Origin of the sequence: Listeria cossartiae subsp. cayugensis (genome assembly GCF_014229095.1) — a bacterium.
Classification (GTDB): Bacteria; Bacillota; Bacilli; order Lactobacillales; family Listeriaceae; genus Listeria; species Listeria cayugensis.
In genome coordinates, this window is record NZ_JAARZC010000001.1 from 1 (window position 1) to 922746 (window position 922746).

General features: G+C 38.4%; 927 protein-coding genes, 7 tRNA genes, 1 rRNA gene, 12 pseudogenes, 2 CRISPR repeat arrays, 10 riboswitches and 3 other annotated features (1 of these 962 only partly in view). Of the genes and pseudogenes, 729 read left to right on the forward strand and 218 right to left on the reverse strand.

The features are described from left to right. The 39 genes from rrf to HCB49_RS00190 all read left to right on the forward strand — a co-directional run. Positions 1-76, forward strand: a 5S ribosomal RNA gene (gene rrf, locus HCB49_RS14485); the annotation flags it as partial. 146 nt (positions 77-222) lie between these two features. Continuing rightward, positions 223-681, forward strand: a complete 459-nt coding sequence (locus tag HCB49_RS00005; RefSeq protein ID WP_003723894.1) for a CtsR family transcriptional regulator — start codon at positions 223-225, stop codon at positions 679-681. A 12-nt stretch (positions 682-693) separates the two neighbouring features. Beyond that, entirely contained in the window at positions 694-1212 is a 519-nt protein-coding gene (locus HCB49_RS00010) for a UvrB/UvrC motif-containing protein (protein WP_185603669.1), read from the forward strand. Next, positions 1209-2231 carry a protein arginine kinase gene (locus tag HCB49_RS00015; RefSeq protein ID WP_185603670.1) on the forward strand — a complete coding sequence of 341 codons (1023 nt, stop codon included), beginning with the start codon at positions 1209-1211 and terminating at the stop codon, positions 2229-2231. The genes HCB49_RS00010 and HCB49_RS00015 overlap by 4 nt, the downstream gene beginning before the upstream one ends. Before the next feature lie 28 nt (positions 2232-2259). Next, positions 2260-4722: an ATP-dependent Clp protease ATP-binding subunit gene (locus HCB49_RS00020; RefSeq protein ID WP_185481545.1), complete on the forward strand. Its 2463-nt coding sequence runs from the start codon at positions 2260-2262 to the stop codon at positions 4720-4722. Positions 4723-4869: 147 nt separating this feature from the next. Further along, the gene (gene radA / locus HCB49_RS00025) at positions 4870-6243 is read left to right on the forward strand and encodes a DNA repair protein RadA (RefSeq protein WP_008946642.1); all 1374 of its coding nucleotides are present in this window, start codon (positions 4870-4872) and stop codon (positions 6241-6243) included. Between the two features lie 130 nt (positions 6244-6373). Continuing rightward, positions 6374-7447: a PIN/TRAM domain-containing protein gene (locus tag HCB49_RS00030; RefSeq protein ID WP_185390473.1), complete on the forward strand. Its 1074-nt coding sequence runs from the start codon at positions 6374-6376 to the stop codon at positions 7445-7447. A 19-nt stretch (positions 7448-7466) separates the two neighbouring features. Next, entirely contained in the window at positions 7467-8165 is a 699-nt protein-coding gene (gene ispD, locus HCB49_RS00035) for a 2-C-methyl-D-erythritol 4-phosphate cytidylyltransferase (protein WP_185603671.1), read from the forward strand. Then, positions 8158-8631 (forward strand): 2-C-methyl-D-erythritol 2,4-cyclodiphosphate synthase, encoded by a 474-nt coding sequence (gene ispF, locus HCB49_RS00040; RefSeq protein WP_185603672.1) that lies wholly within the window; start codon positions 8158-8160, stop codon positions 8629-8631. Before ispD ends, ispF begins: the two co-directional genes overlap by 8 nt. Positions 8632-8649: 18 nt before the next feature. Beyond that, entirely contained in the window at positions 8650-10125 is a 1476-nt protein-coding gene (gltX, locus tag HCB49_RS00045; RefSeq protein ID WP_185603674.1) for a glutamate--tRNA ligase, read from the forward strand. A 102-nt stretch (positions 10126-10227) separates the two neighbouring features. Continuing rightward, positions 10228-10454: a binding site (T-box leader), on the forward strand. Between the two features lie 69 nt (positions 10455-10523). After that, complete coding sequence (gene epsC, locus HCB49_RS00050; protein ID WP_185603676.1) at positions 10524-11138, forward strand: serine O-acetyltransferase EpsC; 615 nt, start codon at positions 10524-10526, stop codon at positions 11136-11138. A 6-nt stretch (positions 11139-11144) separates the two neighbouring features. Next, positions 11145-12560, forward strand: coding sequence for a cysteine--tRNA ligase (cysS, locus tag HCB49_RS00055; protein WP_185481549.1), 1416 nt, complete (start codon positions 11145-11147; stop codon positions 12558-12560). A gap of 3 nt (positions 12561-12563) precedes the next feature. Then, positions 12564-12974, forward strand: a complete 411-nt coding sequence (locus HCB49_RS00060; RefSeq protein WP_069001297.1) for a Mini-ribonuclease 3 — start codon at positions 12564-12566, stop codon at positions 12972-12974. Then, on the forward strand, positions 12974-13729 hold the full coding sequence (gene rlmB, locus HCB49_RS00065; RefSeq protein ID WP_061668661.1) for a 23S rRNA (guanosine(2251)-2'-O)-methyltransferase RlmB: 756 nt from the start codon (positions 12974-12976) through the stop codon (positions 13727-13729). Before HCB49_RS00060 ends, rlmB begins: the two co-directional genes overlap by 1 nt. 2 nt (positions 13730-13731) lie before the next feature. Continuing rightward, entirely contained in the window at positions 13732-14244 is a 513-nt protein-coding gene (locus HCB49_RS00070) for an NYN domain-containing protein (RefSeq protein WP_008946653.1), read from the forward strand. An 80-nt stretch (positions 14245-14324) separates the two neighbouring features. After that, positions 14325-14930, forward strand: coding sequence for an RNA polymerase factor sigma-70 (locus HCB49_RS00075; protein WP_003732831.1), 606 nt, complete (start codon positions 14325-14327; stop codon positions 14928-14930). Positions 14931-15033: 103 nt separating this feature from the next. After that, a complete protein-coding gene (gene rpmG, locus HCB49_RS00080; protein ID WP_003728079.1) occupies positions 15034-15183 on the forward strand; it encodes a 50S ribosomal protein L33 in 150 nt (49 codons plus the stop codon). 19 nt (positions 15184-15202) lie between these two features. Then, positions 15203-15382, forward strand: a complete 180-nt coding sequence (secE, locus tag HCB49_RS00085; RefSeq protein WP_003726895.1) for a preprotein translocase subunit SecE — start codon at positions 15203-15205, stop codon at positions 15380-15382. Positions 15383-15510: 128 nt separating this feature from the next. Then, positions 15511-16044: a transcription termination/antitermination protein NusG gene (gene nusG / locus HCB49_RS00090; RefSeq protein WP_003726896.1), complete on the forward strand. Its 534-nt coding sequence runs from the start codon at positions 15511-15513 to the stop codon at positions 16042-16044. Between the two features lie 54 nt (positions 16045-16098). Then, positions 16099-16569 carry an Imm63 family immunity protein gene (locus HCB49_RS00095; protein ID WP_185603678.1) on the forward strand — a complete coding sequence of 157 codons (471 nt, stop codon included), beginning with the start codon at positions 16099-16101 and terminating at the stop codon, positions 16567-16569. A gap of 125 nt (positions 16570-16694) precedes the next feature. Next, complete coding sequence (rplK, locus tag HCB49_RS00100; RefSeq protein WP_003718336.1) at positions 16695-17120, forward strand: 50S ribosomal protein L11; 426 nt, start codon at positions 16695-16697, stop codon at positions 17118-17120. A gap of 39 nt (positions 17121-17159) precedes the next feature. Then, complete coding sequence (gene rplA, locus HCB49_RS00105) at positions 17160-17849, forward strand: 50S ribosomal protein L1 (RefSeq protein WP_185603679.1); 690 nt, start codon at positions 17160-17162, stop codon at positions 17847-17849. A 48-nt stretch (positions 17850-17897) separates the two neighbouring features. Next, positions 17898-18042, forward strand: a sequence feature (ribosomal protein L10 leader region). Between the two features lie 55 nt (positions 18043-18097). After that, positions 18098-18598 carry a 50S ribosomal protein L10 gene (gene rplJ / locus HCB49_RS00110; RefSeq protein ID WP_003732833.1) on the forward strand — a complete coding sequence of 167 codons (501 nt, stop codon included), beginning with the start codon at positions 18098-18100 and terminating at the stop codon, positions 18596-18598. 78 nt (positions 18599-18676) lie between these two features. Further along, complete coding sequence (rplL, locus tag HCB49_RS00115) at positions 18677-19039, forward strand: 50S ribosomal protein L7/L12 (protein ID WP_003729189.1); 363 nt, start codon at positions 18677-18679, stop codon at positions 19037-19039. Between the two features lie 299 nt (positions 19040-19338). Continuing rightward, complete coding sequence (locus HCB49_RS00120) at positions 19339-19944, forward strand: class I SAM-dependent methyltransferase (protein WP_185603680.1); 606 nt, start codon at positions 19339-19341, stop codon at positions 19942-19944. 344 nt (positions 19945-20288) lie between these two features. Beyond that, positions 20289-21467: an RtcB family protein gene (locus HCB49_RS00125; protein ID WP_185603681.1), complete on the forward strand. Its 1179-nt coding sequence runs from the start codon at positions 20289-20291 to the stop codon at positions 21465-21467. A 500-nt stretch (positions 21468-21967) separates the two neighbouring features. Next, the gene (gene rpoB, locus HCB49_RS00130; RefSeq protein WP_003729181.1) at positions 21968-25522 is read left to right on the forward strand and encodes a DNA-directed RNA polymerase subunit beta; all 3555 of its coding nucleotides are present in this window, start codon (positions 21968-21970) and stop codon (positions 25520-25522) included. Between the two features lie 170 nt (positions 25523-25692). After that, positions 25693-29298: a DNA-directed RNA polymerase subunit beta' gene (rpoC, locus tag HCB49_RS00135; RefSeq protein WP_149049082.1), complete on the forward strand. Its 3606-nt coding sequence runs from the start codon at positions 25693-25695 to the stop codon at positions 29296-29298. 75 nt (positions 29299-29373) lie between these two features. After that, a complete protein-coding gene (locus tag HCB49_RS00140; protein ID WP_185557029.1) occupies positions 29374-29919 on the forward strand; it encodes an HAD family hydrolase in 546 nt (181 codons plus the stop codon). A gap of 65 nt (positions 29920-29984) precedes the next feature. After that, positions 29985-31445, forward strand: coding sequence for a glycoside hydrolase family 1 protein (locus tag HCB49_RS00145; protein ID WP_185603683.1), 1461 nt, complete (start codon positions 29985-29987; stop codon positions 31443-31445). Positions 31446-31629: 184 nt separating this feature from the next. Further along, positions 31630-32775, forward strand: coding sequence for a hypothetical protein (locus HCB49_RS00150; RefSeq protein WP_185603685.1), 1146 nt, complete (start codon positions 31630-31632; stop codon positions 32773-32775). A 258-nt stretch (positions 32776-33033) separates the two neighbouring features. Further along, positions 33034-34488: an InlB B-repeat-containing protein gene (locus tag HCB49_RS00155; RefSeq protein ID WP_185603687.1), complete on the forward strand. Its 1455-nt coding sequence runs from the start codon at positions 33034-33036 to the stop codon at positions 34486-34488. A 127-nt stretch (positions 34489-34615) separates the two neighbouring features. Next, positions 34616-36244, forward strand: a complete 1629-nt coding sequence (locus HCB49_RS00160; RefSeq protein WP_185603689.1) for an InlB B-repeat-containing protein — start codon at positions 34616-34618, stop codon at positions 36242-36244. 125 nt (positions 36245-36369) lie between these two features. After that, a complete protein-coding gene (locus tag HCB49_RS00165) occupies positions 36370-37506 on the forward strand; it encodes an ArgE/DapE family deacylase (protein ID WP_185603690.1) in 1137 nt (378 codons plus the stop codon). 148 nt (positions 37507-37654) lie between these two features. Beyond that, positions 37655-39154 (forward strand): leucine-rich repeat domain-containing protein, encoded by a 1500-nt coding sequence (locus HCB49_RS00170; protein WP_185603692.1) that lies wholly within the window; start codon positions 37655-37657, stop codon positions 39152-39154. Positions 39155-39254: 100 nt separating this feature from the next. Then, positions 39255-39671: a MarR family winged helix-turn-helix transcriptional regulator gene (locus HCB49_RS00175; RefSeq protein WP_008946675.1), complete on the forward strand. Its 417-nt coding sequence runs from the start codon at positions 39255-39257 to the stop codon at positions 39669-39671. A 6-nt stretch (positions 39672-39677) separates the two neighbouring features. Next, complete coding sequence (locus tag HCB49_RS00180; RefSeq protein ID WP_185481569.1) at positions 39678-40637, forward strand: ring-cleaving dioxygenase; 960 nt, start codon at positions 39678-39680, stop codon at positions 40635-40637. Positions 40638-40708: 71 nt separating this feature from the next. Beyond that, a complete protein-coding gene (locus HCB49_RS00185) occupies positions 40709-41344 on the forward strand; it encodes a histidine phosphatase family protein (RefSeq protein WP_185603695.1) in 636 nt (211 codons plus the stop codon). Between the two features lie 73 nt (positions 41345-41417). Further along, positions 41418-43304, forward strand: a complete 1887-nt coding sequence (locus HCB49_RS00190; RefSeq protein WP_185603697.1) for an ABC transporter permease subunit — start codon at positions 41418-41420, stop codon at positions 43302-43304. 28 nt (positions 43305-43332) lie between these two features. Here HCB49_RS00190 and HCB49_RS00195 read toward each other — a convergent pair whose 3' ends face one another. From HCB49_RS00195 to yidA, 4 genes are all read right to left on the reverse strand, one after another. Further along, complete coding sequence (locus tag HCB49_RS00195; protein WP_185603699.1) at positions 43333-44418, reverse strand: leucine-rich repeat domain-containing protein; 1086 nt, start codon at positions 44416-44418, stop codon at positions 43333-43335. A gap of 132 nt (positions 44419-44550) precedes the next feature. After that, positions 44551-45174, reverse strand: coding sequence for an SMI1/KNR4 family protein (locus tag HCB49_RS00200; protein WP_185603701.1), 624 nt, complete (start codon positions 45172-45174; stop codon positions 44551-44553). Between the two features lie 3 nt (positions 45175-45177). Then, positions 45178-46614 (reverse strand): glycoside hydrolase family 1 protein, encoded by a 1437-nt coding sequence (locus tag HCB49_RS00205; RefSeq protein ID WP_069891947.1) that lies wholly within the window; start codon positions 46612-46614, stop codon positions 45178-45180. Between the two features lie 120 nt (positions 46615-46734). Continuing rightward, positions 46735-47547 (reverse strand): sugar-phosphatase, encoded by an 813-nt coding sequence (yidA, locus tag HCB49_RS00210; protein ID WP_185502978.1) that lies wholly within the window; start codon positions 47545-47547, stop codon positions 46735-46737. 135 nt (positions 47548-47682) lie between these two features. On the opposite strand from yidA, the gene HCB49_RS00215 reads away from it, so the two are divergent. Next, positions 47683-48186: a GNAT family N-acetyltransferase gene (locus HCB49_RS00215; protein WP_185502979.1), complete on the forward strand. Its 504-nt coding sequence runs from the start codon at positions 47683-47685 to the stop codon at positions 48184-48186. A gap of 36 nt (positions 48187-48222) precedes the next feature. Here HCB49_RS00215 and HCB49_RS00220 read toward each other — a convergent pair whose 3' ends face one another. From HCB49_RS00220 to msmX, 4 genes are all read right to left on the reverse strand, one after another. Then, positions 48223-48885, reverse strand: coding sequence for a Crp/Fnr family transcriptional regulator (locus HCB49_RS00220; protein WP_008946683.1), 663 nt, complete (start codon positions 48883-48885; stop codon positions 48223-48225). Positions 48886-49149: 264 nt separating this feature from the next. Further along, positions 49150-49992 carry a ComEC/Rec2 family competence protein gene (locus tag HCB49_RS00225; RefSeq protein WP_185603702.1) on the reverse strand — a complete coding sequence of 281 codons (843 nt, stop codon included), beginning with the start codon at positions 49990-49992 and terminating at the stop codon, positions 49150-49152. A 16-nt stretch (positions 49993-50008) separates the two neighbouring features. Next, positions 50009-50830, reverse strand: coding sequence for an HAD family hydrolase (locus HCB49_RS00230; protein ID WP_185603704.1), 822 nt, complete (start codon positions 50828-50830; stop codon positions 50009-50011). A gap of 120 nt (positions 50831-50950) precedes the next feature. Beyond that, positions 50951-52051: an oligosaccharide ABC transporter ATP-binding protein MsmX gene (gene msmX / locus HCB49_RS00235; protein WP_185603706.1), complete on the reverse strand. Its 1101-nt coding sequence runs from the start codon at positions 52049-52051 to the stop codon at positions 50951-50953. Between the two features lie 290 nt (positions 52052-52341). Here msmX and nrdD point away from each other — a divergent pair, with 290 nt between their 5' ends. From nrdD to HCB49_RS14285, 3 genes are all read left to right on the forward strand, one after another. Then, a complete protein-coding gene (nrdD, locus tag HCB49_RS00240) occupies positions 52342-54492 on the forward strand; it encodes an anaerobic ribonucleoside-triphosphate reductase (RefSeq protein ID WP_185480813.1) in 2151 nt (716 codons plus the stop codon). Beyond that, complete coding sequence (gene nrdG, locus HCB49_RS00245) at positions 54485-55036, forward strand: anaerobic ribonucleoside-triphosphate reductase activating protein (RefSeq protein ID WP_003722900.1); 552 nt, start codon at positions 54485-54487, stop codon at positions 55034-55036. The genes nrdD and nrdG overlap by 8 nt, the downstream gene beginning before the upstream one ends. Before the next feature lie 600 nt (positions 55037-55636). Further along, on the forward strand, positions 55637-55957 hold the full coding sequence (locus tag HCB49_RS14285; RefSeq protein ID WP_221644008.1) for a hypothetical protein: 321 nt from the start codon (positions 55637-55639) through the stop codon (positions 55955-55957). A 66-nt stretch (positions 55958-56023) separates the two neighbouring features. On the opposite strand, the gene HCB49_RS00255 is transcribed toward HCB49_RS14285, so the two are convergent. The 6 genes from HCB49_RS00255 to HCB49_RS00280 all read right to left on the reverse strand — a co-directional run bounded on the left by HCB49_RS00255 (position 56024) and on the right by HCB49_RS00280 (position 60544). Further along, positions 56024-56251, reverse strand: coding sequence for a hypothetical protein (locus tag HCB49_RS00255; RefSeq protein WP_185603710.1), 228 nt, complete (start codon positions 56249-56251; stop codon positions 56024-56026). 80 nt (positions 56252-56331) lie between these two features. Beyond that, positions 56332-57003, reverse strand: coding sequence for a Crp/Fnr family transcriptional regulator (locus HCB49_RS00260; RefSeq protein WP_185502988.1), 672 nt, complete (start codon positions 57001-57003; stop codon positions 56332-56334). Positions 57004-57163: 160 nt separating this feature from the next. Next, a complete protein-coding gene (locus tag HCB49_RS00265; RefSeq protein WP_185603712.1) occupies positions 57164-57943 on the reverse strand; it encodes a carbon-nitrogen family hydrolase in 780 nt (259 codons plus the stop codon). Positions 57944-58032: 89 nt separating this feature from the next. After that, positions 58033-58695: a methionine ABC transporter permease gene (locus HCB49_RS00270; protein ID WP_003738008.1), complete on the reverse strand. Its 663-nt coding sequence runs from the start codon at positions 58693-58695 to the stop codon at positions 58033-58035. Then, a complete protein-coding gene (locus tag HCB49_RS00275; protein ID WP_149045170.1) occupies positions 58692-59708 on the reverse strand; it encodes a methionine ABC transporter ATP-binding protein in 1017 nt (338 codons plus the stop codon). The genes HCB49_RS00270 and HCB49_RS00275 overlap by 4 nt, the downstream gene beginning before the upstream one ends. 14 nt (positions 59709-59722) lie before the next feature. Beyond that, the gene (locus HCB49_RS00280; RefSeq protein WP_003735433.1) at positions 59723-60544 is read right to left on the reverse strand and encodes a MetQ/NlpA family ABC transporter substrate-binding protein; all 822 of its coding nucleotides are present in this window, start codon (positions 60542-60544) and stop codon (positions 59723-59725) included. 111 nt (positions 60545-60655) lie between these two features. After that, positions 60656-60775, reverse strand: a riboswitch (SAM riboswitch). 152 nt (positions 60776-60927) lie between these two features. On the opposite strand from HCB49_RS00280, the gene HCB49_RS00285 reads away from it, so the two are divergent. The 8 genes from HCB49_RS00285 (at position 60928) to rlmH (ending at position 70932) form a co-directional block, all read left to right on the forward strand. Continuing rightward, the gene (locus HCB49_RS00285; protein ID WP_185603714.1) at positions 60928-62109 is read left to right on the forward strand and encodes a pyridoxal phosphate-dependent aminotransferase; all 1182 of its coding nucleotides are present in this window, start codon (positions 60928-60930) and stop codon (positions 62107-62109) included. Positions 62110-62320: 211 nt separating this feature from the next. Continuing rightward, positions 62321-63034, forward strand: coding sequence for a response regulator YycF (gene yycF, locus HCB49_RS00290; protein WP_003729146.1), 714 nt, complete (start codon positions 62321-62323; stop codon positions 63032-63034). Between the two features lie 184 nt (positions 63035-63218). Next, positions 63219-65051 carry a cell wall metabolism sensor histidine kinase WalK gene (gene walK / locus HCB49_RS00295; RefSeq protein ID WP_149584054.1) on the forward strand — a complete coding sequence of 611 codons (1833 nt, stop codon included), beginning with the start codon at positions 63219-63221 and terminating at the stop codon, positions 65049-65051. Then, on the forward strand, positions 65048-66370 hold the full coding sequence (gene yycH / locus HCB49_RS00300) for a two-component system activity regulator YycH (protein ID WP_185603715.1): 1323 nt from the start codon (positions 65048-65050) through the stop codon (positions 66368-66370). The genes walK and yycH overlap by 4 nt, the downstream gene beginning before the upstream one ends. A 2-nt stretch (positions 66371-66372) precedes the next feature. Next, complete coding sequence (locus tag HCB49_RS00305; RefSeq protein ID WP_185390516.1) at positions 66373-67212, forward strand: two-component system regulatory protein YycI; 840 nt, start codon at positions 66373-66375, stop codon at positions 67210-67212. A gap of 120 nt (positions 67213-67332) precedes the next feature. Further along, positions 67333-68163: an MBL fold metallo-hydrolase gene (locus tag HCB49_RS00310; protein WP_185390517.1), complete on the forward strand. Its 831-nt coding sequence runs from the start codon at positions 67333-67335 to the stop codon at positions 68161-68163. Between the two features lie 97 nt (positions 68164-68260). After that, entirely contained in the window at positions 68261-69766 is a 1506-nt protein-coding gene (gene htrA, locus HCB49_RS00315) for a serine protease HtrA (protein ID WP_185480804.1), read from the forward strand. 686 nt (positions 69767-70452) lie between these two features. Further along, positions 70453-70932 carry a 23S rRNA (pseudouridine(1915)-N(3))-methyltransferase RlmH gene (gene rlmH / locus HCB49_RS00320; protein WP_008946708.1) on the forward strand — a complete coding sequence of 160 codons (480 nt, stop codon included), beginning with the start codon at positions 70453-70455 and terminating at the stop codon, positions 70930-70932. A 19-nt stretch (positions 70933-70951) separates the two neighbouring features. On the opposite strand, the gene HCB49_RS00325 is transcribed toward rlmH, so the two are convergent. Next, on the reverse strand, positions 70952-71449 hold the full coding sequence (locus tag HCB49_RS00325) for a GNAT family N-acetyltransferase (protein ID WP_185603717.1): 498 nt from the start codon (positions 71447-71449) through the stop codon (positions 70952-70954). 140 nt (positions 71450-71589) lie between these two features. On the opposite strand from HCB49_RS00325, the gene HCB49_RS00330 reads away from it, so the two are divergent. Next, positions 71590-72477: a LysR family transcriptional regulator gene (locus HCB49_RS00330; protein WP_185603719.1), complete on the forward strand. Its 888-nt coding sequence runs from the start codon at positions 71590-71592 to the stop codon at positions 72475-72477. 86 nt (positions 72478-72563) lie between these two features. Next, positions 72564-73202, forward strand: a complete 639-nt coding sequence (locus HCB49_RS00335; RefSeq protein ID WP_185603721.1) for a DUF998 domain-containing protein — start codon at positions 72564-72566, stop codon at positions 73200-73202. 5 nt (positions 73203-73207) lie between these two features. Here the strand turns inward: HCB49_RS00335 and HCB49_RS00340 are convergent, their stop codons facing one another. The 5 genes from HCB49_RS00340 to HCB49_RS00360 form a co-directional block, all read right to left on the reverse strand. After that, positions 73208-75079, reverse strand: a complete 1872-nt coding sequence (locus HCB49_RS00340) for a BglG family transcription antiterminator (RefSeq protein ID WP_185603723.1) — start codon at positions 75077-75079, stop codon at positions 73208-73210. A 98-nt stretch (positions 75080-75177) separates the two neighbouring features. Beyond that, positions 75178-76491, reverse strand: a complete 1314-nt coding sequence (locus tag HCB49_RS00345; protein ID WP_008946715.1) for a PTS sugar transporter subunit IIC — start codon at positions 76489-76491, stop codon at positions 75178-75180. Positions 76492-76495: 4 nt separating this feature from the next. Then, the gene (locus HCB49_RS00350; RefSeq protein WP_003722919.1) at positions 76496-76786 is read right to left on the reverse strand and encodes a PTS sugar transporter subunit IIB; all 291 of its coding nucleotides are present in this window, start codon (positions 76784-76786) and stop codon (positions 76496-76498) included. A 16-nt stretch (positions 76787-76802) separates the two neighbouring features. Beyond that, positions 76803-78194, reverse strand: coding sequence for a glycoside hydrolase family 1 protein (locus HCB49_RS00355; protein WP_185603725.1), 1392 nt, complete (start codon positions 78192-78194; stop codon positions 76803-76805). Beyond that, on the reverse strand, positions 78187-78528 hold the full coding sequence (locus tag HCB49_RS00360) for a PTS sugar transporter subunit IIA (RefSeq protein ID WP_003722921.1): 342 nt from the start codon (positions 78526-78528) through the stop codon (positions 78187-78189). Before HCB49_RS00360 ends, HCB49_RS00355 begins: the two co-directional genes overlap by 8 nt. A 220-nt stretch (positions 78529-78748) precedes the next feature. Between HCB49_RS00360 and HCB49_RS00365 the strand changes: the two genes are divergently transcribed. From HCB49_RS00365 to HCB49_RS00400, 8 genes are all read left to right on the forward strand, one after another. Beyond that, complete coding sequence (locus tag HCB49_RS00365; protein ID WP_185603727.1) at positions 78749-81325, forward strand: type I restriction-modification system subunit M; 2577 nt, start codon at positions 78749-78751, stop codon at positions 81323-81325. After that, positions 81326-82501, forward strand: a complete 1176-nt coding sequence (locus tag HCB49_RS14420; RefSeq protein ID WP_185603729.1) for a restriction endonuclease subunit S — start codon at positions 81326-81328, stop codon at positions 82499-82501. Between the two features lie 15 nt (positions 82502-82516). Further along, positions 82517-85624 carry a type I restriction endonuclease subunit R gene (locus HCB49_RS00375; RefSeq protein WP_185603730.1) on the forward strand — a complete coding sequence of 1036 codons (3108 nt, stop codon included), beginning with the start codon at positions 82517-82519 and terminating at the stop codon, positions 85622-85624. A 54-nt stretch (positions 85625-85678) separates the two neighbouring features. After that, complete coding sequence (locus tag HCB49_RS00380; RefSeq protein ID WP_009924159.1) at positions 85679-86638, forward strand: restriction endonuclease; 960 nt, start codon at positions 85679-85681, stop codon at positions 86636-86638. Positions 86639-86684: 46 nt separating this feature from the next. Beyond that, positions 86685-90293: a DEAD/DEAH box helicase gene (locus tag HCB49_RS00385; protein WP_185603732.1), complete on the forward strand. Its 3609-nt coding sequence runs from the start codon at positions 86685-86687 to the stop codon at positions 90291-90293. 179 nt (positions 90294-90472) lie between these two features. Beyond that, positions 90473-91072 (forward strand): hypothetical protein, encoded by a 600-nt coding sequence (locus tag HCB49_RS00390; protein WP_185603734.1) that lies wholly within the window; start codon positions 90473-90475, stop codon positions 91070-91072. 59 nt (positions 91073-91131) lie between these two features. Beyond that, positions 91132-91845: a hypothetical protein gene (locus HCB49_RS00395; RefSeq protein WP_185603736.1), complete on the forward strand. Its 714-nt coding sequence runs from the start codon at positions 91132-91134 to the stop codon at positions 91843-91845. 196 nt (positions 91846-92041) lie between these two features. Further along, positions 92042-92629, forward strand: coding sequence for a hypothetical protein (locus HCB49_RS00400; protein WP_185603737.1), 588 nt, complete (start codon positions 92042-92044; stop codon positions 92627-92629). Between the two features lie 128 nt (positions 92630-92757). On the opposite strand, the gene HCB49_RS00405 is transcribed toward HCB49_RS00400, so the two are convergent. Genes HCB49_RS00405 through HCB49_RS00415 form a run of 3 tightly spaced genes read right to left on the reverse strand, consistent with a single transcriptional unit; the run spans position 92758 to position 96009 of the window. After that, on the reverse strand, positions 92758-93957 hold the full coding sequence (locus HCB49_RS00405) for an MFS transporter (protein ID WP_185603739.1): 1200 nt from the start codon (positions 93955-93957) through the stop codon (positions 92758-92760). 14 nt (positions 93958-93971) lie between these two features. After that, on the reverse strand, positions 93972-94955 hold the full coding sequence (locus HCB49_RS00410; RefSeq protein WP_070285156.1) for a hypothetical protein: 984 nt from the start codon (positions 94953-94955) through the stop codon (positions 93972-93974). 4 nt (positions 94956-94959) lie between these two features. Continuing rightward, complete coding sequence (locus HCB49_RS00415) at positions 94960-96009, reverse strand: HesA/MoeB/ThiF family protein (protein ID WP_185603741.1); 1050 nt, start codon at positions 96007-96009, stop codon at positions 94960-94962. Between the two features lie 310 nt (positions 96010-96319). On the opposite strand from HCB49_RS00415, the gene HCB49_RS00420 reads away from it, so the two are divergent. From HCB49_RS00420 to HCB49_RS00430, 3 genes and pseudogenes are all read left to right on the forward strand, one after another. After that, positions 96320-97210 carry a helix-turn-helix domain-containing protein gene (locus HCB49_RS00420; RefSeq protein WP_185603743.1) on the forward strand — a complete coding sequence of 297 codons (891 nt, stop codon included), beginning with the start codon at positions 96320-96322 and terminating at the stop codon, positions 97208-97210. A 230-nt stretch (positions 97211-97440) separates the two neighbouring features. Further along, positions 97441-98707, forward strand: a pseudogene (locus tag HCB49_RS00425) (MrcB family domain-containing protein). Continuing rightward, entirely contained in the window at positions 98664-99746 is a 1083-nt protein-coding gene (locus HCB49_RS00430) for a threonine aldolase family protein (RefSeq protein WP_185603745.1), read from the forward strand. Before HCB49_RS00425 ends, HCB49_RS00430 begins: the two are co-directional and overlap by 44 nt. A gap of 57 nt (positions 99747-99803) precedes the next feature. Here HCB49_RS00430 and HCB49_RS00435 read toward each other — a convergent pair. After that, positions 99804-100186, reverse strand: a pseudogene (locus HCB49_RS00435) (DUF1433 domain-containing protein). Positions 100187-100360: 174 nt separating this feature from the next. On the opposite strand from HCB49_RS00435, the gene HCB49_RS00440 reads away from it, so the two are divergent. From HCB49_RS00440 to thiE, 5 genes are all read left to right on the forward strand, one after another. Continuing rightward, complete coding sequence (locus HCB49_RS00440; RefSeq protein WP_185603749.1) at positions 100361-101146, forward strand: ChbG/HpnK family deacetylase; 786 nt, start codon at positions 100361-100363, stop codon at positions 101144-101146. Positions 101147-101176: 30 nt separating this feature from the next. Further along, positions 101177-101282, forward strand: a riboswitch (TPP riboswitch). A gap of 86 nt (positions 101283-101368) precedes the next feature. Next, on the forward strand, positions 101369-102043 hold the full coding sequence (gene tenA / locus HCB49_RS00445) for a thiaminase II (protein WP_185603751.1): 675 nt from the start codon (positions 101369-101371) through the stop codon (positions 102041-102043). After that, entirely contained in the window at positions 102036-102845 is an 810-nt protein-coding gene (gene thiM, locus HCB49_RS00450) for a hydroxyethylthiazole kinase (protein WP_185603753.1), read from the forward strand. The genes tenA and thiM overlap by 8 nt, the downstream gene beginning before the upstream one ends. Beyond that, positions 102842-103645 (forward strand): bifunctional hydroxymethylpyrimidine kinase/phosphomethylpyrimidine kinase, encoded by an 804-nt coding sequence (thiD, locus tag HCB49_RS00455; RefSeq protein WP_185603755.1) that lies wholly within the window; start codon positions 102842-102844, stop codon positions 103643-103645. Before thiM ends, thiD begins: the two co-directional genes overlap by 4 nt. Continuing rightward, entirely contained in the window at positions 103642-104286 is a 645-nt protein-coding gene (thiE, locus tag HCB49_RS00460; protein WP_185603757.1) for a thiamine phosphate synthase, read from the forward strand. Before thiD ends, thiE begins: the two co-directional genes overlap by 4 nt. Positions 104287-104311: 25 nt before the next feature. On the opposite strand, the gene HCB49_RS00465 is transcribed toward thiE, so the two are convergent. Beyond that, positions 104312-105727 carry a glycoside hydrolase family 1 protein gene (locus HCB49_RS00465; protein ID WP_185603760.1) on the reverse strand — a complete coding sequence of 472 codons (1416 nt, stop codon included), beginning with the start codon at positions 105725-105727 and terminating at the stop codon, positions 104312-104314. A 306-nt stretch (positions 105728-106033) separates the two neighbouring features. Between HCB49_RS00465 and HCB49_RS00470 the strand changes: the two genes are divergently transcribed. From HCB49_RS00470 to HCB49_RS00515, 9 genes and pseudogenes are all read left to right on the forward strand, one after another. Further along, positions 106034-106693, forward strand: coding sequence for a GAP family protein (locus HCB49_RS00470; RefSeq protein WP_185603761.1), 660 nt, complete (start codon positions 106034-106036; stop codon positions 106691-106693). A gap of 215 nt (positions 106694-106908) precedes the next feature. Beyond that, positions 106909-107301 carry a PH domain-containing protein gene (locus HCB49_RS00475; RefSeq protein ID WP_185396643.1) on the forward strand — a complete coding sequence of 131 codons (393 nt, stop codon included), beginning with the start codon at positions 106909-106911 and terminating at the stop codon, positions 107299-107301. 96 nt (positions 107302-107397) lie between these two features. Next, positions 107398-107736 carry a hypothetical protein gene (locus HCB49_RS00480; RefSeq protein WP_185603763.1) on the forward strand — a complete coding sequence of 113 codons (339 nt, stop codon included), beginning with the start codon at positions 107398-107400 and terminating at the stop codon, positions 107734-107736. 45 nt (positions 107737-107781) lie between these two features. Next, positions 107782-107967, forward strand: coding sequence for a hypothetical protein (locus HCB49_RS00485; protein ID WP_185603765.1), 186 nt, complete (start codon positions 107782-107784; stop codon positions 107965-107967). A 96-nt stretch (positions 107968-108063) separates the two neighbouring features. Further along, positions 108064-108956 (forward strand): annotated as a pseudogene (locus HCB49_RS14315) (LXG domain-containing protein); the annotation flags it as partial. Between the two features lie 3 nt (positions 108957-108959). Beyond that, entirely contained in the window at positions 108960-109340 is a 381-nt protein-coding gene (locus HCB49_RS00500) for a hypothetical protein (RefSeq protein WP_003723188.1), read from the forward strand. Positions 109341-109511: 171 nt separating this feature from the next. Then, positions 109512-109646, forward strand: a pseudogene (locus HCB49_RS00505) (inorganic pyrophosphatase); the annotation flags it as partial. A 57-nt stretch (positions 109647-109703) separates the two neighbouring features. After that, positions 109704-109892: a DUF6440 family protein gene (locus HCB49_RS00510; RefSeq protein ID WP_185480787.1), complete on the forward strand. Its 189-nt coding sequence runs from the start codon at positions 109704-109706 to the stop codon at positions 109890-109892. Positions 109893-109973: 81 nt separating this feature from the next. Then, positions 109974-111395 carry an InlB B-repeat-containing protein gene (locus HCB49_RS00515; protein ID WP_185603768.1) on the forward strand — a complete coding sequence of 474 codons (1422 nt, stop codon included), beginning with the start codon at positions 109974-109976 and terminating at the stop codon, positions 111393-111395. A gap of 45 nt (positions 111396-111440) precedes the next feature. On the opposite strand, the gene HCB49_RS00520 is transcribed toward HCB49_RS00515, so the two are convergent. Next, entirely contained in the window at positions 111441-112967 is a 1527-nt protein-coding gene (locus HCB49_RS00520) for a class I adenylate-forming enzyme family protein (protein WP_185603770.1), read from the reverse strand. A gap of 236 nt (positions 112968-113203) precedes the next feature. Here HCB49_RS00520 and HCB49_RS00525 point away from each other — a divergent pair, with 236 nt between their 5' ends. From HCB49_RS00525 to HCB49_RS00540, 4 genes are all read left to right on the forward strand, one after another. Then, a complete protein-coding gene (locus HCB49_RS00525; RefSeq protein ID WP_185603772.1) occupies positions 113204-114718 on the forward strand; it encodes a flavocytochrome c in 1515 nt (504 codons plus the stop codon). Positions 114719-114951: 233 nt separating this feature from the next. Then, positions 114952-115968 carry an oxidoreductase gene (locus HCB49_RS00530; RefSeq protein ID WP_185506618.1) on the forward strand — a complete coding sequence of 339 codons (1017 nt, stop codon included), beginning with the start codon at positions 114952-114954 and terminating at the stop codon, positions 115966-115968. Positions 115969-116166: 198 nt separating this feature from the next. After that, the gene (locus HCB49_RS00535) at positions 116167-117852 is read left to right on the forward strand and encodes a molecular chaperone HscC (protein WP_185603774.1); all 1686 of its coding nucleotides are present in this window, start codon (positions 116167-116169) and stop codon (positions 117850-117852) included. Next, positions 117849-119279, forward strand: coding sequence for a molecular chaperone DnaJ (locus HCB49_RS00540; protein ID WP_185603776.1), 1431 nt, complete (start codon positions 117849-117851; stop codon positions 119277-119279). Before HCB49_RS00535 ends, HCB49_RS00540 begins: the two co-directional genes overlap by 4 nt. Positions 119280-119308: 29 nt before the next feature. Here HCB49_RS00540 and tatC read toward each other — a convergent pair whose 3' ends face one another. Next, positions 119309-120052, reverse strand: a complete 744-nt coding sequence (gene tatC, locus HCB49_RS00545; protein WP_185531352.1) for a twin-arginine translocase subunit TatC — start codon at positions 120050-120052, stop codon at positions 119309-119311. Beyond that, the gene (gene tatA, locus HCB49_RS00550) at positions 120049-120228 is read right to left on the reverse strand and encodes a Sec-independent protein translocase subunit TatA (RefSeq protein WP_003723213.1); all 180 of its coding nucleotides are present in this window, start codon (positions 120226-120228) and stop codon (positions 120049-120051) included. The genes tatC and tatA overlap by 4 nt, the downstream gene beginning before the upstream one ends. A 308-nt stretch (positions 120229-120536) precedes the next feature. Here tatA and HCB49_RS00555 point away from each other — a divergent pair, with 308 nt between their 5' ends. From HCB49_RS00555 to HCB49_RS00580, 6 genes are all read left to right on the forward strand, one after another. After that, positions 120537-122021 (forward strand): FTR1 family iron permease, encoded by a 1485-nt coding sequence (locus HCB49_RS00555; RefSeq protein ID WP_185603777.1) that lies wholly within the window; start codon positions 120537-120539, stop codon positions 122019-122021. Continuing rightward, positions 122018-123178 (forward strand): iron uptake system protein EfeO, encoded by a 1161-nt coding sequence (gene efeO / locus HCB49_RS00560; RefSeq protein WP_185531354.1) that lies wholly within the window; start codon positions 122018-122020, stop codon positions 123176-123178. Before HCB49_RS00555 ends, efeO begins: the two co-directional genes overlap by 4 nt. Before the next feature lie 17 nt (positions 123179-123195). After that, on the forward strand, positions 123196-124461 hold the full coding sequence (gene efeB, locus HCB49_RS00565) for an iron uptake transporter deferrochelatase/peroxidase subunit (RefSeq protein WP_185603779.1): 1266 nt from the start codon (positions 123196-123198) through the stop codon (positions 124459-124461). 72 nt (positions 124462-124533) lie between these two features. Continuing rightward, positions 124534-125043, forward strand: a complete 510-nt coding sequence (locus HCB49_RS00570) for an NUDIX hydrolase (protein ID WP_185603781.1) — start codon at positions 124534-124536, stop codon at positions 125041-125043. 96 nt (positions 125044-125139) lie between these two features. After that, the gene (locus tag HCB49_RS00575) at positions 125140-125859 is read left to right on the forward strand and encodes a YebC/PmpR family DNA-binding transcriptional regulator (RefSeq protein ID WP_003723220.1); all 720 of its coding nucleotides are present in this window, start codon (positions 125140-125142) and stop codon (positions 125857-125859) included. Positions 125860-125895: 36 nt separating this feature from the next. Next, positions 125896-126231 (forward strand): zinc ribbon domain-containing protein YjdM, encoded by a 336-nt coding sequence (locus HCB49_RS00580; protein ID WP_003729075.1) that lies wholly within the window; start codon positions 125896-125898, stop codon positions 126229-126231. Between the two features lie 39 nt (positions 126232-126270). Here HCB49_RS00580 and HCB49_RS00585 read toward each other — a convergent pair whose 3' ends face one another. Continuing rightward, positions 126271-126984 (reverse strand): GntR family transcriptional regulator, encoded by a 714-nt coding sequence (locus tag HCB49_RS00585; RefSeq protein WP_003723222.1) that lies wholly within the window; start codon positions 126982-126984, stop codon positions 126271-126273. A gap of 156 nt (positions 126985-127140) precedes the next feature. Between HCB49_RS00585 and HCB49_RS00590 the strand changes: the two genes are divergently transcribed. The 4 genes from HCB49_RS00590 to HCB49_RS00605 all read left to right on the forward strand — a co-directional run bounded on the left by HCB49_RS00590 (position 127141) and on the right by HCB49_RS00605 (position 130511). Then, positions 127141-128583 carry a glycoside hydrolase family 1 protein gene (locus tag HCB49_RS00590; RefSeq protein ID WP_069002424.1) on the forward strand — a complete coding sequence of 481 codons (1443 nt, stop codon included), beginning with the start codon at positions 127141-127143 and terminating at the stop codon, positions 128581-128583. Continuing rightward, entirely contained in the window at positions 128576-129910 is a 1335-nt protein-coding gene (locus HCB49_RS00595; protein WP_012951193.1) for a PTS sugar transporter subunit IIC, read from the forward strand. Before HCB49_RS00590 ends, HCB49_RS00595 begins: the two co-directional genes overlap by 8 nt. Before the next feature lie 17 nt (positions 129911-129927). Further along, a complete protein-coding gene (locus HCB49_RS00600) occupies positions 129928-130230 on the forward strand; it encodes a PTS sugar transporter subunit IIB (protein WP_185603782.1) in 303 nt (100 codons plus the stop codon). 86 nt (positions 130231-130316) lie between these two features. Continuing rightward, positions 130317-130511, forward strand: a complete 195-nt coding sequence (locus tag HCB49_RS00605; RefSeq protein WP_003723087.1) for a hypothetical protein — start codon at positions 130317-130319, stop codon at positions 130509-130511. A 38-nt stretch (positions 130512-130549) separates the two neighbouring features. On the opposite strand, the gene HCB49_RS00610 is transcribed toward HCB49_RS00605, so the two are convergent. Next, complete coding sequence (locus tag HCB49_RS00610; protein ID WP_185603783.1) at positions 130550-131470, reverse strand: helix-turn-helix transcriptional regulator; 921 nt, start codon at positions 131468-131470, stop codon at positions 130550-130552. Between the two features lie 101 nt (positions 131471-131571). On the opposite strand from HCB49_RS00610, the gene HCB49_RS00615 reads away from it, so the two are divergent. The 6 genes from HCB49_RS00615 to HCB49_RS00640 all read left to right on the forward strand — a co-directional run bounded on the left by HCB49_RS00615 (position 131572) and on the right by HCB49_RS00640 (position 136159). Next, positions 131572-131991, forward strand: a complete 420-nt coding sequence (locus HCB49_RS00615) for an effector binding domain-containing protein (protein ID WP_185603784.1) — start codon at positions 131572-131574, stop codon at positions 131989-131991. 257 nt (positions 131992-132248) lie between these two features. Continuing rightward, positions 132249-132500, forward strand: coding sequence for a hypothetical protein (locus HCB49_RS00620; RefSeq protein WP_185603785.1), 252 nt, complete (start codon positions 132249-132251; stop codon positions 132498-132500). Between the two features lie 3 nt (positions 132501-132503). Next, positions 132504-132875, forward strand: a complete 372-nt coding sequence (locus HCB49_RS00625) for a hypothetical protein (protein ID WP_260479502.1) — start codon at positions 132504-132506, stop codon at positions 132873-132875. Next, positions 132866-134488, forward strand: a complete 1623-nt coding sequence (locus HCB49_RS00630; RefSeq protein ID WP_185603787.1) for a T7SS effector LXG polymorphic toxin — start codon at positions 132866-132868, stop codon at positions 134486-134488. Before HCB49_RS00625 ends, HCB49_RS00630 begins: the two co-directional genes overlap by 10 nt. Before the next feature lie 47 nt (positions 134489-134535). After that, complete coding sequence (locus tag HCB49_RS00635; RefSeq protein ID WP_185603788.1) at positions 134536-135369, forward strand: hypothetical protein; 834 nt, start codon at positions 134536-134538, stop codon at positions 135367-135369. 31 nt (positions 135370-135400) lie between these two features. After that, positions 135401-136159 carry a hypothetical protein gene (locus HCB49_RS00640; protein ID WP_185603789.1) on the forward strand — a complete coding sequence of 253 codons (759 nt, stop codon included), beginning with the start codon at positions 135401-135403 and terminating at the stop codon, positions 136157-136159. Positions 136160-136202: 43 nt separating this feature from the next. Here HCB49_RS00640 and HCB49_RS00645 read toward each other — a convergent pair whose 3' ends face one another. Next, positions 136203-136964, reverse strand: a complete 762-nt coding sequence (locus tag HCB49_RS00645) for a DeoR/GlpR family DNA-binding transcription regulator (protein ID WP_185603791.1) — start codon at positions 136962-136964, stop codon at positions 136203-136205. A gap of 195 nt (positions 136965-137159) precedes the next feature. Here HCB49_RS00645 and iolA point away from each other — a divergent pair, with 195 nt between their 5' ends. From iolA to HCB49_RS00675, 6 genes are all read left to right on the forward strand, one after another. Next, a complete protein-coding gene (iolA, locus tag HCB49_RS00650) occupies positions 137160-138626 on the forward strand; it encodes a methylmalonate-semialdehyde dehydrogenase (RefSeq protein WP_185603796.1) in 1467 nt (488 codons plus the stop codon). A 12-nt stretch (positions 138627-138638) separates the two neighbouring features. Continuing rightward, complete coding sequence (gene iolB / locus HCB49_RS00655) at positions 138639-139460, forward strand: 5-deoxy-glucuronate isomerase (protein WP_185603797.1); 822 nt, start codon at positions 138639-138641, stop codon at positions 139458-139460. A gap of 16 nt (positions 139461-139476) precedes the next feature. Next, entirely contained in the window at positions 139477-140454 is a 978-nt protein-coding gene (gene iolC / locus HCB49_RS00660; protein ID WP_185603799.1) for a 5-dehydro-2-deoxygluconokinase, read from the forward strand. 11 nt (positions 140455-140465) lie between these two features. After that, positions 140466-142382 (forward strand): 3D-(3,5/4)-trihydroxycyclohexane-1,2-dione acylhydrolase (decyclizing), encoded by a 1917-nt coding sequence (gene iolD, locus HCB49_RS00665; protein ID WP_185604483.1) that lies wholly within the window; start codon positions 140466-140468, stop codon positions 142380-142382. A gap of 122 nt (positions 142383-142504) precedes the next feature. Then, the gene (locus HCB49_RS00670) at positions 142505-142876 is read left to right on the forward strand and encodes an iron chaperone (RefSeq protein ID WP_185603800.1); all 372 of its coding nucleotides are present in this window, start codon (positions 142505-142507) and stop codon (positions 142874-142876) included. Between the two features lie 93 nt (positions 142877-142969). After that, entirely contained in the window at positions 142970-143338 is a 369-nt protein-coding gene (locus tag HCB49_RS00675; protein ID WP_149056611.1) for a hypothetical protein, read from the forward strand. 23 nt (positions 143339-143361) lie between these two features. On the opposite strand, the gene HCB49_RS00680 is transcribed toward HCB49_RS00675, so the two are convergent. Next, a complete protein-coding gene (locus HCB49_RS00680) occupies positions 143362-144477 on the reverse strand; it encodes a low temperature requirement protein A (RefSeq protein WP_185603801.1) in 1116 nt (371 codons plus the stop codon). A 130-nt stretch (positions 144478-144607) separates the two neighbouring features. On the opposite strand from HCB49_RS00680, the gene HCB49_RS00685 reads away from it, so the two are divergent. The 6 genes and pseudogenes from HCB49_RS00685 to HCB49_RS00710 all read left to right on the forward strand — a co-directional run bounded on the left by HCB49_RS00685 (position 144608) and on the right by HCB49_RS00710 (position 148472). Continuing rightward, positions 144608-145273: a uracil-DNA glycosylase gene (locus HCB49_RS00685; RefSeq protein WP_185603802.1), complete on the forward strand. Its 666-nt coding sequence runs from the start codon at positions 144608-144610 to the stop codon at positions 145271-145273. A gap of 169 nt (positions 145274-145442) precedes the next feature. Beyond that, positions 145443-145742, forward strand: coding sequence for an NfeD family protein (locus HCB49_RS00690; protein WP_003741454.1), 300 nt, complete (start codon positions 145443-145445; stop codon positions 145740-145742). Next, positions 145739-146683 carry a flotillin-like protein FloA gene (gene floA / locus HCB49_RS00695; protein WP_008946803.1) on the forward strand — a complete coding sequence of 315 codons (945 nt, stop codon included), beginning with the start codon at positions 145739-145741 and terminating at the stop codon, positions 146681-146683. The genes HCB49_RS00690 and floA overlap by 4 nt, the downstream gene beginning before the upstream one ends. Before the next feature lie 34 nt (positions 146684-146717). Next, positions 146718-147161, forward strand: a complete 444-nt coding sequence (locus tag HCB49_RS00700) for a hypothetical protein (protein WP_185603803.1) — start codon at positions 146718-146720, stop codon at positions 147159-147161. A gap of 144 nt (positions 147162-147305) precedes the next feature. Then, positions 147306-147990 (forward strand): annotated as a pseudogene (locus HCB49_RS00705) (NlpC/P60 family protein). 56 nt (positions 147991-148046) lie between these two features. Then, on the forward strand, positions 148047-148472 hold the full coding sequence (locus HCB49_RS00710; RefSeq protein WP_185603804.1) for a GNAT family N-acetyltransferase: 426 nt from the start codon (positions 148047-148049) through the stop codon (positions 148470-148472). A gap of 2 nt (positions 148473-148474) precedes the next feature. Here HCB49_RS00710 and proC read toward each other — a convergent pair whose 3' ends face one another. Beyond that, positions 148475-149275, reverse strand: coding sequence for a pyrroline-5-carboxylate reductase (proC, locus tag HCB49_RS00715; protein ID WP_185603805.1), 801 nt, complete (start codon positions 149273-149275; stop codon positions 148475-148477). A 927-nt stretch (positions 149276-150202) separates the two neighbouring features. Here proC and HCB49_RS00720 point away from each other — a divergent pair. The 18 genes from HCB49_RS00720 (at position 150203) to HCB49_RS00805 (ending at position 165459) form a co-directional block, all read left to right on the forward strand. Next, the gene (locus HCB49_RS00720) at positions 150203-151417 is read left to right on the forward strand and encodes an LPXTG cell wall anchor domain-containing protein (RefSeq protein ID WP_185603806.1); all 1215 of its coding nucleotides are present in this window, start codon (positions 150203-150205) and stop codon (positions 151415-151417) included. A 116-nt stretch (positions 151418-151533) separates the two neighbouring features. Further along, positions 151534-152184, forward strand: a complete 651-nt coding sequence (locus tag HCB49_RS00725; RefSeq protein ID WP_185603807.1) for a GntR family transcriptional regulator — start codon at positions 151534-151536, stop codon at positions 152182-152184. A gap of 41 nt (positions 152185-152225) precedes the next feature. Then, positions 152226-152825: an efflux RND transporter periplasmic adaptor subunit gene (locus tag HCB49_RS00730; protein WP_185604484.1), complete on the forward strand. Its 600-nt coding sequence runs from the start codon at positions 152226-152228 to the stop codon at positions 152823-152825. A 17-nt stretch (positions 152826-152842) separates the two neighbouring features. After that, positions 152843-153517 (forward strand): ABC transporter ATP-binding protein, encoded by a 675-nt coding sequence (locus tag HCB49_RS00735; RefSeq protein ID WP_185603808.1) that lies wholly within the window; start codon positions 152843-152845, stop codon positions 153515-153517. Then, entirely contained in the window at positions 153514-154680 is a 1167-nt protein-coding gene (locus HCB49_RS00740; protein WP_185603809.1) for an ABC transporter permease, read from the forward strand. The genes HCB49_RS00735 and HCB49_RS00740 overlap by 4 nt, the downstream gene beginning before the upstream one ends. Before the next feature lie 18 nt (positions 154681-154698). Continuing rightward, on the forward strand, positions 154699-154842 hold the full coding sequence (locus HCB49_RS00745) for a BH0509 family protein (protein ID WP_003735555.1): 144 nt from the start codon (positions 154699-154701) through the stop codon (positions 154840-154842). 70 nt (positions 154843-154912) lie between these two features. Further along, on the forward strand, positions 154913-155395 hold the full coding sequence (locus HCB49_RS00750) for an SRPBCC family protein (protein WP_185603810.1): 483 nt from the start codon (positions 154913-154915) through the stop codon (positions 155393-155395). Positions 155396-155564: 169 nt separating this feature from the next. Then, complete coding sequence (locus HCB49_RS00755; protein ID WP_008946816.1) at positions 155565-156023, forward strand: PTS sugar transporter subunit IIA; 459 nt, start codon at positions 155565-155567, stop codon at positions 156021-156023. After that, on the forward strand, positions 156020-156352 hold the full coding sequence (locus HCB49_RS00760; RefSeq protein WP_003729043.1) for a PTS fructose transporter subunit IIB: 333 nt from the start codon (positions 156020-156022) through the stop codon (positions 156350-156352). Before HCB49_RS00755 ends, HCB49_RS00760 begins: the two co-directional genes overlap by 4 nt. 3 nt (positions 156353-156355) lie before the next feature. Beyond that, entirely contained in the window at positions 156356-157468 is a 1113-nt protein-coding gene (locus HCB49_RS00765) for a PTS fructose transporter subunit IIC (RefSeq protein WP_061105414.1), read from the forward strand. Positions 157469-157489: 21 nt separating this feature from the next. Next, positions 157490-160117, forward strand: a complete 2628-nt coding sequence (gene mngB, locus HCB49_RS00770) for a mannosylglycerate hydrolase (RefSeq protein WP_185603811.1) — start codon at positions 157490-157492, stop codon at positions 160115-160117. Between the two features lie 33 nt (positions 160118-160150). Beyond that, positions 160151-162085, forward strand: coding sequence for a BglG family transcription antiterminator (locus HCB49_RS00775; RefSeq protein WP_185603812.1), 1935 nt, complete (start codon positions 160151-160153; stop codon positions 162083-162085). A 126-nt stretch (positions 162086-162211) separates the two neighbouring features. Continuing rightward, on the forward strand, positions 162212-162649 hold the full coding sequence (locus tag HCB49_RS00780) for a DUF4064 domain-containing protein (RefSeq protein WP_185531375.1): 438 nt from the start codon (positions 162212-162214) through the stop codon (positions 162647-162649). After that, positions 162640-163050 carry a hypothetical protein gene (locus HCB49_RS00785; RefSeq protein WP_185603813.1) on the forward strand — a complete coding sequence of 137 codons (411 nt, stop codon included), beginning with the start codon at positions 162640-162642 and terminating at the stop codon, positions 163048-163050. The genes HCB49_RS00780 and HCB49_RS00785 overlap by 10 nt, the downstream gene beginning before the upstream one ends. Before the next feature lie 108 nt (positions 163051-163158). Continuing rightward, entirely contained in the window at positions 163159-164166 is a 1008-nt protein-coding gene (locus tag HCB49_RS00790; RefSeq protein WP_185503048.1) for an inorganic phosphate transporter, read from the forward strand. 15 nt (positions 164167-164181) lie between these two features. After that, positions 164182-164562 (forward strand): VOC family protein, encoded by a 381-nt coding sequence (locus tag HCB49_RS00795; RefSeq protein ID WP_185603814.1) that lies wholly within the window; start codon positions 164182-164184, stop codon positions 164560-164562. A 69-nt stretch (positions 164563-164631) separates the two neighbouring features. Continuing rightward, a complete protein-coding gene (locus tag HCB49_RS00800) occupies positions 164632-165024 on the forward strand; it encodes a DUF1149 family protein (protein ID WP_185603815.1) in 393 nt (130 codons plus the stop codon). Positions 165025-165036: 12 nt separating this feature from the next. Next, positions 165037-165459: a NusG domain II-containing protein gene (locus HCB49_RS00805; RefSeq protein WP_185603816.1), complete on the forward strand. Its 423-nt coding sequence runs from the start codon at positions 165037-165039 to the stop codon at positions 165457-165459. A gap of 42 nt (positions 165460-165501) precedes the next feature. On the opposite strand, the gene rph (HCB49_RS00810) is transcribed toward HCB49_RS00805, so the two are convergent. Together rph (HCB49_RS00810) and HCB49_RS00815 are read right to left on the reverse strand one after the other, a co-directional pair. Then, positions 165502-168102 carry a rifamycin-inactivating phosphotransferase gene (gene rph / locus HCB49_RS00810; protein WP_185603817.1) on the reverse strand — a complete coding sequence of 867 codons (2601 nt, stop codon included), beginning with the start codon at positions 168100-168102 and terminating at the stop codon, positions 165502-165504. 199 nt (positions 168103-168301) lie between these two features. After that, the gene (locus HCB49_RS00815; protein ID WP_185603818.1) at positions 168302-169162 is read right to left on the reverse strand and encodes a hypothetical protein; all 861 of its coding nucleotides are present in this window, start codon (positions 169160-169162) and stop codon (positions 168302-168304) included. Between the two features lie 223 nt (positions 169163-169385). Here HCB49_RS00815 and HCB49_RS00820 point away from each other — a divergent pair, with 223 nt between their 5' ends. The 3 genes from HCB49_RS00820 (at position 169386) to HCB49_RS00830 (ending at position 172107) form a co-directional block, all read left to right on the forward strand. Continuing rightward, entirely contained in the window at positions 169386-169577 is a 192-nt protein-coding gene (locus tag HCB49_RS00820) for a hypothetical protein (RefSeq protein ID WP_185603819.1), read from the forward strand. 25 nt (positions 169578-169602) lie between these two features. Beyond that, entirely contained in the window at positions 169603-170412 is an 810-nt protein-coding gene (locus HCB49_RS00825; protein ID WP_185603820.1) for a ZIP family metal transporter, read from the forward strand. A 294-nt stretch (positions 170413-170706) separates the two neighbouring features. Further along, a complete protein-coding gene (locus HCB49_RS00830; RefSeq protein ID WP_185480742.1) occupies positions 170707-172107 on the forward strand; it encodes a polysaccharide deacetylase family protein in 1401 nt (466 codons plus the stop codon). 114 nt (positions 172108-172221) lie between these two features. Here the strand turns inward: HCB49_RS00830 and HCB49_RS00835 are convergent, their stop codons facing one another. Further along, the gene (locus HCB49_RS00835) at positions 172222-172521 is read right to left on the reverse strand and encodes a hypothetical protein (RefSeq protein WP_003729029.1); all 300 of its coding nucleotides are present in this window, start codon (positions 172519-172521) and stop codon (positions 172222-172224) included. Between the two features lie 103 nt (positions 172522-172624). Here HCB49_RS00835 and HCB49_RS00840 point away from each other — a divergent pair, with 103 nt between their 5' ends. Beyond that, on the forward strand, positions 172625-173437 hold the full coding sequence (locus tag HCB49_RS00840; RefSeq protein WP_185603821.1) for a Cof-type HAD-IIB family hydrolase: 813 nt from the start codon (positions 172625-172627) through the stop codon (positions 173435-173437). 51 nt (positions 173438-173488) lie between these two features. Here HCB49_RS00840 and HCB49_RS00845 read toward each other — a convergent pair whose 3' ends face one another. From HCB49_RS00845 to HCB49_RS00860, 4 genes are all read right to left on the reverse strand, one after another. Next, a complete protein-coding gene (locus tag HCB49_RS00845) occupies positions 173489-174739 on the reverse strand; it encodes an FtsW/RodA/SpoVE family cell cycle protein (protein WP_185603822.1) in 1251 nt (416 codons plus the stop codon). After that, complete coding sequence (locus tag HCB49_RS00850) at positions 174736-175167, reverse strand: PadR family transcriptional regulator (RefSeq protein ID WP_185603823.1); 432 nt, start codon at positions 175165-175167, stop codon at positions 174736-174738. The genes HCB49_RS00845 and HCB49_RS00850 overlap by 4 nt, the downstream gene beginning before the upstream one ends. Before the next feature lie 2 nt (positions 175168-175169). Further along, the gene (locus tag HCB49_RS00855) at positions 175170-175718 is read right to left on the reverse strand and encodes a sigma-70 family RNA polymerase sigma factor (protein ID WP_185603824.1); all 549 of its coding nucleotides are present in this window, start codon (positions 175716-175718) and stop codon (positions 175170-175172) included. A gap of 201 nt (positions 175719-175919) precedes the next feature. After that, positions 175920-176777: a GRP family sugar transporter gene (locus HCB49_RS00860; protein WP_185603825.1), complete on the reverse strand. Its 858-nt coding sequence runs from the start codon at positions 176775-176777 to the stop codon at positions 175920-175922. 160 nt (positions 176778-176937) lie between these two features. Here HCB49_RS00860 and HCB49_RS00865 point away from each other — a divergent pair, with 160 nt between their 5' ends. From HCB49_RS00865 to HCB49_RS00890, 6 genes are all read left to right on the forward strand, one after another. Then, entirely contained in the window at positions 176938-178899 is a 1962-nt protein-coding gene (locus tag HCB49_RS00865) for a BglG family transcription antiterminator (protein ID WP_185603826.1), read from the forward strand. After that, entirely contained in the window at positions 178899-179363 is a 465-nt protein-coding gene (locus HCB49_RS00870; protein ID WP_185603827.1) for a PTS sugar transporter subunit IIA, read from the forward strand. Before HCB49_RS00865 ends, HCB49_RS00870 begins: the two co-directional genes overlap by 1 nt. Then, positions 179360-179680 (forward strand): PTS fructose transporter subunit IIB, encoded by a 321-nt coding sequence (locus HCB49_RS00875; protein WP_149046261.1) that lies wholly within the window; start codon positions 179360-179362, stop codon positions 179678-179680. Before HCB49_RS00870 ends, HCB49_RS00875 begins: the two co-directional genes overlap by 4 nt. Positions 179681-179692: 12 nt before the next feature. Continuing rightward, positions 179693-180799 (forward strand): PTS fructose transporter subunit IIC, encoded by a 1107-nt coding sequence (locus HCB49_RS00880; RefSeq protein ID WP_185603828.1) that lies wholly within the window; start codon positions 179693-179695, stop codon positions 180797-180799. Positions 180800-180814: 15 nt separating this feature from the next. After that, positions 180815-183397 carry an alpha-mannosidase gene (locus HCB49_RS00885; RefSeq protein WP_185603829.1) on the forward strand — a complete coding sequence of 861 codons (2583 nt, stop codon included), beginning with the start codon at positions 180815-180817 and terminating at the stop codon, positions 183395-183397. A gap of 136 nt (positions 183398-183533) precedes the next feature. After that, a complete protein-coding gene (locus HCB49_RS00890) occupies positions 183534-184049 on the forward strand; it encodes a hypothetical protein (RefSeq protein ID WP_185603830.1) in 516 nt (171 codons plus the stop codon). 153 nt (positions 184050-184202) lie between these two features. Here the strand turns inward: HCB49_RS00890 and HCB49_RS00895 are convergent, their stop codons facing one another. Then, the gene (locus HCB49_RS00895; RefSeq protein ID WP_109909189.1) at positions 184203-184307 is read right to left on the reverse strand and encodes a type I toxin-antitoxin system Fst family toxin; all 105 of its coding nucleotides are present in this window, start codon (positions 184305-184307) and stop codon (positions 184203-184205) included. Between the two features lie 171 nt (positions 184308-184478). Then, complete coding sequence (locus HCB49_RS00900) at positions 184479-185354, reverse strand: LysR family transcriptional regulator (protein WP_185603831.1); 876 nt, start codon at positions 185352-185354, stop codon at positions 184479-184481. Between the two features lie 117 nt (positions 185355-185471). Between HCB49_RS00900 and HCB49_RS00905 the strand changes: the two genes are divergently transcribed. The 16 genes from HCB49_RS00905 to HCB49_RS00985 all read left to right on the forward strand — a co-directional run bounded on the left by HCB49_RS00905 (position 185472) and on the right by HCB49_RS00985 (position 203746). After that, positions 185472-186041: a DapH/DapD/GlmU-related protein gene (locus HCB49_RS00905; RefSeq protein ID WP_012681093.1), complete on the forward strand. Its 570-nt coding sequence runs from the start codon at positions 185472-185474 to the stop codon at positions 186039-186041. A 13-nt stretch (positions 186042-186054) separates the two neighbouring features. Then, positions 186055-186801 (forward strand): SDR family oxidoreductase, encoded by a 747-nt coding sequence (locus HCB49_RS00910; RefSeq protein WP_185603832.1) that lies wholly within the window; start codon positions 186055-186057, stop codon positions 186799-186801. A 322-nt stretch (positions 186802-187123) separates the two neighbouring features. Then, positions 187124-193711 carry a DNRLRE domain-containing protein gene (locus HCB49_RS00915; RefSeq protein ID WP_185603833.1) on the forward strand — a complete coding sequence of 2196 codons (6588 nt, stop codon included), beginning with the start codon at positions 187124-187126 and terminating at the stop codon, positions 193709-193711. 11 nt (positions 193712-193722) lie between these two features. Then, positions 193723-194412, forward strand: a complete 690-nt coding sequence (locus HCB49_RS00920; protein WP_185603834.1) for a HEAT repeat domain-containing protein — start codon at positions 193723-193725, stop codon at positions 194410-194412. 439 nt (positions 194413-194851) lie between these two features. Then, positions 194852-195151, forward strand: coding sequence for a hypothetical protein (locus HCB49_RS00925; protein ID WP_228479612.1), 300 nt, complete (start codon positions 194852-194854; stop codon positions 195149-195151). A 1227-nt stretch (positions 195152-196378) separates the two neighbouring features. Continuing rightward, entirely contained in the window at positions 196379-196786 is a 408-nt protein-coding gene (locus HCB49_RS00930; protein WP_441328097.1) for a YxiG family protein, read from the forward strand. 450 nt (positions 196787-197236) lie between these two features. Further along, positions 197237-197824, forward strand: a complete 588-nt coding sequence (locus HCB49_RS00935; protein WP_311773453.1) for a hypothetical protein — start codon at positions 197237-197239, stop codon at positions 197822-197824. Between the two features lie 457 nt (positions 197825-198281). Then, positions 198282-198701, forward strand: a complete 420-nt coding sequence (locus HCB49_RS00940) for a hypothetical protein (protein WP_260479503.1) — start codon at positions 198282-198284, stop codon at positions 198699-198701. Between the two features lie 67 nt (positions 198702-198768). Beyond that, complete coding sequence (locus HCB49_RS00945; RefSeq protein ID WP_185603835.1) at positions 198769-199152, forward strand: hypothetical protein; 384 nt, start codon at positions 198769-198771, stop codon at positions 199150-199152. A 38-nt stretch (positions 199153-199190) separates the two neighbouring features. Then, positions 199191-199463, forward strand: coding sequence for a hypothetical protein (locus HCB49_RS00950; RefSeq protein WP_185503072.1), 273 nt, complete (start codon positions 199191-199193; stop codon positions 199461-199463). A gap of 339 nt (positions 199464-199802) precedes the next feature. Beyond that, the gene (locus HCB49_RS14320; protein ID WP_260479504.1) at positions 199803-200846 is read left to right on the forward strand and encodes a hypothetical protein; all 1044 of its coding nucleotides are present in this window, start codon (positions 199803-199805) and stop codon (positions 200844-200846) included. Between the two features lie 86 nt (positions 200847-200932). Beyond that, positions 200933-201289: a hypothetical protein gene (locus HCB49_RS00965; RefSeq protein WP_185603836.1), complete on the forward strand. Its 357-nt coding sequence runs from the start codon at positions 200933-200935 to the stop codon at positions 201287-201289. A gap of 327 nt (positions 201290-201616) precedes the next feature. Then, positions 201617-201787 carry a hypothetical protein gene (locus tag HCB49_RS00970; protein WP_003725223.1) on the forward strand — a complete coding sequence of 57 codons (171 nt, stop codon included), beginning with the start codon at positions 201617-201619 and terminating at the stop codon, positions 201785-201787. 63 nt (positions 201788-201850) lie between these two features. Then, complete coding sequence (locus tag HCB49_RS00975; protein WP_260479505.1) at positions 201851-202234, forward strand: hypothetical protein; 384 nt, start codon at positions 201851-201853, stop codon at positions 202232-202234. Positions 202235-202461: 227 nt separating this feature from the next. Continuing rightward, positions 202462-203160, forward strand: coding sequence for a HEAT repeat domain-containing protein (locus HCB49_RS00980; RefSeq protein WP_185603837.1), 699 nt, complete (start codon positions 202462-202464; stop codon positions 203158-203160). A gap of 22 nt (positions 203161-203182) precedes the next feature. Beyond that, positions 203183-203746: a hypothetical protein gene (locus HCB49_RS00985; RefSeq protein WP_185603838.1), complete on the forward strand. Its 564-nt coding sequence runs from the start codon at positions 203183-203185 to the stop codon at positions 203744-203746. 569 nt (positions 203747-204315) lie between these two features. Here HCB49_RS00985 and HCB49_RS00990 read toward each other — a convergent pair. Continuing rightward, complete coding sequence (locus HCB49_RS00990; protein WP_514130534.1) at positions 204316-204783, reverse strand: Rrf2 family transcriptional regulator; 468 nt, start codon at positions 204781-204783, stop codon at positions 204316-204318. A gap of 115 nt (positions 204784-204898) precedes the next feature. Here HCB49_RS00990 and HCB49_RS00995 point away from each other — a divergent pair, with 115 nt between their 5' ends. Next, positions 204899-205744 carry an SDR family oxidoreductase gene (locus tag HCB49_RS00995; protein WP_185603840.1) on the forward strand — a complete coding sequence of 282 codons (846 nt, stop codon included), beginning with the start codon at positions 204899-204901 and terminating at the stop codon, positions 205742-205744. Between the two features lie 212 nt (positions 205745-205956). Here HCB49_RS00995 and HCB49_RS01000 read toward each other — a convergent pair whose 3' ends face one another. From HCB49_RS01000 to HCB49_RS01010, 3 genes are read right to left on the reverse strand one after another with little or no spacing between them, the layout of a single operon-like run. Then, positions 205957-206166 carry a hypothetical protein gene (locus HCB49_RS01000; RefSeq protein ID WP_185603841.1) on the reverse strand — a complete coding sequence of 70 codons (210 nt, stop codon included), beginning with the start codon at positions 206164-206166 and terminating at the stop codon, positions 205957-205959. 3 nt (positions 206167-206169) lie between these two features. Beyond that, a complete protein-coding gene (locus tag HCB49_RS01005) occupies positions 206170-206640 on the reverse strand; it encodes a hypothetical protein (protein WP_185603842.1) in 471 nt (156 codons plus the stop codon). Between the two features lie 19 nt (positions 206641-206659). After that, the gene (locus tag HCB49_RS01010; protein WP_185603843.1) at positions 206660-208069 is read right to left on the reverse strand and encodes a T7SS effector LXG polymorphic toxin; all 1410 of its coding nucleotides are present in this window, start codon (positions 208067-208069) and stop codon (positions 206660-206662) included. A 281-nt stretch (positions 208070-208350) separates the two neighbouring features. Between HCB49_RS01010 and HCB49_RS01015 the strand changes: the two genes are divergently transcribed. Continuing rightward, the gene (locus tag HCB49_RS01015) at positions 208351-208857 is read left to right on the forward strand and encodes a TM2 domain-containing protein (RefSeq protein WP_312026188.1); all 507 of its coding nucleotides are present in this window, start codon (positions 208351-208353) and stop codon (positions 208855-208857) included. 39 nt (positions 208858-208896) lie between these two features. Further along, complete coding sequence (lntA, locus tag HCB49_RS01020; protein ID WP_185603844.1) at positions 208897-209514, forward strand: nuclear targeted protein LntA; 618 nt, start codon at positions 208897-208899, stop codon at positions 209512-209514. A 33-nt stretch (positions 209515-209547) separates the two neighbouring features. Here lntA and HCB49_RS01025 read toward each other — a convergent pair whose 3' ends face one another. Then, positions 209548-210816, reverse strand: a complete 1269-nt coding sequence (locus tag HCB49_RS01025) for a condensation domain-containing protein (RefSeq protein WP_185603845.1) — start codon at positions 210814-210816, stop codon at positions 209548-209550. 202 nt (positions 210817-211018) lie between these two features. Next, the gene (gene pbp4 / locus HCB49_RS01030; protein WP_185603846.1) at positions 211019-213055 is read right to left on the reverse strand and encodes a penicillin-binding protein PBP4(5); all 2037 of its coding nucleotides are present in this window, start codon (positions 213053-213055) and stop codon (positions 211019-211021) included. Between the two features lie 171 nt (positions 213056-213226). Here pbp4 and HCB49_RS01035 point away from each other — a divergent pair, with 171 nt between their 5' ends. The 3 genes from HCB49_RS01035 (at position 213227) to HCB49_RS01045 (ending at position 215543) form a co-directional block, all read left to right on the forward strand. Then, the gene (locus tag HCB49_RS01035) at positions 213227-213538 is read left to right on the forward strand and encodes a hypothetical protein (RefSeq protein ID WP_185603847.1); all 312 of its coding nucleotides are present in this window, start codon (positions 213227-213229) and stop codon (positions 213536-213538) included. A gap of 138 nt (positions 213539-213676) precedes the next feature. Next, a complete protein-coding gene (locus HCB49_RS01040; RefSeq protein ID WP_008946881.1) occupies positions 213677-214606 on the forward strand; it encodes an LCP family protein in 930 nt (309 codons plus the stop codon). A 211-nt stretch (positions 214607-214817) separates the two neighbouring features. Continuing rightward, a complete protein-coding gene (locus HCB49_RS01045; protein ID WP_185603848.1) occupies positions 214818-215543 on the forward strand; it encodes a DUF2238 domain-containing protein in 726 nt (241 codons plus the stop codon). A 45-nt stretch (positions 215544-215588) separates the two neighbouring features. On the opposite strand, the gene HCB49_RS01050 is transcribed toward HCB49_RS01045, so the two are convergent. The 5 genes from HCB49_RS01050 to HCB49_RS01070 form a co-directional block, all read right to left on the reverse strand. Further along, positions 215589-216254: a YoaK family protein gene (locus tag HCB49_RS01050; RefSeq protein ID WP_185603849.1), complete on the reverse strand. Its 666-nt coding sequence runs from the start codon at positions 216252-216254 to the stop codon at positions 215589-215591. Between the two features lie 20 nt (positions 216255-216274). Further along, positions 216275-217021, reverse strand: coding sequence for a DUF4866 family protein (locus HCB49_RS01055; protein ID WP_185603850.1), 747 nt, complete (start codon positions 217019-217021; stop codon positions 216275-216277). 114 nt (positions 217022-217135) lie between these two features. Beyond that, the gene (locus HCB49_RS01060) at positions 217136-219295 is read right to left on the reverse strand and encodes a transglutaminase TgpA family protein (protein WP_185603851.1); all 2160 of its coding nucleotides are present in this window, start codon (positions 219293-219295) and stop codon (positions 217136-217138) included. After that, positions 219292-220440 (reverse strand): DUF58 domain-containing protein, encoded by a 1149-nt coding sequence (locus tag HCB49_RS01065; protein WP_185603852.1) that lies wholly within the window; start codon positions 220438-220440, stop codon positions 219292-219294. The genes HCB49_RS01060 and HCB49_RS01065 overlap by 4 nt, the downstream gene beginning before the upstream one ends. 4 nt (positions 220441-220444) lie before the next feature. Continuing rightward, positions 220445-221392 (reverse strand): AAA family ATPase, encoded by a 948-nt coding sequence (locus HCB49_RS01070; protein ID WP_185603853.1) that lies wholly within the window; start codon positions 221390-221392, stop codon positions 220445-220447. A gap of 143 nt (positions 221393-221535) precedes the next feature. Here HCB49_RS01070 and HCB49_RS01075 point away from each other — a divergent pair, with 143 nt between their 5' ends. The 11 genes from HCB49_RS01075 (at position 221536) to HCB49_RS01125 (ending at position 233401) form a co-directional block, all read left to right on the forward strand. Beyond that, entirely contained in the window at positions 221536-223131 is a 1596-nt protein-coding gene (locus tag HCB49_RS01075) for a PucR family transcriptional regulator (RefSeq protein WP_185603854.1), read from the forward strand. A gap of 135 nt (positions 223132-223266) precedes the next feature. Beyond that, positions 223267-224550 carry a cytosine permease gene (locus HCB49_RS01080; protein WP_185603855.1) on the forward strand — a complete coding sequence of 428 codons (1284 nt, stop codon included), beginning with the start codon at positions 223267-223269 and terminating at the stop codon, positions 224548-224550. Then, a complete protein-coding gene (locus HCB49_RS01085) occupies positions 224551-225651 on the forward strand; it encodes an S-methyl thiohydantoin desulfurase family protein (RefSeq protein ID WP_185603856.1) in 1101 nt (366 codons plus the stop codon). Next, entirely contained in the window at positions 225644-227194 is a 1551-nt protein-coding gene (locus tag HCB49_RS01090) for a hydantoinase/oxoprolinase N-terminal domain-containing protein (protein ID WP_185603857.1), read from the forward strand. Before HCB49_RS01085 ends, HCB49_RS01090 begins: the two co-directional genes overlap by 8 nt. A 368-nt stretch (positions 227195-227562) precedes the next feature. Then, on the forward strand, positions 227563-227757 hold the full coding sequence (locus tag HCB49_RS14325) for a hypothetical protein (protein WP_260479506.1): 195 nt from the start codon (positions 227563-227565) through the stop codon (positions 227755-227757). Positions 227758-227822: 65 nt separating this feature from the next. Then, complete coding sequence (locus HCB49_RS01100) at positions 227823-229361, forward strand: helix-turn-helix domain-containing protein (RefSeq protein ID WP_185603858.1); 1539 nt, start codon at positions 227823-227825, stop codon at positions 229359-229361. A gap of 251 nt (positions 229362-229612) precedes the next feature. After that, positions 229613-231682: a BspA family leucine-rich repeat surface protein gene (locus HCB49_RS01105; RefSeq protein WP_185603859.1), complete on the forward strand. Its 2070-nt coding sequence runs from the start codon at positions 229613-229615 to the stop codon at positions 231680-231682. Positions 231683-231747: 65 nt separating this feature from the next. Then, a complete protein-coding gene (locus HCB49_RS01110; RefSeq protein ID WP_031645302.1) occupies positions 231748-232221 on the forward strand; it encodes a hypothetical protein in 474 nt (157 codons plus the stop codon). 19 nt (positions 232222-232240) lie between these two features. Further along, complete coding sequence (locus HCB49_RS01115) at positions 232241-232726, forward strand: hypothetical protein (RefSeq protein WP_070307806.1); 486 nt, start codon at positions 232241-232243, stop codon at positions 232724-232726. A gap of 27 nt (positions 232727-232753) precedes the next feature. Continuing rightward, positions 232754-233059: an LPXTG cell wall anchor domain-containing protein gene (locus HCB49_RS01120; protein WP_031669159.1), complete on the forward strand. Its 306-nt coding sequence runs from the start codon at positions 232754-232756 to the stop codon at positions 233057-233059. Between the two features lie 75 nt (positions 233060-233134). Next, a complete protein-coding gene (locus HCB49_RS01125; protein ID WP_185603860.1) occupies positions 233135-233401 on the forward strand; it encodes a helix-turn-helix domain-containing protein in 267 nt (88 codons plus the stop codon). A gap of 79 nt (positions 233402-233480) precedes the next feature. Here HCB49_RS01125 and HCB49_RS01130 read toward each other — a convergent pair whose 3' ends face one another. After that, positions 233481-234443, reverse strand: a complete 963-nt coding sequence (locus tag HCB49_RS01130; RefSeq protein ID WP_185604487.1) for an HD domain-containing protein — start codon at positions 234441-234443, stop codon at positions 233481-233483. Between the two features lie 66 nt (positions 234444-234509). Between HCB49_RS01130 and HCB49_RS01135 the strand changes: the two are divergent. From HCB49_RS01135 to HCB49_RS01215, 17 genes and pseudogenes are all read left to right on the forward strand, one after another. After that, positions 234510-234853: pseudogene (locus HCB49_RS01135) on the forward strand (hydantoinase/oxoprolinase family protein); the annotation flags it as partial. 354 nt (positions 234854-235207) lie between these two features. Continuing rightward, positions 235208-236035 carry a C40 family peptidase gene (locus HCB49_RS01140; protein WP_185603861.1) on the forward strand — a complete coding sequence of 276 codons (828 nt, stop codon included), beginning with the start codon at positions 235208-235210 and terminating at the stop codon, positions 236033-236035. A 27-nt stretch (positions 236036-236062) separates the two neighbouring features. Further along, positions 236063-236440, forward strand: coding sequence for a DUF3139 domain-containing protein (locus tag HCB49_RS01145; protein WP_070307803.1), 378 nt, complete (start codon positions 236063-236065; stop codon positions 236438-236440). A 299-nt stretch (positions 236441-236739) separates the two neighbouring features. Continuing rightward, positions 236740-237099, forward strand: coding sequence for a DUF3139 domain-containing protein (locus tag HCB49_RS01150; protein ID WP_149174362.1), 360 nt, complete (start codon positions 236740-236742; stop codon positions 237097-237099). A gap of 2 nt (positions 237100-237101) precedes the next feature. Next, positions 237102-237425, forward strand: a pseudogene (locus tag HCB49_RS01155) (ribonuclease P); the annotation flags it as partial. Beyond that, positions 237422-238500 (forward strand): annotated as a pseudogene (locus HCB49_RS01160) (LXG domain-containing protein); the annotation flags it as partial. The pseudogenes HCB49_RS01155 and HCB49_RS01160, both read left to right, overlap by 4 nt. A 187-nt stretch (positions 238501-238687) precedes the next feature. Continuing rightward, positions 238688-239032 carry a hypothetical protein gene (locus HCB49_RS01165; RefSeq protein WP_185603862.1) on the forward strand — a complete coding sequence of 115 codons (345 nt, stop codon included), beginning with the start codon at positions 238688-238690 and terminating at the stop codon, positions 239030-239032. Between the two features lie 393 nt (positions 239033-239425). Continuing rightward, complete coding sequence (locus tag HCB49_RS01170) at positions 239426-239668, forward strand: hypothetical protein (protein ID WP_008946901.1); 243 nt, start codon at positions 239426-239428, stop codon at positions 239666-239668. A 190-nt stretch (positions 239669-239858) separates the two neighbouring features. Then, positions 239859-240419, forward strand: coding sequence for a TetR/AcrR family transcriptional regulator (locus HCB49_RS01175; protein WP_003721267.1), 561 nt, complete (start codon positions 239859-239861; stop codon positions 240417-240419). Positions 240420-240528: 109 nt separating this feature from the next. Beyond that, on the forward strand, positions 240529-242229 hold the full coding sequence (locus HCB49_RS01180; RefSeq protein WP_185603863.1) for an oleate hydratase: 1701 nt from the start codon (positions 240529-240531) through the stop codon (positions 242227-242229). A gap of 150 nt (positions 242230-242379) precedes the next feature. Beyond that, positions 242380-243483, forward strand: a complete 1104-nt coding sequence (gene rlmN / locus HCB49_RS01185) for a dual-specificity RNA methyltransferase RlmN (protein WP_003721269.1) — start codon at positions 242380-242382, stop codon at positions 243481-243483. Between the two features lie 89 nt (positions 243484-243572). After that, the gene (locus tag HCB49_RS01190) at positions 243573-244052 is read left to right on the forward strand and encodes a GyrI-like domain-containing protein (RefSeq protein ID WP_069890714.1); all 480 of its coding nucleotides are present in this window, start codon (positions 243573-243575) and stop codon (positions 244050-244052) included. A gap of 33 nt (positions 244053-244085) precedes the next feature. Then, the gene (locus HCB49_RS01195) at positions 244086-244655 is read left to right on the forward strand and encodes a VanZ family protein (protein ID WP_070219938.1); all 570 of its coding nucleotides are present in this window, start codon (positions 244086-244088) and stop codon (positions 244653-244655) included. Between the two features lie 132 nt (positions 244656-244787). Continuing rightward, positions 244788-245153: a heme oxygenase IsdG gene (gene isdG, locus HCB49_RS01200; protein ID WP_003721271.1), complete on the forward strand. Its 366-nt coding sequence runs from the start codon at positions 244788-244790 to the stop codon at positions 245151-245153. Between the two features lie 171 nt (positions 245154-245324). Continuing rightward, positions 245325-245900, forward strand: coding sequence for a nitroreductase family protein (locus HCB49_RS01205; protein ID WP_185603864.1), 576 nt, complete (start codon positions 245325-245327; stop codon positions 245898-245900). A 64-nt stretch (positions 245901-245964) separates the two neighbouring features. After that, positions 245965-246135: a 50S ribosomal protein L32 gene (gene rpmF / locus HCB49_RS01210; protein WP_003730546.1), complete on the forward strand. Its 171-nt coding sequence runs from the start codon at positions 245965-245967 to the stop codon at positions 246133-246135. Between the two features lie 91 nt (positions 246136-246226). Beyond that, complete coding sequence (locus HCB49_RS01215; protein WP_185603865.1) at positions 246227-246955, forward strand: NUDIX domain-containing protein; 729 nt, start codon at positions 246227-246229, stop codon at positions 246953-246955. Positions 246956-246987: 32 nt separating this feature from the next. Here HCB49_RS01215 and HCB49_RS01220 read toward each other — a convergent pair whose 3' ends face one another. Further along, positions 246988-247881 carry a LysR family transcriptional regulator gene (locus HCB49_RS01220; protein ID WP_185480685.1) on the reverse strand — a complete coding sequence of 298 codons (894 nt, stop codon included), beginning with the start codon at positions 247879-247881 and terminating at the stop codon, positions 246988-246990. A gap of 197 nt (positions 247882-248078) precedes the next feature. Between HCB49_RS01220 and HCB49_RS01225 the strand changes: the two genes are divergently transcribed. The 9 genes from HCB49_RS01225 to HCB49_RS01265 all read left to right on the forward strand — a co-directional run bounded on the left by HCB49_RS01225 (position 248079) and on the right by HCB49_RS01265 (position 257396). Continuing rightward, the gene (locus HCB49_RS01225; RefSeq protein ID WP_185603866.1) at positions 248079-250073 is read left to right on the forward strand and encodes an NAD(P)/FAD-dependent oxidoreductase; all 1995 of its coding nucleotides are present in this window, start codon (positions 248079-248081) and stop codon (positions 250071-250073) included. 99 nt (positions 250074-250172) lie between these two features. Continuing rightward, positions 250173-251048, forward strand: a complete 876-nt coding sequence (locus HCB49_RS01230) for a shikimate dehydrogenase (RefSeq protein ID WP_185603867.1) — start codon at positions 250173-250175, stop codon at positions 251046-251048. A 65-nt stretch (positions 251049-251113) separates the two neighbouring features. Next, positions 251114-251872 (forward strand): type I 3-dehydroquinate dehydratase, encoded by a 759-nt coding sequence (gene aroD, locus HCB49_RS01235; protein WP_185603868.1) that lies wholly within the window; start codon positions 251114-251116, stop codon positions 251870-251872. Positions 251873-251968: 96 nt separating this feature from the next. Continuing rightward, positions 251969-252562: an SGNH/GDSL hydrolase family protein gene (locus tag HCB49_RS01240; RefSeq protein ID WP_061394790.1), complete on the forward strand. Its 594-nt coding sequence runs from the start codon at positions 251969-251971 to the stop codon at positions 252560-252562. Positions 252563-252747: 185 nt separating this feature from the next. Beyond that, a complete protein-coding gene (locus HCB49_RS01245; RefSeq protein ID WP_185603869.1) occupies positions 252748-253704 on the forward strand; it encodes a DMT family transporter in 957 nt (318 codons plus the stop codon). A 64-nt stretch (positions 253705-253768) separates the two neighbouring features. Beyond that, positions 253769-253993, forward strand: coding sequence for a DUF896 domain-containing protein (locus HCB49_RS01250; RefSeq protein WP_003721282.1), 225 nt, complete (start codon positions 253769-253771; stop codon positions 253991-253993). 141 nt (positions 253994-254134) lie between these two features. Next, on the forward strand, positions 254135-255070 hold the full coding sequence (locus HCB49_RS01255) for a ribose-phosphate diphosphokinase (RefSeq protein WP_185603870.1): 936 nt from the start codon (positions 254135-254137) through the stop codon (positions 255068-255070). A gap of 244 nt (positions 255071-255314) precedes the next feature. Further along, positions 255315-255859: direct repeats of the CRISPR family, unit length 29 nt; unit sequence GTTTTAGATACTTATTGTGAAATGTAAAT. Positions 255860-256051: 192 nt separating this feature from the next. Beyond that, positions 256052-256630, forward strand: a complete 579-nt coding sequence (locus tag HCB49_RS01260) for a hypothetical protein (RefSeq protein WP_185603871.1) — start codon at positions 256052-256054, stop codon at positions 256628-256630. Positions 256631-256715: 85 nt separating this feature from the next. After that, the gene (locus HCB49_RS01265; protein ID WP_185603872.1) at positions 256716-257396 is read left to right on the forward strand and encodes a type 1 glutamine amidotransferase; all 681 of its coding nucleotides are present in this window, start codon (positions 256716-256718) and stop codon (positions 257394-257396) included. A 20-nt stretch (positions 257397-257416) separates the two neighbouring features. Here the strand turns inward: HCB49_RS01265 and HCB49_RS01270 are convergent, their stop codons facing one another. Further along, positions 257417-257776, reverse strand: a complete 360-nt coding sequence (locus tag HCB49_RS01270) for a Lin0512 family protein (RefSeq protein ID WP_181334177.1) — start codon at positions 257774-257776, stop codon at positions 257417-257419. Positions 257777-257782: 6 nt separating this feature from the next. Continuing rightward, the gene (locus tag HCB49_RS01275; protein ID WP_185603873.1) at positions 257783-258241 is read right to left on the reverse strand and encodes a MarR family winged helix-turn-helix transcriptional regulator; all 459 of its coding nucleotides are present in this window, start codon (positions 258239-258241) and stop codon (positions 257783-257785) included. Positions 258242-258622: 381 nt separating this feature from the next. Here HCB49_RS01275 and HCB49_RS01280 point away from each other — a divergent pair, with 381 nt between their 5' ends. Together HCB49_RS01280 and HCB49_RS01285 are read left to right on the forward strand one after the other, a co-directional pair. Then, positions 258623-260434 (forward strand): LapB repeat-containing protein, encoded by a 1812-nt coding sequence (locus HCB49_RS01280; protein ID WP_185603874.1) that lies wholly within the window; start codon positions 258623-258625, stop codon positions 260432-260434. A 99-nt stretch (positions 260435-260533) separates the two neighbouring features. Then, positions 260534-260965, forward strand: a complete 432-nt coding sequence (locus HCB49_RS01285; RefSeq protein WP_185391559.1) for a universal stress protein — start codon at positions 260534-260536, stop codon at positions 260963-260965. Between the two features lie 48 nt (positions 260966-261013). On the opposite strand, the gene HCB49_RS01290 is transcribed toward HCB49_RS01285, so the two are convergent. Both HCB49_RS01290 and HCB49_RS01295 read right to left on the reverse strand, forming a co-directional pair. Further along, on the reverse strand, positions 261014-262444 hold the full coding sequence (locus HCB49_RS01290; RefSeq protein WP_185603875.1) for a CapA family protein: 1431 nt from the start codon (positions 262442-262444) through the stop codon (positions 261014-261016). A 121-nt stretch (positions 262445-262565) separates the two neighbouring features. After that, positions 262566-263381, reverse strand: coding sequence for a histidine phosphatase family protein (locus HCB49_RS01295; protein WP_185390672.1), 816 nt, complete (start codon positions 263379-263381; stop codon positions 262566-262568). 354 nt (positions 263382-263735) lie between these two features. Here HCB49_RS01295 and cas6 point away from each other — a divergent pair, with 354 nt between their 5' ends. The 7 genes from cas6 (at position 263736) to cas2 (ending at position 270601) form a co-directional block, all read left to right on the forward strand. Next, positions 263736-264458, forward strand: coding sequence for a CRISPR-associated endoribonuclease Cas6 (gene cas6 / locus HCB49_RS01300; RefSeq protein WP_185604488.1), 723 nt, complete (start codon positions 263736-263738; stop codon positions 264456-264458). 15 nt (positions 264459-264473) lie between these two features. Continuing rightward, positions 264474-266162 carry a type I-B CRISPR-associated protein Cas8b1/Cst1 gene (gene cas8a1 / locus HCB49_RS01305; protein WP_185603876.1) on the forward strand — a complete coding sequence of 563 codons (1689 nt, stop codon included), beginning with the start codon at positions 264474-264476 and terminating at the stop codon, positions 266160-266162. Further along, positions 266152-267021 carry a type I-B CRISPR-associated protein Cas7/Cst2/DevR gene (gene cas7i / locus HCB49_RS01310; RefSeq protein WP_185603877.1) on the forward strand — a complete coding sequence of 290 codons (870 nt, stop codon included), beginning with the start codon at positions 266152-266154 and terminating at the stop codon, positions 267019-267021. Before cas8a1 ends, cas7i begins: the two co-directional genes overlap by 11 nt. Further along, positions 266999-267781 carry a type I-B CRISPR-associated protein Cas5b gene (cas5b, locus tag HCB49_RS01315; protein ID WP_185603878.1) on the forward strand — a complete coding sequence of 261 codons (783 nt, stop codon included), beginning with the start codon at positions 266999-267001 and terminating at the stop codon, positions 267779-267781. The genes cas7i and cas5b overlap by 23 nt, the downstream gene beginning before the upstream one ends. Before the next feature lie 69 nt (positions 267782-267850). Next, positions 267851-270040 (forward strand): CRISPR-associated helicase Cas3', encoded by a 2190-nt coding sequence (gene cas3, locus HCB49_RS01320; RefSeq protein WP_185603879.1) that lies wholly within the window; start codon positions 267851-267853, stop codon positions 270038-270040. Then, positions 270037-270318: a CRISPR-associated endonuclease Cas1 gene (gene cas1, locus HCB49_RS01325; protein WP_312026191.1), complete on the forward strand. Its 282-nt coding sequence runs from the start codon at positions 270037-270039 to the stop codon at positions 270316-270318. The genes cas3 and cas1 overlap by 4 nt, the downstream gene beginning before the upstream one ends. 4 nt (positions 270319-270322) lie before the next feature. After that, positions 270323-270601 carry a CRISPR-associated endonuclease Cas2 gene (gene cas2 / locus HCB49_RS01330; protein ID WP_003721310.1) on the forward strand — a complete coding sequence of 93 codons (279 nt, stop codon included), beginning with the start codon at positions 270323-270325 and terminating at the stop codon, positions 270599-270601. A gap of 197 nt (positions 270602-270798) precedes the next feature. Then, a CRISPR array of direct repeats spans positions 270799-272450; the repeat unit is 29 nt; unit sequence GTTTTAACTACTTATTATGAAATGTAAAT. Positions 272451-272585: 135 nt separating this feature from the next. Here cas2 and HCB49_RS01335 read toward each other — a convergent pair. Next, positions 272586-272954: a DUF1304 domain-containing protein gene (locus tag HCB49_RS01335; RefSeq protein WP_185603880.1), complete on the reverse strand. Its 369-nt coding sequence runs from the start codon at positions 272952-272954 to the stop codon at positions 272586-272588. Between the two features lie 146 nt (positions 272955-273100). On the opposite strand from HCB49_RS01335, the gene HCB49_RS01340 reads away from it, so the two are divergent. After that, positions 273101-274516 carry a DHA2 family efflux MFS transporter permease subunit gene (locus tag HCB49_RS01340; RefSeq protein WP_185603881.1) on the forward strand — a complete coding sequence of 472 codons (1416 nt, stop codon included), beginning with the start codon at positions 273101-273103 and terminating at the stop codon, positions 274514-274516. A 131-nt stretch (positions 274517-274647) separates the two neighbouring features. Further along, positions 274648-275652: an ROK family transcriptional regulator gene (locus HCB49_RS01345; RefSeq protein ID WP_185604489.1), complete on the forward strand. Its 1005-nt coding sequence runs from the start codon at positions 274648-274650 to the stop codon at positions 275650-275652. A 30-nt stretch (positions 275653-275682) separates the two neighbouring features. Here the strand turns inward: HCB49_RS01345 and HCB49_RS01350 are convergent, their stop codons facing one another. After that, positions 275683-276999 (reverse strand): 6-phospho-beta-glucosidase, encoded by a 1317-nt coding sequence (locus HCB49_RS01350; RefSeq protein WP_026749764.1) that lies wholly within the window; start codon positions 276997-276999, stop codon positions 275683-275685. Positions 277000-277201: 202 nt separating this feature from the next. Between HCB49_RS01350 and HCB49_RS01355 the strand changes: the two genes are divergently transcribed. Together HCB49_RS01355 and HCB49_RS01360 are read left to right on the forward strand one after the other, a co-directional pair. Continuing rightward, complete coding sequence (locus HCB49_RS01355; RefSeq protein WP_070294723.1) at positions 277202-277954, forward strand: MurR/RpiR family transcriptional regulator; 753 nt, start codon at positions 277202-277204, stop codon at positions 277952-277954. A gap of 106 nt (positions 277955-278060) precedes the next feature. Further along, positions 278061-278504, forward strand: coding sequence for a DUF2798 domain-containing protein (locus HCB49_RS01360; protein WP_120138280.1), 444 nt, complete (start codon positions 278061-278063; stop codon positions 278502-278504). Positions 278505-278549: 45 nt separating this feature from the next. Here HCB49_RS01360 and HCB49_RS01365 read toward each other — a convergent pair whose 3' ends face one another. Together HCB49_RS01365 and HCB49_RS01370 are read right to left on the reverse strand one after the other, a co-directional pair. Next, on the reverse strand, positions 278550-280211 hold the full coding sequence (locus tag HCB49_RS01365; protein ID WP_185603882.1) for a SulP family inorganic anion transporter: 1662 nt from the start codon (positions 280209-280211) through the stop codon (positions 278550-278552). A 172-nt stretch (positions 280212-280383) separates the two neighbouring features. Next, a complete protein-coding gene (locus HCB49_RS01370; RefSeq protein ID WP_185603883.1) occupies positions 280384-281124 on the reverse strand; it encodes a MerR family transcriptional regulator in 741 nt (246 codons plus the stop codon). Between the two features lie 238 nt (positions 281125-281362). Here HCB49_RS01370 and wsfD point away from each other — a divergent pair, with 238 nt between their 5' ends. The 8 genes from wsfD to HCB49_RS01410 all read left to right on the forward strand — a co-directional run bounded on the left by wsfD (position 281363) and on the right by HCB49_RS01410 (position 291128). After that, entirely contained in the window at positions 281363-282838 is a 1476-nt protein-coding gene (wsfD, locus tag HCB49_RS01375; RefSeq protein ID WP_185603884.1) for a glycan biosynthesis hexose transferase WsfD, read from the forward strand. Continuing rightward, entirely contained in the window at positions 282831-284327 is a 1497-nt protein-coding gene (locus HCB49_RS01380; RefSeq protein WP_185603885.1) for a DUF2334 domain-containing protein, read from the forward strand. The genes wsfD and HCB49_RS01380 overlap by 8 nt, the downstream gene beginning before the upstream one ends. Positions 284328-284337: 10 nt before the next feature. Continuing rightward, entirely contained in the window at positions 284338-285588 is a 1251-nt protein-coding gene (locus HCB49_RS01385) for a glycosyltransferase family 2 protein (protein WP_185480668.1), read from the forward strand. 15 nt (positions 285589-285603) lie between these two features. Then, positions 285604-287649 carry a cellulose biosynthesis cyclic di-GMP-binding regulatory protein BcsB gene (locus HCB49_RS01390; RefSeq protein WP_185603886.1) on the forward strand — a complete coding sequence of 682 codons (2046 nt, stop codon included), beginning with the start codon at positions 285604-285606 and terminating at the stop codon, positions 287647-287649. 13 nt (positions 287650-287662) lie between these two features. Further along, a complete protein-coding gene (locus HCB49_RS01395) occupies positions 287663-288517 on the forward strand; it encodes a diguanylate cyclase domain-containing protein (RefSeq protein WP_185480666.1) in 855 nt (284 codons plus the stop codon). Positions 288518-288576: 59 nt separating this feature from the next. Beyond that, a complete protein-coding gene (locus tag HCB49_RS01400) occupies positions 288577-289407 on the forward strand; it encodes a class I SAM-dependent methyltransferase (protein WP_185604490.1) in 831 nt (276 codons plus the stop codon). 77 nt (positions 289408-289484) lie between these two features. Next, entirely contained in the window at positions 289485-289754 is a 270-nt protein-coding gene (locus tag HCB49_RS01405) for an ACT domain-containing protein (protein ID WP_008946962.1), read from the forward strand. An 18-nt stretch (positions 289755-289772) separates the two neighbouring features. Further along, entirely contained in the window at positions 289773-291128 is a 1356-nt protein-coding gene (locus HCB49_RS01410; RefSeq protein WP_003721328.1) for a PFL family protein, read from the forward strand. Between the two features lie 39 nt (positions 291129-291167). Here HCB49_RS01410 and HCB49_RS01415 read toward each other — a convergent pair whose 3' ends face one another. After that, on the reverse strand, positions 291168-292136 hold the full coding sequence (locus HCB49_RS01415) for a LacI family DNA-binding transcriptional regulator (RefSeq protein ID WP_185603887.1): 969 nt from the start codon (positions 292134-292136) through the stop codon (positions 291168-291170). Between the two features lie 171 nt (positions 292137-292307). On the opposite strand from HCB49_RS01415, the gene HCB49_RS01420 reads away from it, so the two are divergent. From HCB49_RS01420 to HCB49_RS01430, 3 genes are all read left to right on the forward strand, one after another. Then, positions 292308-293630, forward strand: a complete 1323-nt coding sequence (locus tag HCB49_RS01420; RefSeq protein WP_003721330.1) for a 6-phospho-beta-glucosidase — start codon at positions 292308-292310, stop codon at positions 293628-293630. Positions 293631-293735: 105 nt separating this feature from the next. Then, positions 293736-295007, forward strand: a complete 1272-nt coding sequence (locus HCB49_RS01425; RefSeq protein ID WP_185603888.1) for a Zn-dependent hydrolase — start codon at positions 293736-293738, stop codon at positions 295005-295007. Beyond that, the gene (locus HCB49_RS01430; RefSeq protein WP_185603889.1) at positions 294973-296154 is read left to right on the forward strand and encodes a M20 family metallopeptidase; all 1182 of its coding nucleotides are present in this window, start codon (positions 294973-294975) and stop codon (positions 296152-296154) included. Before HCB49_RS01425 ends, HCB49_RS01430 begins: the two co-directional genes overlap by 35 nt. Before the next feature lie 48 nt (positions 296155-296202). Here HCB49_RS01430 and HCB49_RS01435 read toward each other — a convergent pair whose 3' ends face one another. Further along, the gene (locus tag HCB49_RS01435; RefSeq protein WP_008946969.1) at positions 296203-297219 is read right to left on the reverse strand and encodes a tagatose-bisphosphate aldolase; all 1017 of its coding nucleotides are present in this window, start codon (positions 297217-297219) and stop codon (positions 296203-296205) included. A 237-nt stretch (positions 297220-297456) separates the two neighbouring features. Here HCB49_RS01435 and HCB49_RS01440 point away from each other — a divergent pair, with 237 nt between their 5' ends. Further along, on the forward strand, positions 297457-298647 hold the full coding sequence (locus HCB49_RS01440) for a serine hydrolase domain-containing protein (RefSeq protein ID WP_185603890.1): 1191 nt from the start codon (positions 297457-297459) through the stop codon (positions 298645-298647). 37 nt (positions 298648-298684) lie between these two features. Here HCB49_RS01440 and HCB49_RS01445 read toward each other — a convergent pair whose 3' ends face one another. Beyond that, positions 298685-299605 (reverse strand): ABC transporter substrate-binding protein, encoded by a 921-nt coding sequence (locus HCB49_RS01445; RefSeq protein WP_185603891.1) that lies wholly within the window; start codon positions 299603-299605, stop codon positions 298685-298687. A 463-nt stretch (positions 299606-300068) separates the two neighbouring features. On the opposite strand from HCB49_RS01445, the gene HCB49_RS01450 reads away from it, so the two are divergent. The 5 genes from HCB49_RS01450 (at position 300069) to HCB49_RS01470 (ending at position 305104) form a co-directional block, all read left to right on the forward strand. Next, positions 300069-300734 (forward strand): cyclic nucleotide-binding domain-containing protein, encoded by a 666-nt coding sequence (locus tag HCB49_RS01450; protein ID WP_008946973.1) that lies wholly within the window; start codon positions 300069-300071, stop codon positions 300732-300734. 17 nt (positions 300735-300751) lie between these two features. Then, positions 300752-302782 (forward strand): leucine-rich repeat domain-containing protein, encoded by a 2031-nt coding sequence (locus tag HCB49_RS01455; protein ID WP_185603892.1) that lies wholly within the window; start codon positions 300752-300754, stop codon positions 302780-302782. 32 nt (positions 302783-302814) lie between these two features. Next, positions 302815-303111, forward strand: a complete 297-nt coding sequence (locus HCB49_RS01460) for an EF2685/EF0750 family sortase-dependent surface protein (protein ID WP_185603893.1) — start codon at positions 302815-302817, stop codon at positions 303109-303111. Between the two features lie 42 nt (positions 303112-303153). Beyond that, positions 303154-303996, forward strand: coding sequence for a WxL domain-containing protein (locus tag HCB49_RS01465; protein ID WP_185603894.1), 843 nt, complete (start codon positions 303154-303156; stop codon positions 303994-303996). A 79-nt stretch (positions 303997-304075) separates the two neighbouring features. Continuing rightward, positions 304076-305104: a WxLIP family cell surface protein gene (locus HCB49_RS01470; protein WP_185603895.1), complete on the forward strand. Its 1029-nt coding sequence runs from the start codon at positions 304076-304078 to the stop codon at positions 305102-305104. Positions 305105-305162: 58 nt separating this feature from the next. Here the strand turns inward: HCB49_RS01470 and cbpA are convergent, their stop codons facing one another. Beyond that, positions 305163-305798 carry a cyclic di-AMP binding protein CbpA gene (gene cbpA / locus HCB49_RS01475; RefSeq protein WP_003730209.1) on the reverse strand — a complete coding sequence of 212 codons (636 nt, stop codon included), beginning with the start codon at positions 305796-305798 and terminating at the stop codon, positions 305163-305165. Positions 305799-306007: 209 nt separating this feature from the next. Between cbpA and HCB49_RS01480 the strand changes: the two genes are divergently transcribed. Together HCB49_RS01480 and HCB49_RS01485 are read left to right on the forward strand one after the other, a co-directional pair. Continuing rightward, the gene (locus HCB49_RS01480) at positions 306008-307189 is read left to right on the forward strand and encodes an iron-containing alcohol dehydrogenase (RefSeq protein ID WP_185603896.1); all 1182 of its coding nucleotides are present in this window, start codon (positions 306008-306010) and stop codon (positions 307187-307189) included. Positions 307190-307271: 82 nt separating this feature from the next. Further along, positions 307272-308750, forward strand: coding sequence for a peptide MFS transporter (locus HCB49_RS01485; protein ID WP_185603897.1), 1479 nt, complete (start codon positions 307272-307274; stop codon positions 308748-308750). 76 nt (positions 308751-308826) lie between these two features. On the opposite strand, the gene HCB49_RS01490 is transcribed toward HCB49_RS01485, so the two are convergent. After that, on the reverse strand, positions 308827-309234 hold the full coding sequence (locus tag HCB49_RS01490) for a 2'-O-methyl transferase (RefSeq protein WP_185504433.1): 408 nt from the start codon (positions 309232-309234) through the stop codon (positions 308827-308829). Between the two features lie 2 nt (positions 309235-309236). Continuing rightward, complete coding sequence (gene relB, locus HCB49_RS01495; protein WP_008946984.1) at positions 309237-309440, reverse strand: type II toxin-antitoxin system RelB family anti-toxin; 204 nt, start codon at positions 309438-309440, stop codon at positions 309237-309239. Positions 309441-309593: 153 nt separating this feature from the next. On the opposite strand from relB (HCB49_RS01495), the gene HCB49_RS01500 reads away from it, so the two are divergent. Together HCB49_RS01500 and HCB49_RS01505 are read left to right on the forward strand one after the other, a co-directional pair. Then, positions 309594-310289: a histidine phosphatase family protein gene (locus tag HCB49_RS01500; RefSeq protein ID WP_185603898.1), complete on the forward strand. Its 696-nt coding sequence runs from the start codon at positions 309594-309596 to the stop codon at positions 310287-310289. Positions 310290-310301: 12 nt separating this feature from the next. Next, positions 310302-310997 (forward strand): histidine phosphatase family protein, encoded by a 696-nt coding sequence (locus tag HCB49_RS01505; protein ID WP_185480652.1) that lies wholly within the window; start codon positions 310302-310304, stop codon positions 310995-310997. A 42-nt stretch (positions 310998-311039) separates the two neighbouring features. Here the strand turns inward: HCB49_RS01505 and HCB49_RS01510 are convergent, their stop codons facing one another. Then, complete coding sequence (locus tag HCB49_RS01510; protein WP_185603899.1) at positions 311040-312080, reverse strand: lactonase family protein; 1041 nt, start codon at positions 312078-312080, stop codon at positions 311040-311042. A 400-nt stretch (positions 312081-312480) separates the two neighbouring features. Here HCB49_RS01510 and HCB49_RS01515 point away from each other — a divergent pair, with 400 nt between their 5' ends. Continuing rightward, positions 312481-313386, forward strand: a complete 906-nt coding sequence (locus HCB49_RS01515) for a magnesium transporter CorA family protein (protein ID WP_185545762.1) — start codon at positions 312481-312483, stop codon at positions 313384-313386. Positions 313387-313427: 41 nt separating this feature from the next. On the opposite strand, the gene gdhA is transcribed toward HCB49_RS01515, so the two are convergent. The 10 genes from gdhA to HCB49_RS01565 all read right to left on the reverse strand — a co-directional run bounded on the left by gdhA (position 313428) and on the right by HCB49_RS01565 (position 321682). Next, on the reverse strand, positions 313428-314804 hold the full coding sequence (gene gdhA / locus HCB49_RS01520; protein ID WP_185603900.1) for an NADP-specific glutamate dehydrogenase: 1377 nt from the start codon (positions 314802-314804) through the stop codon (positions 313428-313430). 494 nt (positions 314805-315298) lie between these two features. After that, a complete protein-coding gene (gene hisE, locus HCB49_RS01525; protein ID WP_185603901.1) occupies positions 315299-315610 on the reverse strand; it encodes a phosphoribosyl-ATP diphosphatase in 312 nt (103 codons plus the stop codon). Continuing rightward, a complete protein-coding gene (gene hisI / locus HCB49_RS01530) occupies positions 315611-315928 on the reverse strand; it encodes a phosphoribosyl-AMP cyclohydrolase (RefSeq protein WP_185403415.1) in 318 nt (105 codons plus the stop codon). Next, the gene (gene hisF / locus HCB49_RS01535; protein ID WP_185603902.1) at positions 315925-316680 is read right to left on the reverse strand and encodes an imidazole glycerol phosphate synthase subunit HisF; all 756 of its coding nucleotides are present in this window, start codon (positions 316678-316680) and stop codon (positions 315925-315927) included. Before hisF ends, hisI begins: the two co-directional genes overlap by 4 nt. Continuing rightward, positions 316670-317392 carry a 1-(5-phosphoribosyl)-5-[(5-phosphoribosylamino)methylideneamino]imidazole-4-carboxamide isomerase gene (hisA, locus tag HCB49_RS01540; RefSeq protein ID WP_185603903.1) on the reverse strand — a complete coding sequence of 241 codons (723 nt, stop codon included), beginning with the start codon at positions 317390-317392 and terminating at the stop codon, positions 316670-316672. The genes hisF and hisA overlap by 11 nt, the downstream gene beginning before the upstream one ends. Next, the gene (gene hisH, locus HCB49_RS01545; protein WP_185603904.1) at positions 317371-317997 is read right to left on the reverse strand and encodes an imidazole glycerol phosphate synthase subunit HisH; all 627 of its coding nucleotides are present in this window, start codon (positions 317995-317997) and stop codon (positions 317371-317373) included. The genes hisA and hisH overlap by 22 nt, the downstream gene beginning before the upstream one ends. After that, positions 317998-318582: an imidazoleglycerol-phosphate dehydratase HisB gene (gene hisB, locus HCB49_RS01550; RefSeq protein WP_185603905.1), complete on the reverse strand. Its 585-nt coding sequence runs from the start codon at positions 318580-318582 to the stop codon at positions 317998-318000. Continuing rightward, positions 318583-319866: a histidinol dehydrogenase gene (hisD, locus tag HCB49_RS01555; protein WP_185603906.1), complete on the reverse strand. Its 1284-nt coding sequence runs from the start codon at positions 319864-319866 to the stop codon at positions 318583-318585. Beyond that, on the reverse strand, positions 319863-320504 hold the full coding sequence (hisG, locus tag HCB49_RS01560) for an ATP phosphoribosyltransferase (RefSeq protein WP_185603907.1): 642 nt from the start codon (positions 320502-320504) through the stop codon (positions 319863-319865). Before hisG ends, hisD begins: the two co-directional genes overlap by 4 nt. After that, the gene (locus tag HCB49_RS01565; protein WP_185603908.1) at positions 320501-321682 is read right to left on the reverse strand and encodes an ATP phosphoribosyltransferase regulatory subunit; all 1182 of its coding nucleotides are present in this window, start codon (positions 321680-321682) and stop codon (positions 320501-320503) included. The genes hisG and HCB49_RS01565 overlap by 4 nt, the downstream gene beginning before the upstream one ends. A gap of 151 nt (positions 321683-321833) precedes the next feature. Here HCB49_RS01565 and hisJ point away from each other — a divergent pair, with 151 nt between their 5' ends. Then, complete coding sequence (gene hisJ, locus HCB49_RS01570) at positions 321834-322661, forward strand: histidinol-phosphatase HisJ (RefSeq protein WP_185603909.1); 828 nt, start codon at positions 321834-321836, stop codon at positions 322659-322661. Here hisJ and HCB49_RS01575 read toward each other — a convergent pair. Then, entirely contained in the window at positions 322646-322942 is a 297-nt protein-coding gene (locus HCB49_RS01575) for an MGMT family protein (RefSeq protein ID WP_185390719.1), read from the reverse strand. The genes hisJ and HCB49_RS01575 overlap by 16 nt on opposite strands. A gap of 77 nt (positions 322943-323019) precedes the next feature. On the opposite strand from HCB49_RS01575, the gene HCB49_RS01580 reads away from it, so the two are divergent. Further along, positions 323020-324051, forward strand: coding sequence for a nucleoid-associated protein (locus HCB49_RS01580; RefSeq protein ID WP_185603910.1), 1032 nt, complete (start codon positions 323020-323022; stop codon positions 324049-324051). 41 nt (positions 324052-324092) lie between these two features. On the opposite strand, the gene HCB49_RS01585 is transcribed toward HCB49_RS01580, so the two are convergent. Further along, a complete protein-coding gene (locus HCB49_RS01585; protein WP_185529701.1) occupies positions 324093-325388 on the reverse strand; it encodes an NCS2 family permease in 1296 nt (431 codons plus the stop codon). Between the two features lie 93 nt (positions 325389-325481). Continuing rightward, a riboswitch (purine riboswitch) is annotated at positions 325482-325583 on the reverse strand. A 120-nt stretch (positions 325584-325703) separates the two neighbouring features. Here HCB49_RS01585 and gmuD point away from each other — a divergent pair. The 3 genes from gmuD (at position 325704) to HCB49_RS01600 (ending at position 329758) form a co-directional block, all read left to right on the forward strand. Then, a complete protein-coding gene (gene gmuD / locus HCB49_RS01590; protein WP_046336136.1) occupies positions 325704-327098 on the forward strand; it encodes a 6-phospho-beta-glucosidase GmuD in 1395 nt (464 codons plus the stop codon). Between the two features lie 43 nt (positions 327099-327141). Continuing rightward, positions 327142-327870, forward strand: a complete 729-nt coding sequence (locus HCB49_RS01595) for a GntR family transcriptional regulator (protein ID WP_008947003.1) — start codon at positions 327142-327144, stop codon at positions 327868-327870. Positions 327871-328294: 424 nt separating this feature from the next. Further along, a complete protein-coding gene (locus HCB49_RS01600) occupies positions 328295-329758 on the forward strand; it encodes a MucBP domain-containing protein (protein WP_185603911.1) in 1464 nt (487 codons plus the stop codon). A gap of 53 nt (positions 329759-329811) precedes the next feature. On the opposite strand, the gene HCB49_RS01605 is transcribed toward HCB49_RS01600, so the two are convergent. Together HCB49_RS01605 and HCB49_RS01610 are read right to left on the reverse strand one after the other, a co-directional pair. Further along, positions 329812-330270: a threonine/serine exporter family protein gene (locus HCB49_RS01605; protein ID WP_003723383.1), complete on the reverse strand. Its 459-nt coding sequence runs from the start codon at positions 330268-330270 to the stop codon at positions 329812-329814. 13 nt (positions 330271-330283) lie between these two features. Beyond that, positions 330284-331036 carry a threonine/serine exporter family protein gene (locus HCB49_RS01610; protein WP_185603912.1) on the reverse strand — a complete coding sequence of 251 codons (753 nt, stop codon included), beginning with the start codon at positions 331034-331036 and terminating at the stop codon, positions 330284-330286. Between the two features lie 164 nt (positions 331037-331200). On the opposite strand from HCB49_RS01610, the gene HCB49_RS01615 reads away from it, so the two are divergent. Together HCB49_RS01615 and HCB49_RS01620 are read left to right on the forward strand one after the other, a co-directional pair. Then, positions 331201-331407 carry a YdbC family protein gene (locus HCB49_RS01615; RefSeq protein ID WP_008947006.1) on the forward strand — a complete coding sequence of 69 codons (207 nt, stop codon included), beginning with the start codon at positions 331201-331203 and terminating at the stop codon, positions 331405-331407. Between the two features lie 24 nt (positions 331408-331431). After that, positions 331432-332088: an alpha/beta hydrolase gene (locus tag HCB49_RS01620; protein ID WP_185600234.1), complete on the forward strand. Its 657-nt coding sequence runs from the start codon at positions 331432-331434 to the stop codon at positions 332086-332088. A gap of 32 nt (positions 332089-332120) precedes the next feature. Here the strand turns inward: HCB49_RS01620 and HCB49_RS01625 are convergent, their stop codons facing one another. Both HCB49_RS01625 and HCB49_RS01630 read right to left on the reverse strand, forming a co-directional pair. Further along, entirely contained in the window at positions 332121-333305 is a 1185-nt protein-coding gene (locus HCB49_RS01625) for a class I SAM-dependent rRNA methyltransferase (protein WP_185604491.1), read from the reverse strand. Between the two features lie 87 nt (positions 333306-333392). Then, on the reverse strand, positions 333393-334781 hold the full coding sequence (locus tag HCB49_RS01630) for an invasion associated endopeptidase (protein WP_185603913.1): 1389 nt from the start codon (positions 334779-334781) through the stop codon (positions 333393-333395). 424 nt (positions 334782-335205) lie between these two features. On the opposite strand from HCB49_RS01630, the gene secA2 reads away from it, so the two are divergent. From secA2 to HCB49_RS01685, 11 genes are all read left to right on the forward strand, one after another. Further along, positions 335206-337536, forward strand: a complete 2331-nt coding sequence (secA2, locus tag HCB49_RS01635) for an accessory Sec system translocase SecA2 (RefSeq protein WP_185396786.1) — start codon at positions 335206-335208, stop codon at positions 337534-337536. Positions 337537-337652: 116 nt separating this feature from the next. Continuing rightward, complete coding sequence (locus HCB49_RS01640; RefSeq protein ID WP_185396787.1) at positions 337653-338822, forward strand: AI-2E family transporter; 1170 nt, start codon at positions 337653-337655, stop codon at positions 338820-338822. A 264-nt stretch (positions 338823-339086) separates the two neighbouring features. Further along, on the forward strand, positions 339087-339800 hold the full coding sequence (locus HCB49_RS01645; protein WP_185480633.1) for a WxL domain-containing protein: 714 nt from the start codon (positions 339087-339089) through the stop codon (positions 339798-339800). Between the two features lie 69 nt (positions 339801-339869). Next, positions 339870-340889 carry a WxLIP family cell surface protein gene (locus tag HCB49_RS01650; RefSeq protein WP_185603914.1) on the forward strand — a complete coding sequence of 340 codons (1020 nt, stop codon included), beginning with the start codon at positions 339870-339872 and terminating at the stop codon, positions 340887-340889. 17 nt (positions 340890-340906) lie between these two features. Then, entirely contained in the window at positions 340907-343372 is a 2466-nt protein-coding gene (locus tag HCB49_RS01655) for a hypothetical protein (protein ID WP_185603915.1), read from the forward strand. Between the two features lie 113 nt (positions 343373-343485). Then, on the forward strand, positions 343486-344889 hold the full coding sequence (locus HCB49_RS01660) for a cryptochrome/photolyase family protein (protein ID WP_185603916.1): 1404 nt from the start codon (positions 343486-343488) through the stop codon (positions 344887-344889). A gap of 137 nt (positions 344890-345026) precedes the next feature. Next, the gene (locus tag HCB49_RS01665) at positions 345027-345440 is read left to right on the forward strand and encodes a DUF2177 family protein (RefSeq protein WP_185603917.1); all 414 of its coding nucleotides are present in this window, start codon (positions 345027-345029) and stop codon (positions 345438-345440) included. Positions 345441-345442: 2 nt separating this feature from the next. Then, the gene (locus HCB49_RS01670) at positions 345443-347209 is read left to right on the forward strand and encodes a DAK2 domain-containing protein (protein ID WP_185604492.1); all 1767 of its coding nucleotides are present in this window, start codon (positions 345443-345445) and stop codon (positions 347207-347209) included. Continuing rightward, positions 347209-347979, forward strand: coding sequence for a DUF1295 domain-containing protein (locus HCB49_RS01675; RefSeq protein ID WP_185604493.1), 771 nt, complete (start codon positions 347209-347211; stop codon positions 347977-347979). The genes HCB49_RS01670 and HCB49_RS01675 overlap by 1 nt, the downstream gene beginning before the upstream one ends. A gap of 125 nt (positions 347980-348104) precedes the next feature. Further along, positions 348105-348647, forward strand: coding sequence for a DUF1269 domain-containing protein (locus HCB49_RS01680; protein WP_008947020.1), 543 nt, complete (start codon positions 348105-348107; stop codon positions 348645-348647). A 226-nt stretch (positions 348648-348873) separates the two neighbouring features. Further along, on the forward strand, positions 348874-349674 hold the full coding sequence (locus HCB49_RS01685) for a formate/nitrite transporter family protein (protein ID WP_185390733.1): 801 nt from the start codon (positions 348874-348876) through the stop codon (positions 349672-349674). Positions 349675-349712: 38 nt separating this feature from the next. Here HCB49_RS01685 and metX read toward each other — a convergent pair whose 3' ends face one another. Together metX and HCB49_RS01695 are read right to left on the reverse strand one after the other, a co-directional pair. Further along, positions 349713-350819: a homoserine O-acetyltransferase MetX gene (gene metX / locus HCB49_RS01690; protein WP_185396793.1), complete on the reverse strand. Its 1107-nt coding sequence runs from the start codon at positions 350817-350819 to the stop codon at positions 349713-349715. Positions 350820-350835: 16 nt separating this feature from the next. Next, entirely contained in the window at positions 350836-352113 is a 1278-nt protein-coding gene (locus tag HCB49_RS01695; RefSeq protein ID WP_185603918.1) for an O-acetylhomoserine aminocarboxypropyltransferase/cysteine synthase family protein, read from the reverse strand. 108 nt (positions 352114-352221) lie between these two features. Then, positions 352222-352322, reverse strand: a riboswitch (SAM riboswitch). A gap of 238 nt (positions 352323-352560) precedes the next feature. Between HCB49_RS01695 and HCB49_RS01700 the strand changes: the two genes are divergently transcribed. After that, a complete protein-coding gene (locus HCB49_RS01700) occupies positions 352561-353088 on the forward strand; it encodes an HdeD family acid-resistance protein (protein WP_185390736.1) in 528 nt (175 codons plus the stop codon). A 78-nt stretch (positions 353089-353166) separates the two neighbouring features. Here HCB49_RS01700 and HCB49_RS01705 read toward each other — a convergent pair whose 3' ends face one another. The 3 genes from HCB49_RS01705 to HCB49_RS01715 all read right to left on the reverse strand — a co-directional run bounded on the left by HCB49_RS01705 (position 353167) and on the right by HCB49_RS01715 (position 355990). Then, positions 353167-354492 (reverse strand): LPXTG cell wall anchor domain-containing protein, encoded by a 1326-nt coding sequence (locus tag HCB49_RS01705; RefSeq protein ID WP_185603919.1) that lies wholly within the window; start codon positions 354490-354492, stop codon positions 353167-353169. A 172-nt stretch (positions 354493-354664) separates the two neighbouring features. Continuing rightward, positions 354665-355366 carry a Crp/Fnr family transcriptional regulator gene (locus HCB49_RS01710; protein ID WP_185603920.1) on the reverse strand — a complete coding sequence of 234 codons (702 nt, stop codon included), beginning with the start codon at positions 355364-355366 and terminating at the stop codon, positions 354665-354667. 75 nt (positions 355367-355441) lie between these two features. Next, positions 355442-355990, reverse strand: coding sequence for a biotin transporter BioY (locus HCB49_RS01715; protein ID WP_185603921.1), 549 nt, complete (start codon positions 355988-355990; stop codon positions 355442-355444). 193 nt (positions 355991-356183) lie between these two features. On the opposite strand from HCB49_RS01715, the gene HCB49_RS01720 reads away from it, so the two are divergent. The 4 genes from HCB49_RS01720 to HCB49_RS01735 all read left to right on the forward strand — a co-directional run bounded on the left by HCB49_RS01720 (position 356184) and on the right by HCB49_RS01735 (position 358794). Next, entirely contained in the window at positions 356184-356516 is a 333-nt protein-coding gene (locus tag HCB49_RS01720; RefSeq protein ID WP_003732635.1) for a PadR family transcriptional regulator, read from the forward strand. Then, positions 356509-357099, forward strand: coding sequence for an HAAS signaling domain-containing protein (locus tag HCB49_RS01725; RefSeq protein WP_185603922.1), 591 nt, complete (start codon positions 356509-356511; stop codon positions 357097-357099). Before HCB49_RS01720 ends, HCB49_RS01725 begins: the two co-directional genes overlap by 8 nt. After that, positions 357092-358189: a DUF4097 family beta strand repeat-containing protein gene (locus HCB49_RS01730; RefSeq protein WP_185603923.1), complete on the forward strand. Its 1098-nt coding sequence runs from the start codon at positions 357092-357094 to the stop codon at positions 358187-358189. Before HCB49_RS01725 ends, HCB49_RS01730 begins: the two co-directional genes overlap by 8 nt. A 104-nt stretch (positions 358190-358293) precedes the next feature. Further along, entirely contained in the window at positions 358294-358794 is a 501-nt protein-coding gene (locus HCB49_RS01735; protein WP_185604494.1) for a GNAT family N-acetyltransferase, read from the forward strand. A 47-nt stretch (positions 358795-358841) separates the two neighbouring features. Here HCB49_RS01735 and HCB49_RS01740 read toward each other — a convergent pair whose 3' ends face one another. The 3 genes from HCB49_RS01740 to HCB49_RS01750 all read right to left on the reverse strand — a co-directional run bounded on the left by HCB49_RS01740 (position 358842) and on the right by HCB49_RS01750 (position 361113). Beyond that, on the reverse strand, positions 358842-359228 hold the full coding sequence (locus tag HCB49_RS01740) for a hypothetical protein (protein ID WP_185396798.1): 387 nt from the start codon (positions 359226-359228) through the stop codon (positions 358842-358844). A 52-nt stretch (positions 359229-359280) separates the two neighbouring features. Beyond that, positions 359281-359625 (reverse strand): magnetosome magnetite crystal formation protein family, encoded by a 345-nt coding sequence (locus HCB49_RS01745; protein WP_185603924.1) that lies wholly within the window; start codon positions 359623-359625, stop codon positions 359281-359283. A gap of 147 nt (positions 359626-359772) precedes the next feature. Continuing rightward, complete coding sequence (locus HCB49_RS01750; protein ID WP_185390743.1) at positions 359773-361113, reverse strand: MATE family efflux transporter; 1341 nt, start codon at positions 361111-361113, stop codon at positions 359773-359775. A 167-nt stretch (positions 361114-361280) separates the two neighbouring features. Here HCB49_RS01750 and HCB49_RS01755 point away from each other — a divergent pair, with 167 nt between their 5' ends. The 4 genes from HCB49_RS01755 (at position 361281) to HCB49_RS01770 (ending at position 365703) form a co-directional block, all read left to right on the forward strand. Beyond that, complete coding sequence (locus HCB49_RS01755; RefSeq protein ID WP_185603925.1) at positions 361281-361742, forward strand: MarR family winged helix-turn-helix transcriptional regulator; 462 nt, start codon at positions 361281-361283, stop codon at positions 361740-361742. A 7-nt stretch (positions 361743-361749) separates the two neighbouring features. Then, the gene (locus tag HCB49_RS01760) at positions 361750-363474 is read left to right on the forward strand and encodes an ABC transporter ATP-binding protein (RefSeq protein ID WP_061114098.1); all 1725 of its coding nucleotides are present in this window, start codon (positions 361750-361752) and stop codon (positions 363472-363474) included. Next, positions 363471-365288, forward strand: coding sequence for an ABC transporter ATP-binding protein (locus HCB49_RS01765; RefSeq protein ID WP_185603926.1), 1818 nt, complete (start codon positions 363471-363473; stop codon positions 365286-365288). Before HCB49_RS01760 ends, HCB49_RS01765 begins: the two co-directional genes overlap by 4 nt. A 115-nt stretch (positions 365289-365403) precedes the next feature. Continuing rightward, positions 365404-365703, forward strand: a complete 300-nt coding sequence (locus HCB49_RS01770; protein WP_185603927.1) for a rhodanese-like domain-containing protein — start codon at positions 365404-365406, stop codon at positions 365701-365703. Between the two features lie 34 nt (positions 365704-365737). On the opposite strand, the gene HCB49_RS01775 is transcribed toward HCB49_RS01770, so the two are convergent. The 3 genes from HCB49_RS01775 to HCB49_RS01785 form a co-directional block, all read right to left on the reverse strand. Next, complete coding sequence (locus HCB49_RS01775; RefSeq protein WP_185603928.1) at positions 365738-367468, reverse strand: LapB repeat-containing protein; 1731 nt, start codon at positions 367466-367468, stop codon at positions 365738-365740. A 133-nt stretch (positions 367469-367601) separates the two neighbouring features. Then, entirely contained in the window at positions 367602-369335 is a 1734-nt protein-coding gene (locus tag HCB49_RS01780) for a LapB repeat-containing protein (protein WP_185603929.1), read from the reverse strand. A gap of 160 nt (positions 369336-369495) precedes the next feature. Then, entirely contained in the window at positions 369496-370122 is a 627-nt protein-coding gene (locus HCB49_RS01785; RefSeq protein WP_185603930.1) for an FMN-dependent NADH-azoreductase, read from the reverse strand. Between the two features lie 169 nt (positions 370123-370291). On the opposite strand from HCB49_RS01785, the gene HCB49_RS01790 reads away from it, so the two are divergent. Together HCB49_RS01790 and HCB49_RS01795 are read left to right on the forward strand one after the other, a co-directional pair. Beyond that, entirely contained in the window at positions 370292-370747 is a 456-nt protein-coding gene (locus HCB49_RS01790) for a MarR family winged helix-turn-helix transcriptional regulator (RefSeq protein ID WP_185391565.1), read from the forward strand. Next, positions 370744-371685 carry an NADP-dependent oxidoreductase gene (locus HCB49_RS01795; protein WP_185603931.1) on the forward strand — a complete coding sequence of 314 codons (942 nt, stop codon included), beginning with the start codon at positions 370744-370746 and terminating at the stop codon, positions 371683-371685. Before HCB49_RS01790 ends, HCB49_RS01795 begins: the two co-directional genes overlap by 4 nt. Before the next feature lie 98 nt (positions 371686-371783). Here HCB49_RS01795 and HCB49_RS01800 read toward each other — a convergent pair whose 3' ends face one another. Then, positions 371784-372026, reverse strand: coding sequence for a hypothetical protein (locus tag HCB49_RS01800; RefSeq protein WP_185420225.1), 243 nt, complete (start codon positions 372024-372026; stop codon positions 371784-371786). A gap of 106 nt (positions 372027-372132) precedes the next feature. On the opposite strand from HCB49_RS01800, the gene HCB49_RS01805 reads away from it, so the two are divergent. Continuing rightward, the gene (locus HCB49_RS01805; protein ID WP_185603932.1) at positions 372133-373884 is read left to right on the forward strand and encodes a glycerophosphodiester phosphodiesterase; all 1752 of its coding nucleotides are present in this window, start codon (positions 372133-372135) and stop codon (positions 373882-373884) included. 39 nt (positions 373885-373923) lie between these two features. Here the strand turns inward: HCB49_RS01805 and HCB49_RS01810 are convergent, their stop codons facing one another. Together HCB49_RS01810 and HCB49_RS01815 are read right to left on the reverse strand one after the other, a co-directional pair. Beyond that, entirely contained in the window at positions 373924-374418 is a 495-nt protein-coding gene (locus HCB49_RS01810) for a DUF5067 domain-containing protein (RefSeq protein WP_185390766.1), read from the reverse strand. A gap of 79 nt (positions 374419-374497) precedes the next feature. After that, positions 374498-375640, reverse strand: a complete 1143-nt coding sequence (locus HCB49_RS01815) for a serine/threonine-protein kinase (RefSeq protein ID WP_185603933.1) — start codon at positions 375638-375640, stop codon at positions 374498-374500. A 106-nt stretch (positions 375641-375746) separates the two neighbouring features. Here HCB49_RS01815 and HCB49_RS01820 point away from each other — a divergent pair, with 106 nt between their 5' ends. The 5 genes from HCB49_RS01820 (at position 375747) to HCB49_RS01840 (ending at position 378126) form a co-directional block, all read left to right on the forward strand. Then, on the forward strand, positions 375747-376202 hold the full coding sequence (locus tag HCB49_RS01820) for a hypothetical protein (RefSeq protein WP_185396807.1): 456 nt from the start codon (positions 375747-375749) through the stop codon (positions 376200-376202). A 55-nt stretch (positions 376203-376257) separates the two neighbouring features. Continuing rightward, entirely contained in the window at positions 376258-376650 is a 393-nt protein-coding gene (locus HCB49_RS01825; protein WP_185603934.1) for a DUF1398 domain-containing protein, read from the forward strand. A 96-nt stretch (positions 376651-376746) separates the two neighbouring features. Continuing rightward, positions 376747-377487 (forward strand): sulfite exporter TauE/SafE family protein, encoded by a 741-nt coding sequence (locus HCB49_RS01830; RefSeq protein ID WP_185603935.1) that lies wholly within the window; start codon positions 376747-376749, stop codon positions 377485-377487. An 84-nt stretch (positions 377488-377571) separates the two neighbouring features. Next, positions 377572-377850 carry a hypothetical protein gene (locus tag HCB49_RS01835; protein ID WP_185390771.1) on the forward strand — a complete coding sequence of 93 codons (279 nt, stop codon included), beginning with the start codon at positions 377572-377574 and terminating at the stop codon, positions 377848-377850. Between the two features lie 15 nt (positions 377851-377865). Next, positions 377866-378126, forward strand: coding sequence for a DUF3116 family protein (locus HCB49_RS01840; RefSeq protein WP_185480610.1), 261 nt, complete (start codon positions 377866-377868; stop codon positions 378124-378126). Positions 378127-378156: 30 nt separating this feature from the next. On the opposite strand, the gene HCB49_RS01845 is transcribed toward HCB49_RS01840, so the two are convergent. The 3 genes from HCB49_RS01845 to HCB49_RS01855 all read right to left on the reverse strand — a co-directional run bounded on the left by HCB49_RS01845 (position 378157) and on the right by HCB49_RS01855 (position 381097). Beyond that, positions 378157-378600, reverse strand: a complete 444-nt coding sequence (locus HCB49_RS01845; protein ID WP_185480609.1) for a GNAT family N-acetyltransferase — start codon at positions 378598-378600, stop codon at positions 378157-378159. Positions 378601-378630: 30 nt separating this feature from the next. Then, positions 378631-379332: an SGNH/GDSL hydrolase family protein gene (locus tag HCB49_RS01850; RefSeq protein ID WP_185480608.1), complete on the reverse strand. Its 702-nt coding sequence runs from the start codon at positions 379330-379332 to the stop codon at positions 378631-378633. An 85-nt stretch (positions 379333-379417) separates the two neighbouring features. After that, complete coding sequence (locus HCB49_RS01855; RefSeq protein ID WP_185603936.1) at positions 379418-381097, reverse strand: DUF6044 family protein; 1680 nt, start codon at positions 381095-381097, stop codon at positions 379418-379420. A 160-nt stretch (positions 381098-381257) separates the two neighbouring features. On the opposite strand from HCB49_RS01855, the gene HCB49_RS01860 reads away from it, so the two are divergent. The 5 genes from HCB49_RS01860 (at position 381258) to HCB49_RS01880 (ending at position 384026) form a co-directional block, all read left to right on the forward strand. After that, positions 381258-381533 carry a hypothetical protein gene (locus tag HCB49_RS01860; protein WP_185587594.1) on the forward strand — a complete coding sequence of 92 codons (276 nt, stop codon included), beginning with the start codon at positions 381258-381260 and terminating at the stop codon, positions 381531-381533. Positions 381534-381580: 47 nt separating this feature from the next. Next, positions 381581-382111, forward strand: coding sequence for a cysteine hydrolase family protein (locus tag HCB49_RS01865; protein WP_185603937.1), 531 nt, complete (start codon positions 381581-381583; stop codon positions 382109-382111). Positions 382112-382186: 75 nt separating this feature from the next. Next, complete coding sequence (locus tag HCB49_RS01870) at positions 382187-382891, forward strand: HAD family hydrolase (protein ID WP_185604495.1); 705 nt, start codon at positions 382187-382189, stop codon at positions 382889-382891. A 113-nt stretch (positions 382892-383004) separates the two neighbouring features. Further along, complete coding sequence (locus HCB49_RS01875; RefSeq protein ID WP_008947058.1) at positions 383005-383421, forward strand: Rrf2 family transcriptional regulator; 417 nt, start codon at positions 383005-383007, stop codon at positions 383419-383421. Positions 383422-383432: 11 nt separating this feature from the next. Next, the gene (locus tag HCB49_RS01880; protein WP_185603938.1) at positions 383433-384026 is read left to right on the forward strand and encodes a class I SAM-dependent methyltransferase; all 594 of its coding nucleotides are present in this window, start codon (positions 383433-383435) and stop codon (positions 384024-384026) included. Between the two features lie 68 nt (positions 384027-384094). On the opposite strand, the gene HCB49_RS01890 is transcribed toward HCB49_RS01880, so the two are convergent. Further along, positions 384095-384184: transfer RNA gene (locus HCB49_RS01890), tRNA-Ser, on the reverse strand. A gap of 84 nt (positions 384185-384268) precedes the next feature. Between HCB49_RS01890 and HCB49_RS01895 the strand changes: the two genes are divergently transcribed. The 5 genes from HCB49_RS01895 to HCB49_RS01915 all read left to right on the forward strand — a co-directional run bounded on the left by HCB49_RS01895 (position 384269) and on the right by HCB49_RS01915 (position 389548). Beyond that, positions 384269-384802, forward strand: coding sequence for a DUF3267 domain-containing protein (locus HCB49_RS01895; protein ID WP_185603939.1), 534 nt, complete (start codon positions 384269-384271; stop codon positions 384800-384802). 63 nt (positions 384803-384865) lie between these two features. After that, positions 384866-385783 (forward strand): aldo/keto reductase, encoded by a 918-nt coding sequence (locus HCB49_RS01900; RefSeq protein WP_185390782.1) that lies wholly within the window; start codon positions 384866-384868, stop codon positions 385781-385783. Positions 385784-386048: 265 nt separating this feature from the next. After that, entirely contained in the window at positions 386049-387926 is a 1878-nt protein-coding gene (locus HCB49_RS01905) for a heavy metal translocating P-type ATPase (protein WP_185603940.1), read from the forward strand. 98 nt (positions 387927-388024) lie between these two features. Next, the gene (locus HCB49_RS01910; protein WP_008947063.1) at positions 388025-388753 is read left to right on the forward strand and encodes a DUF2238 domain-containing protein; all 729 of its coding nucleotides are present in this window, start codon (positions 388025-388027) and stop codon (positions 388751-388753) included. A gap of 144 nt (positions 388754-388897) precedes the next feature. Beyond that, on the forward strand, positions 388898-389548 hold the full coding sequence (locus tag HCB49_RS01915) for a transaldolase family protein (protein ID WP_185603941.1): 651 nt from the start codon (positions 388898-388900) through the stop codon (positions 389546-389548). Between the two features lie 43 nt (positions 389549-389591). Here the strand turns inward: HCB49_RS01915 and ltaP are convergent, their stop codons facing one another. Then, on the reverse strand, positions 389592-391412 hold the full coding sequence (gene ltaP, locus HCB49_RS01920) for a lipoteichoic acid primase LtaP (protein ID WP_185603942.1): 1821 nt from the start codon (positions 391410-391412) through the stop codon (positions 389592-389594). Between the two features lie 234 nt (positions 391413-391646). Here ltaP and bcaP point away from each other — a divergent pair, with 234 nt between their 5' ends. Both bcaP and HCB49_RS01930 read left to right on the forward strand, forming a co-directional pair. Beyond that, positions 391647-393038, forward strand: coding sequence for a branched-chain amino acid transporter BcaP (bcaP, locus tag HCB49_RS01925; RefSeq protein ID WP_185603943.1), 1392 nt, complete (start codon positions 391647-391649; stop codon positions 393036-393038). A gap of 89 nt (positions 393039-393127) precedes the next feature. Then, the gene (locus HCB49_RS01930) at positions 393128-393967 is read left to right on the forward strand and encodes a VOC family protein (RefSeq protein WP_185603944.1); all 840 of its coding nucleotides are present in this window, start codon (positions 393128-393130) and stop codon (positions 393965-393967) included. 83 nt (positions 393968-394050) lie between these two features. Here HCB49_RS01930 and HCB49_RS01935 read toward each other — a convergent pair whose 3' ends face one another. Then, complete coding sequence (locus HCB49_RS01935) at positions 394051-394335, reverse strand: hypothetical protein (RefSeq protein ID WP_185603945.1); 285 nt, start codon at positions 394333-394335, stop codon at positions 394051-394053. Between the two features lie 97 nt (positions 394336-394432). Here HCB49_RS01935 and HCB49_RS01940 point away from each other — a divergent pair, with 97 nt between their 5' ends. From HCB49_RS01940 to HCB49_RS01955, 4 genes are read left to right on the forward strand one after another with little or no spacing between them, the layout of a single operon-like run. Then, on the forward strand, positions 394433-395383 hold the full coding sequence (locus HCB49_RS01940; protein ID WP_185503174.1) for a magnesium transporter CorA family protein: 951 nt from the start codon (positions 394433-394435) through the stop codon (positions 395381-395383). 23 nt (positions 395384-395406) lie between these two features. Continuing rightward, positions 395407-396048, forward strand: a complete 642-nt coding sequence (locus tag HCB49_RS01945; protein WP_185603946.1) for a GntR family transcriptional regulator — start codon at positions 395407-395409, stop codon at positions 396046-396048. A gap of 41 nt (positions 396049-396089) precedes the next feature. Beyond that, on the forward strand, positions 396090-398780 hold the full coding sequence (locus tag HCB49_RS01950; RefSeq protein WP_185603947.1) for a YhgE/Pip domain-containing protein: 2691 nt from the start codon (positions 396090-396092) through the stop codon (positions 398778-398780). Between the two features lie 46 nt (positions 398781-398826). Further along, a complete protein-coding gene (locus HCB49_RS01955; protein ID WP_185603948.1) occupies positions 398827-399474 on the forward strand; it encodes a GntR family transcriptional regulator in 648 nt (215 codons plus the stop codon). Positions 399475-399487: 13 nt separating this feature from the next. Here HCB49_RS01955 and HCB49_RS01960 read toward each other — a convergent pair whose 3' ends face one another. Together HCB49_RS01960 and HCB49_RS01965 are read right to left on the reverse strand one after the other, a co-directional pair. After that, entirely contained in the window at positions 399488-400018 is a 531-nt protein-coding gene (locus HCB49_RS01960; RefSeq protein ID WP_185603949.1) for a GNAT family N-acetyltransferase, read from the reverse strand. After that, on the reverse strand, positions 400005-401000 hold the full coding sequence (locus tag HCB49_RS01965; RefSeq protein ID WP_185604496.1) for a DUF975 family protein: 996 nt from the start codon (positions 400998-401000) through the stop codon (positions 400005-400007). The genes HCB49_RS01960 and HCB49_RS01965 overlap by 14 nt, the downstream gene beginning before the upstream one ends. A gap of 189 nt (positions 401001-401189) precedes the next feature. On the opposite strand from HCB49_RS01965, the gene HCB49_RS01970 reads away from it, so the two are divergent. Continuing rightward, positions 401190-401399, forward strand: a complete 210-nt coding sequence (locus HCB49_RS01970) for an Lmo0654 family protein (RefSeq protein ID WP_185603950.1) — start codon at positions 401190-401192, stop codon at positions 401397-401399. Positions 401400-401466: 67 nt separating this feature from the next. Continuing rightward, positions 401467-402174, forward strand: a complete 708-nt coding sequence (locus HCB49_RS01975) for a metallophosphoesterase family protein (protein WP_185604497.1) — start codon at positions 401467-401469, stop codon at positions 402172-402174. Between the two features lie 44 nt (positions 402175-402218). On the opposite strand, the gene HCB49_RS01980 is transcribed toward HCB49_RS01975, so the two are convergent. Then, on the reverse strand, positions 402219-402782 hold the full coding sequence (locus HCB49_RS01980; protein WP_008947079.1) for a DUF420 domain-containing protein: 564 nt from the start codon (positions 402780-402782) through the stop codon (positions 402219-402221). A 120-nt stretch (positions 402783-402902) separates the two neighbouring features. Here HCB49_RS01980 and HCB49_RS01985 point away from each other — a divergent pair, with 120 nt between their 5' ends. The 3 genes from HCB49_RS01985 (at position 402903) to HCB49_RS01995 (ending at position 406420) form a co-directional block, all read left to right on the forward strand. Then, complete coding sequence (locus HCB49_RS01985; RefSeq protein ID WP_185603951.1) at positions 402903-403319, forward strand: hypothetical protein; 417 nt, start codon at positions 402903-402905, stop codon at positions 403317-403319. Between the two features lie 32 nt (positions 403320-403351). Next, entirely contained in the window at positions 403352-403981 is a 630-nt protein-coding gene (locus HCB49_RS01990; RefSeq protein WP_185603952.1) for an endonuclease III domain-containing protein, read from the forward strand. Positions 403982-404203: 222 nt separating this feature from the next. Beyond that, positions 404204-406420, forward strand: a complete 2217-nt coding sequence (locus HCB49_RS01995) for a LapB repeat-containing protein (protein WP_446669736.1) — start codon at positions 404204-404206, stop codon at positions 406418-406420. 44 nt (positions 406421-406464) lie between these two features. Here the strand turns inward: HCB49_RS01995 and HCB49_RS02000 are convergent, their stop codons facing one another. From HCB49_RS02000 to HCB49_RS02010, 3 genes are all read right to left on the reverse strand, one after another. Then, complete coding sequence (locus HCB49_RS02000) at positions 406465-406773, reverse strand: carboxymuconolactone decarboxylase family protein (protein WP_185603954.1); 309 nt, start codon at positions 406771-406773, stop codon at positions 406465-406467. A gap of 63 nt (positions 406774-406836) precedes the next feature. Beyond that, positions 406837-407652 carry a pyridoxine/pyridoxal/pyridoxamine kinase gene (pdxK, locus tag HCB49_RS02005; protein ID WP_008947086.1) on the reverse strand — a complete coding sequence of 272 codons (816 nt, stop codon included), beginning with the start codon at positions 407650-407652 and terminating at the stop codon, positions 406837-406839. A gap of 25 nt (positions 407653-407677) precedes the next feature. Then, on the reverse strand, positions 407678-408544 hold the full coding sequence (locus HCB49_RS02010; protein WP_185603955.1) for a Cof-type HAD-IIB family hydrolase: 867 nt from the start codon (positions 408542-408544) through the stop codon (positions 407678-407680). A 173-nt stretch (positions 408545-408717) separates the two neighbouring features. Here HCB49_RS02010 and HCB49_RS02015 point away from each other — a divergent pair, with 173 nt between their 5' ends. The 12 genes from HCB49_RS02015 (at position 408718) to HCB49_RS02070 (ending at position 417027) form a co-directional block, all read left to right on the forward strand. Continuing rightward, positions 408718-409281 (forward strand): maltose acetyltransferase domain-containing protein, encoded by a 564-nt coding sequence (locus tag HCB49_RS02015; protein WP_185603956.1) that lies wholly within the window; start codon positions 408718-408720, stop codon positions 409279-409281. Further along, positions 409278-409541, forward strand: coding sequence for a DUF5327 family protein (locus tag HCB49_RS02020; RefSeq protein ID WP_185603957.1), 264 nt, complete (start codon positions 409278-409280; stop codon positions 409539-409541). The genes HCB49_RS02015 and HCB49_RS02020 overlap by 4 nt, the downstream gene beginning before the upstream one ends. Before the next feature lie 9 nt (positions 409542-409550). Continuing rightward, positions 409551-409928 carry a DUF423 domain-containing protein gene (locus HCB49_RS02025; protein ID WP_185603958.1) on the forward strand — a complete coding sequence of 126 codons (378 nt, stop codon included), beginning with the start codon at positions 409551-409553 and terminating at the stop codon, positions 409926-409928. Between the two features lie 115 nt (positions 409929-410043). Continuing rightward, positions 410044-410979, forward strand: a complete 936-nt coding sequence (locus HCB49_RS02030; RefSeq protein ID WP_185481579.1) for an ABC transporter ATP-binding protein — start codon at positions 410044-410046, stop codon at positions 410977-410979. Next, a complete protein-coding gene (locus HCB49_RS02035; RefSeq protein ID WP_185517342.1) occupies positions 410972-411742 on the forward strand; it encodes an ABC transporter permease in 771 nt (256 codons plus the stop codon). The genes HCB49_RS02030 and HCB49_RS02035 overlap by 8 nt, the downstream gene beginning before the upstream one ends. Before the next feature lie 256 nt (positions 411743-411998). Beyond that, entirely contained in the window at positions 411999-412883 is an 885-nt protein-coding gene (locus tag HCB49_RS02040; RefSeq protein WP_185603959.1) for an SDR family oxidoreductase, read from the forward strand. 19 nt (positions 412884-412902) lie between these two features. Continuing rightward, complete coding sequence (locus HCB49_RS02045; protein ID WP_185603960.1) at positions 412903-413076, forward strand: DUF2188 domain-containing protein; 174 nt, start codon at positions 412903-412905, stop codon at positions 413074-413076. A gap of 879 nt (positions 413077-413955) precedes the next feature. Next, positions 413956-414477, forward strand: a complete 522-nt coding sequence (locus HCB49_RS02050) for a matrixin family metalloprotease (protein WP_185603961.1) — start codon at positions 413956-413958, stop codon at positions 414475-414477. 21 nt (positions 414478-414498) lie between these two features. Beyond that, positions 414499-415113 (forward strand): hypothetical protein, encoded by a 615-nt coding sequence (locus tag HCB49_RS02055; RefSeq protein WP_185603962.1) that lies wholly within the window; start codon positions 414499-414501, stop codon positions 415111-415113. A gap of 295 nt (positions 415114-415408) precedes the next feature. Next, complete coding sequence (locus HCB49_RS02060) at positions 415409-415774, forward strand: hypothetical protein (RefSeq protein ID WP_185603963.1); 366 nt, start codon at positions 415409-415411, stop codon at positions 415772-415774. A 293-nt stretch (positions 415775-416067) separates the two neighbouring features. After that, a complete protein-coding gene (locus HCB49_RS02065; protein WP_185603964.1) occupies positions 416068-416478 on the forward strand; it encodes a DUF805 domain-containing protein in 411 nt (136 codons plus the stop codon). Positions 416479-416625: 147 nt separating this feature from the next. Beyond that, positions 416626-417027, forward strand: coding sequence for a DUF805 domain-containing protein (locus HCB49_RS02070; protein WP_185603965.1), 402 nt, complete (start codon positions 416626-416628; stop codon positions 417025-417027). A gap of 39 nt (positions 417028-417066) precedes the next feature. Here HCB49_RS02070 and HCB49_RS02075 read toward each other — a convergent pair whose 3' ends face one another. Further along, positions 417067-417276 (reverse strand): lmo0673 family protein, encoded by a 210-nt coding sequence (locus HCB49_RS02075; protein ID WP_003721793.1) that lies wholly within the window; start codon positions 417274-417276, stop codon positions 417067-417069. 18 nt (positions 417277-417294) lie between these two features. Next, positions 417295-418215, reverse strand: a complete 921-nt coding sequence (gene mogR, locus HCB49_RS02080; protein ID WP_070294666.1) for a motility genes transcriptional repressor MogR — start codon at positions 418213-418215, stop codon at positions 417295-417297. Positions 418216-418586: 371 nt separating this feature from the next. Between mogR and HCB49_RS02085 the strand changes: the two genes are divergently transcribed. The 44 genes from HCB49_RS02085 to HCB49_RS02300 all read left to right on the forward strand — a co-directional run bounded on the left by HCB49_RS02085 (position 418587) and on the right by HCB49_RS02300 (position 457318). Beyond that, a complete protein-coding gene (locus HCB49_RS02085) occupies positions 418587-418901 on the forward strand; it encodes a hypothetical protein (protein ID WP_003729398.1) in 315 nt (104 codons plus the stop codon). Then, complete coding sequence (locus HCB49_RS02090; RefSeq protein WP_185603966.1) at positions 418894-419661, forward strand: flagellar type III secretion system pore protein FliP; 768 nt, start codon at positions 418894-418896, stop codon at positions 419659-419661. The genes HCB49_RS02085 and HCB49_RS02090 overlap by 8 nt, the downstream gene beginning before the upstream one ends. Positions 419662-419673: 12 nt before the next feature. Then, positions 419674-419946, forward strand: coding sequence for a flagellar biosynthetic protein FliQ (locus tag HCB49_RS02095; RefSeq protein ID WP_003718817.1), 273 nt, complete (start codon positions 419674-419676; stop codon positions 419944-419946). Positions 419947-419948: 2 nt separating this feature from the next. Next, positions 419949-420710, forward strand: coding sequence for a flagellar biosynthetic protein FliR (locus HCB49_RS02100; protein WP_008947104.1), 762 nt, complete (start codon positions 419949-419951; stop codon positions 420708-420710). Between the two features lie 16 nt (positions 420711-420726). Further along, positions 420727-421773 carry a flagellar type III secretion system protein FlhB gene (flhB, locus tag HCB49_RS02105; protein ID WP_185603967.1) on the forward strand — a complete coding sequence of 349 codons (1047 nt, stop codon included), beginning with the start codon at positions 420727-420729 and terminating at the stop codon, positions 421771-421773. 46 nt (positions 421774-421819) lie between these two features. Further along, positions 421820-423895 (forward strand): flagellar biosynthesis protein FlhA, encoded by a 2076-nt coding sequence (locus tag HCB49_RS02110; protein WP_003721800.1) that lies wholly within the window; start codon positions 421820-421822, stop codon positions 423893-423895. A gap of 21 nt (positions 423896-423916) precedes the next feature. Beyond that, on the forward strand, positions 423917-425140 hold the full coding sequence (gene flhF, locus HCB49_RS02115; RefSeq protein ID WP_185603968.1) for a flagellar biosynthesis GTPase FlhF: 1224 nt from the start codon (positions 423917-423919) through the stop codon (positions 425138-425140). After that, positions 425137-425916, forward strand: a complete 780-nt coding sequence (locus HCB49_RS02120; protein ID WP_185603969.1) for a flagellar basal-body rod protein FlgG — start codon at positions 425137-425139, stop codon at positions 425914-425916. The genes flhF and HCB49_RS02120 overlap by 4 nt, the downstream gene beginning before the upstream one ends. 28 nt (positions 425917-425944) lie before the next feature. Further along, entirely contained in the window at positions 425945-426733 is a 789-nt protein-coding gene (locus HCB49_RS02125; protein WP_185603970.1) for a CheR family methyltransferase, read from the forward strand. Between the two features lie 24 nt (positions 426734-426757). Next, complete coding sequence (locus HCB49_RS02130) at positions 426758-427093, forward strand: DUF3964 family protein (RefSeq protein ID WP_185481596.1); 336 nt, start codon at positions 426758-426760, stop codon at positions 427091-427093. A gap of 26 nt (positions 427094-427119) precedes the next feature. Next, positions 427120-427971, forward strand: coding sequence for a flagellar motor stator protein MotA (motA, locus tag HCB49_RS02135; RefSeq protein WP_003730247.1), 852 nt, complete (start codon positions 427120-427122; stop codon positions 427969-427971). Continuing rightward, positions 427931-428758 (forward strand): flagellar motor protein MotB, encoded by an 828-nt coding sequence (locus tag HCB49_RS02140; protein ID WP_185603971.1) that lies wholly within the window; start codon positions 427931-427933, stop codon positions 428756-428758. Before motA ends, HCB49_RS02140 begins: the two co-directional genes overlap by 41 nt. Before the next feature lie 9 nt (positions 428759-428767). Continuing rightward, the gene (locus tag HCB49_RS02145; RefSeq protein ID WP_185481597.1) at positions 428768-429268 is read left to right on the forward strand and encodes a hypothetical protein; all 501 of its coding nucleotides are present in this window, start codon (positions 428768-428770) and stop codon (positions 429266-429268) included. A 22-nt stretch (positions 429269-429290) separates the two neighbouring features. Next, positions 429291-431204, forward strand: coding sequence for a transcriptional anti-repressor GmaR (gene gmaR / locus HCB49_RS02150; RefSeq protein ID WP_185603972.1), 1914 nt, complete (start codon positions 429291-429293; stop codon positions 431202-431204). 12 nt (positions 431205-431216) lie between these two features. Then, a complete protein-coding gene (locus HCB49_RS02155; RefSeq protein ID WP_003724426.1) occupies positions 431217-432125 on the forward strand; it encodes a chemotaxis protein in 909 nt (302 codons plus the stop codon). A 234-nt stretch (positions 432126-432359) separates the two neighbouring features. Beyond that, positions 432360-433223, forward strand: a complete 864-nt coding sequence (locus HCB49_RS02160; protein WP_003738355.1) for a FliC/FljB family flagellin — start codon at positions 432360-432362, stop codon at positions 433221-433223. Between the two features lie 274 nt (positions 433224-433497). Beyond that, positions 433498-433857, forward strand: coding sequence for a response regulator (locus HCB49_RS02165; RefSeq protein ID WP_003721812.1), 360 nt, complete (start codon positions 433498-433500; stop codon positions 433855-433857). Between the two features lie 19 nt (positions 433858-433876). Further along, positions 433877-435733, forward strand: a complete 1857-nt coding sequence (locus HCB49_RS02170; RefSeq protein WP_185603973.1) for a chemotaxis protein CheA — start codon at positions 433877-433879, stop codon at positions 435731-435733. A gap of 12 nt (positions 435734-435745) precedes the next feature. Further along, positions 435746-436045, forward strand: coding sequence for a flagellar motor switch protein FliN (locus HCB49_RS02175; protein ID WP_003724429.1), 300 nt, complete (start codon positions 435746-435748; stop codon positions 436043-436045). Positions 436046-436063: 18 nt separating this feature from the next. Next, positions 436064-436474, forward strand: a complete 411-nt coding sequence (locus tag HCB49_RS02180) for a hypothetical protein (protein WP_185603974.1) — start codon at positions 436064-436066, stop codon at positions 436472-436474. Positions 436475-436489: 15 nt separating this feature from the next. Then, a complete protein-coding gene (gene fliK, locus HCB49_RS02185) occupies positions 436490-437536 on the forward strand; it encodes a flagellar hook-length control protein FliK (RefSeq protein ID WP_185603975.1) in 1047 nt (348 codons plus the stop codon). 1 nt (position 437537) lies between these two features. Further along, the gene (locus HCB49_RS02190; protein ID WP_185603976.1) at positions 437538-437960 is read left to right on the forward strand and encodes a flagellar hook assembly protein FlgD; all 423 of its coding nucleotides are present in this window, start codon (positions 437538-437540) and stop codon (positions 437958-437960) included. 19 nt (positions 437961-437979) lie between these two features. Further along, complete coding sequence (gene flgE / locus HCB49_RS02195; protein WP_185603977.1) at positions 437980-439215, forward strand: flagellar hook protein FlgE; 1236 nt, start codon at positions 437980-437982, stop codon at positions 439213-439215. A gap of 13 nt (positions 439216-439228) precedes the next feature. Next, positions 439229-439465 carry a flagellar motor switch protein FliN gene (locus tag HCB49_RS02200; RefSeq protein WP_003721819.1) on the forward strand — a complete coding sequence of 79 codons (237 nt, stop codon included), beginning with the start codon at positions 439229-439231 and terminating at the stop codon, positions 439463-439465. 20 nt (positions 439466-439485) lie between these two features. Then, positions 439486-440478 (forward strand): flagellar motor switch protein FliM, encoded by a 993-nt coding sequence (fliM, locus tag HCB49_RS02205; protein ID WP_003721820.1) that lies wholly within the window; start codon positions 439486-439488, stop codon positions 440476-440478. Positions 440479-440480: 2 nt separating this feature from the next. Beyond that, positions 440481-442028 (forward strand): flagellar motor switch protein, encoded by a 1548-nt coding sequence (locus HCB49_RS02210; RefSeq protein ID WP_185603978.1) that lies wholly within the window; start codon positions 440481-440483, stop codon positions 442026-442028. 23 nt (positions 442029-442051) lie between these two features. Then, a complete protein-coding gene (locus tag HCB49_RS02215; protein ID WP_221773029.1) occupies positions 442052-443437 on the forward strand; it encodes a hypothetical protein in 1386 nt (461 codons plus the stop codon). A 22-nt stretch (positions 443438-443459) separates the two neighbouring features. Beyond that, the gene (locus HCB49_RS02220) at positions 443460-444626 is read left to right on the forward strand and encodes a hypothetical protein (protein WP_185603980.1); all 1167 of its coding nucleotides are present in this window, start codon (positions 443460-443462) and stop codon (positions 444624-444626) included. A 106-nt stretch (positions 444627-444732) separates the two neighbouring features. Further along, complete coding sequence (locus tag HCB49_RS02225; RefSeq protein ID WP_003724438.1) at positions 444733-445197, forward strand: YaaR family protein; 465 nt, start codon at positions 444733-444735, stop codon at positions 445195-445197. 9 nt (positions 445198-445206) lie between these two features. Further along, positions 445207-445635 carry a Myocilin gene (locus HCB49_RS02230; protein WP_185603981.1) on the forward strand — a complete coding sequence of 143 codons (429 nt, stop codon included), beginning with the start codon at positions 445207-445209 and terminating at the stop codon, positions 445633-445635. A gap of 19 nt (positions 445636-445654) precedes the next feature. Continuing rightward, positions 445655-447175, forward strand: a complete 1521-nt coding sequence (gene flgK, locus HCB49_RS02235) for a flagellar hook-associated protein FlgK (protein WP_185603982.1) — start codon at positions 445655-445657, stop codon at positions 447173-447175. A gap of 11 nt (positions 447176-447186) precedes the next feature. Then, on the forward strand, positions 447187-448062 hold the full coding sequence (locus tag HCB49_RS02240; RefSeq protein WP_185604498.1) for a flagellar hook-associated protein 3: 876 nt from the start codon (positions 447187-447189) through the stop codon (positions 448060-448062). An 11-nt stretch (positions 448063-448073) separates the two neighbouring features. Then, positions 448074-449363, forward strand: a complete 1290-nt coding sequence (locus tag HCB49_RS02245; RefSeq protein ID WP_185481643.1) for a flagellar hook-associated protein 2 — start codon at positions 448074-448076, stop codon at positions 449361-449363. 18 nt (positions 449364-449381) lie between these two features. Next, positions 449382-449768, forward strand: a complete 387-nt coding sequence (locus HCB49_RS02250; RefSeq protein ID WP_009924584.1) for a flagellar export chaperone FliS — start codon at positions 449382-449384, stop codon at positions 449766-449768. After that, a complete protein-coding gene (locus HCB49_RS02255; protein WP_185603983.1) occupies positions 449740-450021 on the forward strand; it encodes a hypothetical protein in 282 nt (93 codons plus the stop codon). The genes HCB49_RS02250 and HCB49_RS02255 overlap by 29 nt, the downstream gene beginning before the upstream one ends. A gap of 20 nt (positions 450022-450041) precedes the next feature. Continuing rightward, a complete protein-coding gene (gene flgB, locus HCB49_RS02260; protein WP_185603984.1) occupies positions 450042-450443 on the forward strand; it encodes a flagellar basal body rod protein FlgB in 402 nt (133 codons plus the stop codon). A gap of 11 nt (positions 450444-450454) precedes the next feature. Further along, positions 450455-450865 (forward strand): flagellar basal body rod protein FlgC, encoded by a 411-nt coding sequence (gene flgC / locus HCB49_RS02265; RefSeq protein WP_185603985.1) that lies wholly within the window; start codon positions 450455-450457, stop codon positions 450863-450865. Positions 450866-450881: 16 nt separating this feature from the next. Beyond that, the gene (fliE, locus tag HCB49_RS02270; protein WP_185603986.1) at positions 450882-451178 is read left to right on the forward strand and encodes a flagellar hook-basal body complex protein FliE; all 297 of its coding nucleotides are present in this window, start codon (positions 450882-450884) and stop codon (positions 451176-451178) included. Between the two features lie 67 nt (positions 451179-451245). Beyond that, positions 451246-452898 (forward strand): flagellar basal-body MS-ring/collar protein FliF, encoded by a 1653-nt coding sequence (gene fliF, locus HCB49_RS02275; protein WP_185603987.1) that lies wholly within the window; start codon positions 451246-451248, stop codon positions 452896-452898. A 2-nt stretch (positions 452899-452900) separates the two neighbouring features. Further along, entirely contained in the window at positions 452901-454007 is a 1107-nt protein-coding gene (locus HCB49_RS02280; RefSeq protein ID WP_185390845.1) for a flagellar motor switch protein FliG, read from the forward strand. Continuing rightward, the gene (locus tag HCB49_RS02285) at positions 453994-454686 is read left to right on the forward strand and encodes a FliH/SctL family protein (protein WP_185603988.1); all 693 of its coding nucleotides are present in this window, start codon (positions 453994-453996) and stop codon (positions 454684-454686) included. Before HCB49_RS02280 ends, HCB49_RS02285 begins: the two co-directional genes overlap by 14 nt. Beyond that, the gene (gene fliI / locus HCB49_RS02290; RefSeq protein WP_185603989.1) at positions 454683-455984 is read left to right on the forward strand and encodes a flagellar protein export ATPase FliI; all 1302 of its coding nucleotides are present in this window, start codon (positions 454683-454685) and stop codon (positions 455982-455984) included. The genes HCB49_RS02285 and fliI overlap by 4 nt, the downstream gene beginning before the upstream one ends. Before the next feature lie 16 nt (positions 455985-456000). After that, complete coding sequence (locus HCB49_RS02295; protein WP_185603990.1) at positions 456001-456660, forward strand: lytic transglycosylase domain-containing protein; 660 nt, start codon at positions 456001-456003, stop codon at positions 456658-456660. A 13-nt stretch (positions 456661-456673) separates the two neighbouring features. Further along, on the forward strand, positions 456674-457318 hold the full coding sequence (locus tag HCB49_RS02300) for a hypothetical protein (protein ID WP_185603991.1): 645 nt from the start codon (positions 456674-456676) through the stop codon (positions 457316-457318). Positions 457319-457366: 48 nt separating this feature from the next. Here the strand turns inward: HCB49_RS02300 and HCB49_RS02305 are convergent, their stop codons facing one another. After that, complete coding sequence (locus tag HCB49_RS02305) at positions 457367-457705, reverse strand: hypothetical protein (RefSeq protein WP_070266114.1); 339 nt, start codon at positions 457703-457705, stop codon at positions 457367-457369. 188 nt (positions 457706-457893) lie between these two features. Here HCB49_RS02305 and lftR point away from each other — a divergent pair, with 188 nt between their 5' ends. Together lftR and HCB49_RS02315 are read left to right on the forward strand one after the other, a co-directional pair. Continuing rightward, complete coding sequence (gene lftR / locus HCB49_RS02310; RefSeq protein ID WP_031645277.1) at positions 457894-458220, forward strand: PadR family transcriptional regulator LftR; 327 nt, start codon at positions 457894-457896, stop codon at positions 458218-458220. After that, entirely contained in the window at positions 458220-458543 is a 324-nt protein-coding gene (locus tag HCB49_RS02315; RefSeq protein WP_185603992.1) for a DUF1048 domain-containing protein, read from the forward strand. Before lftR ends, HCB49_RS02315 begins: the two co-directional genes overlap by 1 nt. 45 nt (positions 458544-458588) lie before the next feature. Here the strand turns inward: HCB49_RS02315 and HCB49_RS02320 are convergent, their stop codons facing one another. Beyond that, positions 458589-459236, reverse strand: a complete 648-nt coding sequence (locus HCB49_RS02320) for a FusB/FusC family EF-G-binding protein (protein ID WP_185603993.1) — start codon at positions 459234-459236, stop codon at positions 458589-458591. 271 nt (positions 459237-459507) lie between these two features. On the opposite strand from HCB49_RS02320, the pseudogene HCB49_RS02325 reads away from it, so the two are divergent. The 3 genes and pseudogenes from HCB49_RS02325 to HCB49_RS02335 all read left to right on the forward strand — a co-directional run bounded on the left by HCB49_RS02325 (position 459508) and on the right by HCB49_RS02335 (position 463944). Further along, positions 459508-461237: pseudogene (locus HCB49_RS02325) on the forward strand (pyruvate oxidase). 160 nt (positions 461238-461397) lie between these two features. Continuing rightward, positions 461398-463203, forward strand: coding sequence for a methyl-accepting chemotaxis protein (locus HCB49_RS02330; RefSeq protein ID WP_185481631.1), 1806 nt, complete (start codon positions 461398-461400; stop codon positions 463201-463203). A 12-nt stretch (positions 463204-463215) separates the two neighbouring features. Continuing rightward, positions 463216-463944 (forward strand): C39 family peptidase, encoded by a 729-nt coding sequence (locus HCB49_RS02335; protein ID WP_185603994.1) that lies wholly within the window; start codon positions 463216-463218, stop codon positions 463942-463944. Between the two features lie 43 nt (positions 463945-463987). Here HCB49_RS02335 and HCB49_RS02340 read toward each other — a convergent pair whose 3' ends face one another. Continuing rightward, positions 463988-464200 carry an LPXTG cell wall anchor domain-containing protein gene (locus tag HCB49_RS02340; RefSeq protein ID WP_008947146.1) on the reverse strand — a complete coding sequence of 71 codons (213 nt, stop codon included), beginning with the start codon at positions 464198-464200 and terminating at the stop codon, positions 463988-463990. 449 nt (positions 464201-464649) lie between these two features. Here HCB49_RS02340 and glmS point away from each other — a divergent pair, with 449 nt between their 5' ends. From glmS to HCB49_RS02370, 6 genes are all read left to right on the forward strand, one after another. Then, entirely contained in the window at positions 464650-466455 is a 1806-nt protein-coding gene (gene glmS / locus HCB49_RS02345; RefSeq protein ID WP_185603995.1) for a glutamine--fructose-6-phosphate transaminase (isomerizing), read from the forward strand. Between the two features lie 113 nt (positions 466456-466568). After that, positions 466569-467306, forward strand: coding sequence for an FAD synthetase RibC (gene ribC / locus HCB49_RS02350; protein WP_185603996.1), 738 nt, complete (start codon positions 466569-466571; stop codon positions 467304-467306). An 86-nt stretch (positions 467307-467392) separates the two neighbouring features. After that, positions 467393-467872 carry a DUF6530 family protein gene (locus HCB49_RS02355; RefSeq protein WP_008947149.1) on the forward strand — a complete coding sequence of 160 codons (480 nt, stop codon included), beginning with the start codon at positions 467393-467395 and terminating at the stop codon, positions 467870-467872. A 13-nt stretch (positions 467873-467885) separates the two neighbouring features. Then, positions 467886-468224 carry a GIY-YIG nuclease family protein gene (locus tag HCB49_RS02360; RefSeq protein WP_185390861.1) on the forward strand — a complete coding sequence of 113 codons (339 nt, stop codon included), beginning with the start codon at positions 467886-467888 and terminating at the stop codon, positions 468222-468224. Positions 468225-468363: 139 nt separating this feature from the next. Beyond that, positions 468364-468762 (forward strand): DUF4064 domain-containing protein, encoded by a 399-nt coding sequence (locus HCB49_RS02365; protein ID WP_185603997.1) that lies wholly within the window; start codon positions 468364-468366, stop codon positions 468760-468762. A gap of 234 nt (positions 468763-468996) precedes the next feature. Then, on the forward strand, positions 468997-470559 hold the full coding sequence (locus HCB49_RS02370; RefSeq protein ID WP_185603998.1) for an InlB B-repeat-containing protein: 1563 nt from the start codon (positions 468997-468999) through the stop codon (positions 470557-470559). 50 nt (positions 470560-470609) lie between these two features. Here HCB49_RS02370 and HCB49_RS02375 read toward each other — a convergent pair whose 3' ends face one another. After that, positions 470610-472184, reverse strand: coding sequence for a MucBP domain-containing protein (locus tag HCB49_RS02375; RefSeq protein WP_260479509.1), 1575 nt, complete (start codon positions 472182-472184; stop codon positions 470610-470612). Positions 472185-472666: 482 nt separating this feature from the next. Here HCB49_RS02375 and HCB49_RS02380 point away from each other — a divergent pair, with 482 nt between their 5' ends. Together HCB49_RS02380 and HCB49_RS02385 are read left to right on the forward strand one after the other, a co-directional pair. Then, a complete protein-coding gene (locus tag HCB49_RS02380; RefSeq protein WP_185604000.1) occupies positions 472667-474349 on the forward strand; it encodes a MucBP domain-containing protein in 1683 nt (560 codons plus the stop codon). A 153-nt stretch (positions 474350-474502) separates the two neighbouring features. Then, positions 474503-475012 (forward strand): helix-turn-helix domain-containing protein, encoded by a 510-nt coding sequence (locus tag HCB49_RS02385; RefSeq protein ID WP_185604001.1) that lies wholly within the window; start codon positions 474503-474505, stop codon positions 475010-475012. A gap of 103 nt (positions 475013-475115) precedes the next feature. Here the strand turns inward: HCB49_RS02385 and HCB49_RS02390 are convergent, their stop codons facing one another. Next, entirely contained in the window at positions 475116-475775 is a 660-nt protein-coding gene (locus HCB49_RS02390; protein WP_185604002.1) for a Crp/Fnr family transcriptional regulator, read from the reverse strand. Positions 475776-476036: 261 nt separating this feature from the next. Here HCB49_RS02390 and HCB49_RS02395 point away from each other — a divergent pair, with 261 nt between their 5' ends. The 19 genes from HCB49_RS02395 (at position 476037) to HCB49_RS02485 (ending at position 492781) form a co-directional block, all read left to right on the forward strand. Beyond that, positions 476037-476414, forward strand: coding sequence for a GntR family transcriptional regulator (locus HCB49_RS02395; RefSeq protein ID WP_149057786.1), 378 nt, complete (start codon positions 476037-476039; stop codon positions 476412-476414). After that, the gene (locus HCB49_RS02400; protein WP_185604003.1) at positions 476398-477087 is read left to right on the forward strand and encodes an ATP-binding cassette domain-containing protein; all 690 of its coding nucleotides are present in this window, start codon (positions 476398-476400) and stop codon (positions 477085-477087) included. Before HCB49_RS02395 ends, HCB49_RS02400 begins: the two co-directional genes overlap by 17 nt. Continuing rightward, positions 477084-477788 (forward strand): ABC transporter permease, encoded by a 705-nt coding sequence (locus HCB49_RS02405; RefSeq protein ID WP_185552872.1) that lies wholly within the window; start codon positions 477084-477086, stop codon positions 477786-477788. Before HCB49_RS02400 ends, HCB49_RS02405 begins: the two co-directional genes overlap by 4 nt. Positions 477789-477802: 14 nt before the next feature. Then, positions 477803-479803, forward strand: a complete 2001-nt coding sequence (locus HCB49_RS02410) for an ABC transporter ATP-binding protein/permease (protein ID WP_185604004.1) — start codon at positions 477803-477805, stop codon at positions 479801-479803. Positions 479804-479831: 28 nt separating this feature from the next. Beyond that, positions 479832-480335: a hypothetical protein gene (locus tag HCB49_RS02415; RefSeq protein WP_185604005.1), complete on the forward strand. Its 504-nt coding sequence runs from the start codon at positions 479832-479834 to the stop codon at positions 480333-480335. Positions 480336-480751: 416 nt separating this feature from the next. Then, complete coding sequence (locus HCB49_RS02420) at positions 480752-481147, forward strand: hypothetical protein (protein WP_185604006.1); 396 nt, start codon at positions 480752-480754, stop codon at positions 481145-481147. Positions 481148-481218: 71 nt separating this feature from the next. After that, a complete protein-coding gene (locus HCB49_RS02425) occupies positions 481219-481623 on the forward strand; it encodes a hypothetical protein (RefSeq protein WP_260479510.1) in 405 nt (134 codons plus the stop codon). A gap of 186 nt (positions 481624-481809) precedes the next feature. Continuing rightward, complete coding sequence (locus tag HCB49_RS02430; protein ID WP_185604008.1) at positions 481810-482631, forward strand: SGNH/GDSL hydrolase family protein; 822 nt, start codon at positions 481810-481812, stop codon at positions 482629-482631. Beyond that, positions 482603-483508, forward strand: a complete 906-nt coding sequence (locus tag HCB49_RS02435; RefSeq protein ID WP_185604009.1) for an ABC transporter ATP-binding protein — start codon at positions 482603-482605, stop codon at positions 483506-483508. The genes HCB49_RS02430 and HCB49_RS02435 overlap by 29 nt, the downstream gene beginning before the upstream one ends. Further along, a complete protein-coding gene (locus tag HCB49_RS02440; RefSeq protein WP_185604010.1) occupies positions 483501-484481 on the forward strand; it encodes an ABC transporter permease in 981 nt (326 codons plus the stop codon). Before HCB49_RS02435 ends, HCB49_RS02440 begins: the two co-directional genes overlap by 8 nt. A gap of 126 nt (positions 484482-484607) precedes the next feature. Then, positions 484608-485495, forward strand: a complete 888-nt coding sequence (locus HCB49_RS02445) for a VOC family protein (RefSeq protein WP_185604011.1) — start codon at positions 484608-484610, stop codon at positions 485493-485495. Continuing rightward, positions 485495-486454 carry a ring-cleaving dioxygenase gene (locus tag HCB49_RS02450; protein WP_185604499.1) on the forward strand — a complete coding sequence of 320 codons (960 nt, stop codon included), beginning with the start codon at positions 485495-485497 and terminating at the stop codon, positions 486452-486454. The genes HCB49_RS02445 and HCB49_RS02450 overlap by 1 nt, the downstream gene beginning before the upstream one ends. Positions 486455-486460: 6 nt before the next feature. Then, positions 486461-487069: an alpha/beta hydrolase gene (locus tag HCB49_RS02455; RefSeq protein WP_185604012.1), complete on the forward strand. Its 609-nt coding sequence runs from the start codon at positions 486461-486463 to the stop codon at positions 487067-487069. A gap of 9 nt (positions 487070-487078) precedes the next feature. After that, positions 487079-487699 (forward strand): flavin reductase family protein, encoded by a 621-nt coding sequence (locus HCB49_RS02460; RefSeq protein WP_185604013.1) that lies wholly within the window; start codon positions 487079-487081, stop codon positions 487697-487699. 328 nt (positions 487700-488027) lie between these two features. Continuing rightward, positions 488028-489284 (forward strand): GTPase HflX, encoded by a 1257-nt coding sequence (hflX, locus tag HCB49_RS02465; protein ID WP_185604014.1) that lies wholly within the window; start codon positions 488028-488030, stop codon positions 489282-489284. Between the two features lie 65 nt (positions 489285-489349). Beyond that, the gene (locus tag HCB49_RS02470) at positions 489350-490222 is read left to right on the forward strand and encodes a metallophosphoesterase (RefSeq protein ID WP_185604015.1); all 873 of its coding nucleotides are present in this window, start codon (positions 489350-489352) and stop codon (positions 490220-490222) included. A 5-nt stretch (positions 490223-490227) separates the two neighbouring features. After that, entirely contained in the window at positions 490228-491217 is a 990-nt protein-coding gene (gene lplA2, locus HCB49_RS02475; RefSeq protein WP_185604016.1) for a lipoate protein ligase LplA2, read from the forward strand. Between the two features lie 125 nt (positions 491218-491342). Next, positions 491343-492095, forward strand: a complete 753-nt coding sequence (locus HCB49_RS02480; RefSeq protein ID WP_185604017.1) for a hypothetical protein — start codon at positions 491343-491345, stop codon at positions 492093-492095. A gap of 35 nt (positions 492096-492130) precedes the next feature. Next, on the forward strand, positions 492131-492781 hold the full coding sequence (locus tag HCB49_RS02485; RefSeq protein ID WP_185604018.1) for a GntR family transcriptional regulator: 651 nt from the start codon (positions 492131-492133) through the stop codon (positions 492779-492781). Positions 492782-492817: 36 nt separating this feature from the next. Here the strand turns inward: HCB49_RS02485 and HCB49_RS02490 are convergent, their stop codons facing one another. Then, complete coding sequence (locus HCB49_RS02490) at positions 492818-493807, reverse strand: NADPH:quinone oxidoreductase family protein (RefSeq protein ID WP_185604019.1); 990 nt, start codon at positions 493805-493807, stop codon at positions 492818-492820. 177 nt (positions 493808-493984) lie between these two features. On the opposite strand from HCB49_RS02490, the gene HCB49_RS02495 reads away from it, so the two are divergent. After that, the gene (locus HCB49_RS02495; RefSeq protein WP_008947175.1) at positions 493985-494914 is read left to right on the forward strand and encodes a diacylglycerol/lipid kinase family protein; all 930 of its coding nucleotides are present in this window, start codon (positions 493985-493987) and stop codon (positions 494912-494914) included. A gap of 37 nt (positions 494915-494951) precedes the next feature. After that, positions 494952-495284 carry a hypothetical protein gene (locus tag HCB49_RS02500; protein WP_185480313.1) on the forward strand — a complete coding sequence of 111 codons (333 nt, stop codon included), beginning with the start codon at positions 494952-494954 and terminating at the stop codon, positions 495282-495284. Positions 495285-495323: 39 nt separating this feature from the next. On the opposite strand, the gene HCB49_RS02505 is transcribed toward HCB49_RS02500, so the two are convergent. After that, positions 495324-496190: an ROK family protein gene (locus HCB49_RS02505; RefSeq protein WP_185604020.1), complete on the reverse strand. Its 867-nt coding sequence runs from the start codon at positions 496188-496190 to the stop codon at positions 495324-495326. 156 nt (positions 496191-496346) lie between these two features. On the opposite strand from HCB49_RS02505, the gene HCB49_RS02510 reads away from it, so the two are divergent. After that, complete coding sequence (locus tag HCB49_RS02510; protein WP_003721894.1) at positions 496347-496730, forward strand: hypothetical protein; 384 nt, start codon at positions 496347-496349, stop codon at positions 496728-496730. Between the two features lie 51 nt (positions 496731-496781). Here HCB49_RS02510 and HCB49_RS02515 read toward each other — a convergent pair whose 3' ends face one another. From HCB49_RS02515 to HCB49_RS02540, 6 genes are all read right to left on the reverse strand, one after another. Continuing rightward, positions 496782-497249 (reverse strand): Lmo0779 family protein, encoded by a 468-nt coding sequence (locus HCB49_RS02515; RefSeq protein ID WP_069888266.1) that lies wholly within the window; start codon positions 497247-497249, stop codon positions 496782-496784. 184 nt (positions 497250-497433) lie between these two features. Continuing rightward, positions 497434-498312, reverse strand: coding sequence for a PTS mannose transporter subunit IID (locus HCB49_RS02520; protein ID WP_003761108.1), 879 nt, complete (start codon positions 498310-498312; stop codon positions 497434-497436). An 18-nt stretch (positions 498313-498330) separates the two neighbouring features. Continuing rightward, on the reverse strand, positions 498331-499143 hold the full coding sequence (locus tag HCB49_RS02525; RefSeq protein WP_185480311.1) for a PTS mannose/fructose/sorbose transporter subunit IIC: 813 nt from the start codon (positions 499141-499143) through the stop codon (positions 498331-498333). A gap of 172 nt (positions 499144-499315) precedes the next feature. Continuing rightward, entirely contained in the window at positions 499316-499801 is a 486-nt protein-coding gene (locus HCB49_RS02530) for a mannose/fructose/sorbose PTS transporter subunit IIB (RefSeq protein ID WP_008947185.1), read from the reverse strand. After that, the gene (locus HCB49_RS02535; protein ID WP_185390889.1) at positions 499801-500235 is read right to left on the reverse strand and encodes a mannose/fructose/sorbose PTS transporter subunit IIA; all 435 of its coding nucleotides are present in this window, start codon (positions 500233-500235) and stop codon (positions 499801-499803) included. Before HCB49_RS02535 ends, HCB49_RS02530 begins: the two co-directional genes overlap by 1 nt. 286 nt (positions 500236-500521) lie before the next feature. Beyond that, the gene (locus HCB49_RS02540; protein WP_185604021.1) at positions 500522-503338 is read right to left on the reverse strand and encodes a sigma-54-dependent transcriptional regulator; all 2817 of its coding nucleotides are present in this window, start codon (positions 503336-503338) and stop codon (positions 500522-500524) included. Positions 503339-503530: 192 nt separating this feature from the next. Between HCB49_RS02540 and HCB49_RS02545 the strand changes: the two genes are divergently transcribed. From HCB49_RS02545 to HCB49_RS02555, 3 genes are all read left to right on the forward strand, one after another. Then, positions 503531-504166 (forward strand): FMN-dependent NADH-azoreductase, encoded by a 636-nt coding sequence (locus HCB49_RS02545; RefSeq protein WP_185604022.1) that lies wholly within the window; start codon positions 503531-503533, stop codon positions 504164-504166. Between the two features lie 194 nt (positions 504167-504360). Beyond that, on the forward strand, positions 504361-505737 hold the full coding sequence (locus HCB49_RS02550) for an amino acid permease (protein WP_185604023.1): 1377 nt from the start codon (positions 504361-504363) through the stop codon (positions 505735-505737). Between the two features lie 264 nt (positions 505738-506001). Next, complete coding sequence (locus HCB49_RS02555; protein WP_185604024.1) at positions 506002-510429, forward strand: 2-hydroxyacyl-CoA dehydratase; 4428 nt, start codon at positions 506002-506004, stop codon at positions 510427-510429. Between the two features lie 36 nt (positions 510430-510465). Here the strand turns inward: HCB49_RS02555 and HCB49_RS02560 are convergent, their stop codons facing one another. Then, a complete protein-coding gene (locus tag HCB49_RS02560) occupies positions 510466-511314 on the reverse strand; it encodes a PhzF family protein (RefSeq protein ID WP_185604025.1) in 849 nt (282 codons plus the stop codon). A 26-nt stretch (positions 511315-511340) separates the two neighbouring features. Continuing rightward, entirely contained in the window at positions 511341-511817 is a 477-nt protein-coding gene (ybaK, locus tag HCB49_RS02565; protein WP_185604026.1) for a Cys-tRNA(Pro) deacylase, read from the reverse strand. 123 nt (positions 511818-511940) lie between these two features. Between ybaK and HCB49_RS02570 the strand changes: the two genes are divergently transcribed. Further along, entirely contained in the window at positions 511941-512594 is a 654-nt protein-coding gene (locus tag HCB49_RS02570) for a DUF5105 domain-containing protein (RefSeq protein WP_185604027.1), read from the forward strand. Positions 512595-512712: 118 nt separating this feature from the next. On the opposite strand, the gene HCB49_RS02575 is transcribed toward HCB49_RS02570, so the two are convergent. From HCB49_RS02575 to HCB49_RS02590, 4 genes are all read right to left on the reverse strand, one after another. Continuing rightward, complete coding sequence (locus HCB49_RS02575; RefSeq protein WP_185604028.1) at positions 512713-513414, reverse strand: DUF554 domain-containing protein; 702 nt, start codon at positions 513412-513414, stop codon at positions 512713-512715. Between the two features lie 114 nt (positions 513415-513528). Continuing rightward, on the reverse strand, positions 513529-514170 hold the full coding sequence (locus tag HCB49_RS02580; protein ID WP_185480304.1) for an NAD(P)-dependent oxidoreductase: 642 nt from the start codon (positions 514168-514170) through the stop codon (positions 513529-513531). A gap of 83 nt (positions 514171-514253) precedes the next feature. Next, positions 514254-515174: an EamA family transporter RarD gene (gene rarD, locus HCB49_RS02585; RefSeq protein WP_185604029.1), complete on the reverse strand. Its 921-nt coding sequence runs from the start codon at positions 515172-515174 to the stop codon at positions 514254-514256. A gap of 106 nt (positions 515175-515280) precedes the next feature. After that, positions 515281-515811, reverse strand: coding sequence for a YceI family protein (locus HCB49_RS02590; RefSeq protein ID WP_003724156.1), 531 nt, complete (start codon positions 515809-515811; stop codon positions 515281-515283). A gap of 255 nt (positions 515812-516066) precedes the next feature. Between HCB49_RS02590 and HCB49_RS02595 the strand changes: the two genes are divergently transcribed. After that, positions 516067-516528 (forward strand): MarR family winged helix-turn-helix transcriptional regulator, encoded by a 462-nt coding sequence (locus HCB49_RS02595; RefSeq protein WP_185604500.1) that lies wholly within the window; start codon positions 516067-516069, stop codon positions 516526-516528. Between the two features lie 50 nt (positions 516529-516578). Here HCB49_RS02595 and HCB49_RS02600 read toward each other — a convergent pair whose 3' ends face one another. Next, complete coding sequence (locus HCB49_RS02600) at positions 516579-518039, reverse strand: amino acid permease (RefSeq protein ID WP_185390902.1); 1461 nt, start codon at positions 518037-518039, stop codon at positions 516579-516581. A 90-nt stretch (positions 518040-518129) separates the two neighbouring features. Further along, a riboswitch (Lysine riboswitch) is annotated at positions 518130-518327 on the reverse strand. Positions 518328-518395: 68 nt separating this feature from the next. Beyond that, positions 518396-519157 (reverse strand): YtvA family blue-light photoreceptor, encoded by a 762-nt coding sequence (gene ytvA, locus HCB49_RS02605; protein WP_185604030.1) that lies wholly within the window; start codon positions 519155-519157, stop codon positions 518396-518398. Positions 519158-519310: 153 nt separating this feature from the next. On the opposite strand from ytvA, the gene HCB49_RS02610 reads away from it, so the two are divergent. The 3 genes from HCB49_RS02610 to HCB49_RS02620 all read left to right on the forward strand — a co-directional run bounded on the left by HCB49_RS02610 (position 519311) and on the right by HCB49_RS02620 (position 522628). After that, positions 519311-519664 (forward strand): iron-sulfur cluster biosynthesis family protein, encoded by a 354-nt coding sequence (locus HCB49_RS02610; protein ID WP_185604031.1) that lies wholly within the window; start codon positions 519311-519313, stop codon positions 519662-519664. Between the two features lie 149 nt (positions 519665-519813). Beyond that, positions 519814-520452, forward strand: coding sequence for a GTP pyrophosphokinase (locus HCB49_RS02615; RefSeq protein ID WP_008947202.1), 639 nt, complete (start codon positions 519814-519816; stop codon positions 520450-520452). Positions 520453-520579: 127 nt separating this feature from the next. Next, positions 520580-522628: a Na+/H+ antiporter gene (locus tag HCB49_RS02620; protein WP_185604032.1), complete on the forward strand. Its 2049-nt coding sequence runs from the start codon at positions 520580-520582 to the stop codon at positions 522626-522628. A gap of 44 nt (positions 522629-522672) precedes the next feature. On the opposite strand, the gene HCB49_RS02625 is transcribed toward HCB49_RS02620, so the two are convergent. Together HCB49_RS02625 and HCB49_RS02630 are read right to left on the reverse strand one after the other, a co-directional pair. Further along, complete coding sequence (locus HCB49_RS02625) at positions 522673-523143, reverse strand: isoleucine--tRNA ligase (RefSeq protein ID WP_185604033.1); 471 nt, start codon at positions 523141-523143, stop codon at positions 522673-522675. A gap of 39 nt (positions 523144-523182) precedes the next feature. Continuing rightward, positions 523183-523629 carry a hypothetical protein gene (locus tag HCB49_RS02630; protein WP_185604034.1) on the reverse strand — a complete coding sequence of 149 codons (447 nt, stop codon included), beginning with the start codon at positions 523627-523629 and terminating at the stop codon, positions 523183-523185. 210 nt (positions 523630-523839) lie between these two features. On the opposite strand from HCB49_RS02630, the gene relB (HCB49_RS02635) reads away from it, so the two are divergent. The 13 genes from relB (HCB49_RS02635) to HCB49_RS02695 all read left to right on the forward strand — a co-directional run bounded on the left by relB (HCB49_RS02635) (position 523840) and on the right by HCB49_RS02695 (position 534393). Next, a complete protein-coding gene (gene relB / locus HCB49_RS02635) occupies positions 523840-524382 on the forward strand; it encodes a type II toxin-antitoxin system RelB family anti-toxin (protein WP_185480297.1) in 543 nt (180 codons plus the stop codon). A 15-nt stretch (positions 524383-524397) separates the two neighbouring features. Then, positions 524398-525492 carry an ABC transporter ATP-binding protein gene (locus HCB49_RS02640; protein ID WP_077286616.1) on the forward strand — a complete coding sequence of 365 codons (1095 nt, stop codon included), beginning with the start codon at positions 524398-524400 and terminating at the stop codon, positions 525490-525492. Beyond that, on the forward strand, positions 525492-526301 hold the full coding sequence (locus HCB49_RS02645) for an ABC transporter permease (protein WP_003721372.1): 810 nt from the start codon (positions 525492-525494) through the stop codon (positions 526299-526301). The genes HCB49_RS02640 and HCB49_RS02645 overlap by 1 nt, the downstream gene beginning before the upstream one ends. Beyond that, on the forward strand, positions 526298-527104 hold the full coding sequence (locus tag HCB49_RS02650; RefSeq protein ID WP_003721373.1) for an ABC transporter permease: 807 nt from the start codon (positions 526298-526300) through the stop codon (positions 527102-527104). The genes HCB49_RS02645 and HCB49_RS02650 overlap by 4 nt, the downstream gene beginning before the upstream one ends. Beyond that, the gene (locus HCB49_RS02655) at positions 527101-528174 is read left to right on the forward strand and encodes an ABC transporter substrate-binding protein (RefSeq protein WP_185517232.1); all 1074 of its coding nucleotides are present in this window, start codon (positions 527101-527103) and stop codon (positions 528172-528174) included. The genes HCB49_RS02650 and HCB49_RS02655 overlap by 4 nt, the downstream gene beginning before the upstream one ends. 129 nt (positions 528175-528303) lie before the next feature. Continuing rightward, entirely contained in the window at positions 528304-529005 is a 702-nt protein-coding gene (locus tag HCB49_RS02660; RefSeq protein ID WP_070212650.1) for a carbonic anhydrase, read from the forward strand. A 67-nt stretch (positions 529006-529072) separates the two neighbouring features. Further along, complete coding sequence (locus HCB49_RS02665) at positions 529073-529615, forward strand: HD domain-containing protein (RefSeq protein WP_185506218.1); 543 nt, start codon at positions 529073-529075, stop codon at positions 529613-529615. 136 nt (positions 529616-529751) lie between these two features. After that, positions 529752-530624, forward strand: coding sequence for an ROK family protein (locus tag HCB49_RS02670; RefSeq protein WP_008947211.1), 873 nt, complete (start codon positions 529752-529754; stop codon positions 530622-530624). An 84-nt stretch (positions 530625-530708) separates the two neighbouring features. Then, the gene (locus HCB49_RS02675; protein ID WP_008947212.1) at positions 530709-531635 is read left to right on the forward strand and encodes a nitronate monooxygenase; all 927 of its coding nucleotides are present in this window, start codon (positions 530709-530711) and stop codon (positions 531633-531635) included. Between the two features lie 216 nt (positions 531636-531851). Further along, on the forward strand, positions 531852-532136 hold the full coding sequence (locus HCB49_RS02680) for a DUF3130 domain-containing protein (protein WP_061395799.1): 285 nt from the start codon (positions 531852-531854) through the stop codon (positions 532134-532136). Beyond that, positions 532137-532505: a hypothetical protein gene (locus HCB49_RS02685; RefSeq protein ID WP_061395798.1), complete on the forward strand. Its 369-nt coding sequence runs from the start codon at positions 532137-532139 to the stop codon at positions 532503-532505. It abuts the gene before it with no gap. Next, entirely contained in the window at positions 532502-534001 is a 1500-nt protein-coding gene (locus tag HCB49_RS02690; protein WP_185604035.1) for a T7SS effector LXG polymorphic toxin, read from the forward strand. Before HCB49_RS02685 ends, HCB49_RS02690 begins: the two co-directional genes overlap by 4 nt. Positions 534002-534012: 11 nt before the next feature. After that, positions 534013-534393, forward strand: coding sequence for a hypothetical protein (locus HCB49_RS02695; RefSeq protein ID WP_185604036.1), 381 nt, complete (start codon positions 534013-534015; stop codon positions 534391-534393). 258 nt (positions 534394-534651) lie between these two features. Here the strand turns inward: HCB49_RS02695 and HCB49_RS02700 are convergent, their stop codons facing one another. Next, positions 534652-535056: a VOC family protein gene (locus tag HCB49_RS02700; protein WP_185604037.1), complete on the reverse strand. Its 405-nt coding sequence runs from the start codon at positions 535054-535056 to the stop codon at positions 534652-534654. A 224-nt stretch (positions 535057-535280) separates the two neighbouring features. Between HCB49_RS02700 and HCB49_RS02705 the strand changes: the two genes are divergently transcribed. The 4 genes from HCB49_RS02705 (at position 535281) to HCB49_RS02720 (ending at position 540122) form a co-directional block, all read left to right on the forward strand. Next, positions 535281-537911: a cation-translocating P-type ATPase gene (locus tag HCB49_RS02705; RefSeq protein ID WP_185604038.1), complete on the forward strand. Its 2631-nt coding sequence runs from the start codon at positions 535281-535283 to the stop codon at positions 537909-537911. A 14-nt stretch (positions 537912-537925) separates the two neighbouring features. After that, positions 537926-538774, forward strand: coding sequence for a hypothetical protein (locus HCB49_RS02710; protein WP_185480281.1), 849 nt, complete (start codon positions 537926-537928; stop codon positions 538772-538774). Between the two features lie 111 nt (positions 538775-538885). Further along, entirely contained in the window at positions 538886-539443 is a 558-nt protein-coding gene (locus tag HCB49_RS02715; protein WP_185604039.1) for a GNAT family N-acetyltransferase, read from the forward strand. Between the two features lie 16 nt (positions 539444-539459). Further along, on the forward strand, positions 539460-540122 hold the full coding sequence (locus HCB49_RS02720) for a protein with hydrophobic anchor (RefSeq protein ID WP_185604040.1): 663 nt from the start codon (positions 539460-539462) through the stop codon (positions 540120-540122). 15 nt (positions 540123-540137) lie between these two features. Here HCB49_RS02720 and HCB49_RS02725 read toward each other — a convergent pair whose 3' ends face one another. Together HCB49_RS02725 and HCB49_RS14495 are read right to left on the reverse strand one after the other, a co-directional pair. Beyond that, positions 540138-540527: a MerR family transcriptional regulator gene (locus HCB49_RS02725; RefSeq protein ID WP_185604041.1), complete on the reverse strand. Its 390-nt coding sequence runs from the start codon at positions 540525-540527 to the stop codon at positions 540138-540140. Next, entirely contained in the window at positions 540460-540678 is a 219-nt protein-coding gene (locus HCB49_RS14495) for a T9SS type A sorting domain-containing protein (RefSeq protein ID WP_514130532.1), read from the reverse strand. The genes HCB49_RS02725 and HCB49_RS14495 overlap by 68 nt, the downstream gene beginning before the upstream one ends. Here HCB49_RS14495 and HCB49_RS02730 point away from each other — a divergent pair. From HCB49_RS02730 to nifJ, 5 genes are all read left to right on the forward strand, one after another. After that, positions 540648-541472 (forward strand): aldo/keto reductase, encoded by an 825-nt coding sequence (locus tag HCB49_RS02730; RefSeq protein ID WP_185604042.1) that lies wholly within the window; start codon positions 540648-540650, stop codon positions 541470-541472. The genes HCB49_RS14495 and HCB49_RS02730 overlap by 31 nt on opposite strands. A 78-nt stretch (positions 541473-541550) precedes the next feature. After that, a complete protein-coding gene (locus HCB49_RS02735) occupies positions 541551-542519 on the forward strand; it encodes a winged helix DNA-binding domain-containing protein (protein ID WP_185604043.1) in 969 nt (322 codons plus the stop codon). Positions 542520-542559: 40 nt separating this feature from the next. Then, positions 542560-543840 (forward strand): hydroxymethylglutaryl-CoA reductase, degradative, encoded by a 1281-nt coding sequence (locus tag HCB49_RS02740; protein WP_185604044.1) that lies wholly within the window; start codon positions 542560-542562, stop codon positions 543838-543840. A 198-nt stretch (positions 543841-544038) separates the two neighbouring features. Next, a complete protein-coding gene (locus HCB49_RS02745) occupies positions 544039-545673 on the forward strand; it encodes a Na/Pi cotransporter family protein (RefSeq protein WP_185604045.1) in 1635 nt (544 codons plus the stop codon). A gap of 154 nt (positions 545674-545827) precedes the next feature. Beyond that, on the forward strand, positions 545828-549478 hold the full coding sequence (gene nifJ / locus HCB49_RS02750) for a pyruvate:ferredoxin (flavodoxin) oxidoreductase (RefSeq protein WP_185604046.1): 3651 nt from the start codon (positions 545828-545830) through the stop codon (positions 549476-549478). A 248-nt stretch (positions 549479-549726) separates the two neighbouring features. On the opposite strand, the gene HCB49_RS02755 is transcribed toward nifJ, so the two are convergent. Together HCB49_RS02755 and HCB49_RS02760 are read right to left on the reverse strand one after the other, a co-directional pair. Further along, on the reverse strand, positions 549727-551688 hold the full coding sequence (locus HCB49_RS02755; RefSeq protein ID WP_185604047.1) for a fructose-1,6-bisphosphatase: 1962 nt from the start codon (positions 551686-551688) through the stop codon (positions 549727-549729). A 114-nt stretch (positions 551689-551802) separates the two neighbouring features. Next, entirely contained in the window at positions 551803-552714 is a 912-nt protein-coding gene (locus HCB49_RS02760) for an AEC family transporter (RefSeq protein WP_185480273.1), read from the reverse strand. 665 nt (positions 552715-553379) lie between these two features. On the opposite strand from HCB49_RS02760, the gene HCB49_RS02765 reads away from it, so the two are divergent. From HCB49_RS02765 to HCB49_RS02780, 4 genes are all read left to right on the forward strand, one after another. Beyond that, the gene (locus tag HCB49_RS02765) at positions 553380-553658 is read left to right on the forward strand and encodes a transposase (protein WP_185604048.1); all 279 of its coding nucleotides are present in this window, start codon (positions 553380-553382) and stop codon (positions 553656-553658) included. 192 nt (positions 553659-553850) lie between these two features. Further along, positions 553851-554801 (forward strand): Rgg/GadR/MutR family transcriptional regulator, encoded by a 951-nt coding sequence (locus tag HCB49_RS02770; protein WP_260479511.1) that lies wholly within the window; start codon positions 553851-553853, stop codon positions 554799-554801. Positions 554802-554956: 155 nt separating this feature from the next. Beyond that, positions 554957-555643, forward strand: coding sequence for a diguanylate phosphodiesterase (locus tag HCB49_RS02775; protein ID WP_375379684.1), 687 nt, complete (start codon positions 554957-554959; stop codon positions 555641-555643). A 22-nt stretch (positions 555644-555665) separates the two neighbouring features. Then, a complete protein-coding gene (locus HCB49_RS02780) occupies positions 555666-556667 on the forward strand; it encodes a MucBP domain-containing protein (protein WP_185604049.1) in 1002 nt (333 codons plus the stop codon). Between the two features lie 35 nt (positions 556668-556702). Here the strand turns inward: HCB49_RS02780 and psiE are convergent, their stop codons facing one another. Continuing rightward, complete coding sequence (gene psiE, locus HCB49_RS02785) at positions 556703-557116, reverse strand: phosphate-starvation-inducible protein PsiE (protein WP_008947234.1); 414 nt, start codon at positions 557114-557116, stop codon at positions 556703-556705. A gap of 88 nt (positions 557117-557204) precedes the next feature. On the opposite strand from psiE, the gene HCB49_RS02790 reads away from it, so the two are divergent. Continuing rightward, positions 557205-558926, forward strand: a complete 1722-nt coding sequence (locus HCB49_RS02790) for an ABC transporter ATP-binding protein (protein WP_185604502.1) — start codon at positions 557205-557207, stop codon at positions 558924-558926. A 30-nt stretch (positions 558927-558956) separates the two neighbouring features. Here HCB49_RS02790 and HCB49_RS02795 read toward each other — a convergent pair whose 3' ends face one another. Further along, positions 558957-560177 (reverse strand): MFS transporter, encoded by a 1221-nt coding sequence (locus HCB49_RS02795; RefSeq protein ID WP_185604050.1) that lies wholly within the window; start codon positions 560175-560177, stop codon positions 558957-558959. A gap of 121 nt (positions 560178-560298) precedes the next feature. Then, positions 560299-560769: a MarR family transcriptional regulator gene (locus tag HCB49_RS02800; RefSeq protein ID WP_185604051.1), complete on the reverse strand. Its 471-nt coding sequence runs from the start codon at positions 560767-560769 to the stop codon at positions 560299-560301. Positions 560770-560970: 201 nt separating this feature from the next. Here HCB49_RS02800 and HCB49_RS02805 point away from each other — a divergent pair, with 201 nt between their 5' ends. Together HCB49_RS02805 and HCB49_RS02810 are read left to right on the forward strand one after the other, a co-directional pair. Further along, positions 560971-563619 (forward strand): calcium-transporting ATPase, encoded by a 2649-nt coding sequence (locus HCB49_RS02805; RefSeq protein WP_185604052.1) that lies wholly within the window; start codon positions 560971-560973, stop codon positions 563617-563619. 207 nt (positions 563620-563826) lie between these two features. Continuing rightward, positions 563827-564114 (forward strand): annotated as a pseudogene (locus HCB49_RS02810) (Imm8 family immunity protein); the annotation flags it as partial. Between the two features lie 13 nt (positions 564115-564127). On the opposite strand, the gene HCB49_RS02815 reads toward HCB49_RS02810, so the two are convergent. Beyond that, positions 564128-564385 (reverse strand): DUF1294 domain-containing protein, encoded by a 258-nt coding sequence (locus tag HCB49_RS02815; RefSeq protein ID WP_003729458.1) that lies wholly within the window; start codon positions 564383-564385, stop codon positions 564128-564130. Between the two features lie 78 nt (positions 564386-564463). Here HCB49_RS02815 and HCB49_RS02820 point away from each other — a divergent pair, with 78 nt between their 5' ends. The 5 genes from HCB49_RS02820 (at position 564464) to HCB49_RS02840 (ending at position 569737) form a co-directional block, all read left to right on the forward strand. Continuing rightward, entirely contained in the window at positions 564464-564841 is a 378-nt protein-coding gene (locus tag HCB49_RS02820) for a RidA family protein (protein WP_185604053.1), read from the forward strand. A gap of 64 nt (positions 564842-564905) precedes the next feature. After that, positions 564906-565003: riboswitch (SAM riboswitch) on the forward strand. Between the two features lie 93 nt (positions 565004-565096). Further along, positions 565097-566200: a 5-methyltetrahydropteroyltriglutamate--homocysteine S-methyltransferase gene (locus HCB49_RS02825; RefSeq protein WP_185604503.1), complete on the forward strand. Its 1104-nt coding sequence runs from the start codon at positions 565097-565099 to the stop codon at positions 566198-566200. A 103-nt stretch (positions 566201-566303) separates the two neighbouring features. Next, positions 566304-567404 (forward strand): excinuclease ABC subunit UvrC, encoded by a 1101-nt coding sequence (uvrC, locus tag HCB49_RS02830; protein ID WP_185604054.1) that lies wholly within the window; start codon positions 566304-566306, stop codon positions 567402-567404. Positions 567405-567573: 169 nt separating this feature from the next. Next, positions 567574-569016, forward strand: a complete 1443-nt coding sequence (locus HCB49_RS02835; protein ID WP_185390937.1) for an amino acid ABC transporter substrate-binding protein/permease — start codon at positions 567574-567576, stop codon at positions 569014-569016. Continuing rightward, on the forward strand, positions 569009-569737 hold the full coding sequence (locus HCB49_RS02840; RefSeq protein WP_185390938.1) for an amino acid ABC transporter ATP-binding protein: 729 nt from the start codon (positions 569009-569011) through the stop codon (positions 569735-569737). Before HCB49_RS02835 ends, HCB49_RS02840 begins: the two co-directional genes overlap by 8 nt. A gap of 40 nt (positions 569738-569777) precedes the next feature. On the opposite strand, the gene HCB49_RS02845 is transcribed toward HCB49_RS02840, so the two are convergent. After that, positions 569778-571652 (reverse strand): amidase family protein, encoded by a 1875-nt coding sequence (locus tag HCB49_RS02845; RefSeq protein WP_185604055.1) that lies wholly within the window; start codon positions 571650-571652, stop codon positions 569778-569780. A 545-nt stretch (positions 571653-572197) separates the two neighbouring features. Between HCB49_RS02845 and HCB49_RS02850 the strand changes: the two genes are divergently transcribed. The 16 genes from HCB49_RS02850 (at position 572198) to HCB49_RS02925 (ending at position 584544) form a co-directional block, all read left to right on the forward strand. After that, entirely contained in the window at positions 572198-572344 is a 147-nt protein-coding gene (locus tag HCB49_RS02850) for an Lmo0850 family protein (RefSeq protein ID WP_008947247.1), read from the forward strand. Positions 572345-572567: 223 nt separating this feature from the next. Then, positions 572568-573326 (forward strand): hypothetical protein, encoded by a 759-nt coding sequence (locus tag HCB49_RS02855; protein ID WP_185390940.1) that lies wholly within the window; start codon positions 572568-572570, stop codon positions 573324-573326. 79 nt (positions 573327-573405) lie between these two features. Beyond that, positions 573406-573960 (forward strand): TetR/AcrR family transcriptional regulator, encoded by a 555-nt coding sequence (locus tag HCB49_RS02860; RefSeq protein WP_185604056.1) that lies wholly within the window; start codon positions 573406-573408, stop codon positions 573958-573960. A gap of 16 nt (positions 573961-573976) precedes the next feature. Beyond that, positions 573977-574318: a quaternary ammonium compound efflux SMR transporter SugE1 gene (gene sugE1 / locus HCB49_RS02865; RefSeq protein ID WP_185604057.1), complete on the forward strand. Its 342-nt coding sequence runs from the start codon at positions 573977-573979 to the stop codon at positions 574316-574318. A gap of 2 nt (positions 574319-574320) precedes the next feature. Next, on the forward strand, positions 574321-574641 hold the full coding sequence (gene sugE2, locus HCB49_RS02870; protein ID WP_185390943.1) for a quaternary ammonium compound efflux SMR transporter SugE2: 321 nt from the start codon (positions 574321-574323) through the stop codon (positions 574639-574641). Positions 574642-574790: 149 nt separating this feature from the next. Continuing rightward, positions 574791-575903, forward strand: a complete 1113-nt coding sequence (locus HCB49_RS02875) for a D-alanine--D-alanine ligase (RefSeq protein ID WP_185604058.1) — start codon at positions 574791-574793, stop codon at positions 575901-575903. A 63-nt stretch (positions 575904-575966) separates the two neighbouring features. Continuing rightward, on the forward strand, positions 575967-577340 hold the full coding sequence (locus HCB49_RS02880; RefSeq protein WP_185604059.1) for a UDP-N-acetylmuramoyl-tripeptide--D-alanyl-D-alanine ligase: 1374 nt from the start codon (positions 575967-575969) through the stop codon (positions 577338-577340). Positions 577341-577407: 67 nt separating this feature from the next. Then, complete coding sequence (locus HCB49_RS02885) at positions 577408-578121, forward strand: alpha/beta hydrolase (protein ID WP_185480258.1); 714 nt, start codon at positions 577408-577410, stop codon at positions 578119-578121. 462 nt (positions 578122-578583) lie between these two features. Further along, entirely contained in the window at positions 578584-580134 is a 1551-nt protein-coding gene (gene cshA / locus HCB49_RS02890) for a degradosome RNA helicase CshA (RefSeq protein WP_185604060.1), read from the forward strand. A 119-nt stretch (positions 580135-580253) separates the two neighbouring features. Then, the gene (locus HCB49_RS02895) at positions 580254-580430 is read left to right on the forward strand and encodes a hypothetical protein (RefSeq protein WP_185480256.1); all 177 of its coding nucleotides are present in this window, start codon (positions 580254-580256) and stop codon (positions 580428-580430) included. 147 nt (positions 580431-580577) lie between these two features. Beyond that, entirely contained in the window at positions 580578-581066 is a 489-nt protein-coding gene (locus HCB49_RS02900) for a QueT transporter family protein (protein WP_003721433.1), read from the forward strand. Between the two features lie 283 nt (positions 581067-581349). Further along, on the forward strand, positions 581350-582039 hold the full coding sequence (locus HCB49_RS02905) for a DUF4176 domain-containing protein (RefSeq protein WP_185604061.1): 690 nt from the start codon (positions 581350-581352) through the stop codon (positions 582037-582039). 2 nt (positions 582040-582041) lie between these two features. After that, positions 582042-582332 (forward strand): hypothetical protein, encoded by a 291-nt coding sequence (locus HCB49_RS02910; protein WP_185604062.1) that lies wholly within the window; start codon positions 582042-582044, stop codon positions 582330-582332. Next, a complete protein-coding gene (locus HCB49_RS02915) occupies positions 582333-582533 on the forward strand; it encodes a hypothetical protein (RefSeq protein ID WP_233449029.1) in 201 nt (66 codons plus the stop codon). Positions 582534-582538: 5 nt separating this feature from the next. Further along, positions 582539-584074 (forward strand): DNA/RNA non-specific endonuclease, encoded by a 1536-nt coding sequence (locus tag HCB49_RS02920; RefSeq protein ID WP_185604063.1) that lies wholly within the window; start codon positions 582539-582541, stop codon positions 584072-584074. A gap of 11 nt (positions 584075-584085) precedes the next feature. Further along, complete coding sequence (locus HCB49_RS02925; protein WP_185604064.1) at positions 584086-584544, forward strand: hypothetical protein; 459 nt, start codon at positions 584086-584088, stop codon at positions 584542-584544. Positions 584545-584683: 139 nt separating this feature from the next. On the opposite strand, the gene HCB49_RS02930 is transcribed toward HCB49_RS02925, so the two are convergent. Next, on the reverse strand, positions 584684-585037 hold the full coding sequence (locus HCB49_RS02930; protein WP_003727117.1) for a winged helix-turn-helix transcriptional regulator: 354 nt from the start codon (positions 585035-585037) through the stop codon (positions 584684-584686). A gap of 128 nt (positions 585038-585165) precedes the next feature. Here HCB49_RS02930 and HCB49_RS02935 point away from each other — a divergent pair, with 128 nt between their 5' ends. The 9 genes from HCB49_RS02935 (at position 585166) to HCB49_RS02975 (ending at position 594577) form a co-directional block, all read left to right on the forward strand. Then, on the forward strand, positions 585166-586332 hold the full coding sequence (locus HCB49_RS02935) for an MFS transporter (protein WP_185604065.1): 1167 nt from the start codon (positions 585166-585168) through the stop codon (positions 586330-586332). Positions 586333-586539: 207 nt separating this feature from the next. Then, positions 586540-588558, forward strand: coding sequence for a BglG family transcription antiterminator (locus HCB49_RS02940; RefSeq protein WP_185604066.1), 2019 nt, complete (start codon positions 586540-586542; stop codon positions 588556-588558). Between the two features lie 14 nt (positions 588559-588572). Next, positions 588573-588902 (forward strand): PTS lactose/cellobiose transporter subunit IIA, encoded by a 330-nt coding sequence (locus HCB49_RS02945; protein WP_185604067.1) that lies wholly within the window; start codon positions 588573-588575, stop codon positions 588900-588902. After that, the gene (locus HCB49_RS02950) at positions 588903-589238 is read left to right on the forward strand and encodes a PTS sugar transporter subunit IIB (protein WP_008947265.1); all 336 of its coding nucleotides are present in this window, start codon (positions 588903-588905) and stop codon (positions 589236-589238) included. A gap of 19 nt (positions 589239-589257) precedes the next feature. Then, positions 589258-590583 (forward strand): PTS sugar transporter subunit IIC, encoded by a 1326-nt coding sequence (locus HCB49_RS02955; protein ID WP_008947266.1) that lies wholly within the window; start codon positions 589258-589260, stop codon positions 590581-590583. Between the two features lie 21 nt (positions 590584-590604). Continuing rightward, positions 590605-591333 carry a glucosamine-6-phosphate deaminase gene (locus HCB49_RS02960; RefSeq protein ID WP_185556808.1) on the forward strand — a complete coding sequence of 243 codons (729 nt, stop codon included), beginning with the start codon at positions 590605-590607 and terminating at the stop codon, positions 591331-591333. Next, positions 591333-592286: an aldo/keto reductase gene (locus tag HCB49_RS02965; protein ID WP_185604068.1), complete on the forward strand. Its 954-nt coding sequence runs from the start codon at positions 591333-591335 to the stop codon at positions 592284-592286. Before HCB49_RS02960 ends, HCB49_RS02965 begins: the two co-directional genes overlap by 1 nt. Before the next feature lie 17 nt (positions 592287-592303). Next, positions 592304-593071 (forward strand): sugar phosphate isomerase/epimerase family protein, encoded by a 768-nt coding sequence (locus tag HCB49_RS02970; protein WP_185604069.1) that lies wholly within the window; start codon positions 592304-592306, stop codon positions 593069-593071. A gap of 117 nt (positions 593072-593188) precedes the next feature. Next, entirely contained in the window at positions 593189-594577 is a 1389-nt protein-coding gene (locus tag HCB49_RS02975; RefSeq protein ID WP_185604070.1) for a collagen binding domain-containing protein, read from the forward strand. Positions 594578-594619: 42 nt separating this feature from the next. Here the strand turns inward: HCB49_RS02975 and HCB49_RS02980 are convergent, their stop codons facing one another. After that, positions 594620-595096: a hypothetical protein gene (locus tag HCB49_RS02980; protein ID WP_185604071.1), complete on the reverse strand. Its 477-nt coding sequence runs from the start codon at positions 595094-595096 to the stop codon at positions 594620-594622. A gap of 135 nt (positions 595097-595231) precedes the next feature. Here HCB49_RS02980 and HCB49_RS02985 point away from each other — a divergent pair, with 135 nt between their 5' ends. The 33 genes from HCB49_RS02985 to HCB49_RS03145 all read left to right on the forward strand — a co-directional run bounded on the left by HCB49_RS02985 (position 595232) and on the right by HCB49_RS03145 (position 619750). Next, positions 595232-595714, forward strand: a complete 483-nt coding sequence (locus tag HCB49_RS02985; protein ID WP_008947272.1) for a PH domain-containing protein — start codon at positions 595232-595234, stop codon at positions 595712-595714. Further along, positions 595707-597182 carry a PH domain-containing protein gene (locus HCB49_RS02990; protein ID WP_185604072.1) on the forward strand — a complete coding sequence of 492 codons (1476 nt, stop codon included), beginning with the start codon at positions 595707-595709 and terminating at the stop codon, positions 597180-597182. The genes HCB49_RS02985 and HCB49_RS02990 overlap by 8 nt, the downstream gene beginning before the upstream one ends. Positions 597183-597333: 151 nt before the next feature. Beyond that, positions 597334-598713 (forward strand): protoporphyrinogen oxidase, encoded by a 1380-nt coding sequence (gene hemG, locus HCB49_RS02995; protein ID WP_185604073.1) that lies wholly within the window; start codon positions 597334-597336, stop codon positions 598711-598713. 1 nt (position 598714) lies between these two features. Next, positions 598715-599071: a holo-ACP synthase gene (gene acpS / locus HCB49_RS03000; protein ID WP_185604074.1), complete on the forward strand. Its 357-nt coding sequence runs from the start codon at positions 598715-598717 to the stop codon at positions 599069-599071. Positions 599072-599089: 18 nt separating this feature from the next. After that, complete coding sequence (alr, locus tag HCB49_RS03005; RefSeq protein ID WP_185604075.1) at positions 599090-600196, forward strand: alanine racemase; 1107 nt, start codon at positions 599090-599092, stop codon at positions 600194-600196. 206 nt (positions 600197-600402) lie between these two features. Then, positions 600403-600681, forward strand: coding sequence for a CopG family ribbon-helix-helix protein (locus tag HCB49_RS03010; RefSeq protein WP_003761302.1), 279 nt, complete (start codon positions 600403-600405; stop codon positions 600679-600681). Between the two features lie 3 nt (positions 600682-600684). Then, entirely contained in the window at positions 600685-601032 is a 348-nt protein-coding gene (locus HCB49_RS03015) for a type II toxin-antitoxin system PemK/MazF family toxin (RefSeq protein ID WP_031695189.1), read from the forward strand. Positions 601033-601279: 247 nt separating this feature from the next. Beyond that, entirely contained in the window at positions 601280-602116 is an 837-nt protein-coding gene (gene rsbRA / locus HCB49_RS03020; protein ID WP_008947277.1) for an RsbT co-antagonist protein RsbRA, read from the forward strand. 5 nt (positions 602117-602121) lie between these two features. After that, positions 602122-602478 (forward strand): RsbT antagonist protein RsbS, encoded by a 357-nt coding sequence (rsbS, locus tag HCB49_RS03025; RefSeq protein WP_003721457.1) that lies wholly within the window; start codon positions 602122-602124, stop codon positions 602476-602478. Positions 602479-602480: 2 nt separating this feature from the next. After that, entirely contained in the window at positions 602481-602891 is a 411-nt protein-coding gene (locus HCB49_RS03030) for an anti-sigma regulatory factor (RefSeq protein ID WP_003738506.1), read from the forward strand. Positions 602892-602907: 16 nt separating this feature from the next. Beyond that, positions 602908-603912, forward strand: a complete 1005-nt coding sequence (locus HCB49_RS03035; RefSeq protein ID WP_008947278.1) for a PP2C family protein-serine/threonine phosphatase — start codon at positions 602908-602910, stop codon at positions 603910-603912. 149 nt (positions 603913-604061) lie between these two features. Continuing rightward, positions 604062-604406, forward strand: a complete 345-nt coding sequence (gene rsbV, locus HCB49_RS03040) for an anti sigma b factor antagonist RsbV (protein WP_003721460.1) — start codon at positions 604062-604064, stop codon at positions 604404-604406. Continuing rightward, positions 604390-604863, forward strand: coding sequence for an anti-sigma B factor RsbW (gene rsbW / locus HCB49_RS03045; protein ID WP_003721461.1), 474 nt, complete (start codon positions 604390-604392; stop codon positions 604861-604863). The genes rsbV and rsbW overlap by 17 nt, the downstream gene beginning before the upstream one ends. Next, the gene (gene sigB / locus HCB49_RS03050; protein ID WP_003721462.1) at positions 604841-605620 is read left to right on the forward strand and encodes an RNA polymerase sigma factor SigB; all 780 of its coding nucleotides are present in this window, start codon (positions 604841-604843) and stop codon (positions 605618-605620) included. Before rsbW ends, sigB begins: the two co-directional genes overlap by 23 nt. Then, positions 605621-606220, forward strand: coding sequence for a PP2C family serine/threonine-protein phosphatase (locus HCB49_RS03055; RefSeq protein WP_185604076.1), 600 nt, complete (start codon positions 605621-605623; stop codon positions 606218-606220). A gap of 206 nt (positions 606221-606426) precedes the next feature. Beyond that, the gene (locus HCB49_RS03060; protein WP_185604077.1) at positions 606427-608052 is read left to right on the forward strand and encodes a SulP family inorganic anion transporter; all 1626 of its coding nucleotides are present in this window, start codon (positions 606427-606429) and stop codon (positions 608050-608052) included. Positions 608053-608128: 76 nt separating this feature from the next. Then, positions 608129-610306, forward strand: a complete 2178-nt coding sequence (locus HCB49_RS03065; protein WP_185604078.1) for a Tex family protein — start codon at positions 608129-608131, stop codon at positions 610304-610306. Next, positions 610306-610773 (forward strand): SprT family protein, encoded by a 468-nt coding sequence (locus tag HCB49_RS03070; RefSeq protein ID WP_014601852.1) that lies wholly within the window; start codon positions 610306-610308, stop codon positions 610771-610773. The genes HCB49_RS03065 and HCB49_RS03070 overlap by 1 nt, the downstream gene beginning before the upstream one ends. 52 nt (positions 610774-610825) lie before the next feature. Then, positions 610826-610898 (forward strand) — tRNA-Asn (locus HCB49_RS03075). A 3-nt stretch (positions 610899-610901) separates the two neighbouring features. Next, positions 610902-610989, forward strand: a tRNA-Ser gene (locus HCB49_RS03080). A 152-nt stretch (positions 610990-611141) separates the two neighbouring features. Beyond that, entirely contained in the window at positions 611142-611582 is a 441-nt protein-coding gene (gene ybiA / locus HCB49_RS03085; protein ID WP_185604079.1) for a riboflavin biosynthesis intermediates N-glycosidase, read from the forward strand. Positions 611583-611597: 15 nt separating this feature from the next. Next, positions 611598-612080, forward strand: coding sequence for an SMI1/KNR4 family protein (locus HCB49_RS03090; RefSeq protein WP_185604080.1), 483 nt, complete (start codon positions 611598-611600; stop codon positions 612078-612080). Between the two features lie 32 nt (positions 612081-612112). Then, positions 612113-612661 carry a riboflavin biosynthesis intermediates N-glycosidase gene (gene ybiA, locus HCB49_RS03095; RefSeq protein ID WP_070238886.1) on the forward strand — a complete coding sequence of 183 codons (549 nt, stop codon included), beginning with the start codon at positions 612113-612115 and terminating at the stop codon, positions 612659-612661. Between the two features lie 91 nt (positions 612662-612752). Beyond that, the gene (locus HCB49_RS03100; RefSeq protein ID WP_070294606.1) at positions 612753-613142 is read left to right on the forward strand and encodes an iron chaperone; all 390 of its coding nucleotides are present in this window, start codon (positions 612753-612755) and stop codon (positions 613140-613142) included. 145 nt (positions 613143-613287) lie between these two features. Continuing rightward, a complete protein-coding gene (celB, locus tag HCB49_RS03105; RefSeq protein WP_003727104.1) occupies positions 613288-614574 on the forward strand; it encodes a PTS cellobiose transporter subunit IIC in 1287 nt (428 codons plus the stop codon). Between the two features lie 80 nt (positions 614575-614654). Beyond that, on the forward strand, positions 614655-615368 hold the full coding sequence (locus tag HCB49_RS03110) for a GntR family transcriptional regulator (RefSeq protein ID WP_011701718.1): 714 nt from the start codon (positions 614655-614657) through the stop codon (positions 615366-615368). A 197-nt stretch (positions 615369-615565) separates the two neighbouring features. Next, positions 615566-615637 (forward strand) — tRNA-Glu (locus HCB49_RS03115). Positions 615638-615664: 27 nt separating this feature from the next. After that, a tRNA-Asp gene (locus HCB49_RS03120) sits at positions 615665-615737 on the forward strand. A gap of 127 nt (positions 615738-615864) precedes the next feature. Further along, entirely contained in the window at positions 615865-616245 is a 381-nt protein-coding gene (locus tag HCB49_RS03125; protein ID WP_185604081.1) for an OsmC family protein, read from the forward strand. A gap of 114 nt (positions 616246-616359) precedes the next feature. After that, a complete protein-coding gene (locus tag HCB49_RS03130; RefSeq protein WP_185604082.1) occupies positions 616360-617034 on the forward strand; it encodes a YdeI/OmpD-associated family protein in 675 nt (224 codons plus the stop codon). 131 nt (positions 617035-617165) lie between these two features. Further along, positions 617166-617663, forward strand: coding sequence for a tyrosine phosphatase family protein (locus tag HCB49_RS03135; protein ID WP_185403266.1), 498 nt, complete (start codon positions 617166-617168; stop codon positions 617661-617663). A 34-nt stretch (positions 617664-617697) separates the two neighbouring features. Beyond that, positions 617698-619047 (forward strand): glutathione-disulfide reductase, encoded by a 1350-nt coding sequence (gene gorA, locus HCB49_RS03140; RefSeq protein ID WP_185604083.1) that lies wholly within the window; start codon positions 617698-617700, stop codon positions 619045-619047. 28 nt (positions 619048-619075) lie between these two features. Beyond that, entirely contained in the window at positions 619076-619750 is a 675-nt protein-coding gene (locus HCB49_RS03145) for a histidine phosphatase family protein (protein ID WP_185572728.1), read from the forward strand. Between the two features lie 42 nt (positions 619751-619792). On the opposite strand, the gene HCB49_RS03150 is transcribed toward HCB49_RS03145, so the two are convergent. Then, complete coding sequence (locus tag HCB49_RS03150; protein ID WP_185480234.1) at positions 619793-620929, reverse strand: AI-2E family transporter; 1137 nt, start codon at positions 620927-620929, stop codon at positions 619793-619795. 140 nt (positions 620930-621069) lie between these two features. Between HCB49_RS03150 and HCB49_RS03155 the strand changes: the two genes are divergently transcribed. From HCB49_RS03155 to HCB49_RS03235, 17 genes are all read left to right on the forward strand, one after another. Then, the gene (locus HCB49_RS03155; protein ID WP_185604084.1) at positions 621070-621462 is read left to right on the forward strand and encodes a GntR family transcriptional regulator; all 393 of its coding nucleotides are present in this window, start codon (positions 621070-621072) and stop codon (positions 621460-621462) included. Positions 621463-621464: 2 nt separating this feature from the next. Beyond that, positions 621465-622568: a DUF1648 domain-containing protein gene (locus tag HCB49_RS03160; RefSeq protein WP_185604085.1), complete on the forward strand. Its 1104-nt coding sequence runs from the start codon at positions 621465-621467 to the stop codon at positions 622566-622568. 83 nt (positions 622569-622651) lie between these two features. Further along, positions 622652-623155 (forward strand): GyrI-like domain-containing protein, encoded by a 504-nt coding sequence (locus HCB49_RS03165; protein ID WP_185604086.1) that lies wholly within the window; start codon positions 622652-622654, stop codon positions 623153-623155. A gap of 114 nt (positions 623156-623269) precedes the next feature. Continuing rightward, positions 623270-624082 (forward strand): formate/nitrite transporter family protein, encoded by an 813-nt coding sequence (locus HCB49_RS03170; RefSeq protein WP_185480230.1) that lies wholly within the window; start codon positions 623270-623272, stop codon positions 624080-624082. Between the two features lie 202 nt (positions 624083-624284). After that, a complete protein-coding gene (locus tag HCB49_RS03175) occupies positions 624285-625751 on the forward strand; it encodes an NAD-dependent succinate-semialdehyde dehydrogenase (RefSeq protein WP_185604087.1) in 1467 nt (488 codons plus the stop codon). 142 nt (positions 625752-625893) lie between these two features. Then, entirely contained in the window at positions 625894-626199 is a 306-nt protein-coding gene (locus tag HCB49_RS03180; RefSeq protein ID WP_003732400.1) for a PTS sugar transporter subunit IIB, read from the forward strand. Positions 626200-626203: 4 nt separating this feature from the next. Beyond that, complete coding sequence (locus HCB49_RS03185) at positions 626204-627472, forward strand: PTS sugar transporter subunit IIC (RefSeq protein WP_185604088.1); 1269 nt, start codon at positions 626204-626206, stop codon at positions 627470-627472. 14 nt (positions 627473-627486) lie between these two features. Beyond that, a complete protein-coding gene (locus HCB49_RS03190; RefSeq protein WP_185552721.1) occupies positions 627487-627837 on the forward strand; it encodes a PTS lactose/cellobiose transporter subunit IIA in 351 nt (116 codons plus the stop codon). Between the two features lie 11 nt (positions 627838-627848). Further along, on the forward strand, positions 627849-629300 hold the full coding sequence (locus tag HCB49_RS03195; protein ID WP_185604089.1) for a glycoside hydrolase family 1 protein: 1452 nt from the start codon (positions 627849-627851) through the stop codon (positions 629298-629300). A gap of 71 nt (positions 629301-629371) precedes the next feature. Then, positions 629372-631270 (forward strand): BglG family transcription antiterminator, encoded by a 1899-nt coding sequence (locus HCB49_RS03200; RefSeq protein ID WP_185604090.1) that lies wholly within the window; start codon positions 629372-629374, stop codon positions 631268-631270. A 290-nt stretch (positions 631271-631560) separates the two neighbouring features. Beyond that, positions 631561-633132 carry a Vga family ABC-F type ribosomal protection protein gene (locus HCB49_RS03205; protein WP_185604091.1) on the forward strand — a complete coding sequence of 524 codons (1572 nt, stop codon included), beginning with the start codon at positions 631561-631563 and terminating at the stop codon, positions 633130-633132. Positions 633133-633253: 121 nt separating this feature from the next. After that, positions 633254-634288: a permease gene (locus HCB49_RS03210; RefSeq protein WP_185604092.1), complete on the forward strand. Its 1035-nt coding sequence runs from the start codon at positions 633254-633256 to the stop codon at positions 634286-634288. 18 nt (positions 634289-634306) lie between these two features. Beyond that, positions 634307-635146, forward strand: a complete 840-nt coding sequence (locus HCB49_RS03215; protein ID WP_185552717.1) for a TIGR03943 family putative permease subunit — start codon at positions 634307-634309, stop codon at positions 635144-635146. 88 nt (positions 635147-635234) lie between these two features. Next, positions 635235-636155 (forward strand): type I pantothenate kinase, encoded by a 921-nt coding sequence (coaA, locus tag HCB49_RS03220; RefSeq protein WP_185390991.1) that lies wholly within the window; start codon positions 635235-635237, stop codon positions 636153-636155. A 115-nt stretch (positions 636156-636270) separates the two neighbouring features. Next, positions 636271-636993, forward strand: coding sequence for an ABC transporter ATP-binding protein (locus HCB49_RS03225; RefSeq protein WP_185604093.1), 723 nt, complete (start codon positions 636271-636273; stop codon positions 636991-636993). Then, the gene (locus HCB49_RS03230; protein WP_185604094.1) at positions 636993-638108 is read left to right on the forward strand and encodes an ABC transporter permease; all 1116 of its coding nucleotides are present in this window, start codon (positions 636993-636995) and stop codon (positions 638106-638108) included. Before HCB49_RS03225 ends, HCB49_RS03230 begins: the two co-directional genes overlap by 1 nt. Positions 638109-638129: 21 nt before the next feature. Beyond that, positions 638130-638786, forward strand: coding sequence for a TetR/AcrR family transcriptional regulator (locus HCB49_RS03235; RefSeq protein WP_185604095.1), 657 nt, complete (start codon positions 638130-638132; stop codon positions 638784-638786). 33 nt (positions 638787-638819) lie between these two features. Here HCB49_RS03235 and ltaS read toward each other — a convergent pair whose 3' ends face one another. Beyond that, positions 638820-640781 carry a lipoteichoic acid synthase LtaS gene (ltaS, locus tag HCB49_RS03240; RefSeq protein WP_185398845.1) on the reverse strand — a complete coding sequence of 654 codons (1962 nt, stop codon included), beginning with the start codon at positions 640779-640781 and terminating at the stop codon, positions 638820-638822. A gap of 258 nt (positions 640782-641039) precedes the next feature. Here ltaS and HCB49_RS03245 point away from each other — a divergent pair, with 258 nt between their 5' ends. Next, complete coding sequence (locus HCB49_RS03245; RefSeq protein WP_185604096.1) at positions 641040-641663, forward strand: DNA-3-methyladenine glycosylase; 624 nt, start codon at positions 641040-641042, stop codon at positions 641661-641663. A gap of 108 nt (positions 641664-641771) precedes the next feature. Continuing rightward, positions 641772-642440 (forward strand): class A sortase, encoded by a 669-nt coding sequence (locus HCB49_RS03250; protein WP_185604097.1) that lies wholly within the window; start codon positions 641772-641774, stop codon positions 642438-642440. Here HCB49_RS03250 and HCB49_RS03255 read toward each other — a convergent pair. Beyond that, positions 642430-643491 carry a DUF3829 domain-containing protein gene (locus HCB49_RS03255; protein ID WP_185604098.1) on the reverse strand — a complete coding sequence of 354 codons (1062 nt, stop codon included), beginning with the start codon at positions 643489-643491 and terminating at the stop codon, positions 642430-642432. The genes HCB49_RS03250 and HCB49_RS03255 overlap by 11 nt on opposite strands. Positions 643492-643623: 132 nt before the next feature. Between HCB49_RS03255 and HCB49_RS03260 the strand changes: the two genes are divergently transcribed. Both HCB49_RS03260 and lplA1 read left to right on the forward strand, forming a co-directional pair. Next, positions 643624-644355, forward strand: a complete 732-nt coding sequence (locus HCB49_RS03260; protein WP_185604099.1) for an MBL fold metallo-hydrolase — start codon at positions 643624-643626, stop codon at positions 644353-644355. A gap of 23 nt (positions 644356-644378) precedes the next feature. Further along, entirely contained in the window at positions 644379-645374 is a 996-nt protein-coding gene (gene lplA1 / locus HCB49_RS03265; RefSeq protein WP_185604100.1) for a lipoate protein ligase LplA1, read from the forward strand. Positions 645375-645414: 40 nt separating this feature from the next. On the opposite strand, the gene HCB49_RS03270 is transcribed toward lplA1, so the two are convergent. After that, positions 645415-646020: a TVP38/TMEM64 family protein gene (locus HCB49_RS03270; RefSeq protein WP_008947315.1), complete on the reverse strand. Its 606-nt coding sequence runs from the start codon at positions 646018-646020 to the stop codon at positions 645415-645417. Between the two features lie 149 nt (positions 646021-646169). Next, the gene (locus HCB49_RS03275) at positions 646170-648227 is read right to left on the reverse strand and encodes an ArnT family glycosyltransferase (protein WP_185604101.1); all 2058 of its coding nucleotides are present in this window, start codon (positions 648225-648227) and stop codon (positions 646170-646172) included. A gap of 187 nt (positions 648228-648414) precedes the next feature. Between HCB49_RS03275 and HCB49_RS03280 the strand changes: the two genes are divergently transcribed. The 4 genes from HCB49_RS03280 to nfsA all read left to right on the forward strand — a co-directional run bounded on the left by HCB49_RS03280 (position 648415) and on the right by nfsA (position 651007). Then, positions 648415-648485: transfer RNA gene (locus HCB49_RS03280), tRNA-Gly, on the forward strand. Between the two features lie 97 nt (positions 648486-648582). Then, positions 648583-649725: a tRNA epoxyqueuosine(34) reductase QueG gene (gene queG, locus HCB49_RS03285; RefSeq protein ID WP_185604102.1), complete on the forward strand. Its 1143-nt coding sequence runs from the start codon at positions 648583-648585 to the stop codon at positions 649723-649725. A 19-nt stretch (positions 649726-649744) separates the two neighbouring features. Continuing rightward, positions 649745-650254, forward strand: a complete 510-nt coding sequence (gene trmL, locus HCB49_RS03290; protein WP_008947318.1) for a tRNA (uridine(34)/cytosine(34)/5-carboxymethylaminomethyluridine(34)-2'-O)-methyltransferase TrmL — start codon at positions 649745-649747, stop codon at positions 650252-650254. 12 nt (positions 650255-650266) lie between these two features. Continuing rightward, entirely contained in the window at positions 650267-651007 is a 741-nt protein-coding gene (gene nfsA, locus HCB49_RS03295) for an oxygen-insensitive NADPH nitroreductase (protein WP_185604103.1), read from the forward strand. 49 nt (positions 651008-651056) lie between these two features. Here the strand turns inward: nfsA and HCB49_RS03300 are convergent, their stop codons facing one another. The 7 genes from HCB49_RS03300 to HCB49_RS03330 form a co-directional block, all read right to left on the reverse strand. Then, a complete protein-coding gene (locus HCB49_RS03300) occupies positions 651057-651218 on the reverse strand; it encodes a lmo0937 family membrane protein (RefSeq protein WP_008947320.1) in 162 nt (53 codons plus the stop codon). Positions 651219-651294: 76 nt separating this feature from the next. After that, on the reverse strand, positions 651295-651753 hold the full coding sequence (locus HCB49_RS03305) for a low molecular weight protein-tyrosine-phosphatase (RefSeq protein WP_185604104.1): 459 nt from the start codon (positions 651751-651753) through the stop codon (positions 651295-651297). Positions 651754-651765: 12 nt separating this feature from the next. Next, entirely contained in the window at positions 651766-652512 is a 747-nt protein-coding gene (locus tag HCB49_RS03310) for an SMI1/KNR4 family protein (protein WP_185604105.1), read from the reverse strand. A 95-nt stretch (positions 652513-652607) separates the two neighbouring features. Further along, positions 652608-653570 (reverse strand): hypothetical protein, encoded by a 963-nt coding sequence (locus HCB49_RS03315; RefSeq protein ID WP_185604106.1) that lies wholly within the window; start codon positions 653568-653570, stop codon positions 652608-652610. Positions 653571-653612: 42 nt separating this feature from the next. After that, positions 653613-654581: a hypothetical protein gene (locus tag HCB49_RS03320; RefSeq protein WP_185604107.1), complete on the reverse strand. Its 969-nt coding sequence runs from the start codon at positions 654579-654581 to the stop codon at positions 653613-653615. Between the two features lie 33 nt (positions 654582-654614). Then, complete coding sequence (locus tag HCB49_RS03325) at positions 654615-655589, reverse strand: tetratricopeptide repeat protein (RefSeq protein ID WP_185604504.1); 975 nt, start codon at positions 655587-655589, stop codon at positions 654615-654617. Between the two features lie 11 nt (positions 655590-655600). Further along, entirely contained in the window at positions 655601-657406 is a 1806-nt protein-coding gene (locus HCB49_RS03330; RefSeq protein WP_185604108.1) for an HSP90 family protein, read from the reverse strand. A 202-nt stretch (positions 657407-657608) separates the two neighbouring features. Here HCB49_RS03330 and fri point away from each other — a divergent pair, with 202 nt between their 5' ends. From fri to HCB49_RS03350, 4 genes are all read left to right on the forward strand, one after another. Further along, positions 657609-658079, forward strand: coding sequence for a non-heme iron-binding ferritin Fri (gene fri / locus HCB49_RS03335; RefSeq protein WP_008947326.1), 471 nt, complete (start codon positions 657609-657611; stop codon positions 658077-658079). A gap of 234 nt (positions 658080-658313) precedes the next feature. Further along, on the forward strand, positions 658314-658616 hold the full coding sequence (locus HCB49_RS03340) for a HesB/YadR/YfhF family protein (RefSeq protein WP_185480206.1): 303 nt from the start codon (positions 658314-658316) through the stop codon (positions 658614-658616). 112 nt (positions 658617-658728) lie between these two features. Further along, on the forward strand, positions 658729-659859 hold the full coding sequence (locus tag HCB49_RS03345; protein ID WP_185604109.1) for an MBL fold metallo-hydrolase: 1131 nt from the start codon (positions 658729-658731) through the stop codon (positions 659857-659859). A gap of 9 nt (positions 659860-659868) precedes the next feature. Beyond that, a complete protein-coding gene (locus tag HCB49_RS03350) occupies positions 659869-660096 on the forward strand; it encodes a DUF3006 domain-containing protein (protein WP_185604110.1) in 228 nt (75 codons plus the stop codon). A gap of 198 nt (positions 660097-660294) precedes the next feature. Here the strand turns inward: HCB49_RS03350 and HCB49_RS03355 are convergent, their stop codons facing one another. Then, positions 660295-661512, reverse strand: a complete 1218-nt coding sequence (locus tag HCB49_RS03355; RefSeq protein ID WP_185604111.1) for a CynX/NimT family MFS transporter — start codon at positions 661510-661512, stop codon at positions 660295-660297. Continuing rightward, positions 661509-662198 carry a FadR/GntR family transcriptional regulator gene (locus HCB49_RS03360; RefSeq protein WP_185604112.1) on the reverse strand — a complete coding sequence of 230 codons (690 nt, stop codon included), beginning with the start codon at positions 662196-662198 and terminating at the stop codon, positions 661509-661511. Before HCB49_RS03360 ends, HCB49_RS03355 begins: the two co-directional genes overlap by 4 nt. Before the next feature lie 119 nt (positions 662199-662317). Here HCB49_RS03360 and HCB49_RS03365 point away from each other — a divergent pair, with 119 nt between their 5' ends. Beyond that, positions 662318-663364, forward strand: coding sequence for an AI-2E family transporter (locus HCB49_RS03365; protein ID WP_185604113.1), 1047 nt, complete (start codon positions 662318-662320; stop codon positions 663362-663364). Between the two features lie 8 nt (positions 663365-663372). Here HCB49_RS03365 and HCB49_RS03370 read toward each other — a convergent pair whose 3' ends face one another. Then, positions 663373-664272, reverse strand: coding sequence for an alpha/beta hydrolase (locus HCB49_RS03370; RefSeq protein WP_185604114.1), 900 nt, complete (start codon positions 664270-664272; stop codon positions 663373-663375). A 19-nt stretch (positions 664273-664291) separates the two neighbouring features. After that, on the reverse strand, positions 664292-665113 hold the full coding sequence (locus HCB49_RS03375; RefSeq protein WP_185396185.1) for an alpha/beta hydrolase: 822 nt from the start codon (positions 665111-665113) through the stop codon (positions 664292-664294). A 157-nt stretch (positions 665114-665270) separates the two neighbouring features. On the opposite strand from HCB49_RS03375, the gene HCB49_RS03380 reads away from it, so the two are divergent. The 12 genes from HCB49_RS03380 (at position 665271) to htpX (ending at position 675230) form a co-directional block, all read left to right on the forward strand. Continuing rightward, positions 665271-665729 carry a DUF4064 domain-containing protein gene (locus HCB49_RS03380; protein ID WP_185604115.1) on the forward strand — a complete coding sequence of 153 codons (459 nt, stop codon included), beginning with the start codon at positions 665271-665273 and terminating at the stop codon, positions 665727-665729. 93 nt (positions 665730-665822) lie between these two features. Beyond that, positions 665823-666056 (forward strand): hypothetical protein, encoded by a 234-nt coding sequence (locus HCB49_RS03385; RefSeq protein ID WP_185480198.1) that lies wholly within the window; start codon positions 665823-665825, stop codon positions 666054-666056. Positions 666057-666285: 229 nt separating this feature from the next. Beyond that, complete coding sequence (locus tag HCB49_RS03390; protein ID WP_185604116.1) at positions 666286-666600, forward strand: lmo0954 family membrane protein; 315 nt, start codon at positions 666286-666288, stop codon at positions 666598-666600. 15 nt (positions 666601-666615) lie between these two features. Continuing rightward, on the forward strand, positions 666616-667461 hold the full coding sequence (locus HCB49_RS03395; RefSeq protein ID WP_185604117.1) for a PspA/IM30 family protein: 846 nt from the start codon (positions 666616-666618) through the stop codon (positions 667459-667461). Between the two features lie 162 nt (positions 667462-667623). Further along, positions 667624-668757: an N-acetylglucosamine-6-phosphate deacetylase gene (gene nagA, locus HCB49_RS03400; protein ID WP_008947339.1), complete on the forward strand. Its 1134-nt coding sequence runs from the start codon at positions 667624-667626 to the stop codon at positions 668755-668757. Between the two features lie 15 nt (positions 668758-668772). Then, the gene (gene nagB, locus HCB49_RS03405; protein WP_069892045.1) at positions 668773-669477 is read left to right on the forward strand and encodes a glucosamine-6-phosphate deaminase; all 705 of its coding nucleotides are present in this window, start codon (positions 668773-668775) and stop codon (positions 669475-669477) included. A gap of 15 nt (positions 669478-669492) precedes the next feature. Then, positions 669493-670215, forward strand: coding sequence for a GntR family transcriptional regulator (locus HCB49_RS03410; RefSeq protein ID WP_069892046.1), 723 nt, complete (start codon positions 669493-669495; stop codon positions 670213-670215). Positions 670216-670335: 120 nt separating this feature from the next. Further along, positions 670336-671391, forward strand: a complete 1056-nt coding sequence (locus tag HCB49_RS03415; RefSeq protein ID WP_185480194.1) for a glycosyltransferase family 4 protein — start codon at positions 670336-670338, stop codon at positions 671389-671391. 111 nt (positions 671392-671502) lie between these two features. Beyond that, complete coding sequence (locus HCB49_RS03420) at positions 671503-672411, forward strand: peptidase U32 family protein (RefSeq protein ID WP_185480193.1); 909 nt, start codon at positions 671503-671505, stop codon at positions 672409-672411. A 13-nt stretch (positions 672412-672424) separates the two neighbouring features. Continuing rightward, positions 672425-673651, forward strand: coding sequence for a peptidase U32 family protein (locus HCB49_RS03425; protein ID WP_185391024.1), 1227 nt, complete (start codon positions 672425-672427; stop codon positions 673649-673651). 84 nt (positions 673652-673735) lie between these two features. Then, complete coding sequence (locus HCB49_RS03430; RefSeq protein WP_003722783.1) at positions 673736-674293, forward strand: LemA family protein; 558 nt, start codon at positions 673736-673738, stop codon at positions 674291-674293. Positions 674294-674315: 22 nt separating this feature from the next. Next, on the forward strand, positions 674316-675230 hold the full coding sequence (htpX, locus tag HCB49_RS03435; RefSeq protein WP_185403247.1) for a zinc metalloprotease HtpX: 915 nt from the start codon (positions 674316-674318) through the stop codon (positions 675228-675230). Between the two features lie 42 nt (positions 675231-675272). On the opposite strand, the gene yjbH is transcribed toward htpX, so the two are convergent. The 3 genes from yjbH to HCB49_RS03450 all read right to left on the reverse strand — a co-directional run bounded on the left by yjbH (position 675273) and on the right by HCB49_RS03450 (position 677397). Further along, the gene (gene yjbH / locus HCB49_RS03440; RefSeq protein ID WP_069892051.1) at positions 675273-676091 is read right to left on the reverse strand and encodes a protease adaptor protein YjbH; all 819 of its coding nucleotides are present in this window, start codon (positions 676089-676091) and stop codon (positions 675273-675275) included. A gap of 237 nt (positions 676092-676328) precedes the next feature. Then, the gene (locus HCB49_RS03445; RefSeq protein WP_185604118.1) at positions 676329-676913 is read right to left on the reverse strand and encodes a CYTH domain-containing protein; all 585 of its coding nucleotides are present in this window, start codon (positions 676911-676913) and stop codon (positions 676329-676331) included. Between the two features lie 16 nt (positions 676914-676929). After that, positions 676930-677397 carry a tetratricopeptide repeat protein gene (locus HCB49_RS03450; protein WP_185604119.1) on the reverse strand — a complete coding sequence of 156 codons (468 nt, stop codon included), beginning with the start codon at positions 677395-677397 and terminating at the stop codon, positions 676930-676932. 158 nt (positions 677398-677555) lie between these two features. On the opposite strand from HCB49_RS03450, the gene yjbM reads away from it, so the two are divergent. The 4 genes from yjbM to fabI all read left to right on the forward strand — a co-directional run bounded on the left by yjbM (position 677556) and on the right by fabI (position 680825). Further along, the gene (gene yjbM, locus HCB49_RS03455; RefSeq protein ID WP_069892054.1) at positions 677556-678224 is read left to right on the forward strand and encodes a GTP diphosphokinase; all 669 of its coding nucleotides are present in this window, start codon (positions 677556-677558) and stop codon (positions 678222-678224) included. A gap of 31 nt (positions 678225-678255) precedes the next feature. Next, on the forward strand, positions 678256-679050 hold the full coding sequence (locus HCB49_RS03460) for an NAD kinase (protein WP_069892055.1): 795 nt from the start codon (positions 678256-678258) through the stop codon (positions 679048-679050). A gap of 18 nt (positions 679051-679068) precedes the next feature. Beyond that, on the forward strand, positions 679069-679959 hold the full coding sequence (locus tag HCB49_RS03465; protein WP_185604120.1) for an RluA family pseudouridine synthase: 891 nt from the start codon (positions 679069-679071) through the stop codon (positions 679957-679959). A 77-nt stretch (positions 679960-680036) separates the two neighbouring features. Further along, a complete protein-coding gene (gene fabI / locus HCB49_RS03470; protein WP_185391030.1) occupies positions 680037-680825 on the forward strand; it encodes an enoyl-ACP reductase FabI in 789 nt (262 codons plus the stop codon). Positions 680826-680852: 27 nt separating this feature from the next. On the opposite strand, the gene dltD is transcribed toward fabI, so the two are convergent. Genes dltD through HCB49_RS03495 form a run of 5 tightly spaced genes read right to left on the reverse strand, consistent with a single transcriptional unit; the run spans position 680853 to position 685286 of the window. Further along, on the reverse strand, positions 680853-682127 hold the full coding sequence (gene dltD, locus HCB49_RS03475; RefSeq protein ID WP_185480190.1) for a D-alanyl-lipoteichoic acid biosynthesis protein DltD: 1275 nt from the start codon (positions 682125-682127) through the stop codon (positions 680853-680855). Next, positions 682127-682363, reverse strand: a complete 237-nt coding sequence (dltC, locus tag HCB49_RS03480) for a D-alanine--poly(phosphoribitol) ligase subunit DltC (protein WP_185391032.1) — start codon at positions 682361-682363, stop codon at positions 682127-682129. The genes dltD and dltC overlap by 1 nt, the downstream gene beginning before the upstream one ends. Before the next feature lie 25 nt (positions 682364-682388). Then, positions 682389-683573 carry a D-alanyl-lipoteichoic acid biosynthesis protein DltB gene (gene dltB / locus HCB49_RS03485; RefSeq protein WP_185480189.1) on the reverse strand — a complete coding sequence of 395 codons (1185 nt, stop codon included), beginning with the start codon at positions 683571-683573 and terminating at the stop codon, positions 682389-682391. Next, on the reverse strand, positions 683570-685102 hold the full coding sequence (gene dltA, locus HCB49_RS03490) for a D-alanine--poly(phosphoribitol) ligase subunit DltA (protein WP_185480331.1): 1533 nt from the start codon (positions 685100-685102) through the stop codon (positions 683570-683572). The genes dltB and dltA overlap by 4 nt, the downstream gene beginning before the upstream one ends. Positions 685103-685139: 37 nt before the next feature. Next, positions 685140-685286, reverse strand: a complete 147-nt coding sequence (locus tag HCB49_RS03495) for a teichoic acid D-Ala incorporation-associated protein DltX (RefSeq protein WP_003736148.1) — start codon at positions 685284-685286, stop codon at positions 685140-685142. A 211-nt stretch (positions 685287-685497) separates the two neighbouring features. Here HCB49_RS03495 and rpiA point away from each other — a divergent pair, with 211 nt between their 5' ends. Further along, positions 685498-686169: a ribose-5-phosphate isomerase RpiA gene (gene rpiA, locus HCB49_RS03500; protein ID WP_185604121.1), complete on the forward strand. Its 672-nt coding sequence runs from the start codon at positions 685498-685500 to the stop codon at positions 686167-686169. Between the two features lie 37 nt (positions 686170-686206). Here rpiA and HCB49_RS03505 read toward each other — a convergent pair whose 3' ends face one another. Continuing rightward, positions 686207-686638: a GNAT family N-acetyltransferase gene (locus HCB49_RS03505; RefSeq protein WP_185506271.1), complete on the reverse strand. Its 432-nt coding sequence runs from the start codon at positions 686636-686638 to the stop codon at positions 686207-686209. A gap of 17 nt (positions 686639-686655) precedes the next feature. Beyond that, positions 686656-687405, reverse strand: coding sequence for an alpha/beta hydrolase (locus HCB49_RS03510; protein ID WP_185480186.1), 750 nt, complete (start codon positions 687403-687405; stop codon positions 686656-686658). A 217-nt stretch (positions 687406-687622) separates the two neighbouring features. Between HCB49_RS03510 and HCB49_RS03515 the strand changes: the two genes are divergently transcribed. From HCB49_RS03515 to lieB, 3 genes are all read left to right on the forward strand, one after another. After that, on the forward strand, positions 687623-688642 hold the full coding sequence (locus HCB49_RS03515; protein WP_185604122.1) for a branched-chain amino acid aminotransferase: 1020 nt from the start codon (positions 687623-687625) through the stop codon (positions 688640-688642). A gap of 186 nt (positions 688643-688828) precedes the next feature. Then, positions 688829-689593 carry an ABC transporter ATP-binding protein gene (locus tag HCB49_RS03520; protein WP_008947361.1) on the forward strand — a complete coding sequence of 255 codons (765 nt, stop codon included), beginning with the start codon at positions 688829-688831 and terminating at the stop codon, positions 689591-689593. Then, complete coding sequence (lieB, locus tag HCB49_RS03525; protein ID WP_185604123.1) at positions 689590-690342, forward strand: multidrug efflux ABC transporter permease LieB; 753 nt, start codon at positions 689590-689592, stop codon at positions 690340-690342. Before HCB49_RS03520 ends, lieB begins: the two co-directional genes overlap by 4 nt. A gap of 36 nt (positions 690343-690378) precedes the next feature. Here the strand turns inward: lieB and HCB49_RS03530 are convergent, their stop codons facing one another. Beyond that, positions 690379-691854, reverse strand: coding sequence for an LM6179_1298 family efflux MFS transporter (locus tag HCB49_RS03530; protein ID WP_185604124.1), 1476 nt, complete (start codon positions 691852-691854; stop codon positions 690379-690381). Positions 691855-691994: 140 nt separating this feature from the next. Here HCB49_RS03530 and HCB49_RS03535 point away from each other — a divergent pair, with 140 nt between their 5' ends. The 12 genes from HCB49_RS03535 (at position 691995) to HCB49_RS03590 (ending at position 703203) form a co-directional block, all read left to right on the forward strand. Beyond that, positions 691995-693047, forward strand: coding sequence for a M42 family metallopeptidase (locus HCB49_RS03535; protein ID WP_185480181.1), 1053 nt, complete (start codon positions 691995-691997; stop codon positions 693045-693047). A gap of 12 nt (positions 693048-693059) precedes the next feature. Then, a complete protein-coding gene (locus HCB49_RS03540; RefSeq protein WP_185480180.1) occupies positions 693060-693539 on the forward strand; it encodes a glutathione peroxidase in 480 nt (159 codons plus the stop codon). Positions 693540-693673: 134 nt separating this feature from the next. After that, positions 693674-694129, forward strand: coding sequence for a LytTR family DNA-binding domain-containing protein (locus HCB49_RS03545; protein ID WP_185604125.1), 456 nt, complete (start codon positions 693674-693676; stop codon positions 694127-694129). Then, entirely contained in the window at positions 694126-694554 is a 429-nt protein-coding gene (locus HCB49_RS03550; RefSeq protein WP_185604126.1) for a DUF3021 family protein, read from the forward strand. Before HCB49_RS03545 ends, HCB49_RS03550 begins: the two co-directional genes overlap by 4 nt. Next, positions 694551-695462 (forward strand): ABC transporter ATP-binding protein, encoded by a 912-nt coding sequence (locus HCB49_RS03555; protein WP_185604127.1) that lies wholly within the window; start codon positions 694551-694553, stop codon positions 695460-695462. Before HCB49_RS03550 ends, HCB49_RS03555 begins: the two co-directional genes overlap by 4 nt. Beyond that, complete coding sequence (locus HCB49_RS03560) at positions 695455-696309, forward strand: ABC transporter permease (protein WP_185604128.1); 855 nt, start codon at positions 695455-695457, stop codon at positions 696307-696309. The genes HCB49_RS03555 and HCB49_RS03560 overlap by 8 nt, the downstream gene beginning before the upstream one ends. A gap of 81 nt (positions 696310-696390) precedes the next feature. After that, positions 696391-697959: a peptide chain release factor 3 gene (locus HCB49_RS03565; RefSeq protein WP_014600696.1), complete on the forward strand. Its 1569-nt coding sequence runs from the start codon at positions 696391-696393 to the stop codon at positions 697957-697959. 106 nt (positions 697960-698065) lie between these two features. Beyond that, positions 698066-698491 carry a MarR family winged helix-turn-helix transcriptional regulator gene (locus HCB49_RS03570; protein WP_185604129.1) on the forward strand — a complete coding sequence of 142 codons (426 nt, stop codon included), beginning with the start codon at positions 698066-698068 and terminating at the stop codon, positions 698489-698491. A gap of 53 nt (positions 698492-698544) precedes the next feature. Further along, positions 698545-699906: an MATE family efflux transporter gene (locus HCB49_RS03575; protein WP_185604130.1), complete on the forward strand. Its 1362-nt coding sequence runs from the start codon at positions 698545-698547 to the stop codon at positions 699904-699906. Positions 699907-699985: 79 nt separating this feature from the next. Continuing rightward, positions 699986-700090: riboswitch (yybP-ykoY riboswitch) on the forward strand. Positions 700091-700187: 97 nt separating this feature from the next. Further along, positions 700188-700955 (forward strand): MeeY/MeeF family manganese export membrane protein, encoded by a 768-nt coding sequence (locus HCB49_RS03580; protein ID WP_185391048.1) that lies wholly within the window; start codon positions 700188-700190, stop codon positions 700953-700955. Positions 700956-701057: 102 nt separating this feature from the next. Further along, on the forward strand, positions 701058-701825 hold the full coding sequence (locus tag HCB49_RS03585; protein WP_185604131.1) for a MeeY/MeeF family manganese export membrane protein: 768 nt from the start codon (positions 701058-701060) through the stop codon (positions 701823-701825). Positions 701826-701868: 43 nt separating this feature from the next. After that, entirely contained in the window at positions 701869-703203 is a 1335-nt protein-coding gene (locus tag HCB49_RS03590) for a TrkH family potassium uptake protein (RefSeq protein ID WP_185480330.1), read from the forward strand. Between the two features lie 84 nt (positions 703204-703287). Here HCB49_RS03590 and HCB49_RS03595 read toward each other — a convergent pair whose 3' ends face one another. Then, the gene (locus HCB49_RS03595) at positions 703288-703656 is read right to left on the reverse strand and encodes a DUF4064 domain-containing protein (protein WP_185391049.1); all 369 of its coding nucleotides are present in this window, start codon (positions 703654-703656) and stop codon (positions 703288-703290) included. Positions 703657-703685: 29 nt separating this feature from the next. Then, positions 703686-704717: an acyltransferase family protein gene (locus tag HCB49_RS03600; RefSeq protein WP_185604132.1), complete on the reverse strand. Its 1032-nt coding sequence runs from the start codon at positions 704715-704717 to the stop codon at positions 703686-703688. Positions 704718-704903: 186 nt separating this feature from the next. On the opposite strand from HCB49_RS03600, the gene HCB49_RS03605 reads away from it, so the two are divergent. Beyond that, a complete protein-coding gene (locus HCB49_RS03605) occupies positions 704904-705383 on the forward strand; it encodes a methylated-DNA--[protein]-cysteine S-methyltransferase (RefSeq protein ID WP_185604133.1) in 480 nt (159 codons plus the stop codon). 16 nt (positions 705384-705399) lie between these two features. Here the strand turns inward: HCB49_RS03605 and HCB49_RS03610 are convergent, their stop codons facing one another. Continuing rightward, positions 705400-707577 carry an ATP-dependent Clp protease ATP-binding subunit gene (locus HCB49_RS03610; RefSeq protein ID WP_185604505.1) on the reverse strand — a complete coding sequence of 726 codons (2178 nt, stop codon included), beginning with the start codon at positions 707575-707577 and terminating at the stop codon, positions 705400-705402. A gap of 164 nt (positions 707578-707741) precedes the next feature. Further along, the gene (locus HCB49_RS03615) at positions 707742-708353 is read right to left on the reverse strand and encodes a CPBP family intramembrane glutamic endopeptidase (RefSeq protein WP_185604134.1); all 612 of its coding nucleotides are present in this window, start codon (positions 708351-708353) and stop codon (positions 707742-707744) included. Between the two features lie 145 nt (positions 708354-708498). Here HCB49_RS03615 and HCB49_RS03620 point away from each other — a divergent pair, with 145 nt between their 5' ends. Further along, the gene (locus HCB49_RS03620) at positions 708499-709278 is read left to right on the forward strand and encodes a DUF422 domain-containing protein (RefSeq protein WP_185480169.1); all 780 of its coding nucleotides are present in this window, start codon (positions 708499-708501) and stop codon (positions 709276-709278) included. Here the strand turns inward: HCB49_RS03620 and HCB49_RS03625 are convergent, their stop codons facing one another. Both HCB49_RS03625 and HCB49_RS03630 read right to left on the reverse strand, forming a co-directional pair. Next, positions 709279-710796 (reverse strand): phytoene desaturase family protein, encoded by a 1518-nt coding sequence (locus HCB49_RS03625; protein WP_185604135.1) that lies wholly within the window; start codon positions 710794-710796, stop codon positions 709279-709281. A gap of 58 nt (positions 710797-710854) precedes the next feature. Beyond that, positions 710855-711124 (reverse strand): YkvS family protein, encoded by a 270-nt coding sequence (locus tag HCB49_RS03630; protein WP_185391054.1) that lies wholly within the window; start codon positions 711122-711124, stop codon positions 710855-710857. A 308-nt stretch (positions 711125-711432) separates the two neighbouring features. Here HCB49_RS03630 and HCB49_RS03635 point away from each other — a divergent pair, with 308 nt between their 5' ends. The 4 genes from HCB49_RS03635 to HCB49_RS03650 all read left to right on the forward strand — a co-directional run bounded on the left by HCB49_RS03635 (position 711433) and on the right by HCB49_RS03650 (position 715436). After that, positions 711433-711699 carry a phosphocarrier protein HPr gene (locus tag HCB49_RS03635; protein WP_003719221.1) on the forward strand — a complete coding sequence of 89 codons (267 nt, stop codon included), beginning with the start codon at positions 711433-711435 and terminating at the stop codon, positions 711697-711699. Further along, complete coding sequence (ptsP, locus tag HCB49_RS03640) at positions 711699-713417, forward strand: phosphoenolpyruvate--protein phosphotransferase (protein ID WP_185391055.1); 1719 nt, start codon at positions 711699-711701, stop codon at positions 713415-713417. The genes HCB49_RS03635 and ptsP overlap by 1 nt, the downstream gene beginning before the upstream one ends. Before the next feature lie 111 nt (positions 713418-713528). Next, positions 713529-714563 (forward strand): YdcF family protein, encoded by a 1035-nt coding sequence (locus HCB49_RS03645; protein ID WP_185604136.1) that lies wholly within the window; start codon positions 713529-713531, stop codon positions 714561-714563. 12 nt (positions 714564-714575) lie between these two features. Then, entirely contained in the window at positions 714576-715436 is an 861-nt protein-coding gene (locus tag HCB49_RS03650; RefSeq protein WP_185604506.1) for an NAD(P)-dependent oxidoreductase, read from the forward strand. Positions 715437-715468: 32 nt separating this feature from the next. Here the strand turns inward: HCB49_RS03650 and HCB49_RS03655 are convergent, their stop codons facing one another. Then, a complete protein-coding gene (locus HCB49_RS03655; RefSeq protein ID WP_185604137.1) occupies positions 715469-716614 on the reverse strand; it encodes an aminotransferase class I/II-fold pyridoxal phosphate-dependent enzyme in 1146 nt (381 codons plus the stop codon). Between the two features lie 218 nt (positions 716615-716832). On the opposite strand from HCB49_RS03655, the gene HCB49_RS03660 reads away from it, so the two are divergent. The 6 genes from HCB49_RS03660 (at position 716833) to HCB49_RS03685 (ending at position 721060) form a co-directional block, all read left to right on the forward strand. Further along, on the forward strand, positions 716833-717054 hold the full coding sequence (locus tag HCB49_RS03660) for a hypothetical protein (RefSeq protein ID WP_008947388.1): 222 nt from the start codon (positions 716833-716835) through the stop codon (positions 717052-717054). 305 nt (positions 717055-717359) lie between these two features. Further along, positions 717360-717593 carry a YkuJ family protein gene (locus tag HCB49_RS03665; protein ID WP_003719227.1) on the forward strand — a complete coding sequence of 78 codons (234 nt, stop codon included), beginning with the start codon at positions 717360-717362 and terminating at the stop codon, positions 717591-717593. 201 nt (positions 717594-717794) lie between these two features. After that, on the forward strand, positions 717795-718247 hold the full coding sequence (gene cbpB, locus HCB49_RS03670) for a cyclic-di-AMP-binding protein CbpB (protein ID WP_003726554.1): 453 nt from the start codon (positions 717795-717797) through the stop codon (positions 718245-718247). Beyond that, entirely contained in the window at positions 718244-719122 is an 879-nt protein-coding gene (gene ccpC / locus HCB49_RS03675; RefSeq protein WP_185480165.1) for a transcriptional regulator CcpC, read from the forward strand. Before cbpB ends, ccpC begins: the two co-directional genes overlap by 4 nt. A gap of 47 nt (positions 719123-719169) precedes the next feature. Beyond that, positions 719170-719880 (forward strand): 2,3,4,5-tetrahydropyridine-2,6-dicarboxylate N-acetyltransferase, encoded by a 711-nt coding sequence (gene dapD / locus HCB49_RS03680; protein ID WP_185480164.1) that lies wholly within the window; start codon positions 719170-719172, stop codon positions 719878-719880. Between the two features lie 64 nt (positions 719881-719944). Further along, on the forward strand, positions 719945-721060 hold the full coding sequence (locus HCB49_RS03685) for an N-acetyldiaminopimelate deacetylase (protein WP_185604138.1): 1116 nt from the start codon (positions 719945-719947) through the stop codon (positions 721058-721060). A gap of 43 nt (positions 721061-721103) precedes the next feature. Here HCB49_RS03685 and HCB49_RS03690 read toward each other — a convergent pair whose 3' ends face one another. After that, complete coding sequence (locus HCB49_RS03690; protein WP_185502666.1) at positions 721104-721949, reverse strand: mechanosensitive ion channel family protein; 846 nt, start codon at positions 721947-721949, stop codon at positions 721104-721106. 371 nt (positions 721950-722320) lie between these two features. Between HCB49_RS03690 and HCB49_RS03695 the strand changes: the two genes are divergently transcribed. The 12 genes from HCB49_RS03695 (at position 722321) to HCB49_RS03750 (ending at position 732778) form a co-directional block, all read left to right on the forward strand. Further along, positions 722321-723514 (forward strand): quaternary amine ABC transporter ATP-binding protein, encoded by a 1194-nt coding sequence (locus HCB49_RS03695; protein ID WP_003722878.1) that lies wholly within the window; start codon positions 722321-722323, stop codon positions 723512-723514. Then, positions 723507-724355, forward strand: a complete 849-nt coding sequence (locus tag HCB49_RS03700) for an ABC transporter permease (protein WP_003722879.1) — start codon at positions 723507-723509, stop codon at positions 724353-724355. The genes HCB49_RS03695 and HCB49_RS03700 overlap by 8 nt, the downstream gene beginning before the upstream one ends. A 13-nt stretch (positions 724356-724368) precedes the next feature. Then, on the forward strand, positions 724369-725271 hold the full coding sequence (locus tag HCB49_RS03705) for a glycine betaine ABC transporter substrate-binding protein (RefSeq protein ID WP_070264949.1): 903 nt from the start codon (positions 724369-724371) through the stop codon (positions 725269-725271). A 114-nt stretch (positions 725272-725385) separates the two neighbouring features. Continuing rightward, the gene (locus tag HCB49_RS03710) at positions 725386-725877 is read left to right on the forward strand and encodes a PTS sugar transporter subunit IIA (RefSeq protein WP_185556765.1); all 492 of its coding nucleotides are present in this window, start codon (positions 725386-725388) and stop codon (positions 725875-725877) included. 114 nt (positions 725878-725991) lie between these two features. Beyond that, the gene (locus tag HCB49_RS03715) at positions 725992-726687 is read left to right on the forward strand and encodes a copper homeostasis protein CutC (RefSeq protein ID WP_185604139.1); all 696 of its coding nucleotides are present in this window, start codon (positions 725992-725994) and stop codon (positions 726685-726687) included. An 80-nt stretch (positions 726688-726767) separates the two neighbouring features. Beyond that, positions 726768-727640 carry a CvfB family protein gene (locus HCB49_RS03720; protein WP_185391062.1) on the forward strand — a complete coding sequence of 291 codons (873 nt, stop codon included), beginning with the start codon at positions 726768-726770 and terminating at the stop codon, positions 727638-727640. Positions 727641-727775: 135 nt separating this feature from the next. Then, on the forward strand, positions 727776-728489 hold the full coding sequence (gene liaF / locus HCB49_RS03725; protein WP_003734006.1) for a cell wall-active antibiotics response protein LiaF: 714 nt from the start codon (positions 727776-727778) through the stop codon (positions 728487-728489). Next, positions 728486-729544 (forward strand): sensor histidine kinase, encoded by a 1059-nt coding sequence (locus HCB49_RS03730; protein ID WP_185391063.1) that lies wholly within the window; start codon positions 728486-728488, stop codon positions 729542-729544. Before liaF ends, HCB49_RS03730 begins: the two co-directional genes overlap by 4 nt. Next, positions 729541-730179 (forward strand): response regulator, encoded by a 639-nt coding sequence (locus tag HCB49_RS03735; protein ID WP_003722886.1) that lies wholly within the window; start codon positions 729541-729543, stop codon positions 730177-730179. Before HCB49_RS03730 ends, HCB49_RS03735 begins: the two co-directional genes overlap by 4 nt. 18 nt (positions 730180-730197) lie before the next feature. Then, positions 730198-730857 carry a potassium channel family protein gene (locus HCB49_RS03740; protein ID WP_003719245.1) on the forward strand — a complete coding sequence of 220 codons (660 nt, stop codon included), beginning with the start codon at positions 730198-730200 and terminating at the stop codon, positions 730855-730857. Between the two features lie 152 nt (positions 730858-731009). Continuing rightward, a complete protein-coding gene (locus HCB49_RS03745; protein ID WP_185604140.1) occupies positions 731010-731930 on the forward strand; it encodes a hypothetical protein in 921 nt (306 codons plus the stop codon). Beyond that, on the forward strand, positions 731927-732778 hold the full coding sequence (locus tag HCB49_RS03750; protein WP_185604141.1) for an FUSC family protein: 852 nt from the start codon (positions 731927-731929) through the stop codon (positions 732776-732778). The genes HCB49_RS03745 and HCB49_RS03750 overlap by 4 nt, the downstream gene beginning before the upstream one ends. Before the next feature lie 42 nt (positions 732779-732820). On the opposite strand, the gene HCB49_RS03755 is transcribed toward HCB49_RS03750, so the two are convergent. The 3 genes from HCB49_RS03755 to rpoY all read right to left on the reverse strand — a co-directional run bounded on the left by HCB49_RS03755 (position 732821) and on the right by rpoY (position 735777). Next, positions 732821-733786 (reverse strand): LCP family glycopolymer transferase, encoded by a 966-nt coding sequence (locus tag HCB49_RS03755; RefSeq protein WP_185391066.1) that lies wholly within the window; start codon positions 733784-733786, stop codon positions 732821-732823. 107 nt (positions 733787-733893) lie between these two features. Next, a complete protein-coding gene (gene rnjA / locus HCB49_RS03760) occupies positions 733894-735561 on the reverse strand; it encodes a ribonuclease J1 (RefSeq protein WP_003722651.1) in 1668 nt (555 codons plus the stop codon). Positions 735562-735567: 6 nt separating this feature from the next. Then, positions 735568-735777, reverse strand: a complete 210-nt coding sequence (gene rpoY / locus HCB49_RS03765) for a DNA-directed RNA polymerase subunit epsilon (RefSeq protein ID WP_185391067.1) — start codon at positions 735775-735777, stop codon at positions 735568-735570. Between the two features lie 482 nt (positions 735778-736259). Here rpoY and HCB49_RS03770 point away from each other — a divergent pair, with 482 nt between their 5' ends. Continuing rightward, entirely contained in the window at positions 736260-737030 is a 771-nt protein-coding gene (locus tag HCB49_RS03770; protein WP_185604142.1) for a Cof-type HAD-IIB family hydrolase, read from the forward strand. A gap of 17 nt (positions 737031-737047) precedes the next feature. Here the strand turns inward: HCB49_RS03770 and HCB49_RS03775 are convergent, their stop codons facing one another. The 4 genes from HCB49_RS03775 to HCB49_RS03790 form a co-directional block, all read right to left on the reverse strand. After that, complete coding sequence (locus HCB49_RS03775; RefSeq protein WP_185604143.1) at positions 737048-737851, reverse strand: DUF817 domain-containing protein; 804 nt, start codon at positions 737849-737851, stop codon at positions 737048-737050. Between the two features lie 67 nt (positions 737852-737918). Then, positions 737919-738500 (reverse strand): molybdenum cofactor guanylyltransferase, encoded by a 582-nt coding sequence (locus HCB49_RS03780; protein ID WP_185604144.1) that lies wholly within the window; start codon positions 738498-738500, stop codon positions 737919-737921. Then, entirely contained in the window at positions 738481-739143 is a 663-nt protein-coding gene (locus tag HCB49_RS03785) for an ATP-binding cassette domain-containing protein (protein WP_003730112.1), read from the reverse strand. Before HCB49_RS03785 ends, HCB49_RS03780 begins: the two co-directional genes overlap by 20 nt. A gap of 2 nt (positions 739144-739145) precedes the next feature. Beyond that, on the reverse strand, positions 739146-739817 hold the full coding sequence (locus HCB49_RS03790; RefSeq protein ID WP_185604145.1) for a molybdate ABC transporter permease subunit: 672 nt from the start codon (positions 739815-739817) through the stop codon (positions 739146-739148). Positions 739818-739924: 107 nt separating this feature from the next. Between HCB49_RS03790 and modA the strand changes: the two genes are divergently transcribed. The 7 genes from modA (at position 739925) to moaA (ending at position 744653) form a co-directional block, all read left to right on the forward strand. Then, positions 739925-740695 carry a molybdate ABC transporter substrate-binding protein gene (gene modA / locus HCB49_RS03795; protein ID WP_185604146.1) on the forward strand — a complete coding sequence of 257 codons (771 nt, stop codon included), beginning with the start codon at positions 739925-739927 and terminating at the stop codon, positions 740693-740695. A 94-nt stretch (positions 740696-740789) separates the two neighbouring features. Next, positions 740790-742013, forward strand: coding sequence for a molybdopterin molybdotransferase MoeA (locus HCB49_RS03800; RefSeq protein ID WP_185604147.1), 1224 nt, complete (start codon positions 740790-740792; stop codon positions 742011-742013). Then, positions 741992-742477 carry a molybdopterin-guanine dinucleotide biosynthesis protein B gene (mobB, locus tag HCB49_RS03805; RefSeq protein WP_185604148.1) on the forward strand — a complete coding sequence of 162 codons (486 nt, stop codon included), beginning with the start codon at positions 741992-741994 and terminating at the stop codon, positions 742475-742477. The genes HCB49_RS03800 and mobB overlap by 22 nt, the downstream gene beginning before the upstream one ends. Next, positions 742474-742896, forward strand: coding sequence for a molybdenum cofactor biosynthesis protein MoaE (locus tag HCB49_RS03810; RefSeq protein WP_185604149.1), 423 nt, complete (start codon positions 742474-742476; stop codon positions 742894-742896). Before mobB ends, HCB49_RS03810 begins: the two co-directional genes overlap by 4 nt. Next, entirely contained in the window at positions 742880-743128 is a 249-nt protein-coding gene (moaD, locus tag HCB49_RS03815; RefSeq protein ID WP_185480152.1) for a molybdopterin converting factor subunit 1, read from the forward strand. Before HCB49_RS03810 ends, moaD begins: the two co-directional genes overlap by 17 nt. Before the next feature lie 12 nt (positions 743129-743140). After that, on the forward strand, positions 743141-743623 hold the full coding sequence (gene moaC / locus HCB49_RS03820; protein WP_003725558.1) for a cyclic pyranopterin monophosphate synthase MoaC: 483 nt from the start codon (positions 743141-743143) through the stop codon (positions 743621-743623). A 28-nt stretch (positions 743624-743651) separates the two neighbouring features. After that, positions 743652-744653, forward strand: coding sequence for a GTP 3',8-cyclase MoaA (moaA, locus tag HCB49_RS03825; RefSeq protein ID WP_185480151.1), 1002 nt, complete (start codon positions 743652-743654; stop codon positions 744651-744653). Between the two features lie 34 nt (positions 744654-744687). On the opposite strand, the gene HCB49_RS03830 is transcribed toward moaA, so the two are convergent. Together HCB49_RS03830 and HCB49_RS03835 are read right to left on the reverse strand one after the other, a co-directional pair. After that, positions 744688-745176: a MogA/MoaB family molybdenum cofactor biosynthesis protein gene (locus HCB49_RS03830; RefSeq protein ID WP_185604150.1), complete on the reverse strand. Its 489-nt coding sequence runs from the start codon at positions 745174-745176 to the stop codon at positions 744688-744690. An 11-nt stretch (positions 745177-745187) separates the two neighbouring features. Beyond that, a complete protein-coding gene (locus HCB49_RS03835; protein WP_185604151.1) occupies positions 745188-746186 on the reverse strand; it encodes a ThiF family adenylyltransferase in 999 nt (332 codons plus the stop codon). 129 nt (positions 746187-746315) lie between these two features. Between HCB49_RS03835 and HCB49_RS03840 the strand changes: the two genes are divergently transcribed. Further along, entirely contained in the window at positions 746316-746870 is a 555-nt protein-coding gene (locus HCB49_RS03840) for a flavin reductase family protein (RefSeq protein WP_185604152.1), read from the forward strand. Between the two features lie 48 nt (positions 746871-746918). Here HCB49_RS03840 and def read toward each other — a convergent pair whose 3' ends face one another. After that, on the reverse strand, positions 746919-747470 hold the full coding sequence (gene def, locus HCB49_RS03845; protein ID WP_008947424.1) for a peptide deformylase: 552 nt from the start codon (positions 747468-747470) through the stop codon (positions 746919-746921). Positions 747471-748305: 835 nt separating this feature from the next. Here def and pdhA point away from each other — a divergent pair. The 8 genes from pdhA (at position 748306) to HCB49_RS03885 (ending at position 755960) form a co-directional block, all read left to right on the forward strand. Further along, positions 748306-749421, forward strand: a complete 1116-nt coding sequence (pdhA, locus tag HCB49_RS03850; protein WP_003722679.1) for a pyruvate dehydrogenase (acetyl-transferring) E1 component subunit alpha — start codon at positions 748306-748308, stop codon at positions 749419-749421. A gap of 2 nt (positions 749422-749423) precedes the next feature. Further along, positions 749424-750401, forward strand: a complete 978-nt coding sequence (locus tag HCB49_RS03855) for an alpha-ketoacid dehydrogenase subunit beta (protein WP_185391082.1) — start codon at positions 749424-749426, stop codon at positions 750399-750401. A 109-nt stretch (positions 750402-750510) separates the two neighbouring features. Next, positions 750511-752145, forward strand: coding sequence for a dihydrolipoyllysine-residue acetyltransferase (locus tag HCB49_RS03860; protein WP_185604153.1), 1635 nt, complete (start codon positions 750511-750513; stop codon positions 752143-752145). A gap of 4 nt (positions 752146-752149) precedes the next feature. Beyond that, complete coding sequence (lpdA, locus tag HCB49_RS03865; protein WP_003722682.1) at positions 752150-753553, forward strand: dihydrolipoyl dehydrogenase; 1404 nt, start codon at positions 752150-752152, stop codon at positions 753551-753553. A gap of 187 nt (positions 753554-753740) precedes the next feature. Continuing rightward, positions 753741-754052, forward strand: a complete 312-nt coding sequence (locus HCB49_RS03870) for a hypothetical protein (protein ID WP_185396142.1) — start codon at positions 753741-753743, stop codon at positions 754050-754052. Between the two features lie 129 nt (positions 754053-754181). After that, a complete protein-coding gene (locus HCB49_RS03875) occupies positions 754182-755135 on the forward strand; it encodes a Rossmann-fold NAD(P)-binding domain-containing protein (RefSeq protein WP_185604154.1) in 954 nt (317 codons plus the stop codon). Next, positions 755135-755407 (forward strand): UPF0223 family protein, encoded by a 273-nt coding sequence (locus HCB49_RS03880; protein WP_185391085.1) that lies wholly within the window; start codon positions 755135-755137, stop codon positions 755405-755407. Before HCB49_RS03875 ends, HCB49_RS03880 begins: the two co-directional genes overlap by 1 nt. A 22-nt stretch (positions 755408-755429) precedes the next feature. Then, positions 755430-755960 (forward strand): DsbA family protein, encoded by a 531-nt coding sequence (locus HCB49_RS03885; RefSeq protein ID WP_185604155.1) that lies wholly within the window; start codon positions 755430-755432, stop codon positions 755958-755960. Positions 755961-756018: 58 nt separating this feature from the next. On the opposite strand, the gene HCB49_RS03890 is transcribed toward HCB49_RS03885, so the two are convergent. Both HCB49_RS03890 and HCB49_RS03895 read right to left on the reverse strand, forming a co-directional pair. Next, the gene (locus tag HCB49_RS03890; RefSeq protein WP_185391087.1) at positions 756019-756963 is read right to left on the reverse strand and encodes a magnesium transporter CorA family protein; all 945 of its coding nucleotides are present in this window, start codon (positions 756961-756963) and stop codon (positions 756019-756021) included. Positions 756964-757163: 200 nt separating this feature from the next. Further along, the gene (locus HCB49_RS03895; RefSeq protein WP_185604156.1) at positions 757164-757778 is read right to left on the reverse strand and encodes a YktB family protein; all 615 of its coding nucleotides are present in this window, start codon (positions 757776-757778) and stop codon (positions 757164-757166) included. A 130-nt stretch (positions 757779-757908) separates the two neighbouring features. Between HCB49_RS03895 and HCB49_RS03900 the strand changes: the two genes are divergently transcribed. The 3 genes from HCB49_RS03900 to HCB49_RS03910 all read left to right on the forward strand — a co-directional run bounded on the left by HCB49_RS03900 (position 757909) and on the right by HCB49_RS03910 (position 761733). After that, positions 757909-758682: an inositol monophosphatase family protein gene (locus HCB49_RS03900; protein WP_185604157.1), complete on the forward strand. Its 774-nt coding sequence runs from the start codon at positions 757909-757911 to the stop codon at positions 758680-758682. A gap of 191 nt (positions 758683-758873) precedes the next feature. Beyond that, on the forward strand, positions 758874-760712 hold the full coding sequence (typA, locus tag HCB49_RS03905; protein ID WP_185391090.1) for a translational GTPase TypA: 1839 nt from the start codon (positions 758874-758876) through the stop codon (positions 760710-760712). Positions 760713-760890: 178 nt separating this feature from the next. Continuing rightward, entirely contained in the window at positions 760891-761733 is an 843-nt protein-coding gene (locus HCB49_RS03910) for a DUF5068 domain-containing protein (protein WP_228469398.1), read from the forward strand. 31 nt (positions 761734-761764) lie between these two features. Here HCB49_RS03910 and HCB49_RS03915 read toward each other — a convergent pair whose 3' ends face one another. Further along, positions 761765-761995 carry a YlaI family protein gene (locus HCB49_RS03915; RefSeq protein WP_185480141.1) on the reverse strand — a complete coding sequence of 77 codons (231 nt, stop codon included), beginning with the start codon at positions 761993-761995 and terminating at the stop codon, positions 761765-761767. A 204-nt stretch (positions 761996-762199) separates the two neighbouring features. On the opposite strand from HCB49_RS03915, the gene HCB49_RS03920 reads away from it, so the two are divergent. The 7 genes from HCB49_RS03920 (at position 762200) to HCB49_RS03950 (ending at position 773053) form a co-directional block, all read left to right on the forward strand. Then, positions 762200-762481 carry an Fpa/YlaN family protein gene (locus HCB49_RS03920; RefSeq protein WP_008947443.1) on the forward strand — a complete coding sequence of 94 codons (282 nt, stop codon included), beginning with the start codon at positions 762200-762202 and terminating at the stop codon, positions 762479-762481. Between the two features lie 181 nt (positions 762482-762662). Next, entirely contained in the window at positions 762663-763865 is a 1203-nt protein-coding gene (locus HCB49_RS03925) for an FtsW/RodA/SpoVE family cell cycle protein (RefSeq protein WP_185396136.1), read from the forward strand. A gap of 277 nt (positions 763866-764142) precedes the next feature. After that, positions 764143-767583 (forward strand): pyruvate carboxylase, encoded by a 3441-nt coding sequence (locus HCB49_RS03930; protein ID WP_185480140.1) that lies wholly within the window; start codon positions 764143-764145, stop codon positions 767581-767583. A 155-nt stretch (positions 767584-767738) separates the two neighbouring features. Beyond that, on the forward strand, positions 767739-768632 hold the full coding sequence (locus tag HCB49_RS03935; RefSeq protein ID WP_185604158.1) for an ABC transporter substrate-binding protein: 894 nt from the start codon (positions 767739-767741) through the stop codon (positions 768630-768632). Between the two features lie 281 nt (positions 768633-768913). Continuing rightward, a complete protein-coding gene (locus tag HCB49_RS03940; protein WP_008947448.1) occupies positions 768914-769717 on the forward strand; it encodes an ABC transporter permease in 804 nt (267 codons plus the stop codon). Between the two features lie 12 nt (positions 769718-769729). Next, positions 769730-770746, forward strand: coding sequence for an ABC transporter ATP-binding protein (locus tag HCB49_RS03945; RefSeq protein WP_185604159.1), 1017 nt, complete (start codon positions 769730-769732; stop codon positions 770744-770746). A gap of 225 nt (positions 770747-770971) precedes the next feature. Beyond that, the gene (locus HCB49_RS03950) at positions 770972-773053 is read left to right on the forward strand and encodes a GW domain-containing glycosaminoglycan-binding protein (RefSeq protein ID WP_185604160.1); all 2082 of its coding nucleotides are present in this window, start codon (positions 770972-770974) and stop codon (positions 773051-773053) included. 77 nt (positions 773054-773130) lie between these two features. Here the strand turns inward: HCB49_RS03950 and HCB49_RS03955 are convergent, their stop codons facing one another. Continuing rightward, on the reverse strand, positions 773131-775137 hold the full coding sequence (locus HCB49_RS03955) for a DUF6270 domain-containing protein (RefSeq protein ID WP_185604161.1): 2007 nt from the start codon (positions 775135-775137) through the stop codon (positions 773131-773133). Positions 775138-775502: 365 nt separating this feature from the next. On the opposite strand from HCB49_RS03955, the gene HCB49_RS03960 reads away from it, so the two are divergent. The 4 genes from HCB49_RS03960 to HCB49_RS03975 are packed head-to-tail and all read left to right on the forward strand — an operon-like array spanning position 775503 to position 781962. Then, positions 775503-776486, forward strand: coding sequence for a glycosyltransferase family 2 protein (locus HCB49_RS03960; protein ID WP_185604162.1), 984 nt, complete (start codon positions 775503-775505; stop codon positions 776484-776486). Positions 776487-776497: 11 nt separating this feature from the next. Beyond that, complete coding sequence (locus HCB49_RS03965) at positions 776498-778600, forward strand: glycosyltransferase-like membrane protein (protein ID WP_185604163.1); 2103 nt, start codon at positions 776498-776500, stop codon at positions 778598-778600. 30 nt (positions 778601-778630) lie between these two features. After that, positions 778631-780955 carry a bifunctional glycosyltransferase/CDP-glycerol:glycerophosphate glycerophosphotransferase gene (locus tag HCB49_RS03970; RefSeq protein WP_185604164.1) on the forward strand — a complete coding sequence of 775 codons (2325 nt, stop codon included), beginning with the start codon at positions 778631-778633 and terminating at the stop codon, positions 780953-780955. Beyond that, positions 780952-781962 carry a hypothetical protein gene (locus HCB49_RS03975; RefSeq protein ID WP_185604165.1) on the forward strand — a complete coding sequence of 337 codons (1011 nt, stop codon included), beginning with the start codon at positions 780952-780954 and terminating at the stop codon, positions 781960-781962. Before HCB49_RS03970 ends, HCB49_RS03975 begins: the two co-directional genes overlap by 4 nt. 44 nt (positions 781963-782006) lie before the next feature. On the opposite strand, the gene galU is transcribed toward HCB49_RS03975, so the two are convergent. Then, positions 782007-782891, reverse strand: coding sequence for a UTP--glucose-1-phosphate uridylyltransferase GalU (gene galU, locus HCB49_RS03980; RefSeq protein WP_185480132.1), 885 nt, complete (start codon positions 782889-782891; stop codon positions 782007-782009). 225 nt (positions 782892-783116) lie between these two features. Here galU and HCB49_RS03985 point away from each other — a divergent pair, with 225 nt between their 5' ends. The 14 genes from HCB49_RS03985 (at position 783117) to HCB49_RS04050 (ending at position 796336) form a co-directional block, all read left to right on the forward strand. Continuing rightward, a complete protein-coding gene (locus tag HCB49_RS03985; protein ID WP_070037598.1) occupies positions 783117-783830 on the forward strand; it encodes an IspD/TarI family cytidylyltransferase in 714 nt (237 codons plus the stop codon). Then, a complete protein-coding gene (locus tag HCB49_RS03990; RefSeq protein WP_185480131.1) occupies positions 783823-784848 on the forward strand; it encodes a ribitol-5-phosphate dehydrogenase in 1026 nt (341 codons plus the stop codon). Before HCB49_RS03985 ends, HCB49_RS03990 begins: the two co-directional genes overlap by 8 nt. Positions 784849-784991: 143 nt before the next feature. Then, positions 784992-786371 carry a glycosyltransferase family 2 protein gene (locus HCB49_RS03995; RefSeq protein ID WP_185604166.1) on the forward strand — a complete coding sequence of 460 codons (1380 nt, stop codon included), beginning with the start codon at positions 784992-784994 and terminating at the stop codon, positions 786369-786371. Next, a complete protein-coding gene (locus HCB49_RS04000) occupies positions 786371-787525 on the forward strand; it encodes a CDP-glycerol glycerophosphotransferase family protein (RefSeq protein WP_185604167.1) in 1155 nt (384 codons plus the stop codon). Before HCB49_RS03995 ends, HCB49_RS04000 begins: the two co-directional genes overlap by 1 nt. 12 nt (positions 787526-787537) lie before the next feature. Then, the gene (locus tag HCB49_RS04005; protein ID WP_185604168.1) at positions 787538-788689 is read left to right on the forward strand and encodes a CDP-glycerol glycerophosphotransferase family protein; all 1152 of its coding nucleotides are present in this window, start codon (positions 787538-787540) and stop codon (positions 788687-788689) included. 64 nt (positions 788690-788753) lie between these two features. Then, positions 788754-789137 carry a glycerol-3-phosphate cytidylyltransferase gene (gene tagD / locus HCB49_RS04010; RefSeq protein ID WP_008947464.1) on the forward strand — a complete coding sequence of 128 codons (384 nt, stop codon included), beginning with the start codon at positions 788754-788756 and terminating at the stop codon, positions 789135-789137. 117 nt (positions 789138-789254) lie between these two features. Continuing rightward, a complete protein-coding gene (locus tag HCB49_RS04015) occupies positions 789255-790745 on the forward strand; it encodes a nicotinate phosphoribosyltransferase (RefSeq protein WP_185604169.1) in 1491 nt (496 codons plus the stop codon). 11 nt (positions 790746-790756) lie between these two features. Beyond that, entirely contained in the window at positions 790757-791581 is an 825-nt protein-coding gene (gene nadE / locus HCB49_RS04020; protein ID WP_185604170.1) for an NAD(+) synthase, read from the forward strand. A 12-nt stretch (positions 791582-791593) separates the two neighbouring features. Beyond that, on the forward strand, positions 791594-791902 hold the full coding sequence (locus tag HCB49_RS04025; protein ID WP_185480125.1) for a putative quinol monooxygenase: 309 nt from the start codon (positions 791594-791596) through the stop codon (positions 791900-791902). A 60-nt stretch (positions 791903-791962) separates the two neighbouring features. Further along, positions 791963-792367 carry a PTS sugar transporter subunit IIB gene (locus tag HCB49_RS04030; protein WP_003730540.1) on the forward strand — a complete coding sequence of 135 codons (405 nt, stop codon included), beginning with the start codon at positions 791963-791965 and terminating at the stop codon, positions 792365-792367. A 128-nt stretch (positions 792368-792495) separates the two neighbouring features. Beyond that, positions 792496-794052 (forward strand): glutamine-hydrolyzing GMP synthase, encoded by a 1557-nt coding sequence (gene guaA / locus HCB49_RS04035; protein ID WP_185604171.1) that lies wholly within the window; start codon positions 792496-792498, stop codon positions 794050-794052. Between the two features lie 291 nt (positions 794053-794343). Beyond that, the gene (locus tag HCB49_RS04040) at positions 794344-794700 is read left to right on the forward strand and encodes a VOC family protein (protein ID WP_003724648.1); all 357 of its coding nucleotides are present in this window, start codon (positions 794344-794346) and stop codon (positions 794698-794700) included. A gap of 441 nt (positions 794701-795141) precedes the next feature. Next, positions 795142-795915: a helix-turn-helix domain-containing protein gene (locus HCB49_RS04045; protein ID WP_185604172.1), complete on the forward strand. Its 774-nt coding sequence runs from the start codon at positions 795142-795144 to the stop codon at positions 795913-795915. A gap of 64 nt (positions 795916-795979) precedes the next feature. Beyond that, positions 795980-796336, forward strand: coding sequence for a VOC family protein (locus tag HCB49_RS04050; protein WP_070037573.1), 357 nt, complete (start codon positions 795980-795982; stop codon positions 796334-796336). A 761-nt stretch (positions 796337-797097) separates the two neighbouring features. Here the strand turns inward: HCB49_RS04050 and HCB49_RS04055 are convergent. Then, complete coding sequence (locus HCB49_RS04055; protein WP_185604173.1) at positions 797098-799866, reverse strand: hypothetical protein; 2769 nt, start codon at positions 799864-799866, stop codon at positions 797098-797100. A 722-nt stretch (positions 799867-800588) separates the two neighbouring features. On the opposite strand from HCB49_RS04055, the gene HCB49_RS04060 reads away from it, so the two are divergent. Together HCB49_RS04060 and HCB49_RS04065 are read left to right on the forward strand one after the other, a co-directional pair. Then, positions 800589-801260: a hypothetical protein gene (locus HCB49_RS04060; protein WP_260479513.1), complete on the forward strand. Its 672-nt coding sequence runs from the start codon at positions 800589-800591 to the stop codon at positions 801258-801260. A gap of 47 nt (positions 801261-801307) precedes the next feature. Then, entirely contained in the window at positions 801308-801997 is a 690-nt protein-coding gene (locus tag HCB49_RS04065; RefSeq protein ID WP_070264569.1) for a hypothetical protein, read from the forward strand. A gap of 158 nt (positions 801998-802155) precedes the next feature. Here HCB49_RS04065 and HCB49_RS04070 read toward each other — a convergent pair whose 3' ends face one another. Further along, positions 802156-803181: a DUF2971 domain-containing protein gene (locus HCB49_RS04070; protein WP_236719327.1), complete on the reverse strand. Its 1026-nt coding sequence runs from the start codon at positions 803179-803181 to the stop codon at positions 802156-802158. A gap of 200 nt (positions 803182-803381) precedes the next feature. Between HCB49_RS04070 and HCB49_RS04075 the strand changes: the two are divergent. The 10 genes and pseudogenes from HCB49_RS04075 to HCB49_RS04115 all read left to right on the forward strand — a co-directional run. Beyond that, a pseudogene (locus HCB49_RS04075) lies at positions 803382-803576 on the forward strand (T7SS effector LXG polymorphic toxin); the annotation flags it as partial. An 11-nt stretch (positions 803577-803587) separates the two neighbouring features. Further along, on the forward strand, positions 803588-803956 hold the full coding sequence (locus HCB49_RS04080; protein ID WP_185604174.1) for a hypothetical protein: 369 nt from the start codon (positions 803588-803590) through the stop codon (positions 803954-803956). Continuing rightward, positions 803956-804102: a hypothetical protein gene (locus tag HCB49_RS14440; protein ID WP_376740614.1), complete on the forward strand. Its 147-nt coding sequence runs from the start codon at positions 803956-803958 to the stop codon at positions 804100-804102. Before HCB49_RS04080 ends, HCB49_RS14440 begins: the two co-directional genes overlap by 1 nt. Positions 804103-804111: 9 nt before the next feature. Continuing rightward, positions 804112-804411 (forward strand): hypothetical protein, encoded by a 300-nt coding sequence (locus HCB49_RS04085; protein ID WP_376740620.1) that lies wholly within the window; start codon positions 804112-804114, stop codon positions 804409-804411. 84 nt (positions 804412-804495) lie between these two features. Beyond that, the gene (locus HCB49_RS04090; protein ID WP_185604175.1) at positions 804496-804999 is read left to right on the forward strand and encodes a DUF4274 domain-containing protein; all 504 of its coding nucleotides are present in this window, start codon (positions 804496-804498) and stop codon (positions 804997-804999) included. Positions 805000-805364: 365 nt separating this feature from the next. Next, a complete protein-coding gene (locus HCB49_RS04095; RefSeq protein WP_185604176.1) occupies positions 805365-806948 on the forward strand; it encodes an InlB B-repeat-containing protein in 1584 nt (527 codons plus the stop codon). A 137-nt stretch (positions 806949-807085) separates the two neighbouring features. After that, positions 807086-807391, forward strand: a complete 306-nt coding sequence (locus HCB49_RS04100; protein WP_185604177.1) for a hypothetical protein — start codon at positions 807086-807088, stop codon at positions 807389-807391. Between the two features lie 59 nt (positions 807392-807450). Next, complete coding sequence (locus tag HCB49_RS04105; protein WP_185604178.1) at positions 807451-807924, forward strand: NTF2 fold immunity protein; 474 nt, start codon at positions 807451-807453, stop codon at positions 807922-807924. Between the two features lie 28 nt (positions 807925-807952). Then, positions 807953-808465, forward strand: a complete 513-nt coding sequence (locus HCB49_RS04110) for a DUF4274 domain-containing protein (protein ID WP_185604179.1) — start codon at positions 807953-807955, stop codon at positions 808463-808465. 45 nt (positions 808466-808510) lie between these two features. Then, positions 808511-808945, forward strand: coding sequence for a GNAT family N-acetyltransferase (locus HCB49_RS04115; RefSeq protein WP_185604180.1), 435 nt, complete (start codon positions 808511-808513; stop codon positions 808943-808945). A 42-nt stretch (positions 808946-808987) separates the two neighbouring features. Here HCB49_RS04115 and HCB49_RS04120 read toward each other — a convergent pair whose 3' ends face one another. Genes HCB49_RS04120 through HCB49_RS04130 form a run of 3 tightly spaced genes read right to left on the reverse strand, consistent with a single transcriptional unit; the run spans position 808988 to position 811295 of the window. Beyond that, the gene (locus HCB49_RS04120; RefSeq protein ID WP_185604181.1) at positions 808988-809986 is read right to left on the reverse strand and encodes an alpha/beta hydrolase family protein; all 999 of its coding nucleotides are present in this window, start codon (positions 809984-809986) and stop codon (positions 808988-808990) included. Beyond that, complete coding sequence (locus HCB49_RS04125; protein ID WP_185604182.1) at positions 809983-810579, reverse strand: GNAT family N-acetyltransferase; 597 nt, start codon at positions 810577-810579, stop codon at positions 809983-809985. Before HCB49_RS04125 ends, HCB49_RS04120 begins: the two co-directional genes overlap by 4 nt. After that, complete coding sequence (locus tag HCB49_RS04130) at positions 810576-811295, reverse strand: MerR family transcriptional regulator (RefSeq protein WP_185604183.1); 720 nt, start codon at positions 811293-811295, stop codon at positions 810576-810578. The genes HCB49_RS04125 and HCB49_RS04130 overlap by 4 nt, the downstream gene beginning before the upstream one ends. A 257-nt stretch (positions 811296-811552) precedes the next feature. On the opposite strand from HCB49_RS04130, the gene HCB49_RS04135 reads away from it, so the two are divergent. Together HCB49_RS04135 and HCB49_RS04140 are read left to right on the forward strand one after the other, a co-directional pair. Then, positions 811553-813268: an ABC transporter ATP-binding protein/permease gene (locus HCB49_RS04135; RefSeq protein ID WP_185604184.1), complete on the forward strand. Its 1716-nt coding sequence runs from the start codon at positions 811553-811555 to the stop codon at positions 813266-813268. Between the two features lies 1 nt (position 813269). Continuing rightward, positions 813270-814916 carry an amino acid ABC transporter ATP-binding/permease protein gene (locus HCB49_RS04140; protein WP_185604185.1) on the forward strand — a complete coding sequence of 549 codons (1647 nt, stop codon included), beginning with the start codon at positions 813270-813272 and terminating at the stop codon, positions 814914-814916. A 37-nt stretch (positions 814917-814953) separates the two neighbouring features. On the opposite strand, the gene HCB49_RS04145 is transcribed toward HCB49_RS04140, so the two are convergent. Beyond that, positions 814954-815217, reverse strand: a complete 264-nt coding sequence (locus HCB49_RS04145; protein WP_312026193.1) for a putative quinol monooxygenase — start codon at positions 815215-815217, stop codon at positions 814954-814956. Positions 815218-815322: 105 nt separating this feature from the next. Between HCB49_RS04145 and HCB49_RS14425 the strand changes: the two are divergent. Beyond that, positions 815323-815442: pseudogene (locus tag HCB49_RS14425) on the forward strand (immunity 26/phosphotriesterase HocA family protein); the annotation flags it as partial. A 68-nt stretch (positions 815443-815510) separates the two neighbouring features. Here HCB49_RS14425 and HCB49_RS04150 read toward each other — a convergent pair. Both HCB49_RS04150 and HCB49_RS04155 read right to left on the reverse strand, forming a co-directional pair. Beyond that, on the reverse strand, positions 815511-815867 hold the full coding sequence (locus HCB49_RS04150) for a hypothetical protein (RefSeq protein WP_185502598.1): 357 nt from the start codon (positions 815865-815867) through the stop codon (positions 815511-815513). A 51-nt stretch (positions 815868-815918) separates the two neighbouring features. Further along, positions 815919-816503, reverse strand: a complete 585-nt coding sequence (locus HCB49_RS04155; RefSeq protein WP_185604186.1) for a hypothetical protein — start codon at positions 816501-816503, stop codon at positions 815919-815921. 201 nt (positions 816504-816704) lie between these two features. On the opposite strand from HCB49_RS04155, the gene HCB49_RS04160 reads away from it, so the two are divergent. From HCB49_RS04160 to HCB49_RS04175, 4 genes are all read left to right on the forward strand, one after another. Then, entirely contained in the window at positions 816705-817784 is a 1080-nt protein-coding gene (locus tag HCB49_RS04160) for a DUF5677 domain-containing protein (protein WP_185604187.1), read from the forward strand. A 19-nt stretch (positions 817785-817803) separates the two neighbouring features. Then, positions 817804-818280: a GNAT family N-acetyltransferase gene (locus HCB49_RS04165; RefSeq protein WP_185604188.1), complete on the forward strand. Its 477-nt coding sequence runs from the start codon at positions 817804-817806 to the stop codon at positions 818278-818280. After that, positions 818273-818563, forward strand: a complete 291-nt coding sequence (locus tag HCB49_RS04170) for a CPCC family cysteine-rich protein (protein WP_185604189.1) — start codon at positions 818273-818275, stop codon at positions 818561-818563. Before HCB49_RS04165 ends, HCB49_RS04170 begins: the two co-directional genes overlap by 8 nt. A gap of 279 nt (positions 818564-818842) precedes the next feature. Then, positions 818843-820312: a leucine-rich repeat domain-containing protein gene (locus HCB49_RS04175; protein ID WP_185604190.1), complete on the forward strand. Its 1470-nt coding sequence runs from the start codon at positions 818843-818845 to the stop codon at positions 820310-820312. A 40-nt stretch (positions 820313-820352) separates the two neighbouring features. Here HCB49_RS04175 and HCB49_RS04180 read toward each other — a convergent pair whose 3' ends face one another. The 3 genes from HCB49_RS04180 to HCB49_RS04190 form a co-directional block, all read right to left on the reverse strand. Then, positions 820353-820700 carry a nuclear transport factor 2 family protein gene (locus HCB49_RS04180; RefSeq protein ID WP_185502602.1) on the reverse strand — a complete coding sequence of 116 codons (348 nt, stop codon included), beginning with the start codon at positions 820698-820700 and terminating at the stop codon, positions 820353-820355. Positions 820701-820766: 66 nt separating this feature from the next. Continuing rightward, entirely contained in the window at positions 820767-821339 is a 573-nt protein-coding gene (locus tag HCB49_RS04185) for an ATP-dependent Clp protease proteolytic subunit (RefSeq protein WP_185604191.1), read from the reverse strand. Positions 821340-821466: 127 nt separating this feature from the next. Beyond that, on the reverse strand, positions 821467-821874 hold the full coding sequence (locus tag HCB49_RS04190) for a VOC family protein (protein WP_185604192.1): 408 nt from the start codon (positions 821872-821874) through the stop codon (positions 821467-821469). 91 nt (positions 821875-821965) lie between these two features. On the opposite strand from HCB49_RS04190, the gene HCB49_RS04195 reads away from it, so the two are divergent. The 9 genes from HCB49_RS04195 (at position 821966) to cobC (ending at position 828066) form a co-directional block, all read left to right on the forward strand. Further along, positions 821966-822445 carry a precorrin-2 dehydrogenase/sirohydrochlorin ferrochelatase family protein gene (locus HCB49_RS04195; protein ID WP_185604193.1) on the forward strand — a complete coding sequence of 160 codons (480 nt, stop codon included), beginning with the start codon at positions 821966-821968 and terminating at the stop codon, positions 822443-822445. 118 nt (positions 822446-822563) lie between these two features. Beyond that, the gene (locus HCB49_RS04200; RefSeq protein WP_185604194.1) at positions 822564-823928 is read left to right on the forward strand and encodes a 4Fe-4S dicluster domain-containing protein; all 1365 of its coding nucleotides are present in this window, start codon (positions 822564-822566) and stop codon (positions 823926-823928) included. Next, on the forward strand, positions 823925-824479 hold the full coding sequence (locus tag HCB49_RS04205; protein ID WP_185604195.1) for a BMC domain-containing protein: 555 nt from the start codon (positions 823925-823927) through the stop codon (positions 824477-824479). The genes HCB49_RS04200 and HCB49_RS04205 overlap by 4 nt, the downstream gene beginning before the upstream one ends. A gap of 147 nt (positions 824480-824626) precedes the next feature. Further along, entirely contained in the window at positions 824627-824977 is a 351-nt protein-coding gene (gene eutS, locus HCB49_RS04210) for an ethanolamine utilization microcompartment protein EutS (RefSeq protein ID WP_008947511.1), read from the forward strand. 5 nt (positions 824978-824982) lie between these two features. After that, complete coding sequence (locus tag HCB49_RS04215) at positions 824983-825414, forward strand: EutP/PduV family microcompartment system protein (RefSeq protein WP_008947512.1); 432 nt, start codon at positions 824983-824985, stop codon at positions 825412-825414. Positions 825415-825438: 24 nt separating this feature from the next. After that, positions 825439-826188, forward strand: a complete 750-nt coding sequence (cblS, locus tag HCB49_RS04220; RefSeq protein WP_185604196.1) for an alpha-ribazole kinase — start codon at positions 825439-825441, stop codon at positions 826186-826188. Then, positions 826185-826742: a bifunctional adenosylcobinamide kinase/adenosylcobinamide-phosphate guanylyltransferase gene (cobU, locus tag HCB49_RS04225; RefSeq protein WP_185604197.1), complete on the forward strand. Its 558-nt coding sequence runs from the start codon at positions 826185-826187 to the stop codon at positions 826740-826742. Before cblS ends, cobU begins: the two co-directional genes overlap by 4 nt. Before the next feature lies 1 nt (position 826743). Next, positions 826744-827490 carry an adenosylcobinamide-GDP ribazoletransferase gene (gene cobS, locus HCB49_RS04230; RefSeq protein ID WP_185604198.1) on the forward strand — a complete coding sequence of 249 codons (747 nt, stop codon included), beginning with the start codon at positions 826744-826746 and terminating at the stop codon, positions 827488-827490. Further along, entirely contained in the window at positions 827491-828066 is a 576-nt protein-coding gene (gene cobC / locus HCB49_RS04235; RefSeq protein WP_185604199.1) for an alpha-ribazole phosphatase, read from the forward strand. Positions 828067-828130: 64 nt separating this feature from the next. Further along, positions 828131-828321: riboswitch (cobalamin riboswitch) on the forward strand. A 152-nt stretch (positions 828322-828473) separates the two neighbouring features. Here the strand turns inward: cobC and HCB49_RS04240 are convergent. Beyond that, positions 828474-829358 (reverse strand): PocR ligand-binding domain-containing protein, encoded by an 885-nt coding sequence (locus HCB49_RS04240; protein ID WP_185480092.1) that lies wholly within the window; start codon positions 829356-829358, stop codon positions 828474-828476. A gap of 302 nt (positions 829359-829660) precedes the next feature. On the opposite strand from HCB49_RS04240, the gene pduA (HCB49_RS04245) reads away from it, so the two are divergent. From pduA (HCB49_RS04245) to HCB49_RS04425, 37 genes are all read left to right on the forward strand, one after another. Then, on the forward strand, positions 829661-829948 hold the full coding sequence (pduA, locus tag HCB49_RS04245) for a propanediol utilization microcompartment protein PduA (RefSeq protein ID WP_003719356.1): 288 nt from the start codon (positions 829661-829663) through the stop codon (positions 829946-829948). Further along, on the forward strand, positions 829941-830744 hold the full coding sequence (pduB, locus tag HCB49_RS04250; protein WP_185391144.1) for a propanediol utilization microcompartment protein PduB: 804 nt from the start codon (positions 829941-829943) through the stop codon (positions 830742-830744). The genes pduA (HCB49_RS04245) and pduB overlap by 8 nt, the downstream gene beginning before the upstream one ends. An 18-nt stretch (positions 830745-830762) precedes the next feature. Beyond that, positions 830763-832427: a propanediol/glycerol family dehydratase large subunit gene (locus HCB49_RS04255; RefSeq protein WP_185398750.1), complete on the forward strand. Its 1665-nt coding sequence runs from the start codon at positions 830763-830765 to the stop codon at positions 832425-832427. Positions 832428-832464: 37 nt separating this feature from the next. Then, positions 832465-833124: a propanediol/glycerol family dehydratase medium subunit gene (locus tag HCB49_RS04260; protein WP_185604200.1), complete on the forward strand. Its 660-nt coding sequence runs from the start codon at positions 832465-832467 to the stop codon at positions 833122-833124. Positions 833125-833140: 16 nt separating this feature from the next. Then, complete coding sequence (locus tag HCB49_RS04265; RefSeq protein ID WP_185604508.1) at positions 833141-833653, forward strand: diol dehydratase small subunit; 513 nt, start codon at positions 833141-833143, stop codon at positions 833651-833653. A gap of 44 nt (positions 833654-833697) precedes the next feature. Further along, positions 833698-835518 (forward strand): diol dehydratase reactivase subunit alpha, encoded by a 1821-nt coding sequence (locus HCB49_RS04270; protein ID WP_185604201.1) that lies wholly within the window; start codon positions 833698-833700, stop codon positions 835516-835518. Continuing rightward, complete coding sequence (locus tag HCB49_RS04275) at positions 835515-835862, forward strand: glycerol dehydratase reactivase beta/small subunit family protein (protein WP_185604202.1); 348 nt, start codon at positions 835515-835517, stop codon at positions 835860-835862. Before HCB49_RS04270 ends, HCB49_RS04275 begins: the two co-directional genes overlap by 4 nt. 12 nt (positions 835863-835874) lie before the next feature. Next, positions 835875-836321, forward strand: coding sequence for a BMC domain-containing protein (locus HCB49_RS04280; protein WP_185604203.1), 447 nt, complete (start codon positions 835875-835877; stop codon positions 836319-836321). 25 nt (positions 836322-836346) lie between these two features. Further along, entirely contained in the window at positions 836347-836622 is a 276-nt protein-coding gene (pduA, locus tag HCB49_RS04285) for a propanediol utilization microcompartment protein PduA (RefSeq protein ID WP_003719364.1), read from the forward strand. A 3-nt stretch (positions 836623-836625) separates the two neighbouring features. Beyond that, on the forward strand, positions 836626-837261 hold the full coding sequence (locus HCB49_RS04290; protein ID WP_185604204.1) for a phosphate propanoyltransferase: 636 nt from the start codon (positions 836626-836628) through the stop codon (positions 837259-837261). Between the two features lie 20 nt (positions 837262-837281). Continuing rightward, a complete protein-coding gene (gene eutJ / locus HCB49_RS04295; RefSeq protein WP_185604205.1) occupies positions 837282-838121 on the forward strand; it encodes an ethanolamine utilization protein EutJ in 840 nt (279 codons plus the stop codon). Continuing rightward, positions 838118-838597 (forward strand): PduM family microcompartment protein, encoded by a 480-nt coding sequence (pduM, locus tag HCB49_RS04300; RefSeq protein ID WP_185604206.1) that lies wholly within the window; start codon positions 838118-838120, stop codon positions 838595-838597. The genes eutJ and pduM overlap by 4 nt, the downstream gene beginning before the upstream one ends. Positions 838598-838601: 4 nt before the next feature. Beyond that, positions 838602-838865 carry a EutN/CcmL family microcompartment protein gene (locus tag HCB49_RS04305; protein ID WP_003736331.1) on the forward strand — a complete coding sequence of 88 codons (264 nt, stop codon included), beginning with the start codon at positions 838602-838604 and terminating at the stop codon, positions 838863-838865. Between the two features lie 14 nt (positions 838866-838879). Next, positions 838880-839875: a cob(I)yrinic acid a,c-diamide adenosyltransferase gene (locus HCB49_RS04310; protein ID WP_185604207.1), complete on the forward strand. Its 996-nt coding sequence runs from the start codon at positions 838880-838882 to the stop codon at positions 839873-839875. Positions 839876-839881: 6 nt separating this feature from the next. Next, positions 839882-841291 (forward strand): aldehyde dehydrogenase family protein, encoded by a 1410-nt coding sequence (locus HCB49_RS04315; protein WP_185604208.1) that lies wholly within the window; start codon positions 839882-839884, stop codon positions 841289-841291. 15 nt (positions 841292-841306) lie between these two features. Beyond that, entirely contained in the window at positions 841307-842425 is a 1119-nt protein-coding gene (locus HCB49_RS04320) for a 1-propanol dehydrogenase PduQ (protein WP_185604209.1), read from the forward strand. Positions 842426-842452: 27 nt separating this feature from the next. Continuing rightward, positions 842453-843157: an MIP/aquaporin family protein gene (locus HCB49_RS04325; protein WP_003721565.1), complete on the forward strand. Its 705-nt coding sequence runs from the start codon at positions 842453-842455 to the stop codon at positions 843155-843157. Between the two features lie 68 nt (positions 843158-843225). Continuing rightward, positions 843226-844419, forward strand: a complete 1194-nt coding sequence (locus HCB49_RS04330) for an acetate/propionate family kinase (protein ID WP_185604210.1) — start codon at positions 843226-843228, stop codon at positions 844417-844419. Positions 844420-844432: 13 nt separating this feature from the next. Beyond that, positions 844433-845518 carry a threonine-phosphate decarboxylase CobD gene (gene cobD, locus HCB49_RS04335; protein WP_185604211.1) on the forward strand — a complete coding sequence of 362 codons (1086 nt, stop codon included), beginning with the start codon at positions 844433-844435 and terminating at the stop codon, positions 845516-845518. Next, positions 845508-846383: a GHMP family kinase ATP-binding protein gene (locus HCB49_RS04340; protein WP_185604212.1), complete on the forward strand. Its 876-nt coding sequence runs from the start codon at positions 845508-845510 to the stop codon at positions 846381-846383. Before cobD ends, HCB49_RS04340 begins: the two co-directional genes overlap by 11 nt. 55 nt (positions 846384-846438) lie before the next feature. Continuing rightward, positions 846439-846588, forward strand: a riboswitch (adenosylcobalamin (AdoCbl) riboswitch). 386 nt (positions 846589-846974) lie between these two features. After that, positions 846975-848114, forward strand: coding sequence for a 1-propanol dehydrogenase PduQ (locus HCB49_RS04345; protein WP_008947539.1), 1140 nt, complete (start codon positions 846975-846977; stop codon positions 848112-848114). Between the two features lie 274 nt (positions 848115-848388). Next, entirely contained in the window at positions 848389-848970 is a 582-nt protein-coding gene (locus tag HCB49_RS04350; protein ID WP_077948660.1) for an ANTAR domain-containing response regulator, read from the forward strand. Next, positions 848963-850420, forward strand: coding sequence for a GAF domain-containing sensor histidine kinase (locus tag HCB49_RS04355; protein ID WP_061394388.1), 1458 nt, complete (start codon positions 848963-848965; stop codon positions 850418-850420). Before HCB49_RS04350 ends, HCB49_RS04355 begins: the two co-directional genes overlap by 8 nt. An 89-nt stretch (positions 850421-850509) precedes the next feature. Beyond that, positions 850510-851931, forward strand: a complete 1422-nt coding sequence (eutA, locus tag HCB49_RS04360) for an ethanolamine ammonia-lyase reactivating factor EutA (RefSeq protein WP_185391158.1) — start codon at positions 850510-850512, stop codon at positions 851929-851931. Between the two features lie 41 nt (positions 851932-851972). Beyond that, positions 851973-853337 carry an ethanolamine ammonia-lyase subunit EutB gene (locus tag HCB49_RS04365; protein WP_003721574.1) on the forward strand — a complete coding sequence of 455 codons (1365 nt, stop codon included), beginning with the start codon at positions 851973-851975 and terminating at the stop codon, positions 853335-853337. A gap of 19 nt (positions 853338-853356) precedes the next feature. Then, positions 853357-854238 (forward strand): ethanolamine ammonia-lyase subunit EutC, encoded by an 882-nt coding sequence (gene eutC, locus HCB49_RS04370; protein ID WP_185604213.1) that lies wholly within the window; start codon positions 853357-853359, stop codon positions 854236-854238. A gap of 22 nt (positions 854239-854260) precedes the next feature. Continuing rightward, positions 854261-854914: an ethanolamine utilization microcompartment protein EutL gene (gene eutL / locus HCB49_RS04375; RefSeq protein WP_003721576.1), complete on the forward strand. Its 654-nt coding sequence runs from the start codon at positions 854261-854263 to the stop codon at positions 854912-854914. Between the two features lie 14 nt (positions 854915-854928). Continuing rightward, entirely contained in the window at positions 854929-855450 is a 522-nt protein-coding gene (locus tag HCB49_RS04380; protein WP_061668267.1) for a BMC domain-containing protein, read from the forward strand. After that, complete coding sequence (locus HCB49_RS04385) at positions 855450-856910, forward strand: acetaldehyde dehydrogenase (acetylating) (RefSeq protein ID WP_185391161.1); 1461 nt, start codon at positions 855450-855452, stop codon at positions 856908-856910. Before HCB49_RS04380 ends, HCB49_RS04385 begins: the two co-directional genes overlap by 1 nt. 31 nt (positions 856911-856941) lie before the next feature. Further along, positions 856942-857226 carry a BMC domain-containing protein gene (locus tag HCB49_RS04390; RefSeq protein WP_003719393.1) on the forward strand — a complete coding sequence of 95 codons (285 nt, stop codon included), beginning with the start codon at positions 856942-856944 and terminating at the stop codon, positions 857224-857226. 165 nt (positions 857227-857391) lie between these two features. Continuing rightward, positions 857392-858147: a cobalamin adenosyltransferase family protein gene (locus HCB49_RS04395; RefSeq protein WP_039386771.1), complete on the forward strand. Its 756-nt coding sequence runs from the start codon at positions 857392-857394 to the stop codon at positions 858145-858147. 12 nt (positions 858148-858159) lie between these two features. Then, on the forward strand, positions 858160-858801 hold the full coding sequence (gene eutD, locus HCB49_RS04400) for an ethanolamine utilization phosphate acetyltransferase EutD (protein WP_008947548.1): 642 nt from the start codon (positions 858160-858162) through the stop codon (positions 858799-858801). Then, a complete protein-coding gene (locus tag HCB49_RS04405; RefSeq protein ID WP_185604214.1) occupies positions 858798-859370 on the forward strand; it encodes a TIGR02536 family ethanolamine utilization protein in 573 nt (190 codons plus the stop codon). The genes eutD and HCB49_RS04405 overlap by 4 nt, the downstream gene beginning before the upstream one ends. Before the next feature lie 14 nt (positions 859371-859384). Beyond that, complete coding sequence (locus HCB49_RS04410; RefSeq protein WP_003721582.1) at positions 859385-859654, forward strand: EutN/CcmL family microcompartment protein; 270 nt, start codon at positions 859385-859387, stop codon at positions 859652-859654. Then, positions 859647-860192 (forward strand): ethanolamine utilization microcompartment shell protein, encoded by a 546-nt coding sequence (locus HCB49_RS04415; RefSeq protein WP_003721583.1) that lies wholly within the window; start codon positions 859647-859649, stop codon positions 860190-860192. The genes HCB49_RS04410 and HCB49_RS04415 overlap by 8 nt, the downstream gene beginning before the upstream one ends. Positions 860193-860207: 15 nt before the next feature. Continuing rightward, positions 860208-861329, forward strand: coding sequence for an ethanolamine utilization protein EutH (eutH, locus tag HCB49_RS04420; protein WP_003736358.1), 1122 nt, complete (start codon positions 860208-860210; stop codon positions 861327-861329). After that, positions 861322-861768, forward strand: coding sequence for a EutQ-related cupin domain-containing protein (locus tag HCB49_RS04425; protein WP_008947550.1), 447 nt, complete (start codon positions 861322-861324; stop codon positions 861766-861768). The genes eutH and HCB49_RS04425 overlap by 8 nt, the downstream gene beginning before the upstream one ends. Positions 861769-861808: 40 nt before the next feature. On the opposite strand, the gene HCB49_RS04430 is transcribed toward HCB49_RS04425, so the two are convergent. Beyond that, positions 861809-862360, reverse strand: a complete 552-nt coding sequence (locus HCB49_RS04430; protein ID WP_185604215.1) for a helix-turn-helix transcriptional regulator — start codon at positions 862358-862360, stop codon at positions 861809-861811. A gap of 313 nt (positions 862361-862673) precedes the next feature. Between HCB49_RS04430 and cblT the strand changes: the two genes are divergently transcribed. The 20 genes from cblT to HCB49_RS04530 all read left to right on the forward strand — a co-directional run bounded on the left by cblT (position 862674) and on the right by HCB49_RS04530 (position 879519). Then, positions 862674-863168 carry an alpha-ribazole transporter gene (gene cblT, locus HCB49_RS04435; RefSeq protein WP_008947552.1) on the forward strand — a complete coding sequence of 165 codons (495 nt, stop codon included), beginning with the start codon at positions 862674-862676 and terminating at the stop codon, positions 863166-863168. Then, positions 863150-863339: riboswitch (cobalamin riboswitch) on the forward strand. It overlaps the preceding gene by 19 nt. Positions 863340-863500: 161 nt before the next feature. Further along, positions 863501-864859, forward strand: coding sequence for a cobyrinic acid a,c-diamide synthase CobB (locus HCB49_RS04440; RefSeq protein ID WP_185604216.1), 1359 nt, complete (start codon positions 863501-863503; stop codon positions 864857-864859). After that, positions 864856-865803: an adenosylcobinamide-phosphate synthase CbiB gene (cbiB, locus tag HCB49_RS04445; protein ID WP_185604217.1), complete on the forward strand. Its 948-nt coding sequence runs from the start codon at positions 864856-864858 to the stop codon at positions 865801-865803. The genes HCB49_RS04440 and cbiB overlap by 4 nt, the downstream gene beginning before the upstream one ends. Positions 865804-865815: 12 nt before the next feature. Then, the gene (locus tag HCB49_RS04450; RefSeq protein ID WP_185604218.1) at positions 865816-866448 is read left to right on the forward strand and encodes a cobalt-precorrin-8 methylmutase; all 633 of its coding nucleotides are present in this window, start codon (positions 865816-865818) and stop codon (positions 866446-866448) included. Between the two features lie 15 nt (positions 866449-866463). Then, positions 866464-867585, forward strand: a complete 1122-nt coding sequence (cbiD, locus tag HCB49_RS04455; protein WP_185604219.1) for a cobalt-precorrin-5B (C(1))-methyltransferase CbiD — start codon at positions 866464-866466, stop codon at positions 867583-867585. Continuing rightward, on the forward strand, positions 867582-868178 hold the full coding sequence (locus HCB49_RS04460) for a cobalt-precorrin-7 (C(5))-methyltransferase (protein WP_185604220.1): 597 nt from the start codon (positions 867582-867584) through the stop codon (positions 868176-868178). The genes cbiD and HCB49_RS04460 overlap by 4 nt, the downstream gene beginning before the upstream one ends. After that, entirely contained in the window at positions 868168-868737 is a 570-nt protein-coding gene (locus HCB49_RS04465) for a decarboxylating cobalt-precorrin-6B (C(15))-methyltransferase (RefSeq protein ID WP_185604221.1), read from the forward strand. Before HCB49_RS04460 ends, HCB49_RS04465 begins: the two co-directional genes overlap by 11 nt. 5 nt (positions 868738-868742) lie before the next feature. Beyond that, complete coding sequence (locus HCB49_RS04470; RefSeq protein ID WP_185604222.1) at positions 868743-869492, forward strand: cobalt-precorrin-4 methyltransferase; 750 nt, start codon at positions 868743-868745, stop codon at positions 869490-869492. Continuing rightward, entirely contained in the window at positions 869479-870510 is a 1032-nt protein-coding gene (gene cbiG / locus HCB49_RS04475) for a cobalt-precorrin 5A hydrolase (RefSeq protein ID WP_185604223.1), read from the forward strand. The genes HCB49_RS04470 and cbiG overlap by 14 nt, the downstream gene beginning before the upstream one ends. Beyond that, positions 870507-871232 carry a precorrin-3B C(17)-methyltransferase gene (gene cobJ / locus HCB49_RS04480; RefSeq protein ID WP_185604224.1) on the forward strand — a complete coding sequence of 242 codons (726 nt, stop codon included), beginning with the start codon at positions 870507-870509 and terminating at the stop codon, positions 871230-871232. The genes cbiG and cobJ overlap by 4 nt, the downstream gene beginning before the upstream one ends. After that, positions 871229-871981 (forward strand): precorrin-6A reductase, encoded by a 753-nt coding sequence (cobK, locus tag HCB49_RS04485; protein WP_185604225.1) that lies wholly within the window; start codon positions 871229-871231, stop codon positions 871979-871981. The genes cobJ and cobK overlap by 4 nt, the downstream gene beginning before the upstream one ends. Beyond that, on the forward strand, positions 871981-873462 hold the full coding sequence (cobA, locus tag HCB49_RS04490; protein WP_185604226.1) for a uroporphyrinogen-III C-methyltransferase: 1482 nt from the start codon (positions 871981-871983) through the stop codon (positions 873460-873462). Before cobK ends, cobA begins: the two co-directional genes overlap by 1 nt. Further along, complete coding sequence (locus HCB49_RS04495; RefSeq protein WP_185604227.1) at positions 873459-874244, forward strand: sirohydrochlorin cobaltochelatase; 786 nt, start codon at positions 873459-873461, stop codon at positions 874242-874244. The genes cobA and HCB49_RS04495 overlap by 4 nt, the downstream gene beginning before the upstream one ends. Beyond that, entirely contained in the window at positions 874237-874947 is a 711-nt protein-coding gene (locus tag HCB49_RS04500) for a cobalt-factor II C(20)-methyltransferase (RefSeq protein WP_185604228.1), read from the forward strand. Before HCB49_RS04495 ends, HCB49_RS04500 begins: the two co-directional genes overlap by 8 nt. Positions 874948-875027: 80 nt before the next feature. After that, the gene (locus HCB49_RS04505) at positions 875028-875678 is read left to right on the forward strand and encodes an energy-coupling factor ABC transporter permease (RefSeq protein WP_185557038.1); all 651 of its coding nucleotides are present in this window, start codon (positions 875028-875030) and stop codon (positions 875676-875678) included. Further along, the gene (locus HCB49_RS04510; protein WP_185398729.1) at positions 875675-875971 is read left to right on the forward strand and encodes an energy-coupling factor ABC transporter substrate-binding protein; all 297 of its coding nucleotides are present in this window, start codon (positions 875675-875677) and stop codon (positions 875969-875971) included. The genes HCB49_RS04505 and HCB49_RS04510 overlap by 4 nt, the downstream gene beginning before the upstream one ends. After that, positions 875958-876635, forward strand: a complete 678-nt coding sequence (locus tag HCB49_RS04515) for an energy-coupling factor ABC transporter transmembrane protein (RefSeq protein ID WP_185604509.1) — start codon at positions 875958-875960, stop codon at positions 876633-876635. Before HCB49_RS04510 ends, HCB49_RS04515 begins: the two co-directional genes overlap by 14 nt. Positions 876636-876647: 12 nt before the next feature. After that, entirely contained in the window at positions 876648-877454 is an 807-nt protein-coding gene (locus HCB49_RS04520; RefSeq protein ID WP_185604229.1) for an energy-coupling factor ABC transporter ATP-binding protein, CbiO family, read from the forward strand. Further along, positions 877454-878989: a cobyric acid synthase gene (locus HCB49_RS04525; protein WP_185604230.1), complete on the forward strand. Its 1536-nt coding sequence runs from the start codon at positions 877454-877456 to the stop codon at positions 878987-878989. Before HCB49_RS04520 ends, HCB49_RS04525 begins: the two co-directional genes overlap by 1 nt. Beyond that, entirely contained in the window at positions 878953-879519 is a 567-nt protein-coding gene (locus tag HCB49_RS04530) for a cob(I)yrinic acid a,c-diamide adenosyltransferase (RefSeq protein WP_185391184.1), read from the forward strand. Before HCB49_RS04525 ends, HCB49_RS04530 begins: the two co-directional genes overlap by 37 nt. Before the next feature lie 42 nt (positions 879520-879561). Here the strand turns inward: HCB49_RS04530 and HCB49_RS04535 are convergent, their stop codons facing one another. Together HCB49_RS04535 and HCB49_RS04540 are read right to left on the reverse strand one after the other, a co-directional pair. After that, on the reverse strand, positions 879562-880029 hold the full coding sequence (locus tag HCB49_RS04535; RefSeq protein ID WP_185604231.1) for a DMT family transporter: 468 nt from the start codon (positions 880027-880029) through the stop codon (positions 879562-879564). Positions 880030-880043: 14 nt separating this feature from the next. Next, positions 880044-880493: a DMT family transporter gene (locus HCB49_RS04540; protein WP_185604232.1), complete on the reverse strand. Its 450-nt coding sequence runs from the start codon at positions 880491-880493 to the stop codon at positions 880044-880046. An 88-nt stretch (positions 880494-880581) separates the two neighbouring features. On the opposite strand from HCB49_RS04540, the gene HCB49_RS04545 reads away from it, so the two are divergent. The 5 genes from HCB49_RS04545 (at position 880582) to HCB49_RS04565 (ending at position 885534) form a co-directional block, all read left to right on the forward strand. After that, on the forward strand, positions 880582-881115 hold the full coding sequence (locus tag HCB49_RS04545; RefSeq protein ID WP_185604233.1) for an AAA family ATPase: 534 nt from the start codon (positions 880582-880584) through the stop codon (positions 881113-881115). Between the two features lie 294 nt (positions 881116-881409). After that, positions 881410-882276 (forward strand): glucosaminidase domain-containing protein, encoded by an 867-nt coding sequence (locus tag HCB49_RS04550; protein WP_185604510.1) that lies wholly within the window; start codon positions 881410-881412, stop codon positions 882274-882276. A gap of 269 nt (positions 882277-882545) precedes the next feature. Then, the gene (locus HCB49_RS04555) at positions 882546-883559 is read left to right on the forward strand and encodes a glucosaminidase domain-containing protein (protein ID WP_221773013.1); all 1014 of its coding nucleotides are present in this window, start codon (positions 882546-882548) and stop codon (positions 883557-883559) included. Positions 883560-883670: 111 nt separating this feature from the next. Further along, a complete protein-coding gene (locus HCB49_RS04560) occupies positions 883671-884750 on the forward strand; it encodes a M42 family metallopeptidase (protein WP_185391186.1) in 1080 nt (359 codons plus the stop codon). Positions 884751-884775: 25 nt separating this feature from the next. Continuing rightward, positions 884776-885534 (forward strand): TrmH family RNA methyltransferase, encoded by a 759-nt coding sequence (locus tag HCB49_RS04565; protein WP_185419805.1) that lies wholly within the window; start codon positions 884776-884778, stop codon positions 885532-885534. Between the two features lie 33 nt (positions 885535-885567). Here the strand turns inward: HCB49_RS04565 and HCB49_RS04570 are convergent, their stop codons facing one another. After that, positions 885568-885939 (reverse strand): DUF6054 family protein, encoded by a 372-nt coding sequence (locus tag HCB49_RS04570; RefSeq protein WP_185604234.1) that lies wholly within the window; start codon positions 885937-885939, stop codon positions 885568-885570. A gap of 157 nt (positions 885940-886096) precedes the next feature. On the opposite strand from HCB49_RS04570, the gene HCB49_RS04575 reads away from it, so the two are divergent. The 8 genes from HCB49_RS04575 to HCB49_RS04610 all read left to right on the forward strand — a co-directional run bounded on the left by HCB49_RS04575 (position 886097) and on the right by HCB49_RS04610 (position 899031). Then, positions 886097-886420, forward strand: a complete 324-nt coding sequence (locus HCB49_RS04575; RefSeq protein WP_003721618.1) for a winged helix-turn-helix transcriptional regulator — start codon at positions 886097-886099, stop codon at positions 886418-886420. A gap of 91 nt (positions 886421-886511) precedes the next feature. Beyond that, positions 886512-886741, forward strand: a binding site (T-box leader). A 45-nt stretch (positions 886742-886786) separates the two neighbouring features. Continuing rightward, complete coding sequence (gene pheS, locus HCB49_RS04580; protein WP_185516964.1) at positions 886787-887839, forward strand: phenylalanine--tRNA ligase subunit alpha; 1053 nt, start codon at positions 886787-886789, stop codon at positions 887837-887839. After that, positions 887839-890247 (forward strand): phenylalanine--tRNA ligase subunit beta, encoded by a 2409-nt coding sequence (gene pheT, locus HCB49_RS04585; protein ID WP_185604235.1) that lies wholly within the window; start codon positions 887839-887841, stop codon positions 890245-890247. Before pheS ends, pheT begins: the two co-directional genes overlap by 1 nt. 127 nt (positions 890248-890374) lie before the next feature. Continuing rightward, the gene (locus HCB49_RS04590) at positions 890375-891076 is read left to right on the forward strand and encodes an ABC transporter ATP-binding protein (RefSeq protein WP_008947580.1); all 702 of its coding nucleotides are present in this window, start codon (positions 890375-890377) and stop codon (positions 891074-891076) included. Positions 891077-891089: 13 nt separating this feature from the next. Continuing rightward, the gene (locus HCB49_RS04595) at positions 891090-894500 is read left to right on the forward strand and encodes an FtsX-like permease family protein (RefSeq protein WP_185604236.1); all 3411 of its coding nucleotides are present in this window, start codon (positions 891090-891092) and stop codon (positions 894498-894500) included. 96 nt (positions 894501-894596) lie between these two features. Then, complete coding sequence (locus HCB49_RS04600; RefSeq protein ID WP_185391191.1) at positions 894597-895049, forward strand: MarR family winged helix-turn-helix transcriptional regulator; 453 nt, start codon at positions 894597-894599, stop codon at positions 895047-895049. A 15-nt stretch (positions 895050-895064) separates the two neighbouring features. Next, positions 895065-898265 (forward strand): MMPL family transporter, encoded by a 3201-nt coding sequence (locus tag HCB49_RS04605; RefSeq protein WP_185604237.1) that lies wholly within the window; start codon positions 895065-895067, stop codon positions 898263-898265. Positions 898266-898356: 91 nt separating this feature from the next. Next, positions 898357-899031, forward strand: a complete 675-nt coding sequence (locus tag HCB49_RS04610) for a uracil-DNA glycosylase (RefSeq protein WP_185604238.1) — start codon at positions 898357-898359, stop codon at positions 899029-899031. A 39-nt stretch (positions 899032-899070) separates the two neighbouring features. On the opposite strand, the gene rnhC is transcribed toward HCB49_RS04610, so the two are convergent. Continuing rightward, a complete protein-coding gene (rnhC, locus tag HCB49_RS04615; RefSeq protein ID WP_185604512.1) occupies positions 899071-899997 on the reverse strand; it encodes a ribonuclease HIII in 927 nt (308 codons plus the stop codon). A gap of 153 nt (positions 899998-900150) precedes the next feature. Here rnhC and zapA point away from each other — a divergent pair, with 153 nt between their 5' ends. From zapA to HCB49_RS04665, 10 genes are all read left to right on the forward strand, one after another. Then, entirely contained in the window at positions 900151-900417 is a 267-nt protein-coding gene (zapA, locus tag HCB49_RS04620) for a cell division protein ZapA (protein ID WP_008947586.1), read from the forward strand. Continuing rightward, the gene (locus tag HCB49_RS04625; RefSeq protein ID WP_185391194.1) at positions 900414-900956 is read left to right on the forward strand and encodes a CvpA family protein; all 543 of its coding nucleotides are present in this window, start codon (positions 900414-900416) and stop codon (positions 900954-900956) included. Before zapA ends, HCB49_RS04625 begins: the two co-directional genes overlap by 4 nt. A 91-nt stretch (positions 900957-901047) precedes the next feature. Next, the gene (polX, locus tag HCB49_RS04630; protein ID WP_185604239.1) at positions 901048-902760 is read left to right on the forward strand and encodes a DNA polymerase/3'-5' exonuclease PolX; all 1713 of its coding nucleotides are present in this window, start codon (positions 901048-901050) and stop codon (positions 902758-902760) included. 22 nt (positions 902761-902782) lie between these two features. Further along, complete coding sequence (locus tag HCB49_RS04635) at positions 902783-905140, forward strand: endonuclease MutS2 (protein WP_185604240.1); 2358 nt, start codon at positions 902783-902785, stop codon at positions 905138-905140. Positions 905141-905220: 80 nt separating this feature from the next. Beyond that, complete coding sequence (gene trxA, locus HCB49_RS04640; RefSeq protein ID WP_003747179.1) at positions 905221-905532, forward strand: thioredoxin; 312 nt, start codon at positions 905221-905223, stop codon at positions 905530-905532. Positions 905533-905607: 75 nt separating this feature from the next. Next, positions 905608-907419: an excinuclease ABC subunit UvrC gene (gene uvrC, locus HCB49_RS04645; RefSeq protein WP_185480045.1), complete on the forward strand. Its 1812-nt coding sequence runs from the start codon at positions 905608-905610 to the stop codon at positions 907417-907419. A gap of 297 nt (positions 907420-907716) precedes the next feature. Beyond that, the gene (locus HCB49_RS04650) at positions 907717-908085 is read left to right on the forward strand and encodes a DNA double-strand break repair Rad50 ATPase (protein ID WP_185604241.1); all 369 of its coding nucleotides are present in this window, start codon (positions 907717-907719) and stop codon (positions 908083-908085) included. Continuing rightward, positions 908082-909518: a T7SS effector LXG polymorphic toxin gene (locus HCB49_RS04655; protein WP_185604242.1), complete on the forward strand. Its 1437-nt coding sequence runs from the start codon at positions 908082-908084 to the stop codon at positions 909516-909518. Before HCB49_RS04650 ends, HCB49_RS04655 begins: the two co-directional genes overlap by 4 nt. 13 nt (positions 909519-909531) lie before the next feature. Then, positions 909532-909939, forward strand: a complete 408-nt coding sequence (locus HCB49_RS04660) for a hypothetical protein (protein ID WP_185604243.1) — start codon at positions 909532-909534, stop codon at positions 909937-909939. 169 nt (positions 909940-910108) lie between these two features. Next, positions 910109-911323 carry an aspartate kinase gene (locus HCB49_RS04665; RefSeq protein ID WP_185480042.1) on the forward strand — a complete coding sequence of 405 codons (1215 nt, stop codon included), beginning with the start codon at positions 910109-910111 and terminating at the stop codon, positions 911321-911323. Between the two features lie 57 nt (positions 911324-911380). Here the strand turns inward: HCB49_RS04665 and HCB49_RS04670 are convergent, their stop codons facing one another. Further along, entirely contained in the window at positions 911381-911875 is a 495-nt protein-coding gene (locus HCB49_RS04670; protein ID WP_185391200.1) for a YslB family protein, read from the reverse strand. Between the two features lie 146 nt (positions 911876-912021). Between HCB49_RS04670 and racE the strand changes: the two genes are divergently transcribed. From racE to HCB49_RS04695, 5 genes are all read left to right on the forward strand, one after another. Further along, complete coding sequence (gene racE / locus HCB49_RS04675; protein WP_008947595.1) at positions 912022-912822, forward strand: glutamate racemase; 801 nt, start codon at positions 912022-912024, stop codon at positions 912820-912822. A gap of 12 nt (positions 912823-912834) precedes the next feature. Then, positions 912835-913581, forward strand: a complete 747-nt coding sequence (gene rph, locus HCB49_RS04680) for a ribonuclease PH (protein WP_185604244.1) — start codon at positions 912835-912837, stop codon at positions 913579-913581. Between the two features lie 3 nt (positions 913582-913584). After that, the gene (locus HCB49_RS04685) at positions 913585-914196 is read left to right on the forward strand and encodes an XTP/dITP diphosphatase (protein WP_185604245.1); all 612 of its coding nucleotides are present in this window, start codon (positions 913585-913587) and stop codon (positions 914194-914196) included. 36 nt (positions 914197-914232) lie between these two features. Then, complete coding sequence (locus HCB49_RS04690; RefSeq protein ID WP_008947599.1) at positions 914233-914757, forward strand: metallophosphoesterase; 525 nt, start codon at positions 914233-914235, stop codon at positions 914755-914757. Between the two features lie 110 nt (positions 914758-914867). Beyond that, positions 914868-914941 (forward strand) — tRNA-Arg (locus tag HCB49_RS04695). Between the two features lie 387 nt (positions 914942-915328). Here HCB49_RS04695 and HCB49_RS04700 read toward each other — a convergent pair. Then, positions 915329-915769 (reverse strand): ankyrin repeat domain-containing protein, encoded by a 441-nt coding sequence (locus HCB49_RS04700; RefSeq protein ID WP_185604246.1) that lies wholly within the window; start codon positions 915767-915769, stop codon positions 915329-915331. 444 nt (positions 915770-916213) lie between these two features. Between HCB49_RS04700 and HCB49_RS04705 the strand changes: the two genes are divergently transcribed. The 6 genes from HCB49_RS04705 to HCB49_RS04730 form a co-directional block, all read left to right on the forward strand. Beyond that, the gene (locus tag HCB49_RS04705; RefSeq protein ID WP_185604247.1) at positions 916214-918361 is read left to right on the forward strand and encodes an MSCRAMM family protein; all 2148 of its coding nucleotides are present in this window, start codon (positions 916214-916216) and stop codon (positions 918359-918361) included. A 376-nt stretch (positions 918362-918737) separates the two neighbouring features. Beyond that, positions 918738-919157, forward strand: coding sequence for an RNA polymerase sigma factor (locus HCB49_RS04710; RefSeq protein WP_185502653.1), 420 nt, complete (start codon positions 918738-918740; stop codon positions 919155-919157). A gap of 2 nt (positions 919158-919159) precedes the next feature. Further along, a complete protein-coding gene (locus HCB49_RS04715; RefSeq protein WP_008947603.1) occupies positions 919160-919402 on the forward strand; it encodes a helix-turn-helix domain-containing protein in 243 nt (80 codons plus the stop codon). A 321-nt stretch (positions 919403-919723) separates the two neighbouring features. After that, a complete protein-coding gene (locus HCB49_RS04720; protein ID WP_185604248.1) occupies positions 919724-920092 on the forward strand; it encodes a hypothetical protein in 369 nt (122 codons plus the stop codon). Positions 920093-920421: 329 nt separating this feature from the next. Beyond that, entirely contained in the window at positions 920422-920784 is a 363-nt protein-coding gene (locus HCB49_RS04725) for an Imm51 family immunity protein (protein WP_185403134.1), read from the forward strand. Positions 920785-921144: 360 nt separating this feature from the next. Next, a protein-coding gene (locus HCB49_RS04730; RefSeq protein ID WP_185604249.1) for a MucBP domain-containing protein crosses the window boundary here: on the forward strand, positions 921145-922746 show its start. 2088 nt of this gene lie beyond the right edge of the window; the window shows 1602 of its 3690 coding nt (coding positions 1-1602); its start codon is at positions 921145-921147; its stop codon lies off the right edge, out of view.

The window sequence follows — 922746 nt, forward strand, 5'->3', positions numbered from 1 at the left end:
CGAACACGGTAGTTAAGCTTCTCCGCGCCAATGGTAGTTGGGGGCTTCCCCCTGCGAGAGTAGGTCGCTGCCGGGCAATTTGAAAAAGTCCTAATTATTTAGGGCTTTTTTTGTTTATAAAAAGATAAATAAATTGCTAATAGATAGGGATATCTAGTATAATTAAAGTCAAAAATAGTCAAAGTCAGTGATTTGTAAAAAATAGAAAGGAGATTCCTTATAGTGAAAAATATTTCTGATATTATAGAAGCTTATTTGAAGCAAGTCTTGGAGTCTAGTGAAGCAGTTGAAATTAAAAGAAGTGAAATTGCAGACAAATTTGAATGCGTGCCTTCGCAAATTAACTATGTAATAAATACTAGGTTTACAATGGAACGAGGTTATATCGTTGAAAGTAAACGTGGTGGTGGTGGATATATTCGAATTATTAAAGTGAAGATGAATGACAAACTTCAATTGTTAGAAGCGATTATATCGATGGTTCATGATAAAAAGGTATCTCAATCATTTTCTGAGGATGTTATTTTGAGATTGCTTGAAGAGGAAGTTATAACGAAGAAAGAAGCGAGATTAATGGTTGCGGCGTTAGACCGTGAAGTGTTGATTTTGCCTTTACCTGATAGGGATATTTTGAGGAGTAGAATTTTAGAGGCGATGTTGGTTGCTTTGAAATATGATTAGGGTGTGATGACGATGATTTGTCAAAGATGTGGGGAAAATAAGGCTGTTATTGCTTTACAACAATTCAATGAGTCTGGGAAAGTGGAATCATTGTATCTATGTGAAGATTGTGCAGCGACAGAAGCACTTTCTTCGGAAAAAGATTTAGTTAAAGCGATGGATACTTTTAGTGAGGTTGCACTTGATTTTTTGACGTTGTTGCAAAAAGAAAAAAATGCGCAGAAAAGGATTGTTTGTGGGAATTGTCAACTTAGTTTTGAGGAATTTTTACAAACTAATCGAGTTGGCTGTTCGGAATGTTATTCGGCTTTTGAGGAGCAGTTGGTGCCGATTATTGGGCGAGTTCAGAATGGCTATACAAAACATGTTGGTAAAGTGCCGGCTGAGGTTGAGCGAGCTGAGGGTGTTCAAAATGAGATTAGTCGCTTGCAAGAACGCTTAGGACAATTAGTTAAAAATGAGGAGTTTGAAGAGGCTGCAGTTATTCGTGATCAAATTAGGGCTTTGAAAGCTGGGGGTGAGGATAAATGAATGTATTTGAACCTCGGCTTAGTTCTTGGTTAGAGAATGCTGGTGATGACGATGATGTTGTTTTGAGTTCACGGATTAGGCTAGCTAGGAATTTGAAGGATGAACGTTTTCCAATTTATGAGCAGAAGGAAGAAATTGTTGATACTATTGCAGCTGTTTTTGATAAGAATTTTACTTTATTTAAAATGAATCAGATTTCTTTATTGGAAAAGGCGCTTTTGGTGGAGAAGCATTTGATTAGTCCTTATATGATGAATAAGAGTGAGTATGGGGCTGTTCTTTTAAATGAGGAAGAGAACGTTAGTATTATGTTGAATGAGGAAGATCATTTGCGGATCCAGTGTATGACACCGGGATTGCGGTTGTTTGATGCTTTAGAGGCTGCGCTGCAAATTGATGGTTATGTAGAAGAGAAGTTGACTTATGCCTTTGATAGGCAGTTTGGATATTTGACGAGTTGTGTGACGAATATTGGGACTGGGATGAGGGCTTCTGTGATGGTACATTTGCCGGGGCTCGTGACGACGAAAAGGATTAAAAGTGTGATTGAAGCGATTAGGAGCCTAGGTTTTGTGGTAAGAGGTATATACGGGGAAGGTAGCATGCCTGCAAGTAATATTTTTCAGGTTTCGAATCAAGTGACTTTAGGTAAAACGGAAACGGAAATTGTGGAAGATTTAACGCAAGTCATGGAACAAATTATTATGCAAGAACGTGTGGCTAGAACTACTTTGAAGCAAAAATTTCATATTGCACTGGAAGATAGAGTTTTTAGGTCATATGGATTATTGATGAATTGCCGAATTATTTCTATGAAAGAAGCGGCGGATGCTATATCGGATATACGACTTGGTGTAGAATTAGGGTTTTTCGAGCATATTTCTCGCCAAAAAATGAATGAATTGGTACTATTTTCGCAACCAGCTTTTTTGAGAAGAGAAGCGGGGCGCGATATGGATGAATTAGAAGAGAAAGTAATACGGGCCAAAGTGATTCGCGAGATTTTGGGCGATAAATGATGAGGCTTACGATAAGGAGGAAACAACAATGATGTTTGGACGTTTTACGCAAAGAGCTCAGAAAGTACTCGCGTTGTCACAAGAAGAGGCGATGCGTTTGAATCATAGTAATTTAGGGACAGAACATATTTTATTAGGTCTTGTAAGAGAAGGCGAAGGGATTGCGGCGAAAGCTCTTTATGAACTTGGGATTAGTTCGGAAAAAGTGCAGCAAGAAGTGGAAGGATTAATTGGTCATGGGGAAAAAGCTGTGACGACGATCCAATATACACCTCGTGCGAAAAAAGTAATTGAACTTTCCATGGATGAGGCTCGTAAATTAGGGCATACTTACGTTGGGACAGAACATATCTTACTTGGGCTTATTCGTGAAGGCGAAGGAGTTGCGGCGCGAGTTTTAAGTAATCTTGGTATTAGTTTGAATAAAGCTCGTCAGCAAGTTCTACAGCTCTTAGGTGGCGGTGATGCTACTGGGGCAGGAAGACAAACAAATACGCAAGCTACACCGACTTTAGATAGCTTGGCACGTGACTTAACGGTTATTGCTCGGGAAGATAATTTGGATCCGGTTATTGGTCGTTCTAAAGAAATACAACGTGTGATTGAGGTGCTTAGTCGCCGGACGAAAAATAATCCAGTACTTATTGGGGAGCCTGGTGTCGGTAAAACGGCGATTGCAGAAGGCTTGGCACAACAAATTGTTCGTAATGAAGTACCTGAGACTTTACGAGGAAAACGCGTGATGACGCTTGATATGGGGACTGTTGTAGCAGGTACAAAATATCGTGGTGAATTTGAAGACCGTTTGAAAAAAGTAATGGATGAAATTCGCCAAGCTGGTAATGTTATTCTATTTATTGATGAGTTGCATACGTTAATTGGCGCTGGTGGAGCGGAAGGTGCGATTGATGCATCGAATATCTTGAAGCCGCCACTAGCTCGTGGAGAGTTGCAATGTATTGGTGCAACGACGCTGGATGAATACCGTAAATACATTGAAAAAGATGCTGCTTTAGAAAGACGTTTCCAACCGATTAAAGTTGATGAACCATCTGTTGAAGAGTCTGTTCAAATTTTGCATGGTTTGCGTGATCGTTATGAAGCGCATCACCGTGTTGCTATTACTGATGAGGCGCTTGAAGCAGCTGTGCGGTTATCCGATCGCTATATTTCAGATCGTTTCTTACCAGATAAAGCGATTGATGTTATTGACGAAGCAGGTTCTAAAGTACGTTTGAAATCTTTTACAACACCGAAAAATGTAAAAGAAATGGAAAACAATTTATCTGATTTGAAAAAAGAAAAAGATGCGGCTGTTCAAGGGCAAGAATTTGAAAAAGCAGCGTCATTACGTGATAAAGAGCAAAAACTTAAAAAATCTTTAGAGGAAACGAAAGCGAATTGGCAAGAGAAACAAGGACTAGATCACAGTGAAGTAACGGAAGATATTGTTGCGGAAGTGGTTGCGAGTTGGACTGGGATTCCAGTTGCGAAACTTGCGGAAACTGAGACGAATAAACTTCTAAATATGGAAAAACTTTTACATGAGCGTGTGATTGGGCAAGATGCAGCTGTTAAAGCCGTGTCACTTGCAGTTCGCCGGGCTCGTGCAGGGCTTAAAGATCCGAAACGTCCGATTGGTTCCTTTATTTTCCTTGGACCTACTGGGGTTGGGAAAACGGAACTTGCACGTGCGCTTGCTGAGTCGATGTTTGGTGATGAGGATTCAATGATTCGGATTGATATGTCCGAGTATATGGAGAAATTCTCGACTGCTCGTTTAGTAGGGGCTCCTCCTGGTTATGTTGGATATGAAGAAGGTGGACAACTGACTGAAAAAGTTCGTCAAAAACCTTATTCAGTAGTACTTTTAGATGAAATTGAAAAAGCGCATCCGGATGTATTTAATATGTTGCTACAAGTGCTGGATGATGGGCGTTTGACTGATTCTAAAGGTCGTGTTGTTGATTTTAGAAACACGGTAATTATCATGACTTCCAATATTGGGGCTCAAGAAATGAAACAAGATAAATCAATGGGCTTTAACGTGGTGGATCCGATTAAAGATCATAAAGCAATGGAGCACCGCGTTTTACAAGACTTAAAACAAGCTTTCCGCCCAGAATTTATTAACCGGATTGACGAAACAATTGTGTTCCATTCGCTACAAGAAAAAGAATTGAAACAAATTGTTACGCTGCTAACTGCGCAATTAACGAAGCGCTTGGCTGAACGTGATATTCATGTGAAATTAACAGAAGGCGCGAAAGCTAAAATCGCTAAAGACGGCTATGATCCAGAATACGGAGCGCGTCCTTTGAAACGAGCTATTCAAAAAGAAGTGGAAGATATGCTTTCTGAGGAATTGCTTCGTGGTAACATTAAAGTAGGCGATTACGTTGAAATTGGTGTGAAGGACGGAAAATTAGAAGTTAGAAAAAAAGCTGCGCCTAAAAAGAAAGCGACTGCTAAAAAAGTAAAAGCAAAATAAGTGAGAAACCTTCCTTAATCTAATTTTAAGGAAGGTTTTTTGTGCAAAATGGAGGATTAGGGCTGAAAATACGAATTTGGCGAAAAGGGTTAACGCGAACAGATGATCTGTGGTAAAATGAAGCATATGTATGGAGGGATGTAAAAAATGGCTAAGGCAAAAAGGACGACCAAATTTGTATGTCAGGCATGTGGGTATGAATCGGCAAAATGGATGGGTAAATGTCCGAATTGTAATGAGTGGAATCAGATGGTGGAAGCTTTAGAACCATCAAAGAAATCGCGCTCAGCTTTTAATCATACAGGAGAGCCTTCGAAAGCGACTCCGATTACGCAGATAGCAAGTGAAGTAGAAAAACGTGTTGAAACAAATATGCCAGAATTGAATCGCGTTTTAGGTGGCGGTGTAGTTCCGGGATCTATGGTACTCGTTGGTGGGGACCCTGGTATTGGGAAGTCTACTTTATTACTACAAGTATCGGCGCAACTTACGCTTACAAATAAAAAAGTATTATATATTTCTGGGGAAGAATCTATTAAGCAAACGAAACTTCGTGCAGAACGATTGCAAGTTTCTGGGGATAATTTATATGTTTATGCAGAAACAAATTTAGAAGCTGTTCAGGAAACAATTGATTTTGTGAAGCCTGATTTTGTTGTAATTGACTCAATCCAGACAGTTTATCATCCGGATGTTACGAGTGCGGCGGGGAGTGTTTCGCAAGTTAGGGAATGTACAGCAGCATTGATGCGAATTGCTAAAATGCAAAATATTGCTATCTTTATTGTAGGGCACGTAACAAAAGAAGGGGCGATTGCTGGGCCGCGTCTACTTGAACATATGGTAGATACTGTGCTTTATTTTGAAGGAGAGCGTCACCATGCTTACCGGATTTTGCGTGCAGTGAAAAACCGTTTTGGCTCAACGAACGAAATGGGTATTTTTGAAATGCGAGATGTTGGGCTTGTTGAAGTTGCCAACCCATCCGAAGTTTTCTTGGAAGAACGTCTTGAAGGTGCATCAGGTTCAACGGTTGTAGCCTCAATGGAAGGGACGCGTCCGGTTCTTGTGGAAATTCAAGCGCTAGTTTCACCGACGATGTTCGGTAATGCTAAGCGAATGGCGACTGGAATCGACTATAATAAAGTATCGCTAATTATGGCTGTTTTAGAAAAACGAGTAGGCTTAATGCTGCAAAATCAAGATGCTTATTTGAAAGCGGCTGGTGGAGTGAAGTTAGATGAGCCAGCAGTGGATTTGGCTGTTGCAGTGAGTGTAGCATCTAGCTATCGTGACAAACCAACGAAAAGTACGGATTGTTTTATTGGAGAACTCGGACTTACTGGGGAGATTCGACGTGTGGCAAGAATTGAGCAACGTGTGCAAGAAGCCGCAAAACTTGGCTTTAAACGAATTTTTATTCCTAAAAATAATGAGGGAACTTGGAAAATACCAAAAGATGTACAAGTAGTTGGCGTAGAAACAATTGGAGAGGCTTTAAAGAAAGCTTTGCCGAACTGAAAATAAATACTTGCGGGATTCCGTGAGTACTATTTGCGGTATAGTCTTTTAATAGTGTAAAATAGTGCTATATGTATATTGGTAATAGCCCGATTATATATAAATGAAAAATGAGAAAGGAGGAAACTAAATGCTTACATGGGTAATTCGAGTGTGTTTTTTAATTCTAGGTGGGACAACGGGAGTCTTTTCGCTGCCAACACTTTGGGTGAAGCTTGGAATAGGACACATTTTGCTAATTAATAATCCTTATACTGATGCTCTGATTGGTGCACTTATATTTTATCTTATTACTTTTTGGGCGGTGAAATATGTAGAAGCCGCACTTAATTGGTTAGAGGAAAAATTAGCTAAAATTGCTATTGCAACTCTTGTTTATGGGGGACTTGGTTTATTTGTAGGATTAGTCATTGCATTTTTCGCGAGCAATGCACTAAGTCAAACCAATATTCCGCTTTTAAATTCTGTAGTACCAGTTATTTTAACGTTAGTGCTGGGTTATTTAGGGTTCCGAATTGGAATTAGTCGTCGCAATGAATTTGGGAATTTTGTCAATAACAGAAATGCTAGGAAGAAAACGCCGGAAGAAGAGCAAACGGAAGAAAAATCTAAGAAAACATATAAAATTTTGGATACGAGTGTTATTATCGATGGTCGTATTGCAGATATTTTAACTACTGGATTTTTAGATGGAACGGTTGTTATTCCATTGTTTGTATTAGCTGAACTGCAACATATTGCGGATTCATCCGATACACTTAAACGGACAAGAGGTCGTCGTGGATTAGATATTTTAAATCGAATCCAAAAAGAGGACGCTATTCAAGTGGAAATGTATGAAGGTGATTTTGAAGACACGCCAGAAGTTGATAGCAAACTTGTAAAACTTGCTAAAGTAATGGGCGGGATTGTTGTGACTAATGATTATAATTTAAATAAAGTATGTGAATTCCAGAATGTACCAGTTTTAAATATTAATGATTTGGCTAATGCTGTGAAACCTGTTGTTTTACCAGGAGAGAAGATGACTGTTCTTATGGTTAAAGATGGTAAAGAGCATAATCAAGGCGTTGCATATTTAGATGATGGAACGATGATTGTTGTAGAAGATGGTCGTAAATTTATTAATGAAACAATCCAAGTTGAAGTAACGAGTGTACTTCAAACATCAGCAGGAAGAATGATTTTTGCTAAGCCATCCTGATTGGAAGGGGGAAATAAGCATGAATTATGAGCTGGTTTTTTTAGCGGCAGGTCAAGGGAAGCGTATGAATGCCCAGAAGAATAAAATGTGGCTAGATCTAGTTGGTGAACCGATTTTTATTCATGCCCTGCGTCCTTTTTTAGCGGATAATCGTTGTTCTAAAGTGATTGTTGTGTGTCAAGAAGAGGAAAGAAAGCATGTAACGAAATTAATGAGTCAGCTAAATGTTACTGAACAGCGAATTGTAATCGTGAAAGGCGGGAGCGAGCGCCAATATAGTGTTGCGGCAGGTCTTGAACGTTGTGGGGCAGAGAGCGTCGTGCTGGTACATGATGGAGCTAGACCGTTCGTTACGATTGATATTATTGATCGATTACTGGTTGGTGTGAAGCAAAACAAAGCTGCAATTTGTGCGGTGAAAGTGAAAGATACGGTGAAGCGAGTTGTGAATGATGTTGTTCAAGAAACAGTTGATCGCGAAAATCTTTGGCAAATTCAAACACCGCAAGCTTTTGAACTGCATATTTTGCAAAAGGCGCATCAGCTTGCTAGAAAAGAACAATTTTTAGGGACGGATGAAGCTAGTTTGGTGGAGCGAATCCCTTGTCCGGTTGCTATTGTCCAAGGAAGCTATTATAATATTAAGCTGACAACTCCTGAAGATATGCCGCTTGCGAAGGCGATTTTAGGAGAACTTGGAGGGAAAGTAAATGATTAGAATTGGTCAAGGTTATGATGTACATAAACTTGCCTACGACCGAGAGCTGATTATCGGCGGGATTAAAATTCCTTATGAAAAAGGTTTGCTTGGCCATAGTGATGCAGATGTGCTGCTTCATGCTATAACTGATGCTATTATCGGGGCGATTGGGGTCGGAGATATTGGTCATTTTTTCCCTGATACAGATATGGGTTTTAAAGATGCGGACTCAGCGGAGTTACTTACTGAGATTTGGCAGAAAGTAGAGGCGGATGGTTTTCGTCTTGGGAATTTAGACGCTACTATCATTGCTGAACAGCCTAAAATGGCACCATATGTAACCCGAATGAAGCTGAGAATTGCGGAGTTGCTACATGCGGATCCGACGCAAGTGAATGTAAAAGCAACTACTACAGAAAAATTAGGATTTACTGGTAGAGAAGAAGGCATCGCGAGTCTTGCGGTTGTCTTACTTGAAAAATAATTGAAGGAGTGAATAATTGTGAGTGAAACAAAACGAGTACGTGTGCGTTATGCGCCAAGTCCAACTGGATTTTTGCATATTGGGAATGCACGTACTGCCTTATTTAACTATTTATTTGCAAGACATAATGATGGAGATTTTATCATTAGAATTGAAGACACGGATGCTAAACGTAATATAGCTGATGGTGAAGAAAGTCAAATGACAAACTTGAAATGGCTTGGCATGGACTGGGATGAAGGTGTGGATGTTCCTGGGAAATACGGACCTTACCGTCAATCCGAACGTCAATCTATTTATGAGCCGCTAATTCAAGAACTTTTGGACAAAGATTTGGCATATAAATGCTATTGTACAGAAGTAGAATTAGATGCAGAACGTGAAAAACAAAAAGCAAATGGTGAAATGCCTCGTTATAGCGGGAAATGTCGCCATTTAACAAAAGAACAACAAGCGGAAAAAGAAGCGCAAGGCTTTAAACCGAGCATTCGTTTCAAAGTGCCTGCAAATGAAACAATTACTTTTAACGATATGGTAAAAGATGACGTTTCTTTTGAGTCAAATGGTATTGGTGATTTTGTTATTGCGAAAAAAGATGGAATTCCGACGTATAACTTTGCGGTAGCTGTGGATGATCATTTGATGGAAATCTCGCATGTTCTTCGTGGGGATGACCATATTTCGAATACGCCGAAACAAATTATGATTTACAATGCTTTTGGTTGGGAGCCGCCAATTTTCGGTCATATGACGCTGATTGTAAATGAAAGTAGACGCAAATTAAGTAAACGTGATGGCTCGATTATTCAATTTATCGAACAATATCGTGATTTAGGATATTTACCAGAAGCATTATTTAACTTTATCGCTATGCTTGGTTGGTCTCCTGAAGGGGAAGAAGAAATTTTCTCTAAAGAAGAGTTCATTAAGATGTTTGATCCGAAGCGTTTATCTAAATCACCAGCATTATTTGATAATGTTAAATTGACTTGGGTAAACAACCAATACGTGAAAAAATTACCACTAAATGATGTCGTAGAGCTTTCTTTACCTCATTTACAAAAAGCGGGCGTTGTATCTGCTGAGTTAGACCAAGCAGAACTTGACTGGGTGCACAAATTAGTGTCACTTTATCATGAACAAATGAGTTATGGTGCTGAAATTGTGCCACTTTCAGAAATGTTCTTTGCGGATGCTGAGTCGATTACTTTTGATGAAGAAGAAACAGCAGTTCTTGCGGAAGAAACTGTGCCAACTGTTATTTCGGCCTTCAAAAAAGAATTAGAAGCACTGGAAGTTCTTGAAGCGGCGGAAGTAAAAGCTGCTATCAAACGTGTTCAAAAAGAAACTGGTGTAAAAGGTAAAGGTTTATTTATGCCAATTCGTATCGTGACAACTGGTGAAATGCATGGTCCGGAATTACCACTTGCAATCGAGGTTCTTGGCCTTGAAAAAGTGCTTAATCGTTTGGATACATGGTTGAAAAATAATTAATTTAAAGTGAAAGCATCTCGGCTATTTGCGGGGTGCTTTTTTATTTTGATATATTTCAGTTGCAAGGAATTTTATTGCTGTTATAATAGAACTAAATATACGGAAAAAGTGCTGATGGGAAGAAGTACGGAATTCTAAGCTTGAAGAGAGAGTCGCCATGGCTGGAAGCGACTTAGCTGAACACTCCTGAAATGCCTCCCTGAATTCTAGTGGGAAATTTAAGTATCACTAGACGAAATGTGGGTCGTTATCCCCACCCCTAGAGTTGGAGTAGATGCTACAATTAGCAATGCTCAAGTCAGAGTGGAACCGCGCAAAGCGTCTCTGTATCGGAGGGGCTTTTTTTGTTGGTTTAGGTTCCAATAAAAATGTACAAACTTGAATAAGGAGGCAACAAAATGCCAACTCGCTTAAAAGAAGATATTACAACAATTATAAAGAATGACCCTGCGACGAAGAGTTTTTTTGATGCTTTTTTAACAAATCCGGGATTACACGCACTTTGGTGGCATCGAGTGGCGAACTTTTTTTATCGTCATAAAATGGTTTTGTTGGGAAAAGTATTAGCGCAGACTGCTCGTTTTTTGACTAATATAGAGATTCATCCAGGCGCAACTATTGGTAGAAGGCTTTTTATTGATCATGGTGCAGGAATTGTTATTGGAGAAACGGCAGAAATTGGCGATGATGTAACGATATTCCACGGGGTTACGCTAGGTGGAACTGGGAAAGACTGCGGGAAACGCCATCCAACTGTCGGTGACGGGGCGCTCGTTTCAGCAGGAGCAAAAGTACTTGGACCTGTAGAAATTGGAGCAGACGCGCGTATTGGTGCGGGAGCGGTCGTTTTAAAAGACGTACCACCAGGCGCAACTGTTGTTGGAATCCCAGCGAAGGTTGTGCGATTGAATGGTCGTACGGTAGGGCATGCGGTCCCAAAAATGGACGAATTAACGTTACGAATTGCGGAATTAGAAAATATAGTAGAAAAACTTTTAAAGGAAAAGGAGTAGATCTGATTGTCGATACAAATTTTTAATACGTTAAAACGAGAGAAAGAGCCTTTTAAACCGCTCAAAGATGGCGAAGTGAAAATGTATGTTTGCGGGCCGACTGTTTACAATTACATTCATATCGGAAATGCGCGGCCAATCATCGTTTTCGATACAGTTCGTCGCTATTTTACGTATCGTGGCTATGATGTGAAGTTCGTGTCTAATTTTACAGATGTGGATGATAAATTGATTCGTGCGGCGAATGAACTGAAATTGACGGTTCCGGAAGTGGCGGACCGCTTTATTGGCGCTTATTTTGATGATGTGGATCAACTGAATGTGGCGAAAGCGACTGTGAATCCACGTGTAACGGAAAATATGGACGAAATTATTCAAATGATTAATACATTAATCGAAAAAGGGTATGCGTATGAGTCGGCTGGGGATGTATATTTCCGAACGAAGAAATTCAAAGATTACGGCAAACTGTCTGGGCAAGAATTATCGGAGCTGCAACACGGGGCTCGGGTTGAATATAATGAGCGCAAGCAAGATGAACTGGATTTCACTCTTTGGAAAGCTGCAAAGCCTGGTGAGATTTTCTGGGAAAGTCCATTTGGAAATGGTCGCCCAGGTTGGCATATTGAATGCTCGGCGCTGGCGAAAAAATATCTTGGTGAGACGATTGATATTCATGCGGGTGGGCAAGACTTAGTATTTCCTCACCATGAGGACGAGATTGCTCAATCCGAAGCGGCAACTGGGAAAACATTCGCGAACTACTGGATGCATAACGCCTTTTTAAATATTGATGGGGAAAAAATGTCCAAATCGCTTGGGAATTTTATTACGCTTCATGATGTGTTGAAAGACAATGATCCCAATGTGATTCGGTTCTTCATGTTATCGGTGCATTACCGGAAGCCAATTACGCTGAACGATGCGATTTTGGAGGATGCGAAAAATGGGTTGGAGCGTTTAATGATTGCTTACCAAAATATTGACCACCGCATTCAAACGGATGATGGTGAATATGTCGAAGAAGCGCATGAGGACGAGTGGTTGGAGCAACTGACCGAATTAAAACAAGCTTTTGAAGATGATATGGATGATGATTTCAATACAGCGAATGCCATTACAACTTTCCACGAACTTGCAAAACGTGCCAATATTTATCTGGCAAAAGAAACAGTTTCTATCAATGTTCTGCGAGAATTTTTAAGCATGATGCGTTTATTCGCAGAAGTATTAGGCTTGAAATTAGAAAATACGCAAACGGATTCGCTGGATGATAGCGAAGTAGAGGCGCTAATTGAAGAACGTCTGCAAGCGCGAAATGAACGTAATTTTGCACGAGCTGATGAAATCCGAGACATTTTGAAAGAAAAAAATATTATTTTGGAAGACACTGCGCAAGGCACGCGGTTTAGACGGGGGTAAATCATGGCAGAAGTGAAAGAATACAAACAATTGAATGGCCTTGCACTTGCTTACATGGGTGATGCGGTGTATGAAAAATTTATCCGTGAATATTTACTTGCGGCAGGGAAAACCAAACCAAACCAATTGCACAAAACGGCAACAAAATTCGTTTCTGCAAAAGGGCAAGCCGTGGCGCTGAAAGCTATGATTGCAGAAGGTTTTTTGACAGAGGAAGAAGACCGAATTGCCAAACGTGGCCGAAATGCCAAGTCGTATACAGTGCCTAAAAACACAGACCCGGGAACATATAGCATGTCAACCTCTTTTGAAGCGGTGCTCGGTTACCTTTATTTAGCGGGTGAAATGGACCGACTGCAAGAATGGATGGAAAAGGCGCTTGAAATAGTAGAAAAAGGAGTGGAAAATAACTAATGGAACAAGAAAATGAGCAAGAGTGGATTGGCGGGAGAAATCCTGTCCTTGAAGTGTTACGATCTGATCGAGATATCCATAAAATATACGTACAAGAAGGTTCTCAAAAAGGTGTTTTAAAACAAGTGCTAACTTTGGCGAAGGAACGTAAAATCCAAGTCCAATTTGTGCCAAAACAAAAAATCGAAAAAGTGGTAAGTGGTGCACATCAGGGTGTTGCGGCTCAAGTGGCGGCGTACCAATATGCAGAACTTGACGATTTATTCGCAGCAGCTGAAGCGAAAGAAGAGATGCCATTTTTCATTATTTTAGATGAATTAGAAGATCCGCATAACTTAGGTTCGATTATGCGTACGGCTGATTCTGTTGGTGCGCATGGGATTATTATTCCGAAACGCCGCTCAGTAGGATTAACGCAAACTGTTGCAAAAGCTAGTACTGGCGCAATGGAGTATGTACCAGTGGTTCGTGTGACGAATATGGTGCGGACAATGGAAGAATTGCAAAAACGTGGACTTTGGATTTTCGGTACTGATGCGAAGGGGAGCAGCGATTACCGGACGATGGACGTGGATATGCCGCTTGCTATTGTTATTGGTAGTGAAGGTTTCGGAATGAGCCGCTTAGTTCGCGAAAAATGCGATTTTCTTGTTCATTTACCAATGCGTGGAAAAGTTACATCACTTAATGCTTCTGTTGCAGCGAGTTTGTTACTTTATGAAGTTTATCGGAAACGTTTCCCTCTGGAGAAATAAAGATGGAACAAATTCTGCTTGTTGACGGGTATAATGTGATTGGGGCTTGGCCGGAATTAAGTTATTTGAAAGATCGTGATTTGGAAGCGGCGAGAGATAAGCTGGTTGAATGGATGGCGGAGTATCAAAGTTATACGGGATACCGGGTTGTGGTCGTTTTTGATGCACAGTTTGTCCGAGGTGTGAAGCGGAAAAGTAAGAAATATCAGGTAGAAGTAGTTTTTACACATGAGGACGAAACGGCAGATGAATACATTGAACAAAAAGCAATTGAATGGAAGAATGTGCGGACGCAAATTATGGTAGCGACCTCTGATTATACAGAACAGTGGGCTATTTTTGGACAAGGCGCGTTACGGATTTCTTCTCGAGAACTACTTTTTGAAATTCAAGAAATGAGCAAACAAATCGGTCAGAAAATCAAGCGAATTCAGGAAGAAATGCCAAAATCTAACCTTAATCTAGATTCTGATGTTATTTCACAGCTCGAAAAGTGGAGAAGAGGCGAGGAGTAAGGGATTGACGGTATGTTTCTGACTATGTATAATGGAGCAACCATAGAAGAAATCCTGTCGTAAAGGAGCCGATTAGCCTAGTGGATAATTCAGTGAATCAAGAAGAACTTGCGATGCTCGAACTAGCGAGAAGCGGTGATACAGAAGCGCTAGAATATTTTTTCAGTAAGTATCAGTCAGTTATTTACTGGAAATCAACCCAGTATTTTCTGCAAGGTGCTGAGCGGGATGATTTAATCCAAGAAGCGATGATTGGTCTTTTCAAAGCGATTCGTGATTATGACAAAACCAAAGAAGCTTCTTTTCGATCATTTGCAGAAATGTGTATTAACAGACAGCTTCTTTCGGCGGTCAAACGGGCGTCGAGACAGAAGAATATTCCGCTTAATAATTCGGTTTCGCTTGATACGCCAATGGCTGAGGATGATGTGGACTGGACTTTGCTCGATGTTATTTCCGAAAAAGCAGCCGAAACCCCAGAAGACTTTTTAATCAAAAATGAAGATTTAACGCATGTAGCACGTCAACTAGAACAAGTCACAAGCGAATTTGAAAAAGAAGTTTTAAAACAATATTTAGAAGGCAAGAGCTATCAAGAAATGGCACTTTTCTTCAATAAAAAAGAGAAAGCAATCGATAATGCCCTACAACGCGTCAAAAAGAAAATGATGAAACAGCTAGAATGAAAAAACAATTGACTAGCTAGTAGCCAAATGTTATATTTATATGGATGAAATGTGCCTATTTTTTGGCATGGCATATTTAATGATTGCGGAGTTGAGATAATTTATGAAGAAGAAAACATCCCTCGCTTGTTCTGAGTGTGGTTCAAGAAACTATACGGTCAATGTTAGCGGGACGCAGAAAGAAACTCGCTTAGAAGTGAAGAAATTCTGCCGACACTGCAATAAACATACATTACATCGAGAAACAAAATAGACGATATGGAGGTTTTGGTATGTCTGCAATAGCAAGATTCTTTCGGAATGTTTCGTCCGAAATGCACAAAGTTACGTGGCCAACTAGAAAAGAACTTTTAACATACACAGTAACAGTAGTTATTACAGTAGTTTTATTTGCTCTATTCTTTATGTTAATTGATTTCGGTATCGAACAAATTATTAAACTTATCGTGTAGTGCTAGGAATTTTACAAAGATAATGATATACTATTACTTGAGACAAAACCCGTACAACTTTCGGGTTTTTTATTTTGGATTATACTAAAAGGAGGATGGCGGCAAAATAGGATGCTGCCAACTAAACAATGGAAAAAAATTGGTATGTAGTTCATACTTACTCCGGTTATGAAAATAAAGTCAAAGCAAACTTAGAAAAACGTGTAGAATCAATGGGCATGTCAGATAAAATCTTCCGCGTTATCGTACCGGAAGAAGAAGAAACAGAAGTAAAAAACGGCAAAACAAAAACAATCAAACGTAAAGTTTTCCCTGGTTATGTACTAGTAGAAATCGTTATGACAGATGATTCTTGGTACGTTGTTCGTAATACTCCAGGTGTTACAGGGTTCGTTGGTTCAGCAGGTTCAGGCTCAAAACCAACACCATTACTTCCAGAAGAAGCAGATCGTATTCTTAAAAGCATGGGCATGGTTGAAAAACGTGCAGAAGCTGACTTCGAAATCGGCGAAACAGTTATGGTCAAAGAAGGGCCATTCGCTGACTTCTCTGGTAAAGTGGACGAAATGGACAACGACAAAGGTAAAGCGAAAGTCATGGTTAACATGTTCGGACGTGAAACACCAGTCGAAGTTGATTTCAATCAAATCGAAAAACTTTAAAATTTGCAACCTCTACATTTATTTGTGGAGGTTGTTTTGTTAGGAGGCGAAAAAATGGACAAAGCGAAACAGGCTTATCTGGATTTTAAACGAGAAGCAGATTTTTTAGAACTCGATTTCCCGTTATACTTAGGTGATGGTCCAGGTTTCGGCGAGCTTTGCATGGATTATAACGAACAAGATGGGTATATGCTCTATGGGTATGAACGCGGCAAACGTAACAGTGAATTTAAAACAACAAATTTTGAAGAATTTAAATACGAGGTTTTCTTGCATATTTGTTGGTATATGGGAATGGAATTTGAGCTGCGGCACCGCAAAGAAGACATGCGGCACGACGATAATATTTTAGAAACAGACACTCGGAAAATCGCTTTTGAAAAAACATTGCAATTACTAAAAATGGTAAATCCAGCGTGGCTTGATAAAGCTGCACTTGGCTACACTGCCTATTTGAACTTATGGCGTGAAAATAAAAACGTTTATTTCGATAAAGAAGCCATGCAATTTAAAGTAAATCCATAAAAAATCTTGCAACTAAACATTTAAAATGGTATCATATATAAGTACGTTTTTGACGTATGTTTTAACGTGGGAGGGGAAATATCAGCCCCAGTCAACCACATCACGGACTTAAGGAGGTATGTCTCGTGGCAAAAAAAGTGATTAAAGAAGTTAAACTTCAAATTCCAGCAGGTAAAGCAAATCCTGCACCTCCAGTTGGACCTGCATTAGGTCAAGCTGGCGTAAACATCATGGGATTCTGTAAAGAGTTTAATGCTCGCACAGCCGATCAAGCTGGTCTTATTATTCCTGTTGTGATCACTGTATTTGAAGACCGTTCGTTTACGTTCATCACTAAAACTCCACCAGCAGCTGTATTACTTAAAAAAGCAGCTAAAGTGGAAAAAGGATCCGGTGAACCAAACAAAACAAAAGTTGCATCTGTAACTCGCGCTCAAGTACAGGAAATTGCTGAAACAAAAATGCCAGACCTTAACGCTGCAAATGTTGAATCTGCAATGCTAATGGTTGAAGGTACTGCACGTTCTATGGGTATCACTATCCAAGATTAATCGTGTGTTTCACAATTTGACAATTAAGGAGGAAAAGAAATGGCTAAAAAAGGCAAAAAGTATCAAGATGCTTTAAAACAAATTGATGCAAATAAAGTTTACACTGCAGAAGAAGCAGTTGAACTTGCTAAAAAAATTGACTTCGCTAAATTCGATGCAACTGTTGAAGTAGCATTCCGTCTTGGCGTTGACCCTAAAAAAGCGGACCAACAAATCCGTGGTGCTGTTGTATTACCAAACGGTACTGGTAAAACTCAACGCGTATTAGTATTCGCAAAAGGTGAAAAAGCTAAAGAAGCTGAGGCTGCTGGAGCTGATTACGTTGGTGAATCTGAATTCGTTGAAAAAATCAACCAAGGTTGGTTTGAATTTGACGTTATCGTTGCTACACCTGACATGATGGGTGAAGTTGGTAAATTAGGCCGTGTCCTTGGACCAAAAGGTTTAATGCCAAACCCTAAAACTGGTACAGTAACTATGGACGTAACTAAAGCAGTTAACGAAATTAAAGCTGGTAAAGTAGAATACCGTGTTGATAAAGCTGGTAATGTCCACGCTGCAATCGGTAAAGTATCTTTTGATGCTGCTAAACTAGTAGAAAACTTCCGTACTGTGAATGACGTTCTACAAAAAGCAAAACCTGCTGCTGCGAAAGGTACTTACGTGAAAAATCTTTCTGTAACTACTACTTTCGGACCTGGAATCCAAGTTGACCCAGCTAGCTTATAAAATTTAACTTGACCAGTCTCTTCTATTTTGATAAGATAGGCTAGTTGAAACAATCAAATATCCTTACCGTAGACAGTTGGTGCGTTTACCGCTTAAATTTTGCCACCCGAGGGATTTCTTTTGAAGTGTGCGTCCGCGTGCATTTTACAAAAACCTCTGACGTCTACGGTGTCAGAGGTTTTTTGTTGCTGATCAAACGGAACTTGTGTCTGTTTAATTAGATTTAATTGTTGGACGGAGGTGGAAAAATGAGTAAAGTTCTTGAAGCTAAACAAAGTGCAGTAGAAGAAATTAAAACAAAATTATCAGCTAGTGCGTCTACAGTAATTGTTGATTACCGCGGCTTAAACGTTGGCGAAATCACTGATCTACGTAAACAATTGCGTGATGCTGGTATTGAGTTTAAAGTTTACAAAAACTCACTAACTCGCCGTGCTGTTGAAGCTAACGGTTATGAAGGTTTAGAAGGAGCTCTAACTGGTCCTAACGCAATCGCATTCAGTAATGAAGACGTAGTTGCGCCTGCGAAAATCCTTAACGATTTCGCTAAAGATCATGAAGCACTAGAAATCAAAGCCGGTGTTATTGAAGGTAAAGTTGCTTCTCTTGAAGAAATTAAAGCACTTGCAACACTTCCATCACGCGAAGGATTGCTATCTATGCTTTGCAACGTACTTCAAGCTCCAGTTCGCGGTCTTGCTATCGCTACTAAAGCTGTTGCTGACCAAAAAGAAGGACAAGAAGCATAATCTGTTCTACCCAGGGGAAACCCTACAAACAAATCTCGGTTAAATCCGAAAAAATTATATTATTGGAGGAATTTCAAAATGGCTTTAAACATTGAAGAAATCATTGCTTCCGTAAAAGAAGCATCTGTATTAGAACTTAACGATTTAGTAAAAGCAATCGAAGAAGAATTTGGCGTAACTGCTGCTGCTCCTGTAGCTGTAGCTGCTGCTGGTGGCGGTGCTGCTGAGCAAACTGAATTCACTGTAGAACTAGCTTCTGCTGGAGATTCTAAAATCAAAGTAATCAAAGTGGTTCGTGAAATCACTGGTCTTGGCTTAAAAGAAGCTAAAGAATTAGTTGACAACGCTCCTAAAGCTCTTAAAGAAGGCGTTGCTAAAGACGAAGCTGAAGAAATCAAAGCTAAACTTGAAGAAGTTGGCGCTAACGTAGAAGTTAAATAATTAACTTGAAGACCTTAGATTCTAGTTATCTAAGGTCTTTATTTATTTTTAGTAATTGAGTGCTTTCGAATGAGGGATTAATCCTTTAGAAGGCTTTTTTTATTGGTATTACAAGCTAGTATAAAGAGATGGATTAGTTTTCTGAGGGGTTATATATGGCAATTAAATTTATATCAAAATCTGAATTAGAAGTAATGTCTGTTGATCTATACAAAGCGCCTGTTTTTCTTTCGTTAACGCTACTTTAGAAGGGGATTTTATGCTAAAATAGCTAGAGATACGAAAGGAAGGTGCGGTTCTTGACTAACAATCATTACTACACAAACGACGAAACAATTAAACACAACCGAAAAACATGGCAAGTGATGTTAAAACGTTTTAATATGAGTTTTACAAGTGACAATGGCGTGTTTTCCAAAAACACGGTCGATTTTGGTTCGAAATTATTGATTGAATCTTTTGAGTTAGAAACGAAAATAGGGAAAATTTTGGATGTGGGTTGCGGCTATGGTCCGATGGGGTTAACGGTAGCGAAAGCGCTCCCTGATAGCCAAATTGAAATGGTGGACGTTAATTTGCGCGCACTGGAACTCGCGAAAGAAAATGCGGAAATCAATAAAATTACGAATACGCATATCTATGAGAGTTCGGTTTATGACAATGTAACTGCAAACGATTACCAAGCGATTATTAGTAATCCGCCAATTCGTGCAGGGAAAAAGATAGTTCACGCGATTTTAGAAGGTGCTTACGATCACCTGCAAGAAAACGGGGAACTTTGGATTGTTATTCAAAAGAAACAAGGCGGTCCGTCCGCTGAAAAGAAAATGGAAGAAGTTTTCGGCAATGTGGAGACAGTCGCAAAAGATAAAGGCTATTTCATTTTCAAAAGCGTTAAAAACTAAGTTGTACGAAGCGCGGAAACGTGTTAATATAGAACTACATTTTATTGAGAAAGGACTGAGGGATATGCTTAAACTGAGCGGGGAATTAGAAAAAAACAACCAATCAAGATTAAAGATAATAGGTAGTTCTTTAACGTTCGCGCATATTAAACCCGCGCCTTTTCGAGGTATCGTTCGTTAAAAGTCACGTCCTTCAATCTTTCTTGATTGAGGGGCTTTTTTTATACCAAAAAATAAACGGGAAAGAAGTGAGTCAAATGATTGAAGGAGAACTGAGTAATTTAACTAGCTAGGAAGAGGAATGGGTTTCCATTTCTCTATTAAACAGAAAATGAGGAATAGAAATGCTAACATTAAAAGGACAATATAACGAAGCGACAGTTTTTACGGACAACGTAGATGATAATACGATTGGACAAATTATTACATTATGCAATCAGCCGTTTACGAAAGACAGTAAGATTCGGATAATGCCAGACACGCACGGCGGTAAAGGTTGTGTAATTGGGACGACGATGACGATTCAAGATAAAATTGTACCGAATCTAGTTGGAGTAGACATTGGCTGCGGATTGTACGTAGTGAAATTGAAACCTGGTAAATTGAAAATGGATTTTGATAAACTTGATAAAGTCATTCGCGAACGAGTTCCTTCGGGGAGTAAGACGCACGATAAGCCTGTTGATGATTTTGACTTAGATGGTGTGATTGCGCCGATTAACTACGGCTGGGCCGCGAGAAGTGTTGGGACGCTTGGTGGCGGAAATCATTTTATTGAGATAAACCAAGGTTCGGATGGGATTTATCTTGTGATTCATAGCGGGAGTCGGGTGCTTGGTAAAGAAATCGCGGAGTACCATCAAGAAGTAGCGTATAAAAAATTAGATAAGTTGCGCAAAGAGTTAAAAATAGGTGCAACGGATGCGAAAAAGCATGGCGATTTAGAAATGGCCAACCAATTAAATGGTGAGCGCGAACAAGTGAAGTTGGATTACGATTTATCTTATGTTACTGGTGTAGATTTAAAAAATTATTTAAATGATATGGAAATCGCCCAAAAATTTGCGGCACGTAACCGCTATGTCATGGCGCAAATAATTTTAAAAGCGATGAAATGGGATAAAGCGGTCGTTTCTGCATTTGACTGTGTGCATAATTACATTGATATCGAAAACAACATGCTTAGAAAAGGTGCGACATCTGCGCAACTTGGTGAACAAATTATCGTTCCACTTAATATGCGTGATGGTAGTATTCTTGCAACTGGTAAAGGGAATGCTGATTGGAATTACTCGGCGCCACACGGAGCAGGAAGAATGCTAAGTCGCTCCAAAGCAAAAGCGCAAATCAGTTTGGAAAGTTATCAGGCGGCAATGAAAGATGTTTGGACTACTTCGGTTTCGAAAAAAACAATCGATGAAGCGCCAAAAGCTTACAAATCAGCCAAACAATTACTTGCTGATGTAGAAGATACAATGGAAATTCAAGAGATAATTAAACCTTTATACAACTTCAAAGCGTAATCAAAAAGAAGCGGCAAATATTATAACATGCCGCTTCTTCTTTTTCTAGAAAAATATTTGACATAGGCATAGAGATGTTGTATTATAGTATAATGCCAAAAGAATCTATACCGTTTTTTTGCGCTGCATTTTATTTCAAAATATGATGAAAAATGAAGCGTTTGCGCGGTTTTTGGTGCTATAAATAAACATGGACGTGGTTTTCAGAAATATATGATGAAATCCGCTTTCTTTTTGTCTAAAGCAGCAATTTTTTCTTTTTGAAGTTCCACTTGATTTCCAACTAGGTTTTATCTGATTGCGACTATGCGAATCAGATGTACACGAGGTAGCAGGAAACTTTTGATGAACGATGTTTAAGGCTGATGAAGGGGTATGGAAGTACTTGCTTTTGAACGATTTAACTTAAACATCGGGTGCGGGGGGTTCCACTGTTTTTGTGCCTAAAAGTGAAGTCGGTGTGCTTATAAATTTTTTAATTAATTTGAGGGGTGAATAGTTTGTCAGGACATTCAGGACATGATGTAAAATATGGACGGCATCGTACGCGTAGAAGTTTTGCGCGAATCAGTGAAGTACTTGAATTACCAAACTTAATTGAGATTCAAACAGCTTCTTACCAATGGTTCTTAGATGAAGGGCTACGTGAGATGTTCCGCGATATTTCGCCAATTGAGGATTTTGCGGGTAATTTATCTTTAGAATTCATTGATTACGATCTTGGAGAGCCGAAATATTCGGTAGAAGAATCTAAGAACCGTGATGCAAACTATGCGGCTCCACTGCGCGTGAAGTTGCGCCTAATCAACAAAGAAACCGGCGAAGTAAAAGACCAAGAAGTATTTATGGGTGATTTCCCACTAATGACTGAAATGGGTACGTTCATTATTAATGGGGCAGAACGTGTTATCGTTTCCCAATTAGTTCGTTCTCCAGGGGTTTACTTCAATGGAAAACTAGACAAAAATGGTAAAAAAGGCTTTGGTTCTACTGTCATCCCTAACCGTGGGGCTTGGCTTGAGTATGAAACAGATGCTAAAGACGTTGTACACGTTCGTATTGACCGTACACGTAAATTACCAGTAACTGTTTTACTTCGTGCACTTGGCTTTGGTTCCGATCAAGAAATTATTGATTTAATCGGGGACAATGACTACTTGCGCAACACGCTTGAGAAAGACAATACTGACAATGCTGAAAAAGCACTTTTAGAAATTTATGAAAGATTACGTCCGGGTGAACCCCCAACAGTTGATAACGCTAGAAGCTTACTAGTTTCTCGTTTCTTTGATCCAAAACGCTATGATCTTGCAAGCGTTGGACGTTATAAAATCAACAAAAAATTACATCTGAAAAACCGTCTATTCAACCAAACATTAGCAGAAACTTTAGTGGATCCAGAAACTGGTGAAATTATTGCTTCTAAAGGTGATATTTTGGATCGTCGTAATTTAGATCAAATTATTCCTAATTTAGAAAACGGTGTAGGTTTCCGCACACTTCGTCCAACTGATGGAGTTATGGAAGATAGCGTACTCGTTCAATCTATTAAAATCTACGCACCAAATGATGACGAAAAAGAAATCAACATCATTGGTAACGCGTATATCGAAGAAAATGTAAAACACATCACGCCTTCTGATATTATTTCATCCATTAGCTACTTCTTCAACTTGCTACATGGTGTTGGCGATACAGATGACATCGATCACCTAGGTAATCGTCGTCTTCGTTCTGTTGGTGAACTTTTACAAAACCAATTCCGTATCGGTTTATCCCGTATGGAACGTGTGGTTCGTGAACGTATGTCTATTCAAGATATGACTACAATTACACCACAACAATTGATTAATATTCGCCCAGTAGTTGCATCTATCAAAGAATTCTTTGGTAGCTCGCAGTTATCACAGTTCATGGATCAAACAAATCCACTTGGCGAACTTACGCATAAACGTCGTCTTTCAGCGCTTGGACCTGGTGGTTTGACGCGTGAACGTGCTGGTTATGAAGTACGTGACGTGCATTACTCTCACTATGGCCGTATGTGTCCGATTGAAACGCCAGAGGGACCAAACATTGGTTTGATTAACTCCCTTTCTTCCTTTGCGAAAGTAAATAAATTCGGCTTTATCGAAACACCTTACCGCCGCGTAGATCCTGAAACAAACCGTGTTACAGATAAGATTGATTATCTAACTGCGGATGAAGAGGATAATTACGTAGTAGCGCAAGCGAACTCGAAATTAGACGAACAAGGTACTTTCACAGAAGAAGAAGTTATGGCTCGTTTCCGTTCAGAAAACTTAGCGGTAGAAAAAGAACGTATTGACTACATGGATGTATCACCTAAACAGGTTGTATCTGTTGCGACAGCATGTATTCCGTTCCTTGAAAACGATGATAGTAACCGTGCGCTAATGGGAGCGAACATGCAACGTCAAGCAGTTCCTCTTATGCACCCTGAAGCTCCATTTGTTGGAACAGGTATGGAACACGTATCTGCAAAAGACTCTGGTGCTGCTGTAACTGCCAAACATGACGGTATTGTAGAACACGTTGAAGCTCGCGAAATCTGGGTTCGTCGTGTATCTCTAGTGGATGGCAAAGAAGTAACTGGCGGAATCGATAAATATACTTTACGTAAATTTGTTCGTTCTAACCAAGGTACTTGTTATAACCAACGTCCAAACGTAGCAGAAGGAGACCGCGTTGTTAAAGGAGAAATCCTTGGTAACGGTCCATCGATGGATTCCGGTGAACTTGCTCTTGGTCGTAACGTACTAGTTGCGTTCATGACTTGGGATGGTTATAACTACGAGGATGCGATCATCATGAGTGAACGTCTTGTAAAAGATGACGTTTATACTTCGATTCATATTGAAGAATTCGAATCAGAAGCTCGTGATACAAAACTCGGACCTGAAGAAATGACTCGTGATATTCCGAATGTTGGGGAAGACGCTTTACGTGATCTTGACGAACGTGGAATTATCCGTGTCGGTGCGGAAGTAAAAGACAACGACCTTCTAGTTGGTAAAGTAACACCAAAAGGAGTTACTGAATTAACTGCAGAAGAACGTTTATTACACGCTATCTTTGGTGAAAAAGCACGTGAAGTTCGCGATACTTCATTACGTGTACCTCATGGCGGCGGCGGAATCGTGCTTGACGTGAAGATCTTTACACGTGAAGCTGGCGACGAACTACCACCTGGTGTAAACCAATTAGTACGTGTTTATATTGTACAAAAACGTAAAATCCACGAAGGCGATAAAATGGCCGGACGTCACGGTAACAAAGGGGTTATCTCCCGTATTTTACCTGAAGAAGATATGCCATTTATGCCAGACGGAACACCTGTTGATATCATGCTTAACCCACTAGGGGTACCATCTCGTATGAATATCGGACAAGTACTTGAGCTACACTTAGGTATGGCTGCTCGTGCTTTAGGAATTCACGTTGCAACACCAGTATTTGATGGTGCGAATGAAGAAGACGTTTGGAGCACAGTGGAAGAAGCCGGTATGGCCCGCGATGCGAAAACAATTCTTTATGACGGACGTTCTGGTGAAGCATTCGATAACCGTATCTCTGTCGGCGTAATGTACATGATCAAACTTGCCCACATGGTTGATGATAAACTTCATGCGCGTTCAACTGGACCTTACTCTCTAGTAACGCAACAACCGCTTGGTGGTAAAGCACAATTTGGTGGACAACGTTTTGGGGAAATGGAAGTATGGGCACTTGAAGCATATGGTGCCGCTTATACTCTTCAAGAAATCCTAACGATTAAATCCGATGACGTGGTTGGTCGTGTGAAAACTTACGAAGCGATTGTTAAAGGCGAAAGCGTTCCAGAACCTGGTGTGCCAGAATCCTTCAAAGTACTCATCAAAGAGCTTCAAAGTCTTGGAATGGACGTTAAAATGCTTTCCGCAGACGAAGAAGAAATCGAGATGCGTGACATGGATGATGACGACTTTACTAATCAAAATGATGCCTTCAATATCGTACAACCGGAAAATGCAGCCGCTGAAAAGACTGAGTAATTCGGTTCGATAATTGAGACTCCAAAACAATAAGAAACAATGATTTGTTTTTTGCAAAATATAAAATTAAGCGATCGCTAAGACTTTACCTGAAAAGTCTGGGAAGTGTGCGGGAATCCCCAAGCGCTTCCTAAAGCGAATGCTCCAAACTAATTTAGGAGGTTGGGCACTTGTTAGATGTTAATAATTTTGAGTATATGAAAATCGGTCTGGCATCTCCAGATAAAATTCGTTCATGGTCTCATGGTGAAGTAAAAAAACCTGAAACCATCAACTACAGAACGCTTAAACCTGAACGTGACGGCTTATTCTGTGAAAGAATTTTTGGACCAATGAAAGACTGGGAATGTTCTTGTGGTAAATACAAACGTGTTCGCTATAAAGGCGTAGTTTGTGACCGTTGTGGAGTAGAAGTAACGAAATCAAAAGTCCGTCGTGAACGTATGGGCCATATTGAACTCGCAGCTCCTGTTTCTCACATCTGGTACTTCAAAGGAATTCCAAGCCGTATGGGTCTTGTTATGGATATGTCCCCACGTGCATTAGAAGAAATTATCTACTTTGCATCCTACGTGGTTACAGAACCAGGCGATACTCCGCTTGAAAAGAAACAACTTTTATCTGAACGTGAATACCGCGTTTACCGCGAAAAATATGGTAAAGGTTTCTCAGCTGGTATGGGCGCAGAAGCTATCAAAAAAATCTTAGCTGATATCGACTTAGAAAAAGAAACAAATGATTTAAAAGAAGAACTGAAATCCGCACAAGGTCAACGTCGTACTCGTGCGATCCGTCGTTTGGAAGTTATGGAAGCTTTCCGTAATTCCGGCAACAACCCAAGCTGGATGGTACTTGACGTGCTACCAGTTATTCCACCAGAAATTCGTCCAATGGTACAACTTGAAGGTGGCCGTTTTGCAACAAGTGATTTGAATGACTTATATCGTCGGGTAATCAACCGGAACAACCGTTTGAAACGCCTACTTGATCTAGGTGCACCAAACATTATCGTGCAAAATGAAAAACGGATGCTACAAGAAGCTGTCGATGCTTTAATTGACAACGGTCGTCGTGGTCGTCCAGTAACAGGTCCAGGTAACCGTCCGCTTAAATCCCTTTCTCATATGCTTAAAGGGAAACAAGGTCGTTTCCGTCAAAACTTACTAGGTAAACGTGTCGATTATTCTGGTCGTTCCGTTATCGTAGTTGGACCTAACTTAAAAATGTACCAATGTGGTCTTCCAAAAGAAATGGCGCTTGAATTATTCAAACCATTTGTTATGAAAGAACTAGTTGGACGCGGCTTAGCGCATAACATTAAGAGTGCTAAACGTAAAATCGAACGTATGGCTCCAGAAATCTGGGACGTATTAGAAGAAGTTATTCGTGAACATCCGGTATTACTTAACCGGGCGCCTACGCTTCACAGACTTGGTATTCAAGCATTTGAACCAACTCTAGTTGAAGGTCGCGCAATCCGTCTTCACCCTCTTGTATGTACAGCTTACAACGCTGACTTTGATGGTGACCAAATGGCGGTTCACGTTCCTTTATCCGCAGAAGCACAAGCAGAAGCACGTATTTTAATGCTTGCAGCTCAAAACATTTTGAACCCTAAAGATGGTAAACCAGTTGTAACACCTTCCCAAGATATGGTGCTAGGTAACTACTACCTTACTTTAGAACGTGAAAATGCTGTCGGTGAAGGTACTATCTTCAAAGATATCAATGAAGCACAACTTGCGTATCAAAACGGCTATGTACACTTGCATTCTCGTATTGCTGTATTTGCTGGTTCGATTCCAAATGAACGTTTCACTGATGAACAACGCAACCAATTATTAATTACGACTGTTGGTAAACTGATTTTCAACACAATCTTACCAAAATCGTTCCCTTATATTAATGAACCAACGAAATTCAACTTAGAAATCGAAACACCAGCTAAATATTTCGTTGATACTACAACAGACGTTCGCGCGCATATTGCTGCACAAGAACTAATCGATCCATTCAAGAAGAAAATCCTCGGTAACATTATCGCGGAAGTCTTCAAGAAATTCCATATTACCGAAACTTCAAAAATGCTTGACCGTATGAAAGATCTTGGTTTCAAAATCTCGACTAAGGCCGGCATGACAGTAGGTATTGCGGATATCTTAACACTTGAAGAAAAACATGAAATTCTTGAAAAAGCACATGATACTGTTGAAAAAATCACTAAATCATTCCGTCGCGGTTTGATTACAGATGATGAAAGATACGAACGCGTTATCGGTGTATGGAATGCTGCCAAAGACGAAATTCAAGGAAAACTGATCTTGAGTTTGGACCGCTTAAACCCAATCTTCATGATGCAAGATTCCGGAGCTCGTGGTAACATCTCCAACTTTACACAGCTTGCTGGTATGCGTGGACTGATGGCTGACCCATCCGGACGTATCGTAGAATTGCCGATTACATCTAACTTCCGTGAAGGTTTAACGGTCTTAGAGTACTTCATTTCTACCCATGGTGCGCGTAAAGGTCTTACCGATACAGCCCTTAAAACAGCCGATTCCGGTTACCTTACTCGTCGTCTTGTTGACGTGGCTCAAGATGTTATCATTCGTGAAGACGATTGTGGCACTGACCGCGGTCTTACAATTAAGGCTATTCGTGAAGGTACTGAAATCATCGAACCACTTGAAGAACGTCTGGAAGGTCGTTATTCTCGTAAAACAATTCGTCACCCAGAAACAAAAGAAGTTATTGCACGTGAAAATGACTTAATTACAGAAGCAATTGCCACTCAAATCGTTGACGCTGGCATTGAAGAAGTAACTATTCGTTCTGCATTCACATGTAATACAAAACACGGCGTATGTAAAAAATGTTATGGTAAAAACTTGGCAACTGGTACAGAAGTCGAAGTTGGAGAAGCAGTTGGTATCATCGCTGCCCAATCTATCGGGGAACCAGGAACTCAGCTTACTATGCGTACTTTCCATACAGGTGGGGTTGCCGGAGACGATATCACGCAAGGTCTTCCACGTATTCAAGAAATCTTTGAAGCACGTAATCCGAAAGGGCAAGCTATCATCACTGAAGTTGGCGGTGAAGTTGTTTCTATCGAAGAAGGTCGTGATCGTCAACAAGAAATCACTATCCAAGGTACAGATGACCGCCGTTCTTACAACATTCCTTACACTGCTCGCTTGCGTGTAGAAGAAGGAACTATCGTAGAACGTGGGGAAGCTCTAACTGAAGGTTCTGTGGATCCTAAAGCCTTGATTCGTGTTCGCGACGTATTATCCGTTCAAGAATATCTACTTGCAGAAGTACAAAAAGTTTACCGTATGCAAGGGGTAGAAATTGGCGATAAACACGTTGAAGTAATGGTTCGTCAAATGTTACGTAAAATCCGCGTAATGGATACTGGTGATACAAACATCTTACCAGGTACATTAATGGATATTCATACGTTTACTGAAGCCAACCGTGAAGCTATCTTAAGTGGTAGCCAACCAGCAACAGGTCGTCCAGTTCTTCTAGGGATTACAAAAGCTTCCCTTGAAACTGATTCCTTCTTGTCTGCCGCATCATTCCAAGAAACAACTCGTGTCTTGACAGATGCTGCAATCAAAGGTAAACGTGACGAACTTCTAGGACTTAAAGAAAATGTTATCCTAGGTAAACTTGTTCCAGCTGGTACAGGTATTGGTCGTTACCGCAAACTGAAATCCGAAGTTATCAAGGAAACAGCTGAAGTAACTGACGAAATCACAAATATTTAATCTTACAAAGCCAAGTGTGCGATTCGCGTACACTTGGCTTTTTTTGTTATACTCATATAAAAGGAGTGAAGTGATTTGATTACACATGTTATTTGGGATATGGGCGAAACATTAAACACTATACCAAACACAAGATACGACCATCACCCTCTCGATACGTACCCCGAAGTAGTGCTACGGAAAGACGCCAAAGAAACGCTCGAAAAAGTAAAACAACTCGGATTCAAACAAGCCATTCTTAGCAATACCGCAACTAGTGACACGGAAGTAATTAAACGCGTCTTAACCAATTTTGGCATCATCGATTATTTTGACTTCATTTACGCCTCTAATTCCGAACTTCAACCAGGGAAAATGGAAAAGCCTGACAAAACAATTTTCGACTTCACCTTAAATGAACTGCAAATTGATAAAACGGAAGCAGTCATGGTCGGAAATACATTTGAAAGTGACATTATTGGCGCGAATCGTGCGGGAATCCACGCAATTTGGCTGCAAAATTCAGAAGTCTGTTTGCAAGAAGAACGCCAGCCCCTTGTTGCACCACCATTTGTTATCCCAGTTTGGGACCTGGCCGATGTTCCCGAAGCCCTTTTATTATTAAAGAAAATTTCTGCTTGACCTGTAATGCATTACACAGAGTAGACTAAAAAAGTAGAAGAAATTAGCCGGAAGGGGCGAACGAAATGACTGAAGTGAAAAAACAATTTCCAAAAGGATTTTTATGGGGTGGAGCAACTGCTGCGAACCAAGTTGAAGGCGCTTACGATTTAGATGGGAAAGGCCTTTCCACAGCAGATATGGTCAAATTCATTCCAAAAGAAGAACGCACACGAGATCACGCACTAGACGTATCTAAGGCAGAAATCGAAGCAATTATTGCAGGGAAAGTAGAAGGCAGATTCCCTAAACGTGAGGGCGTAGATTTTTATCACCATTATAAAGAAGACATTGCATTATTTGCCGAAATGGGCTTTAAAACGTTCCGTTTATCACTAAACTGGGCGCGTATTTTCCCGAACGGTGATGACAAAGAGCCAAATGAAAAAGGGCTTGAATTTTATGATAAAGTATTTGATGAATTATTAAAATATGACATTGAGCCACTTGTAACGCTTTCTCACTATGAAACACCATTAAATCTAACTTTAAAATACAACGGCTGGGCTGATCGTCGCGTTATCGGATTTTTCACGAACTACGCTGAAACAGTTTTCAAACGTTATAAAAACAAAGTGAAATATTGGCTAACTTTTAACGAAATCAATGTTATTTCACTTAGCGCATATACTGGTGGGGGTGTGCTTTTAGAAGACGCGAAGAATCCACTTGAACTTTCTTATCAAGCAGGACATCACCAATTCGTAGCCAGTGCTCTTGCAACAAAATTGGCGCATGAAATTATTCCTGGATCACAAGTTGGGTGTATGTTAGCTCGTATGGCGACTTATCCTGCGACTAACAATCCAGATGACATCCTAAAAGCACAATACGAAAACCAACAAAATCTATTTTTCACAGACGTACATGCTCGCGGTGAATATCCAAGCTTCATGAACCGTTTCTTCCAAGAAAACGACATCCACATCGTAAAAGAAGTTGGCGATGACGAAATCTTAAAAGCACACACTGTTGATTTCATTTCATTCAGCTACTACATGTCCCTATCCGCAACAGCTAGCCCAGAAGGCGACCGCTCTGCCGGAAACTTAATGGGTGGCGTGAAAAATGAATACTTGGAGTCGTCCGATTGGGGTTGGCAAATTGACCCTAAAGGCTTACGCTGGACACTAAATGATCTTTATAGCCGCTACGAATTACCACTTTTCATCGTGGAAAATGGCTTAGGTGCTTATGATACAGTAGAAGAAGATGGCAAAATCCATGACGATTACCGCATTGACTACTTGCGCAAACATATCGAACAAATGAAAGAAGCACTTGCTGACGGCGTAGATTTAATGGGTTACACAAGCTGGGGTCCAATCGACCTAGTAAGTGCCTCCACAAGCGAAATGTCCAAACGTTACGGCTTCATCTACGTAGACCAAGATGACTGGGGCAAAGGAACATTAGAACGCTCCCGCAAAGATTCATTCTTCTGGTATAAAAAAGTAATTGAAACAAATGGTGAAGATTTAGATTAATAGGTAGAGTGCAGTCTCGCTTTGGCGGGGCTGTTTTTAAATCTAAAAGTTTAACTAGTTTACAAATTTCCAGAACAATTAGAAAATATTTGTTTTATTCCTAAAATGCTGTTGTATCAGGTGCTACGCTATGCTATAATTCGGCGAAAGAACTTATAATACAGCATAGAGAGGCGACATAGGAATGAAAGTACAATTAAAATCAAAATTCCATTTAGTGATGTTGATTGTTATTGTTTTATTATCAACATGCCTTACTTTTTCGATTGCAAAAAATATTTATAGACTTGATCCTGCGGCAGAAAAACCAATGAGCGATTATAGCATGGAGCTCCTTGATATGTTTGAAAATCATGCATCCTACTTTGATACAGTAATGACAGAAAAAGAAATTAAAGAAAAATTTCAAGAACCGAATTATCTCACACCGAATGAACTGATAGAACTAAGCGACAAACCTTATGTAGAAGAATTATATGTGGTAGATCAAAATTATTTAAATGAATTAGCAGAGGACTTTTCAAAGATGGAAGTATTAGCACTTCCAGAAATAATTTCAAGTTCTCCCAATTATGAAGCTGCTTTTGTTGTTGCTAAAAGTAACTTAATCAAAGGACGTTTGCCTAAAGATAATAAAAATGAAGTTGCTCCATCGATAAAGCAATTAGAAAAGTTTTATCATATTGACACAGATATAGAAAATCTACTGGGCAAACAAATAGATATCAAAGGTAATTTATATAAAATTGTTGGAATAGTGGACTCTACTGTAGCAGCAATGTCATTTTCAGATGAAGCGCAACAATATGGGGCAGTAAAAGTAGACCATAATAGCTCAGAGAAGTTAAATGAAATCGTATCAAATGCGGACAATCCTAGAATCAGTAACATTTTTATCAACACATCAACAAAAAAGCCACTAGAATTGTTGGAATATCTAGAAGCATATGGGCCAAGTTATCAATATGCTTCTAATTACATAGATGAAATTCTCCAGAAGCATTTATATTTGGATATAGTAATGAATGTAATTCCGGGTGCTATCACTTTTATCACTCTTGCAGTTTTAGTAATCTTTGTTTTTGGCAGAAAACCATATATTGCAAAAATGGCTGATTTAGAGGAAAAGCCAAGGAAAAGGTACTATCTAATCATGGCTTTAGATTTTGCGGCAGTTCTACCAATCTGCATATTAATACAACTCTTCATTGTAAAAAGTAGTTATGGTATGTTATTACTATTTATTTCATTAATAATTTTATTCATCTATTTATCGCAAGTTCTTTATTGGTTCAACCATTGGGCGAAAAAACAGCTAAGCAGCAAATAATGTTGCTTGGCTGTTTTTTTCCAAATTCCCATAAGAAACAAATTCCTCAAAATTAAAAAAAGAAAGTTCAACTTATTGTCACACATTCGGCTAAGATGGGTCTGGTGCGAGAAAAAAGGAAGAGCGTCTTCTGTTATAATTCTAATTATTCAACAAAGACTAGTAATATTTTTCACGCCAATTCAACCCAGATAGCATAAATTTAAGGTGTGGTTAAAAGTGAATAGTCCACTTAGCCAAATTTAAGGAGACGATAAAATGAAAAGAAGAAAATCTTCATTACTACGCATTATGTATGTAGTAACAGCTATCTTGGGTATTAGCTTATGGGTCAATATGAGTCAGGGATTGGAAGTTCAGGCAGAGAGTATTGCTGAGCCGACGCCAATTAACAAAATCTTCACGGATCCAGCATTAGCGGACGAGGTGAAGGCGGAACTTGGAAAAACTAGTGTCGCTGATGAAGTTACGCAAACAGAGTTGAATCAGATAACTAAACTTGAAGCAGACGGCAAGGGAATAAGTTCAATAGAAGGAATACAATATTTAACTAATTTGAACATGTTAGGTTTGACCGACAATCAGATTACTAATCTTGTACCGCTTGCACATCTTGAAAATTTAGAGTCTTTATATTTAGGAGATAATAAAATTAGTGATGTGGCGTCACTTTCAGGATTGACACAGTTAACATTCTTACAATTATCTATTAACCAAATAAAAGATGTGACGCCTCTTGCTAAGCTAACGAACTTAAATTATTTAGATTTACGGGAAAATCAAATAAGTGATGCAAGCCCATTAGGTAATATGATGGAACTAACCACATTGAAAATTGATAAACAACAAATAACAGTTGCTCCAGTCCTATACCAATCTAATTTAGTTGCACCTGATATGTTGAAAAATGTATTTGGGGAAGTAGTGCCGCCAACGACGATTAGTAATAACGGAACATTCGCTAGCTCGAATATTACTTGGAATCTAGATAGCTATACTGGCGAAGTAAGTTATAATTTTAATCAAACAGTTACACTTGGCGCTAAAGGGAAGGTTACTTTTGCGGGGACGGTAGTTCAGCCGATTACAGAAGCGTATGTGACTACTTTTGATATTAATGGGGCGACAACAACGGAAAATACAGCAGTGAATACTTTAATAACAGAGCCAGCCGCGCCGACAGAACAAGGTTATACTTTTGACGGTTGGTACGATGCGAAAACTGGCGGGAATGAATGGGATTTCGCAGCAGACAAAATGCCAGCTGAGAATATGACACTATACGCGCATTTCACGAGAAACAGCTATACAGCAAATTTCGATATTGATGGAAAAACAACGAGTCAAACAGTGAATTATCAAGCTTTACTACAAGAACCAACTACTCCAACAAAAGAAGGTTACACATTCACAGGATGGTATGACGCAAAAACTGGTGGGAATAAATGGGATTTTGCAACAGGTAAAATGCCAGCCGAGAATATGACTTTATACGCTAGATTTACTAAGGATCCGAGCTCAGATACGATTACAATTACACCCGGAAAAGATGATAAAGGCGACAAAGACGGCACAACAATTACAGCTAACCAGGGTGAAAATACTAAGCTTCCAAAAACGAGCGGTAATTCGAGCATGATTCCTGTTTTAGTAGGGACATTATTCCTTGGAAGCGCAGTGGTACTTTTACGAAAAAACACAAGTAACCTTTAAATGAAGTAGATTTGGTTTCTATTTTCTATAGGAACCAAATCTTTTTTGTTAAGTAAGACTAAAACAGGGTATTTACTTGTTAAATGGTTCCAAAGAAATGCTTAATTATATTTTAAGGAGAGGGATTATGGAAAAACAATCGAATTCGATATTCAAAATTGTTTTAATGGTAACAGCTGTTCTAGGAATTAGCCTCTATATAACTACAAGTCAAGGTGCGGAGGTACGAGCAGAGAGTATTACTCAGCCAACACCAATCAATGAAATTTTCCCAGATCCTGTTATTGCGAATGATGTGAAAACACTTGTTGGGAAATCTAATGTGACGGATACTGTTTCGCAAAGTGATCTAGATGGAGTAACTCGTCTAGCGGCAGTCAGTGCAGGAGTAACAACAATAGACGGCATGCAGTACTTAAACAATTTGTCAGAATTAGAATTAAAAGATAATCAAATAACAGATTTAAGTCCAATTGAAAACTTGAAGAATCTAACAGAGCTTTCATTATCTGGAAATCCATTAAAAGATGTGAGCTTAATCGCAGGAATCAAAAGTATAAAAACACTTGACCTTGTTTCCACACAAATTACAGATATAACACCACTTACAGGCCTATCTAATTTACAGGTGTTATATTTGGATCATAACCAAATAACAGATATAAGCCCAATTGCCGGCCTATCCAATTTACAATATTTATCAATTGAATATACCCAAGTAAGTGATTTAACACCGATTGCTAACTTATCTAAATTAACAACTTTAAATGCGAGTGATAGCAAAATAAGTGATATTTCACCACTCGCTAGTTTGCCTAATTTAGTAGAAGCTCATTTGAAAGATAATCAGATAAGCGATGTTAGTCCACTTGCAAATATACCAAACTTAGTTAACGTCACTTTAACGAATCAAACAATAACAAGCGATCCAGTACTTTATCAAACTAATCTAGTCGTGCCTAATGCTGTAAAAGGTCCTTCTGGCGCGCCTATTGCACCAGCTACTATAAGTAATAATGGAACTTATACGAGCCCAAATTTAACATGGAACTTAGCTAGTTTCACTAATAATGTCAGCTATACATTTAATCAACCAGTCACTTTCAAAAATGCAACTGTTCCTTTCAGCGGGACAGTCACGCAACCATTAACAGAAGCGTTCACAGCTATTTTTGATGTTGACGGCAAGCAAACGAGCATAACAGTTGGTGCCAATGAATTAATAAAAGAACCGACCGCGCCGACAAAAACAGGTTATACGTTCACTGGCTGGTATGATGCAAAAACTGGCGGGAACAAATGGGATTTTGCGACAGATAAAATGCCAACCGAGGATATTACATTGTATGCCCAGTTCACGATTAATAGCTATAATGCCACGTTTGATGTTGATGGAACAACAACCACCCAAAAAGTAGCTTATCAAGCATTATTAAATGAACCAATTGCACCAACAAAAGCAGGCTACACGTTCAAAGGTTGGTACGATGCGAAAACTGGTGGAACTAAATGGGATTTTGCTACTGGTAAAATGCCGGCCGAAAATATAATATTGTACGCCCAATTTACGAAAAATGATGATCCGAATACTAATCCAACTGGAAATGATAATGGTACATCGAATCCAAACAGTTCAGGCGACAATACTTCACTTCCAACAACTGGAGATGAAAACACGATGATTCCAATTTTTGCTGGAGCAGTTCTTATCGGCATCGGCTTAGTTGTATTCCGCAAAAAACGCCAAACAAAATAAATTTTAAAAAATGGTTTAGCCCCGAGCTGAGCCATTTTTTTATTGTGAGCAGAAGAAGATATTAGTTTGCCTTTTTATATAAAGGGAAAACATAGGATGGAATTCATAGAAAGAGGGCGTGAAATATGGACCGACAAAAAAAGCTTCAAATTTTAAAAGACATGGTAAATATTAATTCGACTAATGGACATGAAGAGCAGGTTGCGAACTATTTGCAGCAGTTGTTAAGTGAATACGGGATTGAATCTGAAAAGGTGCAGTATGACGTGGACAGAGCCAGTTTGGTTAGTGAAATTGGTTCTAGCGACGGGCCGGTTTTGGCTTTTTCAGGGCATATGGATGTGGTTGATGCGGGAGATGAGTCCAAGTGGAAGTTCCCACCTTTTGAAGCAACGGAGCATGACGGGAAAATCTACGGACGTGGTGCCACTGATATGAAATCAGGTTTAGCAGCGATGGTTATTGCGATGATTGAACTTCAAGAAGAGAAGCAAAAGTTAAATGGAAAAATTAGATTATTAGCAACAGTTGGTGAAGAAGTCGGTGAACTTGGTGCAGAACAACTAACGCAAAAAGGGTATGCAGATGATTTAGATGGATTGATTATTGGTGAACCAAGTGGGCATCAGATTGTGTACGCCCATAAAGGATCGATTAATTACACCGTTAAATCTACTGGAAAAAATGCCCATAGTTCGATGCCGGAATATGGTGTGAATGCGATTGATAATTTGCTGCTATTTTATAATGAAGTAGAAAAATTTGCGAAATCAGTCGATGCGACAAACGAAATATTAGGCAATTTTATTCATAACGTCACCGTAATTGATGGTGGAAATCAAGTAAATAGTATCCCTGAAAAAGCCCAACTTCAAGGGAATATTCGCTCGATTCCAGAAATGGGTAATGAAACAGTGAAACAAGTGCTAGTGAAGATTATTAATGAGTTAAATAAACAGGAAAATGTGAAATTAGAGTTGCTATTTGATTATGACAAACAACCAGTATTTAGCGATAAAAATTCAGAGCTAGTAAATATTGCTAAACGTGTAGCTAGTGACATTATCAAAGAAGAAATCCCTTTACTTGGTATTTCTGGAACAACGGATGCAGCAGAATTTACCAAAGCGAAGAAACCATTTCCAGTAATTATTTTTGGGCCCGGAAACGAGACGCCTCATCAAGTAAATGAAAATGTTTCTGTGGAGAATTATTTAGAGATGGTGGATGTGTATAAACGAATTGCCGTAGAGTTTTTATAAAAAAGCTAAAATGACAAAAAATCGACACTTTTAAAGGAAATGACACGTAAAAAAGTCTTTTATGGAACAAAAAATTTAATCTTCCCTGTGTTAATATTAATTTGAAATGCGCAAATGGTGTAAATTAATTAACAGATAGGAGACTACAATGAAGATAAAAACTTTACTAGTTCGAGTCGGGATAACAGTAACTATGGCTTTGGGAATTAGCTTGTGGCTAGGTATGAGTCCGGAAATTGATGCCAAAGCAGCAAGTCTTGCACAACCGACGCCGATTAATGAAGTGTTTCCTGACCCTCAAATGGCTTTAACAATGGAGACTAAACTTGGGAAAGCGAGTGTTACAGATCTTGTTTCCCAGAGCGAATTAGATGCTTTGACGCAATTGGAAACGAACTTACCAATAGAATCCATCGAAGGAATTCAGTATTTGACAAATTTAACAAAATTAAATATAAGTAATGCTGGTGTAAGTGATATCAGCGATTTAAAAGATTTAACGAAATTAACAGACTTAGAAATGTATCAAAACAATATAGTTGATACAAGTGTTTTGGAAAACTTAACGAATTTAACATATTTAGATTTGCACGATAACAAAATAACGGATATAAGTGCTGTGAGGAATTTAACAAATTTAGTTCACTTAAACTTAGCTTATAATCAAATAAGTGATATAAGCGCCGTGTCTGCTCTAAGTAAGCTAAACATGGTATGGTTTACAGAGAATCAAATAAGTGATATCAGTCCAGTTGCTAATTTAACTAATCTAACTAGCTTGAGTTTGGATCATAACCAAATAAGTGATATAGGCGCACTGACAAACTTAACGAATTTAGACGGTCTCGGTATAGACAATAATCAAATAAGTGATATAAGCCCACTTGCTAATTTGACTAATTTAGACTATGTTGGTTTGCATAATAATCAAATAAGTGATCTAACACCGATAGCGAATTTAACGAATTTGACACGTATGTATTTATCCGGTCAACAAATAACTAATAAGCCACTGCCGTATCAAAACAATATCGTTATTCCAAATAATGTGAAAAATAATAAGCAAGAAATTGTTGCACCACTGGCAATAAGCGACAATGGAACCTATGATAATACTAACGTTACTTGGAATCTAGCTAATTATGTTAGTGAAGTGAGCTATACTTTTTCGCAAGTGGTAACGATTGGTAGTGCCACAGAAACTTTTAGTGGTGTAGTAAAACAACCTTTAGAGATGTATACGGTGAGTTTTGACGTTGATGGAGTAGTAACTAAAGAGACGGTAGGTGCATATACGTTATTAACTGAACCGACAGCGCCGGAAAAAGAAGGCTACACATTTACAGGATGGTATGACGCTAAAACTGGTGGAACTGAATGGGATTTTTCCACTGACAAAATGCCGGCCAACGATCTTACTTTATATGCTCAGTTTAGCTTGAATGAGCACTCGGAAAATCCGACTGATGATCCTGACAAAGAGACGCCAAGTGATACTACCAAAAATGCTGGTGGACAGGCTCAGGCTACGAATAATGTCAATATTTCATTGCCAAAAACAGGTGATAGCCAAAATTCTCTAGCTGTTTTCATGGGAATACTGCTTCTCGGTACAGGGATTGTTTCTCTTTATAAAATACGCAATTAACTAAAAGTCTAGTATTTGTTTGTAAACAGGTGCTAGACTTTTTTCTTGCATTTCATTTAGTTTAGGACTAAACTAATAATATCAAGAGGAGGGGAAGAGCATGGTGAGAAAAGAAGAACGGCTAGGGGTTTTGCTTTGGTTTCGGTTTAGTCGTTTTTATAATCGAAATATGAAGCTAACCAACCAGAATTTACGAGCTGTAGGGATTTCAACGGCGCAGTTTGATTGTATTGCTCAGATTGGTTTGGACAACGAGATTACGCAGCAGCAACTTGCCGAAAAATTAGTTGTAACGAAGGGAAATGTTACCCAACTCCTCGCAAAATTAGAGCAATTAGGTTATATTACGCGGACGAAGACGGGACGCGAAAAACATATTACTTTAACAGAAAAAGGCCAAGCGTGTTACCGCGAAAACGTGCCAAAACAAGAAGCTTTTCAACAGGCGCAATTTGATAAATTAACGAGAGACGAACAAAAAGAACTACTCAAGCTATTAAAAAAATTAGGAGAGTGATTATTTATGAAATTAACGGGAATTCATCACGTATCTATTTTTACAGCGAATGCACGAGCAAACTTTGACTTTTATACAAAAATAATGGGATTGCGATTAGTGAAAAAATCGGTCAACCAAGACGATCCATATACGTACCACCTATACTATGGTGATGAAATTGGCTCGCCGGGGACAGCGCTAACTTTCTTTGAAGTGCCGAACATGGCCAAAAATCATCCATCACGCAATGCGATTTCGCAGCTTAGTTTACGCGTGCCAAACGATGAAGCTTTGCGTTATTGGGATAAAAGACTCGATGAGCATCGTATTTTCCACAGCAAACCAATCGACCAATTCGGGCGCAAAATTATTCGCCTAAAAGATACGGATGGCTTGCCGGTCAACTTGATTTCCGATGAAACAAGCACGCAAACAACCGAGGTTTCCCCTTGGGAGGATAGCCCAGTACCAGCAGAATACGCGATTCGCGGACTTGGCCCAGTGCGCTTCTCCGTTTTCAAAAAAGAGAAAACAGACCGCCTATTAACAAAAGTTTTAGGCTTCGAACGCATTGGCGCATACGAGGAAGATGATAAATTATTGACTGTTTTTAAAACTGGTGATGTCGGACTTGGCGGCGAAGTTCACGTGGAGTCGCGACCTGATTTAGAGCAAGGCAACCTAGGTGCTGGCGGAATTCACCATGTTGCGTTTCGCGTACCAACAGATGGCGACTTAATTGGCTGGACTGAGACAATTCAAGACCTTGGCTATAAAAATTCCGGCTACATCGATCGTTTTTATTTCCATTCCTTGTACTTCCGCGAAAGCAATGGTATTTTAATCGAACTAGCAACTGACGAACCAGGTTTCCAAACCGATTTCGCGAAAGAGCATGGCACATATGTTGATTTGCCGCCGCATTTGGAAGAGCGTCGCGAAGATATTTTAGCGCATTTAAAACCACTTGATACCGACAAATAAATAAGAAAACCTTGAAAATATGCCTATTCATGATACAATTTTAGAAGAATGTGTAATTAGGAGGCAGAATTTTGGCAGAAGGTTTACGTAGAATTTATTTTGTAAGACATGGTAAAACAGAATGGAACATGACTGGACAAATGCAAGGCTGGGGCGATTCTCCGCTAGTTGCAGAAGGTATCGACGGTGCCAAAGCAGTCGGTGAAGTCTTGAAAGATACACAAATTGATGCCGTTTATACGAGCACAAGCAAACGCACGCAAGATACTGCGGCTTACATTCTCGGCGACCGCGAAATCGAAATTCAACCACTTGAAGAACTAAAAGAAATGAGTTTTGGAACGTGGGAAGGCGTTACGGTAATGGAAATTGACGAAAAACACCCCAAAGAACGTGCGCAAATCCTCCATGATCCAAAAGCCTACACAGCAGAAATAAACGGAGGCGAGACTTATTATCAGCTTGCCGAACGACTACTACAAGGCGTTGACAAAATCATCGCTGAAAATCCAAGCGGAAACATATTAGTCGTTTCTCACGGAATGTCGCTAACGCTATTATTATATTTGCTACAAGGCGGAACCATCGAAGACCACCGCAAAGAAGCACCAAGAATTTTGAACACAAGTATTAGCATCGTAGAATACCAAAATGGCGAATTTTCGCTAACAAAATTAAATGAAATTGGTCATTTAGACTTAAAATAACTAGAATCTCGGGCATATCTCATTAGAGGTGTGTCCTAGATTTATAAATAAGAGAGAGCGAGAAATAATACATATGAAAAGAATTGTCAAAATTTTTCTACATTATTTATTAGGAATTTTAGGAATTATTTTAATCAGCTGTGTTCCCGCGATATTCAGCAAAGTGACATCCTGGTCATCGAGCACGTATTTCGAGGCCCTCAAGTCTATTTTCTCTGCCATTTTACATCCAACAAAATGGGAAATAAGCTACCAAGGAGCCGCCGAAGTTTTCCACGTGTCTTTAGCAGATTTTATCGCAGGACCGTATTTCTACTCGATGAAAATTATCGTAGCGAGCTTGCTTATTGCGCTAATCGTCGCCTACCTTTTAGTCCTAGCAACATTCCGTGGACCCAAATGGTTGCGCCACGGTTTAGACGGCTTTTTATCGATACTTCAAGCATTCCCGGATTTTTCTTTTATCTTCCTTATTCAAATGGCCGTCGTCTACATATATCAACAAACCGGCGTATTCACCTTGAATTTTTACAGCTTAAACGGCGAGCAAATATATGCCGCACCAGTCGTCTGCTTATCAATCATCCCAACCGTGCTCTTTTACAAAATGATGATGCTCCTCATGAAAAATGAATGGCAAGCTGACTACATCCAATTAGCGCGCGGAAAAGGCTTAACTGACAGAGCAATTTTACTGCGCCATGCCACACCAAACATGATGCAAAGTTTATTTTACCAATCAAAAACCATCGTTTGGTTTATTCTAAGCGCCTACCTCGTTGTAGAATTTTTGTTCGGCATCGAAGGCGTGCTCTACTATTTGCTAGCAGGATTTAGCCCACTAAACATTTTCCTAGTATTAGCACTCGTTTTCACCCCATTTTACTTTTTTTATGCACTACTGGACCTATGGATTAGCCGCGGGAAAACCACCGAGAGCGCAAACGTTACCCGAATCCCGCTACATTGGAACAGCTTCCAGAAGACCTTTGCGGGAAAAGTAAACCTTAAAAGCAAATGGCGAAACTTTGTAGTAACGACCGGCCAGCTCCTAAAACGTCCGTCTTTCAGCATTCCGCTGATCACACTTAGTAGCTTACTAATCGCAAGCCTTATTTATGGACTCATGGGAGACAAAATCAACTCGCTTAAATTCATCAGTGATGCGACCGGACGAGTAACCGATATGGCGCCATTCAAACCCAATTCGCAAGTCTGGCTAGGCACCGACCAAGCCGGCAACTCCATTCTCGACCAATTACTAGTCGGCATCAAATACACACTACTCGTCGCTGTCATCATCGCAACGCTACGTGTCGTAATTGGTTACATTGTGGCAGTGCCGCTCGCGTTTTTCAGCAAGCCACGAACCCGCAATTTCGTTCAAAGCATAGCGGACGGGATGCATTATCTGCCACTGTCGCTACTCGTATTTATTATCATGGTCAACGAATTCATCAGCTATTCCGGCGTTTTCGAAACAAGCCTATTGACGCGAATTAGCTTCCAAATTTTAATCATGGTAGTCATCGTGCTGCCAATTACAACCAACCGAATCAGCAGTGAAATTTCCCAAGTTTTGAAAAAAGAGTTCATCCTGAGTGCGCTCGTTTTTGGCGGAAATGCTCGCTGGATTTTAACCAAGCATATCAATCCACAAATATGGTCTAAATTAATGTTGATTTGGATTGAGCAACTCATTCAAACTTTGCAGATGTTCGTGCATTTGGCTATCTTTGGCATTTTCATCGGCGGGGCAATCATGGGCGCGGATGACGGTATGCTAAACCCTGTTATCCCTGAATTATCTGGCCTAATCGCCAACGCTAAATTCGTTTTCGCCAATCATCAATTCTGGATAATTTTACCTCCATTAGTCGTATTTATGATTTTAATTCTCTGCTTCCAAATGATGGCAAATTCGCTGTTGAAACGGGAAGAAGAAAGTAAAACAGCCTAGTTCTATAAAAGAACTAGGCTGTTATTATTTAAGGAGTAACTGTTTGATAGACATTGACTGTGACAGAAGGGAAAGTTGGATATTGATTATTTAAAAAGTAAGCAGAATTATCGCCTGCATTTTCCCAAGTAAGTGTATCGTTTTGGTAAGTTCCTGGAGTGTACCAAACCCAATCATGTAATGTTACTCCAAGGTTATCTTTAATTACAATGTTAGTTGAATCACCAAGTGCAACATCTGGAAGGTATATATTTTGTCCAGTAGCGTCAAACAAATCTAAGTCGTGACTTGCCAATGAGCTGAAATCACTAATCTGATTTTCTTCTATTTGTATGGACTTAATGGTTGGAATGGTGCTGAGAGGTGTAACATCTTTAATTTGATTAAAATTAGCATCAAAGTATTCAAGTTTTGTTTTATTTCTTAATGACTCAATAGAAGTCAGTTGATTGCTTTCGGCATAAAAAACTTTGAGATTATCAAGTGCTGAAAGGACGCTGATGTCTGATACATTATTTGCTGAAATAGATAAATTGGTTAATTGGGGAGTATCTTTTAGCGCCGAAATATCGTTTAGTTGATTACTACTTAGATTTAATATCTTTAAATTAGTTAAATTTTCGAAGGATGGTAAGGTGGAGATTTGGTTAACACCTAGTTCTAAGTTATTTAACTTAGGTAAGTTCATTAGCGGAGTAATATCTGTAATTTGATTCTCGTTAAGTGATACAACTTCTAATTCTGTTAAATTAGCGAGATTCTCTAAGTTACTAATGTTGTTTTGGCTTAAATCTACCAATTTTAAGTTGTGTAAATATTCCATCCCTGTTAAATCTTCCACACCGAACGCCACATATACCATTGTTGTAATAGTATCTAGTTGTTCTTGGGTGACGACCGTATCCTCGGAAACACCTAGTTCCTGTGCGACTTTAAAAGCTAGAGCATCATCTGGAAAAATTTGATCAACCGTGGCTGGAGGTGCTTCTTGTAAACTTTTTTCTGGGGCAGTTGTAATGTCTGATGTAGCAGCATTTACTTCGACTTGCTCAGCTAAAGGGCTAAAACAAATCAAGGTCGTGCATGCAATACTTGCTAGAATAAATTTTTTCATGTCATCTACTCCTTTTCTATAATATAAATGGAGTATAGCATGCAAATTGTTAAACAATAAAAAGCAATCATATTTGAACATTACATAAAAAAACCGCTAAAAAAGAGTAGGCACTTTTTAGCGGTTTTTTCTTTATTCACTTGCTTCAATAGATTTATCTAACCATAACTCATACCATTCCAAAAAGTTTAAACGTTCTTCATTTCCAAAATAAAAATCAGGATAGACGCCATTGTCATTGTTCCTGTCATCGACCCAAATTTCTCCGTAAGAAGGGCCGTTTACAACAAGGTTAATCGAGACACCACAACCAAAATTAGCAATGCGCAGAAGTCCAAATACTTCTTTATCAGAAAAGCACAGTTCTTGCCAAGCATCATAATCTTCATCGGACATGCCTTCTTTATAACCAGGCGCATTCCAGTCATCTGTATGGGGAAAAGGCTTGCTCAGCGTTTGCACACCATACTTTTCATCCTTGTAATCAAGAGAAGAACAAAGCCCGTCCACTAGTGTTTCTAAACCATAGTAAGGACCCATTCCACCATTACCGATTTGCTCCAAAAATGCGCGATAACCTTGTGGTAAAGTTATTTGATGCTCATTTTCAAACGCAGCAATAGTTTGATTAGACAAAGGTTGATTGAGTTTATAGGCATGGCTTTCTGAACCAAATAAAGTCATATCGCCATCTTTTTCTTTTAAAGTAGTGATTTTGGCTTGGATTCTAGCTAGCTGATTTTGATATTCAGCCATACTTTATAAGTCTGCTCCATTAGTTTCGATCACTTGTTTATACCAGTAATAACTTTTCTTCGGAATACGAGTCATTGGCGCATCATCTTCCACATCACGATCAACATAAACGAAACCGTAACGTTTTTGGTAGCCGTTTAACCAGCTTAGAAGGTCTGTGAAGCTCCAAGTACAATAGCCTAACATATCAACACCGTCACTGATTGCATCGCGAATAGCAGTTGCGTGCGCGCTCAGATAGTCAATACGGTAGTCATCGTTTACTTCGCCATCTACTAATTTATCAAATTCACCTAAACCATTTTCCGTAATTAAAATTGGTAAAGCATAACGGCTGTTAATACGACGAAGCGCAATTTGTAAGCCTTTAGGGTCGATTGTCCAATCCCAGTTCGTTGTTTTTACGAAAGGATTAACAACTTTTTTGTAAACGCCAGGGATACCAGTTTCTTTTGTGCTGCCTTTTTTACCAGTGAAGTTCATTTCGTTGTTTTGACCAACACCATCAAGTGGGTTGTAAGCAACAGTTGCGGATTGGTAGTAGTTTACGCCCATGAAATCTGGTTTTGCAGACGCAAGTAGTTCCATATCGCCATCTTCAATAACTGGCGCAATATCGTTTTCTTCTAAATATTTCCAAACAGCTTTCGGATAACGACCAAAAGCATACATATCCATCCAGAAATAACTATTTAATTCTTCTGCATCATCGGCAGCTTGAACGTTTTTAGGATCTGTGTCGATTGGATAATGTGGTGTGTAAGCAAAACTTGGTCCAATTTTTCCATCAGGAACGATTTCGTGGAAAGCTTTGATAACACTTGCATTAGCTAAGTTCGCAATGTGGTTTACTGCGTACATTCTTTTTGGATCGCTAACTTTTGGTGGGTGAAGCGCTTGACCATAACCCATACCAACAAAGATATTTTGCTCGTTCAAGGAAACCCAATATTTCACGCGGTCACCGTAACGTTTGAATAGTGTTGTGGAATAATTTGTGAAATCTTCAATAACTTGGCGAGATTCCCAACCACCGTATTCATCAAATAATGCTTGTGGGATATCCCAGTGATACAACGTTACAAGCGGTTCGATGTCATATTTAAGCAACTCATCAATTAAGTTATCATAAAATTTCAATCCAGCTTCATTCACTTCGCCTTTACCATTTGGGAAAATACGAGTCCAAGCAATGGAGAAACGGTAAGCTTTTAGGCCAGCGTCTGCCATTAGTTTTACGTCTTCTTTATAACGGTGATAATGGTCAACAGCGACATCGCCATTAGTACCTTTGAAAGTAGTTCCGGGAATGCGGACATATTCGTCCCAAACTGATTTACCTTTGCCGTCTGCATCCCATGCTCCTTCGATTTGATAAGCTGCAGATGCAGAACCCCATAAGAAGTCTTTCGGGAATGGTGAACGTTTTTGATGTTCCATTTAATATAACCTCCATTAAAGCGATTTTTATTAAAAAACTCTACTAATATATTTTAAAGTATATTCTTTTAAAAAGATAGTTAAAAAATGCAGATTCGAAAAGGAATCTGCGTTTTTGTTTTATTTATCCAGCACGAATTTTTGAATCGCTTTTGCGACACCACTGTCATTGTTCGAAGCAGTCGTATAATCAGAAAGTTGCTTAATTCTTTCCGGAGCATTGCCCATCGCAATACCAAGTCCAGCGAATTCAAGCATCGTAACGTCATTTTCTTGGTCGCCAATACAGATAACTTCACTTTGCTTAATGCCAAGTTTTTCGGAAAGTTCTTTGACCGCATTACCTTTACTAGCATCACGATTCAGAATTTCTAAGTAGAAAGGGGTGCTGCGAACTAAATGATATTTTTCGCGGAAAGATTCCGGCATTTTCGCAATACCAGCTTCTAGTTCTGGCGCTTCTTCAATAAACATTGCTTTCGACATAATAAAATCTTCCGGCACGTTTTCGATTTCTTTATAAATCAATTGGCTACCAGTAAGATATGCCTCAACAATTGTATATTTGCCAATTTCGCGGTTTGGCGTGTAAAGTGCTTTGTCATCAAAGAAATGCATGTGCAAATTGCTATCTAAGCTCACTTGATAAATATCTTTTAAGTCTTCGATACCAAGCGTTAAGTGAGAAATAACTTCTTTTGTAAAAGTATCTTGAACGAGTGCGCCGTTAAAACTAATAACGTAATCGCCTTCTTCACGTAAATCAAGTTCTGTTAAATAATTTTCTACGCCAACAAGCGGGCGTCCAGTACAAAGAACCACTTTTACACCTTTTAATTTAGCTTGACGAATGGCTTCTTTTACTTCATCTGTAACCTTATGATCATCTGTTAGTAGTGTTCCATCAATATCAATCGCAATTAATTTATACAATATACTAGCTCCTTTTCCATCATAAACTCATTCTAGTATAGCATAAATTCGGATGGATTTGCGGCTATCTATTGAAACGACAAGGAATTTATGGCATGATTGATTTGGAAACTTGATAAAGAAAAGAGTGAAATAATGAAACGTAATTATCATGTGAAATTTTTAAATGAAAAAGATGTAGAACTTGCAGAGGCTGTTTGCGCGGCATCCGAAGATTATTATTTAATTGAACAAGATAAGCCCGCATCGAAAAATGATGCATTAAAAATTATCACTGAAATTCCAAACGGGAAAACACGATTCGATAAATTCGTGCTAGCAGTATTGGATGAAAATGAAAAACCAATCGGCTTAGTAGATATCGTTTCCGATTACCCGAGAAAAGGTCGCTGGTTTATCGGCTTGCTCCTTTTAACTCCAGATGCTCGTCATAATGGCCTTGGGAAAGTGCTTCACCAAACCATCAAAGAGTGGGCTAGTGACGGCGGGGCAGATTCTTTAGCGTTAGGCGTTTTAGCGGAGAATGAAAAAGGTCGTGGATTTTTTGAACACCTTGGTTACAAGAAAGAAGAAACAAAACAAGCTAGTTATGGTGGAAAAGAGCAAGAAGTTAGCATTTTCGCTTTAGCTATTAAATAAAAAAAGGATGTAGCTCATTAAGCTGCATCCTTTTTGTTAATCTACTGCATTATTTTTTTCTAATAGAGCGTCCATATTAACGCGCCATTGTAATTTTACTTTTGAAATAATACCCGCTTCTTTTAATTCTTTCAGTTGAGAATAGAAGAATGCTTTGGAAAGGGTACAGTAATTTTTAATAACAGTCGTGCTAATTGCTTTCGGTAATGCAGCTACACCGTTTTCTACATCAATATCAAGAATTTTGACAAGCATTTCAAAAACAAAAGCTAATTGATCTTTTTTATCGCGATATTGTATAAGTGATTTGTAATAACCATGTTTCGCAATGGCTCTCATAATAGTATATTGAAAACCAAAATTTTCAGGGAAAAGAGATAATGAATATTCAATATCTTTCTTTTTATATATGATGACTTCACATTCTGTTAACGTTTGATAAGTAAGTAAAAGTGGTGTGTTTTCGAAAATAGTATAGTACCCCATGAAAAAATTAGCTGAGAATATAGAATAAATTTTATCATTATCGAAATCAATGTATCCAGCTAATAAACCGGATTTTAGTAAATACACACAATCCTGATTGTCTGTTACTAAATCATTTAAAATGGTATGCTCAGGAATCGTGATGCTGTTGGATTTTAAATTGTATTGATCCATCATTGCAACAAACTCTTTGTGATTAAATGGATAGGCCATTTTTTCGCTTCGTCTCCTTCAGATTCAGTAGTGCTCACATGACTTTATTGTATCACCGTAAAAGTGCGATGAAGTACTAAAAACAGACTACTAAAGAATCTCTTTTTTATGAAAATACCCGTTTTAAGCCAATGTAACCGCAATAATTTTGCCACATTTAGCCTATTTATTGCTCAAAAAAGGTTAAGCACTACTCATTATTGAAAAAAGGCTCATAATAAAGTTTTCTCTTTATTATGAGCCTTTTGAATTTGGACATCGAAATTATTTTCCGATTGAATATGTGCTACCGTTACCTGTGATAACAATTGTTTTATTACGATCCGTTCGATAAACTTTTGCTTTTGCTTGGGTTAGCGTGCTGACAGTCTGGGAAGTGGGGTGACCGTAGCCATTTTTACCGACGCTTATAATGGCGTATTTTGGTTTTACGACATTAACGAAAGCTTTGCTAGTTGCAGTTTTCGAACCTTGTGTACTTACTTTAAGCACGTCAGCTCGTAATGTTTTTTTCGCTTTAATCATATCATTCTCTGCTTTTGTTTGTGCATCTCCTGTGAAAAGGAAGGTGTTTTTCTTATATGCGACATGGAGAACAGCGCTCCAATTATTTCGATCTGTTTTGCCATATGTTTTAACAGGACCTACAAACTGGGCATTTACTCCTTTGACGGGGAGTTTTACACCAGCTTTGGCGGTTTTTATAGCTAGTTTTTTCTTTTTCGCCGTATTCACAAAATCTTTGTATGCGGCTGTTGTGTTAGTCGAATTTGGTGCATAAAGGCTTTTTACTTTGATACTATTCATGACTTCCGGTAAGCCGCCAATGTTGTCAGCGTCTGAATGGGAGGCAATCATAATATCAATATCTTTTACTTTTAATTTCTTTAAATAGTTAACGACAATTTTTCCTTTGCCTTTGTTGCCGGCATCGATGAGGATATCTTCCCCACTAGGTGCTTTGATGTAAATGGCGTCCCCCTGGCCAACATCAATGAAATGTACTTTTATTGTTGGAGCAGCTGCTTCGACTTGGATAGAACCAGGTACCGAAATTCCCGTAATTAAAGCAAAAACCAACAATATGTTTAAAATCCCTTTTTTCATCCCTTTTCCCCTTCTCTTATGAAATGAATTCTTTTAGAAATTTGTAAACCCCATCTGCTTCATTCGTGTCAGTAAGATGACTAGCTACTGCTTTGACGTTATCACTTGCATTCGCCATCGCAACACCAGTTCCAGCATATTGTAGCATGCCAATGTCATTTTCGCCATCACCAAACGTAATAATTCTTTCACGCGGGATACCATAATGTTTCCCGAGCGCTTCAACAGCTGTTTTTTTGTCAGAATTAGCAGGAAGTATTTCTAAATTATCATGGTGAGAAGAGAGTACGCGGATGCCATTTGCTTCATTAAGAGCGGTGCGAACCTCGGTTAATTTGGACGCCTCATTTTCAGCAATAACAATCGCGTTTAAAAATTGGTGCATATTCTCATCAAAAACACTTTTATCATCAATAGAAACGAGCGAAAAACTCTTATGGCCCGTATCTAGGCGACTTTTATCCGCAAGTTCACGGAAGAAAGCAGGTGGTTCTTTTGTATAGAAAAGAGCGTTAGTGGAGAAGAAAAATAGTGGCAAATCAAAGTCGCTCATAATTTCGTAAGTAGAGCGGATTGCTTTGGTTTCTAAAGTCGTTTTAAGCAATTGTTCATCGCGAATAGCCGCATAAGAACCGTTCGATGCGATAACATGGCCAGAGTTGCTGACCTTAAAACCAACTTCACGAGCAGAAGGATACATTCGCCCTGTAGAAATAGAGAAAATATGGCCATCTTTTTCTAAAGTTTGAATTAAATCGCGCGTTTTTTCGGATACAGTTTGATCTTGGCGTAGTAACGTGCCATCAATATCGGAACAAATTAAATATTTTTCAGTCAAATAAAATCATCCTTTTTAGTTAATAAGCTAAGTATACCATGTGTGAATCGGGAATGATGCAATGATTTTTATCTGCGTATAAAAAAAGCCACCAAATTCGGCGGCTTTTTCATAAGTATATTAATCAGTTAAGTTATCTTCTGTTTCTGGATCAAAGAAGTGAGATTTAGACATTTCGAATGCTAAAGTCAGTACTTCGTTTGGTTGGTGTTCAGAGCGAGCGTCAACACGAGCTACGAATTCATGTGTACCAACGCGGCTGTGAAGCATAAATTCAGCACCAGTAAGTTCGGCAACGATTGTAGTTGCTTTGAACGTATAGCCTGGGTTTGCTTCGATAACGATTGGTTCATCATGGATATCTTCTGGACGAATACCGAAAACGATATCTTTGCCGTCGAATCCTCTGTCTTTAAGAAGTTTCAGTTTACCTTCTGGAACAGCGATAGTGAAGTCATCACCGATAAAGTTAGCGCCGTCTAAACGACCTTTGAAGAAGTTCATTGCAGGGCTACCAATAAAGCCGGCTACGAACATATTCACTGGGTGATCATACACTTGTTTTGGCGAACCAACTTGTTGGATAACGCCGTCTTTCATGATAACGATACGAGTTGCCATTGTCATTGCTTCTGTTTGGTCATGGGTAACGTAAATCATTGTCGTATCTAATTGTTGGTGAAGTTTTGTAATTTCCGCACGCATTTGCACACGTAATTTTGCATCCAAGTTGGAAAGTGGTTCATCCATTAGGAAGACTTTAGCGTCACGAACGATGGCACGACCTAAAGCAACACGTTGACGTTGACCACCGGAAAGTGCACTTGGTTTACGTTTTAAGTACTCTGTTAAGCCAAGAATATCCGCTGCGTGCTCCACACGTTTTTTAATTTCATCTTTCGGCATTTTACGAAGTTTTAAACCAAATGCCATATTATCATATACAGTCATATGTGGGTATAATGCGTAGTTTTGGAAAACCATTGCGATGTCGCGGTCTTTCGGTGCAACATTATTCATTACTTTGCCATCAATTGATAATTCGCCTTTAGAAATTTCTTCTAGTCCAGCAATCATACGTAATGTTGTAGATTTACCACAACCGGATGGTCCTACGAAAACGATGAATTCTTTGTCATCGATTTCTAAATTAAAGTCAGAAACTGCAGTTACTTTGTTATCATATATTTTATAAATATGTTCTAGTGATAATTGTGCCAACTTACTTCGCCTCTTTCTATTTTTTAACTTGTGTTCATTGTATATGAAAACGCTTCACAAAAACTATGGCAATTTGCACAAAGAAAAAATTCATCTGTTGGGCAAAGTGCATAACTACCAAAAAAATAAAAAGAAGTAAAGGGACAAAAGACCTTTTATGTGAAGGATTTTTCATGCGATTTAATTCTTTAGTCCCAATTCCAAAAAATCCTCAGATATCATTACAAAAAAGCTTTATCTTGTGTTATATTATTAAAGCAGACACAATATATAGTTAGTGGGGGATTATCATGTACGTGGAACAACTTAATGAACAGAAGGTAATAAAAAGGGATGGCCGTAAAGCTAACTTTGATTTAATTAAAATTCGTAATGCTGTCGAGGCATCAATGAAAGCAATTAATTTAGAGGACGAAACTTTCTTAGAAGAGATTTTGCTTGAGGTTGTAAGTGAATTACCTAACAAAACAGATATGACCATCGATGAAATCCAGCATTGCGTCGAAAATACTTTAATGAAATCGACGTATCCTGATGTAGCGAGGGCTTACATAGAGTACCGCCATGACCGCGACCATGAGCGTGAAAACATCACAGATATGCACAAAAGCGTAGAAAAATTACTACAAAAAGACAAAACAGTAGTCAATGAAAATGCCAACAAAGACGCGACTGTCTTTAACACACAACGCGATTTGACAGCAGGAGCCGTAGCCAAAAGTTACGCATTAAAATACATGCTGCCAAAACACGTATCCAATGCCCATTTAAAAGGAGAAATCCATTTTCACGATTTAGACTACAGCCCATACCACGCGATGACCAACTGTTGTTTAATCGACATCGAAGGAATGCTCAAAAAAGGATTTACGATTGGTAACGCCAACGTAGAAAGTCCGAAATCAATCCAAACAGCTACAGCCCAAATTGCTCAAATAATCGCAAACGTAGCTAGCTCACAGTACGGTGGCTGTTCTGTTGACCGCATTGATGAAGTTTTATCCGTTTACGCGCGTTTGAACTTCGAAAAACATAAAAAAGATGCGATGGAATGGGTCGTTCCCGAAAAACAAGAAGGCTATGCGGCAGAGAAAACACGTAAAGATATTTACGATGCCATGCAAAGCTTAGAATACGAAATCAACACATTGTATACAAGTAACGGCCAAACACCGTTCGTAACACTAGGTTTTGGTCTTGGTGAAGATTGGTTTGCCCGCGAAATCCAAAAAGCTATCCTAAACGTAAGAATTGGCGGCGTTGGCAAAGATAAACATACAGCCATTTTTCCGAAATTAGTATTTTCGATTCGCCGTGGAACTAATTTAAATGCAGCAGATCCAAACTACGATATCAAACAATTAGCGCTAGAATGCTCCTCAAAACGGATGTATCCAGACGTACTTAACTACGACTCGCTCGTTCGCTTAACAGGCGATTTCAAAGTACCGATGGGCTGCCGTTCTTTCTTACCAGCTTGGGAAAACGAAAATGGGGAACATGTAAACGCGGGAAGAAACAACCTTGGTGTTGTAACGCTTAACATTCCACGTATCGCTATCCAAAGTGGCGGCGATAAAGACCGTTTCTGGGAAATTTTCCACGAACGCATGAAAACAGTCAAAGATGCACTACTTTTCCGTTTAAATCGCGTACGCCAAGCACGCCCAGAAAATGCGCCAATTTTATATAAATACGGGGCATTTGGCAAACGACTACAAGACGGCGAAAATGTTGACCAACTATTCAATAAAGAACGCTCCACTATTTCTATCGGCTATATCGGTCTTTATGAAGCAGCAACTGTATTTTACGGTGGCGAATGGGAAGGCGATACTGAAGCGAAAAACTTCACGCTTGATATTTTAAAAGAATTAAAAGGCTATGCCGACAACTGGAAAGATGAATACGGCTACTGGTTCAGTGTTTACTCGACACCAAGTGAAAGCCTAACAGATCGTTTCAACCGTTTAGACAAAGAAAAATATGGTGTAATTAAAGACATCACAGATAAAGACTACTATCAAAACTCTTTCCACTACGATGTTCGCAAAAAAATCACGCCATTTGAAAAAATTGATTTTGAAAAAGAATATCCAGAATTTTGCTCTGGCGGATTCATTCACTACTGCGAGTATCCAAAAATGGTTCACAACACGAAAGCTCTTGAGGCTGTATGGGATTACTCTTATGACCGCGTAGCTTACCTTGGTACAAATACACCAATCGATAAATGTTACGAATGTGATTTTGAAGGCGAATTTGTCCCAACAGAAGAAGGCTTCAAATGCCCAAGCTGCGGCAATACAGATCCTGAAAAAGCAGATGTTGTAAAACGTACTTGTGGCTACTTAGGTAACCCAATGAAACGCCCAATGGTTCATGGACGTCACGTAGAAATTAGCAATCGCGTGAAACACATGGAGAACCTAGGTGAATAATCCAAAACCGTGTGAATGGAAGTCGAATGAATTATCTAGAGGGTATATCGCCGACTATAAAGCATTCAATTTTGTCGACGGGGAGGGCGTCCGGTGCAGTTTATATGTATCCGGATGTCCTTTCCACTGCGAAGGCTGCTACAACAAGGCCGCGCAATCATTTAAATACGGCAAACCTTACACAAAAGAACTAGAAGACGATATCCTAAAAGACATCGGCCATGAAAGCGTCCAAGGCCTAACGTTACTTGGCGGAGAACCATTTTTAAACACCGCCACATGCCTATCCGTCGTAAAACGAATCCGCGCGACATATGGCGAAACAAAAGACATTTGGTCCTGGACAGGCTACACTTGGGACGAAATGATGCAAGAAACCGCCGACAAACTAGAACTTCTATCCTTAATAGATGTCCTAGTAGACGGTCGCTTTGAACAAAAACTTTTCGACCCAAACCTAGCATTCCGCGGTTCCAGCAACCAACGAATTATTGACGTGCAGAAATCACTTGCTGCTGGTGAAGTGGTTTTGTATGAGTTGTGAAGGAAGCCCTCTGTGATGGAGGGCTTTTTTTCTTTTTTCAAACTTGATATACAAAGCCAATTTTACATTATCACCTCAAAAGTTTATAATTAAACCCAACAAACGCCTCAAAACCACCACGAAAACCACAGAACGGAAGTGTTAACTATCAACGGAAACTTTACTACAGATGAAAAAAATCAGCGGACATTTTTATTCCCGATGAAAGGGTTTAAGTGGCTTGTATTTGGAATGATTGTTGTAGCGGCGGTTTTTACGCTGTTAACTTATACAATCCCCAACCCAGATAAGATAACCATTCCAGAATCAGTCGAGTTGATTAATAATATAAGAATCGCTGTCTTCCTTACAATTTGCGTATGGATGTTACTAAGAATCGAGTACATCTTCCGCGCGAAAAAACCTTGGAAATATGGATTAGAGTATAGTATTTATTTTCATTTGATACCATGTCTAATAGCAATTTCAGCGATATTTTTTGTGTGGATTGGCTCTATTACTTTACTTGATAGTAATTATTTATTTTTATGTTTTTCCATTGCTACGAGTATTATGGTGGTATTATCATGCACTTTTTATTTTGTTTTTAAGAAGGATAAAATGGATACAAAAGGTTTTTTCATCATTCCTGCGGTGGGCATCATACTGAACATATATGCAGGAATTGTTGTGGGCGTGATGCTAAGCGATTTGTGGGGCGGCGTAATGCATGAAGGCTTGCGTGGTGGAGCACTAGTTGGTGTGTTTGTCGCGTGCCTTGTGTCACCTAGTATATTTTTAGGTGCGCTACCTGTTGTTATTTGTAATTTATACGCATGGATTACGGGGAAAGATATCAACCTTGATGAACGATATAAAAATGCTGATAATATTGATCCGAATAAAAACTATCCGCCGAATTTTGGTTTGAAAAAGAAATAAAAAAATATAGTGCGCCCCAAAATCTAACTTTTGGGGCGTACTATATTATAAACACGGTCACGAATACTATTCATCCTCTTGAAGTTCAACCAAGCAGTAATCTTGTATTTCTTTTGACATAGAATTAACTTCGATTTGTTCCTCAGCTATTACTTTGTCAATGAAGTCGCGGGCTTCTAATAGCGTGCAACCTGACATATTCATTAGTTCCTTCATAAAAGGTAAATAGTGTTTTTTAGCAAATTCCGCTTTATATTTTTCTACATTAACTTCAATATTTCCTAGCTTATACAATCTTTTTTACTCCTCTATAAATATAAAATAAAAACTAAACAGCTAATTCCTGATTACAATTCAAAACAGGGTGGCATTTTTTAATCAACAAATTGTCTATCTTTCACATAATCATACAATTCCTTACTCTTAACAACCCATTCTTTATCCTTTTTCCAAATCTTTCCTTGCTCTTTCAAAAGTGCCAATTGCTTGTAAAAACTGCTTTTTGATAGGTTGCTGTAGGCTGCGATAGTGCTGGTTCGCATTTCTCTTGGGAGGATAACACTATCTTTTTCATAGGGGGTTCCGTGTAACTTAGCGACATTAGCAAAGGAAAGCTCCAATTTGTCGGAAGAACTGGTCTCCGCGAAAAGGCTTTTGAAGAACGCATGTCGAGCCAAGTCGCGCATAATGAAAAACTGAAAACCGAAATTCTCCGGGAACATGGAAAGGAAATACTCTAAATCTTTGAAAGAATATTTGTAAATAGTACATGGTGAGATGGTTGTAAACAGAAAGTCGTCTACGTTTCCTTGGAATAGACTGTAGTAATTGACAAAAGAACCTTTGCCTAAGACTGTATAAATAGTATTTAATTGCGGATTCATCGAAATAGAAACGAAGCCTTCAACAATTAAATAGACATGATTATTTCGTTGTGTCGAGGTATCCACTAATTCTGTATGTTTTGGAATTTTTAACTTTTCGTATTTAATATTGCCTTCGTGAGAAAGTCGCACAAACTCTTTATAATTAAATAGTGCATCCATAATTAGCAGCTCCTTTACTTGTTTCGTTAACTATAATACATAATATCAAAATTAACAAAAATAAATTCACCTAAATTAGACCAAATTGCCGATTTTTTGTAGATAATATGTACATTTAATGAGAAAAGAGACAAAAATAGTATTTTGTCTCTTTTCGTATTTAGTAAAGTTCTGGGCGTCTGTCGGTGAAAACAGGGATAATTCCTCGTGTTTCCGCAACAAGATTCAAGTCGATCTCCGCATAAATATTTCCTTCTGTTTCACCGCCGTGAGCGACAATGTTTCCAAGTGGATCAATCACAAGTGAATGACCGTTAAAATGGTTATTAGGATCATCGCCAACTCGATTGACAGCAACGACGAAAGCTTGGTTTTCAATCGCACGTGCAATGAGAAGCTGTTCCCACTGAGTAACGCGCTCGGCTGGCCACTGCGCCGAAACAAAAATGACTTCTGAGCCTTCTGAAGTATGTTTGCGAATCCATTCCGGAAATCTAATATCGTAACAGATGAAACCGGCACAAGAAACGCCGTCCAGTCGAAATAGATTTTTATCATTTCCGGCTTCTAAATATAAATGCTCATTCATAAGCTGAAATAAGTGAACCTTCTTATATGAAGAAAGTAGTCCACCGTATTTATCAAAAGCATACATTGTATTTGAAAATTTGTTTCCTTCTGAGACAGAAACCGAGCCGCCGATAATAGCGATTTGGTGTTTTTCAGAAAGATCAGCTAAAAATTCTTTTGTTCTTTCCCCATTTAAATCAGCAACCCCAGCTAATTCATTTAAAGCATAACCTGTATTCCACATTTCTGGTAAAACTGCGATATCGGCCCCATTTTTTGCAGCTTCGATGATGGCTTTTTCAATCCGCGCATAGTTTGCATCTGGATATTTAAAAGCTACATCGGTTTGACATAATGCCAACTTCCACATGTTCTTCGCTCCCTTTTTCTTTTAAAAATAACACAAGCTTGGTGACGAGTCCATACTGGAACACTGCGCACCAAGCTCTAAGTAGTGAGTTAATCTTTTTTTAGACGTCTAGATAAGAAATTACCGAATGATTGTAGTGCTTGAACCATGATAATTAAAATGATGATGGTTGTATACATTACAGTCGGCTCAAAACGTTGGAAACCATATTGGTAAGCAATTGTACCGAGTCCGCCAGCACCAACAAGTCCAGCCATCGCAGTTGCGCCGATAAGTCCGATTGTTGCGATAGTTAAACCAAGAACGATACCAGACCGAGCTTCGCGAATAACCACGCTCCAAATGATTTTTGGTGTAGAAATTCCCATCGCTTGGTAGGCTTCAACGACACCACGATCAACTTCTAAGAGGGCGGACTCCATTAAACGGGCGATGTAAGGTGCCGTAAATACAACAAGCGGCATGATAACACCTTGAATTCCAATAGTAGTCCCAACAACAAAACGTGTTACCGGAATCATTAAGAATAACAAAATGATAAACGGCAGTGAACGTAAAATATTAATGACCCAGTTTAAAATACTATATGCAATCAGATTCTCCGATTGACCACCTTTACGCGTTAATGTTAAAAATACGCCAAGTGGTAAACCAATCGCGAGTGAAATAACGAGTGTAATTCCAGTCATTGTCAGCGTTTCTAGAAATCCTTGCCAAAGTATCGGTCCCCATTCTTCGAAAAACAAACTCATAGTAACTCGACCTCCTCAACAACGACCCCAGATTCTTTCAAATAAGCAATTGCTTTACTATATTCCGCTTCGTCACCTTTTAAATGAACAAGCAGTTTTCCAAGTGTTCCGTTTTTCAAATGATCAATTCCCCCAGCTAAAATGCTTGGAAGAACGTCGAATTTGCGTGATACAAGAGCAAGTGCAGGTTCATCCGCTTCGTCCCCAATAAAATGAAGGGAAACCAATTTCCCAGTCGCGACATATTTTTCAAGTAAATCTTGCGGGATATCGAAACTAGCTTCTGACCCAACAAAACGCTTGGTTGTCGCGTGTTTTGCTTTTGTGAAAATATCGAGAACCGTACCTTGTTCTACTAAATGACCATTTTCCATTACAGCGACCCGGTCACAAATACGTTGAATGACATCAAGTTCATGTGTAATTAAGAAAATCGTAATGCCGAGTTCCGCATTAATTTTAAGTAACAGCTGCAAAATTGCTTCTGTTGTTTCAGGGTCCAAGGCGCTTGTTGCTTCATCGCTTAAGAGAATTTCTGGTTCATGAGCTAAAGCACGAGCAATCGCAACACGTTGTTTTTGACCGCCAGAAAGTTGGCTTGGATAGTTGTTACGTTTATCCTCTAAGCCAACAATCGACAAGTACTTATTCACGCGCGTTTCGATTTCGTCTTTTGGAACGCCTTCTAATTTTAATGGTTTGGCAATGTTATCATAGACAGTTGCGGTTTTTAGTAAGTTATATCCTTGGAAAATCATGCCGATTTTCCGACGTGCGACACGAAGTTCTTTGCTTGATAGGGTAGATAAATTCTTCCCATCAATCACAACTTGGCCGGCATCTGGACGTTCAAGCAGGTTGATGCAACGAACAAGGGTACTTTTCCCGGCGCCACTGTAACCAACGACACCGAAAATTTCTCCTTTTTCGACTGTAATAGAAACATTTTTGACGGCTTCTACGGTTTTTCCATTTACGTTAAATGATTTTGAAACTTGATGTAATTCGATCAAAATAAAACAACTCCCTAGAATGCAGGTACTACAGACCCATTAAATTCTTTTTCAATAAATGCTTTTACTTCATCTGAATGGTAATATTTTTCTAATGTTTTTACGACTTCATCGTCTTTGTTGGCACTACGAACAACGAAAACGTTTGGATATGGATTGTCTTTTGTAGGTTCGTGGTAAATGGCATCTTTATTAATAGAAAGTCCAGCGCCCATTGCAAAGTTAGTATTGATAGCTGCCGCTGCAACTTCATCTAATTGTGCAGGGATTTGAGAAGCTTCTAGTTCAACGATTTCAAGGTCAAGTGGGTTTTCAGCAATGTCTTTTTTCGTTGCTTTTTCTTCTACGCCATCTTTTAGTTTAATAATGCCAGCATCTTCAAACAGTTTTAAACCGCGGTATTCATTACTTGGATCATTTGGAACGGCGATTTTGTCACCTTTTTTAAGATTTTTTAAGTCTTTAATGTCGTTGGAGTAAATACCCATTGGGAATGCTACTGTTTTGAATGCAACGTCTAATTTGTAGCCTTTGTCTTTCTTTTGTTGCTCTAAAAATGGGATTGTTTGGTAGTTATTCGCATCCAAATCACCATCGTTTAAAGCTGTATTTGGTGTATTATAATCATCAAATGTTTTGATTTTGATTTCAAGACCGTCTTTTTTCGCTAATTTTTGAACTTCCTCAGCGATTTGTTGGTGAGGTCCTGCTGTTGTTCCGATTGTGATTTTTTCTGTGCTCAAGGCTTTGTCGTCACTACCGCCTCCACATGCTGCTAATCCTAAAACAAGGCTTGATGCAAGTAAAATTCCTAACCCTTTTGTTAATTTTCTCATCTTTTTTTCCTCCCTAGTATGTTATATGATTATCCAGATTTATTCATGAAAACAATAAAAAAACTTCTCTATTTTAGAATAGAGAAGTGGAAAGTCGAACATATCCAGCTCCTCTTATCTACCAAAACGGAATACACCATTTTGCTGGAATTAGCACCTTCACTTTACGCTTAAATAAAGTTAGGTTGCCGGGCTTCATCGGGCCAGTCCCTCTGCCGCTCTCGATAAGAGAAAATATTTTAGAAAAACCTGTTAGTTAAAAATATACGCATATTAGCTTAATTTGTCAATGCTTTTTTAAGTTTAAAAAAAATCGTACTGGACAAATACTTCAGAAAACTTTACTATTTTAATCAATGAAACTTAAAAAGGACGGGTGTCATATGAAAATTTCCAAACGCTTGCAAAATTTACCAGATCAGTTTTTTTCTAGCCTTGTAGAAAAAGTTGGAAAAAAGGTGGCAGAAGGTCATGATGTTATTAACTTAGGTCAAGGAAACCCAGACCAGCCAACACCCAAACACATAGTGGAAGCGATGAAAACAGCTTCAGAAAAACCACTTAACCACAAATATTCTTTGTTTCGCGGAAAGCATGAGCTAAAACAAGCCGCCGCTGATCTTTATGCGCGTGAATATAATGTAACAATCGATCCAAATACAGAAGTCGCGATTTTATTCGGCACAAAAACTGGCTTAGTAGAGCTGCCGATGTGTTTAATGGATCCGGGCGATTTGATGCTTTTACCAGACCCAGGCTATCCCGATTATTTGTCCGGCGTAGTTCTAGGCGAAGTTCAATTTGAAAAAATGCCGCTAATTGCCGCAAATAATTTTTTACCAGATTTCAATAAAATTCCAGAAGATATAGCTAAAAAAGCCGAATTAATGTATTTAAATTACCCTAATAATCCAACGGGCGCAGTTGCAACAGCCGATTTTTTTGAAGAAACAGTTTCTTTTGCCAAGGAGCATAATATCGTTGTTGCACACGATTTTGCTTACGGAGGTATCGGTTTTGACGGCGAGAAGCCAATTAGTTTTTTAGAAACGAACGGCGCGAAAGAGGTCGGGATTGAACTTTATACACTTTCGAAAACGTATAATATGGCGGGCTGGCGCGTAGGTTTTGCTGTTGGAAATAGTGAAGTCATTGAAGCAATCAACCTGATTCAAGACCATATGTATGTTAGCCTTTTTCCAGGAATTCAAGATGCTGCAATTGAGGCGATAACAGGTGATCAGACGTGTGTAAGAGAATTGACGGCACGCTATGAAAGCCGTAGAAATGCGTTTATTTCTGCTTGTAATGAGATAGGGTGGAAAGCAGTTGCTCCAGCGGGCTCGTTTTTTGCTTGGATGCCGGTGCCAGAAGATTTTACAAGTAGTGAATTCGCGGATTATCTTTTAGAAGAGGTGAGTGTCGCGGTTGCAGATGGCAGTGGCTTCGGCGAGTTTGGCGAGGGATATGTGCGGGTTGGTCTTTTAATGGATGAAGATCGTTTGGAAGAAGCAGTGACGCGAATTGCCAAACTACATTTGTTTGATAAAGTGGCTCAAAAGTAGGCAATTATCTAATTTTAAAAGGAAATCGCTTGTAATAATTCAGATAATTACTTGTATGTGTTATAATTGATTAGTAAGTCTATTCTTAGCATGTTGTTTTATGAAGGCAGGCCAGAATTTAAAGTGTTTAGTGAGATTTTTACGCATTAAATAAAAAATATCTGTCCCGGTTAAAGCCGGCGAAATCCAGGAATGAGAGGACTGTAAAAAAATGGCAGAAAAGAAAATTCTTGTAGTAGATGACGAAAAACCGATTGCGGATATAGTTAAGTTTAATCTAAATAAAGAAGGCTTTGATGTATACTGCGCCTATGATGGCGATGAAGCGTTAGAACTTGTAGAAGAAGTTCAGCCAGATTTGATTTTACTCGATATTATGCTTCCAGGTCGTGATGGTATCGAAGTATGTCGTGAAGTTCGTAAAAAATATGATATGCCAATAATTATGGTAACAGCAAAAGATTCCGAAATTGATAAAGTTATCGGACTAGAACTTGGTGCCGATGATTATGTAACGAAACCATTTAGTAACCGCGAATTAATTGCTCGTGTGAAAGCCAACTTGCGCCGTCACAGCCAAGTAAGCTCAAGCGCAGCCGAGGAAGAAGAAAACAGCGAACTAGAAATTGGTTCCTTGATTATTCATCCCGACGCATATGTTGCTTCTAAACGTGGCGAAACAATCGAACTTACGCATCGTGAATTCGAATTACTGCACTATTTAGCAAAACATATGGGACAAGTAATGACACGAGAACATTTACTCCAAACCGTTTGGGGCTATGACTATTTCGGCGACGTTCGTACAGTTGACGTTACCGTTCGTCGTTTACGTGAAAAAATTGAAGATAACCCAAGTCATCCAGCGTGGTTAGTAACAAGACGCGGAGTCGGCTATTATTTACGCAATCCAGAACAAGAATAAATAATGAGAAGTGGTCGCCAAACTGAAAAAACTTGGTTGACCACTTTTTTTGGGTATATCCGCTTAGTTCCTCGTTATTTTTATAAACAAATCGACCCAATTAACAGGAAAAACAATACGTCTACCCCGCAACATATGGTATACTAATTTAAATATATTACCCCGAATAGGAGTAGAACGACTTATGCATAAAATGAGATTTTTTCAGTCCGTACAATTTAAGTTAGTTATTATGTATTTGCTACTAATTATCGTTGCAATGCAAGTAATTGGCGCGTATTTTGTTCGTGAGCTGGAAGGACAACTGGAGAAAAACTTTCAAGATTCTATTACAAATAGTATTACTTTGCTGGATTATAACGCTAGAGAAGAAATCATTAAAAACAGCGATAACTCAGTGAAATTACAAAATGATATTAGAGAACTTTTAGTCGATTTTTCGCGTGCAAGTAGCAATTTAATCGAAGTAAGAATAGTGGATGACAAAGGGAAAATTCTCGGCACATCGAATTTAAATAATCAAGGTATTGTTGGTCAAAAAAGCAACGATCCCCTTGTAAAACGAACGCTATCACTTGGAACAACTTCTGAGGACAAAATCTATAAAGACGAATCGAATAAAAATAACCGTGTCTGGGTGAACGTATCCTCCATCAAAAACAAAGGCAAAGTGATAGGGGCTATTTATCTTGTCGCCGATATCGAAAGTGTCTATAAACAAGTCGATGATATCACGAATATTTTCATCACCGGTACGTTAATCGCGATGATTATTACCGCAGTGCTTGGAATCTTGCTATCAAGAACCATCACGAAGCCAATTGTCGAAATGAAACGCCAAGCTTATGCGATGGCAAGAGGGAATTATAGCCGCAAAGTAAAAGTATACGGCGTCGATGAAATTGGTGAATTAGCGGATTCTTTCAACACGTTAACGAAACGAGTTCAAGAAGCCCAAGCGATGACAGAAGGGGAACGCCGCAAGCTTTCCTCCGTACTCGCATATATGACCGATGGCGTAATCGCAACAGACCGCCGCGGTAAAGTAATTCTTATAAATACGCCAGCAGAAAAAATGCTTCGCGTGAAACATGAAAGTGCTAACGGTCGTTCTATTATTGACGTTTTAGACATCGGAGACACATATCAATTTGAAGATTTAATGGAAGTGGATGGCTCGCTAACGATGGACCGTAGTACTCTAGACAAACCTTATGTGCTTCGTGCCAATTTCTCCGTTATTCAAAGAGAAACAGGCTTTAACAATGGCGTTATCGCAGTACTGCATGATATTACCGATCAAGAAAAAGTCGACCAAGAACGCCGCGACTTCGTATCCAACGTGTCGCACGAACTAAGAACACCACTGACAAGTATGCACAGTTATTTAGAAGCATTAAGCGACGGCGCATGGGAAGATAAAGAAATCGCCCCACGTTTCCTTGAAGTAACGCAAAACGAGACAGAGCGTATGATTCGCCTAGTTAATGACCTACTCAAACTTTCAAGAATGGACGGCGGTAGAGAGCAACTTGAAAAAAGTTTCGTGAACTTTACAGACTTCTTTAACCATATTATTGACCGTTTTGAAATGATGAAAAAAGAAACCATCATGTTCAAACGCCATATTCCAAGAGAGCCAGTTATTATCGAAATCGATGAGGATAAAGTAATGCAGGTGCTCGATAATATTATTTCTAACGCCAACAAATATTCACCAGATGGTGGTCGCATTTCCTTCTATCTGAAAAAATTTGAAGATGAAATTGAAGTGAGCATAGCCGATGAAGGTTTAGGTGTACCAGACGAAGATTTAGCAAATGTATTTGACCGATTCTTCCGCGTAGACAAAGCTCGTTCGCGGGAAATGGGAGGAACAGGGTTAGGGCTTGCCATCGCTCGAGAAGTTATCGAAGCACATGGCGGTCGAATTTGGGCCGAGCGCAATAAGACCAAAGGAACCATAATTAAATTCACCCTGCCATATAGTGACTTACCGGAGGATGATTGGGAATGATGAAAAAAACAGGATTTCGCTCATTTGTACTAACCATTTTAGTCGTACTCAGCATCGTCCTAAGCTACTTTATTTGGAAGGGACAACCTGACTACGAAGCCATCAATGTCAAAGAAATCGAAAAAACAACCATTGATAAAACAATGACCACTTCACAAGTTTTCAAACCATACAAATTAGCCGTCAATTCAAATGACAACAATTACCAAAGTTTGGATGCTGATTTATTAAATGAACTAATGGCTCAAGGAAAAGCATTCAGTTTCTCAGAAGTAGTTTTAGCTAACAAAAAAAGCAGTGAAGATTACGAAAAACTAATCCATAAAAATGGAACTATCGAGATAATTTTCCCAAATGATATTCCGTTCTCTATTTTCGCGCAAATTTTCCAAGTTGAAGGGGAAGGACTTGAATCTGCCTTCTTTAATCGGATTGTGTTCGATATTAATAATACAGATACAGGGCTGCATTCGGTTTACTTCACCAACGACGACCAAGAGAACATTTATCAAAGCTCATTGCAAAATAAAGACATTGATAAAATCGAAAAAATTGTTAAAAAGAATGAAGGTAAGCTGACACAAAACGACAAGTTGCTTTCCAACAAACGCAATCTGTTCTTAAGCACGGAAAAAACAAAACTAGATCGAAAAAAATATATTATTGACTCATTGGAAATTAATTTATTCACGTCCGCATTATTCCAAGATTCTGGTACAGTGAAAAGCGAAGGAAATACGTACACGGATGGTTCAAGTGTTATCGAAATGGACACAGATAATAAAGTATTAGAATATGTAAATCCTTCGCAAGAGCGCACAAATCCAGAAGATCTTAGCAGTGTGAAACGTGCGGGACTAATTCAAGACAGCTTTAACTTTGTGAATGACCATGCTGGCTGGACTGGCGACGGGGCATATTATTTCACAGGTTATGCTGGCGAAAGCGCGACAACTAATTTCAGTTTATTCATTGATAATTTACAAGTTTACAATGAAAATGGCATGGCGGATATTTCCGTAACAGAAGGTCTGGAAGCAGTTTATAAATATATGAGACCATTCTTCCGACTAGATACAGACGTTCCTGGTGAGAAAAAAGAAGTGACGCTGCAGTCATCCTATTCTGTCTATAATGCCCTTGCTCAAAATCCTAACGTAAATGCGGAAGAGGTTGAAGATATCGTTCCTGGTTATCATATGACGAGAAGCGAATCCTCTGGTATGAACCGGCTTGTCACTTTAGAACCAACATGGCTCTATAAGTATCATGACAAATGGTTTATCTTCCAAGCAGATGCAGCAAAGGCGGGTGAATAAAAATGGATTGGCGTAAAACTCAAATGATTTTTATTGTGACACTCCTAATTTTAAATGTCTTTCTGGCTGTGATATTTTTTAACAAACAACTATCGGATGATCCAGATACACTTGGAAATGAAACGCTAGAAGAACGCTTAAAAGCAGATAATATTTCCCATCCTGATTTATCGACAAAACCTACGAGTGGCTCTATTTTCACGACAGAGCGAGCAGCTTTTACACCAAAAGATGTTAGCGACCTTACTGGACAAGCGATTACGCTTAAAGATAACAACAAACAAATCTATTCTGTCTTACAAAATCCAGTAAAAGCTGGCAAAAAAGGCAACAATCCGGAATTCCAAAAATTTATGGAGTCTGGTGTTTATCGCGGCGAGTCTTACCAATTTTGGAATTACGATAAAGATGCCCGGACGCTGACTTTTAACCAATTAATCAATAATAATATGGTCCTTTTTGATGAAGCGGGCCAGATTACTTTCTATTTAGACCGCGACGACCGCGTAATCTCCTATGAGCAAACGTGGATGTCTAAGCAAGATGATTTAAAAGATAAGACCAATTTAATGTCCGCAACAGATGCACTAGAAGCGGTTTATCAGCACGGCGAGTTGAAGCAAGATAGCGACGTGGTTTCCGCAACATTTGGCTACTACACAACCGTACAGCTGCCGTCTGGAAATGTTTATTTCCCAGTTTGGTGCTTTGAAGTAAAACATTCCGGGGAAACGAATTATGTCCTCGTTAATGCCAAAGACGAACAAGTCATCAACCAATCAGAAAATAAATCAACAACCGAACCAGGCACGGAATTATCAAGTCGCCAAAAAGCGAAATAAAAAACAGAGTCAACCTAATTATCATGAAAAATTAGGTTGGCTTTTTCAAACGATGGGGCATGCAATTTTGCCGGATTAGCGTTACAATGAAAGATATATAAGCCTTTAGGGGGATAAAAAATGTTCGCAAATAAAATTTTAACCGAAAAAGACACGGATCAAATCCGATTTAGTATATTAGCCAGCGGAAGTTCAGGTAATGCCACACTAGTCGAAACAGGAGACCAAAAAATTCTGATCGATTGTGGATTGAGCGGCAAGAAAATGGAAGGGCTATTCGCGCAAGTTGGTCGTGATATGAACGATTTGGATGCTATTTTAATTACGCATGAACACTCAGACCACATTAAAGGGCTTGGTGTGCTTGCTCGTAAATACAAACTCCCTATTTATGCGAATGCTAAAACATGGAAAGCCATGGACAATATGATTGGCGAAGTCTCTTCTGACCAAAAATTCCAATTTGATATGGAAACGGTAAAATCATTTGGCAGTATGCAAGTAGAATCCTTTGGTGTATCTCATGACGCGATTGAGCCGATGTTTTACATATTTCATAAAGGGAATAAAAAATTTGTAATGATAACCGACACAGGATATGTAAGCGACCGGATGAAAGGTCATATTGCGGGGGCTGATGCGTATCTTTTTGAAAGTAATCATGATGTAGAAATGCTTCGAATGGGACGCTATCCGTGGAATGTCAAACGCAGAATTCTTGGTGACGAAGGACACGTGAGCAATGAAGATGCTGCAATTGCAATGAGCGAAGTAATTACCGACCAGACGAAACGAATTTATTTAGGCCACCTTAGTAAAGATAATAATATGAAAGAACTAGCGAGAATGAGCGTAACACAAACACTTATTTCAGAAGGAATTGATGTTGGCGGCAAAGTAGAAATCTTTGATACCGACCCTGATAACGCCACATCTATCTTTACGATTTAAGTTTCACCATTTTTTTAAAGCTTTTTCATCGTTTTTTCATATTTGGCGTTTACTATGGAAGTATATAAATGCGAAATTTGCAGAGAGGAAGGAAGACATGGACGAGAAAGAAAAGAATTTAAATGAAAACAGCGAGAACGAAAGCACGCCAAAAAGAGAGGTCGAGGAGACTTTACATACACCGGAGAACTCGCAACCAGTCCAAGAAACCCCTATTGTAGAAGGCGTGACCCCAGAGGGCGAGAAATTTGCCGGAGCAACAGAAGATGCAGCCGAGGCAAGTTCTACAAATGCATTTTTTGAAGAAGCAAGCAACAAAGAACCAGAACCTGCTAGACCAGCTCCAGGACCAAGACGAACAAGTACAACTGGAGGCGGCGCAGTCCCACCTAATAGAGTGAATAATGGCGGCGGAAGTGGTAACGGGAACGGGGAACCACCAAAACGCGGCAAACACTTTATTGGCTACTTTTTAACAGCACTTATTGGTGTGATCATTGGCGGACTTATTATTTTCTTCGTAGCATGGGATAATGGTGACAATGCAGACACAACTTCCAATTCAAACAATAAAGCAACTAAAGTAGAAAAAGTTTCCGTAGATACTACTTCAGATGTAACCAAGGCAGTGGATAAAGTACAAGATGCGGTAGTCAGCGTACTGAATTACCAATCATCTTCATCCCTTGATGGAACAACTTCTTCTGAACAAGAAGCTTCCTCAGGATCCGGTGTCATTTATAAAAAAGCAAACGGTAAAGCATACGTCGTAACGAATAATCACGTTGTAGCCGATGCAAATAAATTAGAAGTAACATTTACAAATGGTAAAAAATCAGAAGCGAAGTTACTAGGAACAGACGAATGGAACGATTTAGCTGTCCTTGAAATTGACGATAAAAATGTGAGCACAGTAGCTGCATTCGGCGATTCCGATTCATTAAAACTTGGCGAGCCTGCAATTGCAATTGGTAGCCCACTTGGAACTGAATTTTCCGGTTCTGTAACGCAAGGTATTATTTCCGGTTTAAACCGTGCGGTGCCAGTTGATACAAATGGTGACGGAACAGAAGACTGGGAAGCTGATGTTATCCAAACAGATGCAGCAATCAACCCAGGTAACAGTGGTGGAGCTTTAATTAACATTGAAGGCCAAGTAATCGGTATCAACTCAATGAAAATTTCGATGGAAAACGTAGAAGGTATTAGCTTTGCGATTCCAAGTAACACAGTAGAACCAATCATCGAACAACTAGAAACAAAAGGCGAAGTAGAACGCCCATCTCTAGGTGTTTCCTTACGTGATGTAGATACAATTCCAGAAACACAACAAAAAAATATCTTGAAATTACCAGATAGCGTAGATTATGGCGCAATGGTACAACAAGTAGTATCTGGTTCTCCAGCAGCTAAAGCAGGATTGAAACAATATGATGTTATTGTTGAACTAGATGGCCAAAAAGTAACAAACTCGATGACTCTACGTAAAATCCTTTATGGTAATGATGTAAAAATCGGCGACAAAGTCAAAGTGAAATATTACCGCGACGGTAAAGAACAATCCACAGATATCAAACTAGAAGCTGCAAAAACAACGACATGATAGTGAAAAGCCATTCTCTTGAAAAAGGGAGTGGCTTTTTTTCTGTGGAAAACTTGTGGATAGCGATTTTTTGTGGATATAGATATGGTAGAGAACAAGGATTCTGCTACTAAATATAGGAGAGGTTTGTGGATATGTGGATAACTTCTGTGGATAACCTGTGTGTAAGCCATGAATATCTTGTGGAAAAGAACAATTTTGATAATTTAATCAATAAACACAGATTTATTTTTGAAAAAAACGCATTTTTTGCGAAAATATAGGTCGAAAAAGAAAAATGTGGATAGAAAGCCATTTATCCACATTTTCTATTTTTATAAGTCGAATATGTGACAAGGAAAATAACTTTACGCGTGAATGTGGATGGCGGGGATGATTGTAGGAGAAGGGGTTTCGTTGTTTAGATGGATTTGGATGCAAGGGGTTTAGATGGTAGTTTTACTTGTGGATAAGCTGTGGATAGTGAAAATAACGCATCATATATATTGTGGAGAATATATGTTCGGACACAAAATAGAGAATCGGCCTGTGGATATGTGGATAGTTTTTGGGGATAACTTGTGTATAAGGACGGGATAACCTGTGGAATAACTTTTTGCGCTAAATGTCTCTTTTTTATTTTGGCTAGTGCAATTTAGGTTTTTTGAGGTATGATAAAAGTATTAATAAAGATGAGGGTGGCACAAATGAATATCCAAATTGTAACGGTGGGAAAACTGAAAGAAAAATATTTAGTACAAGGAATAGCCGAATATTTAAAACGACTGAGCGCTTATGCGAAAGTGACGATTGTTGAAGTTCCGGATGAAAAAGCGCCGGAAGTATTGAGTGACGCGGAAATGAAGCAAGTGAAGGATAAAGAGGGCGTGCGGATTTTAGCGAAGATTCCGGACGATGCCCATGTGATAGCGCTGGCGATTGATGGGAAAATGAAGTCAAGTGAGGAATTTGCGGCGGATTTGGATAAGTTGGCGACGTATGGTAAAAGTAAGGTGACGTTTGTGATTGGTGGATCGTTGGGGCTTAGTGAGGCAGTGTTGAAACGGAGTAATGAGCGGATTTCGTTTGGACGGTTGACGTTGCCGCACCAGTTGATGAGGTTGGTGCTGGTGGAACAGGTTTACCGGGCGTTTCGAATTGTTCGGGGGGAGCCTTATCATAAGTGAAGTAAATCGGATGAATGCGCTATTTCATCCGATTTTTCTTTTGTTCATAAATTCGCGAGTTTCTATCAGGGAAAGGATAATCAATATCTAAAGTTTCTCGGGCAATTTGCTGAAATCCTTGCTTCTCATAAAAATAATGCGAGCGCTTTTCATTTTCAGGTGTACCTAAAATAATCCGTGAATAATCATTCGCAGTATAGTGTGTATAAAAAACATTAAATAATTGCTGACCAAGACGCACTGGATTACCTCTAAATTCGGGATAAGTGAAGAATTTTTTTAGAATGACTGTTTCTTTATCAAATGGTAATAGTGCAATCGAGCCAACTACTTTATTATCGTGCAGAGCAATCCAAAATTGACCGCCTTGCTTTTGATAATAATCTTCAATTTCAAAAATATCTGCTTGCTCAGCCATTTTAATATCTAGATCTGCTTCGATGTTTTGGCAGTAGTTGATTAAGTCGACTAGTTCTGCTAAATGTTTTGGATTGTTTGCATAGTGTTTAATTTTCATTAGTTACCCAACTTTCTAATAATATTTGACTTATTTCTTAGTACAATTTATACTACATCAAAAATACAGTTCTGAATAACGGGAAAAATCGAAGGTATGATTCGGTTTTTTTGAACTATTGGAAAGGCAGGGAAATGCTAATGGACTTGAAAAATTTACTGACCTTTAAAACAATTATAGAAACGGGTAGTTTTCAAGGCGCTGCTCGGAAATTAAATTACGCCCAATCGACAGTAACTACGCAAATCCAACAACTAGAACAAGAGCTTCATGTGAAACTGTTTGATAAAATTGGCCGAAAAATGGTTTTAACCTCTGCGGGAAGTGATTTGTTGCCTTCTGTTAATCAGATGCTCGAAACGTATGCCGCAATGAAAAACTATTCGAATAATGCGGAGTTAAAAGGCGAATTGCGTATTGCCGTCCCCGAAAGTATACTCACTTACCAAATGCAGCCCATTTTAAAGGAATTCCATGAAAAAGCTCCCAATGTAAAATTGTATTTAAAAACGTTAAATTGCTTTGAAATTCCGTACGAGGTTGAAAATGGTTTGGTTGATTTAGGTATTTATTACGATGTTGGTGAAAACAGTGATCAGATTACGAAAAGTAAATTGGGCGTGCACGCTATTTCTGTAATTGAAAGTGCTCAAAAAGAGATAGAGTCTATAAATTTTTTTAATGAAAATAAAGAATTTGATGTATCTTTTTTATCGAACGATGTGGATAGTATTTATCAAAAACATTTTGAAGCGATGATTAAAGGGCGTAATATCACGCTCAAGCATCGAATGGAAGCTGGGAGTATTGAATCAATTAAACGATGCGTGATTAATAATTTAGGTATTGCTGTTTTTCCGAATTTTGTGTTTGAGGAGGAGCTTGGAAAAGGGCTGATACGTAAGGTGCCAAGTCCTTTGGATAGTCAGGAAGTAGAAACGATTTATAGTTATCATGGAAAAAGATGGATGTCGCCGAATTTAGCATATTTTATTGAGTTATTGGAAACGAGAAAAGGGGACTTCTGACCAATTTGTTTGGAAATCAGTTATACTAATTAAGTAGATTTTTAAACCATAAGACTATACAAAATTAAGTTTTAGGAGTGTGAAAAATGACCTTTCTAAAAAAATACGGCTTTTACTTCTTACTACTCGCTGTCCTGAGTGATTTCCTAACACCCTACATACTCGGAATATTTTATCCAGAATTAAACCAAATGACGCGCGTGATGAGTGTGTTCGGGGATGTAGCTAGTCCGGTTCGAGGGGCGTTTTTGGTTTGGTCGGTGGTGTCTGGGGTGCTGTTTGTGCTTTCGTTACCGGCGATTTATCAGAGCGTTGTTAAAACTTCGCGGACTTTGGCGATTTTGCTCGTTTCTGCGATTGGTTTGTATGGGATTGGCGATTGTATTTTTACCGGGTTGTTTAGTATTGATACGGAGCAGGCGAGCTGGACGTTTTCGACTTGGGTGCATAATATTGGCTCGGGGCTTGGTTATGCGGGATTTTTGATTTTTCCGTTGTTTCTGGTCATTCTTTACCGGAAAACTGGTGAGAAGGCGCTTAGCAATGTTTATCTTGTGTTGTTAATTGTTAGTTTGCTGTCTGCAGGTGTTTACGGGCTTGCGCGGATTCCGGCGGTGAATGATTTGCCGGTTTTGGATAAAATTGGATTTTGTCAGCGGATTAGTTTCTTTTTTAATTATTTGCCGATTGTTGTTTTTGGTGTTGATCGGATTAGAAAACCCTAGATTTTTTAAGAATCTAGGGTTTTTTGTTCGCAAAGTTCGATAAATTGGTGGAAATCTTCTTGTTTGGCTAGTTTTTTGACGAAGCTGCGTTCGTTTAAGATGGTTACGAGTTGGCCGAATAATTCTTCAAAAGAGTTGTCGCGCTCTTCTTTCATGGTGAGTAATAGGACGAGTTTGACGCGGTTGCCACTCCAGTCAATTGGTTTATCGAGTGAGCATACGGCGACGGCATTTTTTTTCGCGCTTCGTTGGATGGCGTGCGGGATCGCGTAGTAGTTGCCGTAGCAAGTGCTGGACAAATGCTCGCGCTCGAACACTTTTGCTACGTAATCCGGGTCGCAGTAGTCGAATGCGGTTAATTGCTCACAAAGAAAAGCGATGGTTTCTTCTTTGGATTTGAAGTTTTGTTTTGGAAAGAATAGTTCTTTTTTGAAAAATTTTCTGGAAATCGATTCCGTTTTTGGTTTTGCTTCTAAAATGTGTTTGATTTTTTGCAAATCGCTGTCTGCTAATAGTAAATCATAGTGATAGACTGGGATGTCGGTTGTTAGGTTTAATGGCTCAGTGGTTAGGATTAGATGGATTTCTTTGTCTAGGGTGAATTGCTTGATGTCGAAAATGGACTGGGAAACGAGTAAATCAATCGAAAAATCAGGTATTTTCTTTAGTTGATTATGAATTAAGCGTTGACTACCTGCGCCGTATGGGGTAACTAAGAGTATCTTTCTCTTTTTGCCGTGATTAATTGTTTCTGAAGCGGACAGAAAGTGTAACGCGATATAAGCGATTTCGTCATCTGGGAAAGTGATCGCGAGCTCTTTTTGAATAAAGGCAGAGGCATAAACACTGACGTTATAAATAAATGGGAACTTGTTTTTTAATTCTTCGGTGAGTGGGTTGGTTAAATATTGTTTGTGATTGGCTCTTTTGTAAAGTGCTGAAATGTGGGCCACTAGATAGGTGGCTATTTTTTCGTCAGCTGAAAAGTCAATATGGAAATTTTGGTCCACTGCTTCAAGGAGCCGAGTGACAACGCTGCCAAAAACTTTTGCGTCAATGGTGGAAGTTGTCGCTAGTTTGCCTGAATACAGCCGGGAGATATAGCTTAGTTCTTGGGTTGGAATATCGATTTGCAGTTCTTCTTCTAACGTTTCGGTTAGGTGCTCCGCCATTTCAAGGCTAGTTTTATCTTGCTCTAGTAAAGCGGTTCGCTCTATATAGCTGCCCATACTAATTCGTTCAATTAAAACGGCGATATGCAAAATGAACGAAATCGTCGAAAAATCATTCATGAAAAATTCATTCTTTTTGTGGTAGGCAATAATAAGCTCGGAAAGTTGTTTTAGATTGCAATAATCGAAGTAATCGGCGTATTTATCTAGGCTTAATTGATGGTTTTCGATTTCCTGATTGAGGAATAGATTGAAGATACGGCGCTTTTCTTCTTCGCCGCCCTCGGTTATTAGTTCGTTGTTTTTTCGAATAATACATAACGACTCATCTTTTTCAGCGATAACCGCGTTGAGCTCTTTAATAATACGAGATAACGTCGATTCGCTAATGAAAAATTGATCCGCTAAATCATAGAAATTGGTATGATCTTGTTCGATAATATGACGTAATAATTCAAAATGTAGGTTTTCGTTATTTTTGGTTAGATTCATTTGTGAAAGCTGCTCGTTTGGCGTTAGAAAATAGCCTTTTCCAGCTTTTGATGCGATGATTGTGGAACTAAATGACTGGTTAATTTGCATAATGTCATTTCGCACAGTTTTGGAAGAAACGCCTAACATTTCTGAAAGTGCTTTTGCTGTTACTGTCTTTTGGCTGTCGTTAAGCTTTTCTAACAATGAACGTTGCCTTTCTGAAATAGTCATTATATCCCCCCTAATTCTCCCTTAACCTATTGTTATTATACAACACCAAATAGAGAAAGAGACGAGTTTTTTTGTCCCAATCTCTATTTAAGTGGCTATTAATTAGCAGCGATGTTTTCGTCTTCGGCTTCTTTTTCTAAAGCGACGAGATTTTTCTCATAAACTTTTAGGAATGGGTAGTACATTAGGCCGTTTAAGAAAATCAAGATGAATACGAGAACGATGGCTCGCCAGTCCATGGTAGATAGAAAGGCTCCAATTGGCGCGGGCATTTGCCAAGAGAAGACGGCGAACGTTTTTCCGACAATCCCGAAATACATACAAAGATACGTGATAACGCCATTAAAGACGGATGTGAAAATGAACGGGAAGAAGAAAATCGGATTCAGCATTAGTGGTGTTCCGAAAATCAGCGGCTCAGAAATTCCGAATATCGAAGGTAAGAAGCCGACTTTCCCGACGGTGCTTAGTTGTTTGGACTTGGATCGCATCATTAAAAAGGCAAGTGCGAGAACGGAACCAGAACCACCAATGATAACGAAATATGTCCAGAATGGTGTCGTGAAAATATTCGTCAAATCTTGACCAGCCATTTTTTCAGCGGCGTTGATTGAAAGGTTTCCGTCACGAATTGGGCCTAGAATTCCGGCAAGTGCGGCATCGTGCACACCGAAGAACCAGAATAGGTGAACTAGGAAAATACTTAGAATCGTGAATGGTAAGCTATCGGCTGCTTTGAAGCTCGGCGCCATTTTTTCATATAAGAATTGGATGGCTGTTGTGTCTAGTAGGTTGAAAATGATAAAGATAATCGAGAAAAAGGTCATTAAAATAATACCAGGAACTAAGGCTGCGAATGTCTCAGATAGTGAAGCTGGAACGCTATCGGGCATGGTTATTCGACCAACGTTTTTCTTGCGCATCCAATGATAACCTTCTACGGTAACGATGGCAACGAAAATCGAGAGTAATATTCCGCGTCCATCAAGGAAACTGATGTCGACTTCTTTGCCGTCCCAACCCATTTTGATTGGATTAAGTACGAGCATAAAGAAACCGGCGATAGAAAACATGAGTGGGCGTAAGAAATCTTCGTGATAGTGTTTGCATAAATAATACGTGATACCGACGCAAATATATAACGACATGGCGCCAAGTGTAATTCCGCTAATCCAATTTAGGATTAAATCATATTTTTCAGCGAAGTTAGCCCAGGCAAGCAGGAAGCCGTTTTTCGTATCATCTGTTACTGGAGCCGCTTTCAAAATAATCGGAATCGAACCAAACAATGTAATTGGCAGCATGGACATAAAGGCATCTCTGGTTGCTTTCAAATGGCGTTGCTGGCTAAGTTTGTTAGCCAGCGGGGAAATATATTGATCCATTTTTTCGCTAATGGTATTAAATCGCATGTTTTTATCCTCCTATTAATTTCTGGATGTCTTCGTAAACCCCTTTGCCGTCCATGATGCCGTATTTTACTGGCGAAATGGCATGGACTGGGACGCTGACGGCCTGTTTAATTTGTGGCATAAGGAAACGGATTTGAGGGCCGATAAGAACAAGATCGACACCATCCAAATAATCGGTATACTCGGATTCACTATAAGCAGTGACGTTTAATGTGTTGCCAGAAGCGGCTTCGATTTTTTTCGCAAGCATTCCTGTAGACATACCAGCATTACAAACTAACATGATATTTTTCATTTTCCTGCTCCTTTTTTTAAAATTCTCTTCGTTTGATGAGTTTTCCCTGACTTTCAATCATTTCTTTGAACCAGTAGTAGGAAGCTTTTGGTTTTCTGATTTGGTTGTTTTCGAAATCAACTGCCACAAGTCCGTAACGCTTTTCGACACCATTTTTCCAAGAATAAAGGTCGAACGGAGACCAAGCGTAGTAGCCGCGAACATCACAACCAGCATCGATTGCGTTGAAAATGGCGTTAATATGGTCGTTCATAAAGGCGATTCGGTAGGCATCATCTACTTGTGGCACTGAAACATCTTCGCGAACACCAATGCCGTTTTCCGTCACATAAAGTGGTAATTGATAGCGTTCGTAAGCCTCGATTAAGCCATCTTGTAAGCCTTTTGGATAAATTTCTGTGTCCCATTCGGTCGTTTCGTTGGCGGGATCTTTCACTTGTTCGAACCAGTTTTTGATGAGAACTTTACTTTCTCCTTTTTTACCGCTGTGGTTAAATTGTAGCTGTGTTTCGCCGCCAGTGTAAGGTTTAACGAGCGTGCGCGAATAGTAATTTAAGCCGATGAAATCGACGGTGTTTTGTTTAATTGTTTGTAGTTCGTCTGTTTTCATAAAGCTGATGTCGTGCGATTTTGCTAGTTCAGCAATGAGATCGACTGGAAATTCGCCAAGTGCGGCTGTGTCGAGAATCCAGTTGTTGCAATAGTTATCAGCGTAGCGCATTGCGATTTTCGTTTCGATACTTTCATCGACACCGTTCACCGGCGTGTAGCTGTGAACAATGCCAATTTGCCCTGGATAGCCACCTTCTTTAAAAGCCTTCACACCTAAAGCACTCGCATACATCACATTATAAGCGGCAATCATCGTTTTTTGCGTATCTTGATAACCGGGCGGGTAGTTGCCGATTTTATATCCGTTAGCAACAAACCATTTCGGTTCGTTAAAAGTGGTCCAATTCGTGATTTTATCGCCAAAATGGTCATAACAAACCTTGGCATAATGCTCGAATGCAGCACAAACATCATGATCCAACCAGCCACCAGTTTCTTCCCAATATTGCGGCAAATCCCAATGATAAAGTGTCACAAACGGCTCAATATCATATTTTTTACACGCATCTAATAAATTTTGGTAAAATTCAATCCCTTTTAAGTTGATATCACCTTGCCTATTTTTAATAATTCGCGGCCAAGATAAGGAAAAACGATAGGAATTTTGCCCGCCTTCTTTCATCATCCGAATGTCTTCCTCATAGCGGTGGTAGTGATCGCTCGCCACATCGCCATTCTCAAGACCTGCTTCGTGCAAGTAGTAGTCCCACATCGATTCCGCCTTGCCATCCACATTCCAAGCACCTTCACATTGATAAGAGGCCGTTGCACCTCCCCATAAAAAGTTATTATTCATTCGATAAACTCCATTTCCATTGATAAATTTCTCCAAGTTCCCGAATCATTTCCACGGCAATATCCGTAGAAGACAAGTGACCCTCCGCATGAACAAGCAGTAAATCCACCTCTCTCATTCGGTTCTCTGAAGATAGTTTTCGTAAAAGTTCCGCGTGCGCTCGGTGCGCCAGTTTAATCTCATCTTTCGCTTCAGTAATTTTCTGCGTGAAAGCTTCGATGTTTTGCTGTTTAACTTCTTTCAGTGCCTCAAAAGCACAACTTTTCGCATTCCCGGCGTGTAAGATGATCGCCATGGAATCGAGTTCTGTTGTTAGTTCGTTGCTATCTGTCACGTAAAGACCTCCTTTTGATTTGTATTTACTATAGCTGGAAAAATGGGGGAGGTGAAATTATTATTTTCCACTTTGGAAGTGGAAATTGGTTTTTTAGGATAATATAAATAAAGTGGCTCTTATAGGTATAAAGATGGTAAAATATAATTATGTAAATTGAAAATAAAAAACAGAAAAATATTTTATATAAACTAGATATTAATGTAGTGGGGGATAAATAATGATTACATCCGATGAAATTAAACGTAGACTGTGGGACGGAGCAAATGAACTCCGTGGTTCCATGGATGCGAGTCGTTATAAAGATTACATGCTAGGATTAATGTTTTACAAATTTCTAAGTGATAAGACATTAGAAACATATAAATCAATAGCGGGTAAAGGACAGTTATCTGAAGCGGAACTAGTAGAAGAATATGTCAAAGATAGAGCGTATCATGGCGAAAATTTAGATAAAATGATTCAAAGTATTTTACGCTATTTTGTGCTACCAGAACATCTATATCAAACATGGTTAAAAGATATTGCTATCGGTGAATTTGAGGTCCAAAAAGTAATTGATAGTTTGAATAATTTTGAGCGAACAATTGCTGTATCAGGCGATTCTGATGATTTCCAAGGTTTATTTTCAAGTTCTACCATTGACTTAACAGATACCGCATTAGGTAGCAACTTAAATGAACGTAGTAAAAATATCAAAGCTTTAATTGAGTTGTTCCAAGATTTAAACATGGTTGCTTTGCAAAAAAGTGATGTCCTGGGGGATGCTTATGAGTATTTAATTGGTCAATTTGCTATGGAATCTGGGAAAAAAGCTGGGGAATTCTATACGCCTAGACAGGTAAGTGAAGTTATGGCACAAATTGCGGCTAAAACTTCTAATATTACTTCTATTTATGATCCAACAGTTGGTTCTGGCTCATTATTACTAACGGTGAAAAAACATTTAAAAGAAGATGTCCAAAAAGATTTAAACTATTATGGACAAGAAAAAAACACTGCTACATACAACTTAACGCGAATGAATCTATTGCTTCATGGTGTACACCCTGAGAAAATGAGCGTTAAAAATGGTGATACCTTATCAGAAGACTGGCCTGAAGATCCAAGTCGTCCGGCTGAGGGAGTGTTATTTGATGCAGTTGTAATGAATCCGCCCTATTCATTAGCAAACTGGAATAAATCTAATTTAAAAGTAAGTGATCCTCGTTTTGAAATAGCAGGTGTTTTACCACCAGATTCAAAGGGAGACTTTGCTTTTCTTTTGCATGGTTTATATCATTTAGGTCAAACTGGAACGATGGCAATTGTGTTGCCTCATGGTGTATTATTCCGCGGCGGAACTGAAGGCGAAATTCGCAAACGACTATTGACCAAAAACTATATTGATACAATTATTGGACTACCAGGGAATTTATTCACAAATACAGGAATTCCGGTATGTGTTTTGATTTTGAAAAAGAATCGAGCAATTAGTGAGCCAGTTCTTGTTATTGATGCTTCGCGGAATTTTATTAAAGTAGGCAAACAAAATGAACTACAAGAAAAAGATATTGCGAGAATTGTAGATACTTATGTGGAACGAGCTGAAAAGGCTGGGTATAGTCATTTAGCTACTAGAGAAGAAATTATAGAAAACGATTATAATATGAATATTCCAAGATATGTGGAGTCGATTGATGAAGAATTTCCTCATGATGTAGATGCTCATCTATATGGCGGCATTCCGCAAGCAAACATCGACGAACTAAAAATATTACAGACAACGGTGAAAAACGTGTTGGATAATGCGCTGAAGCCAATTCGTGACGGATACGTTCAATTGGAAAAACCTATGGATGAACTAACAAATGAAGTACTAACTGATAAAAATATTACTACTAAATCAGATATTATCCGAGAAAAATCTGAAACTTTTATTGAACTATATTGGAAGAAATTACATGAAATTAATAATATTGTAGATGTAAATCCATTGATGGAAGAAATGCTCGTTAATATTAAAGAATTACTTTCCTCTTTCGACGGAATAGATGTGTATGATGGCTATCAAGTTATTGCGGAAGTCTGGAAAAATAGTTTAACACATGATGCTGAGCTAATAGCAGGTGGTGGTTTCTATACAATTGGTCGGACACGTGAACCAAATATGGTGACTAAAGGTAGCGGAAATAAGAAGCGCGAAGAACAAGATGGATGGGTTGGCGCGATTATTCCTAATGAATTAATTGCAAAACGTTTCTATAGTGAAGAACTTCAAATAATTGAGGATAAAAAAGCTCGTCTGACTGCTGTGGAAGCAGAACTTAGTGAACTAGTAGAAGCGGCTAAAACGGAAGATAGTGAAGAGAATATCGCACTATTTGAATCATTAAAGAAAAATGCAGAAGGTGAACCGCAAGATTCATTTGAAAGTAAGACAGTGAAAGCAGAACTAAAGAGAGTAACAAAAGAAAGCTCTTCTTATGAGTTGTTGAAAAAAGCAGATGGATTAATAGCTGAAAAGTCTTCGCTAGGTAAAGAAATTAAAGCTAAAGAGAATGAACTCAAAGAAGCTGTTTATGAGCGGATTCTTGTTTTAACTGATGAAGAAATTGATGAGTTAGTATTCGAGAAATGGTTTGGCACAATGGTGGATGATTTAGTGAAGCTTATTGAATTACCGCTTAAGAAGGAACTAGATATTATAAAACAGTTGCATGAACGCTATGCCGAAACACTTGATGATATAGATGAAGAGAGTAAAAAGTTAGAAAATGAATTAGAAAAATTGATGAGTGAACTGGTGGTGAGATAGGTGTCATATATTAACAAGAGAGTTCCTAAAAGAAGATTTGAGGAATTTAATAATACTGATGATTGGGAACAGCGTAAGTTAGGTGAAATTGCGAATTCCTTCGAATATGGCCTTAATGCAAGTTCTAAAACATATGATGGAGAAAATAAATATATTCGAATTACAGATATTGATGAAAGTTCTCATGTATTTAATCAAGATAATCTAACCTCCCCAGATATAAGTTTAGATAACCTAAATCATTACTTATTAGAAGAGGGTGATATTCTCTTAGCGAGAACAGGAGCAAGTACTGGAAAATCTTATTGTTACAATAAAATAGATGGCAAAGTATTTTTTGCTGGGTTTCTAATAAGAGCAAAAATCAAACATGAATATAATGTCAGTTTTATCTTTCAAAGCACTTTAACAGAAAGGTATAATAATTTTATTCAGGTTACTTCTCAGAGATCAGGCCAACCAGGAATTAATGCTCAAGAGTATGCTAGATTTGCTTTATATATTCCTAAATTAAAAGAACAACAAAAAATAGGTGACTTTTTCAAACAACTTGACAATACTATCACTCTTCATCAACGTAAACTAGAAAAAATAAAAGCATTAAAAACTGCCTATCTCTCAGAAATGTTTCCAGCAGAAGGAGAAACCAAACCAAAACGTCGATTTGCAGGATTTACTGATGATTGGGAACAGCGTAAGTTAGAGGACATATTAGATGTTCGTTCTGGACGTGACTATAAACATCTGGATTCAGGTGATATACCGGTTTACGGTACGGGAGGCTATATGCTAAGTGTTGGTGAAGCATTATCTTATGAAGAGGATGCAATCGGAATTGGTCGAAAAGGAACAATAGATAAACCGTATATTTTAAAAGCTCCTTTTTGGACTGTAGATACGTTATTTTATACGGTTCCTAAAAGAGATTCTGATTTAAATTTTATTCATTCTATTTTCCAAAAAATAAATTGGAAGTCTAAAGATGAATCTACAGGAGTCCCGAGTCTTTCAAAAACAACAATCAATGCTGTCTCTGCTTTTACGCCAAGTTGTAGTGAACAAAAAGAAATCGGTACCTTCTTCAATAAACTCGACGACACTATCGCTCTTCATCAACGCAAACTACAAAAACTACAAAACATCAAAAAAGCATACTTAAACGAAATGTTCATTTAGAACGGGGGATGAATCATGGGGAACACAATAAAAAAAGCGTCCGAAAAAGCTTTTCAAGATAATTTTGTGACAGAACTCCAAAATTATCAATGGGATGCACCAGATTTTTTAGATGGAAACAAACAAAAAGTAACCGTGAATGATTTAATTAACCACTGGCGAGAAGAACTCAACCGACTTAACGCAGATCAGCTAGAAGGAGTTTCTCTAACAGACGGTGAATTTAGCCAAGTAATGACAAAAGTAAGGAAGATAAATAATAGTTACGAGGCGGCAAAACTCTTAGCGATTGAAGATGGTAAAGGAAAAATTGATGGAATTTATCGAGATGATAATCCGAAAGTTACAAGGAAACAAATAACCCTAACTATCTTCAAAAAAGCAGAGGTTCGTGGTGGAGAATCTAGTTATAAAATTGCGCGTGAAGTGGAAGCGCCGATGACAGATGAAAAAGGTAAGACAAGTAGATTTGATATTGTCTTACTCATTAATGGCTTGCCTTTAATTAATGTAGAACAAAAACGTGCCGATAAGCCCTTAGATGAAGCATTTGAACAATTTAAACGTTATTATCGTAACGGAGAATATACAAATAATTTTATGGCGTTTTCTCAGATGATGGTAATGACAACGGAGATTGAAACGCGCTATTTTGCTACTCCAAAATCAATAAAAGATTTTAATCAGAGTTTTGTTTTTCATTGGTCAGATAAAAATAATAAACCGATGAATAACTGGAAGCAAATTGTTGCTAATTTTCTTATGATTCCTATGGCGCACCAAATGGTCGGGGATTATTTGATTATTGATGAAGCAAAAGAAGAAGAAAATAAACGACATATGCTTATGCGGCCGTACCAAGTGTATGCGCTTCAGGCAGTTGAAGGCGCGGCATTTGGCTGGGATCAAGAAGATAAAATCCCACATGGCGGGTTTGTTTGGCATACAACGGGTTCTGGAAAAACGATTACTAGTTTTAAAACAGCGCTATTTCTGTCCACTCGTGCTGGTTTTGATAAAGTAGTCTTTTTAGTTGATAGACGCGAGCTAGATAGTAGAACAAGTGCTAATTTTAAAGCTTATGCTGCTTTTGAGTCTGTTTCAGTAGATGATACGAAACACACATATCATTTGAAAAAAGAACTTAAGTCCTCTAAAGCTGGTATCATCGTGACTACAACGTTTAAGTTAAATAGCTTAATAAAGGAATTAGAAGAGACACATGATTCTAGTTTAGCTGATAAGAAAATCGTATTTATTATTGATGAAGCTCACCGGACAACCATGGGGCAGATGATGGGGGATATAAAAAAACACTTTAAGAAAAAAGGATTATTCTATGGCTTTACTGGGACACCACTTTTTGATGAAAATGAAGTTAGAGGGAAAGTTAATCATAAAAGTGAAGTAATTAACACGACGGAAAAATTATTTGGAAAAGAATTACATAAATATACGATTGATGAAGCGATTGCTGATGGAAATGTATTAGGATTCAACGTCGATTATATTAATACGGGTGAGTTTGAAAATTATGATGCGTTACGAGATAAACTTATTAAGCGATTACTCTTAGAAAAACCAGAATTAGGTGTCAAAGAAACTACTAAATTAGTGTATAGATACTCGGAATTAGAAGTAGAAAGAATAGCAGCAAATAAAGGTCTGCTAGTTTATAACGATGATACGCATATCCCAAGAGTTGTCGAAGAAATACTTGCTAATTGGTATATGCAATCACAAGAGAAGACATTTAATGCAATACTCACAGTTGCATATAAAAAACGAGTGATTGACTATTATAATGAATTCAAAAAGCAACTACAATCAAGTGGGCAAAAATTAAATATAGCGATGACCTTCAGTTTTGGTAATGAAAATGATCCTGAGAATGTTGCTCCAGAAATTATCAAGGGAATGTTTAGCGATTATGCTGCTTTTACAGGTATTGAGTTTGTAGCAGGTGATAAAAAACATGGGGAAACGGCTTATTTTGAAGATATTGTAGAACGAGCAACTCGCGGCGGTAGTGGTCGAAATGAGAAAAATATTGATTTAATCATAGTCGCAGATCAGTTGTTAACTGGTTATGACTCTAAATATCTTAATACATTGTATGTGGATCGATATTTAAAACTTCAAGGTTTAATCCAAGCTTATTCACGTACCAATAGAGTTCTTGATAAAAGAAAAGAGTTTGGAAGTATTGTCAATTTCCAATACCCTAGAATGACAGAGGACGATGTAAATAATGCTTTGAAATTATACGGAAGTGGCGGGAAAAGTAGTTTAGCCATTGTGGATTTATATGATACGGCTGTTAAAAAGTTGAGGATAAAAATTGATGAAATGGTTCTCACATTACCAGATCCAACTGCGTGGGCAAGCCTTGAGAATGATGATTTGGAGCGAATAGAGTTTATCAAAGCGTTTAAGGATGCCGCAGTTCAGTGGAGAACTGTAGAGCAATATTATGAGTATGCTTGGAATGAAGAGACATTTGGTATGGATGAACATACATGGTTACTCTATGTTGGTGCTTATAATAACTTACTGAATGAAGAGCAAATCGTATATGAAGAATCTATTAGTACTCCGCTTCCTGGAAAAACGAAATTATCTCGTAACCAAAGAATTGACGCAGCGCATATTTTAAGTTTAATCGATTCGAAAGTTGATTCAAGTGGAGCGATGCAGTTTGCTGATAAAGAAACGTTACGCCTTATTTATGAAGATATTCAGGAGCTTAGTAATAGAGGGGAACACATTCAAGCAATGCTATTAAAAGATTTTGTCGAGCAAGAGCTAGTGCCAGGTAAAATAACTAGTAATATCACTTTTGATGATGCTTTCGAAGCTTGGAAAAAAGAACAAGAGCAGGTGGTTATCCAAGCTTTTGCTAAAGAATGGGGAATTGTAGATCAAGATGATATATTAGCTAAATCTGTTAGTGCTTATTCTGAAATGCAACCCGGTGTTATCCCTTATTTTGAGGATGTAATAGGTAGCGTTGAATATGAAATTGCAGAAAATAAGGCTGCAGGAAACCAATTAGAGCATAAGATGAAGCTGCGGGAAAAAATGCCTGAATGGATTGCGGAGACTAGGCAGAGGTATAATTGATTTGAAATGTGTTTACAATAACTAACAACAATAATAGAGAAAGCGGGACCTCATATGAATAAAGACTGGACAAAATTAAAACAATCAGCGAACGGGCTACCTACATTTGATTCCATCATTCCATATATTTTAGAAGTACTAAAAAATGATGAAGAGGCAACAATTCATACTATTAGAAATAGAGTATATAAACATTTAAATATTCCAGAAGATATTAAATTGGTCACTTATCCAGAAACAAATGATTTTATCCTTGCTAATCGCTTTAGTTTTGCGTTAAGCGAACTATATAAAGCGGGGGCATTATGTCGTCCCAAAAGAGGGATATACCAAATAACCACATCTGGTAAACAATTATTAAAAATAAACGGAGATAAACTCACTAAAAAAATGTTAGAAGAAGAGCCAGATTATATTAATTACATCAAAGAATTAGCTATCCGAAACCAGCGCAAAGGAATTTCGACAAGTGTTAGTGAAGATATTGAAAAAGAAAATCCTAAAAAAGAAGTTGGCAGCATTATTGATAATATGAATAATGAAGTTTCTATTGAATTATTAGATAAAATTCGAAATAGTGATCCATATTTTTTCGAGCAACTTGTTGTTGATTTGCTTAGCAGAATGGGATATAGCGGGGAAGGTGGAAGTGCCAAAGTAACCAGTCGATCCAATGACGGGGGGATTGATGGTATTATTAATCAGGACCCACTTGGCACTAGTACAGTATATCTCCAAGCTAAAAGATACAAAGAAGATAATAAAATAAATCGATCGGATATACAATCATTTTATGGTGCATTAGCAAGTGTGCGAGCTGACAGAGGCGTTTTTATTACGACCTCTAGTTATACAAGCGGAGCAAAAGAATTTGCTGTTAATCAAGGTATTGTGTTAATTGACGGGATTCAATTAACGGAATTGATGCTGAAGTACAAAGTTGGAGTAGAAGCTGAAAATCAGTATACGATATTCCGGATTGATAATGATTATTTTGAGTTGAATAATATATAAAAAGAAACTTTTGTGAGATGAAGACATAGCATAAGGCGGGGCAGTTATGAAAACAAAACAACTAAAAGCCATGGAAATTATTGAATTTTGGCGATTAATAGAATTTTTGAATCAAAAAGCGTTTCCAATACAAAACACGGAAGATAGAAAAGTACAGTTATCAAAAATGGAAGAGATAAATCAAAACAAGCTAACTATTTTTGAGGAAGTAACAGAGCGACAAACCATTAAAGAGAAGATTAAAGATAATGAAAAACTTAATGAACAATTACCAATTACTAGTAGTGATTTTCATATTGTAGTTGGTCGGATGCAAAGGAAAATTATTATTGATACACTTTATCAAGAATTCAAAGGTAAAGAAACGGTTGAAAATAATGCGGAAAATATTGCTATGTTTGCATTAAAAGTTAATTCAGAGGGACTGTACATTAAAGAGTCACTGCGTTTATCGCCACTATTGTGGGGAATGACGATTTGTTGTCACTATCCTGATAAACTTAAAACAAAGCTGAGGTTAGAAGAATACTATAGAACGATGGCTATCATTGAAGCAAAGTTTTTTCCTGAGGATGAAGATGATAATGAGGTCACTGCCGACAAGTTAAAAGAAATATTTTATTATATTGTAAATGTATTTATAAAGAAGTATGTTTCTACTTCAAGCGAAAATTATGAAAACTACTATAATAAAATGATCTATACTCGCTTTAAAGATCAAGCGGAATATGATAAACATAATGATATTTTGGAAGATCATAGTGAATTAATGACGAGCTTTTTTCAAAATGATTTTGAGTTAGTATTAAATAATTTAAACACAGAAGAAGGTAATCATGACTTCGTTAATTATGTTACCTCACTTCATGAGGAAAGCAATCAAACCAAGCTTGAAAAGCAGCGTAAAGATATTAGACAAAATGATGATTTATTAAAAGAAATTCTAGACCCTTTGAATGGACCAAAAGGAAAATGGCCTTCTAAGTATTCGCCAGTGTTAATGCAACAAGTAGCAATTAATGCGTATTTACAAAATGAAGAAAAAGTCTTTTCCGTAAATGGCCCTCCAGGAACAGGTAAGACAACTTTACTTAAGGAATTGATTGCACATAATGTAGTAGAAAGAGCGGCCCTTTTAGCAGAATATAAATACGCTGACGATGCATTTGATACAAAGGCCTTTAAAGATGGTGGAAAGAAAGACAGGGGCTACGATAATTATAATAGACGTTTTTATGATTTTAAAGATAGCAGTATTAATGATTTTAGTATGTTAGTTGCATCATCTAACAATGCTGCAGTTGAAAATATTACCAGGGAATTACCAGATTATGAAGGTCTAATGGGTGGAATTAATTCTCAAGAAACTGCAGAAATTAAACATTTATTTGATCAACGAAAACAGCAAACAAAACTTTCTTTCTATGTTAAAACATGTGATGATATGAACAAAATGAAAAAAAGGCTTGTAGAAAGAAAAGATGTCTATTTTACCGTACTTGCTCATCTATTAAAACATAATTATGACAACATCGGAAACAAAGAATTACTGGATGAGTGGGGATTGATATCTGCTCCTTTAGGAAAACGAGCAAATTTATCAAATTATTATTATCAGGTAATTGAGCCTATAATTCAGAGTATAACTAAGGTTGAAGAAGTGAATTATAAAGAGTTTGAAAAATGTAAGAAGGACTTTAAAAACCAATATCAAAAAGTTGTTAATTTTCAACGATTTTTACATGAAAGTACAAGAATCAATGAAAAAAAGAGGTTTAAATTAGAAGCAATTGATCGTAAAATTCAACATATTTATACTGAAAGTAAAAAGTTTTTGAACCAAATTGATTACTTTAATAAAGAGAAGATGAGATATGAGAATGAATTGAATCAATATTCTCCAACAATAAAACAAACTTATTTTCAGCTTGAGGTAGAAGAGAATAAGCTTCTTCTTTTAAAAAAGAAAACTAGTATTCTAAGAGAACAAATTACAGAAATAGCAAAAGAAATAATGGAGTTAGAAGACCAGAGAAAGATCCATGAGATAGTATTTAAGCGTTTTTTGAAAACACAACGTTTACTAAGTCTAGAAGAACTAAAGAGTGGACTGCTATCTTTACAAAAGGATGAAAAGTTAGCGATTTTGTTTGAGCAAAAACAACAAGAAGTAATTTCTAAACAAAAAAACATACTTTTCGAACAAAAAATGTATAAAGATAAGTTGGAAAATAAATTCAAAAAAGCACATCATGAAATCTTTCTATATGAAAAGGAAATTCAAAAAAATAGGGTAAGATTGAGAGAACTTAGAGAAGACGCAAAGAATGTAGAATTAGAGAGTCAAAAAGAAATAAAAGTTTTAGAGCAAAGTGGAACTATAGCTCTTGGAGAAGCGTTTTTTGCTAAACTACATGATAAAAATACGGAAACTCAATTAGAAGCTCAACTCGCAAATCCATGGGTGACAAAAGAATATGACCGAGAAAGAGAGAAATTATTCTATTTAGCTTTACAGGTGAATAAGTATTTCATTTTAACTTCAAAAAAAGTGAAGTCGAATCTAGTTAATTGGGGTTATTTGTGGAAATTTAAGAAGAATAGAGACAATGAGTTTTGTCGTTTTACAGATAATGACAGGAGGCATTGTTTTAAAGCACTACTAAATACAATTTTTCTTGTAACGCCGGTTATTTCAACTACATTTGCTTCTGTCAGTAGATTCTTGGTTGATATAGAAGAGCCGGAAAGTTTAGGTCAATTAATTATTGATGAGGCTGGACAGGCTACTCCTCAAATGGCAGTTGGCGCGCTTTGGCGGTTTAAGAAAGCTATTGTTGTTGGTGATCCTAAGCAAGTAGAACCAGTGGTGACAGATGATGTGAGTCTTTTAATGGAGCTATTCGCTAGAGAAGAGTTTTCATGGTATAAGGGAAAGATGATTTCCGTTCAAAGTTTTGCCGACAGTTTAAATTATATTGGGAGCTTTCTTTCTTCAAATGATCGAAGTGAAAAACAGTGGGTGGGTTGCCCATTAGTTATTCATCGGAGGTGTTTAAATCCAATGTTTGCTATCTCGAATGAATTGTCTTATGACAACACGATGCTTTATCAAACCGCTGCCCCTAAAGAAGCCGTTGAAAAAAATTTAGTCTTTCAAAAGTCGGTTTGGATTTCTGTTGATGGTAGTGAAATTGGCAATAAAAATCATCATGTTCCTGACCAAGCAAGAAAAGCTGTAACAGTTGTTGAACGAGCATTTGAAAAACAGAAAGGTAAAGCTGATATTTACATTATTTCTCCTTTCACATCAGTAATAAGAGGATTTGTACAAGAAGCTAAAAAGTCTTCTACGCTAAAACGTTATGACAAATCATTATTGGATGCTTGGTTTGATACTCATTGTGGAACCGTCCATAAATTTCAAGGTAAAGAATCAAGAGAGGTAGTCTTTTTATTAGGTTGCGATGCTAGTGCGTCTGGAGCAGTAAACTGGGTGAATGAAAATATTGTGAATGTTGCTGTTACAAGAGCTAAGTATCGATTATATGTTATTGGAGATGCAGAGATTTGGAGAAAGAATCCTTCATTGCTTGTTGTGCAAAATAGGTTGGAAATAATGCGAGCTGCTAAACAGGAAATAGGGAATACGTGATTTTGGGTGAAGGGGTGGCTGATGCGGAAGATGAAATGGACATTTTGAGAGTACATATAGATAATGATATCTTTGGTATCAGCTAATTATTTTGTTTCTGTTCTAAGAAAAATAAACTTATTAAACATCAGTAAAGCAGTATTCATTATATTTTTAAAATCATAATATAGGAGAACAACATGAAAATATCAAATAGGGTAATTTCTTTTATTAATATTTTTGTAGGACCTTTAATTTATGTTGAAAATGCCATAGATTTTCTTCAACTAGGTAAACGAGGAAAAAGTTTGATTAAAAATATAGCAGCATTAGTAATTTGTAGCATTTTTTTAATGATAGTATTTATTTTCTTCTATATGCTATTTGGAATAAACATTAAGTTTATTTATTATTTATTACTCTTTATGTGTTCCTTTTGTAGTATTTTCTTTGTAATTAGGAGAAAGGAAACTTATAATTTGTTGAAAATATTGAGCTGTTACTTTCTACATTTAAACTATAGATGGCAAAAATTTGAGAAAGAAAATTTGGCAAACTTGCTTATCAATGTAGTACTAACATTTATATGGGGATTTTTTGTACATTGGTTAACAAAAAAAGCTTTTTTTAGTTTGTCTATTACTAATCCAGCAATAATAGAAGGGACAACTTTAGTTTTACTAATAACAACTTTATATGCTATTTATGTTCATTTTCCACAACGAGAAAAAACAAGGAAATTTAGGAAAAAAAGTATTAACCTATTAGTAATGATAGGAACAAATGTATTAACCTATTAGTAATGATAGGAACAAATGTAGTACTGTCTTTTAATACGTATTACACAGTGCAAAAAACAATGACCGTTAATGAAATAACATTATCGGTAATTTCTTGGATGATAGCAATAGCCCTGCTATTATTTACGTTAACAGATTTTTTAACTTATTCTATAATAAGTTATGAAATACCCTATTATATTTTAAAAGAGTATGCTAAAAAGAAAAAGGTTGCTAGAAAAAGGCAAAAGCAATTTTTGAAGGCTTTAAAAGCAGAACTTGTTCAAGTTACAAAAATTCCGGAGACTATAGACTTCATTTTTTATGAGGTAAATTGGTTTTTACGTAAGAATAATTTTACTTTGAAACAATTTATCTCGAATATAATAATAGTTAGCTTTATGGCTATAAGCTTCTATTATATAATTGAGAAAGAAGTGTCGAGAGGGCCCTTTTTTAAAATAATGGAAGATATTATTTTTCCATTGTTAATTGATATAGCCCCTTTTGTCTTTATTATTATTATTTTATATAGATTTGTTTTTGGGCTAATAATTTATATTCTCAACGACTACAAAAATAAAAATATTAAGGATTGGTTAGAAGCAATACAAGTGTCTTTATTAACAGTCCCAATAATCATGATATTTATTGTAGGTTTGTTCAATTTAATCGATGCTAATATAAATCTCAAAGGTTGGGTGGAACTAAGTGCAATAATTTGGGGGATAGGGATATTTTTTAGTTTTTTACTTATATTAATCAGATATTTTAGAGTAAAGTTTCTTGAATGACAGAGAGTTAAATTAGAAGTAAAGATTTATGTAATGCCAAATATATAGGCATTGTTATAAATTAGTATCGTTCTTAGACGCTGATTTTTTATTATGATGTTTATTTTGAGAATACTCAGGAGCTATAGAATAATTGTATAAATCATATTGAAGAATCTTAATAAGAAAAAAATTTTAAAAAAAGGAGAGCAACTAGATGAGCAAAAAATGGATAGGTATTATTTTAGTAAGTGCATTATTTTTATTGGTAGGTTGTGGGAAAGAGCCTGTTGAGAACAAAAAAATTGTTGATGATAAAGAAGTTGTTAGTAGTAAATTTACAGGGAAATGGAAGTTGGAATCAGTTAGTGTAGGTGCTAGTGATGGGGCGGATATGAAGGATACGGGTTTGGCAAGTAAAATGAGCGTTGATTTGGATATAGATGCAGATGGGAATGTAAAAGAATTATTTATAGATGATGAGGTTGCCATAATAAACTCTTATAAATTAAAACAAAAAGATGGCGATAAGTATCAATGTGATGGCCCGGTAATTAGTAAAAAAGTGTATGGTTATGAAACAGAAAGTGAAAAAGCTTACGTACAAGAAGTCCTTAAAATGCTTGAGGCGCAGGATGATATCAAGATAACGAAAAGTGAGCAAAAAGACGATGAATATCATGTGGATACCAAAGAACAAAAAGATTATGTGATTTCTTTGGAACTGGAGAGTAAGAATTTAGTTTTGAAAAAAGTGGATGATAAAGAGAATATTTTGATTCAGGAAACGTATAAGAAAAATTAAATTATAATGAGTGAGAAGTGGAAGTATGTCGAAGTATTCCTAGGGTTATAATTCATAAATAAAAAGCACCTCCATTGATTTCATTTTGTATGAAGTTGATGAAGGGGCTTTTTCAGCGATGCTTAGTTTTATATATTTTCTGATATAGTAAATTTGAAAATATGTTTGTTTAAGAAATAAATAAAACTAATAAGTAAATAGGTTCCTCCAAACATAAGAAGAAAGGTAGAACTATTTAAACTGTGACTACTAAAATAGCCAAATAACAATGCTCCAATAGGCAATGTGGCTACACTTAGGCTATAGAGTGCACTAAAAACCTTGCCTAAACGTTCTTTTTGAATTAATACTTGAAAGAAAGGTTTTTGCACAACATGAGTGGCCCCTAAAAAGGTACTTGCAACCCCCCAGATAAAAATAATAAGAGATGAGTTTACAAAACAAGAGCTTATTAGCATTGTTAAGCCGAACAAGAGTGTGCATAAAGTTAGTACTTTTCCGAGTTTCATGAATTTTAGTAATAAGGTGGCTAGTAGAGTTGAGCCAATCAATGTTCCGATGGCCATAGTTGATGTCAATAGACCAAGCACAATAGCGCTTCCTTGCTCTTTTGCAATTAATACTTGGTACACATTCAATCCACCGAACATAAAATTTGCCATACCTCCACCGATAGCGATAAATAAAATTGTTTTATTTTGAAATAGTTCAACGAATCCTGTAAACACGTTTTTTAAGAAAGATTCTTGTTCGTTATTATTTACATCTGTAGGCTCTTTTATTTTTGAAAAAGAAAAGATTGCGAATAAGAATGTAATTATATTAGCAATTAAAAGGGTAATTGTTGAAAAAATATTGATTAAGAATCCTGTTAAGGCGTTAAATAAATATTCGGTACCATTATAAGCGACAGACATATATGATTGAGCATTTGCTAGTTGTTCCTTTTTTACAAGGTATGGAGTCATTGCATCTTGTATGGTATAAGTGTTCATGCCGAAAATGGAAGCTAAAAATGCTAAGATACACAGTAACATAGGACTTTGAAAATCAGAAAATATGCTAAGAACCATGAGTGCAATCGCAAATAACTGCCCAAATTCACACAAAATTAATGCGCTTTTTTTTGAATGCGTATCAATCCAATGGCCAAACAAAAAAGCAAAAATATTCGGTACGAAGATAGCAAAATTAACTATCCCTACCCAAAATGAATCGTTAGTGAGTGTTAAAATATACCAAGATAATAGAATGTAATACATGCTATCTCCGGCGTTGCTGATTAAACGGCCTAGCCATAAATATCTAAAGCTTTTATTTTTTAACATATGTTCAGTCCCTTTTAGAAATGTCTAATTAAATTTAATAAGTCTTTTTTTCTTAAATTTTGAATTTGTTGAATTAATTGTTTGTAAGATATAGGAGGTAGTTTGTTTATGTTTTTACTTAGTGATTTTGCTACACTTCTAGGAGTTTCAGTGAGATGGAAATAAGTTGAAAATGCATTTTTGTACATTTTGAAATTACATTTTTCAACAAATTCTAATATAGATTTTTTGTCTATAAATACTGAATGGTTCTGATATTCTGCAACAAATAGTATTATAAAAATTCCATAGATTTTTATATCATGGGTGTAGCCTAAATAGTAGTTGTATTTATTTAAATATTGTTTGTCCAGAATGCTATTATTACTTTTTCCGACTATAAAAGAGAGTAATGATAAGAGTATAAAGTCTTTAGTAGTAGTAATTTCACTTTTAATAAAGCCGTTTAAGTAAGGCTCTTCTTTGTATACCTCAAAATTTTTATTAATTTCAGTGATAGTATTTATTTCCAAATCTTTAATAACTTCAATGTTATCAAAGTCTGTATAAATAAACCTATAATCAATTCCATGAAAGAATTTCTCAATGCATAATAAGTCAGACTTATTTATCTTGCAATATAATTCTTCAATACTTTGTCCTGTAATGGGTGTTATTGAACTATAAAGGATCTTTTCTTCATCAGTTAAATCAAAATGCTTTACCTCATCATTAAGAACATCAAAGTTATGTATGGTTAACTTATTTTCAGATATATTTTTAGTTGCTTTTATAATTATTTTCATTAAAGAATCATAGTCACAAATATCACTAAATATTACTTCGATGTAAAAACCATCAACAAAGGTCTCAGCTTCAAGAACTATACCCATGTCATATAATTCAGAACTATCAATTAGAAGTTGTATTTGTTCTACTAAACAATGTTCTAATAAATGATACCATTCAATTTTGAGTTCTAAATTTCTTTGAGCAGATATTAGAATACTTTTTAACATATAATTATTCTCCCGTCATGTAAGAAAAATCTTCTAGTTTTTGGATATTGAAAAAATCTATATGCTGAATTTTTCCAGATTGAATTTGTACTAGATCTGTTAAATAATAAAGAGCATATAATGCAGAAATGTTTCCTGATATGTTTGCTATAGGAGAAATAATGGCATTTTCCCAGGACCACTCATCATTTAAAGAAATCATTTTAGCATCATAACTCTCTGCGATATCTTTATTAATGAGTGACGATAGTCCTTCGTCAGGGGCTTTAAAAATAGCATGGTTCATAATAGTACTAGCATAGCCTCCGAGAATCCAAGGTTTGTCATGTTTTTTTGAAGTAATATCTAGTAAATCATGGATATTTTTAGGTTTATCTATACAAGAAATAATAATATCATTATCACCTACAAGCACATCTAAATCATTTTGAATTACTATTTCTTTATGAATACTTTTTATATTGATGAACGGATTAATATTGTTCAAGTAAGAGTTTAAAACACTAGCTTTTTCCTTATTAATATCATTTTTTGTGAAGTTTTGTCTATTTAGATTAGATAGTTCAATTTTATCGAAATCAACTAAAGTAATGTTGCCTATACCCATTCTCGCCAGGCTTTCAGCGCAATGGCTACCTGTACCACCCGCACCAAGTAATAATACCTTAGCTTGTTTTAATTTGAACTGTACTTCCCAATAATTATAGTATAATCCTAATGTATCTATCCAAGCGAAGAAGTTAATATTTCTATTATAGTAATTAATCTCCTCTTCAGTAAATTTAAATTCTGTAACATTATTTTCATATAATACGCCAGCTTCCTTTAGATCGGCGCAAATATCAGTCACTACGTCTTCGGGTAGTTTTATCAATTCAGATATTCGTTTTAAAGAGTTTTTACCATTTAATAATTTAATAAATTCATAGAATAATTCCACATTATCCACTTCTATATCCCTGGCTATATTCATTTGATGTCCACCGAATCGTATTCCAGTTCGTTGTTCATTTATAAAGGGGATCAGCATTTCTTTTATACTTGGTTTTTTCATAAGTAATTCTCCTTTAAAAAAGGTATGGCATTGCCATACCTTAAAAATTTTAATGATCAGATGCGCGATTCATTTTTTTTGTAACTACTTTTTTAATTTTTTTAATTTTCATTATCGTATACCTCCTTTATTAAAATTTATTATTAATCAGTATCACTGATAATAAACTAGCTTATCCACCTAGAATCCAAAAAATTAAAGCTGTCATGTTATCAACCTTTCTTTTTTGTTTTATATTGCACTTATAATTTATCAGAGTTATAATTAGAATTATCAAAATGTTTACTATAATAACATCGGAGGAGATTATTTGGAAAGGATTTATACTTCTTTAGGACCTACTTTAAAGCTGATTAGACAAGGAAAAGGGTATACGCAAAAATATGTAGTACAAGATTTCATGTCACGTTCTTTTCTTGCTAAAATTGAGAGCTCTTCTATAAATCCAACTTTCTCAAAATTTAGTATTATTTTGAAACAACTTGAAATGGATATGGGGGAATTTGAATATATAGCGAATGAATATCAAAACACCTCAAAAAGCAGAATACTATTTCTGTTTTCTCATTTGTCCTTTTCTGTAGAATCTGAAAAATTAATTAATTTAGTTTGTCTATGTAAAGAGTACAATTATCAAGAAAATATTCAAGATATTGTTGTGACAGATATTATGAATATTTGTAATGCGATTTTATTTCTTCAGGAGAATGATGTTGAGAATGCAAGACCAATTGCTTTAAATATTTGGAATAGACTTTCTAAACAAGATACATGGTACTTATTAGAATTGAGAATGTTAAATAATATTTTCTATTTATTACCTATAGATACGGCTTCTTATATTGTTAATATGGCTTTAGATAGGTTAAAGAATTATGAAGAATACTGTGATTTAGCGCGCTTGAAGGTTTCGTTTATGCTGAATTTTGTTCAAATGAAATTATTGTATAAATCTCTTGATGAAGAATTGAAAATGTATTGCAAGAGGAGTATCGAAATATGTAAAAAACTTAAGTTGTATGATTTACTGGCTATTTCTTATATAAGGGCTGGAATTGCAGATAATAATAATTGTAGATCGAGGGATTATATAGAAAGAGGATTCACTATTCTTGAATCTATTGATCAGAAGCACATAATAAAGGAAATGGAGAAAGAGATAGAAGAAGTTTTAGAAATAAACCTCTTAGACTTATTTTAAATCACTTGAGTAATACTAGTTAATTAAATATAGCTGAATTATTAAAAAGAAGAGAATTTAACTCCTAATTTTAAATTTTATCTATGAAACTATTCTTTTGAGGATTCCTCAGGAGAATAGTTTTTTTGTTAAAAAGATGCTTTTTATAGTTAAATTCACAACAAACTTATATTCTTAGGTATAATATGTATGAGAAGATGAAAATACATATTATAAAAAGGATGTTTATGATGAACTTAGTAGCATTATTAAAATACATGCAGGAGAATTACGGGGAGCAGAAATCTAATTATTCATTTAAAAAAAATAAAGTGGCAAAAAAATTTAAAGAAGAAGTAAAAGTAGCATTACCAGCTTTGGTTTTAGGTGATGAATATAAAATTTCAGCATCTGTAGGAAAAGGACAATGGGCTACTATTCCATGGATTGCAGTACATGATAAAGATGTTAGCACAAGCGTACAGAGGGGATTTAATTTAGTCTATTTATTTACAAATGATTATCAAGGCGTATATTTATCATTGAATCAAGGGTATACATTTGTAGATAAAAATTATAGTAATGCAAATTTAGCGTTAAAAAAGGTAGGTGATTTTTGGCGTGAGAACCTATCCTTATTAATTAATACAAATGATTTTACTACTGAGCAAATAATATTGGAGAGGAAAATAGAGAGAAAGAATAGATTGATGAACGGATATGAGGATGGAAACATTTATAGTAAATATTATGATATTTCTCAGTTGAAAGAGTCTGAGAATGATAATTTGATACAAGACTTAGTACATATGCTTATGGTTTTTAAGGAATTAAAAACACATCTGGTTCCAAATTCAGAAGATCAAATTAAAGCTACAATCGATTTCATTCTAAATAACGGAATTTATAGCGAATTAAGCGAAAAAGCAAAATCAGAGAAAATCGTTGAAATAGAAAAAAAGCGTAAATTAGTTTTAGGTAAAGAAGAAACGCATTCAAGAAATTCGGTGGTTAAAGAAGAAAAAGTGCCTTACATCACCAAAAGAGATTATGCGAAAGAGGCTATTAGAAATACGGAAAAAGGATTGCAAGGAGAGTATTTGGTAATTAATTATGAAAAAGAGCGGCTAATAAAGAACCCTATTACAAAACCTTATGCAGATAAAATCACTCATGTTGCTGAAAGTGGTGATGGGCATGGATATGATATTATTTCCTATGATATAAATCCAGACGCGCCAAATGAAGTAATAGAGATTTATATTGAAGTTAAAACAACAACTGGAAATAGAGATGCTCCATTTTATTTATCAGATAATGAATTAAATGTTGCAAGAATAAAAGGTGAGCTTTATAGGGTTTATCGGGTATATGATTATAATACAGCACCAAAACTGAAAATTATTGATAATTTATTCGATGCGACCTTAGAAATAAAACCAATCAATTATATCGTAAAAAGGAGTGAACCAAAATGACAAATACACTAAAAACCAGCTACCAACAAACACCTTATAACCTAGGCGGGAATGGTCCACGCAATGTAGGTGTTTTGACAGAAGCACTTCAAAATATTGATGATAATCTAGAAAGTGATATTTACGGAAGCGGTGCAGCTATTGAAGATTTTGAAACAAAAATCGCGAAAATTCTCGGGAAACAATCTGCGGTATTTTTCCCAAGTGGGACGATGGCTCAGCAAATTGCGTTGAGAATCTGGGCGGACCGGAAAGAGAATCGACGCGTGGCATATCATCCGCTTTCGCATTTGGAGATTCATGAGCAGGACGGGCTAAAAGAGTTGCAGCAAATCACGCCAATATTGCTTGGGACGGCGAATCGACTTTTGACAATTGACGATATTAAAAGCCTTCGTGAGCCGGTTTCTAGTGTGCTTATCGAACTTCCACAACGAGAAATTGGTGGACAGCTGCCTTCTTTTGAAGAGCTTGAGGAGATTTCGGAGTATTGCCATGGAAAAGGTATTTCGTTGCATCTGGACGGGGCGCGGTTATGGGAAATTACGCCGTTTTATCAGAAGTCTGCGGAAGAAATTTGTGCGCTGTTTGATAGTGTGTATGTGTCGTTTTATAAAGGGATTGGCGGGATTGCTGGGGCGATTTTGGCTGGGAATGATGATTTTGTGCAAGAGGCGAAAATCTGGAAACGTCGGTATGGCGGGGATTTGATTAGTCTGTATCCGTATATTTTGTCCGCAGATTATTATTTTGAAAAACGGATTGGGAAGATGGCGGAATATTTTAAGGCGGCGAAAGGGTTGGCTGAGCGATTTAATTCGTGTCTAGGCGTGAAGACTGTGCCGGAAGTTCCGGTTTCTAATATGTTTCATGTTTATTTTGATAAGTCGGCTGATGAGGTTGGGGCGATTTTGACGAAGATTCAGGATGAAACTGGAGTAGGGATTTCGGGGTATTTGCAGGAGAAATCGGCGGATGTTTGTGCGTTTGAGGTTTCGATTGGGGATGCTTTTGCGGAGATACCGGTGAAAGATTTAGAATCAGTTTTTGAATGTTTGAAGAAGGAACTTAGACTATAAATTTGGATATGAAAAGACAAGCTATTTTCTATATTAGCTTGTCTTTTTGAGTAGGAATTATATTTTATTTTGAGTGATTATTTGATTTTAATTCGGATAGGATTTTATCAATTGTCTCTTGGTACCTATAAGGATGTCTCCTCTTTTTCTATAATTTCATCGTAACCTTTTCTAGGTTCTTTAAACATTTTATCAAGTTCTTCAGAGCAACTAAAAATTTTGACGTCTTTCCCCGCAGTAAAACTCAGATTTTTATCATTATTTATGTATCCATCAATACTTATGCCAATAGGATTAAATTCTTCATTGGTGAAAGTAACTGTATTAAAATCTGGAATATTATATTTAAGATATATTGTGACTTTTTCTTTTTGGTCATTAAAAAAAGCTTGGTTCTCTTGATTTTTTATAAAAAGGAATCCGCCTAGTATAGATAGCATGGTGACAATGACTAGTATAATAATTTTAGTTTGTTTTGACATAAGAGGCCTCCAACAAAGATGACTTATACTCAATATTTTATCATATTTTTTATGTTAAACGGGATTTGCCTTTGCGTATTTTAGGATTATAGATATAATAAAAATGAATATTTCAGTAAAAGGAGGTTCCCCATGCCAAAACTAATCATCGACGCAGACGATTTCGGTCTATCCAAAGCTATCAACCACGGCATCATCGAAAGCTACAAAACCGGCATCACCACATCCACTTTACTCATGCCGAACCTAGAAACTGCTGAGCACGCAATCACGCTCGCAAAAGACTACCCAAACCTATTCATCGGGCAACACACAAACTTTCTTCTCGGAAAACCGTGCGCGGACCCAGAGGAGATCCCGTCACTCGTCAACGAAAACGGGGAATTCCATCGTTCCAAATATTACCGCGCCAACCCAGAGCTGAAATTCCAATACGAAGATGTGCGTACGGAAACCATCGCTCAAATGGAACGGTTCAAAGCGCTAACGGGTCACTACCCAGAGCACATCGACTGCCACTCAATCGGTGATGAAACGGTTGACCAAACTTTCTTTGATATCGCGCGCGAGTTCGGGATCCACACGACTTTAAAATACAGTGGAGATAAAAAATGGCCGGAGCAGGAAGGTTATTTGCCAATCACTAAACTACTGGAATCAGGCGCACTCCCATACACAAACGGCGGTGTCTCGGTTGAGAACTTCCTTAATGATGATTTCGGTTTACTAAAACTGGCACCAAACGAAATCGCAGAGATGCATTTTGACGTAGGTTTTTTGGATCAATTTGTGCTGGATAATTCCTCCTACACGTTGATGCGGTGCCGGGAACTTGCGACGATTTGTGATGTGCGGGTGCGAGATTGGCTTCGTGAAAATGGGTTTGAGCTCATTTCTTTTGGGGATTTACAGCGTTAAAACTCTATGTTATGATAAACGCAACTTAATAAGAAAAACTGGGGGGGCCGATTCTGGCTGAGATTGGAAGGTAATGCTTTCTGACCCTTTGAACCTGTTTGTTAGTGCAAGCGTAGGGAAGTGAATGTGAAAGTGACCGGAAAATTTATCGCGGCTGCTGTTTCTTTGCTTATGCTAAGAGACAGTGGGCGCTTTTTTTATTGTTCAAAAGGAGGAATTTGAATGTTTGTTCACGGTTTTCAAGAAGAAGTAGGGGATTTATGGCAAGAAACGTTGCAGCATCCATTTGTGCGGAGTTTGGCGGATGGGACGCTTGAGAAGGAGGCGTTTTACTATTATTTGCTCCAGGATGATTATTACTTGTCGCATTTTGAGAAGGTGATTGAGAAAAGTGTTGCGCAGGCGGGGACGGCGGAACTTGCTGCGGAAATGAGGGAAGTACAAAGGCGGCTTCGGCAGTCGGAATTGTTGATGCGCGAACAGTTTTATCCGCGGGTTGGGCTAACGGAGCGCGATTTTTCCGAGCGCAAACCGGCGCCAACAGCTTATCATTATACTTCTCATCTTTACCGGATGGCGGATTTTGGTAGTTTTGGGGTGACGATTGCTTCCCTTTTGCCGTGTTATGCGCTTTATGCGGATATGGGGAAAATGTACGAAGGGGCGCGGAGTTCGGAGCCATTTTATCAAGAGTTGTTGGATAGTTATGTGGATGAAAATTATCAACAAGTGGTGTTGCAGCAGAAGCGGTTGGTGGAACAGGCGGCGAGTATGGCGGATGCTCGGGAACTGGCCCTGATGAAACAGGCTTTTCAAATTAGTGTGGAAATGGAATGGGCGTTTTTTGATATGGCTTATAAAAAACAAAATTGGCGTGGGAGTGTGAATTATGTTTGATTTTATGACGTTGGAAAAGGTGCAGGAAAGAGGGCCGTTGGTGCATAATATTACGAACATCGTGGTTGCGAATGACTCGGCAAATGGGTTGCTTGCGATTGGAGCATCACCGATTATGGCTTCTGCGAAAGAGGAAATGGATGAACTTGCGAAAATGGCGGATGTGCTCGTGATTAATATTGGGACGCTGGACGGTGAACTGGTGGAAGCGATGAAAATTGCTGGACGTGCGGCAAATATCGCAGGAACGCCGGTTGTGCTTGATCCGGTCGGTGTTGGCGCGACTTCATATCGTCGTAAAGTGGTGCAAGAATTGTTGGCAGAAATTCAGTTTGCGGCGATTCGTGGAAATGCGGGAGAACTGGCGGCGATTGCTGGGGAAGCTTGGGAAGCGAAAGGCGTGGATGCGGGCGTTGGGTCGACGGATGTGCTGAGCATTGCTGAAAAAGTGGCGAACGAATGGAGCACGGTTGTTATTATTAGCGGCGAAGTGGATGTGATTTCGGACGGAACGCGTTTTGCTAAAGTGGCGAATGGTAGTGAGTTACTTCCAAAAATTACTGGTTCTGGTTGTTTGCTGAGTGCAGTTTGTGGTAGTTTTATTGCCGTTCAGGAAGATGCTTTTCTAGCTAGTGTCGAAGCGTGCGCGAGTTATGCGGTGGCTTCTGAATATGCGGAAATGGAGTTAGAAAGGAAACTTCCCGGCTCTTTTCGACCATTATTTTTGGATGCGTTGGCTTGCTGGTCGGTAGAAAAAACTCGGGCCAAAGCTAAAATCCAAGAAAGCGGTGAGCACAAATGACTTTCCCACAAGTGTTAACGATAGCTGGTTCGGATTCAGGTGGCGGCGCGGGGATACAAGCGGATATCAAGACATTTCAAGAGCGCAAGACCTTTGGCATGTCCATCATCACGGCAATTACGGCGCAAAATACGCTAGGGGTAAAAGCGGTGCATAAAATCCCTGTAGAAATGATTCGCGAACAGTGCGACGCGATTGCAGAGGATTTCCAAGTGAGCGCCGTGAAAACTGGAATGCTGGCGGATGCAGAAATTATCCGGGAAGTGGCGCGGAATATACGTTTGCATAACTTCGCAAATCTCGTCATTGATCCCGTGATGATTGCGAAAGGCGGCACGGCTTTGCTTGAAAACGAGGCGACACAGGTTTTGAAAGATGAACTTTTGCCGCTTGGTAAGATTATTACGCCGAATATTCCAGAAGCCGAAGAAATTCTCGGTGAAAAAATTACAACGAAGGCTGAAATCGAACAAGCTGCTAAGAAAATTTTTGATTTAGGTGTAAAAGCAGTCGTCATTAAAGGTGGGCATAGCGAAATGAGTGAGGCGGCTGATTTTTACTATGACGGCGAAACGACAAAATGGCTTACGAGCGAGCGCTTCGATACTCCACATACCCACGGAACAGGTTGTACTTTTTCGGCATGTATTGCAGCTGAACTTGCGAAAGGGAATTCGCTTTTAGACAGTGTCGTGGTTGCGAAAGAATTTATCACGAGTGCGATTAAATATCCGCTTGGAATCGGTCACGGTCATGGCCCGACGAACCATTTTGCATATCGAATGGAGGACGGCAAATGAGAGCTGAATTAGCTGTATATTTTATCGCAGGAACGCAAGATATTGTGCGCGGAACGTTGCCAAGTGTGTTAGAAGAAGCACTAAAAGGCGGAATTACGTGTTTCCAATATCGCGAAAAAGGAGCCGGCTCGCTCCAAACCACATCAGCAAGAAAAGAAATGGCGCTAGAATGCCAAAAATTATGCGCAAAATATCAAGTGCCATTCATTATTAACGATGATGTCGCTTTAGCCATCGAAATCGGCGCGGATGGTATCCATGTCGGGCAAAACGACGAGGAAATTCACCAAGTTATCGCGAGTTGTGCTGGGAAAATGAAAATCGGACTTTCGATTCATTCAGTTAGTGAAGCGGCAGAAGCGGAACGACTTGGTGCGGTAGATTATATCGGAGTTGGTCCCATTTTCCCAACGATTTCAAAAGCGGATGCAGAGCCAGTGAGTGGAACGGCAATTTTGGAAGAGATTCGCCGGGCTGGAATCAAGCTACCTATTGTCGGAATCGGCGGGATTAATGAAACAAATTCAGCTGAGGTTCTTGCAGCAGGCGCGGACGGAGTATCGGTCATTTCAGCGATTACTCGGTCGGATGATTGCCACTCCGTTATCAAACAATTAAAAAACCCAGGCTCTCCCTCCTAAAAAGGCAAACCTGGGTTTCTCATTTTTATAAATCTTCACCATTGGTAGCGATAACGTTCTTGTACCAATCAAAACTTTTCTTCTTATAACGATTTAGCGTACCTGTGCCGTCGTTGTTGCGATCAACATAGATAAAGCCGTAACGTTTCTTCATTTCAGCAGTGGAGGCACTAACAAGGTCAATACAGCCCCATGAAGTGTAACCCATCAGCTCAACGCCGTCTTTAATTGCTTCTTTCACTTGCGATAAATGGGCGCTCAAATAGTTAATACGATAGTCGTCATTTACTGTGTAGTTGCCGTTTTCGTCTTGTTCTAGTTGATCGATAGCGCCAAGACCGTTTTCTACGATGAAAAGTGGTTTTTGGTATCTATCCCAGAATTCGTTTAGGACAACGCGTAAGCCTTTAGGATCGATTTGCCAACCCCATTCGGATGCTTCTAGGTAAGGGTTTTGCACGCCTCCAAGGATGTTTCCTGCACCAGCTTTACGTTTCGACTCGTCAGCTGTTTCAGTTGTGCTCATATAATAGCTGAAGGAAATGAAATCTACTGTGTTTTTAAGGATTTCTAAGTCTTCTTCTGTTACGTCTAATTCAATATTATTCTCTCTGAAATAGCGTTTCATGTAGCCAGGATAAGCGCCGCGAACATGAACATCAGAGAAGAAATAGTTTTTGCGCTCTGCTTCCATAACAGCAATAATATCATCTGGGTTGGAAGTTAGCGGATAAGTTGGCATTGCTAGAACCATACAGCCGATTTGAGCTTCTGGCATGATTTCGTGACCAATTTTTGTAGCCAGCGCGCTCGCCACAAGTTCGTGGTGGACAGCTTGGTATAGGTCTTTTTGAGATAATTTATCTGGGCTTGTAGAAATACCGCCGCTCATGAATGGTGCGTGTAAAATGGAGTTGATTTCATTGAATGTTAGCCAATATTTTACTTTACCTTTATAGCGATTAAATACGGTGCGGACATAGTTTTCATAGAAGTCGATCATTTTTCTATTTACCCAGCCGTCGTAAGTTTTCGATAGGTGAAGTGGTGTTTCATAGTGAGATAAAGTGATTAGTGGTTCAATATTATGTGCTAGAAGTTCATCGAATAAATCATCGTAAAATTGTAGTCCTGCTTCGTTTGGCTCAGTTTCGTCACCATTTGGGAAGATACGGGACCAAGCGATGGAAGTACGGAAAACCTTGAAGCCCATTTCAGCAAAAAGTTTCACGTCATCTTTGTAGCGATGATAGAAGTCGATTCCTTCTAATTTTAAGTTATCTGGTGTTGGACCGTCAGTAATGTGACCGAATCCGCCTTTTGGAGTAACATCTTGAACGGAAAGTCCTTTTCCATCAACGTTGTAAGCGCCTTCGAATTGATTTGCGGCAGCAGCTCCACCCCATAAAAAGTCGGCTGGAAATCCTGTATTTGTATGCATGTTAAAAACTCCTTTTCTACATTTTAAAGTATCTATAAAAAAAACCAAATACTTTTCTAAATACATGCAAAAAAACATGGTACTTAGAAAAATATTTGGTTATGCCCGGCTTGCGTCGGTAACATTCCGCTTTATAGTTAAAATATAGCAAACATAAGCGGGATAGTCAATGGAAACAGCCAACCAAAACTCCTCCTGGGAAAAAAGAATTGTTTGTTAGTGAGGATTAGGGGGAAATAGGTAAAAGGAATGGTGTAATGAGGATTAAGTCCTCGTTCGAAGTAAATAGATAGAGGAGGAGTCAACGTGGGATCAGCGTTTTCAGCTATTTTGTCACCGGCAGTGGGGATTTTGATTAGCCCATTTCCAATTGTAGGTCTAATTTTGATTTTACTTAGTAACAAGGCGCGAATTAACAGTATTTTTTATACGGTAGGTTGGATTGTCGGGAATATTGCTATTTTCTTTATCGGTTTATTCTTAATGAGTTCGGCGGTCAGTTCGTCCGGCGATCAGTCAACCTTAGTCAAAGTGGTACTTATTGTGCTGGGGGCTTTACTTATACTTCTCGGCGCACATGATTTTACAAAACGACCAAAAAACGGGCAGAAGGCTGCAACTCCTAAATGGTTTGAAAAAATGAGCAATATTAAACCGGGCGGAGCGATGATTTTTGCGTTTGTGCTTTCGGCAGTGAACCCGAAAAATATGTTACTTTCACTTACGGCAGGTGTGAGCGTTGGGGCGCTGAATTTATCTGGAGGGCAAGAAACAACAGCGACGATTATTTTTGGAGTTATCGCATGTTGTTCGATTTACATTCCGACGATTGCATTCTTATTAGCGGGGAGTCGTCTTAATAACGTATTAGATAGTACGCGCAAATGGCTTATCCAAAACAATTCCGTAATTATGGCTGTGTTGTTCTTATTTATCGGTCTTAGTGTCATTAGTAAGGCATTTTAAAAATTGAAATAGGCTACTTTTTCTTAGACAAGAAATTAGTAGCCTGTTTTTTTCGTTGTTTTTGCCGAGATAATTCACATAATATCTACATACTCTAATAATCCTGTATGATATTATGAAGACACTTATTTAGTTAATAAAACATGTTCAGCTTTGAACTATAGAAATGGGATTTTTCCGAATAAGAATATACAACAAAAAAAGGATGGATTTAAATGTTCGATAAATTGATGGGAAAAGCTGCTATTGTTTCGGAATCTTCATACGGAATTGAAAGATTTTTAGAAGAAGATGAACAAATTATTCAAATATTCAAGTTTATAAGAGATGAAGTAATTATCACTACTAAAGGGATTTTCAATGTAGACGCACAAGGTATTACAGGAAAAAAAGTAGAGTACAAATTCTTCCCGAAAAAGGCGTTAAAATATGTTTCTATTGAGACTGCTGGAACTTTAGACCGCGATTTCGACTTGAAAATCGGCGTTGACGGCAACACAGTTGTGACGCAAAACACTTCTTTCTCCGCTCCAATTTCCTTAAAAGTGCATAAAAATGACACGGAAATGGGCTTTGCGCTTTATAAAATGATTAAAGAGATGTTATAAGATTTTAAATTAGGTGATTATTGGAAGAGAAGGCGGGGTTCTGTCTTCTCTTTTATATATATTAAAAATACGAACGTTTTCTTTTGGAGGCATAATATGGATGAATTTACACTGAAATGGCTAGATGAGGAGGAAAGTATCATTCTTTTGAACGGATTTGATACAGGTTTTAAAAGGATACAAAATCCTGAAAATGAACAGAATTTAGTCGAAATGATTAATAATAATCAAACTGAATTATATGTGAATCGAGAACGCGATCGTCTTAATCCGTTAGATATTTCTTTTCCAGATGAATGGGAATCTCATTATCATAATCACATTAGTTTTTTGGAGGAAGATAGCCAAAGCAATTATACTAATGGTTATTTTTATTTTGTGACAGTTTATCAAAGAGGCGAAGATAGGTTAGTGGTCTTTAAGGATAGTCATTAAAAATGTTCAATAAAATAGATGGGAAATGGATAAAAGAGGTGAATAATGAAAAAAATAGTAGATGATACATTTTTAGTTTTTGGTATGGTGTTTGTTTTCTTGCTAATAGCATCTTATTTTCTCCCGATTGGTAAAATCATAGAAGATGGTAGAGCCTTTCTTATCATTTTTTTCATTTTGGATGTTGTAGGGAAATATTTACTGAATCAGAAAAGAGAAAAAAATAAATAATAAAATCTTTATTCATTTTGGAGTTAAATATAAAAAGTCGTGCCAGTTCATCAGTACTGGCGCGATTTTTTTGGTTAAATTAAATAGTTTTGAAAAGAGAAAACAGGCAGCTATTCCGTGCCGAAAAGTGCGACAGCTAGCTTGCAACTCATGAAAAAAGCACTAGATACAGCTCGGAAGGAAAACGATAAAGACCCATTTCCTGATGGTTTTGAAGATTACACCGTTTTGGCTTATACTTATATCAATGATCAAGGTGAAACGGTTACGATGTGGCTGTTGGAGCGGGATGGAAAACGGGTAGAAAACAAGGAATTACAAGATTTCTTAGAAAACATGGTCAGGAATTAGACCCACTTCTTTATACAAACCTTTCCGGGGAAGAACTAGAACGAAAAGTGAATGATTCTTGGAAAGAGGGTATCAACTATTTAAATGGTCAAAAAGTATCTGGATTTTCTGGAGCCACACTGCGGTCATCCGCTTATGTGGCTAGTATGAAAGATTGGACAGATGATGCTGGATTGACATATATGGCATTAGGTTTAGGATTTGGGATTGCAGCAGCTAGAAATAAGCCTGTGATTAAAGAAAAATTAAATCCTGCCGAAACGAAGCAAACGGTAAATGGTGAGAAATGGAATAATTATTTTAAAGAAAAATATGGTGCGGGGAATGTTCAATGGAAGCCTAGTTCATTTGAGGATATTATAATAAATCCAGAAAGATTGTATGGAAGTACAAAAAAAGAAGTTAGGCAGATGTTGGGAGAAGGCTGGAAAGAGGAAACATATGAATCTGCAGGTAATGGTTGGAAATTTACTAATGAAGGAGATGTAATGGTATTTTACCACCCTGGAGAAGGAATACACAAAGGTTCCTATTATGGATTCTCATCAGGAGACACTGGTAAAGTAAAAATTGTTGGAAAAGATTATATAGATTTTTCAAAAGATAAAGCAACAATTATAAAATTTGGTGGTGAATAAAATTTGAAAAAGTTAACTGTAGGTGGAAAGTTTGATTGGTACATAGATACTTTAGAAAAAAGTGGTATGTTCATTTTGGAATTATCTAATGAAGAAATAGAAACGTTCATTTTTGAAGACTTCATAGTTGGAGTTACCTCTTTTTTTAGTAAAAACAATTTGAGTGAACTGAAGGCAAATGAAATAATTGATGAAGATATGGAAAAAAATGCTTATCTTCTTAGAGAAAAAGTACTAAAAATTGATAATACGGATTTGTGGAATATTAATAGCGTAAGACAAAGTTCAGAGTGGCTAGATATATTTAGAAGGTCTGATGAATTGAAGCGTCAACTTAAGGAAAGATGGTCTGATGAAGAAATAGAGTATTTGAAAACATTATAATGATTATATGTTAATAAATGAAATAACTAAAAAAATTAACAACAGAACAATTTTTTCAATAATAGCTTTTTTCTCTAAATGTTTTAGGTATGGACATAATTAATTTATCCGACGAAGAAATTGAATGTGAAAATAATTAATTATATAGCAGTTTCTTTTCGATTGTAGACGGTGATTACTCGGCATGATGATGTGGAAGATAAATGGGTAGTCGCAACTCCGAATGAGAATTTCAGCGTAGAGGAAATTAGGGAGAAAGTGCATTTTATCGAACAATATTTTGATTCGGAAATTGAATTAATTTAGATTGAAAACAAAATTTAGGTAAAACGTGTAATTCTCAAAATAAGGAGGCGAAAACTAATGGAAGAAAGATTCGAAAAAATATATACGCAAGGAAAACTCAATATCATGGAAATTTGGGTTGATAAAGAAACAGGCGTACAGTATGTATACCATATGACTGGTTATGCTGGCGGGATGTCACCGCTTTTGGATGCAGATGGGAAACCGCTACTTGCTGATTTATCTAAGCTTAAAGACGCTGAGTAAAGCAAGGGAAATCACTCAAGTTTTTCGCCAGCAAAAAAAGGGAATTAACTATTAATAAATTTTTTTGTCAGGAGGAGCAAGATGAAATACAAGGGGAAGCTGTTTTTGTATGTCATTTTAACACTGTTGATTGTTGGGACGAGTGCACTTTTTAAAATAGATGCACGGGCGGCTGCAATACCACCTGCTGCGATTGATCAGATTTTTCCAGATGAAGCTTTGGCGAAAGGGATTCAAAATGTGTTAGGGAAATCAAGCCCGGCAGATACGATTACGCAAACGGAATTAGATACGATAACGAGCTTAGACGTTACGGCAAAAGGAATTCACTCATTAGTTGGGATGAATTATGTAACGAATCTAAGCTCTTTTTCTGTAGCGAATAATCAAGTGAGTGATCTAGGTCCGCTTGCGAATTTGACTAAATTAGCATGGCTCGAGTTGACGGGGAATCAAATTGGAAATCTGGCACCACTTGCTAATTTGACAAGTCTCACAAGTCTTTTTTTGGCGGGTAATCAAATTACAGATGTCAGTGCGCTCGCGGGTTTAGGGGACTTAGTGTTACTAGATATTAGCCAAAATAAAATTAGTGATATTCAGCCCCTAAACAGTTTGACAAAATTGTCTACTGTTCAAATGGAAAAGCAGCAAATTGTGAATGAAGCGCTGGATTTTGAGACGCCATTAACGGTGCCTATTACGGTTAAAAACATTGCGGGTCAAGCGATTGATCCGAAAAATATTAGCGATAATGGGGTGACTAATTATCCGAATATCACGTGGACGTTGCCGAGTTTTATTGATAAGGTGAGTTATGACTTTAATGAGTTGGATACGGTTGGGAATGCGACGAATACTTTTAGTGGAACTGTTGAACAGCCGCTGACGCAACATTTTATGGCAATTTTTGATATTGATGGGACGGAAACGAGTATGCGTGTGGAAGCGGGGACGCTTATAGCAGAACCGGTAACACCAACGAAGGAAGGATATACGTTTACAGGTTGGTATGACGCGGAAAATGGGGGCAATCAATGGGACTTTGCAACGGACAAAATGCCGGCGAATGATCTAACTTTATATGCGCAATTCAAGATTAATAGCTACAAAGCAACTTTAAAAGTGGACAATGCGATTTCTACGCAAATGGTTGAATATCAAGGTTTGATACAAGAGCCAGCAACGCCGCAAAAGGCTGGTTATACGTTTATAGGTTGGTTTGATGCTAAAACTGGAGGCAATCAATGGAATTTTGCATCGACTAAAATGCCAGCGCATGATGTTACTTTATATGCGCAGTTTAGTAAGGATGCGAGTCAAGGCGGGGCTGGCTCTGGAACGGGTGGAAATGAACAGGTGAGTAATGGCGAGCCAAGTGTTGGAAATCAGCAATTAAGTAACGAGAAACTTCCCGGAACTGGTGATAGCGGATGGCTACCAACATCACTGATTGGCGCAATTATTGCAGCAATCTCATTACTAACACTACGAAAAAAATAAAGCAAAAAGGCAACTGCATAACAAAGCAGTTGCCTTTTTCAAAAGTTATTTCTTCAATTCTCGTTCCATCTGCAAACGTTGTACTTTCATTGTCGCAGTACGAGGGATTTCGTCGTATTTCATTACCATCGGCTCGTTCATGTGTGGTAAGTCGGAAACAGCTTTCCACCATGCGTCCCAGTTCATTTCGCCGTCATTATGAACAGCGATAATTGGTTGCGGGCTACCATTTTCACCGCGGATGATAACAACTTCATCTAGGAAAGTAAGCGTATCAAGCAGTTTATCTTCAATCGCAAGTGTGCTATCAATCGTTTCAACTAAATCAACTTGGCGATCTTGCAAGAATAAGCGACCTTGCTCATCTTTCATACCGTAGTCGCCGCTGTCCCACCAAGGACCGTATACATTTTCTTCAAAACGAGCTTCTTCTTTGTAATAAGTAAGTGCGCGTCCTTTGGAGAGCATTTGGATGTTGCCGCTAACGCCAGCTGGGACAGGGTTTCCGTCTTGGTCGACGATACGAACTTCTGTTAAGCCCGGTACCCCAATTCCCATATCACGCGCATTTAGCGTTTCAATAGATTGCAATGTATGACCACGTAAAATCATTGGGCCACATTCACTTTGACCATAAATTTGTAAGAAAATTGGTTTTTTATATTCAGAAGTACGAAGGAAAACCGCCATTGTTTCTTTATTGATTGCGTCAAAAGTAGAATGATAAAATTTGATGTTTTGGAATACGTCTGGTTTTTCGCGAGCAAGGGATGCCCATTGAACAAAATGGTTTGGATGCGTTTCAAGCACATAGGGTTTATATTCGCGTAGTACTTTCTCGATATTCTCTTTGGATGGGTTCGCAATTGGTAGTAGCGGGAAACCAAGTGACATCAAGGAAGATACGCCAATGTTAAAGCGAGAATGTACTGGTGAAATATGGAAAGCTACAAGTCCTCTTGGTTTGATGAAATTAAGGATGCGTCGTTGGTATTTCGTTCTCCAGCCCATCGAATTCGCGGAGTGAGCAATTAATTTTGGTACGCCGGTTGTTCCGGAAGTATGTGTCATGTAAGCAATCATGTCTTTTGGCAATTCTTCTTGTTCGCATGTGTAGCCGTCTAGTGGTGCTTTAAACAATTGTTCAGCATTGATCAATCTAGCATCTGGCAAATTGTTTAATTGGTGACTTTTCTCGGAAGTTTCGGAATCAAAAAGTAACCAAGGTTGGTCTAATCGATTAACAAAAATATCGATAGTGGACGCTGGAAGATGTGGAGAAACCATGATTGGTACAGCTCCAATATAAGAAATCGCAACTGCTAAAATATAGGAATCGAATTTGGCAGATTTATAAACGATTACTTTTTCTTCTTTGCGAACACCGAATTTATGTAGATGAGCAGCTTTTTGAATAATAGCTTCTTCGCATTTTTTGTAAGTTGTGTGCAGGCCTAATTCTGGAAAAGTTACAAGCTCTTCATCAAAATGGATTGGCATTTCTGGATAGCGTTCGGCAGCTTTTTTGAAATTGGTATAGAGATTAAGCGGTTCGTACTTTTTTATCGTCATATGGCGAGACTCCTTTAATATTTGATGTTGTTATTATATCACTTTGTCGAAATAATGAGGAGTAGTTATAGAAAACATTTACATCTTTGTAAAAAAGTCTGTAAATTGCTTTTTTTCTTATTTTGAAAAATCCTGGAGATACCCTGTAAAGATATCCCGATTAGTGCTATAATATGTTAATATAATCACAAACTATTGGGTTAGGGAAAATTTTTCAAAAAAGTGGAGGTACAAAAATGAAAAAAAGGTTAGCTACAACACTCATCATGCTACTATCACTTGCACTAGTCATTGCAGGTTGTGGCAGTAACAACTCAAGTAAAAGCGACACAACTAAAGAAAAAGAGAAAACAGAAGTAACATCGGGAGCATCAAAAACTAGCTACACAGATCCATCTGAATTAAAAGATAAATACGATATCGTTATTGTTGGTGCGGGCGGCGCAGGGATGTCAGCAGCACTAGAAGCAAAAGCGAAAGGTATGAACCCAGTAATCCTTGAAAAAATGCCATTAGCAGGCGGAAACACAATGAAAGCCTCTTCTGGTATGAATGCATCTGAAACTAAATTCCAAAAAGAACAAGGAATTAACGATAGCAACGACAAATTTTACGAAGAAACATTAAAAGGTGGTCACGGAACAAACGATAAAGCTATGCTTCGTTTTTTCGTAGACAATTCCGCCAGCGCGATTGACTGGTTGGACTCCATGGACATTAAATTAAACAACTTAACTATTACAGGCGGAATGAGCGAAAAACGTACACACCGTCCGGAAGATGGTTCAGCTGTTGGTAAATACTTAGTAGACGGTTTACTAAAAAATGTTCAAGAACAAAAAATCCCAGTTTTCGTTAATGCCGACGTAAAAGAAATTACGCAAAAAGACGGCAAAGTAACTGGTGTTAAAGTGAAATTAAACAATAAAGACGAAAAAACAATTAGTTCAAACGCAGTAGTTGTAACAACTGGTGGTTACGGAGCTAATAAAGATATGATTGAAAAAGAACGCCCAGACTTAAAGGGCTATGTAACAACGAACCAAGAAGGAAGTACTGGCGACGGTATTAAAATGATTGAAAAACTTGGTGGAACTACAGTAGATATGGACCAAATCCAAGTTCACCCAACAGTTCAACAAGATAAATCTTACCTTATCGGTGAAGCAGTTCGTGGCGAAGGTGCCATTTTAGTTTCAGCGCAAGGTAACCGTTTTGGCAATGAGTTAGATACACGTGATAACGTAACAGCTTCTATCAACAAATTACCAGAAAAAACAGCGTACCTAATTTTCGATGCAGGCGTTAAAGAACGCGTAAAAGCGATTGCGCAATACGAAGAAATGGGCTTTGTTGAAGAAGGTAAAACAATTGATGAATTAGCTGGTAAAATTAATGTTTCCAAAGAAAACCTAGCGAAAACAGTAGCTACTTGGAACACAAGCGTGAAAAACAAAAAAGATGAAGCATTCGGCAGAACAACTGCGATGGATAATGACTTATCTAAAGCACCATATTACGCAATCAAAATCGGCCCAGGAATCCACTATACAATGGGTGGCGTAAAAATCAACACAAATACAGAAGTTTTAGACAAAGACGGTAAACCAATCACTGGCCTATTTGCTGCGGGAGAAGTAACAGGTGGCTTACACGGGGAAAACCGTATTGGCGGAAACTCTGTCGCTGAAATCATTATTTTCGGACGTCAAGCTGGCGACAAATCAGCTGAATTTGTTAAAGCACAATAAAAATTTCTTAACCAATAGTAACTGTGATTAATGGAACTTTAAAACTTGCTAAGACGCTTTAAATAGACGTTTTAGCAAGTTTTTTATTGGCTAAAAGGAGCAGGAATGTAGTACTATGGAGAGGTGAGGAATGAAATTATGATTGAATATGATGGATTTGCCCTCGGTATAAGTACTTGTACAAACTTTTCTTAGCGAAAGCGGTTAGTTTGTTAAAATAAGGAGGAAATAATATGTTGAAAATGGGTTTTATCGGTAACGGAAAAAGTACGAATAGATATCATTTACCGTTTATTTTGGAGCGGGATAATATTGAAGTGAAGACGATTTATAACCGCAATCCTAAAACCGCCACATGGGATAAAATTGAAGGTGTCCACTACACAACAGACTTAGACGAGCTATTAAAAGACCCAGAAATTCAATTAATTACTATATCTACAACACAAAGTTCTCACTATGAATATGCCAAAATGGTATTAGAAAACGGCAAAAATGTGCTTGTTGAAAAACCATTTATGATGACTTACGACGAAGCAAAAGAAATTTTTGAGCTTGCTAAAGAACGCGATTTACTTGTGCAATGCTACCAAAACCGTCGTTTCGATTCCGATTTCCTTACGGCGCAAAAAGTCATTGAAAGCGGGAAATTAGGTGAACTTTTGGAAGTGGAAATGCATTATGACTATTTCCGTCCAGAAATTCCAGAATCTGTGCATGAATTTAAATTTTACGACAGCTACTTATATGGTCACGGCTGCCACACAATCGACCAAGTACTATCTTACTTCGGCAAACCGGACCACATTCATTACGACGTGCGCCAACTGCTCGGCGAAGGACGCATGAACGATTATTTCGACCTTGATTTATATTACGGCGTAACAAAAGTATCCGTAAAATCCAGCTATTTCCGCATAAAAGCCCGTCCAAGCTTTGTTCTTTACGGCAAAAAAGGAACATTTACAAAAGAAACAAAAGACCGTCAAGAAGAACATTTAAAACTATTTTACATGCCAAGTAACCCGGACTTTGGAATCGATTTACCAGAGCATTACGGAACGCTTACGTATGTGGATGATGCAGGAGTTTGGCACGAGGAGAAAGTGATCTCTGAGGTTGGCGATTATGGCCGCGTATACGATGATTTGTATGAAGCGATTATTAATGGGAAACCGAAACAAGTGACGGATGAAGAGACGTTGCTGCAAATGGAGATTTTGGAAAAAGGTGTCGAGAGTTGTAAGTAATAACGAAGTGTCCGCGGGAGTAATCTCGTGGGCTTTTTTTGTGCAATAGAACAATTTATTTCTGCAAAAAAACTCATTTTGTGACAATTCAATGAACTTTTGAAACGCATCTCATTTTTAACTTGATTCTTGCTATACTTAATTAGATAAGTAGAGTTATATAGAAATAAAAAGATACATACAACGGGAGGAAGCAGAATGACAACATTAGGGATAGACTTAGGAACATCAAATAGTTTAGTAGCATATTGGAATGAGGATAAAGCTGTATTGATACCAAATGTATTTGGAGAGGTGTTAACGCCATCTGTGGTCGGTGTAGATGATAACGGTGAATTTTTAATTGGTAAAATTGCTAAAGAACGTCTAACTTCGCACCCGGACAAAACAGCGGCAGTTTTTAAAAGATTTATGGGTACAGAAAAGAATTATTACTTGGGTAAGCAAGCTTTTTCTGCCACAGATTTATCTAGTTTTGTTTTAAAATCTTTAAAAGCAGATGCAGAGAAATTTTTGGGTGAGACTTGCACAGATGCAGTTATTAGTGTGCCTGCCTATTTTAATAATTCACAACGAAAAGCAACAATTGATGCGGCCTTTTTAGCTGGGTTGAAAGTAGAAAGATTAATTAGTGAGCCAACCGCGGCTGCAATTGCTTACGGAATCCACGAACAAAATGATACAACTTTGATGGTAATTGATATTGGCGGAGGCACTTTTGACGTTTCGATTTTGGAAATGTTTGATGGTGTCATGCAAGTAATTGCGATTGGTGGAAATAACTATTTAGGTGGCGAAGATTTTACAAGTGTTATTATTGAAGATTTTTTGAGTAAAAACGACTTGAAAAAAGATGATTTGTCTGCGGAAGATTTTGCATCACTTTATAAACAAGCAGAAGATGCGAAGAAGTCTATTTGTCACGCGAAAACAGGTGAAATAACGTTAAATGAGATAAATTATACAATAACAGAAAATCAATTTGAGATAATTAGCCAACCATTAATTTTAAAATTACGCGAACCAATCATTCAAGCTTTAAAAGATGCTGATTTAAAACCGGTTGATATTGAACAAGTAGTACTTATCGGTGGGGCTACAAAAATGCCGATTATTAAAAGTTTTACAAGTAAATTTTTAGGCAAGATACCTTTTATGCACATCAATCCTGATGAAACAGTGGGGCTTGGCGCTGCAGTTCAAGCGGCCTTAAAAGAACGCCACGAGTCACTGGAAGAGTTCGTATTGACGGATGTTTGCGCGCACACGCTCGGCACGGAAATAGTAAAGGAGATTGGCCCTAACAGATACCAAGAAGGTATTTTTTCACCAATTATTGAGCGGAATACAACGATACCAGTAAGCCGTGTGGAGAATTATTATACGATTTCGGATAATCAATCTCATATAGAATTTGGAGTATATCAAGGAGAAAGTAGAAACGTTAAAGATAATCTTAAACTTGGAGAATTACTAGTCTCACTACCTCCAGAAACTAAGGCAGGATCTAAAATGGAAGTGCGCTTTACCTATGATAAAAATGGAATTCTTGAAGTATTAGTAAAAACAGTAGCTACAGGAGAAGTAAAGCAGCTAATTATTCAAAATAATCCGGGGGCAATGTCAAAAAAAGAGTTGGAAGAACAATTAGAAAAATTAAGTCATCTTAAAATACATCCGCGGGATCGTTCTGAAAACCGACTTTTACTTGCAAGAGCAGATAGAATATATCAAATGTCTTTAGGTGAAAGACGAAGATTTATAGAATTCTTAATCGCTGAGTTTGAACAGGTAGTTGAAACACAAGATGAGAAGAAAATAGAGGCTCAATGTGAGAAGCTTAAACAACAACTAGCTGAATTTGAAGGAGTGAACTGGGATTGACAGTTTGGGAAATACTACAAATAGAAAAGACAACAGACAAACGTGCAATCAAGTGTGCTTATGCCAAAGCACTCAAATATACACATCCAGATGACGACCCAGCAGCTTTTCAAAAATTAAAAGAGTCCTTTGATATAGCTTTAAAATATCAAGAATCTGATTGGGATATGGACGATTTCGAACCGATAGTATTTTCGGTGGCTGATGATGAATATAATACGGATGAGCAAACTGCGAAAAAACCACAATTGCAACTTGAACCACTAGAGCTAGAAGAGAAAGAGCCTTCTTTTATGGAACAATTGAATGTTGTTTTTGCGAACTTTAGTGAGAGGATAAATATTGAAGTTTGGCGTGATTTACTCCAAACAGATAGCTCGTTTAGTATGGATGGATATGATAGTAATAAGACGTATTTAGCAAATTTTATAGCTGAAAATGCAATGTTTCTTCCAAAAGAGATAATTAAATTAGCTTTTGAATTATATAATTTGGATGAAATAGTTTTAAATAGCTTTAATGAGAGGCTCGCAATAAACTTACGTAATGCGAAGAACCTTCCGCCATTTTCTTTTGAGGCATTAGAAAACTTGGATGAACACTCACGGAATACATTTATTATGACGCGCTATGCCGCTTATAATTGTTTAGAGCGACGTGGTATAGAAAGTCACATTAAACGAGCAAAAATCATTTTTGCTAGCGATCCAGATCTTGAACTGATAGATATTATTAGTAGTACAGGAAAACTTAATCAAGCAACAATTTTAAAGAGAATCAATCAATTTATTGAAAAAAATTCAGAAAACCCAACAGCTCGCATGTATCGATTGTTTCTTAATCAAAAAATGAAAAATCCAATTAATCTGGATGATTTAGAATATGCTCTGTTGGACACGTATTTCTCGGTTCCTAAAGAGAATGAGTTTTTTGATGACATCATTTACCATGTAGATAAAAATAAGTTATTAGGTTTCATTTATTTCGATTTAAAAAAATATTCTATGGCTTATAGTTATTTAATCAAAGCTGCTGATACGAGCGTGAAATCGGTTAGAGATAGAATTGCTTTTTGTTTAAAATTAGATTTAAAAAGAGAAAAAGAAACAACCAAAAATAAAGCACGAATTCAAGATATTTCGACTGAACTAAGCTTTTACTCAATATTTGCATATGAACTATGGTATTTGAAATTGCGGCCAAAAAATGTATTCAGTGTATTGTTTAGTATGGCGAAAGTAGCTATATTGATTATGCTTTTAACTTCAATCTTTGCAGAGGACCTTAATTTTTGGCGAGTATTTTGGATAATTTTTTTAGGTAATACTATAGGCGTACATTTACTTTTCAGGAAAAACATATGGATAAAGTATAGAGATGAAAATAGAGAGGAATATTATCGAAATAAGTTTGCTAATATTAAATAATTATATTAAACAAAAGATGCCCTGAAATCTCAAGGCATCTTTTTCGCGTTCATTTCCTTATTCATTCGCCGAACCGTAAGCCCGGACACGACAATACTAATCTCATACAGCCCAATCAGCGGTACGGTAATCATCAAATGCGATAAAATTTCTGGCGGGGCGATGAATGCGGCGATAATCAATAGGCAAAAATAAGCATATTTTCGCGAGCGGCGCATGCCGTTTGGGGTTATCAGCGACAATCTTGTCAGCAGCATAATCACCATCGGAAGCTCAAATAAAACACCAAATGAAAGCACGATTTGTAGCAAAAATTGAAAATAAGTCGCGAGGCCAATCGTCGTTTCAACGCCAAGTTCGGCTGCAAATTGAAACATAAATTTTAATATAAATGGGAAAGTGATTAAATAAGAAAAAACAACACCAAACAAAAAAAGCAAAAAAGTAATCGGAATATAGCGCAAAGTAATTCGTTGTTCGGCTGCATGTAGCCCCGGTTTCACGAAGGCCCATAATTGATATAAAATAACTGGAAATACTAAGACGAGTCCAATAACAAACGCCATTTCAATATAAATTTGAAAAGCATCTGTGACTTTGAAAACGTGCAAAATCACTTCTTTTGGCAGGTCATCTTTTTGGAGAAATAAAATTAGCGGCTTGGAAACGAAAAGCCCCACAAAGAAAGCGAGAAAAAAGGATAGCAGGATGATTAATAATCTGGTGCGTAGTTCTTTCAGGTGTCCAGTGAGGCTCATGGAAACTTCGGTCACGGGCGTGGATCTTCTTTTTTGGTTTCTTCTTTGGAGTCATCCATCATGCCTTTGGTCGCATTTTTGAATTCGCGAAGTGTGTCACCGGCAGCTCTACCAAGCTCTGGCAGTTTTTTAGGTCCAAAAATCACAAGGGCAGCTCCGACAATTAAAGCGATACTTCCTGGTCCGATCATTTCGATTTCCCCCATTCTTATATTGAAAATGATAATCATTATCAATCAATTCTAAATCGAAAGTTAGCAGATGTCAATCTGTTTTTCTGGTCGTAATTTTAACGGTTACTTTATTGAACAAAATGCGACTAAATGAGCTTGTTTCATTACAGAACCATTTCCTGAAATTATAGTTTTAAAAGAAGCTTCGATGATAATATTGAAGGTTTTTGTTTACTTTCAACTTTGAAAAAATTTATTGACTTTTGCGAACACAAAGAATATGATAATGATAATCATTATCAATTAAAAAGGAGGACGATTTGAATATGGCTCAGAAGCTTTTAGGGCGATTTGCATTACTATTAGGCATTTTTGCGGTAGTTTTGACTATTGGTTTTAGTGATGTAACTGCTGCCGAAAAGCCAAATATTGATAAACCTGTAAAAGCACTGCAGCAAACAGAAACGGCGGTGGAAGCTGCTGATTATGATAAAGCGAAGGACTTGTTTCAAGAAGATAAATTATGGTGGTCGCAAAATAAGCAGACTGTCAAAGAAAAATCGTACGACTTGGCTGGACAGATTGACCGGCAAATTGCGGAAATATCACTTGGAATTTTAAATAATGATAAACAGCAAACGATGGATGGGATTACTGCGCTGAATAATTTGCTCAAGACCTATCAAGAGGGTACATATACGGATAATGAAGGAAATACCAATATTACTTTATCAAGCTACATTGCTAAACTGACTACGACGAAAAAGCTGATAGATGAAAAAGATTGGGCAAAAGCGGCGACACAAATTCAAGATTTAAAAACAGAGTGGCTCGCGGTGGAAGGTGATGTGGTCAGCCAATCGCAAGCGGCTTACGACAATACCGAGCGCGATTTAATGCTGCTTGATGCTTATATTAATGATCCTGCAAAACAAGCCAAAACTGCAGATGTTCTGGACGGGATGACGGAGGAGCTAAAACCTTTTGCGGATGTGACTTACACGTGGTTCGATGCTGCGTTAATCCCGTTTCGCGAAGGACTGGAGGCACTTTTGATTATCGCAACGCTTCTTACTTATACAAAGAGAACGAAGACACGCACGGCGAAAAGATGGATTATAGGCGGAACGGCAGCTGGTTTGGTGGTAAGTTTGGCGCTCGGTATGGTCGTGGCGTTTTGGCTATCGGCACTTGCCTTTGGAGATAATAACAATTTGATTAACGGTTGGGCTGGGCTGATTGCAAGTATTATGATGCTTTATGTTAGCTACTGGTTGCACCGAAATTCGGATATTACTCGTTGGAATAATTACATGGAAGGTAAGAGTAACCAAGCTCTTTCGAATGGAAAAATGATTTCTTTTGCCTTTTTAGCCTTTTTAGCGATTTTGAGGGAAGGTTTAGAAACAGTTGTCTTCTTAATTGGTATGGTTGGGCGGATGTCGAATTTTGAATTATTGATGGGGATTTTGGCTGGGCTTGGCGTGTTATTAATCATCGCTTTTGTGATGTTGCGATACAGCGTACATATTCCTGTGAAGCCATTCTTTATAATTTCGAGCGCGATTGTGTTTTATCTATGCTTTAAATTTATGGGGTCGGGAATTCATAGTTTGCAACTGGCGGGAGTCATTCCGACATCGGTAGAAGATTACTTGCCATCCATTCCAGCGCTTAGTATTTACCCATCATGGTATAGCTTTTTACCACAAGTATTACTCGTTATTTTTGGATTAATTATTTTAATAAAACAACAAATTAAAAAAAGAGCTGATTCTAAAAAGGAATTGGCACAAGGGGGCAAATCATGAAAAAATTGATTATTGTTATGTTGACTATTTTTACAGCGGTGTTGGTTGTTGGATGTAGTGGGACGGGAACAGCGGACAAGGCGGAAACGAAAAAGGAAACAACGAAAGAAAGTAAGCAAGCAAACGCGGTCAAAAAAGAAGTAAAAGAAATGAAAACCAACTTGGATGAAGTGAAAAAAGCCATTGCGGACAAAGATAAGAGTGCACTTCAATCTAGTGCGGCAGATTTACATAAACATTGGTTAGAGTTTGAAAACAACGTCCGTGATTTGTATCCATTACAATATACGGACGTCGAAAAATATGAAACACCGATTTTCTATGAATCAAAAAATGATAACCCGAATTTTGATACGTTAAATGACAACGCGACTGGACTTGACGGGGCGTTAGATACGCTTGAAAAAGCCAAAGAAACCAAAGCGAAAACTTCTGAAGTGCTGGATAAAGCGGTAGATAACTATTCTAAATATGTGACGGAGCAAGTAGATGAATTCGTTGCCCAAACCGAAATTTTCACAAATGCCGTAAAATCCGGTGATATCGAAAAAGCAAAAGCAAGCTATGTTTCGCCGCGCTTGAATTACGAACGCATTGAGCCAATTGCGGAAAGTTTTGGTGATTTAGATCCAAAAATCGATGCTCGGATTAACGATGTGGAAAACGAAGCGGACTGGACTGGTTTCCACGTCATTGAACGCGCGCTTTGGGAAAAGAAATCGCTCGAAGGCATGGATGTTTACGCGGATAAACTTTTAACAGATGCGAAAGCACTTCAAGCCGAAGTGAAAAACTTGAAATTAGAGCCAAAACCAATGGTCGCAGGTGCGATGGAATTACTAAATGAAGCCGCAACGACTAAAATTACTGGGGAAGAAGAAGCATACTCGCACACAGATTTAGACGATTTAAATGCGAATGTCGAAGGTTCAAAAGTAGTTTACCAAGCGATCATTCCGGCGTTAAATGCACAAGATAAAAAATTAGCTGACCAAATTGATGCAGCTTTCAACAAAATGGAAGACACGTTAGCGAACTACAAAAATGGCGACTCATTCGTACTCTATACAACCTTAACGAAAGACCAAATTCGCGAAATCAGTGACCAATTGAGCCACCTTTCCGAATTAATGGCGCAAACAGGGAAAATTTTCTAAGCATAGGAAGGAAAACGATGACAGATAAGAAGAGCGAAAATCAGACGGAAAAGACAGAAGCCAAGGAAAATAAAGGAATGACTCGGCGCGAAATGCTGAAACTTTCTGCTGTAGCTGGGACCGGGATTGCTGTTGGGGCAACCGGTCTTGGCACGATTTTAAATGTGGTGGATCATGTGGACAAGGCGCTCACTCCGAAAGAAAAGGCGGAGACAGGCGTACCGTTTTATGCGACGAATCAAGCGGGGATTATTACTGCGCAGCAAACCTATTGTTACATCGCCAGCTTTGATATTCAAACGGAATCGCGGCAAATTTTGCAAGATCTATTTGTGAAATGGACAAAATTTGCTGATTTGACGGCGAGTGGTGGGGTTTTGCGAGATGTGGATAATGATATGTTACCGCCGAACGACACTGGGGAAGCAGATGGGCTGGGCATTTCTAATTTTACTGTAACACTTGGTTATGGCCCGACTTTTTTTGAAAAAGATGGCAAAGACCGGTTCGGTGTTAAGGCGAAAAAGCCGAAGTATCTGGAAAAAATTCCCCATATGGCGCATGATAGCTTGGATGAGGCTTATTCTGACGGCGATTTATGCATCCAAGTGTGCGCCGATGATCAGCAAGTAGCTTTCCACGGAATTCGTAATTTCATCCGTTTAGCGAGCGGCGTCGCAGTTGTTCGCTGGATTGAAGAAGGTTTTCTCAGCGCACCAAAAAACGAAACACCGCGCAATCTGTTTGGTTTTAAAGACGGAACGGCAAACGTTGACCACGACTCAAAAAAAGGCTACAAAGACGTCGTTTGGGCGGAAAATGACGAACCAGAATGGATGCAAAACGGCAGCTACCTCGGCTATCGCAAAATCCAAATGCTCATCGAAATTTGGGACCGCTCATCCTTACTTGACCAAGAAGACACATTTGGTCGAAAAAAAGCATCCGGCGCCCCGTACCACAAAAAACATGAGCACGATAAAGTCGATCCGAGCAAACTGCCAGCTGATTCTCATGTGCGTCTAGCCAAAGACACCAAGCAACAAATGCATCGCCGCGCCTATTCTTACACAAACGGCATTGATAAAAGTACAGGAACGATTGATGCCGGCTTATTATTCATCTGTTTCACCCAAAATCCAGCCAAACAATTTTTGCCAATGCTAAGTATCATGGGGAAAATGGATAAATTAAACGAATACACCGTCCCAATTGGAAGCGCGATGTTTGCTTGCCAAGGCGGACTTGCTCCCGGAGAAATTTTTGGAGAAAAACTACTTTAGTCTAAGGTTCGCGAGCCTTAGACTTTTTTTGTATAATGAAAGCAAGTCAATGATTAGAGGGAGCCGATTTTAGTGGAAGAATGGGATTTGCTAAATGAAAATCGTGAATTAACCGGGAAAACGCATATACGCGGTGAAAAACTAGCGCCCGGAGAACTTCATATGGTCATTCACGTATGTATTTTTAACGAAAAAGGGCAACTTTTAATCCAAAAACGCCAAAAAGATAAAGAAAGTTGGCCGAATTATTGGGATCTTTCTGCGGCGGGTTCTGCGCTAAAAGGCGAAACAAGTCGCCAAGCTGCTGAACGAGAAGTGCAAGAAGAACTAGGTATTGCAATTGATTTAAGTAACACCCGTGCCAAATTTAGTTACCATTTCGAAGCAGGATTTGATGATTATTGGTTTATTACGAAAGACGTGGAACTTAGCGACTTAACTTTACAAAAAGAAGAAGTAGCGGATGCCCGTTTTGTGACTAAAGAAGAGTTAGAAATGTTAAGAAGTTCGGGCGAATTCATTCCATACTTCTTTTTAAATCAACTTTTCAGCCTGAAAAATGCCACAACTATTCACTTTTAACGAATATAACTAAATTTCCACTTAACAAATTCGTTTCCTACACTTATAATAGTACAGAGACATGAGAAAAACTCCAATTAGAAAGCGAGTGGTAATATGGGCCGTAAATGGGCAAATATTAAAGAGAAAAAAGCGTCAAAAGATAAAACAAATAGTCGTATCTATGCGAAATTTGGAATTGAAATATATGTAGCGGCTAAATCAGGCGACCCAGATCCACATTCCAACCAAAAATTACGTTTTGTTATTGAACGTGCAAAAACATACAATGTGCCAAAACATATTATTGACCGCGCAATCGAAAAAGCGAAAGGCACTGGCGATGAAACATATTCAGAACTGCGCTATGAAGGCTTTGGTCCAAATGGTTCGATGATTATCGTAGACGCACTGACAAATAATGTGAATCGTACGGCATCCGATGTTCGCGCAGCTTATAGCAAAAACGGCGGCAACATGGGCGTAAGTGGTTCAGTAGCTTATATGTTTGATAATACAGCCATTTTTGGTGTTGAAGGAAAAGACGCGGATGAGTTATTAGAACTTTTAATGGAAGCGGATATTGACGTTCGTGACATTTTAGACGAAGATGGCCAAGCGATTATTTATGCAGAACCAGAAGATTTCCACAAAGTACAAGAAGGTTTGAAAGCGGCTGGAATTGAAGAGTTCACAGTAGCGGAAATCGAAATGATCCCTCAAAACGATATTCAATTATCAGGTGAGGATTTAGAAAAATTCGAGAAACTAATTGATGCTTTAGAAGACCTAGAAGACGTGCAAAAAGTATATCATAACGTCGAATTAGAAGATTAACAGCCAACTATTACAACAATCGGAGGAATTGATAAAATGTCAAAATTACCAAATTGCCCAGAATGTAACTCAGAATATGCCTATGAAGATCGCGGCTTATTAATCTGCCCGGAATGCGGCCATGAGTGGAGCGCTGTAGCAGAAGAAGCTACCGAAGAAAAAGTGTTCAAAGATGCAAACGGCAACGTACTAACAGATGGCGATTCTGTCACAGTCATCAAAGATCTAAAAGTAAAAGGCGCATCCAACCCAATCAAAATGGGAACAAAAGTAAAAAATATCCGCCTAGTTGACGGCGACCACGACATTGATTGCAAAATCGACGGCTTCGGCCCAATGAAATTGAAATCAGAATTTGTTAAGAAAATATAAAAAAACAGCGATTCTCTACTAAGAGAGTCGCTGTTTTTATTAATTCTGCACAAAAACCGTTTCAAACACAAACGATTCATACGTATGGCGCGTTATCGAATATTCGAACACACGACCATCCTCTAAATGCGCTAATTTTTCAATTTCCATCATAAAAGTAGGTTCTTCTAAATCGAGGAGCTTGCTATCCTCTTGATTCGATTTATCCCCGCGTACCCAAACATGCGCACTCTGCATCTTAAGTTTCAAATCATCCCGAATATAATTATAAATCGAGTCCTCTAAATGACGCGGTTCTAAACCCGGAATAATCGCCAGTGGCATATAAGTATGTTCGATGGAATAGGCTTTATGACCAACTTCTCTCATCCGAATAATTCGATAAATATAATCATCCTGCATCTCTAATTTTTCTGCGACTTCTTTCGATGGTTTTTCAATGGAAAATAAAATAACTTTCGATTTAATGTTGTCTTTTCCAAATGTATTTACGAGTCCGGACATTGGGCCTAGTGCGAATTCTCCGCCGTTAGTAGAATGAGATTTCACGAAAGTACCAGCACCACGTCGTCTAATAACCATACCTTCTTGTACAAGCATATCCAGCGCTTTTTTGACAGTAAGTTTGCTGCAATCGTAAACGCGTGCCAGACTATCCCCGTCAGGCAATTTCTCGTTAATTTCGTATTTGTTTTGGTTGATTTTATCACGGATATCTATGTATATTTCCATGTATTTAGCCATTCCCGACATTTTATTGGCCCCTTTACTGATGTAATAAGCATAGTATAACATATACTTTTACAAAAAGGTATCCCTATGACTAAAAGTATATATCTTTTTATAAAAGTATTGTTTTTTAAATAAATGTATGCTATATTTATTTTGACAAAAGGGAGGCCATAAAAAATGAAAGAATTATTAACGTTTCCAAAAGATTTTTGGTGGGGCTCTGCGTGGTCTGCGGAACAAGCAGAAGGTCGCGGCGACACCGGTAAGGCAAAAACTGTTTGGGAGCATTGGTTTGAAACAGAACCGAATCGCTTTTACGAAGGCGTAGGTTCAGAAATCACAACAGATCATTTTAATCGGTATAAAGAAGACGTACAGTGGATGAAGAAAACAGGACAAAATTCGTTCCGGATTTCGATTTCATGGGCGCGAATGTTTCCAAATGATGGTGTTGGCGAAGTGAACCAGAAAGCGATTGCGTTTTATCGTGATTTACTTACTGAAATGAATGAAAACGGTGTCAAACCATTCGCGAACTTATACCATTTCGATATGCCCGTTGCACTTCAAGACGCTGGTGGCTGGGAGTCGAGAGAAGTTGTTGATGCCTATGTTCATTTTGCGGATACTTGTTTTAAAGAATTTGGCGATTTAGTTTATCACTGGTTTACATTTAACGAACCACTTGGTCCGATTCTTGGCGGGTATTTAGAAGATTTCCATTATCCGAATCAAATTGACTTCAAACGAGGGGCACAAGCTGGTTTTAACACGATTTTGGCGCATGCGTTAGCCATTAAAGCATTTAAAAAATTAAACTTGTCATCAAAAATCGGCGTTATTTTAAACCTTAGCCCGACTTATCCACGGAGCCAAAACGAATACGATTTAGAAGCAGCAGAAATTTGTGATGCTTTTTACACGAGAAGCTTCTTGGATCCGATGGTTAAAGGAACTTTCCCAGAAAAATTAGTTGAAATCATGCGCGAATATGATCAAATGCCGGAATATACGGAAGAAGATTTGACGATTATTAAAGAAAATACGGCGCAAATTCTTGGCCTAAATTACTATGAACCAAGACGCGTCAAAGCCCGTTTAACGGCAATTAATGAAAAAAGTCCGTTTTTACCAGATTGGTTTTTTGAACCGCATAATATGCCAGGCAAACGAATGAATATTTACCGCGGTTGGGAAATTTATGAACGTGGGATTTACGATTTATGTATTGATATTCGTGATAATTACGGGAACATCGAATCATTTATTTCTGAAAATGGTATGGGTGTAGCGAATGAAGAGCGTTTCTTAAATGAAGAAGGCCAAATTCAAGATGATTACCGTATCCAATTCGTCAAAGATCATTTGGCTTATGTACATCAAGCGATTGCAGAAGGTTGCGATATTAAAGGGTATCACCTGTGGACATTTATTGATTGTTGGTCATGGATTAATGCGTATAAAAACCGTTACGGACTCGTTTCACTTGATGTTGAAACTGGCAAACGCACCATGAAGAAAAGTGGCGAATTTTATAAAAAAATGAGTGACATGAACGGTTTTGAATATGAAACAAGCAAACTAGTTGGGACGAAAAGGGAGGAAACAACTAATGGCTGAAACGAAAAAGAAGTCGATTGTTAATGGATTTATTAATGTAGCGCAACGTCTTGGTGGTCAGATTCATTTGCGTTCATTGCGTGATGCTTTTGCGAGTATTATGCCGTTCATGATTTTAGCTGGTTTTGTCACACTGATTAACTATGTTATTTTAGAACCGACTGGATTTATGGGCAAAATTATTAACCCAGATACACTTAGAACTTGGCAAGAGATTGGTATTTCAATCGGAAATGGTACGTTAAGTGTTATTACGCTTTTAGTCACTGTGGCGATTTCGTATCATTTATGTTTGAACCGCGGCTATAAAAACGTCATTGCGCCGATTCTTGTCGCATTATCTTCATTTATTGTCGTAACACCGATCGCGATGACGTTCCTTCCAGAGGGTGCGTCCAAATCAATCGAAGTACCAAATGTTATTCCAGTTAGTTACACTGGTGCGTCAGGTATGTTTGTCGGTATCATCGTTGGTTTAATTGCAACTGATTTATTCATTAAATTATCGAAAAACAAACGCATGCAAATCAATTTAACAGGAAATATTCCACCGGCAGTTATTAAATCATTTAACGTATTAATTCCGATTATGATTACGGTTATTATTTTCTCGGTTATGTCATTTGCCGTTAATCAAATTTTCAGCATGGACTTTAACACACTTGTGACGACGATTATCACAAAACCACTTAGCTACGTAACGACAAGTCTTCCAGGATTCTTGCTGATTACTTCTATCGCTAACTTATTCTTCGGTTTAGGGATTCACCAAGCAGTTATTTCTGGTCCGTTACTAGATCCATTTTTACTGCAAAATATGCAAGAAAACATGGTTGCCTACGCGAATCATCAAGAAATTCCGCATATTATTAATATGGCTTTCAAAGATACATTTGCGGTTATGGGTGGCTCCGGAAACACGATTGGCTTATTAATTGCCATTTTCATCTTTGGGAAACGAAAAGATTACAAAGATATCTCGAAACTATCCGCGGCACCATCACTATTTAACATTAGTGAGCCAATCATCTTTGGTCTACCAATTGTGTTCAACCCGTTACTTATTATCCCGTTCGTATTAGCGCCAATTTTCTCTTTAACAACAGCGTATTATGCGACGGCAGCAGGTTGGATTAATCATGTAGTCGTGCAGACCCCGTGGACAACACCGCCGATTATTTCAGGTTTCTTAGCAACTGGTGGAGACTGGCGCGCGTCCGTTCTCCAAGTAATTATCATTGTTGTGACAGTCTTTATCTACCTGCCATTCCTGCGCATGGATGAAAAAGTTGCTTTTGCTACAGCTCAAAAATCAGACGCAAAATAAGGAAGGATGTTTAACCAATGAAAAATATTTTATTAGTATGTAACGCGGGTATGTCCACAAGTTTCTTAGTAGAAAAAATGAAATCAGCGGGCGCAGACCAAGGCATTGAAGCAAATATCTGGGCTGTATCAGACGCTGAATTACACGAAAACTGGGAAAAAGCAGATGTCATTTTGCTTGGACCACAAGTTGGTTATTTAAAAGGCAACACAGAAAAAGTAGTAGGCGGAAAAATTCCTGTCGAAGTAATTAATATGCTAGACTACGGCCGTGTAAACGGAGCAGCAGTGCTGGAAAGAGCAATCGAATTAATCGGTTAAAAAAGTAAGGGAGTGTGGCTTATAGTCGCACTCCTTTTTTATCGGCCAAGAAAGTGTTATAATGTGTGAAAAGGAGCGGAATTATTATGAAATATGTAAAATCACAAATGAAAGAGCTTGTAAAAGATAGCGTAGACTTGCAAGAACGCCTTCAAAAGCTAATGAAAGAAATGGACTTAGAAAAAACTTTCGCTTTAAAAGCACTTTATCATTCAGAAGTAGCTGACGGTGGCGCATACCAAACAGCGTATCAAGATTTGGATTATAAATATAAAGATTAACATCAAATGGCTCTGCTAAACAATTAGCAGAGCCATTTTTAGATATATTTTCCTTGTATTTCCTTTAAGTAGTCAATAAAATTATCGTAAAAGTCATCACGGTTTTGAATGGTTACATGCGTTCCAAGTTGGAGCAAAAAGCGGTACCCAGCCTCATGATCAGGAAGCGTCACTTTTGCCAAAAAATGCGCGTCATCTTGCTGCGAAATTTCGACTAGATCAAAGCGTTCGATGATTTGCTCGCGGGCAATTTTGTCAACAATCAAACTAACTTCATGCATCAAAAACATCGGTCTGTCGGGTGGTGCGCCAAAGGGTTTTACACTAAAAGGACGTACTTCAAAAGTTTCTTCTAGCGTTTTTAGTTCAACAATCCGCGACATTTTAAACGTCCGAAAATCACTGCGCTCTAAGCTGTAACCCTGCAAATACCAAGAACGATTCCTAAACAGGAGGTGATAAGGCTCCGTTTTACGAACGGTTTGGTTGCCCGTTCGATCAATGTAGCTGAGTTCCACGAGTTGATGTTTTTTAATCGCTAAATACAAACTTTCGACTTTAGCATTTAATTCGTTTTTCATGGATAAATTGGAGAAATCGAGCGAAATGGAGCTTTTAGGCGGTTCGCTTGAATGGTCGAGCATATTTTTCATTTTTTGCAGCGTTTTTTTTGTTTCGGCGGAAGAAAGTAACTGCTCCATCCCGTCCAAACTTGCGATAATCGCTGTTAAATCATCTGCTGTCAGAAGCTTTTTATCGACTTTGTAGGTGGGCATGATTCCGATGCCGCCTTTCGTTCCAGCAATCGTGTAAATCGGGATATTCGCCATCGCGAGTGTGTCAATGTCGCGGAAAATAGTACGTTTGGAAACCTCAAACATTGTAGCCATTTCAGAAGCACTGACCAGCTCGCGTTGGAGGAGCAGCATAATAATTCCGATGAGTCGCTCGATTTTCATTTTTTTCTCCTTTGTTTTGGAATGATGACAGACAGTTGTCATCATTCGCGTGTTATAGTTACATCATATCAAAGTTAAGTAACTTTTTGGAGGGAAATATTATGGCATTTGAAATCGTTGAATTAAAAAAAGAAACATTTACAGGAAACAAAGTAGAAATCCCTGAATTTGAACCACAAAAAGGCTTTGGCCCAATGAGCGAAATTAAAGAAGCAGCCTACACAAAATTTGCGAAAAATGAAAAAAATTACGTTGGCATTAACGCAAGTCTTGATGGCTTACAATATTACATCGTAGCAAGTACAAACGGCGAAAACGGCGACACTACTTTCGACATTCCAGAAGGCAAATACGCAAAATTCGTAACAAGCGAAACAGACCGCCCAGCACTTGATGGCTTCATCGGCGCATCTTACGGCGAAGTAGGCCAAAGTGATACGGTCGGTATTGCGGGATCGTTTAATTTGGAGGATCTTAGAGAAGCTGAGTTTACGCTTTATATTCCGGTTGTTAGTAAGTAAGTTGAGGAGATCCCTTTCGGTGGAGAGGGGTCTTTTTTGTGCCTATAATTAAAAGTAAAGTGAAAAAACTCACTAAAAATAGCGATAGTTGCCTATTTTTTTGCGCAGAGATTCACAAATTGCTCACAAAATTAAAGGGCTGCAAATGCTATAATATAGTAAATAGTAAATTTAATACAAAGTTTCTAAATTCAAGGTGTTATTTGAATAATGAAATCCTTTTTTATTAAATAAAGAGAGAAGGGGGAGGGATTACAATGGGAAAAATAGCCTCCAATATAAGTTCAACTTTTGCAGCTGTATCTGGTGTGAAATCAGTTTCTGTGGGCAAAGGTGAAGAAGTTTCTATAGAAAAAAGCAACGTTTCGAGTATGAAGTCTGGAGAAGAAGTCAATAATCAATTGTTGCCTAATTTAGTTGATTTAGTTGAGTGTGTACAGGCACAAAGTGAAAAATTTCCGAAAATTGCTGAAATGATGGTGCTAAAGGACAATCAAATCAAATTTTAAGGGATGAGAAAATTGAATGAGAAAACAAATGATCAAGAGCGAGCAGTTTATAATCAATTAATTATTCAAAAAGAAAATCAGATGGATCGGTTGCTAGAAGACCAAAAGGAAATTGAAAAGTCGCTTTATCAATTAGATGAAGATTTTCAAAGAGGTTTTCAGCAATTAAGGTGCTTGAATGAGAATAATAATGGTCTGGACAAGGTGAAGTATTTTCGAGCTCAACAATGGGATGATGATTTGGAGAGTAGGCTTCGACGTCAAGTGCAGGATGCTCAGGAAGAATTTAATTATGTTTTTCAAAAAGAGATACACGAAATGGATGATGAACGAGAAGAATTATACAAAAAAAGGAGCGAGATTCCTTGGGACTGATTTATTCAAGTGGCGATTCGGAGCAGCTGATTGAAGCACTCTCTAAAAATTTAGCCAGTGGAAAAGATGTAATCACACAACTAAAAGCGGGAAGTAAGAAAATTATTAAGGCTGTGGATGGACGGACATTATCGGGAGCGGCTTATACAGCTGGGAAGGATTTATTTGCTAATCTTGTGTTACCTACAATTGAAAAAGTAACATCAGCTTGTGATACAATTGAACAAGAATTACACAGATACCAGTTATCCAATTCAATAGTTTCAAGTGAAGGCTACCTTGATGAGGATAATTTAAAGCAACAAATTGAGGCTAAGAAAGATATGAAGGCATCAGCAGAAAGAACTGCTACCATAATGAATATAATGATGAGGACAAGTGTAGCTACAGCATTATTTGATACTGCACAAAATCGTAAAAGAGAGTTAGACCAGATATCTGAAGTTTTTCAGCAGGATATTGAAGAACTTCAGAAGAAACTAGAGAAGTTATATGAATTTGATGGACAAACAAAAAAATTATTTACTAGCAGCCTTGATGAAATGAAATTAGCGATGCAAGGTGTTTTAATTTTAAATAATACAGCTGTAAATAGCGATGGGAGTTATCAACTTCCTGCTGGAGTAGATAAAAGCTGGTTTACTGAATTGAAAAGTGAAAAACAACAAAATGAAATGATAGAGAAGGAAAAGAATGCAGCAATTAAGGGGTTAAACGAGTTATTTGAGAAAAATCCAGCAGTGGCTATTGAAAAAATCAAAAATAATGATCGGTTATTCGGTTATGTAATCGGAGCTTTAGATAAGTTCCCGGAAGGACTTCAAAATGCAGCGCTTGGAATCTTTATTGCACAAGAAAGTTGGAATAAGCTTCCAAAAGATGTCTCTACAAAAGTATTAAATAGTCCTAAATTCGCAACATATATCAGTAAAACATCCATCGCCACCCAAGCAATTGTCTATAGTGGTTTAATCAAACTAAACGAAAAAGGGTGGAATGTACTCGCTCCAATGGGTTATACAATGAAAATTTTATCTAAGACCAGCGAGGGCGCAAAAGTAATAGCTGGATCTAAAGTAGGGTTTGATTTATTTAAGAAATTAGGGCCAGTTTCTGATTTTATTAAAACTCATAAAGTTGCATTGGAAGGTGCTGTTTATGTTGGAGACGGCTTAACGATAACAGCTTATGCATACGAAGAATACATTAACCCTAAAAGTCCGGCATATGGGGATGCAAGCAAATCTGTGTATGGTGGATTAAATATGTTCCTGCAAAACGCAGGTCCTCTTGAGGGGGCGCAATATGCAGGACCAATTGGAGCTATCGGGGGTTTTGTTAATTATTTTGGACAAGGTGGAGGACTATCAGATGTACCTTTACTAAACAAAATTCCTTTTATCAAAAATGGTTTGATTTGGATAGATGAAAAACATACATTTATATCTGAGACTGAAAAGAAAGAATGGCTAGAGAAACAATATGAAATTTATGATGAAAGAAAAAAACATTTAGATGAAGGAAATATTGGTGAAATTAAGGAAGATTGGTTTGGACAGCAAAAAGGACGTGTTGATGTAGGGGATTTTAACAACGGACTTCCCAAGTGGTAATGATAAGTTATAGAGATAGTTGAGATGAAAAAGATTAGGGGTGCAGAATGGGAAAAAAAAATGAGTTTTTATCTTCTGTTTCTTTTGAGGAAGTAAAAAAAACCCTCAAATTAAAAGATATCTACGAAGTCATGAAAGGCGATAAAAAGCAAAGTTTCTCTATTGAACTGAAAAAGATAATTATCCTGCTGCTAGGATTAGCATTTCCAGTCTTAATGGTATGTAGTTTTGCTATAGATTTTGCAGGAGGCAGTTTCATTATTGCGAATAGTATCGTGATATCAGCAGAATTACTTATTATTCTTTTAATGTGCTATCAGCTTTTCAAAGCATATCCTCCTTTTCTAAGGAATTATGGGTATAAAACCTATTGCTATTCAATAGCTAAACTAGCCTATATTTCTTATTTTGCAGTAGGGCTTGGAATGACGAAAGGCAATTATATGATTAATTTTTCGGTATTTTTGATTACGATATTAGTTTTTCTGTATCTTTATAACAAGGTGGAGAAAAATATGATTTTAGAAGAAATTAATAAGACATTCAAGCAGAATTATAAAACTTCCAAAATATTAACTATCATGATGAAAATTTCCGGATTTTTAGTTGTAGTTGCGTTAGTTGGTATGCAATTTTATAGAATGAATAAGTCTTGGATTATGAATCTAACTGGGGTTAATGATGTTGTTACTAGTAACGGAATAGATGACATGATAGGTATTGTTTTTGGAATTCCGCTATTACTGGTAATTACTTTAATCCCAACGTTTTTTCTGTTTAAAGCAAACCTTTTCGTTCGGGGGAAAGTGATAGAAAAATATGCAGAAGAATTTCGGGAGACAACTAATTTTACAGAGAAAGAATGGTACGGAGAAAAATAGCTTTTAACAATGGCCTCCCAAGGTGGTAGAGATGATGAAAAATGTGAGTTATGAAGAAGCGCGACATGCAATCAGTCCCAAAGAAATCGAACAACTTAATACAAAAAAGAAACATATATCTGGCTACATAGGTAAGATAGCAGGAAGTATTTTATTTGCCTTATTACTATGTTTACCAGCAATTAATTACTACCCAATATACCCGGCAGTAGCTTGTATTCTTTTAAGTGGTTTGTTAATTAAATACGTTGCTTTAAAACCTATTTTCAAAGTAACAAACTATAACTTGGTATTATTTTTAGTGTGGCAAACTGCTGCAATCTTTTTTATGATTGTTTTTTTACGAGTAGAGGCAGATAGATATCACTTGATTCCATTAGTTTATATTATTTTGGGCTACGGAGGTTCTATTTTATTAATTCGGGCTCGAGTGAATACATATGTGAAAGAGATATTTGAAACGACAGCTAAATCTGGAAAAAGGGTATTCTCAAATACAATTACTAAAATTTTAGGAGCTTTTCTAGTTCTTGTTGTGATTGCTGCTCTATTTTATCGTGGAAATAAATGGTGGCTCATGAACATGGATGCCGCAGTAGGAAATTCGAGTTTTCTAGAATATGTTGTGTGGGGAGTCGGTTTGTTAACGTTGCTTATTGGCTTTACTTTATTGCCAACTTTGTTATTTTCGCCATCTCAATATGTAAAAGCAAGATTGATAGAAAAATATGCAGAAGAATTTCGGGAGACAACTAATTTTACGGAGAAAGAATGGTACGGAGAAAAATAGCTATAAATCACAAAAGTCCCTTTCATAGGAAAGGGGCTTTTAACTAAACCAACCTCACCAAAACCCCAACATCCTCACAATACCCCAAACACCCACCAGCCATGTCCTTCGACGTAACCAACCAATCAAATTCCGCCAGCTCCCCGTAAGTAAGCAAAGCCGACTTATCCACCTTCGTATGATCCACCAGCAAAAATTTCTCCGTAGCTTTTTCCATCATATGGCGCTTAATCTCATACTCCAAAATATCCGAGTTCATCACCCCGTGCGTAGTCGAAAGCGCGGTTGCGGCCATGAAAGCTTTCGTAATATTGTATTTCTCGAAAAATCCCCAATTCTCCACGCCAACAAAAGATTTAGTACTCGGTTTAAAAGTTGAGCCAATAACAATCAATTTTACATTATCCATTTCGCTCGCAAAATTAATCACATCTAAGCTATTGGTAATAATAGTAATCTCCTTATCCATTGGCAGAGCCGCAGCGAGACAGCTGGTTGTTGTGCCGGAATCAATAAAAATCAAATCATTTTCTTCAATAAAATCAGCCGCCTCTTTTCCGATAAGCTGTTTTTCCAGATGATTTTCCGTATCACGATTTTCAAATGGGTGGATTTCTTCGGGATTATTATAAACAGAAACGACGCCACCATAGACTTTCCGGATGGTATTTTTTTGGAGCAGTTTGGCAATATCGCGGCGAACAGTATTTTTGGAAACATTGAATTGTTCGCATAAATCATCGAGGCTAACACTGCCTTTTTCGTGAATTAAATTTTCTATCGCTTGAATGCGTTGTACTTTCATTTTAAATTCATCCTTTGGCAAAATTATTTCAATTACACTATTTATAACACATGCTCAAAAGGTTATCAACTGTGATTTTTTATGGTGAAGTTAGTGACAAAAATTAAATTGACTCTTCAATTTTATTGGCTTAATATGGGGGTATAAATCGATTGATGGTTAACTTATGAGTAATTTTAAGTGGAGGGATTATTTATGGCAGATGTACGGAAATTAAAGAATTATATTAACGGTGAGTGGGTCGAGAGTAAGACGGATAAATATGAAGATGTCATCAACCCAGCGACGGGTGAAGTGCTGTGCCAAGTGCCGATATCGACACGCGCAGAATTAGATCAGGCCGCTGTCATTGCAGAACAAGCTTTTGAAAAATGGGGCCAAGTTGCTGTGCCAAGACGTGCGCGCGTATTATTCGGATTCCAACAGTTACTCATTCAACATAAAGAAGAACTAGCAAGATTAATTACACTTGAAAATGGTAAAAATTTATCCGAGGCACGCGGTGAAGTGCAACGCGGAATTGAAAATGTTGAATTCGCGGCGGGAGCGCCAACGTTGATGATGGGTGATTCGCTGGCTTCGATTGCAACAGATGTGGAAGCGGCAAATTATCGCTATCCGGTTGGGGTTGTTGGTGGAATTGCGCCATTTAACTTTCCGATGATGGTTCCTTGTTGGATGTTCCCAATGGCCATCGCGCTTGGTAACTCATTTATTTTAAAACCATCCGAAAGAACGCCACTTTTAATGGAGAAATTGGTGGAATTATTTTCTGAAGCAGGTCTTCCGAAAGGTGTGTTCAATGTAGTATACGGTGCGCATGATGTGGTTAACGGTATTTTAGAGAACGAAATAATTAAAGCGGTTTCTTTTGTTGGTTCTAAGCCAGTTGGCGAATATGTCTACAAAACTGGTAGCGCGAATTTGAAACGTGTGCAGGCTTTGACGGGCGCGAAAAACCATACGATTGTGCTTAATGATGCGGATATAGAAGATACTGTGACGAATGTTATTTCAGCGGCATTTGGATCAGCTGGCGAACGTTGCATGGCGTGCGCGGTTGTCACTGTGGAAGAAGGAATTGCGGACGAGTTTCTAGCGGCACTTCGAACAGCGGCGCAAAATGTGAAAATTGGCAACGGGCTAGACGATGGCGTTTTCCTCGGTCCTGTCATTCGCGAAGAAAATCAAAAACGCACGATTGCTTATATTGAAAAAGGCATAGAAGAAGGCGCGAAATTAACAGTAGATGGCCGGGAGACTGGACTTTCTAAAGGGCATTTTGTTGGACCAACAATTTTGGAAGAAGTGACGACGGATATGACAATTTGGAAAGACGAGATTTTCGCACCAGTTTTATCTGTCATTCGTGTGAAAAACCTCCAAGAAGCAGTTCGGGTGGCGAATCAATCTGAATTTGCGAACGGTGCTTGTATTTTCACAAATAATGCCAAAGCAATTCGCTACTTTAGAGAAAAAATTGATGCTGGAATGCTTGGTGTGAATTTGGGCGTACCTGCTCCGATGGCGTTTTTCCCATTTTCTGGTTGGAAATCATCCTTTTATGGAACGCTTCATGCAAACGGCAAAGACAGCGTAGATTTTTACACGCATAAGAAAGTTGTTACTGCGAGATATTCATTAAAAGGTTACGAAGAATAGGAGGGCGCAAAAATGGGCAAACTGTTACGAAAACCGTTAAATGAAAAAATAGCGCCTGGCATTACGCTTGTGCAAGATATTAACCAAGGAAATTCGCCGCTAAGTTATGTTGGATTTCGGTTGATTGAATTGGAAAAAGATGCCGTTTATGAGGAAAACTTAGATGAGCTTGAATGTTGCATTGTCGCGCTTACTGGAAAAATTTCGGTGAGTGAGGGCGACCATATTTTTTCGGAAATCGGCACAAGAGCGAACGTTTTTGAAAAAATTCCGACTGATAGCGTGTTTATTTCTGGTGGACGGATGTTTCAAGTGAAGGCAGACTCTGAAAAAGCTCGTGTGGCGCTTTGCTATTCACCGGCTGATCGAGATTTACCGACAACGCTTATTAAAGCAAGTGATAATTCGATTGAGCAGCGTGGTAAATATCAAAATAAACGACTGGTACATAACATTTTGCCAGATGTGAGTGAGGTTGCGAGTAGTTTGTTGGTGGTGGAAGTGTATACCGATGGCGGGAATTTTTCTAGCTATCCGCCGCATAAACATGACCGCGATAATTTGCCAGCAGAGTCACTTTTGGAAGAAAGTTATTATCATGAAATTAATCCTGAGCAAGGTTTTATTTTCCAGCGCGTCTATACGGATGATCGTGCGCTTGATGAAACGATGGCTGTGGAGCACCAAAATGCAGTTATTGTTCCGGAAGGCTATCATCCTGTTGGAGTTCCAGACGGATATGATTCGTACTATTTGAACGTAATGGCAGGGCCGAAGCGGGTTTGGAAGTTCCACAACGATCCAGATCACGAATGGATTTTAGAGCGAGACTAAGAGGAGGACTTGGAGCATGAATCTTAAAAAACATAGCGAACGAAAATTTGATTTAATCACAGTAGGGCGCGCGTGCATTGATTTGAATGCGGTCGAATACAATCGTCCAATGGAAGAAACGATGACATTTTCGAAATATGTAGGTGGATCGCCGGCGAATATTGCGATAGGAACTGCGAAACTGGGATTAAAAGTCGGTTTTATCGGTAAAATTTCGGATGATCAACATGGTCGTTTTATTGAAAAATATATGCGTGATTTAGCGATAAATACGGATGGAATGGTGAAAGATACAGAAGGCCGCAAAGTTGGTTTGGCATTTACGGAGATTAAAAGTCCGGATGAATGCAGTATCTTGATGTACCGCGAAAATGTGGCTGATTTATATTTAGCTCCGGAAGAAATTTCAGAAGACTATATCAAAGAAGCCCGCGTGCTGCTCGTTTCTGGTACAGCCTTGGCGCAAAGTCCGTCGCGGGAAGCTGTTTTAAAAGCAGTTAGTTTAGCTAGGGAAAATGATGTGATTGTTGCTTTCGAGCTGGATTATCGCCCTTATACTTGGAAAAACACCGAAGAAACAGCGGTTTATTATTCACTTGTCGCGGAACAGGCGGACGTGATTATTGGAACGCGTGACGAATTCGATATGATGGAAAACCAAGTCGGTGGCAACAATGAAGCGACAAAAGCATATCTTTTCCAACATCAAGCAGAAATTGTCGTCATCAAGCATGGCGTGGAAGGCTCGTTCGCATATACAAAAGCAGGCGAAACATTCCAAGCACAAGCATATAAAACAAAAGTACTTAAAACATTTGGCGCAGGGGATTCCTATGCATCGGCATTCTTATACGGTTTGTTTAGTGATGAAAGCATCGAAACAGCGCTTAAATACGGAAGCGCGGCAGCTTCGATCGTTGTTAGCAAGCATAGTTCTTCGGATGCGATGCCAACAGCGGACGAAATTAAAGCGCTCATTGCGCAAGCCGAATAGGAGGGATTATGGTGACCGAAAAAACGATTCGATTAACTACCGCGCAAGCTTTGGTGAAATTTTTAAATCAGCAGTATATTGAGGTGGACGGAGAAGTGGCGCCGTTCGTGGACGGGATTTTCACGGTGTTTGGCCATGGAAATGTGGTAGGAATTGGCCAAGCGTTAGAAGAAGACTCAGGTCATTTAAAAGTGTATCAAGGGAAAAATGAACAAGGCATGGCGCATGCGGCAATTGCCTATGCAAAACAAAAAAATCGCCAGCGCATCTACGCGTGTTCCGCATCAGCAGGACCAGGTTCCGCCAACCTCATAACCGCAGCTGGAACCGCACTTGCGAACAATTTACCAGTATTATTCTTGCCAGCCGACACATTCGCAACCAGACAGCCCGACCCAGTTTTGCAACAACTAGAGCATGAGTCGAGCGCGGCGATTACAACCAACGATGGCTTCCAAGCAGTTTCCAGATACTTCGACCGCGTGCAGCGACCAGAACAACTCATGAGCGCCCTGATTCGCGCTTTCGAAGTAATGACCAACCCGGCGAGCGCCGGCCCAGCCACAATCTGTATCGCGCAAGATACGGAAGGAGAAGCATTCGATTATCCAATCGAATTTTTCCACAAACGAATTCACTATCTCAATCGGCAAATTCCGACAAAGCGTGAACTAACCGAAGCAGCGCGACTCATCCAAGCGAGCAAAACTCCAGTTATCATCGTCGGAGGTGGCGCCCGCTATTCAGATGCGCGCGAAGAATTAATCGCCCTTTCCGAGCAAACCAACATTCCGCTCGTCGAAACACATGCCGGGAAATCAACCGTTGAGTTTGACTTCAAAAACAACCTAGGTGGTACTGGAATCCTCGGCACGCTAGCCGCTAATAAAGCTATCCGTGACGCTGATTTGGTCATCGGAATTGGCACGCGCTACACCGATTTCACAACCAGTTCCAAAACTGCATTTGACCCAGCAACCAAATTTATCAATATTAACGTCAGCCGCATGCAAACATACAAACTAGACGCTTTCCAAGTTGTCGGCGACGCCAAAGCTACCCTTGCCGAACTCGCGCCACTTTTAAAAGGCTATCAAAGCCAATTTGGCGACAAGATTGCCGCATACAAAGCAGAGTGGCTCGCAGAAAGAACGCGACTACAAAACACGAAATTCAACCGAGAAGCTTTCACACCAGAAATCAAAGATCAATTCGACCAAGCAACCCTAAACGAATACGCCGACAGCTTGCAAACTGAATTCACGCAAACCGAAGCACTCATCACGATTAATGACACCGTGGCCCCAGATAGCATCGTCGTTTGTTCGGCCGGCTCACTTCCAGGCGACCTGCAACGACTTTGGAATCCAGCCGTACCAAACACCTATCACCTAGAATATGGCTATTCCTGCATGGGCTACGAAATAAACGGAGCCCTCGGTGCAAAAATGGCCGCAACAAACAACCAAGAAGTTTATTCCATCGTTGGCGATGGTAGTTTCTGCATGTCGCACTCAGAACTACTAACATCCTTACAATACGGCAAAAAAATCAACATCATGCTCTTCGATAATTCCGGATTCGGCTGCATTAACAACCTCCAAATGGCAAACGGCAGTGACAGTTTCTTCTGCGAATTCCGCGATAGCGACAACCAAATTATGCAAGTCGATTACGCCAAAATTGCAGAAGGGTACGGCGCAAAAGTCTATAGAGCCAACACCAAAGAAGATCTAATCAGAGCACTGGAAGACGCAAAAACACAAACCAAAACCACTTTAATCGATATGAAAGTATTACCAAAAACAATGTCAGAAGGCTATCTTAACTGGTGGAATGTGGGAGTTTCCGAAGTTTCAAACAAAGCAAGTATCAAGCAAGCTTACGAATCAAAACAAGCAAATCTGAAAAATGCTCGACTATATTAAGTTAAAAAAAACAAGTCCAACGCAGGACTTGTTTTTTATTTGTCCTTCCCAATAGCCACGCCTTGCATCGCCCCAGTTTTTCTTTATAATAAAAGTAACTGTAAGATGAAGGAGGAAATAATATGGAAGCTTTTGCAGAATATTTAGCTGAGATTGAAAACCCAGACCACCGCGCACGAACGCAAGAAGCTTTAACATGGGTGGCGGAAACTTTCCCAGACTTAAAGCCAGAAATTAAATGGAATACACCGATGTTTACAAAAAATGATACGTTCATTATTGGCTTCTCCATTGCAAAACAGCATATGAGCGTTTCCCCAGAAGCTGCTGGAATTGAGCGTTTCGAAGCGGATTTAAAAGAAGCGGGTTATAGCCATACAAAAGGCATATTCCGAATTACCTGGGCCAAACCAGTCGATTTTGACCTATTGGCAAAAATTATCGAGTTTAATATTCAAGATAAAGCAAATTATACTAGTTTTTGGCGTGTTTAAATGATTTTTAGTTACATTGTCGCGTAGTAAATCCAGATTTTTTATGCCATAATTAATAAGCTAAAATGTATTTTTATAAAAGAGTGGTGTGAAATGCGTATTTTTTGTGGGATTATGTCAATCCAAGCAGGTTTTATTGGTGCTCTTGCTGAAATACTAAGCCCTGACAGTAAAAAGAATAACTTGTTTATGATACCGGAAGATCTTGCGGCGTCATCAGGCTATTTAATGTCATTAGCGATGATTTTAGCAGGAATCCTAATTATTTGTGCTTATCGAAATGATTTTCTAATATTTATGGCACTAGTTTTATGGCTCTTTGGACTTATTTTTGGACTAATATTCACCCCGAGCTATTCGGGCTTCTATTTCCGTCCAATTGTATGTTTAATAAGCTTTTTAATGGGCCTATTTATTTTCACAGATTATACAAGACATCAAGACACGAGTGAGGAAAGGTGAGCGAAATGCTCATCTTTTTTTATTTACATTCGCGCTGACCGCGAAGTCCCAAACTGCAAAACAAGATCCACTAGCGCACAAACCAAAATGCTCACAAAACTCACAAACAGCGGCAAACTACTACACAAATTAACAAAAAACAACCCGACCAATAGCCCTAATAACAACGCATCTTTCCAAAAAGAAAATGTCACTTCGGCCTTTTTATGAGTAGCGAACACAAATTGCTTCGAGACGAAAAATACAGCCACGGAACCAAACAACATCAACAACAACACGTCTCGCTGCAAATGCCCCTCAAATAACAAATGCAAATTCACAGCAAGCAACATTACCGAAACAATAATAAAGAAATGCCCGTAAATCAAAAACTGCCCGTGCGTCTCCTTATGATGATCAACAATTTTCTCAAAGCTATAAAAATACGAAGCCCAAAGCGTACAAATAATTAAAAAGCCAAGCAGCGTATACCCAATCGTATATAAATCAAGCGTATGCCCAACTAAAATGGTCGTAATCGCAACAATACTTTCACCAAAAGTAATAATAACAAACAAGCCAAAACGCTCAGCTAAATGCGGAAAATCTACCGGAACTTTCCGCAACGTGTTAGCCAAGAATATCGGTAAAATAATATCAACAGCAATCCCAAGATACATCACTAAATAACGCGCAAACCCTTCAAAAAACACCGAAGTCGCCGTAGTCAAAACCCCAAGTAGAAAAACACTACCAAGAAGCAGCGCCACTTTCTGCGCATTTCCCGTCAACTGCCTACTAATCACAAAATACTGAATAACCGTAATCAGCCGAATTCCTAAATAACCAATCAAAAAAGTATAATACGTATTCGAAAACGTTAAATCAAAACTCGCCGTCATCAAAATCAAGAAAAACATCTGAGGTAACATATAAAGTTCAGGTAGTTTGATTTTTTCCCCAAAGCGATTGAAAAACATTGTTTGCCCAACCCACGCCCAAAACATCGGCGTCACCATCAATAAATACTCACCAAAATAAACAGCTGTTTTATCTGGATGATTATCGACGCTAAGTAATAAATGGGTCGTTGAAGCCACAGCAGTTACGAATATTAAATCAAAAAATAGTTCTAGCCAAGAAACTTTTCTTTCCGCCACAATCTCACCCCATTATTATTTCTTTTTTCAAGTATACCACGTGAATTCGCCTGCCTTTTGACAGTTGCTCGCCGTGAAAAGTATAATGGAAGGACAAAATCATGGAACTACTGAGATGGGAGAATTAAAAATGGTAAAAACATGGGAAGAATTTTTAAAACAAGAAGCAAAACAGCCTTATTTTATAGAATTAATGGAAGCAGTTGAGGACGCGAGAGCAAAAGGTAATGTGTATCCGTCAGAGGAAGATATGTTTTCGTGTTTCCGCTTATGTCCGTATGATCAAGTGAAAGTCGTTATTTTAGGACAAGACCCGTATCATGGTCCTGGACAAGCGCATGGCCTAAGCTTCTCCGTGCAAAAAGGGGTGCGAATTCCGCCAAGTCTTCGTAATATTTATAAAGAATTAAAAACAGACTTAGATATTGAACCAGCTGACCACGGCTATCTTGCAAAATGGGCAGAGCAAGGTGTGCTTTTGATGAACACAAGTTGGAGCGTGGAAGAAGGCAAAGCTGGCAGTCATAAAAAGCTAGGCTGGGCAACATTCACAGACCATGTGTTAGAAGAATTGAATAATTACGACAAACCACTCGTATTTATTTTGTGGGGAAATCACGCTATAAAAGCCGCAACTGGTATCACCAACCCAAAACATTTACTCATCAAAGGCGTCCACCCATCTCCACTTGCCGCAAGTCGAGGCTTTTTCGGAAGCAAACCATTTTCAAAAACGAATCAATTTCTGGAGGGAAACGGAAGAACACCGATTAATTGGGACTTAAATAAGGCGTAAAAAAATACCCTATTCCAAAATTTTGTTTCTTCTATTATATAGTTTTCTATAAAAGTGAAAAAATTTACATAATTCTTGCTAAAAGCTTTTTACATAAGGTTTCTTTCATGTTATGGTTATTATAGGAGAAAGTAAAAATTTAAAAAAGTTCCTAAAGAAGGTGACTAGTTTGAAGCATAATTTTACAGAAGATGACTTTGTTTATGGAGAATCATGGGGACTCGTGCATCGGGGGGTTTTAGAGGACAAAGAAGTAGAAAGAATGAAAGCGCTACGAGACAAAGTAGTAGGTAAAAAAGGTGTGGCACAAACGACACTTAAACCAATCGGTAGTGTCAGAATAGACGGAGAAGTCTATGAAGCTCGCTTGAAAACAGGTTATTTAGAAGTGGGAAAACCAATAATTGCAGTAGGTATCGATTTCGGGTACGTACTAGTCAATGAAGATATACAGGAGGGAGAAAAATGACAATGATTGGACCAATTATTATCGCAGTATTGATTATCATCTTTTTAATCGTATTTTTCACTTTAGTACCAGTGGGGTTATGGATTAGTGCATTATCCGCACGTGTACCAGTGGGACTAGGAACTTTAATCGGGATGAGATTACGTCGCGTTGTACCTTCTCGCGTTGTAAAACCGTTAATTAAAGCAGTAAAAGCAGGATTAGACTTAGAAGTAAACCAACTTGAAAGCCACTATTTAGCTGGTGGGGACGTGGATAACACAGTTGATGCGTTAATCGCCGCACACCGCGCAAATATTGAATTAGATTTCAGCCGTGCAGCAGCAATTGACCTTGCTGGACGTGACGTACTGGAAGCAGTACAAACTTCCGTAACACCAAAAGTTATTCGTACACCTGAATTCACTGGTGTGGCGCAAAACGGGGTAGAAGTAAAAGTTATCACACAAATTACTGTACAATCGAACATTGAACGTATCGTCGGTGGTGCCGGTGAAGATACAGTTATCGCCCGTGTCGGTGAAGCCGTAGTATCTACAGTCGGTGAAACAAAAGAACATACAGACGTACTAGAAAACCCAAACAGCATTTCGAAAAAAGTCCAAGAACAAGGACTTGGAGATGGAACAGCTTATACAATTTTATCCATTGATATCGCCGAAATGCGTATCGGGGACAACATTAAAGCAAAACTAGACATCGAAAAAGCCAACGCTGACATGGAAGTTGCTCAAGCAGCTGCATCGAAACGTAAAGCAGAAGCGATTGCCCTAGAACAAGAAAACAGAGCAGCCGTAGTAGCCGCAGAAGCAGAAGTTCCACGTGCGCTTTCTCGCGCTTTAGAAGAAGGTAACCTAGGCGTAATGGATTACTACAAAATGGAAAATGTACAATCAGATACAGCTATGCGTGAATCGATTGCACACGAAGACGAAAAATAAACCTTGATCTTTTGCAAGAAAGAAGGTGTTTTCAATGGATTTAAGTGATTTTCTGAATAGTGGTTGGGAGAGTGTCTTAGTCGTTCTTGGTATAGTTGGTGTCCTTATCAATTTCCTTAGTAAAGCCGGTAAAGGGGAAGAAGAGGAAAAAGCGCCACAACAAAGACCGAAATTGCGCACGACTCATCAAGCAAGCCATACGCAAACTACCAAAAAACCAGCAAAACGCAAAGTATCACAAGGTACTTTTACACAAAATAAAGAACAAGATAAAGTTATTGCCGAACAAAAGGCAACTCAAGAAAAAATGCTACGTGATATCCGCCGAGAATCCAATGTGGCCAAAGGAAAAAAACTAATTAAAAGCACAAGTAATCATCCTAAAAAAGCCCGTAAATTACGCGGCAGATTACAAGAAGCGATAATTACGAAAGAAATCCTTGATAAGCCAGTTTCTTTACGGAAAAATCATTTATAACAGTTGGCCCGAGAACGAGTTTCTTGGGTCTTTTTGTTGCTGTGGTGGAACTGTTACATAATAACGCCAAGTTTTAAAATCCCTGTAGTACAACTGTAACATTGACCTGATATGCTGTGTGTATATAAAAAAGGGGTGCGTGGATTGAAAATAATAGCAACGAGAAGAAAGATTTTTTTTTGCGTTTATAGCTTTAATGATTTCTTTTTCAGTACTATTCTTACCAACAACTAACGCATCAGCAGCAACAACATATAAAATGACGATAACGGCTGATGTAAATATTCGCACAGCAGATAATACAAATGGCAAAGTCATCGGATTATACAAAAAAGGCACAACAGTTACTTTCACTGCAAAGACGAACAATAACTGGTATAAAATAACATATAACGGTAAAGTAGGGTATGTTTCAGGTAAATGTGTAACTACATATAAAGCACCTGTTGCAACAACGCAAAGTTTTGCCGCATTAAATAACGAAGCAAGAAAACACCTTGGCAAACGCTACAAAATTGGCGCAACTGGCCCAAGCTGCTTCGACTGCTCCGGTTTTACACAATATGTCTACTCGAAAGCCATTAAAAAATCACTTCCAAGAACAGCCAAACAACAATATGCCGCTGCAAAGAAAATTAAAGCCAATGAACTAAAAAATGGTGATTTGATTTTCTTTAACTATGGTAGAGGCATTGCACACGTTGGCATCTATGTTGGCAATGGCAAAATGCTTAATGCCCAAAATAACGGCGTAAAATATGACACCATCACATCTGGCTATTGGAAAAAATACATCGCCGGCTATGGTCGTGTATCAAACTTAAAATAATCCCACCAAGCGTCACTTTCTAGTGATGCTTTTTTGTATGAAGGAGGAACTGGAAAATGGATTATACAATTAAAGAAATGCCACTTGAAGAATTAGAGTCACGCGTAATTGAAGGACTTTTGGAGCATAAAGAACGGCTAGGGTACGATATCCCAAAAAGAGATACCGTACATATTGGCTTTGCCGCACTAAACGAATCCGGGGAAATAGTTGGTGGGGTAACAGCTAAAATCAGCTACGGAGAATTACATGTTTCCCTTCTTTCCGTCGATAAAAGTACACAAGGAACAGGCGTCGGAACAGCTTTAATGGAACAAATAGAAAGATATGGTAGAGCAAATAACTGCCACCATATCTCCCTAACTACATTCAGTTACCAAGCCCCAGATTTTTATAAAAAATGTGGTTTTACCGAGCTTGGTCGAATTCAAGATTTCCCACTTAAAGGCGAAGAAAAGTATTTTTTCGTTAAATATCTTTAAAATTACATAGAACTATTTTTCTTAGCAGCAGCTTGGACGGCATTAATTACGGCAGAGCGGAAGCCATTATCTTCTAATGATTTCACCGCTTCAATCGTTGTTCCGCCGGGAGAAGTAACCATATCTTTAAGTTTCCCTGGATGTTCGCCAGTTTCTAAAACCATTTTTGCAGCGCCTAGGACGGCTTGTGCGGCGAATTTATAAGCTTTATCACGTGGCATGCCATTTAGTACTGCGCCGTCTGCTAAAGCCTCTATGAACATATAAACATAGGCTGGCGAAGAACCACTGACACCGATAACTGCATCCATTAAGTTTTCGGACACGACTTCTGCCTCTCCAAAACTAGCAAAAATGGCAACAACATCATCGATTTCTTGTTGCGTTACATTCGCGTTTGGTGAAATGGAAGACATCGCCTCGCCAACAAGTGCTGGTGTATTTGGCATTACTCGAACAATTTTCGTATCCGCAGAAGTTAAGGCTTCTAAATCTTGAATCGTAGTGCCCGCTGCCACAGAAATAACGATTTTATCTGGTGTTAACTTATCTTTTACTGCTGTTAAAATTTCTGGAATAGTATAAGGTTTAACCGATAAAATGATAATATCTGCTTGTTCTACGAGTTTTCCAGTATCCGTTGTGAGCATTAGACCATTAAATTCCGTTTCGAGCGGCTTTAGTTTTTCGATGTTCCGACCGCAAACGATAATGTTTTCTCTCGCTATTAAGTTAGCTGTTGCCAGTCCTCGAATCATTGCTGTACCCATATTTCCTGCGCCAATAAAACCAATTTTTGTCATGCTATCTTTTCGCTCCTAACCAAAGCATTTTTTACTATTATCTCATGTTATGTGGCTTTGTCCAGTTTTGCGATAAAAATCATCAAAGTACCTTAGTGAATGTTGCTAAGGTACTTTTTCATGTTTGCGATTGTATTTTTTATTAGCGAAAGTCTGATTTTGTACTAAATTACTAAAGACGTTTTTGAAAAGTCCTTATTTACCAATGGTTTGGTCAAGGGACATAAATAAATGTAGCGAAAATGTGTCAAAAGCTGCTTACTTGACAACTAAAAATAAACATTTTTCTGATAATTGTCTTCGAATATGCCAATCTGAACAACAGTAAAAACGACATGGGATACTGTTTTGGAGGCAATGTTTTTAAAGTTTGAAAGCGCTATAAATGGCGGTTTTATCAGCTATAATTAACTTTGGATGACAGTCCCAACTACATAGTATTGCGAGGTGAAAACGATGAATTTCTTTTTACAATTATTAGGAAACTTCTCTGGAGCATTAAATTTCCCAGACGTAACAGGAGTACTAAACAGCCTAATCAAAGCTATTTTTGGTTGATTCTAACAAAATAATACGTAAAGGAGGCCACTACTCATGAATTTCTTTCTACAATTATTAGGTAATTTTTCGGGAGCTTTTAATTTCCCAGACGTAACAGAAATCTTAAACAACCTAATCAAAGGAATCTTCGGTTGATTTTAAAAAAATTAAAAATAGGAAAGGAGGCTACTAAAGATGAATTTCTTCCTACAATTATTAACTAACCTTTCTGGCGCTTTACGTTTCCCAGATGTAACTGAAATCCTAAACAATCTAATCAAAGGAATCTTTGGTTGATTACCAAGTAGAATACGCTGAAATATAGGGTTAAGACTTTCTTAACCCTATTTTCTAATTAAAGATGTAAAAGAGGAGGATTTTAAATCCATGAAAAAAATAATCGCGATTATTACAACAGTTGCGCTACTATCTATGGTTGTTTTTAACTTTACCCCAGGTATCATTGCAAAAGCAGCAAACACTTCAGAAAGCAGTTTGACATACAAAGATGTACGAGGTGGTTTTTACTTTGTTGGTTATGAAAATGTTCAACTTGAAAAAGGCAAAACGTACAAATACAAAGTAGCTTATGAAGCAAATGTGGACATGACAATCACAGATACAATTACAGGACAATCCGCCAAAGCGGGACTATTTGTACCAAACTCTTCCGGTGTAGCACTTAACAATAACGCCGTAACTCGTACGCAAGATAACGTAGTGGACGTAGCAAATGATGATAGTAAAGTTTTCACACATACATTCGAATTTACAGCAAATGAAGATACAAAAGCAGACATCGGCGTGTTCGCGGGTGCAGGATCCGTTTTACCAACAACGCCAGAAATGTCGCTAATTTGGAAAAACATCACTGTGACAGACGAAACACCTGCAGAAGCCCTAACGGCCCCAGTTATTAATGCAGAAGATAAAACAATCAAACAAAATGAAACGTTTAATCCTCTAAATGACGTAACTGCAACGGATAAAAAAGATGGTGATATTACAAGTGCTATCCAAGTGACAAAAAATACCGTCGATACGACTAAAAGTGGCGAATATGATGTGGATTACAAAGTAACAAACTCAAGCGAAATCACAACGCTAAAAAGCATCAAAGTAACCGTAACTAAAGAGGCTACAGCAATAAATACAGCTCCAGTCATCAATGCCAAAGATCAAACAATCAAAGTAGGCGACCTATTTAATTCGTTAAAAGGTGTAACAGCAACGGATAAAGAAGACGGCGACCTAACAGCAAAAATAAAAATAACAAAAGACACAGTGAATAATACGAAAAAAGGTATTTATCAAGTCACGTATACTGTAACAGATTCTGGTAACTTATCAGCAACGCTTACAATTAAAGTGACTGTAACACAAGATTTAACGCTTATTATAGAGCCGATCAAACTGATTCAAAGTGGAACACCAAGCGATCCTACAAAGCCTAAACAAGCTGCTGGAAATGCAGAAGCAGCGAATGTAAAAGCAAGCAAAATACCAAAAACGGGTGACAACTCGATGGTTTGGGTAGTTCTTGCTGGACTTGGCTTAGCTACAGTCGGCATTACCACGTATCGCAAAAAAGTAAATAGATAAATTATCATGGATGAAAAGAGTATTTTAAGTTTGATACTCTTTTCATTAACTAGATGATAAAATGGCATTATAAAGCTGTTTTTAAGAAGTTTTACATAGGGAGAGGGGAATCAGTTATGCCGAAAATTGCTAAAGGTGACCGATTGGAAAATGTAGCTTTTGAGTACATCAAGAACAAAATCACAACGGGTGAGTATCCAACAGGGTATCGTGTAGTAGAAGCGAAATTATCCCAAGAATTAAATATGAGCAGAACACCGATTAGGCGGGCGATTATCAACCTGTGCCATTCCGGTTTTTTAGTTCATCAATACAACCGTGGTGCGTTCGTTCAAAACACAGAAGTAACGATTACAGAGTTTTTTTCACGGATGAAATTAGTCGAACTTTTAATGTATGAAAGCACGGAAAAATTAGTCTTACGGGAAGATTATATTGTAGTAGATGACATCATAGAAATAGCTGAGAGCGTCATTCAATATGAGAAAAATCGAGAATACGAATTAATGCGAGGTGCTTTTGAAGATTTTATCTGTGCGTTTATTGGCAAATTGAATAATGATTATTTTAATAGAGTCATACAAGATTTATGGAATGAAATAAATGATAATGCAACAAAAGAAGTACGGCTGATTATTGTTTCGGCAAGTGATCGAATTTCTGAAGAATTAGCACACATGATTGCTATTTTAAAATCATGGGATTACGAACAACTAAAAAAATGTTTTCAACACATTATGAACGCAATGATCTTAATTGCTTTTTAAAGAGAGGTTTTTAACTATTGAAAAAAATAAGCTGGGTTATCATACTGATTATCATTGGCGCATCAGTTGGCTATTATTTTATAAAAGAAAAGGAACAAAAAACGCCGCAAACCATTGACTACAAAACAGTCGAGGCGAAAATGGCAGATTTAAGTGTCTATGTTTCTGCAGAAGGACACGTCGTAAAAAAAGAAAATGAATGGCCTGAATATGAAGATTTTGCGGCCCGAATTATGGTAGACGAACTAGAAATCAATCAAATAAAAGAAAAACAAACAGCTAACGTACATGTCGAAGCAGTAAATGATAAAGTTTATAAAGGAAAAATAGCTGATATCAACGAAAAAGGAGTCATAAACGGGTCTGTAACTTCCTACGCAGTAACTATTAATCTGGAAAATGAAACTAATTTAAAAGAAAATATGTCCATTAGTGCAGACGTGCTTGTAGCGCTAGAAAAAAATGTCCTAACAATCCCAATTGAAGCGGTCCACACGGATAAATCAGACAAAAATTACATCTATATCGTAGACGCCGATAAACAAAAGAAGCAAGTTTGGATTGAAACGGGCAAACATAATACCAAATCTATCCAAGTAGTAAAAGGACTTACTGCAGGGCAACTTGTGATTATTCCTTAGATGGAGGCGAACACAACATGATCCAACTATTCAACATTTCAAAATCCTATCAAATGGGAGAAAATACTGTCAAAGCTTTAGATAACGTATCGCTTCAAATCCAACAAGGCGAATTTTTGGCGATTATCGGACCATCTGGCTCTGGTAAATCAACATTAATGAACATCCTTGGTATCCTTGATAAAGCAACTTTAGGCGAATACTATCTCAACAAAGTAAACCTAATGCGAATATCCGACAAAAAAATAGCTAAAATTAGAAATAAAAAAATCGGTTTTATTTTTCAGCAATTTAATTTAATGCCACGGCTCACTGCTTTTGAAAATGTCGAATTGCCGCTAGTCTATCGAGGCGTCCGTAAAACTACCCGAAAAAAAGTAGTAGCAAAAAGTTTGGAGCGGGTTGGTTTATTAGATAAAGCGAAACATTTACCCGCGCAACTTTCAGGAGGGCAACAGCAACGTATCGCTATCGCTCGAGCCATTGCCGGAAGTCCAGAAATATTACTAGCAGATGAACCAACAGGAGCGCTAGATTCAAAAACCGGAGAAGAAGTAATGAAGTTACTCAAAGAAATTCATAGAGAAGGAAATACATTAGTTATGATTACACATGATAAAGAAATCGCCGAACAAGCCGAACGAATCATAGAAATAAAAGACGGAAAACTCCGTGAATGGAATGAATTATGAGCCTTTTTCAGAGTGTGAAATTAGCATTAAAACAACTATTATCCGCCAAATTTCGCACATTTTTAACGATGCTCGGAATTATTATTGGTGTTTTTTCGGTTATACTGCTTGTTTCGATTGGTGAGGCGATATCGAAAAATGTCGCTACCCAATTAGGCGATATGGGGAGCAACCTGGTTTCGGTTAGCTTTTATTCAGATAATCCTAACGACAAATTCACTTATAAAGACGCGAAAAGTCTTTTAAATGGAGCTGAAATTGGCTCGCCGGAAGTGATGCAAACAAAGGAAGTTAGAACAAGTGACAAAACTGCGAGCAATCAAGTGACTGGAATAACGGAAGATTATGCCAGCATCAAGAATTTGGAAGTTGCATCAGGTCGATTTTGCTCGAATGTCGATGTTCGTTATGCCCAGAAGGTAACAGTTATTGGTTCTGAAATTGCCAAAACCTATTTCAAAAATCAAAATCCGGTCGGAAAGCATCTGCAAATCGCTGGTGCCAGATATATGGTCATTGGTGTTTTGGAAGAAAAAGGCGAGAGTCTCTTTGGATCAGCAGACGAAAAACTGTTTATCCCAATTACTTCCGCTGAACGACTTTTTAAAACGGATTCTGTAGATTTATATTATGTTCAAACGAATAATACGGAGCAGGTTCCGGCGGCAGTTAAGCGAATAGAGCAGAAAATGAGTCAACTTTTTCCGAATAATAAGGATGCGTATACGGTGGTGAATCAACAACAGGCGCTGGATACATTTGATAGTATTACGAGTACGCTTACGATTGGACTTGGGGCGATTGCTGGGATTTCGCTACTCGTTGGCGGGATTGGAATTATGAATATTATGCTCGTTTCTGTTTCGGAACGGACCCGTGAAATTGGGATTCGAAAGGCGATTGGTGCAGGTCCCGGCGATATTTTAATGCAGTTTTTGATTGAAGCGATTGTACTTAGTTTGTTAGGTGGCGGCATCGGGATTTTATTAGGCGTTTTTTCTGCGCAAATAGTTACGGCCGTATCTAGTTTTGAAATGCACGTTTCTGCCGCGACGATTCTTTTAGCAGTTGGTTTTTCGATGTTTATTGGCGTGGTGTTTGGCGTAGTTCCAGCACGCAAAGCCTCGAAAAAAATGCCAATAGATGCGTTGCGAGCAGATTAACTAAAGGAGGCGTTTTGATTGGAAATAGAACAACAAGCGGACGATACTTGGGTTTTAGTTGAAATTGTCAGCCTTGTGACCAACGTGGAACGACACAGATTAAGAGAACTTAGTTATTCTGAATTGGAAGACTTATATGAAAGAGTGGTTGTTGAACATTAAATCAATCCTAGTTTTTGCGAGAACGACCAATTTATGCGAAAATAAAAGCAAATTAGCGGGAGGGATTTTGATGGATGAATCAATCACGAAGCAAAATGCTGGCGGTGCGGTAGTGGAATTTAAACTAGAAATAAGCGCAGCGGTTGCAACAGTTTTCGAATTATTAACAACAAATGAAGGCTTGGCAAAATGGTTTGATGAACTTGAAATAGGCGAGCTCGGCGCGGGTGGACATTTACTTTTTGTTATGACACCTGAAGAAAAAATAAAGATGCCAATTCGCGCATTTGAACATAACCAGAAACTTGCTTTCGAGTGGGATCAAGATGAGGTTGCCTTTGAACTGAATGCCACTGAGGCGAATAAAACGAATCTAACGTTCACAGAACAGCTCACTGCAATCACCGAACACAGCCCGAGAGATATTTCCGGTTGGCATATTTGCTTGAAGAAATTACAAGCGAGCGCGGAAGGAAAAACATACGATTTCAACAAAGCAGAGTTCGAATCACTTTTTGCCAAATATCAAAAAGAACTAAATATCGAAAAATAAATCCTTTAGAAAAGCCATAAATGAAGCTGAAAACGCTTTGTTTATGGCTTTTTTCTACGTAAATTAAACTTTTTCCACTTTAACTGGAAATTCCTTATGTTCAAAAAAGTAATCGGTTTCATTAGAATGTAATTGTAAGCAAGGCATTGAAAAAATACGGGGTGACGAAATGATAGTATCAGAAGAACAATTATTTTTAAATCAGCATCTAAGCACAAAAGAAGAAGTGCTAGCTTTTATTGCAGACAAGGCGGCTGAGATCGGTATCACGACGAATTCGGCACAAGTAGAGCGTGATTTATGGGCTCGCGAAAAAGAATACGCAACAGCTGTACAACAATTAATCGCTATTCCACATGCGAAGACGGAGGCAATATCGGAAGCGAAACTGCTTTTCATTCGTCTCGTTGAACCGATTGATTGGGAGTCAAAAGAGGGTTTTAAGGCACAAGCCATTTTTGCAATATTAGTTCCAGCGAGTGAAGCCAGCCAGCAACATCTGAAAATTTTATCTAGTGTGGCTGTGAATTTACTAGAAGAAACGTTTCAAGAACAAATTTTAACGATCAAAACGGAACACGAACTGATGGATTACTTGAAAGATAATTTGGAAGGAGAATTGATATGAAAGTTGTAGGAGTTACGTCATGTATCGCAGGACTTGCGCACACACCAATGGCAGCAAAGGCATTAGAAAAAGCGGGAGTAAAATTAGGTCACGATGTCAAAATTGAACAACAAGGTGCAATGGGAACAATCGATGAAATCACGCCAGCTGAAGTGAGTGCGGCAGATGTAGTTATCATCGCGGCGGATAAAGTAATCGACGGGGAAGATCGTTTCAAAGGAAAACCAGTCGTTCGTGTGAAAATTGGTCAATGTGTTGCGAACGGGGAAGCGGTGTTAAGTAAAGTAGTTGCAGCAATTGAAGCACGCAAACAAAAGGAGGCTAATTAAGTCATGAAAGGGAAATTAAACGAAGCAAAAGACCATTTAATGTCGGGAATATCGTATGCACTACCGGTCATTATTGCAGGGTCACTTGTTGTAGCGGTTGCGAAATTGATTGGGATTATTGGCGGGGTTACAAATCTAGACGCTTACGCTGATGCAAGCGGATTTTATCATTACGTTTATTTATTTCAAAATGTAGGTTGGGCGGCAATTGGCTTACTTAACTTAGTACTCGCTGGATATATTGCTTATTCAATCGCTGGAAAACCGGCGCTTGCTGCTGGTTTTGTCGGTGGGGTCCTTGCTACTAGTACAAATGCTGGTTTCTTAGGTGCTGTGGTCGCTGGTTTCTTCGCCGGTTGGTTAACAAACTGGGTGAAAAAACATGTTCGTATCACTGGACCAGCTGCTAGTTCTTTACCACTAATTATTTTGCCACTTATCACGGTTGGTGCCACAGGGATACTGATGTCACTAATTCTCGGCGGACCGCTTGGATGGTTAAACCAAACATTACTTGATTGGGTAACAGAAATGTGTAAAAACGATACAAACGTTATTATTCTAGCACTTATTTTAGGAGCAATGATTGGATTTGACCTTGGTGGGCCTGTAAACAAAGCTGCTTGGATGGCTGGGAATGCGCTATTTATGAGCGGGATTTACCTACCTTCGATCATGATTAACGTCGCAATTTGTATTCCGCCACTAGGCTACGGAATCGCAACTCTTTTACGCAAAAAGAATTATTCTACTACCTTTAAAGAAGCTGGAAATGGTGCGCTAATTATGGGACTAATTGGGGTCACGGAAGGTGCGATTCCATTTACACTACGTAGCCCTGGTAAATTAATTCCGCTAAATGTGATTGCCTGTGCGATTGGTAGTGCCGTAACAATGGGACTTGGCGCTTATGTGAAAATGCCGCCAATCGGTGGTATGTATGGTTTCTTCACCATTGGTAACGGCTGGGCTTACTTAGTTGGTGGTCTAGTTGGTGCATTTATTATCGGAATTTGCGCGAACTTATTCGTCAATTTCACAGAAGAAGAAACAGCAGCTGCAGACGATGCTATTGACGATATCGATATTAGTTTTGACGAAATAGAGATTAAATAATAGTTGGAGGATTTAATGAAAATGACTAAAACGAAAGTACATGTAATTCCGCATTCACATTGGGATAGAGAATGGTATTTTACTTCAAGCCGTTCCACAATCTATTTAGTGAAGCATTTAAAAGAAGTAATTGAAACTTTAGAAGCGAAAGACGATTACCATTTTTACTTAATGGATGCTCAAAGTTCTTTAATAGAAGATTATTTGCGCTACTGCCCGGAAGATAAAACGAGATTAGAAAAATTGATTGCTGAAAAACGGCTTATTACAGGGCCTTGGTATACACAAACGGATCAATTAGTCATTTCACAAGAATCGATTGTTAGAAACTTGCTTTATGGAACGAGAATCGCACGCGAAATGGGACATAGCATGGCTGTTGGTTATGTCCCGGATGCATTCGGGCAAGGCGGGAATATGCCGCAAATTTATAAAGAATTTGGTATCTCGAAGTTTCTGTTTTGGCGTGGGGTTGCTGATAATCGCTTGAAGCAAACCGAATTTATCTGGCGCGGTGATGATGGCACAGAAATGCTAGCGGAACAAATTCCATTCGGCTATTACTACGGAGCGAACATTCCAGAAAATGAAGCCGAACTTAAAACGTATTTGGATGAACAAATTGGTGCTTTAGAAGAAAAAGCTTCAACGCCAAATGTTTATTTCCCTAATGGCTTAGACCAAGCGCCAGTCAGAAAAAATTTGCCGGAATTGGTTGCGAAATTTAATGAATTAGATAGCACACGGGAATACCAAATCGCTTCACCAGAAACATTTTTCGCGGATTTAGAAAAAGATGTGACCGATTTACCAGTCATTGCCGGCGAATTAACAGAAGGAAAACATAGTCGCTTGCACAAATCGATTTTCTCTACCCGAGCTGATTTAAAACAAGCGAACAATCAAATTGAAAACTTTTTAAGCAATGTGCTGGAGCCAGTTCTTTCAATCAGCTACTCACTTGGCAACCGCTATCCGCATAATGAACTCGCAGAAATTTGGAAGTTGATGTTTGAAAATGCTGCACACGATAGCATTGGTGGCTGTAATAGTGATACGACCAACCGCGACGTCAAACATCGTTACAAATTGGCTTCGGATTTAGCGACCAATTTACTCGATTTAAACATGCGCCTAATTAGCGAAAAAATCGAGCAAAAACAACCGTTCCAATTTACCGTTTTCAACCCACTTCCATACGAAAAAAGTGGCGTTATCAAAATGACTGCATACATTCCAGAAGATAATTTCACAGTAGAAGATACGCAAGGAAACACGCTTGAATACACAATTCTAGAAAAAACAGACCTAACCGAATACGTCTTGAATCAACATATCGATCTAAACCCAAGTAGACCCGTTTATTTACCTGAAAAAGTCTTTTTAGCGACGATGCTAGTAAACGTAAATAACCTGCCAGCACTAGGATACGACACCATCTACTTTAATTTAGAAAACGAAACACCAGAGCAAGAACCGAAACAATCCGCCGCGACAAAAATCGAAAATGAATTTTATGAAATCCAGCTAGCAGCCAACAATTCACTAACGATTCATGATAAAAAAGCGGGCAGAACCTACACCAATCAAATGATTTTTGTGGAAAATGGCGACGATGGCGATTCCTACAACTATTCTCCGCCACGTAAAGACCTTGTAATTTCATCAAAAGAAGCAGTTGTGGAAAGCATAGAGTCCAGCATATCAAGCGTCAACCAAGCATTAACTATTTCCTTCAAGTTAAATGTACCGTATAATTTAGAAGAACGCGCAAATGGTGAAAAAAATAACGAAATGACTATCAAAACGGTAATTTCTTTACGTAAAAACGAAGAACTCATTCGTTTCGATGTACAAATTGCTAACCGAGTATTGAGTCATCGTTTATGCGTCACTTTCGCAACCGAAATTGCTAGCAAATTCTCGACAGCTGACCAATTATTCGCGCCAATCCAGCGTCCGGTTCGCCTTCCAGAAATGGATGTATGGGAAGCGGAAGAATGGCAAGAAGCGCCAATTTCGATTGAAGCAATGCAAAGTTTTGTCAGCTTGCACGATGAGTCGCATGGGGTTGCTGTAATGACAGAAGGCGTGCGCGAATATGAAATCATTGGTGAAAATTACGATACGATTTCGCTAACTCTGTTCCGCACATTTAGCCACATGGGTAAAACCGATTTACTATATCGTCCAGGTCGAGCTTCCGGTGAATCAATCGTTGCGACACCAGACGCGCAACTACTTGGCGAAATCAACGCAACATTCGCGCTAACTTTATTCGAAAGCTCTTTTGACGAAGCGGAAATCGCGAAAAAAGCAAAAGAATACTTATCGAACCCACCAGTTTACCAAATGTCAGATTTCCTAAACGGCCGCTTAATTTATGTTTACCGCGACGAAGAAAAAACGCTGGATGCGACATATAGCCTTGGACTTCCGACAATAGACGGAGCGATTATTAGTGCAGTGAAAAAAGCCGAAGACAGCGATGCCTTCATTACGCGCTTTTTCAATCCATATTTACAAAAAGAACTCACTATTCCAGAATTTTTCCAAGGCAAGGAACGCCACTTGGATGAAAGCAAATCAAACGAGAAACAAACGATATTAAAACACGCAAAAGTCCAAACCTATTTGTTTGAAAAATAACGATTAACTACCTAAAAAAAGGAGCTGCTACTAATGGGATATTTCGCATATAAACGCTTGGAAACACTATATGGCATGCTCCTTGATGCGGGTAGCCGCTTATCAGCCCAGAAACTCAGCCGAGATTTACATATTTCCGAACGAACGATACGAACGGATATTGCCAAACTAACCGAATTTCTCGAAAACCACGGGGCAACCATAACGCTTACTCGGGGTGCGGGTTACAAAATCGAAATCCTTGATCCGACCGTTTTCCAAGCTTTTCAGGCCGAAAAAAACAAACCGAAAAATGCTGATTATTTTGACTTAGATAATCCTGAAGAACGCGTGAAATACGAGATTTTCTTGCTACTATCAAGCGCCGACTATATCAAATTAGAAGACTTGGCGGATACGATTTTTGCAAGCCGTGCCACCATTTCTAATGATATGAAACAAGTTCGGAAGGTTATTGCAGCGTATGACTTAACGCTCATCTCAAAACCAGGTAGCGGCGTGAAAATTATCGGCGATGAAGAAAAAATGCGCTATGCCCTAACCGCGCTCATTGCTTCCAAAAACACCCCGGAATCCTACTTAGAATCATTTTTTGAATGGCATAAACAAAAAGATAAACTGCAAAAATTAATGACAGCCGTGACCGATTATTTTTTTGCGACCAACATTCGTTTCACAGACGAAGCGCTTCAAAACTTACTTTTACATATGATGATTTTAGTGGAACGAATTGAACTTGGGCATATGTTGGAACAGTTTGAATTAACGGACGTTAGTGAAGAAGAAATCGCGATTGCAGCTAAATTGGCTACTATTATAGAGTCACTATTCGAAATAGAGATTGCCGACGCGGACAAAAATTATTTGCTTCTCCAAATTGCCAGCAAACGAATTCTGAACGTAGAGGATAAAGAAATTAGCGAATTTGATGATTATGCGTATATCGAAGGCATGTTGAACCGCATTGAGTCACATTATTTTTATCATTTACAGGATGACTTGCAGCTGAAAAAGGATCTTGTTGCCCATATTCATTCGATGTTATACCGCGTGAAATACCATATGACCGTCAAAAACCCAATGACGGAGCACATCAAGCGCTATTATCCGTTAGCTTACGAAATCACGCTCGACGCAGTAGAATCACTAAAAAAAGACTACCCATATGACATTAACCAAAATGAATTAGCCTATTTGGCGCTTCATATCGGGGCATCTTTAGAGCGAAATTATCAAATCTCTTACTATCGTCATAAATCGGCTTTAATCGTCTGTGGGTCAGGTTTTGGAACGGCGCGAATTGTAGAAGCAAAAGTGAAGTCGGCAGTGAGCAATCTCGATATTACAAAAGTTGTTTCAATTCAAGAATATAACCGTTTTATCCATATTGAAGAAGATATTATTCTTTCCACCGTTAGAATACCTGAGAAAAATAAGCCGGTCATCAAAATCAGCAACATCCCAACCAATGAAGAATTAAAAATGCTCGGGGCGATTATTCAAGAACAAACGGATCCTAACCGCGGCTTTCTATCGAATTTCTTTACGGCCGATTTTTTTGCAAGAAGCAGTATGACGAGTAAAACGGCAATTTTAGAAGAAATGGTTGACTCATTGCGGCGACAAAATATCGTTGGTGACGACTTTTTGCACTCGGTTCTCGAACGTGAAAAACTAGGCTCAACGGTGCTCGGAACCGGAATAGCAATCCCGCATCCACTCGGACTAATGGCCAAAGAAACAAAAATCGTTATTCGGATATTAGATAAACCAATCAAATGGGATCAAAAACAATCCGTCCGCGCCGTATTTTTACTATGTATAAGCAAAAATGATTACGAAGAAGCCATTAATATTTATGAGTTGCTTGTGGAATTAGTGCGCGAAGAATACGGTGAAAAACTTTCAGGACTTTCTGATTTTTATGGATTCACGGCCCTGGCAAATGATATTTTGAAGAAAAAGTAAAAGCTATCTCCTTTTTAGGAAATAGCTTTTTCGTGAATTTTTCGTGAATTTTCTCATTTTTGTATTTAGTGAAAGCGTATTTCATGGTACACTATAAGAATACTAACTAAACATATGGAGGATTTAATGAACAGACAAACAGAATTTACATTACTTATCGTTGGTGCTTCTTTAAGCATATTAACTTTTTTAGGGGCTGTGTTTTATACCGCAATTTTTGGCTTTAGTGCGCTAGTAGTATTTGACGATGCAAGTTATTACACGACTTCAGAAGATTTAATTGTAGCCGGAATAATGACTTTTGGCTCAATAATTGCCGCAATTTTTGCTCTTGTATCCGCGATTTTTGGTTTCGTTGGTGCATTTAAAGTGAACGGTGGCGGACCGAAAGTAAAAACAATCGCCGTTTGTTTTATCGTTTTAGGTGGATTACAAGTTTTCACAATCCACGGAATTTTATTCTTGATTGCAGGTATTTTAGCAGTTAACAAAAAAGAATATAAAACAGTTTCTAAGGAATACGAAACTATTTCTACAGAAGATGAGGGGACGAAATGGGAATGATGATGTTCTTACCAATACTTTTTATTGTTGGTGCAGTTTTAGGGCTAGCAGCAAAAGTACTTTTAGCAATCTGGGTATATAAAGATGCAGATCAACGCGGAATGAATGCAATTCTTTGGTGTCTGCTGATGGTATTTATTAATGTAATTATTATTCTTGTTATTTACCTTATCGTTCGCACGAAAGGTGAAGTAATTAAACGGAATATAGGACTGTTGATTAGTGGGATTATTTTAGCGGTAGTTAATACTATTATTGCCATTTTTGCAGTGATTTTCTTACTATACTTTGCGGTTACTGATGACGGAATGTATAACATGATGAACGGTTATGACTATGATTATGACTATAACTACGATGATAGCGATCAATACGACCGCGAAAACTGGGAAGAATTTTAATTACATCAACGAGAATCTGCTACCTAATATGGGAGCAGATTCTTTTTATTTTCCCGCAAAAAGGGTATAGACAATAAAAAAGTGAATCTCGACAAGGAGAACTGCTGAATGGATACAGTTATTTTAGTAACGATTATTATTGTCATCGTGGGGTTGGCATTTGATTTTATCAATGGCTTTCACGATATTGCCAATGCTGTTGCCACAAGTATCTCAACTAGAGCGTTAAAACCGCGCGTAGCTATTGGAATTGCAGCAATCATGAACTTTCTAGGTGCCATTTCGTTTACAGGTGTAGCGGAATCGCTCACAAAAAGCATAGTAGATCCATTTTCGCTTAATAATGGAGAGTTTGTTGTTTTATGTGGCTTGATTGCCGCGGTTATTTGGAATTTGATGACTTGGCTTGTCGGTATGCCGAGTAGTTCCTCGCATGCGCTGATTGGTGCGATAGCCGGAGCATCGATTGCTTCTGCTAGCAGTTTCAGCGTGCTTAATTGGTCTGGATTTACAACGATTATTATCGCATTGATTATCTCGCCAATTCTCGGTTTTACAGTTGGTTACTTGATTTATTCGCTCTTCAAACACCTTTTTCACGATAAAAAACTGGGGAAAATGAATCGACGCTTTCGTTTTATCCAAATTGGAACCGCGGCCGCCCAAGCCTACTCACACGGAACGAATGATGCGCAAAAAACAATGGGAGTTATCACGCTAGCCCTAGTTGCGAGTGGACTTTTGAAAGAGTCGGCGGGTATTCCGTTTTGGGTGCAAGTGAGTTGTGCGGCATCGATGGCGATTGGCTCGTCTGTTGGTGGCTACCGGATTATCAAAACGGTCGGAACGAAAATCATGAAAATCACCCCGGTTACTGGAGTGGCGTCTGATTTAAGTTCGCTTTCCGTTATTATGACAGCAACCCTGATTCATTTGCCAGTAAGTACGACGCAAGTAATTGATAGCTCAATTATGGGCGTTGGAACAGCTAACCATAAAAAAGAAGTCAATTGGCGCACGGGGAAAAACATGGTTGTCACTTGGTTTATAACGTTACCACTGGCAGGAATTTTGGCAGCAGTGGTATACTGGATATCAGCAGCAATTTTTTTATAATAAGGAGGCATTTGAATGAAAATTGAACACGTCGCATTATGGACAACTAACTTAGAAAAAATGAAACAATTTTATATTACTTATTTTGGTGCAACTGCAAATGATTTATATGAGAATAAAACAAAGGGCTTCACATCTTACTTTCTTTCGTTTGCGAGTGGGACAAGATTAGAGATTATGAGCCGGACGGATGTAATGAATCAAGTAAGTGGTGAAAACCTAGGCTGGGCGCATATCGCTATTTCAACTGGAACGAAAGAAGCGGTAGATGAGTTGACTGAAAAACTAAGACAAGATGGATTTGAAATAGCCGGTGAGCCAAGAATGACAGGGGATGGATACTATGAAAGTGTCGTGCTTGACCCAGAAGGCAACCGCATCGAAATAACTTGGTAGCAGCAATTTGCCAGCTAGTTAGTTATCATGTAATATACGGATGTACATATTATAAATGAGGTGAATTTTATGGATATCGTAACTAATAAGATTGTCGTAGAAAAGTACAACTTTGAAACAACGATGGAAACAAATGAGCAATTCGAAAACAAAATTGAATTAGAGGTCCATGAAGTAGAACCGGTCGATGGCAATGTAGAACTTATGTCAAAAGGAAAAATTTTCAAAATAACCATTCCTTTTTTATTAGTGCTTGAAAATTTTCGGATTGATGGCAGAATCAGCCGTATTATTCAATTAAAAGATTTTTTCGGCGACTTTTCAGATTTAGAAGCGGTTGATGTGGAAGGGATATCGAATCCATTAATTGACTATATCAAGCGTTTAACATATGACGTGACGGAAATTGCGTTCGATGAGCCGGGAGTTAGTTTGGATTTTAACGCTAACCATAATGGCTAGTTAGGAGAGAAAATGCGTCAATATATGAAAATGGTACGCCCATTTGATTTTGTAATTATCGTTGCACTGATTTTGGGTTCGTTTTTGCCACTAATATTATTTTCTGTCGCGGAAGCTAAAAACGTAGGCGATGACGTCGTAGCAGTCATTTCACAAGATGGCAAAGTGATTCGGGAAATCCCATTAACTGGTCACAAAGGAAATGAACAGTTTACGATTAAAGGAAAAGGCGCGCAATATAATTTGATGGAAGTAGATGGCGATCGGATTCGTATTAAAGAAGACAACAGCCCAGACCAAGTAGGCGTCAAAATGGGCTGGAAATCCAAGGCCGGTGACACCATTGTTTGTTTACCACATAAAGTATTCGTAGAAATCAAATCAACAGACAAAAAAAGCAAAGACCCCGATACAGATTTAATTGTGCCGAATTAAAAAATCCAGCATTCTCTAAAAAGAGCGTGCTGGATTTTTCGTTTAATCAAGGAGTTCAATATAGCCATCCGTACCATTTATCCGGATTTGCTGACCGTCTTGGATGATATTCGTCGCATTTTCGACACCAACAACAGCGGGAAGTCCATATTCCCGTGCGATTACGGCGCCATGCGTCATGAGTCCGCCAACCTCCGTAACGAGCCCTTTAATGGAAACAAATGCAGGCGTCCAACTTGGGTCGGTAAAAGCGGTAACTAAAATATCGCCATCCTCCAAATCAGCTTTTTCCATATCTAAAATGACGCGCGCCCGACCCTCTACTGTGCCAGATGAAACAGGAAGTCCAAGAATGGCTTCTTCTGGCAGGTTTTCGCGCTGATATTTTCCGTTGATCATTTCGCCGTCGGAAGTAAGGATGCGAGGTGGTGTCAATTTTTCAAAGGAAGCAAAATCGCTTTTTCGCGTGTTGATGAGCTCATAATCGGCTTGATTGGAACGGGCAAGCTCGCGCAGTTCATCAAAATAAAGGAAGTAAATATCTTCTTTTTCGTGAAGTATGCCATTGTCTACCAGTTGTTTCCCGGCACGTAGTAAAGCGAGTTTGTAAATGAAATAGCGATTTATCATGCCGTATTTTGGATATTCACGATACCCGATAAAATGACGAAGGATATCGATTTTCGCTTTTGTTTCGGCGGCCTTTTGTTCTCCGTCTGGCAGTTGATGCAAGCGAGCGAGAATAGCTTGTTCTTTATTGGCTGCTTCTTTTTCGCCTTGCTCAAATTTGTGTTTACTCGCGTCAGGTTCAAAGTTTTTAATGTTGCTTAAAATTAGTGGTACCAGCGTTAACGGGTTTTCTATCCAGCGTGTTTTCGTTAAATCGATTTCACCCGCGCAACGCATGCCGTATTTTTCTAGGTAATCTTCTAGTGCTTTTTTCGCTTCTGCACCACCATCTAAAGTGGTTAATTCACCCAAAAAGTGAGGGTTTTTCGTTTGTTCTAAATAAGCTCTAACGGCAGGATGGGGGCGAATAACATCTGCAACATCAAGTAGTTCAAGCCCCATCTGTGAAGTGATATTATTTGGGGCTGATTCAGATAGCTTATCGGCCACATTTTTTTCGCCAAGCCACTCGTAAATATGTTCATTTAACCAAGCGGAAGCGTCCATTCCAGCCATAATTGCATCAATGCTAGTAGGGTTAAATAACACGCTTTTTAATTCATTTAAATCTTCTACAATAAAATCAAGCAAATCGGAACCATTTTTTGTTTTTATTGTTTGTTGTAGTTTTTTAATTGAGTTTTCGCTGTTTTTAACTAATTCGAAAACAACAGATGGATCAGGGATGCTGCGAACTGGTGGTTTTCCGGGTGCAGTCTCTTGAACTGGCTCGGTTTCAACCGGCAATGGGGATAAAAAGTCCTTTTTGTTAATCACGGTGAGTAATGCGTCTTTAATCAGCGGATCCGATTGACCGAGTGAGTTCACCATCATATCTCTGGAAGCTTTGGCCGACAAACTTTGCGTAATATCAACAAATAGCCGTCCGCCAGCAGTGTACATGGAAGCGGGGGTTGTCATTAAGTAAAAGGAAAGACCGAGTGGCTTCATTGCATCGGTCATCATTTGCTGATGCGCAACAGAAATATAAACACGATTGCCAGGCTCGTTCACTTCAGGAATTGGATACAAAGTAGTAATTGGTCGGCTTTGCACAATATAAAAAACATCGTCAACTAAGCACCATTCGATATCTTGTGGCTTGCCAAAATAAGCCTCAATTTTCCGGCCGAGTTTTGCGAGTTGTAAAATTTGTTGGTCTGTTAATGTCTGCTCGGTTTGTTGCGATTTTTCGAGCGCGCGCGTTTCTGTTCCGCCTTCTTTTAAACTGTAAATAGCGAGTTTTTTCGTCGCGATAATTTTGTCTGTAATGGTATTTTCTTGCACGGTGTAAGAATCGGGTGAAACTAAGCCGGAAACGAGTGCCTCCCCTAAGCCAAAACTAGCGTCAATTGAAAGCGATTTTCGGTTGGAGTTAATCGGGTCAGCCGTAAATAAAATACCAGAAGCATCTGGGGAAATCATTTGCTGAACAACAACGGCCAGCTGAACTTTGCTATGATTGAATTGATTTTGGATCCGGTAAATAATAGCGCGCTCGGTAAATAAAGAAGCCCAACATTTGCTAATGTGCCGTAAAATTTCATCCCTGCCAATAATATTTAAATACGTATCGTGTTGCCCGGCGAATGAAGCGTGAGGAAGGTCTTCCGCAGTGGCGCTAGAACGCACCGCATAAGCTTCATGTTCACCTAAATCTAAAAGGGAAGCGTCGATAGCGGATAGGATTTCAGGAGTAATATCGATATTTTGAATCAGTGTTCGAATCGCAGCACTGATTTCTCGGATAGAATCACTATCGCTCGTTGTTAGTATGGAAAGACGATAGAGTAGTTGCTGGAATTCGCTGTTTTTTGCCAAAGTTTTATTGTAAGCTTCTGTTGTGAGGCAAAATCCTGCGGGAACCTGGACGTCGGTGATTTTGGAACAAGCACCTAGATTCATGCCTTTACCTCCAACAAGGACTTCCGTGGCTTTGGTGATGTCTTGAAATTTTAATACGTATGGCTTCATTAATTCATCCCCCTATTTTTTCGAAAAAATAATACTTGACGGTAAAGAACACTTTATTGTATAATTAAAGTAGGGATTGCTTTACACAAGTATATTTAAACGATTATATCTATATAAATTTACCACGAATCTGCCCTAAATTCAATTAAAAACAAATATAAAAAGCAAAATTTCTCGTCACAAGAAATTTTGCTTTTTTTTACTGTTCAAATTTACATAAAGTTAAGCCTTGTGCTTTGGCTTCGGCTACAGTTACGGCAGTTTCGCCATTGGAGTTATTTAAGCCGCGACAGTTTTGATTATAATGATATTTTTTACCGGTAGCAGTAATATAAACCATTTGTCCTTGTTCATTGTTATTACTCGGTTGTGCAGCGGCACGTTCTGCGGAAGCGCGTTTTGCTTCAGCCGCTTTTTTCTCAGAAGCGACTCTAGCTTCTTCTGCTTTCTTTTCAGCCGCCACTTTTGCCTCAGCTGCACGTTTTTCTTCGGCTGCTACGCGTTCACGTTCTACTCGTTCGGCTTCAGCTTTTTCAGCCGCTACTCGCGCTTCTTCTGCTTTAGCTGCCAGTTTGGTTTCATAAGCAGGGGTTACTGCTAGTTTAAGCGTTTGTTCTTTTGTTTGACCATCAATTGCAATAGAAAGAACAGCATCTTGCGCTTTATCAAGTTCAGTAACAGAAAGGCGGAAAACACCATCTTCACCAGCTGTAGTTACAGCGTCTGGAAGGTCCACTAAATCAAGTGCTACAACTGCGCCAGGATTTGTTTTCCCTTCGACAATCAAAGTTCCCTCATCATCCGTCGTAAAAGTTGTTTCTGCTTCTAAAAGTGGTGTAGTTTCAATTGTCTTCGTTGTTTCTTCTTGTTTTGGTTCTTCCGTGGCCGCTTCATCTTCAGCTGTAGGAATAATCCCAATCCCAATAATAATCGCTAAAATAGAACTAATGATAACAATTTGTGTTTTTCTACGAGGCCAATTTCTCTTTCTAAATCGTAAAATCCCAAAAATCAACACACCAATACCTGCTAGAAATAATAAAATTCCTAATCCCGTCATATACATCTCCCTCTCCCTTTTTGTTTAACGCTATATTATAGGCATAATGTGAGTGAATACACAAGGCAAATAAGCTATTTTTCATACAATAAAAGAAAAAAACCGCTAAAACCATCGATAGATTCAAATAAAGGTGAAATAAATTACAAAAATTCACCAACTTGAATAATCTAATTGATTGTTTTATGATGAAGGAAAGACAAGTGTTTTGGAGGTGCTAGAGATGACAAAACCAATAGAAGAAATTGGTGCTGAGCTTGGAGAAAAAGCGGAAAAAGTAGCGCGGAAAACAGGTGCTGTTGCTGGAACGGCAGCTAAAATTTCTGTTTTCGGTTCCGTTTGGGCTGTGAAAACAGGTGTGAATAAGGCTCGTGCATTTACTCGTGGCTTTAAACAAGGATGGTCTGGCAAATAAGCAATAGGAAAAGGGAGAAAGTGAATTGTTAAATTACTTATCACAATTAAATCCGGTATTGTTAGCATTACTTGCCGGGATTTTTACATGGGCTTGTACAGCAGCTGGGGCTTCACTCGTATTTTTCTTTAAAAATTTAAATAAAAAATGGGGCAATGTCATGCTTGGATTTGCGGCGGGTGTTATGCTCGCAGCAAGTTTTTGGTCGTTACTTGCCCCGGCAATAGAAATGAGCAAGGACTTAGGAAAGTTTTCTTTTGTTCCAGCTTTAGTGGGCTTTTTGCTTGGGGGAATATTTTTACGGGTGATCGACCGTATTATTCCACATTTACATTTCGGGTTTCCAGAACAAGCGAAGGAAGGACCGAAAACTTCACTTCGAAAAAGCATTTTACTCGTTCTTTCGATTACCATTCATAATATTCCTGAAGGCGCCGCGGTTGGGGTTGCTTTTGGAGCGGTGATAACAGGAGACACGGAGACACTTATTACAGCGATAGTATTGGCGCTTGGTATTGGGATTCAAAATTTTCCAGAAGGTGCGGCAGTGTCCATTCCTTTGCGCGGAGAAGGGCTTTCTCGGAAAAAGAGCTTTTGGTACGGACAATTATCAGCGGTAGTTGAACCGATTTTCGCAGTGATTGGTGCAATTTTAGTAGTTTTTGTTACACCTATTTTACCGTTCGCGCTTGCGTTTGCGGCTGGAGCGATGATTTTTGTTATTGTAGAAGAGTTAATCCCGGAATCTCAATTAGAAGGTTCGGCGGATTTAGCGACGGCAGCTACCATGGCTGGCTTTGCGGTGATGATGGTTTTAGATGTTGCTTTAGGATAAATTACAAAACTGCTTAAAAACGTAATTAAATATTTGCGGAATACGTTTTTTTGCGGTAGAATTGATAGTGAAATACTTCACAATATATGCTAGTTTTCAGGGGTAATCCTGTAACTATACACTGGACACGGAAAAAAGCTCCCACTTTATCCGTGTCTTTTTCGTGATTTTTTGTACGAATTTTTTGGTCCTTTTTTCCTATTTTGGTACAAAAGCTAGAAAGTTGTTTTTTTTCATGTATAATTGTTTTATACGAAAAACTGGGGAAGGTTTTTCAAAGGTGAGGTGCATAATGTGAAAATTAGGTGGATTAGAATTTCACTAGTTACGATTCTCATTATTGCCGTGGTTTTTGTTGGTGTAATAGGATTCCAAAAATACCAATTTTCAAAGTCGCGCAACAAAGTAATAATGCAGATGGACAGACTAATGAAGGACCAAGATGGAGGAAATTTCCGCCGCTTGGATAAGAAAGAAAATGGAGTAGAAATTATTTCCTACATTCCTAAGACTACTGAGAAGAAAGACAACGAAATTATCCAAAAAGAAATTGAAAAGGCCACAGATGCAGAAGTGAAGAAATTAAATAGAGATAATGAAAAGCAAGGGATCATTTTCTACACTTATCAAAAGCAAAAAATGGCCGAACAAGCAGTATCTTACAAAGCAGTTCAATCTGAGTACGTAAAAGAAGGTAAAACTAAATTTGTACTCAAAGAGAAAAAAGATATTTGCAAAAACATTGTAACCGACGCAGAAACAGGCGCTTTATTAACACTTGGGGAAGTATTAATAAAGAACGATGAAACAAAACTAAACGTAAAATCTGCTGTTGAGCAAGAACTTATTAAAACAGGGGATTATTCTTTAAAAGATGTTGGGAATCTTGGGAATATCAAGAGTTTAGTGAAATGGGATCAAACTGATTTTGAAATCACTAATTCTGAACTAATTTTACCAATTGAAGTTCCAGGGGCTTCAGAACCGAAGAAAGTGAATGTACAACTTGCGGATATTGCTAATTCTGTGAATAAACGCTATTTACCAAGTAGTGTTAAAGTTCCAGAAGTACCAAAAGCAAAAACCAACAAGCGAATTGCACTTACTTTTGATGATGGTCCAAGTGCGGCAGTAACGCCACAAGTACTGGATACATTGAAACGCTATGATGTAAAAGCAACATTCTTTGTACTAGGTTCAAGCGTAGTACAAAATCCAGGTTTAGTAAAACGTGAATTAGCAGAGGGGCACCAAGTTGGAAGCCACTCATGGGATCATCCACAATTAACTAAACTATCAACACAAGAAGTATATAACCAAATTTTACAAACACAAAAAGTAGTATTTGATCAAACTGGATATTTTCCAACGACAATGCGCCCTCCATATGGTGCAGTCAACAAAGAAGTTGCTGAAGCGATCGGTCTTCCGATAATTCAGTGGTCTGTTGATACAGAAGATTGGAAAAACAAAAATGCTGGTGTAGTAACGCAAAGAGTCCTTGCAGGTGCAACGGACGGCGCGATTGTACTAATGCATGATATCCATAAGACAACTGCTGCAAGCCTTGATGCTACATTGCAACAATTGAAGAGTCAAGGATATGAATTTGTTACAATTGACGAACTTTATGGAGAGAAATTGCAAATTGGGAAGCAATATTTCGACAAAACAGAGTCAAGAATGGTGAAATAAAACGCGGTAGCTAAAGTGAGATAATCATTTTAGCTACTTTTTTTATAGTTAATGAAGCCTGATTTTGGGCAAAATAAAAAACATCCAACTTTTTCGTTGCATGTTACCTAGCATTTACCAAATTTTGGTGACAATGCCATAAATACTATTACGTGTAATCCAACCATTCACGTGTTTGTGATTATTAGAAATTTGATATTGCTTACCGCGGATTTTACTGATTTTATGTGTAAAAAAACTACCGCGAACTTTGCAAAATACGATATCGTTCACTTTGAGTTCTCTCGTGCCAATCGGTTCTAAACGAACAGGTTGCATCGACTTAATCAAAGGTAACATCGAGTTTCCGCCTTCTTTATAACGTTCAATGGTTTCGCCACGTCTGAGTATCTCTACTGCATCCAGGCTTCTCATAGTTATGCTCCTTTCTTGGGGTTAATGCAAGAATAACAAAATAGTTAAATTAGGTCAAGATTTTGTTATAATAGAAGCAATTATTTGAACGGGGGCTAGAGTGATGATAAAAGCGATTGCTGTAGATATGGACGGAACTTTTTTAGATGAAAATGGCGACTATGACCGCGGACGATTTGAGCGGATTTATGCGGAATTGGTGCAAAACGGGATTCGATTTATTGTTGCGAGTGGTAATCAGTATTATCAGCTGAAATCATTTTTCCCTGGGAAGGATGACGCGCTTTTTTATGTCGCTGAAAATGGAGCGGTTATTTTTCATCGAGGGGAATTGCGTAGTGTGAATCGTTTTGAGGAGACGCTTATTCAAAAGATTTTGCGGACGTTAATTCAGGAATATCAGGACTTGCAAGTGATTCTTTGTGGCGTGAAAAGTGCTTATTTGTTAAAGGCAGCTAATCTGGATTTTAAAGCATTTGCGAAAAAGTATTATTTTGAATTGCAAGAGGTGGATTCGTTCGATGTGCTTCCGGATGATACGTTCATTAAGTTTGCGCTTGATGTCGAAGTGGCTAAGACGGGGCAAATTGTGGAAGGTTTGAACCAAACGTTTGCTGGCGAAATTCGCGCTGTTTCGAGTGGGCATGGGAGCATTGATATTATTATTCCGGGTGTGACGAAAGGGAGCGCGATTCAGCAACTTTTGAACGAATGGCAAGTGGCGCCGGATGATTTGTTAGCTTTTGGAGATGCGAATAATGATTTGGAAATGCTACAATTAACTCCGAATAGTTATGCGATGCAAGAAAGTAGTCCGGAAGTTCTTGCTACCGCGAAACATGTGGCACCTTCTAATAAGGAAGCTGGCGTTTTGCAAATTGTGGAAGAATATATGAAAAAAAGCCAAAGATCTTGATCCGATCTTTGGCTTTTTTGAAAGGGGTAAACATGTTGGTTATCTGTTAAATTAATTTACCAGTGTAGATTCTACAATATCCTTTCTTCGATAAACGTTCAGAATAAGGCCGAGTAGTGCAGCGTAAACTAGTAACATGCTTCCCCCGTAACTGATAAACGGCAGGGGCACTATCATCATTGGGACTATTCCAAGCCCCATAAGAATATTCCAACACGCTGGAACGGTAAATAATACAGCCCCTCCGATTGTCAATAATCTGCCGAATAAATCCTTCGTTTTAAAAGCGTTTCGTGAAATCCGCAATATAAATACAAGTAGTAGTAGGCAAAGGGAAATTCCGAATAACCAGCCTAGAGAATAGACGAGAAATGGGAAGACAAAATCTGTATGTGCTTCAGGGAGTGCTAGATTGTTGTGAAGTCCTTTGCCGAACCAACCAGCCTGCGAAAGGATAGCTTTCACAGATATGAGATTATCCGAGAGATAACTACTAGAGAATTTAAGAATCATCGTACTAATGAAAATGATACCTACAAGCAAATTTCCGAGGGCTACTTTAATGGCAAATCGGTTATGACGATAATAAAAAATATACATTACTAATACACATAAGAAGTACATAATACCAAATACAAATCGGTTAATCATGATGTAAGAAATAACTGGGGCCCAAAATAGGATTAATAGCATTACTTGTTCTTTCCACCCTTTAAACGCATTAACTTTGGTAAAAATACCAGCCCATGCAATGAAGAATAAAAATAAAGATTTAGCTGGACTGTCAATCGCAATACCCCAGAGAGACATCCATCTTCCTCCTCCAGTAAGCGAAATACCAACTAAAAAAGGTGTGAAAAATAAAATTAAGGCAGCTCCGTAAAAATACATCCACAAATTTTTCAGTTTCCTATAATCAAAGAAAAGAAATCCTATTAGAGCAAGAGTGGCAATCACAAGCCAGACTATCTGTTTTTTCATAAATGAAGAACTAAGTACCGATGCACCACCAATCAGTGGAAGAAAACTAATACCTGCAAGTAGGACGAATAACGCAATCAAGAGCCAATCCATTCTCGGTTTATGAAGCTGATTCATGTTTCTACCAACTGTAGAGGGATCTCCCATTTCCTGCATCGCTTTTTTATCCGCAGCTTGTATAGATAATCCTCTGTTTTGAAAAGAGCGGCTTAGCTCTTCCAAATGATTACTTAGCTCCTTTTTAATCATACTGTGTGCTTGCTTGGACTTCACTTTAGAAATTACTTTACTTAAATATGCCTCGAATTTAGATGAACTCATAAAGAAGCCTCCTCAATTAAATGTTTCAGTGATACTTGTTGTTTAGAACCTTGATGTTCATAAGAAGCTACATATTTTTTCCCTTTCGTAGTTAGGGAATAGTATTTTCTATTTTCTATCCATTTTGAAGTAATGATTTTCTTATTTTCAAGTAGATGTAAAAGGATATAAAGCTGACCTTCATTGCTTTTAAAACTAAGCTCATTTTTTTGAAATAGCTGGGTCGAAATTTCGTACCCATGCTTTGCTTCATCTTGTAGTGAATCTAATATGTTTTTAAGGGTTTCTACTTTCCAATTGTGAAGTTCTAAGTGAGATTGCTTCTTCTGGATGGCTGCTTTCACTGCATTTTTTCGCTCCTCGGAAAAAGAAAAACCCTCAAAATCTTTTTTTATAGAATCCTTTAAATTATAGAATGGATCGTTCATGATTAAACCTCCTTTTTCATCTTGTTCTTTAATAATTCTCTGGCGTGTTTTAATCTGGTTTTCAATGTATTGCTGTTTACACCAGTGATTTTGCTGATATTTGCTAAAGAAAGTTCTTCATAGTAATGTAAGAAAACAACTTCTCGGTACTTTACTGGTAAATCCATCACAGCGCTCATTAAGCTGTTTGCTACGTCTTTTGAGATGATTTCCTCTTCAACGTGTTTTGATTTGGAGGGGAGATAATCCCAAATTTTATCGCTGAAATTTAGTTTGCGATAATGCCAGCTACCCAAGTAGTCTTTACAATGATTAATTGCAATACGATATAGCCACGTTTTGATTGATGATTTGTTATTAAACTGATCTAGTTTTTCATAGCATTTAATAAATATCTCTTGCGTTAAATCCTCTGCTGTCGTTCGATTCTTTACATAGGAAAAAACTAAATGCAGTACATCATTGCTGTAGTTATCCATTAACTGGTTGATAATTTGTTCCGTATTTTCTATGCTATTAATATTAATTCCTATTTCCTCAAGTTCAGTCATTTAAGTTTCACCCTCTTCTAGAATATTAGACGAAGCAAGTATCATTTTGGTTTGGAAAAGTTTAAAATAAATCTATTATTTATATCATAAAGTTCTAATTTAGCATCTATCTCATTAGTAAAGTATTAACTATCTGTTAAAAATACGCAATAAGAAAAAGACTGTAACCAAAGTGAGAAATCATTTTGGTTACAGTCTTTTTTATTTCAATAAGCTAAGGAATACGACGCCCACCATAATTAGCAGTATGCCGGAAAGAATAAATGTCCATTCCAGCGGGCTTTTTTTCTGTTTAAAAATAAGGATTCCGCCAATTGTTGCGACGATAACGCAGGCTTGCGAAATCGAGAAGCTCGTTGCGACACCAAGAACGGCGGTCGCTAAGAACATGCCTAGATTGGCAATCGACCACGACAAGCCGGTCATTAAGTTAAACGTGACATTTTTTCGGGAAATTGCTTGTTTTTTCGCTAAGTTAATACCAATGGCGCATGTCAGCATCCCGAGTGCTTGTGGTAAAATGATAGAAAAGCCAGTGACATCAAAAAGCTGGTTTGTCACTACGTAAAGCGTTAAAAAGAAGGAAGATAGAATAACGATACCGTAGACATGAAATGAAACCGACTCCGTGATATGATTCCCGCGTTTTTGAAACCCGGTCATTACCACCCCAATCAAGATTAAAATTACTGCAACAACTCCAATGATAACAGCCGTAACCGTTTGCCATTCCCGAAACACGAGAACTGCGAAAAGCGTTGCGCCAACTAGCTGTGTTCCGTTTGAAATTGGCATTGCCTTCGCGACACTGGAAGCCGCAATCCCTTTAAACTGTAGTAATTGCCCAAAACTCCAAAAGATACCTGAAACAAAACTCACAATAAAAGAAAGAACCGTTATTTCTGGTGATAAAATCCAGAATAAAATGAAAGCAAATAATAGCGCGCTAATCGATGTCCCCAGTAGTTGTTCCTCGGGGGTGCTTTTTCGTAAGTTCGCAATTATTGGCATAAATCCCCACCCAAGAACAGGGAGTAACGCAATAAGATAAATAGACATAAATAAGCTTCCTTTCTAGGTTAGTGGTGCTATTTAAATCTACCATTCTCCAAAATGAACAGCAATATCCCAAAATTACGGTATTCAATGCGGTAATTTTCGTAGTTTTCTGGGGATGAGTCTTTGTAATAGAATAAGCGTAGGGAAAGGAAAATTAAAAATGAAAGCGGTAACGAAAATGATTGCAAATCGCGAAAAAAATATCATTCAGTTTCTAATGAAGACAGGTCAAACACGTGTTGGAACTATCGCGAATCATCTCGGACTTTCAGAAAAAACTGTCTCAAATTCACTAAAGGAAATCGATGTTTTTCTAAAGGATTTTGATATGACGGTTGTCCGAAAACCAAAAATTGGTGTGTATATTGAAGGTGATAACAAGGCTTTTGCCGAAGTTAGCCGATTCCTAGATAACCAGGTCAGCCAAATCCCATCAACGAAAGAAGAGCGGGTTATCTACATTTTCAGTAAATTGCTTAAAGCAGATGATTATATCACGATTCATCAACTTGCCGACGAACTTTATATTAGTCGAGGCACGATTGAGAAAAATATGGTGGAAGTAACGAAAATGCTGGAAAAAGAAGGCATCACTTTGTATAAGAAACCTAGTAAAGGTATGAAGTTGCTAATTAGTGAACGAGAAAAACGCGCCTTAACATCGAAATTCATTACTAATTTTTGGGGTAACAACTGGTATTTAAAACAAGAAGGCGAAAAAGTGCTCCAAGCATTCGATACAATTCAGGCCGATGTTACTGGGATTTTCCCGGAAGAAGGCTTGAAAGAAATCATTGCGATTGTCCAAGAATTTAGTGAGCGACATGATTTTACTTTTACAGATTATGCGTTTCAGTCAATTGTGATTCACCTTGCGATTGCGGTAGAGCGAATTCGCGAAGGCGAGTACGTGGAAAACGTTGAGAGTGATCCGATGAAAGATGTGTTTGAGTCACAGCGAAACAATACGGAAATTCTTGTTGGTATGTTAGAAGCGCGTTTGGATATCAAAATTCCAGCATTCGAAGTCGGCTATATTCAGCTTCATTTAACGGCTGCTTATAATCAACAGCATGACGAACTGCTCGTTAATACTCCGCCGCAAGAGGACGATGTCGCTGATTTTGTCAGTCGGTGTTTAGCGGAAGGAAATTACGATAAGGGCTTGCTTGAAGACTTGACGACCCATATGAAATCCGCGATTAATCGTTTAAAACTTGGTATGCATTTTAAAAATCCATACCTCAGCAAAATTAAGCAAAACTTTCCCCAAGCGTTTGAAGAAGCGCTATATTTTAAAGCTAAATTCGAACAAAAGTATGATGTGCAAGTGAACGAAGATGAGACGGCGTATATTGCGCTACATTTTGAAGCATACAAAGAAAGAAGTCGCTCTTTCCCCGACCAAATTCGAGTGGTTCTTGTATGCAGTACAGGGCTCGGTTCATCGAGATTACTCGCAGCTAGAATTAAAAAATATTTTCCAATGATTACGATTGAAAAAATACTGTCCGTTCAGGCGTTAATGGAAACCGAAGTCGATGTGGATCTAGTCATTAGCACAATCTACCTTGAACTAGAGGACATTCCGAGCATTGTTGTAAGCCCGATGATGAGTAAGGCGGATTTGCAACAAGTCGAAAGTCAAATCGAACGAACGAGACGCAAGAAAAAGAAACGCAGCCAACCATTTGTCGATTTAATTAAGCCGAAAACCATTTTTGCGAAGTTAGATGTTGCGACGATGGAAGAAGCGATTGCGGAAATTGGCGACAAATTGGTGGAGCAGGGCATTGCGAAGCCTGGCATCGTGGAAAGTGCGCTGAAAAGAGAAGCACTATCGTTCACTTCTTTTGAAGAAATGGCGACACCACACGCGGATCCAGCGTTAATCAATGAATCGCGCATTGTCATCGCGACACTGAAACACCCAGTGAAATGGGGCTTAGTCGATGTGGATAAAATCTTTTTTATCGCTTTGACAGAACAAAATGGCATTAATTTAGACGCGATGTACGAACAATTTTATAAATATATTGATAATAAAAAATGGCTAGAAAAGCTGACGCAACTAAAAAGTGCCGCAGAAATTTATGAGCATTTGTTAAAGGATGGGATGTAATGGAAGTAAAAGATATTTTAACTAAAGAATTAGTCGTTTTTGATTTAGAAGCGACGACTAAAGAAGCAGCAATTGAAGAAATGGCAGAAATGTTGGATGAAAAAGGCGTTTTAGCGGATAAAGCGACTTATGTTCAAGCTGTTTTGGAACGAGAAGCGCATTCAACGACTGGAATAGGTAATAACATTGCCATCCCACATGGAAAAAGTGAAAGTGTCACAAAATCAGCCATCGTTTTTGCAAGAACAAAAGCCATGATTGAATGGGAATCACTTGATGACGAACCGGTAAACATGATTTTCTTACTGGCAATTACGGATTCCGACAAAACAGACGGTCATTTAAAAATCCTTGCTGAAATTGCAACAAAACTTATGGACGATGATATTGTTGAGAATTTAAAAAGTACAAGAGATCAAGAAGAAGTTATTCGAATTTTAAATGGAGGCGTAGTAGAGATATGAAACGTAAAATTATCGCAGTAACCGCATGTGCGACAGGAGTGGCACACACATATATGGCAGCGCAAGCCCTAAAAAAAGGCGCGAAAAAAATGGGAAACCTCATTAAAGTAGAAACACAAGGCGCGACAGGAATTGAAAATGAATTAACGGAAAAAGACGTAAACATTGGTGAAGTAGTCATTTTCGCAGTAGATACAAAAGTCCGTAACAAAGAACGTTTTGAAGGTAAAGTCGTGCTGGAAGTTCCAGTAAGCGCACCGATTAAAGATGCAGAAAAAGTAATCAACGCAGCACTTGCGTTAATTGACGAAAAATAAGGAGGATCTACCATGTTCAGAAAAATTGGGAGTGAACTGAAAAAACACGTTTTAACAGGTATTTCATATATGATTCCGCTCGTTATTGCAGGTGCCGTAATTATGGCGATTGCACGGGTTGGCGGTTCGTTTTTCGGGATTACAGATATTTGGGACGCGAAATATGCAGATAGTGCGAATAGCTTCATTTCGTTACTACACAGTTTAGATGGTTTTGGTGGCTTGGCGCTAGGAATGATGTTCCCGGTCATTGCCGCATTTATTGGTTATTCCATTTCGGACAAATTGGCATTGGCACCAGGTCTTGTTGGTGGTTTGCTGGCACGTGACATCGGCGCTGGTTTCCTCGGGGCACTTGCAGCTGGTTTAATCGCTGGTTACACATGTCTATTGATTAAAAAATACGTGAAACTGCCAAAAGCGGCGGCTTCAATTGTACCAGTATTTTTAGTACCAGTTTTTGGCACACTTATTACCGTTCTTATTATTAATTATGTAGTTGGTATTCCTTTTGCTGACTTAAATACAGCCCTTGAAAATTGGCTAAATGGTATGTCTGGATCGAACCAAATTCTAATGGCGGCTATTATCGGCGCGATGGTTGGTTTTGACTTAGGTGGACCGGTAAATAAAGCAGCTGTAACAACGGCGATGGCACTTTTGACAAGTGGAATTTATGCACCGAATACAGCGGCGCAAGTAGCGATTATTATTCCACCACTTGGTCTTGGATTAGCAACATTAATCGCAAAACGTAAATACAATACAGAAATGCGTGAAGCAGGGAAATCCTCGCTTATTATGGGACTTGTTGGGATTAGTGAAGGGGCAATTCCTTTCGCCGTAGAATCTCCGCTTAAAGTTATTCCAGCTACAGTTCTTGGTTCTGCTGTCGGCGGCGCGCTTGCGGTAGGTCTTGGCGCAATTAACCAAGCTCCAATCAGTGGTTTTTACGGCTGGTTCACTGTAGAAAATTGGCCAGTTTATATTTTAGCGATTGCAGTTGGAACGCTAATCGTTGCGGGTATGTCAGTCGCTTTACGTAAAGCAAGTGCTGGCGAAGAAATGGCTGGTTCAAGCTATGATGACGAAATTGACGAAGCAGAATGGGAAGCTTAAAAAACGGAGGTAATTATGGTTAAAGCACATATTGTGAACCATACGCATTGGGACCGAGAGTGGTATTTCACCTCGGCCGATGCACTGGTTCTAAGTGAACAACTTTTTACAGAAGTAATTGACGAATTAAAAAAGCACCCAGAAGCAAACTTTGTACTTGATGGCCAACTGTCGATTTTAGATGATTATGTCGCACTGTATCCGGAAAAATTAGCGGATATTAAACAGCTGATTGCGGATGAGCAACTTTTTATTGGTCCGTGGTTTACGCAAACAGATGCCTTTTTCGCGCACGGTGAGTCGATTTTGCGCAATGCGATGATTGGGATTTTTGATAGTAAAAAATACGGCGACTACATGAAAATTGGTTATTTGCCGGATACATTTGGTTTTAATGCACAAATGCCGACCTTGCTTGAGCATGCTGGATTTGATAATGTGATTTTCTGGCGCGGAATTCATTTAGGCGAGCATGTCGAATCTCCGTATTTTAAATGGCAAGGACTTGGCGAGGATACTTCTATTTATGCGATTAATATGCCACAAGGTTACGGCACGGGGATGCTACTTGAGCCAACATCGGCATACGTGGATGGCCGCCTTGATCCGGCAATTGATTTTATTGAAAAATATAGCAAAACGACCGAAGTATTAATTCCATCTGGGAATGATCAGCTGAATATTATTAGTAATTTTGCAGAAAAACTGGCAGAAATCAACAAGATGGGGCGCCATGATTATCAACTTAGCACCTATCAAGATTTTATTCAGTACGTTAGAGAGTTGCCAGATTTAGAAGAATATCGCGGTGAATTTAGAAGTCCGGTGTTGGCACGAGTGCATAAAACAATTGGCTCAAGCCGTATGAATATTAAGCTGAAAAGCGCGTCACTCGAGCAAAAACTGCTAACACGTATTGAGCCGCTGCTTGTTATTGCTAAGGCATCCGGTATTTCCATCAGCGAGCGTTTACTAATGCATACGTGGAAAAAACTGCTTGAAGGTCAAGCGCACGATAGTTTGGCGGGCTGCGTTTCTGATCCTGTTGCTGAAGATATTTTGCACCGAATGAAAGAAGCAGACGAACTGTGTGATAGTATTGAAAACACGATTGTGAAGAAAATTGCCGATGATTTGGCACTTGCGGCGAATGAAATTATCGTTTTTAATACCGATTTACATGATTTTGATGGATATAAAGAAATACAAGTAGTAACCGAGCATAAAAACATTCATTTCCCAGCGTTTCCAGACGCAACGATTGTCCAAGAAGAGTTCATTCCATCGCGTGAAAATGTACTAGAAGAAACGCCAGCCGGGAACCGCTTTATTGAAGAACCTGGCTACTATGTGCTTCAAGTGCGCGTGAAAGTGGAGCTTCCAGGCCTTGGTTACCAGGTGATTGCTTTTAAGGAGAATGACCGCGAACTTGATTCGATGATTGCTTCCGATGATATGGCAATCGCGAATGATTTCTACAAAATCACTTTTGAAAATGGCGAAATCGCGCTTGAAAAAGCAAATGGTGAGCGTATAACTTCCTTTATTACGCTAGAAGATGATGTGAATGCGGGAGATACGTATGATTATTCCCCGTTAGCCGGAGATATCGCGGAATTATTCACTTTTTCCGAAGCAAAAACGGAGAAATCAAGCGAAGTGGAACGTTTAATTTTAACAGGAAAGAACGATTTCCCATTAGACCGTTTGACGAAAGAGGGGCATGGCGAGTTACAAATTGAGCTGATTTTAGAACTGAAAAAGGGTAGTGAACTGCTAGATGTTAAAATCGAAGTGGACAACCAAATCAAAAACCACCGATTACGCTTGAAAGTAAACACAGGCGTGAAAACAGATTATAACATCGCGTCGCTTCCATTCGGATATATCGAGAGAAAACCAGTCGTACCAGCGAATTGGCAAGAAACATACAGCGAAATGCCAATTGATATCGAGCCGTTAGAACAAAGCGTGACGCTAACAAATGAAGCAGAAAGTTGTACCATTTTCACACGGGGCATCAAAGAATACCAACAATTGGATCAACATTTAGCACTGACGCTACTGGCAACAACAGGACAGCTCGGAAAACCTGATTTAGCATACCGCCCAGGCCGAGCATCAGGCGACACAACGAAAAAAGGTCACGTGCTCATCGAAACAGAAGGTGCGCAGTTACTTGGCATACATGAATTCTCACTTGCCATCTATCTCGGCGACCAAGCTTTCGGCGAACACAAAACCGCAGAACGCACCAAAATTTTCAATCAAGCAAACATGTCTTACCAACGCCAACCGTTCAACCACTTTTTACACCGTTTAGACAACAAAATTCAGAAAACCGAACGAAAATTAGGCGCAAAGCAAACGTTAGGTATGTTGAATTTGCCGAAAGAATACTTAGTTTCAGCGTGCCACCCGTCGTATTATGCAGCTGATAAATACATCATCCGCATTGAAAATCCAACAAACGCACCGCAAAAATTGGATTTACCGAATATGGCATTTGACTATGTGAACGCTATTGAAGAAATCGTCGAAAATCAAGATAACACGATTCCGACATATGGCGCTGTGACATTGCGATTAGAAATATAGAAAGAAAACTTGCTCAAAGTATTTATTTTGAGCAAGTTTTTATTTATGTTGGATTGCAATGAGTTATTAAACATGGTATCTTTGGATTGAAAACGCTTTAACTGGCAGAATCATTTTCAAAAAAGGAGATAGAGAAATGAATCGACAACAATTAGAGAAATTGAATCGGGATTGTATCTATGAAGTGTATGCAGATAGGGAAGAAACTAATGAATTTTATATGGGATACATAAAAGCAATTTTTAAAAAGTACATTATAATAGAAAATTATCATAGAAGTGGTCAGTTTGATGGTTTTGCTATTATCGCCAATGAAAACATTTTTAAAATTCAAAAAGGCACCAAATATCTGGAGCCCTATAAAAATGTGAAATCAGCTCAAATGCAAATGCCGGAATTAAGTAGCAAAGGAGATACCCTATATAATTTTCTTCAGTGGGCGAAAGAAAATAAGAAAATAGTGGAGCTCACAACAGTTTGGGATGAACTAATTATTGGGGAGATTGACGTGCTTGATGATGAGTTGATATCAATGAACGTTCTTTTGTCTGATGATTTTTCACCTGATGGGCAATGTTTTATTGAATATGAATCGATTCTAGATGTTTGTGTGGATACGTTGAAATTGCGATTTATGGAAGAACGTTGTTAAAAGCTTTTATTTTTCCGTGTGAGTGTCTCCGTGAGTTGTATTTTTCCTAATAAGTGTTATAATAAAGTTGGAAAATGAATCATTTAATGCACAAAAACCCCCGAGTCCGGCTAAAGACCTCGGGGGTTTTCTTGTGGTTAGAACGGTTGCCGTCTACTTATGTTTTTTATCACTACGATGTTCTAACCAATATTTGTAGGTAGCTAAAGTAATTCCTACAAAAATCGGAGCGATAAGACTGGAAAAAAATAGAATCATTTAATGCACCTACCTTCAGACGAACAATGTTCCTATTGTTCGTCTGAAGGTAGACGACTTAATTATTATAGCGCGCTCACATAATTTAAAGAGATGTTTTAAAGAATAAAAATAAATCCATAAAAATCAGCAATGAAACTAATTTTAGTTTCATTGCTGATTTTTTTTTACTTATTTTGTAATTTCTTTTTCTATCAACCGCAAAAATTCCTTCGCTGCGCTCGAAAAAGTGGGATTCTTTTTCCAAACAATGCTTATGCCAGCAGTAAGGGGCGGCGAAAAAGGAATAAATTTCAAATTCGTATTTTCTGTGTTGATAATGCCATCAATACAAAGAATACTGGCAATATTTTCTTTAGCCAAAAGCGAGGCGTTATAAAGCAAATTATAGCTACCAATAACATTCAATTGTTCAAAATGCCCTCCTAACCAACTTGCTAGTTGATTATCCACAAAAGATTGATTCGAAACCATTATTGGATTTTCTTGAATATCACCCGGAGTTATAACTTCTTTTTGTGCTAAAGGATGGGCTATATTTACTAAAATTCCCCATCTGTCTACTAAAGAAAGCTGCAAATATTCGTATGCCTGCATTTCAACAGGATTAATGACCAACCCAAAATCCAGCAGCCCATGCTCAATTTTTTCTAAAACATCGTCGGCGTTACCACTATGTAGTTGAAACGTAATCTCGGGATGTATTTCTCTCAGCTGATGAATGACACTACCGATAAACTCAAAACCTCTCGTTTCCCCAGCACCTATCGTTATTTTCCCACTAATTGTTTCATTTTGTAGCAAGTTCGAAGTTGTTAATTCGACTAAAGATAAAATCTCCTTCGCACGATTTGCCAAGTAAACCCCATCTTCTGTTAACGTAATAGACCGATTTCCACGAATAAATAAAGTTACCCCTAACTCTTCCTCAAGTTCCTTCAATTGTTTAGAAAGCGTTGGTTGAGAAAGATGAAGCACTTCCGCAGCTCGACTAATCGTTTTTTCACGAGCAACAGTTAAAAAATAATTCAACACACGAAGCTCCATTAAAACCATCCTTTCCTATAACTAAAATGAATAGTTGGATATGCTTTATAAGTATTATTCAATTATAACTTCTCCCGCTATAATTAAATAGTAAAAGGTTTTCGAGGGGGAAAGCGCATGATAGAACAAGATTTACAGAAAAGACTAGTCGACCAAGAAATTCTCCAAGGGTCGGATTTGTTAGATGAAATTCACGAAGTAAAGCAAAACAATGAACAACTTATCATCGAACTAAACACCAAGTACCACTCAAAAAAAGAAGTGACCAAATACCTCAGTGACATCACTGGAAAACCAGTCGATCCGTCAGTCGATGTCTCACTTCCTTTTTATAGCGACTTCGGTAAACATATTACTTTTGGGAAAAATATCTTTATCAATTTGAATGTAACTTTCGTAGATTTGGGCGGGATTACGATTGAGGATAATGTCTTAATTGGCCCGGGAGCAAGGCTTGTGACCGTTAACCATTTAGTCAGCCCTAAAAAAAGACGTGGACTACGGGTAGCCCCAATTTGTGTGAAAAAAAACGCCTGGATTGGTGCAAACGCAACGATATTATCAGGCGTAACAATCGGCGAAAATGCCATCGTTGCAGCGGATGCTACCGTCACAAGAGATGTCCCAGCAAACGTCATCGTCGCCGGAAGCCCAGCCAAACAAATCCGTAAAATTATCGAGGAATAGGGAGAGATAGCAAATGACAATCAAAAACAAAGTAATTATTATAACCGGAGCATCATCCGGAATTGGTGAAGCAACAGCCCTACTTTTAGCCGAAAAAGGGGCGAAGTTAGTTCTTGCTGCTCGTCGCGTGGAAAAGCTGGAAAAAATTGTTCAAACCATTAAAGCGAGTTCAGGCGAAGCAATTTTTGCCAAAACGGATGTGACAAAACGCGAAGACAATAAGAAATTAGTAGAATTAGCGATTGAAACATACGGAAAAGTAGATGCAATCTTTTTAAATGCGGGAATCATGCCGAATTCGCCATTATCTGCTTTAAAAGAAGACGAATGGGAGCAAATGGTTGATATCAATATTAAAGGCGTACTGAATGGAATTGCCGCAGTTTTGCCTTCTTTCATCGCTCAAAAATCAGGACATATCATCGCCACTTCTTCTGTAGCAGGATTAAAAGCATATCCCGGCGGCGCAGTATATGGCGCGACTAAATGGGCAGTCCGTGACTTAATGGAAGTATTACGAATGGAGTCAGCCCAAGAAAGAACCAACATCCGCACCGCGACCATTTATCCAGCAGCCATCAATACGGAATTACTAGAAACGATTACAGATAAAGAAACCGAACAAGGAATGACGTGCTTATACAAACAATACGGCATCACACCTGATCGTATCGCGAGCATTGTTGCTTATGCCATTGACCAACCCGAAGACGTAAACGTAAATGAATTCACAGTAGGTCCAACTAGTCAACCGTGGTAAGCGGAAAAACCTTGAATGGAAGAATTATCGGTTCAAGGTTTTTTTGTGGAATTGAGCATAATTATTCTGATAAAGAGTTAATTTTAGTTAAGCGAATTAACAATTCAAATAAAAAGTAAAAATTTTACATTCTGCATAACCCAAAACCAAAAAAACATGCTATAATGATTTTGTTAAATTTGGAAAAGGACCAGTTTTACTCGTTTAAAACTGGTCCTTTTTTAGGAAGAGGGGGATAGTGAGGTTGTTAGTAGGGAGATAGAAAATAGAGAAATTGGTAAGGCAGCGAAAGATATTACATTGAAAAGGGAGAGCTTGATACATGAAAATACATGCAAAAGCAAAGAAAGTATTAGTGACCTTGATAGCCATTATGTTATTTCTTTCACTAATACCTGGTTATGCACCAACGGCGGAGGAGACGTCGACTGGGGTAGCAGCACCAGAAAAGGAAGCGGGAGAAAAAGCACCAACAGAAGTTAAAGAAGAACGAACAGAAAATGAAGTGGTTTTTGATAATCACGACGGGAGCTTTACAAAACAAATCTTTGCTGATCCTATCAATATGGAAGTTGACGGGGATATGAAACGCATTGATGCAAATGTGGAGAAAGAAGCAGATTCTGACATGATTGTTCCAAAACAAACACCATTAGAACTAGGTTTCTTAGAAAAAATGGAAGACGGGGCATATCAGAAACTAACAAAAGTTGGAGCAGAAGTTACTTTTCGCTTAAAAGGAGCACGTACAGGCGAGGATGAACAAGCAGTAACTGACCAACCAGCGACGTACAAAGAAAATGAAGTTACTTACGCAGATGTATTTCCTAAAACGGATTTACGACATTTAACTTTTCCACAATCAGTAAAAGAAGACTTAGTACTACATGAACCAAATCAAGTAGATACGTATGTATATCAAATTGAAACAAAACTAGATTTAGAGCTAGCAGAGAATGGCGATGTGCTATTCAAAAATAAATCGGACGAAACAATGTATACTCTTCCGAAACCAGTTATGACAGATTCCAATGTCGGAGCTGAAACTGGCGAAGCAGCGTTATCCGAAAACGCTTCTTTTGAAGTAAAACAACTGACCAAAACAGTATATGAACTACAATTAAAAGTAGACACAGCATGGTTAAATGATGCTGCGCGTGAATATCCTGTTTATATTGATCCATCTGTTCGGTTAGATGAAGTGTATAATGCCAACATCAATTCAGCTAAACCAACAGAAACCAATATCGGGAGCAAGCTTTGGGATTCTGGCCAAAATGCTTACACGTTAAAACTCGGTAAATGGGACAATTCAACAGGAAATAATGCCGCCTTTTTAAAAATGGATACGTCCACTTTAAACAAAGCGACTGTTTCCAAAGCAACGTTAAAAGTCTATAACATTTGGCACATGTCCCCAACGGTTAAAAATGATCTTTGGTATTACGAAGCCAATGCAAAATGGTCCCCGTGGCAAGTAACATGGAACACAGTACCTCCTGTAACTAGATTAGGTAGTGTCAATGTTGGTCGTGGCGAATGGGCTAATTTAGACGTAACTAAAACAGTCCAAGCATGGGCAAGTGGAACGCGAGAGAACAATGGTTTCCGCTTAGGTACGAACATCGATCAAAATTATTGGAAAAAAGTCGTAGCAAGTGAAAATAATAAAAACTATCCTTATCTGGAAGTAAATTATACGTATCCACAACCGGAAAAGCCTACTGTAAAAACGAACTCGAATGGAGTAGGTACTGGAACAGGCTTCATGGATGTATCTTGGAAGGCCGTTCCAGGAGCGACAAGTTATAATATCGTTATTTCTGACGGATACAAATACGAGTATATAAATACAAAAAGTGCAGCAACGACCTGGAGCACCAAAGGAAAGAAAATTTTCCCAACAGATGACGAAATTGCTAATGGTGAATTTGAATTCCATCATGATGGCAAAGGTACTGAATTCGCCCTTGATCCGCGAGCACAATATGAAAATGCGTTTCAAGCTGGAAGTACTTTTGGACTGCGTAATCTAACGCGCTATCTATTTAGAGTGCAAGCTGTTTTCCCGGGTGGAGAAAGTCCAAATTCCGACTTGGTTTTTGCCTATATGCCAATCGAAAAACCACAACCACCTGCTGCGAAAGCTTATTCTAACTTAGCGCATAAAGAAACAGGTTATGTGGAACTTAACTGGGAAAAGAGCCCAATGGCGGATGGCTATAAAGTCCTTGTATTCAATGGAAAAGCTTACGAAGAATACGATGTCGGAGCAGAAACAAAATGGACAACACAAAATAAAGGAATTTGGCCGACTAAAGAAGAGATTGCTGACGGTAAATTTGCCCTTCATCATGACGGAAAAGGCGATGAACTAGCAAAAGATCCTTCCCCGGTTTATACCAATTCTGGCGGTAATTATAAAGAACGCAAAAATTACTGGTTCCGAGTTATTGCATATCAAAAAGCAGGAAATAACGCCACAAGTATCCAATCCGAACCAGCAACGCCAACTATTCCAGAAGTAGTAAATAAACAACTAGGAATGGTGGATTACTGGACAAGTGTCCCAGTACGCGGCGGGCAAGTGAACGCTACAAACGGAAACTTTTTATTCCATGAAACAGATTTCAATTTAGAAGGCCGTGGTCCAAGCATCAATGTCGACCGTACTTTTAACAGCCAAGATGACGCAACAGGAATTTTCGGTAAAGGCTGGACAAGTACCCTCGAAGAAAGACTAATTGAAGAAGAAAACGGCAATATCATATGGGTGGAATCGGATAAAAAAGTCCATCGCTTCACTAAAAAAGGCGACAAATACGAGGCACCACCGGGCATTTATTCAGAAATCACTAAAAACGCAGACGGCTATTTGAAAATAGAAGAAGATAAGTCAGAAACACGCTTTTTAGCTGACGGACGATTAAAATCCGAAAAAGATACAAAAGGTAACGAATTAACATACGCGTATACCGATGGAAAACTAACAAGCATGCGCGACGCTTCCGGACGTACCGTAACTTTAGCGTATGAAGGCGAGCTAGTAAAAGAACTTGTTGGACCAGAAGACCGGAAAATCAGCTACACCTATAATGATAAACAAGAGCTAATCAGTTCATCAACCGCCCGCGGAAAAATTTATCGCTACGGCTACACAGATGGCTTATTAACAGCAGTTTATGATCCAAAACACACAGAAGCAAAACCATACGCAACAACCTTTGTCTATGAAGAGGAAAAACTAACAGAAATAACCGATCCAGTCGGCAAAAAAACCACCCTTTCCTATGATAAAGAAGAACAAAAAACTACTTTAACAAACGAGAAAAAGAAGAAAACCGTTTATTCATACAACGACGCTGGAAATCCCAAGAAAGAAATCGTGGATGCAGAAGGTCTCAAATTAACAACGACCTACACGTATGAATCAAACAATCTAGTAAAAGAAGTAAATCCTAAGGGACAAGAAGAAACGTACTCTTACGACGCGGATGGCAATGTCACGCAAATGACAGATGCATATGGAACAGAATCATACACTTACAACGATAACAACGATGTAACAAGCGCAACCGACACAGAAGGCCGCAAAACAACCGTTGCTTATGACGGAGCAGATGCTGTATCTGAAACGCTTGCGACAGAATCCCAAGTATCCTCTGTAACGCAGTATGACGCTTTTGGTAACCCTGTTCGAGGTAGCGGTGAACTTTCCTCAGGCGGCAATTTACTTCAAAACAGCGGCTTTGAAAAAGGTGCAGGAGTTTCCAACTGGACGCTAATTCAATCTGATGCAAAAGGTAGCATGACATTCGATAGTACACAGTCAGCTCCAGGAGCACTCGGCGGTAGCGGCTCTGTTAAACTAACTAGTGAAGCAAACTCTACTGTAAAAGGTTATTCATCCGTTACCCAACGCGTCGATGTAGAACCAGAAACAACGTATACATTTAGCGCATGGATCAAAACATCTGGAATGACAAACGCCGATGCACTTCTCATTGGACGTTTACAAGACGCGAATGCAAAAGATATTACCGATGCTGGCGTATGGCAATCCAACCGTGCGACATCCATCAAAAAGAATGGCGACTGGGTAAAACGCCAATTAACCTTTAAAACATCCAAAAACACGCGCCAAGTATTGCTTTATTTGGATAATGAACAACCAGCTCCACATAAAGGAAAAGCAACCATTTGGTACGACAATGTTCAATTTGAAAAAGGTAGTGTTGCTTCCAGTTACAATCCAGTAGTCAATAACAGTTTTGAAAATCACAATGGAACACTTCCGACTGGTTGGATGCGAACAGGTAATACCGCGCTAACACAAGCAAAAGTAGTAGATAATGAAAGCCACAGCGGTGATAGCTCCGTTTACTTCGAGCGAAAAGCGACAAGTGAAGCCTACACGCATATTGTCCAAGATGTACCTGTAAATCAAAAAGAAGCAAAAGCATTAACGATTTCAGCACTTTCCAAATCAGAAGATGCTAAATCAAATGGCTCTGTTGCAACGATGTCGAACGATTATTCTGTATGGGGAACAATATATTATCAAGATGGCACAACATCTTCCGTACAAGGCCAATTCCCACTAGGAACGAACGACTGGAACCGAAGTGCTGTAGTTGTTAAACCAACCAAACCAATCAAAATGATTAAAGTCTATACGATGTTCCGCAACGGTTTAACAGGAAAAGCTTGGTTTGACGATGTACGTGTCATAGAAGGCGAAGTGTTAACAAAAAATGAATACGACGCTTCCGGCAACTATGTAACAGCCAGCTATGACGAAGAAGGCCGCAAAATCAGCTTTACTTACGACATTTACGGTAACAAAACATCCGAAACAGACGAAAAAGGCAACAAAAAAACATTAACCTATGATGCCGATAACGCGCTTATAGACACAAAACTAGCAAACGGAACATCCGTAGCCTATAAGTACGACGACAATGGCAACACAACTGAAAAAAATGTCACCGCATCTGGCAAAACGCAAAAAAATATCTATGAATATGACGTAGATAATAAAATCACCGCATTCACCGACGCACTCAATCGCACAATCAAGTACGAATATGATGCAGCCGGTAATGAAACAAAAGCAATCATGCCAACTGGTCGCGTAACAGAAAGCACGTACGATTCCGCTGACCGTATGGATGGGATCAAATGGAATGATAAACTAGCATTTAAATTCCAATATGATCCAAACGGCAACCAAACAAAAGTAACCGACGAAATCAACAGCATTGTCACAGAAAAAACCTACGACGATGCCAACCGAATCACCAAAGTAGCCGAACGAGGTGGCAACGTAAGCTACACTTACAAAGACAAACCGACAAAAGATAACAAAGGAAAAACAGACAAAGTCGGCGAAGTAGCCATCAACCACGGCGACTACACAGCAAAAACAACATACACATACAACGACTTAGACCGAAATACGCGAGTAAACGACGGAAGTAAAAACGCCTATTTCGAGTTTGACGAATTTGGAAACATCAACGTCTACACAGCAGGAAATGGATCCGCCGCTAACTACACATACGATAGCACGCAAAAAATCACCAACGCAGCTATTAGTAGCGCAAACGGCACCCAAATTTTAGACGAAAACTACACTTATGATGCAGCAAGCAATCGCACGAGCATCGATAACAAACAAACCGGAAAAACAATCTACGAATACGACGCAGTCAATCAACTAACCAAAGAAACACTACCAGACGGCACCGTAAAAGCATACACATATGATGGCTTCGGAAACCGTACACAAGTAGCAATCAGCGGAAGCGAGACAAAAACAATTGCCGCAAGTTATAATGATGGTAATCAACTAGTTTCGTGGAACGGAGAAGCTCTGACGTATGACGCGAATGGTAACCGTACAAGCGATGGCAAGTTCACGTATACATGGGATACCGGAGACCGTTTAAGCAGCATCACGAAAAAAGGTGAGAGCGAGCCGTTTACGAGTTACACGTACGATGATGATAACCGCCGCTTGTCGAAAACAGTCGATGGCGTGACGACGAATTATCATTATGATGGCGATAGTATTGATGTTCTGTATGAGACTGATGGTGATGGAAAAGTAGTTCGTCAGTATGTTTATTCGGATGATAATGTTCGTTTAGCGATGAAGATGAATGGTAAAACTCTCTATTATCACTATAATGCGCATGGCGACGTAATTGCACTCACGGATGAAGCAGGTAACATTGTCGCAGAATATGCGTATGATGCTTGGGGAAATGTGCTGAAAAACAATGCCTCTACAGAAGAAGCCAAAGCGAATCCTTATGGTTATGCAGGATACACGTATGACAAGGAAATCGAACAATATTACTTGATGGCGCGTTATTACGAACCAGAGCAAGGCGTGTTTACTGCTTACGATCCAGACCCGGGCGATGAAGATGATCCGCAGACGATGAATGGGTATAATTATGCGAATAATAATCCGGTGAGATATGTGGATCCTGATGGGCATTTCGCTATAGTAGTCCCTGCTGTTTATTGGGGAGTTAGTGTTGCTATTGCAGCCGCGCCATTTGTTGGTTATGGGATTGGAAAAGCCGGTTCCTGGGCATACAAAAATATGCAAAGACAGGGGAAAGTATACAAAACTCTGTGGAAGTATCGTAAGCCGATTGCTAGAACAGTGTATAAGAAGTCAAGAAAGATTTGGAAAAGAACAACTAGAATGTTTTCCAAAGGAGGAAAACGACGGCTGACAGGAGATGATCCGCTTTTAAATGAATCCGTTACAGGTGAAAAAGCTAGTGGTAAAAGAAATCAACAAAAAAGAGCGGAGAATCACAGAAATAAGCCCAATAGCAATAAAAAGAAGAGGCAACAAAAGAAACATAAAACAAAAAAACAATATAACTAAGAGGAGTTATTATGGATGCTAAAACATTACTCAAAGCATTAAAAAATACTAAAAATGAGGCTCAAAGGCTAAAGATCATACCCGAACTAGGTAAATACGCAAAAGGAAAAACAGTCGAAAGGGCTTTAGTTGATTTAACGGAATCAAGCAGCGAAAAAATCCGAGCTGCTGCCATAGACGCTTTACTAACCAATCCCCACAAACATATAAAGAAATTAGTAATGAAGCATATGACTGATACCAATAGGGTTAAAACCAAGTGCTTTGAGTATGTTGGCCATCACTGGATGACGCAAGCAGAACCTATTCTTTTAGCACATTTAAATGACGCTGATCGTTGGGTTCGGTATTTTGCAGTTTTAAATCTTGGTGATATGGGGGCTTATGACGTAGTAGAGGATATAGAAAAACATTTAAAAAATGAAACCAGTGACGTGGTGAAATCTGGATGTTACTTCACCTTGGTTTTATTAAGTGAGACGGAAGAAGAAAAGAATTCTTATGAACACAAACTAATTCAGTTACTAAATTCATCTGATGATGTAGCTCGATATGTAACTATTAATAATTTAGCAGATTTAAGAAACTATCTCAAAAGAGAGAAATTAATTAAGGTACTTTCGGCACGCCTAGAAATTGAAACAGATGATGAAAATATAACTACATTAAAAAATGCAATTCAGTCATTGGAATATTGGTAGGGATTAATTGGATAACCAGAAATAGGCATGAACTTACTGGATTTAAAAAATAGCCTTTTTATATGTTTCGGCGGCAGTGTAGAACAAATTAAAAAAATAAACTAAGAATAAGCCCTCCATTTTTTACAGGGAGGGCTTATTATAAAAGAAAGAGATGTAAATAATACATATCAGAAAAATAAACTTTGCGGGAGCATATGATTAAATAGTAAAAGAAATACTTAACTTAAATTCAAAAAAATTAAAAATAAAGTGTATCCGCTATACAACTTACTTTTATCACGTTGATAGTATTGACGTTCTCTAGCAAAAGAACATGGCATGAATCTGTGACGCACCAAAATAAAGTTAACCAAGTTCGGATTATGAAAAAAGGAAAGAAGGTACATTATAAATTTAATAACGGAAAATATTCTCATAAATGGTAGGAGGATGTAATTTGGATAAGAGTAGTATTATGGATGTAATAAAAATAAATCTCAATGAGGCGCTTACTGATGTAATTACAAGTAAAGAACTGGTTGAAAGGTCGGAAAAAATACTATATGTTGATGAGAACCAGCAGTCAATAAACGATGATCTATCATTAGAAGAAAGAGAGTTACTAGAAGATATATCAGCACAATGGGATTTATATCTAGTTAATTCGTATGATATCGATACACTACAGAGTTTGGATTTTGAGAAAGTTAAGTTCCCTGAAGCATATTTAAAGGAGTGGTATAGACAAACAATCTAGCTAGTTTGATCCGAATGGCAATACAATAAAGGTTATATGAAGGATTAGCAATAACTTTGGTGGGTCGATTAGACAGAACTTCCTGGATAAAAAAGAAAATATTCTAGCCATACGTTTCGGAGGCAGTGTAGAACAAAATTTGTTGAACAAATTAAAAAAGTAAGAGATGTAAATAATACATATAAAAAGATTAAACACTGCGGGAGCAGATGCAAGATAGTAAGAATATAATCATAGAAAACGTAAAAAGAAAATAACCAATTTAGGAGATTGAAATGGATTCAATTTTAAAATTAATAATGGATTTGGAATTCATCGGCATAATTATAATGTGTATAGTTATTACAGATTTTAAGAAAGACAACTTCTTTTCGAGGTGTATACAAGTTTTACTATTGTTAAGTTTATTTGTGGTTACGGGAATAACTATCTACTTTTAAGAAGGATGGAGGATAATATGCTACTCGTGATAATAATATATTTTGTTTTTCTACTTATATTAATTATTGGCTATGAAAAGAGAAGTAAGAAAAACAGTAAAACCATTTTTAACAATATAACCATCATTATTTTCCTTCTAGCCCTTCTGGTTTATTGTATAATGCTAGTCCCTCGGTTGGGCATTTAAGGAATGAAAGTCACTATAGAATAATTGACGTTTGAAGTTTAGACTATAGATTATCAGGTTTGAAATCTCAATTTTACTCTCTATTCAAATTTACAGTGGGCTCTGTAAAGTGAAGAGAAAAACATTATGAACATTACAGGAGACCATCATGATTGAATTTATTATCGATGTATCGATAAATTTTATTACATTTGCAATTTGTTTCATTCCGCTTCATCTTTCAGAAAAAAATAAAGGTACCTTGGAGAAAATAGTGCAAGCATACTTTTTGCGGGGATTATGATAGTTGGAACAGGTATTTTCATAAGCAGTAGTGAAACCCTGAAATCATATATTTATGTGATTTTGGTAGTGCAAATAATTATTTTGTGTATCGAGCTTATATTTGTGTTATGGAGTAAAAGTAAAGGAAAGTCTACAATTTTATCTATCCTATCAGCAATATTAGCTATAGTCGCTTTAGGAATATACATTTATTACGTCGTAGCGAGTTTTATTTATTGAAAATTATTTTTCAACAATAGGAAAAATTTGCAGAAAAGAGTAATAATAAATGCGGGAATGGATGGAAAATAATTAGTAAGGAGATAAACATGTCTTTGAAAAAGAAAATGGCTATTTTAAATCAAGCGATAATAAAAGAGTTGTATAAATACCCTGAAAAAAGGCTTCATGAAACGTATATGGATTTGCGTGAGGGAAGCTTGGAATTTATATTTGCTGAAAATACGGAGGACATAGACCCGCTAGTATTAAAAATAGAAGGGGTAACGGCTTATTATTTTCAACGTAATCACGGAGAAAGTAGATTTGATTTAGACACGGATGAAAGTTCGTTGTTACTACTAGAAACGCTTGAAGTAGTGATGCCTCCTTTTAAAATAGGAGAGGATAGAGCGGATTTTATTGCTGAAGGAAATCTGATTCTTGAGTTAGATGAAATAAGCTATGTTATAGAATGTAAAAAAATTAAATTAAACGATGTAGTTTTTAATTTAGATGAATGAATATCAAAAGAGAAGACATCTTTTCAAGGAGAGGAACTATGTCATATTTAAACGGTATAATATCCATTCTGATGCTTTTATTATTAGGTGGGGTATTCATTTCCTATAAAAAAGACAAAGGTAAATTTAGGTCATTCCTGTTCACAGTGATTTCAGTTGAACTACTATTTGTATTTTTTGCGTTGTTCTTTTTCTAAAACAATAAATCAGTTAATGAGGGGGAAACGCGCTGGACACATTAAGAATACTACTATTAATAATATGTTCGATCCTTACAATCATCTTTATCATTAGTTTTAAATTTAAAGAAAAAGCCTTTAAAGCACAATTTATTTTAACGTTGGTAACAGTATTTGTCTGTTTTCCTATCTACGTAATTTTATTTATGGATAGGTCCTATATTCTTTTCCACTCGAGATAATTAGTAAAGCATTGGAGAAAGATAGAGAGGTGTTCAAAATTAAAAATGAGAAAATGAATAATTTAACTAGTTTTGAAGTTGAAAAGAGAATAAAAAAACTCATCCATGCTGAAAAGGCCCTACCAGAACAAATATTTTCCGAGCCAAATAAATACAACTATTACTTTGAAGAACCAGAAGCTATTTCTATAGATGATGCGGATTTTATCAGGATGATGAAACAGCTTGTTGAAAAAACACAAGACGAGAAAGCATATATCAGTGAGATTTTGGAAGAAAAGAAATTTTTGCAGAAGAGGAAAACAATTTTGGAGTTAAGGCGGGAAATAGACTTTTCTCAGAGTGACAGTGATATTATAAATGATTTAGATATTGATAATTTAATGGGGGAAAATGTATTTCTGTATTTTTTTATGTATTTTCCATCTGAACAAATTTTTATTCTAGCCGATGGATACTCAGAAATAGCTATATTGGCGATTGATAAAGGGCTGGATATGGATGTTAGTTGGTATGATATAGAAGCGTTTTGTCCTGTGGAAAGTCCAGGGATGGGAGAAAGATTTAAGAAAAGATTTAAGCGTGGATTAATAAAAAATTATAGAAGTCGTACTTAGGTAATATAACGTAATGTAAAGAACGGGGAGTTTTGGAAAATGAATATTCTAATTGGCGGGATTTGTTTAATAGTAAGCATGTTAATATTCGGTGTATGTTTTCATATTGCTGGAAAAGTTAGCAATAAGGTAAGTGAAACTATTTGGACATATCTTGGCATAATTTTATCTTCTATAGGACTTATTATGTTCTGGATAATAACTTAAAGTTCGCAATATAAAAAGGTTATTCTTGCGGATGAATCTGTGGAGGTAAAAAAGAAGATGCTTATCCAGATGCAAACAAAATATTTTTGTTTAAAGAAAAGCAGGAATTGAATTTTAGAAAAGGGGTAGATTTTTCCAGTGATTAAAGAAAAAGAATACGGAAACTAGAAAAGAGGGAGTCTAAATTATAGAAAACAGCATTTTCACACTAGAAAATCAGGAAGAAATAAAAACTAGTTACAACGATGAAATGTCAGATGATGACCTACGAAATATGATTGCAAATAAAAGCCAACCTATTCATTTACTGTTAGAATTTGGCATTTTTGATAGAGAAGATTTGAACGAGAAGTTTCCAGATAGTGAAATGAAGGAGATTTCTTATGAAGGTAAGAAGCTGTTATTAATTCAGAATATCCAAACAGATAATCTGCAAATCGATGAAGTTCTATTTGTTTTCAGACTTTTAGCCAACTCGAACTTTCTTGTGTATATTATATCTGGGCATAAACTAGACAGAATTTTGCACTACTTACAGAAAGACACTCTTTTTAAAAGAAATAAGATAGTGGGGAAAATGAAGTTAAGTTTAGGCAAGGACGAGTTCTTGGTCATGTCGGATTATGATGGAAGTTCGGTTATAATCATAAGTAAACAACTAGATCATTAAATATAGAAAAAGAAGTTTCGGTTTTTCTAGTGGTAAAACAATATTAGAGGCGGGAAAATAATTGCTTATGAAAAAAATAGATAATGAGTTGTTTTTAAGAAAAGATCAATTAGAAGGAACGATGTATGTAGAATTTAAATATAGTTCCGCCAAAAAAGGTTTTTGGGATGAAGATTCGTATTATGTTAATAGCGATATTTTTGAATATTTACTTGATGATTTTGAAAAGAGTAAAGAGGATTTCAGCATGTTTGGCGAGAATCATTTTAGTTTTGAGGAAGTAGATAATTTAAAAAATAAGCTGAAAGAGCGAGATATGGTGACAATTTCAGATAGTCTGGTAGAAAAAGTTGCGGGCATTCGGTCGTTGTCCATCTTGATTCGTAGTATAGAATCATGGCTAGAAAAAGCACTTGAGCTAGATGTTAGCGTAATTATATTGGGTGTCTAACAACTTACTACAAACCTCAATGAGTTAGGAGAAAGACAATGACGAATAAAGAACACAAATCTTGGAAACATTTCAAATTAGGCGTAATTTTGTTGCTAATAGTTACAGTAATAGCATATTATTTGTTGGAATCATCATGGGCTAAATCCATTATAGAAGTTAGTGTAGGGTTTATTCTAATTGCAAATATTTTTATGTTATCTGATTTAATTGGCAAAATGAAATTAAAGAAAAGAATCCAAGAGTCACTTGAAATCACCTGTGTTATTATGTTTGTAAGTATTTTAATCAGTTCATTTTTTTTATATTGAAGTTGAGGAGAAATTAATTATGCCGGATATATTAATCATACTGTTAATAGTAAATATACTAGTTTTAATCTATTTTCTATTTTTTTCAGATAATATCCCTAAAAAATACAAAAATACATATATAATAACCGTTTTTTTAGTCGTGTTTATAACTTTTGGATTATATGAGTATTATACGATTAAGGAATTGTTTAATTAGGTAATTTGGAATACTTTTCTTGAAAAGTATTTTTAGCAAGATTAGTGAAAGACCAAATAACTATGGGTTAGAAATAGAAGATTTAGTGGATATTGTTAATGATGCTGACTAGAAAATACTGCAGAAAAGGGGATTTTTAATTGGAGAAGGTAGAGCTGAAAAAGAAACCGTATGCAAGCTTTAATGAACAATTTACTGGGATGTTTAGTCTGGAAAATTGGTTACCCCATAACGTATTTAATCGTAAATTCAACAATTTTTACGTATATGATATGGATTATTTTTATGAAGAAATTGGTTGGAAATGGATTTTAGAAAATCTGGCTGATGGTAGTGATAAGCATTTGTTCTTTACTACTGTTCCTGAAAACAATACGGACTATACGGTAGCTGAAATCCCTATTTCGCTTGAGCCAAAGAAAATCATCGAACAGATTGATATACTGGAAAATGAATCTAAGGATGTGAAAAATACGTTCTTTTTAACGTTTGAGGAGGCGTGTTTATTTTCTAACGCAGGTAATTGGGGCTTATATTTTGTTAGAGAATTTAATTTCGTTATTTTAGCCACGGAGGAAACATTTGTAAAATCTGACTCATTCCTAAATTTAGAAAGTATGACAGTTGAACAGTTTACCGAACATTTTCAAGATTGGTCAGCGTGGACTGAAAAAGGTAATCGAAAATATTTAAAAACGTTTAACAAAATATTTTTTTGTAAGCAAAGGGTTAGAAAAATGATCTATTTAAAAGGCATAACAACAGCGGGTGCATACGATAATCGAGAGGAATGTCTGGAAGAAATTCATGAAGATATTCAAAAAATAATGAAGAGGCTTATTCTTCATTATGATATTTATCAATTTCATTTGTCCCATAAATTCGATGATTCAGCTGATAAATCAGTCCTTGTAAAGGAAACTAGATTTAGAAAGACATATGCTAATTTTTATAAGGAAAAGGAAGAGCGATTTGATGAGGGTTCTAACTATGATAAGTATCTTTTAGCAGAAAAAGATAGTGACTTTTCTAAGGATATAGATAAATTAAAACTTAGTGAAATGCCAACGAAAGACAATTTAAGAGCCGAATTGTTAGCATTTTTTCCGTTAATTGTCATTTTATCAGATTCAAGTGAGTTAATGGCGTATTCGGTGGATATGTCTATATTAGAGCTGGTGTAATTAACTGGTATAGATGACTTTTATGCTATATCAGAATCGTATTTATTCATAAGTTGTTTAACAAAAAAAGAGAGTTGAAGTGGAAAATGGATTTTATTTTAAATATTTTAATTAACATTATAGCTTTTATAGGCTTCTTAGTAGGTGGACTTACGATAAAAAAAGAGGAGCGTTTTCTCGGAAAAGTAATCGCAATCTTGTCAATAGTTGGATTGTCTACAGTTGGAACAGGTTTACTTATTTCTGGTGTAGAAGAAGTACACACATATATGTACATTGTATTGCTAATTGAAGTAGGGCTACTTTTAGCGAATATATTCATGAACTATGTAAGTAAGCGAGTAAAATCAGAAGTTTTAATAGGTATATGCGTATTAGTTCTAACGGTAGTTAATTTATTTACATATGTAACTTATGTGGTTTTGACTTTTGTTCAGTATTAAAGCAACTAGAAAACACTAACTTTTAAGAGGACTGGAGTTGAATACTTATTGGCTTTTATCAGAAAAAATAGCTTTTTACTGTTTTTAATATTATTTCTCATGAGTTCCATTTTAATTCATATGTTTTTTTATAATTTTCTCACAGATATTATTGTAACTGTGTTTTTGGGATTAGAAACAATTTTTATTGTCATTATCTCACTAGAAATTATGGGTGTTAAAAAGGTAAGGAAGCGGACAACAAGAATTATAGAAATATATTTTTTAATCTTACTTGGTATAACAGTAATCACGTCATATTTATTTTATTAAGGAGGTCTTTCTATTATGGCTATCTCAATTGCAGCGTTGATTAACCTAGTAATAATTGCAGGATTATATTTAATTAAAAGAAGTAGAATAAGTATGATATTTAAAGGTATATGTGCTGTTGTCCTATGTACTTTTTCAGTTGGAATGTATGCTTATCTCGGGGTTTATGTCGGATTGTTGGGTTAAGGGATTTGTGAAAAAGAGGCGGAATAAACGAAGTCTTAAGCATACACAGAAAAGAGGGCTGTTATGATAAACCTAGAATGGGAAGAGCTAGACCAACTGGAGATAGAGGAAAAGGTTCAAGAGGTATTAGATTATAGCTATAATACCTGGACGTCTGATAAGGAGGATATTCGTTATTTTGTGCGGGCGTTTTATATTAGATGGGATATGTTGGTTGATATGTATGAAGTGGAAGATGATGAGACGGAAGGCGATAAGTTAAAAAACATGTATGATTTTGGCATTAGCGAGCTGGGAAATATTACAGAGGTCAACTGGATAATGGGTTATTGCATGGAAATTAATCCAATCTATTTTGAGGAAGATGATAATTATTTGGAGCTTGAGGAGAAAGGGAAAGAAATGCTTCGTAATGTAGCAATAAATAATCCAGATGACGTCTTTTGACTTCTTTTGGTATACCAGAAAAAGAATCTTTGAAATGGAAAAGAGCAAACAAAGAGCAACTTATTCAGTATGGGGAAGATAATTTTAGCTATGACTCGGAGTTTTCGAGCTATTTTAAATATATTATAAATTGCAGGTCGGATGAAGAGTTGGAAAAAGAAAGTTTTCTGAGGAAGATTTTGCGCAGGTGGAAGCGACAGTGAGAATCCATTTGGAGGTGTGATTATATGCTTGAAGAAATGAAAAAAATTCTTGATGAAATTAAAATTATTACCCAGCAAAAACCGTTTGATTATGAAACGGCAGAGGGTTTGATAGCTGAGTTGAATCTTGAAGAGGCGCCACTAGAATTGGAGAAAATCTTACTAGCTAGTATAAATGATGACGATGAGAATGCTCGAATATTTGCCTATGAGTATTTATATTATTTTGATAGCGAAGCGGTTTTTCAAGCAGCGCTGATAGGGACAACGGATGATAATGATTTAGTTCAAATGTGTGCTATAGAAATTTTAGGAAACTTAGCTAAAATAGAAAGCCTTCCTTATTTAGAGAAAGCTTTGAAAGAAGAAGATCCGAGCGTGCGGTGTTTTGCGGCTGAATCGATTGGCTTTGTGGGGACTGATGAAGCGAAGATACTACTGGAAAAGCAGTTAGATAAAGAAAAGGACTCTTTTGCAAAAGTGGGAATTTATTCTTCATTGTATTTTCTTGGCGAAGAAGCAATGCTTTCTAACATCATTGCTTTGCTAGACGATAGCTATCATTTGACGGTGATAAGGAGCTTGAGTGTTTTAGAAGATTGTATCGACCAAGCTAATAAAGAAATTATACTATTAAGTATTGAAAAACTTTTAAAGCGTGATATTCCCATTTCAGTCAAGGAAAAAGCAGAAATTGTTTTGGAGAAGATTAAAAGAGAATAAAGCTGAGGAGGAGATAGATTTTATGCCCATTTTAACGAGCACTGAGGTTGAAAAAAGAATAAAAAAGCTTATCAATGTAGAAAAATGCTTGCCACAACAAGTATTTCTTAATCCTTCAAAATACAACTTTTATTTTGAAGAACCAGAGGCTATTTATATGGATACGAAAGAATTCATCCATATGATTAAACAAATTGTGGAAATTACACAGGATGAGAAAGCATATATCAGTGAAATTGTAGGTGAAAAGAAATTTTTGCAAAAGAGTATTACTACCTTAAATTTACGAGAAACATTAGATTTTACACAGAGTGAAGCTAATATAGTAGAAAATTTAGATTTTGAAAATATAACAGAGATAACGATATTTTTATATTGCTATATGTATTTTCCTTCTGAGCAATTTTTTCTTTTCGTTAATGAATATTCAGACACAGCTCTTTTAGCGGTTGATAAAAAACTGGATATCGATATTCCTTGGTACGACGTAAAAACATTTTTGACTGTGGAGAATCTGGGGATGAAAGATAGGCTATACAGGAAGTTCAGGAAGCGTTTAGTTAAGAGTTACAGCAAACATGTTTAATCCAAAAGGAGGTTATTCTTACCGTGATATTCTTGAAAATGATAATCTCGCTTGAATTTTTAGCAATAAATACTTTATGCTTTATCATCTTTGATAAATATAAAGGAAAGAAAAATAAGTTACTCAAATGTATGCCTTACATATTTCCGATAGTAGGTGCCATCATTTTGTCTACATTTGTTTTCTTTACAGGATAATTTAGGAGGAAGGCAATGCTTACGTTTTTGTTGAGTGTAATAGCGGTTTACACACTAACGCTCGGAATAATTTTTATTATTTTGCGCTTGAAATTGGTTACTTATAATACCAAAAATATTCTATACTTTATATGCGGTTTATATTTTGTGTGTTTGGTTCTTTTTGTAATTGCGCTAGTGAAAGACTTCTTGTTCGTGGCTTAAAATTAAATAAAAAAGGAGTTTACACAAATGACATACGAAGAGTTTGCAGAATTAGCTCGAAGTTCTTTAAAGAAAGATAATGAGGGCAAGCCGTTAATGCACGGCGAGAAGTTAAAGGAACTGATTCGCTGAAAACGGGTCAGTTCCTTTTTTTATTTGGATTTATTTTTACAAATATTTCTCGACAATTTCCATGTTCTGCGGTCTGTCTTTACTTTCCAATACAGAAATATCGCGAACAATACTATCTAACTTAATTTTTTCCATTTCAAGTTCCATTTTTTGTTGGAGCAAATCGTATTTACTCGTAAGAACTTGTTGGATATTGGCGCCAACAATACAATCTGGATTGGTTTTTGGATCAACATGAATTAAATTCGTATTGCCTTCAATACTTTTGTAGACATCAAGCAAAGAAATTTCTTCTGGCGGCCTAGCAAGAATCGGATTTGCTTTGCCAGTTTGCGTAGTAATTAAATCGGACTTTTTCAAATTGCTCATAATTCTTCTAATATTAGCGGGATTTGTCTTTACACTACCAGCAATAATTTCACTCGATAACAAATTCGTATTTTTAAAAATTTCTATATAAGCCAAAATGTGGATAGCATCGCTAAATTGGATGGAGTATTTCATTTTTTTCAATCCTTTCAAATTTTCTCCTTGACTTATCTTATCATAATGTTTATTATAAAGGTGTAAATTATAAATGTACAGCTTTAATATTAAAAAATTTAAAGGAGTGGTTTAAATGACTTATTTAGTAACAGGCGCAACAGGTGGACTTGGAGGATATGCTTTAAATTATTTGAAAGAGCTAGTTCCTGCATCTGATATTTATGCTTTGGTTCGTAGTGAAGAAAAAGGTGCTGACTTGAAAGCAGCAGGATTTAACATCCGTATTGGTGATTATAGTGATGCGGAATCAATGAAGCAAGCATTCGCAGGCATCGACCGGGTATTATTTGTTTCGGGTGCTCCTGGAAATCGTCAAGTAGAGCACGAAAATGTTGTAAATGCAGCAAAAGCAGCAGGCGTTTCTTACATTGCTTACACAAGTTTTGCAGGCGCAGATAAATCTACAAGCGCTTTAGCAGAAGATCATTTCTTTACTGAAAAAGTAATCGAAAAATCCGGAATCGCGCACACATTCTTGCGCAACAACTGGTACTTCGAAAATGAAATGCCGATGATTGGCGGCGCTTTGAATGCTGGAAAATTTGTTTATGCAGCTGGAAACGGTAAAGTTGGCTGGGCACTCAAACGTGAATATGCAGAAGTAGCCGCAAAAGCTGTTGCTGGTGCGGACTTCCCAGAGATTTTAGAACTATCTGGCCCACTAATGACATACGCGGAACTTACAGAAGCGTTAAAAGAGGCAACTGGAAAAGATTTCGAAGTTATCGCTTCTGATGATAAAGGCTTCGTGGAAAATCTAGTTTCCAGCGGCATGCCACAACCAGTCGCAGAAATGTTTTTATCGTTCCAACATGATATTAAGAACGACCAATTAGATGTTACTTCTGATGATTTTGCAAATGCACTAGGAAAACCATTAACGAATCGCGTAGATGCACTTCGGGAATTGTTGAAATAATATTGAAACAGCCTACCTTGGATGAGGTAGGCTGTTTTTTCTTAGTAAAAAGGACGAATGGATATATTACTAAAACCATCATCAAATCAAAATGAAATAAGCTTTAGGCAATATCACTAAAGAATGTTTGAAAAAAATACCGACCAGATAATTCTGCTCGGTAAAAGTTCCATCTATAGAGTTTCACTACAGGTTTCAAATAATATTTTTAATTAATCATTTTGTTTTATAAAGCTCTGAATACCTTCAAAAATAACATCTTTTAACGCTTCAGGATAATCGGAATATCCTTTGTTTTTCATAATTATATCTAATGCTTGAGCCACTTCACCATCAAGAATTATTGTCACGCCTGGTGTTAGTTCCCCAGTTTTATCATTTTTAAAAGTCTCTTTTATCATAGTTAATCTATCTTTTTTCATGATTCAATCCTTTCTAGTTAAAAAATTTGTGTTGTGTTCTTCCCAATATCTATATTTTTGAGGGATATTTTCAAAGAATCTTTGAAAATATCCATTCCAATTATCTGGAAGATATTCTTCAAAAGATATAGATTCAGGATAATTAGAGTAAAGAATCTGATTGTCAAAATCTATTAATATACTGGGGTTATAATTATATGTAGCTTCTTCTTTATTTTGATTAAGTTCTTTAAAGAAATTTTGCTTTAGAGAGTTTGTTGAGCTTTTAAAGCTTTCTATATTTATTAAAAAAGAGTTGGCTGTATTTTCATTTAAGATGCTCATATTCTTTCGTTCTTTTGGGTACTCTTCAATTGAATATCCAGCTTGATTATAATCTAAATACCATAATTCTGTGTCGGTAATATACCAATTAAAAGAGCCGTTATATTTTACTCCTACAATAATATTTTCTGCATATTCAGGTATCAGCATGATGTTTTCTTCACCACTTTCACTTTAATATTTTTGCGTTTTGAGCATACTCCGCTAACCATTGGGTGATCGGGTCTGGTATCTCGTAAGCAGTACCTTCAAAATTAAATTTTTTAAAAACTCCTTTATCAACAATTTTAGGAGCAGTACCTCCTTGATTTAACGGATTAGTTTTATAACCATTTTGAGAAATTGCATTTTCCTTAATTAAATCATCCAAATATTTAGGGACTTCAAATTCAACTATATAAGAATTTGAACGTTTCTCTTTAAAGTAGTTTGCGTGGTCTTTTCCTGTTGAAACATTTAAATTATGATCAGATTTCCAGTTGTTATTTAGTGACAGTGTACCATCATCATTAACTAAAAGTAAATTTTTGCTGTCTCCACCTTGGACTCTCGAATAAGTTACTGTTTCTTCTGCTACATTAGACCCTTGAGCTTTTCTTAATTTTGCTAGGGCACTCTTCGGTATAGAGATTTTTTTCCCTCTATAACCTTTCGTCGTATAGCCAAAAATGAGTGATGTTAAGATACCAAAACTTTGAGCTTTGCTTATTTCTCGACCTGTAATTGGGTCTTTGTTTTGCTTCAGGGAATCTATTGTGGCTTTTAGTAATTCTGCTTCTTCTGTGGCTTGGTTACTTTCTTTTGGTAATTCACCGTTAATACTCGCTGTATTATAAGCCTCAGTTGCTCTAATATCGACTATGCCGCCTTTGGAAAGTATCCACATACCACTTTGTTTCACTTTGCTATAGCTGGCAAAATCATACACTGTTGTATCAGTCGCCTTAGATTGTTCTAATATTTTTCGCATTCGGCTTACAGCAGCAAAATTCAGTTTACTTAAATCATAGCTACCTGTTTGGCTGTTAAACTGGATATTTGATTGAAGTTCACGAACTGTCTGCTGAATACCTTGTATTAAATCTGTCAAATGGTCAAAGAAACTACTATGGCTTTGTTCAAATGCCAAATACTTTTCTAAGATGTTTTCTTGCTTATAAGCCATTGCTAATTGGGAACGATAAGTTTGCATTTGGCCTTCTGTATTACTGTTCATTCGTTGATATAATGCTTCTTTTTTACTTTCAATTCTATCAATCATTTGACCAAGTTCATATAAACCAGCTGCATCAATTTTGGCATTGGGCGAGCTGTCTACTTGATTGGCAAAATCTTGGATAAATTGCTTCAAGCGATCTTCACTCTCATTCATTGCTTCAATTATCGCTTCGCAAAGAGGAAGGTATGTCATTTGGTAATAATTTTTCGAAGCATCCACGGCTGTTCCCTTTAAGCTAGTATCTTCTGTGTAGCTTATCACGGTGGATTTGATGTCTCGGATAATCTTCCTTCCCGTTTGGTTAGCAGCATGTAGTTGAAACGCGAACTCTTGTATTTCTCCGATGTCGATTCGACTCACTGTAACACTCCCTTTTGTAGGTCTTGTTGCTTGCTAGATGGTAAATGCATTTTCATCTATAATATACCGTAAATAATACTAAAACTCAATAATAATCTGAAAATTTAAATAGAAAATTCTTCCTTTTCTCGGTACTATTTATAAGACATTTTAACTATTAATTAAAAAGAGGACTATAATTCTATATGCTCTTTGGTTCCTAACTAAAAAAACTTATGTGAATCATTGGGCTATTTTTGCGGGGAGTAAGAATGTTTTTATCTTGGAAAAGGAGTGGTTTTGTGAGTAAGAAAGTTGTTGGTTTGGGTGATGTGTATGATTTGGGATTTCAGCCTTTGAATGATAAGGAACGATGGAAAATGGAAGAGCGTTTCAAATTGGATATTGATATGGAAGTTAGTGATGATGGGAAAGTTGTCGTTATTTCTGATACGGGGTTTAGGTACGTTAAGTTAAAACCAATAGAAAAAAATGGGCTTACTTATGAAGAGCAAGAATATGTGAAAGAAACGCTTCATACAGCAGATTTGAAAAGTAAATCTACGGCTGTTTTGTTGTCGCTGTTTTTTGGTGGACTTGGAATTGGGCATTTTTATACAGGAAATTGGGTTTATGGACTTATTATTTTGATTGGAAGTGTGAGTTTATTCTTTTTATTAGGTTTTTTATGGATACCGATTCTCTTAGTTTTAACTTTTATTGACTGTTTCGTCGTTGCTTCGGAAGTTACTGCGGCGAATGAGAAAATCAAACGACAACTTATTAGCCAGATTAATTGCAGAAATTAACTAACAGAGCATGAGTTAAACGGGAAAGAAGGAAAACAAGTGAAAAAATTAGTGGATTGGTTCAAAGGATTATCAAAAACGTGGAAAATAGTAGTGATTATCGGTGCGGTGATTGTCGTCGTATTAGCGGTAACTACTAGTGACGATGAGGGCGAGCAAGCAAGTGAGAAAGTAAATAACTCAAAAACAACAAAAAAGGCGAGCAAGCCTAAGCTTTCAACCAAAGATTTAGCTTTGATTAAAGATGACTTAGTAGAATTTGAAGCTCGGGAACTTTCTTCGGAAAACATTTTAAAAGATACGATTAAAGGAGAAATTTGGTCGGACTTGGACTTTGCGAATGATAATATTAATCAAATGATTGGCACGATGAAAAGGTACCAACAAGAAATTTTAAATATAGACGCGCTTAAAAGAAGTTCGGAAGCCTCGGCAGATACACAGACATTTAAAAAAGTTTTTACAGAGTGGAGCGACTTCAAAATACAGCGAATACAAGTGACGATAGATTTGCTAAATGGGAAAAAAGATAGTGAAGCTGCATTTAAAAAAAGATATCATAATCAAATCATTTTTAAAAAGGTGCGCACGGATAAATTACAAACAGCCTTAAACAACTTGAAAGTAGGTTACCAATTATTGGATAGTCAAAAATAAGAAAAAGCCATCCTACAGGGGATGGCTTTTTGTTTATTTAGAAGGGAAATTAGCAATCATTTTCTCCAAAAATGCTCTCTGCCAAGCATGATCTTGCGCCGTACCGTGCAGATTAGTGCTAAGTGTCAGTTCTCCCCGGAAAGTAGTAGCCGCGACTTGGAAAAATGGTGCATATTTTAAAGAGCCACAAATGAAACAATCCGTCAAAGTGCTTTCTTCAAAAACAAGTTTTTCTTCGTCAATAATGCCGATATTTGTAAAACTGGTTTTCGGAATAGAATACATTTTTTCAGAAGCTTTTTTGGCAACAGAATAGCTTTTTTTCTTGAAAATAAATTCTAATAAGTAATAAATTCGCAAGGGAGCTAGACTGTTTTTTTGTGGATTGAGCGATTTTTTGACGGCTTGAAGAGTACTTTCAAATGAGGTTAGCTCGTCATTTGCGTTAATTTGGCAAGTAATATTGGCGGTTAGGTTAGTGATTCCTTGGCTTGCTTTATTTGGTAAATATTTGCGGAGATCCACCGGACAATCAATCGACATTTCATTTTGCTGCATTATTTGCTGAATAGTTCGCACCATAGCAGCGAAAAAAACATCATTAACGGTCGATTCGTGCGCTTTTGCATATTGCATGATAAACGAAAAATCTGTTTCTGGCAGTTTAGTACAAATGATTTCCGGATTTTTCGGGTCACCTTTCAGCGGAAAAGGTGGATTATGGACGGCGTTTTGCTTCGTTTTTTCAGTGAAAATCGACTTTATTTCTGTGCGCGAAAATTGCTCGAAAACTTGATTCAAACTCCGCGAACCTAAGCTTAGTTTCGCCTGATAATCCGGATTTTCCAATAGTTCTGAATAAATTTCACTCAGCAAATAAAGATATTCCTTGAAACCAGCGCCATCCGCTAACATGTGGTTCATAATAATAACCAGCTGATCTGCGGTTTCCGTCCGAACAATAGTCAAACAAATTTGCGGACCATTTTCCGTAGATAACTTCCTAACAAGCGCACGGTTCACTTCGGTTTCGGGCGTTTGCGTTTCCACTAAGAAAACCAAATCCTCCGCAGAAAAAACACTTTCTTGCCAAAAAGCGCCTTTTTTCGTTTCTTTAAAATGACAAAGTAATAGCGGAAGTTTTTGAGTAGACTGCATAACTGCTTTTTTTAGAACGTCTATATTTAAATGATTATCAAATGTAAGTACCGTATGCAAATGATGGTCATTTTTCATTTTTTCTCCAGAAATATAATGTTTAACATCAGAAGGTTCAGCGGGATAAGTAGTAATTTTTACCATGGGACTTCCTTCTTTCTTTGGTTTAAATAGTTGTTAATAGTTTCCCTGAAAGCGGAATTGCGAAACTAATTCGCTTTTACCAGCGCATTACCTAAAAGCGAAAAAACTAATTTAGTATAATTTGGGATGAATTTGCTGATTTATTCCTTGAAAACTAAGTAAAAAAGAACAACCCGGTTCATGAACTGGGTTGCTCTTTTTTTTATTTATACATACTTTCAATAACTGGTTTTAACTTATCGATAACAAGTCCGCTACCACCACGACCTTTGACGTTTTCGATCATTCCGACCATGAGGTAATTTGGATTGTCAGCATCGAAGGCGTAAACAAAGCCGTTTTCAAGGCCATCTTCGCCTTGCTTTTCTTTTAACTCGGCTGTGCCTGTTTTAGCTGCGATATTGTGACCCTGGATTTGTAGGGCATGTGCTGTGCCGGCTGGATTGGAAACTGTTTTGACTAGAGCCGCTTTGACCTGGTTGGCAGATGCGGCTTCGGTTGCTTGGCTAGACTCGCCAGCTTTTTCTTTTGTATCTAGTTTTGGATAAGGCATTTTTCCATCGTTGGCAATGGCAGAATAGGCGATTGCTTGTTGGATTGGCGACATTAGAAGCTGACCTTGGCCATATGCTGTATCAGCTAATAAAATTTCGGAATTCAGTCCATCATTCGAAATTTGCGCGGGTTTCATCGTGAATGGCAGGTTGTATTCCTTATCAAAATCGAATTTCTCCAAGCCAGCAGTTAGTTTATCTTTGCCGATTTCGAGTCCTTCCTGTGCAAAATAAATGTTATCCGAGTGCACGAGTGCGTCCGTCATATTTACTTTTGGAACATCATGGACACGAGTGACAAAATAATTACCCCAAGAAGCGTCTTTTTGCCATTTTAAGCCAGAAATTTCACGGACTTTATCAGGTTTTGTTACTCCTGTATCAAGCCCAATCGTTGCAGTAATCGTTTTAAAAGTAGAGCCTGGTGCGTAACGATTTGCGTATCTTGCTAAGAAAGGAAGGCGTTTATCATCATTGTATTTCGCGTAATCTTCGGAAGTAATCCCGAGCACCATTTGATTAGCGTCATAAGAAGGCGTGCTCACTAATGCCAGCAGTTCGCCATTGGTCGGATTAATCATTGTCACCGCGCCAGTTTCAGAGCCAAGACTATCAAAAGCTTTCTTCTGAATCGAGGCATCGATCGTCAGTTTAATTTCTTCGCCGTCTTTTTTATCTATTTTTTGTAAAGTATCTTCTTGTTTCGTTTGATCGTTGATGATTTTGATTGCGCCACCGTTTTTGCCACGCAGTTGTTTATCGTAGTAGCGTTCTAAACCACTTTTACCAATCACATCACCGACACTTAGTTTAGGATTTTTCTCAATATCTTCGGCGCTAACTTCGCCAACATAACCAATTAAATGCGACGTTGCTTCATTTAATGGATACGTCCGCATTTCTTTTTGCGCGTAAGTAAGGCCAGTTGATTCGGGCAAATTCTCTTTCTTTAAAGTAACTAAAGGAACAAAACTGTCCGCTTGAATCCATTTTTGCTCGAGTTGTTTGTTAATGTAATCTGCAGAAATATCCAATTTTTTACTAATATCAGTAATGTTTTTCACTTTTTCATCGCCTTCACCTAGCTTCGAAGGAACAATACCAGCTTCGGCAAATTGACCAGTTGTTGCGAGCGGATTTCCGTTTCTATCAACGATTTGACCACGTTCTGCGTCATCTTCCGTGATGCGAACTTTATCCGTTTTCACCATTCCCGGGAATATAAGCGCTGGTTTCCAGTCAATTTTCCAGTCATCGTCTTGTTTAGAAATCGTTGTTTTATATTTTTGCGTAGCGAGTTTTCCAAGGCTAGTGCGCATTTCTAGTTCGTAAGTTAGATTGAATTTATTCGCTGAGTCATCATAGACAGACTTGAGGTTTTTGACTTTAATATCTTTTGCGCCAATGCCATCATAAACAGCTTGATATTTGGCTTCCATTTCTTTCGTTGTAAACTCGACTTTTTTCAGAGATTCTTTTGAAACACTATTTCCAAGCTTGTCGTACTTTTCTTTAGCGATATTTGATGTAAAAGTTTCTGCGGCTGCTAAAGCATTTTTTTCATCTTTGTGTTGATTTTGTATGAAAAAATAAATGGCAATACCTGCGAGGATGACAACAGCAGCAATACTTCCAATAATAATTGCCTTCTTGTTAGTCCTCTTTTTCCCACCATAACTAGCCATAATACACCCCTTAATTTCATGTTTTATTCAATTAATTATACCAAACACTTCCGAAAAAGTTGAAAAAATTAAAGAAAACTTTAGCTTTGCCCGACATAATTTTTTCTAATTCATGTCATAATTTGTTCTTATTTGCTTGGTAAAGTAGTGATAACGAAAGGATGATGTTGGATGGAAGAGATGGAACAGCCAGAAAAGAAACTCATTATTCGTGGGAAAGGTATCCACAATAAATGGAAGTGGAGCACGATTATTGTTAGTATTCTTTCTGTCATTATTATTAGCGTTTTAAGTTATCAACTGTATTCAGTTAGTCAAAATATCCCGGAAAATAATACGGGAACGATGCAAGGCCCTGGTGGAAGTGGAGGACCGAGTGGAACACCGCCGTCCGGTCAACCAGGTCAAGCGCCAGAAAGCTCAGATGATAGTTCTGATTCTGGAACAAGCGACAGTAGTACAAGTAGCGACGGGACCCTTTAATAGCTATAAAAGCCCTCTAAAACCTAGATTTTTAGAGGGCTTTTCCCAATCTTTAAAAAATCTTATGGAATTATCGCTCTCTTTTTTTGTCATTTTATTGTAATATGGAGGTAAGTTACAATAAATGAGGTGTGTAAAATGGCAAGACATGCACGAAAAAGAAAAGCGCGTAAAGGGAGAATTTTTGTTACTATTCTTGTGGCCCTATTAATTTTAGTTGGTGTAGTTGCAGTTATCGGTTATTTCCAATATCAATCTAGCTTAAAAGAAGCGCAAACAGAAAGTAAATTAAAAGATTACGAATTTAATGGTGTCAAAGCAGTTGGCGATGAGATTAATGTGTTGCTTATCGGTAGTGATTCACGCGGAGAAGATCAAGGTCGTTCAGACAGCTTAATGATTGCTCATTATAATACGAAAACCAATACGCCAAAACTCGTGTCCATCATGCGTGATACATATGTGGACATCCCGGGACATGGCAAAAACAAAATCAATGCAGCATATTCCTACGGCGGGCCAGAACTTGTACGCCAAACGATTAAAGAAAACTTTGGTGTAGACGTGCAATATTACGTAGTAGCCAATTTCGAAGGCTTCCCTAAAATCGTTGATACGCTAGCACCAGAAGGAATCAAAATTAACGCAGAGAAAGATATGTCAAAAAATATCGATGCAAATATTAAAAAAGGTGAGCAAGTAATGGATGGTAAAACACTTTTACAATATGCTCGCTTCCGTAAAGACGCAGAAGGGGACTTCGGTCGAATTCGCCGTCAACAACAAGTGTTAGAAGCCTTGAAAGAACAAGCGATTGACGTTGGCGATGTAGCAAAAATTCCAGATGTCATCGGAAAACTACAAGGTTATTCTTCCACTAATATCCCGACAGGCACACTGATGTCCATTGGCGCAGATTTCCTACTAGGGAAAACAGAAACAATGGAAAAATTCGCCATCCCAGTTGAAGGAAAATGGCACAATGAAAGAATCGACGGCGCAGGAGCAGTGCTTCGTTTAGACGATGTAGCCGCAAATGCGAAAGCTTTACAAGACTTTTTGAAATAACAAAACACACGGAAGTCCTCGTTACTGGATTTCCGTGTTTTTATTGTCATTGTTAAGCCAGTTATCAAATCAATATGTACTAATATAGAAAATATTGCTAATTTCAGACAGAATATTGTCACAAAATATTGACAAATCTTGTTTTAAATTTCTTTTTTCGCTTCACATAGCTTATAATAAATACATATTTTAAAAAGGGGTGAGACGCTTCATGAAGGACAAAACAAAGAAAAGAAAATGGAACTGGGCGCAGATTCTTGCAATTTTTGTATTAGTAACGCTCGTAGTTTCGATGGTTTATGCAACGGTTAATTTAATTACAGCGCCATCTGGCAATGTTCCAGAAGGACAACAAACAAAGGGCGACTACTCACTGATGCTTATGCAATGTGTACTTGGTGTGGTAGTGCTATTTTTACCATCGATCATTAGTAAAAAAATGAAATTCGTCATTCCGAACGCGATGTATATTGTTTTTATCGTTTTCTTATATTGTGCGATTTATCTTGGCGAAGTACGTAGTTTCTATTATTTAATTCCTAACTGGGATACGATTTTACATACGTTTAGTGGCGCGATGCTTGGGGGGCTTGGCTTCTCGATTGTAAGCTTACTGAATAATGATGAACGGGTTACACTTTCGATGAGCCCGGTTTTCGTAGCGTTATTTGCTTGTAGTTTTGCCGTATTCTTAGGCGTTTTCTGGGAGTTCTATGAATTTGCAGCCGATAGCTTTGGAATGAATATGCAAAAAACAATGCTGGAAGATGGCACAATGCTTCAAGGCCACGCGGCGGTTGCTGACACAATGGGCGATCTGTTCGTTGATTTCCTCGGCGCATTCGTCATCTCCATCGTTGGTTACTTCTCCATTCGTAAAAATAAAAAATGGATGAAAAACTTCGAATTTAAAAAAATAGACGAAGAAGCAAAATAAAAAAGACTGCCAACAAAGTGAGAAATCATTTTGCTGGCAGTTTTTTTAAATAATTTTTCTTTCTCTATCAATAAACATCATTAAAAAGGCGATAAATTGTAAAAATGCACAAATGAGAATGGCGTATTGAGCGAATAACTGAATAAAGAAATTACCAACAACTGCACCAATAATAAAACTAAGAATAACAGAAAAATACAAGAAGCTATTATGCAGGTATTGTTTTTCTTTGTACTCAAAATAATCACATAAATTTTGCGTAGCACTCCGTAAATTCCCGATACACATCGTCGTCGCAATCCCTCTACCATGCATTTTTCGGAAACTTTCCACTTGAATCCCACAGACAAAAGAGATTAGCGAATTGGCAATAAGATTTTTATCAAGCGGAATAAATGCAACCCCAATCAAAATCACCACTTCTATCAAAACAGAAAGCTGTCGCCAGTGAAGTCGCCGAATAGCGCGCCGGTGAATCAGTTCAGACAGCGCAATCCCGACCGTAAAAGAAACAACCGGCCAAAAATATTGCACAGCCGTGGCCCAGTTTCCTTCCGAAATATTAATTCCAAATAAAAGTATATTCCCAGTCTGCGCATTAGCGAATACTTGTCCTCTTTCAATATAAGAATATGCATCCATAAATCCACCAGCTATAGCAAGTAAAAGCCCCAAACCGATTGATTCTGAAATTTGTCTAGATCTTGCCATGATTTTTCATCCTTTTTTTCTTATTTATTAAGCATCTGTTCGTGCAATGTACTAATTAATGTATTGATCTGCTCGATATTCTGTAACATTTTTTTCTCGAAATGATGGATAGGAAGAAAGACGCCTAATTCATCTGTGTTTTCAGTGGTTTCTTGCCCGTAAAAAATTCTGCTCGATGGAATAATTTCTTGTATTTGTAAAAAAGTTTTCCAAATAACCGCATAAGCTTGCGATTCAGTCAATCCTAATTTTAAAGTATTAGGAAGGGAGTAGAGTACGAGAATGCCTCTTTTTTTATTAATTTTTTTAGTGGATACCGTAAAATCTGACTCATAGGAATGCACTGTGTCCTCGTCATCAACTAGATAAATCGCGGTTTCGGAGTTAGCAAGATCAGTCTGAAATATTTCTTGAAACTTTTCTTGTTCCCGATGCGGAATTTCTGCAATAAAATGACCTTGTGCGTCGGTTAAGAAGAAGGGGTTCGTCGCTGTTAATTTTTTTGGAATGAGAAAAGCTTGCCGAAGAAGCTCAAATAAAGTTCTGCCGCATACACCTAACAATAACGCACTGACATCACTTTGCTGATAGGAGGATAAAATGATTTTAGCGAAAAGTGTGTCGTCTTTCTCGAAACCACGCGTTTCTTGATAGTTCTCTAAATTATCCAGAAATACATCTTTGAACCGCCTGCAAGCTGTTGGATTAGCTAAAATCTGCTCGAAAAGGGTAGCTACATTTTGCTCTTTTGGAAAAATCGTCGTCATTTTCAGGTCTCCTTTATTTTTCATGTTAATATTATCTCATATTTATCGATAAAAGATAAAAATATTACATAATAAAAAGCGCCCATCGATATTTTCGCGGGCGCTTTTCTCTGTTTACTTATTTAATTTAGCAATAATTTGCTGAACAAGCTCCATCTCATCCGAACTCAGCTCTTTTTCATCCAAACCATTACTATAAACCTGAGCTTCATAAATTTTAGTCAATCGCGAGAAATCAGCAGTTTTTAAATCCATATCAACTCTCACTGCAAAATGACGTAACGTTTCACTTGATTCGCGTACATAACCATAAGAAGCAAGTGACTTCAATAGTTTATGATACGTTTTGCCAAATGCGGGTTTGTTTTTCAGGGAACGAAGCAATAAATAACTACGAATTCTGCGTCTGAATAATACGGCCAACACAAGTAATGCTGTAACTAATCCAGCGGAAATCCACCAAAACCAAGCAGGAATTTCGAAATTAGAGGCCGCTGTTTCTGTTTTAGGTTCTTCTTTTTTCGTTGCTTCACCAGTGGAACTGCTGCCGTTATCTTGTTCTGGTGTTTTTTCTGGGTTGTTTGGTGTTTCTGGCGTGCTCGTGCTATCGTTCGGTGTTTCTGGTTTATTAGCGGTTTCGGTTGTTGGTTCTTGGAAGTCTTCTGGGTTGGAGAACGTTGCTGTTGGCTCAAATGGAACCCAACCAGTACCTGGGAAAAATACTTCCGGCCAAGAATGCGCATTATTATTTGTTATCGTGTACGTGGATTTCGCATCATTTTCTTTTTTCTCGCCCTCGCCGGGTGTGTAACCCTTGGCCCATCTTGCTGGAATCCCAAGCGAACGAAGCATGACTACCATTGAAGTAGAAAAATTATCACAATAACCAATCCGCGTTTCAAATAAAAATTGGTCGACATAATCGGCTCCCCTAGGCGTTTCTTTCGCATCATCTGTGCTATAAGTAAACGTGCCCGAAGAGCTTAGATAGCTTTCGATAGCCTTTGTTTTATCATAAATGGAATCAGCGTCTTTGGTTACTTTATTAGCCAGTTTTGCAACCCGATCCGGTAACTCACTTGGCGTTTGTGTATATTTTGAAACAAAGGCACTAGATAATGTACTAAAATCAGCGCTCTGCATCTTTTCAATATTGTAAACAGGTGTTTTTAATTGGACCGTGTAATTTTTAATGGTATCCACAGGTCCAACTCTTTCTATCGTTAAATTGGCACTAAACGAATCGACAGCGCCATTCACCGTTTGTGTGCCATAGGGGTAAGGCATGTAGTCGCTAGAAGAAGCAAAACTAATTTCAGCCGTGTTTGTAGGACCAGTTGTTTGTTCTGTAAGTTGAATCGGGAACGTATCACCAGAAGAAAAAGATACCACATCGCCTGTGTTTGCATTTGCCCAGCCGGTACCGGTGTAGTTAGTTTTCGACTCTACACGCCAATAGTGGCCTTTATCCGTACGTGCGGTAAATACAGTGCCGTTATCCTTTTTGAGTGCACCACCAAGCGTTGTGTCGTCTTCACTATAGCCAACCGTGCGCGAAGTATTAATCCCAAGCGCATTTTTAATCGTCGGTACAGGATCTGGGAAAATGGGCGCCTTTTTCGGAAGCATTAACGAACTAAAAACAAATACCGCCAGTAACATAATCACAAAAACATGATATAAAATCCCATTTCTTTTCAAGGAATCCACACTTATTCGATTAGGAGCTGCAATTCGGCTAGCCAGCGCAAGATGGAGTAGTAAAAACCCTTCCAATACAGTCCGAACAATCGCCCAATTACTATTATAATCTGTAAAAGTATTAATGACTGCTAAATAGGCAACCGTTAAAACTAATACACTCATAATCCGTTGTTTGCGTAAAATACTATACGTAGTAATATAACTCAAAAGCCATAACGCAATTAAAAAGACAATTAAAATAAAGTCCATAGAAATATCAGACGAACGAAACTGCACCATATCTTTAAAACCATTAAAGGTAATTTGGAAAAACGAGCTAAACCAATTCGCGGACAAAATACCATCTTTAGCGTAATAAATTCCGGAAACGATGAAAATCATGACGACATGGAGAGGAATAGTCCAGTAATATTTTAAACGGAGGAAAAAACTGCCGAGTGAAAGGCTTATAAATAAAATAATCCAATTGGCTGTTGAGAGCTCTGTTAGCTCGGCAAAAGGATAAATCCACTCGGAAATAAGTAAAACCGATAAAATAAACAGCATTATGAGCGATAAGTATCTTTTCATTTAGTTTCACGCTCCCGTCTGCTTAGAAGACTCGCTGGCTCAAGGAAAATCGCCGGAGCATCCATCGCTTTGGAATGCTCTGATTGAAATGTAATAATTTGAAGCTGCTTATTATCCGTTAAACGGGTCACTTTTTGCATTAACATCGTATCCATACACGGTGTAAATAAAAGGATTTTCTCACCAGAATGCAAATTATTATTAAGCGATTCTTGTAGAATTAAACTATCTGCTGATGCAATTTCAGCAAAAGCGGTTGAGATTTCTTGAAGTCTATTCGCACCTTTCGCTGGAGCAAATGTACTCGTTTGATCGCCAAGCAAGGTAACACGAATTTCTCCATTATCCTCGGAGATTTTACGGATGAATGAGTAGGCGGCCCGAAGTGATAATTCAAAATTAGGATGACTCGCGCCGTAAAAAATGACAGATAACCGTGATGTTGCACTATTTTCAAATTCCCGGGTCATCAACTGGTCGCTTTTAGCAGAAGATTTCCAGTCAATCAGGGAAATTCGGTCGCCAGAAGAAAATTCGCGCAAACTGTGCAGATTGCTGTTTTTCTTGAGCGTCCAATAAGCTGCATTGCGTTCGTTTTCCGGAGAAACTTCACTGATTTTTTCTAATACATCAGGAAAATAGGTGGGATAAATAGTGAGCGTTTTTTCGGTCGACAATTGGCGCGAACGTTCCAGTAAACCGAATGCATCACTCGTTTCCACATCTAGTGGCGGGAATGAATGAATCCCACGAACACCGGCAAATCCAGCAAGCGTCACGGTGAAATTCTTTTTGAAAAGCGGATAGACCACTTGTTGGCGTGCGCTCACTTTACCGAAACTAGCCGGGATTTTTTGTTGGAATAGCAAATAACCCACTGGATAACGCGATTTTCGAGAGAACGATACTTGCATATCGACTAAATCACCATCATGGTAGGTCGTTTTAATAAAATTTCGATTTACGTTCCACGCTTTGAGCGGATAAATCGAGGACAAAAATAATAGTAACAAGATAAAACTAAAGAAATAAGTTAAAAACCAGCTAGCTGTATCACCTTGAAATAGCGTATAAGCCCAAAGTCCAGCGTAAATAATTAGCATAATAATCCACCGAGATGCTAACAGGAGGCGTTTTTTCAACATTGAGTTACCTCTTCTCTACCGGAACTGACGTGTTTTTCAAAATGGAAGCAATAATGGATTCGGCTGTTTCCTCATTATAATAAGCTTCAGACTTCAAAATGAGACGATGGGTGAAAATATACGGCGCTAAATACTGAATATCATCAGGAATCACATAATCGCGACCTTCGATAAGCGCAAAAGCTTGAGCGGCTTGCATAAACGCCAGCGAGCCACGCGGACTAATCCCAAGCGCAACAGAAGGGTGTTTTCGAGTCGCATCAACTAAGCAAATAATATAATTTTTCAACACATCATCAATAAAGACTTGTTTGGCTTTATTTTTTAGAGTCAACAATTCTTCCAGCGTTACAACTTGTTTCGTTTGCTCAAGTGGATCTTGGTATTGTTTCAAAGTAAGTAGTTGCATTTCTTCTTCAACTGTCGGATAACCAATATTGATTTTAAGTAAAAATCGGTCTAATTGGGCTTCTGGCAAAGCGTAAGTGCCTTCGTATTCAATCGGATTTTGCGTCGCCATTACGAAAAACGGATCAGCGAGTTTGCGCGTAATCCCATCAACTGTCACACTGTTTTCGGCCATACCTTCCAGTAAAGCGGCCTGCGTGCGCGGTGCAGTTCGATTAATTTCATCAGCGAGAACAATATTTCCCATGACAGGTCCTGGACGGAATTCAAAATCACGCGTTTCTGGGTTAAAAATCGAAACCCCAGTTACATCAGCTGGTAGCAAATCCGGCGTAAATTGAATTCGTTTAAAGGAAACTCCGATTGTTTTTGCAAGTGTGCGTACCATCATTGTTTTACCAACTCCGGGAACGTCTTCCAGTAATACGTGACCGCCCGCAAGTAGGGCAGTTAAGCTCAATTTAACAACATGTCGTTTACCGACGATAACTTTTTCAACTTCATTTATAATCTCATTTATTTTAATGGATGGCTCTATAGACATAATTTGCCTCCTATGTTTTAGTCAGAATATGTGTATTCATGGTTTAATGCTACTATAATCAACCTTGAATGTAAAAGATTTAACGTGGCATGGACTTTTCTTAGGAGATTGTTTACACTTAGAATAACTGGAGGTGGCGAACTTTGAGCGTAAAATTGGCTGATTTAATGAAATTACCATCTTTAAAAGAAGCGAAAGTAGTATCTGGGAAGTCAGGGTTATCTAAGCTAGTTTCGTCTATTTCTGTTTTAGAATACACAGAAGTAGCCCTTTTAGAAGATGATTTATTTGATAATGATGAATTTTATGGCAGTGAAATTGTTGTATCTGCTTTTGTGAATATTCGTGATGATGTTGAGGCACAGTGCCGCACGATTGAACGATTACATAAGGTCGGGGAAGTTGCTTTAATTCTTTACTACGTTGGAATTTTTATGCCGAAAATTGATCAAAAGCTGATTGATTTTGCAAATGAACTGGATTTTACGATTATCGTGATGCCGGAAAATGAAATGTCACTGAGGTATAGCGAAGTGATTTATGAAGTGGTTGAAGCGATTGTTAAGCAAGAAATGACAGATACCAATTTTGTAACCGAGTCATTAGAACAGATTTCGAGTGTACGACCGCCACAACGAAATATTGATACCACACTGAAAATCTTGTCTGACAGAACGCACACTTCACTCGTTTTAACCGACAATTCCTTTCAAGTAATTAATTCAATCACCTGGCCACGCACGCGCCACTGGGATTTTGAAAGAGTGATTGAAGCCTCGAAACAAATAAATGAGCAGGAAATCGTGCAGCTCACTTTAGATGAGCGCGAATTTTATACAGCGAGAAAGCCGATTTTTCAAGACGGTATGCAGGCGATGCACTTGTTTATGATGAAGGAAAAAGGGACACTAACAACAGATGTAGTCATGCAAATTACGGAAGTAGTCCAAGTATTTATGAACTTATGGGGCCGCAACTATGTCGAAATCAGTACGGCCGAGCTAATGAAGGCGATTTTGAATGATGAAAGTGTGAAGATGCGCCGACTTGGTAAAATTTTAAATGTCGATGTTTCTTCTATTAAATGGATGTGGCTCGTGAAAACGGAAGAAATTCGTGACAACGAGCGGGTTTTGAGCGAACTAAAAAGTTTTGTTGCTAGTCATTTTGATGTTTCTTTGATTGATTTATTTGAGAAGAATATCGTTGTTTTGCTTGATAATTCTGTTGCGCAGCGAGACCGGACGCATACGGCGAATGAATTTGCGATGATGATGAAGGAAATTGGAATTGAACTAAAAATCACCGTTTGTCAGGGAATGGAGCAGACTTCGGATGTGCAGAGTGCTTACTCGCTTGTAAATGAATATAAAAATGCCGCCAATGCGATTTACGCGAATAAACCGATTTATTCACTTCAAGAAATCGACTTTGCAGCCAAATGTGTGGATATCGTTAATCGCGGAGAATTGGCGATTGCGGAACAAATGAAGCCGTTAAAAGCATTAGACGACAACGAAGAATTAATTGAAACGTTGTCAGTATTTTTGCTAGAAGGCGAGTCGAATTATAATCAAGCCGCCGAACTGCTATTTTTGCATAAAAATACGATTAAATACCGAATTCAGCGGGTTAATGAATTGTTGCAATATCCAGCAACAAAAATTCCAGAGTCTTATAATCTCTATTTAGCTGTAGCAATTCGTCGTTTGCTTGGCGAAACAAACAATAATAATTAAAAATAGCACGATTTTTGTCCAAAGTGACAAAGATTGCGCTGTTTTTTTTTAATTCAGATAAATACAAATGATAGCTTGTTCTTATATAATTAGTCCTTAATAGAACAAATTCAAGAAAAAAAGGGGCGAAACATTATGACAGAGAAAAATACAGTTAAGCAGACACAATCCTGGCAAAGTTTGGCATTTTTATGGACGGGCGCAATGATCTGCGTACCGAGTCTCCTTGTAGGGGGAACGCTTATTTCGGGCATGCCTCTATGGGAAGCAATTTTAATAGCACTTTTAGGATATGGAGTTATTGTCTTATTTATGATATATCAAGGAATGCAAAGTAGTGACTTAGCCATTCCAGCAGTTAGTGTAGCATCGCAAGTATTTGGTGAACAAGGATCTAAGAAAATTATATCGATTCTTTTAGCGATTGCTTGTCTAGGATGGTTTGGTATTCAAGCAAACGTCTGTGGCGCAGCATTTTCACAGTTCCTCGGTATGTATGGAATTAATGTTCCAATACCAGTATCTTCCTTGATTTGGGGAGTTATTATGTTACTATCAGCCATCTATGGTGTTCGAATTTTGAGTATTTTAAATTATATCGCAGTTCCGATTTTACTTTTTGTATGTATTTATGGTTTGGTTGTTTCGTTAAACAATGGCGGACTTGCGATTGTGGAAAATTATAAACCTGCAAACAGCATGTCGTTCATGACTGGGCTTGCGATTACCATCGGCTCATTTGCATTAGGCGCCGTTATTGCTGGCGACTATTCACAATATACGAAATCACGTAAAGACGTTGTTAAAGCAGCAATCATCGGCATTTTGCCATCAGGTGTTCTAATGATTACAGTTGGGGCGGTTCTTGCACTAACAGCTGGAACGGCAGATATTTCCGTTGTATTTACTAATTTAGGTTTGCCAGTCCTTGGAATTATCGGTTTGATTTTGGCAGCTTGGACAACCAATGCTGTTAATGCATTTTCCGGCGGGATCGCGATTATTAACGTTTTCAACATCTCTGAAAAATATCATAAAGTTGCCGTAGCAGTTGCGGGTGGGCTTGGAACATTACTAGCTGTTATCGGTATTCTAAACCATTTTGTACCAATTATGTCCGTACTTTCAGCGATGGTTCCACCAGTTGCTGGAGTAATGATTGCTTCTTACTGGATCGTTCAAAAAGGCGACAAATCCAAATGGGCACCAGTTGCAGGCGTTAACTGGCTTGGCGTAGGCTCTTGGTTAGTAGGTGCTGTGATTGCAGGAATTCCAGTCATTTTGACATTCTTCCCTTCACTACCACAATTACCAAACCAACCACTTATCGGTATTATTTTGTCACTAATTGTTTATCTTGTTGGGGCGAAAGTTTTAAGTGGAAAAACGGAAAAAGTAGAGAACTTGGAGGGGAAATAAATGCGTTACTTAGACGAACAAGCTATTGAAGATATTGCGATTGGTGCGGCATTTTTAGGCACTGGTGGCGGAGGAGATCCGTACATGGGCAAAATGATGGCCCTAACAGCGATTAAAAAATACGGACCAATTCAGCTTTTATCTCCAGACGAAATCGCTGACGATGACTATTTTATTCCAGCAGCAATGATGGGAGCGCCATCTGTACTTATAGAAAAATTTCCAAAAGGGGACGAATTCGTTCGCGTTTTTGAAAAACTAGGTAAATATGTTGGCAAAGAAATAAAAGGAACATTTCCAATGGAAGCTGGCGGCGTTAACTCGATGATTCCAATCGTTGTGGCAGCTCAACTTGGCTTACCTATGGTCGATTGTGATGGCATGGGTAGAGCTTTTCCAGAACTACAAATGGTGACGTTCCATCTAGACGGCATTTCCGCAACACCAATGGCTATCACCGATGAAAAAGGCAATATCGGCATCATGGAAACAATTGACAACAGATGGACTGAACGCCTTGCACGTGTAACTACGGTCGAAATGGGCGCAAGTTCGCTAGTTAGCTTGTATCCTTGTAACGGTGCACAAATTAAACAAAGTAGTATTAAAAATATCGTGACACTTTCAGAAGAAATCGGTAAAGTCATTCGCGAAACATCAATTGACGAAGCAGAAAAACTGCAAAAACTATTGGATGTGACGCACGGTTACCATTTATTCGAAGGGAAAATCACTGATGTTATTCGTGAAACGCGCGCAGGCTTCAACTTTGGACGGGTGAAAATTGACGGACTTAACAAAGACGCAGGTAGCGAAGTCATCGTTCATTTCCAAAACGAAAACCTTGTTGCGGAGAAAAATGGCGAACCTATCGCGATTACACCAGATTTAATTTGTATGGTGGATCTGGAAACGCTAATGCCAGTAACGACAGAAGCGCTAAAATATGGTAAACGTGTCCGCGTGATGGCACTTCCAGCTGACGATGCTTGGCGTACCGAGAAAGGCATCGAAACAGTTGGGCCGCGCTATTTCGGCTATGATGTCGATTTTGAACCGCTAGAAGAACTTGTCAAAAAGGAGGAACGCCGCCATGTATAAAATTGGAATTGACGTTGGTGGTACAAACACCGATGCCGTCATTTTAGATGAAAATCAAAAACTAATTCATAGTGTAAAAATGCCAACAAGTGAAGATATTGAAACAGGAATTACCGAGTCGCTTCATCGCGTGCTGAGTGAAACTGGCATTGATCGCTCGAAAGTAACACACGCCATGCTTGGAACAACGCAGTGTACAAACGCAATCGTTGAACGTAAAAAATTAGCGAAAGTTGGCGTTCTTCGTTTAGGTTATCCAGCAACAGCATCCGTTTTACCTTATACAGCTTGGCCGGAAGATATGGTTGGCTTTTTATCTGGAAAATATAAATTAACTGGTGGCGGCTATGAGTACGATGGTCAGGTCCTATCAGAAATCAACGAAGCAGAAATTCGTGAAACATTGGCTGGTTGGAAAGGTGAAGTGGAATCTGTCGCAGTTGTTGGCGTCTTTTCTTCTTTGAAAAACGATCAGGAATTAGCTGTTCAAAAAATTATTGAAGACGAACTAGGCGCAGATATTCCGGTTTCGATTTCCTCTTCCGTAGGTTCTGTTGGACTGATTGAACGCGAAAATGCGACGATTTTAAACGCAGCTCTTTTCAAAGTTATCGCGGCAACGAGTGACGGTTTCGAAAAAGCGCTAGAACAAGAAGGAATCGCGCACGCGGAAATCTATCTTTGCCAAAATGACGGGACATTGATGTCGCTTAATTATGCAAGACAGTTCCCGATTTTGACAATTGCTTGCGGACCAACGAATAGTATCCGCGGCGCATCCTACTTGGCGGGACTAAAAGACGCAATGGTACTCGATGTTGGAGGCACCACTTCTGATATCGGTGTGCTTACAGATGGCTTCCCGAGAGAGTCCTCGCTTGCGGTGGATGTTGGCGGCGTGCGTACCAATTTTAGAATGCCTGATATTATTTCCATCGGACTAGGCGGAGGAAGTGTCATTCGCGAGCAAGACGGGGAAATAACAATTGGCCCTGATAGCGTTGGATATCGTATTTCCGAAGAGGCGCTAGTTTTCGGCGGCAAAACGATGACAACAACTGATATCGCAGTTCGTCTAGGCATGGCGGACATTGGCGACGCTCAACTCGTTGCGCATATCCCAACAAATTTTGCTGAAAAAGCGTATAAATTAATCGCCGACATGACCGAAGATGCGATTGATAAAATGAAAACCAGCTCAAGTAACGTCAATCTAGTACTTGTCGGTGGCGGTAGCGTCATTATCCCTGATGAAATTCCCGGTGTCGCAAAAATTTTCCGCGACAAAAACGGCCCAGTCGCCAACGCAATCGGCGCATCCATTTCCCAAATCAGCGGACAATACGAACAAATCTACATCTATTCTCAAATCGAGCGGGAAGAAGCGCTCCAAGATGCCGAGCAAAAAGCAAGAGAACAAGCAACTCTAGCCGGCGCAGTGACTGACTCGATTGAAGTGGTGGAAGTGGAAGAAATCCCATTGGCGTATCATCCGGGTAATGCGACCAGATTGCGCGTGAAAGTTGTGGGGAATTTGGTTTAAGAAGAGTAAATAGTGGAGCATTGCTGACTTCAGGCTGGAAACGAAGTAAGAAATTACTTTATTTCCAGCTTGTTTTTGTATAACGTAATCCCATATGTATAAAATTATGTATATTGACACAATTTGTGTTATTTTAGACATGGATTTAAATAAATCAATTCTTATACTAATTATCTAGAAAAACAACCCAAAAGCTAACTAAAAATATTCTAGTAGGGTAAATAAATGAATAAAGGAACCGAACAAAAGCTTGCCGCGCGTCATTCACTTCTAAATCAATTGAAATATTACCGTTTATTCCGTATTTTTCACATGCCTTTTTTGGATTGGGTAGTAGTCCGAAAGATGTTATTATAGATAAAGCATATGTGCCTGAATTAGCGTGCAATAACCAGGAGAAGTATCAAAATCATGAATATCTCACTCGAAACGAATGGCTGAATTTATTTGAACAAAATCATTTACAATTGTTGGAAGAGCTAGAGGGAACCCCAGAAGTGGATTTTGAACTGGAAAAGAAACAATTAGTAACAAGAGCCAATGGAGCGGATACGATGACTTAGAGGAACATCTAATTGCAGCTACATGGATTTTACATAAAAAGTAACATTTGAAGGAAGTGTTTTTAATGAGAGAATATTTAGATTCAAAAAGCCAAAAAAAGGTAGCGCTTCTTGAGAAGATTTTTTATGCGGAAAATCATACAAGTACACAAGAGGAACTATTAAATGATTTGAACATTACGTATCCAACACTCATTTCTACTATTAAAACAATTAATTTTGATATTGAACGCTTTGGATACAAAGCGTTTTCGATTGTTCACTCCGCGCCAAATTTGTCCTATACCTTAAAAATATCGGATAATTGTAGTATTCAACTCATTATCAACGCCTATATTAGAGAGTCACCCAAATTTCAAATTCTCGAAACTTTGTTGCTGTCTTCCTTCCCTAATCTACAAGCATTGGCAAAAAAAGTACATGTTTCTTATTCTGGGATAAAGAAAGAAATAAAAGAATTGAATGAAGAGCTAAGTGAACGGAACTTATATATTTCTACAGGAAATCAGGTAGAAATAACGGGGGATGAATTTTCATTAAGAATATTCTATGCCTTCCTTTTTTTAGTCGCATATAGCGGGGATCGTTGGCCATTTTCTTTTGTTCGATATGATGAAATCACCGACTTATTAGAGAGTTGCCCAAAAGAAATTTATAGAGCAAACTCGATAGATAAGGCGATGATGATTCACTATTATGTGGCTATGCATTTATTAAGAGATAGAATGAATTGTCAAATTGACACAACTAGGCAGTTTAAAGTGGCCCTATATAAGGCTTGCACCGAGGAGTCTAAGAAATCAGAGAGTGCGTTCATTAAAAAGGTAGCGAAACAACTTCCGAATAGGAACTATAAAGAAATTACCTACACGACGCAAATCATACTGAGTACCATTGTTGCTTTCGGCAGTTATTCTTCGATTGAAAAAATGCCTTCCTTTTTCTACATGGATGAACAGTTAGAAAAAATGGGCTTCATGAAACTAGTTGATTTTGCCAGTGAACGAGTAAATGATAATCTCTCTATTCCATTTTCAGAAAAAGAGATGGAATTGCTCCGTTACTCCTTTGCGAGTATAAATTATAGATATTTCTTACTTGATAATTTAATCAATAAGTTCAATAATATTGTGCCAGGGTATACAGATCTTGATCGAAATATAAGAAAAATCCATAAAGTGAATCATCTAGAACCATTGATTAGTCAATTAGTAAATTTAAAAGAAATGGATCCATTAAAACCGTTTGAAGAAAGACTTACTTCAGATTATCTGATCATTTTGGATAAGCGGATTGATTTTTCTATACACACCTTGCCTATTAAAGTAACTATTTTATCGACAATATCTAATGAAACAGCGGTATTTGATTTTATGAGATATTTTTCTAGCTACTACAATCTGGAAATAATTAATCAAGTTGATAGGGTGGTGGATTTATATATAAGTGATTTTTCCGTATCTCCAGAAGTGTTGACATCTTTACGTATCAATCAACCAATAGTCTATGTAAATACTAGATGGCTAGAATCTGATTATGTCAAAATTAATGATAATCTAGCGAAAATAGCGAGAAAAAAATTTATTGCTAATAAAAAAGATTAGGGAAATACTTGTTGGAATTTATATGGAACGCGTTTAAATGGAAAACAAAAGTCTTGTCCGAGTAATGATAGTTACTCGGATTTTTTTTGTTGTGTCGTACTAATGGTAAAAAGCAAACACAACTAATAAGCTATAAAATTTTAAGAAGTTAAAATTTTATAGCCAGAGGTGCTCTCTTACTCCTCTATAATAAAATAACAGCTAGAGGCTTAGGCATCTAGAAATTAATTACCGAAGAAGGAGGGGAGCTGATGAAGAAGCTTTCCATGCGAGTCATCCTAATCGTTACCGTTATTTTCATTGCTTGTGGGAGCGCTAATGTTTCTATCGCACAAGAGATGGATATAGCAAATAAGCTTCCAGAAGAGGAGCTGGGTTCTCTGGATACCTCTAATGTCAATACAGAAGGAGTCCCGCAAGACAAATCAGCAGAGGTCGAGAACTTAGAAGAAATCCCAATTACGGATGATTTGGAGCAAAATCCAGATGTTCTTGAGCAGCCTGTTGCCGATTCGGATGATTCGGGTTTAACAGTGGTAGACTCAGGGGCTTATTGGACAATTTATCGTAATACTACGAACGGTGAATATAGCTTGCATATGTTTGGTAACGTGCCAAGTAGTAAACCAACCGCTTGGAATAGTTATTTGAACAGAATTAAACATATAGAGATTGAAGAAGCTACTTTGACAGGAAATTTTGAAGCTTATTTTAGAAATACTGTTTTTACAGTACTTGAGAGTGTGAGGATTGAACGTTCGAATTTGTCTAGAGTGACTTCTTTTGCACTCGCATTTTATAGTTCAGGAATTGAAAAAGTTATCATCAGAGATAATGATTACCCGACAGCACCATCTTTACTCACTACGGAAGCTATGTTTAAATATTGTTCCAGCCTTAGGGAGCTTGATTTGAGTGGTCTTAATACTAGCGCAGTAACTACTATGAGGGATATGTTTTACAGCTGTAGCGCACTTGAGGAACTGGATTTAAGTCATTTTGATACGAGTTCAGTAACTAATATGTTTTACATGTTTTATGATAATGAAAAACTGGAGAAGCTGGATGTAGGTAACTTTGATACCAGTTCAGTAACTAATATGTATGCCATGTTTGCTAATTGTACTAGTCTTGAAGAGCTGGATGTAAGTAACTTTGATACCAATTCAGCAACTGATATGTATAGAATGTTTGATAGCTGTGTAAAACTGAAGAAACTAGATGTAAGTAATTTCGATACCAGCTCTGTTACTGATATGGCTTACATGTTTAGAAATTGTAGCACACTTGAGAAGTTGGATGTAAGTAATTTTAATACGAGCTCAGTAACTTCTATGCGTGCCATGTTTGCTGGCTGTAATAGTCTTGAAGAGTTAGATGTAAGTAATTTTGATACCAGTTCAGTAACTAATATGTCTTCCATGTTTTTAACTTGTACTAGTCTTGAAGAGCTAGATCTAAGTAATTTTGATACCAGTTTAGTGGATCTTATGGGCTACATGTTTAAAGATTGTGCAAATTTAAAAACTTTATATCTAAATAATTTTACAGATGCAGCAAGCACGATAGATATGTTTACTGGAACAACCTCCTTAACGTACTTGTTTGTCAGTCACAATTTTAAGGTTTTTAATGGGTTAGAAAATACAAACTGGTATGACGAAAAGAATTGGGTGCAGTTTGAAACTGTCTCGCAACTACAGGCATATCATTGGAGACAAAACGAACCTATTGGTTATAGAAAAGGTGTCTTCCTTTCATTAACAATGGATGCGATGGGTGGGCAGTTTGAAGACATGGAGGAACAAAAAGTACAAAATAAAGTTTTTGGTGATTACTGGGAAGAAATGCTTCCTGTAAAAGATGGACATTATTTTGACGGGTGGTATCTTGATCAAGATTTTACCAGTAAGTTTGACTTTTCATTGCCCGCTGATGCATCAATAACTATCTACGCAAAATGGATAGAAAACTATACAGTGATTATTCCGGCTTCTATTTCTTTAAATGAAACTTCTGAATTGAAAGTGGAAGGGATTAATCGAGGAGATAAAGATTTGTCCGTGGGATTAAACCGAACAGCAATGTCTGTTTCTGAGAGCAACAAGCTAACTTTAACCAATACGGCAGACACAACAGTCCAATGTTTGGCGCCACTGAGTTGGGACGGGTCAGAAACTAATCCAGAAAAAGCGATTTTAATCCTTGCTCCAGGTTCGGAAATAACAGAAGGCGAGGCAGTCATGGCTATTGAAGCGCCAGAGAATATCCAGGCAGGAAAATATATGGGGAACGTCGTATTTTCGATTAAGTATGAATGATGTAAATTAGCCAGAATAGTAATCATGTCAAGGTCATTTGGTTATTAATAAATTGGAGGTTACCTATGAAGAAGAAAAAAGTAGTGGTTATATCATTACTACTATTGCTAGTAAGTGTCATTGGAATCAGTAGTTATTTTCTATTCAAGGATAAAATAAATCTGTTGGATGTAGACCCTTCTGCTGTTGAGTGGAACGGGAAAAAACAGAAGGATACAAGTGGAGAAGAAAATACAATCGCCATTCCAGGGTTTGAAAAAGTAACGTTGTATGCAAATGAAACAAAACAAGCAGTTAATTTCCATAATCCGGAAATTAATGATTGTTACTTCAAAATATCGCTTATTCATCCGGATGGTTCGGTTCTATGGATATCCGATTTAATCGAACCGGGAAAAGGTATGTATTCCATTGAATTAGAAAAAACGTTAGCGGTAGGCGAATATGAAAATGCAGTATTAAAATATGAATGTTTTTCTTTAAACGATCAGTCACCTTTAAACGGGTCTGAAATAAATTTAAAATTAGTTGTCGTATAGACATAGGAGGAAATTTTTTATGAATAAATTAGTATTAAGTACGTTAAGTGTAGCAGCAATGGGTATGGTAATTTTTAGCGGAGGGACAGCCTACGCTGCAGATAAAGAAGGTAATACAGTAGTGGAATATTCTGTTGAAGGTGATTATACCCTCGTTGTACCAGAAAAAGTAAATTTATCTAATGATAATGCCACAGAAATGTCTGTGAAAACAATCAATCGTAACTTAGAACCAGGAAAAGAAGTAGAGGTGACATTATCTAGTGGATTATCAGCCGATGGAGAGATTGAATTACAACGTGTTGGCGCTACTTCGGACGTAATAACCAGTAGCTTTAAAAGTAATAATAGTACAGTAACAATGGCTAATCCTGTTATCGGAAGCTTTTCAGGTTATGCGATGGACGAAACAGAAGTAAGTAAAATTCAAATTGGAAGTCCTCAAGGAGACAAAAAAGCTGGAGCATATCAAACAACTTTAACTTTTACAGCTGCTTTTAAATAAGAAATTAAGAAAGGAGTTGTACATTTCTTGAAAAGGAAATTAGTTTTGGCAATGGTACTAATCAGCTTTTGTGGGATGTTCTTCTTATCGCCTGACCGTGTTCAAGCTAGTCAGACAGTAGTTGAGGTCCTAATTTCAGAGGATGATTTGGATGTAAGTGAAGAAAACATACAGGAGATTCCTAAAAAAGAACTGGCAGCCTCTTCAGATAAGGATAACAAACAACATACATTACCTAAAGCAGGTGATACAGTAACTAACTATACCTTGTTGGGTTTAGTGCTCATCCTTATTTGGTTGATAATGCAAAGAAAAAGGAAGAAGAAGGAATAACCCCCTGTGACATCATCATAATGTAGTAAGTAAAAAGGATATAAAAATTTCTGTGTTGGATAGGAAGTGACAGGTATGGCTCGAATCGAATATGGAGAAGAAATTCAAAAAAACCTACTAGTTTTATACTCTAGGGGGTCTACCATAGACTCTATCTGCAAGGAGTATGGTATTCCTCGTTACGAATTTCACAAATGGATGAAGTTACATGATAGCGATAAACTCGAAACAAAAGAGGTGAAGACTTTTCTACAGATAAGAGAATTAAAACAGCAAAAAAACAAATTAGAAGAAGAGATTTTGTTTTTAAATGAAGCAATAAATCTGTTGGAAAGTCCTTGATAGGGATGCTTTCAAGAATCAGCTGTAGGAAAAATGAGCAATCATTTTTTCTACAGCTTTTTTTAAAATGGTGAGGTTTTTATGTTACTTTTATATAGATGCCATGTTTACTTTTCTCAGATGCCCAATCATTCATTTCACGTACTTTTTCTGAAAGTTCACCTGCCGGAATAAGCTTCCCATCCATCAAAACAGAGGGATCTATCAAACGCATTTTCTTCTTATGATGATAAGTAAAGTCCACCTCATTTTCTTCCAAATGGGGACTCTTGAGCAACTGAATTTTCTCCCGAGCATCTGAATTCGCATTCAATTTAGCTAACAATTCAGCATCAGTCAACCGAAGATCATCGGTCGTAATCGTCTCCTGCTGAAACGCAACGCGCATTGCTTCAGCCAAAATCTCATAACTATAAACATTCAGCGGATCGTAAAAATAATCAATCACTTCCGAATAATATTGCGCAACAAACCATTCTGCAAGAGCGATATTTGCCAAATAAAGCCGCCCATCAACCATTACTAAAGCCTGCAAAAATTCTTCCACCTCAGCCAAACTAATTTTCCCATGGCGATACAAATCTTGCAACGTATAATCAATCCGGTCAGCACATAGCTCCGGGGCTTCTTGCTCCAAAATCGTCCACTTCGAAATATCATCAAAAATCCCTTCAAAAGAATAACCATACTTCTCTAAAATGGCAGGAATCGTCGAAGTTTTTACAAAGTCCTCAAAAATCTGCTCATGATAATCTTCCTCTTCAAAATCAAGCGCATAATCCACCACATGCGAAAAAGCAGTGTGCGATACGTCGTGCAGTAAGCCAGCAATTTGCTCCTCCAAAGAGCCACCGAACTTCCTAATAAAAAGCATCACGCCAATCGAATGATCAAGCCGGCTAAGGTCCCAAAGTGGATTTACTAAATAACTCGAACCACCTTGATGCACGTGTGCTAGCCGGGAAACCAATGGACTTTGGATTAGTTCAGCCAAAACAGGTTCTATTTCAAATGTTCCGTAGAGCGGGTCTGTAATTTTCATCATATTCACCTCTTTTTTTCAATTATATATTAGCGAACAAACGTTTTCCATGTTTTCCCTAGCAATTCCAATTTTGCTGAGAAAGCTTATAAAAAAATTACTGAAATAACCGAAGATGCGATTGATAAAATGAAAAACAGTTCGGATAGTGTAATTATTCCAGACGAAACCTCTGTTGTTGCACAAATTTTCCGCGATAAAATCGACCTAGTTGCCAACGCAATCGGCGAATCTATTTCCCAAATCAAGCGGGATGAAGCGCTGCAAAATGACGAGCAAAAGCGAGAGAACAAGTAACTTTGGCCGGTGCAGTGACTGACTCGGTTGAAGTAGTGGAAGAAATCCCATTGGTGCATCATCTGGCTAATGCGCCCAGATTGCGCATGAAAGTTGTGGGGAATTTGGTTTAAGGGAAGTAAATAGTGGAGCATTTCGGTCATTTTTTATAAAGTAATCCTACGTGTATAAAAATACGGTTTATACACATGGAATTATAGTTCTATATGAAATAGGTTATTTATTAGAAGGATTAAATGGCTTATTTTATTTTTTAATGTATAAAATTATGTATATTGACACAATTTGTGTTATTTTGAACATGAATTTAAGTGAATCAATTCTTAATGTATTGATTTTCGCCTAAAATAGGTCGTTCATGACAAGAATCGGACATTTCATTACATTTTTGGTTATACATTCATTTTCTATGCTATGGTTTTAGTAGGAACAACTATTTGATTAATGCATAGAAAAGAGGGAGCATAATGAAAAAAAGGTTAATAGGTATTATTACAGCATTATTGTTAGTAAGTGGGATTTTGCTATCTCCGCAGATGACTCAGGCGGAAACAAAAGTGGATTATGACGCATTGTATCAACAGGGAGTATCTGAAGGGATTATTAATCAAGCAGATGTAAGCTTGGAAGAATGGGTAAAAGAGAATGAAAATGAGTATAAACAAGTTTATCAAGATGGTTTAAAAGACGGTGTTTATGATGCGTCGATGTCTTATGAAGAATGGATAAAGTTAAACAACTATGGTCAACCTCCTGTAGTAGATGAAAATTGGGAAGAAGTTCCACAGAAGCCAATGCTTAAAGGTGTGTATAAAGGTTATAATATTAAAAAAGGGGACATTCTGATTACAAATGGAACATCTTCTTCCGGATTATTGGGACATGCTGCTATTGCGAATGGGAATGAGTATATACTAGATATTCCTGGCAAAGGAGAAACAACGAGACAAAGAACTACAAGTTGGTGGATGGATCACTATGATACAAGAGGCTGGGTGAAAGTTTACCGTCTGAAGGATAGTTCAGTTGCGAATGCCGCAGCTAGCTGGGCTGATAAAAATTACTATTCAACAAGCGGTACATCCAAACAAAATATTTTCCCTAAATACGGTATGACTGGAAGTCGATATAGTAAGAATCCGACTTACTGTTCTAAGATTGTACTTCAAGCCTATTATTTCGGAACAGGAAATAAGCCTGTTGTGCAAGTATTTCCGTCCTTAGTTACAGTGTATGATTTACCAAACTATTTTTCAAAAGCATATAAGCCACAACAAGTGAAATACTTTAAATAAATCTCATGTCTTAGGAAGTGTAGCTAAATGAAAAAGTATAAAAAATGGTGGATAACGATAGGTATAATATTCATTCTTAGTATTATTGGATACGTTTATTGGTTTGCAATTCCCAAACATACGGCGAATAAAGCAGTGGATAATTATCTAGCAGAACAAAAAATCAAATCCAATCAAATTGAAACTAGAGTGATAAAGAAAGATTGGAAAATGGGTGGTTATCTTACAAAGATAGTTTTTAAAGATGATTTAAAACTAAAGTATGAATACAGTTATGATGAAAGAATAGACTTACCTTACCATATTTTTGTGGATGCTTATAAAGATGGTTCGGGACAAACAGAAGGTGAGATGAAACACCCACCATTAGAAGAACAATTGGAAGAGATGAATAAATCGAAGTAGCTTTAAATTAAGCGGAGTTAAAAACTTCGCTAATTTAGTTTGCTAGGAATTGTGTATTTTTAACAACAATAAGCTGTAGAATAGGCGGAGCATTTTCGCCGCCTCTTTTTATATTTGTATAATAAATCACATTTTACTTTGATACGAATCAATAGGTGATTTTTTATTGTCTAACTCTAATATCGAGCTCTTAAACTTATTTAATTCAAGAAACACGAAAAATCCATTTTTCAAAAACATATAAGCCACAACAAGTAAAATACTTTAAATAAATCTCATGTCTTAGGAAGTGCTGCTGAATGAAAAAGTATAAAAAATGGTGGATAACGATTGGATTAGTGTTAATTCTTTGCGTTATCGGATATGTTTATTGGTTTGCAATCCCTAAACATACAGCAAATGAAGCAGTAGATGATTACTTAGCAGCGCAAAAGATAAATTCAACACAAGTTAAAACGAGGGATATTCAAAAAGATTGGACTAGAGGAGGATACTATGTCACGATAGTGTTTAAGGATGATCCTAATTTAGTATATGAATATAACTACAATAGTAAAAGGAATACGCCTTACCATATTAATCTACTTGTTTTTAAAGATGGCTCGAGTCAAGAAGATGACCAAGTGAAGCATCCACCACTACAAGAGCAAAAGGATTAAAGCAGAAACCCAAGCTAACCGCAGAAACGAATATCAATCAAACGAGAAGAAAACAAAATGAACAAGATTGGTTAGAAGAGGAAAGCAACCAATTAACACAAGAAAAACTGGTGTTATTAGACTTTTTACGCAGTTGCTGGCAAGGAGAAGAGGCCAGTGGTTTTTATCGTTATTTAGAAGAGCAGCAACACGAAGAATCGCAGGCTTGGAGACAGGACCTCCAAGATAAAAGAAGCGATTTAGACAAGGAATTGCAAGAAAATAAGAACAAGCTCCACACACTAGAAACAAAACAAGCCACCTTGCAAAAGGAGTGGAGTCAGTGAGTCGGATAGATATTGCGGAATTGAATGACTTTCTCCACGGTTTGCGAAGTAGTAATGTGGAAGCCAAAGCGATGATTAGAAAAATTAAAGAAGCAGCGATGGATTATGCCCAAGACAGCCGTTTAAAAGGGGAAGCAGTTACTACATCCAAACGATATTTTTCTAGTACCTATACAAGTATTTGCCAGAGCATCATCGAAGCACTGGATGAAAGCGAGGAGCGGCTCGCACAATATATTCGCGAGTTCGGGAGCCAAGTGGATAGTTCGCCTTCTGCCAGAATTGATGCAGAAATCTTACAAGAAGCGATGGCCAAGGTTAGCCAGTTACAGCGAAAAGAAGAAGACTTGCACCGGCAATTGACCGCACCCAATACGAAGCCGGATATGCAACAAGTCTATGCAGTGAAATCAAGAAGCGTTCATACGCAATTGCTGGAAGCCATCGAACAAGAGAACATCCTAGAAAGATATTTAGCTTTCGAACAAAGCCATGGACAGTTTTTTAGTGCATTAGCCGAACTCATTCAAGCGACAGGACGCGCGGTGCAAGAGTTACTGCATCATGTGACTTTTAACGACAAAACAGGCACTTACGCTGTGCCGAAAAGTGCAGCAAACAGCTTGTTGCTTATGAAAAAGCGCTGGATAACGCACGAACAGAAGACGATAAAGACCTGTATCCAGATGACTGGGAAGATTAAACGGTATTAGCCTATACATATGTGAATAATCAAGGTGAAACTGTCACGATGTGGTTACTTGAAAAAGATGGAAAACGGGTAGAAAACAAGGAATTACAAGATTTCTTAGAAAAATATGGTCAGGAATTACCAGCTATTTCTTATATAGAACTTTCCGGGGAAGAACTCGAACGGCGAGTAAATGATAGTTGGAAAGATGGAGTAAACTATTTAACTGGGCAAAAAGTTTCTGGATTTTCCGGTGGTGTATTAAGATCCTCTGCCTATGTTGCGAGTGTAAAAAAGACATTGGATTCTGCTGGACTTATTGATATTGCTCTAGGATTGGGCACAGCAGCAATGCGATATACACCGCTACTAGCTGAACAAATTGAAAAATTGAGATTAGCCAAAGTAGGGCGTTGTCAGTAGATGAGTTTGAAAAAATGCTTGAAACTGGTAAGGCGCAAATACTAGGGCCTGGGTCATTAATTGACAGGTTTAATTGAAAAAAAGGATTGCCTGGAATAACTGAAATGCCAGATGCTCTTGATATTAACAACTTAGGAGGGAAATAATTATGCAAAACGATATGTATAATAGCATTCGATTGAGTGTAATCCAATTGATAGATTCAAAAAAAGAAAATCTAAAGGAGAATAATATAAAATTAACAATTATAAAGAATGAAAAAGACTGTTATGTTGTAGAACTGGATAATGATACATGTATGGCAGAAATTGTAGTTGAAGAACCTACTTATGCCCCATATCGCTATGTTTCATTTGAAGTAGTTTCTCTGATTGATGGTAAAGTTAAAATTATCTATTCTTGGTATGATGATGAAACAAGTCAATGGAACGATATTGAGAAAGAATTAAATAAAGGAATTCATTTTTTAAATAATTTTAAAGCGATGGAGTAATAAAACAACCTTATTGCTATAAGGAGATATAATCACAAACAGTAAAAATTAACCTATAACTCTAAAAATGATAAAAAAGATACATTATAAATAAGAGTGTAGGTTTGTATAAAATGTGCAAACGTACACAATGAATTTAATAAGAAATACAAAAAGTAAACTCGTATATCCAAATAAAAGTGTTTAATCTGTGTAAATTAACTTTAGACTATCAAGTAAGCAGTATCGCACAACAGGATTAGTTCCAACAAACTATGGTAAGAAACTATATGCTTTTAAATATCAAGATGTACATGCAATAGGTACGCTTAAAGGAAAAAAAATAGATAAACAACTGAAAAATGTAGGAAATTGGTTCTTTAATTCCAAACCGTATTAAGGAGTAATAGTATAATGAAAAGAATAATTTTAACAAGTACATTAATCGTCTGGACAATAGTATGTATTTACATGAGTATTTCTATGGTTAGTAGTAATACTGGCATTGCTTTTCCGATTTGGCTCCACATAATCCTTTTAATCTGCTTTTTAGCAACAGGTATATTAAATGTGAAGAAAAAAGACTATCTTTGGAGCGCTATGTTATTTGAAGGCGTGTTAGTGGTTCTATTAAGTTTAATTATTGTATTAGTCTAATGGATGTAAATATATGAATAGCTGGATGATCCAAACTAAATAGGAGTATTGTATCTAGGTACATGAACTCAAACCTCTCAAGTAAGCATTGACACTAATGCTTACTTTTTTATAGCCTCATGTTTTCCCTAGCTATTCCAACCCCACCTGAGATACAATAAACCCAAACAAACGAATCGAGGCGAACAGCATGGCGGAATCACTCATTACTAAAAAAGCGATTGCTGGTGGGCTGATGGAGCTTTGTCAGCATAAGCGGTTTGAAAAGATTAGTATTGCGGATATAACCAATATTTGCGGGCTTAATCGGCAAACTTTTTACTATCATTTTACAGATAAATACGATTTACTTACTTGGACGTATGAAAATGACTTTTTTCATTGTTTGGCGGATGGGATTACGCTTGAAAATTGGGATAAGCATGTGCTGAAAATGCTGGAATCGATTAAAGAAAATGCTGATTTCTATAAAAATACGGTTTCGGCGGATGCGAGTATTCTTTCATTTTGCTTTTCAAAACTAACGAATTCGCTGTTTATGGATTTGTTTGAGAAAATTGATACGAATGCGACTGTGAATGAAGCGGACCGGGTTTTCTATGCGGAATTCTTTTCTTACGGATGCTCAGGTGTGCTTATCAAATGGATTACACGCGGTTTCAAAGAAGCGCCAGAAACAATCGCGAACCAGCTATTTCGACTTGCAAAGGATACAGAGTTTTTGGCAAACAGCATGTATCGCGAAAACTAGACAATATGGCGAATTTGTCTAAAAACCAGACATAAAGGTTCTTTTGCCCAGATTAAATGCGCGCGAGGAGAGGTATACTATCTATATCAAGAAATTGGAGGAGATAGTGATGAAAAATAAAAAACGTACGCTAGTCGCTCTAACTGGGGCTGCAATTGGAACAGGTATTGCCGCAAAGAAAATTTCTGAGCAAAAGGCCGCTGAAAAAGAACGGGCAGTGGATGAAGCAATTAAGGCGCGCTATTATGGTGACAAACAAGTGTATTTCGTCGGTGGCGGGATTGCTAGTTTGGCGGGGGCTGTTTATTTAATTCGGGATGCCAATTTTGATGGGAAAAATATTCATATTATTGAAGGTATGCATATTTTAGGCGGAAGTAATGATGGAGCCGGAAGCGTGGAACATGGCTTTGTGTGTCGCGGTGGTCGGATGTTAAATGAAGAAACTTATGAAAATTTCTGGGATTTATTTAGAAGTATTCCGTCGCTTGATATGCCGAACTTTAGTGTGACGGAAGAGATTTTGAACTTTGACCATTTACATCCAACTCATGCGCAAGCGAGATTAGTTGATAAAGATCGTAATATCCTTGATGCACATTCGATGGGATTTAATAATAATGACCGGATGTTGATGACGAAACTGCTCGCTACTCCGGAAGAAAAACTGGATAATTTAACAATCCGTGATTGGTTTGATGAACACTTTTTCGAAACGAATTTTTGGTATATGTGGCAAACCACTTTTGCTTTCCAAAAATGGAGCAGTTTATTCGAATTTAGACGTTATATGAACCGAATGATGTTAGAATTTAGCCGGATTGATACGCTAGAAGGGGTAACGAGAACGCCGCTCAATCAATATGAAAGCTTGATTTTACCTTTAAAAACATTTTTAGATAAGCACCATGTTGATTTTACAATTAATCAAACGGTGGAAGATATTGATTTCAAAGATGCGCCTGGAATTACCGCGACAGCACTTCATTTATCGGATGGATCCACTATCGAACTTGGCCCGGATGATGACGTGATTATGACGAATGCTTGTATGACGGATAGTGCGACTCTTGGCGATATGAACACGCCAGCACCAAAACCAGAAGAAAAACCAATTTCTGGTGAGCTTTGGTATAAAGTCGCGCAAAAGAAACCAAATCTAGGTAATCCAGAGCCATTCTTCGGTCATGAAGAAGAAACAAACTGGCAAAGTTTCACCGTCACTTGTCATGGTGATAAATTATTAAAACGCATCGAACGTTTCACAGGGAACATTCCGGGAAGTGGTGCGCTCATGACTTTCAAAGATTCTAATTGGTTAATGAGTACCGTTGTTGCTGCACAACCACATTTTAAAGCGCAAGATGCGAACACTACGATTTTCTGGGGTTACGGATTATATCCAGACCGCGTGGGTGATTTCGTGAAAAAACCGATGAAAGAATGTACTGGGGAAGAAATTTTATATGAATTAATGTGTCATTTGAACTGGCAAGACGATTTTGAAGAAATTAAAGCGGATATTATCAATGTAATTCCGTGCTACATGCCATACATCGATGCGCAATTTGAACCGCGGGCAATGAGCGATCGTCCGGCCGTTGTTCCAGAAGGTAGTACAAACTTTGCGATGATTAGCCAATTTGTGGAAATTCCGAAAGATATGGTTTTCACCGAAGAATATTCCGTTCGCGCTGCAAGAATCGCCGTATATACATTACTTGATATTGACAAAAAAATCTGCCCAGTAACACCACATAATCGTGATCCAAAAGTGCTAGCGAAAGCAACACAAACCATGTTTAGATAAAGTGAAAAAGTAGCTATTTGTGACAGAATAGCTACTTTTTTTGCGCCGGACAGGACAAACGACTGATATTTGCGAAATAGCATTGCTTGTGAACCATAAAACAGCTATAATCTTTATAGACGAAAACAAGACCTGAAAAGAGGCTGAACAATGGAAAAAAGCTCCATTTATGGATTAACATGGACAAATTTAACAGAATGGCTAGAGGCACACGGTCAAAAGAAATTCCGCGCGACACAAGTGTGGGACTGGCTTTATAGAAAACGTGTCAAAACTTTTGAAGAAATGAGTAACGTACCAAAAGAAACAATTGAACTATTGACTGCCAATTTTGTGATGAACACTTTAGAAGAACAAGTGGTGCAAGAATCTGCAGACGGCACAACGAAATATTTATTCAAGCTGAGTGATGGGAACTTAATTGAAACCGTGATGATGAAGCAAGAATATGGCTTGTCGGTTTGTGTAACGACCCAAGTGGGCTGTAATATCGGCTGTACTTTTTGTGCGAGTGGGCTTTTGAAAAAAAGTCGCGACTTAACTGCTGGCGAAATTGTGGAACAAATTATGAATGTACAGCATTATTTGGATGGACGTAACTTGGAAGAACGCGTGAGCCACGTGGTTGTAATGGGAATCGGGGAACCGTTTGATAATTACGATAATGTGATGGACTTCTTGCGTGTGATTAACCACGACAAGGGCTTGGCAATCGGCGCGCGTCATATCACTGTTTCAACAAGTGGACTAGCACCGCGCATTATTGATTTTGCCAATGAGGATTTCCAAGTAAACTTAGCGATTTCCCTTCATGCGCCAAACAATGAACTGCGGACGAGCATTATGCGTATTAACAAGACATATTCAATTGAGAAATTGATGGAAGCGATCCATTATTACGTTAACAAAACTAACCGCCGCATCACTTTTGAATACATTATGTTAAAAGGTGTAAATGACCATAAAAAAGAAGCGCTTGAACTTGCGGCACTTCTTGGTGAACATCGCCATTTAGCTTATGTTAACTTAATTCCTTACAACCCGGTGGATGAGCATATCGACTATGAACGCAGCACAAAAGAAGATGTGCTTGCTTTCTATGATACGCTTAAGAAAAACGGCATTAATTGCGTTATTCGTCGTGAACACGGGACGGACATCGACGCTGCGTGTGGGCAACTTCGTAGTAAACAAATCAAACGAGTTGGCGTGCGCGAACGGATGAAACAAAAACAAGCAGCAGCGGAAGAATAATAATTCAAACTATCTGGTTTCCATTTGGAGATTGGATAGTTTTTGTTTATACTTAAAGTACCGAAAGCAATTGAAGGAGGACAAAGGTCATGGAAGTAGAAATTGTCGAACGAAATGCTTTTACAGCTGTGGGGAAAAAACGAACTTTTTCTGTTGAAAACGATGCGCAAAAAGAAAAAATCAGTCAATTTTGGCAAGAAGCAAACACAAATGGCGATGCCGAACGAATCAACGAATTAGCTGAATTTGCAACAATTGATGGTATTTTAGGCGTCTGCAAAATGAACGGAGACAAAATGGACTATTATATCGCGATTGAATCCGAACTCACTCCACCAGCAGACATGGAAAAACTAACCATCCCAGCAAGTAAATGGGCCATCTTCAAATCAGTCGGTCCACTACCCAACGCAATCCAAAAAGTGTGGGAATACATTTACGGCGAATGGTTCCAAACAAGCAACTACACCCATGGAAACGCTCCAGAACTAGAAGTCTACACAGAAGGTGACACAACTGCCGCTGATTATTATTCCGAAGTTTGGATTCCGGTGGTTGAAAAAGACTAATAAAAATTCATCATGAAAAGCAGAGGTTATTTAATGACAACCATTCCTATCTCAATCCCATTGACACTAATAGTTATATGTATTTTTGAGTTAGTATATTTTGGTATTAAAAAAATTATTGTTAAATCGCCATTTAATAAAAATGAGACTTTAATCAATGTTGTTTTTGTAGCTTATTTAGCTGTATTGGTAGAAGTTGTGCTGCTACCATTTAACATAGTAAGTTCAAATACAATCAGAGAAACATTTCCTTTTGAAGCGTATTTGCAAGTCATTCCTTTCAAGTCAATAAGCTTCTATATTAGCCATATGACAAATTATCATATTATGATTCAATTCTTTGGCAACTTATTGTTATTAGCGCCATTAGCCATTTATATGAACATAAACAGAAGTATATCCGTATTAAAAAATTTAATTTTAGCTCTATGTCTTTCATTCTTCATTGAATTATCGCAAGGTTTACTAAACTTGATTTTTCAATACCCCAATAATGTTTCGGATATAGATGATCTAATTTTAAACGTAATCGGATATATGTGTGCTTTACTTTTAGTTCCTTGGTTCAAAACGATATTCAAACTAAAGAACAAATTTCATTGATTGTGAATTTTGTTCTTTTTAAATCCCACTCCAATCCCATTCCCTAAAATTGACATTGAGAATCATTATCAATATAATGAAAGGAACTAGCCTATTATACATACAATACAATTATCCAAGGGGGATTTAAGAATGATTATTGTAACTAATACGATTAAGGTAGAAAAAGGCGCAGCAGAGCACGTTATCCGTCAGTTCACAGGCGCAAATGGCGACGGACACCCAACAAAAGATATCGCAGAAGTAGAAGGTTTCCTAGGCTTCGAACTATGGCACAGCAAACCAGAAGACAAAGACTATGAAGAAGTAGTCGTAACAAGCAAATGGGAAAGCGAAGAAGCCCAACGCAATTGGGTGAAAAGCGATTCCTTCAAAAAAGCACACGGCAGAACAAAAGACACTAGAGAACAAAGAGAAGATCGCAAAGGTATTGTAGGAAATGCGATTGCTCGTTTTGAAGTGGTTCATGTGCAAAATCCTGTAATTGTTGAAAAATAAAAAAGTGAGTGAACAAGCCGTTTAGAAGTAGATGGCTTGTTTTTTTGTTTTCAGATGAGAAAATAAATACAGTGGTTTTCTTCCCCAAAAGCCCCTTTACTAGCAACCCACAATCCAATCATGCTATAATTCTCTAAATGATAACGTTTATCATTTAAGGGGGAATTAAACATGATTGAAAAAACAATTATGGAACGTCGCAGCATTAAAAAAGCGAACGACGCGCCAATTTCAAGAGAAACGGTGAACACGATTTTAGAGCAAGCTGCCTATGCGCCTTTTCACAGCAAAGTAGAACCGTGGAATGTATACGTGTTGCACACACTTGCTGAAAAAGAGCGTTACATCGAGAAAATCATCGAATTTAATGAGCGCGAACAAGGGGTTACTTTTTCTGAAGCAGAGATTGCGGATTTAAAAGCGGGCTATGCGAAGAAAATTATTACGCCGCCTTACTTACTCATTGTGACGACGAATATTATCGGTCACGGGAAAAAGGATTTCGAATCAATCGGGGCAACTAGTGCGTTTATCCAAAATATCCAATTGCTTGGCTGGGAAGCGGGAATTGGGATGATTTGGCGGTCAAATAGATTTATTTTTGATGCGAAGTTTGCGGATGATTTAGGTATCCCTGCTGAGCAAAAAATTGTCGGAACTTTGCACTTAACTAGCTTAGCCGAAGTTCCTGAAGCAAAACCGCGCCGTCCTTTGAATGAATGGGTGAAGGATTTAGCGGATTTGTAAGATTGATGTTTCGTGTGATTAGCGTTACAATGGTACAAGTGTAAGAAATAAGGAGGCGAGCAAGATGGCAGTTCCAGCTAGACGTACGTCCAAAGCGAAGAAAAATAAGCGCCGTACGCATAAAGGCTTAACAACACCAGGTTTGAGTCGCGATAGTGAAACAGGCGAATACCGTATGTCACACCGCATCTCACCAGACGGCACTTATAAAGGTCGCACAATTATCGAAAAATAAGAGGATTTGTTCCAGCGATTGGAACAAATTCTTTTTTTTGTGATACTATAATGGAAAGAGCTAAATACACAAAAAGGAGTCTGATTTTGACATGACAGAAGAATTTGTGAACAAAGAAGATGCGCTGAAAAATTATAATGCAAAAGAGTTTCGAACACCAGATGGCTATACGAGCGATATGATTTTAACTACAGTAAAAGAGTTGAACGGGAAACCAACATTACATATTTTATTAATTAAACGAAGCCTTACAAACGCAGAAGGAAAACCAAATATGGAAGGCGGAAAATGGGCGGTTCCGGGCGGATTTGTGGATGAAAATGAATCTGCGGACCAAGCTGCCGAGCGTGAACTAGAAGAAGAAACAAGTTTGACAGATATTCCGTTGATTCCTTTTGGGGTATTTGATAAACCGGGGCGTGATCCGCGCGGTTGGATTATTTCGCGGGCGTTTTATGCGATTGTGCCACCAGAAGCTTTAGAGAAACGTGCGGCTGGGGATGACGCGGCGGATATCGGGCTTTTTTCAATGACAGAAGCTTTAGAATTGCCACTTGCTTTTGACCATTTAGATATGCTAAAAAAAGCATATAGCGCGATTACAGAAGAATTTTTACTGACGACGGCGATTCGCGATTTCTTGCCAGAAACTTTCTCAGCAGAGCTACTTTACCAAACGTTGGATGGTTGCACGAAGCCAGGTGTTTTGCCGGATGAAGTAGAATTTATGGAGAATATCGAGTATTTACCGTATTTAGAAAAAGTTGGCGAGTTGTACCGATTTAATGCGGATGCCGAAGCGGGAAGTATTTACTTTTAAATGAAAAAGGAGCCAGCTATTTGGCTCCTTTTTTATAGGAAATGTTTTTCACCATAGCGTAATGCGAAATCTTTAAAAGCCTTGGATGCTGGCGAAATGTAGTGGTTTTTTAAACTTGCTAGATAGATAAAACGATCGTGTTTTGGTTCGTTGATGGATAATACTTTGACGTTATAATGTGATAACGACGAGATTTTTGGCATAATCGAAATACCGTAATCAACGCTCACAAGGCCGACCATCGCGGTATCTTCCTCTACATAACAGCCGATTTTAGGTTGAATATTTATCTCAGCAAAAAGAGAATCGATGAGCGGTCTCAGCCCACTGGTGTCAGAAAAGAAAATATACGAATAATCTGCGGTGTCTTTTAAATCAATCGAATCATATTTGGCAAGTGGATGGTTTTCAGAAACGACAACGACTAGCTCTTGTTTCGTTAATGGTAAAAACTCAATATCAGGTTCATTTTCGACGTAGGAGCAAATCGCTAGGTCGAATTTTTCATTTTTCAGATCAGGGATAATTGATTTAGTGGCACCTTGAAAAAAGGAAAATGTGATGTCTTTATGGCTTTCTACTTTGGTGAAATTTTGGACGAGTTCGGGAACCGTGTGCGCGCCCATGGTGTAAATAAAGCCTAAATCAATATTTCCGTGCGATGGGCTCGTTAATTCGTGTAAAAGTTTTTCACCTTTTTCTAGTTCGGCGAGGGATTTTTCAACATAAGTTAAATAAAAGCGACCGTATTTTGTTAAACGGATGTTGCGGCCTTGTTTTTCAAATAAATAGACGCCAAGTTCGCGCTCAAGTTCGGCGATAGAGTGGCTTAGGCTAGGCTGGGTAATAGATAGCTCGGCAGCGGCAATTGTGTAATGCTCTCGTTCGGCTAATTTTTTAAAATAGTATAGTTGACGCAAGTTCATCGGTTAACCTCCTCGGAATGCCTTGGTAACTCTATTGTAAGCGATTGTATAGAAAAAATCTATGGATAAATCGAAAAATATACATTAGATTAATAATTATTCCTGACTTATAATGAAAGAGAAATAAGATTGTGCATTATTGAACGTGAATAATGTAACAAATCATTTGCTGAAATTATAGTCGCAGGAGGCTTATTATGACAGATTATCCGAGTATTTTTGAACCATTAACTGTAAAACGAATGACCATTAAAAACCGTGTGATAATGCCGCCAATGGGGACAAACCTAGCTGGATTAAATGGCGAATTTTTAGAAGAACATATGAATTACTACGAACAACGCGCAAAAGGTGGAACAGGTCTAATCACTATTGAAAACGCTTGTGTAGATTTTCCTTATGGTACAAACGGAACAACGCAACTTCGAATCGATAATGACCAATACATTCCTGGATTTTACAAATTAACAGAACGTCTTCATAAACATGGAACTTGTGTGTCCATCCAAATCAACCATGCCGGTGCATCTGCTTATCCAGCACGTTTGAACGGACTTCAACCAGTTTCCTCGTCAGATATTCCATCTAAAAAAGGCGGCACTGTGCCTCGTCCGCTTACTGTCGAAGAAATTTATGAAATCGTCAATAAATACGGCGATGCAGCGAGACGCGCCCAACAAGCCGGCTTCGATGCAGTCGAAATTCACGGCGGACACTCGTACTTGCTATGCCAATTCTTATCGCCACTTTACAATAAACGGACAGACGAATTTGGTGGAACGCCTGAAAATCGTGCCCGTATCGTCAAACTAATTTTGGAAAAGGTGCGCGCAGAAGTCGGTCCATTTTTCCCAATCGTGCTGCGTTTTAGTGCAGATGAATTTACGGAAGGCGGCAACCATTTAGAAGACATTTTGGAACTGCTAGATTATTGCCAAGAAGAAGCGGATATTTTGAATGTGTCAGCGGCAATTAACGATAATTTATACTTGCAAATTGACCAAATGAACTTGGAAGATGGCTGGAGAAGCTACCTTGCAAAAGCGGTGAAAGATAAATTTAACAAACCAACGATTACTTCGGGGAACATCCGTAGTCCAAAAGCGGCAGAGAAAATTTTGTCAGAAGGATATGCGGACTTACTTGCGATGGGACGTGGCTTAATCGCTGAGCCTAACTGGGTGAACAAAGTGGCAACTGGCCAAGAAGACATGCTTCGAAAATGTATTTCTTGTAATATCGGGTGTGCGGATCACCGGATTTCGAAGTCGAAACCAATTCGCTGTACGGTGAATCCAGATATTATTCATGAAGATAAATACAAAGAAACAAAAGTAACTCGTCCTACCAATGTTGTCGTAATTGGCGGCGGAACAGCAGGACTTGAAGCAGCTTGTACGGCGGCCGAAGTTGGCTGTAACACAACGCTAATTGAAGCAAATGAACAAACTGGTGGCTTGGCACGAGCAATTGCCAACCTTCCAGACAAAAGCAGAATTGCCGATTTCCCTAATTATTTAGCGAACCGAGCAGAAAAATTAACCAATTTAAAAGTTATTACAGGCACTAAAGCTGATACTGCGCTTATTGATACATTTAATCCTGATGTGGTAGTCAATGCCACAGGATCCAAACCATTACTTCCACCGATTAAAGGTTTGCATGACGTGATTGACAAAGAAGGCAGTAAGGTTCATTCGATTTTTGGACTTATTTCGAATATCGATGACTTTACCGAATTTAGTAACAAAAAAGTTGCAGTTATCGGCGGTGGTGCAGTTGGACTTGATGTTGTCGAGTACTTCTCAGAACGTGGCTCGGATGTTACAATTGTAGAAATGATGCCACTTCTTGGAAAAGACTTAGATATGATTACACGTCTTTCCATGATGGACATTATCGAGAAAAACAAAGTTGATGTCCAAACAGAAACTGCATTAACCGAAGTAGCAGCGGATCATTTCAAAGTGAAGCACGACGGAGTAGACGCCGAGATTCCATTTGATTACGGCTTTGTCTGCCTAGGAATGCGACCAGAACGCCCACTTATGGAAGAACTTGCGGCATACGGAAAAGAAAAACAAATTGAAATCGTAAATATTGGCGACAGCGCTGCAACAAGAAAAATCTTGGAAGGCGTTCGCGAAGGAAGAAATATTTTAACTACATTAGAAAAAATTGGCTCTTTGTAATCCGAACTGGCAAGGCGGACTCCGCTTTGCCACATTCGCTCTTTATATAAGTTCACATTTTCACAAATAAACCTTAATTTGGAAAGGAACGATGTTATTATGACAAGCAAAATCACGGAAAGAATTACAGGACACACAGAATTAATCGGTTTAATCGCCACTCCAATCAGACACAGTTTATCACCAACCATGCATAACGAAGCTTTTGCAAAATTGGGGCTTGATTATGTATACCTTGCTTTTGAAGTTGGGGACAAAGAACTGAAAGACGTTGTACAAGGATTTCGCGCAATGAACTTACGCGGCTGGAACGTTTCCATGCCAAACAAAACAAACATTCATAAATACTTAGATAAACTTTCTCCAGCCGCTGAACTTGTTGGCGCGGTCAATACGGTTGTTAATGATGACGGTGTGTTAACTGGCCACATTACAGACGGAACGGGCTACATGCGTGCCTTAAAAGAAGCTGGACATGACATTATCGGCAAAAAAATGACGATTTGTGGCGCTGGTGGTGCGGCGACAGCTATCTGCATCCAAGCTGCTCTTGACGGCGTGAAAGAAATCTCGATTTTCAACAGAAAAGACGATTTTTACGCGAATGCAGAAAAAACAGTTGAAAAAATCAACTCGAAAACAGATTGTAAAGCACAATTATTTGATATCGAAGACCACAATCAATTGCGTAAAGAAATCGCAGAAAGTGTTATTTTCACGAATGCGACTGGCGTTGGGATGAAACCTTTCGAAGGCGAAACACTTTTACCAAGTGCGGATATGCTTCGTCCAGAATTAATCGTTTCGGATGTTGTCTACAAACCAACCAAAACAAGATTGCTTGAAATCGCTGAAGAACAAGGCTGCCAAACACTTAACGGCTTAGGCATGATGCTTTGGCAAGGTGCGAAAGCTTTCGAAATTTGGACACACAAAGAAATGCCAGTAGATTACATTAAAGAAATCCTATTTTAAAAACTTGCAAAAGAACAAGGTTATCGCTAATCTTAAAACATAATATCGAATGAGGAGAATTATACATGAATAAAGTAGTCGTAAAGAATGTTACGTTTGGTGAAGGTGCGCCAAAAATTTGTGTACCAATGGTCGGTAAAACGGTTGCTGCTCTTAAAGAAGAAGCGGAAATGTTACAAACAATTGATTTGGACGTTGTCGAATGGCGCGTTGACTTTTATGAAGACGTGAAAGATTTAGCTAAAGTGGAAGCTGCACTTGGCGAAATTCGCGCAATTTTACCAGAAACACCGATTTTATTCACTTTCCGCAGTGCAAAAGAGGGTGGCGAATTAGCTGTTAGTGACGAATTTTATTTTGAATTAAATGAAACACTAGCTGGCACTGGCAAAATTGATTTAGTTGACGTGGAACTTTTCAATGAAGAAGCAGATGTTTTACGCTTAATTGAAACAGCTCACAAGAACAATGTAAAAGTAGTGATGTCGAACCATGATTTTGATAAAACACCTGCGAAAGAAGAAATCGTTTCTCGTTTAACCCGCATGGAAGCACTTGGCGCGGACCTTCCGAAAATCGCCGTGATGCCAAAATCTGCTGCGGACGTACTAACTTTATTAGATGCAACAAATACCGTATCTGAAAAAGCGAGCCAACCAATCATTACGATGTCGATGGCGGGAACTGGTGTCATTAGCCGTCTTGCTGGAGAAGTATTTGGCTCCGCAATGACATTCGGCGCTGCAAAAAAAGCATCCGCACCTGGTCAAATTGATGTTAATGAGTTACGCCATGTGCTTGATTTACTGCATAAACAATTTTAAGGAAGTTTGAAAAACCTTAAATTTAGATTAATCGTCTAAGTTTAAGGTTTTTTTGTTATAATAAGGCATCAGGAATTTTAAAGGAGACGGAACTAAATGAAGAAGTTGCTTTTTTTAGGTGATAGTGTGACAGATGCAGGGCGCGATTTTGAAAATGACCGCGAATTAGGACATGGTTATGTGAAAATGATTGCAGAACAGCTTGAGAAAGAAGATGTAACGGTTATAAATCGTGGCGTTAGTGCGAACCGGGTGGCGGATTTGCATCGTCGTATTGAGGCGGATGCAATTTCATTTCAACCAGATGTAGTTACGATTATGATTGGGATAAATGATACGTGGTTTAGTTTTAGCAGATGGGAAGATACTTCGGTGACGGCGTTTAAGGAAGTATATCGCGTGATTTTGAGCCGGATTAAAGAAGAAACAAATGCGGAACTTGTTTTGATGGAGCCGTTTGTATTACCTTATCCGGAAGACCGAAAAGAGTGGCGCGGCGATTTGGATCCAAAAATTGGAGCTGTGCGCGAACTTGCGGTAGAATTTGGCGCAACACTTATTCCGCTTGATGGGCTAATGAACGCCCTCGCTATCAAACATGGGCCGACCTTTTTAGCTGAGGACGGGGTGCATCCGACCAAAGCAGGACATGAAGCAATTGCCTCTACTTGGCTAGAGTTTACAAAATAACGCTTTACAGAAAAAATTATCCATGCTATAGTTGGGTCTATGCGATGAGCCTACAAGCAGTGACTTAAGTATCACTGCCCCATTTTCCGCGTTATAGCTTTGTGGAAGGCTGCGGAAGATGACGCTATGAAATGCCCCTTAAAGTAATTTAAGGGGCATTTTTCTATAAAAAAGGAGTGTTTGTTTTGCAGAAAGAGAAAGCACCAATCGGACTTTATTTTTTATTAATTGCAGTGATGGCGAGTTGGGGCTTTAACGTCACGATGACAAAGGTGTTAGTTAGCTATTTTCCGACGGTTACGATGACTTCTTTTCGGATTTTCACCGCAGCCATAACCGTTATTATTATTTTATTTATTACTAAAAAATTACGTCTGCCTACAAAGCGGGAATTTGGTTTGATTTTCCTCGCTAGTATTTTTAATATTGTTATTCATCATTTTTTCTTGTCGAATGGGTTGAAGCTGACGACTGGGACGAATGCTGGGCTTATTCTTGGTTCTGCGCCGATTGTTGTGGCGATTTTTTCTGTCATTTTTCTCCGTGAACGAATTGGAGCTTGGCGTGCAGTTGGTTTTTTAGCAGGGATTTTTGGCGTGAGTTTGGTTGTGCTTTCTAATGGGACGGGGATAAGCGGGATTTCGATTGGAGATATCGACATTTTTATCGCGATGGCTTCTCAGGCGTTTAGTTTCATTATAATTAAAAAGCTCGCAGGATCGATGGACACGGGGCTGATGACGGGATATATGCTATTTCTTGGTTCGGTTATGTTGTTTGCCGTAAGTCGTTTCATGGAGCCTGCTGGCGTGTCAGAATTGATGGCAGTTCACTCGTGGAAATTGTGGCTCTTGTTTGTTGTATCAGCAGTAGTTGCGACAGCCTTTGGTAATTTCGTTTATAACTACGCAGTCGGAAAAATTGGTCCGTCGCGCTCGGCTATTTTTATGAATTTTAATCCATTATTTTCATTAATCGGCGCGTTGCTTTTCCTTGGTGAAGCAATTAGAATTCCACAGCTAGTAGGGTTCATTTTTATCATTATTGGCGTCCTGCTTGGTTCGGGGGCATTAATGGACCTTATATACGAACGCAAAAAAAGAAGGATACGCGACCCGGAAAAGAAGTTTGACTTTTATTGACCTTTATATTATAATTTGGTTAGTTACTTATTAAAAGTAACTTTAAAATGATAGGAGGGATAGCATGAAATTGTTATTAAAAAATATTAATGAACTTGCTGCAAAACAAAAAAGTGAAGGATTAACTGCTTTTGAAAAAGAAAGACAAGCTGCCCTTCGTCAAGAATACTTGAAAAAAATCAGAGGGACAGTGCAAGATAATTTACATCATGTAACAATTATTGACCCACTTGGCGATGACGTAACTCCCAAAAAACTAAAAGAAATCCAAGCCGAATTAAGAGGCTGACATAAATGAAAAAGGTTGAAAGAGCGCTAATTGCTTTTTCAACCTTTTTTGATTTGTGAAACATTTTAGCTAGTAGACAATGCCTAGACAGTTCTATATAATAATAAGGAGAAGAAATCAGTACGGCGGAAGGAGATAGCAATGGCAGGCAAAATGAAACTTTTTTCTGTGACGAGTGAGAGACCACTTGCGACAAAAATTGCAGATTATCTAAATATACCTTTATGTGAGGTGGAGCTCCAAAAGTTCAGTGATGGAGAAGTGAAAATTAATATTGAGGAAAGTATCCGCGGAACGAACGCGTATGTTGTGCAATCAATGAATTCTAACGTCAACGAACGCCTAATGGAACTTTTAATCATGGTAGATGCCTTAAAACGCGCTTCTGTGCATTCCATCAATATAATTATGCCTTATTATGGCTATGCTCGTCAGGACAGAAAAGCACGCTCGAGAGAACCAATTACCGCCAAATTAATGGCCAATCTAATTCAAAGAGCTGGAGCAGACCGTTTAATCACAGTCGATTTACACGCAGCTCAAATTCAAGGCTTTTTCAACATTCCAATCGATCATCTTTCAGCAATTCCGCTAATTGGTGATTATTTGATAGAACATTACGGCGAAAAAGACGTTGTCGTTGTCGCACCGGATCACAGTGGCGTAGTTCGCGCCCGCAGAATCGCCGACCGACTAAACGCGCCAATCGCTATTTTAAACCGTAAACCAAGACCGCATGAAGACGAAATCATGAGCGTCATTGGTGATGTAAAAGGCAAAGTCGCAATCGTTGTCGATGATATTATCGATACCGGCGTCCGTGCCACCACTTCAGCTGATATTTTATTAGAAAAAGGTGCCGTAGAAGTCATCGCTTGCGCAACCCACTCCGTCATGGCCGGAAACGCAACCGAACGTTTACAAAACTCCAATATCAAAGAAGTCATCACATCCGACTCTATCGACCTTCCAGAAGATAAACAATTCGACAAACTAACAACCATTTCTATCGGCCGTATCTTAGGCCGCGCAATCGAAGGCGTTCAAGAGAATCGCTCGTTGCATCCGTTGTTTTAAGGATTAATGCAGAAAACAGTAACTTTTAGAGTTGCTGTTTTTTTGCGTTTGGTTGTCTGTCGACCTTGGGTAGCGTGAAAAATGCTGGGGATCGACAGAAAGGTGAGAATGGTTGGAGTGAGGGGAGTTTGGTGGTTTTTGGTTTTGAAAACCATGTAGAGAAGGATGGATTTTCATTGATTTTTAGTCGGTCGACAGAAATAGGTTTTTGAGGTAAGATGGGAGTAAGAAGAAAAGTTAGCGGGTTTTAGATACTTATTGTGAAATGTAAATGGGATAGATTTAATGACATTAATCGATATTTTAAGTTTTAGATACTTATTGTGAAATGTAAATAATACATACCGCAGAGCTATCATAGAAAATGGCAAAGTTTTAGATACTTAGTGTGAAATGTAAATGAGAAAATCAAGAGCGAGTATGCAACAGCAATGGGTTTTAGATACTTATTGTGAAATGTAAATCTCCTTTCGCACCTTAAAAAAGTCAATTGCAATAGTTTTAGATACTTATTGTGAAATGTAAATTCGTCTACTTCCCGAAAAGCTTCAAGCGCATATCTCCCGTTTTAGATACTTATTGTGAAATGTAAATATATATAATTTGATTTTGAAACTAACGCTATAAATGTTTTAGTTACTTAATGTGAAATATAAATTTCGATGGCTATAACGCACGTTTGCATAAAGGCGAAAGTTTTAGTTACTTATTGTGAAATGTAAATCTGCGTGTAGCAGAAAATACGTGGAGTCGTGAAACTGTTTTAGATACTTATCGTGAAATGTAAATCATTTCTATTCCCTACACAAAAAAGCCAACCAATAGGATTTAGACTTATTTTTTATCCCCATGTTAACAATTCCGCAACAAACACACCAAAAACCCCCAATTTCCTCTAAACCTCCAACTACACCACGCGCCCAACCTATGCTAAACTCAAAGAGAAAGCCAAAACCACATACATAAAAGGAGGATTTAAAATTGAAAAAGACCCTAATCCCAATACTACTCCTAACAATTATTCTGGCAAGCTGCTCCTCTCCAAGCGAAAAAGTAACAAAAGACACCAAAATCTCCAAAACCATCACCATCCGAGCAGATTACAATATCCCGAAAAACATGAAAGAACTAGCAAGTAACAGCAATAACATAGTCAAAGTAAAGCTGCTGCAAAATAAAGACATTGGCAAAGAAAGCAACACAATTAGTGAAGTAGAAATTTTAGCTTCCTACAAAGGCGACCTAGAAAAAGGTGATAAAATAGACATTTCAGAACCATGGTACTTAAGTTCAGGCAAATACGTCGCTGTCGAAAACTACATTGCACTAGAAAAAGAACAAACCTATACCATGTTCCTCGGCGAAAAAGACAAAGACGTTCATCCCATCACTAGCATGGGTTACGGCAAATTCAGCAAAAACAAAAAAGAAGCTCAATCCGTCCTCGCTGATTTTAATACACTCGGGGAAGTACAAAAATACGATTTTATCTCAGAAAATCCGGATGATGTAGAAAACTACCAAGCAATCAAACAACAAATTTCCGCAAAATATAAATGAAAAGATCCCAATACCTGATAAAAAGCGCAGTTGCACAAATCAAAAAATTCCGTCATAATAGAAAAAAATGACAGGAGCTGATAAATTGATTATTGATGTATTGCAACATGTGCCGCACGAAGGACCTGGACTTATAGCGAATTGGGCGAGAGAAAATCAGCATCAGTTAAAAATACATTCTCTATTTGAAGAAAATGCTCATGTTCCAAATGATTCGGATTTTTTAATCGTTCTTGGTGGGCCGATGGGGATAAATGATACCGCGGAATTCCCATGGCTGGCTGATGAACGTGCTTTAATTAAGCGATTAAGCGAACAAAACAAACCTATTTTCGGCGTGTGTCTCGGCGCGCAACAAATCGCCGCAACATTCGGAAGTGAAATTACGATAAATAAGGAAAAAGAAGTGGGCTGGTTCCCTATTAAAAGAACTTCTGACAAGCTACCGTTTTTCCCAGAATCACTCCATGTTTTCCACTGGCACCAAGATACATTTTCGTTACCAGCAGGTGCAACACGTTTATTTGCGAGCGAAGGCTGCTTAAATCAAGCTTTTCTGTATGCGGAAAACATTATCGGCTTACAATTTCATTTTGAAATGGAAAAGGCTGGGATTGAGACGATTTTGCAGATTGACGAGGAATTTATCACACCGGGCAAATATGTTCAAACCCTTGCAGCGATGAAAGCGGAGGATGTTCCAGAAGATAATAAACAAATGCTTGAAGCCATTTTGGACTATTTAATAGATACAAAAACCATCTGACTAATCAGATGGTTTTTTCTTCAATATCCAGTTTCAACAGAAGCATTGACGATATACATTAAATCGTTCTTGTCTTCTTTGTCCTCCAAGAAAATGCCGCTCGTTGTCATCATTCCGCCAGCCATTTTCTCGATAGTCACGGTGCCATAAGGGATAATCGCGCGAATCGTATCTTCATCGAGCTTATCCGCGTCACACGGTAGTGCCAATTTGATATTAACGACCATATTTTGCAAGTCGCCGTCCGGTAAAAGCCCTTGAATTCCGGGCATCGAGTTAGTGAAAATCGCGTTTCGTACTGCGCGTTCAGCTGCTTTGGTGATGTTTTGACCATGGACATCCACACCAAAGCCAGTTTGGATAAATAGAATTTGTTCCATCATAAATCACTCCTTAAAATCTTTTATTAAAGCGGCGCCCGGTCGGTTTTCCGCGTAGCCTTCCATTATTTCTGTGAAGTGCTTTCCGTCCGTATCTGAGGAGTCGGCGAAAATTTCTGCCATTTGTTTGCGTTGTGCGGCGCCGAGTTCGTTTTCTAGATCTTTGCCAGCTGTCGTTAGAAAAATACAGCGTTGGCGTTTGTCGCGTGTACCTTGTTCAATCGTGAGAAGTTCGCGCTCTTTGAGTTCCGCGAGTGGTTGGTGCAAGGCTTGTTTGGATATTTCTAAAAAAGTTAAAAGTTCATTAATGGTAAGGCCAGGCATCCGCGCTGTGAAAAATAAAATACGATGATGCAATCTTTTTAGTGAATGTTTGGCAATAATTAAATCAGCTGTCTCTGTAAAAGCCTTATAACCGAAGTAAAATAAAGCGATTTGTTGATTCATGTTTTGCTCATTGTTCATAAATATACCCCTTTTTCTATCAATATGAACAGTATAGCATAAATTAGGAAAAGCAATAACGGATAGAGCATCACTTTTTTAGAGCATTTTTCAACATTTAAATGATAATTATTTAACTAAAACCAAACGACTTTGTGTAATATTAGTATTCTAAAACAGCTATTTGTGTACAAAATGTTACGTTGATAGAATTTTCGAATTTCTTTTATTTCAATAAAAAAGCGCTCTCTTTGTTGGTTTAAAGCCATTTGTTCGAAAAGAAAATTGAATAATATGAATATTAAAGCAAATCAAACGTGAAATATATTACGAAAACGTATTGAGAGTTGCTTTTTAGGCGGTTATACTTTGGGAAGAAATTAACCACTAAGGAGACTTTAAATGAAAAAAGCACTGAAAATATTTCTTGCGATGATTTGTATATTCATAATGATATATCCTTCCACAGCAGCTCACGCAGATGAAACGAATAATAATGTTACTATTCCAGATACCAATTTAAGAGCTTATCTCAATGGCTTACTCAAACAAGCAAGTGATGCTCCAATAACGAAAACACAAATGAACACAATCCAGACCGTGACACTTTCTGGAAACACTTATACAGATTTAACAGGGTTAGAAGAAGCGGATAATCTTGTCACGCTTTCACTCAATAACACCAAAATCACTACACTCGCACCGATTAAAAACCAAACATCTTTGACTTACATAACTGTTGGCGGCGATAACGTAGTAGATAGTCTTTTCGTAGATTTAAATGGACTTGTTAATTTACAAAGCATTAGCATTAGCGGAAGCGAAGTTACACATAATGTCTTCAAAAATTTTAATAAATTACCGAAATTAACCTATATCTACGCGCAAAACTCCATGAAAATCACGGATATTTCAGCGCTCGCATCTTTACCGGCATTGACAACGCTTTTCGTGCAATTTGACGGAATTGATGATTTTAGACCATTAAATGATTTTGAAAGTTTTAAAAATGGAAACTTAAAAGCACTCGCAGCTTTCGGGCAAAATACAGGACGAACAAATCCGCGCATTACACTTAAATCAAGCAAACTGGATTTTAACGAAGCAAAGCAAACGTTATATTTACCATTCTCGATGATGCCAAATCCTTTAACTAGTTTTGATGGAACCGTCGCACCTTTTTCAAAATCGACTTCCGCAAGCAATACGTATTTAGGATTTAACGATGTGGCGCTTCCGAGTTCACGTCTGACAATTACTAATGACGGCATTACCGTTAGTGGTGTGACAAAAGAAGAAATCGATAATCTAACAGAAATTGAATATAATGCGCGTTATGATTTCCCGACAGGTAGCTATCCAACACCGCCAAGCATGACGTCTTATACCATTTCAAGCGGAACATACGATCAATATTTTGATATTAGCCACACACTCGATTTAACGGCCGATGAAAATTTTGATTACAACCAATATGACGCCATTTCAGAAGCACAATTTTTAAAAGATGTACAAGCGAAAACAGACGACGGGACAGCTGTAACAAGCGATTTTGACCAAGTTGTGAAGCTCGATGTACCGGGCGAATATATGGTTACATTGAATGCGGAAAATGCTGCTGGACTTAAAGCGGCACCCGTAAAAGTAAAAGTAACTGTTCACGAAAAACCAGTTATTACCGCCGATTCGAAAATTTCTTATAAGCAAAAAACAACGAAATCCGCAGATGAATTTTTGGCAGAAATCCATAGTTCAGTCACTGGAAATGCCATTTTAACAAGCGATTTTGATCAAGTTGTAGATTTAAACTCCCCAGGCGAATACACCGTAACTTTGAATGCTGAAAATGAACGCGGCCAAAAAGCAGACCCTGTAACTGTAATCGTGACAGTAACTGCTGGCAACAGTGAAGTAATAATTCCAACCCCACCAACACCAGAAGTAAAACCCACACCTCAAGAAGAAACAGACAATAACAACACAATCCCAGACATCATTAGCGAAAACTCCGAAGACCAAGCACCAGCGAAAGAAACATCAGAACAGACGGCATTAACAACGAAAGAAAATAATGTGGCGAAAACAGAAAATACAAAACAACCAGAGACGAAAGCACTTCCACAAACTGGCGATAAAGGAATGAGCGCATCACCGTTAGCCGGAATTATGCTTAGTTTCATCGCATTAATTATGTTCAGAAAAAATAAATTCTAAAATATGTGAAACGATTCGCAAAATCAACGAATGATAGGCCTAAAATCATTTTTATAGGGTATGGAATACTATAAGAAAAGTTGTAGGAGGGTTTATATGATGGAAAAATATCATCGCATTCTTGTAGCAGTGGATGGTTCAGAACCAGCCAAATTAGCCTTTGAAAAAGGACTGGAATTAGCACTCAAATTAGACGGGGTACTTGGAATTGCAAGTATTGTCGATTTACGTGCCTTTTCTCCAAATGTTTCTTATGATGGCAGCTTGGAAGAAAAAGCCGAACTCGAACTTAAAACGCAGGTCAATGAATATGCCGACAAAGCCAGAACAGCAGGAGTGAAACATGTTGAAACTTTTGTTGCCAAAGGAAATCCGAAAATCTTGCTTTCTACCGATATTCCTGCAGAGTTTCAAGCAGATTTAATCATTTGCGGAGCGACAGGGATGAATCGAGTAGAAAAACTAGTACTAGGCAGTGTTTCTTCTTATATTATGGCTCACGCAATTTGTGACACATTAATAGCTAGATAAAAAAGAGTGGCTATCTTCTTAAATGGAAGATAGCCACTCTTTTGCTTATCAAAATGGATCAAAGTAAGTGTATTCAGTGACGCCGCCTTCAATTGGTTTACTGATGCGGTTAAGTTCGTCGACAATTTTTTTAGCATCTTCGCCAAACACGGGAAGTGGCTGGTAATTATTTTCCGTTGTACTACCGTCTGAATTTTCATAAGTAGGAACAATCGAAATATCTTTTAGAACAATTTTGTTATCTTCTTTTGTAAAGCGAAGTTGGAACATCGAAGTCATGCGCGAAAGTAGAGTTGGATCCGCTCCAAACGCGAAGTCGCCCATACTATAAACGATGTACTTATCTTTATATTTTTCTACACTTTCAAGACGGTGCGGGTGAGAACCCATAATTATATCAGCACCAGCATCTAAAATCGCGTGGCCAAATTCGGTTTGATAATTCGTTGGCGTTTCGCGGTATTCTACACCCCAGTGCATATTGACGATAACCAGTGTATCTTCTTTTTTATATTTTTTAACGTCTTTTACAATTCTTTCAAGATAGGCAGGGGATTGCTGACTCATGCGGCAATCATAGCCAAGCATAACCGTTTTCATCCCTTTAATCGTTGTTTCAAGCGGAGCGTCTGCATTGAAGACGGGAATATTGTTGTCTTTAAATGCTTTTAATGTTTCGTCATAACCGACTTGGAAATAGTCCATCGTGTGGTTATTTGCAAGATTGGCTGCATCGACACCACTTGCTGGTAAAAAGGCTACGTGAGCGGGATCGCTTTTGATGCGCCACATTTTATTTTCGGCTTTTGTTGCGTTTGTAAAGGCACTTTCGGCGTTTATTACTGTGTAGTCATCTGATTTGAACCAAGGAAGACAGTTTTTAAAAACATAAGTATTGTCGCCGTTATTTTTTTTGAAGACATTATCGAATTTAAGGTGTTCGGGTGTTTCTGGATAGGTTCCGAATGAGTTATCGCCAACCATTGTTAAAGTGACAACACCTTTTTCTTTTAATCCTTGTTGGTTTGTTGCTGCTGCGGCATAAAACCAATCATATTGTGTTGTTTTTTCGACAGCTGATAGTTTTTGTTCGCTTGCGAGAAAGGCTGGATATACTTTACCAAGCACTTTTTCATCTGCTTTGCCAGTTGTATATGACTCGACGGCCTCTAAGCAAGCTGTTAGATTTTGAAGATATTCGCCGGATTTATTTTCTTCGGCGGGGTAGGATTTTAGTTCTTTAATTAATTGATTTAAATCGGAAATAGACGCTTTGTCTGCTCCGGAGCTTGCTAGGGCATTCAAAGTTTTCTTAGCTTGTGTTGAAATGGTTTTAACATTAGCTGGACTTGATTTTTTCGGTGTCTCAGTTGGAGTAGCTTTTTGTTCTGTTTTGTTAGTGGAATTCGTAATCCAAAAAGCGCCGACAATAAAAACAAGTGCCACACCAGTGATAATAATATAAGTAAGTTTCTTCAACTAGATGTCCTCCGTGGTTCCTTTTTCTCTAAGTATAGTAATTGTAATGAAGAAAAACAAGTCTTTATTTAGTAAAAACAAAAGCCCAAAATTATATATTTTGGGCTTTTAATTGAACTATTTACTTAGAACCATTTTCAACGTAGCTTAAATCATTTACATCACCAATAGTGAATTTACCATCTTTGTAAGTGATTTTAGTTACACTTGCATTTTTGATACCAGCAGCAGGAAGTTTATAACCTGGTTCGATAGTATCAAGTAGCGCGCCAATGCTTAGTCCGTGGGAAACTAGTAATACATTGCTGTCGCCATTTTTGCTTTCTTTTTTAGCAACTTCTGTTAAACCATCTTTTAGACGAGCTTGGATAGTTGCATAATCTTCAGCAGGCCAGTTTTCGCCTTCTTTAACACGAGTTTTATCAAGAGCAGCTACGCTATCCGCGAAGCCTTTTGGAGAGATACCAGCTTTTTGCCATTCTTCTAAAGTTTTACCTTGGCTTTTCGCAATATCAGTCCACATATTTTCATTTAAATCGCCTTCATAAGAACCAAAATTGAATTCACGGAAACGTGCATCAGTTTGTACTTCTTTATCAGCAGATTTAGCACTTTCTTTTAAAATTAAGTTTGCAGTTTGGATAGCACGACCACTGTCACTGCTGTAAGCTGCAGAGAAATCAACGTCTTTTAATCCTTTACCAGCACTTGTAACTACTTTTTCACCAGCAGGAGTAAGAACTGCATCGGACCAACCTTGTACACGGTCAGTTGTGTTTAACATTGTTTTACCGTGACGTACTACATAAAATGTTACTGTACCGTCTTCTTTAGTTTCTTTTGTCTCTTTTTTGTCTGCATCTGTGCTGTTACCACAACCCGCGATTAGCAGTACTGCGCATAACGCCATCAACAATTTAAAAATATTTTTCTTCATCTTGTTCTCCTTTTTTGTAAGTTTTTAGCAAAATAAAAACCTAGATAAATCGAAAATTCGCCCAAAAAGCCAATTTTTGATTTATCTAGGTTATGCCCAAGTTGGTTACATTCCTAAATAAGGTTATTTTGTTTATAGGACGATTTTATCATGGATGGAAAGCGGTTACAAGTCTAATTTTAGGAAAAATAGTAAAATGTGAAAATTTTATTTTGAGAGTAAAAGTGAAAAAAATAAAGAAAGTTATTGTTAAATGTTTGGAAAAACACAAACTATCGAAAAGTCTTTATTTGCAATTGATTTGGACGTTTTTTTATGTTAGATTTAACTCATAGAAATGGAGGTGGAGACACAATGAGATTAAAGATAAATTGTGATTTTGATTCTAAAATAATTCCAAAAGATTTTCAAAGTAAAGTTGTTAGTTTATTCAAAGCGGGGATAACGAAATCGAGTCCAGAGAGATATGAGGATTTGTTTGGTGGGAATAAACATAAACAATATACGTTTTCCGTATACCTGCCCAAACCTCGAAATAAAGGGGTAGAAATTCAGCTCGATGAAGCGAATTGTATTATTAACTTTTCAACAGGAGATGCGGAAACAGGAATCATTTTTTATAACGCATTGATAAGTTTGAAAGGTAGCAAAGTTTTATTTGGAGCTGGGAATCATATTACGATAAAAAACATCCAAATAGTTCCGGAGAAAAAAGTTATCGGCAATCGAACAGTTTTGAGAACGCTTTCGCCAATTGCCAGTCGAGCTCATGATAGGGAAACTTTCAAGAATTGGTTTTATAGTTTTGAGGATGAGGAATTTGAGCCAACTTTGAAAAGAAACATGTTGCCGTATTTATTGGATGCATTTGGTGAGCAAGCTCGCTATGATTTGGAGAAATTGAAAATAACGCCAATTTCGATGAAGAAAGTAGTTGTTTATTGCCACGAGATACATATTGAAAGCTCGGTCGGGATTTTTGAATTGGAGGCTGAGGGTTATTTGCAGAAGTATTTGGTGGAGAATGGGCTTGGAACGATGACAGGATCGGGATTTGGAATGATCGAGCAGCTTTAGACTGGAGGTGGAAGGATGCAGACAGAAATAGAAGTATGGGCAGATGATTGGCTGATAAACGCGGGTTTAGTAGGTTTTCTAAATATTGTTGGAAAAGAAAATGTAAGAATTGAAGGACAAGCGATTTATTTTACAGCAGATTTGTTAGAGGATTTTGAAACTAAGTATTTTAATTTCTTCATTAAAGAGTATAAAGAAACGTTATCTTGGTCTAAAATCGTTTCCTATAAAGATACAATGGAACGATTTAGAGCGGAGGATTTTGCTTCTTTTGATGAAGAAGCCTTGGATAATTTAAATAAATATGTGAAAGATGTAGTGAAGTTTTACTTGAAGAAAGCTAATTACATCAAGGTATTTTCGTTAATTGATTCCAAAGCTGATGTAAATAAATGGCTAGAAAATTTAAATACGATTAATCTGACTAAAAAACAAAAATGGGAAGATGTGAAGGCGGAGATAATTGAAAAAGTGAAGCAAAATTATACTCAATTAGATGCTATTATTGATTTTTGTGCGAGTGACAAAGGTCTCCGATATCTAGCTGCAAAGAATCTGATTTATTCTGTTATTAATAAAGGGTGGTCAGGAATATCTTTCCTTTTGAAACAAACAAAAATTATGGATCCTTATTTAGATTACAAAACTAGCTTTGTTGATCCAATAATAGAATATTTAGATACAGATTTGTCTAAAGCAAAATATAATTGTTTCAGCTGTAATCAACCAATTAAGAATTTGAAATTAGATCTTAGTTTTATGAATGAAGTTGGATTTGATACTGCAAGAAAAACTGCGCACGTATGGGATTTTAACAATGATGTAGCGACTTGTCCGGTTTGTCGATTGATTTATTCATGTGTTCCTGCTGGATTTACGTATGTTTACGGAGAAGGAATGTTTATCAATGATTCTTATGGTGTAGATGAGTTACATCGTGTCAATGAACGCATGCGGAACTCTATCTTGCATTTTAACAAAGATGGAATTAATTCAACGAATACTTATCGAGCACTTGTGGAGTCTATTACGATGGAGCATGAAAATAATCGACGCTATGAACTTGCAGACATTCAGTTAGTTAGATACGAAAATGAGCATTATCGTTTCAATATACTTTCTAAAAAAATGTTGGATATTGTGAATGATTCAAAGGGAATATTGAAAAGTTTAATTCGTTGTGGTTATAAAGAGGGTAATTTGAATATTAATTTGTATAAAGAGGTTATCCAACATTTAATGAACAATGAAAACTTATTTACACTTATTCATAAATTAATCTATTATAAGCAAACTAATGTGAATGGTTTGTATTACAATATGGGACATGTTTCAGGGATATTAGATATAAATACAAAATTTTTGAAGGAGATTGAAGTGATGACAAATATTTCTCAAAAACAATTATGGTTCGTTCAAAATTGTGGTGCAGAATTTAAAGAAGGTTACGTTACCAAAAAGTCAGAAAATAAAATTTCGGGAATAACGTACAAATTATTAAATTCTTTAAAAGTAAATGATAAAGATGGATTTATGGATACTTTATTGAATAGTTATTCCTATTTAGCTAAGCCAATTCCAAATGTATTCATGAATGTATTTACGAATGATGAAGCTTTTAAATCAGTAGGCTATGCATTTATGCTCGGTGTGGGTGGAGAGAAAACAAAAAAAGAAGACGGGGGAAACACAGATGAAAAATAAAGGACTAGCAATGACAATCATTTTCCAAGCAGAAAGTGCTAACTATGGGGAGTCTCTTGGTAATATTTCTTCACTTAAAAAGATTTCTAGAAATAACGGTGACCAATATACATATATTTCTCGCCAAGCAATTCGCTACAACTTAATGGATCAAATTGGAGAGAAAGAAGCTCCTGTAAAGGCGGAAGGTGGCGGCGATAAGAAAGTCATTCAATTCTTGAGTGAGGCGACTATTATAGATTTCCCAGAACTTGATTTCTTCGGTTACCTTAAAACAGAAAAAGGAAGCGGTGGACAAAAACGTTCTGCAAAAGTCCGTTTATCTAATGCCATTTCGCTTGAAACATTTAAAGGTGATTTGGATTTCCTGACTAATAAAGGGCAAGCTGATAAATTAAATGAAAATATGAATATCGCACAAGCAGAAATCCATAAATCCTATTATCGTTATACAATCACAATTGATTTAGATCAAATTGGTATTGACGGAAATATTGAAATTGATAATAAAGAAAAAGCTCGTCGTGTGAAGAAATTGATGGATACAGTGGCGTTCTTGTACCGTGACATTCGCGGACGTCGGGAAGATTTAAAACCACTTTTTGTTATTGGCGGAGTTTATGACGTGAAAAATCCTGTTTTCCAAAATGTTGTAGATGTAGCAGATAACAATATTGTTATTAAAAATATTAAAGATTTACTTACGTATGAAGATATCAAAGAAAATACGAGAGTGGGTATTATTGACGGGCAATTTGCTAATTCTGATGAAGTGAAAGCCGAGCTAAAAGCAGAATCTGTACCAGTATTCTTCAACGATATTAAAGGAAAGATTGATGCTTATTATGAAAGCAATTAGAGTAAAACTTTGGCAAGACTTGGTGAATTTTAAAAAACCAACTAGTTTTCAATTAAAAGAAACCTATCCTTTGCCGCCTTATTCGACTGTAATTGGGATGGTTCATACGCTTTGTGGTTTTACGAGCTATCATGAAATGAAAATTAGTATTCAAGGCAAGTACTTTTCGAAGGTGAATGATTTAGCGACGAGATATGAATTTAAAAATGGATTGAATTACGATGCCACTCGTCATCAAATCAAAGTGGGTGATTATGGTGTGAGTCGTGGTATATCGACGGTAGAGCTTCTTGTGGATTTAGAACTACTGCTGCACATCATTCCCGAAGATCCATCACTTGTACCAATCATCGAAAAAGCATTTAGAGAGCCTATCGAGTTCCCATCGCTTGGCCGTCGTGAGGATATTGCGACTATTCAAGAGGTGGATGTTGTGGATGTGGAGAAACGACAGCCCTCGAAAAGCACAGAAATATCAGATGGTTACAATGCCTATGTACCAATCTCGCTCACTGAAAATAATTCTATTCATTTCAAATCACATGAAAGCTCGGTTGGTCGCGATAAGCTGCTAGGTACAAGATATTTGCTAACTGAAAAATATGAAAGAGTTAATCACGGAACGGAAAAAGCACCCAAGTTTTTCCGTAAGTGGCGAAAGAAAGATGTTATTTACTCAAGTAGAATTTTCGTCTCTAAGAAAGATGTTTTCTTTTTTGATGAAGATGATTACTTAGTCTTTATTGAAGAAGAGGAGTAATAAATAACGAACAATTACCCCTTGAATGCATAGTGTTCAAGGGGATTTTGTATAAGGAGCGGCCCTGAGATGCAGAAATATTTAGCGAAGTCTAATCCAGAAGAAACAATTCAAGAACATACGGATAATTTATTAAAAAACTATCAAAGGCTAAAAAAACTATACCCAGCTGTGGAAATAGATTGGTATTTACTAGAATTAGTTTGTTTACTACATGATTTAGGGAAAATGAACCTATTATTCCAAAAGAAAGTGGGTAATGATTTTGGTAAAGGCAAAGGCAAAGAAATTCCGCATGGTTATTTGTCTGTTGCATTTGTTCCAGATAGTAAGCTGGAACAAATGGGATACTCGGATGATGAAATAAAAGTAGTTTATCAAGCAATTGCGCGACATCATGAAAGAAAATATGATTTTTCTGATTCAGATTGGAAAAAAGAAATTATTAGATTAGAAGAGCAGTGGACGAATTTTAATTTCAGTCGGCTAGGAGAAAATGCAGAATATAGTAGTGAGGTAGAAATGTTGTATTTCTACCCCGGATCCCGAATTTTCGAAGGTAACTCCGCGGCTGACGCAGAAACATTCAAAAAATATGTTCTACTAAAAGGCTTGCTCAATCGGATTGACTTTGCAGCGAGTGGGGGAATTGATGTAGAGCTAGAAAATGATTTTTTAATGGATTCGATGGAAGTGCAACTAGCCCATTTTAAAGCGGAAAATCCAGAAGCTGATTGGAACGCTTTGCAAAAATATATGATGCGACACCAAAATGATAATATCGTCGTTATTGCTGAAACTGGCATGGGGAAAACTGAGGCTGGGCTGCTTTGGCTTGGGAATAATAAAGGTTTTTTCACGCTGCCACTGCGCACGGCAATCAATGCGATTTATGAGCGAATCACGAAAAATATTGTTACGACTAACCAAGCTGAGCGAGTTGGTTTACTGCATTCAGAAACTTATAGTCAGTATTTGCTGCACGAGGGAAATGCGGAGATGGATATTGATGAATATTATACGCGGACGAGGCAAATGTCTTTACCTGTAACTATTTGTACGCTCGATCAATTGTTTGATTTTGTCTTTCGTTATGCTGGTTTTGAGCATAAATTAGCCACTTTATCTTATTCTAAAGTGATTATTGATGAAATCCAGATGTACTCCTCAGACTTATTAGCTTATTTGATTTTAGGGTTGTCTTATATTGATAAATTTGGCGGGAAGTTCTGTATTATGACAGCGACTTTACCGGGAATAGTGACAGATTTACTTTTAGAAAACGGCGTGAATTTTGTCCAACCAAAAGAAAAATTTGTATCGTCGCGGGTTCGGCATAGCATGGAGATGGTTCATACAGAGATTGAAAGTGAATTTATTAAACCATTTTTTAACAATAATCGAATTTTAGTTATTTGTAATACTATTAGTAAAGCGAAAAAAATCTATTCGGAGTTAAAAGAGCATTTTCAAGGTGAAGAAATTCATCTCATTCACAGTCAATTTATTAAAAAAGATCGTTCGGCTAAAGAGGATGCGATTTTTAAGGATGGGCAAAAAGATAGTACGAAAAAATGTATTTGGGTGGCAACGCAAGTCGTTGAGGCTTCTTTGGATATTGATTTTGATTTACTGTTCACGGAGTTGTCGGATGTGAATGGGCTGTTTCAGCGGATGGGCAGATGCTATCGAAACCGGGCACTGGATGTGGATACGAATGTCTATGTTTTTGATGGTGGGGCGAAAGTTTGCTCAGGGGTTGGAACTTTTATCGATAAGTTGATATTTGAAAATTCTAAGACGATTTTGAATGAGCATGCTGGCATTTTGACAGAAGAGAAGAAAATGGAGCTGGTGGAGCGGGTTTATTCAACAGAGGCTTTGCGTGGGAGTGAATTTTATAACGATTTGATAGAAACAATAAACTATGTGAAAGCTTTTGATAGTTATGAACTGGATAAAGCGGATGTTCGTATGAGATTTAGAAACATTAATTCGGTTTCTGTTATTCCTGAAAAAGTTTGGCAAGATAATGCGGAAGAAATTAATTCATGTTTTGTTGCTCTTCGTAAAACTTCTAAAGAAATATCAACAAAAGAGAAAATGATTGCAAGAACCAATTTAGCTGAATTTATGGTGAGTGTTCCTGACTATCTTTATAAAAAAGGTGAGGGCGTTGTGCGTGAAATAAACCGTTATGAGAGTGTTATTGAGTTTAAATGTGGTTATTCGGATGAGATAGGGATTATTATGCAGTGAGCCCTCTTTTAATTGCTGATCGGATTATTTTTAGTTTGTTAAACAAACATATTATTACCGAAGATGATTTTGAAAAAGATGCTAACTTTTGCTATATGAAAAAAGCAGCTCGGCAAAAGGTATTACAAGCGTATGATTTGCGTATGAAAGAAACAATTAAACATCGGGATTTAGGAAGAAATGTATCTTATCGGCATTTAATTCGCTTAGAATGTTATAAATTAGTAAAGCATTTGATGAGTGATAAAGAATACGAAGCATTTAAAATTTGGTGGTGAAGGTATGTATGTAATTTTAATTTATGATATTTCAATAGAAAACGGTGGGGCAAAAGTCTGGAGAAATGTATTTAAGATTTGTAAAAAGTACTTAACTCATGTTCAAAAATCAGTTTTTGAAGGTGAAATAACTCCAGCGCTTTTAGTTAAGTTAAGGATGGAGTTAGATAAGTATATTCGAGATGATCAAGATTCAGTGATTGTATTTTCTAGTAGGCAACAAAGGTGGCTAGAAAAAGAATTTTGGGGATTAACGGATGAAAAAACTTCTAATTTCTTTTGATGTTCTCGGTCTGTCGACCTTTAGTAGTGCGAAAAATAGTGGGGTTCGACAGATTTAGGGAGATCATTGGGGGAGAATGAGTTTGAAGTTTTTAAGCGGAAATTTGAAGGGATAAGTTATGATTTTTACGCAATTTTTAAGAGGTCGACAAAAATAGTGACCTGAGTTATGATGGGAGTAGGTGTAAAATAGAGCGGGTTTTAACTACTTATTATGAAATGTAAATAAAAGTGTTCCGAACCAGCCAATGCCGACTAATACCAGTTTTAACTACTTATTATGAAATGTAAATTCTTGTTAGCTTCGGATGAATTTTCACCGTATTCTGTTTTAACTACTTATTATGAAATGTAAATCGTGGCGTATGGTGAGAACGTTCAGGGCTTTCCCGTTTTAACTACTTATTATGAAATGTAAATTATGTCATTTTCGAATATTTCACGACTCATCTGAAAGTTTTAACTACTTATTATGAAATGTAAATTCTGGTGCATATGTATTCTTTATTATGCCAGATGAGTTTTAACTACTTATTATGAAATGTAAATACTAAACAAAAAGTAAAAGCCGTAGAAACGTTCTCACGTTTTAACTACTTATTATAAAATGTAAATTCCGTATTTGACTGGATAAGTTCAAATGATGATATAGTTTTAACTACTTATTATGAAATGTAAATTTCTCTATCATATTTGTCTAGGAACTCTTGTATATCGTTTTAACTACTTATTATGAAATGTAAATAATGAAAAACCGGTGGACGTGAATATCTACAAAGACGTTTTAACTACCTATTATGAAATGTAAATAGAGGCTAAAGTTGCAACTTGGATTTTTTTTATGAAGGTTTTAACTACTTATTATGAAATGTAAATTCATAATGTATAATTGGAATTCCGGCACTACCTTCATGTTTTAACTACTTATTATGAAATGTAAATAAAAATGCTGATTTAGCTGATTTGGAGGGTATATTTCCGTTTTAACTACTTATTATGAAATGTAAATTTGTAACTAATTGCGTACACCAGTAGTAATCTTGAGCGTTTTAACTACTTATTATGAAATGTAAATACTTGCATCGCATAAATACGTAGCATTGCGTTTAGTTTTAACTACTTATTATGAAATGTAAATTATCAAAATAACGAAGTCCGTCCAGTAAAATTCTCTGGTTTTAACTACTTATTATGAAATGTAAATTCAAGGGACAGGGATTTATGCGGTTGCTGGGGATGGCGTTTTAACTACTTATTATGAAATGTAAATATGAAATTTCTGTTTGTCTCTAAGCACGCTATTGGTTTTAACTACTTATTATGAAATGTAAATAGATATAATTCCTTGGTTGATTCAAATTTACCATCGTTTTAACTACTTATTATGAAATGTAAATCGACTCATCATTGAGTGCTTTCCGGATTCAATAGAAGTTTTAACTACTTATTATGAAATGTAAATGCTCCCTCAATCGTATATGTTTTTTAATGTGTCTTTGTTTTAACTACTTATTATGAAATGTAAATTCGAATATCCCTCCAGGAATGGTCATTGGTCCGCGTTTTAACTACTTATTATGAAATGTAAATTTTCTTAAATTGAATGTCATCGTTTCTAATCCGCTTTGTTTTAACTACTTATTATGAAATGTAAATCAAAAGGAAGTCGTATCTGAAAATAGTGAGGCTCCGTTTTAACTACTTATTATGAAATGTAAATTTCGGGTAAAAAGTCATTACATGCGATTGTGAAAGTGTTTTAACTACTTATTATGAAATGTAAATGGTGTTAACAATTACCTGACTGGGTTAAAATCAAAAGTTTTAACTACTTATTATGAAATGTAAACTAGGCAGAGGTCCCGATTTTGAAATGAATGATTTCCGTTTTAACTACTTATCATGAAACCATAAACTTCCTCTCAACATCCAAACTCCAAAAATAAAAAGACCTGGACCCCAACCCAAGTCTTTTCCCATACCACCTAAACCAACAAAACCACAACCAACGCCAAAACCGCCGGCAAACCCTGCTTCACCAAAATCCCTTTCGAAGAAGTCAGCCCGCCAAACAGCGCCGCCACAACTACACAACTCAAAAAGAAAATCTGCACAGTTTCAGCAAACCCTGCTCCCGCAAAAAACAATCCCCACACAAGCCCTGCCGCAAGAAACCCATTATAAAGCCCTTGATTCGCAAACAGCGTCTGTACTTTCTTATTCGCAAGGAGTTCCTTCTCCACACCAAATGTCTTGGCTGCGAGTTTGGTGTTGGCGAAAAACATTTCTAAAATCATTATATAAATATGCTCGATCATTACGATGAAGGTTAAAATAAATGCTAAAATGGCCATGAAAAATCCCTCTTTTCTACTTCGAAGTATAGCATAGCTTGTAAATTTTTCGTAAAAATAGAGCTTGAAACGTTGACTTATTGGCGAAATCTCCGTAATATCAAACGTAGACTACTTAATTTTTAGTCTGAAAAGGGGGAAATTATATGCAACAAGAAGCAACAGGTGGGCAGAAGATTCGGCCGATACCGATTATTGCCTCATTTTTGATGGCGGGGTTCATTGGGCTATTCAGTGAAACTGCTCTTAACATGGCGCTTAGTGATTTGATTCAGGTGTTTGATATTAGTTCAGCGACAGTGCAGTGGCTTACGACAGGTTATTTGCTAACGCTTGGAATATTAGTACCGATTTCGGGATTACTTTTACAATGGTTTACGACACGAGGATTATTTTTCACAGCGGTAAGTTTTTCGATTGCTGGTACGCTGATTGCGGCGCTTTCGCCAACGTTTGCGATGTTAATGATTGGACGTGTAGTGCAAGCAGTAGGTACGGCGCTATTACTACCATTAATGTTTAACACGATTTTACTGATTTTTCCAGAGCATAAACGCGGCTCGGCAATGGGGATGATTGGGCTGGTAATTATGTTTGCTCCAGCAGTTGGTCCGACAATCTCAGGGCTTATTTTAGAAAACTTGACTTGGAACTGGATTTTCTGGATTTCCTTGCCATTCCTTATTATTGCGTTATTATTCGGAATGAAATTTATGCAAAATGTTTCGGTTGTTACAAAGCCGAAAATTGATATTTTATCGATTATTCTTTCGACGCTAGGTTTTGGTGGAGTTGTATTTGCCTTTAGTAGTGCGGGTGAAAGTGGTTGGGGAAGCGCAACGGTATTAGTTTCAATTATCGTTGGTGGACTTGCGCTTGGACTCTTTGTTTGGCGCCAACTAACAATGGAAAAACCTTTGATGGACTTGAAAGTATTTAAATACCCGATGTTCACATTAGGGCTTATTTTAGTATTTATCAGCTTTATGATGATTCTTTCGACGATGATTTTACTACCGCTATACTTACAAAATAGTTTAGCGCTCGCAGCATTTTCGGCGGGATTAGTATTACTTCCGGGTGGGGTGCTGAATGGTTTAATGTCACCATTTACTGGGCGTTTATTCGATGCTTATGGCCCACGCGCACTCGTTATTCCAGGGTTTATCGTAGCTGTTATTGCGCTATTTTTCTTAACAAGAATAGAAGTTGGAACATCTGCGCTAACTATCATCGTGCTGCATTCAGTATTGATGATTGGGATTTCGATGGTTATGATGCCGGCGCAAACGAACGGATTAAACCAATTACCACCAAAATTATATCCTGATGGCACGGCGATTATGAACACGTTGCAACAAGTTTCCGGCGCGATTGGAACGGCTGTTGCGATTACGATCATGTCTGCTGGGCAAAAAGCTTACATGGAAACGGCGCAAGGAATGGGACCTGAACAAATGGTTGCTTCCCTGACGGCCGGAATCCAAAATGCCTTTGTTTTCGGGCTAATTATGGCGTGTATTGGGCTTGTGTGCTCGTTATTTATTCGTAAAGCTAAATAATAAAGCGAAGAGAACTTCTCGTAATGAGGGGTTCTTTTTTTGTTTTGACAAATGGGTTCAGAGTGGTTAAACTGATAGTGAATATAGTTTATAAAGTTTGTTTATTAACTTTGCGAATGGAGCGATTGATGATGGCGATTCCTCGTGATTTAAAAGAATTGAATAAGAAAAATATCAAGTCGATTTTACGGCAACAAGGTGCGATGACGAAAGCGAAAATTGCCGAAGTGACTGGGCTTAGTGTAGTTACAGTGAACAAGCTGATTCGAGATTTAGTGGAAAATGAAGAGATTTTAGAACAAGATAATTCGGTTGCGACTGGCGGAAGAAGAGCGGTTTCGTATGAAATTAATCCTAATTTTCAGCAGGTGTTGGTTATTAGTTTGCAAGAAAAGTGGAAGAAGATTACTTATTCTTTTTCGGTGTATAATTTGCTGGGCGAGCCGGAGTTTGTGGAGGATATGTCCGGGGAGGATTTGGACATTACTGCGCTGAAACGGAATACGAAAGATCTTGTTTGCGCTTTTCCGAAGATTTCTTGCGTTGTGATTGGGGTACCGGGGATTGAGATTGGTGGCAAGCTGCGCGCGATGGACTTTCCGCTACTTTTAAATGTGCAATTGCGGGAGACGTTGGAGGCGGAAGTGAATTTGCCGGTGTTGGTTGAAACGGATACGAATGCGGCGATTTTGGGGTATAAGAATCGGCCGGTTGAAGAGGAGAATATTGTGGGGCTTTATTATCCAGAGCGTTTTCCACCGGGTGCAGGACTTCTGATGAACGGGGAGATCTTGAAAGGGCAGAATGGGCTGGCTGGGGAGATTAAGCATATGCCGCTGCAGGTGGACTGGGATAATTTTGACTTTTCGGTGGATGAAATTAAAGCGCATATTCGTAAAATGGTGCTCCTCACGATGAGTTTTTATGATCCGGAAACGATTGTTTTGTATACGAATTTTTATTTTGGGCAGAAGGATTTTATGGAAGAATTGACGGCGGAGTTGAAGCGGGTTTATCCGTATGCGGTTTTGCCGGAGATTGTGTTGTCGCGTAAGTTTACGACGGATTATCGGATTGGACTTTTGGCGTTTGGGATTGATTATTTGGAGAATAATATGACGGATTGGCGGATATAAAAAAGAGCCCTTTGACAGGCTCTTTTTTACTTATTTAAAGAAATTCGGTAAATACTCTTTATGAGCTTCTAACATTTCGTCAAGAATCTCACGAGCTACAGATTCGCTTGGAGTTAGTGGGTTGATTGTCATTGCGAAAAGGGCTTTGTCGTAATCGCCTGTAACTGCTGCTTCGGCTGTTAGGCGCTCGAAAGTTTTGATTTCTTGGATGATGCCGTTGATAGCGATTGGAAGGCGTCCACTTGCTAGTGGAATTGGGCCTTGGCGAGTGATGACACAGTTTGTTTCTACTGCGGAATCAGGGTCGATATCAAGGATGGCACCGTTGTTACGAGTATTAACGATTTGAATATCGCGTTTGTCGTTGTAGATAGAGTTAATTAGGTTACATGCTGCTTCACTGTAGTAAGCGCCGCCGCGTTGTTCTAATTGTTTTGGTTTTTCTGCAAGTTCTTCTTGTTTGTAAAGCTCGAATAATTCAGCTTCTACTTTTTTAACAACTTCTGCACGAGTACCATGTTCTGCGTATGCGCGAGCTTGGTCTTCCAGTTGTTGTTTTGTTTGCCAGTAGTAGCGTAAGTAGTCGATTGGAATCATGTTTAATGTACGTAAGAATGTTTTGTCCCAGCCAGTTGCGTTGATGTTTTTAAGGCTTGAGCCAGCTTCATCTTCTGTCATTTTGAAAACAACGTCTTTTGTTACGTCTTTGCCATTGTGGTAAACAGTTTTTGCGAATACCATGTGGTTTAGACCAACAAATTCTACATAAATTTCAGAAACGTCTACGCCAAGAGTTTCAGCGATGTTGCGTTCGATGCCGATAGGGCCGTTACATAAGCCGACCACTTTCTTTTGGTTACTGTAACGAAGAACTGCTTCTGTTACCATTCCTGCTGGGTTAGCAAAGTTGATTAACCAAGCATCTGGGCAAAGGCGTTCCATGTCTTTACAAATATCTAAAATTACTGGGATTGTGCGAAGTCCTTTGAACATGCCGCCTGGTCCGTTTGTTTCTTGGCCAACTACGCCGTATGAATTCGGGATACGTTCATCTTTCACACGTGCATCTAGTAAACCTACACGTAATTGTGTTGTTACGAAATCGGCGTCTTTTAAAGCTTCTTCGCGGTCTAGTGTTAAATGGATTTCCATGTTAACGCCAGCTTTTTTCACCATACGTTTTGCTAAATTACCAACGATTTCTAATTTTTCACGGCCAGCTTCTACGTCGACTAACCATAGTTCACGAACTGGTAATTCGTCTTGACGTTTAATAAATCCTTCGATTAGTTCAGGTGTATAACTTGATCCGCCACCAATAGTTGCGATTTTAATACCTTTAGTCATTTATTTATACCTCCAAGGATATTTTTTTGAAAAGGCTTACTTATTTGGTATCACCTTTTCTTCTCACAGTTATAGTATAGGAATTTTATGGAGAAATAGCTAGTATTTGGTTAGGTTTAGGTAAGGATTTTCTAAATAGGAACTTGTCACATTTGAGTAACGAAGTGTTACATGGTAAAATAAAGCGAAAAGAGGTGCGAAAATGCTTTTTTTGGATAAAAATTTGGAATTAAATGATACGGAATTAGATATTTATAATTATATTGTGGCGAATTTAGATAAAGTTGTGTATATGCGGATTCGTGATTTGGCGACGGAAGTGCATGTGAGTACGACAACAATTCTGCGTTTTTGCCGGAAATTTGGTTGTAATGGTTTTTCGGAGTTTCGCGTGAAGTTGCAGCTTTATTTGGAAGAGCAGAAATTGGCGCAAATTGATATGGCGGATGAAACGACGTATATTGATTTTCTGAAACGCACGGCACAACCGGAGTTTAAAGCGCAAATTCAAAATGCAGTCGAAATTCTCCGTGACCGCGAACTCGTGTTATTTGCAGGAGTTGGTTCCTCGGGTGTAATTGCTGAATATGGCGCGATTTATTTTTCGTCTTTATTCACGCTGGCGCTACATATTGAAGATCCACTCAACCACCCGTTTTACCATTTATCGAGCAAATTATCGGATAAAATCTGTATGATTGCGATTTCGGTGGAAGGGGAGAATGAGGATATTATTCGCTATATTCATCAGTTGAAGGCGCAAAATTGTAAAGTGATCTCGATTACGAATAGTGCGAAATCAACTATTGCGAGGCTTTCTGATGCGAACATTGCTTATTATATTAATAAGGAAATGTACCAGGAAGCGAATATTACGTCCCAATTGCCGGCGCTATATACGATTGAAAATATTGCCCGGGAAATAAGAACCCAAATTGATAAAGAGAAGCTGTAAAAAGCTAAGTTTTGCTTGGATTTCCGAGCAAAACTTTTTTTGTAACAAAATTGTCACTTACGAAGAATTTTTTAATTTGCTACGATAGTTCTTTGGAGGTGAAATTATGTACAGTAATATGAAAGAGAAGGTCGTTTTTACACTTATTATGTGTTCTTTGATGATTTTATGCATGAGCTCTTATAATATCTTTCTTGAAAATGGTATTGGTACAGATTCTTTATTGATTGTTTTAAAAGCATTTGTCCCGTTTCTTTTTATTGGATTTTTATTAGACTTTTTTGTTGTCGGAAAAATTGTGTATCGTCTGCACGCCCTTTTGGTTAGTGAAGATGCTTCGAAATTTAAAAAGATCATTATGATGCAATTATTAATGGTTACATTTATGTGTGTGCTTATGTCAACGCTTAGCCTGATTGTAAACCAAGGCGAATGGAGTCATTTAGGCGTTCTTATTTTACGCAATTATTTTGTGGCTTTATTTTTGCAAATCTTTATCGTTTCACCGTTTGTGCGGTTAATTAGTCCGCGGATTTTTGCGCTTTTGTAAAAAGGAAAAACGCTTAGTCGAGTTTAGGCCCGGCTAAGCGTTTTATTATTTATGTTTGGCATTATAAGCATCGAGTGCGTCTTCCACGGTTTTCTTCGTGTAGCCGTCATCGATAATATAACCAAGATCATGTTTTCTAAAGCTTGTTTTCAAATGGTCGATGAGGTCAGCGAAGTAATATTCAATGCCTTTATCGTCGAGCCATTTTAGCAAGTCTTTCATTGATTCTGTAGAGGTTGTGTCGATATTAATAATCGCGCTAGCTTCGAAAATGACTAATTTAGTATCCTCTTGGACAGCTTCTTTTAAGCCATCTGCGAATTTATTAAAGTTCCCGAAGAAGAGCGATGCGCTATAACGATAAATAACGACATTTGGAATTGGTTTTGCTTCTGGTTTACGTTTTAAGTCGAAATAACCGTGGCGGCCTTCGATTACTCCAAGGATGGCAATTGGTGATTTCATCGAACGACTTACTACATTAATGAATGATAGGAAAATTCCAAGTAGTACCCCGAAAATTACTCCAACTAAAAGTGTTCCAAGTGCAGCGACGATCCAAACAGTTGCCTCACGACGAGAAACGCGGAACAATCCTTTTAATACATCCACATCAATAATCCCAACTAACGCTGCGAACACGATACCGGAAAGAACTGGTTGTGGCATATAGTAAAGTAATCCACTTAGGAAGGCAACAATCAGCGCGATAATGACCGCGGCGACAATCGAAACCATTTGTGTTTTACCACGGAATTGTTCGTTAGCGGCAGTTCTTGATACGCTGGCACTGGCAGGAGAACATCCAGAAAAGGCAGCCACAAAATTGGAAATACCGTAAGCAAATAGTTCGCGGTTGTCATCGATTGTATACTTGTTACGCATCGCAAAACTTTCACTTGGTAAAAGCGAACCGGCGAATGTAGCGATGGCACAGACAAACCCACCACCGATAGCAAGCGCCCATGAACTAGCGCCAAAATCTGGAAGCGCTAATGACGGGAATCCTACAGGGATTTTACCAACGATATCAACATTATATTGATCTAATTTGAAGAAATAAGCTGCCATCGTCCCGAGGATTAAAACGACGAGCGACATCGGGATTTTTGGAATGGCTTTTTTGCACGTAATTACGATAATAATGGTTACAATACCCATAGCAAATGAAATCCAATTGGACTGGAAAAACTGGCCGAAAATAATGCCTAGACTAGAGAAGAAGCTATCTCCGCTTTCTTTTAGGCCCATTATCTTAGGGATTTGACCCATAATAATGGAAACACTAAGTCCAGAAATGAATCCACTAAGAACTGGGGCAGATATGTATTTTGCAAACCGTCCTAATTTTAATACGGAGAAAAGAACTAAAAACACGGCACAAAAGAATGCAAGAATTGGGGCGAGCGTAATGGCTTCTTTAGATCCAGCTGTAAGTCCGGCTGTTCCTAAAATTATCGACCCTGCGATTGCGCTTGCCGTTGCATCAATCCCGAAAACAAGTTGCGGCGAACTGGCGAAAATAACATAGGCAAGTACCGGTAAAAATGACGCATATAAGCCATAAATAGGCGGTAGCCCGGCTACTTGTGCATAGCCCATTGCAACGGGAATTGTCAGTGCAGCAACACCAACTCCGGAAATGACATCATTTCGTAAATAGGATATTTTATACCCATTTAGTGAAAGTAAGATGTGTTTAAACATAAGTTCCTCCCTTGAAATGTATTTGTATTTCTTATTCTATAGTAGTGCTATTTATTAATGAAATCTTATACTATTTACCCCGTTATTCGTTACGCCAATCCTCTTTTATGTGGATTTTTTCAACTTTTCCAATGAAAAACCACGATTCCTTGATAGGAAATCGTGGCTTTTTTTAATTGTTTTTTGCATAGATGTGCATGGCTTCTTTTAAAAAGGCGGATAGCCCTTCGCCGAATTGGTCGATATTTTTAGTGAATCGTTCATCGGCAACGTACATTTCTCCAAGGTTTGCGAAGGCTTCTAAGGAATAAATATTGCCATGAGTATCATTTAAGTAATGGAAAAAATGAGCCACGGCTTGTTGGGCTTCGTCGGATTCGGGTTTGGAATTTCGAACAGCAGCTAAGTGGCGAAATTCAGCGTCAAAGCTTTCTTTTAAAGATTGTTGTTCTTTTTCAGTCATATTGGCAACTTTTTTATTGGCTTTTTCTACTACTTTATCGCCCCAAAGTTTTTTTGCTTCTTCTTCATATGGATTAGAGGAAAAATCAAAACCAGTGAATTTTTCTTTGTTTGTCATTGTTATTTCTCCTTTTTCGTTCTTGATGGTCTGATCTAGTGTTGCTAGCATGGCTTCGATTCGACCTTTTTTCTCTAGCAGTAAGTGGCGTTGTAAGGCTAATGCGGCCTCTTTATCGAAATGGGGATCATCAAGAATTTGTTTTATTTTTTTCAAAGGAAAATCGAGTTCTTTAAAGAAAAGAATTTGTTGTAATTTGTCGACGTCTTTTTCTGAATAGATACGATAGCCGTTCCAGTCGTCTTTTTGGGGGACGAGTAGGCCGATTGTATCGTAGTGGTGGAGCGTGCGCACACTTACACCAGTGAGTTCAGCTAATTCTTTTGTTTGCATGAATGATTCCTCCTTCTGTTTTCACTATAAAGTATGACGTGGCGTGAGAGTCAAGCATGATTTTGTGTTTATTATAACTCTTTTGGTGGAAAAGTGTTGAAAGAAAATAAGTTGTAGCCGACAACTTTTAACAAAATGAATAAAAGCATGGAAAAAATGGGAACATTCTCGTATAATGAAATATAAATGTGTCGAATTTGTGACATTGGTATATCGAGAATATGAAGGGGATAGCATCATGAGGGGAAAAATTAAATCCATTAGTGTGTGGCTATGGCAACATCTAACACCGCAAATATTTGCGGTTATTTGTGTTTTTATTATCACGATTATAGCGTTGTTTGTGCCGCCATATATTGGTATGGCTGACAATGGAGACTTTTTCCGGATATTCTCGAGTAATGGGTTATTTGTAAATAATACGAATTATGATGCGCTACAATTTGGGCATTTTGTGAAAGAGTTTGGAATTTATCAGTATTTTAATGAAAATCAAGTGGCAATTTACTCGTCACAAAGTATTTTTATCCAAATAGCGCTTCTTTTAAATAAGCTTTTTTGGTCAACGACGATTTTTGATGTACGTTTTTTAGGTGGTTTACAATTAGCACTTCTTTTGCCGGCGATTTATTTGTTGGTGGCGGGTTTAACGGCGAAAATGAAAGGCTGGCCGGGGTATGTCGTTGCGGCGCTTACGGTATTTATTTTTGCGGATACGGCTTATACGGCATATTTTAACTCGTTTTTCAGTGAAGGACTTATTTTGATTATGATGCTGTATATTTCGGCGGGATTTTTACTTTTATATCAGCACAAATATAATGATTATGCGATGCTAGGCTTGATTTTTGTGGCGTCTCTTATTTTAATTACGGCTAAACAGCAGAATGCGCCGATTGCGGTTGTTATTGCGGTTTGCGGGATACTTGTGTTTTTTATTCGAAAAAATCGAGCGTTCCGGATTTCGGCTGCGGCGACTTTTTTGGTGATTTTCATGAGCGGGGTAGTGATGTACGCTTTTATTCCCGGGGAGTTTGTGACGATAAATCAGTATCAAACTATGACTCGTGGGGTATTGCTTGATTCGGAAAATCCAGAGAAATCGCTGGAGGAAATGGGGATGAACTCAGAATTTGCCTTACTTAAAGGAACGAATTTTTATCAAAAATATAAAATGATTGATTTGGATTCACCGTTGATGGAAAAGGAATTTTATCCTAATTATAATTTTGTCACGGTTTTAAGTTATTATTTGGAAAATCCGAAACAATTCGGGAAAATGCTCGATTTGTCGGCGCAAAATAGTTTTTCGATTCGTCCGTTTGAGATGGGCAATTTTGAAAAGGCGACGGGGTATAAATTTAAAGAGAAAACGCATTTTTTCTCGGCTTATAGTGATATAAAAGAAAAATTGGCTCCGGCGAAATTTACGTTTTTAATTTTATGGGCGCTAGTTTTTCTGATTTGTTATGGGGTGAGTGCGTTTAAACATTTCCGAGAGAAGAATATTCGTGGGACGCTGCTGTTTGATTTGATTGTTTTGCTGATTGGTTCTGGGTTTGCGGTGATTTTGGTGACGATTGTTGGTGACGGGGAAGCGGATTTGACGAAGCATAATTTCCTATTTAATGTTTGTTTTGATTTAACGATATTGATTGGTGCGGCTTCACTGCTCGAAGTTTATTTGAAGAAACGAGGTGAGCGGAATGCGTAAAAAAATCATGATTAGTCTTCTGCTTGCGCTCGTGATTTTAATGGTAAGTGAACGTCCTGTTGCGGCAAACTCGGATAGTGATGTGGTCGTTTTTTATGATAGTTTGGCGAAAGGAACGGATAATGAAGGGAATATCGACTCACTGCTTCGTATGCTAAATAGTTTGGGCAAACGGGTGACGATTTATTCTTGGGAAGAAAATCCGGATTTGAGCCAAGCGAGTGAAGTGATTGTGTTGCAAAATAAAAAAGATGGCTTAACAGATGAATGGGCGGGTAAATTAGCTAAAAGTAAGGCGAAAATCGCATATATTGGCGCAAACCCACCAACCTTTTTAGCGGATAAATTACAGTTGAAAACCAAGGCGGTTACAGATACTTCAGTTACTTTTCAAACGGAAGCAGGCCTGACTGGGAAACCGCAACTCATCAATGAAACCAATCTCATTACTTCTTTTAAAGGAGAAGGATTTGGCGAAATGGATGCGGCGGAAAATGGTAAAGCGGCGTACGGTGTTCGAGCGGGAAACTATGCTTATGCGCCAATTTTCCAAGCGGACAATACGAGCGAATTTGCTTTAATGGATTTACTAAAATCCGTGTTCGACATTAAAACGACATCCAACCAATATGCGCTTATCACAGATGTGAACCCGTTTGTCGACTTTGATTTACTCAAAAAAACGGCCGATAATTTTTATGCAAAAGGGATTCCATTTATTGTGAGTGCCGGGCCCGTTTTTTATAATCAAGATTTCCAAGCGGCGAAAAATTATGCGGAGATTTTGCGCTACGTTCAAGCGAAAAATGGCACTATTATGATGGATGTTCCAGTCGTTACGTATGGAGACAGTCCGCCGGGAGAATTGGAGAGCATCGTGCAGAAATCCGTGCATTTCTTCGCGGAAAATGATGTGGCGCCGGTTGGGGTTACAGCGGAATTATACTGGAATTTTGATAAAGTGTATGGCGTGGAAGGGTTTGCGCCGTTTAATACGGGGATTTTATTGCCGAATCAAAAAATTATTCATACGACGAAAAAGAATAATGGTAGCGCATTTGAAAAGTCGCCGTATAGTGTGGCGAGTGATTTTTACGAAACGATGACGGGTAAGAAAAATTTCCCGGTCGACATCGCGGTCACTTACTCGTTTTTCAAGAATGAAAAGGAACTTAATGCAGCCGTGGATGAGCTTGCAAACGACAATATTAGTGATTTTAGATTTCAAGATCATGGGGTGAAAACGAGCAAAGACACGATTGAATCAAGCGGAGGCTCACTCTATATCAATAATCAATCCGTGACGCTTGATGGCGATTTGAAATATATTAAAACCCATGCGAAAACGGTGAAACAAGCGGGTAGTTTAGAAGGATTTTTCGGCTATCAAAATACCTTTTTCACGATAGTTATTGTACTTTCGCTTGGTATTATTGGGGTTTTATTTATTTTTGGATATCGGCTTTACATGAAAAAATATATGAAATGAGGTGAAATAAATGGTTGTTGCAGATTATTTAGCATTATTCGCGGTGATATGTATTTGGGGACTGTTATTGATTAATATCGTGTTAATCGTAGCGGGGTACGTTTATTATTTGAAAAACGAAGCGCGCAAAGTCCCAGAAATACCAGCGGAAGTGCCATTTGTTTCCGTCATGGTGCCGGCCCATAATGAAGGAAAAGTAATTGTGAAAACGGTAGAGTCGCTGCTGGCGTTTGATTATCCGGTCGATCGCTATGAAATTATTGTAATTAATGATAACTCGTCGGATAATAGTGCGGAACTTTTAGCGGCGATTCAAGCGAAAAATCCGACACGCTTGTTGAAAATTATTAATACCGATAATATCACGGGCGGAAAAGGAAAATCGAATGCGCTTAATATCGGTTTTGCGGAAAGTCGCGGTGAACTGGTGGCGATTTATGATGCGGATAATACACCTGAACGGCAGGCACTAAGAATTCTTGTTGGCGAGATTACCAATGATGCGAAACTTGGCGCGGTTATTGGTAAATTCAGGACGCGAAATCGAAACGCCAGCTGGCTCACACGCTTCATTAATATCGAAACGCTAAGCTTTCAGTGGATGGCTCAGGCCGGCAGATGGGCGCTGTTCAAACTATGCACGATTCCGGGTACCAATTTTATCGTGAGAAGATCGCTCTTGGAAGAAATCGGTGGCTGGGACGTGAAAGCTGTCGCCGAAGATACCGAAATCAGTTTCCGGATTTATATGATGGGTTACCGGATTAAATTTCAAGCGAAGGCAGTCACTTGGGAGCAAGAACCACAAACTTTGCCAGTCTGGTTCAAACAACGCTCCAGATGGGCAAAGGGCAATATCTACGTGATTTTGAAAAACGTTCCGCTACTTTTCAAACGAGAAGGTAGACGCGTTCGCTTTGATATTTTGTACTTTTTATCGATTTACTTTTTATTATTAACTTCCTTGATTGTTAGTGATGTTTTACTTGTGTTATATGCGCTCGGACTTGTACATACAACGCTTGCTGGACTTAGTGGGGCGCTTTGGTTACTTGCCATTTTACTTTTTATCGCAGGTACTTTTATTACGCTCACGACGGAAAAAGGGGAAATTAGTTTTTCAAATTTATTATTTATTATGTTGATGTATGTGACCTACTGCCAGCTTTGGATGGTGGTCGCCGCATATGGATTCTTTATTTTCTTAAAAGATACTGTACTAAAAAGGGAAACCAAATGGTATAAAACCGAGCGTTTCTAAAAAGGAGAGTGCCTAATGAAAAAATTAGCTGTAATCGGGCTGCTTGTTTTCGCCGTACTATTTCTGTATAGGCCAGACGTTTTCGCAGCAGATAAAAATTATCAAACAGTTTTTGGAACAGATAAAACCGCCCAAGGAAAATTCACAACAACCAAACAAAACTTCACGGTGGAAAATTACTGGGACGTGTCGAGCGCAAATGTGAAGCTTGTTTACACAATTACCCAGCTGAGTGAAAAAGAAATTTCGACGATGACGCTGAAAATAAACGATGTCGCGTTTTATTCGTTTAAACCAGATAAAACGGACAAAGGAACACGACAAATTGAAATTGAAATTCCGAAAGATAAGCTGAAAAAAGGGGTTAACGTTCTATCCATCGAAAGTTTTGTCTATACTGATTTGCCAGATGGTCGTTGTACGATTGACGATACACCGGCAAACTGGTTGCAATTCGATAAAACGAGTGCGGTAAACGTATCGTATTCCGATAAAGCTTTTCAAAACACAATTGCGGACTTTGGCGAGCGATTCACTGGAATTGATACGGTGAAAAGTGGACAAGGCGTAGTAGCTGTTTCGAACAAAGCAGGCGACGCGGAACTTGGCGCAGCACTTGAAGGACTTTCTGGCTTTTCTGCGGCGAACACGTTAGAAGATAAAAATATCGCTTTTGGTCAATACGAAGAAGCTGGAACGCGCGATGGCAAAAATTATGTCACTCTTTTTTCAAGCTACGACAATTTACCAAATGACCTGAAATCCCAAATACAAGACGATAAAAAACTAGAAAAACAAGCGTTGTTCCATGTAGTGACAGTGGGAAATACGAACACTCTAGTGATTACGTCCAAATCAAACGATGCACTTAAAAAAGCCGGCAAACTAATCGCCAACCAAAATTACTTGAGCCAGCTGGGTACAAACACCAAATGGCTAACAACGGATGAAAAAATCGATACTCCAGCAAATAATGTCGATAAAAACACCAAACTAACAACAACTGGCGACAAACTAAAAGGAATTGGCCACATCACCCAAGATTACTTTATCAGCATGCCGGCTAACCGAAGTGCCTCTACAGGAACCGAAGTATCACTTGATTTCAGATATGCGCAAAACTTGGATTTTGAGCATTCGTTAGTAACGATTTTAGTGAACGGTAAACCAATCGGCAGCCAAAAACTTTCTGCTAAAAAAGCGAATGACGATAAAGTAACCTTTCAAATTCCAAGTGATTTAAATGTAAAAGGTGATTTTTCAGTTACCGTGGCTTTCGATTTAGTCCTAACGAATAATTATTGTGGTTTTATTGCAGATTCCGAAATTCCGTGGGCATATATCACACCAGAATCTGTAATTAACTTGAACACAAGCGAAGAAACCGATTTACTTTTTGAACAATATCCATATCCATTCATTGCTGACGGTGATTTTAACAATGCAGTAGTTGTTGTTCCGGATGAGCTTACAACCGAAGATACCGATTCATTAGCAAACATTTTCAATCTACTAGGACGCTTCCATGACGGAAATAGAGGCGATTTAACTGCGATGCACGCTGCAAACTGGAAAAAGCCGAAAGAAGGCTCGAATATTATTGCAGTTGGCACGATGAACAACAATCCTGTCATTAAAAACGCCAATGACGACCTATATTTCCAGTACAATAAATCGGGCAGCTATTTCCTTTCCAATGAAAAAATCTCAATCGAAAAAAATTACGGCAAACAACTTGGCAGCGTACAATTAATCACATCAGATGGTATGCCGATTCTCGCAGTTACCGGCCCGGGCGCGAAACAAACCGAGCTCGGTTCTGATTTAATCGCAACAAAAGCCAACTTAGCAGAAATTTACGGAGATGGCGCCATTGTTGATACTGACAACACGATTCACTCCTACCGATTCAAAAAAGCATCCGACACAAAAGAAGAAAGTTTTGGGACGAAAATTAGTAATAACAAAGAAGTAACCGTGTTTGGAGCATTCGCGCTTCTGACGGTTGTTATCCTGATTGTCGCTGTCCTACTAATCTTGCGTAAATATCGCCGGAAGTGAGGGAGAAATAAAAATGAAAAAAATGACGAATAACTTATTTGCAGATATTGGCTTTTTATTTTTCATCTTGCTTTGTTTCATTACGATTGGCTTTATGATTAATACGCCGGATGAATATTTGCGAAACATTATCTTGCTAAATATTACTTTTTTACTTGTGGTAATCACTTATTTTACGAATTTAACACTAGGGCTAATTTTAAATGTCCTCTATATTTTCATTTACGCGACTTACATTATTTATGAAATTGTGGCGAATCAAATTGCGTATGGCATTGGCAGCTATTATTGGCTGATTATCACGCCACTTTTCACCGTAGCGAGTGCGATGTTTACAAGAAATACGTCGCGGCTACAAGAAGAAAATACGAAAATTAAACAGCAAAATTTATATTTAGGAACGATTGATCAAGAAACGCTACTAAAAAATATCGTTTCTTTCCAAAATGACGAGCGGATTTTTTCTAGTATTTCGCGCCGTTATGATTTGCCGTTGTCACTCATGGTTATTAAAGTACGGCACTGGCGCGAGCTGAAACGGTTCCAAAGCGAAGAAGAAATGCGTCTGGCGTTACAAGATATTTCGGCGATTTTAGAATCCTGTATTCGGACGAGTGATGTGCTTTACTTGCTAGATAAGGATGATGCGACTTGGGGGCTTTTGCTTCTAACAGACGAACCGGGCGGGAAATTAGTTGCCGACCGAATTAAAAGCCGCATTGCCGAAGCCAACACCGAAGATTTCGCAGCGAAGTACCGAGTGAAACTAGAACTACGGATTGGAACAAGCCAATTTGATAGCGAAAAAGTGAAGACACCGCTTGATTTTATCGATTTAGCGACAAAAGAATTAGAATATGACGTGTAAAAATCAGAGTTACCTTCTATAATTAGAGGGTAACTTTACTTTTTGATTGGGGGAGCATGATGAACTTAGAAGAAATAGTCGATTGTATGTTATTAAACGAAAATGACAAAGAAATTCAGCGTACGCAAACGGAGCATCGCATTAAACTGGTCGATTTTTGGCAAGTCGAAAAGGGGGACCGGGTGCTGGAAGTTGGCTGTGGACAAGGCGATACGACCGCAGTACTTGCGAATGCAGTTGGGCAAGATGGTTTTGTTCAAGGAATTGATATTGCTCCTCAAACTTACGGTGCTCCATTTACGATTGGCGATGCGACCGACCATTTGAAGAAATCCAAGCTCGGTGCGCAAATTGATTTTAAATTAGGGACGGATATTTTAAAGGGCGATATCACTTTTCCAGAAAAAGCGTTCGATGTGGCGGTTTTATCGCATGCTTCATGGTATTTCAGCTCCAAGAAAGAGTTAATCCAAATGCTCGTATTACTAAGCAAGTGGGCGAAACGGGTTTGCTATGCGGAATGGGATACGAGAATTACCGATGTGAAACAAACATCACACATGCTAGCCGTGCTAACCCAATCTTCCTATGAAGCATTCAAACAAGAAACCCAGTCCAACATTCGAACGTTCATCACACCAATAGATATGCAAGAAATTATCCAATCTCAAAACTGGAAAATGGGCGCAGAAACAAGTATCTTCTCAGAAAAAATGCAAGATAGCCGTTGGGAAATTGGTTATGTAAAAGATTTTATCACAAAAGAATTAGAAGCCGATTTAGGTTTGTCAGAAAAATTCAAAGCATTTTTACTTAGCCAAAGTAAATTAATTACGCTCGAAAATAGCTTGCCAATGTCGTCATACTGCACTTCTTGGCAGGAAGAGTGATTTTGCTTTCTTTTTCACAAGATTTAGATTTTTTATGCTATAATGGAACGTATTAACGAACTAAAGGAGTGTTGGATGTGAGAGCTGTACTTACTGTAATTGGAAAAGATAATGTGGGTATTATCGCGGGTGTTAGTAACAAACTAGCAGAATTGAACATCAATATTGTGGACGTATCTCAAACGATTATGGATGGATATTTTACGATGATGATGATGTGCGATATTAGCCAAATCACGAAAGAATTTGATGAAGTAAAAGCAGAATTAGCCGGTAAAGGCGAGGACCTCCAAGTAAAAATACATATTCAGCGGGAAGAAATTTTCAACGCAATGCACAAACTTTAGGATGGAGGCGATTCTAGTATGGAAACAAATCAAATTTTAGAAACGATACGAATGATTGAAGAAGAAAAATTAGACATCCGGACGATTACAATGGGGATTTCTTTGCTAGATTGTATGGACGGCGACGGCGAAGTGGCTCGAAAGAAAATCTATCAAAAAATCGTTACCAAAGCGCGTAATTTAGTGGCTGTTGGTGAAGCAATTGAATCCGAGTTCGGCATTCCGATTATTAATAAACGAATTTCTGTCACACCGATTGCGATTATCGCGGGATCGAGTGCTGATACTGACTACGTAGAATTTGCCAAAACACTCGATGCTGCTGCAAAAGAAGTTGGCGTGAATTTTATTGGCGGCTATTCCGCACTTGTTCAAAAAGGTTACACGAAAGGCGACGAAATCCTGATTCGTTCGATTCCGCAAGCACTCGCACAAACGGAACGCGTATGCTCATCGGTTAATGTTGGCTCGACGCGAACTGGAATCAATATGGATGCTGTCCGTCAAATGGGTGAGGTAATCAAGGAAACTGCGGACTTAACAGCAGATACACAAGGCCTAGGTTGCGCGAAACTCGTTGTATTTGCCAATGCAGTCGAGGATAATCCTTTTATGGCCGGGGCATTCCACGGTGTTGGTGAAGCGGATTGCGTTATCAATGTCGGCGTTAGTGGCCCAGGTGTGGTCAAACGCGCCATCGAAAAAGTAAAAGGTGAACCATTTGATATTGTTGCGGAAACCGTAAAACAAACAGCTTTCAAAATCACTAGAATGGGCCAACTCGTTGGTCAAGTCGCTTCGGAAAAACTCGGCGTTCCTTTTGGAATTGTTGATTTATCACTTGCGCCAACACCGGCGATTGGTGATTCGGTTGCGCACATTTTAGAAGAGATGGGGCTTGAAATGGTCGGAACGCATGGCACCACAGCGGCACTCGCACTTTTAAATGATGCTGTGAAAAAAGGTGGGGTCATGGCTTGTGGACATGTCGGTGGTTTATCAGGCGCATTCATTCCTGTTTCTGAGGATGCGGGGATGATTGAAGCTGTGCAACAAGGCGCGCTCAACCTTGAAAAATTAGAAGCAATGACAGCGATTTGCTCGGTTGGTCTGGATATGATCGCTGTACCAGGTGATACAACCGCCGAAACACTAGCAGCAATGATTGCTGATGAGGCCGCGATTGGCGTGATTAACAATAAAACAACCGCGGTTCGAGTTATTCCAGCAAGCGGAACCAAAGTTGGCGACATGGTCGAATTCGGCGGCTTACTCGGAACGGCACCAGTAATGCCAGTAAACGGTAAATCTTCCGTTGATTTTATTGCCCGCGGTGGTCGGATCCCAGCACCAATTCATTCTTTCAAAAACTAACAAAAAAGGTTTCCTCCAAATTTGCGAGGAAACCTTTTATTATGTCGTTTTTCGTTCTACTAAATGAAAATCTAAATCGAGCAGTGGCAAATTGCTACCAAATAATTGATTCATAATGAGCGTAAAAGCATTTTCAGCTTGCAAATTTACCGGGTAGTGAATCGTCGTAATATCAAGCAAATGCGCCACTTCCATATTATCAAAACCACAAATCGCAAAATCTTCCGGCACACTATAACCAAGCCGCCTCGCTTCCGTCAAAAGCCCAGCCGCAAAATAATCATTTGGTGTCAAAAAGGCATCAGGTTTATGCTCCGTTTCCGCAAACCAATGCGCAATCTTTTCCCCGTCTTGCCGAGAGCCTTGCCCATAAAACTGCCTAAATTCATGCGGATCAAGCTCATAACGCGCACAAAAATCTTTAAAAGCAAGCATGCGACTTTGTGTGTTTAACCCGGTTGTATTCCCGTATACGTTCACAAATTTCCGGTAACCTTTTGCATATAAATGATCGAGGGCAAGCGTATAGCCATCATATTGATTCATAAATACAGAAGGGATTTTTTCACTTTCGACCCGTTGCCAAGTGACAATTGGACCGTACTTTGTGTAATGCTCAATCGTTTTCCAATCATTCGACCGAATCACGAGAACGAGCGCATCGATTTGTTTTTGGCGCAGCATTTCTAAGGCTTCCAGTTCTTTATCTGGATCAATCCGCGTCATAAACAACGTGACGTTATAGCCGTGCTCTTGCGCTATCATCGTAAAACTTTTTAAAAATACATTAAGGGAATCTGTAAAACTAGGAATGACCATGCCAATTAATTTGGTTGCACCTTTTTTCAGTGACACAGCATTTATATTTGGAACATAATCTAACTTGTCAATTATTGTCTGGACGCGTTTTCTCGTTTCATCACTCACATAGTCGCGATTATTAATTACCCGGGAAACTGTTGCTGATGAAACACCCGCCAGTTTCGCGATTTCTTGTATATTTGCCAATTGCCAAACACCTCGATTTCTCGTAGCTCTGTATTTAGTATACCAAAAAAGCCCGCCAAATAGCCAGTTTGGATAAATTAAAAATAAGTGCTTGACCTGTAATGCATTACATGAATTATGATGAACTAGAAGAAAAGAAAACGCTTTAAAATTCTAGGAGGTAAGTAAATTATGAAAAAAGGTGTAAAAATCGTTACAATTGGTGGGGGTTCCAGTTACACACCAGAACTTGTTGAAGGATTTATTAAACGCTATCATGAACTTCCAATCAGAGAACTTTGGCTAGTAGATATTGAAGCTGGTCGTGAAAAATTAGAAATCGTTGGTAATATGGCAAAACGTATGGTTAAAGCAGCGAATATTGACTGCGAAGTACATTTAACACTCGACCGTCGTGAAGCTTTAAAAGATGCAGATTTTGTAACAACTCAATTCCGCGTAGGTTTATTAGACGCTCGTATTAAAGATGAAAGAATTCCACTTAGCCATGGCATTATCGGTCAAGAAACAAACGGAGCAGGTGGGATGTTTAAAGCATTCCGTACGATTCCAGTTATTCTTGGTATTGTAGAAGATATGCGCGAACTTTGCCCAGATGCTTGGTTAATCAACTTTACAAACCCAGCAGGTATGGTAACAGAAGCAGTTCTTCGTTACGGCAACTGGGATAAAGTTATTGGTCTTTGTAACGTGCCAATCGGAGCTGTGAAAAGCGCATCCGACGTTTTAGAAAAACCAGAAGAAGATTTATTCTTCAAATTTGCTGGAATCAACCACTTGCACTGGCACCGCGTTTTTGACAAAGATGGTACCGAATTAACAGAAAAAGTTATTGATGGCCTTTACGCACCAGATGCTAATCCTGGAAAAGTCGTTGAAAACATTAAAAACATGCGCTTCTTATATGAACAAGTAAAACATCTGAAAATGCTACCTTGTCCATACCACCGCTACTACTACATGACAGATGCAATGCTTGAAGAAGAACTTGCATCTTTCAAAAACGAAGGTACTCGCGGAGAAGTCGTGAAAAAACTAGAAGACAGCTTGTTCGAATTATATAAAGATCCAAATCTTGATTACAAACCAGAAGAATTATCGAAACGCGGCGGCGCACATTATAGTGATGCAGCATGCGAAATCATCAACTCGATTTACAACAACAAAGGTACAGTAATGGTCGTATCTACACGTAACAATGGCGCAATTGATGATGTTCCTTACGATAGCGCAGTGGAAATCACAAGTGTCATTCGTGCGCACGGTGCGGAACCAATCAACTTCGGAAAATTCCCACCGGCACAACGAGGTTTACTACAAGTGATGAAATCGATGGAAGAATTAACTATCGAAGCAGCAGTGACAGGCGATTACGCAACTGCACTACAAGCCTTCACTTCGAACCCACTCGTTCCAAGCGGCGACTTAGCAAAAACAATCCTAGATGAAATGCTAGAAGCGCACAAAGAGTTCTTACCACAATTCGCTAAATAATTCGCAAGTGATCCCTAGAAAATAGGGGTCACTTTTTTTATGCAAGTTGTTTAAGCGAGCATTTTTTCAAGTTTCCTGTAAAATAGAGAAAAGGAGGTGTGCTTGATGCAAACAAATCTTGAAAGAATAAAAAGCCACATAGAGAATTTAGATAGATTTACTGCAACTCCGGGTCAGGGGACAACTCGGCTTACATATAGCAAAGAAGACCTCGACGCGCGCAACTATTTAAAACAAGAAATGGCCAAAGTAGGTCTAACTGTTTCGGAAGATGCGATTGGGAATATCTACGGACGTCTCGAAGGCGCAAACCCCGATTTACCAGCAGTTATCGTCGGTTCTCATTTTGACTCCGTGCCAAATGGAGGCGCTTTTGATGGACCAGCTGGTGTTATTACTGGCCTTGAAGTAGCTAGCGTTTTCCATGAACAACAAATGAAGCCACATTTTCCGCTTGAAATTATTGCAATGGTGGAAGAAGAAGGTTCTCGTTTCGGCGCAGGACTTCTTGCCTCACGCGCAATCACAGGCAAAGTCACAACAGAAATGCTGCACGAAATGAAAGATATAGCGGGCATTACCGCTGCGGAAGCCATGGCGAGTGTGGGGTTTGACGCAAATCGAGTACATACAGCCATTCGCACAAAAGAGTCCATCAAAGCCTTTATCGAGCTGCATATCGAACAAGGTCCGGTTCTCGAAAACGCCAATGAAGATGTAGCATTGGTCGATACAGTAGTCGGTTTAACACAAATCAAAGTAACCGTAAAAGGGCAAGCCGGCCATGCAGGCACAACACCAATGCTTGACCGAAAAGATGCACTAGTTTCAGCTGTCGAAATTTTAGGGCAACTGCCAGAACTTGCTATCCAAGAAGGCGGCGGAACCGTGCTAACAGTCGGCAAACTAAACGTCTACCCAAATGGCGCCAATGTCATCCCAGATAAAGTCATTTTCACCGTGGATATTCGCGCAAAAGACGAAATTCATGTCCAAAATACATTAACAAAAACGAAGAAAATCATCCAAGCTGCCGAAAAAAATGGCATTACTTGCGAAATAGAAGATATGATTTACCAACAACCAACCCATTTATCAAAAGAAATTCACCAAGCCTTGACCAAAAGTGCTGATCAACTCGGCTTTAAATACAGGACAATGGTTAGCGGGGCCGGACACGATGCGATGATTTTCGCCAGTTTAACCGAAGTAGGCTTGATTTTTGTCCCTAGCCATAAAGGCATAAGCCATGCGCCAGAAGAGTGGACCGATTACGACAAGCTCCAAAAAGGAATCGAAGTTGTACTGGAAACAGTAAAAAAATGGACGGAGGAAAGCGCGAATGAATCAGAAAATAAAACAAGTAGTTTTAAATAATGAAGAAGCCATGATAGCCTTCCGCCGTGATTTGCACATGCATCCCGAACTCCAATGGCAAGAATTTCGCACAACCGACCAAGTTGCTAAAGAATTAGACAAACTGGGCATTCCTTACCGCCGCACGGAACCAACCGGATTAATCGCAGAACTTGAAGGCGGGAAATCCGGGAAAACAGTCGCTTTACGCGCCGATATGGACGCACTCCCAGTCCAAGAGCTAAACCAAGACCTTCCATATAAATCCACAGAAGATGGCAAAATGCACGCCTGTGGTCACGATGCCCACACTGCTATGTTATTAACCGCAGCAAAAGCACTCGTGGAAGTAAAAGACGAGCTACCTGGAACGGTTCGTTTCATTTTTCAACCGTCAGAAGAAATTGCGGAGGGCGCCAAAGAAATGATTGCCCAAGGAGCAATGGAAGGCGTGGACCACGTGTTTGGAATTCATATCTGGTCCCAAACTCCAAGTGGGAAGATATCTTGTGTAGTTGGCTCCACGTTCGCCTCCGCAGATATCATTCAAATCGACTTCAAAGGTCAAGGTGGTCACGGAGCAATGCCGCATGACACAATCGATGCGGCCGTTATCGCTTCCTCTTTCGTCATGAATCTCCAAGCCATCGTAGCACGCGAAACAGACCCACTTGATCCAGTCGTCGTAACTATCGGCAAAATGGACGTCGGCACTCGCTACAACGTCATCGCTGAAAATGCCCATTTAGAAGGAACGCTTCGTTGTTTCAACAACACCACGCGCGCCAAAGTCGCAAAATCAATCGAACACTACGCCAAACAAACCGCCGCTATCTACGGTGGCACGGCAGAAATGATTTACAAACAAGGCACACAACCAGTCATCAACGACGAAAAAAGTGCTTTACTCGTCCAAAAAACGATCACAGAATCATTCGGCGAAGAGATGCTTTACTTTGAACGCCCAACAACTGGCGGAGAAGATTTCAGTTATTTCCAAGACGAAGCTCCCGGCAGTTTTGCACTCGTTGGTTGTGGCAATCCGGAAAAAGACACAGAATGGGCCCACCATCACGGCCGCTTTAATATCGATGAAGATGTTATGAAAAATGGCGCCGAGCTATATGCCCAGTTTGCCTATAACTATTTAAATCAAGCTGAAATTTAACGAGAAAAAGCCTCCAGCTAATTAAATTAACTGGAGGCCTTTTGTATACTATTGTTTTTCTACTACATGTACATCTTCGAAAGAACCATATTTTGTCCACCAAGGAACGGCACCTTCATCAAGCAATTTATCAAGAGAAGTAATGTTTTCTTTCCCTTGTGTACGAAGCCATTCGCGTAAAGCGTCATCGCCTTGTTTACCATACACTTCAATACCATCAGCCCAAGTTGCACGACCACAAAGAACGCCGCTGTATTGCACGTTATGTTGGTTAGCAAATTGGATTGTTTTGTGGAACATTTCAGAAGTTACACCAGCACTTAGATAAATAAATGGAAGTGGGCTTAAATCGGAACACTCTTCAAAATGACGAGCTGCTTCATCTTGCGTATAAGCGACTTCACCTTCCGCAAAACCTTCCACATATTTAAAATTAACCGGAACTTCAAGTTTAAGTACATCTACACCATAACGAGGTTTAGAGAATTCTTTAATAGAAGCTTTTACTTTCGCTGGTTTCAATTTAGCATACTCTAATGAACCAGAGTCAGTCACTTTTGCGTCATAAGTAATTGGCTCTAAGAAAAATGGAATATCAACTGCGCGACATTCTGCACCAATTCTTTCTAAAAAGGCATATTTGATTTCATTAATTTCAGCTGGCTCATCGGGATCATAATAAACTAGAATTTTAACAGCATCTCCACCATTTTCTTTAATGCGAAGTGCTGATAAATCTTCAATTAAATCAGGAAGTTTACCAGGAGTAGTTGCGTCATAGCCTGTTTTTTCATAAGAAGTTAAAAGTCCGCTACCTTCGTGGCGAGCTTTGATTGCTGGAGTACCATATTCTAAATCAAGCAAAATAGCAGAAGCATAAGGCGTTAATTCTTCAGACACAAGTTGTTTGAAGTCTTCCACATCCTTTTTATTTTCCGTTCCTTTTGCTTGTTGGATCATTTTTTTGAGTGAGCCACGTTGGTCAATGGCAAGCGCTGCAATAACACCTTTTTCGTTGGAGAGTCTTTGTAAACCATCAAATTTACCTTTTGTAATTTGTACCATTTTTATCTAGTCTCCTTTATAGCAATTTATTGTTGCTTTAATCAATTTATCCTTCCTTATTATACCACTGAATAATTTTTTTAAAACATAGGTACATTTCCGTATTGATTTATCGCGAAGAATAATTTACGATATATGTGGAGTGTTAGGTATTATTAGAAGTTCGGGATAATTTCTACTAATACATTCTCTTTTGGGAAAGTCATTTAACGATTAGACTAGACCAGGAGTGATGAAATGAATCGACGCGAAAGACGTAAACAAAAAAGACGCAAGAACTTGATTATCGTGTTGAGTACTGTATTTCTACTGTTTATTGCCACTAGTTGGATGATATTTGAATTTAAAAGTAAACAACAGCAAACAGTATCCTCACCAACTAAGAAGAAAGCAGCAACTACCGCAAAGCCACCAGAAGACTCAGGGACCAAAAAAGAAGAAACTAAAGAACCAGAGCCAGCAGAAGAAAAACCAAAAGAAACGATTGTAAAAAATCAAGAAATTGATGACTATTTACAAAAAATCGGATTTAGTGGTTCAGCACTTGTTGTTCGCGACGGAGAAATTATCATACAAAAGGGGTACTTGTATGCCAATCGTGATGAAGAAGTATTGAACACACCAGATACGTTGTTCTATATTGGTTCATCTCAAAAGGCGATAATAGCAACAGCTCTTTTACAATTAGAAGAAAAAGGTAAAATAAATACGAATGATCCAATTTCGAAGTATATACCTGGTTTTCCTAATGGTAATAAGATTTTAGTTAAGAACTTTTTAAACCATACATCTGGGATTGTCGGGCGTCCGAAATTAACCAGCAATATGACGCCGGATCAATTGATTCAAGCTATTGAGAAGAGGGGAATTAAATCACAACCTGGGAAATGGGATTATATGGATGCTAATTACACTGTGGTTGGTTATCTTGTAGAAAAAGTTAGTGGAAAACCACTGGCAACCTATTTACAAGAAAATATTTTTGACCCAGCAGGTATGAAGCACACTGGATACTTACAGAAAGATGTCGATGGGGGCAAAAACGTATCAATAGGATACAAAATTGACGACAACGGAATTTTCCAAAGTCCAAAACTTGTAGACTTATCGCAATTATACGGATCAGGGGATATTAGTATGAATGCAACGGATTTGTATTTATTTGACAAAGCATTAATGGATAAAAAATTAATTTCAGAAGCAAGTTTGAAGAAAATGTTCACACCGGGTAGTAAATCAACTTATGGAATGGGATTCTATGTGGATCCAGGGAGTTATAATAGTCACGGGGTAGTAACCGGATGGGATGTGTCTAACAGTGTTAGCCACACCGGTAGAACTTACGTTGTGTTATTCTCCAACGTCCAAAATCATATTGCTTCCTTTGGTAAAGTGAATAACGACATTTATGGTTTTCTAAATAAATAAAAAAACTCGATTCTGCTGACAGAATCGAGTTTTTTTATTATTTACCGGTAATTTGTTTTACAGCATCTTGCATTTGATATAGTTGAGCAGCGGCACTATAGTCGCTCCATTTAGTATTATCAACTTTGTATACTTGGTTTTTCTTCACAGCTGGAATATCTTTCCAAACGCCTTTAAGCATTTCATCCACAGAATCTGTGTTGCCATCAGCTGGCATTAAAATAAATAGACGATCCGCGCCTGCTGCATACTCAGGGATTGCTTCACTAGAAATAGCTTTCGTTTCTTTGTTTGCTTTTGCGGCATCGGTCGGTGTGAAACCTGCACCGGAGTATAGTCCATCAAAAACTTTTGCATCGTGAACATAGATTTCTTTACCATAAAATTGGATAACTGCCGCTTTTTCGTTTTCTACGCCAGCATCTTTTAATGTTGCTTTAGCTTCTTTGGAACTTGCAGCGTAATCTTTGTCCCATTTTTCTTTTTCAGCTTTTTTATTTAAAAGATCTGCAATGTTAGACAGTTGTTTGTCAGGAGTATCACCGAAATGCGTAATATAAACAGGAGCCACTTTTTCCAAATTCTCTAAAAGGTCTTTTTGATAATCACTAATAATGATTAAGTCTGGGTTTAAATTAGCAATTTTTTCAATGCTAGGTTTGTCATTACCAACACTTTCTGTCCCTTTTGTTGCTTCGGGATAGGTAGTGATGTAATAATCTGTCGTTCCAACTGGTTTAACGCCTAAAATTTCCATTTCACTTACATTTTGAAGTGCGACGATTTTTTTCGGTGTTGTTGGAACTTTTATTTTACGATCCATTGTATCAGTTATCGTTTTTGTTGCGTCTTCCTTGTCTTTGCTCGCGTCTTTATCCGAAGAATTGCCACAAGCCGTTAAAACTACTGCTAAAAGTACAGTCATTAGAACAGTAGCCCATTTATGCTTTTGAAACATTGTGTATTTCCTCCCTAATTGAAAATGATTTTCATTATCGTTACAAAAGTAATTATATCGAAAACGGGAGGGAAAGACAAGGTGAAATATCACACAAAATGATTTTTATTATCCAAACGGCCAATTGTGAAAGGCGGACAAAAATAGAAATCTTCTATTGTATAGGCGTGCTCACCGATGTGGAACTCGTTCCCTGTGGTAAGAGCATTATTTGGCTTGTCTTGAAACCGTTTTTTCTTCAAAAGCACGGAAAGTTATTTATTTGTGACAAAAAAACAAACAAGATTTTTACTTATTTACGAGGAATTTAGCATGGGATTTCCAAGATTTGCTGTTAGAAAGCCTATTTTTCCATCTCTATAGAGAATATTGGTAATTACACACATGGTAACATAAGTTGAGTTCTCGCCAAGCTTAACCGCGTATTGCTTACTAAATTATTCGAGAAGAGGAGTCGATTTGAGTGGAAGAATTATTTACATATAAAGAATTTATTAACATGATGCAAAAATATGGGATCAGGCATACAAAACGTAAATTAAGACGTGGCGAAAATTTAATGGACAATTCTTCTAAGCTGAGTAATGTTGTTTTATTAATAGATGGTTATATAAGCAGTTACACATGTGAAGCTCCTGAAAAACTCTTGTCTATTTTTGAGCCAGGTATTTTTCTAAGCTATTCCATTTTAGAAGATGCGCCGCAAGTTGTAACGAATATCGCTCTCTCGGAAAGTTGTGAAGTGTATGAGTATAAGAAAGAAGATGTCGAATATGCATTAACGCTATTTCCGGAAAATTTTGGATTTCAATATTTTTTTCTAAAGAGAATAGGGCGCCATTTATATTATAGGGCGTTACTTAATAGCAAGGAGCACAAGGAAAAACTATATTATGCGATGAAATATTTGGGAGAACTCATTGGGAAAACGGATAAAAATGGAAACATTACCTTACCGCCAGAAGTGACGTTAAAAGTGTTAATTGAATACAGTACATTATCGAAAGCGGCTTTTTACCGGCAACGTATCCGCTTATTAGAACAAGAAATTTTAAAACCATATAAAAAAACATTTATCGTACAGAAAAAGGTCGCAAGTCACTATGAAAACCAGCTAACTAGCATTTAAAAGGAGACATACAAACAATGAAAATCAATTGGAAAATAGTTCTGCTTTTTGTTTTAATTTTAGCGCTTATCACTCCGGTTTATTCGAGGGCTATGGAAACGGAAAAAGAGCTACCTAAGAGTTCGGAACTATTAGATGATGCGAAGAAAAAGGCGCCCACGTTAAAAAGTGTAAATACACCTAAAAATCTGAAAGCTAGCCCACTAACAATTCCAGCAAATAGCACGATAGCAGATTTGTTTCCCGATGAAGGGATGGCAAAAACTATCGCAAACCAACTAGCAAGAGTAGAAAATAACAATTTTCAAACACCTACTAAAACGGATTGGAAAGTGGATGATGTTGTTACTGAAGTGGAGTTAAATAAAATAGTCTTCTTAACTTCAGTTGCTACTATAGGAAGTATCGAAGGCATTCAATATCTACCTAATCTTTACGATGTACGGTTATATAGTAATAAACAATGTAAAGATTTATCTCCTTTTTTAAAGGCACCAAATGGATACTCACAGTTATATCGGTTAAATATTAATAATGGTAATATTTCAGATATTTCATCTCTTACTGAACTGAGTGCACCAACGCTTAAATATATAGACTTAGGAGGTAATAACATTTCTGATTTATCCCTTTTTCCAAAGCTGCCTAATAAATTACCTAATTTAGAAGAAATATCTTTGGAAAGAAATAATATATCAGATGTTTCGCCACTTGCTAAATTTGCCAGTACTAAAATAAAGATATTTAATTTGGATGAGAATCATATTACTGATTTATCTAGCCTTACAAATAACAAAATGCCTAATTTACAGCGATTATATGTTCGATACGAAACAGTAGATATGGAACCGATAGTTACTTCTAGTAAGTATGAATTTTCTATACAGCCATCTATTTTCGGAACAACCAAGCCAGTTAAAATAACTGCTACTAAACCCAAAGCAACTATTGATCCTATTACTTCTAAAATTACATATTCAGCAGAAGAAATGGCTAAAAAACCGTTTTATTACTCTCCTTTGTCTCCAGGAGTTACCTATTCGTGGGACGAGGCTTTTCCGTTAAATGGTAGCAATAGCATAGTGGACTACAGGGGTAGGATTTTTCAGCCATTAACTTATATTGGCCCACCACAAGTTGTGTCTTACAATTCAGGCCTTACTTATGAGATAGGTACATCACTTACGGAACAACAATTTCTAAACGATGTCAATTTGATAACAGATCAACCAACAACAATTACAAGCGATTTTGATGTGAAACTAAAGAATCTAAACACTGTAGGTATTTACTGGATTGCTGTCAAAGCTTCTAATATTGAAGGAAATGCGCAGGCCAATATTATGGTAACGATTAAGTATAAGCCACCAGTCATAACTGCAGATGCAGAATACACCTATTTAGTAGGAGATAAAGTAAATGCTACTCAATTTCGAGCAGATGTAAATGCAACTTTGACAGGTGAAGGAACACTAAGAGATGACTTTATATATAAAGTAAGACTTAATACGGCGGGAGATTATGTTGTAACTCTTACTTCGCCTAAAAGTGGATACTATGAGCAAGATGCAATACCTGTTACAGTCATTGTTCACGTAAAAGAACTTTTGGAATTGCAAATCCCAGATGAATTTCGTATGGATATAGACGCAAATGCAGACTCTGTGCCAATTTCAGATAAGAAACAAACGCTTAAATGTTATGGTTCGTCTGGAAAGGCTGAGTTAGAGGTGATTGATAGACGAACTGTGCGACAAGGATGGACGATAACCGGAGCGATGACACCATTTACCAATAGCGGCGGCGACGTGCTACAAACTTCGCTAAAATATCAAAGCAAATCGCCTTCTAGCAGTCCGATTTATTTAAATACGACGAATCAACCTATCGAAAAGAAACAATCAGCTGTGACAGACCCGAAATATGATTCCACCATCGTCAATCTGGAGGACAGTTTAACCATGGAAATAGAACCAAATGATGCGCTAGTGAACGATTCTTATGAGTCGAAAATCACCTGGACACTAGAAGATGCGCCTCGACCATAATCAGCTACATCAAACAAAAGGAGCTATCTAAATTGAAAAAAATGGGATTCATTTTAATCTGTTGTTTATTTGTGTGCGCCTCGCCGTTTTATGTAAAAGCGAATACGGATAAGGCGACAAGTAAAGCGGGAGTGATTTTCACGCATGACCCCCGAAAACCAAAAACTGGAACAGATGACAGAAGCGGCACTTTTCCGACCAAAGTTCCTCCAAAAAGACTGCCGAAAACAGGAGATACAGCTGATTTTTATCTTGTTTTAATAGGGTTTGGTTTCATTTTAATCGCGAAAAAAGGCTATTTTAAGGAGGTGAGGAAAGAAATTCGGTGAAACAGAACGACAAAAAAGGATAACAGAAAGAGGAGAATAATAATGACAAGTAGAACAGTAAAAGTAACAACAGCGAGTTTATTAGCACTAGGATTGATTGTGGCACCAGTACTTTCTGGAGATTTTGCTTCAGCAGCCACTTCTGTAACGAAAGATTCAAAAGGGATTGTAAAATTTGATAAAAGTACCACACCAGATCCAACTCCAGTAAACCCAGATCCAGTTGATCCAGACCCAGTTATTCCTGATCCGACTGATCCGCCAGTAGGTTCCGATGGACTTTGGATTTTAGCCGTATCTGATTGGGATTTTGGGACACATAACGTATCTAGCTTATCTTCTGGCGCATTAAATGTTCATGCCGCAGATGACACGATTTCCACGTATGTAGATACAAATGGTAACGGACAACAAGATTTACCAGGAGAAGTTTCTGTATCTAAAAAAGTAACGCCTTATGCGCAAATTAGCGATATTCGTGGTACAAATACAGGTTGGACACTTTCCGTGACAGGCAGCGAATTCAAAGATGCTTCTACACCAGCGAAAACAATTCCAGGCGCAGAGCTTACTATTCCGAAATCGACTGTTGGCTCGGCGACTTCCACCGCACAAGCACCAACAGGATATGATAGCGTAACGATTTCTATGACTGGCGGAGCAGCAGTTCCGGTAATGGCAGCCAAAGATAAACAAACAGCGACACCAACGAACTTTAGTGATGATGAAGGAATGGGAACATGGACGGATAGCTTTGGTTCCGCGGCAAGTTCTGCAACAGATACGTCTAAACCAAAATTGTCTATTCCACAAAATGTTGTAGTAGCTGACGGAACATACGAAAGTACATTAACTTGGACTTTAAGCGATACACCAGGAGTTTAACATTTTTCAAAAAGAGAAAACTGCATTAGTTGATGTTGTTTTCTCTTTTTAAATTGAGCCATTAGGAGGAAAAAGAGATTTGAAAAAAATATTCGCTATCATCTTTGCCTGTACAGTCGCTATTCTTTGTTTTCCAAGTCATCAGGCCGATGCAACTGAAAATAGTAGTTTTTCCGTAAAAGCAATTCTTCCTGATAATCAGGCATCTAGTGTGACCTATTTCGATTTACAAATGAAACCAAAGCAGAAACAAACAGTAAAAGTGGAAATTACCAACCATAGTAAAGAAAAAATCACTGTTAATTGCGTTGCCAACACGGCTATTACCAATGAGATGGGCTATGTGGATTACTCGATACCAAATACAAAGCCAGACAAAACGTTAAAATATCCCTTTGCGGATATAGCGAAAGAAAGTGCCTCCGAGGTTACACTTGAACCAAATGAAACCAAAACATGGACGGTTACGATTCAAATGCCCGCTGAAAACTTTGACGGCATTATTTTGGGCGGATTACATTTTAAGGAAAAGAAAGCCGAAGACAAAGAGAAAGATGCCGATAAAAACGATGTCCAGATTAAAAATGAATACGCCTACGTTATCGGTGTGAAGCTAACCGAGAAAACAACTGTCGTAAAACCAGAACTAGAATTGAATCAAATTAAACCAGCAACCCGAAATTACCGCAATGTAGTTGAAATGAATTTGCAAAATACAAAAGCGACCTTAGTTGGCGGGCTGGCCGTGGATGCCAAAATATATAAACAAGGCAGCGATAAAGTATTACATGAAGCGAAACGAACAGATTTGTCAATGGCGCCAAACTCCAATTTTAATTACAGCGTGGACTGGGAAAATCAAGAGTTAAAACCGGGCAAATATAAGTTACATTTAGTTGCCAGAAATGCCGATGATAAATGGGAGTGGACGGAAGAGTTCACTATAACTTCGGATGAAGCGAAAAAAGCCAACAAAGTAGCATTAGGACTAGAGAAAGACTACACATGGATGTATATTACAGGTGGCGTGCTATTGCTCCTGCTTATCATCACAGCAACATACTTTATTGGTAGACGAGCAGCAAAGAACAATCATGATACCAAATAAAGGTACACAAAAAAACAGCTTGAAAATGAGAAGTTACCTCATTTTCAAGCTGTTTTTATTATTTTTCGATTTTTTCAGTTTCTACGACACGAAGTCCTTTGCGTTCTAAGTGAGAAACAATTTCGTTTTTCTTCTCTTCTGTTACGCCAACTGGCAGCGAAACAAGTACGCGGCGAATGAAGTCTTCTGTTTGGTTATCTAGTGTAATCAAACTTGCGATGCTCGAATAACGATCGATAATTTTAGTGATTTTAGTTAAAGCACCTTGAACTTCACCTGTTGCAATCGTAAGTACGTAGCTAGTTGTTTTTACATTCCAGCCGTCTTGTAGCAAACCAAGTAATTTTCCGTGCGTTAAAATCCCATAAAAGTTACCTTGTTCATTTAGAACTGCGATATATGGTAGCTCTTTAATTGTAAAAAAGACTTCAAAGAAAGATGCATTGACACAAATATGTTTCGTTGCATTTTTGATTAGGCTCATTACAGGATCGCTAAGGCTTCCACCATTAGCCGCATGTTTGTAAATATGCATTTTATAAATATTACCTAAGAATTTTTCACCTTTTTCGTCTAATACAGGAACACAGCGATAACCAGATTCTTCTAGTAAATGGATAGCCTCTTGTAACGTAGCATCTCCAGGGACGGTTGTTAAATTTATTTTAGGGATACAAAGGTTTTTTATCAACATGTTCTTCACTCCATTCTTCTTCCCTTTCATTTTAACGTAAAGTAGGACTTTTGTATAGAAAATCACTGTAATCTGGTGCGATAATTCGGAAAAAATGCGATTATTTACTTATATAAATGGAAACTTTTGGCATAAGGTTTAAATTTTCTAGAAAAAGTGTATTATTAACTATGCTATGTAAATTTGTAAACAGAAAGAAGGACGTTTAAATGCAAAAAGAAATGTTGAATTTTGATTATTATAATCCTACTCATATTATTTTTGGTAAAAATCGTTTAGAAGAATTAAATCAAGTGATCCCGCAAGATAAAAAGGTATTGATTTTATATGGCGGCGGAAGTGTGAAAAGATTCGGCACACTTGATAAAGTAAAAGAAGTTCTTAAATCACGAGAAGTTGGCGAATTTGGTGGTATTGAAGCCAACCCTACATACGAAACATTAATCAAAGCAATCAAATTAGTAAAAGAAGAAAACTATGACTTTTTACTTGCGGTTGGTGGCGGCTCTGTTATTGATGGTACAAAATTTGTCGCAGCTGGCGCGTTATTTGACGGCGAACCAATGGATATTTTTGGTAGCGGCATCGGCGAAAAACGTCCGATTACAAAGGCACTTCCTTTTGGAACAGTACTAACACTTCCTGCAACTGGTTCTGAAATGAATAGTGGTGGTGTAATCACTTTTGTGGAGAAGAAAGCGAAACTTGGCTTTGGTAGTGCTTATACTTATCCCGTTTTCTCCTTGCTTGATCCAGAACTTACATACACACTGCCAAAACGTCAACTAGCAAACGGCATTATGGATGCATATGTGCATGTAATGGAACAATATATGACTTATCCTGTCGGCGCGTTACTACAAGATCGTTATGCCGAAAGTCTACTACAAACATTAATCGAAATTGGCCCAGCTGTCATTGAAGAAGATAATCATGATTACAATACACGTGCTACGTTTATGTGGTCCGCAACTAATGCACTTAATGGGACGTTATCAAGAGGTGTTCCGCAAGACTGGGCGAGCCACAGTTTAGGTCACGAAATTACTGCTCTTTATGGAATTGATCATGCGCGCACTTTAGCCATTGTTCTTCCATCGCTTTTAAATGTTCGCCGCAATGAAAAGCATGATAAATTAGTGCAATATGCGGAACGAGTATGGGGAATTACGAGTGGTAATGATGAAGAAAAAATAGATGCAGCGATTTTGAAAACACGTGAGTTCTTTGAAAGCTTAGGCGCTGGAACTAGATTTAGTGATTACGGACTTGGCGAAGAAGTGGTAGACCTTCTTGTTGATCAACTGGAACGTCACGGCTTAACGAATATTTCAGAGCGTGGCGATCAAACTTTAGAAGTGTCTCGTCAAATTTATACAAATGCTTTATAATGGATAACGAAACTTTTGCGTAAATCATAGAGAAGAAATTTGCTAACTTGAATAAAAATCAAAAGAAAGAAGGCGAATTTTCTTGAGTACCAAGAAGGAAAAAACATTTTTCGGGCACCCGCGTGGCCTGGCAACATTATTTAATACCGAATTTTGGGAGCGATTCTCCTATTACGGAATGCGCGCGTTATTACTTTATTATATGTATACTGCGGTATCAGATGGTGGACTTGGATTTAGCCAATCAACAGCAACGGCGATTATGTCTATCTATGGTTCACTAGTATTTATGTCGGGCGTCATTGGTGGCTGGTTTGCTGACCGTGTCTTGGGGGCGCGTCAAACCATCTTTTACGGTGGCGTACTGATTATGGTTGGTCATATTGTCTTAGCTATTCCAAGTGGTGGAGCAGCGGCACTATTTGGATCGATGGCGTTTATTATTCTGGGAACTGGTCTACTTAAACCGAACGTTTCTAATGTCGTTGGGGATTTGTATCCAGCGGGAGATAATCGTCGCGATGCTGGTTTTAGTATCTTTTATATGGGGATTAACTTAGGTGCATTTATTGCTCCGCCAATCGTTTCGGCTGTTTCTGATAACGCTGGAAGTTACCATGCTGGTTTTGGCGTGGCGGCAGTTGGTATGGCAATTGCACTCGTTGTTTATGTTCTAACAGGAAAACGTTACTTAAAAGACGCTGGCAAAAAAGCGCCGAATCCGCTTCAAAGATCAGAAGCAAAAAGTCTGACATTCAAAATAATTGGCATTGTTTTAGGGATAGGATTATTAATTGCAGTTTTAACTTGGATTACAGGCAGCTTAACAATTGATACGATTATTCTTGCTGTAACGGTGATGGGCGTAGGGGTTCCACTCTTTTACTTTATTATGATGATGACTAGCAAGAAAACAGAAGCGGACGAAAAATCACGTTTGACTGCATACATACCGTTATTTTTAGTCGCAGTATTATTTTGGATGATTGAAGAACAAGGCTCGTCAACATTGGCACTTTTCGCGGCAGAACGAACGGATTTATCTATTTGGGGTATAAACTTAAATCCGGCCAATTTCCAGTCGCTTAACCCAGTGTTTGTCATTACCCTTTCACCAATTTTTGCATGGATTTGGACGAAGTTAGGGGACAGACAACCATCTACACCACGCAAATTTGCGCTCGGATTATTCTTCGCAGGTTTATCATTCGTTGTTATGATGCTTCCAGGTATTTTGCATGGAAATACGACAACACTTGTAAGCCCGCTTTGGTTAGTGCTAAGTTTCTTCATCTGTATTTTTGGGGAAATGTTTATCTCACCAGTAGGTCTATCTGCAACAACCAAACTAGCACCAAAAGCATTTGCATCCCAAACAATGAGCTTATGGTTCTTGTCAGATGCAATGGGCCAATCATTCAACGCCCAATTAACACAATACTTTAATGCTGATACAGAAATTGCTTACTTCGGAATCACAGGCTTCGTAGCAATAGCCTTTGCAATAGCATTATTCATTATCGCGCCATTCTTGAAAAAGTATATGAAGGGTGTTCATTAAAAGAAATTAAAAACACTTTCTCGATTTTGGAGGAAGTGTTTTTTGAGGTTAAGTTTCCTTTTTGATTAGGGAGATTTCAGAGCTTTCTTCTTATAACTTCAATTGCCACCAGGTATACAATACTAATGATAAGGAATATGGTTGCAATGTTACTTAAGGATAGTTGTTTCACGTCGATAATGCTTGCAAATCCAAGTATAATTGGAATAAACACCCCCAAGGAAATGACGAAATAATAAGAAAATATATTTCTGTTTTTTAGATATCTTTCATCTTTTTCCACTTTATCCTCTTCAAATTGTTTCTTGATAGTATTTTTACTCCCGAAAACAGTTAGGCTCACCACAATAACTCCAATTAGCATAAATTCTAAAAAATTGGTAGTTTCAAATGGCTTTTCGCCCTTGATTATGGCTAGTATTGAAACCACATATATCATGAGCAACAGGGTAATAATAATTCTATTTATAGTATATTTTTTCATTGTCATTCTCCCTCTAAGTTAAAGATTTCTTCAACCGATAAATGAAAGTATTTGGCTATCTTCAAGCTCAGTTCTAGACTAGGATTATATTTACCTTTTTCAATCGCGTGTATTGTTTGTCGAGAAACTTCTAACGCTTTAGCTAATTCATTTTGAGCGATATCTCGTTCTTCTCTTAAATTTTTAAGCTTATTTGTCACGATCATTAAATCACCACCAAATAAAGATATCTTTACTTAGATTATATAATAAAATTTACAAAAGTAAAGATATCTTTACTTTAAAATAAATTAGTTTGCCATTAACTCCTAAGATTGCTACTATTAAAGGGAGAAGTGATTATTTAAAGGAGTGTATACATGGAATCAGCAAGTAGGGTAGTTATTTATTTAACGCGACATGGAAAGACGATTTTAAACACACTTGATCGGGTGCAGGGCTGGGCTGACTCGCCTTTAACCGAAGAAGGGGCACTTGTTGCGCATGAGTTAGGTCGGGGCTTGAAGGGGACTAATTTTGTAGCCGCTTACGCAAGTGACCGAGGACGCGCGATTGAAACTGCTCGAATTGTCATGAACGAAAGTGACAACCAACATTTAAAACTGGAAAAATTGGCTGAGATGCGGGAATTTGGTTTCGGTAAATTTGAAGGGGAATATAACCAAGCAGTATTAAAAATGGTTGCAAAGGCGCACGGTTTTGACTCGATTGAAAGCTATTATGAGCAAAATGCTGAAAAAAATGCTAACATCGTGATTGATACGGTGCACAAAATGGACGAAACTGGTATGACGGAAAACTCGGCTATTTTTGAAGAAAGATTAACTGCTGGGCTTGATGCAATTCTTACAGATGCACAAAATCGTGGTGGTGGAGAAGTCTTAGTCGTTGCGCATGGAATGGTTATTCATCGCATTATTAAAATGATTGATCCGAGTAAAAATATAAGCATTATTGAAAACGCCAGCGTGACTAAAGTTATTTTTGAAAATGGGGCTTATTCGATTGAAGAACCAGGGAATATGTCGTATGTAGAAGCTGGTAAAAAAGCATAAGGGGGAGTTTAAATGACAGCAGGAAAACTGAATGTGTACTTAGTTAGGCACGGCAAGACGATGTTTAATACATCTCGTCGCGTGCAAGGGTGGTCAGATACACCATTAACAAATGAAGGAATCGAAGTGGCGGAATTTTTAGGACGTGGACTTCGCGGGACTCCATTTGATGCAGTTTATACGAGTGACCGTGGTCGGACAATTGAAACGGCTGGAATTGTGTTACGCGAAAGCAAACAAGCACATTTAGAAATCAATGAATTACGTGATTTTCGTGAGTTTGGCTTTGGTAAATTTGAAGGTGAGTATGAAGATATTATGTTTGGCCAAGTAATGGAATATTTAGGCTTTAAGTCAGTAGAAGAAGCTTTTGAAAAATTCGGCGATGATGGATACCAAATCATATCTGAAACGGTGGAAAAAATTGATGAAACTGGCATGTCGGAATCTTGGGATACGATGGTTGGCAGATTGAAAAATGCGCTAGAAACAGTTAGTGCGGAAAACAAATCGGATAATGCTAATGTGTTAGTTGTTTCGCATGGAATGGCAATCAATACGATTATTTCTTTCTTTGACAAGTCATTAATTAACCCAGAACTAGCCAATGCAAGCGTTACAAGACTTGGCTTTGAAAATGGGGAATGGACCATTGAGGCTGTGAATGATTTAAGTTACATTGAAGCAGGAAAAACAGTTTTAGTATAAAAAAATCCAGAATGGTTTAAACGCCATTCTGGATTTTTATTATTATTTTACGAATTTAATGCAAACTGGTTCTGGAACTTTTACATCTTTTTGAAGTAAAGTAAGAGCGCCAGTTTCTTTATTAACACCAAAAACAGTTACGTTATTGCTGTTTTCGTTTGTTGCAACTAAGATTTCGCCAGTAAAGTCAAGGTCGAAGTCACGTGGACCAACGCCTTCCACTGGAGTTGTAGCTGCAAGTGTTAATGTACCGTTTTCGGCAACTGCATAACTAACGATAGCATCTTGGCCGCGATTAGAAACGTATAGGAAACGACCATCTGGAGAAATATGGATTGCGCTACCTTTATTTTCTTTGTCAAAACCTTCTGGAAGAGATGCGATTGTTTGGATCACGTTTAACGCGCCAGTAGCTTTGTCATATTCAGCGAAAACAACTTCGGAAGTTAATTCCGTCATGATATATACATATTTAGCATTTGGATGGAAAACAAGGTTACGAGGGCCGCTTCCAGGTTTTACATCTAATTCCGTTACTTTTTCAAGTTTGCCAGCAGTAGCGGAGTAAGTAGTTACTTTGTCCGTTCCAAGGTCACATGTGATAACGTATTTTTGGTCTGGAGTGAAACCAGCAAAGTGCGCATGTGGTTTTTCTTGGCGTTCGTGAACACTTTTACCAGTGTGTTGAATTGTGGAAACAGAAGGCTTTAATGCACCGTTTTCTGTTGGGTAGCTTACGATTGTACCTAAGTGATAGTTAGCGGAAACGACGATGGAACCATCATGGGATGCATCAACGTAACATGGCGGGTTACCAGCTTGAACCTCTTGGCCGATGAAAGAAAGTGAGCCATCTTCTTCAATAGAAAAAGCAGCAACGCCACCTTTATCGCCATCTTTTGCTACAGAATAAACGAATTTTTCGTCATCTGAAATTTTAAGATATGTTGGATTGTCCATTTTTCCAGCTAATTTATTTTCTTTAATTTCGCCAGTTGTTTTGTCGATTACTAGGCGATAGATACCTTGGCTTTCGACTTTGGTATATGTACCAATATAAGCAGTTGCTTCATTTTTTGACATGCCAATTCCTCCTATAAATAAGATATTTCCTAGTTAATTATAGCATAGTAAAGAAAAGATGGAAAAATATCACGTTTATTGCATTAATATTACACTTTATTATTAATACACTTTATTAGCATTATATGAAATATTTCTGTAACAAAAGTATTGACTTAGACATAAAAGTAATGTAAGATATAATTATCCCATAGAGATTGTCATTTGAAATAAGCTAATTTAAAATAAATTACTTCCCCCATAGAAATATTGATAATTGCTTATTTCAAATAAACACTCCTTTTAAGATAGTTGTAGCACAGAATTTCCCAGATTCTGTGCTATAATTATGTAGATTTAGAGATGCTCAGGTATTGAGGCTCTCTTTTTTTATGACATCAAGGAAAGTAGGTAGAAGTAAATGTCTATTCAGACTGTTTTTGGAAATGGGAAATATAATTGGATTAATATTGATACGGATAATACAGAGAATTTAGCGGATTTTTATGAAAAGTATCAAATTGATAATGAGGTAATTGCTTATTCAATTGATAGAAATGAACGAGCCCATTTTGAGTATGACCAAAAGACGAACACATTTGTGGTTGTATTTAATGTACCGGATCAAAGAAAACTTGATAATCATTATGAAACAATTCCGATGGTTTTTATTATAAAAGATGAACAATTAATTACGATTACGAACAATGATAATCAGTATATTACGCGGAAAATGAAGCAATATTTAGCGGATTCAGACGCAGTCACTATTTTTCAGTTTTTATTTAGTAGTTTGTATTTTGTTATGGATGCTTTTTTTCCGTATGTGGAAGAAATGGATATGGAGAGAAGATTGATTAATGACAAATTGAAAATTAAAACGACGAAGAAAAATTTGTTGTTATTGTCGGATTTGGAAACGGGAATTGTTTATTTTGTTTCGGCGTCTAAGCAAAATGCGGCGTTGCTGGAACAAATGAAATCGCATATGATTTACCGGGAACTAAATGAAGTGGAAAAAGAGCAGTTTGAAGATGCTTTAATTGAAGCAAAGCAGCTTGTGGAGATGACGGGATTAAGTTCAGAAATCTTACAGCAATTGTCAGGTACGTATAATAATATTTTGAATAATAATCTGAATGATACGATGAAAATTTTGACGGCTTTATCTATTTTATTGACGGTTCCGACGATTATTACGGGATTTTTTGGAATGAATATGCCGCTTCCGTTAGAACATAATGTTTTTGGTTGGCTGATAACGATTTTGATTAGTATTGTTCTGTGGTTTGGACTTTCTTTTATTTTACGGAAGTTAATGAGATAACAAAAAGCCCTTCTTTCAAAAGAGAGAAGGGCTTTTTTGAATTAAATGATACCGTGAGAAATCATTGTGTCTGCAACTTTTAGGAAGCCTGCGATATTGGAGCCGATAACTAGGTTACCTGGAGCACCGTATTCGCTTGCTGCATTACTTGAATTTTTATAAATATCTTTCATGATGTTTTGTAAATGTTCGTCGACTGTTTGGAACGACCAGCTCATGCGTGTGCCGTTTTGAGCCATTTCAAGGGCTGATACTGCAACACCGCCAGCGTTTGCCGCTTTCGCTGGGCCAAAAAGTACTTTGTTTTCGTGGTAAATGTCAACTGCTTCAAGTGTAGAGGGCATGTTTGCGCCTTCTGCAACAGCGATAACACCATTTTTTACAAGCGCGCGGGCTTGATCGGCGTTGATTTCATTTTGAGTTGCACATGGTAGCGCGATGTCACATGGAACGGACCATACGTCGCCGCCTGCATAATATTCAGCAGAAGGGTGGATGGTTGTATATTCGCTAATACGTTTGCGTTCTACTTCTTTTAATTGTTTTACTGTTTCTACTTTGATACCTTCTTTGTCATAAACAAAACCAGCAGAGTCGCTACAGGCAACAACTTTAGCACCTAATTCGTGTGCTTTTTCGATAGCATAAATCGCAACGTTACCTGAACCAGAAACGACGATTTTTTTGCCGCGAATGGTTTCGCCAGCTGCTTCTAACATTTCAACAGTGAAGTAAACAAGACCGTAACCTGTTGCTTCTGTACGAGCTAAACTACCGCCGTAAGTAAGGCCTTTACCAGTAATTGTACCAGCATCATAAGCGCCGCGAAGACGTTTGTATTGGCCAAATAAGTAGCCAATTTCGCGTCCGCCAACGCCGATATCACCAGCTGGAACATCTGTATCAGGACCGATATGTTTTTGTAATTCTGTCATAAAGCTTTGGCAGAAACGCATTACTTCTGCATCTGTTTTTCCTTTTGGATCAAAGTCAGATCCACCTTTACCGCCACCGATTGGCAAGCCAGTTAAAGAGTTTTTGAAAATTTGTTCAAAGCCTAAAAATTTGACGATGCTTCCAGTAACGGAAGGATGGAAACGAAGACCACCTTTATATGGACCAATTGCGCTATTAAATTGGACCCGGTAACCGCGATTTACATGTACTTTGCCAGAATCATCCACCCATGGAACTCGGAAACTGATAAGGCGTTCTGGTTCTGTTAACTGTTCTAAAATACCATTTGCTTCGTATTTAGGTTCTTTTGCAAGGGCTGGGATAACAGAGTTTAAGAATTCTTCAACTGCTTGGTGGAATTCCGTTTCGCCAGGATTCCGTTGTTTAATTGTTTCAAACACTCGAGCTGCATATTCTTCGGCTGCCTTTGTGTCGTTTTGGATAGTGGACGTTTGTGCCATACTATAATCGCTCCTTGTTTAAATATTTTGACTATAAGGAAAAGTAGAAAACCTAGTGCAAATACATGTGATGTTATAAAGGGAAAAAATATTGGCTTATCTGCGCCAAGTAGGTCAACTTTTCTTACCTATGTTGTTAGTTTACACATTGTTGAGAATATTTTCAAGCATAAAAACCAATTTTTCTGAAATTTTTTAAAATGTAGTTAATGAGAACGTTTGCTTATATTTCGAGTTGGAAATTATCAGGCAAAGCACGAAAAAAATAACCGCACCAGGGGGATGCGGTTAAGGGAGTATTAGGGAGTAATAATGTTAAAGCGAGCCAAGGGATAAGACTAATTCGGATACTAGAATTATTGCTCTAACATTACTTGCTTTCTTTTGGGAAAAATAAAAGCTCTCCACGTAAACAAGTATATAAAAGAAAGTTTAAAAAATCATGCGCTTTTTCTTACAATAATAATCTCTAAGGTTACGAAAATGTCATGTTTTTATAAATCGCTAATTTCTTTGCGGTCACGAGTTGTGCTGAGTTTTCCTTCGCGCTTTTGGAGCTCGGCTTGGATAGCTGATAATGGAATGTTTTTTTCGGCTAAGAGCACGAGCACATGATAGGTTAAATCTGAAACTTCGGCGATTAATTCCTGGTTATCATTTTTAGCAGCGATGACGACTTCGGTAGCTTCTTCCCCAACTTTTTTGAGGATTTTATCGAGTCCTTTTTCGAATAGGTAGTTGGTGTAGGAGCCTTCTTTTGGCTGTTCTTTGCGCAGTTTAATTTCTTCATATAGGTCATTTAGCATTTAAAAGTCCTCCTTTATGAGATTGAAAAAGCAGCTTTTTTTGCCGGTGTGGCAGGCTGGGCCGATTTGGGTGACGCGGATGAGCAGGGTGTCATTATCGCAATCGGTCCAGATTTGTTTTACTTTTTGGGTGTGGCCGCTTGTTGCGCCTTTGTTCCAAAGTTCATTTCTAGAGCGCGAAAAGAACCACGTGTAGCCAGTTTCGAGTGTTTTTTGATAACTTTCTTCATTCATATAGGCGAGCATGAGCACTTCGCCATTTTGGTCGTCTAGGATAATGGTTGGGACAAGTCCTTTGGAAAAATCGACGGAAATCATGGGCGGATGTTCACTCCTTTTTCGAGTAAAGTGGTTTTGACGTTTTTGATGCTCAGTTCGCCGTAATGGAAAATGCTGGCTGCGAGAGCGGCGGTTGCGTTTGTTTGTTTGAACACTTCAACCATGTGGGAAGCATTACCACATCCACCTGAAGCGATGACGGGAACGGAAACGGCTTCAGCAATTGCTTTTGTGAGTGGGATATCGTAGCCGTTTTTGGTACCGTCGCCGTCCATGCTGGTTAAGAGTATTTCACCGGCGCCAAGTTGAACAGCATTTTTGGCCCATTCAATGGCATCAAGTCCGGTATCGTTTCGGCCACCGCGCGTGAAGACGCTCCAATTTGTACCTGTCCATTTGGCGTCAATGGCGACGACGATACATTGATTGCCAAATTTTGCGGCGCCTTCTTGGATGAGTTCGGGTCGTTTTATCGCAGCGGAATTGAGGGAAATCTTATCGGCGCCAGCTTGGAGCAGCTCTTTCATATCAGCGACGCTACTTATGCCGCCGCCAACTGTGAGCGGGATGAAAACTTGCTCGGCGGTTCTTTCGACGACATTTATCATTGTTTGGCGCAGTTCGATAGTTGCGGTGATATCAAGGAAAACGAGCTCATCGGCGCCAGCTTCGTTATATGCTTTGGCAATTTCAACGGGATCGCCAACATCGGTGAGGGAAACAAAATTAACCCCTTTGACGACGCGACCAGCTGTGACATCTAGGCAGGGGATGATTCGTTTAGTAAGCATGTTGCTCCACCTCGACAACATCCGACATTGAAATATTACCATTATAAAGGGCTTTTCCAGCAATTGCTCCGTATAATCCAAGTTTGGCAAGAGCTTCTAAATCAGCGCGGCTACTCACGCCACCTGATGCAACTAAATTAATGCTGACATGTTTTTGCAATGCAGCCATTTGTTCTAAATTAGGTCCTGTTAGCGTGCCATCACGGCTAATATCGGTGTAAATGATGGTTTCGACATCCATTTCTTCCATTCGTTTGGCTAAATCTAAATAGCTAACTTGGCTGACATCGAGCCATCCGCTTGTTGCGACAAAGCCATTTTTGGCGTCGATTCCGGCAGCTATTTTTGAACCGTATTTTTGGACGGCAGCCCGGAGGAAATCTGGATTTGTTAGTGCGGCTGAACCGATGATAACTCGGTTGATGCCGGATTCGAGATAATAATCTACTTGTGCCATGCTACGAATTCCACCGCCAACTTGGACGGGGATTTTGGCAGCTGTTTGCATTTTTTTGATGATTTCGAGGTTGACTGGACGTCCTTCCAGTGCGCCGTCTAGGTCAACAATGTGCAAATAGGTGGCGCCGTTTGAGGCAAAGGCTTTTGCTTGAGCAATTGGGTCTTCATTCACGACGGTTTGTTTGGAAAAGTCACCTTGGAAAAGCCGGACGCATTGTCCGTTTTTTAAGTCTATTGCTGGGAAGATTTGCATGATTCGATGACCTCCTTAAACCCTTTTAAAATTTCTAGTCCGATTTGGCCGCTTTTTTCTGGGTGGAACTGGGCGCCGTAGATATTGCCGTTATTTATCATGCCGGGAACTTCGACGGAATAGCCGCTTGTTGCGATAATATACTCCGCTGGACAGTTGGCGTAATAGGAATGGACATAGTAAACGTATTCGCCAGCAATTTGGTTCGTGAGTGGAGTTGTGCGCTTGATTTCTAGTTGATTCCAGCCCATGTGCGGAACGGCAAATTCGGGCTTGTCAGGCAGTTTTTCGACATGACCGGGAATGAGGCCGAGTCCTTTTGTGAAAATATGCTCGCTGCTCGATTCAAGCAAAAGCTGCATACCAAGACAAACACCGAGAATTGGTTTACCAGTGGCTGCGATTTCTTTTAGCGTCCCATCAAGTCTGCGCCGAGTGAGTTCTTGCATCGCTTCTGGGTAGGCGCCAACTCCGGGTAAAATAACGCCGTCTGCTTGTTTGATATCTGCTTGATTACTAGAAATTTTGTTTTCTAGTCCAATAAAATCCAGTGCTTTGCTGATACTCTTCGTATTTCCTGTGTCGTAGTCAATAATAACAATCATTTACAGAACCCCTTTAGTCGAATTTACGCCTTGGATTTCAGGGTTAATCGTGATTGCTTCGCGGAGAGCACGACCAAATGCTTTAAAAAGTGCTTCGATTTTATGGTGGGTATTTTTGCCGTAAAGAACGCGCAAGTGGAGGTTCATTTCACTGTTGAAGGCGACTGCTTGGAAAAATTCTTCTACTAATTCTGTGTCAAAATCGCCTAGTTTTGGGTTCGTTAGTTCGGCGTCAAATACAAGATAGGAACGACCGCTTAAATCAAGTGCACAAAATCCAAGTGATTCGTCCATTGGTACATAAGCAGAGCCGTAACGGTTAATGCCAGCTTTATCGCCGAGCGCTTCTTTTAGACAATGCCCGAGTGTAATGCCGATGTCTTCAACCGTATGATGCGCATCGATGTATGTATCGCCAATTGCATTTACATTTAAAGTGATGCGGCTATGTTTAGCGAACAAGGTGAGCATATGATCTAGAAATCCGACTCCAGTGGAAATAGTGGATTCTGTTTGGGCATCCAGATTAATGGAAAGCTCAATGGAAGTTTCAGCGGTAACTCTTTTTTTTGTTGCAGTTCTCATTTAATTTTCCTCCTCAAAACGGATTTGAATGGCTTTGGCGTGGGCATAAAGACCTTCTTTATTAGCAAGGAGGATGATGGCGTCTTTTTCTTTAGCAAGTGCTTCTTTTGTATAAGAAATAAAAGCGGAACGTTTCGTGAAATCTTCTACGCCAAGTGGGGAGAAGAATTTGGCGGTGCCGCTTGTTGGAAGAACATGGTTTGGTCCAGCAAAATAATCGCCAAGTGGTTCAGAGGCATAGCTTCCTAGGAAAATGGAGCCAGCGTTTTTAATGTGATGCAAATAATTCATTGGATTTTCTAGTTGGACTTCTAGATGCTCTGGAGCGATTTCGTTCATGATATCAAACATTTCTTTTGTGTTGGTTACGATAATAATTTTGCCTTGCGTCTCAATGGATTCTTTGGCGATGGCTTTTCGCGGTAGCTTTTCGAGTTGTTTCACAATTTCAGTTTTGGTGAGTTGGGCGGTTTTTTCGCTTGTGGTGATTAAAATAGCACGGGCTAATGTATCGTGCTCTGCTTGGGAGAGTAAGTCAGCAGCGATGAAAGCAGGATTTGCGGTTTCATCTGCGAGCACAACGATTTCAGAAGGACCAGCAATCATATCGATATCAACTAAGCCGAAAACTTCTCGTTTAGCGGTTGCGACATAGACATTTCCCGGGCCGACGATTTTGTCTACTTTCGGAATGGATTCGGTTCCGTAAGCTAGGGCCGCGATGCCGTGCGCACCACCAACTTGGTAAATTTCGTCCACGCCAGCAAGTTGTGCAGCTGCTAAAACGTGAGGATTGATGCCATTTTCGCCAGGGGGTGTAATCATCACAATACGTTTAACACCAGCTATTTTAGCAGGTAGGACATTCATTAAAACGGATGATGGATAAGCTGCCGTGCCGCCGGGAACGTATACGCCAACGGTTTCTAACGGGCGAATCAATTGACCGCGAATGACGCCATCTTTTTCACTATCAAGGAAAGCGTGTTGTTTTTGTTTGTTGTGAAAACTTTCAATATTTCCTTTTGCTTGGCGAAGGGCATCTAGGAAGGCGGGGTCGACTTTGGCTGTGGCTGCTTGGATGTCGGCATTTGGGACGCGAAGTTCGGTTAGTTTCACACCGTCGAACTGGGAAGTATAGTCGAGTAAGGCTTGGTCGCCAGCTGTTTTTACTTTTTCGATAATTGCTTTTACAGCAGTTTCGACTTGGTGGGAGGTTGTCGTTGTGGTATTTGCTTTGAGTTCGTTTAATATGGCTGCTGTTGTTCCGGTTACAATTTTCATTGGGTACGCTCCTCCTTTATCGCTTGTTCTAATTGATCGATTAAATGGAAAATTTGCGTTTTATTTTGTTTTAAGGAAGCTTTGTTGACAATCAGGCGGGCTGAGATGGGATACATTTTTTCGTAAATAAGTAAGCCGTTTTCTTTTAAAGTGGAGCCGGTTTCGACGATATCAATGATGGCGTCAGCGAGACCGAGTACAGGGGCAATTTCGACGGAGCCTTCGATTTTGATAATTTCCACGTCTTCGCCTTTTTCACGGAAAAATTTGGAAGCTACTGCCGGATATTTGGTGGCGATGATTTTTCGACGATAGCTGCTCGGGTCAAATTCGGGCGTGGAAGCAAGACAGAACTGGCATTTGCCGATTTCAAGATCGAGCATTTCGTAATGTGATTTCGAGGCTTCCATCAGCACGTCTTTCCCAACGATACCGATATCCGCGACCCCGTGTTTCACGTAAGTCATGACATCAACCGCTTTTACTAAAATAAACGAAATCGGCTGGGTGCTGCTATGGAAAATCAATTTGCGCTTTTTTTCAGTCATCGAAGAACAATCAATCCCTGCTTTTTCCAAAAGGACAACGGCATCTTTCTCCAATCTACCTTTCGTTAAGGCAATTTTTAAAGCTTTCATTGTTCCGCCTCCTTTTGAAAAATGGTTTGGCTTCCTTGGCTGGAAACGTGAACGACAGTAGGGATGTGCCATTTTTGCGCAAAAGAGATAGCGTTTGTAGGTGCTTCAAAAAAGCTTAGTTCGCTATTTGGTGTTTCTTGCATGAGTTTTTCGGCTTGTTGGAGTGCGTCTAGGTCGTAGTGGATTAAAAGTGTTGTTGGAGGTTGTTTCTTGATGATGCCAGCGCGGTTTTGGAGTGTTGTGAGGGAGTCGAGGTTGAGGGCCAAACCAACTGCTGGAGAGGGGGAGCTTGTGAATTGTTCTAGTAAGTGATCGTAACGACCGCCACTTAAAAAATTATCGGCAGCAAGGTCGGCATATCCTCTAAAAATAATACCTGTATAATAATGAAAATCTTGCACGAGTCCTAAGTCGACACTAATATCGGCAGCGTAAGAAACAGCCTCTACAATAGTTTCCATTTCGGTCAGTGCGGTTAAAATTCCTTTATCTGTAGTTAAGTTTTTCGCTTGTTGTAAAATCGCTGTCGCTGGGCCAAATAATCGTGGTAATGCGAGAATGAAATCGTCCAGCGTGCTTGGATTATCAGCAACAAACTGTTGAATGCCAGTGAGGCTTTTATTTTGAATCAGGAGGCGGAAATCAATTTCGGCTGTTTCGCGAAGGTTTAAAAGATGAATAACGCGCCTATAAATTGCGGCATGGCCAAGTTCAATTTGAAAATTCGGAATTTCTAGTGTATTTAAAACGCCAATGCCACTTAAAATACATTCAATCTCCGCTTTGATGGAAGGATACCCAATGATTTCAATTCCGGCTTGGATTTGTTCGTTTTGTTCGCCACCAAAATCCTCATTTGCTCGAAAGATTTTTCCACTGTAAGAAAGTTTGAGCGGGAGCGTGACACCAGTTGTACTAACAACTCGACCGATTGGCAAGGTCATATCTGGCCGAAGAACCGTCAAGCGTCCTTTTTCATCAAAGAAACGGTATAACTTGGCGTCGGCTTGATGTTCAGATGAAAAGACATCTTCAAATTCGATAACAGGTGTTTCAATTCGCTTAAATCCACGTTTTTCAAAATAATGATTCACTTGTTGCTCAATTTTGTAGGCGGCTCGTGCTTCGCGAAAAAGTTTATCGCGTGTTCCGGTCGGCAAGTTCTTATTTAAGTTCATCTGGATAGCTCCTTTACGATATTTTAGTTTATTAGCATATTAGCACGTTAAAGTATTTTTGTAAATAATGAATAGAAAAATAGTGGCTTATGGTATAATTAGTGTACCATTTAGCACGCTGAGGGAAAAGAATTTTGAAAGAGGGTTGAATATGAAAAGAGACGGGCATACGCATACAGAATTTTGTCCACATGGTACACATGATGATGTGGAGGAAATGATTTTAAAAGCGATTGAACTGGATTTTGATGAGTATTCTATCGTTGAGCACGCGCCGCTTTCGAGTGACTTTATGAAAAATATTGCTGGGGACGAGGAAGCAGTAACGACGGCGAGCATGGCAATGAGTGATTTACCTTATTATTTTAAGAAAATGAATCAGATGAAGAAAAAATATGCGAGTGATTTGTTAATACATATCGGGTTTGAAGTGGATTATTTGATTGGCTATGAGGATTTCACGCGCGATTTTTTGAATGAATATGGGCCAGAAATGGATGATGGCGTGTTGTCGCTGCATTTTTTAGAGGGGCACGGCGGTTTTCGTTCAATTGATTTTTCTGCAGAAGATTATAATGAAGGAATTGTGCAATTTTATGGTGGGTTTGAACAGGCACAACTCACTTATTTAGAAGGTGTGAAGCGTTCGATTGAAGCAGATTTGGGTTCATTTAAGCCTCGGAGAATTGGACATATTTCATTGTGTCAGAAGTTTCAGCAGTTTTTTGGAGCAAATGGGCACGATTTTTCTGAGGAAGTAATCGCAGAATTTCAGGAAGTACTTGCTTTAGTGAAGAAGCGGGATTATGAGCTTGATTTTAATACGGCGGGCCTATTTAAGCCACTTTGCGGGGAAACCTATCCGCCAAAAGAAATTGTGACGTTAGCTAGAGAGTTACAGATTCCATTGGTGTATGGATCGGACTCGCATGGCGTTCAAGATATTGGGCGCGGATATAGTACTTATTGCCAAAAGTGAGCTTTCATTTTGACATGTCCGTTCTCTTTAAACGTCACTCCTTCAAGTAAAAGCAGTTCGCGTTGTTCTTCCCAACCTGGGACAAGCCGACCAGCTGCATTTACGACACGATGACACGGCGTAATTTGGTCACGCTTCGAATGTTTTAGCGTAGCACCAACGAGTCTAGCGTTCTTAGGAAAGCCAATCATATAAGCGATTTGGCCATAAGTCGTCACTTTACCACGCGGGATTTGGCGCACGACCGTATACACGCGATCTTCAAAATCAGCGGGAATCATTACGTAACCTCCATTTGTTCATAATAAATTTAGTATACAGGAAATATCTATTTTATAAAAGTTAGGATGATACAAGAATGCCAGATTTTTCTTACGCAAAAATTACAAAGCTCGTAGTCCACTTTGCTGGAAATAAAGCGAGAGAAGAAGGAACCGAAGTCTCAACGAATGTGCTTGCGGATATCGGCTCAGAAATGAACCAAACATTATCTTCTATTTTCTTAGAACCATTTACGAAAGATGAATATTACCAATTTAGCCACGAAACCGATTTGGATTTTAATGAAGTACGAACTTTTGCTGCGAATATGTTTATAGCGGAAGAAGAGTTTCTGGATGAATCGAAGAAAATTTTAGAGCATTTATATAGCGAAACGACCCACCCGAATATTAAAAGTGGCGACGTCTGGATTTTCTTTATTGAAGGTTGCGTCGTTGATGGTGATTTCACGAACGGCATTGGAATTTTTAAAGTCGAAAACAAAGAAGTTTTTCTGAAAAATGATTTTAACGGTAGAGAATTCCAAATTGGCTATGATAAAGGGATTACTGGGACAGATTTGGATAAAGGTTGTTTGATTTTTAATGTGGATCATGACACGGGGAATAAAGTGTTGATTTTAGACCGGCTTAACCGTGGTGACTCTGTTTATTGGAAAGACAAGTTTTTAAGTATTGATAAAATTACGGATGAGAAGTTTTATACGGAAGGTTTTGTGGAGGTTTGCACAGATTATATTAAGCAACGTGAGGAGTCGCTGCTAGATAAATCTAATTTTGTGAAAGCGACGACCGAATATTTGGCAGGGGAAGAGACGTTGAATATTGCTGAATTTGCGCGTACGACAATTGAAAAACCGGAAGAAATTACCGAATTTAACACAATGGTCGATACGTTCGAACGCGAAAATAATGTCCGTTTTCCAGAAACGTTCCAATTAGATGAAGAAAAACGCGAAAAATTATCGAAAAAAATTCGCAAAACGATTAAACTTGGCAAAAATATTTCGGTTGTCGTGAAGGATTTAGAACAGCTCGAAGAAACCGATTTTGTGCAAGGATATGACGAGGAAAAAGGCAAAAACTACATGATAGTATATTACGATTAAAAGAAAAACCGAGGATGCGGAATCCCCGGTTTTTTTGCTGCCTAAACGACAAACATAAAGTACAGTATAAACAGCACCATCATCACATACATAATTGGATGAACTTCTTTATAACGACCTTTAAGTACCATTGTGATTGGGTAGAAAATGAAGCCAATCGCGATACCTGTTGCAATAGAGAAAGTAAGAACCATCATTAAAATAACGAAAAAGGACGGAACGGCTACTTCGAATTTTGTCCAATCAATATGAGCCACATTTCCAATCATTAAAATCCCAACGATAACAAGCGCTGGTGTCGTAACCGCACTTGTAATTACACCAAGAAGCGGCGAGAAGAATAGTGACAGCGAGAAACAGATGGCGATAACAACGGCAGTTAAACCAGTCCGACCACCAACCGCAACCCCGGCAGTAGATTCTACATAAGAAGTAGTTGTCGATGTCCCGAAAATCGCACCAAAAACAGTTGCAATCGAGTCAGAGAAAAGCGAACGACCGGCACGCGGGATTTTATCATCTTTTATAAAGCCGGCTTGTGTCGCAACAGCAACAAGCGTCCCAGCGGTATCAAAGAAATCAATGAAGAAAAATGTCAAAATAACAATCAACATTTGCGGTGTGAAAATATCCGGCAAATGGATAATAGCTTGACCAAAAGTTGGCGCAATACTTGGTACAGATGACACAACTTGTGTAGGCACGTCAATTAAACCAAATAACATTCCAGCAATAGCAGTCGTTGCCATCCCGAAGAAAATCGCGCCTTTCCAACCAATTGTCATGTAAGCCACGGTAATAACAATTCCGAAAACAGCTAGTAAAACTGGACCTGAATGCAAGTCACCAAGTGCTAGAATAGTAGATTCATTTGGCACGATAATGCCAGCATTTTTTAATCCTAAAAAGGCGATGAAAAAGCCAATTCCGGCTCCAACAGCAAATTTTAGTTCAGTTGGAATCGCATTTACAATTTTTTCCCGAATTCCAGAAAGTGTTAAACAGATGAACACTAAACCTGAAACAAGTACGCCAGCTAGCGCGGTTTGCCAAGGAATTCCCCACTGCGCACAAACCGTATAAGCAAAGAACGCATTTAATCCCATCCCCGGAGCAAGTCCGATTGGGTAATTAGCAATAAGTCCCATTGCAAGCGATCCAACAACAGAAGCAAGAATCGTTGCCACGAAAACTGCTTTTAATTCCATTCCGGTTGTTGCAAGCATGGATGGATTGACGAAAAGTACATAAGCCATCGACAAGAAAGTCGTAAGCCCCGCGAGTATTTCTGTCCGAACAGTCGTTTTGTTCTCGCGTAGTTTGAAAAATTTATCCATTAAAAAAAGCCTCCCTATTTATGTTGTCGCACATAACGGAAAGAGCCTAGGTAAAAAAGGGAATAATAAATAAAAATAGCAAAAAAATCCCTATTAAATTTTACAATAGCTCGTAGCCTGGCATTTTACGGTTGCCTGGTAGAAACGAACGGTCCATATTACCGAACTTATACGACTCTATTATTGTAGCGGATTAGCCGATTTTTGGCAATACGTGTAAAAAATAAAAATTAAAAACAAACTTTTGGATAAATAAGTTTATACTTTTAAATAAATAAGGTATAATAAAAACAAATAATAGTTGGAGGTAAAAAAATGACTTATAAATTTCCAGAGAATTTTTGGTGGGGAAGTGCGGCATCCGGCCCACAAACAGAAGGTGCAGCAGATGTAGACGGCAGAAAACCAAGTATTTGGGATCACTGGTACAAAATCGAACCAGGTCGTTTCTTTAATGATGTTGGTCCTACGAATACATCTAATTTTTACTATCAATATAAAGAAGATATCGCTTTAATGAAACAAACAGGGCATAATTCTTTCCGTACCTCGATTCAGTGGTCACGTCTTATTCCTGATGGTATTGGCGAAGTGAATCCAAAAGCGGTTGATTTTTACAATCGCGTTATTGATGAAATGCTTGCAAATGACGTGGAACCATTTATGAATTTATATCATTTTGATATGCCAATGTCGATGCAAGAAAAAGGCGGTTTTGAAAGCCGTGAAGTAGTGGACGCATATGCAACTTTTGCAAAAACTTGTTTTGAATTATTCGGTGATCGTGTGAAACATTGGTTTACTTTTAATGAACCAATTGTTCCAGTTGAAGCAGGCTATTTATACGATATGCACTATCCGAATGTCGTTGATTTTAAACGCGCGACACAGGTAGCTTATCATACTACTTTGGCACATGCGCTTGCTGTGAAAGAATTCCATGCCCTTGAAATTCCAGAAGGCCAAATTGGTATTATTTTAAACTTAACGCCGTCGTATCCAAGAAGCCAAAATCCAGCTGATTTGAAAGCGGCTCATATTGCGGATCTAATTTTCAACCGTAGTTTCCTTGATCCTGTTACAAAAGGGGAGTTCCCGGCTGATCTTGTAGAAATTATCCGCGAGCATGACGCGCTTCCAGAATATACAGAAGAGGATTTAGCGATAATTAAAAACAACATTATTGATATTCTTGGTGTGAACTACTACCAACCGCGCCGTGTGAAAGCGAAAGAATACGCAGCTCATCCGGATGCGCCATTTATGCCAGAACATCTTTTTGATAATTATGAAATGCCTTACCGTAAAATGAATCCGTATCGTGGCTGGGAAATTTTCGAAAGAGCGATTTATGATATTGCGATTAATCTGCGCGACAACTACGATAATATTCCGTTCTTTATTTCCGAAAATGGTATGGGTGTGGAAGGCGAAAGTCGCTATCGTAATGCAGATGGAATGATTGAAGATACGTACCGAATCGATTTCATTAAGAGTCACTTGAAATGGCTTCATAAAGCAATTGAAGAAGGCGCTAACTGCCATGGTTACCACCTTTGGACGTTCATGGATTGCTGGAGCTGGGCGAATGCGTACAAAAATCGTTACGGCTTAGTGGAAGTTGATTTGGACAATGACTTCAAACGTACCGTGAAAGCATCCGGCCATTGGTACAAAGAACTTTCAGAAAACAATGGTTTTGAAGACTAAATGTGATAAAATAAAACTATTATGTGTAAAGAGGTGAACTTCCGTGGCTCAGAACCAGACGAAATATAGCTTTATTGCTGAAGAAATCCGCAAAAGAATTATGAATCACGCCTATCCGCTAAATCAACCTATTCCTGATGAGATAACTTTGGCGAAAGAGTTTGATTGTAGTCGAATGACAATGAAAAAAGCGCTTGAGGTACTCGTACTTGAAGGCTTACTATACCGGAAACGTGGACATGGTACTTTCATTATCAAATCGGCGCTGGACGCGGACCGCTTGCAGATTCATAACCAAGAGGTAAATGGCTTCACTAAACTTTTGAACGGAAAAAAAGTTATTAGCAAAGTAATCGAGTTTAAAGTCATCTTTCCAACTGAAGAAATTGCCGAGCGTCTTCATATCGAGATGGAAACACCAATCTATGATATTCTTCGTGTTCGGCTAGTGAAAGATGAACCATATGTGCTAGAACACACGTATATGCCAGTTGGGGTTATCCCAGGCATTAACCAGCAAATTTTAGAAGGATCGATTTACTCTTATATACAAGACGATTTGAACCTGAAAATTGCTAGTTCATACAAACAAATTCGCGCGGATAAAGCGACACAGCTTGATCAGCAATATCTTGACTGCGCTTCGGATGACCCCGTTGTCGAAGTAGAACAAACCGTTTATTTAAACAATGGTCTCGCGTTTGAATTTTCCAGATCGCGCCACCGTTATGATAAATTCGTGTTTACTACCGTTAATATTGCTAGACGTTGAAAAGACGCTAGACAAAGTGAGCAATCATTTTGTCTAGCGTCTTTATTGAATATCTAAGCAGTTTAGGTTCAATTCTATACAAAAGAATGGGATTGTTCACAAAATAGACATATTTACACGCTTGATAATAATTTAGGATTCTTATATAATATTTAGCCCAATTACGCACAAATTTTAAATATAGTTCTACCGTTTAGGCTATACGGAACTGTGGAAAGAAATAATATTACTCCTAGTATAAGATTATTTAAATAGTTTAAAGACATCATTTTTATTCACAAAATAGACACATTTCGCCTCATTGATAATGTTTTTTGCCTAATATATAATTGTTGAGCTCAATTAAGTGCAAGTTTAGTACTCCTTTTGATAGGAGCGTGAGCAGTTAGAATGAGAAATTAGTTATATGAGGAGGGATAGTACTATGAGGAAAAAATACTTTCTTTGCGTATTCGCAGTAATATTATTTTTCACAGGTTTTCTTTTTGAAAATCCACCGGTGAATGGTGCTGAAACTGATACGAGCAATGTTACGTACAATTACATTGATATCAGCACATTAACAGCAACGCAAAAAAATAGTATTATCAAAGGAAATCCAAACGAGACACTTACAAATGATTATGAAAATTATTCCTTTGTGTATCAAAAAAACACATCAGAACCAACTACAAATACAGATAATACTTCTGACAATAATAAAAATCAAAATGGGACACTATTAAAAGCGGGAGATGTTGGCCCAAATAGTTATTTAATCATTCTAGGGTTTATTTTATTCGGAAGTGGTATTGGACTTCTTACACTCAAAAAAAGACACGCCAAACAGTTGCTAGTATTTCTTGTTGTCCTTGGCGGTAGTAGTTTGTTAGTCGGATCGATTGTTCAAGCAACAGAAAATAGTAACTTAAAAACCCAAGAATCTCAAAGAGTTGCAAAAGGAACGAAAGAAACGAAACATCCCGAATCAATGGAAGGCTATACGTATGTAGGATATATACACACAAGTAAAAATAATACACCGCCCGTAGTTGAAAAAGGGACTGTAACTGTAAACTATCAGGATGAACAAGGAAATTCACTGGCGACTAGTGAAACACTCGAAGGCGACATTGGCCAACCATATCAGACTGCATCGAAAAATATTGAGGGATACCAATTAAAAGAAGTGAACGGGAATACAACAGGAACTTTTACTGAAAAAGCACAAGTTGTTACTTATGTTTATCAAAAAGTGCCTTTAGCTACCGTAATGGTTCAATACTTCGACCAAGATGGAAAACAAATCCATACTCCACAAACAATTAGCGGTAATATTGGCGAACCATATGATGCTTCAACAGATAAATACAAATTACAAATTGATGGATATACATTGGATACAACGAAACTGCCAAACAATGCAAATGGTACTTTCACTAATCAAGCTACAGAAGTAATGTATATCTATACGAAAGAAGCACAAGATGTTAAAATAACAATTAAATTTGTTGATAGCAATGGAAATCCATTTGTTTTAACGGATTTAACAACTTATAAAAACGGCGGTTTAGTGCCTGTTTATCCTAATTTAGACCAATATCATATGAGACTAAATTACAATCAACAAATTTATAATCAAGGTGAAGCAGTGCCTGATATTGTTATTCCAGCTAAAGAAGGAGAAACGTATTCGTTACCAGAAAGAATGACCTTTAATATACTGGATGATCAAGGGAAACAAATCCCCTACGTTATTTCGCAAAATGCCGATTTCAGTAGTACTGGGATTGAGAGATGGGAAAACTACCAAAGTATACCAGCCAATCGCGAAGGAATACTGACTAGCGAAGATGTGGTGGTTACGTATCAAATACTTGTTTATGGGGTTATGTTTCCTGAGCCATAAGTAAATCAAATTATTCGATAATAAAAAAGCAATCTCGCCTAGAGATTGCTTTTTTAAATACGTTCTTTCCGTCCACGAAATGCCCTAATACTATGATTGAATACTTCCGAGAGCATTAATCCTGCTGCTATAGCGCCAGCAACCACTGTAACTTGAACGGAAAAACCAATCGCTTCCGTATAATCACCTAACACAAAATTCCGTACAGCTTGGTAAGCAAGTCCCCCGGGAACGAGTGGCACAATTCCCGGAACATTAAATATCGTAATCGGCATTTTTTTATGTTTCGCAAAAAAGTGACTCAGCACAGCGACCACAAAAGCTCCGGCTAGGGAAGATGCTCCTGTCCCAGAATCCATTTGCATTAAAGTCCAGTAAGCCATCCAACCAAATGTCCCTGTAATACCACAAGCATTCAGCGCTCTTTTTGGCACATTTGTAATAATCGCAAACGTCACAGTCGCAACATAACTCAGCACTAATTGAATAATAATTGTCCAAACTAAATCCATCATAGCGCCTCCTTTATAAGAAAAAGCGGAAAACAACCGCGATTCCAATTCCTATTGCACAAGAAGTAAGTAGCGCTTCCGTTCCGCGTGCCATTCCACTAAGCAAATGCCCAGCAAGCAAATCCCGAACCGCATTCGTAATCGGCACCCCGGGAACAAGGGGCATCACGCCACCGATAATCATCGTGTCCAAATTAATCCCCCAACCGATCGAAATCGTCAAAACAGCTAAAAGTCCAACCGTTAACGAAGCTAAAAATTCAGCTAGAAACTTCACCTTCATAAAAATCTGCGTATAATAAAAAATGATAAAACCAATAGCACCAATGATACAAGTCGGAATAAAATCAAACCAACCCCCACCAAAAATAACCATCAACGATCCACTAACAAGCGATGCCGCGATAATCTGCAACCAAATAGGAAAATAGCGCACATCTTTATCTAAATTAACAAGCTTTGTATGTAATTCTTGCAAGGAAATTCTCTTTTCCGCGAAATCCCTAGAAAATTCATTGACCATGGATACTTTTTCTAAATTAATTGTTCTTGTCGGAATTTGCTGTAACTGCACATTACGTTCTCCTTCAAGCGACATAAAAAGCCCAGTCGGCGTCACGAAACTAATCCCTTTTTTATTACTAGCGATGGTTGCGATGCGGTTCATTGTATCTTCTACGCGATACATTTCCGCGCCACTTTCCATCATTATTTTGCCTGCCATTAAGCACGTTTCTAGCAAATAATCTGTTGTTTCCGTCGACATAACTAAGCACCTCCAACCCTTTATTCCTACTCAATCGTAACGCAATCAAATCAAAAATTCTAGTAGGAAGGATGCTTTTTTTGAATTTGCGATTGTTTCGATGTGATTTGGGGTAAATATTTGATAGTATGGTAGATATAGCACCGGAAAGGATAAGGATTATTTTGGCGAATATTGAATATGAAATTATAGAAGAAATTGGCGTATTATCTGAAAATGCACGTGGCTGGCGGAAAGAATTAAACAAAGTGAGCTGGAACGGACGCCCACCGAAATATGATATCCGCGACTGGTCAGACGATCACGAGAAAATGGGCAAAGGGATTACACTAACTGATGAAGAGGCAGAAGAACTAAAAAAACTGTTATAGTAAGGGCTGGTGTATAGGATGAGAATGTTTGCGTATGATATTTATGAACCAATTGGTAGAAAAGATGAGGACACTTTCCCGGTGATTTTTGCACTCCATGGTTTCGGTGGGGATGAGCTTGATATGGCGGGACAGCTAGAATTATTAATGGACCGCTTTGTTGTTGTTTCCATGCGTGGAGACGTTGAATATGGCCCTACTTATGGCTTTTATCATATGGTAACAGAAGGGGACCCTAATCCGCGTGAGGTAGATTATGCAAGCTTACGTGTTGCGCAATTTATCGATGAAATTTGTAATGACTATGTTTCGATTGATCGCGAACAAGTTTTTCTGGTGGGATTTGACCAAGGGGCTGTTTTAACGATATCGATTATGCAAAGTTACGGTGGTCAATATAAAGCAGCTGCCTTATTAAGTGGTCGTTTGCCGTATTATATAGAAGATAGACCTGCAAATTTAATGTTGAAAGATAAGCGTATTTTTATCGGCCACGGTATTGAAGATGCTGTCGTTCAAATTGCTGAAGCAGATGATATTGCTAAATTCTTCGAGAAAATGGGTTGTAATGTCGAAAAGCATAGCTATTTTGTTGGACATAATGTTAACGAAGCAGAAGAGGACGACTTATACAGTTGGTTTGAAAGTTTTTTGCCAAACCAACCAGTGAAAAATAAATAAAAAACCAGCGACCGCTAATGGTCGCTGGTTTTTTAAATATCCAAAGTAAGAAATAGTACTTTTAGATAATTACCTTCTGGAAAGTTTTTATTAACTGTGAAATCGGCAGGCAGGGAATGAGTTTCGACAATTTTATAAGTACGGTCGCTCGTTTGGAAGGCTTCCGCGATTAATTTTTTAAATGCTTTCATACCAAATCCTGCGTAGTTTGTTGAAGCAATGATAGTACCGTTTGGAGCAGTAATGTCAATGATTTCACGAAGCATAGCCGGGTAATCTTTTGCTGCACGGAAAGTTACTTTTTTTGTGCGTGCAAAGCTTGGTGGATCGACAACGACTAAATCAAATGTTAATTGTTTCCGCGCGGCATATTTGAAATAATGGAAAACATCTTCAACGATAATAGACTGACCACTTGGATCTAATCCGTTCACTTCCATTTGCTCTTTTGTTTTGCTAAGCGAACGACCCGCCACATCTACGCTTGTCGTTTTGCTTGCGCCACCAAATAAAGCAGCCACAGAAAATGCTCCAGTGTACGAAAAGGTGTTTAGGACGTTTTTTGAAACCGAATAATCTTCACTAATACGTCTCCGCACATCACGCTGATCTAGGAAAATGCCGGTCATCCAACCATCATCTAAGTAAGTGGCGTAATTAATACCGTTTTCTTTAATAATAAGTGGGAAAGTTGCTTTTTGGCCGGCAACGAAATCATCTTTTGTATCTTCTTGAAAACGTCTTTTTTCATAGATTCCTTTGATTTCGGGAAAAGATAGGAAGATATCAAGAATTGTTTTTTGGAAAGCGTAGATGCCTAGGCTGTACCATTGAATGACAAGATAACCATCATAATAATCAACCGTGAAGCCGCCAAGTCCATCACCTTCACCATTAAAAATTCGAAATGCGGTAGTAGAGTCATCCGCAAAAAGAAATTGACGTTTTTCGATAGCAGCGGTAATTAAATCAGTTAAAAAGTCTTCATCTAGTTGTTGTTTTTTGTCCCATGTGAAAAGCCAGCCACTGCCTTTGTTTTGTTCTCCGTGATATCCTCTAGCAATGAATTGGCCATTGGCATCTGTTAATTCGAATACATCGCCTTCTTGTAATTCTTTTGGCCATTTTTCCATACGTTCTTTAAGAATGAGGGGATAGCCTTCTTTATAGCCTTTTGTAAACTTAGGAAAGATTTTTACTTTTACTTGGTTTTTCATCATGCACCGTCTTTCATTAAGATAAAATTTCCAACAAAAAACCTGTGAAGCGAACTGCTTGCTCCACAGGTTACTTTAAGTTATTAATTATACGCGACCGAAGCCAACTAGATATTTACCCCAGCCAGAGCCGTGGATGTTATCGTATTTAACGCCATTGTCTTGCGCGTTAATCATTTGACCATTACCAACGTAGATACCAACGTGAGAAATTCCGCTACCATAGTCAAAGAATACTAAATCACCAGGTTTTGCTTGGGATTCAGAGATTCTTGTAGTACTAGCGTATTGCGCGCCAGAAGTACGTGGAAGCGAGATACCAGCTTTAGCAAATACATATTTAGTGTAACCAGAGCAATCAAATGTAGTTGGTCCGTTACCACCCCATGAATAAGCTTTTCCAAGGTGTTTTTGAGCTTCGGCTAAGATAATAGCACTTGCGCTCGCATTATTTGTAGAACCTTGGCTAGTATTAGCATTCGTGTTTGTATTTGTGTTTTTAGATGGTGTACTTGTATTCGTGTTAGTGTTTGTGTTTTTAGATGGTGCTGGAGCTGGAGCAGGTGCTGGTTTTGCAGCTTCTGCTGGAGCTTTTGCTTGTGTTTGTTTTTCAGTTGTTACTTCTTTTTTCTCAGTAGTTGCAGTAGTTTTGTTTGTGTTTTCTTTTACTGCAGGTGCTGCTTGTTTTTCAGCTGCTGGAGCTTCTGTTTTCACTTCGGCTTTTGGAGTAGCTGTGTTAGCAGTTTGTTTAACAGCAAGTTTTTGACCTACATAAATAGAAGAAGAAGATAAATTATTCCATGACATAATGTCTTGAACGGAAACACCGTATTTTACGGATAAAGCCCAAATTGTGTCACCACTTTTAACAGTGTATGTAGTAGCGTTTTGGTCTACTACAGGAGTTTCTTTAGTTTCTGCTGCTTTTGGAGCAGGTGTAGTTGCTTGAGTAGTTTGTTTTACTTCTGTTTTTGTTTCTGTAGCAGGTGCTGCTTGTTGAGTAGTAGCTTCTTTTTTCACTTCTTGAGTAGTTGTTACAGGAGTGCTTGCTACTTTGTCAGTTAAGTATTTACCGTTAACGAAACCGGTTTTTCCATCATTGTAAGTAATTTTATGCCAACCGTTAGATTCAGTTGTTTCAACAGTTACTTTTGTTCCGCCTTTGATTGACGTGATAATGCTGTTGTCAACACCAGCGCCAGTACGGACGTTAAGCCAAGTTGCGCTAACAGATTTCTCTGTTTTTGCATCAGCAACCTCAACTTCATTTACTTGTAATTTTTGACCTGGTACGATTTTATCAGTTGTTAAATTGTTTGCTTTTTTAATTGCGTCAACAGTTGTCCCTTTACTTTGAGCGATACCCCAAAGAGTATCTCCAGCTTCAACTACTACAGTGCTTGCGGATGCGATTGTTGGAGCAGCGAATGCTGTTACCGCAATCCCAGCTGTAGCCGCGATAGTTGCTTTTTTCATGTTCATAAAACTCCTCTCTTTTTTCAGAAAATCCCAGTACGTAATTTGTATTTGAGAATTAATTTTATTAGTGATTAATACTAAGTTTACCCAGTTTTTACCTAAAAAACAAATACCAAGATAACGCTAAGAAAGGGGAAAACGGACTATACCAACTATTTGTAATAATTCTGTAACAAACAAAAAGCGAACGTGTATTCTTAGGGCTTGGGATGTACTGCTAGGGGGACCTTTATGGTGTAAGTGGGATGTGAACATTAAGCAACAACTTTCGCTTCGGGAAACCTATTGATTTTTAACAACAGAAATATTTAATACATTTGTAATATTAAAATCAGTAGTTTTACTAGTTTTCCTGACTCGAAATGAATTGCCAGATGACTTTATGGTATTCTATAATAGAAGGTATGGAGGATATTATATAATGAGACAGAATTATGATGATCGCAAAATAGTAAAACAGTACCGAGAAATAGCCCGCCAAATTGTAAAAAAAGAGGGCTTATATAGAAATATGGATCAGTCTGAGCTTTGTGAACAAACCAATTTTTGGCGTGAAAAGTTCAAAACGAAACCAATGACTGATCGGGATAAAATTAATATTTTCGCATTAGCAAGAGAAGCGGCGAGTCGGATTATCGGATTGGACGCGGTTGTGGTGCAATTAATCGGTGCGCTTGTTCTTGGTGATGGCAAAGTGGCAGAAATGAAAACCGGTGAAGGTAAAACATTGATGTCGTTATTTGTGATGTTTATAGAAGTAATGCGCGGTAATCGTGTGCATCTTGTTACTGCCAACGAATATTTAGCGAGACGTGACCGGGAAGAAATTGGTCAAGTGCTTGAATATTTAGGCGTTTCGGTTGCTCTAAATGAATCTGGTTTAGATAAAGACCAAAAAAAGGCGATTTATACAGCAGATGTTATTTACGGCACGGCTTCTGAGTTTGGCTTTGACTACTTACGTGACAACATGGTTCGCCAAAAAGAAGATAAAGTTCAAAGTGGACTTGATTTTGTTTTAATTGATGAAGCTGATTCTATTTTAATTGATGAAGCAAGAACTCCTTTGCTTATTTCTGACCGTAAAGAGGAAGATTTGTCGCTTTATCATACAGCTAATGAACTCGTGAAAAAGATGATGAAAGACGATTATGAAATAGAAGAACATAAACGCTTTGTTTGGTTAAATGATGCGGGAATTGAGAAAGCGCAGAAGTTTTGGCGCGTGGAATCACTTTATTCTGCAGAGGCGCAGTCAGAGTTACGGATTACGATGCTGTTAATGCGGGCTCATTTCCTAATGCATAAAGATAAGGATTATGTAGTGCTGGATGATGAGGTACTAATTATCGATCCACATACTGGACGTGCACTTCCGGGGCGTCGCTTTAATGACGGGCTGCATCAGGCAATTGAGGCGAAAGAAGGCGTTGAAGTAAAAGAAGAATCGCGTACACTAGCGACCATCACGATTCAAAATTACTTCCGCATGTATAAAAAACTGTCTGGTATGACGGGGACTGCTAAAACCGAAGAAGAAGAATTCCGTCAAATTTACAATATGGACGTCGTAGTTATTCCGACCAATTTACGCGTAAACCGGGAAGATATGCCGGATGATATTTTCTATACGAAAAAGGAAAAAGGACGCGCGATTGTTTATGAAGTATCGTGGCGCTATGAAAAAGGGCAGCCAACTTTAATCGGGACTTCTTCTATTAAAAGTAACGAATGGATTAGTGGCTTGCTCGATGCTGCCGGAATTCCACACCAAGTTTTAAATGCGAAAAACCATGCGCAAGAAGCGGAAATTATTGCGAAAGCCGGTAAACGCGGCATGGTAACACTAGCGACAAACATGGCTGGCCGGGGAACAGATATCAAGCTTGACCCAGATGTGCATAAGCTCGGTGGACTTGCTGTCATCGGGACAGAACGCCATGAAAGTCGCCGCATCGATTTACAACTTATGGGACGTTCTGGTCGACGCGGAGACCCCGGTTTTAGTAAGTTTATGATTTCTTTAGAGGATGATTTACTAGAACAATTTGAAAGTAAAAGTTGGGAGAAACTTTCCACGAAATTAAAACGAAAAGCACCACGCGATGGAAAACCAGTTAACTCACGAAAAATTCATGCTGTCGTGGTCAATGCGCAAAAACGTTTAGAAGGAGCCAACTACGATATTCGTAAAGATTTACTTTCTTACGATGAGGTCATTGATTTACAGCGCAAAATGGTATATAAAGAACGTGACTTATTACTGGAAAGAAATAAACTTGGCGTATCTTCCGAAAAAATTCTACGTGAGGTTGCCGAATATTCGTTTATTCACCCGAGTGATGTGCCAGAAGAAGAGTTGGAGAAATATTATTCACGTCAAAAAGAATTACTTGGCGGGACTAAATTCCCGATTTCTTTTGACGAAGTAACCTTAATGGAACCAGCAGAAGTTGTTGAAGAAATTGTTTCTTGGCATAAAAAAGAACGCAACAAATTCCCAGTTGAAACGATTGTAGCGATAGAACGAGAAGTATATTTGAATTTAATGGACCAAATGTGGGTTATGCATCTGGACGCAATGGTGCAACTGCGCGAAGGCATCCACTTGCGAGCATACGGACAACAAGATCCACTTGTTATGTACCAAAAAGAGGGTGCGCAATTATTCGAGAAATTCCAAGCAGATTACCATTTCTATTTTGCACATGCGTTGCTTGAACTTGATCCAGATGGTCTAATTCAAGGTTAAAAATACAACTCACGCCTGATTTTTTTCAAATTTATGGGTAATTTAGTGTGAACGAGGGTATTAATCTATATAATAGTACCAAATGAAAATAAATTTAGACAAAAGAAGGTGGAAAAGTGAAGGGTTCACTCACAAAGTTTAAACAATTTTTTATTGAGAATAAGTTTGTGCTGGGGTTGCTGATTTTTTTACTAGTAGCGCTTGATATTTATGTGCTAACGAAGATTTCCTTTATTTTCGACCCACTAATGGTTATTCTTAAAACCGTTGCAGCACCAATCATTTTAGCGGGGATTTCTTACTATTTATTTAATCCAATTATTGATTGGTTGGAGAAACATAAGTGGAAGCGTGGCTGGGCAATTGCCTTGTTATACTTAGTGATTATTGGTTTAATCATTCTGCTATTTAGCTTTGTTATTCCGGCTGTCAAAGATCAGATTGTTAGCTTGTTCAAATCATTCCCGGGATACTGGGATCAAATTACACAGAAATTTGACGAGTTCAGTCGCTCGAGTTTGTTTGATCAAATAAAAGATAAATTAAACACGAATATGAGCGATATAATGAAGACTGTTTCTACAAAAGGAACGTCCGTAATTAACAGTGCTATCTCAAGTATTGGCAGTATCGTCGGGACTGTAACAGAGGTTGTCTTAGCAATCGTAACGACGCCGCTTGTTTTATTCTACTTACTAAAAGACGGGAAAAAATTGCCAGACTTTCTACTTAAAATGCTTCCAGTAAATGGTCGTGCGCATACTCGTCAAGTTCTTGGTGAAGCAAACCACCAAATCAGTTCTTACATCCGTGGACAAATTATCGTCAGCTTATGTATTGGTATTTTACTATTTATCGGTTATTTAATTATCGGTTTACCATATGCATTAACGCTTGCTATTATTGCCGCATGTACTAGTATAGTTCCTTACTTAGGGCCAGCAATTGCGATTACACCAGCCATTATTATCGCGATTGTGACATCTCCTTGGTTATTAATTAAACTAATCATCGTATGGTGTGTTGTTCAATTACTTGAAGGTAAATTTATTTCACCACAAGTAATGGGTAAAACATTAAAAGTACACCCAATTACGATTCTATTCGTTATTTTAGTAGCCGGAAATCTTTTCGGTATCCTAGGTGTTATCTTCGCAGTACCAGGTTACGCGGTGCTAAAAGTAATCGTAACGCATGTATTCATCTGGTTCAAACGAGTTTCCGGACTTTACGGTGAACAACCTGAAAGTGAATATGTGGCACCACCCGCAGAAGAAAAAGAATAATAAGTGAAAAGCACTATCAGTAGAAAAGGCGATTTTTTCTATCTGGTAGTGTTTCTTTGTGTTGGAATGACAACGTTCACAAAAAAGACATAATTTTCTTCTTTACAAGCTAATCTCAGCAATAATGCCAATTGTGTGTAATATTTATTACAAAAACGAGAAAGGGATATGATGTTTTTCTCTTTTTGTAATAAATTGTACATTGAATTGACTCTTTTTTCATCATAATATGAAGCCAACGCATGACGAAAGGGGAAATAAAAAATGATTATCAAAAAAACATTAATTGTAGGATTAATTGGCATAAGTTCAGTCACACTTTTTGCACCATCAGCTTTTGCAGTAACTTCTGAGGGAGAATCAAAGGCTTCCATTACATTTGAAGCGGGGACTGGGGTTGTCAATCCGGTTGATCCGGAAAATCCAACGAAACCGATTGACCCGTTAGATCCGAGTAATCCAACTGACCCGGGAACTGGAAATACTGGTTCACTGACAATGGATTATGTTTCTTCGGTTAATTTCGGACAACAAGAAGTATCGACGACAGAACAAAGCTATTCATCGACTTCCAGAAAGCCATTTATTCAAGTATCTGACCGTCGTGGAACAGGAGCTGGTTGGAAAGTTACTGCCACAGCGACAGCATTCCAAGATGAAAATGGCGCAGCTTCTCTATCGGGCGCAAAACTATCCTTTAAAAACGGAGAAACTGCTTCTGCAAGTACAACCGCGACAACACCGACTGCGGCTCAAACTGTAGAACTACCAACAGATGGAACTTCTATCGTTAATGTTGTTTCCGCGAAAGCATCTGAAGGTATGGGGACATGGATTAATCGTTGGTTTGGCGCAACACCGAACGACACAGCTAGCTTAAATGACAATGTACAACTAACGATACCAGCGGGGAGCGCAACAATTGGAGACCATGAAGCAACGATTACATGGACATTATCTGACGCGCCAGGAGTTTAAAAATTTTGCGTTTAGAATTTCATTTCTAGACGCAAAATTTTTATTAAAGACGATGGAAGGAAGGTTTAATTGAAAAAAAGTTTTCTTAGTTTATTGTTCATTGTTCCATTACTAGTGACATTCAGCAATTTTACAGAAGCAAAAGCGGCAGAGGGTGATGTTGGCTACTCTGTGCAGGCTAAAATCCCTGCCAATCAAATAGACAAAAAGCAAACTTACTTCGATTTGGAAATGAAACCTAAACAAAAACAAACCGTAGAAATCGAAGTAATGAATAGCTCGAATGAAGAAATTCAAGTGGAAGCAGCTGTCAATTACGCGTCCACCAACCGAACTGGTCTGATAGATTACACGAAAAACGACCTAACTAAAAAAGATAAAAGTTTAAAATATCCACTTCCAGAACTAGCTAAAATTCCAGACGACCAACAACTCCTAACTATTCCAGTAAATGGCAAAAAGACCGTCCAAGTCACGATTGAAATGCCAGATGAATCCATAGATGGCGTTGTTTTGGGCGCAGTGCAATTTAAAAAGAAAAACACAACTGAGACGAAACAAACAAAAGGTGTCTCACTGAAAAATGAATATTCCTATATTGTTGGCATGCAGTTATCTGAAACCGACAAACTAGTCAAACCACATATGAATTTACTAAGCATCAAGCCAACTCTAATCAACTATCACACAGCAGTCGCTGCCAAATTACAAAACGACCAACCTGTCATTATCAAAAATTTAAGTATTGATGCGAAAGTCTACCAGCATAACTCAGACAAAATGCTCTATCAAATGAAAAAAGCAGATATGACAATGGCGCCAAATTCCAATTTTGATTTTGGAATTGACTGGGGAAACAAGCCGCTAAAAGAAGGTAAATACCGACTGAAAATGACGGCCACAGATGGCGTAGAAACATGGAAGTGGGATGAAACTTTCACCATTGGTAAAGAAGGACAAGCTTTAAATAATAAAGCCGTTGATTTAAAACAAACGAACGAATGGATCTATGTTGCAATTGCAGCGGGTGCGTTACTTGTGATACTGCTTATTATTTTCCTAATTAGAAAACGAAGAAAAGAACACTAAAGAAAGGGGCTGGCGAAATGGCTTTCAAAAAAATAATCATTGTATTGACCACGGCGGCTCTTTTTCTTGGTTTTAAAGTAGTTATAGCGGCGGAAAATGGGAGTACTGATTTAGCAGCAAATGAGGCGATAGTTACCAATTTTGCAGAATTGAAAAAAGCAATTTCAGAAGATAATGGGATTGATACGGTTTATTTAGGTGCAGATGTTGAGCTATCAGGTGGTATTATTATCCCAGCGTCGAAAAGCAGCTTCACTTTATCAGGGAAAAATCCAGCAACGGGCGAAATTCATACATTAACAGAAACGATGGCATCATCAGGTGCCCAGAGCAGTGTCATTACCGTTAATACAAACGCGGGAACGAAAGAAACGACATTAAAAGATATTAATATTATTGGGAAAAATTACTATGGTACGATTTCGGTTTATGGGGCGGCGAAAAATGTCGTGCAAAACTATGAAAATATCCGTTATCAAGGACCGCAAATGATATACAATCTGAATGGTACAGCGAATTTTCGAGGAACGAATGATGTAACGATAGCATCAGTTGTCAGTGGTTCCGCGACACCAAATGAAGTGGCTGAAATTAAAGGTGTGAGTGTATCCGGGAAGCTAAACATTAATCATGCGAGCTCCAATGCGAATAGCGTTTTTTGGTTTGGCGGTGGGACTGCAGAAGTGAATACTTTTACGGTGGAAGAAAATGCAGATGTGACGGTACTTTCTAATGGAACGGGAATGTTTTATCGTTCGGGAACGAAGCCAATCGATATTGATGTGAAAAAGAATGCGAAGTTGGATATTACTTCTAACAATAATATTTTTCGAGATACACCGGGCGGGGCGGTTAAAATCGCTGAAGGTGCGGATGTGACGATGACGAAAACAGCTGGCGCGAATCCACTACTTTGGTCCGCAGGTGATATCACTGTAAGTCCTGATGCACGCTTAATTTTGAATAAAACAGGCGGGACTGGTTACATAATTCAGTTTTACAATGCGACAGCGAAGTTAGATATTCAAAATCCGCGGAGCTTTTTGATTGCGACAAATTCGAATGCGCCGATGTTTTACTGGCCGTCTGGAAATGCATTTAATTTAGATGCGCAAATGGTGAATTACTGGGATACGGCGGGAGCAATTGACCGAACTGATGCACCATCGCAAATGTTTAATTTACCGAGTGGCGAAAATGTGACGGGGAGCTTGACTTATACAGGGACAACGACGAAAATCCTTGCTAGTAATGCAGGAATGACAGCGACAAATTTTAATCAAAATACGGCTCGGATGATTGCGATGGGTCGCCTTGAAGGAACGATAAATCCAGTCGACGATGCAGACAATGAAGTCACTGGAACCGCAACCCCGAATGCGTTTGTTAGTATTGCATATACCGAAAATGGTGAGAATAAACTTTTAAAAGGGCAAGCAGATAGCGCGGGGGATTATCGAATAGCTATCCCCAGTGGTTTTATAAAGCCCTACATTGATTTAACTACTACAATTACGCAGGATCAAAAACGGATTACGTTAGATAATGTGACTGTAGAAGACGTATCACCGCCTAGTGGGGAAGCCGTTACGCAAGTTTTAAACCTCGGGGAGCCACTTCCAGATGTATCTAAACTAGTATCCAATATTACTGATCACTCGGATAACACAGTTGGTGCAGGTGTCACAACAACATTACGAAGCGCACCAGACACTAATGTATTTGGACCGGCAGAAGCAATTGTTCGCTTAGAAGATAAGGCACACAATTATGTCGACATCCGAGTACCTGTTTTTATTAAAGATGATATGACTGAAATACAAGACGATAAAGCTTTACGAGCGGCTGACTTTTCCGTGAATTTAAAAGAAATCATTGAGCTGAACGACGCAGAAATGCAGCAATTAATTTTAACGAAATCAGCTGCAAAAGCGTTTAATATCGAAACGGGCGAGGACTTAACGGCGCAAGTGAAAGTAACTAGTACCAATTTGGAAAAAGAAACTGGTTCCTATACAGCGACAATTCAAATTGGAAATTTAACGAAAGAAATTGCGATTCAAGTTACTGGTGAGTTGAAATTCAACCATGTACCAGAAACGATTTCTTTCGAATCTATCAAGCTTAATGAGCAAAAAAGTATTGCGAAACGAAACGCGGACTTTGATTTATCCGTGCTTGATTCAAGAGGAGCGGATAGCCAGTTTAGCGTGACAGCGACAGTGAAATCACCACTTACTTCTACGACTAATCCAGCACATATTTTGCCAAATGGGCTGATTTTCATTGATCACACTGGGGAGAAAAAACAGCTTTCCGATGAACCAATTACCATTTTTCAGTCGCAGTCGGCTAGTGAAATGATTGTTCCGATTGAATGGGCAGATGACCGCGGAATTCTTGTGGAAGTGGATGCGGCGGAAGCATATGTAGATGAAAATTATGAAACAACGATTGAGTGGACTTTGACGGATGCTCCTTAGAAAACCTGTTAGCAAAAGTTAACAGGTTTTTTAGTGTTATAAGCCCTTTGTTTTTCTAAATGCGATAGATTTTCGTATAATAGCGGTAAGTAATTTGCGAAAGGTGGGAAAGCATGACTTCCGTAATGTGGTTTCGAAGAGATCTTCGAGTAAGTGATAATAAAGCTCTCTATCATGCTAGTAAAGAGGACGATTTGATTTTGTTATTCCAAGTAAATCCAGCCCAGTTCATCACAGGAAGTCCTAGTCACCAAGCTTTTTTTGCAAGTGTGGCTCATTTTCAGCAAGAACTCGCTAAAACTGCCCGTTTGCAAATCATGTTTGGCGACCCGATGGAATGTTTGCAACAACTGAAAGAAGCAGTACCCACATGGGATAAAGTATTTTTCAATCGCGATGAAACTGGCTACGGGGCAAGTCGGGACGCGGCGGCGCAACAGTTCTTTGATGAGCAACAAATCGAGGTCCACGCCTTTCACGACAGCTACCTTCATTCAGCCGAAGAAGTAAAGAAATCCCCCACCGAATACTACAAAATTTTCACCCCGTATTATAAAAAATGGCGCGAAGAAATCAAGGAAATGCCATTAAAAGTCACATTAAAGCCGGAAAATATCAGGAAAGAAAGCATATTTCCAAAATATGAAGAACAGTTTGCGGAACTGGTTCGCGATGTACCTAGTCTTGATAACGGCGAACAAGCTGCAAACGCTCGGTTAGCGAGCTTTATTAAAGAAGATTTAACCGATTACGATAAAGCGAGGGATTTTCCGGAATTGGATAAAACAAGCCATTTATCACGCTATTTACGTACAGGTGAAATTTCGATTCGGACGATTTGGCAGGCGCTTCAACAAACGGAAACCACAGAAGGCCGAGCGACTTTCGAAAAAGAGCTGTGTTGGCGCGACTTTTATAATATGATTTATGTTTCTTTTCCTGAACAAAAAAATGAGCCAATCCAAGAAAATTATCGTTATATTGAATGGGAAAATAACCGTGTGTTTTTCAAGCGTTGGCAAGAAGGGCAAACGGGATTTCCGCTCGTTGATGCAGCGATGCGCCAATTAAAAGAGACTGGCTGGATGCACAACCGATTGCGAATGATTACAGCTTCTTTTTTAACAAAAGATTTACTGATTGATTGGCGTTTTGGCGAAAAATATTTTCAACAAATGTTGATTGATTATGACTCGGCGAGTAATATCGGTGGTTGGCAGTGGGCGGCTTCGACTGGAACGGATGCGGTGCCGTACTTTAGGATTTTTAATCCAACAACGCAATCAGAAAAATTTGATCCGACTGGCAAATTTATTCGAATGTATGTAAAAGAATTGGCGAATATACCGGATAAATTTATCCATCAACCAGAGAAAATGTCGGAAACAGAGCAAAAGGAGCATGGCATAATTATTGGAAAAGACTATCCGCTTCCAATTGTTGACCATAAAGAACGGCGGAAATTAGCCATTGCACGCTATGAGTTTAGCAAGGAGCATTACAGGGGAAATATATAGATAATGAGTCAATCATTTAATTAAATGGTTGACTTTTTTGTGGCAGTATTCACAAATGGTGAGTCTTGAGCAACCTTCTAGGAGTAGGGATAGAGGTATGTTAAAATTCACTTATCAAGTGATAAGGGGGAATCACAATGACGCAATTTTTAAAGCTATTTTTAACGAGTGCAGTAGTGTTTTTGATTTTTGATCTTTTTTGGTTACTCGTAGCTTCTAAGAAAATGTATCAACAATTTATTGGGGGCTTAATGGGGGATGTCCGGTTAGCGCCGGCGGTTATTTTTTACTTTATTTATGTTGTGGGCGTTACTTTTTTTGTATTATTACCGGGGACAGAGAAAGGAAGTCTAGGTTATACGATTTTGGCAGGGGCGCTTTTTGGCTTGGTTTGTTACGCAACTTATGATTTGACGAACTTAGCGACATTGAAAGATTGGCCAATTACGATGACGATTATTGATCTTGTTTGGGGGACATTTGTAACGACCGTGACTTCGGTAATTGTCTATTTTATTAATCTACATTTCTTCTCGGGGGCAGGTTCGTGATGGTGGAGTCTGAGAGCAAACGTCTATTACAAAGTATGCTAAACGGGGCAGCAGAGGTAATTAGTAAAAAAGATGAGCTGAATCGAATTAACGTATTCCCTGTAGCAGACGGGGATACGGGCAGTAATTTAGCTTCGTTAATGCAAGCGATTATTGATCATGTTTCCCTGAAAGACTACTCAACAAAGGAGTTACTGGAAGAAGTGGCTAGTGCGGCTTTAATCGGGGCGCGAGGCAATTCGGGGATGATTTTTGCACAATATTTAAATGCTGTTGCGGAAAGTTATCATCATTTGGAGTCTACTTTTGACGGGTTAGTTCAAGCGTTTCAAAAAGCTGTTCATAAAGCCTATGATGCTTTGCTTGATCCGAAAGAAGGGACGATTTTATCAGTGATGAAGGCGTGGTCGGAGGCACTTGCTGGGTCGTATGAAGTGGATAGATCTTTTCCGAAATCGTTATTAAATGCGCAAATCGTCGCGGAGCAAGCGTTAATTAACACGGAATTTCAAATGCCGATTTTACGGAAAAATCGTTTAGTGGACTCGGGGGCGAAAGGTTTTTATTATTTTATCGCGGGATTAACGAATGCTTATTGCGGCGGAGCGGTTTCTGCGCCAGTCAGTGTGGCAGTAAAAGAACAATTGGAAGAACATGTCCATTTTGAGACGAGTGAGCCAGTTTATCGCTATTGTTCGGAATTTATTATCAAGCAAGCGACTGTCTCTCATCAAACGTTGCGCGAGATTTTGGCGTTTCAAGGGGATTCGCTCGTAATTGCCGGCAATGAAAAACAAATCAAAATCCACATCCATACAAATGAGCCTCAGGAAGTTTTGCATAGTCTCTCGGAATATGGCGTGATGACGTATCAAAAAGTCGATGATATGCGGCTTCAATATGAAGTAACGAAAAAGCCGCGCGCGAAAATTGCGATAGTGACAGATTCGATTGCTGATTTGCCAGAAGCATTTTTACTGGAACATCAAGTGCATGTGTTGCCAATGAATATTTTAGCGGGAGAGGAAAATTTTCTTGATAAATTGACGATTGGACCGGCGCTGATACAAAGAAAACTTGCGCAACATTGTGATATGAGTACAGCGCAGCCAACGATACGAACCGTGGATGCCTTGCTGTCATTTTTAGAAAATAAATATGAACATGTGCTTGTTATCACGGTTTCGGCTAAATTAAGTGGAACGTATCAATTGATTAAGCAGCGAATCAAAGCGCGCAATTTGTCTTCGGACTGGATTCGTGTGATTGATTCGAAGCTGAACTCAGTCGCGCAAGGTCTTTTAGTGAAGCAAGCGGTAGCGTTAGTCGAGGCAGGCGAAACTTGGGAAGACGTTTGCCAGAAAATCGAACAATTGATTGAGCGGACTTTCATCTATGTCGCAGTTGCTGATTTGTCGCCAATGGTGCAATCTGGGAGAATTCCACGGGTTTTAGGCAAACTTGCGCAGAAATTATCGCTGTATCCGATTGTGAGCTTGGATGAGTCCGGGGACGGAAAATTGATTGGTATATCGTTTAGCCAAACGCAAAGTATGAAAAAAATCATAAAAAAAGTCACCAAATTACAACTGAAAGAGCTAGCGATTACGCATGTTTCTTCAGAACGTGATGCGGAAATTTGGCAGAAGCAATTTGAAAAGGAAACAGGAGAAGCTGGATATCTCGTGGATAGTTCGGCAGCAATTGCCATTAGCGCAGGGCTTGGAAGTGTCGCGGTCGCCGGGATTAAAAAGGAGGAAACAAGATGATGTATGGGATAGTAGCAATCGCTTTACTTGTTTATTTTGTACTTTGGTTTATTATTTCGAAAATAAAAGGGAAATATTCGCTCGTTGATATTGCTTGGGGTGGAGGCTTTGTAGTTGTAGCTTGGACTGGATTTTTAACTACTTTTAGCGTAACTACTCAAAGTATTACTATCCTTATTTTAGTTACGATTTGGGGAGTGCGTTTATTTTGGCATTTAGCTCGTCGTAACTGGAATAAGCCAGAAGATTACCGCTACGTCAATATGCGCAAACGCTGGGGAACGACGCTAGTAAATTTGAAAGCTTTTTTAAATGTGTTTGTATTGCAAGGAGTGCTCTTATTTATTATCGCTTTGCCGATTACGCATAGTTTTGCTAATGAGTCTGCGGCATTCGCTTGGTGGCAAATTCTCGGTATCGTTATCTGGATTATTGGCTTCATTTTTGAAGTTGGCGGTGATTTGCAACTAGAAAACTTTAAAAAGGATCCAGCTAACAAAGGAAAATTACTAACAACCGGTTTTTGGTCTGTTACGCGGCATCCGAATTATTTCGGGGAAGCACTTAGCTGGTGGGGTGTATTTTTAGTCGCATTAACGCAAATGACTGATTTTTGGCTGATCACTAGCCCAATCGTTATCACGCTATTGTTATTATTTGTTTCCGGGGTTCCGTTGCTAGAGAAAAAATATCAAGGTCGAAAAGATTTCGAAGCTTACGCGAATAAAACGTCCAAATTTTTCCCTTTTATTGGTAAAAAAGGTCTGTAAAAGTAGTGATTCTGTCTTAATAATGCTATTAATTGCTATTTGCAGGTTAGAGCGAGTAGAATAAGAGATGGGTATGATAAAACGTACCTAAATACAATACTTATGAGGCGAGAGGGGTACAACAGATGAAAAAAGAAAAAACAGTGTTAATTATGAATTTCGATGAAGAAAGTATTTCTTACCAAGCTTTCTCAGAAATGAAAAGATTGCACCAAGAACGCAAAATCATTGGTTATCAAATGGCGGTTGTAAAACATGAGCCAGGAAATAAACTTGTTGCACAAGATTTTCTTGATTTTACTGGTGCCGACAAAAATATGAAAGATAGCCTTATTGGGATGTTAATTGGTATTTTAGGTGGACCATTCGGAATTTTAATCGGTTGGATGGTTGGAGCAATCGTTGGTTCTATGCAAGACGCTGGCGAAGTGAAAAATGCTTTAAGCGTATTTGAAAGAACGTTAAAAACGATTCCAGAAGGTTCTACAGGCGTTATCCTTATTGCAACAGAACAAGAATTAGCAAATGTAAATGACGTAGCAATGGATGAGTTGCATGGTCGAGTGCAACGTATGGATGAAGCAATCGTAGCCCAAGAAATCAAAAGCGCACAAGAAACAGAAGGAAAAGCAAAAGATTCCGCGAAAAAACATTGGTTTGGTAAATAAAAAAAGTTAAAACGAGGACAGAGAAATCTGTTCTCGTTTTTTTTGTTTTAAGTTTATAAAAACGGGGAAACTAACACCATAAAACAACAAATGAGAAATTTTTCAAGATGGTAACGCTTAACTGATTTTTATTTTCTGAAAACTATTTGCATCAAATTAAAAACATGCTACAATAAACAAGTTGTGAATTTCACAAGAAAATTTTTTTGTTTGGAGATGAAATAATTTGGATGTGGAAAATAGTCCATTAATGCAGAAAATTGATTATAGTACGCGCAAAAAAATTGATTTAGTAAATAATAGTATTCTTCGTTATATTGTGCGCGCGATGTTAGCATGTTTATTCTTAACACTAGGGACTGCGGTTGCTGTGATGATTGGTGATAAAGTCGATCATTTTGCGCCAGGACTTGGTAAAATCACGTATGCGTTTATGTTTAGTTGGTCGCTTGTTATGATTATTTATATGAATGCTGAGCTTGGTACTTCTAACATGATGTATATGACAACTGGTGTTTATCAAAAAATTGTTAAACCAGGAAAAGCTTTACAAATTTTGCTTTTATGTATTGTTTGTAATTTATTTGGTGGAATTCTTGCAGGGTACTTAGTTTCCTTGACATCTGTTTTCCATAATTTACCTGCAGACCATTTCTTATTTACTGCCGTTAGCGGTAAACTTGAAAAAGCGCCACTAGAAATTTTTGTGGAAGGTATTTTCGCTAATATTGTTGTAAATACCGCCGTGCTTTGTACGCTTCGAATGAAAGATGATGCTGGGAAAGTCATTGCGATGGTTTTCATTATTTTCATCTTCGCATTCTTAGGGTTCGAGCACGTTATCGCCAACTTCTCATCATTCTCATTAGCATTTTTCGCTTCTGGTGGAACACTTGCTGCAATGACAGCGGGCAATGTGACCGTCAATTTAGTACTTGCTTTACTAGGGAATTTTGTAGGGGGAGGCCTTGTTATCGGACTCGGCTATGCTTGGCTTAACCGAACAAAATCAATTTATAAAGATTAATAAAAGAAGGACCTCAGAAATTTTCCGAGGTCCTTTTTTTATATGCTTTTAACAGGCAAATTACTTAAAAATGAGCGGATGAGTGGTTCAAATTTCGGCACTTCTTTCTCGACTAAGAAAGCGTCATGGCCATATTCGGAAGCCACTTCATGGTAAGTAACCGGCACATCCCATTCTTTTAAAAGTTCATAGCCACGCCGTAAATCGTGAATCCGGAAAAGTTGATCGGTCGTGATGCCGATAAGCAAATACGGAATTTTGATTTTCGAAAAAGCGGGCAGATCGTCTTTCGCAGGTGCTGTAACATCAAATAAATCAATGGCTTTCGTTAAATACAAATAACTATTCGCGTCAAATCGCTCGACAAAAGTATCGCCTTGATATTGTAAATACGACTCGATTTGAAAATGTTCTTTTGAGAAAGCTGCGGGGGAAGACTCGGCGACAGTGAAGCGTTCAAAACGTTTGGAGAACAGCTCGCTCGTCCGGTACGTCATCATCCCGACCATTCTAGCCGTGGCAAGCCCGCCTTCAGGTTGACCGACATAATTACCGCCATTAAAGTCAGGGTCATTCAAAATCGCCATACGCATAATCAGATTATAACCAATCGCGTCCGGTCCGGCAGCAAGCGGGGAGGCGATATTAATAATACTATCTGTAATATCCGCATAATCAATCGCCCATTCTGTCGCTTGCATCCCACCCATCGATCCGCCAATCACCGAAACAATCCGCGTAACCCCAAGCTGTTCCAAAAGTTCACGCTGCACCTTAATAATATCTTTAATCGAAAATCCGGGAAACTGTAATCGGAAAGGCTCGCCCGTTTTTGGATTAATCGAAGAAGGGCCAGTCGTGCCGCTACAACCACCAAACACATTCGTGCAAACGAGGAAATATTTATCGGTATCAATCGTTTTGCCCGGTCCGATATAATCATCCCACCAACCAGGCGCATCATCGTCAAAATGTTTCGCCGCATGAGCGGTTCCAGTAAGCGCGTGTTCTAACAAAATGCAATTATCGCGTGAGGCAGAAAGTGTCCCGTATGTCTCATAGCCAACTAAAACTGGGCTTAATGTTTCTCCATTTTCAAGTAGAAGAGGACTTTTTTGAAATAGTTCTTTTTGTTGTAAGGTCACTTCTCTTCACTTCCTCCTAAATTTGCTCTAGTGCTTTCGTTAAATCTTGAATGATATCATCGGCGTTTTCGATTCCAATTGATAAGCGAATCGATTCTGGTTTCACGCCAGCAGTTAATTGTTGTTCCTCGCTTAGTTGTTGGTGGGTTGTGGACGCTGGGTGGATAATAAGCGATTTTGCGTCGCCAACATTGGCTAAATGAGAGAATAATTCTACGGATTCAATCACTTTTTTACCAGCCTCATAGCCACCTTTAACGCCAAAAGTGAAAATCGAACCTGGACCTTTTGGTAAATATTTTTGGGCTAGCTCGTTGTATTTATTATCCGGCAAACCGGGATAGTTTACCCAAGCTACTTTAGGATGGTCGTTTAAGAAATTGGCCACTAGTTTAGCATTTTTCACGTGTTGCTCTAGGCGAAGAGAAAGCGTTTCTAGGCCTAAAATTAACAGGAATGCGTTGAACGGGGAAAGTGCTGCGCCAGTGTCACGAAGGAGCGAGACGCGTAGTTTGGTAATATAAGCCGCCGCGCCAACATCGTTTGTGTATGATAAACCATTATAGCTGTCATCTGGCACAACTAGCTTCGGAAACTTGCCATTTGCCCAGTTGAATTTACCTGAGTCAATGACCGCGCCACCAATAGCCACACCATGACCACCGATGAATTTCGTTGCCGAGTAAACGACGATATCAGCGCCAAAATCAAATGGGCGATTTAAATAAGCGGTCGCGAATGTGTTGTCAACGATGAGCGGGATATCGGATGCGTGCGCAACGTCCGCCACTTTTTCGATATCAACAATATTAATATCAGGATTTCCGATTGTTTCAATAAAGACAGCTTTCGTATTTTCTTTAATCGCTTTTGCAAAATTTTCCGGTTCGTTAGGGTCAACAAAAGTAACGTCAATCCCAAAAGTTTTAAATGTATGAGAGAAAAGAGTGTGCGTTCCGCCATAAAGTGTTGCGGCTGCGACGATATGATCACCGGAACCAGCAATATTTAAAATAGAGTAAGTGATAGCGGCCATACCAGAAGCAGTTGCAACGGCACCAATACCACCTTCAAGTAAAGTTAATCGTTCTTCTAAAACAGCAGTAGTAGGATTCATAATGCGGGTATAAATATTTCCAGTTTCTTGTAAACCAAATAAGGCTGCGGCATGTTCCGGGCTATCAAATGTATACGACGTTGTTTGATAAATTGGCACGGCTCTTGAGTGCGTGTCTCCGTCGGGCGTATGTCCACCGTGTACTTGAATTGTTTCGAATTTATACTCATTACTCATAAAAACCACTCCTCTTTAATATGTATTTATCAGTAATTTCCATCAAAAAACCTCCCTAGCAGTATATAAGCCGCCAGAGAGGATAGAGTTTCCTAAACATGGATTTCCGACTTATCTTTCAGAATATACTGCTGGAATTAGCACCGTGAAAATAAATTCCGGTTGCTAAGGCTTCAAAGGGCCAGTCCCTCCACCTTTCGTGATAAGAAAATACTATTAAATTAAGTTATATATTACGCTGGATGATATGAATTGTCAACTATGTATTAAAAAAGGCTAAAATTAGTTCTTTTTATGATATTTTTGTGAAAAAGGCATTTTTTTAAGAGAATAATTACGCGCGCAAGGTTTTAAATCCGCTTTTTTAGGCTATTATAGTTAAGACTAATTATATTTCATTAAACATGGGGTCGAATTAGAAAAAATAAAGGGGAGTTGAAATAAAAAATGAAAACTTTTACACGAATTCTTGTTTTATTAGCGGGGATTGCCATGGTTATTCTTGGATTTTGGTTCTTATTCCATCCGGTAGTTTCCTTGTTAACCTCGACATTAATGGTTGGTTTCTTATTACTCATTTCAGGTATTTTCCACACAATTACTTATTTTTCAGATAGAAAATCACAAAATATTTCTGGCTGGGTGCTAGCTGACGGGATTTTATCCATCGTACTAGGTTTCTTGCTATTATTTAATGAATTTGATGGAACTGCAACACTTATCTTACTTTTCGGTATGTGGGTATTGTTTGCTGGTATTATGCGTACAATTGGTGCATTTACCGCCAAACAAAACAACGTACGCGGCTGGGGCTGGATTTTAACAATTGGTATTATTGGTATCGTTGTTGGATTTATCGCTTTGTTCAACCCAGTAGTTTCCGCAATTGGTATCATGATCGTTGTCGCAACATTCTTCATCGTTCAAGGTATCGGCGCAATTGCTACATTCTTCTTTATGGGTAAAAATTATTAAAAAAAAGCGAAACCAATTTTAAAACTGGTCTCGCTCGATAAGAAGAGAAGCTATCTAAATTTAGATAGCTTCTTTTTATTATGCGTGTTTTTTACGAAGTAGAATCAATGCGCCACTTGATAAAAGGATACCGATAGCTGCTAGTGGAAGGCTGCTTTCATCCCCAGTTTTTGGTAATGATTTCTTAGATGTATAAGTGCTGTTTGATTTATGTGTAGTTTCTTTTGTTGAATCACTTTTAACAGTTGGTTTTACAACAGGTTTATTAGGATTTACGACAGGTTCATCAATAACTTTACCAACATATACAAAACTGGCTTCTTCACTATAGTTACCATTGTCGTCATAAGCAATTAAAGAAAATTCATCATTATTTTTGAAAGGTGTTTTTAGATTGAAAGTAAAGTCACCTTTTGCATCAGATGTAGTTGTTGCAATCACATCTCCAGCTTTGTTAAACATTTCAACTGTCACATTTGGAGAAGTATTTCCATATACTGTTGACGCAGTGCTAGAAGTTTCGTTAATTGTTGGTGTTTTAAGTGTGGCTACGCTATTAACGACAAAATAAGAAACAGTTAGTTCAGCTGTATTCCCAGCTTCATCTGTTGCAACAATGATTGCTTCGTGCTGTCCAGTTGTTGAAGTGGTTGCTTCATGACCAGCTTTGAAAGAAAGAGTCACTTTTCCGGAATTATCAGTAGCTGTTGCAAGATTATCAGCTGACAAACTTTCTCCTTTTGTAAAGACAGCATCTTTGTCAATTACTTTTAAAACTGGTGGAGTTTGGTCAACTACTTTGTATGATGCTGTATATTCTTGTGTTTTACCGTCTTTAGTAGCTACGATGATTGTGGAGAAAGTACCAGTAGCTGAAGTGGATGGTGTGGATTTGAAACTTAAAGTTGCTCCATTTTCAGGTGTTGCAAATTGACTTAATGTAGGTGTTGAATCTTGAGCTAATGTTGGAGTAGATGCCAGTGTAGCATAAGGAGGCATTGCTGTGACTGTATAATTCACAGGAACTTCAAGTCCAGATCCATCTCTGAATATGATCAAATAGACGAATGTGTAGTTTCCAGGAATCTTAGTTTCAGGTGGATTAGTATTACCATTTTTAAATTGAATCATAATTACTTCAGTTGAGTCAGAGTTATTTAAAAAATCGCTTGCGGAAACAGTATCTCCTGATTCAAGTGTAACGCCAGTTTTTGCAGTTACAATACCTTGATCTGCCATTTCAGTCGAAGTACTTTTTAATGCTTGTGATTTTAAATTAACCTCCGAAGTTGGAGTAGTTGAGTTGTCTGGTTGTGTAGTCTCGGCTGCAAAAGCAGGAGCGCTAATTGATAATGTAAGTCCAAATGCTAAAGATGTAGCTAATATTTTTTTCATGTTCTTCATAAAATATCCTCGTTTCGATTTTTAATATATGGTACGAGATTATTATAAGGCGATAAGGACTGATATAGTAGCTAAAAGTAGTTAATTTTATTAAGGTGTTACAAAATTATGGCGAAATAAAATCAGTGAACAATTTTTAAATCGCCCACTGATTTTGTAATTTATTTTACGTTCATATGTATGGTTTGTAATTTTCTTTTATTTTCTGCTTATGAAACTCAAAATTGTTTACACGCCAAGGTTTTGGCGAAAGCGCAATAATGCCATCTTCTTCTAGCTTTCGCAGGTTGGTTGCAACATAAGCTCGAGCTAAATTAAGATAATTCCCTAAGATTTTTTGCGTAAAATAATATGGAATCAAACAAGAGCCATCTGTTTCAATTCGGCCAAATCGTTCTCCACAAGCAATTAATCCAGCTAAAACTTTCTCATTAGAAGGTAAATTTGCATAAGCTTCGCGTTCTAGCATTGGTGTAACCATACTTTGCATAAGTGCGTTCATCTGCCAAAATACATCTGGTGAACTTAAGAATTTATTCAGAACATATTTACGTTCAAATTGATAAACACTAACTTCACTAATCGTTGAGTAATTTACTGGTGATATCGCGCCACCAAGTAGTGTAAGCGGTCCAATACAATCTTGTTTGCCTAAGAAGCTGATGATGTTGTCTTCTTTGCAAGTATTTTTGCTCATCGCAACTACGCCTTCTTCAATGATATAGAAGTAATCAGTTTCCGCACCTTCTGCTAAAATCTGTTGGTTGCGTCTAAAGCGAATTCTTTTATATGGAAGAACTGCTTCACTAGAATCTTTTAACAAATTAAGTAAATCCACGTTGTAAAAGCTATTTTCCTCATTTAGTAATGACATATACCGAGTCCCCTTTTCTCAGTGGTAATCATTATCATTATATAGGAGTTAACTTCAAATGTGTATTAATGGGACTTAGGTTGCTTTAAGTAGTTTTGCTTTGATGAGGCGATCACGAATAAGAATCCCTAAAAGCGCCGCGAAAACGGCTTTAATAATACCCGGAATAATAAATGGTACCATTCCTGTTAAAAAGGCAGCCGGCCAGTCAAGTCCAGTGCTAACCTTCAACCATAACACGCCGAAAATAAGCGTGATAATGGCGCCTAAAATATTAGCAACGATAGCATATGGAACCGTGAATTTTGTTTTTTCGAGCAACCAGCCTGTAAGTAATGCGTTAAAAATAAATCCGATAATAAATCCGCCAGTTGGTCCAAAAATAATCCCAATTCCTGCTGTCATTCCTTGGAAAACGGGAATCCCAACAGCGCCAAGCACAATATAAACTAATACAGATATCGTACCATGACGAGCTCCAAGAATTGTTGCAGCTAAACCAATCGCAAATGTTTGTCCTGTAAGTGGGATAGGACCGAGTGGAATAGCAACTTGTGCAAGCAAAGCAATGATGACTGCAAATAAAGCATCAACTACTAAAAATTTCAATTTCTGATCACGCATAAACATATCTCCTTTTAATGTAAACTTAATACTATGTTAGGTTAACATTTATCGATTAAAAAAACAATACTAGTTTTTTTAATCAGTACCTTGCAATGAACACTAGTGTATGATAAACTATAGTGGTAGTGAACAATATATAGTAGTGGTTACTTAATACTAGTGTGGAATTTAACAGAATGGAGGAGTTAGCATGGAGGTTAACCCACAATTCAAAAAAGGTGTGTTAGAACTTTGCTGTTTATTTTTAATTCAAAAGAAAGATTGTTATGGCTATGAGTTGGCAAATCAAGTTTCTAAATATATTGAAGTAGCGGAAGGCGCTATTTATCCAGTACTTAGAAGATTAGTGAAAGAAGAATATTGTTCCACTTATTTAGTAGAATCGAATGAAGGTCCATCAAGAAAATATTATCAACTAACTGTCAAAGGGGAAATTTACTTAAATGAGCTTATTTCCGAATGGAACAATTTTACAGACAGTGTTGCAAAGCTTTTAACAGAGGGGGAAGCAGTAAATGAATAAACAAGATTTCTTAAATGAATTAAATCAACGCCTAGAATTGCTTGATCCTAAAGAACGGAGAGAGCTATTATCTGATTATCAAGAGCATTTCAGAAATGGGATTGAAGCGGGGAAAAGTGAAGAACAAATCGTCTTTGACCTAGGAACGCCGGAAGAAATTGCGGCAGATATTTTAAGTGAACGGAATATCCGCGAAGAACAAGTAGAAGCGGAATATTATTATGTGCCACGTAAAAACCAAAATGAAAATCGATCTGTAAGTAAGCAAATTTTAATTGGGGTAGGTTTATTTTTCTTAGATATTTGCCTTATTATTCCAATTATGGTCTCGTTATGGTCATTAGTTATTTCACTTTGGTCATCAGTTGCTTCGTTTATACTTTCGCCGTTGTTACTTGGCGTAATGCTTTTATTTGGCGCTGACTTTGCATTTTATCAAATGTTTGTTTCGATTGGACTTGTGGGCTTGGGGCTGATGCTTCTATTTGTCGCAAATGCACTTACGAAGTTTACAACTAAAGCTACAATGGCAATTATCGAATGGCACAAATATGCAGTCAAAGGAGGCGGAAGCAATGCGTAAACACCAATTAAGTAAGAAATTATTTTTCGCAGGTTTGGTGCTATTTATTATCGGTGCGATCGGCGTGGCTATCACAATGAACACAGGCAATATGATTGAAAAAGGAGAACCACTTACACAGCAGTGGGATTTAGCAAACGAAAATATTAATACGATTGCTTTTTCTTCCGAGCGAGATGTATTCATTGAATGGAAAGAAAGCACAACTGGAAAAAATTATATCGAATTAAAAGGAAATTACTCCGCAAATGATAAAAAAGCAATCCAAAAATTAGAGCCAGTTTCCGAAGATGGAACTTCATTTAATATTACGGTTCCAGAAGAAGATGATTGGTATAACAACTTTGGCAAAATCTATGCTTACGGCAAACAAAAAGTAACAGTTTACTTAACGAAAAATACAAAAGTGGCTGATTTAGAAGTGAAATCTCATTCAGGAGATATTAATGTGGCCGATTTTAACGTAAAGAAATTTGTTAGTTCAACAAATTCTGGTGAGTTGAAAGTGACTAATCTCCAGGCTGATACTGCTCAAATGGCTACTTCTTCCGGTGATTTAAAATTAGCTACTATTAAAGCAAATACAGCGATTGAAACAGGTTCTGGCAAGACAGAAATTACTAATTTAACCGGCGATTTAGAAGTAAATGGTGGTTCTGGTGATGTTACTGCTAGCGGAGTCAAAGCGAAAAAACTTAAAATCGCAATCGATTCTGGGGATATTGAATTGACTGATAGTGTAACAGATCTGGCCGTGTTAACAACGAGTTCCGGCGATATTGATGCTAATACAAATGGTATAGTGCAAGCAGAATCTAATTCTGGATCCATTGAACTTGAGGGCGTAACAAATGACCTCACCGCTAAAACAAGCTCAGGAGATGTGGATGCAGCATTTATCAAACAAGTAAAAAATATCAGTATCAATACAGATTCTGGTGAAGTGGAACTAGAAATACCAGGTGATTTTAAAGCTATTTACGAAACAAGTAGCAATTCCGGTAGTGTCAAAGTTCCAACGAGTGATTCGAATACAGCAAACCGCGTAACAGTAAAAACAAGTTCTGGTGATATTAAAATCAAAAAATAAAAAATCCGTGCGCTAATTATTTAATTAGCGCATTCTTTTTGTTAAAAAGGGGTAAAGTCAGATAAACTGTTTTATCAATTTGCGCAAGGGGAGGAGAATGGATGATGGACTTTCATATTAGAAAAGCAACTAATAGCGATGCCGAGGCCATTCAACACGTAGCGATTACTTCGTGGCATCATACTTATCAAGACTTAATTCCAAATGATGTACAAGACGACTTTTTGGAAAGATTTTATAATGTTGAAACGCTTCATAACCGTATTTCAGCGACACCGTTTGCTGTTTTGGAACAAGCGGGAAAAGTAATTGGATTCGCGAATTTTATTGAACTTGAAAAGGGAAAAAGCGAACTAGCGGCTTTTTATTTGCTGCCGGAAGTAACACAACGCGGACTTGGAACCGAGTTATTAGAAGTGGGTATGACGTTATTTCACGTGCCATTGCCAATGTTTGTGAACGTCGAAAAAGGAAACGAAACAGCAATCCATTTTTATTTGGCAAAAGGGTTTGTTCAAGTGGAGGAATTTACCGAGGATTTTTATGGCTACCCACTGGAAACGATTCGCTTCAATTTGAGTCACCATGCGTATGAAGAAGAATAAAAAAATGTCTATTCTAGTTGAATAAATCAATTAGGATAGACATTTTTTTATTTTGTAGCAGCTCTCCCGCTAGTCGTTTTTCCACCGCGTAAGAAGAAGAAAATCACGGCTAATATCGCCATAATTACTCCTGCAAGAACGGAAACGCCAACTGAAATGAGCATGCCGGAAACTTGGATAATGCTTAGGATGATGACTGCTGCAACAACCCCGTAAGCAAATCCCCATATGGCAAATGTGAAATAGCTAGCTTTTTTGCTAAATCCGTAGAATATTTCGCCTAACGTAGAGGCAACTAAAATCACCGGAGCAGCAAAAAGTATTGCTGAAAAGACAAGTTGTGGTGTGACATTTTCATAGAGGATGGTTTCGACTAACAGTGCAGAAAAAATACCTAAAACAAAAATTGATAAATAAGCAATAATAAAACGCATGAAAAAAACCTCCTAAAGTACACTATATTATAGCATAAATTAGGAAGTTAGCTTAACATCTAGCCCAGTTATCGTCATTCCTCTTTACGATACGTGTAATACCCCGAATCATGTTGAAAATGAGTATCGATACATTTAGAAAAACGATAAAAAATACAGTGGCTAAAGCAAGAAAGTGAATGGTGTCCGCGCTATTGGTACTAAATGGAACATTGTTATAAAGTAAAATTATAACAATAAGACCAGCGACAAATGTTGTTTGCGTGAGGAGCGCCCATTTTACATGATGCCGTATTTCTTTATCTTTATTTGTACACCAGATAATCGCGGGAGCAATAACCGGAGCGAAGAAAAGACTAAAATAACTAAGCGCACTAATAATTTTTTTATCTAACATTTCTCATCTATCCTCTCATTTGTTTATAAGTCTAGTATAGCGGGGAAAGAGAAAGGAAACCATCGAATTAGGTGACGATATGTAATTGAAAATGACAGTTTTGTCATGTAAAAACGCCCCTTCGAAAAAAATCAAAGAGACGTTTCTTTATATGACTGATTTTAAAGACCAAACTTTACTGCGCCATCTACGGTACATTAAAACGGCTCGAACGCCTTCATCAATAATGTACGCCAGCCAAACACCAACGAGCCCAAGCCCAGCAGAGATCCCAAGTACATAGGAGAACGGCAAACTAACAATCCACATAACAATCAGTCCACATATAAATGGAAAACGGACATCGCCAGTAGAATTCAGACTGCTAATGATAATAATATTCGTGGCACGTCCAAGCTCAAGGAAAATCGAAAGCAAGAACAGTTCTTTCGTCATCGCAATGATTTCGGTATTCGTTGTAAATAGTCGCATAATCGGCTCAGCAAAGAGATAAATTGACACGCTGACTACAATCGCAACGACTAGCCCAATTTTCCAACTGCGTAAACCTTGTTTGTAAGCTTTATCAATTTCTTTCGCACCAACCGCGCGACCGATAATGATTTGCGAGGCTTGACCGAGCGCGATAGCAAAGAGTGCAACAAACTGGCTCACAGTCGAAGCATAGACTTTTGTTGTAAGTGCTTCTGTGCCTAAAATCGCAATGATTGCCGTAACAACAAGCTGAGAACCAGCGTACGATAAGTTTTCCCCAGCAGAGGGAAGACCTAGTCGTAAAATCGAATAAAGTAGTTTTTTGGAAACTTGCTCCAATTTTTTGAAATGGAACGTGTAACCGATATATTTTCTGAGCATCCAAATGGCTAGACCCATTCCGACGAAGTTAGCGACAGCAGTAGAAATTCCGACACCTGCCACGCCGTAATCTAAGTATGCAAGCGGGCCGTAAAGAAATAAGTAATTACCGACAACATTAATAATACTAATCGTCACAGGAACAAGAATCGATTGCCTCACATAACCGTGCGCCCGGAGAATTGGCAAAATCGAAGCATGAATCGCGATAACAACCGAACTCCCACCGATAATTTCTAAAAATGGTGCGCCGACTTGGACTAAATGAGGATCAATTCCCATCCAAGTCAGGAAATTTTTCGACATAAAAATGAAAATAATACTCATCACAATGCCAATTAAGAAAGCCACCACTAAACCATTTGTAATCACATTCTCGATTTCTTTATGTTTTTTCGCACCGATCATTTGTGCAACGATAATCTGCACACCAACACTGATGAAGCCGTAAATAATAATAGAAATAACAAGAATCTGATTAGCAACCCCAGTCGCAGCAACCGCATCATCCGAATAATGCCCCAGCATAAAGACATCGATATAACTAATCATCAGTCGTAAAAATTGCTCCAGAAAAATCGGCCAAGCAAGTGTAAAAAGACTTATACTGGCGACCTTATGTACTGAATTCACTTATTTCCCTCCCTTCTTTTTCTAACACAATTAAAGCCATTATAAGGCAATTAAAGTTAAAAGTATAGATTAATTTCAAAAAGACGCCAAGATATTACTTGACAAAAAATAGATATTTTATATAATTAGTTAGGTAAACTAATTAAATGATAGAAAGAAGTGGAGAAATGTCTTCGAAAAATCAAGACTTGGGGCACTCAGTAATTAAGGCTTTCATGAATTTTAAGCATGCTGAATTAAAAAGTTTCCAAATTCCAGGTTACAGTAAATCTGAAACAAGATTTATTTTTATTTTATCTCGCGGGCTTAAAAGTAAAGGGCCGAAAATTCGTGTTTCCGATCTTGGTCACATGCTTAGAATTTCAAAACCAAGCGTAACGCAAATGATGCAATCTTTAGAAGGAAAAGGACTCATTAAACGCGTTCAAAACCCTGAAGATAAGCGCTCGATGTATGTTGAATTAACGGAAGTCGGCGCAGCAGTATCAGAAAAAATGCTCGATGAGTTTCAGGCTAGTTTTGAAGATATGCAGGAATTTTTAGGCGAAGACGACATGCAAAAATTGATTACGCTCCTAGAGAAACTTACAGATTACTTAAACACAAAATCCGAAAATAAGGAGGCATAAACCGCAAATGATGAAATTGATGAAAAGATTAAAACCTTATTGGCTGAGCATTACGGCCGTATTAGTCCTTACTTTCGGGCAAGTTATCGGACAGCTTTATTTGCCGACCTTGATGTCTAACATTATTGATAAAGGCGTTGTAAATGGCGATACAGATTATATTTGGAGCACTGGGATGCAGATGCTACTCATATCGTTCGCCTCTGTTATCTTGTCGGTTATCGTCGTCTATCTCGCGTCGAAAATTTCGATGGGATTCGGGAAAGACTTACGCGATAAAATTTTTACTAAAGTAGAGGACTTTTCCTTACAAGAATTTGATAAAGTAGGAACTTCCTCGTTGATTACGAGAACGACAAATGATGTTGTCCAAATCCAAAATGTTCTTTATATGATGATGCGTCTAATGGTAATGGCGCCAATCATGTTACTCGGCGGTATTATTATGGCTGTCGGACGTGACGCGAAACTATCACTTATTTTTGTCGTTGTTTTACCACTACTGCTTCTATTAGTAGTTGTTCTAGGTGGCAAAGCAATGCCAATGTTTAAATCATTACAAAAGAAAATGGACAAATTAAACCGTGTTATTCGTGAAGGTTTAACTGGTATTCGTGTTGTTCGCTCCTTTAACCGTAACGAAGACGAACTCGAAAAATTTGAAGAAGCGAATGCGGACTATGCGACAACTGCAATTAAAGTCAACCGCTTGTTGTCACTAATGAGTCCGTTAATGATGCTGCTTATGAATTTAACTTCCATCGCGATTGTTTGGATTGGTTCGATTTTTATTGGTAATGGTGATATGCAAGTAGGGGACTTGATGGCGTTTATTCAATACGCGATGCAAATTATGATGTCCTTCATGATGCTTTCGGCCGTGTTTATTATGATTCCACGTGCTGGGGCTTCCGCGGAACGTATCAACGAAGTACTAGACATGGAAGCAGAAATACTTAACCCTGAAAATCCAAAAACAAGTACACCACCAGCAAAACTTTCTTTTGAAAATGTAACTTTCCGTTATGAAGGTGCTGAAAAACCAGTAATTGAAGATATTTCATTCGAAGCAAATGCTGGTGAAACCGTCGCAATCATCGGAAGCACTGGCGCTGGGAAGTCCACTTTAATTAACATGATTCCACGCTTTTACGATGTCGAAAGTGGTGTTGTAAAAATTAATGGGATTGATGTTCGCGAAATGGACCAATCCAGTTTGCGCCAAAAAATTGGACTTGTACCGCAAAAAGCCGTTTTATTCACTGGAACGATTGCTTCTAATATGCGCTACGGGAAAGAAGATGCGACTGATGAAGAAATCTGGGAAGCGCTTCGAACTGCTCAAGCCGAAAACTTTGTATCCAAACTGTCAAACGGGCTTGGTAGTCGCGTAGAACAAGGCGGAAATAACTTCTCTGGTGGACAAAAACAACGCCTTTCCATCGCGCGTTCATTAATTAGAAAACCAGAAATTTATATCTTTGATGATAGCTTCTCCGCGCTCGATTTCAAAACAGATGCGAAACTGCGTGAAGCTTTAAAAGCGGAAACAACGGAAGCCGTGACACTCATTGTCGCACAGCGGATTACGTCTGTTGTTAACTCCGACCAAATCATCGTTCTAAATGAAGGTAAAATTGCCGGCATTGGAACACATGAAGAATTAAAAGAATCAAACCAAATTTATCAAGAAATTATGAGGTCACAGCTGTCAGAGGAGGAAATCGCATGAGTGGTCCAGGTCCCGGTGGTGGAATGAGAATGCAAACAACCGCCAAACCAAAGAACTTTAAACAAACACTATTTCGACTTCTTAGCTATATGAAACCTCGTTCTGTCGCAATCATTGTCGTATTTATCTTTGCGATTTTATCCACGATTTTCAATATTTTCAGCCCGAAAGAACTCGGAAAAGCAACAACCGAAATTTTTAAAGGTGTTATGAGTCAAGATGGTATTAACAACGATAAGATTTTCAATATATTAATGATTGTTTTAGTTTTATATCTTGGTAGCTCCTTATTTAGCTTCATTCAGCAATACGTCATGTCGAGTGTTGCGCAACGTACCGTTTATGATATGCGGAAAGATTTAAAGGCGAAAATGGCCCGACTTCCGCTGAAATATTATGATACGCGCTCAAATGGTGATATTCTTAGTCGTTCTGTTAATGACATGGATAACATCGCGAACACGTTACAACAATCACTAACGCAAGCCATTACAGCGATTGTCCAAATGATTGGTGTCTTAATTATGATGCTAACAATCAGTTGGCAAATGACGCTAATCGTTCTAGTAACAGTTCCAATCAGTATTATTTTGGTTGCGATTATTGCTGGTAGATCACAACGTTACTTTGGGGCACAACAACGCAATCTTGGTATTTTAAATGATACTGTAGAAGAAACTTACGGCGGCCAAACGATCATTAAAGCCTTTGGTCAAGAAAAGAAAACCTTAGTAAAATTTGATGAAGTCAATGAAGATTATTTTAAAGCAGCTAAAAAAGCGCAATTTATTTCCGGGATTATGATGCCGGTAATGCAATTCGTTGGTAACTTAGGTTATGTAGGTGTCTGTGTGGCCGGTGGTATTTTTGTTACTAACGGAACACTTCAAGTTGGGGATATTCAATCATTTACGCAATATGTCCAATTATTTACGCAACCAATTTCCAGCGTAGCAAACATCGCCAATATCATTCAATCCACTATTGCTTCAGCAGAACGTGTATTTGAAATGATGGATGAAGAAGAAGAAAAAGACGAAATTCCAGCAAATATTAACCAAGTTGCTGGCGAAGAACACAGCATTGTATTCGACCACGTGAAATTCGGATACACTCCGGATAAACCACTGATGACTGATTTGAATATTCATGTTGAAGAAGGTCAGATGGTAGCAATCGTTGGTCCAACTGGTGCTGGTAAAACAACCATTATCAACTTGCTGATGCGTTTTTATGACGTGGATGGTGGTCAGATTCGGATGAAAGGTATTGATACACGCGATATGACCAAAGATGCCGTCCGCGAAAAATTTGGGATGGTGCTGCAAGATACGTGGTTATTTAACGGAACGATTGCAGAAAATATCGCATACGGTCGCGAAGGCGCAACGAAAGATGAAGTTATCGGAGCAGCAAAAGCCGCTTACGCAGATGATTTCATCCGTCGACTTCCAAATGGTTATGATACTGTCTTAAATGAAGAAGGTTCTAACATTTCGCAAGGTCAAAAACAACTTCTAACAATTGCCCGCGCGATTTTATCAGATCCATCTATCCTAATTTTAGATGAAGCGACTTCTAGCGTAGATACTCGGACAGAATTAAATATTCAACTTGCGATGGGGAATCTGATGGAAGGGCGCACAAGCTTCGTTATTGCCCACAGACTTTCCACCATTCGTGATGCAGACTTAATTCTCGTTATGAATCACGGTAGCGTTATCGAACAAGGAACACATCAAGAATTACTTGATGCAAAAGGCTTCTACGCTGATCTTTACAACAGTCAGTTTACCGGAGCTCAAGCAGTTTAAATGTAAAAAGACAATGTGGCTAGTCGCTGCATTGTCTTTTTTTGAGCAGAAAATTTGTTTGCTGGTGGATTAGGCGGTATGGTAAGTAAAGAAGAAATTGAAGAGGTGAAAATAGATGTATCAATCGATTACGGCAAATGATTTAGAGCAAGAATTAAAAAACGCACAGCTTAATATACTAGATGTCAGAGATGCAGATGCTTTTGTTGAGGGACACATTCCAAATGCAATCAACATTCCAATCAATGAACTACCAGAAAAAATAGCAACCCTTGATAAAGAGCAAGCTTATACGATTATTTGTTACGCGGGAGGTCGTTCTGAGCGCGCGAGTCAATTTTTAGCGGCAGAAGGCTTTGCTGTAACGAATGTAATGGGCGGTATGGGTGCCTTTCACGGGACAGTTACTCAATAAGAAAAGAAGCTACTTAATCGTAGCTTCTTTTTATTTAACTATGTTTTCTTTTACGGAAAAAGATTGTGGCTATTCCAGCTAGCGCAATACCCATTAAAACGGTAGCTAGTTGGTTGGAATCACCTGTTTTTGGTAAAGCCTTGTTTACTGGATCGGACACGTTTTTTTCAGGCGTATTTGCATTCACAGACTCGCCGTCACCATCTGTTTCATTTGGTTTATCTGGGTCCGGAGTTGGGGCTATCGGCTCATCTTCCTCAGCCACTTCTACGGAAATAGTAACTGGATCAGCCTCGATGCCACTTTCGCTCACTGCATGTAAAGTGACCGTGTATGTGCCAACTTTGTTTAAATCAACGACACTTTCGAAATCGCTTGTTACGGTACTGTCATCACTTGTTTCAGCGATAATATCTAATAAAAATTGTTCCTCCGTTACAGCTGATTCTTTCAGGTAGGTGATACTTTGCATTGCTGTAATGATTGGAATTTCAAGGATAGTTACTGTCACTTGTTGCGGCGTCGCTTGTAAACCTGCTGAGTTTTCTGCATTTAATGTAACAGTGTAAACGCCAGGTGTATTTAAATCAACGACACTAGCAAAATCACTCGTAACAGGTGCATCATCATCTGTTTCGGCATGAATATCTTGTAAAAACTTTTCTTCTGTAATGGTCGATTGCTCTACATAACTCATAGTCTCGTCACTAGCGATATTCAACGTATGTTCAACTGCAAAATATTGCGTGTACGTCCCGCCAGTTAACGTGTATCTAGTAAAATTAGGCGGCGTTGTATAAGCTCCAGCTGGATTATTATAACGTGCATTATATTTCATTTGTTCAATCGAATCAAAGTATTCTTTTGTGATTCCGCTAACAGTTATCCCTGTATCATCAATCGTTAGACGCGTGCTAGCAATCTGTTCGTTATTCAGTGAAAAGAAAGTAGAAGAGCCACTATTAGAAGTTGTAAAAGGAATCGCAACGCCATCAAAATTAACGCTACGTTCTTTCATTAAGGCAAAAGGAACAAAAATAGTTTGATTCGTTTCGTCGTAGCTTAGTGCAGAACTTTTAATCGTACTGTTAATTAAAGAAGTCCGGCCGACGTTTTGTCCATGTGCAGACAAGCTCGTTAATTTGGGGAAATTTTCGATGCCACGGAAATCGTGAACACCACAAAACTGAATATCCAAACTTGTTAGGTTAGGTAATGATTGGAGCGGCATTATATCTGTAAGAGCATAATCATATCCTAGTGTTAAGTCTGTTAACTGAGGAAGTCTATTTATTTTATCCAATGAGTTATCATTAATGTTGGTATTGCTTAAATCCATGGTATTTAAATTTACTAGGCCATTCAAATCAGGTAATGTATCATCCGTTAGGCTAGTCCCAGAGATAATTAACCTATTTAAACTAGTTATATTCGCTATCACAGAAAAATCAGTCACACCTGTATTTAATAAAGACAAAGATGTTAAATTGTGAGCAAATTCAAGTCCAGTTATATCTGTTAAAGTACTTCCATTAATATCAACTAGTTTAATCTTGTCCATTTGTGTTTGGGTAATATCACTTGTCGCAGCTTGTCCTAATAAGCCATTTAGATAGTTTTTTAAAACAGGATCAGGAATATTAACTATATCCTGTGATTCATTTGTTTCTATATTTTCTTCTGCAAAAGTACTTGTAAAATTAGGTATAGTCAAGGGTGCTATTAAAAGAATGCATAAACCAATCTTTATCCCAGTTTTTTTCATGTATGTAATCCTCCTAAAAAATTGGTGCTTAGTGTTTAATTATACAAAATTTTAGAATTTAAAACAATTCCTTTTTTAGTCGAATTCTAAATAAAAAACCGCAAAAGAGGAAGATCTCTTTTACGGTTCTAGTTTAGCTATGTTTTCTTTTACGGAAAAAGCTAATTGCGATGCCTGCGAGGATAATTCCGATTAATACAGTAGTTGCTGAGCCCTCGTCACCAGTGTATGGTAAAGTGGCATTTGCTTGTTCTGCTGAGTTTTCCGAAATAACAGATTGGCCATTTTCATTTGGTGCATTGGGGTTATCTGGATCAGGTGTTGGGTTTGGCCCCGGTGGTGTGGGTGGTTCGTCGCCTGCTACGACAGTTACGGTGACAGTTACTGGATCTGCTTCTACCCCATCTGCACTAACCGCGCGCAACGTGACAGTATAGGTTCCAACTTTAGTTAAATCAACCACACTATCGAAATCACTTGTCACTTTGCTACCATCACTCGTTGTAGCAGAAATATCTTGTAAAAATTGTTCCGCAGTTTTCGTTGTTCCTTTTGAATAAGTAATCGTTTTATCCGCTGTAATGATGGGTTTTTCAAGGATGGTGACGGTCACTTGTTTTGGTGTTGCTTTTAAACCAGCAGCATTTTCGGCATTTAGTGTGACAGTGTAGACACCGGGCGTGTTCAAATCGACGACGCTATCAAAATCACTCGTAACCGGGGTACCATCGTCTGTTTCAGCCTGGATATCTTGTAAAAATTGTGCTTCTGTAACAGTCGTTTTTTCGGTGTAGCTTATGGCGGAATCATTGGTAATCGTAAGTGTGTGATCGACATTGAAAGATTGTCGATACGTTCCGCCAGATACGGAATAGCTAGAAAAATTAGGCGGTGTAGCGTAACTGCCAGCCGGATTATTATAAAGAGCATTATAGTACATGGTTTCAATGGAATCGAAGTACGCTTTTGTTACGCCGCTAACCGTTATCCCTGTATTATCAATACTCAAACGAGCGCCATTAATTTGTTCATCATTTAGCGCAAAGATAGTAGAGGAACCGCTACTTGAAGTGGTAAAAGGAAATGCAACGCCATCAAAATTAACGCCGCGTCCAATCATTAAATCAAATGGAACAAAAAGTGTTTGATTGGCTTCATCGTAGTTTAATGCGGAACTTTTAATCGTACTTTCGATGGGAACACTACGTCCGACATTTTGACCGTATGCTGATAGATTGGTTAATTTTGGAAAGGTATCAATCCCGCGAAAGTCATTCACTCCGCAAAATTGGATAAATAAAGTAGTTAAATTTGGTATGGATTTGAGAGGCATCACATTCGTAATCGCAAAATTACTATCTAGGTTTAAGAAAGTTAAGCTAGGAAGTTTATTTATTTTAGTCAAGGAGTTGTTATCTAATTTACCAGGGCTTAAATTGAGATTAGTAACGTTTACTAAGCCATTTAAATCAGGTAGGGAACTATCGGTTAAATTGTTTCCAGAAATACTAAGATTAGTCAAACTCGGGATGTTGGCGACGATAGAGTAATCAGTCACACCTGTGTTAGATAAGCGTAAAACAGACAAGTTATGCGCATAATCGAGTCCGGTTAAATTCGTTAAACTAGCATTGCTAATATCGACATTTGTAATAGTATCCATCTGAGCTTCGGTGATGTCACTTGTACTAGCTTGACCTAAAAGCCCATTTAAATAGCTTTTTAAAACAGGATCGGGAATATTTACGATATCTTGTGCTGCTTTTGCATCAATCGTTTCATCTGCAAATGTATGTGTAGAAATTGGTATAGTAAGTGGAGCAATCAAAAGAATACATAAACCAATTTTTAGTCCAATTTTTCTCATGAATTTAACCCTCCTAAAAAATAACCATTAGTCTATTTTTATACAAAATGCTATATCTTAACCAATTCCTCTTTTAGTTCTTTTCTAAACAAAAGGTACGCCGAAAACAGCACAAAAAAAACCGTGAAAGTAGAGAGCTACTTTCACGGTTTTTGATTAATTAAAAGATTTTAGCTAACTCAACAGCTTCTTTTGCACCAGCAGAGATAATATCTTTTGCTTGGTCAGGTTTTGCATTGTGACCTTCTACAATAACCATTTCTGGTTCGGAAATACCAAAGTGAGCTAATACATTTTTTACATAGCTAAGGGACATTTCAAAGCTTTGCATTGGGCCATCAGAGTAAATACCACCGCGAGCGTTAAGCAGTGCAATTTTTTTGTCAGCAACTAAGCCAACTGGACCGTTTGCAGTATATTTGAACGTTTTGCCAGCTTGATTTAAATAGAATAAGTACGTTAAAAATTGGGCTGGAATACTGAAGTTCCAAAGTGGGAACGCCATCACGATTTTGTCGGCAGCTAAAAATTGATCTAAGTAGCTATTCGCAATATCAGCTAAGCGTTTTTCTTCTGGACTTAATGCTTCACCAGCTGCTTCTTTATGTAATCCACTCATCATTGTTACATCATAATAAGGTAGATTTGCTTCGAATAAATCTAATTCTGTTACATTATCGTCCGGGTGGGACTTTTTGTATTCAGTTAGGAAAATTTCGTATAGTGCCACGCTGACTGAGCGTTCGGCGGGTAAACCATTTGCTTTGATGAAAAGTACGTTTGTCATTACATCTTGCCTCCATTTTAAATTAAATTATCTATTAAGTGTAGCGTATTTTGGATAGCAACAGCAAGTAAATTGCTTACAAAAAATTAGCCACTAATATTTGAGCAGATATTTTGTGCTTTTAGAAAGGAAGCGTATAATAGTTGATATATCATTTGACGTGTCAACTATGGAGGTGGAAACGCTGAAACCATGTACAGAACGATCAGAATTACTTTATCGGATGCATTTGTTATCCAAGGAAATTAGCCATGTGTTTGAACAGCAAACGAATATGAGCTTTACGAAAGTGGAGATTTTATTTCATATTCAACAAACACCTGGTCAGAGTCAAAACCGACTACGAGAAAAGCTTTATATTGATTCGGCGAGCATCACCCGCCATTTAAAGCGAATGGAAGAGCAAGGTCTTATCGTTCGGAAAAAGCAAGACGAGAACAAACGCTATACGTATTTGTTTTTAACACCAGCTGGCGAGGCAGAATTAGCTTCCTTATTGTTGGAAAAAGAAAAATTTCAGCAAGCAGCTTTAGAAGCATTTTCAGAAGAAGAAGTGAGTGCGTTACTTAAATCAGTCACAAAAATGATGAATAATGTAGAGAAAATGGAGGAGAAGTTAAAATGAAAGCAGTTGTAATTGAAAATTATGGTGGCAAAGAAGAGTTAAAAGAAAAAGAAGTAGCAATGCCAAAAGCGGGAAAAAACCAAGTGATTGTCAAAGAAGCAGCGACATCAATTAACCCAATTGACTGGAAACTTCGTGAAGGATATTTAAAACAAATGATGGACTGGGAATTCCCGATTATTTTAGGATGGGACGTAGCGGGTGTTATTTCCGAAGTTGGTGAAGGCGTTACAGATTGGAAAGTTGGCGATGAAGTGTTTGCTCGCCCTGAAACAACGCGTTTTGGTACGTATGCTGAGTATACAGCGGTAGATGATCACTTACTTGCACCACTTCCAGAAGGTATTAGTTTTGACGAAGCGGCATCGATTCCACTGGCTGGCTTAACTGCATGGCAAGCATTGTTCGATCACGCAAAACTACAAAAAGGTGAAAAAGTCTTGATTCATGCGGGTGCTGGCGGCGTTGGAACACTGGCGATTCAACTTGCAAAACATGCTGGAGCAGAAGTAATCACAACAGCTAGTGCGAAAAACCATGAATTACTAAAATCGCTTGGAGCAGACCAAGTCATTGATTATAAAGAAGTTAATTTTAAAGATGTCCTTTCTGATATCGATGTCGTGTTTGACACAATGGGCGGCCAAATCGAAACAGACAGTTACGATGTATTAAAAGAAGGAACAGGACGTTTAGTTAGTATCGTCGGCATTTCCAATGAAGAACGTGCGAAAGAAAAAAAAGTAACAGCAACTGGAATTTGGCTTCAACCAAACGGCGAACAGTTGAAAGAACTAGGCAAATTGCTTGCTGATAAAACGGTTAAACCAATCGTTGGCGCAACTTTCCCATTCTCTGAAAAAGGTGTTTTCGACGCACATGCATTGAGTGAAACGCACCATGCGGTAGGAAAAATAGTCATTTCATTTAATAAATAAGATTTTCGAGAAGCTAGATGCTGTCATCTAGCTTTTTTTGTTGTTTGCTGGAATATGGTAGATGGGCTATAATAGCAAAAAAAGGTGGAGCGGGGTTTTCAGTCTTCTATAAGAAAGGCAAGGTCACTCGCTACTTCTAAATCACTAAGTTGTTTCGCGATAATATCCGCACCAGTGTTAAGAAAGAGAGCCATTTGACTGAGCGTGCGGAGACTAATGTCGGAAGTACGAATATCTTTGTCGATAAGCTTCTGCAAAGTGCCTTTTTTTAAGCGAGTATTTGATTCGATATCAGTGGCAGTAATATGATTATTTGCTAACAATTGTTCAATCGGATGCATCATTTCACCTCGTTTCAATAGTTAACTTTATGAATTAATTATAACTAAATTTGCTTCTTGGATAAACTATAAAGCCTTGAAAATCGAACGAAAAAGGGAGAAGCAAATGAACGATTTAAAAGAAAGTTTTAAAGTTTTGTATCAGTTTAAGACAGATTATCTCAAAGTAACATTATTATTAACCGTTTTGCAGGCATTTGTCATTGGGCCATTTATTTATTATTTCTTTTTCTTTATTCTCCGGGTTATCGGAGTGCCAGGCATTACAGATGCTAATCTAGGGGAGATTTTTTTCAGCCCGGTTGCAATTATTTTGTTGTTGGTTTTAGCTTTTCTCATTTTATTATTTGTCTATTACGAACTGGGTTTCTTTATAATGATGGCGATTTATCAATTACGAGGGGAAAGTTATTCGGTCCTCAAAATCATCCAGAGGCTTAATATAAAAGCGAAATATTTCCTTAGTTATCAAGCGATTTATTTTCTGCTATATTTCTTTTTACTTTTGCCAATTGCCGGATTATCTTTACCGATTACGATAACAGAAAATCTTTATTTACCGCATTTTATTACAGACGAACTAATGAAAACGACGACAGGAACATGGCTTTATGTTATTGCAATTGCGCTTATTTTCTATATTAGTGCGAGACTTGTGTTTGCTTTGCCGTATTTCATTGAAGATAAGTCGCTTAAAATAAGTGGAGCTATTCGAAAAAGTTGGAAATACCCGCAAAAACGCTTATTTGTGATGCTACTAAAATGGATTTTAATTATTGTTGTGATTGGCTTTTTAGTGTCTATTATTGCGACGCTTATTATGTTACCGCTACTTTTGGTAGAAAAAATAACTCCGGGAATTGCGGTAGTTATAGCTGGTGTTACCTTAACAATACTTCAAGTGATTGGTTTCTTTGTGGCGGGGATTTTCCAAGGAATCATTGCGCAGTTATTAGTGAAAAACGCCTTTGATTTAGATGCGCAGTCGGATTCTGTAGCACGTAGTCAGTTTCCACATAAAAAACGCTTTATTATTGCTGGGATAATCGTTTTCCTTATTTTTAGTAGTTTTAATATTTATGCAGTGAACGCGACTTTATATGAGCCAAACACGAAAATAATTGCTCACCGCGGTGATACGATGAATGCAGTTGAAAATACGGTCGAAGCCATTGAATCAGCTGCAAAAGCAGGAGCCGATTACAGTGAAATTGATATTCAAGAAACCAAAGACCACCAGTTTGTGGTTTTTCACGATATGACGCTGAGAAGGCTAGCTGGAAGTTCTAAGCGAGTAGCGGATATGACATTAAAAGAATTGCAACAAACCAGAATAACAAGTGGCGACTATTCATCTCACATAGCCTCTTTCGATGAAATTATCAAGACAGCGAAAAAGAATAAGATAGATTTACTCGTGGAAGTGAAGCTGCACGGCGGGGAATCGAGCGATATGGTAGAACGACTTGTTAGCCTATTAAAAAAAGAAAAGGTAACAGATAAATATTTAGTCCAATCATTGAATCAGCCTGTTATGGAGAAAATAGAACAAGCCGACCCTACGCTGAAAACGGGCATCATTTTAGCACTCAATATTGGAAATCTACCAAAAACATCAGCAGATTTTATTGTTTTAGAAGATTTTTCTATCAATAAGCGATTACTAACACAAGCCAAACAAAACAATAAAATGGTGTTTGTTTGGACGGTAAATAAAGAAAAACTAATGCAAATGTATTTACGGAAAAATGTAGATGGAATCATCACCAATTATCCTAAAAAGGCAATAGAGCTTAGGGAGTCGTTTAACGAAAATGATTCTTTGCGAAGTCGTATTGAAAATAGGTTAGGATTTTAAATAAAAAAGCCGCAAACAGTAGTTGTTTGCGGGCAATTCTTATTTTAACTCAAATGATTTTTTAACAGAGTTTTTGCTGAAGCTGATTAATTCTTTTGCTTCTACATCGACTTTGTTTTGGGTATCTTGTAGTTTGTAAAGTTCGGTTACTTCTAAAGTCCCACCAGGTTGTACGTCTTTTTCAGATCCACCCATACTAGCATCAGCTGATACGGTTGTTTCTAGCTGAGTACTATTTTGGAATGCTTGTTGATCAATAGCTACCATGAAAGAAATATTTTCTTTACTGTTATTCGTGAATTTAGTTTTAATTGCGATAGCATCGTTCCCTTCAAAATCCTTAACTACTTCTGAACTAAGAATTTCTACTTTGTAATCCCCAAGTTCATTGGAATCTGTTTTCTTTTTCGTCTCGGCTTTTGCTGTTTCTGTTTTTTCTGTGCTTGCTTTATCCTCAGTCCCACCACATGCAGTTAGTGCTAGGGCAAAAGTAACAATCCCCATTAATAATAAAACGCTTTTCAATTTTTTCATTTTCTTCTCTCCTTCATGTTTTATCTGTCTCTATTAGACCATGCGAAGAGAATAAAAGTCCTATGCAGTGGGCATAGGACTAGGAAAAGATTTCATTATAAACACCGTAAATAGATATGCAAACAATAATATAAATGACAATGCCTGCTTTCCTTGTACTAGGAGAGGAGGATTTAAGTAAAGGCAATTTGGACCAAATACCACAAAGATTAGTAAAAATGACAAATGCAGGAACGATTAGAAAGAAATTGTTAAAAAAGTTTACTGTTGGTGACATTTTGACGCCCTCGGTTGGCGGGGTGAATAAACCAAATAGCAAGAATATATAACCTAATACGCCGACAATCATTTTCCAAGGCGTTCCGGTTCTAAATCCGGGAATGTGTTTATACCATGGAATGAAGTCTTTTTCGTAGTCCGCTGATACATTTTCCCATTCAGATTCAGTAGAAAAATTATCTAACTCTGTGAAATCCGACAATTCAGAGACATAACTTGGGCCGAGCGAATCGTTTTTGACTGCTGTTCTGAACTCTTGAATGGATTGATAACGCTGTTCAGGATCAAAGGCTGCTGCTTGCATCGCTATTTTTTCAAGCGAGGTGGCTTGTTCTTTATCAGGTAAAGTGTTTTTTCCGAGTAGTAGTTCCAGCATCAGAACACCGATACTATAAATATCCGACCGGGCATCTGTTTGAGAGTAACCATATTGTTCTGGGGCTGCATAACCGATTGTGCCGAGATTGACAGTGTCTTGATTTTTGCCGACTTCAAACACACGGGAAGCGTCAAAATCAATTAATTTCAATACGCCGTCGCTAGAAATCATAATGTTAGATGGCTTAATATCTCGGTGAATAATCGCATTCGCATGTAATTCTGTAAGTGCATCAGACAACATCAACATTAGTCGCGTCACTTCATCCGCATCAAACGTAGTATTTGTTTTCATTAAGTCCGCCAAATTTTTACCATTTATGTATTCTTCATACACAATTAATTGATTACCATTTGGAATCAGTACTTCAATTTTAGGTAAGTATTTGCTAGATAAATTTTTAAGCTGCTCCATCACAGGTGCGAAGCTGATTGGAATTACTTTACGTACAAATAATTCTCCAGTAGATGTATTTCTCGTTAGCACAGCAGGGTTTTCTTTATTATTTAGATTATCTAATTCTTTATATTGTTCTTCTATAAAAGCGAGTGTCATTTCTCCCATTTATCTAAAATCCCTTCTACACTTTATAGTGAAATTATAGCATGAAGCATAGTAGTCGGGTAGATATTTCATGCTATAATGAAAAAAACAGTCGGGGGTGTGCCTTATGGATGGGGAAAAAGAGACAAGCAAGTTACTTCATGAATTAAAAAAAGCGACCAATTTACGCCAAGTGTTAGATGAAAACGAGGCGGAATTTAAATCAAGCGAAATGGTTACATATTTAAAAGAATTACTAGCAGAGAAAAAATTAACAAAAGCAACCGTCATTCGTGCGGCTAGACTTCATGAAACATATGGATATCAAATTTTTAGTGGGGTTAGAAGGCCGTCACGTGACCGGACAATCGCTCTTTCTTTTGGTTTTCAACTATCAGGGCTAGAGGCAAGTAGATTGCTAAAATATACAGAATATCCGCCACTCTATGCAAAAAATCGGCGGGATGCAATTATCATTTTCGCATTAGATCATGGCTACACACTGGACCAAACCAATGACTCATTATATGACCTAGAAGAAGCATTGATCGAAACATACAAAGAGGAAAAACCGCTTGTTTAGATTTAACTAGAAATCGTGTATAATTTAGGAAGACCTAAATGATTGGAGACTAGTTATGATAAATGAACAATCGATTTTACAAGCAGCAACAAGTGAAAAAAACGCCGGAGACTTTCCTAAAGTAGTTCAAGGTTTCAAAGATCTCGGTGTAACTAAATATCAATTTTTAGTCCAAAAGGGCGTTTATGTCTTTTGGGATGAAACGGATACTCGAGTAGAATCTAAATTAAATGGCGTTTCTATGCCAGTTGTAGAAGAAGTTTCCAGCGAGAAAATGAAAGATGCCATCAAACAAGCACAAGCAGGGAAAATAGATTTTGAAACATTTATTAAACTAGCTGGGTTAGCAGGTGTCGGACTGTGGGAAGCTGATTTAACTGCAATGAGAGTAACCTATATAGATAATGCTGGAAATGATTTAGTAATTGAACCAATTCCAAGCATTTAAAATGCAAAAGACAATAATTTATTGTCTTTTTTTAGTATTTTTAAATATAGAAATTATGTTATGCTGAGAAGGTTGAAAGAAGAGAGGTAAAGGACAATGGATATTATCACATACTTTCTGATTGCACTAGGCACAAGTGTTGTAGGGAGTTTTTTAGGGATTGGTGGCGGAGTTATTCTTTTGCCGATTCTACTCTTAATGGGTGTTTCTCAGGGGACGGCGGCATTTAGTTCGGCGCTTACCGTATTCACGATGGCGATTTTCACGTGTAGTATTTATTATAAACGGAAGCAAGGGAATGTAGGATTGGCGCTGAAAATCGCGGTAACTAGTATTCCGACGACTTTTCTTGGCGCAATGGTGAACCAAATGTTACCAGAAGCAGTTTATCGCTTTTTATATGGAGCGTTAATTGTTGTTTTACTAGGGATAATGATTTGGAAAAAGAAACGACACAATGAAAAGCCACATTTTTTAAGTAAATATCGTATAATTCCCTATGTATTTGGAGTGATTATTGGATTTTTAGCTGGATTATTTGGCATTGGCGGAGGACCTATCGTCATACCGATTTTATTACTCATTTTCATGCTAAATCAAAAGACAGCATCCGCGACATCAAGCTACGTGACGTTACTTACATCACTCGCAAGCATCGGTTCCTACGCGCTTATTGGCGGTAGTGATTTTTCCATTGGGATTTATATGATACCAGGGGCGATAATTGGTGCTTTGATTGGAACACGACTAAATAAACTCTTAGATGAAAAATGGATTGCGATTTTATTCAACATTTTACTCATAGCCCTATTTGCTTTAAATTTAATTAAAAATTAGTTCAGAACAAGCTATTCAGGTAGCTTGTTTTTTGTTGTCCTAGGCATTTTTATGTTAAGCTTAACGAGAGTAGGAGGGGTTAAGATGAAAAGGAAACCACAAGATTTTGCTGCATTTTTACTAACAATCCTAACTGTAACTTGGATAATTTTGACTTGGGGATTACATATTTCTGATATTGTACCAGGAGGAGAAAAAGGTGTATGGTATAAAATAATTCCGCTATTTTTAGGTATTATTTCCACCATAAGTGTCTTTTTTGTGAAGGAAAAACTGGTCAAATGGATGTTGCTCGGATTTAACATATTATTATTAATTTTGATTTATTTCGTGTATCATATTGGGGAAATAGGGATGTTTTAAGCGGGAGTTGATTGGATGGACGAACCAACGAAAGCGGTAATCTATCAAATTTTATCTAAAACAGAAGAACCGAGTGCGACGATGGATCACTTGATTTTTGAAATGATGGAATTTCCAGGAGCTGCGGCTTTTACTAAAAATGAGTTGTTGTTCGGCGTATATTGGCTTGAAGCGCAACATTATATTTTCAGAAGCACAGAAAAGCAAGTTACGAGATATTACCGAACGCCAAAAGGACATGAAAAGTTGCTTGAATTAGAGCATCTCAAAAAATGACATTATTTCCTAGGAAATAATGTCATTTTCTTATAAATATTTTGCCATTGTAATATCCGTGTTTTGAAAACCGACTTTGTTATACAAACCAATGGCTGTTTGATTGTGTGCGAAAACATGAAGTTCGATTTTCGTAATCCCCATTTCTTTCGCGAGTGTATCCAATGCAGCTAATGTTTTTGTGCCAAATCCTTTACCTCGGAATGCTTCGAAAATCACAAAATCATAAATAAAAGCTGTTTTTCCGGAAAGTGTTTCGTCCACATGGAACCATAAATAGCCGATTTTTTCCTCATCGACAATCTTGCAAAGGTACTCGTTTGGTGTCGTAATGCCATCGTATAGCAACTTATTGAAGCTGTCTTGGGATTTTGCTAAGGATTCCTCTTCGTTCCAAGTGCCTGCTTCGACTTTTTCTTTCGCATAATCTGTAATTGCCGTGGATAAAAAATCTTCTAAATCAGAAGTAGTCATTTTTTGTAATTGTAAAATAAAAATTCCTCCTTATACTTTGTGGAAACTTGCGTACTGAATAAATTTGTGCGACATGGCGATATGACCAGCTTCATTCGGGTGAATTCCGTCTGCGCAAAGTAACTTTTCATAATGGAATTCAGCAAGAAAACTATCGCGAATATCAATAATATGGCTTCCAGTTTCGGTGGCAATTCGCGAAATAGTATTGCTATAACGTTCCTGCCAGCGATAAATCATTTGCACATCGCCACCTAGAAATTGCAAAATGTTTTCTTTGTTCAGCCCATCTCGCGTAATAAAGTCAAAATAACGTTTCGCGTGAAGGGGTGGCAAGGTCATTAAAACAGGTTTAATATCCAGTTTTTTAAGACGTGCAATCATTTCGAGAAGTTGCGTTTCAAAAACGGCAAGTGGTGTGCTAGGGATGTGTTCCGCTGTCGGATTTTCGGATACTTCCGCCCAGTTAAAATCACAATCATTTCCGCCAAATTCGATGATGGCGATATCATTTGTCGCATCTTTTGCTAAGTCTTTTGTTAGAATTTCGTGGCCTTTAGTTATCGTACGACCCATTGTGGAATGATTTTGAAAAGTTAGGCCAAGTTTTTCAGATGCTCGTTTAATGCAGTTGTTTTTTAGCAACGTATAGCGATTTTTTTCAGGATTGAAAAGAACACCTTTCATAATACTATCGCCCCAAACACCAACTGACTGAATGGTTTTCTTCATAATCATCACTCCTTTTATTAATCATACCACAAAAAAAGCGAAAGACGCGATTTGTTCTCTAGGGAAAAATCGCGCCTCACGCTTTTTAATTAGCTACTTTGTACAAATAAATTTTCCAGTAAGATTCTTTGTTGTTGAACGCCTTTTCAAATTGAAGCCCGACATCTGATGCGTTGTCAATCGGAACAGCGGACAAAATATACTCACCGCCAACCGCTTTAAATGCCTCGGAATTAAAATCTAGCTGTTTAATATGTTTATCTGAATCCTTCCCGAAGTCATAATTTTTTCCTAACTCAGCAGAAAATAAATAACAACGATTGCCCCAGTTATCATAATAATCTTCTAAAACAGGGCTCTTATCCAACTCACCAGCAATAATTTTCCGGAAGGCCTTTTTATAAGCTAGCGGATAGGAATTAACGTAGCCATCCACCGTATAAAAACCATTTTCCTGAGAGACAGACGGATGCAGCCCAATGCTACCAACGCGGTAACTTGACTGCGGTTTACCGATATAATCTTTAATTTCTTCAAATTGCTCCGTCGCATAAAATTGATTAATGCTTGGCGAGCCATTTCCGGTGCGATAGTAAATCTCAGAATTATTAGCGAAAACAACCACGAGCTGTAGCACAATCGCTACATACGCCAGCTTCCGCCACCAATTTCCTTTTTTGATTAAATAAACGATTGCAAGTGCAAATAATCCATAAAATAAAAACGGCTGTAAAAAGTGGAACCGCGAAAAATTAAACGTCCGCATGATTTCGACCTGTTCTTTAATTACGTTCCAACCTCGGTACCACCAAAAGCCATACCAAAAAGATAAAAATAAATTAAATCCGAACAACCATAAAAATAGCTTTTCTTTCACCCATTCGCGCTTAACGATGATGAGCACAAGGACAAGAAGTAAAATCGGCAAAATAACAAATCCAGCCAGTGCCTGATCATGCGTATGGCCATTAATGAAATTTTTAAAACTCAGCCGAATCGAACTTAAAAACGATAACTGCGGTAAACTAAATTCACTCCTCGAATCTGGCTCGGGGTGCAAAAACATCCCATAAATAAAGCGATAATTCACCAAGGCGTAAAGCAAGCCCATATAAACCATACTAAGCAAAAAACGGATATTGACTTGTTTTTTCTTAATCACATCATATAGCCAAATACACCCAACCATCACTAAAAAGAAACAAAATCCTAATATTAAACTTGAGTAAAATGGAAGCAATGTCAGTATGACCACATTCCAAATGCGTCGCCGATTGTTTCGAATGTTTAAAAATGCCCATAAAGCAAGCGGCATTCCAAGCGTACTTAGCATACCAGATGGCCAAAATGGCGTCAGCGCAAAAGCTAAGGAAACAAAATAGAGTGGCACGAGAAATTTTTTATCTTTGATAAGGTAATCCCTCGCCCATAAAAATAACCCTAAAAATGCAAACACACGTGTAATTAATTGACTCACCGCAAATGCAATCGGTGCACTGAAAATCATATAAAGCCAATCAATGCCAACAAACTCTGAATCAAAAGAATCTCTTGGGACACTATCATCCATTATCTGATCGATATTTGCCGTCCCCACTTTTGCGGTATAATCTCCGCTATCCAAAACCATTTTGTACCAGGTCATATTGGAATCCAAGTTATCATGAATTCTCACGTGACTATTCCCGCCAAGAATAAATAATGGAGCGACATAAATTGCCAATAACAGAAGTGCGACGATTAGCCACTTATGCTTCTTCCACATAATTCTCCTCCTTTTCTTTCTCTATATTATGTATACCCAAGAAAGCCAACTCCAATTATAACAAAAGAAATGCCATTTGTTCATTCAAAAGGGAACAGCCAGTTTTCGCCTGCTTGTAATCGGGGTATAAAAAGAGAAATGAACTAAGGGGGGCTTCATGATGAAAGAAGAACTATTACAAGCAATCGAAGTCGGCGAGCCAGTTTTACTCGTAACAGCAATTGGTTATATTGTAGGAATCGTGGAAACGAAAGGAGAATTAATCCGTTTAACAGATGTGTATATCAACTGTGTATCGGCCTCGCGAGTAAACCGTTTCAGCCGAGGACTCGCCGTGAATGTCAATCAAGTCATTGGAATGCAGCTATTAAGTAAGGCTGAGAAAGCGGAAATGATAGGCGGCTGGAAAGCATATGTGGCACCAACAGCAGGATAAATAGGTATGCTATAATGAATGGAAAAAAGCGCGGAGGTTAGAAGGAAATGATTTTACTAATTGTTGATACGCAAAAATTAATTATGACGACTGATTTGTATAATTTCGACTCACTTGTACCTAATATTGAAAAATTAATAGAGACTGCTAGAAAAAACAAGGTGGAAGTCGTTTATATCAGACATGACGATGGACCTGAAACAGATCTCACTAAAGACAAAGAAGGCTTTGAAATTTACGGAAAATTTGCACCAGTTAATACCGAAAGAATTTTTGATAAAACAGTAAATAGTGCTTTTAAAGGGACTGGACTGTTAGAATACCTACAAGCAAAAGGCACGAAAACCATTATTATAGCAGGATTACAAACAGACTTTTGTATCGATGCAACAGTTAAATGTGGATTTGAACATGGTTTTCAAATGATAGTCCCAGCTTTCGCGAACTCAACAGAAGCAAATGAATTTATGACCGCTGAAAATAGTTATAAATACTATAACGAATGGATGTGGCCTGATAGGTACGCCAATTGCCTTTCTATAGAAGAAACGATTAATGAAATGAGCAAGAGAGCCTAGGCATTACGCCTAGGCTCTTTCTACTTTTTCGATTTAATGATAGAGTAAAAGGAGTGAATTTTGCAGGAGGAAATGATGATTAATTTGATTTTTGATATTGACGATACTGCCTATGACCAACTAAAACCATTTGAATCTGCTTTTAAAACTGTTTTTGGAACAGCTAATCAACTGAAAATCGAAAGTTTATATGTTAAAAGTAGATTTTATAGCGATGAAGTATATCACCGTGTTGTACGAGGCGAAATGCCAAAAGCGGAAATGCACGTTTACCGAATTACGCAGGCATTAGCAGATTTTGACTACCAAATCACGAAAAGAGAAGCCGAATCATTCCAACGCGCTTACGAACAGAATCAACGTAAAATCGAACTTTCGCCGGGAATTAAAGAAATTCTCACTTGGGCGAAAAAGAACCAAATAACGATGGGAATTATTACAAATGGCCCAAAAGAACATCAACAACATAAAATAAATGATTTACAAATAAATGATTGGATTCCTGTAGCGAATACTTTTATTTCTGGGAAAGTTGGAATTGAAAAGCCAGATAAAAAAATATTTGAGCTAGTAGCAAAGCAAATTGGAATTGATGGAGTGGAAACGTATTATATTGGCGATTCGTTTGAAAATGATGTTATTGGATCAAAAAATGCTGGATGGCATTCGATTTGGTTGAACAGACGAGGTCATTTGGAGCCGGAAGATGCAGCGTACTATCCCGATTATTGTGTTGAAAATGAGCAAGAATTATTTGCACTTTTACAGGAGATATTTTAATTATTGAAGACCTTTTTCCGTTTTTGGGAGAAGGTTTTTTAGTTATGAATTGACAATTTTAGTTAACGAGGATATTATAGAGTCATTAAGTCTTTAATTAAGAGGGTGAAAATATGAAATTCTCGAAAGCAACGAATTATGCGCTACATACGATGGTTTATTTAGCGAATTTATCACCAGAAAAATCTGTTGGTGTGAAAGAACTTGCGACCAAGCAAAATGTATCACCAACGTATTTATCTAAGGTGTTAACAATGTTAGTAAAAGCTGGCTTTGTTGAGTCAGTAACGGGCGTCAATGGCGGTTATAAGCTAGCAGAACCTGCAAGTAGCATTAGTTTTCTAGATGTCATTCAAGCAATTGAGGGAAAGGGTGCATTTTTCCATTGTGACCCTAAAAACCATAGCGAAAGCCAGCCACACTGCTTAATTGGCGAAGTGATGAATAAGGCAGAGCAACAGATGGATGACTATTTAAGCAAGCAGACAGTAGGCAGTATTGTCGTAGAAATTGAAAAACATCAACATTAAGGAGTGCTAAAATGAAACATCATCATAATCATCACGGGGAAGCTGGATTTAAACGAAAAGTAGATTATTTGGATCGACCAGAACGGAACAATGTGTTGTCGCCAGAGGACTTTTTGAAAGCTATGCCAATCGAAAAAACCGCGAGCATTTTAGATTTAGGGGCGGGAACAGGATTTTTAACGATTCCAGCTGCAAAATTGGTTGATAATACAGTTTATGCATTAGATTTAGATGCGAAAATGTTGGAATTAATTGAGGAGAAGGCGAAAGGTGCGGAGTTGGCTAATGTAGAGACGTTAGAAGCGAGCATGGATGCTATTCCGCTTGAAGCCAGTTCGGTGGATATTGTGCTTGCATCGCTCGTGTTGCATGAAGCGAGTTCGCTTACGGATGTTTTGCGTGAAGTAAGTAGAGTTGTGAAAACGGGCGGCTATTTCGCGAGTTTGGAATTTGATACGAAAGGGACTGATTTGAAGGGACCACCAATGGAAATTCAGATTTCTGCGGAGAAATTGAAGGAAGAGCTTGCGGGATTTGGATTTGAAGTGGTGAAGAATTGGCAGTTGGATGAGGGGATGTATGTGAGTATTGCGGTGAAGAAGTAACATCAAAAAGGTTCACGTCTAAAAATAGCAATCAAAGCTATTTTTAAGCGTGAACCTTTTTATTTCTACGGAGAAACGGGGATTCGAACCCCGGCGCGGCATACACCGCCTAACAGATTTCGAGTCTGTCCCCTTCAGCCGGACTTGGGTATTTCTCCACTGTGACATAGAATACCGACAAGAAGTATTGTATAATAAAACTAACGAAAATACCAGTGTTTTTTATAAAAGGAGTGGGCTGAATGGAAAGAAAATTGGTTCAAGAAATAAATTTACTGGAAAATAAAAAGTTAGTGATGAATTTGAATATTGTTGCGATTGTTATTGTGCTTGTATTAACTGTTTTAGGGATTGTTTTTTCAGGCGGGTTCCAGATTACAAATGGTTTGGCGGGGGTTATGTGGCTTGGCGTAGGTTATTTAGTAGCAATTGTTATTCACGAAGCCGTACACGGGATTTTCTTTAAAGCATTTCGTCCAGAAGCAAAAGTGAAATTTGGTTTTAAAAATGGGATGGCTTATGCGGGCAGTCCGGGAGCGTTTTATACGAAAGCGCAATTTTTTATTATTTCGATTGCGCCATTTATTGTGCTTACGGGTTTGTTCATTTTTCTGCGCTTTCTTGGTGTGAATGAAGCAGTTCTTTATTTGATCTTTGCGCTACATACGTCAGGTTGTGTGGGGGATTTTTATTACTGCATTCTTTTGATTAATCAGCCGACTGGAATCGTTGTTGAGGATACGGATAAAGGGATTAATTTTTATTCAGAAGGTTAAGTTTGGTAACGATTACAACAAAGTGTTAGAATAAGGATATACTTTTAGAAAGAGGTGCTTGGTTTGAAACGTATAACAATTGGTAATAGCGCTTTAACAGCTTCAGAAATTTCGCTTGGATGTATGAGAATGGCGGATCTTAGTAAAGAAGATGCAAACAAAGTGATTAATACAGCACTTGAAAATGGCATTGATTTTTTTGACCACGCGGATATTTATGGCGGCGGTAAATCAGAGGAAGTCTTTGCTGATGCGATTGATATGAATGCAACAATTCGTGAAAAAATGATTCTTCAATCAAAATGTGGGATTCGTCAAGGATTCTTTGATTTTTCCAAAGAGCATATTATTTCATCTGTAGAAGGTAGCTTGAAGCGCCTAAAAACAGATTATTTAGATACACTTTTACTTCATCGTCCAGATACACTTTTCGAACCAGAAGAAGTAGCTGCGGCTTTCACTGAGCTTGAAAAAAGTGGGAAAGTTCGTCACTTCGGTGTAAGTAATCAAAACCCGGGGCAGATTGAGCTACTTAAAAAATATGTTGACCAAGAATTAATTGCCAACCAATTGCAATTTAGCATTATGCATACTGGTATGATTGATACTGGTTTTAATGTGAATATGACGATTGATCCTTCGCTTGATCGTGATGGCGGGATTTTGGAATATAGTCGTTTAAATAATATGACTATCCAAGCTTGGTCTCCGTTCCAATTCGGTTTCTTTGAGGGCGTTTTCTTAGATAATGACAAGTTCCCTGAATTAAACAAAACAATCGACAAAATTGCTGCTGATAAAGGTGTAACCAATTCAGCGATTGCTGTTGCATGGATTCAGCGTCACCCTGCAAGCTTCCAAACAGTGGTTGGGACAATGAATCCTGGAAGAATTGCGGATATCGCTAAAGCTTCTGATGTAACGCTTAGCCGCGAAGAATGGTACGAAATTTATCGTGCTGCGGGCAACCAATTACCATGATTTATACTGACACTTGGGCGTTATGCCTGAGTGTTTTTTTGCGCAACAAAGTGATAGTGAAACTCATTCTCAATTACAAAACAATTTTATCAATTAGTTTGAAAAGATTATTTATAAGTGCTATAATAACAAGTGAGTTAGGGACGCCTATCTTGGGAATTAATTATAATAATTATTGTTTAATCTGTTTTTCGCGCTTGCGAAAGCAGATTTTTGTGTTTTTTAGGGTAATGGGAATCATTATCATTTGGAGAGGATGAGCATAATGAAAGCATGGATGAAGCAGAATTGGCAATTTATAACGACTGGTATTAGTGGGGTTTTGATTATTATTGGTTGTTTAGTCGGCGGTGATGTCGGCGATTTTTGGACAGCAGTTATTTTCTTGAGTGCGTTTATTATCGGTGGTTTTGAGCAAGCGAAAGAAGGAATTCAAGCAACAATTAAAACGAAGAAATTGAATGTCGAACTGTTGATGGTTTTGGCAGCTACTGGTGCATCGATTATTGGGTACTGGTTTGAAGGCGCAATACTTATCTTTATTTTCTCTGTTAGTGGTGCGTTGGAAGCTTATACGACGAATAAAAGTAAACGAGAAATTACGAAATTAATGGCTTTTCAACCAGAACGAGCTTTTCGGTTACTTGCGGATGGCGATTTAGAGGAAGTTGCAGCAAAAGATTTGCAACTCGATGATAGGGTATTGGTTCGGCCGGGGGAAAGTGTTCCGATTGATGGCGTCATTGTTCGTGGTTCGACAACTTTAAATGAAGCAGCAATCAATGGCGAATCTGTACCAGCGATGAAAACGATTGGGGCGGATGTGTTTGGCGGGACGGTCAATGTGAGCAGTGCCATCACAGTTAAAGTAACCCAAACGTTTGATAATACGATTTTTAGTAAGATTATCCGCTTAGTGGAAACGGCTCAAAGTGAACCTTCGAAAACCGCGCGTTTTATTGAACGATTTGAAGATGCTTATGTAAAAGCAGTTCTATTATTTGTATTAGTAATGATGTTTTTACCGCATTTCGCATTAGGGTGGTCGTGGAATGAGACGTTTTACCGGGCGATGGTTTTACTAACGGTTGCTTCTCCTTGTGCGCTCGTTGCTTCGGTAACCCCGGCGACTTTAGCGGCAATTTCTAACGGTGCGCGCCACGGGATTTTGTTTAAAGGCGGCGTACACTTGGAAAATCTGCGCGGTGTAAAGGCGATTGCATTTGATAAAACAGGAACGCTGACGAATGGGACACCTGAACTTACGGACCGATTATTCGCAGATAATGTCGATAAACAGCAAGTCATCAATGTGGTTGCTGCGATGGAACGGCAGTCTTTGCATCCGTTAGCTGCGGCGATAACGCAAGATTTAGAAGCAGAAATTACTGAAAAATTAGCAGAAATTGAAGTGACGGATGTGCCTGGTTGGGGCGTGAAAGCGGAATATAACGGGGAAACATGGCAAGTTGGTAAGGCTGGTTTTGTCGGCACAGAAGCGGCTGCTAAATTTTCCAATGGTGCGTTTGAACGGCTTGCTAGCGAAGGAAAGACGATTGTTTATATTGCTCGAAATAGCGCTGTATTAGCAATGTTTGCTCTGAAAGATACTTGTCGCCCCGAAGCAATTCGCACAATCAAAGCACTTCAAGCAAAAGGGATTAAAACGATAATGGTAACCGGAGATAACGAACAAACTGGCGCGGCAATTCAAGCTGAACTGGGGATGGATTATGTCGTATCAGGTTGCTTACCAGAGAAGAAAGTAGATGTATTAAAAGAACTATCAACTACTTATGGCAGCGTAGCAATGGTTGGTGACGGAATCAATGATGCCCCAGCGCTTGCTCATGCGGCTGTAGGGATTGCGATGGGCGAGGGAACAGATATTGCGATGGAAACAGCGGATGTCGTCTTAATGAAAAATGACCTGGAAAAAATCCCTTACGCGTACACACTTTCCGAACGACTTCACTGGATTAGTTGGCAAAATATTTGTTTCGCGATTGCGGTCATTCTTGTCCTTATTACAGCGAACGTCTTCCAATTAATCAATTTACCTTTTGGGGTTGTCGGACATGAAGGAAGTACAATTTTAGTAATTCTAAACGGACTTAGACTTCTTCGCACCAACCGAAAATAGTGATTTATTTGACTGCTCGTCTATTCGTAGTCTAAGATAGATGAGCAGTTTCTTTTTGCGGAAAAAGGGGTATTGCATGATAGATTGGAGATGAGTGCATGAAGAAAATCAACTGGACACAATGGATAGCACTATTTGTTTTTGCATCAATGGGGATTTCCGTGGTCTTTACTATTTACGAAATTTTCACCGCACCAATAAAGCAACCGGCAACCGGGCCGCATGTAACATTACGAGGGGATTATATATTTTTACTATTTGAAATTTTGTTAGGAATTTTTATTTTGCTGTTACCTTCGATTATTGCACGTCGCTTCAAATTTGAAATACCGGGTCTTGTGTATATTTTATTTATTGTCTTTCTGTACGGCTCGATTTATCTCGGTACTGTTCAAAAATTCTACTCAACCGTGCCACATTGGGACAAAATTTTACATACGTTTAGTGGGGCGATGCTTGGGGCAATTGGGTTTTCATTCGTCAGTTTGCTTAACGCTAATGACAAAGTAGTGATGAAACTGAAACCGGGCTTTATAGCTGTATTCGCGTTTTGTTTCGCGGTAACGATGGGGGCTTTCTGGGAAGTGTATGAATATACGTTTGACGGGTTTCTCAATCTGAATATGCAGCGTTATAACCTATCTAACGGCACTCCGCTCACTGGTCGTGCAGCATTAGAAGACACGATGACAGATATTATTGTCGACATTATCGGCGCGTTATTTATTGTTATTGTTGGCTATTTTGCACTGAAAAAAGGCCGACCTTGGATGGAACGCTTTGAATTCAAACGAAAAAATTGGAAAAAAGAACCGAAGAAAAAATAATCGCAACAAAGCATCTGCGCGTCTATGCAGATGCTTTTTTAGTTGTACAAAAGCGCCAACAACTTTGGGGCCGAGAAACAATTGACTGGATCTTAGAACTTTTCTACACTTAAAATGAGAAGAAAACTTTGAAGGAGTGAGGAAATGTTTTTAGATACGGGGAATTTAGAGGAAATAAAGAAAGCGCTTCAATTTCCGTTTTTTGAAGGTGTAACTACTAATCCGACTATTTTATTAAAGGAAAATCAGCCGAGAAAAACGCAAATCGCCAACATTTCAGCAAAATTGGTATTTGTTCAAGCGGCTGGGCTAACGGAAGACGAAATCTGGGAAGATGTAGCGCGAATTCAAGCAATTGAGCCAGCGAAAGGTACGACGATTAGTTTGAAAATTCCAGCCCACGAAGCCGGCATCAAAGTTATTGCTAGAGTACGCGCTGAGTTTCCAGAGGCAATTATTCTCGCAACTGCGATTTTCTCATCCGAACAAGGTTATATTGCCGCACTTTCTGGGGCCGATTATTTAGCACCGTACTACAATCGCATGGAAGTGAGCGGGCTAGATGCGGCAAAAACAATAGAAGAATTACGCTACGTGCTAGATTTGCAAGGACTTGAAAACGTGAAAATCATGGGAGCAAGTTTTAAAAATAGTCGCCAAATCATGCAGGCTCTAGTAAGTGGGGCGGATACAGTGACAATTGGTTACGACTTATTCTTACAAATGATGAACAAGCCACTGGCACTTGAAAGCATCGAAAAATTTAACGAACATCAAGCCGCTTTACCAAAATAAGCGAAAAAGGAAGTATCCAGCATATCCGGATACTTCCTTTTGTTTATTTATCTTCGTCTCGTAATGGTAAATTGTTTACGTAGCTATCGGAATACTGCAAGAGTTTTCGGCTAGCGTCAAAGCGTTTCTTGACTTCGCTTGAAAGTTCTTTATTCGTGCCGTCATAGTTCGTTGCTGCACCAGTTTCAAAACTTTCGTCTGGTTGGTACATGTACGAATTGGTGAAATAGCTTCCTTCTGGCATCGTATAGCGTTCGGGAACGTAATTGTTGGATGAATTGAGAATATCGGTACCGAACATAATTTGGTCGCCGGTTTTAATACCAAGTAAATTCATCACAGTTGGCATAATATCAATTTCGCCACCAACATTGTTGATTTCGCCAGGGTTTTCCATGCCTGGATAATGCAAGAAGAACGGGATACGGTAATCATCGGCCGGGTCAGCTTTAAGCTCGGTAGAACGATTGACGTATTTTTTTTGTTCCTCAGGTAGTTGATCAGTTTTGATAATGTGGTGATCGCCGTAGAAAACAACTACAGAATCGTCCCAAATGCCGCTATCTTTCAGTTTTTGAATGAACTGGCCAAGTTGTTTATCTGCATAATGAACCGCTTCGAAATAGTTACCAAGCTCTGTATCTTTTAAATCATCTGGTAAAGTAATTTCTTGCTTATCTTCTGGAATATCAAATGGCATATGGCTACTTACGCTAATCAATTGCGCATAGAATTTTTGATTATTCTTATATTGCTCTTCTAAAATTGGGAAAGCCTTATTGTAAAGCACTTCATCGCTTGGAGAGAAACCAATCACATCTTCATCACCAAAGAATTTACGATCATAAAACTTATCAAATCCAACTGCCGGATAAAATTCATCGCGATTATAAAAACTAGCATCATTTGTGTGGAAAGTCGCGGTTTTATAATCATTTTTACCAAGTAAACGCGGCATGGACGGGATTACCCGGTCGCCGTATGTTTGAGTGTTGGTGTAGTAACCACTTGGGAAAGTCGACGTATAAACCGACCATTCCGCATCAGCTGTATTGGATTTAGAAACCGTTTGGAAAAATTGGTTGGAATACATTGTTTCGTTTTGTAAACTGTCTAATGTTGGCGTAATCGATTGACCGTTAACCTTGATGTTCGTTAAATTACGCTGGAATGACTCGAGTTGAACGATGATAAGATTTTTACCTTTAGCAGCACCGAAGTAATCGGGATTCGACTTAACGGTCACGCCTTTAATATCATTGACGTTTTTGGCGGTAATATCAGCGGCTTTTACATGGTCGGCGCCAGTAAGTGCGGTACTAATATTAAACGTGAAAATCCCCATTCGTTTTGCTCGTTTGGAGTCACTGATAATGTTTTGTTGCATCATGAAATACGTAAAACCACTTAAAACAAGCAAAGTGCTTACAAAAGATACACCATAAACGCGGCTAGTTATACGAAATGACGGGAACTCGTGCCCTTTTTTTATGTTGAAGTAAAGAATAAATGGTAGTAAAACGATATCTAGAATGTATAACCAGTCAGTTCCGTTTAGCAGACTTGTCGCACTGTTTTTAACGACGCCAACTTCACCGATAAGAGAGAAGCTGTGGTAAGTCGGAACTTCATTATAAAACCGGGCATAAAGCACACAAACGAGCATTAAAATCCCGATGAATAAAGACATTCCTGCATACCAATAAATATGCGAACGAACCGGTGCAAATAAATGAATCAGTCCAAGAAGTAATACGATAAACAGCAGGTCCATTCCAAGTGCCAAGAAGTTAGGATCTTTAAAAATCTGGAAATAGGCAAAAGTGAACTTACCAATAATTAATAAAAAATAAAATAAAATCAACTGAATTCCTCTTTCTAGCATGCTTTGTGACGAATACGCACAAATCCATTCCTTCTAATTTTAGCTCAATCGTGCGAACAGTGCAAATCATGAAAGATGATTCTGATATATTTGGGTAATAGGTTCTAGTTTAGGAAAGATTGATTAGTTTTTGTGTTTTTTTTCACAAATCTATTGACCTTTAAAGTGTAAAAGTATACTATTTTAGAAGACAATAAAAAGGTAGGAGACAAAATGAATTCATTATTTAGAAGAAAACCGATTGAAGATTTAATGCAAAATAAAAGTGGAAGTACACATTTAAAGCAAACTTTAGGGCCATTTGATTTAACGTTGCTTGGCGTTGGGGCAATAGTTGGGACAGGGATTTTTATTTTACCTGGGACAGTGGCTGCGAATAATGCTGGGCCAGCGATTATCTTTTCCTTTGTGATTGCGGCAATAGTTTGTGCGATTGCAGCGATGTGTTATTCCGAGTTTGCGTCCAGTGTGCCCGTTGCCGGGAGTGCCTATACATATGGTTATGTCGTATTTGGAGAGTTAATTGGCTGGTTACTTGGTTGGGCGCTTATTTTGGAGTACGGGCTTGCTGTGGCTTCTGTTGCGAGTGGTTGGTCTTCTTATTTAAATGCGCTGCTTTCCGGATTTCATATTGCGATTCCGCAAGCGATATCTGGGCCTTTTAATCCAGAAGTAGGTACATTTATTAATTTGCCGGCGATTATTATCGTGCTTGTGATTGCATTTTTACTAACACTTGGAATAAAAGAGTCGACGCGTGTAAATACAATCATGGTTGCTCTTAAAGTAGGGGTTATTTTACTTTTCTTAGTAGTAGGTGTGTTTTACGTTAAACCGGATAATTGGCAACCGTTTATGCCGTTTGGAATGAGTGGTGTGATGAATGGGGCGGCGTTAGTCTTTTTCGCTTATTTAGGCTTTGATGCGGTATCGTCAGCGGCGGAAGAAGTGAAAAATCCTCAGCGAACTATGCCAATCGGAATTATCGGTTCGTTACTTATTTGTACGGTATTATATGTTGCGGTTTCCGCTGTTTTAACTGGAATGGTGCCTTACACAGATTTAAACGTAACGGATCCAGTAGCCTATGCTTTGCAAGTGATTAATCAAGATTGGGTAGCTGGGATTGTGTCACTTGGCGCGGTCGTTGGGATGATTACGGTTATTTTAGTGATGAGTTACGGTGCGACTCGGCTAATTTTTGCCATGGGTCGTGATGGTTTATTGCCAAAAGTACTCGCTGAAATTAACCCGAAATACAAAACGCCTGTTAAAAACACCTGGATTTTTGCGGTAATAGTCGCGATTATTAGTGGGCTTGTTCCATTAAATAAATTGGCAGAATTAGTAAATATTGGGACACTTTTAGCATTTATGATGGTGTCGATTGGCATTATTTTCCTACGTAAAAACAAAAGCATTCAAGCTCGAGGTTTTAAAGTGCCATTTTATCCTGTATTACCAATCGTGTCATTTCTATTATGTGCGTTTTTGATTAGCCGTTTATCCGTTCATACATGGATTCTTTGTGGGATTTGGTTTGTTATCGGCTTGATTGTGTATTTTGCATATGGTAGAAATCATAGTGAATTACTTAAAAAATAATTAACTTACTTTTTGTAAGTCGTTTTATTGGAATTCGAACGCTCCTTATGTTGTAATGAATGTATTACAATAAAAGGAGCGTTTTTAACATGGTGGAGATTAGTGAAAAATTACGACTTGGCGAAGTAGTCTTAAATGTAGGTCATTTAAAAGAGATGGCAGGGTTTTATCAAGAAGTTATTGGTTTAACGTTATTAGAGGAAAATGAACGAATGGCTCGACTAAGCGTGAGTGGTTCCGATGAGGCGTTACTTGTGCTTAAAAAAATCAGTCATGCGGTGGTTCCGGAAGTACCGCGCATTGGTTTGTTTCATACGGCATTTCTTTTGCCAACGCGGGAAAGTTTGGCGGATGTACTTACGCATTTGGCTAAGTCGGGTTATCCGATTGATGGTGCTGGTGATCACGCATACAGTGAAGCACTTTATTTACATGATATTGAAGGAAATGGCATTGAAATTTATGCCGATCGTCCGAAAAATGAATGGATGCGCGATGGGGATGGAAATTTGCCAATGGTAACCGAACAAGTGGATGTGGATGGATTGCTACAAATTGCGTCAGGCAAACCTTTCACTGGAATGCCAAGTGGAACAATTATTGGCCATGTGCATTTGCAAGTGGCAGATGCGGATAAGGCCGAAGCATTTTACAAAGAGGCGCTAGGAATGAATTTGACCACAGCGATACCGTCAGCGAGATTTTTTGCAGCAGGGGATTATCATCATCATATTGGTTCTAATATGTGGGCTGGACGTCAATTGGAAAATCGTCAGGAAAATGAAGTGGGACTGGCTTGGTTTACGATTATAACGCCTGACAAAGAAGCGATAACAGCTAATTTAGAACAACAAGGATATGAAGTAAAACGCTTTGAAAATACCATTTCAGTGACTGATTCGAACGGTATTAAGATTCATTTTAAATAAAAAAAGAACTGTTTAAGCGAAAAATGAGCTTAAACAGTTTTTTGATGCGATAATAAGGGAAAGGTAGATTAGACTAATTATTTTTAATGCTTACGTTGCATGGTTTTCTTGAAAAACCAATTGCTTGATTGAAAAATGGTTTGGAAGATTAAAACGATACCAATTCCAAGTGTTAAATAAGAAAGCGCTAAGGCTGCATTGTCTGGGAATGAATTTTGTACAGCGAGAAAGGTAATAAAGAAGCCACTATTGGCGCAAAAAGCTATCCAAAACCAAGATAAACCACTAAGTTTGCTTACTACAAAAGAAAGGGCAGAGACAGTTGCTGCTAAAACAATTCCTGTAACTATCATAGACGTAAATTCCATTTTCATCGCTCCTTTGTCATAAATGAATTATTATTAATAATAATGTAACATAAATGAAATATTTTGTAAAGAAAATACAAAGAAAGGGGATACACAGATGATTGAATTTTTTAAAACGACCAATGAAAAAATGGAGCAACTTGCTGATTTAGAAGACGGTTGTTGGGTAAAAGTGACTGCTCCAACTGATGAAGAAATTGAAATATTAAGCAAAGAAATGGATGTGCCCAAACCATATATTTTAGATGCACTGGACTCTGAGGAGCGTTCTCGAATTGAGTTGAAACGAGCGGAGCAAGATGTGAGACATTCGCTAGTCATTGTGGATTACCCTTACGAATCAAAAGATGAGCTAGGTTATGCGATGTATGAAACGCTTCCGATTGGGATTGTCTTGACTAGAAAACATCTTGTAACGATAACATTGCGCGACTTGCCAATCTTAGAAGATGTGCAATCTATGAAGTTAGAAGAGTACGATACAACCAATCATAAGCAATTTTTGTTAAAATTATTGTATGCTGTATCTTATTATTACCTCAAATACTTAAATCAAATCATTAAACAGACAAATAATTTAGAAATCCAGATTAAACAGTCGATGAAAAACGAGCAATTGTATGCGTTTATGGCGGTTCAGAAAAGTTTAGTATTTTTTGCAACAGCACTTCAATCCAATAAAGCCATTCTTGATAAAATGGAAGATGTGGAACATTTTATGCAGCAAGAAGATAATCATGATTTGCTGAGAGATGTTATTATTGAAAATAAGCAAGCAATTGCGATGACGGATACATATACGCAAATAATTAGCGGCATGTCGGATGTATTTTCTTCGGTCATTTCGAATAATTTGAATATCGTGATGAAATTTTTAACATCATTTACGATTATTTTGTCACTACCAACGATTGTGGCGAGTATTTATGGGATGAATATTAAGTTGCCATTTATGCATAATGAGCACGCATTTGCGTTAATTCTTTTATTTACGCTATTAATTACGACGGGAGTAACGGTAATTTTTTGGCGTAGAAAATACTTTTAATATATAGAAAACGAGGGATGAGCATGGAAAAACAAACATACGAAAAATTAGCATATTATACAATCAAAGAAAAAATTCTCAGTGGAAAGCTTCATGTTGGACAACATATTTCAGAAGCTGGTATTGCAAAAGAATTATCGATTAGTCGTACGCCAGTCAGAAAAGCAATTGCGGTTTTAGTATCCGAAGAGCTAATCGAATACGAACTGAACCGGGGGGCAATTGTGATCGAAAGCAGCATGAGCGCTGGTCGTTTTATCGAATTACTAGAGATGGCTGAAATTTTAGTCGCTCAAACAATCGAAAAATGTAAAAATAAAAATTTAACTTATAAACCAGAGCAAGGAAACGAACTTTTAAAAGAAATGCGGGAAATGCAAAGAGAAGAAGACGTGGATGCGTATTTAGCTTTGCTTAGTAAGTGGCTGTTGCAATTTGTAGCGCAGTTGGCCAATAGTTATGCCGAAGATATTGTTCGAAAAATGAAGCGTGATTTCTTTAATAAAGCACAAAAAGATATTAAAATAATTCCAGTCCTTTTGGAAAACGAAACGATGGACGCGCTAGAACAATTATCTTATTATATGGTTGAAAAGAAATATGATTTAGCAAAAGAGGTAATGCAAAAATTAGTGAATTTGTATATTATCCGTACATTTAGATAGTATTTCTAAAATGATTTGCTTGAAAACAGGAGGTGCTTTTGATGCGGAAAGTATACGAAATATTTATTTTAGACTGGCGCCGTCTCTTTAAAGCGCCTTTAGCTTTGTTATTAGTTATTGCACTGATTATTTTGCCATCCTTATATGCGTGGTTTAATATTGAAGCACTTTGGGACCCGTATTCGAATACTTCGGGGATTAAAGTGGCAGTTTCGATTGATGATGAAGGCGCGGAAGTAGATGTGCCAGGGAAAAAGCCTCAACAAGTCAATGTCGGGGAAGAGCTCAAGAAAACGCTGGAGAAAAATAAAAAACTGGGCTGGACGTTTGTAAGTGAAGCCGAAGCCAAAAAAGGCGTGAAAAGCGGGAAATATTATGCGTCGATCCACATTCCAAAAGATTTTTCCGAAGATATGGTTTCGGTTGTCAGTGATAACGTCACAAAACCAACTATCGATTACTCAGTCAATGAAAAAATCAATGCCATCGCGCCAAAAATGACGGAAAGTGGAGCGACAACGATTGTTAATCAAATCAGCTCTGAATTCGTCGGTACGGTGAGTAAGGCAGTTTTGGAAGAGTTTAATAAGGCTGGAATTGATCTAGAAAACGAATTACCAACAATCCGTCGCTTGAAAACCAAAGTGTTCCAAGTGCAAGATGCGTTACCAGAACTCAAAAAAATGGGTGCCGAGGCTGTCAAAATAGAAGCCAAACTACCTGAATTAAAAGCTAAAGCTAACCAAGTTGTCGAGCTAAATGAAAAAATTCCAGAGCTCAATAAAGCGACCGAAAATGTTCTTTTAGTGGAGCAACAACTGCCGAAAATCGACCAACTAGGTCAAGATATTCTCGTGCTTCAAAAGAAAATTCCGGAAATCAAACAAATCGCAGAATCTGTAAAAGAAGTCGATGAAAACTTCGGAACGATTAAGAAAACGGTCAATGACGCGGTGAATGAATCTGGTAAAGCGCTCGATGTGATTGATACGGCAATGGCGGCGATACCAACCGTAGAAAAAATTGCTCAAAATGGCAGTGGCTATGTAGATAAAGTATCCGATTTTGCAGATGAAATTAATAAGTCTTTTGATACATTAGCGCCTGCAATTAAACAAAACTTAACGCTAATGAAGCAAATGGCGGATAACATTTATCAAGTTACAGAAGCGATTAAAAACGGTTCGATTAGCGTAGATCAAGCGATTGCCGAATTGAAAAAAATGGAGCAAGATATTGATTCGTTACAGCAAATGATTACGAAACAAACAGCCACTTTGGAAAGTTTAAATGAAACGTTGCCGAACAAGCCATTTACTGATTTAATCAAGGATTTAAAAGTAATTAATGGCCAATTAGGTGCGCAAAAAGCAACGATTACGAAAGTCCGGACAGAACTGGAAAACGGAGCGCAACCTTCCGAGGAACTTTTAAATCAATTAAATGAACAAGCGAAAAATGTCAGTACGAAATTGGACCAAATTTTAGCAAACTACGATTCGGAAATTGTTCCTGCAATCAAAGTCGGCTTAAACCAAATTCAAGGAGATTTAAAAGATAGCCAAAAACTACTGGAAACGTTGCAAGCCAAAATTCCAGAAATTACACAGGTGTTGAAAGATTCCAGAGAAACGTTGCAAACAGGCCAAAACTATTTAAAAGAGTTCCAAAAACGGCTACCAGAAATCCAGAAAACGTTGGATGAAGCGACCGAAGTCATCAACACTAAATTAGACACCATTATCGCGGGCATTAACGAAGCGTCCAACTTTTACAAAAATGATTATCCGAATGTAAAAGCGAATATTAAAAAAGCTGCCAATTTCATTCGCGACGATTTACCAGGGCTCGAAAAAGAAATTAACCAAGCGTCCAACTTAATCCAACAAAAAATGCCGGAATTCGAAAAAGCGATTAAAATTGCGGCCGATCTATCCAGAGAAGAGCTTCCAGAATTCGAAAAAGCCATCAATAATGCTGCCAACAAAATTACCGACTTTGACAAAAATTACGATTTACAAAGCATTATTAAGATGCTCAGAAATGATGCCGACAAAGATAGTTCCTTTATTGCCAATCCAGTTAACTTAAAAGAAACAAGCTACTATCCAATTCCAAACTACGGCTCGGCAAGCTCGCCATTTTATACGGCGCTATGCCTGTGGGTTGGCGCGCTCTTACTGATTTCATTACTACGTGTCGATGTAGAAGTGCCAGCCGGTATATTCAGCCATTATCATCGCTATTTTGGTCGACTGCTAACTTTCTTATCAATCGGGTTAATGCAGGCGCTCATCGTGACGCTCGGGAATATTTTCTTACTCGGCGTATCCATCGCAGAACCACTACTCCATGTGCTCTTTAGTATGTTCATCAGCGTGGTGTTCATGACGATAGTTTACACGCTCGTCTCACTATTTAATAATGTCGGAAAAGGAATCGCGATTATTTTACTCGTTTTACAAATTTCAGGAGCGGGCGGGAACTTTCCAATTCAAGTTTCGCCACCATTTTTCCAAGCGATATACCCGTTCTTACCGTTCACTTATGCTGTTAGTTTAATCCGGGAGAGCGTTGGAGGACTTTATATGCCAACCGTTTGGATTGATATGAGTGTACTTGCTGGGTTTGCGATTCTGTTTATCGCACTAGGAATTTTACTCAAAAAGCCACTTGATAAAATTGTGCCAAAACTCTCGGAAAAAGCAAAACGAAGCAAGCTGATCCATTAATAATTTTTCTGTGATATAATTACGAGCGAAGAGGGGAGGCAGACTTGTGGCAAATAAATTTAAAACACTAGATAAGATGGTTTACAATTTACTTCTTGAAAAAATTAAAAACGGCGAATTAGTGGTGAACCAACATTTAGCGGAAGAAAAACTGGCGACGGAATTCGGTGTGAGCCGTTCACCACTACGAAAAGCAATTGCAACACTCACTGCTCAAGGCATTGTCAGCTATCACGAAAATAGTGGCGCCGTGTTAAATGATGTCATTATTGATGCCGCTCGCTATGTGCAATTAATGGAAACCATCGATATTTTTGTCGATGCTGCTATCGTCAAGGCTGCCCATTTTGGTTATGAAATGGATGTCGAAAAACTGCATGAGCGCGTGGCTGAGATGGAGCGCTTTTCGTATTTAACAGATGTGGAAAATTATTTTGAGGCACATCACCGTTTTATTCTTTGTTTAATTAGTTTTGCTGAAAATCCCTATCAAGTTCGCATCGCCAAGCAAATTTTCTTCCAAATGGTCCACTTTTCTGATGGCATTAACATTTTTAAATCCGTTGAAATTAGAGAATGGACAAATAAAAAGAGCAAGCAGATATATGAGCTTCTCGCAGAAGAAAAAACAGAAATGGCGAGAAAAACGATAAAGTCATTATTTGCGGAACTTACCATTCAAGCATATAGATAAAAAGAGCTGTCATTTACGACAGCTCTTTTTGATATAGATTAAACCCATTTTTCATGCCTGAAAACGCGAAACCATAACGCAAGTACATTTGATTTAACTGTTCATTCGTTTCAATACAATCCAATCGAACAAACGGAACTAACCGCTCTTGCGCCAATTTTTCTGCAAAGTAAATCATCTGCTTGCTGAAAGAAATACCGCTGAACTTACGGGCAACCATGATTCGGTGCAAATAATATGCCTTATCATGCGCCAAGTTGCCCCATAAATCTGTATCCCAATCGCTCGGTGTTTTCCGAATAATCATCGCACCCGCAAGTTCTCCATCATTCGTTTCAAAAAGTGCGGCTTCACCAAGCTCAATGCGTTGTTCGATGTTATGTACATCAAAACCATGCAAAATATCGCCCCACTGGGTTGAACCCGATTCTTTTAACCAGCGAGCCGTATTCATCATTAAGTCCATTATTATCTGACGGTCATTTGGCAAAGCAAAGCGGACTAGAAATTCCAGTCCGCCAGCCGTGATTTTATTTTGGTTCATTTTCGTCTTTCGGAGCCTCTGGAGTTTCAGGAGCTTCTGGACTCTCAGGCGATTTAGGAGCCTCAGGATTTTCAGGAGCTTCTGAACTCTCGGGTGTTTCAGGAGCTACAGGAGCTTCTGGAACTTCGGGTTCTTTTGCTGTATCAGGTCCAAAGCCTTCCGGGTGTGTATCTTCCACAAATGGATCAGCTTCTGTTGTTCCGAATGGGTCCACTTCTTCGTCAGCAACGATTACTGTTTCTTCTGTAAAAGCGCCTTCGCTCGCTGCAAATAAATCATCGTAGAATACAGCACAAGAAGTAATTAGATAAGGATACACATAAAGCGAAATACCAAGTCCAATTAACCAAGCGGCTAAAAGTAGCACTAGTCCACCAAAAGCAGCACCAGCAGAAACTGTGGATATAACTTCAGAGAAACCATCATAATAAGATGAAGCAGCTGCTCCACTAAACACAATAACAGATCCGACAATCGCAACAGCAATTGGGATTAAATACCAAAGTAAGAATGTAAGGGACAGTCCGAAAAGTCTACCTTTGTGTCCATTCATCATATGGCGGCTTTCTGTAATAGCATCTAATGGGGAAATATTAGGGTTATCTCTTAAAATGAAGAAAGTTTGTGAATAAGAGTAAGTTTTAATAATCCCAGGCACGATTAGTAGTAAGCTCCATAAGAAAGTGAAAATAACAATTAGCAAGTAAGCTACAAATGTACGGCCAAATTCTTTAAAGCCACTAAACATATAAGCAACATCAGGTTGTTCCCCGCGGCTAATTGCCAGGTACACCCAAGCAACACCGGTGTATAGTGGTCCTGTTACTAGTATCATAGCAACCTGACCTACGAAAGGAATCCAACCGAGTATTCCTCCAGTCACTGTTAAGATTAACCAAGCGAGTACAAAAATCCCAATGGCAATTCCCCAGTTACCACGTAGCGACTCTTTCGCGGTTCTTTTTACTTGTGAAATAGTCATCATAATGAAAACTCCTTTTTCGTTTATTTTAGTATAATAGCAAAAAATACCTACTCCTAAAATAGCATACTTTTCAGGACTAATACAGTAATAAGAGGCGTGATAAAAAAATGCTCCAAAAAGGATTACATTTCTATTTTTAGGGGAAAAGTAACCTTATGTAGTATGACTAATTTGGAGGTGGCGCATATGGCCCATGAGAATTTAAGAGAATTAGAAGATCAATTAATTGAGTTGCGACAAACGTATCAAGAAGTAATCAGCGAAACGAGAGTCTTTGAGGACCCTCAACTCCAAAATGGCCCAATCAATGCAGCGGAAGTTAGATTAAGTGCAATCCGTCACGAGATTGCTGAAGTAGAGAAGAAAATCAAAAAAGCAGAGAGCGAAACTGAATAAGAAAAAGGCGTCCATTTGTTAATTTAGCAGAGGGGCGTTTCTTTTACGTAGATTTGGAGGTGTAATGATGAAGCCAATTTTTGCTGTAGGGGATGTTCATGGAGAAATGACGCTTTTAGACGAACTACTGGAAAACTGGGATAGAGAGCGAGAACGACTTTTGTTTGTAGGGGATTTGATTGATCGCGGCGAAAACCCGGCGGCGGTTCTTAGAAAAGTAAAAGCCTTATCCGACCAAACCGACGTCATTGTTTTAAAAGGAAATCACGAACAAATGCTACTTGATTTTCTTGAGAATCCCACAGAAAAAATGCACTATTATTTAAGCCAAGGTGGCATGGAAACCATTCAATCTTTAATCGCCGACTCCTTAGATAAAAAAATGACGCCAGAAGGATTAGCAGAACGGATTAAAAATGAGGCTTCGGAACTGATTGATTTCATCCGGAATTTGCCACTTTATTATGAAGAAGGCAAGTATGTATTTGTGCATGCGGGAGTCGATTTTTCTAAAAAAGATTGGCATGATACAGAGGAACGCGATTTTTTCTGGATTCGCGAACCATTTTTATTTGGGAAGAACAACACTGGGAAAGTCTTTATTTTCGGGCATACCCCAGTGCAAAATTTACATAGTAATGGAAGTTCGGGCATATGGGTTTCGGAAGATAAAACGAGGCTCGATATTGATGGTGGCGCGGTTTTTGGTGGGGAGCTTCACGGAGTTGTCGTGGAAGAAAATCTGATTACCAAAAGTTTTTCTGTAAAAAAATAAGCATCAAATGGGCTTTTATAAGAGCTCATTTGATGCTTTTTTAGTTAATAATACGGTGCCATAAATAAGTATACTAGTACGCCAGTTAAGCTAACATATAGCCAAATCGGCATTGTCCAACGAACGATTTTTTTATGTTTCTCAATTTGCATCGTCCAGCCCCATACAAGTGCAAATAGCGCGAGTGGAACGACGATTGCCGCTAAGAAACTATGCGTAATTAAGATGAAAAAGTAGATTGGACGGATAATCCCAACTCCACCAAATGTAGAAGTTTCTGCTGAAATATAGTGAAACGTTAAGTAAGTTACTAAGAAGAATAACGTCGATGTAAATGCTGCTAAAATGAAGCCACGGTGCATTTTAATGTTTTTCTTTTTTATAATCGCCCAAAGTGCAATAACTAAAAATACAAAGGTAAAACTATTAAAGATGGCGTTCATCCGCGGGAAAATAGTAATGTCAAAATGCACTGCTCCTTGATAACCAATTGGTGAGAAGAATAGTAGCAAAATCACCACAACCGCGACAAATGAAATGATCATTATCGGCCAAAAATAGTTTTTATCTGATGTCGGCTTTGTGAGTTTTTCTTTATTTTGTTCCATGAAAAAAATAGCCCCCTAAATATAAAAAATTGCTGTACTTCTTTTATTATACATGACGAACATATCGGATGCGAAAGATTGAACTTTTAAGGTATAATAGGTTTTGAAAGGGTGTTTCGTATGTCGATAATTGCACGAGAATTAACAAAAGCGGAAGAAGCCGAAATTATCCGTTTAAAAGAAGAAGGCGAAGTAATGCTCCAAACGGACGGAACTCCAGAAGAACGCATCGAGAAAATTGCTGCATACTTAAAAGATACCTCGCCAGACCCTGATTTGGCAGAAGAACTTGGTTATGTTTTAGGCTCTTTGTACGGGGAAGCAGTACGGGAAAAGTATCAGTGGAAATGGCTATTTGTAGCTGAAAATGATTTAGAAGGTTACGCGATTACATCGAAAGAGCATGGCTATACATTTATGGTGCATGACTATTTTATGCAAGTAATCGTTCAGAATAAACCGGATAATAGTAAAATGTTATTTGAGTTAATGGTTGATATGATAGGGAATCGGGATGATTTTCGGATGATTGGATGAGGAATAACTGTTTTTTGACGGGGTGATACGCGGTGAGCGGAAACGAGCAAAAAGTGTTAGTTTTAAATAATTTAGTGGAGCATTATGGGTATCAAGATTGGTGGGAAGCGGATAATCGTCTGGCTGATTGGCTTTCGATGATATTAATCCAGCGTACGACAGAGAAAAATGCCAAACAAGCATTAGCGAATTTGGTACCTCATTTAGATTTAGAAAGTTTAATTGAGATGGATATGGCGAAATTAGAAGAATTAATCTATCCAGCTGGTTTTTATAAACAAAAAAGTATCTATATTAAAGCACTTGTCAGGTGGTTTAATGACCATGGAGCTAGTTTTGATAAGTTTCGTCGCTATTCAACGGAAGATTTGCGAAAAGAATTATTGGGTATAAAAGGCGTCGGGGAAGAAACTGCTGACGCGATGTTGCTGTATATTTTTGAGCGAAATGTGTTTATTGCTGATTTGTATGCAAGGCGATTATTTACGCGGTTAGGCTTCGGTGAGTATAAAACCTATGAGCAAATGCGCGAAGAATTTATGCCTATTGTAGGAAAAATTTCGCATAAATTATGCAAAGAATGGCACTCCGTTATCGATGTTCATGGGAAGTATTTTGGCAAGGATAGGACGATGGATGAAACGTGGTTATTGGAAAGTTAGTAATAGCAAGGGAAGCCGTGGTTTTTGGCTTCTTTTTTTTGTGCCAATATATTCTTTTTTGAGTTGAAAAGCCGCTGCCACTTTTTCGCCATATTTTAAGAAGAAATCACTTATTTTAATAGACTTTTCGCATGAGCCTATAGGTATAATTATAGTAATTAAGTAAGCCAGTTTTTAATACATACAGATTAAACATAAGGAGGAATCATATTGAAGAAACTAATGAAACTCATAATAGCATTTAGTGTTATTTGTTCTATTATCATCGTCCCTGTTGATATTCCTGTGAAAGCGGAGGAAAGTAATAAACGTGATGACCTGATTAAGTCCGTGAGTTTTTATAAGTCGAATGGACAAAGTCTTACTGCGAAGGAAAAATATAATGAACAACTAGATTATTTTTTGGAAATGGCTTTTGGTGGGAATTCTTTCAAGAAAGGCGATTATTTTGATGTGACCTTATCAACGGATGCTTTGTTTTACACGGATAAAGTGTATGATTTGAAAATCGATGTTGATCCAACTGCAGCTGTAAATGAGCAAGTGGTCGGGAATGTTCGTGTGATACAAAATAATGATGTTTACACACTGCGCATTTATTTTACAGAAGATTCGGATTCTTTATTCGTGAATAGTTTTAATGGGACGTTTAAAATACAAGTAATGCCCGCGCATGGCGATAAAAATCTCATCAACTTATCGTATAATGGGGCTCGTCAAAATTTTAAAAACATTGGTACGAGTAGCGTTGAATTAAATGTCGATATGGCAAGTGATTGGCCGCCAGTTGGGATAAGTGATTTTTCGAAAGTGAGCGGCGATTTATACCATGCGATATTAGTATATGAAAAGCCAAAAAGCAAAGTAGATTATGAAACGGAAATTTTAGTTTCTTATCCACTTTTTGAGAAACGGATTCCGCTTGGCAATGTCCAAAATATTAAAATTGAAATTTGGGATGAAGCGAAGGGAATATATCGGTTAGGGGTAGCTGGCGTTGATTACGGCACGATTACATATGATGTCGGAACGCCATTTGTGGGTGGACCAGTTTTTCAAATGAATTGTACTATTCCGTTCAAGGGGATTTCTACGAGAACGCGGGTTAGTTTTGATATTGATACGAATGTGGATGGGAAGCCTGGGACAACGGATCCATATCTTGTTAGTCTTTCTTCGCTGGCATCTGCAACAAAATCACTTCAATTTTATCCAGTGAATAATGGGGATGCGAATATTAGCGCTACTTTTTATGGCAAAGTAACTACGCAGTTTGAGGATGAATTAGGTAATCCGATTACTTTTGCTGACTATAGCGCGGCAACTATTCCCGGAAAAGTTAATCAAGCTGGCAAATATGAAATAACGGAACCTTTTTTATATAATTCGACACAAAATATCGATAAACATGCGTTTGATAATTTGTTAAGTGCGAACAAATATAAATTGCTTAGTGTAACTTCGAATAATAAGCTTTCTGAGACGACAGACAACTTAAATATACAAATCAAGCGAGGTTATCAAAATGATGTCTTGTATAAAATAAAAGCACTTCAAAAGCCGGTTATCAGCGCGCTTCCAGAAATCGAATATAGTAAAACGGTGACGCGCACGGTGGAAGAATTTCTTACGGATATCGAGGCTAGCACGGATATTCCGGCTGATATAAATAGTGATTTATCCAATGTGAAATGGGGAGTTCCCGGAGATTATCCTGTTCTGCTAACCGCGGTGAATGAAGACAATCAGGCGGCTGATCCTGTTTCTGTTACGATAAAAATTCTTAAAAATCCAGCGCCAATTATTACAGTAGACCCAGAGATAACCTATGATAAAACAGTGACGAAAGACGAAAGTACGCTACTTAATGAAGTAAATGCGCGAACGAATGATGGTTCAGCAATTATTTCTGATATGGATGAGCAAGTAAAATGGGGCGTGCCGGGTGATTACGAGGTCACTTTGCAAGCGGTGAATGAAGATGGTGTGACAGCAGAAGCGAAAACGTTTGTAGTGCATATTTTGAAAAGTCCAGCACCGATTATTATGGTAGATCCAGAAATCACGTATGACACCACGATTATAAAAGCCGAACAAGATCTATTGCGGGATGTCCGTGCTAGAACGAATGACAATTCTGTGATAACATCTGACGCGGCAACTAAAGTGAAATGGCGGACGCCGGGAAGTTATACCGTGACGTTAAATGCAGTGAATGAAGACGGGATTCCAGCCGAAGCTGTGCAATTTACTGTGAAAATTGTGGAAGCTGAGAAAGCGGCAATTGTTGTTGCGGAAAATCCTGGAGTAACACCCAAGCCAAAAAGGGAAAATGAGTTAGTGATAAGGAAGCTCCCACTAACTGGTGACACGACTTCAAAAGCGATATTCGTTGGGCTTTTTTGTTTGGGAACTTGGCTTCTAGTTAGAAAAAAATAACAGCAAAAAAAGATAAGTGGGTTCACTTATCTTTTTTTAAGTGACTATTCTTCATCAAAAGCATCAATGGCTACAGGTAAAGCACTTATCACTGTATTACCAACAGCAGGAAGGCCAACGAGAATCGCGCTAATAATTTCATCTCGTGTCGCGCCATTTAATTTCGCCATTTTTACGTGGAAGGGTAGTCCGCTTTCTAGGCGGGTGGCGGCCAAAACGGCAATGTATGCGAGTTCCTCTGTTTTCTTGTCGAGCTTGCTTGCAGTATCTAATTTATGTACAGTTTCCATCCAAGCTGCTTGTACTTCAGGAGCTTCTTTTGCGAATACTTCGAATGATTTACTTACTTTCACTAAAATTCATCTCCTATAGATTTTTATAATAAAAAACCGCCCAAACACTGGGCGGTTTTTGTATTATCTATTTTCTGCTTTATTATAAGCGCCATGCCAAACTGGACCGATGAATTCGTTTAATGCGAATCCACCTTTGATAGCTGCTGTGACAAAGTCTTTTGCTTTTGCGACAGCTTCTTCTACAGTTAAACCTTTTGCAAGGCCAGCTGTGATAGCTGCTGCGAACGTACAACCAGCACCGTGATTGTGGCTTGGGGAAATTTTTTCTACTTCATAAATAGTGAATTCTTTTCCATCGTAAAGTAGGTCGATTGCTTTGTCGCTTTCTAGGGCTTTTCCGCCTTTGATAACAACGTATTTAGCGCCTAGTTCGATGATTTTTTTCGCTGCTGCTTTCATATCATCTAGTGTAGTTAATTTGCCAAGACCGGACAATTGACCGGCTTCGAATAGGTTTGGTGTTGTGATAGTTGCTTTTGGTAATAATAAGTCGCGGATAGCTTCGGCATTTTCTGGTTGGATTAGTTCATCTTCGCCTTTACATACCATAACTGGGTCGATAACGACATTTTTTAAGTCATATTTATCAATGGCTTCGCGTGTCGCTTTAATGATGTCAATCGAACCAAGCATGCCTGTTTTCATTGCGTCAACTGGGCCGCCAGAAAGGATTGTTTTTAGTTGTTCGCGAACTAGTTGCGCGTCAATCGGAGTAACGCCGTGTGCCCAGTTGTTGTCTGGGTCCATTGTTACGATGGTTGTGATTGCGCTAAAACCGTACGTGCCGTATTCTTCAAATGTTTTTAAATCGGCTTGAAGACCAGCGCCGCCACTTGAATCAGATCCTGCAATAGTTAATGTTTTTTTGATTGTCATTCGTGTTTCCTCCTAAAAATAAACTTTAGTCATTTGTTTCTAACATTTTATAAATGGCCGCTGCAACGCCGTGCTCATCATTGGAAAGTGTAACGTGTTTGGATAATTCTTTAACTTCTTCTTCGCCATTACCCATGGCCACGCTATATCCAGCCATTTTTAACATCGAAATATCATTCATATTATCTCCAATTGCAAAGGTTTCATCAAGTGTTACGCCTAATTTTTCTACATAATATTGTAAGGAAATACCTTTTTGCGCCTCGCGGTGGGTGATTTCAATATTATCGGAAAAAGAAGAAGTGACAGATAGCTCGGAATCTTTTTCAAGTTTTTGTTTAGCTTTTGCTAGCACATCTTTATCAGAAGAGAAGGAGATGAATTTTAGGATAGTTAAATCTTTATTGGCTAAAATGCGCTCTACATCAGGGATTTCGTGGACGTCTTTAGATTCAAAACGTTCTTCCACTTTGTCCATGATTGTTTCTGCTGATACGTCTGGATGGATGCGTTTGTGCATTTCAATCATAAATTCTTTGCCACGGGCTTTATCTGTTGTGATTGGTCCCATGTCAGTGAAAAATTCGGTATACATGCCTAGTTCAGTCAGGGTGTTATAAGTGTTGCGCGCTAAGTTTTTATCAATCGGATGTTGTAAAATAATTTTGCCATGTTCGTCACGAATTTCAGCACCATTCATGCAAATTGCCGGTGCGTATAAATTGGCTTTATTAATTAACCCCATCGCATCGTCATACATACGTCCAGTACAAAGAACGAAATGAATTCCTTTGGCGCGAGCTTTTTCGATTGCCTCGACGTTTTCCTGTGCAATCTCGATATCAGAGTTAAGTAGTGTGCCATCCATGTCTGAAGCAATAACTTTAATCATAATATATAATTCCTCCCCAATTTTACCTACTTCACTAGAATAGCATTTTTTTAAGAAAAATGCACAAAAGGTAGCTGCGCGTAGTTTTTTGGCTGGTGCGATTACTTTACTATATTTCTGCGATTCATTTGGTTATAATGAATAAGAATAAAACGTGGATAGGATGTGTCAGGATGAAAACAGAACTAGACAAGATGATTGCAGGAGAAATGTATGATCCTAGCGACAGAGAGCTTGCACACGGAAGAAATCGTGCGCGTAAGTTCTGCAGAGAGATTAACGATACAATGGATTCAGCGTCTCGTTCCAGTGTGTTAAAACGTCTTTTTGGTGGCACAAAAGAAAATGTTTATGTCGAACCAGATTTTCGTGTTGATTACGGTTCTAATATTTATGTTGGCGAGAATTTTTATGCTAATTTTGATTGTGTGATTTTAGATGTGTGTGAAGTACATATTGGTGATAACTGTATGATGGCGCCAGGGGTTCATATTTATACGGCGACGCATCCGCTTGATCCGGTGGAACGTAATAGTGGCTTAGAGCTTGGGAAACCAGTCGAAATTGGCGACAATGTCTGGATTGGCGGACGAGCAATTATTAACCCGGGCGTAAAACTTGGAAATAATGTTGTCGTTGCCTCAGGGGCGGTTGTCACAAAAAGTTTCCCGGATAATGTCGTTGTTGCTGGAAACCCAGCGCGCGTTATTAAAACAATTGAGGTTGAGGAAAAATGATTATTTCAGATACAAAGATTTTTGAACAAATGGAAAGTGAATTAGCAAAAGCAAAAGCGGCGACAACAAAAGCGAGCCAAGATAAGCATTTACACGGCTTGATGTTGCTTGTTCAGCTTGCGAAGACGGGCGATGAGAGAAGCACGGAAGTAGAACCGACCTCTATTCCCGCAGCAGAGCCAGCGCAGATTGCAAGTATGGATGGCAAGAAAATAGAGTTAGAAGACGGCGCGAATGGAGATTCATTGCTTGATTTTTAGGGGGTAACTATGAAAAAAACAATTATTACTGGAGCTATTTTTGCGGGATTAGCAGTTTTACTGGGGGCTTTTGGGGCACATGCGTTAAAAGATATGCTCGGAAGTTATGCGAGTACTTGGGAAACTGGTGTTCAGTATCAAATGTTTCACGCAGGTGGTATTTTAGTAGTGGGATTATTAATGGAAAAACAAGCTAGTCGACTATACACGTGGGCAGCGATTTTATTTTCGGTCGGAATTGTCTTTTTCTCCGGCAGTTTGTATGTTTTAAGTATTTCCAAAGTGGCCGTATTAGGTGCGATTACGCCTATCGGTGGCGTTTGTTTTGTCGTTGGTTGGTTCTTGCTTATTTTAGGAGTAGCAAGAAGAACGACGAGCAGATATTAATGGAAGAATAATCGTCTTTTCGCGCTTAATTAAGTGGAAAGACGATTGTTTTTTCTTATTGGCAAATAAGTGCTAAAATAAAGGAATCATAATTTATTAAGGAGACAGCAATTACATGACTTATGCACTTGAAATAAAAGGGTTAAGAAAAATCTATTCCACTGGAGTCGAAGCGTTACGCGGTGTTGATTTGACGGTAGAAGAAGGGGATTTTTATGCGCTGCTTGGTCCTAATGGCGCTGGGAAATCCACGACTATCGGGATTATCACGTCGCTTGTTAATAAAACATCTGGTCAAGTGAGCGTATTTGGTTACGATCTGGATACAGATATCGTCCGGGCAAAACAGCAAATCGGTCTTGTTCCGCAAGAATTCAATTTTAATCCATTCGAAACGGTTCAACAAATCGTTGTTAACCAAGCTGGATACTATGGTGTTTCTCGTAAGGAAGCTTTTAAACGTAGTGAAAAATATTTAAAACAATCGAATCTGTGGGAGAAACGCCATGAACGTGCGCGAATGCTCTCGGGTGGAATGAAACGCCGCTTGATGATTGCGCGTGCTCTGATGCACGAACCTAAGTTGCTCATTTTAGATGAACCGACTGCTGGGGTGGATATTGAGCTTAGACGTGAGATGTGGACGTTTTTAAGAGAGTTGAATGAAAGTGGTACGACGATTATTTTGACGACGCATTATTTAGAAGAAGCAGAGATGCTCTGTCGTAATATCGGTATTATTCAATCCGGCGAGTTGATTGAGAATACTAGCATGAAATCATTGCTTGCTAAATTACAATTTGAAACGTTTATTTTTGATTTAGAGCCGTATGAAGGTTCTTTTGAAATTACGGGGTATAATCATGTGTTTGAAGATAAGCAAACCTTGTCAGTGGAAGTGGAACGTGATCAAGGGGTTAATCATATTTTTGAACAATTAAGCGAGCACGGCATCAAAGTGCTTTCGATGCGCAATAAATCTAATCGTCTCGAAGAACTGTTTTTGAAAATTACAGAAGAAAAACATCAAGTGGGGGAGAAACATGTTTAATCTATATTTTACCGCGTTAAAAAGTCTGGCGGCGAAAGAAACCAATCGTTATATGCGAATTTGGATTCAGACGTTAGTGCCACCAGTAATCACGACTTCGCTTTACTTTATTATTTTTGGGAAAATGATTGGTAGTCGTATTGGCGATATGAACGGCTTTTCCTATATGGAATACATTGTACCTGGGCTGATTATGATGTCCGTTATTACGAGCTCTTATGCCAATGTATCCTCTTCCTTTTTCTCGCAAAAGTTTCAGAAGAATATTGAGGAAATTCTCGTTGCGCCAGTGCCAACGCATATTATTATTTGGGGCTTTTTAATTGGTGGGATTGGCAGAAGTATTCTAGTCGGTGCGCTTGTTACGCTTATTTCGATGGTATTTGTGCCGTTACACATCCACTCATGGTCGATTGGGATTATTACCTTTTTAATGACGGCGATTTTATTTTCACTCGCGGGACTTATTAACGGGATTTTTGCTAGATCATTTGACGATGTATCGATTGTGCCGACCTTTGTATTACAACCGCTAACCTATTTAGGTGGCGTGTTTTACGCGATTTCGATGCTACCGCCAATTTGGCAAGCTATTTCTAAAGTGAATCCGATTGTCTATATGATTTCTGGATTCCGCTACGGTTTCCTAGGCGTTAGTGATGTGCCAGTAGCCGTTTCACTGTCGATTCTTGTGTTATTTATCGTCGTGCTTTATTCAATTTGTTGGTATTTGATTAGTAAAGGTCGCGGACTTAGAAGTTAATAGGAATTTTCGAAGAGAGAGCGGGTTGCCGTTCTCTTTTTTTCATGTTTACTACAATTCTTTTTCAATTCGATGTTAGACGTTTTAGCGAAAGACACGAGGGAAAACATAAAGTAATGAGGGGGATGAACATGGGAAATAAAAAAGTGAAGCGAAAACTGGGTGCTAATATTGGGTGGATACTTATATTAGCTATTTTAATTATTTTCGTAGCCTATTTAGTCATGGGATACGTCGCAAAAATATAGGAGGTTTTATGATGAATAAAGAAAATCCATTAAACAAATATCATACAGGGAAATTTGAAAAGCAATGGCAAGATTATCCTGGTTTGCAAAGTAAAATGACTCCTGTTCCAGATACGGGTGAGTCGAGCTATCAAGGCGCGAATAAATTAACCGGGAAAAAGGCTTTTGTTACGGGTGGCGATTCCGGGATTGGACGAGCTGCTGTTATTGCTTATGCGAGAGAAGGCGCCGATGTGGCGATTAACTACCATCCAGATGAAGAAATTGACGCGCAAGAAGTGAAAAAGGCTGTGGAAGAAGCTGGACAGAAATGTATCTTATTGCCAGGCGATTTACGTAAGGAAGGTTTCGCGAAAGAAGTCGTGAAAAAAGCGTACAACGAGCTGGGTGGCTTAGATATACTTGTACTCAATGCAGGTTTACAACAATACCAATTCGATATCCAAAAACTCCCAGCAGAACAATTGCGCGATACGTTTGAAGTGAATGTATTTTCAGTAGTTTTTGCCATTCAAGAAGCACTCAATTACTTAAAAGCAGGCGCGAGCATTATTTTAACTTCCTCCATTCAAGGTGTGAAACCGAGCGCGCACTTGGTTGATTACGCAATGACAAAAAGTAGTTTAATTTCATTAACGAAAAGTTTAGCCGCGCAACTAGGAGAAAAAGGTATCCGCGTTAATGCAGTTGCGCCAGGACCAATTTGGACCCCACTTCAAATCTCTGGCGGACAACCACAAGAAAGCATTCCAGAATTCGGTCAGAATCAACCATTAGGACGAGCAGGGCAACCCGCAGAACTCGCGAGCGCCTATGTCTTGCTAGCATCAGATGAAGCAAGTTACACAACAGGCCAAGTATATGGAATCACAGGTGGAGCTCCGATTAACTAAAAAAACGAGGTGGAAAGCTATGCCATGGACCAAAAATAATTATCCAGATTCTTGGAGAAATCTAAGAAAGCTGGAACACGAAAAGGCGATTGAAATCGGTAATGCATTATTGAAGGAAGGCTATTCAGAAAGCCGTGCCATTCCTATTGCGACCTCGAAGGCAGAAGAATGGTATAAAAATCATAAAGAATAGTAGGCTGAAAAAGCGCACTTGGAATGAAATGTTTTCCGGGTGCGTTTTTTGTAATCGTTTATAGTATAGAGTTGGATTTCTGTTGCATTTTAGTTAAATTCGTCATCTAATTTTAATACTAAAAAAGGGTTTGGATTACGTGAGACGGGTATTATATAACCATAAGCAATGACAATGCCATTACTTTTTCTCCCTTTTTTGTAGTGGGTTGTCTTACTTACCTTAAACTCCCTTTTATACTCTTTTGTGGTTGTGTAGCAACCCTTTGGAGTATTTTTTTTGTGACGAAATTGATTTGATTTACCTCTAGCCCTGCCCCTAATTTCACTCCAATTTTTGATATCCACTATATTTTAGAGTTCTGCTTTCGGTTTGATATCCCGTTTTATGATAAATGGACCAACCTCACGGAGGACATTACATATAAATTTGATAATAGGCAGAAAAATTAAAGTTTGATGAATAATTATACTATTTTATTCATTTGGTCATTATGAGATATGATAAATTTTTAAATAAATAAGGAAATATCACATGAAAAGAAACATATATTTTGACTGGATATGTATTTTTTGTGACAAATAGAAAGAGGACTGTATAAATCACGAATAACAACCTGAAATGCATGATTTTTTGTGAATAAAAACACAAAGTTACACACATTGTGTAAGAATTAATCTAAATAAGCTCAGGTTTTGGACGTTCATGACAAGAATCGGACATTTCATTACATTTTTGGTTATACATCCATAATAAATGATATGCTTTTGGCAAAAGTATTGGGGGATATATTTAGTATGAAATTTCACTATTTTATCTGTTCTTATTTTTCTTTTAAACAAATTAAATATATTAGTAGAAATGGGAGGCAGCGAAGAAATGGCAAAAAAAAGTTTTATGATTATTTTCTTAATAGTACTATCGATTTTTGTATTATTAAATCCAGTAAAGAGTAGTGCTTATGTACTTAATAAACAAAAGATGGCTAATCCTAAAAGTATTAATTATTTTAATGATTCTTCTATAATTAAAGAAAAGCTTGACAGTTATATGACTTACGCAACAAAATGGAACTATTCTGGAAGTCAAGTAAAGGTTAGTAGAAGTATTGGCGCAGTTGGTGTAGAGATAAAAAATTCTTATAGCAATAAAAATTCTGGTACATACGCTACAACATATTATACAACGAAACAAAGTGCGCGGATAATTTATTATAAATCTTTTAAAAATACTAGCGCAGCTAATAAGAGAGAAACTGTTGTTCATGAAGTTGGACATACAATTGGTTTATCACATACTCAAAGTAAAAATAATTCTGTTTCTGTTATGAGAGCTCTAAATTTTAATCAAAAAGCGTATCCGCTAGCAGATGATAAAAAAGGTATAAATGCTAAATATTAATTTATAATGGAGGTTTTTATTATGGATAGAAAAAAAATGACGATAATTGCTATTATCGCAGTGCTTTTATTAAGTGTAGGAGGCTATACGACATATCAGAAAATGAAGCCAAAGCCTTTTACGGAAGTTGCTGCGGAGGCTAAGACGGATAGTTTTGCTAATGAAGAAGAACTTAGTAAGGCAAGTAACGTGATTGTTATTGGTTCACTGAGTAAGCGAGGTGAATCCCAAGTTGATCGTGATTCTGAAGGCGGAATTTTAGCTGTCTATAGAATGTCTGATTTTAAGATAGCAAAAGTTATAAAAAATGATACTAAAGAAAGCTTAGCTGAAGACAATATTATACCAATATATGAAAATGAAGCACATGACGAAAAAACAAATACGACTTATCATGTTGCGGGCTATGAGAAAATGGAAAATAAAGAAACCTATATGTTGTTTTTGACTTACGACTCAGATTATAAATACTATGTTCCAGTAGGAGTTAATTTCGGGAAAATGAACGTCGATAGTGAAAAAGAAACGGAATTATATGGTGATGATAGTGATATTCAAGAAGAAGAGATTAATAAAGTACAAGAAGAGGCATTAGACACTTATAAAGAGGAAATTAAAGAAGTAGAAAATCAATGATAAAAAGTGTGCTTAATAGCACGTACATCAAGCAAGAATAAAGCCAAATAAGCTAGATTTTATTCGTTCGCGACAAGAATCGGCCATTTCATTACATTTTTGGTTATACATCGACTTTTTATGATACACTCTTTTTAAAACCTAGATTATTATACAACAGGGAGAGAAATGCGCTTATGAACAAATATGTTTTAAATGATATGACAGCAACAATATTTGGTGGATTTTTGGTAGTAACTTCGAGTACCCATGTATCTGAAGCTGTACTAAATAAAATGAAAAGAGAGTTAATAGCATGAAGAAAAAATGGTTGATAGTAATATTGTCAGGAATAGTTCTTTGCGCTGTGGTTTTTGGGGGAAAGTGGCTCTTATATAGAGATAACCTTGTAGGAATGGTGCAAGTTGACAATGTTTTATATATAGTGACGTATGAACCTGCTAATCAAGAAGATGCTTTAGAGAAGATTGGCGAGGTAGAGAATAGAATTCGCCATTACCGAATACCAAATGAAGATTTCAGCTCTAATTATTTAAGTGAGGGCACAGAACTTTACGCAACCAAAGAGGAGAATGAGTTTTCAAGAACTATTTTGTTTAAAGAGGACGGCGAATATTTTATTGCATCTGAGGCCGTGGGGCAACCTAATCAAAAGCAATAGAATGGGAAATATTTTAAAGGGCATGTTTAACAGCATGCTTTTTATTATTTCATGAGTAGCATTTGGAGTACTTTTTTTGCAATCAAAAAGGGGCTTTATTTACGTAAAGTTTTATCCTTGATAAAGGAAGTTTATAAGGATTTAAAGGCTTTAGGACCTATGACTATTGGCATGTTTTTCCTTGTGATTTGAAATGTGTCTATTTTATGAATCTTTCTATTATAAGCTTGTATAATGCAAAAGCGATGTATATTCTTAGAGCTAGGACAAAATTTATTTACATAGGAGGAAATATGGGATTTTTAGAAGCTTATAAGTCATTTTGGAAGAACTATGTCAATTTTAATGGCCGTGCGCCAGGTTCAGCCTATTGGTATGTATGGGTTTGGAACACGGCAATTTGTGTGGGCTTTTATTTACTGGCTTCTACTTTTGGCGTGTCAATAATGGGAGGCGGGGGGAGCCTTGCTGGTGGAGTTATGGCAATATTTTTTGTAATTGTGATGTGGTTGTATTCAGCAGCTATTATATTACCTACACTTAGCCTTATTGTAAGACGTTTACATGATACAGGAAAAAGTGGTTATTTTGCTTTTCTTGGTTTAATTCCAGTCGTTGGTTCCATTATTATTTTAATATTTATGAGTCTTGAAAGTGATGGACCAAACCGATATGGAGATGTCTATAAGAAATCGGATATTTAAATAAAAAAACGAGCTAAGGTCAACACTTAGCTCATTTTTTAAAATGTATATATTTATTTTATGAATCTTTCTACGATAAGCTTGTTTTAAGCTAGCGGTGTCGCATATTTTAGAAAAATAACATAATTTTATTACACAGGAGGAAATATGGGATTTTTAGAAGCTTATAAGTCATTTTGGAAGAATTATACTAATTTTAAAGGGCGTGCTCCAGGTTCTGCATTCTGGTATGTAATAGTTTGGAACATGATAATTAATGGGCCTCTGCTTGTTATGTCAAAAATTTTTGGTGTTTCAGAAATATTATTTGGAGTTGGTGGAGGGAGTGCGCTCTTTTTTGGAGGTTTACGGTTTTTGTATTGGTGTGGCTCTATAGTTCCACTAACTAGCCTAATTGTAAGGCGTTTACATGACACTGGGAAAAGTGGTTATTTTGCTTTTCTTGGTTTAATTCCATTGGTTGGTCCCATTATTATTTTTGTATTTATGAGTTTTGAAAGTGATGGACCAAACCAATATGGAGAGGTCTATAAGAAATCGGATATTTAAATTAAAAAAACGAGCTAGGATCATCTCCTAGCTCGTTTTTTAATGGATTCCTTCACTCACAAGAAACCAATTCACTTGGTTGGTATTAATAAAATAAGTTAAGTCGTATTTTGTTAACTCGATGCATTTTTCGTTAAAAAGGTTTTTCAAATCTGCTTTAGATAATTCGTGGATGCTGATGTTGTTGATTTTTGCGTCGTCGTCAAGGCGAATAGATTCGCCATTTACGGTATAAATTTCGATATACATCGTGCCACCCTTTCTAAATTACATTTGTTTATAGTTTTCTTTGAATACGCCAAGTTGGTTCAGTGTTACTACGAGTTGCTGGCTGAAAAGTGGTAGTGCTTGGATTTGGTCTAAGTCGTTGGCGTAAGCGAAATCAGCTACTTGTAACACGAGTGTATGGAACGAGTCTGTCATGGTTTCGTTTTGTTGTTTTAAATAGGAATTTTCTTGTTCCAGTTCTTGGCATTTGGTTTGTAAATCTTGGTATTTTTTGTCGAGTTCTTCTTTTTGGACGGCAAGGGATGACAAGGAGTAAATGCTTTTGAGTAAGTCATATACGTTGTTTTCTTCGCCTTGGTTTTCGCTTAAAAGTTGCACGTTGCTTTTAACGCCGGATAGTAAATCTACCAGGTTTTTTTCGCGTGATTTATCGTAGCTAATTTGTTCTTTGATGGACGTTGGTGCTTTGAATTCAGCTGGTACGACTTTTCCGAAAATGTTGGTTTTTTCTTTTTTCGTATTTTTTTGTGTTTTTCTTTTTCGGCCAGGCTTGTTTTTAGGAATATCTTCTACTTGGATAAGCTCTTTTTTTAGTTTGTAGTAAGTGTTTTGAAGTTGGCTTGGTGTCTTTGGAAAGATCCGCAAATCGTTTAGGCTGAGCATTTCAGAGATATCAAGGACTTTCATATCTTCTAAAATAGCAATTTGGTAACATGCGGAAAGTAGTTCTAATTCGATTTTTAACCAACTAATGTTGGAATGCATATATTTTTCGATTCCACCGTGTTCTTCAACGGCTTGATAAAATTCAGTGAGTAAATGGTAGATTTCTTCGGCAGTTTGTTCGTTAATGCCAGCGTCTGAAGCCATTTTTTTAATTTCAGTTGTAGATGAATTCCCCGGATTATCTACTTGTTTTTTGATTTCTTGGAGTAATTTTCTTATTTCTGATTTAGGCATACAATCACATACCTCTCTATCCTATAGTATTATTGATTTTCTGTTTATTTTTATAATAACAATATATGTTAGTTGTGTAAAGGGAACGTGAGTAGGTCAAAAGGATTGGGTATGAAGAACCTTTTTTCGAGTTAAATAGAAAAATATAAATCGAATAATGAGAAGTTTTCCTTTGATACAGCTGTTACACTGGCTGTTTTTTTATTTTTACACACAATTTCATTTTTTAAAAAAAGTATAGATTTTTTCTGGATTTGGTGTAAAATTTTATATTGCAGTTACAAAAAACACTTTATTGATATATATTTTGAAAAAATGATTTATTTTTGTAATCTGATGAAGGGAGTGAAAGGTGAATTTACCTTATTTGAATGGAATATTTTTTGTCACTTTTAAAAATTATTGTACTTTTGGCAGTACTTGCGGGAATTTCTTATTTTTTAGTTAAGAAAAACAAGCAAGCGAATCGCACGAGAAAAAGCGAAAATGATCTTATAAAGTTGAAAGACACTCTTTTAATCTCTCATCAGTTACGTGCAGTTCTTCTGGAGGCAGACGGGGAAAAGGTGCTGGCGATTATTTCCAATAATGATATTCGAACGGTGTCATTAAAAGGAAAAAATGACCAAAATGAAGCACTTTTCCGAGAATTACTTTTGAAAGAGGAGACTAAGGAAAATGCGTAAAATAACTTCTAGACGAGTATTTCAAGTATCTTTTATTGTTATTTTTGCAATTTCATTGGTTGTCTTTTGGCCGGGTGTGAATGTGCATGCCGAGAGTTGGATGGATTCACTTGGTGTGAATGGAACGGACGGGGTTAATTCTAGTGTGGCGCTGTTTGTGCTAGTTACGGTTCTTTCTTTGTCTGCATCCATTGTATTAATGTTCACACACTTTACTTACTGTATTATCGTCCTTGGATTAACGAGGCAAGGACTTGGCGCGACGAACTTACCGCCCAATCAAGTGCTTGTTGGACTGGCGCTGTTCTTATCTTTGTTTATGATGCAGCCGCTGATTACTGCTTGGTATGACGATGTGTATAAACCTTCGCAAAAAGAAGAGTGGAGCGCGTCGAAAGTTTGGGACGAAACGCAGCCGCTTTTGACAAAATATGTTGCGGAAAATACATATAAGCATGATATTAACATGATGTTAAAAGCAGAAGGAGAAGATCCGGTTACAAAAAAAGAAGATGCACCGCTTATGGCTCTATTGCCTGCTTTTATTTTGACACAGATTACCCAAGGATTTTTAACTGGGATGTTTATATACTTGGCGTTTATTTTTATAGATTTAATTGTTAGTACGTTACTGATGTATCTTGGAATGATGATGGTGCCGCCGATGACCATTAGCTTACCGTTTAAGATTCTTGTTTTTATTTTCATTGGCGGGTACGGACTGATTACCAACATGATTTTTCAAACAATTCACTTTTAAGGGAGTAGCAAAATGAATTTAACGCCGATTACGCAAATTTTTCAAGATTTTTTCTATAGTGGGCTGGCGCTAATTTTGCCGGTATCGCTCATTTGTATCGTGGTAGTGATTGTGGTTGCGATTTTGATGGCGATGATGCAGATTCAAGACCAATCGCTGACGTTTTTGCCGAAGATTATTGCTTTCGTAGTGGCGCTCTTTATTCTTGGACCGTGGATGTTTGAACACATGACGGATTTATTTGTAGGAATCTTTTCCAAATTACCCCTGATGATTAGGGTGTAAACATGGAGTTTGAATTTTTCCTTGCTGTAGTGATTGTTTTCAGCCGAGTTGCCAGTTTTTTATTTTTCTTTCCACTTTTAAAAGGGCGCAACATTCCGAACAGTGTCAAAGTGGTGTTTGGGATGGCGATCTCTATTCCAGTTGCAACGTGGGTGGATGTTTCTGGTATTACGACGCTACCTGATTTGTTGCTCCGGGTCACATCTGAAGTGGTATTTGGACTAGCGCTGGCAAAACTTGTGGAAATGATTGCGGTTATTCCGAAAATGGCTGGTTTTATGATTGATTATGATCTAGGTTTTTCGCAGGTGAACTTGATTGATCCGTCTTATGGGACACAAAACTCGATTACGGCTGCGATTTTAGATACCTTTTTTGTAGTGATATTCTTGTCGCTTCAAGGAATGGATTACTTAATTTATTACTTAATGAAATCGTTTGAATTTACGGCTTCGGTTTCGATTTTATTTGAAAAAGGGTTTATAGATTTATTGCTCGGGACGCTTGGTTTTGCGCTTGCTTCGGCGGTGTCGATTGCGCTTCCGATTATGGGTAGCATTTTTATCGTTAATATTATTCTTGCTTTTATCTCTAAGAGCGCGCCGCAAATTAACATTTTTATGAATGCGTTTATTATCAAAATTACGTTTGGGATTTTCATTCTGGCGTGCGCGGTTCCTATCTTGAGTACAGTTTTTAAAAATTTGACAGATGAGATGATTCAACAATATGTGTCGTTTTTTGATTATTTACTGAAAAAATAGGGAGGAGAACAAAAGCTTGGCAAAGGATAATAAAACGGAAAAAGCAACGCCGCGCCGCATTAAGAAAGCTCGAAACGAAGGTAATGTGGCGAAAAGTAAAGAACTGAATAATGCTTTTTCACTGCTGATTGTAGCTGGGCTTCTTTATTTTTTTGGAGAGATGTTTATTAAAAACACAATTCAAGCATTTGTTGCTCTTTTGAAACAGCCGCCAAAGCTTGCGAACATGGAAAGTTATAGTTTGTTTTACTTAATGGAATTTGGCAAAGTGCTACTGCCAGTTATGATTATGGTCGTGATTTTCGGTTTGATGAACTACGGCGTGCAAGTCGGGATTTTATTTTCCGCGAAGGCAGTGAAGCCCCAGTTTAAACGACTAAATCCAGCGAACTATTTTAAGCGAGTGTTTAGTGTGAAGGGAATTGTCGAGGTGGTGAAAGCGCTACTTTTAATTACGTTGCTTTCATACGTGGCGTATATTGGCTTTCGGGATCATCTAGATACGCTCATTAGTTACACCGGGCAAAATTGGCTTTACTCACTCGGACAAATTTTCGCTTTATTCAAAAATGAATTTCTGGCGCTATTCCTAGTAATCGCGGTGATTGGGCTGCTCGACTTCTTTTACCAACGCTACGATTATAAAAAAGGACTGCGGATGTCGAAGCAGGAAATTAAGGACGAAATGAAAGATTCAGAAGGGCGACCGGAAGTGAAACAGCGTCAAAGAAGCATTGCGCGGGGACTTCTCCAAGGTTCGATTACGAAAAAAATGGCGGATGCGACTTTTGTTGTGAATAACCCAACGCATATCTCGGTTGTGATGCGTTATGACAAAACGAAAGATCATGCACCTAAATTGCTCGTTAAAGGGGAAGATGAGCTGGCACTTTTTATTCGTCAGGTGGCGGATACGGACGGGGTGCCGATGATTACGAATAGACAGCTGGCGCGGAGTATTTACTATACGACCAATCCAGATGAATACATACAAGAAGATTTATATAAAGACGTTATTGAAGTGATGAAAGAATTGATGGACGCAGACAAAATCAAGTTCTAACAACATATGAGCGACCTTTCTAATCTTAGAAAAGGCAGGTTTCAAAATGGGGAATTTAGGTGCTATAAAAAAATATTTTGCTATCTTGATTGCGGTCTCGTTTGTTATTGCACTTATTGTGCCATTACCTCCATTTGTGTTGGATTTAGTGCTTGTGACAATCTTGGCGTTCTCAGTGTTAGTTTACATGCGTGCCACATCAATTAAAGATTGGAATGAATTAAAGTCATTTCCGTCTTTACTACTTTTGATGGGGATATTTCGGGTTTCGATAAATATTTCGACGACGAGAGCGATTTTAACTACAGGGGATCCAGGGCAAGTAATTAAACAATTTGGGAATTTTGTTATTGGCAGTAATTTTGTTGTTGGGATTGTTATTTTCATTATTTTAATCGTCTTTCAGTTTATTGTGGCAAATGGTTCTTCACGGACGGCCGAGGTGGCGGCGAGATTTACACTTGATGCTTTGCCTGGTAAACAGATGGCGATTGATGCGGATCTTAATCAACGGTTGATTACAGAGCCGGAAGCCAAAGAAAAACGTGCTTACTTGAATATGGAGACCGAATTTTACGGTGCAATGGACGGAGCTGGAAAATTTGTAAAAGGGGACGTTCTTTTTACCGTTTTGCTTGCTGTTGTTAATATTGTATTCGGTTTAATTGTCGGAATGGTCCAAGGGGGGCTTTCGTTCGGGGAAGCTGCGGTGAAATATACCGAGTTAACAATCGGGGACGGCATCGTGAGCCAAATTGGTTCGCTTTTAATGGCGATGTCTGCTGGGGTTATTGTTACTCGGGTATTTGACGGATCAGATGATAACGTTGCGGTCGGGATTTTCAAAGAATTAATGCAAAACTCGGTCGTTGTTTATACGCTTGCTGCAATGTTTATCTTAATGGGCGTATTTAGCCCGCTGCCAACGATTCCGTTTGTCGGGATTGGTGTCGTACTTGGAATAATCGGCTATCGTACGCAATTCAATTTAAAGAAAAAAGAACAATTGGAACTGGAAAAAGAAATGGAATTGATTCAGTCAGAAACGAATTCGGCTGAGGCGGAGCACAACCAAGCATTTGGCGCAGCACGAGAAAAATTCCCTGTAGTTGTTGAACTTGGCTTAAACATCGCGGCCCTCGTGAAACAAAAAATGAACGGAGAAACAGCGAAGGATAAAGTCGTCTTAATGCGAAAATCGATTTTACAAGATTTAGGTATTGGGGTTCCGGGGATTAATTTTAAAGATAATACGAGTTTTCAGCCGCGCGGGAAATATGAAATTAAGGTCAAAGGTGTTGCTGTTGCGAGTGGCGTTTTAAAAGCAGGGCATTTGTTAGCTTTGAAAACGCCTGGTGTGATGATGGACCTTGATGCGGAGCCGACTAAGGATCCGATTTTCGGGGAAGATGGTTATTGGATTTTGCCGGGCGAATTAGAAGATGCGCAAATGAAAAATTATCAGGTGCTTGAACCGCTTAGTATTTTAATTACGCATTTGGATGTCGTACTCCGGAAGAACTTGCATGAACTACTGATGCGCCAACAAATTAAAGATTTAATTGATGGTCTTGCTGATGAAAACCAAATTTTGATTGATGAAATTAAGAAAAAGGAAATCGATTATTCGCTCATTCAAGGAGTGCTAAGACAGCTGTTGAAAGAAGGGATTTCGGTTCGTGATTTACCAACGATTGTCGAAGGGATTATTGACGGTCAAACGATTTATCCAAATGATCTTGACGGGATTACAGCGTTTGTCAGGGAGCGGATTTCGAAAGTTATTTGTGAACAAGCGAAAAATCAAGACGGCAAAATTTATGCGCTACTTTTACAAGATTCGATTGAAATGGATACGGAAATTGTCAACACTCCGTATTATGGCTACGCGCTAAACTGGGCGCTAGACAAGGAACTGCCAATCATTCAAAAAGTAAGGGATACAGTGAATAAAGCGCAACTCACTGGGCGCGAACCCGTCATTTTAACAAGGCGGAAAGATTTTCGTTTTGGCTTTGTACGAGTTTTAGAAAGATATCAATTGGATGTGCCGGTGCTCTCCATTAGTGAACTGTCGCCGGAAACAGAAGTGGAGCAAATCGCACTGATTGAACCAACTTGATGAGGGAGGGAATCCGTAGCAATGGGAAAACATTTAGTAGAAAAGATGGAAATTTTTAAGGGGAATTCGAAACGTGAAATACATAAAAAAATTCAATTAGTAACGAACGAGCCATATAAAATTACGGATGAACGTGTCACAAAGCTTGGGATTTTTAAAAAACAGTATGAAGTGACGGCGGTTATTATGAGTGAAGTAGCGATAGCGGATGGTCGAATGGACTTCCAAGAAACCTTTCAAAAATCCGTCGTGAAACATAGACCGAAAACAGACGACTTATTGAAAAAGGAAAAGTTACTGGAAATGCTAGCTGCGGGAGCGGAACTGGCGCAATCGACGCCGCTTCTCGAAGAACGCAAAACTCAGGAAGAAGAACTGTCGGTGATGCGGCAGGAACTAGCAGCTTTAAATCGCGAGCTGGCTGTGAAAATGCGCGAGGAGCGTGAGCAAAACAGTGATTTCGTGAAATTTTTGAAGAGCCGCGGGATTAGTGATACTTACGTGGCGGACTTTATGCAGGCGGGGCGGAAGCAGTTTAAGCAAGTGGAAACAGCGCATTTGGATGATATTACGGATTGGTTTGTCCCGTATTTATCTGGAAAATTGGCGGTGGAAGATTCGTTTGATTTAAGCAACCACCGGATTATTTCGTTGATTGGGCAAACGGGGGTTGGGAAAACGACCACGCTTGTGAAACTTGGATGGCAACTTTTAAAACAAAATCGCACAGTGGGTTTTATTACAACGGATACTTTCCGGTCAGGGGCGGTAGAGCAGTTTCAAGGTTATGCCGATAAACTTGATGTAGAGCTTATCGTTGCGACGAGCCCTGCGGAACTGGAAGAAGCCGTGCAGTATATGACGTATGTTAACGGAGTCGACCATATTTTGATTGATACGGTTGGAAGAAATTATTTAGCCGAAGAATCGGTGAATGAGATTGCGGCGTACACTGATGTGGTGCATCCTGATTTAACATGTTTTACGTTCTCATCCGGAATGAAAAGTGCAGATGTGATGACAATTTTACCAAAATTAGCAGAAATTCCAATCGACGGTTTTATTATTACAAAAATGGATGAAACAACGCGGATTGGCGATTTATACACCGTGATGCAAGAAACGAATTTGCCAGTTTTATACATGACGGACGGGCAAAATATTACGGAAAATATTTTCAGACCAAAAAGTCGTTGGTTAGCGGAACGGTTTGTTGGGACGGATAGGAGGCAGGTGCTGGAATGAAGGGATTATATATTGGGGCAGCTGGGATGATGAACTATATGCAACATATACAAGTACATTCGAATAACGTGGCCAATGCGCAAACGCCGGGTTTCAAATTTGATCAGCTTACGAGTGAAGTGATTTCGAGAAACAAAGTGAACTATCAGAATGGACCTGTCACTAGGCAAGTTGGGACGATTGATTACGGTGTTCGACCTGCAGCGACGCACATTAATTTAACAGCTGGTTCGAGTTACATTACGAACCGTGACCGAGATTTCTTTATGCAAGATACCAACCCGACACTAGGAAGCAATTTTTTCATCACAGCTAAAAATGGTGAAATTTCACTTTCACGTGGTGGACAGTTTCATTCCGATCAGTTTGGTTTTCTGCGGACAGCGGATGGTGCCAATTTACTCAGTGCGACTGGAGAAGCGATTCAAGTGGGTCAAAAAACTTCGATTCGCGCCGAAGCAAATGGCGATTTATACAATGCCGAAACTAATCAATACTTGGGCCGCCTTGGAACTAAATTTGTTTCCGCCAATCAAGTAGATAGTTTGGTGAAAGACGGTGAAGGACGACTTCACGTAAATGGTATTAACACAATGAACTTGCCAGCTGGACAAGGGATTATCCAAAATGGCGTTATCGAAACGTCGAATGTTGATTTAGGCGTTGAAATGGTACAACTCATGGATAACCAGCGCATGGTACAAGCTTCGAAAAATGTCGTCAATATGTTCGATAAAGTGTACGACAAAGAAGCAACCGGACTAATTCGTCAGTAACGGCCTAGCTAAGGGGAGGGGAAAAAGAATGATTCCAGATTTGGAAAAGGATTATCTTTACTTTACTCGTGTCGTCAAAAGGGACTTAGGTTTAGATTTAGCGCTTTATAAAGAAACGCAAATGAAACGGCGGATTTTGTCTTTTATTGTGAAGAAGAAATATATTACTTTTGGGGAATTTTTCAAACATCTCAAAAAAGATGCCGTGCTGTTGGATGAGTTTATTAGTTTGATTACGATTAATGTGTCGTCGTTTTTCCGTAATCGTAATCGATGGGATGCGCTGGAAAAACAAGTGATTCCAAAACTGCTTGAAGATAGTCGCGGAAAACTTCGGGTATGGAGTGCGGCTTGTTCATCAGGTGAGGAGCCGTATTCACTAGCAATCATGATGGAACGTTCCGTTGGGACAAGACATTATGATATTTTGGCGACAGACCTTGAGCCAGCTATTTTAAAACGCGCGGTCATCGGGGAATATCAAAGCCGCCAAATGGAAGAACTAACCGAACCAGAACGTCAAACTGCATTCGTTGAAAAAGGGGATACATATCAGATTTTACCGGCCTATCGAAAGTCGATTCGTTTTAGACGGCACGATTTGCTCACCGATTATTACGAAAAAGGCTTTGATTTAATTGTCTGCCGTAATGTGTTGATTTATTTCACAGCAGAAGGCAAGCATCAAGCATATCAGAAATTTGCAGATTCACTAAGACGTGGCGGCGTCCTTTTCATTGGCGGCTCAGAGCAGATTTTGAACCCAGCTGATTATGGTCTTGCCACATTAAATAATTTTTTCTACATAAAAACCTAGCAAAAATGGAATGGAGTTGGTTAGATGGGACGAATGGAAAACATTAAAAATTTAGCGTTTTTTGAGGATAAACCTGGACTCGCAGAACAAATCCTCATGCTTGAAAAGAAAGAACAACTTTTTTTACCAAATGAATTTGAAATTAGACAAACAGTTGGCTATCAAATCGGGGATAAAGAAGTCATTTTAGGTCGGCTTGAGTCATTTTATTTTCTCGCTTTAAAAGGTGTCGATGAAGATGATTACCGCTCGCAAGCATTTGCCAGTGAAGCGGATGCTAAAGCGTTTTTCGTTCATTTACCAGAAATGGAAAACGAGTTAGTTGCCTTTTGGTTAAATGAAGTGGAATTAGTTCGCTGAAATAAGTAGGTGGGAGATGAAGTAACGTGGAAATAACAACGATTGTAGGACTTGTGTTGGCAGTGATAGTCATTGCGGGCTCATTCATGATTCAAAATATATCACTGGCGATGTTATTTAGCGCTGAAGCTTTAATTGTCATCATTCTTGGGACAATTACGGCTGTGATGATGGCGCACCCATGGAGTGATGTAAAAGTAGTACCGAAACTATTCAAAATTCTTTTCACAAAAGAGAAGATGCCGGACAAAGTGGACGTGCTCGTGCAATACAAAGAATATGCCGATGAAATTAGGCGTAGCGGGGTACTGGCGCTGGAAGATTCTGTCGATGAAATTGAAGATCCATTTATGAAACGAGGCATGCGCTTAGTTGTAGATGGTCAATCTTCCCCAGAATTTTTACGGGATGTTTTGGAAGAAGAAGTAGCGAGCATGGAAGAACGTCATGCTGCTTATGCCAAGATTTTTGCATCAGCCGGAGCATATGCGCCGACGCTCGGTGTACTTGGAGCAGCGATGGGACTCATTCATGCGATGGGCGAAATGTCGAACCCAGACAAACTTAGCGAAGCAATAGCCGCGGCGTTTGTTTGTACCATTTTCGGTATTTTTACCGGTTACGTGCTTTGGACACCATTTGCCAATAAATTAAAAGTGAAATCACAAAAAGAAGTGCATTTGAGATATATGATGATTGAGGGAGTCGTCGCGCTTCAAGAGCGAAATGCACCACGAGTTGTGGAAGAACGTTTATTATCTTTTTTAAGTCCAAAAGAGAAAGATGTGCTGCGAAATGGAAAAGGGAAGAAAACGAGAGAAGTGGAGGAAATTGAGCGTGGCCAAGCGTCGCAAGAAACCGCAGGAGGAACACGTTGATGAGACGTGGCTAATTCCATATAGTGATTTGCTGACACTTTTACTTGCTCTATTTATCGTTCTGTTTGCCTCCAGTTCAGTTGATGCAAAAAAATTCGAACAAATGGGAAATGCGTTTAAGAAAATTGTGGAGGAAGGCGCGGCAGGCAACCAAGCATATGTATCAAAAGAAAAAGGACCAGATGATCCAAATGTGAATGCAGTCTTGAAGGCGATGGAAGAGCAAGATAAAAAGAAAGAAGCAAGCGAACAAGAGAAAGCCAAAAAAGCAGCAGCAGCCTTACTTAAAAAGCAAAATGAAGAAAAGATTGAAGCCTTTAAAAAACAAATTGATAGTTATATTGCAGCAGAGAATTTAGGGACGAAAATGACGACGAAGTACTCGGATGAAGGGCTTCTGATTACAATTCGCGATGATATTTTATTCCAGTCGGGTAGTGCGGAATTGACTGCTGGGAAACGCGAAATCGCCAAAGAAATCGGCGAACTTTTTGCGCAAGGGAAGGGAACGATGGAAGGAATTGTTTCTGGGCATACGGATAATGTGCCGATAAGTACATCGATTTATTCTTCCAACTGGGAACTAAGTGTCGCCCGTGCCGTTAATTTCATGGAAGCGATCATCCAAGAAAATAGCGAAGTAAATCCAGGCGAGTTTAGTGCTCGTGGCTACGGCGAATTCAGACCCGTTGCTAAAAATGATATCGCAGCAAATCGCGAAAAAAATCGGCGTGTAGAAATTATGGTCCGCCCAATAAATCGCGATACGCTAGATGAAGATGAGTAGGTGAGTTGATTGCAACTTTTTTTAAGTGGTTCGCATACGTTAACCGATTATGACAAACAAGAAATACAAGCATACCTCGAAAAATTTGCACCAGTGAACCACATTCACTTGCTTTGCTATAAGTCGATTGAAAATGAAGTGTTACAATTTTTCTTGAAAAAAGAGCATCTGGCACCGCGACTTTCGATTTACACTTTTGCACCGAAAGAATGTTTGCCAGAGCCGTTTCTTTCGACAATAGATTACCTAGAACGTTTAGGCAGTAGCTATCAATCATTTGGTTATTTTGACACGGTGATTGCGAAGCCGACTTATGAGAAATTCTTAGCACAAATTGTTAGTAAAATGGATTTGGTTTGTTGTTTTTATAACGGGGATAAGCCGACTGATGTGATACCAGTCGATGTTGCGAAAGCGTTCGATGTGCAAAGTATGATTTATGATTTGCCAAAAGCGAAGAAACATCTACTACACCGGGCGAGCAGCGATAAAATAAAATTAGTGAATTAATTGATAGAAAGAGGGAAGATTCATGCGGCCGTTAATTTCGATTTGTATGATAGTCAAAAATGAAGCACATATTTTACGACAAAGTTTAGCGTCTTTTAGAAAATTTACAGAAGAAATCATTATTGTAGATACAGGTTCCACTGACGAAACCAAGGAAATTGCACAAGAATTCACTGATTTTGTCTATGACTTTGAATGGACTGGCAACTTTTCTGATGCAAGAAACTTTGCGGCCAAACATGCAACGGGAAAATGGATTTTAGCGATTGATGCAGATGAATGTTTGGAAGAAGAAAGTTACCGCAAATTAGAAAAACAGTTGAAATCACCAGTCGAACCAATTCAAATGGCGCAAATTATTAGCTTTACAGGGGAAAAAGGACGAGTGACAACAACTAACCAAATGGCGCGGGTTTATAAAAATGACGGCACCATTTGCTTCCGCGGCGTAATCCATGAACAACTAGAAGCAATCGACAAACGCCCGATTGCAGCTGGTGTTGCTGAAGTAAAAATTTATCATTATGGCTATATGTCGGAAATTGTCGAAAAACAAGACAAATCTGACCGTAATTTACGTTTATTAGAAAAAGAAGTTAAAAATAATAAAAATAGCGGCTTCGTCCACTTTAATATTGGGCAAGAAATGAATCGTCTTGGCAATAAAAAAGAAGCGCTAAAAGAATTTTCCGAAGCGTTTCGACTACGTGATCACAACCACTACATTTGGGCGAAACTAAGCGCATATCATATTGCTGAGCTACTGGAACAAGAAAAACGCTACGACGAAAGTTTAGCGATTATCGAAGAAGCAAAAGTCATTTGGCCAAACGTACCAGAATTCCCGCTTAAAAAAGCCAATATTTTATATGTGAACCACCAACTTGAAGATGCGAAAGAAATTTATCAAAGTTTGCTAGAAAATACTGCAATCGACTACCAACCAATCGTGTTGTACGAAGCAACGAATTTCATGCCACACAAAATGCTAGGAACAATTTACTTAGAAGAAAAAGATTATACGCGCGCGATGACTCATTTTTCTAAAGCCTATGCGGAAAATAGTTCCGATTACGGTGTGATGTTCCAAATGATTATGCTGCTTAGCAAATTCCATCAACCAAAAGAAATCTTCGCCTTTATGGAACGTCATCACTTTATTGCTAGCACGGAAACAGGCTTGCGCTTACTTTCGATGACAACACAACAAGGCTACGCGGAATTGTCTGAACTCATTGTTCAATCGCTAACCGATGTGTATCCGCCAGTCGCAGAAGCAACCGAAGTGAAAATCGCAACAATTCGCAACGTCTTCCCAGTAATTAGCGAATCTGCTATTTTATTTGGAATTAAAGAAGAACTAATTGATGCAGCCGACTTATGTTTATGGCACTACGAAAATCCGCAATTACCAATCGAACGCGTCATGAAAAATAGCGATGTTGGCGACATTTATGACTTTATTTTTGAAAATGGCCCACGAATTAGTAAAAAACGCTATTTGTTCGTGTTAGAACGAGCGATTGCACTTGGAAAAGGCGAGTTTGCTGATTACTTATTGGCACTTCGAAACGTTTACCATGACAGCATTAACAGCCACATTGCGGACTTATTTTTCCAATATGATTTTGCGGATATCGCGCTTGATTTTTACAATATTGTCGATGCAGACGAAGTGACAAAACAAGGCTATATCAACCTAATTAACTATCTAGTAGACGCCGATGTACTGGATGAAGCACTTGCGATTGCAGAACGAGGTATCGATAATTTTAGTACCGATTTCCGTTTTTATCTTTGGACAATTAAAATTGATACCGAAAATCGCGCGAATCGAATTAGTGAGGCAATGGACGAATTTCCGAATAACCGTTATTTAGCAAAACTGTTGGATGAAGTTACGATGTTGCAAGATACAGTTACAAACAATCGATAGGAGGCCAGTAATATGACAGAAGAAAAAGGAATTTTACTACAAAGTGGAACAAATGAATTAGAAATTGTTACATTTACTGTTGGCGAAAACTTATTTTGTATTAACGTTTTAAAAGTGAAAGAAATTATTCATCCGCTAGAAGTAACGCCTGTACCAGATTCGAACCCGGCAATTGAAGGCGTTTCCCAAGTCCGCGGCGAAATTATGCCTGTCGTGAACCTTGCTCGTGTGATGAAATTACCCGAAATCGAACCAGAAAATACGAAATTCATTATCACAGAACTAAACCAAATGAAAATTGTTTTCCGTGTCGACGAGGTTCATCGGATCCAACGTATTTCATGGGAACAAATTGAAGAACCGGAAAAACTATCGATTGGTTTGGAAGAATTAGCGGTTGGTATCGTGAAGCTAGACGGTAACCTAGTTCTTTTACTTGATTATGAAAAAATCATTTATGAAATTAGTGGAAATGCGGATTTTGCTGTGACAGGCGAAGACCGTATGGCGCGAAAAGTAAACCGTGAAGAGAAGACTATCTTTATTGCCGAAGACTCACAAATGCTGCGTCAACTGCTGGAAGATACGCTTCATGAGGCGGGTTATACAAATCTGCAGTTTTTTGCAAATGGCCGCGAAGCCCAAGAACATATTTTCAAATTGCTCAAAGAACAAAAAGAGCAAACGTTTGAAAATGTTAACTTGTTAATTACGGATATCGAAATGCCGCAAATGGACGGACACCATTTAACAAAAGTAATTAAAGAAGATGAAATTGGCCGCGAATTGCCAGTTGTTATTTTCTCTTCGCTAATTACAGAAGATCTGGAACATAAAGGTGCAGGTGTCGGAGCCGATGCACAAGTAAGTAAACCGAATATCCATCAACTTATTAATATTTTAGATGAGCTAGTTTTATAAAAAGAAGTGTTTGAACAAACTTTTCTGTTCAAACACTTCTTTATTTTATTTAAAAAAATTTGCGAAAACGTAAAAACGTTGCTATTAAGCCGGATTTTCATTTTTATATAAATAAAAACAACTTATTTTTACATTTTTAACAAAAAACATTTGATTTTTTAAAAAAATGAAGATATAATAAAGCATATAGAGAAGAGAAGTCTTTTCTAAACCGAATGTAGGAGGGAAACACAAATGAAAGTAAATACTAATATCATTAGCTTGAAAACACAAGAATATCTTCGTAAAAACAACGAAGGCATGACTCAAGCGCAAGAACGTTTGGCATCTGGTAAACGTATTAACAGTTCTCTTGATGACGCTGCTGGTCTTGCAGTTGTTACTCGTATGAACGTTAAATCTACAGGCTTAGATGCAGCAAGCAAAAACTCATCCATGGGTATTGACTTGTTACAAACAGCGGATTCAGCTCTTAGCTCCATGAGTTCAATCTTGCAACGTATGCGTCAATTAGCAGTACAATCTTCTAACGGTTCATTCAGTGACGAAGATCGTAAACAATATACTGCTGAATTCGGTAGCTTGATCAAAGAACTTGATCACGTTGCTGACACTACTAACTACAACAACATCAAATTACTAGATCAAACTGCTACAAATGCTGCTACTCAAGTAAGCATCCAAGCGTCTGATAAAGCTAATGACTTAATCAATATCGATCTTTTCAATGCGAAAGGTCTTTCTGCTGGAACAATCACTTTAGGTAGTGGTTCTACAGTTGCTGGTTATAGTGCATTATCTGTTGCTGATGCTGATTCTTCTCAAGAAGCAACTGAAGCTATTGATGAATTAATCAATAACATTTCTAACGGTCGTGCGCTTCTTGGTGCTGGTATGAGTCGCCTTAGCTACAATGTATCTAACGTGAACAACCAATCCATCGCAACTAAAGCATCTGCTTCCTCTATTGAAGATGCAGATATGGCTGCTGAAATGTCCGAAATGACTAAATACAAAATTCTTACACAAACATCTATCAGCATGCTTTCTCAAGCAAACCAAACACCGCAAATGTTAACTCAATTAATTAACAGCTAATAACATATCAAATTCATTTATCGAACATTGTTTACCCTTAGCCTCTCGTCACCCCGGACGAGGGGCTTTTCTTTTTATTTATAAAAATATTTTTGGATTACAAATAGGGCACAGCGCCAAAGTTAAGCTAGTTAACTATTTTTTGAATAATTTTATTATAAAAAACGGATATTTTTTAAGAAAAAGGTAGAAATTGTCCTATTTTTATTATAAAATGATATTATGCGATTTTTTTAAAAAATATTTATAGGTATAGGAATGGGAGTTGTATTTTATGTTGAAGTTGTTGATTGTCGACGATGCGATGTTCATGCGTACGATGATTAAGAATATCGTGAAAGATAGCGATTTTGAAGTAGTTGCAGAAGCGGAAAATGGACTGGAAGCAGTGAAAAAGTATGATGAAGTAAAACCAGATATCGTGACACTGGATATTACAATGCCAGAAATGGATGGTTTAGAAGCACTTGCACAAATTATGGCGAAAGATCCATCTGCCAAAGTAATTATGTGCTCGGCGATGGGCCAACAAGGTATGGTTGTAGATGCAATTAAAAAAGGTGCGAAAGACTTTATCGTAAAACCTTTCCAAGCGGACCGAGTTTTAGAGGCGTTAGAAAAAGCAGCTAAGTAGAGAAATGGAGGTGGATAGCATGACTACAAATATGTTAGACCTGTTTATAGAAGAAGCTTCAGAACATTTACAGGCGCTAAATGATAATCTGTTACAGCTTGAGAAAGACCCGACGAACGGTCAGTTAGTAAGTGAAATTTTCCGTTCAGCACATACGTTTAAAGGGATGTCCGCAACGATGGGCTTCCAGCAGGTGGCTGATTTAACGCATGCAATGGAAAATGTACTAGATGAGGTACGCAATAATCGATTGGCTGTAACAGAACATTTGGTAGACATTATTTTTACATGTACATCTCATTTGGAAACAATGGTTTCGGATATCCAGCACGGTGGACAAGGCGCGGCGGATATTTCGAAAACCGTAGCTGACTTAGAAGCGCTTTTACACCCTGAACAAGAAATAGATTTAGCGGTTGAGAAAACGTACCATATTGCCATTCAAATTGAAGAAGCAGCTATTTTGAAAGCAGTGCGGGCGGTAATGTGTTTAGAGCGACTTGCGGAAATTGGAATTATTTCAGAAACAACGCCAGACAGAGAAGCGATTGAGCTAGAAGAGTTTGAGCAGACATTCGAAGTGGTTTTAGAGTCAGCACAAACGAAAGAAGAAATCGAAGCGGTTGTCCTCGATATTTCTGAAATCGAAAAAGTGACTGTGACAGAAGAAGTGGAAGAAGTTCAGGTTATTGAACCAATCAAAAAAGCCGCAAAACAAACAACCAAACGATTAGAAAATAAAACCATTCGTGTACAACTTGAAAAAATCGAAAAGCTAATGAACGTTTTTGAAGAAAGCGTCATTGAACGGGCGAGAATTGATGAAATCGCAGAAAAAACGAATAACAAAGAATTGATGGAACATTTAGGACGATTCAGTTCCATCTCCAAAGAAATTCAAAACGGCTTACTGAATATGCGTATGGTGCCAGTGGACAGTGTTTTCAATCGCTTTCCAAAAATGGTACGTACACTAGCCAAAGAATTAGGTAAGAAAATCGATTTAGTGATTGAAGGCGCAGATACGGAAGTCGATAAAATCGTCATTGATGAAATTGGCGACCCACTTGTTCATTTAATCCGTAATTCGGTAGACCACGGCGCTGAAACAGTCGAAGTGAGACGTAAAAACGGGAAAAATGAAACCGCCACAATTAATCTAAAAGCTTTCCATAGTGGCAACAATGTCGTGATTGAGATTGCGGATGACGGTGCGGGAATCAATAAGCGCAAAGTTTTAGAAAAAGCGATTGCGAAAAATGTCGTTACACGCGCAGAATCAACGAAAATGACAGATGCGGAAATTTTTGATTTATTATTTGATTCCGGTTTCAGTACTGCGGATCAAGTATCGGATCTTTCTGGCCGAGGCGTGGGACTAGATGTTGTCCGTAATACGATTCTCAAAATCGGCGGAAAAATCAGCGTAGAATCAAGTGAAAATGCTGGTTCGACGTTCCGAATTGAGATTCCGCTAACTTTATCCATCATCCAGTCGATGCTCGTTGCAACATCGGAACGCCGCTATGCTGTGCCACTTGCGAACGTAGCCGAAGCTATCACAATTAATCCAGCGGACATTCAACATGTTCACGGCAAAGACTTAATCAACTATCGTGAAACAATTATCGAAGTACTCGACTTAGGCGAATGCTTCCACGAAACAGCTTTAACAGACACAGATGAATTACTTTTACTCGTTGTTAAAAATGCCAAGCGAACTTTTGGACTTATTATTAAGGATATTATCGGTCAACGGGAAATTGTTTTAAAAACACTTGGCGGCTTTTTCAGCGAAAGTCAAATTGCCTTTTCTGGGGCAACGATTTTAGGCGATGGTCGTGTCGTATTAATTTTAAATTTAGAAACATTTTAAGGAGGAACCATGATGGAACAAGTATTTCAAGTAGAACTTCCTGAATGGGAACCGAAAGAACCGAGCCAAGAAGGACGCGAAAAAGGCTCTATCCGCCAAGTAGATAACATTGGCGTTAACTTAATCGTCCGTCTTGGAAAAAAAGAAATGCCAGTAGGGGATATCGCCGAGTTAAGCATTGGCGATGTTCTCGAAGTGGAAAAGAAACCTGGCCACAAAGTCGAAATTTTCCTCGATGAAAAGAAAGTCGGCATCGGTGAAGCCATTTTGATGGACGAGAACTTCGGAATCGTTATTTCAGAAATCGACTAAAGAAAGAAGGCAAGTGATTTGAAGCAAGAGGCGTATAACGCAGTGAAGATGAAAGTGGACCAAGAGAAAACAGCCATTTTGAAGGAATTGCAATTATTACTATCCAAACGGGAAAAAGTCACAGAAAAATTAGCGCACGAAAAAGAAGTCTATTACTCAAGAACAAAAAAAGAAAGACTCCAAGTTGCGGTATTAGCCGGAAGTATGCAACTCGATGCCTTTTCACCAAGCCGCATTCAACAAATGGAGCGCGAAATCACTCAAATTAGCCAGTACATTAAAAGCAATGAACAAATCTTAGAAAAGCTCGAGGAAAAAGGGAAACAGGCCAAAAAAATGTACGATGACACACGAAAAAAATGGCAACAGCTTGAAAATAAAAAAGAAGAACAAACATTACGCGATTTAAAAATGGTGCTATTAAAGTAAAAGGGAGGAAAACGCATGCTAATCCCAGATAATTTGCTACAACCACTCGTCGGAAAAAAACAGGTCGAACCAAAAGAATCGTTAGCAGAAGAATTAGTAGAACTGCCTTTTATTTCACTTTTAATGGAATATAGCCCTGCGCCGCTCTTAAAGGGAGAAGCGGATAACGGAGAACAGGCTACGATACCACTAAAAGAAATCGCCCAACCACTCGTTTCAGTCAAACTACTCGACGATGCACCAGAAACGAAACTACAAGCAGCACCACTCGAACTCAAAGAAGTCAAAGAAACACTTGCGGCAATCGCCAAACAAGCAATTGATCAACCCAAAATAGAAAACGCCCCGCAAGCTGTAGAAACTCCAGTAACAAACACACCGAAAGAACCCACAAAAAATACCACCCGAGAGCAACAACCGCCACCAGAACTTATCATACCTACAAAAGACTCACCTAAACTAGCCGAAAATGTTGCCAAAAATCAACCAACCCTTGCAAAACTACCTCAAGAAAAAGAAGCCGTGCAACTTTTCAAAGCGAGCATTAAAGAGCCAGTGATGGCGAAAGAAGAAGTAGCCGTCAAAAAGCCCGCAGAATCAAGCAATATTTGGCATGATACAGCTAAACAACTCGCACCAGCTGCCAAACCCGAAGTCCCGGTCACGCTAAAACAACTCGATAAAACCATCACCGACCAAATCGAACAACTGCAAAAATTCCAAGTGAAACAAAATAAAGCCTTTTTCGCCATCCAGCCGGAGTCACTCGGAAAAGTCGAAGTTTTACTTAAAAAAATGCCCGATAAAATTTTTGTACATATCGAATATCAGGAACAAACGGCGAAACAAAAACTCGAACAGATGGCGCAAGATTTACATAATCGTTTCCGAGATCGCGGCGTAGAAGTTGCTGTCACAATGACGGAAAAACAAGCACCGAAAGAGAATGGTCAAGGCTCAGAAGGTCGACACCACGGTGAATCTAAAAAAGAAAAAGAACGCGAAAATCCACAGCACGAACAAGCTAAACAACAAGTATTTGATTTAGAGGAGGAGACGTAATTTGGACGGAATTAGTAGTTTATCAGGAGCAGGCCAGAATGCGAATAATGAAGTGACATCTAGCGTATCGAAAACGCTCGGCAAAGATGACTTTATGAAACTATTTTTAACAAGCTTACAATATCAAGATCCATCGAGCCCGCTTGATACGAATGAAATGATGTCGCAAATGGCGCAACTTTCCTTAATGGAGCAAGTTGCCAATATGACCACTGCCGTAGATAAGCTTTCTGAACAAGCGCAAAACTCCGCCTTGCAATCCGCCGTTAATTTCATCGGTAAAGATATAAAAGGTGTTTCGCTAAACGGCGAAGTAATCAGCGGCAAAGTCGAAAGCGTTCAACAAACGACAAATGGCGTCATGCTGAAATTAAAAGATAACGATAGCCTCGTGCCAATGACATATGTAACAGAAATTAATTAAAAATTTGGGAGTGTGAATTATGAATCAAACTATGTATACAGCTATTTCTGGGATGAATGCGTTCCAGCAAGCATTATCAGTAACGTCAAATAATATTGCCAATGCCAACACGACAGGATACAAAAAACAAAGCGTCGTTTTCAATGATTTACTTTACCAAAACACAATGGGATCTGTTGCAGGCGGACTTTACGCTGGAACAAACCCAATGAGTTTTGGTTCCGGTTCGAAAATTGGTGCGATTTTGACCGATTATACAGCGGGTTCGCCGACATCTACTGGCAGAAACAAAGATGCAGCACTACAAGGTCGTGGCTTTTTCATCGCGGGCGATAATGCAGGGGGCAATATCGTTTACACGCGTGACGGGAGCTTCGCCGTTTCCGACAACAATTATTTAACTACTCAACAAGGGAAATACGTAATGGGTTACGCAACAGACAAAAATGGTAACGTTTTAAACGGTAATTTACAACCAATTCAAATTCCGCTAAATAGCGCCATTCCAGGGGAAGCAACAAAAAATGGTAGTTTAAGCGGTAACATCCCACTTGACTGGGGCGAAAAAGATACGATTTCTTCCGAGCTTTCTGTATACGATAATGCTGGTGGAAAACATAAACTTCAAGTCAATATGAAATCTGCTACACCGGATGCGAGCGGCAATGTTTCCTACGAATATGAAATTCAAATGGACGGAAAAGCATTAACGCCTCCAGTGACAGGAACGCTAAATTACAATGCGCAAGGCGAACTAACAAACCCTGACGCACTTAAAAATATCCAAATTAATTCCACCGTTAACGGCAAACAAGTCAATATGGGCTTAAACCTGAGTGGCTTAACCAACTACGGAACAAACCAAGTATTCTCACCAACTTCTGACGGTAAAGGCGCTGCAACTGTAAAAGACTACGCAGTAACGGATGCTGGCTACATTGCAGTTAGCTACTCAGATGGTACCGTTATTCCAGTGGCCCAACTGGCGGTTGCTACTTTCTCCAATGAAGACGGCTTAGTCAAAATGGGGAATGGCGAATATCTTCCAGGATTATCTTCTGGTGATGCAGTATACGGTGTAGCTGGTCAAAATGGTGCTGGCGGAATCAGCGGTTCTTCCCTAGAAGGATCAAACGTAGATTTGTCCCGTGAATTCGTTAACTTAATGACATATCAAAGTGGTTTCCAAGGGAATACAAAAGTTATTCGTGTGGCGGATGACGTGATGAAACAAATTGTGAACTTGATTCAGTAGGGAGTTTAGCTAAATGAAAATTAATCATACTATTCCACTCAGAATCGACTTCGAGTTAGGACGTACGAAACAGCCAGTCGGTAGTTTGCTAGATGTAAAAAAAGGGACTGTTTTCCGGTTAGAAGATTCTACAGCCAATGTGGTCAAAATTACTATTTCCGGCAAATGCATCGGTTACGGCGAGATTTTGACAAAAGACGGCAAGATGTTTGTCAAAATAACGAAATTAGGAGAGGGAAGTTCTTCATGAGAGCTAGGGAGTGACAAAAAATGAGCGATAAATTAAGTCAAGAACAAATTGACGCCCTGCTTTCCCAAATGAGTGAAGGTAAGGTAGTCGATGAAAGTACGGAAATTGGCGACTTTGGGCGCTTTCATCCCTATGACTTTCATAAACCAGAGAAATTTGGTGCGGAACACCTCGAAAGCTTAAAGACGATTGCATCCGCCTTTACGAAAAAAAGTATGGAGTTTGTTTCCCAGCGTATTCGGATTCCAATTCATACCGAAGCAACCCTTGCGGATCAAGTGTCTTTTGCGAGTGGTTATATCGAAACAATGCCGAACGATAGTTACATTTTCTGCATTATCGATCTTGGAAATCCGGAGCTCGGCCAAATTATTATCGAACTCGATTTAGCTTATATCATTTATATTCATGAATGTTTATCTGGCGGAAATCCAAAACGAAAATTGAGCGAGCGTAGACTGTTATCCGTTTTTGAAGAGCTGACGTTGAAATCTATTTTGGAAAAATTTTGCGAGGCGCTCAAAGATAGCTTTAAATCGGTGCATCCAATCTCACCAGAAATCGTTAATATCGAAACCAACCCAGCGCTTCTACGTGTGACATCACCGAACGACATGATGGCGCTTGTTAGTGTCGATATTAAATCGGAGTTCTGGATCAGTACAATGCGTATTGGCGTGCCATTTTTCTCGGTGGAAGAGATTATGAATAAGCTAGAAAATGTTGTGGAATACACGTTTGATAAACGACGGAACTTTGATGCGGAAGTCGAGCAAGAATTGCATCAAGTCGAAAAAGAAGCGCGCATTCGTGTGGGTGAAATTAAAACAACGTGGAAAGAGCTCAACAAACTTGAAGTAGGCGACGTCCTTCTAACAGAAACACACATACGCGATACACTCAAAGGCTATGTCACCGAAAAATGGAAATTTGAATGTTATATGGGAAAAAGTGGTAACCAAAAAGCCGTTAAATTTATGCGTCATACAGGGCGGACAGAGCAGGAGAGGTAGAAGTGGAGCAATTACTAGAGAAAAATATCACGCAAATGGAACTAGATGTGATAGGAGAAATCGCCAATATTTCGTTTGGCTCAGCTTCTACGGTCTTATCTGATTTACTACACCAACAAGTCACCATTTCAACACCAAAAGTTGAGATTGTTGATTTATATAATACGAAAGACATTGATATTCCACATGTCGTGTTAGAAGTGAATTTCCATAAAGGAATCGAAATGCGGAATTTATTTGTTCTGCAATCAGAAGTGGCTGCGGCTATCGCGGACTTAATGATGATGGGCGATGGCAACATTGATCCAAACGAAGAACTTTCGGAACTTCATCTCAGCGCCGTGCAAGAAGCGATGAACCAAATGATGGGACATTCCGCCACTGCGATGAGCAATATGTTTGGCGAAATGATTGATATTACGACACCAGACATTAAAGTAATCGCGCTAAAAGAGCAATTAGAAGACACGAACGACCAAACGATGATAAAAGTCGGCTTTGATTTAATTATCGGGGACTTAATTACGTCTAATTTAATGCAGTTGATTCCCATTGATAAAGGGCGCGAACTCGCAAAAAGACTACTTGGCGATGCAGTTCCAGAACCAGCGCCTGTCAAAGAAGAAATCAGCTTAACTGCCGAAGAATTAGATGTATTTTTAGAAGTATGTAATATCGGGATTGGTTCTGCTTCAACTGTTTTATCGAAATTACTTAATCGTAAAGTATCGCTGCAAATCCCAACAGCGCGTGTGATTGATAGCAAAGAGTTCGAGTTTAATGAGCGTCCTTGCCTTGTAACAAGCGTGGAATTTGTCGAAGGGCTACGCTCAAGCAACACCTTTATCATTAGCAAAAATGCTGCCCTAATCATGGCGGATTTGATGATGATGGGAGACGGCATGGTTCAAGAAGATGCTGAGCTGACAGAACTGGAAGTCAGCGCAGTGCAAGAATTAATGAACCAAATGATGGGCTTCTCGGCTACAGCAATGTCAGAAATGCTCGGAACAAAAATTGATATTAGCCCGCCAACAATGGAATTCTGCAATTTCGGCGATACGATGATTCAAAAAAATATCGAGGAAGGGAAAACAGTCGAAGTTATTTTCCCACTCGAAGTAGAAGGCCTACTAAAAACGCCAATGTATCAAATTTTTAATCCAGCAGCGGCGAAAGAAATGGCACAATTAATGCTCGCTATTCAAGCCGAAGAAGTTGCAGAGAAAGAAGTAAGCATTCCAGCAGAAATAATCGAACCAGAAAAAACAGCTGAACCAATACAGCCAATAGTAATTGAAGAAAAAGAAACACTTTCCGAAATGGAACAAATTTTGGAAGATATTCCCGTAACACTTGAAGTGGTATTCGGCACAGCAAAAGTAAAACTCGAGAAATTTATCTCTTGGTGTGAAAAAGATGTGATTATCTTGAAAGAAAGCATGAATGAACCGCTTGTCTTAGCGCTGAATGGCGTGACGATTGGCAAAGGGATTTTAGTTCGAGTAGATGATCATTTTGGCATACAAATGACTGAGTTAGTAAGGTGAAAAATGTGCGAAAACTTGGACTGATGACAATTTTATTTTGGATGTTTTTTTCGGTTCAAGCTTTTGCAGCAGACCAGGAACCTCCGATGATATCGCTTGAAAAGGAACAGCGGATTTTTACATCTGGTGAAGTGATTACATTCCATACTGAAAATACGGCAAATCTGAAAATTGTTTTGGTGAATGAACATGGGCAGAAAAGGTCGCTGGACGGCGAGGCGTATACGGTAACGGACTGGGATTTGGACGGGGATTACCGAGCTGAAATTTTTAAGGTGGGGAGCGTGGAACCGGTTGTGACTGTTGCTGATTTGTTTGAAGTGAAACAGCGCGGAGAAGTTGCAAAAGATGAAACGGCGCCTAGTTTGAAAAAATTGGAAATAGCGCACGATGAAGCTGTCTTATTAACGAGCGTACTTTCTGTATCAGCTGATTTGGTTGACGCCGAATCTGGTGTGAAACAAGCGACATTACTTATCCGTAGCGAATCTCATGAGTCGGAAATCGAACTTGTGCAAAATGGCTGGACTGGAAGGTTTGACGGCGAAGTCACGTTAGAAAAATTTCGACTAGGGGAGCGACTCACTTTTCAATTAAAATTAGTTGATTTTGCGGAGAATGAAACTACGCTCGATTTAGAAAATAGCGTGTCAATATACCAACCGAAAGCACCTGTTTTGAGTTATGACGGCAGTGAAATAACGGATAAGCAGAAAAAAATTATCCAAGCCGGGCAGCAAATCGAACTAACTCTCGACAAATATACAACTGAATTTCCTAAGCTAGAAACAACAAATGGCGAAACAATCTCGCTAAAATGGCAAGAAACAGCGACCGAATGGAAAGGAAGCCTCACTATACCAGCAGAGTTATCAGGTGAAATCGTCCGAATCCAAGGAATGAGTCAAGCAATGCTCATCCGTTCCACGAGTGAACCATTCGGCGAAATTCAGCTAGTAAAGAATACTATTTTAACAGGTATCATTCAGCCTGATTTCACTTTGATTTCTTCTTTGTATATCGAAGTGAACGGTCAAAAATTCCCCGTCAAGCGCACAGAAAATCGCTTCATAAGTAAAGAAATCACGACAACTGGAAAAGTCACACTACACTGGACGGATTGGGATGGTCAAATTTATTCTGAACAAATCAACCAAGAAATCACACCCGTAATACCGGCACGAGACAAAGAAATAATCGCACCACCATCCGTAATACCAAACGAAAAAGAACCGATACTAACAACACCTGCCGCCAAACCATCTGTTGAGTCGCGGGAAAACGCACCGAAAAAGCAGGTGAAGAAAGAAACCTCAACTAAAAAAAAATCAAGCAGTATCCCGTTTTGGATTCCAGCGCTTATGATTATTGGCGTTATTATTTTTTCGGGTAATAGAGCAATGAAATAAAAGCAGAAGTGAGGTGGACGGAATGAAAATAGATGGCATTCAAGAATCCGCAGAAAATCGTAATCAACTAGAACGGGAACTCATTAAACAAAATCCAACTATAAAAGAAGGTACGGTCAAAGCGCAAATGAACACAGAAGTTGCGGTACCAAAAACGCCGCCAGTATCCTTTTCTTTTAAAGAATTAAGCAGTTTACAACTAAATGGAACGAGTACGGCAAGCCTAGAATTATATATGAAACTAATGATGAACAATGCTAAAAAAGCAAATGATTTAATTTTTTACGTGATGCGCGCGGGGATAAAAAATCCAACTGACTCCACTAAATGGCAAACGGTCAGAAGCGAAATCAGTAGCCAATTAAGTACGATTCTAATGAAACAACATAATTTTGAAGCCTACTTTTCCGAAAATCCAGCGAATCAAAAATTATTTTTAGCCAATCAAAAAATTATGAACGAAATATCCTTTTTACTAAAAATGTTGCCAACTTTAACATTTGAAACAACGGGAAAATACGATTTCTTACGGATGATGCAAATTGCTTCGGGCAACATGGAATCAGGTATCCAAATGATGCGCGAATTCCAAGGACATATTGAACACGCGACAAGGCTAGATCCAATCGTTGACGCAAGACAAGAAACGAACTGGATGATCAAAGTGTTACGCGAATTTGGTAATATGTTCCAATCACGCCACTTATTACCGTATGAATTACAAGCAGAAAACATCAACATCTGGAAATTAGGCAGCGAATACTTAAAACTAATGAACCAACTTTTACCTCAAATTGGCGCATTTCCAAACGGTAATATCAAAATTTTTCACCAACAAGCGACGAAACCATTAACCGAACTTTTCCAAGAACTGCAACGATTAGCAGATGGTCAAATGACGCAAGGTGGAATCGCCGTTATTTTAGACCGGATGCAAGGCCAACTCACACGACTTGCACAACTGTTTCAAAAAATGGAAATCGAAGCTGGTTTTACAGATGCGGAGCGAATTTTAGGTAGTGTAGATGCCGAATTTGCGAGCGATATGACAAAAATGATGCTACTCGCACAACAAGAAATGTCATTTTTTGATTTATTAGTAAAAGATTTCCGCAGTGTTTCCAAACAACCAATATTTTTCATGATAGTTGCTATATTTATTATTTTATTATTAATTATTTTATTTTAAAAAAGATATTTTTTGAAAAAATATATACTTTTTCAGGTTGTTTCAGTATAATTAAATAGAAAAATAAGGTTTAGAAAGCGAAAATGAGTTTTTCGGGGGAAAAAGGATGAATAATGTTTCAATTGGCCAAATTTCGCAGTCCAAACAGACGAATGTAGTTAGGGGAATGCAAGAATTAAATCAAACCCAGCAGCTTTATTTTGAACAAATGAAGGCGAATGGCAAGAAACAAACTCCTTCCCTGACTGAAATAAATGAACTAATCACGAATGTCACAGATAAAAAGTCACTCGTTGAAATGGATATGACAGTAGATAACGTGTTGAGCTATAAAAAGGCAGTCCAGACATTTTTGAATTTTTATGTAAATAATGTGATGGATTATGATAATATCGAAAGCCGCCATCCAAAATACGGTTTTTCGCAAAAAATGACGATTTTAAAACAAGTAGAAAAACAAACCAATGAACTAGATGATGTAATGAATTTAATTGATACAAAAACTGGACATTTAGATATGCTAAACCGTATTGGTGAGATTACTGGCATGATTCTCGATGTCGTATTGTAGGTGATGGGAATGCAAAACGAATTAATCAAGCAATTAGAAAGCTTAATCGAAAAAAATGTCAAAGCAACCGTTGAAGCAAATTTATTAGGTGAATTATTGCAAGCTGAAAACTGGATAGAAGCTGAAGAGCACCAACTTACACTCCAGCGCGAACTTGCTACTTTACAAAATGAATATCAAGCTTTAAAAACAATTATCGGCGAAGATAACACACTTCGAAATCTCCAAAAAACATGGACAGATGCAGAAAATGCCTTGATTGATGATTGCAAAAAAATGCTACTTGAAAAAGAAAACCTTTTACGAGTAAGTGTTACTGAAAACCAAGTGAGGACGGAAATGCAATTGGCTTTTTCGGAACATATGGTGGATGTTATTACGGGACATCACGCGGAAACACAAGCCGAAAATAATATGATGATTAACGAGACTTTTTAAGGAAACGGAGGGATTTTTTGTGCGTTTAAGTGATTTTAATACGTCATTATCGGGCATGTCAGCGGCGCAAATCGCTAATATGGTCGCTCAGCAAAATATTAGTAATATGAATACGCCGGGATACATCAGACAAGCCGTTGATCAGACGGCAGTTTACGGTGATGGTGGTCTGCTTGGCGGGAAACAAACGGGGTACGGAGTCAAAGTAACGGATATTAAACGGCTGACCAATACGGCTCTAACGACACAATACAATAATCAAATCGCCAAACAATCCGCTTCGTTATACCAAAGTGGGGCGCTCGGTCAAGCACTTAATTTATTTGGTACTCCCGGGAAAAATACGCCAAGTGATAATTTAGATAACTTTTTCACCGCTTGGGCGGCTTTAGCGAAAAATCCTGACCAAGCAACGAATACAACGGCACTTTTATCAAGTATGTCGATTTTTACCGACCAGTTAAATCAGCTTCATTCTGGCTTAAAAGAACTAGAAACAACGATTGCGGCAGATACAGATGCGGCGATTCAAGACTTAAATTCATTAATTAAAAAACTAGGCAGCATCAATAAAGCTATCGGAAATGCCGGTTCCAACCCACCGAACGATTTGCTGAATCAACGTGATCAATTACTTAGTACGATGGCTGGCTATGCTGGAATTTCCGTTAGTGCGCACCCGAATAATCCTGATGTATACGATGTGACAATCGGCGGGCGTCTCGTTGTCCAAGGCGATGAAACAACTGAAATCACTTCAACACGAACAGCGACGGGCTTCGAATTCTCTGTGGACGGTCAAAAACTCAACATGCCAGAAGGTTCGATTATTGCTTCTGTTCGTGTTAACCAAAACGAAATTAAATCTTACCAAGAAAAAATCGAAACTTTTTCAAATGGTCTAGCAAAAGCACTCGACGATATTCAAGTCAAAAACGTCAATAAAACAATGGATGACTTACAAAAACTCAATGACGCACTTCAAGCCAACCCTAATGACGAAAAACTACTAAGCAACCGCGATGAACTTTTACGTCAATTAGAAAAATTCCCAGGCGTGACTCGTTCTGGAGATACGCTGACAATTGGCGGCGTGGACCATCTCATCGATACGCTTGGTACGAGTACATATGTCACTGATGTGAGCGATTTTTCGATTCCGATTTTCACCCAAAGCTCTGGCAAATGGATCCTAAATCCTGCGATTACAAGTAATGCTGATAATAAGCCATTCTTAGGTGTTATTGCGGCGGATATAGCTTCATTAAAAACAGATAAAAATATTCAAGGGACAACTTTCCCAAGTTTTATGGACGGAATAATTACCGAAGTTGCCACCGATGCGAGTAAAAGTAACGCAACCGCGACAGCAGACACCCAAGCATTGAGCTCTCTTTCTGAGTCAAAATCATCTCTCGAAGGCGTTAATATCGATGAAGAAATGACGAATATTATGCAATATCAAAGTTACTATGTCGCCAATACGAAAGCGATGAACACGGTGAACGATATGATGAAAGCACTTTTAGCGATGTTATAAGGAGGAAAATGATGCGAATTTCAACCAATCAACAAGCAAGTTCAATAATTAACCAGTTGAACAATGTCTCAGGAAATCTAGCTAAATACCAACTGCAAGTGTCTTCTGGGAAAAAGTATGAATCTATGAGCGAAAACCCTGGTGCTACAGCGCAAATTTTATCCTATAATCATGTGCTTAGTCAGTTAAATCGAGAAAAAACAGACGTAACCGAAGCGAAATCGTTGTTAAATACGGCGGAAACTTCTCTTTCGTCTATGTCGACATCGATGAATCGAGTGAACGCTTTGGTGCTTCAAGCAATCAATGGAACGAGTGATAAAAACAATATGTCTCAGTCAGCCGAAGAAATTAAAGGGTTGCTGGATGTCCTTGTATCCGTTGCCAATGCAGAAGACGATGGCAGATACGTTTTTAGTGGTTCAAGTACAAGCGTGAAGCCATTTACAACAGATAAAACGACTGGTGAAATCATCTACAACGGCACCACAGAAAATAAAAATTTCCGTGTAACCGATACGTTAGAAGTAGAAGTTTTCCATGATGGTAGCGCGCTAACAGACGTTTTTAACAACATTCAAAAAATCGTCGACGCAATGAAAAGTGGCGATAAAGACGCATTGTCTGCCTTGCAAGAAACCAACAGCAAAAATATCGAAATAATCACGAATTCCATGACCAATATCGGTGGACAAAAAAATGGTGTTGCCGCATACGATAATGTCCTTTCTAGCAAAATAACCGACTTTGCAGAACGAAAATCCAATGTTGAAGAAGTCAATATGCCAGAAGCCGTAAGTAATTTAAATAAAACATCGATCGCGTACCAAGCCGCCCTCCAATCAAGTGTGATGGTACAAAAATTAAGCATCCTAAATTATATGTGAGGTGAAACCAAGTGGGAAGTTCAATCGCAAGCAGTTTAATGGACCCAACGCAATATTATTCGCAATTTATTAGTCTGCAAAAAGCCAGTTTAGAAAAGGCAAAAACGCCATATCAAAACCAAATTTCCAGCTATCAATCGCGCATTGACCTGTATGCCAGCTTGAAAAACGCGTTATCTGATTCACTGAAAACGATGAGTTCATTTACGACCTACGAAAGTAAAACGAAACTGGCAACCTCATCAAATGAAACAAGTTTTACCGTGTCCTCAACTAGTAGCTCCATCAACGGAAGCTATTCCATCGAAGTTCAAAACCTGGCAACAGCCGATACGTATAACAAAGCTGTACCCGATATCGAAGCAAAAATCGGCGTTAGTGGCACCATCAAAATCAACGGCAAAGAAATCAAAATCGATGCCGATAGCTCGATGAAAAACGTGATGAATTCGATTAATAGCGCTGGCGCAAAAGTAAACATCTACACGCTAGGCGAAAATATGGTCGTAACTGCTGCAACCACTGGTGTCGAAAATAGTATTAAATTTGAAGGCGACTCGGCTGTTCTCGAGGCACTTGGTTTAGTCCAAAATTCACCTGACCATTTAGCTGCAGAAGATGCCAAACTTCGCATCAATGGCGCGACCGTTACAAGCGCCACCAACAAAGTAACTAACTACATCCCAGGTGTGACCATCAATCTCAAAAAAGAAACAACTGGCGCTGAAAAACTAACCATCCAAGATCAAAGTGATGAAAAAGCAGCCAGCATGATTACTAGTTTTGTAAATACATACAACGCATTAACAAGCACAATGAAAACTTACACGGGAAAAGGAACCATTTTACAAGCATCGGCTGCCGACCTGGAAGCAAATCGCGCCCTAAACAACGTATTCCAACATAAAAAAGACGGGAATACTTTATTCGATTTTGGCATAAGCGTTGATAAAGAAGGCGTGTTAAAAGTCGATGAAACAGCGATGAAAAAAATGGTAGCAGAAGACCCAACCGCCGTTGAAAGATTTTTCTTTGGCATTGGTGGAATCGGCGACGAACTATATCAATCTTTGAACAAAACATTTGGCTCGACTGGCTTTATCAGTGATGAAACGACATCGATGACGAATGAAATCAATAAATTAAACTTAAAGCTGACAGACATAACTAGCCGAAATAATACATTATTAACGAATATTACCGATCAATACAATAAATGGCTCGAAATGATGCAAGCGATGCAAAGCGACGCCATGACACTAGATGCACTCATCGACGGCATGAACAGTTCTAATAAATAAAAATGGTAGGTGAAAAAAATGCAAGCTTGGAAACGATACACCCAAAATGAATTAAATACGAGCAACCCCATTAAAAACACCATTTATATATACGAACGCTGTATTATTGAATTTAAAAAATTAGACAAAGCACTCGCACAACTACATTTTTCCGAAGCAGACCTAATCCTCGATAAAATGGAAAAAATCTTTGAAGAACTAAAATTACAATTAAATCCAGAAGCCGGGCAAGAACTTTACGATAATATTTTTGGCTTATACGAATGGATTTCCGAACAAATCCGTCAAATGCAATTACTCAAACAACCAGTAAATATTGACACCATCATTCATGTCATCACGCAGCTCAAAGAAGGCTACGAGGGAGTGATGAAACATGAATCAAGCAAAGACACATTTGGCTGAACTAAAATCACTGTTTCACTCGACGGGACAATTAAACGTTTCCCTCGAAGAATACCAAGCCAAACTAAATGAACTCCTAAAAAGCACCGAACATTTACCGAAAGAGACAAAAGAAGCGATTTTAAAAGAAACAAGAGAAGTGATTAATAAAGGTATTCTTTTCACCGAAAAACAATTAGAATCCACTGAAAATGCCTTTTCCGAAAATAAAAGTCGCAATGCCGCCAACATGAATTATGCGAAATTTTTCTAAAAGAAAGAAGGAAATGACAAGTGGAAAATTATACCACGCATATTGGTAACTACTTGAATTATCTCCAAACGGCTAACCAAGTAGCTTCTAATAATATTGCCAACGCTAATACGCCGAATTTTAAAGCAAGTGAAGCGAGTTTTGAGGAATCACTTGGCTCGAGTTTGCGCGCATCCAGCCAAAATAGCATCGAGTCTACCGGAAAGTTAACAAAAACAAACACGAAACACTTAGCCGGAACAGATACGGACGAAACAAACGCGAAAATCACAACCAAAAGCGGCTCCATCAACGAAGACGGCAACAATGTCAACGTTACTTCTGAAATGATTAGCTTAACTAAAAATAACCAAATGTACGCGCTCGCTATCAGTGCACTCAACTATAACTCATCCATCAACACAGCAGCCCGTGGAAAGTAAGGTGAACAACCATGTTTGAAGGAATAAACACAAGCGGCTCCGCGTTAAATGCTGCGAAACAATGGATGGAAGTAAGCTCCAATAATATCGCGAATACAGATTCAAGCGCCGCGCCTGGCGAAACACCTTTCCTCAGAAAACGCGTCGTATTATCCGAAATTACGCCATTCGAAACAGCCTTAACAGGAACAAAAGGTGTCAAAGTAAGCGAAATATCCAGTGACACCGGAAGCGTCAAACGTGTCTATGATCCAACTCATCCTAACGCCAATGAAGCAGGTTACGTCAACTACGCAAATGTAGATATGACAGCGGAAATGACCAATTTGATGGTCGGTCAAAAAATGTACGCGGCAAACACTTCTGCCCTACAAGCAAATGAAAAAATGATGGAAAAAGATTTAGAAATCGGCAAAGTATAAAGGAGTGTTTTAAGAAATGGCAATTGAAAGTATTAATGCAGCAAGCGTCTTGCCCAAAGTAACGCTTGGTGAAACCGCGAAAACAGACAATGCGGCAGGTGCCGGAAATACCTTCACGCAAATGCTGGATAGTATGAGTGATACACAATCAAACGCGCAAAATTCCGTATCAACCCTTTTAACAACAGGAGAAGGAAACGCAAGCGACGTACTCATTCAAATGAAAAAAGCAGAATCAGAAATGAAAACTGCTGCGGTCATTCGTGATAATGTAATCGAAAGCTACAAACAGCTTTTAAATATGCAAGTGTAGCGGTTAGACTAGTCGGGGGAGTTTTAGTCAATCGTCCACACGAGAAAAATGGAGCGAAGTTTTTAAGATGGCAAAAATAAAAACAATGTATTCGAAATTGAAGAATTGGCACAAAGGCGCGATTTTAGTCGGCCTTTTTGTCGTAGTCACGGTGTTATTACTCTACATGAACACGCCCAAAACAGAAGTTACTCTTTATAAAAATTTATCCGAAACAAGCCAGCAACAAGTCACCGATCAATTAGCCAAAATGGGCGTTGATTATACCGTTGACAAAAGCGGCAACATTTTAGTCGATGAAAAAGTGGAGACACTCGTTCGCGACAAATTCGCAGATCTAGGAATCCCATACACCGGCCAAGATGGCAATGATATTCTACTAAACAGTTCGCTAGGAGCCAGCGAAGAAGATAAAAAAATGCAAGAAAAAGTCGGCACGAAAGTCAATTTAGAAAAAGAAATCGTTCAAAGTTACGGAACAACTATAGACAGCGCATCTGTTCAGCTAACATTGCCAAAATCGAGTTCAATTTTTGAAGAAGCGAGCCAAAAAGGAACCGCCGCAGTAACACTAAAAACTAAAAACAACCAAACACTAACAAGCGAACAAGTTCTCGGAATCCAGCGCACCGTCAGCGCAGCCGTACCAAACGTTGCAAGCGATGACGTGGCGATAATCGATACGAAAAAAGGTGTTATCTCAGAAGCAGACACATCCAAAGAAGAAGGCAGCTCGGCCTATAAAAATGAAGTCGACATCCAAAACGCCATCGGAAAAAATGTGAAAACAGACATCGAAGGCACACTTTCTAGCATTTTTGCCTTAGATAATTTCCGCGTGAATACAAATGTCACGGTTAATTTTGACGAAATTAAACAAAATACCGAACATTATCCAAACGACGGCAAAGTCCGCAGTAACCAAAAAGACACATCAACAGACACATCGAGAGGCTCCGCAAACACCACTGAATCAGGCACCGCATCTAATGCAGACGTACCCAACTACACAGAACAAAATGGCGATGACACCAACACATATACGAGCGAAAAATCAAGCGAAACAACCAACTACGAACTAGATTCCACCATCCAAGAAATCAAAAAACACCCAGCCCTAGCAAAAACGAATGTCGTTGTCTGGGTTGATCAAAATGCACTAAATAAAAACGGCGTGGACATGGCCGAATTCACAAAAGCGGTCGGAGTTTCAGCAGGATTAACGCCTAACATGAGAACCGAAGAAGCTGGCGCAGACGGAGAAGCAGCCGCGACACCAACATTCGAAGGAACATTCCAAAACGGCGATGTTACCATCATGCCAATCCAATTTTTAGATAACCAAACGCCAGTAGAAAAAGATACGACCGAAAAATCAGCACCAGCAAGCAAAGCGTGGATTTGGTGGCTAGCAGGAAGTTTACTATTTGCGATTATCGCAGCAGGAATTATCGCCTACATCATCTTCCTTAAACGCAAAGAGCAGCTAGAAGAAGCTTTAGAAGCAGAAGAAAAAGATTATATTCCAGCCGAAGAAGCCATCATCAATCCAGAAGAACATCCAGATTTCAATTTCCAAACAGATGCATTCGATTTATCTGAACCAGAATTAAAAGCTCGCAAAGAAAGCTTGAAAAATAAACTCGGTGAAATGGCCAAAGAAGACCCAGGTCGCGCCGCAGCAGTCATCCAAAAATGGCTCAATGAAAGGCAGGAATGACAATGGCAGACACACTTAAAGAAACCTTAGAAGAAACAAACGCTGAATTAGAAACGGTTGAAACAGAAGAAACCGAAGAAAAAACAACCATTTCAGCAGAATCAGGTATTTCCCGACGTGAAAAAGCCGCACTTATTATTTGGAGCTTAGATGAACAAATTGCGACCGAAGTGGTAGATTTGCTTCCCGATGCATCCAAACAACGCCTTGCGCGCGAAATGGCCAAAATGAAAGAAATGGACGGCGGCGCAGTGGAAGAAGCGACTAGAGAGTTTTTAGGGGAACTAGAACTTCTATCTGGTGGTATTGCCAAACTCGACCGCGAACATTTACAACGCTTGTTCCCAGACATGACAACGGAAGAACTAAATCAACTCATTTACGGGGTAGAAGCAGAATCACGTATCGGCGAAACCGCGCTAGATATTTTACGCGAAATTGATGATGTCGACTCCTTGTTTACGATTATTAGCGATGAATCACCACAAACAATTGCGATGATTGCTTCCTACATGAAACCAGAAGAAGCGTCCAAACTACTAGCCTTACTACCAGAAGAAAAAATGATCAACACAGTTATTGGCATCGCGAGCTTAGAACAATTTGATAGCGAAGTCATGCAAAACGTATCTAACTTACTAAGAATTAAGCTCGACACCATGTCGAATAGCTCACTGAACAAAACAGACGGCATAAAAAATGTTGCGAATATCTTAAACAACGTTACCCGCGGTTTAGAACGAACAATTTTCGAACATCTCGACGCCGAACAAGCCGAACTTTCCGAACGTATCAAAGAGAAAATGTTTATGTTTGAAGATATTATTCTGCTTGATAACATGACCTTGCAACAAGTGCTGGCCGAAATTCAAGACAACAACAAAATCGCCCGAGCACTCAAAAACGAAAAAGAAGAGCTTAAAGAAAAAATTCTATCTTGCGTATCGAAAAACCGTCGCGATATGATTACCGAAGAACTAGAAGTCCTTGGTCCAATCAGACTTTCCGATGTCGAACAAGCCCAACAAGATATCGCCAATGTCGTTAAAAATCTAGAAAAAGACGGCAAAATAGTTATCCAACGGGGGGAACAGGATGTCCTTATCTAATCCACGAATCCCAAAAGGTAAAGTCACTTTATCCGATGTGAAAATGGAACTGTTTTATTTGGATGATATAGAAGAAACAGAAGAAGTCGAGTCACCCTACTCAAAAGAACTTGAACAACTAGAAAGCCATCAAAAAGAACTCGAAAAACACCTATCTGCCATCGAAATCGAACAGCAAAAATTAGCTAACGAAAAAGCAGCACTTCAAGCCGAACGCCAAGCCATCGAAGAATTAAAACAAGCCGCCGCAGTTGAAATCGAAGCGCAAAAACAAGCATTCGAACTAGAAAAAACACAAATCTACCAAACAATTACCGACTTTCTTTGGGACGAAAGCATTGACCTCGCAGAAAAAATTGTCCACCAAGCCATCGACACCCGCCAAATCGAGGTGTTACCAATGCTAACCGAAGTCATCCAAAAACTCCCAGTCGCTTTCGACAAACTAAACGTCACCACCCACCCAGAAACGTTAAAATCCCTAAAAGAAGAAAACACCGGCACAAAATACGATTGGCTTTTAGAAAATATTCATTGGAACTTCGATATGCGACTGGATTACGGCGAATTTACTGTAGAAGAAGAAAAGGAATACTTCGACTACCGCATCACCGAAATTTTCCAAACACTTCACAAACAAAATGCCGAACGGAAAATTCTAGGAGGCGATAAACCGTGAGCTGGTCGCCAAAAACCGCAGCATGGCAAGAACTAAAAAACACCGTCCCATACATCCAAAAAGGAAAAATCCACACAGTCCAAGAACAAGTCTATATTTCCAAAGGTCCCCAAGTGAAAATTGGCGATACCGTCATGGTCGGTGAAAACAAAGTACTCTGCGAAGTAATCTCCATCGAAAAAGAAAACAACATGTTGCTTCCATTTAACCAAAGCGATAAAGTAGCTTACGGCGACTGGGTATACGTGACCGATACGAAAATCACCATCCCAGCCGACGAATTCCTTCTTGGAAAAGTTCTCAACGCATCCGGTGACATTTTAAACGAAGAAGCAGGGACCGCCAAATTCAAACAAAAAATGCCACTCGAAGCACCGCCAATTCATGCTTTTAGCCGAGCAGAAATTACGGATACACTCGAAACAGGCATTAAAGCAATCGATGGAATGTTAACAATCGGCATCGGCCAAAAAATCGGAATTTTCGCTGGTTCAGGTGTTGGGAAATCTACCTTACTTGGAATGATCGCCCGTAACGCCAAGGCAGATATTAATGTTATCGGCTTAGTCGGCGAGCGTGGGCGGGAAGTAAAAGATTTCTTGCGTAAAGATCTAGGTGAAGAAGGATTGCGTAAAAGCGTGATTGTCGCGGCTACATCTGATGAAAGCCATCTTATGCAACTGCGCGCCGCCAAACTAGCCACTTCAATAGCGGAGCATTTTCGTGATCAAGGTAAAACGGTCCTTTTAATGATGGATTCGGTCACTCGTTTTGCTGATGCGAGAAGAAGTGTTGATATCGCCGTCAAAGATTTGCCAATCGGCGGAAAAACACTGCTAATGGAATCTTATATGAAGAAATTACTAGAACGTTCTGGTAAAACAAAAAATGGCTCGATTACTGGTATTTATACAGTCCTAGTTGATGGCGACGATATGAATGGCCCGGTACCCGATTTAGCGCGGGGGATTTTAGATGGACATATCGTTCTAACCCGTGAACTCGCCACAAAAAATCATTATCCTGCCATTGATGTTCTCGGCTCCGTTAGCCGGGTGATGGAAGAAATCGTTCCAGAAAGTCAGTGGAAATCTGCTTCGAAAATTCGCGAATGGATGAGTATTTACCAAGAAAATGAATTGTATTTTAAACTTGGAACAATCGAGCAAACAAGCGATAACGCGGCCATTTTTACAAGTAAAGAAAAGTCTTATTTCATCCACCAATTTTTAAAACAGTTGCGGGATGAAAGTGTTACGCTCGAAGAAACGAGTCAAATGATGGAAACGTTAGTATAACAAAGGAGTGCCGTGGATGAATCCAGTAGAACAAGTAATAAGTGCTAGACAAGCCGAGTTTCAAAGCGCGTTCGAAGCAGCGAAACAATCGGCCACCACATTTGAAACCAAATTAAACGAACGCTTAAACGCCACCACGCAAAAAACAACAACCAATGTGCAAACAGTCACCGATGCCGAACTAGCTCGTGCCCGAGAAGCGTACGAAGCGTTAATCAATAAATCCGAAACAAGTTCCACATCAACTACATCAAGCACGACACAGGCAACACCAACCGGCGAGCTAACCAACTGGAACAACTACCAAATCAAACCAATCAGCGCCGAAAACGAAGGGAAATATAGCGACTTAATTAAGACGGCTTCCGCCAAGTATGGTGTCCCGGAAGCGCTCATTAAACGCGTCATCCAAGTAGAATCCAACTACAATCCGAATGTTGTATCAAGCGCTGGCGCAACCGGCCTAATGCAACTAATGGCCGGCTCCAACCGCACCGATCCAGCTACAAATATCGATGCCGGAACAAAAGAGCTAGCGGGTTACATTAAAAAATACGATGGTGACCTAAGACTAGCTCTAGCAGCCTATAACGCCGGACCAGGCAACGTCCGCAAATACGGCGGCGTACCACCATTCAAAGAAACGCAAAACTATTTAAAGAAAATTATCGGATAAGGGAGAATAAACCATGGGAAACTGGCAACAAAAGTGGGAATCATGGCGCGATATGACCACAGCAATGCAACAAGAAATTAAAATTGAAGCTGCCGAAAAAGTGACTTCCTACATAAAAAACGACCAATTTGAAGAAGCGATTAATGTTATCAGACAAACCGAAAATCTCCTAAACGAACTTGACTTTGAAACAAAAATGAACCGCGTCGAAGAACAACTCCAAGCCTTCACATCTGACCAAGAAGCAGCTAAATCATTCGAGGCAAGCCAACTTCAAAACCTAGAAAAACCAACCACAAAAGTAAGCTTCGACCTTTCAAACGTGAAATCAGAAGCAATCAATCAATTCACCAAACGCGATTTCAACCTAGTAGACTCACACAACACCCACATGCAATTTCTGAAAGGCAACCGCAATTTTTACATGGACATTTTCAACCCCGAAGAAAGCGAAGAACATCACTATGCTAACCTCCATGAAAAATGCCAATACAAAAATATCGGATTTATTTGTCAAGATGATGCCGCAGCCGAAATCGCCACCAACCTAACAAATGAATGGCTTGAAACATTAGAAGCTCCTAAAAAGAAATTTTTAACAGTCAACATCGCCAATTTAACCGCGATGAAACAAAACCCAGAAGTACTATTTCAATAACCAAAAAGAGAGACGCTATTATGCGTCTCTCTTTCTAATTTTATAAAGCTAATTTTGTGATGCATCGATTTTTCGATCATAAATAGTTGCGATAACCCCAGCTATAATATAAAGCGCACCAGGAATCGGATTTATATATAAATCTTCTATTAGGTTGGCGCCTAACAATAGAATCCCACTAATAAATAGAAAGATAATTTTATTATTAATAGTTAGAGAACGTGTGAGGATAATGCAACAAAGACAATGAGCTAGCATAACAAATGCTGTCAAACTAATGACAGGGAATAAATTTATCGCGTCTCCCAGAGCTTTTAACGTATAAAAGGCAAAAATAAATTCTAAAAAACAGGCACACCATACTAAAGTTTTAATCAAAGATAACATATTATTTATTCCTTTCTAAGAAGTATAAGTAGATAGGTTGGAATTTAATTCTATTTTAGTATACTTTTATTCCTGCTACAAATGCAATAAGAATTGCTATCTTTTTTCTAAAAATCAATTGACAATCAATCTACTTTGTATTACTATATACTTGTACCTAGTAACAACTAGTAGAGGAGTGAATTCAAATGAAAGGACTTACCGAGTTACTCAAAGGTAGTTTAGAAGGAATGATTTTGGAGCGAATTTCTAGAGGAGAAACTTACGGCTACGAAATTACTAAATACCTCAACGACCTAGGCTTTGATGAAATCGTCGAAGGAACCGTCTACACCATTCTCGTCCGCCTGGAGAAAAAAGGATTAGTCGAGATAGAAAAGAAAAAGTCAGAATTAGGTCCACCGAGAAAGTTTTACACATTAAGCCCAGCTGGCGAAGAAGAATTAGCCGTTTTTTGGAAGCGTTGGGACTTTATTCAAGGGAAAATCATGCAAGTTAAAGGAGGGCAAGCATAATGTTTAAATGGTTTACAAAATACCGCGAAGAAAAACGAGACTATAAACTGTATAAAAAACGTATAAATGCTTTACCAGAGGACTACAAAACCGCAATGAAAGCTATCGAAACTTATTTATGGAACTTTGCAAAAGGAGCAGGGATGTTCGAAATCTTAAAAAACGTCCTTGAAATGTTCGAAAATGCCGCAGCAGACAACTTAGAACTGAAAGCAGTCGTTGGTGACGATTTAGCCGAATTCGCAGATAACTTACTAAGTGAATATCCAGAAGAAACATGGATGGACAATCAACGGAAAAAACTACGCAATTCGATTAAATAAAAAACAGAAAGCCTCTCAAACAATCATGAGAGACTTTCTGTTTTTTTATTTACGCTTCTTAACAACCTCTATAAATTCATCTAACGTTTCATGGGCTTTTATTTGCTCGTTACAAACATCGCTATCGTAGCAAATATAATTACCATTTGTCGTATAAACGCCATCACTCGACGATTTCGTTTTCGCCATAAAGAGCGATACTTTCGAATGCGAATGACAAATCGAGCAAACACCCTTTTGAATCTCCGTAGAAATAGTTCCGTGTACGCCGACCAAATTTCCGTCCTCGTAAGTCACGATATACTTGCGCTGCTGGGCAATATCATTCCAACCGTAAAAAGTATAGTCGCGCAAATCCAGTTTGGACCAAGCGGGAATTTTTAATTTTTTCGTTTTCGCAAAAAGTTTTTTAAGTTTCACATCGCTAGGCGGCGCGAAAGGAATCACATAGGCTTTTAACTCCTCTAAAAACGGCTCTGCTTCTTTGGTTGAAGTAATCGCATGGAGCTCGCTAAAAAGTGCCTGATGTTCTGCCAAAACGTCCTCCGGGAATAGCTCATTGATTTTCTCCTCCGTTAACGATTTTAACGCCTTCAACGTCGAAGTATCATTCGCGGACCGGTATGCGCGTGAAACATTGGCTAATTGATTTTTGATAAAATTATATTGGTATGGCTCGATAAACTCTTTCATTATAATTCTCCTTTAATAGTTTAATGTTGGTTAAACTAGCTGAAGGATTGAAGAGTCTATTTCACTCTTGCTTTCTAAACAATCCTAAAGCCATTGTTAGAAAGTCGAGAGCAGTGCAATTTTGTTTGCATCTCTTTGATCACCACCTTGCCTTCATTATAAGCACTTCTGAATTGTTCGTCAATTCTCTTTCATGCATAACTCACTCCAAAACAGGGTAAACGAACACTATTGGACATTAGAGAAAACATCCATGGGAGGAGAATATATAATGAAAAAAGTCAAAGCAAGTGAAACACTCGTACAAACATTAAAAAATTGGGGGATTGACCACGTTTACGGTTTACCCGGCGATTCGATTGATACCGTAGTCGACGCTTTACGAAAAGAACAAGAGGCGATTGAATTTGTTCACGTCCGCCACGAAGAAGTCGCAACCCTAGCAGCCGCAGCCTATACCAAACTTACCGGGAAAATTGGTGTCGCATTATCCATCGGCGGACCGGGCGCAATCCATCTATTAAACGGAATGTATGATGCTAAAATGGACCACGTACCAATGCTCGTTCTGGCGGGGCAAGTAACAACCGACGTCCTAAATACCGGCTTTTTCCAAGAAGTCAATTTGCCAGCAATTTTTGAAGATGTTGCCGTTTATAATAAACAAATTGATAATGCCGAAACGCTCGCAGATGTAGTCGATGAAGCGATTCGCACTGCCTATAAAGAAAAAGGAGTCGCCGTCCTAATCATCCCAAACGACATTCCATCACAAGTAATTAAAGCGAGCCTTGAAGCAAAACCAGTGAAATTTGAACAAGAAAATCCGCAACTAGATGAAGCGGCAATACAGGAAGCCGTAGCACTGATTGAGAAAGCGGAAAAACCCGTTATCTTAGCAGGATTAGGGACTAAACACGCTGGACCAGAATTAATCGCCTTCTCGGAGAAATTAAAAATCCCGATTATTCATTCCTTACCAGCAAAAACGATTGTTCCTGACGACCACCCAAACGCACTCGGAAACCTTGGTAAAATCGGCACAAAACCAGCCTATGAAGCCATGCAAGAAACCGATTTACTATTAATGTTTGGGAATGATTATCCTTATAGCGACTATTTACCAAAAAAACTGACTGCATCCAAATCGACATTGACCCTGCCAAAATCAGCAAACGTTTCCCGGCAACAGTTGGTTTAGTAGGCGATGCCGCAGAAATCATCCGCAATCTAACGACCCAAACAGCACCCGTAGAAGAACGTAAATTCCTTCAAGCGTGCCAAGAAAATATGCAAGAATGGTGGAAATGGTTAGAAGAAGACGTAACGCAAACAACCGATCCAATCGCACCAGAAGTCGTGATGGCCAACATCCAAAAAATCGCAGACAAAGACGCCATTTTCTCCATCGACGTAGGAACAGCAACCGTTTGGAGCACTCGTTATTTACATTTAACTCCAGAAAATGACTTTATCGTTTCCGCATGGCTTGGTACAATGGGATGCGGTTTGCCAGGAGCTATCGCTGCCAAAAAAGCATTCCCAGATCGCCAAGCAATCGCCATCGTCGGTGATGGAGGATTTTCCATGGTCATGCAAGATTTCGTCACAGCAGTAGGCTTAAATATGCCAATGATTGTCGTTGTGCTAAACAACCAACAACTTTCATTCATTAAATACGAACAACAATCAGCCGGTGAACTAAACTACGCCATCGACCTACCAGACATCAATTACGCAAAATTCGCCGAAAGCTGCGGAGGAATTGGTTTCCGAGTAGAAAAAATGGCAGACCTAGAAGCTGCTTTCGAAAACGCTAAACTAGCAACTAAACCCGTTATTATCGATGTTTCCGTGGATAGCGCAGCCGCTCCGCTACCAGGTAAGATTGTGATGGACGAAGCGCTCGGTTATACTAAATTCGAAATCCAATCAGTCCTAGAAGACCATCGTTTCGCAAAAATGCCACCGTTAAAAACGATTTTACGTAGATTTTTATAAAAAATAAATAAAAAAATAACAATATCACCCATTTTACGCCGATATTCACTAGTTTTTGCAATGTTTTTTATTAAAACTAATTATTTTACAATAAAATATAGAGTTTTTTTAAAAAATATGAGATAATAAACTAGAATTAGAGAATAGGAGTGTGGAATGGGTGAATTTAATTAAAAATCGTAAATTGAAAACAAAATTAAGCATCAATATTGTTATAACCACCATCATGTTAATCGGACTTGGCGCAACTAGTTTCCTAGGTTTTCGTCATGTAGCAACACTTTCAGATAATATGGTTGATAATAATGTCGCACCAATGAAAGAAATCGCAAAAATCCAAACAAACATGGCGCAAATCAATATCGACATCCTGACCATGTTCGACACTATCAACGGAAAATCAACACTTATCAAAGATATCGATAACTTGTACGCCGAAAATGACCAAGCAATCCATAATTTCAAAAAAGCCAATTTAACAGCAGAAGATAAAAAACAATTAGCTTATTTTGAAGAAAAACTAGCAGACATGAAAGCATCCGCATCTTCTGTAATCAGTGATACATCAAGCGCGCTAGACGACGCAGAACTACTAGGAGCCCAAAACAGATACTACCAAAATGTCAAAACAAAATTTGATGACGCTACAAAACAATTAAACGTTTTAAATGACATGAACTATAAAGAAGTCGAAAATTCCTCACAAGCAATTTCTGACTTTGGCGTGAAAATCAGCTTAATTTTCACAGCAGTTATTATCGCCGTGCTAATTTCCTTATTCATTTTCAACGCCTATATTACTAGAGTTATTCTAAAAGGAATTCGTCATCTGCAAACAGCCGTACATAAAGTAGCGAGTGGTGACCTATCTTACCGTAGCACTTACAATGGTAGAGACGAACTAGGCGACATTACTAACGACTTGAACGAAATGAGCGAAAACCTCCGCCTAATGATTGAAGACGTTAAAAAAGCGTCCACAGATGTGAAATCTTCGAGCGATAACGTCATTATTAGCTCTGAAATTATTTCCGCGATGACAACCGAAATGGACATCGAAATGAAAATGATGGGCGAACAAATCCAAACGCAAATCGGCAGCATGAAAGAAAGCACTGATGCGATGGATCAAATGACAGGCGGCGTTCAAAACGTGGCTGAATATGCCCTTAAAGTATCTGACTTAACAAAAGACTCAGCAGAAAAAACTAACGACGGAATTGCCGTTATTAATAACTTAGTGTCACAAATGGACCGTATTAGCGGTGTTATGCGTTCAAGCACAGACGTTGTTTCCCAACTAGTTAACCGCGTTGGCGAAGTCGAAAAAGCGCTAGATACTGTCACAAATATCGCTGACCAAACAAATTTACTGGCTCTAAACGCAGCAATCGAATCTGCGCGCGCCGGCGAACATGGCCGTGGTTTCGCAGTCGTAGCCGAAGAAGTCCGCAAGCTAGCAGAACAATCGCGTCTTGCTGTTGTAGATATTAATACCGTCCTGAAAAAAATCCAAACAGAATCAAAAACAACCATCGAAGTAATGAACACAGGTCTTTCCGAATCCGAAGCAGGCCAAAAAATCATTTCCGAAACAGAAGCAACTTTCACAGATTTACTCAACCGTGTTAATGATATTTCCGCCCAAATGCAAAACGTTTCCCAAGAAACAGAAGAAATGGCTGCTGGAATTGAAGAAGTCAACACATCAATTAGCGATGTAACAGAAATTTCCAACCAAATCGGTGAAAAATCCACTGCCGCACTTGAATTCGCGGAAGTAAACAAAATGAAAGTGGACGAGCTAGTCGTTATCTCCGAAGAAATGCAAAAAATTTCCGGTTCATTAGAAGGGTATATCGCCAACTTCAATACCGAAGTGAGCGAAGAAGCGGTCGAACTAGCAGAAGAAGCAGAATCAGAAACAAAAGATCCAGGAGAGCCAGTCCTAGCCGAAAATGTCTAGGTAGCATGTATCATGCGAATTTGGATAAAATCACTGCTTGTTATTACAGCATGTATATTTAGTTTGACCCTTCTAAATACGAAATATACCTTTTATTCACCAAACGTCAAACTCGAAAGCGCCAAAGTAGTTTACAAACTAGACAACGAACCTTTTAATGTAAGATTAGACGTCCCGTTAGTGAATCAAATGGATGCGCCGTCCCTTTTTAACGGTTGTGAAGTGACTAGTCTAGCGATGCTCTTACAGTTCGCTGGGAAAAACGTAACGAAAAACGAGCTAGCAAATAATCTCCCAACCACGCCAATCGAACAAAATGGTTTACACGGTAACCCAGATAAAGCGTTCGTTGGGAGCATTAACGGCGATAGCCCGGGCCTTGGTGTAAATCATACGCCAATCGCTAAACTAGCAGCGAAATACGTCAATGAAGCACACGTCCATGATATTAGCGGTAACAGCATTCACGATATCATCACCGTACTAAGCACCGGTGCGCCAGTTTGGATTATCACAACAACCGACTACCATGCGCCAAAAAACTGGCAAACCGTGCAAACCAAAGAAGGCGCAAAGAAAATCACGTATTCGATGCACAGTGTCGTCATTACCGGTTTTGATAAAAATTATTTTTACATTAACGACCCGTACGGACATAAAAATCGCGCCGTAAAAAGAAGCGTCTTAGAAGAAGGTTGGACCGCAATGGGCAAACAAGCCATTTACCTAAGTCGCCCATAAAAAAATCGTTTGAAAGCATGACGAATGCTCTCAAACGATTTTTTTATATTCTTTTCTTAATAAATAGTACTACAGCAAGCACTACAAGAAGTACTCCAATAACAACTGGCCAAACCGAAAATGCATCTCCAGTAGAAGGGAGTAGGGAAGCATTACTTGTATTCTCAAATGCGGAAGCTGTATTTACACGGAAATAAATCAATCCAAGTGAAATAATAACAGCAATACTAGCGACTATTTTTTTGGTGAAAACCATTCAGCTCGCTCCTTTTCATATCATATCTATATTATTAGGCATTTGCTATTTTTTGTCAATGTATAGACCAATTTTAATCAAACGGCTTTATATAATGCTTGACCTAGTATACATATTATTGTAAAATGAATTTGTTTCCTTGAAAAGTAATGAAGGAGGATCGTACAATTAAATAGAAGCGCCAGAACTGATTGGGACGAAAATGCTTGAAGGTGAAATTCCTGAAAAGTAACGAATCAGTTGACGAGGAGGAGATTAATCGAAGTTTCGGCGGGAGTCTCCCGGCTGTGCATGCAGTCGTTAAGTCTTACTTACAAATCATTTGGGTGACCAAGTGGACAGAGTAGTAATGAAACATGCTTTTTACCCCTCCAAGGAAACCAAAAAAATCGAGAGGGCTTGAAATTGGACAAGTCTGCCCTCAAGTTAATTATTGGAGGAATTTTATTATGTGTGGAATCGTAGGATATATTGGAACAAACAATGCAAAAGGCATTTTATTAGAAGGACTTGAAAAACTAGAATATCGTGGTTATGATTCAGCTGGAATCGCCCTACAAAACAGAGAACTAGTAACCGTTGTTAAAGAAAAAGGCCGGATTGCAGATCTTGCAAGCCTAGTACCAAGCGACGCATTCGGTACTACTGGAATCGGACATACACGCTGGGCAACTCACGGTAAACCAAATCACGAAAACGCCCACCCGCACCAAAGCAAATCTGGTCGTTTTACTATTGTTCATAACGGTGTAATTGAAAACTATACGCTTTTAAAAGAAGAATACCTAAAAGATCATTCCTTTATTAGTGATACTGATACAGAAGTAATCGTGCAGCTTATCGAACTTTTTGCAGCAGAACTTTCTACTAAAGAAGCATTCAAAAAAGCACTATCATTACTTCACGGTTCATACGCAATCTGCTTAATTGACCAAACCGATACAGAAACACTTTATGCAGCAAAAAATAAAAGCCCATTACTAATCGGAAAAGGCGAAAACTTCAACGTAATCGCAAGTGACGCAATGGCTGTCCTGAAAGAAACGGACGAATTCGTGGAAATTATGGACAAAGAAATCGTTATCGTAACAAAAGATGGCTTCACTTTAGAAACATTAGAAGGCGAAGAAATCACACGCGCTAGCTACAAAGCAGAACTAGACGCATCTGATATCGAAAAAGGTACTTACCCGCACTATATGTTAAAAGAAATCGACGAACAACCAGCCGTAACACGTAAAATCATCCAAGCATACCAAAACGAAGCTGGCGAAATCAACGTCGACAAAACAATCATTGACGAAATCCTATCTTCTGACCGCATTCACATCGTTGCTTGCGGAACGAGCTATCATGCCGGTTTAGTCGGGAAAAACTTAATCGAAAAAATGGCAAAAATCCCTGTAGAAGTACATGTTTCCAGCGAATTTGGTTATAATTTACCATTAATGTCGAAAAAACCATTATTCATTTTCATCACTCAAAGTGGAGAAACGGCCGATAGCCGCCAGTGCCTAGTGAAAGTAAAAGAACTTGGTTACCGCACGTTGACATTAACAAACGTACCAGGCTCGACACTTGACCGTGAAGCGGATCATTCGATGTATTTATACGCAGGGCCAGAAATTGCCGTTGCATCTACAAAAGCCTATACAGCGCAGATTTCCGTCTTGGCGGTGCTTGCTGTTTCGCTTGGTCGCGAACTTGGCGACGAAGAAGCGCTTAAAATTAATTTAGCCGCTGAATTAGGTATTGTGGCAACTGCAATGGAAGCAATGGTTTCTAGCAAAGAAGTTATCGAGCATATTGCCGGTGAATTTTTAGCAACGTCTCGTAATGCTTTCTTCCTAGGTAGAAATATTGATTATTTCGTAGCCATGGAAGCCGCTCTTAAACTAAAAGAAATCTCTTATATCCAAGCAGAAGGTTTTGCAAGTGGAGAATTAAAACATGGAACAATCGCGCTAATTGAAGACGGTACACCAGTTTTAACTCTTATCACGCAAGAATCAATCAACTGGAATATTCGCGGAAATGTCAACGAAGTATTAGCACGCGGAGCCAAAACATGTGTATTCGCAATGGAAAACGTCGCACAACCAGGTGACCGTTTTGTTATTCCACAAGTACATCCGTTGTTAACTCCACTAGCAAGTGTTATCCCGTGCCAACTACTAGCTTATTACGCAGCACTTCATCGTGACTGTGATGTCGACAAACCAAGAAACTTAGCAAAAAGTGTCACAGTAGAATAAATTTTTTCAAGACCTTTTCGAAAGTAGAAAAGGTCTTTTTTTACGCAATCAATAAATTTGCACGCGCCCCTTGTTATGCTTTAAACTTAAAGAGGAATGGGGGAAATCATCCAATGGAAGTATCACACGTAACACTCGAACCAAATAAAGATAGTCGACCCGCAGTTTTAACAATCGGTAAATTTGACGGAGTACATCTCGGTCACCAAACCATTTTAAATACAGCTTTATCCATCAAAAAGGAAAACGAAATACTAACGGCCATCAGTTTCAGCCCGCATCCACTTTGGGCTTTAAAACAAATCGAAATATATCGCGAAATGCTCACACCAAGAATGGAAAAAGAACGCTGGCTCGCACATTACGGCGTAGACCATTTAATAGAAACAGCTTTCACGCCAAGATATGCCGAAACAACGCCAGAAGAATTTGTCACTGATCATTTGACCAATCTAAATTTATCGCATATCGTCGTTGGCTCTGAATTCAATTTCGGAAAAGGGCGCGATTCGGATGTAGATTTACTCCGGGACCTTTGCGAGCCCTATGGCATTGGTGTCACATCTGTCCCAGTAATTGAAACAAACCAAACAAAAATCAGTTCTACCAACATCCGAGCGTTCATTCGGCGCGGCCATTTCATAGAAGCAGAACAACTCCTCGGACATCCGTGGTACATTACCGGAAAAGTAGAAAATGGCGAAATGATAGACTTAGATGATTACGTTCTCCCAGCAACTGGCACATATCAAACAGATGCAGGACTTGTAAAAGTAACCAATAACCGTACCATCCAAGTTGATTTACCAGATGGCTTGCAACAATTACATATGAAAAACGAACTTTCCTAACAATAAGGAAAGTTTTTTCTTTACAATTTATAAATTTAGTAATATACTAATTTAGTAAATTACTAAAAATTAAAAGGAGAAATCTCATGAAGATTCCAACTACCTTAAAACATAAACCAGTAATTGTTGTCGAAAATTACGAAGAAGTAGACGGCAAAAATGCTTATCACTCTGATGCAAAAGGACTTTCACTTGGACTAGCACAGTGGAATGACCGAGGCAAAGTAGACATTTCAGCCAAAGTTTGGCGTCACACTGGCGATAAATGGTCGCGTCAATCCGAAGAACTTCCGTTGCATCGCGTACTGGACTTGGCCATTTTAATCGCACGAACCAAAGTCCATTTCAAAGATGCTTACCGTTTACCTCATTTTTATGACAAAGAAAATCCAACGCTTGATCGTATTGGTTTGCAAGGAGATGCGCTAACTATCGCGGTTTGTGAAGACAACGAATATATCGATGAAGACATCCAATTATTCGAACAAGTTTTAAAAAATGACGATGAACTTCTCAGCGAACGCCTCAAAACACTCAGCAAACTTTTACAAGAAGCAGGCTATTAAGGACGTGAAATAAATGAATAAAGACAATCGAAAAGAACTGATTCGCGCATACAAAGAAAAAGCCCCAGACGCCGGAGTATACCGTTTCCTCAGCAAAGAAAGCGGCAAATACCACATCGATAACACGATGGATTTAAAAGGTATAGCAAACAAACTAGCTTTCGGAGTGAAAATCGGTGCCGGAAATATGCTTCCACCAGAAATGGCGAAAGAAGCTAAACAATACGGAATCGAAACCATCACCTTTGAAATTCTCGAAAAAGTAGATGTTAAACCTGAAATGACCAAGGATGATATCAAAGAAGAAAATGATGTGCTACTAAGCTTATGGCTAGAACGAGAAGACCTTTAGGATTAAGGGTCTTCTTTTTTATAAATTAAAATTGTATATTAAAAAGTTTATTTGGATAAAAAGTCACGAAATATCTATATTTTCCCGAAATAATTAATGTTATAATGTTAATTGACTATAAAAAAGGAGGGTTTTACATATGAATCCAAGAAAACCAGAATTTATTTTAACTTTAATTGCCGGAATCACAGGTACTATAGCTGGTATTACAGCCATTTTAGGTGCTAGCTTTTTAACTTCCATAATGGGTAGTGAAGAAATTTCTTATGCTGCTTATGCAAGTGGAACAGAGGAGGCTATGTTTGCTACTAGTGGTTTAGTTATTGCTATTGCTGTAATTACTTTAATCATTGGTATTGCTTTGATTGTTTTTGCAGTATTTATCAAAAGAAATGCATTAGTATTTGGTATTTTAACAATTATAGCGGGTGTTGTAGGTTTCTTCTTTGCAAGTTTCCTATGGGTCGTTCCAGGTATTCTTGCAATTATCGCAGGTATTATGTGCCTAGCGAGAAAAGTACCAGCTTCTTTAAACTAATTTTATGGATAGGCTGTAACAAGATGAGCAATCATTTTGTTATAGCTTATTTTTTTTGAATAAAATTATTTAAAAATGCATTTTTACAACATTGTTCACATTCTATTCATATTTCAAATGGATTGTGAGTGATTTATTCCTGAATTAGTACTATATCAATATATTTTGATAGTATAATATTAGAAGTAGAGTCTACGCATAATGAATTTACTTCTAGGAGGAATAAACAATTTAATGAAAAAAATGATAACGATACTATTGCTTGTTTCATCTGCCTTTATAATTAGTGTGATTAGTTCACCAAACCAAGCATTTGCAGATACCACAGATATTTTACAAGCTCCAAAGCCAATCAATGAGATTTTTCCTGATGAAGGCGTGGCTCAATTAGTTGCTAGAGAGACTGGAAAAAGTACAACTAGTGGAGTTTCGCAGGCCGATTTGGATGGAATCACGAAGCTGAACGATGCTATTCAAAGTAGTAGAACGGTGCCGATGATTTATTCTTTGGAAGGTGTAGAATATCTTCATAATCTGAGAGAACTGGCTATTCCAAACCATTCTGTCAGTGATATTTCCGCATTAGAAGGATTAGTAGAGTTGCGAGAGATAGGCATTAGTAATAGTAATGTAAGTGATTTATCGCCACTTAGTAAGTCGAAAAAAATATCATTTATCGATGTGAGTGGTAACAATATTAGTGATATAAGTGTATTCAGCTCATTCTCAAAAATAAATCAAGTAATTCTAAGTGAGAATAACATAAGTGATATAAGCGTTTTAAAAGATTTCCCAGCAGATCAATTTGTTTATATTTACTTGGACAATAATAAAATTAAAGATATTAGCCCGCTTTCAGGTAAATCTTTTCATCAATTGACACTTAATAATAACGAAATTAGTGATATTAGTCCGTTAAATACAATGACTCTATCTGCAGATTATGAATTCACGGATAACTTTTATATTGATATTAGTAGCAATCACATTAGCGATATCAGTTCTTTAAAAAATGCTAATCTCAGCAAATTAAATTATTTTTATGCAGAGGACCAGAACATTACGAACCAAGTCAAAGCTTTTGCCACCGATTTAACATTTGAAAATAGTGTGAAAAATATCGAAGGGTTAGCCATAACGCCTGAAATTATTAGTAATAACGGTAGCTACTCCGGTTCTATGCTAAATTGGCAACTTCCTAACTTTGTAGCGAATGTAGATTATTCATTTTCTGAGACAATCCAAATTGGCCAAACTACAGGAGTGTTTAGCGGGAAAGTCACGCAACCACTAGTTGATGGATTTACCGTGACATTTGATAATGAAGGTTCTATTTCTACAGAATCCTACAAAAGCGACGTAATCATTTCTGAACCAACTGAACCGACCAAAGAAGGATTCACTTTTGACGGGTGGTACGATGCGCAAACAGGCGGAAAGAAATGGGATTTTGCGACTGACAAAATGCCGGCAAATGATATTACGTTATATGCCCAGTTTACTGAAATAAAAACAGAGCCTGTAAACCCAGTAGTTCCAGTTGAATCAGAAGAATCGACAGACTTAGAGGGTTCAGAAGACTCAGCAAATCCGAATGTTACTGAAGTTGATCCTGAAAATTCTTCAAAACCAGAAAAAGGAACAAAAAATAAAACAACCCAAGCATCAGAAAAGGCACCAGAAAAAATAGCGACAAGCGAATTGCCAAAAACGGGAGATAGTTCACCGTACTTGCTTTTATTAGGATTTGTTCTTGTTGGAGCAGCCGTTTTCGCTTGGAAGAAAAAACAAGCATAATCATATAAAAGAAAAACCGACAAAATTATTTGTCGGTTTTTTAGTCGTTATTATTTAGAAGTTTTTCTCCAAACAATTAATGCGGAAGTGAAAATTAGTAAGCCTGTAGCTATTGGTTTTACGGGGTTATTGTCACCAGTGTTCGGTAACTTTCCTGCAGTTATAGCTCTGTTTTCAGTTATGTTTTCAGCTTTATTCTTAAGCTCATTTTGAGTAGGGGGCGTAACTGTTGTTTCTAGGTTACTTGTTTTCTTGTAAACAAAGATGACTTTTTCCGGTGTTTCTCCAAAAGTTCCATTGGTGTTAGTTGGAGTTGCTTCCAATTGATAGCCAGGGATACTTTTCGGTTTTACATTGTAAGCATTTCCGACGGTACCAGTTAATGTCGAAGGGGTACTAATTACTTTATTGTTAGAGTCGACATATTGTACCTCAAGGATAGCTGATCTTTTGGAATTTCTATTTTTCGTATAAACATAATTAACGGTTTGCGCTTCTAATGTATAAAGGCCATTCGCATTTGCTGGTGTTTTTGTGAGTGTATAGCCAGAGATTTTCTTCGGCTTGGAAGTATATTTAGCGTCTAATAATCCTGTTAATGTATCAGCTGGCGCAATGTTTTCGCCGTTAGAGCCCTTATAATTTACCGTGATATTCCCACCAATTGGCGGTTGTTCAACGATAATTGGAACGCGCACTTTCGCGAAGGTATTAGAATTGGTCGATAAGGTGCTTTTGATAATAATGAAGCCTTCTCCGGGCGTTTTCGCAACACCACCAGAGAGAATAGAAGAACCATCATCAACGTACATAAATTCATGTGTATCAAAAAGTGCTTTTCCAGAAGCTAAACCAAGCTGGGATTTGTCAGGTGTTAATTGATTAAAGTCGGTTTTATACGGCACGGTAATAGGTTCGCCGTTGTATACTAATTGATCTTGACCTTGTCTGTAATCATAATGTTCTAGCATATTTCCACCATTATTAAAGTCATCAAGGTAGCCCGCTGGAATATCTGTCGTAATTTGATTTCCGCTCATGATTACAGCTAATGGTTTCAAATCAAGGGGTGGCCAGTAGTTACTAGCCCAGTTAATCTTGAAAATTTCAGAAGGAAGCGAGATTAGTTTATTATCTCGAATGTTTAAGCTAGTTAAACTAGAAGATAATTGAGTAATGTTATCAGGGATTTCCTGTATAGAATTATTTTCTAATTGCAATGAATTTATAGCAGGTAGTTGAAAAACAACCTTAGGAAACTCATGTAAATTATTGGAAGATAAATTTAATACTTCTAATTTCTTTAATTGACCTACGCTATCAGGAACCTCACTCACGGTCCCGAGAATGACTGTCAGATTCTTTAAATTCGTAAAATCTGAAATATTTTCGGGAATAAAGGAAGCGCCTTCTGGACTTAACATCGTAACTGTTTCTAAGTCAGCTAATGTGATATCTTCGCGATTTTTATTTAATCGTTGTTCCGTTGCTACAATAAATGGTTCATTGTTATCTAATTCTTCTTCCAACCAAGACAATGAATCCGCATTTGCTTTTGAAAAAAGAAAAGGGATTAGAGTGGCAAGTATCATCAAACAAATTAAAAGGAGAATAATTTTTCTCAAGTTGTGGCACATCCTGTCTGTAATTTGTAAATTTGTCAGTCATTGGTTAATTATATTATTTTTTTGTTTTTTTGGAGTACTAAAAAAAGACTTTGAAATCGGATTCGTTTCGAAAAATGTGTCTAAAAATTGTCGGTTTTTCAAAATTGTATAAATGGGCATAGATGTTTAGAAATGGGAAATAACTAATATTTAAAGTTGTTTTTTATCAGAGCAGATTTATGTAAGATTAAATTGAAATGGCTTTATATAATGGTTCTGTGAATGATTTTAATTTATTTTGATGGGGATAAATTTAAATAAATGGGTTGTTTTTGCTATAAAAAAGATATTTTTAACCAAAAAAGCAGTCGTTTTTTATGATTTGCGATGTTCACTTGATGTTCACAAAACACTCGTTTTTACTGTCGCACAAGGAACTTTACTAAAAAAAGGTAGAGTATAATTTTAGTAGTAATCAAACAAATGGAGGTTAGACATTAATGAAAAAAGCTATTACTTTTCTTTCAACAATAGCGATATCTTTTAGTATTTTTAGCATTCATCCACTTTCTGGATTAGCGCTTGAAAAGGAAACCGCACCAAGGGAAATGAAACAACAAGTAAATTCGACGAACGCTGCTACGGATGTGGTGACTGCTCAAGATTTGGGAGGCCAAACGTGGTTAATTAATGAAGTAAATAAACAACTCGCACCCAAAAAAGTTGGGGTAAATTTAACATTTGGAGACTTAACGAAAATTACTCGAATTGTAATTACTGGGCAAGGAATTACAGGAGAAGTACCACCTGAGATTAAAAATCTCGTTTCATTAGAATCTTTACTTTTGTACAGCAATAATTTAACCGGGACTATTCCGGCTGAACTTGGAGAATTAACTAAGCTAAGGGAACTTCGATTAGATTATAATGATTTAACTGGAACAATTCCTGATGGACTTGGAAATATTCCGTCGATTGCTTTACAGAGCAACCGGCTAGTTGGCCAAATCCCTTTGAGCTTATATGAAAATAGAACAGGGAAGAATGAAGTAAATGTTTCTGGTAATCAAGTAACTATTAATAGCAGAGCACCTGAACCAAGTATTTACTCCTATTCAACTTTTATTTATCCAGCTACTACCCCGGAATATGGTGGGCATTTGAAGGCGACAACTACTTATATTAGCAACTTGGAAAATGATGCTTTTCTTACGCCATTTCTTCCAGGTAGTTCCACATTTATCGATTTACAAGCGGTATTTATGTTTGAAACGGAGCTCTATGAAGGACATGAAGTAACGATTACGGACGACGCATCTGGAAAACTGCTTTATGAAGGCAAGTTAACTTCTGATATCAGTATTTCTTTAAAGAGTTTAAGCTCTGGCTATCATAATATTCGTGTTGTACTTGATAATGCACCGAACAACCCACAAAACCAAGTAACTTTTGGTATCAGCATGGCAAGTACGGTAGCTGGGGATTTAACAGTTAACTATGTAGATGAAGACGGAGAAACGATTCATGAACCACAGGTAGTTAGCGGATTTGTAGGCGATGATTATGATGTGACAACGCCTGAATACCAATTAGCAATTGACGGATATGAATTAGATAATTCTAAATTACCAACAGATGCAATTGGCACATTTGACTACGCACCGTTGTCTGTAACGTATGTGTACAAAGAGAATCAAGGTGCGCCAGTCACGGTAAAATATGTAGATGAAAACGGTAATGAACTAGCTGCTTCTGAAAACTTAACTGGCAAATTAGGTAGCTCCTATCAAACCGAAGTCAAAGAAATTCCTGGGTTTACATTAGATGAGAGCAAATTGCCGACCAATGCGAGCGGAGAATTTGAAGTGAGTACACAAACTGTCACATATGTGTATAAAGCCGTGCCAGCCCCACCAACTACTCCGCCAGAACAAGTCATACCAATAGAACCAACGACACCAACCACACCAAAAGCACAAGACGAACAAAAGGTAACAGAGAAATCAGCAAGCTTAAAAATAACGCCCACACAAAGTGAAACATCCACATTAGCAGGTAAATTAAAACTACCAACTACTGGGGATAATCTTTGGGATAGCTTGTTGTATAGTGTATTTGGTTTAATAGCAGTATGTGTCGCATTCAGTTTATTCTTCAGGCGTAAAAAACAAAATCATAGCTGAAATATATAAGAACTAGGCTGTCTATTTTAGAAGAGTGATGTGCCAAACAGCATATCATGGGTATAAATTTGAATGTTAATATGCGTTGCTTGTAGCAATGGACGGGTTCTCATACAATAGTGATAACAACTGAAAGAAAGGTGGTTATCTCTAATGTTAAACGAAAATATTAAAGCAATCAGAAAATCAAAAGGACTTTCGCAAGAAGAAATTGCCATCAAACTGAATGTGGTGCGACAAACAATCTCTAAATGGGAGCAAGGATTGTCAGTTCCTGATTCCGATATGTTAATCTCGATATCGGAAGTGCTTGAAACACCAGTAAGCACTTTGCTTGGAGAAACTGTTATGGTTTCAAAGGTTGATGACCTAAAAGCAATCTCCGAAAAACTGGAGATTATAAACATACAGCTTGCACAAAGAAAGACCGCTAGACGAAAAATGCTTTATTGGCTATTTATCTCGATGTGTACCGTTATAGCAATAATTTCAGCGGTCTTTATAATACTAAATAGTCCTTACCTAGGGTGGGATTATAGTGACCCTGAAACTAGCGTTATTGGAGTAGCTTTTCATACATTTGAATGGTTGTTTGTCAGATTAGCACCGGTTATCCTTATAGGAGGAGTCGTTGGGATTTTTTTAATGCGGAAGAACGTATAAAAACGTACTATCTTTGATGCTTTGAAGAAGAAAATTTTAAATTGGTATAAAAAAGTAATTGAAACTAATGGAAATGATTTAAGTTATTAAATTAATATAAATCTCATATATCCAAAGAGTCCTTATCAATTCGATAAGGGCTTTTTTTGTTGACCAAAAATTCTTCTTCTACAAGTTCGGTTAGCAAATTGGATATGTTTGGCTGCGTTGTGCGGCAATATCTGGCAAGGACTGACTGGTTGATAAAGTTTGGTAACACGATTTCATTTTTTTCCTCATTTTCTGAGCCAATCTCGACGGCAAGATTTTCCAAAGCCATATAAATCCGTTCTTTCGGCGTTTTGGCAATCATTCCAAGAAGTGCATAGTGGCGAGCGAAAACATCCGCAATACTCGTCAAAAGAAAATCATTCACATCAGGTTTGATCGATAATATGTTGAGTAAAAAGTCAGCATCTATTTTATAAAGCACCAGACTTTCACTCATAACAGTAATACTATGTTTTTTCTTTGGATAAGAAGAGAATGCATCAATTCCTAAAATATTATATGGAAGAACAAATATCGAAATATAATTCGTTTTTCTCAAATTATCCTCTAATTCGACTGCAGCATAACCTTCTAATACGAAAAAGATATGTTTTGCTTTTTCTTCCTCAAAAATTATTTTTTCATTCATTGTATAGGTTCGCTTTTTTACATGTTTATAGTAATCCGGAAATTCTTTTAAATAGCCAAGTACGGTATCAAGTTTTTCTGACATTAGCGCGACTCCTTTGCGGACTTGTTTACCCTTTATTATACGCTATTTATGTAGAAAAAGATTATTGAACAGTTTGTGACGTTCTCTAAAGTAGCGCTTAGTATATATTCCTGAATAGAAAATATTTTTTAACGAAGCAAAAAAGCTTTTTTTCTATATTGAATATATAAATCGTGTCAGAATCCTTTGATATAGTACATTCATAGCCAGTGTGACCCAGATGGTACGGTGATACGGACAGACAGGCGGAAGGAGGAAATGATGAAGTTTGATGATAGTAAACCCATTTATAAACAAATCGTTCATTATATTCATACAGAAATTGTTACAGGAATTTACAAAGCTGGTGACAAGCTACTATCTGTAAGAGAGCTAGCAACAAAGTTAGAAGTAAATCCGACAACCATCCAGCGAGCTTATGCAGAACTGGAAGAAGCGGGGATTATTTTCACCGTTCGAGGTACTGGTAAATATTTGACAGAAGATAAGAGGAGAATGGAGCAATTGGAAAATGACATCGCAAAACAACTTACCGAAAATTTTATTAGAGAAATGAGTAAATTAGGAATTAATAAAGAAAAAATCATCGCTTGGGTGAAAAAAGTAGAGGAGGTAGAAGTAAATGTTAGTGGGGAATAATATCGCTAAATCCTATCCAAATAAATTAGTCTTACAAAATGTGGACTTCGAAGCAAAACCAGGCGACATGATCGTACTCACTGGTGAAAATGGCAGCGGGAAAACGACCTTGCTAGATATGTTAGCAAATTTGAAGAAACCGAATAGTGGCACATTACAACTAGATAATGAAGTTTTCATAAAGAATGATATCCGCCAGCAAATCGCTTATTTAAATAATGAACTTTACGCTAAAAAAAGTACTACTATAGAAGAATTTATGAAACAACATGCGCTTCTTTTTGAAAATATGGATTTAGATAAGTGGGACCAATTACTTGCTGGATGGCGAATTAACAAACGCCTAAAACTTGGCGAACTATCAACAGGTATGTTAATGAAAGTGAAAATTGGTAGTGTTTTAGCAAGAAAAGCCAAAGTATATCTTTACGATGAACCTTTTGCGAGTATCGATATTATGGCTCGTTCAGAAGTAATGAAAGCTATTATTAGCGAAACAGAGCCAGACGCCATCACGATTATTTCTTCGCACCATTTAGAAGGAACCGAAAAACTATACAACAAACTTTGGTTAATTAAAGATAACACGTTAAAAACTATCGAAACAGAAGCTTATCGCGAGGCAACAGGCAACTCATTAATTGATTTCTATAAGGAGGAAATGAACAAATGACAAAAATGATTACTTTTTATTTAAAACAAATTAGTCCTATTCTTTTGATTGGACTTGCACTTATCTTCGGGCTGAACTTTCTAGGATTCACGATAAATCTGCTGGAGGGAACGGATTTGCTTTTTAGAGCAATTCGAGGGACAACGGTGATGAGCTTAATTCTAGTCCTTATCACGACTTGGAAAATCACGAAACTCGACACATCGAAAGAAAATGTAACACTTGCTTCTCTTTCAGGATTTTCGGAAACAAAGAAATTTTTCGGAAAACTATTTGCTGCTTATTTATCAGCAATTTGCATTATTTTACTTCAAAGTGCCTTTATTTGGTATTACGGTTTTGAAACAGGGCGGATTGAAGCAGGCGATGCGTTATCATTTGTATCTGGAACGCTGATGATGTTTTTATTTATCGCTATGTTTGTTTGTTACTTTGTTATTCCGGTAGGTTGGTTAAAAGATCATGTGAAGGCGAGTTCTCTTCAAAAAGCGGCGGTCGTTTTACTTCTTTTTGCTATCCTAATTGTCAAGTTACTAGCTGAATATTACTTGCATATTTATAACAGTGCGGGAATTATCTCTATTTTGCCAAATGGTCATTTTGAGATTTCGCTTCTTTCTATTATTTGGAATGTAGGATTATGTTCAGTTATTGCAGGCAGCTATATCTACATGAAATCTAAAAAAATGGATACTATTTGAAAGTAGGAGAATAAATGTTAGAAGTTAAACACCTTAAAAAATCTTATAAGTTAGGAAAGAAAAGCGAAACACCAGTTTTGAAAAATATCAATGTAACCATTCAAGACGGAGAATTTGCAGCAATTATAGGAAAAAGTGGTAGTGGGAAGTCTACGTTACTGAATATTATAAGTGGGCTAGATACCGACTATTCCGGACAAGTTTTATATAATGGCGATGATTTACAAGATATAGACTTAGACGCCTATCATCTTAATCATATTGGTTTTATTTTTCAAAGCTTTCACCTAGTTAACCACATGTCTGTTATTGAAAATGTCAAAATTCCTTTATATTTGAATGCTGAATTATCGGAAAGTGACCGAAACGCGAGAGCGCTCGATTTACTGAGCCAAGTCGGATTAGACGAATTTGCTAGTAAAAAACTAACACAACTTTCTGGTGGACAAAAGCAACGAGTAGCGATTGCGAGATCACTTGCCAACAATCCAGATATGATTATTGCGGATGAACCAACCGGAGCACTGGATAGCGTTACTTCAGCTGAAATTATTCAACTGCTTAAAGATTTGGCAGCAAAAGGTACAACCGTTATTGTTGTAACCCATGATTTAAACATTGCAGACCAAACCGATGCGGTATTGCGGCTAGCGGATGGAGAAGTAATTTCATTTGAAAGAAAAAAAGAAGTTATCCAAAAAGTTACCCACAAAAACGAAAAAAAGTTACGTCTAAACTGGTGGGCGACTGCTAAAATTTCTTTTAAGAGTTTTTTCAATAGAAAATTCCGGAATTTGCTCGTAGCACTTGGGACTTCGATTGGAATTATCGCTATTTTGTTAGCATTTGGGCTTGGAAATGGAGTGAATCAAAGTCTTTCAAAGATTTTTGGAACAACTTTTTCACCCAATCAGATTACGACTTATTATAAAGAAGATGGTGGCTCGAGATCACCTGAACCAACTACTCCGCTAACGAGTAGTGAAATTAAGAAAATCAAGCAATTGTATGAAGCTGAAAATATTACTGAAATTTATGAACGAACTACTATCCAAGGAATTAAATTTGAATATGATGGTCAATATTTGAAAGATATTTCTGCCGAGATGCAAGAAGCTAATTTTAAAGCATCACGCTATGAAGATTTGACTGTGAAAGATGAGTACCTTCTAAGCGGGAAAATGGTGACAAATAATGAAACCGGAGCAGTTATCCCGTCAAGTGTAGCAAGAGCTATTCTTGGAAAAAAGGATTCTGATGAATTAACAAAAAGTGACGGTGATAAACTGATTGGTAAAAAAATAACCTTAGTTTATGCCGGAAGAAATAGTGACACAAAAAATACGGTCAAAATAGAAACAACCATTTCTGGTATTACAAATCCATCTAAAGAAGGTTTTTCTAGAGGATTTGATGTTTCCACAAAAACAATGAACGATTTTATTAAAACGACCGGTATTGAAAAACCGATTTTATCTGTAGATGCATTCACAAAAACAACAGCACAAGCAGAAGAAATCGTGGAGAAATATGAGGATGACAAAGATTGGGCGAATTATTCGATTACTAATGCAAATGCTTTCGTAGATACATTTAGCCAGTTTACCGATATTATTGTGTATTTAATTGCCTTTATTGCAGGTCTTTCGCTTGCAGTTGCTGGCGTGATGATTGCTATCGTGCTTTATATCGGTGTGGTGGAAAGAACAAGAGAAATCGGTGTATTCCGAGCGATTGGTTATCGTAAACGCCATATTCGCGGACTTTTCATGATGGAAGCAAGTTATATTATTGTTTTAGCTAATGTGCTATCAAGTCTTGTCGCCGTAACGATTGCAAAAATAGCTAGTCCCATTTTAGAAACAAATATTGGCTTTGAAGATATGATACACATTTCGTTCTGGAATTTCCTTGTCACACTCGCAATAACAATTACAATTGGCTTTATTTTCTCGATTTATCCAAGTAATAAAGCAGCAAAATTAGATGCAGCAGAAGCTTTAAGATCAGAATGACCCAACTAACAGAAAAGAGGAATTTAACATGAAAAAACCACTAAAAATCAGCTTAATCGTCGTAGGAATCGCTGTAGTCATATTTGTAGGAGTGATGTTATCCTACCGTTTTATTAAATCAATGGACGTTACTGAAAATGCCGAAATAAATAAATCAGCTACAGGAGATCATGTATTACTGGCAACTCAAGGTAGTAAATTCAAAGACAGTGTAATGGACCAAGTAAAAAAAGACATGGAAGGCAAAAACGTGCATGTTTCCATTATCGATACAACAAAATTAGACAAAGTAAAGGCAGATGATTATGATAAAGTAATTCTATTCACCACAGTGCAGTCCGATGATATTCCAGAAAACGTAACCACTTTTATGAATGATAATAAAAATAAAAGTATCCATATTGCCGTAACAGCAGATTCTGGTCGGTGGGATGATAAACCGAAAGATATTGATGCAATTTCCGAAGCATCGAAAGCAGAAAACAAACAAGATTTCGTCGACGATTTAACGAAAGCGATTTTGACGGAGTAAGACTTGCAGAAAAATCTATTCTTTTAGTCGTGTCTCATAAGAAGCTTGTTGAGAAGTACAAGAGGCTGATGAATAATTTTAACACCCGCTAAATCACTAAGTTGATTTAGCGGGTTTTATTTGGAGTTGAAATGTGAGGGAGGTAAAACCAGCAAAATGTCACGAAACTCATTCATTTCTTTTATTAGAATTCATCATATAATTAAGGAATTTGGGATTTTTGTCTAAATGAAAAAAGATGAGGATTTACCAAAGAAGCTTGTGGCAATTCATCCATACTTGCTACAAAAACGAAGATATACTACAATGAAAGTATTGATTTGTGAATCCTCAAACGTATCGACGTATGAGCTTTCATTTTTCAAAATACAAATATGAATAAATCAGTTTATACTTCTGAGAAAGGAACACACAACATGTTATTAGCAGCAAGAATTTTAGTTCGAATAGTTTGTGTATTAGAATTTATTTCAGCTTGCCTCTTGTTTATGGGATCTGTTATGATGGCAGGATCTGGAGAAGAAATTATCATATTTATTAGAGTGTTGGCAGCTGGACTTGTCATTCATGGATTTATCGGCTTAGTGGTTACTTCATTTATGACTTGGTATGTTTCCACTAAACATATCATCTATCTTATTGTAAGTGGTTTTCTTTTGTTACTACCTAATCTAATGGAAGATGTCTTTGTTAATCCTATCGTTGGAGGTTTATACATTTTTGCAGGCGTACTATGTATACGGTATAATGTAAAAGCTCACGAAGAGGTACAAGAGGAAAGAGAACGCGAAGAAACATTAAATATTGAATGAAATGAGCTTTCATTTTTCAAAACACAACTATGAATAAATCAGTTTATACTTCTGAGAAAGGAACACACAACATGTTATCAGCAGCAAGATTGTTAGTTCGAGTAGTATCTGGTATGGAAATTGCCGGAGCTTTCCTATTTTTAATAGTACCAGTTGTAGTAATAGGAGGTGATGAAGAATTTACCATACTTCTAATATTGGTAGGAGTTGGACTTATCATTCATGGAATTATCGGCTTAGTGGTTGCTTCGTTTATGACTTGGTATATTTCCACTAAACAAATCATCTATCTTATTACAAGTGGTATTCTTTTGTTACTACCTACCCTAATTGAAGGTTTCCATTTTAACCTCTTTTTTTGCTTTTCTTGCTTTTTATATATTTATGCAGCTGTACGATGTATAAAGCACAACAAAAAAGCACAAGAAGAAGTACGAGAGGAAAGGGAACGCAAAGAAGCATTAAATAATGAATGAAACGAGTGACAAATAGCGGACTAAATCTTGGTATATCATCCAGGATTTAGTTCTTTTTTATGCAAAAAAAGTAATAACCTATGCAGATGCACTTTGTAACGGGCTCGTTTAAATGAAGGAGTCTCTTTTTAAAATATGCTATACTTAGTGAAATATAAACCTCATGAAAAAGGCGGGTGGTAGTAGGTGAAAAAGAGTAAAACAGTTCAGATTCTGTTAGGTTTTTCCATTATTGCATTAATTTTGAGCGTAATTGGGGTTGGATCGATTTGGTATGGGCAAAAAAATCATCAAGCAAATAATACAAAAACAACTACCAAAAAAGATACAAACGTAACGAAAAAACAAGATACCTTTAAAATAACGGCGCTCGGTGATTCGCTTACATATGGCGTTGGCGATACAGAAGGCGGCGGGTATGTCCGAGTGGTGGAGAATTTCTACAAACAAAAAGAGAAAAATGTCGAGAACGTCAATCTTGCTATTAGTGGGGCGAAATCAGACCAGCTTCTCAAACAATTAGATCAAAAAGAAGTGCAAAATCAAATAAAATCAGCCGATGTTATTTTAATGACAATTGGCGGCAATGATTTGTTTCGTGGCGGAGAAGCACTGGATGATTTCAAAAGTAATGCGATTAAACAAGCTGAAGCAAGCTATACGAGCAATTTAAAACAAATTTACCAAACGATACGAAAATTAAATCCATCTGCGCCCGTTTTTCATATTGGGCTGTACAATCCGTTTATGTCATTAGAAAATGCGAGCGAAATGTCGGCAGTTGCGAATGAGTGGAACATGCAAAGTCAAAATCTATCTCAAAACGAGAAAAATATCATTTATGTTCCGACTTTTGATTTATTTCAGCAAAATGGGGACGCCTATTTAGCGACTGATAAATTTCATCCAAATCACGCCGGATATCAGTTTATCGGTAATCGAGTGACGGAGGTTATAGAGACGGGGGGAGGAGAAAGCGATGACGGAGCGAGCACTTCAAGTAACTAATCTGCATAAAAAAATTCGTAAACGAGAAATTATCAAAGGGATTTCTTTTGAAGTAATGCCCGGAGAAGTTTTTGGCTTTCTTGGACCGAATGGAGCTGGGAAAACGACGACGATTCGGATGATTGTCGGCTTAATTAAACCAACGTCTGGAACGATTTTAATTGGTGGAAAAGATATTCGTAAAAATTTTACGGAAGCGATGCGAGGACTTGGTTCGATTGTGGAGAATCCGGAATTTTATACCTTTTTAACAGGGCAAGAAAATTTGGCGTATTTTGCCCGGATGGATTCGTCGATAAAAAAAGAACGTATTCAAGAAGTAACCGAGCTAGTTGGGCTAGAAAAGCGGATAAATGACCGAGTTTCTACTTATTCACTTGGTATGCGCCAACGTTTAGGGATTGCTCAAGCATTACTTTCGAATCCGAAATTATTAATTCTTGATGAACCAACAAACGGTCTCGATCCATCTGGAATTCACGAAATGCGCGACTTTATCCGTGCTCTGGCTAGAAATGAAGGTATTAGCGTACTCGTTTCATCGCATCTTTTAAGCGAAATTGAACTTTTATGTGATCGGGTGGCGATTATGACGGACGGGATGATTATTAAAACCGATCAAGTTTCACATCTTCTTAGTTCTCGTGCGCAATTACGCTGGCTGGCGACTCCTTTTGAACAAGCCAAAGCATTTTTGGAAAGTGCAACTGAAGTAGAAGTGGACGGCGAATATCTCGTGACCGCAGTGAATGAACATAGCGCCGAATGGAACGAACAGTTGGTTGCAAAAGGCATTCAAGTCCATGAAATCGACAAGAAAAAACCATCTCTCGAAGACCTATTTCTTGAGTTAACAGGAGGTCATACGATTGATTAATTTAGTCTATAATGAGCAATTAAAACTTTGGCGCAAAAAGCGACTCATCGTTATTTTAGCGTTGGTGGCAATTATCGTAGCGATTTTCACGTATGCGCAATTCAGACAGCATCAAGAAGACGAAAAGCAAGCTGGTACAAGCGATTGGCATGTGCAAACCCAGCAACAAATCGTCGACCTTGAAAACAGGCTCGGAACAGGGCGACTGCCAGAAGAATATCAAAAATATTTCAAAGTGCTTGTCGGGCAACTACAATATTATTTAGATCATGACATCAATCCAAATGCTCCTGGAGCCCCAACTTTCCTAAAAACGTTTGTCGAAAATGGTATTAGTTTATTGTTTCCACTTTTTATCATGGTTATAGCGGCCGACTTAATCAGCGCTGAAACAAGTGCAGGAACGATGAAATTCCTGCTGACAAGGCCTGTGAAGCGATGGCGGATTTTGACGAGTAAATATATATCGATGTTGCTTTCGATTTCCGCGATTATGGTATTAGCCGCCGTTATTGCCTATCTGATTTCTGGGATTGTCTTTGGCTACGGTGGCTGGGACGCGCCAGTTCTCACCGGGTTTGGCATGAAAGATGGCGCTGTGACAACAACAGACGTGTACCAACTGCCGGTTTGGCAGCTACTGCTCATGGAATTTGGACTCGCGTGGTTTGTCAGCGTTGTGGTCGGCGTGTTAACGATGTTTGTATCGGTGCTCGTCCGCTCTACAGCCGCCGTAATGGGGATTATGCTTGCTTCCCTTATCACCGGAACGATTCTAACCAACCTCGTCAGCTCTTGGCCGAGCGCGAAATATTTATTTATGGTTAATTTACAACTAACGAATTACTTAAACGGCTCCAGTCCACCCGTCGAAGGCATGACATTGAGTTTCTCGATGCTCGTGTTAACCGCGTGGATGCTAGTCGCATTCGTTTTATCCTATTTTATTTTCACCAAAAGAGATGTGTATTAAAGAGCGCTTAGTGGCGCTCTTTTTTGCGTTCATTAAAAGTTACTTACTTTTTGTGAGCATAAAACTTTTCTTTTTAATAGTTTAGTTATAAACTATAGTTAGTATTCAAAAAGGAGGTACAAACAAATGATTAAAGGAATCCATCATGTATCCGCGCTAACGAAATCATTCAGCGAAAATCATCATTTTTATTCAGAAATATTAGGGCTTCGGCTCGTGAAAAATACAGTGAACCAAGACAATATCCATATGCGCCACCTATTTTATGGTGATTACATCGGTTCACCCGGGACATTGCTAACCTTTTTCGAAGTACCGCGCATTGGCTCAAGCTACGACGAACGCGCCTATTTCGGCAACATCACCCTAGGAATACCAACAGACACAAGCCCTTACTGGGAAAAAAGGCTAAACGATTTTGCGATTTCTTTCCAAAAAGATGGCCAGACTTTAACCTTACAAGATCCCGACACAATGGGCATCGTCCTAACGGAAATACCAGCTACTAATTCTAACCCAACCATCCACACCAATATTCCGGCCGAAAAACAACTTGTTCGGATTATCGGCGCTGATTATCACGTGCCAGATCCGGCCGCGACCAGCCAGTTTTTCACGAATCTTTTTGGCTTAGAAAGGCAGAATGGGGTATTAGTAGATAGGGACGAGATGAGTTTTGCGAAACTGCACGCCACGACTTCCGACAAAAAATCCCGCACAGGTCGAGGTACGATTGATCATATTGCTTATACTGTAGAAACAAAAGAAGCCGTCGACGAACTGCACGATTTAGCCGTTCGCAATGACTTGAAAATAGAAGAATTTGTTGATCGCGAATATTTTAAAAGTTTATATATCCGCGAACCCGGTGGTCTTAGAATTGAATTCGCAAGTAGAGGCCCCGGTTTTACTATTGACGAACCACTTGAAACAATGGGTGACAAACTAGCATTACCAAGCTTTTTAGAAGAAAAAAGAACAGAAATTGAAACTTATTTTGGAGGAGATTTATGATGATTAAAGATTTAAAAGGAATTCACCACGTAACAGCAATGACAAGTAGTGCCGAGAAAAATTACGCGTTTTTTACAGAAGTTTTAGGAATGCGTTTAGTGAAAAAAACCGTCAATCAAGACGATATTCATACGTATCACTTGTTTTTCGCCGATGACAAAGGTTCGGCGGGAACAGATATGACTTTTTTCGATTTTCCAAATTTACCAAAAGGACGCCACGGAACAGATAGTATTTCTCGCGTAGCTTTTCGCGTACCAAGCGATGCGGCGCTGGAATATTGGCTTGATCGTTTTGAACAATTGGAAGTTCCGCATAGCGATATCAAAACTTTATTCGGCAAAAAATATCTAACATTCCAAGATTTTGATGACCAACAATTACAACTTATTTCCGACGAAAATAACGAAGGCGTGGCCGCGGGAACACCGTGGAAAAACAGCCCAGTTCCAGAAAAATATGCAATTTATGGCTTGGGACCAGTCTTTTTAACCGTTGTTTCCTTGAAAAATATGGAGGCGATTTTGCAAACAATTTTTGGCTTTAGAAAAGTGACCGAAGAAGACGGACTTTATTTATACGAGGTTGGCGAAGGCGGAAATGGGGCGCAAGTGATTGTCGAAGAGCGTACAGACATTCCAGCTGCGATGCAAGGTTACGGCGGCGTGCACCATGTAGCTTTCCGGGTAGAAGACCACGAGGAATTGCAAAAATGGATTGAACGTATGAATACAATCGAAGCGCCAAACTCTGGCTATGTAAATCGCTTCTATTTTGAATCGTTATATGTGCCTGTTTCGGAACGAATTTTGTTTGAATTTGCGACAGATGGCCCGGGATTTGCAAGCGACGAACCATACGAAACCCTCGGTGAAAAATTAGCTTTACCACCATTTTTAGAACCAAAACGCGCGGAAATTGAAAAAATGGTACGCCCAATTAATACGAAACGGAGCTGATAGTCGATGGAACATATTTTTATCCCAGCGAAAAATAAGGAATTAGCGCCATTATTACTACTTCACGGGACAGGTGGCGATGAAAAGTCGCTTGTCGAAGTAGCAGAGTTTATCGCGGGTGATGCCGCTGTTTTATCATTGCGAGGTGACATTAAAGAAGGCGGGGCAAACCGATTTTTCAAAAGATTTCATGACGGCAGTTTAGATTTAGAAGACTTGGAAAGTAAAACGGCAGAATTAATCGCAACGACGCGGAAGCTTGCTGAAAAGTACCAACTGGATTTTGAACGAATTATTGCGGTAGGCTATTCTAACGGTGCCAATATTGCTGCCAATGCGTTACTTCAAGCAGAAGATAGTTTCCATAAAGCAATTTTGTTTCACGCAATGCCAGCCGGGAATAAACAACCCGAATTTTCGATTAGCCATCGTAGTGTATTTTTATCAGCCGGTTTAAACGATCCGTTAATTACGGCAAAAGCTTCCGAAGAACTAGTAGAAATCCTCGGAAAACGAGGTGCGAAAGTCGAAACCGTTTGGACAGCGGCTGGGCACTCACTCACAATGGAAGAACTAGAAGAAGCAAAAAAATGGTATCACAACAACCAGAAATGAGGTAAGTAGATGACTATTTTCAAAAGTGCTGAGTTATCCCAAAAAGATAATTATAAATTTTTAACAGGAAGTATAATTCCGCGACCAATTGCCTTTATTACTACACTTTCTGAGGACGGGGTGACGGTTAACGCCGCTCCGTTCAGCTTTTTTAATGTTGTTTCGAGTGAGCCAGCAATCGTGTCTATCGCAGTCCAACGCGCGGATGGTGAGCAAAAAGATACAGCGCGGAATGCGGCTTTCACGAAGGAACTGAACATCCATATTGTCAGCGAGGATATTGTGGAAGAAATGAATGAAACCGCCGCGCGCCTTGCACCAGATGTGAGCGAAATCGACAAGACGAACTTGCATTTAGAGCCAGTCCAAGACATGAAAACACCAAAGATTTCCGAAGCAAAAATTGTCCTTACTGCCAAATTAGAACAAATCATTCCGATAAAAAACGATGCAGGCGAGGTTGTTTCTGATTTGATTTTAGCGCGTATTGTGACATTCGATTTTGCAGATGATGTGTTTGACCCAGAGCATCAGTACATTTTGCCAGAAAAGCTTGTGCCAATTGCTCGGCTCGCGGGAAATGACTATACGAAACTTGGCGATATTTTCCGGATTGAACGACCGAATTAACGAGAAATAGTTGCGAAACAAAAGCGACCATGTTAAACTAGGGGCAACTTAAATGAACGGAGGGTTGCCCATCATGCGTTATATTAGACTACGTTTCCCAAAAAATCTATGCAACTAATTTAATAGTGCGGGAATATCCATGCTTATTTGGTATGGATAACGGGATTGGTCTTGCGTGCATGTATGGCACCCAAAATAAATATGGGTAGAATGAAGGGGAAACTCGCTTCATTTGAAGGCAAGCTAGTATCTTTTTGATGCTGTTTTTGTGTTTTCAATCTACTCAGAACCCTGACCGCGCTGAATCTATTTCAGGAGGTCCTTTTTTATGGAGAAAAAAGTATTAATCGTTGGCATAAGCCAAAAACAAGCAAATTTTGATTATTCGATGGAAGAACTAGCCAATTTAGCAGCTGCAAATAATATGGAAGTGGTAGGTGAAATCCGCCAAAATATCGACCGTGAAAATCGCGCTACCTATGTTGGAAAAGGGAAAGTGGATGAAATCAAAGGCCTGGCAGAAATGCAGGATGCAGGTTTGATTATTTTTGACGATGAACTTTCGCCGTCGCAAATCAGAAATTTAGAAGAAGCGCTCGAACTGGATGTAATGGATAGAACTGGCTTGATTCTGGCTATCTTTGCGAACCGAGCAAAAACAAAAGAAGCCCAACTGCAAGTCCAAATCGCCAAATTGAAATATGAACTTCCGCGGATTTTTGGACAAGGCGAAGATATGGATCAACAAAGCGGAAAAGGCGGGCTTAGCAACCGTGGTTCCGGTGAAAAGAAAATCGAAACCGACCGCCGAACAATCAAAAATCAAATCCGTCATTTGCAAAAAGAGCTTGATATGCTCGTAGATGACCGCGAAGTCCGTCGTCGCAAACGGAAGAAAAATGAGATTCCTGTGGTGTCGCTCGTTGGTTATACGAATGCGGGGAAATCCACGACAATGAACGGCTTAGTGCGTGCCTATAGTGAAACGGCTGAAAAACAAGTTTTTGAGAAAGATATGCTCTTCGCTACGCTAGAAACAAGTGTGCGCGAAATTGTATTACCAGATAACAAGCAATTTCTGCTCACCGATACGGTTGGCTTTGTAAGCAAACTACCGCATCAGCTCGTGAAAGCATTCCGTTCCACACTAGAAGAAGCGCGCGATGCTGATTTGCTCATTCATGTGGTAGATTATTCGGATCCGCATTATAAAACGATGATGAAGACGACGGAAGAAACGTTGAAAGCTGTTGGCGTGGAAGATGTTCCGGTTATTTATGCATACAATAAAGCGGATTTGATAGAAGACGAAATATACCCTAAACAAACGGATAATATGATTGTCTTTTCGGCGCGGGAAGAAGAAAGTTTGGAATTTCTGACAGAGGTGATTCGTAAAGAATTATTCGCTAGCTATGAAAAAGCAACCTTTTTAATTCCGTTTGAAGCTGGGCAAGTTGTTGCTTATTTGAATGACCATGCTGATGTGCTAGCGACCGAATACTTGGAAAATGGCACGCAGATTGTAGCTGAAGTGAGTCCGGCTGATTTGCAAAAACTAGCAGAATATCAAATAGCTGACTAAAGCGAGTTCCGACTGAATTTGCTATAATGAACCATACAGCAAATTTAGTGAGGAGATTTCTAGCTATGAAAAAAACTGGATGGGGAATACTTGGCGCAGTTGCTGCTTTTACAGGGTACGCCTACTGGTCAACCAAACATTTAACTGTAACAAATTATGAAATAGTATCTGATAAAATTCCTGCAGAATGGGACGGCGCGACGTTTGTTCAGCTGTCCGATCTGCATAGTGCAAGTTTTGGTTTATATAATAATCCTTTGCTCAGTATGGTGAATGAGCTGGCTCCGGACGCCGTTTTTCTAACAGGAGATGTGATTGATGGCGATGAGTCGCCGTTTGTAGCAATGGCAGCCGTACGCAAATTAGCAAAAGAATTTCCGGTTCTTTATGTGAGCGGAAACCATGAAGGCAGAAGTGCATTTTACGAGGACTTTAAAGCAGATATGGAAAAGCATCATGTCGCTGTTCTTGAAAATGAACGCTATTTTCTAAAAAAAGCTGGCGCGGCAATCATGGTGGCTGGCGTCCGAGATCCACGTTTTGTTAGAGATGAATGGGCTGATAAAGAATTACCGAAGCAAGAATGGGAAGAGGCTGCTTTAAAAGAAGGGCTAGATGAGGCGACCGCTAATTTGTCGCCGGATTATTTTACGATTCTACTTGCGCATCGTCCAGAGTTTTGGCCGCTTTACCAAGCTTATCCGGTAGATTTAGTTTTATCAGGTCATGCACACGGCGGCCAATTTAGACTACCGTTAACAGAAGGCCTTTTCGCGCCGGGGCAAGGTTTGATGCCAAAATGGACAGCGGGAATTCATCGAGCTGGCGGAAAAGCACTTATTGTTAGTCGCGGCTTAGGAAATGTAACGAAACTTCCACGCCTATTTAATGATCCAGAAATTATTCGGATTACACTCAAAGCAAAAGGGGATGCTTAGGAAAAGTGATTTATTTAGATAATGAAGATGTGCTCGATCAAGCATACAACTTTGCAATGGAAGAGTATGCGCTTCGTTTTTTAGACGAAAATGAAACGTATTTTATGTTTTACCGGATGAAGCCGACGATTATTGTTGGGAAAAATCAAAACACGCTAGAAGAAATTAATCACACGTTCGTCAAAGAACAGAGTATCGATGTTTTGCGCCGTTTATCAGGTGGCGGGGCAGTTTACAATGACGAAGGTAACATTAGTTTTAGCATGATTACAAAAGATGACGGCAATAGCTTTCAAAACTTCGCGAAGTTCACCGAGCCAGTGATTCGCGCGCTTCAAAAGCTTGGGGTAAATGCCAAGCTTAGCGGCCGAAACGATATCGAAGTCGACGGCAAAAAAATCAGCGGCAATGCCCAATTTGCAACAAAAGGTCGCCTTTATAGTCATGGCACCCTGCTGTTCGATGTGGATTTGTCGATGCTTGAAAAAGCGCTACAAGTTGATCCGGAGAAATACCTATCGAAGGGCGTTAAATCCGTACGCAGTCGAGTGACAACCATTCGTGAACATCTAGCGAACGATATGGATATTCTGGGTTTTAAGCAAATTTTACTAGAATCTATTTTTGAAACGACAGAAATACCGCGTTATACGTTCACTGAAGCGGACAAACAAGGTATCGAAAAATTACGTGTCGAGCGTTATCGGAATTGGGACTGGACATATGGCAAATCACCTAAAGCGACAATCAAACGTAAAAAACGATTTCCAGCAGGCACTATTGAATTTCAACTAGCGCTACAAAAAGGCCAAGTAAAAGAAGCGACTATTTATGGCGACTTTTTCGGAACAGAAGATGTTACTGCACTAGCCGAAAAAATGGTTGGTTGTCGTTTTGAACACGAAGAAATAAGGAAAGCTTGGGGAAAAGTGGATACGAAACCGTACTTCGGAAATATTGAAAAAGAAGCCATTTTAGCGATGTTATTTGAATAAAAGATAGAAGAAAAAACTCTAAGAAGCGAATTTTTGGAGTTTTTTCGTGGAAATGATTACCACGCTTTAATAAATCAAGAACTCGTGTTAAACTTAAAGTTAGAAAAAAAGGAAAAGGTGTAGAGATGGCTATAAACAAATTAAACGATTTTTATTTTAAAAAACTTGGCAGCTGGAATTTAATACATAGCTTTATAAAGGGTTTTTGGAGAGCGTTTTTTTTAATCGTATTGCTAATAATTGTTATTAACATTATAGTTGCAAATTTTCTGGATAATGTTTTTTTAATTCCAGTAATGTTGATTAGTTTACTCTATATTCCACTCTTGTATTACCTATTAATTTACAATCGTGCGAAGAAATTTATTCGGACGCGATATCAATTACGTAATTTTAAAGAGTTGACTGCAATGCGACGTTATTTATTATATGCCTATTTAGAAAAAAGCGGTTTTAGCACACGGGATGATTTAGACAAACTACTTCGCTTTGTTCATTCAGAAATGGCAGAAGAGAAAAAGAACTATAAACCACTAAACACAATAATTGGCGTTTTTATCGCAGCGTTTTTGGCGATTTTGGGCGGTTCCTTTTTATTCTTAATGGAGAATGTAGTGGAGCGACTTATTGCAGCAGTTGTAATAATCGTGATGGCGGTCATTTTATATTTTATCGGCCTTACAATTATGAGAATTATCCGCTCCAAATCAGAAATAAACACAAGAAAAGAACAGGAGCTTACAAGAGAAATTATTGCGATTCAAACGGCTATGCTTGTTAGTGAAAACACCAGTTACCACCCATTTTTAGCAATGGAAAAGAAAGTGAATGAAAGCGAATTTTTAAAAGAGATAATTACATCACGGTCCTTTTTATAAACATATCGTTATAGGCATATTTAGGAGGCAGATTCATGACAACCAAACGCAAAGAGACGAGAGAAAGTGTTTGTTATCGGGAAATTAAAAAGAAGATTCGAAACGGGGAACTAAAGCCAGGAGATCGCTTAATTGAAAATACGTTATCACAACAATTAGAAATTAGCCGCACGCCGATTCGAAAAGCCATTGGAATGCTCGCTGCAGATGGTTATGTCGAATACAACGATTTTCGCGGTGCTTTTGTTCGAGATAGCATTATTAATAAAGAACGCTACTTTGAAATGACAGAAATTATTGGTTTGTTTCTAAAGCAAGCCATTCAAAAAATCCGCACGAAAAAAATCACCTTCAACAAAATGCGTGTCGTTGCTAAATTAGTCGAAATTGAACGGGAAGAATCCCCTGCCGATCCAGCTATTTACTTCGAATACGAAAAGTGGTTTGTGAGTGATTTATTGACGTATATGAAAAATAATTACTACTTAAAAATTAGCGATGACTTTTTCAATAATATTCAAGAATTCGGTGATGAGGAAGTTATCAAAATCGCACAAAATGCCTGTGTTAAAACGGTTGCTAATATTCAACGTTTTATTGATGCTTTAGAAGCGCAGGATTATGATCAGTGCATGGCGATTATCGATCAAGTCATCGATGCCCATGTATTAGTCGCATATCGTTAAAAAAAGTATGGTCCTTAAACTCAAGGACCATACTTTTTATTTTACTTTCACTAAATATCTACCAGTAACGCCGCCGTTCATTACTTGATGAAGCGCTCTAGGTAACTCGGAAAATGGTACTTCTGTTGCCAAATTTTCTAAATTAGATAATTTAAAATCTGTCGCAAGTCTATTCCAAATCCGAACTCTTTTTGGCATCGGACATAAAACAGAATCAATACCGAACAATTGAATGCCACGCAAAATGAACGGGAAGACGGTCGTATCTAGTTTTCCGCCAGCTGACATGCCGCATGTCGTCACGGCGCCACCATATTGAACAGCTGTTAAAAGATAAGAAAGTGGTTTGCCGCCGACACAATCAATTGCTCCAGCGTAAAGTTGTTTATCTAACGCGCGCACTTTTTCAGGTTGAAAAGCTTCTCTTGGAACTACTTCTGTTACGCCGAATTTTTCTAAGAATTCCTTGGCGTCACTTTTGCCAGAAGAGGCTACGACCGAAAAACCGCGTTTCGCAAGGATGGCTGAGCTAAGACTACCTACGCCGCCAGTTGCGCCACTTACAGCGATTTTTCCAGCATCGGGTGTTACGCCACTAAATTCCAGTGCATCGACCGAGAGAGCCGCTGTAAATCCTGCTGTGCCAAGTATCATCGCTTCTTTTAACGATAAACCGTCTGGCAAAGGGACAACCCATTCAGCTGGCACGCGAATAAACTCACTATAGCCGCCAAAATAGCTCACACCAAAGTCATAACTAGTAACAATAACCTTATCGCCGACTTGAAAACGGTCAGATTTCGATTCCACCACGACACCACTTGCGTCAATCCCGGGAATAAAAGGATATTCGCTCACGATTTTCCCATCAGGCAGCACCGCCAGCCCGTCTTTATAATTAATACCAGAATAATGTACTTCAATCGTTACTTCATTTTCCGGTAAGTTATCTAATGTAGTTTCTCTAAAATGAAGGGAAGTATTATCTGCTTCTTTTTCAATAAAAAGCGCTTGAAATGATTTCATTTTTTAAATTCCTCCACAACTCAATTTTGTGTTCCTCTTCACTTTACGACTTTTTTCGGCATTTTACAAGGCTGTGACTGGTACAAATCCCCATTTCAAGGTAAACTATAGTAGTGAAGATGCCGATATTATATGTGAATTTATAAATAGAATTTTTGGCAAGAAAGGGTGAGTGCGATGGGGAAAGCACTATTGATTGTGAATCCGTCATCAGGTAAAGAAAAAGGAAAAACCTACCAAGGGAAGACAGAAGCAGTACTAAAAAAACGTTATGATGAGGTGGAAGTTCGCCTGACTGAAAAAGCAGGGGATGCGACGGAATTTGCTTCTTGGGCTGCTGAACAAGGTTTTGAAGCAGTAATTGCGATGGGCGGAGACGGCACTTTAAATGAAACAATAAATGGTCTCGCTATCCATGAAAAACGTCCTGATTTTGGCTTCGTTCCACTTGGGACTGTCAATGATTTGGCGCGCTCGGTAGGCATACCGCTAAAACCCGAAAAAGCTATTCAAGCATTAGAAAAAGCAATCGCAGTACCGATGGATGTTGGCCGAATTGGCGACCAATACTTCATGAATGTCCTAGCAATTGGTATGATTGCGCAAGCCGTCGACCAAGTTAGCGTCGAACAAAAAACTAAATTCGGCTCCGTGGCGTACTTTTTAGAAGGCCTAAAAGCATTTAACCGCAATGAGTTACTTCATTTTAAAATAGAATATGACGAAGAAGTCTGGGAAGGCGAGGCGGCGTTAGTCGTGGCTGGCTTAACCAAATCTGTTGGCGGGATGGAGTCATGGGCACCAGACGCAAAAATCGACGACGGCTATCTCCATATTATTATTCTAACCAAGCTCGGCCTGCTAGATGCAGCCAACATGATCCCACAATTAATCCGCGGCAATTTAAAAAATAGCGAGGGCGTCGTTTATATTAAAACGAAAAAACTGACCATCGATGCGAGCGGAGAAGATTTAAGCATCAATGTGGATGGCGACCCAGGTCCGGGTGTTCCAGCAGAAATCGAAGTTCTCGGCAGTCATTTAAATATCCTTGCACCGAAAAAAAGCAGCAAGAAGCGTTTTGGCCCATTCGTACTGAAAAAGTAATCTACAAATTGTAGAAGAATAAGGAGATGAAAGCTTTATGGAAGAAGAACTAGAAGTCGTTCATAAAGGCCTTGCCAACGCGAAAAATGGGTTTAAAGCCGTCCCCGGAAAGCTGTATTTGACGGCAACATATATTGTCCACAAACCGAATGATTACTTTGACGAAGAAATCAATATTCCACTTAATCGAGTCGCAAAAATACGCGGTGTTCGTACGAAAATCCTTGGAAAAGAATTGCTTTCTAACATTTTAGAAGTAGACATGATATCCGGAGTAAAGTATCAATTCGTTGTTAATAAACAGAAAAAGTGGCTGGAAGCAGTTTCCAAAGTATTAGAAAGCCGCGGTGAATCAGAAAAATTAGCATAGAAAGAAGCTGGCACGTAAAAAAGTGACCAGCTTCTTTTTTTACGCTAAATGAAATGCCGTTGCTCCAATCAAATTCGCGTCATTTCCAAATTGACATCCAACAACAGTAGGGCTAATAGTCGCAATCGGAACGCTCGCTTTGACTTTCGCCACATAACGAGTTAACTCATCAATAAAATCCGCCCGTTCACTTACACCACCACCAATAACAACCAGTTCAGGATCGAGCGCATATTGTAAATTAAAAATACTTCGAGCAAGATAATAAAACATCGTATCCAATTCTTCCTCCGCGATGGTATTTCCTTCTGCACGTAACTCAAAAGCACGAAGCCCATCAATCGTAGCCGCTGGAACTTCTAACTGCTCAGCAATTCTCGTAGCAGCATTCACAACCGTACCAAGCTCACTAAGCGTATGTCCGGCTTTATCCATCAACATATAACCAAATTCACCACCATGTAAATTCGCCCCGTGATGTACCTTACCGCCACGAATAACCGCACCACCAACGCCACTTCCAAGAATCATAAAAATAATATCTTGTTTATCTTTCGCCGTCCCAATCCAAACTTCCGCTAAAGCAGCACAGTTGGCATCATTTTCCATCGTAACCGGAAGCGCCAATTTTTCTTCAAGTAATTGCTTAAAAGGAAAATTATGTATGTATGGAATTGCGCTCGCCCCTGCAATGATACCGGTTTCATTATTCACTGCGCCAGGACAACTAAAAGCCACACCTTGAAACGTATAATCATACTTATTTTTTACCTCCACAAGTAGTTGCACCATTTCATCCAAATTATCTGGGGTACTGAATTTACCTTTTTCTAGTATTTCTCCAGCTGTTGTCAACACACCAAACTTTACTGCCGTTCCACCTAAATCAAACGCAAGTATCGTCATAACCCAATCTCCTTTTATAAAAAGTATATACTTATCATACTTTCAAACATAACAAATGACAAATAAAAAGTGAAATTAGTTTGCTAAAAATTAACGTCATTTTCCAGTTTTGTGCTATAATAAAGCAAGAATTTGAAGCGCAGGAGGAAATGGTTAGTGGAGATAAAGGTTCAAAAGAAATTGACTGACGGCAGAATCGCTTTTAGTAGTGAATATGGTGAATGCGTTGGAATATGGGCCGATGAAGACCCAGAACCAAGTAGGGTTTACACGGTAGAAATTACGATACCGGACATGATTAGCGCGGAACTACTGCACGAAAGCGAAGAAAAACATTGTGCACTAGAAATAGATGAAGAAGGCTTAGTTCACGTAATTGGGAAGTTAGAGGATTACGAAGAAGACGGCTTTGCAGTGCTTCGCTTAGAAGAAAGTATTATTTGTTTTGACACGAAATTCAGTGAAGAAATAGAAATGCTCCATGGAAGATTTGTTGAATTTGTTATTCCAGAAATAAAATTGAGTAATGTTGGTATATAAAAAAACGCCATGCTTCATTTCCTTAAAAACAGGAAATCAAGCGTGGCGTTTTTAGCTATATGTAGTAAATACAGCAAGCATTTTCTCTAAATCTTTCTCTGATCTTGCAAACAGCATCAAGCGTTGACGATTGGTTTCAATCACAAGCACGCCATCCTCTGATAAATTCATCCGCTCGATTTTGGCATAAGGGAAGAATAGTAGGGCATAAAAAAGTCCAGATTCTTTAAAAACAGCTTTCGAACTACGGAAGAAGCAAATATAGATGAAAAGTACACCCATAATCCCAAGCAGCACAGAAGTGGAAAATGGTCCTTCACGAAAGAACGTATTAGAAACGAATAACAGAACGATAATCCCGACAAAAATATAGCCGTCCCAACGACCACGAGAACGCAATTTGACACTTAAAACCGTCTTACCTTTCCAAAGTGGAATTACTGCATCATTATACAAAATATACAGTATCGTCAAGATGTTTGCCGCGAACAAAAAGATATTAGTAGCATCCCAAACCATTTTAGCTATCACTCACAATCTATCATTGATATAGTTTAGTCATATTGTAACATAATTATGTGAGGAAGAGGGAGAAGTGGGTTTGAGGATGTTCATTTAGAGCGGATCTTTCGGCATAATAAGGCATACAAAAAAAGAACCGGAATTTTAATCCCGGTTCTTTTCGAATTATAATAACCACCCATTACCCAAGCGGCGAATACCCAGCTGGTGGAAGTCCTAAGATTCCAGACCAATAACCTAGGATACCAACAACGAATAGTCCTAAAATCAACCACAAAGCATTGACTTTTTTCTTGAGTATCCACATACAAGCGAATGTAAGTAGAAGGGCAAGAAGACCCGGCATTAATTGGTCCAAGATACTTTGAACAGTAGTTGGAACGTCTTTACCAGTTTTAGAGTCTTCTGTTGTATAAGCTACAAGTGGAACGTAAATGGTAGTCCATTTATTAACAAGGGCACCCATGACGAATAGTCCGAGAATGGAAGCTCCTTCTGTTAGTTTTTGAAGCAGGCCGCCAGACATATCAGATACAACATCTGTACCTTTTGTATATCCGTAGAACACGCCCCAATAACGGAAGCCTAGACGAATTGCATTAAATAGTACGAAGAATAAAATTGGTCCAATAATACTACCGTCAGTGGCAAAACCGGCACCTAAAGCGGCAAGTACTGGACGAACCGTTCCCCAGAAAATGGGATCCCCAACGCCGGCAAGTGGTCCCATTAGACCTACTTTAATACCGTTGATAGCGCCGTCGTCAATATCGGCACCATTAGCTTTTTGTTCTTCCATTGCAGTTGTTACACCTAGAATTGGTGCGGCCATGTATGGATGTGTATTAAAGAATTCAAGGTGACGTTTGATAGCTTGTTCTCTATCAGGTCCTTTTTCAGGATAAAGACGTTTAATTACTGGAATTACTGAGAAACAGAATCCTAGTGATTGCATACGCTCAAAGTTCCACGACCCTTGGAAGAGGTTGGAACGAATGAAAACGCCCATTAAGTCACTTTTCGTTATTTTCTTTTCATTAACTGTAATTTGTTCACTCATATTTCTTCTCCCCCTTCCTTAGTCGTCAAGGTCGTCGTCGAGATCATCCGCTGATCGTCCGCCGCCGCCCCCGCCGTATTGTTGGATCGCTTCTTTCAATTGATATTTAGGGTTTAGTTGGATGTAAATGATTGCTGCAACTAGTCCTAAAACACCTAGTGCTACTAAGTTGAATTGAGTAAATGCTGCGACAACAAAACCTAAGAAGAAGAAAGGCATTAAATATTTAGCAGACATCATGTTAATAACCATTGCGTAACCAACAACAACAATAAATCCGCCAGCTACGTTTAGACCATTAACAATAACGTCCGGAATGGCATTGAGTAAATTTTCGACTGCTTGTGTACCAACTGTTACCGCAACGATAACGGCTGGAATCGCGATACGCATAGCTTGAAGTAGTAGTGCTGAAACATGTATCCAGTCGAGACTTCGCAGGTTCCCTTCCTTACCAGCTTTATCAGCCATATGTTGGAATGCAACTGTAATTGTACGAACTAGAATAGTAAGTACTTGACCAAGAGCAGCTAAAGGAATCGCAAGTGAAATACCTACGCTGATATCTTGTCCCCCCGTAATAACTAAGATGGTAGAAATAATGGATGCAAGGGCAGCATCTGGAGCAACCGCAGCGCCGATGTTCATCCATCCAAGTGCGATCATTTCAAGTGTTCCCCCAATAATAATACCAGTTGTAATATCCCCAAGAACAAGACCGATTAATGTACAGGCAATTAATGGACGGTGCGTTTGCCACTCATCCAAAATACTACCCATACCACTAATACACGATACGAGGAATACAAGGATTAATTGTATTGCTGACATATATTTCCCTCCCAATTTTTCTTTTGAATGATAAAAAAGATAATTTCATTATGATGACTGAATAAATTAAGTATCTAATACTTAGACTTTTATTCATGAATCACCCCTTTAAAGGTCTTCCTTTAAACGTTTGTTTTTTCGGGGCTCTAAAAATAGGCGAGCCGCGGATGAATTATTTATCTTTATCTAGTAATGGGATAAGTTTGACTTTATTATCAGAAGCGACTTTGCGAATTTCAAGTTCGATTCCTTTTTCATCCAATTTGCGGAATGCTGCTTCGTCCGTTGCGTCCACAGATACAGCGTTAGTAATCATATGTTTGCCTTCGCGGAATGCCATACCACCAATGTTTACGGTTGTAATATTGACACCAGCTTCTACTAGCGTTAGTACATCTGTAGGGTTAGTAAATAGGAACATTACAGGAGTTGTAGCATATTTCGGGTTGTTGTATACACGAATCCCTTTTTGTACATCAACGACACTTGCTTTAACGCCTGGGGGTGCTACTTGAGTTAAAAGCGTTTTACGAACTTCATCTTTTGCGACATCATCACTAATAACGATGATACGTTCCACCTGTGTTTCTTTTGTCCAAACTGTTGCTACTTGACCGTGAATTAAGCGGTCATCAATACGTGCTAAGCGAATATCCATTATAAATCGTCCTCCCCGACTTCTGTTTCTACTTTTGGTAATGATTGTTTGAGTGACTTAACGCCACCTGATCCTGCTGTAAGAGCTGTTTCGACTAGATCTTTTTGATTACTTGCTGCGCGCATCGAGAGCGTTTCAAGTAACATTGGAATATTCACACCAGTGACAACATCCATATTGTCTTCTGGAAGGGCGATTTGGCTAGATGCATTATAAGGACTGCCACCAAATAAATCAACCATAAAAATGACGCCTTCAGAAGTATCCAATTTGTCTAGTTTTTCTTTATATTTGGTAATAAGCGTATCCGTGTTTTCTCCAGGAACAAAAGTAATAAATTCTACATTATCCTGTTTGCCGATAATCATTTCGGTTGATTTCAACAATTCACGCGCGGCTTCACCATGTGTGCCAATGATAATTCCAACTGGCATAAGTATCTCCTCCTTAAGCGTGGATATAATCATCCATTAATACTAACGCAAAAACTGTGCCAACATTTCTGTATCAAACAACCTCCTTTGCTAATAGAAGCGGTTCAAGGCTTTTGTAAGCGTGTACTAATAGTTGTGGCGCGCCTTAATACGCTAAATACGTGGCTTAATACACTAAGTACTAATCTTAGACATACATACAACATTACCCTAAAAGAAAGGGCAGAAAACGCAATTGCGAAAAATAAAACAAGCCAACTTGAGCAAAATGTTGGCTTGTTTATGTTTATGAAAGTACTTCTGGTTGGATTTCGTTCAAAATATCGTACAAATAACAAAGCTCATCATTAGTTAGTTTTAAGTTCATTTTGTAGATAACTTCTTTATTTGTTTCTTCTAGTGCTTGGAAAATGTCTGTTTCGAGCATGATTTTAGGATCACGATAAACTAATCCGTCATTTAAAACCATACGTTCCAAAGCACAACCGACATGAATGAGTAAATTGATTTTGAACGTGTTATCGAGTTTGTAACCAAGTTTTTTCTCTAATACGCTAGCAAACGAGCTAAGAATTTCAATCGTTTTCTTAGGATTGAGATAGGTTAAAAATTCGTTCAGGCTTTCTTCGATAATTTCTTTTGCGATTCGCCCAGTTTCGCCAGTTTTAACAATAATGTTGCGTTGTTTTACTAGGCTGACTAATTGTTCCTCGCCGTCCACGCCAAAAAGTCGTTCGAGCGGGATGAAGGGGATTTGGATTTTTGGATCTTGAATACCAACCGCCATCAAAATATCATTTTCTTCTTGAAGTTGCTCTAAGCGGGTATCCATTTCATGCAAACCAATTGGGATAACCTTGATTGCGTCAGTTGTAATCGTATCTAAAATGTTTTCGATAAACAGTTGTAGTTTTTCTGCGGTACCTTCACCAGTTGCACAAATTGTAACGATCGCGTGCGGTTTTTGATTGGAATCGAGCGTATCATCATCGGAATTATAGCCGCCGTAACCGCGGAAATCTTTCAACGAATCGTAAATGCTATCAAGTTCCATATCAAGAATATTGGATTTGCGAACTGCTTCAATAACCGTTGCGGTGGAGACCATATCAATCGAGCGAACCGGAATGCCAGTACGTTCCGAAATAACCGGGGCAAAACTTGTCAGTGATCCCATATCAACAAGCAGCAAAAGACCGCGCCCCATATCCATTTCTTTCGCACGTTCGGTCAATTTATCAAGCACGATTTTCGGACTTTGATCAAGTGGCATATCGATTCCTTCCACTAAACCTTCACCGAGCAGTTTCTTCGCGACACTTACCATACTACTCGCCGTATTATTACCATGCGTCGCCACAAGAACCGCCACACGAGCATTTTCTTGTTCTTTTAAAAGGGAGCTAATTAATAGTGTTAAATACATTACTTCCATATTTGGAACGCGAATGTGGAAAGTCGCTTCGATATCATCTTTAATCTCACGCGATAATTCATAGGCTTCCGGTTGGTCGTTAACTACATTTTCGATATTCGTATATTTTAACGGTTTATTACTTTCAATTCGTTTAATAAAAGAAGTCAGGTGCAGACTAAACGCAAGCAGGAAGCGCTCATTCAACTTTTTACCAAGTTGATGTTCAATTCGCAGCTCGACACCTTCCGCAAAATTCAAAATTTCTTCATTAACGATTTTTAAAATATTTTCGCGATTATGGATCGTGTTTTTGAATTTGTTGTAAAAGCTGTTGAGGTGAATGTCGATATCCATCTTAATAAATTTCTTAATATCATCATCTTCCACGCCTTGATCCATTAAAATAGACGCTTTATCTTCAATAATTTTGTAAAGGTTGAAGTTGGGCTCATATTCATCTGACGTAATTAAAGTATTATTCATTTCTGGGAAAATCGTCGTATATGGCTCCAAATATTCGGCAATCGCTTGAAGTTCCTTGCGGCGATTACTAAAATGGAAGAAACCATCTTTAATATTAATCGGTAACGTTTTAAAATCAATCAAAATTTCTTCGTCTTTGTCAAAACTATTGAGGAAACCTTGCGCGCAAACGAGTTGAATGTTGGATTTCAGTTGTCCGATATTTCCGTAAGTCGTATTCCCAATCAAGGCTTTGGCAGCTTCATCTTCAATACGAATTGGTTTATTAACACGATGCGCCTCACTGGAAAGTAAGTATTTCAGCAATTCAACGCGTTCAAAAGCCGTACGTTCTTCCAAACTTGGTAGGGTAATAATAATCGGAATACGGCGCATAAACGTTTTCAAAAGAGAAGATTCTGGATTTTCAGTTGTAGCACCGATAATTAAAACATTGGATTTGCGCGTCCGGTCGGTTTCGCCAAGTTTATTATATGTGCCAGAATCCATCAAATAAAAAATCATTTCCTGGCCTTCTGGTGGGAGACGGTGAATTTCATCAAGGAACAAAATACCGCCTTCCGCTTTTTCAACAAGTCCGCCTTTGTCATTGTCAGCGCCAGTAAAAGCACCTTTCACATGGCCGAAAATATGGGACATCAAGAGTTGCGGGTTATTATAGTAATCAGCACAGTTAAAAATAATAAACGGTGCGTCGGCAGGAAGACGTTTAGCATGTTGCGAGAAACGATACATTAAATTAGCAAAAAGCGTTTTACCAACACCAGTTTGTCCGAGAATCATTGTATGTAAGCCATTTGGTGGATAGAGCACGGCAGCTTTTGCTTGCTCAACAGGAGTTTTAAGACTATCATTAACGCCAATTAAATCATCGAAAGGACTTCTTTCAACAATGCTTGGTTTTAACATTTTTAAAAGGGATTCACAGCTCTCAAATTCCAATTCGTTATCGGAAAGGGTACGTCCAATTTCATCTTCAACAGCTCTTTTAGGAAAATAAAGCACTGGTCGGCCAACGATTTTAATGATTTTTCCTTGTCTGTGAAGTTCGTTCAATTCCATACTGACATTATTTCTTAAAATAGATAATGTTTCCGAAATCGTACTTGCTGTAAAGCCTTCATTATTCTCTAATTGCTCGCGAATGGTCTTCGTGGAAGGATTTTCTAAAATAAATTCATAAATACGGTCAATACGCTTCATTATAAAACCTCCATTTAGTGTATCGGTGAACGTTTAGTGTATTATAAAAGATTAATACACTCTAGAATTCTGTATTTATCTTAGCATGACTAGTGAAAATGTCAATGTTTATTTACTAAAAATCAAATTGACTAGCTACGCGGATAGTACTATTATATAGAAGGAACAAATAAAATCGATGAGGTGTTCATAATGTCAAAAGTACTATTTATTAAAGCGTCACCACTTCCAAATGAAGTATCCAGAAGCTCGCAAGTTGCCGAAACGTTTATGGCTGAATATAAAGCGAAAAATCCTTCTGATACAGTAGAAGAATTAGTTTTATATAATACAGAAGTACCGTTATTAGATTTAGAATTAATGTCGGCTGGAAGAGAATTACAAGCTGGTAAAGCTTTCACTGATTTAGCTCCAGATGTTCAAAAAAAATTAAATGCGTATAATGCGCTAACAGAACAATTTTTAGCAGCAGACAAATATGTTTTTGTGTTCCCACTTTGGAACCTTGGAATCCCGCCATTATTAAAAGCTTATATTGATACTTTTGTAGTTGCTGGAAAATCTTTCCGTTATACGGAACATGGCCCAGAGGCACTTTTAAAAGATAAAAAAGCGATCTTAATCCATGGTAGCGGTGGTATTTATTCTGCTGGACCAACAAGTTCATTTACTCACGGAGAACCATATTTACGTACTATTTTACAATTTATCGGTATCAACGTAGTGCCATCGATTTTTGTAGAAGGAATTGATCACAATCCTAGCAAAGAAGCGGAAATCGTTGCGGCTGCTAAAGCGGTAGCGCAGGAAAGTGCTGCAGAATTCTAAAAAAGTTTGTGAAAAAATTATTTCTTGCTAATGATATTAAGGTAGTATTATCAACTTTCTAGACCAATAAAAACATATAAAAAGTTTGCTAATCCCTTTATAAGTTGGTAAAGTAGAGAAGTAGATTGAACGATAAAGTGCTGACATCATTCGGCACTTTATTCTTTTTAATTACTCGAAAGGGATGAATTAGGATGGAAGAGCATAAAGAAGAATTGCAAAGAGGACTGAAAAATAGACATATTCAGTTGATCGCGATTGGCGGAGCAATTGGTACAGGGCTTTTTCTAGGAGCAGGGAAGTCAATTCATTTGGCGGGTCCATCCATCATGTTAGTTTACTTAATTATTGGGGCTATTTTATTCTTTGTTATGAGAGCTTTGGGTGAATTATTAATACATAACCCAACAACAGGATCTTTTACAGAATTTGCAGAGCAGTTTATTGGACCATGGGCCGGTTTTATTACTGGTTGGACGTATTGGTTCTGCTGGATTGTGACAGGAATCGCAGAAATTACAGCAGTTGGCATGTACGTGAAATTTTGGGTGCCAGACTTACCACAATGGATTCCAGCACTGGCTTGCGTTTTAATACTTCTTTTGTTTAACTTAGCAACCGTCAAAGCTTTTGGCGAAATCGAATTTTGGTTTGCAATTATTAAAGTGGTTGTCATTATTGCATTGATTGTTATTGGATTTGTACTAGTATTTATTGGTTATAAACATGGAACAAGTACGGCTTCATTTTCTAATTTAGTCGATTACGGCGGCTTTTTCCCGAACGGAATTGCTGGGTTCTTACTGGCTTTCCAAATGGCGACATTTTCGTTTGTGGGGATTGAGCTTGTTGGTGTAACAGCGGGAGAAGCTGACAATCCAGAGCGGACACTTCCAAAAGCAATTAATAATATTCCTATTCGGATTTTAATTTTTTATATTGGTGCATTACTTGTATTGATGTCGATTTATCCGTGGAGTAATATTGATCCGAATACGAGTCCATTCGTTAGTGTATTTACGATGATTGGGATTCCTGCAGCAGCCGGCATTATTAACTTTGTGGTATTAACGGCTGCGATGTCTTCCTGTAATAGCGGGATTTTCAGCACGAGCCGGATGCTTTATACACTTTCTGCAGAAGGAAAAGCACCGAAAAAAATGCATCATTTGAGCTCGAATGGCGTTCCTGCAACGGCTTTAATCACATCAACAGCATGTTTACTTATCGGTGTATTTTTAAATTATATTTTACCAGAGCAAGTATTTATTCTAGTAACGAGTATCGCGACGATTTGCTTTATCTGGGTTTGGGGCATTATTTTAGTGGCGCATTTACGTTTTCGCCATAAACATCCGGAAATTGCAGCGAAAAGTAAATTTAAAATGCCGTTATCTCCTTTTATGAACTGGGTTAGCTTAATTTTCTTCGGGGGATTATTAGTGATTCTTGGTTTCGCGGCAGATACAAGAATTGCGCTATTCGTTACGCCAGTATGGTTCTTGATTTTAGGTATCGCTTATCAAATTTTAAAAGCATCAAATCGAAAGACAAAAATTCGACATAATTAACAACCCGGCAAGTGTTCGCTAAACAGAGCTGTTTTAGCGAATACTTGCTTTTTTTTGCCTTTAAATGCGCCGCGAATTTCTTTACAAATGGAAAAAATCGTGTAGAATGAGAGGTGTTTAGAGCGTTTTGTCGTTTTCACGCATATAAAGTGAGTACTCACTCATTTTCTTAGAATCGTTATTTATGTGAAACGACGTACAATCGACAAATGATATGTGAAATATGATACATATTAAGTAGTGCGTAACGAAAGGGATGAGAAAATGATTCATGCAGGATTAGATGTAGGATCAACAACAGCAAAAGCCGTAGCACTTAATGACCAGGGGGATATTTTATTTCAAACTTACCGAAGACATTATTCCGACATTAAAAAAGTAACATTAGAAATCATGCAAGACATGCAAAAAAAATGTGGTATGACCGAAATGACGTTCAAAATTACGGGATCATCAGGATTAGCAATTTCCAAATTTTTGAATGTGCCATTTGTGCAGGAAGTAATTGCATGTACGGAAGCGGTCGAACAAGTGATTCCGGAAACTGATGTAGTAATTGAGCTAGGCGGGGAAGATGCGAAGATTATTTATTTCAGTGGCGGGATTGAGCAACGAATGAATAACGCTTGTGCTGGTGGAACGGGTGCGTTTATTGACCAAATCGCCACACTGCTTCAAACGGATCCAACGGGCTTAAATGAATTAGCGCAAAATGCGAATACAATTTATCCGATTGCTTCCAGATGTGGAGTATTCGCCAAAACAGACGTGCAGCCATTGCTAAATGAAGGGGCTAGAAAAGAAGATATTGCCGCTTCGATTTTCCAAAGTGTGGTTACGCAGACGATTAGTGGGCTTGCTTGTGGACGTCCAATCCGCGGGAAAGTGGCATTTCTTGGAGGACCGCTTACCTTCCTTGATCAATTACGTTATCGTTTTACAGAAACATTGAAGATGAAAGATAGTGATATTATCGCGCCTCAAAATGCGGAATATTTTATTGCGCTTGGAACTGCTTTTACGGGACTAAATGATGTGCCGCTCAAAGTGGATGATATGATTCAGCGCCTTTCGAACATGGATATGACTACGATGGCGACAGATACTGTGATTTTGCCGGCGCTTTTTGAAAAGAAAGCAGACTTAGACGAATTTCGTGCGCGTCATAATCAAATGAAAGCAAAACGGGCGAAGTTGGAAGACTATGAAGGCGATGCTTACTTAGGTATTGATGCCGGTTCGACTACAACTAAATTAATTTTAATGAGCCAAACGAATGAAATTCTTTACTCGTTTTATTCAAGTAATAATGGGAATCCACTGCAATCTGTTATTGATGCGACGAGTGATTTATATGAAATTTTGCCAGAAAAAGTTCGAGTTGCGCAGTCTGGAATTACCGGCTACGGTGAGTCGCTTATTAAAGCCGCACTGAAAATTGATGTCGGCGAAATTGAAACAGTCGCGCATTACCGTGCCGCTCGCGAGTTTTTACCAGATGTTGATTTTATTTTAGACATTGGCGGACAAGATATGAAATGTATGAAAATTAAAAAAGGCGCGCTCGATAGCTTAATGCTGAATGAAGCGTGTTCTGCCGGATGTGGTTCGTTCCTTGAAACATTTGCGCAGACACTTAATTTATCGATTGAAGAATTTGCGGCCCGGGCACTCGAAGCGAAAGCCCCAGTTGACTTAGGTTCACGCTGTACTGTTTTCATGAATTCCAAAGTGAAACAAGTGCAAAAAGAAGGCGTGAGCATGGAAGATTTATCTGCGGGTCTTGCTTATTCCGTTGTGAAAAATGCGTTGCAAAAAGTAATTAAACTGCGTAGTCCGAAAGATATCGGTGAAAAAGTCATCGTTCAAGGCGGAACTTTTTATAATGAATCAGTTTTACGTGCTTTTGAACTGTTAACAGGTCGTGAAGTAGTTCGCCCGGATATCGCTGGAATGATGGGCGCTTATGGTGCAGCTTTAATTGCCCGCGAACATTATGAAACTGGCGAAGTAACAGAAATGCTCGTGCTGGAAAAATTACGCGAATTTAGTGCGGAAACTTCCCAGTCGCGCTGTAACCTTTGTAGTAACACGTGTCAGTTAACAGTGACAAGATTTGGCGATGACCGGATGTTCGTTAGTGGAAATCGTTGTGAACGCGGCGAACGTGTCGAAACGAAACGCAACGTACTTCCAAACTTATATGCTTATAAATTAAAACGAACATTTGATTATAAATCATTGAAAAAATCAGAAGCTACCCGCGGAACGATTGGTATTCCACGTGCGCTCAATGTTTTTGAAAACTATCCACTTTGGCACACGATTTTAACGAACTTAGGTTTCCGTGTCGTTTTATCTTCTAAATCATCTAAAAATCTGTATGATAAAGGAATTGAAACGATTGCATCCGAAGCAGTTTGTTTCCCAGCCAAATTAACACACGGACATATTATGGATTTAATTAAGAAAAAAGCAGACCGCATTTTCTATCCATCGGTTGTGTACGAAAAACCAGAATTCGGTGAGGCGACCAATAACTTCAACTGTCCAGTCGTGGCTGGTTATCCAGAAGTTATTCGTGTGAATGTCGATGCTTTGGAAGAGAAAAATATTCCAATGATTAGTCCGTTTTTAACATTAGATAATGAAAAAGCGTTAATCGAACAAATGAGCCTCGCTTTCCCAGAAGTTCCAGCTGCGGATATGGAAAAAGCAGTCCAAGCTGGGCTAGAGGAAGCAGAACTTTGCCGCAAAGACATTCAAGCGGAAGGGGAAGCCGCACTTACTTATATTAAGAAAAATAAAATCAAAGGAATTGTTCTGGCGGGGCATCCGTACCATATCGATCCAGAAGTAAACCACGGAATTCCGGAACTCATTACGATGAATGGCATGGCGGTTCTTACGGAAGATTCGATTTCTCATCTTGGAGAGATTGACCATAAACTTCGTGTCGAAAACCAGTGGAAATACCATGCAAGACTATATCGCGCCGCAAGTTTTACCGCTAAAAGTGAAGATTTGGAATTTGTTCAATTAACTTCATTTGGTTGCGGGCTTGATGCGATTACAACGGATATGTGCCAAGAAATCATCGAAGGCCATAATAAAGTCTATACGTTGCTCAAAATCGATGAAATCAACAACCTTGGTGCCGCGCGTATCCGCGTACGTTCTTTAAAAGCTGCTATGGAAGAACGCGAGAAAAACAACGTGAAACCAGGCATTATGGCGAAACCAAAAGAACGTCCATTATTTACAAAAGAAATGAAGAAAACGTATACTATTTTAGCCCCACAGCTAGCTCCGACCCATTTTGAAATGTTAGAAGCGGCTTGTAAGGTTGGCGGTTATAATTTAGAAGTGCTTCCAGCTGTGACACCTCGTGCGGTTGATGAAGGCTTGCGCTACGTCAATAATGATGCTTGTTATCCAGCAATTTTAACAATCGGTCAAATGATGGATGCGCTGAAACATGGCGATTATGATACAAATAATTTAGCGGTATTGATGACGCAAACAGGTGGCGGATGTCGGGCAACCAACTACATTTCAATGCTGAAAAAAGCACTCGGGGAAGCTGGAATGGACCATATCCCGGTTATTTCGCTAAATGCTAATGGCTTAGAGAAACAACCTGGCTTTAAAATGACACCAAAAGTACTTGTTCGTTTCTTAGCGGGAATTAGCTTAGGGGATGCGCTCGATCGTATGCTTTACCGGACAAGACCTTACGAAGTCGAACCAGGAAGTGCCAACAAAATGTTCCGCCAATATCTTGATGCCGGACGTGCGCTAATGGAAAATTATTCTTTCGGAGCATATAAAAAATTAGCGAACGAAATGGTACGAGCTTTTGATAACTTGCCAATAACCGATGAAGTAAAACCAAGAGTCGGCGTAGTTGGAGAAATTCTCGTCAAATTCCATCCGGGCGCAAATAACAATATTGTTGATGTTATTGAAGAAGAGGGCGGAGAAGCAGTTGTTCCGGACTTAACAGATTTCATTTTATATTGTTGTTACGATGATCACTTTGCAGCGAACACATTTGGTCGTTCCAAAGTAAAATCATTCGCGAAGCAAAGCGTCGCGATTCCGCTAATCAATCAATTCCGTAAACCAGTGACAGATGCACTGAAGAAAAGTGAACGCTTTGAAGCACCAGCGAGTATCGAATCCATCGCTGAAAAAGCAAGCCAACTTCTATCACTCGGAAACAAAATGGGCGAAGGTTGGTTCTTAACCGGCGAAATGTTCGAATTACTCGATAGCAACGTGCCCAATATCGCGTGCTTACAACCGTTTGCGTGCCTGCCAAACCATATTACTGGCCGCGGCATGATTAAAGGACTCAAAAAAATGTACCCAGAAGCCAATATCATGTCGATTGACTACGATGCGGGCTCAAGCTCTGTGAACCAACTAAATCGAATCAAATTAATGCTCTCCATCGCAAGAAAACAACTAGAAACGACAGAAGTAATCACAGAGAAAGAAACAAACACACGATTTAACCCAAGAGAAAAAATCCTTGGCAAAGCAAAACAAGTAAGAGAAAGTGCCCCAGTCGAAATGATTGGAAACAAAGTAAAACAAGCGCGGGATGCAGATCCAGTTGGGGCTATCGCTCAAAAAGTGAAGCATGTTGCAACTAGTAGTGAGCATGTTCAGACGGATAATGATTAATTAAAAAAGCCGCCCATTGTATTGGGCGGCTTTTTTCTATTCCATACTTAAATATTTAGTTTCACTATAATACCCATTGCCACCTACATATACACGAGCTATTTCCTTATTACCATTTACATCTAATTTAACTAAAATCTCAGAAGGAGAGTGTAGCGAGTGTCCTTGCTCAAATACATAAAGTTCTTTTCGCAAGTAATGATTTTTATAAAGATAACAAGCTAAAGCAGCATTAGAGGTCCCAGTCGCAGCTTCTTCATTAATGTCAAATAATGGAGCGAAATTCCGACAAATAATCCGGTCATCACTAAAAGTATACAGATGCAATCCGACCACTTCATACTGCTTGCTGACTTCTTTAACCTCTTCAAAATTCGGCGCTAGGGCAAATAAACCTGCTTCACTTTTAATTGGAATTAATATATCTTTTAATCCCGTAGACACAATTTGAATTGGATAATTAGCATTTAGTAAGTTTAGATCAAAACAATCAGTTAAATTATTAGGCGGAATGATATCATAAAAAGTTGGTTGATTTTGTTCCATGAAGATAGTGCCATCTTTTATCGTAATCGTAAGTACACCACTATTTGTTTCAATTGTATACCGGCTCTTATGAATTTTATTTAAATGCATCAAAATAGCGAAAGTGCCGATTGTCGCATGACCACATAAATCAACTTCTTCTTTCGGGGTAAAATATTCTATTTTAAAATCAGCATGGTTTGATTCAGTCACGAAGGCGGTTTCTGCATAGCCTAGTTGTTTTGCGATGGCCATTTTTTGAGTGGTGGCGAGTGTTGGTTCGTTTAATACGACACCAGCTTTATTTCCACCTTTATTATTCTTACTAAATGCACTTGCAACATAAACAGATATATCCATAAAAACGAAACTCCCTTGTCAAAACTTTATTCTTCCGTAATCATCGCAAACTCCGCACGAACGACCTTTTTCAAATCAGCAGGCGCAAGTTCGATTTGTAATCCTCTTTTTCCAGCTGAAATCAGCATCGTATCAAGCGATTCTGCACTACTATCAACAAAAGTTGGAAACAACTTCTTCATTCCAATCGGAGAACAGCCGCCGCGAATATAACCAGTCAGCTTCTCCAGCGTATCCACTGCAATTAGTTCACACTTTTTATTGCCACTAATTTTTGCTAAATGCTTCAAGTGCAAGGTTTTATCAGCAGGAATACAGGCGACAATATTGCCTGTTTTATCACCAGTTAGGACGAGTGTTTTAAAAATCTGCCCCGGGTTATTTCCAGTTTCTACTGCAACATGAAGCGCATCTAGGGCGTCTTCACTCCAAGCATATTCACGCAAATCATATTTAATCTTCTGTTTATCTAAAATCCGACACGCATTTGTCTTTTTATTCAAGTCTTTCACCTCAATTTATTTGAAATTATGTACATATTATGACACTTTTTGTAAAATAGTTGGCATTTTATCTCTCGTTCTGTACAATGAAATGGAATTCAAATAAGAAAGGGAGATTTAATAATGAAAAAAGGGTTATTCAGTCTGGTTCTTGTTCTTGCTATGGCACTCGTTCTAAGTGCATGTGGTGGTCCATCAAGAGTAGAACCGAAAAAAGCAGGGGAAATTACAGTTAATGCCGTAGTTTACAACAAAGATACAGATAAAATAAAAGATGTATACGGTGAAGACGGCTCAAAATTCGAAAAAGAATTTGAAAAAGGCTTTAAAGAAAGCTTTATCAACACATTTGCAGCAAGTTTTTCTAGTGATGTAAACATTGATAAGCAAGTAGATGATTTCTACAAAGCACTTCGTAAACAAGTCAACGAAAAAACTTCGTACACTACTAAAGTAACAAATGATGACAAAGAAAGTCCAGAAATTCAGTTCGCAGTTAAAGGGCTTGATATGAAGGGCGTTCAAACTGAATTAGTAGAAGAATTAACAAAAGCAGCAACAGCCGATCCATCTATTGCAACAGATGACCAAAAAATGGCTGAAAAAACAATGGAAATCTATACGAAAGCTGTGCAAAATGCAGACGCAGTATCAGAACCAAAAACAGTTACACTTAAACTAAAAGGAGATCCAAAAGATGATTCTTTATGGCAAATGCAAAACGACGTGGCATTCATGCAAGAATTAACTACAGCATTTTTCATGGCTGGCATGTAAGCTTTTAAATTAGGATGCACCAGCAACTTTCGGGTTGTTGGTGTTTTTTATTTTTATAAGGAAATGTCATTCAATTGGAACTAAAAAAACAGAGATTATCGTATCTCTGTTTTTCCCTCTAAAAATAATAAAGCCCCGTCACAATCAGCGCAACAACTATAATCCCTGGAACCAAATTTGCGACCCTGATTTTCGTCAAACCGAGCAGATTCAAACCAATCGCCAAAATCATAATTCCGCCAGTGGCAGTGAGTTCTTCGATTATCAGTGCCATCAAGTCGGCGGGAATGAATTGATTAATTTGTGTTGCGAACAGTGCGATAATGCCTTCAAATAAAAACACCGGAATCGCCGATAGCATAACGCCCCAACCAAGTGTCGTACTAAGAAGAAGGGCGATAAATCCATCCATCACCGATTTCGTATAAAGGACATCATGATTGCCGCGAATGCCACTATCAAGCGCACCAATAATCCCCATCGCACCAATTACAAAAATAAGTGTCGCGGTAACAAATCCTTTCGAAACATTACTTTTTCCTTTGGCACCGACTTTGCGTTCAATCCAGTGCCCAAGCTGGTTCAGGTGATAATCTATGTTAAGCCATTCCCCAATAACGGCTCCAAAACAAATACTTAAAATGACAATAAGCGAATTGCTCGTCTTAAAAGCCATTTGAATGCCAAGGACGATAACAGCTAACCCCATCCCTTTCATGACAGTATCTTTCATACGTTCAGGGATATTATGTAATTTCATGCCAAGAACAGACCCAACCAAAATCCCAAGCCCATTCACTAGCGCACCAAGTAGAACCATTTTATTCCTCCCTTTTTAGCAGATAACCTTAGTATACAGGAAGTTTTTGCCAATTGGGAGTTTTATTTCGCATAAAAAAGTCGAAGGAAGCGTTTTGCTCCTTCGACTTTAGCGTTATTTTCCAGCTACTGTAAAGCGTTCATTTAAATGATTAGGCCGCTCAATTTCATCCAAAACAGCAATTGCATAGTCTTCCATACTAATAAAACTATTGCCATCGCTACCAAATAAAAGGTGATCTCGACCTAATTGATAGTCGCCAGTACGTTCACCCGGCTCGAACATAGCAGAAGGGCTAATATATGTCCAACTGAGTTCTGCTTTATGTGCTTTTAAATGTTCTAATTGTTTCGCTTGCGCACGTGCAGTCGGATAATACGGCGCTTCCCGAAGTCCTTTTGATTCTAAAAGGGTATTGCCATCTTCGTCAACTTGCAGGCTAGCTGCTCCGCCAACCACAAGTAAGCGCGGCGAAACGGTGCCATTTAAAACAGAGATTAAATGATCGAGCGAAGTGACATGTTTTTCTGCTTCTTCTGGACTGACCCCGTATGCATCAACAACGACATTTTGATCGGCTAAATCTGAAAGTGTTAAATCAAAAATATCTTTTTGTAAAATATTAATATCTTTATGCGTTTGCGTGATTTTTCCGGCGTTTCTAACAATCGCTGTGACTTCATGGCCACGACTTTTCGCTTCTTCTAAAATTCTCGAACCAGCTCGGCCTGTAGCACCAATGATACCAATTTTCATAAAAAAAGCCCCCTATTCATTTTTGTGGAATAGATTCTCGCTTGATAAAAGAATTATTCCCGAAAGAGGGGACCTGAAAACATTTATTTTTTTGCGGCGTTTGCTAGTTGTTTGATTTTGGCTGCAGAGTATATGTGGGAAATCGTGAAGATAATTAGCGCTAGCCAGATGAACATGAAGGCGAACAATTGGATGTGATCGAAACTTTCTTTGAATAGTAAGACGCCGAGTGCGAGCATCAGTGTTGGTCCGATATATTGTAGAAATCCGACCATTGTATAGCTGATTTTCTTCGCGGCAGTAGCAAATAAAAGTAGCGGGATTGCTGTGACGACACCAGCACCAACTAAAATAATATTGGTTTGCGCTGCGTATTGCATTAATCCATTTGTTGCGAAAAAGACCACATAAATGAGCGCGAATGGTGTAATAATCATTGTCTCAAGCGTTAACCCGGTCCAAACAGACACAGAAACGACCTTTTTAATTAGTCCGTATAGCGAGAATGTCACGGCCATACCAATTGCCGCCCAAGGAACGGAACCAAGATGCCAAGTAAGAATCAAGACACCGATAGTTGCAGAAATAACGGCGATAATTTCCCCACGACTTAATCGTTCTTTTAAAATAACCGTTGCAAGCAAGACGTTTACAAGTGGGTTTATGTAGTAACCAAGACTTGCTTCCGTCACGTGACCACTATTCACCGTGTAAATGAATAAATACCAGTTTGCTGTAACTAAAAAAGCCGCCGCGATAATGGCGATAAGCGTCTTTGGTTTAAGCAACACATCTTTTGTTTCTTGAAAAACCATCGAGGATTTTCGCAAACAAACGATCAAAAATAGCATAAAAATAAAAGACCAAATAATTCTATAGGCCAAAATCTCCATTGGTGGGACATTTGTAACTAGCTTCCAGTAAATTGGAAGAACGCCCCAACACACGTACGCGAGAGCTCCAGCGATGATTCCGCCTAGCAGTCCGTTTTGTTTATTTTCCATAGCGATGTTAGCCCCCTTTTTAAACAATAGAACTATTTTAGCTTAAAAGGGCGAATAAAGCTACAAAAAAAACTACGAATAGGCTAGCTATTCGTAGTTTTTTTTATTATTTGCTTGCTTCGATTTGGATGTTTAATTTTACTTCGTCACCGATAAGTACGCCACCAGTTTCTAACGCAGCATTGTAATTAAGGCCAAAGTCTTTGCGGTTGAATTTACCTTTTGCTTCAAAGCCGGCTACCATGTTACCAGTGTTTGGATCTTTTCCAGTTCCTTCGTAGCTTACTTCTAGTGTAAGAGGTTTTGTTACGTCGCGAATAGTTAAGTCACCAGTCACTTCATATTCATCGTCGCCATCAGCAGTAATTTTTGTTGCTGTAAAAGTCACGTTTGGATATTTTTCTACATTAAAGAAGTCTTCGCTTTTCAAATGTCCATCACGTTGCGCTTGGCGAGTGTCAACGGAAGCTGCTGCAACGGAGAAGTTTAATTTAGCCGATGTTAAATCTTCTGGATCCATTTCGATGTCTGCTGTGAAATCGCTAAATGCACCTTTTACTTTTGATACCATCATGTGTTTTACTTGAAATTCGATTGAACTATGCGCTGGGTCTACGTTCCATTTTTCTACTGTCATTGTTTCATTCCTCCAAATATGTTTTTTTATAAAAGCATTCTCTTATAATCTAGCCCAAATCAATTAAGCTTAAACCTTTGAAAAAATACTTTTACGCCTTAGAAAAGCAATTGCTTAACTGTTTATGAGTAAACTATATCACACTTACTTTTAATAAGCAACTATTAAAACGTAATGCAAATATGTTTTTTTCGTAAATATGATTGAGTTTTTCTGCCAAAGTGCGTAGAATAGGTTAAAAGAGGAGGTTGGATGATGGTAGGAATTAATACAGATACAGAAAATATTAGTGAACTATTAAAGACGTATTGGTCGATTCAACGGATTTCTGCGGGATATGCGGATCAGAACGCGGCGAGTTTAGGACTAACCATTCAGCAACTTGCGATGATAAATGTGATTTACAGCACGCCAGGAATTTCGATGGCAGATTTAACGAAACGACTAATCATCACAGGAAGCTCTGCAGCAGCAAATGTGGACGGATTAATTAGCCTAGGTTTAGTAGTGAAATTAAATAAAACAATTCCAAGTGACAGCATGGATTTAAAATTGAAGCTCTCTAAAAAAGGAGAAGAATTATCGAAACGCTCCACTGCAAACGCTTTTATGTACAAAGCGATGATGAAAGTATTCGAACATCTTTCCGAAAATGAAATAGAAGATTTAATTCGCCTTAATAAAAAAGTAGAAACCTTGCTGAAAAAGAGTAAGTAAAAACATCTCCTGTATCATTCAAGTAAAAATGAATGAACAAGAGATGTTTTTTATTTTTGATCAAATTTGCAGTCTTCCAGTGGAATGACTTTTGTTTTATTGGTAAATTTATACGATAACCAGAAAACAAGGAAAATAGGGAGGCCGATATAAGAAATACCGATTTTTTGCCACCAAGCCGCGTTGGTGAATTCTGGTTTTAAAAACGCCGCGTAATCCTGACCAACAATAACTAAAATACATAAAATTAACGCTAAAATTGGCCCGAATGGGAAGAATTTCGCTTTATATTTTAGTTCGTTTAGGTCATGACCTTGTTTAACAAAAGCTTTGCGGAAACGATAATGACTAACCGCGATTCCAACCCAAGCAATAAATCCAGTTAAACCAGATGCAGATAGCAACCACGTATAAATGACCGTACCATTTTCCGTGAGCGTTGTAATGAACGTCATCGCGCCAACAATCGTAGTGACGATTAAAGCCGCCATCGGAATACCTCGACGGTTTACTTTACCCAAAAATTTAGGTGCTTTTTTATCACGAGCCATTGCCCAAAGCATTCTTGTTGAAGCGTAAAGACCTGAGTTACCAGCGGATAGCACAGAAGTTAGGATAACCGCATTCATCACCGAAGCCGCAAACGCAAGGCCAGCTTTTTCGAACACAAGTGTAAATGGGCTAATTGCCACATCTGTCGCCTCGGCACTAAGTAAATTAGGATTAGTATAAGGAATAATCATCCCGATAATGAAAATCGCGAAAATGTAAAACAATAAAATCCGCCAGAAAACTTGTTTAATCGCTTTTGGTACACTAGTTTCTGGAGTAGCACTTTCACCAGCCGCGATTCCAACCATTTCCGTCCCTTGGAAAGAAAATCCGGCAATCAAGAACGTACCTAATATCGCGAAAAATCCACCTTTGAACGGGGCATCTCCTGCCGTAAAGTTAGAAAAACCAATAACTTCGCCGCCGAGAATTCCGACAATTGTAAGTACACCGACGATAAGGAAAATAATAACCGTTGCTACTTTAATAATTGAGAACCAATACTCCGATTCTCCGTAAGCTTTTACCGATAGTGCATTTAAACCGAAAATCAACAATAAGAAAATCGCGCTCCACAACCAAGCAGGGGTGTTCGGCAACCAAAATTGAACAATAATCGCCGCAGTAGAAATATCGACCGCCAGCGTAATCGCCCAGTTAAACCAATAATTCCACCCCAGTGCAAAACCAAAAGCCGGATCAACAAATCGACTAGCATACGTACTAAACGAACCAGAAACCGGCATATACGTGGCCATTTCTCCTAAACTTGTCATTAAAAAGTAAACCATAATTCCAATTGCGATATAAGCAACTAATGCTCCGCCTGGTCCGGCTGTATGAATCGCATTCCCACTCGCTAAAAATAAGCCAGTTCCAATCGAGCCACCAATCGCTATCATAGATAGATGCCTTGTTTTTAAGTCACGACGTATTTCGCCGTGTGTTTCTTTTTTCACTATTAATCTCCCTTTCTTTTATCAGAGGAAGTGCGCAAAAAACAGCCAATCTGCAAGAAATTGGCTGTTACGTATTTTACCAACATCAATTTGTCAGATAGCACACCTATAAGAAATTTCGACAAATTCTTATAGCAGTCCAGCCCCTTTAGGAAACTGTCCCAACAACTATTTCTAAACAAAGAGAAAATAGTCACTTCGGCGATCAACCTGTTCATTTTTTGTCAGTGGCGTCTTTGTTTCGCCTCGAAAAAATTACTAGTGAATCTCGCAACCTCTACCTCACCATTTGGATGAGGGTTTATATTTGATTATTTACCCATAATAACGGAAAATGGGCTATTTTGCAATACGTTTTAGTAAAATTGTAGGGCTTCTTTGATAGTGCTATAAGTAGTTAGGCTGGCTAGACTTTCTTCGTAGCGAATTAAAGTCATGGCAAATTTAGGTGAAATCCCGGTAATAATTAGCTCTACACCAGTTAATTTCATAAATCCGTGGAACTTCACGAGGTTCATCACCGCGTCTTCATTAAAGTCAGCTAGCCCAGAAAGGTCCATAATCAAATAATCTTCTTTGCCATAATCCATATACTCGCTCACATATTCTGACATATGCTGGAAACGGTCATGTGTCAAAGAGCCAATTAGTGGCAATACACAAATATTTTCTTTGATCGGAACAATCGGCGTGGACAGTTTCTCAATTTCGCGTAACGATTTTTCGAGTTCCAGTTGATAGTCGTGTTCGTTTGTTACATCTTTTTGAATGCCGACAAAATACAAATGCGCATTATCATCGTAAATCGGTTCAATCGTAAGTTCATTCATAAAAGAAGTGCCATCTTTTCGGTAATTTTTTAGTAAAACATTCGCAGTGGATTTTTGGTCTATGGCTTGACGGATTTTTGCAACCTCTTCTTTGTCAGTGTCATCTCCTTGCAAAAAGTGACAATTGGAGCCAATAGCTTCTTCTTTCGCATAACCAGTAATATTTTCAAACCCTCTGTTTACATAAATGATTGGATTATCTTGTTGCTCAGGATCTGTAATAATTACTCCTACGCTAGACAAATTTAATGCTTTTAAAATAACATCGAATTTTGGATAAGCGGTCATCTGCGTGTTTCTCCCCCTTTGTACATACAAACCTATCATACCACGCAAATGAACGAAAACCAAAATGCCCAACTTGTGAAATTTATCGTGTGTGAGCAGAGGAGGGGAAATCGCGCTGGGGCAGGTGTATAATAGAGTTAGAGGTGATTAGTTATGTATATAACATTTACAGAGAGCGCCAAGAATCGGCTGGATGCATTACGGTCGAATTTAGAAGGGCAGTTGCATTTGTATTATGATACGGAAGGCTGTTCTTGTGAAAATAGCGGTATTTTTACACTTCGATTAGTTGAAGGGAAAACTGCAGAGGACGATGCAATTGAATCCAACATTGGCCCAGTGCTTATTAAACGTTGGACGGAAATTTTTTTAGAAGAAGCGTTGATTATTGATTATGATGACACGCAAAAAACACTGATTTTAAAAAGTGATGGCCAGTATTATAACCGCAATCTGTTGCTTGTGACGGATAAAGATGAGGTCATTAGTTGCCCAGTAACTTTATAATAGAAGAGAAGCCTAGAGTAATTTTTATTCTAGGCTTTTTTATGAAAATTTCATGAGAATGTGGTGAAACTTTAGACATATAGTTACACAGACCTCGGTTTTGTAGTAACATGGAATAGGAAGTTTATACATATGGAAGGAGTGTCATCATGGAACAACCATCAGTTGATGAACTGAAAAACTGGCGAAATGTTATGCTGCTTCACCGTTTTGCGCTGGAAGAAGTGAATACGAAACTTAAAATATTGAATGAAGAATTTCAATTTATTCATGATTATAATCCGATGGAACATTTGAAGTCACGTGTGAAGTCACTAGAAAGTATCGGAGCGAAATTAGAAAAGAAGCAGGTCGATATTACTCCGGAAAACGCCTTGAAATATGTGCATGATATTGCTGGAATTCGGATTACTTGTTCCTTTGTATCAGATATTTTTAGAATTCATGAAATGCTTGCCGGGCAAAGTGATATTACGATTAAGCGAGTAAAGGATTATGTGACTAATCCAAAACCAAACGGCTATCGGAGCTTGCATTTACTCTGTGAAGTACCAGTTTTCCTGACAAATCGTTCTGAGAAAATGACGGTGGAAATTCAAATTCGGACAGTTGCAATGGATTTTTGGGCGAGTTTGGAGCATAAAATTTACTACAAATATCAACAAGAAGCGCCTGAGGAACTAGTGAACGAATTGCAAGATGCCGCGCGAATCATCACCCATTTAGATGAAAAAATGAAAAACTTAAATGATCAAATTGACAAGTACAAAAAAGAGAAAGAAAAGTAACTTCATAATTAGCTTTATTTCTTTGCGAATGGGATGGATGCAAAGAAATAAAGCTGTTTTATATTTGCGGGATAAACTATTTTGCTTCATAATAATATAGAGGAAAAAGGAAAGGGGACTTTACATATTGGAGATATTTTTATATGTTTTAGCACTACTTGTTGCAATTTTTATTTCTAATTTATTAAACCGATTTGTGCCCTTTGTATCCGTACCGCTGATTCAAATTGGGCTAGGTGTGATTATCGCGATTATGCCGATTACTTTTGATTTACAACTGAATCCGGAACTTTTTCTTGTGATGTTTATTGCACCTTTATTATTTAATGATGGAAGACAGACGGATAAAGCGGCACTTTGGGGAATGCGAATGCCAATTTTGGTTCTCGCGCTTGGCCTTGTGTTTGCAACGGTTGTGGTGATTGGTTATTTTGTCCATTGGATGATTCCGACAATTCCACTTGCGGCGGCGTTTGCTCTTGCAGCAGCTCTTGCGCCAACTGATGCAGTAGCAGTGAGTTCACTTTCCGGACGAATAAATTTGCCAAAACGGATTATGAATTTGCTTGAAGGAGAAGCACTGATTAATGATGCTTCTGGGTTAGTTGCGTTCCAATTTGCGATTGCTGCAATGGTTACAGGTGTTTTCAGTTTAATGGACGCGAGCATTAGCTTTTTTGTGATTGCGATTGGCGGCATTCTAGTTGGATTAGCACTAAGTTGGTTGAAATTTAGACTGCTAAAATGGGTTCGAGGCCTAGGAATGGAAGACGTTACGTTCCATATGTTAATCCAAATTTTAACGCCATTTATTATTTACTTAGTTGCAGAGGAATTTCATGTTTCGGGGATTTTAGCGGTAGTTGCGGCTGGAATTATGCACTCAATGGAACAAAAGAAAATGGATCCGCAATTAGTAAAATTAAATGTCGTTTCGCAAAGTACTTGGTCGGTAATCATTTTTGTGTTAAATGGGTTAGTATTTTTACTGCTAGGTACGCAGCTTCCTGCAATTACAGAAGTTGTCTGGAATGATTCTGGCAGCAGCAATTTACAAGTAATGGCTTATATTTTATCGATAACGGCTGCGCTGATTTTACTACGTTTTCTGTGGGTGTATATTTCATGGAGTATTGGGGCGAAACAGCGACAAAAACAAAAGAAAAAGACGCAATTTCCGAAGATTAGACCAGTGATTTTAACGTCACTTTCCGGTGTCCGTGGGGCAGTTACGCTTGCCAGTGCGCTTGCGATTCCGTTTTTCTTAGATGATGGCTCACTATTTCCGCAACGTTCATTGATTATTTTCATTGCATCGGGTGTCATTCTTTGCACGCTCGTCATTGCGACATTCATTTTACCGTTACTTGCCAAAAGTGAAGAAGTGACAACGGAAGATGAACGAGCGGAAATAGCGACACGAATTCGGATTCTTAGAAATGTTATTCGTGAATTAAAAGAACAGACCTTACCAGAAACAAAATCGGCAACGGATGAAGTAATTGAAGATTATCGCAGACGGATTTATGATTTACAGCAAAATAATCAATCCAATCGAGGCATGGACGAAAGAGAACGCGCGAAACGGTTAGAAATTATCAAGTGGGAGCGCGAAAATACGCAAAAAATGACCGATGAAGGACGCATTGTTGCTACAGATAGCTATCGTTACCAGCATTATCTTAATATGATGGAACAAGCGATTAAACAACGCTTCCGAACAAAAATTAAAACCGCATGGATGTTTCTTTATCGTCTAGGCATGCTTGTCATTCACCCGAAAAAATGGGGCAAAATAACCCATAAAGTGAAAAAAGGTATTTCTAAAGATAGCGAACGTTTCCAAGCGATCCGTAAATTAAGAGAAGAAAACGAAATACTAATTATTTCTAAACTCAAAGAACAATTAACAGATGAAAATGCCGATATTATTGGGCCACTAATTACCGAACATACGATGTTTTTAGAACGTGTTAGAAAAGAACATAGTCCACGAGGCAAACGCGCGAAATTCGAACAAAAGAAACGCGAAGTCCAAGTAGTGGCTTTCCAATTAGAACGCGATATTATTCAAAATATGTTTGAAAAAGGCGGGATTTCCAGAGACTTAGCCCGAGAGCTACGCCAAAATTTAAATATGATAGAAACGTATTTATATGATGATTTTATCGAATAACAGAAAATCCCTAAGAACCGTGTATCGTTCTTAGGGATTTTTATTTAGGATGAAATTTTTTTCAAATCTTCAGCAAGGTTTTCTATTTCTAAATGGAAATTTTTTCTGCCATTATTTAAAACGATAGCCGCATTACGAAGCTTAATTTTTTGCTCTTGACCAGTTTCTAAGTTGAGAATGCTTATTGTGTAATAGGGCAGAAACGAAATCGTCCGACCGTGCAATTTTGTATCACATTCCAGCATATATTGGCTAAAAGGATATTTTTTATCTACAAATCCTCTTTTATAAAATAGCGCGCGATTATTAATAGAAACAGTCCCATTAAAATAAGTACTGCTGACACAGATAATATATAGACTAAAGACAACATAAACACCGATAAATGGCCAAATACGCAACGACTCAAAAGTAGAAAGAATGTAAAATCCGATGCCAATAATTGCCAAGCCAACAATGAATGTAAAAAATGTTTTGATATTCATATTATATTTGAAGAAAGGATAGTTTCTCATATTTGTGTACCACCTAAGAAGTTTTAGTTAAGATTGGTATTACTTGAGTTGATCACTTAGTTCTTCCATTTTTTCTTGCAAATGCTTTTCACCATCATTATATTTACGCGCCGCATTATAGACTCGAATCAGTTTTTCCGCACGAGTGTCTCTACTTATGATAACGATTCGATAGTATGGTAATGCTCTCGAGGCACTTTTAAAGTGAATTAGTTTTGCATCGCATTCGATAATATATTCGCTATAGGGGTACGGTTTTTCTTTATAATAGAACGCTTCTTCACTAACAGAAATGTCACCAGGAAAAAATCGTTTGAGAAAGAAAAATGTGGTGGTGGCAAATGCAAAAAGCAAAGCAAAAAATTCCCAGTGCATATGCAGCGTAATTGCGAGAGCCAAAAAAGCAATCAAAGAACAGGTAAACATAACGATTAAGATGACTGTGGATAGGTTGAGATTATTTTTCGAAAAGCGATATTTTTTCATGCTTGTTTGTCCGCCTATGTTAATTTTATAACAAAATTCTAGCACTAAAATCAAACCCTGTCTATCGTAGAAAAAATCGAAAAAACTATTGTTCATGTGGCAGCTTTGTTGTATAATGTAGCTTGCTGTAAGTAAACTTTGTGTTTAATATTAGTAAACTTCTATGACTTGAGGTTTACTATCACTAAACTTGAAAGAAAGGACATCGACATGGAAATTGGCAAACGCATTAAAAATCTGAGGCTCAGTAAGAATTTGACGCAAGAAGAATTAGGCGAACGAACGGATTTGACGAAGGGATATATTTCGCAACTAGAACGAGATTTGAGTTCTCCTTCCATTGAAACGTTATTTGCTATTTTGGAAGTGTTAGGTTCTACTCCGAAAGATTTCTTTGATGAAGAAGAACATAATCAAAAAGTAATTTACGGAGAACTAGAGCATACTTTCTTTGAAGATGAAGAAAAAGGATACAGAATTAAGTGGCTTGTTCCAGAATCGAACGAAAAAGAAATGGAGCCAGTACTACTTGAAATAGAAGCAAACAGCTGTTTTAAAAACTTTGAGCCATCACTTTCAGAAACTTTTGCCTATGTGTTAAAAGGAGAAGTGACCGTGCTACTTGGTCGAAATGAATATGTAGCCAAAAAAGGAGAAGCAATTTATTTCCACGCTGCAGATGAACACCAAATTATTAATCGATCAAATGAACAAGCAACACTCATCTTAGTAGCGACAGATTCATATTTATAAGGGAGGTAAATGATTGTGACAGAAACAATTATTCGTTTTGAAAATGTAACAAAACAATTTGACAATGATCCACCAGTGCTTGACAATGTCAGCTTTGAAATAGAAAAAGGGAAGTTTTACACTTTACTCGGCCCGTCTGGTTGCGGAAAAACAACCATTTTGCGCTTAATTGCTGGATTTTTAGAAGCTTCAGAAGGACAAATTTTCCTCGGTGAAAAAGTAATTAATCAAATTCCAGCCAACAAACGGCCGGTAAATACCGTTTTCCAAGATTATGCTTTATTTCCGCATTTAAACGTGTATGAAAATGTCGCTTTTGGACTGCGTATTAAAAAATTGAAAAAAGAAGCAATTGACGAAAAAGTAAAAGAAGCTTTGCGCTTTGTTAACTTAAAAGGCTACGAAAAAAGAGAAATTAGCGAAATGTCTGGGGGACAAAGACAACGTGTCGCAATCGCGCGGGCAATCGTCAATGAACCAGAAGTTATTTTGCTTGATGAGCCACTATCAGCACTTGATTTAAAACTGCGCACAGAAATGCAATATGAACTACGCGATTTACAAAAACGGCTTGGGATTACGTTTATTTTTGTCACGCATGATCAAGAAGAAGCACTTGCGATGAGTGATGAAATTTTTGTGTTAAATAAAGGCGAAATACAACAAAGTGGGACACCAATTGATATCTACGACGAGCCAATTAATAAATTTGTCGCAGATTTTATCGGAGAATCCAACATTGTTAATGGCAAAATGATTCAAGACTTCGAAGTGGAATTTGTGGAAAGACGTTTTGAATGTGTCGACCAAGGTTTCCGCCCGAATGAAGTTGTCGAAGTAGTTATTCGTCCGGAAGATTTGGAGATTACTTCTGCTGAAAAAGGTCAACTACAAGTAACCGTGGACTGGATGCTGTTCCGCGGTGTGCATTATGAAGTAGGTTGTATCGATATTGATGGAAATGAATGGCTTGTTCACACAACGAGAAAAGTTCGTGTGGGTGATAAGATTGGCTTAGCGTTTGAACCAGAGGCAATTCATGTTATGCGTCTTGGGGAAACGGAGGAAGAATTCGATAAGCGACTTGATAGCTACGATGAGGTGCAGTAATGAATAGACGCACCCGTACAGTTTATCTTGTTCCTTATGTTCTTTGGATTTTACTTTTTGTTGTTGCACCGATTTTATTGATTGTGTATTATTCTTTTTTTGATGTTGACGGCAATTTTACTGTAGATAATTATATTCACTTTTTCACCCCTGTCTATTTAAAAATGACGGCGAGTTCGTTCTGGTATGCGTTTTTAATTACGGTTTTCACACTGCTGATTTCGTATCCAACGGCTTACTTGTTAACGAAACTAAAACATAAGCAATTGTGGTTGCTACTTATTATTTTGCCAACTTGGATCAATTTGCTGCTTAAAGCGTATGCCTTTATTGGGATTTTTGGCACATATGGGGCGGCGAATCAATTTTTAGAAATACTTGGAATTGGCTCGAAACAGATTTTATTTACCGATTTTAGTTTCTTATTTGTATCGACTTATATTTTTATTCCGTTTATGATTTTACCGATTTTTAATGCGATTGAGGAAATTAATCCAACGTTGATTCAAGCATCGCGCGACCTAGGTGCATCAAGTTTGACGACGTTTAGACGAGTAATTTTTCCACTCACTGCTGACGGCGTAAAATCAGGGTGTCAGGCTGTTTTTATTCCAGCGCTATCACTCTTTATGATTACTCGTTTGATTGCGGGAAACCGTGTGATTACGCTCGGAACAGCGATTGAAGAACATTTCCTTGTCACGCAAGACTGGGGAATGGGCTCGACAATTGGCGTATTTTTAATTATTGCGATGATTTTAATTATGTTCCTAACCGGTTCTAAAAAGAAAAGAGGTGCGCGTAAATGAAGAAAAGTAAATGGGGTACAATTTATTTAGTGCTTGTTTTTGTGATTTTATATGCGCCGATTTTCTATTTGATTTTTTATTCGTTTAATAAAGGCGGCACGATGCATAATTTTAGTGGCTTTACGCTTGGATATTATAAAGAAGTTTTCCAAGATACGCGCTTACTGATTATCGTGCTAAATACGTTTGTAATTGCGCTACTTTCTTCGGTGATTGCAACTATTATTGGAGTGTGCGGGGCGCTGGCGATTAAATTTATGCCAAAACCATTCGCGAAAAACTCGCTTTTAAGTTTGAATAATGTGTTGATTGTTAGCCCGGACGTTATTATCGGTGCTAGTTTCTTGATTTTCTTCACGATTTTAGGCGTAAAATTAGGTTTTATTTCCGTCCTAGTGTCGCATATTGCTTTTAGTATTCCGATTGTCGTATTGATGATTTTGCCGAAGTTGCAAGAAATGAGTCCGACGTTGATGGATGCGGCGCGCGACTTAGGTGCAAGCCAGTGGCAAGTTCTTTCAAAAGTGATTCTGCCGTATATTATGCCAGGCGTTTTAGCTGGATTTTTCATGGCGCTGACTTACTCGCTAGACGATTTTGCGGTCACTTTCTTTGTAACAGGAAATGGTTTCTCGACTTTAGCCGTAGAAATTTATTCCCGTGCAAGACAAGGGATTTCGCTTTCTATCAATGCTTTATCGACACTAATTTTCCTATTCACGATTATTCTAGTAATCGGTTATTACTTTATTAACCAACGCAATACAAGTAAAAATATTCGGACGGGGGCGACGAAAGAATGAAGCAACTGCTGAAAATTTTTGTACCAGTAATTGTTGTCGCGCTCCTAATGATGCTGCTTGCAACGACGATGAACCGTTCGGAGGGCTACGCTGGGAGTAATACGCTGACGATTTATAACTGGGGCGATTATATTGATCCATCACTCATCACTAAATTTGAAGAAGAAACAGGCATCAAAGTCATTTACCAAACATTTGATTCTAATGAAGCGATGATGACGAAAATTGAGCAAGGTGGAACGACCTTTGATATTGCGGTGCCAAGTGATTACGCGATTAGTAAAATGAAAGAAGAAAATTTGCTAATTCCGCTTGATCATTCCAAACTACCAAATGAAAAATACCTTGATCCGCGTTTTATGGACTTGTCGTTTGATGATAATAATAAATATTCGATGCCGTATTTCTGGGGAACACTTGGCATTATTTATAATAAAGAAATGTTCCCGGATAAGAATTTCGATACGTGGAATGCGTTATTTGATCCTGAGTTGAAGAACCAAATCTTGCTGATTGACGGAGCGCGTGAGGTGATGGGGCTTGGGCTGAATAGTCTAGGTTACTCGCTGAATGATACGAATAAAGCCCACTTACAAGCTGCCAGAGATAAGCTAGAAACGATGACACCGAATGTAAAAGCAATTGTTGGCGATGAGATTAAACTTCTCATGGCGGACAACGAGGCGGGTGTCGCGGTTACTTTCTCCGGAGAAGCGGCAGAAATGTTAAGTGAAAATGAAGATTTAGAATACGTAATTCCAAAAGACGGCTCCAATTTATGGTTTGATAACATGGTCATTCCAAAAACGGCGAAAAATGTCGATGGCGCGCATAAATTTATTAACTTCATGCTAAAACCAGAAAATGCCGCAATCAATGCTGAATATGTTGGATACGCAACACCAAATGCCAAAGCGGTTAAATTGTTACCAAAAGAAATTTCCAGTGATGAACGTTTTTATCCGGATATGGATGAACTAAATAATTTAGAAGTATATGATAACCTCGGTAAACGAATGCTGTCGTATTATAATGAATTGTTTTTGGAGTTTAAGATGTACCGGAAATAAAGCCACCAGTATCTTCACGCAAGTTCACACCAAAGTCAAAACACGAACATTAAGCAAATTACTTGTGGAATAGATCAGCTATCCGCTAAAATAATGTTACGCAATTTTTTTCGAAAAGGAGAAATGGTTATGACAAAGGAGAAAGTGTTATGGGGTTACGATGAAAAGACTGGACCAGAAATGTGGGGGCATATCTGTTCTGACTTTGAAATCGCGCATACTGGAAAGGCGCAATCGCCAGTAAATATCGAACAAGCTGACGTTGTGAAATTAAAACCATCAACGATGAAATTTTACTATAAAGAAACAGACTATACGATTAGAAGAATTGAACAATCGGTACATGTTTTTCCACATGATAAAGAACAAGGGCTACGCTTTAACGGCGAGTATTATCCGCTTGTATCGTTTCATGCGCATATTCCGGCAGAGCATTTGCTTGACGGTTATATGTATCCGATTGAATGGCATTTTGTACACGAAAAACCAGACGGCACAACGCTTGTAATGAGTGCTTGGATGGAAATTGATAATACAAATAATGTCGAATTCAAAGATTTACCGACCTATTTCCCAGAAGTGTTTGCTGATTTTGAAACAGAACGGGAAATTACTTTAGATGTGAATGAATTTATGCCAGAAGAGCGTGTTTTCTATACGTACCAAGGTTCACGGACAACACCACCAACCGTGGAGGGCGTAACTTGGATCGTTTTAAAAAATGCGAAGACGCTTGGTCAAGAAGATTTCACTGAATTTGAAAAAGCAATTGGCAATACAAGTCGACCAGTGCAAGATTTGAATGGTCGCGAAATTACTTTTTACAATTAAAAAACTAGAAAGCCTCGCTCGAATCTTGTATAGTATAGACATAGATTCTGAGTGGAGGCTTCTTTTTATGTATGAAAAAGCGAGACAGATGATGATTGAAGCACATAGTGGACAAGTTCGCAAAATTACTGGCGAGCCTTATTTTTCGCATCCTTTGAACGTAGCGAGAATTTTACGCCGTGCTGGTTTTCGTGAAGAAGTTGTTGTCGCTGGTCTGCTGCATGATGCCGTTGAGGACACGGAGATGACCGATGCAGATATTCGTGCAACATTCGGTGATGAAGTAGCCGATTTAGTAGCTTCTCATACAGAAAATAAAACGTTATCGTGGGAAGAACGAAAAGCGCATACGATTGAACAAGTGCGCACTGGAAACTTAGAAGAAAAAGCATTAATCGTGGCGGATAAATTAGATAATTTAACCTCTGTCAAATATGCGTTAAGCTCAGAAGGTAAGTCTGTCTGGGGCTATTTTAAACGCGGCTATGAACTGCAAAAATGGTACAATGAAGGAATTAAAAATAATATGGAATACGGGATAAATCCGGCCGAAATCCCCGCTTTCTTTGATGAATATGCCCGACTAGTGAAGTGGATTTTTAAGAAGTAAAATTTTACGATTAAATATCTGTTAAATTAGGTAATTAGAATTAATTTTATAAGTTTTTAGAAAACAAGTTTCTTTTCCCGAAAAACTATTGTAAAATGAAAGCGTTATAAAACTTACGCGAAGGGAAGTTTTTTGAATGGTTTATGGAGCAATTGAAGCAGGTGGAACTAAGTTTGTCGTAGCGATTGGAGAAAAATCAGGTAAAATTATTAAACGCGCGAGCTATCCGACAACGGAACCAGCAGAAACAATGAAAGCAGTCATTCAATTTTTCAAACAGTATGAAGATGAATTAAAAGCAATCGGGATTGGCTCGTTTGGACCAATTGATATTCGAAAATCAAGTGCTACATACGGTTACATCACGCAAACGCCAAAACTAGCATGGCGCAATTATGATATCGTTGGTGCAATGAAAAAAGAATTTAATGTCCCAATTGGTTTTACAACGGACGTTAACGCAGCCGCTTTAGGAGAAGTAAACCTAGGCGCGGCAGCAGGTTTGGATAGTTGTATTTACTTAACAATCGGAACTGGAATTGGCGGAGGAGCCGTTGTCGCTGGGAAAATTCTCGAAGGTTTCTCTCACCCAGAAATGGGACATATTATGGTGCGCCGTCATAAGCGCGATCGTTTCACAGGCAGCTGCCCGAGTCATAGCGACTGTTTAGAAGGCCTTGCAGCAGGTGGCGCGATTGAAAAACGTTGGGGCCAAAAAGCCGCAGAACTCGCGGATAATGAGGAAGTTTGGAATTTAGAAGCGCATTATATCGCTCAAGCTTTGATGAATTATACGCTTATCTTATCGCCAGAAAGAATCGTGTTAGGTGGTGGCGTAATGAAACAGCGCCAACTTTTCCCACTTGTCCGTCAAAAATTAAAAGCACTCGTAAATAATTATGTGCAATTGCCAGACTTAGATGAGTATATCGTTCCACCAAAACTAGAAGATGACGCTGGGATAACTGGCTGTGTCTTACTTGCAGTGGATGCGGAAGAGTCGAATTAATGACAGAAAACAGCTCTAGTTTATAGGGCTGTTTTTTGATATACTGAAATGTGATAAAACAAACAAGAACGCAGGAGGAAAAAGATGTCCATTACGAACTTATTAAATATTAAATATCCGATTATCCAAGGTGCCATGGCGCAAATTGCTAAAGCTCCACTTGTCGCAGCTGTATCCAACGCAGGCGGTTTAGGAATTATCGCTTCAGGCGGAATGACTGCTGATATGCTTCGCGAAGAAATTCAAAAAACAAAAGCGCTGACAGATAAACCATTTGGCGTCAATTTAATGCTAATGATGACGAATATTGCAGAACTAACCGAAGTAATTATTGAAGAAAAAGTAGGTATCGTTACAACCGGAGCGGGAACACCAAAAACGTTTATGCCAATTTGGAAAGAAGCTGGAATTATCGTGATTCCTGTTGTCCCGTCCGTGATGATTGCTAAACGCATGGAAAAAATGGGCGCAGATGCAGTTATCGCAGAAGGAACAGAAGCAGGCGGACATGTTGGTGAAACAACAACGATGGCACTTCTACCGCAAATTGTGGATGCCGTTACTATCCCAGTCATTGGCGCAGGTGGAATTGCCGATGGTCGCGGAATCGCCGCAGCCCTAGCCTTAGGTGCAAAAGGTGTCCAAATCGGCACACGCTTCCTAGCAACCGATGAATGCCCAGTACACCCAGACTTCAAAGCAGCCGTGATTAAAGCTTCCGACCGCGACACAATGGTTACCGGACGAAAAGCAGGCGCACCAGTCCGCTCGATTAAAAACAAAATGATCAAAGAATATATTCGTTTAGAAGAAGAAAATGCCGATCGTGATACTTTAGAAGAGTTAACTTTAGGCTCTTTACGAAAAGCAGTACAAGAAGGCGACACAGACAACGGTTCTGTCATGGCCGGTCAAATCGCTGGTTTAATCACAGAAATCAAACCTTGTAAAGATGTTATCGAAGAGATGATGACAGATGCTAAGAATGTGATTGCTGGGTTAGAATTATAAACTAAAAACAGTTATTTTCTATTTAATTAAATAGAAATAGCTGTTTTTTTGTGTAGTTGGGAAGCCATTTACAAAAGTAAAGTTTAAAAATGCACTAATTAGTTCTGTATTTGGCTACGTTAATACACAGAGGTTCACAAAACGATCACAAAATGGAATCGTTGCTGGTGCTATAATAGAAGAGTGGAAAACTAGACATAGAGAGGAACCACCAAGATGAGAGAGATAAAAGTAAACGAAGCAACATTCCAAAAACACGCCTCGAACTTAGACAGCAAAAGCGCGGGAAGCTATTTGCCGTTAAAAGGTGGAAATATGGCATACTCACGAGCGAATTCTATCAACCAATTACGGTCTGCGTTGATTGATTTGGTCGATGTGGTAGAAGATTTTCAAGCCGTGACCAAGCAAGATGCCGGTAGATTAAAGAAAATGGGCATGGCCTATGCGAAACAAGATCAAGTGATGGGACAGAAAATAAATCAGCTGGAGGTGCGATAGATGGACAGCACGCACAGCCAGTTGGAACAACAGCTACAACAAGTGAAAAAAGCGCAGGATGTTTTACAAGATAATCTGGGGCAGACTAAGCGCAAACAAGCGGAACAAGAATGGTTAGAAGAAGATAGCCGCCAATTAGAAATGGAGAAACAAGGATTGCTGGACTTCTTGCGAGGCGGTTGGCAAGGGGAGGAAGCGAATGGTTTCCACCGCTATCTGGAAGAACAACAACACGAAGAAGCGATGGCATGGCGAAAAGATTTGTCGGAAAAACGTGTTCATTTGGAAGAAGAAGCGCGGACTACTAGAGCAGAAATGCACGATATAGAGACCAAACAAGCCTCCTTGCGAAAGGAGTGGAACCAATGAGTCGAATCGACATTGCAGAACTCAATGACTTTCTTCAAAGATTACGAAGCAGTAATGCTGAGGCTAAAAAGATGATACGCGGGATTCAACAAGCAGCGAGCAAGTACGCACAAGATAAAAGTTTAAAAGGGCAAGCAGTATCAGCTTCGCAAAGCTATTTCGCTTCCAGTTATCCCTCTATTGCACAAAGTATTTTAGAAGCTTTAGAAGAAAGCGAAGAACGTTTAGCACAATACATACGCGAGTTTGGTAGCCAAGTGGACAGCTCGCCTTCCGCACGAATTGATGCGGAAATCCTTCAAGAAGCGATGGCGAAAGTGGCAAGTTTGAAGCGAAAAGAAGAAGAGTTACATCGCCAACTCTCTGCACCGAATACGAAACCGGATATGCAACAAGTTTACGTAGTCCAAGCGAGAAGTGCGCACACGCAATTACTGCAAGCTATCGAAAAAGAAGATATACTAGAGAGGTACATCGCCTTTGAACAAAGTCACGCCCAGTTTTTTAGTGCGTTAACCGAACTCATTCACTCCACAGGACGAGCGGTGCAAGAGCTGAAACAAAATGTGACCTTCCATGAGAAAACAGGCACCTATGCTGTACCTAAAAGCGTTCATGCATCGATTAGTTTGATGAGAAAAGCGATGGATAAAGCACGCAAAGAAAACGCCAAAGATCCCTTCCCAGAAGCATTCGAAGACTATCAGTTATTCGCCTATACGTATGTGAATGATAAAGGCGAAACCGTCACGATGTGGCTATTGGAACGGAATGGCAAACGCGCCAGTAATAAAGAACTCCAAGCTTTTCTAGAGGAGAACGGAGCCGAGTTAGACCCTATCCTGTACACAAATCTTTCCGGTGAAGAACTCGAACGCAAAGTAAATGACGCATGGAAAGACGGCGTCAACTACTTAAATGGTCAAAAAGTAACCGGATTTTCCGGGGCGACACTGAGGTCCTCTGCTTATGTAGCCAGCGTGAAGGATGCGATGGATGATGCTGGACTAACTGATATGGCGCTAGGATTAGGCTTTGGGATTGCGGCGGTGAGGAATAAAGCAGTTCTTAAAGAAAATATTAAATCTACTCCAAAAACGAAGTTCAATCCTACTGAAACCAAGCAGACAGTATCAGGAGAGAAATGGAATAAGTATTTCAAAGAAAAGTATGGAGCAGAAAATGTTCAATGGAAACCAACATCATTTGAAGATATAATAGCCAATCCAGAACGACTGTATGGAAGTACAAAAAAAGAAATCAATGCGATATTGGGACCAGACTGGATTGAAGATACTTATGGTTCTGCTAAAAATGGTTGGAAGTTTATTAATAAGGGAGACGGAATGATATTTTATCATCCAGGAGAAGGAATCCACGTGGGCTCATATTATGGTTTTTCATCTGGCAAAACAGGAAGAGTTAAGGTGATAAAATCTGAAGATAATTACGTTCCAACAACAGATGATGGAGCAACTTTAGTAATAATAAAATAAAGGTGGTAAATATGAAACAATTAACAGTAGGAGATTCATTTAATGGTTTTTTAAATAGTTTAAAAGTAAGAAAAGACATAAAAATTATGAGTGACGAAGAACTTTATAATTATATTTTTGAAGTTTTTTTAGGGGATATAGTAGCCTATTTAAGTCCTAATACGTTAGAACGATTGGATTCTGAAGGTATAATTGATGAAGATATTTATGCTATATCAAAGAATCTAAGAAATGAATTATTGGAAATGATAAATGGCCCTTTATGGAATATTGCTTCAGTAAAAAATTCAGATGAATGGACTAATATATTTGAAGGATTAAAAAAGCTAGATGCTCTAGTTCACAAAAAATGGACAGAGGAAGAAATCTCCTATTTAAAAAATATGATTTGAAAAATTTTGGAGAAGGAGAGTTAGAAATAGATTGGTTAACTGTACTAAATAATCCAAAGAAAAGTAAGCGGGAAAAATAATTACAGAGCCATTATTAAGTCTTATAAAACTAATTCAAGATTAAAAGAAAATGTTGAAGGGGCTTAGCAGAATTAGAATACAGAATTAATAACAACTTATGAGTAAATTAGAATACATTTCCTACTCAAATCAAAAACCAGTTACCCACCAAACACGGCGTAACTGGTTTTCTAAATCTCACCCAAAATTAAGCTGCCAAAATACCCCAAACCGGTCCGTCACCTGCGCATAAGTCGAACCCCAGAACGCCACTTGCAATTCCATTTCCACTTTGCCATCAGCACTCAAAGCTTGATAGGCATACTTAATATCATCCTCAGACTCAAAATTAATAAGAATCGTCACGCGGTTCCCGGTTGTAAAACCATCATAAGGCGCATCCGTAATATAAATAAATTCTTCGCCATTTTTAGCTAAGCGGCTATGCATCAATCGCTCACCAAAAACGGCATCACCATCAAAATTATTCATCTCTTTAAAACGCTGAACACTTGTAATTTTAGCTTGAAACACATCCGCATAAAATGTTAGCGCATCTTGACCTTCTCCGTTAAAAACTAAGTAAGGAACTGCAAAAGACATCTCATCATCTCCTATACAATTAATAGCTTTAGTATAAGCCTAATCTACTGCGAAGTCATGTCTCAAATTAATAAGGATTTGTGAATAAAAACAAAATACTTGCAAACAAACGTGATATATTATACAATTATTATAAGAAATCGGATATATTTAAATTAATATTTTTTTGCAACAAAATAAAGTAAGTACTTGCTTTTGGGAGTGGGTGCGTAGGAGGTAGATGTATGCTTTGGGTAAAAGAGTCAATTGAGCAACTTCTCAGCAAACTACACACGAATTTAGACACAGGGTTAACGAAAGAACAAGTGAAGGAAAAACATGCAGAGTTTGGGACAAATGAATTTGAAGAGGGTAAGAAAGAGTCGCTGCTTCAGAAAATTGGTCACCACTTAGTTGAAATTACAACGATTGTGTTGCTTATTGCAGCGGCAATTTCGGCCTATTTAGCAATTACAACTGGATATGGTTGGGCGAAGGTTGTTGTTATTTTAGGAATCGTCGTTTTGAATATGGTGCTGGGGATTTATCAGGAAAACAGCGCCGAGAAAGCACTTGCTGCATTACAAAGTATGAACGCGCATTTAACGACGGTCGTTCGTGATGGTGTGCGTATGCAAGTGGATGCAACGGAATTAGTGCCAGGGGATATTATTGAAATCGTTGCAGGGGATATGATTCCAGCAGATGCGCGGATAATTTCTAGCAGCAGTTTGCAAGTCGAGGAATCTGCGTTGACCGGTGAAAGTGTTCCGGTTGAAAAAGACGCAAATGCGGTTGTTTCGGAAAAGGCACCAATTGGAGATAGACTGAATATGCTTTACTCAGGCTGTCTTGTAACGAATGGTCGCGCCACAGCGGTTGTTGTGGAAATTGGGATGGAAACAGAGATGGGGAAAATTGCTGGGCTTTTAAACAGCACCTCAAAACTGATGACACCTTTACAACTTCGCTTAAAAGAATTAGCTAAACGACTTAGTATTGTAGCACTTTTAGCAGGTATTTTAATTTTTATTATTGATGTGTATGTGTACGGTGAAACGATTATTGAAACATTGATGATTGCGATTTCTCTAGCTGTAGCAGCGGTTCCTGAGACGTTGCCGGTTATTGTGACATTGACGCTTGCTTATGGGGTTCAAAATATGGTGCGGAAAAATACGATTATCCGCCGAATTCCTGCAGTAGAAACAATCGGAAATACTTCGGTTATTTGTTCTGATAAAACAGGGACATTAACGCAAAATAAAATGATTATCCAACAAATTTGGGCAGCAGACCATGCGCCGATAAAAGCAACAGCTAAGTTTGATGCGGCTGAGGAGAAAGTGTTGGAGATGCTGAGCCTTTCCAGTAATGCGACGATTGATGTAACTGACGGCGAAGAAACCATCATTGGTGACCCAACCGAAAGCGCGATAATCCGTTTACTAGAAGAAAAAGGAACAACGAAAAAAGCATTGGAAGCCAAATATCCACGCGTGTTCGAACTTCCTTTTGACTCAGATAGAAAGCTTATGACGACGATTCACCAAGTAGAAGACGGCTTTCTTTCCATTACAAAAGGTGCTTTTGACAGAATTCCGGTAAATTTTTCAGAGGAGTTTTTAGCGGAAGCAGAGCGGGTGCATGACAGTTTTGCGGAGGATGCGCTTCGGGTGCTAGTTGTTGCTTATAAAAAATATCCGGAAATGCCGACTGACTTGTCTAGTGAGGCGCTGGAGACCGACTTAACTTTTGCTGGGATGGTTGGGATGATTGATCCACCGAGACCAGAAAGTAAAGCGGCTGTGTTAGCGGCGAAAAAAGCGGGTATTAAAACTGTAATGATTACTGGTGACCACATTGTAACGGCATCAGCAATTGCAAAAGAAATTGGTATTTTAACGGATGGGGACAAAGCAATTACTGGGGCAGAGCTTGCTGAAATGTCAGAAGCGGATCTGGAGAAAAACATTCGAGATTACGCGGTATATGCGCGTGTTAGCCCGGAAGATAAAATTCGAATCGTCAAAGCTTGGCAAAAGAATGGTGAAATTGTAACGATGACAGGTGATGGTGTAAATGATGCGCCAGCTCTAAAAGCAGCGGATGTCGGTGCTGCGATGGGAATCACTGGAACAGATGTATCTAAAAACGCTGCAGATATGGTTATAACAGATGATAATTTTGCAACGATTGTAGATGCAGTTAAAGAAGGGCGTACAGCCTATGAGAATATCCGCAAAACGATTTACTTCTTATTAAGTACTAACTTTTCACAAATTTTCATTATGTTAATTGCGATTATTCTTGGCTGGGGTGCGCCGGTTGTAGCTGTTCAGTTGCTATTAATCAACGTGGTGTCTGACGGGATTCCTGGATTCTTCTTGAGTCGTGAAAAAGCAGATGACTCGATTATGGAGCGGAAGCCAATTCCGAAAAATGCTGGGATTTTTGCAAATGGACTTGGGAAGAAAATGGCGACACAAGCAGTTGTCTTTACGATTGTGACGCTTGCAGGATTTTATATTGGCCAATTTGTAACGATTAATCAATCGATTGGTGCAAGCTATGAAGTTGGGATGACGATGGCGTTTGTTATTCTAGCATGGTCATCTGTCGCGCATATTTTCAACGTAAGAAGTGATAAGTCGATTTTCACTATCGGATTTTTATCCAACCGAGGCTTGTTCTTTAGCGCGATTTGTTCGATGTTGATTATTCTAGGACTTGCGATTATTCCACCACTTGCAAACATGTTCTTCTTAGTAGAAATGAGCTTAACGCACTGGATTCTCGCATTCATCCTATCGATGTTCCCACTCCTATTTGTAGAAATTCAAAAGCTTATTCAGCGAAAAAGAGCAAAAGCTTGAAGGAGGGTAACTAAATGAATGAGACAGAAAAAGTTGTAGCAGCCTTATTAGAACGTAATTTTGGTAAAAATATCGGCACGCGTTATCCGGGAAATGAAGAAGCGCAATTGCGTGCCGAGGAAGTTATTGAAGAAATTGCGATTGTGATTGCACCACTTGTTGAAAAACTAGGAATCGAAAGTAAAACAGTGAAAAAAACGATTCCATTTTTATATGAGCTTCAAAAAAATCAATTTTGCGATATGAGTGCTTATCCGTATCCGCTTTTGTTAGTTAATGGAACGAGTGCGGATACCGAAAAATATTGGCGTGATTTGCCAACATATTGGACGGATGATGCGAATAAAATCGTGCTTCCATATGTGTTAGACCATATTAAAAATAATAAAGTTCGGCAAAAATTACTCGCTTTTCATGCATGGCTATTAGGCGAAGTAGTAGAGATGAACGAAGAACTTGGTGCCGCTTTTCGCGTGAAATTAGTTTTTGAGTCAGATATGCGGATTCGTTTGCGAATTTATGAAGTAGAGCAAATTGCAATCGAGGTGCATTTCTTAGATAATCACGATACAGAACAACAACATTTAGGTTATGATGTGAGTTTGGACACTGAACTGGTGGATAATGCGAGACTGCTCTTACGCCAAGGGATTTTAACAGAAAATCTCGGTTTGGAAGCATTGAAAGCTTATATTCACGCTGTTTTACCAATTGCCCATAGCGTGAAAACATTAGAAGATTTGACCGAAGAAGAAGCGAAAAAACTAACCAAATTACTCACGCAAGAAGAACCAAAAATTATGGAAGATACAGATTTATCAAGTAAAGCAGTAGATTTCTTGCAAACAGTAGCACAAAACTAAGAATAAAATGCTATTTGGAGGCAATGGGTCCTAAATAGCATTTTATTTTTGCAAGAGTGATGGAAAGAATAGTAAAATGATACAATGAAAAGAGAAATGAGGATGTAAAAATTGATTCGACAAGCTAAAAAATCAGATGCGCCGAAAATTGCGCCACTTTTACTAGTAATATGGAAAGACATGGAATTGCCCATTTTAGAAGTAGAAACGGAAGAAGCGATTACGAATGCGCTAATTGAAGCGATTCAGACCGAGGACTACCGTTATAGTTACAGACATTTGTACGTGTTTGAACAAGATGGCGATATTGCGGGCGTTTTAGCGGGGTATCCTGGAGAAATTGAACCTGAAATCGATCAACCTTGGAATGCAATCGCGAAAAAGCATGGTATTACTTACGAGGAACCAATTTTTGCGGATAAAGAAACGTTTCCGGGTGAATGGTATTTGGATTCGATTGTTACAAACGAAAAGTACCGCGGCCACGGTGTTGGAACGGCTTTGCTTGCTAAACTAGCAGAAATTGCCGCAGAAGATGGCGAAAAAGTAGTTGGCTTAAATTGCGATAAAGGAAATCCGCATGCCAAACGATTATATGAGCGCCTAGGATTTCACGTAACCGGGGAAATTACCCTTAGCGGCCACGAATACGAACATATGCAAAAATAAGAAATGAGGCAAGCCGATGAAAAAGATAATTTTCACAGTAGTACTTAGTTTGGTTCTAGTCCTTGCAGGTTGCGCTGATGTGACCAATACAGTAAAAGTCGATAAAAAAGGCGATGCGACTATCTCCTTCGATGTCGATATTTCAACGGTAGCGGGAATTTTCGCGTCGAGCTATTCCGATGAAATGGTAGCAAAACTGCAAGAAGCCGGCTTTACAGTCGATAAAAAATCAAATACGAGCTATCATATCGAAAAGAAACTAGATAAAAACGACACAACGAACAGCGATATGAAACCAGAAGACTTTGGTGTGAAAATTACCAATACAAAAAGTTTCTTCACGCAGAAAATCAAAGTAGATGCGGATATCGACATCGAAAAAATTTGGAAAAAAGAAGTGGCGGATGTTCCATTTCCAAAAGAAATTTTAAGCCAAGTGGATTATACGTTTGTTTTGGATTTGCCGATTTCAACGATTGGGGATAACAATGCCAAAAGTGTTGATGGCGGGAAGCTGACTTGGGATATTCCACTTGATAAGAAATCCGAAATGTATTTTGAGGTCACTGTGCCAAACGTGAAAAATATTGCGATTGTTGGTGGGGTTCTACTTGTAGCAATCATTGGTGCGCTTATTTATCTTATTAGAAGACACCGTAAAAAGAAAAAACAACGATAAAAAAGTGTGGATCGGTTAGCTAAGCTGGTCCACACTTTTAATTACTTCTTGTTCTAATTCTTCATAACAAGCTAATTTTTTCTCAATTTTCTTAAACGCGCGGTCAAGTTCCGCTTGTCGGCGATACATATCGGCTTGATGTTCTTTGAGTACAGCAATGCGTTCAGAGACAGTCTCATCGCCGCATTTAGTTAGTTCGACAATTTCTTTTTGTTTCGCAAGTGGCATACCAGTGACGCGCAAACATGTAAGTAATTCCAGCCAGTGCAAAGCATCGTTATCGAAAATCCGGTTATTATTTTTATCACGCGCGAGAAAAGGAATCAAACCTTCACGTTCATAGTAGCGAATTGTATGGGCGCTTAAACCTGTGTGCGCGGAAGCTTCTTTGATTGTTTGTTGCACTAAAATCACCTCGTTTTTTCTTAATCATAGCACCTCGAAAATCGAAAAGCCAAATGTTTGCCTTTGAGTATACTCTAAGGTGTATAGTAAACGTGTTATTACTTTTAGGAGGCGGATAAATTGAACTTAAAAGATACAGTAAAACTTGCAAATGGTGTAGAAATGCCCCGTTTAGGATTTGGCGTATGGAAAGTGCAAGACGGCGATGAAGCAGTAAATTCTGTTAAATGGGCGATCGAAGCGGGATACATTAGCATTGATACAGCAGCTGCTTACAAAAATGAAGAAGGCGTTGGTCAAGCAATCAAAGAGTCTGGCATTGCGAGAGAAGACTTATTCGTAACAACAAAACTGTGGAATGCAGAGCAAGGTTACGAATCTACTTTGGCAGCATTTGATGAAAGTTTGCGTAAATTAGAACTTGATTATGTGGACTTATATTTAATTCACTGGCCAGTTAAAGGTAAATTCAAAGATACTTGGCGCGCTTTTGAAAAATTATATAAAGACAAACGCGTTCGCGCAATCGGCGTATGTAACTTCCACGAACATCACCTAAAAGAATTAATGGAAGACGCGGAAATTGCTCCAATGGTAAACCAAATCGAATTACATCCGCAATTAACACAAGAACCATTACGCAAATTCTGTGCTGACAACAATATCGTTGTAGAAGCTTGGTCTCCACTAGGTAATGGCAAATTGCTTTCTAACCCAGAAATCAAAGCTATTGCTGATGCGCACGGTAAATCAGTTGCGCAAGTTATTCTTCGCTGGGACTTACAAATCGGTGTCGTGACTATTCCAAAATCAGTCCACCAAGAACGTATTATCCAAAATGCCGATATTTTCGACTTCAAATTAACCGAAGAAGAAGTGGCAAAAATCAGCGGATTAAATAAAGACGAAAGAACTGGCCCAGATCCAGACAACTTTAATTTCTAATATGAAAAAAATCCCTTCCAGCTTATCGAACTGGAGGGGATTTTTATGCTACAATAAACTAAAAAAAGAGGTTAACAGATGGACGCAAAAACAATAATTGAAAACCGCTTTATTAATCAAAAATTAGTAGCATCCTCGTGGTGCGATTCCCCGGAAAAAATTGTCTCTCATTTTGGTGCCATGCAATCGCAAAATTATGGTCAATCGCTTTGGGCTGTTGGAAGTAGAATGACGGCGCCTAGTGAGCTAGCTGTGAAAGAGGCAATTGATAATGGTGAAATTATCCGAACGTGGCTTTTGCGCGGAACCATTCATCTTTTTTCAGCTAAAGATTATCACTGGATGATGGATTTAATTGCGCCTACGATAGATAAAATATGTAAACCGTATCGGGCGAAGTTAGGTTTAACGGAAGAGGCGCTTGAGAAGGCTACTGAAGTTGTTGCGGCATTTGTTGCGAGACAAGCAGTTACTAGAAAAGAGCTGGCGGCACATTTAGCGACAATGGATTTACCAAGCGAGGGAATCCCTTTTGCACAGCTGCTAGTTTATTTAAGCTCGCGGAAAGTCATTTGTTCAGGTCCGGATGAAACTTTTAGAAATACGAAACATATTCCAGCGGATACGCATCATTTTACGCGGGAGGACGCGATTAAAGAGCTCGCGAAACGTTATATCCAAAGCCATGCCCCGGCGACATTAAAAGATTTTTGCTTTTGGTCGGGTTTAAATGTGACGGATGCTAAAATAGGATTAGCGGATAAGCCTAAAATGGGTGATTATTACATAACAACATTGGTTGAAAATAGCGAAAAACCAGCTACTATTCCACTCGCTGGTTTTGACGAATGGATTATCGGCTATCGTGATCGTTCAGTCGTATTACCAGAAATCTGGCACGATGAAATTATTACGAAAAATGGGATTTTCAGACCGGCGATTATTACAGATGGCGAAGTGGTCGGGAAATGGGAGAAACCAAAAAAACGGGCCGAATTAGAAGGAGATTACTGGGACCGTTACATCCAGTTTCGAAATATGCTATAGTCAATTAGGTGGATAAATTTTAATTTGAGGTGATAAAGCAATGAATGCTTTTGATAAATTTTACAAAAAAACAGTAGCAGAACGCCACGCAATTTTGGCTGAATATGCTGATTTAAATGAGGAAGAACAAGCATTTTTAGCTTCTACAGGGGCACTTTCTTTTGATAAAGCGAATCATATGATTGAAAACACAATTGGTATTTATTCGCTGCCGCTTGGTTTAGGGATGAATATGCTTTTAAACGGCAAATCCTACGTTGTTCCAATGGCGATGGAGGAACCATCTGTTGTTGCCGCACAAAGCTCCGGAGCCAAACTCATTGCACAAAATGGCGGGATTACAGGCAGTGCAACGAAGCGCAAAATGATTGGACAAATTGAGTTGATTTCTGTTCCTAATATCCAATCAGCTAAAGATAGCGTCATTGCGAATCAAGCAGAACTAATCGCTATCGCAAACCAAGCCCATCCGTCATTACAAAAGCGTGGTGGCGGTGCGGTTGATCTCCAAGTTAGAACAGCGCAAACAGCCAACGACGAAACGTTATTTATTGTTCATTTACTCGTGGATACGCAAGAAGCAATGGGTGCCAATATGGTCAATACTATGGTTGAAACGTTAGCACCAGAATTAGAAAAACTAACTTCCGGAAAAGCTAATATGCGCATTTTGTCCAATCTAGTAGATGAAGCGACCGCAACCGCGATGTGTCGCATAAAACCAGAAAGCTTAGCAACCAAAACTCAGAGCGGCGAATGGGTGCGTGACCGAATCATTGCTGCGTATGAATTTGCCGATGCCGACATTTACCGAGCAGCAACGCACAATAAAGGCATTATGAATGGTATTGATGCGGTAATTATGGCATTTGGAAACGATTGGCGTGCAGTTGAAGCAGCAAGTCATGCATACGCCGCCCGCACAGGAAGCTATAAACCGATGACTAAATGGTCAAAAGATGCGGAAGGGTACTTAGTTGGCGAATTGACTTTACCGATGCCAGTCGCCTTTGTAGGAGGTTCTATCGGTATCCATCCTATCGCAACCCTTTCGAAAAAAATTGCCCGCGTCGAATCAGCGAAAGAATTAGCGATGTTAGTATGTGCCGTTGGTTTAACGCAAAATCTCGCTGCTTTAAAAGCATTAGTAACAGAAGGGATTCAACGTGGTCACATGTCACTACAGGCAAAATCACTAGCCATGACAGCTGGTGCGAAAGCCGATGAAATCGAAAAAGTAGCCACATTTTTGCAAGAAAGCAAGCAATTAAATGTCGTAGCTGCAAAAGAATTTATCGCAAAATTACGCGGTGAAAAATAAAGTGGTTTGTTAAGCCCATCTTTACAAAAACTTAACAATACATTCGGAACGTGATAAAACCTTTAGTATCAACAACTTTCAGAGATTTACTTGAATTTCCCTTTACAAAATAAAAAAAAGTTATTTACGTTGCTTTTACTTTCTTTTATGATGAAAAAAGAGTGAAATTACAAGATTACAAACAAAAAGGAGATTTTCATGGGAGACATAAATATTCAGCAGATGATTTTTCAATTTATCGGAGGACTTGGAATTTTTCTTTTCGGTATAAAATACATGGGAGACGGACTGCAAATGGCAGCCGGCGACAGACTCCGCGATATTTTAGATAAGTACACAACGAATCCTTTTATGGGTGTACTTGCCGGGATTTTAGTTACCGTATTAATTCAAAGTAGCTCTGGTACGACTGTTTTGACGGTCGGATTAGTAAGTGCCGGATTTATGACGTTAAAACAGGCAATTGGTGTTATCATGGGGGCGAACATCGGAACGACCGTAACCGCCTTTATTATTGGTATTAAGCTATCCGAGTATTCTTTACCAATTATTGCTGTTGGTGCAGTACTTTTATTCTTCTTTAAAAATCATAAAGTGAAAAATATCGGCCAAGTATTCTTTGGTTTTGGTGCATTATTTTATGGTTTAGATTTGATGGGGCAAGGGATGAAACCTCTTGCAGGCATGGAATCTTTCCACGAATTAACTGCTCAAATGAGTACGAATCCGTTTTTAGGTTTGTTAATCGGAACGATCTTCACGGCGGTTGTGCAGTCTTCTAGTGCGACCATCGGGATTTTACAAGAGCTATATGGCCAAGGTGCGATTGATCTTCAAGCGGCCTTACCGGTACTATTCGGGGACAACATTGGTACAACGATTACAGCTGTTCTTGCAGCAATTGGTGCGAGTGTTGCAGCGAAACGTGCAGCAGCGACACACGTAATATTTAACTTAGTCGGGGCCGTCATTTTCATGCTAATACTACCACTATTTACGTCACTCGTTGCCTACTTACAAGGACTGTTTGGCTTGAATCCAGAAATGACGATTGCCGTAGCACACGGAACGTTTAACGTAACTAATACCTTTATCCAATTCTGGTTTATCGGTGCGTTTGCTTGGCTTGTAACAAAACTTATTCCAGGCGACGACTCACGAATTGATTATAAAACAAAACATTTAGATACAAACTTAATCGATCAATCACCAGGTATTGCACTTGAAATGGCTCGCGAAGAAACTCTTCGTATGGCTGATTACGCAAAATTTGGTTTACAAGAAGCGAGACAATATTTGGTTAACCGAGAATCGAAACACGCAGAATCCACTATTCAAGTAGAAGAAGCCGTGAACAATTTAGACCGTAAAATCACCGAGTATTTAACGAAAATTTCTTCTGTAGCTTTAACTAATAATGAAACAGAAGAACACGCGCTAATGCTTGATACCGTTCGTGATATTGAACGCGTTGGTGATCATATGGAAAACATCGTCGAAAACATTGATCAACTGATTAAAAATAAAGCGAAAATGTCTGATGAAGCATCCGAACAACTAATCGAAATGTTTGAACTGACTACAGCGAATTTTGAACGTGCAGTAAAAGCAATGCATAAAAAAGATCGCTCACTTGCGGAAGAAACAATTTTAGTTGAAAAAGATATCGACAAAGCAGAACGCAGATTACGTAAAAGTCATATCCGCCGCTTAAATGAAGGCAAATGCCAAGTAGTTAGCGGGATTTTATACATCGATATCGTTAGTGATTTAGAACGAATCGGCGACCACGCGAACAACATTGCAGAGTCTGTTTTAGAATTAAACGAATAAAAGTAATAAGAAACTAGCTTAATTTTCCAGCTAGTTTCTTTTTTTGTTAAAAATCTACACTTTTACTAGTCCTTGTGAAGCATTGAGTATAAGCGAATAGTGGTGTAAAATAGGAATGATTATAAAACTAGAATGACTGGAAGTGTTAAGTCTTATGCGAAATAGAAAAACAATGGATGGAAACACGGCCGCAGCTTATATTTCTTATGCATTTACAGAAGTTGCAGCTATCTATCCGATTACCCCTTCCTCCACCATGGCTGAACTCGTGGACGAATGGTCATCAAAAAACAAGAAAAATTTATTCAATGAACCTGTAAAAGTAGTAGAAATGCAGTCCGAAGCAGGCGCAGCAGGAACAGTTCATGGCTCACTTCAAGCAGGCGCGCTAACTAGCACATATACAGCGAGCCAAGGTTTACTTTTAATGATTCCGAATATGTACAAAATTGCCGGCGAACTATTACCGACTGTTTTCCACGTTTCCGCAAGAACGATTTCGGCTGCATCACTGAATATTTTTGGCGATCATAGTGATGTCATGGCAGCGCGCCAAACAGGATTTGCGATGTTAGCAGAAGGTTCTGTTCAAGAAGTAATGGACCTATCCGCCGTTGCTCACTTATCCTCACTAAAAGGAAGTTTGCCATTTTTAAACTTTTTTGATGGCTTCCGGACAAGCCACGAATTACAAAAAATCGAAGTACTTGAATATGACGAATTAGAAAATTTACTCGACAAAGAGGCGTTGCAACAATTCAGAAATCGCGCAATGACGCCGAACAATCCTAAAACATTAGGTTCAAACCAAAACCCGGACATCTTTTTCCAACAAAGAGAAACCGTGAACCGCTATTACGAGGAAATTCCCGGCATCGTACAAAACTACATGCAAGAAATTAATCAGCTTCGTGGTACAGATTATGACTTAGTAAATTATTACGGTGCAGAAGACGCGACAGATGTCATTGTGGCAATGGGTTCTGTAACACCAGTTATCGAGCAAGTCATTGATTACTTAACGGCGCAAGGCAAAAAAGTCGGTTTGCTAAATATTCGCTTATATCGTCCTTTCCCAGCCGAAAACTTTTTAGCGAAATTACCAAAAACAGTAGAACGTGTCGCTGTTTTAGACCGGACGAAAGAACCCGGATCAGGCGGCGAACCACTTTTACTCGATGTGCAAAGTGTGTTGTATGATAGTGAAACGCGTCCACTAGTGATTGGCGGTAGATATGGCTTAGGTTCAAAAGATGTTACACCAGACCAGATTCTCGGTGTTTATTCGCACCTAATGACTGAAAAACCAAAACCGCGCTTTACGATTGGGATTACAGATGATATTACGAATCTATCTATCGAAAATGATGGACCAAGTGACCTCACTTCTGAAAAAACATTCCAATGTAAATTCTGGGGCTTCGGCTCGGACGGAACAGTTGGCGCGAATAAAGCCGCGATTAAAATTATTGGTGATAACACCGATTTATACGCACAGGGTTACTTTTCCTATGACTCGAAAAAATCAGGTGGGTTAACCGTTTCGCATTTACGCTTTGGAGAAAAACGGATTCGCTCCGCTTACCTAATCCAACAAGCAGATTTTGTTTCCTGCTCCACCTCGGCCTACTTACGTTCGTATGATTTATTAAAAGGTTTAAAACCGGGTGGAACATTCTTGCTTAATACCATTTGGGAAGGCGAGCAGTTAGAACGTCATTTACCAGCTGCAATGCGTGAATATATTGCAAAAAATAATATCCAATTTTACACATTAAATGCGATGAGAATTGCTGGGGAAGCAGGACTTGGTAGAAGAATTAATACCGTCATGCAAACCGCCTTTTTCCAAGTGACCGACATTTTACCGTTTGAAAAAGCACTGGCTGACTTGAAAGAATCGGCTATCGCAACTTATGGGAAAAAAGATATGGCAGTTGCGGAGAAAAATATTCTCGCGATGGACCAAACAGTGGCTAATTTGCATAAAGTGGATGTTCCTGAGAGCTGGGCGAATCCAGTTGTCACAGCTGAAACAAAAGCAACCGCCGAAAAACCAGCTTACATCCAAAATATTCTCGAACCTGTGAACCGTTTAGAAGGCGATAATTTGACCGTTGGCGATTTAATATCTAACGGAATGGTCAGTGGCGCGTATCCTCCAGGGACAGCGGCTTACGAAAAACGCGGGATTGCACTCGAAGTTCCTGAATGGATTTCGGAAAACTGTACGATGTGTAATGAATGTGCCTTTGTTTGTCCCCATGCAGCGATTCGCCCTATTTTAACGGATGAGGAAGAAATGGAATCTGCTCCAGAAGGCTTTATGACACGTGAAATGCGCGGAAAAGATGGTCTTCGTTACCGTATCCAAGTTTCCCCAATGGACTGTACTGGTTGTAACTTATGTGCGGAAACGTGCCCAGCGAAAGAAAAAGCGCTCGTAATGAAACCTTTTGAAGAAGTTGCTGCCAAAGAAAATCCGAATTGGTCGTTTGCAATTAATGTCAAACCGAAGAAAAATCCTGGGAAGAAAAATACTGTTCCAGGCAGCCAATTTGAGCAACCATTACTTGAGTTCTCTGGAGCTTGTGCGGGTTGTGGTGAAACGCCTTATGTTAAATTATTAACGCAAATGTTCGGCGACCGAATGATGATTGCCAATGCGACTGGCTGTTCCTCGATTTGGGGCGCATCCGCACCAGCAACGCCATATACTGTTAATGACAAAGGACATGGCCCAGCTTGGGGCAATTCGCTTTTAGAAGACAACGCAGAATATGGTTATGGTATGTATTTAGCGAACCAAACGATGCGCAAAGCTTTAAACAATAAAGTGACACAAGTCCTTGCGGAAGAATCCATCTCAGAGACTTTACGAGAAACTTTGGTCGATTGGCAAACCAAAATGGATGTTTCAGAAGATACGCGCGAACGGGCAGAAGCTTTACAACTTGCACTTCTTAGTGAAATGGAAGGCAAGCCAGCGCTCGAATCGATTTATAATGACCGCGAATTATTTATTAAACGTTCGCAGTGGATGCTTGGTGGCGATGGCTGGGCGTATGACATCGGCTTCGGTGGAATTGACCACGTTTTAGCATCAGGCGAAGACGTAAATATTTTTGTAATGGATAATGAAGTTTATTCAAACACAGGCGGACAGTCATCGAAAGCCACACCAACCGCAGCGATTGCCAAATTTGCTTCAGGCGGAAAATCAGTCGGCAAAAAAGATCTTGGTATTATGGCGATGAGTTATGGAAATATCTATGTAGCCCAAATTGCGATGGGGGCAAATAAACGCCAAACCTTAAAAGCGATTGAAGAAGCGGAAGCGTATCCGGGACCATCCTTAATTATCGCTTATACACCATGTATTAATCACGGAATTTCAAGCGGTATGAAAACGATGCTTAGTGAAACGCAAAAAGCAGTAGAATGCGGCTACTGGAGCTTGTATCGTTACAATCCAGCACTAGAAGAAAAAGGGAAAAATCCAATGACGATGGATTATAAAAAAGTCGATTTCGATCAATTTGAAGATTTCCTTAAACGCGAAACACGTTATTCTGCGCTGTATAAAGCAAATCCGGAAGTAGCATCAAAACTATCCGAGAAAACCCGTTTAGATGCTGAAAAACGCTTTAAACGCTATGCTACAATGGCAGGGCTTGATTTAGAAAAAATATTAAAGAAAAAAGAAGTCACAGAAGAAGTGGCAAAAGCGCCAGTTGATGATGAACGAGCAGCGAGAAAGGCTGCGCGGGAAGCTAGAAGATTAGCGCGCGAACAAGGTAAATAAAAAGAAGGTCCAGACAACTCTGGACCTTCTTTTTTTGCTTTTGATCTGTGGGAATCAGAAGCGATGTGGGAATGAATAGATATTCTCTTATGAATGTTATTAAGAAATAACTACTATTTAAATATAACTTTTTTTCGGGGAAGATGCACTAGCTAAATTAAGGCCTCAAGATGTAATTGCGTGTTAGTTGTTGCAGCCCAACCTATTCGACACTTGTGAAAGTTTTATGACAATTCCAAACACTATAATTATCGATTTTCATGAAGCAAACCATTGCGATAAGCTTCCAGTAGCAATTTTAAATCCCGAGCTTGCTCAGTCAGTTTTGCTCCAATGTCCGTGTCCCTAACGCGTTTGCGATTGATTTCCATTTCGATGACTTGGCGGGTCGAAAGAATATCCGTTTCATTTTTAATCGCATCCTCTTTCGTAGTAAACGGCTGGTGGCTTACTAATTGCAACCCATAACTATTAAACAACAGCGTATAACCAGCCAAACTCGTTTCTTTATGATAAGCTTTTGCAAATCCACCATCAATTACGAGCATTTTTCCATTAGCTTTAATCGGACTTTCTCCTTTGCCTTCTTTGACAGGGGTATGCCCATTGATAATATGCCCGCATTCACCATCAAGGCCAAATTCTTCCAAAATCTGCTTGCAAATCAGCTCATCATTCCGCAATTTATAGTAAGGATTTTTTTCCTCGGTATGCGTTTCCTTTTCTGCAACAAAGTAACGTTCAAAAGTCGTCATTTCACTTTTCCCAAATAACGAAGAAATAGCGCCAGTCCATAAATACCAAATGATATCACAAGCATATTTCTTTTCTTTCGTTCCGGGAGGGCGGACGTAAGCTTCACGGGTTAGTATTTCAAATTGCTCCAAAAGTTCCCGACCAGAAAAATTCTCTCCACGTAGTTTCATTTCCATAAAAGCCCCATCCTCATGTAGCGGAATGCAGCCATGATACAGCAAGTTGCCATTATACGTTAAAAACATGCTACCTTTCGAATATAAAAATTGCACGTGTTTTTGCAGTCTGCGACAATTTTTAAAAGCAGCGGTGATTTTTTCAATCAGCTCTTTTTCCGCGCTAGTAAGTTTGTATGGATTTTCTGAATCAATCGTTGGGAAATGCGTATCTAGTAGCTTGTAATCTTTGCCTTTTAAATGAATAGTGCCATGTTGATAGTCGATAAAATCAAGCAGTAGGCGATGACTCATATTAAATTCTTTGCGGCGATGAATGATTTCACCTTCTAATTTAAACTGGATGATCGAAATAGCTTTATGCATCCGCGCAATTTGAGTGATTTCCGCGTTGCTATAGTCGATGTTGTCTTCATTTTTTGGTTGGAAGTAGGTACAAGAATCATCTTTATACACTTCATCGGCAAAAAGGGCGAGTGGACGAAGTGAGATGCCATAACTATCTTCTAAAATATCTAAATTCAAATAGCGAGCGGAAATGCGAATAACGTTAGCAGCACAAACACGGGAGCCACTAGCCGCACCCATCCATAAAATATCATGGTTGCCCCACTGGAAATCGAGCGAATGGTAATTCATCAACGTATCCATAATTTTATCCGGGTAAGGGCCACGGTCGTAAACATCCCCAACAATATGCAAGTGATCGACAACCAATTGTTGAATAAGCCGAGAGAGGGCACTAATAAATTCCTCCGCACGACCAAGCGAAATAATATGATGTAAAATTTCTTCATAGTAAAGCTTTTTATCATCTTCGTTGTAATTTTCATGCAGTAATTCTTCTAATATGTAGGCAAAATCTTCTGGCATCGCTTTTCTCACTTTGGAACGGGTATATTTAGAGCCAACGTACTGGCACAGCTCAATCAAACGAAAAAGGGTTGTCCGATACCAAACGTGTAAATCTTCCGTCTCGCTAGCAATTAAATCCATTTTTTCCTCAGGATAGTAAATCAACGTACTAAGTGAATTAATCTCTGCATCGTTTAACTCCGCACCAAAAATATCACGAATTTTCCGCTTCACAACACCAGAACCATTACGCAACACTTGTTCAAAGGCGCTATATTCTCCGTGGACATCACTTAAAAAATGTTCAGTTCCTTTTGGCAGATTCATAATTGCTTCGAGGTTAATAATTTCTGTAGCAGTATTCGCGATGGTAGGATATTCTTTTGCTAACAATTGTAAATATTTCATATCAGTAGTTTTCACCGGACTATTTCCTCCTTTTTCAATTGGTATAGTTATTATATTTCTTAAAAGTTAGCATGGCAAACGTTTTGTTTTATAATTGGTCTATACAAAAAAGACGAGCCGAAGCCCGCCTTAGAAAACTGGATGTAGAAAATAGAGCACAATAGGCAATGTAATAATGCTTAATACTGTACTAATAAAAGTGGCACTAGAAACCAAATCAGGTTTTGTATCAAATTGAACCGCCATCAAAGTAGTGTTGGCTGCAGTTGGCATTGCCGCTAGCAAAATCATGATTTGTTTGGTCATTTCATCGACAGGAAGAATGAGCGTTAAACCGAAAGCGATAATTGGCGCAATTAGCAATTTTAGCACCAAGGCAATCCCGACTTTCGAAAGTTCAATCCGTCTAAAGGAAATTACCGCCAGCTGCATCCCAAGTACAATCATAATCGTTGGAATTGCAGCATCACCGACAAGTTTCACACAAGTCATTAAGGCAGAAGGAAGCGAAACATGTAGTAGTTGAAGCGCGAGCCCAAGCAAAGCCCCATAAGCGATCGGCATCCGAACAACACGTTTCATTACTGTTTTCATTCCGTTAGCATCTTTACTTCCTTTGGCAGCAAAGTAAATCCCAATTGTACTCATTGCCAGTTGTTGTAAGACCATCAAAACAACCGCGATATCAAGCCCAACAGCCCCAAAAACAAGCAGCACAACAGGCGTTCCGTAATTCCCATTATTCATAAACGCACTAGCCAAAATGAGCGCGCAACGATCTTGCAAGTTGTAGCCAAGCAAAAAACTAATCAAACTGACAAGCAAAATCAGACTCAAGCAAAGCGCAAAGATGTAAATCGCCAAATAAACATAATCCATCGAGAGCGGATTCGTATAAAATGTATTAAATGCAAGAAACGGTGACATTAAATAAAGCGTGAGTTTAGATAAATTCGGAATATCAAATTTTAACGTTTTCTGCCCAATAAATCCAATTGCAAAAATTCCAAAAACGGGTAATAAAATAAGTAGAAACTCCATAGCAGCCCTCTTTTCTATGTATATTGTAGCTAATTGTACCATAAAAGAAAAAAAGCTATTCACTAAAACACTTGGGAAGGTGCCTGACAACCTATATTTCCGGAATATTCATCTCATATGATACTAAAAGCGCTCAATAAAGAATTTTTGCGATTTATATATTTAAATTAGACTAAACGGACTAGAAAGTACTATTATTAGTCTTCTTTTTGCTGGGAAATCAAACTGAAAACTCACGAAAACGCTTTATTTACAGGCTTTTTTGTTAGCTATAAAAATATGGAAGATAGGATAGAAGCGGATGAAAAGGCGGCGTTTTAGCTAGTGGAAAAAGGTATTTTAGCCCGAAAAGTGCTAATAAAGTAGCTAAAATAGCTTGAAGTTTCGTCTATGTCACGGAATAGACACGGAAAAGTCATGATTTAGCCATAAAAAAAGATAAAAAGGTCTTTTTTTAGTATTAGAAATGGAGAAATGTGAATTATAATTATTATGTTAGACAATAAACATTACTGTAACTGAAGTATTAGAAGCAAAATTCCCTTATATAAAAACAGTAATGATTCCCACAAAAAAACTTCATTGATTTCAGTAAAAACAACTAAATACAAACAGTTATCTGAAAACTTTACTTTAGATGAAATACACACAGGAGAGGAACTGTTATGCCTACTAAAAAATACACCGAAAAATTTAAAATTAGCCTCGTTTATTTACATTATAAAGGAACATCTAAACAAACATTATGTGATGACTTTGGCGTTTCAATCGCCTCCCTTTCTAGATGGATTAAAGGATACGATGTAACAAATGTAGATTTAAATGAAGCTGCCAATATCTTACAAATGTACGAACTTAAAAAACAAAAAGCGAAATTAGAAGCAGAAGTAGTAGCACTTACAAAAGCAATCAAGCTTTTCAATTCTGATTTTAATGCCAGTTAATAGCAAAAAAGACTACTCAAATAAAAATGAGTAGTCTTTTTTTATTGACAATGTGACATTTTTGTAAGTTTTATTTTAGAAGTAGAAGCGTTAAACTACTAAAGTAAATATGCCAGAATAGCAATAATCGCTTCTTCCAAGAATTTCAACCTATATTTTCTGAACTGGAATTTTGTGTGGAGGAGGATGAACATGGTTGCTTACGGGGAATTAATTCGAGAAGTACGGCTTTCTAAAGGCTTAACGCAAAAAGAAGTCTATACCGGAATTATTTCGAAGTCCTACGCAATAGGTTTTGAAAAAGGCAAACATGATATTACATTAGTATTATTTGAAGAAATTTTGAAACGGGTGATGCTCAGCTCGGATGAATTTTTCTTTATGAATAGAGGCTACTCACTGGCAGAAGAAGATGATTTTTGGTACAAATTTGCTCATGCGGCGAATCAAAACAGTTTGAAGGAGTTACAAGCATTATACAACGAAGTATTGCAGCAAAAAGGCGAAAGAGCGAATCTAAGGGAAGCTATCGTCCACTCAAGAATCAAAGTCCATGGACAATTCCTTTTAAATAATAAATTTGATGTGAGTATCGTTTCTAAAGAAGACAAAGAAGTTATTCAGACCTATTTGTGGAAAGTCCAATCGTGGACATTAGAAGAAATTCGTATTTTTGCGAACTCGGTCGATTATTTTGATGAAGATGTACAAATTTACTTTTTCCAATTAGTCTTGAAATCTATTGAAAAATACAAACATTATGATCGCGGCAAAAAAGTATTTTCGACCCTTTTAACGAATATTACAGAAGAATTAATTGCCCGAAATCAATTGGATTATGCCACGCAATTATTAGAAATATTATACGAGCTATCGGCTTCGCATGACTGTGCTTTTTACCGAATTATGCACAACTACTATCAAGGCTTGATTTGGATGAAAAGTGAGCAGGTTGAACTCGGCTACAATAAGTCTAAAGGTGCGATAGAAATTCTTGATACGCTTGGTTATGAATCACTTGCGCTACTTTATCAGACATTATTCACGCAGTTTTTAGAGAAAGAACAGATTCAAAAACGTATTAGAACTCAATCACGAAATCTCCAGTCTGATCGGCACAACGCAAAAACAACAACAGATTGAATTAGCGATTTTAGATGAAATTTTATATTATCCATCATAAAAACTTCTTAAAAAATATTACTTTTTAAGAAGTTTTATTTTTTTGGTCTTATATATAGGACCGAATGATTTTTACGGCTCGAATGTTGTAATATGTGGAATGTACTAATTTTCACATGAGTGTAATGAAAGGAGTGAATGGCATTTTGACTCAGCAATACCAGCTAGTGCTTCAAGATCAATATGATCCTAGAAGTGGCCAATTAATCAAAAAAGAAATAATTCCCACTAAAAACTTAGTAGAAGAACTCACTTCTTATATGTTATGCATAAAAAATCAAACAGAGTATGGGAATTTTATCAAGTGGTATGAACGTGAAATTCGTAAAGTAATGAAAGAGCACCCCGAGCAACATTTTATTATGAAGATATCTTTTCAACAATTATACTTTCGAGAAACCATGCTCTTACTAGAAAACTTAAAAGCATTTAGCAAACGAATGACGATTGAGTTAGTAGGGGACAGCCGAATAAGTGCTGGTGAAAGAGCGCATTTTTCTATAGATGACAGTGATGCTTTTCTCAAAGGGCGATTGAAAATGTTGAAAAAATGGCATTATTTTATTTCCAAGCATATTGAAACTGGTGCTATGGAACAAACACTTATTTTCACACCTTACATCGATGAATTAAAATACAGTTTGAAAAAAGAGTCAAAACTACTTGAAAACCATACAGAATTAACATTTTTTCTATCGTTCTGGAAAAGATGGGCTACACTTCGGTGTGTCCATTTTGTGGTCATTGTTGATGATGTGTCAACTGATTTTCCAGAAGATGTAAATATACGCTGTGAAATGTAGAAGAAAATAGGAGGAATTTTCCGTGTTGGTAAGTTGTAAAAAATTAATTATACGTATTTTAGCTATAATCGTTACCGTGAGTTTGGGCAGTGGAGCCTTTTCACCAATCCATGCGCATGCAGATGCCGCATTAAATCCAAATGGTTTTACGGTGCTTGTAAAATATCTGGACGAAGCAGGAACAGAAATCGCACCATCAGAAACGTTAACAGATTACTATTATGTATCGGTCGAAAAAAATATTCCTGGTTACAAATTAAAAGAGACACCTAGTAATGCAACAGGTAGAATTACCGACTCGGGTATTGAAGTGCATTATATTTATGAAAGAGCGATTAAAGTGAGCTACGTGGATGAAACTGGGAAAGATTTATTGCCTACTGTGGAAGTAGCAGATAGCGATGCCGCAGTACTTGAAACTATCCCTGATTATACATTTGTACGAAAAGATGTTAGCGCAGATAGTTCGCAGATTATTTTTCGTTATAAAAAGAACGTTTCTACTATTCCAGATTTTGGAAAACCGAATCAAGTAACAGTCAATTATGTCGATGAAAATAACGTGAAAATCTCGCCATCGTTATATTTGAGTGGGCTTTTCAACGATACCTACCAAGTGCCAATGAAAAAAATCAAAGGTTATACGCTACTAAAATATGATCCAGAAATTCTTGGTGTATTCACAGAAAGCGTGCAAACTATCAATATTATTTATCAGAAAAATGCACCTGAACAAACACCAAGTTTAGAAAGTCCGCCAGAGCCAACCACCCCAGCAGAGCCTCAACTAGAAACGCCCAAAGTAGAAATTACAGAAAAACCAAATTTGCCAAAAGAACCAACCACACAAGCAACGATGAAAGCAACTAAAGTTAAAGCAGAAAAACAGCCAGTCAAAGCAATTTTGCCAAAAACTGGTGATAGTTCGATAGATTTATTAATCACTTGTCTTGGTATTATTATCATTTCTTGTGGAATTTATTTACTCGTGCAACAAACCCAAAAACGCCGTCGTAAAGAATAAGCAAAAAGCAATCCGGGAAAACCGGATTGCTTTTTTTATCCTTCTCGCTTGAGCATCTTCGTATTCGCTAAGAACAGTGCGGCGACAAGTAGTAAAATCGCCCCCGAAAGTATTAGCGTGGAAGTTGCGCTAGAGTGATCGACAATAATAAATCGAATAATCGCTGTGATACCAATATAAATAAAGTAGCGCAGCGGGAAATGGAAATGAGATTCGAAATACTTAACAATAAGCGCAATAAATTCAAAGTAAAGGAAAAACGTCAAAATATCTTGTGTCATATAATAGTAAGAAACGTCCGTGTCTAAAAAGAAAATATTATTGAAAATCGTAAATGCCTCTCTAATTAAAAAAGCAACAAGGGTAAAGCCGACCATAATTAGCGCCAGATTTAAGGTGATTCGTAGCACGATGGGAACAATAGAAGAAATTTTTTCTAATCGTTTCATCAGTTGCCTCCTTTCCAAAAACGATATCGCTTTTTTAGTCATTTTACACTATAATGAGAAACATGACTATTTTTAAGGGGGGATTGTTATTTTAAAACGATTTTTTAGTTATTATAAACCGTATCGGATGCTTTTCATCATAGATTTTGGTTGCGCCGTTTTAGCTGCTATTTTGGAGCTGGCTTTTCCAGTCGCTGTGAATCACGTGATAGATACGTTACTTCCAGGAAAAGATTTTGGGCTGATTATTACTGCAGCTCTCGCCCTATTATTCTTTTACATACTTAATACTTTTATGCAGTACATTGTCACTTATTTTGGCCATATGCTTGGTCTTAACATAGAAACAGATATGCGCAGAGATTTATTTAGCCATTTGCAAAAACAACCATTTGGCTTTTACGACAATCAGAAAACAGGGAAACTGATGTCGCGAATGACAACCGATTTATTTGAAATTGGTGAGGTGGCGCATCACGGTCCGGAAGATATTTTTATTTCGATAATGTCGCTTTTCGGCGCGTTTTTCCTCATGTTAAATATCAATGTTAAATTAGCGATTTCGACGTTTATCTTAGTGCCAATTTTGACCGTATTAATTGTGTACTTCAACAAACGAATGACGAAAGTAACGACCGGGATTTTTAAAGATTTAGGGAATTTTAATGCTGGAGTCGAAAATGCCATTAGCGGGGTGCGCGTCGTGCAAGCATTTGCTAACGAACCGCATGAAAAAGGGCGCTTTAGAGTACTCAACCAAGCGTACCGTCAATCAAAATTAATGTTCTACAAAGTGATGGGCTTGAGTTTTTCGTTTAACTATTTTCTGATGCGATTGATTAGTTTATTTGCACTTTTATTTGGGGCTTATTTTACGATTAATGGCGAAATATCATACGGGGAGTTTGTCGGATTTATCTTGCTGACGAACGTGTTCATCCGACCAATCGAGAAAATTAACAATGTAATCGAAAGCTATCCAAAAGGTTTCGCAGGATTTAAGCGATTCCTAGAAGTGATGGATACAGAACCTGCCATCCAGGACGAAAAAGATGCCAAACCAGCTGGGGAGTTCCGCGGCGATATCCATTACAACCAAGTATCTTTTGAATATAGCGATGGGAAAAATGTGCTAAATCATATCAACCTTTCTATTAAAGCCGGCGAAACGGTTGCATTTGTCGGACCGAGTGGCGCTGGGAAAACGACGATTTGTAACTTATTGCCACGTTTTTATGAAGTGTCAGATGGCGAGATTACGATTGATGGCGAAAATATAAAACGATTCACTTTACCATCCTTGCGCGCACAAATCGGCGTCGTGCAGCAAGATGTTTTCTTGTTTTCTGGTACAGTTCGCGAAAATACCGCGTACGGAAAATTAGATGCTAGCGAGGAAGAAATTGAGCATGTCGTGAAACTCGCGCATCTTTCCAAAGTAGTAGAAGAAATGCCAGATGGCCTTGATACAATCATTGGTGAGCGCGGTGTAAAACTTTCCGGCGGGCAAAAACAACGGTTAGCGATTGCGCGGATGTTTTTGAAGAATCCACCCATTTTAATTTTAGATGAAGCAACCTCGGCGCTTGATACCGAAACCGAGCAAGTGATTCAAGCCTCGCTAGAAGAGTTAGCAGAAGGCAGAACGACTTTAATTATCGCGCACCGACTTGCGACAATTAAGCACGCCGACCGAATTATCGTGGTCAACGAAACCGGCATTGCAGAAACTGGTACACATGATGAACTTTTAGCGCGAGAAAATGGTGCATACAAACGATTATATGATGCCCAATTTAATACAATTTAATGAAAAGGGGTTCCGCATTGGAATCCCTTTTTATATTGCCGGGCGAGTTCTTTGATAGAGAACGAAAATCGCTACGGTTATTAAGATGACGCCCATTGCGGCCGGGGCAGCATGACCGAGTGTGATATAAATTTGTCCACCGATAATCGGTCCGATAATGCGCGCCAATGATTGAATGGCTTGACTACCACCTTGAATCCGACCTTGTTCACTTGCACTAGCCGATTTTGAGACCATTCCATTGAAAGCAGGACCAAAAATCGAGTCGCCGAATCCGAAAACGAACATTCCAATAACGAGCAGTGGTGCAAGCGTGAAAATCGAGGAAGCTGCAATTAACGCATAGCCAATAATTTCAGCAATCATCCCCAGAATAGCAATTTGTTTATCCGTTAACTTGAGCAGCAGTTTTGGCATAACCAATGCTTGCGAAAGAATATCTTGAATCCCCATAATCGAAAACATCATTCCAATTAAAGCCGGCTTCCAACTAAAACTATCAATCGTAAATTGGGTCATGACAGCTTGCAGTGAACCATTTGGCACCCAAATCAAGAACGCCGCAATCAGCAAACGACTTAAATTTTTTATCGTTAGGATTTGAAGCAACTGAGAAAAAGGATTGAGCCGTATCAGCGGAATGCGTTTTAACCGATGTTCTTCTTGTAAACTTTCAGGCATGTAAAAATAACCAAACATAAAGTTGAGCAGAGTGATCGCTGCCCCAAAGAAAAATGGCACAGCATAACCATAATGAGCGAGCAAACCACCAAAAGCCGGACCAAGCGCAGCACCTGCACCAGCCGCCGCACTAACCCAACCAAAGTATTTCGTCCGTTGTTCTTGCGGCGTAATATCAGCAAAGAAGGCGAACAGTGTGCTAATACTACCGCCAGTAATCCCTTCAATCACCCGACCAAGAAAGAGTATCCACAGCGCCCCACCAAGCCCGAAAACAAAGTAACCAATTGCAGAGCCAATAAAACAAATTAGTAAAACCGGACGTCTGCCAAACCGGTCACTCAAAGCGCCAAGCCCAGGCGCCGCAAAGAACACACAAAGCGCATAAACGGACGTAAGTAGCGTCACCATCAGCGCCTGCTCACTGGCATTACTCACATAAGGCGCGACTAGAAAAGGGACAACAGGCATAATAATACTAAAGCCCATCCCGCAAAGGAAAACAGATATAAGCCCGAAAAATAAGGTTTTCTTATTGATTAAAGGTTGTGTAGATTTAGATTGAAACATGTAATTCTCCTATCGAATAGTTAATTGGTGTCCCAGGAAACATAAATAGCTTAACTCGTTTTTGTTTCCTTGTCAACAATAAAAAATAGCCCTACTTGAAAAAGTAAGGCTGTTGCTAATTTTATTCAGATTTGGCATCTAAAACTTTCTTCATTTCAACATCTAAATGCCGACTATATTTATCAACAAATTTTAAAACTTCCGCATATTGTTCATCCGACACATCTTCAAAAACAACTTTATCCCGATCAAGAAATTCTTGGTGTAAACTATCATGCACTTGATTAATTTCGTCACCCTTAGTAGTTAAGCGAAAATAGATTTCTTTTTTATTTTCCGGCTTTTGATAACTTTCGATATAGCCTTTATCCATCAGTTTTTTCGTAATTTTACTAATGGCACTTTTAGTCATATAAAAAGCTTCCGCTAGTTTCGTCACATTAGGGTCTTCATTTTTGGCAATGTATTCGATGCAGTGGACTTCGGAGGGTTTATATCCTTCCAGCGCTTTTTCCATTTTCACTTTGTTAATCCACGCGAGCTTATTAAATAAATCTCTGACACTTGCCATGACTTGTTCATTTTTATCCATGCCATGTCCTCCTAATCTACCTATCTGCTAGTAGTATAGCGGTTTTTTGTGTCCGGTTCAACTATTTAATGGGTTGGCGCAAATCACACCTTGAAAGCGCTGTTTGTTAAGAGTGTGTAAATTTCCAGTGTTATCAATATTATTTCCACGTAAAGATTTGTTATACTTAACACATAAATTGATTGGAAGGGGCTGACATGATTGGAGATTTACCGCAAAAGCGCGGCAGATACATTTACACAACTAGAAGCGACAGAAAAAGGCTTAACAACTAGTGAGGTAACAAAACGACAAGAAAAATACGGTTTTAACGAACTGAAGAATAAAAAGAAAGATCCACTTTGGAAGCTTTTCCTTGAAACATTTAAAGATCCAATGGTTATTGTTTTAGTCATCGCTGCCTTGGTGCAGTTGGTTTTAGGCGAAGTAGTTGAATCGCTTATTATCTTTTTAGTACTTATTGTGAACTCGATAATTAGCGTGGTTCAAACGCGGAAAGCGGAAAGTTCGCTCGATGCGTTACGAGAAATGTCTGCGCCAGTCGCCAAAGTTATTCGTGATGGTTCGAAGCAAAGTATTCATGCGCGAGAACTTGTCCCAGGTGATGTCGTTATTTTAGATGCAGGGGATTTTGTCCCAGCAGACGGGCGTTTATTCGAAAGTGGTTCCTTGAAAATCGATGAAGGTATGCTCACTGGGGAATCCGAGGCGGTTGAAAAATATATCGATACCATTCCTGATGAAGTAGGACTTGGCGACCGCGTCAATATGGTTTTCAGTGGTTCCCTTGTTGTTTATGGTCGCGGGATGTTTGTTGTAACAGGCACTGCGAGCGAAACAGAAATCGGAAAAATCGCTGGTTTACTGGAAACAGCAGAAGCGAAACAAACACCATTACAACGAAAACTAGAATCATTTAGTAAAAAGTTAGGCATTGGCATTTTAGCACTCTGTGTACTTATTTTTGCTGTCGAAGCTGGTCGTGTGTTACTTGGCGATAATTCAGCGGATATGGCAACGGCGATTTTAAATGCCTTTATGTTTGCCGTAGCAGTAGCGGTAGCAGCAATTCCGGAAGCACTTTCTTCTATTGTAACGATTGTACTCGCAGTTGGAACGAACAAAATGGCGAAGCAACACGCGATTATTCGGAAGCTTCCAGCAGTTGAAACGCTAGGCTCCACAAGCGTTATTTGTACAGACAAAACTGGTACATTAACGCAAAACAAAATGACTGTGGTTGATTACTATTTACCAGATGGAACGAAAGAAAACTTCCCAGATAGTCCAGAAAAATGGTCAGAAGGGGAGCGCCGTTTGATTCATATTGCGGTACTTTGTAACGACTCGAATATTAATAGCGAAGGCAAAGAACTAGGCGACCCAACCGAAGTAGCACTTATTGCCTTTAGTAATAAAAATAATCAAGATTACAATGAAATTCGCGAAAAATTCATCCGTGAAGGCGAAATTCCCTTTGATTCAGATCGTAAATTAATGTCAACGCTACACACTTTCAATGACAATAAAGCCATGCTAACAAAAGGCGGCCCAGATGTGATGTTCGCGCGCTGTAGCTATGTGTTCCTTGACGGCGAAGAAAAACCAATGACAGAAGAAATTTTAACGAAACTAAAAGAAACTAACGAAGAATTTTCCAATCAAGCGCTTCGTGTCCTAGCTTACGGCTACAAACGGATGCCGGCTGATACAACCGAATTAAAACTAGAAGACGAGCAAGATATCGTTCTAGTTGGCTTAACTGCAATGATTGATCCGCCACGTGAAGCCGTTTATGCATCTATTGAAGAGTCGAAAAAAGCCGGCATTCGCACGGTGATGATTACCGGAGACCATAAAACTACGGCGCAAGCAATCGGTCGTGATATTGGTTTAATGGATGCCGACGATATCGCGTTAACTGGTCAAGAACTCGACGCAATGCCAGAAGAAGAACTCGACAAAAAACTTGAGCATATCGCTGTATACGCCCGTGTATCTCCAGAAAATAAAATCAGAATCGTCAAAGCTTGGCAGAAAAAAGGCAAAATCACCGCAATGACTGGTGATGGTGTCAATGATGCGCCTGCCCTAAAACAAGCCGATATTGGTGTGGCAATGGGAAGCGGAACGGATGTTGCTAAAGACTCCGCCGCAATGATTTTAACCGATGACAATTTCGTATCAATTGTGGACGCAGTTGGGGTAGGTAGAACTGTTTTTGATAATATTAAAAAATCAATTTCTTACCTGTTTGCAGGAAATTTAGGCGCAATTATCGCGATTTTATTTGCGCTAGTACTGGACTGGATTAACCCATTCACAGCACTACAATTACTATTTATTAACTTAGTCAATGACTCCTTACCGGCAATTGCACTAGGCATGGAAAAAGCAGAACCTGATGTAATGAAACGCAAACCAAGAGATATTAACGAAGGTATTTTTGCCGGTGGAACGATGCGCGCCGTTATTAGCCGCGGTGTCTTAATCGGTATCGCCGTTATCATCTCACAATACATCGGAATGCAAATTTCACCAGAGATGAGTGTCGCAATGGCATTCACTACACTTATCCTAGCGCGTACATTACAAACATTTGCAGCTCGCTCGAACGTCCAAACCGCATTTGGCGCAGGATTCTTCAGCAACAAATACGTAATCGGTGCGGTATTACTTTGTTTCGTCTTATACGGAATCACCGTACTACCAGGAGCACGCGAAATCTTCTCAATCCCAGCAACATTCGGCTTACATGAATGGTCAATCGCAGCAGGGTTAGCACTCGCGGCAGTTGTGATGATGGAGATTATTAAAGTAATTCAGAATAAATTTTTTAAAGAAGCGTAAAAAAACAGAAATCCCTTTTTGAAATGAGGGATTTCTGTTTTTTAATAATACATTGAGTGCTATATCTATTATATGCTGAATATAGATTCTTAGATTAACAAATTTTAATCCACACGGAGGTGCTAAATGAAAAAACAACATAATCCAAAACTTGTTTTATTACAAGAAATCCATTCAACAGAAATATAAGTCCCGCTTAAAGATTGGGAATATGATCCAGAAAAAGAACTTTATCTAGTTATTGATTTGTTTATTGGAACAAATGATGGCACGAAAAGAGGAAATTATTTTCATGTTCCAGTGGTAACGCCAGCAACTTTGTATAAACTTCCAAAAGGGAAACGAAAAGCAATCGTATTGGAATATTATCACTATGATTTACTTTTGAATAAAATAGAAAACATCTTGGAAAAATGTACAAAAGAGAGCTGGGATGATTCTTGTGAAGCGCTGCAAAATTATTTCTTTTGGGAATATGAAAATTACAAAGCTTAAAATTTAATGGAGATTAATACAACCACCAAACCAAAACCCCAACAGTCCAAACCATCGCAAGCGGCACTAAAATCCGGAACTTCGGTTTTTGTGTTTTATGATGAAACAACTGCATCGACATCCAACTACCAAATGCCCCACCGAGAAACGCGGTGAAAAGTAGAACTGATTCAGGTATCCGGTAAGCGTGTTTTATTGCTTTCCGTTTATCGATAGCGAATAATAGAAAAGAAATAAGCGTTATCGCGATTAAATATATCGTTAAAATCATCCAGAAATCCCCCTTCGTTGCTAAAACAAACTTTATTGATTAGAATAAAAGCATACCATAAAAGAAAGCAGGGATAAAATGGCAAAAGAAATTATTCAAACATCGTCAGCCCCAAAAGCACTTGGACCATACTCACAAGCTGTAAAAGTGAACGGACTTATTTTTACATCAGGTCAACTTGGTATTAACCCAGAAACTGGAGAATTAGCAGAAGGCGCGACAAAACAAGCCGAGCAAGTTTTCAAAAATCTAGCAGCCGTGTTAGAAGAAGCTGGCTCTGGACTAGAAAAAATCATCAAAGCGACCGTTTTCTTCAAAGATTTAAATGAATTTACGGCTGTAAATGAAGTTTATGCGACATTCTTTTCCAGTGATTTCCCAGCGAGAAGTGCTTTCCAAGTAGCGAAATTGCCGCTTGATGCTGAAATTGAAATCGAAGTTATCGCAGAAGCATAAATATTCAGAAATAAATTTGACAACTATGAGAAGCAAACGATATAATAAAAACCAATTACATAGCAACTTATCAAGAAAGGTGGAGGGTTCTGGCCCAGTGAAGCCTTGGCAACCGGATTTTTCACGGTGCCAAATCCAGCAGGTAACACTGACAGATAAGGCACGCGAATCAGGTAAATTCACTTTCCCTTAAAAGCTGTCTTTTGAGGGGAAGTTTTTTTGTACATAAAAATAAAACGAATTGAGGCGAAGGAAATGAATCAAGTAGCACCATTTTATGCAGATCATGTTGGAAGTATTTTACGGACAAAGGCTATTAAAGACGCGCGGGAGAAGTTCCAAGCTGGCGAAATAACAGCCCAAGAGTTGCGCGAAATCGAAAATACAGAAATTAAATACATTGTCGAAAAGCAAAAAGAAGTCGGCTTAAAATCAATCACAGATGGCGAGTTTCGCCGTGCTTGGTGGCATTTTGACTTCTTGGAGAATTTGGATGGGGTAGAAGGATACGATTCGGCTGGAGGCATTCAATTCAGCAAAGTCCAAACAAAATCGCATTCGGTAAAAATCACGGCTCCGATTGATTTCACCACACATCCATTTATAGAAGATTTTATTTTCCTAAAAGAAGCAGTTGGGGAAAATCATGTCGCGAAACAAACGATTCCGAGCCCAGCAATGCTTCATTATCGCGGCGACATTGAGTATCAACCATATTTAGACGATGCTGATAAATTTGCAGCTGATTTAGCGACTGCGTATCAAAAAGCGATTCAAGCATTTTATGATGCTGGCTGTCGATATTTACAATTAGATGATACGTCTTGGAGCTATTTATGCTCGGATGAACAACGCGAAGTCGTGCGCCAAAGAGGATTTGACCCGGACACATTACAAGAAACGTATAAAAATCTTATCAATGAATCTATCAAACATAAACCAGCTGATATGGTTATTACGATGCACATTTGCCGTGGGAATTTCCGTTCCACATGGATAGCGGAAGGTGGCTATGGACCGGTTGCGGAAACCTTATTCGGTCAATTAAACATCGATGGTTTCTTTTTAGAATATGATAACGAACGTTCTGGAGATTTTGCGCCATTAAAATATGTGACGCGCCCAGATTTGAAAATCGTTCTCGGCTTAATTACTTCGAAAACAGGTGAATTAGAAGACGAAGCGACGATTAAAGCGCGAATTACAGAAGCGAGCGAAATCGTCCCATTAAGCCAATTACGCCTAAGTCCACAATGCGGATTCGCCTCTACAGAAGAAGGCAATATCCTGACCGAAGAAGAACAATGGAATAAATTACGCTACGTTGTCCAAATTGCGGAAGACGTTTGGGGTAAATAACTAATAAGAAGAGCTAGCCACATTTGTGCGCTAGTTCTTTTTTCGTCTTTACAAAAATGGCAAGTAGGACTAGAATAGATGTTCAAGAAGGAGGGTTGCCCCTTTGGATGACAAATTACAGACTAAATTAACCTTATTACCTGAATCACCAGGTTGTTATATTTATAGAGATGAAAATAACGAAATTTTATATATTGGCAAATCAAAATGCCTGAAAAACCGCGTAAAATCCTATTTTCATAGTAAACAAATCGGAAAAACAGCAAGACTTGTGCGGCAAATTCGCGATTTAGAACTAATCATCACTACTTCCGAAAAAGAAGCCTTACTACTCGAAATGATTTTAATTCAAAAATATCAGCCACCTTTTAATATCCAGTTAAAAGAAGGACCGAGTTACCCATATATCAAAATTACCAACGAAAAAAATCCGCATATCGAAGTCGTGTTGGAAGTAAAACAAGATGGTGCGCACTATTTTGGCCCATATCCCGGTCGCTATTCCGCTAGACAAACCGTAGAACTAATCGAAAAACTATTTCCACTGTGTAGATGCGACGGAAAACCAGGCCGTCCGTGTTTATATTACCACCTAGGACTATGCTTAGGGCCATGCCACGAAGAAATTGAGCCAGCTATCTATGAAAATCAAATCCGGAAAATTAGCCGTTTCCTTGAAGGTGATATTAAAGATGTAAAAGATAAGCTAACGACAGAAATGCAAGAAGCGATAGAAAAACTCGAATTCGAACGAGCGGCGGAACTGCGCGATAAAATGCAGGCTATTAATGAAACAATTGAAAAACAGCACATTATTTTCCCGGGCTTAAAAAATCGCGATATTATCGGTTGTTATCAACAAGACAACTATCTAAGCGTGTTTGTTTTCTTCGTTCGAAACGGTGCAATTAATGGAAGCAAGTGGCACGTTTTCGAAATCAAAACAGCACTCCAAGACGATTTAGCCAATTTTATCAACCATTTTTATGAAGATCCCAATAATATTCAACCAAAAGAATTGCTAATCGCAGAAAAAATCGATAAAAAATTGCTACAAGAGCCACTTCGAAAAGCTTGTTTATTCCCACAAAAAGGCGGTAAAAAGAAACAAATCGACCTTGCAATCGAAAATGCAAAAAGTGCGTACATCGCTTACGCTAAGATGAAAGAATATGATTTTGAAAAAGAAATAAATAACAGTTAGAAGCTAATTTCCAAGGATTAGCTTCTTTCTTTTTCGGTGTTGAAAATCTTATCACAAATAAGTATGGTCAATAATCTATCCTTATGGTAAAATCTTACGAGTACGGAAAAAAATTAGGCTACATAAAATAATTAATTAAAGTAAAACACATATAGAGGGAGGACACAACATGAAGAAATTTTCACGATTTTTACTAATGATGGCAATTGCTTGTGTTGCCACGTTTATTTTCACAGGAAACGGGTTAAACGCAAAAGCTGCTGAAGAAACATACTTGATTGGTACAGATACTACATTCGCACCTTTTGAATTTGAGAAAGGTGGAGAACATGTTGGTATCGACATGGATATCCTAAAAGCTATTGCCAAAGACCAAAATTTTAAATACGAAATTAAAGCAATGGGATTCAATGCAGCAGTACAAGCACTAGAAGCTAACCAAGTCGACGGTGTTATCGCTGGAATGAGTATTACGGACGAACGTAAACAAAAGTTCGACTTCTCTGACCCATATTTTGATTCTGGCGTTGTTATGGGGATTTTGAAAGATAACGACGAAATCAAAACATATGAAGACTTAAAAGGTAAAAAAGTAGCCGTTAAAACGGGTACAGAAGGTTACGCATTTGCGGAAAAAATCAAAGCTAAATACGGCTTTGACATCGTTGTTTTCGACGATTCAGCTCAAATGTACGATGACGTTAAAACAAGAAATTCAGTTGCATGTTTCGATGATTATCCAGTACTAGCTTACGGAGTTCAAACAGGAAACGGCTTAAAAATTGTAACAGACAAAGAAAAAGGAAACTCATACGGTTTTGCTGTCAATAAAGGCAAAAACCAAGAACTTTTAGCTAAATTTAACGCTGGTCTTGTTAACATTAAAGCAAGCGGCGAATATGATGAAATTCTTGAAACTTATTTAGGTAAAGATGCTATTAAAGAAAACACTACAGAAAAAGGCTTTATGGGAATTATTAAATCTTCCTGGCCAGCACTGTTAGCTGGAATGTGGCTAACCATTCGATTAGCGGTTGTTTCTCTTATTATCGCGTTCATTATTGGTATTACATTTGGCTTTATGAAAGTCAGCAATAACAAAATTTTACGCGGAATTGCTACTGTTTATGTAGATATTTTCCGAGGAACACCATTAATTGTTCAAGCATTCTTCTTCTACTTTGGTATCCCAGCGGCACTTGACTTTAGGATGCCAGTATTCTTGGCCGGGGTTATCGCGCTAAGCTTAAATGCCGGTGCCTACATGGTCGAAATCGTCCGCGGCGGGATTCAATCTGTCGACAAAGGACAAATGGAAGCAGCAAGAAGTCTTGGCTTACCATACAAAAAAGCGATGATGAAAGTCGTTCTACCACAAGCAATTCGAATGATGATTCCGTCATTTATTAACCAATTCGTTATCACTTTGAAAGATACATCGATTATGTCAGCAATTGGACTCGTCGAATTAACTCAATCAGGTAAAATCATTATGGCGCGTACATTTGAAAGTACATGGACATGGCTAATCATCGGAATTATGTACCTTATCGTTATTACCATTTTAACGAAAGTATCCGATCGTTTAGAAAGGAGATTACGAAATGACTAAACTTAAAGTAACAGGCCTTAAAAAAAGTTTTGGTGCTAATGAAGTGCTGAAAGGCATAGATATCGAAGTAAAAGAAGGCGAAGTAGTTTGTGTAATCGGACCTTCTGGCTCTGGTAAAAGTACTTTCCTTCGTTGTATGAATAATTTAGAAGATATTACTGCGGGAGACGTTATTGTCGATGATTTTAACATTACCGATAAAAAAGTTGATATTAACCAAGTTCGCGAAAATATCGGCATGGTTTTCCAACATTTTAATCTTTTTCCGCATTTGTCGGTTTTAGAAAATATTACACTCGCTCCAGTTGAATTGAAAAAAATGGATAAAGAAGCTGCGAAAAGTAATGCCTTGCGTTTATTAGAACAAGTAGGCTTACAAGAAAAAGCAGAAGAATATCCTAATCAACTTTCTGGTGGACAAAAACAACGGGTGGCGATTGCAAGAGCACTTGCGATGGATCCAGATATTATGTTGTTTGATGAGCCTACTTCCGCACTCGATCCAGAAATGGTCGGTGAAGTTCTAGGCGTTATGAAAAAATTGGCAAAAGATGGCATGACGATGATTATTGTTACCCACGAAATGGGATTCGCGCGCGAAGTTGGCGACCGAGTAATCTTCATGGATGGTGGCTATATCGTTGAAGAAGGCAAACCTGCTGAAATTTTCGATAACCCAACACATGAAAGAACCATTAGTTTCTTAGATAAAGTTTTATAAACAAAAAACACTATGTCCTCCTCCGGACATAGTGTTTTTTTTATTTTAAGTTAGGGCTTTTTCGATTTTTAGATTGTTGTTCGTAAGCATAACCCATATTTAATAAGGATGTATCGCTATTTCGGGCACTTATAAAAGTCAGGCTAATAGGTTGATTCGTTTCGGGATCATAGCCAGCTGGAATAGTTAGCTCTGGATTTCCAGCAATTGGAGCAAGAAACATAACAGAGCCGCCCATACCAATGGTAACTACTGCATCAAGTTGATCTTTTTGAAGCACAGAATCTAGTTCATTTTGCGCCGTACCAATTAAATTACTAGCTAAAGTGTCTGCTTGTTGTTTCGTTGTTGTACTTTGCTGCGCTTTAACAAGTTCTGATTGCCCGTATTTCATATTTTTGGCAGGATTCGTTTGATTAAATTGGATAATAGATTCTAATGAAGTCATAGGCGAGTGATTCACTTGTAAAAATTGATTCAAATCGCGCTTAAAGTCAGCATTCAGTAATTGAGAAAAATCAATATCCACTTGTTCGAATTCGCCAACAGCAATACCATTAACGATAGTTGCGCCAGCATTTTGCAAATCTTGTTTTATTTTTTTGATAACAGCCGTTTCTTCATTACTTTCACCATCAGCTAAAAGGCCGATTCGTTTACCTTTCAGTGCATCTTTTGAAAGAGCTGGCTGGTTTGGTGTATTTGTTAAAATATTTGCTGTTAGGTAAGCATCTGTAACGGTTCTTGTTAGTGGACCTGGCGTATCAAATCTGCTAGAAAGCGGGATAATACCTGCGTTGTTTACTAAACCTTGTGTTGGCTTATACCCAACAGCCGATTGTGCGGAAGCCGGTGTAATAATGGAACCATTCGTTTCGGTACCAATGGCAATCGCTGCAAAATCACTTGTAGCTGCTGTAGCTGAGCCAGAACTTGAACCAGAAGGATCCAAATCTAATGAATAAGGATTTTTACCTTGGCCTTTTTTACCTGAGTAGCCGTTCGGTACTTCGTCATCCATTCCAGCCGCCCATTCGGACATATTGGTTTTTCCAAGGATTAGCGCGCCATTATTTTTAAGTTTTTCGACAATCGCCGCGTCTTTTCCAATGACCCAATCTTTCAGTGCGACGGTTCCAGCACTAGTTGGGAGTTCTTTTGTACCAATATTGTCTTTTAAAAGAACAGGCATACCGTATAAAGCGGATTTATTTGTGGCAGCTTCTTTATCTAGTTGTTCTGCTTCGGCAATAATAGTTGGATTAATTTCTGTAACGGCATTTAAAGTTAAACCGTTTTGATCATATTTTTTGATACGATTTAAATAAATACCAGCTAATTCTTTATAGCTAAGTTGATTAGTTGTAATAAGTTGTTGCAGCTTTGTTACGTCTGCACCGACAACAAGTGATTCTTTTGCTTCGAGTGTCGCTATATCTAACGAAGCTAATTGATTATTAATCGGTGTCATTACACGCTCTTTATCGTAAAAAGGGCTAATTTTAGCAGGTGTATCTTCTTGTGGATCCGATTCAGTTGGCGTGGTTTTGGAAGGTTGATTGTTTGGCTTTTTTGGATTGGTTGCCGGTTTTTCTTCTTTTGCCGCGTCATTTGGTTTAATTTTGATAACGGTCCTCTTTTTGAGAGATTTTTGTGAAATTCGGCCTGTTATTCGCTCGACTTGTAGTTGTTTGTCGCCGAAGTTTTTTTCTAAATGTAAATTCTTTTTATTGGAACCAATATTTAAGTCGGTTGCTGGTTTTGTTGGTTCTTTTTGGTCGTATATACTATCTTTTATGGTTGCCGGTTTTTCTTCTGGCTTAGTGGATTGTTGGTTAGTAAATAAAAGATAACCACCGCCAATACTCAGCGCAGTGCAAACTGCAATACTTGTTATTATAATTCGTCTTTTCATGCCATTCCTCCGATGTTATTTATGTATACAATTATATAATAACGTAGGCAAGAATCCAGTGAAGATTCTGTGAAAACGACAAAACATCGCCAAAATTAGTTGTTCCAGAAGTGAAAAGCGACATTTAATAGCTATTTCACAGCCAAATTGACATGCCTGAAACATAGGGAAGCTTGTTGTATCAATGCTTTAAGAATGAATGTTGTATTTAAGAATACGAAATTTCATAAAAAAGACACAATTTGAAGAAAAATTACTAATTAATCACCCATTTGCTAGCTTTTTATTTTATACTAATGTATAGGCTAATTACATAAAATTGTTAGAAATAGTGTAGGTAAAATAGAAATCACGGATGTTTTTCTTTATATTAGAAAGGAAAATGCTGAAAAAATTCGGTTTTCAAACGCTTTCTTGAAAAAAAACAAAGATTTTGGTTAAAATTTTGTTTAATAGGGTATTCTTAGTAAAGAGTATATGGTAAAGTAAGGTAAGAGAGAAAAATAAAAAGAATGAAAACAAATTTTGAAGATGGAGTGATGAGATTGGATAATAATCAGAAAGACTTGAATCAAGTAATCCGTCAGCTCAAAGAAAAAGGAATTGTTGTTGAAAAAACAAAATCGCGAAAAGATATTTGGAAATCGGTGAGTAGTAAGGCGATGCCAAATATGACACTTCGATTGCAGTAAATCGAAAAGTGGAGTTTTTTATAGGCGAGTTTATCAAGTCTTTTGTAATTAAAATTACTTTAGATGGCGTAATTAGCGTATAAATTCACTTCACTTTTTTTCTTTGTCATAAATTAGTCATTAAGTTTTGATGTTTCTGTTATCCTTTTTACGTAAAAATGTTGTATGATGGAGTGGAAGGCTTTTGTCATAGAAGAAAATAGAAATAGAGTGAGGCATATACATGAAAAAAGAAGCGGTTAACCAACAATCTATTTATGTGCATATCGATCATGTTATTAATAATGTGGCAACAAGCGGCATTTCTTTTTGTGATTTCTTAAATGGCGTAGGGCAGCCACCAGAAAATATTTTGCTCATTAAGCATAATATTGAAGACGCATCCTACAATGCACACACAGCTTTTCACTACTTAGAGCCAGGCGATTTAGCGAATATATCCAAAGGGAATTTTAACCCACTTTGTTGGATTGATTTTGAAGACGTAGAGCTTTTAAACCAATTAACACCACAAGAAGTAGCTGAAATGCTGTATCTTGCACATACTGGACGCCATTTGCGTTCGCCATTTTACTATAAATTACAAAATAATTTTGTTTACTTAACGAGGGAAGACGGTCGATATAATAAAGTATATTACCGCAATCTCAATCATTTTTATATGTTACTTAGTTACGTCATTGCTCGAAAAACGGCAGAGCTTGTGAATGAAAAAGGTATTTTTTCCTTTAGTAAGAAAAAATATGTTGCCGAGCCGCCAGTGGAACTTTTGAAAAAAATGGCAGATCATTTTAAAGACGGGGCTTGTATTGCGCTAGATGATGTAGTCAAATCACGCACACAAATTGAAGTACCAATCGGCCATGGCTTAACAGAAGAAATGACTGAACTAGAAATTTCTTCCAAAATTTATTATGAAGAAGAAGTTGCTAAATTAGTTTATGACTTAAAACAAAATGAATGGAAATATATCGAAAAATAAAAAATCAAACTTTTCCCTTTACGTTTGGTTTTTTATTTGCTAAAATTTAACTAATGAACGTTAGTTAGGGGGTTGCTTTATGACAAAAAAACTAGTAAAAGAAGCCGCATTAACACTTTTTGCAGAAAAAGGCTATGACGGAACGGCACTTTCGGAAATTGCGAAAGCTGTTGGAATTAAGACGCCATCTTTATATGCCCATTTCCCGTCAAAAGAAGCGCTTTTTTTAGAAGTTTATCGAGATAGCATCCAAATGGAATTAACAGAATTAGGACATGTGGCGGAGCGAGATGATTTATTGGGTAAAGAGAAACTACAAGCAATTTTCTTTGTAGCGACAGATTTTTCCAGTAATCCTAATGAGAAGAAATTTTTCCAACGCGCGGTCTTTTATCCACCTAAGTCACTTTTTCAAGAGTTAAAGGAAGAAACAAAGACATATGAACAATTGACGGATGGTATTTTGCGCGAAACGTTAGGGGAAATAGTATCTGGTCAAGTCCTCGTAAGGTGGATGCATGTCTTTTATGCCATGCTTGATGGGCTTAGTGTCGAACACGGAATTTATGATGAAACGGAATTTGAGTTGCGTAGAGCGTCTGCTTGGGAAGTTCTCGCAAGTTTATTAGATTGAATGGGAGGTACGGAAAATGGCTTGGTTATATTTAATTATGGCAGGATTATCAGAAATTGTTTGGGCTTTTGGACTAAAAGAATCGCATGGTTTCACGATGTTAGGGTGGAGCCTTTTGACGATAGCATTTTTGATAGTTAGTTTTGGTTTGTTTTCGATTTCTATGAAGTCCATTCCAATTGGGACGGCGTATGCGGTTTTTACTGGAATTGGGGCTGCTGGGACAGCGATTATTGGGATGATTTTCCTTTCAGAAGGTGTTTCTTTTTGGAAGATTGTTTCGCTTATCGTATTATTAACAGGGATTATCGGCCTGAAACTAGTGGATGGCAATGAGTCTGAAAAGGAGGCTAAATAACGATGGATTGGATATTTTTACTTGTAGCAGGTTTATGCGAAATGGTCTTTGTTGTGATGCTGAAATTATCAGATGGCTTTAAACGGTTAGGATACGCGATACTCACGATTATCTTTATGTCCGCCAGCTTCTTTTTACTATCACTTGCGCTTAAAACGATCCCGATTGGTACGGGTTATGCAATTTGGACCGGGATTGGCGCCGTTGGTAGTGTGACACTTGGAATGATTGTATTTAAAGAACGTAAAAGTGTTGGTAAATTGCTGTTTATTACGATGATTATTGCTGGCGTGGTTGGCTTGAAATTAACATCTGGCGTTTAATAAGTTAGGTTGAAAAAGTCCTTTTTATAATAAGTTGGCACGTTTCTTATTTAAAAAAGAAGATTTTTTCAGCCTATTTTTTAGTTATGTCTTTTCATCTTGCTAAAACATGGTAAAATAGATAAAGCGAATGATGACGGAGGGGTATTATGAAAACCAAGTTAATCTTATTATACGGTGGAAAATCTGCTGAACACGAAGTTTCCTTACAAACAGCATTTTCAGTTATTAACGCTTTGGATTTAGAAAAATTCGAAGCTGAGCCAATATATATTACAAATGAAGGTGAGTGGATTCAAGGACCACTGCTTACTGGCAAATTAGATTTTGTCGAACAATTACGTTTTACCGTAGCAGATACAGTGAAGCTTGCTACGACTGAATCAGAAAAATCAGCAGGTGAAGCGATTAGCCCAGCAGTATTAGAAGCGGATGGACAAGAAACAGTCGTATTCCCACTTTTACATGGTCCAAACGGGGAAGATGGCACAGTTCAAGGATTGTTTGAAGTATTAAACATTCCTTACGTTGGCAACGGCGTCTTGGCATCATCAGCTGCCATGGACAAAATCGTTATGAAGAAAATTTTTGCAGATGCTGGTATTCCACAAGTTCCAGCTGTTGCAGTACGTTTAATCGATTGGAAAAATTATCAAGAAGAAATGGTTGCCGAAATGGAAGAAGTGCTTACATACCCAGTCTTCGTAAAACCAGCCAATCTCGGTTCAAGCGTTGGAATTAGTAAAGCTACTAATAAAAAAGAATTAGCAGAAGCGATGACAGAAGCCTTTTTATATGACCGTCGTGTTGTAGTAGAGCAAGGCGTGGTCGCTCGTGAAGTCGAAATGGGTGTACTTGGAAACGATACGCCAGTTTGCTCCGTTCCTGGTGAAATTTTGCCAGAAGGTGCGGTTGCTACTTTTTATGATTACAAAGCAAAATATCAAGATAATAATACAACGTTAATTATTCCGACTGAAGTAGATCCGGAAATCTTGGAGCAAATGAAAGAATATGCGGTCCAAGCGTTCTTAGGGCTTGATGCAAGCGGACTAGTACGAGCGGACTTTTTCTTAACGGCTGATAACCAGTTATTCTTAAATGAAGTGAATACAATGCCAGGTTTCACGCCGTATAGCATGTATCCACTTTTATGGCAGGAAACGGGCTTACCGTACGGAGCGCTAATTGAACGATTAGTTGATTTGGCAAAAGAACGTCACGCAGCCAAAAATGCACTTAAATATAAATTAGAAGACTAAAATAAACAAGAAAGCAGTTTTCAGATGCGGAAGCTGCTTTTTTATGGAAGAGAGCGATTTAATTTGAAAAAAACAGTAGGCGAAGTAGTAGCAATGTTAGATAGTTCCATCCATGTAGATACATTTCGCGATGTCGTCATTACTGGCGTTTGTTTTGATACAAGGCAAATAAAGTCAGGGGATTTATTTGTTCCGTTTGTAGGGAATTTGCGCGATGGACACGAATTCGTAAGTCAAGCACGCGAAATGGGCGCAGTTGCAACCTTTTGGCAAAAAGATGTACCCAATCCACCAACGGATTTTCCGGTCATTTTAGTAGAAGATACTTTGTTAGCATTACAAGAACTAGCGGCGAAGTATATTCAACAAGTAAAACCGAAAGTCATTGCGATTACAGGAAGCAATGGTAAAACGACAACGAAAGATATTATGGCAGCGATTGTCGAAACAACGTATAAAGTACATTATACTAGCGGGAATTTTAATAACCATATCGGCTTACCATACACGATTTTAACGATGCCAGAAGATACCGAAGTGGCGGTACTTGAAATGGGGATGAACCACCGACACGAAATCGAAGTACTTTCTAAAATTGCTAAGCCTGATATTGCGATTATTACGAATATCGGTGAGGCGCATATTGAGTATCTTGGCTCACGTGAAGAAATCGCCAAGGCAAAACTAGAAATTACAGCTGGGTTGAATCCGAGTGGGATCTTAATTTATCCGCACGAAGAAAACTTGTTGTTAGGCAATATTGATGGCGACTTTAGACAGCTTACTTTTGGCAAATCAGAGGCGGCAGAAATTTATCCGCTAGAAATTCGTGCAGAAGCAGAGGGTACTTCTTTTGTGACAAATTGGGAGCCAGAACGCGAAATTTTTGTGCCAATTATCGGCGAACACAATGTTTTTAATACAATGGCGGCAATGCTTGCGGCGCGTGAAATTGGTATTGAAGGCGAAAAAATCCAGTCGGCGCTGAAAAATATGGAACGCTCTAAAAGTCGTTTGGAGTGGATCACAACAAAAAGCGGCGCGCGAATTTTGAATGATGCGTATAATTCCAGTCCAACGGCGCTAAAAACCGTGTTAAAAACATTTATGCATATGGATTCGAATGGCAAAGCGAAATATTTGGTACTTGCGGATATGCTTGAATTAGGAGATTTATCGACAAAACTTCACCAAGAATCTGCCGAAGTGTTAGAAAATGGCACGATTGCGAAGATTTTCTTATATGGTGATGCAATGAAAGCATTCGGAACAGTAGCCGAAGCAAAAATTGGTCAGGGAAAAGTTCAACATTTTGACACAAAGGAATCGCTTGAAATGGCGCTTCTTTCCGAAATGACTGGAAATGAATGGATACTGGTCAAAGGTTCTTACGGAATGGGCTTGAAAGATATAGTAGAAAATCTTATTATTAAGTGACGAATAAAATTGGACATATACTATTACCGTTTAATTGGTAATAATTTTGGACAGGAGGAAAGGCATAATGGTTGCTTGTTTGTGTATTCATGGTTTTACTGGTTCGCCGTCCGAGGTGAAGCCGCTCGCTGACTATTTGCGAGAGCATACAGATTGGGATGTTTTAGCACCCACATTACCTGGCCATGATCACCTGCGCCACTTAAAAAATGTGACGTATAAAGATTGGATTGTTTTCGTAGACAGCATTTTAAGTCAAATGCTGAAAGAAGACGACGAAGTATATATTATTGGTTTTTCCATGGGTGGCTTACTCGCGGGATGGCTTGCTAGGCATTATCCAGAAGTGAAAAAGCTGGTACTTCTAAGCACCGCCGTAAATGCGATGGAATGGCCGCAAATTGTCGAAAATTCCAAGCAAGTAATAACCGAAGCAAAAGAAGTAACACTCAAAAATAGTCCGATGTTCAAACGTTACCAAAAGAAAGTAACAGAAACACCTTGGACGTCCACGTTACAGTTTAAAAAAATGGTCGCTTTAGCAAAACCAGTTTTTGAACATATCGAAATTCCAACATTTATTGCACAAGGCAGTGCTGACCAAGTAGTTCCTGCTGAAAAAAGTGTCAACTTCTTAATGGAAAGCATTCCTGGACCGAAAGAATTATTTATTTTAGAAGGTTCCAAACACGTGATTTGTCAGGATGAACAAGCAGACAAATTATTTGCAGCTGTCTTAACATTTTTGCAAAAAGATATGGCTGTATTACATGCAAATTAATAAAAAAGCTGGAAATTGTTTTCGGACAATTTTCAGCTTTTTTTAAAAGATTTAATGTTAAAAACGGCTAAAACTCGCTGATAAACGTACATTTGAAAAGAAATAACTTTTTTTATTCGATAATAGCTCGGAAAGATAAGGTTTTGCCGTTGAAAAGAAATAGTTAGTGTGTTATGATGATAGATGGAAGTTTATTAGGTTTATATTTAGCCTAGTGATTAATGAGGGCTTTTTTATTTGATGCGTTAGAACTGCTATAATGGCAGAGAAATTTTCTGATGCCGTGAATCATTTTGCTTGGTGCGCCCAGGCTTTTCTATTGCAGAAAAATGAAAATGAAAGATAGCAGTTTTCATAAAAACAACTGCAAATGAACAGACAAACAATCGTAATAAGCGTATTGTGATGAATTATAAAAGTAGCTCTCCTACCAAACTTTAAACAGGTAAAGGAGAAATGACATTGACAAAATTTTCGGAGTTCGGACTGGACGAAAAAATTGTAAAATCAGTAAATCGGATGGGGTTTGAAGAAGCAACACCAATCCAAGAAAAGACAATTCCACTAGGACTAGCAGGTAAAGACTTAATCGGGCAAGCACAAACAGGTACTGGTAAAACAGCCGCTTTTGGTCTTCCAATGATCCACAAAATTGACCAAAAGAGTAACAACGTACAAGCTTTAATTATTGCTCCAACACGTGAACTTGCAATCCAAGTTTCTGAAGAGCTTTATAAACTTAGCTATGACAAACATGTACGCGTGCTAGCGGTTTACGGTGGTAGTGATATCAGTCGTCAAATCCGTTCACTTAAGAAAAACCCACAAATCGTAGTTGGTACGCCAGGACGTATTTTGGATCATATCAACCGTCGCACACTTAAACTAGACAACGTGGAAACACTTGTACTAGATGAAGCAGACGAAATGCTAAACATGGGCTTCATTGATGATATCGAAACTATTCTAAAAGAAGTACCAGCAGAACGTCAAACATTACTATTTTCTGCAACGATGCCTGATCCAATTCGCCGTATTGGTGAACGTTTCATGCACAGCCCAGAACTTATTCGCATTAAAGCGAAAGAAATGACTGCACTATTAATCGAACAATTCTTCGTAAAAGTGCACGAAAAAGAAAAATTTGACGTATTATCTCGTTTATTAGACGTTCAATCACCAGAACTAGCAATTGTTTTCGGTCGTACAAAACGTCGTGTAGACGAATTATCTCGCGCGCTTGACATGCGTGGTTACGTGGCTGAAGGTATCCACGGTGACTTAACGCAAGCAAAACGTATGAGCGTACTACGCAAATTTAAAGAAGGAAAAATTGATGTTCTTGTTGCAACAGACGTAGCAGCACGTGGACTTGATATTTCTGGAGTTACACACGTATATAACTATGACATTCCACAAGATCCAGAAAGCTATGTTCACCGTATCGGTCGTACTGGTCGTGCTGGTAAAGAAGGTATGGCGATTACTTTCGTACAACCTCGTGAAATGGGTTATCTACGTATCGTTGAAGAAACTACGAAAAAACGTATGCAACCACTTCAAGCTCCTACATGGGACGAAGCATTTGCAGGCCAATTACGCGTAGCAACTGAAAAAATTCAAGCAGCAATCACAGAAGAAAACTTAGCTGACTACAAAACGTTTGCTAACGAACTTCTTGAAAAATACGATGCAACTGACATCGCAGCAGCAATGCTTAAAATGTTAGCAAAAGAACCAGACAAAACACCTGTCCATATTACTGAAGAGCGTCCATTACCATCCCGTGGTGGCGGTGGCTACAAAGGTAAAAATGGTAAAGGCGGCAAAGGTGGCAGCTATCGCGGCGGAAGCGGCAAAGGCGGAAGCTACCGTGATCGCAACAACAGCGGCAAAGGTCGTCGTAGTGGCGGTGGAAGCGGCTCTGGCGGTTCTGGCAATCGTGATCGTCGTGGTGGCGGAGAACAACGCAGCGGCGGCAACAAAGGCAACTACTCACAAAAATCTAAATAAGATTATTAGACAAATAGTTACCATATAGATAGACTGTAGATAAAGAAGTTTTTAACTTTATCTACAGTCTGTTTTTTTATAAATACTAATGTTAGGGATACGGGAGTGTGGCGCTCGTCATGAAGATAAACAAAATTATCGAATATATTGTAGTAGCAGTCATCGTTTTAGGGTGGACTTACTTCATTGTCATTAAAGAAATTCTCCCTAAAAATATAGGTTTTATTTCATTAGTAATTCTATCATTAGTTCTTTATTTTGTAGGCAAAAGGTTGAATGGGAAACATAGCAGATAAAAAAACGGCTATACTCTAAGTAGCCGTTTTTTATGTGCAATAATTCATTTACATTAACTTCCAAATATGAGAAAATAGCATGTTGGCAAAATTGCCACACGTGGTTCATTCATACCATCCCACGTAAAAAAACTAGGAGGAAAAATAATGAAAATGAAAATTTTGACGGTGAATGCAATTATTGCCGCACTGTATGTAGTGCTCGGAATGATTGTGGCGCCAATTGGGTTTATGGCATTACAATTTAGAATACCAGAAATTTTTAATCACCTAATCGTCTTTAATAAAAAGTACTTTTGGGGCATTATCGTAGGTGTTTTTATTACGAATTTGTTCTTTTCCGGATTAGGTTGGATTGATTTAGTTTTTGGCGTAGCGCAGTCGGCTATTTCCCTTTTACTAATGATTGGAATTTCTAAATACGTTAAAGGAATTATTCCGCGGATGATTATTAATACGATTCTATTCTCCGTAACGATGGCGATTATCGCTTGGGAGCTAGTAATCGTTTTTGACTTACCGTTCCTAATTACTTGGGCAACAACAGCCGCAAGTGAGTTCATTGTGATGGGTGTCGGGATTCCGTTGATGTATTTATTGAATAAACGGTTGAATTTCCGTAAAATGATTGATTAAGCGAGAAAGTCTAAGGAAACTTAGGCTCTTTTTTTATGAATTTTTGAGAAAGATAACATAATAAAAAGGGAGGTTAAAAGCTATCTCCAAAAAATTTAGTAATATTTTTCGGAAAGTAATTGGTGAATGTTTAAATTTAACAAATAAATAGTATATATATGATATTTATAAAATTATTAACAATGTTTATGTGAAATCTTTCACGTTGTAGCTTGGTGATTTCTTAGATATACTTAAATAGTAAACACTTTTAATATAATACTAACTTGAGAGGAATGAGCAGATGAAAGTAAAGAAAGAGAGTGTTCAGGATTATTTGTATCAGAACCTGCGGGAACAATGGAAAATATTGTTCGGGGTAGAAACCGAGATACACTTACACAAATGGCTTATTAATTATAAGAATGATTGTTTGTTTTTGTATAACGTCCATGGCTTATTGATTGGTGAATCTTCCAACGACTTAAAAGACGAACAAAGAAAATTAGTATACAAGAAAACAGCAAGTACATTGGAAATTATTGATAGTTTATCTACATTACAGATACCTTTATCAGCTGCTAAACTAGCCATACAAATGGTTTGTGACTATCTTTATGATTATTTACCACTAGGTAGTGTAGTTATACTAAATAAGAAATATCTAGGGAGAGCTTTCGAAGTGGATGAGATTCAACAAGTTCGATTTGTTATTACGCAACGGTTTGCCTGCATTCCTGATACGGAAACTTTTTATCCTTATGGAGGTATTATTTACCCTATTGGACAAATTGAAGGTGAAAGAGTGATATATTTCACTCCCCCACTAATTGAAGAAGTCCAGCATTTTGGTTTTCAGGATGATACAGACCGTGCATTTGTGCTAGAAATGAAAGAAGAGCTTATCAAGAGAAAAAAATTCCAATCAATTGCTTTTATTGATTCTAAAAAAAGAGAACAGGCACAACAGGTTATTGAACGGAGAGGACGCTAACTATGAGCGAAATTAAAATAGATTATAAAACATTCGCTTCTGAGTCAGCTAAATTAGAGCAAGCAATTGCACAATTTGAACCCTTTACAGCACGATTTACTGCCGAAACAGTTCCTCGCCTAGATGGATTCAATTCCGACTTTATTGACTCATTGCGTGGAACCTTAACGAATATGGCTGATGATACAGGTCCTGAGTTACTCGCAACTATCAAAACTTTTAGTCAGAAAGTACAAGTACTCACAAATGAGTTTGAAACACTAGATGAAGAACTTGCGAATCAGGGGGAATAAATGATGTATTATACGTTATATCAAAGAGAAGTATTAATGGCATTAGAGAAAATGATTTATATGATGAATAAGAATTTTAGTCAAATGGATCTAGAAAATGCAAACATTCAATATGACATGGAAGAAATACAACTTAACATACTACGATACATTAATGCTGCAATTGATCAAATTGGTGATTATCGTTTTACTGAGGAGTAGCAACTATGAAAAGAGACTTGAAAATTAACTTCGGAATACTTGAGCAAATACGCGACGAACTTTATCAGTTTATGCGAGCATTAGAGAATATGAAGGCATCGGTTAATAATATTGATAATCTACTGGCAAACGCAAGTGGGAAAAGCATTGAAGCTATCTCAGAAGATAAGCAAGGCGTTATCACAGCAATTGATACATATAAAGAACAAGTGAATGATGTATATGTTTTAATCAGTGATTACATTGGGGATATGACGGCTTATATACGCCCTATTAATCAGTATGGATTAATGCGAGTTGATCGTGATGATATTTGGTGGAATATTAGTCAGATTGAAGGTGCAAATGCAGTAAATGTAACTAAACCATCGCGATATGGTTATACAGCTATCGCAGGATATGAAACTGATGCGAATAATGACCTCGTTGCTGAACAAATTGAAGCGGATATAGCTTATCTTAAAACAAGAATTAGTGGTGAGATTAGTGCTTTATGGCAAATTCATGACCAGCAAATCGCTCCCTTCGAGGATACGGATGATCATTTTAAAAGTCGCTCAGAAACACTTTATGATAGATACACAAGTTGGGAAGAGCGAAACAAAGATATTATGCTAGGGATAGAATCAGGCATATATAATTTTTTTGCTGGAGCGATAACAGGACTAATAGGAATCGTAGAGGGAATCATTACACTTGGCGGAGGTTTCATAAACTATATAAGATGTGGTATTATTTATTTGGCAACTGCTCCATTTGGAACGACACCAGAAGATGTACTGACATCGCTTGATGAAACGCACTCCTTATTTGCGAGTGTTTTGAAAGATCCTGCCCTAATTATTGAAGGAATGGCGCAAAATATTAGTGATACATATGAAGAAAAAGGTATAATGTATAGTGTAGGTGCGATTGTTCCTGAAATAGTAATGGAGATATTAGTAACAAAAGGTTTAGGAAAAATAGCGAAACTCGCTAATTTTGGCGATAACTTAGCCGATATGAGTAAGTATGCGGATGAAATTGTGGATGCTGCTGATATTACTAAAAAAACTAAGTTATTAGAATCATTAATTCGTATTGGGAAAAGATTTGTTAAGGAACCCCTTGATGCAGATGGAAACTTGTTATCTAATGTATTTTATTATACCGGAGAATTTGGAGACCATATGGGAGTTACGGATGATTTAGGTCGATTAGTTGAAATGCATGTTGATGATTTAAAATTATCAAATAGCCCTCGTCCGCGTCATAATCCAGACACACCAGGAAAACTACCAGGTGACCAAGCGGGGCATATTATTGCAGATCAATTTGGTGGATCAGCAGAATTAGATAACTTAGTATCTCAGCTAACTAATGTTAATAAGAGCCAGTATCGAAAGTTAGAAATTGAATGGGCAAATGCATTAAAAGATGGGAAATCTGTTACAGTGAATGTTAAAATAAATTATGCAGCAGATGGAGTGCGGCCTACTAGTTTTAAAATAGACTATAAAATTGACGGACACGAATATTTGGAAACTTTAAGTAATATTTAGGAGGAAAGATTATGTTTGATTTGAAAGAATTTCATGAAAAACAAAATAATATCATTAGGGAACTTATTCAACTAGCCATTGACATGTTTCCAGAAAAAAATATGGCTGATAAAATATATGTATATGGAAATATGGAAGAATCATATTTTTATAATGTATTATTTGAGTATCAGGGAAGAGTTTTCCAAAAAGAAGACTTATTCAATCAACTAGGAATTAGCAAAGATATTGTTAGTGAACGAGTTACAAATAGTTTGAGTGAAGGCAATGATAACTTAATCGCATTAAAACAAGAATATCTCATTACTAATCAACAACCTCCTGAAAGTATTAAATTAGTATACAACTCTCAAACAGGACAAATGAGTATGTACATCAATTATGATAAAGTCACTACAATGGAATATAGTAAACGAGCTGATTTTCTAAAATGGAAACAAGAGCTTAATGAAGAAATAAGCAAAAGCTAAAAGAAGGATTATGACGAAGGTATTTACCGTCATAATCCTTTTTTCAATATCAAATTGAATGTTGCATATTAATCTCCTAAAACTTATTATTTTGACAGTATCAATACAATCTTTACTAATAGGAACATTCTATGAAAAACTAATCTCGCTTCAACAAAACAATATCCTCATTCTTCGTCAGCAATAAATCCACATGATTCTCGCCCCATAAGCAAAGTTTGTTCAAAATCTCCGACAACGATTCGCCGTATTCACTCAAAGAATACTCGACTTTCGGTGGGATTTGCTCATATACTTTGCGGACAATAACTCCAGATTTTTCCAGCTCGCGCAATTGTTGTGTGAGCATTTTTTGTGTGATGTTGGGGATGAGTCGTTTTAATTCGCCAGTTCGTTTTTTGCCTTCGCGTAAATGGCAAAGGATGACTGGTTTCCATTTTCCGCCTATAACTTCTAGTGTAGCTTCGACGCCGATATTATATACTTTAGTCATCGTAATCCTCCTATAGGCACTTTTTAGTATCTATATGACTTTTAAGTACCTTCTTGTTATTCTGTACAGTATATAAGATACTGTATAACAGAACGAAACAATTTGCAATTTTTTAGGGGGGAAATAAAGTGGATATGAAAAAAGTAAATCCTAATTTGACGCTTTTAGCGCTAGCAATTAGTGCGTTTGGGATTGGTTCAACGGAATTTATTAGTGTGGGGCTACTTCCGCTGATTTCTTCTAGTATGGGAGTGTCGATTAGTACGGCTGGTTTGACTGTATCGATTTATGCGCTTGGTGTGATGGTTGGGGCGCCGGTTTTAACAACGATGACGGCGAAGATGAACCGTAAAAATTTGTTATTATTAGTAATGCTTGTGTTTCTGATTGGGAATCTTGTCTCGGCATTTGCTGTGAGTTTTGGAATGCTTCTTAGCGGGCGTGTAGTTGCGGCTTTTGCGCACGGCGTATTTATGTCGATTGCTTCTGTTATCGCGGCAGATGTGGTTCATCCGAGCAAACGAGCTAGTGCGATTGCGGTGATGTTTACGGGACTTACGGTGGCGACTGTAACAGGGGTGCCACTTGGGACGTTTATTGGTCAACTTTTTGGCTGGCGGATGTCGTTTCTGTTTATTGTTGCGATTGGTGTGATTGCGATTATTGCTAACTTTTTCCTTGTGCCGAAAAATTTATCGAATGGTAAGAGCATTTCGTTTAAATCGATTGGGCAATTGTTAGTTAATAAAAAAATCGTGATGGTGTTACTCATGACGGCGTTTGGTTATGGTGGTACTTTTGTGGTTTATACGTATTTATCGCCGCTGTTTAGCGAAATGGGTTATTCGACGAGTATGATTGTTATTTTGCTGATTGTTTATGGCGTGATGGTTGCGATTGGGAATACGATTGGTGGGCATTTTGCGAATGAGCGTCCGGCTAAGGCACTTTTTGTGATGTTTAGTTTGCAAGGAATTACGTTATTATTACTTCAATTTACTTCAGGAAATGCGATTTTGGGATTAATTACTATTATGTTGATGGGCTTTTTTGCGTTTATGAATGTGTCTGGTTTGCAGCTTTATGTTGTGCAATTGGCGGAGCGATATTTGCCGGAAACGGTGAGCATGGCTTCGGCGCTTAATATTTCGGCTTTCAATGTTGGGATTGCACTAGGCGCATTTATTGGTGGTTTAGTGACAGAGTATATTGGTTTGAGTTATACGCCGATTGTCGGATTTTTAATGGTTTTCATCGCAATTATTTTAACTTTCTATATGAAAAAAGATAAATAGTTCAAATAATAGGCCTTTTACAGTGAATGTAGAAGGCTTTTTTTGTGCTTTCAGTAGCTCCGACCTATTCCGGCAAGGTTTTTTTCCAGTTATAGTAAAATGGGTAGTTTTTTTGTCCCTACGTGTCTGACAAAAATAGCTATATAGCTTATTGTAAGCCCTATCATGAAAATGATAAATTGAATTTAGAAAGAGGAGTGATACCTGATGAAACTAAATCAGCAGTGTATTCAAATTTTAGATTTTCTTATGGAGCAGGAAGATTTTAAAAATATTGGTTATATTTCTAGCTCGCTTGGTTGTTCTGAGCGCAGTGTTCGTTATAGTTTGGAAAAAATCGATATTTTTCTCCATGAGCAAACGTTACCAGCTCTTATCAGACATACGAGGAAAGGGGTGCTACTTCCGGAAAAGAATGTCGTAAACCCGGTCGTGAGTAAATTCAAACAACAAATCACGCCGAAAAAATATCGTTACAGCCAAGAAGAAGTGCAACAATTTTTACTTCTAAAACTGCTTCTGAGTGAAGAAGTGCTCCCGGTTACTTATTTTGAAGAAGTTCTTTTTATTTCAAGATCCTCTGTGTTAAATCATTTACGTGCGATTGAAGGAGAACTTTTTTTAAATAATTTAGATTTATCGCATCAGCCGAGGCATGGTTTTCTAGTGACTGGTAATTTAATTACGAAAACATCGCTTTTTGCTAGGAGTTTCTTACGTTTTATTAATATCCGCGAATTTTATCAGTTTTTAGATTCGGAAAACAGCTTATCTAAAAAAGGCGAGTTATTTTTTTATAATCTTTTTGAAATGGAAGTTTTGCAGGAAGTGAATCGTGAGGCGCATTCAGTTGAGGAGAATATGACGCGCGCGATGGATGAGCAGCTTTATTTAACGTTAATTGCGATTTTATTGAAACAGCATGAGGCAAAAGTGGATTTTCAGTTTACAGCAGATTTTGTGGCAGTTGATGAGCTCGATAAGGCGCTAGAAACGATTATTGGATCGCTGAAACAATACCAATATGGGCGCGAGGATGAAGCGGTTATTGAAGCGTTTGTGACTGGTATTTGCGAAAAAATGGGCGAAATTTATCAAGTGGATTTTGTGCACGGGGATACGGATTTTTATACGCAAATCAAGGCGCATATTAAGTTGATGATTCGGCGTGTTCGGGCAGGGGTTATTATTGAAAATCCGATTTTTAATGAATTTATGCGTGATAATCGCGAAATTTTTATGCGCGTGAAGGAAAGCCTGGAAGCTTTAAAACCGCTACTCCCAATTTCAGTCAGCTCGCAGGAAATTTCATTTTTAGCGATATACTTTGCGTCGGAGGTTCAGCGCAATAAGCAAACGGTCGAAATGAAACCGAACTTGTTGATTATTTGTCCAGAAGGTGTGGCGGTTTCAAAAATGATTGCCATTCAGTTGAAGCGAATGTTTGAGTTTGAGTCGATTCAGACGATTGGCCTCCGGAAGTTCAAGCGCGCCATGATGAACGATTTTGATTTTGTCATTAGTACCGTGGATTTGCCGGATATGCAAGATTCTAAGGTACTCCGAATTCACAGTTATTTGCAAAAAGAAGATATGGAATTACTGCAAAAGCATTTACGGATGAAACTTGTCAAAAGTGATAAGCAGATTATTAATAAGTTTAGTAAGATTTTAGCGATTATTGGTGAAAATACGCAAATCAATAATTTAAGCAAGTTAGAATTCGATTTATTGGAAGCGCTTATATCGGATGAAGGAGAAACACCAAAGCGGCTTATTCCGCCGTTTCAATTTACAGAAGAAGCTATTGTTATGGAAGAAACGTGCTCGACGTGGCGGAAAGCGATAAAACTTGGAACGAAACGCATGGAGCAATTAGATGTGATTGAGCCAAGTTATCATGAAAAAATCATTCACAATTTAAAAGTGTATGGGCCGTATATGGTCGTTGCGCCGGGCGTAGTAATTGCGCATGCGGGTGCAAGTGATGGTGTTTTGATGGATGGCATTGGAGTGACGATCATTGAGGACGGTATCATGTTTTTTGATAGGTACGAGGAGCCGGTTCATGTCATTTTCACCCTGGCTTTAAAAACGAAAGAAGCGCATTTAATCGTGGAACAATTAATGAAATTAGCGCTGGACGAAGAAAAAATGCAAAAAATTAAAATGGCTAGCTCAAAACGTGATATTTATCATTACGTTAAGTCAGCTATCTTTGAATGAGAGAGGGATTCATAATGGACATAGAAAAAATATCGTTTTCATTAATTTCACTAGCGGGGGATTCATTTTCAAAATTAATAGAAGCATTACAAGCCGCAAAAGAATCAGATTCAGAATTAGTAGCACAACTTTTGAAAGAAGCAGACGATCTTATGATTGAAGCGCACAAAGTACAGACGGAAATGCTGATTCAAGAAACAAGAGGGGAACAAGCCAATTTTTCCGTTTTACTTGTACACGCGCAAGATACATTAATGAACACGATTTTAGCATCGACTTTAATTCGTGAAATGATCGAAATGCATCAAGAGATGAAAACATTAAGAAAAGAGGAGGAAAAGTAAATGGAAATCAATCAATTACATGTACTTTTAGTATGTAACTTAGGCGCATCTACAGGGGTAATGGTCACAAAAATGAAAGAAATTGCCCAAAATAGTGAAAAATTGACGAATACGGATGTGAAAATTGAAGCGCATCCAGCAGGAGAATTACGCGAGCATATTGAAGATTTCGACGTTATTTTAGTCGGACCTCAAATTAAACACCAATTAAAACATTTAAGCGAAATCGCGGCGGAATATAATAAGCCAATTCAAGTCATCGATACGAAAGATTACGGCACAGTCAATGGCGCAAACATTTTAAAAGACGCGATTATCCTTAAAATGAACAAATAAAAAAGTGGAGGGAAACAACATGTCGAGTAAAAACAAACAATCTTTTATGAACCGTTTTATCGCTTTTATGGAGAAGTATTTTGAGCCTGTCGCAGCTAGAATTGAAAAGCAACGCCATATTTCCTCAATAAAAAATGGGATGATTGCTTTGATCTCGGTACTAATTATTGGGTCATTCTCGCTGATTATTTCCGCAATTGGGAATATGTTTCCGGCGGGTTCTGTTGTCAAAGAATTCTTTGTTCAAAATGCAGCAGCACTCAATTTACCATTTCAATTTACGTTTGGACTACTATCGATTTATGCAGCAATAACGATTTCTTACAGCCATGCGAAACAAATGAAAGTCCCTGTGTTACATAGTGTCATGGCTGCTGTCATGGTAACGCTAATCCTTAATACGAAAATGGTTGACGGCGTTCTTAATACGGAATTCCTAGATTCTAGGGGACTATTTATCGCTATTTTCGCAGCACTTATTTCTGTAGAACTTATCGGTTTATTTATTAGAAAAAATATTACTATTCGTATTAAAGGTTTACCGGCCGGGATTGCGACGACGTTTGAAGCTATTATTCCGCTTGTGGTATTACTGTTCAGTGCGGTTGGTTTAAGTATTTTAATGCAAAGTGTCACAAGTGGGCAAATTATTCCGGAAGCCTTTACGACAATGCTAGCTCCAGCGATTAATAGTATTGATACGCCTTATGCAGTTTTCCTCATTTGTTTCTTGGAAATGCTATTCTGGTTTATCGGTCTAAATGGTTATGCGATTTTGATTGGCTTTGTACTTCCATTTATGACACAATATTTAGGAGCAAACGCAGCGGCTTATGCGGCGGGAGAACCAATTCCTCACGTATTTGCACCAAACTTCTGGGATTACTTCATGGGCTTCTCTGGGTCTGGTATTACAGGTGCGCTAGTTATCCTCGCGCTATTCAGTAAATCAAGAGAACTAAAAGCGGTCGGAAAAGTATCCGTCGTTCCAGCAATTTTCACGATTTCCGAACCAGTTGTATTCGGTTTACCAATCTGTTTTAACCCATATTTATTTATTCCGTTCGTACTTGGAACGCCAATTTTAGCAGTAGGGCAATGGTTTGTGTTCCACTTTGGTTGGGTTCGTCCACCGATTGCGAATGTTGGCGGCACACCGATTCCGCTTGCACAGTATTTGGCGACAATGGACTGGCGCGCAATTATTTTAATTATCGTCGTTCTTGCGGCAGCTGTTTGTATGTACTACCCATTCTTTAAAATGTATGAAAAGAGCTTAATCAAAGAGGAAACAGTTGTATCAGAACGCCAAGCAGCACATGATGCACTGGACTTGGATTTCTAATAGAGAAAGGTTGATTTAAAAATGAAACTAGTTATTAATGAAAATGAGCAAGTCGTGGCGGAAACGGTTAGCCAAAGAATTATTGAATTAGTAAAGGAAAAACCGGCGAGCTTAATTTGTATTGCTGGTGGGGATACGCCTTTACTGACGATAGAAGCGCTCATTAAAGCCAATCAAGCTGGTGAAGTAGATTTCAGTCAAACACAATTTGTTGGCTTGGACGAGTGGATTGGCTTAGGACGCGAAACAAAAGGTAGCTGTATCCAAACGTTGTATGATGCGTTTTTCGACCGATTAAAAAATGTCTCTAGTGAACAAATTTGCTTTTTTGATGGCAAGGCAACGAGTTTGACGGATGAATGTGCTCGTGTGGATGCATTTATCGACGAACGTGGTGGAATGGACTTTATCTTGCTTGGGATTGGGCTTAATGGTCATATTGGCTTTAATGAGCCATTTGTGCCCGTGGATGTGAACTGCCATGTTGTGGAACTGGATGATGTAACGAAACGCGTTATGAGTAAATATTTCGATACTGATTTGCCTTTAACACACGGAATTTCACTCGGAATGCAACAAATTTTAGCAGCAAAAGAGATTTATTTAGTTGCAACAGGCGAGAAAAAAATCGATATCGTGAAACAAGTGGTGGAAAAAGAACCAACTGTAGCGATTCCGGCAACACTTGTAAAAGAAGCAAATACGACGCTTGTAGTTGATAAAATAGCAGCGAGTGGGGTGGAAGTGTAATGGAAAAGATTATTGTTCAAGGTCGGAAAAATGGTCAAAAAATCGAGATAGCTTGCTCTAATTTAGTGATGGGAGCTGGAGATTTTTTACGGGCAGATAACATGGATTTTGCTGGTCCGGTGTTGGATCAATATTTCGAAATGGGTGGAAATATTTTTGATACGGCGCGTCATTATCGTCATAGCGAAAAAGCGATTGGTACATGGATGGAAGCGCGAGGCAACCGTGATAGCGTGATTATCCAAACGAAAGGTGGACATCCGGTACGGGAAGCGAGCGACGTGCCGCGTGTCACTCCAGAAGCTATCCATGAAGATATTTCTGTTAGTTTAGATACATTAAAAACCGATCATGTGGAGCTTTTTGCCTTGCATCGTGATAATCCAGAAGTGGAAGTGGGAGCTATCATGGAAGCGATGCATAAAGAAGTCGAGGATGGCCGTGTTTATGCGATTGGACTTTCAAACTGGGAGCTACCGCGGATTATCGAAGCGAATGAATATGCGGTTAGCCACGGTTTGACGTCATTAAGTTTCAACAGCCCTAATTTTAGTTTGGCAAAAGTGAATCGACCACGCTGGGAAAATTGTGTTTCGGCAAATGAAGAGATGATTCGCTGGCACGAGGCGACTGGGTTGCCGCTGTTTTCTTGGTCATCACAAGCAGGTGGATTTTTCTCAGGTAGATTTTCCGAGGAAGATACGAGCGATACGGAAATGGTGGAAGTGTATTATAGTGAGGCGAACTGGGAACGTTACAGCCGCGCGAAGCAACTTGCTAAGAAAAAAGGCTGTTCGCCGATTCAAATTTCGCTTGCTTATGTTTTAACGCAATCTTTCCCAACAGCCGCAGTCATCGGACCAGAAAATGCTACAGAACTTCAATCTTCTGTTTCAGCAGCCGGAATTAAGTTAACAGAGTCTGAGGTTGATTGGCTGGATTTAAAGGCATAAGGAAAGGCGGAGAAAAAATGGATATTAGAGAAAAAATAGCAGTCCAACTTTATTCTGTTCGAAAAGAAATGGAGCGCGACTTAGAAGGCACGCTCCGGAAAATTCATGAAATCGGCTTTCGTTATGTACAACTCGATGGTATGCGCGGCAATGACCCTGCAGAGGTGCGCCGTTTACTGCAAAAATATGAGTTAAAAGTGATTGGCATGCACATTAAGCATGATCGTTTTATGAATGATTTGGACGGAATTATTGAAGAAGCCTATTACTTCGATTGTAAAACTGTTTTTGATAAATATATCGAAGAAGAGGACCAAACAACAGCGGGCTACACGGCAACAAAAGCTGCGTTAATTACTGCGGCAGAAAAGCTCCATGCACTTGGTTTTCGCATCGGCTTACACAATCCGGAATATGATTTCAATGAATGTATTAATGGGCGCAGAGTGATGGATTTTATTACGGATCCAGTTAATGGTATTTGTATTTATGCCGAACCGGACACTTACTGGATAAGAGCGGCTGGGCATGATGAGGCCGAATTTATCAAGCGTTATAGTGGTCGCGCACCGATTGTTCATATGAAAGACTTTGTAAGCGGATTTGAACTAGAAGATATGGATAATAATTTGGTCGAAATGGGTGAAGGCGAAGTGGATTTCCGCGCTATTATTGAATGGGGCGAAACAAACGGCGTCGAATACTACTGCATCGAGCAAGATAGATCCAAACGCGATATGTTTGAGACGTTAGAAGCTAGTTATCACTACTTATTACATCTATAAAAAAAGAAACGTCAGAATTATTCTGGCGTTTTTTTGTGCGCAAAAATCTTTGTACCGTTTTTAACAAGCATGTTGTGGGAACTATAAAGGTAGATGTTTTAAGGGGGAATGAAACAAATGAAAAAAAGATGGCTGATTTTTGCAATTCTACTTTTAATTGCAAGTGGATTTTTAAGTCCAAAAGCAGAAGCTGCAACAGATTATGGGAGCAGTTTCTTTACAAATGTATCTTTACAAAATCAAAACGGGGTACCAGCAACCAATTTTAAAGAAAATAGTAGGGTGCGAGTGGCATATGATTTTGTGATTACACAGCCAGTTACAAGCGGAGAAACCATGACATTAACCATTCCCAACCAGCTGAAATTGATTAATTTTGGCGGATTTCCTGTAGATGATGCTGCGGGAAACACTATCGCCAATGCAACAATTGACCCAACAACGGGAACTATCACCTTGACATTTACCGATTACGTTAATACACATACAGATTTAAGTGGTAGCCTTTATTACAACGCAACGTTTAACAGCAAAAATATTCAAACAGATCAAGTGAATCCGATTCTTTTTCCTGTGAACAATACGACCGAAACGATAAATGCCTTTATTGGCAAAGTGAATACTGGTGGCGGAACAGGTTCCCCAACAATTGTTTTTAAACAAGGGCGAATGGATGATAAGGACAACAGCATTTTACATTGGACTGTTACTCTGAATAATGCATTGACACCAATTGATAATGCGATTTATACCGATACACTCGGTTCAGGTCAAAATCTGATTGGCAGTGCAACAATCAAATACCGCGATGCCAATAAAAAAGTTATCAAGACAAATATCCAACCGATTGCGCTGGATCCCGACCGTAATTTTGAACTATCTATCGGAACATTAAACAATCAATCTGTCGTCATTACTTATGATACGAAAATTACGACAAAACAAAAAAGCTATACGAATAAAGCAACTCTTTCTGGTGACAATTTAGATCCAGTTTCGAGAAACGCGACGGTTAATGATTACAGCAGTGGCGGGCAAGGGTCAGGAACTGCACCACCAGTCAAAGAAGAACCACCATTCATCCCAGCCGAAAAGCAACCGATTGAAAAAACAGTGGAAACAGACTTTGGCCCACTGGAAGTTGTCAAAGATTCCGAACAAAACGGCAAAATCAAAGTTATTTATAAAGTGAAAAGTGGCGATACATTACCAGGTGTAGCGAAAAAATTCGATGTCACCGTTTCAGAAATAAAAGACTGGAATAATCTTACATCTGACACATTACAAACAGGGCAAAAACTGCAATTAACGATTGAAAAAACATTGTTATCAAAAATCACTGTCCCACCAGTGCAAAAAGTGACAAGCACAACGAGAGTAGATGGTTTAGTGAGCGGGGGTGCGACAGGTACATTGCCACATACGGGGGACACTAGTCCGGTTATTCCATTTGTGACAGGGTTAAGCTTGATTGCACTTGGTTTTACATTTGGACGTAGGAATTAAAAAACAGGAAGCGCTAGAGTAAAACTCGCGCTTCCTGTTTTTTTATAAAAGATGACCTTTTTTTCGCTGCGTCATCATTTGATTTTTAGAAGAGTCATGAAATGTTTTCGAGCCTTTCTTTGGCTTTTCCGGAAGGTTAATCGTGATAGTTTTGCTTTCAGCCTTTCCGTCGGCCGTTGTCGCGGTAATCGTAACTAAATTATTGCCAGGTTGCAAATTATCTAAAGTAAATTGGTGGTTTTCAGTGCTACCAGCAATTGTTTGCGTTTGATTATTGATTTTGGCGGTAATCGTTGCTGCGGTTTCGGTTACAAACATTAATTCCGCGCTATTTTTCGTCGTTTCGATATAAGGATCTTGAATAGAATAAGGGAGAAACATTTCCATTAATTCGCTCGTCGTTGCTGTTGTATAAGTGGTTCCAGTAGCTTCTTTTTGTGCGTGGGCTATTTCTGGAAGCCAGTTTAATGTAAGCGACAAAAGCGCAATTATTACTAGAATATAACCTTTTTTCTTCATTATTCTCACCCCTTCTTGTTACATTATAAAAAACAAATATGAACAAACTATGAATAAAACATGATACTTTTAAAAAAGATCGCTTCCATTTTAGTAATTATTAACGTAAGATAAAAAGAAAAAAGGAGTAGAGCAATGGAACTTGAAAATTTAGAAAAGAAATTACCGGAGAAAATTAAAACAGTTTGGCGGCAAACAGAGGGAATTGCGGTCTTAGTGTTTCTGCTTTGTTCGGTTGCAGCAGCGATTATTTTGTATTATGCAGAAGTTTCGGTTTGGTGGAGCGCGATTGGCTTTGGTTTGACCGCTATCTATGCTGTATTTATCTACTTATTCATTATTCCGTTTCGTTTTGCACGTTGGAGCTATCAGATTAAACCAGACGAAATGGAAATTCAGCACGGTATTATTTTTAGAAGTCGTGTCTTAATTCCGATGATTCGCATTCAACACGTGGAAACAGAGCAAGGCCCACTACTTAGAAGACAAAAATTAGTTTCTTTATCGATTACAACAGCAGCAAGAACACATAAAATTGAAGCGGTAAACGAGTCAGAGTCGGATGAACTTAGACATCATATTCTTGAACTTGTGAAGGTGGCGAAAGAAGATGTTTGAAGAAAGACGCCTCCATCCAATCGCCCTCATTAAAGAAATAATTACGAACGTAAGACGCAATATCGTCCCAATCGTTGTCGGCTTATTTTCGGTTTTTCGAGCAATTAATAGCAACGGTTACTTGCCAAACTGGGCGGTATATTTGATTATTGCTGTCGTTATTTTGCTCATTTTAACCCCAGCCATTTTAAAATACATTACATATAAATACACACTAGAAGACCAAGGGATTCGTATTAAATACGGTTTGATTTTCCGGAAAAACACATACATACCTTACGAACGCATTCAAACCGTCCAAAAAAAGCAGTGGTTTTTCTTCATCCCATTTAATGTCTGCCAAGTTTTAATTGAAACAGCAGGCGGAAAAGGGAAAGCAGAAGCCGACCTAGTTGCTGTGCCTGTTGGTGTGGTTGATGAATTAAAAGACTTACGCGACGGCAAAAAAGCAGCCATTCAGGAAGTCACACCAGAAACTGAGGAACCAGCAGTTGAAGTAGTCGAAGCACCAGAAAAAACTGTCATGCTCCAAACAAAACAACTGATTTTAATGGCCGTCACATCCGGCGGCGTTTTCGGTACACTTATAATCGTCCTTGCGTTCATGCAACAATTCCGTGAAGTTATCCCGACCGACTGGATGGAAGCGCAAGCCGAACAACTTTGGAAAATGGGCATCATCGTGCTCATCGTTTTAATTGTCCTCATTCTTTTAGTATTATGGGGCATTTCGATTGTGACGACTTTGTTCAAATATTTCCAGTTCAAATTGATGAAATATCCCAATTCACTTGTAGTGGAAAAAGGGCTGTTAGAACGTAATCACACAACAATTTCATTAGCTCGTATTCAAGGGATTACGATTATCGAATCTCCTTTACGTCAAATGCTCGGTTTAGTTGCGGTCAAAGTGATAACTGCTGGAAACTCAGGCGATGAAAAACAGTCCGGCGACATTTTACTTTTACCAATTATGAAAAAAGAATTAGCCCTACAAACCTTAAAAGAAATGCTACCAGATTATTTATTCGAAATGGAAACAATGGAACGTGCACCAAAAATCAGTTTGCGCAGATTTTTACGAATTTACTTAATCTGGACAATTATCCCGGCCGTTATAGCTAGTATATTATTTTTCCCATTCGGCTTAATTAGCATCATTTTGCCAGTTTTAGCGGGAATAAAAGCAATAGCCAGCTACCGCGCGACAGGTGTTTTCACAGACAACCACACACTTCTCGTCCAGTCGCGGCCGATTTTTTCCAAATTAACGCACATCATCCGCAAAGAACGAATCCAGGGCTTGCGGTTAAGACAGAGCATTTGGATGGAAAAGGGCAAATCCAGCCACTTAAATGTTTGGCTTAAATCCGGAAGTACGAGCGCCGAGGCCTACGTTCGCTACATACACCAAGACCAAGCTATCGCCATCTACAACTGGTACAGCCCGTCCGAAACAAGCAATTAAAAAAGAGAGCATACCACTCGCGAAAAATCTGCTGAATTAAGCGCACGATTTTTCGCGGATGGATGTTCTTTTATTTTTTGTTCAATTACGTGGAAATCTGGTAAAATAGATAGAATAAACGAAGCAATTGTTAGAGAGGATTGGTTAAGTAGTGAAACATATAGTCATTATCGGAGGCGGCCTATCGGGGCTTGCAGCAGCGTATGAACTACAAAAAACACATCCGAATTATACTTGGGAATTAGTAGAAAAAGACGAAAAATTAGGCGGGAAATTCGAAACGGTAAAGCGTGACGGATTTTTAATTGAAAAAGGGCCGGATTCCTTTTTAGCTAGAAAACCAGCTGGTGTAGGATTAGTGAAGGATTTAGGTCTTGAGGATAAACTAATTGCTAACGCGACGGGAAGGTCGTACATTTATCATCAAAAAGCGCTCCATCCTATTCCAGAGGGCTCAGTAATGGGAATCCCAACTGATAAACAGGCCTTGCTTGCAAGCACACTCGTATCAGAAATTGGCAAAGCGCGGGCATTGCAAGAACCAACGATCGAACCAAACAATCAACCAAATGATCAAGCACTTGGCGATTTTTTTGAAGCACGTTTCGGTAAAGAATTAGTGAAAACAATTATCGAACCGCTATTATCAGGAATTTACGCGGGTGATATTTATAAAATGAGTTTGCGTGCCACTTTTCCACAGTTTGAACAGGCCGTTAAAAAGTACGGCAATCTGATGGACGGCTTGCAAGAAAGCAGCATGCAAACGACAGGAACAAAGGCGACAATTGGTGCTTTTCGAACATTAGAAGGTGGACTAGATACGTTGCCAAAAGCGATTGCGGACGCGCTGCCGCCAGAAAATTTGCACACAGCGAAACAAGCAACGGAAATCACGAGAAAGAATAGTTCCTATGAAATTGCCTTCGCTGATGGAGATAAAATGACCGCAGATGGCGTGATTATTGCTGCTACCCATGATGCGTTAATCCATTTACTAGCAGAAACAACTACCGAACCGTTTGCGCGACAACCACTAACGACACTCGCGACCGTTTCGCTAGCATACAACGAAAAAGATGTGCCGATTTTGCCAGATGGAACAGGCTATTTAGTGGCTCGAACTGCGCCATATAAAACAACAGCCTGCACATGGGTTCAGAAAAAATGGCCACACATGGTGCCGAAAGATAAAATGTTGCTACGCGGTTTTGTAGGTAAAGCTGGTGAAACATGGTTAGAACAAGCAAGCGATGAAGCCATCGTCACAGCTGTTTTGTCGGATTATGCGGAAATAATGGACCTCCATGCCGCGCCACTTTTTTATGAAGTGAGCCGAATGAAATCAGCGATGCCGCAATACTTAGTCAACCATCAAGACCGTTTAAAACAATTGAAAAAGAATATCCAGACAGATTATCCGGGCGTTTATTTTGCCGGAATGAGTTACGAAGGCGTCGGAATCCCAGACTGTATCGCGGGAGCACAGACGGCTGTTACTGAATTAGCAGACTACTTGGAAGAGGTGTAACATGATTAAAGGAATTGGGCTAGATATGATTGATTTAGACCGCGTAAAACAGGTGGTGGAAAAGAATCCACGTTTTATCGAGCGCGTTTTAACTGAAAAAGAAATTAACCAATATGAAAAATACGAAGGTGGCCGCAAAATCGAATTTTTAGCTGGTCGTTTTGCTGCCAAGGAAGCGTATGCCAAAGCAAATGGAACTGGTTTTGGGAAACATTTAAGTTTTACTGATGTGGAAATTTTGCAAGTAGAGGATGGGCGACCACATGTTACTTTGCCAGCCAAACCGGGCGAAAATGTTTTTGTAAGTATTACCCACACAGCCAGATCAGCCGCAGCGCAAGTGATAATTGAAATATAGAAAGGAACGTGAACGATCATGGTGACAGGCTGGCATCGTCCGACATGGATTGAAATAGACCGCGCAGCAATTCGCGAAAATATAAAAAATGAACAAAAGCAACTACCAGAAAATGTCGCTTTATGGGCCGTTGTAAAAGCTAATGCTTATGGTCACGGTATTATTGAAGTAGCCAAAACGGCGAAAGAAGCAGGCGCTAAAGGTTTTTGTGTTGCTATTTTAGATGAGGCGATTGCCCTGAGAGAAGCTGGCTTTCAAGACGACTTTATTCTCGTACTCGGCGCAACAAAAAAAGAAGATGCAAACCTTGCAGCGAAAAATCAAATTGCACTCACCGTTTTCCGAGAAGACTGGTTGGATGACCTCGTATTAGAAGCGCCACTTAGGATTCATTTGAAAGTAGACAGTGGTATGGGGCGTCTTGGGATTCGCAGTACGGAAGAAGCGCAACGCATCGAAACGAAAATTGCTAAAAATAAGCAACTACAATTAGAAGGTATCTACACACATTTTGCGACAGCAGACCAACTAGAAACAAGCTATTTCGAACAACAATTAGCTAACTTCACAGCAATTTTAACAAGTTTAGCCACACGCCCAGCCATCGTTCATACTGCCAATTCAGCTGCTTCATTACTACAGCCGCAAATTGGATTTGATGCGATTCGCTTTGGGATTTCGATGTATGGTTTAACACCTTCACCGGAAATTAAAACTAGTTTGCCATTCGAGCTGAAACCTGCGCTAGCCCTTTATACCGAAATGGTGCACGTGAAAGAACTCGCGCCAGGTGATAGTGTTAGCTACGGCGCAACCTATACAGCGACAGAAAGAGAGTGGGTTGCTACTTTACCAATTGGCTACGCAGACGGACTTATTCGCCATTACAGTGGATTCCACGTTTTAGTAGACGGACAACTAGCTCCCATCATCGGAAGAGTTTGCATGGACCAAACAATCATCAAACTACCACACGAATTTCAAACTGGTTCAAAAGTAACGATAATTGGCGTAGATCATGGAAACACGATAACAGCAGATGATGCAGCAGAATATTTAGATACCATTAATTATGAAGTTACTTGTTTGTTAACCGAAAGAATACCAAGGAAATACATCCATTAGAAGGTAATATTCGTGCTTTTTTGCGGAGAAGCGTTTATAATCTAACATATGAAACTTTATAGCTATATATAGGACTTAAGGGAGTAACGTCAATCAGGACTGTAACATTCTTAACAATAAAAAGCGAAATAACTCTTTTCTTCATGGCGTGATAATGGTACGATATAGTTGTTACTTACAGGTACGAGGCTTTGGGGGTGTGACACGTGTTAGAGAAAGAAAAGCGGATGATAATATCCGTAGAACTGACACAGGAAATGGTACAAGAACTCGACGTAGTTGTAGAAAAAGAAAAAATGGGGCGGAGTGAAGTTATAATGGAAGCAACGCAACAATTTTTACAGGAGAAAAGGGCTCGCGAATTAAGAGACGAGATGGAGCGCGGTTATGCAGAAATGGCGACAATTAATTTCGCTATCGCATGCGAGTGTACCCATGTCGAAGCAGAGGCAGAAGACAGGAATATTAGTATTTTAGGAGGTTAATGGCTGATGGTGAAGCGTGGTGACGTATACTACGCGGACCTTTCCCCCGTGGTCGGAAGCGAGCAAGGGGGAATACGGCCTGTTCTCATCATTCAAAATGATATTGGTAATAGATTCAGTCCAACTGTGATCGTGGCAGCAATAACTGCAAAAATTCAAAAAGCGAAGTTGCCAACACACGTGGAAGCTACTCGTAAAGATGGATTTGAAAGAGACTCTGTCATTCTTTTGGAACAAATTAGAACGATTGACAAACAGCGCCTGACAGATAAAATTACACATTTGGACGAAGAGTTAATGGCCAAGGTAAACAAGGCACTTGAGGTCAGTCTAGGAGTAGTAGAATTTTAATCCATCCTAAAAAATAACATACAATGATGAATGCAGGGCAAAAGGGTCTGACGTAATAATAACTCAATACATAATGACATAATTAACTGCTCTGACGAAACAGTAAGGACATCAGAAACCTACAAACAACGCGTATCAACTTACTCGCTAAATTTGTTTCTAATGTCTTTTTTTCGAAAGGTAGTTAATCAAAACAGAGTAAAAGAGAAAATTTGGTTAATAGTGGAGAAAGGTTGGAAAATAACTGATGTATAAAGATTTTGCAAACTTCATCCGTACAAATAAGGCAGATTTACTAAACGACTGGATGAATGAAATGGAGAAACAATCAGATCGGCTAATCAATGACATCGCCAAAGAAGCAATGTATGAAGAAACCAGCAAAGAATTTGTTGATTTAATTGTTTCTAATGTTACTGAAAACGGCTCTAAATTCAATGAAAAACTAGATGATTTTGCAGAAAAAGTGGTCCACTTAGGTTGGCCAATCCATTTTGTCACCACAGGCCTACGAGTGTTTGGGCTTTTAGTATATACAGCAATGAGAGACGAAGATTTATTCTTAAAGAGAGAAGAAAAACCAGAAGACGATGCCTATTATCGCTTTGAAACATGGCTTTCCTCCATGTATAACAAAGTGGTCACTGCCTACGCGGATACGTGGGAAAAGACAGTTTCTATCCAAAAAAGTGCACTACAGGAATTATCCGCACCACTTTTGCCAATATTTGAAAAAATTTCTGTAATGCCTCTAATTGGAACGATTGACACAGAAAGAGCGAAGTTAATCATAGAAAACTTGTTAATAGGTGTTGTAAAAAATCGGTCAGAAGTGGTTTTGATTGATATTACGGGAGTTCCTGTTGTTGATACAATGGTTGCGCACCATATCATTCAAGCGTCCGAAGCAGTTAGACTTGTCGGCTGTCAGGCAATGCTTGTAGGTATTAGACCAGAAATCGCGCAAACAATCGTTAACTTGGGAATTGAATTAGATCAAATTATCACGACCAACACAATGAAAAAAGGCATGGAGCGTGCGCTAGCCTTGACGAACAGAGAGATAGTAGAAAAAGAGGGGTGAATACTGTGGGGATACCAATCTTAAAGTTAGGTGAATGTTTATTAATTTCTATCCAGAGTGAATTAGATGATCATACTGCGGTAGAATTCCAGGAAGATTTACTTGCAAAAATCCATGAAACGTCGGCCAGAGGAGTAGTCATTGATATAACTTCCATCGATTTTATTGATTCCTTTATTGCAAAAATTCTTGGAGACGTAGTGAGTATGTCTAAACTGATGGGTGCAAAAGTGGTTGTAACTGGGATACAGCCGGCAGTTGCGATTACACTAATTGAACTCGGAATTACGTTTAGTGGAGTACTTTCGGCGATGGACCTTGAAAGTGGCCTGGAAAAACTTAAACAGGAATTGGGGGAATGAACATGACATTCCAATCCTGCGTAAAGATAATTAATGAATGGGACATTGTAGCTGCAAGGCAACTAGGTAGAAAAATATCCAAAGAAATTGGCTTTGGAACAGTTGACCAAGCAAGAATTACAACTGCCATCAGTGAATTAGCAAGAAATATTTTCCTCTATGCTGGACGAGGAGAAATCTGTATCGAAAAAGTAAGTGAGTCTGGCAAGCAAGGTATGATTATTGTTGCCAAAGATAAAGGCCCAGGAATTGTAGACATTAGAAAAGTAATGCAAGATGGTTATACAACTTCGGGCGGTCTTGGAGCAGGTCTCCCAGGAGTCAAACGTTTAATGGACAGTTTTGATATTGAATCCAGTATTGAAGGCGATTCTAAAGGAACGGTAATTACAACAACGAAATGGGTTCGGTAAGGAGAGCTAGAAAAAAATGGAAAAAGCTTTTGAGGGAAAATACCGTGATATTCTTATTCAATATTTAGAACATCAAGACGAAGAAATTCTTTATACTTGCGAAAAATTATCCAGAGAAGCTATGGAAGAGCGAGTATCACCAGAAGAAATTGTCCATTTGCATCGCTCGGTTCTTGAACTATACGGAAAACAGTTGCCGGACTTTGTACGATTATCATTTGATGTACTACTTGAAATGATGGTAGGCTACGGCTTAGCTTATATGGAACATCTTAGTCTAAGAACCGAGCAAAAAGAACTACGTAGTGAAATCGCTCAAGCAGAAGATATGCAAAAAACGTTAATGAAAACAGAAGTACCAGAACATGACGAACTTGATTTTGGGGTTATCAGTGTCGCAGCCAGACAAATGAGCGGGGACTATTATAGCTTTACAGAAGAAGGTGACAAACAAATTGGTATCGCACTGGCAGATGTTATTGGTAAAGGAATTCCAGCTGCATTTAGTATTTCGATGATCAAATATGCATTAGCTGGGATGACTGGAGACGATAGAAAACCATCTATCGTGCTCGAATCGCTGAACCAAGTAGCAGAAGAAAACATTAACGACAATATGTTTATTACGATGTTTTACGGGCTTTATCACGAAGACACACATTTGTTTGAATACGGTTCAGCCGGACATGAGTTGGGCTTATATTACCAACATAAAGAAAACACTTTTTCTGATTTATATGCCAAAGGTTTACCGCTGGGTGTGGATAAAAACGCCGTCTATCGTCAATTTGACAAGAAAATTGAAGTGGGCGATGCCGTATTTATTATGTCAGATGGTGTAACAGAAACAAGAACGGCAAATGGCTTTATTGAACGAGAAGAGTTAACAGAAATCATAGCAGCGCATATTTCTTTATCAGCTGAAAAAATGGTACATGCGATTTATGATCAATTAGTCAAAATGCAAAACTTTGAGTTGCATGATGACTTTACGCTTATTTGTATCAAACGAACTAAATAAGAAGAAGTGAAGACGTACCTCATTCTTTGGAGAACATTTACTGGTGAGTAAACGTATTTAAAGGGTGGAGCGTTTTTATTTTTGAATGTTTTAATTTTATTTGTTAGGGTAAAATCGACAGTATACTTAAAATTAGATGGGGTGAAGTGATGAATATTAGTATAGAAATAAAAGAACGTGATACTGACCACATAGACATATTTGTTGCTGGGGAGATCGATGCTTATACAGCGCCAAAGGTAAAAGAAGCACTAGAAGTATATCAAGTAAAAGAGGGTATTGTACTTCGAATCGATTTAACAGAAGTGAGTTACATGGATAGCACCGGATTAGGCGTATTTGTAGGAGCTTTCAAAAGCTTACGTCAACGCCAAAGTGAACTTGTCTTGTTTGGTTTAAGCGATCGACTTTTCCGATTGTTTGAAATTACAGGATTGTCAGATATCATCGAAATCAAAAATGTAGAGGGTGAAATGAATGGCAACAATGCATGACAAAATTACATTACAACTTCCTGCCAAGCCTGAATATGTAAGTTTAGGTAGACTTTCATTATCAGGAATTGCAAGTCGCGCAGGATTTTCTTATGAAGCAATTGAAGATTTGAAAATAGCTGTCAGTGAAGCCATCACTAATTCCGTAAAGCATGCATTTAAAGGCGAAGAAGATGGTGAAATCACAGTTGAATATCTTATTTATGAAGATAAGCTAGAAGTTCGTGTTTCCGATAACGGCACAAGCTTCGACCTAGAGACCCGTAAACAAGAAATTGGCCCATATGATGTGGGTGAAGATGCGGAGATGATGCGTATCGGAGGGCTAGGTTTATTTTTAATTGAAACATTAATGGATGACGTGAAACTTTATTACGATGAAGGGGTTTCTGTCGTAATGACCAAATATATTAATGAAAAGCAGGTGGAGGAGAATGCCAAAAGTATCTCAACCTGATAAAGAAGCCAAAGAAAAAGTCTATATTTGGATTGCCGCTTACCAAGAAAATGGCGACCAAGATGCCCAGTATAATTTAGTTGTTCATTACAAAAATTTAGTAGAATCCATTGCCCGCAAATATTCCCAAGGTAAATCTTTTCATGAAGATTTAGTTCAAGTGGGGAATATTGGTTTACTTGGAGCTATTAGAAGATATGATGCAACGTTTGGAAAAAGTTTTGAAGCATTTGCTGTGCCAACTATTGTTGGTGAAATTAAACGATTTTTACGTGATAAAACGTGGAGTGTGCACGTGCCACGCCGAATCAAAGAACTAGGTCCAAAAATTAAAAATGCGGTAGAAGAGCTAACGAGAGAACTACAAAGCTCACCGCAAATTAGCGACATTGCTGATTTCATCGGTGTCACGGAAGAAGAAGTTTTAGAAGCAATGGAGATGGGGAAAAGCTACCAAGCGCTTTCTGTAGATCATTCGATTGAAGCTGATTCGGATGGAAGTACCATTACGTTACTTGATGTTGTTGGTGGTACGGATGATGGATTTGAACGTGTGAATCAACGTATGCTTTTAGAGAAAGTTCTCCCTGTTTTAGATGAGCGAGAACAGAAGATTTTGCAATACACCTTCATTGAAAATCGCAGTCAAAAAGAAACGGGTGAACTACTCGATATATCACAAATGCATGTGTCTAGAATCCAACGTCAAGCTATTAAAAAACTTCGAGAGGCGTTGCAGAATGAGGAAGTGGAGTAAATGAACAAGGCGGTTGAATCAAATAATTTATTTGTATTTCAACGTTCTAAAGCATTACAACAATACTGCGGGGATGTTTATTATACCCATGAGGACAAAAATGGTTTTCTGTATGTGCTTTCGGATGGGCTTGGAAGCGGGATCGAAGCTAATAGAGCGGCCAAAGCGACCGTTGACGCCATCAAAGAAGATATCCATGCAGATATTACAGATATGCTTGAAAAAGCGAACCAGGCTGTCTCTGGATTGCGTGGGGCGGCAGTTGCCATTATTAAAGGCGATTACTTAACGAAAACACTTCATTATACCGGCATGGGTAATATTCGTTTTTATATGATTGGTATAGAAGACAAACTTATCTTCCCACTTTCTGGCTCTGGTTTTTTATCAGGTAGAAAACAGAAGTATCGGTTGCAATCGTTTAAATATAAACCGGGCAGTAAGTTTTTGATGCACTCAGATGGTCTTGTTTTATCCCGTGTTCGAAAAAGCCTCGAATCGCCACTTTGCGTAGTGAAAATCGGGCATTTAATTGAACGCAATATATTAGATATTCCAACCGATGATGTAACGTTCATGATTGGCAAATTTCCAGAATAATAATAACACCTTTTAAACTAGTAATTGTTTGAAAGGTGTTTTTTTCATATTCGGTGTGAGAACGGGGGCTATTTATGGTATATTAGAATAGAGCGCTAGTTTTTTATACTTAATTATGTGATAAATGTCACTTAGTAAGCGTGAAGCCAAATTGCTTTGCGTTTTTTTCGCGCGGATTAAAATACAAATAAGAGAGAAGGAGCAAATTGAAGAAAGTTTTATTGAATAGTGTAAAAGGTTATACGTGGGCGAGATTTAGGAAGGACTTGCTTGCGGGTATTATCGTGGGCATTATTGCGTTACCACTGGCGATGTCCTTTGCGATTGCATCGGGGGTAAGTCCGGAATATGGAATTTATTCTAGTTTTGTAGCGGGAATCATCGTTTCTATTTTTGGTGGTTCGAAATTTCAAATCGCTGGGCCAACTGGCGCATTTATTCCGGTACTACTTGGCATCGTATTAACTTATGGTTATCAAGATTTACTTGTAGCGGGAATGATGGCAGGGGTTTTACTTTGCTTAATGGGTATTTTCAAAATTGGAACGCTGATTAAATTTATTCCGCGACCAGTGACGATTGGATTTACGGCTGGGATTGCTGTAACGATTTTTATGGGGCAAGTGGGGAATTTCCTCGGATTAACAGGGATGGAAAAACATGAATCATTTGTGGCGAATATGCAAGAGATCTGGCTACACCTGGATTCATGGAATTTCTATAGTGTGTTAATTTCATGTATTTGTATGCTTGTATTATTTGTTTTTCCGAAAATTTTACCGAGAATTCCGGCGCCGCTTATTGGACTTGTGATTACGACGGCAATTGCGATGTTCTTTTTTCCTGATGCGCTTCCAACGATTGGTTCGGCGTATGGGGATATTCCGAACACTTTTCCACCGTTTGAATTTCCTGATATGACGTTTGCGAATATGAGTAAACTGGTCGGGCCGGCGTTTGTTATCGCAATGCTTGGTGGGATTGAGTCGCTTCTCTCGGCTGTTGTAGCAGATGGAATGACGAATACAAAACATAATAGTAATCGTGAACTAATTGGGCAAGGGATTGCTAATATTGTTACACCAATGTTTGGTGGGATTCCAGCGACTGGGGCGATTGCAAGAACGGCGACCAATATTAATAATGGCGCAACTAGCCGTGTTTCGGGCGTTATCCACGGGATTTTCGTATTACTCACTTTACTCGTACTCGCTCCAGTAGCTGTCAACATTCCAATTGCAGCAATGGCGCCGATTTTAATGTTAGTAGCTTGGAATATGAGCGAACGAAAAACATTCCAGCATATTATCAAACTAAAATCAGGCGATACGTTAGTACTTGTAATTACCTTTTTACTAACGGTTTTCGCAAGTTTAACTGTGGCAGTGGAAGTTGGCTTGCTGCTGGCGGTTGTTCTTTTCGCAAAACAAATGGGCAGTTCGATGCAAATCGAAGAAATCGAACCAGAAGGCGCCGAAATTGCTCCTCATTTACACGAGAAAATTAGTATTTTTACAATTCGTGGTCCGCTTTTCTTTGGAGCAGCGCAGATTTTTCAACAAAATATTATTAAAGCAATTCATGTAAAACCGAAATTTCTGATTTTGCGGATGGGGAAAGTACCGATTATCGATGCAACCGCAGAAGGCTATTTTCACCAAATTGAAAAAGAATTTTCGAAGCAAGGCGGTCAAATTTTAATTACCGGGCTAACGGATAAAGCGAAAGAAAGTCTGAAAGGTAGCGGACTTTACGACCGAATTGGCAATGAACACTTCTTTTCACATACCGAAGACGCGATTCATTTTGCGGAAAATGCTTTGAATAAATGAGACTGGTAGCTTTTGTCAGTTGAAACGTAATTATGTTACACTTAGTAGATAATGAAATAAATGGAGGCTATCAAGTATGGAACAAATGCAAGAAAAAATAATGAAATTAGTCCAAAAATCGCTAACGTATAAACCAGCGCAAATTAATGCCGTTATCAAATTGATGGAAGAAGGCAACACGGTCCCATTTATCGCACGTTACCGTAAAGAAATGACTGGTAGCCTAGATGAAGTTGAAATTCGCGATATTGAAGAAACATTTGAATATGTAACGAAATTAGAAAATCGTAAAGAAGAAATCATTCGCCTAATAGATGAACAAGGAAAATTAACAGACGAACTGAGAGCCGCAATCGTCAAAGCAGAAAAACACCAAGCGCTTGAAGATTTATATCGTCCTTATAAACAAAAGAAACGCACGAAAGCAACAATCGCCAAAGAAAAAGGCTTAGAACCACTGGCTGAATGGCTTCTGAGCTTTCCAAGCAACGCCGATCCACTGAAAGAAGCCGCGAACTACATTTCTGAGGAAAAAGAAGTGGAATCAGCAGAAGCAGCATTACTCGGCGCACATGAAATTATCGCTGAACAAATCAGTGATGAGCCTAGTTTTCGTGAGTGGATTCGTAACTTTACACGCAAATTCGGGATGATTGAATCCAGAGCGAAAAACGCCGAAGCAGACGAAAAAGGCGTGTACGAAATGTACTATGAATTTAACGAAATGATTGGCAAAGTAGCTAGCCACCGTATCCTTGCTTTTAACCGTGGTGAAAAAGAAGACATTTTACGTGTCCAAGTCCAAGTGGATACGACAAAAATCTTCCAATACTTATTTGAAAAAGTTATCCAAAATCGTAATTCTGCAACTCGTCCTTACGTAGAAGAAGCTATTTTGGATGCTTATAAACGCTTTATCGGACCAGCAATTGAACGTGAAATCCGCGGCGAACTAACAGATAAAGGTGAAGAACAAGCAATCCATATTTTCTCCGAGAACTTGCGCAAATTGCTATTACAACCACCTTTAAAAGGGAAAATTATTCTTGGGGTCGATCCAGCTTTTAGAACGGGTTGTAAATTCTCTGTGTTAGATCAAACGGGGAAAGTGCTAGAAATTGGCGTTGTTTACCCACATACGGCTAAAGCGCGCCGCCCAGAAGCAAAACAAAAAATTGCGGAAATTTTATCGACGTATCAAGTAGAAGTTATCGCGATTGGTAACGGAACGGCATCACGTGAAACGGAACAATTTATCGTGGAAGTGATTCGTGAATCGAAATCTAGTGCTTATTATTGTATCGTCAATGAAGCTGGCGCGAGTGTCTATTCTGCGAGTGAAACAGCTCGCGAGGAGTTCCCGGATTATCAAGTAGAAGAACGTAGCGCAGTTTCGATTGGACGCCGTTTGCAAGATCCACTAGCAGAACTTGTGAAAATTGATCCGAAATCTGTCGGTGTAGGGCAATACCAACATGACGTCGCGCAAAAACGACTAAATGAAACGCTAACTTTTGTCGTTGAAACAGCTGTTAACCAAGTCGGTGTCAACGTTAATACAGCCTCCGCTTCTCTTTTACAATATGTAGCCGGTTTAAACAAAACAGTCGCAAATAATATTCGTAAATATCGCGAGGAAAATGGCTCGTTTGCTTCTCGTAAAGAGTTGAAAAAGGTTCCTCGTCTAGGTGCGAAATCATATGAACAAAGTATCGGTTTCTTACGTATTTTAGAAGGCGAAAACCCGCTTGATAAAACAGCGATTCACCCTGAAAGTTATAAGGCAGCAGAGCAAATTGTAAAAGCAGCTGGCTTCGGCTTAAAAGATATCGGCAGTGAGGATTTAAAAGCGGCACTACAAGCGCTAAGTATCCCTGAGGAAGCAGAGAAATTAAACATTGGTAAAGAAACAATGCGCGATATTATTGATAATTTAATTGCTCCTGGTCGCGACCTTCGTGACGAACTTCCAGCACCACTTTTAAAACAAGATGTTATTTCGATGGAAGATTTAAAACAAGGAATGGAATTACAAGGAACGGTTCGTAACGTGGTTGACTTTGGCGCTTTTGTTGATATTGGCGTGAAACAAGACGGCCTTGTGCATATTTCGAAACTAAGTAATTCTTTTGTTAAAAACCCGATGGATGTCGTTTCAGTAGGAGACGTTGTGACCGTTTGGGTGGATGAAGTAGATACGAAGAAAAATCGTATTGCGTTAACGATGCTTAATCCTAATGGAAGTGTTAAATAATGAATCAAGCAGAGTTGCAGCGACACATGGAAGAAGTGTCGCTGCAATTTTTCCAAAAAGAATTTCGCCACCAAGCCGTGTTTAATGCGCGCTTACGAACCACTGGGGGACGTTATTTGCTAAAAAGTCACAATATCGAAATGAACCCCAAGTACCTAGAAAACTTTGGATTAGCGTACTTTATCGGGATTATGAAGCACGAACTATGTCATTATCACCTTCATTTAGAGAAAAAAGGCTATCAGCATCGCGATCAAGATTTCCGTGAGTTATTAAAAAAAGTAGACGCACCGAGATTTTGTGCAACGATACCACGTGAAATTACCATGCATGAATATACATGCAAAGGTTGCGGGAAGTCCTTTTTAAGACAACGCAGATTCAATGTGAACCGTTATCGCTGTGGCAGTTGTGGCGGAAAATTAATACAAACAGGTTCCAAGAAAATTTATACAGAAAACGCATGAAAAGTCTTGCATTTTTGCCAAGTTCTGCGTATACTAGTGGAAGTCAGATAATTCCACAGTAGCTCAGTTGGTAGAGCAATCGGCTGTTAACCGATCGGTCGCAGGTTCGAGTCCTGCCTGTGGAGTTTGGGGAAGTACTCAAGTGGCTGAAGAGGTGCCCCTGCTAAGGGTATAGGTCGCTCGCGCGGCGCGAGGGTTCAAATCCCTCCTTCTCCGTAATAACTTATAAAGACATTGTTTAGGAAACTAAGCAGTGTCTTTTTTTGTGGAAAAATAGCGATGGATTTTCGTCTATATGTATGCTAAAGTTATTTTGAAAGATAAGCTCAAGTTGCAAAAAACATAACGTCAATACTCGGAGGTGCAAAATGAAGGTTATCCATTTTTATAGTGAAAATGCGGACTATGGCTGTTTCTCTAATTTCTCTTTACATCCAGTTGTCATAGACGGCGTGACTTATCCAACCGCAGAACACTATTTCCAAGCGCAAAAATTTATAGATAAAAAAATTATTAAAAAAGTAATTAATACGAAAAAACCAATAGATGCAGCAAAATTGGGTAGAAATAGAGACTTCCCACTGCGAAAAGGCTGGGAAAGTATGAAAGACGAAGTGATGTTAAAAGCAATCAGAGCAAAAGTAGAGCAACATTCGGAAGTGAAAAAAATACTTTTATCCACAGAGAATGCTATTTTAGTGGAACATACGGAAAATGATCATTATTGGGGCGACGGCGGAGATGGCTCTGGAAAAAATCGTCTAGGCAAGATGTTAATGAAAGTCAGAGACGAATGGAACTCTAAATAGTGGGAGGTAGCTTAAATGGAACCAATAAATCATTTTTTTGAATGGGCTAAAAATAATAATTGGCAAGTAGATTTGTCTGCTGTAGAGAAAAACTTGCCAGAGCAGATTTTAAAGAGATATGGAAATTTGCCAGATGCATATAAGGCCTTTTATATACAACTTAACCTCTGTAGCAATGCGGGGGACACTTGTTGGTTTTTATCGGAAGAAGATTTTTTAGAGAATGAGGATGACGCCTTTTCGTGGAATTCTTTTGAACAAATGAGTTTAGAAGCAGCAGAAGGCGATAAAAATTTAGAAAATAAAGTAAGACTATTTTGGAATGCACATTTACCAATTATGATGAGTGTTGGCGGTTGTTATGAATATTATGCTATCACTTTAAAGGACGGAAGTGTTGTTCATGGTTCAGAACCTGAATTTGAAGAAAGTTTGGTCGTAGCAGACTCGTTCGCGGATTTTTTACTGAAAATCGAAATTGGCAAAATAATATTATAATAAATAAAATTAAAAAGTTGGAGATGATAGGTATGGATTTTACATTAGAAAAAATACAGCATAAATACCGAAAAGGTGAAAAATTAAAATACATTTTCTTTTGGGGACATCAGCCTGCTGAAGATGGGAAGATAAGTAAAAGTTGTTTTAGCCAGTGGTGGATTTGTAGTTTTAAAGTGGACGGAGTGGAATATAATTGTGCTGAGCAATTTATGATGGCAGAGAAAGCAAAGCTATTTAATGATATGGAAATGAGAGAGAAAATTTTAGCGGCTAAGCATCCGAAACAAGCGAAAGATTTCGGTAGATTAATACGTGGTTTTCAAGAAGATATTTGGCTTAAGAATCGGTTTAATATAGTTATGCGTGCGAATCAGGCAAAATTTTCTCAAAATGAAGAGTTGAAAAAGTTTTTAATGCAAACGAAAAACAGGATTTTGGTTGAAGCAAGTCCAGTAGATAAAATTTGGGGTATTGGAATGGCTGCGGATAATAAGAACGTGGAAAATCCGTTATATTGGAAAGGTCTGAATTTACTCGGTTTTGCTTTGATGGCAGTGAGAGATGAACTTGAGAACTAATGCGTACTAGTAAACTTGTTGTTCTCGCAAAAATAGTTTTTTTACAAGAGAATTGCTATAATAAGAAAAACGTTTCAGAAAGGAAAGGACTATGGATAATAAACTAGAATTTACAACGATTGATGAATATATTACCCAAGCGCCACCGGAAACAAAAGAAGTGTTGCAAAAAATCAGAGAAACGATTAAAGCAGCTGCACCGGAAGCAACAGAGAAAATAAGTTATCAAATGCCGACTTTTTATTTGGAAGGAAACTTGGTGCACTTTGCTGTTGCGAAAAATCACTACGGGTTTTATCCGGCTTCTAGTGGCATTGCGGCGTTTGAATCTAAGCTCGGAAATTACAAGCATTCTAAAGGTGCTGTACAGTTTCCAATCAAAGAAGAAGTTCCTTACGAGTTAATTAAAGAAATGACGCTTTTCCGACTAGCAGAAAATAAACAAAAAGCAGCAGAAAAGCTAGCAAAGAAGAAAAAATAAGAAGGAGGCTTTCATTGTGATGATGAAAGTCTTTTTTTGTTTGGTCTTTTATTTTAAAAAGACTAGACATTTAATATTAAATGAGTATAATAATAAATAGAAAACGTTTTCTTTTTAGAAAAATATCATGTTTGGGGGAAGTAAAGTGAATAAGTTTATGGAGTTACTTGGGGAAAAGTTAATGCCTCTTGCTGCAAAACTAGGAGAGAATAGGTACTTAACCACTTTAAGAGATGCATTCATGTTGGCATTTCCGCTAACAATGTTTGGTTCGATTGCGGTGGTTTTAATGAATCTACCGTTTTGGAGTGATGAAACGAAGGCAGTTTTACAGTTGTATCTTGGAAATGCCCAAAGCGCCACGATGAGTATTATGACTGTCTTTGTTGTTTTTGGAATTGGATATTCACTATCTAAATATTATAAAGTTGAAGCAATTTATGGAGGGGCAGTTGCCCTTGCTAGCTTCTTGATTTTAACGCCATTTTTCTTTAATAGTCCTGATGGAGAGCTTATTACCGGAGCGCTTTCGTTAGATCGACTTGGGGCAAAAGGAATGTTTATCGGAATGATTACTGGTTTTATTGCTGCAGAATTATATCGATTTTTTGTTCAACGGGATTGGACAATCAAAATGCCTGCAGGAGTTCCACCTGCTGTTGCTAAATCATTTGCAGCACTTATTCCCGCTATCTTAACATTAAGTATTTTTTTAGCAATTAATGTTATGGTACAATTCTTCTTCCATACAAACTTACATGATGTTGTTTATACTGTTATTCAAAAGCCTTTAGTGGGGCTTGGTTCAGGAATTGTTCCAACACTAATCGCTTTATTTTTTGTCCAAGTATTATGGTTTTTCGGCCTGCATGGTCAAATCATTGTCAACTCGGTAATGGACCCGATTTGGAATACGTTAATGCTTGAAAATTTAGATGCTTATAAAGCTGGACTCCCATTGCCGCATATTATTACGAAACCATTTATGGAAGTCTTTACTGTTGGTATGGGCGGATCTGGAATGACTTTAGCAGTTGTTATTGCACTAGCATTCTTAATGAAGAGTAAGCAAAGTAAAGAAATTGGTCGATTAGCACTTGGGCCTGGAATTTTTAACGTTAATGAGCCAGTACTTTTTGGTATGCCAATTGTATTAAATGCTACGATTTTAATTCCATGGATTATTGCACCTTTGATTGTAACTACCCTGAATTATTTCGTAATGGCAGCTGGTATTGTTCCTGCTCCAACCGGGGTTGCTGTGCCTTGGACGGTGCCAATTGTCATCAATGGTATTCTCGCAACTAACTCATGGCTAGGCGGGGCGCTTCAAGTAGTCGACTTCTTCATCGTCCTCATTATCTGGTATCCGTTCTTAAAACTAGTCGATCGGACAAATATTGCGAGAGAATCAGAGGCGGCTATCAAATAAGTTAAATTTTCCTTTTCGATATGCTATAATTTGACTAGAAATGGCTAGACATTTTTAATTCAAGCGAAGGAGCGATCGAATTGGTTAAGTATGAATTGATTGCAGCAGATATCCGCGAAAAAATAAACAACGGTACTTATCCACCAGAATCCATTCTTCCTGATCAAGTGAGCTTATGTAAAGCTTATGATTGTAGCAGAATGACAATAAAAAAAGCCTTTGACGTTTTAGCGCTTGAAGGACTTGTTTACAGACAACGAGGTGCGGGAACTTTTGTCATGAAAAATGCCTTAGCTAATAAGCAAGACGCGAGTTTGCGGGATTATGACGGTTTGACAAAAATGATGGGAGACAACCGAATTTCAAGTAAAATTATTGCATTCGATATTGCCTTCCCAGATGAAAAAACACAAGAACAACTTTTAATAAAAGCAGACCAGCCGGTTTACAAATTGATTCGGTTACGGCTCTTGGACGGCGAACCATATGTGTTAGAGCATACAACGATGCCGGCAGATTTAGTTCCTGGTTTAACGAAAGAAATTTTGCATCATTCGATTTATGCATATTTACAAGACTCACTGGGACTCGTGCTAAGCGGAGCCTTTCGGAAAATTAATGCCGATAAGCCATCTGAATATGATCAAGAATATTTAGCGTGCGGGGAACACGACCCAGTTTTAGAAGTGGAGCAAGTAGTGTATTTGAAAGATGGTAGACCAGTGGAATATTCTAGATCAAGACATCGCTATGATACAAGAAGTTTTATTATGGTTGACCACCGAGAAAAGTAAAATAAAGTCAGCATGCCCGTAAAGCATAGCTGACTTTGTTTTATGGAGGTAAAAATGTATAAAAAACTCCCGATGAAAAAAATGTAAATAAAATTAGAAAAAGCCGTTGACAGTCACTCAGATTATGTTATAATAAAAAAGCTGGTGTAAGAGAAATGAATTCAATTGAATATATATTCATTTTTCGTTTTTTATCTGGCCCGTTGGTCAAGCGGTTAAGACACCGCCCTTTCACGGCGGTAACACGGGTTCGAATCCCGTACGGGTCACTTTTTTTATTCATTTTTTATACATATGGTTCCGTGGTGTAGGGGTTAACATGCCTGCCTGTCACGCAGGAGATCGCGGGTTCAAATCCCGTCGGGACCGCTCAAAAAGAATCCAAGCAAAACTTGGATTCTTTTTTTCGTACAGGAAATTGGACACAGCTTTTTATTTGAGCTATAATCTTATTATTCATATAAGAATTGTAAGAATTAAATTGGAGGAATGAATCATGGATTTAGTGAAAAATGGGAAAGTATTAGAACTTGTACATCCAAGTGGAAACTGGACATTAATTAAAGAAGAAGGTTTTTCTCCAGTTCAAATAACAGTGGCGGCGGTTGCTGCTTGTAGCGGATATGTCTATCAAACATTACTTGAGAAAAAACGAATTGACATAAATGATTTAAGCATTCACACCGATTATGAGCAAGATCAAGAAAGTGCTATGCATGTTTTAACGAAAATTAATGTTACTTTTACGGTGGATTTAGTAGATAAAAGCAATGAAGCGAAAGCCGAAAAAGCTGTCCATTTAGTGAAAGATGCTTGCCCGGTTGTGAAAAGTTTAGACCCGTCGATTGAAATTAATGAGATTGTTGTTTTTAAATAAAATGATTTATAGACCAAGCTGTGGTGCTTGGTCTTTTTTGTGTTTAGTTTGGCTTGATTACTTAAAGGGAAGGCTATATACTGGAACCAAACAATACAAACGAGGTGCTGGGACATGGAAGAAAAAACAATAGTAGAAAAATTACAGCTGACTAAATATAAAGAAGCGGTCATCCTAAATCAACCAGATCGAGCGGGTTATTTTCACCGTTTAGCGAATTACGAGGAAAAAATGGCTGATAAACAATATGATTTAATTTTCGATTTTGTGGAAACGCTGGATGAATTGATTGCATTCGTGCAAAAAGTCATTGCCGAAAATAAACTTTCCGCGGATGGTTATTTATTTTTTGCCTACCCCAAAAAAGGTAATAAAAAGTTCGATACATACGTGCACCGCGATGAACTCATGCCGGCGCTAAAAACCGATGAAGAAGGTTACGTCGATGGTAGCACGCTCAAATTCATGCGAATGGTTGCGCTCGACGAAACGTATACAGTAGTTGGTCTAAAAGAAGCAACAAAACTAAAAGCGAAGGGCGTTAAGAAAAACAACCCTTCTGCAGATGAATACGCCGACCACGTTCCTCTAGTCGCGGAATTTTTAGCTGATAAAGGCGATTTACAAGCCTTCTACAACAATTTAGCAACGGGCTACCAGCGGGTTTGGGCGCGCTATATTTACTCTGCCAAACAACCAGCCACACAAGAAAAAAGACGCTTAGAAATGGTCGATATTTTGAGCCAAGGTTATAAAACAAAAGATCTTTACCGACAAGGCAAAAAGTAACCAGATAATTTTATTTGGTTATTTTTTATGTTTGAAACTGCTTCTTTATGTAAAAATCTCTAGGCGTGATAGAATAGAGGGGGAATAAGACGAAGGAAAATCTTGTTGCACTGGAAAAGGGGACATGCAGGATGGCGAATTATATTAACAAAGAAAGGCGCCAAATTGATTTTGATCCATTTGATTTACGGATAATTGCCGTACCAGAAGTAGTAGCGGTGCAGTTTAAGCCGCGCTCAGAGCATACTTTACTTATTCGTATTGCGGATGTCGGCGCAACCTATCAGCCACTCAAACACGAATCACTTTTTGAAGCTATTTTGCCCGTTCATTTTAATGATATTAACGAAGAAGATGATTACTGGGGGCTTAGTGACAAAGAGCAAGCGGAGATGAAACTATTCAACGAGGTACATCGCGATTTGATTTATGATTTTGTGGATGAGCACCCAGATTTTACGCAGATTGTTGTCCATTGTCACGCTGGAGTCAGCCGGAGTAGCGCGGTTGCTATGGGGATTGCGGAACATTTAGGAGACAAGGACACATACGAAAAACTTCAAGTGATAAAACGATACTTACCAAATCCGCGGGTTCTCGCGATTATGCGGGGCGAAGCGTATTTATAAAACGAAAACGAAGAAATGTTAGGAGAGATTTTGTATGGATAAGCATTATGATTATATTGCGATTGGTGGCGGCAGTGGCGGGATTGCTTCGATTAACCGCGCAGCCATGCACGGCGCAAAATGTGCGTTGATTGAACCAAAATTTTTAGGCGGAACATGTGTGAATGTTGGTTGTGTGCCTAAAAAAGTCATGTGGTACGGCGCGCAAATCAAAGAAGCCATGGATTTATACGCAGATGCCTATGGTTACCAAGTCGACGCAAGCTTTAACTTCCAAAAATTAGTCGAAAACCGAGAAGCATACATTGAACGCATTCGCGGTTCCTACAAAAATGGACTTGATAATAATAACGTAGATTGGATAAAAGGCTATGCCGAATTTGTCGATGAAAAAACATTACGTGTAAATGGCGAACTAGTAACCGCAGATCATATTTTAATTGCAACAGGCGGCGAACCAGCGCTTCCTTCCATTCCGGGTGCAGAATTTGGTATCACATCAGATGGCTTTTTTGCATTAAAAGAACTTCCGAAAAAAGTGGCGGTTGTTGGCGCGGGCTACATCGCAGTTGAGCTTGCTGGCGTATTACAACAACTTGGCTCAGAAACACATCTTTTTGTACGGAAACATGCACCACTCCGAAATTTTGATCCACTTTTAACCGATACATTAACCGAAATTATCGAGCAATCGGATATGACGTTGCATAAACACGCTGTTCCGCAAAAAGTCGAAAAAAATCCAGATGGCAGTTTGACGTTGAGCTTGGAAGATGGCCGCTCGGAAACGGTCGATACGCTTATTTGGGCGATTGGACGAAAACCAGTCATCAAAGGACTTCAAATCGAAAAAGCGGGCGTAGAACTCTTAGAAAGCGGACATATCGCCGTAGATAAGTTCCAAAACACAAATGTGGATGGGATATATGCAGTTGGTGATGTAACGGGACATTACGAATTAACCCCGGTCGCAATCGCTGCTGGCCGTCGCTTATCAGAACGCCTTTTCAACAATAAAAAAGATGCGCATTTAAACTATGAAAACATTCCAACTGTCGTATTTAGTCATCCAGCTATCGGAACAGTCGGTTTAACTGAACCTGAAGCAATCGAAAAATATGGCAAAGAAAATATCAAAGTATACACTTCTAGCTTTACCTCGATGTACACAGCTATCACAGACCACCGCGAACCTTGTCGGATGAAGCTAATCTGTGAAGGGAAGACAGAGCGCGTCATCGGCTTGCACGGCATTGGTTACGGCGTGGATGAAATGATTCAAGGATTCGCGGTTGCGGTTAATATGGGCGCGACGAAAGCTGATTTTGACAACACAGTCGCTATCCACCCAACAGGATCCGAAGAATTTGTTACAATGAAATAGAAAACAACGATGGAGGAGGAAGTAGGGAATGGGAAAAAAATTATCACTTTATTTTGTAAGACATGGTCAAACGTATTTAAACAAAAATTTACGTATGCAAGGTTGGGCTGATACGCCACTCACACCAGAAGGCATTGAAGTAGTCAAAGAAAGTGGTCGCGGACTTGCGGAAACGGAATTCGTAGCAGCCTATTCAAGCGACTTACACCGCACAATCGCAACTGCGGGACACTTACTAAAAGAAAATAAACACGCATTTGGTTTAACACTAGAACCATTAAGCGAATTTCGGGAAACTTTCTTCGGTTCCTACGAAGGCGAAAAAGGTGATGTTGCATGGAATGAGATTGCGCATCATATGGGATATGCGAACCAAGACGAATTATTCCAAAAAGCCGATGTGCGCGAAACAATGAACGGTACGAAAGCCGCTGACCCAACCGGAGATGCGGAAGATTTCATGACATTTTGGACACGCGTAGAACAAGGCTTTTTACACGTTATCAATCGTCACCGTGAAACTGGCGGAAACGTCCTTATCGTCGCTCACGGAAATACTATTCGTAACATCGTCCACGAACTAGAACCATCAATGGACGAAGCAGTCATCCTCGACAACGCGAGTGTTACTGTATTAGCTTACGAAAATGGCTTATTCAAATTAGAACGTTTAAATGATACTTCTCATTTTAAAAAAGCATAGAAAAAACGAGCTTTAGGAAGCAAATTCCCAAAGCTCGTTTTTTTATTCTTTCGGTATATCCGGGTCAGGAAGATTATTATCAATCGCCAGCTGACCTCGCCGCAATTTAATTAAACGATTTACGTTAACGATAATTGTTTTCACAACTGCGTATAGTGGAACACCTAAAATCATTCCAAAAATTCCTGCTAAGTTTCCAGCAACAATTAAGATAATGATAATAGTTAGTGGGTGAATCGATAGTGATTTACCCATAATGTATGGAGAAAGTAAGTTAGAGTCGATTTGTTGAACAATTGTTACAACGACAATAACTAGTAAAGCTTGGACTGGAGAAGTGAATAGTGCCACGATAACCGCGGGAGCTGCTCCAAGGAAAGGTCCAAGGTAAGGAATAATATTCGTCGCACCAGCAATGAACCCGAAAAGAAGGGCATACGGTTGACCAATAATTAAATAGCCAATAAATGTAAATAAACCAACAAACATACAATCAATTGCTTGTGAACTGATATAAGTAGAAATTGTTTTATTCATTTCTTTAATAATTTGTTTTGCTTCAGAACGAATACCTGCTGGGAAAAATTTACCAGAGGATTCCACAAATTTATGACCATCTTTAAACATATAAAAGACGATAAAAGGTACGGTTACAAGGATCATGACAAAGCCAGAGACGAACGAGATAATCGCTCCAAAACTAGAAGCAACACCATCAACGACAACTGACATAATTTTTGGTAAGGAGATATTTAGTTTGGAAAGCTCTTCTTTTATATCCACCCCTTGGAATGCTGGGTTGTTAGAGAAGCTTTGTAACCATTTCTCGAAATCTTGCCAATAGCCCGGAATAGCTTTGGCCAATTCTGTAACTTGATCTGCAAGTGTTGGTCCAAGTTGCATCACCGCTAGTACAATCAGCACGATAAAGGCAATGAAAATTAAAATAACACTTAAAAGCCGAGGCACTTTTCTTTTTTCCAAAAATAACACGAGCGGATTAAATAAATAGAATAGAAATCCTGCTACTAAAATCGGCATAAACAGCGTGGAAACGATAATGCCTACTGGTGAAAATATGTACTTCATTTGCAATAATACGAACAATATTGCTACAACAGCTAATATTTCGATCGTCCAAAAAAATAATTTACTATCTCGAAAACGCGAAAACTTCAAATTTTTCCCTTCTTTCTAAAACATTATTGATAATTTTTATAGTACCATTAACTGCTTTAAATAGCCACTGAATTAGTAGTATTGACGTGGAAGTATATGTGTTATACAATATATATAACAGTTAGAGAAGAGGTGTTTCTATGCTACTCGCAATTGATCTTCAGTCAGACGAGCCAATTTATACACAAATATGTAATCAAATCATTGAAGGTATGGCAAAACGGGAACTTTTACCAGGAGATAAATTACCTTCTGTTCGAAGTCTCGGCGCAGATATCGGCATTAATTTTCATACAGTAAATAAAGCGTATCAGATTTTAAAGCAAGAAGGATTGATTCAAATCCACCGTCAAAAAGGGGTCGTTATTCATCCGGACGGGGTAGCAAAGGCGGACGAACACTATTTTATGAAATTACAAACAAAGCTAAGACCGCTTATCGCTGAATCCGTCGTTCGCGGCGTGTCTGAAGAGAAGTGGCTCGAAGTAAGTAAAGCAATTTTTGACGAAATGCATGGACGGAGAGTGGAGTAGAGATGGAAATCATCATTTATATTTTTGTTAGTATTGCAATCATTTCACTGCAAGCAATCACCCCTTTTGTAATAAGGAAATCAGAATGTTTTGGTGTCAATGTTGGCGAACGTGCTAATCGGAATGCAGAATTGACGCGTTTAAAAAAACAATACGTTGGTCAAGTCGTTTTATGGACCGTGTTCGTGGCGATTATTGGTATCGCGCTTATTCAAGGCTTTCATTCTAGCGAAAACATCCAAGCGGGCATCTTTATCGTCTCAATGTTTGGCCAATTAATCGTATCTTTTATCATTTATTATCGCTTCCACCAAACAACTTTACAGTGGAAAAAAGAGAAAATAGAGGCAGGAGAAATTTCGACCAATGCTATTATTATGGTAGATACGAGTTTTCATCGTAGAAAAATGGTTATCTCATATACTTGGTTTGTTGTGCCGTTATTAATATTTATTATTACACTGGCGATTACAGCTGTTTTTTATCCAGTAGCACCAGCAGCTTTTCCGATTCATTTTGATATGACCGGCGCAGTGACGAATACGGTGACCAAATCACCAAGGGTGGCATTACTTTTACCGATGATGCAGCTCGGCATGATTGGCTTATTTATCTTTATTAATTTCGTGATTGCCCGAAGTAAACAAACCGTGGAAAATGAAAACCCGACGGATTCTTTAAAACGGAATATGTTATTTAGACAGATTTCTAGTAAAGCAATGTTAATCATGTGCACAATTATGGTGATTGATTTTCTAGTGATACAAGTCGTTATGCTACTTTCACTTCCAGCTGAATGGATGATTACAGCGACGATTATTATGGTCGTTTTAATTCTATTCGGTACTGTATTACTTGCTGTAAAAGTAGGACAGGGCGGTAGTAGACTGAAATTTGCTGATCAACCTGATGGTGTAAATAAACCGATTCGCGACGATGATGCGTTTTGGAAAGCGGGGGTCATTTATTTTAACCGAAACGATCCAGCTTTGTTTGTAGAAAAACGCTTTGGGATTGGTTGGACGATTAATACAGCTCGTCCAGTTGCTTGGTTATCTTTTGTTATTATTATTGCGGCAATCATTTTAATTAGTGTCTTGTTTTAATTTGTTCTGAGTGGGGTATTTACCATATGTTATGCAGACGAACAGGTCTGGCGTGGTATGCTTTGCTAAAGGAGTAGATAATCATGGCGATTAGATTGAAGCGACTAGAGGAATGGGAAGGATTCACTGGTATTGCACTCGTCCAAGAAGGTCTTAAAACAGAAGCACTCCATACAGAGATTAGAAAAACCTTCCAAGAAATGCTCCAACTTGCGCAAGACTTGGACGACTTTTCCGAGCAAGAAACATTTTATGGAATTTCTGTTCATAATATTGAAGATGGGATAACGCATTATTCGGTTATTCCGGTAGAACAAAAGTACCCAAATTTAAAAGAACCGCTCGAATGGATTGAAGTGCCAGCGCATACCTATTTTGTAGCTGAGCATATCCCTGACACAGACATAATCGAAAGCTACGAAGAAATTGCCAGAGCGATTCAAGAAAAAAACTACAAACCTTACATTACAGCGAACAATCCTGTATTTGACCCATTACCATTTAAATTGGAACTATATACAAAAAATGCGGACGATAAGGCGAGTGTTGAAATTAGAATTCCTGTCGTTAAAGAACTTCATATGTAAAATGCGAGCCTGGGACTTTTGTTCTGGGCTTTTTTATACTAGCAAGCTGTTTTTGAGTGTGCTATAATAAGTACGCTATTTTGTGATTATTTTAACAAGAAGGAAGGGATTCATGTGGGATATTACAGCCCGCAGGAAGTAACAGAGATTACCATTGAAAAAGGAACCCAAAAAGCAAATTCAAGTACGTTAACACTTGTATTGCTAGGCTTTTTAGGTGGAGCTTTCATCTCGCTTGGTTACTTATTATACATACGTGCAGTAGGAACTATGCCTCACGAATGGGGAAGTTTTGCAACGCTGATTGGCGCGAGTCTTTTTCCAGTTGGACTTGTTTGCATTTTGCTAGGTGGAGGCGAATTAATCACTGGCAACATGATGGCCGTAGCGATTGCTTGGTATGACAAAAAAATTTCCTTCCAACAACTACTTAGAAATTGGGCGATTGTGTCCGTGATGAACTTAGTCGGGGCCTTTTTCGTCGCTTACTTTTTTGGGCATTTCGTCGGTTTAACAGAAGGCGATTTCTTACCGAAAACCATTGCCACAGCTGGTGCAAAAATTAATGATCCGTTCTGGGTTGCGTTTGTTTCTGGTATTGGTTGTAACTGGTTTGTAGGTATTGCTGTTTGGCTTTGTTACGCTGCCAAAGATTTCGCTGGGAAAATTCTCGGTATTTGGTTCCCGGTTATGGCTTTTGTTGCTATCGGATTCCAGCACGTTGTCGCCAACATGTTTATCATTCCAGCCGCGATTTTCGCTGGCTACTATTCCTGGGCAGATTTTATTTGGAACGTCATCCCCGTTTATTTAGGAAATGTCGTTGGTGGAGCGGTATTCGTCAGCCTGTTCTACTTCCTTGCCTATAAGAAAAACGCACCGAAAACAGTAAAAGAAGAAATCCATCAACCAATTGAAGAAAATTAAGCAAAAAAGCTAGTTGCATTCCGTGTAACTAGCTTTTTTTATAAAAAATTTAAATACTTTCTCAGTCCTATCATGCCGGGATAGAAGCACTTTTTTCAGAAGTCATTTGCCTAAAATCCTGATTAGTTTTTTTGATTTGTGGAAAACACTAATATAAGCAGCACGAAGCATCGGCAGAAAATTTGATGGAGGAGTGGTATTTTTGAGTATTAAAGAAACAGCATTACCAAAAGTTCAAACCAAATTATTTATTAATGGAAAATGGATAGATGGAGATAACAAAGAAACAAAAGATATCGTCAACCCAGCAACCGGCGACGTTATTGCGAAAATCGCTCAAGCAGGACCAGCCGAAACGAAGCAAGCAATCAAGGCCGCCAAAGACGCCTTTCCGGACTGGGCGAAAATGGAACTAGCAGACCGCGTCAAATTATTACACAAAATTGCGGATTTAATGGAAGAAAAAGCAGATACGTTAGCAAAAATTATGACACTTGAACAAGGTAAACCGCTAAAAGAATCTAAAGGAGAAGTCCTAGTTGGTGCAGAAAACTTCCGATTTGCGGCAGAAGAAGCAAGACGATTATATGGCGAAACGATTCCAGCTCCGAATAATCATGCCTTTATCGTCAAAAAACAACCAATTGGCGTAGTCGCTGCAATTACTCCGTGGAATTTCCCGGGAGGCATGGTGACACGAAAACTTGCTCCGGCACTTGCAACTGGTAATACAATCGTGCTAAAACCTTCCGGCGATACACCACTTTCGGCGCTCGCAATCTTTGAAATTTTTGAAGAAGCAGGCTTGCCAAAAGGTGTCGCAAATATCGTTATGGGTAGCTCGAAAGAAATCGGCGAAACATTAACAGATAGCGATGATGTCCGCAAATTAACGTTCACAGGTTCTACCAAAGTCGGTCAAACGCTATTTAAACAATCCGCCGACACATTGAAGAAAATTTCGCTTGAACTCGGTGGGCATGCGCCGTTTATCGTATTTGACGATGCCAACCTTGATGCAGCCGTAAATGATTTAGTCGCAGCTAAATTCCGCAACAACGGTCAAGTATGCGTGTCTCCAAATCGGATTTTCGTCGCCAAAGAAATCAAAGACAAATTCACGAAAGCCCTAGTCGCAAAAGTAGAGCAATTAAAAGTCGGCAACGGTTTAGAAGATGTGAATGTCGGTCCACTTATTCGCGAAGATGCGATTGATAAAATCAATAAACAACTTAAAGATGCTACAGATAAAGGCGCGAAAGTCCTTACTGGCGGCGGTCGCTTAACCGGCTCAGACTATGACAAAGGTAACTTCTACAAACCTACTGTCTTAGATAACGTCACTCGTAAAATGGACATTTTCTATGAAGAAACATTTGGCCCAGTTATCCCGCTTATCACTTTTGAAACTGAAGAAGAAGCAATCGAAATGGCGAATGACAGTGAATTTGGTCTCGCATCTTACTTTTACACAAAAGATTTAGCACGCGTGGAAAAAGTGGGAGCTGCCTTAGAATACGGAATGGTCGGCGCAAACGAGATTGCTATTTCCAACCCAGAAACCCCATTCGGCGGCGTTAAACATTCTGGCTTTGGTCGCGAAAATGGCCATTACGGAATGGAAGAATACATCCAAGTGAAATTCATCAACTTAAAATATCGTGATTAAGACTCGTTAGTAAGGAACTCCTTCGCGCCATGCGGAGGGGTTCTTTTTTACGCGCTTTCCTACCAGTAGGAAAAAAACATATTTGTAAGCGGATTCAGTCATTTATATAATAAAAGTAAGTTAAGGAAAGGGAGGATACAAAATGAAAAACATTTTACTTATTTGTGGGTCAGGAGCTTCAAGTGGTTTTATGGCAGCAGCAATTAGAAAAGCAGCAAAAAAACGCGGTGAACAAGTAACTGTGAAAGCTGCAAGTGAGTCACAAATTGATGAAAGAATAAATGAAATAGATTATTTATTAATCGGGCCACATTTGGCTTATATGTTAGACGATTTAAAACAAAAAGTTGCCGATAAAGATGTTTTAGTATCAATTATTCCACAAGCAACATACGGCACGCTTAACGGCGAAAAAGCACTTGATCTCATTTTAAATATGGAGGGATAAAACGATGAACAACAAAGTGATGGATTTTATGACAAACAAATTTGCTCCAAAAGTAAATAAAGTTGTTAAAAATCCCTGGGTATCAGCAATTCAAGATGCAATTATGTCTGCGCTTCCGCTCGTTTTTGTCGGTTCTTTAGTCACCATCGTTTCATTACTTAAAAATTTCTTCCCCGGCATGCCTGATTTTTCGATGATAAGTAATTTTTCATTTGGGATGTTCGGTTTAGTCGTAGCATTTTTAATCCCATACTATCTGATGGAGAAAAAAGGTAACAGCAGTCAGAAATTAATTTCTGGTGCAACTGGACTTGTATTATTTTTAATGCTACTATTTCCAACCATTTCAGCAGATGGCGATGCGGTTTTCATTTTATCTAGATTTGGAGCTACAGGGATGTTCTTATCAATCACAACCGGATTATTCGTTGGTTGTGTAATGAACTTTGCTGCGAAGCGTTCGTTTTTCAGTGAAGATACACCGATTCCAGATTTTGTTGTCGGCTGGTTTAACAGTTTGCTACCAATTACATTTATTCTCATTGTTGGTTGGTTAATTACTGTTCAATTTAACATTGATTTCTTTGAAGTGATTGTTGCAGTATTTAGCCCACTCGCTTCGATTGTACAGTCGTATCCAGGTTTTGTACTTTCGGTATTCATTCCTGCTTTTCTTTATACATTCGGGATTTCTGGTTGGGTGATGATGCCAGCGATTTATCCAGTGTACATGGCTGGACTCGCGGAAAACTCACAAGCCGTAGCAAATGGCGCAAGTGCATCCAATATCGCAACACAAGAAACAGTATACGCATTAATTTCCATCGGTGGAGTAGGTACCACATTATCACTATCAATTATGATGCTAATTTTAAGTAAATCGTTACAGCTTAAAGCAATCGGAAAAGCCGTCATCGTCCCATCGATTTTTAACATCAACGAACCATTATTTTTCGGGGCACCAATTGCCTTTAACCCATACTTGATGATTCCAACGTGGATCAACGCTTTCCTAGTACCAAGCATCGCCTACTTTGTGATGTCGATGAACTTAGTAAGCATTCCCACACAATCGTTCTTGCTATGGTACATGCCTTACCCAGTAACGTCCTACCTAGCAACACAAGACTTCCGAGCTATCATTGCTTGTTTAGCGATTATTGTTATCACATGGCTCGTATACCTGCCATTCTTCAAAGCGTACGATAACTCACTACTCAAACAAGAAAAGCTAGACGCAGTGGAAGCAGATAAAGAAATGGTAACCAATTGATTGGAGGAACGAAAATGTCAGAGCAAGACTATGTTGAAGAAACAGATAGTTTAAATGAACTATCGATGAATATTTTAATCCATGCAGGAAACGCTAGAAATGATTTAGTAAAAGGGCTGAATCATTTAGAGGAACTAGAATTTAATGAGGCTGAGGAATCTATTGCCGCTGCGAAAAAAGAAATTGTCATTGCACATAGTCTGCAAACAGATACGTTACAACTAGAAGCATCCGGCAACCAAATCCGTTATTCCACATTATTTTGCCACGCGCAAGATACACTCATGACAGCTAAAAGCGAAATATTAATCGGCGAGCATATGCTACGTTTATTTAAGAAAATGACGGAACTAACGAAAAAATAGGAGGTATAAGCATGTTTGAAAATTATCAATTCCCGAAAGACTTCTTATGGGGCGGGGCAATTGCCGCCAATCAAGCAGAAGGCGCATTTAAAGTAGATGGAAAAGGCATTAGTTTAGCAGATTTACACAAGTATCATAAAGGGAAAACGAACGATGAAATTAGCGAAGAACAACATAATGGCGTAAGTTTAGCGGATATTAAAGCAAGTATAGAAGATAAAGTAAACTATTATCCAAAACGCCACGGAATCGATTTTTATCATACTTATCCAGAAGATTTGGCTTTGCTTGCCGAAATGGGCTTTAAAACTTTCCGGACTTCGCTGGACTGGACACGAATTTTCCCGACTGGCGAAGAAGAGGAACCGAATGAAGCGGGGCTAAAATATTATGACCAACTCATCGACAAAATTATCGAACTTGGAATGGAACCAATCATTACGATTTTACATTATGAAACTCCAGTTGAAATCGTTTTAAAACACGGCGGTTGGCATAATCGTAAAGTCATCGATTTATTTGAAAAATACGGCAAAACTGTATTAGAACGCTACAATAAAAAAGTGAAATATTGGATTGTTATTAACCAAATTAATTTAATCCAATTTGAACCATTCAACTCGACAGCAATTCCAAATGACGCAGTAGATGATTATTTATCCGCTACTTACCAAGCAGTGCACAATCAATTTGTGGCTAGCGCGAAAATATACGAATACGGAAAAGCACTGAACCCTGATTTAATGATTGGGACGATGTTGGCTGATTGCACGGCTTACCCGTTCTCGTGCGACCCAGATGATATCGTGCTCGCAATGAAACGCAACCGAATGGAATATTTCTTCGCAGACGTGCAATTCCAAGGTGAATATCCGCAATATGCACTGAACTATTTTGCCGAAAATAATATTAATATTGAAGTGACAGAGGAAGACAAAGTTATTTTGCAAAAAAATACAATGGACTACTTAGCGCTTTCCTATTATTATTCGCAAATGGTAGATTCTAAGAAAAACGACTTAGATCCCGCATCGATTACACCAAATCCACATTTAAAAGCTAATCCGTGGGGCTGGGCAGTCGATCCAAAAGGGCTATATAACGCATTGTCGCAGTACTGGGACAGATACCATAAACCAATTATTATCGCTGAAAATGGTTTCGGCATGTATGATAAATTAGAAAATGGCGAAATCCACGATGATTACCGGATTGATTATTTATCCGCCCATTTAAAAGAAATGAAACGCGCAATGTATGACGGTGTGGAAATCATCGCATACTGTGCTTGGGGCCCAATTGATATCGTTAGTTGTTCTTCCGCGCAAATGGAAAAAAGATACGGTTTCATTTACGTTGATTTAGATAACGAAGGAAACGGTACAGGCAAAAGAATTAAAAAAGATAGCTTTTCATGGTATAAAAAAGTAATAGAGTCTAATGGGGAAGACTTAGAAGCTTAATGTAATAGAGTGCCAGTTGTAGTAGTTGATAGCTAATACAACTGGCTTTCGGTCTATAGGGGGAACAGGAAATGGATACGCAAAAAGAAATACTAGCTTATTTGCATAAACAAGAAAATAAGTGGGTTACCTCCAATGAATTAGCAGATTTTTGCGGGTGTACAACACGAACCATTCGCAATAATATTTACAAAATAAATGAAGCGACACCAGGTTTGATTAACTCCGCCAAACAAGGCTATCAAATCAACCCAAACATCCAACCGGAAGTCCAAACAGAAAGTGATGCCGCGGAACGAAAATCCAAACTTTTACTAGAACTCATAAAAAACTCGACAAAAGGCGTTGATTTATTCGACCTCGCGGATATTTTATTTATTTCAGAAGTCACTTTAAAAAAAGACATCCAACAATTAAAAAGTGAACTAACAGAAGCGGACGTCCAAATCGTTATTGATAAAAACCAAGTAAAACTAATCGGCAAAGAACGCGCCAAAAGAAAATACATGATTTCCTTATTATATGAAGAAGGAGGCTACCGTGAGAGCATCAAAAGCCACATCCAAGAAATGATTGAATTTGTTTCGATCGACAAACTGCAAAACATCGTCAAAGAAGTCCTAGCGAGCGAATCGATTACAACGAATCAATATTCGATGATGAACATCGTGCTACATTACGCAATTAGCATCGTTCGAATTCAACAAGGCAACACCCTCATCGAAACGCAAAAAACACTCATCCGCAAACACTCCAAAGAATACGAAATCTCGAAAAAAATCGCTGGAATTCTTTCCGAAGAATATCAAATCCATTTTTCAGAAGCTGAAACGAAGCAACTAGGGCTTTTATATGTTGGCTTGCAAAATGAACAATCCGCCAACGCCAATCAAGCCGAATTAGACCAATTTGTTGATAAAAATATCATCGAGGCGCTCAAAATCGTCCTCACAAACGTAGAAGAAACTTACCTGATTGACCTGCAAAACGAACAACTTTTTATCAAACTAGCTATTCATATTCAAAGTTTATACTATCGTTCGCGCTATAAGGCCTACACAAGAAATTTAAGTTTGCTTGATATTAAAACGTCCTATCCGGTCACATTTGATATCGCCGTTTATATTTCCTCCTTATTGCAAGAAAAACTGGCAATTGATTTTAACGAAGACGAAATTTCCTTTATCGCACTGCATATCGGTTCTTTTTTAGAAAGTGAAAACCGCGATAATATTCGCTTGGAAATTGGCATTTTAGTCGACGATTATCACGATTTAAAAACAAATATGCTGAAAAAACTACAATCCTTATTCGAAAATGAAGCAACGATAAAAGTGATGGAAAACGAAGCATACGAAGAAGATTTCGATATCATTTTAACGACCAATCGAGATGTCGCCCTTGAAAAAGCAGGTTCGATTTTCATTCACCCATTACTAACAACAAAAGACATCAAAAAAATCACAAGCCGCATTCGCACTAAAAAGAAAATACTCGAAAATAACATACTCGGACAACAAATCGACCGCTACATCGGCGAGGCGCTCTATTCCAACCAAATCGACCCCTCAGAACTCACACCCGCAAAAATTAGAGAACAAATGATTTCTAAAATGGAAAAACAAGCTTTCGTTACCGCAGATTTTAAGGAAAAAGTAGAAAAAAGAGAACAAATGGCGCCAACCAGTTTCCCATCAGGCATCGCTATCCCTCACTCTATCAAAAACGATGCCCTTCGTAGTGGCGTTTCCATAATGACATTGCAAGAACCGATTTACTGGAATGACGTCAAAGTAAAAATAATCGCGCTCGTCGCTATCAGCAAAAAAGACGCAAATGAGTTCAATGATTTTTTCGAGAAGTTTGTAGAAATCGTTTCCGAACCAATCAACGCCAAACGATTATCCATGGCAGAAAGCTTCGAAGAGTTCATCCAAAAACTAAAAATGATGATTGAAGAAAGTGAATAAATAGTTACAATCCTAGCCGTGTATTTATAGTACACGGCTTATTTCGGTTGAAGTAACGATCAAATTGCGCTATAATAAAACCATCAAACGAAAAGGAGTGTTATCTTAAGCCAATGAAATTCTAATCCTGTACTATATGAAAAAATGAAGAAAGCTATCCAATTGTTGGGTAGAAACTATTTTTTCGGACGGGATTCGTATGTTCATTTCGCATGATAACTCTAGCTCTAAGCCTTTTTTGGCGTAGCTTCGCGAATTCCTCTCTGAAAATATTCAGGAGGTTATTTTTTATGTCTATAATCGAAATTAATCAGTTAAAAATAGAAGTAGGGGACAGAACTCTAGTCGAAATCCCTCATTTACTTGTCCACAAGAAAGCAAGAATCGGGATCATCGGTCAAAACGGACTTGGAAAAACAACGCTTATGGAAGTAATTGCTGGCGAGAGAGAAGCCACATCAGGCAGTGTAACTACACACGGAAAACTCGCTTATATTAAACAACTCCCTAACGAAAAAAGTACCAAAAGCGGCGGCGAAAAAACAAGAAAAGCTATTCAACATGCGATGCGTCAAAATCCAAGTGTTCTCCTAGCAGACGAACCAACGAGCAACCTAGATGTCGATAGCGTAAAACATTTAGAACGCCAGTGGAACGATTTTCACGGTGCGCTACTAATTATTTCTCATGACCGCGCCTTTTTAAACGCACTTTGCACAGAAATCTGGGAAATTAAAAATCAAAATATCCACGTTTATAAAGGAAATTACCAAGCCTATTTAGAACAAAAAGAGCAACAAGAAAACCAAGCCGAACTTGCCTACAAAGAATTTAAAAACAAAAAGAAACAGCTAGAAGCATCTCAAAACTATCACGAAATCGAAGCGGGACGGATTGTTAAACCAGGAAAACGCCTAAATAATAAAGAAGCCAGCGCCTTTAAAGCCGGCAAAGGCACGCAACAAAAGAAACAACATAGCACAATCAAAGCGTTAGAAAAACGAATCGAACGGCTCGGCAATGTCGAAAAACCACATACGACAAAGCCAATTAAAATCATCACCCCGGAAAATCGCGTAATCAAAAAAGGCAATACAATACTAAGCGCGAAAGAAACGACCTACGAAATCGCCGGACGCAAACTTTTTGAAACAAACGGCTTTTCAATCAAAGCGGGTGACAAAGTAGCACTTATCGGTGAAAATGCAAGCGGGAAAACCACTTTTTTAAGGGAAATAATCCAAGAGAACCCAGCGCTCACTTGCAATGCTCAAGCAAAAATCGCCTATTTTGACCAAGAGCTAAAAGGTTTAGATCTAACCAAAACACTTTTAGAAAACATCACAGATAGAAGCGTTCAAACTAAGCAAGTGAACCGAGAAGTACTTGGTAGCATGCATTTTAAAGAAAGTGATTTGCCAAAAAAAGTAAGCATGCTTTCTGGTGGGGAACGGGTGAAATTACTTCTCAGCATGCTCCTTGTCAGCGATGCCAATTTCATGATTCTCGATGAACCAACCAATTACTTGGATATCTATGCAATGGAAGCACTAGAAACATTAATCAAACAGTTTAGCGGAACGGTTCTATTCGTTTCCCATGACAGAACCTTTGTAAAGCAAGTTGCAGAGGAATTGCTCGTCATCGAAAATAACGAAATGACGTTTCATCGCATGACATTTGCAGAATATGAAGAAAGCAAAGCACCAAGCCGAATCACAGAAGAAGATAAATTGATTTTAGAAATGCGCATGTCCGAAATAGCCGCGAAGCTAATGCAACCGAATTTAAAGCCGGCTGAAAAGGCAATGCTCGAACAAGATTACCAAGAAATTATCACAAAAAGACAACAATTTAGTTAAATTGTTGTCTTTTTATTCAAGCAAAACAAAAAATATAGTCAGTTATCTTTTACTTGATTTCTGTAAAAGATAGGCTTAGAATCAAATAGTTATTAAAAAGAGGACAGAAAGAAGGAATCCCATGTTTAGTCATCTACCGGATTCATTCCTACAAATGAATACCATTTTTATTTCGATTTTGATTGAGGCACTGCCGTTCGTGTTAATTGGTGTTTTTATTGCTGGCTTTATTCAAATGTTTATATCAGAACAATTTATTGCCCGAGTTATCCCGAAAAACAAATTTCTCGCCGTCATTGTCGGCTCGTTTATTGGTATATTTTTCCCTTCCTGCGAATGTGGAATCGTTCCAATCGTTCGTAATTTACTTGCAAAAGGTGTGCCGTTACACGCCGGAATTGCTTTCATGCTCACAGCGCCAATCATCAACCCAGTAGTATTATTTTCGACGTATGTTGCCTTTGGAAGTACATGGGAAGTTCCGCTGTTGCGTGTTGCCGGAAGTTTAGTCGTGGCGCTCGTTGTCGGAAATATTATCGCTTATTTTTATAAAGGAACAGGCTTGAAAGACCGCTTTTTAAAATATGAGGCTGCAAGTGAAAAAGTAGCGGTTCCAGTCGGGAATCTAGCACTCGCTGGTGGACCTGCGGAAAGTACCACAACTAATTTTCAAGGCCTAACAGCCGGATCAGAAGCATCTCATGCCGCTCATGCGCATCACCATCATCACGGCGAAGAGCACACACATGCAAAAATGACATTAAGCCAAAAAATCTGGCATACCGTACAACATGCCGTGGACGAATTCTTTTCTGTTGGTAAGTATCTCGTGTTTGGCGCATTAATTGCCGCTGCGATGCAAACATACATTAAAACATCCACGCTCGTTTCCATTGGGCACGGTCCGATTTTATCCATCTTACTCATGATGGTTCTTGCCTTTGTATTATCGCTATGCTCTGAAGCAGATGCCTTTATCGGCGCCTCTTTCCGTAGCGTATTCTCCACACAATCCATCGTTGCATTTTTAGTGTTTGGCCCGATGCTCGATATTAAAAATTTAATGATGATGTTAGGAGCATTTAAAGCGAAATTTGTCTTATTAATTGTTACTAGTGTAACGATTGTTGTCTTTTTATACGCCCTAGTTATTTAACCGAAAGTAGGTGAGCAGATGTTTCGCGTTTTTATTTTATTTGGATTTGGTTTTTATTTGATGCAGTTACATATTTCTGGTGATATCAGTAAATATATTAATATGAAGTACGCTTATTTATCCTTTTCCGCGATGATTGCCGCATTTTTACTGGCGATTATTCAACTAATTATGGTTTTTCGCGATGAAGATATTGGTGCCAAAACAGAACATATGGGGCATACCCATGACGGCGAAAATACGATTTGGAAAAAAATCATGGTGTATGGTTTACTTTCTTACGCCTTAATTGCTGGTTTCCTTTTCCCAGTCGCAACGCTCGATTCAACCATTGTCTCGGCTAAAGGATTCCATTTTCCGAAAAACAATGCAGCAGGAGATGACCCATACGCGCAAAATCAGTTTTTAAGACCAGATACGAGTGGCTATTTTGGAGAAACCGATTATGAAAAAATGATGGCGAAAGAGAAAGCCGAAATCATCGATCAAAATCCTATCAAAGTTAATGATAGTAATTACTTAATGACGATGGAAATTCTCTACAATTACCCAGGGGAGTTTACTGGCAAACAAATCGAGTTTACTGGGTTTGTCTATAATGATGAAGTCACCAAGGATAATAACTTATTCTTGTTCCGTTTTGGAATTATTCACTGTGTCGCTGATTCTGGTGTTTTCGGAATGCTTGTTCAAATGCCCGAAAAGACTGATTTGAAAAACGATACATGGCTTACCGTAAAAGGAACCATCACCCAAGAATACTATTCGCCTTTTAAAATGAACATTCCATCTGTGCAAGTAGAAAGCTATAAAGAAGTGGCAAAACCAAAATCAGTTTATGTCTATCGTAAATATTAAATCGCTACTTGCGGATTTATGCAGCTTGCGTTATCCTTAAATAAAGCTGTTTACGTTTTCACGAATGAATAAAAGGATGGAACATTGAATGAATGATTACAACCACTACTTTCATTTCCCACGAGAAGAATGGCGCAAGCTGGAAGTGAGTAAGGACCAAATATTAACTGCAGAGGAACTGGAAGAAATACGTGGTTTAAATGACCGCATTTCTTTACAAGACATCTCTGAAATCTATTTACCACTAATAAAACTAATTGCGATTCAATACCATGAAGCGATTTTTATTCATGGCGAAAAAATGGAATACTTAAAGAAAAAAGAATCGCGTGCACCATTTATTATTGCATTAGCAGGAAGTGTAGCTGTTGGTAAAAGTACAACTGCGCGTGTTTTCAAATTAATGCTTGATCGTTGGTTCTCCAAAACAAGACAAGTTGAGCTTGTAACAACAGACGGCTTTCTCTATCCTAATAAAGTGTTAGAAGAGCGCGGCATTATGGACAAGAAAGGCTTCCCGGAAAGCTACGACCGCGACCGTTTTGCCAAGTTTTTAACCGACTTAAAAGCGAATAAAGAAGATGTCGAAGTGCCACTTTACTCGCATTTCACGTATGATGTTTTAGAGGAAACGCGGATGATGCACAATCCGGATATCGTTATTATAGAAGGCATCAACGTCCTTCAAGCCGACCAACATGAGAGCCTTTTTCCAAGTGACTTCTTTGATTTCTCCGTTTATATGGATGCCAATGAAGCGGACATTAAGAAATGGTATTTAGAACGTTTCTTCATGCTTCGCGAAACAGCTTTCCAAGACGAAAGTTCTTATTTCCACCCATATACAAAAATTAGCAAACAAGAAGCCGAAACATTTGCACTCGGCGTTTGGGATACAATCAACGGCGTTAACTTAAAAGAAAACATCGAGAAAACAAAATACCGAGCGGACTTAGTGCTTCACAAAGGCACAGATCACCTTATTTCAGATATTTATTTACGCAAATAACCGAATGCGGATAGAAGGAAACTTCTTGATGCGTTCGGTTTTTTCTTTACATTAGAGAAAATCGGAGTACAATGGAAAGTGAGTAATCACTCATTTTGGAAAAGGAGGGAAAACAATGTCAGAAATAGCAATCAATGTATCGAATTTAGACGTGAAAATCGGCAAGAAACAAATTTTATCTGATATGTCACTTGAAATACAAAAAGGGGAGATATTTGGCTTAATTGGACCATCCGGCGCTGGAAAAACAACGCTTGTTAAAACAATCATCGGCATGGAAAAAGCTACAAGTGGTCAAACCGAAGTACTAGGAAAAGTAATGCCTAATTTGCCTGTCATTAGCAAAATTGGCTATATGGCCCAATCAGACGCACTCTACACCGATTTAACCGCCAAAGAAAATTTAGATTTTTTTGCTTCACTTTATTCTATTAAAGGTGCGGCCAAGAAAGAGCGCATGAACTATGCAGCCAATCTCGTTAATTTACAACAAGACTTAACCAAAAAGGTAACCAATTATTCGGGAGGGATGAAGCGGAGGCTCTCTTTAGCTATTTCTGTACTTGCAGATCCAGACGTCCTTATTTTAGATGAGCCGACAGTCGGAATTGATCCAGAGTTAAGAAAAACCATTTGGGAAGAACTAGCAGACTTGAAAGCAAACGGCAAATGTATCCTTGTAACGACACACGTGATGGATGAGGCCGAAAAATGCGATCGACTTGCAATGATTAGAAATGGAAAAATAATCGCCGTAGGGACCCCACAGGAGCTCTCAAGTAAAACCACATCCGGTAAACTAGAAGATGCCTTTTTAGAGTTTGGAGGGAAGAACTAATGCGAATACTTGCCATCGTCAAACGAATCGTCAACCAATTTCGCCGTGACAAGCGCACACTCGCTTTAATGTTTCTCGCACCACTGCTACTTATCACTTTGCTAACCTACTTATTTGAAGGGGATACAGTCAAACCCGTCGTTGGTGTAAGCGGACTAAGTGATTCCATGGTTCAAGAACTAAAAGCAAATGATCTCACCATTAAAACCTACGCGGAAAACACCAATGCCACCAATAAAATTAAAGCTGCTGATTTGGACGCCTTTTTCCAACAAAGTGGCGATAAAATCGAGGTAACTTATGAAAATAGTGAACCAAGCCTAAGCAAAGAAATCGGCTTAAAACTACAAAAAGCATTGATGGTTGAACAACAAACACAAGTGAAAAATCAAGCAAAAGCAACCGGAGAAGCACTCGCCAAAGCTGGAATTGATCCAAGTACTATCCCAACGCTTACACAAAGCCCTGAAAAGCTAACGATTTCAACTGATTACGTATACGGAGACAAGGATACAAGCTTTTTCGACACCATTAGCCCGATTTTCATTGGCTTTTTTGTCTTCTTCTTTGTATTTTTAATCGCCGGGATTTCGTTCTTACGCGAAAGAACAACTGGAACACTTGAGAGACTGATGGCAACACCAATTAAACGAATTGAATTAGAACTAGGATATTTGATTGGCTTTGGTATTTTTGCCTTACTGCAGTCCATTTTAGTCGCCGTATTTTCCATTCAAGTACTCGGCATGATGCAAAACGGCTCACTATTCTATGTTTTGCTAATTACCCTAACACTTGGAATGGTTTCGCTGGCACTAGGAATTTTACTTTCCACTTTTGCGAATAATGAATTCCAAATCGTTCAGTTTATTCCTATCGTTATCGTGCCACAAGTACTATTCTGTGGGATTTTCCCGCTTGATGGTATGGCGGATTGGCTCGTTTGGATTGCACACATTATGCCATTATACTACGGCGCCAATGCATTAACGTCCATTATGGTAAAAGGGGAAGGATTTGCTGCGTTCGCGAATGATTTCTACATTTTACTAGGATTTGTGCTCGTATTCGTCGTATTAAATATTTTTGCTTTAAAAAAATATCGGAAAGTTTAACTGGAAAGGAAGAGATACCACGTGGGTGCAGAAGGAGATATCATCCGTCAAATGCTTGATTTAACGGAAAAAGAAACTAAGATGAGCGAAAAACAACGACGAATTGTTGCAGCTTCCATCGAACTATTTGCTGAAAAAGGCTATGCTGGAACGTCTACGAACGAAATTGCGAAAAAAGCAGGAGTCGCTGAAGGAACCATTTTTAGACATTATAAAACGAAAAAAGATTTATTAATGGCAATCACGATGCCTACGCTCATTGGTGGAGTGATACCATTTTTAGCCCAAAGCTTTGTAAAAGAAGTTTTTGAAAGTGAATATCCGGATTTTCAGTCGTTTATTCGCGAAATTATCGTGAACCGCTTTGAATTTGCTAAAGAAAATGGCAAGGTCATCAAAATTTACTTTATGGAGTTGTTCTACCATGATGAACTGAGAGTGCAATTTTCGGAAATTTTTATGACCCATGTAAAAGGGCAATTTGACCAAATGATTGATTTTTATAAAGAACGTGGCGAAATAGTCGATATGCCAAATAGCACGATTATGCGGGCGCTTATTACTAATATAGTTGGTTTTATGCTAACTAGATTTGTTGTTATGCCAGATGCTAATTGGGATGACCCAAAAGAAATTGATGATACCGTTTCGTATATTATGCGAGGATTAGCCAAATAAAAAATGAGTCCAGATATTCTGGACTCATTTTTTTTATTTATTCGTTGAATCAGTTGATTTTTTCTTATTGTAGTTGTATTTACTTGGATCTACTTTTTGGAAACCATCAGGAGCATAGAAACGTAACAAGTCGCCTTGTAGTACAGAATCGGAAAGCTCTAATTCTTTCGCAACTTTTTCTTTTGTTTCTTTCATTTCCTGTGTTTCAGTAGCAATTGGTTCACCTGTTTTTTGATTATACATGTTACCACCAATCATCGAGTAATTAGGGGTTATATAATCGCCATTTCGGAATGGAACCAGTTGTTTATGATCTTTAGAAAGTAAATCTGTACCAAATTGCAAGTACTCTTTATTATCAACACCAAGTAAGTGAAGTAATGTAGGAAGTAAGTCAACTTGACCACCGTATTGTTCTTGAACGCCACCTTGAACACCAGGAACGTGAATCATTAATGGAACACGTTGCGCTTGAGCATTTTCGAAAGTGTTGTAATCTTTGCCAAGAATTTTCGTCATTGCTTCTTCATGGTTATCGGAAATACCATAATGGTCACCGTACATGATAATGACAGAGTTATCGTAAAGGCCAGATTTCTTCAAGTAATCAACAAAGCTTTTCACAGATTCGTCTAAATAACGAGCTGTTTGGAAATACGTATCTACAGATGAATCGCCAGTCGTTGCCGGAGCAATTGTAGCATCTTTTTCATCGATTGGATATGGGAAGTGGTTCGTTAATGTAATAAATTTCGTGTAGAACGGCTGTTGTAAGGACGATAGATATTCCTCGGATTCTTTAAAGAATGGTTTATCTTTAAGTCCGTAGTTAGAAACATCAGCTTCGTTCATATCGTAGTAACTAGCATCAAAGAATTTATCGTAACCAAATTGTTTATAAATTTCATCACGATTCCAGAAGCTCTTATAGTTACCGTGGAATACAGCACTCGTATAACCTTGTTGACCTAAAATAGCTGATGCAGATTCATACGTGTTTTGCCCTTTAGTAGTAAAGGCAGAACCTTGAGGCAAGCCATAAAGCGAGTTCTCAAGTAGCATTTCAGAGTCAGCTGTTTTACCTTGACCAGTTTGGTGGAAGAAGTTTGTAAAGCTTAGCGTATTTTGATCTTTAAAGAAAGAGTTAATAAACGGCGTTACTTCTTCTCCATTTAGTTTGTAATTCACTAGGAATTGTTGGAAGCTTTCTAAGTGAATATAAATGACGTTTTTGCCTTTTGCTTTGCCGAAATATTCCGGGTTTGGCGCGGCATATTTGGATTTAGTATAGTTTAAAACTTCTGTAACATCACTACTATCAGCAAGTGCACGCTGGGTAGATGATTCGGTGCTTTTCACTGCGTCATAGATTTGGTAGTTAGTCATACCAAGATATTTAACAATATAATTTCTATCAAAGGTTCTTGTTAGTAATTGTGGACGATCAATTTCTGCAAGTCCTAAGTTACCAAAGAACATCGCGATACCAAGTGTTAGAACACCAACTACTTTTCTCGCGCGAATGCGGGCTGTTTTGTCTGGTTTTACAAAGCGGAAAGCTAGTAGTGCAATTAAAATAATAATATCCGCGAAGTAAATAATATCGTGCCAGCTGAGTAACGCTGTGATACTACTTCCCATGTCGCCCATGTTTTGCATTTGTTTTGCGTTTAGATTCGGTAGCGTAATAAAATCACTAAAGAATCGATAATAAACAATATTTGCGTAAAGAATGAAACTCATTAAAAAGTCAATAACGATAATCCAAATGAATGAACGACGTCCTTTAGCAAAAAGGGCAAGACCGATAAAGAAAATGGCCCCGCTTAATGGATTAATGAACAGCAAAATTTGCTGCATAAGATTTTCTATGCCAAGTTTAAATTCAAGTTGATATGCAATATACGTTTTTAGCCAATAAAGAATGACGGCTAGAACAAAAAATCCATAATTCTTGCTTAAAAACGTTTGGATTTTTATTTTCCAATCCTTCATGAAACACCTCTCCTACACACTATTTACTCGTTTTATTTGTTGTTTTCCTGAAATGAAAAAAGCAGCTGTACTATGTAAAAAAACAATGTCATACAGCACCCACTTTAACATAATTCTAACACAAGATTAATAAAAGGCAAGCTATAACCTATCCGTCTGAAGTAGGATTTATTAGGAAATAGGCGGATATAACTAGTCAAAAAAGAACCATTTGGAATAGAATTCTGCTAAAATAAAAAGAAAACATTGAGGTAGAAAATGAAGACAATTATTACGAAAGATTTTTTCGAAAAGAAGACGACAATTGAACTCGCAAGGGATATTATTGGTATGCGCCTCGTACATCAAACAAGTAGTGGCATACTGTCTGGCTTGATTGTAGAAACAGAAGCTTACCTCGGAGCAACTGACATGGCGGCACATAGTTTCCAAAATCTTCGAACGAAAAGAACCGAAGTAATGTTCGAGTCGCCCGGCACAATCTATATGTACCAAATGCATCGTCAAGTCTTACTTAATTTCATCACCATGCAAAAAGGTATCCCAGAAGCCATTCTCATTCGTGCGATAGAACCTGACGAAGAGTCCCGCGCACAAATGGAATGCCATCGCCACGGAAAAACTGGTCGTGAACTAACAAACGGCCCCGGAAAATTAACGCAAGCATTAGGATTAAGTATGCAAGATTACGGGAAAACTCTTTTTGATAGTAACATTTGGATAGAAGAAGCAAAAACACCGCATATAATAGAAGCAACTAATCGAATTGGGGTGCCAAACAAAGGAATTGCAACCCATTATCCACTTAGGTTCACAGCGAAAGGAAGTCCCTATATTTCTGCTCAGCGAAAAAGTAGTATTTTGCCCCGAATTTGGGAGTAACTTTACAATTTTGTCACAGGTGAAGAAAATACTTCGATCAAGTTGCTAATTTTCTTTGCTTCAAAGGGAGAGCTACTATATAATGAAATAGTTACAAGGAGGAATTATATGTTAAAGAAAACAATCGCAATAATTATTTTAATCATCGGTTTACTATTAATTTTTTCCCCATTCATCAAAAATGGTATCGTGAAATACATGAGTGGACATGAAACGATCGAGCAATATAATGCATCAGATATAAAGAAAAATAATAAAAAAGACGCTACATTTGATTTTGAAAGTGTACAACTACCATCTATGACGTCTGTTCTTCAAGGAGCAGCGAATTATGACAAAGATGCTGTTGTTGGTGCAATTTCCGTTCCATCTGTTGATGTGAGCCTACTCGTATTCAAAGGAACAAATACAGCTAACTTGCTTGCTGGTGCGACAACTATGCGTTCTGATCAAGTTATGGGAAAAGGTAATTATCCGCTCGCGGGACACCATATGCGCAATGAGTCGATGTTATTCGGCCCAATCATGAAAGTCAAACAAGGCGATAAGATTTACCTAACAGATCTTGAGAACTTATATGAATACAAAGTGACGGAAACAAAAACAATTGATGAAACAGAAGTAAGCGTTATTGACAATACAAAAGACGCTAGAGTGACACTGATTACATGTGATAAACCAACCGAAACAACGAAACGATTTGTTGTCGTAGGTGAACTAGAGAAAACCGAAAAACTAACAAAAGAACTAGAGGATAAATACTTCCCTAGTAAATAAAAATAATCCCCACAGAATTTATTCTGCGGGGATATTTTTTATGGAAAGAAAGCGAGGTGTTATAATCACTAATTAAATCATTGTATTTCTTTAGTAATTTTTCTGGTGTGCCTTCCATTGTTTTAATAAAGATAGGATTTTTCAGCTCATCTTCAGGGATAGCTTGTTTCTTTTTCGCGCGGTCAAGTAGTAACGTCGCTTCTGCTTTAGTGCTAGTCACTTTTTTTACTAAGAAAACAAGGTCATTACTTGTTAATTGTTCTTTTTCTAGTTGCGTTTCATCTGTGCTTGCTTTGATGAATGCCTCATAAGTTTTTGTTAAATTAGTATATTGTTTTTCGTAAGCGGCGATGTCTAGCTCCGTTACGTTAGTTGCATCTATTTGTTGATTGCGTAGTTCAGCGATTAGATTTTCACTAGCCGAAATAAAATTATTCAAGGCAAGGCATGTCAGACTGCCAGATTTTTCCATTGCTTTTGCTGCGAAAGCTTGTTGTGTGGCGTTTAGTTTTTGCATTTCTTCATTGAATGATTGTATTTCTTTGTTCGAATTTTGGATGGATTTGGTTAATTCTTTATGAAGTGTGGCAGCTTTGGCAAAATTATCATCCAAATAACTTTTAGCAGTGAAGTAAGTTTGTAATTCATTTAGTATGTGGATTTCATTAGTTAGCTCGCTGGAAAGTTTCTTAAAATCTTTATCCATGGGAAGTGATGGTGTTTTACTCACGGAATCTTTCATCGCCATAAGGGCATTGGTTGTTTCAGCGGGATTTCTAATAGGTGTTAAGATGTCGTTATTGCTTGGTGTGTTAAACTCACTATTGTCAGCGGAGTAACTTTTAAAATAATTCGCTCGTGCGGTTACAAAATCATAGTTAATAGCGTTACTTAGTTTTACATAATCGTTGTACTTTACTAATTCTTCTTTCGTATATAAGCCGTTATCGGTTGTGGGATTTTCATTTTTATCACTACCGCAACCAGCCAGTAAGCTAGCGGAAAGCGCGATAATGAGTAAACATAGGCCTGTCTTTTTAAAATAATTCAATAGTTGATCATCCTCATCTGTAAATTTAAAAAGGTGCTTTCTAAGTGTAGCATTTTTTCTGGATGATTTCTCCTTTTATTGTAAATGTTGTATCATATAAAGGAGGTTTACTTTGAGAAAGGAAGTGCAGTGATGAAACTAACCGTTTTTGGACATTGGGGTGGCTATCCGGTAGCGAATGAGGGAACATCGAGTTATTTGCTGGAGGAAGCTGGATTCAAGTTATTGATTGACGTCGGAGCAAGTGCTGTTTCGATTATGCAAAATTATATTAATCCTGATGATATTGATGCGGCAATTATTTCTCATTACCATCCAGATCATGTAGCAGACGTAGGGATTTTGCAACACATTCGACTATTATCACAAAAAAAAGAAAAACCGCCAGTCTTGCCAATTTATGGGCATAAAGAAGATAAACGCGGCTATTCCTTTTTAGAAATGGCAGGCGTAACAAAAGCAATCGAGTATAAAGCGGACGACACACTGGAAATTGGACCGTTTAAAGTAACTTTCTTAAAAACAGTTCATCCGGTGCCTTGTTATGCAATGCGAATTGAAGCTGGCGGGAAAGTTTTCGTTTACACCGCAGATAGCGCGTATCAGGACAGCTTTATTCCTTTTGCGGAGGGCGCAGATTTATTAGTAACCGACACGAATTTTTTCCATGATTTAGCGGGGAAAACGAAAGTCCATATGGCAAGCACAGAAGTCGCGAAAATTGCCAAAGAAGCTAGTGTGAAATCATTACTACTAAGCCATTTACCCGAAGTTGGCGATTTAGAAGTATTGAAGCAAGAAGCAGCAGCCATTTACACTGGAGAAATCACGCTTGCATCAAAAGGTTTGACGAAAACATTTTAATATAGAAGAAAAGGGGTAGGGGTATGTATTTTGTAGATAATAATAATGAAAAAGATCCTCGTATTAACTTAGCAGTGGAGGAATTTATTTTAACGGAATTGAAGCTAGATGAGCCGGTGCTGTTGTTTTACATCAATAAGCCATCGATTATTATTGGCCGCAATCAAAACACCGTGGAAGAAATTGATACAGAATATGTTGAGAAAAATGACGTTATTGTTGTGCGCAGACTTTCCGGTGGAGGCGCGGTATATCATGATGAGGGAAATTTGAATTTCAGTTTTATCACAGAAGATGATGGTGAGTCTTTCCATAACTTCGCGAAATTCACGCAACCGATTGTGGAAGCTCTTAAACGTTTAGGTGTGAATGCTGAACTAAAAGGGCGCAATGATTTGTTGATTGATGGCTTTAAAGTGTCGGGAAATGCCCAGTTTGCAACGAAAGGGAAAATGTTCTCACACGGCACGTTAATGTACGATTTGAACATAGATAACGTTGTGGCATCGCTAAAACCACGTAAAGATAAAATCGAATCAAAAGGTATTAAGTCTGTTCGTAGCCGTGTAGCGAATATTTCTGACTTCATGGATCAAGACATGACGACCGAAGAATTCCGCGATTTGCTATTACTTTACATTTTTGGTGTGGATAAAGTAGAAGATGTGAAAGAATACAAATTGACAGCGGCGGATTGGGAAAAAATCCATGAAATTTCTGCTAAACGATACGGCAATTGGGATTGGAATTACGGGAAATCACCAAAATTCGACCTAACACGCACCAAACGTTTCCCAGTTGGTGCAGTAGATGTTCGCTTAAATGTACAAAAAGGGATTATTACCGATATCAAGATTTTCGGCGACTTTTTTGGCGTTAAAAATGTAACGGATATCGAGGAGAAATTAGTCAACACAACGTATAAACGGGAAGCTTTGGCTGAGGCTTTAGCGGATATTGAAGTCAAAGAATACTTTGGTAATATCACAAAAGAGGAATTTTTAGATTTACTATATTAAAAAAATGGAAAGCACACATGAGGTGTGCTTTCCGTTTTTTTTATTTGAGATTTTTTCCTGACATCCAACGTTCCAGCCGTTTTCCGACAAACCATAAAATGACGACGGAAAGAGCTAAGATGGCCAGTTTGAGCGGTTGGTGAATTAAGTCAACGAAATCATAGCCGATATAGCTAATCGCAAAAACTTTAATTAATTTCCCACCAACAAGCGCTAATATAAATTGATATACTTTAATTTTAGAAAGACCTGCAACGATATTTACGGCCGAAGATGGTGTAAAAGGCATTACAAGTAAAATGAAAATCGGGCTAAAACCATGTCTATCAATCCATTCCATTACACGTTTAATTTGTTTGTGACCCGAAATAAATCGTAAAAATCGGGTCTGCCCAAATTTCCGTGCGAGCAAGAATACACATAAACTACCTGCAATTGCTGCTGTCACTGATATTAAAAAACCGCCAAGTAGTCCGTAGGCATTTACGTTTACTACAACGAATACTATAAATGGTAAAAATGGTAAAAACGCTTCAATAAATGGTAAGAAAAAAGCTAAAAGTGGACCTAAATTCCGATATTCACTTAGCCAATACATTAAGTTATCATAAGAAAAGAAATTCATCATATCCTGCCAAAATGTCATAAGCAAGCCTCCTGTAGTCTTTAACAACATACTTTATTTTCTCACATAAAAATGATAAAGCGCTAATAAAACAGCTTGAATATCGTTAAAATCCTAGTTTTAAACCAGGATTTTAACAATTTTAACGATGAACTTCATTTTCAAAGGAATTATTTTAATTGATAAAGCGTTCCTTCCCCAGAGCCATTCATCCCGGGAGCGCCTCCTCGTGTATTTGGAGAAGCACTTGAAGTCGTATCGTCGTCCGTGGAAGAGGAACTGCTCCATTCTGATTGGTCAATTTTGGTACCATTTTCTTGAATCCATTTTACCACATCTGAGTCAGAAGCTTTACTATTTGAGGGAAGATAAAAATATTTTATTTCGCCGGATTGAATCATTTGTTTGAGTTGTTTGACGGTAAGTGTTGGGTCTGTCCCGTTGAAACCACCAAGCGCCATAACTGCTTCTTTTGTTTTGATAATATATGGCCCGGCAGTCGTTGCGTCCGTTGTGCCAAATAAATACGTTTCGCCAGTATTATTTTTTTGCAAATAACTAATTAAGCCACTATCAACAGAGGCATCAGCGAATCCGCCGCCACTGGATTGTTTTAATTGCGGTCCAGCTTCAGGCAAGGAACTATTTCCACCGTATAAAAGGGGTGTCAAGGACCAATAAGTTGGTGCGATAAGCAGAATTGCTAAAGCTATCGCTGTTATTTTCGCCGCGAGTTTTGGCTGTTTTTGTCTAATTGCAATCAACAAGGCGGAAACCCCAAGTGCAGCAATACCAATAACAGCCGCTAAAATTGGCAAGTAACTAGCCACAAAGAAAGCTTGAAGTGCGCCAGTTAGTGTAAGTGTAGTTGGTAAAAGAAATTTTTGCCAATTATCTTTATGACGATATAGGCGGAAAAGTGCGACCAAGCCTGCGCCGCTCAGTACCGCAATTGGAGGAGCTAACATAATTAAATAATAATGATGGAAAAATCCAGCAACACTGAAGAATCCGGTGACTGGAATGAGCCATGCTGCCCAGAAAACCATTTCTTTTTGCTTAGAGTTTAATTGATAAATTCGTTTGTTTTCATTTCGATAAGCTAGGAAAATCGCTAACATTCCGATGATAGCCAGTGGTAAAAACCAACTAATCTGATCACCAAGTGCGGTTTGGAATAAACGAAGCGGTCCAGCATTTCCTGTGCCAAACATGCCTGTGCTACCAGTCATTTTAGAGCCTGTTCCGCCATTTGCAGCGTTACCAGGACCTCCAGTTGGTGGCGTGCCGTTATTACCTTGAGGAGGCGTTCCACCACCATCTGCACCGTCCTGGACATTTCCACTTGGAGGCGTTGGCGGTGTCGCATTGCTAGAATCAGTGGAATTATTGCTTGGTGGCCCACCCATCTCCATATTGCCGCTACTACCAGTGCCAGTTTCCTGACCAAGTAGCCGCTCCATGCCATTATAGCCAAATGCAAGCTCAAGCACTGAATTGGTTTGACTACTACCAATATAAGGCCGTTCTGCCGCAGTTGTTTGATCTACCACGACGGCCCATGAAACAGACACACCAAGCATTAAAATGAGCGCGACCACTAATTGAATAAGCTTTTTTCGCCAGCTTAATTTTACCGCGATAAAGTAAAATAGTAAGAACGCTGGAACAACCATAAAAGCTTGGAGCATTTTCACATTAAATCCAACACCAATCAATCCAAAAGCAAGCAGAAGCCAACCAAATTTAGCACGATTAACTGCTTTAAAAAGAAAAAAGGTCGCCAGCAATAAAATAAACACAAGAATAGCATCCATATTATTCGTACGCGTCACCGCAACGGCAATCGGTGTCAGTGTCATAATCAGCGCTGTAATTCTTGCAGCCCAAGCACCAAATCTCGGTTTAACGAGCACATAAAGCAAAATCACTGAACCGACACCTGCTAAAGCTTGCGGCAAAATTACGCTCCAACCATGCACACCAAAAATCAGTGCGCTAATCGCTTGCAACCAAAGCGCTACAGGCGGCTTATCCACCGTAATAAAACCAGCAGGATCAAAAGCTCCGTAAAAAAAATTATGAAAATTTTGCACCATACTTGTCACGGCAGCTGTATAATAAGGATTCACCGTATCATCATTCCAAATACCATAAAAATTAAAAAAGATAGCAATAACAATAATCCCGACAAAATAAAAATCCCAATGTTGTATCCATTTCTTCATAGTCTTCACTTCTTTCCATTAGATAATACCTTTTATTCTAGAGTCAAAATATGAAAAAAACGTGAATAAACCTAGAAATAAAGTAGATATTTAATTTTTGGAAAGAAATTTCGGAAAAAGTCTTGTCAAAACTTACATAGAATGGTATTATATAAAAGTTGTTAAAACACTAAGAACTACTTACCGTGCGGGTGTAGTTTAGTGGTAAAACTACAGCCTTCCAAGCTGTTGTCGTGGGTTCGATTCCCATCACCCGCTTTATATTTTTTATAAATCCTGTTATCAACGCAGTGTTTCGACCTTTTTAAGCGAAGCATTGCGTTTATTTTATTGCCTGAAAATAAGGAGAGAGGGGATGAGAAAAGTGAAGCCAGAAACGAATTATGCAAAATTAAAAGAAGAGCTAATTGCCTATGCACATGAAATTGGCGTTCAAAAAATTGGTTTCACGACAGCAGACCCTTTTTTATTTTTAAAAGAACGGTTACTCGAAGCTGAAGCATTAGATCTTTTTACTGGGTTTGAGCATCCGGTTATTGATGAGCGGGTTTATCCAGAGCTCATTTTCAAAGAACCACAGTCGATTATCGCGATTGCCCTTGCCTATCCGTCTAAATTAAAAGAAGCTCCAGTCAGCAAAAAAGAAGCAAGACGTGGCGTTTTCGCACGAGCTTCTTGGGGCATCGATTATCATACCGTTTTACGAGAAAAATTAGCGCTACTGGAACAATTTTTAAGCGAACGGTTACCTGATGTGCGGATGAAATCGATGGTAGATACTGGAGAGTTATCGGATGTTGCTGTGGCAGAACGAGCTGGCATTGGCTGGCGCGGGAAAAACACCTTGCTAATAACGCCAGAATACGGCTCGTGGGTTTATTTAGGCGAAATGATAACCAATATACCTTTTGAGCCAGATACTCCAGCAAGCGACCTGTGCGGCAGCTGTAACCAATGCGTTAAAGCTTGTCCGACAGGTTCCTTATTAGGCGAAGGGAAGATGAATCCAAAAATTTGCTTAAGCTATCTTACCCAAACAAAAGACTTTCTAGATGAAAAATATCGCGAAGTGTTGCATAATCGTTTGTATGGTTGTGATACTTGTCAGGTTGTTTGTCCTTATAATCGCGGACATGATTTTCATTTTCACGAAGAAATGGAGCCAGATCCGGAGCTTGTTCGCCCAGAATTAAAGCCACTTTTACATATTTCCAATCGCGCTTTCAAAGAGCAGTTTGGCGATATGGCGGGCTCGTGGCGCGGCAAGAAACCAATCCAGCGTAATGCCATCATTATTTTAGCGCGCTATAAAGATAAAACAGCCGTACCAGATTTAATTGACTGCTTGCAAAATGATCCAAGGCCAGTTATTCGCGGAACAGCCGGCTGGGCGCTACGCAAAATCGGCGGGGCTGACGCAGAAGCCGCTGTCCAAAAAGCGCTTCAAACCGAACAAGACGAACAAGTACTACAAGAATTAACTGCTATACCAAATTAATAGAAACCAGGTGAAAAAAATGCCAAACCATATCGTGCTTTACCAACCAGAAATCCCTGCAAATACCGGAAACATCTCCAGAACTTGTGCTGGAACAGATACTTATTTACATTTAATTCGTCCACTTGGTTTTTCAACCGACGATAAAATGCTCAAACGCGCCGGACTAGATTACTGGGATAACGTCAAACTTTCTTATTACGATTCTTTAGATGAATTTTTTGAAAAAAATGCTGGCGGAGAATTTTTCTACATTACCAAATTTGGCCGTCATGTTTATAGTGACATTGACTATAGCGATCCAAACAAAAACTATTTCTTCGTTTTCGGAAAAGAAACTACAGGTTTGCCAGATGAACTTTTACAAAATAATGAAGAAAACTGTTTACGAATTCCGATGACGGACCATATTCGCTCGCTGAATTTATCGAATACAGCAGCAATTTTAGCTTATGAAGCATTACGTCAGCAAAGTTTTGGCGCGCTTTTACAAGAACCAAATTATGATCGGAAAATATTTCAAGACTAAGGGGGAGTTAGGATGAATCAGGCGATCGATGCCATTCTAGGCCATTACTCTGTGCGAAAATTTGAAGACAAGGACTTAACGAAAGAAGAGTTGAGCTTACTTATCAAGAGCGCACAAGCCGCGTCTACATCCAGCTTTGTTCAGGCATACTCTATCATTGGAATAACAGATAAAACACTTCGCGAACAAATTTCAGCAATTGCGGGAAACCAACCGTATACCGTCCAAACAGGACAATTATTTATTTTTGTGGCCGATTTAGCACGCCATCATGCGATTTTAGAAGAACATCAAGTAAATACAGAAGCACTTGAAACTTCCGAAAAATGGCTTGTTTCCGTGATTGACGCCGCGCTTGCCGCACAAAATATGGCTATCGCTGCAGAATCACTAGGACTAGGCATTTGCTTCATTGGCGGAATTCGTAACAATGTCGCACAAATCGCCGAAATTTTGGATTTGCCACCATATACCATGCCATTATTCGGCTTAACCATTGGCCATCCAGCGGCAGACAGCGAAAAAGCCAAGCCAAGATTGCCTCAAGATTTGGTATATCATGAAAATACCTATCAAAAAATGGACTCAACCATTTTAGCAGAATACGATGAACAAATTAAAACGTACTACGATGAAAGAACTGCAGGCAAACGCGTCGAAGGCTGGTCCGAACAAATCGCACGAGGACTTGGACGAACAAGCCGACTTGATCTAAAAGCATTTTTAGAAAAGCAGCATTTAAATCAAAAATAAAAAGAGCGGTTCAGCGCATTGCTATAATGCGCCGAACCGCTCTCTTTATTTATTTCTTTTTATTCCTAGCCATTTGAATTAAATTCCAAATAACGAGAATTAAAACGATTACTAGCAAGATATTAATTAATCCACCCGCAATATGGAAAATAATTCCAAGTAACCAAACCGCTAATAAAACAACGATTATTCCCCAAATAATTCCTAACATATAAAAAACCTCTTTCTGAACTTTTGATTGTACTGTTATATATTCCCGCAAGCCCAGTCTTTAAACATATTAACTATTATTTTTGTGTAATATAAGCTAAAAGTGCCTTCACACCTTCCGTTACCATCCGCTCTGTTTCATCAAAATCTCCTGTATAATAAGGATCCGGAATATCTTTATCCTCTTGTCCAGGAACAAAAGACATCAGCGACCGAATGACTACGTTAGGATTACTATTAAGCGCATTTAAATCTGCTAAATTTTGCTGATCCATCCCAATAATAAAGTCTGCCTCGTTAAAATCCGCATCAGAAATTTTCCGAGCGCGCATTTCTTGATAATCAACACCATGCTTTTTCAAAACAGTTTGCGTACCGCGATGGGGTGGTTTGCCTAAGTTCCACGTGCCAGTTGCAGCTGAATCGATTTCAATTTCATTCGTTAACCCAGCTTCCGTGACTTCTTTACGAAAAAGCCCCTCCGCCATTGGTGAACGACAAATATTCCCTAAACATACAAAAACAACTTTAACCAATTGAATTCCTCCTTAGTTCCATTCTTTATATAACACAGTAGCAGCTGCTTGATTTATTCCATCACTAGCTTGAAGTAACTCGAAAATCTGCTCCACCAGCTCCGGAACAAGTTTTCTCCGGAAATAAAGTAATTGATTTTCAAATAAACTATATGCGACTAAATTATAAGGTATTTCTTGTTTGTTAAATAAGCTAATTAAGGTTTCTAAATACCATTTTTTATCGGGATAATCTTCTAACAACTCTAGCAATTGCTTTGTTTTTTGAACATTACTCGAAGCTAGAATTTGTTCTAATTTTTTTACCGGAAATTGTTCCGCAAAATCAATTGGAAAAGGACTAAAATATAATTCCTCTAAAAATGTTGCCATATTTTCCGCAACAATGAGTGTTTGCAACGTTTCAAAGTCCACATAAATAATACTCGGCTGAGACGCATCATCTGGATAAGAAAAGCCGATATAGCGCGATTCATCTCGGTGAAAGTAAACTTGTTTTCCCGCGAGATCAACATCTTTTTGTTCCGGGATATCTGTTACTAACTCAGTTAAACTTGCCAAATAATAAATTTCAGCAAAATCAAGCCCATAAGAAGTTGGCTCTGTAGTCGGAAAATGATTTTTGCGAATCAATCCGCCATTTTGCTTCAACAGTAATTGTTTATATTCAGCTGGCAAAACCAAACCAAGCTCAGTTTCTTTTTCCTGAATAGATTGCTCAGTCGCACCTTTTTTCCCATTTTCTACCCAAATCGTCATCGTCTTCAACTCCTCCCTGTATTATCCTAAAAAAAGCGATTGAGCGCAAATAAAAGAACATAGCTAGGCGATTTTCCTAACTATGTTCCAGACATTTATTTTAAAAGATCCTGATAATAACTATTTCCATTACGCGCATCAAACTTGGCTGTTAAAGTTTCTGTCATTTCCACCAAATCTGCTTCCGTTTCTCTATCAAAAAGAGGGTAGGCAGCTTGTAAGAAAATAAGACGGTCTAATCCACTTTCAGATTGAAGAACCATTTCCTTATTCACATCAAGAACTTCGCGTGCTTTCTCGGTTTGATTACTAAGCACTAAGTATTTAAGAAGATCGCCAAGTGGAGGAATTAACCCGCTTTGTTTTTCGACCATTGGATAGCCTTTATCAAAGCATTCCTGTGCCATTTTCTCCTCACCAAGTTCCAAATAAGTCAGCGCCATCAGTCCATACGTCAGATGAGGAACTTCCTGGCAGCTTTGTTTCCCTTCAATAATTGGTTTCGCTTTTTTCTTCGCATTTTCAAAATCTTTTATGAAACAATAATAGTGGACCTGATCCTGCGTTTCGCAAGCAGTACAGTCATTTAAGTAATCGCCTTGTGTCGAAACCCATTGTTCGAAAAATGCTTTGGCTTCGTCCACTTTTCCCATCCGCATTGCAGCAAGCGTAGAAACTTTATAGAAAGGGCGAAGAGAGTAATTTTGCTGCTCATATTTTACTTTCATATCGTTTAAAAGTTGATCAATTTGCGCTTTCGATACTTCTGCAAAAGTGGGAATATCTTCACTAATCCATTTATATTTCCAAAGAAGATCCTGTGTATCGTAATTAGAGGCATCATCTTCCCATAATTTCGCTAACCAGCTAAAAGCTTGTAGTTGTTTTTTGGGGAATCCGACCGCGGAACATGTATCAATTAAGATATCGCGTGCTTCAATCGCCGTGTCCACATCATTGTGCGCATCAGCCCCAGCAATTACTCGTTCCAATAATTTAATTCTTTCCGGTCCATCTTCTAAATCCCAAGACATATCAAAATCTACTAAATAATCCATTGTTGTTCCTCCTGTAGTATCTCTAAATTTTGTGAAACATTTTTAATAAGCATTCAAACAATCTTGATAATAACTATTTCCATTCCGAGTATCAAACTTCGCCGTCAAAGCTTCCGTCATTCCCACCAAATCAGCTTCTTTCTCCCGGTCAAAAAGGGGATAGGCGGCTTGTAGGAATAACAGACGATCCATTCCGCTTTCTGCTTGAAGAACGATTTCCAGATTGGTATCGATGACTTCGCGTGCTTTTTCTGTTTGGTTTGTCTTCACTAGATATTTAAGCAAATAGCTGAGTGGTTGGATTAGGGCTCTCTGTTTTTCCACAAGTGGATAACCTTTATCAAAGCATTCTTGCGCCATTTCCGCGTCGCCGAGTTCCAAATAAACAAGCGCCATTTCCCCGTAAGTATAATGAGGGACTTCAGCACATGCTAATTTTCCGTTAATAATCGGGCTAGCTGTTTCTTTGGCTTTTTCATAGTCTTGAATAAAGTAATAGTAACTAACTTGAGCACTCGTTTCGCAAGCACGACAATCATTTAAATGATCAGCTTTCGTGTTTATCCATTTATCAAAGAGTTGTTTTGCTTTTTCGACGTCACCCATCCACATGGCACTAATTGTAGAAACATTATAATAAGGACGTAGTGAGTAATTTTGCAGCTCAAATTTCACCTTCATATCCTCTAAAAGGTTGGCAATTTGTGTTTCTGATATTTCATCAAAAGTGGCAATTTGTTCACTAATCCATTTATAATCCCAAAGCAAATCAAAAGTATCTACCGAAGAATTGTCGTCTTCCCATTTTTTTACTAACCAACCAAATGCTTTCAATTGTTTTTTTGGAAAACCTGCTGTTAAGCAAGTTTCTATCAATAATTCCCGGGCTTCAACAGCACTTTCGATATCATTATACATATCAGCACTAGCGATGGCTTGTTCCAATAATTTCACTTTTTCAGCATTATCATCCATTCCCCAAGCTTCTTCTAGTGCATTCAAATAATCCATGGTTCCCCTCCAGTAGAATCTTTACAAAATTTGTTAGTAAGATTCTAAAATACTTTGATAATAACTATTTTCATTACGCGCATCAAACTTCGCCGTTAAAGCTTCTGTCATTTCCACTAAATCAGTTTCTTTTTCCCGGTCGAAAAGGGGATAGGCGGCTTGTAAGAAAATAAGACGGTCTAATCCACCCTCGGCTTGGAGAACAATTTCCAGATTGGTATCGATGACTTCGCGTGCTTTTTCGGTTTGATTAGTAGCTACTAAATACCTAAGCAATTGGCCAAGTGGCGGAATTAAGGAACTTTGTTGTTCCACAAGTGGATAACCTTTATCAAAGCATTGTTGTGCCATTTCCGCATCGCCAAGTGCTAGATAGGTAAGAGCCATAATACCGTATGTTAAATGAGGAACCTCAGCGCAGCGCTGTTTTCCTTCAATTATTGGTTTCGCTTTTTTCTTCGCTTGTTCATAATCTTTCACGAAATAATAATAATGTACCTGATCTTGCCGCTCACAAGCAGGGCAATCATTTAAAAAATCTTCTTTCGTATTGCTCCACTTTTCAAATAGCTCTTTTGCTTTTTCTACATCACCCATTCGCATTGCCGCAAGAGTACACACTTTATAGTAAGGTCGTAGCGAATAATTTTCTTGTTCGAATTTTAATTTCATATCATTCATAAGCCCATCAATTTGCGCTTTTGATACTTCATCAAAAGTCGGAACATGTTCGCTAATCCATTTATATTTCCAAAGAAGATCTTCTGAGTCAATATAGACATCGTTGTCTTCGTCTTCCCATTTGCTAATTAACCAACTAAAAGCTTGTAGTTGTTTTTTCGGGAAGCCAGCATCTAAACAAGTTTCAATCAACATATCACGAGCATCTATGCCAGTTTCTACATCATTATGCGCATCTGCGCCAGCAATGATTCGTTCTAGGATTTTAATTTTTTCAGGCGAATCTTCCATGCCCCAAACTGTTTTCATATCATTTAAGTAATCCATCATTTTTCCTCCTATAGCATCTCTAAGATTCGTAACATATTTTGATTCATTAATTCCATTTCTTTCCGTTTAAGTGGGTAATGCCCTAACAGTAAGGCTTGGATATAAAGTACATTCACAATCACGGACAATTCATCCACACTTTTTCCAGAGCTGAAAAGTCGTTTAATCAACTCATTATCTAAATTTAAATATAGGTGAGCGAGCGGGGCAGGTTCTTGTTCTTTTTGAATGCTCTCTAAAATATCACTGAATACGGAAGTTGTTTCTTCTACTGCGCGTTCTAGTTCGCGTAACTCTTGTGTTGCCGTAGAATGGATGAAAATAATTGGTAAATCTTTTGGCTCAAAATGTTTAATTAGCACATCGGTGTCAAACTCAGCCATCATATTGTTCATTTCTGTCAAAATAGGTTGGTACGCTTGTTTTTCATCCGCTGTCATTGGACGTAATTTATCCGTCATTTCTTCCGGCTGGATTAAAACAAATTCAGTTCCTTCCACAAAATAACTTAACTGCGCTAAAATTGGCGAGTCGTAGGAATAACCACCATTAATTAGCGTCATGCCACTTGATCTCGCAATATCTTTAATTTGTCTAAAATCATCGACCGAATAAGTGTAATAGATGACATCGTTTTTCGCGATAATATCACCTAATTTTTCTTCGCCATTCAATGTTCGAACTGGAAGATAAGGATAAATCAATTTTAAAAATGGTGCATCTTCACTAGCAAGTGCTTTAAAACCAAGATAATGTGTAGCTAATAATTTCATTAGCGCCTCTTCTGGAAGAGTTTCAATTCCTTTTTTCAGCGCAACGCCAAGCTCATCGGCAACACTCGTTAACCTCTCATTTTTATAAAACGCTTCACGGGAGGCAACAGGTTGAAGCTCATCTGTCCAAATTATACATTTAGCAAAGAAAGACCAATCCGGTAAAATATTATTTGCTTCACTCGTGACATACATCTTATTTAAAAATACCGTATTTTTCCGGATAGCATTCATTTGCACAGCATGAGGAATCATATAAGCAATCCCAAACGTTCTTCCAGATTCATTTTCAATTAAGAAATAGTCTTGGAAATGCGTCCCAAGGATATATTCTCCGTACTGAATAATCTGCTCTTTAGACAGTTTAAATAAGGTTTCTTTATCAGAAAACTTTTTGGTCCAGCTATTGATTTCTTCCTCTAAACCATTAATTTCTACTATTATATTACTTTCCAAAGAAGCACCATATTTTTTCAATGTATTGATTAAATATTCGACTTCCTCGCATTCAGGATGATCTTCTAAACCAGCGCGCAAACGTAAATAAACTTGCGTACCAGGTTCGCGAGTATCCGTTTCTATTTTGCGAACGGAATAAGTACCATCCGCTTTTCCGCGCCACTCGGTTGTGCCGCCATCTTTTTGAGAAGTGGAAATCATCACAATTTCATCACTCACGATAAAGCAAGAAAGTAAGCCAATCCCGAAACGACCGATAAAGTCATTAGAGCTCTCGCCATCAAAGTTTTTTTCGCCTTTAGATGAATTAGCGATAGTAGCTAGAAAAGCGTGAACCTCGTCTTCTGTTAAACCAATTCCGTTATCTTCTAAAATTAACGTTCTTTCATTAATATCCCCGATTAGGGAAGCGTGAATTTTACCTTCTAAAGTTGGATCTGTTTTTTTTCGAGCGCGAATGGCATCGGTTGCGTTTTGCAACAATTCGCGAATATAAACATCTTTTTCGTCATATAGGTGGTTAGAAAGAATGTCAATCATACCAGCCAAGTTCACCTGAAAGCGGTGAGAATAGTTTTCCATAGCTTGGGCCTCCTAGTTGTGTAAATCTCTTTTTTATTCTATCATAAAAGGTGAGATAAATAATGAGAAAACAGTAATAGATGTTTAAGAAATTTTATCAGTGGTAAATACTTTGTGATGGTTTCCACACTGGACATTGTGACGGAAATAGATTATACTTATTATTAAGAGATAATCATTACAAAATAGGAGGAAGATAATTATGAAAACAATCAACTCAGTAGACACAAAGGAATTTTTGAATCACCAAGTAGCGAATTTAAACGTATTCACAGTAAAAATTCATCAAATTCATTGGTATATGAGAGGCCACAACTTCTTCACTTTACATGAAAAAATGGATGATTTATATAGCGAATTCGGCGAACAAATGGATGAAGTAGCAGAACGTTTACTTGCTATTGGCGGAAGCCCACTATCCACTTTAAAAGAGTTTTTAGAAAATGCGAGCGTGGAAGAAGCTCCTTATACTAAACCAAAAACAATGGATCAATTAATGGAAGACTTAGTTGGTACACTGGAATTACTTAGAGACGAATATCAACAAGGCATTGAGCTAACTGACAAAGAAGGCGACAACGTAACAAACGATATGCTAATTGCTTTCAAAGCTAGCATCGACAAACATATCTGGATGTTCAAAGCATTCTTAGGAAAAGCGCCATTAGAATAAAATAAATCCAAAACTGTGTAGGCTATTTTGCTTACACAGTTTTTTTTGCGCGATTTCTGTTATAGTACAATGTTCTTATTTTTGATTTGTTTTAACACAATGTGGTTTAAAGCAACATAGAAAGAGGTATATTATCTTCATAACAAAAGCAGAAAAAATGATATTCACTGTAAAATCTGCTATTCTTGAATAATAAGCATCAGGCACAAAAATTGGAAACGAGGAGTGAAAAGTATGAATATCGAGGTAACGGACCAAGCAAATAAATGGTTTCATGATGAATTTGATGTAGCTAATGGTAATGGAATTCGACTTTTTGCCAAGTATGGTGGTTCTAACAGTTCCTTGCATCCTGGTTTCTCTATCGGTTTAACTGCCGAAAAACCGCAAGAAGCAGCAGTCGCTGAGGAGAAAGAAGACTTAATTTTCTTCATTGAAGATCATGATTATTGGTATTTCAAAGACCACGACTGGAAAATTGACTATGAACCAAAAACGGAAGAAGTATCCTTTTCCTTTAAAGAAAAAGTGAAATGAATCCAACATAAATGACCGCGTGTAATCAATTTGATTCCAGGCGGTTTTTGTTTTAAAAACTTTACTGTTTCGCCTTCCTTTGCTATTCTACTAAGAGAGCAGGAGGAGAAAGATGACAAAAAAATTAGTAGTATGTATAAGTTTAATCGCAATTATTTTAAGCGGTTGTAGTTTTTCAGAATCAACAACAAAAACATCCAATATCACCGAAAAAACTCTAAATGGTGCAAGTTTTACCTTTTTTGATGTCGGACAAGGGGATAGCACGCTTATTCAGGCAGAGGATGGCACGACGATTTTAATTGATACTGGTCGCCAAGATGATGACCGGATTTTAACGTATTTAAAAGAAGCAAATATCAAGAAAATTGATTTGCTCTTGCTGACTCACCCACACGCCGACCACATTGGTAATGCTGATAAAGTAATTGCTACATATAAACCAAAAGAAATTTGGATGGACGGTCTAACTTTTTCTAGTAGTATTTACGAAAAAGTAATCGATGCAGCACTAGCTTCAGATGCGAAATATAAAGAGCCAAGACGCGGCGAAAAAGCCACTTTTGGACCATTTAATATAGAAGTTCTCAGCCCTGATAAATTGGAAAATGAGGCAAATAACGATTCTATCGCAATAAAAATGACTTATAAAGACATTTCCGCGATTTTCACAGGCGATGCAGAAAAAGGTCGGGAAAGGGAAATGGTCGATAGTGGCGCCAATTTAGAAGCAGATATTTTAGACTTAGGTCACCACGGTTCATCGACATCCAACCAACCATTTTTCCTAGACAAAGTAAAACCACAAGTGGCTGTTTACTCCGCTGAGAAGGCAAATAGTTATGGACATCCGCACGTGGAAGTACTGGAATGGCTGAAAGAGCGCAATATAAAAACATACGGAACCGATGTAAACGGAACAGTTACTATCGAAACCGATGGAGAAAAAATTCACATTCAAACAGAAAAAGAAGGTACCCCAAAATCAGGAAGCAGCTACAGCAAAGGAAGTAGCACACAAAAAACCGAAGATGCTAGCTCCAAAGAATTACCGAAAAGCATTAATTTAAATACAGCTTCTAGTGAAGACTTGCAATTATTACCACTTATTGGGCCAGCGCTCGCAGATAAAATTATTGCAGGGCGCCCATATCAATCAATAGACGACTTGAAAAAAATTAACGGCATTGGCGATGGCATTGTGCGCCAAATTAAAGAACAAGGCATTGCCGTAACAAAGTAGGTGATTAGGGTGAAAAAAGCAATTTTAGATCGGATAGAAGATGGAAAAGCAGTTTTTCTCATTGAACCAGACCACGCTGAATGGCTCATAGACCAAGAAAAGCTCGATGCAGCCATAAAAGAAGGGGATGTTGTCACTATTTCAGATGCAAATGAAATAGTACAACATCCCCAAGAAACGGATGAAATGAAAAAACGAATTGCGGAAAAGTTGGAAAGACTAAGAGAAAGAAACTGAGAAAAACTTTTTTAAACTCTCATGAAATTATCATCTTTCTTTCAGCACATTCTTTTTTAGAAAAGTTATTATATGTATAAGCTAACAACAAGCAAAACATTTTCATTTCTTTCCCTTTTTAGAATGAAAATCCCAAACTCCCTTTTAGCTAGTGCGGTTTACTCCCTTTTTCCGCACTAGTTTTTTTGTGTGTAAAAATCACTTTTTCGGCGGGAAGAGGAATTTATTGCGTCCAGCATCTAGGCCGCAATACAACATAATTAGCGTAATACCAATTAAAACATACAAGGTCGGTTGCCAACTGCCGAGTGTATCGTGCAGTGTTCCAAATAAAATCGGACCAGAAGCGGCAAATAAGTAACCAATCGATTGCGCCATTCCAGATAAATCCGCTGATTCAGTCGCGCTTGTTGTTCGCAAATTAAAGAACATCATCGAGAGACTAAACGACATCCCCGAACCAATCCCATATAAAATAATCGCAGTAGATAAAATAGCCACATTACCAGAAGCAAACATAATTCCAAAAATCCCAATCAAAAATAACGAAACCGAAATCCCAACAAGTAACTGCTGGTTTTTCATCCGCCCAGCTATAATGGGAATAATAAACGTAATCGGCATAACCGCAAATTGCATCAGTGAAAGCATCAGACCACTAGAAGTACTAGATAATCCTTGGTCAGCTAAAATATTCGGCAACCAAGCAATCGAAATATAATAAATCGCCGACTGCGAACCCATAAATAATGAAATCTTCCAAGCAAGTGGTGATTTCCAAACCGAAGTAGTAACCATATGTGTCGCAACTTTCTCTGTGCTACGTTGATTAAATTTCAACTGTGGTAGCCAAATAACTAACGCCAAAACCGCAAGCATTGCCCAGAAAACCATACTTCCATGCCAGCTAAAACGATTATTCATTGCGATTGGAACTGTTAAACCAGCCGCAAGCGCCGCACATAAATTCATCGAAATTGAGTAAATCCCAGTCATCAATCCCAATTTAAACGGAAATTCCTTCTTAATCAAACTAGGTAAAATAACATTTCCGACCGCAATCGCAAGCCCAATCAGAAACGTCCCAGCAAACAAATTAAGTTCGCCGCCAAACGGTCGAAGTAAACTACCAATCACCAGCGTCAAAAGAGCAATAAAAATTAATACTTCGATTCCAAGTGCTCGGCTTAACTTCGAAACAAACGGTGAAAGTCCCGCAAACGCAAGAAGCGGAATCGTTGTTAGCAACCCAGCCATCGTATTCGTCAAATGTAAATCGGTTTGAATCATTCCAAGTAACGGACCAACTGAAGTGATAGGCGTCCGTAAATTCGCAGCAATTAAAATAATTCCTATAATAAGCATCACCTTACTCGAACGCGTAAGGATTTTTTTATTGGTTAAATCTGAATTCATTTATTTTCTCCATTCTTGGCAGCAATTCGTTTGAAAAGAGTAATATACTCTGTAACTTCATTTGCTGCTTGTTCTTTGTTTCGTTTTTCGATTGCTGATACAAGCGCCGCATGCCCACCGTGTTGATTTACTGCTGGTTCCATTTCCGTCGTACTTGTAATCGAAAACTGTATTTCTTCTAAAATATTTCCATACATATCTATCAACAAATCGTTATGAGCTGCTTTCACAATCGCTAAATGAAGGGCCGAATCAGCTTTGACAAAAGCCGCCACATCATTGTTTTTATTTGCTACATGACAAAGCCTGCGATATTTTTCCATTGTCGCTAAATCTTCTTTCGTGCGTCGTTCACATGCTAAAATAACAGCTTCCCGGTCAAGCGCGTGCCGAATTTCAAGGATTTCCTGAACAGACGATTCGCGAACACGTTTTTGCATAATCGCATGTAACTCACTATTATTTCGCACAAAAGTGCCGTCGCCTTGTTTTGTTTCCAGCAAACCAATATGCGCCAACGCACGAATAGCTTCACGTAGCGTGTTACGACTGATGCCAAACTCCGCCATCAAGTCAGCTTCTTTCGGAATACGTTCACCAATTTTCCAAGTTCCGCTCGTAATTTCTGCTTTTATTTGATCATAAACTTGTTCTGCAAGTGATTTCCGTTCAATTTTTTCTACCATGTTGTCACTCCTTTTTAAAGGTAGGATGATTGGTTCTATTTTACATAAGAATCGTTTTTTTGTAAACCTTATTTTACTAAGTTGTGATAAAATGGAGAAAGAAAAGGGCAGGTGACGAAATGAATTGGTTAGAGAAGCTAAAAGAAAATGACACGGCAAGACGGGTGCTAGTGTTTATCCTGCTAGGCGTCGTTTTGTATTTACTCAGAAGCATGATTGATTTAATATTACTAACTTTCATTTTTGCATTTTTAGTGACGCGATTAGAAAACGTTATTTTAAAAAGAATACGAATACCACGAAAATTAATAGTGATAGTCTTGTATTCGTTAGTTGCGATTTTTTTATACATCGCGATTGTACATTTTTTACCGATTTTAATTGATCAAATTTCCCAACTAGTAGATTCACTCGTAAAAATTTATAATAATCCTAGTGATAACACAATTGTGCAGTGGATTGTTGGATTTTTAAAAGAATCTAACATTCAAAAGTACTTACAAGCCGGCGTTGATTTTATTATTGCATCACTTTCAGGCATTGGCTCGGTTGGATTATCTTTCTTTTTAGCGCTAATCCTTAGCTTGTTTTTCTCCTTGGAAAAAGAACGCGTGACTTCCTTTACCGGACAATTTATGACGAGTAAAGTTGGTTTTATTTTTAAAGAAGCGGCATTTTTTGGAAAGAAATTTGTGGCGACTTTCGGTGTTGTTTTAGAGGCACAACTAATGATTGCGTTAGTAAATACGGTTATTACTACGATAGCACTGTATTTGATGGATTTTCCGCAGTTGCTTAGTTTGTCGATTATGGTGTTCGTGTTAGGACTGATTCCTGTTGCTGGGGTGATTATTTCCTGTATTCCGCTAGTACTTATCGCTTATACCGTTGGCGGATTCCAAGATGTTGTTTATATTTTAATTACGGTTGTTATCGTCCACGCAATTGAAACGTACATTTTAAATCCAAAACTAATGTCATCTAAAACGAATTTACCGGTATTTTACACATTCATTATTTTAATATTCTCGGAAACATTCTTCGGGGTGTGGGGACTCATTGTCGGAATTCCAGTCTTCGTATTCCTGCTAGATATTTTGGAAGTAAGAAATGCGGATGATTTAAAGAAACGTACGATATTTGGACGCAAGAAAAAAGTAGATTAGGCATATGCTTAATCTACTTTTTCTTTCCCCCATAAAAAGTCGGCTACTTCCGCATCGACATCCGTGTTTTCGTGGAGTTTACTATGAGCGGCATTTTTTCCAGTGAAGGTTTTTTCTTGATAACTCTCTGCTTGACCTTCGAAAATGAATTTGCCGGATAAGGCACTCGCGACAGAAACACTACCATCACTTTTCGTTCCATCTAAAGTATCACCTGCAATATTCAGCACACGTAAATGAGTAGGGATTTTTTGTTTGTTTTTCATAAATTCGCTATAACGGTCGGAGGATTGTTTGGGTCCTTTATCTGTAAGGTCGTACGCCGTAACACCATCATCCCCAATAACTAATCCATTGAGCGGGGAGCCGATTAACACTAGTTTTTCAAGAATAGGATAGGCTTTGTCGCTGCCGACTTTTTCAATATAACTTGTTAAACTAACGCCACCCATGGAATGACCGACTGCGTATACTTTCTCAATGTGATAATTATTCTTCAGCTCTTTCATCACATTTTGAATCCACTGTGCTTGATTATCCATTGAGCTCTTGTTATCTTCAAAAACGACTTGAATTGTTGGGTTATTACTAAATTTATCGTAGTTTCCGTCTGTACTTACTGTTCCATCAGCGGCTACGGTCATTACGAGTGATTTAGTCACATCGCCCTCATCGGCAAGACGGTTAATCATTCCGCCAAATGAATTTGCAGTTCCAGAATAGCCATGGACAAAAAGGGTAGGAATCGCAATTTCAGAAACGGGATTGACCGTTTTTTTCGTTGTTTTATTGCTAGTTATAGTAGGTTCTTTGGCTGCTTTTTTAGTCGGTTCAAATTGAAGGAAAATTATCCAGAAGCCAGCAACAATAATGGCTAAAATGATAATGGCAATTATAACTTTTTTCATTCGAAACATCCTTTAATATTTATTTCTCGCCCCATAAAAACTGGCCAACATATTTATCAACGACAGTAGACTCATGCATGCTGCTGTGCGTTGCTTGCGGTCCTTTGATGACATGTGTAATCACTTTTTGATGTGCAAATAATTTTTCGCCATATAAGACGCTATCTAATTTTACTTCACCATCACTATTCGAGCCATCTTCCAAATTACCACCAATAATCATAATTTCTGTATTATCGGGTAAAACTTTCGCCATTTTTTCAGCAAATTTTGCGTGGACGTTATTGGCGTTTTTAATATCCACCTGCTGATCACCGTTAACATACTCTTCCGGATAAAATGGCACGGCAAGGAAAACAATTTTATTTACTTGCGGATAGGATTTGTTTTTTTCATAACTTGCTAAATATGCTACCCAAGCGCCGCCGCCCATCGAATGACCAACCGCGTTGAATTTTTTAATGTCATAATTTTGTTGTAAATAAGACATGACTTTTTTTGTCCACATGGATTGTTGAGGAAGTGTTGCCCGATTATCTTCAAAAACAATGTTGATAAGTGGATTTTTTTCATTTTTATTATAAGTTCCAGTTGTAGAAATATCACCATCTGGACTGACATTGACAGTTAATGACTCTGTGCCCCAATCATACTTTTGATCAAAGCGACGTATCATTCCATGAAGTGAACGGTCTGTCCCGCGATAACCATGAATAAAAATGGTCGGAATGGCATCGTTGGCTGCTTTTGGATATGACGTGTTAATTGTGAGTAAAATAAAAATCGCTCCAACTAAACAGCCTAATGGTAAGATAATGGAGAAGAACACGCGCTTTAGCATTATTTTACGCCCCTTTAAATTTCGTTATGAACAAATTATACATTTTTTTAAAGCAAAACGCACGATTGGTCCTCTTTTTCTACCAATTTAATAGTTTATTCTCATGGAAACATATAGTATACTGGAAAAATAAGCGAAGAAACGGAGGCATTTTTATATGATTAAACGAACTGGTGAGATAGTACTCGCTATTATAGGTCTTATTTTTAGTGTACTGACACAAGCAGCTATTGCTATTATAGGTCTTTTAATGACAAGTGGTTCAAAAGGAAAAGAAGGCTTAGCGACATTTTACAATAATTACTACCAAACAATGACAGAACGGGAAATTCCTAAAAGTGAAATTCCTGACCCTGACCGCGTGCTAAATTTCGTCCAAACATTATCTTGGACAACATTAACAGGTGGACTGATTACGCTTGCTCTTGGCGGATTTGGTATTTATTATATAATGAAAAATAGAAAACCAGTCTTTGCGGGATATTTGTTTTTAGCAGCAGGCATTGTATCGCTACTTTCAACCGCGTTGATTACTTTTATTCCTGCGATACTACTGATTGTCGCAGCAATTCTTTGTTTTGTTCGCAAGCCTAAAAGCACTTTTTCAGGATTATAATTTGTAACGAGCTTGAATTTTTCAAGCTCGTTTTTGTTTTATTAGCCGTTTTTTAGGGAATAAAATAGTGGATTTCAAGAGGAGGTTGATAGTGTGAAAAATAAAGTAGGAATTATTGCCGGAGCAGTCGCTGGGGTCGCTGGGGTTTTAGCCTGTGCAGCAATTTATGTAGTGAAAAAGCAAATGCCGCCTACCCCTTTTGATGAGGTAAATGATATTCGAACACGTTATGAGGACAAAGAAATTTCGGAAACAGAGCTAGAAGAGAACAACATGATTTCAGAAGGTGGCGTTTCTTCTATTCAATATGAAGAAAAAGTAAAATAAACGAAAAGCAGTTTGTATCTTGCGTTACGCGGGAAGCAAGCTGTTTTTATATTCGTAAAAAACTGCTTATTATAGTAGATATATGTTATCCTGTAGTTAGACAATAGGGCTCAAGTTGTAGGTGAATTTCCTTCTACAGCGGGTTATTATACTTGATACATAGCGTTATGATAGGTACAGTAATAAAAGAAAATATATCAGCTACATTTGGAAGTTAGGAGGTAGACGCATGAGAGCAATATTCATTGGCGTATTAATTGTTTTACTAATAGCGATGATACTTATCGTCTTATGGCCAGCAATCATGGCAACTATTGGCGCAGTACTCGGCTTTTGGTCACTAAAGAAATTACTTGAAGCAAAATCTGTAAGCGAAAAAGTTATTTATGGTGTTCTAATCGGCGTGGGTGCCTTAATAATTCTAGCTAACTTAAAAGGAATTTTGGTTGTCGCAATTATCGGAGCAATCATTTACTTCCTAACTAGAAATAAAAATAAACCAAGAAAAAATGATGACGTATTCGACTACCCATACAATAAATAATTGGAGGAGAAAAAAATGGCAAACCTTTTTGAAAAAATGAAACAATGGAATAAAGAAGTTAGTGAAAAAATTGAGAAACGTGAAGAAAAACGTCGTAATTCGGTAAGTTACTATATGGATAAAACAAAACAAGAAATGAAAGATGCAGAACGCATGGTAGAAAAACAACGCGAACTAAAGTCTCTTTTCTATAAAGAATATAAAGAAATGGAAGTTTATGTGGAAAAACGTCGTCGCCAAGCAGAAATTGCAAAAGAAGCTGGCGAAACAAAACTAGCTGAGTTCGCTTTAGAGGAAGTAGCTCAATACGAAGAACAATTAGAAGCTACGAAAGGCCACTACGACCAAGCGTCCGAACAACTTGAAAAATTAGAACTACGCATGCACGAAATGCGCTTAAAATGGAAAAATCTTAAAACACAACATTTAGCTGAAATGGCTGAAAAAAATGCTACCGAAACATCCGAAAAAATGGACAAAGTTATCCATGATATGAGCTGGGGTAGCGTTAGCGACTATCATGAAGCACAAAAACAACGCGACTTAGCTGAAGAAGCAGAGAAAAAAGCCGATATGAACAAAGAACTTTCTCAATCATTTGATGACCTTATGGACGAACTGGAAAAGAAAACAAAGAAAAGTAAAGAAATCATCAAAGATAAAGCACAAAACTTTACTACAATGGTAGATGAAATTATTGAACGTGAAAAACAAAATTTCAAGAAACCAGAAAAAGCTTCGATGGAAGATCAATTAAATGAACTAGAAAAAGAAGCTGCAAAAGAACAACCAAAAGAAGAAAAAGAAGTACTGATTCCAGAACTAGAGAAAAAAGAAGAAGAGAACGAAACAGATAAATAAAACCGTAAGCGCAGAATTAATATTCTGCGCTTTTTTTATGCGTTCACCATTTTTTTGGTTATTTTAATTTTTTTTGGGTAAAGAGGAAAAGATAAGTTGCATTTTAATAGATACATGCTATAATAATTGGTATAGACCGATTTAATGAGGAGGCAAATTGTAATGACTAACAAAGTAATTACTAACGCTACAATTTATACTGGTAAAGGTGTTCTAGAAAATGCTTTCGTACGTTTTGATAAACAAATTTTAGAAGTTGGCTCAATGGCTAATTTTCAAGCGGACAAAGCGGAAGAAGTAATCGATGCAAAAGGACAAAAACTTGTTCCAGGTTTCATTGATGTTCATTCACATGGTGGTTATAGTTTTGACGCAATGGATGCAGATCCAGACGCACTTAGAAAACAAGTAAATGGTATGTTAAATGAAGGGATTACTACTTACTTCCCAACAACGATGACGCAATCTCACGAAAATATCGAAAAAGCGCTAAAAGTGATTAACGAAGTCGCGCAAACAGAACCTGTTATTGGCGGGATTCATTTGGAAGGTCCATTTGTTTCCAAAGTCTTTAAAGGAGCGCAACCAGAAGAATATATCCAAGCGCCTGACTTAGAACTTTTCAAAAAATGGTTTGATATTTCTGGTGGGTTAATTAAATTAGTAACATATGCACCAGAACATGACACTTCTGCTGATTTTGAAAATTTGTGTTTCGAACTAGGAGTTGTTCCAAGTATTGGTCACTCTAATGATGTGCGTGAACACTTGAAAACAAGTAAAGCGACACATGCGACACATTTATATAATGCATGTCATCGTATGACACACCGCGAGCCAGGTGTTCCAGGTCACGTTTTACTAGAACGCGGTATTAATGCAGAACTAATTGTTGATGGTATTCACGTTCATCCTGATATGGTGAAATTAGCCTATCAAATGAAAGGGCCAGAACATTTATGCATTATCACTGACTCAATGCGAGCAAAAGGTATGCCAGAAGGAAAATCCGAACTTGGCGGCCAAACTGTTATCGTAAAAGATAAACAAGCTCGTTTAGAAGATGGAACTTTAGCCGGAAGCGTACTTACTTACGACGACGGTTTCCGCAACATGATTAAATTTACAGGATGCTCCGTTGAAGAAGCAGTTCTTATGTCTTCTGGAAACCAAGCACGCGAATTTAATTTAACACAAAAAGGTGCAATCGAGGCTGGTAAAGATGCAGATTTCAACTTACTAGACGAAGATTTACACATTACAGCAACTTATTCATTCGGAAAAAAACATTCTTGAGAGGAAGATAATAAAATGCAACTTATCACAACAGAAAATAAATTAGCAGGTTCCAAAAAAGCGTTAGAAATTATCGAAAAAGGCATTACATCAGGTGAAGTAAACACACTTGGCCTAGCAACAGGAAGTACACCAGAAACACTTTATGCTGAGCTTGTAAAAAGCGATGTTGACACGAAAAATGTAACAACAACGAACCTAGATGAATATGTAGGTCTTGCAGCAAACGACCCAAACAGTTATCATTACTATATGAACGACTTGTTATTCTCTAAAAAAGCATTTAAAGAAAGTTTCTTACCAAACGGAGAAGCGACGGATGCAGAAGCAGAATGCGCACGTTATGAAGAAATTTTATCTGAGCACCCAATTGATATTCAAGTGCTTGGAATTGGAACAAATGGCCACATCGGTTTTAACGAACCAGGAACTTCTTTTGATTCGTTAACACATAAAGTCGTTTTAACAGATTCTACTCGTGAAGCAAACAAACGCTTTTTCGAAAGAGAAGAAGATGTTCCAACACATGCTTATTCTATGGGAATTAAATCAATCATGAATGCGAAGAAAATTATCCTACTTGCTTTTGGTGAAAACAAAGCACAAGCAATCAAAGAAACTATTAAAGGACCTGTAGATGTGAATTGTCCTGCTTCTGTACTTCAAAATCATCCAGATGTTACTGTGATTCTTGACAACGAGGCGGCGTCACTTCTATAAGAAGAGGGCGGGAAAATGATCGATAAACAATCAGGAATACCGATTTACATTCAGATTCAAAGTGAAATTAAAAAGAAAATGGAAGATGGCGTCTGGAAAGTTGGCACATCGATTCCAGCTGAACGTCAACTTGCCGAAATGTTCCACGTGAGCCGAATGACAGTAAGACAAGCCATTCAAGGCCTCGTTGATGATAACATTTTGCAAAGACGTGTTGGTGCTGGGACTTTTATTGCGGAAAAGAAATTAACCGAACGACTTGAAGCGGTTACGAGTTTTACGAATTTGATGTTACAAGAAGGAAAAGTTCCTTCGACGCGAATCGTATCGTACGGCATTCGTCCGGCAAGTACGCAAGAACAAGAAGCCTTACAACTACCAGAAAACAGCAATGTAATGAAAATTGAGCGGATTCGTTACGGCGACCGCGTGCCAATTCTTTACGAAGTTGCTGCCATTCCAGAAAAAATTGCTTCACTGCTAACAAAGGAAGACATAATGGATTCCCTTTATAAAGCGATTGAATTAAAACTTGGTCAAACAATTGGAGAAGCAGAACAAATTATGGAAGCTTCTTTAGTGTCAGAAAAAATTGCGCCATATCTTGATGTAAAACTCGGCTCACCGGTTATGAAACTCAGACAAATTACAACCTTAGAAGACGGTCGACCATTTGAATTTACACGTTCTCAGTATGTAGGTAGTAGATTTCAATTTGTAGCTAGGATTAAACAATAAATCAAAAGCTTGAGGTAGCATGCGTGCGCTTCAAGCTTTTTTGCTTAATGATTTTCGTTGTCTTTTTGCAAATAAAAAAGTATAATGAGATGAGTAAAAAATTTGCGGGGAGGACTAGCCATGAGCTGGATGATTATTTTTATATGTTTTGGCGCGTCCGTACTACTTACACCGCTAATTCGAAAAATAGCGCTTTACTTTGATATTACAGATAAACCAGATCAACGCCGCATTAATGTGAAGCCGATTCCGAGCTTGGGTGGACTAGCTATCTTCATTAGTTTCGCTATCGGAATGTTTTTACTTCCAATTGAAAACGAATTCTTATGGCCGCTTCTGATTGCGGCATTTGTCATGGTTTTAACTGGATTATTAGATGATATTATGGAATTTAAAGCAAGATATAAATTAATTGGTCAAATCGCCGCTGCCTTTATTATTGTATTTTGGGGCAACCTTAGCATCGACTTTATCAACTTACCATTTGGTGGGGAAATTCATTTTGGAATATGGAGTATTCCGCTAACCATTATTTGGATTGTGGCAATTACGAATGCCATTAACTTAATCGATGGACTGGACGGTCTTGCTGCTGGTGTTTCGACCATTGCTTTACTGACAATTTTAGGAATGGCCTTTATTATGGGTGACGCACTTGTTATTATGATAGCAAGCGTATTAATCGCTGGAACACTGGGCTTTTTACCATATAACTTTAACCCTGCCAAAATTTTCATGGGGGATACGGGCGCACTTTTCTTAGGTTTTATTATTTCTGTGTTATCTGTGATGGGATTCAAAAATGTCACGTTTATTTCTTTAATTGTACCAATCTTAATTTTAGGTGTACCGATTTCAGATACGCTTTTTGCTATTATTCGACGCATGGTAACGAAACAACCAATCGCGATGGCGGATAAATCACATTTGCACCATTGTTTATTACGACTTGGCTTCACGCATCGGCAAACCGTTATTTTGATTTATGCGATTGCCGCACTGTTTTCGTTATTCGCATTTATTTTTACGATGTCGACACTTTGGGGTTCAATGATTTTAATCGGTGTACTGCTCATCTTAATTGAAGTATTGATTGAGACGCTTGGATTAGTAGGAAGCTCCTATCGACCATTGTTGAATTTATTTAAACTAACAAAAGAAGATAAAATAGATTAGAGATTAGTTACTTAGGCTAGTCTCTTTTTTGTGCCAAAATTCTTATTGAGTAACAAGTCTTCTTGTGATACATTTATCAAGTAACGTTTTTGTAGAAATGAGGAGAAAAACATGGAAATCATTGCGACAGCAGATTCAATGAAACAAGCTGAACAATTGCTTCGCGCGGGGGTAGACAGATTATACGTAGGTAATAGCCAATTTGGTTTAAGATTGCCACATTCATTTTCTGTCGAAGAATTACGTGAAATAGTTCATTTAGCGCATCAAGAAGGAAAGAAAGTAACTGTAGCAGTAAATTCGTTAATGCACAACGAACATATGGAAGAGTTGCCGGGTTTTTTAGAGCAACTTGCCGATATGAAAGTGGACGCGGTAGCATGCGGCGATCCAGGTGCAATTATGCTTTTAAGTGAAATGGCTCAACCGATACCATTTATTTACGATGCCCAAACATTTGTAACTAGCGCAGAACAAATTTCGTTTTGGGAACAACAAGGAGCGGTCGGAGCAGTACTTGCAAGAGAGCTTACAGAAGGCGAAATTAAAGCTATTGCGAAAAGTCTCTCTATTCCTGTAGAAGTACTTATATACGGGCCGACATGTATCCATCAATCCAAACGTAGACTTGTAACGAACTACCAACGCATTGTTGAAATGGAAGATGATACATCGAAGGAACGCGGACTTTATTTACGTGAGCCAAATGATGAAACAAGCCAATTACCAATTTATGAAGATGAATCCGGAACGCATATTTTTGCTTCTGAGGATGTTTCGCTTGTGCCTTATTTGGCTGATTTATATGAAGCTGGCTTAAAAACGTGGAAACTCGATGGCGTTCTTGCCGAATCAGAGAATTTCGTCCAAATTGCTGCTTTACTTGTTGAGGCGAAAGAGGCCGTTATAAAAGGTCAATTTGTTGCGGAGTATTTTGTGAATAAATTAACGGAATTACAACCTAAAACTAGAAAATTAGACGCTGGATTTTACTTGAAAAATCCGGATGATGTGAAATAGGGGGAATAGCATTATGAGTAAAGTATTAAAAAAACCAGAAGTGCTAGCTCCAGCTGGTAACTTAGAAAAATTAAAAATTGCGATTCGCTACGGTGCGGACGCTGTATATATTGGCGGGCAAGCTTTCGGGCTTCGGTCTCGTGCAGGTAATTTTAGTTTTGATGAAATGAAACAAGGTATCGCTTTTGCACATGAGCGTAATGCGAAAGTATATGTGGCGGCGAATATGGTTGCGCATGCTGGTGATACAGAAGGCGCTGGTGAATTTTTCCGGACACTTCGCGATATTGGTATTGATGCAGTCATCGTGTCTGATCCAGCCTTAATTAGCATTTGTTTTCAAGATGCTCCGGGGTTGCCAGTCCACTTATCCACACAAGCTTCGGCAACTAACTATAAAACTTTAGAATTTTGGAAGAAGCAAGGCCTTGAACGTGTTGTACTTGCACGTGAAGTTAGCATGCAAGAAATTCAAGAAATTGGCGAAAAAACCGATGTTGAAATGGAAGCTTTCATTCATGGCGCAATGTGTATTTCTTATTCTGGTCGTTGTACTTTATCGAATCATATGGCGAACCGTGATGCGAACCGCGGCGGATGTGCGCAAAGTTGTCGTTGGAAATATGATTTATTTGAAATTGATAATGGTGTTTCGAAAAATTTGGTGGATACGGATGAAGAGCCATTTTCGATGAGTGCGGTCGATTTATCCATGATTAAATATATTCCAGATATGGTCGATGCTGGCGTCGATAGTTTGAAAATTGAAGGACGAATGAAGTCGATTCATTATGTTTCAACGGTTGCAAGTGTCTATCGTCGCGCAGTTGATGCTTACTGCGAAGACCCTGAAAACTATGTATTTGACCCAGCGTGGGAAGAAGAATTATGGAAAGTTGCTCAGCGCGAATTATCCACAGGCTTTTTCTATAAAGAACCAACCGAAGACGAGCAATTATTCGGTAAAACGCGGAAAATTCCTCAATATGCTTTTGCGGCGCAAGTGCTGGAATATGATGAAGAAACGAAAATCGCTACTTTACAACAACGAAATAATTTTGGCGTAGGGGAAGAAATTGAATTTTATGGGCCAGGAGATACTGGATTTAAGCAAGTCGTAGAAGTACTTTGGAATGAACATGGCGAGGAAATTGACCGTGCGCCAAATGCAATGATGACCATTAAAATGCCGGTAGACAAACCTGTGAAGCCATTTTACTTTATGCGAAAGAAAAAATAAAAAATCTCATGCTGCAGTAGGATTGTCGTGTACTCCCTAAGTAAGGTATAATGGGGTAAGTACATATGAAGGAGGAGATTAATTATGATAGGATGGATTATTGCTATCGCTGTTGTTGTTATTTTAGTATTGATTTATTTCGGTCTATACAACAGCCTTGTAAAATACCGTAACCGTGTGGATGAAACTTGGGCGCAAATTGACGTACAATTAAAACGTAGATTTGACTTAATTCCTAATTTAGTTGAAACAGTTAAAGGGTATGCCAAACACGAAAAAGAAACATTGACACAAGTAATTGAAGCTCGTAACAAAATGATGGAAGTTCCTGCTGACAACCGTCAAGGACAAATTGAAGCAGATAATATGCTAAGTGGAGCACTTAAATCTATTTTTGCATTAGGTGAAGCTTATCCAGATTTAAAAGCAAATACTTCTTTCATCGAATTACAACATGAATTAACTACTACGGAAAACAAAGTGGCTTATTCTCGCCAACTTTATAACACAACCGTAATGACTTATAACACAAAAGTACAATCAGTACCAACTAACATCGTTGCAAAACTGCATAACTTTACAGAACGTGATATGCTTTCTATTCCAGAAGTAGAGCGCGTTGCACCAAAAGTAGAGTTTTAAGCCATGAAGGAGAGCGAAAATTATGCTATTCGAACAAATTGCAGCAAATAAGCGAAAAACTGTTTTTATCATTCTTGGCTTTTTCATTTTCGTTCTTATGGTTGGCGCTGCTATAGGTATTATTGTTTGGAATAACTATCTGAATGGGCTTATACTAGCAGCAGTTATTGGTGTATTTTATATTTTGATTATGGTGATGAGCAGTTCGTCAGTTGTTATGGCGATGAACCATGCGAAGGAAGTCACCTCAAAAGATCAAGCACCAGTTTTGTGGGATACCGTTGAAAGCATGGCAATGGTTGCTGGTATTCCGATGCCCAAAGTATATATTGTTGAGGATGCAAGTCCAAACGCTTTTGCGACAGGGATTTCTCCGGAAAAAGGAGCAGTGGCTGTCACTAGAGGATTACTAAATAAATTAGAACGATATGAATTAGAAGGCGTTATCGCGCATGAAATTTCTCATATTCGTAATTATGATATTCGGTTATCAACAATCGCTATTGCGCTTGTAGCGGTTATTGCAATTCTAAGTGACATCGCAATGCGAATGATTTTTTGGGGAAGCCTAACTGGTGGCAGAAATAGCCGTAAAAGTGACAACAATAACAGTGGTGGGGCGCAAGCGATTATCTATATTGTCGCGCTGATATTTGTTATTTTGGCACCAATTATTGCAACAGCTATTCAATTTGCTTTATCTCGTAACCGGGAATATTTAGCTGATGCGAGCGCGGTAGAACTAACACGAAATCCAGATGGACTTATCCAAGCATTGAAAAAAATTAGCGGTGATTCGAAAAAAATGGAAGAAGTTAGTGCTTCTAGTGAGTCTATTTACTTTTCGTCACCACTCAAGTCTAAAAAAAATAAGCCGGGTCTTTTCGACTCACATCCGCCAATTAGTTCGCGGATTGAACGCTTAGAAAATATGTAATAAAAAAAGTAGCAGCCTAGGAAATAGGTTGCTACTTTTTTATTATAAGTTACCGATATACTTCCAGTGTGACTGGCCAGCTGGTGCATCGATTAATTCTACTTTTTGTTGGAGACGCCATTTCTTCATTTGGCGCTCGATTTGTTGTTCAGAAACACCATAAAATTCAGCCATCGAAGCGGAAGAAGTTACTTTTACTTTGGCTAAGTATTCTTCCATTTGCGGGCGTGCTTCTGGTTCTGGGAAATCATTTAAAAGCTCGGATAAAACGTGCACATAAACTTCGTAACGATGAAGTCCGCTTAGTTTTAATCCAGCATCTTCTATATTTTTATTGAAAAATACGACGGTAGGATTTTCGCGAATTTCCATTTCTTGTGCTACTTTTTGATCGCCAATATAAGCGCGTTTAGCAACAGTAGAAGCCAAATCTTTTTTGAATTCTGGAAGATCTAGGCCAGTGGAAACAGCGATATCATGAAGTACTTCTTCACTAGCGATATCTTTATTTTCAAGGAAATAGGCTGCTTGAATCTTACGTAAAAATGTAATGCCTTGTTTTTTCCCTTGGAGTTCAGCGGCTTTGACTGCAAGACAAGAAATATAGGAAAGGTGCGCCCCTATTTGTTGTTCTTTTAAGCTTAGGTTACTATTTCCAGCGCGTTTTTGTTTACAAACAAATGTCTGCAAATTATTATGCAGAACATAGCGCAATTTGAAATAGTTTCCGTACTCCATTTGTAACCGGAGCATGTTCGCTTCAATATTCCAACAGTCATCACAAGCAGGATCAAAAAAGAGATAAATTTCGATTGGCTTGGAATTTGCTACTGACTGATAATATAAGTTTTGGTTAATCATTTGCTATCACCTGATTTTCAAATTCTAAATATCTTTAAACAGATACTCATTTCAATGTACCAGTGTGAAATGAAATAATTCACTGCTCAGTAAAAGCTGATACAAAATTGGGTTTTGCAACTTACATATCTATTTTATCAGCGTAATGTAAATTTAACAAATAATTGTCATTGGCTTAACATATTTATTCGCTGTTTTTTAAGATTTTGTGTCATTTTACTGCAAATTCGTATAAATTTACTCCTTATCGCCATACACGTGATGATAAAATCTTGCTACTTTATTTTCAGCTGGTTGATTGGTTATTTGATATTCTTTCAGTAACTTATCAAAAATTTCTTTTCCTTTATCATAATCTGCCACTTCGTATTCTAAATCAAAGTCAGATATCGTCCCATAAAAATTCTTATCGAAAACGAGCAAGCCTTTTTTATAGTCTTTTTCAGCACGGATTGTTTTGAGCGAACCGAAAACTTGTAGGTCTTCATGGTTGATGCCGATTTCTTTTAATGTATCGCGAACAGGGCCAACTGGAATGTTCGCTCCGGCAATAATCGCGGTTGCTTGGTCGGCGCCAAGGATTTGCGTTGTTTCCATTAATCCGCGCGCTTCTGGTGTTTTCAGTGTTAACTGATATTGCGATTCTAGCTCGCGAATACGAAGCGCGGAATGACGTTCTTTTAAGCCGAAATCAGCTGTATCTAAATAATAATTCGTTTGCTCGAAAAAATCTTCTTCTTTCACGCGAAAATTTTCAATTAGGGTACCGTACTCTTCTTTTGTTAATAAATTGCGGAATTCGATTTCTAGTTCTTTTACCATGGAAAATCAGCTCCTTTTAATGAAATGTTGCATCTAAATCTTGTGCATAAAATTGAATCGCTTTTTTGTAGCTTAAAATAGCTTTGTCATTTGTCGTATTTGTTAGTAGCAGCAAAGTTTCTTCGAGTGCTTCTTTTTCTAAGCCTTGATTATACTTCGCCATAATCGAAAAAGTGCGCAAAGCATTATTTTCTGGGAATTCTTGTAATGCTTTTTGGAAAAGGCTGCTGGCTTTTTCGGGCTGGCCTGTAATACGGTAAGTGCTTCCGAGGCCGATATAAGCTTCTTTACGATCAGCAGCGGGAAGACCAAGTTCAAGTGCTTTCTCGTAAAAAGGGATCGCCGCATCTTCTTTCCCAAGTGCGTCGTGCGCCCATGCGGCAAAATAATGAAGTTCAGCGCTTTTTGGATTGTTTTTTAGTTCACTGAGTGCTTGAGTGCGCGCAGTTTCGTAATCGCCATTTTGAAGTAAAGTAAGAATCATTTTTATCATCCTTTGTATTGTCGTTTGAAGGCTTCGGTTTTATTTTAACATGGGATTGAAAAAAAGGTTACTTTAAGCAAGGTGGATTAACTGCTTTTGTGTTAAAATATAACTGATGTTGCATAAATTTAATCATGAATATACTTGAGGTGAGCGATTTGAATCATTGGGAAGACTTTTTAGCGCCTTACAAACAGGCAGTGGAAGAACTTAAAATTAAACTTAAAGGAATGCGTTCGCAATTTGAGCTTGAAAATAATCATTCACCAATTGAATTTGTTACAGGACGAGTGAAGCCGGTTGCGAGTATATTAGACAAAGCCAATCAAAAAGATATTGCCTTAGATCATTTAGTAGAAGAAATGCAGGATATTGCGGGACTCAGAATGATGTGCCAATTTGTAGATGATATTGAAGTTGTGGTCCGTCTTTTAAGGCAACGGAATGATTTTCGGATTGTAGAAGAGCGTGATTATATTACTAACAAGAAACCCAGTGGATATCGGTCGTATCACGTCGTTATTGAATATCCAGTGGAAACTATCCAAGGGGAAAAGAAAATTTTAGCTGAAATCCAAATTAGGACGTTAGCGATGAATTTTTGGGCAACGATTGAACATTCGGTAAACTATAAGTATCAAGGTGAATTTCCAGAAGCAATCAATAAACGACTAAAACGCGCTGCGGAGGCGGCTTTCCAGTTAGATGAAGAAATGTCGCAAATTCGTGAAGAGATCCAAGAAGCGCAAGTCTATTTTTCACAAAACAAAGATGCATCAAAGGACAAAAAAGCGGTACATCAAGTGATGCCAAAGAAAAATAAGTAACTAGTTGTAGGAATAGGGGCGAATAGAAATAATGAAATATATGATTACTTCCAAAGGAGACGAAAAGTCTGATTTGCTGCGACTAAATATGATCGCGGGTTTTGGGGAACATGACATGGAATATGATGAGGTAGAACCTGAAATTGTTATTTCTATTGGCGGAGATGGAACTTTCTTGTCCGCATTTCATCAATACGAGGAGCGCTTAGATGAGATTGCCTTTATTGGGATTCACACTGGGCATCTTGGTTTTTATGCGGATTGGAGACCAGCTGAGGCAGATAAATTAGTGCAACTTTTGGCAAAAGGGGAATATCAGAAAGTTTCCTATCCTCTTCTTAAAACGACCGTGAAGTATGGCATTGGCAAAAAAGAAGCAACCTATTTAGCGCTAAATGAATCAACGGTCAAAAGTTCAGGCGGACCGTTTGTTGTTGATGTAGTCATTAATGATATTCATTTTGAACGATTTCGCGGTGATGGACTTTGTATGTCAACGCCTAGTGGCACAACAGCATACAATAAATCACTTGGCGGGGCGCTAATGCATCCATCCATTGAAGCAATGCAGTTAACTGAGATGGCTTCGATTAATAATCGTGTGTACCGAACCATTGGTAGCCCGCTTGTTTTTCCTAAACATCATGTCGTTAGTTTGCAACCAGTTAATGATAAAGACTTCCAGATTTCTGTAGATCATTTAAGCATTTTGCACCGTGATGTACAAGAAATCCGTTATGAAGTATCCGCCAAAAAAGTTCATTTTGCCAGATTTAGATCATTTCCGTTTTGGCGTCGGGTGCACGATTCGTTTATTGAAGATTAAGCTAGCAGGAGGAAGCATGTGTTTTTAGAATGGAAAGTAGAATTAGAAGAAAATGGGCTTTTACTTCGGACTTTTTTGAAGAGCAAGCACATTTCTAAACAATTATTAACTGCTGTCAAATTTGGCGCAGATGGGAAAATTGAAGTAAATAAAGAGGAACAAAATGTTCTTTATCAGGTAAAAGCTGGTGACCACGTGCGGCTTACGTTTCCAACAGAGCAACAAAATGAACGTTTGCTTGCCGAGCATACGGAATTAGATGTTGTGTTTGAAGATGATTTTCTTTTAATTATTAATAAACCGGCCGGAATGGCTTCGATTCCCTCGCAGTATCATCCGCATGGCTCGGTTGCAAACTTTGTCAAAGGGCATTATGAGGCGCAAGGCCTTACGAGCGCGATTCATATTGTAACGAGGTTGGATCGTGAAACATCTGGGTTAATGCTAATTGCTAAAAATAGGTTTGCCCACGCTAGACTCAGCACCTTTTTACAGCAAGGATTGTTAAAACGACGCTATCAAGCTTTTACAGGTGGCGTTTTAGCAGAACAAGAGGGATCGATTGAAGCGCCAATAGGGCGTAAAGAAGTGAGTATAATGGAACGTTTTGTTACTCCTGAGGGAAAATATGCCAAAACAAATTACGCGGTTCTCGAGCGTTACAGCGCGTTTGACCACGTAGCGATTCAACTAGAAACGGGACGCACGCATCAAATCCGCGTTCATTTCTCGTATATTGGACATCCACTTATTGGAGATGATATGTATGGTGGGGATACTACTTTACTGAAAAGACAGGCACTGCACTCGTGTCATCTACATTTAGTCCATCCGGTAACAGAAGAATATATGGCGTTTGATTTACCTTTACCAGCAGATATGGAAGAGATAATTCAAAAATCGAAGTAATAAGTGTTTTAAAAAGTTATTTGGTCATGTAAAATGGAAGAAGCGAACAAATCGCATCAATTTTAGGAGGAAAGAACATGAATTTATCATTAGAGGGAAAAACATATGTTGTAATGGGAGTAGCTAATAAGCGTAGTATCGCTTGGGCAATCGCTCGTTCACTAAATGAAGCTGGGGCAAAACTTGTATTTACATATGCCGACGAGCGTGCGAAAAAAAGCATTACAGAACTAGTACCTTCACTAAACGAAGCAAATCAAAACCCGCTTATTCTAGCTTGTGATGTATCAAGTGAAGAAGCGATTACAGAAACATTTGAAACAATTAAAAATAAAGTTGGCAAACTTAGTGGCTTAGCGCACTGTATTGCTTTTGCTAACAAAGACTTTTTAACTGGCGACTATTTAGAAGTAGATCGTAAAAGCTTCTTACAAGCGCATGAAATCAGTGCTTATTCATTTACAGCAGTGGCTCGTGCGTTAAAACACTTAGAAATGTTAACAGAAGATGCAAGTCTATTAACACTAACTTACCTAGGTGGGGAACGTGTAGTAGAAAACTATAACATTATGGGTGTTGCGAAAGCTTCCCTTGATGCAAGTGTTAAATACCTTGCTATGGACCTTGGAGCGATTGGTGTGCGCGTAAATGCGATTTCAGCTGGACCAATCAGAACAGTATCTGCTCGTGGTGTTAGCGGCTTCTCTGACTCTATTTCACTAATAGAAGAAAAAGCTCCACTAAAACGTGCGACACAAGCGGAAGAAGTTGGCGATACAGCTTACTACTTATTCAGCAACTTATCTCGAGGCGTTACAGGCGAAGTTATTCACGTCGATAGCGGTTATCATATTATTGGATTCTAAAGAAAAAAGACCAGAAGTAGTTTTAAACTACTTCTGGTCTTTTTTTGGTCCGTCTTCTGGATGTTCTTTAAAGTAATAATCTTTTGGTGTTGGTTTATAGTTTGTTTGGACCGGTTCTTTAACGAAATCAGCTAGTGCTTGGTCGATTTTTACCCAACCGCGCCAGCTTAAATGAATCGGATCTTCTAAGAAGAACGCTTCATTTTGATATTCTTCTAGAGAGTAGTAGCGGAAGCCTTGGCTCTCGATTTGTTGTTTAGTTTTAGCATAATAACCGTCTAAGCCTTGTTTGTTCATACCAATGTAATCAATCCATTTTCCGTTGATAGGAGGATTAATGAAGATGACATCTGCGCCAGCTTTTTTGAATGCATCCATAAGGAGTTGCAAATCAGCAAACTCTGGAGATTGATCATAACGTAAATCTTTACGACTATCTTTTAGTTCACCTTCAATTGGTTTGATTTTTTTCTGGTAATAATTTTCTTTCACTTGGAATGGGTTATCACCAATACTTTTCTCACCAGTTTCTTTCGCTAAATCGTCAAGTTGTTTGTAATCTAAAGTATCTGGAAGAGCTTTTAGGCCCTTATCTACGCGATCTTGTTTAGAACCAGAGACAGATTTTGATTCTAAATCATCTTTACGTTCTAAAATTTTCAATTCGATATTTCCAGCAACTTTTAGAAGTTTTGGATCATGCGGTTTTTTAGGTCCTTTTGCAACAATGTTTTCAAGTAATTTCTTTAAAGTAGAGTCGCTTTGAACCACTTGGAAAGTAAGTAAACGTTTAGCTGCGTACCGACGTTCAGGCGTGTTTTTCGTATCTTCAAGTGCAAATTTGTATGCATGAAGAGGGGAGAAGTTAGCGCCAAACGATGGATCAGAAACGCCTTTAGGTTGGAACCACTGCGGAGATAAGATTACCGCTACTTTTTTGCCTTTTAAATCATCACCAAGTGCATTTACATCAAGGAAATGACTTAATGATTGTGTACCAGGACGACCAAGTAAGAATGGTGTATAGCCCTGATCATATTTTTTTGATACTACGCTAGGATGGAATGAATCGACACGAGAAAGCTCTGATGAACCATAAATAGGTAAGTAGTTTCCTTCTTTTAAAGCTTCTTTCTGGATGTCTAAGCCTTGGATGACGTATTCGTTCATGGACGTAGCGCTTTCCTCTACTGTTTTAGAAGAAACGTGAGAGAATAAGCTGCTAGGTCCGAATAGAACGAAAAGGAAAACCGCGAATGCGACCATTAAAGGCCCAAATGTCATCCACAGCTTTTTTTTCATTATTTTAGCGCCTCAAGTTGAGTAATGATCATTTCAGGAGTAGCCCATTCGTCGCGGTCAAATTCGGAAACGGGTACAGTAATATCTAGTCTTTCTTCAATTTCGATTAATAGTTGAACAGTAGCCATAGAATCAAGTAATCCTTCATCGAATAATTTGATTTCTGTGTTTTGTACTACTTCATCAGTTTCTGTAATTTCTTCTAAGATTTCTAATACGTTTTCGCGAAAAGCCATTTTAAATTACCACCTTTAGTTAGTTTTAAAAATTAATTTTATCTAAAATACCTGAGAAAATCAGGAATCCGAAACAAACAAATTGGAATGTAATGATAACGCCGATTACATAAGTTATTTTGTTTTTTGGATAGAATTTGTGTTTCTTGTTGAAGCGTTCGATTAGGTCAAATCCGACAATTAGTGTCGCTTGGTAAAGACCGTAAACGATGTAGTACCAGTGAAGTCCGTGCCATACACCCATGATGAAAAAGTTAACGAAGTAAGCTAGGTAGGCAATAGTGAACTTGCTCTTGAACCATTTCTTTTTTGTTACCCATAATACGAAACGCATAAATACATAATCACGGAACCAGAATGAAAGCGTCATGTGCCAACGATTCCAGAACTCTTTAATATTTCGCGCTGCAAATGGTTTGTTAAAGTTCATTGGAGTTTGAATGCCGAGTAAGTAACTAACTCCGACTGCGAAGGCACTATAACCTGCAAAGTCAAAGAATAAATACATACTATACGCATACATATAACCAAATAAATTCTTGGTTAAATCTACATTGTGTGAAATCGCGATGTCTAGTGGAACAACAAAATGCTTGTTTACTAAGTAAGCGATAATGAATTTGTAGAGAAAGCCAAGGAAGATAAGGAATATTCCTCGATTTAATAAAGCAACATAAGCTTCTTTACTAGGCGGATTATCAATGTCTTTTTTAAAGCGGCGGAACCGGTCAATCGGCCCGGATGAAATTGTTGGGAAGAATAGCAAGAAGCTAACAAAATCCCACGCGTTATACTGTTTAATTAAGTTATCGCGTATTTCAATTATCATTTGTGCTGCTTTAAATGTTAAGTAGGAAATCCCTAGGAAGCCAACCATTGTTACATTGTCACCTAAAATTGGAACAACTTTAGAAATGACAAGTGGAAGGATGGAGAGAACTACTGCAATGACGAATACGCCACCGTGATTCAGCTTTTTCTCCTGCCTGTAATGGAAGTAAAGTCGTACAAGTGCAAGTTGCCAGAAGACGAAGAAGATAAAAGTAGCTCCTTGAACTGGGCTTGCAGAGAACATAAAGTATAAAAATACGAGTGTTACAAAAGCATTATAAATTGGTAATCTTTTTCCTAACAAACCAGCTACTATGATAGGAATTAAAAATAGTACAAGTACACCAAAATAAAGGATTGTACCGTATGGTAAACTCACTTGTTAACCTCGCTATTAAGCGCTTTGCGGTCAATTTTGCCATTCATAGTCAACGGGAACTCTGTCTTATAAATCCATTTTCTTGGAATCATGTATGCTGGCATAAATTCTTTGAGTTCATTTTTGATAGCTGCACTTAGCTGGTATTCTTTTTCGAAATCGTTGGCAGTTGGGATGACCTGAGCGACCAACATATCTACCTTTTCGTCTTTCATTTTAGGGATAATAGCGCAGTTTTGAATGTAACTTACTTTTTTTAGATTATTTTCGATATCTTCTAGCTCGATACGATAACCGTGAAGCTTAATTTGGAAATCAAGACGACCTTGGAAGAATAGGTAACCATCTTTGATAATACCGGAATCTCCAGTGTGGTAAGCTTGGTAGCCTTTATAGTCAAAGAATACTTGGTCTGTTTTTTCAGGTTCATTTAAATAACCTTTGGAAACACTAGCACCGATTAGGATGATTTCTCCTTTTTCACCATCTGGAAGAATTTCGCCAGTTTCTTGGTCTACGATGTGTAAACGCATGTCTGGTTTAATTACGCCTAGTGGTAAGCTTGGATAAGCATCGATAAGCTCACGCGTTACTTTTACTTGTGTTACAGCAACGGTTGCTTCAGTAGGGCCGTAAGTGTTATAAATGACTGCATCTGGGAAACGATCAAGTAGTTCAGTTGCTGTTTTCTTAGCAAGTACTTCACCGCAGAATAAGAAGCGAGTCAAACTTGGGTTATTTTCTTGGTTAAAGTTTTCATCTAGTAAGCACAAGTCTGCGAAAGATGGAGTGGAAACCCAAACGTCAAAATTTTGCGCAGGAATTTCACGGTATAAATCTTTCATATTAGCAGTAATTGTTTTATCAAGCGGTACAAGTGTTCCGCCGGATAGTAAGCTTGGATATAAATCCATAACAGATAAGTCAAACGAGAATGGCGCTTGGTTTAAGAAGCGTAATCCTTGTCTTAAAGAAAAATCTTGTAAGATCCAGTTGCTAAAGCTTACTAGGTTATTTTGGCTGATTTGAACGCCTTTAGGATTTCCAGTACTTCCGGATGTGTAAATAATATAGTAGTTATCGTCATTTTTTACACATTCAGCTTTATCTGGCACTTCTTCAAAATGTTTTTCTAAAGCATCCATTAGTTGATTTTGTGTTAGCACGGGGCAACCAGTAATTGTAAGGTTGCTTGGTAATTCTTCTGTGCAAATAAACATAGAAGGATCTGCTGCTTTTTTAATTTGTTCTATACGTTCAACTGGCATAGAAACATCTACTGGAACATAAGCTCGACCTGATTTGATAGCGCCTAGAAATGCAACTAGCATTAATGGAGACATGTGTCCGTAGACGATAATAGGTTTTTCTTTGTCAGTATTTAGATTTTTTAGTAGAAAAGAGCCAAATGCATCGGATTGCCGTTTTAGTTCTTTGTAGGAAAGACGTGTGCCGGCATATTCGTAGCAAGGGAAATCCGGTGTCTTTTCTGCCCATGCATCAATTCTTTCAATGATACTCGTTGTCATAATTGATATTCCCATTTTTTAACAGTCCTTTCTTTTTTTAGAATTCGTTGTAAATGAATTTCGCACCTTCAGGGTTTTTGAAACCATAAAACCAAAGCAATCCAAGCAGAATAGCTAAGTAGAAAACAGTTTTCATAGTAAAGATAGTCGCTGGATGATGCAAAAATAGTTTTACTTTGTTCATAAATCCACCTCTTTATTATTTCAGTTGTGTTACAAATATTAAAAATAAACGTTTAATACTTACTTACTGTAATACATCTGTCTTTAAATGTCTAATTACATTTTTGTAAGGTTAGAAAAATAAAGATATTTTGAACTTAAAAGTAACGGCGAGTATAATGAAACCATAGATATAGCAAGGTTTTAATGCGAAGAATGGAGGAGGAGAAACGATGAACCAAAAGAAAATTGCTGGAGAAAAAGCATGTGACTGGGTTAAAGATGGCATGATTGTGGGGCTTGGGACAGGAAGTACGGTATATTACACGATTGAAAAACTAGGTGACATGGTCGCGAAAGGCTTACAGATTACTGGGGTTGCCACTTCGGAAGAAACTGCGAAACAAGCAGAAAAGCTAGGAATACCATTAAAATCGCTAAATGATGTGACAGAAATTGATGTCACTATTGATGGTGCGGATGAGGTGGATGCCGATTTTCAAGGGATAAAAGGTGGTGGTGGGGCACTTTTGCGTGAAAAGATGGTTGCGAATGCTAGCTTGAAAAATATTTGGGTTGTGAGCGAGGAGAAGCTTGTAAGGAACTTGGGTGAATTTCCGCTACCTTTAGAGGTAATTCCTTTTGGTTGGAAGCAAATTCAGCGTGAACTTGAAAAAGACGATATAGAAACGAATTTGCGGAAACAATCTTCTGGTGAAGTGTATGTGACAAACAATGGGAACTATATTTTGGATATCGTCAATCAAACATTTACGGATACGGCAATGTGGCAAGAAAAGTTAGCCCAAATTCCAGGAGTTGTGGAACATGGTTTATTTCTTAATTATGTAGATCTGATTATTTGTGGTAAAGCGAGCGGGGAAATAGAGCTCATAAAAAAATAGTTATTTCTTCTATATAAAAGAAATAACTATCTTCCTATCATATTGTTTTTTTCATTTCTTTGTGTTCAATGCCTGCATCAAGAAATATATCTGAGCAAGTTTCGTAGCCGAGTTTTTCGTAGAAGGGGATAGCAGTCACTTGTGCGCCTAATTTTAACTTAGATAAGCCACGAGTTTTTGCTTCTGCTTCAATGGCTTCCATGATTCTGCGACCGCTACCAGTGCCACGAGCTATTTTCTGAGTGCAAATGCGTTCGACCTTGCCGTAACCATCTGTCACACGAAACCTGCCTGTTGCAAGCGGTGTGCCGTCCTCTGCGTAATCAACAAACATGACAACAGAGTCCATTTTATCAAATTCATCCCATTCTAGCGCGGGATCAACGTGTTGCTCGACGACAAATACGTCGTTTCTAATTTTTAATGCGGCTCGTTTGCCGATATCATCTGTTACTTTCTTTACGGTCAAGTTGTTTCCGTCCTTTCTTATGCGCGCATGCTTTCTAAATCAAATGTATTTACCGGAAGCATAAATTGCAAAGAATCTTTGATAAATGGCTGCCAGTATTTCCAGCGGTGGTCGCCGTTAAATACATGGAAATAATAATCAAACCCGCGAGCGGTTAAAATTTGTTCTAAAGATTTATTTGGTGAGAGGAAATCGAGCACTTCATTTCCAGTAGTTTCGACTGCGGTTTCTTGGTCGCCAATTATATGGAAGATTTTCACTTTTGCAGGGTCAACTTTTTCGGCAAGTGTAAGGATTGTATCATCCACATAAGGTGAATGTAGAATCACGTTGCCGAATGTAAACGGAAATAGCAGCGCTGCTTTTAAGGAAACGGATGCTCCGAGTGAGTCACCCATCAGGAACCTACTAGTTGGCATTTGGAAAGAAGGGAAGCGTTCTTCAAGATAAGGAACAAGTTCAAATGCTAAGAACCGGATATACGCTTCATTTTGTTTACCATCTGGATGATATTTTTCGCGTCGATCCATGACAGTTTTGTAAGGGATACCAATGAAAATGGCTTTTTGAATCTGCTCGTTTACCGCTAATTCTTCGGAGTGTCGCGCAAGTTTACCAAACTGAAAATAATCTTTTCCATCTTGTACAATAAAAAGTGGATATTTGTAAAGTGGCGAAAAATCAGGTGGTAAGCAAATAATTAAATCAAGTTCCTCTCCTAGCGATTTACTATAAAATTTCTCATCCAACATTTTGTGAGCTGTCATTTTCATTCTCTCCTTTCTTGAAATCATTTCCTTCTAAGGTGATTGTTTTTTGAAAAGTTACTCTATTTTAGCATGAATTACGTTAAAAGAAAGAACATTTTGCCTATTTATTAGAAAATTTTTCTTTTTCGCGGGACTTCACTGCAATAATGCTGTTTATTGTGCTATACTGAAACATACAATAATTCTGTTTAAAGATAGAAAGTGGGGATTTTGAATGAGTAAAGATATTGACTGGAGTAATTTAGGATTTAGTTATATTAAGACGGACAAACGCTACATTTCTTACTGGAAAGACGGGGAATGGGACGAGGGTGCGCTAACAGGAGATAATACGCTACACATCAGCGAAGGTTCGACAGCACTTCACTACGGACAACAATGTTTTGAAGGTTTAAAAGCATATCGTTGTAAGGACGGCTCGATTAATCTTTTCCGCCCAGATCGTAATGCTGCGCGCATTCAAAAAAGTTGTGAGCGTTTATTAATGCCACACATCCCTACAGAAAAATTTATTGACGCAGTGATGCAAGTTGTTCGTGCGAATGAAGAATTTGTGCCGCCATATGGTACAGGTGCAACGCTTTATTTACGTCCATTTGTTATTGGTGTTGGCGATAACATCGGTGTTCACGCAGCGCCAGAGTATATTTTCTCTATTTTCTGTTCGCCAGTGGGTCCGTATTTCAAAGGTGGAATGGCGCCGACAAACTTTGTCGTGTCTGATTTTGACCGTGCTGCTCCAAATGGTACAGGTGCAGCAAAAGTAGGCGGAAACTATGCCGCAAGTTTGCTACCAGGTCAAGCTGCCAAAGCACGTAATTTCGGCGATTGTATTTATTTAGACCCTGCGACACATACAAAAATTGAAGAAGTTGGTTCTGCTAATTTCTTTGGTATTACAAAAGACGATAAATTTGTGACACCGTATTCTCCTTCTATTTTGCCAAGTATCACGAAGTACTCGCTACTTTATTTGGCAGAGCATCGTTTAGGTTTAGAAGCAGTGGAAGGCGATGTGTATATCGATAAGCTAGATGAGTTTAAAGAAGCTGGAGCATGTGGAACAGCTGCTGTTATTACTCCAATTGGCGGAATTCAAACGAAAGATGATTTCCACGTATTCCATAGCGAAACGGAAGTAGGACCAGTAACAAAACGTTTATTCGATGAACTTTGTGGCATTCAATTTGGAGATATCGAAGCTCCAGAAGGCTGGATTTATAAAGTAAAATAATGACAAGCCGTCCGTTTAAGCGGGCGGTTTTTTTGTAGAAGTCATTTCCGATATTTAATTGGAAGTGACTTTTTTATTGACAACATTGCAACTCGGTGTTACTATGTAGTAGTAATAAGTGATACAGAATACCTGTGTTACTGAGTAGTGGGGTTTAATAAAAAATGGAAAGAAGGTTGTATTCAAATGAGTGAAGTGATGATTAAAGCCACGGGTTTGGAAAAATCATTTAAAAAAACAGATGTCTTAAAAGGTGTAGACTTCGAAGTGAAACGCGGTGAAATTTTTGCATTGCTTGGTTCGAATGGTGCAGGTAAGACGACAACTATCCAAATTTTAGCGACTCTTTTAAAAGCGGATAATGGAAATGCAAGCGTCTCTAGTTTTGATGTGGGAAAAGAGGCTGAGAAAGTTCGCGAGCATATTAGTCTGACAGGGCAATTTGCGGCTGTGGATGGTCTTTTGACAGGGCGAGAAAATATTTTATTAATTGCTAAACTGCGAGGTGAAAAAAATCCAACGCAGACGGCGAATGATTTATTGGCACGTTTTGGACTCGAAAAAGCGGCGGATCGTCGTGCGGACACTTATTCTGGAGGGATGACGCGGCGGCTAGATATTGCTATGAGTTTAGTTGGCGCTCCGGATGTAATTTTCCTTGATGAGCCGACTACTGGTCTTGATCCTGAAGGGCGAATCGAAGTTTGGAAAACGATTAAGGCACTTTCGGACGGCGGAACAACCATCTTACTAACAACGCAATATTTAGATGAAGCAGAACAGTTGGCTGATCGAATTGCTATTTTACATGGTGGAACAATTATTGCAAATGGGACTTTGGATGAGCTTAAAAAATTGTTCCCGCCTGCTGAAGTCGAATATGTTGAAAAACAACCATCTTTGGAAGAAATTTTCTTAGCAATTATTAATGGGAAGGAGGAAGTAAAATGAAGGCAATTCGTGATACAAGTATATTATTTGGCCGGTCCATGCGTCATATTTTGCGGAGTCCTGATACGATTATTACCGTGGCAATTATTCCGATTATGATTATGTTAATGTTTGTGTACGTGCTTGGAGGAGCAATTCAAACGGGGACAGATAACTACGTGGATTATTTATTACCAGGTATTATTTTAATGGCGATAGCAAGCGGGATTGCTTATACGGCGGTGCGATTATTTACGGATGTGCAAAAAGGGTTGTTTCAACGGTTTCATTCGATGCCGATTAGTCGCTCTTCGGTATTATGGGGACATGTGTTAACATCGCTCGTTTCTAATGCGATTTCGATTGTACTCATTATCCTTGTTGCACTTCTTATTGGTTTTCGTTCCTCTGCGGGAGTTTTGGAATGGCTTGCAGTAGCGGGGATATTGTTGCTATTTACTTTAGCGCTAACTTGGGTTGCTGTTATTCCTGGTCTGACTGCCAAATCGGTTGACGGCGCGAGTGCCTTTTCTTATCCGCTGATATTTTTACCTTTTATTAGTTCGGCTTTTGTCCCAACGGATACGATGCCAACTGCAGTGCGCGTTTTTGCGGAAAATCAGCCGGTGACGTCGATTGTTAATACGATTCGTGCATTGCTTTACTCTGAACCAATTGGAAATGAGATTTGGATTGCGCTTGCTTGGTGCGTGGGAATTGCCGTTGTTGCCTATATTTTCGCGGTAACAATTTATAAAAAAATGGTTTAAATAAAAAAAGTTGGCTCCGCGAAGAGCCAACTTTTTTTAATTTTCACCAGAAATATGTTTTTTCGGTAAGATAAAATGAATGAAATAACTAACAATACAGCAGGCGAACATTACCCAGAAAACCATATGAAGGCCGCTATACAAAATATCTCGAAGCGGTTCAACTAGATCTGCGCTCACGTTGCCAGACGTTTGTGGACTAATTAGTTGATTTAAATTACTGCGATTCACTTCACTACCAGCTGCGGCACGGAATTCACTAGTAAGAACTGAGTTGAAAATTGTTCCGAATACAGCTACACCAATCGTTTGACCAACTGTTCTGAAAAGTGTGTTGGAAGCAGTAGCGATACCTGTTTGGAATCGCGGTACAGCATCTTGAACGGTTACAGTAGTAGTAGTAAAAATAATTCCGAAGCCAAATCCCATAAATGCACTATTTAAATAGAAGAAGATGTCATTTGTGGAAGCGGGGAATAAAGCTAAAATCAATCCACTTGCCGCTGTTATCAACACACCGATACCGACTGTGTGGCGATTTCCAAGTGTCATTAACAGTTTTCCGCCGATAAATGAACCAACAATCCATGTAATCGAAAGCGGTGCAAGCATAAAGCCAGCAATTGTAGCCCCGTGGCCAAGCATACCTTGCGCCCACATTGGAATATAAACGTTGATACCAATTAAAAAGGCACTAATCAAGAAACCAATTAAGTTCCCAATTAAAACAACGGGATTTTTAAATAATACAAATGGCATAATCGGATCTTTTGCACGTTTTTCGACAAAATAAAAAGCAACAAATAATACAATCGAAACGGCAAAAAGAATAACGACGAGCGGTTCTGTCCAGTTGAGTGATTCACCAGCCCGCTGTAATGCGAATAATAAGCCAAGTAGTGCCACCGTGAAGAGCGAGGCGCCTAAATAGTCAATCGGTAATTTCACATGTTCCACTTTTTCACGTAAATAAAGCAAAATAAGTAAAATTGTCAAAATGCCGATTGGGACATTGATAAAGAAAATCCAATGCCATGAAAGTTGGTCTACTAAAAATCCACCAACAAGTGGTCCAAATACACCAGCGATACCCCAGGCAGAACCCATAAAGCCAAGTACTTTAGCGCGTTTTTCAAATGGGTACACGTCTGCGATAATTGTCATAGTAGATGGTAAAATCCCACCTGCTCCAATACCTTGAATCGCGCGAAAAATAATTAATTGTTCCATATTTTGTGCGAATCCACAAAGTGATGAACCAATGATAAAAATAATTGTCGCAATCACAAAGATATTTTTTCGTCCATACAAATCAGACAGTTTCCCGTAAATCGGAACGGTCACTGCTGATGTTAGTAAATAAACAGAAAAAATCCAGTTCATTAACTCTATACCGTCCAACTGACTTACAATCGTTGGCATCGCAGTACTCACGATGGTACCCTCAATAGCTGCCATAAATGTTGCGACAAATACGGCGATGGTAACGGCCTTTACTTTTGTTTGTTCCAAAAAATTCCCTCCCTTTTCGTCTACCGAATTATAGCATATAAAACGACTGATTTGGGAAAAAAGTTAATCTTAAGAAATGCGTTCGTGCAAGATAAGCGCTATAATAAAATAGAAGAAAGCGAACTAAAGGAGGAATTTTTTTGTCATACGAACCAAATACAAAACAAACGATGCAAAAAATTAAAGAACTAACATCTATCCCAAGTCCAACCGGAAATACTGGGAAAATCATTGAAAAACTGGCAAAAGATTTAGATGCTTCAAAAATCCCCTATACATTAAACAATAAAGGCGGACTGATTGTAACGCTTCCTGGAAAAGATGAATCGAAGCACCGCATGTTAACTGCTCACGTCGATACGCTTGGTGCGATGGTCAAAGAAATCAAAGCAGACGGACGTCTACTTTTAACGCTAATTGGTGGTTACCGTTTTAACGCGATCGAAGGCGAATATTGTACGATCGAAACAAGTGCTGGAGATTTGTATAGTGGCACAATTCTAATGCATCAAACATCTGTCCATGTATATAAAGACGCTGGAACTGCTGAGCGTAATGATAAAAATATGGAAGTTCGTTTAGACGTGAAAGCGCTAGATGCAGATAAAGTTCGTGCACTTGGAATTGAAGTAGGCGATTTCGTTTCCTTTGATCCGCGCGTGCAAATTATTAATGATGAATATATCAAATCTCGCCACCTAGATGACAAAGCAAGTGTCGCGATTTTATTGCAACTAATCAACTATATCCATGAAAATAAACTTGAGCTACCGCACACGACGCATTTCTTAATTTCTAATAATGAAGAAATTGGCTACGGCGGTAATTCCAATATTCCAGTTGAAACTGTCGAGTATTTAGCTGTTGACATGGGTGCGCTTGGTGACGGGCAAACATCTGACGAATACACTGTTTCAATTTGTGCAAAAGACGGTAGTGGCCCGTATCATCTTGGCTTGCGCAAACATTTAGTAGAACTTGCTAAAAAGAATAATATTGATTATAAAGTGGATATTTATCCGTTTTATGCGTCCGATGCAAGTGCGGCGATTAATGCCGGTAATGATATTATCCATGGTTTAATTGGCCCAGGTATTGATGCAAGCCATGCATATGAACGCACACATCGCGACTCACTTTACCATACAGAAAAATTAGTTTATGCATATTTATTTTCAAATATATTGAAATAGGAGGAATTCCGTATGAATGTCCATGATTTTTCTGAAAAAGCAATGAATGGCAAAGAAATATCGTTAAGTGACTATAAAGGTAAAGTTTTGCTTATCGTGAATACGGCGAGCAAATGTGGTCTAACCCCTCAGTTAGAAGGACTCGAAGCAATGTATAAAAAACTAGGTGGCGCTAATTTTGAAATTCTTGGTTTCCCGTGCAACCAATTTTTACGCCAAGATCCTGGTAGTGATGAAGAAATCCTCGAATTTTGCCAAATGAATTACGGCGTGACGTTCCAAATGTTTTCTAAAATCAAAGTAAAAGGCAAAGACGCAAGCCCGCTATACAAATATCTAACCGAACAAACTGGCGGCAAAAAAGTAGAATGGAACTTTGCAAAATTCCTCATTGATGAAAATGGAGAAGTTGTCGAACGTTTCCCATCAAAAATGAAACCAGAAGATTTTGAGGATAAAGTAGAAGCCCTTGTTGCCAAAGTAAATAATTAAGAAAGACTCGGTAGTGCATGAATCGCGCTGCCGAGTTTTTTTGCATCTTAGTTAGATTAAAATGCATGTTACTAAAATCGGCTTGTAGTTTTTAATGGAGTGTTTATAATAAAAAGAAAAAGGGAGGCAACTAGATGAAATTCCATGTAAAGCAAGATGAAAATTTAGTGGTTGGCGAAGTGAATATATATTGTCATCCCGATAATCTAGCAGAAGTATCCAGCATGGTAGCGGGACTAGAAGAGCCAACGGAAAAAATCTCCGTTAAAAAAGATAGCGCCACCTATTTGCTAGAGCCAAATACGATTTTATATTTTGAAGCAGTGGAAAGTAAAATCTTTGTTTATACGGAACAAGACGTCTATGAAATCCATTGGAAACTATATGAATTGGAAGAAAAATTCAAAGATAGTTCCTTTTTCAGGTGCTCGAAATCGATGATATTAAATATCGATGCGATTGAAAAAATTGCCCCTAGTTTTAATGGGAAATTTGAAGCGAACCTTTTTAATAATGAAAAAGTGATTATTTCCAGACAATACGCCAAAGTCTTAAAGCAGAAATTAAACATGGGAGGGAAGCGCAAATGACTAAAAAACTAATTCAATTTATTCAATCTATGTGTATTATTTTCACGGCCTCGATGATAACGATGATTTGTTCTTATGTCGCGACAGGACAAACAGAATTAATGGCCATTCAAGACGTTTTTATCATGTTAGGATTTAGTATCGTAACGACTTTTATTCAGCAATTACTTTTTAATCATTCGATAAAGACGAAACGAACTTTTTACATCCGCTTGCTTGTGTTTTTCCTTTTTATAGGCGCGACGATTTTAGGGCTAGGGTGGTTGTTTGATTGGTATGATACAATTGCTGGATTTATGATTATCTTTGGGTTAATTTGTGTGACTTTTCTTGTGATGCATGCTTTTTTCAGTTACCGCGATGCGAAATTTAGTAATGAAATTAATCAAAAATTAGCAGAAATGCGAGAAAGGGAGACAAAATGATAAAACTGACGAATGTAGTTAAAACGTTTGGTAAAGTCGAAGCAGTCAAGGGCATTAATTTAGAAGTAGAGAAAGGGGCCTTGTTTGCTTTTCTCGGTGAAAATGGTGCGGGGAAATCGACCACGCTGAGCATGATTTGTACAGAAAGCGAACCCACTTCGGGAGAAATTTTTATTGATGATGAACAGTTGACTTTCAAAAATCGTAAAGCGTTTAGGCAGAAATTGGGGGTTGTTTTTCAGGATAATGTGTTGGATGATTTACTGACGGTGCGGGAAAATTTATACAATCGCGCGAGTTTGTATGGGAAAACAAAAGCTGAAATTACCGAACGCCTAGAACTTGTTTCTTCTATGATGGGGATTGAGGATATTTTGAATCGGCGGTTTGAAAAATTATCTGGCGGGCAAAAACGTCGGGCGGAAATTGCTCGAGCGATTATGCATGATCCAGAAATCTTGCTACTAGATGAGCCAACAACCGGGCTGGATCCGAAAACGAGAGTCAGTGTCTGGAAAATTATTGATTATTTGCGCGAAGAATTGGGCATGACGGTATTTTTGACGACTCATTATTTAGAAGAAGCGAAGGACGCGGACCAGTTAGCGGTCATTCATAAAGGTAAAATTATTGCGGAAGGCACGCCAGCGAGTATTAGAAGTCGTTTTTCTGTGGATAAAATTTTCTTTTATGAACCTAAGCTAGCGGAACTGCAAGCAATTATCGAGGAACTAGGTTTGCCGTTTAAAGTAACGAAGGGATTGATGCGCGTGGATGTCATAAAGGAAGATGTCGGAATTTTGGCTATTTTAAACCGAACAGCGGGGCTTTACAGTTCATTTGAGGTAATTAAAGGAAATCTGGATGATGCATTTATCTCTCTGATTAAGGAGGATTCTAATGATTAGTCGAAATTTAAAAATCTATTTTCGTGATAAAACGGCTGTATTTATGTCGTTATTGACGATTTTAATTATTATTGGCTTGTATGCGATTTTTCTAGGAAGCAATATGGAGGAGATGTTCAAACAGGCTTCTGGGAAAGCAACGGGGATACAAGAATTAGTGAATACGTGGGTGATTGCCGGGATTTTGGCGATAACACCGGTCACTGTTTCGCTCGCGGTTTTTTCTTTAAAAGTGCATGATGAGGAGGAGAGCATTGCAAGAAGTTTTGCGATAACACCGGCTTCGAGATGGCGTATCGTTATAAGTTATATTGTCAGCGGGCTGGTGGCTTCGTTTCTGCTTTCTGTGATAACCCTTTTTGTTGGTGAAATGTATATTTGGTTGACAGGTGGAGCTCTTATACCGCTAGAAAGTTGGGCGCGTTTAATCGGAATTATTTTAATTAATGTTCTATGTTGTAGTAGTATTATGTTTTTTATCGCTAGTTTGGTGAAGAAAGCTAGTGCCTTTAGTTCGGTTTCGACGATTGTTGGGACAGTGATTGGCTTTATTGCTGGAATTTATTTGCCAATCGGCTCTCTTCCAGCGGTAGTGCAAACGGTGATGAAATGTTTTCCTTTTACGTACGGTGCGTCAGCTATTCGAGAAATTATGACAAAAGAACCGTTGCAACAAGTTTTTAATGGGAATACTCATGCGATGGATGCGACGAAAGAAATGATTGGGATTACGATTTATTGGGGCGATAAAACGGTCACAACAGGTATGAGCTTACTTATTTTAATCGCCTTTGCAGTCGTGTTTGGCGCATTATCTGTCGTCCTAATGAAACGGCAAACAAAATAATTTTTGAATAAAAAATCAGCCGAAATTCTCCTAGTTATGCTATACTAATGGAATGTGAATGAATCTAGGAGGAAAATAACAATGAGTCAAGATTTGCAAAAAGAAGTTGCTTCACGCAAAACGTTTGCGATTATTTCTCACCCGGATGCTGGGAAAACGACGATTACTGAGCAATTATTATTATTCGGTGGCGTTATCCGTTCAGCTGGGACTGTAAAGGGAAAGAAATCTGGCAAGTTTGCGACAAGTGACTGGATGGAAATTGAAAAACAACGTGGTATCTCGGTAACGAGTTCTGTGATGCAGTTTGATTATAATGGTTCAAGAATTAATATTTTGGATACACCGGGGCACTCGGATTTCAGTGAAGATACGTACCGGACATTGATGGCGGTCGATAGTGCTGTCATGGTTATCGATGCGGCAAAAGGGATTGAGGCCCAAACGTTAAAACTATTCAAAGTTTGTCGAATGCGCGGAATTCCTATTTTTACGTTTATTAATAAAATGGACCGTCAAGGGAAAATGCCTCTTGAACTACTTGCTGAACTAGAAGAGGTTCTTGGTATTGAATCGTATCCAATGAACTGGCCGATTGGTATGGGCAAAGAGCTTGCTGGGCTTTATGACCGTTATCATCGTGTAATTGAGCAATATCGTTCAGAAGAAGATGAGCGTTTCTTACCACTGGGTGAAGATGGTGATTTGAAAGAAGCACATGCTATTCAAAAATCACTTTATTACGATCAAGCCTTGGAAGAAATTATGTTGCTAGATGAAGCTGGTAATGACTTTAGCCGCGAACGTATTATTGCGGGCGAGCAAACACCAGTATTTTTCGGAAGTGCCTTAACAAACTTTGGCGTAGAAACTTTCTTACGTACATTTGTTGATTTTGCACCGGCTCCTTCCAGTCATGAATCGAATGAAGGTGTGATTGAAGCAGATAATCCGAAGTTTTCCGGCTTTATCTTCAAAATTCAAGCTAATATGAACCCTGCCCACCGTGATCGGATTGCTTTTATTCGAATTTGTTCAGGTGAATTTGAACGCGGTATGAACGTTACGTTGACGCGAACAGGGAAAAGTATGAAACTTGCGAACTCGACGCAGTTTATGGCAGATGACCGGGAAACGGTTAATCGTGCGGTTGCTGGTGATATTATCGGTTTATACGACACGGGAAATTATCAAATTGGTGATACGATTACTAATGGAAGTAAAAAACTCGAATTTGAAAAACTTCCGCAGTTTACACCAGAATTGTTTATGCGTGTTTATGCGAAAAACGTGATGAAACAAAAGCATTTCCATAAAGGCGTAGAGCAACTCGTGCAAGAAGGTGCGATTCAGTTGTTTAAAACATGGCGCACAGAAGAATACATCATTGGCGCTGTTGGTCAGTTGCAATTTGAAGTATTCGAACACAGAATGCGCGGCGAATATAATTCAGAAATCCGAATGGAGCCAATCGGTAAAAAAATTGCTCGTTGGGTGAAAGAAGAAGACGCGGACGAAAAACTATCTACAGCAAGAAGCATGCTAGTGAAAGACCGTTTCGACCAACCGTTATTCTTATTCGAAAATGAATTCGCAATCAATTGGTTTAATGATAAAAATCCAGATATCGAATTAACTTCATTACTATAAAAAAAGCAACCTATTTGTATTTTCGCAAATAGGTTGTTTTTTTCTTGACAATTTTTCGAAACGCGCTATAATTAGTTAGAATTCTAATTAATAAGGAGGAATACTCGTGAGAAGAGAGAAGACGATGGATACGTTGATTCGTTCGATTATGATTAAATCCAAACGGAAAATGGACGCAAAAGTTGCTCAATTTGGGCTGACAACACAACAAGCTAGAGTTCTTGGGTTTTTAAATGATAATGCGGCAAATGAAATTATCCAAAAAGATCTTCAGCGAATTTTCCAAACGCGTGGTGCAAGTATTACTAGTTTGATTCAAGGTCTTGAGAAAAAGAAATTGATTTCGCGCAAACCAAGCATTCGAGATGGCCGAGAAAAAGTAGTTACTTTAACTGAGGAAGGCAAGCAGATTGTAGACGAATTTAATGCTTCTTTTCCGCGTGAAGACGATAAAGCGAAGAAAATTCTTTCCGCTGATGAGTATAAAACTTTTATTGATTTACTTAGCAAGATTGACGATAATACCGAATAAAAAAAATTTAACTATATAGTTAGAATTCTAACTAATTTCAAGGGGGAACTAAAATGAAACACTCAGATAATTATTATCTAACTAAAGCAAGCATTCCTAAGGCGATAGCGCATTTATCAATTCCGATGATGCTCGGGATGTCAGTAGGAGTAATTTATAACATCGTTAATGCTTTCTTTATTGGTTTGCTGCATGATACGTCGATGTTAACAGCGGTAACACTTGGTTTGCCGATGTTTACGATTTTAATGGCGATTGGGAATATGTTTGGCGTTGGGGGCGGGACGTATATTTCTCGCTTGCTAGGGAAAGCGGAGGGAACCAAGGCAAAGCAAGTTTCCGCCTTTGTGTTATACGGAAGTTTAGTGTTAGGGATTATTTGCGCGATTTTACTAGGGTTTTTAATTAATCCAGTTACTCATTTTCTAGGGGCAGATGCAACAAGCTTTTTACACACGAAAAATTATACGTTAGCGCTTTTAATTTGTAGCCCGTTTATTATTGCGAATTTTGCTTTAGAACAGGTGGTTCGGGCTGAGGGAGCTTCGCGGGTTTCTATGAACGGAATGATAATTGCTACGGTCGTTAATTTAGTATTTGATCCATTACTTATTTTGTATTTTGATTTTAATGTGGTGGGGGCCGCAGTTTCGGTAGGATTAGCAAGTTTATTTTCGCTGATTTACTATGCTTGGTATTTAGAGAAGAAAAGTGATTATTTATCTATTCGTTTTAAATGGTTTAAAGCGACAAAAGAAATCGGTCAAAATGTCTTTAAAATTGGCGTTTCAGAGCTGCTTTTATCGTTATTTCTCATTGTAACAACGCTCGTTTTAAATCACTATTCGATGCTGTACGGTGAAGGGGTCGTTGCCGGCTTTGGCGTGGCGCTTCGAGTGGTGCAGTTGCCTGAATTCATTTGTATGGGACTTTATATGGGGATTATTCCGCTATTAGCGTATAATTACAGTGCGGGGAATATTGCGCGATTTGAAAAAGCCATTCGGTTTACAGCGATTAGTATTGGGCTTATTGTACTGGCGATTTCGAGTATGGTATTTATTTTCCGTTTCCAAGTGATGCATCTGTTTAGCGACAGTCAAAGTGTGATAACGCTTGGTGTGCATATTATGGTTGCTATGTTGATATCTTCTCTTTTCAGTGGATTTACTGGACTGTTTACGAGTACTTTTCAAGCGATTGGGAAAGCTATTCCAGCGACGATTATGTCAGTCTCACAGGGGATTATTTTTATTCCAGTGATTATTTTAGGACAACATTATTTCGGACTTATGGGTGTGATTTGGTCATTAACAACGACGGAAGTGCTTACATGTTTAATCGGTGTGACACTTTTCACAATCCATAATATTAAAATAGCTAGTAGCGCAAAAACGAAAGACTTAGCCGTTTAAAAAGTTTGTGAGAAAAATTAGTTGACGAGAAGTTCTAAATTATGGTATTATTCTCTAGGTAATCATATATCGTTCTTTGACAAATGTCAGAGGGGAGTAGCGCTGGTTAGTTTTTTAATCAGGATAAAGTCGTCATTACATGATAGAGATATCATCGGTTTTATCACATTTAACTTTAAATGTTAGCGAGACCTTTGCCTTTACGGGCAGGTCTCGCTTTTTTGTTTCTTCAAAATAGGAGATCTTTGACATTTTAATAGAACAAAGGAGGAAAAGAATTAGTGGATACAGCAATGATTTTAGAGTACGGTTGGGTGTTACTTGTCCTAATCGGTCTTGAAGGGATTTTGGCAGCAGATAATGCAGTCGTTATGGCCGTTATGGTCAAGCATCTCCCTGATAAACAACAGAAAAAAGCGTTATTTTACGGATTAATGGGTGCCTTTGTTTTCCGTTTTGGCGCATTATTCTTAATTTCCTTTTTGGCAAACGTTTGGCAAGTTCAAGCGCTTGGTGCCGCATATTTACTTTATATTGCTATTAGTCATATTTGGAAACATGCAAAAGGAAAAGATGGGGAAAAAGAAAAGAAAGAAAAAGCTGGCTCTGGTTTTTGGATGACCGTTCTAAAAGTAGAGATTGCAGATATAGCGTTTGCGATTGATTCCATGCTTGCGGCAGTAGCCCTTGCCATTACTCTTCCAGAAACTGGATGGGGACACATTGGGGGCATTGACACTGGACAATTCGCGATTATGTTCTTAGGTGGACTTGTTGGCCTAATTATTATCCGTTTTGCAGCAACTCAATTTGTTAAATTACTAAAAAGCTATCCAAGTCTCGAAACAGCTGCGTTTTTAATTGTTGGTTGGGTAGGTGTGAAGCTAGTAATTTATACATTAGCACATCCAAGTCTTGGGGTAATTCCACACAGCTTCCCTGAGTCAACGCTTTGGAAATTAATTTTCTGGGGTGTGATGATTCTTATTATTCTATGGGGATGGTTCGTTTCCTATCGCAGTAAGAAAAAAGCTGAAATAACTAAATAAGTTTTAACTGGCCAGAAGTGCATGATTGTACTTCTGGTTTTACATACAACCAGATGCTGAAATCACAATTTTATGATAGAGTAGAAGGATGGTGAATGAGGAATGGATGTTTCTATTTGGGGCGAATATGCGCTAGTTTTCCTTGTTTTAGTAGTACTAGAAGGAATTCTATCAGCAGACAACGCCGTAGTTATGGCAGTCATTGTTAAAGGTCTACCGCACGATAAGCAACGAAAAGCCTTGTTTTATGGGTTAGTTGGGGCTTTTGTTTTCCGTTTTGTGGCATTATTTTTAATTTCATTTTTAGTAAAAATATGGGAAATACAAGCTATCGGCGCGGTTTATTTATTGTACTTAGCAATTAAGCACATGTGGCGCCTTAAAAAAGGCAAGCAAGAAGAAGTCAAAGAAACATCAGAAGCCAAATCAACTTCCTTTTGGGGTGTAGTAGCTCGTGTGGAATTGACGGATATAGCTTTTGCACTGGATTCTATGTTAGCTGCAGCAGCATTAGTAGTTACTTTGCCAGATTTAGGGAATTTTGATATTGGGGGAATGAACGGTGGGCAATTTATCGTGATGTTCCTTGGTGGTATCGCAGGACTTGTCGTAATTCGTTTTGCGGCCACACAAGTGGTTAAATTATTAGAGCGTTACCCTACACTTGAAACAGCAGCGTTTTTAATTGTCGGTTGGGTTGGTGTGAAAATGGCGGTTCTAACGCTAGCACATCCATCTGTAGCAATTATTCCAGAAGATTTTCCAGATTCAGCCGTTTGGAAGCTGACATTCTGGTCGGTTATGATAATAATAGGTTTGGGTGGTTATATCATTGCGAGAAAAAAAGAGAAGAAAACCAAAAGAATTTGAATATGATCAGGAAGTAAAACTACGCAGAAGATTGAAGCTTGTTTTGGCACGTATGACGCCAGTTCAAGTTATAATTGCGTATTATTTTCTGGCGGTGACGATTTCTACTATCGTACTCAGCTTACCGTTTACGTTACAAAAAGGGGTAAAGGTATCGTTTATTGATACACTTTTTACGGCAGCGAGTTCGGTGAGTGTCACTGGTTTAACTACAGTAGATGTAAGTCAGACATATAGTACGGCCGGAATTTGGGTATTAATGGCGATTTTCCAAATTGGCGGACTTGGTGTCATGATGATTAGTACGTTTTTCTACTTAATTTTAAAAAGACGGATTGGCTTGAAACAACGCCAATTAATTATGACGGATACAAATCAGTTTACTATGAGCGGGATGGTGCGGATGCTTCGTGAAATCCTCGTTTTAATTTTTGGTATTGAGCTAATTGGAGCGCTGATTTTAGGGATTTACTTTATTCCGCTCTATCCGAATTTTTGGGATGCGATGTTCCAAGGGTTATACAACTCAGTTTCGCTAGTTACGAATGCAGGCGTTGATATTACAGGTAAATCATTAATGCCATTCGCGAATGATTATTTCGTTCAGTTTATTTCGATTTTATTAATCATTGCTGGAGCGATTGGTTTCCCAGTGTTACTTGAGACACGCCGATTTTTATTTGAGAAAAACACATTGATTCCGTTCCGTTTTTCTTTGTTTGTTAAAGTGACGACGCTGACTTACTTTGTTCTATTGATTGGTGGGGGGCTGCTGATTTGGTTGTTTGAATATCAGCATTTCTTTAGTGGGCAAAGTTGGGACTTCGGATTCTTTAATTCGATGTTCTTATCAGCGACATCACGAAGCGCGGGACTGCAAACGATTGATAGTGGCGCATTATCGGTATCGACGTTACTACTCGTTTCTTTCCTCATGTTCATCGGTGCTTCCCCAAGTTCTGTTGGGGGCGGAATACGAACGACGACATTTGCGATTACGATTTTGTTTATCTATTCGGTTGTTCGTGGTCGGAAGCATGTCTACATTTTTGGACGGGAACTGCATCAGGAAGATGTGCGAAAATCGCTTGCTGTCACGTTAGTAGCAGGGTTCGTAAGTATTTCTTCCATTGTTATTTTAATGCAAACGGAGACGGCCTCGCTCATTGCCGTTATTTTTGAAGTGTTCTCGGCATTTGGTACGACGGGACTTTCGGTAGGCTTAACACCAGATTTATCCACACCAGGTAAATTAATTATTATTGTGTTGATGTTTATCGGTCGGGTAGGGATTATGTACTCGATGCTTAGCTTGCGAAATAAAAACCAACCTAAAAATGCGATTCGTTTACCAAAAGAGAAAATTATTACTGGTTAAAGTGAAAAGCCATTCTGCTAACTACAGAATGGCTTTTTTAGTGCATTAAAAACCCCTTGATCAAAATGACCAAGAGGTTACTCATTAATAATTTGATTTTGGAACTGGTCTTCGGAAAATCCCCATTAATCCAGTTAAAGTGATTAAGATACCTGATACGATCCAAGCCGTTCCGATAACGAAGAAAAGTACGATACCGATAACAACTAAGATAACACCCCAACCACGTGGCGCTGATTTGATTAAGAGGGAAGCAATTAAAGCAACAACCGATGCGATTAATGTAATCCACCCAAGATTTTCTAACTCATTACCTAATTCACCTGGCAAATAAGTAAACGTCTGTATATAATCTGTGACGGAATCTCCATAGTTAATAATCCAAAAGCCAACTAAAATCCCAATGATAGAGCCAATTAATCCGATAATAATTTCTGGTTTTCTTGAACCCATATTAAAACCTCCTTTTTCTAGCTATACGTTTAATAACTTTCCCGTTTTACTAAGCGGCTAAACACATCCCGCAGCATTGATACCCTAAGTTCAATGACCGGTTGCACGAACGTTTTTACCAATCGGCTAGACAACAACACCGTTAAGGCAAAGGTAATGATAAATAGAAGTAAAAATGTCGACGGGCTATATTGAAAGTCAGTCTGGCCACCTTCACGAAAAAATTTAATAAAGAAGCCATGTAACAAATAAACATATAACGTATTTTTACCCCATTTAGTGAAAAATAACCTTTTTCGAGGAATAAAACTGAAGAATGCGGCAATTGAAGCAAAACTAATAAAATACACAAGCGCCCGAATAAATAGACCGAGTGACTTCACTTCTACAAAGTTCGCATAAGGTTTAGAGCCTAAAAACCATTTATCATTTAAATTAGGATGTAGTGTAATAAATGTTAGCAGTAAAATAATGAAAATACCTCCAAGAATGGAAGCAAAATGCGTTTTCAAGAAATAAAAATGCTCTTTCTTCAAAAAATATCCTACTAAGAAAAAAGGGAAAAAAACAAGCGTCCGCGATAAGCTTAGATAACCGCCGATAATATCAAAATACCCAGCGACTAAACCAATAAGAAGCGCAAGGCTCACAGATTTCCACGGCTTGATTTTCGAAAAAACCAATAACATAACATTCCAGAAAAATAAGCTCAGTAAAAACCAAAGCGACCATTCCGGATCTAAAAATTTGATGGAAAGATTGTCTTTACTTAAAAGAAAATAATAAAAAATACTATAAATAAGCTGAAAAAATACGTATGGTAAAATGAGCTTTTTCATCGTCTTTTTTAAATAATCCTGTTTTCCAAACCCTTTGGCAAAAAAGCCGGATATGAGGACGAAAGCGGGCATATGAAATGTGTAAATATAGATATAAAGTACACGGACACCAGCATAATCCGCGATAAATGTTTGGAGAAAATGACCAAATACTACTAAGAAAATCAAAATGAATTTGGCGTTATCGAAATAACTTTCCCGCTTTACGGCGGTTTGTTCCATAGAAAAACAGTCCTTTCTATTCTATGTTGATTGTGCCTTTGTATATTTTACCCTAGCCTCTGTAACGGTTAACCAACAGTTGAGTAACAAAAGGTATCAAATATTAATAGGCGATGACACAGGTTTGCGAATTTTCGAGGGACGTGCTATCTTTAGAACAATAAATTAACGGGGGGCAACGAAGGTATGCTAAAACAAATAAATGCATCACCAGTTGGAGAGCTATTTATAACGATTGAAGAGGAATGGATTACGAGCATTTCGTATGATAAGCCAGATAATTGGGAAGAGCTTGTTGGGACAGCGCACGAGCAAGTACTTTTTCAGAAATTAATTATGCAACTGGACACTTATTTTGAAGGGACGAGAGAAGTGTTTGAATTACCGTTGTTACTAAAAGGGACCGATTTTCAAAAACGAGTCTGGCAAGCATTGAGTGAGATTCCGTATGGCGTCGTTGTCAGTTATAAAGATATTGCGATTGCGGCGGGAAGTCCTAAAGCTGTTCAAGCAGTGGGGCAAGCCAATCGCGCTAATCCAATTCCACTACTTATTCCTTGTCACAGGTGCGTAAAAAGTAACGGGGAACTGGGCGGATATAACGGGGCAGATGTAGATAAAAAGCAATATTTACTTGCATTAGAAAAAGGCTTGAGTTTAAATTAACTCAAGCCTTTTTTATTTACGCTGTTACTTGCTCTGTGATGATGATTTCTTTGTCTTCATTTAGTGTAGCTGTTAAGTTTTTCGCTTCTGGTTGATCGATTAAGCTGTCAGCAATGGCATCTTCCAAGTGTTCTTGGATAGTCCGGCGCAGTGGTCTTGCTCCGAATTTAGGATCATAACCAAGTTCAATCAACTGCTCTTTCACTTCTTTAGAAACATCAATGGTCACACCTTCTTGTGCGAGCATGGCATTTAAGTCAACGAGCATTAAGTCAATAATTTGTACTAAGTCGTCTTTTTCAAGTGATTTAAATTCAATCACGCTATCCAGACGGTTCAAGAATTCAGGTTTGAAGTATGCGCCTAATTTTGCAAGGATATCAGAACCTTTTTCCAGTTTTGTGTCGGCCGTTGTATTAAACCCGACGGAAGCTTCTGTATCTGTCGCACCAGCGTTACTTGTCATAATAATAACCGTATCTTTAAAGCTGACTGTGCGGCCTTGTGAGTCAGTTAGACGACCATCTTCTAAAATTTGTAGGAACATATGTTGAACATCAGGATGTGCTTTTTCGATTTCGTCTAACAAAATGATGCTATACGGATTGCGACGTACTTTTTCTGTTAATTGACCAGCTTCTTCGTGACCAACATAGCCTGGAGGAGAACCGATTAATTTAGAGACGCTGTGTTTTTCCATGAATTCACTCATATCTAAACGAATCATTGCTTCACTAGTACCGAAAAGTTCACGAGCAAGTGTGCGACCAAGCTCTGTTTTTCCGACCCCAGTTGGTCCAACAAATAGGAAGGAGCCAATTGGGCGGTTTTTCGATTTGAGGCCGACGCGGCTACGACGAATTGCTTTGGCAACTTTTTTCACGGCATCTTCTTGACCAATTACTTTACCAGTTAAGTTGCTTTCTAAGTTTTTCATTTTGGATTGTTCGTCTTCTTGTAGACGTCCTACTGGAATGCCAGTTTTTTCCTCAATGATTGCTTGGATGTCAGATGCTTGGATGACTGGGCGTTCTGAGAAGGAATTGCTTGTTTTGTTTTCTTCTAGTCGAGTAATTTCGTCCCGAACTTTGGCTGCTTTTTCGTAGTCTTCCATTTGGAGTGCTTGATTTTTTTCTTCCTCTAAACGAGCAACACGTTCGCTCACAGTGTTTTCGTCTAGTTTTTCAATAGATAGATTGTATTTAGAACCAACTTCATCCATTAAATCAATGGCTTTATCTGGTAAATGGCGGTCTTGGATGTAACGGGAGCTTAGTTCAACCGCTGCTGTTAAAGCTTCTGGTGAATAAACTACTTCGTGGAAATCTTCATATTTTTGTTTTAAGCCATTTAAAATAGTTAGCGTTTCTTTTGTGGATGGTTCATTTACTGTCACTGGTTGGAAACGACGCTCAAGTGCGGCATCTTTTTCGATCGTGCGGTACTCTTTTAGTGTTGTTGCACCAATCATTTGTAAGTCACCACGTGCGAGTGCTGGTTTTAAAATGTTACCAGCATCCATCGAACCTTCTGCGGAACCAGCACCAACGATAGTATGGACTTCATCAATAAAGAGAATGGTATTTTTACGTTCTTGAAGCTCTTTAATTAGTTGTTTCATGCGTTCTTCAAATTGTCCGCGGATACCTGTGCCAGAAACAAGCGAAGCGACATCAAGCAAAATAACTTCTTTGTTTATTAGTTTGCTTGGGACATTTCCTGCGACAATCGCATTTGCAAGTCCTTCGACAACGGCTGTTTTACCAACACCTGGTTCACCAATGAGAACAGGATTATTTTTATTCCGGCGATTCAAAATTTCAATTACACGTTTAATTTCTTTGTCGCGACCGATGACAGGGTCTAATTGATCATTTTTCGCCATATCAGTTAAATTTGTCCCAAATTCATCTAGTAAACTATTTCCGCCTCCACTAGTTTGTGTTTGTACTTGTGGATTTGCTTGGCTTCTTTGTTCACGGTTTGCTTGATTTGCAGCAGCGCCACTTAATTGACGGAAAATATCGTCAAACGGGGAACCGCCAGTACCTGGAAACTCATTTGCTCCAAAATTTGCTTGGTTTCTAACTTCGGCATAACAAGAGGCACAAAGCGGCATTTCTACACGCTTGCCATTAATATTCATATATAGTTGGATTGTTGCTTGATTTTGATTACATTTTTCACAGTTCATCATTAATTTCCTCCTTTTAAAAATGAGAAATGAAAGGTCTTGACTTTGACTATATTTGACCTTATGAATCTATTATATACTGACCTATTTTGACTTTCAAGTATTTTGCTTTACTTTTTTTGCGAAAAAAAACACCCCTATAAAAGGAGTGTTCTAGGTTGTTTTTAGTAAATTGGTAGTGCCGCGAGTAGTAAAAAAGCAAAGGTTAAATGCGACATATACAACATCAATAGGCTTGGTCGATACGAATACATAATGTTCCACGCGAGCGAAGCAACAAAAATACCTATAATAGCTGCAAAATTACCACTTGGAAGCATCATTACCATACAAAGTAACGCCCCGAATATGTTCGAAAACCACGGATTAAAATAATGGTTCAATCGTTTTAATACAAAGCCACGCCAGAAAATTTCTTCACCTGGGATAATAGCAACAACTAATAGCAACCAAATTATCCAAGAATGCGTTGAATACTTATTAAAAGCAGCTTCCACAGAATTGTCTAGACCGCCTGGCGTTACTTTAAGAATAAAGGCGCCTATGTAAAAAATAATATAAAGGACAATTCCGGAAAAAATTCCTGGTAAAATGCCTTTAACGAACGAAAATTCCTTTTTTAAATCATCATTAAAAATCACAAAACTAAGTAAAAATAACATTCCAGCCCCATATAGATACCAAAAAACACGAGGGAACTGATAGGTTAATATAACAAGTAGGGCGCATAAAATGAGTCCCAGTACAAGTTTATAATCGATCTTGATGCTCTTCAAAATACTTTACACCTCTTCTTAACAATTACTTCTCATACTACTTTAAAACAAATGAAATCGTTTGGCAACAATTAAACAAAAGATAAGATAAAAGTTGTGCAATTTAATAAATCCTATATAATTAAAAAATAGGAGTGGTTCATAGATGTTAGAAAAAAACTATAAATTTTTACTTTGGATTTATATATTCTGGTTTTTAGGCAGTGTATTGCTTGTTTCCTTGCATGTTATTCCACCAGAGCTGACGGCTGTTCAATCGTTATTTTTAGTATTTACTGGTGTGTTTGCGGCTGTTTTCTTTATTATGCAATATGGTAAATGGCTAGGATCGGCAATCACGTTACTTATTTTTGTTGTAAGTACTTGTATCGAGTGGATGCAGTTGAGTTATACGGATGAGTATATCGGATCTGCGCTGGGCGGAAGTGTCTATGGGATTCCGGTAACAATGGGCTTTATCTGGGTCGGAATGGTTGCTGGTACGCACATTATCGCTCGTGAAATTACGCTGAAAATTAATATTGACTGGATTCGCGGCGGGATTTATTCCTTTATTGCTGCAACCATGGTGATGATATTTGAAGTGTTAATCGAGCCAATCACGATGCAATCCAAACAACTTTACATTACTCAAAATGGATTCACGATATTACAGCTATCGGATTTTGTTAATTGGTGGTTGTTAGGTCTTATTTTACATTTGATGATTTACTTTATTTTGAGTCTGACGGACAGCTGGGGACGCCTCAAATATCCGGATTTAAAATCAGAAATTGTTATTGTTTATTGGATTATCATTGCCTTTTTCGTATTTTTATCGTTTTATCTTGATTTATGGACATCGATTGCGATTATCATAGTTTCCAATATTATTTTCACGGCTTGTTATTTTTTCAGTCTGGAAAAAGAAAAGAAATCCGAATGATTACTCGGATTTCTTTTCTTTTTGTAAAAATTTCTGCGTGGCGATTTGGGCATTTTCGATAATAAAAGGAAGGGAGCTACCCGACATTGCCCCAGCGCCAATCACAAATAAATTTTTGAATTTAGGCGATTTTTTCGAAGGGTGCAAGAAGCCATGTTGGCGCCATAGATGTTGCAAACCAAAGATAGCACCGTACTTAACATGGTATTTCTTTTCCCAGTCTGTTGGGGTAATAATATATTCTTCTTCAATATATTCTTCTAAATCTGGCACATCTAAACGCTCTTTTACGGTATCTAAAATTAATTTTCGAAAAGCAGGTGTTTCTTTTTGCCAATCGATGTTGCTCGTATTATTTGGAACCGGCACCATAATGCGGACGCTAGAATGATTGATTGGCGCCATCGTATTATCTGTTGCGGAAGGATTGGTCAAATGAATCGATAAATCTTGGGATAAAATTTTCTTATGTATTGTATTATTCGCAAATTCACGGTAATTTTTTGGGAAAATAATCGATTGATGCGAAAAAGGCAAGATCGTTTTTAAGCCAAGGTAAATGATAAAAGCTGAAGAGGAATATTCTTTCGTTTCCAATTTGTTTGGCGATTCATTTGTTAAGGAATAAATAAAATCTAAATTAGTGAAATAATAGTCTGCCTCAATTGTTTTACCATTGGCAAGCACTGCGCCTGTAATGTCTTTGCCGTTTGTTTCGAACTCGGTTACTTCGGAATTAAAGAAGAATTTGCCTTTATTTTCCGTAACTACTTGCTGCATCGCTTCGACAATTTTATTTTGCCCGCCGATGGGATGGAAGGTGCCGTAGTAGTATTCCGAAAAGGGGATAATGCTATAAGCCGCCGGAATATCCCACGGAGACATTCCTAAGTAGCGCATTTGCAACGAAAAAGCGAGACGAAGGTTTTTACTATTAAAATAGCGCGCTAAATCATCCATTAAAGATCTGCCAAGCGTCAAACTAGGAATAGCACGCAAAGTCGTCGGGCGGAAAAAATCAAACAACGAACTATAATTAAATTGATTGAGCGGGGAAACATAGAGCATTTTTTTCGTATTTTCTTTCATAAAGCGTTCAAAACCATCTTCTTCTCCAGGAAAATACGTTTTAATGACAGTCTTTGTTTCAGAATAATCACTATAAAGTGGAAAAGTAATATCTTCAAAATAAAGCGTATGTATTGGATTAATCGGTAAAAGAGAAACATAGTCCAAAATATTTCGATTACAGTCCATAAAAAGAGAAGTGAGAATATGCGTCATCGTTAGCGCGGAAGGACCGACATCAAATGAGTATTTGCCCATTTTGTGTAGCGCAGTTCTGCCACCAATGCGATCATTTTTTTCATAGATGTTTACTTGATAGCCGAGCTGACTTAGTAGCATCCCAGCAGCCAAGCCACCTGGTCCAGCTCCAATAATGGCGATTTTCTTTTTACTCTCCAAATTAAAACGCTCCTTTTCCCGTTTTTCTACATATAAAAAACGCAAAAACATAAAGCATTATCACACGGAAATGCTTTATTTTTGCGCACTTAAAAAACTATTTTGTTTGTTATTCTTCGGTTTCTTCTTCGTCTTCTTCCACAGAATGAATAATTTGGTAATTTTTGTGGTTTACAACGGTTTTCTCTTCAATACCTAAATCTTTGAAATTTTCCATATAAGTTAAGTCGACAATAACGGAATTTTCATTGAGCTTCTCAACGATTCCTGTTAAGCCATCCTTAAATTCAATAATGTCTCCAACATGTGCTTTTGCCATTGTTATCACTCCTTCAATTTTCGGTGTTGCCACTATCTTGCTGAAAAAGAATGTATGCATTTTTGAACCTTCCTTAAATTCTGCACTAAAAAGCCATTAAAATCAACTATAAGCCATTAAAAAGTGTATTTTAAATAAAAAAGGAATCATTTTGTTAATAAATTTATAGAAAACGCTCCCTTTTCTCTGGCTTATAAAGAAGGAAACAGGGCAGACTGCAAAAAAATATTCTAAAAAATTTTTAATCAAATAGTTGTAACAATAGGTAAAACATGGTACTCTTTTTAATTGAGGGATAGTCTTTTTTGTCGAAATTTTTTCGGCTTAAAAGGTTACAACAAATTTCTTTACAAAGGAGAATGTAAATTATGGAACAAGCAAGTTTTGTAGTAATCGATGAAACAGGAATTCACGCACGCCCAGCAACTCTATTGGTGCAGGCTGCAAGTAAATACAGCTCTGACGTTCAAATTGAATACACTGGTAAAAAAGTAAACCTTAAATCAATTATGGGCGTTATGTCTTTAGGTATTGGTAAAGGCGCTGATATCACTATCTACACTGAAGGTAGCGATGAAAAAGAAGCAATCGAAGGACTAACTGAAGTTCTTAAGAAAGAAGGATTGGCTGAATAATGGCTAAAGAGTTGAAAGGTATCGCAGCATCTGATGGGATTGCCATTGCGAAAGCTTATCTGCTCGTTGAACCTGATCTTTCCTATGAAAAAACAGAAGTTACGGATGTTGAAAGTGAAGTAAAACGTTTTGAAAGCGCGTTAGAAGTTTCTAAAAAAGAACTTTCAATGATCCGTGAGAAAGCTGCTAAAGACTTAGGCGAAGATAAGGCTCAAATTTTTGATGCGCATCTTCTAGTTTTAAATGATCCTGAATTAACAGGACCAATCGAAGAAAGCATTAAAAATGCTAAAACGAATGCAGAAACAGCTTTACAAGAAACGACAGACATGTTTATTGGTATGTTTGAATCTATGGACAACGAATACATGCGTGAACGTGCAGCGGATATTAAAGATGTACGTAAACGTGTTCTTTCTCACTTACTAGGTGTGACTATTCCTAATCCAGCTTTAATTGATGAGGAAGTAGTTGTTGTTGCAGCTGATTTAACGCCTTCTGATACCGCACAACTTAACCGTAACTTTGTTAAAGGTTTCGTGACGGATATTGGTGGACGTACTTCTCACTCCGCTATTATGGCGCGCTCTCTTGAAATTCCAGCAGTAGTTGGAACAAAAGAAGTTACTGCTAGCGTAGCGAAAAACGATATTGTTATTATTGATGGTTTGGAAGGTAATGTTATCATCCACCCAACAGAAGAACAAATCGCTCACTATGAAAAAATTAAATCTGATTTTGCTTTGCAACAAGCAGAATGGGATAAACTTAAAAACGAAAAAACCGTTTCTAAAGACGGCGTTCACGTGGAGCTTGCAGCAAACATCGGAACTCCGAATGATTTAGAAGGTGTTATTTCTAACGGCGGGGAAGCAGTTGGACTTTACCGTACAGAATTCTTGTACATGGGTCGCGACAATTTCCCAACAGAAGAAGAGCAATTTGAAGCGTATAAAGCAGTAGTATCCGGAATGGACGGAAAATCTGTGGTTGTTCGTACATTAGATATCGGTGGCGACAAAACGTTACCATACCTAGAACTTCCTGAAGAAATGAACCCATTCTTAGGATTCCGCGCAATTCGTCTTTGCTTTGCGAATGAAGAATTATTCCGTACACAACTTCGCGCGTTACTTCGTGCAAGTGTATATGGTAACTTAAAAATTATGTTCCCGATGATTGCAACAGTAAATGAATTCCGTCAAGCACGTGATATTTTACTAGACGAAAAAGCGAAACTAAAAGCTGCTGGAACAGAAGTATCTGATTCCATCGAACTTGGAATTATGATTGAAATTCCTGCTGCTGCAGTTTTAGCTGATCAATTTGCAAAAGAAGTTGATTTCTTCTCTATCGGAACAAATGACTTAATTCAGTATACAATGGCTGCTGACCGTATGAACGAACGCGTTTCTTACCTTTACCAACCATACAATCCATCTATTTTACGTTTAGTTAAAATGGTAATTGATGCTTCTCATAAAGAGGGCAAATGGACTGGTATGTGTGGGGAAATGGCTGGAGATCAAACGGCTGTACCACTTCTTTTAGGCTTAGGCTTAGATGAATTTTCAATGAGTGCTTCAAGCATTCTTAAATCTCGTTCGTTAATCAAACGTTTAGATCAATCTGAAATGGTGAAATTAGCGGAAGAAGCTTTAAACAAATCTACAGCAGAAGAAGTTGTAGAATTAGTTGAAAAATATACTGCAGAGTAATCTCTGATTGAAGGCCTAGACATTTTTCGTGTCTAGGTCTTTTTATGTTGTGAAATAGAAGTCTCCCAAGTATAATTGGGAGGATAGTTAGTTTTAAAGGGGGCAACAAGGTTGGTTATCTACATATTAGCAGGCTTTTTTCTGCTACTTTTCATTGTTTTGTCGATTATAGATAGACGACGAATTAGCAATGGGATTGTTTTGACAATGGCGCTATTTTTTTCAGTGCTTTCGGTCGTTTATGCTACTTTTTCAAAAGGGAATGAACTGCTCGTCTCGGTGATGGGGACGGTATTACTTTTATTAGTGTTACTTATTCCGTTTTTTGTTGTGGGGATAGCAACGATGCTTATTGTGAACGGACGGTTAATGTTAAAACGAGAAGGGCGCAAATTAGCCAATATGCTACCGTTAATTATTGGTTTAGGTATTTTAGCATTTATTATTGCGTGGTTTGTAAGTATTTTAAAAACAGGTAGTCCGATTCTTGGGATTGCGGTTGTTTTTATCGTGGCATTAGTTGGTTACTTTTCGTTCTTATTTTTATCATTTCTTTTGTCTACTTTTCTCTACCAATTTAACTTTCCGAGGTATAATCAAGATTTCTTAATTGTGCTTGGGAGTGGCTTGATAGGAGGCGACAGAGTACCACCGCTGCTTGCTAGTCGACTGAATCGCGCAATCAAATTCTACAACAAGCAATATGCTAAAAAAGGCAAACGGGCGACTTTTATCGTTTCTGGTGGCCAAGGTGCTAATGAGACTATTTCTGAAGCTGAAGCGATGCGAGGGTATTTGATTGAACAAGGTATCGATGAAGATTTTATTATTATGGAAGATAAATCAGTGAATACTTTGCAAAATATGCAATTTTCAAAGGCGAAGATGGATGCGATTATGCCAAGTTATAATAGCTTGTTTTCAACGAATAATTTTCATTTGTTTCGGGCGGGTATTTATGCAAGAAAAGCTGGTTTGAAGAGTCAGGGGATTGGTGCGAAAACGGCTTTATACTATATGCCTAATGCGTTAATCCGAGAATTTATCGCGATTACGGTGATGTATAAAAAAGTACATTTGATTTTACTTGGTTTATTGGTATTGTTTTTTGTGTTTTTAGGAATTATTGGTATTACTTTTAGATAGGAGGCTGAAATGATGGAGAAAATTGGATTTGTTGGTACAGGTGTGATGGGTGCAAGCATGGCGGGACATTTGCTAGAAGCTGGTTATGAAGTATTTGTTTATACGCGCACGAAAGCGAAAGCGGAAGGGTTACTGCGTAAAGGAGCACATTGGGAAGAAACGCCGGGTGCGCTTGCAAGTAAAGTGGACGTGTTAATTTCGATGGTCGGTTATCCACAAGATGTAGAAGCTTTATATTTAGGCGAAAATGGCTTTTTAGACAATCTAGCTGCTGGATCTGTCGCGGTGGATATGACAACTTCTTCCCCAGCACTAGCGAAAAAAATGGCAGAAGTTGCTCTCGAAAAAGAAATCGGTATGCTTGATGCTCCGGTTTCTGGAGGAGATATTGGCGCGAAAAATGGCACATTAGCTATTATGGTTGGTGGAGCAGAAGAGACATTCCTTAAAATGAAACCAATCTTTGAAATTCTTGGAAGTAGTGTGGTGCTACAAGGAGCAGCAGGAGCAGGACAACATACTAAAATGGTCAATCAAATTGCGATTGCCTCCAATATGATTGGCGTAACTGAAGCGATTATTTATGCGGAAAGAGCAGGACTTAATCCGTCGCGCGTCCTTGAGTCAATTTCTGGCGGAGCAGCGGGAAGTTGGTCACTTTCTAATTTAATTCCACGCGTGTTAAAAGATGATTTTTCACCGGGATTCTTTATTAAACATTTTATTAAAGATATGGGCATCGCGATTACCGAAGCGAAACAAATGGGACTTGATTTACCAGGACTTCTTTTAGCAGAAAAAATGTATCAAACTTTAGCAGAGCGAGGTTTAAGCGAAGAAGGAACCCAAGCTTTAATTAAATATTACCGTTAAAAAAATAGCCCAACCTAGTGGTTGGGCTATTTTTACTTTTCTAGAAAAGCAGCCATTCGGTCTAACGCCTCTGCTAAATTATTAAAAGAAGTAGCGTAAGAAAGGCGGAAATACCGGTCGCCTTTTTCTGAGAAAGCATTGCCGGGAACGACAGCTACTTTAGCTTCTTCCGCTAGTTTAACAGCCCAGTCAAAAGAATTTTCTTGGATTGTGTCCGGCAGTTTAACAAAAAAGTAAAATGCACCATCCGGCGGAATAACAGTAAATCCCATTTTTTCTAAACGATCTTGAGTGAAATTAGCTCTTGTTTTATACTCCGTGCGCATTTGGAACGCATCATCTTTTCCGTTTGTAAGTGCTTCTAATGCGGCTTTTTGAGAAATCGAGCTAGCGCATGTAACGGAATATTGATGGATTTTTAGCATTTCGGTTGTGAGACTTTCTGGGGCAAGCAAGAAGCCTATTCGCCAGCCAATCATTGCATGTGACTTAGATAAGCCATTGATAACAATGGTTTGTTCTTTCAACATTGGCGCGATGCTCACATGCTCTTCATGATAAGTTAGTTCGCTATAAATTTCATCAGCAATTACGAAAATTCCAGTATCTTTCAGAACGTCTGCTAACGCCGCAAGTTCTTCTTTGGTTAATGTTACTCCTGTTGGGTTGGAAGGATACGGTATTATTAAGGCTTTTGTTTTAGGTGTAATGTGCGCACGTAATTGTTCCGGTGTTAATTTGAAATTCGTCTCGGTTGTATCGATTTTGACCGGGCGTGCTTTATTCAAAGTAATTAGTGGTTCATAGCCAGGATAAATTGGATCAGGTAAAATTACTTCATCATCTGGTTCTAAAATGGTTTGCAAGGCGACCGAAATAGCTTCTGTAGCGCCCACTGTGACGATTATTTCTTTATTTGTGTAAGATAGGTCATATTTTTCGTGAAAATAGGTAGAGGCCGCTTCTAGCAATTCTGGCATGCCTGCGTTTGGTGTATAGTTGGTGAAATTTTCTTCTATTGCTGAAATAGCTGCTTGTTTTACATGCTCTGGTGTTGGAAAGTCAGGTTCGCCAAGTGTTAAGCGAATCATATCGGGAATGCCCGTTACCCGTGTATTAAACGTTCTGATACCACTTACTTGAATGTCGCGTAATTCCGGTCGAATTGATTTTGTCATTTTCGTCACCTTTCTTTATAAGAAAATCCCGTGAAAATTAGGTGGGAGTAAGCTTCGTAATTTCATTCCATTATAGCTTAAAAAGGAAGAAAAGCAAAATGTCTGAAAATATTACTAAAAACCCTTGCACTTTTAATTGGAATGCTATAAGATGGTTTTAATAATGATAATCATTTTCATTTAGAAATGATTTGTAAATGTGGAAGGGGCCGCCGGATATGACTAAACCAGGTAAATATGAAGCTCTCTTTTTTCCAACAAAAGATGGCTTGCTAAAAATACATGCTTATGGCTTTAATCCTTGTGGTTCATGGGGGGAAGTATTCGCAACCATTGGTGATCAAACGATTTGTGTCAAAGGATTCAATCGTCATAAAACCATTGTGCGAGCTACGAAAATGATTATAAGCTCTACTGCCAATCGAAAAAACGAATTTTAATAATCAAAAGACTGTGAAAAAGTGAATTGCCTTTTTACAGTCTTTTTTTGGAATAGAATACGCGCAAAATTGGGTAAATCGTGTCTTTCTGGTTAATTTAAAATAATTTCTTTTTCTGAATATTTCCAGAACCCTTGCGTTATACGTGCGGTTTGCGATAAAATTTGGTAGTATAGTGAAAGAAATAAGATATGGCGAAGAAACCAACTATGAGGAAATATGTGAAAAAGCATTGCCACGCGTGTACTACAGCAAGGTATGCCAATATTTGCACGTCAGATGGTGGATTTGAGAGGAGAGGTAAGATGTCTCAGTTATTGGGAATTATTCAACGTTTACATGCAATGCAAGAAGATGAGTCTGCTGAAACACAAGCAAGACGTTTTGAAAAAAATGGTACGCCTGTGTGCGAAGTGAAGTTTTTCCAAGCTTCTAACTCATTTGAAGTAGAAATCTATGGCGACAACAGTAAATATCAGTTTGATGATATTGACATGACGGCTATCGAAATTTTTGAAACATTACAAGAAAACGAATAAGAAGGTAAAAATCGGACAATCTGGTTCTTTACTTAGAGGCTGTGAATATTTATTCACAGCTTTTTTTATTTTCAAGCACTAAATGAAAGAAATCAGACTAAATAGTATGGTAGAATAGGAGATGGAAAAGTTTCGCTTTATTTTAAAAAGTTGAAAGAAACTTCGTAGAGCTTGAAAATACAAGGAAGAGGAAGATTCTAAATGATCTCAAATAGATTTGGACAATTTATTGACAATGAACTAGCTGATTCTATGATTTCCGCTGAAAAGGTTGCCCATGTGCAGCTTGGTAATAACTTAGAACATGCACTACTTGTTTTAACTAAATGCGGTTATTCAGTTATTCCTGTACTAGACTTTGAATTTAAACTCCATGGATTAATAAGTGCAGCAATGATAACAGATGCGATACTTGGACTCGAACGTATCGAGTTTGAACGATTAGAAGATTTAAAAGTAGAAGATGTCATGCAAACAGATTTCCCAGTAATTAAAGATTTTAACAATAACGAGCGAATTGTACACTTACTTGTAGATCATCCTTTTGTTTGTGTTGTAGATGCTGACCACCATTTTGAAGGAATAGTAACAAGACGCGTTGTGTTAAAACAAGTCAATCGTTATATTCATTTACAGGTGGAGGAAAATAGATGATTGTCACAGAATATGAATTACTTGTTTGTTTAGCGGAAGAACTTAATATGCGTAAAAGTGCGGAAAAGCTCTTTTTAAGTCAACCAGCTTTGTCACAACGCCTGCAAACAATTGAAAGCAGATGGAACACCAAAATCTTTATTCGTACACAAAAAGGACTACTGCTAACCCCAGAAGGAGAAGCAATTGTCCGCCATGCATCAAGCGTTATTGAGCGTGAGCATACTATCCAAGAGAAACTCGAAGCGATGGAAGGTGTCGTGCGGGGAACACTGCGAATTGCCTGTGCGAGTGTAGTTGCACAAATGTGGCTACCGCGCGTCCTAAAAGCTTTCTCAAGAGCCTATCCAAACGTGCAAATTTCGCTTGTCACGGGTTGGAGCAGCGAAGTAACGCAACAATTAGCTGCTGGCAATGTTCATATCGGGATTGTTCGTGGAAATTCCACTTGGAAAAGCGTTCAAAAACCATTATTTAATGACAAATTAATTTTAGTTGACACAGAAATCACAAAAATTGAAGAAGTTTTCCAAACCAATCGACCATTTATTCAGTTTCGCAGTGATTCGAATTATTACCAAGTTATTCAAGACTACTGGCAACGTAATTTCGGGAAAATGCCACGTCAAGCAATGCTTATGGATCAAATGGAAACTTCGAGACAAATGGCTTTAAATGGAATTGGTTTTGCGATTTTACCGGAAGTAACGATGTTAGGCTATACGGATAAAATCAACAAAATTCCACTAACAGAAAAAGACGGATCGGTTTTAAGCCGGGAAACGAATTTACTGACCTACGAACAGTCACTCAGTTTACCACAAGTGAAGGCGTTTTTAGAAATAACAGATAAATTCCTTGAACAAGTTAAATAGCTATGGCAAAATAGAAAGCAGAACATATCGGAAGGGGACAAAAATTCATGAAACAAATGGATGCACACCAAATTATTTCTTTTATTCAAAATAGCAAGAAAGCAACACCAGTCAAAGTTTATCTTAAAGGGAACTTAGAAAAAATCGATTTCCCAAGTGATGTAAAAACGTTCATTACTGGAAATGCGGGAACAATTTTTGGAGAATGGGCGGTTGTTGAACCATTATTAGAAGCAAATAAAGCGAATATTGAAGATTACGTGATTGAAAATGATCGTCGTAACTCCGCTATTCCTTTGTTAGATATGAAAAATATTAATGCACGCATCGAGCCCGGCGCGGTGATTCGCGACCAAGTAACTATCGGCGACAATGCGGTAATTATGATGGGAGCAAGCATTAATATCGGTTCTGTTATCGGCGACGGTACAATGATCGATATGAATGTTGTTCTTGGCGGCCGCGCAACTGTTGGTAAAAATTGCCATATCGGTGCGGGTTCTGTCCTTGCCGGCGTAGTGGAACCACCGTCCGCACAACCAGTTATCGTCGAAGATAATGTAGTTGTTGGCGCAAACGTGGTTGTTTTAGAAGGCGTACGTATTGGAGAAGGCGCAGTTGTAGCAGCGGGCGCAATCGTTACAAAAGATGTAGCTCCTGGAACAGTTGTAGCCGGAATTCCTGCACGTGAACTAAAAAAATTAGATGCAAAAACAGCGTCTAAAACAGAAATCATGCAAGAACTTCGCCAACTTTAAAAAATTAAAGGGAACTGTTTCGTCTGTTGGCGGAGCAGTCCTTTTTTAGAAGGAGAGAGTCGCCATGTTAAATGAATTTATTGCCATTCGACGTGATTTACACCAAATTCCTGAAACAGGTTACAAAGAGCTGAAAACACAAGCTTATTTATTAGATTATATTAGCAAATTACCGAACGAACATTTAAAAGTAAAAAAATGGCGCACGGGAATTTTAGTTTTAGTAAAGGGAACGAATCCCGAAAAAACAATTGGTTATCGTACTGATATTGATGCATTGCCAATTACAGAAGAAACGGGCCTCGCATTTGAATCGAAACATCCCGGCAATATGCATGCTTGTGGACATGATTTACATATGAGTATCGCGCTTGGTGTATTGACGCATTTTGCAAGTAAACCTGCCAAAGATAATCTACTATTCGTGTTCCAACCAGCCGAAGAAGGACCGGGCGGCGCTAAACCAATTATGGAAAGCGCGGAATTTGCTGAATGGCGCCCAGATAGTATTTACGCACTTCATATCGCACCAGAATACAAAGTCGGCGAAATTGCGATTAAGCCTGGCTTACTATTCGCCAATACGTCCGAACTCTTTATTTCGTTTAAAGGAAAAGGTGGCCACGCAGCGTATCCACATTTGGCGAATGATATGGTTGTTGCTGCAAGTGCGTTCGTTGGGCAAATGCAGACAATTATAAGCCGAAATATTGATCCAATGGATAGCGCGGTTATTACAATTGGTCGAATACACGGCGGCGAAATTCAAAATGTCATTGCGGAAACGGCTTATTTAGATGGGACAATTCGGACGCTTTCACCAGCAACAATGGAAATCGTTTGGACTCGTTTGAAACAGCTCGCTAAAGGCTGGGAAGAGGCTTACCAATGTGAAGTAGAATTCCATCCGGGTTCGGATTATTATCAAGTAGACAATGATCCAGCTGAAACCGAAGAATTTATCCAGTTTTTAGAAGAACGTTACCCTGAAAGTTATGTGCCAGCGCGTTCGGCAATGACAGGCGAAGACTTTGGTTACTTTTTATCCGAAATTAAAGGATTTATGTTTTGGTTAGGTGTGGATTCGGAGTACAGTTTGCATCACGCGAAACTTAATCCAAAAGAAGAAGCGATTCCATTTGCGATAGATGTATTAGTTCAATTTTTTGAAAGTAAATAAAAAGACGTAAATTCGTTCTCAAAATGAGCGAATTTACGTCTTTTTAATTATTATTTGGTCCGAATGTGCTTACAAAATTGAGCGGTAATTCGATTTCATTTTCTGCGAGTGCTTCGCGGATATCTTTGAGTAAATCGCGTTGAACAGAGTATTGCTCACCATTCACGGCTTTACCTACTACTCGAATCATCATATTTGTCGCGTCGATGTTTTGCACACCTAACACAACAGGGGGCTCTACGATATTTTTGTTTTCTTTTGCAGCAACTTCACAAACTTCACTAATAATTTTAATTGCTTTTTCCGGATCTTCATGCGGACTAATTTGAATGTCCACCATCACACGCATATTGCCGCGCGAATGATTACTAACGACCATAATTTGTCGGTTAGGAATGAAATGAAGCGTGCCATCAAAATCACGTACCTGTGTTGTTCTAAGTCCCAGTGCTTCAACAGTTCCATTGACGAGCCCAATTGTAATCGTATCACCAACATCAAGTTGTCTTTCAAGTAGAATAAAAAATCCAGTTACCACGTCACTGACAAGCCCTTGCGCACCAAACGCGATTGCCAAACTCGCAACCCCAGCGCTCGCAATAATCGCCGTAACATCCATAAAGTTCTGTAATAATAAAATCGCAAAAGTGAAGAATAAAACATAACCGTAAAAATTAGAAATTAAACTCTCTAACGTATCCGCCCGCCCAACAGAAACGGCTTGTTGTTGCCGATACTTGCGGAAGAAACTACGAATAATCTTATTACCAACTACGCGAAAAATAAAATAAAGAACAATTAATATGGCAATTTTTATCCCCACAGAAATAATATGATTCCAAAATTGTTCCCAGTCAATCGAATTGAACCACTTTTTGAGTAAATTCATCTTTTGGTCCACATCCTTTGAAAGATCTCCATCCATTTCATCTCCCCCTTTCTAATGAAATGTCCTTTTCTATTCTAACAAATATTTTACAAAAATGCTGTTATAAAAAATAAATTTTCACTAGAAAACGCTCATTTTTCTCGAAAAATCGCACTTTTTTTCAAAAAAAATTAAAAAACTGTTAGCCACTCTTGTAGTAAGATGGAGGCGCTTTCTAAAATGTGCAAAATGGCGCAAACCAAACTGTATGATGTGAAACTAAGCCGAAACTTGTGTACAATGATAAATGTTATTGCTTTTTTTAAAAGTGATATGGGCCGAATTTTTGCCTAGTAAATAATTCAATCTAAAAAAAGAAAGGGGATTTTATTTTGAGTAAGATTAAAGTAGAAGAGCTAACGAAGATTTTCGGAAAAAAGGCTTCCAAAGCATCTTCTTTACTTTCTCAGGGGAAATCGAAAACAGATATTTTGAAAGAAACAGGCGCGACAATTGGTGTGAATAAAGCATCTTTTAGCGTAGAAGAAGGCGAGATTTTCGTTATTATGGGGCTTTCTGGTAGTGGGAAGTCGACTTTGGTACGACTTTTAAACCGTCTAATTGAGCCTACGAGCGGGAAAATTTGGCTTGACGGAAAAGAACTATCCAGTCTAAATAAAAAAGAACTTTTGGAAGTTAGAAGAAAAAGCATGAGCATGGTCTTCCAAAACTTTGGTTTATTTCCGAATAGAACAATTAACCGCAATGTGGAATACGGCCTTGAAATTCAAGGAATGGACAAAGAAGAACGCGAGAAAAATGCAGCAGAATCGCTTGCACTTGTTGGTTTAGCTGGTTACGGCGATCAATATCCTTCGCAACTTTCTGGTGGGATGCAACAACGTGTAGGTCTAGCAAGAGCACTTGCGAATAATCCGGACATTTTGCTAATGGATGAAGCTTTCTCCGCGCTTGACCCACTTAACCGAAAAGATATGCAAGATCAGTTGCTTGATTTACAAGATAAAATGAAGAAAACAATCATCTTTATTACCCATGATTTGGATGAGGCGCTTCGTATTGGCGATCACATTATGATTATGCGTGATGGTTCTGTCGTTCAAACAGGTTCTCCGGAAGAAATTCTGGCACATCCAGCAAATGAATATGTAGAAAAATTCATTGAAGATGTAGACCGCTCTAAAGTCTATACAGCGAGCAATGTTATGATACGTCCAGAAATCGTTAATTTTGAAAAAGACGGTCCTCGTGTTGCGCTTAAACGGATGCGTGAAGCTGGAACTTCCAGTGTATTCGTTGTGAAACGTAATCGTGAGCTAGTTGGTATTGTCCATGCTGCTGAAGTATCTAAACTTGTAAAAGAAAATATTACTTCGCTTGAAACAGCTTTACATCGTGATGTGCCTACAACTGGCCTAGATACGCCTCTTGCAGAAATTATGGATACTATCTCGACAACAACGATACCGATTGCTGTAACAGAAGATGGAAAACTAAAAGGAATTATCATTCGCGGATCCGTTCTGGCCGCACTTTCTGGAAACGAGGTGAACGTTAATGCCTAATATTCCAACGATTCCATTAGCTAGTTGGATTGACAAATTAGTGGATGGCTTAACGCAATTTGAAGGATTTTTTAATGTAATTACTAATATCATTGGCGGAATTGTGGACGCATTCCAATGGGTTTTTGACTTAGTTCCACCATGGTTATTTATTATTTTACTTGTATTTGGCACATTTTGGGTAAATCGTAAAGGCAAAAAATGGGGTTTAATTATTTTTGAAGTTGTCGGTTTACTGTTAATTTGGAACTTAGATTTCTGGCGTGATATGACACAAACATTAACGCTTGTGCTGACAAGTAGTTTAATTGCGCTTGTTATTGGCGTTCCACTTGGTATTTGGATGGCGAAAAGCAATATCGTCGAAAGTATCTTTAAACCGGTACTCGACTTTATGCAAACTATGCCAGCCTTTGTTTACTTAATTCCAGCCGTAGCATTTTTCGGAATTGGAATGGTTCCCGGGGTTGTGGCTTCTGTTATTTTCGCAATGCCTCCAACTGTTCGGATGACTAACCTAGGTATTCGCCAAGTTTCGACAGAGCTAGTTGAAGCAGCAGATTCGTTTGGTTCAACCCCTTGGCAAAAACTTTGGAAAGTACAACTGCCAATGGCGAAATCGACTATGATGGCCGGTATTAACCAAAGTATCATGTTAGCACTATCCATGGTCGTAATTGCTTCGATGATCGGTGCAATGGGACTTGGAACACGTGTTTACTTCGCAGTAGGACGTAACGACGCTGGTGGCGGATTTGTAGCTGGGATTGCGATTGTTATCGTAGCAATCATCCTAGACCGTCTAACACAAGCCTTCAATAAAAAAGCGAAATCAGAATAAGGAGGAGAGTAGATTGCTAAAAAAATTAATCACCACCGCAGTTTTGGCTATGCTTATTTTCACTTTAGCAGCCTGCGGGACAACCCTTGCTCCTTATGACGCGAAAAAAGATTTAGGCGAACAAATCAATTATACAATCACTGGAATTGATGCAGGAGCAGGAATCATGCTTGCCACACAAAATGCAATTAAAGATTACCATTTAGATGATGATAATTGGCAGTTACAAACAAGTTCGACTGCGGCAATGACTAGTACACTTCAAAAAGCGATGAAAGATAAGCGCCCGATTGTCGTAACTGGTTGGACTCCGCACTGGATGTTTACAAAATTCGATTTGAAATTTTTAGATGATCCGAAAAATGTCTTTGGTAATGCGGAAAATATCCACACAATTGTACGTAAAGGTTTAAAAGAAGATAAGCCTTCCGCGTACCAAGTGTTAGATAATTTCTTTTGGACCGCAGAAGATATGTCGGAAGTAATGCTCGAAGTTAATGACGGCGTTGATCCAGAAGAAGCTGCTAAAAAATGGATTAAAAACAATCCTGAAAAAGTTGCCAAATGGACAGATGGCGTTGAAAAAGTAGATGGCGATGAAATCAAGTTAACTTATGTTGCTTGGGATTCTGAAATTGCCTCCACCAATGTTGTTGCAGAAGCATTAAAAAAAGTTGGCTATAAACCAACGATTCAAGCAATGGAAATTCAACCAATGTGGGCTTCCGTTGCAACAGATGCAGCAGATGGAATGGTAGCAGCATGGCTTCCAAACACTTCCGGAATCTACTACAAAGATTACAAAGGGAAGTTTGAAGATTTAGGACCAAACTTAAAAGGTGCAAAAATTGGCCTTGCAGTTCCAAAATACATGACAAACATTAATTCCATTGAAGATTTGAAAACAAGCAAATAAACTTTTGAAAAGACACGAAGAAGTCCAAGTCTTACTTGATACTTTCTCCGTGCCTTTTTTTCTCTATAAGGGTAAAATAATAGTTGATTGATGAAATTGCTAGGAGGAAGATGAATGTTTAAAAAATTTCTAAAAAAGACAAAACAAGAAGTAGTATTCGCACATGTAACTGGACAAGTTATCGCATTAGAAGATGTTCCAGATCCAGTTTTTAACCAAAAAATGATGGGGGAAGGCATTGCAATTAAGCCGGAAACAGGCACAATTGTTGCTCCTGTAGATGGAAAAATTATTCAACTCGCAGAAACAAAACATGCTTTTGGAATTCGTACTGATATGGGGCAAGAAATTCTTGTACATATTGGCTTAGAAACTGTATCTCTAAACGGTGAAGGCTTCAACGTTTTAGTAAGTGTCGGTGATAAAGTAAAAGTAGGTGACCCGATTGTGGAAGCAGACTTTGATTTCATCGAAAAAAATGCCGCAAGTACGGTCGTACCAATGGTTATAACAAACAGTTCAGAAGGTAAATACGATTTTGATTTCCAAACTGTAACAAAAGCAGAAGCCGGGAAAACTGAAGTATTGACAACTAATTTAAAATAATCGAACGAAAAAATCCGTGAAAGGGTAATTTCCTTTTCATGGATTTTTTAGTATTCATTTACGAGTTAAAAGGGTAGAATGAAGGTAATTAGTAAATAAAAGGAGCGGAATAATATGTTAGAAGTAATTGTTCAAAATCCAAGAGATGCCTACTTAGCTGAAAAATATGGCGCGGATAGAATGGAAGTAGTTTCGGCAATAAGCGAAGGTGGTCTGACTCCGAGTTATGGAGCGATTAAAGAAATCGTGCGTGCTTCCAAGTTACCAGCCATGATGATGATTCGCCCGCATAGTTTTTCTTTTGTTTATGATGAGGCTGCGAGAATCGTAATGGAACGCGATATTGAGCTTGCAAAAGAAGTCGGCGTAAAGGGAATTGTCTACGGCGGCATCACAGCAGACGGCGATATCGATCAATCCCTGCTCGAAAAAGTGATTGAATGGAAAGGCGATTTGGACCTTACTTTTCACCGAGCACTGGAAGCAACCAAAGATATCGAAGCGAGTTACCAAGTTTTGCGTACATATGGAAAAGACATTAACCAATTACTCACTTCTGGCGGGACAGATAGCGCGCTAGATTCCTTGCCGCGCCTAAAACGTTGGATTCAAGATAGTCAAGAAAACCCTGATTCATTCCAAATTTTAGTTGGAAGTGGCGTCAAACCCGAAAACATCGCTACCTTCCAAGCGACATTTAATCACACCGATTATCACGTAGGAAGTGCGGCAAGGGAAGCTAGTGATTTTTCCAAAGACATTTTAAAAGAAAAAATCGCTACGTTGCAACAACAAATAAACAATCACTGATTCTACGTAGCAGGTAGCCTTCCAAGCTTAGATACGCTATAATGAAACAAGACTATTCTTAATGAAAAGGTGGAAAAAAAGTGAATAACTATATTGGCAAAAGCCAAGTAATGACCGTAAAAGAAATCAAAGATACAGGTTGGCTTCTTGAAAAAGAAGACGTAACTGTTTTTTTATCTAAATCCAATACACATGAAACGGAACTTGCTGTTGGTGCAGAAGTAACCGTATTTATTTTTGTGGACTATGACCGCGAAATCGCAGCAACAACGATTATTCCAAAAATTCAAGTAGGACATTATGGCTGGGGAACAGTAACAGAAGTGCGCAAACATCTAGGCGTTTTTGTCGATATCGGCATTGAAAAAGACGTCGTTGTGTCACTGGACGACCTGCCAGCATTACTGCACTTATGGCCTAAAAAAGAAGACCGCGTGATGATTGCACTGCGCGTAGATGAAGAAAATCGCGTTTGGGGCGTTCTCGCAGAAGAAGAACAATTCCGCGCCATTGCTGTTCGAGCAGAACAAGATTTGTTTAACCAAAATATCGAAGGTACGATTTATCGTTTATTAAAAATAGGTTCATTTGTGTTTACAGATGATTTCCATATTGGCTTTATTCATGAAAGCGAACGTACTTCCGAGCCACGAATGGGTGAACGCGTGAAGGCACGTGTTATCGCTGTAAAACCAGACGGCTCATTAAACTTATCGCTTCGTGGTAGATCGCATGAAGTATTGAATGATGATGCGGAAATGATTTTAACGTATTTACGAAGCGTTGGCGGAGAAATGCCATTTGGCGATAAATCCGATCCAGATGCTATCCGTGCAAAATTTGGTATAAGTAAAGCACAATTCAAGCGCGCACTTGGCACCCTATTAAAAGCGCGACGCATTACACAAGAAGACGGCGTGACGACGAAAATCACCGAAGAAACATCCGACTAAAGTAGTAGGGCATGTTCCAACTAGCGCGGTTTGTTTCCTTTAGCAAATCATCGCTATAATAAACACAGCATGTACAAAGTAGCAAAAATCGAGAAATAACTTTGTCAAAACATGAACGCAAGGAGGTGTGTCAGCTTGAAAAAAATGGAAAGCTCGGTTGTTTTTGTATTTTTAATTGCGATTATTGTTGGTGTAGGACTAGAAATGTTATTCCAGTGGGAGCTACTTATTTTGTTTGCACTCGGGATATTTTTCATCTTTACATCAAGAAAGGCAAGCGCAACGAAGAAAAGTGCGAGAAACTCATTATTTATTGGTATCGTATTTATCATTATCGCCGTGTTACTAACAACCACTTTTAAAGTAGGACTTGTTGTTGCGGGGATTTATGCGATCATTCACTATATTAGTCGGAAGCGGGCACCTCAATTATTAATGCTTAAAACTAGAGAACCAGACAGCAAGATTGACCGCACAGATAAATTTATTCGCAATCAATGGTTCGGTAACCAGCGTATACTCGATGTAGTGTATGAATGGGATGATATCAATATCCAAACGGGAATTGGTGATACGATTCTCGATTTAGGAAATACAGTTCTTCCAACTGGCGAAAGTGTCATTATGATTCGTAGTGTATCGGGCAAAATTCGGATTCTCGTTCCATTTGATATTGGGATTTGCATCGAACACTCCGCAATTTTTGGAAATATTCAATATGATAAAGAAAGCACCTCTATTCAAAATAATAGCATCAAGGTCTACTCAGATAATTACGAAAGTTCTGCGCGAAAAGTGAAAATCATGACTTCTGTAATCTTTGGAGATTTAGAGGTGATTAGGCTATGAGCTTTTCGAAACTAATGATGGTTGTTTGCTCGGGATTACTACTCGTTGCAACAGCTATCGGCACAGTCGGATACTATTTTTTTAGTGAAGGCTCTTGGTATAAAATCCTAATTGAACAAAAAATCTTTTATATCCCTTTTGTCGTTTTTGTTCCGCTGACAGCCATTTCGGTTGGTTTAATCATCGGTGGTTTGCTTGGCTATTTCGTGAAGCAAAAGTTTGAATCGATTGACTTCTCGATTCGGTTGCTTGGACAAGGCGATTTGGAGAAAAAGATTACAAGCGAAGAAGACGAAAACTTTTTAGAAGTACAGCAAGTATACAAGCAAATCGACCGCTTACGTGATAAAATGAAAGCACAAACGATTTTGACACAAAAACTTGCAAGCGACCGCGCGGAATCAACGGGCCAAACAAAAGAAGCTATTTTGTCAGAAGAACGGCACCGGATTGCTCGGGAATTACACGATTCAGTGAGTCAGCAACTTTTTGCAGCGATGATGCTTTTATCAGCATTGAATGAACAAAGCGAAAAAAGCGCCACTCCAGCCATGCAAAAACAATTAAAAATGGTAGAATCCATCGTCAATGAATCCCAATCTGAGATGCGCGCACTCTTACTTCACTTACGTCCAACACAACTAGAAGGTAAATCGCTTAAAACTGGTATTGAACAATTATTAAAAGAATTAACAACCAAATTGCCTATCGAAGTCGAATGGCAAATTGAAGATATTAATTTGCAAAAAGGCATTGAAGATCATTTATTCCGTATCGTTCAAGAGCTACTATCCAATACTTTGCGCCATTCCAAAGCAAAATTATTAGAAGTACGCTTGGTCACAATGGATAATTTAGCTGTCATGAAAGTAGTTGATGATGGCGTTGGCTTTGATATGGATAATGTTCGCCAAGGTTCTTATGGCTTGCAAAATATGCGAGAACGCGTTGCCGAATTTGGCGGCACCATCAAAATAATTAGTTTCCCAGGAAGAGGAACTAGTGTAGAAATAAAAATCCCACTTGTTGCGAAAAAGGACGTGGAAAGCGAATGATAAAAGTATTACTTGTAGATGATCATGAAATGGTACGAATAGGTGTTTCAGCCTATCTTTCTGTGCAAGATGACATGGAAGTTGTTGGCGAGGCAGAAAACGGACGTGAAGGCGCTGATATGGCTTTAGAATTACGCCCAGATATCATTTTAATGGATTTAGTGATGGACGAAATGGACGGCATCGAAGCCACAAAAGAAATTATGCAAAACTGGAAAGAAGCAAAAATCATTATCGTCACAAGCTTCATTGATGATGAAAAAGTATACCCAGCACTAGAAGCCGGGGCAAGCAGTTATATGCTAAAAACATCGACAGCAAGCGAAATTGCAGATGCGATTCGTGCTACATACGGCGGAGACTCTGTCCTTGAACCAGAAGTAACTGGCAAAATGATGCAAAGACTAACCGCTAAACCAGAAAAAAACTTACACGATGATTTAACGAATCGTGAAAATGAAATTTTACTTTTAATTGCGGAAGGTAAATCTAACCAAGAAATCGCCGATGAACTTTTCATCACGTTAAAAACGGTTAAAACGCATGTAAGTAATATCTTATCAAAATTAGATGTACAAGATCGCACGCAAGCAGCCATCTATGCATTTAAACACGACTTAGTAGAAAAAAAGTAGCCAGGAGGTAACGCACACATGAAAGAAGGATTTGCAGTCATCGGTCTTGGGCGATTTGGTGGAAGTATTTGTCGGTCATTAGTCGAGCAAGGAATGGAAGTACTTGCGATTGATTCAGATGAAGAACGCGTAAATGAATATATGTCGATTGCGACCCATGCAGTTATCGCCAATTCCACAGATGAAAATGCGCTTCGTCAATTAGGTATTCGTAACTTTGAACACGTTATCGTTGCTATTGGGGAAGATATTCAGTCGAGTATTTTAACGACGCTAATTTTAAAAGAAATGGGCGTAAAATATGTTACGGCAAAAGCAACGAACGACAAGCACGCCAAATTGCTTGATAAAATTGGAGCTGACCGCGTTGTCCATCCTGAGCGGGACATGGGACGCCGGATTGCCCATTATATCGTATCGAAAAACATGCTTGATTATCTGGAACTTTCGGATGAATATAGTCTTGTCGAGATTTCGGTATCTGATCCGCGCTTCCTAGGGAAAAGCTTGGTGGATCTGGATTTCCGTAACTCTTTTGGTGTGAATATTGTCGGCATTAAAAAAGATAAACAAATGATTATTACCCCCGAAGCAAATGATGTTCTCCACGAAGGTGATATCCTTATTGTGATTGGTTCGGATGATGATATTGAACGACTACAAGAAAAAATTCAATAAAAATAAAACCTAGGCATTAATAAAAGATATGTAAACATGTCAATTATATGCGTAGGTTTTTTATTTGTTTACGCTTTACTGCTTGCTATCTAGCCAGTTATTTTCTATGATAGTTACATAGCTTTACTTAAAGGGACAGGGGGAGAGAACAGATGAAGAAATTTTTGCTTGATAAAATCGGCGCTCGCGGACTTATTCAAATGTTGCAAGCATTTATTTACGCGAGTATTTGTGTGGTCGTCCATACAGTTATTTTCCCTGATTTAGCCGGAGTATTACCTATAGTAGTACTAATAGGGATTATTTCTATGCAACCTACATACGGAATTACTAGAAAAGTTATTCCCCAAATTGCACTAGCATTCACATTAGCGTGTTTGTTTGTCATTATAAGTACTTATTTTTTCCCGATTAATGTGTATATTTACTATATTGTGATGATTGTTGTTATTTTAGCGGTGAACTTTCTGATGCCGCAGAAATATATGGTGATGACACTCGCAATTGGGACCGCGCTTTATTTCCTTGGAACGGACGATTTGCCCATGCCTCTTTATGTGATGGTCATTGTGGCACTAATTGATGTATTCGTATTCTTTTTACTCGTTCAGCTAGTCGTAAAATATGTCCATTTGCCGCTAGAAAAGACCGTTCAAACCATTATGAAGCAATTAGTAGGACTTTTTGATAAAGAAATTGAAAGTGTATTTAAAAATAATGGCAAATTTATAACAAAACCGTTGTATAGCATTTTTGTTCAATCGCAAATGTTTATTAAAGAATATAGTGCCAGTAAAAAAGCCAATCCGCGTCATGTGGAACTATATCAATCGCTACTACCGAATTATTTGCAACTCTTTTTCCATATGCAAACGATGGAAGACATTGGTAGAGCCGGATTGTCAGAAGAGGCGAAACAGGCGCTTGCCAAGATTAATGTAGAAGTTTCTGATGAAATTAATGCAAAAGAAGTCGACCCAGTGGCCTCATTTCACGTGAAAAAATTTGTTGAGAACTTTCTAGCTGTGAAGGTTGGAATGGCTGAATTAGCTGAAGGGGGCGAGAAGAAATGAAAAAGATTTCTATGAGAGAACGTTTTGCTCTTGACCCTCGGGTGGCTAAAGTCTTAATTAGTATTACGATTGCCGTGATACTGTTCCCGATTATGGGGGATTGGATTGTTTACCCAACTTATGTATTTAATGCCATTTATATTACGGCTCAAATGAGTAAAGGTGAGACATATAAATCAAGCATCGAGCGGATTATTGGAACAATTGTCGGGGGATTACTTGCTGCACTTGTCTATTTGCTCGTGCCGAATCACCACTATATTATGATTCCAATTGGCGCAGCACTCGCGGTTATGTTAAGTTATCTATTTACGAAAAAATTCACGATGGTTATTGTCGTTATCACAGTTATGGTACTTGTCGGAAAAGGGGACGGGGAACCTATTGTGTTTTTGAGGGATAGACTATTTGATACGATGATTGGGTTAGCGATTGGTTTCCTTGTTTACGCGTTGTATCCACGCAAGAAAAACAAAAAATTAAACCAAGTGTTTATTTCTCAGGAAAAAGAAGTGCTAGAGCGAATAAAAGCAATCGATATCAATGCGGAAGACGCGAAAGAGCTAGCTCCGAAAATAAAAGCGTTATGGAAGCAACTGATAGATTTAAGAAAAACACGTGAGCAAATTGTAACAGACAGCAGTTTTGTTCCGAGTTTAACATCCGACGAACCAATGCTCCATTTTACAAGATTAGTTGAGCAGGCGATTAATAATATCGAAATTTTGTACCATGTGACATTGGAAAAAGAGTCAGAACCAGATTATGAAGTGGTGTTTTCCTATCATCAACAAGCTTGTGCTAAAGTGATTACCGAGATGGATGCACTGATTAACAAACATAAATAAAAAGATGACTGAGGCTTTGAGTAGCTTCAGTCATCTTTATTTTTATTCGGTAATATCTAAGCTCTTTTTAAACATGGAAATCACGCGTTCTAAGTCTGTTTGTTCAGGTGCAAAGTAATACAAGTTAAACCCGTAAGATTCGCTATAGATCATTTCCCCTTCACCTTTAAGTTCTTGGGAATCTACATTTTTTAGTACGGAAGAATAATTGGTTGCCATTGTTGTAATGTCGGTTAGTGTCATATTCGTTTGGAAATTATCACCAACAGCTTTCATGATGCTTTCAAAATTGGAAACACCAGAGGAGCTTACGACTTTATTCGCAATACCGATAATAACATCACGTTGTCTATCTTGGCGACCAAAGTCACCACGTGGATCTTCATGACGAATACGTACATATTGCAAAGCATCTGTGCCATTCAAGGTAATATCTCCTTTGACAAATTTGCTATTTACGACGGTTAAATCGATATCATTAGTAACAGTAATACCGCCAACTGCGTCTACAAGGTCCTTAAAGCCCTCCATATTGATGGAAATGAAATAATCTACAGGAACTCCTGGCATAAGCTTTTCGACGGCTGAGACGGTTCCTGAGGGGCCACCTTTGGAATAGGAAGCATTAATTTTACCAATGTCGCCATTTCCATAGTCAACTTTTGTATCACGGGGGATACTGACCATTTCTACAGCATTCTGTTCTTTATTTGCGGTTGCAAGAATAATTGTATCGGCACGACCATTTGTTTCACCAGGTCGAGCATCTGAGCCCATTAACAATACAGAAAATGGTTTTTTCTTTTCTAAGTCACTTGCTGTTTTATTACTTGATTCTAGTGGCACATTTATTTTTGAAAAGGTATTTTGAACGGTGATGTAGTACTTCGCTGCTAATCCTGTTATTGAGAAAAAGATAATTCCTAAAAGGGTTACGCTAGCAATTTTCATAACTTTAGTAAAAGTGGACGTTGTTTTTTGCTTCTTTTCAGTCCTAGTTTCTGTCATAAAATTTTCCTCGTCTTTCTATTTTGTTTGTTTAAACATACCATCGTCTTTGCAAGAAATCAACAAAAAACGATAAATGATGTTGAAACCATTTACCGTCTTTGAAACTATACTTCCATGATTATTGGTAAAATCATTGGACGTCGTTTTGTTTTCTCGTATAAGAAAGGTTGCAACGTATCTGTAATTTCGTTCTTAATTTCAGACCATTGCGTTGTTTTTTGTTCCATTACTTTGTTTAAGTGGCGTGTTAGGAGGCCTTGAGCTTCTCCGATTAGATTACCGGATTCACGCATATAGATGAAACCGCGTGAGATAATATCAGGTCCTGCCATGACACGGGAATTTTTCATATCAATAGATACAACGACGATTACGAGGCCTTCTTCGGAAAGAATGCGACGATCACGAAGGACAATATTACCGATATCGCCAATGCCGCTACCATCGATATAGACGCTTGCTGCATGGATTTTACCAGCAACATGAGCTGTTTCACTCGTTAAAGCAAGGACATCTCCGTTTGCCATAATGAAGCTGTTTTCTTCTGGAACACCACATTCTTCTGCAGATTCAGCATGAATTTTTTGCATTCTGAATTCCCCGTGAATTGGCATAAAGAATTTAGGTTTCATCAAACGGAGCATTAGTTTTTGCTCTTGTTGACCACCGTGACCGGAAGTATGGATGTTGTTCACTTTACCGTGAATAACTTCTGCGCCAGCTTGATAAAGTAAATTGATTGTGCGGTTAACACTCGTTGTATTACCAGGAATTGGGGAAGACGAGAAGACTACCGTATCGCCTGGTTGAATTTGGATTTGACGGTGCGTACCGTTAGCAATTCTAGAAAGAGCCGCCATTGGTTCACCTTGACTCCCTGTACAAAGGATCGTCACATTTCCAGCGGGTGTTTTGTTAAGCTGATGCACATCAATAAACGTATCTTTTGGTGCTTGAATATAACCTAATTGTTTACCGATTTCCATAGCAGATTCCATACTACGACCGAAAACAGCAATTTTACGGCCAGTTTCGATGGAGGATTCTACTACTTGTTGTAAACGATAGATGTTGGATGCAAAAGTAGCGAAGATGATTCGGCCTTCTACATCGCGGAAAATATTTTTAATACTTTCGCCAACGACACGCTCACTCATGGTGAAATTCGGTACTTCAGCGTTTGTACTATCAGATAATAAACAAAGAACGCCTTCTTTACCAATTTCCGCCATTTTTGTAAGGTTGGCTGGTTCGCCTACTGGTGTGAAATCGAACTTGAAGTCACCTGTATGAACGATGTTACCAGATGGAGTTTTGACAACAATACCATACGTATCAGGAATACTATGTGTTGTACGGAAGAAAGAGATACTTGTTTTTCTGAATTTAAAAACGTCATCTTCTTCATATTCATAAATTTTGGTTTGACGAAGCAAGCCATGTTCTTCTAATTTGTTACGGATAAGTGCACTCGCAAGTTTCCCAGCGTAAATCGGGATGTTAAGATCGCGAAGTAGGTAAGGAACGCCACCAATGTGATCTTCATGACCATGGGTGATAAAAAGTCCTTTAATCTTATCTTTGTTTTTAACTAGGTAACTGTAGTCAGGAATAACATAATCAATCCCTAGAAGTTCGTCTTCTGGGAACTTGATACCTGCATCAATTAGAATAATTTCGTCTTGAAATTGTACGCCATATGTGTTTTTACCGATTTCGCCTAGTCCACCAAGGGCGAAAACAGCTGTCTCATTATTTTTTACAAATTTCATATAGGCTTATTTTTCCCAGAGCGCGAAGTCTGGGTTTTCCTTTTCATAAGCTAAGTGAGCATCACTAATTTGTTCAACAAATTCGATGTGGAAAGGCTCATCTTTTAAAAGTTGGCGTACTTTTACTTGGCTTTCCGCTTCTACGTATAGTGATTGTGTTTTTTCGCGTACTGGTGTTTCTGTCAGTGTTTCTTGATAAAATACTTTAAAAATCATGTTTTTCTCTCCTTAAAATTTAAGTTTAGTTTTTAAAAATAGATTTTCTAGTCGAAAATCTTATAATTATTCAATAATCATTGGCCTGCTTTCAGTTGTGGACTTAGTAGCAAGCGGATATGGGTGCACGAGATACTAACAATTAGGCATAAAAAAGACAAAGAAAAATTACCACAGACTAATGTATAAAATAGCTGTGCACGTATGTTAAATTTCTTATCCGTTATAATTGCATACCTTTATTTTGGGAATTTGAAACAAATTTCCGAGTAAAAGATGTAATTATAAGCTTTTTTTCACGTTCCATTGTCGTTCTACAAATGTTCATCCGATCTATATCCTTCATTCTAATATACCATAAATCGAGATAATTGCTACTAGAAAGTATAATTAATTTTGTCAACCCTTTTATCATGTGGATTTTCTGCTATAATTTAAAGTAAGTGATTTAAAAATGGATAGAGGATTGAGGCGTTTAATCGATGAGTAAAATTGTGTTTTTTGATGTAGATGGCACGCTTGTGGGCGAAACAAAAGAAATTCCTGAATCAGCCAAACAAGCGATTGCTAAATTGAAAGAAAATGGCATTTATGTAGCCATTGCAACGGGTCGAGGCCCATTTATGCTCGACGAAATTAGAAAAGAACTGGATATTAATTCTTATATTTGCTATAACGGGCAATATGTTATTTTTGAAGGCAAAGAAATTTATGCTAAACCTTTACCAACAGAATCTTTAGAACGGCTAATTACAGTTGCCTCTGAGCATGAGCATCCAATTGTTTTTTCTGGAAAAGACTCGATGCGTGCGAATTTGCCTGATCATGACCGCGTTACAATAGGAATGAATTCTATTAAAAGAGACTATCCTAAAGTTGATGCAAATTATTATAAAGGCCGAGATATTTTCCAATGCTTACTTTTCTGTGAGGAGTCGTATGATGCTTATTACCGCGAAGAATTTAAACAATATGGATTTTTGCGCTGGCATGATGTTTCAGTAGATGTTTGTCCAGCAGACGGTTCTAAAGCGGAAGGCATCAAACAAATGATTAAAAAACTAGGCTTTTCGATGGAAGATACGTACGCATTTGGCGATGGGCTGAACGATATCGCGATGCTTCAAGCAGTCGGAACTGGCGTTGCAATGGGAAATGGGCGTGATGAAGTGAAAGCAGTTGCTGATTATGTCACGGATCATGTCGATGAAGATGGCGTCTATAAAGCGTTAGAACATCTAAAATTAATTTAAAACAAAAGCGAGACCACTTATTTTACGGTGGTCTCGCTTTTTACTGTTACTCGAGTCTGTTCCATTTTTTGTTTAACGAATTTGAGTTGGGCGACGATAATAATACTAATAATTACAAGCAAGTACCAACTCGTGATTTTCGAAACATGTACTGGGCGCCAAGCAACAAGCTGGTCAGGATAAGCCCAAGCGCCGTAAAAACTGGCGATATTCTCAGCAAGATAAATAAAGAATGCAATACATAAAAAAGAAAAAGATAAAGGCATTTTGAGCTGAGTAGCGCTAACTTTAAAATAAACATAGGTTTTTCGGAACAAAACGAGTACTAAAATAATCAAAACCCAACGAAAATCAGGAATAAAATGATGCGTGAAAAAATTAGCATAAATTGCGATACAAAGGCCGCTTACCAACCAAATGTTTGGCCAGTTTGTCATACGAAGATCAAACCTTTTCCAGGCCTGACAAATATAACTCGCCACACTTGAATACATAAAGCCGCTATAAAGTGGAACGCCGAAAATTTTCATTAAGCCAGGTTCCGGATAACTCCACGAACCCATATGTACCTTATAAATTTCAAGTCCGAGCCCGATAATATGAAACACCATAATTACTTTCAGCTCATCCCACGTTTCGAGTCCAAACTTTATCAACAAAATCTGCGCTACAAGACAAATGATTAACAACAAGTCATAACGCGCGATAAATGGAATATCAATCAACTTTGTTAGTGCGAGTGAAATAAAAATAATGCCAGGAAAAATACAACAAAGTGCTTGCTTCCAAGTAAAAACCCAAAGTAAGCGGAAAAATTTCATAAAAAAACCTCTTCTCATGATTTTCTCTAGTTTACCAAATAATACTAAAGAAAAGGATAAGAAAAGGTTAAAAAAGTTCATTTTGGCGATTTATATTTCTAAATGGCGCTTCATTTTCAAATTCTAATGGTTGGGTGTCAAGTTTTTCGAGTAAAGCGCGAACCCGATGTTGCCCGTTTTGCAGTAATTCATGTAGAATTTCACGTGAATAAGGGATGTTCGCAACCAAATAATGCTCCGCCTGTTTCGTTTTCGCAAAGTGGTTGGGATAATCTGCGAGCCGTCCAATTTCCTCCAAAGTCAAAAAAGGCATATCAACTGGAAGTACCAAAAAATGAGCTTTCTGATAAGCCTGCGATTGAACCATCACCGCATAAAGTCCACCAAGTGGCCCGAAATCAGTGAATTCTTCTTGGTCGGGAATAATTTGAATCGCTGTTTCTGCGCGGAAAATCTTGACTAGCTTTAGATAAATTTCACGGTTTGCCGATATAAATACCCGCTCGCAAAGTGGCATCAATTTACTCGCCGTTAGTTCGACCCACGTTTTTCCAGTTGCCTCATCCTGAAAAAGTGCTTTTGGTTCCCCGAAACGGCTAGAACGTCCACCGGCTAATATGATGCCAATGTTAACTTTTTCGTTTTTCAAGTCGTCCATCTCGCATAACTAAAATTTCTTCGGTCATCATTTCAGCTTCCGAGGCATAATGCGTCACAAAAATAACCGGAATATGGAAATCCTTCGCCATTTGTCCGACTAATTTCATACAAATCAATCGTGTTTCTTCATCTAATCCGTTGAAAGGTTCATCTAGTAAAAGCAATTTAGGTTCGGTAATCATCGCACGTGCCATCGCGACACGTTGCTTTTCGCCACCAGAAAGTTTCTGAACAGAAGAATAAAGTAAGTGGGAAATTTGTAGATAATCACTCATTTTTCGTACTTGTTGTTGAATTTCTGCTTGCTCTTTTTTCTTCTTTTTCTTCACTTTTAAGCCAAAAGCGATATTTTCATAAACGTTCATATTTGGAAATAAAGCGAGATTTTGGAATAAGTAGCCTACTTTTCGCTCTGTAACTGGAAGATGTAGTGAGATACTGGAATCGTCCCACGGGGTGCCGTCAAATTCAATAATGCCGCCATCAATGCTCTTCAATCCGCTCACACACTGGAATAACGTTGATTTGCCAGAACCGCTCGCGCCCATCATTGCTGTCACTGGTTTTTCAAAAGTATAATCAATATTTAAATCATGAAAAGGAAGTTTCTTATGAAATTGTAGTCGCAGCATCGTTACATCCCCCTCGTTAAATTACTTTGACGCACGGTTAAAACGTGAATCACAAGTAAGGCAAATACGCCAATAATGACGTTAATTAGCCCAAGATAAATTGCTGTCCGCATATTGCCTTGCTGCACCATAAAGTAAATACTAGAAGCAATCGTATCGGTTTTTCCTTCAATATAACCCGCTACCATTAAACTCGCTCCAAATTCACCCATCGCCCGGCAAAAACTAAGTAAAACGCCAGCTAAAATAGGTTGCCAGCAATTCGGTAAAATAACTTTGGTGAAAATCTGTTTTTTATTCGCTGAAAGAGTCTCTGCTGCCCATACAAGTTCGTGATCAATCGATAAAAATGCTGACTTCAATCCTTGATACATAATCGGTAAAATAATAATCGTCGTCGCAACAATAGCGCCACTAAGGGAAAAAATAAAACTAAAGTCAAATGTATCCCAAAGCACACCGCCGATAAAGTCATTACGGCCAAGAACATTCAGTAATACTAAACCAACCACAGTTGGCGGTAAAACTAGCGGAAGTAAAATTAAAATCTCCACTAATAACTGAAAACGCGATTTTCGCCCCGTAAAATAATAACTAAGTGGCAACATCGTCATAAATGCGAGAAACGTAGAAATAGTGGCAACAAGTAATGTATGCCAAACAGATGTAAACATAAATCTCCTCCTGAACAGCCCTTTAGTACTTCTATTATTATCGTTCTCTCTGGTATAAAATGTCAAACTTAAGTACAATGTAACTAAATAAAAAAGGGGGATGAACGATGAAAAAAATAGCTTTAGTCATAACTTGTGGATTATTACTACTTTTAACGGCCTGTGGGGATACATCCGAGAAAGAAAAAACCACAACAATACATATTTCAGCAGCGGCTAGTTTGAAAGATACGATGGATGATGTAAAACCACTTTTTGAAAAAGCGAACCCAACTATTAAATTATCTTTTGACTTTGGTGGCTCTGGGCAAATTCGCGAACGTGTCGAAAGTGGTGCACCAATTGATGGCGTTCTTTTAGCAAGTAAAAAAGATGCAGATACATTAAGTAAGCAAAATCTAGTAGAAGATACGAAAGAATTCGCGGGGAATGAACTCGTCTTAATTGAACCGAAAAACGCCAATCAGACGACAGATACGAATTTAGAACAATTACTGAATGATGCGAGCAAAATTGCTATCGGTGACCCGGATTCTGTTCCAGCCGGCGCCTATGCCAAGCAAACCCTAGAAAACATAAATCTTTATACTACCGAAAAAGCAAAACTTGTTCTTGCAACGGATGTGCGCCAAGTTTTATCCTATGTAGAAGCAGGAAATGCGGACGCTGGGTTTGTGTACCAGACAGACGCTTTATTAAGTAAAAAAGTACAGGTGAAAGCGAAAATTGACGAAAAACTGCATGATCCTATTGCATACTACAGCGCACAAGTAAGCGATTCAGAGAAAAAAGAAGCAACAGCCACATTCCTTGATTTTATGAATAATGCTGAAGCGCAAAAAATACTGAAAAAATACGGATTTAAGGCCGCTAACTAAGGAGAAGTCGCTTTACTTTTTAAAACGAGAAAACTCCTGTATATTGGTACTAAAGAAAACGCATACATGATTTGTAGAAGGGAAGTGCGCCCAGATGATTGAAAAGAGAAATACCATTAGAATGGAACAAGCAAGAGAAGTTTTATGTAACCAAATAACACATCTTCCGGTAGAGCGAAAAAACGTGACAAAGGCGCTAAATCAGGTTTTACAAGAACCGATTTTTGCGCCATTTCCAGCACCGTATTTTCGACGTTCTGGTTATGATGGCTTTGCAATTACAGAAGCGGATGACGGGAATTATCCAATTACTTTACGCGTTGTGGCAGAAGTTCCGTGCGGTGAAACATATGACAAACCGCTAAAACAGGGCGAAACAGTCCGAATTATGACAGGAGCCAAAGTACCAGACAATGCTTCAAAAATTATTATGCTAGAACAATCCAGAGAAGCTAGTAACGAAAATGAAATCGTGTTAATCAATACACAAAAATCAAGTAACATTACAGAAATCGGCGCAGAGTTTGCGAAAGGAGATTTGTTGCTTGATCGGGGGCACACTTTAAATGCGGGTTCTATAAGTTTACTCTCTTCATTTGGCATTCATGAAGTACAAGTTATTCGGAAGCCAAAAGTAGCAATTTTATCGACGGGTAGCGAACTTGTTCCTGCGGGTAATCCGCTTCCGGACGGGAAAATTTATAATAGCAATCAGCCATTACTCGAAAATCTGCTAACCGTGCATCATGCGGAAATATGTGCTGCTGAGCAACTGCCCGACAACTACGAAGACACGAAAAAAAGATTGATTGAGCTGACTGATATAGCGGATTTAATCGTTACTACTGGTGGCGTTTCCGTAGGTGATTTTGACTTTATGGCGGATATTGCTACACAAGAAGCAACATTACTTTTTAATAAAATTCAAATGCGACCAGGTAGCCCGACAACTGGAATGTGGTTGAATAAGACACTCATTATCGCACTTTCTGGAAATCCCGGCGCATGTTTTACTGGTTTCTATTTGTTAGTAGAGCCAGTTTTAGCAACGTTAATGGGCAAAGATGCAACCGCAACGATCCACGTTGGTGCAAAAATGGCGAGCGATTACACGAAAAACAATGGCTTTGATCGATTTTTACGCGGAACTTATCGTTTATCTGATGAGGGAGAATACTTGGTCGAACTGGTCGGCAGTGATATGTCGAGTGCTCTCGGGAATCTCCATCTCACCACTTGTTTATTTAAAATCCCGCGCGGCCAAGTCGGGAAATTAAAAGGAGAAGAGGTCGAAGCATGGCTACTATCCTCCAAATAATCGGCTTTAAAAATAGCGGGAAAACAACCTTGCTTAATGCTTTAATTCGAGCGAGCCGCAAAGAAAACTACTCGGTTTCGGCGATAAAACATGATGCGCACGACTTTTCCGTCGATCATGCCGGAACGGATTCCTACTCTTTTCAAGAAAATGGTGCGGAGGCGGTTGTGATTGCGAATTCAAGGCAATATGCAGTGATGGAACAGGCGGGTATCGATTTAAAAACAGCCATCCAAAAACTACCGAATTCTGATATTATTTTAGTGGAAGGCTATAAAGAAGGACCGTTTCCTAAAATCATTTTAATTCGAGAAAAAGCAGAAATCGACCTTTTAAAAAATAGCAAAGCCGTCCATAAAATCGCCACCCATAACCCAGCCTTAAAAGAAGAAGCAATTTTTATTGGTGAGGAAAAAGCTTTAAATGCATTTGCTGAAAAGCTAATCAAGGAGTTTTTACAATGAATTATATCGCATTACAACATGAAAAAATCGAAATCGGACCACTGTCTGACAAACTAATCAATAAAAATCATGGTGGAATCAATCTGTTTGTCGGTACGATTCGCGAATGGACAGGTGAGATTCAAACAGAAGAAATTTGTTACACTTCCTACGAAGAAATGGCGCTTAAAGAATTAAACAAGTTAGCCAGAGAAGTAGAAGCAAAATGGGATGCGGATGTTGTTATCGTCCACCGATTAGGGCTGTTGCAAATAACCGATATCGCAGTATTTATCGGCGTCTCAACACCACATCGGGCTGCTTGCTACGAAGGTTCGAGATATATCATTGAACGTTTGAAAGAACGGGTACCTATTTGGAAAGAAGAAAAAGATGTCGATAAAACAAGGTGGGGTGGAGTAAATGTTGACAACGGTTAAATTTTTCGCTTTTTTAGCCGAGAAAACACATCAAACAGAAGTAAAATTAAATTTACAGCAATGTCAAACAGTTGGTGAAGTTCGCGAAGTCATTAGTAGTGAGTTTCCTGAAATTGCTGTTGATTTGGCGACATGTATGCTAGCAGTCAATATGGAGTTTCAGCATGACGAGGACCTTTTGCCAGAAGAAATAATAGAAATTGCAGTAATTCCGCCAGTTAGCGGTGGATAAGGAGGGGACTAGATGGAAAAAGATGATTTAACCCATTTTAATGATGAAAAACGTGCGAAAATGGTCGATGTCACAAGTAAATCAGAAACGAAGCGCCGCGCCATCGCCAGAGCTACCATACATATGAACGAAGAAACATTAGCGCGTATCCATGCTGGTAAAATTGCTAAAGGAGATGTTCTAGCTGTTGCGCAAGTGGCTGGCATCATGGCGGCGAAAAAAACAAGCGAACTCATCCCGATGTGCCATCCCATTATGACAACAAAAGCAGATATTTCTTTTGAAGATGACGGAAAAACGGCACTAACGATCACATCGGAAGTCGTAACTGTTGGGAAAACGGGCGTAGAAATGGAAGCTCTCACCGCAGTCACGATTGCAGCATTGACCATTTATGATATGTGTAAAGCAATGGATAAAGGTATGCGGATAGAAAAAACGTATTTAGTCGAAAAAACCGGCGGGAAAAGCGGGACATTTAAAGCAGAAGCGTAACTATTTTGTAGGATAGGAGTTTTGTTTTATGCAATTATTAAAGGATAAATTTGGGCGGGTACACGATTATATTCGGATTTCAGTAACAGATCGGTGTAATTTAAGGTGCGTGTATTGTATGCCCGAAGAAGGCCTGACATTTTTGCCTCATGAAAAAGTACTATCCAAAGATGAAATTGTCAGCTTTATGGAGTTAATGGTGAAATTCGGCATCAAAAAAGTGCGCATCACTGGTGGAGAGCCATTACTTAGAACCGATATCGTGGAAATTGTTCGTGGGCTTGGAGCGATTCCTGAAATAGAAGATATTTCGATTACAACCAATGCGATGTATTTAGCGAAAAAAGCAGAGGCATTGAAAGAAGCTGGGCTAACACGTGTTAACATTAGTTTGGATTCCCTACACGCAGACCGTTTTCAAGCAATTACTCGCGGAGGTCGTTTACAAAAAGTACTCGATGGCATTCAAAAAGCAGAAGAAGTTGGGCTATTTCCAATTAAGCTTAATGTTGTCCTGATTAAAGGGCAAAACGATGATGAAATAACTGATTTCCTGAAGTTTACAAAAGATAAAGATATTAATATTCGTTTCATTGAATATATGCCAATTGGTCATGCTGGTACGAGCTGGAAAGAAAAATATTTGTCGCTTGATAAGATTTTTGAGGCTTGCGATGAAGCTTCCTATGAATATGAGCCAGTCGATTCGGTTCGAGGAAATGGCCCTTCCGAAAATTTTCGCATCAAAGGAGCAAAAGGAACATTTGGTGTTATTCATCCAGTTAGCGCTCATTTTTGCGATAGTTGCAACCGACTCAGACTAACAGCAGACGGTTATATTAAAGCCTGTTTATATTGGGATGAAGAAATGAATATTCGGCCCTTTATCCATGAACCTGTGAAACTGATGCAACTTGTGCAAAAGGCCATCGATAATAAACCGGAAAATCATGAAATGGCGTTAAAATTACAAGATGAAGTGCAATCTAACAAACCAACTTGGCGGCGTATGAGCCAAATTGGTGGATAAATAAAAGATCCGGCCGCGTATATGGCCGGATCTTTTATTTTCGTCGTTCCGCAATTAAATGTGGCAATTCAGGGATAATCAATTTTTGAACCGCGAGTTGGCAAGCATTACTTGATCCAGGTAATGCAAAAAGCAGTAAGCCACTTTCTGAAAAACCAGCGAAGGCACGAGATACCATCGCACGGCTCCCAACTTCCTCGTAACTAAGCATCCGGAAAATTTCACCAAACCCAGGAATTTCTTGCTGAATCGTTGCGAATAATGCTTCATAAGTAACGTCGCGTTTAGCAATGCCGGTACCACCATTTGTGATAAGACAAAAGGACCCGTTAGCCGCTAACTCGTTTATTTTTTGCTGGATGAGTGTAACATCATCAGGAACGACGACCCGCGAAACCACCTCATGCCCAGCGGTTTCTAAGGCAGATTGAATCAGTTGGCCACTAGCATCCGTATCCAAATTTCTTGTATCACTAATCGTCAAAATACTACAAGTTACCTTGATAAACGTTTTTTGTTCCATAATTGCCTCCTTTAGTTAAAAAATAAGTGATATATTTTCTTGGCTTCTGTTATATTTTCTGTCCCATGAAGCAACACACGCCCATTTTTAAAAATAACAAATTGGAACGTTTCGTAATGGAAACTGAGTAAAGCGGGATTTTCTTTGTACGTAATTTTCCGTTCTGTTAACAGTTGTTTGATTTCGCGGTAATTGCTTTTATTTGGCAAGCGAAATTGTACCGTATCCCGTCCACAAAGGGCAATCGTTTGCTCGGAAAAAGGGACTTCTGAAATTGCTTTTCCAGTTGTGCAACTAGGACAGTCGGGGTGTTTTTTGATTTCAAGCGACCGGAAAGTAAATTGCCAATTATCTAGTTGATAGTATGTATTTGCAGCAAAATCAGGTTTTAAAATCATTTGTGTAAGTAAGGAAACTTGCATGCCAGCAACGATTGGAATCAGTGCGCCATCGACACCAATAACATCGCAACTTGCCGCATTTGTTTGAGGAATATCACCAAGTAAACAGTGCAAACAAGCAGAATCAGGCGGAATAATCGGCATAAGATTCGCATAATTACCGGCACAAGAAGTGAAAATCCACGGAATTTGATGAATAAAACAAAACTGGTTTAAAAATTCGCGTGTCATAAAATTATCGGTACAATCTAGTATGTAATCGATGGTTCCGGCATAAGGAGTTAAACTTGTCGCGTTTGCATCACCAACGATATATTCGATTTCAATCTCGCTATTAATCAATCGTAACGCTTTAGATGCCGCATACGCCTTTGCTTGTTTGTCTAATGCATCTTGTTCCGTGAAAAGCGATTGGCGCTGTAAGTTACTTAGTTCCACATAGTCACGATCAATTAAAATTAACTTTCCAAAACCCATCCGCGCACAGATTTCAGCGGCATAAGATCCAATTGCGCCAACGCCAACAATCAAAATCGTTTTTGTGAGCAATTTTTCTTGACCGGCTTTTCCGATGTTTTTAACGCGCATCTGTCTATCATAACGTTCCAAGTTCCCACCTTCTTTCCAGTTTATTTTACCAGAAAAACACATAAAGCGCTTACTTGTAGCGTTTTAATTTATTCTTGAAATCTTGGTATAGCATCTTTATAATGAAAGAAAAAAATAGAGGTGCTAACTATGAAACAGCGCGTAGAAACAGAAAAATTTTATCCGGCTTATCCAGTTTTTGTATTAACGTATTTGAATGAGGTTGGAGAACCACAAATGTCAACGGGGTCATCATCGTACACATTAGGAGATAGTATCGTTATCGGCGTGTCAGCAGAAAGCAATGCCAGTAAAAACTTACATGCTGGCCAAAAGCTTGCAGTCAATTTTCCAAACACAGAGCAGTTAGGCCTAATTGAACAAGGCGGATTCTCATCAGGAAAGCGCAACGATAAAATAAAAGTTCATCAAATCGAATTAACCAAAAGTGATAATGGGGGAGTAGCTTACATAGATGCGTGTCCGATTGTTCTCGAATGCACCGTAACTCAAACAGTTTCAGACGCGGACTATCATACAATCTTTGCTAAAATCGATACGCGACTATTTGAAAAAAATTTGCTGGATTCAGATGGTCATTTTATTCACGAAGAACTTGATTTAGTGCTATTCTCAGGCGATGCAAATGAACGTAAATTTAGACAGTTGGATACAAAAATAGAAACAGTTGGTGGTCATTCATAGAGACAAAAATCCCCGCAGGATATTGCTTCCTGCGGGGATTTATTCATTTTAACCAAATACGTCCACATCTGGTGGCAAGTAGGATGGATTTTCTTTATTAATATGATCATAAAACATAATTCCGTTCAAATGATCGATTTCGTGTTGAATAACAATCGCTGGATAATCTTTAAAACGTAATTTAAGCGGTGTACCATTTTCGTCAAAAGCATCGATTGTCACACGTTCACTGCGCACGACGTAGCCCGGAACTTCGCGGTCAACGGAAAGGCAACCTTCACCACCGGAAAGACAAGCTTGTTGCACAGAGTGGCTACGAATTTTTGGATTATAAAGCACATAACTATAAAGACGATCTTTTTCATCATGTACATGAATAGCTAGGAAACGTTTCGTTACAGCGAGTTGTGGAGCTGCAATTCCAACGCCACCACGTAAACCATATTTTTCCGCCAACTCTTCATCTTGACTGTTAATTAGGAATTCGAGCATATCGCGACCTAATTTTTTTTCTTCATCTGAAAGCGGGAAAGTCACTTCTGTCGCAACTTCTCGAAGCGCCGGATGACCTTCTCGTACAATATCGTCCATTGTAAGCATGATTTGATTCTCTCCTGTTCTTTTAATAACTTACCTTTATTTTAACAAAAGAACGAAAAAAATGGAATGAAAGATTACTGTTCAGGAAAAAAATGGCAGTTTTGTAGGCCTAAAGACATATTTGTTAAAAAAGAGAAAGTTTTAAAAGCGAACGATAATTTCTTTTTAGTTAATAATGTTCGTTTAATACAAATGATGAAAAATTTTATATGTTTGTGAATTCACAAACTAGATAGAATTGTTAGATGAAAACTTGAAATAGGTGTGATAATGCGAGAGTTGGAATATTATATAACAGTTTGCATCTGTTTCATCTTTTTTTAATACAGAAGTGGAAAGCGAATGATTTAAGTAATAACGCCATTGTAAGCGATAAAATAAATAGAGATTAACTTATTGACTTCATAATCTGGGTAGTGTAAATTAAGAGAGAAGATTAGTGTATTAATAAAATTCTTGTTTTTGAGTAAAACAGAAATTACATTATAATAAAAGGAAAGTTCCTGTTTTTTTATGAAACATTGTGAAAGAATGAATATTTTTTCACAAACTCTTCTAAATCACATGTTTTCAATGAGGATTTTGTGGTAATAACTGGAGAGGCTGCGTAATTAGTTAATAGGAATTTAGAAAAAAGCTTCCGGAATCTGCTTCTTTCTATAGAATAAACTTTTCTTTTTACTACGCTATTACAATTAATACACAATCAGGATGGCAGTTTTAAAAGAAACCATTTAGTCAGGTAAATGACCGGACGAGCGTTACATGAAACGCATACCTAACTAATGATGAATTTGAAACTGTACAATGTGAATGACGAAAGGGTGGATACGAAATGGCTTCTAAAACAAAGAAGGCTATTATCGACGTAAAGAAACAATTTGAGGCTGTTCATAAACAATTTGAATTGGTTCAAATTTTGAATGAAAAAGGAGAAATCGTAAATCCAGATTTAATGCCGGATTTAACAGATGATCAGTTAGTAGAATTGATGACTCGTATGGTTTGGACTCGTGTACTTGACCAACGTTCTATCTCGCTTAACCGTCAAGGGCGTCTAGGTTTCTATGCTCCAACAGCTGGACAAGAAGCTTCTCAACTTGCAAGTCACTATGCACTTGAAAAACATGACTATATTCTTCCAGGCTACCGTGATGTGCCTCAACTTATCTGGCACGGACTTCCACTTACAAAAGCGTTCTTGTTCTCTCGTGGACATTTTGTAGGTAACCAATTCCCTGAAGATTTAAATGTATTATCACCACAAATCATCATCGGTGCACAAATCGTGCAAGCTGCCGGTGTTGCTCTAGGTCTTAAAAAACGTAAAAAAGATGCTGTTGTAATCACTTATACAGGTGATGGCGGTTCTTCCCAAGGTGACTTCTATGAAGGAATGAACTTTGCGGGTGCTTACCATGCTCCAGCGATTTTCGTAGTACAAAACAACAAATTCGCGATTTCTACACCTCGTGAAAAACAATCAGCTGCTGAAACATTAGCTCAAAAAGCAGTTGCAGCCGGAATCCCAGGCGTACAAGTAGACGGAATGGATCCACTTGCAGTATATGCTGTAACTAAATTCGCTCGTGAACGTGCAGTTGCTGGTGAAGGCCCAACTCTAATCGAAACAATGACTTACCGTTATGGTCCACATACACTTTCTGGTGATGATCCAACTCGTTACCGTACAAAAGAACTTGACGGAGAATGGGAACTTAAAGATCCAATCGTTCGCTTCCGTACTTTCTTAGAAGGTAAAGGCCTTTGGAACGAAGAAAAAGAAAATGCTGTTATCGATCAAGCAAAAGAAGAAATCAAAGTAGCAATTAAAGAAGCAGACGCTACACCGAAACAAACAGTGACTGATCTTCTTAAAAATATGTACGAAACACCAACTGCTCCTATCAAAGAGCAACTGGCAATCTATGAAGCGAAGGAGTCGAAATAATCATGGCGCAAAAAACAATGATTCAAGCGATTACAGACGCGCTTGCAGTAGAACTTGAAAAAGACGAAAACGTATTAGTTTTTGGGGAAGACGTTGGTAATAATGGCGGCGTATTCCGTGCAACAGAAGGATTACAAGAAAAATTCGGCGAAGACCGTGTATTTGATACTCCTTTAGCGGAATCCGGTATTGGTGGTCTTGCTATCGGTCTTGCACTTGAAGGCTTCCGTCCAGTTCCTGAAATTCAATTCTTCGGTTTCGTATTTGAAGTAATGGATTCCGTTGCTGGTCAAATGGCTCGTATGCGTTACCGTACAGGCGGAACTCGTACTGCTCCAATCACAATTCGCGCACCTTTTGGTGGTGGAGTTCATACACCAGAAATGCATGCGGATAACTTAGAAGGCTTAATGGCTCAATCTCCTGGTTTAAAAGTGGTAATTCCATCCACTCCATACGATGCAAAAGGTCTTTTAATCTCAGCTATTCGCGATAACGATCCAGTTATCTTCCTAGAACATATGAAATTATATCGTTCTTTCCGTGAAGAAGTTCCAGAAGGCGAATACACAGTAGAAATTGGTAAAGCAGCTGTTCGTCGTGAAGGTACAGATGTTTCTATCATCACTTACGGTGCAATGGTACAAGAATCAATGAAAGCAGCAGAAGCTCTTGAAAAAGAAGGCGTATCTGTAGAAGTTATCGATTTACGTACAATTAGCCCAATTGATGTGGATACAATTATCGCTTCCGTTAAGAAAACAAACCGTGCTGTAGTTGTTCAAGAAGCACAAAAACAAGCTGGTATTGCAGCGAATGTTGTTGCAGAAATCAACGACCGCGCAATCCTTTCTCTAGAAGCTCCAGTTATGCGTGTTGCTGCTCCAGATAGCGTATTCCCGTTCTCTCAAGCGGAAACAGTTTGGTTACCAAATCATAACGATATCATCGAACGTGTAAAAGAAGTTATTGCATTTTAATTGATAATAACCGTTTTAAAACTTATGGGGAGTTTTAGAAGGGAACGAAATATTTTTATACTAAGGTTCAGTTTATCTGGACCTTAGAAATTACAGGAGGCTTAATAAAATGGCATATTCATTTAAATTACCGGATATCGGTGAAGGTATCCATGAAGGTGAAATCGTTAAATGGTTTGTACAACCAGGCGATAAGATTGAAGAAGATGAGTCCCTATTTGAAGTACAAAACGACAAATCAGTGGAAGAAATCACTTCTCCAGTTTCAGGAACAATTAAAGAAATCAAAGTTGCTGAAGGTACAGTTGCGACAGTTGGACAAGTACTAGTAACATTTGATGGCGTAGAAGGTCACGAAGACGACGCTGAAGAAGAAAGCGCAGCACCAAAAGCAGAATCCACAGAATCAACTCCGGCACCGGCTAAAGCTAGCGGGAAAGGAATCTTTGAATTCAAATTACCAGATATCGGTGAGGGAATTCATGAAGGTGAAATTGTTAAATGGTTTATTCAACCGGGCGATAAAGTAGAAGAAGATCAATCCATTTTTGAAGTACAAAACGACAAATCTGTCGAAGAAATTACTTCACCAGTAGATGGAACGGTTAAAGATATTTTAGTAAGCGAAGGAACAGTAGCAACAGTTGGTCAAGTATTAGTAACATTTGAAGGCGATTTTGAAGGAGAAGCTAATCATGAATCTACTCCAGAATCCCCAGCAGAAGAAGCTGAACTTACAAACAACGATGCAACTTCCGCACCAGCAACAGGTGGAAACGGAACTCCATCATCTAAAAAAGATCCTAATGGCCTTGTAATTGCAATGCCTTCTGTACGTAAATATGCGCGTGAAAAAGGCGTTAATATTGCTGAGGTAGCAGGCTCTGGTAAAAACAACCGTGTAATCAAAGCAGATATCGATGCTTTCCTAAACGGCGAACAACCAGCTGCAGCAACAACTTCTGCTCAAACAGAAGAAAAAGCATCTGCACCAAAAGCAGAAAAAGCTGCTGCAAAACAACCAGTTGCAAGCTCCGATGCTTACCCAGAAACACGCGAAAAATTAACACCAACTCGTCGTGCAATTGCAAAAGCAATGGTAAACTCAAAACATACAGCTCCACACGTTACTTTAATGGACGAAATCGAAGTAACTGCACTTATGGCTCACCGCAAACGTTTCAAAGAAGTGGCTGCCGAAAAAGGTATCAAACTAACTTTCTTACCTTATATGGTGAAAGCTCTTGTTGCAACGCTTCGTGACTTCCCAGTGCTTAACACAACTTTAGACGATGCGACGGAAGAACTTGTTTACAAACATTACTTCAACGTTGGTATCGCAGCAGATACAGACCACGGTTTATACGTACCAGTAATTAAAAATGCTGACAAAAAATCCGTATTCCAAATTTCTGATGAAATCAATGAACTAGCTGGAAAAGCACGTGATGGTAAATTAACTGCTGACGAAATGCGCCACGGTTCCGCAACTATCTCTAATATCGGTTCTGCCGGCGGACAATGGTTTACTCCAGTAATTAATTACCCAGAAGTTGCTATCCTAGGTGTTGGTCGTATTGCTCAAAAACCAATCGTAAAAGATGGCGAAATTGTAGCAGCACCAGTACTAGCTCTTTCCTTGAGCTTTGACCACCGTGTAATTGACGGCGCAACTGCTCAAAAAGCAATGAATAACATTAAACGTTTATTAAACGATCCAGAATTATTACTAATGGAGGTGTAACAAAATGGTAGTAGGCGATTTTCCAGAAGAAAGAGACACCATAGTCATCGGTGCAGGCCCAGGTGGGTATGTAGCCGCAATCCGAGCTGCACAACTCGGACAAAAAGTTACCATTATTGAAAAAGAATATTACGGCGGCGTGTGCTTAAACGTTGGATGTATTCCTTCTAAAGCACTTATCACAATTGGTCACCGTTTTAAAGAAGCTGGACACTCTGATAACATGGGTATTACAGCGGACAACGTGAACTTAGATTTCACAAAAGCACAAGAATGGAAAGGCGGCGTAGTTAACAAGCTTACATCAGGTGTTAAAGGCCTTCTTAAGAAAAATAAAGTAGAAATGTTAGAAGGAGAAGCGTTCTTCGTGGATGATCATTCCTTGCGTGTGATTCACCCTGATTCCGCTCAAACTTATACATTCAACAACGTAATCATTGCAACAGGATCTCGTCCAATCGAAATCCCAGGTTTCAAATATGGTAAACGTGTATTAAGCTCAACTGGTGCACTTGCACTAACAGAAGTTCCGAAAAAATTAGTCGTAATTGGCGGCGGATATATCGGAACAGAACTAGGTGGAGCATTCGCTAACCTTGGTACAGAACTAACTATCCTTGAAGGTGGTCCAGAAATCTTACCAACATACGAAAAAGACATGGTTTCCCTAGTTAAACGTAATCTGAAAAGCAAAAACGTTGAAATGGTTACTAAAGCACTTGCAAAATCTGCTGAAGAAACTGAAAACGGCGTTAAAGTAACGTATGAAGCTAATGGTGAAACAAAAACTATCGAAGCTGATTATGTTTTAGTAACAGTAGGTCGTCGTCCAAATACAGACGAAATCGGTTTAGAACAAGCTGGCGTTAAAGTAACAGAACGCGGTTTAGTAGAAGTTGACAAACAAGGTCGCTCGAACGTTTCTAACATTTTCGCAATTGGTGACATCGTTCCTGGTGTTCCTCTAGCTCATAAAGCTAGCTACGAAGCAAAAATCGCTGCTGAAGCAATTGCTGGCGAAAAATCTGAAAACGACTATACAGCACTTCCAGCTGTTGTTTTCAGTGATCCAGAACTTGCAACAGTTGGTTTAACAGAAAAAGAAGCAAAAGAAAAAGGCTTTGATGTAAAAGCTGCTAAATTCCCATTCGGCGGTAACGGTCGTGCACTTTCTTTAGATGCACCTGAAGGATTTGTTCGTCTAGTTACTCGTAAAGAAGATGGCCTCGTTATCGGCGCACAAGTTGCCGGAATGAACGCTTCTGATATTATTTCAGAAATTGGCTTAGCAATCGAATCAGGCATTACAGCAGAAGACATCGCGCTTACTATCCATGCTCACCCATCACTTGGAGAGCTTACAATGGAAGCAGCCGAACTTGCTTTAGGTCGCCCAATTCACATGTAATCAACACAAAGCGGAGATACTCTTTACGGGTATTTCCGCTTTTTATTTCTTATCATAAGTGTATATTTTCACAAAAATAATTTTTAGTTCATTTTTTGAAATATTTAAAGTACCAGTTTTAGAAAAAAAGGAGTATAATGTAACAAGTGAACGTGATAAGTCAAATCTAATTGAATCAGGTGAAAAAATGGAGAAACAAACAGCAACGTGGAAGAAAGCTCTATTTTGGTTTGCGTATGTAGTAGCAGGAATTTGTTTTGTATTGACAATCGTAGCCTTTGGAGTAGGATTCTTTCATCATATGCATGATACAGGCGGATGGCGCTCAGTTATTCAAATTCTCGAAACACCAATTACAGGCTTCATAAAAATGACTGGTGGCTATATCGGTAAAGGGATTTTAGAAGTAATTATTCTTATTATCGTCAGCTATGTACTGCCAATCTTCTTCTGTTTTGCAACGCATTATTTAAAAGTGAAACGACGTGAAATGGCTTAAAATAAGATTATTTTGTAAAAAGCAAAGCGAATAGGCGATGCTTTTTATTTATGTGGTCAAGTTATTTTATTTTTGCCTCCGAAGCGTGCTAAAATAACAATAGAAGACTTGATGAGGAGGAGATGCATAATGCCATCCAAGAAGAAAAAAATTGTCGTTATCGGCAGAAGCAATTTACAAAATCTCTATATTCATACAGTCCTTTTAAAAAAACTACCTGCTGAGATATACTTAATAGATGACCAAGCGAAATCGAGTGTGCAAGATTTTGACTATGCGAGCTACTATCATGAAGCGGCCACCATTCATACAGGCACATTCAATGATTGTCGCAATGCGGATATTGTCGTCTTTTTTCAAGAAGAGCTGTCGAATGCCTCTTTTTCGAGTGAAGATAACGTTACGCTGATTAAAGAAAAAGTGAATAAAATGATGGCGACCGGCTTTCAAGGGATTGTTTTAGTCGCAACTGCCGAGAGTAATGTCGTTGCCTCATTAATCAAACGTTTTTCCGGCTTACCAGCAAATCAAATTATCACACTTGGTACGATGCTTGCGACGTCTTATTTTCAAGTAGAAATTGCTAAATTATTTAAAATCAGCCCGAAAAATGTGCATGGCTATATCATTGGCGATAACTCGGCTGATGTTATTCCGGTTTGGAGCAGAGCTTTTCTGGGCGGCAAGCCGATTTTAAGCTATTTAGCCGAAGAACAAAAACGAATCACATCCGACGATCTACAAAATTTAACGAAAATGATGACAAAGATTCCCGATTTCCCATTTGAAAATAAAGATGGCTGTACTTTCCGTTTCAGTACCGTAACTGTTCTTGCCGAATTAACCGAAGTCATTTTACGCGATGAAGCAAGCGTTTTAACAGTTGGTGTGGAAGTGAAAGAAGCATACGGATTGGATAAGCTGGTTTTCATTAGTGTTCCGGCCGTCATTGGGGCAGAAGGAGTCAGGGAATTACTTGAGTTAAATTTATCCGATGATGAACAAAAAGAATTAAAACAAATCGCCGAAAAAACCACCGAGAAATTGGACGTATTGCAACTTAACAAAGGAGGGATTCGTTAATGGAATACAGTTATCCACTAAATCCAGACTGGACAACCGAAGAAATGACGATTGTTGTACAATTTTTAGAAGCTATTGAACGAGCATATGAAAAAGGTATTGATACGCAAGAACTCAAAGAAAAATATCGCGCGTTTAAACAAGTAGTACCTGCCAAAGGGGAAGAAAAACGCATCGGAATGGACTTTGAAAATGTGAGCGGCTATTCGGCCTATAGAGTCATGCAACTCGTGAAAAACGCAACTACAAGCAAAATAAAAATGCAGCCATAATCTAAGAGGAGGAATTTTTTTCATGGATATTAGTCAAATTAAAGCAGAAGTAGTAACACCGGAAGTAGGAATACACGTTGGGGAAGCGTCCGCACCAGTTAAAGTAATGTCATTCGTTAACTTACGCTGCCCATTCTGTCGAGAGTGGAACGAAAAATCCCAAGACGTGCTAACAGAATATATTCAAGCAGGAAAAATCGAATTAATCATTAAACCATTTGATAAAGAAAAAGAATCTCTACAACGCGGCAACGTGACGCATCGTTACTTAGATTACTCTAAACCAGAAGAAACGCGCGAAACAATCAATAAAATCTATAGTACACAAGATGAATGGGGTAGCCTAACGCTTCCAGAAGTTGCTACGTATATGGAAACAAAATTAGGATTAATCGAACAAGACAACAAAGCCGCATCGGAAAAAATTGTCGCTGAAGCAAACGCGGCCAATGTGGTTTTTGTGCCGACTGTTATAGTTGGTGAACATATTTTTGATGAGCATATTAGCCCAGAAGAATTACGTGCATTACTTGACGGCGAATTAGCTAAATAAAAAAAGCGAATGTATTAACCTAAAAATCTTAGGTAATACATTCGCTTTTTGCTTCTCTTTAAAAGAATTTCCTACGCCAGAAGACAATCGCAAGTGCCCCGGCAATTCCGAAAGCAAAACCAAGCGTAAGCATCCAAGCCATTGGTGTGTCCATAAACGGTAATTTTACGTTCATCCCGTAAAAACTAAACACCATTGTCGGAATCGTCAAGATGATAGTAAAAGAAGTAAGGAATTTCATCACGATATTCATATTATTGGAGATAATCGAAGCATACGCATCCATCATTCCACTTAAAATATTCGAATGAACTTCCGCCATTTCGATACCTTGACGATTTTCGATAATAACATCTTCTAGTAAATCTTGATCTTCCTCGTACATTTTAACGATATTTTGACGCATCATTTTATCCAGTACGACTTTATTGGATTTAAGGGCAGTAACAAAGTAAACCAAACTTTTTTCAATCCCCATCAAATCATATAGTTGCTTATTTTTCATGGATTCATGTAATTCTTTTTCGATTTCATCTGTTTGGCGATTCAAGCGTTTTAAGTGACGCAAGAACGTAGTCGAAATCATGTATAAAATTTGTAAAGCGAACCGTGTTTTCATATGTGTATAAAAACCTTTAATTCGGTTCCGAATAAATGACTGTACAATAGAAGAATCAATCGTACAAATCGTAATAAAATAGTCTTTTGTAATAATTATCCCCATCGGAATGGTTTCAAATGAAGCGTAATGAATGTCGTCTTCATCAACTACCGGAAAGTCACAGACAATTAAAACGGAATCAGAATCGTCATCGCGTTCAATCCGGGCGCTTTCATCTTTATCGAGTGGGTCTTCTAAGAACTCCAAAGGGATTTCGTAGTTATCGGCAATTTTGTTAATTTCTTCAGAAGTTGGTGCAACGATGTTAATCCAGCAATTGCGTGTTACTTCTTCTAATTCAATTAGTTTGCCGTTTTCATCTGATTTGAAAATTTGATGCATGCTTTTTACCTCCTTTTTTAACAGGTAAATTTCACGCGGTTAGAGTTTCGTTCCCGTGAAAAATCACCTGTATGAATACTTCGATGTGGACCAGGGTCACTTGCTGTTTGCTGCTCCTTTTTCACGTTCCTCAACTCCTTCAAACCATAGTAATTCACAACTCTACCATTATACCTAGATTATAGTCATTTGTACATCTTTTATTGAAGGGCAGCTTTATAGAGCGGAATGAGCTCATCTAGCACCATTTCTGCCTCATTAATAAAGTCTTTACCAGGGGACAAATGATTATCGTCAGGTAGATAAATTTTCCCAACTAAAAATTCGCCTTTTTTCACATCACGGAACCGATTGAGTGTTGCCTCTAGTTGTCCGTCGTGCACAGGATACGTTTTTTCTTCCGTATGGTCTGGTGAAATGGCAAAGTTGTCCGGTAAATCAGCCAGTAATTTCTTTTCTTTCAAAAAGCGATTGGCAATTTTGGCACTTTCTTCATTTTCGTAAATAAAAGCGAGCCAAATGAATAAATAATTATCAAATAGTCCAACTTGAAAATGAGGGTGTTTTTTATAACCACGTTTATCATGGCAGATCGCTAGCCACGTACTTTCTGGCGGATTCACTGAACGTCTTTGGTGACGAGCAATATGTAAAAACATTTCATCGCCAAGTTTGGCACTTAAATAAGTAGTTAATTCTTCCCCAACAGCTTTAAATTTCGGTTGGATATCACTTTGAATTCCGGCCATACGCGCATCAAGCCCAGGAATTTGCATTGTTTTAAAATCTTTCTTACTAAACCCTTTAAAAGTCATCTGTTTTCCTCCTAATTTTGCATATAGTTTCATTATACGGAAGTTAAGTTCTAAGTGAAAGAATCTTGTTCTATTCAGATAATTCATTTTTGTGATAAAATAAACAAAAAGAGTGCGAAGAGGTGTGTGCATGGACAGTGAAAAAATAGATTATTTAGCAAGGTTATGGATTATGGAAGCCGCGGCAAAAATCAAACAATCTTTTAAAGAAACATTAGATATTGATGTAAAATCCGGCCGAAATGATTTAGTAACTAATATGGATAAAGAGACAGAAGCTTTTTTTGTTAAGCAAATTAAAGAACATTTTTCAGATCATCGTTTATTTGGTGAAGAAGGTATGGCAGCTGACGTAACGGATTTAAATGGGGTTGTTTGGATTCTAGATCCGATTGATGGGACGCTTAATTTTGTCGAACAGCAGCGCGATTTTGCGATTTCCCTTGCCGTGTATGAAGATGGGGTAGGACGGCTTGCTTATATTTATGATGTATCGCGCGATGAACTATATTTCGGGGAAAAAGGAAAAGGGGCAACAGTAAACGGTAGAACGATTCCTAACATTGATCCGGCTGTCGACCTAGAAGATGCCCTTTTAATTGCTAACATGAGTGTAACCCGGAAATTTCCAACGATGTGGGAGGCAGTCAAAGTTTCTCGAGGCTTGCGTCTACACGGTGCGGCGTCCCTAGAATATATGGATGTTGCCACAGGACGAGCAGGCGCATATCTTTCAGCTAATTTAGCTCCGTGGGATATTGCGGCTGGAAAAATTATTGTCGAAGAATTAGGCGGAACAGTGACGAGACTTAATGGCGAAAAAATCAATATGTTAGAAAAAGGAAGTTCGATCGTAGCTGCACCAAAAATTCACCAAACCTTATTAGATAACTACCTGCCTTAAAGAAAGCGCTCAACATAAAAAAAGTTATTTTCAGAAAATAAAAATCGTGCCAAATGCGCTTAGCTATGCTATAATAGGTAAGTTGATTTAAACGAGACGATAGCGACGGAGGAAAATAAATCTATTTTCCTCTTTCTTTTGGCTAATCTTCACGATAAATGTTTGGATTTTTAATTTAGGAGGAAACAAGATTGAATTTAAGAAATGATATTCGTAATGTAGCAATTATTGCCCACGTTGACCATGGTAAAACAACACTAGTAGACCAATTATTACGCCAGTCAGGCACATTCCGCGACAATGAAACAGTTGCAGAACGCGCAATGGACAACAATGATTTAGAAAGAGAGCGCGGTATTACAATTTTAGCGAAAAATACAGCGATTAAGTATGAAGATACACGTGTAAACATCATGGATACACCTGGACACGCCGATTTCGGTGGAGAAGTAGAACGTATCATGAAAATGGTTGACGGTGTTCTTTTAGTAGTGGACGCGTATGAAGGTACGATGCCTCAAACACGTTTTGTACTAAAAAAAGCACTAGAACAAAACCTAACACCAATCGTTGTAGTAAACAAAATTGACCGTGACTTTGCTCGCCCAGAAGAAGTTGTTGATGAAGTATTAGAATTATTCATCGAACTTGGTGCGAACGACGATCAATTAGAATTCCCAGTTGTTTATGCTTCTGCAATCAACGGAACTTCAAGCTACGATTCCGATCCAGCAGAACAAAAAGAAACAATGAAACCACTTTTAGACACTATTATCGAACATATTCCAGCTCCAGTTGATAATAGCGACGAACCATTACAATTCCAAGTGTCATTACTTGATTATAATGACTATGTAGGTCGTATCGGTATTGGCCGTGTATTCCGCGGAACAATGCACGTAGGACAAACAGTTGCCTTAATTAAACTAGACGGTACAGTAAAACAATTCCGTGTAACAAAAATGTTCGGTTTCTTCGGACTAAAACGTGAAGAAATCAAAGAAGCAAAAGCTGGTGACTTAGTAGCACTAGCAGGTATGGAAGACATTTTCGTTGGTGAAACAGTAACACCATTTGATCACCAAGAAGCACTTCCACTTTTACGTATCGATGAGCCAACACTACAAATGACTTTCGTTACAAACAACAGTCCTTTCGCTGGTCGTGAAGGTAAACACGTAACAAGCCGTAAAATTGAAGAACGCTTACTTGCGGAACTTCAAACAGACGTATCCTTACGCGTAGAGCCGACTGCTTCCCCAGATGCTTGGGTAGTTTCAGGTCGTGGTGAGCTTCATTTATCTATCCTGATTGAAACAATGCGTCGTGAAGGTTACGAACTACAAGTTTCTAAACCAGAAGTAATCATCCGTGAAATTGATGGCGTGAAATGTGAACCAGTAGAAGACGTTCAAATTGATACTCCAGAAGAATTCATGGGTTCAGTTATTGAATCTATCAGCCAACGTAAAGGCGAAATGAAAAACATGATTAACGACGGCAATGGCCAAGTTCGTTTACAATTCATGGTTCCAGCTCGTGGCTTAATCGGTTATACAACTGATTTCCTTTCAATGACTCGTGGTTATGGTATTATCAACCATACATTCGATAGCTACCAACCAATCCAAAAAGGACGCGTTGGTGGACGTAGCCGTGGTGTTCTTGTATCCATGGAAACAGGTAAATCTACTACTTACGGAACAATGCAAGTAGAAGACCGTGGTACTATTTTCGTAGAGCCAGGTACTGATATTTACGAAGGTATGATCGTTGGGGAAAACAACCGTGAAGGCGATATCGCTGTAAACATTGTTAAAGCAAAACAAATGACTAACATTCGTTCTGCAAACAAAGACCAAACAAACGTAATCAAAAAACCTCGTCACTTATCACTAGAAGAATCATTAGAATTCCTAAACGAAGATGAGTACTGTGAAGTAACTCCAGAATCCATCCGTTTACGTAAAAAAATTCTAAATAAAAACGAACGTGAAAAAGCAGCAAAACGTTCAAAAACTGCTGAATAAGTAACTTACAAATAAGGCCAGATAGTTTTTAAGAGATATCACTATCCTTTAAAAACTATTTGGCCTTTTTATGCTTTGTTTTGCTAGAAAAGGGAATAAAATAATGTATTTGTAACACTATTGTAATATGAGCAGCTATTTGGTATATTAGAAGTAAGTAGAAAAGGTGGTTAGTATGATGAAAAAACGTATAATTATTCTCGCAGTATTAGTGGTACTTCTTATCGGGGGCGTTGTAGTCGGTGTTTATGCAAATGGAAATTCTGCAAAAGACAACGAACCGAAAACAACAGCTAAAAAAACCACATCTACACCAAAGAAAACAACCGACACGAAGAAAACCGAACCAACAAAAGATTCCGTAACAGATGATAAAGGTGTAGTCACAAAAGGAAGCTCTGATGTAGAAAAAAACGCACCAGCAAAAAGCAATGGTAGTTCGACAGATACATCGACACCAGCCTTTTCGTTATCTGCCACAGGATTCAAAACATCCAATGTATCTTCTGTTCTAGGTGGTACAGTCACAACAACTTATTTATCAAGTTCTCCTTCATTTGAAAAAATCTTTGAGTATTTAACCATTGAAGTCAATCAATACAAAGTAGAACATGTTGTTGGAGCTAACAAATCAGTTAGTGCCAGTAATCCAGAAAGTTATTTAGCAAACAAAAATGGCTATGTTATCACATTAGACATCTCCATTAAAAATACGTCCTCTAAAGATAAAATGTATAAAGCAGACCAAATTACACTAGTTGGCGCCAATGAATTCGTTGGAGGAAGCCTAGATAATTTTGTTCCTTCTAATTTCCATCTTATCGGAAGTAAAGCTGATCCAAACATTTTCACCGCTGGAAAAACAGCTCGTGGACTATTAACTTTCACAATGACAGAAGATGTATACAACGATTTAGCAGCTGACTCAAAAATCGGCGTTCCAAATCCTGACAAATTTGATGCAAGCGTTTCTGCAGCTAATGCAGGCGATGACGTTGTTGTTAGCTTCCCAGTAAAATAGAAAAAATCCGCCCATTCAACGGGCGGATTTTTTATTTTGCATTACCTTCTATTAAATTCTTTAACTCGCTATTCGACATTACTACTGGTTTATGAAAATTGAAATGGCCAGAATTAACGCGACTGATAGTATTAATAGCTACTCGATGTTCACATTCAGGACATAAATACATTCTAATAGGTTTATTGCGTAATTGTTTCGTTTTAAATTCGCGATTGTCTAGTTCATCTACACTTTCGCATAAGATACATTTTGCCTTCAATTTATCTTCACCTCACACAAGTATTATAGCATGATTATCAAAAAAGGCGAGTAAAAGTGAATTTTTCAAAAATTTTAGTTCAATCGTGCTTGCGTGCCTTTCAAATTATGCTATACTATTATTATCTAGTATTAACTTTTGCTTGAGGTTTTTCTCAAGATGAAAATAAAGCGCTATTCTTGGCGTATGATAGGGGGTTCTGTGATGGCAAACAAAAAGATAGATCACAGAGAAGAGGCAGTGGAGCTTTTAAAACAAGACGCAAAACGCATCTTACAGTTGATTAAAGTCCAAATGGATAATCTAACATTACCGCAATGTCCAGCATATGAGGAAGTTCTTGATACACAAATGTATGGTTTATCACGTGAAATCAACTTTGCAACCCGCCTAGGATTAATCGAACCAGAAGAAGGCAAGAAACTAATGTCTACTCTGGAAAAAGAATTGTCCGCTTTACATGAACTGTCCATGAGTAAAAAATAATGAATCAATTGAAAAGATGTCTGATTTTTTCTGACATCTTTTTTTGTTTGGTAGGAAAAAGGCTAAAAATGAGTCAAAAGAAGGAGGCGATTCTTCTTTTCATTTGAAGGTCTTTTCCTTTATAATAGAAAGAATAGAAAACAAGATGGGATAATAACTTCTCAGGGATTGGAAGATGCCGATGTTTAAACGAATTTTAAAATCTTATGATTATGCCTTTATTGCGTTATTTGTCGTGCTATGTTTATTTGGTTTAATTATGATTTATAGTGCTAGCTGGTCTTTAGCAATTGGTAAAGGTTTACCAGCAGATTATTTTTATGCACGTCAAGTAAAGAACTTTATAATTAGTTTTATTTTCTTTATTCTTTTCGCTCTTTTACCTTTTAAAATTTATCAAAATAATAAAGTATTAATGTTGATCGTATTTGGTTCGATTGGTGTGTTATTACTTATTTTCTTAGTTGGTAAAACGGTAAATAATGCCAATAGTTGGCTTGTTTTAGGGCCTCGTTCACTGCAACCAGGAGAATTTGCTAAATTAGCAGTCATCATTTATATGTCGGCCATTTATGCGAAGAAACAAAGTTATATAGATGATTTTAACCGTGGTGTCTTGCCGCCAATATTCTTTTTGGCCTTTGTATGTTTCTTAATTGCGATCCAACCGGATACAGGGACGGCATTTATTATTTTCTTAGTTGGTTGTTGTATTATTATTGCTTCCGGAATGCGACTCCGAACGATTATGAAATTGATTGGGATAGGGCTAGGCATTATTGTCGGTCTCAGCCTCATTTTGTTTGCATTACCTGATAATATTAGAAATGAAATTGTGTCTCCAACAAAAGTAGCGCGGATTACGACGTTTATGAATCCGTTTGAATACGCTGATAAAGAAGGGCATCAATTGATTAATTCGTTTTATGCGATTGGTTCTGGTGGCGTTTCTGGACAAGGCCTCGGGGAAAGCGTGCAAAAACTGGGTTATTTACCTGAAGCGCATACCGATTTCATCATCGCTGTAGTGGCAGAAGAATTAGGCGTGTTCGGTGTGATGTTTATTATTTTAGCGCTGTTCTTCATTATCTTTAAAACAATCACGACCGGGCTCAGGGCGAAGGATCCATTTGCCTCCTTAATGTGTTACGGTATTGCCAGTTTGATTGCGATTCAAGCGTTTATTAATTTAGGTGGTGCGAGTGGACTTATTCCGCTGACTGGGGTAACGCTTCCGTTTATTAGTTATGGTGGTTCGTCCTTAATGGTACTATCAATGATGCTTGGTATTGTAGCAAATATATCGATGTTTACTAAATATCAACGCGTCTATAAATCAGATGGCTCCAAACAAGAGCAACCTAAGCGACAAAGAAGACGATAAATTACGAAAGAAAAAGCTAGTTAAGTGGCTTTTTCTTTTTTTGTTTAGCCGCATGTTTTTGGCGTGTTACCGCCAGTTTATTCGTGTTTTCGATATTGTTTTAAATATTTAGAAAGAAAATAATTTACATCTGATGGCATTTAATACTATAATTGAATTTATATACCGTTTTACAGCCTAAAAAAAGGGGATTGCTTTTAAAGTCTACATAATCGTTTCATCCGTTTAGGCAACGTATCAAGTATAGAACAGATCAGTGTTGGTTAGGAGGAAAAAAATGAATCGAATTAAAAAAGTATTAGTTGCAAACCGCGGCGAGATTGCTATCCGTGTTATGCGTGCATGTACTGAACTCAAAATCAAAACAGTGGCTATTTATTCACAAGAAGATACTGGAAGTTTTCACCGGTATAAATCAGATGAAGCTTATCTGGTTGGAGCAGGGAAAAAGCCTATTGATGCGTATCTAGATATCGAAAACATAATAGAGATTGCTAAAGAATCTGGTGCAGACGCGATTCATCCGGGATATGGTTTCTTGTCCGAAAACATTGAATTTGCTCGTCGTTGTGAGCAAGAAGGCATTATTTTCGTTGGTCCTAAATCAAAACACCTAGATATGTTTGGTGACAAAATCAAAGCAAAAGAACAAGCTCTATTAGCTGATATTCCAGTAATTCCAGGAAGCAATGGTCCGGTTGCTGGCATTAAAGAAGTAGAAGAGTTCGGCGAGAAAAACGGTTACCCATTAATGATTAAAGCTTCTCTTGGAGGCGGCGGTCGTGGTATGCGTGTCGTTGAATCAAAAGAACACGTTAAAGAAAGCTTTGAACGTGCATCCTCAGAAGCAAAAGCTGCATTCGGAAACGATGAAGTATACGTAGAAAAATGCGTGATGAATCCGAAACATATCGAAGTACAAATTCTTGGTGATACGCATGGTAACATCGTTCATTTATTCGAACGTGATTGTTCCATTCAACGTCGTCATCAAAAAGTAGTAGAAGTAGCTCCGTGTAATGCGATTACTTCTGAACTACGTAACCGTATTTGCGATGCTGCAGTAAAACTAATGAAAAACGTTGATTACATTAATGCTGGAACAGTAGAATTTTTAGTTGAAGGTGATGATTTTTACTTTATCGAAGTAAATCCTCGTGTCCAAGTAGAGCATACAATTACGGAAATGATTACAGGGATTGATATTGTTCAGTCACAATTATTTATTGCTGATGGCTATGCGCTTCATGATCAACTAGTTGCTATTCCTAAGCAAGAAGATATCCATATTCACGGTTCTGCTATTCAAAGCCGTATTACAACTGAAGATCCGCTTAATAACTTTATGCCAGATACTGGTCGAGTAGATACGTATCGTTCAACAGGTGGATTTGGTGTTCGTTTGGATGCTGGTAATGGTTTCCAAGGAACAGTCGTTACACCGTTTTATGATTCCTTACTTGTAAAATTATGTACTTGGGGAATGACCTTTGAGCAAGCAACGCGCAAAATGCGTCGTAACCTAATTGAATTCCGTATCCGTGGCGTTAAAACGAATATTCCTTTCTTATTGAATGTTGTTCGTCATCCGGATTTTGCAAGCGGTAATTATAATACAAGCTTTATCGATACAACGCCAGAACTATTCAAATTCCCACATATCCGTGACCGTGGTACGAAGACGTTACGTTATATCGGGAATGTGACAGTCAATGGTTTCCCAGGAATCAAGCATCGTGACAAACCTGTTTATGCAGAGCCACGTTTGCCGAAAATTCCATATGGTTCGCAAATCGCTCCGGGCACAAAACAAATTTTGGATGCGAAAGGTCCAGAAGGCGTTGTTGACTGGGTGAAAAAACAAGAAGAAGTACTCTTAACAGATACAACACTTCGGGATGCGCATCAATCGTTACTTGCGACACGTGTTCGCTCGAAAGATATTTTCCAAGTGGCAGATTCGATGGCACATTTATTACCAAATATGTTCTCCTTTGAGATGTGGGGCGGCGCGACTTTTGACGTGGCTTATCGTTTCTTAAATGAAGATCCTTGGGTGCGCCTAGAAACGCTTCGTAAACAAATTCCAAACGTTATGTTCCAAATGTTACTTCGCGGCGCTAATGCAGTCGGATATAAAAACTATCCTGACAACGTTATCCGCGAATTCGTTAAGCAATCAGCACAATCCGGTGTCGATGTATTCCGCGTGTTTGACAGCTTAAACTGGATCAAAGGCATGGAAGTGTCCATTGATGCTGTTCGTGAAGCAGGCAAGGTCGTAGAGGCTGCTATCTGCTATACAGGAGATATTGATGACGACTCAAGAACAAAATACACCATTGATTACTATAAAGACATGGCGAAAGAGCTCGTTGCTCAAGGTACGCATATACTAGGAATCAAAGATATGGCTGGTCTTTTAAAACCACAAGCGGCATACCGTTTGATTGGCGAATTAAAAGATACTGTAGATGTGCCAATTCACCTTCATACACATGACACAAGCGGTAATGGTATTTATACTTACGCTGCAGCAGTCAGTGCCGGCGTTGACATTGTGGACGTAGCATCAAGTGCGATGAGTGGCGCAACAAGCCAACCAAGTATGACTGGTCTTTATTACGGATTAGTTAACGGTAATCGTCAAACGAATTTAGATGCGCAAAATTCCCAAATCATCAATCATTACTGGGAAGATGTTCGTCACTATTATAAAGACTTTGACAATGCACTTAACTCTCCACAAACCGAAGTATACATTCATGAAATGCCAGGCGGTCAATATACGAACCTTCAACAACAAGCAATTGCGGTTGGACTTGGTGATCGTTGGGACGAAGTGAAAGAAATGTATACTGTTGTAAACAAAATGTTTGGTGATATCGTAAAAGTAACACCTTCTTCCAAAGTTGTTGGCGACCTTGCACTATTTATGGTTCAAAATGAATTATCCGAAGAAGATGTATATGAAAAAGGCGATACCATCGATTTCCCAGATTCCGTTATTGAATTCTTTATGGGGGAAATTGGTCAACCATACGGCGGCTTCCCAGAAAAACTTCAAAAACTAGTACTCAAAGGACGTACACCACTTACAGATCGTCCAGGCGCTTTAATGGAGCCAGTTGATTTTGCTGAGGTCAAAGCAGAGTTAAAAGAAAAAATGGGTTATGAACCAACAGAAAAAGATGTCATTTCCTATATTTTATATCCAAAAGTGTTCCTAGATTATCAAGATATGATTAACAAATATGGTGATGTAACAGTCCTTGATACACCGACATTTTATAAAGGTATGCGCTTAGGTGAAACCATTGAAGTAGAACTTGAAAAAGGAAAAATTCTTTTAATCAAGCTAAATTCAATCGGCGAACCAATTGCGGATGGCACGCGCGTTATCTATTTTGAATTAAATGGACAACCTCGTGAAATTAACATCCAAGATATGAACGTTCAATCTACCGTTATTGCACGCCGTAAGATCGACACAACGAACCCTGAACACGTTGGAGCAACAATGACAGGTTCAGTCATTCAAGTAGTCGTGAAAAAAGGCGACTCTGTGAAAAAAGGTGATCCACTACTAATCACAGAAGCAATGAAAATGGAAACAACGATTCAAGCGCCGTTCGATGGTGAAGTCAGCAGCATTTACGTGTCTGATGGCGATACAATCGAATCAGGTGATTTATTAATTGAAGTAAACAGAATTTAAAAAAACATAACTAATTAACGGGTGGGAATATGACGCTAATTTAAAGTAGCAAACTTTAAAAATCGAAAGTTTAAGCGTAGCAAAATGACGTTTCTTTTCGAATTACTTAGCGCTATATTTACACCCGTTTTTTCTAAAAAAAGGAGAACTTACATATGAAATGGTTTAAAGGAATTGCCGTAGTTTTATTACTTGCTATCTTAACTGCTTGCGGGAATACTGAAACAAAGGCACCAGAAGAGAAAACAGAGAAAATCGAAGTAAAAGATGCAACTGGAGCTACAATCACATTAGAAGAAGCACCAACAAAAATCGTTTCATTAATGCCGAGTAATACAGAAATTTTATTTGCACTAGGTTTAGGTGATAAAGTTAAAGGTGTTACTGCTTACGATGATTATCCAAAAGAAGCACAAAAAGTAGAAAAAGTAACTTCTACAGGCGTTGATACAGAAAAAATCATTGCGATTAAACCGGACTTAGTTCTTGGTCACGAATCCATGCTTGCAACAGAAAAAGACGCATATCAATTATTAAAAGATGCTGGAATCAACGTATTCATCGTTCCAGATGCAACAGATTTAAAAGCTGCAGAAAAATCAATTGCAACAGTTGGTGAGTTGACTGGGAAAGAAAAAGAAGCGAAAGAAGTAACAGCATCAATGGAAGAGCAAAAAGCTATCATTGAAAAGAAAGCAAAAGAACTAAAAACATCACCGAAAGTTTGGATTGAAATTAGTCCTGATTTATACACAGCAGGTAAAGGCACCTTTATGAATGAAATGTTAGAACTTGCGGGTGGTACAAATATCGTTACAGAAACAGGATTTATTCCTTACAATGAAGAAAAAGTAGTAGAGCTAAAACCAGATATTATTTTATCTGTATATCCTGACGCAAAAGCAACTATTCAAAAACGTGCGGCATGGAAAGATATCCCAGCTGTTAAAAACGATAAAATCTACGAAATGGATGCGAATAAATTAAGCCGTCCAGGACCAAGATTGCTTGAAGGAGCAGCCGATATTCAAGCCGTTCTTGGAAACTAATTCCTCAAAAATTGTAGATGAAGCTTTACAAAAAATGACTTTTAAGGTAATTTAACATAGGGTGGATTTTTTACTAAATGGTATTAGTAAAGCAATTTACCAAATAAGCAGAGCTATTTACACTTAGAAGATCATGCATAAACAGCAAGAATACGGCAACTTAGACGACAAATAATACAAACAAGGTGTTCGTGGTTTTAAGTGGAGGAGTTGCCTATAAAAGAATAGTGAGCTGAATCTGGTTTTTAAAACCATATTATTTTTCGGGAAGAAGTGTTTTTGTGAAACAGGTTATGGAAGTTATTAAAGAGCAAATTAAAAATTTACCAATGATATTTCGCATTGCGCGCTATGAAGATAAGGCTACGTATCAAAGCCATTATTTAGGACTAGCATGGCAGATTTTAAATCCATTAATTCAAATTGCTATTTACTACTTTGTATTTGGATTTGGGATGAATGCAAAATCTGGCTCAGATGCAAGTTATATTGAATGGATGCTAGCCGGGATTATCCCTTGGTTCTTTATTAGTGCTGTTATTTTACAAGGTGCGAATAGTATTTATAATAAAATAGGCATGGTTTCAAAAATGAATTTCCCAATGAGTATTTTACCTAACATCACGATTGTTTCTAATTTAACAAGCTACTTTACGATGATGGTAATTTTACTCGGTTTGCTTGCGATTAATGGGACTCCGGTTACTATTTATTGGGGCCAATACTTGTATTATTTTGTAGCGATGATTGCATTTCTATTTAGCGTTACCTTGTTTAACGCAACAATCAGCGTTTTAGTAAGAGACTATTACATTATGTTGCAGTCTGTTATGCGCGTGCTTTTCTACGTAACAGGTATTGTTTGGAATTTAGAAACGATGTTACCACAGTGGCTAGTAGATTTACTTAAATTAAACCCAATTTACTATGTTGTTAATGGTTTTAGAGAAACATTCTTAATGAACAGAGGCTTCTGGGAATCTCCATCATACACGATGTATTTCTGGTTAATCACACTGACATTACTATTTGTTGGTGCGACACTACACATGAAATTCCGCGAACGTTTCGTGGATTATTTATAGGAGGTTAGACAGATGGGTAAAAATATCAAAGTATCATTTAAACATGTGTCGAAGGAATATGACCTCTATCAAAATAAATCCGATAAGATTAAGGGCTTGTTTATGCCAAAAAGTCAAAAAATGCAATCCTTTTGGGCTTTACGAGACGTATCTTTTGATATTCATGATGGTGAAACAGTAGGACTTATTGGGATCAATGGTTCAGGTAAGTCAACGATATCGAGTATTATGTCAGGCGTTATTCCTCCCACACAAGGGGAAGTCATTATTAATGGGGAAACTTCTTTAATCGCCATTGCAGTAGGTCTAAAAGGGCCGCTTACAGGATATGAAAATATTCGCTTAAAATTACTTATGCATGGCATGAAAAGTTCTCAAATTAACAAATTGATGCCAAGTATTATCGAATTTGCGGATATTGGTGATTTTATTAATCAACCAATTAAAAACTATTCAAGCGGGATGCGTTCTCGTTTAGGTTTCGCGATTTCGGTACACACAAATCCAGACATTTTAGTCATCGATGAGGCATTATCTGTAGGTGACCAGACTTTTTATGAAAAATGTGTAGCTAAAATTAATGAATTTAAAGCTCGCGGGAAAACCATTGTCTTTGTCAGTCACTCGCTTGGCCAAGTAAAAAGCTTGTGTGACCGAATTATTTGGATGCACCACGGTGAAATAAGAGAAATGGGCACAGCACAAGAAGTTGCCCAAAAATACGACGAGTTTGTCAAATGGTTTAATAAACAACCAAATGATTACAAGAAAAAATATCAAAAAGAACATAAAGAATATCAAAAAGCGCCACAGAAAAAGGTTTATCCAAATCCAAATGCCAATAAATACCGGCTAACGATGTTTGATAAAATATTTTTAACGGTACTAATTGCGTTGACTGTGCTGTTTGGGACGTTGGTAGCAACAGGGAAATCCTTTAAAGGCTTAATCAGCGAAGGATCCACGAACCAAATCGAACAAGTAGCTCATGTAGCTCATGTGGCCCATAAAGATTTAAAACTGAAGTAATAAAAAACTTTCAAAGGCTTGCTAGCTTTTGAAAGTTTTTTTATGCAGAATTTCAAGAAGTAAAGCATTTTTGCGTAAAATGATGTAGAAAATTTGTCTAAATAATTAACAAATGCCTGATTAAAACCTTTTTCCTTTGTTTTGTAATGAATCTGTAACTTACGATGGCATAAAGTTTGGTAAAATATAGGACAGTAAAGCAATTTAAGGAGTGGTTGGAGAAAAATGATAAATAAAAAGTGGATGAAAATTGTAATGATACCAATGTTAGTTGTCCCAATGTACGGTTTGACAACGGCTGGCGGACAATTACAAGATTCATTAACTGGAAAAAATTCCTTCGTAAAAGACGCTGAAGCTGCTACGACAGCATCACAACAAGCGTTCATCGACAAAATAGCCCCTGCTGCACAGGCATCTCAAGAACAATATCATCTTTTGTCTAGTATAACTTTAGCTCAAGCAATTTTAGAATCTGGTTGGGGGAAAAGTGGACTTGCTACAAAAGGTTATAATTTATTTGGTATCAAAGGGAAATACAACGGACAATCCGTTATCATGACAACTTCTGAATATGTAAACGGCGAGTGGATTAGAATTGACGCTGAGTTCCGTAAATATCCTAGTTGGAATGAATCTGTAACAGACCATACACTTTTATTAGTGAATGGAACTTCTTGGAACAAAAACTTATATAAAAAAGTAGTCGATGCAACGGACTATAAAGTAGCTGCAATGGAACTTCAAAAAGCAGGATATGCAACCTCTCCAACTTATGGTGCTAGTTTAATTCAAGTAATTGAAAATTATGATCTAGCCAAATATGATGTTTTATACGATAAAATTCTTACTCAAAAATCCACTTCTGGAAAAGCGACTGTTACAAGTCCAACCGGAAATGGCGTTTGGACATTACCGTATAAAGTGAAAGGCGTGCAGTCTGTAAGCCCAGCTAGCACATATGCTAATAAGGATATCGATTTAGTATCTGTTGCTACAACTAAAAGAGGTACGTACTATCAATTTAAATACAATGGTAAAGTAATTGGTTGGGTTGATGCAAAAGCACTAACTATTTACGATAGCGTTAATTACGATAAAGTAAACGTTGGCCGTGCTAAAATCACATCGCCTGTAAGCAATGGTATTTGGTCTAAACCATACAATGCTTACGGAAGAGAATTTGTTACAAATGCGACAACGTATGCACAACAAGAAATTAAACTTTTACGTGAAGCACAAACTGCCAAAGGAACCTATTACCAATTTAGCATTAACAATAAAACAATTGGTTGGATTGATAAGAGAGCACTTACTATCTATCCATATGATTCGATTGTTTCAAGTAAAAATGTAAATCTTGACGGACAAATTACTAATCCAGTAGGAAATGGTATTTGGACAAAAGCATATAAATTGGAAGGGACAACTTCTGTAGCGCAAGCAACTAAATATGCAAATAAAGATGTAAAAATCAGCCAACAAGTAGAAACACAACATGGCACATATTACAACATCAGTATTGATGGAACAGCAATTGGTTGGTTAGATAAGAACGCGATTACGCTGTATGACCAAGCTGAGTATAATAAAGCAGTTTCATTAGATGCAGCAGTAAGAAATGTGAGCGGTAATGCTGTATGGACAGAACCTTATCGCACAGCTGGCACAAAATTAATCGGACCAGCCGGAACTTACTTGAATAAAGAAGTGGAAATTGTACGCGAAGCAAAAACGCCAAAAGGTACGTACTACCAATTTAAATCTGGTGGCAAAGTAATCGGTTGGTTAGATCAAAAAGCTTTCGAAGTATATGACAATGTAATTTACAATAAAGCAGTTAATTTAGATGCTGTCGTTGAAAATGTTACTGGTAATGCAGTTTGGACGACTCCTTATAAGAGTAAGGGTGTTAAACTTGTAACTTCAGCAGCGACGTACGAAGGCGAAACAGCTAAAATAACACGTGAAGCGCAAACAAGTAGAGGAACATACTATGAGTTTAGTGTGAATGGTAAAGTGATTGGCTGGTTAGATAAAAAAGCTTTTGACGTTTATGATTCAGTTGAATATAACAAGGCTATTAATATGACTGGACTACTAAGCAATGCGCCAGGTAATGGTATTTGGACAGAGCCGTATAGAGTTATTGGTACAAAAAACATTGGACAGGCAACTGCTTATGCGAATAAGACTGTACAGTTAGTGCGTGAAGCTAAAACTCCTCGTTCTACTTACTATCAAGTGAGTTTAAACGGAAAAGTGATTGGCTGGATTGATAAACGTGCTTTTACTAATGTTAAATAATTAAATAAAACCGTCTCCAGTTATGGAGGCGGTTTTTTGATAGAAAAAATAGAGCGGGAAATCCGCTCTATTAAAATTTATGATTTTGTAATATATATAAGTTCTTTCAAGAAATCTTTGTAGTATGGAGATTCAAAATGAGAGAATGAATGTCCAAATGGATAGTTGAAATCACCGATATATGGTTTCTTAGAAAAATCAATAACTTGAGCTTCAGGGAGTTTCATTAAGAAATAGTTATTTAATCGATCCCAAAAGTAATTATTTCTTTCAATTGTCATTTTATTTTTGTACTCAACAACTGCTCGGTTTTTTGCATAGTAGGAAGTTGTAAAGCCACCTTTATTTAAGATAATACGATCTGCTGGAATAATTTCTGTCAGCTTTTCGATAAATAAATCAGCATAGCCTTTCCATTCTTCAAAGAAAGCTTCGTTATCAATATGATCTGAAATTCTTTCGCAAGGTAGATCGTTTAGTAACTGACTTTGTTCTACTACATAAGACATTGTGACTGCAGTTTCATTATCGATCCACATAACCGGTCGGATTACATCAGGATATAAATCGATTAAGAAATAGTCGGAATTAGATTTTCTTAAGTTAGTGAAAAAATCTTTTTTCCAATCTTCTGCTACTGTAGTTCGTTCATTTTCCGACATATCATCGTATTTCTTTAAATTAATTCCAGCATATGGTTTCGTCATCATACTAATGATAGAAGAGTGGAATTGTGTAAAGCTACATTCGAAAAATGCTTTATAATCTGGATTGAAGAAAGGGGATGAATTAAAAGCATTACGACTGAAACAAGTTCCCATTACAGCAATTCTAGTCACATCTGGTTTAATTTTAGGAGCAACAATTGTATAACAAGATAAATTGTTTAAACCATTACGAGTCATTTTAGCTTTAAATTGTTTGTTTGCAATATCAAAGTAATCGCATGAACTAAAATCAATGGTATCATTTGCTAAAACAGGTAAATCGGGCGTATTGGGGCCGCGAAGATAGAAATCCCAAGTAGTATCCGCATTATTTACAGGACCAGCTAAGAAATCTTTTTTATCAATACGAACGGAGTACTTCGATAAACCTTTTTTTAGTGGCCAAACTTGTTCAATATTATATTCAAACGTATTTGCTTTTTTGTCGCGGCGTTTAGCAACAAGTTGACTCTCGGCAAAATGTCTTTCTAATTTAAATTGTAGTGTTATGGAATTATTACTTTCACTAAGTTGGTGTAAGCTAACTAACCCTTGCACGTTCTTTTTAAAATAAAATGACAATCTATTAGATCCTGTTACATACGATCTTAAAGAAGCAAAAAGAGGCGTAGCTATTTCTATTTCTTTTGGAATAGCGGATTTCATGTCAGGATTAATGGATAAGAATGTAGGGATACTTTTTTTCATGTCAGTGGACGAGATGTCAATAAGAACATCAAGTACATTATTAGCATCCACTAGAAAACTTGGTGATAACTCTTTAACAGGGATAGAGAAATCCACTGTATTATCATTTATTATACCTAAATCGAATGCTTGTTTTTGTTCATGAAATAAATAAAAACTAGCATTAGGTCGGCGTTTAAAAACTAATTTTGCTTGAAAAAGACCATTTGTAAGGGAAGGATCGATTTTTAGACTTCCGGCCATTGTATCTTCGCTTAATGAAAAATTCTCTAATGAAGAGGAAAGTTCCATTGGTTTACTAATTAAGGTTAGCACGCCTTCTGGGAATTCAAACTGATATTGATAAAGAGAATTAGTTGGCTGGAATGGTTTATTTATAATTGGGCCATCTGTAGTCAAGTGAGTGTAAGGGTAATTACCATTAACTTTGAACTTCCAGGCAGTTTCTCGGTCTGCAAGAGATAGTTTAGCAAGTTCAGTAATAGAAATAACGGCCGTAAATGAATTTCCGTTTTGCTCAAAAGGAATGTTTAACTTTTGCTCAGGATGTTTATATTCGCGTAGTTCATTGTAATAAGCTTGGATGCTGTTTATTTTTCCTTCAGCATAACCAGATATTTCCCATGTTTCAGATTCAGTTAACTGAATTTCCTTTATAAAATATTTCATCTTTATCTCCTTAAAGTTTAATTATCATCATCATTTTTATTTTAGCATATAATAATAAATTTCCCTACAAAAATTAACAAAAGATTAAGGTCTCTTGTATACTTATAAAAAATAGTTAGTGGCTTTATTTCTTGCCACAAAATAAATGGCTATTTTAGCATCAAAAAAATAGAATTTACTTGGATTAGAAATAGCTGTATTAATCTTTTTAGTCTCAAAAAGTAATACAAGGATTTTTATTGTTCATTTTTTCATATTTATAAGGCTAATTTTTTGCATAGATAGTTGATAAACTGTTGTAAATAAGATATGCTGTAGATACTGAATTTTATAGAATAGCATATCAGTAAGGGGTTGTAGTGAGATTGGAAAAACCATTTTTAACAGTTGTGGTGCCTTGTTATAATGAAGAGGAAGTTCTAAGCGAGAGCGTGACACAACTAACAAATATTATACAAAAATTAGTGATGAGTGAATCAATCAGCGACAAAAGTCAGATTATGTTCGTAGATGATGGCAGTAAAGACAGAACCTGGGAACTTATACAACAATACTCAGAATCAAATGAACATGTTTCTGGATTAAAATTAAGCCGTAATTATGGACATCAAGGAGCTTTGCTTGCTGGATTAACGGAAGCACACGCATATTCCGATTGTGTGGTATCTATTGATGCGGATTTACAAGATGATGTGAATGCAATTATCGAGTTCATAGAAAAATACCATGAAGGCTTTGATGTCGTTTATGGTGTGCGCGACAAACGAGACACAGACACTTACTTTAAACGAAATTCAGCGTTAGCTTTCTATAGAATTATGAGTAAACTAGGGGTTAATATGGTTCCGAATCATGCGGACTATCGACTACTTAGTAAAAGAGCGTTGACCGAATTTTTACGTTATAAAGAAGAAAATATGTTTATCCGAGGTATTGTACCGTTATTAGGGTTTAAATCAACGAAAGTCTTCTATAATAGAAATGAACGATTTGCTGGTGAATCCAAATATCCATTAAAGAAAATGGTGTTATTTGCTGTGGATGGGATTACGTCTTTCAGTGTTGCGCCAATTCGATTATTGTTAGTTCTTGGATCTGTTATTTTTATGATAGGTGTAGTTATGGGGATTTATGCAATCGTCCAAAAAATTGTTGGTGCAGTCGTGCCTGGTTGGACTTCTTTAATTGTTTCGCTATGGTTAATTGGCGGTATTCAATTAATTGGTATTGGTGTACTAGGTGAGTACATTGGAAAAATCTTCAAACAAGTCAAAGAACGTCCTCGCTTTACGATAGAGGAAAATGTTTTTGAAATGAAATGCAAGGAAAATAAAATCAACGAGAGATAGGTGTAAAGAAAGTGAAGAATAGGTTAGCTTATATTTTTAATGCGTTTTTTATACTTATTTTTGGTTACTTACTTTGCATAAGCATTTTTAAACCGCAAGATATCAGTTTTAATCATCCGAGTATATTTATTATTTTTAGTGCTGCGGCGCTTTTAGTTCTTATTGGGCTTTACCAGTTATCTACGAGATTGAATACAAAAGGAGATGGTGTAATAACCATCTTTTTGGTGAGTTTGATTATATTAACACAAATATATTTGCTGTTCTCCTTACAAATGGACTCTTTTGCGGATGCATTTGTCATCAAAGGTGAGGCCCTCAATATGTTAGCTAATGGTGGGCATGCAACGGAGCAAAATTATTTTTTAATGTATCCTAATAATGTATTTATAACGATTATTCGCTATTGGTTATACTCGTTCGGAGGGACACTTGGTATTACTAATACGTATTTAATAGAAAGTGTTTTCTTATTTATTTGTATGAACATAACGATATTCGTATTGTTTTGGATTGTTCGTAAAGAGAATGGTAACAAGTTTGGAAATATTTATTTATTGATTGTGCTATTTTGTGTACCGTTACTTGGTTATATTTGGTATTTTTATACGGATACACTAGTATTACCTTTTACTGCACTCATTGCGCTATTTTATTACTTATATACGAAAAATAATAAGTGGTGGTACTTTATTATTATCGGGCTGTTGTTTGCGATTGGGTATCAGATTAAGCCTAATATAATTATTCTGCTTCCGGCAATGCTTATTCATCTTTGTTTTATACGTAACTGGCGAAAAATTATTTTGAATACTGTCGTTTTACTTATTTGCTTTTTCAGCTTGAGCACAGCTTTCACCCCAATTGCAGAGAGTTATGGCTTTGAGAAAGATTCAACGATAGAATTTCCACAAACGCATTGGCTTATGATGGGCCTTGGTGATCCTGCGGGCCGTTATAATAGAGAAGATGTAACTTACACCTCTGAATTTAAAACAAAAGAAGAAAAAGAAGAAGCTAATATCGAAAAAATTAAAGAGCGAATTGAAGAACATGGGCCACTGGGCTTATTGAAACTTTTTGATAATAAAGTGTTAAATACTTGGACGGACGGGACGCGTGCGTATACATGGTATATTAATTCAGCACTTGACTATCCTGCGCCATACGATTATTTCTTTGGAGATAAACGTGTTGTAACAGAATTGCCTGCTCAGATGTTCCATATTATCAATTTATTTTTAATTTGTTTAGGTGCTTTGCGTTTTTATAAGAAAAGGGAATTCGATATGTCCTTTTTCGTCAATATCGCACTCGTTGGTGTTTGGCTGTTCCATTTATTTTGGGAAGCAAATCAACGTTATATCATGTTTATCACACCACTGATGATTTTGTCCTCTATCTATGGATTTAAATTTATAGTAGAATCATTATATACGAAGAAATTTGACCTGAAAAAAGGACTTAGAAAAGGCTTTTTAATTGTTACTTTTGTTGTATTCTTGCTGAGTACAGTCATTTTTGCCTATATCGGAAATACAGTTGCAGGGCAAACGCAGGATGTTAGTAAATATCTTGTAAAACAAAGCTATGCCCATGTCGAACTTGCCGTCAATAGTAAGCAAATTGTTAAGCAAACTTTTGAAGCTGATGAAGCATTCAATACGGTTCAATTAGCTATTCTAAAAGCACCTTACATGGATAGTAAATATCGAATAAAGATAATTAATAAGAAGAATAAAAAAGAAGTTTACAATGAAGTAATAGATGGCTCAGAATTTGTAGAGGCTGAAAATTATACTGTCAATGTAAACGAAAAGCCAAAAGGCAAAACAGAATATGTTATTGAAGTCTATCAAGTAGAAAATAAAAACCCTAAAGAACCGTTGATTTTAGGTACTTATCTATCAAAAACAGTTGATCTTTACCCTTACGGAGCGCTTTACATTAAAGGCAAAGCAAGAGAGAAACAAGATATTGGCTTTAGTGTTTCGAACGTTGCTTCTGAGCCGATAATACCGAAATATGTATCTATTATGCTTGATTTAGGTGTTATAATTATTTTTGCGGGAACATATTATGTGTTTAGAAGAAAAGCAGAAGACAATGGATGACATATATTTTGAATTGGGGAGAGTCTATAAATGAACATTGATTCAAATAATAACATCGAGAAGAATCGAGAAGCTGGAATTAGTATCATTATCCCACTTTATAATGTGGAAGAAGTAATTCTGGAAACACTCGGAAGCATTCATGAGCAGACATTTGACATGTACGAAGTTTTATTAATTGACGATGGTTCGACTGATAAAACAATAGAGATGGTAACGGAATATATAGCGGATAAACCGAAATTCAAGTTGTATACACAACCAAATGGTGGACCAGCTTCGGCTAGAAATCATGGCTTACGACTGGCAAATAGAATGTATATTTGTTTTGTAGATAGTGATGATATTATTCCGAATTACGCATTGCAACTTATGTATGATGGGGCAATTTCCACTGGTTCAAAATTAATTACTGGTGCGACGAAGCGATTTAATTCTGAGGACGAATGGTTTATTCCGATGCATATTCAATATAATATTGCGAAACCGGGGCTAAAAACATTGCTGAAAAATCCGGAATTGTTTTATTCGATTGGTCCTTGTGCCAAGTTATACCATCATTCTTTAATAGATGGTGTGTTTTTCCCTGAGAATATTCGTTATGGTGAAGATCAACCATTTGTTTTACATGCTTTATTGCAAGCAGAAAATATTTATACAGTGGAGAAAGTGGTTTATTACTACCGTTTACGTGACGGCGAATCGCAATCTTTAACGCAGTCTGTCAATAAAGACCCAATTCGCATTTTAAAATCTGTTTTCCAAATTTTTGACTACGGGGAAGCAGAGTTACTGAAAAATAATACCGAATATGAAGTCGCGTTAAAATACTATCAACGCGTATCGAGCATTGAGTTATGGGGTGCTTTGAGAGCGGCTATCGAAAGCAAGAAAAGCGAAAATCAAAAAATTGCGTTTACGATGACGTTAGATTGGTTGAAAACAAAATCAGATGACTTCCTAAACATTATCCCTTCGTTTAGATATTTCTTATTGTTTAGTAGTATTGAGCGCGTTCGTTACATTACGAAAGATAACAAAGAAAACTATCGCCAACTGATTAGCTATTTATGGGGAAGACAAGGCGAAGAGGCTAAAATCGCATTTAGAAAAACGTATCCCGTCCATATGAAAGCTGCTTTACAAATTATCGAAAATAATAACTGGCGTGATGCACGTAAAATCTCCTTTAAGTTTATTATTCGTCGTCAATTTAAAGCACCTATTTTAATTCGCAAAATAAGTAGAGGAATTATTTTTAGAATTGCTACTTGGATGCCGCGTAAAAAGGATCAAGTAATTTTAGCTACAGAACGTAGTACGAGTTTAGAAGGTAATTTATTAGCTATTTATGATTACATGTTTTATAACAATATGCCGCAAAAAGTATATGTGTTTTTAAAGAAAAATCGTAATTGGTTTGAAATGTTCCAGTTGTACTATGCGTTAGGGCGGACTAAAACGATTGTACTGGACGATTATTACAACAAAATTTATGGTTTGAAGTTTAATAAAAAAACACATGTTATCCAATCATGGCATGCGACAGGTGCTTTCAAGAAGTTTGGTTTTAGTGCGATGGAAGGTACCGACGCCAATACCGAAGAATTTGAAACACGTGCCCATTCGCCGTATACAGATGTGCTTGTTAGTTCGGAAGGTATTGTTCCTGAATATATGGAAGCCTTTAGAAAGCAAGCTAATCAAATTAAACCAATTGGTGTACCAAGAACTGATGTGTTTTTTGATCAAGAATATGTGGACTATACGAAAGAAAAATATATGAAAATGTATCCGCAACTACGTGATAAAAAAGTGTTGCTTTATGCGCCAACTTTCCGCGGTGGACCGAATGAACGTTTTAATTATAGCGTTATACTCGATATTGCTGCTTTGAAAAAAGAGCTTGGTGATACGCATATTCTTATTTTGAAATTCCATCCTGTTATTAAAAACGTGTCCTTTAACGTGGATGAAGATGATCCATTTATTTTAGATTTAACATTGAATAATGATATTAATGATCTGATGTTATTCAGTGATGCGCTTATTACAGACTATTCTTCGGTAATTTTCGAGTTTAGTTTGATGAATAAACCTATTTATTTCTTTGCTTATGATATTGATGATTATTTGGATGAACGTGGCTTTTATTTTGATTATAAAGCAACTATTCCGGGTGAAGTATTTAAAGATACGCCATCGCTAATTAGTTCCATTAAAACTGGAAAATATAATTATGATGAGCTGGAAGTCTTTAAGAAAAAATTTGTTGGAAGCTTAGACGGCAATTCAACGAAACGTTTTGTAGAGACGTATATTGGAAAAGCGGATGAGGAAGTGAAAGATTTATGAGCATAGTAGTAGAACAACTCGTTATAAAAGATACTAGTGAAAGATGGGGAAGTCCTTATCTTTTGGAGCAAATAAAAAGTAATCTTGCTACTACAAAAGCTGATTTTGTGATGGTCTGTTCAGAAATCGAACAAAATATTCTTTCGCAAATACAAGACTATATTGCTCGTTTTCCTGTTAATATGTCTGGTGCAGATATTCACTTATTTAACCAAAATCCTGTTTTTGTCCAACATCTACGCAAATTACCGAATGAAGATAGTTATGAAATGACAGATACGCTTCAATTTTTAGAGGAGGCTATTCCGAGTCCAACGAGCACTTATTTAGAACGTGACCCTCATGTGTTGTTAGAAGAAGTAGGGCAATATATTTTATATAATGTTACTTTTTTGAAGGCATACTTTGGAAAAGCGGAAGCAGGGCAGCACTTAATCGATGTCTTTCATCAAGCTAATATGGTTTGGAAACATAGTATTTTGGAAGAAACGCCGAAAAATGAAGCGAAAATAAAAATTCCGGATGATTATTTAATAAGTGATATGGTCGATTGTTGGTCCTATTATAGAAACTTAGAAAATAATTACACAACGTTAAATTTAGCTTTACTTGATTTTGATAAGAACTTATTTAATTATTTGATTCGGACAAAATTAGGACCAATTTTCCAACAGAAATTATTGGCGGGAGATTTAGCGAAAGCGACAGATGCACTAGAGGCATTGACTGCTTTTCTAGAAGCAAACAATAAACGACTTGTGAGTGAACTGGTTTCGCTAGGCTACTTTTATATACAAGTTCCGGTAAAAGAATATCCGATTTGGAGCAGCAACAAACCATTTGGAACAGCATATTTAAAATTCTTAAAAGTGCTTTTTGAGAAAATGCATTATCAAACGAAACAATATAACTTAGCTTTTTATAGACGAACTACCAATGCGGTATATAAGGCGGTTGGTTTGAATTCGTTAAAACCAATTGAGAAATGCCATAAACTGTATTTTTAAATGAGTTCAAAAAAAGAAACGACAACGTGTTGTCGTTTCTTTTTTTATTTATCGTTTTCGTGAATTTGTTTGTGTAAATCATCAATTAGTTTTTTTACATCATCTTTAATTTCAGGATGTTTTAAAGCGAATTGCATGGTTGTTTGAATGAAGCCAAATTTATCACCAACATCAAAGCGTTGACCTTCGAAGTCGTAAGCAAAAACACGTTGCACTTCATTTAAACTATTGATGGCATCTGTTAATTGGATTTCGCCGCCAGCACCTGGTTCTTGCGTTTCTAGGAAGTCGAAAATTTGTGGTGTTAATAAGTAACGTCCAAGAATTGCCAGGTCAGATGGTGCTTTGTCTGGATCTGGTTTTTCAACAAATCCTTTTACATTGTATAAGTTTTTGTCGTACTCGTTAATTGGATCAATGATACCGTAGCGATATGTTTCTGCGTGAGGGACTGTTTGTACGCCGATAACAGAACTATGTGTTTTTTCGTATTGATTCATTAATTGTTTCGAGCAAGGTGTTTTGGATTCTACAATGTCATCACCTAACATAACAATAAATGGCTCATTTCCGACGAAACCTTTTGCTTGAAGGATGGCATCACCTAGTCCTTTTGGTTTTGCTTGACGAATAAAGTGCAAATTAATGTTCGTTGTTTGTTCTACTAGATGTAACAATTCAAGTTTATTTTTTTCTCGTAGATTGTTTTCAAGTTCAGGCACGGAATCAAAGTGGTCTTCGATAGCGCGTTTTCCTTTGCCTGTTACAATTAAGATGTCTTCTATACCTGATGCCACTGCTTCTTCCACTATGTATTGAATAGTTGGCTTATCCACGATTGGTAAAATTTCTTTAGGCATTGCTTTTGTAGCTGGTAAAAAACGAGTTCCTAAACCAGCAGCTGGAATTACAGCTTTTTTTACTCTCATATTTAATAATCTCCTTCTAATCTAAAATATATATAGACCCACCTAATTATACGCTATCTAGCTTTGGATTTACAAGTTTTTAACGGTTATGTGCATAAAATAGCAAGTTTTTACAAAGGGTCTCATTAAAATACATAAAGGCGCAGATCGAAGCTAGTTTGTTATGCAAGTTTTATGTTATAATGTAACAGGTCAATATAAAAAACAGTTAAAGGAGATTAGAGGATGATATACGCTCAAATTTTAGCTGGAGGAAAAGGTACGCGAATGGGTAACGTTAGCATGCCAAAACAATTTCTACCTCTAAATGGTAAACCAATTATTGTTCATACCGTTGAAAAATTTATTCTAAATACTCGATTTGATAAAATTCTTATTTCCTCACCGAAAGAATGGATGAACCACGCTGAGGATAATATTAAAAAGTATATTTCTGATGATCGTATTGTTGTTATCGAAGGCGGAGAAGACCGCAATGAAACAATTATGAATGGTATTCGTTTCGTGGAAAAAACATATGGCTTAACAGACGATGATATTATCGTAACGCATGACGCTGTTCGCCCATTTTTAACACACCGAATTATTGAAGAAAATATAGATGCTGCACTGGAAACTGGAGCTGTAGACACTGTTATTGAAGCACTTGATACAATCGTTGAATCAAGCAATCATGAGGTGATTACAGATATTCCTGTGAGAGACCACATGTATCAAGGTCAAACACCACAAAGCTTCAATATGAAAAAAGTATATAATCATTACCAAAATCTAACAACCGAGAAAAAACAAATTCTAACAGATGCATGTAAAATTTGTTTGCTTGCTGGCGACGATGTGAAATTGGTTAAGGGTGAAATTTTCAACATTAAAATTACGACACCTTACGATTTAAAAGTAGCTAATGCGATTATTCAGGAGCGGATAGCCAATGATTAATCAAGTATATAGACTTGTGTCAGAGAGACAGTTTGAAGTTGCCAATGTGGACGAATCACTAACTGATGATGTGGTTGTTGTTAGACCCACTCATTTATCTATTTGTGCGGCAGATCAACGTTACTATACAGGTTCTAGAGGAAAAGAAATGTTATCTAAAAAACTTCCAATGGCGCTTATTCATGAAGGCGTTGGCGAAGTTGTTTATGATGCCACGAAAGAATTTAAACCGGGAACAAAAGTTGTCATGATTCCAAATACACCATTTGAGAATGATCCAGTCATTGCTGAGAACTATTTACGTTCGAGTAAATTCCGTTCCAGTGGTTATGACGGATTAATGCAGGATTATGTGTTCATGCGTCGTGATCGCGTGGTTGCATTGCCGGATGATATTAATATGAAAGTAGCTGCTTTCTCAGAGCTGATTTCCGTGGCAGTTCATGCTATTTTACGTTTTGAAGGAAAAAGTAATGCTAACCGGGAATCGTTCGGTGTATGGGGTGATGGAAACTTAGGTTTTATCACATCCTTACTATTAAAAAATTGGTATCCAGAAAGCAAAGTTTACATTTTTGGGAAAACACCTTATAAATTAGACTTCTTTTCTTTCGTTGATGGCGCCTTTGCGATTGATGATGTACCGGCTGATTTAGTCATTGATCAAGCATTTGAATGTGCTGGAGGAATGGGTAGTCAGTATGCGGTAAGTCAAATTATCGATGTCATTAAGCCAGAAGGAACGATTTCCTTACTAGGTGTTTCTGAGTATCCAATTGAATTTAATTCACGTATGGTGCTTGAAAAAGGACTTACAGTTTACGGAAGTAGCCGTAGTGGTCGCGTTGATTTTGAGAAAACGGTCGAGTTTTTATCAACGAACAAACGTGGCGTCGAATATTTACAAAATCTTGTTGGGGAAGTTCATACAGTTCATTCCATTCAAGATGTAATCGAAGCATTTGAAGCTGATTTACGCAGTCCATGGGGCAAAAGCGTTATGGAGTGGAAGATATAATAAAACATTGGGGAGTTTAGGCTATAAGCTGATGAATTTGTTTGCTAAAGTAGATTTAGGAAGCAAGAAATCGAAGTACAGTATTCGGTTGTCATTTGCGGGTATCCTTAACTTCCCAGCTTTTATATGGAGAGGGAAAAAGAATGAAATTTGCGATTATAATGCCTTTTTATAATGTGGAGAAAAGATTAGCATTATCCATAGATAGTATAATAAAGCAGTCTTACAGCTTTTTGAAGCATGTTGAAGTACTGCTTATTAATGATGGAAGTACGGATGGAAGTGGCGCTATCGCAAATCGTTATGCTGCAAAATATCCGAACAATATTCGTGTGTTGACCGTTCCTAATGGTGGGCCGGCAAAAGCACGCAATATCGGAATACATAATGTAAGCGAGGGTACGGATTTTGTTGGCTTTTTAGATGCAGATGATATCATGTCTGGCAATACGCTAGCAAGTATTGTTGCATTTCTAAATGAGTCTGATGTTCCTATGCTTGTGCCAGCTTTTTATTACTTAGATGACTTTGGTAAGAAACAAAAAATTTCACCACATAAATTAAATTACCGTTTTGCAAATGGAAATCGAGTTGCTGATATCGAAAAAGAACCACAAGCAATTCATTTTTATATTGGCGGTACTTTTTTGCGTTATGATTGTTTGAAAGAATTTGCTTTTGATGAGTCGCTTTATTTTGCGGAAGATCAGCTGTTAATTACGCAGTTTTTATTGAAAAATCGGCACTATGGGTTGATTGCGGATGCGGGTTATTATTATTATCGTGATTTGCAGCAAAAAGGTTCGTTAGTAAGTTCGTCTTGGAAAAAATCAGAGAGATATACGCCGTTTTTGCAGAAAGTATATCAAACTTATTTAACCGACTCGAAAGAAATATTTGGTAAGGTGATTCCATATGTGAAGTATCTAATTGCGTACCATGCGAAATTATTTTTTTATAAAGAGAATACTTATTTCCGGGAAGTGTTGAGTGAAGCGGAGCAAGAAATTTTTGTGCGGGAGTTGCAAAAGATATTGCAGGAAGTCGGAGCTAGTACGATTATGGAACTCGACACACCTCTCGTAGTTAAAGAAATGATGTGCTCGATTTTACGAAATGGCTGGCCGCTGCAATTCGAAACGACTGAAAAACAGGATATTCCACTTGTGACAGTGAAAGAAAATTATCGTATCAGCAAAACAGTCGCGATTGAATTACTCCTAGAAGAAGCAGATATTCATGATGGCAAATGGATTGCTCGCACGTCTTTCAAAGAACTGCCAGCTCGGTTAGTTAAACGAAAAGTAGATCAAACTATTTGGGATATCGTTGTTAGAGAACAAGGCACGATAGAAAAAGCGGTATTTAAATTAAAACCTTATCAAACGAAAGCGCGTCTTTTTTATCAAGATGAGGAAAAGGAAACGCATATCGCGGACATCAATATCGTAAGTAGCATTTTAGGGAAATTAAAACGCAATCGAGCGTTAAAGCGAAAGTTTAAACAGGGGGGAGTATCCTGATGAAATTAGTGCAAAAAGTGTATTATTTGTTATTTAGGTTAGTGGGATTTTTACCACGAAAAAAAGAGCTGGTAATGTTTGAGAGCTTTTCAGGTAAGCAATATAGCTGTAATCCACGAGCTATTTTTGAATATATGGAGGAACATAATCCGGAGTATGAACTTTTGTGGAGTGTTAATCCGAAGTATGTCGCTTTATTTGAAGCACATGGGGTTCCTTACGTGAAGCGTTTTTCTGTTAGCTGGTTGTTTAAAATGGGGTTGGCGAAGTACTGGATTTCCAATAGTCGACTTCCTCTAGAGCTGCCAAAACCGAAAAAAACGATTTATGTGCAAACTTGGCATGGGACACCTTTGAAAAAATTAGGTGTGGATATTGATGAAGTGCATATGCCAGGACAAACGACAGAACAATACAAAGCTGATTTTGTGAAGGAAGCACAAAAGTGGGATTACTTAATTTCTCCCAATGCTTATTCTAGCGCGATTTTTAGACGGGCGTTTGGATTTACTGGTGAGATGATTGAGTCGGGCTATCCGCGGAATGATATTTTATTTAGTGAAGATAAAGAATTGAAAATCGCGAACATCAAAAAAGAATTAGCACTTCCTGAAGAAAAGAAAGTTATTTTATATGCGCCAACATGGCGAGATAACGATTTTTATGAAGCTGGGAAATACAAATTTGACTTGAAAATCGATATCGCAAAAATGCAAGAAAAGTTTGGCGATGAAATTGTATTACTTGTACGCATGCATTATTTAGTTGCGGAACATTTTGATTTTGCGCAGTATGGTGACTTTGTCCGCGATGCTTCAAACCATGAAGATATTCGCGATTTATATTTAGTGAGTGATTTGTTGATTACTGATTATTCTTCTGTATTTTTTGATTATGCGAATTTACAGCGCCCTATGTTGTTTTATACGTATGATTTGGCGGAATATCGTGATACGTTACGCGGCTTTTACTTTGATTTTGAAAAGAATGCTCCTGGTCCGCTTGTGGAGACGAATGAAGAATTAATGAGCGAACTGGAAAAAATGCTTGAAAATCCACCTAAAATAGAAGACAGCTTTTTGGAGCAGTTTTGTACTTGGGAAGATGGCCATGCAGCAGAGAAAACAGTGAAAATCGTTTTTGCTGAAAAATAGGTGGTGGGAATATTGAAAAAGATAGCGATTTATATTTATATGCTTGCTGTTAAGGTAACCGGTTGTTTAGCGAGGATTTTTCCAGTTAAGCCAAAAGTTGTTTTTTTAGTAAGTTTTTCGGAAAATCCCACTGCTATTTTGAAACAGATGAAAGAGATGCAAGTGACGCCAAACACAGTTGTTTTCTATGATCCACGGGTGGATGTGACGGATTGGTCATTTGATTTTATACAGTTGAAACCGAAAAATATCGGGCATTTTTTCTCGTTGATGTTTCATATGAATACCGCGAAAATTGTCATTACTGATAACTATTTTGTGGAATTAGCTGGACTAAAAGAGCGGCGAAATGTGACTTGTGTTCAAATTTGGCATGCGAATGGGGCTTTGAAGAAATTTGGCTGGGAAGATAAGGCTGCACAAAAAAGAAGTGCTTCCGATAAGAAGCGATTCCAAGCAGTCTACCAACGTTTTTCGAAAGTGCTTGTTGGATCCGACGAAATGGCCATGATTTTCCAAAAATCCTTTTTGCTTGATGATTCGCACATGTTGAAATTAGGCGTTCCAAGGACGGATAATTTTTTCAACCAACAACAATTGAAGGAGAATTCGGACTGGACGCATGAAAAATTAAAGCTTTCTGATAAAAAGAAATTATTATATGCGCCAACTTTTCGAGACGGGGAGCTACATAGCACGCACTTGCATTTAGATATTGCAAAAATGAAACAAGCACTCGGAAATGAGTACCAATTAATTTTAAAATTGCATCCGTCTATGAGTAATGATTTAACAAAGGTGGATGATGATTTTGTTGTCTACGCTGATAAAGAAACGCCGATTGAGACGATACTGCCAGTGGTGGATATTTTAATTACTGATTATTCATCGATTCCATTTGAATTTGCATTACTGGAAAAACCGATGCTCTTTTTCACGTATGATTTGGAAGAATATGATCAAGCTAGAGGGCTGTCAGATGGCTTTTTAACAACAATTCCCGGCCCTTATGTTGCTACGACAGAGGAACTAATTCAAGTAATTCAAGAGGAAGCCTTTGATATAGAAACAGTTCGTGCTTTCGCTGCGAAATGGAATAAATATTCAGATGGATATTCTAGTGAGCGCTTCGTTTCCTTTTTAAAAGAACAGCTGGAAAAGTAGGGCTGCTAACAAGTAGAGAAATTTTTGTTTTCTTGATATACTACTAAAGAAAGTAGGTGGGCTGATGAAGAAAGTAATTACATATGGCACATTTGATTTAATTCACTGGGGGCATATTCGCTTATTAGAGCGAGCAAAAGCTTTGGGTGATTACCTTATTGTAGCCATTTCAACAGATGAATTTAATCGGATCAAACACAAAGAAGCATACCATAACTTTGAACATCGCAAATTAATTTTAGAGGCGATCAAATATGTCGACGAAGTGATTCCAGAAAGTAACTGGGAACAAAAATTAGAAGATGTAAAAAATCGTGATATTGATATTTTTGTGATGGGTGATGATTGGGAAGGCGAGTTTGATTTCTTAAAACCGTATTGTGAAGTGGTTTATTTACCACGTACAGATGGTATTTCCACATCCAAGATTAAAGACGATTTAAAATAGTAGTAGCACAAAACAGGCGGGCCGATAATGTTCAATCATTAGGTGGTGGGCTTGTTTTGTGCTATTATTATGTATAAATGATAACGAAAAGAACTAGTTATGTTAGGAGCAGAAGAAATGACAAATTTATTTCAAGATGATAGTCTAACGCTGCATACAGACTTATACCAACTAAATATGATGAAAGCGTATTTTGACGATGGACTTCATGAGCGTAGATCGGTATTTGAAGTGTTTTTCCGAGATATGCCATTTGATTCAGGTTTTGTTGTGTTTGCTGGGCTGGAACGAATTATTAATTATATGCAAAATTTGCGTTTTACAGAAACAGACATTACTTATTTACACGACGAACTTGGCTTTGATGGGCCATTCTTAGAATATTTACGTAACTTTAAATTTAAAGGAAATATTCTTGCGGCGAAAGAAGGGGAATTCGTTTTTAAAACGGAGCCCATCCTTCAAGTGGAAGCGAGTCTGGCCGAAGCACAATTAATCGAAACAGCTCTACTTAATATTGTGAATTTCCAAACGCTAATCGCGACAAAAGCAGCGCGAATTCGTTCGGTGATTGACGACGAAACGTTTGCGGAATTTGGTACAAGACGCGCACAAGAAATGGATGCGGCTATTTGGGGCACAAGAGCGGCTTACATTGGCGGGTGTGATTCCACAAGTAACGTTCGCGCTGGGAAAATTTTCGGTATTCCGGTGTCTGGTACGATGGCACATGCGATGGTTCAAGCTTACCGCGACGAACTTGAAGCATTTAGAAGCTACGCAAAAACACATTTTGATTCGATTTTCTTAGTAGATACATATGACACGCTAAAATCTGGTGTGCCAAATGCGATTAAAGTGGCCAAAGAAATGGGTGACAAAATCAACTTTATCGGCATCCGCTTAGATAGTGGCGATATGGCCTTCTTATCCAAAAAAGCGCGCCAAATGCTAGACGAGGCTGGCTTTCCAGAAGCGAAAATCTTTGCTTCAAGCGACTTAGATGAACATACCATTTTATCGTTAAAAGCGCAAAAAGCCAAAATCGATTCATGGGGCGTGGGCACAAAACTAATCACCGCTTACGACCAACCAGCACTTGGGGCCGTTTATAAAATGGCTGCGATAGCTGATGAAAATGATATTTTACAAGATTCGATTAAACTTTCAAGTAATACCGAAAAAGTTTCGACTCCGGGTAAAAAGAAAGTTTACCGGATTATTACGAATGAAGATGGCCTGAAAGCAGAAGGCGATTATATTGCTTTAGCGGACGAATCACTGGAAAATGTGGATAAATTAACGATGTTCCACCCAGTTCATACGTATATTATGAAAACAGTCGAGAATTTCACTGCGCGTGAGCTACTTGTACCAATTTTCCAAAAAGGGGAACTTGTGTATGATATGCCTTCACTAGATGAAATTAAAGCTTATAAAGAAGAAAACTTGGCGCTGCTTTGGGATGAGTACAAACGAACCGTTCGTCCGGAGCAATACCCAGTTGATTTAAGTGTAAAATGTTGGAAAAATAAGATGCGTAATATCGAAAAGGTACGTAAAAGTGTCCAGCTTCATTCACCAGTTGAACTAGATATGCCATTTTAGGAGGAATTGTAATGGAAATCAGAGAAAGAATTTTAGCAGATATGCAAGTGGCAGAAACGATTGATGCACACGAAGAAATCCGAAAAAGTGTCGAGTTTTTAAAAGCATATTTAAAAAAGAATACGTTCTTAAAAAGCTTTGTTCTTGGGATTTCTGGGGGGCAAGATTCGACTTTAACAGGAAAACTAGCACAGATGGCGATAAGCGAAATGAGGGAAGAAACCGGCGACGAGGAGTATCAGTTTTTCGCCGTGAGCTTGCCATACGGAACACAACTAGATGAATCGGACCGTCAAGATGCACTGAATTTTATGGAGCCAGATAATCGTTTAACCGTGAATATTAAAGCTTCGGTTGACGCGAGTGTTGCGGCGCTGAAAGAAGCGGGAATCGAACTATCTGATTTCGCCAAAGGAAATGAAAAAGCGCGCGAACGGATGAAAGTCCAATACGCGATTGCGGCAATGCGTAAAGGTGTCGTTGTTGGGACAGACCACTCGGCAGAAGCTATTACCGGCTTTTATACAAAATACGGCGACGGTGGAACGGACATTAATCCACTGTTCCGTTTGAATAAAAGACAAGGCAAGGCGCTTCTCAAAGAACTTGGCTGCCCAGAGCATCTCTATTTGAAAAAACCGACTGCAGATTTAGAAGATAATAAGCCAGCTTTACCGGACGAGGTCGCGCTTGGTGTGACGTATGACCAAATTGACGATTATTTGGAAGGCAAAGAAGTTCCGGCAGATGCAGCGGCAAAAATCGAGAACTGGTTTATGAAAACCGAGCATAAACGCCATATGGCAATTACTATATTTGATGATTTCTGGAAATAGGAGGTTGTTTAAATGAAAGTTGGTTACGGGTTATTAACTGCATTTCATACACATCCAGGAGAGCGAGATCATTTAGTAAAAATTTTACTTGAAGCAGCAGAAAGTTTAGAAGAATACAATACGTGCATCCAGTATATCGTCAGCGAATCAGAAAACGAAGCTGACACAGTATTTGTTTCTGAAATTTGGGTCGACAAAGGGCACCACGAAGCATCTCTAGATAACCCAGCTGTAAAAGAGACGATTCTACGTGCCAAACCTTTGATAAAAGAAGTAAAACGAATACAAGAATTAGACATACTCGGCGGAAAAGGCGTATAAGCTTAACAACAAGAATGATTCTGGGACTTTCCTGGAATCATTTTTTTGGAGGGATGATAAATGCAAACGTTGATGATTGTTTGTGCTGGCGGTGCGACGTCAAGCTTAATGGCACAAAATGTCGTGAAAAGCGCGACGTCTGAAGGAATGGACGCTGTTTTACTATTTCCAGATGACGTAAAATACAAAGATAGTTTTCTCGAGAAATATAGCGAGCGGGATTTAGTTGTTGTCATGGGTCCAGTCGGCGCAATTACTGCTGGGAAATTCCGTGATTACAAAGAACAAGTTGATGCGGTTTTAGTAGCACCACAAGTGAAATATATGTACAAAACAGTGGAGGAAGTATTAGGCGAACTAAATATTCCTTGCGCTAATATTGATTCACTCGATTTCGGTCGGATGCGCGGCGACAAGATTCTCACACAAGGTCTAGCCTTAATGGATGCGAAAAATTCCAAATAAGGTGTTGCAACTTTAGAGGGGAAACGTTAAAATGAAAGAAGATGAAAAGGACAAGTGATTTGTCCTTTTCTTATATTATTGTGAAGTAACCGCAATTTTGCGGTTTCATTTTATAGATAAGGGTGGTTTTGTTTAAAATTATGAAAGACTTTACCGAGCAAGAGAAAATTATCGTTCTAGATTTTGGTAGTCAGTACAATCAACTAATTACGCGCCGCATTCGTGAATTCGGTGTGTATAGTGAATTACATCCGCATACTATTACAGTTGAAGAAATGAAAGCACTAAATCCAACGGGGATTATTTTTTCAGGAGGACCTAACAGTGTGTATGACGAAGATGCCTTCCGCGCTGACGAAAGAATCTTTGACATGGGAATTCCAATTTTAGGAATTTGTTACGGCATGCAATTAATGACAACGCACTTTGGTGGCAAAGTGGAACGTGCGAAAGACCGCGAATACGGGAAAGCGGACATCCACGTCGAAAAACCAAGTCGTTTATTTGCTGGACTACCAACCGATCAAGTTGTTTGGATGAGTCACGGCGATTTAGTCGTTGAGGAGCCTGCTGGTTTTGAAGTAACAGCTACTAGTAAGTCTTGCCCAATTGCAGGTATTGCGGACGAAGATCGTTCCCTTTACGGCGTGCAATTCCACCCAGAAGTACGTCACTCAGTTCACGGAAACGAATTACTGAAGAATTTTGCATTAAACGTTTGTGGCTGTAAAGGCGACTGGACAATGGAAAACTTTAGTGAAGTAGAAATCGCGAAAATCCAAGAAATCGTAGGCGACAAAAAAGTATTGCTTGCACTTTCTGGCGGTGTAGATTCCTCTGTTGTTGGTGTGTTAATTCATAAAGCAATCGGCGACCAACTAACATGTATTTTCGTTGACCACGGCCTTCTTCGTAAAGGGGAAGCTGACCAAGTAATGGCGACATTACAAGGCGAATTCAACATGAACATCATCAAAGTAGATGCGAAAAAACGCTTCATGGACAAACTTGCTGGCGTTTCTGACCCAGAACAAAAACGTAAAATCATCGGTAATGAATTCATTTACGTATTCGACGATGAAGCTAACAAACTAGACGGCGTAGAATTCCTAGCTCAAGGAACACTTTATACAGACATCATCGAAAGTGGTACAGCAACTGCCCAAACAATCAAGTCTCACCACAATGTAGGCGGCTTACCAGAAGATATGCAATTTAAACTAATCGAACCATTAAATACACTTTTCAAAGATGAAGTTCGCGCACTAGGAATAGAACTTGGCATGCCTGACGCAATCGTTTGGCGCCAACCATTCCCAGGCCCAGGCTTAGGAATCCGTGTTCTTGGTGAAATTACGGAAGAAAAATTAGAGATTGTTCGTGATTCTGATTACATCTTGCGTGAAGAAATCAAAAACGCAGGATTAGAACGCGAAATCTGGCAATACTTTACTGCTCTTCCAAATATCCGTAGCGTTGGTGTTATGGGTGATGGTAGAACGTATGACCATACTGTGGTTGTCCGTGCGGTGACGAGTATTGATGGTATGACAGCCGATTGGGCACGTATTCCGTGGGATGTACTGGAGAAAATTTCGGTAAGGATTGTGAATGAAGTGGATCACGTGAATCGTGTTGTTTATGATATTACGAGTAAGCCACCAGCTACGGTTGAGTGGGAATAAAAAGCTAACATAATAAGAATAGGAATATCAATAAATCAACGTTTTTCAACTTATGAAATGCTTGATTTTCATTAAAAATGATATGGTTTCCTACCACAAATCCCTGTCAAGATGATGCTTGACGGGGATTTATTTTTTTTGAGCTAAATTATTTAATAATCAATAAATCCTGCCAATATTAGCTATTTGGGAAAACTTTAACCTCCTGTTTAAAGAACACAATCTAGAACAATATTGTTTAAATATGAAATGTTAAAATAATTGTAGGCTAATGAAAAGGAGGGAAAAGTTATGACTTTAAATGCAAAGAGTATCACTATAGGGCTGCCAGTAAGTGATTTGGAGAAATCTGCAAGCTGGTATGAAAAACTGCTTATGAGTGATGAAAAACTAGTACCGGTTGAAGGGGTTATTGAATATCAAATTGGTTCGGTTTGGATCCAGCTTTTTGAAGAAAAAATCAATGCTTCTAAGAACGTTTTGTGTTTAGAGGCAGAAAATCTAGAAGTAGAATTTGAACGTTTAAAAACACTTGGGATAATAACTAACGAGGTGATAGAAGAGCTATCAGGTATCCTTCGATATTTTGACTTCACTGATCCAGATGGTAATAAGTTATCATTCTATTGGTTATACGAACAAGAATAGATTTAAACAGCATTATATGATGAGCGTAACGCTAAAACGACGGACAACAGATTCGTCGTTTTTTGATGCTTAAGTGGAGTAAAAATATAAGTTAGAGATTATTTTTCGATTAGGTGTACTCTTTTATTTGTGTCTTCGTTTTATAGATTTTAATATTTTTTTTAATCTTGTATTATTAATGATAGTTATCTATAGCGTTATAGAGTGGGAACAAAAAGCCAATATAATAAGTATGGAAATACCAATAAATCAACGTTTTTCAACTTATGAAATGCTTGGTTCTCATTAAAAATGATATATTTCCCTACCACAAATCACTGTCAAGATGATGCTTGAAAGGGATTTGTTTTTTGTGGGCTTACATTTTAATACTAAATTGTAATATAATTTATTTATTAATATGATTTTTAGAAAATACTGTTCTAAAAAGGAGGGGGAACGATGAAAACGAAGATGCCTGAAATGCTTTCTTTCATTTCAGAAGAAGCTGTTAGTAGAAAAATGACAAGTGAGGAAATTGCTGCTCACTTTGGTTATGATAAACATCACTTTAGTCGAAAATTTAAAGAAATTAATGGATTTAGTGTGGTTGAATTCCTTTCTAGTTTAAAAGTGGAAAAGGCGATTATTGAACTTAATGAAGAAAAGCGTATTCTCGACCTACAAGAACATTCAGGTTTTGAAAGTAGTGGTAGTTTCACAAATACGTTTAAAAAATATACAGGTAGTTCTCCTAGAAAATACAAAACGGAAATGAATGATATTTTTTATGATATGAAACGTTTTGAAAATGATAATAAGGATAAGTCGATAGCGCATTTTCAAGAAAAGAATGATTCTTTTTGCAATGTAACTATTGATGTACCTGATGAATTTGAGAAGGGTATCATATTTATTGGACTTTTCCGTACTCTTATACCGAATCATATGCCTATATCGGGATTAGCTACTAAAAATTTAATAGGAAATCAATTGAAAAATATTCCAAGCGGAGACTATTATTTATTAGCTTGTGCGATAAGCCAGTCTAATAACATTCTATCTTATTTTAACTTAAGTAATAGTTTGAGAGGGAAAGAAGATGAAAAGCTATCTTTTCCTAAATGTTCTGGCAATCATTACGCGATTAAGCTGAGAGAACCAATACCAGAAGATCCACCAATATTAGCTAATGTGGGAAAAATTTTAATCTCCTGTTTGAAGAACACAATCTAGAACAATATAGTTTAACTATGAAATGTTAAAATAATTGTAGGCTAATGAAAAGGAGAGATAAGATATGGCTTTAAATGCAAAGAGTATCACTATAGGACTACCAGTAAGTGATTTGGAGAAATCTGCTAGTTGGTATGAAAAACTATTTATGAGTGATGAAAAATTAACACCAGTTGAAGGCGTTGTTGAATATCAAATTGGTTCAGTTTGGATTCAACTTTTTGAAGAAAAAATAAATGTTTCAGAAAACGTTTTACGCATAGGGGTAGAAGATTTAGATGTGGAATTTGAACGTTTAAAAACACTTGGAGTAATAACTGACGAGGTAATAGAAGATGCACCAGGTATCATTCGATATTTTGTCTTTTCTGATCCAGATGGTAATAAGTTGTCATTCTATTGGTTGTATGATCAGGAATAGATTTGAACAGGATTATAGGATGAACGATAACACTAAAACGACGGATGAATGATTCGTCGTTTTTTGATGCTTAAGTGGAGTAAAAGATAACATTGGCATGATTCTCTCTATTGTCGCAAAGGTATATTTTTATTGAATTTAAAAGCACAAAAAATTCTATTATAAATTATTTCCTGAGTAGGCGTACTTTTAATATGATAAATTATTTGCAAAAAATAATGTAAACTTAAAATATGAAAGTTTCAAAGAAGAAGGTGAACTTTTTATTGAAACTAAGATTCCAGAGTTAAGTAATCCAGGATACGATTTATTCATGCAATGTTAATTTACAAATCAAAAAAAAGACCGTTTCTATTCGGTCTTCTTATAACTACATTGAATATCAAAGTAAATACTTTCTTAAGCCTGAATGTGGTTAAAACTTCATTACACTATTATTGCATTTTTTTATATTTTTGTCTTCATTTTAAAGGTTTTAATAGTTCTTAAGTATTTTGTATTATCAACAATATTCATCCATATCTTGTACGTAAGTCATGGAGTGGGAATAGTAAAAATTGAATCCATAATGTTAATTTGACACATTCTATTAAGTTAGAAAATATTATATATAACTTGACATATAACTATTTGTAATAGACATGTATAATTAACTTTGAATAAATTTAGTATTATATCTAATTCAATTGCTAAAATAAAAAATTCTACAATTGTATTAAATAAATTATGGAATTTATTTAACATATTTAATGGTAAATTTTTCATTTTTTTGTTAAAGCAATTTCTCTAATCACATAATTAGAATCTACTAAACTTTTTTCTAAAATATACTTTGCAGTATTTGTATCGACTTTCTCAATCTCACCTAATCCATGAACTAATTGACTTTTTACATATGAATCATCTTCATTAATAATTCTTATAAATCTGTTGGTTATTGTTTCTACATATTCTTCCACATTTAAGAGTTTTATCAATAAATGAATAGAATGCCAACGAAGATCTAGCGAAGTAGAATTAATCCATATTAATGAAAATTGAAAGAATAACCCTAATACACTTTGAGAAGTTTCTAACTTATCATCTTTATCTAAATAACTTTTGATTAATTTACAAGATTCTATTTGCGAAGCCTCATCATTAAATGTAGATAACTCATTCAAAATTGAAACACTTACATCCTTTTGAAACAACTCTAAAAGTAAGTAGTGCGCAAATACTAACATTTGTTTTTGTACATGAGAAAGCATTGTTTCATATGCATCTATATCTCCCCCCATGTTAATCAATTCTTCCACAATCTGACTATTTCTGTTAATAATATATTTATCAATTCTACACAAAATATATAATAATTTGTACGCTTCAATTTTATCAGTAATCATTTGTTTAGAATTAAGTATTGTATTTGCAGTTTCTCTAAATATGGCGTCTATCAACTCTTTGGAAATGGTGGTACTATCATTTCCAAAGACATTTCTGACTGCGAGAAAAGAAGAATCAGCATATTTTGTGTAACTGCCATTTTCTCCTTGAGTTAAATTTCTATATTTTATTATTTCTAAATGTTTTTCTAAAAACAGAGTACTACTAGGCATATTTTTGTTGGTTTCAATTGAATACTCTAATTCATAAAACTCCGGCCACTTTTCTTGAATTTTACTATTTAATTTTTGATTTTCTTTGTTATTAAATAACTTACCTAGTTGGCAGCATAAACATTTAATATGATTTTCACTAATTGAGCTCGATTTATCCTTAAATAAATTTATGATAAATTCATTTAATTTTATTATTAATTTGTAGTCTACTTTACTATAATTCACAGACTGACATAAAAATTCAATTGCGCTATCATGATACCTCAAACTTTTACTTTTCAAAATAGAGAGGCAAAATTCTGTTAGATAATTTTGATCCAGTCTATCTTTTATACGTTTTAACGTATAGAAAATATAACTTTCCAAATTCACAATACTATCTTCAGATTTCTTCCAACCATTTAATATGACTTCTAAATTATCCCATACATAAGAAAAATCGTCATCGCTCAAATAATATCCTACTTCTGATATAGCAAGTAATTGAGCAACTAATTTATGATTAGTCAATATATGATTGTCTGTGTAATCATATATTTCCTTAGCCTCCTCTGGAGTAAGTTTTTCCAAATGAGCGGAAAAAGTTCTAGCCATTCTACGAACTTTCTTTTTATCTAATGACATAATTGTATTTTTAAAATTTAGCTTAAACATTATCCATTCATTATTTCGCACAAAACACTCATAACTCAATTTTTGAACTATAGAGTAAATACGGGTTAAATGAGTCATTGATCCAAAAATCATTGCTTCAAAAAAGATATCAGCTATTGAATTTGTATAGAGAGACCTATCTCCTAGAAAAGTTTTTGATGAGTATGCTTCAATATCTGACTTTTGCCTATCTTGTTCAAGTCTCTCCAATAAATTTTTTTCATATCTATCTATATTGGGATAAAATAAACTATTATTCATCTTGTCCAACTCAATTTGCCCAAAATTCTGATTTGTAAACTCATTCCTATTTTCATGATATAAGTTAATCTGATTACGTAAATCAATTAATATATCTTGAATAAACCAGTCTTCTAATTTATTGGATAATGAGTTTTTATAAGCTAATTTCAATATTTCTATACTCTCAAAAAGATTATTATTATAATACTCATTAATTGCTTTCCATCTCAGCTCTATTACCTTAAAGTAAGCTTGAGGTAATATATTTTGTAACATTTTTAAATACTCCGATATTTTGAAAGTATTAAAATTACTTCCGTTAAACATAATTGGAAGTAGTGTTGAACAATAATAATCTATATCAAGATCTGAAGCCATTTCTTTTGTTTTTTCATTTCTAAAAAACATACTAATAAAGTATTCTCTGCATCTTATTTTACTAATTTTTTTACTACCTATTGATAAAATATATGGGATATTAATCTTTTCAGATTCAATTTGTATATCGTTTGCATCGTTAGTCTCCTCCATCAATAAATTATTGCTTGGAATAATAGCATTTCCAAATCCATATGATCTATATACTGATAAAATATCATCAATCAAGTCCGTAGTACTTCTCTGAATAAAATCTTCAAAAGAATGAATAGTTTTATTTTTAGGAGCATTAGCATGAAGTAGTCTCGTTTGAAGGGATGTTTTTTCTTTTGAATTTTGATCACAAAAATAATAAAGTGAAGGAATGTTGTTTTTTAGGACTTCGTCAACTTCATTTTGCACTCCTTGAGGTATGCCATCTTCGTTATCAATCAAAAAAATACAAACATCTGCACTTTTGAGACGCTGAATATAATGATTATAAGCACTCATTGAGGAAGTGCCAGCTTCTTCAAATAAATATATTTGAAAAAGACCTGTCAATTCTAACATCTCTTTAATTGCTTTTCTAGCTAAATTATATTTTATAGAAGCTTGATCATCACCAGTTTTAGAGCTAATAAAAACTTTTAATTTATCTTCAATTTGAATCATCTATAACCCTCCAATTTTATCTATCTCAAGCTTATTATAACTAGTATTAACAAAAAACACACTCTATAAAATATAAAAAGAGTATTTTTTATAGTGCTAAATAAGATACTTACTATTTTCATCTGTTCTTTATTATTTATTTGTATAATCAATTTTTTCGTTTACTAGTTGAGCTAGTAAACGAATAGTCTTTTTGCATTATAAAAACAAGAACTTAAAATTGAAAATATTTCTAAAGATTTTCAACTTTTTTTACCTTTGAGCAAGGAAAATAGTTTAGGAGCTTCTTTATCCTCCGGAATTTGATAGAGCTGGTTTTAGATTAGAAATATTTTGGAATCGAAATTTATGCTATAGAGGTAGACGCAATGTGAGTTTTTTATAATAAGGCTTCTATCAACCATAGTAAAATCCAATCCCATTCTGTGTTATATTGATCCAGGAGGTCGCGAATATCAATAGTAAACAGGAGATAGTACCCTTCAACTTGTACTAATCAAAAAGTTTTAATTGTAGATACAGGATGAATAAAATATATATGAGTTGTAATGGATACTTCATATCTAAGAGAAATTAGAAGAATATTTTTAATTCTCGCTAACGAGCATTTGAAACACTTAACTCAAAAAACATAAATGGTCTTAGTTACTCTCTTTTTTAGTGGCTATTATTAATCAGATTAGATAAAATAAGAAATAAATAATCAGAAATGAGGAAGTGCATTGATAATTACATCTGTTTTAGTTCCAGTTGCTCTATGTTTAGTTACAATATATTTTACGAACAAGCAGCATAAAAAAAATATGGAACAACAAGAAAATCAACATAATCAGGCTTTGGAAACTTCGGAGAAAAGGTATCAAGAACAATCGTTAATCAATTTAAGAAAAGAACGCATAATGTATCAACCATACCTTTCGCTCTCTACCAAAGAAAAGATTGATAAGTTTACTGGGAAAATGGAACGCGATAAACATAATGTTATAATAATACCTTTTAAAATTAAAAATGAGGGATTGGGAGCAGCTTTTTCAGTATATTTAAATTATCTCGAAAAAGAAGAAATGAAGGGAATATCTACAAAATCTGTTTCAGTTATAGCTATTCAGCCTAGCCGAAAGAACGGTTATAATATTTTGGGGGTTGCTATGCCGATTCATATGGATATTTTAAGAGTCGAAGGAGAAGCGGATTTTTATTTATATTTAAATGCTATTGATAAAGAGGGGATAGAAACTAAGCCAGATGATTGGATTAGATGGAACTTTAGTATTGAATTTTTTGATATCCAGGAAAGAAAATACATACAAGATTATCAGTTCTTTTCTGTATTAAGTAATGATACAATAGTAAGAATGAATTCTGAAAAACCAAAATTTATAGAGTTTAATTAACTTTTTTAGTAGGGAAATTTATAAATTCTAAATGAGGTGAATCCAAAATGCATAATTACAAAAGCAACTTTCATTTTTTGTTCTTTGCATTAATTATATTTTCTCCATTACTTTATTTTTATCTTGATAATGCAAAATGGGAAATAATGGCACTTGGGATAGTTGCATCAATAACACTCTTAGTTTTTACAAGTAGTGAATTTAATTTAATAAAACTTTCAAAAGATGGAGTTGAATTGAGGAGGGTTATAAAAGAAGCAGAAGTAACAGCACAAATATTAAGTTCAAAAATTGAATTACTACTAACATATGATATGGAAAATTTTGTTAATAAATTGCATAATCATAATTTAGGAATAATGGTAACAAAGTTACAAACCATTTCCTTGGTTATGCGAGATGAAAAAATTCTATCAACAGAATTAACAAAAAGTATAGAAAAAATATTATCGAGAATCGCCGAGCAATGTATAACTGAAATAGAAGGTTTTATATTTTCATACCATTATGAAAATTTTCTTCATTTAAATATCAGTGAGGAGCAAACAAATAATGAATTGCAAATATTGAAAGATTTGTTTTTTGAGAAGGGGACGTACCAATTGAAAAGTACTTGGCCAACACCAAAAGACATAAAAGAAGTTTTCAAAAATAAAGATTTTGTTTTTGAAAAGGAATATAAATCATGGCTTCAGTATTATATTGATGGTTTTGAAGCTATAGAATATCTAATATGATAATATTAATAAAAAAGAGCGCAAGTCTCTTCTATTCAATTCAAGAATTAATTCGGTTAGATATAAAAAGTTTATTTATAGTTTTGAGAACAAACAGGCAAGTCATAGATACTACTAAACATAGAATTTAATGATATCTCGTTTATTTGCTATGATACCTATTCTCCTAAAGGCAAAACTGATACATCTCCAGTTTCCCAATCAAAGAAAAGGAATTCAACTCCATTCTTAGTATTTGTTGATGTAAACAAAAATCTTTGAGGAACATCCACTCGAAAACTAGTAGATATATCTATAACACTGTTATCATTTTCTTCACTATTAGTAATATCAAATAGTGAGCCATGCCAATTATTATAGATTAGTTGAGATATCTTTATATTTTTATTTTTTAGAACTTCTTTTATTTTTTTCCTATCAGCTATACTAATATCATTTCCCAATATAACTTCTATTAGTGAGTCTTTATAGGTTAGGAATTGATTTTCTGCACTATTATTAGAATACAAAATATATCTGTATTCTTTTTCATCTTTCCAAGATAATGATTTATTGAAAAAAAGATTTTTATTAAAATGAATTGAGTGCCACTTTAAGTAGTTCTCTTTACCAATGTGAAGATAGTGCTCTAATTGAAGCATAAAGGGATTAGAGATATTAGAGAGTAAAAATGGATTATACATACACTTGAGGTAGTTAATGATGAAGGGGAAGTTTATTCCCGTAAAAGTTTTAAAATAACCATTAATAGAATAAAGATTAAATATACTTCCTGTATTATTAATATCGGTATAATGTATTTCCTTTTCAAATAAAAAGTTATTTGTTTGTGAATTTAAAACTTTTGATAATTTTTTATGGTCAAAGACTAAACAAATTCCTTTATGTTTTTGACCATATGAATCCCACATTTTCATATCATAGGCAATTTCTTTATTTGCTCTTGTCATACAAAGTACCAACCAATGATCTTTAATAAAGTCATTGCTTTCATGAAAAAAATTGGGCTTGAATTTGTCTTTGTTCTCTATAGAGTGTCCATAAAATTTAAAGGGCCATGATTTTGATTCTTTAGGATCGTTTACATATCTAAAACTGCTGAATTTTAATGTTTCATTTTTAAGTATAAAATTTACAGCAGTATCTGCACTTGTAAAATGATATAAATTATTGTCTTCAATCATTTTCATTTTCCCGCCATTCTTTTTATTATTTCAAGATTAGATAAAAGCAATTTGAACTGGAAGATACATAATCGTATCTTTTGTATATAATATCACATGAGCTTTAGTTTTGTTAACTTTAAGGAAATATATTACCGACTTTCACAGCTAAGTGGATGGATAGTTCACCAAGTGCAAAAATTGATGGAGACGTTCTGTATGAGTTGAATCAGCCTTTCCTAGATAAAGCGATTCAGCGAGGAGATGACGTAGCTATGGCTACAAAGACGACTGTAGAAAACTTATACATCGCTGGGACTAAACAACGTACGGGCTTTGGCCATGAATATGAATACTTACTACAACATGGTTATACTTATGATGCAAAAACAAGCACAATGAAGTTGAAGAAATGAGGAATTCAACCATGAAAATAAACAATAATGCAAAAGAAATAATCCTTAAAAAAAGTGAATTTCTACTCCATAATAATTTTAAATTAATAGAAATAACCGACGCTACTATCACATTTTCAAACAAGAAAATTGCTTTTATAATCGGTTATGAAAGATATGATAATGTAAGTAATATTAATGTAAAGTTTTTGGAAGAAAACGAAATGTTTAATCTTGGCTGGATTGCTTTTGTAAGAAGAAATCAGACGCCGCTTCCTCAGAGTAGATTAGATAATATATTGGAGTTACTTGATTATGCTGAAAAAAATTATGATAAAGTTACTAACTTACAATTTTGCCAAGAAAGTAGAGAAATGGTAAAAGACTTCTTGAAAGAATAATGACTGGGATTATAGAAAAAAAGGGCTGTGATCAATTGGATTTTTATAAAGAAGTTGAAAAAATATTCAAAGGATATGAGCAAAAATATCAATTGAAGCTAACTAAAATAGATAATAATGAAGTTGCTTTTATCGGAGAAAATTAAGCTTTAGGTATAGGATGGAGCACGGACGGGATTGATTTGCATTATTTCAAACTAGATAATTCGACGCTCTGTAAATTTAGCTTGGATAATTTATTAAACGCAAAACTAATTCACATAGAACGAAACGGATTAATTCCTAGTACAACAATTTACGAGAAAATAATTAATGAATTAATAATCTGCGAAAGAGGATTTAATAATCATTTTCAAAAATTGCTAACGGGTGAAACATTAAGTAGCTGTGGTAATGAAGAATTTGTTTCGAGTTTGGAGAAGAATATTATTGAACGTGAACTGTTGACTCATTAATACTGCTTAGAAAGAGAATCGTATTATTTCCATGAATTTGATTGCATAATATCTTAAATGCCAGCATGAAAAGGAGATCATCAAATGAGTATTACAGAAGAAGAATTTGAAGAACAAGTTTCGGTGCTATTTATTCATTATCTAGAAAAATGTACACCGGAAGAAATCCATCAATTGGTGGTAGAATGGAATTTTGATAATCCTAAGAAACCGATTTATTGGATTGCGAATTCGCCAAAAACGGATAAAGGAACGGCGTTAATGTTGTTTTGCTTAATGGAGCCGGACTTTGCTTATCAGTTTGAAACAAGAGAAGAGATGGTTGAAAAAAGCAGTTGGTATGAAGAAGATTTTGATATTGTAACTGTTCTGGCGAAAAATTACTTAGATGGGTTCTATCAAAATCAATCATATGGCTACACACCACCAGCCGAGTTTCAAGATGAAGAAATGAAAAGACCGATTGCGCGTGAAATGTTTGTTGCTTTGAACGGGATGGAGATTTCTGAGTCGGCGGATTGGGCAGATGGTTTTCCTCCTGAATTGCAGGAACGGTATAATGAACTAGCTGAATCAGTGGAAGAATAAATATTGTTCTTTCATTTTTAAAGCTGAGCATATTAAATAAGCGACTACTCTTTGCGGAGGGAGTCGCTTTTTTGTTTTAAGTCTAAAGGGTTGATAAATGTATATAAAGGGAAAAGTACTTTTAAACTAGTATTTTTCGCAAAAAAATGAATTTTTTGTGAAAAACGGTGATAAAGTATGAAAAGGCTAATAGAAATGTGTATTAATACGCTAGATACCTCATGATATAATTATGAATGTTTTCATGATATTAAATAATTGCAAGAGGAATGAAATAAGTTTTTAAACAGGAGGGACTAATAATGAAAAGCGAAGAATCGAATAATAGGCAAAACAAGCTGCGATCATATAATGTAATTAAAAATATGATAGGGTTTCTTTTTCTGATTAGTTTCATTACTGTTATTGGGACTAGTAATCAACTAGATGTGCAAGCGGAAAATCTCACTCAACCAACTGCCATCAATGAAATATTTCCAGATCCAGCTCTAGCAGATGCAATGAGAAATCTATTAGGTAAAGCTAGTGTAACAGATATAGTATCACAAAATGAGTTAGACCAGCAGACAGGAATTAATGCCCCGTATAAAGGAATTAAAAATTTGGAAGGTGTACAATATTTAAATAATATATCTAATTTGTTTGTATATTTTAACGAGATAACTGACATCAGTGTAATATCACATTTATCTAATTTAAAATATGTGTATTTGGATGAAAATCACATCAATGATTTTAGTTCTTTATCTAACTTAATGAATTTAACAGAATTGAGTTTGGGTTCAACTCAGATAAGTGATATCAGTGTATTATCGAATCTAACAAATTTAACAGAACTATCTTTATCTAATAATCAATTAAATAATCTGGAGGCATTATCTGGTTTACAGAATCTAAAGCTTTTGAATTTGGAAGAGACGCAGACGAGCGATATTAGTGCATTGTCAGATTTAACGAATCTAGAGGATTTGTATTTAGGTTATAATCAGATACGTGATATCAGTACGTTGTCAGATTTGAAAAACTTGACAACTTTATATTTAGCGCATAATCAAATACGTGATATCAGTCCATTATCAGACTTAACTAAACTAACAAGTTTAACTTTATTTAATCAGAATATAATGAACGATCCAATTATGTATAACCCAGCGATTACGATATCTAATGATGTTAAAGGTGTATCAGGGGCGTTAATAGCTCCGGCAACAATTAGTGATAGTGGGACTTATACTAATCCGAATATTACGTGGAATCTATCAAGCTATATCAATGAAGTAAGCTATACTTTTAGGCAAACAGTAACTGTTGGAAACGCAACAAATGATTTTTATGGTACAGTAAGACAACCACTTCAAGCAATACCAGTAGCTTATACGGTGACCTTTGATGTTAATGGAACGGAAACAAAAGAATCAGTTAAAACAGGGGATTTTTTAACAGAACCAGCTGAACCAACAAAAGAAGGTTACACATTTATTGGTTGGTATGATGCGAAAACAGGCGGGAATAAGTGGGATTTCAACACAGATAAAATGCCGGCGAAGGATATGACTTTGTACGCTCAGTTTCGTATTAATAAGTATATTGCTACATTTGATGTAGACGGGAAGACAACGACAGAAATTGTCAATTATCAGTCCATGCTAGCAGCTCCCGCCGAACCAAAGAAAGAAGGTTACAAGTTTATTGGTTGGTATGACGCGAAAACAGGTGGAAATAAATGGGATTTCGCAGCAGATAAAATGCCAGCGAAGGATATGACATTATATGCACAATTTTCGGTGAACGAACCAGGGAATACGGATAAGCCTTTGAAGGAGTACAAACAAACAACTGCTATAACTACTTTACCTAAAACTGGTGATACAAGATCATTTTGGTTTTTAATTGGATTACTATTTGTAGGCATGGGAACTAGAATGATGAAAAAATCTAGACAAATATAGAAGCTTGAGCCGGCACGCCTTAAATTCGGAGTGCTGGCTCTTTTTATTTTCCTAAATAAACAAGAAATGCGCATTGCTTTATATGGATGAAGTTAGTATAATCGTTTTAATCAACAAGGAAGAGCAGGAGGGATTGAATGAAATCACAGCAGACATTTATGGTGGAGATTACCTTTTATTCTCAGACAAGAAAAACGGTTCCGGAAGCAGGGTATCGGCCGCATTTTGTGATGGAGCTAGATGAGGAAAAGGAATATTTAGGCGTTGAAATTTATGATATAGAAGTGGATGCGCTGGATTCGGCGGGCTATGCCATGTGTACTTTTTTATATGAACAAGAGGGCGTGGGTTATAGTAAGATTCAACCAAATACGTCTTTTATGGTTATGGAGGGTGCGAATGTTGTTGGGAGAGGGAAAGTAATTAATTTTCCGATTGATTAATAATTCTCCATTCAGTTATAATGGATAGGCAAACAAAAATTACTTTCAGGAGTGTTGGTATGACGGAGCAAGAACAGAAAGATTATTTACTCGAAAAAGTAGTAGCTTATTGTCAGAAGTGGAATGCTTTTGAAGCGGATATTTTTAATCAGCACAGTATGGAAGAGGCGGAATTGAGAAAAGAATTTCCTGGTGTGGATTTTCATTATGCGAAAAGAACGGATTGGTTTAAAAAGTTTGCAAGCTTAATAACACCACTTTTTGATGAATATTGTACGGATAAGCATCGCGCGTATGTGGATGTGAAGCAACATAGTTTTGGTTTTCCGGTGAAATTTAATGGGGTCGAGGATTCGGTCGAAGCAAACGTGGAGTTGAAAAACAAAAATCGAGCGGAGGTTTATATTAAAAGTCAAACCAATTTTGATGATGAATACTTGTTTGTGCTTTTGCGTAAAGCCGATGAGTGGAAAATTGATAGTTATAAAAATAGAAGATATCTCAGTGAAAAATGGCAAAATAAATTGCTTTAAATATAGTTATTATTTTGGACGTATTGTAATGGACAACGAGAAGATAGCGACACAAGAAAAAGCGATTTGGGAAGAGTTTCTTTCTGGGGCAAGTGCAGAAGATTTATTTCGGTCAGTGTTAACGGCGAGTTATGGTGATATTAGTTTGGATTCTCCGCTTACAAAGAAAATAGTGAATGATGCAAGTGTGGATAAAGCTGTGGCGCTGGCGTTTTACTGGAGATTAGCTCCGCGTTATAAAAAGCAGTATGCGACTATGCAGGATGTTCCGGAGTGGTTACAAGAAGAATTTCAATTAATCACGATTTTGGAAGAGAAATTTGTGAATGGTTTTTATCAAAAGGAAGAAATATATTACGATCCTAAATCGGATTTTGAGACGGATTGGATGATTGATTATTTAGAATGCGTTCCGGAAAAAACATTGCCGAGTGTGATGGAGCAGGCGATTAACGGGGATGCTTTCGTTGATGAGCCTTATGATGTTTTTGAGGATGGGCTGCCTTTTGCGTTAGCAGAGCGGGTTTCTGAGTTGTATTAATTACGATCGAATAATGAGCTTTTAATTTTAAAGGAAGTTGGAAAAATGATACTTATAAATAAACGAGCGAAAACACAAGATTACCAGATGATTTTAACGATTTGGGAAAAGTCAGTTATTGCAACACATGATTTTTTAACTGCGGAAGATAGGAAGTTTTATAAAGAGCAGATTCCGGGGTTTTTAGAGCATGTGGAGTTGCTTTTGTGGTTTTCTGGTGAGGAAATCATTGGCTTTAGTGGGACGAGTGAGCGGGAACTAGATATGCTTTTTATTGATCCGGCGTTTATAGGTCAAGGTTTTGGAAGTCAGATTCTTGCTTGGTTAACCGAAGAGAAGCAGATAAACCAAGTGGATGTGAATGAACAGAACGAAAATGCCAAGCGGTTTTATTTGAAGCATGGGTTTTTGGTTGCTTCTAGGAGTGAAGTGGATGGATTTGGGAAAGCGTATCCTATACTTCATTTGAAAAGGGCGTAAGTGAATATAGCCAATAAAAAAGAGCAGATGAATGCTCTTTTTTCATTGCTCTGAAACAACCTTCTCACAGTAATCAAGATAAGCATCATCCACTAAAAAATATTTTGGAACCATTAATCCCACCACATTAATGAGTAGCTCTGAATTAGCAATTACAGGATTAATCATTTGATGCTTAACATTAGAAATCATTTGGACTTCTAAGCTTGCTTGTTTTACAACATGTGTATAAACATCTTTCGTTTCCGCTGAATCAACATTTTCATCCTTTTCAGCTAAAACGAGATAGAGTTTTGCTTGTATTTTTGCGAGGTCTTCGGTTGCATCTGCGGTCATATTTTTACGTACAAAATCGTAGCGTTCTGAGGACATTTCTTCTTTACCACCGTTTTGTTTGTAGCGTTCATAGGTTTTATTTTTAGAGATAAGTTTGCTGTCTGTGAGGAAATTTTGTTTTGCTTGAATGATTTCTTTATTTGTGGCGCCAGCGTTTTTGGCTTGTGCGCCGGTACTGTATTCTCCTTGACGCATCCAGTTGATAGCAGGGGCTGCGAGTATGGAAAAATCAATATCTTTATTTGCATTGATTACTTTCGGAATTACCCAACCGGCTTGGCTAGCTCCCCATAAACCAATCTTGGTGGTGCTATTTGGATATTTCACTTTCATCCATTCGATAACTTGATTGACTTCATTTGCACGATCATCCATGGATTGATCTAGCCAATTACCGGATGACTTGCCAACGCCTAGTTTATCCCAAGAAACAGAGATATAACCTTGTTTGGCGAATCGTTCCATCAGCGGTTTATAGCCACCATTTTGCGTTGCTTCTTGTGCTCCGTCGCCATGCACGAATACGATGATGCCTTTTGGTTTGTCGTGTTTTGGGGTAGTGACGACAGTGGATAGATCTCCACCAGTTGTCGGAATGGTAACTCTTTTCCCGGTCATTTCGTAATCATTTCCGATGAAAAGTAGCACTACTAAAATAACGACAATTCCACTTATCATGATAGTTATTTTCTTCCAAAGTTTCATTGTATCCACTCCATTTTATGCCATTCTTTGATACCAGTTAACACACCCATGAATGTGCTATTTTCTTTTTCAATCACTTGGAAGCCTAAATGTTGGTAAAGCTGATAGGCGCCAGTATTGGTTTTTGCAACGTATAACGTGATTCGTTCGTCTTGAAAAGTTTCTATACAATGCTTTAGGAGCTTTTTTCCGATACCTTGGCCACGAAAATCTGGAGAAACGGTTATAAAATCAATGTATCGTTCTCTGGAGGTGGGTTTGTGTGATAGTAGGCTGAGTAAGAAAATTAATTTAAGGCATTGCGAAAATGACAGAAATTTACTTATTGAATGATAAAATTGGCGGTGGGAATCGCCCTTACTTGTTAAAAATACGCAACCGCAAACTTTCTCATCATGTGTTGCAATTAGCAAATTTTCGCCTTTTTCGGTATAAATGTAGTGGCAAAGGGCATAAATAATGACCTGTACTTCAGCTTCCGAAAATAGTGCTTTTGTGAACTTTGATTTAAACCCCGCGCAAACCAAAAATACAATTTCCTCCAATATACTTTCTTTCTCAAATGTGGTGATGTTTTTTATCGAAATAGTCATATTTGCACTTCCATCGTATAAACCATTGCATGGGGATAGGCGAGTGAAGGGTAGATATTTTCATAGATGAGCAAGTTTTTGACAGGATATTTTAGTTCTTCTGAAAACTGTTCAATTTGTGTTTCAATCATTGCTTCATTTTCTGCAATAAAATGTTTGCAGGCATATTTACCGGTGGGGAACGTATAATCACTCGTTTCTTTGGTGCTTTTAAGGCAGACGATGCTAGTGTTTTGCCCAGTAAAAATGTAAAAGGGCTCTTCTAAATTAGGCAGATTTTGCTTTGCGGCTTGGGAATAGTCAATAGAGTTATTAGCGATTATTTGGTCGGGAACTTTTTTGAAATAACGAGCTTCTCTATCTATAAACGCCATTTCATCTAAAGTGATTTCTTTTTGCGAATGGATGATTTTTTGCACTGTTTTCTGGATTTCTAATAATTCATCGATTTTTTGTTGCAAATCTTGTTCGGCTTGTTCTAACATCGGTGTCACCTTTTCGCCAACCAAACTTTCTTTGATTTCTTGAATGGAAAAACCAATTTTTCTAAAAAGAATAATTTGATATAAACGGTAAATATCGGCTTCTTCGAAAAAATAGTAGCCATTTTCTGGATTTCTGTTAGGTTGCAAAACGCCTTCATCGATATAATGCCGTATTTTGTATTTAGATATTTGGAAAAGTGCAGCGATTTCGCTAGTGGAAAGAGCTCTCATATGATACCTCCTTATGATTTAGGTTTATTATAAACTATGTAGTTACCACGCGGTCAACAAAAAATAAAACGACTTTTGATAATGAGAATCATTATCAAAAGTCGTTTTTTGTGATATAATAAACAAAGATTTATTAACGGAGGTTAGCGATCAAATGGGAAAAGTAATGAAGAACAGGGCTCACACAGCCAAAAAATCAAAGAAAGTACTAAAAGATTCTAGTACAATGAATCCGCATGTAACTCGGGGGAAATACAATGATTGATAAGCGTTTGTTTCAACTGGTTGAAAAGAAATCTTTAATATTATTAATTCTGTTTCGGGTACTTAGTTTGGGGCTGATGATTGGTCTGTGGCTCGTTTTTGCTCAACAATTAACTAGTTATTTAAACGGTGAAAGCATACATTGGCTGATGTTAGTTGGGACGGTTTTAGTCGTTTTGATTGGCAAGACGATACTTACCAAATTAGCGGAAAAACAAATTTATCATGCTTCGGCGGAATTACGATTGTCGATGCGCCGTGCTGTAATGGAAAAAGCTTTTCGGCTAGGCAACAACGAAGGCCAGCTACCAGCGTCGACATTAACACAACTGGCGGTAGATGGAATTGAACAGTTAGAAATTTATTACTCACGTTTTTTACCGCAATTATTTTATTGTTTAATCGCGTCTTTGATGATTTTTGGCAGTTTGGTTGGTTTTGCATGGCAGCCGGCAATTGTACTGTTGATTTGTATGCCGATGATTCCAGTTGTGATTATGATGGTGATGAAAATTGCCAAGCGGATTTTGAGTCGTTATTGGTCGGATTATACGAATTTAGGAAGTAAATTTCATGAGAATTTAAGTGGTTTAAGTATTTTAAAAGCATATGATCAAGATAAATATAAGCAAGAGGAAATTGTTTCTGATGCAGAACGTTTTCGTAAGGCGACGATGAGTTTGCTGTCTATGCAGTTAAATTCGATTACGATTATGGATATTATTTCGTATAGTGGGGCGGCTCTTGGGATTGGGATGTCTTTAATAATGTTCACTAATGGAACTATTAGTATGACTGGTATGCTAATGTTCTTGCTTTTGAGCGCAGAATTTTTTATTCCGATGCGTCAACTGGGATCTTTATTCCATGTGGCAATGAACGGGATTAGTGCTTGTAGTAAATTGTTCGCTTATTTAGAGCTACCTGAGCAAGTGTATGGCGCGAAAAAACTAGAAAAACCTTTAGAAAAAATTGAAGTTCGAGACTTAACTTTTACATATGAAAAGGGCGAAAGCGAAGCGCTTCATGAAGTGTCTGCAAGTTTTAATAAAGGTAGTTTTTCGGCGATTGTTGGTAAGTCTGGTTCTGGAAAAAGTACTTTTGTGCGCGTGTTACTCAATCAATTACCTGGCTATCAGGGGGAAATCAAATGGAACGATGTGCCACTGTCCGATTTAAGTGGCGAGGCGATCCGTAAGCAAGCCGTATTAGTGGATAATCATGGTTATTTATATGCGGAAAGTATTCAGGAAAATTTATTAATTGGTAATCGGCAAGCAAGTGAAACGGTGTTATGGAACGTTTTAGAACAAGTGAGTTTGGCTGATTTTGTACGGAAGTTACCGGGTCAATTAAACGAACTTTTAGAAGAAAATGGGAGTAATTTATCCGGTGGGCAAAGGCAGCGCTTGTTGCTTGCAAGAGCGTTACTTCGAGAAGCGGAACTATATGTTTTTGATGAAATTACTTCTGGGGTAGATTTGGAAAGTGAGAAAATTATTCTTGCGGTTTTACAAAAATTAGCGCAGGAAAAAATCGTGCTCTTTATTTCGCATCGCTTATATAATGTGTTGGCCGCGGATCAGGTGTTAGTTTTTGAAGCGGGGAAATTGGTTGAGGTGGCGAATCCGGAACAGTTACAACAGGAATCTAGTTACTTTAAAAATTACTTTTTAGAAGAAGAAGCGTTGTTGAAAGGGGGAGCATAATATGTCAGAATGGGCGATTATTCGTTGGTTGTTGAAATTTGTTAAACCGTTAAGAGGAAAGATGATTCTCGCAATTTTACTTGGGATTATTAGTAATTTATCGGTTATTATGATTTCTTTGATTGGAGCATATGGCATTATTGCAGTTATTTTAGAGCAATCACTAAATCCATCTAAATGGCTCCTAGTGATGGTTGGGTGCGGTGTTGTACGAGGGCTGGCGCGCTATGCAGAACAGTATTTAAATCATGATATCGCTTTTCGTTTACTGGCAATTATTCGAGAACGTATTTTTGCGACCTTACGAAAATTGGGTCCGGCCCGTTTATCTGGGAAAAAGAGTGGCGATTTAATTACGGCGATTACAACCGATGTCGAGGCTTTAGAAGTGTTTTTCGCGCACACGATTTCGCCAGTTTTCATTGCGCTAGGCACGACAATTGCAACGGTTGGATTTTTAGCAACGTATGATGTTGGCTTGGCGTTCATCCTTTTATTAGGCCAAATTTTAGTTGGTGTGGTTTTACCAATAATTAGTTACAACCGAAATAAAAAAATCGGGACGGCTTACCAGAAAGAATTTGTTGGACTCAATCAAGCTGTTATGGAAAACGTCGCAAGTTTACAAGATATTTTTCAGTTTACATTGGGTGAAGAGCGCTTGGCGAAATTAACTGATCGCGGGGAAAATTTAAACAAGCAGTATCAAAAACGTTTACGCCAAGGAAGCGAATTGCAAATTTTGGGAGAATGGGTACTAATCGGGACAGCGACGCTCATTTTAGTGTTAGGTAGTTTCTGGCAATTACCGCTAGAAACAGTATTAATTGGAACCGTACTTAGTCTGAGTTCTTTTGGGTCGGTTTTGGCGCTAAATGCTTTAGGAACGGCTTTGTTGACTACTTTTGCGAGTGGAAAGCGACTTTATGCTTTAACCGAAGAAGAACCAGTTGTCACTTTTGATGGTCAACTAGAATTAACTGATTTTGAGCGAGCAGAGCTGGAGCAAGTTCGTTTTAGTCATGACGGGAAACAGCCGATTTTGAACGGACTTTCGCTTGAATTGCCAAAGGGAAAATGGCTAGGCATCGGTGGGGAAAGTGGTAGCGGGAAAAGTACGTTGGTGAAGCTACTTATGCGTTACTGGGATCCGGATGGCCAAGTGAAATTAAATCATCAGGCACTTCCTGAATTTACGGAGTCGTCGCTTCACCAGTTGGAAGGCGTGATGGAGCAAAGTACCTTTTTATTCGAGGATACGCTCGGAAATAATATTCGATTAGGGAAAAAAGAGGCGACTTTGGAAGAAGTGAAAGAAGCGGCACGAAAAGCGGCACTGGATAAATGGATTGAAACTTTGCCAGAGGGATATGATACAATCATTGGCGGTCAATCAAGAAATTTATCGGATGGTGAACGTCAGCGAATTGGCTTAGCAAGACTATTTCTTCACGATGCGCCGTTATTATTGCTAGACGAACCAACTAGTAATTTGGATTATATTAACGAACAAGCGATTCTCAACACGCTACGTTCAGAGATTCAGGATAAAACGGTGCTTGTAATTTCTCACCGAAGAACGACGCTAGCTTTGGCAGAAGAGCAGTGGTTTTTAGAAAACGGTGTATTGCAACGGGTAGTAGAATAAACAAAAACAGCTTGTAATTGCTACAAGCTGTTTTTGTTTATAAATCTACTTTCTCCGAGCTTTCGAAAAATTCAATGGTATCTAATTCTGCGGCAAAGAAATTTTTCGTGTAGTCCTGTTCATGATGGTAATAAAAAGCTGCTTGATTTTGCCAAATTTCCCATAAAGCGAATCTGCCGAGTGCTCTTTCTAAAGGGACAATTTCGAATAGAACACAGCCTTCCTCTGTCACTGTTTTAGCGCGTAACCTTTCCAAATGTTCAACCCGCTGTTCATAAGAAACTTTTCTAGTAGTTTGAATAACTGCTGTACAATATAAATAATTAGCGTTTTCTTTTTAAAACATTTCTCCTCCTCCTTTGATACGTTTCGATATTATGAGGTAGAACAATTATTAATTCCTGCATTTTCAGAAGAGGAACTAAAGCAAATATATGCAGTTTTAGATATAAACTGGGAAATGTTGTTTGATGATTTTAATGAAAAATATAACGGGATTACCGCTCAACATATTTTGTCGATTTGATGGGAAATAATGACCAAATTCAAAAAAACAGCCTGAAGTTAGAAAAAGCTAACTTCAGGCTGTTTTCATTATTTTTCAAGGTAAGATAACTGTACGGGCGAATAAACAACGGTATCGCCATCTTCATCACGTTTTAAAATGATACAAAAAGTTGCTTCACTTGTGCTGTCTCCTTTTGGAATAGGGAAAATCATTGGCGGACAACGTAATCGGTCATAACCAGAAAACATTTCCTTGAAGTCATTTTTTGCATATAGTAGCATTTCATCAATGAGTGAAAAAATAGTTTCTAATTCGTTGGATACATATCGTTTAGGATTATATTTTTGTTCAAGTTTTTCTTTGTATTCATCAATGGTAAGAAAGCAAAATTCCCAATCTAAGGGGAAAAGTCCATGACCAAGATGATAAACATGTAAGTTCATAATAATACTCCTTTAAATTGGCTGACTTTGGCGAACCATACATTGGGATTGCTATTCAAAAATTTTCCCAATTTGCTCAAATAGAAACTCTCGTCCAAACCCAAAAATGGAAATCAAGAAGAAAATAACAATACCAAATAAAAATGCACCGTGTAAAAGGTCAAGAGGATAGCGATGATCATGTTCAATGATATCTTCGCTTAATGAGGCTAATTTGGCATCAAATTGATTAATTAACTCAACGAAATTACTTCGGCCGATAAAGGAGCAGTCGAGTTTTTCCATTTTATTTTCTGTTTGAAAGAATAGCTCCATCGTTTCTGGAACCTGATACCTTATGCCCCTATGAATAGGCTGGAAGTAATAGCTTATTCTTTTTACATTTACAAGATGGATCGTTTTTGTTTCGCTGCGTGTGTGAAGAATAAAAGCTGTCTTTGTAACTTGGACCCATTCTTTTGGAGGGAGTAGAAGTTGAAAAAGTAAACGCCCGATAAAAAATATCGTAATAAGACCAAAATAAAATGATTCTGGTTTTTCGATTACTAATAGAGTTAATAAGCCAAACAGGAAAATAAAAGATAAAGAAGTTAAAGCTGTTCCGATTGTTTTGAGTTTGTCTTTGTAATATATCATGATGAGCACCTGCTTGGTTGAATTTATGTTGAATTTAATGATAGCATGGTGGTATAAAATCAGCAAGGTCAAGTAGCGGATTTTTGATAAAATAAGATAATGTTTTTATGATAGTAAATAAGTATTATATTCCTGTTTAATTTTTGGATATATAAGTGAAAGTAATTGTATATTTTATACTAAAAGAGGAGAAGGATGATAATGAATACTTTATATTATAGAGTATCAACAAGAACAGATTTCGAAACTGCAGCGCGAGAAATTTTTGATTTGTTACTAACAAATCAAAATCAGTTTCAGAATTATCCTAGGTTTTTACATGTGGAAATTGAGGGGCATTTAAATGACTTAGGTGAATTTGATGATGACATGCTTAGACTTCAACAGGAATTTGGAGAAGATTTTTTGCTTCAATTTTTCACTAAAATTAGCTTTCCCTTACTCACAAAGAAAAATCCTAAAAAACAAATAAACGATATACCAAAAGAATTAAAGATTTATGATTTAAAGCAGAACAGTCTATTATCTAAACTTCAAATAGCAAACTATTATAATACAGAATTTGTTTTAGAAAAAGATGTGTATACATACTTGAACAAGGTAGCTAATATGCTAAAGAAATATGAAAAATTAGATAGCTACAAAGTTGAAATTGAGAAAGAGAATTATGATGAATTTGGTTTGTTGATGCATTGGCAGTCTTATATGAAAGACTTAATAGTTGAACTATTTAATTCGTTTACAAATGGTAATTTGATTTCAAATGCTGCAATGACAAGATCACTTATTGAATGCTATGTGTATGTTAGTATTATAAAAAAAGAAAGAAGTCCATCCTTACTCCAAGATTGGTTTCTAAGTAACTTAATTAATGGAACCAAAAGGTATGATGATAATGTTCGAGAAGTTTTAAATATTAATTTAAAAGAGTTGTATGCAAATTATGAAGATTTACAGTCTAGATTAAAAAAAGGGAACACTAATAATTGGTTATCAACTGTAATTACTAAGAAAAACATCACATTTAAGGATGCTTGTGATTATCTAAATGAAGATTATTTATACAAAGATTTTCAAGAGGCAAGTTGTTTTGTTCATGGACAGGATATAAAATCAAAATTTGGCCCTTTTTTTTCATATTCCTCTATTTATGGTAAACTTTATGCGATGATGTTTTATATTTTTAAATCATTAAATCTATTTGAGTTATCACCAGAATTAAAAGGCGAAATTGATAATTTAGAGTTTGAATTAATAAAACTAGGTGAAGATTATTTATAATTTTTCAAGGAGGCACCTTATGAATATCACACTACAAAAACCTACGACAGCTGATTTTCCTTTCATTGAATGGTTGTGGGGAGATTTGGCAACAACGGAAGTACTTGGTGGACCATTTTCTTTTCCAGAAGAAACGCGAATGGATTGGCTAAAGTCAAAATCACAGGGAAGCAATGCTTATTTTATTATTAAAAAAGATGCGGAATCAGTTGGAGAAGTGAGCTTTCGTGATTTTGAAAAAGGAACTGCTCATTTAAATATTAAAGTGGCTGCATGTTTTCGAGGTCAGCGGATCGCTCAAAAAGCTTTGCAATTATTCTTGGCGTTTTTTCAAAATGATTGTGGCGGAGCGGTTATGTTAGATGAGGTAAGACGGAAAAATGAAGCAGGAATTGCTTTTCTTGTAAAAGCTGGTTTCGAAATAATAGAAGAAAAAGAACTGACGTTGGTGCTCAAGTGGTGTAATTCGGCGAGAAAAGAGGACTTGGATGAGTAAACATAGATGTGCTTGTTGTAACAGTTTAACGATTGATGAAAAAGGAGAGTTTGAGATTTGTCCTATATGCTTTTGGGAGGATGACGGTTATTTTGTCTTTACTGAGGTAGAGATTTACTCACATCATCAAAAAACTTCCTCGGTAGGAGATTTACTAAATATCCCTTCTGGTGCTAATCATGGTTTAACTTTATTAGAAGCACGGCAAAATTTTAAAGAGTTTGGTGCTTGTGAATTTGCGATGAAGGAGTATGTAAGGGACGCAACTGCAGATGAATTATAAAAAATTAACAGGTAAGTTAGGTTTTTAAATCTAATTTACCTTTTTTAGTAGTTAAAAAAGCGGATTTCTTCCATCAGTTCATTTTTTAGACACAATTCAAGGGAGGATAAATGGCTAGGATAAGTCTAGTGAAGGCAATAGTGGTAAGAACGCGAGGGAAAAGGTTGGGGAATAAAAGGAAGAAAATCATTTTCTAAAACCGGAAAAATCGCCTCCTTGTTCCGTTGATTTGAGTGAATAAGCGGAGTATTATGTTGGTTGACAATCAAGGAGGATATTATGAAAAAAACTATCAAGATTACAACCAGTTTACTTTTAAGCTTTGCCTGTGTATTTAGTATGGGGGATTTTGCTAAGCCACATATAGTCAAAGCTGAAACAGTCTACTCGCTGACAAATCCAACGCCAATTAATGAGATTTTTGCTGATCCAAATCTTGCGCAAGTAGTTGCAGATTGGTTAAAGCTACCATCAGCAACTAGCACGGTTACGCAAAGCCAATTGAATACAGTTAAATCGTTGCACTTCAGCTCAAAAGGTGTTCAAAGTCTTGAAGGGGTAGAGTATTTAAAAAATCTCACGCAAGTATTTGGCAATGGCAACCAAGTGAGTGATTTAGGACCATTAAGTAATTTAACGCAGCTAGAAGTCATACAGATGCCCAAAAATCAAATAAGTGATTTAACACCAATTGCGAATTTGACGACATTAATGGCGCTCGACTTTGAGTTTAATAACTTGCAAACGATTGAACCGTTAAAAAATTTAACGAATATGCTAGAACTTAATGTTAGTGCCAATCCAGTTTCGGATATTAGTGCTGTTAAAAATATGACGCAGCTGGAATTTTTGACTATAAGGGATTGTGAGATAAGTGATTTGTCACCAGTTGAAAATCTGTCTAATATGCTGATGTTTTGGGCGGGGGGAAATAATATTAGTGATATTACGCCGCTTAAAAATATGTCGAATTTGCTTGGTTTAAGTTTGTTTGGGAATCAAATCAAGGATGTGAGTGTGGTTAAACATCTTACAAGTCTTGAAGATTTCGATGTCAAAGCGAATCAGGTGAGCGATATTAGTGGTTTGGCTACAGTCACTACTTTAGAGACAGTAACACTCAGTTTCAACCGAATAATTGATATTTCTCCACTGAAAAATTTAACCAATTTAACAAGGTTGGAGTTGGAGAATCAAACACGTGTATTAGATGCTGTCGAGGTAGATGATCCACTGATTTTACCTGCACCAGTAATAGATGAAAATGGTAGTAGAGTAGCGCCGACAAAAGTGAATCATGCGGGTGTTTATGCGGATGGGGAGATTACGTGGGAAGGGTTGCAAAGTAATTATATTCTTAATTACGAATATGATTTGCCGGTAACAATTGGTTCGTTAACAACGACCTATTCTGGTAAAATTACGCAGTCTTTGCTAGAGAAGCCGATTGAGCCGGTTAACCCAGTAGACCCAGTAGACCCAGCAGACCCAGCAGACCCAGTAGACCCAGCAGACCCAGCAAATCCAGTAGACCCTCCGAAACCAGTCGAGCCAAACGTTCCAGATTCTCCTGGAAATCAAACACCCCCGGTAAATCAGGCTATTTCTGTTAATGAAGAAGTAGCAATTCAACCAATTAAAGGTACTGTGAAGTTGCCGAAAACAGGGGAAAGTGGAATGACATCTAGTCTATTTGGCGGCTTAACGCTGGCTGCTATTGGTGTGATTTTATTAAGAAAACGAAAATAATAAAAAAGGAATTTGGTCATTAGCCCAATTCCTTTTTTAGTTAAACAATTTTTGTTCCTTGATGAAAAGTAAGTTTCCATAAACCATTTTCGATAATCCAAATATTACTTCGCATCGTATAGCTATTTTCGCTTAAATTTTTAAGTTTATAATACGATAGAACTTTCGTTTCGTCTAAAATTTTTATGTCATATTCCATGATTTTTAAACTGCTATCGCCAAGTGTTGTTAGCGATTTGTAATAAGCATAATCTTTAACAACACCGCTTTGCGTAATTTCCATGTAAGATTCACTTAAAATATCGATAATTTCAGACATGGAGTGACGGTTTTCGAGTGATAAATGAATTTGATCAAGTTTTTGGAAATTTTCTTTCGTTAATTCCATTGTAAGTCCTCCATCTTATAGGGAATAAAAAAGGTTCACTTCATTTTGTAAGTGAACCTTTTCGTATTATATTAAGCCATCGCGGTTTTCGATGATTTCATTAACAATGCCGTAATCTTTTGCTTCATTAACTGAAAGCCAGAAGTTACGATCTGTATCTTTAGAAATTTGTTCGTATGATTGACCGGTTGCTTTGGCGATGAGGCGGTTAATTCTTTCGCGCATCCGGATAATTTCTTTTGCTTCGATTTCGATTTCGGTACTTTGACCTTGAACGCCGCCAGCTGGTTGGTGAATCATGTAGCGCGTATTTGGAAGGCTAAAGCGATTTTCTTTTTCAGCAGCTAAGTAAATCGTAATACCGGCGCTTGCAACCCAGCCAGTTCCAACGACTTTCACTGTTGGTTTAATAAATTTAATCATATCATGAATCGTATCGCCAGCTTCGACGTGTCCGCCTTGGCTATTAATAAAAATCGTAATTGGATCATTGCTAATAGATTCCAAAAGTAAAAGCTGCTTAGAAACGTCTTCGGCTAACTCCTGATTGATTTCCCCGTAAATTAGCACCGTTCGTGTATCAATCAATTTTTGGGTAAGGATATTTGTGATATTTTCATTATTTTTATTCTCTGCCATGAAAAATTCCTCCTTAAAAAGCCTTAGTTTATTTATAATACAGGTATCTTATCATAATGGTCGAAAATGGTCAAACATTTTGAATGCAAAAAAGAAAACGCTTTAGGACGGCGTTTTCTTCTCGATTTTATACAAATGCCAATTGCCAAGTGATTCCGAATTTATCCGTAACCCAAGCAACTTTTCGAAGGGCTTCAACTGCTTCTGGGCCCATCATAACCGTACCATCTTTAGCCAATTTTTCAAAAAGGGTATCGAATTCGTTTTCTGTATCTGCAAAATATAGGGTGGTTGTTGCCCAACTAAAGTCAGGAGAGGCGTTATTTGTCATGTCCATGATCATGAATGAGGCCCCCTTCATTTCAAAAGTAGCGTTGAGCACCTTGCCAATATCGCCACCTTGTTCGGGTTTTGTGAAGTAGGTTAGGCCAATTTTTTTTGCATCAGGGAAAGTATCTAAATAAAAATTGAAGGCTTCCTCGCCGTTTCCATTAAATGTGAAAAATGTGGAGATTCGTTTCGCTTGATTAAACATTTCATTTACCTCCTTTGGAATTATTTTAACTATACCCGAAAAATGTTTCAATTATGTGTTAAAATGAAGAAAAATGTGCGGAGGTTGGCTTATGAAATACCCGATAATGCTTGATATTACAGGGAAAAAGGTTGTCATAATTGGAGGCGGAAAAGTGGCGCTTCGGAAAATTGCGGGTTTGCTGGATGCGGGTGCGGATATTTTAGTTGTTGGGCTAAATGTTTTGCCAGAGATTAAGTCGCTTGATGTGCAGGTAGTGGAAGAAGCATATCGCGCGGAACATCTGGAATCGGCTTTTATGATATTTATTTGCACAGATAACCCGGAAGTAAATCAGCTCGTTTTGCGCGACCGGACGCCTGGGCAACTCGTGAATGATACAACCGAGCAAGCAAATTCCGATTTTTTCAATATGGCGACGGTGACGAAAAATGAACTGACGATTGGAATCTCAACGGGCGGAGGCAATCCAGGTTACGCGAAGAAAGTGAAGCGCGAAGTTAACCAGTTGGTAGCAGATTTAGAAACAAAGGAAATTGCTAATCGTAATAAAAAAGATAAAACCTGCTAATTTTAGTAGGTTTTTTATTCTATTATATTGCTCTCTTTTAGGTTGCAAAATTTTACTATAGATTTTGGAATGTAAACGCTCTATCATTGAAGTATACTGAAAAACTATTAAGAGGGTGTTGAGCCAAATGTCCATTTTAGAAAAGATTAAAGATGCTGGCGTTGTTGGTTGTGGGGGAGCGGGCTTTCCGACCCATGCCAAATTTAGTGGCGAAGTGGAATATTTAATTATTAATGCAGCGGAATGTGAACCGCTACTAAAAACCGATCATTTTGTTATGAGAAACCATGCAGTAGAAACGATTAAAGCAATTGAAATGGTTAAAAACCAAGTAGGTGCAGAATTTGCCGTTATTGCGACGAAACGATATTACACAGAGGAAATTGCGGCATTGCGTGCGGCAATTATGGAACTAGATGCGAGCGTGACAATTCATGAGATGGATAATGTCTATCCGACGGGTGACGAGCAAGTTATGGTATTTGAAGTAACTGGGCGAGTTGTACCACCAAGCGGAATTCCTCTAATGGTGGGCTGTATCGTATCGAATGTTTCAACAATGTGGAACGTCTTTCACGCGATTCAAGATGAGGCGCCAGTTATTCGTAAACAATTAACAGTCACTGGAGCAGTTGGAGAGCCAAAACTGTTAGATGTACCAGTTGGAACGCCATTTGAAGTATGTTTAGCAGCAGCTGGTGGAACTAATTTAGCGGAGTATTTATTTTTAGATGGTGGACCGATGATGGGTAAACTAAACGACCAATCCACCATTTCGGAAAAAGTTGTAACGAAAACAACATCTGGTTTGATTGTGGCAGAAGATACGGGCTACTTGCACAAACTGCATTATCAAACAGTGGAACAAATTTTTAATGAAACTAAATCAGCGTGTATTCAGTGTTCGCTTTGTTCGGATTTATGCCCAAGACAACAATTAGGTCATGATATTCATCCACATAAAGTTATGCGTCATTTTGCGGTGGCGGAAGATATTTCGGATATCAAACCGGACCCAATTTGGGAAGAAGCGATGATTTGTTGTGAATGTGGGATTTGTGAAGTAATCGCTTGTCCGATGGGGCTTTCTCCGCGTCAAGTAAACATTCACGTGAAAAAAGAACTTTTAAAACAAGGCGTACGTTATCAAACGGATAAAAAAGAATTCACACCAGATCCGATGCGCGAATATAAATCAATTGCACCCAAAAACATTTTAATTAAAATGGGCTTGCAGCAATATGCGGACGTTCATTTAGAAAAAATGCATTATTTAGAAGTGGATGAAGTATTTATTCCGATGAAAATGCATATTGGTGCGCCGTCCATTCCAGTTGTAAGTGAAGGCGATATCGTGAAAAAAGGGGACTTAATTGCGAAGATTCCTGATACGGCACTTGGGGCAAATATCCACGCGAGCATTGATGGTCAAATTATCCGGATAACTGAAGAACAAGTTCATATTAAGAAGGTGATGTCATGAAAATGGATACATTAGGATTTCTCGAATTAAATAGTATTTCGAAAGGTATCGAAGCGGTCGACACAATGCTAAAAGCGGCCAATTCAGAATTGATTTATGCAAAAGCAAGCTGTCCAGGAAAGTATTATATTTTAATTGCTGGAACAGTGGATTCAGTGGCGCAATCAATTGAAGCAGGTACGAAGATTGGTGCGGCCAATATCGTTGGTAACTTAGTGATTCCACGTGTGTCTGACCAAGTGATTAAAGCGATTAATAAAACCGCAGTACCGGATGAAATGAACGCGGTTGGAGTTATGGAATATTATTCTTGCTCTGGTTCGATTATTGCTGCAGATGCCGCAGTAAAAGCAGCCGATGTGCAGTTACTGGATATTCGTTTGGCGACTGGGATTGCTGGTAAATCGTTCGTTGTGTTAACGGGTGATACAGCAGCATGTGAGGCGGCGGTAGAAGCTGGACTTGCAGCAGCCAAAGAAGAAGCACTTTTAATTAATAAAGTAGTTATTCCAAGACCGCGAAAAGAAGTTTTTGAGAGTTTAATCTACTAAAAAGATAACAATATATTGTCATAGAGTTTTTGAAGAAGGCGCGCACTAACTGGAGTTGCGTGCCTTTTATACAATCTGACAAAATAGTGGCGCCTAAATATGATAGGATTATTTTGAGATAGTTTGTCTAGATGAGGAGTGAATAAAATGGGTTTTGATGATAATAAAGAACGTGTAATACAAGAATATGTACCAGGTAAACAGGTGACGCTTGCGCATTTAATCGCCAATCCGAACCGTGATATTTATACAAAATTAGGATTAGAAGATGGCGCGACTGCGATTGGGATTTTGACCATCACACCAAGTGAAGCTTCGATTATTGCAAGTGATATCGCGACAAAATCAGGCGATGTCCAAATTGGTTTTATTGATCGTTTCAGTGGTTCCGTTGTACTAACTGGCGATGTTTCTTCTGTTGAAGCAGCTTTACAACAAGTAGTATTTTCACTAAACGAAATTTTGGACTTCTCGATTCCAAAAATTACTAGGAGCTGAGTCGTTTGAAGAAAATGATGGTAATGGGCTCAGTCGGTTGTGGTAAAACGACACTGTGCCAAAAATTGCATGGTTACGATATTTTATATAAGAAAACACAAGCTGTGGAGTATTTTCAAGAAATGATTGATACTCCCGGCGAATTTGTACAACATAGACAACTTTACAGTGCGCTCACAGTGACGGCAGCAGATGCGTCGGTGATTGCGATTTTACAAAGTGTCTCGGAGAAGAAGCAGACGTTTTCACCAATGTTTGCTAGTATTTTTGCTAAACCGGTTATTGGGATTGTCACAAAAGTGGATTTAGCGGAATCGGATAAAGACATTGAGCGAGCTGAGCGGGAATTACGCATGGCTGGCGCGAAGCATATTTTTTATATTTCTTCAGTGGATGAAACAGGAATTGAAGAACTTCGGGCATATTTGGAAGATTAAATTTGATTAAGTGGAGGTTTTTTAATGCCTCAAGTGAGGGATTTATCTGTAATTGATGTGCCAGGTGGTTGTATTTTGACGAGCTGTGATATTAGTGCTGGATTCGGCGAGAAAGCGCATGATGGCTTGATGGTCGCGCCTGAAGTGACAGCTCGTTTGACTTTGAGGGTTGCTCTGATGGAAATGATTGCTTCTGGTGCGGAAGTTGTATCGGTTAGTGATGTTGTCGGAGCTGAAATGGAACCCACTGGTAAACGTGTCATCGCTGGGCTAAAGGACGAACTTACCAAGGCGAATTTAAGTCATATCGAATTAAATGGCAGTACAGAAGAAAATATGAAAGTAACTCAAACCAGCGTAGGCGTTCTTGTAACTGGTTTTTCGACTAAAGCTGCACTAAAGCTCGTGAATGTGCATGAAGCTGCGGTCTTATTTGCGTTTGGCGAACCGATTGTTGGCGCGGAAGTTTTGCAAAAAATGGCGGAAATGCCAGATTATCGTTTAGTGAAAAAGTTGGTGACACATAGCGCTGTGCTTGAAGTAGTACCAGTTGGTTCTAAAGGAATGGCATACGAGGCGAATCTTTTAGCGCGGCTAAATGATGGCATTTTTACTGCGAGTGATACTTTTAGCGAAGAGGCTATGAATAAAACTGCGGGACCGGCATCTGTTATTTTGGCTGCGGTTAAAGCAGATGATGTAACCACATTTGAGCGGGAGTTTTTAGGGGCAAAACGGATAGGGGAGTTACGCGGAAGTGAGGAATGGACATGAGTGAAATGATGCTTGTAACTGGCGGGGCAAGGAGCGGTAAGAGTAGCTTTGCTGAAAAAGAGGCAGCCAAATTTAACCGTGTTTTATATGTGGCAACAGGCATTGCGTATGAGAATGATACGGAGTTTCAAGCTAGAATCCAAAAACATCAAGCAACTCGTCCAGCAAATTGGGATACATTCGAGAGTTTTCAAGGAATTGCGACTTATTTGGATCAACATTCGAACCAATATGAGGTAATTATGCTTGATTGCGTGACAATGTTAGTCACTAATTTGTTTTTCACTTTGCTTGGTGAGCGTGAATTGACGAATAAAGTTGCCGATGAAGTTGAGGCGGAGATCCAGTCGGAGGTTAGTGCGATTTTAACAGCTGGCAAGAATTCCACTGCTAAACTTATTTTTGTGACGAATGAAATTGGACTTGGCGTCGTGCCTGAAAATAAGCTAACACGTGTTTTTAGGGATATTATCGGCCGAGTCAATCAGCAAATCGCGATGCAAGTGGAAGAAGTTTATTTTGTCGTAAGTGGCATTCCGAAAAGGTGGAAGTAATATGAAAACATTGATTTTATTAATTCAATTCTTTACGCGAATTCCGCTACCTATCCAAATAAATATGGATGAGGTTAACTTGAAAAAAGGGAGCGCCTTGCTGCCATTTGTCGGAGTGATTATTGGCGCTTGGAATTGGCTCGTTTTTGCTTTAGTGGCGTTTGTTATGCCTTTACCAGTGGCGATTATTGCGGGGCTTTTTGCGGAGATTATCATTACTGGTGGATTCCATGTCGATGCACTGGCGGATACGGCGGATGGGCTGTTTTCTTCACGGAAAAGAGAGCGGATGTTGGAAATTATGAAAGATAGTCGCGTTGGTGCGAACGGTGTGATTGCGATTTGCTTTTATTTTCTTTTTTATGGTGCCTTATTCTTGTCTGTTCCGGATGTACAGCAAATTGGCTGGCTATTTTTCGCATTGCCGATTGTTGCAAAAGGTGTGACGATGCTACTCTTTGCAAGAATGACATATGCGGGATCAAAGGAAGGTTTAGGTTCGATTTTTCTAGGAGTTCCTTGGTGGCCGATTGTGATTGCGCAAGTGATTGTGTTAGCTGCGTTGGGACTGTTTTTCTCCTATATTGGTGTCATTGCTTATGTTGGCGTAGTTTTGTTTACGATTATTTACCGGACGTTTGTTTATAAGCGGATTGGTGGCATGAACGGGGATACGCTTGGTGCAGGTGGACAAATGGGGCAACTTGTCTGTTTATTTTGTTTAGTGCTGCTTTGGGGGTTGATGTAAGTGCAACTTATTTTTGTGCGACACGGGGAAACGGACTGGAATGTGGCGAAAAAATATTGTGGACAGCTAGATGTTGCTTTGAATGAACATGGAGTTCAGCAAATGGAGCAGCTCCGTGAAAAGCTTGACAAGTACTCGGTCGATTTAGTTGTGACGAGTGATCTTACGAGGGTGAAGCAGTCGGCGAATATTTTAAGTAATGATGAGGCGCTTCGTTTTTCGGCTTTGAATGAAATGGACTTCGGCGATTTTGAAGGTTATACATACCAGGAAATTAGCGCGAAGTTCCCCGAGGCTTGGGATGAATACTGTAATAATTGGCAAACCGCATTATTTCCAAACGGGGAGAGTTTTCCGATTTTTTATGAGAGAGTGATTGCTACCTTTGAAGCAGAAATGGAAAAATGGCAGCAATTTGATACGGTATTGCTCGTAGGTCATCTTGGCGTTTTACGAGTGATTGCGCTTTTTTTACAAAAACAAACTATAGCACAATATTGGGATGCCGATTTTAAGCAAGGGTGTTATTCGCTCTGGGACAGTGAGTCTCAATGCTTTCTTATTTCTAATCAATAGTAGAATTTTGTCGTTTCAGCTGAAAGTGCCTTTTTTGTAAACGCTTTGTGGTAAAATGTAGGTAGTTAAATAGGTCTTATGTTGGTGGAATGTATTTGCATTTCTGAAAGAGGAATTCGGTGCAATGCCGAAACTGCCCCCGCAACTGTAAGGTGGACAAGAATTGAGATAGCCACTGTGCGTTTTTAGCGTATGGGAAGGTTCAATTGTTGGAGGAAGCCAAGTCAGGATACTCGCCAAATAAGCCGGAAGCAACTCTTTTTCGGGGTCCTAAAAAGCGTATGCGGGTAGTGTAGCTTTTTTGCTATGCATAAACTCTCATTCGATGACGGATGAAAGTTTTTTTGTTTTTCAGGCAACAAAAAAGTCATATTCGAAGTTACTAGAACATGACTTTTGGAAAATACTTATTTTAAGGTTTCTCGGTAGCCTTTAGGAGTTACATCAAATTCTTTGCGGAAGACTTTACAGAAATAACTCGTTTGTGTGAAGCCTAAATTACGAGCGATATTATCAATCGACCAGCGCGGATTTTTCAGCATCTCTTTCGCAAGGGACATTTTCTTTTGATTCACATAATTGATAAAGTTGACATTCATTTCTTTTTTGAAAAGCTTGCTGAAATAGTAGGAACTAAGGTACACATGACTTGCTACTTCATCGAGTGTGATCGGACGGTTAAGGTTTTTCTCGATATACTTGAGGGCCTTCCGGATTTCTTTGTTATCTTCCTGATGTGTTACTTTTGTATGGTGGAAAGCGATTTTTTGCTTTTGTTCTTCCCGGCTTTTTTCCATTTCGGATTTCAAGTAATACTGGGAAATAATCGTAAGCATTTCGGCAGAAGAGTTGATTTTTTTGGAGCTGAAAACAGGGACAGAGCGAAACGCGGAAATAAGTTCTTTGTCGTTTTTCCAATCGGTTTCTTCTGTTTGGATATTGCCAACTTCGCTACTTTCTTCACAAATAACCTGGCCACTGAGTAAAAATCCACTAAGTTGATTCTCGACGACGATGGGGACTGAAAAATCGGTTAATCCGGCGTGGCATCGATAAATTAAAGGCTTCCCGGTTTTGGAGGCTTCAAGACCACCAAACATATCACATTTTTGGCAAAGGGAGCGGTATTTGGGGTTGGAGCGAATGAGTTGGCAAAAAGGAGTAAAGTTACATAATCTAGAAACTTCGGTACCGTGTATATCTACAACAACTGAGGCTAAACTGGTTGCGGCTGAGAACTCATCCATCACTTTTTCAATGAGCATTTCGTTGCTTTTGGACTGTAGTAACATAGCGATTCCCCTTTCGGCGATACTTGGCGTGTTTCTGTCGTTCTTAGTATAGCATATTTATAATGCGCTTACATTTTCTTGCCATGAAGATAACAATATATTGCTAAGACTAATTTCATATAAGAAAGCCCAAACCATGCACTGCTGGATGGCTTTTTGTCGTTATTTTTTTTGAAGGCGCAAAATTGTGTTAAAACACGATTGGCGTCTTCTTTTTTTCTGTTTGGAAGCGGCAACTATTTATACGACAGATTGCCTATACTGAGAGAGTAAAATACTTATTTTGAGAAGGAGGTACACCCATGCAAGAAGCACTAGGCTTAGTTGAAACTAAAGGGCTAGTCGGCGCCATTGAAGCCGCTGACGCCATGGTTAAATCAGCTAACGTAACATTAACAGGATACGAAAAAATCGGGTCTGGACTGGTTACTGTCATGGTTCGTGGCGATGTTGGTGCGGTGAAAGCAGCGACAGAAGCAGGAGCAGCGGCAGCAAGAAATGTAGGTACCGTGATGAGTACACATGTTATTCCTCGTCCGCATACAGATGTGGAAGAAATTTTACCAGTGAGGGTGAAGTCAGATGAGTGAGCAAAATAAACTGATTGACGAAATTCTAAAACAGGTAATGGAAACAGTTAATGATGCCCCGGAAAAACTAGTAGAGGATGGAGGATCACGTCAAATGAGTGAAAAAGCAATTCAATTAACAGAATTTGTAGGAACAGCAATTGGAGATACAATCGGCCTAGTGATTGCGAATGTAGACGGACAACTTTTAGAAGCAATGAAGCTTGAGAAGTCTTACCGTTCTATAGGTATTTTAGGAGCCCGTACTGGTGCAGGCCCACATATTATGGCTGCGGATGAAGCAGTGAAAGCAACGAACACAGAAGTAGTGAAAATCGAATTACCACGAGATACAAAAGGCGGTGCAGGTCATGGTTCTTTAATTATCTTTGGTGGCGACGATGTTTCAGATGTGAAACGTGCGGTGGAAGTGGCACTGAATGAATTAGATAAAACTTTTGGCGATGTGTATGGCAATGAAGCTGGGCACATTGAACTTCAATATACAGCGCGAGCAAGCCATGCGCTTAATACAGCATTTGGCGCACCAGTAGGGAAAGCATTCGGACTTATGGTTGGTGCTCCAGCTGGAATCGGTGTTGTAATGGCTGACACTGCAGTGAAATCAGCTAACGTAGATGTCGTTGCTTATTCTTCACCAGCTGATGGAACAAGTTTCTCCAATGAAGTAATCCTTTGTATTTCCGGAGATTCTGGAGCAGTCCGTCAAGCTGTTATTTCTGCACGTGAAATTGGTAAAAAATTACTTGGAGCTTTAGGGGATGAACCGAAAAATGATCGTCCATCCTACATTTAGAACGGAGGGTAACGACTGATGAAATCAAAACGCTTTGAAGAATTAGCAAAACGCCCGGTCAATCAAGATGGTTTTGTAAAGGAATGGATTGAAGAAGGCTTAATCGCAATGGAAAGCCCAAATGATCCAAAACCAAGCATTAAAATAGAAAATGGCAAAGTAGTCGAAATGGATAGCAAAAAAATTGCTGATTTTGACTTAATTGACCATTTCATCGCGAAATATGGCGTCGATTTATCTCGTGCGGAAGAAGTTATGCAAATGGATTCGGTGAAGTTAGCGAATATGCTTTGCGACCCAAATGTACCACGTGAAAAAATCGTTTTACTTACAACTGCTATGACACCGGCAAAAATAGTAGAAGTAGTTTCGCAAATGAACGTTGTCGAAATGATGATGTCGATGCAAAAAATGCGCTCACGTAGAACGCCAACAACCCAAGCCCATGTAACAAACTTGCGTGATAATCCGGTTCAAATTGCAGCCGATGCAGCAGAAGCAGCGATTCGTGGCTTTGATGAACAAGAAACAACCGTTGCGGTAGTTCGTTATGCACCTTTTAACGCGCTTAGTTTATTAGTAGGTTCGCAAACGGGCCGTGGTGGCGTATTAACGCAATGTTCATTAGAAGAAGCAACAGAATTAGAACTCGGTATGCGTGGTTTAACTTGTTACGCGGAAACGATTTCTGTGTATGGTACGGAGCCTGTATTTACAGACGGAGATGATACGCCTTGGTCCAAAGGTATTTTGGCAAGTGCATATGCGTCTCGCGGGCTGAAAATGCGTTTCACATCTGGGACTGGTTCTGAAGTTCAAATGGGTTATGCAGAAGGAAAATCGATGCTTTATCTTGAATCGCGCTGTATTTTTATTACGAAAGCAGCTGGTGTTCAAGGGTTACAAAATGGTTCGATTAGTTGTATCGGAATTCCGGGAGCCGTGCCAAGTGGTATTAGAGCGGTTCTTGCCGAGAATTTAATTGCCGTTATGCTCGATCTAGAAGTAGCGTCTGGTAATGACCAAACATTCTCTCACTCGGATATTCGCCGTACAGCTCGTTTGCTGATGCAATTTTTACCAGGAACAGATTATATTTCCTCTGGTTATAGCGCAACGCCGAACTATGACAATATGTTTGCTGGTTCGAACTTTGATGCAGATGATTTTGATGATTACAATATTTTGCAACGCGATTTAAAAGTGGACGGTGGTCTAACGCCGGTTACAGAAGAAGAAGTTGTTGCAGTTAGAAATAAAGCGGCACGCGTTATTCAAGCAGTTTTCGACAAATTAGGTCTTCCAGAAGTAACCGATGCGGAAGTAGAAGCAGCAACGTATGCACGTGGAAGTAAAGATATGCCAGAACGTAACATGGTAGAAGATATTAAAGCAGCAGCTGAAATGATGGACCGCGGTGTGACTGGTCTGGATGTCGTGAAAGCACTATCTGCTGGTGGATTCGATGATGTTGCCGAAAGCGTACTTAATATGCTGAAACAACGTGTATCTGGTGATTTCCTTCATACGTCTGCCATCATTGATAAAGACTGGAATGTGATTAGTTCCGTCAACGATTTAAATGATTACGCAGGTCCAGGAACTGGTTATCGCTTAGAGGGCGAACGCTGGGAGAAATTAAAAGATATCGCTGTTGCAGTCGATGCAAACGAATTAGACTAAGCTACTTCCCATTTTTTATAAAGGAGGATTACGAGACATGGTTGAAATTAACGAAAAAGTGCTTCGCGGAATTATTTCGGAAGTGTTAGATGAATTACAGCTAAAAGAAGATAAAGTTTCTTTCCAAAAAGAACTGCCAAGTGTTGCCGTTTCAGATGAAAGCTTTTTAACAGAAATTGGTGACGCAAAGCCAGGTAGACAAAAAGATGAAGTGGTTATTGCGGTCGCGCCAGCTTTTGGTAAATATCAAACGAAAAATATTGTCGGCGTTCCACATAAACAAATTTTACGAGAAGTGATTGCAGGTATTGAAGAAGAAGGGTTAAAAGCGCGTGTTGTCCGTGTGTTCCGTTCTTCTGACGTAGCGTTCGTCGCGGTAGAGGGCGACAAGTTAAGTGGTTCTGGTATTTGTATCGGCATTCAGTCGCGTGGTACAGCTTTGATCCACCAAAAAGATTTACAACCACTTTCTAACTTAGAGCTATTCCCGCAAGCACCATTAATCACGCTAGAAACTTACCGAGCAATTGGGAAAAATGCGGCAAAATATGCTAAAGGTGAATCACCAAATCCAGTGCCAATGGTAAACGATCAAATGGCACGCCCGAAATTCCAAGCCAAAGCAGCTTTACTTCATATCAAAGAAACCAAACATGTTGTTCAAGGGAAAAACGCAGTCGAATTACAAGTAAACTAATAGTGAGGTGAAAATGATGAATCAAGAAGCACTAGAAAATATGGTTAGAAATATTTTGCAAGAAGTAAATAGTGGCGCCGTTTCAACAACAACTTCTCCAAAAATGAGCGGAGATACACTGACGGTGCGCGATTATCCACTGGGTACGAAACGCCCTGAACTTGTAAAAACATCGACATCAAAATCATTAGACGATATTACGCTGAAAAGTGTTTTAGATGGCACGATTAAACCTGAAGATGTTCGTGTAACAGCGGAAACACTGAAAATGCAAGCACAAGTAGCTAGAGATGCAGGACGCGCAACGCTCGCGAATAATTTCGAACGTGCAGCAGAACTTACGATTGTTCCAGATGAACGTATTTTAGAAATTTATAATGCGATGCGCCCTTATCGTTCCTCAAAAGAAGAGCTACTTGCAATTGCGGATGAATTGGAAAATGTGTACAATGCAACGATTTGTTCTAATTATGTTCGTGAAGCAGCACAGCTTTATCAAGAGCGTAAGAAATTAAAAGGCGATAATTAAAATTCACCTTTGCTCGCGATTATGTAGGAAATGCGGTGAAATGAATGAAATATATGGCAGGTATTGATATCGGAAACTCAACAACGGAAGTGGCGCTTGCGATAGCAGATTCTGGAGGTAACGCCGAGTTTGTTGCGAGTGCTATTACGGACACAACTGGTATCAAAGGAACGAAACAAAATCTTCATGGGATTTTTAAAGCGTTGCGACTTGCTTTAGAGAAAGTAAATGCAACAACCGCTGATTTGATAGAAATTCGTATTAATGAAGCGACACCCGTGATTGGTGATGTGGCAATGGAGACAATTACAGAAACGATTATTACGGAATCCACGATGATTGGCCATAATCCAAAAACGCCAGGTGGACTTGGAATGGGATCAGGTATGACGGTACTTTTGGACGAGGTTGCTTCTAAATCAAAAGATACAGATTATATTGTGATTATCCCAAAAACAGTCGACTTTGAAGATGCCGCAAAGCAGATTAATGCGTATGTTGAAAAAGGTTACCAAATAACGGCGGCAATTCTTCAAGCTGATGATGGCGTTCTTGTGCATAATCGATTAAACAGCAAAATCCCGATTGTGGATGAAGTTGGTTTTATTGATAAAGTTCCGGTTGATATGTTAGCGGCTGTTGAAGTTGCGGCTCCCGGAAAAGTCATTGAAACCATTTCGAACCCATATGGTATTGCGACGGTGTTTCATTTAAGTTCGGATGAAACGAAAAATATTATCCCTGTTGCGCGTGCTTTAATTGGAAACCGTTCGGCAGTTGTGATTAAAACACCAGAGGGTGATGTGAAAGCAAGAACCATCCCGGCTGGACATATCGAGTTAAAGTCAGGTTCGCGAACGCTGCGTGTGAATGTCGCAGAAGGATCGGAGAAAATCATGCAGGCGATTATGTCTCTACCAAAACTCGACAATGCAAGCGGAGAACCGGGAACGAATATCGGTGGCATGCTGGAAAAAGTGCGGCAAACCATGGCTGGACTAACAGATAAATTACCAGCAGATATTTTTATTCAAGATTTACTTGCAGTAGATACGTTTGTTCCAGTTGATGTTCAAGGCGGTCTTGCAGGTGAGTTTTCGATGGAACAAGCAGTTGGAATTGCCTCAATGGTTAAAAGTGATCATTTACAAATGGCAGCAATTGCTTCGGAAATCGAACAAGAACTGCAAGTAACAGTCAAAATTGGTGGGGCAGAAGCAGAAGCGGCTATTTTAGGCGCACTTACTACCCCTGGAACCAATACGCCACTTGCTATTTTAGACTTAGGTGCTGGGTCCACAGATGCCTCGATTATTAATGGAAAAGGAGAAATTATCGCAACTCATTTAGCTGGTGCAGGTGATATGGTGACGATGATTATCCAGTCAGAAATTGGCCTGGAAGACCGTTATTTAGCAGAAGATATTAAAAAATACCCGCTTGCTAAAGTCGAAAGCATTTTCCACATTCGTCATGAAGATGGCACGGTCCAATTTTTTGATACACCGCTTTCTCCAAGCGTTTTTGCCAAAGTAGTAATTGTAAAATCAGACGGCTTTGTACCAATTCCGGGTGATGTGTCCATCGAAAAAATCAAATTAATCCGTCGTTCCGCAAAAGAGCGTGTTTTTGTAACGAATACGATCCGCGCATTAAAATATGTCAGCCCAACTGGGAACATTCGAGATATTCCATTTGTTGTTATTGTCGGGGGATCAGCCCTTGATTTTGAGATTCCGCAATTAATAACCGATGCACTTTCTCATTATTCACTTGTTGCTGGCCGTGGAAATATCCGTGGCAAAGAAGGACCTAGAAATGCCGTTGCGACAGGATTAATTCTATCAGGGGGTGCGAAGGCATGATTCCGGTTGTTAGTAAACCAGCTATTTATTTTCATGCAGATAAAAATGCCGATCCCGATTGTATTAAACAAGTTTTATTTGGAATAGAAGAAGAAGGCATTCCGTGCGAGTTAGAAATGATGCCTTTAAAAGAAGAAGTGCAAGCCGCATTTCGAGCATCCGCGAGTTCTCCATTGTTGGTCGGTATTACGCTGAAAAATGATCATTTAGTGATTCATTATCGCAATTTGCCACCAGATAAACCGCTGTTTTCGGAATATCGTTTTTGTGCAGCATCACTCGAAAAACAGCGCAATATGGGAATGAATGCGGCTCGGCTCGTTAAGGGTGTACCTTTTAAATAAGGAGGTGAAGGAATGCATCAAGCAATTGGAATGATTGAAATTAAAGGACTTGCCTCAGCGATTACAGTAGCAGATACAATGGCTAAAGTAGCAAATATCCAACTAGTTGACACGGAAAAAGCAAAAGGTTTTGGCTGGATTACTGTGAAAGTAGAAGGAGATGTTGCAGCAGTAAATGCCGCGCTCGAAGCAGGAGAACAAACCGCAATAGCCTCAGACAGCTTTATTGCGAAAAAAGTCATTCCTCGACCAGGGGAAGAGATTTTTACAGTGTTTTGGCCACAAGAAGACGAAGCGCCAGAACAACCGGTGGAAGCAGAATTAATCGTAGAGCCGGAAGTAGTCGCTGAATCCGAAGTAGCGGCAGAACCAACATGTAATCTATGTCATGATCCACTATGCCCACGGGTAAAAGGCGATCCAAGACAAGATTGTATCCATTTTGAAGAAGAGAAGTAAACCTAATTTTGAGGAGGAAATAATAATGAATAATGCACTTGGAATGATTGAAACTAAAGGACTTGTTGGCGCAATTGAAGCAGCTGACGCAATGGTAAAAGCAGCAAACGTATCTCTTGTAGGTTATGAAAAAATTGGCTCAGGACTTGTAACAGTAATGGTTCGCGGCGATGTTGGCGCAGTAAAAGCAGCAACAGATGCAGGCGCAGCAGCAGCGCGTAACGTTGGAGAAGTACAATCTATCCACGTAATTCCACGTCCACACAATGATGTAGAAACGTTGCTACCAAAAGGTTTATAAGCCGTGGAAAGAGCAGAACTAAAAGCAATAATTAAGCAAATAGTTACAGATAAATTTGGTGGTGCGGCAACAGAGATTCCAATCGGAGTCTCTAATCGCCACATCCATCTAACTGAAAAAGACTACAATCAACTTTTTCCAAACGAACCTATTCAAGTGAAAAAATGGCTCAAACAACCAGGTGAATTTGCCGCCGAGCAAACACTTACAGTTATTTCGGAAAAAGGGGAATTATATCGCGTCCGGATTTTAGGTCCACTGCGGAAATTTTCGCAAGTCGAGCTTTCTAAAACGGATGCTAGAATGCTTGGAATGAAGATTCCAATTCGTGTTTCCGGAGATATTGAAGGAACGCCGGGAATTAAACTTGTCTCTAAACATAGCGAACTTTCCTTACCAAAAGGGGTAATTGTCGCGAAACGCCACATCCATTTACCAGAGAGTGTGGCGAATGAATATGGCGTAAAACAAGGCGATGAAGTTTCTGTACTAGTAGGTTCGGAAATGCGCAGTCTAGTTTTAAACCATTGTACGATTCGGGTAAATAATCAATTTATTCCAGAAATGCATATTGATACAGATGAAGCGAATGCGGCAGATATTGCTGGCACAAGCTTTGCAAAAATAATCAAGTCGTGACGAGATAAGGAGGTGGGAAAATGGATATTTTACAAACAGCCAATGAACGGATGGAACATCTAGCCTCGCTAATGAATAAAGATATCAAACAAAAAATTCCAGCTGGGGAAAAAGTGAAAGTCGGCGTCGATTTAGGTACTTCTTCGATTGTGTTTGTTGTGTTAGATGAGCATAATGTACCGCTTTTTGGTGCATTTGAATTTGCAGATGCTGTTCGAGATGGTCTCGTTGTCAATTACCGCGAGTCTGTCGAAGTTGTAACAAGACTGAAAGACCGCGCAGAAAAATGCCTAGGAATAAGTTTAACGCATGCTTCTGGAGCCATCCCACCAGGTACAGTTGGAAACAATAAAAAAGTCGTCGCGAATGTAATCGAAAGTGCTGGAATGGAAGCACTTTACACAATTGATGAGCCTACAGCCGCAGCCGCAGTACTTGATTTGCAAAATGGTGCAGTCGTCGATGTCGGCGGTGGAACAACTGGAATTAGTGTGTTTGAGAATGGTGAAGTCATTTATACCGCAGATGAACCAACAGGAGGAACGCATATGACGCTTGTTCTCGCTGGATATTACGGTGTCCCAGTAGAAGAAGCCGAGCAGAATAAGCGCACGCAAAAAGATTCGAGCGAGCATTTTTCAGTGATGCGCCCTGTGGTGGAAAAAATGGCAGAAATTACCCGTGTTCATCTCGAAAAATCTCCCTCAGAACCACTTTATATTGTTGGTGGAGCATCGGCTTATAGTCAGTTTAAAGATACGTTTGAAAGCTATTTGAAGATGCCTGTTTTCCAACCTAATTATCCGCAATATGTTACGCCTCTTGGTATTGCCATGAGTTCGGGGAGCGGAAATTTATGATCGAAAAATTAGTAAAAATCATTGTCCAACGCTTGAAACTTCGTGCCGCAAATAAAACTTCAATAGTTGTTAGCAAAATCCCGCGCGATCCAATTGCTATTTTTATGGAAAGTGGAACGGTTCGGTTAACGCAGGTGAATAAGCATTTTCTTGAGCGGATTCTTGGTGGTAACCGGGCAGAATCACTCACTGCTTGGCTGGAAACAGCAGCAGATTATGGGGTTAGCATTGAGTTGGAACTGTATGATAACGGCGAACCTTGGCTAGATTATGTGATGCTTTCCCAGCTAAACTATCCGGTTTTCACAAGTACTGGTGAGCGACTTTTTTATTCAAGTGGTCAAGTGATTTGCTACGGTGATAGCGCATTAATCCCAAGCGGAAGTACACTTTGCAAATTTAAAAAGCAGCTTATTACACCGCTTGCAAAGGAATATTTAACGAAAAATAATATTGCAGTGCGGGAAAGGCAGTGACGTTATGTTTATGGCGAAAATTACTGGTAGCGTAGTCTCAACGAAAAAAGAAGACTCGCTTACTGGTAAAAAATTAATGATTGTACAACCAGTTGATGCAAACGGGGAGCATGTTCGCTCAGAAGAAGTGGCTTGTGACTCGGTTGGTGCGGGGATTGGCGAATATGTGCTTGTTGCTCGTGGAAATGCGGCGAGAAGTGTTTTTGCGGAACCAAATAGTGCGATTGATTCGGCAATTATTGCAATTGTCGATAGTTTTGATAAGTAAGGAGTGAATAACTCATGAGTATTTATACAAAAACCGGCGATAAGGGAACGACGGCATTATTTGATGGAAATCGTGTGAAAAAATATGATGACCGTGTCGAAACATATGGCTCGTTTGATGAGCTTAATGCGGAAATAAGTGTGGCCGAAAAATTCGTTACTTCTGCTGAAAACAAGTCGTTGCTTAGAAATGTTGAGCGTCAGTTGTTCTATGTTTGCGCAGAACTTGCAACAGAACACGAAGCAGCCCTCGCTAGCAAAATTATCATTACAGAAAATGATATTAACGAACTCGAAAAAGTGATTGACGCCTATACAGCCAAGTTACCGAAAGTCGATAGTTTTGTTTTGCCGGGATCAAGCACGGCTGGAGCATTTCTTCATAGCGCGCGGACGGTTGCTAGACGTGGCGAGCGATTATTAGTTCGTTTATCAGAACAAACAGTTGTCCGTAAAGAGCTATTAAAATTCGTCAACCGTTTATCTGATTTCTTGTATATCCTTGCGCGCGAAGAAGATTTTAGACAGATGCTAGATAAAGCAACTAAGCTTATTGTAGCAAGATATTTAGAGCAAACTGGACAAGAAAAGCCGGTTTCAACTGATTTATCATTTTCCTTTTGCGAAAAACTGATGCATCAAGTTTGTGTCGTTTCTGAGGAAATAGGTGTCCCAGTTACACTCGCCATTGTCGATGCGCACGGCAACCTTAGATTTAATTATCGGATGGAGCATGCCCTTTTAGTAAGTACAGAACTGGCGACGAAAAAAGCTTATTCGGCTGTAGCGATGAAAACAAGTACAGAAAACTTAGCAGAAGCAGTCCAGCCGGGAGCACCACTTTACCAATTAGAAACGCTGACAAATGGTGACATTGTTACTTTTGGCGGCGGCGTTCCAATTTACGGAAAAGATGGAGCGATTATTGGTGGCATGGGGATTAGCGGCGGCTCAGTAGAAGAAGATATCCACATTGCAAAAAAAGCATTATCAATGATAGAGAAGGGGTAATTCTGTATGGAATCATTAGAACTCGAACAACTGGTGAAAAAAGTTCTTTTAGAAAAATTAGCAGAACAAAAAGAAGTACCAGCAAAAACAACAACACAAGGCGCAAAAAGTGGCATTTTTGATACCGTTGACGAAGCTGTTCAAGCAGCAGTAATAGCGCAAAATAGTTTTAAAGAAAAATCGCTGGAAGAACGCCGCAACGTTGTAAAGGCAATTCGTGAAACACTTTACCCAGAGATTGAAACCATTGCGACAAAAGCAGTGGCTGAAACTGGGATGGGTAATGTAGCAGATAAAATTTTGAAAAACACGTTAGCGATTGAAAAAACTCCAGGGGTAGAAGATTTATATACAGAAGTAGCTACTGGCGATAATGGTATGACACTTTATGAACTATCTCCATATGGTGTTATTGGTGCAGTGGCGCCGAGCACGAATCCAACCGAAACGTTAATTTGTAATACGATCGGCATGCTCGCAGCAGGAAATGCCGTATTTTATAGCCCGCATCCTGGCGCAAAAAATATTTCGCTTTGGTTGATTGAAAAACTAAATACGATTGTTCGCGAAAGTTGCGGGATTGATAATTTAGTTGTTACGGTGGAAAAACCGTCCATTCAAGCAGCACAAGAAATGATGAATCATCCGAAAGTGCCGTTACTTGTGATTACAGGTGGTCCAGGCGTCGTTCTGCAAGCCATGCAATCCGGTAAAAAAGTCATTGGTGCCGGTGCCGGAAATCCACCATCAATTGTCGACGAAACTGCTAATATCGAAAAAGCGGCTGCTGATATCGTGGACGGCGCATCTTTCGACCATAATATTTTATGCATCGCGGAAAAAAGCATTGTCGCAGTAGATAGCATTGCGGATTTCTTATTGTTTCAAATGGAAAAAAATGGTGCGCTACATGTGACAAATCCAAGTGATATTCAAAAATTGGAAAAAGTAGCAGTGACGGATAAAGGTGTAACTAATAAAAAATTAGTCGGAAAAAGTGCTTCCGAAATTTTAAAAGAAGCTGGGATAGCATGTGATTTCACGCCGCGTTTAATCATCGTGGAAACAGAAAAAACACATCCATTTGCAACGGTAGAGTTATTGATGCCAATTGTACCGCTTGTAAGAGTACCTGATTTTGATGCTGCGCTCGAAGTGGCTATTGAGTTAGAACAAGGCTTACATCATACAGCGACAATGCATTCGCAAAATATTTCCAGATTAAACAAAGCGGCAAGAGACATGCAAACATCCATCTTCGTGAAAAACGGTCCTTCCTTTGCGGGATTAGGTTTTCGTGGTGAAGGGAGCACGACGTTTACTATTGCAACGCCTACTGGAGAAGGAACCACTACAGCACGTCACTTTGCTCGCCGTCGCCGCTGTGTTTTAACAGATGGTTTTTCGATTCGTTAAGAGGAGGCAAAGTTAATGAATAGCTTTCAAATTAAGACAAAAGTAGCTTTTGGTACGAATAGTTTACAAGTTTTAAAAGAAATCAAAAATAAAAATGTTTGGGTTATTTGTGATCGTTTTTTAGCAGATGGGGAGGGGCTTCAAGGTTTGATTGGTCAGCTAGATGCGTCCAATAATGTGCATATTTTCACCGATGTTGTCCCAGACCCGCCCATTTCGAAAGTAGCTAGTGGGGTTAGTGAAGCGGGGAAAATTCAGCCGCAAGTGATGATTGCTTTTGGTGGTGGATCCGCGATTGACACAGCGAAAGGGATTTACTACTTCGCTAAACGTCTGGAAAAAATCAATATAAGTACCTTTATTGCGATTCCGACAACAAGTGGTACTGGCTCGGAAGTAACAGCCGCAACCGTTATCACTGATCCAACAACAAAAATTAAATATCCACTTTTCCTTGATGAACTGATTCCGGATATGGCTATTTTAGATGCGCAACTAGTTGTTACCGTGCCACCAGCGATTACGGCTAACACGGGAATGGATGTGTTAACACACGCAATTGAAGCCTATGTTTCCAAAGCCGCGAGTGATTATACCGATGCGCTAGGTGAAAAAAGTGTCCAGTTAACGCTCCGTTTCTTAACGAGTTGTTACGACGATGGCCGCAATTTAGCCAACCGTGAAAAAATGCATAATGCTTCAACGATGGCGGGAATGGCGTTCAACTGCGCTAATCTTGGTTTAAATCATAGTATTGCGCATCAACTCGGCGCTCAGTTCCACGTACCACACGGTCTAGCAAACGCCATTTTACTAGATGCAGTCATTCGTTTTAATGCTTTTAAAAATCGTGACACCGAGCAAAAATATGCAGAAATGGCCCGAATTTGTGGAATTGCTTCCAGATCAGATTCGAATGAAACCGCTGTCCGCCTGCTACGTGAACGAATCGTAGCGATGATGGAACATATGCAAATGCCGCGTACATTAACAGACGCAGGTGTAGTAAAAGAAAAAGTCTATGCAAAAATGGATGAAATTGCAACAAATGCACTAAAAGATGCATGTTTGCCAACAAGTCCAACGACACCGACACATCAAGAACTAAAAGAGATTTTAGAACAAATTATATAGATTTTACGTTAAAAAGGAGGATAAAATATGTCAGCATATTTGGCGGAATTTATTGGTACGATGGTTTTGATTATGTTTGGGAACGGCCTTTTAGCAGGATTAACCTTAAACAAATCATTATCACAAGGTGCAAACTGGGTAGTTGTCACTTTTGGTTGGGGTTTTGCTGTAATGATTGGGATTTATGTGGCTGGAGCATATAGCGGGGCGCACTTAAACCCAGCTGTAACAATTGCTCTCGCAGTTGGAGGATCATTCCCTTGGGCAGATGTAGTTCCATACATTATCGCCCAAATCGCCGGAGCATTTGTTGGAGCATCAATCGTTATTTTACATTACTATCCACATTTTAAAGCGACACCACCAGAAATTGATACACATGGTATTTTTTCTACAGGACCCGCAATTCGAAATACACCTTTCAACTTAATCAGTGAAATTATCGCAACATTTGCCTTTATTTTTGGCTTACTTATGATTGGAGCGAACAGTTTTACAGATGGTTTAAACCCATTAATTCTCGGTTTCCTCGTAGTCGCAATCGGAATGAGTTTTGGGCCAACGACTGGTTATGCAATTAACCCGGCACGTGACTTAGGACCAAGGCTTGCTTACTTTTTACTACCTGTTCCAAATAAAAGTGGATCAGACTGGCGCTACGCTTGGATTCCAATCGTCGGGCCAATCATCGGTGGTCTACTAGCCATTGGACTTTTTAACATTCTTTTATAAAAAAACAACATGGAGTAAACAAGCGATTTGTTGTTTACTCCTTTAAAAATGAGAAAGGACGGAGCTATATGCAAAAAATTATGGCGATAAACGCAGGGAGTTCTTCACTGAAATTCCAAATCTTTACGATGCCAGGAGAAGAAGTCTTAGTTAAGGGCTTAATTGAAAGAATTGGATTACCAGATGCCATATTCAACATGTCCTTTCAAAATGAAAAAATCAAAGAGACTCGCGCAATTAATAATCACGGGGAAGCTGTCGAGATTTTATTGGAGCAACTAAAGGCGCATCAAGTAATTAATAATCTAAATGAAATTACAGGAGTAGGTCATCGTGTAGCTCACGGCGGGGAAGCTTTTGTTGCGTCGTGTATTGTAACGGATGAAGTTGTGAAGGGAATTGAAGACGTTACAAGCCTTGCGCCGCTACATAATCCCGCGAATATCATTGGTATTAAAACATTCCGTGAACTACTGCCGGATGCCCTATCTGTTGCGGTATTTGATACAGCTTTCCACCAAACGATTCCCGAAGAAAACTTTTTATATGCGCTACCTTACGAACTTTACGAAAAACATCATATTCGAAAATACGGTTTTCATGGGACGAGTCATAAATATGTGGCCGGAAAAGCGGCAGAAGTTCTGGAAAAACCTTTAGAAAAATTAAAAATTATTTCTTGCCATCTAGGTAATGGAGCGAGTGTTTGTGCGATTGAAGCTGGGAAATCAGTGAATACTTCGATGGGCTTTACGCCAAATGCTGGCTTGATGATGGGAACACGTTCTGGTACAATTGACGCGACAATCATCCCGTATTTAGTTGATGAATTAGGCTATAGCTTGGATGAAGTAACGCAGATGATGTCTAGTGAATCAGGCGTTTTAGGTGTATCGGGTATTTCAAGTGATTTTAGAGATATTGAAATCGCGGCAGAAGAAGGAAATTCACGAGCGCTATTAACACTTCGAATGTTCACTGGTCAAATCTGCAATTACATCGGTGCTTATGCCTCCGCAATGAACGGCTGTGATGCGTTGTTATTTACAGCTGGTGTAGGCGAAAATTCTCCATTAATCCGCAAAATGGTCACAGAACAACTTAGTTACCTTGGTGTAACGTGCAATGTGACAAAAAATAATGCGGGTGATATGATAATTAGCGATGATAACGAAGCGGTCAAAGTGTGTATTATTCCAACCAATGAAGAATTAATGATTGCTCGGGATGTAGAAAAGTATGCAAAACAAACGATAAGTTAAGGAGCGATTTGATGTGAAAATAACGACGGCTTCTCACGGTGGCAACTACAACAAGCTAGCGAAACAACATGGTCTTACAAAAGAAATGGTACTCGATTTTAGTGCGAATATTAATCCACTCGGAGTCCCAGCTAGTTTGAAACAAATGATAACAGCGAATTTGGATCAACTGGTGGAATATCCAGAACCAGATTACTTGGCGCTCCGTGCGCGAATTGCCTCGTTTCATCATCTCGACCTAGCGAATGCTATCCCTGGAAACGGGGCGACAGAACTGATTTTCGGAATTGCAAAAGTAACTAAGGCGCAAAAAGTTCTCTTACTTGCGCCTACTTTTGCGGAATATGAACGTGCTTTTTTTGATGCGGAAATTGTTTATGCAGAATTAACGAACGAAACTCATTTTGCTGCAGCAGAAATCGTACTAGCAACACTCGAACGAGAAACGGATGTTGACGCCGTTTGTTTGTGCAATCCGAACAATCCAACCGGTCAACTAATTTCACAACAAGAAATGGTGCAAATTGCTGCTTTATGTGAAAAAAGAAACATATATTTAATTATCGATGAGGCGTTTATGGACTTCCTAGAAGACAATGAAACGATTTCGATGATTCCTTATTTGCAACAATTTCCACATTTAGCAATCATTCGCGCTTTTACCAAGTTTTTCGCGATACCAGGACTTCGGCTTGGCTACTTATTAACGAAAAATGATTTATTATCCGAGGCACTTTTGCAAATGCGCGAACCTTGGTCTATCAATACCTTTGCTGATTTAGCGGGGCAGATTTTATTTGATGATGCCGATTATATTAACCAAACATACAGCTGGCTTTCCGAAGAACGTGAATTTCTATACGAAGGATTAACCGGGTTTCCAGAACTTACAGTGTATCGACCAAGCGTAAACTACATATTTTTCCGCCTTGAAAAATCGCTCGACTTACGAAAAAAATTACTGTTAAAAGGGATATTCATTCGAAGTTGCGCAAATTACCGCGGGCTATCCGAAAATTATTACCGAGTTGCGGTGAAAAGCAGAGATGATAATTGCCAACTTTTGTCTGCGCTTGAGGTGATTTTTAGTGGAAATTAAAGCAACTTGCCCGGCTTCATGCGGCGAACTTTTACAAGGGTGGATTGCGGGTGGCGAAAAACTGATTTCGTACCCCATCAACTGGTATTCTGAAGTAACTTTGTCCGATAAACTGGGAATAAATAGCTCTGGACACACAAAAGCATGGCTTGCATTCGATTTAACGTGCGAGTATTTTGGTGTGACAAAAAGCGAGCGTCCACCTGTTTCACTTCAAGTAAAATCAACAATCCCGGTCGCAAAAGGGATGGCAAGCTCTACCGCGGATATTGCCGCAACCATCGGCGCAACCGCAAAATGGCTCGAGCAACCAATAACCGAATCCGAAATCGCCAAGCTTTGTCTACAACTAGAGCCAACTGATAGCACCATTTTCAACTCGCTAACCCTATTTGATCACTTAAAAGGGGACGTAATCCAAAGCTCCAACTGGATGCCAAAACTCGGCGTCGTCGTATTAGAACCACTTACCATCTTAGAAACAGCGACATACCGCCAAAAAGACCACCAAGAACAATTACTCAAAAACGAACCACAACTAGCAAAAGGGTTACAACTTTTCAATCAAGCTGTCGCACAAAAGTCCATCCACTTACTTGGTGAAGCGGCATCCATCAGCGCAGTATGCAACCAAGCTATTCTACCCAAACCATTTTGGAATGAGTTAGTGGAAGTGGCGGAGAATCTTGATTTAGTGGGGCTGAATGTCTCGCATAGTGGAACAGTTGTCGGTTTGCTTTATAATCTTGAAAAAACTGATCCACTAGAAGTTTTATTTGAATTAGAACGGCGCTACGTCACCACTTTTTATAGCAGATATTATTTCCGAGAGTTAGTAAATGGTGGGGTACGAATTATTTTCTAGAGCAATTTTTTCTTGCAAGCGGTCTATTTTATGCTATAATAACGTTGATAAACGAATTCGTTCATACAAACAGTTAGATACTGGAAGTCTGGTGAAAATCCAGCACGGTCCCGCCACTGTAAGGAGTTAGACACTCTAAGTCAGGTCTTTTATCTAATTGTTTTAACTGGTTATACTGCTTCGAGGCAAAGCACGTATAATTCTTGGTTCCAGTGTAGTTGTCTCACTGGGGCTTTTTTATTTGTTTTTAAAAGCAAATAAGCCCACTGTAAATGGTTTGGTGCCGAGAAGCTGGACGAAGCTACGTTTTATCAAGCACCATACGCACAAAGATGTGCACCGCTTAGTTTTATGGTGGGCAATGATCTTTTCAACGACGAAAAGAGTGATACAAGGAACGTATCTTCATTGCCTATTTACAAAAAAAGATTTGACATTTCCACGTGTTTGGTTTTTAATAAAGTGGACAAATAAAATATTTTACGGTACAAAGGCGTACTGTTTACTTAGCAAAGAAGCTTTGAGTTGGAAGAGGAAATTTCTCTACTCAAAGCTTCTTTTTTTAGTTTTAAAAAATTAGGAGGTAATCTCATGCAAAAAGTTAGTTTTAAAACAGACCTATACATTGGCCAAGGAGCAACAGATCGTTTACTCGATTTTAAAGACAAACAAATCTTTATCGTAACAGATCCATTTATGGTTAGTTCCGGAATGATTAATGCGATTACAGAAAAAATTGATCCATCGAATACATATACGATTTTCAGCGAAATTATTCCAGATCCACCGATTGAAAACGTCGTAGCAGGAATCGAAGTTCTAAATGAATGTGATGCAAACTTGATGATCGCTATCGGTGGTGGTTCTGCGATTGATGCGGCGAAAGCAATGAAATTCTTCGGTCAAAAACTTGGTACGGTACGCGCGATGCCTTTCATCGTTATCCCAACAACAAGTGGAACTGGCTCGGAAGTAACTAGCTTCTCCGTTATTACAAATAAAGAAAAAGCGATTAAATATCCACTTATTACAGATGCCATTTTGCCTGATGAAGCGATTTTAGATGCGGACTTAGTAAAATCTGTACCACCAGCAATTACAGCGGACACTGGTATGGACGTGTTAACGCATGCGCTTGAAGCATACGTATCCACGAAAGCCAACGATTACTCAGATGCAATGGCGGAAAAAGTAATTCAATTAGTGTTCACCTACTTAGAACGCGCGTATAAAGACGGTAATGACCTGGAAGCTCGCGAAAAAATGCATAATGCGTCTTGTCTAGCAGGAATGGCATTTAACATTACATCACTTGGCTTAAATCACGGTATCGCTCATACAGCTGGAGCTAAATTTAAAATTCCACATGGTCGTATGAATACATTACTTTTACCACACGTAATTAGTTATAACGCTGGAATTACTAGTGATTTCGGTAACAATCCAGATAACCGTGCAGCGGAACGTTACACAGCAATTGCGAAATTACTAAAAATGCCAGCATCCAATACGCGACTTGGAGTACGTAGCTTAATCAACGCGATTAAACAACTTCAAAAGAAACTCAACATGCCTACTACACTATCAGAATGTGGTGTTAGCCGCACAGATTTAAATGAAAATATCGCTCAAATCGCAGAAGGCGCGCTAAACGACGGATGTACTGCAACAAATCCTAGAACACCGACTGAAACGGATGTTAGTGCTATTCTCGAGAAAATGCTGGCATAAAAGTTATTTATTTCACAACTGGAATCAAATAACCTATTGACATCGTTTTCATGCTACTTTATAATAGAACCGAGCACAAAGACGTGTGGAATTATAAATATAGCAGAGCAACGGGGCTCCCTCAAAAATATTGCACAATATTTTTAAGGGGCTCTTTCTATTTTCTTGGAGGAATTTTTCTCTAGCTCTTTAACTCTTTCGCTCAAGTAAATGCTTCTATAGAATGATTTTGTCCTTTATTGTGACGAATCAATCAATAGCAGAAGAAGAGGACGTGACAGAAATGAATGGAAGAATTGTAATAGCCGATGATGAACCTATTACAAGAATGGATATCCGAGACATCTTGGAAGAAGCGAACTACAATGTTGTAGGGGAAGCGACAGATGGTTTTGAAGCAATTGAGCTTTGTAAAACACATCAACCAGATCTTGTTATTATGGACATTCAAATGCCACTCTTAGACGGCTTAAAAGCAGGGAAACGAATTATTTCAGATGGCCTTGCTGGCGGAATTATTTTACTTACTGCATTTAGTGATCAAAAAAACACCGAGAAAGCAAAAGGATTCGGAGCATTAGGTTATTTAGTCAAGCCACTTGATGAAAAAAGTTTGATCCCAACGGTTGAAATGAGTATTGCCAAAGGGCGAGAAACAAGGAAATTAGAACAACAATTAGAAAAGCTCACCAAAAAATTAGAAGAACGTAAAGTGATTGAAAAAGCAAAAGGTGTGCTTATGATTGAGAACGACATCACAGAAGAAGAAGCCTACAACATGATTCGTAACCTGAGTATGGACAAACGCTGTCCAATGATGGAAATCGCAGAAACGATCGTGATGAGCGATGACTAAAACGATTCGAGAAATGTGTTTACGCTATACCGATTTGTCTGAAAATGATATTGATGAATTGATTCATACAGCCAAATCATTGCGCGTGTCTTCGATGTATCAAGATGTCGATGTATTTATCGATGTGTATAACAAACTTACTAGTGAAGCCCTTGTTATCCACCATACACCACCAAAAACAACCAATTCACTTTACAAAAATAAAGTAGTCGGAGAAACAGCCCTTCGCACAAACGAGCCAGGTGTACTTAGAACACTGGAAACGGGTATGAATTCCAATGACTTACTTGCAAAAACACAAGAAAACGTATTAATTCGCCAAAAAGTCTATCCAATTCGCAACAAGCAGCGAGTCATTGCCGTACTTATTCTAGAAAACGATATCAGTGCCGAAATTAAAGCACATTTTGAAATCGACAATGAAGAAACGGCGTATCGAGATGTCTCCACCACGCTTTCCGCGATGAGCAAGCTAAGTGATTCTATTACCGATCAGCTAGATGACGCGATTTTAATTTTTGACCGTAAAGGTATTTTACAACAAAAAAATTGCGCGGCAGACCAGTATTACGAACGACTTGGTTATATGGAAGATATCCAAGGCATGCATTATGATAATTTATCACTCGACCAGGTGATGTTTGACGCAATTATGTATCAAATCGAAACTGGGAAACAGCCCATTCAACTAAAAAAAGAAGTGGTTATTGCCGGGAATTACTTTATTATGAAGCAGATTTTCGTGAAAGAAGAGGACGAGCAGGAATGCCGTTTTATTCTTATCTTGCATGACATTACAGATATTAAGGTGAAAGAAGCAGAAATCGTTTCTAAATCAGTCGCGATTCGTGAAATTCATCACCGTGTCAAAAATAATTTGCAGTCTGTCGTTTCCTTACTACGAATTCAAGGCCGACGTTCGACAAGTGTTGAGGCACAGAAAATCCTTAATGAAAGTGTTAGCCGAATCCTTGCTATTGCAGCAACCCATGAGCTTTTATCGAAGCAAATGGAAGATGGCATTAATCTTTACATGGTTATCGAAGCAGTTGCCTACAATATTGAAAGATGTTGTACAGATTGCCCGAAAGTAGCTGTTAGAATGGATATCGACAAACGAATTTATTTGGATAGCGACCGTACTGTGGCGCTGGCGCTCGTTATAAATGAGCTACTGCAAAACTCGTATGACCATGCATTCCATCCAAATGAATCGGGCGAAATTTTACTACAAATAAAAGAAGATAAGAATTTAATCCACGCAGAAGTAACCGATAATGGCCATGGTTTCAACGTTCGCAAAGTGTCCGAAAAAAGCCTAGGACTTTCCATTGTCAAAAGTTACATTAAAGATAAACTGCGAGGCAAAGTAACGATTGAATCGAATGAACATGGAACAAAAACAATGTTTGATTTTAAATACAATTCTATCCATGCTACAAAGAAGTAGCTATGAAAAAGCGATGAAGCTTAAAGCCAAGTAACGATACTGTTATTTGTCTTTAAGCTTTTTCTTTTTGCTAGAAAGGAGTGAGGGGTTTGGCGGAAACAATTTTAAGTGTAGGGATTGACCTTGGAACGTCGACAACACAACTCATTTTATCCGAGTTAGAAATTCAAAATATGGCATCGAGCTTCACCGTACCGCGCATTGTTATTTCAGATAAGCGGATCATTTTCAGAAGTGAGATTCTATTTACACCGATTCTTGCTGATAATTTGATTGACGTGGAGGCAATTCGTGATTTTGTAACGAAAGAATATGCTAACGCAGGAATTAAAAAAGAAGAAATTGGCATGGGGGCCGTTATTATCACGGGTGAAACTGCTCGTAAAGATAATGCCAGCAACGTGCTAGAAGCCATGAGTGGTTTCGCCGGAGACTTCGTTGTTGCAACAGCTGGTCCGGATTTAGAAAGTATCATTGCCGGAAAAGGAGCAGGTGCGCATACGTATTCCAAAGACAATAACACATCAGTTGTGAATTTGGACATTGGCGGCGGAACAACGAATTTATCGCTATTTGATCGCGGTGAACTCATTGATACAGCTTGCTTAGATATTGGTGGTCGGTTAATTAAAGTAGACCGTGAAACAAGAAAAATCACCTATATTGCTCCAAAAATTCAAGCTTTAATCGAAAAACGTGGTTATCCAATCACGCTTGGTGGAACAACTTCACCAGAAAATTTACAGCCAGTTTTAGGCGAAATGGTCGAATTACTAAAAAACAGTGTTGCTCTCGGGGCGCCAAATGATTTTTATGAAACAATCATTACGAATAAAGGCTTGAAATTTTTAACGGAAATTGATTGTATCTCATTTTCCGGAGGCGTTGCAGATTGTATTTCCACTGGTGCGCTAAGTGATCCATTTAGATATGGCGATATTGGTTTACTGCTAGGAAAGGCTATAGCTGAATCTAGCTTGATGACCGAAAAAAAGTATATCGAATCTGTCGAAACCATACGGGCGACCGTGGTGGGAGCCGGTTCACACACAGCTGAAATTAGCGGTAGCACCATTACTTACACCGAGAAAATTTTCCCAGTAAAAAATATTCCGATTTTGAAACTTGCCAAGCAAGAAGAAGATGAAAACATGGCAGAAGTCATCAAGGAAAAACTTAGCTGGTTCAAAATAGATAATGAAATGGAACGTATTGCGCTTGCAATTGAAGGCGAAAATAGCCCAAGTTTCCAGCAAGTAACAGAGTACGCGAAAGCCATTTGCGAAGGAATGAAAGAACCAATCGCACTTGGTCATCCGCTAATTATCATTACTTGGCACGACATGGCAAAAGCCCTCGGACAAAGCATTTTCGGGCATTTACCAGCCGGCTATCCACTAATTTGCTTGGATAGTGTCAAAGTCGATAATGGTGATTACATTGATATAGGAAAACCAGTTGCTGACGGGAAAGTGCTACCAGTAGTAGTAAAAACCTTAGTCTTTAACTGATCCACATAAATAGCTTTAATTTTGAGAGGAGGATTTATCGAATGATTTTAAAAACGAATTTATTCGGCCATACATACCAGTTCAAATCCATCACTGATGTGTTGGCAAAAGCAAACGAAGAAAAATCAGGCGATCGCTTAGCCGGAGTTGCTGCTGAATCTGCAGAAGAACGTGTAGCTGCTAAAGTGGTGCTTTCTAAAATGACGCTTGGAGATTTACGTAATAATCCGGTTGTCCCATATGAAACAGATGAGGTAACACGTATTATTCAAGACCAAGTAAATGACCGTATCCATGATTCTATCAAAAACTGGACAGTGGAAGAATTACGGGAATGGATTTTAGACCATAAAACAACAGATGCTGACATTAAACGTGTTGCACGCGGCCTAACATCAGAAATTATTGCTGCTGTTACAAAACTAATGTCCAACTTAGATTTAATTTATGGAGCGAAAAAAATCCGTGTTATCGCACATGCGAACACAACAATCGGTCTTCCAGGAACTTTCTCCGCTAGACTACAACCAAACCATCCAACTGATGATCCTGATGGTATCCTTGCTTCACTAATGGAAGGATTAACTTACGGAATTGGGGATGCGGTAATCGGACTTAACCCAGTAGATGATTCTACTGATAGCGTAGTTCGTTTACTTAATAAATTTGAAGAATTCCGCAGTAAATGGGATGTGCCAACACAAACTTGTGTACTTGCACACGTGAAGACTCAAATGGAAGCAATGCGTCGCGGCGCTCCAACTGGTCTTGTATTCCAATCTATCGCAGGTTCTGAAAAAGGAAATACAGCTTTCGGTTTTGACGGAGCAACTATTGAAGAAGCTAGACAATTAGCCCTTCAAAGTGGTGCTGCAACTGGACCAAACGTAATGTACTTTGAAACAGGACAAGGTTCTGAACTTTCTTCTGACGCACATTTCGGCGTAGACCAAGTAACAATGGAAGCTCGTTGTTATGGATTCGCGAAGAAATTTGATCCATTCCTAGTAAATACAGTAGTTGGATTTATCGGACCTGAGTATTTATATGATTCCAAACAAGTAATCCGCGCCGGCCTTGAAGATCACTTCATGGGTAAATTAACTGGTATTTCTATGGGTTGTGACGTATGTTACACAAACCACATGAAAGCCGACCAAAACGACGTAGAAAACTTATCCGTACTTCTAACAGCAGCAGGATGTAACTTTATCATGGGTATTCCTCATGGTGATGACGTTATGCTTAACTACCAAACAACTGGTTACCACGAAACAGCCACTTTACGTGAATTATTTGGCCTAAAACCAATTAAAGAATTTGATCAGTGGATGGAAAAAATGGGATTCAGCGAAAATGGTAAATTAACTAGCCGTGCTGGAGATGCATCTATTTTCCTAAAATAAGGAAGGGAGGAACTAAGCGATGAACGAACAAGAATTAAAACAAATGATTGAAGGCATTTTAACAGAAATGTCCGGTGGTAAAACAACCGATACAGTAGCAGCTGCGCCAACTAAATCTGTAGTTGAAACAGTTGTAACAGAAGGTAGCATCCCGGATATTACTGAAGTAGATATCAAAAAACAATTACTAGTACCAGAACCAGCTGATCGTGAAGGCTATTTGAAAATGAAACAAATGACACCGGCTCGACTTGGTTTATGGCGTGCTGGTCCACGTTACAAAACAGAAACAATTCTTCGTTTCCGTGCGGACCATGCAGTAGCACAAGATTCCGTTTTCTCTTACGTTTCTGAGGATTTAGTAAAAGAAATGAACTTCATCCCAGTAAACACTAAATGTCATGATAAAGATGAATACTTAACTCGCCCAGACTTAGGTCGTGAATTTGACAATGAAATGGTAGAAGTTATTCGTGCTAATACTACGAAAAACGCAAAACTACAAATCGTTGTAGGTGACGGACTTAGTTCTGCAGCAGTTGAAGCTAACATCAAAGACATCTTGCCATCCATTAAACAAGGTTTGAAAATGTATAACTTAGACTTTGATAACATTGTTTTCGTTAAACATTGTCGTGTACCTTCTATGGACCAAATCGGTGAAATCACTGGTGCTGACGTAGTTTGTTTACTTGTAGGTGAACGTCCAGGTCTAGTAACAGCTGAATCCATGAGTGCATACATTGCTTACAAACCAACAATTGGTATGCCAGAAGCTCGTCGTACTGTTATTTCTAACATTCATAGCGGCGGAACTCCACCGGTTGAAGCAGGCGCATATATTGCTGAATTAATTCACAATATGCTTGAGAAAAAATGTTCTGGTATCGATTTAAAATAAGCTAGTTAGAGGAGGAACCTTCATGAAAAATGATAAATTACCTGCATCCGTTTTAAGTGTCAAAGTTGTATCTAACGTAGACAACGGTCTATTTAAACAACTAGACTTAAAACCGCATCAAAGAAGCCTTGGTATTATTACATCTGATTGTGATGATGTAACTTACACAGCGCTTGACGAAGCAACAAAAGCAGCAGAAGTAGACGTTGTTTATGCGAAAAGTATGTATGCTGGTGCTGGAAATGCATCCACTAAGTTCGCTGGTGAAGTTATCGGTATTATTGCCGGACCAAGCCCTGCAGAAGTAAAAAGTGGTCTTGCTGTAGCAGTAGATTTCATCGAAAATGGCGCTAGCTTTGTTAGTGCAAACGAAGATGATAGCGTACCTTACTTCGCACACTGTGTTTCAAGAACTGGTACATTCCTTTCTAAAGAAGCAAATGTTGCAGAAGGTGAAGCGATTGCTTACTTAATCGCCCCTCCACTTGAAGCAATGTATGCTTTAGACGCAGCGCTTAAAGCAGCAGACGTAACAATCGGAGCTTTCTACGGTCCACCGTCCGAAACAAACTTTGGCGGAGCACTTTTAACTGGTAGCCAATCTGCATGTAAAGCAGCTTGTGACGCCTTCAAAATGGCAGTAGAAAATGTGGCTGAAAATCCACTTCAATATTAAGGTGGTGCTAAAAAATGCCAAATGAAGCACTAGGTTTAATTGAAGTCACTGGTTTTCTTGGTGCCGTTGTTGCAGCTGATACATGTTTAAAAGCAGCTAATGTTGAGCTAATTCAATGCGAAGTCATTAGCGGCGGATTAACAACAGTTGAATTAACTGGTGATGTAGGTGCAGTAAATGCAGCTATTGAAGCAGGGAAAGCAGCAACAGAAGACTTAGGTTGTTTAGTATCAAGCCATGTTATTGCACGAATGAGCGAAGATACAAAAGCACTTTTTGTTCCTCAAGAAGAAGTTAAACCACAACCCAAAGAAGTCAAACAAGAAGAACCAAAAGAAGAAATTCAAAAAGTCGTAGAAGTGAAAACAAACACCAAGAGTGCAGAAAAAGAACTTCGCGCAATGAAAGTTATTGATCTAAGGAAACTTGCTTACACATTAGATAATGTGCCTATTCCAAAGAGCAAGATTAAATATGCGAACAAGGATAAACTTGTTCACGCACTAAAAGACATTTATGGAAGGAGTGAAAACTAGTGGCACTAGAAGATAAAGATTTACGCTCAATCCAAGAAGTTCGAAATCTTATTGCAACAGCAGACAAAGCACAAAAAGAACTTGCTGCAATGAGCCAACAACAAATTGATACAATTGTAAAAGCAATAGCGGATGCTGGTTATGATGCTCGCGAAAAACTCGCAAAAATGGCACATGAAGAAACTGGCTTTGGAATCTGGCAAGACAAAGTAATTAAAAACGTCTTTGCCTCGAAACACGTCTACAATTACATCAAAGATATGAAAACCATTGGTATGTTAAAAGAAGATAACGAAAATCAAGTAATGGAGGTTGCTGTTCCACTAGGCGTTGTTGCAGGATTAATCCCGTCAACAAACCCTACATCCACAGTAATTTACAAAACACTTATTTCCATCAAAGCCGGAAATAGTATCGTATTTTCTCCACATCCAAACGCACTAAAAGCAATTCTTGAAACCGTAAGAATTATTAGTGAAGCAGCAGAAAAAGCTGGTTGTCCGAAAGGCGCTATCAGCTGTATGACTGTTCCAACCATTCAAGGAACAGATCAACTAATGAAGCATAAAGATACAGCAGTTATCCTTGCAACAGGTGGTTCTGCAATGGTAAAAGCCGCTTATTCATCCGGTACTCCAGCAATTGGAGTAGGCCCAGGTAATGGCCCAGCATTTATCGAACGCAGTGCTAACATTCCTCGCGCAGTAAAACATATTCTTGATTCTAAAACATTCGATAACGGAACAATTTGCGCATCTGAGCAATCTGTCGTAGTAGAACGTGTGAACAAAGAAGCTGTTATTGCTGAATTTAGAAAACAAGGAGCTCACTTCTTGTCCGATGCAGAAGCTGTTCAACTTGGTAAATTCATCTTACGTCCAAATGGTTCGATGAATCCAGCAATCGTAGGTAAAAGCGTGCAACATATCGCTAACCTTGCTGGCCTAACAGTTCCAGCTGACGCAAGAGTACTTATCGCTGAAGAAACAAAAGTTGGCGCTAAAATCCCTTATTCAAGAGAAAAATTAGCTCCAATCTTGGCTTTCTATACAGCCGAAACTTGGCAAGAAGCTTGCGAACTTAGCATGGATATCCTTTATCATGAAGGAGCTGGACATACTTTAATCATCCACTCAGAAGATAAAGCAATTATCCGTGAATTCGCACTGAAAAAACCAGTTTCCCGTCTCTTAGTTAATACACCAGGAGCACTTGGCGGAATTGGCGCAACAACAAATCTTGTACCTGCTTTAACACTTGGTTGTGGGGCAGTTGGAGGAAGTTCATCATCTGATAATATCGGACCTGAAAATCTTTTCAACATTCGCCGCATTGCTACAGGCGTTTTAGAGTTAGAAGATATTCGTAAAGAAGAAAACCAAGCAACATCTGAACTTCCGGTTGATGCAGACGCACTGATCCAAAGTTTAGTAGAAAAAGTTTTAGCAGAATTAAAATAAAAAATAAAACACTAATTGGAGGAATTTTAAAATGGCAAACGCAAACGCATTAGGTATGATCGAAACAAAAGGTTTAGTAGGAGCAGTAGAAGCAGCAGACGCAATGGTGAAAGCAGCTAACGTAACACTTATGGGTAAAGAACAAGTTGGTGGCGGTCTAGTAACAGTTATGGTTCGCGGCGATGTTGGCGCAGTTAAAGCAGCAACAGATGCAGGCGCAGCAGCAGCAGAACGCGTTGGTGAATTACTATCTGTACACGTAATCCCACGTCCACACAGCGAAGTAGACGCAATTCTACCAAAAAGCGCTGAATAAGATAATTTTTTAACATAAATCAGGAAAAAGCGTGAGCGTAAGGCAAAAGAGTTCCATCAGACTCGGAAATTGCCCGAAACTTTCGCTTTTTACCAGATTTGAGCAAGATAAAGCTTCCCAACATTACTAACACCAATTGTAAATGGGACAAAAGGATGTGGTTCTTTGGCTATTTTGACAGAAGATGAGTTACGAAAAGCCTATTTACACACCGATTTAAAAACAACGAAAAAACTCGATATAAAAAAAGGCACAATTATCACCCCTTCAGCTAAGAGTTTCTTGTCTGAAAAGAAAATTGACCTTCATTATATTGATGAAATTGCAGAAACAAAAGTAGTAGTGGAACCAGTGAAAAAAGAAACTACACGAGCAAAATTCCAAACGATTTATGGTGGAGCATTAGATGAGAAGCCAGAACATATGACGCATTTGCGTGGTAATCTGCTTGTATTTAAAGACCATCCACAAATTGCTTTCCGCGGAAAATTAGATACACTGGAAGCTGAAATTCTGGAAACCCAATGTTCCGTTGCAGCTGAATTTAAAGATCTTGCGGAAGATTTACAAGAAATCCTCACCTTTGTAAGAAATATTGTACGAGCGGAAGTTTTAAACGAGCAAATCGAATCAGTGAATTTGCTTGGAATGGATGAAAAAGAGCTGCGGGAACGTAGTCATAATCCGAAAAAATATTACCAAATGACACACTTTATGCCTGATTATACGATGGGGAATGCTGTCATTCGTTTAAACAAAATAAGAACGATGGTCCGTGAAACAGAATTAGCTGCCTTCTTAGCTTTTAAGGAAGCAGATTATTCCATTAAACGACCAGACATTATTCAAGCGCTTAACCGATTATCGAGTTTATTCTGGATACTGATGTTCCGCGTAAGAACTAATGAATATAAAAAGTAAGGAGGCTTATTCATGAATAATGAGTTAATAACAAGCCTTATTGAAGAAGTCACTCGCCGCGCATTACTTGAAACTGGCGTAGAAGTAGAAGCATCTGGCCGTCATGTCCATTTAGATCGTGAAACAGTCGATGCACTATTTGGTCCTGGGTATGAACTTACTCATTTCCGTGACCTATCTCAACCGGGTCAATATGTTTGTAAAGAAAGAATTAGTATTGTTGGGCCAAAAAGCGTTATTCATAACGTCGTAATTCTTGGACCAATCCGTAAGAAAACACAAGTAGAAATCAGTTCCACAGATGGTACGGCGCTTGGAATTAAAGCACCAGTTCGCGAAAGTGGAGACATAGCTGGAACACCAGGAATTTTACTTTTATCCGCAAAAAACAGCGTTCAATTGTCTGAAGGACTTATTGTTGCAAAACGCCATATTCATATGACGCCTGCTGATGCAGAAAAACAACAAGTAACGCAAAGTGAAATTGTACAAGTGAAAATTAATGGTGACAGACCGCTAATTTTTGACGATGTTGTTGTTCGGATTAGCCCTGATTTCGCTACATATATGCACATTGATTATGACGAAGCCAACGCATGTGGTTTTAAAAAGGGAATTCGAGGTCAAATAATCAAGAAAACAAAGGCTAAATGAGTATGGAACTAGAAGCACTCATAAAAGCCGTCACTGAGGAAGTCATGAAACGATTACAACTTCCAGAGAAAAAAATGATAATCATGGGTCAAGATGCAGAACACACTCTCAGACAGTGTTATCTAAAAGAATATCAAGTTTCGCTTTATGATCGTTCTGAACGCGCTTGTGACATTTTATTACTGGAAGAATTGGACATCGCTGAATTAGCTCGAATCAGTTTGTTTGCACCGATGAACAAAAAAGAACAATTTATTACGAATCATCTTTTAGCAGGACGGCCTACTTGGATTATGAAGAGTGGCATCAAAGCACATGCTTACAAACGTTCCGCTAAATATGGTATCAGACAACTTTTTCAAGAATATGAGGAGAAACTGAGCCGATTTGGTGTCGAATTTATCGATAGTCCGGTAAAAGACACGAAAGAAAGCAAAGTTATCACCGAACAGGATGTTGAAAAACTGACTAAGAACAAAAGCGAATTCATTTTGCCTAAAGGAAGTTTCTTAACACCACTTGCAAAAGATTATTTACAGGAAAACCGAATAAGCATTAAAGAAAGTTAGGAAGGAAGAGCGTCATGCAAATTGGAAAAGTTACCGGGAGTTTATGGGCAACAAGAAAAGACGAAAAACTGAATGGTTTAAAACTACTTTTAGTAGAGATTTGTACCGATGAAACGGAAGATGTAAGACATTCCATAGTGGCAGCTGATAATGCCGGAGCAGGAAACGGCGATCTTGTGCTCGTTACAACTGGTAGCGCAGCACGAGCATCTACAGGGGACAATACTATACCAGTGGACGCTTGTATCGTCGGCATTATCGACTCGGTAGAACGTTATGGCTGAACAGTCCTTAGGTATTCTTGAACTCAGGAGTATAAGTAAAGGTTACGAAATGGCCGATGTTTTCTTGAAAGCAGGCAATGTAACTTTATTTACTTTTCGTCCGACATGTCCTGGTAAATTTTTGATTATTTTGCAAGGTGCTTCCGGTGAACTTACTAGTGCGATGCAAGATGCGAAAGAAGAAGCTGGAAAATTTCATGTTTCTTCTTATATTTTGCATATGGCGCACGAAGAATTACTTGCTTTTCTAAACAATAAACACCCTAAAGTGGAAGTTGACGCAGTAGGAATTATCGAAATCAGTCAACTTGGTGCTGGGCTAAACGCGGTCAATGAGGCACTGAAAAAATCAGCCATTCATTTAAAACGAATGACGCTCGGTGCTTCGATTGGTGGGAAATTTGTCGCTGTTTTTACAGGGGAAGTTAGTGCTATTCAAGAAGGGATGCGGATTCTAATCGAAACCGCCGAACCAAAAAAGGTGATACATCATACGGTTATTCCTTCTCCTGATGAACTTTTAAAACGCTATCTATAGAATGGAGGAACACTTTTGAGCATTAATGAAATTATTATTTATTTAATGGTTATCTTTATGATTTTAGGAGCTATTGACAAAATTATCGGTAACAAATTTGGCTTAGGTGCACAATTTGAAGAAGGTATTATGGCAATGGGTTCACTAACACTAGCAATGGTCGGGATTATTACGTTAGCACCAGTTTTAGCGAAAATTTTAAGTCCGATTGTTGTACCAATTTACACGGCGCTTGGGGCTGACCCGGCAATGTTTGCAACAACGTTACTTGCGAATGACATGGGTGGTTTTGCGCTAGCTCAAGAACTTGCGCTAACTCCTGATGCTGGTCTTTTTGCGGGAGCAATTTTAGGTTCGATGATGGGACCAACAATCGTTTTCACTATTCCAGTAGCACTTGGAATTATTAAAAAAGAAGATCACAAATATTTAGCGACTGGTGTATTATCCGGTATTATTACTATTCCAATCGGTTGTTTAATTGGTGGACTTGTAGCTGGATTCTCTCCAATCATGATTTTCAAAAACTTAGTACCAATTATTCTTGTAGCTGCTCTAATTATGTTAGGTCTTTGGTTCAAACCAGAAGGCATGATTAAAGGCTTCACTATTTTCGGTAAAGGTGTAGTAATTGTTGCTACTATCGGACTTGTTGCTGGAGCTGTTCAACAATTAACTGGTTTAACTATTATTCCAGGAATTGCACCAATCGGCGAAGGTATTGAAATCGTTGGTGGTATTGCACTAGTTCTTGCAGGCGCTTTCTGTTTAGTATTCGTTATTACGAAACTTTTCAACAAGCCTCTGATGAAAATGGGTAAATTACTTGGTATGAATGAAGTTGCGGCAGCTGGTATGGTTGCTACACTTGCAAACAGTATCCCAATGTTACAAATGCTAAAAGATATGGATGAGCGTGGTAAAATTATTAACGTTGCTTTCGCAGTATCTGCGGCCTTTGTTTTAGGTGATCATCTAGGCTTTACAGCTGGTGTTGCTAAAGATATGATCTTCCCAATGATCGTCGGGAAATTAGTCGGAGGGGTAACTGCTGTTGGTGTTGGTATCTACATGGCTAACCGAATGATGAAAAAAAATAAAACAAAAGAACAAACGGCGGTGAAAGATAATGGCTGATATTAGTAAAGAGTTAATCGAACAACTAGTAAAACAAGTTATCATTGAAAAAATGGGCCAAAGTTCCAAACACGTTGATCCAAGTGGTATTTTATCGATCAAACTTCCTGTTGTGAAAGTTTCAGAAGAAGATCGTTTAGATACAGGTAACCCGAGCGATGTTGTTTATACAAAAGACTTAGTAACACTAGAAGAAAGTAAACGTCTAGGTTTCGGTCTAATGGAAATGAAAGATACAACATTCGATTGGTTCTTGGATTATGATGAAGTAGATTACGTTATCGAAGGCAGATTAGATGTTGTCATTGATGGCAGAACTGTTTCAGCAGGACCAGGAGAAATTATTTTCATTCCTAAAGGTAGCCAAATCAAGTTTTCCGTAACTGGTGAAGCAAGATTTGTTTATGTTACTTATCCGGCTGATTGGCAGTCACAATAAAATAAAAAACGATTTCGGCTTAACGGCTGAAATCGTTTTTTTATTTTAAGGAATCGCGGTATTCTTTCGGCGTCATATCGAATTCTTTTTTAAATACTTTGCAAAAATAGCTGGCTCTTGAGAAACCTAAGTTCTTGGCAATTGTATGAACCGCCCAGTCGCTTTTTTCTAGTTGTTCTTTCGCATAGAGCATTTTTTGTTCGTTGACGTAATTGATAAAATTGATATTTAATTCGTTTTTAAATAATTTACTTAAATAAAAGGGGCTTAAATAAACATAATTCGCCACTTCTTCTAAAGTAATCGAGCGATGAATGTTCTTTTTAATGTAGCGAATCGCTTGTTTGATTTCTTTATGCTCGCCGCCAGATTTACTAACAGTAGCTGTTTCTTTTTTCGGTTGTTTTTGTTTTTCGTGCGCAGAGTAATAATCGCTTAACACATCCAGCACTTCGACCGTTTCAAGCGAATGGAGTAGGGCGGAATGATCTGGATTTTTCTTGTTAAAATCTTCATGAATTTGTTGTGTAAATTGATTTTCAACTTGATTAGTCATGAGTGGTTGAATATTGATAACTTTTTCTTTCTCCAAATGCAATTCCTCCTCCTATTCTACTTGCACTAATTATACCATAAAATCGCTTTAAATAACGTTTAATCCTGCATTTTAAATAGAACAATAAATTCTTTTTTATAACAAAATATTGTCATTTTCTTCGTTTCCAAAATAGAAATTGAGAAAAAGTTCACACTGGGGGCTATTTTTGCTAGATAAAACAGAAAAAATCAGATTTGAAAAGCTTGCACTATTTTGTTTTCGGTGCTCTGAGTGACCTTGTACCAGTGGTTTAACAGGGATATAATGAAATGGAAATAACGCTTTCATGAGAGGGTGATCTTTTCAATTGAAGATTCAAAAATTAGTCTTATGTGCGATGTTGATTGCGATGTGTGTAATTGGCGCGAACATAAAATTAATGGGTTCTGTTGCATTTGACGCAGCTCCAGCTTTTATTGGAACTTTGCTGCTTGGTCCGATGTACGGCGCAGTGCTTGGGATTTTCGGTCATTTAACATCAGCATTACTGGCGGGTTTTCCGCTCACACTACCGATTCATTTGATTGTCGCTGGAATGATGGGCGTAACAATGATCGCTTACGGATTTACACGCCAAAAACTGGCAGAAAAAAATCCATTAGTAGCTATTAGTGTATCGAGTGTTGTCGCTTTTGTGTTTAATTGCCCATTATCATTACTCGCACTTTATCCATTAATGCATCAAGCGGTATTTGTTTTATTCCCAGTTCTTGCAGTAGGAACGATTTGCAACATTTTAGTCGCAGAAATCGTTTACCAAGTATTGCCAGAACGCTGGAAAAGACGAATTGCCGGGTACTAAACAACTAAATAGGTGAATATATTAATCCGGGAAAGAGGTGAAAATCCTCTACAGGCCCTAGCTACTGTAATACGGACGAAAGCCAAACATATGTCACTGGAAGTAATTCCGGGAAGACTGGTGAGTAGGATGATGTTAAGTCAGGAGACCGCTTTTATATTCGATATCCAAAAACAACTTCTAAGGGAGCGAGTTGTCTTGATTAAGTAGATTTTCACGATGGGGAAGTTTCTTTGTGCTACAAGGAAATAGCTTATTTGCGTAAATCTCAAAAAGACGCCAAAGTTCTGTTTGGCGTCTTTTTTTATGGCTAAATTTGAAAGGTGAAAAAGATGAACAAAATCTTAATTGCGGCTGCATCAAGTGGGGCTGGCAAAACAACTGTCACACTTGGAATTATGCATGCACTGAAAAAAAGAGGCTTGCGGGTTCAACCGTTTAAAGTTGGACCAGATTATATTGATACCAATTATCACCAAGCGATAACAGGTGTTGCATCGATTAATTTAGATAGTTTTCTGATTGATGACGATGCTATGCTCGCTGCTCTTTTTCAAAAGCACGGGGAAACGGCTGATATTTCGGTGATTGAAGGTGTAATGGGGTTGTTTGATGGGCTTGGGATTGATCGTGATAATGCGAGTACTTCTTTTATCGCCAAATGCACAAAAACGCCAGTGATTTTAGTCGTGGATGGGAAAGCGATTTCGACTTCTGCGGCAGCAATTGTGGATGGTTTTAATCGTTTTGATCCGGAGCTAGAAATTGCAGGAGTGATTATTAACCGCGTCGCTTCAGAAAATCATTTTTCATTGATAAAAGGGGCGATTGAGCGCTATACGGATGTGCCGGTTCTAGGATATTTGCCGAAAAATGCGGCGGTGGCAATTCCGGAACGGCATCTTGGTTTAGTGCCGCAAGAAGAAATGACGGAATTAGAAGCAAAATGGGAGTTGCTTAGCGATTTGATTGCCGAACATGTTGATTTGGAACGGTTGTTGGAAATAAGCAAGGCTAGTGAAGAGTTGGTCAGAGAGTCACTTGATATTGCGCTACCGGACTTTAGTGGACTTCGGGTTGCTTATGCGCTCGATGAAGCATTCCATTTTTATTATCAAGATAATTTGGAACTGATTCGTTCGACAGGAGCAACGCTAATTCCGTTCAGTCCACTGGAAGATATGGAAGTTCCCGAAGCAGATTTTATCTATATTGGTGGAGGTTTTCCGGAGGTGTTTGCGGAGCGGCTTGCGAAGAATGGCACGATGCGCGAATCGATTTTGGCGGCACATGAAAAAGGTATTCCAATTTATGCGGAGTGTGGCGGGCTGATGTATCTTGGTTCAGCACTAGAAATGGACGATACGCAATATGATATGGTCGGCGTTTTTTCTGGAATCAGTAAGATGACGACGCGACTTCGGAAGTTTGGTTATTGTACCGCGACACCTAGTACAGACACGCTGATTGGCAAAAAAGGTTCCGCAATTCGTGGTCATGAATTCCATCATTCTGTTTTTGAAACGACCGAAACGCCTTGTATGAAACTTTCAAAAAAGCGCGATGGCAAAATAGTGAAGGAATGGAACGGTGGTTATCAAAAAGGTAATACGTTTGCGAGTTATTTACATATTCATTTCTATCAAAATCCAGCCATTTTAATTCATATGTTTGGAGCTGTGCGCCGATGACATTACTATTTTATACAGCAGCTTTTATTTTAGATTGCTTGCTAGGTGACCCTTACAGCTGGCCGCATCCTATCAAAGCTATTGGAAATTGGATTCACTTTTTAACAACTGCTTTGCGGAAAATTTTTCATGGTAATGGATTGTATTTTGCGGGCGGATTATTATTTGTTCTCACGGTTGGTTTGACCGGAGTTGTATCATGGTTGCTTCTATACCTCAGTGCGAAAATTGCTTTCTGGCTTTATGCAACTATTTTCATTTACTTAGGCTATACGACACTTGCGATGACTTGCCTTGCGAAAGAGGCGCGGAAAATAGAGAGGACACTGGCGGACGGGGATTTGGCAGCTGCTAGGGTACAAGTTGGAATGATTGTTGGACGTGATACCGATAATTTATCAGCCGAACAAATTAGCAAAGCGACGATTGAAACAGTGGCCGAAAATACGGCAGACGGGGTAATTGCACCACTTTTTTACTTGTTCATTGGTGGACCAGTGCTTGCTTTAATGTATAAGGCAGTCAATACGCTGGATTCGATGGTCGGTTATAAAAATGAAAAATATCGCGCGATTGGTTTTGTTTCCGCGAAAATGGATGATATTGCCAATTTTATTCCAGCAAGACTATCTTGGTTATTCCTCGTTATGGCGAGTTTTATTTTAAGGTTTGATTGGCGCGCGGCTTGGGTGATTGGGCTACGGGACCGGAAAAATCATACGAGTCCCAACTGTGCTTATCCAGAAGGTGCGGTTGCCGGAGCACTTGGTATCACGCTTGGTGGCACGCACGAATACTTTGGTGAAACAGTAGTTAAGCCAACAATCGGCAGTGGCACTAAACCAGTGACACAAACAGAAATTAGCAAAACTATTCATTTGTTATATGCGACGTCCACAATCGCTTTTATCATTTTTACAAGTATATACCTAATACTATTTTAAAGGAGTGGCACAATGAACTACATTAAAAATCCAGCCAAAATTGAAGAGAAAAGCTTTGAAATTATTCAACAAATTATTGATGATATTCGTCCAGACTACACGTTTCAAAACAAACTAGAGGAAGCGATTATCAAGCGGGCAATACATACGACTGCGGATTTTGATTACTTGGATAGCCTTGTATTTCAGCAAGATGTTATCGCAAAAATTATTTATGTTCTCCAAAATAAAGGAACCATTTTTACTGATACTAATATGGCGCTAAGTGGTATTAACAAGCGTCTTTTAGATGAGCTTGGTTGTAAATATCATTGTTATGTGAGCGATCCAGAGACAATGGAAATTGCCAAACAGCACGGAATTACACGTTCGATGGCCGGGATTAAACTTGCTTCACTTAAAGATGGGCCGAAAATTTTTGTTTTAGGAAATGCGCCAACTGCGGTGTATAAAATTATCGAAATGACGGAAAGTGACCAGTTACAAGCGGACGCGGTCGTGGCAGTTCCCGTTGGCTTTGTTGGTGCGGCAGAATGTAAAGAAGAAATTTTGGAAACGGATATCCCTGCAATTGTGGCACGTGGTAGAAAAGGTGGTAGTAACCTTGCTGCAGCCATCATTAATGCAATCTTGATTACGATGTAAAGAAGGCGACGAGCGATGGAAGATTTTATTTATTATAACGGCAAAAAATATCGCAAAGGTTATACGACTGGAACATGTGCGGCAGCCGCGGCTAAAGCTTGTGTCGAAATGATTTTAACACAAGAAGAAGTGAGCGCGGTACAGGTTACGACAACTGGTGGAACGATTCTTGAAATTCCGGTGGCGCATCAACAATTTTCCAAAAATAAAGCTACTGCCGCGGTTCAAAAAGATGGCGGGGACGATATTGATGCGACACACGGAATGTGGATTTTTGTAGATGTGGAATTAACGGATAGCGCAGAAGTTTTGCTGGATGGCGGGGTTGGCATTGGTCGCGCCACACAAAAAGGGATTTCTGTGGCAGTTGGTGAAGCGGCCATTAACCCAGCACCACGGAAAAATATTTTAGCTACTGTGCGTGAATCACTTGGCGAAAATCGTGGTGCAAACATTTTAGTCTATGCTCCAGAAGGCGAAGAGCGCGCCAAACGCACGATGAATAGCAATTTGGGCATCATTGGTGGAATTTCTATTTTGGGCACGACCGGTATTGTTACCCCGATGTCGGATGAAGGCTGGAAAAAATCACTATCGATGGAGCTTGAAATGAAACGTAATCAAGGGCTCGACCAAATTATTCTTGTTCCCGGTAATTACGGAGATGATTTTGTCCAAAATACACTTGGCTTTTCAAGTGAAAATATCGTTTCGATGAGTAATTTTGTTGGCTATATGCTAAAAGAAACGCAGCGCCTTGCTTTCAAAAAAGTGTTGATGGTCGGTCATTTTGGCAAATTAGTGAAAGTTTCTGCGGGGATTTTTACGACTTATAGCAAGGATGCGGATGCGCGGGCAGAAATCTTAGTGGCCAATTTAGCTTTACTTGGCGCGCCGTTATCACTTTTACAAGAAGTAGAGCAGTGCAATACGACAGAAGCGGCAGGCGAATTGATTGAAACAGCTGGTTACACGCAAGTTTATGACGTTATCGCTCAAAAAATCAAAGCAAGATCAGAGCGCTTTTTAAAATTCACGAAACCGAGCGTCGAAATTGATGTCGTGACTTTTTCGACCGAGCGCGGTTTACTTGCTGCAACGAAAGACATCGACGTATTGCGGGAGGAATGGCGATGATTACCGTAGTTGGAATTGGGCCGGGTGATACCAAACTATTAATCCATGAAGCAAAATTGGCGATAAGCGAGGCGGATACGGTTTACGGCTCAACAAGGCAATTGCAAGAAATTGCTGAGTTAACAACTGCAACAGCAATGCTTTTACCAAAAAAACTAGCTGAGTTGAAAAATATCCCTCATCAGAATCAACAGGTAGTGATTTTGGCGTCAGGTGATCCACTGCTTTATGGGATTGGAAACTGGGCGATGGCGAATTTTGCGGAAGATGTTCGGATTATCCCGGGAATTAGCGCGATTCAAATGATGTTTCACCAAATCAAATTACCGATGAATGATTGTTTTATTACGAGCAGCCACGGCAAAACGCCAAATTTTGATTTTCTATTACAACATGAAAAAGTTGCAATGGTGACAGATACAATTATCGGTCCATATGAAATTGCAGCAGAAATTTTAAAACGAAACTTAAATAAAATTATGTTTATTGGTGAAAATTTAAGTGCCAAAGAAGAACGAATTCACAAGTTAAAGCCCGCTGATGTGGCCAAAAAATACGATATGAATGTAGTGGTGATTATAGATGAAGGATGAAGTATTTATTCGCGGCAAAGTACCAATGACGAAAGCAGAAGTCCGAGCGGCGAGCATTGATTTGCTTAGTCTAGATAATACGAGTAAAAAAATACTTGATGTTGGTGCGGGAACAGGGAGTGTTGGCTTGCAAGTTGCTTGTAATTTCCCACAAATCCACGTTACTGCGATTGAGCGAAACCCAGATGCAATCGATTTAATTAAACAAAATAAAGCCAAGTTTAGTTTAGAGAATGTCGATGTCATTGAAGCTTATGCGCCAATCGAATTGCCTGAAAACGAAACTTTCGATGCCATTTTTATAGGCGGAAGTGGTGGCAATTTAACCGATATTATTGATTGGTCGCTCGCACATTTGAATCCTGGTGGCCGTTTAGTCCTTAATTTTATTTTGTTAGAAAACGCCTTAACAGCGATGAACCATTTAGAAAAATTAGCCGTGAGTGAATTAACGATGAAACAAATTCAAGTTTCGAGTTGGCACAAACTTGGGGCGGGGCATTACTTTGAACCACAAAATCCAACCATCATTATTGGCTGTAAAAAACTAGAGGAGTGAAGAAAATGGCAGAAGTACATTTCGTCGGAGCAGGACCTGGAGATAAAGAATTAATCACCTTAAAAGGATATCAACTATTAAAAGATGCGGATGTCGTTATTTATGCTGGATCCCTCGTGAATCCGGAGTTGCTGGAATATTGTAAAGCTAACTGTGAAATCCATAATAGTGCGAGCATGAACCTAATTGAAATTATTGACTGCATGGAAGCCGGCGTAACAGCTGGGAAAGAAGTTGTTCGTTTGCAAACAGGCGACTTCTCTATTTATGGCTCGATTCGTGAACAAGTCGAAGAAATGAAAAAACGTTCGATTCCGTTTACTTGTACACCAGGCGTAAGTTCATTTCTTGGTGCCGCTAGTAGTTTTGGTGTGGAATATACCGTTCCAGAAGTTAGCCAAAGTGTGATTATTACGCGAATGGCTGGCAGAACGCCGGTACCGTCGCGCGAATCCCTTAGGTCATATGCCGCGCACCAAACATCGATGGTTATTTTCTTATCCGTTCAAGGTATTCGAAAAGTCGTTTCAGAATTAATTAAAGGTGGCTATAAACCAGAAACTCCGGCGGCCGTTATTTATAAAGCGACTTGGGCGGAAGAAAAGAAAGTAACGGGAACTTTAGAAGATATCGCGGAAAAAGTGACAGAAGCAGGGATTACGAAAACGGCGCTTATTATGGTCGGCGATTTCCTTGGAGAAGAATTTTACTATTCCAAGCTTTACGACAAGGATTTCAAACATGAGTACAGATAAAATCGCGATAATTGCTGTCACTGAACGTGGTCGTGATTTAGCAATAAACTTAACAGAAACAGTATCCGCCACAATTTTTGTACCAGAAAAACATCAAAATGAAAAGACGCACGCTTTATTGCCTAATTTTGGCACAGCGATGCGGGAAATTTTCACTGACTATCAAGCTTTAATTTGTATAATGGCGACTGGAATTGTCGTTCGAACGCTGGCTTCGGTGATAGAAGATAAACTTTCAGACCCGGCAGTAATCGTCATGGATGAACATGGCCAATTTATCATCAGTATGCTTTCTGGACATGTTGGAGGAGCTAATCAGTTAACAGAAGAAATCGCTACAATAACTGGCGGTGTGGCAGTTATTACAACCGCTACTGACCGCGCAAATGTGGCTGCGATTGATAACATCGCCAAACAACTAGATGGTTATTTGCCTGATTTTAAAGCAACAACGAAACGTATCAATGGGTTGCTTGCAGCGGGAAAAAAAGTCAGTTTGCGCGTAGATGAACCATTTGAAGTTGATACGCGAGGTTTTACTAACAAAGAACTGAGTCCTCAAATTTTCATTTCAACTAAACGTCATTTACCAACGACAAAACTAGAACGAATCCAGCTAGTACCAAGGCAATTTATCCTCGGAGTCGGCTGTCGAAAAGGCATTTCAGTGGGAACAATCGATGCCGCTTTTACACATTTTTGTGAACAAGAAAACATACATCCGCGAGCATTTCGGGCGATTCATAGCATTACTTTGAAAGCGGAAGAACCAGCAATCCAACATTTAGCGGAAAAATGGGGCATCGAGTTCATCGTCCATTCTGCTGAAGAATTACAAACCGTCGCTGGGAAATACCCAACTTCTGCATTCGTTCAAAAAACCGTACAAGTAGGAAATGTCGCCTTATCATCAGCAGATATTGGCAGTAATGGAAACGTTATTACAAGCCGATTTGCCGAAAACGGTGTGACATTTGCAGCAGGAAAACTAACTAAAAATAGTGAGGTGGCAAAATGATTTATGTAATCGGAATTGGCCCAGGAGATAAACGATTAATGACAGGTGAAGCACTGCAAGCAATAGAAGACGCAGAAGTAATCGTTGGTTATGTAACGTATATCAAACTGATTAAAGAGCTAATTAAAGATAAAGAAGTAGTAAAAACAGGGATGCGACGTGAAATCGATCGTTGCCAAGAAGCCGTAAATATCGCATTAACCGGCAAAAAAGTGGCTGTCGTTTCCAGTGGTGATGCTGGGATTTACGGAATGGCTGGCTTAGTTTTAGAACTAGCCGAAAAAAGCAATCCGAACCTAGAAGTCAAAGTAATCCCGGGAATTACCGCGAGTATTGGAGCTGCTGCAGTTCTCGGCGCGCCAATCATGCACGATTTTTGCCATATTAGTTTAAGTGATTTAATGACACCGTGGGAAGTAATCGAAAAACGTTTGACCCATGCTGCAATGGCTGATTTTGTTGTTTGTTTTTACAATCCAAGAAGTAAAGGTCGCGCCAATCATTTAGCGAACGCTTTTCAAAAAATGATGGAACATAAATCAGGAGATACGGTCGTTGGTATCGTTAAAGATGTCGGCCGCAAAGAAGAACGCAAGATTATTACGACGATGCGTGATATCGATTATGAATTAGTAGATATGACAACAATGGTCATTGTAGGCAACAAAGAAACCTACGTGAAAAATGGTAAAATGATCACACCACGAGGCTATTCCCTATGATTTTCGTACTCGGTGGGACTTCGGATAGCTTAATCATTAGTGATTGGCTAACGGAAACAAAGCAAGCCTTCATCCTCTCTGTCGCAACAGATTACGGAGAAATTTTAGCTAATCAGCACGCCGAAAATGTATTTTGCGGCAGATTATCGAAAGAAGCAATGCTTGAAAAGTGGCACGCTGAAAAGGTTCATCTTGTCATTGATGCGACCCATCCATTCGCAACAATCGTTTCTGAAACAGCAATGGATGCGTGCAAAGAAGCAGCTATTCTTTATATTCGATTCGAACGTACAAGCGAACAAACGGACAATACTTATTTAGTCAATGATATTAACGAAGCATGCACAGTCGCGGCAAAATTAGGACAACGTATTTTCCTAACAACCGGCAGCAAGAATTTACCGGAATTTGTGGAAGGATTAAAACAGCAACATATTATCGCCCGAATTTTACCCGTATCTGGCGTGATTCGTTCAGCAGAAGAACTCGGACTCGTTGCCGACCAAATCATTGGTATGAAGGGACCGTTTACGACAGAAGCCAATCGAACACAACTAGAAATGACCGGGGCAGATGTTTTAATCACCAAAGAAAGTGGCAAACAAGGCGGCTTCCAAGAAAAACTCACAGCAGCAGCAGAACTAAATATTCCCGTCATTGTGATTCGCCGCAAAAAATTAAATTATCCAATCGAAATAAATCATTTAAAAGAACTACCAGAAATTTTAACTCAATTGGAGGTCTACTAATGGGAAAAGTCATGTTAATTGGAGCAGGCCCAGGAGATGCACAACTGCTCACAGTGAAAGGACTAGCTGCACTGCAAAAGGCGGATGTTATCGTCTATGACCGCCTTGTGGAACCAGCAATGCTCCAAGAACGAAAAGCTAGCTGTAAACTAATTTATGTTGGAAAAGAACCATTACACCATCCGATTCCTCAAGAAGAAATCGAGCAAATTCTTGTAAGAGAAGCAGCAACGAATGAGTTAGTTGTTCGATTGAAAGCAGGCGACCCGTATGTGTTTGGACGCGGTGGGGAAGAAGGAGAAACCCTATATAAAGCGGGAATTCCGTTCGAAGTTATCCCGGGAATCACCTCAGCTATCGGCGGACTTGCTTACGCCGGAATTCCGGTAACACATCGTGATTTTGCTTCAAGTTTTCATGTGATTACCGGGCACTTGAAAAAAGGGCGCGATCCACTCGATTGGGAGGCACTTGCTAGACTAGAAGGCACACTCGTTTTCCTCATGGGAATGACTAATTTGCCTAATATCTGTGCCAATTTACTAGCAAATGGTTGTAAAGCAGAAACCGGTGTTGCGATTGTACAATGGGCTTCTCGCGGCAAACAATTAACCGTTACGGGAAACTTACAAACTATTGAGCAAAAAGTAGCAGAATCCGGTATTTCCTCACCAGCGCTTATCGTTGTTGGTGATGTTGTGAGCTTACGACCACAACTAAACTTTTTTGAAGAAATGCCACTTTTCCATACGAAAGTTTTACTCCCAAGAGCACGTGCCGGAAAAAGTATGCTCGCGGAACAAATTCGTGATTTAGGCGGAGAAGTAACCATGTATCCGAATATTCAAGTATTGGATAAGGCACCAACGAAAACGAAAGAAGAGCTGTGCAAAGTAAACGAATTACTCTTCACCTCCAAAGAAGCCGTAGAACGATTTTTTGATTATTTAGCAACACTTGATTTAGATATACGTTCGTTAAAAAACACCCATCTAACAGCTATCGGCAAACAAACAAAAGAAGCATTTAGCGAAAAAGGAATTATTCCAGATAGTTTTATTAAGAGAAGGAGCACGGAATTAATTTTAGAGCATCTAGCGCGATTCCAAAATAATACTAGCAACTTAATTATCGGAAGTGTCGTTGATACAGCGGAGGTTAGCGCGATTTTATCCGAAGTAGAAGCACTCGAAATGATGCCGCTATACGATATGCGCCCAGTGACCGAACGACCATTTGACCTTGCAAGCTTTGAGCAAGTATGTTTCTCTAGTTCGCGCTCTGTCCAAAATCTACTCGATGTATTAACAACCGAAGAAAAAGCAATTTTACAAACGAAAACGATTCTTTCGATTGGGAGATTCACAAGCGCAACTTTACAATCATTCGGTATTACCAATTTTATAGAAGCAGAAACAGCCACACCTGAAAGCTTAATCGAACTAATAAAAAAAACAAAAGTAGAAGGAGTAGCGCTATGAAAAAAGCAATTTTAGTCGTTAGTTTTGGTACTAGTTATCCCGAAACAAGAGAAAAAAACATTGAAGCATGCGAAAAACGCGTAGCTCAAGAATTCCCAGATTACACAGTATTTCGCGCATTTACCTCTAATAAAATTATTAAAAAACTAAAAACACGCGACAATATGCATATCAACACACCAAGCCAAGCCCTAAACCAACTAAAAGACTTAGGCTACAAAGAAGTCATCATTCAGTCGCTACATATTATTAGCGGCGGTGAATTTGAAAAAATCACTGCCCAAGTGGAAAAATTCAAGCCCGACTTTGACTCCATTATCGTCAGCCAACCGCTACTTGATTCTAAGGAAGATTACGAAAAAGCCATCGAAGCGATTCGTCATCAAATGCCTCCATTGAAAGAACAAGAAGCGCTAATCCTTATGGGCCACGGTTCGAAACATCATGCTTTCAGCGCTTATGCTTGTCTTGATCATATGCTTTTAAATGAACCAATCTATCTTTGTGCCGTAGAAAGCTATCCCGGTTTGGACCAAGTAATTGAACGATTGCAACAAGCGAAAATCAAGAAAGCGCATTTAATGCCATTTATGCTCGTAGCAGGGGATCATGCGACGAATGATATGGCTTCTGATGACGATGATTCTTGGAAAAGCACGCTAGAACAAGCTGGTATCCAAACCGAATGTCACTTGCAAGGTCTAGGCGAGAACGAACTTATCCAAGCCCAATTTATCGACCATATCCACACGGCAATAGAAAGGGTGAACGCACGTGGCTAAGTTTTACGGCATTGGCACAGGACCGGGCGATAGCAAACTAGTCACAATGGAAGCCGCAGAACGACTTGGAAAGTTAGCGATTCTCTACACCCCCCAACCGAAAAAAAGCGGCGAAAGCTTAGCAAAAAAAATCGTCAGTCCGTATTTAAAAGACACACTAATCATCAAAGAACGCCATTTTCCAATGAGTTACAATAAAGAGGAAAAAATGCTGGCGTGGAAGGCGATTGCAGAAGAAGTCAAAACGGATGTGCAAAATGGACATGACGTTGGCTTCATCACACTAGGCGATCCAATGGTTTACAGCACATATAGCTATTTACTAGAACTGTTAAAAGGCGAAATTGAAACAGTTACGCTAGCGGGAATTTCTTCCTTTTCGAATATCGCTTCCAAAATTGAATTACCACTTGTAATGGATGAGGAAAGTTTTGCCGTCATCCCCGTAACAGCAGGCGCTGAAAAAATCGAACAGGCGCTGACATTATTTGATACCGTTGTTTTCATGAAAGCAGCAAGCAATTTGCCTCTTCTTACGACATTACTAAAAAAACTAAATTTGCTTGATGCAGCAGTTGTAGTAAGCGATGTTGCCATGTCGACAGAAAAAATCACTTACGGCATGCAAGACATAAATCCAGAAGATAAAATGTCATATTTTACCACGATTATCGTGAAAAAAAGAAGGGAGCAATATAAATGAAAAAATTATGGAAGTTTCTACCATTTGTTTTAATTGGCGTTATTTATTTTACTTTAACAAATCCAGAATCGGCACACGCAATGCATATTATGGAGGGGTTTTTACCAGTTAAATGGGCCATTTTTTGGCTAATTGTTTTTATCCCGTTCCTTGTACTCGGTTTAATGCGCATTCGTAAATTAATTGCCCTAGATAAAAATAATAAATTACTATTAGCATTATGCGCGGCCTTTATCTTCGTTCTTTCGGCACTAAAAATCCCATCGGTTACAGGATCTTGTTCTCATCCGACTGGTGTTGGTCTGGCAACCGTTATGTTCGGTCCACTCGTTGTCAGCGTGCTAGGCGTGATTGTCTTACTTTTCCAAGCGTTACTACTTGCACACGGCGGGATTACAACACTTGGCGCGAACGCAATGTCAATGGCTGTAATTGGTCCAATGGTCGGTTTCGTCGTCTACAAACTAGCTCGTAAATTAAACTGCAATAAAAGTGTTTCGATTTTCTTATGCGCGATGACAGCTGACTTGGCAACCTACCTCACCACCAGTGTCCAACTTGGAGTCGTTTTCCCAGACCCAGCATCCGGCATGATGGCTTCCATCCTAAAATTCATGGCGATTTTCTGTGTAACACAAGTTCCAATCGCGATTGCAGAAGGCTTACTAACTGTGGTAATGTACAATCTTATTAGCAAAAATTTACCAGAAAAGGTGGCACAATTACGATGAAAAAACTAAATATCAATGTGATTTTAATTTTGTTAGTTGTTTTGTTAATGGTGAGTCCGTTTTTCTTCAATAAAACAGGTGAATACGGCGGTTCGGACGGAGAAGCAGAAGCAGAAATTACTAAAATCGACCCAAGCTATGAACCCTGGTTTGAACCACTATATGAACCAAAAAGTGGCGAAATTGAGAGTTTGCTATTCACACTGCAAGGTTGTATCGGAACAGGAATTATCGCATATGTCATTGGTGTGAGTCGTGGCAAGCGGAAAGCCGAAGCCGATGTTAACCATTGATAAATACGCCTACCAAAACCGGTGGATTGCTTTTTCACCATCAGCAAAAGCGTTATTTTATGTAGCAATTTTAATACTTGCGTTAACCGGCCCCGTACTTGCTCAAGCGATACTTTTTGTATGCATGGTGCCACTAACGCTCTATGTCGTAAAAATTCATTTTAAACAATATTTGAAATGGCTCCTTTTACCATTTTCATTTCTACTTTTTAGTTTATTATCGATTCTTATTTCGATTTCCAAAGATCCAAGTAGTTTTCTCGCTTCGATTTCGATGGGTAGCTTTTATTTAGGGATTTCTGATGTAACACTAACGACGGCGACCCAAGTTTTTTTCCGAAGTATCGCTTGTTTAGCCGCAACCTACTTTTTCGTCTTAACCGTTCCCGTGGTACAATTAACGAAAGTAATGAAGCAAATTTTTATCCCTAAAGTGCTAATTGAACTAACGATTCTAATTTACCGCTTCATCTTTATTTTCTTAGAAGAAGCGGCGGCGATTCGAAAAGCACAAAGCCTTCGTTTCGGGTATCACGGCCTGAAAAATAGCTATCGGTCATTCGGTATGCTCGTCAATACCTTATTCAATCGTGTAATGAAAAGATATAATGAAATGGTTGTAACACTTGATGTGAAGCTATATCAAGGAGAATTTCATATCTAGGAGGAAGCCAATTTGCTTAAAACAGAACATATTTCATTCCAATACGAAGATGGCAAACAAGCCTTAACGGATATTTCAATTGATTTAGAAAAAGGCAATATAATCGGCCTTATTGGTGCGAATGGCTCCGGAAAATCGACCCTTTTTATGCAGCTACTAGGTATTAACAAGCCAACTTCTGGCAAAGTTTATTTTGACGGAAAACCACTTGCTTACAACAAAAAAGCCTTATTTGCTTTACGAAAAAAAGTGAGCATCGTTTTCCAAGATCCCGACCAGCAAATTTTTTATTCGAATGTTCGTGATGACGTGGCCTTTGCACTTCGAAATTTAGGCGTGAGCGAAAGTGAAGTAGAGGCCCGCGTGACAAGTGTATTAGAAATTGTTGGTGCGACGGAATTTCAACATAAACCAGTCCAATATTTAAGTTACGGTCAAAAAAAACGTGTCGCCATTGCCGGAGCTCTTGTTCTCGACACAGATTGGTTACTGCTAGATGAACCAACCGCTGGACTCGATCCCATCGGTAAAAAAATCATGATGGAAATTATCGAACGCTTGGCAAACCAAGGGAAAAAGATCCTTATTTCAAGTCATGATATCGATTTGATTTATGAAATATGCGATTATGTCTATATGCTAAAAGACGGAGCAGTTCTTACAGACGGGGAAACGAGCAGTGTTTTTTTAGAGAAAAGTAATATCGAACAAGCGGGTCTAGTGCAGCCTTGGCTTATCAAGTTACACCAACAAGCTGGCTATCCACTGTTCAAAAAAGAAGCCGATTTTTTCGCGCATACAGGGAAGGTGACTAAGTAATGGTACAGCAAATAATGATTCAAGGCACCGCGTCTGATGCAGGGAAAAGTGTGCTCGTTGCGGGTTTATGCCGTCTATTTAAAAATAAAGGCAAGCGGGTTGTGCCGTTTAAATCGCAAAATATGTCACTGAATTCTTTTATTACAGCGACAGGGGATGAAATGGGCCGCGCGCAAGTATTCCAAGCAGAAGCAGCCGGTGTTTTTCCAGATGTCCGGATGAATCCTGTGTTACTTAAACCGACCAATGACAGGCAGTCGCAAGTCATTTTTATGGGCTCGATTTTAGACAATATGGACGCCGTGACATACCACGATTTCAAACAAACACTTATTCCGAAAATCCAAGCAGTTTACCAGAGTTTGGCGGATGAAAATGATATTATTGTATTAGAAGGTGCCGGAAGCCCAGCCGAAATCAATTTAAACGACCGTGATATCGTAAATATGGGCATGGCAAAAATGGTCGATGCGCCCGTCGTATTAGTAGCTGATATCGACAAAGGTGGCGTATTTGCTTCTATTTATGGCACAATCATGCTTTTAAATGAAGAAGAACGCGCTCGGATTAAAGGTGTTATCATTAATAAATTCCGCGGCGATGTGGCACTTTTACAACCGGGGATTGATATGATTGAGGAACTGACACGTGTCCCAGTTATTGGTGTGATACCGTATGCCAATCTCCAACTAGAAGAAGAGGATAGCGTGTCCCTCAGTGGTAAAATTTATGTGGCAGATAGCTCGGCTTTGCTTGATATCGCAATTATCTGTTTACCTCGCATATCTAATTTCACAGATTTTCATATTCTAGAAATTCAACCCGACATAAGCGTGCGCTATATTCGAAACCTAGCTGATTTTGGAAATCCAGATTTAGTCATTATTCCCGGCAGTAAAAATACACTGGAAGATATGGCTTTTCTTGAAGAATCTGGGCTTAAAAATACTATTCAAAACTACGCTAAAAATGCCGGAAAAGTAATTGGGATTTGTGGTGGCTATCAAATGCTCGGTCAAAAAATGCTCGATCCGAATCAAGTGGAAAGCAAACAACTCGAAATTGCCGGCCTTGGTTTGCTAGACACCGAAACCATTTTTCTCGACCAAAAACGCACTACCCAAATTACTGGTGTGACACTTTCCGGTGAACCAGTGGAAGGCTACGAAATCCATATGGGGCAAACAACGCGCGGCGAGAATACCAACCCATTTTGCGAAATTAAAGCAGTGAACGGCAATCAAGAAATCCACCAAGATGGCGCCATTTCCGCAAATAACAATATCATCGGCACATACATCCATGGTATTTTTGATAACGATATTTTCCTAGGAAATCTATTCAATGAGCTGCTGAAAAACAAAAATAAGCCCGTTTACCCACATGAAATCATTAAACTAAAAGAACACAAAGAACAAGAATACGACAAATTAGCGGCCCTTTTAGAAGCAAATATCCAGATGGACCAGCTAGAAAAAATCATGAAAGGAGAAAAAATATGCGTATCTACACAAAAACCGGCGATAAAGGAATGACAAGAATTATTGGGGGTAGCAAAGTAAGCAAAGACAATATCCGCATCGATGCATATGGCACCCTTGATGAACTGAATTCGCTGATTGGCTACACAATTACCACCCTTGGAAACGAACCAGAAATCCAAGCCGAGCTCGAGCAAATTCAACAACAATTATTTGATGCAGGAGGGGACCTTGCAACCGAAGAAGGAAAGCGCGCGTACAAACTAACGAGCGAGCCTGTTGCTTGGTTAGAAGACAGAATTGATATTTACGCCGATGAACCACCAGAAATCGAAAAATTCATCTTACCGGGCGGAACGCAAGCTGCCTCGTTATTACATATGGCTAGAACCGTAACAAGAAGAGCCGAACGCGAAATCGTTGGCATGCTAAAAATCGCTTCCAGCAACGAAGAAGTATTAAAATATGTTAATCGTTTATCCGATTACTTTTTCGCTGTTGCCCGAGTCGTCAATTACCGCGCTGGCGAAACAGATATTTTTTACAAAAATTCGGAACTCGTTTTCCGCAATAAAAAGAAATAACAAAAAACCTCTCCAGACCTAAAACTGGAGAGGTTTTCTTTTTTAAAAGCGTTGAATTAAAAATACACCAACGAGCATTAATAGCACACCAATCATTCTGTAACGGTTAATCGGATGAGGAATAACCCCGAAAAAGCCAAAATGGTCAATAATTAGCGCAATAATCATTTGCCCACAAAGTGCTAAAACAACCGTCATTGCTGAGCCTAGTAATGGTAAAAGTAAAATGTTTGAAGTTACAAATAATACTCCAAGCGCACCGCCAGTGAAAACCCACCAAGGAATTCGGCCGACCCCTTTCAGCTGAAAAGTCAAACGACGCTCGATAATTAAACAAACTAGTGTAAGCAAAGTCGTCCCAACTAAAAAGGAAATAAATGATGCTACAAAAGGAGAACCGACAGTTAGCCTAAGTTGGCTATTAATCGACGTTTGAATCGGGGAAAGTAGTCCAGAAACAAGTCCCATTGCCATAAAAAGTAATAATGATTTGGATGATCTTTTTGTCATGTTTTCTCCTCCTTTTAAAAGCGTTGCATCAAGTAAATGCCGCCAAACATTAAAATAACGCCAAGTAAACGTTCGATATTAATTTCATGCATTGGCACTTGAAATAAACCAAAGTTATCAATTACAATAGCCATAATCATTTGTCCACAAACCGTAATCATCACAAGTAGGGCAGAACCAAGTCGTGGCAAAAGTAAAATATTAGCTGTTAAGAAAATCACGCCTAAAGTTCCACCTCCAACCCAGATATACCAAGGATTTGAGGCAAGCATTTCTGATGATATTGGCCATGATTTTTGTGTAAATAAGCAAACGATAAGTAAAACTGTCGTCCCAACCATAAAAGAAACCCACGAAGCTAAAAACGGTGATTTCGTATATGTACTAAGTCGTGTATTGATGGCCGTTTGAACTGGTAATACCATTCCAGCCAATAGACCTGATACAATAAATAATATAATCAAAAATTTCCCTCCCTTTTATCACAATGAGATAATTATAAAATAAAAGCAGGGCAAAAAGATAGTATTTAATTCAAAGTGAGGTTTTTTTATGAAAATTCGTATTATCGGATCAGTCGGAAGCGGCAAAACGACATTAGCTAAAAAACTTTCCGAATGGCAACAAATCGACTATTTTGAAACGGACCGCATCGTCTGGAAACGAGAAGCAACCGAAGTAAGACGAACCGATTCCGAAAAAGCAGCCGTATTAACCAATATCCTCCAACAAGAAAACTGGATTATCGAAGGCGTCCATCTTGAAGCGTGGGCGACCGAAAGCATTATTCAAGCAGACGCCATTATTTTCCTAGATTTATCTAAAAAACAAATCCGCTCCCAACTCATCAAACGCCAAATCAAACAATTACTACGACTAGAAACCGCACATTATCCCATCCGTTTAAAAATGCTAAAGAAAATGTTTTACTGGGATGAGTTATTTGAAAAACGAACCAAACCATTAATTACCGAACAAATCGCGAAAAATCCCGAAAAATGGCTAATTATCAAAGAATCACCTAAAATCGAAGCTATCCAAAAAAGCATATTGCAAATTAAATCGACAACAAATAAATCTGTCTGATTGAATTCACTATTATATATAGAAGAAAAACGGTTTTTTAACTGTACAAAAAGCTATTTTCAGAAAACTACACCAATTTTATATGACTAAATGATGGCAAATGTTACAAATTGAAGAAACCTACATATCATTTGAGCGATTAATAGCTATTTATCAATAATTTAACCCAATCATATAAATAGTAAAGATTTCTTAAATTCAGCAAAATAGACCTCCAGATGGATTGCAATTGTCGTAAAAGTAACGTATTCTAATACCATCAAAGGATTCGTAGACAGAAAGGCGTGACGACAGCTGAAATATAGAAAATTATCCAAAAAGAAGAAGAAAAGGCTAATTGGAATAGCAGGAATTTTACTTCTAGTTATTTTAGTAGGAGTCATTGCATCCGTGGTCAGGCAACAATATTTAATTATGACTGCACCAGAACCGGACCCAGCATATCATTCCAAACAGCAAAACTTCCTAAATGAACTTTCGCCCCGTGCGCAACAAATTCAAGCCAAACATGGAATTTTAACAAGTATCACACTTGCCCAAGCAATTTTAGAATCCGACTGGGGCCAAAGCGGTTTAGCCCAAAAAGGCAACAATTTATTTGGTGTCAAAGGGAAAGCCCCGCAACCAATGGTCACGATGACGACGAAAGAATTTGTAGACGGAAACTGGATTGAAATCAATGCTAATTTCCGCAAATATAAAGACTGGAACGAGTCACTCGATTCACACGCAGAACTTTTTCTGAAAGGTACTTCTTGGAATAAAGATAAGTACAATGGTGTTGTTGCAGCAGATGATTATAAAAAAGCCGCGCAAGAATTACAATCAGCTGGCTATGCAACAGACCCCGATTATGCGGAGAAATTAATCAATATTATTGAAAGATATGACCTAGCATTGTACGACCGAATTGAAGACAAGATATACTACGACACCAAATCAACCGGCTATGGTAACGTGAAAAAAGACGTATCTGGCGCGGTGTGGACCAAACCATATGGACTAGCAGGCGCGTTAAAAGTAGAAGAAATTAACTACTATAAACGAGAAGATTTGAAACTTTTACGCGAAGCAAAGACCGATAGTGGCGTTTGGTACCAAATTTCCGTAGATACCGAGCCACTTGGATGGGTAAAACAAGAATTAATCGAAAAAAAATAGAAAATGACCGAGAAAGAGCAAAATGACTTGTCTTATTTATAGGCAAAAAGTCCTTTACAAGCTCTTTTTCTTTTTTATTTTCATTGACCGCACCTTTCTAAAACTGCTCTATCAAAGCGCTAAGCCTAGATTGTAACATAAGTAATGTAAAAGTAATGTGTATTACAAGGCTGGTTTGATAGAATGAAATAGTTGTTTTAAAGAACACCTGTTTCTAGTTTTTCAAAAGCTGGAACGATAATTCAAAGAAGGATGTGCAATAAATCATTATGTTACAACTCGCAAAGAAGCATTTGGTGACAATTGGTCTAGGAATTACAATTACATTATGCGCCTTACCAATCCACTCCCAAGCTGCTGGTCTAGAGGACGGCCTGACTTCCAAGCAAGAGAAGTTTATTAATGAGATTGCGCCGCATGCTCAAAAAGTGCAAAGAGAACATGGTATTTTAGCAAGTATTACTATTTCGCAAGCAATTTTAGAATCTAATTGGGGCGAGAGTAAACTAGCAAAAGACGGTAACAATTTATTCGGAATTAAAGGCTCTTATAATGGAGCATCGATTAAATTACCAACTAGAGAACACAATGGTGTTGTTTGGGTTGGAACGGATGCTGTTTTCCGTGCGTACCCAGGTTGGTATGAATCAATGAATGACCACGCACTTTTATTTGTCAAAGGCCCATCATGGAATCCACATCTATACGGAGGACTAATCAAAGAGTATAACTTTGAAAAAGCCGCTGTTGCACTTGGCAAAACTGGCTATTCGTCTGATCCAGAGTATGCAGCAAAACTAATTGACCTCATCAAAAAAGCAAATTTAAATAAATACGATACCGTTTATAGTGAACGAGTATCTGATAAAGCAATCAAAGCAGCTGGAGAAATAGCTATCAAAGATAATTGCTTTATTTGGTCCGCTCCCGGTGGTACAAAAGGGGCGAAACCAGTAGCGAGTACGTCCAAATATTTTGGTCGCCAAGTGTCGATTAATCAGGAAGTAAAAGTAACCGACTCTAATATTACGTGGTATCATATCCATCAAAATGGCGAATCAATTGGTTGGATTGAAAGTACGTCCATTAAAAACTTCTATCAATTAGAAGACTATTCGCCAACTGTCGCTGCCTTACTAAAAACCGATGATAATAATCGTTTAGTCATCAACATGGACATCGATACATCTGAACTTCACAAAACCAGAGTAGCGAAGGCGGATACAAAAGGAAAAACAGCCTTTAATTTACCTTTACTTAACGTACAATCCGTTGTATGGTAATAGCCTTGCAAAAAAAGCTGAATAGATTACTCGGCTTTTTTTGCGTTTTCAAAGGATTTTTAGAAAGAAACTGTTATAATGTAAAAGGAGTTTATAAGGAGGGTTATTAATATGGATGAACAATTAAAAATGTTAAAAGCACTAACCGATGCAAAAGGTATCCCCGGTAACGAACGCGCAGTAAGAAACGTGTTCCGCGAATACATCGAACCACTAGCGGATAGTTTTGAAACAGACGGCTTAGGAAGTGCCGTTGCGAAAAAAGTGGGCAACGAAGATGGACCTAAAATTATGATTGCTGGCCATTTAGATGAAGTAGGCTTTATGGTAACGCAAATTGACGATAAAGGTTTTATTAAATTTCAAACAGTGGGCGGCTGGGTTTCCCAAGTAATGCTCGCACAAAAAGTAACTATCGTGACGCGCTCTGGCGAAGAGATCACCGGTGTTATCGGTTCTAAACCACCACATGTGATGACTGCAGCGGAACGCCAAAAATCTTTTGATATTAAAGATATGTTTATCGATGTTGGTGCAGTAGATAAAGCAGAAGTGGAAAGTTACGGCATTCGTCCTGGCGACATGATCGTTCCTGCTTTTGATTTTACTGTAATGAAAAACGAGAAATTCTTGCTAGCGAAAGCATGGGATAACCGTATTGGCCTTGCAATTGCCATCGAAGTACTTAAAAACTTACAAAAAGAACAACATCCAAATATCGTTTACGGTGTAGGGACGGTTCAAGAAGAAGTTGGTTTACGTGGCGCGAAAACAGCCGCACATTTCGTACAACCAGATATCGGTTTTGCTGTCGATGTCGGCATCGCGGGAGATACTCCGGGCGTAACAGACAAAGAAGCGATGAGCAAAATGGGCGAAGGTCCACAAATCGTTATTTATGACGCATCAATGGTAGCACACGCTGGTCTTCGTGATTTTGTCACAGACGTAGCGGACGAATTATCCATTCCTTACCAATTTGAAGCAATTCCAATGGGCGGAACAGATTCTGGTTCGATTCATTTAACAGGAAACGGAATCCCGTCTCTATCCATTACAATTGCAACACGCTACATTCATTCTCATTCATCGATGCTACACCGTGATGATTTTGAAAATGCAGTAAAACTAATTACTGAAGTAGTCAAACGTTTAGATAAAGAAAAAGTAACAGAAATTCGCTTAGGTTGAGTTTCGAGAAAAGAGGACAACTTTTATGGAACAGATTCAATCAGTAAAAAACGACCGTGTCAAAACATGGAAAAAACTACAAACGAGAAAAGGCCGCGATAAAACTGGAACTTATTTGGTGGAAGGCTTTCATTTAGTAGAAGAAGCATTACGTCAAGATGGTTTAGTACTGGAGCTGCTTGTTTCAAGTGGTGTTTCTGTTCCAGAAGAGTGGTTAAAAGGCGATTACGATGTGTTTGAAATCAGCACAGAAATCAGCCACTTAATTAGCGAAACGACGACGGAGCAAGGCGTTTTTGCGGTCGTTGCTACTTCTGAGCCAGATATGATGCTTTTATATGGGAAGAAATTATTGCTTGTAGATGCGGTACAAGATCCAGGTAATGTTGGGACGTTAATTCGTACAGCTGATGCGGCTGGATATGATTGTGTCGTGCTCGGCCGAGGTAGTGCAGACCTTTACAACCCGAAAGTGATTCGTAGTACGCAAGGTAGTCATTTTCACATTCCCGTTATTCAAGCAGATTTATTTGATTGGATTGCGAATTTAGAAGAAGAGGGCGTGCCGGTAATCGGTGCAGTTTTAGATGACCAAGCGAAGTCATTAAACGACATGCCAAAACGCGAAACATTAGCTTTAATGGTCGGAAATGAAGGAAACGGTATTTCGCCTGAATTACAAGATCGTCTTTCCGAAAAAGTATACATTCCTATTTACGGCGACAGTGAATCATTAAATGTGGCTGTAGCAGCAGGAATTTTACTGTACGGTTTAAGAAAATAATAAAAAGTGGTGACTAAGGTTATTCAGGCCTAGTCACCACTTTTTTTTAATTTCTTCCTGTTTTTCCATTTCTACTTCACGAATCGCCACACGTTTTAAATCAGCTACAACGCTATGCATGTAATCAAACGCTGCGCCCCAGTCAATGCCAGTAAAGAAGCCGTTCGAACTACCCGTCGAGATAATCGTTACTTCTGTTTCGCCGTGAAAATTATTAATATTGACGAAAAGTGCCGCCCGGTTAGAAGAGCGAAAATAATACTTTTCGCAAGCAAGTGTCGCAAGTTCGCCAAAATCAAATGTTCTAATTTCAGAAAAAACGATATTCGATCCTACTTGCCCGGCTTTGATTATTTCGAAGGTTTCAGAAACATCGGTTTTAACAATGTATCGAATGGATGGCATGATAGCCGCCTCCTTCATAAATCTCTCTTAGTTATAGTGTAAGCCCAGAAGGATACTTTGGTCAATTGATATATCGCTTACTTAATATAAGCAACATAACATTTATTAGTTACTTTCTGATGATAGATATGGTACAATAACGTTAGAGGTGAGAATTATGACTGATGCACATACAGTATGTCCGAAGTTTGAATCGGCGTTCCAATTACTAGGTAAACGCTGGACTGGACTTATCATCAATGTCTTACTGACTGGTCCAAAAAGGTTTAAACAAGTTGCCGCTGAGATCCCACAAATGAGTGATCGGGTGCTTGCAGAACGTTTGAAGGAACTTGAGGAAATGGATATTTGTTTGAGACAAGTTTATCCAGAAACTCCTGTACGCATTGAATATGAACTAACCGAAAAAGGCAAAGCACTCCAAGAAGTAATGCTCGAAGTCCAGTGTTGGGCGGATAAATGGGTGGAAGTACCTAATTAAAAAGAAATAATCTCTCCTGTTAATTTGGGGAGATTATTTTTTAGCTTGAATCTTTCGTAGAACCATACTATAATAGAAACTATCTAAATAAGTAAAGACAATGAAAGAGCCAAGTAGCAAACTGAGTCTGTATAGGGAGAAGTGGTCATAGACTGAAAGCCACTTTACAAACGAATTTGTGAACATTTCACCTCTGGAGTCGCCGCCGGGAAGCACAATTAGTGTGAAGGTGGTCCGGTTACTAAGCCGTTATCGAATTTTGAGTGGGAACAAATTTTTTGTTCTTATTAGGGTGGTACCGCGAGAAGTCTCGTCCCTTTGTGGATAGAGCTTTTTTATTTTGTCTAAAAAGAAGGAGTGAACGGTATGTTAGAACAGTTACAGACGCTGAAAAGTGAAGCAGAAACACAAATTAACGAAGCAGCAGACTTAAAAACTTTAAACGACTTACGGGTAAAATACCTTGGTAAAAAAGGCCCGATGACCGAAATCATGAAACAAATGGGGAAACTTTCTGCAGAAGAAAGACCAAAAATGGGTTCGCTTGCTAATGAAGTACGTACAGCTTTAACAGAAGCTATTTCCAGCAAGCAACAAATTCTCGAAACAGCCGCAATCAATGAAAAACTAAAAGCAGAAACTATTGACGTTACGTTACCAGGAACTGCGCCGAGCATCGGAACCAAACATTTGCTAACACAAGTTATTGAAGAAATGGAAGATATGTTCATTGGTATGGGCTATGAAATCGCAGAAGGTCCGGAAGTAGAACTAGATTACTACAACTTCGAGGCGCTAAATTTACCGAAAGATCACCCAGCGCGCGATATGCAAGATAGCTTTTATATTACAGAAAATACTTTACTACGTACCCAAACTTCTCCAGTACAAGCAAGAACAATGGAGAAACATGACTTCTCTAAAGGGCCAATCAAAGTTATTTGCCCAGGGAAAGTGTACCGCCGGGATAATGATGACGCAACTCATTCCCATCAATTTACGCAAATCGAAGGGCTAGTTGTTGGTGAAAACATCACATTTGCTGACTTAAAAGGAACATTAACTGTTCTCGCAAAAACAATGTTTGGTGAAGAACGTGAAATCCGCCTTCGCCCATCCTTCTTCCCGTTCACAGAACCATCCGTTGAAATGGATATCTCTTGTTTCAAATGTGGAGGTAAAGGGTGCCGCGTTTGTAAAGGAACAGGCTGGATTGAAATTTTAGGTAGCGGAATGGTACATCCAAACGTGCTTGAAATGTCTGGGATTGACTCCACACGTTACAGCGGCTTTGCTTTCGGCTTAGGACCTGAACGTGTTGCAATGTTAAAATATGCGGTAGATGATATTCGTCACCTTTACACAAATGATTTACGCTTTACGAAGCAATTCCAAAGTACAGAAACGGGGGAAATCTAATGTTAGTTTCATATAATTGGGTCAAAGAATTTTTCCAAGACTTCCCGTTGACGGCGGAAGAGCTAGGAGAAGCAATTACAAGAACAGGTATTGAAATCGAAGGCGTACAAGAATTAAGCGCTAGTTTGAAAAATGTCGTAGTCGGTGAAGTTTTATCATGCGAACGCCACCCCGATGCAGAGAAATTGAATAAATGCCTCGTTCAAACAGATGAAGCAGAACCAGTTCAAATTATTTGCGGAGCTCCAAACGTTGCCGCTGGTCAAAAAGTAATTGTTGCCAAAGTTGGTGCAAGACTTCCAGGCGGACTTAAAATCAAACGCGCAAAACTACGCGGTGAAGTTTCAGAAGGAATGATCTGCTCGCTTGCAGAACTTGGCTTTGAAAGCAAAGTAGTACCAAAAGCTTATGCAGAAGGCATTTATGTGTTACCAGAACATGTGGAAGTAGGCGTAAGTGCAATCACTTTACTAGGCTTGGATGATGCGATTTTGGATATGGCAATCACCCCAAACCGTGCCGACGCATTAAGCATGAACGGCGTAGCTCACGAGGTTGGCGCGATTATCCATCAAAAACCAGCCCAACCAACTCAGCCAGACGTATCCGAAAAAGGTAAAGCTGATGCATTTATTTCTGTAGAAGTAGAAAATCCAGCTGATACACCTTACTATGCGATTAAAATGATCGAAAACATCGAAATCAAAGAATCTCCACTATGGTTACAAACAAAACTAATGAAAGCAGGAATCCGTCCTCATAATAACGTTGTCGATGTAACGAACTACATCAACTTATTATATGGCCAACCTTTGCATTCATTTGACTATGATAAAATCGGCAGCAAAAAAATTGTCGTACGTTCTGCAAAAGAGCAAGAAGAAATTACGACACTTGATGGCGAGAAAAGAGCATTACAAGCGGGCCATACAGTTATTACTAACGGAACAGAGCCAATTGCCATCGCTGGTGTTATGGGCGGCGAATTTTCCGAAGTAACAGAGAGCACAACAACTGTAGCGCTAGAAGGTGCAATCTTCAGTAGTTCCTCTATCGGTAAAGCATCACGTGAATTATACCTACGTACCGAAGCAAGTATTCGTTACGATAAAGGCTCTGATGCATGGAAAGTAGAAAAAGCACTTGCGCACGGCGGAGCATTAATCGCTGAACTTAGTGGTGGAACGCTTGTTGGCGGTGTAGTAGAAGTAGATAACCGTGAAAAAGCAGTAAATAAAATCGAAACAAGCTTAACGCGCATTAACCGTATTTTAGGAACAGCGATTACACTTGCGGAAATCGAAACTATTTTTGCTCGTTTAGGATTTGTGTTAGAAGTAAAAGGCGACACATTAATTATCGAAGTACCAACAAGACGTTGGGATATTACGATTGAAGCGGATATTTTAGAAGAAGTAGCACGTATTTATGGCTATGACGAAATTCCAGTAACTCTTCCAGCAACAAGCACAACAGGTGGCTTATCAGACAGCCAAAAAGCCCGTCGTGTAATGCGCGCTTATTTAGAAGGAGCAGGACTTAACCAAGCATTAACGTACTCGTTAACTTCCGAAAAAGATGCGACTCGTTTAGCACTTTCCAATGAAAAAACGGTTGCGTTATCGATGCCGATGAGTGAAGAACACAGCCATTTAAGAACAAGTATCGTTCCACAATTAATTCGTAGCGCAAGTTACAATATCGCGCGTAAAAATATGGACGTGGCACTTTACGAAATGGGAACCGTGTTTTACGCAACAGAAGGCGACAATTTACCAATCGAACAAGAGCATTTAGCTGGCCTAATCACTGGGAACTGGCATGTTGCAGATTGGCAAAAAACACCAAAACCAGTAGACTTCTTCGTTTTAAAAGGAATTGTCGAAGGTTTAGTGAACAAATTAGGAATTAAAGCCGAACTGCACTGGCAGCAAACCGAAAAAGAAGAATTACACCCAGGAAGAACAGCAAGCATTGTTTTGGAAGGACAAGAGATCGGTTATCTTGGCGCGCTTCATCCAGCAGTAGAAGCAAACTACGATTTAAAAGAAACCTATGTATTTGAAATCAATGTAGCGGCTTTGCTTGATGCAACGAAAGAAAAAGTTGTTTATCAGCCAATTCCGCGCTACCCAGAAATGACTCGTGACTTAGCATTACTTGTCGATAAAGATACCGACCACGCTGCGATTTCTCAAGTAATCAAAGAGCACGGCGGAAACTTACTAGTGAACATTGAGCTATTTGATATTTTCGAAGGAGAAAGCCTTGGCGAAAATAAAAAATCACTTGCATATACCTTAACTTTCTTAGACAGCGAAAGAACGCTCGTTGAAGAAGACGTTCAAAAAGCAACGAACAAAGTAGTGGAAGCATTACAAACAAAACTAAATGCGGTTATCCGCTAAATGGAAAAACTAACTGGAGCCGTTCCAGTTAGTTTTTTTTATGCTACTTTCCTTTTTTAGTACTTCACCAACTTAAATAACACATGGTATACTAATGTCATATGACAGAGAAAAAAGGACGAGAAAAATGACCTACGTAGAAATGAAAGATGTCTCTAAATTTTATCAAATGGGAGAAAATGTTGTTACAGCTAATGACAAAATCAATTTTGGGATAAATAAAGGTGAATTTGTTGTTATCGTTGGACCTTCTGGAGCTGGTAAATCCACCGTATTAAATATATTAGGCGGGATGGATAGTTCGAGTGAAGGAAAAATCATGGTAGACGGGCAAGATATTGCTCAATATAATGCAAAACAATTAACGAAATACCGTCGCACAGATGTCGGTTTTGTTTTCCAATTTTACAATTTGGTCCCTAATTTAACCGCGAAAGAAAATGTCGAGTTAGCTGCACAAATCGCTCCTAACGCACTAGACGCGGAAACCGTTTTAACACAAGTTGGATTAAGTCATCGATTAGATAATTTTCCAGCCCAGTTATCAGGAGGGGAACAACAACGTGTTGCCATCGCCCGCGCATTAGCGAAAGCACCGAAGTTACTCTTATGCGATGAACCAACAGGCGCACTGGATTACGACACAGGGAAATCCGTCTTAAAATTATTGCAAGAAACTTGTGAAAAAACCGGAACGACCGTAATCGTCATTACACATAATACAGCAATCACACCAATTGCTGACCGAGTTATTGAAATTAACAATGCAAAAGTGCGCAGTATCAAAGAAAATCCACAGCCAATGTCCATTGATAATTTAGAATGGTAGAAAGGAGCAACCAGTGAAACGTTCAGCATTATGGAAAGATATCTACCGTGAAATATGGCGTTCGAAAAGCCGATTTATTTCGATTTTCATGCTTATTATGCTTGGGGTTGCTTTTTTCTCTGGACTAAAAGCAACTGGCCCAGATATGCTTTTAACCGCCAATAATTATTTCAATAAGTATGATCTAGCCAATTTCAACGTACAATCAACCTATGGAATCGATCAAACCGACAAACAAGCGCTCGAAAAAGTGGACGGCGTGGAGCAAGTGGAACTCGGATATACCGCAGACACCTTGATGCAAGACAAAAATATCGTTACTAAATTATATTCTATGAAGGCGGATAATCAGCTCAATAAATATAAAGTAGTGACAGGTCGTTTGCCCGAAAAATCTGGAGAAATTGCCCTAGATAACAATAAACTTATCCACGAAAACGTCCAACTAGGCGATAAAGTAACGTTTGTTAAAAATGATGGAAATAAGCTGACGGGTACATTAAAAGAATCCACCTTTAAAGTAGTTGGTTTCGTCCAATCGCCAGCTTATATCCAAAAATCAGAACGCGGCGCAAGCACAGTCGGTAAAGGAAAAACCGAAGCATTCGGGGTCATCCAAGAGCAAGACTTTGCGTTACCAGAATATACTATCGCCAATTTAACGTTCACCAATTTAGCATCTGAGAAAGCTTTTAGTGATGCGTATCTATCTAATGAAGAAAAAGATAAAGATAACATTGAAACAGCCTTGAAAAATCAACCAGAAAAACGTTTAGAAAAAATAAAAGCAACTGAACAACAGAAATTGAACGATGCAACGAAAGAAATTAATCAAGGAAAAGCAGAACTAAAAACGAACGAAGCCAAACTAGCAGACGCAAAAGCACAGCTAGATGTCGGATTTTCCGAGTATGAAGCTGCGAAAAAAAGCTACGATACCAAAATCAGCCAAGGCGAGACAGAAATCCGCAACGGAGAAGCCGAACTAGCTAGTGCGAAAAAACAATTAGACGCCGCCCAACCACAAATTACTCAGGGCGAAGCAGCAATTGACCAAGCAGAAAAAGAATTGAAACAAGGACAAGCAGCATGGACAGACGCGAATAACTTTTTGAATAGAACCAATAGCTATTTGAAAAATACGAGAAGTGTCATAGAAAGATCTCAAGAACATCGTTTACCAGCTGATGAGATGGATAGGGATATCTTGCTTTACCCATTCAATTCCATTGCAAAAGGTTTGAAACTTACTGAGAAAGAACGAAATGGTTTTGATACGGTACTGAGTCTATTTATATATGATTATGAAGCTGGATACGGTCATCTCAATAATGAATGGCGCGCTGAAATGGAATTTATGCTTAGTTGTATGCCTACTTTTGAAAATAAATACCAAGAAGCGCGAGTAGCTTTAGATGGAGAAAAGCAAAAGTTAGAACAAGCTCAACAAGCGTTAGCCGCTAAAAAACAAGCATTTCAAGGACCAAAAGCGACTTACGAAGCTGGCTTAGCAAAATACCAAGCCGGAACTAAAAAACTCGCTGCAGCAAAAGCGCAACTCGCTGCCGGTAAAGAAACAGGCGGAGCGGAACTACAAAACGCACTTGCCAAATTAAACGCTGGTCAAGCAACATACGAAAAGAATCTAGCGTTATTCACAACCGAAAAACAAAAAGCAGAACCAAAACTAGCCAGTGCTGAAAAAGAGGCTAAAATCGGTCAAGAAAAATTAGATACGCTAGAACTTCCAAAGTATTACGTGTTAGATCGCAATGATAATCCGGGATATAGCGAATATAAAGAAAATGCCGACAGACTAACTTCTTTATCGACCGCATTCCCAATCTTCTTTTTCCTAATTGCTGCGCTCGTTTGTTTAACGACGATGACGCGTATGGTAGAAGAACAAAGAACACAGATTGGAACGTTAAAAGCATTTGGTTATTCGAATGGAAGCATTATTTTAAAATATCTCGTTTATGGTTCCATCGCAAGTGTGATTGGAAGTGTGCTCGGAATATTGATTGGCTTCCAGTTTTTCCCGAATATCATTTTTAACGCCTATAAATCGATGTATGAAATGCCGCCAGTTGATATTGGTTTCTACTGGAGCTACAGTTTGCTATCCTTATTTGTCGCTTTATTCTGCACGACATTTACAGCCTATGTAGCTTGTCGCGCAGAACTTCGGGCCAATGCTGCCACATTAATGCGCCCTAAAGCACCAAAAATCGGAAAACGTATTTTCTTAGAACGGATACAATTTATTTGGAAACGAATGAATTTCACAAGCAAAGTAACGGCTAGAAATTTATTCCGTTATAAACAACGAATGCTAATGACTGTTCTTGGTGTAGCTGGCTGTACGGCGTTAATTCTTACAGGCTTTGGTCTCCGTAATTCCATAAGTGATATTGCGAAAATGCAATACGGGCAAATTATGAAATACGATGCGGCTGTTTACCAAGATATGAGCGCGCCACCGACAGCCAAAGAAACATTTGATGAACTAATGGATGATTCCAATATTAAAAGTAAACTGGCCATGTCACAAACAAATATCGATACTGTGAAAGCGGGGCAGTCCGCGCAAGCTACATCGATTATTGTGCCTAAGAATTTAAATGAGCTGCCGAATTATATCGTTTTACGCGACCGTGCCAGCCATACAACAGAAAAACTCACAGATGATGGAGCAATCATCACCGAAAAACTGGCTAAACTTTTTGACGTAAAACCAGGCGACACCATTACAGTCAAAAACGCCGAAAATGATAAATTTCAAATAAAAGTGAGTGCCATTACAGAAAATTACGCATTACACTATATTTACATGACACCAACGTATTACCAGCAAATTTTCAAAGAAAAACTAGTTTATAATTTAGATTTATTAATGCTAAAAGATACTTCTGAAAAAGTGGAAAGCGATTTTGCGGAGAAATTAACGGATAGTAAAGCTGTTCTCAATGTTACTTTTTCCAATAACGTTAGTTCGATGCTGACAGACACGCTTGATAGCTTGAATATCGTTATCGTTGTACTCATCACATCAGCCGCACTGCTCGCATTTGTTGTTCTATACAACCTGACTAATATCAATGTATCAGAACGGATTCGCGAACTTTCCACCATCAAAGTACTCGGTTTTTATCCAAAAGAAGTAACGATGTATGTCTACCGAGAAAATATTATTTTAACCTTAATGGGAATTGTGACGGGATTCGTGCTTGGCTTCTTCTTGCACCGTTTTATAATTACTACCGCAGAAGTCGACCAAATGATGTTTAGCCCAGCGATTAGTTGGACAAGCTATCTATTTTCCGGCATTCTCACACTTATTTTTGCCACCGTGGTAATGGTTGTGATGCACATTAAACTCAAACGAATTGACATGATTGAAGCATTAAAATCAGTAGAATAATGAGGAAAAGAACTTGCTTTTGCGGCAAGTTCTTTTTGTTTGACTTCAAAATAAATAAAGCTTAAACTGAAAAATAGTTAAGGGGGTGAACTTTATTTGGAAAGACAAAAAGTAAAACAACTAATAAAGAGTTACCAACAAACCTACATATTCGCTATGACACATATACATCAAGCTATTTCCGAAATATCAACCAATACCGTCGATTTATCGATTGAACAATTTTTTGTGTTACGGGAAATTGCAGCTTACGATGGAATTAGCGCCACGGAACTTGCGGCCACTTTATCCGTCAATAAAAGTGCGATTACACCCAAACTAAAAAAACTAGTAGACAAAGGTTACATTAGGCGGAAACGAAATCAACAAGATAAACGCGCCATAGTTTTAACTATCTCAGAAAAAGGGAATAACGTTTACGAAGCGTGCGAAAAACAATTAGAGTTACTCGTGAACGAATGGCTCGAAATTCTAGGGGAAAAAGACAGCGAACACTTCTTTGAACTATTTCAGAAAATTACCAAATCAGTTGTCGAACCTAAAAAATAAAAGGAGAGATTTGGCATGAAATGGATTATGAAACTCCGCTGGGCCATTTTAGCATTTTGGCTTGCAGCAGCAGTCGTACTAATGTTTATTGCACCACCCATGGCAGATCTTGTACGCGAAAAAGGCGAATTAAAGCTGCCCGATGGCTACCCGTCATCACTAGCAACAGAAATGCAAAAGAAACATAATCCAGACGACAAAGGTTCTGCTTACATCGCTGTCTACACTTCTGAGAATAAGTTGACTGGAACAGAATTAAACGATATCGAAAAATCACTAGACTCTATCGAAAAAGATAAAACAGATCTCCACGTAACCAATGTGGTATCAAGCTTCAACCAACCAGAATTAAAAGATAAATTTTTATCAAAAGATGGTAAAACACTAGTAGCAAGCTTAACGGTAGATGATACAGACGCCTCTGTTAAAAGCATCCGTAACGCTTTAGACAAAAAAATGGATGTGAAGGGCGTTGACACATACTTAACCGGAAACAAACTAATTCAAGAAGATGTTGTCCAAGGTTCCGAAGACGGTTTACATAAAACAGAGGGTATCACCGTAGTCTTTATTTTAGTTGTGTTATTCCTTGTATTCCGCTCTGCTGTAGCACCATTTATCCCGTTAATAACGGTTGGGATTAGTTATCTTGTAGCACAAAGCACGGTAGCATTCTTAATCGATCTCTTTAATTTTCCAGTTTCGACTTACACGCAGATATTTATGGTCTGTATTATGTTCGGGATTGGAACCGACTATTGTATTCTCCTAATGAGTCGATTTAAAGAAGAAATGGGAGCCGGACTAGATCCGCGCGAAGCTGTTCATGCTACTTATCGTACAGCCGGAAAAACAGTCATTTATAGTGGCGTAGCAGTTCTTGTTGCCTTTACTTCACTTTATTTCGTTCAATTCGATTTATATCGTTCCGCAGTAGCAGTTGGTGTCGGCATTGTCGTTTTACTCGCCGCACTATATACACTCGTGCCATTCTTTATGAGCACACTCGGAACACATCTATTCTGGCCATTAAATAAAAATATTAGCCATAAAGAAAATAAACTGTGGGGAGCTGCTGGTAAATTCACTTTTGCAAGACCGTGGATTGCACTACTAATCGTCGCAGCTATTACGCTACCACCAATTTTACTCCACACAGGAACCGAATCATTCAACTCACTAGATGAAATTAGCGACAAATATCCTTCGAAAAAAGGTTTTGAAATCGTTTCGGATAGCTTTGGAGCAGGGCAAGTTGCGCCAACGCAAATCTTTATCGAAAATGATGATAACATGCGAACAACGGATTATATCGCGCAAATCGAAAAAATTTCCGATGATTTATCTCATTTAAAAGGTATTGATATGGTCATGAGTGCCTCACGCCCAGCCGGAAAACGCGTCGATGATATTTACATTAAAAATCAAGCTGGACAAGTCAGTGATGGTGTTGGTCAAGCAACAGATGGCGTCGGACAAGTGAAAAAAGGGTTAGATTCTGCTAGTTCTGAACTGGAAAAATCTGAGCCCGCCCTAAATAAAGCCGTTGCTGGCGTTGGCGACTTACAAAAAGGCACTGTTGCAACCGAAGAAGGTATCAACCAACTGCAATCCGCACTCGCACAAATCCAAACAGGTATTGAAAGCGGCGCAACTGGCGCAGGTGATCTAAAACAAGGCGTAGCACAAGCCAAATCACAACTAGCAACTCTTCAAAATGGCGAAGCTCAAATCCAAGCAGGTTACGCTGAAATTCAAAAAAACTTACAAAATGTAGCTAATCAATTAAAAGCTTTTGAAAATCCAAATACACAAGCAATTGATACATCCAAACTAGAAGCACAATTTAAACAAATCGGCGCGTCATTCCAAGCTTTTGCAGCCGCACATCCAGAAGTACGAAACGATCCTAAATTCCAAAAACTAGCCGCAGACATCCAAGGCTTAGAAACAGCTGGGAATGACTTGAAAACAGCTGCCGGAAAACAAATGGCAGCACTTCAAGCAAAAATGAAAGAACTTAATCAAGGCATTCAACAACTAGCAACTGCTATGAACCAATTAAATCAGCAATCGAAGCAAATTTCCGACGGCCTTAGCGCATTTGGCACAGGACTTGGTCAAATCGAATCAGGTCTAGCACAATTAGAAAACGGGCTTAACCAAGCAGCAGACGGTCAAGGTCAAGTCATTTCCAAAATGCCTGAAATTTCCAATGCACTTAGTCAAATCGCAGCTGGCCAAGGTGCTTTAAAAGAAGGCTTTGCGGGCATTAGCGGTCAAATGGGGCAACTCACAGATGGCTTAACTTCCGGTGCAGATGGCCTCGGCAAAGTTCAAAGCGGTCTCAACACCGCCAACGGACTCATTGACGATTGGTCAAAAGTACCATACGCAAGTTCTGGAATTTACGTGCCAGATGCTTTATTAAAAAATGCTGATTTCCAAAAAGTATTAGATCAATATATCTCTTCTGATGGAAAACTAGCAACGATTAATGTTGTCCTAACTAAAAATCCATACTCGAACGCAGCAATGGATTCGATTGACGACATTAACGATCAACTTGCAGCAAGCATGAAAGGCACGAAACTCGAAAATGCCAAAATTGGTATTGGCGGAATGACAAGCGTTAACTACGATACAAGAGATATGTCGACAGCTGATTATCATTTAGTACTTGTCATCGTTCTAGCGAGTGTATTCGTCACACTTGTCATCGTCTTACGTTCGCTTGTAATGCCAATTTATCTCATTGCATCACTTGTCTTAACTTACTTTACGGCCCTTGGTTTTGCAGAAATTATCTTCATGCGAATCCTCGGATACAGTGGTCTAACATGGGCAACCCCATTCTTTGGATTCGTTGTACTCGTCGCACTCGGGATTGATTATTCAATCTTCCTTATGTCCCGCTTTAACGAATATAACGGACTTTCCGTACGCGACAGAATGATAAAAGCGATGAAAAATATGGGTGGCGTTATCTTCTCGGCAGTTATCATCCTCGGAGGAACATTCGCCGCAATGATGCCAGCTGGCGTGCTATCCTTACTAGAAATTGCCACAGTGGTTCTGATTGGTTTAGTACTCTATGCCGTCGTTATCCTACCACTATTCGTTCCGGTTATGGTTAAATTATTCGGACGAGGCAACTGGTGGCCATTTATCACAAGAAAAGGCGACCATCAAGAAAACGTACCACCGAAAAAATAGCCGAACAAACCGCATTCCTTTTAAAAGGAATGCGGTTTTTAGTTTAATTTGGTAAGATGTAGGGAGAGACGAATGAAGGAGGAAGATACAGATGATAAAACTCGAAAATGACTGGGATGAGTTATTAAAAGATGAGTTTAACCAACCTTATTATTTAAAACTTCGCCAGTTCCTAAAAAATGAATACCAAACAAAAAAAGTATTTCCAGACATGTATGACATTTTTAATGTTTTAAAACACACTGCTTATAAAGATGTAAAAGTAGTGATACTCGGCCAAGATCCATACCACGGACCAGGTCAAGCACACGGACTCTCTTTTTCCGTCCAAAAAGGAGTACAAATCCCGCCATCGTTACAAAATATTTATTTGGAACTACATAATGACTTGAATTGTGAAATCCCAAACAATGGCTATCTGATACCGTGGGCAGACCAAGGTGTATTGCTATTAAACACCGTACTAACTGTTCGCGCAGGCCAAGCTAATTCTCACCGCGGGCAAGGCTGGGAAATGCTAACGAACCGCATTATCGAAATGATTAACGAGAAAGAGGAGCCAGTTGTCTTTTTACTTTGGGGCAATAATGCAAAAGAAAAGTTGCAACTATTAACTAACCCGAACCACATTGCTTTCACATCCGTTCATCCTAGCCCACTTTCCGCATCACGTGGATTCATGGGCTGCCAACATTTTTCCAAAGCGAACCAATTCTTAGAGCAAAACGGCGTAACTCCGATTGATTGGCAAATTCCTTCTATATAAATAAAAAACGCCTCATCAGCAAAAGACGAGGCGTTTTGTTTATTTTTTAGCAATTTTCAAGGCTTTTTCTGTATTAGCAAAATGTTGTTTCGTATATTTCGCTAGTGTTTCCATTCCAAAGCGTTCAATAATTTCGGCTGCAACAGCGTCGACATGAGGTCCAGCACCCTTTGGAAGGGGAATACCAACTTCCTTCGACATCGCATCAAACGCTTGAACAAATTTATAACGAGCAATAATCGAAGCCGCCGCCACCGAAAGATGTAACCCTTCCGCTTTGGTTGCAAAAAAGACATCCTCACGAACAATGCTAGGCTCTTGTGCCAAATAACGGTAATACGTATTTTTTTCAGCAAATTGATCAATTAAAATCGCTTCTGGTTTTACTGGTGCTAGTTTTTTCAAGACATTTTCAATTGCTCGATTATGTAATAAAGCTTTCATTTGACCTTGATTCATGCCTCTTTGTTGTAATTCGTTATATTTCGGATTCGGACAAAGTAGCACACTATGCGGCACAAGCGGCATGATTTTCTCGGCGATTCGACAAATTTCCGGATCTTTCATGGCTTTTGAATCCTTCACACCAAGCTCTTTTAAAAGTGGCATCATTTCCGCATCGACATATGCTGCGCAAACAGTAATGGGACCAAAAAAATCACCCGTGCCGACTTCATCGGAGCCAATGACATTTTTTGATGCGAAGTTTGCTGGAAGAACACCTTTAGAAACACTTGGCGACTTCGCTTTTGTTTCTGGTAAGGTCGCTACCCATTTTTTTGCTTCGGCTTCTCCGTTCACTCCTTGGAACATCACTTTACGCGATTTATAGCCAGTAATGGAGACACCAGGTTTTTTAGCTGCAAAAACGGCTCCTGGTGGGAGTTTTGGATTGGAAAAAGGGAGATATGTTTGTTTCATTTTTTCAAGAGTTGATTGATTGACTACAATAACTGTATTTGCGATAAGGCATCATCCTTTCAAAGTTCTATTGTAACATACTACGCCGAAAGACTGAATATCGGCTAAACAGGTGGTTGACTCTTTTCTTTCGGGCTTTTTCGTGATAAGATTATGACAAGTAGCGGCCTAAATGAATTTGGGCGAGGAGGAATTTACGTGGCAAATGAGAGAAATAGAGTAGTGACCACAATTTACGGTAGAGAATATACAATTGTTGGCATAGAAACAACAGACCACTTACGAAAAGTAGCTCGCGAAGTCGATGAAAAAATGCACGAAATCGGCTCTCAAAATCATGCGCTTGATAGCGGAAGGCTCGCTGTACTGACAGCTGTGAATGCAACTCACGATTATTTAAAACTAGAACAAAAATATCTAGAGTTGGAACAAGAACTGGCTCGTATCAAAGGAAGAGATCAATGATTTTAAATGCGATTATTTTAATTTTGCTTGTTTCTGGCTTTTTTGCAGGTTTCAGAACAGGCCTAATCAAACAACTTATATTATTGCTAGGTTATATTTTGGCATTTTTTATCTCGTATACATATTACGAAGATTTAGCGCCTCATTTAACCTTTATACCTTATCCAGGTAGTGATACTTCAGATGGATTATCTATTATTTTACAGGAATTACGAACAGAAACAGCTTATTATAACGTACTCGGCTTTGCGATAATTTTTATTGTTGCGATTATTGTCGTTCATATGCTCGCATCGCTTGTTGGTGGCTTAACAAAAATACCTGTTTTGCGCCAAATTAATGGGTTAGTAGCAGCTGTTTTTGGCGTTATTAAGTCTTATTTACTTATTTTTATTGTATTGTTTATCATGGCAATTTACCCGGCGAATTGGTCAGAGAATCTGATTGACAGCTCTACGGTTGCTCAGTGGATGCTTGAGAACACGCCAATTTTGTCCGAACAATTTTATGACTGGATGACAGACATTCTGCCAAAATAAAAGAAACATTCGATACCAGATGTACACTCTTAGCCAATTTTGGATAGGATTACGCTGGTATTTTTTTAATGACCGAACGGGAGGAATAACGATGGCTACTAATAAAAAAGAAATTATTCGTTTACTGGAAGAAATTGCTATTTATATGGAATTAAAAGGAGAAAATAGCTTTAAAATATCGGCTTTTCGGAAAGCGGCTCAAGCAATTGAATTAGATAGTAGAAGTCTATCCGAAATAGAGGATTTCACGAAAATTAGCGGTATTGGAAAAACAACTGGCGAAATTATTCAACGTTTTTTAGATAGCGGGGAATGTCCAGAGCTTATGGAGCTGAAAAAAGAAGTACCTGCTGGCCTCGTTCCACTTTTAGATGTGCCGGGACTTGGTGGCAAGAAATTATCACGGCTTTATCACGAACTTGGTGTGGTCGATAAAGATACGTTACTTCAAGAAGCGGAAAATGGTCATATCGAAGCGTTAAAAGGGTTTGGTAAAAAGTCCGCCGAAAAAATGGCAGAAGCTGTGCGCGAAATGGGTGAACGGCCTGATCGCTATCCGCTTAATGATGTTTTACCAATCATTAGAAAAGTAGAAACTTATTTATCCGAAATTGCTGCAATCGAAAGGTTCGCGCAAGCTGGGAGTTTACGGAGATTGCGCGAAACAGTGAAAGACCTTGATTACGTCATCGCGACTGAAAAGCCAGAAGAAGTGCAAAAAGCATTGCTTGATTTTCCGCTCATTACAGATGTCATTGGGGCCGGTGAAACAAAAGTATCGGCTGTACTAGAAGACAACATTACTATCTCGGTGGATTTTCGCCTAGTAGAAAAGAAAGCTTTCGCAACGACACTGCATCATTTTACTGGTTCCAAAGATCACAATATCAAAATGCGCCAGTTAGCTAAACAATCGAATGAAAAAATAAGTGAATACGGGGTGGAGCAGGAAGACGGAAGCATGCGCCATTTTGACTCAGAAAAAGCCTTTTTTGCTCATTTTGATATTCCATTTTTACCGCCAGAAGTTCGCCGTGATGGTACAGAAATTGAGCGCGTAACGAAGGAGACGAAATTCCTTGAATTAAGTGATATTCGCGGTGATTTACACATGCATACTACTTGGTCAGATGGAGCTTACGCGATTCAGGAAATGATTGAAGCATGTATCGCAAAAGGTTACGAATACATGGTAATCACCGATCATGGAAAATTTTTACGTGTAGCAAATGGATTGGATGAGAAAAGACTGCTAGAACAACAAGCCGAAATCAAAAAAATAGCTGCAAACTATCCAGAAATTGACGTCTATTCAGGCGTTGAAATGGACATTTTAGCAGATGGTTCGCTTGATTTTGATGACGAAACGCTGAAACAGTTGGATTTTGTTATTGCATCGATTCATTCCAGTTTCCAACAATCGGAAGAAGAAATCATGAAACGACTAAAAACAGCGTGCGAAAATCCTTACGTGCGCTTGATTGCTCATCCGACAGGGAGAATTGTCGTGAAAAGAAAGCCATATCATGTTAATATGAAAGAACTAATCAAACTAGCGAAAAACACAGGAACTGCACTAGAACTAAATGCCAATCCGCAGCGCCTCGATTTAAAACGTGAGCATTTAGAAATGGCTCATGCAGCAGGCGTTCCGATTGCCATTAATACCGATGCGCATGATACGAAACATCTTGATTTCATGTCTATCGGAGTTCGCGCAGCAACGAAAGCTTGGCTCGATAAGTCCGCGATTCTAAATACGAAAACAGCGGCTGAATTTAAACAATTTTTACAGAATAAATAACTTTTAAAAAGAAGGATGACCAATGGAAAAAAAAGTAGAAGCCATTTTAGAATTTGATAAAATAAAAAAACAACTCACGGAATTTGCTTCTTCTTCACTAGGGGAGCAAGCGATTTTGGAACTCGCTCCAGCTACCGATTTTCAAGTAGTTCAAAAAGCACAACTTGAAACAGAAGAAGGAGCCAAAATTATTCGTTTACGGGGAAGTGCGCCGATTACTGGTTTAACAGACGTTTTTGCTCATTTGAAACGCTTAGAGATTGGCGGCGATTTAAACGGGCTTGAAATCTACCAAATCGGTAGCAACTTGCGCGTAAGCCGTCAAATGAAAAATTTTATGAACGATTTACTCGAAATTGGCGTAGAAATACCGCTTCTCGGCGCGCTTTCAGATGAACTTTTAGTATTAAAAGAAGTTGAGGAAGATATTACGATTTCCGTTGATGAAAGCGGGAAAGTATTAGATACTGCGAGTGAAGCACTTAGCACCATTCGCCGGACACTCCGCCGGACAGAAGACCGCGTACGGGAAAAATTAGAATCTTATTTGCGCGATCGCAATGCTTCGAAAATGCTGAGCGATGCCGTTATTACGATTCGAAATGATCGTTATGTTATCCCTGTTAAACAAGAATATAAAGGGCATTACGGCGGGATTGTCCATGACCAATCCGCATCCGGTCAAACACTTTTCATCGAGCCACAAAGCGTAGTAGATTTAAATAACGAACGAAAAGCGCTTCAAGCTAAAGAAAAACAAGAAATCGAACGTATTCTTGCGGAAATTTCGGCATCACTTGCTGGTTGGATTAATGAAATTCATCATAATACCTTCATTCTAGGCCGCTTTGATTTTATTTTCGCCAAAGCGCGTTTCGGGAAAGCGATGAAAGCCGTAACGCCGCATCTTAGTGATACAGGAGTAGTGCATTTAATTGCCGCGCGACATCCACTTTTAGATGAAGCTAAAGTCGTTGCTAATGATATTTATTTAGGTGAAGATTTTACGACGATTGTTATTACTGGTCCAAATACAGGTGGTAAAACAATTACACTAAAAACATTGGGATTACTAACTTTAATGGCACAATCTGGCTTGCAAATTCCAGCACAGGAAGATTCCACGATTGCCGTTTTTGAACATGTATTTGCCGATATTGGTGACGAACAATCCATTGAACAAAGCTTGAGTACCTTCTCGTCCCATATGACGAATATCGTGTCCATTTTAGAAAGAGTGAACCACAAATCTCTAATTTTATATGATGAACTTGGTGCGGGAACAGATCCGCAAGAAGGTGCAGCACTAGCGATTGCAATACTTGATGCAAGCCATGCAAAAGGTGCAAGTGTTGTCGCGACGACCCATTATCCTGAACTAAAAGCATATGGATATAACCGCGTTCACGCAACCAATGCTTCCGTAGAATTCAATGTCGAAACGCTTAGTCCGACTTATAAACTACTAATCGGCGTTCCCGGACGAAGTAACGCTTTCGATATTTCGCGCCGCCTTGGATTAAGCGAAAATATCATCACTGAAGCAAGAAGTCTTGTCGATACTGAAAGCGCCGATTTAAATGATATGATTTCCAGCCTAGAAGAAAAACGTAACTTAGCGGAAACAGAATATGAAGAAGCACACGAACTAGCTCGCGGTGCCGATGCCCTTTTAAAAGATTTACAAAAAGAAATCTCTAATTACTATCAACAAAAAGATAAACTAATCGAACAAGCGAATGAAAAAGCAGCAACCATCGTCGAAAAAGCTGAGGCTGAGGCCGAAGAAATCATCCACGAATTGCGCACAATGCAATTAAACGGAGCAGCTGGCATCAAAGAACACGAACTGATTGACGCCAAAACAAGACTTGGGAAAGCAAAACCAAAAACAATCAACAAAACCATTCCCCAAGCGCCAAAACAAAAACCACACGTTTTCAAAGATGGTGATAATGTCCGCGTCTTATCACTCGGCCAAAAGGGCACACTTTTAAGCAAAATTAGCGATAAAGAATGGAACGTCCAAATCGGTATCATCAAAATGAAAATCAAAACCGCCGATCTTGAATACATCCAACCAGAAAAACCGAAAAAACAACGTATCATTACATCGGTTCATAGCAGCGGGTCACCAGCAAAAAGTGAACTCGATTTGCGCGGCGAACGCTACGAAGATGCACTGCAAAAAGTCGACAAATATCTGGATGAAGCATTGCTCGCGGGCTATCCGCAAGTAGCCATCATTCACGGTAAGGGAACCGGCGCACTCAGAACCGGTGTCACCGAATATCTGAAAAATCATCGCATGGTTAAATCAATCCGTTTTGGTGCAGCAGCGGAAGGCGGGAACGGCGTAACCATCGTTGAGTTTAAGTAAACAATTGAGCAAAAACATGGCTCGAAATAGGCGTAAATGCTATACTGTGTGTACAAAAGTCATAAGGAGTGAATTAAATCATGGTAAAAGAAATTACAGATGCAACATTTGAACAAGAAACTAGCGAAGGCTTAGTATTAACAGATTTCTGGGCAACATGGTGTGGTCCTTGCCGCATGGTGGCTCCAGTTTTAGAAGAAATACAAGAAGAACGCGGCGATGCACTTAAAATCGTCAAAATGGACGTAGATGAAAACCCAGAAACACCAGGAAGCTTTGGTGTTATGAGCATTCCAACACTTCTTATCAAAAAAGACGGCGAAGTAGTAGATACAATTATCGGCTATCGTCCAAAAGAAGAACTGGATGAAGTCATCAACAAATACGTTTAAAATTATGCTAAAATGAAAGAAGCTTAGAATGTTTGTTCTAGGCTTCTTTTTAAATGTGTAACTGGAGTTGATAAAATGTCTTCTGAACATATCCAAAATAAACTAGCACTTCTGCCGGACCAACCCGGTTGTTATTTGATGAAAGATAGACAAGGAACCATCATTTATGTTGGGAAAGCAAAAATTTTAAAAAATCGTGTTCGTTCTTATTTTTCAGGAACACATGATAGTAAAACACAACGCTTAGTCCAAGAAATTGTGGATTTTGAATATATCGTCACATCATCCAACGTAGAAGCTTTACTACTAGAAATCAATTTAATTAAAAAGCACGATCCACGTTTTAATATTCGCTTAAAGGACGATAAAACCTACCCATTTATTAAAATCACGAACGAACGACATCCGCGCCTAATTATTACCCGCCAAGTAAAGAAAGATAAAGGGAAATATTTCGGCCCGTATCCAAATGTCTACGCTGCCAATGAAGTAAAACGGATTTTAGATCGCCTATACCCGTTACGAAAATGTAGCACGTTACCGAATAAAGTATGTTTATATTATCACCTCGGACAATGCCTTGCCCCGTGCGTATTTGACGTGGAAGCAAGTAAGTATAAAGAAATGCAAGATGAGATAGTCGCATTCCTAAACGGTGGCTATAAAACCGTCAAAAATGATTTAATGAAAAAAATGCAAGATGCTGCAGAAAACATGGAATTCGAAAAAGCCGGAGAATTCCGCGACCAAATTAACGCCATCGAAACAACGATGGAAAAACAAAAAATGACGATGAACGATTTTGTTGACCGCGATGTCTTTGGTTACGCCATTGATAAAGGCTGGATGTGCGTCCAAGTATTTTTCATTCGCCAAGGCAAACTGATTGAGCGCGACGTTTCCCAGTTTCCATTTTATAATGATGCTGACGAAGATTTCCTTACTTTCATTGGTCAATTTTACCAAAAAGCCAACCATATTCCACCACAAGAAATATATTTACCGAATGATGTTGATAGTGAGGCGGTTCAAGCAGTCGTTCCCGACACGAAAATCATCGTTCCACAACGCGGAAATAAAAAAGATCTCGTAAAACTAGCTTATAAAAATGCCAAAATTGCTCTAAACGAAAAATTCATGCTGCTTGAACGCAATGAAGAGCGCACAGTCGGCGCAGTAGAACGACTTGGAGAAGCAATGGGAATCCCAACACCATCACGCGTGGAAGCCTTCGATAACTCCAATATTCACGGTACAGACCCAGTTTCCGCGATGGTCACATTCCTCGACGGCAAACCAAGTAAAAACGATTACCGCAAATACAAAATTAAAACCGTAGAAGGCCCAGACGACTACGCAACAATGCGCGAAGTCATTCGCCGTCGCTACTGGCGCGTCCTCAAAGAAGGCTTACCAATGCCAGATTTAATCTTAATTGACGGAGGAAAAGGCCAAATCGACAGCGCCAAAGACGTCTTAACAAACGAACTAGGCCTAGACATTCCAGTAGCCGGTCTCGCCAAAGATGACAAACACCGCACCAGTCAATTGTTATTCGGCGACCCACTAGAAATTATCCCTTTGGAAAGAAACAGCCAAGAATTCTATTTACTACAACGAATGCAAGATGAAGTCCACCGTTTCGCGATCACATTCCACCGCCAACTACGCAGCAAAACCGGCTTCCAGTCCATACTTGACGGCATCCCAGGCGTGGGCCCAGGTCGCAAGAAAAAATTGCTTAAACATTTTGGCTCGATGAAAAAATTAAAAGAAGCATCTATAGAAGAAATTAAAGAAGCTGGCGTCCCACTGAATGTAGCAGAAGAAGTGCATAAACATATTACCGCATTTAATGAAAAAGCGAAGAATACGGAGCAGAAATGATTTATAAAATTGCTTTATCTGTTATGAAAATTTTGATATAATTGGAGACAGAAATATAATATTTAGTATTAAAACCAATTATTAAGGAGATAATAAACATTTCCGCAATAATAAACGCCAATGACTTTTTAGTTATTGGTGTTTTTGTTGTATTGGCAGAAAGAATGTTAATAAATTAAATAAAAACAAATTAAATTTTTGTTAAATTATCAATTTTGCATAATGAATGATAAAAAAGATATTTAAATATTTCTTATAATCATATTGAAATAATTTATTAAGTAAGAGGTGAATAAAATGGATTCAAACAACGAGAAATTGAAACAACAACTACAAACCCTCCAAAAACAACAAGCTGATGCTGAGTTATCCTTAGACATGCTCAAACGTGAACAAAATGAGCGAATTTGGGTAGAAGAAGATTTTGAGCGGATTTGTTACGAGGAACGCGAGTCTTTGGAGTTGATGCGAGAAGTCTGGCAAGGCGACCAAGCTCGTAATTTCGGTTACTATTTAGAAGACCTCCAAGCAGACGAGAAAAATAAATGGCGCCAAACCTTTCAAGCTGAGGAGGAAAAACGCCAAGAAAAAATAAATACATACCAAAAAAACATCTACCAATTGGAAAGTAAACAACAAGATGTACAAAAGGAGTTGTTCCAGTGAGCCGAATCGACATCGGAGAAATACGAGACTTCGCATTTCAATTACGCGCAGCCAACCAAACAGGAAGAAAAGTTGTCCAAGGCATCAAAACCACCGTGACAAACTACATAGAAGATGGTAGTTTAAAAGGGAAGGCCGTGGAATCGTCCAAAAATTATTATCACATGACGTACATTCCACTCTGCGACACGATAAACGAGGCAATGAATGAGAGTGAGGAAAGGTTGAAGCGGTACATCCAAGACTTTCACGACCAAGTAGACCCTTCTCCTAATGCTAAAATTGATGCAGATGGTTTATATGAACTCGGTCAAATGATTGACCGCATTGAAAGCAAGAAAGAAGCACTGTACCAACGAATGAACAGCAGTACAGAAGGCCAAATGCAAACCTATCGTTCTCAGTTAGCAACCGCATATAAGCAGGAAAATATTTTAGAGAAATATCTGGCTTTTGAACAAAGTCATGGGGCTTTTTTCGACCATTTGACGGATTTAGTGCAACGTATCCAACAGACTGTTCGAGAGTTACAATCAAATATCCAGTTTGATAGTCAAACGGGCAGCTATGATTTGAGTAAATTAAATTTTGCCACTGTGAACCGAATGCGAAAAACGTTAGGAAAAGCGAGTGCCACTGATACGACAATCTATGATTTTGCAAGTTATAGCAAAGTGAAACAAGGCGGTATGTGGATTCTTTCTAAAGATGGTAAAGTGGATATTAAGGCAACAGAGGCTTATAATACAGCTAGCTTTAACGGTGAGTTACCCAAGGAAAGTAACCAAGCCACGGAAGAAGGCGAGTTGTTAAAAGCTACACTAGAATCATTGAAGCAAAATAAAGATCCGATAACTGGTCAAGAAATAAGTAAAGCTCAGAGTTTTGGGATTTTAACCTCATTGGTTTTTGGTTACACGACGAAAGGGTATCGAGGGAAGAAATTAACAATACAGAGAAGTACCTTATCAAATTTGAATAGGATTAGAAAATCCAAGTCAATTATAACGTCAGAAATTGAAGAAAAAATTCTCTGGGGACAAAGGAAAAATCTAAATAAAAATGAAATAATTGGAGGGCATTCATCAAATATTAATAATAGACATTCAAATTATGCAGTCGAGATTGTTAAAATTAATCCTGATGGAACAAAGGAAGTCAGATTTACTACTCAATTTTCAGATGGAAATCTTGCTAAAATTAAAAAAAGTACCATTTTTCCAGAGGATTGGAGCGATAATCAAATTTTAGACCGAGTAAAAGATATTGGAGATTCTTCCCCAATAAGAGTTAGGGAAAGAGATGGAGCTTCACTTCATAGGGCAATTATTGAAGGTGTAGAAATAGATGTGATTAAGTTAGGAGATAATATTATCAGTGGTTACCCAACAGGTCAGGTAAATGCACCATTTCCTGGAGGTTTCACTAAATAAAGGAGGAAAAACATTGTATAAAAAAGTAGATGAAGTTTTATCTGAAAATAGTTCAGATAATTACTTCTTTGATGACGAATTTATGTATGTACGAGAATTGTTAAATAAATTCACGGATAAAGATTGGAAACACTTAACACAGGATTTAAAGGGTAAAGATGACAAGTATAAAATTAGATTGGCTTATTGTATTGATGAGGACGCAAAGATGAATGGGTTTAATTTATTACTAGATTTAATCAATGAAAATGATGAAGTAGTGGAATATGCGTTAGATTCATTGCGTTCATTTGATAAAGAGCCATATAAAAGCTTGATTTATTCAGATAAAGTGGTTATCAAAAAAGCAGAAAATTTACTAAAAAATGCTAGTTTGCCAGTAAAGAAAATGTTAGAGGTGTTTTTACAACAAAGGAAATAACAAAGATATTTTTAATTAAATAAAGAATATTCTATAACTCAGCCTTTAGAATAATGTGAAATATAAATTTTGAAGAAGACTTATATATTAATAAACTTCCCTTCAACACATAAATGCGCTAAAATAAAACCATTGATAAAAAAAGAACTAAAAGGCAGGGGGAACGAGATTGGGACTAGTCGTATTAAAATTTGGCGGAACTTCTGTGAGTACCGTGGATAAAATCGGAAAAACAGCAGATCAAGCCATTTATGAAAAAAAACAAGGGAATAAAGTCATCGTCGTCGTTTCCGCAATGGGGAAATCAACCGACAAATTAGTCGCAATGGCGGAAGAAATTAGCGAAGCACCAGATAAACGCGAAATGGATATGCTACTTTCTACTGGCGAACAAATCACGATTGCGCTACTTGCGATGACATTAAAAGAAAAAGGGCACGATGCAATTTCTTATACAGGATGGCAAGCGGGAATTGAAACAGAAGCTGTACATAGCAATGCGAGAATTGCCGATATTGATAGTGCGCGTATTGAAGCGGCACTTGATGCGGGACAAATCGTGGTTGTTGCTGGTTTCCAAGGTTTAACTACAGATGGCGAGATTACTACACTCGGTCGGGGTGGTTCAGACACAACCGCAGTCGCCATCGCATCCGCTCTTAAAGCAGACAAGTGCGCGATTTGCACGGACGTTGTTGGCGTGTTTACAACAGATCCACGATATGTCAAAAAAGCCCAAAAGCTTGAACAACTTACCTATGATGAAATGTTAGAATTAGCCAATCTTGGCGCCGGAGTTTTACATCCGCGCTCCGTTGAATATGCCAAAAATTTCCGGATTCCGCTTGAAGTACGAGCGAGTCATGAACAAGAAGCAGGAACAATGATTGAGGAGGATTTAACAATGGAAAATACCAAAGTAGTCCGTGGAATCGCTTTTGAAGACCAAATCACCCGTGTAACTATCCACTGGAAACAAAAAGAAGCGATGCGAGTGTCCAAAGTCTTTACTAAATTAGCGGAAAATAATATTGATGTAGATATTATCATCCAAGGAATTACTGGTCTAGGCCACGGCAATCTATCCTTCACTATCAAAACAAGCGCACTTTTAGCAACACTGGCTGTTCTAGAAGAAAGCAAAGAGCTACTTCAAATCGAAAAATTAGAATCCGAACAAGAATTAGCGAAAGTGTCCATTGTTGGCTCTGGAATGGTAAGTAATCCAGGGGTAGCCGCGCAAATGTTTGAAGCATTAACAGAAAATAATATTCCAATTAAAATGATTAGCACATCCGAAATTAAAGTTTCCACCGTTGTACCTGCACGTAAAATGGTCGAAGCTGCACAAGTTTTACATGATCAATTTGAATTAGATAAATAAAAAATAAGCTTGCAGTCACAAAGTAAATTCTTCCTTTGTCGCCGCAAGCTTATCCTTTTAGTAGCGTTCTTCGTTATCAATCGTTTCTTTACGATCCCATTTAACAATTATCGTTACTTGTTTTTTACGTTTGTCAATTTCGTCGTAACTTTCTGTGTACAGTTTTTTCTGTGATTGCAATTGTTCGGCAATAAAACCAGCTTCTAGTCTAAAAGTAGGTTCTTCTTGCGCGTTAAAACGAGCGGTAACCATTTCGCCTTCTAAAAGTAAGCGTAGTTCATCTTTCTTTTCCTTTAAAATACTGAATCCACCCCAAGATGCTTCTTCAAAGAATTCGGCAATCTCTTCTAGGGAACCAAGTGGAAATTTGCGTGCTAAATCTTTTCCTGCCCAGTACATAATGTGAGGCGCTTCATCTCCAAGTATTTCAGGAATTAAATAATCTCGTAGTAAATCTAAACCAAAGCTTGGAACGAGTGCTTTTTCCTCGTATTGATTCTGTTCTTTTTCTGTCATTTCGGATACCCCACTTTCATACACCATTATAACCAAAATCACCCTAAAATGGAAAGCACAATAAATAAATTTCCATAAAAAACCTTTTTTCTCAAAAAAGACTTGCGAAAAAACCGAAAAAATAAGAAAATGGAAGGTATAGATAAAAAAATGGAAATTAATAAAGAAATTGAGGCGAGACTGTGAAACAAGCTATTGGCTTTATTGATTCGGGAGTAGGCGGTTTGACAGTAGTGCGAGAAGTGCTAAAACAGCTACCCCATGAACAAGTATATTATTTAGGTGACACCGCACGTTGCCCTTATGGACCACGCGACAAAGAAGAAGTAGCTAGGTTTACGTGGGAAATGACTAATTTTCTAGTAGATCGTGGCATCAAAATGCTCGTTATTGCATGTAATACAGCAACAGCAGCAGCTTTGTATGACATTCGCGAAAAACTGGATATCCCTGTTATAGGCGTTATTCAACCAGGTTCAAGAGCAGCCCTAAAAGCAACAAGAAACAATAAAATTGGCGTACTAGGAACACTTGGTACCGTCGAAAGTATGGCATACCCAACAGCACTAAAAGGACTAAATCGCCGAGTAGAAGTAGATTCACTCGCATGTCCAAAATTTGTTTCTGTCGTAGAATCAGGCGAATACAAAAGCGCGATTGCCAAAAAAGTAGTAGCCGAATCACTTTTACCACTGAAAAGTACTAATATTGATACGGTGATTTTGGGTTGTACACATTATCCACTTTTAAAACCAATTATCGAGAACTTCATGGGAGACGGTGTTGCCGTTATTAACTCCGGAGAAGAAACTGCAAGTGAAGTCAGCGCCTTACTGGATTATCATAATTTATTAGATGCTACAGATGAAGAAATCGAGCACCGTTTTTTCACTACGGGTTCGACACAAATTTTTAAAGATATTGCAAAAGACTGGTTAAATATGCCAGATATGACTGTAGAACATATTAAATTAGGAAAATAAGAGGTGCCCATAATGAGATTTGATGGAAGAGAAAGTAACGCATTAAGAAATATCGAAGTAACACCAGATTATTTAATGCATCCAGAAGGTTCTGTTTTAATTGCATCAGGAAACACAAAAGTTATTTGTTCAGCAAGCGTGGAAACAAAAGTACCACCATTTATGCGAGGAGAAGGCCGCGGCTGGATTTCTGCTGAATATTCGATGCTACCACGCGCGACAAACACACGTAACATCCGTGAATCCTCTAAAGGTAAAGTAACTGGCAGAACAATGGAAATTCAACGTTTAATCGGACGTGCGCTACGTGCAGTTGTTGATTTAGACGCACTTGGCGAAAGAACAATTTGGCTTGATTGTGACGTTATCCAAGCAGATGGCGGCACACGTACAGCGTCAATCACTGGCGCATTTATCGCAATGGTTATGGCGATTTCCAAGCTAGATGAAGAAACACCATTCACTAAATTTCCGGTTAAAGATTTTCTAGCAGCAACAAGTGTGGGCGTTTTAGAAGAAGGCGGCACCGTACTTGACCTGAACTACGTAGAAGATAGCGCAGCACAAGTAGATATGAATATTATCATGACTGGCCGCGGCGCTTTCGTGGAACTTCAAGGGACAGGCGAGGAAGCTACTTTTTCCGAAGCCGAACTTGCCGAACTGATTGCACTAGGTAAAAAAGGAATTAGCGAACTAATCGAAATCCAAAAAGAAACACTCGGAGAAAAAGTCACAGCGCGGATTAAAGGAGAATAAAAAATGAGTAAAATTATTATTGCCACCGCCAACAAAGGAAAAGCAAAAGAATTCGAAAAAATCTTCGCTAAATTCAATATCGAAGTTGCGACTCTAGCAGATTTTCCAGAAATTGGCGAAATCGAAGAAACTGGCACAACATTCGCTGAAAATGCTGCTCTTAAAGCCGAAACGGTCGCTAGCTTGTTAAACCAAACAGTTATTGCTGATGACTCTGGTTTGATCGTAGACGCGCTTGACGGAGCTCCTGGTGTCTATTCCGCACGCTATTCAGGTGTTGCCCATGATGATGCTAAAAATAACGAAAAACTACTTAAAAATTTAGAAGGCGTTGAACCAGCCAAAAGAACCGCTCGTTTCCACTGTACCCTTGCTGTAGCCACACCTTCTGAGAAAACATCTTTTTACACAGGTGAAGTAGAAGGCATTATCGCAGAACAACTTTGCGGAACAAATGGCTTCGGTTATGATCCACTATTTTTCTTACCAGATTTTGGTCTTACGATGGCAGAAATTCCAGCAGAGAAAAAGAACGAAATCAGCCACCGTGCAAATGCTATTAAACAACTAGAAAAAGATTTAACAGAAGTAGTAGAAAAAGTAACCAAAAAGTGAGAAAATAAGTAACAGTATCACGGGGGAGGAAACAAAATGAAATTATTAGTAGTTAGCGACAGCCACTCAGAACGTGACTGTTTAATACATCTTAAAGAAAAATACGAAAATACAGTCGATGCGATGATTCATTGTGGGGATTCTGAATTAGAAGCTGACGATCCTGCGATTCAGGGATTTCATACTGTTCGAGGTAACTGTGATTTTGGTGGCGGCTTTCCAAATGATTGGGTAGGAGAAGTAGACGGCTACCGCATTTTAACCACACACGGCCATCTTTATAACATCAAGATGACACTCATGAATTTACGATATCGTGCACGTGAACTAAACGCAGATTTCGCCTTCTTCGGTCATTCCCATGAACTAGGCGCAGAGATGCTGGACGACACCATCATTTTAAATCCAGGAAGCATCTCCTTACCAAGAGGCCGCATCCGCATTAAAACTTATGCGCTCATCGATTCCACACCAGAAGGCATCCAAGTACGCTTCATGGATCGGGACGACAACGAACTAACAGACCTAACCCAAACATTCCCGTTAATCAAGCACAACTAGGTCAAAAGGCACCCGAAAAAGAAAAAATGCAATAACTTAAAGAAAACCATTGACAAACAAGCGATTTAAACATAAAATGGTATTTGGCTGTTGAAAAGACAGTGCCATTTGTCCTGATAGCTCAGCTGGATAGAGCAACGGCCTTCTAAGCCGTCGGTCGGGGGTTCGAATCCCTCTCAGGACGTTAAAATAAGTAAATCAAATAAATCTCTGAAACGTTGGAAACCCTTGATATTAAAGGGTGGATGAATGTTTTGGAGATTTTTTTGTTTGATGATTTTCCCTTATTTTTGGGAAGGGAATTAGAGATTCTATCTTCATTCAAGTTTCAAGTTTTTACTAACATATGTATAATTTCATAGTTGTACTAAAATTAGCATGACATACATGTGCAGAAACATATTATAATACGCCGATATTTATTGTGATAGTAATCGAATATAACAAAAATTAGGCTACAAATCACCGATAGAATATCGGCAATCCATACCCTAATCAATTGCTTTTTTATTACTGTCTCGTTTTAAGGGTTCAGTTCCCATATAGATATTAACTTTTTTCATTTAGCTTTCTATTCATCAGACAATATGTCTTCAGGAGATATGTGGTACTTATTTTGCTTTGTTACATCAGCCCCGTGTTCCAATAAAACAGCTATGGATTTAGCTTCTTTAGGTAACTCCATTGCCGCACGCCATAATGCTGTATTCCCATTATTGTCTTCTGCATCAACAATCGCCCCCTTTGAAATCAAGTACTCAACTATTTCAGTATAGTCATGTATTGCAGCTAGATGCAATGCAGTCATTCCGTTTTTATCCTGTAAATTCAAATTACTACCTTTTTCAATTAAATATTCAATAATACTCATTTTTCTTTCTACGACTGCTGACATTAACAAAGAACGATTGTCCCTGTCCACACTATCTATGCCATATTTAGTTAGAAAATCGTCAATCTTAGAAAAATTATTGCTTAGTAACACTGGATATAACTCATTTTCATTAAACATATGTTGCACCTCTTTGGATTATTTTTTTCTCTGTTGTTGGTTCCCTTGTATGAGTTTTCATAATCAATTTATACATATCAAATCTCTCGAATATTACTCATTATCTTATACTATACCAATTATTTTGCAATTTTAGTAGGCTTTCTATTTTTTCAATAAATGTATAGATGTCTTGATTCTTTTTTCCATTAACATAGCAAAATGAAACTCATAAAAAAAGCATACTTAATAGTATGCTTTTTTTATTTTTATGACCCAAAAGAAAATTCTAATTGTAGTAGTTATGCAAGCTATAAAAAATTTGCATTCGTTCTTTGACAACTAAATAAGAGCACGCTCCAATACGATTCAATTTTTAATGAGCAAGAAAAAACACAACCACTTCTGCTACGGGTGAAATTAACAGAAGTAAATTGACTAAAAACAAAAGGGAGAAACAGACAAATGAACAGTCAAAAAAGGAAGGAAAAGAAAGTAAAAATAATCGCAACGGCGCTAGTAGTTATGATACTAGCAAATCTATTTCAACCGTTCAATGGGATAGCGGCTGCACTTCGACTCGATGAAACAGGTTATTTTTACACAGGAATTAGCTTTACAAATGGGCAGAAATTAGAAAACAAAGATATTTGGAACATGAAGATGGATGGTAAAGAGGTCTTTTGTATCGATTCTGCCGCGCCCGCAAATACAGAGGATGGCTATAGTGCGGAAACATATATGGGTAGTAAAAAAGACTTGTTATCTAAAGTTGCTTACTATGGTTTTACTCAATCAGAACAAAGTTATAAAGATTTTGCGACCACCCAATTACTTATTTGGGAAGTGCTTGGTGAACAATTAGAGTGGACATCATTGCCTAACTATTGGACGGATAGAGATACAATTTTAGCGCAGGTAAGGAAGCACGACACACAGCCATCGTGGGACGCGCAGACAATTACATTGATTGAAGGCCAAGAGTTTGTGCAGGGCGATACGAGTAATGTAACAGACGTGCTCAATATCACAAATAATGCGACGGGAATCCAGGTTACGAAAACCGGGAACACACTCAAATTAAAAGCAGATAAGAATTCTAAGTCAGGAGAAATTATGTTTTCTAAAGTGCCAGATTCTGCTTTAGGAACATCGATTGTTTATAACAAAGCAGATCGCCAAAGTCTGGTAGATTTCCATTTACAAGATACTGGAAAAGCAAAACTAAAAGTAAACGTGAAAAAACTTGGCGGCGTGCGAGTAAAAAAAATAGATCCAAAAACAAATCAACCGTTACCAAATACCACCATTAAATTTGAATACGGCGGCACATCCAAAACAGTCGTAACAAATGCAACGGGTATTGCTGAACTTGTTGGAATTCCAGAGGGAACGCAGGTAAAAGTTACCGAAATAGCGGCTCCAGCAGGCTACCATAATAGTGGAGAAGTTAAAACAACAACTATTAAACCAAGTGAAACAATAGAACTTATTTTTAATAATAATAAGCAAATGGGAACTGTTAAATTAACGAAAACCGGTCAAGAATTTGGCGCGAACATGCCAAACGACAACTACACTTTAAAAGATGCTGTATACGGGATTTATAACAGCAGTGATGCACGAGTAGGAGAATTAACTACAGATGAAAACGGCTACGCAGAATCTGGTTCGCTCTCGTTAGGACAATATTATCTACTAGAAGAAAAAGCCCCTTCTGGCTATCTTCTAAGTGATGAAAAGTTATCTTTTGAAATTAAATATGCAGGACAAAATGTTGCAATCACAAACACACAAGTACAAGCGGTAGATGTGGAGCAAAAAGGTTCTGCTAAATTAATTAAAGAAGATGCTGAAACAGGCGAAATAGCCCAAGGAAATGCCGTTTTAGATGGAGCTGTTTATGAATTATATCGTTCCTCAGATGATATGTTAATGGATACAGTCACTATTGAAGAGGGGCAAGCGCAAACAGATAATTTATTATTAGACAGCTATTATTGGCTAGAAAAGGAAGCGCCGACTGGTTACTTGTTGGATAGTGAGAAGTATCCTTTTGATTTGACCTATAACCAAGAAGCAGAAGTGGCTGATGTTACGGTTACAGTCCAAGAGCAAGTCATCAAAGAAAAAATCAAAGTAATTAAATGCGACGAGCAAACAAAAGAACCTATCAAGAATAATGCTGCTACTTTTAAATTAAAAGATTTACAGACAGGTGAATTTATAGAACAAGATGGCAAATCAGAATTTATGACCGACCAGTCTGGAGAATTTGAGACAGCAGATTTACCATACGGCGAGTATGAATTGACGGAGGTTATTGCTCCAAAAAATTATCAACTGACAAATGAACCAACTAAAATAACTATTGACGGAACGCATGATGGCATCGTTGAAGTAAAAATCATGAATACCGAAATACCTAAACCGCTACCGAAGAAATCAATACGTGATAAAATAGATCCCGAAATAAAAATGGCAGAAACTAGACTATTACCAATGCTTGGAGATAATGGCGGTATTGCTTTAGTATTTATTGGACTAGGACTTGTAGTAACTGGACTAGCAATATATTGGAGTAAAAGAAATAACGACAAACGTAAAAAATAAAATGAGTAGCATGGAAAACAAACGATATGTTTAATAAGAAAAGAAGCCTGAGTTATTAGGCTTCTTTCTTTTTTGGCAAAAATTATATGGTATATGTACTCATTTCCAATAGTTGCCGCTAAATAGTTTCAGTGTGATTACAAAAATAAATTTATTTTTAGCAATAAAACAAAAAAATATTTTATAATTTTCATAGAGAGGAGTTTATCAAAAAAGCATAGATTGTAATCGGGGAAGCTAAAATGCAGAATTGTACTTTTTTTAAATATTTTTTCAAGATTAGTGTCCCAAAAATAGAATTTAGTTGTAATAGTGATGTAGGGGAAGGATACCCTTACAATTTTTACACGGGGCGATAGAAACAGGAGGTGAGTAGATGCATCTACAAGCACATAAAAAACATAAACAGCATGCCTTTGATAGCTATTGTAAAAAAATATTGAGGAATGAGACGAGAAATATCTACAAAGAGATTGAACGGTTAAAAAAATATGAAGTATCAATGGAGAGTTTGTCAGAAAAAGAATTAGGTAAACAAGTTATTTATGAAAGTAATATGACTAGGGAATTTTTGTTCTTCGTCGAAAATGTAGGAATGGTAATAGTAACGGGAGAAATAATCGCAGAAGCTATTAAATTATTACCAAAAGAAAAGCAAGCGATCATATTACTTTCCTATATTCTCGGTATGTCTGACAGGAGAATCGCGGAAGAGTTGAACCTAGTCAGACGTACTGTATCACGCAGGAGGAACAGTACACTAGCGGAATTAAAAAAGATAATGGAGGAAGACTAGAAATGAATGAAACAACGCAGAGAAAAAATAGACTAGTACCTTACGAAACAATAGTTGCTGCATCAGAGGGAGATATAGAAGCAGTTGGAGCAGTTTTAGATCACTATGCGGGTTATATTACAACGTTATCTACAAGAGTATTATTTGATGAATATGGAAATCCACACGTTTGCGTAGATGAAGACTTACGGCGTAGAATCGAAGCGAAATTAGTTTCAAAATTGCTGCTGTTTAATGCTTCGTGATACCATTCTATTATATATTAATAATGAGGACAAGAATATTTTAGAGAAAATAAAAGAACTACTAGCGGGAACGAGATATAAATGCTAGTAGTTTTTTACGTGGATTTTGATAGTAGAAAAAGCAACGTCCAGTTAATTTTAAAATTCTTCCAGAGGAGTGAATCAGCCCAGAGTTAGCTTAACTTGATTGGTGAGAGTTAGCAGATATAAAATATATTTAGGTATTAAAAACCTTTACAAAGAATAAATGCCATTTGTATACTAACGATACAATACCAAGTTTGTGAAAATATTATTAGGTTTACCAAAGGATGAACGTAAATGCAAAGAAAAATAGCAGAAACTAATCAGTTAGTTCAAAACGGTCGCCTATGGTTTGACTTTGATATTTCATCATTTAATGGTCATGAACTCGAAATTATTGGCGGGATTGACCTTAGTTATTTTTATGAAATAGAAATTAAATTTAGCAATGTTTGTTTTTTGTCAGGATATACTTCCTTACATATAGACACTTCAGAAGATTTTCTTTTTGTGCACGAAGATAGTTACGAAAGTTCGCGGATGAATCTTCCTAAATTCAGAGATGATTCATTTCTATTTGAATTTAAAACAGATGATTTAGACGGCTTACCTTTTTTAGTTATGGCCGAGAACATCGAATATAAATATGAGCGAGTAAATCTATAAAATTTATTGGAGGAAACCTTAAACGTTTGAAAGTTGTATTTTTGATGACACAAAGTTTTCTAGAACAAATATATCCGGCAGTACATTTGTGAACACGAGACCTTCAGATGCTCAAATCGCCAAGTGTTCTTCTTATGATGACTATTTTTGCTTGATAGGTGATAATATTGAAAGTGGTTTGTTGAACTTATTTAACAATCATAATTTTATTAGTTTGAATTAGTAACAATTATATCCTAAGAAGAATTGTTATTTTATAGTAACTGATTTAATTGTAAACCATTGTAAGAAAAGCACCACGATAAGTCTAAATAAAAGGAGCAAGTTTTATGGAAAAATACGTATCAATAGTAAAAATCGAAGATAATCTATCAGTTTGCCTTAACATTAGCACGGAGAAGTTGATTGCAATTGGCGAGAAAATGAATGAAATGAACGAAGATGCTTATATGCATGGTTATAATTGGGAAGCATTTTTGAACTATTATTTAGCTAAGCATGCACCAGATGTTTTAGAAGGAATGGGCTCTGATCCGGAAGCGGGGATGTATGTGGCATATTACACGCTATCGCCTGAAACAGAAGCTCGAGCAGAAAAACTTGTCCAAATAATTACGAATCTCATTGAAAACGAAGAACAACTTTATCAAATAGTTAAAAATGAAGGCAATCAGATTGATTGGGATAATTAATCGGAAACGTTAATATGCAATATGGAGAACGCTATAACCGTTTCAATTACAATGGTTATAGCGTTTTTTATGTGGAATAATGTCGTATAGGATTTTCAGTTGTCTGTGAGATAGTGATTTCCCAAAAAACCAATAAGTCTAAAAATATAACCAATTCCGAAATAAATGTGAATAATGTGTGAACGAGAATGCCTGGAAAGGGAAAAACTTCCCATACTGTGTTCAAATGGGGGACTTTGTGTTGCTATAATTAATACTTATTAAGGCAAAATGATACTATACATCAAATAGTGAATACAGCTCATTCTTTAAGATAATCACTATTACAATAAAATACCCCAACAACTAAGGAGAATAATCATGAAAAGAAAGATAAGTTCTATCATTGTAGTCGGAATATTGCTCTTTCAATCATTGAGCGCCTATCCATTTATCACTGAAGCCCAAGAAAATGAACAGAATATAGAAACAAATACACCTTCAAAAGAAGTGAAGGGATTAACAAATGCCCTAAAACAAGCCAAAACGACCCTTGAAACAGGAGACACCTATGCAAGTGTATTTCCTGACAGTGCTTTAGCTAAAGTTATTGCCAAAGCTGCAACGGGATCAGAGGACACAACGCAATTAGTAACACAAGAAGACTTGAATAAAATTACATCTCTCAGTGCAAATAGCAAAGGAATTAGCGAATTGACAGGAATAGATTTGCTGGGAAATGTCACAAGTATAAGCTTAAATAGTAATCAAATAACAGATATTTCTCCAATAAATCAATTACCTAATTTAGTAAGTCTGGCGTTAAAGAATAATCAAATTAACAACATTACCTTAAATGCACAAAGCCAGTTACCGAAAATAACGAGTATTGATCTTGAAACGAATCCCAATCTGGAAGTTATGGATATCCAAGACCAACCCAAATTAGTAGACGTAAAGACTTCTTCAAATACAGGATTACGTCAGTTAACAACGGTGATTGCTAAAAATAATCCAGAATTAGTCAATTTAGGTTACTACACTATGCGAAATGTCTACTTTAGCCAAGTCGCAAGTTTAACGAAGGTCGAATTAGTCAATCTCCCGAAAGTAACGAAAGTAATCCTTGACCGGAATAGTATTAGCGAGTTGAACGTTACTGATTTATTCATTGAAAATCTCCCAGTACAAGGAAATGAACTAACAGGAAATATTTTTGATAACCTTCAAAATCTGCCTAATTTAAAAACATTAGACCTGTCCCTGAATCAACTAACAGAAGTGAAGCTAGACAAAATAGATGTAGAAAATCTTCCTAATTTAATTTCACTAAATATGGAACAAAATTTAAACTTAACCTCCATAAATATCCAAGACCAGCCCCAATTGGTAGATGTCAAGACTTCTGATAAAACGGGATTATCCAAGTTAGCAACGGTGATTGCTAAAAATAATCCAGAATTAGTCAATTTAGGTTACTACACTATGCGAAATGTCTACTTTAGTCAAGTCGCAAGTTTAACGAAGGTCGAATTAGTCAATCTCCCGAAAGTAACGAAAGTAAGCCTTGACCGGAATAGTATTAGCGAGTTGAACATTACTGATTTAGCCATTGAAAACCTTCCGCTACAAGGAAATGAACTAACAGGAAACGTTTTTGATAACCTTCAAAATCTGCCTAATTTAAAAACATTAGACCTGTCCCTGAATCAACTAACAGAAGTGAAGCTAGACAATACAGATGTAGAAAATCTTCCTAATTTAATTTCACTAAATATGGAACAAAATTTAAACTTAACCTCCATAAATATCCAAGACCAGCCCCAATTGGTAGATGTCAAGACTTCTGATAAAACGGGATTATCCAAGTTAATAACGGTAATTGCCAAAAATAATCCAGAACTAGTTAATCTTGGATATTTTAGTATACAAAGTGTTTATTTTGAGGGCGTGGCTAGTCTAACGAACGTTGAATTAGTCAAC

Excerpts from the sequence above, each read along its gene's own strand:
- HCB49_RS00010 (WP_185603669.1), top strand. The coding sequence starts at position 694 with ATGATTTGTCAAAGATGTGGGGAAAATAAGGCTGTTATTGCTTTACAA.
- HCB49_RS00015 (WP_185603670.1), top strand. The coding sequence starts at position 1,209 with ATGAATGTATTTGAACCTCGGCTTAGTTCTTGGTTAGAGAATGCTGGT.
- HCB49_RS00020 (WP_185481545.1), top strand. The coding sequence starts at position 2,260 with ATGATGTTTGGACGTTTTACGCAAAGAGCTCAGAAAGTACTCGCGTTG.
- radA (WP_008946642.1), top strand. The coding sequence starts at position 4,870 with ATGGCTAAGGCAAAAAGGACGACCAAATTTGTATGTCAGGCATGTGGG.
- HCB49_RS00030 (WP_185390473.1), top strand. The coding sequence starts at position 6,374 with ATGCTTACATGGGTAATTCGAGTGTGTTTTTTAATTCTAGGTGGGACA.
- ispD (WP_185603671.1), top strand. The coding sequence starts at position 7,467 with ATGAATTATGAGCTGGTTTTTTTAGCGGCAGGTCAAGGGAAGCGTATG.
- ispF (WP_185603672.1), top strand. The coding sequence starts at position 8,158 with ATGATTAGAATTGGTCAAGGTTATGATGTACATAAACTTGCCTACGAC.
- epsC (WP_185603676.1), top strand. The coding sequence starts at position 10,524 with ATGCCAACTCGCTTAAAAGAAGATATTACAACAATTATAAAGAATGAC.
- HCB49_RS00060 (WP_069001297.1), top strand. The coding sequence starts at position 12,564 with ATGGCAGAAGTGAAAGAATACAAACAATTGAATGGCCTTGCACTTGCT.
- rlmB (WP_061668661.1), top strand. The coding sequence starts at position 12,974 with ATGGAACAAGAAAATGAGCAAGAGTGGATTGGCGGGAGAAATCCTGTC.
- HCB49_RS00070 (WP_008946653.1), top strand. The coding sequence starts at position 13,732 with ATGGAACAAATTCTGCTTGTTGACGGGTATAATGTGATTGGGGCTTGG.
- rpmG (WP_003728079.1), top strand. The coding sequence starts at position 15,034 with ATGAAGAAGAAAACATCCCTCGCTTGTTCTGAGTGTGGTTCAAGAAAC.
- secE (WP_003726895.1), top strand. The coding sequence starts at position 15,203 with ATGTCTGCAATAGCAAGATTCTTTCGGAATGTTTCGTCCGAAATGCAC.
- nusG (WP_003726896.1), top strand. The coding sequence starts at position 15,511 with ATGGAAAAAAATTGGTATGTAGTTCATACTTACTCCGGTTATGAAAAT.
- HCB49_RS00095 (WP_185603678.1), top strand. The coding sequence starts at position 16,099 with ATGGACAAAGCGAAACAGGCTTATCTGGATTTTAAACGAGAAGCAGAT.
- rplA (WP_185603679.1), top strand. The coding sequence starts at position 17,160 with ATGGCTAAAAAAGGCAAAAAGTATCAAGATGCTTTAAAACAAATTGAT.
- rplJ (WP_003732833.1), top strand. The coding sequence starts at position 18,098 with ATGAGTAAAGTTCTTGAAGCTAAACAAAGTGCAGTAGAAGAAATTAAA.
- rplL (WP_003729189.1), top strand. The coding sequence starts at position 18,677 with ATGGCTTTAAACATTGAAGAAATCATTGCTTCCGTAAAAGAAGCATCT.
- HCB49_RS00125 (WP_185603681.1), top strand. The coding sequence starts at position 20,289 with ATGCTAACATTAAAAGGACAATATAACGAAGCGACAGTTTTTACGGAC.
- HCB49_RS00145 (WP_185603683.1), top strand. The coding sequence starts at position 29,985 with ATGACTGAAGTGAAAAAACAATTTCCAAAAGGATTTTTATGGGGTGGA.
- HCB49_RS00150 (WP_185603685.1), top strand. The coding sequence starts at position 31,630 with ATGAAAGTACAATTAAAATCAAAATTCCATTTAGTGATGTTGATTGTT.
- HCB49_RS00155 (WP_185603687.1), top strand. The coding sequence starts at position 33,034 with ATGAAAAGAAGAAAATCTTCATTACTACGCATTATGTATGTAGTAACA.
- HCB49_RS00160 (WP_185603689.1), top strand. The coding sequence starts at position 34,616 with ATGGAAAAACAATCGAATTCGATATTCAAAATTGTTTTAATGGTAACA.
- HCB49_RS00165 (WP_185603690.1), top strand. The coding sequence starts at position 36,370 with ATGGACCGACAAAAAAAGCTTCAAATTTTAAAAGACATGGTAAATATT.
- HCB49_RS00170 (WP_185603692.1), top strand. The coding sequence starts at position 37,655 with ATGAAGATAAAAACTTTACTAGTTCGAGTCGGGATAACAGTAACTATG.
- HCB49_RS00175 (WP_008946675.1), top strand. The coding sequence starts at position 39,255 with ATGGTGAGAAAAGAAGAACGGCTAGGGGTTTTGCTTTGGTTTCGGTTT.
- HCB49_RS00180 (WP_185481569.1), top strand. The coding sequence starts at position 39,678 with ATGAAATTAACGGGAATTCATCACGTATCTATTTTTACAGCGAATGCA.
- HCB49_RS00190 (WP_185603697.1), top strand. The coding sequence starts at position 41,418 with ATGAAAAGAATTGTCAAAATTTTTCTACATTATTTATTAGGAATTTTA.
- HCB49_RS00195 (WP_185603699.1), bottom strand. The coding sequence starts at position 44,418 with ATGAAAAAATTTATTCTAGCAAGTATTGCATGCACGACCTTGATTTGT.
- HCB49_RS00200 (WP_185603701.1), bottom strand. The coding sequence starts at position 45,174 with ATGGCTGAATATCAAAATCAGCTAGCTAGAATCCAAGCCAAAATCACT.
- HCB49_RS00205 (WP_069891947.1), bottom strand. The coding sequence starts at position 46,614 with ATGGAACATCAAAAACGTTCACCATTCCCGAAAGACTTCTTATGGGGT.
- HCB49_RS00215 (WP_185502979.1), top strand. The coding sequence starts at position 47,683 with ATGAAACGTAATTATCATGTGAAATTTTTAAATGAAAAAGATGTAGAA.
- HCB49_RS00220 (WP_008946683.1), bottom strand. The coding sequence starts at position 48,885 with ATGGCCTATCCATTTAATCACAAAGAGTTTGTTGCAATGATGGATCAA.
- HCB49_RS00225 (WP_185603702.1), bottom strand. The coding sequence starts at position 49,992 with ATGAAAAAAGGGATTTTAAACATATTGTTGGTTTTTGCTTTAATTACG.
- nrdD (WP_185480813.1), top strand. The coding sequence starts at position 52,342 with ATGTACGTGGAACAACTTAATGAACAGAAGGTAATAAAAAGGGATGGC.
- HCB49_RS14285 (WP_221644008.1), top strand. The coding sequence starts at position 55,637 with ATGGATACAAAAGGTTTTTTCATCATTCCTGCGGTGGGCATCATACTG.
- HCB49_RS00260 (WP_185502988.1), bottom strand. The coding sequence starts at position 57,003 with ATGGATGCACTATTTAATTATAAAGAGTTTGTGCGACTTTCTCACGAA.
- HCB49_RS00265 (WP_185603712.1), bottom strand. The coding sequence starts at position 57,943 with ATGTGGAAGTTGGCATTATGTCAAACCGATGTAGCTTTTAAATATCCA.
- HCB49_RS00270 (WP_003738008.1), bottom strand. The coding sequence starts at position 58,695 with ATGAGTTTGTTTTTCGAAGAATGGGGACCGATACTTTGGCAAGGATTT.
- HCB49_RS00280 (WP_003735433.1), bottom strand. The coding sequence starts at position 60,544 with ATGAGAAAATTAACAAAAGGGTTAGGAATTTTACTTGCATCAAGCCTT.
- HCB49_RS00285 (WP_185603714.1), top strand. The coding sequence starts at position 60,928 with ATGAAAATTTCCAAACGCTTGCAAAATTTACCAGATCAGTTTTTTTCT.
- yycF (WP_003729146.1), top strand. The coding sequence starts at position 62,321 with ATGGCAGAAAAGAAAATTCTTGTAGTAGATGACGAAAAACCGATTGCG.
- walK (WP_149584054.1), top strand. The coding sequence starts at position 63,219 with ATGCATAAAATGAGATTTTTTCAGTCCGTACAATTTAAGTTAGTTATT.
- yycH (WP_185603715.1), top strand. The coding sequence starts at position 65,048 with ATGATGAAAAAAACAGGATTTCGCTCATTTGTACTAACCATTTTAGTC.
- HCB49_RS00305 (WP_185390516.1), top strand. The coding sequence starts at position 66,373 with ATGGATTGGCGTAAAACTCAAATGATTTTTATTGTGACACTCCTAATT.
- HCB49_RS00310 (WP_185390517.1), top strand. The coding sequence starts at position 67,333 with ATGTTCGCAAATAAAATTTTAACCGAAAAAGACACGGATCAAATCCGA.
- htrA (WP_185480804.1), top strand. The coding sequence starts at position 68,261 with ATGGACGAGAAAGAAAAGAATTTAAATGAAAACAGCGAGAACGAAAGC.
- rlmH (WP_008946708.1), top strand. The coding sequence starts at position 70,453 with ATGAATATCCAAATTGTAACGGTGGGAAAACTGAAAGAAAAATATTTA.
- HCB49_RS00325 (WP_185603717.1), bottom strand. The coding sequence starts at position 71,449 with ATGAAAATTAAACACTATGCAAACAATCCAAAACATTTAGCAGAACTA.
- HCB49_RS00330 (WP_185603719.1), top strand. The coding sequence starts at position 71,590 with ATGGACTTGAAAAATTTACTGACCTTTAAAACAATTATAGAAACGGGT.
- HCB49_RS00335 (WP_185603721.1), top strand. The coding sequence starts at position 72,564 with ATGACCTTTCTAAAAAAATACGGCTTTTACTTCTTACTACTCGCTGTC.
- HCB49_RS00340 (WP_185603723.1), bottom strand. The coding sequence starts at position 75,079 with ATGACTATTTCAGAAAGGCAACGTTCATTGTTAGAAAAGCTTAACGAC.
- HCB49_RS00345 (WP_008946715.1), bottom strand. The coding sequence starts at position 76,491 with ATGCGATTTAATACCATTAGCGAAAAAATGGATCAATATATTTCCCCG.
- HCB49_RS00350 (WP_003722919.1), bottom strand. The coding sequence starts at position 76,786 with ATGAAAAATATCATGTTAGTTTGTAATGCTGGTATGTCTACAGGAATG.
- HCB49_RS00355 (WP_185603725.1), bottom strand. The coding sequence starts at position 78,194 with ATGAATAATAACTTTTTATGGGGAGGTGCAACGGCCTCTTATCAATGT.
- HCB49_RS00365 (WP_185603727.1), top strand. The coding sequence starts at position 78,749 with ATGATTACATCCGATGAAATTAAACGTAGACTGTGGGACGGAGCAAAT.
- HCB49_RS00375 (WP_185603730.1), top strand. The coding sequence starts at position 82,517 with ATGGGGAACACAATAAAAAAAGCGTCCGAAAAAGCTTTTCAAGATAAT.
- HCB49_RS00380 (WP_009924159.1), top strand. The coding sequence starts at position 85,679 with ATGAATAAAGACTGGACAAAATTAAAACAATCAGCGAACGGGCTACCT.
- HCB49_RS00385 (WP_185603732.1), top strand. The coding sequence starts at position 86,685 with ATGAAAACAAAACAACTAAAAGCCATGGAAATTATTGAATTTTGGCGA.
- HCB49_RS00390 (WP_185603734.1), top strand. The coding sequence starts at position 90,473 with ATGAAAATATCAAATAGGGTAATTTCTTTTATTAATATTTTTGTAGGA.
- HCB49_RS00395 (WP_185603736.1), top strand. The coding sequence starts at position 91,132 with ATGACCGTTAATGAAATAACATTATCGGTAATTTCTTGGATGATAGCA.
- HCB49_RS00400 (WP_185603737.1), top strand. The coding sequence starts at position 92,042 with ATGAGCAAAAAATGGATAGGTATTATTTTAGTAAGTGCATTATTTTTA.
- HCB49_RS00405 (WP_185603739.1), bottom strand. The coding sequence starts at position 93,957 with ATGTTAAAAAATAAAAGCTTTAGATATTTATGGCTAGGCCGTTTAATC.
- HCB49_RS00410 (WP_070285156.1), bottom strand. The coding sequence starts at position 94,955 with ATGTTAAAAAGTATTCTAATATCTGCTCAAAGAAATTTAGAACTCAAA.
- HCB49_RS00415 (WP_185603741.1), bottom strand. The coding sequence starts at position 96,009 with ATGAAAAAACCAAGTATAAAAGAAATGCTGATCCCCTTTATAAATGAA.
- HCB49_RS00430 (WP_185603745.1), top strand. The coding sequence starts at position 98,664 with ATGACAAATACACTAAAAACCAGCTACCAACAAACACCTTATAACCTA.
- HCB49_RS00440 (WP_185603749.1), top strand. The coding sequence starts at position 100,361 with ATGCCAAAACTAATCATCGACGCAGACGATTTCGGTCTATCCAAAGCT.
- tenA (WP_185603751.1), top strand. The coding sequence starts at position 101,369 with ATGTTTGTTCACGGTTTTCAAGAAGAAGTAGGGGATTTATGGCAAGAA.
- thiM (WP_185603753.1), top strand. The coding sequence starts at position 102,036 with ATGTTTGATTTTATGACGTTGGAAAAGGTGCAGGAAAGAGGGCCGTTG.
- thiD (WP_185603755.1), top strand. The coding sequence starts at position 102,842 with ATGACTTTCCCACAAGTGTTAACGATAGCTGGTTCGGATTCAGGTGGC.
- thiE (WP_185603757.1), top strand. The coding sequence starts at position 103,642 with ATGAGAGCTGAATTAGCTGTATATTTTATCGCAGGAACGCAAGATATT.
- HCB49_RS00465 (WP_185603760.1), bottom strand. The coding sequence starts at position 105,727 with ATGCATACAAATACAGGATTTCCAGCCGACTTTTTATGGGGTGGAGCT.
- HCB49_RS00475 (WP_185396643.1), top strand. The coding sequence starts at position 106,909 with ATGTTCGATAAATTGATGGGAAAAGCTGCTATTGTTTCGGAATCTTCA.
- HCB49_RS00480 (WP_185603763.1), top strand. The coding sequence starts at position 107,398 with ATGGATGAATTTACACTGAAATGGCTAGATGAGGAGGAAAGTATCATT.
- HCB49_RS00485 (WP_185603765.1), top strand. The coding sequence starts at position 107,782 with ATGAAAAAAATAGTAGATGATACATTTTTAGTTTTTGGTATGGTGTTT.
- HCB49_RS00510 (WP_185480787.1), top strand. The coding sequence starts at position 109,704 with ATGGAAGAAAGATTCGAAAAAATATATACGCAAGGAAAACTCAATATC.
- HCB49_RS00515 (WP_185603768.1), top strand. The coding sequence starts at position 109,974 with ATGAAATACAAGGGGAAGCTGTTTTTGTATGTCATTTTAACACTGTTG.
- HCB49_RS00520 (WP_185603770.1), bottom strand. The coding sequence starts at position 112,967 with ATGACGATAAAAAAGTACGAACCGCTTAATCTCTATACCAATTTCAAA.
- HCB49_RS00525 (WP_185603772.1), top strand. The coding sequence starts at position 113,204 with ATGAAAAAAAGGTTAGCTACAACACTCATCATGCTACTATCACTTGCA.
- HCB49_RS00530 (WP_185506618.1), top strand. The coding sequence starts at position 114,952 with ATGTTGAAAATGGGTTTTATCGGTAACGGAAAAAGTACGAATAGATAT.
- HCB49_RS00535 (WP_185603774.1), top strand. The coding sequence starts at position 116,167 with ATGACAACATTAGGGATAGACTTAGGAACATCAAATAGTTTAGTAGCA.
- tatA (WP_003723213.1), bottom strand. The coding sequence starts at position 120,228 with ATGATCGGACCAGGAAGTATCGCTTTAATTGTCGGAGCTGCCCTTGTG.
- HCB49_RS00555 (WP_185603777.1), top strand. The coding sequence starts at position 120,537 with ATGGCTCAGAAGCTTTTAGGGCGATTTGCATTACTATTAGGCATTTTT.
- efeO (WP_185531354.1), top strand. The coding sequence starts at position 122,018 with ATGAAAAAATTGATTATTGTTATGTTGACTATTTTTACAGCGGTGTTG.
- efeB (WP_185603779.1), top strand. The coding sequence starts at position 123,196 with ATGACAGATAAGAAGAGCGAAAATCAGACGGAAAAGACAGAAGCCAAG.
- HCB49_RS00575 (WP_003723220.1), top strand. The coding sequence starts at position 125,140 with ATGGGCCGTAAATGGGCAAATATTAAAGAGAAAAAAGCGTCAAAAGAT.
- HCB49_RS00580 (WP_003729075.1), top strand. The coding sequence starts at position 125,896 with ATGTCAAAATTACCAAATTGCCCAGAATGTAACTCAGAATATGCCTAT.
- HCB49_RS00585 (WP_003723222.1), bottom strand. The coding sequence starts at position 126,984 with ATGTCGGGAATGGCTAAATACATGGAAATATACATAGATATCCGTGAT.
- HCB49_RS00590 (WP_069002424.1), top strand. The coding sequence starts at position 127,141 with ATGAAAGAATTATTAACGTTTCCAAAAGATTTTTGGTGGGGCTCTGCG.
- HCB49_RS00595 (WP_012951193.1), top strand. The coding sequence starts at position 128,576 with ATGGCTGAAACGAAAAAGAAGTCGATTGTTAATGGATTTATTAATGTA.
- HCB49_RS00600 (WP_185603782.1), top strand. The coding sequence starts at position 129,928 with ATGAAAAATATTTTATTAGTATGTAACGCGGGTATGTCCACAAGTTTC.
- HCB49_RS00605 (WP_003723087.1), top strand. The coding sequence starts at position 130,317 with ATGAAATATGTAAAATCACAAATGAAAGAGCTTGTAAAAGATAGCGTA.
- HCB49_RS00610 (WP_185603783.1), bottom strand. The coding sequence starts at position 131,470 with ATGAAAATCGAGCGACTCATCGGAATTATTATGCTGCTCCTCCAACGC.
- HCB49_RS00615 (WP_185603784.1), top strand. The coding sequence starts at position 131,572 with ATGGCATTTGAAATCGTTGAATTAAAAAAAGAAACATTTACAGGAAAC.
- HCB49_RS00620 (WP_185603785.1), top strand. The coding sequence starts at position 132,249 with ATGGGAAAAATAGCCTCCAATATAAGTTCAACTTTTGCAGCTGTATCT.
- HCB49_RS00625 (WP_260479502.1), top strand. The coding sequence starts at position 132,504 with ATGAGAAAATTGAATGAGAAAACAAATGATCAAGAGCGAGCAGTTTAT.
- HCB49_RS00635 (WP_185603788.1), top strand. The coding sequence starts at position 134,536 with ATGGGAAAAAAAAATGAGTTTTTATCTTCTGTTTCTTTTGAGGAAGTA.
- HCB49_RS00640 (WP_185603789.1), top strand. The coding sequence starts at position 135,401 with ATGATGAAAAATGTGAGTTATGAAGAAGCGCGACATGCAATCAGTCCC.
- HCB49_RS00645 (WP_185603791.1), bottom strand. The coding sequence starts at position 136,964 with ATGAAAGTACAACGCATTCAAGCGATAGAAAATTTAATTCACGAAAAA.
- iolA (WP_185603796.1), top strand. The coding sequence starts at position 137,160 with ATGGCAGATGTACGGAAATTAAAGAATTATATTAACGGTGAGTGGGTC.
- iolB (WP_185603797.1), top strand. The coding sequence starts at position 138,639 with ATGGGCAAACTGTTACGAAAACCGTTAAATGAAAAAATAGCGCCTGGC.
- iolC (WP_185603799.1), top strand. The coding sequence starts at position 139,477 with ATGAATCTTAAAAAACATAGCGAACGAAAATTTGATTTAATCACAGTA.
- HCB49_RS00670 (WP_185603800.1), top strand. The coding sequence starts at position 142,505 with ATGGAAGCTTTTGCAGAATATTTAGCTGAGATTGAAAACCCAGACCAC.
- HCB49_RS00675 (WP_149056611.1), top strand. The coding sequence starts at position 142,970 with ATGCGTATTTTTTGTGGGATTATGTCAATCCAAGCAGGTTTTATTGGT.
- HCB49_RS00685 (WP_185603802.1), top strand. The coding sequence starts at position 144,608 with ATGGTAAAAACATGGGAAGAATTTTTAAAACAAGAAGCAAAACAGCCT.
- floA (WP_008946803.1), top strand. The coding sequence starts at position 145,739 with ATGACAATGATTGGACCAATTATTATCGCAGTATTGATTATCATCTTT.
- HCB49_RS00700 (WP_185603803.1), top strand. The coding sequence starts at position 146,718 with ATGGATTTAAGTGATTTTCTGAATAGTGGTTGGGAGAGTGTCTTAGTC.
- HCB49_RS00710 (WP_185603804.1), top strand. The coding sequence starts at position 148,047 with ATGGATTATACAATTAAAGAAATGCCACTTGAAGAATTAGAGTCACGC.
- proC (WP_185603805.1), bottom strand. The coding sequence starts at position 149,275 with ATGACAAAAATTGGTTTTATTGGCGCAGGAAATATGGGTACAGCAATG.
- HCB49_RS00720 (WP_185603806.1), top strand. The coding sequence starts at position 150,203 with ATGAAAAAAATAATCGCGATTATTACAACAGTTGCGCTACTATCTATG.
- HCB49_RS00725 (WP_185603807.1), top strand. The coding sequence starts at position 151,534 with ATGCCGAAAATTGCTAAAGGTGACCGATTGGAAAATGTAGCTTTTGAG.
- HCB49_RS00735 (WP_185603808.1), top strand. The coding sequence starts at position 152,843 with ATGATCCAACTATTCAACATTTCAAAATCCTATCAAATGGGAGAAAAT.
- HCB49_RS00740 (WP_185603809.1), top strand. The coding sequence starts at position 153,514 with ATGAGCCTTTTTCAGAGTGTGAAATTAGCATTAAAACAACTATTATCC.
- HCB49_RS00750 (WP_185603810.1), top strand. The coding sequence starts at position 154,913 with ATGGATGAATCAATCACGAAGCAAAATGCTGGCGGTGCGGTAGTGGAA.
- HCB49_RS00755 (WP_008946816.1), top strand. The coding sequence starts at position 155,565 with ATGATAGTATCAGAAGAACAATTATTTTTAAATCAGCATCTAAGCACA.
- HCB49_RS00760 (WP_003729043.1), top strand. The coding sequence starts at position 156,020 with ATGAAAGTTGTAGGAGTTACGTCATGTATCGCAGGACTTGCGCACACA.
- HCB49_RS00765 (WP_061105414.1), top strand. The coding sequence starts at position 156,356 with ATGAAAGGGAAATTAAACGAAGCAAAAGACCATTTAATGTCGGGAATA.
- mngB (WP_185603811.1), top strand. The coding sequence starts at position 157,490 with ATGACTAAAACGAAAGTACATGTAATTCCGCATTCACATTGGGATAGA.
- HCB49_RS00775 (WP_185603812.1), top strand. The coding sequence starts at position 160,151 with ATGGGATATTTCGCATATAAACGCTTGGAAACACTATATGGCATGCTC.
- HCB49_RS00780 (WP_185531375.1), top strand. The coding sequence starts at position 162,212 with ATGAACAGACAAACAGAATTTACATTACTTATCGTTGGTGCTTCTTTA.
- HCB49_RS00785 (WP_185603813.1), top strand. The coding sequence starts at position 162,640 with ATGGGAATGATGATGTTCTTACCAATACTTTTTATTGTTGGTGCAGTT.
- HCB49_RS00790 (WP_185503048.1), top strand. The coding sequence starts at position 163,159 with ATGGATACAGTTATTTTAGTAACGATTATTATTGTCATCGTGGGGTTG.
- HCB49_RS00795 (WP_185603814.1), top strand. The coding sequence starts at position 164,182 with ATGAAAATTGAACACGTCGCATTATGGACAACTAACTTAGAAAAAATG.
- HCB49_RS00800 (WP_185603815.1), top strand. The coding sequence starts at position 164,632 with ATGGATATCGTAACTAATAAGATTGTCGTAGAAAAGTACAACTTTGAA.
- HCB49_RS00805 (WP_185603816.1), top strand. The coding sequence starts at position 165,037 with ATGCGTCAATATATGAAAATGGTACGCCCATTTGATTTTGTAATTATC.
- rph (WP_185603817.1), bottom strand. The coding sequence starts at position 168,102 with ATGAAGCCATACGTATTAAAATTTCAAGACATCACCAAAGCCACGGAA.
- HCB49_RS00815 (WP_185603818.1), bottom strand. The coding sequence starts at position 169,162 with ATGACGGGATTAGGAATTTTATTATTTCTAGCAGGTATTGGTGTGTTG.
- HCB49_RS00820 (WP_185603819.1), top strand. The coding sequence starts at position 169,386 with ATGACAAAACCAATAGAAGAAATTGGTGCTGAGCTTGGAGAAAAAGCG.
- HCB49_RS00835 (WP_003729029.1), bottom strand. The coding sequence starts at position 172,521 with ATGAGAAGCCTGGATGCAGTAGAGATACTCAGACGTGGCGAAACCATT.
- HCB49_RS00840 (WP_185603821.1), top strand. The coding sequence starts at position 172,625 with ATGATAAAAGCGATTGCTGTAGATATGGACGGAACTTTTTTAGATGAA.
- HCB49_RS00845 (WP_185603822.1), bottom strand. The coding sequence starts at position 174,739 with ATGAGTTCATCTAAATTCGAGGCATATTTAAGTAAAGTAATTTCTAAA.
- HCB49_RS00850 (WP_185603823.1), bottom strand. The coding sequence starts at position 175,167 with ATGAACGATCCATTCTATAATTTAAAGGATTCTATAAAAAAAGATTTT.
- HCB49_RS00855 (WP_185603824.1), bottom strand. The coding sequence starts at position 175,718 with ATGACTGAACTTGAGGAAATAGGAATTAATATTAATAGCATAGAAAAT.
- HCB49_RS00860 (WP_185603825.1), bottom strand. The coding sequence starts at position 176,777 with ATGTCTATTTATCTTATTGCGTTACTCCCTGTTCTTGGGTGGGGATTT.
- HCB49_RS00865 (WP_185603826.1), top strand. The coding sequence starts at position 176,938 with ATGAAAGCGGTAACGAAAATGATTGCAAATCGCGAAAAAAATATCATT.
- HCB49_RS00870 (WP_185603827.1), top strand. The coding sequence starts at position 178,899 with ATGGAAGTAAAAGATATTTTAACTAAAGAATTAGTCGTTTTTGATTTA.
- HCB49_RS00875 (WP_149046261.1), top strand. The coding sequence starts at position 179,360 with ATGAAACGTAAAATTATCGCAGTAACCGCATGTGCGACAGGAGTGGCA.
- HCB49_RS00880 (WP_185603828.1), top strand. The coding sequence starts at position 179,693 with ATGTTCAGAAAAATTGGGAGTGAACTGAAAAAACACGTTTTAACAGGT.
- HCB49_RS00885 (WP_185603829.1), top strand. The coding sequence starts at position 180,815 with ATGGTTAAAGCACATATTGTGAACCATACGCATTGGGACCGAGAGTGG.
- HCB49_RS00890 (WP_185603830.1), top strand. The coding sequence starts at position 183,534 with ATGAATCGACAACAATTAGAGAAATTGAATCGGGATTGTATCTATGAA.
- HCB49_RS00895 (WP_109909189.1), bottom strand. The coding sequence starts at position 184,307 with ATGATTCTATTTTTTTCCAGTCTTATCGCTCCGATTTTTGTAGGAATT.
- HCB49_RS00900 (WP_185603831.1), bottom strand. The coding sequence starts at position 185,354 with ATGGAGCTTCGTGTGTTGAATTATTTTTTAACTGTTGCTCGTGAAAAA.
- HCB49_RS00905 (WP_012681093.1), top strand. The coding sequence starts at position 185,472 with ATGATAGAACAAGATTTACAGAAAAGACTAGTCGACCAAGAAATTCTC.
- HCB49_RS00910 (WP_185603832.1), top strand. The coding sequence starts at position 186,055 with ATGACAATCAAAAACAAAGTAATTATTATAACCGGAGCATCATCCGGA.
- HCB49_RS00915 (WP_185603833.1), top strand. The coding sequence starts at position 187,124 with ATGAAAATACATGCAAAAGCAAAGAAAGTATTAGTGACCTTGATAGCC.
- HCB49_RS00920 (WP_185603834.1), top strand. The coding sequence starts at position 193,723 with ATGGATGCTAAAACATTACTCAAAGCATTAAAAAATACTAAAAATGAG.
- HCB49_RS00940 (WP_260479503.1), top strand. The coding sequence starts at position 198,282 with ATGTCAGATGATGACCTACGAAATATGATTGCAAATAAAAGCCAACCT.
- HCB49_RS00945 (WP_185603835.1), top strand. The coding sequence starts at position 198,769 with ATGAAAAAAATAGATAATGAGTTGTTTTTAAGAAAAGATCAATTAGAA.
- HCB49_RS00950 (WP_185503072.1), top strand. The coding sequence starts at position 199,191 with ATGACGAATAAAGAACACAAATCTTGGAAACATTTCAAATTAGGCGTA.
- HCB49_RS00965 (WP_185603836.1), top strand. The coding sequence starts at position 200,933 with ATGGATTTTATTTTAAATATTTTAATTAACATTATAGCTTTTATAGGC.
- HCB49_RS00970 (WP_003725223.1), top strand. The coding sequence starts at position 201,617 with ATGGCTATCTCAATTGCAGCGTTGATTAACCTAGTAATAATTGCAGGA.
- HCB49_RS00975 (WP_260479505.1), top strand. The coding sequence starts at position 201,851 with ATGATAAACCTAGAATGGGAAGAGCTAGACCAACTGGAGATAGAGGAA.
- HCB49_RS00980 (WP_185603837.1), top strand. The coding sequence starts at position 202,462 with ATGCTTGAAGAAATGAAAAAAATTCTTGATGAAATTAAAATTATTACC.
- HCB49_RS00985 (WP_185603838.1), top strand. The coding sequence starts at position 203,183 with ATGCCCATTTTAACGAGCACTGAGGTTGAAAAAAGAATAAAAAAGCTT.
- HCB49_RS00990 (WP_514130534.1), bottom strand. The coding sequence starts at position 204,783 with ATGAAATACTCCATCCAATTTAGCGATGCTATCCACATTTTGGCTTAT.
- HCB49_RS00995 (WP_185603840.1), top strand. The coding sequence starts at position 204,899 with ATGACTTATTTAGTAACAGGCGCAACAGGTGGACTTGGAGGATATGCT.
- HCB49_RS01000 (WP_185603841.1), bottom strand. The coding sequence starts at position 206,166 with ATGAAAAAAGATAGATTAACTATGATAAAAGAGACTTTTAAAAATGAT.
- HCB49_RS01005 (WP_185603842.1), bottom strand. The coding sequence starts at position 206,640 with ATGCTGATACCTGAATATGCAGAAAATATTATTGTAGGAGTAAAATAT.
- HCB49_RS01025 (WP_185603845.1), bottom strand. The coding sequence starts at position 210,816 with ATGGTAAAAATTACTACTTATCCCGCTGAACCTTCTGATGTTAAACAT.
- pbp4 (WP_185603846.1), bottom strand. The coding sequence starts at position 213,055 with ATGGCTAGTTATGGTGGGAAAAAGAGGACTAACAAGAAGGCAATTATT.
- HCB49_RS01035 (WP_185603847.1), top strand. The coding sequence starts at position 213,227 with ATGGAAGAGATGGAACAGCCAGAAAAGAAACTCATTATTCGTGGGAAA.
- HCB49_RS01040 (WP_008946881.1), top strand. The coding sequence starts at position 213,677 with ATGGCAAGACATGCACGAAAAAGAAAAGCGCGTAAAGGGAGAATTTTT.
- HCB49_RS01045 (WP_185603848.1), top strand. The coding sequence starts at position 214,818 with ATGAAGGACAAAACAAAGAAAAGAAAATGGAACTGGGCGCAGATTCTT.
- HCB49_RS01050 (WP_185603849.1), bottom strand. The coding sequence starts at position 216,254 with ATGGCAAGATCTAGACAAATTTCAGAATCAATCGGTTTGGGGCTTTTA.
- HCB49_RS01055 (WP_185603850.1), bottom strand. The coding sequence starts at position 217,021 with ATGACGACGATTTTTCCAAAAGAGCAAAATGTAGCTACCCTTTTCGAG.
- HCB49_RS01060 (WP_185603851.1), bottom strand. The coding sequence starts at position 219,295 with ATGAAAAGATACTTATCGCTCATAATGCTGTTTATTTTATCGGTTTTA.
- HCB49_RS01065 (WP_185603852.1), bottom strand. The coding sequence starts at position 220,440 with ATGTTGAAAAAACGCCTCCTGTTAGCATCTCGGTGGATTATTATGCTA.
- HCB49_RS01070 (WP_185603853.1), bottom strand. The coding sequence starts at position 221,392 with ATGTCTATAGAGCCATCCATTAAAATAAATGAGATTATAAATGAAGTT.
- HCB49_RS01080 (WP_185603855.1), top strand. The coding sequence starts at position 223,267 with ATGACAGAGAAAAATACAGTTAAGCAGACACAATCCTGGCAAAGTTTG.
- HCB49_RS01085 (WP_185603856.1), top strand. The coding sequence starts at position 224,551 with ATGCGTTACTTAGACGAACAAGCTATTGAAGATATTGCGATTGGTGCG.
- HCB49_RS01090 (WP_185603857.1), top strand. The coding sequence starts at position 225,644 with ATGTATAAAATTGGAATTGACGTTGGTGGTACAAACACCGATGCCGTC.
- HCB49_RS01100 (WP_185603858.1), top strand. The coding sequence starts at position 227,823 with ATGAGAGAATATTTAGATTCAAAAAGCCAAAAAAAGGTAGCGCTTCTT.
- HCB49_RS01105 (WP_185603859.1), top strand. The coding sequence starts at position 229,613 with ATGAAGAAGCTTTCCATGCGAGTCATCCTAATCGTTACCGTTATTTTC.
- HCB49_RS01110 (WP_031645302.1), top strand. The coding sequence starts at position 231,748 with ATGAAGAAGAAAAAAGTAGTGGTTATATCATTACTACTATTGCTAGTA.
- HCB49_RS01115 (WP_070307806.1), top strand. The coding sequence starts at position 232,241 with ATGAATAAATTAGTATTAAGTACGTTAAGTGTAGCAGCAATGGGTATG.
- HCB49_RS01125 (WP_185603860.1), top strand. The coding sequence starts at position 233,135 with ATGGCTCGAATCGAATATGGAGAAGAAATTCAAAAAAACCTACTAGTT.
- HCB49_RS01130 (WP_185604487.1), bottom strand. The coding sequence starts at position 234,443 with ATGAAAATTACAGACCCGCTCTACGGAACATTTGAAATAGAACCTGTT.
- HCB49_RS01140 (WP_185603861.1), top strand. The coding sequence starts at position 235,208 with ATGAAAAAAAGGTTAATAGGTATTATTACAGCATTATTGTTAGTAAGT.
- HCB49_RS01145 (WP_070307803.1), top strand. The coding sequence starts at position 236,063 with ATGAAAAAGTATAAAAAATGGTGGATAACGATAGGTATAATATTCATT.
- HCB49_RS01150 (WP_149174362.1), top strand. The coding sequence starts at position 236,740 with ATGAAAAAGTATAAAAAATGGTGGATAACGATTGGATTAGTGTTAATT.
- HCB49_RS01165 (WP_185603862.1), top strand. The coding sequence starts at position 238,688 with ATGCAAAACGATATGTATAATAGCATTCGATTGAGTGTAATCCAATTG.
- HCB49_RS01170 (WP_008946901.1), top strand. The coding sequence starts at position 239,426 with ATGAAAAGAATAATTTTAACAAGTACATTAATCGTCTGGACAATAGTA.
- HCB49_RS01175 (WP_003721267.1), top strand. The coding sequence starts at position 239,859 with ATGGCGGAATCACTCATTACTAAAAAAGCGATTGCTGGTGGGCTGATG.
- HCB49_RS01180 (WP_185603863.1), top strand. The coding sequence starts at position 240,529 with ATGAAAAATAAAAAACGTACGCTAGTCGCTCTAACTGGGGCTGCAATT.
- rlmN (WP_003721269.1), top strand. The coding sequence starts at position 242,380 with ATGGAAAAAAGCTCCATTTATGGATTAACATGGACAAATTTAACAGAA.
- HCB49_RS01190 (WP_069890714.1), top strand. The coding sequence starts at position 243,573 with ATGGAAGTAGAAATTGTCGAACGAAATGCTTTTACAGCTGTGGGGAAA.
- HCB49_RS01195 (WP_070219938.1), top strand. The coding sequence starts at position 244,086 with ATGACAACCATTCCTATCTCAATCCCATTGACACTAATAGTTATATGT.
- isdG (WP_003721271.1), top strand. The coding sequence starts at position 244,788 with ATGATTATTGTAACTAATACGATTAAGGTAGAAAAAGGCGCAGCAGAG.
- HCB49_RS01205 (WP_185603864.1), top strand. The coding sequence starts at position 245,325 with ATGATTGAAAAAACAATTATGGAACGTCGCAGCATTAAAAAAGCGAAC.
- rpmF (WP_003730546.1), top strand. The coding sequence starts at position 245,965 with ATGGCAGTTCCAGCTAGACGTACGTCCAAAGCGAAGAAAAATAAGCGC.
- HCB49_RS01215 (WP_185603865.1), top strand. The coding sequence starts at position 246,227 with ATGACAGAAGAATTTGTGAACAAAGAAGATGCGCTGAAAAATTATAAT.
- HCB49_RS01220 (WP_185480685.1), bottom strand. The coding sequence starts at position 247,881 with ATGAACTTGCGTCAACTATACTATTTTAAAAAATTAGCCGAACGAGAG.
- HCB49_RS01225 (WP_185603866.1), top strand. The coding sequence starts at position 248,079 with ATGACAGATTATCCGAGTATTTTTGAACCATTAACTGTAAAACGAATG.
- HCB49_RS01230 (WP_185603867.1), top strand. The coding sequence starts at position 250,173 with ATGACAAGCAAAATCACGGAAAGAATTACAGGACACACAGAATTAATC.
- aroD (WP_185603868.1), top strand. The coding sequence starts at position 251,114 with ATGAATAAAGTAGTCGTAAAGAATGTTACGTTTGGTGAAGGTGCGCCA.
- HCB49_RS01240 (WP_061394790.1), top strand. The coding sequence starts at position 251,969 with ATGAAGAAGTTGCTTTTTTTAGGTGATAGTGTGACAGATGCAGGGCGC.
- HCB49_RS01250 (WP_003721282.1), top strand. The coding sequence starts at position 253,769 with ATGAAATTGTTATTAAAAAATATTAATGAACTTGCTGCAAAACAAAAA.
- HCB49_RS01255 (WP_185603870.1), top strand. The coding sequence starts at position 254,135 with ATGGCAGGCAAAATGAAACTTTTTTCTGTGACGAGTGAGAGACCACTT.
- HCB49_RS01270 (WP_181334177.1), bottom strand. The coding sequence starts at position 257,776 with ATGGAACAAATTCTATTTATCCAAACTGGCTTTGGTGTGGATGTCCAT.
- HCB49_RS01275 (WP_185603873.1), bottom strand. The coding sequence starts at position 258,241 with ATGAACAATGAGCAAAACATGAATCAACAAATCGCTTTATTTTACTTC.
- HCB49_RS01280 (WP_185603874.1), top strand. The coding sequence starts at position 258,623 with ATGAAAAAAGCACTGAAAATATTTCTTGCGATGATTTGTATATTCATA.
- HCB49_RS01285 (WP_185391559.1), top strand. The coding sequence starts at position 260,534 with ATGGAAAAATATCATCGCATTCTTGTAGCAGTGGATGGTTCAGAACCA.
- HCB49_RS01295 (WP_185390672.1), bottom strand. The coding sequence starts at position 263,381 with ATGAAGAAAAATATTTTTAAATTGTTGATGGCGTTATGCGCAGTACTG.
- cas6 (WP_185604488.1), top strand. The coding sequence starts at position 263,736 with ATGAGATTAAAGATAAATTGTGATTTTGATTCTAAAATAATTCCAAAA.
- cas8a1 (WP_185603876.1), top strand. The coding sequence starts at position 264,474 with ATGCAGACAGAAATAGAAGTATGGGCAGATGATTGGCTGATAAACGCG.
- cas7i (WP_185603877.1), top strand. The coding sequence starts at position 266,152 with ATGAAAAATAAAGGACTAGCAATGACAATCATTTTCCAAGCAGAAAGT.
- cas5b (WP_185603878.1), top strand. The coding sequence starts at position 266,999 with ATGCTTATTATGAAAGCAATTAGAGTAAAACTTTGGCAAGACTTGGTG.
- cas3 (WP_185603879.1), top strand. The coding sequence starts at position 267,851 with ATGCAGAAATATTTAGCGAAGTCTAATCCAGAAGAAACAATTCAAGAA.
- cas2 (WP_003721310.1), top strand. The coding sequence starts at position 270,323 with ATGTATGTAATTTTAATTTATGATATTTCAATAGAAAACGGTGGGGCA.
- HCB49_RS01335 (WP_185603880.1), bottom strand. The coding sequence starts at position 272,954 with ATGGCCATTTTAGCATTTATTTTAACCTTCATCGTAATGATCGAGCAT.
- HCB49_RS01340 (WP_185603881.1), top strand. The coding sequence starts at position 273,101 with ATGCAACAAGAAGCAACAGGTGGGCAGAAGATTCGGCCGATACCGATT.
- HCB49_RS01345 (WP_185604489.1), top strand. The coding sequence starts at position 274,648 with ATGGCGATTCCTCGTGATTTAAAAGAATTGAATAAGAAAAATATCAAG.
- HCB49_RS01350 (WP_026749764.1), bottom strand. The coding sequence starts at position 276,999 with ATGACTAAAGGTATTAAAATCGCAACTATTGGTGGCGGATCAAGTTAT.
- HCB49_RS01355 (WP_070294723.1), top strand. The coding sequence starts at position 277,202 with ATGCTTTTTTTGGATAAAAATTTGGAATTAAATGATACGGAATTAGAT.
- HCB49_RS01360 (WP_120138280.1), top strand. The coding sequence starts at position 278,061 with ATGTACAGTAATATGAAAGAGAAGGTCGTTTTTACACTTATTATGTGT.
- HCB49_RS01365 (WP_185603882.1), bottom strand. The coding sequence starts at position 280,211 with ATGTTTAAACACATCTTACTTTCACTAAATGGGTATAAAATATCCTAT.
- HCB49_RS01370 (WP_185603883.1), bottom strand. The coding sequence starts at position 281,124 with ATGCAAACAAAAGAATTAGCTGAACTCACTGGTGTAAGTGTGCGCACG.
- wsfD (WP_185603884.1), top strand. The coding sequence starts at position 281,363 with ATGAGGGGAAAAATTAAATCCATTAGTGTGTGGCTATGGCAACATCTA.
- HCB49_RS01380 (WP_185603885.1), top strand. The coding sequence starts at position 282,831 with ATGCGTAAAAAAATCATGATTAGTCTTCTGCTTGCGCTCGTGATTTTA.
- HCB49_RS01385 (WP_185480668.1), top strand. The coding sequence starts at position 284,338 with ATGGTTGTTGCAGATTATTTAGCATTATTCGCGGTGATATGTATTTGG.
- HCB49_RS01390 (WP_185603886.1), top strand. The coding sequence starts at position 285,604 with ATGAAAAAATTAGCTGTAATCGGGCTGCTTGTTTTCGCCGTACTATTT.
- HCB49_RS01395 (WP_185480666.1), top strand. The coding sequence starts at position 287,663 with ATGAAAAAAATGACGAATAACTTATTTGCAGATATTGGCTTTTTATTT.
- HCB49_RS01400 (WP_185604490.1), top strand. The coding sequence starts at position 288,577 with ATGAACTTAGAAGAAATAGTCGATTGTATGTTATTAAACGAAAATGAC.
- HCB49_RS01410 (WP_003721328.1), top strand. The coding sequence starts at position 289,773 with ATGGAAACAAATCAAATTTTAGAAACGATACGAATGATTGAAGAAGAA.
- HCB49_RS01420 (WP_003721330.1), top strand. The coding sequence starts at position 292,308 with ATGAAAAAAGGTGTAAAAATCGTTACAATTGGTGGGGGTTCCAGTTAC.
- HCB49_RS01425 (WP_185603888.1), top strand. The coding sequence starts at position 293,736 with ATGCAAACAAATCTTGAAAGAATAAAAAGCCACATAGAGAATTTAGAT.
- HCB49_RS01430 (WP_185603889.1), top strand. The coding sequence starts at position 294,973 with ATGAATCAGAAAATAAAACAAGTAGTTTTAAATAATGAAGAAGCCATG.
- HCB49_RS01435 (WP_008946969.1), bottom strand. The coding sequence starts at position 297,219 with ATGGTACAAATTACAAAAGGTAAATTTGATGGTTTACAAAGACTCTCC.
- HCB49_RS01440 (WP_185603890.1), top strand. The coding sequence starts at position 297,457 with ATGAATCGACGCGAAAGACGTAAACAAAAAAGACGCAAGAACTTGATT.
- HCB49_RS01445 (WP_185603891.1), bottom strand. The coding sequence starts at position 299,605 with ATGTTTCAAAAGCATAAATGGGCTACTGTTCTAATGACTGTACTTTTA.
- HCB49_RS01455 (WP_185603892.1), top strand. The coding sequence starts at position 300,752 with ATGAAAATCAATTGGAAAATAGTTCTGCTTTTTGTTTTAATTTTAGCG.
- HCB49_RS01465 (WP_185603894.1), top strand. The coding sequence starts at position 303,154 with ATGACAAGTAGAACAGTAAAAGTAACAACAGCGAGTTTATTAGCACTA.
- cbpA (WP_003730209.1), bottom strand. The coding sequence starts at position 305,798 with ATGTTGATAAAAAACCTTTGTATCCCTAAAATAAATTTAACAACCGTC.
- HCB49_RS01480 (WP_185603896.1), top strand. The coding sequence starts at position 306,008 with ATGCAAAAAGAAATGTTGAATTTTGATTATTATAATCCTACTCATATT.
- HCB49_RS01490 (WP_185504433.1), bottom strand. The coding sequence starts at position 309,234 with ATGAAAAAATATACTATAAATAGAATTATTATTACCCTGTTGCTCATG.
- relB (WP_008946984.1), bottom strand. The coding sequence starts at position 309,440 with ATGATCGTGACAAATAAGCTTAAAAATTTAAGAGAAGAACGAGATATC.
- HCB49_RS01500 (WP_185603898.1), top strand. The coding sequence starts at position 309,594 with ATGGAATCAGCAAGTAGGGTAGTTATTTATTTAACGCGACATGGAAAG.
- HCB49_RS01505 (WP_185480652.1), top strand. The coding sequence starts at position 310,302 with ATGACAGCAGGAAAACTGAATGTGTACTTAGTTAGGCACGGCAAGACG.
- HCB49_RS01510 (WP_185603899.1), bottom strand. The coding sequence starts at position 312,080 with ATGTCAAAAAATGAAGCAACTGCTTATATTGGTACATATACCAAAGTC.
- HCB49_RS01515 (WP_185545762.1), top strand. The coding sequence starts at position 312,481 with ATGTCTATTCAGACTGTTTTTGGAAATGGGAAATATAATTGGATTAAT.
- gdhA (WP_185603900.1), bottom strand. The coding sequence starts at position 314,804 with ATGGCACAAACGTCCACTATCCAAAACGACACAAAGGCAGCCGAAGAA.
- hisE (WP_185603901.1), bottom strand. The coding sequence starts at position 315,610 with ATGCTAAATGACCTATATGAAGAAATTAAACTGCGCAAAGAACAGCCA.
- hisI (WP_185403415.1), bottom strand. The coding sequence starts at position 315,928 with ATGATTTCCGTCGATTTTTCCAAAGGACTTGTCCCAACCATTATCCTA.
- hisF (WP_185603902.1), bottom strand. The coding sequence starts at position 316,680 with ATGCTTACTAAACGAATCATCCCCTGCCTAGATGTCACAGCTGGTCGC.
- hisA (WP_185603903.1), bottom strand. The coding sequence starts at position 317,392 with ATGCAAATCTTCCCAGCAATAGACTTAAAAAACGGACAATGCGTCCGG.
- hisH (WP_185603904.1), bottom strand. The coding sequence starts at position 317,997 with ATGATTGTTATTATTGACTACGACACAGGAAATACGAAGAGTATCAGC.
- hisB (WP_185603905.1), bottom strand. The coding sequence starts at position 318,582 with ATGAGAACTGCAACAAAAAAAAGAGTTACCGCTGAAACTTCCATTGAG.
- hisD (WP_185603906.1), bottom strand. The coding sequence starts at position 319,866 with ATGAAAATTGTAACCGGAACAACAGCAGCCATATTAAACGAACTCAAA.
- hisG (WP_185603907.1), bottom strand. The coding sequence starts at position 320,504 with ATGAAAGCTTTAAAAATTGCCTTAACGAAAGGTAGATTGGAGAAAGAT.
- HCB49_RS01565 (WP_185603908.1), bottom strand. The coding sequence starts at position 321,682 with ATGAACTTAAATAAGAACTTGCCGACCGGAACACGCGATAAACTTTTT.
- hisJ (WP_185603909.1), top strand. The coding sequence starts at position 321,834 with ATGAAAAGAGACGGGCATACGCATACAGAATTTTGTCCACATGGTACA.
- HCB49_RS01575 (WP_185390719.1), bottom strand. The coding sequence starts at position 322,942 with ATGATTCCCGCTGATTTTGAAGATCGCGTGTATACGGTCGTGCGCCAA.
- HCB49_RS01580 (WP_185603910.1), top strand. The coding sequence starts at position 323,020 with ATGCCAGATTTTTCTTACGCAAAAATTACAAAGCTCGTAGTCCACTTT.
- HCB49_RS01585 (WP_185529701.1), bottom strand. The coding sequence starts at position 325,388 with ATGGATAAATTTTTCAAACTACGCGAGAACAAAACGACTGTTCGGACA.
- gmuD (WP_046336136.1), top strand. The coding sequence starts at position 325,704 with ATGACTTATAAATTTCCAGAGAATTTTTGGTGGGGAAGTGCGGCATCC.
- HCB49_RS01600 (WP_185603911.1), top strand. The coding sequence starts at position 328,295 with ATGAGGAAAAAATACTTTCTTTGCGTATTCGCAGTAATATTATTTTTC.
- HCB49_RS01605 (WP_003723383.1), bottom strand. The coding sequence starts at position 330,270 with ATGGATTTAGTTTGGACAATTATTATTCAATTAGTGCTGAGTTATGTT.
- HCB49_RS01610 (WP_185603912.1), bottom strand. The coding sequence starts at position 331,036 with ATGTCGACGGAAACAACAGATTATTTGCTAGAAACGTGCTTAATGGCA.
- HCB49_RS01620 (WP_185600234.1), top strand. The coding sequence starts at position 331,432 with ATGTTTGCGTATGATATTTATGAACCAATTGGTAGAAAAGATGAGGAC.
- HCB49_RS01625 (WP_185604491.1), bottom strand. The coding sequence starts at position 333,305 with ATGAAAAACCAAGTAAAAGTAAAAATCTTTCCTAAGTTTACAAAAGGC.
- HCB49_RS01630 (WP_185603913.1), bottom strand. The coding sequence starts at position 334,781 with ATGAAAAAAGCAACTATCGCGGCTACAGCTGGGATTGCGGTAACAGCA.
- secA2 (WP_185396786.1), top strand. The coding sequence starts at position 335,206 with ATGAGACAGAATTATGATGATCGCAAAATAGTAAAACAGTACCGAGAA.
- HCB49_RS01645 (WP_185480633.1), top strand. The coding sequence starts at position 339,087 with ATGATTATCAAAAAAACATTAATTGTAGGATTAATTGGCATAAGTTCA.
- HCB49_RS01655 (WP_185603915.1), top strand. The coding sequence starts at position 340,907 with ATGGCTTTCAAAAAAATAATCATTGTATTGACCACGGCGGCTCTTTTT.
- HCB49_RS01660 (WP_185603916.1), top strand. The coding sequence starts at position 343,486 with ATGACTTCCGTAATGTGGTTTCGAAGAGATCTTCGAGTAAGTGATAAT.
- HCB49_RS01665 (WP_185603917.1), top strand. The coding sequence starts at position 345,027 with ATGACGCAATTTTTAAAGCTATTTTTAACGAGTGCAGTAGTGTTTTTG.
- HCB49_RS01675 (WP_185604493.1), top strand. The coding sequence starts at position 347,209 with ATGTATGGGATAGTAGCAATCGCTTTACTTGTTTATTTTGTACTTTGG.
- HCB49_RS01680 (WP_008947020.1), top strand. The coding sequence starts at position 348,105 with ATGAAAAAAGAAAAAACAGTGTTAATTATGAATTTCGATGAAGAAAGT.
- HCB49_RS01695 (WP_185603918.1), bottom strand. The coding sequence starts at position 352,113 with ATGAGTAATGAGTATAAATTCGAAACAATTCAAGTACACGGTGGACAT.
- HCB49_RS01700 (WP_185390736.1), top strand. The coding sequence starts at position 352,561 with ATGAAAACTTTTACACGAATTCTTGTTTTATTAGCGGGGATTGCCATG.
- HCB49_RS01705 (WP_185603919.1), bottom strand. The coding sequence starts at position 354,492 with ATGAAGAACATGAAAAAAATATTAGCTACATCTTTAGCATTTGGACTT.
- HCB49_RS01710 (WP_185603920.1), bottom strand. The coding sequence starts at position 355,366 with ATGTCATTACTAAATGAGGAAAATAGCTTTTACAACGTGGATTTACTT.
- HCB49_RS01715 (WP_185603921.1), bottom strand. The coding sequence starts at position 355,990 with ATGCGTGATCAGAAATTGAAATTTTTAGTAGTTGATGCTTTATTTGCA.
- HCB49_RS01720 (WP_003732635.1), top strand. The coding sequence starts at position 356,184 with ATGGAGGTTAACCCACAATTCAAAAAAGGTGTGTTAGAACTTTGCTGT.
- HCB49_RS01725 (WP_185603922.1), top strand. The coding sequence starts at position 356,509 with ATGAATAAACAAGATTTCTTAAATGAATTAAATCAACGCCTAGAATTG.
- HCB49_RS01730 (WP_185603923.1), top strand. The coding sequence starts at position 357,092 with ATGCGTAAACACCAATTAAGTAAGAAATTATTTTTCGCAGGTTTGGTG.
- HCB49_RS01735 (WP_185604494.1), top strand. The coding sequence starts at position 358,294 with ATGGACTTTCATATTAGAAAAGCAACTAATAGCGATGCCGAGGCCATT.
- HCB49_RS01740 (WP_185396798.1), bottom strand. The coding sequence starts at position 359,228 with ATGCGTTTTATTATTGCTTATTTATCAATTTTTGTTTTAGGTATTTTT.
- HCB49_RS01745 (WP_185603924.1), bottom strand. The coding sequence starts at position 359,625 with ATGTTAGATAAAAAAATTATTAGTGCGCTTAGTTATTTTAGTCTTTTC.
- HCB49_RS01755 (WP_185603925.1), top strand. The coding sequence starts at position 361,281 with ATGTCTTCGAAAAATCAAGACTTGGGGCACTCAGTAATTAAGGCTTTC.
- HCB49_RS01760 (WP_061114098.1), top strand. The coding sequence starts at position 361,750 with ATGATGAAATTGATGAAAAGATTAAAACCTTATTGGCTGAGCATTACG.
- HCB49_RS01765 (WP_185603926.1), top strand. The coding sequence starts at position 363,471 with ATGAGTGGTCCAGGTCCCGGTGGTGGAATGAGAATGCAAACAACCGCC.
- HCB49_RS01770 (WP_185603927.1), top strand. The coding sequence starts at position 365,404 with ATGTATCAATCGATTACGGCAAATGATTTAGAGCAAGAATTAAAAAAC.
- HCB49_RS01775 (WP_185603928.1), bottom strand. The coding sequence starts at position 367,468 with ATGAAAAAAACTGGGATAAAGATTGGTTTATGCATTCTTTTAATAGCA.
- HCB49_RS01780 (WP_185603929.1), bottom strand. The coding sequence starts at position 369,335 with ATGAGAAAAATTGGACTAAAAATTGGTTTATGTATTCTTTTGATTGCT.
- HCB49_RS01785 (WP_185603930.1), bottom strand. The coding sequence starts at position 370,122 with ATGACAAACGTACTTTTCATCAAAGCAAATGGTTTACCCGCCGAACGC.
- HCB49_RS01790 (WP_185391565.1), top strand. The coding sequence starts at position 370,292 with ATGGAGGTGGAAACGCTGAAACCATGTACAGAACGATCAGAATTACTT.
- HCB49_RS01795 (WP_185603931.1), top strand. The coding sequence starts at position 370,744 with ATGAAAGCAGTTGTAATTGAAAATTATGGTGGCAAAGAAGAGTTAAAA.
- HCB49_RS01800 (WP_185420225.1), bottom strand. The coding sequence starts at position 372,026 with ATGCATCCGATTGAACAATTGTTAGCAAATAATCATATTACTGCCACT.
- HCB49_RS01805 (WP_185603932.1), top strand. The coding sequence starts at position 372,133 with ATGAACGATTTAAAAGAAAGTTTTAAAGTTTTGTATCAGTTTAAGACA.
- HCB49_RS01810 (WP_185390766.1), bottom strand. The coding sequence starts at position 374,418 with ATGAAAAAATTGAAAAGCGTTTTATTATTAATGGGGATTGTTACTTTT.
- HCB49_RS01815 (WP_185603933.1), bottom strand. The coding sequence starts at position 375,640 with ATGGGAGAAATGACACTCGCTTTTATAGAAGAACAATATAAAGAATTA.
- HCB49_RS01820 (WP_185396807.1), top strand. The coding sequence starts at position 375,747 with ATGGATGGGGAAAAAGAGACAAGCAAGTTACTTCATGAATTAAAAAAA.
- HCB49_RS01825 (WP_185603934.1), top strand. The coding sequence starts at position 376,258 with ATGATAAATGAACAATCGATTTTACAAGCAGCAACAAGTGAAAAAAAC.
- HCB49_RS01830 (WP_185603935.1), top strand. The coding sequence starts at position 376,747 with ATGGATATTATCACATACTTTCTGATTGCACTAGGCACAAGTGTTGTA.
- HCB49_RS01835 (WP_185390771.1), top strand. The coding sequence starts at position 377,572 with ATGAAAAGGAAACCACAAGATTTTGCTGCATTTTTACTAACAATCCTA.
- HCB49_RS01840 (WP_185480610.1), top strand. The coding sequence starts at position 377,866 with ATGGACGAACCAACGAAAGCGGTAATCTATCAAATTTTATCTAAAACA.
- HCB49_RS01845 (WP_185480609.1), bottom strand. The coding sequence starts at position 378,600 with ATGACTACTTCTGATTTAGAAGATTTTTTATCCACGGCAATTACAGAT.
- HCB49_RS01850 (WP_185480608.1), bottom strand. The coding sequence starts at position 379,332 with ATGAAGAAAACCATTCAGTCAGTTGGTGTTTGGGGCGATAGTATTATG.
- HCB49_RS01855 (WP_185603936.1), bottom strand. The coding sequence starts at position 381,097 with ATGTGGAAGAAGCATAAGTGGCTAATCGTCGCACTTCTGTTATTGGCA.
- HCB49_RS01860 (WP_185587594.1), top strand. The coding sequence starts at position 381,258 with ATGAAAGAAGAACTATTACAAGCAATCGAAGTCGGCGAGCCAGTTTTA.
- HCB49_RS01865 (WP_185603937.1), top strand. The coding sequence starts at position 381,581 with ATGATTTTACTAATTGTTGATACGCAAAAATTAATTATGACGACTGAT.
- HCB49_RS01870 (WP_185604495.1), top strand. The coding sequence starts at position 382,187 with ATGATTAATTTGATTTTTGATATTGACGATACTGCCTATGACCAACTA.
- HCB49_RS01875 (WP_008947058.1), top strand. The coding sequence starts at position 383,005 with ATGAAATTCTCGAAAGCAACGAATTATGCGCTACATACGATGGTTTAT.
- HCB49_RS01880 (WP_185603938.1), top strand. The coding sequence starts at position 383,433 with ATGAAACATCATCATAATCATCACGGGGAAGCTGGATTTAAACGAAAA.
- HCB49_RS01895 (WP_185603939.1), top strand. The coding sequence starts at position 384,269 with ATGGAAAGAAAATTGGTTCAAGAAATAAATTTACTGGAAAATAAAAAG.
- HCB49_RS01905 (WP_185603940.1), top strand. The coding sequence starts at position 386,049 with ATGAAAGCATGGATGAAGCAGAATTGGCAATTTATAACGACTGGTATT.
- HCB49_RS01910 (WP_008947063.1), top strand. The coding sequence starts at position 388,025 with ATGAAGAAAATCAACTGGACACAATGGATAGCACTATTTGTTTTTGCA.
- HCB49_RS01915 (WP_185603941.1), top strand. The coding sequence starts at position 388,898 with ATGTTTTTAGATACGGGGAATTTAGAGGAAATAAAGAAAGCGCTTCAA.
- bcaP (WP_185603943.1), top strand. The coding sequence starts at position 391,647 with ATGAATTCATTATTTAGAAGAAAACCGATTGAAGATTTAATGCAAAAT.
- HCB49_RS01930 (WP_185603944.1), top strand. The coding sequence starts at position 393,128 with ATGGTGGAGATTAGTGAAAAATTACGACTTGGCGAAGTAGTCTTAAAT.
- HCB49_RS01935 (WP_185603945.1), bottom strand. The coding sequence starts at position 394,335 with ATGGAATTTACGTCTATGATAGTTACAGGAATTGTTTTAGCAGCAACT.
- HCB49_RS01940 (WP_185503174.1), top strand. The coding sequence starts at position 394,433 with ATGATTGAATTTTTTAAAACGACCAATGAAAAAATGGAGCAACTTGCT.
- HCB49_RS01945 (WP_185603946.1), top strand. The coding sequence starts at position 395,407 with ATGGAAAAACAAACATACGAAAAATTAGCATATTATACAATCAAAGAA.
- HCB49_RS01950 (WP_185603947.1), top strand. The coding sequence starts at position 396,090 with ATGCGGAAAGTATACGAAATATTTATTTTAGACTGGCGCCGTCTCTTT.
- HCB49_RS01960 (WP_185603949.1), bottom strand. The coding sequence starts at position 400,018 with ATGAACCAAAATAAAATCACGGCTGGCGGACTGGAATTTCTAGTCCGC.
- HCB49_RS01965 (WP_185604496.1), bottom strand. The coding sequence starts at position 401,000 with ATGACTATTTCACAAGTAAAAAGAACCGCGAAAGAGTCGCTACGTGGT.
- HCB49_RS01970 (WP_185603950.1), top strand. The coding sequence starts at position 401,190 with ATGGCCCATGAGAATTTAAGAGAATTAGAAGATCAATTAATTGAGTTG.
- HCB49_RS01975 (WP_185604497.1), top strand. The coding sequence starts at position 401,467 with ATGAAGCCAATTTTTGCTGTAGGGGATGTTCATGGAGAAATGACGCTT.
- HCB49_RS01980 (WP_008947079.1), bottom strand. The coding sequence starts at position 402,782 with ATGGAACAAAATAAAGAAAAACTCACAAAGCCGACATCAGATAAAAAC.
- HCB49_RS01985 (WP_185603951.1), top strand. The coding sequence starts at position 402,903 with ATGTCGATAATTGCACGAGAATTAACAAAAGCGGAAGAAGCCGAAATT.
- HCB49_RS01995 (WP_446669736.1), top strand. The coding sequence starts at position 404,204 with ATGAAACTCATAATAGCATTTAGTGTTATTTGTTCTATTATCATCGTC.
- pdxK (WP_008947086.1), bottom strand. The coding sequence starts at position 407,652 with ATGACAATCAAAAAAACATTAACTATTGCAGGATCTGATTCAAGTGGC.
- HCB49_RS02010 (WP_185603955.1), bottom strand. The coding sequence starts at position 408,544 with ATGATTAAAGTTATTGCTTCAGACATGGATGGCACACTACTTAACTCT.
- HCB49_RS02015 (WP_185603956.1), top strand. The coding sequence starts at position 408,718 with ATGAAAACAGAACTAGACAAGATGATTGCAGGAGAAATGTATGATCCT.
- HCB49_RS02020 (WP_185603957.1), top strand. The coding sequence starts at position 409,278 with ATGATTATTTCAGATACAAAGATTTTTGAACAAATGGAAAGTGAATTA.
- HCB49_RS02025 (WP_185603958.1), top strand. The coding sequence starts at position 409,551 with ATGAAAAAAACAATTATTACTGGAGCTATTTTTGCGGGATTAGCAGTT.
- HCB49_RS02030 (WP_185481579.1), top strand. The coding sequence starts at position 410,044 with ATGACTTATGCACTTGAAATAAAAGGGTTAAGAAAAATCTATTCCACT.
- HCB49_RS02035 (WP_185517342.1), top strand. The coding sequence starts at position 410,972 with ATGTTTAATCTATATTTTACCGCGTTAAAAAGTCTGGCGGCGAAAGAA.
- HCB49_RS02040 (WP_185603959.1), top strand. The coding sequence starts at position 411,999 with ATGATGAATAAAGAAAATCCATTAAACAAATATCATACAGGGAAATTT.
- HCB49_RS02045 (WP_185603960.1), top strand. The coding sequence starts at position 412,903 with ATGCCATGGACCAAAAATAATTATCCAGATTCTTGGAGAAATCTAAGA.
- HCB49_RS02050 (WP_185603961.1), top strand. The coding sequence starts at position 413,956 with ATGGCAAAAAAAAGTTTTATGATTATTTTCTTAATAGTACTATCGATT.
- HCB49_RS02055 (WP_185603962.1), top strand. The coding sequence starts at position 414,499 with ATGGATAGAAAAAAAATGACGATAATTGCTATTATCGCAGTGCTTTTA.
- HCB49_RS02060 (WP_185603963.1), top strand. The coding sequence starts at position 415,409 with ATGAAGAAAAAATGGTTGATAGTAATATTGTCAGGAATAGTTCTTTGC.
- HCB49_RS02065 (WP_185603964.1), top strand. The coding sequence starts at position 416,068 with ATGGGATTTTTAGAAGCTTATAAGTCATTTTGGAAGAACTATGTCAAT.
- HCB49_RS02070 (WP_185603965.1), top strand. The coding sequence starts at position 416,626 with ATGGGATTTTTAGAAGCTTATAAGTCATTTTGGAAGAATTATACTAAT.
- HCB49_RS02075 (WP_003721793.1), bottom strand. The coding sequence starts at position 417,276 with ATGTATATCGAAATTTATACCGTAAATGGCGAATCTATTCGCCTTGAC.
- mogR (WP_070294666.1), bottom strand. The coding sequence starts at position 418,215 with ATGCCTAAATCAGAAATAAGAAAATTACTCCAAGAAATCAAAAAACAA.
- HCB49_RS02085 (WP_003729398.1), top strand. The coding sequence starts at position 418,587 with ATGGAATATTTTTTGTCACTTTTAAAAATTATTGTACTTTTGGCAGTA.
- HCB49_RS02090 (WP_185603966.1), top strand. The coding sequence starts at position 418,894 with ATGCGTAAAATAACTTCTAGACGAGTATTTCAAGTATCTTTTATTGTT.
- HCB49_RS02095 (WP_003718817.1), top strand. The coding sequence starts at position 419,674 with ATGAATTTAACGCCGATTACGCAAATTTTTCAAGATTTTTTCTATAGT.
- HCB49_RS02100 (WP_008947104.1), top strand. The coding sequence starts at position 419,949 with ATGGAGTTTGAATTTTTCCTTGCTGTAGTGATTGTTTTCAGCCGAGTT.
- HCB49_RS02110 (WP_003721800.1), top strand. The coding sequence starts at position 421,820 with ATGGGGAATTTAGGTGCTATAAAAAAATATTTTGCTATCTTGATTGCG.
- flhF (WP_185603968.1), top strand. The coding sequence starts at position 423,917 with ATGGGAAAACATTTAGTAGAAAAGATGGAAATTTTTAAGGGGAATTCG.
- HCB49_RS02120 (WP_185603969.1), top strand. The coding sequence starts at position 425,137 with ATGAAGGGATTATATATTGGGGCAGCTGGGATGATGAACTATATGCAA.
- HCB49_RS02125 (WP_185603970.1), top strand. The coding sequence starts at position 425,945 with ATGATTCCAGATTTGGAAAAGGATTATCTTTACTTTACTCGTGTCGTC.
- HCB49_RS02130 (WP_185481596.1), top strand. The coding sequence starts at position 426,758 with ATGGGACGAATGGAAAACATTAAAAATTTAGCGTTTTTTGAGGATAAA.
- gmaR (WP_185603972.1), top strand. The coding sequence starts at position 429,291 with ATGCGGCCGTTAATTTCGATTTGTATGATAGTCAAAAATGAAGCACAT.
- HCB49_RS02155 (WP_003724426.1), top strand. The coding sequence starts at position 431,217 with ATGACAGAAGAAAAAGGAATTTTACTACAAAGTGGAACAAATGAATTA.
- HCB49_RS02160 (WP_003738355.1), top strand. The coding sequence starts at position 432,360 with ATGAAAGTAAATACTAATATCATTAGCTTGAAAACACAAGAATATCTT.
- HCB49_RS02165 (WP_003721812.1), top strand. The coding sequence starts at position 433,498 with ATGTTGAAGTTGTTGATTGTCGACGATGCGATGTTCATGCGTACGATG.
- HCB49_RS02170 (WP_185603973.1), top strand. The coding sequence starts at position 433,877 with ATGACTACAAATATGTTAGACCTGTTTATAGAAGAAGCTTCAGAACAT.
- HCB49_RS02175 (WP_003724429.1), top strand. The coding sequence starts at position 435,746 with ATGGAACAAGTATTTCAAGTAGAACTTCCTGAATGGGAACCGAAAGAA.
- fliK (WP_185603975.1), top strand. The coding sequence starts at position 436,490 with ATGCTAATCCCAGATAATTTGCTACAACCACTCGTCGGAAAAAAACAG.
- flgE (WP_185603977.1), top strand. The coding sequence starts at position 437,980 with ATGAATCAAACTATGTATACAGCTATTTCTGGGATGAATGCGTTCCAG.
- HCB49_RS02200 (WP_003721819.1), top strand. The coding sequence starts at position 439,229 with ATGAAAATTAATCATACTATTCCACTCAGAATCGACTTCGAGTTAGGA.
- fliM (WP_003721820.1), top strand. The coding sequence starts at position 439,486 with ATGAGCGATAAATTAAGTCAAGAACAAATTGACGCCCTGCTTTCCCAA.
- HCB49_RS02215 (WP_221773029.1), top strand. The coding sequence starts at position 442,052 with ATGACAATTTTATTTTGGATGTTTTTTTCGGTTCAAGCTTTTGCAGCA.
- HCB49_RS02220 (WP_185603980.1), top strand. The coding sequence starts at position 443,460 with ATGAAAATAGATGGCATTCAAGAATCCGCAGAAAATCGTAATCAACTA.
- HCB49_RS02225 (WP_003724438.1), top strand. The coding sequence starts at position 444,733 with ATGAATAATGTTTCAATTGGCCAAATTTCGCAGTCCAAACAGACGAAT.
- HCB49_RS02230 (WP_185603981.1), top strand. The coding sequence starts at position 445,207 with ATGCAAAACGAATTAATCAAGCAATTAGAAAGCTTAATCGAAAAAAAT.
- HCB49_RS02240 (WP_185604498.1), top strand. The coding sequence starts at position 447,187 with ATGCGAATTTCAACCAATCAACAAGCAAGTTCAATAATTAACCAGTTG.
- HCB49_RS02250 (WP_009924584.1), top strand. The coding sequence starts at position 449,382 with ATGCAAGCTTGGAAACGATACACCCAAAATGAATTAAATACGAGCAAC.
- HCB49_RS02255 (WP_185603983.1), top strand. The coding sequence starts at position 449,740 with ATGAATCAAGCAAAGACACATTTGGCTGAACTAAAATCACTGTTTCAC.
- flgC (WP_185603985.1), top strand. The coding sequence starts at position 450,455 with ATGTTTGAAGGAATAAACACAAGCGGCTCCGCGTTAAATGCTGCGAAA.
- fliE (WP_185603986.1), top strand. The coding sequence starts at position 450,882 with ATGGCAATTGAAAGTATTAATGCAGCAAGCGTCTTGCCCAAAGTAACG.
- fliF (WP_185603987.1), top strand. The coding sequence starts at position 451,246 with ATGGCAAAAATAAAAACAATGTATTCGAAATTGAAGAATTGGCACAAA.
- HCB49_RS02280 (WP_185390845.1), top strand. The coding sequence starts at position 452,901 with ATGGCAGACACACTTAAAGAAACCTTAGAAGAAACAAACGCTGAATTA.
- HCB49_RS02285 (WP_185603988.1), top strand. The coding sequence starts at position 453,994 with ATGTCCTTATCTAATCCACGAATCCCAAAAGGTAAAGTCACTTTATCC.
- HCB49_RS02295 (WP_185603990.1), top strand. The coding sequence starts at position 456,001 with ATGAATCCAGTAGAACAAGTAATAAGTGCTAGACAAGCCGAGTTTCAA.
- HCB49_RS02300 (WP_185603991.1), top strand. The coding sequence starts at position 456,674 with ATGGGAAACTGGCAACAAAAGTGGGAATCATGGCGCGATATGACCACA.
- HCB49_RS02305 (WP_070266114.1), bottom strand. The coding sequence starts at position 457,705 with ATGTTATCTTTGATTAAAACTTTAGTATGGTGTGCCTGTTTTTTAGAA.
- lftR (WP_031645277.1), top strand. The coding sequence starts at position 457,894 with ATGAAAGGACTTACCGAGTTACTCAAAGGTAGTTTAGAAGGAATGATT.
- HCB49_RS02315 (WP_185603992.1), top strand. The coding sequence starts at position 458,220 with ATGTTTAAATGGTTTACAAAATACCGCGAAGAAAAACGAGACTATAAA.
- HCB49_RS02320 (WP_185603993.1), bottom strand. The coding sequence starts at position 459,236 with ATGAAAGAGTTTATCGAGCCATACCAATATAATTTTATCAAAAATCAA.
- HCB49_RS02335 (WP_185603994.1), top strand. The coding sequence starts at position 463,216 with ATGCGAATTTGGATAAAATCACTGCTTGTTATTACAGCATGTATATTT.
- HCB49_RS02340 (WP_008947146.1), bottom strand. The coding sequence starts at position 464,200 with ATGGTTTTCACCAAAAAAATAGTCGCTAGTATTGCTGTTATTATTTCA.
- glmS (WP_185603995.1), top strand. The coding sequence starts at position 464,650 with ATGTGTGGAATCGTAGGATATATTGGAACAAACAATGCAAAAGGCATT.
- ribC (WP_185603996.1), top strand. The coding sequence starts at position 466,569 with ATGGAAGTATCACACGTAACACTCGAACCAAATAAAGATAGTCGACCC.
- HCB49_RS02355 (WP_008947149.1), top strand. The coding sequence starts at position 467,393 with ATGAAGATTCCAACTACCTTAAAACATAAACCAGTAATTGTTGTCGAA.
- HCB49_RS02360 (WP_185390861.1), top strand. The coding sequence starts at position 467,886 with ATGAATAAAGACAATCGAAAAGAACTGATTCGCGCATACAAAGAAAAA.
- HCB49_RS02365 (WP_185603997.1), top strand. The coding sequence starts at position 468,364 with ATGAATCCAAGAAAACCAGAATTTATTTTAACTTTAATTGCCGGAATC.
- HCB49_RS02370 (WP_185603998.1), top strand. The coding sequence starts at position 468,997 with ATGAAAAAAATGATAACGATACTATTGCTTGTTTCATCTGCCTTTATA.
- HCB49_RS02380 (WP_185604000.1), top strand. The coding sequence starts at position 472,667 with ATGAAAAAAGCTATTACTTTTCTTTCAACAATAGCGATATCTTTTAGT.
- HCB49_RS02385 (WP_185604001.1), top strand. The coding sequence starts at position 474,503 with ATGTTAAACGAAAATATTAAAGCAATCAGAAAATCAAAAGGACTTTCG.
- HCB49_RS02390 (WP_185604002.1), bottom strand. The coding sequence starts at position 475,775 with ATGTCAGAAAAACTTGATACCGTACTTGGCTATTTAAAAGAATTTCCG.
- HCB49_RS02395 (WP_149057786.1), top strand. The coding sequence starts at position 476,037 with ATGAAGTTTGATGATAGTAAACCCATTTATAAACAAATCGTTCATTAT.
- HCB49_RS02400 (WP_185604003.1), top strand. The coding sequence starts at position 476,398 with ATGTTAGTGGGGAATAATATCGCTAAATCCTATCCAAATAAATTAGTC.
- HCB49_RS02405 (WP_185552872.1), top strand. The coding sequence starts at position 477,084 with ATGACAAAAATGATTACTTTTTATTTAAAACAAATTAGTCCTATTCTT.
- HCB49_RS02410 (WP_185604004.1), top strand. The coding sequence starts at position 477,803 with ATGTTAGAAGTTAAACACCTTAAAAAATCTTATAAGTTAGGAAAGAAA.
- HCB49_RS02415 (WP_185604005.1), top strand. The coding sequence starts at position 479,832 with ATGAAAAAACCACTAAAAATCAGCTTAATCGTCGTAGGAATCGCTGTA.
- HCB49_RS02420 (WP_185604006.1), top strand. The coding sequence starts at position 480,752 with ATGTTATTAGCAGCAAGAATTTTAGTTCGAATAGTTTGTGTATTAGAA.
- HCB49_RS02425 (WP_260479510.1), top strand. The coding sequence starts at position 481,219 with ATGTTATCAGCAGCAAGATTGTTAGTTCGAGTAGTATCTGGTATGGAA.
- HCB49_RS02435 (WP_185604009.1), top strand. The coding sequence starts at position 482,603 with ATGACGGAGCGAGCACTTCAAGTAACTAATCTGCATAAAAAAATTCGT.
- HCB49_RS02445 (WP_185604011.1), top strand. The coding sequence starts at position 484,608 with ATGATTAAAGGAATCCATCATGTATCCGCGCTAACGAAATCATTCAGC.
- HCB49_RS02450 (WP_185604499.1), top strand. The coding sequence starts at position 485,495 with ATGATTAAAGATTTAAAAGGAATTCACCACGTAACAGCAATGACAAGT.
- HCB49_RS02455 (WP_185604012.1), top strand. The coding sequence starts at position 486,461 with ATGGAACATATTTTTATCCCAGCGAAAAATAAGGAATTAGCGCCATTA.
- HCB49_RS02460 (WP_185604013.1), top strand. The coding sequence starts at position 487,079 with ATGACTATTTTCAAAAGTGCTGAGTTATCCCAAAAAGATAATTATAAA.
- hflX (WP_185604014.1), top strand. The coding sequence starts at position 488,028 with ATGGAGAAAAAAGTATTAATCGTTGGCATAAGCCAAAAACAAGCAAAT.
- HCB49_RS02470 (WP_185604015.1), top strand. The coding sequence starts at position 489,350 with ATGAAAAAAACTGGATGGGGAATACTTGGCGCAGTTGCTGCTTTTACA.
- HCB49_RS02480 (WP_185604017.1), top strand. The coding sequence starts at position 491,343 with ATGGCTATAAACAAATTAAACGATTTTTATTTTAAAAAACTTGGCAGC.
- HCB49_RS02485 (WP_185604018.1), top strand. The coding sequence starts at position 492,131 with ATGACAACCAAACGCAAAGAGACGAGAGAAAGTGTTTGTTATCGGGAA.
- HCB49_RS02490 (WP_185604019.1), bottom strand. The coding sequence starts at position 493,807 with ATGAAATCATTTCAAGCGCTTTTTATTGAAAAAGAAGCAGATAATACT.
- HCB49_RS02495 (WP_008947175.1), top strand. The coding sequence starts at position 493,985 with ATGGGGAAAGCACTATTGATTGTGAATCCGTCATCAGGTAAAGAAAAA.
- HCB49_RS02500 (WP_185480313.1), top strand. The coding sequence starts at position 494,952 with ATGGAAGAAGAACTAGAAGTCGTTCATAAAGGCCTTGCCAACGCGAAA.
- HCB49_RS02505 (WP_185604020.1), bottom strand. The coding sequence starts at position 496,190 with ATGACGATACTTGCGTTTGATTTAGGTGGAACGGCAGTAAAGTTTGGT.
- HCB49_RS02515 (WP_069888266.1), bottom strand. The coding sequence starts at position 497,249 with ATGGTTTGGGATGCTACTAATATCTTTTTGTTCGCGGCAAACATCTTG.
- HCB49_RS02520 (WP_003761108.1), bottom strand. The coding sequence starts at position 498,312 with ATGAGTGAACAAATTACAGTTAATGAAAAGAAAATAACGAAAAGTGAC.
- HCB49_RS02525 (WP_185480311.1), bottom strand. The coding sequence starts at position 499,143 with ATGTCAGCAATACAATTAATCCTTGTATTCCTCGTATCGTGTATTAGT.
- HCB49_RS02530 (WP_008947185.1), bottom strand. The coding sequence starts at position 499,801 with ATGGATATTCGCTTAGCACGTATTGATGACCGCTTAATTCACGGTCAA.
- HCB49_RS02535 (WP_185390889.1), bottom strand. The coding sequence starts at position 500,235 with ATGCCAGTTGGAATTATCATTGGCACACATGGTGAAGCCGCGCGTGAA.
- HCB49_RS02540 (WP_185604021.1), bottom strand. The coding sequence starts at position 503,338 with ATGAAGCGTATTGACCGTATTTATGAATTTATTTTAGAAAATCCTTCC.
- HCB49_RS02545 (WP_185604022.1), top strand. The coding sequence starts at position 503,531 with ATGTCAAAAGTACTATTTATTAAAGCGTCACCACTTCCAAATGAAGTA.
- HCB49_RS02550 (WP_185604023.1), top strand. The coding sequence starts at position 504,361 with ATGGAAGAGCATAAAGAAGAATTGCAAAGAGGACTGAAAAATAGACAT.
- HCB49_RS02555 (WP_185604024.1), top strand. The coding sequence starts at position 506,002 with ATGATTCATGCAGGATTAGATGTAGGATCAACAACAGCAAAAGCCGTA.
- HCB49_RS02560 (WP_185604025.1), bottom strand. The coding sequence starts at position 511,314 with ATGGATATATCTGTTTATGTTGCAAGTGCATTTAGTAAGAATAATAAA.
- HCB49_RS02570 (WP_185604027.1), top strand. The coding sequence starts at position 511,941 with ATGAAAAAAGGGTTATTCAGTCTGGTTCTTGTTCTTGCTATGGCACTC.
- HCB49_RS02575 (WP_185604028.1), bottom strand. The coding sequence starts at position 513,414 with ATGGTTCTACTTGGTGCGCTAGTGAATGGGCTTGGGATTTTGGTTGGG.
- HCB49_RS02580 (WP_185480304.1), bottom strand. The coding sequence starts at position 514,170 with ATGAAAATTGGTATCATTGGTGCTACAGGCCGAGCTGGTTCGAGAATT.
- rarD (WP_185604029.1), bottom strand. The coding sequence starts at position 515,174 with ATGGAAAATAAACAAAACGGACTGCTAGGCGGAATCATCGCTGGAGCT.
- HCB49_RS02590 (WP_003724156.1), bottom strand. The coding sequence starts at position 515,811 with ATGACAGTAGAAAAATGGAACGTAGACCCAGCGCATAGTTCAATCGAA.
- HCB49_RS02595 (WP_185604500.1), top strand. The coding sequence starts at position 516,067 with ATGGTAGGAATTAATACAGATACAGAAAATATTAGTGAACTATTAAAG.
- ytvA (WP_185604030.1), bottom strand. The coding sequence starts at position 519,157 with ATGACCGCTTATCCAAAATTCGATGTTATTTTAAAAGCATTAAATTTG.
- HCB49_RS02610 (WP_185604031.1), top strand. The coding sequence starts at position 519,311 with ATGTATATAACATTTACAGAGAGCGCCAAGAATCGGCTGGATGCATTA.
- HCB49_RS02615 (WP_008947202.1), top strand. The coding sequence starts at position 519,814 with ATGGAACAACCATCAGTTGATGAACTGAAAAACTGGCGAAATGTTATG.
- HCB49_RS02625 (WP_185604033.1), bottom strand. The coding sequence starts at position 523,143 with ATGAGAAACTATCCTTTCTTCAAATATAATATGAATATCAAAACATTT.
- HCB49_RS02630 (WP_185604034.1), bottom strand. The coding sequence starts at position 523,629 with ATGAAAAAATATCGCTTTTCGAAAAATAATCTCAACCTATCCACAGTC.
- relB (WP_185480297.1), top strand. The coding sequence starts at position 523,840 with ATGGAAATTGGCAAACGCATTAAAAATCTGAGGCTCAGTAAGAATTTG.
- HCB49_RS02645 (WP_003721372.1), top strand. The coding sequence starts at position 525,492 with ATGAATAGACGCACCCGTACAGTTTATCTTGTTCCTTATGTTCTTTGG.
- HCB49_RS02650 (WP_003721373.1), top strand. The coding sequence starts at position 526,298 with ATGAAGAAAAGTAAATGGGGTACAATTTATTTAGTGCTTGTTTTTGTG.
- HCB49_RS02655 (WP_185517232.1), top strand. The coding sequence starts at position 527,101 with ATGAAGCAACTGCTGAAAATTTTTGTACCAGTAATTGTTGTCGCGCTC.
- HCB49_RS02660 (WP_070212650.1), top strand. The coding sequence starts at position 528,304 with ATGACAAAGGAGAAAGTGTTATGGGGTTACGATGAAAAGACTGGACCA.
- HCB49_RS02665 (WP_185506218.1), top strand. The coding sequence starts at position 529,073 with ATGTATGAAAAAGCGAGACAGATGATGATTGAAGCACATAGTGGACAA.
- HCB49_RS02670 (WP_008947211.1), top strand. The coding sequence starts at position 529,752 with ATGGTTTATGGAGCAATTGAAGCAGGTGGAACTAAGTTTGTCGTAGCG.
- HCB49_RS02675 (WP_008947212.1), top strand. The coding sequence starts at position 530,709 with ATGTCCATTACGAACTTATTAAATATTAAATATCCGATTATCCAAGGT.
- HCB49_RS02680 (WP_061395799.1), top strand. The coding sequence starts at position 531,852 with ATGAGAGAGATAAAAGTAAACGAAGCAACATTCCAAAAACACGCCTCG.
- HCB49_RS02685 (WP_061395798.1), top strand. The coding sequence starts at position 532,137 with ATGGACAGCACGCACAGCCAGTTGGAACAACAGCTACAACAAGTGAAA.
- HCB49_RS02690 (WP_185604035.1), top strand. The coding sequence starts at position 532,502 with ATGAGTCGAATCGACATTGCAGAACTCAATGACTTTCTTCAAAGATTA.
- HCB49_RS02695 (WP_185604036.1), top strand. The coding sequence starts at position 534,013 with ATGAAACAATTAACAGTAGGAGATTCATTTAATGGTTTTTTAAATAGT.
- HCB49_RS02700 (WP_185604037.1), bottom strand. The coding sequence starts at position 535,056 with ATGTCTTTTGCAGTTCCTTACTTAGTTTTTAACGGAGAAGGTCAAGAT.
- HCB49_RS02705 (WP_185604038.1), top strand. The coding sequence starts at position 535,281 with ATGCTTTGGGTAAAAGAGTCAATTGAGCAACTTCTCAGCAAACTACAC.
- HCB49_RS02710 (WP_185480281.1), top strand. The coding sequence starts at position 537,926 with ATGAATGAGACAGAAAAAGTTGTAGCAGCCTTATTAGAACGTAATTTT.
- HCB49_RS02720 (WP_185604040.1), top strand. The coding sequence starts at position 539,460 with ATGAAAAAGATAATTTTCACAGTAGTACTTAGTTTGGTTCTAGTCCTT.
- HCB49_RS02735 (WP_185604043.1), top strand. The coding sequence starts at position 541,551 with ATGGACGCAAAAACAATAATTGAAAACCGCTTTATTAATCAAAAATTA.
- HCB49_RS02740 (WP_185604044.1), top strand. The coding sequence starts at position 542,560 with ATGAATGCTTTTGATAAATTTTACAAAAAAACAGTAGCAGAACGCCAC.
- HCB49_RS02745 (WP_185604045.1), top strand. The coding sequence starts at position 544,039 with ATGGGAGACATAAATATTCAGCAGATGATTTTTCAATTTATCGGAGGA.
- nifJ (WP_185604046.1), top strand. The coding sequence starts at position 545,828 with ATGCGAAATAGAAAAACAATGGATGGAAACACGGCCGCAGCTTATATT.
- HCB49_RS02760 (WP_185480273.1), bottom strand. The coding sequence starts at position 552,714 with ATGGAGTTTCTACTTATTTTATTACCCGTTTTTGGAATTTTTGCAATT.
- HCB49_RS02765 (WP_185604048.1), top strand. The coding sequence starts at position 553,380 with ATGCCTACTAAAAAATACACCGAAAAATTTAAAATTAGCCTCGTTTAT.
- HCB49_RS02770 (WP_260479511.1), top strand. The coding sequence starts at position 553,851 with ATGGTTGCTTACGGGGAATTAATTCGAGAAGTACGGCTTTCTAAAGGC.
- HCB49_RS02775 (WP_375379684.1), top strand. The coding sequence starts at position 554,957 with ATGAGTGTAATGAAAGGAGTGAATGGCATTTTGACTCAGCAATACCAG.
- psiE (WP_008947234.1), bottom strand. The coding sequence starts at position 557,116 with ATGAAACGATTAGAAAAAATTTCTTCTATTGTTCCCATCGTGCTACGA.
- HCB49_RS02795 (WP_185604050.1), bottom strand. The coding sequence starts at position 560,177 with ATGTTTCAATCTAAATCTACACAACCTTTAATCAATAAGAAAACCTTA.
- HCB49_RS02800 (WP_185604051.1), bottom strand. The coding sequence starts at position 560,769 with ATGGATAAAAATGAACAAGTCATGGCAAGTGTCAGAGATTTATTTAAT.
- HCB49_RS02815 (WP_003729458.1), bottom strand. The coding sequence starts at position 564,385 with ATGATTTTAACGATATATTTAATCGCGATAACGCTTATTTCTTTTCTA.
- HCB49_RS02820 (WP_185604053.1), top strand. The coding sequence starts at position 564,464 with ATGGCAAAAGAAATTATTCAAACATCGTCAGCCCCAAAAGCACTTGGA.
- HCB49_RS02825 (WP_185604503.1), top strand. The coding sequence starts at position 565,097 with ATGAATCAAGTAGCACCATTTTATGCAGATCATGTTGGAAGTATTTTA.
- HCB49_RS02835 (WP_185390937.1), top strand. The coding sequence starts at position 567,574 with ATGAAGAAATTTTCACGATTTTTACTAATGATGGCAATTGCTTGTGTT.
- HCB49_RS02840 (WP_185390938.1), top strand. The coding sequence starts at position 569,009 with ATGACTAAACTTAAAGTAACAGGCCTTAAAAAAAGTTTTGGTGCTAAT.
- HCB49_RS02845 (WP_185604055.1), bottom strand. The coding sequence starts at position 571,652 with ATGAAAAGACGAATTATAATAACAAGTATTGCAGTTTGCACTGCGCTG.
- HCB49_RS02855 (WP_185390940.1), top strand. The coding sequence starts at position 572,568 with ATGAAAAAAGAAGCGGTTAACCAACAATCTATTTATGTGCATATCGAT.
- HCB49_RS02860 (WP_185604056.1), top strand. The coding sequence starts at position 573,406 with ATGACAAAAAAACTAGTAAAAGAAGCCGCATTAACACTTTTTGCAGAA.
- sugE1 (WP_185604057.1), top strand. The coding sequence starts at position 573,977 with ATGGCTTGGTTATATTTAATTATGGCAGGATTATCAGAAATTGTTTGG.
- sugE2 (WP_185390943.1), top strand. The coding sequence starts at position 574,321 with ATGGATTGGATATTTTTACTTGTAGCAGGTTTATGCGAAATGGTCTTT.
- HCB49_RS02875 (WP_185604058.1), top strand. The coding sequence starts at position 574,791 with ATGAAAACCAAGTTAATCTTATTATACGGTGGAAAATCTGCTGAACAC.
- HCB49_RS02885 (WP_185480258.1), top strand. The coding sequence starts at position 577,408 with ATGGTTGCTTGTTTGTGTATTCATGGTTTTACTGGTTCGCCGTCCGAG.
- HCB49_RS02895 (WP_185480256.1), top strand. The coding sequence starts at position 580,254 with ATGAAGATAAACAAAATTATCGAATATATTGTAGTAGCAGTCATCGTT.
- HCB49_RS02900 (WP_003721433.1), top strand. The coding sequence starts at position 580,578 with ATGAAAATGAAAATTTTGACGGTGAATGCAATTATTGCCGCACTGTAT.
- HCB49_RS02905 (WP_185604061.1), top strand. The coding sequence starts at position 581,350 with ATGAAAGTAAAGAAAGAGAGTGTTCAGGATTATTTGTATCAGAACCTG.
- HCB49_RS02910 (WP_185604062.1), top strand. The coding sequence starts at position 582,042 with ATGAGCGAAATTAAAATAGATTATAAAACATTCGCTTCTGAGTCAGCT.
- HCB49_RS02915 (WP_233449029.1), top strand. The coding sequence starts at position 582,333 with ATGATGTATTATACGTTATATCAAAGAGAAGTATTAATGGCATTAGAG.
- HCB49_RS02920 (WP_185604063.1), top strand. The coding sequence starts at position 582,539 with ATGAAAAGAGACTTGAAAATTAACTTCGGAATACTTGAGCAAATACGC.
- HCB49_RS02925 (WP_185604064.1), top strand. The coding sequence starts at position 584,086 with ATGTTTGATTTGAAAGAATTTCATGAAAAACAAAATAATATCATTAGG.
- HCB49_RS02930 (WP_003727117.1), bottom strand. The coding sequence starts at position 585,037 with ATGACTAAAGTATATAATATCGGCGTCGAAGCTACACTAGAAGTTATA.
- HCB49_RS02940 (WP_185604066.1), top strand. The coding sequence starts at position 586,540 with ATGAAACTAAATCAGCAGTGTATTCAAATTTTAGATTTTCTTATGGAG.
- HCB49_RS02945 (WP_185604067.1), top strand. The coding sequence starts at position 588,573 with ATGGACATAGAAAAAATATCGTTTTCATTAATTTCACTAGCGGGGGAT.
- HCB49_RS02950 (WP_008947265.1), top strand. The coding sequence starts at position 588,903 with ATGGAAATCAATCAATTACATGTACTTTTAGTATGTAACTTAGGCGCA.
- HCB49_RS02955 (WP_008947266.1), top strand. The coding sequence starts at position 589,258 with ATGTCGAGTAAAAACAAACAATCTTTTATGAACCGTTTTATCGCTTTT.
- HCB49_RS02960 (WP_185556808.1), top strand. The coding sequence starts at position 590,605 with ATGAAACTAGTTATTAATGAAAATGAGCAAGTCGTGGCGGAAACGGTT.
- HCB49_RS02965 (WP_185604068.1), top strand. The coding sequence starts at position 591,333 with ATGGAAAAGATTATTGTTCAAGGTCGGAAAAATGGTCAAAAAATCGAG.
- HCB49_RS02970 (WP_185604069.1), top strand. The coding sequence starts at position 592,304 with ATGGATATTAGAGAAAAAATAGCAGTCCAACTTTATTCTGTTCGAAAA.
- HCB49_RS02975 (WP_185604070.1), top strand. The coding sequence starts at position 593,189 with ATGAAAAAAAGATGGCTGATTTTTGCAATTCTACTTTTAATTGCAAGT.
- HCB49_RS02980 (WP_185604071.1), bottom strand. The coding sequence starts at position 595,096 with ATGAAGAAAAAAGGTTATATTCTAGTAATAATTGCGCTTTTGTCGCTT.
- HCB49_RS02985 (WP_008947272.1), top strand. The coding sequence starts at position 595,232 with ATGGAACTTGAAAATTTAGAAAAGAAATTACCGGAGAAAATTAAAACA.
- HCB49_RS02990 (WP_185604072.1), top strand. The coding sequence starts at position 595,707 with ATGTTTGAAGAAAGACGCCTCCATCCAATCGCCCTCATTAAAGAAATA.
- acpS (WP_185604074.1), top strand. The coding sequence starts at position 598,715 with ATGATTAAAGGAATTGGGCTAGATATGATTGATTTAGACCGCGTAAAA.
- alr (WP_185604075.1), top strand. The coding sequence starts at position 599,090 with ATGGTGACAGGCTGGCATCGTCCGACATGGATTGAAATAGACCGCGCA.
- rsbRA (WP_008947277.1), top strand. The coding sequence starts at position 601,280 with ATGTATAAAGATTTTGCAAACTTCATCCGTACAAATAAGGCAGATTTA.
- HCB49_RS03030 (WP_003738506.1), top strand. The coding sequence starts at position 602,481 with ATGACATTCCAATCCTGCGTAAAGATAATTAATGAATGGGACATTGTA.
- HCB49_RS03035 (WP_008947278.1), top strand. The coding sequence starts at position 602,908 with ATGGAAAAAGCTTTTGAGGGAAAATACCGTGATATTCTTATTCAATAT.
- rsbV (WP_003721460.1), top strand. The coding sequence starts at position 604,062 with ATGAATATTAGTATAGAAATAAAAGAACGTGATACTGACCACATAGAC.
- rsbW (WP_003721461.1), top strand. The coding sequence starts at position 604,390 with ATGGCAACAATGCATGACAAAATTACATTACAACTTCCTGCCAAGCCT.
- sigB (WP_003721462.1), top strand. The coding sequence starts at position 604,841 with ATGCCAAAAGTATCTCAACCTGATAAAGAAGCCAAAGAAAAAGTCTAT.
- HCB49_RS03055 (WP_185604076.1), top strand. The coding sequence starts at position 605,621 with ATGAACAAGGCGGTTGAATCAAATAATTTATTTGTATTTCAACGTTCT.
- HCB49_RS03065 (WP_185604078.1), top strand. The coding sequence starts at position 608,129 with ATGGAACAAATGCAAGAAAAAATAATGAAATTAGTCCAAAAATCGCTA.
- HCB49_RS03070 (WP_014601852.1), top strand. The coding sequence starts at position 610,306 with ATGAATCAAGCAGAGTTGCAGCGACACATGGAAGAAGTGTCGCTGCAA.
- ybiA (WP_185604079.1), top strand. The coding sequence starts at position 611,142 with ATGAAGGTTATCCATTTTTATAGTGAAAATGCGGACTATGGCTGTTTC.
- HCB49_RS03090 (WP_185604080.1), top strand. The coding sequence starts at position 611,598 with ATGGAACCAATAAATCATTTTTTTGAATGGGCTAAAAATAATAATTGG.
- ybiA (WP_070238886.1), top strand. The coding sequence starts at position 612,113 with ATGGATTTTACATTAGAAAAAATACAGCATAAATACCGAAAAGGTGAA.
- HCB49_RS03100 (WP_070294606.1), top strand. The coding sequence starts at position 612,753 with ATGGATAATAAACTAGAATTTACAACGATTGATGAATATATTACCCAA.
- HCB49_RS03125 (WP_185604081.1), top strand. The coding sequence starts at position 615,865 with ATGGATTTAGTGAAAAATGGGAAAGTATTAGAACTTGTACATCCAAGT.
- HCB49_RS03130 (WP_185604082.1), top strand. The coding sequence starts at position 616,360 with ATGGAAGAAAAAACAATAGTAGAAAAATTACAGCTGACTAAATATAAA.
- HCB49_RS03135 (WP_185403266.1), top strand. The coding sequence starts at position 617,166 with ATGGCGAATTATATTAACAAAGAAAGGCGCCAAATTGATTTTGATCCA.
- gorA (WP_185604083.1), top strand. The coding sequence starts at position 617,698 with ATGGATAAGCATTATGATTATATTGCGATTGGTGGCGGCAGTGGCGGG.
- HCB49_RS03145 (WP_185572728.1), top strand. The coding sequence starts at position 619,076 with ATGGGAAAAAAATTATCACTTTATTTTGTAAGACATGGTCAAACGTAT.
- HCB49_RS03155 (WP_185604084.1), top strand. The coding sequence starts at position 621,070 with ATGCTACTCGCAATTGATCTTCAGTCAGACGAGCCAATTTATACACAA.
- HCB49_RS03160 (WP_185604085.1), top strand. The coding sequence starts at position 621,465 with ATGGAAATCATCATTTATATTTTTGTTAGTATTGCAATCATTTCACTG.
- HCB49_RS03165 (WP_185604086.1), top strand. The coding sequence starts at position 622,652 with ATGGCGATTAGATTGAAGCGACTAGAGGAATGGGAAGGATTCACTGGT.
- HCB49_RS03180 (WP_003732400.1), top strand. The coding sequence starts at position 625,894 with ATGAAAAACATTTTACTTATTTGTGGGTCAGGAGCTTCAAGTGGTTTT.
- HCB49_RS03185 (WP_185604088.1), top strand. The coding sequence starts at position 626,204 with ATGAACAACAAAGTGATGGATTTTATGACAAACAAATTTGCTCCAAAA.
- HCB49_RS03190 (WP_185552721.1), top strand. The coding sequence starts at position 627,487 with ATGTCAGAGCAAGACTATGTTGAAGAAACAGATAGTTTAAATGAACTA.
- HCB49_RS03195 (WP_185604089.1), top strand. The coding sequence starts at position 627,849 with ATGTTTGAAAATTATCAATTCCCGAAAGACTTCTTATGGGGCGGGGCA.
- HCB49_RS03200 (WP_185604090.1), top strand. The coding sequence starts at position 629,372 with ATGGATACGCAAAAAGAAATACTAGCTTATTTGCATAAACAAGAAAAT.
- HCB49_RS03205 (WP_185604091.1), top strand. The coding sequence starts at position 631,561 with ATGTCTATAATCGAAATTAATCAGTTAAAAATAGAAGTAGGGGACAGA.
- HCB49_RS03210 (WP_185604092.1), top strand. The coding sequence starts at position 633,254 with ATGTTTAGTCATCTACCGGATTCATTCCTACAAATGAATACCATTTTT.
- HCB49_RS03215 (WP_185552717.1), top strand. The coding sequence starts at position 634,307 with ATGTTTCGCGTTTTTATTTTATTTGGATTTGGTTTTTATTTGATGCAG.
- coaA (WP_185390991.1), top strand. The coding sequence starts at position 635,235 with ATGAATGATTACAACCACTACTTTCATTTCCCACGAGAAGAATGGCGC.
- HCB49_RS03225 (WP_185604093.1), top strand. The coding sequence starts at position 636,271 with ATGTCAGAAATAGCAATCAATGTATCGAATTTAGACGTGAAAATCGGC.
- HCB49_RS03230 (WP_185604094.1), top strand. The coding sequence starts at position 636,993 with ATGCGAATACTTGCCATCGTCAAACGAATCGTCAACCAATTTCGCCGT.
- ltaS (WP_185398845.1), bottom strand. The coding sequence starts at position 640,781 with ATGAAGGATTGGAAAATAAAAATCCAAACGTTTTTAAGCAAGAATTAT.
- HCB49_RS03245 (WP_185604096.1), top strand. The coding sequence starts at position 641,040 with ATGAAGACAATTATTACGAAAGATTTTTTCGAAAAGAAGACGACAATT.
- HCB49_RS03250 (WP_185604097.1), top strand. The coding sequence starts at position 641,772 with ATGTTAAAGAAAACAATCGCAATAATTATTTTAATCATCGGTTTACTA.
- HCB49_RS03260 (WP_185604099.1), top strand. The coding sequence starts at position 643,624 with ATGAAACTAACCGTTTTTGGACATTGGGGTGGCTATCCGGTAGCGAAT.
- lplA1 (WP_185604100.1), top strand. The coding sequence starts at position 644,379 with ATGTATTTTGTAGATAATAATAATGAAAAAGATCCTCGTATTAACTTA.
- HCB49_RS03270 (WP_008947315.1), bottom strand. The coding sequence starts at position 646,020 with ATGACATTTTGGCAGGATATGATGAATTTCTTTTCTTATGATAACTTA.
- HCB49_RS03275 (WP_185604101.1), bottom strand. The coding sequence starts at position 648,227 with ATGAAGAAATGGATACAACATTGGGATTTTTATTTTGTCGGGATTATT.
- queG (WP_185604102.1), top strand. The coding sequence starts at position 648,583 with ATGAGAAAAGTGAAGCCAGAAACGAATTATGCAAAATTAAAAGAAGAG.
- trmL (WP_008947318.1), top strand. The coding sequence starts at position 649,745 with ATGCCAAACCATATCGTGCTTTACCAACCAGAAATCCCTGCAAATACC.
- nfsA (WP_185604103.1), top strand. The coding sequence starts at position 650,267 with ATGAATCAGGCGATCGATGCCATTCTAGGCCATTACTCTGTGCGAAAA.
- HCB49_RS03300 (WP_008947320.1), bottom strand. The coding sequence starts at position 651,218 with ATGTTAGGAATTATTTGGGGAATAATCGTTGTTTTATTAGCGGTTTGG.
- HCB49_RS03310 (WP_185604105.1), bottom strand. The coding sequence starts at position 652,512 with ATGACGATTTGGGTAGAAAATGGGAAAAAAGGTGCGACTGAGCAATCT.
- HCB49_RS03315 (WP_185604106.1), bottom strand. The coding sequence starts at position 653,570 with ATGGATTATTTAGTAGATTTTGATATGTCTTGGGATTTAGAAGATGGA.
- HCB49_RS03320 (WP_185604107.1), bottom strand. The coding sequence starts at position 654,581 with ATGGATTATTTGAATGCACTAGAAGAAGCTTGGGGAATGGATGATAAT.
- HCB49_RS03325 (WP_185604504.1), bottom strand. The coding sequence starts at position 655,589 with ATGGATTACTTAAATGATATGAAAACAGTTTGGGGCATGGAAGATTCG.
- HCB49_RS03330 (WP_185604108.1), bottom strand. The coding sequence starts at position 657,406 with ATGGAAAACTATTCTCACCGCTTTCAGGTGAACTTGGCTGGTATGATT.
- fri (WP_008947326.1), top strand. The coding sequence starts at position 657,609 with ATGAAAACAATCAACTCAGTAGACACAAAGGAATTTTTGAATCACCAA.
- HCB49_RS03340 (WP_185480206.1), top strand. The coding sequence starts at position 658,314 with ATGAATATCGAGGTAACGGACCAAGCAAATAAATGGTTTCATGATGAA.
- HCB49_RS03345 (WP_185604109.1), top strand. The coding sequence starts at position 658,729 with ATGACAAAAAAATTAGTAGTATGTATAAGTTTAATCGCAATTATTTTA.
- HCB49_RS03355 (WP_185604111.1), bottom strand. The coding sequence starts at position 661,512 with ATGAATTCAGATTTAACCAATAAAAAAATCCTTACGCGTTCGAGTAAG.
- HCB49_RS03360 (WP_185604112.1), bottom strand. The coding sequence starts at position 662,198 with ATGGTAGAAAAAATTGAACGGAAATCACTTGCAGAACAAGTTTATGAT.
- HCB49_RS03365 (WP_185604113.1), top strand. The coding sequence starts at position 662,318 with ATGAATTGGTTAGAGAAGCTAAAAGAAAATGACACGGCAAGACGGGTG.
- HCB49_RS03370 (WP_185604114.1), bottom strand. The coding sequence starts at position 664,272 with ATGAAAAAAGTTATAATTGCCATTATCATTTTAGCCATTATTGTTGCT.
- HCB49_RS03375 (WP_185396185.1), bottom strand. The coding sequence starts at position 665,113 with ATGCTAAAGCGCGTGTTCTTCTCCATTATCTTACCATTAGGCTGTTTA.
- HCB49_RS03380 (WP_185604115.1), top strand. The coding sequence starts at position 665,271 with ATGATTAAACGAACTGGTGAGATAGTACTCGCTATTATAGGTCTTATT.
- HCB49_RS03390 (WP_185604116.1), top strand. The coding sequence starts at position 666,286 with ATGAGAGCAATATTCATTGGCGTATTAATTGTTTTACTAATAGCGATG.
- HCB49_RS03395 (WP_185604117.1), top strand. The coding sequence starts at position 666,616 with ATGGCAAACCTTTTTGAAAAAATGAAACAATGGAATAAAGAAGTTAGT.
- nagA (WP_008947339.1), top strand. The coding sequence starts at position 667,624 with ATGACTAACAAAGTAATTACTAACGCTACAATTTATACTGGTAAAGGT.
- nagB (WP_069892045.1), top strand. The coding sequence starts at position 668,773 with ATGCAACTTATCACAACAGAAAATAAATTAGCAGGTTCCAAAAAAGCG.
- HCB49_RS03410 (WP_069892046.1), top strand. The coding sequence starts at position 669,493 with ATGATCGATAAACAATCAGGAATACCGATTTACATTCAGATTCAAAGT.
- HCB49_RS03415 (WP_185480194.1), top strand. The coding sequence starts at position 670,336 with ATGAGCTGGATGATTATTTTTATATGTTTTGGCGCGTCCGTACTACTT.
- HCB49_RS03420 (WP_185480193.1), top strand. The coding sequence starts at position 671,503 with ATGGAAATCATTGCGACAGCAGATTCAATGAAACAAGCTGAACAATTG.
- HCB49_RS03425 (WP_185391024.1), top strand. The coding sequence starts at position 672,425 with ATGAGTAAAGTATTAAAAAAACCAGAAGTGCTAGCTCCAGCTGGTAAC.
- HCB49_RS03430 (WP_003722783.1), top strand. The coding sequence starts at position 673,736 with ATGATAGGATGGATTATTGCTATCGCTGTTGTTGTTATTTTAGTATTG.
- htpX (WP_185403247.1), top strand. The coding sequence starts at position 674,316 with ATGCTATTCGAACAAATTGCAGCAAATAAGCGAAAAACTGTTTTTATC.
- yjbH (WP_069892051.1), bottom strand. The coding sequence starts at position 676,091 with ATGATTAACCAAAACTTATATTATCAGTCAGTAGCAAATTCCAAGCCA.
- HCB49_RS03445 (WP_185604118.1), bottom strand. The coding sequence starts at position 676,913 with ATGGTAAAAGAACTAGAAATCGAATTCCGCAATTTATTAACAAAAGAA.
- HCB49_RS03450 (WP_185604119.1), bottom strand. The coding sequence starts at position 677,397 with ATGATTCTTACTTTACTTCAAAATGGCGATTACGAAACTGCGCGCACT.
- HCB49_RS03460 (WP_069892055.1), top strand. The coding sequence starts at position 678,256 with ATGAAATATATGATTACTTCCAAAGGAGACGAAAAGTCTGATTTGCTG.
- fabI (WP_185391030.1), top strand. The coding sequence starts at position 680,037 with ATGAATTTATCATTAGAGGGAAAAACATATGTTGTAATGGGAGTAGCT.
- dltD (WP_185480190.1), bottom strand. The coding sequence starts at position 682,127 with ATGAAAAAAAAGCTGTGGATGACATTTGGGCCTTTAATGGTCGCATTC.
- dltC (WP_185391032.1), bottom strand. The coding sequence starts at position 682,363 with ATGGCTTTTCGCGAAAACGTATTAGAAATCTTAGAAGAAATTACAGAA.
- dltA (WP_185480331.1), bottom strand. The coding sequence starts at position 685,102 with ATGACAACGAGTATCATTGAAAGAATTGATGCATGGGCAGAAAAGACA.
- HCB49_RS03495 (WP_003736148.1), bottom strand. The coding sequence starts at position 685,286 with ATGAACAAAGTAAAACTATTTTTGCATCATCCAGCGACTATCTTTACT.
- rpiA (WP_185604121.1), top strand. The coding sequence starts at position 685,498 with ATGAACCAAAAGAAAATTGCTGGAGAAAAAGCATGTGACTGGGTTAAA.
- HCB49_RS03510 (WP_185480186.1), bottom strand. The coding sequence starts at position 687,405 with ATGACAGCTCACAAAATGTTGGATGAGAAATTTTATAGTAAATCGCTA.
- HCB49_RS03515 (WP_185604122.1), top strand. The coding sequence starts at position 687,623 with ATGAGTAAAGATATTGACTGGAGTAATTTAGGATTTAGTTATATTAAG.
- HCB49_RS03520 (WP_008947361.1), top strand. The coding sequence starts at position 688,829 with ATGAGTGAAGTGATGATTAAAGCCACGGGTTTGGAAAAATCATTTAAA.
- lieB (WP_185604123.1), top strand. The coding sequence starts at position 689,590 with ATGAAGGCAATTCGTGATACAAGTATATTATTTGGCCGGTCCATGCGT.
- HCB49_RS03540 (WP_185480180.1), top strand. The coding sequence starts at position 693,060 with ATGAATGTCCATGATTTTTCTGAAAAAGCAATGAATGGCAAAGAAATA.
- HCB49_RS03545 (WP_185604125.1), top strand. The coding sequence starts at position 693,674 with ATGAAATTCCATGTAAAGCAAGATGAAAATTTAGTGGTTGGCGAAGTG.
- HCB49_RS03550 (WP_185604126.1), top strand. The coding sequence starts at position 694,126 with ATGACTAAAAAACTAATTCAATTTATTCAATCTATGTGTATTATTTTC.
- HCB49_RS03555 (WP_185604127.1), top strand. The coding sequence starts at position 694,551 with ATGATAAAACTGACGAATGTAGTTAAAACGTTTGGTAAAGTCGAAGCA.
- HCB49_RS03560 (WP_185604128.1), top strand. The coding sequence starts at position 695,455 with ATGATTAGTCGAAATTTAAAAATCTATTTTCGTGATAAAACGGCTGTA.
- HCB49_RS03565 (WP_014600696.1), top strand. The coding sequence starts at position 696,391 with ATGAGTCAAGATTTGCAAAAAGAAGTTGCTTCACGCAAAACGTTTGCG.
- HCB49_RS03575 (WP_185604130.1), top strand. The coding sequence starts at position 698,545 with ATGAAACACTCAGATAATTATTATCTAACTAAAGCAAGCATTCCTAAG.
- HCB49_RS03585 (WP_185604131.1), top strand. The coding sequence starts at position 701,058 with ATGGATGTTTCTATTTGGGGCGAATATGCGCTAGTTTTCCTTGTTTTA.
- HCB49_RS03595 (WP_185391049.1), bottom strand. The coding sequence starts at position 703,656 with ATGGGTTCAAGAAAACCAGAAATTATTATCGGATTAATTGGCTCTATC.
- HCB49_RS03600 (WP_185604132.1), bottom strand. The coding sequence starts at position 704,717 with ATGGAACAAACCGCCGTAAAGCGGGAAAGTTATTTCGATAACGCCAAA.
- HCB49_RS03605 (WP_185604133.1), top strand. The coding sequence starts at position 704,904 with ATGCTAAAACAAATAAATGCATCACCAGTTGGAGAGCTATTTATAACG.
- HCB49_RS03610 (WP_185604505.1), bottom strand. The coding sequence starts at position 707,577 with ATGAACTGTGAAAAATGTAATCAAAATCAAGCAACAATCCAACTATAT.
- HCB49_RS03620 (WP_185480169.1), top strand. The coding sequence starts at position 708,499 with ATGTTAGAAAAAAACTATAAATTTTTACTTTGGATTTATATATTCTGG.
- HCB49_RS03625 (WP_185604135.1), bottom strand. The coding sequence starts at position 710,796 with ATGTTTTTGCGTTTTTTATATGTAGAAAAACGGGAAAAGGAGCGTTTT.
- HCB49_RS03630 (WP_185391054.1), bottom strand. The coding sequence starts at position 711,124 with ATGCATACATTCTTTTTCAGCAAGATAGTGGCAACACCGAAAATTGAA.
- HCB49_RS03635 (WP_003719221.1), top strand. The coding sequence starts at position 711,433 with ATGGAACAAGCAAGTTTTGTAGTAATCGATGAAACAGGAATTCACGCA.
- ptsP (WP_185391055.1), top strand. The coding sequence starts at position 711,699 with ATGGCTAAAGAGTTGAAAGGTATCGCAGCATCTGATGGGATTGCCATT.
- HCB49_RS03650 (WP_185604506.1), top strand. The coding sequence starts at position 714,576 with ATGGAGAAAATTGGATTTGTTGGTACAGGTGTGATGGGTGCAAGCATG.
- HCB49_RS03655 (WP_185604137.1), bottom strand. The coding sequence starts at position 716,614 with ATGACAAAATCAATTCGACCGGAATTACGCGACATTCAAGTAAGTGGT.
- HCB49_RS03660 (WP_008947388.1), top strand. The coding sequence starts at position 716,833 with ATGACTAAACCAGGTAAATATGAAGCTCTCTTTTTTCCAACAAAAGAT.
- HCB49_RS03665 (WP_003719227.1), top strand. The coding sequence starts at position 717,360 with ATGTCTCAGTTATTGGGAATTATTCAACGTTTACATGCAATGCAAGAA.
- cbpB (WP_003726554.1), top strand. The coding sequence starts at position 717,795 with ATGATCTCAAATAGATTTGGACAATTTATTGACAATGAACTAGCTGAT.
- ccpC (WP_185480165.1), top strand. The coding sequence starts at position 718,244 with ATGATTGTCACAGAATATGAATTACTTGTTTGTTTAGCGGAAGAACTT.
- dapD (WP_185480164.1), top strand. The coding sequence starts at position 719,170 with ATGAAACAAATGGATGCACACCAAATTATTTCTTTTATTCAAAATAGC.
- HCB49_RS03685 (WP_185604138.1), top strand. The coding sequence starts at position 719,945 with ATGTTAAATGAATTTATTGCCATTCGACGTGATTTACACCAAATTCCT.
- HCB49_RS03690 (WP_185502666.1), bottom strand. The coding sequence starts at position 721,949 with ATGAATTTACTCAAAAAGTGGTTCAATTCGATTGACTGGGAACAATTT.
- HCB49_RS03700 (WP_003722879.1), top strand. The coding sequence starts at position 723,507 with ATGCCTAATATTCCAACGATTCCATTAGCTAGTTGGATTGACAAATTA.
- HCB49_RS03710 (WP_185556765.1), top strand. The coding sequence starts at position 725,386 with ATGTTTAAAAAATTTCTAAAAAAGACAAAACAAGAAGTAGTATTCGCA.
- HCB49_RS03715 (WP_185604139.1), top strand. The coding sequence starts at position 725,992 with ATGTTAGAAGTAATTGTTCAAAATCCAAGAGATGCCTACTTAGCTGAA.
- HCB49_RS03730 (WP_185391063.1), top strand. The coding sequence starts at position 728,486 with ATGAGCTTTTCGAAACTAATGATGGTTGTTTGCTCGGGATTACTACTC.
- HCB49_RS03735 (WP_003722886.1), top strand. The coding sequence starts at position 729,541 with ATGATAAAAGTATTACTTGTAGATGATCATGAAATGGTACGAATAGGT.
- HCB49_RS03740 (WP_003719245.1), top strand. The coding sequence starts at position 730,198 with ATGAAAGAAGGATTTGCAGTCATCGGTCTTGGGCGATTTGGTGGAAGT.
- HCB49_RS03745 (WP_185604140.1), top strand. The coding sequence starts at position 731,010 with ATGAAGAAATTTTTGCTTGATAAAATCGGCGCTCGCGGACTTATTCAA.
- HCB49_RS03750 (WP_185604141.1), top strand. The coding sequence starts at position 731,927 with ATGAAAAAGATTTCTATGAGAGAACGTTTTGCTCTTGACCCTCGGGTG.
- HCB49_RS03755 (WP_185391066.1), bottom strand. The coding sequence starts at position 733,786 with ATGACAGAAACTAGGACTGAAAAGAAGCAAAAAACAACGTCCACTTTT.
- rnjA (WP_003722651.1), bottom strand. The coding sequence starts at position 735,561 with ATGAAATTTGTAAAAAATAATGAGACAGCTGTTTTCGCCCTTGGTGGA.
- rpoY (WP_185391067.1), bottom strand. The coding sequence starts at position 735,777 with ATGATTTTTAAAGTATTTTATCAAGAAACACTGACAGAAACACCAGTA.
- HCB49_RS03770 (WP_185604142.1), top strand. The coding sequence starts at position 736,260 with ATGAGTAAAATTGTGTTTTTTGATGTAGATGGCACGCTTGTGGGCGAA.
- HCB49_RS03775 (WP_185604143.1), bottom strand. The coding sequence starts at position 737,851 with ATGAAATTTTTCCGCTTACTTTGGGTTTTTACTTGGAAGCAAGCACTT.
- HCB49_RS03785 (WP_003730112.1), bottom strand. The coding sequence starts at position 739,143 with ATGCTGCGACTACAATTTCATAAGAAACTTCCTTTTCATGATTTAAAT.
- HCB49_RS03790 (WP_185604145.1), bottom strand. The coding sequence starts at position 739,817 with ATGTTTACATCTGTTTGGCATACATTACTTGTTGCCACTATTTCTACG.
- modA (WP_185604146.1), top strand. The coding sequence starts at position 739,925 with ATGAAAAAAATAGCTTTAGTCATAACTTGTGGATTATTACTACTTTTA.
- HCB49_RS03800 (WP_185604147.1), top strand. The coding sequence starts at position 740,790 with ATGATTGAAAAGAGAAATACCATTAGAATGGAACAAGCAAGAGAAGTT.
- mobB (WP_185604148.1), top strand. The coding sequence starts at position 741,992 with ATGGCTACTATCCTCCAAATAATCGGCTTTAAAAATAGCGGGAAAACA.
- HCB49_RS03810 (WP_185604149.1), top strand. The coding sequence starts at position 742,474 with ATGAATTATATCGCATTACAACATGAAAAAATCGAAATCGGACCACTG.
- moaD (WP_185480152.1), top strand. The coding sequence starts at position 742,880 with ATGTTGACAACGGTTAAATTTTTCGCTTTTTTAGCCGAGAAAACACAT.
- moaC (WP_003725558.1), top strand. The coding sequence starts at position 743,141 with ATGGAAAAAGATGATTTAACCCATTTTAATGATGAAAAACGTGCGAAA.
- moaA (WP_185480151.1), top strand. The coding sequence starts at position 743,652 with ATGCAATTATTAAAGGATAAATTTGGGCGGGTACACGATTATATTCGG.
- HCB49_RS03830 (WP_185604150.1), bottom strand. The coding sequence starts at position 745,176 with ATGGAACAAAAAACGTTTATCAAGGTAACTTGTAGTATTTTGACGATT.
- HCB49_RS03840 (WP_185604152.1), top strand. The coding sequence starts at position 746,316 with ATGAAACAGCGCGTAGAAACAGAAAAATTTTATCCGGCTTATCCAGTT.
- def (WP_008947424.1), bottom strand. The coding sequence starts at position 747,470 with ATGCTTACAATGGACGATATTGTACGAGAAGGTCATCCGGCGCTTCGA.
- pdhA (WP_003722679.1), top strand. The coding sequence starts at position 748,306 with ATGGCTTCTAAAACAAAGAAGGCTATTATCGACGTAAAGAAACAATTT.
- HCB49_RS03855 (WP_185391082.1), top strand. The coding sequence starts at position 749,424 with ATGGCGCAAAAAACAATGATTCAAGCGATTACAGACGCGCTTGCAGTA.
- HCB49_RS03860 (WP_185604153.1), top strand. The coding sequence starts at position 750,511 with ATGGCATATTCATTTAAATTACCGGATATCGGTGAAGGTATCCATGAA.
- lpdA (WP_003722682.1), top strand. The coding sequence starts at position 752,150 with ATGGTAGTAGGCGATTTTCCAGAAGAAAGAGACACCATAGTCATCGGT.
- HCB49_RS03870 (WP_185396142.1), top strand. The coding sequence starts at position 753,741 with ATGGAGAAACAAACAGCAACGTGGAAGAAAGCTCTATTTTGGTTTGCG.
- HCB49_RS03875 (WP_185604154.1), top strand. The coding sequence starts at position 754,182 with ATGCCATCCAAGAAGAAAAAAATTGTCGTTATCGGCAGAAGCAATTTA.
- HCB49_RS03880 (WP_185391085.1), top strand. The coding sequence starts at position 755,135 with ATGGAATACAGTTATCCACTAAATCCAGACTGGACAACCGAAGAAATG.
- HCB49_RS03885 (WP_185604155.1), top strand. The coding sequence starts at position 755,430 with ATGGATATTAGTCAAATTAAAGCAGAAGTAGTAACACCGGAAGTAGGA.
- HCB49_RS03890 (WP_185391087.1), bottom strand. The coding sequence starts at position 756,963 with ATGCATCAAATTTTCAAATCAGATGAAAACGGCAAACTAATTGAATTA.
- HCB49_RS03895 (WP_185604156.1), bottom strand. The coding sequence starts at position 757,778 with ATGACTTTTAAAGGGTTTAGTAAGAAAGATTTTAAAACAATGCAAATT.
- HCB49_RS03900 (WP_185604157.1), top strand. The coding sequence starts at position 757,909 with ATGGACAGTGAAAAAATAGATTATTTAGCAAGGTTATGGATTATGGAA.
- HCB49_RS03910 (WP_228469398.1), top strand. The coding sequence starts at position 760,891 with ATGAAAAAACGTATAATTATTCTCGCAGTATTAGTGGTACTTCTTATC.
- HCB49_RS03920 (WP_008947443.1), top strand. The coding sequence starts at position 762,200 with ATGGCAAACAAAAAGATAGATCACAGAGAAGAGGCAGTGGAGCTTTTA.
- HCB49_RS03925 (WP_185396136.1), top strand. The coding sequence starts at position 762,663 with ATGTTTAAACGAATTTTAAAATCTTATGATTATGCCTTTATTGCGTTA.
- HCB49_RS03930 (WP_185480140.1), top strand. The coding sequence starts at position 764,143 with ATGAATCGAATTAAAAAAGTATTAGTTGCAAACCGCGGCGAGATTGCT.
- HCB49_RS03935 (WP_185604158.1), top strand. The coding sequence starts at position 767,739 with ATGAAATGGTTTAAAGGAATTGCCGTAGTTTTATTACTTGCTATCTTA.
- HCB49_RS03945 (WP_185604159.1), top strand. The coding sequence starts at position 769,730 with ATGGGTAAAAATATCAAAGTATCATTTAAACATGTGTCGAAGGAATAT.
- HCB49_RS03950 (WP_185604160.1), top strand. The coding sequence starts at position 770,972 with ATGATAAATAAAAAGTGGATGAAAATTGTAATGATACCAATGTTAGTT.
- HCB49_RS03955 (WP_185604161.1), bottom strand. The coding sequence starts at position 775,137 with ATGAAATATTTTATAAAGGAAATTCAGTTAACTGAATCTGAAACATGG.
- HCB49_RS03970 (WP_185604164.1), top strand. The coding sequence starts at position 778,631 with ATGAACATTGATTCAAATAATAACATCGAGAAGAATCGAGAAGCTGGA.
- HCB49_RS03975 (WP_185604165.1), top strand. The coding sequence starts at position 780,952 with ATGAGCATAGTAGTAGAACAACTCGTTATAAAAGATACTAGTGAAAGA.
- galU (WP_185480132.1), bottom strand. The coding sequence starts at position 782,891 with ATGAGAGTAAAAAAAGCTGTAATTCCAGCTGCTGGTTTAGGAACTCGT.
- HCB49_RS03985 (WP_070037598.1), top strand. The coding sequence starts at position 783,117 with ATGATATACGCTCAAATTTTAGCTGGAGGAAAAGGTACGCGAATGGGT.
- HCB49_RS03990 (WP_185480131.1), top strand. The coding sequence starts at position 783,823 with ATGATTAATCAAGTATATAGACTTGTGTCAGAGAGACAGTTTGAAGTT.
- HCB49_RS03995 (WP_185604166.1), top strand. The coding sequence starts at position 784,992 with ATGAAATTTGCGATTATAATGCCTTTTTATAATGTGGAGAAAAGATTA.
- HCB49_RS04000 (WP_185604167.1), top strand. The coding sequence starts at position 786,371 with ATGAAATTAGTGCAAAAAGTGTATTATTTGTTATTTAGGTTAGTGGGA.
- tagD (WP_008947464.1), top strand. The coding sequence starts at position 788,754 with ATGAAGAAAGTAATTACATATGGCACATTTGATTTAATTCACTGGGGG.
- HCB49_RS04015 (WP_185604169.1), top strand. The coding sequence starts at position 789,255 with ATGACAAATTTATTTCAAGATGATAGTCTAACGCTGCATACAGACTTA.
- nadE (WP_185604170.1), top strand. The coding sequence starts at position 790,757 with ATGGAAATCAGAGAAAGAATTTTAGCAGATATGCAAGTGGCAGAAACG.
- HCB49_RS04025 (WP_185480125.1), top strand. The coding sequence starts at position 791,594 with ATGAAAGTTGGTTACGGGTTATTAACTGCATTTCATACACATCCAGGA.
- HCB49_RS04030 (WP_003730540.1), top strand. The coding sequence starts at position 791,963 with ATGCAAACGTTGATGATTGTTTGTGCTGGCGGTGCGACGTCAAGCTTA.
- HCB49_RS04040 (WP_003724648.1), top strand. The coding sequence starts at position 794,344 with ATGACTTTAAATGCAAAGAGTATCACTATAGGGCTGCCAGTAAGTGAT.
- HCB49_RS04045 (WP_185604172.1), top strand. The coding sequence starts at position 795,142 with ATGAAAACGAAGATGCCTGAAATGCTTTCTTTCATTTCAGAAGAAGCT.
- HCB49_RS04050 (WP_070037573.1), top strand. The coding sequence starts at position 795,980 with ATGGCTTTAAATGCAAAGAGTATCACTATAGGACTACCAGTAAGTGAT.
- HCB49_RS04055 (WP_185604173.1), bottom strand. The coding sequence starts at position 799,866 with ATGATTCAAATTGAAGATAAATTAAAAGTTTTTATTAGCTCTAAAACT.
- HCB49_RS04065 (WP_070264569.1), top strand. The coding sequence starts at position 801,308 with ATGCATAATTACAAAAGCAACTTTCATTTTTTGTTCTTTGCATTAATT.
- HCB49_RS04070 (WP_236719327.1), bottom strand. The coding sequence starts at position 803,181 with ATGATTGAAGACAATAATTTATATCATTTTACAAGTGCAGATACTGCT.
- HCB49_RS04080 (WP_185604174.1), top strand. The coding sequence starts at position 803,588 with ATGAAAATAAACAATAATGCAAAAGAAATAATCCTTAAAAAAAGTGAA.
- HCB49_RS14440 (WP_376740614.1), top strand. The coding sequence starts at position 803,956 with ATGACTGGGATTATAGAAAAAAAGGGCTGTGATCAATTGGATTTTTAT.
- HCB49_RS04090 (WP_185604175.1), top strand. The coding sequence starts at position 804,496 with ATGAGTATTACAGAAGAAGAATTTGAAGAACAAGTTTCGGTGCTATTT.
- HCB49_RS04095 (WP_185604176.1), top strand. The coding sequence starts at position 805,365 with ATGATAGGGTTTCTTTTTCTGATTAGTTTCATTACTGTTATTGGGACT.
- HCB49_RS04100 (WP_185604177.1), top strand. The coding sequence starts at position 807,086 with ATGAAATCACAGCAGACATTTATGGTGGAGATTACCTTTTATTCTCAG.
- HCB49_RS04105 (WP_185604178.1), top strand. The coding sequence starts at position 807,451 with ATGACGGAGCAAGAACAGAAAGATTATTTACTCGAAAAAGTAGTAGCT.
- HCB49_RS04110 (WP_185604179.1), top strand. The coding sequence starts at position 807,953 with ATGGACAACGAGAAGATAGCGACACAAGAAAAAGCGATTTGGGAAGAG.
- HCB49_RS04115 (WP_185604180.1), top strand. The coding sequence starts at position 808,511 with ATGATACTTATAAATAAACGAGCGAAAACACAAGATTACCAGATGATT.
- HCB49_RS04120 (WP_185604181.1), bottom strand. The coding sequence starts at position 809,986 with ATGAAACTTTGGAAGAAAATAACTATCATGATAAGTGGAATTGTCGTT.
- HCB49_RS04125 (WP_185604182.1), bottom strand. The coding sequence starts at position 810,579 with ATGACTATTTCGATAAAAAACATCACCACATTTGAGAAAGAAAGTATA.
- HCB49_RS04130 (WP_185604183.1), bottom strand. The coding sequence starts at position 811,295 with ATGAGAGCTCTTTCCACTAGCGAAATCGCTGCACTTTTCCAAATATCT.
- HCB49_RS04135 (WP_185604184.1), top strand. The coding sequence starts at position 811,553 with ATGATTGATAAGCGTTTGTTTCAACTGGTTGAAAAGAAATCTTTAATA.
- HCB49_RS04140 (WP_185604185.1), top strand. The coding sequence starts at position 813,270 with ATGTCAGAATGGGCGATTATTCGTTGGTTGTTGAAATTTGTTAAACCG.
- HCB49_RS04150 (WP_185502598.1), bottom strand. The coding sequence starts at position 815,867 with ATGAACTTACATGTTTATCATCTTGGTCATGGACTTTTCCCCTTAGAT.
- HCB49_RS04155 (WP_185604186.1), bottom strand. The coding sequence starts at position 816,503 with ATGATATATTACAAAGACAAACTCAAAACAATCGGAACAGCTTTAACT.
- HCB49_RS04160 (WP_185604187.1), top strand. The coding sequence starts at position 816,705 with ATGAATACTTTATATTATAGAGTATCAACAAGAACAGATTTCGAAACT.
- HCB49_RS04165 (WP_185604188.1), top strand. The coding sequence starts at position 817,804 with ATGAATATCACACTACAAAAACCTACGACAGCTGATTTTCCTTTCATT.
- HCB49_RS04170 (WP_185604189.1), top strand. The coding sequence starts at position 818,273 with ATGAGTAAACATAGATGTGCTTGTTGTAACAGTTTAACGATTGATGAA.
- HCB49_RS04175 (WP_185604190.1), top strand. The coding sequence starts at position 818,843 with ATGAAAAAAACTATCAAGATTACAACCAGTTTACTTTTAAGCTTTGCC.
- HCB49_RS04180 (WP_185502602.1), bottom strand. The coding sequence starts at position 820,700 with ATGGAATTAACGAAAGAAAATTTCCAAAAACTTGATCAAATTCATTTA.
- HCB49_RS04185 (WP_185604191.1), bottom strand. The coding sequence starts at position 821,339 with ATGGCAGAGAATAAAAATAATGAAAATATCACAAATATCCTTACCCAA.
- HCB49_RS04190 (WP_185604192.1), bottom strand. The coding sequence starts at position 821,874 with ATGTTTAATCAAGCGAAACGAATCTCCACATTTTTCACATTTAATGGA.
- HCB49_RS04195 (WP_185604193.1), top strand. The coding sequence starts at position 821,966 with ATGAAATACCCGATAATGCTTGATATTACAGGGAAAAAGGTTGTCATA.
- HCB49_RS04205 (WP_185604195.1), top strand. The coding sequence starts at position 823,925 with ATGAAAATGGATACATTAGGATTTCTCGAATTAAATAGTATTTCGAAA.
- eutS (WP_008947511.1), top strand. The coding sequence starts at position 824,627 with ATGGGTTTTGATGATAATAAAGAACGTGTAATACAAGAATATGTACCA.
- cblS (WP_185604196.1), top strand. The coding sequence starts at position 825,439 with ATGCCTCAAGTGAGGGATTTATCTGTAATTGATGTGCCAGGTGGTTGT.
- cobU (WP_185604197.1), top strand. The coding sequence starts at position 826,185 with ATGAGTGAAATGATGCTTGTAACTGGCGGGGCAAGGAGCGGTAAGAGT.
- cobS (WP_185604198.1), top strand. The coding sequence starts at position 826,744 with ATGAAAACATTGATTTTATTAATTCAATTCTTTACGCGAATTCCGCTA.
- HCB49_RS04240 (WP_185480092.1), bottom strand. The coding sequence starts at position 829,358 with ATGTTACTACAGTCCAAAAGCAACGAAATGCTCATTGAAAAAGTGATG.
- pduA (WP_003719356.1), top strand. The coding sequence starts at position 829,661 with ATGCAAGAAGCACTAGGCTTAGTTGAAACTAAAGGGCTAGTCGGCGCC.
- pduB (WP_185391144.1), top strand. The coding sequence starts at position 829,941 with ATGAGTGAGCAAAATAAACTGATTGACGAAATTCTAAAACAGGTAATG.
- HCB49_RS04255 (WP_185398750.1), top strand. The coding sequence starts at position 830,763 with ATGAAATCAAAACGCTTTGAAGAATTAGCAAAACGCCCGGTCAATCAA.
- HCB49_RS04260 (WP_185604200.1), top strand. The coding sequence starts at position 832,465 with ATGGTTGAAATTAACGAAAAAGTGCTTCGCGGAATTATTTCGGAAGTG.
- HCB49_RS04265 (WP_185604508.1), top strand. The coding sequence starts at position 833,141 with ATGAATCAAGAAGCACTAGAAAATATGGTTAGAAATATTTTGCAAGAA.
- HCB49_RS04270 (WP_185604201.1), top strand. The coding sequence starts at position 833,698 with ATGAAATATATGGCAGGTATTGATATCGGAAACTCAACAACGGAAGTG.
- HCB49_RS04275 (WP_185604202.1), top strand. The coding sequence starts at position 835,515 with ATGATTCCGGTTGTTAGTAAACCAGCTATTTATTTTCATGCAGATAAA.
- HCB49_RS04280 (WP_185604203.1), top strand. The coding sequence starts at position 835,875 with ATGCATCAAGCAATTGGAATGATTGAAATTAAAGGACTTGCCTCAGCG.
- pduA (WP_003719364.1), top strand. The coding sequence starts at position 836,347 with ATGAATAATGCACTTGGAATGATTGAAACTAAAGGACTTGTTGGCGCA.
- eutJ (WP_185604205.1), top strand. The coding sequence starts at position 837,282 with ATGGATATTTTACAAACAGCCAATGAACGGATGGAACATCTAGCCTCG.
- pduM (WP_185604206.1), top strand. The coding sequence starts at position 838,118 with ATGATCGAAAAATTAGTAAAAATCATTGTCCAACGCTTGAAACTTCGT.
- HCB49_RS04305 (WP_003736331.1), top strand. The coding sequence starts at position 838,602 with ATGTTTATGGCGAAAATTACTGGTAGCGTAGTCTCAACGAAAAAAGAA.
- HCB49_RS04310 (WP_185604207.1), top strand. The coding sequence starts at position 838,880 with ATGAGTATTTATACAAAAACCGGCGATAAGGGAACGACGGCATTATTT.
- HCB49_RS04315 (WP_185604208.1), top strand. The coding sequence starts at position 839,882 with ATGGAATCATTAGAACTCGAACAACTGGTGAAAAAAGTTCTTTTAGAA.
- HCB49_RS04320 (WP_185604209.1), top strand. The coding sequence starts at position 841,307 with ATGAATAGCTTTCAAATTAAGACAAAAGTAGCTTTTGGTACGAATAGT.
- HCB49_RS04325 (WP_003721565.1), top strand. The coding sequence starts at position 842,453 with ATGTCAGCATATTTGGCGGAATTTATTGGTACGATGGTTTTGATTATG.
- HCB49_RS04330 (WP_185604210.1), top strand. The coding sequence starts at position 843,226 with ATGCAAAAAATTATGGCGATAAACGCAGGGAGTTCTTCACTGAAATTC.
- HCB49_RS04345 (WP_008947539.1), top strand. The coding sequence starts at position 846,975 with ATGCAAAAAGTTAGTTTTAAAACAGACCTATACATTGGCCAAGGAGCA.
- HCB49_RS04355 (WP_061394388.1), top strand. The coding sequence starts at position 848,963 with ATGACTAAAACGATTCGAGAAATGTGTTTACGCTATACCGATTTGTCT.
- HCB49_RS04365 (WP_003721574.1), top strand. The coding sequence starts at position 851,973 with ATGATTTTAAAAACGAATTTATTCGGCCATACATACCAGTTCAAATCC.
- eutC (WP_185604213.1), top strand. The coding sequence starts at position 853,357 with ATGAACGAACAAGAATTAAAACAAATGATTGAAGGCATTTTAACAGAA.
- eutL (WP_003721576.1), top strand. The coding sequence starts at position 854,261 with ATGAAAAATGATAAATTACCTGCATCCGTTTTAAGTGTCAAAGTTGTA.
- HCB49_RS04380 (WP_061668267.1), top strand. The coding sequence starts at position 854,929 with ATGCCAAATGAAGCACTAGGTTTAATTGAAGTCACTGGTTTTCTTGGT.
- HCB49_RS04390 (WP_003719393.1), top strand. The coding sequence starts at position 856,942 with ATGGCAAACGCAAACGCATTAGGTATGATCGAAACAAAAGGTTTAGTA.
- eutD (WP_008947548.1), top strand. The coding sequence starts at position 858,160 with ATGAATAATGAGTTAATAACAAGCCTTATTGAAGAAGTCACTCGCCGC.
- HCB49_RS04405 (WP_185604214.1), top strand. The coding sequence starts at position 858,798 with ATGAGTATGGAACTAGAAGCACTCATAAAAGCCGTCACTGAGGAAGTC.
- HCB49_RS04410 (WP_003721582.1), top strand. The coding sequence starts at position 859,385 with ATGCAAATTGGAAAAGTTACCGGGAGTTTATGGGCAACAAGAAAAGAC.
- HCB49_RS04415 (WP_003721583.1), top strand. The coding sequence starts at position 859,647 with ATGGCTGAACAGTCCTTAGGTATTCTTGAACTCAGGAGTATAAGTAAA.
- HCB49_RS04425 (WP_008947550.1), top strand. The coding sequence starts at position 861,322 with ATGGCTGATATTAGTAAAGAGTTAATCGAACAACTAGTAAAACAAGTT.
- HCB49_RS04440 (WP_185604216.1), top strand. The coding sequence starts at position 863,501 with ATGAACAAAATCTTAATTGCGGCTGCATCAAGTGGGGCTGGCAAAACA.
- cbiB (WP_185604217.1), top strand. The coding sequence starts at position 864,856 with ATGACATTACTATTTTATACAGCAGCTTTTATTTTAGATTGCTTGCTA.
- HCB49_RS04450 (WP_185604218.1), top strand. The coding sequence starts at position 865,816 with ATGAACTACATTAAAAATCCAGCCAAAATTGAAGAGAAAAGCTTTGAA.
- cbiD (WP_185604219.1), top strand. The coding sequence starts at position 866,464 with ATGGAAGATTTTATTTATTATAACGGCAAAAAATATCGCAAAGGTTAT.
- HCB49_RS04460 (WP_185604220.1), top strand. The coding sequence starts at position 867,582 with ATGATTACCGTAGTTGGAATTGGGCCGGGTGATACCAAACTATTAATC.
- HCB49_RS04465 (WP_185604221.1), top strand. The coding sequence starts at position 868,168 with ATGAAGGATGAAGTATTTATTCGCGGCAAAGTACCAATGACGAAAGCA.
- HCB49_RS04470 (WP_185604222.1), top strand. The coding sequence starts at position 868,743 with ATGGCAGAAGTACATTTCGTCGGAGCAGGACCTGGAGATAAAGAATTA.
- cbiG (WP_185604223.1), top strand. The coding sequence starts at position 869,479 with ATGAGTACAGATAAAATCGCGATAATTGCTGTCACTGAACGTGGTCGT.
- cobJ (WP_185604224.1), top strand. The coding sequence starts at position 870,507 with ATGATTTATGTAATCGGAATTGGCCCAGGAGATAAACGATTAATGACA.
- cobK (WP_185604225.1), top strand. The coding sequence starts at position 871,229 with ATGATTTTCGTACTCGGTGGGACTTCGGATAGCTTAATCATTAGTGAT.
- cobA (WP_185604226.1), top strand. The coding sequence starts at position 871,981 with ATGGGAAAAGTCATGTTAATTGGAGCAGGCCCAGGAGATGCACAACTG.
- HCB49_RS04495 (WP_185604227.1), top strand. The coding sequence starts at position 873,459 with ATGAAAAAAGCAATTTTAGTCGTTAGTTTTGGTACTAGTTATCCCGAA.
- HCB49_RS04505 (WP_185557038.1), top strand. The coding sequence starts at position 875,028 with ATGCATATTATGGAGGGGTTTTTACCAGTTAAATGGGCCATTTTTTGG.
- HCB49_RS04510 (WP_185398729.1), top strand. The coding sequence starts at position 875,675 with ATGAAAAAACTAAATATCAATGTGATTTTAATTTTGTTAGTTGTTTTG.
- HCB49_RS04515 (WP_185604509.1), top strand. The coding sequence starts at position 875,958 with ATGTTAACCATTGATAAATACGCCTACCAAAACCGGTGGATTGCTTTT.
- HCB49_RS04525 (WP_185604230.1), top strand. The coding sequence starts at position 877,454 with ATGGTACAGCAAATAATGATTCAAGGCACCGCGTCTGATGCAGGGAAA.
- HCB49_RS04530 (WP_185391184.1), top strand. The coding sequence starts at position 878,953 with ATGCGTATCTACACAAAAACCGGCGATAAAGGAATGACAAGAATTATT.
- HCB49_RS04535 (WP_185604231.1), bottom strand. The coding sequence starts at position 880,029 with ATGACAAAAAGATCATCCAAATCATTATTACTTTTTATGGCAATGGGA.
- HCB49_RS04545 (WP_185604233.1), top strand. The coding sequence starts at position 880,582 with ATGAAAATTCGTATTATCGGATCAGTCGGAAGCGGCAAAACGACATTA.
- HCB49_RS04555 (WP_221773013.1), top strand. The coding sequence starts at position 882,546 with ATGTTACAACTCGCAAAGAAGCATTTGGTGACAATTGGTCTAGGAATT.
- HCB49_RS04560 (WP_185391186.1), top strand. The coding sequence starts at position 883,671 with ATGGATGAACAATTAAAAATGTTAAAAGCACTAACCGATGCAAAAGGT.
- HCB49_RS04565 (WP_185419805.1), top strand. The coding sequence starts at position 884,776 with ATGGAACAGATTCAATCAGTAAAAAACGACCGTGTCAAAACATGGAAA.
- HCB49_RS04570 (WP_185604234.1), bottom strand. The coding sequence starts at position 885,939 with ATGCCATCCATTCGATACATTGTTAAAACCGATGTTTCTGAAACCTTC.
- HCB49_RS04575 (WP_003721618.1), top strand. The coding sequence starts at position 886,097 with ATGACTGATGCACATACAGTATGTCCGAAGTTTGAATCGGCGTTCCAA.
- pheS (WP_185516964.1), top strand. The coding sequence starts at position 886,787 with ATGTTAGAACAGTTACAGACGCTGAAAAGTGAAGCAGAAACACAAATT.
- pheT (WP_185604235.1), top strand. The coding sequence starts at position 887,839 with ATGTTAGTTTCATATAATTGGGTCAAAGAATTTTTCCAAGACTTCCCG.
- HCB49_RS04590 (WP_008947580.1), top strand. The coding sequence starts at position 890,375 with ATGACCTACGTAGAAATGAAAGATGTCTCTAAATTTTATCAAATGGGA.
- HCB49_RS04605 (WP_185604237.1), top strand. The coding sequence starts at position 895,065 with ATGAAATGGATTATGAAACTCCGCTGGGCCATTTTAGCATTTTGGCTT.
- HCB49_RS04610 (WP_185604238.1), top strand. The coding sequence starts at position 898,357 with ATGATAAAACTCGAAAATGACTGGGATGAGTTATTAAAAGATGAGTTT.
- HCB49_RS04625 (WP_185391194.1), top strand. The coding sequence starts at position 900,414 with ATGATTTTAAATGCGATTATTTTAATTTTGCTTGTTTCTGGCTTTTTT.
- polX (WP_185604239.1), top strand. The coding sequence starts at position 901,048 with ATGGCTACTAATAAAAAAGAAATTATTCGTTTACTGGAAGAAATTGCT.
- HCB49_RS04635 (WP_185604240.1), top strand. The coding sequence starts at position 902,783 with ATGGAAAAAAAAGTAGAAGCCATTTTAGAATTTGATAAAATAAAAAAA.
- trxA (WP_003747179.1), top strand. The coding sequence starts at position 905,221 with ATGGTAAAAGAAATTACAGATGCAACATTTGAACAAGAAACTAGCGAA.
- uvrC (WP_185480045.1), top strand. The coding sequence starts at position 905,608 with ATGTCTTCTGAACATATCCAAAATAAACTAGCACTTCTGCCGGACCAA.
- HCB49_RS04650 (WP_185604241.1), top strand. The coding sequence starts at position 907,717 with ATGGATTCAAACAACGAGAAATTGAAACAACAACTACAAACCCTCCAA.
- rph (WP_185604244.1), top strand. The coding sequence starts at position 912,835 with ATGAGATTTGATGGAAGAGAAAGTAACGCATTAAGAAATATCGAAGTA.
- HCB49_RS04685 (WP_185604245.1), top strand. The coding sequence starts at position 913,585 with ATGAGTAAAATTATTATTGCCACCGCCAACAAAGGAAAAGCAAAAGAA.
- HCB49_RS04690 (WP_008947599.1), top strand. The coding sequence starts at position 914,233 with ATGAAATTATTAGTAGTTAGCGACAGCCACTCAGAACGTGACTGTTTA.
- HCB49_RS04700 (WP_185604246.1), bottom strand. The coding sequence starts at position 915,769 with ATGTTTAATGAAAATGAGTTATATCCAGTGTTACTAAGCAATAATTTT.
- HCB49_RS04705 (WP_185604247.1), top strand. The coding sequence starts at position 916,214 with ATGAACAGTCAAAAAAGGAAGGAAAAGAAAGTAAAAATAATCGCAACG.
- HCB49_RS04710 (WP_185502653.1), top strand. The coding sequence starts at position 918,738 with ATGCATCTACAAGCACATAAAAAACATAAACAGCATGCCTTTGATAGC.
- HCB49_RS04715 (WP_008947603.1), top strand. The coding sequence starts at position 919,160 with ATGAATGAAACAACGCAGAGAAAAAATAGACTAGTACCTTACGAAACA.
- HCB49_RS04720 (WP_185604248.1), top strand. The coding sequence starts at position 919,724 with ATGCAAAGAAAAATAGCAGAAACTAATCAGTTAGTTCAAAACGGTCGC.
- HCB49_RS04725 (WP_185403134.1), top strand. The coding sequence starts at position 920,422 with ATGGAAAAATACGTATCAATAGTAAAAATCGAAGATAATCTATCAGTT.